This window comes from Parazoarcus communis (genome assembly GCF_003111645.1).
Classification (GTDB): Bacteria; Pseudomonadota; Gammaproteobacteria; order Burkholderiales; family Rhodocyclaceae; genus Parazoarcus; species Parazoarcus communis_A.
Genome location: NZ_CP022187.1, coordinates 2,347,859 through 3,270,604 on the forward strand (window position 1 = coordinate 2,347,859; position 922,746 = coordinate 3,270,604).

The window sequence follows — 922,746 nt, forward strand, 5'->3', positions numbered from 1 at the left end:
GCAGCCAATCACTGCATTGGCTTCGCCAGCCGCCACACGCGCAGCAAACAGCATGTCCTGACGGTCGGCGATGCGAACATGCGACCACACCGCGCCGCCCTTCTGCGCCAGCCCGGCCATGTCGAGCACCGAGATGCCTTTGCCTTCGAGGTGGGCGGCCATGCCGAGCAAGGCTGCAATCGTCACCACGCCGGTGCCGCCGACACCCGTCACCAGAATGCCCCACGGCGCGGCAGTGGAAGGCAGTTGCGGGCGCGGCAAGTCATCCGTCCCTTGCGACGCACTGGCCTTGCCCTTGCGCAGCTTGCCCCCCTCGATGGTGACGAAGCTCGGGCAGAAGCCCTTGATGCAGGAGAAATCCTTGTTGCAGGAGGACTGGTCGATCGTGCGCTTGCGACCGAACTCGGTCTCGACCGAGCCGACCGACATGCAGTTCGACTTGTCGCTGCAGTCGCCGCAGCCTTCACAAACGAGGTCGTTGATCACCACCCGCTTCGCCGGATCGGGGAAGGTCCCCCGCTTCCTGCGCCGGCGCTTCTCGGCAGCGCAGGTCTGATCGTAGATCAACGCGCTCACGCCCGGCACCGTACGCAGCTCGCGCTGCACGGCATCGAGTTCGTCGCGGTGGCGGATGGGAACGCCATGCGGCAGGTCGGACGGGCCATAGGCGCGCCCGGTACCGTCATTGACCACGACGATATTGTTCACGCCCTCCGCCTGGAGCTGGCGGGCGATGATGGGTACCGACAGCGTGCCGTCATGAGGCTGACCGCCCGTCATCGCCACCGCATCGTTATAGAGAATCTTGTAGGTGATGTTCACCCTTGCGGCCACGGCTGCGCGGATCGCCAGAATGCCCGAGTGCATGTAGGTGCCGTCGCCAAGGTTGGCGAACACATGCGGCGTGCTGGTGAAGGGCGACTGCCCCACCCATGGCACCCCCTCGCCCCCCATCTGGCAGAAGGTCTGGGTGGATTCCGGTGACAGCCAGGTCGCCATGTAGTGGCAGCCGATACCAGCCAGCGCGCGCGAGCCCTGTGGCACCTTGGTCGAGGTGTTGTGCGGACAGCCCGAGCAGTAGTGCGGTACGCGCGCAATCGACAGGCGCGGGCGCGCGAGCGCCGCTTCCTTGGCGTCGAAGAAGGCCAGACGCGCCTTGATCCGGTCCGAGGTATGGAAACGTGCGATGCGCGCCGCAATCACCCGCGCCACCATCGCCGGCGTCAACTCGCCCGCCGCCGGCAGCAGCCACTCGCTGTGCGGCAGTGCCCACTCGCCTTTCTCGTCGAACTTGCCGATCACCCGTGGGCGGACCTGCTCGCTCCAGTTGTAGAGCTCCTCCTTGAGCTGATACTCGAGGAACTGGCGCTTCTCCTCGATCACCAGGACCTCTTCCAGCCCGTCGGCGAACTTGCGCACGCCCTCGGCCTCGAGCGGCCACACCATGCCGACCTTGTACACCCGCAGACCGATGTCGGCCGCGATCCTGTCGTCGATACCGAGATCATCCAGCGCCTGGCGGACATCCAGGTAGCTCTTGCCGCTGGTGATGATGCCGAGCCGGGCATTGGGGCTGTCGATCACCGTACGGTTGAGCCCGTTGGCACGGCAGTAGGCCAGTGCGGCATACAGTTTGTGATGGAGCAGACGCTTCTCCTGCACCAGCGGCGGATCGGGCCAGCGCAGGTTGAGCCCGTCTTCCGGCAGCGGAAAATCGGTCGGAATCACGGTCTGCACCTTGAACGGATCCACATCGACCGATGCCGAGGTTTCCACCGTATCCGTGAGCGCCTTGAATGCGACCCAGCACCCCGAGTAGCGCGACAGGGCGAAGCCGTGCAGGCCGTACTCGAGATATTCCTGAATCCCTGCCGGCGCCAACACCGGCATCATCAGCGCCTTGAACACGTGCTCGGTCTGATGCGGCAGTGTGGACGATTTGGCGGCGTGGTCATCCCCCGCGATCACCAGCACGCCACCATGCTTCGAGCTGCCGGCGGCATTGGCGTGACGAAACACGTCGCCGGTCCGGTCCACGCCCGGCCCCTTGCCGTACCAGATGGAGAACACGCCGTCGTAGCGCGCATTGGGGTCGAGCGTGACCTGCTGCGTGCCCCACACCGCGGTCGCCGCCAGATCTTCGTTGAGGCCGGCCTGGAAGCGGACATGCATCGGCTCAAGATACTTCTTCGCCCGCCAGAACTCCTGGTCCACATTGCCCAGCGGCGAACCGCGATAACCGGACACAAAGCCGGCGGTATTCAGGCCGGCCGCCTCGTCGCGCATGCGCTGCATCATTGGCAACCTGACCAGGGCCTGGATGCCGGTCATCCAGGCACGGCCTTCCTTCAGGGTGTATTTGTCGTCGAGCGAAACCCGGGGCAGTGTATTGAGCATCATGTCTGTGGGGTCGTTGCGCCCGGTCGCCTGCGCTTGTGGCGCGACGCCCCGCCTGCGGCCCCTGTCTCCTTGTTGGTGGCGTTCTCGTGGGGTGCGCCTCATGAACCGACGCAGGTACATGCTAAGGAGACATGCGAGAAAAATTTATCCTCATTTGGCAGCTTTCATGCAGCTATAAGAAATATCTTTTCGCCCATCAGTCATTACTATCCATCCACTTCGCATCGGGCTCACGACCATGGCGCGGAGAAATGACAGGGCTGACGGCCGGAAAGCGATGTCAAACACACGCCTGCTGCAGCCTTGCGCACTGCGCCACAAGTGCGGTGTCACCAAAAAAACAGAAGGAGACTTTCGTGAATCGAACCATCCCGGGCACCGCTTGCCTGCCCTTGCTGTTATTGTCTCGCCCCTTGAATATCTGCCAACAGGAGCGATGACATGGCAAAGACCCACACCCATGCACAGTGGTCCTCCCGGATGGGCTTCGTGCTTGCAGCCACCGGCTCCGCTGTCGGCCTCGGCAACATCTGGAAATTCCCCTACATGATCGGCCAGAGCGGCGGCGCTGCCTTCGTGCTGGTCTATCTGGCCTGTATCGCGATGATCGGGCTGCCCATTCTCGTGTCCGAATGGATGATCGGCCGGCGCGGCCAGAAGAACCCGATCAACACCATGTCCGAAGTCGCAGCTGCCAACGGACGCAGCCGCAACTGGGCGGTCGTCGGTGCAACCGGCGTTCTTGGCGCGTTCCTGATCCTGTCGTTTTACAGCGTGATCGGCGGCTGGGCCCTGTCCTACATGGGCGACATGGCCAGTGGCAGCTTCAGCGGCATGGACAAGGAAGCGGTTGGTGGCGCATTCACCGCCTTCCTGGCCGACCCCGGCAGCCTGCTGGTGTGGCATTCGGTATTCATGGCACTGACCGTGGGTGTTGTCGCCATGGGCGTTTCGGGCGGCCTGGAGCGCGCATCCAAACTGATGATGCCGGCGCTGGGCATCCTGCTCATGGTGCTCGTTGCCTACGGCACCACGACCGGCGGCTTCGGGGCGGCAGTTCAGTATCTGTTCAACCCCGACTGGAGCAAGCTCGACGGCAAGGTGGTCCTGGCCGCGCTCGGCCACGCCTTCTTCACCCTGTCACTCGGCATGGGCATCATGATGGCTTACGGCTCCTACCTCGGCCAGGACGTCAATCTGCTGCGCACCGCGCGTACCGTCGTGCTGATGGATACCGTGATTGCGATTGCGGCCGGACTGGCGATCTTTCCCATCGTATTCGCCAACGGCCTCGACCCCGCTGCGGGCCCCGGCCTGATCTTTGTCACCCTGCCGCTGGCCTTCGGCAATATCTCGGGTGGCCTGGTACTGGGCACGATCTTCTTCCTGCTCCTGACCTTTGCCGCGCTCACCTCGGCCATCTCGCTGCTCGAGCCCGTGGTGGAGCTGGTCGAAGAGCGCACGCCGCTCAGCCGTCTCGGCGCGACCGCGGTTGCCGGCATGGCCACTTGGGCACTGGGCATCGCAGCCCTGCTGTCCTTCAATGTGTGGGGAGATGTGCTGATCTTTGGTCTGAACATCTTTGACCTGCTTGATCAGCTCACCAGCAAGTTCCTGCTGCCCCTGACCGGACTCGGCGCGATCGTCTTTGCGGCCTGGTATCTCGACCGCGACAGCGTACGCAAGGAACTGGGGCTTTCGGCCGGCGCCTTCGGTGTGTGGTCCTTCGTGGCCCGCTTCGTGGCACCGGCTGGCGTGCTGATCGTATTCGTCAGCAATCTCTGAGAAAAAGAAACGGGCGGCTCCACACCGGTGCCGCCCACATTCAGCAGCCCTGCCCGCTCATAGCGGCAGGGCTGTTTCGTTCTTGATCTCGCGCAGCGCCACGCTCGAATGAGTGACGTCAATCTCGGGGATCTTGAGCAGGAAATTGTGCATGAAGGACGAAAAGGCCTCCAGGCTCGGCAGATAGAGCTTGAGCAGGCAGTCGGTCTCGCCAAGCAGTTCGTAACACTCGACAACCTCGTCGCAGCCCTTGACCACCTGCTCGAAACGGTCGAGCACATCGGCACTGTGCTGCTTGAGCTTCACTCGCACCCACACGCAGGTGCCAAGGCCGAGCTTTTGCCGATCGACCAGCGCAACATAGCCGCGGATCAGTCCGGCCTCCTCCATCTCCTTTACCCGCCGCCAGCATGGCGACGGCGACATGCCGACCTTGTCTGCCAGCGCCTGAGTGCTGAGGGTGGAGTCTTTCTGCAGCAGCGAAAGAATGCGCAACTGGTTCTGGTCGAGTTTCATGCCATCCACTCTTGCACGCCCCGCACGGGGCACGATATGCGATGAAAACGCGCGGGCACCTTCAGCTGCGAAGCCCGCACGACGCTCAGATGACCTTCAGCAACTCGACCTCGAAGACCAGCGTCGCGTTGGGCGGAATCACGCCGCCGGCACCGCGCATGCCGTAACCCAGCGCCGGCGGAATGGTCAGCTTGCGCTTGCCGCCGACCTGCATGCCCTCGACACCTTCGTCCCAGCCTCGGATCACATGCCCCTTGCCGAGCGGAAAGTTGAACGGGTCGTTGCGATCCTTGCTCGAGTCGAACTTGCTGCCATCAGTCAGCCAACCCGTGTAATGCACCGAAACCATCTGCCCTTTGCTTGCAGTGTCGCCGCTACCGACTTCGATGTCTTCGATGATCAGGCCGCTGGCCGTGGTGGTCTGGGTCATGCGCGTCTCCGGGCTGGAATGTAAAGGCTGGGATTCTAACTGTCCCGACGCCTGCGACTGGCAAACTTCTCGCGGAATTTCGAGACCTTGGGTGCAACGACATACTGGCAGTAGGGCTGATCGCTGTGATTGGCGTAGTACTCGTGGTGCTCGACCTCGGCCGGCCAGAAGGGCACTGAGCGCTCGACCCGGGTGACGATGGCGTGTGGGTAGATGCGTGCTTCCCCGAGCTCTTCGATCAGCGCAAGGGCGACGTGCAGCTGCTCGTCGTCATTGACGAAGATCACCGAACGATACTGACTGCCGATGTCATTGCCTTGGCGGTTGAGCGTGGTCGGGTCGTGGATCACGAAGAAGATCTCCAGCAGGTCGCGATAACTGACCTTTGCCGGATCGAACTCAAGCCTCACCACTTCGGCATGGCCAGTCGTGCCCTCGCACACCTGACGATATGCCGGCGCGTCGACATGACCGCCGGCATAGCCGGATGTCACTGACACCACGCCCTCAACCTCGCGAAATACCGCCTCAAGACACCAGAAGCAGCCGCCACCGAGAATGGCGGTTTCAAGTGTCGTGGGCTCCATCGTGTTCGTCATCGTTCATCCTCATGAAGTTCGGCAACAAGTCCTGCATCCGGAAGACCCATATCCGGCATCGCAAGCCGGCGATTTCCGGTCCTTCCGTTAGTGTGACCGCAGCACGGCAATTTCATTCGTGTCATCCGTCATCTGTTTGCGAGATTCAACGGAAGGAAAAAGTGTAGTAGATGTCGACCGCGTTGTCGGTACCACCCCGCGCGACCACCGACACCCGGCGCCCGAGCTGATAGGTCAGCTTTACCAGCGACTCGGCGCCACCGAGGCTTTGTTCGAAGGACAGTACCAGATCAGAGCTCAGACGTTTACCCACGCTCAACACCTGCCCCGCCACGGTGGGACCACTGCTGATGCGCGAGCCGCTGCCCAGCACCCGGCTGCTCGCCGAACGCGAAGCGCTGTTGAGCTCACCCTGGCCAATCGAGAAGCTGTCGAAGCCGAGACTGCGTGACAGCTCCTCGGTCATGCCGCCGCCACTGCCGCCGAGCAAAGCCTGCGCAGCCGGCACCAGCAGCGCAAGATCGGCGCCGCCGCCGGCGTCCGGCGCACGGCCGAGCACGATCCAGGAGAGCTTTTCCGGGTCGGGCACCGCGGGGTCGGACACCAGCTTCACCTGCGGACGTCTGGCGCTGCCGCTGATCGCCACTCCGGCCTCCACCTCCAGCCCCTTGCGCAGGGCAACGATATTCAGCCCCGGATTGTCGACAGGTCCCTGGAAGTTGATCAGCCCGCGCTCGATGCTCAGGCGTTGACCATAGCCCTGATAACTCCCTCCCACTGTGGAAATGGAACCAACGGCATTAAGCGGCACCCCGGGGGCCATGCGCAATTCGAGCGCACCGGCGAGCCGGGTATCGACGCCCATCGCCGACAGGTAGAGCGCATCTCCAAGCTTTACCCCGAGACGCACGGTGAGCGCGAATCCACCCGGCGCGGATGGCTGACGACCAAGGACGACGACATCGTCTGAAAGGCTGGGCGGGGGCGAATCGTCGATTGCGAAAAAGCCCGCATCGGCACGAAAGTCCGCGTCCAGGTCCAGCGAGGTCCAGGTCGAATACGCACGCCCCTTGCCCGACAGGATCAGCCAGCGATCCTCACGCTGCAGCAGGGGCAAGCGGTCGGCCTCAAAGTTGAAGAGCCCCTCGCCCGATTCGAGGGCGATTTCGCCTGAGGCACTGAGATGTCCGGGCGTTGCGGTCAGCGCCTCAAACGGAACCCGGCTGTCTCGCGGCTTCACCCGATTGGCCGACACGAAGCGCAGGGTGGACAGGCGCAGGCGGTCGCGGTCGAAATCTGCAACGAGTTCGCCACCGGACAGGACCAGCCCCTGATCGACGAGCGCGAACTGCAAATCACGTCCATTGATGCTTCCGCTGGCGACAGGCGCATCGGGCGTACCCGACACGGAGAACACCGCATCGAGGCTGCCCGCAGTCTCCACGTTCTCCCGCATCAGACGCCCGACCCAGGCAATGGAAGGCATTTTCAGGCGGGCAGACCCCAGCAGCGGGGACTTCTGCGCGAGCTGCCACGCGCCCGACTGGGTACGTTCAGCCAGCGCGGTTAGCGAGCCGGAGAGTTCTCCCAGTTCCGTTCCGAGCGCGCCGAGCGACAAGGCCAGACGATTGCCACGCGCAATCAGCCGCGCTTCGAAGCTCTCGAGGCCAAGCCGGGTGCCGATCTCACCGCTGACGACCAGATCGCCCGACTCGCGAAACAGGCGCGCTTCGCCCTCAACCGTCTCGGCCAGCCGCACATCCCACTCGGCGCCCAGAACCAGCGGGCCCGCCCCACGCCTCGGACGGGCGTCCGGGCGCGAAACCAGACCGAAGGCAAGGCCCGTCAGCGAGCCCCTGATGGCACTGCCTTTCGGCGACCAGCGCGTCTCGTCGAGCCGTATCTGCCCCTTCTCTCCGGCTTCAAGCACCGCCGCGCCCAGACTCACCTCATCGCTGCCAAGCGACAATGCTGCAGGCGCCTGCAGCTGCGAAACGAATCGCCCCAGGGTTTCCAGGCTCGACAGTGTTCCTTGCCACGTCGGCAGCGCGCCATCCGGCACCGTCAGCCCGCCCTCAAGCGCAAGACTCAGTTCGTCCGCCTCGGCGCCGCTCACATTGAGCTCGATGCGATGGCGGTCGCGTCTGCCGTCCGCCGATATCCGCGCCGCCGACACCCAGTCGGCCTCGGCGCCCACCGCGCCGACGCCCGACAAGCCCACCGACAACGTGAATGGCCCATCGACGCCAGCGGCCAGACGGCCCTGCCCGTTAAGCCCCCCAATCCTGACATCGCCCGGCAGACGCAGCTTCTCGCCGAAGAAATGCAGCGATCCGGCAGGCGTCTTGGCGCCGCCGGTGAGCTCGCCCTCGGCCCCCGCACGTCCGCTCAATCCGTATCCGAGCTGAGCCAGCGCAGGCGCATCGACGGAAATCCGGAGGCGATCGGCAGCACGCCCCCAGTCACCTTCCACACGCAGGCGATTACCGGCGAGGTCGAGCATGAGCGAAACATCCGAAAAGGACTCTCCGCGCACCTTGAGGCGCCCATTCCCCGACAGCGCATGCCCCTCGAACGCACTGTTGAGCAGCTTGAACTGCGCTGACACTGCAGGCTCTGCAGCCAGCACGCCCTCGGCATCAAGGTCCAGATTGAGGCGCGCGACCGGCGCAGCTGGGTGGAACTTCCGTGGGTCGACCTGGCGCAATTGCCCGGTCAGCTTGAATCGCTGTCCCGCACCGGGCGCAGCCTCTGCCTCCAGCATCCCGCTTGCGTCCACTCGCGCATCGCCTGCGCTCAGCTTGACCGACGCGATCTGTCGCGCTTCACTCCCTTCGGCCTCGACACGGCCCGCAAGCACCTGCTTCGGCAAACGACCGTCGATGCGTGAAGTATCGATACCGGCAATCTCAAGCAGCATCGTCAGGCGTCCAAACCCAGCGCCGGTCCCTGAAACTGCCGCCTGAGGGACCGGCGCGGACTCGCCCGCGGGTGGCGTCCACGCCATTGCACCGGCAATCTTTCCCGCGCCGGGCAGACGCACATCGAGTTCATCGACACGGGCGCCCTGCGCAGACCAGGCAAGCGTGCCGCCAAGGCTTTCAAGCGGCAGCCCCCCGGCATCAAGCGCGGCAGGACGCGCGTTGCGAATGGAGAACGGGCCACTCAGGCTCAAGCCCTCAGTCGCCCCCGCCAGCAAGCGCGCATCCAGTCGCAGCAGCGCTTTGGGGGCGGAAGGGACGAACATGGATGGATCGAGCTCACCAAGCGCGAGCTCAAGCGCTCGCAAGGGCACGTCGGCAAACGGCGTCGCCTCGACCCGTCCCTCACCGCTCAGCCCGGCGCCATTCGCGCGCAGCTTGAGCACGGGCTCGGCCAGCACACCGGAGGCATCCAACTCAATGCGGTAATCGCGGGCCTCGGCTGCGAGCGCAATGCCTTCAGGTACCTGCCCCGCATCGATGTGCCCCTCGAGCACCGCCCTGAATTCGAGCGCGAAAGGTGCCTCGGCGTCGATCCCACCCGTCAGGCTGAGCTTGCCGAACGGCAACGCTGCATCGACTTGCCGCAATTGGTGACGCTTGCCGTCGCTGTCGAGCGCAAGCGTGATAGCACTGGCGCCGAACACGCTGACCGAGTCCGAAGACAGCGGCTCACCGGCCGCGACCTGATGAACCGTCAGCGAATCCACGCTGATGCGCGACACCTGCAGCCCGACCGGAAGGCGCAGATGGTCAGGCAGGCTCAGCGGGGGCGACGGCTCGTCGCTTGCGCGTGTGCGCATGTCGAGTTTGCCGAGCGTGAGTTGCGAGACGACAACGCGGCGTGAAAGCAGGTCCCGTGGCGCCCAATCCAGCTTCAGCGCCTCAAGTTCGAGCTCAAGGTCCGGCATGCCCAAGGCAAGATCATCGACTTCCAGCGGGCCGATCAGGCGCCCGCGAACCTCGCCCAGCATGAGCATGTCCGGCGTTGCCGATCTGACGAGGCTGGCGACCGCCTTCAGACCGGACTCGGTTGCCAGCACCCATCCCAACACTGCAAAAAGCCCGAAGATCGCAGCACATGAAACGGCAAACACGCGTCGCCAGAGGCGGCGGGATTGCGGGAGATCAGCTGCGGGCTCGGGATCGCTCATAGGCTAGCCAAACAGGGCGCGCAGCCCCTGACCCGGGTCGGGCACCCGCATGAAGGCCTCACCGACCAGGAAGCCATTCACCCCCTTGCCACGCATCAGGCTCACGTCCTCCGGTCGCAGGATTCCCGACTCGGTGACCACGATACGATCGGCAGGGATGGCCGGCAGCAGGTCGAGCGTGGTCTGCAAGGAGACCTCGAACGTGCGCAGATTACGGTTGTTGATGCCGACCAGCGGCGTTTTCAGCTGCAGCGCCTGTTCGAGCTCCGCACCATCGTGCACCTCGACCAGCACGGACATGCCGAGCGCGCTCGCAATCGACTCCATCTCGCGCATCTGCGCAAGATCGAGGCAGGCTGCGATCAGCAGAATGGCGTCCGCGCCCATGGCACGTGCTTCAAACACCTGGTACGGATCGACCAGAAAATCCTTGCGCAACACCGGCAGCGCACACGCCGCCCGCGCCGCCTGCAGGTATTCGGGCGCGCCCTGAAAGAAGGGCCTGTCGGTCAGCACCGACAGACAGGCCGCACCCGCCTGCTCGTAGGCGCGTGCGATCTCTGCCGGACGAAAGTCCTCACGGATCACGCCTTTGGACGGGCTCGCCTTCTTGATCTCGGAAATCACCGCAGCACTGCCCGCGGCGATCTTGTCGCGAATGGCGCCGACAAAATCGCGAGCTGCCGGTTGCGCTTCAGCCTCGGTGCGAATCGCGCCCAACGGCTTGAGTGCGCTTGCCGCTGCGACCTCTTCGACCTTGACCGCGCAGATCTTGTTCAGGATGTCGCTCATCAGGCGGCCCCGAAACGACGTGTGTACTGCACGAATTCGTCCAGTTTGGCGCGCGCCGCGCCGCTGGCAATGATCTCGCGCGCACGGACGATGCCGTCGTCGATCGAGTCGGCAAGGTTGGCGGTATACAGCGCCACACCGGCGTTGAACACCACGATCTCGCACGCCGGCCCGGGTTCGTTATCCAGCGCACCCAGCAAGGTACGACGCGATTCGTCGGCATCCTCGACCCGCAGGTTGCGGCTACCCACCATGGCCAGACCGAAGTCCTCCGGATGGATCTCATACTCGGTGATCTGATCGTCCTTCAGTTCGGCCACCAGCGTGCCCGAACCAAGGCTGACCTCATCCATGCCATCGAGTCCGTGCACCACCAGCACATGGTTGGCGCCAAGGCGCTGCATCACACGCGCCTGGATGCCGACGAGATCCGGGTGAAAGACGCCCATCAGGGTATTGGGCGCACCGGCCGGATTGGTCAGCGGCCCGAGAATATTGAAGATGGTGCGCACGCCCATCTCGCGCCGCACCGGAGCGACGTTCTTCATCGCGCTGTGGTGATTGGGGGCGAACATGAAGCCGATGCCGGTCGCCTCGATACACTCGCCAACCTGCTCTGCGCTCAGTGCCAGATTCACGCCCAGGGCTTCGAGCACGTCTGCGCTGCCCGACTTCGACGATACGCCGCGATTACCATGTTTTGCCACGCGCGCACCGGCGGCTGCCGCCACAAACATGGTCGCGGTCGAGATATTGAAAGTGTGCGTGCCGTCACCACCGGTGCCGACCACGTCCAGGAAATGATCGTGCGGCGGGTTCACCACCACCTTGGTGGCCAGCTCGCGCATCACTGTCGCCGCAGCGGTAATCTCGCTGATGGTCTCCTTCTTGACACGCAGACCGGTCAGGATGGCAGCGGTCATCACCGGCGAGATCTCGCCAGCCATGATCTGGCGCATCAGCGACAGCATTTCGTCGAAGAAGATCTCGCGGTGCTCGATCGTGCGCTGCAGCGCCTGTTGGGCAGTCATCATGATGTTCGTCCTCATGTCGGTCAGGCCGCAGCCGGCAATGAATCGCCGCGGTCGAGGAAATTCCGGAGCAGGTCGTGCCCGCGCTCGGTCAGAATGGATTCGGGGTGGAACTGCACACCCTCGATATCCAGCGTCTTGTGGCGCACGCCCATGATCTCGCCATCGTCCGTCCAGGCCGTCACTTCGAGACAGTCAGGCAGGCTCTCGCGTTCAATGGCCAGTGAATGATAGCGGGTGCAGATCAGTGGATTGGGCAGCCCCCGGAACACGCCCTTGTCGAGATGATGCACGGGCGAAGTCTTGCCATGCATCAGCCGCTGGGCGTGCACGATGCGGCCACCGAAGGCGGCACCAATGCTCTGATGCCCCAGGCAGACGCCGAGAATCGGCAGTTTGCCTGCCAATTCACGGATCGCCGCCACCGAGATGCCGGCTTCGGCCGGAGAGCATGGCCCGGGTGAAATCACCAGCTGCGCGGGTTGCATGGACGCGATCTGCTCGAGCGTGATCTCGTCGTTGCGGAATACTTTCACCTTGGCACCCAGTTCGCCGAAATACTGCACCAGGTTGTAGGTGAAGCTGTCGTAGTTGTCGATCATCAGCAGCATGTCAGTCGTCCTTGTCAGCCTTGAGTATCCAGGCCGCCTTCGGCCATCTCTGCCGCCCGCAACATCGCACGGGCCTTGCTGTGGGTTTCCTGCCATTCGGCCTCGGGGTCGGAGTCGGCCACGATGCCGGCACCCGCCTGCACGTGAATCTGCCCATCCTTGATCACTGCAGTGCGGATCGCGATCGCCAGATCCATGTCGCCATGGAAGCCGACGTAGCCCACAGCGCCCGCATAGATGCCACGCTTGACCGGCTCGAGCTCGTCAATGATCTCCATCGCCCTCACCTTCGGCGCGCCCGACACCGTCCCGGCAGGGAAGGTCGCGCGCAGCACGGCGAGCGCGTTGAGCCCTTCCTTGAGTTTGCTCTCGACGTTGGACACGATGTGCATCACATGCGAATAGCGTTCGACGGTGAATTGCTCGGTGACCCGCACGGTACCGGTTTCCGACACCCGGCCGGCGTCGTTGCGGCCGAGATCGAGCAGTTGCAGATGCTCCGCACACTCCTTCTCGTCGGAGAGCAGATCCTTTTCCAGTGCCAGATCCTCGGCCACGGTGGCGCCGCGCTTCCGCGTGCCGGCGATCGGTCGAACGGTGACATTTTCGTCCTCGAGTCGAACCAGGATCTCGGGAGAAGACCCGACAACGTGGAAATCCTCGAGATTGAAATAGAACATGTAGGGCGACGGGTTCAGCGAGCGGATCGCGCGGTACAGCGCCATCGGGTGTGCAGCAAACGGCTTGCTCATGCGCTGCGACAGCACCACCTGCATGATGTCGCCGTCGACGATGTACTGCTTGGCGCGGCGCACCGCGTCCTTGAACGCATCCTCGCCGAAACTCGACTCCGCCGGGGCCGAGGCCGCACGGGCTTCGACCGGGATCTGCACCGGCGCACGCAGTCGCCCCAGCAGATCCTGCAGGCGCTTTTGCGCGCGCTTGTATGCACCGGGCACCTCGGGCTCGGCATACACCACCAGGGTGAGCTTGCCGGTGAGGTTGTCGACGATCGCAATTTCTTCCGACAGCAGCAGCAGGATGTCCGGCGTGCCGAGCGTGTCCTTCTTCTCCGTCTTGGACAGCCTGGGCTCGATGTAGCGCACGGTGTCGTAGCCGAAGCAACCCACCAGGCCGCCTGCAAAGCGCGGCAGATGCTCGCGCGGCGGCACCTTGATGCGGTTCATGAACTCGGCAACGAAATTGAGCGGATCACCGTAATCGCGACGTTCGACCAGACGATTGCCGGTCAGCAGCAGCGCCGAACGGCCATAGACCTCGATACGGGTGGGCGACGACAGCCCGATAAAGGAGTAGCGCCCAAAGCGCTCACCACCCTGCACCGACTCCAGCAGGTAGGTGTAGGACTCATTGGCGAGCTTCAGGTAGATCGACAACGGCGTGTCGAGATCGGCAAAGGTCTCGAGCGTGACCGGAATGCGGTTGTAGCCCTCGGCGGCCAGGGCGTTGAATTCTTGTTCGAGCATGGGAGCTCCACTGAGAACGGGATTGATTCGGACGGGGCACTGCAGGCGGGTGGCGGGTCTCTCCGGAGTCCGGGGCAACCGGCGACCCGCAAGGGGTTCGCGTTATTTGTGGCCCACAGGCCAACGCCAGCCGGTCCGCCACGAAGGCTGAAGGCTGAGAGCAAAGGCCGGAGCGAGGGGCGAAACCCTGTTTGCGTGCGTCACGATTCGATCTGTAGTGGAGATGACTGACGAGGCGAAAAGATTCATGGGCGGTCGATGTGATCCAGCACATGAAGTGCGTTCGATAGTAGCCCATCGCATTCGATACTGTCCACCGGCATACCCTCGCTATAACCGTAGGTCACCAGAAGCACCGGTATCCCCGCGCCACGGGCGGCAAGCGCGTCGTTCTGCGAGTCCCCGATCATCAAGGCCTCGGCGGCCTCAACCTGCAGCAGTTCGCAGGCGTGGTGCAGCACCGCAGGGTCGGGTTTCTTCACCGGCAGCGTGTCGCCGCTCACGACCGCGTCGAAGTACGCGCTGAGCCCCATGCGCTCGAGCAGCGGCAGGGTGAAGTCACCCGCCTTGTTGGTCACGACGGCAAGCTTGAACCGGCTCTCGCGCAAGGCATCCAGCACCTCGGTGACGCCGGGGTAGATCCGCGTCGTGCGCCCATTGACCAGCGCATAGTGCTGCCGGAATACGGCCATGGCCGTCTCGATCTCCGCCTCGGTCGCCTGCGCATTCTCGGTCATGCAGCGGCGCACGAGATTGGGCAGGCCCTTGCCGACAAAACTGTGGATCTCGTCCTGGCTGCGCGCCGGCCGGGACAGTTCGGCCAGCATGAGGTTGGCCGCCTCGGCCAGATCGCCAATGGTATCGAGCAAGGTGCCATCGAGATCGAACAGCACCGCCCGCGGCGAGAATCTCCGCCCGCTCATGCCTGCACCGTTGCCAGTTCGGCACGCAGACTGCCGATGATCGAGTCGTAGCGATGGGCGTCGGCGTCCTTGCCTGCACCGAATACCGCCGAACCGGCGACAAAGGTGTCTGCACCCGCACGCGCGATCTCGGCGATGTTGTCGGTTTTCACGCCACCATCGATCTCGAGCAGGATGTGGCGTCCGGTTTCGGCCTCGTAGGCGTCGAGTCGCGCACGCGCCGCACGCAGCTTGTTGAGCGTCTCGGGGATGAACTTCTGCCCGCCGAAGCCCGGGTTGACGCTCATCAGCAGGACGACGTCGATCTTGTCCATGACGTGATCGAGGTAGTGCAGCGGCGTGGCGGGGTTGAACACCAGCCCGGCCTGACAACCCGAATCGCGGATCAGGCCCAGGCTGCGATCGATATGCTCTGAGGCCTCGGGGTGAAAGGTGATGATGTTGGCGCCGGCCTTGGCAAAGTCCGGAATGATCCGGTCGACCGGTCGCACCATCAGGTGCACGTCGATCGGCGCCGTGGTCACCGGCCGGATCGCCTCGCACACCAGCGGACCGATGGTGAGGTTGGGCACGTAATGGTTGTCCATTACGTCAAAATGGATCCAGTCGGCACCGGCGGCAACCACGTTGCTCACTTCCTCGCCCAGTCTGGCGAAGTTGGCGGAAAGCAGGCTGGGGGCGATGCGGAACATTGGCGGACTCCGGAAACGGTTCGAAGCCCGGATTCTAACCGGCGCCGGCATGATCGTGCCGGCGCCGTTGCTCGGAAACGATCAGCGCACGCAGACCTTGCGCACCTGCTTGAGGTCGGTAATGCCCGCCAGGATCTTCTCGAGACCGTCCTGGCGCAAGGTACGCATCCCCTCGGACAAGGCCGCACCGAGCAACTCCGCAACGCGCGCACGCTCCTGAATCATCTGCTTGATCCGGTCCGAACCGAGCATCAGTTCGTGAAGCCCGAGCCGTCCCTTGTAGCCCTGGGTGCATTCGACACACCCTACCGGGCGGTACAGGGTGAACCTGCCTTTTTCATTCGCGTAGGCGGCTCGCCAGTGCGCCAGGACCGCCTGTCGGGCCGCTGCCGGATCGGCAATGAATGCGGGCGTCGAGTGCATGTCGGCACAGTATTCGTCCAGCAAGAGCCCGATCTCGGTCTCGTCCGGTTCGTACGCTTCCTTGCAGTGCTTGCACAGGCGTTTGGTCAGCCGCTGCGCCAGCACGCCAAGCAGGGCGTCGGAAAAGTTGAACGGGTCCATGCCCATGTCGAGCAGACGAACGACGGATTCCGGCGCGCTGTTGGTGTGCAGCGTGGAGAACACGAGGTGGCCCGTAAGCGACGCCTCGATGCCCACCGAGACGGTTTCCTCGTCCCGCATCTCACCCACCATGATCACGTCCGGATCTGCACGCAGGAAGGCCCGCATCATGGTCGCAAAGTCGAGCCCGGCCTTGCGATTGACCTGAACCTGGCGCAGACCTTTCTGGGTGATTTCGACCGGATCCTCCGCAGTCCAGATCTTGGTCTCCGGGGTGTTGATATGCCCCAGGATGGAGTGCAGCGTGGTCGTCTTGCCCGATCCGGTCGGACCGCACACGAAGAAGATTCCGTAGGGCTTGGCCACCGCGCCCTTGAGCATTTCCAGGTTTGCGGGGGTCAGACCGAGTTCGTCGAGCGGAATCGGCTCGCTGTTGGCCAGCACCCGCATCACCACATCCTCGAGGCCGCCTGCGGTCGGAATGGTGGCCACACGCAACTCGATGTCGAGCGGCGCGTACTTGCGGAACTTGATCTTCCCGTCCTGCGGCTTGCGACGCTCGGAGATGTCGAGATCGCACATGATCTTGATACGGGTAACGAGCGGATTCCGGTAGCTCGCCGGCACCTCGATATACGGAACCAGCGTTCCGTCCTTGCGGAAGCGGATCTGGGTCTTCTCCTTGCCCGGACGTGGCTCGACGTGAATATCGGAGGCGCCCTGCTTGTAGGCGTCGATGATGATCTTGTTGACCAGCTTGACCAGTTCGTTGTCGGCCGCTGCATTCACATCATCGGAAAAAATCCCGTCGTCACTTTCCTCATCGAGATCGGACAGCAGGTCATCGACAGAGCTCGCGTCCAGCGACGGCTCGAAGAACTGGTTGACCGTGCGCTCGAACTCGTCGCGGGTGGTTACCCTGAAGGCGAGCCGCTTCTTCGGGAACACGTTGTGCGCAATTCGCGAGGTCCGGATCTGCTCCGGATCGACCGCCATGATCACGACACCTTCGGTGGTCTCCTCCAGTGGCAGCCAGTGGTTCTGCTGCACGTACTCGCGTTTCAGATTGCGCAAGAGATCGATCGGCTTGACCCGATCAGCGTTGAACGGCTCGTACGGCACCCCGTAGAAGCGCGAAGCTGCAGCGCCGATGTCCGCATGGGACAGATCAAGCGTGCCGATGAGCAGGGGCTCGACCGGCGCGCCGCTGTCGCGAGCATCACGGGTGACCTCGGCCAACTCTTCGGCAGTGATCAGACCATCTGCGACCAGCGCATCGAAACGCGAGCGCAGTTGCGCCGGTGGCGCCGAGATATGGCGCGAGAACGCGACGCCCAGCGTCTGCGTCAGTCCGAGCAGACCTTCCTCGGCAATGGCAGAGAACGGCCCCTCCGAGTTATGGTTGATCAACTGGATCACGCCCCGACGCGCGCCGCTTTCCGGATCGTTGATCGCGGCGGCCAGCATCTCTCGGGCACGAAAACCGGTGGTGTCATCGACTTCATGGCGAAACTGCAATTCGGGCGAGATGGCCCTCAGCGCCGCCGAGTCATAGACGTCCGCAAGATTGACGGTTTGCCCGGTCAGCGCAACAAATCCGGCAATGCTGTTCTCGGCAATCGGCAAACGGATGTTCTGTACCGAATGCAATCCCGTTTTCACCTTCGTCGAAATGGACTCGCCCGATGCATCCACCGCATAGATCGAAAGTCGTGCCGCATCGAAAAGCTGACAGATCTCTTTCGACAGTTCCAGGATGATCTCATCGATATCATGCGTGGCATGAACGCGGTTGGTGATTGCCTGCAAGCCCTTGAAAAAGGCCAGGCGACGTGCAACTTCGCTGGAAGCCGAAAGCTTTGTACTCATCAGTGGACGTCTGCGTATTGGTGTTGATGCGTCCCCATTCTACCGGCCTGCCGGAGAATCTGTGGTTCATGTGGTTCAGAACTCGAGTATCTGACCCTGAACGAGTGGCTTAGGTTGCAGGCGCCCCCGCCCGGCCTCGATCTGCGCCATGATGCGCGCCCCCTGGCCGGGCTTCAGATGGCTGATGAAAACCTCGGGTGAAACCGACAGCTCCTCGAGCATGGCGACGAGCATGCTCGGACACAGATGTCTTGAGGCCATCGCCAGACCGCGCTGCTCGTCGGAAAACGCGGTCTCGATGATCATGTGCCGCAGCGCGGGGAGTGCGTTGATCGCCTCGATCAGCTCCGGACAATACGCCGTGTCGCCCGAATAGAGCAGCTGCGCGTCGCCGCTGTCCAGGGCATATGCGACCGCGGGCACCGTGTGATGCGCAGGCAGCGCGGTGATGGTGCGCGTCCCCAGCCGCACCGACTCGCCCACCTTGAGCGGCTGAAAGCGCAGGAACGGTCGATGGCGGTCGGGAATCGAGGTGAAGTCTGGCCAGATCAGCCAGTTGAAGATATGCGAACGCAGGATACGCAAGGTTTCCGGGGTGGCATAGACCGTGATCGGATAACCGCGCTCCTCACCCACCGAATCCACCAGCAGGGGAATCGACGCGATGTGATCGAGATGCGAATGCGTGATGAAGATATGATCGATCTTGCGCAACGCATCGAGCTCAAGATCGCCCACACCGGTCCCGCAATCGACCAGGACATCATCGTCGACGAGAAAGGCGGTCGTCCGCGCAGACTCGCCGCCAATTCCACCGCTGCAGCCTAGCACCTGAAGTTTCATCAAAAGTTCTTACCCGGACTCACGAGCATTGCACCGATTGGCCTCGCCACCCCCTGGATCATGCCAAACCTTAGCAGGCGACAACCGGGGGGCATATGGCAAAAATCACAGCATGCCCGCAGCCCTCAGGTCTTGAGGAAAAACTCCATCTTGACGCCAGCAATCTCGATGATGTCGTGATCGCCAAGTCGGTGGGCCTGGGCATCCAGCGTGCGGCCGTTGACCGTCGGAAAGCTCGCACCTTCTACATGAGTGATGAAATATCCATGCGGCCGCCGGGTAATGACCGCAACCTGACGCCCCGGCTTGCCAAGCGTGGTCAGCGACTTGCTCAGCTCAAGCTCACGGCCGGCGTTCGCACCACTCAGGACCTGAATGACCCCGAGTCGATCGAGCGGAGGCTCCGCAGGTGCGCCATGCTCCAGTGCGTCGGCTGGCAGCACCTGGGTCCGGATCGCACTGCCGTCACGCGTGCCCGGCGTAACCGGAACGGACTCCGCAGCGGACGCAGCAGATGTCATGTCGAATGGCTTAAGCGCAGCCGTGTCGACCATCTCGGAAGCAGAGAGGCCGGGCTGTGAGGTGTCGGTCAGAAACTTGAGACGGTATTTTCCGAGCTCAACCACGTCGTTGTTCTGCAGAACATGCTTCTTGATCGGCTGACCATTCACGTAGGTGCCGTTGGTACTGTTCTGGTCCTCGAGGAAGGCATCGTCGAGGATGCAGGTGATCACCGCATGGTGTCCACTGATCGCAAGGTTATCAATCTGAATGTCATTATTCTGCTTGCGCCCGATGGAGGTTCGCTCCTTGTCGAGCACGATTTCCTTGAGCACCAGCCCATCCATGCTAAGAATCAACTTCGGCATTGCCTGCACCCATCTATCGGTTGGCGCGCCCAGCGCGCAGAATCCTCACAATCATGCCGTCAGCCGGCAAAGCGCGCAATGATGACGGACACATTGTCACGCCCGCCATGGGCAAGCGCGGCGTCAACCAGCCCCTGAGCCACCGCATCAACTGAACCTGTTGCACCGAGCAGACGCGCAATTTCACGCGCATCGAGCATGTCGGTCAAGCCGTCCGAGCACAGCAGAATGCGGTCCTTGTCCGCAAGCGCATGCATGCCAACGTCGACGACCACCGTCGGCGCCACGCCAAGGCCTCGCGTCAGCAAGCCCCGATTCGGCATCTGCATGGCCTCACGCGGCGCAATCAGGCCCGCATCGACCTGCGCCTGCAGAACCGTGTGATCGCTCGTCAGCTGTTCGAGCTCGCCGTGTCGAAGGCGATACAGGCGGGAGTCCCCGACGTGCGCGCACACCAGCGCTTCCCCGGCCACGCATGCCGCCACCATCGTTGCCCCCATCCCGCTCAGATCTGCGTTGGCCGCACCCGCCTGACGAATCGCCTCATTGGCTGCGTTCAGACCCTCGCACAACACGTCGGCCAAGGCGTTCGCCTCAAGATGGGCGCCATCCGCACTGCGCTGCAGATACTCAAGGACGGTACGAATCGAGAGCGCCGAAGCCACATCGCCGCCCTGATAGCCCCCCATGCCATCCGCCAGCAGGAGCCAGCCATTGTCGGCATCGATACAGATGGAATCCTCATTCCTGCGCCGAACATGCCCGACATGCGACAAGCCCGCATACTCGAAACCGGATGTGTTCGCTGTCACGGGGGAAAGCCGCACTTCGGGCTCAGACATCGTCGCTGGACTCCTTCAGATCGTTGGGGGCACCCCATGAACGGCAATTCATACCGCCATTCTAGACTGTCCCGTCACCCGGCCGGCAGTGCAAAAAAAAGCGCCGGACTCGCCGGCGCCTTTCTCAGTCATCGTCTGCAGACGATCAGAGCATTGCCTTGAGCAGCTTGGCCATCTCGGACGGGTCGCGCGTGACCTTGAAGCCACACTCTTCCATGATCGCGAGCTTGGCATCGGCCGTGTCGGCGCCGCCGGAGATCAGCGCACCGGCGTGGCCCATGCGCTTGCCTGCCGGTGCCGTGACGCCAGCGATGAAGCCAACGATCGGCTTCTTCATGTTGGCCTTGCACCATTCGGCAGCTTCAGCTTCGTCCGGACCGCCGATCTCGCCGATCATGATGACCGCATCGGTATCAGGATCGTCGTTGAACATGCGCATCACGTCGATGTGCTTCAGACCGTTGATCGGATCACCACCGATACCGACCGCCGAAGACTGACCCAGACCGATTTCGGTCAGCTGGGCAACAGCTTCATAGGTCAGCGTACCGGAGCGGGATACCACGCCGATACGACCCTTGCGGTGGATGTGACCCGGCATGATGCCGATCTTGATTTCGTCAGGCGTAATCAGACCCGGGCAGTTGGGGCCCAGCAGCAGGGTTTCCTTGCCGCCGGCAGCAACCTTGGCCTTCATCTTGTTGCGCACTTCCAGCATGTCGCGAACGGGGATGCCTTCGGTGATGCAGATTGCCAGATCGAGGTCGGCTTCAACAGCTTCCCAGATCGCGGCAGCAGCACCTGCGGGCGGCACGTAGATCACCGACACGGTAGCGCCGGTTTCAGCCGCAGCGTCCTTCACCGAACCGAAAATGGGGATGTCGAAAATGGACTCGCCCGCTTTCTTCGGGTTTACGCCGGCAACGAAGCAGTTCTTGCCGTTGGCGTATTCCTGGCACTTCTCGGTGTGGAACTGGCCCGTCTTCCCGGTGATGCCCTGGGTGATGACCTTGGTGTCTTTGTTGATCAGGATGGACATTCAGACTCTCCTTACTTGACCGCGGCCACGATCTTGGTGGCAGCATCCGCCATCGTGTCGGCGGTGATGATCGGCAGACCCGACTCGGCGAGGATCTTCTTGCCGAGGTCTTCGTTGGTGCCCTTCATGCGCACCACGAGCGGGACGGAGAGGTTCACTTCCTTGGCTGCAGTCACCACGCCGGTGGCGATGGTGTCGCACTTCATGATGCCGCCGAAGATGTTGACCAGGATGCCCTTGACCTTGGGGTTCTTGAGCATGATCTTGAACGCTTCGGTCACCTTCTCGGCCGTGGCACCGCCACCGACGTCGAGGAAGTTGGCCGGCTCTGCGCCGAACAGCTTGATCGTGTCCATGGTGGCCATCGCCAGACCGGCGCCGTTCACCAGGCAGCCGATGTTGCCATCGAGGCTGATATAGGCCAGATCGAACTTGGACGCTTCGATTTCGTCAGCATCTTCTTCGTCGAGGTCGCGGTAGGCCACGATTTCCGGATGACGATAGAGCGCGTTGGAGTCGAAGTTGAACTTGGCGTCGAGCGCCTTCACGGTACCGTTGCTCTCGTGGATCAGCGGGTTGATCTCCGCCAGCGACGCATCGGTTTCCATGTAGCAGGTGTAGAGCTTCTTCAGCGCATCGACCGCATTGGCGATCGAGCCTTCCGGCATGCCGATACCCTTGGCAAGCTCGGTGGCTTGCGCGTCGGTCAGACCGACTGCGGGATCAACGAATACCTTGAGAATCTTCTCGGGCGTGCTGTGAGCGACTTCCTCGATGTCCATGCCGCCTTCAGACGAAGCCATCATGGCAACGCGCTGGGAAGCACGATCGGTCAGTGCAGCGACATAGTATTCGTGCTGAATGTCAGCGCCTTCCTCGATCAGGAGGTTGCGCACCTTCTGACCTTCCGGCCCGGTCTGGTGAGTGATCAACTGCATGCCGAGGATATCGGTCGCATATTGACGCACCTCATCGAGCGACTTGGCGAGCTTCACGCCACCGCCCTTGCCGCGGCCGCCGGCGTGAATCTGGGCCTTCACCACCCAGACCTTGCCACCGAGCGTCTCCGCTGCCTTGACCGCGTCGTCGACGCTGGTGCAATGAATACCGCGCGGCGTCACAACGCCGAACTTTCTTAGAACTTCTTTTGCCTGATACTCATGAATCTTCATGATTGCCCTTCGATCGAAGTCGTGGCGTATGGGTCGCCGCGAGCAGGTTGATGGGACGCTTCGGAGCTTCGCTCCGCGACGAACGCCGTCTCCCTCGACCGACGCCCACCGCTCTAAGCCAGACCGACTGCGCCTGACCTGTCTATTGGCTCGCCCGCTGCAATGCGTGGTAACCGCAAGAACGCCAAATTATAACCGTTTTTCCGCAACGCACAGGCGCGCGTATGCCTGCCCGCTATGCAGCGGGGTCTCCGCGACGGTACCACTTGGGATAATAGCGCTGCACTGCCGCAGACGACGTTTCAAGCGCGTGGCAGCGATCGAGCTGGAAGGGCTTCTCTTTCGTCTCTTCGTTGTCGCGCCGGAAGGTCGCAAAGGTCTGAATTGCAGCGGTCGGCAGGGACAGCAGCAACTCGGTGATATGCGTACAGCCACTGACGTCGGAAAACATCTCCCCCACGGTTCGTCTGAAGCCCCGCACAAGATTGAGCCCGACCAGCCTTGCATACACCGGACCAATGGTGTCGCAATAGCCGGGATACGGCACGCCATCCGAACACGCCGCGGCGGCGATGATATTGAAGCCCTCATCGAAGGTCACCCGGACCCGCATCAGATGCACGGGGACGCCCGCAGGCCGAACCCCGGAAGCAATCGGGTAATCGAGATCCTTGATGTCGGTCAGACTGGCATCGAGCTCGAGCATTCCGTCTTCGCGGAGAAAGCCTTCGACTTCGATACGTCTGGTGTGTGCGCGCTGACGCGCGACGGCAGGCGTTGGGAGCGGCATGATTACGTACGGCATCGTATGGATCCTGCAGTTTAACCCAAAGGCCAAGGCTTCCGTGACGCCCATCCCTCCGCCGTTTCAGCCAAAACAGCACGACCAGCGAATTAATTCCGCACAATCGGACAACTTCGCTGGAATACCGCTCGATTGTCTGATAAAAACAGCGACATGATTTCACGCAACCGCCGGGCAAGCGGAAAATGACAATAAGACGGACTCCGATCGCGACCCTTATCGCCAGCCTTACCCTGGCAGCATCGCCCATCGCTCAATCGGCGGTACTGGGCGACGTCGTTTCGCTGTCAGCAATTGGTGCGCCCCTGCGGGTTGAAATCGGGCTCCGCGACGGCCGCCCGGGCGATGCCGGCGCCTGCCTCAGAATCGTGTCCGCGCAGGAAGCAGGCAATGGCCTGCCCTCGATCAGGCGCGCCCGGATCAGCGCCACAGGCAGCGGTCGCACAGCCCGGATCGTGCTCTCTTCGCCGGACACCATGGACGAGCCCGTTGCACAGCTGACAATCGAGAACGTCTGCGAGACACGGCTGCGGCGCACCTACACGCTGCTCTTCCCCTTTGCCGGCACTCCGGTCGCAGCGCCGCACGCAAGCGCAGCCGCCACGCAGCCCCGTACATCGGGCAGGGCGGCAGCAACGGCTCAGCCTCCCTCCGGAGGCAGCGAATGGATCAGCGCCCCGGGTGAATCACTGACCGGAATTGCACAAACGCTCTACCCCAGAAACAGCGCCGCACAGCGCCGTTTCGTGCGCGATGCGGCTAAAGCCAACCCCGCGCTCTTTCCTGACCTGGCCTCGCGCAGCCGGCAATTGGTGCCCGGCACGCAATTTGTCGTGCCGAGCCTTGCAGCCATCTCGCGCAACAGCCCGCCGCCTCCGCAGCGTGCTGCCAGCGCATCGCCCCGCGCCGACCGCCCGGTCTCGACCGAGGCCCGCAGCGATCCTGCACCAGGGCCGGTAAGCGGCGACCGCCTCATCGTTGCGCCCGAGGAGGCAGACAACCGGTCTGCGCCGGCCCCCACCGCAGCCCTCGGAGATCGCAGCGGGGAGATGTCCGGCCTCGAACGCAGGGAGCAGGAAATCGCCACGGCTATCGACCGCAGCATCGTCACCCAGATGGAGCTGCTGGCCCGCATCAAGGAACTCGAGCAGATCCAGACCCGGCTGATGGAACAGGCCGGCCGCATTGGCGTTGCGCCACCGCCTGTCGTGGAGCCCCCTCCGGCGCCCCCGCGCATCGAACCGGCGCCTCAGGAACCCGCGCCGGCTTCCGACGACTGGATGCGAAACGCGGCACTCGCACTCGGCGGCCTCGGCATTGCGGCACTCCTGTTCCTGCGCTCACGTCGCAAGGCAGAGGAGGCGCCTGCGGCAGAACCCCGCATCGCACCGGCACCGCAGACCCCGCCACGACCGACAGCAGATGCAGAAGCACCGGCCTCCACCAGCACGACAGATGAGTTCGATGCCCCGCTGACACAGATTCCCGCACCGGCCGGCGTACTGCCACTGGAGTGGGACCATGAGCCTTCCGGATTCGGCTCCACCGAACTGGCTCCGCTTGCGGAAGAAGAGGAAGTCGAAGAGCACGACTCTGCGATCGAGCTGGCAGAGATCATGATGAGCTTTGGCCGCGTCCACGGCGCTGCCGAAACACTGGCTGACTTCATTCGCAGCAACCCGAAACAGGCCGTCACGCCATGGCTGAAGCTGCTTGAAGTCTATCGCGCGGCCGACCTGCGGGCCGAGTTCGACGGCCTTGCCCGCCAGCTGAACAAGACCTTCAACGTCAAGACTGTCACCTGGGACAATTTCGACGAAGCCCGCCGCGCCCCGGACACGCTCGAAAAGATGCCGCACCTGGTCAATTCGCTGCAGCAACTCTGGGGCACGCGCGAGTGTCAGGCGTTTCTGAGAAGACTGCTGCGCGACAACCGCGACGGCACCCGTCAGGGCTTCCCCCTGAACGTCATCGACGACATTCTGTGTCTCAGTGCCATCCTCGAGCAGCAGCTCGGCCCCTACCGGCCAACCCACGACGAGCTCGAGGACAACGGGCCGCAGACCGAGCGCCCACCCGAGAACAGCTGAACGGACTCAGACCGGATTGGGCAGATCGAGAAACGTTGCCTGCAACCCCAGGCTGTCCGACAGGTAGATGGCCATCGCCATCGGACCGTAGCGCTCCGTCGCATGATGGCCGGCGGCGATATAGGGCACACCGGACTCGCGGGCAACATGCGTGGTCTGCTCCGAGATCTCCCCCGACACATAGAGGTCGGCGCCAGCCTGAACAGCCTGTTCGAAGTAGCCCTGCGCACCGCCGGTACACCATGCAATCCGTTTCACCTTGCGCTCACCGTCACCCACCAGCAGGGGCTCGCGCCCGAGCCTGACGGCAATCGCAGCAGCCACATCGGACGCTGACATACCCTCGGTTTCCGGCCTTCCGATCCAGCCCAGGTCCTGCTCCGCAAAGCGCCCCTCGCCCACCCAGCCCATGATTGCAGCCAGTTGAGCGTTGTTACCCAGTTGCGGATGCACATCGAGCGGCAGGTGGTAGGCAAGCAGACTGATGTCGTTCTTCAGCAGCGTGGACAGGCGCCGCTTGCGCATGCCGGCGATACGCCCATCCTCGCCACGCCAGAAGTAGCCATGATGAACCAGCACGGCATCATAGTCGCCCCCGACCGCCGCATCGAGCAGCGCCTGGCTCGCCGTGACGCCGCACAGCACACGGCTCACCTCCTCGCGTCCTTCCACTTGCAGCCCGTTTGGGCAATAATCGCGCAGCCGCGCGACCTCGAGCAATTCATCCAGATGGTTTTGCAAAGCGCTGAGCTGCATGCCGTCTCCACTCATTTTCACGTTCAACAGGGCGACCCTTCCGGCCGGAAATCGCCTCGAAATCGAGCAACATTATGCGCCGCCTGTGGCTGATCTTTGCGCAGGCCGTGACTGCAAGCGTCGCGGTTCTGTTCGTCCTCAACACCCTCAAGCCGGAGTGGCTGCGAAACACAGCCCCGGATGCAGTGGTGGCCATTCTCGAAGCACCGGCGAGCGAACCCGGTGCGCGTGCTGCTGCGGGCTCATATGCCGAGGCCGCGCAGCGCTCGATGCCTGCCGTCGTTCACATCTACACGACCAAGGCTGCGCGCGCATCGCGCCACCCCTTGCTGAACGACCCGGTGTTCCGCCACTTCTTCGGCGACCGTCCCGACGAAGGAAGGCAGCAAAGCTCCGGACTGGGCTCCGGCGTCATCGTCAGCCAGGACGGTTTCATCCTGACGAACAACCACGTCATCGACGCCGCAGACGAGATCGAAGTGGCCCTCAATGACGGGCGCCAGTACTCGGCAAGCGTGATCGGCAGAGACCCCGAAACCGACCTCGCCGTTCTTCGCATCACGACCGACGCCCCCCTGCCCGCAATCACCCTCGCCCGCGGCGACATGCTTCACGTTGGCGATGTCGTGCTTGCCATCGGCAATCCTTTCGGTGTCGGCCAGACCGTCACCATGGGCATCATCTCGGCACTTGGCCGCAGCCACCTTGGCATCAACACCTTCGAAAACTACATCCAGACCGATGCTGCAATCAATCCGGGCAACTCGGGTGGTGCGCTGGTCGACAGCACGGGCAACCTGGTGGGCATCAACACTGCCATCTACTCCCGGTCGGGCGGATCGCTGGGCATCGGCTTCGCAATTCCCATCTCGATCGCGCGCAACGTCCTTGAACAGATCGTTGCCACCGGCGAGGTTACCCGCGGCTGGGTGGGCGTGGAGATCCGGGAGATCACCCCCGAGCTTGCGAGTTCGTTCGGACTGCAGGGCACGGAAGGCGCGCTGATCGCCGGCGTGCTCAGAGGCAGCCCCGCAGAACAGGGCGGTGTGCGTCCGGGAGACGTTCTCGTCGCCGTCGAAGGGAAGACCATTCAGGATCCGAAAGCCATGCTCGAACTCGTCGCGGCCCTGCCGCCGGGCAAGACCGCTTCGTTTCGGGTGCGCCGCTCGGGCAAGGATGTAGATCTGACTGTCGCCGTCGCGCGCCGCCCCATCCCGCAGGCTGCACGCTAGACGGTCACCGCGTCTTACTTGCCCTCGCGCTCTGCATCCTCGATACGGTCGAGCTCACGATCCATTTCGACCGCCGTTGGCGCAACGTAATCGGGTTCGGCCGCGGGCTTGGAGATCATGTTCGCGAGCATGATGCCCAACTCATAGAGCAGGCACATCGGGACGGCAAGCATGAACTGCGAAATCACGTCGGGCGGCGTAATTATTGCCGCAATGACGAACGCCCCGACAACCACGTAAGGGCGAATTTCCCGCAGTTTGGCAACTGTCACCACACCCGCCTTGACCAGCAGGATCACCGCGACCGGCACCTCGAAGGTCAAGCCGAAGGCAATGAACATCGACATGACGAAGGAAAGATACTGTTCGATGTCTGGCGCCGGCACGATGCTCTTTGGCGCAAACTCGGCAATGAAGCGGAACACCGTTCCAAATACGAAGAAGTAGCAGAACGCCATCCCGATCAGAAACAGCAGCGTGCTGCCGGCAACCAGCGGGATCGCGAGCTTGCGCTCATGTGCATACAGCCCTGGCGCCACGAAAGCCCAGGCCTGATAAAGCACCACGGGCAGCGCCAGCACGAAAGCCACCATCATCGTGACCTTGACCGGCACGAAGAACGGCGTCACCACCCCGGTCGCAATCATGTGCGTACCTTCGGGCAGCGTATCCATCATCGGCTTGGCCAGTACGTCGTAGATCTCGCCCGCCCAAGGCATCAGGCAAATGAACACGATGACCAGTGCAACCATTGCCCGCAACAACCGGTCGCGCAACTCGACCAGATGCGCAATGAAAGTTTCCTGCATTTCGTTCATGCCTTGTCCACCGGTAAGGGCTGACGAACCGCGGGATCGAGCCCCAGCTCGAGTTGCGAAGTCGACTCTGCCGAGCCATCTGCCACGGCGGCCTGCTCAACCGGCGCCGCCTGCTGCTGCGCACCTGTCGTTGCAGCACCACCGCTGACCGGCTCTTCTCCCGGCAACGCGGCCTTCACCTCATCCACCGTCTTGCCCAGCCCGGATTCGAGGCTGCTGACCTGCTCACGCACCGAAGCTTCCATTTCGTGCGCCTGCTCCTTGACCTGCTCCTGCAGCTTCTTCAGCTCTTCGAGCTGCATTTCACGCTGGATGTCCGACTTCACGTCGGAGACGTAGCGCTGCAGCCTGCCAAGCAGGTGGCCTGCAGTTCTTGCCACTTTGGGCAAACGCTCGGGCCCCACCACGATCAGCATCACGACGCCGATGACAACGAGTTCCGAAAAACCGAAATCGAACATTTTTCCTGGCCCAACGCGAAAAGAAGGGGCGCTCGTGCGCCCCTGCGTCGCGGGTTAAATGCGTTTCAGGAGGAGGACTTCTCGACCTTCTCGCGCGCCTCGCCCTCGATCGTCTGACCGGTGGCGATCTTCTGCTTGTCAGACGCGTCAGCCGAAGCATCCGCTTCCTTCATGCCTTCCTTGAAACCTTTTACCGCACCGCCGAGATCCTGACCGACGTTACGCAGTTTCTTGGTGCCAAAAACGAGCATGACGATGACCAGAACGATCAGCCAGTGCCAGATACTGAATGAACCCATACCGCTCTCCTTAGTGCTTCAACATGGGCGGTAGCGGCTGCGGCCCGCCCACAATATGAACGTGAAGATGATACACCTCCTGCAAGCCCACCCGCCCGGTGTTCACAATGGTTCTGAACCCATCCGTGCAGCCTTGTTCCCGAGCGATGCGCGAGGCAAGCACCATCAGGTGCCCCATCAAGCCTTCGTGACTGAGTTCAAGATCGGCCATCGATGCAATATGAAGCTTTGGAATCAAGAGGATATGAACCGGGGCGGCAGGCTGAATGTCATGAAACGCCACCACCAGATCATCTTCGTAAACTTTGCGCGCCGGGATCTCCCCACGCACAATCCTGCAAAACAGACAGTCAGTCATGAGGCGCGGCTCAGGCAGTCCGAGACTTCTTCTCGTCGATGCCAGACACCCCCTCGCGACGCCGGAACTCGGCGAGGACATCGTCCACCGACAGACCGAAGTGCGTCAGCAGCACGAGCGAGTGGAACCAGAGGTCGGTCACTTCCCACACCACGTGGAGCATGTCCTTGTCCTTGGCGGCCATGATGGTCTCCGCCGCCTCCTCGGCCACCTTCTTGCAGATGGCGTCGGTACCCTTGGCATACAGACTGGACACGTAGGACGAATCGGGGTCAGCCTTCTTGCGCTCGGCCAGTGTGGTCGCCACGCGATGCAGCACTTCGATGTCGATCATTGGTAGATATCCTTCGGGTCTTTGAGAACCGGTTCGACGGCCTCCCAGCGGCCATCGGCGAAAAACTTCTGGAAGAAGCAGCTGTGACGACCGGTGTGACAGGCGATTCCGCCCACCTGTTCGATCTTCAGCAGCACGACGTCGTTGTCACAATCGATACGGATGTCGAGCACCTTCTGCACATGCCCCGACTCCTCGCCCTTGTGCCACAGTTTGCGCCGCGAACGTGACCAATAGACAGCCTCTCCGGTTTCGGCAGTACGCTGCAGCGCGTCACGGTTCATCCACGCAAACATGAGCACATCGCCACTGGACGCCTCTTGTGCGATGACCGGCACCAGTCCGTTCTCATCCCACTTCACGTCGTTGAGCCAGCGGTTGTTATTGCTCACAGCCTTACCTCGATCCCATGTGAACGCATCAGTTCCTTCGCTTCGCGCACCGTGTGCTGGCCAAAGTGAAAGATGCTGGCAGCGAGCACCGCGTCGGCGCGGCCGGTGGACACGCCCTCTGACAGATGCTCGAGCGTACCGACACCACCGCTCGCAATCACCGGAATGCGCACCGCGTCCGACACCGCCCGGGTAAGGCCGAGGTCGAAGCCCGCCTTGGTGCCGTCGCGGTCCATGCTGGTCAGCAGAATCTCGCCGGCACCAAGCGCCTCGACGCGTTGCGCCCACTCGATTGCATCGAGCCCGGTATTGTTGCGGCCTCCATGCGTGAACACCTGCCACTTTCCCGGCGCAGTCTGCTTGGCATCGATGGCAACGACGATGCACTGACTGCCGACCTTGCTGCTGGCGTCATGTACCACCTGAGGATTGTTCACCGCAGCGGTATTGATACTGACCTTGTCGGCCCCCGCATTGAGCAGGCGCCGCACATCCTCGACCGTACGCACGCCGCCACCAACCGTCAGCGGGATGAAGACCTGATCCGCCACCTGCTCGACCACGTGCAGGATGATATCGCGGGCATCCGAGCTCGCCGTGATGTCGAGAAACGTGATCTCGTCCGCACCCTGCTCGTCGTAACGCTTGGCGATCTCGACCGGATCCCCCGCGTCACGCAGTTCGACGAAATTGACGCCCTTGACCACGCGGCCGGCACTGACGTCGAGACAGGGAATGATGCGTTTTGCGAGCATTCAGTCGGCCTGGCCGTTGAGTTCGTCCGCGCGGGCCTGCCCGGCGGCAAAGTCGAGCGTGCCTTCGTAGATGGCACGACCTGTGATTGCGCCCATCACGCCTTCCTCCTCGACGGCACACAGCGCATCGATGTCCGACAGCGCAGCCACGCCACCGCTGGCAATCACGGGAATCCGCAGCGCCTGCGCCAGGCGCACGGTCGCCTCGATATTCACGCCCGACAGCATGCCGTCACGTCCGATGTCGGTGTAGATCACCGACTCGACACCGTAATCTTCGAATTTCTTTGCCAGGTCGATCACGTCGTGTCCGGTCAGCTTGGACCAGCCATCAACCGCCACCTTGCCGTCCTTGGCGTCGAGACCGACGATGATGTGACCAGGGAAGGCACTGCAGGCGTCGTGCAGAAAGCCGGGATTCTTGACCGCAGCGGTACCGATGATGACGTAGCTGATGCCATTGTCGAGATACTGCTCGATGGTATCGAGGTCACGGATTCCGCCCCCGAGTTGCACCGGAATGTCGTCCCCCACCTCATTGGTGATGGCGCGGATGGCGCCGCCGTTCTTGGGCTTGCCGGCAAAGGCACCGTTCAGGTCGACAAGGTGCAGACGACGTGCGCCCTGTTCGATCCAGTGCCGCGCCATGGCAGCAGGGTCTTCAGAGAAGACGGTGGCATCGTCCATTTCGCCCTGTTTAAGGCGAACACAATGACCGTCCTTGAGATCGATGGCGGGAATGAGCAGCATACCGGAATAGAGACAGTGAATTGATGGGTGACGGGTCGCAGGTCAGGGCGCCCAGCGAATGAAATTCGACAGCAGGCGCAAACCGGCCTGCGCGCTTTTCTCGGGATGAAACTGAACCGCAAAGATATTAGCCCGAGCCACCGCACTGGTAAAGCGCCGTCCGTACAGGGTTTCCGCAGCGGACACGGCGGGATCCGACGGTGACACGTAGTAACTATGGACGAAATAGAAGCGCTCGCCGTCGGGAATGCCCTCCCACAGGGCATGCTCCCCGCCTTGCCAGACTTCGTTCCAGCCCATGTGCGGCACCTTCAGCCGGGCGCCATCCGCTCCGAGCATGTCCGCATCGCGAAAACGCACGACCTCGCCCTCGAACACACCGAGCCCGGGCACGTCACCCTCTTCGCTGTGTTCGAACAGCATCTGCTGCCCAATGCAGATCCCGAGAAAGGGCTTGGTCGCAGCGGCTGCGAGCACCGCCGGACGCAGGCCGCGCAGATCAAGCTCGCGCATGCAGTCCGGCATCGCCCCCTGGCCGGGGAAAACGACGCGGTCGGCAGCAGCCACGACTGCAGGATCGCAGGTCACGTGAATGCGGTGGCCCGGCGCCACATGCTCAACAGCCTTGGCAACGGAGCGCAGATTGCCCATGCCGTAATCAATGATGGCCACGGTGGTCATCGTTTCAATGCTCGCGTAAAGGGATGAAAAAGGAATGCGTCAGAAAATCAGAGCGCGCCCTTGGTTGAGGGGATGGTACCTGCAGCGCGTTCATCGCGCTCGGCAGCCATCCGCAAAGCGCGGGCGAAAGCCTTGAAAATGGTTTCGCACTGGTGATGTGCATTCTCACCACGCAGATTGTCGATATGCAGCGTCAGACCTGCATGATTGACGAACCCCTGAAAGAACTCGCGAACCAGATCGACGTCGAAATTGCCGATCCGCGCCCGGGTGTAGGTCACGAAATAGTGCAGGCCGGGGCGACCCGAGAAATCAACGACGACCCGTGACATTGCTTCGTCAAGCGGCACGTAGGCATGTCCGTAGCGACGCACGCCTTTCTTGTCGCCAAGCGCCTTGGCAAAGGCCTGGCCGATCGTGATGCCGACGTCTTCCACCGTGTGGTGGTCGTCGATGTGGGTATCGCCCTGACAACGCACGTCCAGATCGATCAGCCCGTGGCGGACAATTTGGTCGAGCATGTGATCGAGAAAGGGAACCCCGGTTTCGAGTGCGCCCTTGCCCGTACCATCGAGATCGATGCGCACGGAAATCTTGGTTTCGAGGGTATCGCGAGTGACGTCGGCTTGCCGCATGGACATTAAGCTACTGCAGGTGGAGGCATGGAGAGCCATGATACCATCGCTCGACGAATTCCACCCGACCCCTCCTGCCCCGCGGAAAACCCACGCATGAGCCGTTTCTGGAGCGCCGTGACGCACGGCCTGACCCCCTATGTACCGGGCGAGCAGCCCAAGATTGAAAACCTGGTCAAGCTCAATACGAACGAGCATCCATATGGTCCCTCACCGAGGGTGCTGGAGGCGATTCGCGAGGCGACGTCAGACACCCTCCGGCTCTACCCGGACCCCAATGCCGACCGGCTGAAAGCCGCACTCGCGGCACGCTACGGCGTTCGCCCCGAGCAGGTCTTCGTCGGCAACGGCTCGGACGAAGTGCTTGCACATGCGTTCCAGGGTCTGCTCAAGCATGAACTGCCGCTGTGGATGCCCGACATTTCCTACAGCTTCTACCCGGTCTATTGCGGGCTGTACGGTGTCGAGTCGCGGGTCGTTCCGCTGACTGAAAGCCTGCAGATCGATCCGACAGACTATCTTCCCGACGGTGAGCGCCGGGCAGGTGCGATCATTTTCCCGAACCCCAACGCGCCGACCGGCAGCGCGCTGCCGCTCGAGGCAATCGAGCGCGTCGTTGCAGGAAACCCGAACGCTGTCGTGCTGATCGACGAGGCTTATGTGGATTTCGGTGGTGAAAGTGCAATTGCGCTGGTAGACCGCTACCCCAACCTGCTGGTGTGCCAGACCTTCTCCAAGAGCCGCTCGCTGGCAGGCCTGCGGGTCGGCTTCGCGATCGGACATGCGGACCTGATTGCCGGACTGGAGCGGGTCAAGAACAGCTTCAACTCCTACCCGCTCGACCGCCTCGCGCTTGCCGGGGCCGAGGCCTCGGTTGAAGACGACGCCTACTTCCTTGAGAGCTGCCGCAAGGTAATTGCCACGCGCGAGGCGCTGGTCGTCAGGATGCAGGCGCTCGGCTTCGAGGTGCTTCCGTCAGCCGCCAACTTCATTTTCGCCCGCCATCCGCAGCGCGACGGCGCCGAACTAGCCGCGGCCTTGCGCCAGCGCGCCATCATCGTGCGCCATTTCAAGGCCCCGCGCATCGACCAGTTCCTGCGTATCACGATCGGCACCGATGCACAGTGCGAAATGCTTGTCAGCGCGCTGGGAGAGATTCTCGGCGCCTGACATAACACGATGCCCCGGCGCGCTTCTCAAGCGCGCCGGGGCATCGGGGCAGCGTCTGGCGAAAGCCGGAAATCAAACCTTCAGCCGCATCTCCGCCGAGCGCGCGTGAGCCTGCAGGCCCTCACCATGCGCGAGAATCGACGCAACCTTGCCCAGATGCTGGGCACCCGCCTCAGAGATGTGCACGATGCTGGTCCGCTTCTGGAAGTCATACACCCCCAGCGGTGACGAAAAGCGCGCGCTGCGCATGGTCGGCAACACATGGTTGGGACCGGCACAGTAATCGCCAAGCGCCTCGACTGCCCAGTGACCAACGAAGATCGCACCCGCATGGCGGATGTGATCAACCCACTGCTCGGCGTTGTCCATCGACAGTTCAAGGTGTTCCGGTGCGATGCGGTTGGCGATGGCACACGCCTGCTCGAGACTCTCGACGTGAATCAGCGCACCACGATTGGCCAGCGATTTTGCGATGGTCTCCTGTCGCGGCATCGTCGGCAGCAGGCGGTCGATCGCATCGTGCACCGCGTCGATGAAGCCTGCGTCGGTGCACAACAGGATGGACTGGGCGAGCTCGTCGTGCTCTGCCTGGGCGAAGAGATCCATCGCCACCCAGTCGGCGTGGCCACTGCCATCAGAGATGATCAGCACCTCTGATGGCCCGGCCACCATGTCGATTCCCACCGTACCGAACACCCGCCGCTTGGCCTCGGCAACAAAGGCATTGCCCGGCCCGACAATCTTGTCCACCTGGGGAATGGTCTGCGTGCCATACGCCAGCGCAGCAACCGCCTGCGCACCGCCAATCGTAAACACCCGGTCCACGCCGGTAATCGCTGCGGCTGCCAGCACCAGCGGATTCTGCTCGCCGCCCGGCGTCGGCACGACCATGATCAGTTCGCCAACACCGGCCACCTTGGCCGGAATCGCATTCATCAGCACCGAACTGGGATACGAGGCCCGTCCGCCTGGCACATACAGGCCGACGCGATCGAGGGGCGTCACCTTCTGCCCGAGGCGGGTTCCATCGGCCTCGGTGTACTCCCAGGAATCGGCCTTCTGGCGCTCGTGGTAGACACGCACGCGGTCGGCGGCCACACGCAGCGCCTCGCGCTGCTCGACCGCCAGACCATCGAGCGCCGCATGCAGCGCAGACTTCGGCAGTTCAAGCGCCGCCATCGAGGCCACATCGAGGCGATCGAATCGTTTCGTGTACTCGATGACTGCCGCATCACCGGTCGCGCGCACCGCGCGCAGAATTTCGGTGACGGCGGCATCGATGCGATCGTCCGCGGATGCCTCGAACGCGAGCAGCGCATCGAGTACCGACAGGAATTCCGGCTCGCGCGCGTCGAGACGGCGAATGGGTGTCTGGCTCATGGTAGGCCTCAGGGTTTGACCGCGCCTGCGAAGGCGTCGAGCATCGGCTGGATCAGTTCGCGCTTGAGCTTGAGCGAAGCCTGGTTGACGATCAGGCGCGAACTGATCGGCATGATGTCTTCGACTTCCTCGAGATTGTTGGCGCGCAGCGTGCCGCCGGTGGAGACCAGGTCGACGATGGCATCGGCCAGACCGACCAGCGGCGCCAGTTCCATCGAGCCGTAGAGCTTGATCAGGTCGACATGCATTCCCTTGCCGGCGAAATGCGCCTTGGCGGCATTGATGTACTTGGTGGCGACGCGGATACGACCGCCAGGACGGATTGCCGCCTCATAGTCGAAGCCTTTCTGCACCGCCACACACAGGCGGCAGCGCGCGATGTTGAGATCGAGCGGCTGATAGAGCCCTGCTCCGCCATGCTCGATCAGCACGTCCTTGCCCGCGATGCCAAGATCGGCCGCACCGTACTGGACATAGGTCGGCGTATCGGTCGCACGCACGATGACCAGACGCACATCCGGACGATTTGTGCCGATGATGAGCTTGCGCGAGCTTTCGGGATTGTCGGTCGGGACGATGCCGGCTGCTGCCAGCAGCGGCAGGGTTTCCTCGAAGATACGGCCCTTGGACAGGGCGAGGGTGATGCTGGACACGGTTCTGACCTTGCTGAATCGGGCCCGTATTGTAACCCGTCAAGGCTTCTGTTAGCCTCACACGGAATGGCTGAACCGCGACAGCGGCTCGGCCATTTTCTTTGTCTGCTCGACCATTTTCCTTTTTGTCATCAGGAAACGATCATCATGAAACCCGAGATCATCCTCTCAACGCAGGACATGGACAGGCTCGAAGGCCTGCTGTCCGCCCCCGCCGCACGCAGCAGAAGCGATCTCGATCCGCTGCGGGCAGAACTCGATCGCGCCGACGTGCGCGAGACGGAAGACATGCCGGACGACGTCATCATGATGAACAGCCGCGCACGCTTCCTGGAAGAAAACACCGGCCGTGAATATGAACTCACGCTCACCTACCCGCGCGACGCCAGTGCCGAAACCAGCCACGTGTCCATCTTTTCGCCTGCGGGCAGCGCGCTGATCGGCCTCGCGACCGGCCAGTCCATCGACTGGACAACACCCGACGGGAAGCCGATCCGGCTGAAGGTACTGGCCGTAAAACAGGCGCCCGCAACGGTTCAGCCGTAAGCGAAACATCCGGCGCGCCCTGACGGGCCGCGCCGGTGCAGGCGTCTTCAGTTCAGACGAAGCACGCGCGCGCCGAGCGCCGCCAGCTTTTCCTCAAGTCGTTCGTAGCCACGGTCCAGATGGTAGATGCGCTCGATCGTGGTCTCGCCATCCGCTATCAGCCCGGCAATCACCAGACTGGCCGACGCACGCAGATCGGTCGCCATGACCGCAGCGCCCTGCAGACGCTCGACCCCCTTGACCACCGCCGTATTGCCGTCGATGCGGATGTCTGCACCGAGGCGCTGCAGTTCGACCGCATGCATGAAGCGGTTCTCGAAAATGGTTTCGCGGATCATTGCGACACCGTCCGCCACGCAATTGAGCGCCATGAACTGCGCCTGCATGTCGGTGGGAAATGCGGGATAGGGCGAGGTCCGCAGGTTGACCGCCTGCAGGCGCTGAGGTGCCTTGAGGCGAATCGCATCGCGCTCGGTCTCGACCTCGCAACCAGCATCCATCAGCTTGTCCACGACGGCATCGAGGTAGGCCGCAGACGTTCCCGTCAGCCGGACATCACCGCCGGTTACTGCAGCCGCGCACAGATAGGTGCCGGTCTCGATGCGGTCGGGCATGATACGGTGCGTCGCGCCGTGCAGGCGCTCGACCCCCTGGATGCGGATGACGTCAGTCCCCGCGCCGGAGATGCGGGCCCCCATCGCCACCAGGCAGTTGGCGAGATCGACGATCTCGGGTTCGCGTGCCGCGTTCTCGATCACGGTCTCGCCGTCTGCCAGACAGGCCGCCATCATCAGGTTCTCGGTGCCGGTCACCGTCACCATGTCGGTGAACAGTCGTGCGCCCTTCAGGCGCGGCACTCGGGCATGCACGTAACCATGCTCAACCGTCACCTCGGCGCCCATCGCCTGCAGCCCCTTGATATGCTGATCCACCGGGCGTGCGCCGATGGCACAGCCGCCGGGCAGGCTGACGCGCGCCTCGCCGCAGCGCGCCACCAGCGGCCCCAGCACAAGGATGGAGGCGCGCATGGTCTTCACCATCTCATAGGGCGCGACCGGGTTGTTCAGGCCGGCAGCCTCCAGCGTCGCGGTGCCGCCATCGATGCTGACCTTCACCCCCATCTGCCCGAGCAGGTCGAGCAAGGTGCCGATGTCCTTGAGTTGCGGAACGTTGGTAAAGGTGACGGGCTCCGCCGTCAGCAATGCCGCACACAGGATCGGCAGCGCCGCATTCTTGGCACCGGAGATGGCTACTTCACCAGTGAGGCGGAAACCGCCTTCAATCAACAGCTTGTCCATGATCTTCGCTTACAGTCCCAACTCGACGCGCGCTTCGGCCCATTTGGCCGGGGTATAGGTTTGCAGCTGCAGGGCATGGATCTCGTTGCCCATCAGCTTGCCCAGCGTGGCATAAACGGCCTGGTGCTGACGTACCTTGAGCTGGCCCTCGAAACTCGCGCTGACCACGATCCCGCTGAAATGCACACCATCATCACCGTCGATGAGGACGAATTCGCAGGGAAGACCCTGCTCGATCAACCGCTTGACTTCACTTGCCTCGAACATTTCCAGACTCCTCTCAGGCGCGCAACTTGTAGCCCCGTGCGAGCATCGCCAGGGTCAGTACCGCGACAAAAACAAAACACCCGCTCACCACACCGAGGCTGAGCCAGGGCGACACGTCGGACTGGCCGAAGAAGCCGTAGCGGAAGCCGTCGATCATGAAGAAGAACGGGTTGGCATGGGACACGTCCTGCCACAGCTGCGGCAGGGAATGAATCGAATAGAACACGCCCGACAGCATCGTGAGCGGCATGATCAGGAAGTTCTGAAACGCGGCAAGCTGATCGAACTTGTCCGCCCAGATGCCGGCAATGACGCCGAGCGAACTGAGAATACCCCCGCCCAGCACCGCAAACACGATCACCCACAGGGGCGCGGCCATATGCAGTTCGACAAAGGGGATCGAGATCAGCAACACGCCGACGCCGACGAACAGACCACGAAAGGTCGAGGCGATCACGTAGGCCGCATAGAACTCGCGATACGACAAGGGCGGCAGCAGCACGAAGATGATGTTGCCGGTGATCTTGCTCTGTATCAGCGAGGACGAACTGTTCGCGAAGGCGTTCTGCAACAGCGACATCATCACCAGACCGGGCACGAGAAAGGCGGTATAGGCGATATCGCCGTATACCGTGACGTGACGATCCAGCACATGGGAGAAGATGAGCAGGAAGAGCACCGCGTTTAGCACTGGCGCCATGACGGTCTGGAAGGCCACCTTGCGGAAGCGCAACACTTCCTTGTACAGCAGGGTGCGAAACCCCATCCACGGGGCGTCCTCACCAGACACGATCTGCTGTGGACGCTCAGACACGATGCATGACCTCAATGAAAACCCGTTCCAGATCCGGCTCGCCGAGATGCATCTCGGTCACGCCTGCATTGCCTTCACGCAGACGGGCCAGCAGTTGTTCGATATCGGCGAAGGCATCGAAGGGGAACTCGATCCAGCCGCCCTCCACCGCATGTCCGCCAAGCACGAGCGCGACTTCCGGATGTGCGACCTTCACCCGCATGGTGTGCGTTGCAAAGCGATTGAGCAGGTTCTGCGTCGTATCGAGCGCGACCACCTTGCCCGCCTTGAGCATGGCGATGCGGCCACACAGGGTCTCGGCCTCTTCGAGATAGTGCGTGGTCAGCACGATGGTATGACCGTCCCGGTTGAGCTTGCGCACGAACTGCCACAAGCCCTGCCGCAGCTCGACATCGACGCCCGCGGTCGGCTCGTCGAGCACGATCACCGGCGGGCGATGAACCAGCGCCTGCGCCACCAGCACCCGGCGCTTCATGCCGCCGGACAGGGTCCGCATGTTGGAAGCAGCCTTGGCCGTCAGATCCAGGCTGGCGAGGATCTCGTCGATCCAGTCGTCGTTGTTGCGAATGCCGAAATAGCCGGACTGGATGCGCAACAACTCTCGCACGGTGAAGAAGGGATCGAAGACCAGTTCCTGCGGCACCACACCGAGATTGCGCCTCGCCTTGCGATAGTCGCTCACGACATCGTGGCCCATCACTTCAAGCTTGCCAGTATCCGCACGCACCAGGCCGGCCAGCGCGGAAATCAGTGTTGTCTTGCCGGCGCCGTTCGGCCCCAGCAGGCCAAAGAACTCGCCCTGCCGGATCTCAAGGTCGACGCCGCCCAGCGCCTGCAGGCGCCCGTAATGCTTGGTCACGGACGAAATCCGGATTGCGGGAACAGTCGTCGTCATGCTCAGCCGGCAAGCGGCAGGACTTCGTCCAGACCATAGAGTTCGATCAGACTTTTGAGCCCGTCAGGCATGCCAGTGACACTCAGTGTGTTGCCGCGCGCCTTCAAGCGGCGCAGCCACTCCAGCAGCAAGGCCAGGGCAGCGGAGTCCGCTTCGGTGACGCCCGCGAGGTCGACGACACAGTCGCCCTCGGGAAGAGCGCGACCGATCAGTCCGGCAACCGTCCGCATGGTCAGCGCACCGTCCATGCGGACAACGGATGCTTCAGCCATCAACTGCCCGCCTGAGCGCTCACGAGCGAACTGTTCTTCGCCTCAAGTGAACGAATCAGACCATCGATGCCGTTACTGCGAACCTCGGAGCCAAAGCTGCCCCGATAGTTGGTTACCAGGCTCACGCCGGCCACCACCACGTCGAACACCTTCCAGCCCGTGCCGGTCTTTTCCAGCATGTAGTCGATGCCGATGGGCTGCGCCCCCGGCTGACGTACCTCGGTGCGCACCTGGACCGTCGTGTCGGTCGCACCCATGCGGGTGGGCTTGAAATCGATGACCTGCTCGCGATACTGGGTCAGCGCATTGGAGTAGGTCCGCACCAGCAGGGTCTTGAATGCTTCGGTCAGACGGTCCTGCTGCGCCGGCGTGGCGCTGCGCCAGTCACGACCGACCGCCAGCATGGTCATGCGGCGGAAGTTGAAGTGGGGCAGCACCCGCTCTTCCACCAGACCAAGCACACGCGCGGTATCGCCCGACTGGATGGCCTTGTCTTCGCGCACGATGGTCAGTACGTCGTTGGTCACCGAGCGCACCAGCACATCGGGCGGGGTCTTCTCGTCGAGCGCAAACGCGGCAGGCGCAGCGGTCGCGAACATCAACAGGAAGCAGCACAAAAATCTCTTCATCATTCTCACCAGTTCAGTTGAAATGCCCGCCAGTTTGGGCATTCAGCGCAAAATCACCGACACCGAGCAGTTCCAGGTCTTCCACTGCAACCGCTGCGAGTTCGTCTGCAGCCCTGCCCAGCGGCAGGCTGTCACCGTCTACACGGCTGAAATCTTCGTACACCCGTGGCGGGTTGCCATCGAAAACTTTGTAACGGCGCTGTTCAAGATAGAAGTCGCGCACATAGCTGTACTTGTCGAGCGTGCCTTCTTCCAGGGTCTTGTCCACACCGAGGAGATTTGCGCGCGTGTTCAGGAGACGCACACCGGTCATCGTATTGCGCGTCGGGATGTGGCCAACGGACGATACGGGATCGACCGACATATCGACCGGAAGCATTGCTGCGTCACGCAAGGTGCGCGGACCGAAGAAAGGCAGCACGATGTATGCGCCATCGCCGACGCCCCAGCGGCCGAGCGTCTGACCAAAGTCCTCGTCATGCTTGGCAAAGCCCATCTCTGTCGCAATATCGAGCACACCGGCAATACCGAATGTCGAATTGAACAGGAAGCGCATCATGTCACTCAGCGCATCTGCGAACTTGCCCTGAAGCAGGTTGTTGACGCCGATCCAGGGGTCGCCGAGGTTGCCGAACACGTTGCTCACGCCCGTGCGGACCGGCGACGGCAATACCGCATCGTAGGCCTGGGCGGCCGGCTTGATCACGGCCTTGTCCAGCCCTTCATTGAAGGAGAACATGGCCCGGTTGTAGCCTTCGAGCGGATCCTCAGGATTCGATGCCGTCGTCGCACAACCGCTGCCCAGCAACACGGTTGCCGCCACGACCAGCACACGCGCGCCGCTTCGGAGGGGACGCATTGTTGCGTTCATTTCGGTTTTCTCCATCGGGACGGGGCCGTCATTGCGCCGGCGCTTCGGCCGCCTTGTTGAACATGAACTGACCGATCAGCTTCTCGAGCACGACTGCAGACTGCGTAATCTGGATGACGTCGCCACCCTTGAGCACGTCGATCTCCGCCCCCGGTTCAAGTCCGATGTACTGCTCGCCGAGCAGACCGGAAGTCAGGATGGTGGCAATGGTATCGCGGGGAAATTCGTAACGACTATCCAGTTCAAGCTTGACCACCGCGCGATAGCGCTGCGAATCGAAGCGGATATCCGCAACACGCCCCACCAGCACCCCTGCGCTCTTGACCGGCGCCCGCACCTTGAGCCCGCCGATGTTGTCGAAGGGCGCCTCGACCGCATAGAGCGTCGCGCCACTCAGGCCGGTGAAGTTGCCGACCTTCATCGCCAGAAAGATCAGTGCTGCACAACCCAGCACTACGAATACACCCACCCACAGGTCGAGCGTCGTTCTGCTCATCATTGACCCCGGAACATGAAAGAAGTCAGTACAAAATCCAGCGCCAGAATTGCCAGCGCCGAGCTCACCACCGTGCGGGTAATTGCCCGCGAAACACCTTCGGCCGTCGGATTGCAGTCATAGCCTTCGAACACCGCAATCAACGATACCGCCACCCCGAAAACAAAGGATTTCAGCACCCCGTTCAGGATGTCGTAGCGAAAATCCACAGCCGCCTGCATCTGTGACCAGAACGCGCCATCGTCGACGCCGATGAACACCACCCCGATCAGCCAGCCACCAAAGACGCCCATGGCAGAAAACATCGCTGCCAGCAAAGGCATCGAAATCACCCCACCCCAGAAGCGCGGCGCAACGACACGCGCAATCGGGTTCACGGCCATCATGTCCATGGCCTTCAACTGTTCGGTCGCCTTCATCAGACCGATCTCGGCCGTAATTGCGGAGCCGGCACGACTGGCAAACAGCAGGCCGGCAACCACCGGACCCAGCTCGCGCGTCAGCGAGAGCGCCACCAGCACCCCGAGCGCATCGCTCGATCCATAGCGCTGCAGCGTTTCATAGCCCTGCAGCCCGAGCACCAGTCCGACAAAAAGCCCGGACACCAGAATGATCAGCAGCGACAGCACGCCACTGAAGTAGATTTCACGGATGGTGAGGTGCACTCGACGGATCGACTGTCCCGAATACAGCAGCATCATGACGAAAAAGCGCGCCACAAAACCGAAGCGCCATACTGCGTCCACCGTCATCGCACCGACGCGCCGCACAAAATCAATGACCGGATTCATCGCACACCCCGATCGAGCAGACTGGACATCGGCGCCGCCGGATAATGGAAAGGCACCGGTCCGTCCGCTTCTGCGTTGACAAACTGATGCACGAAAGGATGCTCGGACGCACGGATCTCCTCCGGCGTGCCCTGGGCCACGATCCGCCCCTCGGAAACGAAGTACACGTAATCGACGATTTCCAGCGACTCATTCACATCATGGGTCACCATCACCGTACTTGCACCCAGCGCATCGTTGAGCCGACGAATCAACTGCCCGACGATGCCGAGCGAAATCGGATCGAGACCGGCAAAAGGTTCGTCGTAGAGCACCAGCATCGGATCAAGCGCCACTGCACGAGCCAGCGCCACCCGCCGCGCCATCCCGCCCGAGAGCTCGGACGGCATCAGTGCAGCAGCCCCGCGCAAACCCACTGCCTGCAGTTTCATCAGCACGAGATCACTGATCAGGCCCGAGGGCAGCTCGGTGTGCTCGCGCAACGGAAAGGCCACGTTGTCGAACACACTCATGTCGGTAAACAGGGCGCCAAACTGGAACAGCATGCCCATGCGCCGGCGCAAGGCGTAGAGCGCAGCGTTTCCGAGCTCGCCCACGTTCTGGCCTTCCACCTCAACGCGACCGCCCGTCGCGCGAATCTGGCCACCGATCAGGCGCAGCAGCGTGGTCTTGCCACAGCCACTGCCGCCCATGATTGCCACGACCTGACCACGATGCACATCCAGGTCGATACCGCGCAAGACTTCCCGCTCGCCATAGGCAAAACGAACGTCGCGCAGGCTGACGAGAGGCGCTTGCGTAGAAGAGGGGGTCACCGGGGAAGTCTTAGGGTAGCAAAGGGCAGCAGTTTAGCAGAGGAGCGCAACGTCTCACGCCAAATCTGTTGCAACGCGACAACGTGCGACACGCCCCCATCGATGGCAGGGACATCCCGGACACACGGCAAAGCAGCCAGTCCGTCAATGCGACCGACCCCGCCAGCAGCCCCCCGCAACTTGACGCAGCGACACGAGAATGTATTATGCGAAACGAATTATTAAATTCATTATGCATACACACAAATTCATCCCCGCCATCATCTGCGCCTCGGTACTCGGCTGCGCCCAGCCACTTCCGCGTGCGCCAGCGAATGCGCACCTGAATGCAAACGAGGTCGGGATGAGCGCCGAGGCAGCACCCACACAATCGAAACCGGCGCCAACCGCGACGGCGCACGCCCCGGAAGCCCCTGCCCCAACCTACTCGGTTTCGGTAAACCGGGTGTCAGTCGTCGAACTCCTCAATGCGATCGCACGCGACGCGCGGCTCGACATCGACGTCCATCCGGGCATAACCGGCGTTGTGACGCTCAATGCCTTCAATCAGCCCCTGAGACAACTGCTGACGCGAATCTCGCGCCAGGCCGACATCCGGTTCGAACTCGCAGGCAGTTATCTCGCGGTGATGCCAGACACACCCTACCTTCGCACCTACCAGGTGGATTACGTCAATCTGAGCCGAAGCATGAACGGCTCGGTCGCCACCAGCACCCAGATTGCAACCAGTTCGAGCGCGCTTGACGGCAAGCGCAGTGCCAGCGGCAACACCTCTCTCACGCAAATCGAAACACTGTCGGCAAACCGCTTCTGGGAGTCACTCGAAACCAACATCCGGACCATCCTCAGGGAGCACACCCGGTTCATCCTGCGTCGCCGCTGCGAGGACCGCCGGCAGGATTCGTCTGATCGCGACGGCGGCCAGTCCGCCCCCTGCTCGGAGCCCGAACAGGCCGAGTTCGTGATGGTCAATCGTGAAACCGGCGTCCTGATGGTCCGTGCCAACAGCACTCAGCACGAACGCGTTATCGAGTTCCTCGAGCGGGTTCAGACCGCCGCGCGGCGTCAGGTCATCATCGAGGCCACCATCGTCGAGGTCGCGCTCAGCGACGGATACAAGCAGGGCATCGACTGGACGCGCCTCGGCACCCGCAGTGGCAACATCCAGCCGCGCGGCTCAGGCGCCGACAGCAGCACACTGTCGCCAACACTCTCCTACCTGTCGGACAAGCTCGACATCAGGCTCGAACTGCTCGAATCCTTCGGCACGGTGAAAGTGCTTTCAAGCCCCCGGCTTTCGGTGCTGAACAATCAGACCGCGATGCTCAAGGTCGTCGAAGAAGTGGTCTACTTCCTGGTCGATGCCTCGACCACCGCCTACGGCGACAGCGACCGCGAGAAGGTCACCGCGACCACGACACCGCAATCGGTTTCGGTCGGCATGGTGATGGCCCTGACGCCACAGATCAGTGCGAACGGCGAGATCATCCTCAACGTACGGCCGACGATTTCCAGCATTTCCGGCTTCCGCGACGACCCCAACCCTTCGCTCGGAAGCATTCCAAACCGTGTGCCGCAGATTCGCACACGTGAGATCGAATCCGTCCTGCGCCTGGCCAGCGGCGAGATCGCCGTACTCGGCGGGCTGATGGAGGACAAGCTCGATTACGATACCGGGCGCATCCCGCTTCTCGGGGCAATCCCCTTCCTCGGTGAGTTCTTCACCCGGCGCGAGAACTCGGCACAGCGCACCGAACTGGTCATCTTCCTGCGCCCGGTCCTGATCGAGCACCCCGCAATCGACGCCGGCTACGCCGGATATCGCGAATCGCTGCCGGCCCCGGATTTCTTTCGCACGCCGCCCGAGCAAGCGCACGTCTTCGGCTCGCTGGCACCGGACAATGCATACGACCCGGGCACGCGACAACGATGAACATGATCGCCCCGCCCCCGGCCGCCGCCCCTGATCCGCAAACGATCGGGCAGCAACTGCTCGATGCCGGGCTGATCACCGAAGACCAGCTTCGCATCGGCCTCCTTGAACAGGCCCGCAGCAAACAGCCACTCGGACGCGCCCTCATCGAACTCGGCTTTCTCACCGAAGGCACGCTGCGTGACATCCTGAGCGCGCGCCTCGGACAACAAAGCGTCGAGCTCTCCAGCGTCGTCATCGATCCGGCCATCCTTGCCCTCGTCCCCGAGCACATCGCCCGCCAGCATCGCCTGCTGCCCTTGCACTTCGACGCAGCTATCAAGCAGCTCACCCTTGCCAGCCCCGGTGGGCACGACATCATTGCACTCGATGCGCTGCGCAGCGTATGCGAACCGGGCATCGACATCATCCTGCGCCTTGCGGCCGAATCCGAACTGCGCCAGGCACTTGATCGCCATTACGGCTACCAGCTTTCAATCGACGGCATCCTGCACGAGATCGAATCCGGCACCGCACCCCAGCCACAGGATCAGGGCCCGGGCCACCCGCGGCAACCCGTCATCCGACTCATTGATGCACTGCTGGTCGACGCGGTCAAACGCGACGCTTCCGATATTCACTTCGAGCCCGAATCCGGTTTCCTGCGCATTCGTTACCGCATCGATGGCCTGCTGCAGCAGATCCGGGTGCTGCATCACAGTTACTGGCCGGCCATGGTGGTCAGGCTGAAAGTGATGGCGGGCCTCAATATTGCCGAGACGCGCAGTCCCCAGGATGGCCGCATCTCGCTTACCCTCAACGGCCGTCCAATCGACTTCCGGGTCTCCGCCCAGCCGACGCTTCACGGCGAAAACATCGTCCTGCGCATCCTCGACCGGCAGAAAGGGATCGTCCCCCTCCCGCAGCTCGGGCTCTCCGCCGAGCAGCAGGATCGCATCTCACGGATGATCGCTCACCCCGAAGGCCTGATCCTGGTCACGGGCCCGACCGGAAGCGGCAAGACCACCACGCTCTACTCCATTCTCAACCAGCTCAACGACGAAACCCGCAACATCATGACGCTGGAGGACCCGGTGGAGTATCCGATGCCGATGGTCCGTCAGACCACGATCTCGGACGGCGCGAGGATCGACTTCGCCAGCGGCATCCGCGCCATGCTCAGGCAGGACCCGGACGTGATCCTGGTCGGCGAGATCCGCGACACGGATACCGCGGAGATGGCGCTGCGGGCAGCCATGACCGGTCACCAGGTGTATTCAACCCTGCACACCAACTCCGCGCTCGGCGCCATTCCCCGACTGCTGGACATCGGGCTTCGTCCCGACCTGCTCGCTGGCAACCTCGTCGGCGTGATCGCCCAGCGCCTGCTCAGACGCCTGTGCCCGGCATGCCGTCAGTCCGACCGCCCCTCCGTCGCCGAACAGCAAGTGCTCGGCATCCTGCCGGAGCGCGCCGCGACGACGAGGATTCATCGTCCCCGGGGGTGCCCCGAGTGTGCTCACCGCGGCTATCGCGGGCGGCTTGCCATCGTCGAATGTCTGCTGATGGATGAAGAGCTCGACGACCTCGTCAGTCGCCGGGCAGGGCGGCGCGAGCTCGCCGCCGCCGCAGCGCGCAAGGGCTTCGTCGACCTGGCGCGGGACGGCGCGCGTCGCGTGCTCGACGGCAGCACCAGCATTGAAGAGCTGTCCCGCGTCATTCGTCTCCACCACCACGACCAGCCCCCGTCATGACGCTCCATACCTATCGGGCAATCGACAACGGTGGCCGCAGCGTGCGCGGTACCACAGACGCCGCGGACATCGAGGATCTCGAATCGCGCCTGCAGCGCCGCGGACTGACGCTCGTCCACGGCGAACCGGCCCACCCGCACACCGGACGCCGCGTCTGGCGCCGACGCATCCCGCGCCGCGAACTCATCCATTTCTGCTTCCACCTGGAACAGCTGCTCGCTGCCGGCGTCCCCATCATCGAAAGCCTCACCGACCTTCGCGAAGCCACCGCGCACATGCAGATGCAGCAGGTCGTGAGCACACTGGTGGAGGACATCGAGGGCGGACTCCCGCTATCGGAAGCCGCGGCCCGCCATCCGGGTGCATTCGACGCGGTGTTCTGCAGCCTGCTCCGGGTCGGCGAGCAGACCGGCACGCTCGCCCCTGTGCTCCGCCAACTCGCAGATGCCTTGCACCGTGAAGACGAACTCGCCGCCCACGCGCGCAAACTCGCCATCTATCCGATCATCGTCGGCTCGGTCCTGTGCGCTGCAATCACGGTCGCACTCCTGTTTGTCGTTCCCGAGCTCGGCCGCCTGTTCCGCAGCACGGGGCAGGCCCTGCCACTGCAGACCCGCATCCTGATCGAGCTGTCGAGCGGCCTCGCACACCATGGATGGCTGATCCCGGTGGTGCTCGCCCCCGCCCTGGGCGCGACGCGCTTTGCCATCCGCAACAGCCCGGCGCTCCAGCTTGTTTTCGACCGTTTGCGCCTGCGCCTGCCGCTGTTCGGTGCGCTGCAGTACAAGATTGCACTGGCACGCGTCGCCAGCCTCCTTTCCATGCTTTACGCGTCCGGGATCACGCTGCTCGACGCCCTGAGCACCGCAGCGCATGCCAGCGGCAATCTTGCCATCCGCGACAGTCTGCGCACAGCAAGCCTGCGCATCACCGAAGGTCACGACATCGCGTCTGCCTTCGAGCTCACCGGTCTCTTTCCCCAGCTGGTAACCCGCATGCTGAGGATCGGAGAGCAGACCGGCAGCCTCGACACCGCGCTCGGCAACGTCGTTCATTTCTACGAGCGCGACACCAAAGAATCCATCGAGCGTCTTCAGGCGAGCGCCGAGCCCATGCTCACCCTGATCCTGGGCGCCTTGATGCTGTGGATCGTGTTTGCCGTGCTCGGCCCGGTGTACGACATCCTCACCCGGCTACCCGTCTGACTGGAGCGCAATCAATGAAGCCCGACATACTGCTCGTGATCGACGCCGACGGACTCGAAGCCTGGCGCCATGAACGTGGTCGCCTCGAACCCTGCGCACAATTCCGGACCGGTGGCGACGAAGCTGTCGTCGCCTTCCGCAGTTGGCTGGAGACACAGGTGCATCGGGGCCGCTTCGCGATCCTGATCGATCTTGCCGAAGAGCGGTGCGTGCTGGAGCACCTTCCCCGCGCCAACCGCAGTGACCGCAAGGCAATGATCCTGCGCAAGACGCGCCAGCACTTTCCGGGCACGGACTTCACCACCAGCGAGCACCACGGGCGACATGACAACAACCCGGCGCTCGATACCTTCCTGCTGTGTGCGCTGACGCGCCCGGCACTGTTCGAGCCATGGTTCAAGGCGCTCGAGCAAACCCTGGCAATCGTGACCCGCATCGACACCCCGCCCCGCCTGCTCGAGCACTGGAACCGGGGAAGCCCGTTCGGCAAGGACACCTGCCTGCTACTGAGCCTCACGGCCGCCGGCATGCGTCAGACCCTTCTTCGACAGGGCAGGATGAGTTTCACCCGCATAGCGCCCGCACGGGCAGGTTCGCTTGCGGAATGCGTGCCCATTTATGCCAGTGAGCTGTCCCAGACCCGGGCCTATCTTTCGGGTCAGCGCCTGATTGCCGACAACGTGGCGCTGAAAACCCTGTTTCTTGCCCACCCGGCAGACCGCGACATCCTGAGCGGCATCGGCGCGCAGGACAAGCGCATTGACCTTCAGTTCATTGACATCCCCGCTCAGGCGCAGCCACGGCAACCCCGCGGAGCGACGTCCGGCTCCGACACGCGTCCTTTCCTGTTGCAAGGACTCGTCGACAAACCGCCACCCATCCACTACCCGGCTGCAACCCTGACGAGCGAATTCGCCACGGCGCGCCTCCGGCGCAGGTTGCTCGGGATCGCCGGCAGTGCGGCCCTCGCCATGCTTCTCGCAGCCGGTGCGATGCTGCTCGACGCCCGCGACCTCGCACGACAGACCGCCCCTCTCGAAGCCGAACGGCTCGCACTGCAGCAGCAGGCTGACGACGTGAACAGGCAACGCCCTGCGCTACCCGCGCCAATGGCGGTCACGCTCGACTGGCTCGACGAGCTTGAACACATCCGGAGCCGTGCGATACCAGACGATCATGTGATGCGTCAGGTCAGCGCGATGCTCGAGGCCACACCGGCACTTCAGCTCGAGCGCCTGAGCTGGCATGCGGCCGACGCCGCACCGGACAGACGCGGCGCGGTGGCCGGCCCGGCGGAGATCGCAGTCGAGATCGACGCGAGCCTTGAGCCCGACACCACCTTCGCCGATGACAGCCCGATGGAGCAAACCCAGCGCCTGATCGATGACTGGCAGCGCAGCTTCCATCTCCAGATTGAGGCCAGACACCTCCCGAGCCTCGCTTCCTCGGCGGATGAACTTGCGCGCGACCTCCCCCGACCGTCCCGCCTGAGCCTGCGCTTCATGCTGCCGCCGGCACAATCCGCGCTAGGCGAGCCGTGATGGGCAGGCGCATTCCGTCGTCACTGCACAGGGCACTGGTCATCGCCACGCTTCTGCTCGCAGCCGCAGGAGGTGTGCTTGCGCTGTCCATCCATTTCAGACACGGCCAGACTCAGGCCCTCGCACTTGCACAGCGGGCACTGGAACAGGCGCGGCTGCAGTTGCAACAGTCAAGGGACGACACTGCGCGCTGCCAGCTTGCCCAGTCCCGCCTTGCCGCACTCGAACTCGTAGACGCCGATACCCTCCCTGCCCTGCAGCACGATGCGCTGCGCAGGCTTCAGTCTGATCCGCACCTGTTCTCGGTCGAGCTCAGGACAAGACCGCGTGTGTCAGACAAACCCGCCGCTCGTGGCCTCCCGACGCGCTCGATGCTGCATCTGAGCATGCGTGCCGGCGTGCTGCATGAAGAGGCGCTGAACGTCGCACTGCACTCCCTCGCGGCCACGCCCGGGGTCAATGTCATCCCGCGCGGATGCAACATCGTCCGCGCGCGCGCAACGCACGACGACGCCCCCACCGTCACGCCACTGCAGGCACGCTGCGAGCTCGAGTGGCTCACCCTGCACCCGGCCACGGGTGCATCGTCATGAGAGCCCGGCGCACCCTCGTCCTGCTGCTATGCACCGCCCTCGCGATCAGCGGGCTGGCGCGCGCAGAACGCCCTGGACGCCTGTTCTTCACGCCCGATGAACGGCGGGCACTCGAGGCGGCCCAGCTTCGCCCCGCCCCCAGAGCAGCTCCCGAACACGCCGGCATTCGCTTCGACGGCATGATCTGGCGCGAGCGGCGGGTGGTGAAGGTATGGGTCGATCAGGACATGCAACTGCCGCAGCAGCCCTACCACCCGGAGCTTGAGACCGCGCAGCTCCGTATCGACGCACGCACAGGGCAGGAGGTTCGGCTGAGCGCTGGACAGCACTGGTCTCCAGCCAACACCACGCGGCAGCAGGAAACAATCCCGCTTCAACGCGGAGACAATGGCCGCGTGAAATGAAAGGGATGCAGCAGGGATCCATTCTGATCGCAGTACTGCTGATCCTCGTGATCGGCGGCACCGGCGTGGTGCTGAGCGCCGGCAGACTCTCGGCACGGATCCAGTTGCAGGCACAGGCCAGGAGTACGGTTGCGCTCGCGCAGGCAAGAGATGCGCTGCTCGGCTACGCCATCAGCTATGCCGAACAGCATCCGGGTCAAGGCTACGGTTATCTGCCCTGCCCCGACGCAGCGAACACCGGCTCGGCCCGGATAGGGGCATGCAATGTCCGCGACCATGGCGCCATCGGCCGCTTTCCCTATCGCACCCTGGGGCTGTCCGATGTGCGCGACGGCTGGGGCGATTGTCTGTGGTACGCGGTGGCGGGCAGCGTCAAAAACAACCCCAAGCCGCTCGCACTCAACTGGGACAGCCCCGGTCAGTTCGACCTCACCGACAGTGCAGGGCGCCCGCTCGCCGCTCAGGGCGGGCGGACCCTGCGTGCAGTGGCGGTGCTGCTTGCACCCGGCCTCGCCAACGCATCGCAAGCAAGACCCCATGCATCAGGGCGGCTCTGCCCGGGCAGCAACGATGCGGTTGCCGACCTTCCCGCCTACCTCGACCAGCCCTACCCCGCAGACTTTTCATCCGCGCTTGCCATCGTGCAAGGGAATCCCGCAGACACGGTCAACAACGACCTCATCGCCTGGGTCACCACCGATGACATCTTCGACGGCCTGCGCCGACGGCACGACTTCCCCCTCCTCATCGACGCCATGATCAGCCGCGCGACCACTGCACTCGACACCGCGCTGAACCAGACCGGCTTCCTTGCCGCTCACGCAACCCAGGTCAGCACTGAACGTTTTCAGGGGCCGATTCCGGATGCCAGCACCCTCGGCATCGCTCCGCAGTTCGCGGACCTGCACGACAACTGGCGCGACCAGCTGCATTTCGTGGCCTGTGCCAACGGCAGTCCCTGCCTGCAGGCATTCCTGACCGACCCCGCCCATTCGCCTCCGCTTGCCGCAGCCGAATCATGTCGCGCACTCGTCCTGTTCGGTGGCGAACGCATTCGCAGCGGCGCTGCCGCTCAGTCGCGGCAGAGCCCCGCCGAGCGCGCCGATCCCGCGCAGTTTTTCGAGGGTCTCACTGCCGCAAGCCTGGTGGCGGGCAGCGGGAATTTCAGCGGCTCGACCGCCTTCACGGTTGCGACACCCTCGGACCCGGCGAGCGCGGACGTGATCAAATGCATTCATTAGCCCGCCCGCACGCCTGCGCACGCCCGCTTTCAGGCGCCGGCTTCACCCTCGTCGAGATGGCGGTGGTGCTGGTGATCCTCGCCCTGCTGAGCAGCACCCTGATGGCACCGATCAGCGGCCAGATCGAGGCACGTGCCCGACAGGAAACGGCATCCAGGCTTCACGACATCGAACAGGCCCTGATCGGCTTCGCCATCATTCACGGCCGCCTGCCCTGCCCAAGCACCGAACCCAACCCTGCGAGCCCCGCCTACGGGCTTGAGCAAAGCCCGCCCTGCAACCACGGCAGTCCGGGTTACCTGCCCTGGCGCACCCTGGGAACCGAGCCGACCGACGCCTGGGGCAACCCGCGCACGTCCGCGGCTTCGAGCTGGCACGGTCACTGGCGATACCGCGCTGACGCCGGCCTTACCGACACAGCCATCAGCGCAACGTCGACGACTCAAAGCAACCTGCAGATTCGTGACCACGCCGGCACACCGATCACCACGACCAGCGCATCACGCGCAGCTGCAATCGTCTTCTCCACCGGCCCGAACGGCATCGCCGACGGTCTCAACGCCAGTCATTCTGCAGCCACCCCCGTTTTTGAAGCCGGTGAAGCCACCAGCGGCTTCGACGATCAGCTGCGCTGGATTGGCCACCCCCTGCTGATCGCCAGGCTGGCTCAGGCGGGACGACTGTGATCGCAGCCGGCGCCCTGCTCCACATGATTCATTTTCACCACAAGCCAAAAGGAGTCGTAACGTGAAAGCAAGGCAAACCGGTTTTACCCTGGTCGAAATCGCCATCGTGCTGGTCATCATCGGCCTGCTGATGGGTGGGGTCCTGAAAGGACAGGAGCTGATCAACAGTGCCAAGGTCAAGAACCTCGCCCAGGATTTCCGCACCGTCCCGCTGTACATCTATGGATACCAGGACAAGTTCCGTGCGCTCCCGGGTGACGACTCGCGGGCCGACACGCACGTGTGTGCGGCAGGCAGCACGTCATGCACCACGCTCGGCGACGGCAACGGCCGGATCGATGGTGACTGGGACGCTGCAGTCGGGAGCCCACAACCGGAATCCGTGCTGTTCTGGCAGCATCTGCGCCTGGCCAACCTTGCCAGCGGGCCGACGCTGACAACCGATCCCAGTTTTCTCCCGCAGAACGCCGACGGCGGTCGCATCGGGGTGCAGGCGGGCGGAGCCGGTGCGCCACTTGGCGTCCGCGGCAGCCACGCCATGTGCTCGGGCGGAATTCTTGGGAAGTACGTCGTACAGCTCGATACCGCACTCGACGACGGCGACCCGACGACGGGTTCGATGCGCGCCGGGACAGGGAGCGGCACCACCCTCACCCCGGTCAGCACCACCAACCCGCTCGACGAGGCAGTCGCCTACGCAGTCTGCCTCGGGTTCTGAGCGCCGCTCACGCGCCCTTGAGCAATCGCTGCTCGGCCAGCTCCAGCCCGGCAGGAAGGCCGAGCAGCACAACCACGTCACCTTCGAGAATGCGGGTATCCGGACTCGGCGACAAGCCGCGAATGCCGCGCCGGCGAACGGCCGATACCGAAACCGAGATCTCATCCAGATGCAGGTCGACGAGCGTCATCCCCACCGACGCCGCTCCCGGCGGCACTGAGACCGAATGCAGGCGGACCAGGCTGGAATCCGGCTCGCCGACATCGGTTGCGCCATGAAAGAAGCCCCGCATCAGACCATAACGCTGATTCCGGATATCGCGAATCCGCCTCACCACGCGGTTCAGGGGCACCCCAACCAGCGCGAGCGCATGTGACGCCAGCATGATGCTGCCCTCGAAAGCCTCCGGCACCACCTCGGCTGCACCGCCCAGGGAAAGCTTGTCCATGTTCGATTCGTCCGTGGCCCGCACCACAACCGGCAGATCGGGGCGCAGCGCATGGGCGTGATGCATCACCCGCAGTGCGGCCTCGACCTCGCTGAAGGAAATCACCAGTGCGCTGGCACGCATGATGCCGGCTGCCATCAGGGTCTCGCGCCGCGCAGCGTCGCCATACACCACGGTATCCCCGGCAGCGCCGGCCTCGCGCACGCGGTCGGGATCGAGGTCGAGCGCCACGTAGCTGACGTTCTCCTGCTCCATGAAGCGGGCCATATACTGACCGCTGCGCCCATAGCCACAAACGATGATGTGCTTGTCGTTATTGAGTGACTGCGCCGCAACCCGGGTCAGCTCCATCGAGCGCATCAGCCACTCGGACGCCACGAAGCGCAGCACCAGCTTGTCGCTGATCTGCACGATCAGCGGTGCAGCCAGCATGGACAGCACCAGTGCAGCCACCGTCGTCTGCAGCAGGCCGGCCGGCATCAGGTTTTCTCCGGCGATTTCGGACAACAGCACGAAGCCGAACTCGCCGCCCGCACACAGCCACAGGCCCGAGCGCATCGCTGTGCCCGGCGGCGAGCCGAGAGCCTTCGACGCCATGAAGACGATGCCAAACTTGAATACCAGCAGCGCAATCACCAGACCAATCACCGCAGGCAGGTTGTGCACGATCGCGATGACATCCAGAAACATCCCCACCGTGACGAAGAACAGTCCGAGCAGTACATCGCGAAACGGCTTGATGTCTTCTTCCACCTGGTAGCGGTACTCGGTCTCGGAGATCAGCATCCCGGCGAGGAACGCCCCCAGCGCGAGCGACAGGCCGACCAGCTCCGAAAGCCATGCCAGCCCGAGCGTGATCAGCAGCACATTGAGCATGAACAGCTCGCCCGACCTGCGCTTGGCCACCACGGTGAACCACCAGTGCATCAGACGCTGGCCGAACACAAGCACCAGCGCGAGCAGGACGACGGCCTTGACCGCCGCCAGCCCGAGCGTGAACGCGAGCTCCTCGGGCGGTCGCGACAAAGCGGGCAGGAGGATCAGCAGCGGCACCACCGCGATATCCTGAAACAGCAGCACACCGATCGTCTCGCGCCCGTGCCGGCTGTCGAGCTCGAGCCGGTCGGTGAGGAGCTTGGACAGAATGGCCGTGGATGACATCGCCAGCGTACCGCCGAGGGCAAAGCTGGCCGTCCATCCGAAACCGAAGAGCCGTCCGATCAGCATGGTCAGCAGCATGCAGGCCGCCACCTGCAGCGCGCCCAGGCCAAACACGATGCGCTTCATTGCAAACAGGCGCGGCAACGAGAACTCAAGGCCGATCGAGAACATCAGGAACACGACCCCGAACTCTGCAAGATGGCTTGCGCCCTCCGACGATGGCACCAAACCCAGCGCATGCGGTCCCACTACCGCGCCGACGAGCAGATAGCCGAGCACCGGCGGCAGATTGAGGCTGCGGAATAGCGCCACCATCACCACCGAAGCGGCAAGCAGCAGCAAGACGAGTTCCAGGGTGTTCAGCATTGGAGCCTGTGGAGTTAAACGCCCGCACCCGACGAGGGGTCCGGCTGTTATACAATCGCGGCCAGTCATGCCTGCCGGTTAAGCTCGCCGTCAGGCTCCGCTTTTCTTTCAGTTTAACCGCTTCATCCTATTGTGAAACCAATCGTCCCCGACTCTTCCTTGCTAGAAAGCGCTACCCGTGTCGGCCGCCGGGTGCTTGAGATCGAGGCTGCCGCGGTTGCTGCGCTGGCCGGACGCCTGGGCACCGAGTTTGAACAGGCCGTTGCGCTCATCCTGCACAGCCCGGGCCGTGTCATCGTCACCGGCATCGGCAAGTCCGGGCACATTGCACGCAAGCTTGCCGCAACGCTCGCGAGCACCGGCACCCCGGCCTACTTTGTGCACGCTGCCGAAGCTGCACACGGCGACCTCGGCATGATCACCGAGGATGACGTCGTGATCGCGCTATCGAATTCCGGCGCAAGCGACGAACTGATGATGATCGTGCCCCAGGTCAAGCGCCGCGGCACCAGACTGATTGCCATGACCGGCAAGCCAAACTCGCCGCTCGCCCGTGAAGCCGACATCCATCTCGATGCAGCCGTCAGTGAGGAGGCCTGCTCGCTCAACCTCGCACCGACCGCCAGCACGACTGCGGCACTCGCGCTGTGCGACGCGCTTGCGGTCGCCCTCCTCGATGCGCGCGGCTTCGGCGAAGAAGACTTTGCCCGCTCCCACCCCGGCGGCAGCCTCGGCCGCCGCCTGCTGACCCACGTTCGCGACGTGATGCGTGCAGCCGACCGGGTCCCTGTCGTTGCCGAAGCGGCACCGCTGAACGAAGCACTGCTGGCAATGACCCGGGGCGGCATGGGCATGACTGCGATTGCATCGGCGGACGGGAAGGTCTCGGGCATTTTCACCGACGGCGATCTGCGTCGTGCGCTTGAGCGTGGCATCGACTTTCGCACCAGCGTGCTGGCCGACGTGATCACCCGCGACCCGCATTCGATCGGCCCTGACGCACTGGCGGCAGAAGCCGCCGAGATGATGGAACGCCTGCGTATCAGCCAGTTGCTGGTCATCGATGACAGCGGCGCGCTTGCAGGCGCGCTCACCACGCACGACCTGATGCAGGCCAAGGTCATCTGATGCCGGGACAGTCTGTGGGAATGCAGTACATTTCCGGCCGCCCCGCTCGCGGCCGCCGCGGGTAAGCGCAATGCAGTCAGCCTATCGCATCTACCCTGTACTTGCGCTCGCACTGCTTGCCGGCGCATCGATCTGGCTTGAGCGCCTGACCCGCGCCCCCGTCGCGGACGTCACTCCGGCACAGAGCGGCGCACCCGACTTCATCGCCAATCAGACCCGCATTACCGGTTACGGCAAGGACGGCACGGAACGTTACGTGCTGCTGTCCGACCAGCTCACCCATCTGCCGCAATCGGGCGTCACCCAGCTTGATCGCCCACGGCTCGAGATCCTTTCAGGCAGCCGCCGGATGGAGATCACCGCGAATACAGGGGAAGTCTCTGCCGAGGGTGAGCGGGTCGATTTCCAGGGCCAGGTCAGGGCCGAGCGCGAGGGCAACCCCGGACAGGACATGATGCGCTTCGCCTCGGAAAAACTCACAGTCTGGCCCGAAGATCACCGCGCCGAATCCACCGCCCCGGTCAAACTGACCCAAGGGCTCACCACCGCCGAGGCGCTTGGCCTGCGTGCGGACAACCTTTTTGGCACTCTGGACCTGATCGGTCAGGCCCGGGTGAACATCCCCCGACGCCAAGGGAAAAACCCATGAAAACTGCTTTGACCATCTCCCTGCTCGCATTGGCAACGATCTGCATGCCCGCATTTGCCGAACGTGCCGACCGCGAAAAACCTGTCGACATCGAAGCTGACCGCGTCACGGTCGACGACCGCAACAAAGTTCATATCTTCGAGGGCAACGTCGTTCTCACCCAGGGCACGCTGCAGATCAAGGGGGACAAGCTGGTCGTCACTCAGGGCGCCGATGGCTTTCAGAATGGGGTTGCCACGGCGTCCGGTGGGAAGCTGGCCTCTTTCCGGCAGAAACGTGAAGGCAGTGGCGACTATGTCGACGGCGAAGCCGAACGCATCGAGTACGACAGTCGTGGCGAGAAAGCCAAACTGTTCAAGCGCGCCTACGTTCGCAGCGGTGGAGACGAAGTGCGCGGAGCCTACATCGAGTACGACTCGGTCAGCGAGAACTACCTGGTGACCAATGCGCCGGGCAGCACCGCAAGCCCCGGCCGCGTGCGGGCAACGATTCAACCCAAGGGCGACAACAAGGCAGCACCCGCAGCCCAATAAAAGAACAATCGCAAACCAAGAAAGGAGAACGCATGAGTTACGAACTGATCATCACCGAGACTCGCGGCCGCGTCGGCCTGATCACGCTCAACCGGCCCAAGGCCCTGAACGCACTCAACGACAGTCTGGTCGATGAGATCGGCCATGCACTCGACGCGTACGAAGCGGACGAAAACATCGGTGCGATCCTGATTACCGGTTCCGAAAAAGCATTCGCCGCCGGCGCAGACATTGGCGCCATGGCGGAGTTCTCATACATGGACGCCTACAAGGGCGACTACATCACGCGCAACTGGGAGCGGGTCAAGACCTGCCGCAAGCCGGTCATCGCGGCGGTTGCTGGTTTCGCGCTTGGCGGCGGATGCGAACTTGCCATGATGTGCGACTTCATCATTGCAGCCGACTCGGCGAAGTTCGGCCAGCCTGAAGTCAAGCTCGGCATCCTTCCGGGCGCCGGTGGAACCCAGCGTCTGCCGCGCGCCGTCAGCAAGGCGAAGGCAATGGACATGTGCCTGACCGCGCGTTTCATGGATGCAGCCGAAGCCGAGCGTGCCGGACTGGTATCGCGCGTGGTGCCTGCCGACAAACTGCTCGAAGAAGCCTTTGCGGCAGCCGAAACCATCGCCGGATACTCCCTGCCCGTGGTCATGATGATCAAGGAGTCGATCAACCGCGCCTTCGAAAGCAGCCTCAACGAAGGCCTGCTGTTCGAGCGCCGCGTCTTCCACTCGTCTTTCGCACTGAACGACCAGAAGGAAGGCATGGCCGCATTTGTTGCCAAGCGCAAGCCGGTGTTCAAGCACAACTGAGCTTCGCCGCGGATGCCGCCGGTGCAATGCCGGCGGCAGTCTCTCCCTGATGCGGTTTTTCATCGGTTTGAAACACCGTCCGCGCACGATGACGTCAACATGTCTGCAACGACGCTCTGACGCCGTTTCAGCGGCATTCAAGACCTCCCGGCCTGCAAGAAGCATCAGCTAAGCATTTGAAAATGCAGCAGGTTAGGAAATGGTGCGGCGCACAAAAAATAGCTTGACATGTGATCTCGTCTGCCTATAATTCAAACCATGCTGCAACGCAACATCGCGGCAAACCAAAACCCGATGTCTTTGCATAACCGCTTTTTAGCATTCACCCAGGAGATGACCATGACCGCATTTACCCCCGAGCAGTTCGCCGCCACCAACAAGGCCAACATCGAAACCCTGCTGAGCCTGACCAACAGCGCTTTCGCCAACGCCGAGCGCCTGGCTGCCCTGAATCTGAACACCGCTCGTTCGATCCTCGAAGACAGCGTTGCCAGCACCAAGGCCCTGATGGGTGCCAAGGACCTGCAGGAAGTTCTGTCCCTGCAAAGCTCGCTGGCTCAGCCGCTGGTCGAGAAGGCTGTTGCCTACGCTCGCAGCGTGTATGAAATCGCTTCGCAGAGCCAGGAAGAGCTGTCCAAGGTCGTCGAAGGCCAGGTCGCTGAAATGAACAAGGGCGTTGCCGTTGCTCTGGACAAGGCTGCCAAGTCCGCACCGGCTGGTTCCGACGTTGCCGTGGCTGCTGTCAAGTCCGCCATCGCCGCTGCCAACAGCGCCTACGACAGCTTCAGCAAGGCCGCCAAGCAGGCGACCGAACTGGCCGAAGCCAACGTTGCTGCTGCTACCAGCGCAACCGTGAAGGCCGTGAGCACCACGACCAAGACGGCTGCCAAGAAGGCTGCCTGATCGAATTCAGCCCCGGCTGAATGAAAATGGCCCCGCACTGCGGGGCCATTTTTTCGTCTACGGTATATCGCGCTCATCGGTGGGCACAGAGAGTGCGCAGCCAAATGGGCATCCTGCCACTACAACAACTGCTTGAGTGACTCCAGACTTTCGGGGCCACCTTCCAGGCGAACGCAATCGTCTGATTCCTGCTCCCACGCCGCCGCTGAAGCCAGATGAAGGTGCGCAGAGATTCTGGATGCAACCAAGTCTGTGAGCAGGCCGGCTGGAACCCAGAACATCTCCGTACCTCTCAGCGCATTTGGAACGGGGCTACCACATACCGAACAGAAGTCTGTCCGGTAGCCGCCTGGCTTTTGAAAGGAGCGGATTCTTTCCTGACCGGACACCCAGCGGAAGTGCGCTCGCTGGACAAAAGTAGCGGCATTGGCCGCTGATCCGGTTGCTCGACGACACAGGGAGCAGTGGCATTGATAGAGGTTTGGTAGCGCGCCATCAATTTCAAACCTTACCTCTCCGCACAGGCATTCGCCTTTCATCAAGCCCCCTGATCACTTGACACCGGACCGGATCGTCTGCGCAGGCGCCTGAACCTGGCCAGCGCACTGCGCTCCCGACCCTATCAACCGAGGTCTTCAGACTCGGCAGCCTTGATCTCCGGGCCAACCGCTGCCAGAGCCTCAGCCGTGTAGTGATGCGGAAAGAGCCGCCGCATCTCGCCCTCAATCCAGGCTTCGGCCCGGGTGTTCAACTCTTCCGTTTTCACACCTTTGACGTCGATCGGGGGCCCGATGCTGACCACGATCTCGCCCGGCTGCTTCAGAAACGCATTGCGCCGCCAGAACTCGCCCGCATTGTGAGCCACCGGCACGATGGGGACACCGGCGCGCTTTGCCAGCCAGGTTCCGCCGATCTTGTAGCGACGGGCCGTTCCCGGCGCCACGCGCGTGCCTTCGGGGAACACCACGACCCAGAAGCCTTCCTTCAGCCTGGCCCTGCCCTGCTCAACGACTTGAGCGAGCGCATCCTTGCCGGCAGCGCGGTCGATGGCGATACCGGGAATCTGGGCCAGCCCCCAACCGAAAAACGGTACGCGAAGCAACTCACGCTTCAGCACGAAGCACAGGGGCGGAAAGATCACCTGCAAGGCCATGGTTTCCCACGCCGACTGATGCTTGGACAGGATGACGGACGGCCCCGCAGGAATGTTCTCCTTGCCGATCACCCGGTAGCGGATACCGAGCAGGTGCCATACGAACCACATGACGAGCGGCGCCCACGAGGTGATGATCCGGTGCCTGACCCGCGGCGGGAAGGGAAAGGTCAGCACCCCGAAGATCGCATAGGGCGGCGTGACGATCGCGAGGACGATCGCAAACAGAAAGGAACGCAGAAAGATCACGATAAAGACCCGCAGGCTCAGGCAGTGAGATCGGCAACAACCGCTGCCAGATCAGGATAGACGAGCGTCCCTTCGGGCAGGGCCGGGTCCTGTTGGGTTTTCGTGCCCTTGCCGGTGAGCACGAGATAGGGTTTGCAGCCGACGGCGATGCCAGCCTGCAGATCGCGCAGACTGTCGCCGACGACCGGCACGCCCTTGAGGTCGACGTTGAAGCGCTCCGAGACCTGAATCAGCAAGCCAGGCTTCGGTTTGCGACACTCGCAGGTGGAGTCGGCCGAATGCGGACAGAAGAAGATCGCATCGAGCCGGCCACCGACCTGCGCCAGACTCTTCACCATCTTGTCGTTGATTGCATTGAGCGTGTCCATGCCAAACAGCCCGCGCCCGACGCCAGACTGGTTGGAGGCCACGACCACCCGCCAGCCCCACTGATTGAGCCGTGCAATGGCTTCCAGCGAGCCGGGAATCGGTTTCCACTCGTCGGGAGACTTGATGAACTGGTCGGAGTCCACATTGATGACTCCGTCACGGTCCAGGATGATCAGCTTCATTCACACGCTCCGCACGGGTTGGAGGCGATCCGCACGCAGCGGGCCGCCTCCGGATCGATCAGGCCGACAGACGCGAAAGGTCAGCCACCTGGTTCATCAGGCCAGCAAGCCGCGCCAGCAGGGCGAGCCGGTTCTGCCGCGTCAGGGGCTCTTCGGCCATCACCATCACGCCGTCGAAAAAGGCATCCACCGCATCGCGCAGGCTTGCGAGCTTGAGCAGGGCTTCGGTGTAGTTCTCGTTGGCGACATGAGAGCTGACCAGCGGCGCAATCTCGTTGAGCTGGTGGAAAAGCGCCTTCTCCGCCTCTTCCTGCAGCAAGGCCACGTCAGGCTCGCCGGGCTGCGCTTCGGTCTTCTTCAGGATATTGACGATGCGCTTGTTGGCGGCAGCCAGTGCGGCAGATTCGGGCAGCGCGAGGAAGGCCTCGACCGCGTCGAGCTTGGCCGGCACGAGGTCGATGCGGGCCGGGCGCAGCGCGAGCACTGCGTCGGCGACGGCAGCATCGCGCCCGCCCGCGCCTTCGCGCAGCAGGTTGCGCAGACGCTCAAGCATGAAGTCCTGCAGCTGCGCCTGGAAGCCTTCGGCGGTCAGCAGTCCCGGGGCAAACCCGGCGGCGGCAAGTTCGATCAGCTGCGGCAGCTGGAGCGGCAGCGGTGCTTCCATCAGGATCCGCAGCACGCCCAGCGCCGCCCTGCGCAGCGCGAACGGATCGCGGTCGCCCGTCGGCACCATGCCAATGCCGAAGAATCCCACCAGCGCATCGAGCTTGTCGGCAAGCGCCACCGCACACGCAACGTTGCCGTCCGGCAGCACGTCGCCGGCGAAACGCGGCTGATAGTGCGCCTGGATGGCATCCGCCACCACCGCGCTCTCTCCGTCATGGCGGGCATAGTAGCGCCCCATCACACCCTGGAGTTCCGGAAACTCGCCGACCATGTCGGTCACCAGATCGACCTTGGCCAGCAATGCCGCACGTGTCGCTGCCTGGACGTCGGCAGACAGCAGGCCGGCGATATGACCTGCCAGCACGCCGAGCCGTTCGACGCGCTCGAACTGGTTACCCAGCTTGTTGTGATAAACCACGCTCGCCAGCCGCGGCAGGCGCGACTCGAGGGTCTGCTTCTTGTCCTGTTCGAAGAAGAAGCGCGCATCGGACAGACGCGGGCGCACCACGCGCTGATTGCCGATGACGATGTTCGACGGGTCTTCCAGCTGCATGTTGGACACGATCAGGAAGCGGTTCAGCAGCGTCCCGTCGACGTCAAACAGCGGAAAGTACTTCTGGTTCGCGCGCATGGTGAGAATCAGGCACTCCTGCGGTACGGCCAGGAATTCAGCCTCGAACTCACCGACGTAGACCGTGGGGTGCTCGACCAGCGCCGCCACTTCGTCGAGCAGATCGGCATACTCGCCGATCGACGCCTGCTGGCGTGCAGCCTCGGCGATCAGCTGGCGTTCGATCTCGGCACGGCGCTCGGCAAAATCCGGCATCACCTTGCCTTCGGCCAGCAGCGTGGGCTCGTAGGCGTTGGCAGTGGCGATATCGATCTCGCCTCGGCTCATGAAACGGTGACCGCGGGTAGTGCGGCCGCTGTCGAGATCGAGCACACGCCCCGGCACGACGTCCGCGCCGTGCAGCATGGAGAGCTTATGCACCGGACGCACGAAGGTGGCATCACCATCCCCCCAGCGCATCACCTTGGGGATGGGCAGCGCCTTGACCGCGTCCTGGACGATGGTCGACAGCACGTCCTCCAGCTTCGCACCCGGCACGGTTGCGGTGTGGAACAGGGCTTCGGCCTTGCCGTCGACACGGCGCTCGAAGCCGGCAACCGCATCCAGCGCAATGCCCTTTGCTTCCATCTTCTTGAGCAAGGCCTGCGTGGGCTTGCCTTCGGCATCGAGGGCCACGGACACAGGCATCAGCTTCTCAGTCACGTCCTTTGCCGCAGCGGCAGCGACAACGTCCGCCACGGTCACGGCCAGCCTGCGGGGGCTGGCGAAACTGCGGAAGGTCGCGGCGGCGGGTGCCAGCCCGCGTGCTTTAAGGCCCTCGGCAATCTTGGCGGCAAAGGTCTCGCCCAGACGCGGCAGCGCCTTGGGTGGCAATTCTTCGGTCAGAAGTTCGACGAGCAGGGTCGCGCTGGTCATCACGCGGGCTCCTTGTTGTTCAGCATCGGGAAGCCAAGCGCTTCACGGGATTCGTAGTAGGCCTGCGCCACCGCGCGCGACAGGTTGCGGATGCGGCCGATGTAAGCCGCGCGCTCGGTCACCGAGATCGCGCCACGGGCGTCGAGCATGTTGAAGTTGTGCGCCGCCTTGAGCACCATTTCGTAGGCCGGCAGCGCCAGACCGACTTCCATCAGGCGCTTGGCTTCGGATTCATAGTTGGCAAACAGCGAGAACAGGAACTCGACGTTCGAGTGCTCGAAGTTGTAGGTCGACTGCTCGACCTCGTTCTGGTGGTAGACGTCGCCGTACGTGACCTTGGAGCCGTCCGGATACACTGCCCAAACGAGGTCGTAGACGTTCTCGACGCCCTGCAGATACATCGCCAGACGCTCGAGACCGTAGGTGATCTCGCCCAGCACCGGCTTGCAGTCGATGCCGCCAACCTGCTGGAAATAGGTGAACTGGGTGACTTCCATGCCATCGAGCCACACTTCCCAGCCCAGGCCCCAGGCGCCGAGCGTGGGGTTCTCCCAGTCGTCCTCGACAAAGCGGATGTCGTGCGCGTTGGGATCGATACCGAGCGCACGCAGGGAGTCAAGGTAGAGCTCCTGGATGTTCAGCGGCGACGGCTTGAGCACCACCTGATACTGGTAGTAGTGCTGCAGACGGTTCGGGTTCTCACCGTAGCGGCCGTCCTTGGGACGGCGCGAGGGCTGGACATACGCCGCATTCCACGGCTCGGGGCCGAGTGAGCGCAGAAAGGTGGCGGTGTGCGAGGTGCCGGCACCCACTTCGAGATCGTAGGGTTGCAGCAGCACGCAGCCACGCTCGCCCCAGAACTGCTGGAGCGTCAGGATGACTTGCTGGAAGGTCGGATTCTTGAGTGACATGGTCTCGGGCGGCAGGGCCGCGCAACGAACGCAAAGCACAGGATTTTACTGGCATTCGGCCCCGCGCGGGCAGGCGATCGGCTGCATCGGCTCAATCGCGGTGCGCCAGCGCGCATTTTCAGGGTGTCTGCAATGCCGGCGTCAAGCGCATTGCCAGCGCCGTCAGGCTAGGCGGCGGGCGCCCGCCGTCGCCGCAGCACGGCGATCAGCAGCAGTCCGGCAGCAATCAGCAACACCGGCCAGTTGCCCCAGTGTGCATAGGGCGTCATCCCTTTGAAGCCACGCACCTCGGCTTCGAGCACGCCCGCCTCGAAGGCTGGCAACACCGCATCGACGTGACCATCGGGCTGAATCACGGCAGTCATGCCGGTATTGGTCGAGCGCAGCATCGGGCGTCCGGTCTCGAGCGCGCGGACGCGGGCGATCTGCAGATGCTGGGGCTGCGCCAGCGAATCGCCATACCAGGCAAGATTGGAAATGTTCAGCATCAGCGTAGCTTGCGGCAGGCTGGAGAGCAGCTCCGCCCCGAAGAGATCTTCGTAGCAGATGTTCAAGGCCACGCGCTGCCCAAGCACACTCATCGGCGGCTGCTCGCGGGCGCCGCGCGTCTGATCCGACATCGGAATGTCCGCCAGGCGGTAGAACCAGCCAAAGAAAGGCGGCGAATACTCGCCGAAGGGAACGAGATGGCGCTTGGCGTAGTGCTGCTGCGGCCCGCTGCCAACGCTGATCGCGGCATTGAAGATCTGCCCGGCATCGTCACGGGAGAACACCCCGAGCACCAGCATGCCGCCACGCTCACTCACCATGCCACCGAGCAGGTCGAGGTAGCCTTCAGGCAGTCGCTCCACCAGTGTCGGCAGGGTGGTCTCCGGCAACACCACGAAATCCGCGCGACTATCGCTCACCAGCCTCAGATTGGTCTGCAACACCTCGGCAAAGTGCCCGGGCGCCCACTTGAGGTCCTGCTCGACATTCGTCTGGATCAGGGCAACCGACAGCGGCTCGCCCTCGGGCTCGGTCCACTCGACGCGGCCAAGTCCGATCGCGAGCACGAACACGCCGGCGATGATCGCAAGCGGTCGCGGCAAGCCCCGCAGCCGGCGCCAGGGTGCAAGCGCAGCCAGGGCCGCAACGAAGGCGACCGCGCCGCCGACGCCGTACACGCCGATCACCGGCAGATAGGCGGCCAGCGGGCTGGGCGGGGTCTGCGAATAACCGGTGGCAAGCCAGGGGAAGCCGGTGAAGACAACGCCCCGCAGCCACTCGGCGAGAATCCACAAGGCCGCGAACAGCGCCCCCCTCCAGACCAGGCCGCCTGACTTGAGGCGCACATAGAGCGCACCGGCCAGCGCCGGATAGAGCGCGAGGTAAAGGCAGAACAGCAGAATGGCGAACGCCGCGAGCGGCATGGGCATGCCACCGAAACGGTTGAGCGCAACGTAGAGCCAGGACACGCCGGCCAGGAAAGCACCCAGCCCCCATCCGAGCCCGCACATGAATCCCGTCCGGGCATCGGGGGCGCGCTCAAGAAGGAAGGCCAGCGCGCCCACACCGAGAAATACGAGCACGAACCAGCCGAAGGGCGCGAAGCCGAGCACCGACACGCCACCGGCCAGCAACGCCGGCAGGAAAGCCAGCGTCAGCCGGCCCCGCAACAGCGCGATCATCAGTCGCCGCTGACTTCGGATACGACCGGCACCCGCTCCACCACGAGGGTGTGCACTCGGCGACTGTCTGCGCGGAGCACCTGGATTTTCAGCCCCTCGAGCACCACGGCCTCGCCACGCTTGGGCAGGCGACCGAACTGACGAATGACCAGGCCACCGACGGTGTCGACTTCCTCATCGCTGAAATGGGTCGCAAACGCCGCGTTGAAGTCCTCGATCTCGGTGGTTGCCTTGACGCGGTAGCGCCCGCTCTGGTCGAGGCGGATGTTGTCGCCGATCTCGTCGAAATCGTACTCGTCCTCGATGTCGCCGACGATCTGCTCAAGCACGTCCTCGATGGTCACGAGGCCGGCAACGCCGCCGTACTCGTCGACAACGATGGCCATGTGATTGCGACTGACACGGAAGTCGCGCAGCAGCACGTTGAGACGCTTGGATTCGGGCACGAACACCGCTGGACGCAGCATGTCGCGCAGATCGAACTCGCGACCGGCAAAGTAACGCAGCAAGTCCTTTGCCAGCAGGATGCCCGATACATCGTCCTTGCTCTCCCCGATTGCAGGGAAGCGCGAGTGGGCGGTGTCGACGACAAAGGCGGCGATCTTGTCCATCGGATCGTCGACATGCACGACGTCCATCTGGGCACGGGGAATCATCACGTCACGCACCTGCATGTCCGACATCTGCAGGGCGCCCTCGATGATCGAAAGGGCATCGGCATCGAGCAGATTGCGATCGAATGCCGAGTGAAGTAGCGCGAGAAGCTCATCGCGATCTTCCGGCTCGCGCGAAAGAAGGGCCGAAAGTCGCTCGATTAGCGAGGGTTTACTAGGGCTACTGTCCATTTTAGTGATGGGTAAGGAATAAGGAGTGAGCAATTACAAGCACGAACCATGCATGCAATCACCCACGCCTTACGCCTCACCCCGAGGCGCTGCCCTCATGCATATGGGTCAGCATAGCCGAGGGTACGCAGAATGTCGCGCTCGCGCGCTTCCATGACGCTCGCCTCAGCCTCCACTTCATGGTCATAGCCCTGCATGTGCAGCATGCCATGCACCACCAGATGGGCAAAGTGCGCATCGAGCGACTTGCCCTGCTCACCCGCTTCGCGCACCACAACCGGCACGCACAGGACGAGATCGCCCATCAAGGGTGCGCCCTCGACCTGCGGCATGTCCGACTCCTCGCCGTAGGCAAAGGTCAGCACATTGGTTGCATAGTCCTTGCCACGGTAGTTGCGGTTGAGCTCCCGGCCTTCCGCTTCGCCCACGAGCCGCACGGTAACCTCAACATCGCGCTGCAAAGCAGCCTGAGCCCAGCGCCGGATCTGGTGCTTCTTGGGCGCACTGATCCGGTCGCTGCCTTCCAGCGCCTTCTGCACCGTCAGGTTCAGCATCGGCGGCGCTATGGTTTCCGGCAGATCGATCGAATCGACCTCGATCATGTCGTGATGCACGTCCACGCGCAGGGTCAGCACGTTACAGGCGGCCGGTTGCACGCTGATGACGGGGACATCGGCCTCATTTACCGTGTCCGCCTCGACCTCGATGTCTCCCCACGCCTTGCTGGGAAAAGACAGCAGCAGGCGGCGGCCATCGCTGAACTCAACCTCAAGGCGCTCGGCCTTGACCCGGCTCGAGCGCCCCTCGCTGTCGATGGCAATGATCTTGGGGCTATTCGCCTGCCTGGGCATGACTCACTTCCTTTGCTTTTGCTGCAGCAGCACGCGCGACGCGCGCCGTCTGATTGTCGTAGGCTTCAACGATGCGGGCCACCAGGGGGTGACGCACCACATCTTCTTTCTGAAATTCGGTAAAGGCCAGTCCGCGCACCTTGCCAAGCACTTCGCGTGCCTCAAGCAGGCCGCTGCGGTTGCCTCGCGGCAAATCGATCTGGGTGAGGTCGCCGGTGACGACGGCCTTGGCACCGAATCCGATCCGGGTCAGGAACATCTTCATCTGCTCGGGCGTCGTGTTCTGCGCTTCATCGAGAATGATGAACGCGTTGTTCAGCGTGCGCCCGCGCATGAAGGCAAGCGGTGCGATCTCGAGCGTACCGCGCTCGAAGAGCTTGGTGACCCGCTCCACCCCCATCAGTTCATACAGGGCGTCATACAGCGGTCGCAGATAGGGGTCGACCTTCTGCGCCAGATCGCCCGGCAGAAAGCCAAGACGCTCGCCCGCCTCGACCGCAGGCCGGGTCAGAAGGATGCGCTCGACCAGGTCGCGCTCCAGCGCATCGACCGCACTCGCGACCGCGAGATAGGTCTTGCCGGTACCGGCGGGGCCGATGCCGAAGGTGATGTCATGCTCCTGGATGTTACGCAGGTACTCTACCTGACGCGGCGTGCGCCCGTGCAGGTCGTGCTTGCGTGTCATCAGCACCGGCGCCGATTTCACGGCATCCGCATGAGTGCCGATCTCGATCAGCGCCAACTGCAGATCGGCGGGCGACAGGTGTTCGTCGGCCCCGGCATAGAACTGCTTCAGCGCCTGCTCGGCGAGCCGCGTCTTGGTCAGCGCCCCCTGCAGCGAGAAGCGCTCGCCACGGCGGGAAATGGTGATGTCGAATGCAGCTTCGATCTGGCGCAGATTCTCGTCGAGTGTGCCGCACAGATTGGCGAGCCGGGCATTGTCGACCGGCTCGAAGGAGAGTTCGATACTGCGCGCCATCAGGACTCCCGCGTCACGATTTCGCCACGCAGGCTGTGCGGCAGCGCAGACGTGATCCGGACATCGATGAACTGGTTGATCAGCCGGGTCCGGTTGGGCGAGGCCGCCACAAAGTTGACCACGCGGTTGTTATCGGTGCGCCCTGCAAGCTCGTCCGGGTCCTTGCGCGAAGGCCCTTCGACGAGGATGCGCTGCACCGTTCCCACCATGGCCTGACTGATGACCTGCGCCTGCTCGTCGATCCGCTTCTGCAGCCGCGCCAGCCAGCGCAACTTGGTCTCCTGCGGTACCGGATCTTCAAGATCCGCCGCAGGCGTACCCGGACGCGAGCTATACACGAAGCTGAAGGACGAATCGAAACCCACCTCGTCAATCAGCTTCATGGTCTTTTCGAAGTCCTCTTCGGTCTCACCGGGGAAGCCCACGATGAAGTCCGACGACAGCGACAGGTCGGGCCGCGCAGCGCGCAGCTTCTTCACCACCGACTTGAATTCGAGCACGGTGTAACCACGCTTCATGGCCGCCAGCACGCGATCGGAACCGGACTGCACGGGCAGATGGAGATGGGACACCAGCTTGGGGATGTTCATGTAGGCATCGAACACCCGCTGCGACATCTCGCGCGGATGCGAGGTCGTGTAACGGATACGCTCGATGCCGGGGATGTCGGCCACACACTCCAGCAGGAAGGCAAAGTCGCCCTCCTCGCCGCCTTCGCGCACGATCTCGCCGCGCCAGGCATTCACGTTCTGCCCCAGCAGGGTCACTTCCTTCACCCCTTGCGCCGCCAGTCCTGCGACCTCGGCCAGCACATCGTCGAGCGGGCGGGACACCTCCTCGCCACGTGTGTAAGGCACCACGCAGAAAGTACAGTACTTGGAGCATCCCTCCATGATCGACACGAAGGCACTCGCGCCCTCAACCCGCGCCGGCGGCATGGCGTCGAACTTCTCGATCTCGGGGAAAGAGATATCCACCTGCGAGCGACCGCTCTTGCGCCGGGCCTCGATCAGCGCCGGCAGACGATGCAGGGTCTGGGGGCCGAACACCACGTCCACGTAGGGCGCGCGCTTAACGATCGCCTCGCCTTCCTGGCTCGCCACGCAACCACCCACACCGATGATCAGATCCGGATTCTGCTGCTTGAGCAGACGCACGCGACCCAGGTCGTGAAACACCCGCTCCTGCGCCTTCTCGCGCACCGAACAGGTGTTGAACAGGATGATGTCCGCTTCTTCGGGGTTCTCGGTCTTGGTCAGACCGTCTTCCGCACCAAGTACGTCCGCCATCTTGTCGGAGTCGTACTCGTTCATCTGGCACCCGAAGGTGCGGATGTAGAGTTTCTTCATTGAGGGGTGTTCACTGCTTGGGGTCGGGCGCAGCAATTTCCTCGGGCGTGAGAATCCACACCCGATGAACCTGGCCAATATTATCGATCAGCACTCGAACCATATGCTCTCCGTTCACGTAGGAGGGCAATACGATACGGTTGTGGGTGTCACGAATCTGTGCACCGGGACTGAGCAGGAAGACATCGCCATCCACACTCACCTTCCCGACGGCGACAAAGGTCATCTCCACCTTCTTGGCACCAGCGGGAAACGGCCGCAGCCCAGCGGCGAGCGCAAGCTGAGAACTTAGGCAGGCCAAAACGAGGCACAAAACGAGACGGAGGTCGCGCACGATTTCCCGGCAATGCCGATGGAGGATATCAAGGCTCTGGATGATCTCCGATCGCCCCCTTCCTGTCAATGCAAACCCCTTATAAATCAAGCCCTCCAGCCCGGACGCCCGCAAAACCCCAGCCTCGCCGCTCACAGCGCACCTGAAAATTCCCATCAACAGGATATTGACGCACACAGGTTGAACGGCTATATTGCTGCGCTCTGTTGGTGATGTAGCTCAGACGGTTAGAGCGATGGATTCATAACCCATAGGTCGGCAGTTCGATTCTGCCCATCACCACCACAAAATACAGTGAAAAGCCCAGCCCTCACCGGCTGGGCTTTTTGCTTTCTGGTCTGGACCTGGGTCGCTGATCGAAACGCCTGACTCCGCCAAGGTGGACAACGAGTCCGTACCGGCGCAACTCAGCCACTTCGCAGAACAACGCGAACATCCGAGCATCGGCCGCGCCCCGTGAAGCGCGACAAATCTACGACCTCAGTCGGCCAAGGTTGGGGCGCACCAGGCAATGTGCCCCTTGCCAGCCTCATCCAGGCGGTCAACCAGGGCAGTAGCCGAGCTCTCCTCAAGCGAGAAAACGAACGTGACCTGTGCGCCATGCTGAACGCTCTGCAATTGCCCCCGGGCCGCCTCAAGCTCTCGACGCAGCAGCCCCTCAAGCGCGTAGGGAACCGCGCATTGAAAGGTTCTCACTTTCAGAACAGGCACCTTGGTCGCCGACTTGAGAGCCTGGGCAACGCAGTTCGTGTAGGCCCGCACCAACCCGCCTGCCCCTAGCTGCACGCCTCCGTAGTAGCGCACAACCGTCGCCACCACTCCGTCCAGGTCCTGATGCCGTAGCACATCGAGCATCGGGCGCCCGGCCGTACCTGACGGTTCGCCATCATCCACCGCAGCGGAGTGGCCGCCCGCAAGAAGCGCCCAGCAGACATGTGCAGCCCCGGGATGCGTCTCGCGCAATCCGGCGACGATGAGCTTTGCGGCCTCACGGTCGGGGACAGGTTGCACGCGACACAGGAACCGGCTCTTCTTGATGAGCAGTTCACTCTCAACGGCAGAGGCAATGGTCAGAGACATGAGCGGGAGGGTAAAGCAGGGGCAGGTCGCGCGCCAACGGCGCGCCGAAGAAAAACAATGGCCCCAGCCGTCACCGGCTGGACTCCTTCGCATTCCCTTCGGGCCATGATTCAGCGCAAACGTGCCATGCTCAAAACGCCACCGGCATGGGGCGGTCACGGTTTTCAGCGGGCACGCACTCCACCGGTCGCGATCAGGTCAGGCGCGCAATGAGCGTCTCGATCGCGCGCACGAGCACCTCTGATTTCCTTGCATCAAGCCCATCGAGATGGGGCGAGGCAAACCGGCGTGAATCGTTGTCGTAGTACTTGCCGCTGGCCGTCGCAAACTCATCAGACAGTGCCGCGCGAGTGAGGATATCCGCGCCAATACCGAGATCGCCGCCGTCGACACCGAAGCCCTCCTTCACCATCTTGCTCCCCAGCAAGGACCCGGGATTAACCGCAACGATGACCGGCCCGTCCGCCTTCAGTTCGAGCGCCAGATGTCGGGACCACATTGTCAATGCCAGCTTGTCAAGACCAGCATTTTTGCTGTCTCGAGGCCAATGCCGTCGGTCGAACCGGTGACAAGAATCGATTTCTGCATTGTCGCTCCTCGCTTACACACTGAAGTCCGGCAGCACTTCGGCGGCCAGACGGTGGATTGTGGTCTCGATATCAGCATGGTTGAAGCGCAGGTTCAGCACCACGTGATTCACGCCGATCGAACCCAGCTCTTTCAGGTAGGCCCGAAGGTGAAGCACGCCTGAGCGGAAGCCCAGATGAATCGGTTGCGGCGGCATATCCGGGTCGTCGGTCAGATCGACAGACAGCGATTGCATCGCCGGCTTTGCCGCGCCGCCCACGGCCTCGACCCGCGCCCGCCAGTCGGCAACGATCTTCGCCTGCACCGACGCCGGGCGCGGATCGTTGATCCAGCCCGCGCCGTGGCGTGCGATCCAGTCAGGGGCCTCCTGGCTGGCGCCAGTAATCAGCAGCAGTTTTCCGCCCGCAGGTTTGGGCAACATGTCCATGTCGCCATCGGGGCAGCCATGGATGTTCTCAAACGCTGGCGATGCGTCCCACATGCGCTCGATATAGTCGAAGCTGGCACGAAAACGGACCCCGCGCTCGGCAAAAGGCAGGGCGACCGGCCGGATACTCTTCCGGCCGGTCGCCCGACGCAACCCCGAAACTGATCAGCTCCTCCGACAGCACGTCTGCGCTGGCCGCCGCCTTTGCCATATGGGCCAGATGACGCAGGGGCAGCACAATACTCGCCACGCCCGGTGCGATCCGCTCGGTGCGGGCGACGACACACGCCGCGGCGATCGCTTTCCGTGCCGACCCGCGCCTTGCAGGCGGCCGACTGGTGCTGGATGACGGCTTGAGTCAGACGATCGCCACACTCGCAGGGGCGAGCATCTCGGTGAATTCACTGTGGAGCGTTCATCGCGAACTCGCAGAGGGCAAGCTCGTACGCGTACTGCCGGACTACTGGGTCGACGATCAGTCCGCGTTGTGGCTGGTCTATCCGAAATCCAATGTCCTGACGGCAAAGGCCAGGATATTCATCGACTTTCTGATGGACAGAATCGGCAACGCGCCAGCATGGCGCACGCCGTGAAAACCGCACCCGGCAGCCACGAGGAGGGCCGCCGGACGCTGATGGCATCAGTCCTCGATGACCGGCGCCGGTTCGTCCACTCCGCCGAACCAGGTGGATTTGATCACGTCGTGAATCTCGCCGATCCCCACCTGCAGATCGTCCACGAACCGGTGCAGGTCGTCCGGTGAGCCCGCCAGCCAGTCGGTATCCACCGAGTCGAAGCGGTCCTGCAAGGCCGTTACCACTGCACGAGCCGCATCGTTCCGCGGCAGGGTGTACATGTTTCGATGCAGATCCATGAGACAGCGCTTCACCGAACGCGGGAAAAGCGGGTCGTTGAGGATGAAGCGAACCACTTCCGGACCGCGCACCCGGTGACGAACATGCTGGCGGTACATCTGGTAGGCCGACAGCGACTTGAGCACGCCCATCCACTGCAGATTCTCGAAGGGTGTGAGATCACCCGGTGCGCGGGGCAGCAAGTTCGCCGAGCGCACGTCCAGGGTACGGGTAGTCATGTCGGCACGCTCGAGATAGCAGCCCATACCGCAGAAGGTGCGGGCCGGCGTGTGACTCAAGGTACCGATGATCATCCCGGTAATGGTCTGGCAACCGCGAATCACGGTCTTGAGAAACCCGTCCATGCGGCGCACTGAAATGCCCTGGCTGGCCTGCTCGCTGACGGCGTGATAAAGCTGATTGACTTCCTCCCACACCTCGCGCGGCATCACCTCGCGGGTGGTACGCAGGTTCTCGCGCGCGGCAGCAAGTGCCGAGACGATCGAGCCACTGTAACGCCGGTCGGCACACAGGAAGGCCAGCACGCTGGCCTCGTCGCGCTTGCCATAGTGCTCGTTGAAGAGTTCGTCACTGCCCGTGATGTTGATCAGCGAGGACCAGCCCAGGTTGGCCGTACCCGGAAAATCGAGCATCACGTGGCGGCTGACCTGGATCAGACGGGCAGTGTCTTCGGCGCGCTCCATGTAGCGCCCCATCCAGTAAAGGTTTTCTGCGACTCGGGACAACATGTTCAGGCCCCCTCGGTATCGACAATCCAGGTGTCTTTGCTGCCACCACCCTGAGATGAGTTCACCACCAGCGACCCCTTGACCAGCGCAACCCGTGTCAGGCCACCCGTCGTCACATAGGTATCGATACCGGCAGAGAGAATGAACGGACGCAAATCGACGTGCCGCGGATCGATACCGTCTCCGCACAGTGTTGGCGCGGCAGACAGCATGAGCGTCGGCTGCGCCATGTAGTTGCGCGGATCGGCCTTGATACGCTCCGCGAATTCGGCCTGCTGTTCAGCGGTCGAGTGCGGCCCGACCAGCATGCCGTAACCGCCTGATTCGTTGGCAGGCTTGACCACCAGCTTGTCGAGATTGTCGAGCACATAGCGCCGGTCGTCTTCGTACATGCACAGATAACTCGGCACATTGGGCACGATCGCCTCTTCGCCAAGGTAATACTTGATGATCTTGGGGACGAACGCGTACACGACCTTGTCGTCCGCAACACCCGCACCCGGCGCATTGCACAGCGCCACCTTGCCCGCGCGCCAGGACCGCATCAGGCCGCGCACGCCCAGCATCGAGTCGGGATTGAAGGCCTCCGGATCGATGAACAAGTCATCAACCCGCCGGTAGATCACATCCACCCGCTTGAGGCCATCGATCGTGCGCATGTAGACACAATCGTCGGTACCGACAATGAGGTCGGAGCCTTCGACGAGATCCACGCCCATCTGCTGCGCAAGATAGGCGTGCTCGAAATAGGCCGAGTTATAGATGCCCGGGGTCAGGATCGCGATCGAAGGCATCTCGCCCGGACGCGGCGACATCGCCGAGAGCATGTCGTAGAGCTGTGACGGGTAGTCGTCGACCGGCATGATCCTGCCGGTTTCGAACATCTCGGGCATCACCCGCTTCATCACGTTGCGGTTCTCGAGCATGTAGGACACGCCCGAGGGGATGCGCAGATTGTCTTCGAGGACGTAGATGGTGCCATCCTTGTCGCGCACCAGATCCGAACCGCAGATGTGTGCCCAGATGCCGTGCGGCGGACTCACACCCACGCATTGAGGGCGGAAGTTCACCGACTGCTCGAGCAGTTCGGCCGGAAAGACGCCATCCTTGATGATGCGCTGGTCGTGGTAGAGGTCGTCGATGAACAGGTTCAGCGCGTGCACGCGCTGCTTGAGCCCCGCCTCGACGCGCTCCCACTCCTTCAGCGGAATGATTCGCGGCACGATGTCGAAGGGCCAGGCCCGATCGATCATGTTGCCGTCCGAATACACGGTGAAGGTGATTCCCATCACCTGAATCGCCACCTCGGCGGCGGTCTTGAGCTCTGCCACCTCTTCGGCGGACAGGCTCGCCAGGTAACGGCACAACTCATCGGCTGCTTCCCGGGGCACCCCGTCCTCGGTGACAAGCTCGTCGTACAAACCCGAACAGGCGTAATCGCTCCAATCGATGCGTGCCATAGCTCCCTCTGCGGTACCGGCCCGCGAATTGCGGGTAGATTCGTCATACAGTACCCTTGCCGCGCCGTATTTTCCAGCACAGCCTTCATCAAGCGCGTTCATGCGCCCACGGCTTGACGACGGATACGCCGCATGGGGAATTGAGCCACAAAATTGGCGGGGGCATCCGCCCCTTACTGCACAGCGAAGCCCGCCATGCGCGACGTGAAGAGCGCCCACCCGACCCGGCTTCGCCGACGCATGCACGCGCACGCGGGCGGTTTCCTTAAATTAGGACTTTCGGTTGATGGCCTGCTGGCTGGCCGCATTCAGGCACTGGCGTAGCAGATTTCCATGCTGGTTGTCTCGCGGGCAGTGCCGGCGCACACTTCCCGAACAGAGGATTGAAATCCATCTGCGTGCAGCTGAGACGTCCGCCGCATTCATTCCTACTTACGAAGTGGTAATCTTCGCCACCGCAAAGCGCCCCGGGACCGCGCTGCCGATGTCTCGTCATCGGTCGTTACCGAAAATGCTCCAAGGCCGTTTTCAGGAAGGAAGATTCTGATGCACCGCATTGCTCTGACACTGACCCTCGCCACATGTCTCGGCTTTCCCTTGCACGCGGCCAGCCAGCAGGAGCGCACCGGACGCCTTGAACGCGTCATGGCAGACAGGCAGGTCCGCGTCTGCATCTGGCCGGACTATTACGGCATCAGCTATCGCAACCCGAAAACGCAGGTGCTCTCGGGGATCGACATCGACATGGCCGAGGCGCTCGGCAAGGATCTTGGCGCCAGCGTTGTTTTCGTAGACAGCTCATTCGCGCGCCTGATCGACGACATCAGCGCCGACCGGTGCGACGTCGCCATGTTCGCGGTTGGCATCACCCCGCAACGACAGAAAAAACTGCGCTTCACCTCGCCGCATCTCGCCAGCGACATCTACGCCATTGCGTCGAAAACCAACCGTCGCATCAAGCAGTGGGACGATATCGACAAGCCGGGGTCGGTCGTCGCCGTGGCGAAGGGGACGCTGCATGAGCCTGTGATGCGCAACAAGCTCAAGGCCGCCGAACTGCTGGTGCTCGACACCCCGTTTGCGCGCGAACAGGAGGTGCAGGCGGGGCGGGCCGACGTATTCATGACCGATTACCCTTACATTCAGCGCTTTCTCGCGAATGCACAGTGGGCCCGACTCGTGTCCCCTCCAAGCACGTATCACGTCACGTCCTATGCCTATGCGATGCAACCCGGGGATGACGATTGGCATGCCCGCCTCGAGCGCTTTGTCAGCGACATCAAGCGTGACGGTCGCCTGATGTCTGCCGCCAGGCGCCACAAGCTTGACCCGATCGTCGCTCCGTGACGCAGAGCGTGCGCCAGCTGCGCCTCACCTTCCTGCTCACGCTGTCACTGTTCTCGGCCGGGCTCCTTGCAATCACCGGCTACACCCTGTGGCGTCTGAACGCTGACGCGGTGCGTGCGGGCTATGAGATCTCGGCGCTGCACACCCGCAGCTTCGAGGACTATCTGACACAGAGCCTGCATATTGCCGAACTGGCGGCCGCCACCTCGGTGACAGAAAACGATGGCCGCCCCGACCTCGCGGCGACTGAGGTCGCTTTTCTCGCCACCTTGCGCAATTCTCCCTTCCTGCGCTCGATGTCGCTGGTCGACGATCAGAACCGCATCATCGCCAGTTCCAATCCGGCCAATATCGGCGAGACGATCACGCTGGAAGACTTTCTTCCGCCGGTCAGCGGCGCCCGCGAGATTCTGCGCATTGGCGTCCCGTGGGCCGGACGCGATTTTGCCGGCGGACGCCGCACCACGGCAGACGCCCCGCTGGCCGCCGATGCGCTGAGTTTCATCCCGGTCGCGCGCAGCCTGAGCTTCGGCGACCACGCGGTCACGATCCTGATCGCGCTGAATCCGGACTTCTTCGTCAACCTGATGTCGCAGAGCGTCCATTCCGAAACGGCCCTGATCAAGGTGCTGCGCTACGACGGCACACTGCTGATCGCCAACGACCCCGACGCCCGAGCAGGCACGGTCAATGCCGGCGACCTCGCTGCCCTGGTGCAAACCGACGCCGAGCACGGTCGCTTCGAGCGCGACACGGATGACCGCAGTGGCGCCCTGAGCACCTTCCGCACCTCCTCCCTGTACCCCTTCATCATGATCACCCACCTGTATCGCGACACCGCGCTGCAAGGCTGGAGAAGCGAAGCGAAAGCCCTGGTGTTCGTGGTCGGCCCGGCCCTGCTCGCCGTCATCCTGATCGCCGGCGCCTTCTACCGTCGCCGCATCCAGCTGATGACCCAGCGCGCCGAAGCGGAGCGACTGCAGCGCATCAATGCGACGGTTTTCGAGTCCAGTGCCGAGGCGATCGTCATCACCGACGTCAACGCCGACATCATCTCCGTCAATGCCGCCTTCACCCGCATCACCGGTTACGGCACAGACGAGGTCATCGGCCGCAACCCTCGTCTGCTCGCATCCGGCACACATGACAGAGCCTTCTACACCCGGATGTGGACCACCCTGCTCGACGAGGGCTTCTGGCGCGGGCAACTGGTCAACCGGCGCAAGGACGGCACGCTCTACCACGTGCAGATGTCGATCACCGCCTCGCGCGACACACAGGGAAAACTGCAGCACTACATCGGCGACATTGTCGACATCACCGAACGCAAGCAGGCGGAGGAGCGCCTGCACCTCGCCGCCAGCGTATTCACCCATGCGCACGAAGCCATCATGATCACCGCACCCGACGGCCGCATCATCGATGTCAACGCAGCCTTCAGCCGCATGACCGGCTTCAGCCGCGAAGAGGCGCTGGGGCAGAACCCTCGTATCCTGAAGTCCGGCCGTCAGTCCGACGAGTTCTACGCAACGATGTGGAAAACCCTGGTCGAGAACGGGCAGTGGTCGGGGGAGGTCTGGAACCGGCGCAAGAATGGCGAGGTGTTCGCCGAAATGCAGACCATCAGCGCGGTGCACGACGAGCACGGCAACATTCAGCGTTACGTGGCACTGTTTTCCGACATTTCCCGGCTCAAGGAGCACGAGAGCCAACTGGAGCACATTGCCCACTACGATGCGCTGACCAGCCTGCCCAACCGCGTACTGCTTGCCGACCGGCTGCACCAGGCCATGGCCCAGGCCCAGCGGCGGAAACAGCGCCTGGCCGTCGCCTATCTCGACCTCGACGGCTTCAAATCGGTCAACGACCACAACGGCCATGACGCGGGTGACCAGCTGCTGATGACCGTGTCGACACGCATGCGCCAGACGCTGCGCGAGGGCGACACGCTCGCCCGCCTGGGCGGCGACGAGTTCGTCGCGGTCCTGGTCGATCTCGATGCGGTCGCCGACAGCGTGACACTGCTCACCCGCCTGCTCGCGGCTGCCGCCCAGCCGGTTCATGTCGACGATCTGGTGCTGCAGGTTTCGGCCAGTGTCGGCGTCACCTTCTATCCGCAGACGGAGGAAGTGGATGCCGACCAGTTGCTGCGTCAGGCCGACCAGTCGATGTACCAGGCCAAGCTCTCGGGCAAGAACTGCTATCACGTGTTCGACGCCGACCATGACCGCAGCGTGCGCGGCCACTACGAGAGTCTCGAACGCATCCGCCAGGCAATGACCGAGAACGAACTGGTCATGTATTACCAGCCCAAGGTCAATATGCGCACCGGCAAGGTGGTCGGCGCCGAAGCGCTGATCCGCTGGCAGCACCCCGAAAAGGGACTGCTGCTCCCGGGCTCCTTCCTGCCGGTCATCGAGAACCATCCGCTGTCGATCGAGCTCGGCGACTGGGTCATCGACACCACGCTGAGCCAGATGGAAGCCTGGCATGCACTCGGCCTCGACCTGCACGCCAGCATCAACGTCGGCGCCCGCCAGTTGCGCGACCCCGGCTTTGTGGACCGCCTGCGCGACATCCTGAGCGCACACCCGCAGATCCCGCCCTCCTGCGTTGAGCTGGAAGTCCTGGAGACAAGTGCGCTCGAGGATCTCGCCGGGGTCGCGGAGATCATCCAGGCCTGCAGCGAGCTCGGCGTAAAGTTCGCACTCGATGACTTCGGCACCGGCTATTCGTCGCTGACCTACCTCAAGCGCCTGCCGGTCGCCCAGCTCAAGATCGACCAGAGCTTCGTACGCGACATCCTCGACGACCCTGACGATCTCGCCATTGTCGAAAGCGTGCTCGGCCTGGCCGCAGCGTTCCGCCGCCAGGTCATTGCGGAAGGCGTGGAGACCGTGGAGCACGGAGAGCTGCTGCTGCAGCTCGGCTGCGAACTGGCGCAAGGCTACGGGATCGCGCGTCCGATGCCCGCCGCGGCGATACCTGGCTGGTGCGCATCGTGGCGCCCCGACCCGACATGGCAGGCTTGCCGGACCGTCAGACGCAGCGCGCTGCCCCTGCTCTTTGCCAGTGTCGAACATCGGGCGTGGATCAGCGCCTTGATTCATTACCTCAAGGGCGAACGGGGGGCACCGCCACCGCTCGATCGTCATGAATGCGCATTCGGCAAGTGGCTGGACGCTGGCGGCCTGAACCATCGCCGAGGCGACAGGACCTGGGAGCAGATTCAGTCCCTGCACCGGTCGGTTCATGAACTGGGCACGCAATTATGCACCATGCATGCCCGGGATGAGGATCAGCACGCCGAGCTTGAACGCGGCATCCGCGACCTGCTCGAACTGCGCGATGCGCTGATCCTCCAGCTGCGGGCATTGCTCCAGCTTGCCGAGCGCCCGGCCGGGCAGCGCCAGGCGGAGTACCGCCCGGCGGAAGCGGTCACGCAGCGTTCATATGCCGCCGGCACGGAAAGATAAACCCGCCTGCATGGACAAGGCTGGAATGAAACATAGACCATGCTAAGGTTTGTACCTGCGCAGGCGTTTTCGCCTGACGCGCGGCAATGCTCAACCCCAGCGCTGAAGAGGATCCATGGCGATTGACAAGAAGCTACTCGACGACCTTGAGCGACGCCAGGCCGAGGCCCTTGCCTCCGGCGGGCCGGAACGCATCGCCAGGCGCCATGCCAAAGGCCAGCTGACCGCACGCGAGCGGCTGCAGGGCCTCTATGCCAGGGACACCTTCCAGGAGTTCGGTCTTCATGCCCAGCATGAGACGCGCGGCTTCGGCATGGAGAAAAAATCGCTCCCCACCGATGGCGTCATCACCGGCATCGGCTTTGTCGACGGACGCCCGGTCGCAGGTTTCAGCCAGGACTTCATGATTGCCGGCGGATCACTCGGCGCCGTCCACGCGCGCAAGATCTGCGAGCTGATGGACCATGCCGCACGTGGCGGCATGCCGCTGGTCGGCTTCAACGATTCGGGTGGCGCGCGGATTCAGGAAGGTGTGGAAAGCCTGTCGGGCTATGGCCAGGTATTCAACCGCAACGTGCTGATGTCAGGCGTCGTACCCCAGATCGCGGTCATCTGCGGGCCGTGCGCAGGCGGCGCGGTGTACTCCCCGGCGATGATGGACTTTCTGATCATGACGCGCCACTCGGCGAGCATGTTCATCTGTGGTCCGGAAGTCATCCGCGCCGTCACCGGCCAGCACACGACCATGGAAGAAATTGGCTCGGCCGAAGCCCATGCGCGCGACTCGGGCAACATCCACTTCATTGCCGAAGATGACCGCCACGCCCTGGAGCTGGTGCGCAAGCTGCTGAGTTATCTGCCATCGAACAACATGATGGACCCGCCCCACCGCCTGAGCGAAGAGATCACGCTGCAGGACGACAGCGGTATCGAAGACATCCTGCCGGAAGACGCCAAGCGTGCCTACGACGTCAAGGATGTCATCGCCCGCCTGGCCGACGAAGGCAGCTTTCTGGAGGTGCAGCAGGAGTTTGCAGCCAACCTCGTCATCGGGCTCGGACGCATCAATGGCGTCGTGGTCGGCTTTGTCGCCAACCAGCCCCTGGTCAAGGCCGGCACGCTGGACATCGACGCCTCGGACAAGGGTGCGCGCTTCATCCGCTTCTGCAACATCTTCAACATTCCCCTGGTCACGCTGGTCGATGTGCCCGGCTTTCTGCCCGGCGTGGCGCAGGAGAAGCAGGGCATCATCCGGCACGGCGCCAAGATGCTGTTCGCCTATGGTGCAAGCACCGTCCCCAAGATCACCGTCATCATGCGCAAGGCCTACGGCGGCGCCTTTCTGGCAATGTGCTCGCGCGACATGGGTGCCGACCTCGTGCTGGCGTGGCCGACGGCCGAGATTGCCGTCATGGGGGCGGAGGGTGCAGTCAACATCCTGTACCGCAAGGAGATCGACGAGGCTGAAGACCAGGCCGCACGTCGTCGCGAGCTGATCGACGAGTATCGCGCCGAATTCGCCTCGCCCTACCAGTCTGCCGCGCGCATGTTCGTGCATGACGTGATCCAGCCACGGCGAACCCGCGCTGCGGTGTCGCTGGCACTGCGCTCCTTGCTCTCCAAACGCGAGACGCGTCCACCCAAGAAGCACGGCAACATTCCGCTGTGAGGACCGGGGAGCACCAGCGATGAGCGTAACCGACACCCTGGCATTCATTCTGACCGGCTTCAGCGTCGTGCTCATCGCACTTTCGCTGCTGTGGCTGGTCAGCGCGCTCATCGGCCGCCTGTTCGCCGCCGCCGCGCCCCGTCCGGCCGCCGTCGCTGCGGTCGCCCCGCCTGCAGCAGGGCCGACACCCGCTGCGCCCGGCATCCCGGCGGCGCATGTCGCAGCAATCACGGCCGCCGTCGCGGTCATGACCGGTGGGCGCGGACGGGTGGTCTCGGTGAGGGCGCCAGCCCATCTGGCAGTCACCTGGGCCCGCGAGGGACGCACCGAGCAGTTTTCATCGCATCGCGTGCGCTGGGACTGGGCCATCCCCGGCCCACCCCATGTCGACCAGGACGCACCCCCGCAGGATCCGGCGCCCGTGCAGCCCCCCGTCAACAGACATCAATGAGAGAAACAATGAGAAATTTCAGGATCACCGTTGACGGCACCCCCTACGAAGTCAGCGTCGAGGAACTGGATGCTGTCGCGCCGGCCAGCGCGAGCCCGTCACCGGCACCGTCCCCCGCTCCGCGCCCCGCTCGCCCCGCAGCGGCGGCCGCGCCAGCCGCGCCGCCACCCGCTGCAGCAGCTGACGGTGGTGCAGGCGACGTGCACAGCCCGCTTGCCGGGACAGTGGTTTCGGTCGATGTCGCGGTCGGTCAGCACGTCACGAAGAGCCAGCAACTCGTGGTCCTCGAGGCGATGAAGATGAACACCTACATCACCGCGCCGCGTGACGGCAGAATCACGGCGATCAACGTCGCTGCCGGCACCGCAGTGGCCGAGGGGCAGTCCCTCCTGAGCATCGGCTGAAGCGTGCACCACAGCCCCCCGACAGCCCGAGCACCTCATCCGAAGGCCTCCCGATGGACATGCTGAACGACCTCATTGCGCTCACCGCCTTCGGCCACGTGACACTGCAGATGATGATCATGTGGGTGGTCATCTGCGGCCTGCTCTACCTCGCGGTGTACAAGAACTTCGAGCCCTTGCTGCTGGTGCCGATTGCCTTCGGCGCGCTGCTGGCGAACCTGCCCACCGAAGGCATGGTCAACCCGCCGGTGGGCGACACCCCGGGCGGTCTGTTCCACTACATCTCGCTCGGGGTCCATCTGGAGCTGTTCCCGCCGATCATCTTTCTCGGCGTCGGCGCACTGACGGATTTCGGCCCGGTCATCGCCAACCCGCGCACCTTCCTGCTCGGTGCCGCAGCCCAGTTCGGCGTCTTCGCCACCTTCATCGGCGCCGCGCTGCTCGGTTTTTCGACCGATCAGGCAGCGGCCATCGGCATCATCGGCGGCGCCGACGGCCCGACCTCGATCTTTCTCGCCAACAAGCTCGCCCCCGAACTGCTGGCACCGATCGCGGTGGCGGCCTACTCCTACATGGCGCTCGTGCCCCTGATCCAGCCCCCGATCATGCGCGCGCTGACCACCACCAAGGAGCGCGCCATCCGCATGCGCTCGCTGCGTCAGGTATCGAAGACGGAGAAGCTGATTTTCGCGCTGGTGGTCACCGTGCTGGTCATCCTGCTGGTGCCCGCCGCCTCAGCCCTGATCGGGATGCTGATGCTGGGCAATTTCCTGCGCGAGTGCGGCGTGACAGAGCGTCTGAGCAAGGCCGCACAGAACGAAATCATCAACATCGTCACCATCCTGCTCGGCACCTCGGTCGGCATCACCATGACGGGTGAGCGCTTCCTGCAACTGGAAACGCTGAAGATTCTGAGCCTGGGCATCGTCGCCTTTTCCATCTCGACGGCATCGGGCGTGCTGATGGCCAAGCTGATGAACCTGGTGTCGAAAGAGAAGATCAATCCGTTGATCGGTTCGGCAGGCGTGTCTGCCGTCCCGATGGCGGCCAGGGTCAGTCAGGTGGAAGGTCAGCGCGCCGACCCCGGCAACTTCCTGTTGATGCATGCGATGGGGCCGAACGTGGCCGGCGTCATCGGCACTGCCGTCGTCGCCGGTTACTTCATCGCCAGGCTCGGAAACTGAACCCGGTCGCGTCGGCCTCAGCCCCGCTTTCCCTCATTGCCATGCGTTTCGGCAAAACGCCTTTCCAGCTCGAGGCGCAGCGCCTTGCGTGCCGCAGCGGCCTCGAAACGGCGCTTCTCCTCGGGGCTGAACGGCCGTAGCGGCGGCACGGGCACCGGCTTGCCCTCGTCGTCCACCGCAACCATGGTGAAGAAGCAGCTGTTGGCATGGCGCACTTCCTGGGTGCGGATGTTTTCCGCCACCACCTTGATGCCGACCTCGAGAGAAGACTTGCCGGTGTAGTTCACGCTGGCGAGAAAGGTCACCAACTCGCCCACCATGATCGGCTGGCGGAACATCACCTGATCGACGGAGAGCGTCACGCAGTAGCGTGCGGCGTAGCGACTGGCGCAGGCATAAGCCACCTGGTCGAGCTGTCGCAGGATGGCACCACCGTGCACCTTGCCGGAAAAGTTGGCCATCTCCGGGGTCATGAGGACGGTCATCGTGAGCTGGTGTGCAGGCAAATCCATTGTTCTTGCTTCCGACTGAGTGTTGGGGGGTGCCCTATATTCGCATGATGCGGCGCCCGGGCGCACGGCTGTAAGCCGGATTCAGCCTCATCCTGCCACCAGTGTACTTTCGGTTCGCTTTCGGCTCACGGACGACCAAAAAAATGCCCCGCTCGCTGGCGGGGCATTCGTGATGCGATGCTGCGCTTCGGTCAGGCTTCGACCGAACTCCGGATCAGGTGATCGAAGGCGCTCAGCGCGGCCTTGGAACCCTCGCCCATGGCGATGATGATCTGCTTGTAAGGCACCGTGGTGCAGTCCCCGGCGGCAAAGATGCCCGGCACCGAGGTCTGGCCCTTGGCGTCGACGATCACTTCGCCGAAGCGCGACAGTTCGATCGCGCCCTTCATGAAGTCGGTATTGGGCAGCAGGCCGATCTGGACGAAGATGCCTTCGAGCTCGATGCGCTTCACCTCGTCGGTGCTGCGGTCCTTGTACATCAGGCCATTGACCTTGTCGGTACCGGTCACTTCGGTGGTCTGGGCACTCTTGATCACGGTGACGTTGGGCAGGCTGTAGAGCTTCTTCTGCAGCACTGCATCGGCACGCAGGGTGTCGGCAAACTCAAGCAGGGTGACATGGGCCACGATGCCGGCGAGGTCGATCGCCGCTTCGACGCCCGAGTTGCCGCCGCCGATCACCGCCACACGCTTGCCCTTGAACAGCGGGCCGTCGCAGTGCGGGCAGTAGGCCACGCCCTTGCCACGGAACGCCTGCTCGCCGGGCACGTTCATTTCGCGCCAGCGTGCGCCGGTCGCAAGAATCACGGTCTTCGCCTTGAGCGAGGCACCGTTCTCGAGCTGCACCTCCGTCATGTCGCCCGGCACCAGCTTGGCCGCGCGCTGCAGGTTCATGATGTCGACGTCGTACTGCTTGACGTGCTCTTCGAGCGCCGCAACCAGCTTCGGCCCCTGGGTTTCCTTCACCGAGATGAAGTTCTCGATCCCCATGGTATCCATCACCTGGCCACCGAAACGCTCGGCCACGATGCCGGTGCGAATGCCCTTGCGTGCGGAATAGATCGCCGCCGCAGCACCCGCCGGGCCACCACCGACGATGAGCACGTCGAACGCGTCCTTGGCGGCAATCTTGGCGGCCTCACGCTTCTCGGCGCCGGTATCGATCTTGCCGATGATCTCGGCCAGCTCCATGCGACCCTGGCCAAATTCCTGACCGTTCAGGTAGACCGTGGGCACGGCCATGATCTTCCGCTCTTCCACTTCGCCCTGGAACAGGGCGCCATCGATCATGGTGTGGCGGATGTTCGGATTGAGGATGGAGAGCAGGTTGAGCGCCTGCACTACGTCCGGGCAGTTGTGGCAGGACAGCGAGATGTAGGTCTCGAAGTTGTATTCGCCCTCGATGTTCTTGATCTGCTCGATCACATCCGCCTCGACCTTGGGCGGGTAGCCCGCGCTCTGCAGCAGGGCAAGGATGAGGGAGGTGAATTCATGCCCCATCGGCAGGCCGGCAAAGCGCACGCGCGCCTCTCCGCCCTTGGGACCGACCGAGAAGGAGGGCTTGCGTTCGGTGTCGTCGCGCCGCTCGATGACGCTGATGAGATCCGACTGTTCGGCGACATCCTTGATCAGCGCCTGCATTTCGCGCGACTTTTCGCCATCGTCCAGCGACGCCACGATCTCGATCGGCTGCGTCACCCTTTCCAGATAGGCTTTCAGTTGAGTCTTGATATTGGCGTCCAGCATGATGACTTCTTCCTTGATAGTGAGGACCATCGGCATGTTCGGTGGTCCGGATACAACGCAGCCGGCGCGTGGCCGGCTGCAGAGCAGGCTGCCTGGGCCGGGTAGGCCCGGGCAACTACAGCGACAACTTAGATCTTGCCGACGAGGTCGATGGACGGCGCCAGGGTCTGCTCGCCTTCCTTCCACTTGGCCGGGCACACTTCGTTCGGGTGCGAGGCAACGTACTGAGCAGCCTTCAGCTTGCGCACGGTTTCGGTCACGTCACGGGCGATCGCGTTGTCATGGACTTCCATGGTCTTGATGACGCCGTCCGGATTGACGATGAAGGTGCCGCGCAGTGCCAGGCCTTCTTCGGCGATATGCACGTCAAAGGCGTTGGTCAGCTTGTGGGTCGGATCGCCCACCAGCGCGAACTTGGCCTTGCCCACGGCGGGGGAGGTCTCGTGCCACACCTTGTGCGAGAAGTGGGTGTCGGTGGTAACGATATACACTTCGGCGCCAGCCTTTTCGAACTCTGCATAGTGCTCGGCCGCGTCTTCGATCTCGGTCGGGCAGTTGAAGGTGAAGGCTGCAGGCATGAAAATCAGGACGGACCATTTGCCCTTCAGATCTGCATCGGTCACTTCGATGAACTTGCCGTTCTTGTAGGCTTGAGCTTTGAAAGGCTGAACTGCGGTGTTGATCAGGGACATTGCTGAGTCTCCGTGTGGGTTGATGTAACTGCGACGAACAAATGATAGTCGCTTGAACGAATTTGCTCTAATTGAGATTGAAGATGGCCTCGATTGGAATTTACTATCGAAAGCCACCTGGTGATTGCAAACTTGAATTTTACAGAATCTGAACCCGCCCCGCGCAAGCAACTCAAAGACGCGTTCCCCACCCCCTTTAAAACTGCATCACGACCATGACAGCACTTCGCACCCTTATTGAATCCACTGGTTTTCAACGTTTCATCATCACGGTGATTGTCATCAATGCCATCACCCTCGGGCTGGAAACCTCGGAAGCGGTGATGGGCGCTGCAGGTGGGGTGCTCATTGCCCTCGACCGGCTCGCGCTGGCGATCTTTGTCGTAGAGATCGCACTCAAGCTCGTGGCCTACCGGCATCGCTTCTTCACAAGCGGCTGGAACCTGTTCGACTTCACCATCGTCGCCATCACGCTGGCGCCCACAGGCGAAGGCATGGCCGTGTTGCGCGCGCTGCGAATCCTGCGTGCGCTGCGTCTGGTGTCGGTCATTCCGTCGATGCGCAAGGTGGTCAACGCCCTGCTCCGAGCCCTGCCCGGCATGGGCTCCGTTCTTGCGCTGCTGCTGCTGGTGTTCTATGTCTCATCGGTGATGAGCACCAAGCTCTTCGGAGCGGACTTCCCGGAGTGGTTCGGCTCCATCGGCGCGTCCTTCTACACCCTGTTCCAGGTGATGACGCTCGAATCGTGGTCGATGGGTATCGTGCGCCCGGTGATGGAGGTCCATCCGCTGGCGTGGGTCTTCTTCGTGCTCTTCATCCTGCTCACCACCTTCGCGGTGCTCAACCTCTTCATCGCCATCGTGGTCGACGCGATGACCGAGGTCGAACATCAGGAGCAGGACGAAACACGCACCCTGGTCATGGTGGATCACGAAGTCCTGATGGCGGAGATTCGTGCGCTGAGGACTGAAATCAGGGCGCTCAAGAACGACGCCTGATACAAGGCAAAGCGGGCGCCCAGTGGCGCCCGCTTTGCGATTGAAACGGCTTGCGACGCCTCAGGCCGAGGCCAGGTGACGGCGCACCGAGATCTCCGCACCAAGCCAGCCCAGAAAGGCTGCAAACGACACGATCGCGAGCGACTCCGGCCACTGCGGCCCGGCCAGCGAAAACACCGCGCCATAGGTCTCCGCCAGGCCTGCGACCGGTGCGGCCAGCGCGGCCACGCCCAGCCACACGGCCCCCAGCGCCACCAGGCCACCAAGCACGCCCTGCAGGCCGCCGAACCAGTAGAAGGGGCGGCGGATGAAAGGATCGGTCGCGCCCAGGAGCCGGCTCACCTCGATCTCTGCCCGCTGGGTAAGAATCTGCAGCCGGATGGTATTGAAGGTGACGATGACCAGCGCGAAACCGAGCAGCCCCGCCAGCATCAGCACCGCCGAACGGCCGAGCACAAGCAGCGCATGCAGCCGCTTCACCCATCCCGAGTCGAGCTGCACATGTGCCACCCTGGGCCAGGTCTTCATCTCGCCGGTGAGCGCTTCGAAGGCAGCCGGATCGCCAGTGCGCAGCGTCACCACGAAGGCGTCGGGCAGCGGATTGGCATCGAGCCCGCCAAGCACGTCACCCAGCCCGCCCCGCTCCAGTTGCTGCAGGGCTTCGTCCCGCGGCACAAAGCGGAAGCTGGCCAGTTGCGGATCGGCGCGCAGGCGCTTCTCGATGGCTGCGGCGTCGGCTTCGCCGGCACCGGTTTCGAGAAAGACGCTGATCTCCGGCGTGCCCGAGACTCCGCGCGCAAGCGAAGCGATATTGTCCAGCAGCAGATAGCCGCCTGCCGGCAGCGACAGGGCAATGCCCATCACCAGGGCCGACAGCAAGGTGCCCAGGGGCTGGCTGGCAAGGCGCCCGAGCGCCTGGACGATCGCCCTGAAATGCAGATAGAACCAGTTGCTCATGCGCCCTCCGTCAGCAGCCCCTTGGCCAGCGTCAGCCGACGCGGCGAGGACTCGGCGAACAGGGTCGCATCATGGGTGGATACGAGCACGGTGACACCTGCACTGTTGAATGATTTGAACAAGGCGGCAATCCCCGCCGCAGTGGCCGAATCCAGATGCGCCGTCGGTTCGTCGGCAAGCAGGATCGAGGGGCGGTTGACGATGGCACGGGCAATGGCGACCCGTTGCTGCTCACCGCCCGACAGGCCCGCCGGCATCTCTCTTCCCCGCCCGTCCAGCCCCACGCGCTCGAGTGCCGCCGCGACACGCTTGGCGGCGTCGCCGGGCGGGTGCCCGGTGATGACCAGCGGCAGCATCACGTTGTCGAACACCGAACGGTCGAACAGCAGGCGGCTCTCCTGCAGCACCAGCCCGAGGTTGCGCCGCAGATAGGGAATGGCGCGCGACGGCAGCCGGGACACATCCTGCCCGTTGATCCGCACCACACCCGCTGTCGGCCGTTCAATGGCCGGGATCAGCTTGAGCAAGGTGCTCTTGCCTGCGCCTGAATGGCCCGACAGCACCACCAGTTCGCCATGGCGAATCTCGAAGCTGACGCCGGCAAGCGCCGTGTAGCCGCCCGCATAGCGTTTGGCAACGTCCTCGAAAACGATCATGCCTTGTCGCCCCTGGCCGCAGCGTTCGCCCCGGCAAGCGGCTCGAACAGGGCGTCGACGAACTCACGCGACTTGAAGGGCTGCAGATCGTCGATGCCCTCGCCCACGCCGATGAAGCGCAAAGGCTTGGGGCACTGGCGCGCGATTGCGGCAATGACGCCGCCCTTGGCCGTGCCGTCGAGCTTGGTCACCACCAGTCCGGTGACGCCGATGGCGGCATCGAAGGCCTTGACCTGGGCGAGTGCGTTCTGGCCGATGTTGGCGTCAAGCACCAGCACGACCTCGTGCGGACCGGTGGGATCGGCCTTGGTCACGACGCGGCGCACCTTGGCGATTTCCTCCATCAGGTGCAACTGGGTCGGCAGACGCCCAGCCGTATCGGCGAGCACGATATCGATGCCGCGCGCACGCGCCGCGTTGATGGCGTCGAAGATCACTGCAGCCGCATCGCCGCCGTCCTGCGCGATCACGGTCACGTTGTTGCGCTGCCCCCAGGTCATCAGCTGCTCACGCGCAGCGGCGCGGAAGGTATCGCCCGCGGCCAGCAGCACGCTCTTGCCCTGAAGCTGGAAGTACTTGGCGAGTTTGCCGATCGAGGTCGTCTTGCCCGAGCCATTCACCCCCGCAATCATGATGATGTAGGGCTTGTGGCCGGACACGTCGAGCGGCTGCTCGAGCGGCGCGATGATCTTGTGCAGGCCATCGGCCAGCGCCTGCTGCAGCTGGTCGGCGGTTTCGAGCTTGTCGCGCTTCCAGCGCAGGCGCAGGTCGTCGATCAGGTGCTGGGTGGCGTCGACGCCGCAGTCGGCCATCAGCAGCGTTGATTCGAGCTCTTCGAGGAGGTCCTCGTCGATCTTTCTGCGCCCGAACAGGCTCGCCAGACCGCCACCGAACTGCTGCCGGGTTCGCGACAGGCCGGCCTTGAGGCGCTCTGCCCACGAACGCCTGGGCGCAGCCGCCTGTTCGACTGCGGGCGCAGCCACGGCCGGAGTGACGGCGGCGGGCGCGACGGGCGCTTCAGGCTCGACCGCTTCCGGCGTCGCCTTCGCAGGCACCGCAGGCTTTTCCTCGGGCAGCGGCGCGGGGACGGGTGCTGCGGTTTCAGTGGTTGAGGGCGCGGACGGATCGTCGGCAGACGGCGTTACGGCAGGCTTTTCGGACTTGCCGGACTTCTTGAAGAAACCAAACATGGGCGCTCGGGTCAGAGGGATCGTTCGGGTGGGCGCCATCGCACTGAGCGGGCGCTGCAATCCGGATAGGACTAAGATGCGGCTCCGCGTCGTTCCGGCTTCGGCCGAAGCGAGCATGGCGCCCCGAATTCTATCAGATGCAGGACATCTCCATGTTTCACCAGACCTTTCCACGCTTGCTGCTTGCCGGTGCCACGCTGCTGCTCAGCCTGGGCGCCCACGCCAACCCGTTCGAGACCACGCTCGCCAATGGCATGAAGGTGATCGTCAAGGAAGACCGCAGGGCACCGTCGGTCGTGCACATGGTGTGGTACCGCACCGGCTCGATGGACGAGCCCGAAGGCGTATCCGGCGTCGCCCATGTGCTCGAACACCTGATGTTCAAGGGCACGAAGACGCTGAAGGCAGGCGAATTCAACAAGCGCGTTGCGGCAGTGGGCGGGCGTGACAACGCCTTCACCAGCAAGGATTACACCGCGTACTTTCAGCAAGTACCGCCTTCGCATCTCGGCCAGATGATGACGCTCGAAGCGGATCGCATGCGCAACCTCGTCATCACCGACGGCGAGTTTGCACGCGAGCGCGCCGTGGTCCAGGAGGAGCGCCGCCTGCGCACCGACGACCAGCCCCGCGCCCTCGTCTACGAACAGCTGATGTCCACCGCCTTTCAGGCGCACCCCTACCGGCGCCCGGTCATCGGCTGGATGAGCGACCTCGAGGCGATGAAGGCGGAAGACGCGAGGACCTGGTACCGACGCTGGTACGCCCCCAACAATGCCTATCTGGTCGTCGTCGGCGACGTCGACCACAAGTCGGTCTTCGAGATGGCGCGCGAGCACTACGGCAAGATCAAGGCGAACCCCCTGCCCGAGCGCAGGATCAGCGCCGAACCCGAACAGCAGGGGCCGCGCAGCGCGGTGGTGAAGGCGCCGGCCGAGCTGCCCTACCTGGCCATGGCCTGGAAGGTGCCGGCACTGCGCAACCCCGACGCTGACCGTGACGCCTATGCCCTGCAGGTTCTGGCCGCGATCCTCGACGGCTACGACGGCGCCCGTCTCAACAGTCGTCTGGTGCGCGACAGCCGGATCGCGATGTCGGCCGGGGCCGGCTACGACGGCACCGGCCGCGGCCCCTCCCTGTTCTACCTCGACGGCGTGCCGGCGGCCGGCCAGAGCATGGAGAGCCTTGAAACCGCCCTGCGCGCCGAGTTGCAGCGAATTCGTGACGAAGGGGTCAGCGAGGCCGAGCTCAACCGGGTCAAGACCCAGGCGCTCGCAAGCAAGGTCTACAAGCGCGACTCGCTGATGGGGCAGGCGATGGAGATCGGCTATATCGAGGCCGCCGGCCTGTCCTGGCGCGACGACGAGCGTCTGCTCGAAGGTCTGCGCGAAGTCACGGCCGACGAGGTACGCAGCGTCGCACAGCGTTATTTCAGCGACGACACCCTGAGCATCGCCCGCCTGGACCCGCTTCCCGTAGGCAAAAAGACCCCGCGCTCACCGCTTTCCGCCATCCGTCACTGACCTTCCGGAAGACTGCTTTCAATGACCGCACGCATCGCTTTCCCGGCAGCCGCAACGCTGCTGCGCAACAGTCTGGCCCTGGCGGCCGGCCTCCTATTTTTCGGCAATACGGCGCTGGCCGGACCGGACATCCAGCAATGGACGGCCAGCACCGGCGCCCGCGTCCAGTTCGTCGAGAGCCGGGCCCTGCCGCTGGTGGACATTCAGATCGACTTTGCCGCCGGCAGCGCCGTCGAACCGGCAGACAAGGCCGGCCTCGCAGGGCTCACCCGTGGCCTGCTCGATGCTGGCGCCGGCACGCTGGACGAACAGGCGGTGTCCGACCTCAGCGCGGACATCGGCGCCCAGATCGGCGGCGGCACCGACAACGATCGCACCAACCTGTCGATCCGCAGCCTGTCTTCAGCCAGGGAGCTCAACGCCGCTGTCGACCTCGCGGCCACCCTGGTCTCGGACCCGATCTTCCCCGCGGCGGTCCTCGATCGCGAACGCGAACGTGCAATCGCCGGCCTGCGTGAATCCCTCACCAAGCCCGGGACGCTGGCTGCGCGCAGCTTCAACGAGGTCGCCTACTCGGGTCACCCCTATGGCAGAAACGTCACGGCCGAATCGCTCGCCACCATCAGCCGCGACGACCTGGTCGCCTTTCACCGCGACCACTACGCCGCCCGGTACGCCTCGGTCAGCATCGTGGGCGACGTGGACCGTGCCACCGCCGAAGAGATTGCCGTCCGCCTGACGAACCGGCTTCCCGCAGGCGTCGACACAGCCCCCCTGCCTGCGCCGGTGCAGCCAGCGGCACAGACCCTGCGCATCGCCCACCCCTCGGCACAGGCGCACATCGTGATCGGACAGCCGGGCATGGCGCGTGAAGACGCCGACTATTTCCCCCTGCTTGTCGGCAACTACGTACTTGGCGGCGGCGGCTTCGTTTCCCGCCTGACGCGTGAGGTGCGCGAGAAGCGGGGCTTCGCCTACAGCGTCTACAGCTACTTCGCACCGCAGCAGGTCGCGGGACCGTTCGAGATCGGGCTGCAGACCCGCGGCACGCAGACCACCGAAGCACTCAAGGTGGTGAATGACACCCTCAACACCTTCATCGCCGAAGGTCCGACCGCCGCCGAACTGCAGGCGGCCAAGGACAACCTGGTCAATGGATTCGGGCTGCGTCTGGACTCGAATCGCAAGATCCTCGACTATGTCGCCATGATCGGCTTTTACCAGCTTCCGCTCGACTGGCTCGACCGCTACCCGCGTGCGGTGGCGGCGGTATCCCGCGAACAGGTGCGTGACGCGTTCTCGCGCCGCATTCGCCCCGAGCACCTCGTGACCATCATTGCCGGCGGTGACGGCGATGTTGAGGCCAGCAGCAGCGCAGGTGACAAGGGCCGATGAGTCGTGTTCGCATTGTCGGCGGCGAATGGCGCTCCCGCCTGCTCGACGTGGCCCGCGTACCCGGACTGCGCCCCACGCCCGATCGCGTGCGTGAGACGCTGTTCAACTGGCTGGGACAGGATCTCGACGGACTGAACTGCCTCGACCTCTTTGCCGGCACCGGCATTCTCGGGTTCGAAGCGGCCTCGCGCGGCGCCGAAAAGGTCACGATGGTCGAGTACGACCCCCGTGCTTTTGGTGCGTTGAAGCAGGCTGCAGAAACCCTACGAGCGTCGCAGGTAGAGATCATTCGCGGCGATGCGGTAAAATTCCTGCAATCCACCCCTCGGAAGTTCGATGTGGTGTTTCTTGATCCGCCATACAGGCAGGGCTGGATCGAGCGCGTGGCGCCTCTGATCGACAGAATCATGCAGCCGGATGGATGGCTGTATGTTGAATCGGAGTCGACGGTGACGCACCTGGGCGGATGGCAGACAGTCAAACAGGGTCACGCCGGACAGGTTCATTTCCATCTCATGCAGGGAACGCAGAAATGAAGGATGTGGTGGCGCTTTACCCAGGAACCTTCGACCCGTTCACGCGGGGACACGAAGATATCGTACGACGTGCAGCGCTGTTGTTCGAGGAAGTCGTGGTAGCGGTGGCTGCGAGCCCGGGCAAAGGCCCGATCTTCAGTCTGGATGAACGCGTAGCCATTGCACAGGAGGTGCTGAGCCCTTTTCCGAATGTTCGGGTCACGGGTTTCAGCGGACTGCTGATGGACTTCGTTCGCGCTCAGCGCGCCCGGGTCGTATTGCGTGGCCTGCGTGCGGTTTCCGACTTCGAGTACGAGTTTCAGATGGCCGGGATGAACCGCAAGCTCTATCCGGACGTCGAAACGGTATTCCTGACGCCCGCCGAGGAATACATGTTCATCTCTGCCACCATGGTGCGCGAGATTGCCCGCCTGGGCGGGGACGTTAGCAAGTTCGTGCAGGCAAGCGTGCTTGCGCAGTTGCAGCACAAAGTGAATTTAAAGCGATAGCAAGGAAGCAATCCACATGTCTCTCATCATTACCGACGAATGCATCAACTGCGACGTCTGCGAACCCGAATGCCCCAACGGCGCGATCTACCAGGGTGACGAAATCTACGAGATCGACCCCAACAAGTGCACCGAGTGCGTAGGCCACTTCGACGAACCGCAGTGCCAGCAAGTCTGTCCGGTCGACTGTATCCCGCTCGATCCGAACAACGTCGAGACCAAGGAACAGCTGATGGAGAAATTCGTCAAGCTGACCGCGAAGAGCTGATCAGCCCCAACCCGGCTGAAAACACAAAGGGGCGAACATTGCGTTCGCCCCTTTTTTGTCTGCTCGGCTCGTCGCTCAGGCGACCCGGGCTTGCTGCTCCGCCGCTGCTGCCGGCTGCGCGCCCAGGGCGCGCATGATGTCAGCCTCGATTGCGGCCAGTTCTCCCAGCAGCATCAGCAATCCGGCCTCGGCCTGCTTGAGTTCGTCCACCCGGTCTTCCAGCGTATCCGTGGCCTGATGGATTCGCTTCACGCTTTCCAGGCGACGCTTGAGTTGCAGTTGATACTCGCGCACCTGGGTCTCGAGCGGTGACATCACCGCACGCAGCCATTGCTCGACATCCCGGTTTGCAACTTCGAAGGTGCGACGCGCCTGAACCGCAACCGTCTCGAAAAACTTCTGCGTCAGGGTGTGCTTTTCGGTGGTCACCAGCGTCAGCGTGGTGTTGATCTGACGGTTGAACGCCTTTTCCAGACGGTCGAGTTCCGCCTCGTAGCGCTGCGTCGAAAACGCCTCGGGCGAGGTCAGCTGCAGACCATGCTCGACACTGAAACGCTTGTACATGCTGTCGAGCATGCGGGTGATCTCGGCAATCTCCGAGGTGGACTGGCTCAGATTGCCGCGCAAATGGGCGAAGAAACCTTCCATCGCATCACGCAGCCCGCGGGTGAAGCTCGACTCGAGCATGGCCTCGCGCGTGCGGCGGGTCTCGTTGCGCAATGCATCGAGTCCCAGGTGCGTGAGCAGGTTATTGGTCAGATTCGAGAACACCGAGCGCACTGCATAGTATTTCTGCAAGCCCTGCTCGAACTCCTCTTTTTCGACCCGGATCTTGCGCATCATGTATTCGATGACGTTCTGATTCTTGCCGCGCAGATCGGTGAGCTCCTGCAACTGCTCGCGCACGCCATAGAGCCGCGCATCCAGCAGCGCCGTGGTCTGGCGCACCAGGTCGGAGGTTTCGCCGAGCGTGTTTTCGCGCACGATTTCCTGCTTGGTCGGCAGCAGGTCTTCCGTCAGCGCGCGCTCGAGTTCCGGCAGGCGACTGCGTGCCAGCAGCGACGCATCCCCATTGACCCGCGCAACCAGTCCCTTTTGCGCAGAGACGGGGAAAACCGCCTGCGGCTCCACGTCCAGCGTGTCGGCAACGGTCTGAACCTGGCGCGTGATCTCAGCCTCGATCCGCGCGTCATCGCGCAGTCCGTCCCACAGGCCGTCGATCTTGTTGAGCACGACCATGCGCCCGCGCTGCCGCCCCTGACCGACGCTGACGTACTCACGCCATACCGCGAGATCGCTCTGGGTCACACCGGTATCGGCGGCCAGGATGAACAGCACCGCATGCGCATTGGGCAGCAGCGACAGGGTCAGTTCGGGCTCGGCACCAATGGCATTCAGACCCGGCGTATCAAGCACCACCAGCCCCTGCTCGAGCAAGGGGTGGGGAAACTGGATCACCGCATGGCGCCAGCTCGGCACTTCCACCAGGCCATCGTTGCCGGGCTTCAGACCGTCATCGCCCCGTGGGTCCACCTTGAATCCGAGGCGCTCGGCCTCGTCCTGGCTGACCCGGTGCACCTCGCCGACGCGCGCCAGCGCGCCCTGCAGTTCCTTGGCCGAACCCGCCGTGAGCGGCACCACGGTCCATTCATCGGCCTTGAGCTTGAGTTCGCTGACCTGCGCCTGCAACACCCGGGTCGCAATCGGCAGCAGCCGCAACTCAGGCGTCGCCCCGGCAGTCCATTGCAGCTCGGTCGGGCACATGGTGGTGCGGCCGGCGCTGGACGGAAGAATGCGGTCTCCGAAATCGGAGAAGAAGATGGCGTTGATCAGCTCGGACTTGCCCCGCGAAAACTCGGCGACAAATGCGATCGTCAGCTTGTCCTCGCGCAGGCGCTCGATCACGTACTGCAGGCGGAGGTCGGCCTGTGCATCGCCAACATCGTTGCGCGTCAACCAGCTGCGCAAGCGCGCCACCGATTCCATGGCCGCGCCGCGCCAGCGGCTGTAGGCGGAAAACTGTTCTGCCAGAGTCATGATCAATTCACCTGTTCTGCCAATACTTTGAGCGCGCATGACGCTCACTCCGTGAGCATAGCGCCGATCGCACCGGCGTGCCATTCCTTCGTCCCCTCGTCTGCCATGCCGCCACGGGCTCAGCGCCCCCGCCGCTGGCACTGCGGGCAGAAAAAACTCGCCCGCTGCCCGCTCACAAGCCGCTCGACCGGCGTACTGCAGACCCGGCAGGCCTCGCCATCGCGTCCGTAGACGAAGTACTGCTGCTGAAAATAGCCGGGCTGGCCGTCGCCACCGACGAAGTCACGCAGGGTACTGCCTCCGGCCTCGATTGCGGCGCTCAGGGTCGCCCGCACCGCCTCCGCGAGGCGCTGGTAACGTGCCAGCCCGATGCGTCCCGCCTGCTCCAGCGGATGAATGCGGGCGCGGAACAGGCTTTCGGACGCGTAGATATTACCCACCCCGACGACGCGATGGCTGTCCATCAGCACGTGCTTTACCGGCGCACGCAAACCGCGACTCAGCCGATACAGGCACTCGCCGTCGAAGGCGTCGCCCAGCGGCTCCGGCCCGAGCGAGGCGAGCAGCGGATGCATCTCGGCTGCGCCCTGCTGCCACACCACCAGACCGAAACGGCGCGGATCGCGCAGACGCAAGGCGCGATCGCCGAACACGAAATCCACATGGTCATGGACACCGGCGGGCTCGTCGGGATCGATCACCCTCAGGCTGCCCGACATGCCAAGGTGCACGATCACGCTGCCATTGCCGAAATCGAACACCAGATACTTTGCCCTGCGCCATACGCGCACCAGACTGCGTCCGCACACCTCCTCGGCAAGGGCTGGCGGAACAGGCTGGCGCAAGCGCGGATTCCGCACCGCAAGCCCCGTCAGCACGCGCCCTTCGACATGCGGGCGAACGCCGCGACAGGTGGTTTCGACTTCGGGCAACTCGGGCATCGGCAATCCGGAAAAGTGGGCTGAAGCGCAGGCAACTTGCCGGCGCAGGTGCAAAGTGCCTACCATGAGGCGAACCGAATTCTAGAACAGCCCTCCAAGCCATAGTACCTGCATCGCAGCCCTGCACCCCGTGCAGCGCCCCGAACCTGCAAAGCCCGCCAGCCGAGCCCACGGAACCAGCCGGACCGCCTTATGAATCGCACCATTGCCCGCCGCCTAGCACACCTCGGCACCGCCCTCTTGCTGGGTCTGTCGCCGGGCGCCTTTGCCCTTGCACAGGAAGCGCCAGCTGCAAGCACACTGCCCGCACAGGAACTCACCCCGCAGACGCTCTACCGTTTCCTGCTGGCGGAAATCGCCGGCGCCCGCGGGCAGATCGGTCTCGCTGCGCAGCTCTACCTCGAAATCGCACGCGACACACGCGACCCGCGCATCGCGCGCCGGGCGGCCGAGGTGGCGCTGTTTGCGCGCAACGCCGACATGGCTGCCGAGGCCGCGCGAATCTGGAGCGAAGCCGACCCCGACTCGGAAGAGGCCAAGCGCCTGCTCGCAGGCGTCGTCAGTACGCACGGCGGCCGCATGGAAGACGTGCAGATCCAGCTCGCCCGCGCGCTCGCCCAGGCGCCGGCAAATCTCGACGCCAACCTCATGGGACTGAACCGGGCCTTGTCGCGACTGGAGGACAAACAGGCCGCCCAGTCGATGGTCATTCGCCTCACCGAGCCCTACCTCGACCACCCGGAGGCGCATTTCGCCCGCGCGCAGGCCGCTGCGATTGCCGGCAGCCCGATGGAGTCGCTGACGGCGATCAACGCCTCGCTGCTGCTGCGCCCGGACTGGGAGACCGGCCTGCTGTTCAAGGCCCAGCTCCTGATGCAGACCGGCGCGCATACCGAGGCAAGCCACCTGCTGCAGGAGGCGATCACGCGCCAGCCCGACAACCGCAACCTCCGTCTGGGCTACGCGCGCAGCCTCATTGCCGCCAAGCAGTTCGAAACCGCGCGCACCGAATTCCGGACGCTGCTGGAGAGCGCACCGGGCGATCGCGACCTGCTTTACGCGGTTGCACTGCTGTCGCTGCAGCTTGACGACCCCAGCGCGGCCGAGCCGCTGCTGAAACAGGCACTGGAGGCCGGCCATCCCGAAGCGGACGCCATCCGGATCCATCTCGGACAGGTCGCCGAACAACGCGAAGACGGCGCGGCCGCGCGCAAGTGGTTCGAATCCGTCGGCCCCGGCGCGCATTACGCCGAAGCCCGTATCCGCAGCGCACACAGCCTGGCGCGCGAAGGCCAGATCGATGAAGCGCGCAGCCTGCTGCAGACACCGACGGAGGACGCAAACCTGAGCAGGCGCTTCCGGCTTGCCGAGGCGCAGATGCTGCGCGAAGCCGGGCGCACGGAGGATGCTTTCGACGTCATCGACGACGCCTTGCTGCAAGCGCCCGACGACGCCGATCTGCTCTACGAGTCTGCCATGCTCGCCGAGCGCCTGGACCGCCTTGAGGTCATGGAAGGACGTCTGCGCAAGGTCATTGCGCTGACGCCTGATCACGCACACGCGAAGAACGCGCTCGGCTACTCGCTTGCCGACCGCGGCATTCGCCTGGAAGAGGCGGAGCGGCTGATCGCCAGCGCACACGAGCTTGCACCGGACGATGCCTTCATCCTCGACAGCCTGGGCTGGGTCAGCTTCCGCCTTGGCGACAACGAGGCCGCGCTCGAGCACCTCCAGCGCGCCTACTCGATGCGCCCCGACCCTGAGATTGCAGCACACCTGAGCGAGGTCCTGTGGACGCTCGACCGCCGCGCCGAGGCCGAAACGCTGCTCGACGAAGCCCTTGCCGAACACCCTGACAACGAAGCCCTGCGCAGCACCGCCCTGCGCCTGCGCAAACCGTGAGGGCCGCCAGGCACGTGCGCCGCAGGCTTCTCGCGACCACCTTCGTCACCGCCCTGCTCGCAGCCTGCGCCCCGCTGCAAACCGTGCCCGGAAGCGTCGCGGTGGTTCGCACCGCCAGCCCGTACTTCGAGCTCGATGGTCGCCTGTCCGCTACCGATGGCGAGCGCGCAGCCAACGGTCAGATCGAGTGGCGCCACGCCCAGTCCACCGACCAATGGACCGCGTACAGCCCGCTGGGGCAGATCGTCGCGCGCCTCGACAGCAACGCGGCAGGGGCCGAACTGATGCTGGCTGACGGCAGGCGTCAGCGCGCCGCCAGCGCGTCCGAACTGCTTCCTGCGCTCATCGGCGTCGACCTTCCCCTGCAGCGCCTTCCCGGCTGGATTCAGGCCAGCCCGCAAGCGGACGCCGAGGTCCGCAGCCTCGACGAGGTCGGGCGGCCAAGTCTCGTCATCGATCAGGGCTGGCGCATCGACTACACCGAATACCTCAACCCCGCGGCAGACGCCCTGCCGCGCCGCCTTGAAATATCGCGTGGCGACGCCCGCGTCCGACTTGTGATCGACCGATGGACTCTGCAACCCTGACCCACCCTGCAAACCCGCCCGTCCAGCAGCTCAGGGGCTGCCTTGCCCCGGCCAAGCTCAACCTCTTCCTGCATGTCACCGGTCGCAGGGCCGACGGCTACCACCTGCTGCAAACCGCATTCCGCTTGCTCGACTGGGGCGACACCCTCGATTTCAGCGTGCGCGAGGACGGCCAGATCCGCCGCCTGTCCGACCTGCCGGGCGTTCCCGAGGAGGAGGACATCGTGATCCGCGCCGCACGCCTGCTGCAGCAGTCGACACACTGCAGCGCCGGCGCTGACATCACCGTGCACAAGGTCTTGCCGATGGGTGGCGGACTAGGCGGTGGAAGTTCGGATGCGGCTACGACACTGATGGCGCTCAACCACCTGTGGCGCACCGGCCTCAGCGCGGAACAGCTGCAGGCGCTCGGACTGACGCTCGGGGCCGACGTACCCTTCTTCATCTATGGCCGGGACGCGTTTGCCGAGGGCGTCGGCGAGAAATTCCAGCCGTTGCATCTCGACCCCGCCTGCTACGTTGTGGTGTCGCCAGGTGTCGGAATATCGACAGCAGAAATTTTTTCATCGAAGGACTTGACGAGAGATAGCGTCCCCATCAAAATAGCGGACTTCACAGCAAGCCACGCACGGAACGACCTGCAAGCAGTAGCGTGCAGAAAGTACCCGGAAGTGGCTGAGGCAATCGACTGGCTGGCGCAGTTTGCACCAGCAAGGATGACTGGCTCAGGTGCCTGTGTGTATGCGGCAGTCGATTCGGAAGCTCAGGCTCAACGTATCGTCGATCAATGTCCGACACGCTGGCAGGCCTGGAAGGCAATTAGCCTGGCACAGCATCCCATGAGTCGCCTCGGCGGGTGATCAGGTTTCAATTGGGGAGTCGCCAAGTTGGTCAAGGCACCGGATTTTGATTCCGGCATTCGAAGGTTCGAATCCTTCTTCCCCAGCCATATTACGACGGGCAGGCCTCTGGCCTGCCCGAGTCGTTTTTGAAGACAGTTTCATTCTATCGGCATCGGAGATTCGGTCATGCCCTACGGCAGCCTGATGGTCTTCACTGGCAACGCCAACCCCAAACTCGCAGCAGATGTGGTTCGGCGGCTGGGCATTTCCCTCGGTTCGGCCACGGTAGGCCGCTTCTCCGACGGCGAAGTCAATGTGGAGTTGCTCGAAAACGTGCGTGGCAAGGATGTGTTCATCCTCCAGCCTACCTGCGCACCCACCAACGAGAACCTGATGGAAATGCTGGTCCTCGTCGACGCGCTCAAGCGCGCATCGGCCGGCCGCATCACCGCAGCAATCCCCTATTTCGGCTATGCCCGTCAGGACCGTCGTCCGCGCTCGGCCCGGGTGGCGATCACCGCCAAGGTCGTGGCCAACATGCTGCAGGCCGTCGGTGTCCAGCGTCTGCTGACCATGGACCTGCACGCTGACCAGATCCAGGGCTTCTTCGACATCGCGGTCGACAACGTCTACGCCGCACCCGTACTGCTTGCCGATCTCGACAAGCAGAAATACGAAGATCTGATGGTGGTCTCGCCCGACGTCGGCGGCGTGGTGCGCGCACGTGCGTTCGCCAAGCGTCTCGAGTGCGATCTCGCGATCATCGACAAGCGTCGCCCCAAGGCCAACGTTTCCGAGGTCATGAACATCATCGGTGAAGTCGAAGGCCGCACCTGCGTGATCATGGACGACATCGTCGACACCGCCGGTACGCTGTGCAAGGCGGCCAGTGCGCTCAAGGCCAACGGTGCCAAGCGCGTGCTTTCCTACTGCACGCACGCCGTGCTGTCGGGTGCGGCGGTCGCACGTATCAACGAATCCGAACTCGACGAACTGGTTGTCACCGACACCATTCCGCTGCGCGAGGATGCCAAGGCCAGCAACCGCATCCGCCAGGTCTCGGTGGCCTCGCTGCTGGCCGACACCATGCTGCGCATCAGCAACGAGGAATCGGTTTCCTCGCTGTTCATGGAATAACCTTTTCGGCCCGCGGCTTGCTGCGGGCCTTTTCATCTCTGCCTGGTCGCGGGCAGAGACTTCATCAACTGGAGTAGTACACATGCAAATCGAATTCAAGGCTGTAAAGCGCGAACTGCAGGGATCGAGTGCGAGCCGCCGCCTGCGTCGCGAAGGCCAACTGCCGGGCATCGTCTATGGTGGCGAAGCTGCAGCTCAGCCGATCCTGCTGGATCACAACGAGCTGTTCCACCTGCTCAAGAAAGAAGCCTTCCACGCTTCCGTGCTGTCCATCGACATCGATGGCGCCAAGGAAACCGTCCTGCTGCGTGACACGCAGTGGCACGCCTACAAGCCGCAAGTCATGCACATCGACTTCCAGCGCGTCAAGGCCGGCGAAACCATCCACCTGAAGGTGCCGCTGCACTTCATCAACGGCGACGAGTGCCCGGCGGTCAAGACCGGCGGCTGCATCGTGGCTCACGTGCTGACCGAACTCGACGTCGAGTGCCTGCCCTCCAACCTGCCGGAATTCATCACGGTTGATCTGGCCGCTCTTGAGCCGGGCGAGTCGATCCACGTTTCCCAGGTCGTGCTGCCGGAAGGCGTGAGCACCGTGCATCACGGCGAAGGCGACCCGGTTGTGGCCAGCGCCCAGACGCCGCGTGGCAGCGTTTCCGCCCAGGCTGAAGGTGAAGAAGGCGAAGAAGCCGCAGAGTGATTGCGGCTTCTGCCAAACGGGCTTTCCGGGACTGAACGACGATGACGACTGCGGCAGCACGCCCTCCCCGTCTGGTTGTCGGTCTCGGCAATCCCGGCACCGAATATTCCGAAACCCGGCACAACGCCGGGTTTTGGTTTTGTGAGCGGCTCGCCGATCAGCTTGGCGCACGCTTCTCGCATGAATCACGTTTTCACGGGCTGGTCGCCAATGCGCGCGACGCCGGCATCATGTTGCTGATGCCCCAGACCTTCATGAACCGCTCAGGTCAGGCCATCGGCGCACTGGCACGGTTCTACCGTATCGAACCGGCAGAGATCCTGCTGGTGCATGACGAGCTCGATGTTCCGCCCGGCCAGTTGCGACTGAAGTTCGGCGGCGGACTCGGCGGTCACAACGGGCTGAAGGACACCTCTGCCCACCTCAATACCAACGACTACTGGCGACTGCGAATCGGTATCGGCCATCCGGGCGATCGCAACGAAGTGGTCAACTACGTGCTCAAGCCCGCCCGGCGCGAAGAGCAGACGCTGATCGACGAAGCCATCGATCGCGCCCTCCTCGCCTGGCCCATTCTGGCCCGTGGCGACTGGACGGCAGCAACCCAGCGCCTCAATGCGCGCCCCGCTCCGCCCAAACCATCCAAGCCACCGAAGGCCCCCAGGCCCGTCGCAGACACGCGCGGTGCGCCAGACAACTCCAAGGACGAAACCCAGTCATGAGCCTGAAATGCGGAATCGTCGGCCTGCCCAACGTCGGCAAGTCGACCCTGTTCAACGCCCTCACCAAGGCGGGTATCGAAGCGGCCAACTATCCCTTCTGCACCATCGAGCCCAACGTCGGCATCGTTGAAGTGCCGGACCCGCGCCTCGACGCCCTGTCGGAGATCGTCAAGCCGCAGAAGATCCAGCCCGCCATCGTCGAATTCGTCGACATCGCCGGTCTGGTTGCAGGCGCATCCAAGGGTGAAGGCCTGGGCAACCAGTTTCTCGCCAACATCCGCGAGACCGATGCCATCGTCCACGTCGTGCGCTGCTTCGCCGACGATAACGTGATCCACGTTTCCGGCAGCGTCGACCCGATCCGTGACATCGAAGTCATCGACACCGAACTCGCGCTCGCCGACATGGCGACGGTGGACAAGGCCCTCAACCGCTACAAGCGCCCCGCCGCTGCCGGCGACAAGGAAGCAAAGGCGCTGGTTGCGGTGCTCGAGAAGTGCATCGCCCAGCTCGATCAGGCCAAGCCGGTGCGTGCCCTCGACCTCGCCAAGGAAGAGCTCGCACTGATCCGGCAGTTCTGCCTGATCACCCAGAAGCCGGTGCTGTACGCCGCCAACGTCGCCGAAGACGGGTTCGAGAACAACCCGCAGCTCGACGCCGTCCGCGCCCATGCCGCGGCAGAAGGTGCCCAGGTGGTCGCGCTGTGCGCCTCCATCGAAGCCGAGATCGCCGACCTCGACGACGCCGACAAGAAGGACTTCCTCGAGTCCATGGGCCTCGAAGAGCCCGGCCTCGACCGCCTCATCCGCGCCGGCTACAAGCTCCTCGGCCTGCAGACCTACTTCACCGCCGGGGTGAAGGAAGTGCGCGCCTGGACCATCCATGTCGGCGACACCGCACCGCAGGCAGCCGGCGTGATCCACACCGACTTCGAGCGTGGTTTCATCCGCGCCCAGACCATCTCCTTCGACGACTTCATCACCTACAAGGGCGAGTCGGGGGCCAAGGAAGCGGGCAAGATGCGCGCCGAAGGCAAGGACTACGTGGTCAAGGATGGCGACGTCCTGAACTTCCTGTTCAACGTCTGACGCAGACGCCGGGCGACCGGCATCGTCCTGAAAACCGGACGACTCCGCAAGGATCCGAAAAGCCGCGTACCCACGCGGCTTTTTCTTTGCGCGTCGTTCCCTGCACCTGCAATATGGCATCCGGCGTCGATCAAGCCTCGTCCAGTCCCAGCGCCAGCCAGCCTCCACCGGCGTAACGCAGCAGCTGTGCGTCATCGAAGCGCCACAGGTGCAGCCAGCCGTTGTCGAGGAGCTGGCGGACCACGTCGTGCTGCGCGATCACATGCTCGATCGCCCGCTGCGGCGCGTCGATGACCACGGTCAGACGAAGCGGCTCGTGCACCCAGCCCGCACCGTCGTGCAAGGACTGCTTTGACAGGCCGATACGCAGGTCGCCGCCGTTGCCCTCAAACACCCCGATGTGCCCACCCACCACGTTGTGCAGCAACTTGTTGCCGCTGCCCAAGCGATCTGGATCGCAGGTCGAGGCATGGTATTGCCAGTTGATCCAGTGCGTCACCAGCATCGGCGCGGTCATCAGCAACTCAAGCACGCTGCCATCCGGGTCGTGCCCGGCATCGTAGTCATGCAGAAAGCTGCGTCCATCCAGCGCCAATCCGTGGCTGCGATGACGCGGCGCGATGATGAACGCCGCATTGCCCGCCAGTCCCCACTCGGGCCGGGTCTGAGCGCCATCGTTGGCACGGCGACGCAGCTGTGTCAGGAGGTGCTCGCCCCCGGCACGCGGATCCAGCCCGAGTCGCACGGCACGCTCGCGCCTGACCTGATCGCAAGCCTGGGCGAAGACGGTCCTCTGCAGTTCGTCCCAGCGCGCAAGCTTCGATGCCGGCAGCAGATCGAGATCAAAGCCTTCGATTTCATCGGTCGTCGTGTTGTGCAGGGCGGCGACAAACACGGTGTGCTCGGGAATGACGACTCCGCCTGCCTTCAAGCCTGCACGTACGGCCGGCTCATTGAGCAGTTGCGCCAGCACGCGGGCATTCACTTCACCTGTCTGACCGCAGCAGGCGCCGCAATCCAGCGCGGCGGCGTGGGCATTGTTTGCACTCTGGCTGCCATGCCCGACCAGCAGCACCAGCGGCGCGAGATCGCGATCCAGCCCCATGGCATGCAGCACACGCGACGACAGGGCCACCTTGGCGTCTATGTCCAGACCGGTGAGGGCCGGACGACACAGGGGCCGGTAACGCGCGGACAAACCGGCCAGATCGTCACGCTTGCGCGCGGCCGTGGAAGGCCTCAGCCAGTTCGACAGCTTGCCGAGATAGGCCACACCGGCCGCTTCCACGAATGAGAACGCCGCACTGGGCCAGCGTCCGCCTGCGCGCCATTGCGCCGACCAGGCAAAGCTGCGCTGCCGGGCCTGGCGCGCCCCGTGGTTCAGCTCATCCTCATCCGCGCCACGATCGGTCGCAGCCACCGTGATGTGATCCGTCACCTCGATGGCCGGTGCAAGCAAGCCCGGCAACTGCGGTCGCCGTGCCGACGTGGCAAGTGGAGTATAGGCAAGCGGGAGGCCGAAGAAGCCCGCAAAGCCAATGGTCTGGATGGCGGGACTGAGCGCTTCAAGTGCCCTGCGCAAGGGCTCGCTGCGCACATCGATACAGAAGGCGGCCTGGATTTCGACGTGCTGCCCGGCACCGGCACGCCCAGTGCTGCGGGCAACTGTGCAGAGCTTGTGCGCCAGCTGACGCTGATAGCCCGCTTCGAGTGCTGCCTGCCAGACCTCATCCACGACGAGCATGTCTTCCGCCTGATCAAGCAGCGCAGCAGCACGAATCCATGCCCCCTGCACGGCTGCGAAGGCCTGCCGGGTGACGACATCGTCCTTGCACTCAAGCAGGATCGCCCCCCAGGCAAGCCGGATCGCGAGCAAGTCGCGCAGATGCGAATCCGTCTGCCCTGCAAGCCTGGCCTGCCAGCCACGATAGGCACACCACGACGCCCAGCCATTGACCGTGAGCAGGATGGCTTCGAGGTAGTCGGGCCATACCGGCTCCGGCAGTCCCAGTCGCTGCAGAACCCAGCGCTCGGCATCCTCCCGCGTGGCGGGCAGCGCGCTGAACGAACGTTCGAGATCGGGCAGCCCCATCAGCACGCCGATGCCATGATCGTGGATCAGGGTCTCCCGCCAGAAGGCATACAGCCCCTGATCGCGCTCGGGCTGCCAGTCCGCCTGATGCTCGTCGAAATAGGCGGCACAGGTCTGACTGACCTGATGCGTGATCGCCTGCCGCCACGACAGCCGGGCATGGCGTTCCGGATCGTCGTCCAGCACATCGATCAACAGGGGCAAGGCAGGCACGCCGGGCGCAGTGTGCAAGGCATCGACACATTGCCGCTCGGTGAGCGCGGCGGCCTGAGCAGCAGACATTGAGGACAGCGCATGGGCAAGGTCCGGCCGGGTGATGCGCCCCTCCTCCCAGGCTTGCTGCAGATAGCTGCGCGACGGGAACACCTGGATGCCGCCCAGCACCGCCATGCGCGCCGCGACCTGCCGAACGGGCCTGCCGATCCGCGACCAGTGCGGATTGACGGCAATTGCGCGATCGAGCGGCCAGGCCGGGGCGATGGTCTGGCAGGCCTGCTCGCACGCAGCTTCGATCCGCGCGTGCAGCGCTCCGTCATCCTCACGCCGGGATGAGGCGCGTTCAAGGGTCACTGGGTCCATGAAATTCTCCTGAAATCTGGTTACCTGGGGGCTGCGACGGCCACTGCGCCAGCCATCGCGCGGCCTTCAGGCGCGGCGGTGCCGGCGGTCCAGCGCGTTGGCCACAGGCGCAAGGCCAGGCGGGTGTAGAGCTCATCCACATAGAAGCCGGCGTAGCTCCAGCGCCGCCACACGGCCAGCCCTTGCGGATGAAGCTGCAGGGTGACGAGGCAGAGATACATCAGCGCCATGCCTGCCAGGGCGACAAGTCCGGCAGCATGGAGAGGCGCGTCCGTCAGGCCGAACGGCAGGGCATGTGCCACAAGCGCTGCCATCGTGAGCCCCGACACCATGCTCAAGCCTGCGACAAGCGACCACCACGCCCGACCGGCCTCGCCGTCATGCCGGGCGGGCGACCACAGCAGCGGCGACCAGGCCAGCGCCAGCACGCCGCTCCACCACCATGGCCAGCCCGCAGCGGGGAGCAGCGCCTGAATCAGGCCGACAAGCGCAGCCGCCAGCACCGGTGCCGCCACCAGACTCCGCACCGAAGGCGCAGCACTGCCGCGCATCATCTGCAACTTGTTGGTGTGCACCACCGTGGATGCCGACAGAAAGGCATGCGCCTTGTACAGCGAGTGACCGACAAGATGCAGCGCGGCAAGCGTGTAGAGGCCGAGACCACATTCGAGCAGCATGAAGCCCATCTGCGCCACGGTGGACCACGCCAGCCGGACCTTGATGCTGATGCGGGTCAGCATCACCAGGCCTGCAAGGAGTGCAGTGCCAAGCCCGAAGGCGACCAGTAGCCAGCGTGCTGCGGGTACAGCCTCGAGCAAGGGTGCGAAGCGGATGAGCACGAAGCCGCCGAGGTTGACCACGCCGGCATGCAGCAGCGCGGAAACCGGCGTCGGCGCTTCCATGACCTGGATCAGCCAGCCATGAACAGGCAGCAGCGCAGTCCGCAGGATCACCGCCAGCACCAGACACACTGCGCTCAACTGCAGCGGGACCGACACGCCGTCCTGCGCCAGGTGTTGCCGGAGGTCGGACAGCGATCCGCTGCCCGCTGCCCACCATGCAAGCGCCGCAGCACAGATCAGCAGCGCGTCGGCCAGGCGGTCGGCAATCCGCTTCTTGTGCACAGCCAGCAAGGCAAACGGGCGATCCGGGTAGAAGCAGAGCAGGTGCTGCAACGCCACGCCCACCAGCGCCCAGGCTGCGATCAACAGCAGCCAGTGGTCCGCAAGCAGCAGCAGATGGACGGCGGCCAGCACCCCTGAAAGCGCGGTCACATAGCGCGCCTGCCCTGCCTCGCCCTGGAGGTAGCGCGACGAGAATACTGCGATGACCGTACCCAGAAACTGCACCAGAACCGCCAGAACGGCACCCAGCGAACCGACCGCCAGCCACGGCAGCCATTGCATTGAACTCGCGCCCGGGGAAGGTGGCACCAGTATGTGGTGCAGGCCCAGGCTCGCCAGCGCGCACAGCAGCGCAGCACCAGAGAGGAGGCTGAAACGCGTCCACAGCGAGGCCTCGCGTGCGCTGCCGGCGTGGGGCAGCATCGCGGCGATCAACATCAGGGCCGCAGGCGCCAAAGCGCTGGCCGGGAGCAGGAAGCTCGATAAATCCATGGTGGGCAACCTCAATATGAACCGGCGCCATGGTGCTATCATCAATCAATTCCGTAAAACACATTAATCAGAACCAATTGATATAAAAAAATGAATGGTTAGTCTCGAGCAGCTGAACTTTCACCACCTGTTCTACTTCTGGCGCGTCGCCCGCATGGGCCACCTGACACGTGCCGCGCAGGAGTTGCACACCTCGCAGTCGGCACTTTCGGCGCAGATCAAGCAGCTGGAAGACCGTCTGGGTGAGGCCCTGTTCGAACGCGAGGGGCGACGCCTGGTGCTGACAGATACGGGGCAACTGGTGCTCTACTATGCAGAGTCCATATTCGGGCTGAGCCAGGAAATGCTCGGGCGTCTGCAAGGTCGCAGCGAGGGCGTGATCCGGCTGCGCGTGGGCAGCGTCGCCACCATGTCGCGCAACTATCAGGAGAACTGGATTCGGCCGCTGCTGGCTGATCCCTCGGTGGTGCTGACCCTCGAGTCGGGTTTGCTGGAGGGCCTGCTCGAGCGCCTGGTGCAGCATCAGCTCGACGTGGTGCTGGCCAACGAAACCGTGCCCACCGATGCGGACCGCCCCTTGCACTGCCGTTTCCTGGGCAGTCAGGCGATCTCGCTGGTCGGGCCCGCAAGCATCTGGAAGGGCCGCAGCCTGCGCGTTCCGGATGACCTCGATGGTGTGGACCTTGCGTTGCCCGGACCACGACACGCCCTGCGCGCGCAGTTCGACGCCATGTGCATGTCTGCCGGGGTGCAGCCACGGCTCCGGGCCGAAGTCGACGACATGGCCATGCTCCGCCTGATCGCACGGGACAGCAACTGGCTGACCGTGCTGCCCGAGGTGGTGGTGCAGGACGAAATACACGGCGGCAGCCTGGTGAGCGTGGGCCAGTCCACGCAGCTGCAGGAGCGCTTTTATGCCATCACGACACCGCACCGCCATCGTATCGAGCGCCTCGAACGCCTGCTGCAAGGCTCCACCGAAGTGCCGGACCCTTCTGGCGCTGCATGAAACGTGCGCAGCGGGCCTGCCGGCTGCGCGACAGCCGGACCGACCATCACCCGACCTTCGGCGCCGCGCCCGACGCGCGCGAAACAGCCGTATCCAGCGCCCACAGGTGTGCTGCCACCAGCGCGCGCCAGGGCGAGAATCCGGCCAGAAAGCGTTCCGTTTCGGCGGGCGAGACAGGGGCCGGGCTTCCCAGCAGGTGCTGCAGACCACGACGCACGGCAACATCGCCATGCAGCGAACCATCAAGCCAGCCGAAACCGCGCAACAGCGCGTAGTTGATGGTCCACGGCCCGATGCCGCGGATGCGCAGCAGGCAGGCCTGAATGTCGTCGATTGGCGGCTTCGCCATCCACGCATCCAGTGACAGATCGCCGCTGACAAGCTGCCCGCTCAGCGTAAGCAGGGTCTGCGCCTTGGTCCGCGAAAAACCCGCCGCGCGCAATTCGGGCTCACCCAACGCCTGCACACCTGCCGCATCGGGATAACAAAACAGACCACTCGTGTGTCGAAGCCCGACCGCCTCAATCAGCCGCCTGCGAATCGTCAGCGCGGCAGCAACGCTGATCTGCTGCCCGGTGACGGCCCAGCTCAGGGCCTCGAAAGGTGTCGCCGCCAGCGGTACGCGCAAGCCCGGATGGGCTGCGATAAGCCTGCCAACCTGCGGATGTGCGCACCACCTTTGCTCGAAGTCCTCGACCGCCTGCGTCAGCCCGAGCATGCGCCTCACCATGCCCGTCAGCAGCAAACCGTCTGACGGTGAGAGCGGTCCATCGACATCCAGCCGCGCCGCGGCCCTTCCGCCCGTGAAGACAATCTCCAGGCAAGCCGCCCGCCCCGACCATGCCAGCCCCTTGCGCAAACAGTTCCCCTGCACCTGCTCCGCCACCTGCAGCGAATCGCGCAAGTGAAACGCAAGCACATCACCAGCACGAAACCCCACCGGCAGATCAAGCTCACAGTTCAGCACACCGCCCTCCAGACCGCACCCTTCAAGCTCTCCGCGCCCTCCGCGCCGCCGCGCGAACCCGCCTTTCCTCCGTTCGTCATGCCCCCATCCGCCTCACTCGCCCGCCGCCTCGCGCGCAAGCAGTGTCCGCTTTCGCTCCACCCCCCAGCGGTAGCCCGACAGGCTGCCATCGGTACGCACGATGCGGTGGCACGGAATCGCCACCGCGAGCACGTTGGCGGCACACGCCCCCGCCACCGCGCGCGCACCACGGGGCGAACCGACACGCTCGGCGAGTTCGGCATAGCTCAGCGTCGTGCCTGCGGGAATCTCCCGCAGTGTCTGCCACACCCGCTGCTGAAATGCCGTGCCGCGAACATCCAGCGGCAGGTCAAGACCAAGACGCGGCGCCTCCACGAAAGCGATCACCCTGGCGACCAGGCGATCGAAGCCCGGGTCGTCGCCGATCAGTTCAGCCTGCGGAAACAGGTCCTGCAGGTCGCGCGCCAGCACTGCCGCGTCATCGCCCATCAGGATGGCGCACACGCCGCGTCGGCTGGCGGCAACGAGAATGGCGCCAAGCGCACACTCGCCGATTGCGAAACGGATCTCGGTATCGACTCCGCCTGCACGAAACGCCGTGGGAGTCATGCCGATCAATGCACCGGCATTCTCGTAGAAGCGGCTGCTGGCATTGAAACCGGCGTCGAACAAGGCTTCGGTCACGCTCGAACATGCGCGCAACCTTGCCTGCACCCGCTGCGCGCGACGGCCTGCCGCATAGCCGGCCGGCGTCAGCCCTGTCACCGATCTGAACACCCGCAGCAAATGGGACGCGCTCAGACCTGCGTGATCTGCGAGCTCAGCCAGCTTTGGCGGGCTGTCGGCGGCGTCGATCATGCGACACAGGTCGGCAACCATTTCTGCATGCAGGCGGGACTGTGGCGCCTGATCCGGACGGCAACGCTTGCATGGCCTGAACCCGGCAGCGATGGCGGTGGCCGCATTCTCATGAAAATCGACGTTCTCCGGCCGCGCCGTGCGTGCGCCACACGACGGTCTGCAGAAGATGCCGGTCGTGCTCACCGAATACACGAAGCGGCCATCGGCACCGGGATCGCGCGCCAGCACTGCAGCCCAGCGCGGATCGGCAAGCGTGCGACCGGCGCGCAGTTCGCGGGCCTGGGACATCATGTTGTGCGCTCCTGAATGAATCCTTTCGACAGACTCATCCTAGCAAGGCCAACCCGAGCCGGCACTCCGCTACGTGCTTTCGAATTCGCCCCCTGCCCGCATCCCTCGATCAGAAACCGATGCTGAGCAAGGCCCACAGCGTGATCAGCGTCCCCAGCAGCGCGCCGCCGTAACAGATCAGCCTCGCACCCGTGCCGCCGTGAATGCCGACATCGTGCAGGCTGTGAAATATCCGGTGCCCGGCGTGCCACAGAAAGAGCGGAACGATGGCGAGCACGAAGGCCTTGCCGATCCAGCTCTGCGCAAAGGCCATCATGTTGGCGTAGCTCATCGCATCCGGCGCCAGCAGGATGCCAAGCGGCACCGCGATGCCGGTGATGAACACCAGCGCCGGCCCCAGGATGGCGGCCAGCATGCCACCGGCGCCGAACAGCCCCCAGAAGATCGGGGCATTGGAGCGCTTCAACGGCCGGCTCATCGTGTCAGCCCCCATGCCAGTCCGAGCAGGACCAGGCTCGCCACTGCCGTAACAGCGAGGCCGCCACCGGTGATCATCGCCGGCGCCAGGCGCTTGCCGCCGATCACGACCGGCGGCATGGTCTTGGGCATGATCTTGAACCAGGTCCAGCTGTGGTAGGACATCATCGCCAGCACGGCGAGATGGAAGATCACCGCCAGCGGGTGCTTCATCGCTGCGAGCCAGCCATTCCACGCCGCCTCGCCCTGCGCCAGACACACCAGCCCGATCAGCAGCACCACGCCATAGGCCGCGACGAACAGGGCCGTGCCCTCGTGAATCATGTACTCGACGAAGAACGGGTTCTTGCGCCACCAGCCGGCCATCGGCCGTGTATAGGGCCGTCGCTTGCTCATTTCTTTCCCCCCTTCGGCATCAGGAAACTCAGGAAGTAGTCGCGCGCCGCCGTCGTCTTGTTCTGATTCACCGCATTCGCGGGGTCGACATGCTTGGGACAGACCTCCGAGCAGTAACCGACGGCGGTGCAGTTGAACACGCCCTCTTCCGCTGCAACCAGCTCCATCCGCTGCGCCGCGCCGCCATCGCGCGAATCGGCGTTGTAGCGGTGCAGCAGCGCAAGCGCGCCAGGACCGACGAAATCCGGATTCAGTCCGTACTGCGGACAGGCCGCGTAGCACAGCAGGCAGTTGATGCATGAACTGAACTGCTCGTACTTCTCCAGCTCCGCCGGTGTCTGCAGATACTCCCCTTGAGCGAGCGTGCGGGGCGCTTTCGGGATGATGTAGGGCTGGATGCGCTCCAGCTTGTCGATGAAATCCTCCATCACCACGACCAGATCGCGCTCGATGGGGAAGTGGTTGAGCGCCTCCACCCGCACCGGCCCCGGATACAGGTCGCGCAGAAAGGTCTTGCACGACAGGGCCGGCTTGCCGTTGATCATCATGCCGCAGCTGCCGCAGATCGCCATCCGGCACGACCAGCGGAAACTCAGGGTTTCGTCCAGTTCGTCCTTGATGTGCAGGAGTGCCTGCAGCACCGACATGTCGTCGGTAAAGGGCAGCTCGTAGGTCTGGAGAACCGGCTCCGCATCCTGCTCCGGACGGTAGCGCAGCACTTCCATGGTGATCGTCCTAGCCATGCCGTGCCTCCTTTTCAGCCTTCTCGCCCGCGGCGCCATAGGCGCGGACCGCAGGTTGCGAGCGGGTGATCTTCACCGGACCATAATCAATGCGCGGCTGCGCCTCGCCGTTATAGTGCGCCAGCGAATGCTTGAGGAAGTGCGCGTCGTCACGCTGCTCAAAGCCATCCAGGCGCTGATGCGCACCGCGCGACTCCTTGCGGTTGAGCGCCGAATACGCCATGGCTTGCGCCACATCGAGCTGATAGCCGAGTTCGATCGCCAGCAACCAGTTGGTATTCCACACACTGGACTTGTCCTCGATGCGCACATTGCGAAAGCGCGCGCGCAATTCGTCGAGCTTGTCGCACGCGGCCTGCATGGTGTCGGCCAGACGGTAGATGCCGCAGCCGCTTTCCATGGTCGCGGCCATCTCGCGACGCAGGGTCGCGATGCGTTCCGTGCCATCGGAGCGGGTCACCAGCGCGCGGGTTTTTTGCTCCACAGCCTGCGCCTGTCTGAGCAGGGTCGCAGAAGCACTGCGCGGTGCCGCCTTGGCAAAGGCAGCCGCCTCGAGTCCGGCCACCTTGCCAAACACGCACAGCTCGGCCAGCGAGTTCGATCCCAGGCGGTTGGCGCCGTGGATGCCGACGCTGGAACATTCGCCTGCGGCATACAGGCCCGGCAGGGGCGAGGCACAGCGACCATCGACCAGAATGCCGCCCATCGTGTAATGCACCGCCGGCCGCACCGGGATGGGCGTCAGCGCAGGGTCGACGCCGAGAAACTCATCGGCAAGCTCGTAGATCTGCGGCAGGCGCTCACGCAATTTCCTTTCGCCCAGATGGCGCAGATCGAGATGCACCACCGAACCCAGGGGCCCTTCGATCGTGCGCCCCTTCTGCTGTTCATGCCAGAAGGCCTGGCTCAGGCGGTCGCGCGGGCCCAGCTCCATGGCCTTGTTGCGCGGCTCGGGTTCGGCCGGCCCGAGACCATAGTCCTGCAGGTAACGATAGCCGTCCTTGTTGAGCAGGAAGCCACCTTCGCCGCGACAGGCTTCGGTGAACAGCAGGCCGGTGCCCGGCATGCAGGTGGGGTGGTATTGAACGAACTCCATGTCGCGCAGCGGCACACCGTGACGGTAGGCCATGGCCATGCCGTCGCCGGTGACGATGCCGCCATTGGTGTTCTCGCGGAACACACGCCCCGCGCCACCGGTGGCCAGCACCACCGCGCCGGCTTCGATCAGGGTGAATTCGCCCGAGGCGATCTCGATCACCGCCACCCCCTGCGCACGCCCGTCCTCGACGATCAGGTCCGCACAGAAGTGCTCGTCGAAGCGCTTGATCGAGGGATACTTGATCGAGGTCTGGAACAGGGTGTGCAGCATGTGAAAGCCGGTCTTGTCGGCGGCAAACCAGGTGCGCTCGATCTTCATGCCACCGAAGGCGCGCACGTTCACATGGCCATCGGGCTTGCGGCTCCACGGACAGCCCCAGTGCTCGAGCTGCACCATTTCTTCCGGGCACTGGGCGACGAAGTAATCCACCACGTCCTGCTCGCACAGCCAGTCGCCGCCGGATACCGTGTCGTTGAAGTGATGCTCGAAGCTGTCGTGCGACTGCACCACACCGGCGGACCCGCCTTCGGCCGCAACCGTGTGACTGCGCATCGGATAGACCTTGGAAACCAGCGCGATCTTCAGCGCAGGATCGGACTCGGCCACCGCAATCGCTGCGCGCAAGCCTGCGCCGCCCGCCCCCACGATCACGACATCTGCCTTGAAAACCTCCATCGACGGTCCTCCTGTTGCGTTTTGAACGGAGTGATCCTTACCCTTCAGGCATGTCCGCAGCCGCCCGCAATCAGCTTAGCATCGCACGACCGGCTTGCCGTTGCGGTCCCGCCACTGCATGAGCATATCGTCATCGGGCCGCGAAAGGCACCGTTTTCTGCTGCGGCACCGCCCTCAGAGCACCGATTTCAACAGCCCCCTGATCCAGCGCAAGCGGCTGATGACCAGGGCCAGCGCAATCAGTCCGCAGCCCAGCAACTGCATGGCACTCATCGACTCGCCAAACCACCAGGCTGCGACCAGCGCAGTCCACACCGGTTCGAGCATCAGGATCACCGCCGCATGGCTTGGCGTGGTCAGACTCTGACCGTGCAACTGCACCAGAAAGCGCAGGGTCGTCGCGATCAGCGCGCTTGCCAGTAGCCAGAACAGCACGGGCGTTGGCACCGATGCGGGCCAGGTTTCCACGAGCGCAGATGCCGGAAGCACCAGGACACCGACGATCACGACCTGAATAGTGCTCAGCGCCAGCACCGGCACGCCACGCACCACGCGTGAGTTGAGATTGAACAGGAATGCAAAGACCAGTGCAGCCGCGAGAAAGAACCACTGGCTGGGCTCGACCCGGAAACCGTGCGCCAGCGACAGACAGGCGAAACCGCTCAGAGCGACCGGCAAGGCCACCCAGGTGCTGACCGGTGGCCGTTCCCCGAAGAAGATTCGCGCAAACACCGGCACCAGCACGATACCCAGGCTGGCAATGAAAGCCCCTTCGCCGAGATGCTTGCCATGCTGAAGTCCGAGAATCCACAGTGACATCGCCACGGCAAACAGCACACCCACCATCGCAGCACGCCCGAGCGCAGCGCGATCGAGCACCCGCAGCTGAGGCCAGCTGAAGACGGCGAGCACAAGGCCGGCGATCAGAAAACGCCATCCCACGAACTGGAACGGCGCCAGGCCGGCAAGTGACTCCTTGGAGAAGATCCAGCCGCAGGCGGCGAGCAGGGTCGCCGCGAGCAATAGCAGGTCAGCTTTCAGGGCATGGTTTCCGGACGCGTTCATCAGGGCCTGTAGCGGCCGTAGCCGAAGGGAAGCCGGCGATGTTACCCCGGCTTGCGTCGCCGCGCCCAGCGCACGCTTGATGCCCGACGCCGGATTTCAGTCGAGGCCGGCTGCAGGCAGACGGGCGAGTTTCCGCTGCAGCGTGCGCCGGTGCATCTTCAGTGCTCGGGCGGTGGCGGAAATGTTGCCTTCATGTTCGGCCAGCACGCGCTGCAGGTGTTCCCACTCGAGCCGGTCCACCGACATCGGCACGTCCGGCGCGCGCTCGTCGATCACCACGTCCTCGGCACGCAAGCCCTTGATGATGGAATCCACGTCGGCCGGTTTGGCGAGATACTGCGTAGCCCCGAGCTTTACCGCATCGACCGCGGTGGCGATGCTGGCATAGCCGGTCAGCACCAGGATGCGCGCATTCGGGCTGGCTTCGAGCAGCGGGCGGATCAGGCGCAGACCCGAGGCGCCGTCGAGGTTGAGGTCGAGCACGATGAACTCGGGCGCGTGATCGCGTGCAAGCTCGAGCGCACCGTCGCCGTCGGTCGCGCCATGAACGTCGAAACCGCGCTGGCCCAGGGCACGCGTGAGCACGCGATTGAAGGCGGGATCGTCGTCAATGACCAGCAGCGTCGCAGCACAGTCCGTATTCATTCCGGTTTTTCCTGCAGGGGAATGCTGAGACGGGCGATGGTGCCACCATTGCTGCCGATGGTGAAGCCGAGCGTGCCACCATGATGTTCAACCGCCGAATACGCCAGAAACAGCCCGAGCCCCATACCCGACGCGCTCCCGGCCAGCGGCCCCTTGCGCGCGGCATCGCACACCGCAGCCGGAATACCGCCCCCCTGATCGGACACCTCCACCACGAAGTCACCGCCGGACACCTGCGCCTTGACGCCTACCGGCGCACGCGCCTGCCCGGCCTTGGCATTGGCATTGGCCGCGTTGTCGATGAGATTGTGCAGCGCCTCGCCCAGACTCGCATCGGCCACGATGCGGGCCGCATGCAGCGGCACAGGGACGCTCAGCACTGCGGTGGCATGCGGCCGCAGCCCGCGCCAGCGCGTCAGCACCCCATCGATCCAGTCGCCAGCACTCACCGCACCGCCACCTTCGGCACGCTGCTGCCCCGCCTCACGCGCAAGGCCATTGAGGATGTCCCGGCAATGATCGACCTGGGTCCGCATCAGTTCGATGTCCTCGCGTGCGTCGTCGCCGAGGTCGGCGCGACGGGCCAGTTCATCGCTGAGGATGCGCAGGGTACCCAGAGGCGTGCCCAGACGGTGAGCGGCGCCGGCGGCAAGCTTGCCCACGCCGACGACATAGGCATCACGCGCACGTGCGGCATCGCTCGCGGCCAGCGCCTGCTCCCGGCGCAGCAAGGCAGCGTTGAGACGGACCACGAACCACACCACGGTGAGCGCGGAGAAGGAAAAGCCCAGCCACATGCCGGCCAGGTGCCAGGTCATGGCCATGTTCGCATCCGCAAGTTGCACCGCATGATGGAAGCGCCACAGCAGCGAGTATTCAAGCACGGCCAGCGCCGCCAGCGACCAGGCCTGCGGGGCCGACAGGATGGTCGCCCCGACGGCGACCAGGGGCAGCAGGAAGGCAATCGCCGGATTGGTCGCCCCACCGCCGAAGTACAGGAATGTCCCCCACGCGAACATGTCCGCCATCAGCTGCAACATCGCCCCGCGACGTCCGGTCAGGCCGGACAGCACACCGGCATGCATCAGCAGATTGATCGCCACCAGCGCGAGTATCACGGCAAACAGGGGGCTGCGCGGATGTGCAGGCGCCACCTGCGGAAAGACCAGCAGCGCCACCACGGACATTGCAAGCACCGACAGCCAGCGCAAATGCAGCAGGCGTTCGCGATCCGTGCGCACCTCGCCCAGCGCCTCGGAAGGCCTTGCCACCCGCGGCTCGGAAGACGTCACGGCGACGGGGTTTGGCGCGGATTCGGACGTACTCATGCCGGTACTCGAGTAAGAACAGTGTGCATCTAATCGATCGACTGATTTTCCGTCCTTGTCTTGAATCAAGGATTTCAATATCCAGCGCTCCTAAAGTGTCCCTGCGACAAAACGTCACAGGACACTGTGTCGCAGGCAGACAGCCCGCGTTTCCGCCCGCAGCACGCGATGCGCCCGGTGCCTCGACATGCAATTACCACAGCTGAAACGGAGTCATACGATCATGAACGAAGCCAAGATGAAGCCGGTCGGGGAGATGCCCGATCCGGGCCGCCGCAAGTTTCTGAACACCGCCGCATTCGCAGGCCTCGCCGGTGCCGGCCTGTCGGTCGGGCTTTCGGCCTGCAACAAGGAAACAGCACCCGCGCCTGCTGCCTCAACGGCACCGATGGCAGCCGCAGAGCATCTCGAAGTCGGCAAGTACGAAGTCGCGCCCGGTCAGCTCGATGAATACTATTCCTTCTCCAGTGGCGGTCACTCGGGCGAATGCCGTATCTACGGCCTGCCGTCGGGTCGTGAGCTGAAGCGCATCCCCGTGTTCAACATGGACTGCCTGGTCGGCTGGGGCACGACCAACGAATCCAAGGCCATCCTGGGCACCAAGCCCAACGGCACGCCGAAGTACACCACCGGCGACACCCACCACGTTCACCCCTCGTACACCGACGGCACCTACGACGGCAAGTACATGTTCGTGAACGACAAGATCCACGGTCGCCTCGCCCGTATCCGCATGGACACGATGGAGACCGACAAGATCACCGAGATTCCCAACATCCAGGGTTTCCACGGCACCTTCCCCGACAAGCGCGACCCGGTCGATGCGGCCATCAACCACACCACCCGCGTGTTCTGCGGTGCCGAGTTCTCGATTCCGCTGCCCAATGACGGCCGCGACATGGAAGACGGCAGCAAGTACAAGTCGCTGTTTACCTGCGTCGATGCCGAGACCATGGAAGTGCGCTGGCAGGCACTGATCGACGGTAACTGCGATCTTGTCGCCAGTTCCTACGACGGCAAGCTGGCTGCGACCAACCAGTACAACACCGAGATGGGCATCCACTACGAAGGCATGATGGGCGCCGAGATGGACGCCTGCCTGTTCTTCAACGTTGCCCGTATCGAAGAAGCGGTGAAGGCCGGCAAGTTCACCACCATCGGCAGCTCCAAGGTGCCCGTGGTGGATGGCACACGCGCCTCGAACGCCGACCCCAAGACCGCACTGACCTGCTATGTACCGATTCCGAAGAACCCGCACGGCGTGAACATCAGCCCCGATGGCAAGTACTACGCCTGCTCCGGCAAGCTGTCGCCGACGGCCTCCGTCATCGAACATGCGCTGGTGCTGAAGTGGTTCGACGGCGAACTGCCGGAAGCCCGCGAAGCCGTGGTTGCCGAGCCGGAAATCGGCCTCGGCCCGCTGCACACCGGTTTCGACAACAAGGGCAATGCCTACACCACGCTCTTCCTCGACAGCCAGATCGTGAAGTGGAACGTGGAAGCCGCGATCAAGTCGTTCAAGGGCGACACCGCCGCCAAGGTGGTGCTCGACCGTATCGACGTGCACTATCAGCCGGGCCATGGCTTCACCTCGATGGGTGAAACCAAGGAATCCGACGGCCGTTACTTCGTGTCCGACAACAAGTTCTCCAAGGACCGCTTCCTGCCCGTCGGCCCGCTGCATGCCGAAACCGCCCAGCTGATCGACATCAGCGGCGACAAGATGAAACTGGTGGCCGACCACTCGGTGTATTCCGAGCCGCACGACTCCATCATCATCCGCCGCGACATCATCAAGACACGCCAGATCTACAACCTCGACGACTTCCCGCATGCGGTCAAGGATCCGAAGGAATCGGGCGTGTTCCGCGACGGCAAGAAGGTCACGGTCAAGCTCACCAGCCAGGCACCTGCGTTCAGCCTGCGCGAGTTCAAGGTCAAGAAGGGCGACGAAGTCACCATCATCCTGACCAACCTCGACAAGGTGGAGGATCTGACCCACGCCATGGCGATTCCGAAGTACGACATCAACTTCATCGTCAATCCGCAACAGACCCAGTCGGTGACCTTCGTTGCCGATCAGCCGGGCGTGTACTGGTGCTACTGCACCAACTTCTGCCACGCCCTGCACCTCGAGATGCGCTCGCGCATGATCGTCGAGGCCTGACCGAAAGCCATGACGTTGCAGGGTAAAACCTGCAGCGCCGGGTGATGACAAGCAGTTTTCGGGGGGCGTCAGCCCCCCGCTTTTTTTCCTCCGCCCCGGCCAACTTGATACGAAACAAGGCACCCGCTGCCTTGGCAAATTAGTCTTTCCGCATCTACTGTTTTCCATCGAGGAGTTCCCGAATGTCTGCCCTCGCAGCTCTACGCAACCTGGCCCTCGCGCTCACGCTCGGGGTCTGCGCGGGATCGGCCTTCGCCAATTCGTATGAAGCACAGCTTCCGCCCGAGCTAAACAGCTCGCCGCGCATGTGCGACTACGTCGCCTGTGCCGACGTGATGCCGGGCGCAGACAGTTTCTCCGAACGCAAGGGTCAGCCCCCCTATGTCGAGGCCTATCGCAGCGCGGACGGCGGCAAGCAGTTGCTCGGCTACGTCATGCTGTCGACCGACATCACCGATATCCCGGCCTACTCGGGCAAGCCGGTGGTCACCCTGATCGGCATGGACACCACCGGTCGCTTCACCGGGGTGAAGGTGCTCAAGCACTCCGAGCCCATCCTGCTGCTGGGTATCCCGGAAGAAGCGCTGATCGAATTCAACAACCAGTATCTGGGCAAGTTCGTCGGGGACAACATCGAGATCGGGCGCTCGCGCCCCGAGCAGGACATCATCGGTCTCGACGCCATCACCGGCGCCACCGTGACCGTGATCGCCCAGAACCAGGTGATGATGCTGTCCGGCGGCGAAGTGGCCAAGCAGGTCGGCATCCTCAAGCCCACCATCCGCCCGCAGGCGAAGTTCATCGACACCGGCGCCAGGCCGGGCTGGCAGCAACTGGTGGAAGACGGCAGCGTACAGCGCCTCACCGTGACCGCCGAAGAAGTTGGCCTGCCGCACCGTGGCCAGCCCTATATCGACCTCTGGTTCGGCTACCTCAACCAGCCCACCGTCGGCCGCGCCGTGCTTGGCGACGGCCCCTACAACAGCCTGATGAGCCGGCTGGGCGAAGGCGACCACGCCATCTTCATCGTGCGCAGCGCCGGCATCGAGTCGTTCAAGGGCTCGGGCTTCGTGCGCGGCGGCATCTACGACCGTGTGCAGGTGCGCCAGGAGCGCGACGCCTTCACCTTCCGCGACACCGACTACTTCAACCTCTACGGCATTGCCGCAGCCGGCGCGCCCGCCTTCAGCGAATCGGCCATCTTCATCGTGCGCTCGGGCGCCTTCTCCGCAGCCTACCCGTGGAAGCTGGTCTTCCTCGCCAACAAGATGGACAAGGCCACCGGCGCCAAGACCTTCGCCAACTTCGACACCGAATACTGGCTGCCCGCGACCTACATTGAAGGCGGTCACCCCGAGATCGTGAAGCCCGACCCGGTGTGGCTGAAGATCTGGAAGGAGCGCATGCTCACCATCATCGCCTTCACCGCCTTCCTCGTCGCCATCGCAGTCGTCTATTCGCAGCGCGACACCCTGGTGCGGCGCTCGACGCGCAAGAACAAGTGGCCGGTGAATGCCTTCAAGTACGTCGGCTGGGTGATCAGCATCGGCTTCGTCGGCTTCGGCCTGCTGGCCCAGCCCTCGATCACCCAGGTGCTGACCTGGTTCCATGCGCTGCTGTTCCAGTGGCAGTGGGAGCTGTTCCTGTCCGACCCGTTCATCTTCATCTTCTGGTGGTTCATCATCATCACCGTGTTCCTGTGGGGCCGCGGCCTGTTCTGTGGCTGGGCCTGCCCCTTCGGATCGCTGTCCGAACTGCTGTACAAGATCGGCGGCTGGGTCGGACTCAAGCGCTACCAGTTCAAGCTGCCCAAGCCCCTGCATGACAAGCTGAAGTGGGTAAAGTACGGCGTCTTCTTCGGCCTGCTGGCGGTGAGCATGTTCTCGATGGGACTGGCCGAGAAGCTGGCCGAGGTCGAGCCGTTCAAGACCACTTTCCTGGTCGGGCTGTTCAACCGCAGCTGGCCCTACACCCTGTTTGCCAGCGCCCTGCTCGGGCTGTCGATCTTCACTGAGCGGCCGTTCTGCAAGTACCTGTGCCCGCTCGGCGCCGGCCTCGCGATGCCTTCGACCTTCCGCTGGTTCGGTCTCAAGCGCAAGCAGGAGTGCGACTCGTGCAAGGCCTGTGCAGTGGGTTGCGGCTCGCAGGCCATCGACAAGGACGGTCGTATCGATCAGCGCGAATGCCTGCTGTGCATGGACTGCATGGTCTATTACTACGAAGACCATGCCTGCCCCCCGCTGTCGCAGGAGCGCAAGCGCCGCACCAAGGCCGGCCTCACGCTGACGCCGATCGGCGCCGACGGCTACTACATTCCGATCAAGCCGGTCGCGGCCTCCAAGTGATTGCCCGCTTGACCACGATCATGGGGAAACAAAATGGTTAATCCGAAAATGCCGACCGAGCCGATGGACCCGCCCTATGCCGGCAAGACCGGCGTTGCCGGTCGCATCGGCGCCGAGCTCTGGGATCACCTGTGGCCATGGAGCCGTACCGGCTTCCAGCGCCAGCGCGCCATTCAGGCCGCCGGTCTGGCCCTTGGGCTGGCCGCCTCGGTGGTGTGGGTGCTCGCCGCCATGGGACGACTGGAGGCCGGCGCGATCATCGGCTGGTGGTTCGGCTGGAGCGTGTTCGAAGTCGTTGTCCGCCTCGGCGCCAAGCCCTACGTCAAGGAAGGCCCGTGGTGGGGCGCGGCTTACCGCAGCGCGACGCTGATGGACATGATCTGCTACGTCTCGTTCAAGAACCTGCTGATCGGCGCCGTGCTCTTCCTGTCGCTCAAGAGCCTCGGGCTGGTGAGTGTCTGAGAACCCCGTCCAAACCACACAAGGATTGACCCCGATCATGCTGCGCTTCGCCCTCCCCGTCCTGCTGCTGTGGCTGTGCACCTCGGTGCACGCCGCCATGTGGACGGTGCGCCCGGGCGAGTCCATACAGGCCGCCATCGACGCCGCTGCCGCCAATGACACGGTGAGCATCGAGCGTGCGCACTACCGCGAGAACCTCGTCCTCGACAAGCCGCTCACCCTAAAGGGCATCGATCGCCCGACGCTCGACGGCGGCCATCGCGGCGACACCATCCGCATCCGCAGCGCGCAGGTGACGATTGACGGCCTCATCGTGATCAACTCCGGCGCCGACCTCGAAAAGCAGAACGCGGGCATCTACCTGCAGCCGGGCTCGGACTCGACGCGGGTGCTCAACTGCGACCTCGTCTACAACCTGTTCGGGCTGTGGATCGAGACCTCGAAGAACGTCGAGATCCGCGACAACCTGATCGCCGGCAAGCGTGATCTGATGTCGCAGCACCGCGGCAACGGCATCCAGCTCTACAACACCGAAGGCGCGCAGATCATCGGCAACAACATCAGCTTCGTGCGCGACGGCATCTACGTGGATGTGTCGCACCACGCGGTGTTTGCGCGCAACCGCATCCATCACGTGCGCTACGGCACCCATTACATGAACTCCCACAACAACGTGTGGGAAGACAACGACTCGTACTACAACCGTGGCGGACTCGCGCTGATGATGACCCGCAACCAGGTCATCCGGAACAACCGTGCCTGGGGCAATTCGGACCACGGCATCATGCTGCGCACCATTCAGGACTCGGTGATCGAGAACAACGTGGTGGCGGGCAACGCACGCGGCTTCTTCATCTACGACGCCGAGTTCAACACCCTGCGCAACAACCTCGTGGTCGACAACGATGTCGGCGTGCATCTGTGGGCGGGGTCCTACCGCAACCAGGCCGAAGGCAACGACTTCATCTCCAACCGCACCCAGATCAAGTACGTCGCTGCGCGCGACGAGATCTGGGGCAAGGAAGGCGGCAACTACTGGAGCAACTACGTCGGCTGGGATCGCAACGGCGACGGCATCGGCGACGTGCAGTACGAAGCCAACGACATGGTGGACCGCCTGTCATGGCGCCACCCGATGATGAAGCTGCTGCTCGCCAGCCCGGCGGTGCAGACCCTGCGCCTGGTAGCGCAGCAGTTTCCGCTGCTGCGCGCACCAAGCATCGTCGATCCCAAGCCGCATATGCAGCCGACCCACCCTGACTGGAGCCAATGGCGTGGCAGACACTTCCCCCACCCCGACTGATTCGGGCGACGCCGTGATCGTCGCCCGCGGGGTCCGCAAGCACTACGGCGCAATCCACGCGGTTGACGGCGTCGATCTCGACGTCCGCAGCGGCGAGCTGTTTGGCCTCATCGGCCATAACGGCGCCGGCAAGAGCACGATGTTCAAGATGATGCTCGGCCTCATCCCCGCAACGGCCGGCGAGATCCGCATCGACGGCGCCGTCGTTGGCGGCGGCAACTTTCGCGCAGTGCGCCGCAGCGTCGGCTACCTGCCGGAAAACGTGGTGCTCTACGACAACCTGACCGGCCTTGAGACGCTGCAGTTCTTCGCCCGCCTGAAGGCCGCACCGCTTGCAGACTGCACGCCTGCGCTGGAGCGCGTCGGCCTGGCCCATGCGGCGAAGCGGCGCGTCCGCGAGTACTCCAAGGGCATGCGTCAGCGCCTCGGCTTTGCCCAGGCCTTGCTTGGCAAGCCGCGCATCCTGTTTCTGGACGAACCCACGACCGGCCTCGACCCCGAAGCCATCCGCGGTTTCTACGCCATCCTGCGCCAGCTCAAGAGCGAAGGCGTGACCATGGTGATCACCTCCCACATCCTCGCCGAGATCCAGGAGCGGGTCGACCGGCTCGCCATCATGACCGCGGGCAAGGTCCAGGCCAGCGGCACGGTGCAGGCACTGCGCGAAGAGATGGATCTGCCGCTGTGGTTCAGCGTTCACGTTGCGTCCGAAGACTTCGACGCGGTACGCAGCGCGCTCGGCCACCTGCCGGTGATCGCCATCGAGGCCCGCGACGATCATGTCGCCGTGCAGTGCCGGCGCGAATCGAAGATGGCGGTGATCGAGGCCCTGGCCGGACTCGATGGCCGGGTGCGCGACCTCACCGTGCGCGAACCCTCGCTCGAAGACGTGTTCTTCGGCTTCTCGGACTAAGGAGGCGAACATGGAAATCGCACAGATCGCCACCATCGCCGGCAAGGAATTCTGGGACCGCATCCGCAACCGCTGGGTGCTCGCGGTCGCGCTGGTATTCACGGCCTTCGCCCTCGTGATCGCCTATTTCGGTGCCGCACAGCAGGGCGCAGTCGGCTTTCGCTCAATCGACGTCACCATCGCCAGCCTGGTCAGCCTGGTGATCTATCTCATTCCACTGATCGCGCTGGTGCTCGGTTTCGATGCCATCGTCGGCGAGCGCGAACGCGGCTCGCTCGACCTCCTGCTGTCGATGCCGATCACCCGGGTGGAGCTGCTGCTGGGGAAATATCTCGGTCTGGCCGCCGCACTCACCTTTTCCACCGTTGCCGGTTTCGGGCTGGTGGCGGTGGTGCTTTCGTCGCAGCTCGAGCTCGATGCGCTGTTCCACTACTTCGGCTTCATGCTCAGCTCGGTGCTGCTCGGCTGCGCCTTTCTCAGTCTGGCGGTGATGCTGTCGGTGTTCGCCGGCGACCGCACCCGCGCCTCCGGCCTGGCAATCGCGATGTGGTTCTTCTTCGTGCTGGTGTTCGACCTGCTGCTGCTCGGCGCACTCGTCGTCAGCGGCGGACAGTGGGGCGGCGAACTCTTTCCCTACCTGCTGCTGCTCAACCCCGCTGACGTGTTCCGCATCCTCAACATCTTTTCGCTCGAGGATGTGCGCGCGCTCTACGGCCTCGCAACCGTCTTCCCACCCAGCCTGGCCAACCCCGCGCTGCTGGGCGTCGTCATGTTTGCCTGGATCGCGTTGCCGCTCGGCATTGCGGCATGGCGCTTCAGAAAGTGAGTACAAAAATGAACCCCTCCCGCTCCCCCCTCATCCGCCTGCGCAGCGCGCTCACGGTAATGCTTGCCGCTGGACTGCTGGCAGCCTGCGGCGCCGACAAGGGCTCGGACAGCAGCATCCTTGCCGTCGAGATCGACCGCAGCACCAGCTGCGCCCTCGACGGCATGCTGCTGGCCGACTACCCCGGCCCCAAGGCCCAGATTCATTACGACGGTCTCAACGAGCCCGAATTCTTCTGCGACACTGTGGAGATGTTCTCGATCTACCTCAACCCGGAGCAGGCCCGCCGCGTCAGTGCGATGTATGTGCAGGACATGGCCAAGGCCGACTGGGACAACCCGAAAGGCCACTGGATCGATGCCAGAACGGCCACCTATGTACATGGTTCGAAGCGCACCGGCTCAATGGGGCCGACCATCGCCTCGTTCGCCAGCGCGGACGATGCACGCAAGTTTGCCGATACCGAAGGCGGCAAGGTGCTGCGCTTCGACGAGGTGACGCCCGACATGGCGATCCTCGACGGCGGCGCCCTGCACGACAAGAGGATGTAAGCCATGGAATCCATCTACGAACATGTTTCACCCGAGATCGCAGCAGAGCTGCAGCAGACCGCAAAGGTGATCTACGAGACGCGCGAGAACCGCAGACGGGTGCTGCAGCACGCCGGCGCCACGGACGAAACCGCGCTCCTCGACAGCATCGCCAGCGGCACGGTCGCCGAGCATCCAGCCTACGAGCTCTACCTCGCGGCACGCATCCTGGCCGACACCTGTGAGGCTGCCCGCGCCGCCCTTGCGGCCAGACTGAAGGAGGTCAACCGCTGATGAACCTGCACACCGAACTGCTCGACCACATCACCGCCCGTTTCGGCGAGCGTCTGCAGGGCGCACCGCAGCTGACGCAGGACGCACTCACGCTCAGCCTGGACAACGGCGTGCAGCTCACCATCCGCTACGCGGCGACCGACGCCTACTCACTGCGCTGGACCTGCCAGGCCGTCGGGAAGCAGGTTGAGATGGGCATCGACACCGCGCCGACACACCCGACCCTCGCCACCCATCCCAACCATCTGCACCTGGCCGATGGCCGTGCGGTAGCCGATCCGCTGACCCGGACGGATGCCTCCCCCGCGGACAACCTGTCTGCCCTGATCGAAGCCCTGCTGCGCGACCCGCAACTGGACTTCCCGCAGCCATGAACAGTGGCGGCGCACTGCGCGGTGTGCTGCTGGGCAGTGCCGCCCTGTGTGTCGCGACCGCAGCGGCGCTGTCATGGCAGTATGCGGCGCGCCCCAGCGTTGAGTTCTCGCCTTCGCCCGAAGACATCTGCATCGTGCCGCCGTCTCGAGCCTCCACTGCCCATCCGTGGAACCCTGCCTCCGGACTGGGCAAGCATGACGCCCGCCCCGCGCCTGCGGATGCGCGCTGCCCGGTGTGCGGCATGTATCCCGCACGCTTTCCAACATGGGTGGCGCAGATCATCTTCGAAGACGGTTCGGCGCACTTTTTCGACTCACCGGTGGATCTGCTGATCTTTCTGCAGGACCCCGGGCGTTTTGACGCCGAGCACAGCGCATCCGACATCGCGAAGCGTTATGTCGTCGATCACCGCAGCGGAGACTGGCTCGACGCCGGGAAAGCGAGCTTCGTGCTCGGCTCCACTGCCCGCGGGCCGATGCGCGGCCCGGATCTTCCCGCATTCGCCAGCACCGCCGAGGCCACCGCCTTTGTTGCGCAACGCGGTGGGCGCATCGTCACGCTGAAAGACATCGACGCCGACACCCTCGCCCGCCTGCGTGACGCCAGCCACACCGCGCACTCAGGCTGAGGCACAGCGCGCCGGACAAAAAAATGGAGGCCTCGCGGGCCTCCATTCCGTTTGTGTCGCAGCCCTGCGCGGCTGCAGACGATTACTGCGATTTTGCGACCATGTAATCGACCGCCGCCATCACTTCCTCATCCTTCAGGGTTGCCGCACCGCCGCGCGCCGGCATCATGCCTTTCTCTCCGGTGTAGCCTTCGAGCGCATGCTTGTGCAGGACGTCCAGGCCCTGGGCGATACGGGGCGCCCACTCATCCTTGTTGCCCGGCATCGGCGCACCGGCCACACCCGCTGCATGGCACAGCGCACAGGTCTTCTTGTACACGCTCTCGCCTGCAGCATTCGCCGGCGCTTCAGGTGCCGGCGCCGGAGCCGGGGCTGCGGCAACCGGGGCGGGAGCAGGCGCGGCGGGCTCCGCCGTGCCCTGAGCCGAACCGGAATCCTGGCCGCCACACGCGGCAAGCAGGGCCGAAAGGGCTGCGGCCACGATCAAGGTGTTCTTGTTCATCTGATTTCTCCGTCAATTCCAGGGGGTTCAAAGGGCCGGGCCATGTCGTCTCACCGGCAATGCCTGCATGCTAGCGAACACGTCCCCGGATTGGATTGACTGCAATCAATTCACGATTTTCGACCGCCGCTTCAGGCCTCAAGCGTGGCTGATGACAAGGCGGTGCGAACTAGTCTCACCGCGGGTCCGTGCGCGCTGGCCTCAACCCCGAAACCAAGGCCTTGAGCGAATTCGAGCATGCGCGTGTTGGTCGCCAGAATCTGTCCGTACATCGTCTTCAATCCCCGGCTTCTGGCATGCCGGATCAGCGCCTTCATCAGGCGGCGGCCCACCCCGCTTCCCTGCCAGGCATCGGTCACCACCAGGGCAAATTCGCAGCTCATGCCGTCAGGCTCGATACAGTAACGGGCCGCAGCAATCTCCACCGCCTCACCGCCCGCCTGAGCAAGCACGATGAATTCCGTGCATTCATGCGGATCGGGGTCGCACAGCCCCTGCAACTCTGCCTCGGCAAACTGAAAGTCACCGCGCCCGAAGCGGAAGTAGCGTGCGCCATACGACAATCCGCGCAGAAAGGATCGCGATCTGGCGATATCGGCCGGACATACCGGGCGCAACAACAGGTGGCTGCCATCGCGGCCTACCCAGGTTTCCTCGATGTCGCCACGGACGGCAGCGCGCGTACCGCAGCACGTGCCGGCATCGGGCGCGACGAACAAGGGCAAGGCCGGCAGACGGGCGGACTTAAACGGCGACTCGGTCGACATATGCGGAAATCATCAGAGAGGTCTGAGCGGACAGCTGTCCAGGCCCCATCCCGACGCCGAACGACGCTTCGACTTGAACCGGAGAATCCTGTGCTGACGCTTGAATGCTCGCGCTTGAGCATCGCTCGCCAAGGTTGCGAGCGCATTACAGAAGCATGACAAGGGCCAGGCCAACGCGCCACCCATGCCCCTGCTGCTATGCTTGCAGCCCGTTCCACGCGCCGCCGGACACCGGCGCTCCCCATTCACCGACGCCGGAAGCAGGCATGACTCCCGACCGCGAAGCCCCCGCAGCCCTTGCCGGGCGCCCCCTCTACGAACCGATTGCGGAATTGCTCGCGCGCTTTGCCGATACGACGCTGCCGGACACCGGCCAGCTCAACCTGCTGTTGCAGCACACCGCCGCCCACACGCTTGAGACCCGCGGCAGGCCGATCCGCTTCGTCGCGCCGCCAACCGTGCTGCCCGCCTACGAGTCACATATCTTTGAGACGGGTGAGGTACCGACCCGGCCCGATGACTGGCACGACTTCTTCAACGCACTGGCATGGTGTGTATGGCCGCGGACGAAATCCCGCTGCAACGCGCTTCACATGCAGGAGATGCAGGCACGCAAGGACGCCGGCCTGAGCGGACGCGGACCGATGCGCGACACCCTCACGCAGTTCGACGAATGCGGCATCGTGGTGGTGTCGTCCAGCGCCGAGGTCACCGCGCTGCTCGCGACCCATGCATGGGAGGAAGCGTTCTGGGAACGACGCGCGCAGCTGACCGTGAGCACGCGCTTTCTGATCATCGGCCATGGCATCTGGGACCAGTTGCGCCAGCCCTTCTTCGGTCTGTGCGCCAAGGCCATTTACCGCGTCGTCGATCCAGCGTGGCTCAGACTCCCGCCCTCCGAGGCGCAGGCCGAGTGCGATGCCTGGCTCGCCGCCCATCTGTCAGATCCGACCACGGTGCTGACGCCGCGCGCGCTGGCGCCCCTGCCGCTGCTGGGCATTCCGGGCCTCACGCCGGACAGCGAATGCCGCGACTACTATCGCGACACCCGCCAGTTCCGGCCGCGGCGCGCGCGCTGAGGCAGATCAGCCGCCCGAGCACCCGCAGCCATTGCCGCCGCCGCAGCTGCCGGCCGCCGTGCCTGCCGCGGCAGTACCCGCAGCGGCCTCACTCACCTGCACACTGAAGTCGATGACGATGTTGCCCGGCTCGCGCGCCACGTAGGCAATGCCGACCTGGCGGCCATAGCGCTGCTGGATCTGGTCGAGCAGCGGCAGGGGGTCGTGGTCGTTTACGAAGCGCATGGTTTCACCGTCGGACAAAGCCTCGAGTGCGCCGAAAATGGCTGCATGGCGAAATCGTTTGGCAACGCCACGTGCGTCAAAAGAATGAACTGCAGTATCGAACATCGCGGTCTCTTCCATCAGGGTTTGGTCCGGACTTTCATTGCGGCCGGTATCGCATCGACCCGCATCCTGATCCAGCCTGCGACAACAATCCTTGAGGAAAAACAAGAAACGCCCCGCGTTTTGCGCGCGCATCGCCTGCCCGTTCTGTGCCCTGCGTCCGACATCGCCGGGCGACTGCTTTATACTTCGGCCCAACGCAGAAGGACGGATTGCTTCCGACAGGCCCGCTTCGTCGGCATGTGGTCGCCACGGCAGACTTCCACGGGCGGGCTTCGCCGTCATGGCCTCGCCAGAATGCCGCCCTCAGCACCACTGCACCACATCGATTTACCGGCCTCGCGGCACCGTGCTGCCAACAGGCCATCCACCGGAGCTTCACCAGCATGATCACCCTCAAGAGCGTCACCCTGCGCCGCAGCGCCAAGGTGCTGCTCGACAATGCATCCGTCACCCTGAACCCGGGCGAAAAGGTCGGCCTGGTCGGGCGCAACGGCGCCGGCAAGTCCACCCTGTTCGCACTGCTCAACGGCACCCTGCACGAAGACTCGGGCGACTTCAGCATTCCCGCACACTGGCGCATGGCGCAGGTGGCGCAGGACATGCCGGAAACCGACCAGTCCGCCACCGACTTCGTCATCGAGGGCGACGTCGCCCTGCTCGCTGCGCAGAAGGAAGTGACTGCGGCAGAAGCGGGGGACGATGGCGAACGCATGGCCTACGCCTACATGGCCCTGCACGACGCCGGCGCGCATGACGCCCAGGCGCGCGCGCAGGCGCTGATCCTCGGTCTCGGCTTCAAGACCACCGAGCTGTGCAATCCGGTCAACAGCTTCTCCGGCGGCTGGCGCATGCGCCTGCAGCTGGCACGCGCACTGATGTGCCCGTCCGACCTGCTGCTGCTCGACGAACCGACCAACCACCTCGACCTCGACGCGCTGGTGTGGCTCGAAGCCTGGCTCAAGCGCTATGACGGCACCCTGGTGGTGATCAGCCACGACCGCGAGTTTCTGGACGCGATCACCAACGTCACGCTGCACATCGACAACAGCAAGCTCACGCGCTACGGCGGCAACTACAGCACCTTCGAAGACACCCGCGCGCAGCAGATGGAGCTGCAGCAGAACGCCTACGCCAAGCAGCAGGACAAGATCGCCCACCTGCAGAAGTTCATCCAGCGCTTCAAGGCCAAGGCGAGCAAGGCCAAGCAGGCACAGAGCCGGGTCAAGGCCCTCGACCGCATGGAGCGCCTGGCACCGGTGCTGGCCAGCGCCGACTTCACCTTCGAGTTCAAGGAGCCGGTCAGCCTGCCCAACCCGATGCTGACCATGGAGCACGCCTGCTTCGGCTACCCGCCTCCCGAGGACGCGCCGGCCGGCACACCGCCCACCACCATCGTGCGCAATGTCAGCAAGTCGGTGATGGCGGGCCAGCGCATCGGCATCCTCGGTGCCAACGGTCAGGGCAAGTCAACCGTGGTCAAGACCGTTGCCCGTGCCCTCAAGGCCACGGCGGGCGAGATCACCGAAGGCAAGGGCCTCAACATCGGCTACTTTGCGCAGCAGGAACTCGACGTGCTGCGTCCGCAGGACAATCCGCTCGAACACATGGTGCGCATGGCCCGCGAAGGCCTGCCTGCCGGCCAGAGCGGACGCGAGCAGGATCTGCGCAACTTCCTCGGCACCTTCAACTTCAGCGGCGACATGGTCAAGCAGGCGGTCGGCACCATGAGCGGTGGCGAGAAGGCGCGCCTGGTGCTGTGCATGCTGGTGTGGCAGCGCCCCAACCTGCTGCTGCTCGACGAGCCAACCAACCACCTCGACCTCGCCACCCGCGAGGCGCTGGCGATGGCGCTCAACGAGTTCGAAGGCACGGTGATGCTGGTCAGCCACGACCGTTCGCTGCTGCGCTCGGTGTGCGACGAGTTCTGGCTGGTGTCGCACGGCGGCATCGAGCCCTTCGACGGCGACCTCGACGATTACCAGCGCTACCTGCTCGACGAAGCCAAGCGTGCCCGCGAAGAACTGAAAGAGTCACTGAAGAGCCCGGCAAAGGAAGTCGCGCCGGTCGCTGCGCCGGTCAAGGCGGCCGCAAAGCCGAGCCCGGAGGCGATCAAGGTGCTCAAGCGCGACCTGGGCAAGGTCGAGCAGCGCATTCTCGAACTGCAGACGCAGAAGCATGCGCTTGAGGCCCGCCTCGCTGCACCGCTGCCGCCGCAGGAGATCGGCGAGATCGGGATCCAGGTGCAGAAGCTGACCGAAGAGCTCGACACCCAGGAGGAAATCTGGCTCGATCTCTCGAGCCGGATCGAAGAAGCAACACAATAGGCTGACAGCAGATAACAGGATGCACCCCCCAACCCTGGCATGAGAGGAGTTCCCACATGGACGCAGTGATTGATTTTCTGAACACGATCTTCTGGGGCTATGTGCTCATCTACGGACTGCTCGCGGTTGGGGTGTTCTTCACGCTGCGGCTGGGCTTCCTGCAGATCGTCCATTTCCCCGAGATGATCCGGGCCATTCGCGGTTCGCGCAGCGCCGACCGCGAGGGCATCTCGCCCTTTCAGGCCCTGTGTACCAGCCTCGCCTCGCGTGTCGGCACGGGCAACCTGGCCGGGGTGGCGGTTGCGCTCTACCTGGGCGGCGCCGGCGCGATCTTCTGGATGTGGATGGTGGCTTTCGTCGGCATGGCGACAGCCTACGCGGAAAGCACCCTCGCCCAGCTCTACAAGGTGCGCAACGAGGACGGACAGTTTCGCGGCGGCCCGGCCTTCTATATTGCGAGAGGCCTGGGCGCGCCGTGGGCGGCTTCAATCTTTTCCGTCTGCCTGATCCTGTCCTTCGGCCTCATCTTCAACGCGGTGCAGGCGAACTCGATCTCCAGCGCAGTCGAGGCCGCATTCGGCATCCCGAAGATCGCTGTCGGACTGGGTATCGCGGTACTGGCCGGCATCGTCATCTTTGGCGGCATCCGCGGCATCGCCCGCTTCGCCGAACTGGTCGTACCGTTCATGGCCGGTGCCTATGTGCTGGTCGCGCTTGCGGTCATGGCCCTCAACATCGGCGAGGTTCCGGACGTCCTGATGCATATCGTGCGCTCTGCTTTCGGCCTTGAAGAGGCGGTCGGCGGTGTCGCCGGCTCGGTTGCCGCGGCCATGCTCAACGGCGTGAAGCGCGGGCTTTTCTCGAACGAAGCAGGCATGGGCAGCGCGCCCAACGCAGCGGCCACGGCATCGCCTGATCCGCACCACCCGTCGTCGCAGGGCTTCGTGCAGGCGTTCGGCGTGTTCATTGACACCATCGTGATCTGCACCGCAACCGCGGTGATGATCCTGCTTTCAGGCGCGCTGGAGCCCGGCTCCGGGCTCACCGGCACCGAGCTCACCCAGGCCGCACTGACGGTGCACCTGGGCGCGTTCGGCACCTATTTCGTCGCCATCGCGATCTTTTTCTTCGCCTTCACGTCCATTGTCGCCAACTACGCCTACGCCGAAAACGCCCTCACCTATCTCGGAGTCGGTCACCGCGCCGGGCTGACCGTCCTGCGTATCGCCGCCCTCGCCATGGTGGTATGGGGTGCGCTGCAGAGCGTGGCAACGGTGTTCAACGCCGCAGACGCATCGATGGGGCTGATGGCGTCCATCAACCTCGTGGCCATCCTGCTGCTGTCGGGCACGGTCGCGAAACTGACCAAGGACTATCTGGAGCAGCGTCGTGCGGGCCTGACGCCGCATTTCCACGCGGCCAAGTACCCCGAGCTCAAGGGCGAGTTCGACCCCACCATCTGGACCGAGCGCTGACGATGACCGCGCATGCGCCTGCGGCATACCCGCAAGCGCATGCCGGCGCCCGGAAACGGGGAGGCACGATCGCCGCCCCGATGTCTGTCACACGGTCGCGATCACCGCATCGGACAGCGTCTTGAGCGCAGACATCGGCGCTGCCGAGCGCAGACGGATCATGCCGGTCGGCACGTGTGCAAACTCCTCGGGCAGGGTCTCGACCACCAGACCGGAGAAATGCGGTGACTGCTCGACGACCCGGCGCGGCATCAGCGTCCACCCGAGGCCGACGGCAACACAGCCGAGGATGCCTTCCAGCGTCCCGAATTCCATCGCATCCGCCATCGCGTTGCCGGATGCGCGCTGCCACGACAGTGCGCGCGTCCGGTAGGCACAGCCCTCGCGAAAGATGATCAGCGGCTGACTGACCGGGCTGGTGCCGGCCGCACTGACCTGAACCAGTTCTTCCACCACCAGCTCGTCGAAATGCAGGTCGGCATGCATGACCGGCCCCGCAACAAAGGCGCAATCGAGCTTGTGGTCGATCACCATCTCGGCCAGTGCGGCGCTGGTCTGCGTCTGCACCCTCAGCTCCAGGCCCGGATGGGCGGCTCGCACCGCTTTCAGCGCAGCGGGCAGATGCAGGGCGGCGAAGGTCTCCATCGAGCCCACACGCAGCTCGCCCGTGCTCTCCCCCACCAGGCGCACCGCCGCGCTGGTCTGACGTTCGAGCTGGAGCATCTGGCGCGCGTAATCGAGCAACACCCGCCCCGACGGCGCCAGCTCCATGCCGCGCCCCTTGCGGAAGAACAGCTCCGCGCCGAGCTCCTGCTCCAGGCGCTGGATGCGGTTGGTGACATTGGACTGCACGGTGTTGAGCTTGCGCGAGGCGGCAAGAATGCCGCCCTCCTCAACCACCGCCTGAAAGGTGCGTAGCGCGACCAGCTCCATGTCCATATCTCCAATACAGAACACTCAATTCTAAACAAATCATTTGCACAGATAGCTTACGCTGTTTAAGGTAGCTCCACAAAGAACCATGGATGCATACCGTGAGCGACCAGAGACAACGCATCAAAGTACTCAGCGCCGGCATTTTCAGCCTCATCCTGGTGATGGGTGTGGCGCGCTTCTCGTATACGCCGCTCTTGCCGCTGATGCAGCAGCAGGCCGGTCTCGGCGTGGCCGAGGCGGGCTGGCTTGCGGCCATCAACTACGCCGGCTACCTGTGCGGCGCGATCGTCGCCTCGCTCATCAGCGACCTGGTGCTCAAGGACAAGCTGTACCGCATCGGTCTGGTGGTGGCCATCCTCAGCACCGCGATGATGGGGCTGAGTACCGACACCACGGTGTGGGCGGTGTCACGCTTCATTGCCGGCCTGAGCAGCGCGGCCGGCATGCTGCTCGGCACCGGACTGATCCTGAACTGGCTGATCCGCCACAACCACCGCAGCGAACTCGGCATTCACTTCGCCGGCATCGGCCTGGGCATCGCCGGCTGCGCGATTGCGGTGGCCCTGATGAATCAATGGCTCGACTGGCGCGAGCAGTGGTTCGCCTTCACCGTCATCGGCTGCCTGCTGCTGTACCCGGCGCTGCGCTGGCTGCCGCCGCCCGACCGCAGCGGCCTCACCACGACCGGGCAGAAACTGGTGGACAAGCCGCCCAGCCCGCTTTTCATGCGGCTGTTCATGGCGGCGTATTTCTGCGCCGGTGTGGGCTACGTGGTCAGCGCCACCTTCATCGTCGCCATCGTCGACCAACTGCCCGGCCTCAGCGGACAGGGCACGCTGGTGTTCATGGCCATCGGCATCGCCGGCACACCGTCGTGCTTCAACTGGGATCTGATTGCGCGCCGCACCGGCGACCTCAATGCGCTGATCCTGGCCGCAGTGCTGCAGATCGTCGGCATCCTGCTGCCGGTCGTGGTCGGCGGGCTCGTCGCCACAGTGTTTGGCGCACTGCTGTTCGGCGGCACCTTCATCGGCATGGTGAGCCTGGTGCTGACCATGGCGGGCCGTTACTATCCGACCCGCCCCGCCAAGATGATGGGCAAGATGACGCTTTCCTATGGCGTGGCGCAGATCATCGGCCCCGCCGTGACCGGCTGGCTCGCAACCCATCTCGGCAGCTACAACGGCGGCCTCTACATGGCTGCGGCGGTGATGGTCGTCGGCACGGTGCTGCTGCTGATGCTCAAGGTCGTAGAGAAGCGCGACGCTGCCGCCGCACTCGATCTGGCGCGCTGCGCGCAGACCTGACCGTATTCCGCCCGGGAGGCCCCATGCATCAGGTCAAGGCACTCATCTTCGACGTCTTCGGCACGCTGGTCGACTGGCGCACTTCCATTGCACGCGAGACCCGCAAGGCGCTCTCGCCGCTTGGCATCGACACCGACTGGCTGGCATTCGCAGATGCGTGGCGCAACGAATACCAGCCCGCCATGGAAGAGGTCCGGTCCGGCCATATCCCGTTCTGCAAGCTCGACCGCCTGCACCGCCGCAACCTCGACATCGTGCTCGAGCGTGCCGGCCTCGACCGCGTCGATGAGGCCGTGCGGCGCGAACTCAACCTGGCGTGGCACCGGCTCGACGCCTGGCCCGACGTGTCACCGGGGCTGCACCGCCTGAAAGCGCGGTTCCGCCTCGCCCCCTGCTCCAACGGCAACATCTCGCTGATGGTCGATCTCGCGCGGCGCAACGACTTCCCCTGGGATGCCATCCTCGGCGCGGAACTGGCGCGCGATTACAAGCCCAAGCCGGTCGTCTACCTTGCCGCGGCCGGGGCCTTCGACCTCGAACCGGGCGAAACGATGATGGTGGCCGCCCACACATCAGACCTCGCAGCCGCGGCCGCAGCGGGCTTGCGAACCGCCTTCATCGCGCGCCCGGACGAATGCGGGCCGGGCATGGGTGAGACCGCCGCAGGCACCACAGTGGATGTCTCCTGCGCCAGCCTGCTTGAGCTGGCCGCAGCGCTCGAAACCTAGTCGCCCTGATGGCCGCGAGCATGAAGCAGCTTGCCGCGAAGATCCAGCGCCGGCTGCTTCATGCTCGCGGCAAGCTGCTCGAGCTGTGTCGCGGCCGCCACGCCCAGCATCTGACCGAAGCTGCCAAGCAGGACCGAAGGCGCCACACTCGCCGCACGCATGAGCCTGAGCTGAACCGGAACGGCGGGCAACAGCCGGACCAGGCGCACGCGCGCAGCATCCAGCGTGGCCGCCGTGAATCCATCGACAAAGGCGTAGGCCAGGCCCTTTTCCACCAGCGCGCCGGCAAGCACGTAGGTCTGGACGCGAAACGCCTCCCGCACCTGCCAGCCGGCAGCATCGAGCAGCGCTGACAGGGCTTCGCCCAGCGGCGTCGCATCCGAGAGCGTGACGCAGGGTTGCGACTGCAGCCACAGAAAGCCATCGGCCGCGCGCTGACGCGCCAGCCAGGACTGCGGCACCGCCAGCATGATTTCACTCTCGCACAGCACCGATGCGCTGATCGCGACATGCGCCGGTGGCTCGAGCGCGATGCCGGCGTCGATCTCGAGCGCCAGCAGGTGCTCCTCGATTTCGCGGGTGTGGATCGCCCACAGGTCGCACTGCACGTCGGGGTGATGCGCGCTCAGGGCGCACAAGGTGTCGGGCAGCAGTTGTGAAGCGAGCGACGGCGTCGCCGCCACGCGCAACAGCCCCGATGCACCGCGCCGGAGGTTGGCTGCCAGCGTGTCGATGCGTTCGATCTCGGCATAGGCACGCTTGACCTGAACCAGCAGCGCCTCGGCTTCGGGCGCAGGCGAGAGGCGACCGCCTGCACGCTCGAACAGCGCGAAGCCGAGTGTTGCTTCGGCATGCCGGAGCACACGCGACACGACGGGTTGCGACACATGCAGCATGCGCGCCGCGCCGCTCACCGAGCCGCTGAGCATCACCGCCCGGAACACTTCGATATGTCGCAAGCGCACGATCCATGCTCCAAAGACATGAGATAGACAATCATCCGCAATCGCCCCGCCGCGCGCAAGACGTACATTCATAAGCGGGTATGGGATGAAAATTCCGGCAGAGTGGGCGCGCGGCAATGTCGCACATACATGAGCATGAGGACATGGATATCACAATCGTAGGCGGCGGCATCGTCGGCCTCGCAAGCGCCTGGTTTCTGCGCGCAGACGGACATCAGGTCACCGTGGTCGATGCGTGCGAGCGCGTCGGACAGGGGGCAAGCCATGCCAATGGCGGCCAGCTCTCCTACCGCTATGTCGCCCCGCTCGCCGAACCGGGCGTGCTGGCCAAGATCCCGGGCTGGATGCTGCGCAGCGATGCCCCCATACGCTTCAAGCCCGCTTTCGACAGACGGCAATGGGCATGGATCGCGCAGTTCCTGCGTGCATGCAACGGCCGCGATCAGGCCGCCTCGATTGCCAGCCTGCTGCCCCTGTCGCTGTACAGCAGACGCCTGATGGATGAGCTGCGCAAGACCAAGGACTTCGACTTCGCCTGGCGTCGCAACGGCAAGCTGGTACTCCACCGGGATCCGGCGAGCTTCGCCGCCGCACGCCGCCTGCTCGCATCGAGCCCCGGTGCCGATGGCGAGCAGTGCGCACTCGATGTACGCGGCTGCCTCGACGTCGAACCGGCGCTCGAGCGCATGGCCCCACACCTCGCCGGCGGCATTCACACCCCGAGCGAGGAGGTGGGCGACTGCCTCGCACTGTGTGAAGCGCTGCAACGGGGCCTGCGCCAAGGCCCCGGCGCGGTGACCTTCCGCATGTCAGAGCGGGTCGAACGCATCGAACTGGCTGCGGGCCGCTATCACGCGCTGCAGACCGACCGGGGCCGCATCCGGGGCGACGCCTGCGTGATCGCAAACGGGGTGGATGGGGGGAGCCTGCTGCGCAGCGTCGGGGTTGGCGTGCCGATCTATCCGCTGAAGGGCTACAGCATCAGCGCGCCCCTTGTCGCGCCGGGCAAAGCGCCGGAAATCAGCATCACCGACTTTCAGCGCAAAGTCGTCTACGCACGGATCGGAGATCTGCTCCGGGTCGCGGGCATGGCCGACATCGTTGGCCACGACCGCAGCATCAGGCCCGCCCGCATCGAGCTCCTGAAGCGTGAGACCGCAGAGAATTTCGGCACGACAGCAGACCTCTCCCGCGCGCGGGAATGGTGCGGCCTGCGTCCCGCGACACCCAGCGGACGGCCCATCATCGGCGCATCGAGAATCCCCGGCGTATGGCTCAATCTCGGTCAGGGCGCCCTCGGTTTCACGCTGGCTGCAGGGTCGGCCCGGGTGCTGGCCGACCGCATGAGCGGAGGCACTCCGGCCATCCCGGACGCGCCATTTGCACCCGCTGCCTGAGTGCGGCAAACCCGCTTATCGACGACGCGCCGCGGGGCGTACAATCGCCCCGTCCGCGCCATCAAGCGCCCCACCCAGGATTCCTTGTGCACAACGACAAGCCGCTGCACCAGCTTCACGCCGAAATCGATGGCCGCGTCGATGCCATCCGCGCCGAACGTGCAGACTGGCTGTGCGGCAAGGGCTGTGACAGCTGCTGCCGGCGACTGGCCGACATCCCCAGACTGACGGCTGCGGAGTGGGACCTGCTGCAGGACGGGCTGAAGCAGATGACGGCAGCGCGGCTCGAAGACATCGACCGCAAGATCGCTGCGCTGGCCGGCACACACACACGCCCCGTCGTCTGCCCCCTGCTCGATGAAGCCTCCGGCGCCTGCCCGGTCTATGCGCAGCGCCCGGTGGCCTGTCGTACCTACGGCTTCTATGTGCAGCGCGAACTCGGGCTCTACTGCAGCGATATCGAATCGCAGGTGGCCGAGGGCATGCTGAGCGACGTCGTGTGGGGCAATCACGACGCAATCGATCAGCAACTCGCCGGACTGGGCGATGGCCGGCCGCTGACAGAATGGTGGCGTGGCGAAACGGGTGGGATCCGCCGTTCGCCGGCGGCCTGAATGCAGTGCCCTGCACCGACTGCTGCCGGCCATGAAACATCGCCCGCACGGCGGCCTCCTGCGCATGTTTTGCATGTGCGACAATGCCGCATGAACACTCAGGACGATCGATCGAAGCCCCAACGCCGGCACCCGGCCCCAGCCCAGCTCTTTGCCCCGACCGCGGCGGCAGCCCGCGCCAGCGGACCGACTGCACAGCCCTGTCGCATTCTGCAATGATGATGCCGGCAGACGTCGAAAACAGGCTGATGCAAGAGGCGGCGCCCCTGCTCATGGGCCTTCTCAGCAATGAGCTGAGCGGTGTCTACGTCATCCAGGGCGATCGCTTCATCTTCGTCAACCAGCGCCTGGCAGACCTGTTCGGCTACACACCCGAGGTCTTGTGCGCCGGCATGGGGCCGACGCAACTGATCGCCCCGGCCTATCAACCCCTGGCCAAGCGCGAGATCGACCGCCGCCTGTCGGGCGAAGTCAAATCGAGCTTCTTCAATTTCGAAGGCGTACGCAGCGACGGCAGCAGGCTCGACGTCGAGGTCTTCGGCGTTGCCACCACGTTCTCCGGAAAGCCTGCGATCATCGGCATCCTGCTCGACGTCTCCGAGCGGTGCAAGGCAGAGCGCGCGGTGGCCGACCAACTGCGCTTCATCGAGCAACTGGTCGACACCATCCCCAGCCCGGTCTTCTTCAAGGATGAGTCCGGCCGCTACTTGGGCTGCAATGCAGCCTTCGAAGACTACCTGGGACAGACACGCGATCAGATCATCGGGCGCTCGGTCTACGACATTTCGCCAAAGGATCTGGCCGACCGGTATTTTGCTGCCGACGAAGCCCTTTTCAGGCAGGGCGGCAAGCAGACCTATGAGGCGAGCATTGCCTATGCAGACGGCACACGTCATGACGTCGTGTTCAACAAGGCGACCTTCAACAATGCACGTGGAGAACTGGGCGGACTGGTGGGCGTCATGCTGGACATCTCCGAACGCAAGCGCATGGAACAGGCGGTCTGGCACGAGGCGAACTACGACGCCCTGACCGGCCTTCCCAACCGGCGCCTGTTCCACGACCGGCTGCGCGAGGAAGTCAAACGCAGCCAGCGCGGCGGCGGACGGTTCGCCCAGCTGTTCATTGATCTCGACCGCTTCAAGGAGGTCAACGACACCCTTGGCCACGATCTCGGCGACAAGCTGCTGGTCGAGGCTGCGGCACGTATCAGCAAGTCCGTGCGTACCAGCGATACCGTATCGCGGCTTGGCGGAGACGAATTCGTGGTGATCGCGCCCGGCATCGCAGACAAGAACGCTGCTGGCGCCATTGCCCAGCACATCATCGAGCAGATGCAGATGCCGTTCGATCTCGACGGCAAGCTGGCCTATGTATCGGCCAGCATCGGCATTGCCTTCTACCCCGACGACAGCACCGAAATGGACACCCTGCTCGGTTACGCGGATCAGGCCATGTACGCTGCCAAGGCCCAGGGCAGAAACGGCTTCTGCTACTTCGCGCAGCCGATGCAGGTCAGTGCGATGCAGCGCCTCCAGACCGGAAACGATTTGCGCAGCGCGGTAAAGGCCGAGCAACTCGTCGTGCACTATCAGCCCATCGTCGACCTTTCCGACAACCGTATCGTCAAGGCGGAAGCCCTGGTGCGCTGGCTGCATCCGGTACGGGGCCTGCTCGGGCCCGACGAGTTCATTCCGGTCGCCGAAGACATCGGGGTCATCTCCGAGATCGGACAGTGGGTGTTCGAACGCGCGATGCAAATGGCAAGCCGGTGGCATGCATTACGCGGACTGAAGGCAGACGCAGACACCGCCGAAGCCGGCATCCAGATCAGCGTCAACATGTCCCCGCGCCAGTTCATGAGCGGCAGCAGCGCAGGCTGGATCGAGCACCTGCGACAACACGGGCTGCCTGCAAGCGCCCTGGCCGTCGAGATCACCGAAGGCCTCCTGCTCGATACCCGTCCGGTCGTGATCGAAGCCCTGATGGCCTTCCGCGACGCCGGCGTCCAGGTGAGCATCGACGACTTCGGCACCGGTTACTCGGCAATGTCCTACCTCAAGAAATTCGATATCGACTACCTCAAGATCGATCGCTCCTTCGTCCGCGACCTCACCACCGACGCCTCCGACCTGGCCATCGCCGAGGCAATGATCGTGATGGCGCACAAACTCGGCATGAAGGTGGTCGCCGAAGGGGTCGAAACCGCTGCACAGCGCGACCTCCTGCGCAGCGCGGGATGCGACTACGCGCAGGGCTACCTGTTCTCGAGGCCGCTTGACGAGGAAGCTTTTGCACGCCTGCTTGAAACGTCCAGCCTCATTGCGACCGAGGCTGCATGAAGGCCGAACCGCGTTTTAGTCCAGTCGGCTTTGAGCCGACGGCCGAGCAGCGTGCAATCCAGACCCACAGCGCGCGCTACATCATTGCCATGGCCAATGCCGGCGCGGCCAAGACCACCACGCTCGCGCTGCGCATCGCCGAATCGGTCAAGCGTGGCGTATCGCCCGATCACATCGTGGCCCTGTGCTTTTCTGCTGAAGCGGCAAGGGTGCTCAAGATGCGCCTGATCGAGATCGGTCTCGACGACAGACTGGCGCGACGCGTGCGCTGCACGACCTTCGACGAGTTCGCGCTTCAGGTGCTGCGCGATCACGAGGGGCGGGAAACGCCCTTTCTGCCCAGTTTCGAAGACGTCGCACCACATGTGCGCAGCGCCGTGACCGAAGTCCAGCGCATCAACGCTGCACGGCGCAACCCGCGCGAGCTCTGGCTGCCCGAACACAACGCCCCGATCGCCGACTTTCTGAAGATCGTCCGCCAGATGAAGGCGCAACAGATCTCGCCCGAGATCGAGGATGACGACAGCGTCGCCTCTCGGGCGGAAGCCCTCAACGTGCCGGAAGGCCTGTTCGCGCTCTTCCGGCAGCTGGAGAAGGCCCGCGCCGGCGATGGCGACGGCTGTGCCTGGCGCACCGAATTCGACGCCACCTACGATCTGGCCATGCTGCTCACGCAAGGCAACGTGCCGGTCAGCCTGCCGGGCTATCGCGTCGTCATCGCCGACGAACTGCAGGACATGAACCCCGCCACCCTCACCTGTCTCGAGCACCTGATTGAGCATGGTCGTGCCTGGTTCACCGGTGCGGGCGACTTCGATCAGGTCATCCACCGCTGGGCAGGCGCCGACGCCAGCTTCCTGAGCGCGCGGCTGGGCGCAAACTGGAGCGGGGTGAAGCGTCTGCCGCTCACCATCACTTTCCGCCACGGCCCGGCAATGGCCGTCGCCACGCATTTCCTGAAGAGCAAGCCCGTCGAATCCGGCCGCGACCACGACGCACGGCTGCGGCTGGTGCGCTGCGCCGACAGCGAGGACGAGGCCGGCAAACTCATTTCAGCCCTGCTCGACTGGCAGCAGCGCAGCAAGCGACTGGACGCCTGCGCCGTCATTCTGCGCGCCCCGCATCAGTCGATCGCGATCGAGAACGCCTTGTTGCGCGCGGGCATCGGCTGGCGGCTGGAAGGACTGCAGAGCTACCTGCTGCGCTCCGAGATCCTCATACTGCGCGGCGTGATCGCCTTCGCGCTGGAAGACTACGAATCCATTCCGGGCGTGGACAAGCGCTTCCAGGTCCTCCAGGCACTCGAACTGTGGCAGGAGCTCTCCTGGGGCGACCGCCGCCTCGAAGACCTCAAGACCGCCGCCGCACAGCCCGAACTCTTCGACGCCTTCCTCAAGGGCAGGCTGCTGCGTCCGCAAACCCTTGCGGACACCTCCGCAGCCGAGCTCTCCGACGAAGCCGAAACCCGCGCCGCCCACCGCCTTCTCGACCAGATCCGGCGCCTGCGCCGCGAGGGACAGCACGACGAGGCAAACGCCCTGCTCCGCCAGCAACATGAAGCAGCCGCAACCATCGACGAGGCCCCGGCGCAGCGCAACGCCCGTCTGCGCCTGACGCAGGCCCTCGCCACCCTGCGCGACGGCCCCGTCGACGAACCCGCGCACCTGGCCCTGGGCCGGGCGGTCGCCATCCTCGACCTGCACGGCGTAGCCAGACGCCTTTTCATCGACCCAGCCACCGCAGACATGGTGGCGAGATCGGTGGATGGCTTCCTCGACGCTGCGCGTATCAGCAAGCAGCCGCTGCGCGAGTTTGCACAATGGCTGCGCAGCGCAGAAGAGAAATCGGCGGAACTGCGCAAGCGCAAGACCGTGCTGCTGTGCACGGTCGAAGCGGCAAAAGGACAGGAGTTCGACGCCGTCATGCTGCCCGGCCTGGCCGACGGAAACTTCCCGCTTGCGGGCTGGGACCGCACCGAAGAGCACAACCGCTTCTACGTCGCCGTGACCCGCATGCGCGACGAGCTGACGCTGTTCGCCCCGGAGACCGACGCCAGGCTCAGCCCCTTCGTGAGTGCGATGAAGCTCGATACAGCAGTCGCCCGCGGCCGCACCCTGCTCGACGCCCGCCTGACCGGGCACGACGTGCAGGACTTCTAGGGCAACATGCTGCGGGTCAGGCGGGAACGCCCTCACTTGCAACATCCACACGCACCTTCCGGGCGAGGCGGACGCAGCTGTTTGCAAGAATCCCGGTCGGGTCCAGCAGCGGCTGCTCGGTACATCCAAGGATGACGGCCTGCGCGCCCTGGTCGCGCAGATGCGCGATGACTGCAGCGAGGTGGCTGCTGCAGGCGCCTGAGTTGAAGCCGGCCTTGACGCCGTCGGCGCCGCAGATGGATTCCATCACGCGCGCCTGTACCGATGCGTCCGGCACCAGCAGCGTCATCCCGGCAGCCTCTGCCGTCGAGTGGTAGACCCTGCTGGTGATCGTCCCCGATGTTGCCAGCGGACCAAGGCGGCTGACCTCGGGCATCTTCTCGCGCGCGAACGCGATCACTTCCGACAGCATGTTGACGATGGGGATGTCGAGCTGACGCTGGATGCTGCTGACAAAGGCGTGCGCCGTATTGCAGTGGATGACAAATGCATTCTGACCATTGGCTTCGAGACGCATGCAGGTGGCAAGCATGCCGATGGTCGGGTCTGCGCCGACGGCATGCTCGGCATAGGCGAGATTCGAGTCGATCAGGGGCACGGACACCCGCGAACGCAACACGTCGACCAGCACTAACACCTCGGTCATTCCGGGCAGGATGATGTCGGCGCCCTTGTCGGCAAGGTGCGCGCGCACATCCATGAGCTGATCGGCGCGGATGCCGCGCCAGTTGAGTCTCAACGACGTCGCCCATCGCCCGAAGGGGCTACGCCCCACTGAACGCTCAGCTCAGCATCGCCATGATGCCGACCACCGTTCTGAAAGCAGGATTCTCAGTTGGAGTCATTCGACCTACACTGCAGTGAAATAACCCATCCGCAGATCCATGCAATTACTGGTAGTACCTAGCCCATGAAATGCGTGAGTGAGGCGTGGGCGATGCACGGCCGCGAACTGCTTCGATTCGTCAGCGGGCGTATCGCCAGTGCCGACGAAGCGAACGACCTCGTGCAGGAAGTTTTCCTGCGCGCGATGTTGCTCGACCGTGGCCTGTGCGGCATCGACAAGCCCAGAGCATGGCTCTTTCACGTCGCGCGCAACCTGCTCATCGACCGCTACCGGCTGACCAAGGAACAGATTCCGCTCAACGAGGCGGATTACCCCGCACCCGAAGATTCGGACGAGCCGGTCGAGGCGCTCACCGCCTGCCTGCCGCGCGCACTCGCCGAACTGGCGCCTGAGGATCGCGAAGTGCTGACCCTGTGCGACATCGAGGGCCTGTCCCATCAGGCCTGCGCCGAGCGCCTCGGGCTCACGCTCCCCGCAGCCAAGTCGCGCATTCTGCGCGCCCGGAAACGACTCAAGACCCGGCTCGTCACCGCCTGCCAGGTCCGCTTCGACGAGGCAGGCCAGGTCTGCTGTTTCGTACCCCGAGCACCGCTCGAATAATGCGATCCCGTTTTCGTCCATTGAGGCGCTGACTGCGGAGCATCCCGGTGCGCTTTCGGGCTGGACCGGCACGGGTACCTGCCGTCTGGTGGCGCGCCCCGATGTCAGCCCCAATGGCAAGCCGGTTCCTGCGCCGTCCATGCCGTTGCTGACGGGGCTCGCCCTCACTGCGCGTGCGGCAAGAAAGCGGCAGCGCCGGATGACGTGCGCGCGCCATCGGAAATTGCCGCACTGGCATTCGATGCGCCCAAGGTCATCGCCATGCCGATGAGCGAACTTGGGCAGCGATTCAGGGCGTTACCGCGCGATCAGGCGTTGAATGTGGCGTCCTCCGCTGGCGAACGCAGCTTGAAAGCGACCTGCTTTCAGATGCTCCCGGATACGAAAAGATCGCCAACATGGAAGACGGTGTCACAGAATGGGGGCGCAAGGGGTTTCCCGTGCGGGGCGATGTGTCATCGCTGGCCAGCAATTCGGCCTGCTGCGCTCCGTCGTCACCTTCCGGAAAATGTTGCTGAACTGAATTACGCCACGCTGGAGAAAAAAATGGAAAACGCCCCTCAGAAGATGCAATTCGCCGTGCGAACCAGGCGAAATGACTCACACGGCAGCGAGGCTCAGTGCAAGTCCGCGTCAATCACGCTGGATACCGATCTCGCCGGACGCCCCGATGCCTTCAACCCTGCGGAGCTGCTGCTGGCCGCGCTATCGGCGTGCATGATAAAAGGCATTGAGCGGGTGGTGCCGATGCTCAAGTTTGAGCTGAAAGGCGTGGAAGTGCTCGTGGATGGCGTGCGCCAGGATGTGCCGCCAAAGATGGAGAGCATCCGCTACGAAATCATTGTGGATACCGATGAATCAGAGCGACGCATCGAACTGCTCCATGACAATGTCAGGAAGTACGGCACCGTGTTCAATACGGTGGCGCCGGGCACGGATCTGTCCGGTGTCATGCATCGACGATGAGCCAGGCGATGGCGTCCGCCATCCATCTCGCTTTTCGTTTGTCTGTACCACAGGGTTTGCCCAGGCAACGCCAGGATCATGGTCCGTTCCCCGCTGCACACGCACCCTTCCACCCGATGTCAGACTGTCCGAAGTTTTCTTGACACCGCCTCAGGCTGCCTTTGTCCGGAGAGCCCCTGGAACAAGGGCCCGGATTCGGCGCAGCGTACCGGCATGGCGTGGCGCGCTGACAGGTGCAGGGGTGGCTGTCGCTGGTGTGCTGAACGTCTGGATGGACTGGGGCTGGGCCCGCCCTGATTACCCCTGACTGGCCAAAGCCGCCACACTGGCCCGCGCCGTGTGCAGCTTCCTGTAGCTGTCGATCAGGCGCTGGTGCCTGTCGAGCCCTTCCAGCATCATGCTCGTTGGCGTCAAGCCGTAGAAGCGCACGCTGCCGTCGACTGTCCCCATCGCTGCGTCCATCCGTGAGTTGCCAAACATGCGACGGAAATTGAGCTCGTAATCGTCCAGATCCAGATCGTCGTCCAGCAGCACCTCCAGCACCACATTCAGGGCCTGATAGAACAGGACGCGCTCGACCGTGTTCTCGTTATATTGCAGAAAGGCTTCGAGCCGCTCCTTCGCTGCCTCGAATTGCTGCAGGGCCAGATGAATCAGCAGTTTCAGCTCCAGAATCGTGAGCTGACCCCAATTCGTATTCTCGTCGAACTCGACGCCGATCAAGGTAATGATGTCGGTGTAATCGTCGAGCTCGCTGTCATCCAGACGTTCAAGCAGTGCTTCCAGGCTGGCATCGTCGAGGCGGTGCAGGTTCAGGATATCGGCGCGGAACGACAGTGCCTTGTTGGTGTTATCCCAGATCAGGTCTTCGACCGGATAGACTTCCGAATACCCCGGCACCAGGATGCGGCAGGCGATTGCGCCGAGCTGGTCGTACACGGCCATGTACACTTCCTTGCCCATGTCTTCGAGAATGCCGAGCAAGGCTGCGGCTTCCTCGGCATTGGATTCTTCACCCTGGCCGGAGAAGTCCCACTCGACAAAATCGAAATCGGCTTTGGCACTGAAAAAGCGCCACGACACCACGCCACTGGAATCGATAAAGTGCTCGACGAAGTTGTTCGGCTCGGTGACGGCGTTACTTTCGAAGGTGGGCTGGGGCAGATCATTCAGGCCTTCAAAACTGCGGCCCTGCAGCAACTCGGTAAGACTGCGTTCCAACGCCACCTCGAGGCTTGGATGTGCGCCAAACGAGGCAAACACACCGCCCGTGCGCGGGTTCATCAAGGTGACACACATCACCGGAAACGCCCCGCCCATCGATGCATCCTTTACCAGCACCGGAAAGCCCTGCTTTTCCAGCTCGTCGATGCCCGCCAGAATGCCGGGGTATTTCGCCAGCACTTCGTGCGGCACATCGGGCAGTGCCATTTCGCCTTCCAGAATCTCCCGCTTTACCGCTCGCTCGAAAATCTCCGACAGGCATTGCACCTGTGCTTCGGCCAGCGTATTGCCGGCACTCATGCCATTGCTGAGATACAGGTTGTCGATCAGGTTGGTCGGGAAATACACCACTGCGCCGTCCGACTGACGCACATAGGGCAGCGAACAGATGCCGCGCTGCACGTTGCCGGAGTTGGTGTCGTACAGATGCGAGCTGCGCAACTCGCCATCGGGGTCGAAGATCTGCAGGCAGTAGTCGTCGAGAACGCCAGCTGGCAGTGCATTCTTGGGACCCGGTTTGAACCAGCGCTCATCGGGATAATGCACAAACGGCGCACCGGCAATATCCTCGCCCCAGAACTGGTCGTTGTAGAAATGGTTGCAGTTCAGGCGCTCGATGAATTCGCCCAACGCCGATGCCAGCGCGCTTTCCTTGCTTGCACCCTTGCCATTGGTAAAACACATCGGCGAGTGTGCATCGCGGATATGCAGCGACCACACATTGGGAACGAGATTGCGCCACGAAGCGATTTCAACCTTGATGCCCAGGCCCGCCAGAACCCCCGACATGTTCGCGATGGTTTGCTCCAGCGGCAGGTCCTTTCCGACAATATAGGTACTTGCGTCCGAATCCGGATTCAGCGTCAGCAAGGCCTGCGCATCGGCATCCAGATTCTCGACCTCCTCGATCACGAAATCGGGCCCGGTTTGAATTGCCTTTTTCACCGTGCAACGGTCGACGGAGCGCAAAATGCCCTGCCTGTCCTTGGCAGAGATATCCGCCGGCAGCTCGATCTGAATCTTGATCAGCTGCTTGTAGCGGTTCTCCGGATCAACAATATTGTTCTGCGACAGGCGGATGTTATCGGTCGGAATATTTCGCGTTTCGCAGTACAGCTTCACGAAATAAGCCGCACACAAAGCCGATGAAGCCAGAAAGTAATCGAACGGACCAGGGGCCGAGCCATCGCCCTTATAGCGGATAGGCTGATCGGCCACGACCGTGAAGTCATCGAACTTGGCTTCGAGACGCAGCTTGTCGAGAAAATTGACCTTAATTTCCATGGGGGAATCCTGATATGGCGCTCAAAGCGAATTGGTCGCCATTATCGCCGCTTTCCCGGTGGAAGGACCGCGCTTCTCCGGCAGCCCGAGGATGCAGTTGCTGGCACCGACAGCAGCGCGCACCGCAAACTTCAGCTTGAGCCATGCCTGCCCCTGGGCCAGAATGGGGTCACCCAATCTGTTGGCCGGCATCAACTTGGCGTTTCTATTGAGAGTCATCCACGATGGACAGGACTCAGCGGAACCAGGCAAGCCCTACTGGCGTGGCAGCGCTGGAGGACCCACCGGAGGCGCCCGGGTTTCGGGCTATCTCTTCGGCGCCTCGCCCATGCCGGCTGGCGGGAGCGGTGCTGGTGGTGGAACCGTTCGAGATCAGCCGCTTCGGCCTGAGCTACCGCTCCGCAAGCGAGATCCGGATTGATCTGAGCACTGTCGCGCCGGGTGCCTACCGGGTGATGGCGGTCCATAATTTCCACACGGAAGATTGCAACCCCTGCCTCACCGAGTGCGTGGCCGGGGTCTTTCTGGCCGCCCGGCGCAGTGACGGCAGCTGGGAGGCGCCGGAACGTTTTCCCGTCGAGTGCCGTGCCGTCGGCGTGCTGGGCACGCTGCAGGTGCCGGACGATGCCGGCCTGGCGGAGCTTTTCCCGTGATCACCAACACCACCGGGCGAAACTTCGACGTCATCGAGATCACCAACGAGATGCCGCACAACCGGATGGGCGGCGTCGGCAGCGTGATCGAGTCGCTGGCCAGCGGCTTTGCCGCGATTGGCGTGCGCGCACTGTGGTACGTCACCGATCACGAGTACCAGCCTTACGAGGTGGAGGCAATCCTCGCCAGCCATCCTTGCGTGGCCGTAGGCAGCGAAGCGGAGCTCGCCCACTTTCATGCGCCGGTGGTGCACATCCACTCCTACAACCACAGGCCGGGGCTGCTCGACGCCACCGGGGGCGCCCGGTCCGTGTTCACCATCCATTCCCTGCTGGCCTACGAGGAGATCTCGAATGCGGTGAATCTGCACGGCGCGGTGATGGATCAGGAGCGTCTCATCTCCGCCTGCGACGAAGTCGTGCTGGTCTCCGAGGCCGAGCGGCGCTACTACCACACGCTGGGATATGAGCGCCTCAACCCGCGCGTCAGCGTCGTTGCCAACGGCATCGTGCCGCCGGCTCCCGTGCTCGCACGGCCGCGCCGCAATGTACTGGGCTATTGTGGCCGGCTGGTGCCGCGCAAGCATCCGGAATACGTCCAGATGCTGCTTGCCGAGCCCGGCTTCGACGGCTTCGAGGCCATGATCGCCGGCAAGGCCTTCAGCGCCTATGCGCGCGATCTGGTGCACGACCTCGGCATTGAGGCGCGGGTCCACTATCTCGGCTGGTGCGGCGGCGCCCGCCTGGAAGCCTTCTTCAATGCGATCGACGTGCTGGTGCAGCCGTCCACCTACGAACCCTTCGGCCTTGCCGCGCTTGAAGGCGCGGCCCGGGGCATCCCGGTAGTCTGCACCCGGGTCGACGGACTGGTGGAAGTGCTGGGTGAGCACGCCATCTACTGCGACGACACCAGCTATGCCGCTTTCTGTCGCGCCATGGAACGCTGGCGCGAGATGGATGCTGACGCACTCCAGGCCATGGGATCGGCAGCGCGCGCCCGGGCCCTGCAGCAGTTCACCAACGTGGCCATGGCACGCCGCTATCTGGAACGCTTCATGGCCCTGCCCGGCCAGAGCCTTGATACCGAGGAGCACACCACGTGACCGACGACTTTCATCTGCCACCCGGCTATGCGCACCTGAAGCCCGATTGCGAGCGCTTCTTCCAGGATCACCCGGACTACAGCCGCAACGTGTTCATCATGACCCGCTTCGATGCGGGCAACCGCCTGCTTGCGCAACTGGACGAGGAGCTGCGCCGGGCGCTGTGCCGTCAGGGCCTCACGGGCTTGCGCGCCGACGACCGGATGTATCCGCGCGACCGCCAGGTGTGGACCAATGTGTCCGTGTACATGCTGTGCTGCAAGTACGGTCTGGCGGTGCTGGAGGACCGGGTCAAGGACGAGTTCAATCCCAACGTGGCGCTCGAGTATGGCTTCATGCGGGCGCTGGACAAGCCGACCCTGCTGCTGGCGGACGTCGGATTTCGCAACCTGCGGGCCGACATCGTGGGCACCTTGCGCGAACCCTTCGACATCGTCGACATGGCCACCAGCCTGCCAACTGCGATTGGCAACTGGAGCCGCGATCTCGGGGTGCAGGTGCGCGCCCTGCCCGGCGAGCTGCCGGCACAGGCCCTGAAGATCCACCGCCGCCTGCTGAACATTCGCTGCGCCCAACTGCTGCGCGACGAAGACAAGAAGCGCAAGGAGACCAACGACGAGTTCTGGTATCTGGGCGAAGAGATCGCCACATACCGGGCGCTGCTCCAGCACCGGCCAAACCCTGAGCACGCCGCGGCAGTGGAACGAGCCCAGCAGCGACTGGTGGATGCTCACGATTTTTCCGTGCTGGCGGAGATGATCCAGCGCTTCGCCGACCTGGCTCAGACACCCGCATAGGGACGGCACTGCATCCAGTCGCGCGCCAGAAAGGGACGGCGTACATCGGCAGGAAGCCGGCACAGGCAGCACGCGCGGGTCGGTGCGGTGGCGCACACTTCGCACGGACGCTCAACTATACTGCGCTCATCCGGCCGACACCCCGGCACCGTGAGGTGAGGTCCTTCGACGATGCAGCCCGACGGAGCAAGTGACACGGGGCCTTCTCCACCCGCCCCTTCCCAGAACCATCTCCTCGCCGCCCTGCCTGAGGCCGACTTCACGCGCCTCTTCCCCAGCCTCGAACTGGTCACGATGCCGCTCGGTCACGTTCTGTACGAGTCAGGAATCCCGTTGCGCCACGTCTATTTTCCGACCACGTCCATCGTCTCCCTGCTCTACGTCATGGAGGATGGCGCATCGGCCGAAATTGCCGTGGTCGGCAACGAAGGCATCGTCGGTGTGTCGCTCTTCATGGGCGGAGAGACCACCAACAACCGGGCCGTCGTCCAAAGCGCAGGCCACGCCTATCGGTTGAAGGGGCAATTGCTGAAAGACGAGTTCTTCCGCGCCGGACCAATGCAGCGCCTGTTGCTGCGCTACACTCAGGCGCTGCTGACGCAGATGGCACAAACGGCAGTATGCAACCGCCATCACACGCTGGATCAGCAGTTCTGCCGCTGGCTGCTGTTGAGCCTTGACCGCGTTCCCTCCGACGAACTGCTCATGACCCAGGAACTGATCGCCAACATGCTCGGCGTACGCCGCGAGGGCGTCACGGAGGCGGCTGGCAACGTGCAGCGCGCCGGCCTGATCGAATACCGGCGCGGTCACATCAGGGTGATCGACCGGCCCGGCCTGGAAGCCAGAGCCTGCGAGTGTTACGCAGTGGTGAAGAAGGAGTTCGACCGCCTGCTGCCCTATTCGATCGACACGTGAGTCGTTTCGTGAGCACCCTGGCTTCGAGCCTGCAGCAGCAATCCGAGGGCACGTCATTCAGGATTGTGCCAGTCATGCTGCGCCTTGCCGGCCAGTAATCGGCCCGCGCCCGACCAGCCCGCTGGACATGTTGCCCACCGCACAGACGACCACCGCTCACCGCGTAACATTCATCCTGTCACCTTGGCCAAGCGCCCCGACTTCGTGCGGCGGCCTTCGGCCATCACGGACCACACTGGAGACCCTGAAATGCTGATTATATTCAAGTCCGCCGCCAGCGGTAACGTGATTACCCTTGAGCAGAATGGCAAGGAACTGCTGGAGGTGCTGGGCAAGGACCAGGATGCACAGCAAGGGATCATCACCGTGGAGCAACTTCCCGACGCGATTTCACGCGTGCGGCAGGCCATCGACGCCGACGTCGCCGCGCATGCCGGCCAACCCCCCGTTGACGACACCGAACAGACCCCGGACGGCGACATCTCCTTCCATCAACGGGGTCTGCCTTTGCTCGAACTGCTGGAACAGTCGCTCGCCGAAAGAGCCCCTGTCACCTGGGGCGTATAGACCTGCAACGAAGGCCACTCGGCGGTATTTCAGGTCACCCGGGCGGATGCCACGCAGGCACAACCGAAGCGGAGTGATTGCGGGCACCCAGGCCTCGCGAACACCGGCGCCGATACATCACGACACTCGACCGCCGGGGGCTTGAAACCGGCGTTGGCGGGTGCCGTGCAGCCACCAGAGGCACCATGCCAAAACCATGGTTAATGCATGCGTGCATATGCTCGCATTATCTGCGGCCGCGCCGGCTGCGGCCCTGAAGTCGCACCCGGTCAAGCTCAGCGACAAGCTCAGCGACAAGCTCACCATCGTGCAACCGTAATTGCCACCGCAAGATCAGTTCGTGCGCCAGCAGACAGACGAACACGCGCCAGAGGCTCACATTCAGTCCATCCAAACCAGCAGACCTGACTGAACTCCGGCCGTGGCAAGGAACAGTGCATGTCCGGCAAGGGTGGCCGACACGTCGCTCGCAAGCCAGCCCATCAAGGATGCACCATGAACAAGGATCAAGTCGCCGAAAGGATCGTCGGCACGGAGGCGCTGCAGCAACAAGGCAAGGTTGAGCAGCTCGGCGGCAAGCTTCGAGCCGGCTATGGCGACCTGAAGCAGGAAGTCACCAAAGCCATCAAGGCATAGGCCCTTATCGAGCCCGGCTCCGAGGCGTTCGACGGGAGCCGAGCGCGCATCTGCAAGGCGTTGATGCCGTCGAATTGAAGAGGAGGTTGAAATGTCATTGGGAACGATTCTGCTGATCGTGCTGATCTTGATGCTGATTGGCGTATTTCCGAGTTGGCCGCACAGCCGCAGCTGGGGTTACGGCCCAACTGGCGGGCTGGGACTGGTGGTCGTTGTCCTGCTCATCCTGGTGCTCCTGGGCAAGATCTAGGCCCAGCGCAGACCAATCCGCGGCCTGTTTCCGAACGGCGCCGCGGATTTGGTCTGTCGAACGTTATCGGGGATCGAATCAAATTGAGTACTGAATCCCGCATTGCCAGATATCTGCAGTACATCAAGACACGCTCTGGCAGCGGGCGCAGCCAGAGTCAGGCACGTGACGATGAACTCCCGCTGCGATCGGAGCTGTTCAGTGCCGATCAGTTGGCGTTGTACGGCAAGGCCCTGGCCAGTGGGCATGTGCTGACGCCGGACCGCCCATCGGACCAGTTGCTGAGCCGCCTGGCCGATAACGAACGCACGCTGGTCGAGGTCTGCACTCAGCTCACGGCTGCAGTGGCCGAGGGCAACCGTGTTACGCCCGGCGCGGAATGGCTGCTCGACAACTTCTATCTCATCGAAGAACAGATCGGCACGGCCAAGCGTCTCTTGCCGAAGGACTACAGCCTCGAGCTCCCCCGACTCGGCAAGGGACCATCGACAGGACGGCCGCGGGTCTACGATATCGCACTGAAAACCATTGCTCATGGCGATGGCCGTGTCGATGCCGAAGGCCTCAGCCGCTTCGTGGCGTCCTACCAGACGATCACTGTCCTCAAGCTCGGCGAGCTGTGGGCCATTCCGATCATGCTGCGCCTCGCCGTCATCGAGAACCTGCGCCGTGTCGGCGTGCAGATTGCCGCCGCCTGCGCCGAGCGGGAGCAGGCAGATGTATGGGCAGACAAGCTGACGAAGACGGTCGAGACCGACCCCAACAGCCTCATCCTCGCCATCGCCGACATGGTGCGCTCCGAGCCTCCCATGGTCAGCGCCTTTGTGGCGGAATTCGTGCGTCGGCTTCAGGGACACGGCCAGGCGCTGGCGCTCCCCCTGACCTGGATCGAGCAGCGACTCGCCCAATCGGGCCTGACCATCGCCCAGCTCGTGCAGGCGGAGAACCAGCGACAGGCAGCAGACCAGGTCTCGATCAGCAACAGCATCGGCAGTCTGCGGGTGCTTGGCGCCATGGACTGGCGCGACTTCGTAGAGAGCATGAGTCTGGTCGAACAAACACTGCTCGGCGATCCGGGTGGCGCATACGAACAGATGGATTTCGCCACCCGCGATCGCTATCGACATGCCACAGAGGAAATTGCCAGAAAGAGCGACATGACCGAGGTAGAGGTCGCTCGTACAGCGGTCGGGCTGGCACGCGCCGGCGCGAGCGACGATGCAGGCACGGAATTCGCGAGCCGCAGCGCCCATGTGGGCTACTACCTCGTCGGCAGAGGCCGTCTGGCGCTGGAGCGGGCAACAGGCGTTCGCCTTCGCGGAACCGCGGCAATACGCAGGTACGCCAGCGCAAAACCGCTGTTGCTATATCTGGGCGCGGCGGGACTTCTCACCGTGCTCATCAGCGCAATCCTGCTTGCTCAGCTTGTCCCGGCGCTGGCGGTCTGGGCCCAACTGCCCGCTGCCATCATCGCACTGCTGGCAGCAAGCCAGGTTGCGATTGCCCTGGTCAACTGGTTGACAACCCTGCTGGTCACACCACGCCCACTACCCCGCCTGGACTATAGCCTTGGCATTCCAGCCACTTCGCGCACGCTCGTGGTGGTGCCGACGCTGCTGACCAGCGCGGCCAATGTTGATGCCCTGCTGGAGGCACTTGAAGTACGTTTTCTCGCCAATCCGGATGAAAGCCTGCACTTCGCCCTGCTGACGGACTTTCTCGATGCGGATCAGGCGTCACTGCCCGGGGATGCGGGCCTGGTGGCATTGGCCCGGGAAGGTATCGACACACTGAACCAGAAATATCCAAGGGAAGGAAGCGGCATCTTTCTTCTGCTTCACCGCCCGAGGCGGTGGAATCCCCAGGAAAGAATCTGGATGGGCTGGGAGCGCAAGCGCGGCAAGCTGGCAGACCTGAACGCCTTGCTGCGGGGACGGAGCGAAGCGCGCTTCTCCGAGACCGTCGGCGACGTTCCGGTGCTCTCCCGGATCAAGTACGTCATCACACTGGACACGGACACCCAGCTCCCGCGGGATGCTGCGCGACTGCTCGTGGCCGCCATGGATCACCCCCTCAACCGCCCCCGCTACGATATCGAGACGCGCCGGGTCGTCGAAGGCTACGGCATTCTTCAGCCTGGCCTGGGTATCAGCCTGCCGGGCGCAAGCCGCTCGCGCTATGCGCACCTGTATGCCGGCGAGCCGGGAATCGACCCGTACACTCGGGCGATCTCGGACGTTTACCAGGACGTGTTCGGAGAGGGGTCGTACAACGGCAAGGGAATCTATGACGTAGATGCCTTTGAGCGGGCAATGGACGGGCTCCTCCCGGAGAACCGCATTCTCAGCCACGATCTTCTGGAAGGCTGCCATGCGCGCTCGGGCCTGATCAGCGACGTGCTCTTGTACGAGGACTTCCCTGCACGCTACAGCGTGGATGCAAGTCGCCGCCATCGCTGGATTCGTGGCGACTGGCAGCTGGCTGCGTGGCTGAAGAGCTCGGTGCCCTGCGCATGCCCGTCGGGGACAGGCGGAAACCTTCCCCACAGACGGCGAAATCCGCTGTCATTGCTGTCTCAGTGGAAGCTGACCGACAACCTGCGCCGCAGCCTCGTCCCCACCGCCGTATTGCTGCTCTTCGTGACCGGCTGTGCAGTCCTGCCTGCCATCGGCCTGTGGACGCTTTCAATCATTGCCATCCTGCTTCTCCCTGGCATGGTCACGGCCTTGCATGACCTGCTTCGCAAGCCCGAGGGCTCGAGGCTGATTCAGCACCTTGTCACCGTTGGCCAGAATACGGCGCGCCACCTCAAGCAGGTGAGCTTCGAACTGACCTGCCTCCCTTACGAGGCCTGGTTCAGCCTCGATGCGATCCTGCGTACCCTCTGGCGGATGAGCGTCAGCCATCGCCGACTGCTGCAGTGGCAGCCCTCCAGCGAAGTCGACCGCGAAGCCTCCACGAACCAGCGCAGCGGCCTTGGCGCTGCATTCCGGAGCATGGCCGCCGGCCCTGTGACCGCGAGCATGGTCGCAATCTGGCTGGTCATCGACAAACCGGATGCCCTGCTGTTCGTCGCCCCCCTGTTGCTGCTCTGGTTCGCATCTCCCGCCATCGCCTGGTGGATCAGTCGCCCAGTGTCACGCCGGGAGGCCGTCCTGACGACCGAACAGACCCTGTTCCTGCGGACACTGGCGCGCCGGACCTGGGCCTTCTTTGACACATTTGTCGGCCCAGCCGACCACTGGCTTCCCCCCGACAACTTTCAGCAGTACCGCAAACCCGTCGTCGCCCACCGCACGTCTCCGACCAACATCGGCCTGGCCTTGCTGGCGAACCTGACAGCCTATGACTTCGGCTACCACCCCGCCGGAAAGCTAGCCGAACGCACCTCCCGTACGCTTGAGACCATGGCGAGCCTTGAGCGCTACCGCGGCCACTTCTACAACTGGTACGACACCGAAACCTTGCAGCCGCTGCCACCGCGCTACATCTCTACGGTCGATAGCGGCAATCTCGCGGGCCACCTCCTGACCTTGCAGGGCGGCCTCCTTGCCCTCGCGGATGACCCCATCCTGCCACCCCAGCTGTTCGACGGCTTGAATGACACCCTGGAACTCCTGTTCGAGACCAGCCAGTCAGCAGACCACGGCCCCCTTATCGCATTCCGACAGACGCTGAACGGGATTGCAGACGCCCCCGGGCAGACGCTCGGAGCAATCCGGACGGCGCTCGAAGTGCTGGCGGACAGCAACGCAGTCATCATCGCCCAGCGCATCGAAGCGCCTGCCGAGACCGGAAACACGCCGCACGCAATCGAGGCCAAGCGCTGGGCCCAGGCCCTGGCGCAGCAGGTGGACGACGCGCTCGCCGAGCTGACCCATCTGGCGCCGTGGCTGCAGCTGCCTCTTGCGCCGCCGGGGCTGATGGACATCGAGGCCAGGATGCCCGGCATTCCGACGCTGCAGGTGCTGGCGAAAATGGACACGCTGCTGTGTCCGCAGATCGGCGAGGAGGCCGACGCCAGCGCGACCAACGCCGAACGCAGCTGGCTTGTCGATCTGCAGGACGCAGTCATCAAGGCGAGCAGCCGTGCGCGCGACCGCATCGCGCGCCTGAAGGCACTTGCCCGGCAATCCGGCGATTTTGCGCTCATGGAGTACGACTTCCTGTTCGACAAGTCACGCCATCTGCTGACGATCGGCTACAACGTGCAGGAACGGCGCGTGGACGGGAGCTGCTACGACCTGCTGGCCTCCGAGGTGCGGCTTGCCAGTTTCGTGGCGATTGCCCAGGGCCAGTTGCCCCAGGCGAGCTGGTTCGCACTCGGGCGGCTGCTCACGAGTGCTGGCGGCAAGCCGGTGCTGCTGTCGTGGAGCGGCTCGATGTTCGAGTACCTGATGCCGCTGCTGGTCATGCCCACCTATGACGACACCCTGCTCGACCAGACCTGCAAGGCAGCCGTCGCGCGACAGATCGATTACGGGCAGCAGCGGGGGGTGCCCTGGGGCATTTCGGAGTCGGCGTACAACACGGTGGATACCCAGCTGACCTATCAGTACCGCGCTTTTGGCGTACCCGGCCTGGGACTCAAACGCGGATTGGCCGACGATCTGGTCGTGGCTCCCTACGCATCGGTCCTGGCGCTGATGGTCGCCCCCGAGGCAGCCTGCCGAAACCTCCAGCGCCTGGCGGCAGAAGGCTTCCTTGGCCAATTTGGCATGTTCGAGGCCATCGACTACACGCCTTCGCGCCAACGCCGGGATCAGGAGTGGGCAACAGTTCATGCCTTCATGGCGCACCATCAGGGCATGAGCCTGCTCGCCCTGGCCTATGAAATACTCGACCGCCCGATGCAACGGCGTTTCGAATCCAATCTTCAGTTTCAGGCGGTCATGCTCTTGCTCCAGGAGCGGATTCCGAAAACCGCCATCCTGTTCTCCAACGCAACCGAGTTCTCCGACCTGCGAACGGGTTCAGTCCCCGCAGCGGTCCCGATCAGGCACTTCACGACTGCGGACACGCCCGCACCCGAAGTGCAACTGCTGTCCAATGGTTCCTACCACGTGATGCTGACCAACAGCGGCGGGGGCTACAGCCGCTGGAAAGATCTCGCCGTGACACGCTGGCGCGAGGACGGCATCCAGGACAAGCACGGCGCCTTCTGTTACGTCCGCGACCTGACGCCGGGAGGCGGCAATGCGTTCTGGTCAACGACCCACCAGCCTGCGCTCAAACGCACAGACCGCTATGAAGCGATCTTCTCCGAGGGGCGAGCCGAGTTTCGGCGCTGGGACAGGCTCGCAGGCGCGGATGAAGGCGAACTCGAGACCTACACCGAAATCGTCGTGTCGCCGGAGGATGACATCGAGCTGCGCCGGGTCCGCATCACCAACTGCTCACGGCAACGCCGGGACATCGAACTCACCAGCTATGCCGAAGTCGTGATTGCAGCGCCCGCTGCTGACGCACTGCATCCGGCCTTTTCCAAGCTCTTTGTCCAGACCGAGATTCTTGCGCAGCAGCAGGCGATCCTGTGCATGCGCCGGCCCCGTTCGGCGAACGAGCCGACGCCGTGGATGATGCACCTGATGATCGTCCGTGGGCCCCAAGCCGAAGCGGCATCGTTCGAAACCGACCGCCTTCGCTTCATCGGACGCACCCGCACGACCGCCGACCCTGCGGCGATGCATGAAACCGGCGCGCTTTCCGGCACCTGTGGATCGGTGCTCGACCCAATCGCAGCGATTCGCCAGATTGTCTCCATCGAACCCGAGCAGACAGTGACCCTCGACATCGTCTCCGGCATGGCGCCGACGCGGGAAGTGGCCGTCTGCCTGGTAGACAAGTTCCAGGACCGGCACATGGCAGACCGCGTCTTCGATCTGGCGTGGACGCACAGCCAGGTGGTACTGCAGCAGATCAACGCCAGTGAATCTGACGCCATGCTCTACGCGCGCCTGGCCGGTCCGGTGATTCACGCAAACGCCAGATTGCGGTCAGACCCCGCGCTGCTGATCAGGAACCGCCGCGGACAGTCCGGGCTATGGGGCTACGCCATATCGGGCGACCTGCCCATCGTGTTGCTGCAGATCGGCAACGCAGCCCATATCGACCTCGTCCGTCACCTCGTGCAGGCGCACGCCTACTGGCGCCTGCGCGGGCTCGCCGTGGACCTGGTGATCTGGAACGAGGACCATGCCGGCTACCGGCAACGCCTGCAGGAGGAGATCATCGGGCTGATCGCCTCGGACATGGGCACCAGCGTGATCGACCAGCCGGGCGGAATCTTCGTGCGTCCGGCCGAGCTGATTTCGGCCGAGGACCGGCTCCTGTTCCATGCCGTAGCCCGGGCCGTGATCACCGATGGCAATGGGAGTCTGGAGGAACAGCTGGACCATCGCCCCCCCGCCAAAGCGGCACCCATGCCCGCCCTCAAAGCCGATAGCCGGGCCTACGCTGACAGCCCGGACGCTGCCATCGATTGCGGTGAGCGGATCCTGTTCAACGGGTCGGGCGGCTTCACCCCCGACGGCCGCGAATATGTCATCACCCTGGCGCCCGGACAGGTCACCCCCGCCCCCTGGGTCAACGTCCTCGCAAATGCCCGGTTCGGGACCATCGTGTCAGAGAGCGGCTCGGCCTACACCTGGAGCGAGAACGCGCACGAATTCCGCCTCACGCCCTGGCACAACGATCCGGTGAGCGATCCCAGCGGCGAAGCCCTCTACCTGCGGGACGAGGAAAGTGGCCTGATCTGGTCTCCCACGCCACTGCCGGTGCGTGCAGCCAGCCCGTATGTGATCCGCCACGGCTTTGGCTACAGCATTTTCGAGACCCGGTCGATGGGCATTCATTCACGCCTTACTGTATTCGTGGCGAAGGATGCCGCGGTGAAGTTCATGGCCTTGAAGCTCAGGAACGACTCGCCCCGGCCGCGGCGCCTTTCTGCTACCGCCTATATCGAGTGGGTACTCGGCGATCTGCGCGAGAAGTCGGCCATGCATGTGAGCACCGAGGTCGCCTCGCCCAGCGGTGCGCTGTACGCGCGCAACCCCTATGGCACCGAATTCGGCGGGCGCGTCGCCTTCCTCCACACCGACGCACCGCACCGCACCGTCACAGGCGACCGGGCAGAGTTTCTGGGGCGCAACGGAAGCCTGCAGGCCCCGACGGCGCTGAAGCGTGCCGGGCTGTCCGGTCGGGTGGGCGCAGGGCTGGACCCCTGCGGCGCCATCCAGGTGACTGTCGAACTTGCGCCGGGCGAGGAGCGCGAGATCGTGTTCCGACTCGGGGCAGGGACTGATCTTGCCGAGGCCGCCGCGCTCGTGCAGCGCTTCAGCGGCACCGCCGCGTCGAACACGGCGCTGGACGATATCAAAGCGTACTGGCGCGATGTGCTCGGTGTCGTGCAGATCGCTACGCCAGACCCAGGCCTCGACGTACTCGTCAATGGCTGGCTGATCTACCAGGTGCTGGGCGGCCGCCTGTGGGCGCGCAGCGGTTACTACCAGTCGGGAGGCGCCTTCGGTTTCCGCGACCAGTTGCAGGATGTGATGGCCCTTGTGCATGCGGCCCCCGACCAGGTGCGCGCGCACCTGCTCCTGTGCGCGAGCCGCCAGTTTGTGGAAGGAGACGTGCAACACTGGTGGCACCCACCCTCAGGCCGCGGCGTACGCACCCGATGTTCCGACGATTTCCTGTGGCTGCCCCTGGCGGTGAGCCGCTATGTGACGGTTACGGGTGATAACGCGGTACTGGACGAATCGGTACGATACCTTGAAGGCCGTCCGATCAATTCGGAGGACGAGTCCTACTACGATCTGCCCGGGCACTCCAGCGTCAGCGCCACCCTCTACGACCACTGCGTGCAGGCCATCCGTCACGGACTCCGACTGGGCGTCCACGGTCTGCCCCTGATGGGCTCCGGGGACTGGAACGATGGCATGAACCGGGTGGGGCTCGCCGGCAAGGGCGAGAGCATCTGGCTGGGCTTCTTCCTCTGTGAAGTGCTCCGGCAGTTCGCCGCCTTGGCGACCAACCGGGGCGATACGGCCTTTGCCTCCCTGTGCACCGCGCAACGGGAAGACCTGCAGCGCAGTCTCGAGGCGCATGGCTGGGACGGCGAATGGTATCTGCGGGCCTACTTCGACGACGGTTCGCAGCTGGGATCGGCCGCCAACACGGAATGCAGGATCGACTCCATCTCCCAGAGCTGGGCCGTCCTCTCCGGCGCAGCGGATCCGGTGCGCGCCCGCACGGCCATGAACGCAGTGGACCGACACCTGGTACGTCGTGAAGATGCGCTCGTCCAGCTTCTGGACCCGCCCTTCGACAAGGTGAACGTGGACCCGGGCTACATCCGCGGCTACGTGCCCGGCGTTCGCGAAAACGGCGGGCAGTACACCCATGCCGCCGTATGGACCACGATGGCCTTTGCCGAACAGGGCGACGAACGACGCGCATGGGAGCTGCTTACACTGATCAACCCTGTGAAGCACGCCCTGACTGCCGAAGCTGCAGGCATCTACAAGGTGGAACCCTACGTGGTTGCAGCCGACGTCTACGCCTGTGCGCCCCACACCGGTCGGGGCGGCTGGAGCTGGCACACCGGCGCCGCTGGCTGGATGTACCGACTGACCGTGGAATCGCTGCTGGGTCTGAAGCGCGAGGGCGATGTCCTGCACATCAACCCTTCGCTGCCTGCCGACTGGCCCGGCCTCACGATGCGGTTCCGCCATGGAAGCACGTCCTACAACATCGTCGTCTCCCAATCCGGCGGCGGCGAAGCCGGGGTAACCCGCATGGAACTGGATGGCGCCGAGGTGCCGGGGCGGAGCATCCCGCTGCTGGACGACCATCTGAAGCACGATCTCCATGTCCGGGTCGGCATCAGCGATCCCGGCGGGTAGGCCCAGCCACCGCCGGGCTGGTTTCTGCAACAAAAACTTCATCCTCGTTCGCCAACATTTCGATAATATTCGAACTATGGAAACGTTAAATGCAGCCGAACTCCTCGCAGCCCTGGGTCATGAATCCCGCCTGAGCATCTTCAGACTGCTGGTGGAAGCCGGACCTGAAGGCGTTCATGCGAGTTCAATAGGGGAACAGCTCGGCATGGCGCCGGCCACGCTGTCCTTCCACCTCGCGCATCTGAGCCGGGTCGGGCTGATTCGCGGGCAGAAGGAGAGCCGCTTCATCCGCTACACGGCCGAGTTTCCAACCATGGACGAACTGATCGTCTTTCTGACCAGCAACTGCTGCCAGGGCGAGGCCTGCCTGCCCAAGGCAAGCGCATGCAGCACGACGGCACAGGGTCGAAACCTGAAAACCGACACAAATACCTGCAAGGAGCCCTGATCGTGGAACGCCCGCTCAACGTCCTGTTTCTGTGCACCGGCAACTCGGCCCGCAGCATTCTGGCCGAAGCCATTCTGAACCACTCCGGGAAGGGACGCTTCAACGCCTTCAGTGCCGGCAGCCACCCCAGCGGCACGGTCAATCCCTTCGTCCTCGAACTGCTCAAGCAGCAGGGATTTGCCACCGAGGGCCTGCGCAGCAAGGCCTGGTCCGAGTTCGCCACACCCGACTCACCCAAACTGGATTTCGTGTTCACCGTGTGCGACAACGCCGCGGGTGAAGTGTGCCCGGTCTGGCCCGGCCAGCCGATGACGGCGCACTGGGGCATCGAAGACCCGGCAGCGGTGACGGGTGACGATACTGCTAGGCGTCATGCCGTATCCAGGGCGCTGCACATGCTGAATCGTCGTATCGCGCTCTTCACCAACCTGCCCTTTGCCAAGCTCGACCGCCTGTCGCTACAGAACAGGCTCGACACCATCGGCGACTTGCGCAAGCAGGGCGAATGAACACCAACGACTGAAAACAATACCGAAATGAGTACTCTCAAGACCGTGCTGGTGTTATGCACCGGAAACTCCTGCCGCTCGCAGATGGCCGAAGCGATCCTCAACCATGAGCTTGGCGACCGGGTTCGCGCCCTGTCCGCGGGCACGCTGCCGCAGCCGAAGGTTGCCGATGGCGCGATCGAGGCCTTGAAGGCCGCCGGCCTGCCGACCGCGGGCCTTCACCCCAAGACCATCGACGCCGTGATCGACGAGCCGATCGACCTGGTGGTGACCGTGTGCGACAACGCCAAGGAAAGCTGCCCGATCTTCCCGCGTGCGGTGCCGCGCATGCACATGCCTTTTCACGATCCACACGGCGAGCCGCTGGAGAGTTTCATCAAGGTACGCGACGAAATCCGGACGCAGCTGATTCCCGCTGTCCGGACTGCGCTGGAGCTGTGAACGATGTCTGCACAATGTGAAGCAACCGCCAAGCTTGCCGCCGGCGCGCCGATGAGTGTTTTCGAACGCTACCTGACGGTGTGGGTGTTCCTGTGCATCGTGACCGGGATTACGCTCGGCGAGTTCGCGCCGGGCGTGTTCCAGACCATTGGGCGCATGGAATACGCACAGGTGAACCTGCCCGTCGGCCTGCTGATCTGGGTGATGGTGATCCCGATGCTGGTCAAGGTCGATTTCGGCGCGCTGAATGAAGTCAGGCAGCACGTGCGCGGCATCGGCGTGACCCTGTTCGTGAACTGGCTGGTGAAGCCGTTCTCCATGGCCTTTCTCGGCTGGCTCTTCATTCGCCACCTGTTTGCGCCGATGCTGCCGGCCGATCAGATTGACAGCTATATTGCCGGCCTCATCCTGCTCGCCGCGGCGCCGTGCACCGCGATGGTGTTCGTGTGGAGCAAGCTGACCAATGGCGACCCTTTGTTCACCCTGTCGCAGGTAGCGCTGAACGACGCCATCATGGTGTTCGCCTTCGCGCCGCTGGTCGGCCTGCTGCTTGGCATCTCGGCAATCACCGTGCCGTGGGCCACGCTGGTGACCTCGGTGGTGCTGTACATCGTGATCCCGGTCATCATCGCCCAGGTGTGGCGCAAGATGCTGCTGGCCAAGGGCCAGGCCGCTTTTGACGCCGCGATGGAGAAGATCGGCCCGTGGTCGATTGCCGCACTGCTGCTGACGCTGATTCTGCTGTTCGCCTTCCAGGGCGAGGCGATCCTCCGGCAGCCCCTGATCATCGCGCTGCTGGCCGTGCCCATCCTGATCCAGGTGTTCTTCAATTCGGCGCTGGCCTACTGGCTGAACCGTGCCGTCGGTGAGAAGCACAACGTGGCCTGCCCGTCCGCGCTGATCGGTGCGTCGAACTTCTTCGAGCTTGCGGTGGCTGCTGCCATCGCCATCTTCGGCTTCAACTCGGGCGCGGCGCTGGCCACCGTGGTGGGCGTGCTGATCGAAGTGCCGGTGATGCTGCTGGTGGTGAAGGTCGTGAATTCGTCGAAGGGCTGGTACGAAGCCCGCTAGTCTCCAGGAAGATCGTCATGAAGAAACTCGAAGTCTTTGATCCCGCGATGTGCTGCTCCACCGGCGTGTGCGGTGTCGATGTCGACCCGGTGCTGGCCCAGTTCGCGGCCGACCTGAAGTGGGTCGAGGAACACGGCATCAGCGTCGCGCGCCACAACCTCGGTCAGGAGCCCCAGGCTTTCGTGGCCAACCCGGCGGTGGTGAAGGAGATGGAAGCCGGCATGGAGCGCCTGCCAATTCTCGCGGTGGACGGCCACATCGTGTCGACCGGCATGTACCCGTCACGGCTGCAGCTGGCGCAGAAGCTCGACATCACGCTGACGCGGGACGAGAAGCCCCGCATCAAGGCCGGCAGCCCGTGCTGCTCGCCCGACTCCGGCTGCTGCTGAGGCAAGGGAGCAGACCATGGCATTGCCCGACACCCGCACGCGCTACCTGTTCTTTACCGGCAAGGGCGGTGTCGGCAAAACCTCGCTGTCCTGCGCCACCGGCCTCGCCCTGGCCGATGCCGGCAAGCGGGTACTGATCGTCAGCACCGACCCTGCGTCCAACCTCGACGAAGTGCTCGGCCTTGCGCTGAGCCAGACGCCCACCGCCGTGCCGGACGCGCCCGGCCTGTTCGCACTCAACATCGACCCGGAAGCGGCCGCGCACGATTACCGCGAACGCATGGTCGCCCCCTATCGCGGCATTCTTCCAGACGCGGCCATCCGCAGCATGGAAGAACAGTTTTCCGGCGCATGCACCGTCGAAATCGCGGCCTTCGATGAGTTCTCCAAGCTGCTTGGCGACCCGGCATCGACGGCCGGCTTCGACCACATCATCTTCGATACTGCCCCCACCGGGCATACGCTGCGCCTGCTCACCCTGCCATCGGCGTGGAACGAGTTCATCAACTCCACCACCGGCGGCGCATCCTGCCTCGGCCCGCTGGCCGGGCTGGAAAAGCAGAAGGCCTTGTATGCCGCGACCGTCGCAAGACTGGCCAATGCGGCAGAAACCACCGTCATCCTGGTAAGCCGCCCGGATGAGGCCTCGCTGCGTGAGGCGGACCGCACCTGTGGCGAACTCGCGGAGCTCGGCATCAGCAATCAGACGTGTGCGATCAACGGCGTGTTCGCGGCCGGCACATCGGACGATGCGATTGCACAGGCGATGTCGCGCCGCGCCGCCGACGCCCTTGCCCGGATGCCGGCGCGACTCGCCGCACTGCCCGGCGTAACCATCCCCTTCCTGCCCCGGGGCACGGTCGGACTGGCCTCGCTGCGGCTGATGCCCCATCCGGAAACGGCTGCGATTGCCGACGCTGCGCACACGCCCTCCACCACGCTGCCTCCGGGCATGGCAGGGCTGGTCGATGAAATCGCGCGAGCCGGGCACGGTGTCGTGATGACCATGGGCAAGGGCGGCGTGGGCAAGACCACGGTTGCCGCCGCCATCGCGCTGGCACTGGCGCAACGCGGAAACAAGGTCGTGCTGTCGACCACCGACCCGGCAGCCCATGTGGCGGCCGCGCTCGATGCCAGCGAGCCCGGGCTGAGCGTCGCCCGCATCGATCCGAATCTGGAAGTGGCGCAGTACACCCGCGAAGTGCTGGACAAGGCCGGGAGCAGTCTGGATGCCGCCGGCCGCGCAATGCTGGAAGAGGATCTGCGCTCGCCCTGCACCGAAGAGATCGCGGTGTTCCGCGCCTTTGCGCGCACCATCGACGAAGGCAAGGACGGCTTTGTGGTGCTCGATACCGCGCCAACAGGCCACACCATCCTGCTGCTCGATGCTGCCGAGGCCTACCATCGCGAAGTGATGCGCACCCAGGGCGACATGCCCGAATCGGTGCGCGAACTGCTGCCGCGGTTGCGCGACAAGGCCTTCACCCATGTTCTGATCGTCACCCTGCCCGAGGCAACACCGGTGCATGAAGCCGAGCGCCTGCAGGCCGACCTGGCCCGTGCCGGCATCGAGCCCTTTGCATGGGTGATCAATCAGTCATTGCTCGCCAGCGGCACGCACGATCCGCTGTTGAGCCAGCGCGGAGAGGTCGAGATTCCCTTCATTCGCCGGGTGGCCGACGAACTGGCAACGCGCAGCGCGCTGATTCCGTGGCTTGCGACCGCCCCCGTGGGCACAGCGGGCCTGGCGCAGATCACGCGCTGATCGCACCCACGCGGAGCAGGCCGGCGGGCCCGGTGAGCGCTGTTTACAGGCCGATGCCGGGCCGGTCGCCGAGCAAGGCCCTGCGCGTCACCGGGCGCTTCAGTTGCTCGAGCCACCATTGCAGCGCCCGGCCCGGTTCGCTGCGGTCGCGCGTGAGCCAGACATAGCTGACCTGCACCTTGCGCTCGGTGCGCGCCACCGCCTTCGCCACCAGGCGCCCGGAATCGATGTAGGGCTGCGCGAGACAGCTCATCAGAAAACCCGCACCGATCCCCCGCACATGCGCATCCACCTTGGCCTCCACACTGCCCACGGTAAACACGTCCTGCCCTGGCAGCAGTCCGGTGGTGATGCCTGTGCCGCGCGGATTCGAGTCCGCAATGGCAACAGCACGATGCTGGCGGATCACTTCGTCGCTCAAGGGCTCGGGCTCACGCGCGAGCGGATGATGGGGTGCCACGGCGAACACGAATCCGATCTCGCCGATGTTTTCCCGCTGCAGGCCCGCGGTGCTCGCCCCCTCGACCCCCATGCCGGCAAGGGCGAGATCCGCCTGCCCCGAGGTGAGCGCCTCAAGCGTGCCTGACAGCACCTCGTCGCGCAGCTTCAGGCGCGTCGGGGGGTTCATGGCGAAGAAGGCTTCGCACAATTCCATCACCGTCAAGCGGTTGATGAGGCCGTCGACCGCAATCGTCAACTGCGCCTCCCAGCCCGTGGCGACGCGCTTGACGCGGTTGGCCACGGCGTCGATATCGGCCAGCAGGCGCCCGCCTTCCCGCAGCAGCTCCGCCCCCGCCTCGGTGAGCCGGGCCTGACGCGAGCTGCGGTCGAACAGCAGCACGTCGAGCGCATCCTCGATCTGGCGCACGCGGTAAGTCAGGGCGCTTGGCACCACGTTCATTGCGCGTGCCGCGGCGGCAAAGCTGCCGGTACGGGCAATGACCTGCAGCATGGCCAGGGCGTCGGGGCTCAGCGCCTCACGGGGCGTCAGCATGCGGCACTCCTTCATTCAAATAATTTGAATGATGCCATCAAATCCGCAGACTGATCAGCCCGCCCCCCGCCACCACAATGGATCCCATCAACAAGGAGATCCAGACATGATGAGCTTACGCAGATCACAGGACCGCGGCCACGCAGATCACGGCTGGCTCAAGAGCCAGCACTCGTTCTCGTTCGCCGGCTACTACGACCCGGCACACATGGGCTGGGGCAACCTGCGCGTGATCAATGAAGACCGCGTGGCAGCGGGCACCGGCTTCGGCAAGCACGGCCACCGCGACATGGAGATCATCAGCTATGTGCTGGCCGGCGAACTGGCCCACCAGGACAGCATGGGCCACATCAAGGGCATTCCGCCCGGCGATGTGCAGCGCATGAGCGCCGGCAGCGGCGTCACCCACAGCGAGTTCAACCACGCCCAGGACCAGACCACGCACTTCCTGCAGATCTGGATCGAGCCGAACGTCACCGGCATTGCGCCGAGCTACGAACAGAAGACGATCCCGGAAGCGCAGAAACGCGGCGTGCTGCGGCTGATCGCCTCACCCGATGGCGCACAGGACTCGGTGACGATCCACGCCGACGCCGCGCTCTACGCCGGACTGTTCGACGGTGACGAAAGCGCAGCACTGACGCTCGCCGCGGGACGCAAGGCCTATGTGCATCTGGTGCGCGGCACGCTCGACGTCAATGGCCAGACGCTCTCGACCGGCGACGCGGCCCTGCTCGCAAACGAGACGCACATCGCACTGAGCCACGGCAAGGATGCGGAAGTCCTGGTTTTTGACCTTGCTGCATGAACACAACACACCCCTGACCCCAGGCACCTGCCCCCAACCCAAGACAGAACCCACTAAAGGAACCGCCATGTTCAACACCCTTCAGAACCCCCTCAGCCTCGTTGGCCGCCTGCTGCTCGCCGCACTCTTTCTTCCGGCGGGGATCGGCAAGCTGACCGGCTTCTCCGGCACCGTCGGCTACATCTCGTCGGTCGGACTCCCGCTGCCCGAAGTTGCTGCGGCACTTGCGCTCGTCGTAGAGATCGTCGGCGGCCTGGCCCTCATCGCCGGCTTTGGCACCCGTCTGGCAGCGCTCGCACTGGGCGTGTTCACGCTGGTCGCATCGTTCTTCTTCCACAACTACTGGGGCGTTGCGGCCGAGCAGCAGTTCGTTCAGCAGCTGCTGTTCTTCAAGAACGTCGCCGTCGCAGGCGGTCTCTTCACCCTGGCCGCCTTCGGCGCCGGCGCCTGGAGTATTGACGCCCGTCGCGCCGCGGCCTGATCCCTTTCCGATGTACGCCGGCCACCGCCTGCGCCCTGCATGCGGTGGCCAAGGAATGCAGTACCCCCCTCAAACTGAAGCAAGGAGCAAGAAATGAGTAAAGTCGTCGTGGTTTATCACTCCGGTTACGGTCACACCCAACGCATGGCGGAAGCCGTTGCCGCAGGCGCTGACGCCCAGCTCATCCCGATCGATGGCGAAGGCAACCTGCCCGAGGGCGGCTGGGAGCTGCTTGCCGCTGCAGACACCATCATCATGGGCAGCCCGACCTACATGGGCACCGTGAGCTGGCAGTTCAAGAGGTTTGCAGATGCCTCCTCCAAGGCCTGGTTCGGCCAGCAGTGGAAGGACAAGGTCTTTGCCGGCTTCACCAACAGCGCCACGATGAACGGCGACAAGCTGTCTACGCTGCACTACCTGTTTACGCTGGCGATGCAGCACAGCGGGATCTGGGTGGGCACGGGCATGATGCCGAGCAACACCAAGGCCGCTCAGCGCAATGACCTGAACTACGTCGGCTCGTTCAGCGGCGCGATGGCGCAGTCGCCGTCCGACAGCAGCCCGGACGAAATGCTGCCGGGCGACCTGGAAACCGCGCGCCAGTTCGGCAAGCGCGTCACCGACGTCACGGCCCGCTTCAAGGCCTGAGCCTGAGCAGTCGGGCGCGCCAGGGCTCACCGCCCCCGCGCCCGACACCGCGCATGATCAGGCGCAGCGCCAGCTCAATGCCGGCCACTTGCGCGCCTTGGCGACGGCAGCGAGGCGCTCGTCCGCATTGACCACGACCGGGTGGCTGACCGCTTCAAGCAGGGGCAGATCGTTTGCCGAGTCGCTGTAGAACCGGCACGCCTTGAGTGCGCCCTCATCCATGCCCCGAGCCCGCAGCCATGCAATCAGGCACGGCTGCTTCTGCTCGCGAAAGCAGATCGGCCCCTCGATGCGTCCGGTCAGCCCGCCCTTGCGCACCTCGGCCCGCGACGCGATGACAGGCACATCGAGCAGCTCACCGATCGCATCGGACAGAAAGCTGTGGGTCGCGGTGATGATCGCCAGCGTGTCGCCCTGAGCGCGATGCTCGGCCAGCACAACCAGCGCCTCCACACTGATGCGCGGCGCAATGCAGGATGCAACGAAGGCCTTGCGCACGGGCAGCCAGTCGCTCAGCGGCCGCGCCCCCAGCAGGCCCAGGTGAAAGCCGTAGTAGTCGGTGATGTCGAGCTGTTCGGCCGCGTAGCGCGCCATGTAGTCGGCCTGGGCCGCCAGTACGGTGGCGGGCACATGGCCGTTGTCGACCAGGTATTCGAGCCACAGGGTATTGCTGTCACCGTCGAGCAGGGTGTGATCGAGATCGAAGAGCGCAAGAGACATTGGGTTTGATCGTGTGTGAAAGGTTTGGGTCGGACCGGCTCAGTCGATGAGCAGCCCGTCCGCATCGAAAAATGGATAAGGTCCGTCATAGTCGCCGACCACTGCGCCGTGGCTGACGATGCGGCCGTCGGCCCACCAGTGCAGCATGAAACCCGGTGGCTCCATGCGGAAACAGCTCGGCGCGTCGGGGCGGATATCGAGTGCCACCTGATGTGCCGGACTCGGGCTGGTCAACACCCGACGCCCGCCCACGGTGGTCTGGATGTTGCGGTGCAAATGGCCGCACAGAATAAGCTCGATCTGCGGATGACGCGAGACGATTTCGGCAAAGGCCTCGCGCCCGGTGAGCCCGATGTCGTCCATGTGGCCGATACCGGTCAGGAACGGCGGATGGTGCATGACCACCATCGTCGGTTTGTCGGCAGCCTGACTCAGCGTCGCATCCAGCCATTCGAGGCGCTCGCGGCACAGCTCGCCCCGCCCCGAGTTCGGCACCAGGGTATCGAGCCCGATGATGCGCAAGGGGAAGCGATCCTCGATCACGAACTGCAGAAAGCCGCTTGCCGGCAGGTAGCCATCCGCGGAAAAGGCCGCGCGCAGGGCGTCGCGGTCGTCATGATTGCCCGGCACGACCACGAGCGGCTGTTTCAGCGGAGCAAGCAGGGTCTTGAGCCAGACATACTCTTCCGCCCGCCCGAGGTCGACGAGGTCGCCACTCATCACGATCAGGTCCGGCTGCGGATCGAGTTTCAGCACATTGGCCACGCAGCGCTGCAGCATGGCCGCGGTATCGACGCGACGGTAGGCGAGTTTGCCGGGAAGCTTGATGTGGGTATCGGTGATCTGCGCGATCAGCATGGTCGCATTCCTTCAGTGACTGCCGCGGTGGGATGAGAGGTCGAGCACGCCCTGCGGGTCCACCCGCAGGCGAACCTGCTCCCCGACCCCTCGGGTGCAGCGCGCCGCGCTTTCCATTACCAGAGGCTGGCGGTCGCCAACGTCGACGAACAGCCGGGTACGGTCGCCCAGAAAGAAGGCGGCGGCGACCGTGCCGACCAGATCGGCAGGCTCGCCCTCCTCCGCAATGCGTACATCCTCGGGGCGGAACAGAATCTCATCGGCCGCACTGTGCCCGCCATGCCAGGGCACGATGCCAGCGGCACACACGAAGCCCTTGGGCCCCATTTCGCCACTGAGCCGGTTCATCGTGCCGATGAAGCCGGCGACAAAGGGCGACGCCGGCTGGTGATAGATCTCGCGCGGAGTGCCGGTCTGGGCCACGCGGCCATGCGACATGACGATGATGCGGTCGCCCAGCGCCATCGCCTCGGCCTGGTCGTGGGTGACGTAGATCGCGGTGATACCGAGTTCGCGCAGCAGCTGGTTGATCTCGACCCGCAGTGCGTCCCGCAACTGGGCGTCGAGCGCGGTCAGCGGCTCGTCGAGCAACAGCGCGCGGGGCTGTACCGCGAGTGCGCGCGCCAGCGCCACCCGCTGCCGCTGCCCGCCGGAGAGCTGGTCGATGCTGCGGTCGGCCAGCGCCTCGATGCGCATCATTGCCAGCATTTCGGCGACCCGCGTGCGCTGCTCGGCCACAGGCCGTTTGCGGATGCGCAATCCGTAGCCGATGTTCTCGGCCACCGTCATGTTGGGGAAGAGCGCGTACGACTGGAACACCATGCCGACGTTGCGCGACTCGATGCTTTGCGCCGTGACATCCACGCCGTCGAACAGCACCCTGCCACCGGCGTCCGGCTGTTCGAGCCCGGCGATGAGGCGCAGCGTGGTGGTCTTGCCGCAGCCGGAGGGCCCGAGCAGCACGAGGGTTTCGCCCGCACGGATGTCGAGATCGAGCGGCTCCAGCACACGGGTGCCGTCGGCAAAGGTCTTGGCGCAGGACTGCAGGCTGATCGACAGCGGCTTGGGAGATGTGGCGAGTGTCATTTCGACTCCGGAACAGGATCGTCGCTGATGAAGCGTCTGGGCCGCGGGCGGGCAAAGGCCTGCATGGCCAGCAGCAGCGGCACGATCATCAGCAGGAAGATCAGGGTGTAGGCGCTGCCGATCTCGAGCCGCAGCGACGCATAGGCGTCCGCCAGACCAACCGGCAGGGTCTTGGTCAAGGGGGTGTGCAGCAGCCAGGTGAGGTTGAACTCGCCGATGGAAAGCGTCACCACCATCAGCGAGCCGGCAAGAATGCCGTTGCGGCAGTTCGGCAGCACGATGTCGAAGAAGCGCTGGCGAAAGCTCGCGCCGAGCGAAGCCGCGCCCTCCTCCAGGGTCTTGAGGTCGATCGACGCCAGCACGGCCAGCACCGAGCGCACCATGAACGGCAGGGTGAACAGCACATGTCCGACCAGGATGAAGGTCCATGAGGTGCGAAAGCCGCCCATCCCGCCGTAAGCCGAAATCAGTGCAAGTGCGGTGGCGAGGCCCGGCACCGCGATCGGCAGCATCAGCAGTTCCTCGACCACCCGGCTCAGACGCGAGCCCGAGCGCGTCAGCACATAGGCGGTGGGTACGCCGAGCACCAGGGTGACGAGCAGGCAGGCGAGCGCGATGCCGATCGAGCGGAAGATCGTGTCGCGGTAGCCGTCCCACACCTCGAACACCCAGCGCAGGGTCAGCCCGCTTTCGAGACCGACAAAGTAGTTGGACGTGAGCCCGGCCAGAATCGACAGCACGACCGGTACGATCAGGAAGGCGCACACCGCCAGCGTAAATGCCAGTTGCAGGCCGAAGAGCATCTTGTGACTTTTCATTGCCGCCCCCTCATCCTGCTGCCGCGACGGTGGAGCCCGCAGCCGTCCGCGCAAGTGCCAATACGAGCCAGGTCACCGCCCCGAGCACGAAGCTCAGTGCCGCCGCCATGGCGATGTTGGCCGACAGGGTGAACTCGGTATAGATGACCATCGGCAGCACGTTGATGCGCGCTGCCAGCGTGAATGCAGTGCCGAAGGCACCGACCGCGGTCGCGAAACAGATCGCGCCGGCGGAGATGAACGCCGGCTTCAGCCCGGGCAGGATCACGTCGAGCACCACCCGCCAGGTTGAGGCCCCAAGCGAGCGCGCCGCCTCCTCAAGCCGGGGATCGAGCTTCTCGGTCGCACTCATCACCGTGAGGATGGTGCGGGGCACGGAGAAATACACATAGCCCATGAACAGGCCGCCAAGCGAATAGGCGAACACCCATTTATCGCCTCCCAGCGCCTGGGTGATGGTGCCGACCAGGCCCTGGCGACCGGCCAGCATGATCACCATGAAGCCGATCACGACACCGGGAAAGGCCAGCGGCAGGGTGAGCATCGATACCAGCAGCGCATTGCCGGGAAAGCGGTGGCGCTGCAGAAACACGCCGGCGATGGCACTGATGATCAGAGTGGCCACGGTGGTGGCGGCGGCCACACCGAGCGTGGCCAGCAGCGAATTGAAATAGATCGGATCGGTGAGGATGGCGGTGTAGGCCGACCAGCCGCGCGCACCGCTGCCGCCGACAAGAAACAGCCGGCACATTGGCAGAATGAAGAAGGCCCCGAAAAAGGCGGCCGCAGGCAGGAGAAGGTAGATCATGTTCGGGAGTCGCGCCTGGAAATGCACGGGCAGGTCTGGCCGGCCCGTGCATCCCGAGAACCGCGCGAGTTACTTCACTTCGTTGCGGTAGCGTTCGACGATCATCGGCTGCGCGGCGGCGAGCTTCTTCAGGTCGACCGGTTTGGCACGCGCATAGTCGGCGTCGGGCAGGAAGCGGGCCTTGGCCTCGGCCGACAGATGCTCGGCAAACACCGGGCGCAGATAGGCATTGCCCCACATGGTCTGGCTTTCATCCGACAGCACGAAGTCGAGGATCTTGCGGCCGTTGTCGGCTTGCGGCCCGCCCTTCACCAGACCCATCACGTAGGGCAGCACCACGGTGCCTTCCTGCGGAATGACGAAGCGGGTGGGCGCCTTGTCGCTGTACTGACCGCGATAGGCGTTGAAGTCATAGTCGATCAGGATCGGGATCTCGCCGGAAATGACGCGGGCGTAGGAGGTCTGCTTGGGAACAATGGGCTGGTTCTTCGACAGCTGATTGAGGAAGGCAATCGCCGGGTCGATGTTGTCGTAGCTGCCACCGAGCGCGAGGTTGATCGCCATCACACCAAGCTGACCGACAGCGGCCGACGTCGGGTCGAGATAACCGACCATGCCCTTGTATTCGGGCTTGAGCAGATCGGACCAGCGCTGCGGCACCGGCTTGCCGCCGAGTGCGGCGGTATTGACGAACAGGCCCAGGGTACCGGAGTGGATGGCGAACCAGTGGCCATTCGGGTCTTTCAGCCCGTCAGGAATCTTCTCCCAGCCCTTGGGCTGGTAGGGCGTCAGCACGCCGGCGTCGCGCGCCGGGTCGGCAGCGATGCCGCCGAGATAGACGACGTCGGCCACCGGATTGGCCTTTTCTGCGATCAGCGCTGCAATCGACTGCCCCGAGTTCTTGTTGTCCGGCGGCACCTGGATGCCAAGACGGGTGTTGATGGCCTTGAGCTGAGAGCCCCAGTCGGCCCATTCGGGCGGGCAGTTGTAGCAGATGGCGTGGCCTTCGGCATGGGCAGAGGCGATGGTGCCAACGGCGGTCACCGCCAGCGCGATGCCGGCGACAAAACGTCGCATTTTCGGAAAGTTCATGGTCGGATCTTCCTTCAGGGGGTGGGTGATACGGATGGAGGCGCAACGATCAGCATGACGCCGGCGTCGTCGAGCATGGCGGCGACAGGTGGCGGCACCGGCTGATCGGTGAACACACAGCTGGCTTCGGTGATATGTCCGCCGCGCACGATGGCGCCGCGGCCGAACTTGGAGTGATCGAGAACGAGGAAACGTCGCCGGCAGTGCGCGGACAATTCCGTGCGCATGCGCACTTCGTCGTGGTTGAAATCGAGCAGGCTGCCGTCATCGGCCACGCCGCCGACGCCATAGATGCCGATATCAACCGAGAAGCGTGAGAAGAAGCCGTGGGCCTCTCCCGCGATGACGTCGCAATCGAGCTTGCGCAGCCGGCCGCCGGCGATGGTCAGCTCGCACGACGGATTGCCGCGCAGGGCCAGCGCCACATGCAGGTTGTTGGTCATGACGCGCAAACCGGCGCGATCGACGAGGGCATGCGCGCACTCTTCGGGCGTGGTGCCGATCCCGAAGAACAGGGTCGCCCCCTCCGGAATCGCTTCGGCAACGCAGCGGGCAATCCGGCGCTTGGCCTCGCGGTCGAGAATCTGTCGCGCCGGATAGGCCACGTTCTCCTCTTCCGGCAGGACATCGATGCCGCCATGACGACGCCGGCACAGACCGCGGTCACACAGGGTGTTCACGTCGCGCCGGATCGTCTGTGTGGTCACGCCGTACAGCGCGGCGAGTGCGTCGATCGACTGATAGCCATGCTCGCCGACCCGCGCGAGGATGGCCCTCATGCGGTCTTCCGCCGATAGCGTCTCGGAGGTCTGGCCGGCCGCTGCGCGAATGATCTGCCCGTTGTTCATATGAACATGATCGCGCCCCCCTGTTGCGCTTCATTGACGTTCATATGAACAAAAGATGACTCCCGGGCTTTACCCTCTGTGCGTAAACGCCAGCGCAGCAGCCTCAGGATGTCGCTGGGCGCAATCGCCCGAGAAAGTCGACAAGGGCGGCAGCGAACTGCCCGGGTGCCTCGACATGCGGATAGTGGCCTGCCCCCTCGATGATCAGGCTGGCGCAGCCGAGCTGCCCCGCAAGCCAGGCGGCCTCGTCGCGGGCATCGCGAAAATCCGGATCGCGACTCCCCATGATCACGAGCGCCGGCACCCTGACGCTGCCGACAATCGACGCCGTCTCCGCCTTGGACAGCCCGACCATGATGCGCAGCGCCTCCATGCGCCCGGGTCCGCGCAAGGCCTTGTCCAGTGCCCGACGATAGCGCTCATGGTCTGGCGGCTTTGCAAGCGTAAACAGGCTGTTCCAGTAGGTGAGCCAGAACCAGACCCGCCACGGCCCCCCAAACCCGAGCGCCAATGCCAGACGGGTCACCACTGAAGGTGGGCCATCACGCACGATCGGACCCAGCAAGACCACGGCGCGAACGCATTCCGGCGCTTCGCGGGCGGCCCACAGCGCGGAGCCGGCGGCAAAGGAGTTGCCGAACAGGAACACCTCCGTGCGTCCGAGGTGCCGAGCCACCGCCAGGGCATCGCTGCCAACCGCCCGCGCCGAGTAGTCATCCCAGCGCACCGAGCTGTCCCCGTGACCGCGGATGTCCATGGTCACGACGCGATAGCCTGCCGCAACCAGTAACGGGCTCAGGTAGCGATACTCGGCACGTACATCGCCCATGCCCGGAATCGCGACGATCAGCGGGCCGTCCCCGCCAGTGTCATCGCAGGCGATGCGCCCGCCATCGACCTCAACGAAGAAGGTGGTCACCGCAGCCGGCGAAGGCGGGGAAGCAGCGTCCGCCCCCGCTTTTGCGGTCGGAGAATCAAGATCGTTCGCGACAGTCAGCATGGGGAGCTACCCGGAAAACAAGTCCTGAGCCGTCCGCTATTGGGCGGCGCCGATAACAATCTAGACCACGGCCCCCCGATTTGCAGAGAAAGCCTTGCAGCACGGATCACACGGCCCCTTCATGCAGGCTGCGAGCATGCCGGAACCGGCGCTTCCTGCCGTCGCGGACGCTGCATGAAATTGTTCAGCAGCAGCGCAAGAATCACCATCCCGCCGCCGCCGACCTCCCACGCACTGACCGGCTGGCCCTGGACGGCCTGTATGACAAAAGCAGTGATGGGTACGAAATTGATGAAGAGCACGCCATTGACCGGTCCCAGGCGACGCACACCTTCGTTCCAGCCAATCACCGCAACGATCGAAGCCAGCACGATGATGTAGACAAAGCTCGGAAGGCTGGCCGTCAGTTCAGATGCCGCCGGCAGCCGAGCGGCGCCGGCAAACACCGCGACCACCGTACTCAGCGCGATTCCAACCACGCCAAAGCTTACCGTCAGCACGCTGTAGCGCAGCGGTGACCAGCCGGCGAAGCGCCGCGCACCGAGCGTGTAGATCACCCACGACAGCACGCCGGCGAGGATCAGTCCATCCGCCCCCACCGAATTCGACTCGAGCAGTGCATGCGGACGGCCATCGGTCACGACCATGGCAACGCCCAGGAACGCAATCATGATGCTGAGCCCTGTATGCCACGTGGGCATGGTGCGCGACATGACGGCGGTGACCACGGCCGTCAGCAAGGGCATCAACGCAACCAGAATGGCACCGTGTGCGGGTGTCGATGCGCGCAAGCCGGTAAACACGAAGAGGCTGAAGCCGCAGAAACCGGCGCAGCCGAACAGGAAAAGGGCCGTCCCCCGCCCCTCGGCGCTCAGTGCGGCACGTCCCTCGACAGCCCACAGGATCGCCACCATGATCAGGGCCGTGACGCCGTACCGGATCAGAGTCAGGAAATAGGGATCGACAACCTGCAGGGTGGCCTTGGCCACCGGAAACATGCCGCCCCAGCTCAGCGCCGCTGTCAGCATCAGAAGGCAGCCCATCAGCGGGGACTGCGAAGAGGTGTTCGGATTCATGGTCGCACTCCGTAGAAGAGAACTTGTGCGCACGATCGTAAAGCGCTAAAAAACACTCGACAATTAGCTAAATACGGGAACCTTCTGTGCGTAAATCCACCGCCGCCAAGCTGCAATGGGAAGATGTTCGCTACTTTCTCGCCCTCACCCGCGAGGGCAGCCTGTCCGGCGCTGCGCGCAAGCTTGTGGTCGAGCATTCCACAGTTGCACGCCGGGTCGAGAGCCTGGAACAAGCCGTCGGATTGCGCCTCTTCGACCGCCTGCCGCGCGGCTGGCAACTGACCGCAGAAGGTGAGGGCCTGGTCGGTCTGGCCGAACGCATGGAGGACGAGGCGTTTGCGTTCGAACGTGCGGCCATCGGTACCGGAAGCCTGAACGGGACGGTTCGTGTTTCGCTTCCGCCCAGTCTGTCCAATGTGTTTCTGGTGCCACGCATCGCTGCCCGGCACGCGGACTGGAGCGGCATCACGCTGGAGTTGGTGGGCGATCTGCGAGAAGCGAACCTGTCCCGGCGCGAAGCCGACCTGGCCGTCCGGCTTGGACGGCCGCAGGATGCGGGGCTGGTGGTGCGCTCGTTGGGAAAGATTGGCTTCGGGCTTTACGCGCATGTGGACTACGTCCGCACGCACGACGAAGGTGACTGGACCTTCATTGGCCTCGACGACAGTCTGCGCCACCAGCCGCAGCAGGTCTGGCTGGAACAGTACGCCGGCCAGCGCAGCTTCGTGCTGCGCAGCAACGACCAGATTGCACTGCTCGGCGCGGCGAGAGCAGGACTGGGTATCGCCTGCCTGGCGCATTACATGGCGGGAAGTGACACAAGCCTGGCGCGAGTGCCGACAGCCGTGCCAGTGCAAACTCGCGAAATATGGCTGGTGCTGCACGCCGACGTCCGCCGCTCGCCGCGGGTCAGGGCGGTCGCCGACCTGATCACCCGAATTTGCGAGGAGAACGCCGGCCTGCTGACGGGACCGGGTTGAACAGCGCGCGGGCCGCCGGCGCACCAGACCGGTGCACCTGCTCTCTGGTATGCACGCCCGACGCACCGCCCGTTCCCCGCGCAGGTGCAGTTCCGGCGCGGCAATCCCTCGTGCGAGGCGGCGCTCGGGGCGCCTGCCATGGCAGCATGCTTTTTGCTAAGCATGATGACCCAGATCACATGTGCCTTAGAATTACGGCAATCATCAGTCACTACACTGACCAGTGCGGAAATTAAGTATCCGCTTTCCGGTCTTCCTCTCTCAACCAACAGGAAAAATACATGCGCTCACTCAACTTCATCGGCGGCGAGAAAGGCGGCGTCGGCAAATCGGTCGCAGCCCGCGCCCTCGCCCAGTATTTCATCGACCGAGAGCGCCCCTTCACCGGTTTCGACACCGATCGCTCGCACACCACCTTCACCCGCTTCTATGCCGACTACGCGTCGCCAGTGATCGTGGACAGCTACGAAGGGCTCGACACGATCGCAGCCAGCTTCGAGGACGCTTTGGACGAAGAACCCGGCAACAGCGTGATCGTGGACCTGGCCGCGCAGACGGCCGCGCCGCTCGCACGCTGGATCAAGGACTCGGACCTGCTGCCGCTCCTCGGCGAAATGGGCATCGCGGTCAACTTCTGGCACCTGGCCGACGCGGGCAAGGATTCGGTCGAACTGCTGGGCAAGCTGATCGAGACCTACGGCGCCGGCCCCAACTACTTCGTGGTCAGAAACCTCGGTCGCGGCACCGACTTCTCGCAACTTGACGCATCGCAGGAACTCCAGGACGCACTGGCACTGGGAGCCCAGGTGGTAAGCCTGCCTGAACTGCACGAAGGCAGCATGCGCAAGATCGACCGCAAGGACGCCAGCTTCTGGGCGGCCATCAACGTGCGCAATGGCAGCGACGCCCTCGGCATGCTCGAGCGTCAGCGGGTGAAGACCTGGCTGCGCAACACCTATGCAATGCTGGACAACCTGCCGGTCTAAGCAGAATCGGCATTCCCGCGCCCGGGCAACATAGCCCGGGTGCGGGCCCCGCGCACTCGCAGCGCCTTCAGGCAGGGACGATGCGCCCCTTGCCGGCGCGCTTGGCCTCATACATGCGGGCGTCCGCCCCGTTCAGCACCGCGTCTCCCGACATCCCCGTACCCGGTTGATAGAGGGCGATTCCGGCGCTCGCTCCGACGCTCACCGACACCCGGTGCAGCGCAATCGGTTCCGCAATGCTCTCCAGCAGTTTGGTCGCCACCCGCTGACCGTCTTCGAGGCCATTTACGGCCTCAACCACCACCACGAACTCGTCTCCTGACAGCCGCACCGCGCTGTCGACCTTGCGCAGGCATGCACGCAGCCTGTCCGCGACTGCGCACAGCACCATGTCGCCACTCTCGTTTCCGAAGTCGTCATTCACCGCCTTGAAACCATCGAGGTCTACAAACAGCAGGGCAAACGTCTGTTTGCTGCAGTCTGCCCGGGCAATGGCCTGCGGCAGCAGTTCCGTCAGCGTGCGGCGGTTCAGCAAGCCCGTCAGCATGTCCTGTCGCACTTCGCGTTCGAGCAGCGCCTCGATTTCCTTGCGTGCGGAGATATCACTCAGGAACGCGCTGAAGATCTTTTCTCCACCGATGTCCAGCGCCTTGATCCGGACCTCGACCGTGATGCTGGTTCCATCACGCCGCAGTGCAGTCAGTTCGCGTACCTGATCGAGAGCGTGAGCCGCGCCCGTCCGCAGGTCGTTTCCCACGCTCTCGACATGTGCTCGGGCCGCCTCTGGCGAGATGATCAGCCTTTCCAGACGCTGCCCGATCGCATCCGCGGCAGACCACTGAAACAGCGCCTCTGCCTTTCGGTTCCATGCGGTGACCAGCCCCGACGTCCATCGAAACACAGGCATCGTCCGCATGCTCGATCACCGCACTCAGCTCGGCAGTGCGGCGTCGCAAGGCGTGGTCGGATTCGCGCTGGCGCTTGATGGCACCGAGCAACTGGGCGTTGGCCTCGCGCAGCTCCCGCGTGCGCAGGATCACCCTGTCTTCGAGTTCGTCCTGAATGACATGAAGCGCCTCCTCCGCCACCTTGCGGGCGTGGATGTCCTTGATGATGGCGACAAAGTACTCCTGCTTTCCGCTCTCTGCGGTCTTGCTGCTCACATTGAGGCTGATCCAGCCGGGCGTCCATTCCTGCGGACATAGCGCGTTTCGGTCTGATGGTGCTCGATCGCGCCATTCACGAGGCGCTGCAACTGCAACAGATCCGTTGCCAGGTCGTCCGGACGCGTGATGTCCTGAGAGCTCAGGCGGTTCAGTTCGTCCTCGCGGTAGCCGACGATGTCGCACAGCGACTGATTGACACTGATCCAGCCGCCCTCGGGGGACAGAAAGCCGATGCCGACCGATGCGAGTTCGAACATGCTCCGGTAGCGCACTTCGCTGGCATCGAGAATCTCGCGCGAACGCTCCAGCCGGGAACTGGAGAGCAGCAGCGTTTCGCCCAGCTTGACCTCCTTGCTGGCCAGATCGCCGAGCTCGCACAAGGTATCGAGTTCTTCCTGGCTGAGCGTGCGCGGCCTGTCATCGATGACGCACAGGGTGCCAAGCGCAAGCCCTGCGGACGACCGGATCGGCACGCTGGCATAGAAGCGGATGTTCGGCTCGCCGGTGAGCAGGGGGGGTGTCGCGGAAGCGCGGGTCCTGGCTGGCTGGTCGAAGGCATGCACAAGTCGAAGACGTTCGCCTTCGTCGGCGGAAAGCACGCAAGGCGTCAGACACAGACCGGAAGCGGGCTCGGATCACATCGGGGGCACCTCAAGCCCCGGCACGATCCGCGCTAGACCCCGCCAGCCTTGTCGCGGCGGAAAGTCCACACCGCGTTGCCAACGTAGTGCCACACCAGCAGCAAACCCGTAGTGAGGATCTGCGCCAGCAGATAGTGCAGCCCCATCAGTTCTGCCAGCAGGTACATCAGCAATGCGTTCCAGCACAGCCCGACCCCGGCGACAGTCATGAAGCGCGGCAGGGCTTCCGCGTGGGCGCGCCCGGAACGGAACACGAAGCGGTGGTTGATGGCGTAATTGACCATCGCCCCGAGCAGGAAGCCCGCGACCGAACCTGCGAGGGGCGGTACGCTGCCAATCTCGACCAGCGCCAGCAGCAAGGCATAGTGCGCGATGGTTCCCACCAGCCCCACGGCAGCGAAACGTGCGAATCGGATCAGTTCGGCGCGCGCGATCACAGGGGAATGCGCTCGTCACCAATCAGGTGGCGGCGGTCGCGGATGATCGCGAGCGGCACGCCCTCGCGCACCACCGACCCGATGACACGCCCCTTGAGCGCGCCATCGCAGCCCATCTGTGTTGGCGACAGAAAGAAATCGGCTTCAGTCCAGTCGCTCGTCACCGTGAACCTGGGGTCGAGCCACGCCTGCGCCTGCAGCGCTTCCGCACACACGGCCACGGTGTACTGTCGGCCATGCCCGCCCTCGTGCGCTACGTAGGCGTTGAGATCCTCCGCCGCCTCGCGCAGGCTCGCGCCCCAGTAGTCCTGTTCCCACTCGCCAACGGTGCCGGCCAGCCCCCCCGCGAAACCGTTGTAGGCGACATATTCGTAAGGGTGCAGATGCGCGAGCGCCGCGCCGTGGCCGAGCGCGAGTACGGCACAGCATGCCGTCGCGAGGCGCCTGGCATGAGCGAGGCGCGCGGCATGAAACCATGCCTGCGTCAGCCCGATACCTGCAATCACCGCCAGCGGCGGCAACAGGAAGGTGAAGTGGCGGATGCCGTTGTACAGCGGCGGCGCTGCCAGCAAGGTGTATCCGAGCGGGACACAAGCGGCGAGAATCAGCGGCAGCCAGGGCAGCGCCAGCCGGCGGAAAACCGCCTTTCGCAGCAGCGGCAGCGTACGCAAGGCTGCAAGCAGCCCCAGCACCAGACCGAACAGAAAGAGCTCGGGCAGGCGCACGAGCAGATACCAGGACAGGTAATACCCGGGAACGTCGCCGTTCTTCATCACCGTGCCACCAAGAATGGTGTCGAGTTCGAAGGAAAAGTGCGAGAACGCGGTCATCGCCTTCACGAGGTTGGCCGGAGACATCATCGCCCACGGCCAGAACACCCCCATGAGCACAAAGGCGATGCCGGCGGCCGGCAGCAGGGCGCGCAGCGAACGCCCGAAGAAGCGCAGGCGCGCGCCCAGTTCGTCAGCCCTGATCCAGGCCGCGACCATCATGCCGACGCCGAGATAGAACACCGCGAATACCGCCCCGACCCGAAGGCCGAAGGCACAGCCGATGGCAATGCCGAGCCCGATCACGTCAGCCCGCGCCGGGCGCGGCAAGCTGGGCAGGATGCGCACGATGAACAGCAGGGACCACACCATCGTGGTCGCGAACGGGACATCCTTCGTATGGGTGAACATCGCCCCGGTCCACGCGCCGGTCAGCACCAGCACCACCAGCGCGGCAAGCGCGGCCGGCCCTCCAGCAAGCCGGCGCGCCAGCAGCCAGGTCCCGGCGAGCCCGCCCAGACCGAACACGGCCGACAGCAGATGGCGCAGGTCCCAGACATTGATGGACGGCAGCAGGCGCTCGAGCCCGGCCGCAATCAGGTCGAACAGGCCGCCATAGAGATAGAGGTTCTTGTACTCGAACGCGGCGTGATCGGTGAATCCCGAGCCGTAGAATGCGAGCAGCAGACGTCCGTAGACGTGCTGCACTTCTTCGTCGTTGCTGATGCCGTACTGGTTGAAGCTCAGCACAATGAAGACGCCGACAAACGCCAGCAACGCCCAACCCAGGTTGAGCGTCGACAACGCGCGCTCCGGGCCGGCAGCGGCCCGCGCGCCCGGACGGGCGACTGTTGTTACGCCTGCGCCGTTCAACGCGTCTGCCCCTCGAAGCCGATGCGCTCCGACACCAGGTACAGCGGACGGGCCTTGACCTCGGTAAAGATGCGCCCGACGTATTCACCGAGCACGCCCAGGCTGATGAGCTGGATGCCGCCCATGAACAGCACTGCAACCATGATAGAGGCATAGCCTGGGACGTCGATGCCCCAGATCGCGGTGCGCAACACCAGCCACAGGCCGTAGCTGCCCGAAAGCGCTGCCATGCCAAGCCCGATCAGCGACCACACCCGCAGCGGCAAGGTGCTGAAGGCGGAAAACCCGTCGATTGCGTAGCGCAGCAGGCGCATCAAGGGCCACGCCGACGCCCCCGCAACCCGCTCGGCAGGCTCGAAATCCACGGTTTCCTGGCGAAAGCCCACCCAGCTGGTGATGCCCTTCATGAAGCGGGTCCGCTCCGGCAGGCTGTTGATGGCATCGACCACGGCACGGTCGAAGAGGCGGAAATCACCGCCGCCTTCGGCCAGCGCCACTTCGGACACACGCCTGAACAGATTGTAGAAACCCCGCGACAACTGCCGGCGCAGCCACGGATCCGTATCGCGCGAGCCGCGCACCGCCGTCACCATCTGCGCACCGTCGCGCCAGCGCTCGAACATCTGCGGGATCAGCTCGGGCGGATGCTGGAGGTCGCCATCCATCAGCACCACCACGTCACCGCCCGCAGCACGCAAGCCGGCGGCCATCGCGGCCTCCTTGCCGAAGTTGCGCGCAAAGCGAATGGCCCGCACCGCCGGATCCCGAACGCCGAGTGCTGCCACCTCGGCAAAGGTGGTGTCGCGGCTGCCGTCGTCGACAAACACCAGCTCGTAGCTGGCGAGCGGCATGGCATCCAGCACCTCGCACAGCCGTGCATGCAGCGCCGCCAGCGATCCGCTCTCGTTGTAGAGCGGAACCACCACCGAGAGCGACGCTCGACTCACCCCGGGCTCGACAGCGGGGGTGGCAAGAAGCGCATTGAGATCAGGACGGGACACGATGGAAAACTCGCACGAAAAACCTCCACGCGGAGGAACATCACGTAAACGGGCCATCGGGCTCGCGCGTTGACCGAACACCTGTTACAAGTGATTGCCATGCCTGACTTTTTTTTGCGGCGCCCGATTGTGCTGTGCGCCGACGACTTCGGGCTCGCGCCCGGCGTCAGTGACGCGATTGCCGAACTGATTGTGGCCGGCCGACTGTCCGCCACCAGTTGCATGAGCAACTGTGGCGACTGGCGACGCGGTGCAGCGATCCTGCGCGAGACGGTTGCAAGCCATCCGGCGGATGTCGGACTGCATCTGACCTTGACCGACCACGCACCGCTCAGCCCCGCACGCGGCCTGGTTCACGGCGGGCACCTGCCGGCGCTGTCGCGCCTGCTGCCACGGGCCCTCGCCCGAGGCCTGCCCGCCGCGGCGGTCCGTGACGAGCTGCGCGCCCAGCTCGATGCATTTGAAGACCTGTGGAGCGCGCCGCCCGATTACATCGACGGCCATCAGCATGTACACCTGCTGCCCACGGTCCGCGAAGCGGTGGTGGATGAGCTAAGGCGACGTTATCCAGGCGGAAAGGTGTGGGTGCGCGATTGCGTCGAGCCTGCCGCACGCTGTGTTCGGCGTGGCGTCTCGGTGCCCAAGGCGCTGTTCATCAGCCAACTCGGGCGCGGGCTGCGTCGGCTCGGGCGCGAAGCCGGGCTGCCGATGAACGAGGGCTTTTCCGGGCTCCACGAGTTTGCTGCCGGACGTCCGTTTCGCGAGCGCATGCAAGCCTTCCTCAGCGGCCTTGGAACGCGGCCGATGGTGCATGTACACCCTGGACGCGTCGACGCCGCACTGCTCGCCTGCGACAGCCTCACGTCTCCGCGCGAGGCTGAGCTGACTTACCTTGCGGGAGACGAGTTTGCCGCCGACCTGGCAGCGGCTGACCTGCGCCTCGCACGCTTCAGCGAACTGAGCGCGCACATCGGCAAGGCGAGCAGTGCGCCCAGCGCAAGCGGCGGATCGATCAGGTAGTCCCACAGATTGGGCGATGCCAGCAGCTGCAGGCGCCAGCCGACGAGCGCCAGCACCAGCGCAACGGCCACCACCCGGAACCGCGCCATCCACGCAAGCGCGGCCAGCGCGCCGGCCAGCAGCGGCAGCACGGGCGCGCCATAGCCCCAGAAATAGGGATCGATCACGGTCAGGCCAAGCGCAGCCGGGTAGAACAGTACGCCGGTGAGGGCTGCCAGCGTGGCAAGCGCGCGACGCTCTCCATCGCGAAACGGCGCACACAGCCCGGTGCGCGCGATGAAAAGCGCGGCCAGGACCACGACGGTCACCAGCGACAGCCCCGCAAACAGCCCGCGCAAGGCGGCAATCAGACTCACGCCCGCCACCGGCACACTGAGCGCACCCACCAGGATTGCGAGCACGCCCAGCGCGCGGGGCGTGCTGCGGCCGAGAGCGGGCACACACAGCGCGAGGGCGAGCGCCCAGCCCAGCGTGTCAATCAGGGGCGCGATCACAGCTTGCTCTCCAGCCAGGCACGGTTGAAACTCAGGTGGCGCACGAAACTGCGGTTCCAGGTGTAGACGAGATGAAACTCGCCGGCATCGGTGCGGATCAGGTAGGGATAGTCGTACTGCCAGTTGCACGTGTCGCCGTGACGGCACAGTGCCTGCTCGGCGTTTGCCTCGACTTCAGCCGGCGTGGGGCCGGGCCCGAGCGCAGCCAGATCGCCGGCAAGCAAGGGGCGGAACTGATCGAGCGCGAGATCCTGCCCCAGAAAGTCCTGACGGTCTTCGAAGCGATGGATGGCGCGCCAGTGCGCACCGCGGTCCTCACTCACCAGCAGTGACAGACGCAGGCGTTCGTCCTCGGTATCGTTCGCGACCGCGATCAGGCGACCGTCGTCCAGACGCAGCGCAGCCAGCGCCGAGTTGGGGTTGGGCAGATCGGTCAGTTGCGGCGCACTCCAGCTGCGCCCGCCGTCCGTCGTCTCGCTGCGCCACGCCCGCGGCGGGTGTTCGGCGCCATCGCGCATCAGCGCAATCGCGCGCTGCGCATCCTCGACCAGCACCACCGGCTGCAAGGTCCGGTGACCGTGATCCATGCGGATCTTGCGCTGCATCTCGCCCGTATCGGAGAGCACCAGCAGTTCGGCGAACTTGCCCGCAAGCTCGTGATACACCGGCACGCCGATCTCGCCGTTGTCGAAGAACACCGGCCCACCTTTGACCAGGGTGCTCAGGTTGATGAAGGGCGAAGTCACCAGGCGCGTGGCCGGCAACCAGCTGCGGCCAAGGTCGGGCGAGCGCATCAGGTTGATGTGGCTGGTCGCCCACCCGCCCATGGTCACGCTGACATAGATCACCCACAGTTCGCCGCGCGGGGTGACGAAAGCCACCGGATTGCCCATCTTGCGCACCAGCATTCCGGTATCGGCCGTCGTCTGTTCCGGCGAGGCAATGGCGTGCTGCTCGCCCCAGGCCAGCGCGCCCGTCTCGCGGTAGGCTGCGAAAATCTTGACGTCGGTGCTGCCCTCGCGCTCCCCACCGAACCACACCGAGAACAGGCGGCCGTCGGGCAGTGCCGCAATCGACGCTGCATGCACCCGGGGCGGCGTTGCAGCATTCACGAGCGCGCTGCGCAGATAGGGCTCGGCCTCAGCACCGGCATGCACGGACGGCGGCACGAAGCCAGGGGCGGCCGTACCGGAAAAACCCGGCCAGGCCACCCAGGCCGTGAGCAGGCAGATCAGCCCGCAGCCCAGCCAGCGCCCTGCGCTCATTGCGCCACCACCCGGAGCAGGAAGACCTGCGACAGCGTGTCCGGACGCTTTGCCGGATTGAGAAAACGCGCATTCAGACGGGTCACGCGGAAATCCGGGTTACTGGCCAGCACTTCGGCACGCAGGCCTGCCGCCTCCACCACCTCACGTCCGGAGGCCGAGGTGTAGAGCACGACCGGCGCGCTCATCGCCTGCAACTGTGCAAGCGTCAGGGTCGGTGTCAGCCGGGCGGTGGTGAAATCGAAACTGCCCGCCCGCCCCTGCTCCTCGAGGTAGTACACCGACGCGGGGTCGAGCGCGAGTCGTTCGACCGCTTCACCCAGCACGGTACCCGCCTGATAGCGCAACAGTTGCGGGTAGAAATTCCACGCCAGCAGGAAATTGAACACCACACCAGCGGCCACCGACGCCAGCACCACGCGCGCGCCGCCGGAGCGACTCAGACTCAGCACCACACCCGCCACCAGCAAGGCCACGGCGCCAGCCATCACGCCCCAGCCAAGCGGCGAAAACGCCCAGCCGTTGATCGCCACGGCGAGCAATGCAAGCACCAGAATGGCAAGGAACTGGACCGCCCACACTCCGCGCGTCGCAGGCCGTTCGATCCGCGGCGCAAGCCAGTTGGCGAGCACGATGGAGAACAGCGGCAGCAGGATGTTGAGGTAATGCGGCAGCTTGAACTGCGAAGCGGAAATGATCGCGAACAGCACGACGATCGTTCCCAATGTGAGCATTTCCTCGCCGGGCTGAGGACGCAGCCTGCCGCGCAACACGCGCAGCCCCTGCGACCACAGGGCCACAAGGGTCAGAAACGACCACGGCAGGAAGGCCCACAGGAAGGTATGAACGAAGAACAGCGGGTCCTCGGCGCCGGCATTGCCGAAGCGCTCGCCCGCGAGCCGCTCGAAGTTCTGCGACCACAGGATGAAGCGCACCCCGTCGGCACCGAACTGCTGGTAGTAGGCAAACAGCACCGGCGCCGCAAACACCAGCACGATCAGCGGCAGGGCCAGCCAGCGCGGGTCGAACAGACGCGCCCAGTCACGCCGGTAGAGCAGGTGCAGGAAGACGGCGATGCCCGGCATTGCCACCCCAATCATGCCCTTGGTCGCAAAGCCGAGCGCGAGTCCCAGCCCTGCCAGCACGAGATTGCGCCAGCGCCCGCCGGCAACGAACTCGGCCAGCTGCCAGATGGCGAACATGATCGACCCGGTCAGCAGCGCGTCCATGCGGACGTCGTTGTTGGCAAGAATGAAGGCGATTGCGCTGGCGAGAATCAGGCCCGCCAGCCGACCGACCTCGGCCGAGTGCAGCAGACGTCCGAGACGTGCCGTGGAATACACCGCGAGCACCGAAAACAGCAGCGACGGCAGCTTGTAGGCAAAGGTGCTGACGCCGAAGACCTTGAACGACAGGGCCGCGAGCCAGAACAGCAGGTGCGGCTTGTCGAGGTAGTCGTGGCCCTGGGTGATCAGGCGCAGCCAGTCTCCCGATACATGCATGTGCAGCGCAATGCCGGCGTGATGCGCCGAGTCATTGTTCATCAGCGGGACCATGGCACCGCCGATGTACACCACAAGCAACAGCAGATAGCAGGCCAGCGTGCTGCGTGCGTCCAGCCGCACGCTCAGGCTCCGTAGTAGCCGCGATACCACTCGATGAAGCGGCCGACACCGTCGCTCACACTGGTGGCCGGCACGAAGCCCGTCCATGCATTCAGCTCGGAGGTGTCAGCGTAGGTCGCGGGCACATCGCCATCCTGCAAGGGCATGAAGTTCTTCTCGGCCTTGCGCCCGAGGGCGTTCTCGATGGCCTCGACGAAGGCCATCAGCTCGACCGGATTGTTGTTGCCGATATTGAATACGCGGAAAGGCACGTTGCTGCGACTGGGATCGGGCTGGTCGGCATTGAAGCCGGCATCGGGCTCGGCCACATGATCGAGCGTACGCAGCACGCCCTCGACGATATCGTCCACGAAGGTGAAGTCGCGCTTCATCTTGCCGTGGTTGAAGACATCGATCGGACGCCCCTCCAGAATCGCCTTGGTGAACAGGAACAGCGCCATGTCAGGCCGGCCCCACGGCCCATAAACCGTGAAGAAGCGCAGGCCGGTGGTGGGCAGACCGTAGAGATGGCTGTAGGTGTGCGCCATCAGTTCGTTGGCCTTCTTGGTCGCTGCGTACATGCTGACCGGGTGATCGACGCTGTCGTGCTCGGAGAAGGGCATGCGGGTGTTGCCCCCATACACGCTGGAACTCGACGCATACACGAGGTGTTTCACCTTGCTGTAGCGACAGCCTTCAAGAATGTTCATGAAGCCGACGATGTTGCTGTCGATGTAGGCATGCGGATTCTGCAGCGAATAGCGCACCCCGGCCTGGGCCGCGAGGTGAATGACGCGATCGAACTTCTCCTCGGTGAACAGACGCTCCATGCCCGCACGGTCGGCGACGTCCATCTTCACGAAGCGAAACGCGGGGTGCGGCGTCAGCCGCGCCAGCCGGCTCTCCTTCAGCCTCGGATCGTAGTAGTCGTTGAGGTTGTCCAGCCCGACCACTTCATCGCCACGGGCGAGCAGGCGTTCGGAGGTGTGCATGCCGATGAAGCCGGCAGCGCCGGTGACGAGAATTTTCATGATGTCTATGCAATGGATGACAGGAATGCGGCGATTATCTCATGAGCGTCATGACGATTGCCCTTCGATCATGTCACGCCCTTATACTTTCGCCGTCCCATCATTCCCGGCCCCGATGCTGCAACGCCTGCCCTACTCCCTGCTGTGGTTGCTCGCCCTTCCCCTCGTCCTGCTCCGCCTGCTGTGGCGCGCGCGCAAGCAGCCCGCCTACCTCCGCCACGTGAGGGAACGCTTCGGCAGCTACGGCGTTCGCGCACCGGGCCCGACGATCTGGGTTCACGCGGTATCGGTCGGCGAAACACGGGCCGCCGAGCCCTTGCTCCGCGCCCTGCTGGCACGCTGGCCCGAGCACACCATCGTGCTCACGCACATGACCCCGACCGGGCGCGCAACCTCGAAGTCCCTGTTTGCCGACGAGGCCCGGATCCTGCGCGTCTATCTGCCCTACGACCTCGGCTTTTTCGTCGAACGTTTTCTGCGCCACTTTCACCCGGCCTTCGGCGTGATCATGGAAACCGAGTTGTGGCCCAACCTGCTCGCCGTGTGCCATCGGCGCAGTATTCCGGTGCTGCTCGCCAACGCCCGCCTGTCCCCGCGCTCCGCAAGTCGCTATGCCCGCTTCCCGTCACTGACCGGTCTCACCCTCGGCGCCCTCAGTGCCATCGGTGCCCAGACCGCCGCCGATGCGGCACGCCTGTCAGCGCTCGGCGCGCGCCGTGTCAGCATTACCGGCAACATCAAGTTCGACATGACCCCGCCCGACGAGGTCCCCGCGCTGGCGCACATCTTTCGCACCCGTTGCGGCACACGGCCGATCCTGCTTGCCGCGAGCACGCGCGACGGTGAGGAGGCCCTGTTGCTGGATGCCTTTGCCCGTCTCGCGCCGCCCGAGGTCCTGCTGGTGATCGTACCCCGCCACCCGCAGCGCTTCGATGAGGTCGGCGCGCTCGTGCAGTCGCGCGGGCTGACGCTGCAGCGGCGCAGCGACAACGCCCCAGTGGACAGCGATACCCGGATCTGGCTGGGTGACTCGATGGGCGAGATGTTTGCCTACTACGCAGCTGCAGATGTGGCGCTGATCGGCGGCAGCTGGCTGCCGCTCGGCGGACAGAATCTGATTGAAGCCTGCGCGGTGGGCACCCCAGTGCTGGTCGGCCCGCACACGTTCAACTTCGAGCAGGTTGCGCAACAGGCCATCGAACTTGGTGGCGCAGCACGCCTGGAAACACTCGAGCAGGGCGTGCACAGCGCGCTCGACCTGATCGCCGACGCCGACCGGCGCAATGCAATGTCACGGGCGGGGCTCGACTTTGCCGCCATCAACCGCGGCGCAACCGCACGCACGGTAGAGCTGCTCGCGGAGATGACCGCCTGAGCTGCCGTGGCGCCGGCCATCAGGCCAGCGCAGGGCTCAGTCCATGCCCCATTTCTGCAGGCGGTAGCGCAGCTGACGCAAGGTCATGCCGAGCTGGCGCGCCGCAGCAGAGCGGTTCCAGCGGTTTTCGTCGAGCGCACGCAAGACCTTGATGCGCTCGTCGTCCGAGTCGGCCACATCGTCGTCCTCGCCCGTATCCAGGTCGAGCCCCGTCTGCGTCAGCCCCTCGCACTGCTGCAGGTCGAGATCGGCAGCCGTGATCTGGTCGGATTCGCACAGCGCGCAGGCACGCTCGAGCAGGTTTTCCAGCTCGCGCACATTGCCCGGAAAGCTGTGCCCGGAGAGGGCTGCGAGCGCATCGGGCGACAGCTGCCTGACCGCCCCGCCCTCACGCTCGGCCAGCCGTCCCAGCACATGTGCGGCGAGATCAGGGATGTCTTCCGGGCGCTCTCGCAATGGCGGCACGCGCAGCGTGATCACGTTGATGCGGAAGTAGAGATCCTGACGGAAGCGGTTCTCGTTCACCAGCTGCGCGAGGTCGCGGTGGGAGGCCGAGAGGATGCGGACATCGACCGATTCCTCGGCATGCGCACCGACGGGGCGCACTGCGCGCTCCTGAATGGCGCGCAAGAGCTTGACCTGCATCGACAGGGGCAGCTCGCCGACCTCGTCGAGGAACAGGGTGCCGCCGTTGGCCGCCTGGAACAGCCCCTCCTTGTCGGTCGCCGCACCGGTGAAGCTGCCCTTGCGATGACCGAAGAACTCGCTCTCCATCAGCTCGGGCGAGATCGCACCGCAGTTTACCGGCACGAAGGGCGCAGCCGCCCGCGCACCGAGGCTGTGGATCAGGCGCGCGATCACTTCCTTGCCCGTACCCGACTCCCCATGGATGAATACCGGCGCCTGATTGCGCGCCAGCTTCTCGACCTGCCCCCGCAACTGCGCCAGCGCAGCCGAAGTCCCGATCAGCTTGCGCCCGCCTTCACCCTGCGCCGCGTCCGACGGCGCCTGCAGCTTCAGTGCGTGCGTGACCAGTTCGCGCAAGGCCTTGAGCTCGACCGGCTTGGTCACGAAATCGAAGGCACCGACCTTGAGTGCACGGATCGCGGTCTCGATACTGCCGAAGGCGGTGATCACGGCCACCGGCAGGCCCGGGCACTGGCGCTGGATGTGCTCGACCAGCTCCAGTCCGTCGCCATCGGGCAGTCGCATGTCGGTCAGGCAGAGCCGGTAGCGGCGACCTTCGAGCAGGGTCCTGGCTTCGGCCACCGTGCCAGCTGCATCGCAACCCAGCCCCATGCGCATCAGCGAGAGTTCGAGCAGTTCGCGGATGTCTTCCTCGTCATCGATCACCAGCACATCCACGCTGGCACTGCGGTTACGGCGATCTGAAACGCTCATGGACAACTCCGTCCGGTCAGCACGAAATGCGCGCCCGTGGAGTCCGACACGGGCTCCAGCGTGGCGTCGTTGGCGTCGGCAAGCTCCCGGGCAATATACAGCCCGAGGCCGGTACCTTTGGCGTGCGTGGTGAAGAAGGGCTCGAACAGGTGGGCGCGGGTGTTCTTGTCCAGCCCCGGTCCGTCATCCTGCACATGCAAGCGTACGCAGCCGTCCGCGCCCACGTCTGCGCGGATGCGCACCGAGCCCGGCTGGGCAGAGCAGTAGCGGCGAGCGTTGCCCAGCAGGTTGTCGAGAATCTGGTGCAGGTGCGCGCGATCGATTGCGAGCGTGAGCTCAGGGTCGATCTCGACGCTGAAAATCGCGCGTTCGGCCCCGTCGCGCAGCCCCTGCGCATCGACCACCTCGGTCACGAACCGGGCAAGTGGCAGCGCCTCGGGCTGCGCCTGCTGACGACGCCCGAGGGCGAGCACGTCGCGGATCATGCGCTCGATGCGCTGCGCGTTGTCGTTGATGATGCGCGCCAGCCGGCCCTGCATGTCGGCCCGTTTCTCCTCCTGAAGCAGCTCTGCCGCCTGGGTGACGGCCGACAGCGGATTGCGGATCTCATGCGCCATGCTGGCCGTCAGCCGCCCCAGCGCCGCAAGCTTGAGTTGCTGCATCTGACGCTGGATATCCTCGAAATCGGTCAGGTAGATCAGGACATCGCCCCCGGTTGCCGCTTCGGAATCCGCTTCCATCACGCGACAGCGCAGCAGCCTGCGTGCAGGCCCGAGCCGCATCAGACGCCCGTCCGCACCGCCACACTGCGCGCGGCAGTCGCCGAACGCGGAGTCGATGTCGGCCAGGGCCAGTCCATCCATGCTCTGCAAGCCCAGCAGGCCAGCCGCCTGAGGATTGGCCTGGCGGACGAAACCGTCGGGTCCGAGCACGATCACGCCATCGCGCATGTCGCGGATGATGCGTTCATTGACCGCCTGCTGCTTGACCAGCTCCTTGCCACGTCTTTCGGCAAGCGAAGCGTTGTTCTTGGCCCGCAGCGCAAGCAGGCGCGCCACAAGCGCGATACCGAAGAACGCGATGCAGGTGATGCCGACCTGCAGAAAGTCACCTGGCGTGCCGTCGGCAATGAAACGCCAGCCATTTTCGGTGAGCACGGCCAGCGTCGTCAGCGCCGCAAGAAAGAGCACCATGCGCCCTTCGGCCACCAGCCCCGCACCTGCGAGCACAATCATCATCAGCACAGGCATGCCGCTGCGGAATCCGCCACTGGACCACATGAACGCCGTCAGCATGAACACGTCGATGACGACCTGCAGCGTCACCAGACGGTCGAAACCCATGCGTCGTGCAGCATCGGGAAAGCCGAGGGCCAGAACGGCCCCGAGATAGCAGATCGCGGTAACGAGAAAGATGGTCGGGTGTTCGCTGCCCAGATTGAGCTCGCGCCCTGCCACCAGAAAGATGCCGGCGATGATGAGCCGGAACAGGTTGAAAAAGCGCAGCGACTGCAGTCGCGCCGGGTCGACGCCGGACAGCACGGAGTCACCCAAGCCTATTCTCCCCGGCCGTCATTACCCAGACGGCGGTGCCCTTCGCAGCAGTAGAAACCGCTTTCGTCGCGAACGCCTTCGCTCTCCGGGACATGCACACCGCAATGCGCACAGGCCAGCACCCGTTCGGGCTCGTTCAGGCGCGGATCGCGCCCCGGGCCACGCCGCGGTCGCTTGAGGGCACGACGCACCCACCAGATACCACCCAGTATCAGCAGAAAGATCAGCAGATTGCGCACGATGGAGAGCGGGCCGCGAGAGAGAATGAGACCGGCAGTTTACCACGCAGGACGGCGGCAACGCCGCCGCCCGCGGGGACATGCCACCACCGGCCGGGGCGCGCCGGAAGGCAGGCAAAGCAGTGTGACGAACCCGGCTTCAGCGCAGCTTCTGCAGGCGTTCGCAGGCCGCCGCGAGCGTGCTCTCGTTCTTGGCGAAGCAGAAGCGGATCACGCCTTCGTCGCGACCATCGGCAAAGAACGCCGATACCGGAATCGCGGCCACCCCCGCCTCACGCGTCAGCCAGTCGCAGAACACGCCATCCGGCTGATCCGAGATCGCACCGTAGCGGGCAAGCTGGAAATAGGTGCCGCCCGAAGGCAGGAGCTCGAAGCGGGCGCCGGAGAGTCCGGCACGGAAGTAATCGCGCTTGGCCTGATAGAAGGCCGACAGCTGCAGATGCCGGCCGGCATCCGCCATGTAGTCCGCGAGCGCAAGCTGCACCGGGGTATTGACGGTAAACACGTTGAACTGGTGAACCTTGCGGAACTCCGCCATCAGTTCGCGCGGCGCCACCACGTAACCCACCTTCCAGCCGGTGATGTGATAGGTCTTGCCGAAGCTCGACACGACAATGCTGCGCGCCGCCAGCTCCGGATGCGCGGCACAGCTCTGATGCACGGCGCCATCGAACACGATGTGCTCGTACACCTCGTCCGACACCACCACGATGCCGGTGTTGCGGGTGAGCGCCGCAAGCTGGGCGAGGTCGTCCGCGGACCACACGGTCGCGGTCGGGTTGTGTGGGGAGTTGATCATGATCATCCGCGTCCGCGGCCCGATTGCCGCAGCGACCGAAACCCAGTCCGGACGGTAGTCCGGTGCCCGCAGCTGCATGCGGATGACCGTGCCGCCGGCCAGTTCGATCGCCGGCCCGTAGGAGTCGTACACCGGCTCGAACACGATCACTTCATCACCGGCATGAACCAGCGCACTGACCGCAGTGAACAAGGCCTGGGTGGCACCGGCGGTCACCGTGACCTCATGCTCAACATCGTAGCGCGTTCCGTACAGGCCCTCGACCTTGCGCACGATGGCTTCGCGCAGGGGCAGACAGCCCGCCAGCGGGGCATACTGATTGAAGCCCGCCCTCATCCAGTGGGCGACACGCTCGAACAGCACATCCTCCGCATTGAAGTCGGGAAAGCCCTGCGACAGGTTGATTGCACCGCACTCCTGCGCAAGCCGGGACATGACGGTGAAGATGGTAGTGCCGACAGTCGGCAGGCGCGATTCGATCGGTGCGGGAAAATGCGGCATGGGAATCCTGGCGGATCGGCAATGACTGGGAATTGCATTCTCGCAGAGTCGCGAGCGAGCGCAAGCGCCGCGCCACCGGGCATTCGGACTTGCGGACAGGACCGAGGACTGGCACATTCCACGGCTTAACTTGCCCCAGAGAGCAGGAGACAGGACCGAAGCAGGCCTGCGGCGACGCACTTTGTCGCCCGCACCCGAGTCCGGTCCGGATCCACACCATGTTCGTACAACCCGTTCCAACGCTGTGCCGCGATGGCGACAGCCTGCTGATACTCGACCAGACTGCGCTGCCATGGCGGCGTGAGCAATGTCGCCTGAATACCCTCGACGAGGTCGCGCGCGCCATCCGGACCATGCAGGTTCGCGGCGCGCCGCTGATTGGCAACACGGCTGCAATGGGTGTTGCGCTCGCCCTCACCCGCGCTGGCGCCGAAGACGAACAGCTCGAACACGCCCTGACACTGCTCGCCGCCACGCGCCCGACCGCGGTCAATCTGCACTGGGCGCTGAACCGCATGGCCGGCATTCTGCGTCCGCTGCCGGCACCGCGGCGCATGGCAGCAGCCTGGGACGCCGCCGAGGCAATCTGTGCCGACGACGCAGCGACATGCGACGCCATCGGCCGTCACGGCCTCGCCCTGCTGCGCGGGCTTCCCGCCCGTAGCGGTCGCCCCCTGCGTGTGATGACCCATTGCAATGCCGGCTGGCTGGCCACGCTCGGTGCGGGCACCGCGCTCGCCCCGGTCTACGCGGCCCAGGCGGCCGGAATCGACATCGAAGTCATCGCCAGCGAAACCCGTCCTCGCAACCAGGGGCTGCTCACCGCCTGGGAGCTGCGCGAAGCCGGTGTACCGCACATGCTGATCGCCGACAACGCCGCCGGCCACCTGCTGATGCATGGCGAGGCAGACGTGGTGATCACCGGGGCAGACCGCATTGCTGCCAACGGCGACAGTGCGAACAAGATCGGCACCCTGCTCAAGGCACTTGCCGCGCGGGCCGCTGGCATTCCCTTTTACATTGCCGCGCCCTATTCGACGCTCGATTTCGGCAGCCCCGACGGGGCCGCGATTCCGATCGAGGATCGCGGGGCCGACGAGGTCTGCTCGTCCATTGGTGTCGACGCACGCGACGAAGCGATCTCGCTGCGCATCGCACCCGCCGGCACGCGCGCGGCCAACCCCGCTTTCGACGTCACACCGGCCAGCCTGATCACCGGCATCATCACCGAACGCGGGGTGATCGCGCCCGCGGCGCTGAGCGCGACCTATGCGGAGCGCCAGGAATGAGCATCACTGAAGAAGGCCTGCGCGAGGAGCTGTTCGCCACCACGCTGGAGATGGGGCGCAGCGGCCTCAACGTCGGCACCTCGGGCAATGCCAGCGTGCGCTGGGGTACGGGTCTGCTGATCACGCCCAGCGGCATTGCCGCAAGTGCCTGCACCCCGGCCGACATGGTGGAGCTCGACAGCGGCGGCAGCGCTACGGGCACACTGGCACCGTCCTCCGAGTGGCAGCTGCATCGCGACATCTACGCGGCCTGTCCCGGCGCGGGTGCGATCCTTCATGCCCACTCTCCCTTTGCCACCGCGCTTGCGTGCCAGCGCAGGCACATCCCGGCCTTCCACTACATGATTGCCCGCTTCGGCGGCACCGACGTGCGGTGTGCCCCTTATGCCACGTTCGGCACTCAGGCCCTGTCGGACGCTGCCGTCGCTGCACTCGTCGACCGCAGCGCCTGCCTGCTTGCGAACCACGGCATGGTGGTCTTCGGGCGCGATCTCGCGCACGCACTCGCTCAGGCCATCGAGTTCGAAACCCTGTGCGAGCAGTACTGGCGCACCCTGCAACTCGGTGACCCGGTCCTGCTCTCGGCCGCCGAAATGACGGAGGTCATCGAGCGCTTCCGCTGGTACGGCCGTCCCCGCGATGGCAGCGCATCGTGAGCACCTCCGGCAACACGAGAGCTCCACTCATGACGGCGCGCCCCCCGGCATGAACCGACCGCCACTGCTGCCACTCGCAGGCACGCTGCTCCGCCTCTCTCTTCCGCTGATCGTCTTTGCCGCCATCTGGGGCGGACTGGGCAAGCTCGAGCAGCAGGCCCGCGAAGGCGAGGAGCGGCAGAACATCTCCGTCTTTCAGCGCACTGCCGCGCAACAGGTCGAGCGCCTGCGCAGCGAGCTCGGCGCCACACGCATCGAGCGTGTTGCAGACCTGCGCAAGCTGGTGGCCCGGGTACTGGACAGCCGGCGCGATGCACGCGACGTCAGCCTCGAGATCATCGACCTTGGTGGCGATCACCCCAGACTGATCTACCAGGACCCCGACCTGCGCCCGAGCACGATGATGTATGTTGAACAGCTCGTCATCGGACAGCAACGCTGGCTGGTCGAGGTCTCTCCCCTGCCCGGCCATTACCTGCTGAACCCCAGCCAGTCTGTCGAAACCCTGCGCTGGGGCGGGCCGCTGATCGGGCTGCTCGTTGCGCTGCTGGTGGCGCTGCTGCAGTCGCGCGGGCGTAGCGTCAGGCGTCAGGTGCTGCGCCAGACCAGCGCGCTCGAACACATGAACCACCAGCTCGAACGCAGCAACAGTGCATTGCAGGCGGAGATCGCACGCAGCACCGAAGCCGAGCGCAGCCTGCGCAACACGACCACGCTGCAGCGCGCCATCCTCGACGGTTCGGAATACGCGATCGTATCGACCGACACCAATGGCCTGATCGAACTCTTCAATCCGGCAGCCGAACGCATCTTTGGCTGGCGCGCCGACGAGCTCGTCGGCCGGGCCACCCCGCTGCTGTTCTGCCCGGAAGACGAGCTCGCCCGTCTCGAATCACGTGATGGCCCCGGATTCTTCGCGATGATTGACGAGGCCCGCGCCGGCCACGCCGCCGAACCCCGCGAAATGACCTTGCGCCGCAAGGACGGTCACGAGTTCCCGGCCAGCCTCTCGGTGTCGCCGCTCCACGGCCCGGATGGTGCAATCCGTGGCTATCTGGGCATCGCCTCCGACATTGGCCGGCAGAAGGCGGCCGAGTCCCGCATCCGCTTCCTCGCGCATTACGACGCCCTGACCGAACTGCCCAACCGCAACTATCTCGGCCAGCGCCTGGCCGAGGCGCAGGAGCAATGCCGGCGCCGCGGCGAGCCGCTGGCGCTGCTGTTTCTCGATCTGGACCGCTTCAAGTACGTCAATGACTCGCTCGGCCACCACGCGGGCGACCTGCTGCTGCAGGCGGTATCAAGACGCTTCATGACCTGTGTCCGGGCAGAGGACACGGTGGCGCGCACCGGGGGCGACGAATTCGTGATCCTGCTGCCTTCACTGCCTGACCGCAACCGCGCCATCGAGGTCGCAGAGCGCATCCTGGCCGCATTGCGCGACCCCTTCGACATCCGCAGCCAGCGCCTGACGATCTCGCCCAGCATCGGCATCGCCCTTTATCCGGAAGACGGCGACGACGCCGAAACACTGATCAAGCACGCCGACGCCGCCATGTATCAGGCCAAGGCGGCCGGACGCAACGCCTACCGCTTCTACGACAGCCAGTACGCCCGCGAGCTGTCCGATCGACTGATACTCGAGAACGAACTGCGCCTCGCGCTCGAGCGCAAGCAGTTCGTCCTCCATTACCAGCCGCAACTCGATGTCTACAGTGGCGAAATCACCGGAATCGAGGCCCTGTTGCGCTGGCAGCACCCGCAGCACGGCCTGGTGCCGCCCGATCGTTTCATTCCGATTGCGGAAGACTCCGGTCTGATCGTTCCGATCGGCGACTGGGTGCTGCGCGCCGCCTGCGCGCAGGCGCATGCCTGGCGCGTCGCCGGCCTGCTCGATGCCCCGATGGCGGTCAACCTGTCGGCGCGCCAGTTCGATCAGCCCGATCTGCCCGAGCAGATCGCCAGCGTGCTGGAGGCGACCGGACTGCCGGCCACCCGCCTGGAGCTGGAACTGACCGAGAGCCTCGTGATGCGCGAACCCGAGCGCAGTTCGGACACGCTGAGCCGTTGCAAGGCGCTTGGTCTGACGATTGCGATTGACGACTTCGGCACCGGCTACTCCAGCCTCGCCTATCTGCGGCGCTTCCCCATCGACCGTCTGAAGATCGACCGCTCCTTCATCAAGGACATCGTCGACGAACCGGACGACGCCGCGATTGCACAGGCCATCATCGCGATGGCGCACAGTCTGAGGCTGAACGTCGTTGCCGAAGGCGTGGAAAGCGACGCGCAACTGAGCCTGCTGCGTCAGTGGCACTGCGGCATCTACCAGGGCTTCCTGTCCAGCCGCCCCTTGCCGGGCGAAGCCCTCACGGCGCTGCTGCGCGGCATGAAAGCCGCCGGGGTCGCCGAACTCGCGCCGCCTCCGCTGCAGCACTGACGGCGACCACCGGGGCGGGATCAGGCGGCAGCCGTTCCGCCCATGGTTTCCAGCACGCGCAACAGGCTTGAGGTGTCGTCGTGCCCCAGACCGGATGCCATCAGAGCGTTGAGCTGCTGCCAGACCTGAGCGGCGATCGGCAAGGGAATACCGAGGGCACAGGCCTCCTGCATCAGGATGCCGAAGTCCTTGTGATGCAGACGCGCCTCGACACCGGCGGAAAAGTCGCGACTCACCATGCGCGCGCCCATCACTTCGAGCACCCGCGACGCAGCCGACCCGCCCATCAGTGCCTGACGCACCGCAGCCAGATCCACACCATGTGCCTGAGCCAGATGCATGGCTTCGGCACCGGCCTGAATCGCCGCCACCATGATCATCTGGTTGCAGGCCTTGGCCACCTGCCCTGCACCCGCCGGCCCCACATGCACGATGCGCTTGCCGAGAACCTCGAGCAGCGGGCGCACCCGCGCCAGCGTCTCCGCCTCACCACCGGCCATGATGGCGAGCGTGGCATCGATCGCACCCTGCGCGCCGCCGGACACGGGCGCATCGAGCCAGCCCACGCCGCGGCCGGCATGGTGTGCAGCAAGCCTGCGCGCGCAACCCGGCGCAATCGTGCTCATGTCCACATGGACCGCACCCGCTGCAAAACCGGCTGCAAGCCCCTGTTCGCCAAGCACCAGCGCCTCGACATCCGCGCTGCCGGTGACGATGCTGAAGACGACCTCGCTGCGCGCCGCCAGCTCGGCAGGCGTGGCACAGCCAAGCGCACCTGCGGCGACCACCTCCGCGGCCGCCTCCGGGCGCCGTGCCCACACCACCAGCTCATGCCCGGCACCCAGCAGATGACGGGCCATCGGCGCGCCCATCGCGCCGAGGCCGATGAAGCCCAACCTCATTCGCCGGCTCCGCCGCTCATGAGTTCGAGCAACTTGAGCATCGCGATCGAGTCGTCCTCGCCCAGCCCGCTGCCAACCATCGCATTGAACATCTGCGCGGTGGCCGCCGAGGACGGCAGTGCAAGCCCGAGCCGATGCGCCTCTTCCATGACGATGCGCATGTCCTTCTGGTGCATCCAGGCCTTGAAGCCGGGGCGAAAATTGCGGTCGAGCATGCGCTGGCCGTGGTTCTCAAGAATGCGCGAATAGGCAAAACCACCGAGCAGGGCCTCACGCACCTTGCCGGCATCCACACCGCTGCGGGTGGCAAAGTTGAGGGCCTCGGCCACGGCCGCCACCCCGACGCCGGTCAGGATCTGGTTGCAGGCCTTCGCGACCTGGCCTGCACCCGCGTCACCAATGCGCGTCACCGACTTGCCCATGGCCTCGAACACCGGCTTGATCTTGTCGAACGCGGCCTCATCGCCGCCGGCCATGATGGTCAGCGAGCCGGCAATCGCACCCACCTCGCCACCGGACACCGGCGCGTCGATCATGCTCACGCCACGCGCCTTGAGGCCGGCGGAAATCGACTGCGCCGCCGCCGGGGCGATGGTGCTCATGTCGGCGTGAATGTGGCCCGGCCCCGCACCTTCGGCCACGCCGCCGGCACCGAGCGTCACCTGCTCCACGTCCGGCGCGTCAGCCACCATGCTGATGGTGATCGCTGCCCGCTGTGCGACTTCGGCGGCGCTGGCACAGTCTCCGGCACCGGCCTCGAGCAACGGCGTCATCGACTCGCGGCGGCGGCTCCAGACAAGCACCGTATGCCCGGCCTTGATCAGGTTCAGCGCCATGGGGCGGCCCATCAGGCCCAGTCCGATAAATCCGACTTCCATTTCGACTCTCGCTCCGTGAGAAATTCATAGAAAAGCAGCGCAGCCGGCCCACCCACCCTACCGCGAACGGCACGGGCAGCGGATAATCCCGACTCATGAACTGTGCCCCCATGATCAAGGAAATCGGGCGCGGCGCCAAGGGCGCCCGCTCTCTCGAACGCGACGCGGCCGCCACCCTCTTCGGTGGCATGCTCGACGGCAGCGTGGCCGACCTCGAGCTCGGCGCCATCCTGATCGCCCTGCGCATCAAGAGCGAGTCGCTTGACGAACTGCTCGGCTTCAAGCAGGCCATGGACGCACAGGGTGCACAGCTTGTCGTGCCCGATGGCCCGCGCTGTGTCGTGCTGCCGAGCTACAACGGTGCCCGCCGCCAGCCCAACCTGATGCCGCTGGTGGCAATGTTGCTGGCCCGCGACGGCGTGCCGGTGCTGATTCAGGGCCGGCACGATTTTGAATCCAGGGTCAGCCCCTTCGAACTGCTCGCAGCGCTCGGCATCACGCCCGCCAGCGATACTGCCGAAGCCGGCGCGCAACTGGCCAGCCGGCATCTGACCTGCCTGCAGGTCAGCACCCTGCTGCCAGGGCTCGATCGTCTGCTGTCCCTGCGCCCGCGCATGGGCGTACGCAGCAGCGCCCACACCATGGCCAAGCTGCTCGACCCATGCAGGGGCCGCAGTGTGCGGGTGGTGGCCGTCACCCATCCCGAATACCTCGAGCGCATGGACGAATTCCTGCGTGCGGACGGTGGCCGCGCGATGCTGCTGCGCGGCACCGAAGGCGAGATCTACGCCAACCCGAGACGCTGCCCGGAGATGAAGACCTATGCCGACGGCACGGGCCAGACCGGTGTTGCAGGCGAGGAAGGCGGTGCGCCTCCACTTGCGGGACTGCCCGACAGTCCGTCGATTGCCGACAACGTGACGACGATCCGCGCCATGCTGAGCGGCGAGCAGCCCGTCCCCGCCCCCATCGTGGCACAGGTCCGGGCCTTGAAGGTACTCGCGCTGGATTGAACCCTTCGCGGTCGCGCCCCAAGGCCTGACGGCCCTCAGCCCGCCAGCCTGCCGTCCCGAAAGTCGCTGAGCGCCTGATAGATCTCATGCTCGGTATTCATCACGAAGGGGCCGTATTGCGCAATCGGCTCGTTCAGCGGCTGACCGGCGATGAGCAGCACCCGCGCCGGCGCGGCACTCTCGAGCACCACGCCGTCACTGCCTTCGGCCTTGCCGAGGATCGCCATGCGCTGCGTAGCGACCGCTTTTTCGCCGATCATGACCTCGCCGCGATAGACATAGACGAAGGCGTTGTGAGCTTCAGGCAGCGACTGAACGAAGCGCCCACCCGCTGGCAGATGCAGGTCGAGATACAGCGGCGCGCTGGCCGCCCGCGTGACCGCACCTTCCACACCGTGGCTGCGGCCTGCGATCACGGTGACGGCCACGCCTTCGGCGGTCTCGAACGCCGGCAGCTCGGCCGCGGAAAAATCCCGGTACCACGGCTCACACAGCTTGTCCCGCGCAGGCAGATTGAGCCACAGCTGGAAGCCCTCCATCATGCCTTCTTCCTGCTGCGGGACCTCGGAGTGGATCACGCCACGACCGGCCGTCATCCACTGCACGCCGCCGTTCTCCAGCAGGCCTTCGTGTCCCGCGCTGTCGCGATGAAGCATGCGCCCAGCAATCATGTAGGTGATGGTCTCGAAGCCACGATGCGGATGATCGGGAAAGCCGGCGATGTAGTCGTCCGGATTGTCGCTGCCGAAGGCATCGAGCATCAGGAAGGGGTCGAGCCGGCGCTGCAGCGCCTGTGTCAGCACACGGGTCAGCTTCACGCCCGCGCCGTCCGAGGTCGGGCGCCCGACAACCAGTTGTTCCACAGTTCGCGGCCGCAGCACACGCTCGGCCTGCAACGCGGACTGAAGATCTTTCGTTGTCATTTCAAGCTCCTGTGCGAGCGGGGACGATCCGCCCCCGCTGTGACTTTCAGCTCAATGCGGCGTGGATTTCCGCATCGGCATCGGCAAGCGCCTGGCGCGCGGCGTCCGGCCCCATCGAGAAACCTTCAGCATAGATGAAGCTGACATCGGTCATGCCGAGAAAGCCGAGGAAGGTCCTGAGGTGCGGCACCTGGGAGTCCAGTTCGGTACCACGGTACTTGCCACCGCGAGCAAGGGCGACATAGACCTTCTTGCCCTTGAGCAGACCTTCGGGCCCGTTCTCGGTATAGCGGAAGGTGACGCCTGCGCGCGCAACCGCATCGATCCAGGTCTTGAGCTGAACCGGAATGCCGAAGTTGTACATCGGCACGCCCAGCACCAGCACATCGGCCGCCTGCAGTTCTGCGATCAGGGCGTCATCGAGTGCCGCACGTGCCGCCTGCTCGGGGCTGCGCTTGTCTGCAGGGGTAAAAATGGCGCCCAGCGCGGCTTCGTCCAGCACCGGATGCGGCGTTGTAGCCAGATCACGGACGTTCAGCACGGCGTCCGGCGAAGCCGTCTGCAAGCGCGCCACGATGGCGTTGGCAACACGCGTGGAGTTCGCACCTTCGCTGCGGGCGCTGGCATTGATCTGAAGGATGTTCATGAGGTGCTCCGGTAAGTGGGGTTTCGATGGCCACACTCTATTCCTGCACAATCAAGATGATAATCCGTCATATCGGATAACATTATTCCAATCATGGAACAATACGACGCAAACGATCTGCTGATCTTCGCCCGCGTGGTTGAAATGGGCAGTTTCAGCCGTGCCGCCGAGCACCTTGGACTGCCCAGATCGACCGTGTCGCGGCGCATCAGCCTGCTAGAAGAGCAACTCGGCGAGCGCCTGATGCAGCGCACGACACGGCGCCTGCAGGTGACCGAGTTCGGCCAGGAGCTGCTCGAACACGCCCGTCAGGTGGCGGCCGAGGTCGAAGCCGTGGCGAACCTGGCTGAACACCGTCAGGCCGCGCCAAGCGGTCGCCTGCGCGTGTCGATGCCAAGCGACTTCGCCAATCTGTTGCTGACCGACATGCTTGGGGCCTTCGTTGCCATGCACCCGGCCATCTCGCTCGAACTGGACCTGTCACCGCGGCGTGTGGACCTGCTGGGGGAGAATTTCGACCTGGCGATCCGGATGGGCGAACTGCCGGAGAACAGCCTGCTCGCCGCGCGCCGCCTCACGGTTTTCAACAACGGACTGTACGCATCGCCCGACTACCTTGCAGAACACGGCGACCCGGCATCACCCGATGCGCTCACACACCACAGGGCCCTGCGCCTGCTGACCGGCTCGGGCGACCCCTTGCAATGGACACTGCTGCGTGGCGACGAACAGCGCCGGTTTGTCCCTGCAGGACGGATCACCGCGAACTCGCCCGAACTGCTGATTCGAATGGCCTGTTCGGGGGCGGGCATTGCCGCCGCACCCGAGCAGTTTGCATCGCCCTATCTTCGTCGCGGCGAGTTGCGACGCGTGTTACCGGACTGGTGCCTGCCCTCCCACACTGCATGGGCAGTATTCCCCGGGCGACGGCTGATGCCCGCCAAGACGCGCGCCTTCATCGACATGCTGGTCACCGCCCTGTCCGCCACACCGGGCACATGAGCCAGGCGTGTCTCGCAGTCCCGGCATGAGCTGTCTGGCCGCAGGGAACTTTAGGCGCGGTCCGATTACGAAGTGACGCGCAACATGAATCGCCTACAATCCCTATTCTCTTCGCTCCAACGCAATCCCAGTCAATGACACTCTCCCGCCTGTCCGCCCGTCAGATGTTTTTGGCGCTTTTCGCCCTGTGTGCAGGAATGCTCGGCTTCGGCCTCTATCTGCAGCATGTGGTCGGTCTGCACCCCTGCCCGATGTGCATCATGCAGCGCTACGCACTGCTCACGGTCGGCCTGATCGGGCTGATCGGCGGACTGCACGGCCCTGGCGCAACAGGCAGCCGGATCTACGCCGGCCTGATCGGGCTGACCGCAATTGCAGGCGGCGGCGTTGCTGCGAACCAGAGCTGGCTTCAGCTCAACCCGCCGGGGATCGCAGAGTGCGGTCCGGGAATGGAGTATCTGATGGAGAGTTTTCCGCTGACGGAAGTGCTGCCGATGCTGTTTCGTGGCGCCGGCGACTGCAGCGCAATCGACTGGACCTTCCTGGGGCTGTCCCTCGCCAACTGGTCGCTATTGAGCTTCAGCGCCTTCACCATTTTCGCGCTCTGGCTGCTGTTCCGGCGTCAGCCGCGCTGAACCCCGAGGGCGACGCGTGACCGTCGCCCGTTCAGGCTGCAGCGATCAGCCCACCACCTGAGTGATCGCACCGCCGATTTCGTAACGACCGCCGCCAATCGCATGACAGCGCGTGACCTTGAGCCGGGTCACCAGCGGCGGCCGCCCCAGACCGGCCCCCGGCGACATCACTGCGACGTCGATCACCTCCAGCTCTCCAGGCACATAGGCGGCGTGAAGCGTCATGCCGCTGACGCTCAGTTCGATGCATTCGGCGGCCACCGAGCGCCCCTCCCCAAGCAGAATGGATGCAGCGCAACCCAGCGGAATGCGTCGATCGAGCCGTCGATCAGGAGGCGTGACATGGTCGTTCATGGGCAGGCTTGCATTCGCGGGATGAAAACAGCTCGATTGTAGCGCCCCGCCCACTCGGCCGCGCGGGCTCCCGTACGCCGGCAGTGCTCAGTAGTGGTCCTTGACGCCGACCTTGCGCAGGATGTTCTCCAGCGGACACAAACCGGTGAAGCCGCTCTGAAACAGGTTGGCACCGACAAACACGGTGAACCACAGGAAGTTCGCATTCACGAACAGCGGCGAGGCCTCAACCCCCAGTGCAAGGGAGATGAGCACGAAAGCACCTGCAAAGATGCGGACGAACTGATTTGTCGTGAGCTTCATTCGGATTCTCCAGTCAGTTGGGCGAGCCGCTTGCGCATCGCCGCGAAATACAGCACCGGGATCACCACCAGGGTGAGCACGGTGGACACGAACACCCCGAAGATCAGGCTCAGGGCAAGGCCGTTGAAAATCGGATCGTCGAGGATGAATATCGCGCCGATCATCGCCGCCAGCCCGGTCAGGCCGATCGGCTTGGCGCGCACGGCCGCCGCGCGGATCACCGCCTCGGAGAAATCGACGCCTTCCCTGACCTGCTGATTGACGAAATCCACCAGCAGTATCGAGTTGCGCACGATGATGCCGGCGAGCGCGATCATGCCGATCATCGAGGTGGCGGTAAATTGCGCGCCGAACAGCGCATGGCCCGGCATGACGCCGATCAGGGTGAGCGGAATCGGCGCCATGATGATCAGCGGCACGAGGTAGCTGTGAAACTGCGCCACCACCAGCAGATAGATCAGGATCAGGCCCACCGCATAGGCAAGGCCCATGTCGCGAAAGGTCTCATAGGTGATCTGCCACTCGCCGTCCCATTTCAGCTGGTAGCCGGCATAGGGATCGGCGGGGGCACGGATGAACCATTCGCCAAGCGTGCCTGCCAGTCCCGGCGCGCCGTCGAGCGCCATGTCCCTGAGCTTGCTGCGGATGTCGAACATGCCATAAAGGGGCGAGTCGAGCTTGCCGCCCATGTCACCGGTCACGTACACCACGGGCAACAGGTCCTTGCGGTAGAGGATCTGCTCACGCCGGGTATCGAAGACATCGACCACTTCAGAGACCGCCACCAGCTGTCCGGAGCGGGATCGAACCTTCATCGACAACAGCGATGCCACATCCGACTGCCGGGTCGCCGGCAACTGGATGCGCACCGGGATCTCGTACTTGTTGTCGCCGCCATGTACCGGCGTCACGTTTTCGCCCGACAGCCCCAGACGCACGACCTCTACGATGTCCACCTGCGACACGCCCATGCGCGCCGCCTTGGCCTGATCCACCCGCAACAGCAGTTTGGGCGCGGCCTCATCGACTGAGTCGTCGACGCCCACGATGTCCTTCGTACCCTCGAACGCTGCCCGCACGCGCTTCGCGACCTCGATCTGACCGGCGTAATCCGGCCCGTAAATCTCCGCCACGATCGGTGACATCACTGGCGGCCCGGGCGGCACTTCGACGATCTTGGCATTGCCCCCGTTGCGCAGCGCAATTGCGGTCACGGCGTCACGCACCGACACTGCGATCTCGTGACTCTGGCGGCTGCGATGCGCCTTGTCGACCAGGTTGACCTGGATGTCGCCCTGTTCGGGCGCGCTGCGCAGATAGTACTGACGCACCAGCCCGTTGAAGTTGATCGGGCTCGCGCTGCCGGCATAAGCCTGCCAGTCGGTGACTTCCTCTACTGTCGCCAGTTCAGCGCCAATCTCGCGCAGCACGCGCGCGGTTTCCTCGACCGGCGTGCCGACCGGCATGTCGAGCACGACCTGGAACTCGCTCTTGTTGTCGAAGGGCAGCATCTTCATCACCACCAGCTGCACCACCGGCAGCGCCACCGAACCCGCGATCAGCACCACCACCAGCAGCCACAGGCGCATACGGGCGCGCCCACCGTGATTGACGTCGAGCATCGGCGTCATGATGCGGCGGAACAGACCGTCGAGCTTGCGCGTGAGCTTGTCCTCGCCCTCGTGATGATGCGCATCGACCGACTTCATCAGCTTCTGTGCAAGCCACGGGGTCACGATGAACGCAACCGCCAGCGAGATGAACATGCCCATCGAGGCATTGATCGGGATCGGGCTCATGTACGGCCCCATCAGACCGGTGACAAACGCCATCGGCAGCAAGGCCGCGATCACGGTGAAGGTTGCCAGGATGGTCGGCCCACCAACCTCGTCGACCGCCTTCGGAATCAGCTTCCACAGCGGGGTGTCGGGTTCGAGCGTATGCCAGCGGTGAATGTTCTCCACCACCACGATGGCGTCGTCCACCAGGATGCCGATGGAGAAGATCAGCGCAAAGAGACTGACGCGGTTCAGCGTGAAGCCCCAGGCCCAGGATGCAAACAGGGTCGCCGCCAGCGTAAGCGACACCGCGATGCCCACGATGATCGCCTCGCGGCGACCGAGCGCAAAGAACACCAGCGCGACGACCGCAGCCGTGGCGAACGCGAGCTTGCCGATGAGCTTCTGCGCCTTGTCATTCGCGGTCTGTCCGTAGTTGCGGGTCACCGTGACTTCGACCCCGTCCGGAACCAGCGACCCACGCAGGCTCTCGATGCGCTTGATCGCAGCGTCGGCAACGTCGGCGGCGTTTGCCCCCGGCTTCTTCGAGATCGACAGCGTCACGGCGGGAAACACGCCACTACCGGCCGCGGAGCCGGAGGCACCGGTACCGAACCAGACGTAGCTGGAGGGCTGGTCCGGGCCGTCCTCCACCTGCGCCACGTCGCGCAGGAAGACCGGCTTGTCGTCGAACACCCCCACCACCAGGCGACGCACGTCTTCGGCAGACTCGAGATAGGTGCCGGTCTGCACCAGCACCTCACGATTGTCGCGTACCAGGCTTCCCGCCGGCTGCGATGCGTTGGCCAACTGCAGCGCGGCGCGCAGATCCTGCGCCGTCACGCCATGCGCGTTCATGCGCTCGGTGTCGAGCTGAACACGGATCACCCTGCCCGGCCCTCCGATGGTGGTGACATCCCGGGTGCCGGGCAGACGCTTGAGTTCGAGTTCGCTTGCGCGCGCCACCTGCTGCAGCTCGAAAGCCGCACGCTCGGGGTCGGCGGTCCACAGGGTGAGACTGACGATGGGGACATCGTCGATGCCCTTGGGCTTGATCAGCGGTTCGCCGACACCGAGCTGCGGCGACAGCCAGTCGCTGTTCGAATGCACCGTGTCGTACAGCCGTACCAGCGCAGTCTGGTTGGGAATCCCGACCTCGAACTGCACGGTAATGATCGACATGCCCGGGCGTGAAACCGAATACACATGCTCGACGCCTGCCATCCGCGACAGCACCTGCTCTGCGGGCCGCGCCACCAGCGCCTCGACATCCTGCGCCGACGCCCCCGGGAAAGGCACGATGACGTTGGCCATGGTGACGTCGATCTGCGGCTCCTCCTCCTTGGGCGTGACCAGCGTGGCGAACACACCGGCCAGCAGCAGGACGAGGGCGATCAGGGGGGTCAGCGCGTTGCGCTGAAAGGCGGCCGCGATGCGACCGGACAAGCCAAGAGGGGTGCTCATCTCCGACTCCCTGCTCAGGGCCGGCTTGCGGTGCTGACCGCAATACCTGCCTGAACCGGATCGAGGGCGATGGTTTCACCGCTGTGCAGCCCGGCAAGCACTTCGACCCCGCCCTCGGCGCCAACACGCTCGCCAAGGCGCAACTGGCGCAGGCTGAAGCCACCCTTGTCGTCGGCCACATACACCGCAGTCAGCTCTCCGCGACGCAGGACCGCCGTCGACGGCACCACGAGGCGGGCGCTTTCGCCCGACAGGAAATGAACCCGGGCATAGCTGCCGGGCACCACGCCAAGGGTCGCAGGGGGCAGATCCACCCTGACCTGCACGGTATGGGTGCGCGCATCGGCCGCAGGCAGCACGGTGACTGCGGCAGCCTCCACCCAGCGCCCTGAACCGGGCAGTTCGACACTGGCACGCAGCGGTACCTTGCCAAGGGCGGTCATGCGCTGTTGCGACACATCGGCCACCGCCCGCATGGCCGCGGGGTCGTATACGGTGAGCAGCGGGGTACCCGGTTGCGCCATCTCGCCGGCATCGACGTGGCGCGCAGCCACCAGGCCAGAGAGCGGCGACACGATGCGGGTATAGCCCACCACGGTCGACGCCTGGCCACGACCGGCTTGCGCGCTGCGCACCTGCGCTTCGGCAGCATCGAGTGCGGAGCGCGCCTGGTCGAGTGCGGACTGACTGACGAACTTGCGCTCGAACAGGCTGCGGGCACGCTCGTAATCGCTGCGCGCCTTGATTCGGCCCGCCTCGGCCTGCGCAACGCCAGCCTCGGCACCCGCCACGGCCTGACTTGCCTCGGCAGCGTCGATACGCAGCAGCACGTCACCACGCGTGACGCGGTCGCCCGCATCGACGTTCAACTCCATGACCCGGCCCGCAACCTGGGCAGCAAGGGTCGCCTGCCTGACCGCCTCGACAGTCGCTTCGGCAGGCTGCGAGACGCTGACCGGCCGGGCTTCGATCAACAGGGTCGGCACCTCGGCACGCGCCAGCGCAGCGCTGCACAGAAGTGCCGACAACAAGAGGGGGACGGTATGCTTGGTCATGAATATAAGTATATGCTTATAATTGTGACCGTCAAGCATTCCATGCTGCTACTCAAGCGCAGCGCATCCTCGCCGCGTGGGGCTCAGTCGAACGCGCTCAACCCGTACTCGGCGATCGCGGCAACCACGCCTGGCGCCTCGCCCACGGCCAGGCTCAGATGGAATTCACAGCCCGGATGTCGCTGCCGGGCGGCATCGAGCAACACCGGCACATCACGCTTGAGGTGCCCGCCCTGAGCGAGGAAAACGGGCACGACCGCGATCCGGGTCACGCCGCGTGCGACCAGTTCATCCACCGCAAGGTCGAGGGTCGGACTCATGAACTCGAGAAAGGCCAGTTCCACGTGCTGCCCGGGGGCACGCACGCGCATGGTGTCGCGGATACGCTGCATCGGGCCCGCCCACTCGGGGTCGCGCGCACCATGGCCGAACAGGATCACGGCCTGTGCTGCCGGAGAAGTGGTTTGAGTCATAGGGAGTCCAGTCAGGTTGGAGTGGCGTCAGACCGCGGATTTCAGCAAATGATCCATCGCCCGCGCGGCAACGAACAGACCGACGCTGGCCGTCATTGCCATGCTCGACCCGTAACCCGCGCACGCCAGGCCCTGCGGCCCCCGCCCCGCGTCGCACGCGACGGCATCGGGGTAGCGCAGCGGCTCGCAGGAATAGACCGCCTCGATGGCGAACTTGCGCTTCGGGTCGCGCGGAAAACCATGCGCCTTTCGCAACTGCGCGCGCACCTTTGCCAGCAGCGGATCCTGCTCGGTACGCGACAGGTCGTCCACCCGGATGCGCGTCGGATCAACCTTGCCTCCCGCGCCGCCCGCCATGACCAAGGTGAGCTGGTGGAGGCGACAATGGGCCGCCATCGCGACCTTTGCGCGCACGTTGTCGATGGCATCAACGACCACATCGAAACCGCCGAGCAGTTCGCTCACGTTCTCGGGCGTAAGGAAATCATCGACCTGTGTCACCCGGCACAGCGGATTGATCCCGCGAACCCGCTCGCTCATGGCCGCCACCTTGGCCTGGCCAAGAGTGGCATCGAGCGCATGGGCCTGACGGTTGATGTTCGACTCGGCAACATGATCGAGATCGATCAGCGTCAGATGCCCAACGCCGCTGCGCGCGAGCGCCTCGACCACCCAGGACCCCACGCCGCCAATGCCAACAACACAGACCGAAGACGCACTCAGGCGCGCAAGCGCCCGATCGCCGTAGAGGCGTCCGATACCGCCGAAGCGGCGCTCGACATCGACGTCGGGCAATGAATCGGCGGAGGAAACAGCAGCAGACAACATGGACGAATCGTCGTGAAGAGGGAAGGCCCGATCTTACCCCAGCGCCTTGCCCGGCACGCGGACTCAGAGGGTTGCGGCGGCCTCGACGCGCAGGGAGTCGAGCCAGACTCCAAGCCCCTGGGCGTTGAGCTCGAGGTCCATGCGCAACAGTTGCAGCGCTTCGTCCTCGTTGAGGGCCCAGTGCTGACGCGCAGTTTCCTCGCGCACGATCTGCTCCAGACCAGCAAGAATCTCGACATGGCGCGCCACACCGTCGCCACGCGCGGCGCGTCCAACCGCAACCTGGGTATCGATCAGCCGGTGCAGATCGCCGGCCAGACGTTCGACATCTTCCACCCTGCTGTAATGCGTCAGATACATCGCCCGCGGACCAAAGGCGAGCATGCGGTCGATGGATTCGTGCATTGCGTCGGGATCGAACTGCGACGGCGTGGTCGTCGGATAGACGAACGCACGCCCATCCACGTCCAGTTCGCGATAGGAAACGCCGAAAATGTCCCCGGTGAAGAACGCTCGTGCGCGCTCGTCCCAGATCGCCACGTGATGCCGCGCATGCCCCGGCGTGTCGACAATTCGCAGCCTGCGCGCGCCGAGCGAAATTTCAAGCCCGTCCTCGGCCGACACGATCCGCTCAGCCGGCACAGGCGCCAGGCGTCCGTACAGCCGGAAAGTCTGCTCCGCCCCATATACCGCAGCAGCACCCTCCCACAGACGCGACGGGTCGATCATGTGGCGCACGCCGCGCGGGTGCACCACCAGCTTCGCATTCGGCAGTGCGCACATCATGCTGCCGGCCCCGCCCGCATGGTCGAGATGGATATGCGTGAGCAGCACCCAGTCGACCGCGTCCGGGGTAATGCCGAGACTGGCCAGTGCGCCCAGAATGCGGGGAATCGAAGCGTTGCAGCCGGTATCGACCACGGCAGCGCGACCGGTATCGACGATCAGATGAATCGCAGCCACCTGCGGCCGCTCACCATAGCCCGAGTCAATGGCATAAATGCCATCCGGATAAGTTGTAATGTCATTCATGATCAGTGTCCCACCCTGTTCTGCTGTTTTGCTCTTTTGTGCAATTGTATCCACACGGCGTGATACGTGATGCATGGCAAACCACACGTTACACTCGCACCTCCTGAACGCACGGTTCCAAGCATGAGCTTCGACTTCAACAGACATCCGGATCGCCGCGATGTTCCCGGCGAGAAATGGGGCCGTTTCAGCGGTCGTGACATCCTGCCTCTGTGGGTTGCCGATATGGACTTCACGGCACCACCTGCGGTGCTAGAGGCACTGCACGCCCGTATCGACCATGGCGTCTTCGGTTACACCGAAGCGTGGCCCTCGCTGATCGAAGCCGTGACAGACGGTATTGAGCGGGATCACGGCTGGCGTGTCGAACCCGACTGGCTGGTGTGGCTGCCCGGTGTGGTGACCGGCTTCAACCTTGCCTGCCGGGCGGTGGGCGAGGCCGGCGACGGGGTGTTTACTGCGACGCCGGTCTACCCTCCCTTCCTGTTCGCGCCGGGCAACAGCGACCGCAGACTGATCACCAGCCCCCTCGAACTGGAAGGCGGTCGCTGGCAGTGGAGCCGCGAAGCCACGGCGGCAGCGATGGATCCACGTACCCGCCTGTTCATGCTGTGCAATCCGCACAACCCGGTCGGCCGTGTGTTCGACCGCGACGAACTGACCTGGATCGCAGCCCTCGCTGAAGAGCGCGACCTGGTGATATGCAGTGATGAGATCCACTGTGGGCTGGTGCTCGATGAGGATCGTCCGCACATCCCGATCGCGGCGCTCGACGAACGGGTCGCCCGCCGCACGATCACCCTGATGGCCCCATCCAAGACGTGGAATATTGCCGCGCTCTATTCATCGTTCGCGATCATCCCCGATGCAGAGTTGCGTCGGCGCTACCGTCACGTGATGCGTGGCATCGTGCCCCAGGTGAATGTGCTCGGCCTGGTCGCCACCGAGGCGGCCTACCGCGACGGCGGTCCATGGCGCGCAGCGCTGCTCGACCATCTGCGTGCCAACCGCGCACGCGTGCTTGAAGCCGTCGCGGCCATGCCCGGCCTGAGCACGACTGCGCCGGAGGCCACCTATCTGGCCTGGATTGACTGCCGCGAAGCAGGCCTGGACGACCCGGCAGGCTTTTTCGAGGCGGGTGGAGTGGGCTTGTCCGACGGTCGCGGATTTGGCCTGCCCGGCTTCGTGCGGCTCAATTTCGGCTGCGCACGCGACACGCTCGACGAAGCCTTGAGCCGCATGGCACACGCCCTGAGCACGCGCCCGGCCTCATGACCGGGCAGCGCTAGGCGCAGAAGCCCGCAAGCAGAAAGCGCTGTTCGAAATCGACCGGGGGTACGGGCGGGCTGCAGGAGTAGCCCTGCCAACTGCCGCAGCCGATCATCTTCAGCAGGGCGAGCTGCGCATCGTTCTCGACCCCTTCGGCCTGCACCGCGATATCCAGCGCATTGGCCATGGCAACGATGGCCGATGCAATCGCGAGGTCGTTGCGGTCATCGGCCAGATCCTTGATGAAGCTGCGATCGATCTTGAGCTTGTCGATCGAAAAGCGCTTGAGATACGCGAGCGAGGAATAACCCGTTCCGAAATCGTCGATTGCCAGCCTCACGCCGTGCTGCTTGAGCTGGTCGAGCAGCATGGCGGCCTTCTCGCCCTGCTGCATCAGGCTGCTCTCGGTCAGCTCGATTTCGAGGCGCTCAGCGGCCAGCCCCGACTCGGCAAGCACTTGCAGCAACATCGTGCCGACGTCCTGTCGCCGCACCTGCTCGGCCGACAGATTGACGGCAACCGAAGGCAGCACGAAACCCTGCGCATCCCAGGCCCGCATCTGCCGGCACGCTTCGCGCAGCACCCACTCGCCCAGCTGCACGATGAGGCCGGTTTCCTCTGCCATCGGGATGAAGTCTGCGGGCGAGATCATCTGCTCGCCCGGCGGCTGCCACCGCACCAGCGCCTCTGCACCCAGCAGGGTCCCGTCCGACACCGAAAGCACCGGCTGATAGAACACCACGAACTCTTCGTTGCTCAGCCCGCGCCGGAGGCGGGTTTCCAGGTCGAGACGCTGCGACGCGAAGCGGGTCAGGTCTTCGGTATAGAAACCGTAGGTGTTTCGTCCCTGCGACTTGGCCCGGTACATCGCGGCATCCGCGTTGCGCACCAGCGCCATGTGATCCTCGCCGTCATCCGGGTACAGGCTCACCCCCACACTGGCGTGCATGAACACTTCCTGCCCGCTGTCGAGCCTGAACGGTTCGGCCAGCGCGTCGACCAGCCCTTTCGCGACCACCGCGGCCGCTGCAGGGGTTTCGATGCGTTCAATCAGCACCATGAACTCGTCACCACCAAGGCGTCCGAGGGTGTCCTCGCTCCTGAGGTGCCCCCGCAGGCGCTTGCCGACCGCACACAGCAACTGATCCCCGATCTGGTGCCCGAGGCTGTCATTGATGGTCTTGAATCGGTCGAGGTCGAGACAGATCGCCGCCAGCCCCTGCTTTTGCCGCCGCGCGACCTCGATCGCATGCTCCAGCCTGGACATGATCAGCAGACGGTTGGGGAGGTCGGTGAGCGGGTCGTAGTGCGAGAGGTGGCTGAGCCTGGCTTCGGTCTGCCGCAACGCACTGATGTCGGTGAACACGCCCACGTAATTCGTGACCTCGCCGGCATCGTCGCACACCGCGTTGAGCGTCAGCCACTCGGGATAAAGCTCACCATTCTTGCGCCGGTTCCACAGCTCCCCCTGCCAGCAACCGGTTCGGGTCAGGGTGGCCCACATGGTCTGGTAGAAGTCGCGACCATGGCGGCCTGAGCGCAGAAATCGCGGATTCTGACCGATGGAGTCCTCGCGGGTATAACCGGTGAGTTCGGTAAAGGCCCGGTTAACCGACACGATCCTGCCGTCGAGATCGGTGATCAAAACGCCGTCATGCGTGCTGTCGATCACCGCGGAGTGAAGTCGGAGGCGCTCGGTAAGCGCCCTGAGCGCGGTGCGTTCACGCACCAGTTCGGCCTGTCGAAACGCATTGTCGAGCACGACAGGCAGCTCGTGCAGATAGCCGTCGTGCTTGATGAGGTAGTCGGACACCCCCAGACGCAGTGCCTGCGCTGCGGTCTCCTCACTGCCCTGACCGGTGACGACGACGATCGGGATATCGAACCGGTGGTCCCGGCGCAGCGATTTGGTGAGATCGAGCGCATTCATGCCGGGCAGGACATAGTCGAGCAGCAGGACATCGTAGGGCGTCGTCCTTGCTGCCGCCTGCAGCCGCGACAGCACGGCGTCGGGACCGCGCACGACGTCGATTCGCAGATGCGGAGCCGACTGTGCCAGGCGCCGCAAGGTGAGATCGATATCGAAAAGATGATGCTCTGCGTACAGCACGCGCACCGGGCGGCTGCGACGCGCAGCCTCGGCACGGGCCCGCTCCATGGCGAAAGTCAGCGTGCCCGGCAGGTGCTCGAGGTAGTCTCCGTCCTTGACCAGATAATCGTCCGCACCGGACTTGAGGGCCGCGATCGCCGCGCCTTCGTCACCCGAGCCGGTCAGCACCACACAGGCGAGCGCCAGACCCCGCTCGTGTATCGCCCCGAGCAGATCCAGTCCGCTGCCATCCGGCAGGGAAAGGTCGGTGAGCACGATATCGTAGGTCCTCCCCAGGTCGATGGCAGCCAGCCCCTCGGCAAGCGAGCTGGCGACATCGATTGCGAGCTCGGGCATGCTGCGCGCGAGGGTGCGCTGCAGCAGGTCGACGTCAACCGGGTTGTCTTCGACGTACAGGGCTCTGATCACGTTCTCGGGCAGTCCTTATGACAATGAATGGACCGGCTTGTTGAGCACACACCAGTACAGCTCGATCTGGGCAGCCACGCTCGCGAAACTGTCGAAATCGACCGGCTTCATGATGTACGAGTTGGCACCCAGTTCATACGCCGTCTTGATGTCGCGGTCCTCGTCCGAGGTCGTCAGCACCACGACGGGCATTCCGCACGCAGCCTTGCACGCCTTGAACTGGCGCAACACCTCGAGACCGCTGACCTTGGGCAAGTTCAGGTCGAGCAGAACGACGAGCGGAAGCGGCTCGCCCGCCTCCCAACCCGGCAGGAGATCGAGCGCTTCCTGTCCGTCGCGTGCAACCTGAATGGGGTTGAGGAGGTGACGGCGCTTGAAGGCGCGCAGCGTGAGATCAAGATCGGCCGGGTTGTCCTCGATCAGAAGAATCGGCCTCGTGGTCGGCAGCGGATCGTTCATCGCGGCAACTCGAGATGGAAGCTTGCGCCCTCTCCAGGCGCACTCTCGGCCCACACCCGTCCGCCCATGCGCTGCATCGCCTTGCGCACGATCGCCAGGCCGACGCCGGTGCCGGAATAATCTTCTGCGCGCTGAAGCCGCTGAAAAATATCGAAAATGCGATCGTGGAATTTCATGTCGAATCCTATGCCGTTGTCGCGTACGAACAGGTGGCACCAATCGCCCTCCGCGCGCGCAACGATACGAATTTTCGCTGGTCGTGCCTGACGCGAATACTTGAGTGCATTGCCCACCAGATTGCGCAGAACCTGCGCCAGACCGTCAGGATCCACTTCAACGGAAATGTCAGAAACATCAACATCGATATGCACCTGGTTTTCGTCGATCTCCGCTGCATGTTCCGCGAGTATGCCACGCAGAACAGTGGCAAGGTTGACGCTGGTGCGCTGCAGACTGCGTCGCTCCATCCGCGAATAGGCGAGCAGATCGTCGATCAGCCGGGCCATCTGCTTGACGCCGGCGCGGATATTTCCGATGAAGAGCCGCCCTTCCTCGTCCAGACGATCCACATGGTCCTCGAGCAACAGGTGGCTGTAGCCGTCGATCCCCCGCAACGGCGCCTTGAGATCATGCGCAACCGAATAGGCGAAGGTTTCAAGCTCGTCGTTGAGTGCGGCAAGTTCGTTCGTACGCTGTTCGACGCGCAACTCCAGATCGGCATTCAGTTGCCGGATCCGCGCTTCCGCAGTCTTGCGCTCGGTCACGTCCAGCAGGGTTCCGATGACGACCGTTCCTTCCTCATGAGGGATGCCGATCCCGTAGACCTCTGCCAGAAACTCCGAGCCGTCGTGCCGCTTCGCGCGCAGCACATAGTGCGCCCGGTCGGTATTGCCCGCCTCCCTGAGTCGCAACTGCCCCTCAACCAGAGGCAGATCAGCCGTCTGCACCAGCGCGCTGACCGGCACGCCCACAATGCTCTCCGTGGTGTAACCGAACCATTCGACAAGCTGCGGATTGCCGTACAGCATCCGCCCATCGTGGATCAGAAAAACTCCCACCAGTGCATGTTCGACCAGACTGCGAAAGCGCTCTTCACTCGCCGCCACTGCAGCAGACGCGTTCTTCTCCTGCTGGAGATCGTAGCAACTGCCGATAAAACCCAGAAAGACCCCGTCAGTGCCGAACAAGGGCTCACCGTGGTCCGAGAGCCAGTGATAGCCCCCATCATGAAAGCGCAGCCGATACTCGGTCACAAAGGCCTCCCGCCTGGCAATGGCGTCGGAATACACCTGCCGACAGCCTGCGACATCGTCGGGATGCACCCCTTGAAACCAGCCTTCGCCAAGCTCCTGGGCGACTTCCCGACCGGTAAACGCCTGCCACGCGCGATTGACGTAATTTCGGCGGCCGTCAGCCCCTGCCCGCCAGGTGGGGTTGGGCATGCATTCAAGCAGGCGGACGTGGAAGTCGCGGGAATCGAGCACCTCGCGCATGAGCTCGGCCAGCGCCGTATCCAGTTGTCCCAGTTCATCCGCTCCCGAGACCGGCTCAGGCAAGGTTCCGCCACGCGCCTGCGACCGGACATACACCAGCAGGCGCTCAATGCGGTTGGTCAGCAGCACGCTGACCATGACCCAGATGGCCCCCGACAACAGCAGGATGGGGAGCAACACGATCACGCTCTGCCCTGCTGCGTGATACAAGGCCGCGCGCAGGTGGGGGGCGGTATCGATCAACAGGCTCACGTATGCGGTCTGGCGTGCCCTGATCCCGCCGGCGGGAGACGGCAGCCGGACCGGAAACACGCCCCACATCTGCTGCGCATCGCGGTCATCCAGGATCTGCGCGCCGAGCGTGCTGCGTGCAGTCTCGACAAGTCCGTCCGGCGCTGCCTTGAAGCCGAACCGGGCAAGATCCTGATCGCGCATGCCCGGATGGCTTCCGGACAGCACGCGCCCCGTGCCGCCGACCAGCGCCGCATAGGTGAGGTTTGGAAGCGTGATCTGCTGCGCCAGAAGGTGATCGACAAAGCCATCGTCCCCCTCGCGCATCGCCGCTTCAAGGTTCGCTGCCAGCGTCACCCCGGTATGGCGTACGAGCGCCTCAAGCTGCGAGCGCGCCTCATCCGAATGCGTCTGGACGATGAAGGAGAACTGGGCGAGCGCCACCAACAGACCGAAGAAGAGCAGGATGAACAGCAGCAGGTGACGCAACGGCCGTTGCGATGCCATGTCAGACGGCCTCGACCAGGTCTGCGACCAGCATGCCCTTGAGCACGAGCTCCCCCTCGAGCAGGCCGAGGGACTTCATTCTGCTGCTCATTGTCACGAGCACCTGCGCCAGCCCCGCGTCGGCACCGCCAAGCAAGCGGCGATTCTCCTCGGGACCAGGGAGCTGGATCAGCCCGAGCGCCGCCCGCAGCGCCACCTCGTCCAGAGACAGCCTTGCGCCGAGTCGCTCGGCAGCCGCAGCCGGGTCGGCAAGGAGCGCCAGTCGTGCCTCGAAATGCGCAGACACGGCTGCCTGCAGATCGGCGCGGCGCGTTCGCAGCACGTCTTCGCGCACAACCAGAACATCGACGATTTCGCCGGGAATTTCACGCGATGAGAACAGCTCGCTAGCGCCAGCTTCCAACAGGCGGGAACGGACCGGTTCGAAGGTCACCAGGGCATCGACCTGCCCTGACGCAAAAGCCGACTCGTGCCGGTCAAGCGGCATCGAAACGATCTCGACACTGTGCAGCGGCAAACTGACGCGCTCCAGCGCCCGACCAATCAGATAGGCGCCCAGCGCCTCGGTTTCGACCCCGACCCGACACCCCTCGAGTTGATCAAGCGCCGAAATTCCGGGACGCGCCACGATGACGTCAGCGCCATCGGAAACGTCGAAAACCAGCACGATGCGCAAGGGCTGCCGGCTTGCAGCCAGCGCAAGCGCCTCGTCCAGCGTGAGTCCTGCTGCATCGATCGTTCCGTTGCGGAAAGCCGAGAGCACCATCGAAGAGTTCGGAAAATCAAGTACGCGCAGGCGCTCCGGGCTGATCAGACCGCTTGCTTCGGCCAGTCTCAGGGGCGCATAACCAGGCCACGCATTGGCACCGAAGCGCAGCGGCTCAGTCGGGGGGGAGCAGGCCGTCAAGACCTTGCCCGCGCCCGCACACACCAGCAGCGACTGAAGGAACCGACGTCGGATCATCCCCACCCCAAACTGCATTGCGCCGGGGGCGCGCCCTGGCGCCCCGTCCCTGAACGCTCAGACCCGTTTCAGAAGGGAATGTCGTCGTCAAAGTCCCCGAACCCGCCTTTTGCCGGCTTGGCAGCGGGTGCCGGTGCGGGCTGACGGCTGGGTGCGGCTGCAGGCGCATCGTATCCGCCGCTGTCGCCGCCACGCACCGGCGCCTCGCCACCGCCTTCACGGCGACCGAGCATCTTCATCTCGTCACCACGGATTTCGGTGGTGTAACGATCCTGACCTTCCTTGTCCTGCCACTTGCGCGTCTGCAGCCGACCTTCCACATAGATCTGACTGCCCTTGCGCAGGTACTGCGCAGCCACTTCGGCCACGCGCCCAAAGAACACGACGCGATGCCACTCGGTGGCTTCACGACGCTCACCCGACGCCTTGTCCTTCCAGGTCTCGGTGGTCGCCACGGTCAGGTTGGTGATCGCGTCGCCGCTGGGTGCATAACGGGTCTCCGGGTCCTTGCCCAGGTTTCCGATCAGAATGACTTTATTCAGGGATGCCATCCCGTTCTCCTATGAGTAGTGTGTCAACCCCGGGCCGGCGAGGGAACCGCGCGGACCGGAGGGGGGGTCATGCTTAGCGAAACCGCCAGCCAGATCAGGGCGAGCACGCCACACGCGAGGCTGACGCCGCCCGCACCCAGGCGCTGCCCCAGCCATCCGCCGAACAGACCGCCGGCAAACAGCCCGATGGACTGCAAGGTGTTGTAGACGCCAAGCGCAGTGCCTTTCGCGGCAGGCGGCGCGATACGTGAAATCCACGACGGCTGGGTCGCCTCGAGGACGTTGAAAGCCACAAAGAACAGCGTCAGCCAGAACGCAATCGAGAGCAGGCCATCGCTCCAGAAATACAGTCCGAACTGAACGATTGCAAGTAAAAGCACAGCGCCGTTGAAGACCGGCTTGAGCCTGTTGTGACGCTCGGCAATGATGATCGCCGGCACCATCACGACGAAGGAGAGCAGCACGGCCGGCAGATAGACCTTCCAGTGCTCTGCAAGCGCCAGGCCACCGTGTGCCACCAACGCCGCCGGCACCATGACCCACATCGTGGTCTGAATAAGGTGCAGCGCGAATACGCCGAAATTCAGTCGCATCAACTGCCCGTTGCGCAGGATGTCCATGAAGCTGCCTGCATTGGCACGCGGCACCGGTGGCGCGGCCGGCACCACCCACACCACGACGCCCATGGCGACGAACGCAAGCACGGCCGTCAGCCAGAAGATGCCACTCATGCCGATCACCGAATACAGCAACGGTGCGGCAACCATCGATGCCGCAAAGACCAGCCCAATGCTTGAGCCGATCATTGCCATCACCTTGGTGCGGTGCTGATCCCGCGTAAGGTCAGCCGCGAGGGCCGTGACTGCCGCCGAAATCGCGCCGGCCCCCTGCAGCACGCGCCCGACGATGACCATGTAGATATCGCCCGCCATGGCTGCGATCGCGCTGCCGAGCACAAACAGCACCAAGCCGAACAGAATCACCGGCTTGCGACCGAACCGGTCCGAGGCCGCACCAAAGGCGATCTGCAGCAGCGCCTGCGTCGCGCCGTAGGCACCAATCGCCAGCCCCACCAGGGTGAGGTCGTCGCCACCCGGGATCGTGCGCGCATGCACTGCGAACACGGGCAGGATCAGGAACAGCCCCAGCATGCGCAGCGCAAAGATGGACGCAAGGCTGATCCCGGCTCGACGCTCGGCGGGCGTCATCGGATCACGTAGGGGTGGGGACATGCTGGACGCGGCGAAAAAGAAGGTGATTCTAACATTGGCCCGGAGCGGCTTCTCTCTTATAGTTTTGTGTTCCCCCTCGCGCAGTCACGCTCATGGACGAAATCCGCATCCGCGGTGCCCGCACCCACAATCTCAAGAACATCAGCCTCGATCTGCCGCGAAACCGGCTGACGGTGATTACCGGTCTGTCGGGGTCGGGCAAGTCCTCTCTCGCCTTTGACACGCTGTACGCTGAAGGCCAGCGGCGCTATGTGGAGTCGCTGTCGGCCTACGCCCGTCAGTTTCTGCAGCTGATGGAGAAGCCCGATGTAGACCTGATCGAAGGCCTGTCACCGGCCATCTCGATCGAGCAGAAGGCCACCAGCCACAATCCGCGCTCGACAGTCGGCACCGTCACCGAGATTCATGACTATCTGCGTCTCCTGTATGCGCGCGCAGGGACGCCTCACTGCCCCGACCACCCCGAGCACGCCCTCGAGGCCCAGAGCGTGGCGCAAATGGTCGACCATGTGCTCGCCCTGCCGGCGGAAACCCGGCTGATGATTCTTGCCCCTGTCGTTGCCGGACGGAAGGGCGAACAGCATGACCTGTTTTCCGAGCTCCGCGCCCAGGGCTTCGTCCGCGTGCGGGTCGACGGCGAGGTACATGAACTCGACAGCATGCCGCCGCTGGAAAAGGGCAAGCGTCACACGGTGGAGGTCGTCATCGATCGCTTCAAGGTACGTCCCGATCTTCGTGGGCGCATTGCCGAGTCCTTCGAAACCGCCCTCACCCACGCCGACGGCCGAGCGATAGCGGTCGAGATGGACTCACAGGGGGAACACCTGTTCTCGGCCCGCTTCGCCTGCCCCGTCTGCAGCTACGCACTTGGCGAGCTGGAACCGCGACTGTTCTCCTTCAACAATCCCGCGGGCGCCTGCCCGAAGTGCGATGGCCTGGGCCAGGTGGACTTCTTCGACCCCCAGCGCGTCGTCGCCCACCCTGAACTCTCGCTCGCGTCCGGGGCCATCCGGGGCTGGGACCGCCGTAACCAGTTTTACTTCCAGATGCTCTCCAGCCTGTCGAACCACTACGCGTTCGACATTGAGGCGCCCTTTGAGACCCTGCCGGCCGAAATTCGCGAGATCATTCTGAGCGGATCGGGCCGCGAGAAAATCGCCTTTGTGTATCTCGCGGACAATGGTCGCATGGTGGTGAAGGAACACCCCTTTGAGGGCATCGTCCCCAACCTTGAGCGCCGCCTCCGTGAAACCGACTCGGCCGCCGTACGCGAGGAACTGCTCAAGTTTCGCAGCACTCGCCCCTGCCCAAGCTGCGAAGGCACCCGGCTGCGTTCCGACGCACGCCACGTGCTGATCGGTGGCAGTGCTCTGCCTGCAGTGAGCCGCTTGCCGCTCGCCGAGTGCAAGACCTTCTTCGAGCACCTGAAGCTCGAGGGCCATCGCGCCCGAATCGCCGAAAAGATCGTCAAGGAAATTGCCGATCGCCTCAGTTTTCTGACCAATGTCGGACTCGACTATCTGTCCCTGGATCGCTCGGCCGACACGCTGTCTGGCGGAGAGGCGCAGCGCATCCGCCTGGCGAGCCAGATCGGCTCAGGCCTGACCGGCGTGATGTATGTGCTCGACGAACCCTCGATCGGGCTTCACCAGCGTGACAACGACCGCTTGCTGGAGACCCTCCGCCGGCTGCGCGACCTCGGCAATACCGTCATCGTGGTCGAACATGACGAGGACGCCATTCGCAGCGCCGACCACCTCGTCGACATGGGCCCGGGCGCAGGGGAACACGGGGGCTACATCATCGCCAGCGGCAAGCCCAAAGAGGTCATTGCCTGCGAAGCGTCGGTGACCGGCGCCTATCTGTCGGGCCGGAGACGCATCGCCATCCCGACCAGGCGAACGCCAGCGGACGCATCCCGCATGGCTCGCCTGCGCGGCGCCAGCGGAAACAACCTCAGGGATGTCGATCTTGCCCTGCCGGTGGGCCTGTTCACTTGCGTCACCGGCGTGTCGGGGTCTGGAAAGTCGACCCTGATCAACGACACCCTCGCCGCTGCCGCAGCCCAGCAGCTTTACCGCTCGAACACCGAACCCGCTCCGTATGTCGCCCTTGAGGGGCTGGACGCATTCGACAAGGTCATCACCGTCGACCAGTCACCCATCGGACGCACGCCGCGCTCGAATCCGGCCACCTACACCGGATTGATGACGCCGATCCGCGAGCTTTTCGCCGGCGTCCCGGAGGCACGCGCCCGCGGCTACGGCCCGGGAAGATTCTCCTTCAACGTAAAGGGCGGGCGCTGCGAGGCATGCCAGGGAGACGGCATGATCAAGGTTGAGATGCACTTCCTGCCCGACATGTACGTCCCGTGCGACACCTGCCACGGCAAGCGCTACAACCGCGAAACGCTCGAGATCCGCTACAAGGGCAAGACGATTTACGAAGTGCTCGAGATGACAGTCGAACAGGGCTTCGACTTCTTCCGCCCGGTGCCGGCGGTCGCACGCAAACTGGAGACCCTTAGCGAAGTCGGCCTGGGCTATATCCGTCTGGGCCAGAGCGCGACCACGCTCTCCGGCGGCGAGGCCCAGCGCGTCAAACTCGCGCTCGAACTCTCGAAGCGCGACACCGGCCGCACCCTCTACATCCTCGACGAACCCACGACCGGGCTCCACTTCCAGGACATCGAACTCCTGCTCAAGGTGCTGCATCGTCTGCGCGACCATGGCAACACCATCGTCGTCATCGAACACAACCTCGACGTCATCAAGACCGCGGACTGGGTGATCGACATGGGTCCCGAGGGTGGCAATGGCGGCGGGACCATCGTATGCGCCGGCCCACCCGAAGAGATCGCCAGCTGCGTCACGAGTTACACCGGTCGCTACCTGGCAAAGGTACTGACGCCATAGGCGCCGCCGACACCTGCGCTTACATTCGACCGGCCACTGATGCTTGCACTGCTACCTTAGTCGTATAAGGATAGTGCGATTGACAACCTGATCGAGGTACGCCATGACCGAGCCGGACAGCACAGCCAGAATGCAGTACGCGCAGCGTGTCGAACGACGCATACGTTTTCTGAAGACCTTGAAGGACGCCGGACTCGGCCTCTATCTTCCGGCCGACGAACAGGCGCGAAAGCACAGCTTTGATCAGCTCGCACGCATGACGGCACGGCAGCGGGAGTTGTCCGAGCTCAGCGCCGACGACCTGGCGCGGGCTGCGGAGGCCTTTCGCACCCACATCGACGCCATGCAGGGGGTACTGCCTCACGATGTGCAATACAAGAACCGCATCCGCCGCAACTGGTAGCGCGGAAACAGGCGTTCAAGCCTGACGATAGCCGTCCGGATTCCCCTGCTGCCAGCGCCACGCATCCTCGCACATCGTATCGAGGCCACGCTCGGCACGCCAACCGAGCACCTGCTCTGCCAGCGCAGGATCGGCCCAGCACTCCGCCACATCGCCGTCCCTGCGCGGCACGATGCGGAACGGCACCGGACAGCCCGAGGCCTTCTCAAACGCAAGCACGACCTCAAGCACGCTGTAGCCACGACCCGTGCCGAGGTTGATCGCCGACAGCGACGGCAAGGAGTCGAAGCGTTCCACCGCACTCACATGACCGCGCGCCAGATCCACCACATGGATATAGTCCCGAACACCCGTACCATCGCGCGTAGGATAGTCGTTCCCGAACACCTGCAACTCACCAAGTTTGCCCACCGCGACCTGGCTCACATACGGCATCAGGTTATTGGGGATACCGCTCGGATCTTCGCCAATCTGCCCACTCTCGTCAGCACCGACCGGATTGAAGTAGCGCAGCAGCACCACTTTCCAGCCGGGGTCGGCCGCAGCGAGGTCGGTCAGAATTTCTTCGCTCATCAGCTTGGTGCGGCCATACGGATTGGTCGCCTGCGTCGGGAAGGACTCAGTGATCGGCACCGTGACCGGATCACCATATACCGTTGCCGATGAACTGAAGACGATGCGTTTGACACCGAATTCGCCCATCACTTCCAGCAGCGAAAACAGGCCACCCAGATTGTTATCGTAGTACGCGAGCGGCATCCGCACCGACTCGCCAACCGCCTTCTTTGCCGCGAAATGAATGACTGCGGTGACCGCGTATTCCGAGAACACTTTCCTGAGCGCATCACGATTGCGCACGTCCGCTTCGATAACCGCCCGGAACCTCCTGCCAGCAAGCGCTTCCACACGCGTCAAGGCCAGCGGCGACGCGTTCGAGTAATCGTCGACCACCACCACTTCATGCCCCCCCCGGAGCAAGGCCAGGCAGGTGTGCGAGCCGATATAGCCGGCTCCGCCCGTCACAAGAATCACGCTCATCCGCAACCTCCGCGCAGCACGTAAGAGACGAAAAAAAGGCCGGGTATCCCCGACCTTTTTTATACCAAGCGAATCTTACAAAGATCCAGCTCAGGCAGCAACTGCTTCTTCTTCAACGACGACGTCCGTTTCCGGACGGTCGAGCAGCTCGACGAAAGCCATCGGTGCATTGTCGCCATCACGGAAACCGCACTTCAGGATGCGAAGGTAACCGCCGTTACGCGATGCGTAACGAGGACCCAGCGCGTCAAACAACTTGACGACCATTTCGCGGTCGCGCAGGCGATCGAATGCCAGACGACGATTTGCCAGGCTCGGCTTCTTGCCCAGCGTGATCATCGGCTCGACGACCCGACGCAGTTCCTTCGCCTTCGGGAGCGTCGTCTTGATTACTTCATGGCGCAGCAGAGCGTTAGCCATGTTACGGAACATCGCCTGACGATGGCTGCTGGTCCGGTTCAGCTTGCGAAGACCATTACGGTGACGCATATTAATTCCTCACTTCACTGATACCGATTAACCGAGCTTCTCGAGCCCAGCCGGCGGCCAGTTTTCCAGTTTCATCCCCAGGGTCAGCCCACGAGTGGCCAACACTTCCTTGATCTCATTCAGCGACTTGCGGCCGAGGTTCGGCGTCTTGAGCAACTCGGTTTCGGTACGCTGGATCAGATCACCGATGTAATAGATGTTCTCGGCCTTGAGACAATTGGCCGAACGCACCGTCAACTCGAGATCATCAACCGGGCGCAACAACACCGGGTCAATCGTCACTTCAGGCTTCACGACATCGGTAACCGGCGTGCCTTCGAGGTCGGCAAACACCGACAGCTGATCCATCAGCACGCGAGCCGCATAACGGATCGCCTCTTCCGGATCAACAGCACCGTTGGTCTCGATATCGATAACCAGTCTGTCCAGATCGGTACGCTGTTCCACACGAGCGCTTTCGACCAGGTAGCTCACGCGCCGAACAGGACTGAAGGAGGCATCGAGAACGATGCGTCCGATAGTCTTGCTCTCGCCATTCGCCGGCCGGCTCGTGCCCGGAACATAACCGCGGCCTTCCTCGATCTTGATCTGCATATCGAGGTTGCCACCGGGTGCCAGATGCGCAATCACATGCCCCGGGTTGATGATATCGACGTCATGTCCGGTTTCGATATCGGCGGCAGTCACCAAGCCTTCACCCGACTTGACGAGACGAAGAGTCGTCTCGCTGCGGTTGTGGAGTTTGAACACCACACCCTTCAGGTTGAGCAGGAGATCGACGATATCTTCACGCATGCCATCCAGCGTCGAGTACTCGTGCAGGACGCCTTCGATCGTCACTTCCGTCGCTGCATGCCCCGGCAGCGAGGAAAGGAGGATGCGCCGCAGCGCATTCCCCAGGGTATGGCCAAACCCGCGCTCGAACGGTTCCATCGTCACTCTCGCCTGGACGGGCGAGATGCTCTGGACGTCGATGATGCGCGGTTTCAGCAGTGCATTGCTTTGCATCAACATTTCCTCGGAACTAGAAGCTCGACTCCCAATTAGCGGGAGTACAGTTCCACAACCAGACCTTCGTTGATTGTGGGCGGCAGTTCGCTACGCTGCGGGTAGGCCTTGAAGACACCCTTACCAGCCTTGGCATCCATCTCGATCCACTCGGGAAAGCCGCGGGACTCAGCTGCTTCAAGCGCAGCCTTGACACGCAGATGACCACGAACGCGCTCAACGAGTTCGACCACGTCGCCCGGCTTGACCAGGTACGACGGGATGTTCACACGCTTGCCATTCACGAGGACGCCGTTGTGACGAACAACCTGGCGCGATTCAGCACGCGAACCACCGAAGCCCATGCGATAGGCAACGGAGTCGAGACGACCTTCGAGCAGCTGCAGCAGGTTTTCACCCGTCTGACCGCGACGACGATCGGCTTCGGAATAAACACGGCGGAACTGCGCTTCGAGCACGCCGTAAAGACGACGGATCTTCTGCTTTTCGCGAAGTTGTACGCCATAGCCGGAAAGACGCTGACCGGAACGCTGACCATGCTGGCCGGGCGCATAGGCACGACGCTCGATGGCGCATTTATCGGTGAAGCACTTCTCAGCCTTCAGGAACAGTTTTTCACCCTCGCGACGGCACTGACGGCACTTCGGGTCGAGATTACGAGCCACGTTTCAACTCCTTAGATACGGCGCTTTTTGGGCGGACGGCAGCCGTTGTGCGGGATCGGCGTGATATCGGTGATGCTGGAGATCTTGATCCCCAGTGCATTCAACGCACGAACCGCAGACTCACGCCCTGGGCCGGGGCCCTTGATGCGCACTTCAAGATTCTTGATGCCGCATTCCAGCGCCACTTTGCCAGCCGCTTCGCCTGCGACCTGAGCAGCAAACGGCGTGCTCTTGCGCGAACCCTTGAAGCCAGCGCCGCCTGAGGTTGCCCATGAAAGAGCATTGCCTTGACGGTCGGTGATCGTAATGATCGTGTTGTTGAAGCTCGCGTGAACGTGCACGATTCCTTCAGCGACGTTCTTCTTGATCTTCTTACGGACCTTTGTTGCAGTCTTAGCCATAATTAAATCCTATCACTTCTTGCCAGCGATCGACTTGCGCGGGCCCTTGCGGGTACGAGCATTGGTCTTGGTGCGCTGACCGCGACACGGCAAACCACGACGGTGACGGACACCACGGTAGCAACCCAGGTCCATCAGACGCTTGATGTTCATGGTGACTTCGCGACGCAGGTCGCCTTCTACCACAAACCGAGCCACTTCATCGCGCAGCTTCTCCATGTCCGACTCCGTAAGGTCCTTGACCTTGACGTTGCGGGCAATAGCAGCAGCATCGCAAATCTTTTGAGCACGCGAACGGCCGATCCCATAGACAGCGGTCAGCGCGATCTCGGCATGCTTGTGGTTGGGAATGTTTACCCCAGCAATACGGGCCATTCGTTTACCCCAAAACGCTAAACATTAAATTTTAATACCTAGGACTGACAAGATCAACCCTGGCGCTGCTTGTGTCGCGGATCGGTGCAGATAACGCGCACCACACCCTTGCGACGGATGATCTTGCAATTGCGGCAGATCCTCTTTACTGAAGCCTGAACTCTCATGCTTTGCTCCTGTTTCTAATATCTTCTACATGGTCCGGAACACGATCCGACCCTTTGGCCGGGTCACTCGGCGTCAGCTGGACCGCTACCTGTTCTTGCGAAAGACAGCAGGCAATCGAGCCTGCCGCTTCCGAAGATGCGCTCGCGCAACCTGGGGTCGCATTCGAGCCTGACTCTGGCCGCCATCCCGGAGGACCCTGGGGCCCTACCGGAATCCTGATCACACCACTCGCCGTTGCCGGCGATCACCTCATCGGGAGACCTGCTCCCTTGAAGTTCGCCTTCTTCAACAGGCTTTCGTACTGGTGCGACATGACGTACGCCTGAACCTGTGCCATGAAGTCCATCGTTACGACCACGATGATCAGCAGCGAGGTCCCGCCGAAATAGAACGGTACGTTCCACTTCAGGATCAGAAACTCGGGCAACAGGCAGACCAGCGTGATATACACCGCACCGGCCAACGTAAGACGCATCAGAATCTTGTCGATATAGCGCGCCGTCTGATCGCCCGGACGGATTCCAGGGACAAAAGCACCGCTCTTCTTCAGGTTATCTGCAGTTTCGCGGGCGTTGAACACCAGAGCCGTATAGAAAAAGCAGAAAAACACGATCGCGACTGCGTACAACATGACATAGATCGGCTGCCCGGGAGCGAGCGTAGATGAAATGTCACGCAACCACGTCATGCCCTCTGACGCACCGAACCACTGCCCCAGCGTTGCCGGGAACAGGATGATACTCGAGGCGAAAATCGGTGGAATCACACCCGACATGTTCAGCTTCAGCGGAAGATGGGAGCTCTGCCCACCGTACACCTTGTTGCCGACCTGACGCTTTGCGTAATTCACCAGGATCTTTCGTTGTCCTCGTTCGACAAAGACCACAAACCCTGTCACCACCACTACCAGCACACAGATCAGCAACGCAGTGAAAGGATGCATCGCACCGGTACGAACCAGTTCGAACAACCCGCCAATCGCGCTAGGCAAACCTGCAGCAATACCGGCAAAGATGATGATGGAAATGCCGTTGCCAATGCCACGCTCGGTGATCTGCTCCCCCAGCCACATCAGGAACATCGTTCCCGTGACCAGAGTCGCTACGCTCACCAGCCGGAACGTCAGCCCCGGATCGAGCACCAGCCCGGCCTGCCCTTCGAGCGCCATTGCAATCCCGAGGGACTGCGCTAATGCCAGCACCAGGGTACCGTAACGCGTGTACTGGGTGATCTTGCGCCGGCCAGCCTCACCTTCCTTTTTCAGGGCCTCGAAGTGAGGCACTGCCACCGTCATCAACTGCATGATGATGGACGCGGAAATGTAAGGCATGATCCCCAGCGCGAAGATCGTGAAGCGCGACAGCGCCCCGCCAGAAAAAAGGTTGAAGACCCCAAGGATTCCGCCGGCTTGCGACTGGAACAACTCCGCAAGCCGTTCGGGATCAATTCCGGGAACGGGAATGTGAGCGCCGAGGCGATAAACAATCAAGGCACCGAGCAAAAACAGCAGTCGGTTCTTGAGATCGCCAAAACGCCCGGGATTCCCTACCGCGGCAGCTGGTTTGGCCACAATCGTACCTTTGCTTACTCAGCCGAGACGGAACCGCCGGCGGCCTCGATGGCAGCGCGTGCGCCACGAGTAGCACCAACGCCCCGAAGGATCACTTTCTTGCTGATTTCGCCCGACAGAACAACCTTTGCCGAAAGCGAGTCAGCCGGAACGATTCCAGCCTGCATCAATACCAGCAGATCCACTTCCTCGACCGGCAGAGCAGCCAGTTCGGACAGGCGGACTTCAGCATTGCGAGCACGCGTCAGCGAGACAAAGCCACGCTTCGGCAGGCGGCGCTGCAGGGGCATCTGACCGCCCTCGAAGCCAACCTTGTGGAAACCGCCGGCACGGGACTTCTGTCCCTTGTGACCACGGCCGCAGGTCTTGCCCAGGCCGCTACCGATACCACGACCTACGCGCTTGGCTGCAGACTTCGAGCCAGCGCCCGGTTTAATCGTATTCAGGCGCATATCAAGCCTCGTACTTAACCAGATAGGACACCTTGTTGATCATGCCGCGAACTTCCGGCGTATCGATCAACTCGACGCAGTGGTTCAGGCGACGAAGGCCCAGACCACGAACCGTCGCGCGGTGCGATTGCTTGGTTCCGATCACGCTTTTCACAAGCGTGACCTTGATTTTCTTGTCGGTCATCGCTTACCCCAGAATCTCTTCGACGGTCTTGCCGCGCTTGGCTGCAATCTCCGACGGGGTGTTGATCGCCATCAGCCCGTTGATCGTGGCACGCACCACGTTGTACGGGTTGGTCGAACCGATGCACTTGCAGATGATGTCGGTAACGCCCATCACCTCGAACACAGCGCGCATCGGACCACCGGCAATGATGCCGGTACCGCCGGGAGCCGGCTGCATGAGCACCGAGGCGGCGCCGTGCTTGCCGATCACGGTATGCTGAAGCGTACCGTTCTTGAGCGACACCTTAGCCAGCTTGCGACGGGCTTCGTCCATCGCCTTCTGAACTGCCACCGGAACTTCACGGGACTTGCCCTTGCCCATACCGATGCCGCCATCGCCATCGCCCACCACGGTCAGTGCAGCGAAGCCGAGAATACGACCACCCTTCACAACCTTGGTAACGCGATTGATCGCGACCATCTTTTCGCGCATGCCGTCGTCGCGCTCCTCGGAGGCTTGCGGGCGCTTGGTTTGCTGCTTAGCCATTCGAATCCTCGCTTAGAACTTAAGGCCGCCTTCGCGGGCAGCCTCAGCCAACGTCTTGACGCGGCCGTGATAGAGGAAGCCCGAGCGGTCAAACGCAACCGTCTCGATCCCGGCAGCCTTGGCGCGCTCGGCAATCAACTTGCCGACCACTGCAGCTGCTTGTTTGTTGCCGCCATTGGCAAGCTCGGCACGAACCGCAGGTTCGACGGTGGAGGCAGCCGCGAGTACGCGGGAGCCGCAGCCGGAAATCACCTGGGCATACATGTGCGCATTGGAACGGAACACGGTGAGGCGCACCGCCTTGAGCTCCGCGAGCTTGGCGCGAGTTTTACGCGCACGGCGAAGACGAGTTTCTTTTCTGTTCATGACGAACCGCCTTACTTCTTCTTGGTTTCCTTGAGCACAACCACTTCGTCCGAATAACGGACGCCCTTGCCCTTGTAGGGTTCGGGAGCGCGGTATGCCCGCACCTCGGCCGCGACCTGACCGACTTGCTGCTTGTCGATACCCTTGATCACGATCTCGGTTTGAGTGGGAGTTTCAGCCTTCACGCCGGCGGGCAACTGGTGCACGACGGGGTGGGAGAAACCCAGCGAGAGATTCAACTTGTCGCCCTGAGCCTGCGCGCGATAACCAACGCCGACCAGGTTGAGCTTGCGCTCGAAGCCCTTCGTCACGCCGGTAACCATGTTGTTCACCAACGAACGCACGGTTCCGGACATGGCGCCAGCATTGACGACACCTTCGCGCGCCTTGCACACGAGGTTGTCGCCATCGCGCTCGACCGTCACTGCCGAGCTGAGCGCCTGGCGGATGACACCGAGCGGCCCCTTGACCGCGATTTCGGCTGCCGAGATCGTAACCTCGACACCACTCGGAATTGCGACCGGATTCTTAGCTACACGAGACATGAAATCCCCCTTTAGGCCACGAGGCAGATGACTTCACCGCCAACCCGGCTGGAGCGGGCTGCACGATCGGTCATCACACCACGGGGCGTCGACACGATGGCGACACCCAGACCATTCATCACGCGCGGCAGATCTTCGCTGCCCTTGTACACGCGGAGGCCGGGACGGCTGACGCGGTCAATGCGCTCGATAACCGGACGACCGGCGTAATACTTCAGCGCAACTTCAAGCTGCGCCTTGCCGTCTGCGTCATGCACGACGTAACCGTCGATATAGCCTTCGTCCTGAAGAACCTTGGCGATTGCGACCTTAAGCTTCGACGAGGGCATGCTCACGTTCGCTTTCTGGGCTTGCTGCCCATTGCGAATACGCGTCAGCATGTCGGCGATCGGATCGGACATACTCATCTTCTATTCTCCTTACCAGCTCGCCTTGGTCATGCCGGGCACTTCACCGCGGAAAGCAATTTCACGCAGCTTGTTACGACACAGACCAAACTTGCGGAAAACGCCACGCGGACGACCCGTCAGAGCGCAGCGGTTACGACCACGCGAAGGACTCGAATTGCGCGGCAGCTGCTGCAGCGCGAGACGAGCGGACATGCGCTCTTCTTCCGGCAGCTTCATATCGTTGATCTGTGCGTTGAGCGCAGCACGCTTGGCGGCGTACTTCTCCACCGTCTTGCGGCGCTTTTCTTCACGATTGATCAGAGCCAGTTTCGCCATATCACCCTCAATTCTTGAACGGGAACTTGAATGCACCCAGCAGCGCACGCGCTTCCTGGTCATTCTTAGCCGTCGTCGTGATGCTGATGTTCATCCCGCGCAGCGCGTCGATCTTGTCGTACTCGATTTCCGGGAAGATGATCTGCTCTTTGACACCGAGGTTGTAGTTGCCACGGCCATCAAAGCCCTTGGCAGCGATACCACGGAAGTCACGAACGCGCGGCAACGCGATGGTCACCAGTCGATCGAGGAATTCGTACATCTTCGGACCGCGCAGGGTGACCATGCAGCCAATCGGATAGCCGTCACGAATCTTGAAGCCGGCAATCGATTTGCGAGCTTTCGTCGCTACCGGCTTCTGACCAGCAATCTTGGTCATGTCGCCGATTGCGTGCTCGAGCACTTTCTTGTCACCAACAGCTTCACCCACACCCATATTCAGGGTGATCTTGGTGATGCGCGGCACTTCCATGACGGACTTGTAGCCAAACTGCTTGAGCAGCTCGGGCACTACAGCGTCCTTATAAACTTGTTGCAAGCGAGCCATTGTCACTCCTTACGCATCCACCAGCTCGCCATTCGACTTGAAGAAGCGTGCCTTGCGGCCGTCCTCAAGCACCTTGATCCCGACGCGATCAGCTTTCTGCGACGCGGGATTGAACAGCGCGATGTTCGAAACATGGATCGGCATTTCTTTCTCGACAATGCCACCGACCTCACCCTTGAGGGGATTCGGGCGAACATGCTTCTTCACCCGGTTCACACCCTCAACCACCAGACGCTCGTCATCTACACGACGGAGCACCGAGCCACGGCGCCCACGGTCTTTACCCGTCAGCACCACAACTTCATCACCCTTGCGGATCTTGTTCATCTCATCGACTCCTCAGAGCACTTCGGGCGCCAGCGAGACGATCTTCATGAACCGCTCGGAGCGCAGCTCACGCGTCACGGGCCCAAAGATACGGGTGCCGATGGGCTCGAGCTTGTTATTCAAAAGCACAGCAGCATTGTTGTCGAACTTGACCAGGGAGCCATCCGGACGACGGACACCCTTGGCGGTACGCACAACAACCGCGTTGTATACATCACCCTTCTTGACACGACCACGGGGTGCAGCATCCTTGACGGTGACCTTGATAATGTCACCGATGCCGGCATAACGACGTCTTGAACCGCCGAGTACCTTGATGCACATCACCGAGCGCGCGCCAGTGTTGTCGGCTACATCGAGCCTGGACTGCATTTGAATCATGAATTTATCTCCAACTTATCCCGCAGCGCGGTCAGTATTGGAACCCGTCAGGGTAGGATGCCCCGACGAATCCCGGAGCAAGATTTGAAAGTATAACAGCTTGGCACCGGAGCGCCAAGCTGTTCTTGCAAAAATTGCAAACCAACCTGATCAGATCACACGTGCCTTTTCGAGCACTTGCGTTACACGCCAGGTTTTGGTCCGCGACATCGGACGACACTCTTCGATTTCGACGAGGTCACCCTGCGTTGCAGCGCCATTTTCAACATGCGCGTGGTACTTGGCAGAACGGGTAATGATCTTGCCGTACAGCGGGTGCTTGACCCGGCGCTCGACCAGAACGGTTACCGTCTTGTCCATCTTGTCGCTCACGACACGCCCAACGAGGGCGCGGCGAACCTTTTCTGCTTGCTCGCTCATTATGCACCCGCCTTTTCGCGAAGGAGCGTACGGACACGCGCGATGTCGCGACGCACCTTACCCATTTGGCTCGTGTTGCCAAGCTGCTGTGTTGCAAGTTGCATGCGCAGGGAAAACTGCGCTTTCAACAGCTCGAGCAACTCCTGGTTCAATTCATCTGCGCTCTTGGCGCGGAGTTCACTCGCTTTCATGCTTGCCCCAACTGACGGGTCACAAATACGGTCTCAAGCGGAAGCTTGGCGGCGGCAAGCCGGAAAGCTTCACGCGCGAGCGCTTCGTCAACACCATCCATTTCGTAGAGCACCTTGCCCGGCTGAATCTCAGCGACCCAGTACTCGGGATTGCCCTTACCGTTACCCATTCGAACTTCAGCCGGCTTACGCGAAATCGGCTTGTCCGGGAAAATGCGGATCCAGATCCGGCCACCACGCTTGATGTGACGCGTCATTGCACGACGCGCCGCTTCAATCTGACGAGCGGTCAGGCGACCACGCCCGACTGCCTTCAGACCGAAGTCACCGAAGCTGACCTTGGCACCACGGGTGGCAACACCCGTGTTGCGGCCTTTCTGCTCCTTACGATACTTTCTTCTCGACGGCTGCAGCATCATTCACTCCTGCTATCTTCGCGGCGAGCGGGACGACGACCCGGACGGCCTTCACCATCACGGGGCGCGCCACGGCGGCCACGGCGGTTATCGGCTTCGGGTTCTGCGACCACCGGCTGCTCGTTGCGACCAAGCATCTCGCCCTTGTAAACCCAGACCTTGATACCGATGATGCCGTACGTGGTCTTGGCTTCGGAAACACCGTAATCGATGTTTGCACGCAGGGTGTGAAGCGGCACACGACCTTCGCGGTACCACTCGGTACGCGCGATCTCGGCGCCGTTCAGACGACCGGCACTCATGATCTTGATGCCCTGGGCACCAAGGCGCATTGCATTCTGCATCGCACGCTTCATGGCGCGACGGAACATGATGCGCTTCTCGAGCTGCTGAGCGATCGAATCGGCGATCAGCTTGGCGTCGATCTCGGGCTTGCGAACTTCTTCAATGTTCACATGCACCGGCACACCTACGATCTGCTGCAGATCGCGCTTGAGTGCTTCGATGTCTTCGCCCTTCTTGCCGATGACCACACCCGGACGCGCGCTGTACAGCGTGATGCGCGCGTTCTTGGCGGGACGCTCGATGACCACACGCGCAACGGACGCGTGCGAAAGGCGCTTTTTCAGGTAATCCCGAACCTTCAGATCTTCCTGAAGCATTTTCGAGAAGTCCTGGCTCGATGCGTACCAGCGGGAAGTCCAGTCACGCGTAACGGCGAGGCGGAATCCGGTGGGATGTATTTTCTGACCCATATATCCTCCTTACTCGCCGACGGTCACGTAAATGTGGCAGGTAGGCTTGGAAATACGATTTCCGCGCCCTTTCGCACGCGCCGTGAAGCGCTTGAGGGTGGTGCCCTCTTCCACATGAATCGTCTTGACCTTCAGCGCATCGATATCGGCGCCGTCATTGTGCTCGGCGTTCGCGATTGCCGATTCGACAACCTTGCGAATGATCTTTGCGCCCTTTTTCGGCGAAAAAGCCAGGACATTCAGAGCCTGATCAACGGAACGACCGCGAACCAGATCGGCCACGAGGCGGCCTTTCTGCGCTGAGAGGCGCACACCACGGAGAATTGCTTTGGTTTCCATGATTACCTCTTAGCCTTCTTGCTCGCAGCGTGGCCCTTGAAGGTACGCGTCAGAGCAAACTCGCCCAGCTTGTGGCCGACCATGTTCTCGGACACGTAGACCGGGATGTGCTGACGACCGTTATGGACTGCAATCGTCAGGCCGACAAAGTCGGGCAGGACGGTGGAACGACGCGACCAGGTCTTGACCGGACGCTTGTCGTTGCTCGCCCGTGCGGCGTCGACCTTCTTCAGAAGGTGCGCGTCGATGAACGGGCCTTTCTTAATAGAACGTGCCATCTGTTACCCCTTAACGCTTGTGACGACGCTGCACGATCATCGTGTCGGTACGCTTGTTGCTACGGGTACGGTAACCCTTAGCAGGCGTGCCCCACGGGCTGACCGAAACGCGACCTTCGCCGGTACGACCTTCACCACCACCATGCGGGTGATCCACCGGGTTCATGGCAACACCACGAACCGTCGGGCGGATACCACGCCAGCGGTTTGCACCAGCCTTGCCGATCTTGCGCAGGCTGTGCTCTTCGTTACCGACTTCGCCGATCGTGGCACGACATTCGACGTGAACACGACGAATCTCGCCCGAGCGCAGACGCAGCTGAGCGTAAACGCCCTCACGCGCCAGCAGCTGAACCGACGTACCGGCAGCGCGCGCCATCTGCGCACCCTTGCCAGGCATCATTTCCACACAGTGAATGGTGGAACCGACCGGAATGTTCCGGATCGGCAGCGCGTTACCGGCCTTGATCGGAGCTTCTACGCCACTCACGACCTGCTGGCCGACGACCACACCGCGCGGAGCGATGATGTAACGACGCTCGCCATCGGCGTAGCACAGCAGTGCGATGTTTGCCGAACGGTTCGGGTCGTACTCGATGCGCTCAACCTTGGCAACGACGCCGTCCTTGTTGCGACGGAAATCGATGACGCGGTAGTGCTGCTTGTGACCACCACCCTGGTGACGCACCGTGATGCGACCCGTGTTGTTACGACCGGCCTTGCTGCTCTTCTTCTCGAGCAGACCGTCGAAAGGACGGCCCTTGTAGAGGTCGGCGTTGACCACCTTGACCATCGCACGACGGCCGGCGGAGGTAGGCTTGAGTTTTACCAGTGCCATAATTGATTACTCCCCAGCCGCAAAGTTGATTTCCTGGCCGGGCTTGAGGCAAACGAAGGCCTTCTTCCAGTCTTTGCGACGGCCGACGGTGCGACCCGAACGCTTGACCTTGCCCTTGACGTTCAGGACCTGAACCGACTCAACCTGCACCTTGAACAGCAGCTCAACAGCCGCCTTCACTTCGGGCTTGGTTGCGTCGGACGCGACCTTGAACACCACCTGCTCGTTCTTGTCGGCGACATAGGTCGCCTTTTCGGAGATCTGAGGGGCGAGCAACACCTGCAGCAGACGTTCCTGAGTAATAGCGCTCATTGCCACGATTCCTCCATCTTTGCCAGCGCACCCTTGGTGACCAGCACCTTCGGGAAACGCACCAGCGAAACCGGATCGGCCTCGTGAACGTCGAGCACCAGCACCTGATTCAGGTTGCGCGAGGACAAGAACAGGTTCTCGTCCAGGCCATCGGTGATCACCAGCACGGAGTCCAGACCCATACCCTTGAGCTTCTGAACCAGCATGCGGGTCTTCGGCGCCTCAACGCTGAAATCCTCGACCACAGCAAGACGGTCTTCGCGAGCCAGCTGCGAGAGAATCGCGGCAACACCGGCGCGATACATCTTGCGGTTGACCTTCTGCGAGAAGTTCTCGTCGGGCGAGTTCGGGAAGATCTTGCCGCCGCCACGCCAGAGCGGGCTGGACGCCATACCGGCACGAGCATTACCCGTACCTTTCTGACGGAAAGGCTTGCGCGTCGATTTGTTAACCTCGGCACGACCCTTCTGGGCACGATTACCCGAACGTGCATTCGCCTGATAGGCGGTCACGAGCTGGTGAATCAGCGCTTCGTTGTATTCACGGCCAAACAGCACGTCAGACGCCTGCAGCGTCGACGCAGCCTGACCCTGATCATTCAATAATTTCAGTTCCATTGCGTAATCGCCCCTCAAGCCTTGACCGCGGGACGAACGACTACGTCGCCACCCTTGGAGCCCGGCACCGCGCCCTTGATCAGGAGCAGTTGACGTTCGACATCAACACGCACGATCTCGAGACCTTGCGTGGTGCGCTGAACGTTGCCGTATTGACCAGCCATGCGCTTACCAGGAAACACACGACCCGGGTCCTGCGCCATACCAATCGAACCCGGCGAATTGTGCGACACTGAGTTACCGTGCGACGCGCGGTTCGATGCGAAGTTGTGACGCTTCTGAACACCGGAGAAACCCTTACCGATGGTGACACCCGTCACGTCGACCTTCTGGCCAACAGCGAACAGATCAGCACCGACGGCGTCACCAGCCTTGAAGCCGGAGACTTGCTCGGCATCAACGCGGAACTCGCGCAGAATGCGGCAGGGCTCGACACCCGCCTTGGCGAGATGCCCGGCGAGCGATTTCACGACGCGACTGGCGCGACGCTTACCTACAGCGACCTGGACCGCGGCATAGCCGTCGGTTTCAGGCGTCTTGATCTGGGACACACGGTTGTCGGACACGTCAAGCACCGTCACCGGGATGGTCCTGCCATCCTCAGCAAAGATGCGAGTCATGCCGACCTTGCGCCCTACAAGGCCTAGACTCATTTTTTTCTCCTGATTCCCGGTTTCGATTGACCGGGGGTCGAACAAATAAATTGCACCAAAAGGCACAAGGGCCGGATTATACCGGCCCCATCGAAATAAATGCAAGCGCGTTTATTACTGCAGCTTGATCTCTACATCCACACCAGCCGGCAGATCCAGCTTCATCAGTGCATCAACCGTCTTGTCGGTCGGATCCACGATGTCCATCAGGCGCTGGTGAGTACGGATTTCCATCTGGTCGCGCGACGCCTTGTTGACGTGCGGCGAGCGCAGCAAGTCAAAACGCTCGATACGCGTCGGCAACGGCACGGGGCCACGGACGACAGCGCCGGTGCGCTTGGCGGTATCAACGATTTCGAGTGCCGACTGATCGATCAGGCGGTAGTCGAAAGCTTTCAGGCGGATGCGGATTTTCTGGCTTTGCATGATTTTGTTCCCAAAGAGCGAATGCGCGGAGCCCTGTGGCCCCGCGCAGTTTTGATGTTACTCGATGATCTTGGCGACGACACCGGCGCCAACAGTACGGCCACCTTCGCGAATTGCGAAGCGCAGACCTTCTTCCATGGCGATCGGGGCGATCAGCTTGACGGTGATCGACACGTTGTCGCCCGGCATGACCATCTCGGTGCCTTCCGGCAGCGTGATCGAACCGGTCACGTCCGTGGTACGGAAGTAGAACTGCGGACGGTAGTTCGCGAAGAACGGGGTGTGACGACCGCCCTCTTCCTTCGACAGTACATACACCTCACCCGTGAAGTGGGTGTGCGGCTTGATCGAACCCGGCTTGCACAGCACCTGGCCACGCTCGACGTCTTCACGCTTGGTGCCGCGCAGCAGCACGCCAACGTTGTCGCCAGCCTGACCCTGGTCAAGCAGCTTGCGGAACATTTCAACGCCGGTGCAGGTGGTCTTGACCGTGGCCTTGATACCCACGATTTCGATTTCTTCACCGACCTTGACGACACCGCGCTCAACACGACCGGTCACCACGGTACCGCGACCGGAGATCGAGAACACGTCTTCGATCGGCAGCAGGAAGGGCTTGTCGATTGCACGCTCAGGCGTCGGGATGTAGCTGTCAAGCGCAGCAGCCAGTTCGAAAATGGCCGGCTCGCCGATCGGCGACTGGTCACCCTCGAGCGCCTTCAGCGCCGAACCCTTGACGATGGGCACATCGTCGCCCGGGAAGTCGTACTTGGACAACAGCTCGCGAACTTCCATCTCGACGAGCTCAAGCAGCTCTTCGTCGTCGACCATGTCGCACTTGTTCAGGAACACGATGATGTACGGAACACCAACCTGACGCGCCAGCAGAATGTGCTCGCGAGTCTGGGGCATCGGGCCGTCAGCGGCCGAACACACCAGGATCGCGCCGTCCATCTGCGCAGCACCGGTAATCATGTTCTTCACGTAGTCAGCGTGACCCGGGCAGTCAACGTGAGCGTAGTGACGATTCTCGGTTTCGTACTCGACGTGTGCGGTGTTGATCGTGATACCGCGTGCCTTTTCTTCAGGCGCGCTGTCGATCGACGCATAGTCCTTGGCCTCGCCACCGAACTTCTTCGACAGAATCGTCGTGATTGCCGCCGTCAGCGTGGTCTTGCCATGGTCAACGTGGCCAATCGTGCCAACGTTTACGTGCGGCTTCGTACGCTCAAACTTACCCTTAGCCATTACTAAATCCTCGCTTTAGATCGTTGATTACTTGCGATTGTTGATCACTGCCTCGGCGACGCTCTTGGGCGCTTCCGAGTAGTGCTTGAATTCCATCGAATAGGTCGCACGACCCTGTGACAGCGAGCGCAGCTGGGTCGCGTAACCGAACATCTCGGCAAGCGGCACTTCAGCCTTGATCTCTTTCACACCACCGATGAGGTCTTCCATGCCCTGAACGATGCCGCGACGACCCGACAGGTCGCCCATCACGTTACCCATGTAGTCCTCAGGCGTCTCGACCACAACAGCCATCATCGGCTCGAGCAGCACGGGGTTGGCCTTGCGCATTGCATCCTTGAAGGCCATCGAAGCAGCCATCTTGAACGCGTTTTCGTTCGAGTCGACATCGTGGTAGGAACCGTCAAACAGCGTGACCTTCACATCCACGACCGGGAAGCCGGCGAGCACGCCGTTCGGCAGCGTGTCCTGCAGACCCTTGTCGACAGCAGGGATGTATTCGCGCGGAACCACACCACCCTTGATCGCATCGACGAATTCGTAACCCTTGCCGGTTTCGTTCGGCTCGAGCTTGATCCACACGTGACCGTACTGACCGCGACCACCAGACTGCTTGACGAACTTGCCTTCCTGCTCGACAGCCTTGCGGATTGCCTCGCGGTATGCGACCTGAGGCGCACCGACGTTTGCTTCGACGTTGAACTCACGCTTCATGCGGTCGACGATGATCTCGAGGTGCAATTCGCCCATACCCGAGATGATGGTCTGACCAGATTCTTCGTCAGTACGCACGCGGAACGACGGATCTTCTGCAGCCAGACGACCCAGCGCGATACCCATGCGCTCCTGGTCGCTCTTGGTCTTCGGCTCAACGGCAACGTGAATCACCGGATCCGGGAAGATCATGCGCTCAAGAATGATGGGTGCGCTTGGATCACACAGGGTTTCACCCGTGGTCACTTCCTTCAGACCCACGCAGGCTGCGATGTCGCCGGCCAGCACTTCCTTGATTTCTTCACGCTCGTTGGCGTGCATCTGCAGGATCCGGCCGATACGCTCTTTCTTGCCCTTCACCGAGTTCAGCACGGTCTCACCGGAGTTCAGCACACCGGAGTAAACACGTACAAAGGTCAGCTGACCGACGAACGGGTCGGTCATGAGCTTGAATGCAAGCGCCGAGAACTTTTCCTTGTCGTCAGCCTTGCGCGAAGTTTCCTTCTCGTCGTCATCGATACCAACGACCGGGGGAATATCCACCGGCGACGGCAGCAGCTCGATGACGGCGTCGAGCATGCGCTGGACACCCTTGTTCTTGAATGCGGTACCGCAGAGCATCGGCTGAATTTCGCAAGCCAGCGTACGCTGACGCAGACCGGCATTGATCTTCTCAGGCGACAGATCACCGTTCTCGAGGTACTCGTTCATCAGGTCTTCGTTGGCTTCTGCAGCCGCCTCAACCATCTGTTCGCGCCACTCGTTTGCAAGCTCGACGAGCTCTGCAGGAATCTCTTTGTACTCGAACTTCATGCCCTGGGACGCTTCGTCCCAGATGATCGCCTTCATGCGAACCAGATCGACAACACCGGTAAAGGTATCTTCGGCACCGATAGGAATCACGATCGGCACGGGATTTGCCTTCAGGCGCTGCTTCATCTGCTCGACGACCTTGAAGAAGTTGGCGCCGGAGCGGTCCATCTTGTTCACGAAGGCCAGACGAGGAACCTTGTACTTGGTAGCCTGACGCCACACGGTTTCCGACTGCGGCTGAACACCACCCACAGCGCAATAGACCATGCACGCGCCATCGAGCACACGCATGGAACGCTCGACTTCGATCGTGAAGTCAACGTGTCCCGGGGTGTCGATGATGTTGAAGCGGTGCTCGGGATAGGACATTTCCATGCCCTTCCAGAAGCAGGTCGTCGCAGCGGAGGTAATCGTGATCCCGCGCTCCTGCTCTTGCGCCATCCAGTCCATGGTGGCGGCGCCATCATGCACTTCACCAATCTTGTGATTGACACCGGTGTAGAAAAGGATGCGCTCGGTCGTTGTCGTCTTGCCGGCGTCGATGTGCGCTGAGATACCGATGTTGCGGTAGCGCTCAATAGGAGTCTTGCGAGCCACGTTTTACCTGCCTTACGTTATTCGCGCAGCATGCGCGATGAACCGTTCGTTTCGTTAAAAACAATCGAGCCCTATACAGGGCTCGAAACACCGCCACCAATAAGAATCAGAAGCGGTAGTGTGAGAATGCCTTGTTAGCCTCGGCCATCCTGTGGACTTCCTCGCGCTTCTTCATGGCAGCGCCACGGCCATCAGCGGCCTCGAGCAGCTCGCCAGCAAGACGCTGGGCCATCGACTTCTCGGCACGCTTGCGGGCCGACTCACGCAGCCAGCGCATCGAGAGCGCCATACGGCGGGAAGGACGAACCTCGACCGGCACCTGGTAGTTTGCACCACCGACGCGACGGCTCTTGACTTCGACCACCGGCTTGACGTTGGCAACCGCAGAGGCGAAAACCTCGAGCGGATCCTTGCCCGACTTGGTCGAGATGTGATCAAAGGCACCATAGACGATGCGCTCAGCAACGGCCTTCTTGCCGGACTGCATGATCACGTTGATGAACTTGGAAACATCCTGCGATGCGAATTTCGGATCCGGCAGAATTTCACGTTTTGGTACTTCGCGACGACGCGGCATATCTAACCCTCAAAAATGTTTTGGTAAAGCCGATCAGGCTTTCTTCGGACGCTTCGCGCCGTACTTGGAGCGCGACTGCTTCCGATCCTTGACACCCTGAAGATCGAGGGAGCCGCGAACGATGTGGTAACGCACACCCGGCAAATCCTTTACCCGGCCACCACGGATCAGGACCACGGAGTGCTCCTGGAGGTTGTGACCTTCACCACCGATGTACGAAATGACTTCAAAACCGTTGGTCAGACGAACCTTGGCCACTTTACGCAGCGCCGAGTTCGGCTTCTTCGGAGTTGTCGTGTAAACGCGCGTACACACGCCACGCTTCTGCGGGCAGGCTTCGAGCGCAGGAACCTTGCTCTTGATTACTTCCAGCTGACGCGGCTTGCGGACAAGCTGATTGATTGTTGGCATAGCTTGAGAATTCCCAAAAAACCGAGGCAGCCCGCCAAGGGCCGCCTCGGGCGGTTTATTCCGGCTGCGACCGACTACGATTGGTCGGTCCACAAAAAGAGGCCGGAGTTTAGTCCGAGACTTAAATAAAAGTCAACTCGTGTGACTATCCTGGTGCACTTCCGCAACAACTTCTTCCGGTGCCCAGGCATGCCCCGAGCCAAGATCCTCTCCCGCCACCTGCGCCTTGCGGCTGCGATGGTAGGCGAGACCGGTACCAGCAGGAATCAGTCGACCGACAATGACGTTTTCCTTCAGGCCGCGCAACTCGTCACGCTTGCCCATGATCGCCGCTTCGGTCAGCACACGCGTGGTTTCCTGGAAGGAAGCAGCGGAGATGAACGAATCGGTCGACAACGAAGCCTTGGTAATACCGAGCAGCACGTTCTCGTATTGAGCCGGAAGCTTTCCTTCTGCTTCCAGGCGGTCGTTTTCGTCCAGGACTTCGGAACGCTCGACCTGTTCCTCGCGGATGAAACGGCTGTCGCCTGAATCACTGATCACGACGCGACGAAGCATCTGACGCACGATGACTTCGATGTGTTTGTCGTTGATCTTCACGCCCTGGAGACGATAAACGTCCTGAACTTCGTCGATGATGTAGCGAGCCAGCGCATTGATACCCTGCAGTCGCAGAATGTCATGCGGGTCCGCTGGACCGTCGACGATGTGCTCACCCTTGTTCACCACCTGACCGTCGTGGACCATCAGATGCTTGTCCTTCGGGATCAGGAATTCATGCACCGTGCCATCGGGCTCGGTGATGACCAGACGCTGCTTGCCCTTGGTGTCCTTACCGAAGGAAACCGTACCGGTGTACTCGGCGAGCAGGCCTGCGTCCTTCGGCGAACGGGCTTCAAACAGTTCGGCAACGCGCGGCAGACCACCGGTAATGTCACGCGTCTTAGCCGATTCCTGCGGGATACGTGCAAGCACGTCGCCCACGAAGACCTGCTGACCATCCTTGACCGTAATCAGCGAACCGACCTGGAAGGTGATGGTCACTGCGTGATCGGTACCGGCGATGCGGACCTCTTCGCCGTTCTCGTCAAGCAGCTTGACCTGCGGCCGGACACCCTTCGCCGTACCCGTCGGGGAGCGACGCTTGGAGTCGATGACTACCAGGGTCGACAGACCGGTCACTTCGTCAATCTGCTTGGCGACCGTTGCACCTTCCTCGACGTTCTCGAACTTCACCGTACCGGAGTATTCGGTGACGATCGGACGGGTGTGCGGATCCCAGGTCGCAAGCTGCGCGCCGGCCTTGACGGTTCCACCGTCGTCGACCAGCAGCATTGCACCGTACGGGAGCTTGTGACGCTCGCGCTCGCGGCCCATCTCGTCGGCAACCACAACCTCTGCCGAGCGCGCGATCACAACCTTCTCGCCCTTGGCGCTCGAAACGTAGCGCATGTTGCCGGCAAAGCGGATGGTACCGGTTGATTTCGCCTCGACACCGCTCGCGGATGCAGCCCGCGAAGCGGCACCACCGACGTGGAAGGTACGCATGGTCAGCTGGGTACCCGGCTCACCGATCGACTGTGCGGCGATCACACCGACAGCCTCACCGGCGTTGACGCGCATGCCGCGACCAAGGTCACGACCATAGCACTGGGCACACAGGCCGTAGCGCGTTTCGCAGGTCAGCGGCGTACGCACCTTGACTTCATCGACACCGAGGCTCTCTACGAGGTCGACAGCATCTTCGTCGAGCAGCGAGCCTGCCTCGATAACGGTTTCCTGCGTATCGGGACTGACGATGTCATCGACGCAGACGCGGCCGAGAATCCGGTCGCGCAAGGGCTCGATCACCTCACCACCCTCAATCAGGGCCTTCATCGAGAAACCTTCACGCGTGCCGCAATCGTCCTCGATGACCACCAGATCCTGAGTCACGTCGACCAGACGGCGCGTCAGGTAACCCGAGTTTGCCGTCTTCAGCGCCGTGTCGGCCAGACCCTTACGGGCACCGTGCGTGGAGATGAAGTACTGCAGAACGTTCAGACCTTCACGGAAGTTGGTCGTGATAGGCGTCTCGATAATCGAGCCATCCGGCTTGGCCATCAGGCCACGCATGCCGGCAAGCTGACGGATCTGGGCCGCGGAACCCCGCGCGCCCGAGTCGGCCATCATGTAAATCGAGTTGAACGCTTCCTGCTTGACCGTCTTGCCTTCGCGGTCGACCACTTCTTCCGAGCCAAGCTGCTCCATCATGGCCTTGGCTACCTGGTCGCCACAGCGACCCCAGATGTCCACGACCTTGTTGTAGCGCTCGCCGTCCGTTACCAGACCCGAGGTGTACTGCTGGGCGATTTCCTTGACTTCACTTTCGGCTGCGCGAATCAGGTCTTCCTTCAGCTTCGGAACCAGCATGTCCTTGACCGCAATCGAGATACCGGCACGGGTTGCGAGACGGTAACCGAACTGCATCAGCTGGTCGGCGAAGATCACCGTCGCACGCAGACCGCAACGGCGGAACGATGCGTTGATGAGCTTCGAGATTTCCTTCTTCTTGAGCGGCTTGTCAATGACGCTGAACGGCAGGCCTGCCGGCAGGATCTCGGACAGAATCGCACGCCCGGCCGTGGTTTCATAACGGCCGATACGTTCGATGCGCTCGCCGTCAGGCCCCAGGTCGGCTTCCTTCAGACGCACCGTGATACGTGCATGCAGCGAGATCTGACCCGACTCGTACGCACGCTTCACTTCGCTCACGTCGGCCATGAACATGCCTTCGCCAGGCACGTTCACACCTTCGCGGGTGGCGTAGTACAGACCGAGAACGATATCCTGCGACGGTACGATGATCGGCTCGCCGTTGGCGGGCGAAAGCACGTTGTTCGAGGCCAGCATCAGCGTGCGGGCTTCCATCTGCGCTTCCAGCGACAGCGGCACGTGGACGGCCATCTGGTCACCGTCGAAGTCGGCGTTGAACGCGACGCAGACGAGCGGATGCAGCTGGATGGCCTTGCCTTCGATCAGCACCGGCTCGAATGCCTGGATGCCAAGGCGGTGCAGGGTGGGCGCACGGTTCAGCATCACCGGATGTTCGCGGATGACATCCTCGAGGATGTCCCACACCACCGGCTCCTGCAGCTCGACCATTTTCTTGGCCTGCTTGATCGTGGTCGCCAGCCCGAGCAGTTCGAGCTTGTTGAAGATGAAGGGCTTGAACAGCTCAAGCGCCATCAGCTTCGGCAGACCGCACTGGTGCAGCTTGAGCTGCGGACCAACGGTAATGACCGAACGACCCGAGTAGTCAACGCGCTTGCCCAGCAGGTTCTGACGGAAACGACCGCCCTTGCCCTTGATCATGTCGGCGAGCGACTTCAGCGGACGCTTGTTGGCGCCCGTCATGGCCTTGCCGCGACGACCGTTGTCGAGCAGGGAGTCGACCGACTCCTGCAGCATGCGCTTTTCGTTACGAACGATGATGTCCGGCGCCTTCAGCTCGAGCAGACGCTTCAGGCGGTTGTTACGGTTGATGACGCGACGATACAGATCGTTCAGGTCGGAGGTGGCGAAACGGCCACCGTCCAGCGGCACCAGCGGGCGCAGGTCAGGCGGCAGCACCGGCAGCACTTCGAGAATCATCCACTCGGGCTTGATGCCCGAGTGCTGGAACGCCTCGAGCACCTTGAGGCGCTTGGAATACTTCTTCACCTTGGCTTCGGAGCCGGTGGTCTCGAGGTCGGAACGCAGCTTCTCGATTTCGAGGCTGACGTCGAGGGTGCGCAGCAGTTCGCGAATACCTTCGGCGCCCATCACGGCATCGAAGTCGTCGCCGTACTCTTCGACCTTCGCCAGGTAGTCGTCCTCGGTCAGCAGCTGACCGCGGTTGAGCGGGGTCATACCCGGCTCAACCACCACGAAGGCTTCGAAGTAAAGCACGCGCTCGATGTCGCGCAGGGTCATGTCGAGCACCATGCCGAGACGGCTCGGCAAGCTCTTCAGGAACCAGATGTGTGCAACGACGCTGGCCAGTTCGATATGGCCCATGCGCTCGCGGCGCACTTTCGACAACGTGACTTCAACGCCACACTTTTCGCAGATCACGCCACGGTGCTTGAGGCGCTTGTATTTGCCGCACAGACACTCGTAGTCCTTGACCGGCCCGAAAATCTTGGCGCAGAACAGACCGTCGCGTTCGGGTTTGAACGTACGGTAGTTGATGGTCTCGGGCTTCTTGACTTCACCGTAGGACCACGACCGGATCTTGTCGGGCGAGGCGAGGCCAATGGTAATGGCTTCGAACTCTTCCTCATGCGGCAAGGTTTGCTTGAACAGGTCAGCGAGCAGGCTCTTCATATATCACTCCATCCAGGACATGCGGGGTACGCAATGTCTCCGGTTCAACCGCGGTCCAGATCGATGTCGATCGCCAGGGAACGAATTTCCTTCACCAGCACGTTGAAGGACTCCGGCATGCCGGAATCGATCTTGTGCTCGCCCTTGACGATGCTCTCGTACACCTTGGTCCGGCCGGTAACGTCATCCGACTTGACCGTCAGCATTTCCTGCAGGGTGTAAGCGGCACCGTAGGCTTCCAGCGCCCACACTTCCATTTCACCGAAACGCTGACCGCCGAACTGCGCCTTACCACCCAGCGGCTGCTGGGTAACGAGCGAGTACGGACCGGTCGAACGTGCGTGCATCTTGTCGTCAACCAGGTGGTGCAGTTTCAGGACATGCTTGTAGCCGACCGTCACCTTGCGCTCGAAAGCCTCGCCGGTACGACCGTCATACAGCGTGACCTGACCGCTGATCGGCAGGTCAGCCAGCACCAGCATCTTCTCGATCTCGTCCTCGTGCGCACCGTCGAACACCGGGGTCGCAAACGGCACACCCTTCACCAGGTTCGAAGCAAGATCGGTGATCTCCTTGTCGTCGAACTGGTCGAGTTGTTCCGGCTTGCCACTACCGTTATAGATCTCTTCGAGGAAACCGCGCACTTCCTTGACCGCAGCATTGGCGCGCAGCATCTTGTCGATCTTCTGACCAAGACCCTTCGCAGCCCAGCCGAGGTGGGTTTCGAGAATCTGACCGATGTTCATCCGCGAAGGCACGCCCAGCGGGTTCAGCACGATGTCGGCGGAGGTGCCGTCAGCCATGTAGGGCATGTCTTCGACCGGAACGATCTTCGACACCACACCCTTGTTACCGTGACGACCGGCCATCTTGTCACCCGGCTGCAGGCGACGCTTCACGGCCAGATAGACCTTGACCATCTTCTGCACGCCCGGCGGCAGTTCATCGCCCTGGGTCAGCTTGCGCTTCTTGATCTCGAACGCCGAATCGAAGTCCTTGCGGGTAGTCTCGAGACCTTCGCGAATGGCTTCGAGCTGGGTCGCCAGGCCCTCATCCGCCAGGCGGATGTCGAACCAGTGATAGAACTCGAGTGACTCAAGGTACTCGACGGTGATCTCGCTGCCCTTGGCCAGCTTCTTCGGTCCGCCGTTGGCCTTCTGCCCAACGATCATGCGCTGGATACGGGCGAACGCATCGCGCTCCACAATCCGCATCTGGTCGGCAAGGTCGGTCTTGAAGCTGCGCAGCTGATCATCAATGATCGACTGCGCGCGCTTGTCGCGCTCGATCCCTTCACGGGTGAACACCTGAACGTCGATGACGGTGCCGACCATGCCCGAGGGCACGCGCAGCGACGTGTCCTTAACGTCCGAAGCCTTCTCGCCGAAGATCGCACGCAGCAGCTTCTCTTCAGGCGTGAGCTGGGTCTCGCCCTTCGGCGTGACCTTGCCCACCAGTACGTCGCCAGCTTCGACTTCCGCACCGATATACACGATGCCGGATTCGTCGAGTCGGCCCAGCTGAGCCTCACCCAGCGACGCGATGTCACGGGTGATTTCCTCAGGTCCGAGCTTGGTGTCACGGGCAACGACTGTCAGTTCCTCAACGTGGATCGAGGTAAAGCGGTCGTCGGCAACCACACGCTCCGAGATCAGGATCGAGTCTTCGAAGTTGTAGCCGTTCCACGGCATGAACGCCACCAGCATGTTCTGGCCGAGCGCAAGCTCGCCCAGATCGGTCGATGCGCCGTCGGCAATCACGTCGCCGCGCGAGATGCGATCGCCAACCTTCACCACCGGACGCTGGTTGATGTTGGTGTTCTGGTTGGAGCGGGTGTACTTGATCATGTTGTAGATGTCGACACCGACATCACCCGCCTGCGCCTCGTCGTCGTTTACACGGACGACGATACGCTGGGCATCGACATAATCGACCAGACCGCCACGCTTGGCCTGAACTGCGGTACCCGAGTCGACCGCAACGGTGCGCTCGATGCCGGTACCCACCAGCGGCTTTTCAGGGCGCAGGCAGGGCACAGCCTGACGCTGCATGTTCGCGCCCATCAGTGCGCGGTTCGCGTCGTCGTGCTCAAGGAACGGAATCAGCGAAGCGGCCACCGATACGATCTGACCCGGGGCCACGTCCATGTACTGGACCTGATCCGCAGTGGCCAGAGCGAATTCGCCCTTGTGCCGGCAGGACACGAGATCGCCGACCAGCAGGCCGGCTTCGTTGATCTCGGCGTTCGCCTGGGCGATGACGTACTGACCTTCCTCGATCGCCGACAGGTAGTCGATCTGATCGGTGACGGTGCTGTTCTCGACCTTGCGGTACGGGGTCTCGAGGAAGCCGTGGCGGTTGGTCCGTGCATACACGGCCAGCGAGTTGATCAGACCGATGTTCGGGCCTTCCGGCGTCTCGATCGGGCACACACGACCATAGTGGGTAGGGTGCACGTCGCGGACTTCAAAACCCGCACGCTCGCGCGTCAGACCGCCAGGTCCGAGCGCCGAGACACGACGCTTGTGCGTGATCTCGGACAGCGGGTTGGTCTGGTCCATGAACTGGGACAGCTGGCTGGAACCGAAGAACTCCTTGATCGCGGCCGAAATCGGCTTGGCATTGATCAGGTCGTGCGGCATCAGGTTGTCGGACTCAGCCTGCGACAGACGCTCCTTGACCGCACGCTCGACGCGGACCAGGCCTGCGCGGAACTGGTTCTCCGCGAGTTCGCCAACCGAACGCACCCGGCGGTTGCCGAGGTGATCGATGTCGTCGATCTCGCCGCGGCCGTTGCGAAGCTCGACCAGGATGCCGATGACGGCGAGAATGTCCTCGTTCACCAGCACGCCGCTGCCGTCTTCACCACGCGGGCCGACTGCGTCATAGAAACGCTTGAGCCACGCCGGGGTACGCTCGTCGATCTTTTCCGGGTAGGCGCGACGGTTGAACTTCATGCGACCGACGGTCGACAGGTCGTAGCGCTCAGGCGCGTAGAACAGCCCGTTGAACAGGGCCAGCACCGCGTCTTCGGTGGGCGGCTCGCCCGGACGCATCATGCGGTAAATCGCAACCTTCGCAGCCCACTGATCGGCGGTTTCGTCGATGCGCAGGGTCGAGGAGATGTAGGCGCCACGATCGAGGTCGTTCACGTACAGCGTCAGCAGATCACGGACGCCAGCGTCGCGCAGCTTCTCGAGCAGCTCTTCGGTGATCTCGTCGTTGGCACGCGCCACCAGTTCGCCGGTCTCGGCGTCGGCAACGTTCTTGGCAATGATGCGGCCAAGAATGAAGTCTTCCGGCACCGTGATGGTCTTGACGCCAGCCTGGTCGAGTTCACGAATGTGCTTGGCGGTGATGCGCTTGTCGCGCGCAACGATCAGCTTGCCATCGGGCGATACGATGTCGAAGCGCGCCACTTCGCCACGCAGGCGATCGGGCACGAGATCGAAATGGATCGCGTCGGCCGACAGATGGAATGCGTCGAAATCGTGGAAGGTCTCGAGGATCTCTTCGGGCGTCAGTCCAATGGCGCGCAGCAGGATCGTTACCGGCATCTTCCGGCGACGGTCAACGCGGAAGTACAGATAGTCCTTGGGGTCGTACTCGAAGTCGAGCCACGAACCGCGGTAAGGAATGATACGTGCCGAGAACAGCAGCTTGCCGGAGGAATGCGTCTTGCCGCGGTCGTGCTCGAAGAACACGCCGGGCGAACGGTGCAGCTGCGACACGATGACACGCTCGGTGCCGTTGATCACGAAAGAACCGGTGTCGGTCATGAGCGGAATCTCGCCCATGTAGACTTCCTGTTCCTTCACTTCCTTGATGGTCTCCTTGGGCGCTTCGCGATCCATGATCACGAGACGCACACGGGCCCGCAAGGGCGAGGCGAAGGTCAGGCCACGCTGCTGACATTCCTTCACGTCGAATGCGGGCTCGCCCAGCATGTACTGGACGAACTCGAGGCGGGCGTTGCCGCTGTGGCTTGAAATCGGGAAAATCGAGGTAAAGGCCGCCTGCAGGCCATCGTTGAGCCGCGTCTCGGGCGGGGTATCCGCCTGCAGGAATGCAGCAAACGACTCGATCTGGGTGGCGAGCAGGAAAGGCGCATCGAGCACGGCCGCGCGCTTGGCGAAGCTCTTGCGGATACGCTTTTTCTCAGTGTAGGAATACGCCATGGATGCTCCGGCTAGAGGTCGAACGTCGGGAAGACAGAACACAACGCCCACGTTCTGGACTTGATTGACACTTTTACGCGCAGAAAATTCGGGGACGCTTTGTTCTGTCTTCGTGCTTAGTACAAAGCACGAAAGGGCTGGTGCTCATCACGAGCGCCAGCCCTGCAGCGAAAGCGAGACTTACTTGATCTCGACCTTCGCGCCTGCATCTTCCAGTTGCTTCTTCAGCGCGTCGGCGTCAGCCTTCGACACGCCTTCCTTCACAGCCTTGGGAGCGCCGTCAACGACGTCCTTGGCTTCCTTCAGGCCGAGGCCGGTAGCAGCACGCACGACCTTGATGACCTCAACCTTCTTGTCGCCGGTGGCAACGAGGATCACGTCAAATTCGGTCTGCTCTTCAACAGCAGCGGCGGCAGCGCCGGCGCCCGGTGCAGCCACGGCCATGGAGGCAGCGGAAACGCCGAACTTCTCTTCGAACGCCTTAACCAGGTCGTTCAGGTCCATCACGGTCATCGAGCCAACGGCTTCGAGGATGTCTTCTTTGCTGATTGCCATTTAAATCACTCCAAAATCGAAACTTTTCAGAAAACGGTCAGGCGGCCGCTTCTTCCTCGCGCTTCTTGGCGAGGGCGGCGAGCGTGCAAGCAAAGCCGGTAACCGGCGCCTGCATGATGCCCAACAGCTTGGCGAGCAACTCTTCGCGGCTCGGAATCGAAGCCAGGGACTGAAGAGCGGCCTTGTCGAGCGTGTTGCCCGCATAGGAACCGGCTTTCAGAACCAGCTTGTCATTCGTCTTGGCGAAGTCGTTGAGCACCTTGGCTGCGGCGACGGGATCTTCCGAGATGCCATAGATCAACGGACCGACCAGCTGGTCCGACAACCCGGCAAACGGGGTTTCGGCGATCGCACGACGCACCAGGGTATTCTTCAGCACACGCAGATAAACGCCAGCTTCACGGGCCTTGGAACGCAGCACAGTGAGGTCACCCACTTCCATGCCGCGATACTCGGCCACCGCGATAGTCTGGGCGTTGGCTACTTGTGCCGACACCTCTGCCACTACGGCTTTCTTATCATCGAGATTGAGACTCACAGGCCTTTCCTCCTTTCAAGTCAACACGTGAATCGCACTGCGATTCACACCCACGGCGACCTGGATCAGGAGTACGACTGAAGCATCAGCCAAAATCCTGTTCTGGGTTCACCGTCTGCGCAGGCCGCCCGAGGGCTGATTAGACGCTTGCCGAGGCAAGCGCACCTGCGGTCTTTGACGATCCGTCCGGTACCGAAGCACCGGAACGGCCCAAAGTTTGTGACTCCGCAGCTTAGCTTGCGGAGGTATTCGTTTCGATGCGCACACCGGCGCCCATCGTGCTCGACAGGGCCATACGGCGCAGGTACACGCCCTTGGCAGCTGCGGGACGAGCCTTGACCAGCGCATCGACAAAAGCGTTGAGGTTCTGCTGCAGCGCTTCGACACCGAAGGATGCACGACCGATGGTGGCGTGCACCAGACCACCCTTGTCGGTACGGTACTGAACCTGACCGGCCTTGGCGTTCTTGACTGCAGTGGTGACGTCCATGGTCACGGTGCCAACCTTCGGGTTCGGCATCAGACCACGAGGGCCGAGAATCTGACCCAGCTGACCGACGACGCGCATTGCATCGGGGGTCGCGATACACAGATCGAAGTCGATGTTGCCAGCCTTGACCTGCTCGGCGAGGTCGTCGAAACCGACGACGTCAGCACCAGCAGCGCGGGCGGCTTCGGCCTTGTCGCCCTGGGCGAACACAGCCACGCGAACCGACTTGCCGGTACCGGCGGGCAGCACCACGGAACCACGAACGACCTGGTCCGACTTGCGTGCATCGACGCCGAGGTTAACGGCCACGTCGATCGACTCGTCGAACTTCGCGGTTGCGCATTCCTTGATCAGCGTCAGCGCTTCGGCAACGGGGTAGACCTTGTTGCGGTCGACTTTGGCGCGCAGCGCCTGAACTCGCTTGGAAATCTTAGCCATGATTAGAGGCCCTCCACGGTGATGCCCATGCTGCGCGCGGAACCGGCGATCGTACGCACGGCGGCTTCCATGTTTGCAGCGGTGAGGTCGGCCATCTTGGTGGTGGCGATTTCCTCGATCTGCGCACGGGTGACCGAACCGACCTTGTCGGTATGCGGCTTCGGCGAACCCTTCTGGATACCGGCGGCCTTCTTGATCAGAACCGTGGCCGGCGGCGTCTTCATGATGAAGGTGAAGCTCTTGTCAGCGAAGGCGGTGATCACCACCGGAATCGGCAGACCGGGTTCCATGCCTTGAGTCTTGGCATTGAAGGCCTTGCAGAATTCCATGATGTTCAGACCGCGCTGACCCAGCGCCGGACCGATCGGGGGGCTGGGGTTGGCCTTACCGGCCGGAACCTGCAGCTTGATGTAACCAATAATCTTCTTTGCCATTGCGGCTTGCTCCTGTGATGAGTGCTAGCGCGCCGACGATGCCGACGCTCCTCGCATTGCCCGCGTGAACGGGCAATGGCGGGCGCATGGCGCCCGCCTTTGAACGCTCAGGTCTTCTCGACCTGGGCGAAATCCAGCTCTACCGGCGTCGAACGACCAAAAATGGTCACCGCCACCCGCAGCTTGCTCTTTTCGTAGTTCACATCTTCGACGGCGCCATGGAAATCCGTGAATGGACCTTCCTTGACCCGAACGACTTCACCGGTCTCGAACAACACCTTCGGACGCGGCTTCTCGACGCCTTCCTGCATCTGCTGCATGATCTTGTCGACTTCCTTCTCGGTGATCGGAGAAGGCTTGTTCGCCGTGCCACCGACAAAGCCGGTGACTTTCGGCGTCGACTTGACCAAGTGCCAGGACTCGTCGTTCATTTCCATTTCCACGAGCACATAGCCCGGGAAAAACTTGCGCTCAGTGATGCTCTTCTGACCGCCTTTCATTTCCACCACTTCTTCGACCGGCACCAGAATCTGCCCGAAAGCATCCTGCATTCCGGCGCGGGCGATGCGGTCAACCAGTGCACGCTGAACGGACTTCTCGAAGCCCGAATAAGCGTGCACAACATACCAGCGCTTTGTCATGATTATTTCCAGCCCAGAATCAGGTCGTACAGAACCCACTCCAGACTCTTGTCGGTCAGCCAGAGGAAGAGTGCCATCACCACAACGAAGGCGAAAACCAAGCCAGTCGTCTGAACCGTTTCCTTGCGGCTCGGCCAGACCACTTTTTTCGTTTCGGTAACCGCCTCACGTGCGAACTCAACAAAGCGGCGACCCGCTTCGGAGTACCAGGCAACGACCAGACCAGCGCCCAGACCTGCAAGAACACTCAGGACACGGAGGACCAGAGCCTGTTCTGACAGGAGGTAAAAGCCGACCACGCCGGCCGCAACCAATGCCAGAGCCAGCGCGAACTTCAACTTATCGGCCATCGAGGTAATGACTTCCGGAAAAATTATGGCAGGGGCAGAGGGAATCGAACCCCCAACCTTCGGTTTTGGAGACCGACGCTCTGCCAGTTGAGCTATACCCCTGCAGCAGAGACTACAAAGCGCATCCTTTCGGATGCGCTCCTGATCGATCAATCGCCGAGGCGATTACTCGATGATCTTGGCGACGACACCGGCGCCAACAGTACGGCCACCTTCGCGGATTGCGAAGCGCAGACCTTCTTCCATGGCGATCGGGGCGATCAGCTTGACGGTGATCGACACGTTGTCGCCCGGCATGACCATCTCGGTGCCTTCCGGCAGCGTGATCGAACCGGTCACGTCCGTGGTACGGAAGTAGAACTGCGGACGGTAGTTCGCGAAGAACGGGGTGTGACGACCACCCTCTTCCTTCGACAGTACATACACCTCACCCGTGAAGTGGGTGTGCGGCTTGATCGAACCCGGCTTGCACAGCACCTGGCCACGCTCGACGTCTTCACGCTTGGTGCCGCGCAGCAGCACGCCAACGTTGTCGCCAGCCTGACCCTGGTCAAGCAGCTTGCGGAACATTTCAACGCCGGTACAGGTGGTCTTGACCGTGGCCTTGATACCCACGATTTCGATTTCTTCACCGACCTTGACGACACCGCGCTCAACACGACCGGTCACCACGGTACCGCGACCGGAGATCGAGAACACGTCTTCGATCGGCAGCAGGAAGGGCTTGTCGATTGCACGCTCAGGCGTCGGGATGTAGCTGTCAAGCGCAGCAGCCAGTTCGAAAATGGCCGGCTCGCCGATCGGCGACTGGTCACCCTCGAGCGCCTTCAGCGCCGAACCCTTGACGATGGGCACATCGTCGCCCGGGAAGTCGTACTTGGACAGCAGCTCGCGAACTTCCATCTCGACGAGCTCAAGCAGCTCTTCGTCGTCGACCATGTCGCACTTGTTCAGGAACACGATGATGTACGGAACACCAACCTGACGCGCCAGCAGAATGTGCTCGCGAGTCTGGGGCATCGGGCCGTCAGCGGCCGAACACACCAGGATCGCGCCGTCCATCTGCGCAGCACCGGTAATCATGTTCTTCACGTAGTCAGCGTGACCCGGGCAGTCAACGTGAGCGTAGTGACGATTCTCGGTTTCGTACTCGACGTGTGCGGTGTTGATCGTGATACCGCGTGCCTTTTCTTCAGGCGCGCTGTCGATCGACGCATAGTCCTTGGCCTCGCCACCGAACTTCTTCGACAGAATCGTCGTGATTGCCGCCGTCAGCGTGGTCTTGCCATGGTCAACGTGACCAATGGTGCCAACGTTTACGTGCGGCTTCGTACGCTCAAACTTACCCTTAGCCATATCGATACCTTTTAATCAGAATCAGAAATTTCGAAGCGATGACTCCGACACCGTCACGCTTGACGAGGCAGATAGATGTGGTGCCCTTGACGTGGATTGAACACGTGGCCTCTCCCTTACCAAGGGAGTGCTCTACCACTGAGCTACAAGGGCGCCGAAACCTGTACTACAACAAACTGCTGGAGCGGGTGAAGGGAATCGAACCCTCGTCATAAGCTTGGAAGGCTTCTGCTCTACCATTGAGCTACACCCGCACATGCCAAACGCCAGCTGACTCACTACAACCGCTTCGCGTGCCGCAATCTACAACAGCACAACGAAATGTGCTTGGTGGAGGGGGAAGGATTCGAACCTTCGAAGGCAGAGCCGTCAGATTTACAGTCTGATCCCTTTGACCGCTCGGGAACCCCTCCAAGCGCGAAGCCACGCACTATAGTGGCGGTTTCCCGGCTTGTCAAACCATTCTGCAAAAAAAGTTTGAAATAGACGCTCTGCGGGCATCTGCCGTTCGCCGGCGCGTTCTTCGCACCGGATTGACGCAGGACTCCGGCGGCCAACAGAATGACCCGATCGTACAGGAACAGCCCATGCCCGCCTTTGACACTCTTGCTGCCTTTCTCGCCGTCTCTGTACTCATTACGCTCGCTCCCGGGCCGGACAACCTCATGGTCCTGGGGCAGAGCCTTGCGCGCGGCCGCGCCGCCGGGTTCGGCATCGCGGTGGGATGCGCGCTGGGGTGCTTCACACATACGCTGTGGGCAGCGCTTGGCGTGAGCGCGGCACTGGCATCGTCTCCGACCGTGTTTGCGGCCCTCAAACTGGCGGGTGCCGGCTATCTGTGCTGGATCGGCATCCAGACCCTGATCAACGCACGTGTTGCGCAGGTTGTGCGCAATGGCGGCAGTACGCCCGCCCCATGGGCGAGCCAGGTGCGCAGGGGCTTCATTGCAAACGCCATCAATCCGAAAGTCGCGCTCTTCTTCCTCGCTTTCCTGCCACAATTCGTGCGCGCGGAGGACGGCGGCGCAACCGCACAGATGATCGCGCTCGGCGCGGTCTTCGCGTTACAGACCATCTTCGTGTTCGGTGCGATTGCATCCGCAGCGGGGATGCTCGGCAGGGCGCTGGCGCGCCATGGACGGGCCAGCATCTGGCTCGAGCGCATGGCGGGCGTGCTCTTCATCGGGCTGGCCGCAAGGCTCGCGCTGGACGATCACACGCTGTAGCCGCGCCCTCCCGATCACACAACAGGACCATCCCATTCAATGAGACGCGCCTCCGCGACCGCCCTCCCCGCCCCCGAAACCGGCGAACGCAGGGACTGGCAGACGATCAAGAATCTCATGCCCTTCATCTGGGCGTACAAGTACCGGGTGATCTTTGCCCTTTCTTGCCTGCTGGCCGCCAAGGGCGCCAACGTCACCGTTCCGATCACTTTCAAGCACCTGATCGACGCGCTCACACTGACCGAAGGGCAGGCCCTCATCGTGGTTCCGGCTGCCGTGCTGCTGGCTTATGGCGTGCTGCGCTTTTCCACGTCGCTGTTCACCGAGTTGCGGCAGATCGTGTTTGCACGGGTCACGCAGCAGGCTGTACGCGAGATCACCCTGCAACTGTTCCGTCATCTGCACGCCCTCAGCCTGCGCTTTCATCTGGAGCGCCAGACCGGCGGCCTCACCCGCGACATCGAACGCGGCACCCGCTCCATCAACTCCCTGATCAGCTACACCCTGTACTCGATCCTCCCCACGCTGGTTGAAATCGGCCTCGTCATGGGCATCCTGCTGGTGGAGTACGACGCCGTGTTTGCGCTCATCACGCTCGCAACCCTGACCGCCTATATCGTATTCACGGTCAAGGTCACCAACTGGCGGACAGCGCTGCGGCGACAGGCCAATGAACTCGACTCGGCCGCCAATGCGCGCGCCATCGACAGCCTGATCAACTACGAAACGGTGAAGTACTTCAACAACGAAGCATACGAGGCCGCCCGCTATGATCAGGAACTCGCAAAATGGACCTCGGCGCAGATCACCAACCAGTACTCGCTGTCGGGACTGAATGTCGGGCAGGCTGCGATCATCGCGGTCGGGGTGACGGCGATGATGTGGCAGGCCGCCAGCCGGGTTGCAAGCGGCGAGATGACCATCGGCGACATCGTGCTGGTCAATGCCTTCATGATCCAGCTCTATATCCCGCTCAATTTCCTCGGGATGATGTATCGCGAACTGCGCCAGGCACTCACCGACATCGAGCGCATGTTCGGACTCATGCACGAGCACCAGGAGATCGCCGACGCACCTGACGCACTCACCTTGCCCCCCGGTCCGGCGAGCGTTCGCTTCGAACACGTCGGCTTTGCCTACGATGCCAAGCGCCCCATCCTGCACGACCTCGACTTCGAAGTCCCCGCAGGGCGCACGGTCGCCATCGTCGGACACTCGGGGTCAGGCAAATCGACACTTGCGCGCCTGCTGTACCGCTTCTACGACGTGCAGTCGGGCGCGATCCGCGTCAATGGCCACGACCTGCGCCAGCTCACCCAGGACAGCCTGCACGCGGCGATCGGCATCGTTCCTCAGGACACGGTGCTGTTCAACGACACGCTGTTCTACAACATCCAGTACGGCCGGCCGAGCGCCAGCCGCGAAGAGGTCGACGCCGCCGCGCGCGCCGCCCAGCTGACCGAATTCATCCAGCGCCTGCCCGACGGTTACGAAACACGCGTGGGGGAGCGCGGACTGAAGCTCTCGGGCGGCGAGAAGCAGCGCGTCGCCATCGCCCGCGCCCTGCTCAAGAACCCTGCGATCCTGATTTTCGACGAAGCCACCTCGGCCCTCGATTCGAAAACGGAAAAAGCCATACAGGCGCAGATCGAGTTGGCCGCAAGCGGACGCACCGCACTGGTCATCGCCCACCGGCTATCGACGGTCATGAACGCCGACGAGATCATCGTGCTTGATCAGGGCCGCATCGTGGAGCGCGGCAGGCATGGCGCACTGCTGGCGCGCGCGGGCGCCTATGCGCAGATGTGGATGCTGCAGCAACAGGAGGACGGCGAGCAGACCGCAGACTGAGTCAACGAAAAACGGCGCCGGGATGGCGCCGTTCCGGATGAAGCATTGCTCAACTCAGCGTTCGGACTTGCGGCGACGCATGCCGATCAAGCCCAGCACACCGAGCCCTGCCAGCGCGAGCGAACCGGGCTCGGGTACCGAACCGCCCGGCGTGTTCGGCTTCACAGTCCCGCCTACGCTGGCGACCTTCATATAGTCGTAGTAGTTGTTGCTGCCATACCCGACCGAGGTGCCGCTCACCGCGCCTGCACCGATCAGCCAGAAACTGGAATAGGTCGCACCGGGACTCAGCGTATAGCCTCCCTGACCGCTACCGCCATAGTTTCCGACCAGCGTCCATCCGCTGCCGAGCGACAGCAGATCGGAGTAACTCTTGCCCGTCAGGTCGCCGCTGAACGCGGTTGATCCAGTGTATGCAAGAACGAAGAAATCGGAGCGCCTGCTATCGTTGTTGTATACCCAACCCAAGCCAACGGAATCAAGCTGGACGTCAGCACTGAAGTCCAGCAGTACCGACTCGAACCTGTCTTTGTTGTCCATCGCGTGGTTCGGGCTTTGAGACGACTCACCGCTGTACTGGACGCCGACCCCGTTCCAGCTCTCGATATAGCCCTTGGAAAGCACACTCCCCGAACTGGCACCGCTCCAACCGGTGACCGTTACGGAAGGGCCTCCCGCCGGATTACTCGTTTGCGAATCGGAGGGCATCTGGCTGCAGGCAAAATCTCCGCAGCTCAGATCCCAGTTCCAGGCGGCCGACGCCGCGCCACTGAAGGCCGACAGCCCCGACACAAGAAGCGCAACTGCGGTGCATTTTTTCATTTTGAACCCCTCTGCATTTTGGCTGTTTTGAGCAAAAATCGCGCCAAAAGCTAGATTCCTCTATTTTTCAACAACTTAAATTCACAACAAAACGCCAAAAAAACGCGAATGTAAAAATACTCGACACTTTCACTCACCGCTATCGGCTCACGTTACGGAGCAATTCGCGCGCCTCGGTTTCACCGTCAAAGAAGCGCCCATTCGCGAGGGCCGATTCGAGCTCCCGCCGTGCCTCTGACTGCCTTCCCATTTGTGCCAGCACGTAGCCGAGGTGCCACTTGATATCCGCGCTGTCGGGCAGGCGCAGACGGGCCTCACGCAAATGGGGCAATGCCTCTTCGAAGCGGTTCTGGCTCGCGAGCGCCCAGCCCAGCGTATCGCGCGCGGTTCCGCTTTCCGGCCCACGGGCAACCGACTGCTCAGCCATCGAGACTGCGGCTGGGTCGCGCAACTCGATCAGGACATTGGCAAGGTTGTTATAAACACCGGCATCGGCAACGCCCTTGTTCACGAGTTTCATGTACTCGGCTTTCGCTGCGGACCAGTCTCGCGCCTGCGCATGAAGGTCGGCCAGCGCCCGTCTGGCCAGGTCGTCGTCCGGGTGCGTCTTGAGCCACTGCATGAGGGGAGGAATTCCGCCTTTCGGATCACGCTGTGCGATGAAGACATTGACCTGCCGCAGCACGGACTCGGTCGACGGCGCCAACGCGAATGCCTGCCGATACGCACTGGCCGCGGCCTTGAAGTCCTTGCGCGCGTGAGCGATGTCTCCCGTCAGCAGAAACCCCTTTGCGTTCGAAGGATGTGCGGCGCGCAGCGCTGCGGCCCGTTTTTCGGCTCCGTCGAAATCCTTCGCAGCCAGGGCAGCCTCGGTCGCGAGGATCATTGCTCCCGCATCCTTCGCCCGCCCCTGAAGGGCTTTTTGTGCGCTGTAGGCTGCACCGCTGAGGTCAGACGCTGCCAGCTGCAGATAGCCAACCCTGACCAGCGCAGCCGGATCGTATTCGGCCAGGCGCGTCATGTCCTTGAGCACCTGCTGCGCATCCTTGAGCGCACCGACATCGATCTCGGTGCGCGCAAGCGCTTCGAGTACCCCCAGGTCGTCGCGCTGCCGGACCGAGAGCGCCCGTGCGGCATCGCGAGCGCCCAGCTTGTCGCCCTTGGCCGAGCGCATCTCGATCAGGCCCAGGCCGATTCTCGCGTCACCGGGCTGCTCTGCTGCGGCCTTTTCGCTCCAGCGCAGCGCCTCGTCGAGGCGTCCCGCTCGCCGCTCGAGCAAGGCTGATTCGTACATTGCGGTCGCATCGCGCCGGTTGACACGAAGCATGTCGGCGTAGGCTTTCCTGGCTTCGGCGAAACGCCCCTCCTCAACATCGAGGCGCGCAAGATTCAGGCGTGCGGACATGAAGCCCGCATCGTGCTGCAGGGCCTCGGCATAGGCGCGACGCGCGCCCGCAAGGTCTGCGCTCGCCCCTCTCACGACCCCCAGCAGGTTGAGCGCCGCCGGGTTGCGCGGAAGGGCGTCATTCAGACGCTGCGCAACGGCGAGCGCCATCTTGATGTCGCCTTGGCGCATGTACAGGTTGGCAAGCGGCATTGCGAGCGTAAGGTCACCGGGCGCCTTGTCGAACGCCGCCTGCAGATTGCCGGCCGCAGCATCCGACTTGCCCTCACCCAGCTGGCTGAAACCCAGGGATGCACGCAAACCCGCATCGCCGCCGCCAAGTGCAAGTGCGCGTTCGAGCAGGCCGGAAGCCTTGGAATAGCGCTGCTGCCCGAGATAGGCCCGGCCGAGCAGGTGCAATGCCTGGGGATCGTCGGATTGCGCCCGCAGCACGTGCTCCAGCAGGCTTATCGCGCGTGGGTAATCAGCAGTATCGACATAAACGGCAGCAAGCAGCTTGCGTGCCCCCATGTTGCGCGGGTAGCGCGACGTCAGCACATCAAGGTACTTGCGTGCCTTTTCATACTGGCGCCCGGCGTGATGCGCCAGCGCGCCAGTCATCAGCAGCTGCTCCTGGCCGGCAACCCATTCCACTGGCAGCGCATCGACCAGCCTTGCGACATTCTCGAGATGCGAGGCGGCAGCCAGGGAGTCACCCCGCCGTCCGGCAAGCAGCGCGCGCAGATACGCGACACGCGGCTCCGACGGCGCAAACGCCGCAAGTGCGGTGAGGTCCTTGTCTGCCTCCGGGTCGCGACCAAGGTCAATCAGGATGCCCGCTCGCGCGACGCGCGCATCCAGGTGGTCGGGCTGGACCGCAATCGCCCGTTCGTAGTCCCTGAGCGCATCCGCCAGTTCTCCCGCGGCATGTGCAACCGAGGCACGTGCATTCAGCGCCTCCGCGCTGTCGGGCGCCAGTTCAACGGCACGGTTTGCCATGCCCCGGGCTTCGCCCCCCTTGCCCGCAGCGATCAGAACCGGAACTTCAGCCACCAGTGGCATGACAGAAGCAGGGTCTATCGCACGAGCATCGGCGAAGGCGCGCGTGGCCTCGGCAGACTTGCCCAGCGCAGCGTAGGCCTTGCCTCGCAGCACCAGGACTTCCAGCCGCGTCGCAGCAGGCAGACCGTCGGCAGGAATCGTGTCGATCAGCACCTGCGGCTTGCCCTGCATCAGATAGATGCGCCCCAGCGGCACCGCCACTTCGGCACGATTCACCCCCAGCTTGAGCGCTTCCCGGAATGCCACCTCGGCCGGCCCCACGTCGCCGTCTGCAAGATAGGCCTTGGCCAGCAGCAGATGCGCGGCGAGCATGTTTCGATCCTGCTGCAACGCGTTCTTGAGCTGGATGATCGCCCCTGGCAGATCCTGCTTGCCGTAGCGGGACAGACCGTCCTCGTAGTATCGGCTGGCCTTGACCGTGTCCGCCTGAACCGGAAGTGCAAGCGCCAGAAACAGCGGCAAAGCGGCAATTCGAATGGAGCGGGAATATCGGCTCTTCATGACTCGCTGGGTATCCGGAGCAAGATGTATCAGGCCTTCAATATATGCAAAAAGCACCAGAAAGGCCGTTAAATCCTCCCTCTGACGCCGCAACTCTGCATTTGAACGACGCTTACGGTGCGCAAACAGCATCAACGTAATAAGCAACAACGACGGCAATTCCCCGACACGCGAATGCCCCGCCTGCGTTTCCGCACACCCGCGCCCCGGCACATGGCGGGCTTGCATTACACTGCGGGGCATACCAACGACAAAGTCGCAGCACATTCATGGAAGCACACGCCGCCTTCCCGTTCCTGAAGGAGACCATCCTCTTCCTCGCCTTGTCGGGAATCCTGATTCCGCTCCTGGCACGACTGCGCATCAATCCGGTACTCGGTTTCCTGGCCGTGGGAACACTGCTCGGCCCCTACGGGCTGGCAAGTTTCAGCGAAACAACGCCGTGGCTGAGTTACGTCACCTTTTCGCGCCAGGACGACGTCGAGACGCTTGCCGAACTGGGGGTGATCTTCCTCATGTTCATGATCGGGCTCGAGATGTCGATCGACCGCCTGTGGTCGATGCGCAAGCTGGTGTTCGGTCTTGGCAGCATGCAGGTCGGGATCACGGCACTCGTGATCGTCGTGGTGGCGGTCGGGTTCGAGCACGGTACCGAAGCCTCTGTTGTACTCGGTCTCGCACTGGCCTTCTCGTCCACCGCCATCGTGATGCAGTTGCTGATCCAGCGCCGCGAACTGGGCACGCCGCTCGGCCAGGCGGCCTTTGCCATCCTGCTGCTGCAGGATCTGGCCGTGGTGCCGCTGCTTGTCCTGATCAGCATCCTTGGCGCCAACGACGGCGGCGGCAGTTTCGGCATGCTGCTCGGCACCGCTGCGGTAAAGGGACTGGTGACGGTCGGGGTGATCTACCTTGTCGGACGCCGGGTGGTGCGCCCGGTATTCCACCAGATTGCGGCAAACCGCCAGCCCGACACCTTCATGGCGCTCACCCTGCTGTCCACCCTGGGCGTTGCAGCGCTCACCTGGGCCGCAGGACTATCGATGGCGCTGGGCGCGCTGCTGGCGGGCCTGATCATTGCTGAAACCGAATTCAGACACGAGGTCGAGGTCACCATCGAGCCCTTCAAGGGCCTGCTGATGGGCCTCTTCTTCCTCTCGGTCGGCATGGGCATCGACCTCCGCGCGCTGGTCGCGGAGCCGCTGTGGACGCCACTGTCGGTGGTCGGACTGATCCTGATCAAGGGCGCCATCATCTTCTTTCTGCTGCGCGCGTTCGGTCTCACCTGGGGACGTGCGGCCGAAGGCGGACTGCTGCTGGGCCAGGGCAGCGAGTTCGCCTTCATCGTGATCGGACTGGCGCTGTCCTTCAACGTCCTGCCGCGCGACACAGGGCAGTTCATGCTTCTGGTGGTCGGCCTGAGCATGCTTGCAGCCCCGCTCGTGGCTCGCCTGGGGAGCCTGATCGGTGCCCATTTCGAGCGCCGTCAGGTTCAGCGCGAAACGCTCGATACCGACGAATTCGGTGAGATGCGCGGTCACGTCATCATCGCCGGTTATGGCCGCGTCGGGCAGATGGTGGGGCAGTTGCTGGCCGAACAGGGCGTGCCGCATCTGGCCATCGAGAGCGACGCCAAACTCGTCGCACGGCAACGCAAGGATGGCGTGCCGGTCATCTACGGCGATGCAAGCCGGCCCGAACTGCTGCGCCGCCTGCGCCTGGACCGGGCGCAGGCGGTGGTGCTGACGATGGACCATGTCGCCGCCGCCATCCATGCGGTCAAGGGCGTACGCCAGACCATGCCGCACATCCGCATCATCGCCCGTGCGCGCGACGAAAAACATGCACTGGCCCTGCGCGAGGCAGGCGCCAGCTCGGTGGTGCCGGAAACGCTGGAGTCGAGCCTCAAGCTCGCAGGGTCGGTACTCGAAACGCTTGGCGTGCCCTCCGATGCCGCCGCCCGCCTGCTAGAGCAGGAACGCGAACGTCGCATCACCGCGTTCCGGGACTGAGCGGGGCGCATTTCGAGCTTCGCCCGCGAGCGGCTACACTGCAGACCTACCCGAACCGATCCGATCGCATGAACCGTTTCTTCCGGCTTGCCCTTTTCCTGGGCGCGCTTCTCGCTGCTACGGCATCCCTTGCTGCGCCCGGCACGCTCGATCGCATTCGCGCCGAGGGCGTCATCCACCTTGGCTACCGCGCATCGTCTGCGCCGTTTTCCTATCTCGACGCAAACGGCAAGGTCCAGGGCTACTCGCACGAGTTTGCGCTTCGAATCGTGGAAGCGGTGCAGCGTCACCTCGGTCTGAAGAAGCTCGAGATCAGGCTGGTGCCGATCACTTCGCAGAATCGCTTCCTGCTGGTCGACAGCGGGCGCATCGACCTCGAGTGCGGCTCGACGACGCACAATCAAGACCGCGAGCGCCTCGCGACCTTTTCCAACACCCTGTTCATCGCCGGCACCCGACTCCTGACCCGCAGCAACAGCAAGATTCACGATTTCGATGATCTTGGCGGCCAGCGCGTGGTGACCACCGCCGGCACAACGTCGGACCAGTTGCTGTATCGGCTCAACGCCGAACGCGAGATCGCGATGACGATACTGTCGGCACGCGACCACGACGACGCTTTCGCCACCCTCGAGGCCGGGCGCGCGAGCGCCTACATGATGGACGATGCGCTTCTGTACGGTGCCCGCGCCAAGGCGGCAAGGCCCGCAGACTGGCACGTCACCGGCAAACCGAAATCCTTCGAGGCCTACGCCTGCATGCTGAAAAAGGGCGATCTCGCCTTCAAGCGCGTCGTGGATGAGGCAATCGTCGCGAGCATGCGCAGTGGCGAAGCGGAAAGGCTCTATGCTCAATGGTTCACACAGCCCATTCCCGCGCACGGTCTGAATCTTGAATTTCCGCTGTCCGATGCCATGCGGGCACTGTTCAGAAACCCCAACGACGAACCACTCGAATGAACCACAAGCCCAGCATTGCACTGATCGCCACCGGTGGCACGATCGCAGGCGCGGCAACGTCGGCAAGCGACACCACGGGTTATGCGGCCGGCGCGATCAAGGTCGCGGCGCTGCTCGAAGCCGTTCCCGGCCTTGAAGCGATCGCCGACATCCGGCCCGAAACGCTGTTCGCGCTCGACAGCAAGGACATGACCCCCGCGCACTGGCTTACCCTGGCGCAGCGCGTGCAAAGCCTCGCCGAGCAGCGCGACATCGACGGCATCGTCATCACCCACGGCACCGACACCCTTGAGGAGACGGCCTTCTTCCTCCATCTGACCCTTGGCACAGACAAGCCGGTGGTTCTGACCGCCGCCATGCGGCCGGCCACCGCACTCTCTGCGGACGGGCCGATGAATCTCTTCGCTGCGGTCAGCGTGGCCGGATCCGCCGAATTTCGCGGCCTCGGCACCCTGGTCGCCGTCAACGACCGCGTCTTCGCAGCGCGCGAGGTGAGCAAGTGGCACACGCGGGCCGTGGAAGGCGTCGGCAGCCCCGAAACCGGCGCGCTGGGCTGGGCCAATCCGCCGCGTCTGCGCCGCCCGTCCCATGAGTTTGACCGTGGCGTGCTGCCCCTGGCAGCCGTCGACGCTGCGCGCTGGCCGCTCGCGGTGGAAGTCTTCTACCTCACGGCCGGCGCCTCGCCCATGCTCCTCGACGCCGCGGTCGACGCCGGGCTGCGCGGTGCCGTGCTGGCCTGTGCGGGCCACGGCAGCCTGCCCGACAGCTGGCTGCCGGCGGTCGAACGCGCAATCGCGAACGGCTGCGCAGTGGTTCGCGCCAGTCGGGTTGCACAGGGGAGCGTCGGTGCGGGCCATGGCCCCGCGGGCCTGCTCAACGCGGGCACGCTGTCGCCCTCGAAAGCACGTGTCGCGCTGATGCTCTGTCTGGCGAGCTCGGCAGCGGAGCGCTTCGGGGAGATCGCCTCCTAGAGCTGGTAGTTGTCCGCCGTGCCACTCAAGGCCGTTTCGACCATGCGTCGCGTGAGGTGGGGCGCGAAGCCCTCGATGAAGGCGTACACATAACCGCGCAGCCAGGCGCGACGGCGCAGCCCGATGCGGGTGGTGCTGGATTCAAACAGGTGGGCGGCGTCGATCATGCCGAGATCGCGGTCGACTGCGGGGTCGTAGGCCATGCGCGCGAGAATGCCGATCCCGAGGTCCATCGCCACATACGTCTTGATCACATCGGAGTCGATTGCGGTCAGCACCAGATTGGGCTTGAGACCACGCCCGAGAAATGCCTTGTTGATCTGCCCACGTCCGGTGAAGGCGTCGTCGTAGGTAATCAGCGGGTAACGGGCAATCGCCTCAAGCGTCAGCGGCTGCTCTTTCAGGATCGGATGGCGGGGCGCGGCGACCACACAGCGGTTCCACTGGTGGCAGGGCAGCATCACGAGTTCGTCGTATTCCGAGATGGCCTCGGTCGCGAGCGCGATGTCGGCCGTGCCGTCGAGCACCATCTCGCACACCTGGCGGGGGTTGCCCTGGTGCAGCGAGAGCTTGACCTGCGGGTAGCGGCGCATGAAGTCGCGGATCACCCGTGGCAAGGCATAGCGCGCCTGAGTGTGCGTGGTCGCGATCGAGAGACTGCCCGCATGCTCGTTGGCGAACTCCTGGCCGACCTGCTGCAGGTTGTCCATGTCGGCCAGCATGCGCTCGGCAATGCCGAGCACGGCCCGACCAGGCTCGGTCACCGCCACCAGACGTTTGCCATGACGCGCAAAGATCTCGATGCCGAGTTCGGCCTCGAGCAGGCGGATCTGCTTGGAGACGCCGGGTTGCGAGGTAAACAGGGCATCAGCGGCATCGGAAACGTTGAGACCACGCCGGGCCACTTCATGGATGTAACGCAGTTGCTGCAGGTTCATGGCATTCTCTAAATAACCAATTCTTCTTAAAGTCTAACGCAAACCCCCTTTATGAACCTAAACATCCCGACTACGATGCAACGCAACATGAGCCACCTGCAGGCGCATCCGCCGGGCGCTCGTAAATCAGATGCAAGGCCGGCCCCGCAGAGGTGGCGCCGACCGCAACCAGAGAGACGTGATGTACCAATACGACGAATACGATCAGCGCATTGTGGATGAACGGGTTGCCCAGTTCCGTGATCAGACGCAACGCTATCTGGCAGGCGAACTCGGCGAGGACGAATACCGCCCGCTGCGCCTGCAGAACGGCCTCTACATCCAGCGCTACGCCCCGATGCTGCGTATCGCCGTGCCCTACGGCAATCTGCGCGCCGATCAGGTCCGCATGCTCGGCCATATCGCGCGCACCTACGACCGCGGCTACGGCCACTTCACCACGCGCCAGAACATGCAGTTCAACTGGCCGAAGCTGGAAGATGTGCCGGAGATCCTCGCCCAGCTGGCCACCGTGCAGATGCACGCCATCCAGACCTCGGGCAACTGTATCCGCAACGTCACCTCCGACCCCTTCGCGGGAGTCGCAGCCGACGAGGAGATCGATCCGCGTCCGTGGTGCGAGATCGTGCGCCAGTGGAGCACCTTCCACCCAGAGTTCGCCTTTCTTCCGCGCAAGTTCAAGATCGCCGTCAACGGTGCGAAGGAAGACCGCGCAGTCATCCAGGTGCACGACATCGGCCTCGACCTCAAGCGCAGTGCCGAAGGCACGATCGGCTTTCGCGTGCTGGTTGGGGGCGGCCTTGGCCGTACGCCGATCATCGGCGAAGAGATCTCGTCCTTCGTGCCGTGGCAGGACATCCTCAGCTACTGCGAGGCCATCCTGCGCGTCTATAACCTCAACGGTCGCCGCGACAATGCCTACAAGGCCCGCATCAAGATCCTGGTGAAGGCGCTCGGCATCGACGCCTTCCGCAGCCAGGTCGAGGCGGAGTTTGCTCACCTCAAGGGCGGCCCGTCGACGCTGACCGTGGAAGAAGTGCACCGCGTCGCCGACCACTTCGTCGATCCGTCCTACGAGACGCTGCCGGCATCCGACGCGGGCTACACCGCCCAGCTCGCGGCAAACAAGGCCTTCGCAGCCTGGGCGAGACGCAACGTGCGCGCTCACAAGCAGCCTGGTTACGCCAGCGTGGTGCTGTCGCTGAAGAAGCCCGGCATTGCACCGGGCGACATCACCGCCGATCAGCTCGACAGCGTGGCCGCGCTTGCCGATGCCTTCAGCTTCGGCGAAGTCCGTGTCACCCACGAGCAGAACATGGTACTGGCCGACGTCCGGCAGTCGGACCTGTTCGCCGTCTGGGAAGGCGCGCGCGAGGCCGGTCTCGCCACCCCGAACATCGGCCTGCTGACCGACATCATCGCCTGTCCCGGCGGCGATTTCTGTGCGCTGGCCAATGCCAAGTCGATCCCGATCGCCAACGCCATCCAGGCCCGCTTCGACGACCTCGACTACCTGCACGACATCGGTGAGATCGAGATCAACATCTCCGGCTGCATGAATGCCTGCGGTCACCACCACGTCGGTCACATCGGCGTGCTCGGCGTGGATAAGAACGGCCAGGAGTGGTACCAGGTAAGCATCGGTGGCGACCAAGGCAACGACACCTCGCTCGGCAAGGTCATCGGCCCGTCCTTCGCCGCAGACGAAATGCCGGACGTCGTCAGCTCGCTGGTTCAGACCTATACCGCCAACCGCCACGACGACGAGCGCTTCATCGATACCGTGCGCCGTGTCGGCGCAGAACCGTTCAAGACGCAGGTCTATGCAGACCGCGAAGAAAGGAAGCAAGCCCATGTCTGAGATCATCAAGAATGGCGTCGTCCATGAGGACGACTGGACCGTGCTCCGCCTCGCCGAAGGCGAGGAGGCAGCCACCGTCGAACTGCCCGCCGGCCGTGTGATCGTGCCGCTCGCAGTCTGGCTCGCACGCCGCGATGCGCTTGGCGCACAGGCTGAGGCCGGCGTGCTGGGCGTGTGGCTCGCCGGCACCGAAGACCCCGCAGCCCTTGCCGACGACCTGCTGCGGCTGCAGCTGATCGCGGTCGACTTCCCCAAGTTTGCAGACGGTCGCGGCTACTCCATCGCCACCCTGCTGCGCGCCCGCCACGGCTATGGCGGTGAGTTGCGTGCCATCGGAGAAGTGCTGCGCGACCAGTTCTTCTTCCTGACCCGCTGCGGTTTTGACGCGCTGCAGCCGGCAGCCGGTCGATACACGCCCGAGCAGCTCAAGATCGCACTGGAGAGCTTCAGGGATTTCACCGAGCCCTACCAGGGTGCAGTGGATCGTGCGGAGCCCCTGTTCCGCCGACTGGCGCGCAAGGTGGCCGCATGAACGCAAGCGTCTCCATGCTGCGCCCCGGCACCGGTGGCGCACCGCGCAACCCGGCCACCCACCCCGAACTCACCCCGGAACTGCGCGAAAGCGTCGTAGCCAAGACCGCTGCGGTCGTTGACCTGCTGCAGGCGGTGGTGGCCGAACTCGGCAGCGAAGGCGAAGTGACCTTCGCCAACAGTTTTGGCGCCGAAGACATGGTGCTCACCGACATCATCCTCAGCCGCAAGCTGCAGGTCGAAATCTTCTCGCTCGACACCGGACGCCTGCCCGCCGAGACCTACAAGCTGATGGGCGAGGTCGAGCAGCGCTATCGCACCCGCCTCAAGGTGTTCTTTCCCGATGCTACCGCGGTTGAACACTACGTTCGCACCGAGGGCATCAACGCCTTCTACGACTCCGTCGAGCTGCGCAAGGCCTGCTGCCAGGTGCGCAAGGTCGAGCCCCTGCGCAGGGCACTGGCGGGCAAGAAGGCATGGGTGACCGGTCAGCGCGCCGCCCAGTCGACGACCCGCAGCGGTCTGCCGCTGCGCGAGTTCGACGCCGGCAATGGCCTGGAGAAGCTCAATCCGCTCTCCGACTGGACCGAGGCCGAGGTCTGGGCCTATCTGCGCCTGAACGAAGTGCCTTATAACGCGCTGCACGACCAGTTCTTCCCGAGCATCGGCTGCGCCCCCTGCACCCGCGGCGTTGCCGTGGGCGAGGACGTCCGGGCCGGACGCTGGTGGTGGGAAGACCCCACCTCCAAGGAATGCGGCCTTCACGTGAAAAAGGACTGAACATGTTCACCGTCACCCTGAAGCAACGCTTCCTCGCAATCCGTGCAGGTCTGCGCGCCGCCCTGCGGGCCCTGCGCATGACGGATGGCGCTCAACTCTCGAAACGGTAAGGCAACAATGTCGACTCTCACCAAACAGACGCTCTCCCACCTCGACTGGCTTGAAGCCGAGGCAATCCACATCCTGCGCGAGGTGGCTGGCCAGTGCGCAAACCCGGTGCTGCTGTTTTCCGGCGGCAAGGATTCGATCTGCCTGCTGCGCCTCGCCGAGAAGGCTTTTCGCCCGGGTCGCTTCCCCTTTCCGCTGATGCACATCGACACCGGCCACAACTACAAGGAAGTGACCGACTTCCGCGACAAGCGCGCCGCCGAACTGGGCGAGCGCCTGATCGTGCGCTCGGTCGAGGATTCGATGGCGCGCGGCACCGTGGTGCTGAAGTCGGCCGATGAGTCACGCAACAAGCATCAGTCGGTCACGCTGCTCGAAGCCATCGAGGAATTCGGTTTCGATGCGTGTATCGGCGGCGCCCGCCGGGACGAGGAGAAGGCCCGGGCGAAGGAGCGGATCATGAGCTTCCGCGACGAGTTCGGTCAGTGGGACCCGAAGAACCAGCGCCCTGAGCTGTGGAACCTGTACAACGCGCGATCGCACAAGGGCGAGAACATCCGCGCCTTCCCGATCAGCAACTGGACCGAGCTCGACGTGTGGCAATACATCGCCCGCGAGCAGCTTGAGCTGCCGTCGATCTATTTCGCCCACACCCGCCCGGTGGTGCGCAAGAACGGGCTGATGCAGCCGGTGACCGACGTGACCCCGGCAAAGCCTGGCGACAAGATCGAGCAAGTGCTGGTGCGTTTCCGCACCGTGGGTGACATCACCTGCACGGCACCGGTTGAGTCCGACGCGGACACGGTGGAGAAGATTCTTGCCGAGACCGCAACGACGACGATCACCGAACGTGGCGCGACGCGAATGGACGATCAGACCTCCGAGGCGTCGATGGAGCAGCGCAAGAAGGAAGGGTATTTCTGATCTATTGCTTGTTGCTTGTTGCTTGTTGCTTGTTGCTTGTTGCTTGTTGCTTGTTGCTTGTTGCTTGTTGCTTGTTCTTTGTGAGTTGCGTGTTGTGCCGGGGTAGCGCACTGGGTGTTTGTGCCGAGGGCTGCGGAACTCGCTGCGCTCAGACAGTCCTCGCCCTCGGCACAAACACCCAGCACACCACCTGAACGTGTGTGCCTGAACCGGGTTAAAGACAGCGGGGAGCGAGGCGAGAGCAAAGCTTGGTTCGACGTACCGCAGCCTCCCTGCAAAGGACGCTTCTGACTGCGGAGCCATCCGGACAAGAGCCGGGGATGTGTGAGGCATTCGTGGCGAAGGTGAGGACTGTCCGAGCCCGCAGGGCGAGTTCCGCAGCCTTCAGAACGAATGCCTCATGCAGCCCCGGCGACTTAGCAGCACACACAATCCAGCACAAAACAAAGCACCAACCGAATTCTGGAAAGCTTGAAGGAAAAATGACCATGTCCGCACTTGAACAACTGCCCGAGATCGACAACGGCCTGCTGCGCTTTCTGACCTGCGGCAGCGTCGACGACGGCAAGAGCACCCTGATCGGCCGCCTGCTGTTCGACACCAAGACCATCCTCGCCGACACCATGAACGCGATCGAGAAGACCTCGGCCAAGCGCGGCATGACCGCGGTCGACCTCTCGCTGCTCACCGACGGCCTGCAGGCAGAGCGCGAACAAGGCATCACCATCGATGTCGCCTATCGCTACTTCACCACCGGCACACGGAAGTACATCATCGCCGACGCGCCCGGGCACGAGCAGTACACCCGCAACATGGTCACCGCCGCGTCGACCGCCAACCTTGCGATCATCCTCATCGATGCACGCAAGGGCGTACTCACGCAGACCCGTCGCCATTCATACCTCGCCAGCCTGGTCGGCATCCCCCACCTGCTGGTCGCGGTGAACAAGATGGACCTCGTCGACTACGACGAAGCCACCTTCGAGCGCATCAAGGCCGACTACCTCGCCTTCGCCGCCCAGCTCGGCATCAAGGACGTGCGCTTCATCCCGATCTCGGCACTCGCCGGCGACATGATCGTCGATCGCGGCGCGCGTCTCGGCTGGTACAAGGGCCCCACCCTGCTCGAGATTCTCGAAGCCGCCCCCGCCGCCCACACCGAGAAAGCCGAGGACTTCCGCCTCCCGGTGCAGTTCGTCTGCCGTCCGCACGACTCGGCCAACCCCGAACTGCACGACTATCGCGGCTTCATGGGCCGTGTCGAATCCGGCGAGATCCGCGTCGGCGACGCGGTGACGGTGCTGCCCTCGGGCGCCTCAAGCAAGGTCAAGGCCATCAGCATTGGCACCGAACAGCTTGAGCGCGCCATCCACGAACAGTCCATCACCCTGCTGCTCGAGGACGAAATCGACATCTCGCGCGGCGACATGATCGTGAAATCGGCCGAAGCGCCGGCAGCCGTCAAGCAGATCGACGCCACCGTGTGCTGGCTTTCGGAGACGCCGATGTCGCCGGCCCGCACCTATCTCGTTCGTCATACCACGCGCGAAGCCAAGGCCAAGATCGCCAAGATCGACTACCGCCTCGATGTGAACACGCTCGAACAGCAGCCTGTCACCAGCCTGGCCATGAACGACATCGCGCGCCTCACGCTCAAGCTCGCACAACCCATCGTTGCCGACCGTTACGCAGCCAACCGTGCAACCGGCGCCTTCATCATCATCGATGAAAGCACCAACAACACCGTCGGCGCCGGCATGATCGGCTGAACGCCGCTGCTTTCCGGACGGGCAGATGCGTGCCCGTCCGGAAGGTTTTTCACACTCACCTTTCCCGCCCGCCCCACGGGCGCTGAGGACACAGGGCCGGCACGGCCTGCGCGGTCAGACCACCTCAAGCCCCGCCTCGAAACCCTCCGCAGCCCCCCGAAGTCGCTGCGCTGACGACAAGCCTTTGCCATACTGCCACCGCTTGTCGTACCCTCCAGCCCCGCTTCCGCATACGCTGCGCCCGCAATCCGGCGCGCTCCCGCCATGTCCGTATTCACGCTGATCGTATTCAAACTCGCCGCCGGCCTGCTTCTGGACCGGCTGTTTGGAGAAGTGCCCCGCTACCATCCGCTGGTCGGCTTCGGGCGCTGGTCGAATGCTGTCGAAGCCAGGGTCAGAGCCTGGTCTGCGTCCCGCCTGGCGGGCATGCTGGCGTGGCTGCTTGCTGTCGGCCCTTGGGTCGGACTGGCACTGCTCGTGCGTGACGTGCATCCGCTGGCGCACTGGCCGATCGACATCGGCTTGCTGTACTTCGCGCTCGGCGGGCGCAGCCTCACCGAACACGCCGAGGCCATCGCCCTGCCACTTGAGGCAGGCAATCTGGATGAAGCACGCCAGCGTACAAGCTGGATCGTGAGTCGCGACACCAGCGTACTCGATGCCGAGGGCGTGGCCCGTGCGGGCACCGAATCCGTGCTGGAAAACGGCAACGACGCCGTCTTCGGCGCCCTGTTCTGGTTTCTGCTCGCCGGCGGACCCGGCGTGCTGCTGTTTCGCCTCGCCAACACGCTGGACGCGATGTGGGGCTACCGCACGCAGCAATACCTTCGTTTCGGCTGGGCTGCCGCCCGCATCGACGACCTCCTCAACGCACTTCCCGCCCGCCTCACCGCGCTCACCTACGCCGCGCTTGGCCGTACCCGCCAGGCGCTTGAGTGCTGGCGCAGACAGGCACCTTCCTGGGATAGCCCCAACGCAGGACCGGTGATGGCCGCCGGCGCGGGAGCGCTCGATCTCAAGCTCGGTGGTGCAGCGATTTACCACGGACAGGAGGAGCTTCGCCCTCAACTCGGCGAAGGCAGTGCGCCCGATGCGCGCGCCATCCGCGCGGCCGTCAGCCTGGTCCGTCGCGGCATTCTGCTGTGGCTCGCCGTCGCCGGCCTGATCGCACTCGCGCTGGAACGCCTCCATGCTTGAGCACGGCGGACGGCTGCGCCGCGCAGCCAGCGACTACGGGATCCCGCTGCAGGACTGGCTCGACCTCTCGACCGGCATCAACCCCACGCCCTGGCCTGTGCCCGAGATTCCGCTGTCCGCCTGGCACAGGCTGCCGGAAGACAATGACGGCCTGGAAGCGGCTGCGGCAAACTATTACGGCACGGACCAACTCCTTGCCGTCGCCGGCTCGCAAGCCGCAATCCAGTCGCTCCCGACGCTGATCCCAGGGGCTCGCATCACGATCCCCGGTCCGACCTATGCGGAACACCCGCACGCGTGGCGGGGCACCACACTGCAACGGATCGACGCGAGCGTCGGTCGCATCGACGCCGCCATCGATGCGACCGACGTGCTCGTGCTGGTGAATCCGAACAACCCCTCGGGCGAACACTACGACCGTGCGCAACTGCTGGAGTGGCACCGCCGCCTTGCGTCTCGTGGCGGCTGGCTGGTAATCGACGAAGCCTTCATCGATACGGCGCCGTCCAACAGTCTCGCCGCCGAGGCAGGGCGCCCGGGCCTCGTGGTGCTGCGCTCGATCGGAAAGTTCTTTGGACTGGCCGGCGCCAGAACCGGTTTTGTACTCGGCCCGCGGGCACTGCGCGCAGCACTCGCAGAGCACCTGGGACCATGGGCCGTGAGCGGCCCTGCCCGAATCGTCACGCAGGCTGCGCTACGCGACCACGCATGGCAGGAAAGCGCCCGCACCCGATTGCTCGCGCAGGGACAACGGCTTGGCGCGCTGCTGCATGCTGCCGGTTTCGGCAATGCCCGCGGCCCAGCCCTGTTTCAGTGGTTCGAACACCCCGATGCAGACACACTCCGCCACCGACTCGCCACGCATGGCATTCTTGTGCGGCACTTCGATTCGCCGGCGAGCCTGCGCTTCGGACTCCCTGCGCTCGAAGCCGACTGGCAGCGACTCGCCGACGCCCTGGATACGCCGGGCATCAAGGATCTCTCAAGATGAAAACCGCCCTACGCCTCATCGCAGTTGCCTGTGCCACATCGAGTCTTGCTGCCGTCGCTGCCGATCTCCGCATCACCGATGACACGGGTGCAGCGCTGCACCTGAAGCAGCCGGCCCAGCGCATCGTCAGTCTCGCACCACATCTCACCGAACTGCTTTTTGCCGCAGGCGCCGGAAGCAAGGTCGTCGGCGTGGTGTCGTACAGCGATTTCCCGGAGGCCGCCAAGGCACTCCCCCAAGTCGGCAGCTACACCAACGTCGACATGGAAGCACTTGCAGCGCTCAAACCCGACCTGGTGGTGGCATGGAAGAGCGGCAACCGCAATGCCCACCTCGATCGCCTGTCCGCGCTTGGCATCCCGGTCTTCATCAACGAACCGCGCAACCTTGACGATGTGGCGCGCGCACTGGAGACCTTCGGCGAACTCGCAGGGACATCCGCCGAAGCGCGCACTGCTGCAGCGCGCTTCCGTGCGCGTCTGACATCACTGCGCAGCCGCTACTCGACGCTGCCGCCGGTGCGCACCTTCTATCAGGTCTGGGACCGCCCGTTGATGACGATCAATGGCGAGCATCTGATTGGCGACGTCATCCGCCTGTGTGGTGGAGAGAACGTCTTTGCCGATCTTCCCCAGCTGGCACCGACGGTGAACGCGGAGTCGGTGCTGGCGGCCAATCCGGAAGCGATCGTCGCCAGCGGAATGGGAGACGCCCGTCCCGAATGGCTTGATCAGTGGCGCCGCTGGCCGAGCATTTCCGCAGTCGCGGGCGACAATCTGTTCTTCATCCCACCGACGATCATCCAGCGCCATACGCCACGCATCCTGGACGGCGCCAGTCGTCTGTGCGAGCAGCTCAACGAGGCGCGCCAGCGCCGCCCCCAGAACACGCTCAAATAAAGCGCGTCGCCTCTTCGAGTTCGTCATGCGTTCGCGCGCGGCTCAATGCGCTGACAAACTTGCGCCAGGCCAGGTCTGCATGGTCGATGCGGATCAACGCAATGCATTCGTCATGCGAGCCGAGACGAAGAACGGTGACTTTCATCCTGCTGCGGTCCGACGCACCCAGCTCGATCGAGACTTCGCCACTGACGCCGACGGGCAGCTTGCGCTCCGATCGCACCCGAAAACCGGATCCCGAGCACTCGAACACCTTCAACGGATAACGGCGACGCAGACCGGGCAGGCCTGCACTGAACTCACCCGGACACATGACCGGAAACCGCCTGTGCGTGCGCCTGCGCATCTCCGAGCGCGGGGTGTCGTCGGGCACCAGCGGCAGACAGCGCTTGTACTCGGGCAAGTCGTAGATCGAGTGCAGCAGGAGCAATTCGCCCATGCGCAATCCGGCAAACACGCGCGTACGGACGTTGAAGAAATATTCGATCAACTCCGGCGTCATCACCGGGTCAGTCGTCGTATAGAAACGCTTCTCGGGAAAGTGAATATTGGGGACGGTCGTTTCGGTGAAATACCGGAACAGATTCTTGGACGCCGGCATGCGCCCATAGCGACGTTGATACTCCGCTGGGGCCGCAGCGAGATCCAGGTACGCACCCACCGCCGGCGCGCCATTGACGAAATCGTAATGCGCCACGGTGTGCTGAGCCAGACGGCGAAAGCACAGCACCGACTCGTAGAAGCCGACATGCCGCGGGTTCACTGCAATGACGAGGTGGCGGGTATCGAACTGGCGCGTCGCATACTCGTACATGAATTTCATCAGCGGCAGCAGGATCTTGCCGCTTGCTGATCGAAAACGGCGGTCGATGGCGAGCGCCGACACCTCGGCAACATTCCCGCCCGCCTGCCTGACCCCACCCAGATCGAAGATGCGCTGCATCGGAAAACCCAATGCGCTCTCCCGAATCAGCGACAGCGTGCCCACTACGCGGTCGCCATAGCGACACAGGAGCGTAGAGGTCGTGGGCAATGCGTGATACACCGTGACCCGCATGGCCGAGGGGTCCGGCGTCATGAAGCCGGCGTCGACATAGGCGTCGTGCAGCAGATGGAAACAGGCTTCGAGCTCCTCGCGCGTCTCGGCAAGCTTGAACACCATCTTGTCGGAGAGTTCGGCGTCGCAGCGAATGAGCTTGCTGTATGCCGAAAAACGCCACTTCGCCGGCAGCAGGGGGGCGCACCGCCGTAACAGTCGTTTCCCCAGTTCAATCATGTGTTTTTTCATCGACGCTGCACGCCTGTGGCGAAGGACTTGGCTTCGGCCTACTGTTATCTCCGGCTGAAAGCATAACGCGCCGGCGCGCGCCCAAAGACGACCCCGGTCAAAAAAACCGTTGTTGGCAGAGCAGCGTGGATTTTGAGAGCGACGAGGGCGCGCAGCTGCGGCGCAGGTCGTCCCGGCTTAGCTGGCGGGTGGCAGCCTCAGCAGCCTGGACAAGCGCGCGAACGCCTAGTCACGGCTGCTGCGCCGGGCGCGCGCGTACTGGCTGCGCCAGCCCGAACGGACGTCCTGCCACCATGCGTGATCGAACACCCACGCCAGCGATGGCAGAAGGGGCGCAAAGTAGTGCCTCGCGGCCGACGGACGGTCGACCTGGGCCGCGCGCAGCGGAACCCTCAACGCGCTCAGACGCTGATGCAGCGACGGATGAAATGGCAGGGAGACGTCTTCCTCGTCCTCAAGCAGCACCGCGGTGACTGCGCGCACCGATGCCGGCCGCAGGAACCCGGTCTCCACGCCCAGCCCCATCTCGCGGTAGGGGCGGATGCTCGGTCGGGCACGGCTCTCGCTTTGTGCCATGACCTTGGGCCAGTAATCCTGACGCAGGAAGCGCTCCTTGAGCGTTACTTCGACCAGGGTCTCTCCGAGAAGCCCCGCCCCGACCAGCTTTGCCGCAATGGCGTCAGCCTCGAACTCTTCGATGCGCGAGAGCCGCAGCATGTCACGGTAGAAGCGGCGCAAGACGCGATCGGCCAGGGTTTCTACGATGGGCATGCTCTCGCACATTGCGTCGAGCACACGAAACCACCATGCCCGCACGTGTGCGCCGAGCTTTCCGAGCCCATTGCGCTGCAGGGCAAGATGGGCGAACTCATGCGCCATGACCGCCGCAAGCTGCGAGCGCGAAACGCTATGCACCAGCGGCAGCCCCAGCAGGAGGTGAGACTCGATGCGGCCCACGCAGCCCCAGCGCGCACGCTGCAGCACTGTCGCGTTCGGGTCGCGGGTGATCCACACGCGATCAATTGGGTCGGCACCAAGATGGCTGCCGATATCGTCCATCAGGCAGTAAAACTCGGGGGCCGCATCGGGCGGCAGGAGAATGCCCTCGGGCTCGGGAGCAGGCACGTAGAAGATTGTCGTCAGGCGGGCGCACAGATACGCGGCACACACCGCCGCCAGACTCGACGCCACCGTGGCCAGTGGCTCACCCTCGTTAAGGGTCTGCCAGCTGTGCATCAACGCAAGCACCACGGCGCAGAAGGCAAGCACCATCAGGGCCCCCACTGCCGACAGCCCCGCAAACGCGATCAGCCCGAGCCGACGCGCAAGGCGTGGTCGCAAATCGAACAGGCGGGAACGAGGCACGTACATGGGAGCACACTCCGGCGACAGCCGTTAGGCGGGCCTGAATATACACGTTGTCGGCAGGGGGAGATATTCAACGAAAGGCTTAGGAAGCCTCATGCAAAGGGAGGAAACCCTCTGATTTCAGTGAATTCTCGCTTTCCGCGCCTGAACAATCTATAGTAAGAGGCTGTTGCGTGCCCGACCAATCGGCCGCAGCACTTTCCAACGACCTTTTCCGGTCACGAATCCCGCCCGCCTCGATTGGTGTCGTACGCCCTGCGCACGACAGGCCGTCGCTGGAGCATTTTCTCGCATGAACACAGAATCAAATTTCGCCAGTCTCGGACTGGCAGAACCCTTGCTGCGCGCCATTTCGGAAGCCGGCTACACCACGCCGACGCCGATCCAGGCCCAGGCCATTCCGCAGGTGCTCGCCGGTGGCGACCTGCTCGCCGCAGCGCAGACCGGCACTGGCAAGACTGCCGGCTTCACCCTTCCGGTGCTGCACCTGCTGTCGCAGACGCATGTGCATCCGCACCCCAACGGCCGACCGCGCTGCCTCATTCTCACCCCCACCCGCGAACTGGCAGCCCAGGTCGAGGAATCGGTCAAGACTTACGGCAAGCACCTGCCGCTGACCTCGATGGTGATGTTCGGCGGCGTCAACATCAATCCGCAGATCTCGGCGCTGAAGAAGCGGGTCGACATCCTGGTGGCCACGCCCGGCCGCCTGCTCGATCACGTCAATCAGCGCACGCTGGATCTGTCCGGCGTCGAGATCCTGATCCTGGATGAAGCCGACCGCATGCTTGACATGGGCTTCATCCGCGACATCCGCAAGGTGCTCGCACTGCTGCCGAAGAAGCGCCAGAACCTGCTGTTCTCGGCCACCTTCTCCGACGAGATTCGTGAGCTGGCCAACGGCCTGCTGCACAACCCCGGCTGCGTCGAAGTTGCTGCGCGCAACACCACCGCCGAGCGCGTCGAGCAGGCTGCCTACATGATCGGGCAGAAGCAGAAGCGCGAACTGCTGGCGTGGCTGATCAAGGAACGCCAGTGGTTCCAGGCGCTCGTGTTCACCCGCACCAAGCACGGCGCCAACAAGCTGGCCGAATACCTGACCAAGCACGGCATCGAGTCATCGGCGATTCACGGCAACAAGAGCCAGGCTGCACGTACCCGTGCGCTGGCACAATTCAAGGACGGATCGCTGCCGGTCCTGGTTGCCACCGATATCGCCGCTCGCGGTCTCGACATCGATCAATTGCCGCAGGTGGTGAACTTCGAACTGCCGAACGTGCCTGAAGACTACGTGCACCGCATCGGCCGCACCGGCCGTGCCGGCGCTGCCGGCCACGCGATTTCGCTGGTCGACCGGGAAGAGCTCAAGCTGCTGACCGCAATCGAACGCCTGATGCACCGCAAGGTCGACCGCGCCACGGCCGAAGGCTTCGTGCCCAGCGCCACGGCAGAGCAGTCGCATGACGAAGATCAGCGCCGCGAGCCGATACAGCGCCGCGGTGGCGGTGGCGGTCGTAACAACAACGAACAGCGCCGAAGCAGCGCGCCCGCCGGACGCAGCGATCGTCCCGGCGGCCGTGGTCCCGCAAACGGTGGCCAGCCCGGCAACCGTGGTCCGCAGCGCGCCCGCCCCGAGGCGGACGGCAATCGTGCCCGTCCCGCGCCGCGCCAGGCCGGTGAAGTGGACGGCAATCGCGCCGCCCCCAGTCGCGCCGAACCCAACGGCAACCATGCGGGCAACCGTGGCCGCAGCGAAGTGAATGGCAATCGCGCGCCGCAGGCGTCCGACCGCCGCAATACCGCACCGCGCGCAGCGCTGTTCTCCGCCAGAACGGGGAACGGCAATCGCTGATCACTGATCCGCGCTGCACGACACGTGAAGAAGGCCACCGCAAGGTGGCCTTCTTTTTTTGGAACGAAAGTACTCAATCAGCCGAAGATGGCCACACGTTCTCGGACAATACGTCCTCGATCGGCATGCGCTCGGCCCATTTCTCGATCTCCAGCATCGGCTTCGGGTAGAAGGCCTCGACGTGGCCGATACACAGCACCGCAACCGGGCAGGCGCCTTCGGGCATGGACAGCAGCGTCGCAAGCTTGTCCGGATCGAAGATCGACACCCAGCCCATGCCAAGTCCTTCGGCGCGCGCCGCCAGCCACATGTTCTGAATCGCACAGGCCACCGAGGCCAGATCCATTTCGGGCAAGGTCCGGCGCCCGAACACATGCTTCTCGCGCCCTTCGGCAAGTGCGACCACCAGCACCTCGCCGGCGTCGAGCACGCCTTCGACCTTGAGCTTCATGAAGTCTTCCGCACGCTCGCCAAGCGCCTCGGCAGTGGCAATCCGCTCTTCCTCCACCAGCGCGTGCATGCGCTCGCGCAAGGCGGGGTCGGTGATGCGGATGAAGCGCCAGGGCTGCATGTAACCGACACTCGGTGCATGGTGGGCAGCCCACAGCAGTCGCCGCAGGACTTCGGGATCGACGGCATCCGGCAGGAAGTGGCGCATGTCACGACGTTCGGCGATCACGCGATAAACGGCAGCGATCTCCGCGCTGGAGAAGGCGAGCGAAGCAGTGTTTGAAGGCATGAAATCAGGACTCCGGCAAGCAGGGCTGCAGTGTAGCGCACCGGTGGCCACACACCTTCGTTCCACCCGCTTGCCGTAAGGACAGCTTGCAAACACCCATGAACCTCGACTAAGCTCCGCCCCACATTCGATCCGGGTGCCTTGTCATAAAGTCTTATGACGGGTGAAACGGGAAGTCCGGTGACGCTGATCGCACATGCGCTCAGCCACTCCGGCGCAGCCCCCGCTGCTGTAAGCCTGACGAATCCGCTGCAACACAGATGACCACTGGGTTTCTCCCCGGGAAGGTCGGCGGATGAGGAAGATGGTGAGCCAGAAGACCGGCCCGATCGAGATGAAAGAGATGTGAATCCCGGGGTGAGGGTTCGATCCGACTGCTTGGTCGCGGCCGTATTTTCTTCGTACGCCTCCATGCCAGCCGCATTCGATATTCGTTTTGCGTAGACGTTCGCACGTTCATGGACTGCCCATGCGCGCTTTCGCCTGCCTCCCCGGCTTCAGGTCGCCAGCCAAGCACACGAGGGGAGTTCTTCATGCATATCGAACCGGGTTACGTTTCCACCGCCAAAATCGCTGCCGCCAACATCGCAGCCACCGGACTGCTTGCCAGTCATGCCCTGCCGCTGCTGCGGCAACCGCAACTGATCCTGCGCTCGCTGCTCGCCGCGCTGTTCTTTTCGGTGTTCATGCAGAGCTTCCACCTTGCCGTCGGTCCGTCCGAACTGCATTTCATCGGCGCGATGCCGATGTACCTGATCCTCGGATTCGTGCCCACGCTGCTTGGTTTCGGCATCGGTCTGGCCTTGCAGGGGCTGTTCTTCGAACCCGCCGATCTTGTCCATCTCGGCATCAACACCCTGTCGCTTGCGGTGCCACTGATGCTGGTGCACCACACCGTCGGCAAGCGCTTCGACAGCCTCAGGCTGCGCAACATCATGAAACTCGACGCGGTGTTCTACACCGGCGTAACCGCCATGGTCGGCTTCTGGCTCGCCATTGGCGAAGTGGCCACGCCGCTTGCCGACTGGGCTGCCTTCGCGATTGCCTATGCTCCGCTGGTCGTTCTCGAACCGCTGATCACCTTCAGCCTGATCCGCCTGCTGCAGCCCTATGCCGCCAGCACGGCGATGAAGCTGTGCACCACCCTGCGGGCAGGCTGAGCACATGGGCATCATCTGGTTCGTCGGCGCCGGCCCCGGCGACCCCGACCTGATCACGGTCAAGGGTCGCGGGCTGCTCGAACAGGCGGGCGCGATCCTCTTTGCCGGGTCGCTGGTCGACCAGGCTGCCACGCGCTTTGCCCCACCGGGTTGCGAGATTCGCGACTCCAAGGACATGACGCTGGAGGAGATGAGCGCATGGCTGCTCGACGCCTGCGCCCGACATGCAACGGTGGTGCGCCTGCAGACCGGCGACCCCGGGCTGTATGGGGCGCTGGTGGAGATGACCCGCCCGCTCGACGCCGCCGGCGTGCAGTGGAAGGTCGTGCCGGGCGTGTCTTCGGCGATGGCCGCCGCAGCTGCGGCAGGCGAAACCCTGACCCTGCCTGAAGTCACCCAGACCGTGATTCTCACCCGCGTTGCCGGGCGCACGCCGATGCCTGCAGGCGAAGAGCTCGAGGCGCTGGCAGCGCATCGCAGCACCTTGTGCATCTTTCTGTCGATCACGCTGCTGCATGAAGTCCAGCGTGCGTTGCGCAGCGCCGGATGGTCCGAGGACGCACCCATCGTCGTGGTGCAGAAGGCCAGCTGGCCCGGGGCGGAAAAGATCGTGCGCGGCACGCTCGCCGACATCAAGCGTCGCTGCCAGGACGAGAAGATCGCCTCGCAGGCCATGATCATCGCCAGCCCCGCGCTGGGCGCGCGCGACTGGGCCGATATCGCCCGCTCCAAACTCTACGACCCCGGTTTTTCACACCGTTTCCGCAAAGCCACCCTGATGCAGGACGACGGCACGGAAAGCGCAACCACCGAGATTCCGTCATGAACGATCACACCATCCTCCTCGTCGGCCATGGTTCGCGCAATCGCGAAGGCAACCGCGAGATCCTGCAGTTCGCCACCCAGTGGCAGGCGCGTCACCCGGGCTGGCGCATCGAAGCCTGCTTCATCGAACATGCGGAAGTCCTGCTCGACGAGGGCCTGGACCGCGCCGCCCGGAACGCACGCCGGGTCACCGTCGTACCCTTCATTCTCAACGCAGCGGGCCATGTGAAGATGGAACTGCCGGCGGCAGTGTCGCGTGCGCGCGCCCGCCATCCTGAGGTGGACTTCGTGTGCACCCGCCACCTGGGCATGGGCCGCGAGATGCTTGCCGTGCTCAAGGGCCAGCTCGACCGCCTGCTGCACCAGCTCGCCACCCCGGACCCGCGCACCACCGGCGTCATCCTGCTCGGCCGCGGCTCGTCCGATGCCGGTGCCAATGGCGAGCTCGCCCGCATGACGCGCTGGGTGTTCGAAGACTACGACCACGATCTGGTCGACCTTGCCTTCACCAGCATCACCTGGCCGCGGCTCGAAACCGTGGTTCAGCGCCAGATCCGCCTTGGCATGATGCAGATCTGCATCGTGCCGGTGTATCTCTTCAGCGGCGTGCTGATGGACCGCATCAAGACCCAGACCGAACGCCTGCAAGCCCAGTTTCCGCACCTTGCCTTTGCCCTCGGCACCCATTTCGGTTTCGACAAGGGCATCTTCGATCTGCTCGACAGCCGCATCGGCGAGTCGGGCGCCGCAGAAGGCGGCCTGCTCGAATGCGACGGCTGCAAGTATCGCGTCGCCGCCGAAGCCGAACATCTGCACGACCACAGCCACACCCACGTGCATGCCGCGCATTCGCTGGGTCACGGGCATGAACACCACCACGACCATGCACCCGCCTGAGCTCAGCGCCCGGAACCCGACCATGACCGCAAACACCGTTACCGAGCAGCTCACCGCCGCGGGTCGTGCCATCGAGCATGACTCCTTTGCCGTCATCGACGCCGAGGTCGTCCGGCACGACTATCGCCCCGAGCAATGGCCCATCGTGCGCCGCATGATTCACGCCAATGCCGACTTCGACTTCAACGGCCTCACCGACTTTCATCCCGCGGCGGTCGAAGCAGGGCTTGCAGCCATCCTGCGGGGCGGAGCGGCGATCGTGGCCGATGTCGAGATGATCTGTGTCGGCCTGTCGGCGTCACGACTGGCGCACTTCGGCATGCACGCCCACCAGTTCATCTCCGACGCCGACGTCATCGAGCTCGCCAATGCGGAGAACACCACGCGTGCCGTGCAGGCGATGCGCAAGGCGCACCGGCAAGGCCTGCTCGACGGTGCGCTGGTCGGCATCGGCAATGCACCCACCGCGCTGATCGAGATCGTGCGCCTGATCCGCGAGGAAGGCGCACGCCCCGCGCTGGTCGTCGGCATGCCGGTGGGCTTCGTCTCCGCCGCCGAATCGAAGGACCTGATGGCCGGGCTCACCGAGGTGCCGTGGATCGTGATCCGTGGGCGCAAGGGGGGCTCGACGCTGGTGGTCGCGGCACTGCATGCACTGCTCGGACTGGCCGAAGCACGCCAGCTGCAGCCCGCGCAAGCCTGAACACGCCATGGCAGCCGGTCACACGCTCCCCGAGAAGGTTCGCAAGGGTGATCCCAAGCGCGACCGCGGCAACCGCACCGGTTTCTCGACCGGCGCCAATGCCGCGGCAGCGGCCACTGCGGCCACGCTCGGACTGGTGCAGGGCGTGGTGCCCGAGGCGGTCGAATGCGTGCTGCCGAACACCCTGCGCGTGCGCTTCAACATCTGCGACGGCCGCGTGACGCATCACCCGGAAGGCGACTGCGCACATGCAGTCTCGATCAAGGACGCAGGCGACGACCCCGACGCCACGCATGGCGCCCACCTCACCGCCGACGTGCGACGCATCATTGGCGGAGGCGGTGCCATCGTCCTCAAGGGCGGGCGCGGTGTCGGCGTCGTCACCAAGCCCGGCCTCGGGCTCGATGTCGGCGGCCCCGCGATCAACCCTGCGCCACGACGCAGCATCACCGAAAACGTCGCCACCGCGGGCGCAGCCATTCTTTCCGCGGGCGACAGTCTGGAAGTCACCATCTCGGTACCGGGTGGCGAAGAGATGGCCAAGAAAACGCTGAATGCCCGGCTCGGCATTCTTGGCGGCATCAGCATTCTCGGCACCACCGGCATCGTCCGCCCCTATTCGACCGCGGCCTTTCGTGCGAGCGTGATCCAGGCCGTGGATGTAGCGGCGAACCAGGGCCAGACCTCGGTGGTGTTCACGACGGGCGGCCGGACCGAAAAATGCGCGATGCGCGAGTTTCCGCAACTCGACGAAGCCTGTTTCGTGCAGATGGGCGACTTCGTCAAGGCCGCGTTCGCCACCGCGCTCAAGCACGACATGCAGCACATCATCATCGGCGCGATGGTGGGCAAGCTGACCAAGATCGCCCAGGGCCTGTCGGTGACGCACGCCTGGCGCGAGGAGGTCGACCGCGACCTGATCGCCGGCGCCGCCGCCGAAGTCGGCGCACCAGCCGATCTGATCGAGGAGATCCGCGCCGCCGAAACCGCCCGCTTCGCTGCCGAACGACTGGCCGAACTTGGCCTTGCCGTGACCTTTCACCGCGCGCTCGCTGCCCGCGCCATCCGCAGCCTGCGCGAGCGCTACCCCGGCCCCCACCGCCTCACCGTGCTGGCCTGCAATTTCGAAGGCGTGCCGATCGTGACCCTGAACGAAGAAGAACTGATGGAACCCGCTCATGCCTGAAAACCAACGCCCGCTGTGCTGCGTGATCGGCGTCATCGATGACGGCTGGGCCAGCCTGTCCGCAGCCGCCCAGGCACGACTGCGCACCGCCAGCGTTCTGATCGGCGCTCGGCGCACGCTTGATCTCGTCGCGCCCTTCCTGCCCGAAGACACCGAGTGTCTCGACATGGACGGTGCGCTGTCGCAAACGCCAGGATGGATCGCCAGCGCGCTCGATGCGGGCAGACCGGTTGCGATACTCGCCACGGGCGATCCGCTGTGTCACGGCATTGCCCGCTTTCTGATCGGCAAGCTCGGCGCCGGCGCTGTCGAGGTCATGCCCGCGCCATCGACCATTCAGCTCGCCTTCGCCCGCCTCAAGAAGCCGTGGCAGGACGCGCGCATCAGCTCCTGCCACGGCCCCGATGCAGGCGAGTGGCCCGGTGACGACGCGACTCCCGGCCCGACACCGGCACACGGCCTGTACAAACTGGTGCGCGCAGTCGCCAGCCATCCGCTGGTCGCCACCTTCACCAGCCCGCACAACGGCCCGGACCGCATCGCCCGCGCACTGCTCGCCGCCGGCTATGGCGATGATGCGCACGAAAGCGTCAGACTGTCCGTCGTCGCCTGCCTGTGTCACGCGGACGAAGCCGTCTTTGCCAACCTGCGCCTGACCGACGCAGCGCGCCGCCGCTTTCCCGACCCCAACGTCGTCATCATCGAACGCATCGCACGGGCAGGCGACGGGTACGCACCGACGCGCTACCCGCCCGACCTCGTCTCGAGCATTCCACATAGCGCACCGGTATTCGGCTTCGACGATCTCGATTACGTACAACGCACGCCCGAGAAGGGGCTGATCACAAAGCTCGAAGCACGTGCGGTGTCGCTCGCCCGCCTCGGCCTGCGCGCCGACAGCATCGTATGGGATATCGGCGCTGGCTCGGGCTCGGTCGGCCTTGAAGCCAGCCGCATCGCTCACCTGGGCCACGTGTGGGCGATCGAGAAGAACAGCGGCGACGCGACCAACGCGCGCATCAATGCACGGCGCATGCGCGCAAGCAATTACAGCCTGTTCGAGGGCAAGGCGCCTGCCGGACTCGATACATGGCCCGCACCCGACGCGGTTTTCATCGGCGGCTCCGGCGGCGAACTGGGGGAACTCATCGCACTGGTCCTTGGCAGGCTCAAGCCCCGCGGGCACCTGGTGATGAACTTCGTCACCCTGGAAAACCTCGCCCTCGCCACCCGGACACTTCAGCAGCTTGGCGCCACCTGGGACGTCACCATGCTCTCGGCCGCACGCAGTCAGCCGATTCTCGACATGCACCGCCTCGCCGCCCAGAACCCGGTCTGGATCGTCAGCGCGCAGGCTGCAGGCCGTCCATCAGACCCCGCAGGAGGCAACACCCATGAATGACATGACTCCCCCCCACCTTCAGGCATCGCAACCTGCCTTACGCTTCGGCCGCCTGATCGGTGTCTCGCTCGGCCCCGGCGATCCCGATCTCATCACCCGCCGTGGCTGGGCGGCGCTGCAATCCGGCGCGCGCTGGGCCTACCCGGTCAAACGCGCGGAGGAAAGCTCTTACGCGCTCGGCATCGCCCGCCGGGGTGGTCTCGAGATCCCGGCCGATGTCGCCGAACTGGTCTTTCCAATGACGCGCGACGCGACCGCACTGGCCAAGGCGTGGACGCGCGCCGCCAGCCGCACGGTCGAGTGGCTGGCGAGCGGGCGTGATGTCGCTTTTCTGGTCGAGGGCGATGCCTCCACTTACTCCACCTTCCGCCACCTAGCGCGCGCAGTGCGCGAACTGGCGCCCGCTGTCACCGTGGAGACCATCCCCGGCGTCAGTTCATTTGCCGCGGCCGCCGCCCGTGCGGATGTGGCGCTGGCCGAGGAGGACGAGACCTTGGCCATCATCCCCGCCGCCTACGGCGTGCCAGTGATCGATCATCTGCTCGACGAGTTCGACACCCTGGTGCTGATGAAGGTGAAGCCGCTGCTGGACGAAGTGCTGGACCTGCTCGAACGACGCGGGCTGATCGCCACCAGCTGCTTCATCGAGAAGGTTGGCTCACCCGAGGAGCGGGTGGTGCGCGACGTCGCCAGTCTGCGCGGCGAGAAGGTGAATTACCTGTCGCTGTTGCTCGTGCAGAACCCGAAGCGCGTGCGCGGAGAACTGCGCCGCGGCTGTCGCAAGAGATCAGAGGCCTCGTATATCCCTGCAGCAGCAGAGGCCGCCACGTGAAGCGCGCCGCTGTGGTTGGCGGTCGGGCTGTCGAGAGCGCCGGATCGTCGGGCGTCTGCGGGGAAACAAGACGGTGCATGTCTGAGTGAGCGTAGCGAGCGAGTTTGCACCGTCGCCCCGCAGACGTTCGACGAGCCGGGAAGCCGAAGGCCGCGAACGTCTGCCCGACCGACAACCGCAGCGGTACGAGCGCTTCGCGTGGCGGCCTCTGCGGGCCACCCCCACCTGGACGTAACGACTTAACAGGATCCATATAGAAGAAAGAATCCGCCATGACCCAACACCTCCCCTTCCCCAATAACAAAGTCGCCGTCGTCTCGATCACCCGGCACGGCATTGCGCTCGCCGGCAAGGTGGTGGCCGCCCTGCCCGGCGCCACCCTGTTCGCGCCGGAGAAATTTCACCGCGAAGCCGAGGCGGCCGCACCGGGTGCCTTTGCCTGCTTCACCGGCAAGACCGGCGATCAGATTCCCGCACTGTTCGCGGCTTTCGACGGCATCATCTGTATCGTTTCGCTCGGTGCGGTCGTTCGACTCATCGCACCGCATCTGAAGAACAAGGAGAGCGATCCCGGCATCGTGGTACTCGACGAAGCCGGGCGTTACGCCATCCCCGTACTCTCCGGGCACCTGGGCGGCGCCAACGCACTGGCCGGCGTGCTTGCGCAGACCCTTGGCGCACAGCAGGTGCTCACCACGGCCTCAGATGCCCGCGAAACCCTCGCGGTCGATCTGCTCGGTCGCGAACTGGGCTGGACTTTCGAAGCCAGCCATGACGAAATCGTGCGAGCCAGCGCCGCCGTCGTGAACGACGAACCGGTTGCGCTGGTACAGGAAACCGGCAGCACCGACTGGTGGACGCGCCACGCCAACGGTCGCAGCGGCAGCCTGCCCGCCAATCTGCACCGCTTCGACCGCCTTGAAGACATCGACCCGGATGCCTTCGGCGCCGTGCTGTGGGTCAGCAACCGCAGCCTGCCTGACACGCTTGCCGAGCGTTTAAGTGGCAAGAAGGTCATCTACCGCCCCACTGCTGCGAGCGTGCAATGAAAGTCGCACTTGGGCTCGGCTGCGACCGCGGCACTCCGTTCGAAACCCTCGCCCGTGCGGTCAATGAAGCGCTGGCGGCCGCCGGCGTCGGTCTGGAAGCGGTCAGCGCAGTGGCCAGCATCGACCTCAAGGCAGACGAACCCGGCCTGGCGCTGCTCGCAGCCGTTCACGGCTGGCGCATCGCGTTTCACCCTGCCGCCCGCCTCGCCGCGATCGCGGTACCCAACCCGTCCGACACCGTGCGTCGCTACACCGGCACGCCCTCGGTCTCGGAAGCCGCCGCGCTGCTCGCGGCCAATGCGGGCCAGGACGCGCTGCTGGTCGAAAAACACAAGGTGCGCGGCACTGACGGCAAGAACGCCACCATCTCCATCGCAAGGATCACCGAATGAACACGACAACTGGCAAGGGCAAGATCATGCTCGTGGGCCTCGGCCCCGGCAGTCACGACCACCTCACCGCGCGTGCGCGCGCCGCCATCGCGGAGGCCGACACCATCATCGGCTACGTCACCTATATCAAGCTCGTCGCCGACCTGCTCGAAGGCAAGGAAGTGATCAGAAAGTCGATGACGGAGGAACTTGACCGCGCCATCGAATCGCTCGCCCGCGCCCGGCAGGGCAAGAAGGTGGCGCTGATCTCCTCGGGCGATGCCGGTGTATATGGCATGGCGGGGCCGACCTTCGAAGTGCTGTTTCAGGCCGGGTGGACACCCGACTCGGACATCGAGGTCGAGATCATCCCCGGCGCATCCGCACTCAACACCTGCGCAGCGCTGGTCGGCGCCCCGCTCACGCACGATTTCTGCGCCATTTCGCTGTCCGATCTGCTTACCCCCTGGGCCACCATTGCGCGCCGCCTCGACGCCGTCGCCTACGCCGATTTCGTGGTCGCCCTCTACAACCCCAAGAGCGGTCGCCGCACACGCCAGATCGTCGAAGCCCAGCGCCTGTTCCTGCGCCACCGCCGGCCGGATACCCCGGTGGCGATCGTCAAGTCGGCCTATCGCCCAAAACAACGCATCGAGTTCACCACACTGGAGAGGATGAGCGAGTGCGACATCGGCATGCTCACCACCGTCCTCATCGGCAACTCAAACACCTTCGTGCGCGACGGCCTGATGGTGACGCCACGCGGCTACAGCAACAAGTACGACGTCGCCGATGGCGAGCGCGCCACCCGCAGCGGCGAACAGGCCGGGCGCTCGCTCAGCACCGGCCTCAATGGCTGGCTGGAATCCCTTCGCATAAGCGATGAAACGCCCGCACAACTGGCAGCGCATTACAGACTTCCGCTCGATTACATCATCGCCACGCTTGCCGATCTGCCCCACACTGAGGCCGAGCCCGTCACCGAGGAGGGCCACGCATGAACCATCACGATTCAACTGAAAAACCCGGTACAGGCGCCTTGGTCGAGAAGCCGAAGCTCGGCAGCTACCGCCGCCATCTTCTGGTGTGCACCGGTCCGCGCTGCAGCGCCAACAGCGAGGCGCAGGCCGTGTTCGACAGCCTGGGCGAGCGCTTCAAGCTCGCCGGGCTGGACCAGGGCGAGCTGCGCGTGAAACGCACCCGGGTGTCCTGCTTTGCAGCGTGCAAGGGCGGTCCCATCCTGTGCGTGCAGCCGGACGGCGTGTGGTACTACAACGTCACCCCGGAAAACATGCAGCGAATCGTCGACCAGCACCTGGTGGGCGGCAAGGTGGTTACCGATCTCGTCTTTCACCAGGGCCCCACCCTTACCGCCTGACGCCACTCAGTCCATACGCACGGGTATGGAATATACGTATAATCCCCTATACAGACGCATATAAAAGCATTTGATAGGAGAGAGAGGGTGAGCATGCAGACGCTTTACGATCAGAAGAGGATGAGCCCGGCCGACGCCGTGGGCATGATCAGCAACGGCAACACCGTCGTGGTCCCGACCGGTGTTGGCGAACCGCCTGCGCTGCTGCAGGCGCTGTCCGACCGCCGCCACACGCTGCGCGATGTCGCCGTCAGCCAGATCTTGCCGCTGCGCAAGTTCGCCTACCTCGACCCTGAGACCCATGCCAACATCCGGCATGACGCCTATTTCTTCGGCGGCGCCACCCGCGCGGGTGGGCAGTCGGGCTGGGTCGATTTCGTCCCCGCCTACTTTTCCGAACTGCCGATGCTGATCGACCGCGGGCTGACCCCGGCCGACGTGGTCATGACCATGGCTTCGCCGATGGACGAGTACGGCTACTTCTCGCTCTCGCTTGCACCTGACTACACCATGGCTGCCGTGCGCAAGGCGCGCGTCATCCTGCTCGAGGTGAACCCGAACGTTCCCTACGCCAACGGCGACTGCCACGTGCACATCTCGCAGGTGTCCGGCCTGGTCGAAAGCGACGATGAACTGTTTGAAGTCGGCCTGCCGACCATCGGCCCGATCCAGGAAGCCATTGGCAAGCACGTGGCCGAACTCATCGACGATGGCGCCACGCTGCAGATCGGCTACGGTGGCATTCCCGATGCGGTCGTGATGCAGTTGCAGCACAAGCGCGACCTCGGCATTCACACCGAAATGATCGGCGACGGCATCCTGTCGCTGATCGAAAGTGGCGCCGTCACCAACCGCCGCAAGACCTTCATGCCCGGCAAGATGGTCGCCACCTTCGCGCTCGGTTCGCGCAAGCTGTATCGCTTCCTGCATCGCAACCCGATGCTGGAGATGCATCCGGTCGACTTCACCAACGACCCCTACATCGCCGCCCGCAACGACAATCTGTGCTGCATCAACGCCACGCTGCAGATCGATCTGCTCGGACAGTGCGGTTCGGAAAGCCTCGGCCACACGCCCTACTCAGGCACCGGCGGGCAGGTGGACTTCGTGCGCGCTGCCAACCGCTCGAAAAACGGCAAGGCCTTCATCGTGCTGCCTTCGACCGCAAAGAACGACACCATCTCGCGCATCGCGCCGGTGCTGTGCCCGGGCACCCACGTGACCACCAGCAAGAACGACATCAACTACGTGGTGACCGAGTACGGCGTTGCACAACTGCGAGGCAAGACCGCCAGGCAACGCGCAGAAGCGCTCATCGGCATCGCGCACCCGAACTTCCGCGAAGAACTGCGTGAAGCCGCGCGCAAGATGAATCTGGCTTGACGCTTGAACCGTGGGCAGTGACAGATGCCCACTCGCAACATCTGATCGGAGACGCGAACGGGTCACCCCGTTCCCGTCTCCGATCTGCTTTCCGCCTCACCCAGGGGCGTCAACACCTGAACAGACATCTGTATGGAGCGGAAAGACGCCTCTAAGACTTCAGCGATGTGACGTAACGCACATCGAGCACTTTTATTCGATTTCGGCGTTTTAACCAGTAATGGATAATTTATCCATTGCCGGGGATATCCCCCAACCCGATCGAACAGGAGCCCTCAACATGCGCATTCGCCCCCTCATTACCGCACTCGCACTTGGCGCCGGTGCGCTCGGGGCCAATCTCGCGCATGCAGACCTGATCCTGAATTTCCAGAACGTCGTCGCCGGCTCATCGAACGGCTCCATCAGCGTCCTCTCCAACGGCACCGTCAAGACCTCGACGGTCAGCGCCGGCATGATCAGTTTCAAGCAGAAGGCGCCGGGCGCAAGCGCTTACGACGACGACCTGCTCAACAGCTTCTGCATCGAACCCAAGACCAGCCTGCTGCGTGGCGACACCCTGTTCTCCACCGGCACCCTCGCAGACCGCTTCGGTCAGCCGCAGCAGAATCTCATCTCGCGCCTCTACGATCTGCACTACGAGACCGTAGGCAGCGTCGCCGGCGCAGCACCGGCGTTCCAGCTCGCGCTATGGGAGATTGTGACTGACGGTGCCAGCCTGAGCCTGAGCGGCGGCAACTTCCTCACGACATCGAGCTTCGGCGGGGCTTTGACCATGGCCACGACCTGGCTGACCGAGCTCGCAACATGGAGCACCCAACTCGGGAGCCAGCCCTACAGCTCCGCGATGTACGACTTCGTCGCGCTGAGCGCAGGAAACTCGCAGGATCAGCTCACGGTAACGCGCCGTGCTCAGGACGTGCCGGAACCGGGCGTGCTGGCACTGCTGGGGATTGGCGCCGTTGCAGCGCTGGCGCGCCGACGCAGCGCCACCGTCTAGGACCCGAAACGCCATCACGCCGACGCCCCGCAAGGGGCGTTTCTCACTGATGAGCGGGACCGGACGAGGCGCAGCAGAATCTGACTGGCCAGTCTCCTGTCAGCCAGCGTCAACATTTGACATTCATGACCAGAAAACGTCAGTGCTTGACAGTCGCGCGTGACAATTCAAGCCCGGACACTGAAATCGATTGGCGACACGATCGCCCCTGACATTCACAGACAATACTCAAGCCACTGTTATTGAATGACAATCTTAAATATATCCTGAACTTCCCACTCCAGACCGAAGAACTGGCACAGCGCTTGCGATAGCTAAGTCAAGCGGGTCTTCCGCGTTGATCCATCAAGGAGAGAAGTCATGAAAAAAGTCCAACAAGGTTTCACCCTTATCGAACTGATGATCGTCGTGGCGATCATCGGCATTCTGGCTGCTGTGGCCATCCCCCAGTACCAGGACTACGTCACCCGCGCCAAGCTTTCGAAGGTCAACGTCGCCGTCGATCCGGTCAAGACCGCTGTCGCGATGTTCGCTCAGGAAAACGCCGGTGTCGGCACGATCCCGGCCAACGGCTGGACCTCGCTCGGCCTTGCAGGCGCTCCGACGGCAACGACCGAGGTCTCCGGCATCACTGTGACGGCAGCGACCGGCGCGATCGTGGCCACGCTTCGTAGCATCGGTACCGGCTATGATGGCTCAACCGTGACCTACACGCCGACGGTTGGCAACTCTGCCGTGACCTGGGCGGTTACCTGCAGCTACTCGCATGCAAACATGACGAAGACCTTCGGTTGCTAAGCTTCACCAGCTAAGCGCCCTACCTCAAGGGGCAGGCTTCAGACTCTGAAGCCTGCCCTTTTTCCGTTCGTTTTTCCGCAAGTTCGTCCAGTTTCATTTTCGCAAACAGGACCCCCAGCGTCCGGCCGCGCTCGTAATCGCGCTCCGCTGCAAGCAGGCAGCCCATGCGCTCGAACGCCAGACCTCTGCCGTAGAACGAAGCCCCCACCTCGTGCAAGTCAATTGCGTGGCTGAAGTCGGCAACGGCTTCCGGATAGCGCCCCAGCCTCAGGTACGCCTCGGCCCGCTGCTCATAGGCCTGACGCACGCCCGGGCTCAGCGCGATGACCCGGTCCAGATCGGCAACCCCCTCCGCTATCCTCCTCGCCTTGATGCTCTGCAAGCCCCGGTTGAAAAAGATCCGGTCCGCACCCCGGACATCGGCAGCCGGCAGCTTTCTGGCTGCGTCGTCCCATGCAGACCATTCGCTTTCCATGCTGTGCAGGCGATCCTCCGACAGGTAAAACAGTACGCCGCAGGCCAGCACTGTCAGCACCACAAGCCCCTTCACCGGCAACAGTCTCAGGAGTGAGGCAAGCACCATGACAAAGCCAGGCGCCCAGAGATAGCTGCGATAGAGGACAAAAGGCTCCTGAAATCGAACTGACGAGAACTCCACGAGAAACGAAATCCAGAAATACAGAATGCCGACGCCTGCGAGCTTCCAGCGTCTTGACACGAAGACGAGTGCAGCGCCGAGGAGCCCACAGGCCATGAACGCCACCAGCTTGAATACATCGGTCAGGCCCGGGGAGCCGCCAGCGATATATGCCCTCAGATCAATGGACATGGCACCCGTATCGGGAACGATCCACAGATACCAGTAGCGGAAGAAGAGCCCCGCCTGTGCCAGCGCACTGATCGACCAGCTTGATGCCGCCTTCCCGGCGCTGGCGTCAGCAAGCAGGTCGATTGCCACCGCTTGGGCACCGGGCTCAGCGACCGCCCCAACCAGCCCTTTCAGGGACAGAAAAACACGAAGCGCAGGCAATGCGCACAAGGCCAGATAGAGCAGGGTGCGGGGAAGCACCCCCGGTCTGCGGGCAGCGATGCCCAGCGCGCATGCAACAGCAGGCAGCAGGATCGCATGCTCTTTTGAGAACACCGCCATCGCATAGAACAAGGCCGAAACGACAACATCCCGATAGCGCCCGTCTTCAATGGCGCGCCAGTAAAAGAGCAAGGACAGCAAGGAGAACAACGAGGCAAACAAGACCGTTCGTTGGACAAGGTAGGCAACGCCGTAGACCGCGACCGGATGAACGGCGAACACGGCACAGGCTGCAATCGCCCCCCACACGGCAGTGCTGGGCGGCGCTGAAAGATCAACGCTGGAGACCCGTGAGCACAGTGCAATCAGCACGAACACGTTCGCGAGATGCAGCATGAGGTTGAAAGCGCGCTGAACCTCTATGCTGCCGAAGATCAGCTGTATGAACCCGATGGTGAAGTACGGAAACGTCCTGGCATAGAAATCGAAAACGTTCTGGGCGTGATCAAACACCCGCCCCCCTGCGAACAGGTTATGGTCATCAAATATGAGTGGATTGGAAAAGAACGGGGCATAAAGCACGACGGTGAAGACTGCGACGAGTCCAAGCACCAGTGAGCGAGTCTTGTTCATTGTTTCATCATCCGATTACCTGACATCCCTGCGGCAATAGTCTTCAAGACCTCGAACACAGCACCAGGCAGGCACTGCGGACGCAAGACGCACTCACGTGGGCACGCTGCCCAGACAGGGGAGAATACGACTTCGAGTTCCCGGCTTCCCTACCGGAGAAAGGCGCTGACAGTCTAAAGATATTCGGCGCGCTGCCGAAACTGTCTACAGCGCAAAGGAATTTCGATGACCACCCCTTTTCCACCCCACTCCTCTCTACGGTATCTCTTGCTCGCGGCGGCACTGCTCGTCAGCGCGCCGGTTGATGCCGCCGACTGGCAGAAGGTCCTCAGCGACAAGGGGCGGACCATCGAGATCGACCGCGCGAGCATCTTCGACTCCGACCGTGGCACCAAGGTGTCATGGGGGCGCGTGGTGCTCGGAAACGAGGAAGCCGCGCAGGCGGGTTATCGCACGGTGAAGGCGCTCAATCGCTACGACTGTCGCAACAGCAGCTTCTTCACCATCAAGCGCGTGTATCTGGATGCGGCAGAGCGGGTGCTGCGGGAAGAGTCCGTCGCCGATCAGACGCCGGTTGTGGTGACAAGGAACTCGGTGGATGAGCGAATGTGGCGGGAGGTGTGCAAACCGCCCGGACTCGCAGACCTGGAAAAGATCGCTGACGCCGCGAGCCAGTCGGCTGCCGCTGCCAGCGCAGAAACCCGGCCCGTCGCTGCCGTGCCACCGCTGGTCCAGCCACCGGCCAAACCGCCCGTCGCCGCAACTGCGAAGGTTGAGCACCGGCCGCAGCCGCCGGTGGCAACGCCGCGCGAGAAGATGCCAGCAAAGGCGGCAGCGCCTGCCGTTGCAGCCCCGCCGGTCAAGGACACCCCCGCAGAGGCCTTGATCAAGGAGAAGGCGGCAGCGGAGGTCGCCCCTGAGCCGACGCCTGCGGCAATGCCGATCCCGTCCATTCGTCCGAATCTCGCCCCCCTGGTTGCAAAGGACGCGGTCAAGGATGCGCCGACAAAGCCTGAGGCCGTCGAGCCGAAGCCGGCGATGCGGATCTCTGCGCCCGCGCCAGCCAAGGTAGAACCGCCTCCGCCGCGCGACAAGGTCGCAGAAACCGTGAAGAAGGAAGCTGCACCACCCACCCGCCCGCCGAGGCCGGCCGCAAAGCCGAAGGCACCTGTGGTGAAGAAAGAACCGAAGGCAGCGCCGGAAGTCAAGACACAAGTGAAGCCAAGCCCATCGCTTACCGTCGAGCAGGTGAAGGGCGAAGGCTGGAGCTACGGTGGCGACACCGGCCCGGAGCGCTGGGGCAGCCTGCGGCCGGACTGGAAGATCTGCAGCGAAGGCAAGCGCCAGTCACCTATCAACCTGCAGAACGGGGTTGCGGTGGATCTCGACCCGGTGAAGTTCGACTACCGTGCGACACGCTTTCGTACCACGGACACCGGCAACCTGCTGCGAGTGTCAGTCGGCGAAGGCATGAGCATCGAGGTGCGTGGCAGGCGTTACGAACTTGAACACCTGACCCTGCACCGTCCGTCCGAAGAGCGGGTGGGCGGTGGCGCCTCCGACATGGCGGTGCACTTCCATCACCGCAGCGCGGAAGGCCGGCAGGCCATCGTGGCCGTGTTGCTTGAGCGCGGCGAGCAGCCGAACGCGATGCTGCAGGCCGTACTCAACAATCTGCCGCTGGAGAAGGGCAACACCTACATGCCTGATGTCACCATCGACCTTGCGGCCTTTCTGCCAACGCAGCCAGCGCATTTCCTCTACATGGGATCGCAGACCACGCCGCCCTGCACCGAAGATGTCCTGTGGGTGGTAATGAAGCAGACGGTTTCACTGTCGGACGATCAGCTCGCAATTTTCAACCGGCTCTACCCGCGCAACTCGAGACCGATTCAGCCCACCAACGGCAGGCTGGTGCTGGAGTCGCGCTAAGCGCTCACGCTGTATCGAGCGCGTCGCTCAGGAAACGCTCAACCCGGGGCTGGGTTGCAAACGCCACATTGAAACGCATCCACGGGCTGGGCTGCATCTGGGGGCGAAAGACCTTGCCGGGCGCGAGCATGATGTCCTGCTCCGCAGCCCTCGAGGCAATTTCCGCCACGTCCTCGAACCCGGGCGGCCTGGCCCAGATGAACAAGCCGCCTTTGGGCTCGAGATACACTTCCAGCCCGACGCGTTCGAGCATGCGCAGACACGCATCGCTCGCCTGTGCGAGCCGCCCCTGCAGCCGGTCCAGATACTTCCGGTAGTGTCCATCGGTCAGCATCTGGTACACCAGCTGCTCATTGAACTCGCTCGAACACAAGGCGGTAAGCGTCTTCACATCGTTCAGTTCGGCCGCGAGATCGGGGCGCGCGGCCAGATAGCCCACCCTCAGACTCCCCGACAGGGTCTTGGAGAAGCTGCCGACGAAGATCACCCGATTGAGCTGATCGAGGTTTGCCAGCCGGGTGGTCGAGTGGGGATGAAAGTCGGCGTAGGTATCGTCCTCGATCACCAGAAAGTCGTGTTTCTCGGCCAGTTGCAGGATGCGGAACGCGACCCCAGGCGACAGGTTCGCCCCGGTCGGGTTGTGCAGCACCGAGTGGGTGAAGAACACCTTGGGCTTGTGGTGGGCGAGAAGCGCTTCCAGTTGCGCCACATCCGGGCCGTCGGTGTTTCGTGGCACACCCACCAGGGTCGCGCCCTGCAGACGCAGATTGCCGAAGAAGTTGAAGTAGCCGGGATCGTCCACCAGTACGGTGTCTCCTGGTTTGACCAGGTGCCGGGCAAGGATGTCGAGCGCACGGGTGGCGCCCTCGGTCAGTACGATCTGATGTGGCGCAGCTCCGATTCCGAATTCGGCGAGCTTGACCTGCAACTGCTGGCGCAGCGGCAGATAGCCCTGAGCCGTTCCGTAACTCGTCAGGCGAACGTCGGGGCGCCGCGAGAGCGTCCTCAGATGTCGGCGCAAGCCTTCTCCGTCCAGCCAGTCCGAGGGCAACCAGCCCGCGCTGGCCTTGATCAGACCAGGGCGGTCATCCAGCCCCTGACGCATCATCCACGCCACATCGACGGCGCGATCGGTGCTTGGCTGCTGTCGCCCCTCTCCACGTTCGCGACGGGGTGCGACATAGAATCCTGAACCGCGGCGCGAGCGCAGGTAGCCGAGCGCAACCAGCCGGTCGTAGGCCTCCACCACGGTAAACCGGCTGACCAGCTGACTCTCCGCGAGCTTGCGGATTGGCGGCAGTTTCATGCCAGGTCGCAGGATGCGGTCGTCGATCTGTGTGCGAACGGCATCGACGATCTGCTCCACCAGCGGCGTGGCTTGCGAACTATCGAGACTGACCATCAGCATTGCGTTACTCCAGGGTGCGAAGGGTGTCGAACAAGCCTGTACCGCTCGTTCGACCAGTACGATTCCAGCATTGATCGGGCAAGGTGTCCGTTTCAGACAACAAAGTGTCAGGTAGTGTCTGGTCCACGAAGCACGACTGTCAAGGAGCCAGACATGAACCAGAGATCATTCACTTCCCTCGCACTGTTTGCAGCCTGCACCATGCTCGCCGGTTGCGGTCAGCCGCAGACGGACGCGGCAGTGGATATTGCCTGGCCGGAACGGCAGTCGATCTATCGCCTGAACCCCGAGCGGACCCAGGTCGATGTTTACTCGTTCCGCAACGGCGTCGCGCCCTTGGGCAGCATCCGCTTGCCTTCAGGCCTGTGCCCGGTCGCGATGACCCTCGATGAGCAAGGCAACCGCCTGTGGCTGTGGAGCGATCGGGGGGGTGCAGCCTTCGACGCGCGCTCGCTCAGACAAATCGAAAGCTGGAATACCAGCGTTGACACCCCCTCCCCGGTTCCACCCGGGGTCGCCTTGCGCAGCATGATCTTTCGCACGGGCACTGCATGCAGAACGCTGCCTGCGAGCCTTCAGGCCATGGCAGGAAAAGACCTCGAGAATTGACTTGCCGCCTGCCTTAAAACCGCGTTTAATGACTAACCAGTCAGTTATTAAACGCGGAGTAGCGCATGCCGTCGCAACCCACTCGGCCCCGGGAACGAAGCACCGCTTCAACCCAAGGACACTTCCTTACCGGCAACACTGCCCCCCGTCTCGAGGTGCCAGCGAATGCCCGCTAAGGAGGTGGCGCCGCGCCGCCGGCGCAAGGAAGCCCGCCCGCAGGAGCTGACCGCCGCCGCACTGGCCCTGTTCGTCGAAAAGGGCTTCTCGGCCACCCGGCTCGATGAGATCGCTGCGCGAGCGGGCGTATCGAAGGGCACGCTTTACCTGTATTTCGACAGCAAGGAAGCCTTGTTCAAGGCTGTCATCAGCGAGGGCGTCGTCCCGACGATCGAGGCCGGCGAAGCGATGCTAACGGAGTCTCCGGACGACCCTGTCGCCCTGTTGCGCACCTTCCTGCTGTCATGGTGGGAGCTGATCGGCAGCACACCACTGGGCGGCATTCCCAAGCTCATGATGTCCGAAGCCGGCAACTTTCCCGAGCTCGCCCGCTATTATGACGAGGTCGTGATCCAGCGTGGTCTTGCACTGCTGCGTACCGCAGTTCAACGCGGCATCGACCAGGGTCTTTTCCGCCCTGTCGATCCCGTGCTGACCAGCACGCTGCTGGTTGCACCCCTGGTCCATCTCGCGAACTGGAAACACTCCTTTGCCAACTGCTGCGGCGGCCAGGTCGACGCCCTCGCCTATGTGGACGCCCATATCGACCTCGTCCTCCACGGACTCACCGTCCGCAACGACGAACAGGAAGAACAGTCATGAAACCGCTTCGCCTGATATCGGCTCTCCCACTGCTTGTTGCGCTCGCTGCCTGCTCACCACCTGCAACGCAAGCCCCCGTCACCCCGGCCGTGCTGGTACGCAGCTTCGACGGCGCCGCCAATGCGGCATCGGTCCAGACCTATACGGGCGAAATCCGGGCGCGCTTTGAAAGCGAACGCGCGTTCCGGGTCGGCGGCAAGATGACCGAACGCAGTGTCGATGTCGGCGCCCTCGTCACCCGCGGGCAACTGCTTGCGAGACTTGACCCACAGGACGCCCAACTCGCCGCCACGGCGGCCAGAAGCCAGATCACCGCGGCCGAAGCGGACGCCGCACTTGCGCGCGCCGAGCTCAAGCGCACCGAGGTCTTGCTCGCAAAGGGCTTTGTCAGCGCGTCCGCGCTCGACTCACAGCGCGCAACACTCGACGCCGCAGAGGCCAGACTGCAGCAGGCGCGCATGCAGGCGGCGACGGCCAGCAACCAGACCGCCTACACCGAACTCCACGCCGACAGTGCCGGCGTCATCACTCAGGTGTTCGCCGAAGCGGGCCAGGTGGTCTCGGCCGGTCAGGCGGTCTTTCGCATTGCCCGCCCCGGAGAGCGCGAACTCCTGATCTACGTTCCCGAGAGCAGGATTGGCTCGATTGAAACGGGCGAAGCAGTCGAAGTACGCCCGTGGATTGCGCAGGATCAGCCATCTCCCGGAATCGTGCGTGAAGTGTCGCCCGTGGCGGACAGTGCTACACGGACCTATGGCGTACGCATCAGCCTACCCGATGGCGACGCCCTGCCGCTCGGGGCGACGGCAACCGCGTTGTTTTCCCGCGCTCAGGCAAGCCGGCTTGTCCTGCCGCTGAGCGCGGTAACCCGCAACGGTGACCAGGCTTCGATCTGGCTGGTCGATGGCGAAAACCGGCTCAACCCGGTTGCAGTCGACGTTCTCGCCTTTCGCGAAGACGGTGCGGTTCTGCGCGACCGACTGCCTGAGGGCAGCCGGGTAGTCGTTGCCGGCGTACATAAACTCGTCGCCGGCGCAGCGGTTCGCCCCGTCGAAGAGGGCAGCACCCCCGCACTGGACGTAAGGCGATGAAGGCCGCGCGCTCGCGTTTCAACGTCTCCGAATGGGGACTGGCGCACCCCTCGCTGGTGCTCTACTTCCTCGTGGCGCTGACCCTGATCGGGATGCTGTCCTATACCCGGCTGGGACAATCGGAAGATCCGCCCTTCACCTTCAAGGTCATGGTGGTCAAGGCCGAATGGCCCGGCGCCAGTGCGCGCGAGATGGAAGCGCAGGTGACCGACAAGATCGAGAAGAAGCTCCAGGAAGTCGATCAGATCGACGTCGTGCGCAGCTATTCCAAGCCGGGTGAAACCCTGGTGTTCTTCCTCGCCAAGGACTCCACCCATTCGCGCGACATTCCGGACGTGTGGTACCAGGTTCGCAAGAAGATCGGCGACATGCAGAACACCTTGCCGACCGGTGTCAAAGGCCCCTATTTCAATGACGAATTCGGCGACACCTACGGCAACGTCTTCGCCGTCGTCGGCGAAGGTGTGCCCCATGCAGAACTCAAGCGCCATGCGGAGGCGATCCGCAACGAGATCCTGCGCGTCAAGGACGTGGCCAAGGTCAGCTTCTTCGGCGAGCAGTCGCAGCGCATCTACATCGAACTGTCCAACACCAAGCTTGCGACATTTGGCCTGAACATCGCCGACATCGCCGGCGCCCTGTCCACCCAGAACGCGGTGACGGGTGCCGGCTACTTTGAAACCGCCGACGAACGCATCTGGCTGCGCCCCAGCGGCAGCTTCGACGATCTCGACGCGATCCGCGACACCCTGATCCGGGCCAAGGGTCGCGCCTTCCGTCTTGGTGACGTGGCGGACGTGAAGCGCGGACTGATCGACCCGCCGGGCGAACGCATGCGCTTCATGGGCGAAGACGCCTTCGGCATCGGCGTCTCCATGCGCGACGGCGGCGACATTGTCGCGCTCGGTCACCACCTTGACGATGCAGTGACCCGCATCGAGTCGCAATTGCCGCTCGGCATCCGGCTCGAGCGCGTCGCCGACCAGCCGCGCGCGGTACGCAATTCGGTCGGCGAGTTCGTCAAGGTCCTGGCCGAGGCGGTCGTGATCGTGATGGCGGTCAGCCTGCTGTCGCTCGGTTTCCGCACTGGCGTAGTGGTGCTGATCATCATTCCGGTGGTGCTGGCGATCACCTTTCTGTTCATGTCCATGTTCGATATCGGACTGCACAAGATTTCGCTCGGTGCGCTGATCATTGCGCTTGGCCTGCTGGTAGACGACGCCATCATTGCGGTCGAGATGATGGCAACCAAGATGGAACAGGGCTGGGAGCGTGCCAAGGCTGCCAGTTTTGCCTACACATCGACCGCGATGCCGATGCTCTCGGGCACGCTGATCACGGCAGCAGGCTTCCTGCCGATTGCCACGGCCGCCTCGGCTACCGGCGAATATACGCGCTCAATCTTTCAGGTCACCGTAATCGCGCTGCTGGTGTCCTGGGTTGCGGCGGTCCTGTTCGTGCCCTACCTCGGCTTTCACCTGCTGCCGGATTTCCGCAAGAAGAATGGCAAGCCCTCGCTGCTTGCACGACTGATCGCGCGGGTTTCGCCAACACTTGGGGCACGCATCGCCGCGCGCGCAACTCACGTCCATGAGCAGCACGACGAATTTGCGATCTACCACACGCCGTTCTACAACCGCTTTCGCGCCCTGGTCAGCGGCTGCGTGCGGCACCGCTGGCTGGTGATCGCAGCCACCCTCCTCATCTTCGCGCTGTCGCTGGTGGTGTTCGTGCGGGCGGTTCCGCAGCAGTTCTTCCCCGATTCGACCCGCCCTGAACTGCTGATCGACCTGCGCCTGACCGAGGGCGCCTCACATCAGGCAACCGAGAGCGCAGTAAAACGGCTCGAGCACTTCCTTGAGCAACAGGACGGAATCGACAACTACGTCGCCTGGCTCGGCGGCGGCAGCCCGCGCTTCTACCTTCCGCTCGATCAGCAACTGGCACAGACCAACTTTGCGCAGTTCGTGGTGCTCACCAAGGGCAGCGCCGAGCGCGAAGCCCTGCGCACCCGGCTGATCGAACTGTTCGAGTCCGAGCCATGGCCGCTACGGGCCACCGTCAACCGCCTGGAGAACGGCCCGCCGGTGGGATTTCCGGTGCAGTACCGGGTCAGCGGGCAGGATGCCGACGAGATGCGACGCTTCGCCCATCAGGTCGCGGCCGCGATGCGATCCAACCCCCACCTGTCCAACGTGCATCTCGACTGGGAGGAGCCGTCCAAGGCCATCCGGCTGAAGATCGACCAGGACAAGGCACGCCTGCTGGGCGTATCGAGCGCGGACATCTCCACCCTGCTCGCCACCTCATTGCAGGGCACGACCGTCACCCAGTTCCGCGAAGGCACGGAAACCATCTCGGTCGTGCTCCGCGGCTCGGCCTCGGAGCGGCTGCATCTTGGCCTGCTGCCAGACCTCGCACTGCCTGTCAGTGGCGGGCGCAGTGTGCCGCTGGCGCAGGTCGCCACAGCAGAGTACGGCTTCGAGGAGGGCGTGATCTGGCGCCGCAACCGGGTCCCGACGGTGACCGTCCGTGCCAGTCTGTACGGCACGGTCCAGCCCGCCGTCGTGGTCGGGCAGCTTGCGGGGCAAATTGCCAGCATCGAAAGGACACTGCCGCTGGGCTATCGTCTGGAAGTCGGCGGCTCGGTCGAAGAGAGCGGCAAGGGCGGCAGCTCGGTTGCGGCCGGCGTACCGCTCTTCATTCTGGTCGTACTCACCGTGCTGATGCTGCAGCTTCAGAGCTTTTCGCGCACCCTGATCGTGGTACTGACAGCGCCGCTGGGCATGATCGGCGTCACTGCCTTCCTGCTCGCCTTCAACAAGCCCTTCGGCTTCGTCGCCATGCTGGGCACGATCGCGCTGTCGGGCATGATCATGCGCAACTCGGTAATCCTCGTCGACCAGATCGAACAGGACACGCACTCAGGTCATCCGCCATGGGAGGCCATCGTGGAGTCCACCGTGCGCCGCTTCCGCCCCATCATGCTCACGGCGGCCGCGGCCATCCTGGCCATGATCCCCTTGTCGCGCTCGGCCTTCTTCGGGCCGATGGCAGTGGCCATCATGGGCGGACTGACCGTCGCAACCCTGCTCACCATGCTGTTTCTGCCCGCACTCTACGCCGCCTGGTACCGGGTAAAGCCCGCGGCGAACGCCGAGGCCACGTGATATGCCCGCGCGACTTGCACCGCCCGCCCCCACATTGGCCAGCACGATGACTCAGCCGGTCGGGGGCACAGCGTGCGGTGCACCAACTGCGTTAGAATATGAAGGTTTCTCATTCGGTCACGCTATACATTAGCGTGTGCTAATATTTAGCCAGGAGTACCTGATGAACTTCGAACAAGCGCGCTTCAACATGGTCGAGCAGCAGATCCGTCCCTGGGAGGTCCTGGATCAGGGTGTGCTCGACCTCCTGATGACCGTGAAGCGCGAGGAATTCGTGCCTGCGGCCTCCCGCTCGCTGGCCTTTGCCGACGTGGAAATTCCGATCGGCGCGGGTCAGGTCATGCTCAAGCCGGTGATCGAAGGCAAGATTCTGCAATCGCTCCAGCTGCATCGCTCCGACTCCGTGCTCGAGATCGGTGCCGGCTCCGGCTACTTCGCCGCCCTGCTTGCAGCCAAGACCGAATGGGTGCGCACCGTCGACATCGAACCCGAACTGGTCAAGCTCGCCCACGCCAACCTCGCCCGGAATGGCGTCGAAAACGTCATCGTCGAAGAAGGTGACGCAGCCCAGGGCTGGGCCGAGCGTGCCCCCTACGACGTGATCGTGGTTTCGGGCGGACTGCCCTTCCTGCCGCAATCGCTGCTCGCGCAGCTCAAGGTCGGTGGCCGGCTGTTTGCCTTTGTTGGCGAAGCCCCGGTCATGAAGGCCCGCCTCGTCACCTGCGAAGCCGAAGGCCGCTTCCGTACCGAAGACGTTTTTGAAACCATGGTGCCGATGCTGCGTAACGCGCAGCGTCATGACACCTTCCGCTTCTGATCGACTGCCATGCGTCACATTTCCCCCCTTGAACTGGCGGAATGGCTCAATGATCCGCAGCAGCCATCACCACTGCTCCTCGATGTGCGCGAGCCATGGGAGTTCGAGCTCTGTCATATCGAAGGCTCGCAGGCGATGCCGATGAACTCGGTGCCAGCCCGCAGCCAGGAGCTCGACCGCGAGCGCGAAATCGTCGTGATCTGCCATCACGGCGGACGCAGCGCGCAGGTTGCGATGTTCCTTGAGCGCCAAGGCTTCGGCAAGGTCATCAACCTTGCCGGCGGAGTGTCCGAGTGGGCTGGCCGGGTCGATCCGAAGATGCCGCAGTACTGAGAACCACGGAGAATCAAATGAAGCGCGCCCTGGCGATTTGCCTTTCGAGTCTGTTTGCGAGCGCAGCCTTTGCCGCCGACCTGACACAGGTCTACCGCGATGCGCTGGCAAACGACGCCAAGTTTTCCGCAGCCAGAGCACAGTTCGAGGCTGGACAGGAAAAGGTGGTCCAGGGGCGTGCGGGTCTGCTTCCCGTCATCGCAGCGTCTGCAACATCAACCTGGAACGATGTCAGCTACCGGGCTTCAAGGGCGAGCAGCGATTACACGTATAACAGCAATGGCTACGCCGTTCAGCTGACCCAGCCGCTGTTCCGCTGGCAGAACTGGGTGCAATACAAGCAGGGCGAACTGCAGACAGCGCTCGCGGGCAGTCAGTACGGACAGGCGCGTCAGGACCTGATCCTGCGCACTGCCGAGGCCTATTTCAACGTGCTCAATGCCGAAGACACACTGGCGGCCGTGAGCCAGTTGCGCACTGCCGCCGCCGAACAGCTGGAAATTGCCAAGACCAGCTTCGAGGTCGGCACCGTCACCATCACCGACGTGCACGAAGCGCAGTCACGCTTCGACCTCGCCTCGGCACAGGAAATCGCTGCGCGCAACGACCTCGACGTCCGTCGCGAATCGCTTGCGCAAATCATTGGCAAGGAGCCGGAGCCGCTCGCGGGCCTGCGTTCGGGCGTTGAGCTCCAGCGCCCCCAGCCCGACAACATCGGTGAGTGGGTCTCTGCCGCCGAGCAAGGCAGCTTCGGCGTTCAGGCACAGCAACTGGCGCGCGAGATTGCCACCCGCGAGGTGTCGCGGGTCAGTGGCGGACACATGCCCACGCTCGACCTCGTCGCCACGCACAGCCTGAACAATCGCCCGTCGATCTCCTACGACCGCAGCGACACCACAACCGTCGGCCTGCAGCTCAACGTCCCCCTGTATCAGGGCGGCGGCGTGTCCTCACGCGAGCGTGAAGCTGCCGCACTCAAGCTCAAGGCGGACGCCGACCTCGAAGATGCACGCCGCAGCGCAGCGCTCGCCGCACGGCAGTCCTACCTCGGCGTGACCAGTGGCATGGCCCAGGTCCGTGCGCTCGAAGCGGCCAGACTGTCCTCAACCTCTGCGCTGGAAGCCAACAAGCTGGGATACGAAGTTGGCGTGCGGATCAACATCGACGTCCTCAACGCCCAGAGCCAGCTCGCGGATACGCTGCAGAAGCTGTCCCGTGCCCGCTACGACACCCTCCTGGCCCAACTGCGCCTGAAAGCCGCAGCCGGCACACTTGGCGAAGAAGACGTCCTCGCCATCAACGCGCTGCTCGCCGAGCGCTGACCTCCGATCACATCGCGCCGATATCCCGTCGGCGTGATGTGTCTGCTTCGCTACAAATCCGCTAAGCACACCCTGCCCGACTCCGGGAAAATGCTGCCTTGCCGCCGTCACTGACGCGGTCCTTTGGTCGCCGGGAGTCACAAGCAATGCAAGCCCGAATACTGATCGTCGACGACGATCCCCAGATCCGCAAACTCCTGTCCGAGTTCCTGGATGGCTACGGCTTCAGCTGCAAGCTGGCCACAGACGGTCAAGAGATGCGCCGTGTCATGGCGCACAGCGAAATCGACGTCATCATTCTCGACCTGATGCTGCCTGGCGAGAACGGACTCAGCCTGTGCCGGCAGTTGCGGGCCGACAGCCAGATCCCGATCATCATGGTGACCGCGCGCGGCGAACTGTCCGACCGCATCGTCGGCCTCGAACTCGGCGCCGACGACTATGTCGTGAAGCCTTTTGAGCCACGCGAACTGGTGGCCCGCATCAACACCATCCTGCGTCGCACGCGCACTGCAGCGCCAGCCAGCAATGTCTCGCCGCGGAAAAAGGCCGAGGTGCGCTTTGACGGCTGGCACCTCAACCCGCTCACGCGCCTGCTCACCTCTCCTGCCCAGCTCGCGATTCCGCTGTCAAATGCGGAGTTCAGACTGCTATGGGCATTCATCGAGCGGCCGCGCTGCGTACTCAATCGGGACCAGTTGCTCGACGCCGCCCGGGGCCGTGCGGCTGAAGCCTTTGATCGCAGCATCGACCTGCTCGTGTCGCGCCTGCGGCAGAAACTGCAGGAAGATCCGCGGCTGCCACGTCTGCTGAAGACCGTTCGCGGCGAGGGCTACCTGTTCGACGCCGAGGTTTCCCAGTGAAACGCTTCATGCCGGATACGGTGTTCGGGCGACTGTTCGGGCTGGTGGTGCTGGCGGTCCTTGCAAGCCACATCCTGGTCTTCGCAGTATTCATCAACCTCGCACCTGGCGGCCCGTCTGCGGAGCGCCCCGCGCCCCAGTCCAGCGCACTGCGTCCGGACCGAGCGCAGCCTCCTGACGGGCTTCGTCGTCCGCCGCCACCCCTGAACGGAATGCTGATCGGCCTGCTCATCCAGTTCATCGCGGTCACCGTGGCGGCGTGGTACGGAGCACGCATGCTCGCCCGACCGATCCAGCAGCTTGCATCTGCAGCGGAGAAACTGGGCGACAACCTGAGCAGCCCGCCAATCGAAGAACAGGGCCCACGGGAAGCTCGCAGCGCAAGTCGCGTGTTCAACCGCATGCAGGACAATGTCCGGGCGCAGATTGAAGCGCGCGAACGCTTTCTTGCTGCCGTGTCACATGATCTGCGCACGCCGCTCACACGCATGAAACTGAGCATCGAGTCCCTTGCCGACACTGACGTCGGCGAAAGGCTGCGCAACGATATCGGCGAGATGACCTCGATGCTCGACGCCACCCTCAGCTACCTGCGCGGCGAAGCGCAGGACGAGGCCTGGCAACGCATCGATATCCAGTCACTGGTCGACTCCGTCGCCGAGGACGCGCAGGAGAATGGCAATCAGGTCAGCGTCATCGGACAGACAGAACCGATTGAAGGCCTGCCGCATGCGCTGCGCCGTTGCCTCGACAACCTCGTCGACAATGCGGTCCGCTACGGTGAAGCGGCGACACTGAGTCTCACCGACGGGCCGTCAAGCCTGGTCATCGAAGTCAGGGACAAGGGGCCGGGCATTCCGGAGAACCGCATCGCCCAGGTCATGGAACCCTTCGTCCGCATCGAGGACTCGCGCAACCGGAACTCGGGCGGCGTCGGGCTGGGGCTGTCGATTGCACGCGATACGGCGCATCGCAACCGCGGCGAGCTGAGCCTGCGCAATGCTCCCGGAGGCGGACTCATTGCCCGCGTCACCCTGCCACGGGACTGACCCCCGCCCCCCCTGCGCTGCGCCTCGTATCAGAACGGATACGAGGCAGACAAACTACAGCTACATCCGGCGCATAGATTATGAAAGCGTGCGGCTCCATCTGCAGCCGCAACCTCGACCAGACAAGGAGTCACACCATGACCAGCTCAATCAGTAGCAGCGGAGTGTCTTATACCAACTGGGCCAGCACCCAGAGCAGTCAGTCGATGCCCCGTCGCCCCGACGCGTCCCGGATGTCGGAAGACTTGTTCTCGAAGCTCGACACGAAAAGCCAGGGCTATCTCGAGCAAAGTGATTTTGAACCCGCGCTGAGCGGCCTGTCGGACACCAGCGCCAGCGCCGAAGAGCTGTTCACTGCGCTCGACAGCAACGAAGACGGAAAGCTCACGCAGGACGAACTGTCTTCGCGCCTTCAGCAACTCGGTGACCAGCTCGACAGCCAGTTCCAGCAGATGCGCATGGCGCAAAGCGGCATGGGCGCAATGGGGGGCATGCCGCCGCCGCAAGGGAGCGACGACAGTGGCCTCAGTCAGGACGAGCTCACAACCATGGCCAGCGAAGCAAGCAACAGCAAAGTCGCTTCGATGTTCTCCGCGCTCGCAACAAACTTTGATACGGCAGATGCAGACGGTGACGGGCTGGTGAGCGCAAGTGAAGCGCGCGCCTACGGACAGTCCCAGCAGGCCGGCGCCACGTCGGACTCAGACGCAAGTGGCGGGCAATCGGTGCCGAACGAAGCGCGCCTTCTCAAGCAGATCACGGAGATGGCCGCATCCTACGGGAGCAACGCTTCGGCATCGATCAGCGGCTCACTGCTCAGCGCCAGCGCCTGACAGCAACACACTGAAGCCAACCCTGCGCGCTTTCAGATCTCGTCGATGACCTGAAAGCTCAGGGTTGGTGCAGTAAAGTCGTCGGGCGCAGCCCCAAGCCCGATCTCTCCCCGCCCATGCAGCATGCAGCTTTCGCGCTTGAGCATCACCGGCGAAACCGCGCCGGCAAAACTCACCCATGTGCCATTACTGCTGAAGTCGGTCAGCAAGCACTGACCGTTGACCCATTCGATCCGGGCGTGGCGACGTGACACCCTCGGGTCGTTGATGTTCATGCCCACTTCGTCACCACGTCCGATCACCAGCGGACCGTCCGAGGGCAACAGCTTCAAGTGCTGATCGAGCAGATTCAGATCGAGCCGCTGCAGCACTTGCGCACGCGAGCCTCCGGCAATGGTGTCGATTGATACCGTGATGGTGGACTCGGCCGTGCGGGCCCAGTCGATACGCCACACCCTGATCGGCTCCGACTTTCCCTTGACCGTGATCCGGTCGAGGCTGCTGCATGACTGGCGCAGATGCTCGGGCAAACGACGGAACACCGGTTCGCCGATCAGGATTTCATTGGCTTCGGCCCGGTCGCTCAACCGCGACGCGACATTGACCGCGTCGCCATAGCAATCGCCATCCTGCTCGATGATCGGACCGTGTTCGATCCCGATCTTGAAACCAAGCGGCGCATGACGAAACTGGTCGGCGTTGATGTCGTGCAGGATGTCCTTGGTGCGGATACAGGCTTCGACCGCTGCCACCGTGTCATCGAAGGTCACCAGCACGCCGTCGCCGAGGTACTTCACCATGTGTCCGCCCGCGCGCGCAAAGTGCGCGCCGAGCGTTTGCGTGCAGCGCGTCACGACATGCGTCGCGACGACGTTGCCAGCCGACTCAAACAGTCCGGTGCTACCGGTCAGGTCGGCAAACACGACAGTTTTTCCCGCTTGCTCCACACGCCCCCTCACTTGCCAAGAAATGATTGTGCAAGCCCGTCGTGTGACAAATTCACTTGACGGGCCAGAGATCCTAGCATTACCGGCCGTACTCGTCATCGATAATGGAAGCATCCGGCAGATCTGAAGCGTCAGGCGCCACTCAGGATCAGCGTCCGGGGCCAGGATGGCGGAAGCAATCGGTCGTGTGATCGTTCACCATGCCCACCGCCTGCATGAACGCGTAACAGATCGTCGGCCCAACAAACTTGAAACCCCTCTTGCGCAAGGCCTTGCTCATCGCTTCGCTGACCGGGGTGCTTGCCGGCACCTCCGCCAGCGACGCAAAGGCATTGACCTGCGGTTTCCCGCCGACAAACTGCCACAGCCACACGGCGGGATCGAGCCCCTCTTCCTGCATTGCCAGCCAGGCCCGAGCATTGATCGCAGCTGCCTCGATCTTGGCACGATTGCGGATGATGCCGGCGTCGGCCATCAGCGCAGCCTTCTTGCCATCATCCCAGCACGCAATCCGTACCGGATCGAAACCATCAAACACGTCCCGATAATGCGCCCGCTTCTTCAGGACCGTAATCCAGGACAACCCGGCCTGCGCGCCCTCCAGCAACAGGAACTCGAACAGCCCCGCTGCATCGTGACGCGCCACACCCCACTCGTTATCGTGATAATCGATGTACAGCGGATCGTCCGACACCCAGGCGCAGCGGCAGTTCATTTCAGACTCCGCAATGCCTGCGCCAGCATGGGTGCCACACCGACCGCATTGCTGGGATGCGCGATACAGTCGGTGCTCCACACCGCCCCCACCCCGGCGGCCTGCACTGTCTGCAGTGCATTGTCGGCAAACAGGGCATGGGTCACGGCGACGTCGACCGATGCCGCGCCGGCCGCCAGCAGCTGCTTGGCCGCAACGGCCAGGGTATGTCCGCTGCTGGCCACATCGTCGATCAGGACCACCTGCCGCCCGGCAAATGCCATTTCCGGCAGGGTGACATGCACCTCGCGATCACCATGGCGCTGCTTGCTGCACACGCCATGGTCGAAAGCATGCGCCTGCGCCGCGGCAGCCACCCACTGAGCGGCCTCTGCATCGGGTCCAAGCAACAGCGCTGCGGGGCGCCTGGCCGCGATCAACTCCGCCAGCAAGGGGGCGGCAGACAAGGCCAGGGCCTGCGCGACGGGAACCGCCTCGGACAAGCGACTGATACGGTGCAGATGCGGGTCGACGGTGAGCACGGCATCGAACAGCGAAGCCAGAAACTCTCCGACAACGCGCTGGCTGACCACTTCACCGGGCGCAAACGCGATGTCCTGCCGCATGTAGCCGAGATAGGGCGCGATGAGCACCAGTTGGCCGGCACCCAGGGTGCGCGCCGTGCGCGCGCACAGCAGCAGTTCGACCAGTTTCTCGTTCGGATGGTCGAGACCGCGCAGTATCGCCACGCGCGCCGGCACCGCCGACGGCAGGCGCAGCTTCAGCTCGCCATCGGGGAAGCGGTGGCGCACCACCCGTTCGCAGGGCACGCCCGCGGCCTCCGCGATCCGTGCGGCCAGAGGCGCCTCGTCTTCGAAGCACAGCAACAGATCAATCATGCTCAGAACTCCACGAAGCGATGCGGAACATCGTCCGCCGAACCCAGCGTATAGCCAGAACTGCGCGCGCAAGCCTGGCGCGCAAACTCGAGATCGGACGGAAAGTCCGCATACACCCGGAACAATGCCTGCCCCTTGGCGACGCGCTCGCCGAGCTTGTGAAACAGATCCACGCCCGCGCCCTGCACCTTCGGCGCACCTGCCACCCGCGCAATGCGCGCGATCTGCAGATTGTCGATACCGGTAATCACGCCATCCGTCTCGGCCAGCACGTCGAAGCTCAGGCTGCCACAGTCGGGATGCTCCTGACGGAAGGGCTTGGCGCCCTGGGCATCGATGATGGCCTGCATCTTCGCCAGCGCGCGGCCCGAATCCAGGATGTCGCGCGCGATCGCGAAGCCTTCACCGCCCCGCACATCGGGATCGAACTCCAGCATCCGGCCGGCGAGGCGCAAGGCTTTCTGTCGCAGATCGTTGGGGGCGGCGGGATCATTCTCCAGCACCTGCATCACGTCACGCGCCTCCAGCGCAGGCCCGATGCCATTGCCGATCGGCTGGCGGCCATCGGTTATCACCACGTCGAGCGTGAGATTGATGCGCCCGGCGACGAACTCGAACAGCTTGCGCAGGCGCTGAGCCTCGGGCATGGACCTGACTTTTGCAGTCGGGCCGACCGGGATGTCGAGTATCAGGTGGGAAGAGCCGGCGGCGATCTTCTTCGACAGGATGGAGGCCACCATCTGGCCGGGCGAGTCGATCGACAGCGGACGCTCAACCGAAATCAGGACATCGTCGGCCGGCGACAGGTGTGCGGTGCCCCCCCAGGCCACGCAACCACGGTGTTCGCGCACGATATCGGCCAGCGCCTCCATTGGCAACTCGACATTGGCAAGCACCTCCATGGTGTCGGCGGTGCCGGCGGGCGAGGTGATCGCCCGCGACGAGGTCTTCGGACAGAGCATGCCGTGCGCGGCGACGATCGGCACCACCAGCATCGAGGTGCGGTTGCCCGGAATGCCCCCGATGCAGTGCTTGTCCACCACCGGACGCTCGCGCCAATCGAGCCGCCGCCCCGAGGCCACCATGGCGTCGGTGAGGTAATAGACCTCCTCGCGGTCGAGCTCGCCCTGATTGCAGGCCACCACGAATGCAGTGAGCTCGATCTTCGAATACCGGTGCTCGGCGATGTCGCGCACGATGGCGCGAAAATCATTCTGATCGAGGCGCTCGCCCGCGATCTTGCGATGCAGCGCCGGGATCGACGAGGCCGGCTCGGCCTGCGAGATCGACGCCGGATGCCCGTCCGCCACGCCGAGCAGATCGAAGGCATCCTCGGACACGCCCAGCTCGGCGCAACCGACGATGTGCTCGTCGTCGACCACGTTCAGGGTTGCCAGAATACGCCTGCCGTTGGCTCTCACCTCGACCTTGGACAAGGCCTGAAAGCCTTCGGCCCGATACACCGCACAGTCGCGGTGGAGATAGGCCACGTTCTCCCGATAGGTGTCGATCGCCACCCGGCGCAGAACGAGCTTCAAGGCGGCGGCGCCGGCCGCAGCATCGGCACATGGCGTTGCGGCAGGCACGGATTTCGGGCTGGCTGCCCACCTGGACTTTTTGAGTTCGGTCATGATCATCAAGCCTACACCTGCGCGCATCCGGGGTACACGCTCCGCCCGCCTCTGTTGCCGCCACACCGCCGCTGACCATCGCGCGGGGAAATAATCTCGCCCTTACCCGCCTCATCGAGTAGCATCGCAGCCCTCTTTCGTTGGTCTGTATCTACATCATGAGCCTTGCGCCTGCCCGTGCCTGCGGCGTCGACTTCGGCACCTCAAACTCCACCATCGGCTGGCTGCGCCCGGGTGCACCGACCTTGCTCACCCTCGAAGACGACAAGCCAACCCTGCCATCTGCGGTGTTCTTCAACGCCGATGAGGACACCACCTGCTTCGGGCGCGCCGCACTTGGCGAGTACCTGGAAGGTTACGAGGGGCGCCTGATGCGGGCGCTCAAGAGTCTGCTCGGCAGCAGCCTGATCGACGGCCACACCGAAGTGCTGGGCCGCGCGCTGCCCTTTCGCCAGCTGCTCGCAAGCTTCATCGGCGAGCTCAAGCAGCGTGCAGAGGCACAGGCGGGCCGCCCCTTCGAGCAGGCAGTGTTCGGCCGTCCGGTACATTTCGTGGATGACAATGCCGAGGCAGACCGCAAGGCGCAGGACACCCTCGAAGAGGTTGCCCGCCAGGTCGGCTTCCGGGACGTCAGCTTCGAGTTCGAACCGATCGGCGCGGCGCTGCACTACGAGGCCTCACTCGATCGTGAGGAACTGGTGCTCGTCGCCGACATCGGCGGCGGCACTGCGGACTTTTCCCTGATTCGCCTGTCGCCCGAGCGCGCGCGCGCGGAGGACCGCCGTGAAGACCTGCTCGGCAATGCCGGCGTGCATATCGGCGGCACCGATTTCGACCGCGCGCTCAGTCTCGAATGCGTCATGCCCCTGCTCGGCTACCGCGGAAAGATGAAGAACGGTGCGGAGATTCCGTCGAGCATCTTCTTTCAGCTCGCGACCTGGCACACGATCAACTTTGCCTACGCCCGCCAGGTCACCTCCGATCTTCAGCATATCTACCGTGACGCCACCGCCCGTACCGAACTGGACCGGCTCTCGCGGCTGATCGCACGCCGGGAAGGGCACTGGCTGGCGCTGCAGGTGGAACAGGCCAAGATCGACCTGTCGGCGGCGCCCGAGGCGATGCTGGAACTCGACCGGCTGGAGCCCGGCCTCACCCACAGCATCACCCGCGACGCCTTCACGCTCGCCACGCGAACGCTGGTGGGGCGCGTGGCGGAGACGGTCAGCACCCTGCTCAATCAGGCGGGCGTGGCGCGGGATCAGGTGGATACGGTGTATTTCACCGGCGGCGCCAGCGGGGTTCCGCAACTGCGCAAGCAGATCGCGGCAGAGTTGCCGCAGGCACGCAGCGTCGAGGGCGATCTGTACGGCAGCATCGGCGCCGGCCTCGCCGTGCAGGCCATGCGTCGTTACGGCTGAACGGGGCATCCTGCAGCAACGACGGCTGCGATCCGCAGCACTGGCGTCCACAGGGTGGCCGAATCAGCCAAAACGAAAACGGTCGCGCAAACAAAAACGCCGGCGTTCCCAGTGAAGGGACGCCGGCGCGATCAGAACGGCTTCAGGCGGCGACTTCCGGCGGCAGGGCGATCGTGTTGCCGGTGCTGTAGCGGTAGTCGTTGAACACATGCTCGGCCGAGAGGATCTGGTAGTTGCCATCCTCATTCTTGCGCGTGGTGTCCTTGAGCCGGTAGGTGTAGTGGCCACAGGTCCAGCAGTCGAAGTTGCGCATGTGGGTGCACAGGCAGGTCTTGTCCATCACCTTGACCTTGGCGGCCTCGGGATGTGCGGCGACTTCGCGGTTGTAGGCGTCGATGTACTGGCAGTTGCCCTTGGCGTCGAGCAGATAGCCGAAGGCTTCGCAGTTGGGGCGAATGCCGCTGCCGATCGCAGGGCTGTTCTTGAGCATGCGCATCGGATAGCCGGTCGGCGAAATGCCGTTGACCTCGATGTCGTCCTCGCTGGCCTTGAAGTACTCCTGCTGCACGTCTTCGGGCAGCCCGCACTCGTCGGTGACGGTGAAGCGCGTGGCAACCTGAACCGCCGCGGCGCCCATTTCGAGGAAATTCACCGCATCGCTGCCGGTAAAGATGCCGCCGGCCGGAATCAGCGGAATATCGAGCTGCTCAGCCTGCAGCCAGTCGCGGATCTCGACCATGATCGAGGCCAGGTCGAATGCGGCCCAGTCCATGCCGAACCCGAGGTGACCGCCCGCGAGCGGGCCTTCAACCACGACGTAGTCGGGCATGCGGCCGGTGCGTGCGTTCTTCTTGAGGAAGAGTTGCAGTGCGCGCAGCGAGGACACGATGATGCCCAGCTTGACGTCGTTGAAACGCGGATGATCCTGGATCAGCGCAAACGAGCCCAGGTGCAGACCCGCCGCCAGCGTGATGCCGTCGATGCCATGGTCCATGGCGGCCTGCAGACGCACCCGCAAGGTTTCCTTGGGGCCGTTCATGGTCAGCTTCTCCATGCAGTTGATGAAGACCAGACCCGGGCCGCGCTTGGCCTCCATGGTCTTGCCCACATGCATGGCCGTCGCTTCGGCGAGCAGTCCGAGGTCGAACTGCACCACCGACTTGTCGGAATTTGCGACGTTGAACTTGTACTGCTTGAGCTTGTTCTTGACGAACTTGGTGTTGAAGCGCCGGTCGGAAACGGTCGGCACCATCGCGTCGGAAATGTGCCCGATACCACCGAGGCGCGCAGCCTCCAGTGAGAGTTCGGCCGTCGAGATATCGACACCCATGCCTCCCACCATGATCGGTACCAGTTCATGCGAGCCGAGCCGCAGGCGAAAATCATCAACACGCTTCATTGCTTCAGTGTCCGTTTTTTGACGCAGTCCGTCATTATCCCTCAGCTGAGACATTGATGGCAGCGCTGCGTGCGCTCATACGGCAAAAGATGCACAGAAATGAGGCGCGAATACCACGAAGGGTGCGTCCCGGGCGCTTCAGACGCTGGTGCACGCGCGCCCAGCTCACGCCCGGTGCTTGAACAGCGCCTCGACCGGTCCCGGCCGCCCGAAATAATAACCCTGGTAGCTCAGGCACCCCTGCCTCGCCAGGGCGTCGCGCTGCTCGACTGTTTCCACCCCTTCGGCAATCACGCTCAGGCCGAGACTTTCTGCGAGGGTGATGATGGCGCGCGCAATCGCCGCGTCGTTGGGATCTGCGAGCAGGTCGCGGACAAAGGAACGATCGATCTTGAGCTGATCGAGCGGGAGGCGCTTGAGATAGGACAGGGAGGAATACCCCGTGCCGAAGTCATCCAGCGAGAAGCCGACGCCGTGCGCCTTGAGCGCAGCCATGCGGGCGATGGTTTCCTCGGCGTCGACCAGCAGCAGGCTTTCGGTCAGCTCGAGTTTCAGGCATCGCGGATTGGCGCCACTGCGATCGAGCGCCGACAGCACCAGATCGACGAAATCGGCCTGGCGGAACTGACGCGCACTGACATTCACCGACAGGGTCAGGGCTGCGGTGTCCAGCGTGTCGCTCCACGCCCGCAACTGGGCGCAGGCAGTGTCGAGCACCCAGGCGCCGAGCGGCACGATCAGACCGGTGTCTTCAGCAACCGGAATGAATGCGTCCGGCTGCACCAGCCCACGGGTCGGATGATTCCAGCGGAGCAGCGCCTCGGCGCCGATCAGCGCCCCGGTGTAATCCACCTGCGGTTGATAATGCAGTTCGAACTGCCCTTGCTTCAGGCCGCGCCTCAGATCCGCCTCGAGTGCGGCGCGTGCATTGAGCGCAGCCTGCATCTCCGGATCGAAGAAGCTCATGGTGTTGCGCCCATCGGCCTTGGCCTGATACATGGCGAGATCGGCCTGCCTGAGCAGATCATCAACCTTGTGATTCTTGCCCGCAAACAGCGCGACCCCGATGCTTGGCGTACTGAAATGCAACTGCCCGTCGATGTCGTGAGGTTCGCCAAGACTCTTGAGGATCTTCTCGCCGACGCCTCTCGCGTGCGCGGCAGCTTCCGCCCGGTCGCTGCCGAGGTTGCCCAGCATCACCACGAACTCGTCCCCGCCAAGACGGGCAACCGTGTCCCCTTCCCGCACGCAGTGCACCAGACGGGCAGCTACATGCTTGAGCAGCAGGTCACCCTTGTCGTGCCCGAGGGTGTCATTGAGCGTCTTGAAATTGTCGAGGTCGATGAACAGCAAGGCACCGCTGCGTTTGCTGCGCCCGCTGGCTGCAAGCTGCTGCTGCAGACGATCAACCAGCAGGCGCCGGTTGGGCAGGCCGGTGAGGGCATCGTAGAAGGCCAGCAACCGGATCTCGTCTTCCATCACCTTGCGCTGGGTGATGTCGGTCGAGATGCCGCACAGCGCATAGATGCTGCCATCTTCCCGTCGCAAGGGGATCTTCACCGACAGGAAGGTCCGCGGTTCGTCCTCACCATGGCGGGTATTCACCTCCTCCGTTGCAACCCGCTCGCCCGCCTCGATCACGCGCGCATCGTTTTCGCGCAAGCGTTTTGCCGTCTCGGCATCGAAGAAAGCGCCATCGTCCCTGCCCACGACATTCTTCAGGTCGCAGACGAACAGCTCGCAGACCTGCCGGTTGGCATACTGGTAACGGTAATCCGCGCCCTTGATATAGATGAAGGCCTCCACGCTGTCGAGAATCACCTCCAGCCTGTCCTCGCTCTCACGCAACTCGATGGCCTGGCGTCGCAGGGCTTCGCGCTGTGCCAGGTTCTCGGCGTGATAGGCGCGAAACAGCTTGCGCGACCAGCGCGAAAACAGCAGCGAAGCCGCCAGCGCAAGCAGCAGCGCAAGCGCGACGTTGAGCAGCATGCGCGAAGTCGACTGCGCGCCCCCGCTTTCGTGCGCCCGGCGCTCGGCATCGAGCGCGACCTGCAACTCATCCTCGAACACCGTTGCAGCCAGCGTCCAGCCCCACGGCTCATAGTTCCGCACCAGCGCCACCTTGTTGGCCGCCCGGCCGAGTCGGGCGTCGAACCACTGGTAGCGCAGCAACCCGCCACCTTCGAGCGCCTTGCGGCGAATGCGCTCCAGTGCATCACGCTCGGCGGCGGGAATGGCGTGCAAGGGGCGCCCCTCCAGCTCGGGGTCGGAGGGCGACAGCAACAGGCGCCCTTCGTTGTCGAGTACACCGATGTAACCGCTCTGCCCGAACCGCAGCGCACGAAAACGGGCCATTGCCTTGCGTCGCTGCAGGGACTCCCATTCGTAGGTGTAGTCGCCGGCGCCGATCAGCCAGTCGTAGGGCGCAAAGTAGCGAACATAAGCGAGCTTGTCGGCCATCTTTCCTGGTTCGTCGGGCCGGTACCAGCGATAGTCCAGAAATCCCTCGCCCTGCGGTCTGCGTGCCGCATCGATCAGGCCACGCATGATGTAACGCCCGCGATCGTCCTGATTATCGGGCAGCAGCCGCCCTTCAAGCTGCGGCGACGTCGGCAGCAGTATGAAGCGCCCGCTCATGTCGTCGATGAAGTAGTAGCCCCGCCCTTCGAAGAAACGCACTGGCCTCAGGGCTTCGACGATCAGCTTCCTGACCTCTTCCGCCGGCCGGCGCGCCGCCTCCTGCGCATGGATGGCCTGTGCAATCTGCACGGCCGCATCGACCTGTTCGACAACCGTCCGCCGCAATTCTTCCTCGGAACGCGAGCGGGTGAACTCGAGATAGCTGAGCGCCGAGCTCATCTCCGCGGAGAGCCGTTCCTCGAGCTGCCGGGTGACGACCTCCTCGAGGCGGCTCAGCGACGCGCGGTAATCGCTTGCATGCCGCCACGAATAGAAGCTCGCCAGCGCGAGCGTCAGCAAAAACACAATGACCAGCGTGCCGAAAAGGTACAGACGCGGAACCGTGTTCTCGTTGCCGGAGAGTGTTGAAGGGAAAAATCGCAAGTCAGATCCGCGTGGAAATATCACCAATGACGTAGTGACATTGTATCCGGACGCGCCGCTTCAACTTTGCGGAATACCTCGACATGCGGAATTTATCACTGCAGCAGACCGGTCCCGGCCAGGCCATCCACGACGGTCAGTTCCGGCTGCTGCGCCTGCAGCGCGCCGCCCGTCGGGCTCTGGCGGCAAGTGGAGGCTCGAGGAGGCGTCTCAGGCGCGCGGCTGCCTGCTCCTGTGTCGCGAGCGCTGCAGCGCGACGAACTCAAGCACACCCCACAACAGGGCGCTGGCGACGGGAAGCACCGGATAGCGCGCGCACCTGCGTATCAGTCCGCTCATGACATCCCCCGCGATGAGGCGTTTGAAGGCCGTCCACCCTAGCAAGGAAACATGACAATTTCGCTTCAATGCGTACGCATGGCTGCCCCCGGTGCGTTTCCGCAACTTCCGGCGCCAAGGCTGGAGCAGCTCAGGTATGCTCGGTGACCCGGTCCTTCCAATGGCTGAACGTGACGTACGCCGAGCTTCCCGAACTGAGCGCACTGGAACACGTCATCAAGACCGGCGCGGGCCAGCTCGAGACCCGGGTCGTGCATCAGGTCGACAGCGGCTCGGGCGCACCGCTCCCGGTGTATGCCATCGCGCTTGGCAATCCCGCGCCCGACGTGCCCGCCATCGGCATATTCGGCGGCGTTCATGGGCTGGAGCGCATTGGCACCACCGTCGCAATCGCCTATCTGCAGTATCTGGTGACGCGCCTGCAGTGGGACGTGACCCTGCATCAGCAACTCGAAACCGTGCGCTTCGTGTTCATGCCGCTGATCAACCCTGGCGGCATGCGCCTGGGTACGCGCGCAAACCCCAATGGCGTGGACCTGATGCGCAACGCCCCGCTCGATTCGAGCGAGCGCGTGCCGATGCTGGTGGGCGGGCAGCGGATCAGCGCGCGCCTGCCGTGGTATCGCGGCGCGAGCAACGCCGGCATGGAAGCCGAGAGCCGGGCCCTATGCGACCTGGTTGCAACCGACCTGCTCACACGCAAATTCTCCCTCGCGGTGGACTGCCACTCCGGCTTCGGCATCAGCGACCGCATCTGGTTTCCGTATGCGCACACGCGCACGCCGTTCAGCCATCTGGCAGAGATTCATGCGCTCAAGGATGTCTTCTACCGCACGCATCTTCACCATCCCTACATCTTCGAGCCCCAGAGCAGCCAGTATCTGACGCATGGTGACCTGTGGGATTTCCTGCATCTGCGCGCACTCGAAACGCCCGAGCGCATCTTCCTGCCGCTGACACTGGAAATGGGCTCGTGGCGATGGATCAAGAAGAACCCGCGCCAGCTGCTCAGCCGGCACGGCATGTTCAACCCCTTGATCGCGCACCGGCAGCAGCGTGTCCTGCGGCGCCATCTGTCGCTGCTCGATTTCCTGTCGCGGGCGAGCTGCAGCCACCTCAGATGGCTGCCGCAGGGCGAGGCACGCGCCGACCACCATGCGCGGGCGATGGCGCACTGGTATCCCTCGGCCCCCGGGGCCTGAGTCCGAACCCACCACCCGGCCCCCTGAACACCGAAGCCATGACGACCTGGATTTTTCTGCGCGGACTGACACGGGAAAGCCGTCACTGGGGCAGCTTCACCGACACCTTTGCGCACGCGGTACCGGACGCCCGGGTGATCACGCTCGATCTCCCCGGCAACGGCGATCTGAATCAGCTCGCCAGCCCGGTGCGGGTCGAGGAGATGGCGGAACACTGTCATGCGGCGCTGCAGGCACTGGCCGTCACAAAGCCGTGCAAGGTGCTGGCGATGTCGCTCGGCGCAATGGTGACCGTCGCATGGGCCGACGCCCATCCGCAAGACATCGACAGCTGCGTGCTCATCAATACCAGCATGCGCCCGTTCAGCCCCTTTCATCATCGCCTGCGCCCGCGCAACTATCTGCCCCTGCTGCGGCTGGCGGTCGCGGGCGGCAAGGCGCGCGAGCATGAACGTGCCATTCTCGGGCTCACCAGCCAGCTCCGCGCCGACAGCGACACGGTGACGGCGGCGTGGACCCGCATTCACGAAGCGCATCCGGTTACCGGCGCCAACGCCCTGCGCCAGCTGTTCGCTGCCGCCCGCTTTCGCGCGCCAGCGCGGAAGCCTGCCGCTGCCATGCTGCTGCTCGCCAGCACCCGCGACGCCCTGGTCAACGCTGCGTGCTCTCGCGCACTCGCAGCCGCCTGGCATTGTGAACTGAGGCTCCACCCCAGCGCCGGACATGATCTGCCGCTGGACGACGGCGAGTGGGTGGCGGAGCAGGTGCGGCAATGGCTCGAACGCAATCCGCACCACCACACGCGCACTCCGGCAGGTGACGCCCGGCGCTGAGCCACCACGGCCTGACAGCCGCCCTGCACCGGCAGGGGGTCCGGCGCAAGGCATGTTCAGACCTTCTTTTCCAGCAAACACCGGGAAGCACACTCGGGCCGGGACGAACGCCCGGGCAGCGGGCCTGATCGGGTATCCTGCGGCCATCCTCATGCAAACACAGGCTCCGGCCTGCGCCCTCGCTCATCATGCTGCCCGACGCCGACCCCGCCCTCAGCCTCGAATGGTCCACCCTGCAGGACAACCATGAACGCTATGAGCGCGGCCTGATGTGGCTCAAGCTGCTGTCAGTGACGCTGTCGGCCATCGCCCTGATCAGCGGCAGCGCAGCACACTGGATGGCCTTCCTGGTCGCCGTGCTATGGGCTCAGGAAGCGATCCTGCGGACGTTTCAGGCGCGCCTGTCGGTGCGTATCCTGCGCATCGAAGCGCTCGTGCGCGAGGGAGCCGACACAACGGCCGCCTGCCAGCTGCACAGCGAATGGGAGGCGGCGCGTGGCAGCACGGCCGGGCTCATCGCCGAATATGCGCGCAATGCGCTGCGCCCCACCGTGGCCTTTCCGCACGCGGTGCTGGTGCTTGCACTCGGGGGGATGTCACTGCTGGACTGAACACGGCCTTGACCAGGCAATGGCTGCGACAAGATACTGAAACCCGAGCCGGCACCGGGCTGCCTGACGCAGACGGGGCCACTGTCACCCGGCCATCGCCACACCGAACCTGGGGGAGTGCGCATGAGCGATGCCAGCAAGACGGATTCCGGTCCCGATGTCGCGCGCAAGCGCAGCCTGAACACCGCCAACATGGCGATGGGGCTGCGCCATCCGCAAGGGCCGGTCGCTACGCTGCTGGTCGCAGCCGGGCTGACATGGTCAGCGTTTCAGCTCTGGGTCGCCTCTCCGCTGCCGGAACTGCTCGGCGTACTGGTGTTCAACGAGACCCGTATCCGCTCGCTGCACCTTGCCTTTGCGGTGCTGCTCGCCTTTCTCGCCTACCCGGCACGGCGCAGTGCGGATGCCGGCACGGTGCCGGTGCACGACGTCGTCCTTGCCGTGCTCGCAGCGCTGGGCGCGGGCTACCTCGCGCTGTTCTATGCCTCGGTCAGCGCGCACACGGGCGATCCCACGGATTTCGAAGTGGCGGCCGCTGCCGTCGGCCTGGGCCTGTTGCTCGAGGCCGCGCGGCGGGTGCTCGGCCTGCCGATGGTGATGATGGCCCTGGCCCTGCTCGGCTACATCTTCCTCGGCCAGTGGATGCCCGACCTGATTGCGCACAAGGGCGCATCCTTCGGCAGAACCATGAGCCACATGTGGCTGACCACCGAAGGGGTGTTCGGCGTCGCGCTCGGGGTGTCGGCCGGGCTCATCTTTCTGTTCGTGCTCTTCGGCGCCCTGCTCGAAACCGCAGGGGCAGGCAGCTACTTCATCCGCAGCGCGGTGGCGCTGCTCGGACACATGCGCGGCGGCCCGGCCAAGGCAGCGGTCGTCGCTTCGGCAGCGACCGGCCTGATTTCAGGCTCGTCGATCACCAACGTGGTCACGACCGGCCCGCTCACCATCCCGCTGATCAAGCGCGTCGGCTATCCAGCGGAAAAGGCCGCCGCGATCGAGGTGGCAGCCTCGGTCAATGGTCAGGTCATGCCACCGGTCATGGGCGCAGCGGCCTTCCTGATGGTCGAATATGTCGGCGTGCCCTATGTGCAGGTGCTCAAGCATGCACTGATCTCGGCCATGGTGTCCTACCTCGGCCTGCTCTACATCGTGCATCTCGAAGCGGTGAAGGCGGATCTGCGCGGCCTGCCGCGCCGCCACTCGCCGCACTGGCAACGCTCGCTGAAGAACTTCGCGCTCGGCTTCCTCGGCATCGCGCTGGTGCTGGCCGTCGTATCCGTCATCGGCACCGTCGTCCACGCCGTGCTGCCGAATCTGTCGTTCATGGTCATGGCTGGCCTGCTGCTGGTGGCCTACGTGGTGCTGCTGCGCATGAGCCTGCCACACGCAGGCGAAACGCTGCCAGCCGACGCGCCGATCACCAGTCTGCCCGAGTTCGCCCCGACCCTGCGTTCAGGCATGCACTTCCTGCTGCCCGTCGGCGCACTGGTCTGGAATCTGGTCATCGAGCAGCTTTCACCCACCCGCGCCGCCTTCTGGGCGACGCTTTTCCTGGCGTTCATCGTGCTGACGCAACGTCCGCTGATGGCCTGGTTCCGCGGTGACCGCAAGGTCACCGATGCCGCCTGGGAAGGCATGCAGGATCTCGTCGATGGTCTGGCCGCCGGTGCCCGCAACATGATTACGGTGGCGATCGCAACGGCGACGGCCGGCATCATCGTCGGCACCGTGACCCTCACCGGCATCGGACTGGTCATGACCGAACTCGTCACTGCGCTGTCGGGGGGCAACATCATCGTCATGCTCGCCCTCGTGGCAATGATCTGTCTGGTGCTCGGCATGGGGCTGCCGACGACGGCGAACTACATCGTGGTGTCCTCGCTGATGGCACCGGTCATCGTCAACATCGGCGCCCAGAACGGGCTCTTCGTTCCCCTCATCGCCGCCCACCTGTTCGTCTTCTACTTCGGGCTGATGGCCGACATCACGCCACCGGTGGGGCTGGCCTCCTATGCCGCTGCCAGCATTGCGCTGGCAAACCCCATGCGTACCGGCATCATCGCCTTCCGCTACTCGATGCGCATGGCGCTGCTGCCCTTCATGTTCGTGCTCAACCCCAAGCTGCTGCTGATCGGGGTCGACGGGATCGGCCACACCCTGATCACCCTCGCCAGCGCAACCCTGGCCGGCTTTGCCTTCATCTCGGTCAATCAGGGCTGGCTGCTGATCCGCAGCACGACCACCGAGCGCCTGCTGATGCTGGCTTCAGTCTTCATGCTTTTTCACCCCGGGCTGTTCATGGACCCGCTGAACACGCCCTATCATCAGCTCAACGGAACGGCGGCCGAAGCGGCCATCCTCGACGCGCCGGACCGCACCCAGATGCGCGTGCTGCTGAGCGGCACGACGCTCGAAGGCGAACAGGTCGAACGCGGCATTCTGCTGCCGCTGGGCGCCCCTGCCGCCACGGCCATCAGCCGCCTCGCCAACAGTGGCATCGACGCCACACTCGTCGATGAGGGCTTCACCGTCCGTGGCGTCGACTTCGGCAGTCAGGCGGACAAGCTTGGCATCGAAGCCGGCTTTCGCATCATTGCGGTGGAGGTGCCGGGAGACCGCTTCGCACGGGAGTGGATGTTCGTGCCAGCGCTGCTGCTGCTCGCATGGGTCGCGCGTCGCCAGCGCCAGCGCCGCGACACCGTCCGCAGCATGCCGCACACGAATTGACCGCCAGGCGCGGGTCTGCAACCGCCGCAGAGCACCGGCCAGCAGACGAAGTGCGCGGCTTCGCGCGGCATTCGCCACATTCTCAGAAATATGCTTTCAGACATAGCTCGCCGGCGTGGTCCAGCGCACAATCAGCCCGTTCAGCATGCTTCGGACTTGACCCTGCCATGTGTCATGCATGTGCATAAAGGATTGCCCGCGAGGAGAAGCGCAGAACCGAGCTGGAGGTCGTGCGCGACGTGCGCAAGTATTACAACGGCGTTCACTTCACCCCGCACATGAAAGCGCTCGCCAGCGACACGCTCGCACGATTTGAGGCACTTGAGGATCTCACCGCCCGGCTGTACCCGAATGCCTCCCTGCGCGTGAAGCGCACCGACTATCTGCGCACCAAGACGACCACCGCGGTGACCCGCTCCATGCTGCACGAGGCCCGCTACGCCAGCCGCCTGAGCAAGGAGGCCCCGGCAAATGCGATGGGACTCCCGCTGAACGCCCCGCTCACCCTCGCTGCGGAGGCACCGCTACCGCCCTTCGATGCCCGGCTGGAGGACCTGATCGCCGATGCCATGCAGTTCAACCCGGACAAACAGCGCCTTGAACTGGCCGTGCAGGCCGCATCCTTCAAGATCGACGAAGCCAGAAGCGGCCACCTGCCCACAATCGGGCTGGAGGCCAGCACCTACACGGTGTGGAACGACTGCCAGGGCGGCCTTTTCAACGACGACAACCGCGACGGCTGGACGATCGGCATCGGCATCGAGGTGGAACTGCGCATCACCGCCGCTGGCATGGACAAGGAAACGCTCAAGGACATCGTTGACCGTGCCCACATCGTCTGCCCCTACTCCAACGCCACCCGGGGCAACATCAAGGTCACCCTGACACTGGTCTGAGCCGCGCCCGGCAGCGGGACACGAGGCCCGGGAACCCCCTCCCGGGCCTTTCGTCATTCGTCGCCGGGCACCATCCGCCCATTTCGTTTGCCGAATGTGGCCGCACCCGACTCAGATTGGCGCGGGCGGCACGGATGGCGCGACATGCTGCGTCGCCATCGGCTCTCCCACGTAGCGCTGAACGCGAGGCTCGTCCGGCCCCAAGTGAAAGGACAGACGCTGCTCGCGGAGACCCGCATCGGCAGCAGTAAATCGCTCAAGCCTGCGCTGATGCTCGATCCAGTTCTCGTCGAGGAAGTATTCGATATAGCGCCCGGGCAAGGTCGTATCCCTGAACAGGCCCCATGACAGCGCGCCCTGGCGCAAGCGTGCGCGACGCGTCTTCTGCATCACCGCATTGAAGGCGGCAGCGGCGGACGGGTCGATCAGGTATTCGATCGTGACCATGACCGGCCCCTCGTTGGGCGCGATCTCGATGATCGGCTCCGGCGCCCGTCCTGCAGGCGGTACCGGCGTATGGTCGGCATCCGGCCCGCCACCTACGCTCAAGTGCCGCGTCAGCGCCAGGAGCAGCGGCCCGAGCGCGGCTGCGATCGCGATACTCACGCTCACGGTGGTCAGGCTCGCCACATAACCCCACAGCGCAGCACCCACCGCACTGCCGCCCATCAGCGCCATCTGGTAGATCGACATGCCGCGCGCGCGCACCCAGTTGGGCAAGGCGAGCTGGGCGGCCAGGGTGAGCGAGTTCGCCGTCGCAATCCAGGCCATGCCGGCCAGGGCACTTGCCGGCATCGCAAGCCAGATATTGGGCGCGAGCACCACCAGCAGCGCCGCGACCGCATGTACGCCGGTGCCCCATGCCACGAATTCGTCCCGACTGATGCCGCGACGCAGGCGGGGCAGGAACAGCGCGGTGAGAATCGCGCCCGCCCCCATCGCAGCCAGCAATGCGGTGAAGGTCGTCGCGCCGCCCTCGAGCTTGCGCGCAATCAGTGGCAGCAGTGCAAGCAGTGCGCTCGATTGCAGGAAGAAGCCGAAGATTCTCAGCAGTACCACGCGCATTCGCGGCGACTGTACGACATGCTGCAGCCCCACCCGCATCGCGCCAAAGAAGCGCTCGCCGGGCAAGGCGCTCACTTTCGGCTCCGAACGCCAGCGCAGGATGATCACGAAGGCGATGATCGACAGCAAGGCATTGAGCAGGAACACGTACTGACTGCCGACGCTGGCGAGCAGCATGCCAGCTACCACCGGCCCGACGATGCGCGACATGTTCATGGCAATGCCGTTCAGCGCCAGCGCGGCCGACAGGTCATGCCGCGGCACGACCTCGGGCACGATCGCCGCGAACACCGGCCAGCGCATGGCCATCCCGATACCGTTGGCGAAGGTGAGCGCCAGCAGCAGGGGCGCGCTGAGGCCGTCGGCAAATGCCAGCGCGCTGAGCACCAGCGCCGTCGCCGCGACCCATAGCTGGGTGACCGCAAAGTAACGCCGCCGGTCGACGATGTCGGCCAAGGCGCCGCTCGGCAGCCCAAGCACGAACACCGGCAGGGTCGAGGCCGCCTGCACCATCGCCACCATGAACACGCTGTCGGTCAGCGTCGTCATCACCCATGCCGACGCGACGTCATTCATCCACATGGTGACGTTGGCCGCCAGCCAGGCCATCCACAGCATCCGGAACACCGGGTCGCGCAGCGGAGCCATCGTGGAAGGCGCTTGTTTCGGATCGGCCGGCGTGGTCATTGGTTCGGGCCTCGTTAGGGTGAGCGCGTCAGCGGCGCCCACCGAAGTATCACTGGCTGCGGCGCGCGCAGTCAATTGAGACGCCGCGTCTCAAAACCTCATCTGCATCCTAAAACCGCAGATGTAAGAGTGATGGCGGCGAACCTGCCGTGCCACTGATGGAACGTGGCTGATCTGATGCCGCGCTCGCGACACAGCCTCGGTACCGGGGAGACCCTGCCTGCTTGGGAATAGCAGTGATCTGACTGTCCTAAAAACGGGGGGCCTTCACATTGAGCGCCCTCCGGCTGCAAGTGGAAAGTTCGACTTCCCAGGGCAGTGATTCTCAGGGGGGGACAAGCACATCAGCTGCAGGTCCAATCAGGATCATTGCTCATATCGAGGCACGGCATCCCTCGATTAGTCGACGTTCATGAACAGTGTCTTTCCATAGCCCCGGATTATCCGTCGCGCCGTAATCGGTACGCTTGCCTCCAGTACGACGGAGCACCCGTTCCGCCGTGCCTTCGCAAGGTACTGACAAGGACAGGAGGACATCATGAACGCACCACTCCCCAACAACGCAGCACAGCTGCATCGGACACCCACCCACCCGGTCGATCCGGTCTTCGTCGAGCGCTGGTCGCCGCGTGCCTTCACGGCGTCAGCCATGCCCCGCGCTGAGCTGATGACAATGCTCGAGGCGGCGCGCTGGGCGCCGTCGGCATACAACATCCAGCCCTGGCGCTTCGTGCATGCGATGCGCCAGGACGCACACTGGGACGACTTTGTCGGCCTGCTCGACCCCTTCAACGCGCGCTGGGCACGCAATGCATCCGCGCTGATCTTCCTGCTGTCGGACCGCTTCATGCCCGCGCGCGAGTCCGGGCCCGCCACGCCCTCAAGCACGCACGCGTTCGACGCCGGCGCAGCGTGGGCACAACTGGCCCTGCAGGCCACGATGCTGGGCTACCAGGCCCATGCGATGGCAGGAATTGTGCACGACGAAGTGCGCACGAAGCTCGCGGTCCCGGACAACTTTCAGATCGAGATCGCCATCGCAGTCGGCCGCCAGGCGTCGCCTGCGAGCTTGCCCGACGGTTTGCGCGAGCGCGAAGTGCCCAGCACGCGACTGGCGCTCGACCAGATCGCGTTTGCCGGACGATTTCCCGACCCTGCGCTCGACTGAGGGACGCCCCCACCCTGCCCCGCTTCGCTGGAGTCTTCCATCATGAACACATCCATCAGACAGGGGACGCCTGCCACCGTCGCCGCCCTGCTTCATGAACCGTCGGTGCTGCTGCTCCTGACCGGCACCCTGATCGGCCTGAACTTCCCGCTTGGCAAGATCGGCGCTGCGGCGGGCGTCTCGCCCATGCTCTGGGCGCTGCTGATCTCCACTGGCGCCAGCCTGACCCTGTTGCCGGTGCTGATCGCGCGCGGCGAACTGGCATGGCCCTCGCTGCGGGTGATGCGCTATACGGCATGCTCGGCGCTGATCTCGTTCATCGTGCCCAACCTGTTGCTGTTCTCCGCGATTCCGCACGCGGGTGCGGGCTACACCGGGCTCATGTTCGCGCTCTCGCCGGTGTGCACGGTGTTGCTCGCAGGCCTGTGCCGGCTCGAAACGCCGGGCCGCACCGGGCTGCTCGGGATTGCACTGGGGCTGGCAGGCGCCGCCATCGTCAGCCTGACCCGCGGTGCGGCGGCAGACGCGCCCGCACTCGGCTGGTTGCTTGCGCCCCTGCTGATCCCGGTGGCACTGGCAGCGGGCAACGTCTATCGAACACTGCACTGGCCGCACGGAGAGTCGCCCAATACCCTCGCCTTCTGGGGCCAGACGTTTTCCAGCGGCGTTCTCCTGTTGCTGCTGTGGCTCACACACGGGACCCTGCCCATTGCCGAACTCCTTCCCGCAGGCGGCGCTGCACTGATGCAGGTCCTGGTCGCAGGCATCACCTTTCCGGTGTCTTACCGGCTGCAGCAACTCGGCGGGCCGGTCCTGCTGAGTCAGATCGGCTACGTTGCCGCGGCGGTGGGGCTTGTCGTGGCCACGGTCTTCCTCGGCGAACGCTACGCGCCGGCGACCTGGGCCGGTGCGGGCGTCATCGCCCTGGGCATCGGCGTCACCATCGTTGCGCAACTTGGCGCGCGCAGCGCGGGCAACGCCCGACGCAACTGATCAGTCTGCATCCCAGCAGGGCGGGTCCTTGATGTGCTCGGCCAGGAAATCGACAAAGGCGCGGATCTTTGGCGACAGGTGCTTGCGCTGCGGATAGACGGCATAGATCGACACTTCCATCGCCCGGTAGCCCTGCAGCACCGCCCTGAGCCGCCCTGCCCGGATATCGGCGCCGACCACGAAGGTGGGCGTCAGGGTCACGCCGGCACCATTGAGCAAGGCCTCACGCAAGGCGAGGCTGCTGTTCATCTTGATGCGGCTGGTGACGGTCACCTGACGGTGGCCGCCATCCGCGGCAAGAAAGTGCCACTCGTCCGGCGCATTCGCGTAACGGTAGGTGATGACCGCATGCTGTGACAGATCCTCAGGCGACTGCGGAATGCCATTGCGCGCGAAATACGCCGGCGACCCGCACACCACATGCCGGCACGGGCCCAGCCTGCGCGCCACCAGCGATGAATCGGGCAACTCGCCGATCCGGATCGCCAGATCGAAACCCTCATCCACGAGGTCGACCTTGCGGTCGTCCAGCACCATGTCCACGGTCAGCTCAGGGTAGCGCGCCAGGAGCGCCGGCAGCAGGGGCGCAAGGTGCAGGATGCCGAAGGACATCGGGCTGCTCAGGCGCAACTCACCACGCGGCTCACCCTGCAAGCGCGACACTTCTGCCTCGGCCTCCTCGATCTCCAGCAAACCCCGCTGGCTGCGCTCGAAGAACGCCCGCCCCACCTCGGTCAGACTCAGCCGCCGCGTCGTGCGGTTCAGCAGGCGCGCGCCGAGCCTGTCCTCGAGCCGCGTCACATACTTGCTTACCACCGATTTCGACAGCCCCAGCGTCTCGGCGGCAGCAGTGAAACTGCCGCGACTGACGACCTGAACAAACACGGCCACATCACTGAGTGCGTCCATTGCGCCCCCATTACTAAAGCGTTGAGAACAATCTTATTCCATCAGCCCTGATTATCAATTCCGTGAGGATCTCTATCGTTGAAATACCTTCAACACAACGGAGATCTTCAATGAACACGCAAATGAAAACCACCCTGAGTGTGATGCTGCTCGGACTCGCGCTTGCAACGGGCTCACCCGCAACGCACGCGGCACAGGAGGTGGGCATCAGCCCGTGGGGCCCGCAGGACGAAATCGGCCGCCTCAACCTGATGACCGCAGACTCGCAGGCCGCAGTGCTGGCGCGACTGGCAGGCGGCAAGAGCTACGACCTGTCGGTCGAGTACCACATCGGCATGCCCAGCTGGCAGGCCGCCGGTGACCCGCACTACCGCATCTGGATGACTCACACGCCCCACGGCAACGTTGTCGCCGACCCGCTCGGTCTGGGCCAGGCCATGAACGAACACGTGAGCTACACCGGCGCGGCCATCTCGATGTACACGCACATGGGCACCCACATCGACGCCCTTGGTCATTTCGGCCTCGACGGCCGGATCTGGAATGGTTTCGACGCGAGAACGCACCTCGGCGACCGCGGATGGACGGTGGCGGGCGCAGAGAAGATCCCGCCCATCATCGCTCGTGGCGTCCTGATCGACGTGGCGGCGTCCAGGAACGTGGACATGCTGCCGGACGGCTATCGCGTCACGCGTGAAGACCTGCGCGCTGCGCTTGCCCATCAGCAAACCAGACTCGAACCCGGCGACGTCGTACTGATCCGCACCGGCCGGATGCGTCATTACGACGATGCCGAGGCCTACATGGCGAATCCTCCGGGAATGGGAATGGAGGCTGCACGCTTCCTGGTGGAAGAAAGCGGTGCCATGGTGGTCGGTGCCGACAACCTGAGCTTCGAGAGCTTCCCCTCGGAAATCGAGGGCAATTACGTGCCACTCCACACCTATCTGCTGGCCCAGACCGGCACGCCGATCATAGAATTGGCCTACCTGGAGGATCTGGCGCGCGATCGCGTTTACGAGTTCGCCTTCATCGGCGGCTCACTCAAGCTTCGGGGCTCGGACGCCGCACCACTGCGGCCGATTGCCATTCCGCTGCGCTGAGGCGCTGCACACGCGCCCGCAAGGGCGCGACATGACCCCGCCGGACAGCCCGCCCGGCCGATCTGCCCGAGGGCCGTGGCGAACAGGGAGGGAACATCATGAAGGTCTGCGTTGTAGGCGCATCCGGAAAACTCGGCCAGTACATGGTCCAGCATGCACTCGACCGCGGCCATGAGGTCGTCGGCGTCTGCCGTGAGCGCAGCGTCGGCAAGCTCGACCGCTTCAAGGGTCGTATCACCATCATCCCGGGTGCCACAAACGACCGCGAAGTCATCAGGAAAGCGGTCGCGGGCTGTGATGGCGTGCTCACCGTACTGGTGCCCTGGGGCGTCCAGCAGTATTCATCGGGCACCGCCCAGGCGGTGATGGACTGTTCCCCCCCGGATGCACGGCTCGTGTTCTCCTGCGGCTGGCATATCAGCCGCGACGGCAAGGACCGCTACTCGTGGAAACTGAAAGCGCTGGTGGCCATTGCCGGCCCCATCGCCCGTCTCTTCCGGCTGGCGGAGCTGGACGACCAGGTTGAAGCGTGCCGACGGATCTTCGCCAGCACGACGAAGTGGACCGTCGTCCGCGCAAGCGACCTTGAGGAAGGGGACAGCCAGGGCCTGCCGGTCTGGAGCCGGCACGTTGGCGACGCCATCCTCGAAAGCAATCTCACTCGCCGCGTGGACTTCGCCCTGTTCATGGTGGCGGCGCTCAAGAACGACGAACTCATTCATGAAGCACCCGCAATCGTGGGCTGCCAGACGCCGTCGGCACGCGCTGGCGAGGCCTGATGCGGCCCATCGGATCAACCGTGTGCCCGTGCCCGACAGCCCGGCACACCAGGATGCCCGCAGCCGGACGCCATAGTTGAATCAGACCCGGTTGCGGTCTGCGCACCTGATTGATGCCCAGCAGCGTCGGTTTTCCTCCGCTGGAGTGCTGTCGCGGGACGAGGCCCAGCCATGCGGCCAGTTGACGGCCATCTTTGAAACTCTGCGCGTCGGCGATCGATGCTGCCAACGCTGTGGCGGTTAGCGGGCCGACGCCCGGAATCTTCTCCAGGCGCTGGCTCAGTTAGCAACCTCGGTGCCATTGCTTGATCTGCGCTTCAAGTTCGCCCACTTGCCGGTCCAGTGCCATCAGGTGTTCATAGAGGCGCCGAATCAGGCGCAGGAACATCTCCGGCAGCTCATCGTCTGCATTCTCGACGCGCCCCCACAACCGAGTCCTCAAGGTGCAGATTCCCTTTGGCAGCACCAGACCGAATTCGCCAGGCAGTCCTCGGATTTGGTTCGCCTGCGGCGTGCGCGCCACGACGAAGCCCCGGCGAACCCGGTGCAGCGACAGCACCGCCTGCTGTTCAATACTCTTGATCAGCACTTCCACGCTGGCACATCAATTCCTACTCGGGTGGGGGCGTCCATCCCATTGATTCAGTTCAACGATCAGGAGGCCGTTCTGGTTCCCGATTACGATGGCACCGGGCTGCAGAACTACGCTGGAGTATGAGGCGGTTTCGTTGAGCCGCTGTGCAACTGAATGAGGTGGCGGCAGGTTCTTTTATGCAGCCCCGCGCTGCAAGCCATGTAGTGCGTTACTAGGCAATCTGGATAGCATCCAGGCCGAAGGGCCAATGCAATACCCAGTCATGCACGCCCGTCAGACTGTCTCAGCCTCGATTCAGTCATGACGACTATACGAACCTGCTGCAAGTGCAGCTCAGTTGGGTCGCCTTGCTTTGCGGCGCGCAAGCCTCCGCTACCTGTGTGCGACAGCAGACAGATGCTGGCTGGCCGCCAGCGTAATCTCGAATCATCCGAGCCAGCAGGCCCAAGCGAGGTCTGCACCGCGGCAATGCGCAAGGTATGCAAGGAGCGCGGTCCCGGCGAAGAGAAGAGCGTACACGGCATCGCATGCCGATGCATCACGCCACGCTCACCACCCCAAGGAACAACAATGAACAAACTCAGCATCAACGTAATTGCAATTGCGCTTGGCCTGGCTTTCAGCGCCGGTTCAATGGCCGAAGGCATTTCGAAAACCGCTTACCAAACCGGCAAGGACAAGATCACAACCGACTACAAGGCCGACAAGGCTGGCTGCGAGTCCCTGTCCGGCAATAAGAACGATATCTGCGTGGAGGAGGCCAAGGGTAAAGAGAGGGTCGCCAACGCGGAACTCGAAGCCCGCTACAAGCCGAGTCGGGAAACCCGCTACGAGGTGAGTGTCGCCAAGGCAGAGGCCACCTACGCGGTGGCGAAGGAACGCTGCGACGACATGGCAGGCAACACGAAGGATGTCTGCGTGAAGGAAGCAGAGGCTGCGCAAGTCACAGCCAAGGCCGACGCCAAGGCGCAGATGAAGACCGGCGAAGCGAACGCAACGGCCAACGAGAAAACGTCGGAAGCGCGCACCAAGGCCAGCGGCGAGTCTGCTGAAGCTCGCAAGGACGCAGCTGCTGACAAGCGTGACGCCGAATACACGGTGGCGAAGGAAAGGTGCGACGCATTCGCAGGCGGCGCCAAGGACGAGTGCATGGAGACGGCCAAGGCTCAGTTCGGCAAGTTGTAAGTTAAATGTGGCGATGAGCCATGCGCGAAGCATCGGAAACTCAATGTCTGAGAACGAGGTGACTCGATGAGAACGAATCAGAAAGCAATTCGGAAATACGCACTCGGTGTGTTCGCCGCGGCCATGTTGCTTGGATTGGGCGGATGTGCCGGCATGTCCGGGCAGGACAAGAGCACGGCGATCGGAGCCGGGGTCGGCGCCATCGGCGGCTCCGTTCTTACCGGCGGCAGCGCGATCGGTACGGTCGGTGGTGCGGCGGTAGGCGGCGTCATCGGTCACGAAGTGGGCAAGTGACATTTGGCTCGCGCTGCGCCCGTCCGACGGCGGGCGTCGCGGCCATTGCTCAACCACCCCCTGCTGGAAGCGAGGCCAATCCCGCTCCGCACATCGGGGCACCGAGCCCTTTGGAGGTATGCATGATGAAAAAGGCGAGATCCCTCAGCGCAGCGCTGGCCATGAGTGCGTTGCTTGTTGCACTGTCCGGTTGTCAGAAACAGGAGGGGCCGATGGAAAAGGCCGGCAAGGAAGTCGATCAGGCTGCCGCGATTGCCGGGGAGAAGATGGAAAAAGCGGGCGAGGAAGTCGACAAGGCCGCAGCGACCGTCGGCGAGAAGATCGAAAAGGCCGGCGAGAGCATTCAGGACGCGGCAACGGCCGACAAGAAGTATTGACATGACCTACTGCGTTGGCGTGATGCTGGACAGCGGACTGATCTTCGCGTCGGACTCGCGGACCCATGCCGGCGTCGATAACTTTGCCAGTTTCTGCAAGATGACGCTCTTCGAGCGCGCCGGCGACAGGGTTATCGTTCTGCTGAGTTCGGGGAATCTGGCCGGCACGCAGGCCGTCATCAGCCTGTTGCGGCAGCGCGGCGCCAGGGAAGATTCGCCCAGCATGTGGACTGCCGAATCGATGTTCGATGCGGCCATTCAGGTGTCGGATGCCATGCGGGACGTCGATCGACGCGACGGTCAGCACCTGGCTGACAGCGATATCGGCTTCAACGCGTCGTTCATCCTCGGCGGTCAGATCGCCGGGGAGCCGCCGCGTTTGTTCCGAATCTATGCAGAGGGTAACTTCATCGAGGCAAGCGCCGAGACGCCATACCTTCAGACGGGTGAAACGAAGTATGGCAAACCGATCATCGACCGGGTCATTACCCGCTCGACCAAGTTGAACGACGCGACAAAATGCGTCCTCGTTTCGTTTGATTCGACCATGCGCAGCAACCTGTCGGTCGGTATGCCGATCGACCTGCTTTGCTACAAACGTGACAGTTTCGAAGCCGGCATGCGTCGCCGCTTTGGCGTCGGGGATGTCTATTTTGCCGAGCTGGGCGCGCAATGGAGTGAAGGTACGCGCGACGTATTCCGCCAGCTGCCCGACCTCGACTGGGCGTCCCCTTGAGCATCAGACCGGAAGCTGTTGAGCGGAAAAAAACGACGAACGGGCTAGCTGGTTCCGCAATCGCCGGCCGCCTCCCGCCTGCCGCCCGGCGACCAGCTGGGAGCCGCACTAGAACTTAACCAGAAGCACACTGCCCAGGCGGTCCGGCGATGGACGGCCTTGCGCAAGGTGATTGTGAAATCCCTGTGTGCGGCGCTCGCAATCCAGCGTGCAGGCATGCGTTGCCAGCCGCCGTGGAGAGATCGTTCTGCGCCGTCGATCCTCACTGATTACAGGAGAACCAAATGAAGATCCGCATAGGGTACGAACTGATCTACGACTGCGCGCAGCCGACACCCATGATCCTGAGCCTGAGCGTGCATTACTCGCGCATGTCCGACATGATCATCCCCGACCATCTGATCGCCGACCCGCCGGTCCCGATCTCCGCCTACCGCGACAGTTTCGGAAACTGGTGTTCGCGCATCGTTGCCCCCAAGGGCCCGCTCAGACTATCGACCGATGCGGTCATTCGGGATTCGGGGCTGCCCGATATCGTCGTCCTCGAGGCCAGACAGACGCCGGTTCATGAACTGCCCGACGAGACCCTGCTGTTCCTGCTGGGGAGCCGGTACTGCGAAACTGATCGCCTGTCGGAGACCGCCTGGCAGCTGTTCCACACGACGCCACACGGATGGGCGCGCGTGCAGGCGATCTGCGACTTCGTGAATCGACACATCACATTCGGGTACCAGCACGCGCGCGCGAGCAAGTCGGCGTGGGATGTATTCCACGAGCGCTCCGGTGTGTGCCGTGACTACGCCCACCTGGCCATCGCATTCTGCCGTTGCATGAATATCCCTGCGCGCTATTGTACCGGCTACCTCGGTGACATCGGCATGCCTCCGCCCTACGAACTGATGGATTTCGCCGGGTGGTTCGAGGCCTACCTCGACGGCCACTGGTACACCTTCGACGCCCGCAACAATACGCCGCGCATCGGACGGGTGTTGATCGCTCGCGGACGCGACGCCGCCGATGTCGCCATCAGCAACACCTTCGGCCCGAACATCCTGAAAAGCTTCAAGGTCCGGACCGACGAGATGTTCGACGGCTGATCCGATCAGCGCGACATCGATGACCAGCATCGTGCCAATGCCAAGTGCACTTTGAGGGGTGTAAAGCGTGCGCTCGATCCAGTTGTCAGGTGTGACGTGAGCATGTCGCTCGAGGGTGGCGGCATTTCGGCTTTCGAGTCGATACTGTACAGCGCCCTCGAGCAGCAATCTCCGGATTCCATGCGCTTGTGAACGGTGCGGGTCTTCGGTTGTCTCGGTCGCGACGTGCTGCTTGCGATTGATCGCAATCCACTCGCGCGTAACCATTGCGGTGGTTAGCCACAGCCAGAAGCGGAATAAGTGGGCGGCAACGGGATCCAGGGTCAGCACACGTTGCGCGCAACTCCTTGCTACCGGCATATAGGCTGGCCGGGCTGCCGGACGCTGTCGCAGGGCTGATCGCATGCCAACTGCACCGCAACGATCATCGAACGCCGACTTCGGTGCGCCACCGTACCGACTGCGCCAGCTCGTGCGCGTAGCCTCCTTTCTGCATTGCGAGCAATGATGCACACCGTCCCTGCCATCGAGCACACCGCACTTCTGCAGCCTTTCGCTGCGTCCGGTGTGCAAAGGACGCAAGGCGGGCGCAGCCCTGCGGCAAGCCCGACCCGGCACCTCCGCCCGTCGGTTCCCAAGCACAAGGAGTGGATATGAACTGGGATATCGTTGAAGGCAACTGGAAACAGTTCAAGGGCAAGATCAAGACGCAGTGAGGCAAGCTCACTGACGATCACCTGGATGAAATCGCCGGCAAGCGCGACCAACTGGCGGGCAAGATTCAGGAAACCTACGGCGTCACGCGGGACGAAGCGGAGGCGCAAATCAAGCGTTTCGAGGAAACCGGCAAGGATTAGGGTCCGGCAACGATTGGCAGCCACGGCGGCCTTGCGTGGCGGCACACAACTTTGAAAGGGATCCCTTCATGACGAGCTACAAACATTTCATCCTGCCGGCAGTGCTTGTCGGGACCACTGCAGCCATGTCCGTTTTTGCCGCGTTCATGACCAACCGCCTTCGCAACACACGTCAAGATCGACAGAAGACAGCACTGGCCGACTGGGAGGACGAAGGCGGCAGCGTGCCTCCGGTCCCCGCGCGCGAGTCTGAACCATGAGTTTGACGCCCGACGGTGGATGCGCCAAAGGCGCGATCGCGGCGCGACGACGGCGAACCCGTCCCCCACCCACGACATCGACCTTCCGGACGAAATTGGCCACGCGCCGCCTAGGCAACACGTTTGCCCGCGCTGTGGTGACACTGTCTACCGCGTCCCGCACCGCTTCACAGACCGGCTTCTGAGCGTCTTCATGCCGGTCCACCGCTACCACTGCGGACGGTTCGGTTGCAGCTGGGAAGGAAATTTGCGCGCCAGGGAGCCGTCGCTGTCGACCCGCAGTTAAAGGATTACCGAAAGGAAAAAGTGTCCATATGAACATCAATCTCGCTCTTGCTCCCCTGGTATCGCTGATCGCCGGGGTTCTCATTCTTGTCGTCCCGCGGCTGCTGAACTACATCGTCGCGGTTTATCTGATCGTGATCGGACTGATCGGACTCCTTGGCGGTGGCAACTTCAGCTTGCGGTAGATGCCGCCATGAACTCGCCGCCACCGCTCAGTGGCCGACGTCCGCGCCCCGCGCGAATTGCCTGGCCATGAAGGCCCAGATCATGCGAGACGCGTCCGGGCCTTTCGGATCGCTGTAGGCCTGTCCCGCTGCGCCGCCGCTCCACGCATGGCCCAGCCCGCTGACTTCGCACAGGGTCGCGACCAGCCGGCCACGCGCCCGGTAGTCGGTGATCGTTGCGGCGTAGCGCATCCCGCGCTGCACAGTGCGCGGGGTGCCGGGTTTCGCACCCGCCCGGGCGGCCCACTGGTGCGCCGCTTCGGCGCCATTTCCGGGGGCCACAATAGGGTCGGCGCTACCATGGATCACCAGCAGCGCGGGAGGGCTTGATCCGGCAGCGATCGGCGCAAGTGCCGCGCCCGCGACCCGGTGCCCGCGCATCGCCCGCAAAGCGGTCGCCGAGGAGTGCGCGACGCCCGCGCCAATACCCGAATGCATGGCGATCGCCCGAAAACGCTGCGGGCGGCGCACCGCCAGCAGCGCGGCCATTCCTGCGCCCGCCGAGAGCCCGGCCAGCGCGATGCGCTCAGGATCGACCGCCTGCAACAGGCACACCTGATCGATCACGGCATCGATGGCGCCCGCCTCGGCCTGCGCCCGACCGGAGCGCGTGTCATACCAGTGCCAGCAACCGTGAACGTTAGAGATTCGGTCCTGCTCGGGATAGAGCACGAAGAAGCGTTCGCGCGCGGCGGTCCGGTTCATCTTGCTGCTGGCGGCCAGATCTTCCGCGCCCTGCCAGCAACCGTGCAGCATCACCACGAGCGGCAAACGCTCGCCGCGCTGCAGGCCGGGCGGCTTGAAGAGCCAATAACGCATTGCGCCGACGATGCCGATGGCAAGACCCGCGCTCCAGTCGCCCGCAGCGGCCGCTGAAGGCTTCGGCGAGGCGGGCTTTGCTGAGACGCGTTTCGCAGTGGAACGTTTGGCCGCAGCCGTTTTGCGCGCAGGCTTTGCCTTCAGCGCCTGCGTGATCGCCTTCGAACCGGCACGAATCGCCGTCCGCGTCATCGCGGTTAGCGCCCTCTGGAGGGATCGGCTCAAGAAGGCACTTCGTCTGCGTCTGGCCATGCCTATCGCGCTCGATCGGTCAGCGGTGCGAAAGCGCCCGCAACCGGATGCAGCCACGGCGCTTCGTCGGATGAACCCCCTGGCCATCCGATTCCGCGAAGCAGCCTCTCCAATCGATGCATGTATCCAATGCGCTTCACGCCGTTGTCCAATTCAGAGATCTTTTCAGATTATGAAATCACGGTGTGGCCCATCGCATCGCGCGAAGAGCCGCCTAGTCGCCAAGCAGTTCCGCCACGGGCTCAAGTTGCGTGACGTGCTCTGCCACGACTTTTGCGATGACCGTGATCGGAATGCTCAGCAGCAAACCCCACACTCCCCAAAGCCATGCCCAGAACAACAGGGAGACGAAGACCGCTGCCGTGTTCATCTTTGCAATCCGGCCCGTCATCCAGGTGGTGACGAATGTCCCGACAAACGTGGCGATCGCAATAGAAGCCCCGGCCACCAAACCTGCCGTCGACAGTGAATCGAATTGCATGAAGGTCGCCATGCCAATTCCAACGGCAGTGACAGCCGGGCCGAAGTACGGTATGACATGCAGCAGGCCGGCAGCGACAGCCCACGCGCCTGCGTTCTCGAGACCGAACAAGCGCAGTGTGATCCAGGTCAACATTCCGAGCAGCACGTTGGTTGCCAATAGCATCGACATGTAACGCTGAATCGAGGCGTTGATGTCGTCGAGGATATGCACGGTGATCTTTCGGCGCGACAACGAAGGGCCGGTGAGTCGCACCAGCTTCCGCTTGTAGGTGTCGCCGGAAAGCAGCAGAAAAAAGGTCAGGAAGAGCACCATGGCGGCCTGTCCGATCAGCCCCGCGGCGCCCAGCGAACCGACCAGCAGGAAGTCGCCGACCTTGAAGCTCGGCGGATCGACCACGACGCGCGTAGCCGTCCGCTTTGACGTCGAAGCCATGCCTGTTGCCTCGCTCGTCGCCTTCTCGATCTCGCTCGCAGCCGTCTGCACTTTTTGCATGGTGCTCGGCTCGCCTTTACGCACACTTGCGATGCCGGCCGATAGCTTGCTGGCCGCTTCGGGCACCTGATCGAGGATCCGCTGCATCTGCCCGCGCAATGAGTATGTTCCCAGGACGAGCGCGCACGAAACGCCCACCATCACAATGGCAGACCCCGCCACGCGCGGGATCCTTATGCGCTCGCACCACTCGACAAGCGGGTTCAGCGTATAGGCAAAGAGTATCCCGAGCAGCAGGGATATGATGAAGCTCTGCGCCCACTCCAATGCATATACCACCGCGACGGTCGCGAGGATTGCCAACGCCACGCCCCGTGCATTCACGCCCATGTCGACGACGGCGAGCGGCGTCGCGCTGCTGCGCTCTGAATGCTTTCCCGGGTCCGCTTTCACCGGATTCGTGGCCGGAATTTCGCCGGGGATCATCGTCCTTTCGCCTCGCCCGCGACGCGCCCATATGGGCGGCGCAACGCGGCTGTCCCACGGGGGCTGAAGCGCCGGTCGTTTCTTTTCGATTTTCCGAACGAATGCAGCAGGACGTCGCGGTCACGCCGGAGAACTGCAGCCGGCGTGACCGCGCCTATCATTTGACCCTCATGTCATTCTTGACAGATCTCACACCGCTCACACCGCGCGCGACCTGGACCGCCTTGTCGATATCGGCCCGCGAGTTCACGAAACCGCTTAGCTGTACGACGCCCTTGAAGGTCTCGACGTTGATCTCTGCGACTGTCAGCGTAGGCTCATTGAAAATCGCAGCCTTGACCTTCGTGGTGATCACGCTGTCGTCAATGTACTCACCGGTTCCCTCCTGCTTTTGCGTGGATGAGCAGCCCATCGCGGTGACCAGCGTGATGGCCAGGAAGCATGCTGAAAGATACTTGCCGAGTTGTTTCATGATCGACTCTCCTGAGATTCAAAAAGGGGATTCCTCCCTTTATGCGTCCGGCACACTGCCGGAAGAAGGCTGGCCGGAACGGCAGTCTCGCCCCGGCGCTTGAATGCATCCTGTTCCTCGCTGCACATCGAGTCTGTGCGCCGTCGTACAGACCGCTGCAATACAGTGAGTAGCATTGCAGTCAAGGGCGTGGCGATGCCTATCGACATCCAATATGGTCGCCACATACCCTGATCAAGGACTGCCGTACCGAAAGGGCAAAGCGGTTGCAGCGGCGGTACCGGCACGCCGAAAAAAGTGGCATTGGCGCGCTCCGGGCGCCTGCTCAGACGCGGCGCTGCAACGACTTACTGCCTGGAGAAATGAAATGTCAATCGGAACAATCCTGCTGATCGTTCTGGTCCTATTGCTGATCGGCGCTATCCCAAGCTGGCCTCACAGCCGCAGCTGGGGATACGGTCCCAGTGGTGGACTTGGCCTCGTCGTGGTGGTCCTGCTCATCCTGTTGCTGCTGGGCAAGATTTAGCGCCTGGCGCCGTCCGGACCTGAACCCGATCGGGCAGCCCGTGTAGTTCGCAGTTCGGCTCCGACCTCGGGATCCGTGATGTCTGCCGACAGCGCTTAAAATAACGGAAAGGAACGCAAATGCTGCACTACGCCGTAGTATTCCTGGTGATCGCACTGGTCGCAGCCCTGCTTGGTTTTACCGGCATCGCGGCTGGCGCCGTCGAGATCGCCAAGATATTGTTCTTCGTTTTCCTCGTCCTTTTTGTCGTCTCGCTTGTCATGGGCCTGAGAGGTCGAAAGTGACCGTGGGCTTCCACGACGCCGAACGACCACCACGCCGATGCGCGCGGGCGATTCATTCGTGCACGCGCAAGGCGCACCACCTTGTCCGAACCGGATGAATTTCCGAACCGGATGAATTCGGCCGGACAAGCCGGCGCCCGCCCCGGCGCATTGCGCGAGGATGTCCTCGCGGCGGGGAGCAGGCGGGTTGGCGGCGTTAATTGCGCAAGTTATCCGAATACGGCGTCGTGCCGTAGTAGGAGTGAATTCCCTGCGCCCATTTCTGGTCGGCCATATTGGGCCAATGGTCCTTGTCGAACCCCGGCGCATCCTTGAGGCGATCCTTCTCGACGTTCAGCACGAAGCGTTTGTTCTCAGCATCGAGCGTCAACGCACTCCACGGCACGGCGAACAGCTTTTCCCCAATGCCGAGGAAGCCGCCGAAGGACAGCACCGCATAGGCGACTCTGCCGCTGCGCATATCCAGCATGATTTCCTTGATGTCGCCAAGTTCTTCGTCCTTGCCGCTGTAGACGTCGTCTCCGATCAGGGTGCCCGCACTCAGCATGGCAGGTGTGCGCATCGCGCTCGTTGCGGCCTGGTTGATTCCAGCGGGATCGCGAGTTTCGTTGTTCATGCATGTCTCCTTGTCATGAATGATGCTTCAGTCTTTCTTGATGTCATTCTTGACATCGCCGTATCCTGTCTGGATCTCGCCGATGGCTTTTTCGACCTTGCCCTTTTCTTCCAGGCTCTTGTTGCCGACGACCTTGCCGGTCACTTCCTTCACCGTACCTTCGACTTCCTTCAGCCGACCTTTCACTTGATCCTTGTTCATGGCTTTCTCCTGATGACTCATGATGATCTTTGCCGCGTGCGTCGTGCCGTTGCTTCTATGCTTGGCTCAGTAATGATGCTCACCGCAAGATTCGGAGTCTGTACGTCAGCACACGTGGATATTCTGGCGAGCACCCGCACGCCACTTATGTGCGACAACACCCCCCGTTAACCTGTTTGACCAGCATCGTGCGTGCAGTGGCGCGCATGGCGCTCCGCGAGCATGCAAACACCCCTGAGGGTGGGAATGTTCAGCCGATGGGGGAGTTTTAACGGGTGACTGCAATCCTGCGCGAATGGCTAGCGGACCTTCTCAACCGGCCAGCAGGCACGCAGTGCCAGCTCGGGGGCGAGGGCGGCTCACTGAGAAGGCCATGCCACACCCCGCGAGTGCCCCCGGAAGCTGATGGCCGTTCAAGCGTTCTTCTTGCCGGGACCTTGAACCGCGTCAGTGGCGCTTATTCTCGCGTCTGCAAGATATTTACGGGCTGCCTTTCGGCGGTAACGTCACTCACTACCATGCGGCATTCGCAGCCAGATTCATCCGCCACTGCCTCGATCCGCACGGTTGTCTCAGGGCGGTGACTGCTAGCCAATAGGACGACGTCGCATTTTTTCTTGCTTTTCGCATCCAGCACCTCTTCGAGAAATCGATTGAATGCGGGCAGGAATTCGGGTTTGACGAAGGTGCCAAAACGGTGGCGTGCATGCTGTGTGCGCTTGATGCCGAGCATGATTGCGCCAGCAAGATTGAGGTTGAGAATGACGCCATGCGCATCGAGCGTGAAATAGCCGAGGGGCGCGAAATCGTAAATATCGGCACATTCCCGCTGGAGCGCGTCCGCTTCATCGTAAGCCTCGCGCAGCTCCTCGTTATGCAGTTCGAGTTCGATCTGGTGCACCCTAAGTTCGTGCACCAGACGCTCGGTATCCCACGACGTGCTCGGCACGCTCGACGTTGCCTGCCGCAGCCGTGCCTCGGCACGCTTGCGCAGCGTGACCGGGTTCGGCCGCACCCGCTGCCTGACCAGCGGTGCCGGCATCAAAGCAGACAGACGGTCGTGCTCGCCTTTGACCACACCGTAGCATTCGCATGACCGTGCCTCCAGTCCAGGGCGATCCGTTACCGTGATGTGTCCGCGGTGATATTCAATCAATCCGGCCGCCTGTACTCTTCCGGCGGCCTCGGTAACCGCCTCGCGGCGCACCCCCAGCATGCGGGCAATCGACTCGTGGGTCACATCGAGCTTATTGCCTGGCAGCAAGTCAAGACTGCACAGGAGCCAGCGGCACAACTGCTGCTCTACCGTGTGATGACGATTGCAGAGGACACTTTGCGCCATCTGGCTCATCAGTGCCTGGGTGTAGCCGAGGCAAAGGCGCCGCAGGCTTCCCGCCTGATCGAGTTCCCACCGCATCACCTCGGCGGGCAGGCGATACGCCCCGCCCGCGCACTGCACGGCCAAGGCACAGGTCGTGGTTTCGCCCCCCAGCACCAGCGCGATGCCGGTCACGCCGTCGTTGCCACTCATACCCAACTCGGCCGACGCGCCGTTCGCGGTGGAAAGCACCAGCGAGATGATGCATGTCGTCGGAAAATGAACGAATTCCAGAATGTCACCGGCGTCGTAAAGCCGCTCACCCGGCTTGAAAGTGACGAATTCCAGATCGTCCGCCAGCCGGGCGTATTCCGCCACGGGCAGGCTCGCCAGAATGCGATTCTGCCGAGGGTTGCGGATCGGAGTTTCCGGCATTGCATCGTCCTCATTTCATCGCACTGAAGCAGCGCGGTTGTTCGCGCGTGATCGTTCCGGAAGCGCTGCTGTGGCTGCAACACCTTGCGCCTGCTGATGACCCTGAGAAGCAGTATTACAACAGTATAGAAAATACCCCCCACGTTTCCGTGGGTTGATGTGTCGTTAGCGCTCGGTCGGGCCATTGCAGGGCGCCCGGAAATGGCGACCCGGAGCGATCCCGACGTACTTGCTCTTAATAAATTATCAAGTAGGCCTGCCGAGCGCGTCTGTTTGCCAGCGCACACAACCGCAATGTGAATCCTGCGCGCCCGCGAGGGGTCTTCGCGGCCTAGCCTTGAACAAATAATCGGGCCAGGGCAGTTACTTCGTTGCAAGTCGCCGTCTCAAGCCCCTATGGTGCGGAGTTCGGCTTCGAGCTTCTTGATCTCGGTGGCATCGGCAAAGGTCATGACGACACCATCGATCACATTATCCTGCGTGCGGTAAGGCATGATGCGCGCACGGAACCAGCGGCCGTCGTGGGTGCTGACCTGCTTCTCGGAAAGGACCAGGGTGTGCAAGCCCTCCTGCGCATCGGCCAGCAGCTTCGGATAGTCGAGATCGCTGACCAGGTCGGACAACGGTCGGCCGATGTCGCCGAGGATCAGCTTGAAGAGCTTGGTGGTCAGCGCCGTGAAGCGGCGCAGTTTCCTGCTGCCATCGAGGAGCACCGTGGCGATCTGCGTGCTGGAGAGCAGGTTCGTCATGTCATTGCGCTCGCAGGTGAGGTCGCTGACCTTGGCCTGCAGTTCTTCATTGGCAGACCGCAGTTCCTCGATCGCAGTTTGGCTTTCTTCGCGTGTCACGTGCAGAGCCTCGCGGGCCATTGCGTAGATATTCACATTGACCTTGCCCGCCGCGGGTTCGAGATATTTTCCTGTGCGTCCGCTGATATGGACGATGTCGCCCTCGGCGACGAAGTGCCGATCGAGGCATGCGGGCGTGATATCGGCCGCAATGTTCTTCGGGTCCACACCCTTGCGCGCCTTGTCGATAGCGTCGGCATCGAGATCGGCAGCATAGATCTGCAGCGGAAAACGGCTTTTCGGTCCGACCGCTTCAAGCGCATCGCGGAACACCATGGCCAGTGTGTAGGCCTCCTCGCCACTGGAACAAGCCGGCACCCAGGCGCGGAATGTCCTGCCGGCGGGGGAGGCTGCCAGGAGCTCGGGAATGACTTTGCTCTTGAGCGTTTCCCACACTGCCGGATCGCGAAAGAAGTTGGTCACGCCGATGCGCAATTCCTTGAACAGGACGTCGAGCTCCTGGGGATTTTCGCGCAGATAGGGCACATAACTGGAGATCCCGCTCAAGTGGTGCATCGCCACCCGCCGTTCGATACGCCGGTAGAGCGTGCTCGGCTTGTAGAGTGATAAATCGTTGCCGCAACGATCCCGCAGCAGGATGACAATTTTCTCGAGAGCGCTTTCACCGCCGGTAATCGTCGCCGTGACGTCCGACATGATTCCCGGCGCGCGCTTCGCGTAGCCCGCAATGCGTGCGGGCAATTCGGTCGAAAGGCCGACGATATCGACAACGCGGGCATCAATGGCGCTTTTCGGCATGCTCGCCGCCAGTGCGGTGTCAGGATCCTGAGCCCGCGTCAGGCCCGACACTTCCTTGATCGCCCGCAGGCCAAGCAGCCCATCGGACCCCATCCCCGAGAGCACCACCCCGATCGCACGCTCACGCTGGTCGGCTGCCGCCAGACTGCAGAAGAAGAAGTCCACCGCCATGCGAAGCCCGCGCGGCGCCACTGGGGCCAGCAGATACAGGCGCCCCCGCAGTAACGACAGATCCTTGTCTGGCGGAATGACGCAGATGACGTCAGCCTCTAGCGGCATCCGGTCGCGGACTTCCACCACCCGCAGCGGTGTGCAGCGTTGCAGCAGTTCAGGCAGGCCGCTGGCGTGGGTTGGATCCCGATGCTGCACGACGGCAAGAGCCATCCCGCAGTCTTTCAGGACCCCGAGGACCCCGCTGAGATAACCTTCCGGGGCCTCAAGCCCCCCGCGGAACATCCGACCCCGACCACCCGAACGCTCTGGGTACTTGCAGCCTCGGACACCTTTGCATTGGCACCTTTCCGGATCATGGCTGTCCTCCGCCATGAGCGGATATCGGCAGGGTCAGGGCGAACACGCTGCCACGCCCTTAGAACAAGTACAAGTCCTTAAAGCAACGATGCTTCCATTCGAACGTGTGGAAGGCGACGGAACAGGGTTGCGATACGGTTCACAGTACGCGCTTGGGCTAGCGAAATCGTTCTTTATCCTGAATGTCACCGATGCCGTGACCAAGATCGAATCTCGATCTTACAAGCAGGGGAGGCCCCAATTCACCATGGCAACTGATCGGTCAACCCCCGGTAAGCCCGATGCCGGCGACTTGCGCCGCCGCGCAGAAGAGGGTCTGCAGCAGCAGATGCACGTGCCGGTGTCCGAGCGCTCGGAAGTCGAGGTGCGGAAGCTGGTTCACGAGTTGCAGGTGCATCAGGTTGAGCTGGAACTGCAGAACGAAGCATTGAGCACGGCGCAGGCGAAACTCGAAGCCGCGTTGGCACGTAGCACCGAGCTCTACGACGCGGCACCGGTCGGTTACTTCACGCTGAACCGAACGGGCGACATCGTGCTTGCCAATCTCGCCGGCGCTCGGTTGCTCGACACCGAGCGTGACTGCTTGACGGGCGTTCGCTTTGCCGCACTCTTGCAGGACGACTCACGTGAGGCGCTCACCACGCTATTGCAGCGAGTCTTTGAATCGGGTGCGCCGCAAAGCTGCGAAGTGATCCTGGCATTCACCCCCCGCCGTATCATCCAGATGGAAGCGACCCTTTCGGCCGACGGCAACGAGTGTCGCGCCGCAGTGCTCGATATCACCGCCCGCCGTGACGCCGAAGCCGCATTGCGTGAGAACGAGGCCCGGTTGCAGCTCGCCGCCCGCGTTTTCTCGCATGTGCGCGAGGGCATCTTCATAGCCGACGCACGCGGCACGATCATCGAGGTCAACGACACGTTCACCCACATCACCGGTTTCACGCGAGACGAATCCATCGGCCAGAGCGCCTTTTTTCGCGACACCGAGCGACAGGCGCAGGAGTTGCAGGGCGCAATCTGGCGCGCGCTGCATGAATCCGGCACCTGGTGCGGTGAGCGCTGGAGTCGGCGCAAGGACGGCGACGTGTGCCCCGAGACGCTGACGATCAGTGCTGTACGGGACGCGTCGGGGCAGGTCACGAACTATGTCGCACTGTTCTCCGACATCTCCTCGCAAAAAGCGCACCAACAACAACTTGAGCACGTTGCCCACTACGATCCGCTGACGAACCTGCCCAACCGGGTGCTCCTGGCAGACCGCCTGCACCACGCCATGGCGCAAACCCAGCGGCGTGACAAGGCGCTGGCCGTCGCATATCTCGATCTGGACGGTTTCAAGCTGGTAAACGACACCTATGGCCACAACGTAGGCGACGACCTGCTGGTGGCGGTCACCGAGCACATGAAGGAGGCGCTGCGCGAAGGCGATACGCTGGCACGCATGGGGGGGGACGAGTTCGTTGCCGTCCTGGTCGACCTCGAGAGTGCCGAAGACTGCAAGCCGGTACTCGAACGCCTGCTGCAAGCCGCAGCCAGCCCCGTGATCGCTGCGGGCGTCGCGCTGCAAGTTTCTGCGAGCATCGGCGCGACGATTTTCCCGAGCGATCGCTGCGACGCTGACCACCTGATTCGTCATGCCGACCAGTCCATGTACTTTGCGAAACAGACCGGCAAGAACAGATATCACATCTACGATGTGGAATTTGAGGCGGCCGTCAGGTCGCTGCACGAGAACATCGAGGATATCCGGCTCGGCTTCGAGCGGGAGCAGTTCGTGCTCCACTACCAACCAAAAGTGGACATGTGCAGCGGTAAGGTGGTGGGCGCCGAAGCCCTGATCCGCTGGCAGCATCCGACGCGCGGCCTCCTGTTGCCCGCGGCCTTTCTGCACGTCATCGAAAACCACCCATTCAGCATCGAGCTGGGTGAATGGGTGATCCAGACCGCACTGGTGCAGCTGCGCAACTGGCGCGCAGCGGGGCTCGACCTTCCGGTCAGCGTCAATATCGCCGCCCTTCACTTGCAGCAGAGCAATTTCGCTGCGCGACTCGCGCATGTGCTGAGCGGGCACAAGGATCTCTGCCCAGGGCGGCTGGAGATCGAAATCCTCGAAAACTGCGCGCTCGACGACATGGTCCAGGTGTCGGAAAGCATGCACGCCTGCCGTGCGCTCGGTGTGACCTTCTCGCTGGACGACTTCGGCATGGGTTACTCGTCGCTGACTTACCTCAAGCGGCTGCCGGCGGACCTGTTGAAAATCGACAAGAGCTTCGTGCGTGAGATGGTCAATGATCCCGACGATCTGTCGATCGTGAGCGGCGTCATCGGCCTCGCCAAGGCGTTTCGCCGCCAGGTGCTTGCCGAAGGGGTCGAGACGATCGCCCAAGGCACGATGCTGTTGTCGCTGGGGTGCAGTCTTGCGCAGGGATATTGCATCGCGCGGCCGATGCCTGCCAGCGAGTTCACGTATTGGGTGGCCCGGTGGCAACCTGATGAAGCGTGGGCAGCCCGCGTGCCGGCTGACGCGGGCAGCAGATGACCCTCAGGGGGCATGCACATTCCCGATCGGTGGCTACAGGAAATGCGCTTGGCACCTTCGAAGATCGAAGTTGATTCAATGAGACCAAGTACGCGTCGGTACCGGCGAAGAATCGTTTGCCTCTCGCTGGCGATGGTGGCGGCACGCATCCGCGCTTCGCCGCGAACGCATGGGAGCGAATGGAAAATCGGCTGAGCACTGCCGGTCGCGGACACGCCTGAGGTGCCCCGCAAGGCGATGATTCTGGCACCGGAGGCTTACGTTCATTGCTTCTGCATCACGAAGAATCCGTAGCCGTAACTTGCGCAATGGCGGCGGTGCATATCGGCCTCTTCCTCGCAGGCGGCATACACGGCATCGGCCTCGCTGATGCCAGCATTCTTTTCCTTCAGCGCTTGAATTCGCGCGAGCATGGGCGTGTAGTAATCGTTCCACCACGCACTGGTCGGCAGCTTAAAACTGTCGACGAGCGCGTAGCCATGCTCTTCAGCGAGCTCGCAAATCCTGGCCATTGACCGAATGTCCGGATACACGCGGTTGAGATATGTACGAATCTTAGCCGGCGGATCAGCCTCGAACCAGCACATCTCGGTGAAGGCCAGGTAGCCGCCTGGCTTGAGGTACTTGCGAAAATCCTGCAGTCCGCGGGTCAGACCGATGATAAAGATCGAGCCTTCGGCCCACAGCAGATCAAAGTGCTCCGGGTTGAAAGGCATGTCGATCATCGACATCTCCTGCGTCTCCACACTGAGCCCGGCGTCTCTTGCGGCTTGATCCAGGCGGCGCAACAAGGGCGGGTGGTTATCGATGGCGAGAATCTTCGTTTTCAGCTCGCGCGCCAACGTGAGGGTCTGCAGTCCGCTGCCGCAACCGATGTCCAGCACCACGGGGTTGGCGGGCAGGTGTTTGAGCAGGCGCAGCGCCTGCAGGGTAGCGTCTTCACAGCCTGGTCCCTGGCGAGGAAGGCCTTCGAAGAGCTCAAAGAAGTAGTGCATTGACATGGTGTTGTTCTCAATGTTTCGGGTCAGCATTCTGACCTCGGTGGCTTCTTTCTCGCTGAGGCCAAGCCTCAGGAGAAATGCGTGATGTGCGGCCGGTGCTCGGCATTCAAATTCGGTGTGCCAGCGCCTGAGTGCCGTCGCATCGAGTCCGCAAGCGCGCTGCAACTCCAGCCAGAGCGTGCGGTCCAGACCGGCCGCATCCGGTCCTGAAGCGGCCGTTTTAAGCATTCCCGCAATCACCCGCTGCTGTGACTTCAGCGCCGTGACGGCTTGCCCGACTTCGCGCAGACGGCGCTCCAAAATCGGCCCCTGTGGTGTGTCGTTGTCCAGCAGCTTGGCAATATCATCGAGGCTGATTCCGGCTTCACGGAAAGCGCAAATGCGTGCCAGTCGGTCGCAGTCCGCGTTTGAGTACAGGCGATAATCTGCCTCGCTGCGTCCGGATGGACGCAACAAGCCGATGCGGTGGTAATACAACAGGGTCGAGCGTGAGAGACCGAAGCGCCGGCCCAGTGCAGTGATGCGGAAGTTGTCCATATGCACAGCCTAAACCGTGAAGCTATAGACGGGTCAAGCGAGAACTTGCCCGTCTCGCCGCTATTGATGTCGGCAGAATGCTGGTACGAATGTACTCGCGGTTCGTGAAGTCGCGCGATACGGAGAAAGAGACCAATGGCCCGTCAGGCCCGCTTCCGGTCCTCGGCCTGACCTGTCCTCGGCCTCAGCTGCCGGTGGCTTGATGGCGCAGTCAGGCAGCAATGTGCTGGTCACCCGCCGTTTGAGCGTGAGGCGACGGTGGACGGCGGCTTCTCCACCCTTCCAACTGGAACTGCCGACCCTGAACTGACCTTCGTTGTTCTGAATTTACTTCGCTGAAGCTGCCATCCAATCGGCGCGTCTACGCACCCATTGACCAACCCGCGGCGTTGGACAAAAGCCAGCCTCGCAACCTCCGTCGGGGGGCCAAGCTGAGTATGGCCTGGATAGAGTAGCGCCCGACAACCAGCCGCCGGCTTCACGATATAGCCGGGCTTGGGGGTGCCTCGTCAGCCAGTTCATCGAGTACTGCAAAAACGCCATCGAGATCGTCGTGATAGAAGGCTGTGTAGCTAGGCAAAAAAACGCATCGCCCTCTGTCTTGGAGACCAAGCCCCCGAATGTGATCGCGATGCGTCAGCCAATAACTCCCCATAGCCCTCGGATCCAACCCACCTGGTAGCCCCGACTTGGTTGCGACATAGCCCTCTTCGTCGAGCCCCGTTTGGAACGGGCTGCTCAAGTGGGCGAGACAATGGTCGAGAAACAGCAGCACGTTGTCGGCGTGGACGTCGGGGCTAAAGCAGAATCCAAAGACGTACTCGTTCATCAACCTGGAGATGCCACCGCCATCTTCAGCACCTTTTTCATCGTAGTAACCGCATCCAACGCCAGCGCCATTCGGAGGCCTCGAATTGCTGAGCTGATAGATGACGAACGACGCGGCAAGGGACCGTGCAGCCGCAACTCGACGAGCAATCGTTGTATCGCCTTGCTCGGATGCGGGGTCTAGCGAAGCCTGCTCATGAAGATGCGCAAAGGCTTGGCCGAGGAGCGCATCCACAGGCACTTCACGTGCCTCAGCAAAAAAGTTTCGTCCAGGCTCAATGTAGGTGCGCTTGAAGTGCGCGAAGACTTGCTGAGACAGCGACCTCATCTCGAGCAGCGCCAGCTTACTGACTAACCCAGTCGTTGGAGCAGACATGTCCTGGTGGACAATGAGCGCAGTGTGGAGGTTGTACAGCTGACCACCGCGATCCGCTGAGCACTGCAGCCTGAAGAGCATGAGGTCCTTCCAACCCAGAACGCCGCGCTCTGGGCAAGCAAGCCGTCCCAGCAGGCCTCTTCCAACGAAGGCGTGCTCGCCAAAGATGCGCCACGCGATCTCGACGACGTTCTCCGGAGTGTTTGCCCGTCGCCGGCCTGCACTACGCCCCCAGCCTGCGCGATCCAACAAGCGCAATAGCGAATAGACCGACCTTGGGCGCAGTCCTCGGTCATCGTGGTCGAACGTCGAGTAGCGTGGCAGGTACTCAACGAGCGTTTCGATGGCGTCTTCTGTGGTCGGGCTGGTGAAGTCGTGGGCCTGATTGACCAGTACCCGCCAGAACTGGTCGTGAGCGGTCTCTTGTTTCTCAAGAGCGAACTCCGGTTCCGCAAAAACTAAGGCAATCGATCGACCCTTGCGAACCCGATCCACCGCTGTTTGGTATAGAACAAAGGTCTCCTGCGGCTCCGGCGCGGCAAAGCGCACGATGAGCTTCAGAAAACTCTCCAAGTTTCTGGTGTTGCCCTTGTTGAAGCACGCCCGGGACCGAAGAACAGACTCTTCAATGTTGCGCCCGTCGCCCAGCTCCAACACCCCTACATCAAACAACTGTTCCAGCAGGAACTTGGCAGGACCTGGATGCCCTTCCTTGATCTGCTCAAAACCATCGGCGTTCTTGAAGTCTGGTTCGTCGTACATACGCCGAACGGAGAAAGTACCACTGCGCCCCTCTGTCTCCTCGGCGTATATGCGCCTGAACAACCCGGGATAGTTCAGATGCAGCAGCATTAGATGGATGAGGTCGCGCTTGTTGAAATCAGTCCGCCCAAGATCGGTCTTCTCGATTTGCATGAGAAGGATGGCATTGATAAAGCGCTTGACCTTACGTAGATCGCCGATCAACGTAAGGTACTTGGCGGAAGACTCTCCAGCCAAGATCCCCGCAAGCTCATTGAGAACGGCTCCAAGCTTCACCATCGTGTCCGATGGCACGGACCCGAGCTGGCTCTCGCTCTTTTCCCAGTCGCGTTGCAAGAAGTTGCGGATGCTGGAGCTGTCCACGAACAAGCTCAGCTTGACCGTCACAAATTTTTCAAGGAACTCACGCGCCCGGGATCCTTCCTCATTGCCACCGGCCAGAACTTCGGTGTCATAGCAAAGGACGTAGGTCGCTTGCGACAGCTTGAAGGTGCGTCGCGTTGCGAACAGAACGTTGTTGACTGTCTTTGCGTCCAAACGATCCAAGTCGTCGATGACAACGATCACCCGTCGGCCGATGCGGCGAAGGACCTCGTCAATGTCGTCAAGCAGCTCATCGACAGTTTCCTGGGAAGGCTCCAGTGAAAGCTTGAAGCCCAGGAACGAAACGTCAGCCTTTCCCTTTATGAGCCGAGCGTATCTAGAGGCCGTAGGGCGGAACTCCGGTGCGAAGACTTTGTTTTGAATCGCGGCAGACAGGTCGCGAATCAAGCGATCCGCAAGATCTGGCTCAGACGCGTATCGAAGGGGCTCGAACCGACAAACAATCACCTCGTCCGCGGCCCGCTGCCAGTGGCGTTCGGCAAGATTGATGAAGCTTGTTTTGCCTACGCCCCACGGCCCGTCCACACCGAACACCAATCCTGAGTGAGCGCGGCTGTCGAGGACGGTTTCCGCGAAAGATTTCGCTTGCGACTCGTTGGAGAGCAAGTCGTCCGCATCGCGCTCGATCTCCTCATCCGCAAGGAACCGGAGCTGAGGCTCCATCTGCCGTCTCCTTGGCCAATGACGTTGAACGAGTGGCGACAACAGCACAGTGGAGAGCAGCAGAAGAGCAATTGGCGCCCAATGCGGGCTTGCGGCCTTCAAGGCGGCGTGAAACTTGGAAAGCCACGGCATGGTCAACTCGTTCGACCAAGCCCCAAGACAAACTGCCATCAGTAGGTCAAAACGAAAGCTTCGACCCATTTGGACGGCGGCAGTGAATGCGCCGCGATTCGCGGCGTAGACCACACAGATCGCCAGTCCGGCCAGAACCACGATGCCGCTTGCCCAGACCTCGAGATCAGCCACTGCAGGCGCGAACGCGGTCCCCAGGTAATAGGCTGCCCTGCATACCTCAGCACCAACCAAGCCAACGACGAACATCTTGGCGAAGACCAAGAGTTCCGGCATCTTCATGGTTTGCTTGGTGCCTGCCATTCACTGTTCCTCCCTATGCAGTCGTGCGTACTCGAACGTACTCAGTGGCACGCTTCGTTCAACGAGAAAGCTTGCTGGGACGGGTAATGTTTCCTAGGACTACGATGGTCACGACCGTAACTTCCGCAGGCGGGGCAGATCTCAGGATGGCGAGTCCGTCGGCCGCCGGCCAGGGAGCGGTCTCCTTCTTGCTGCAGTCCAGGACGCACAGCAGCGCAATTCGCTTGCCCTTTGCAGCCGCATAGCTCGCCGTTTGCTCGACGTAGCACTGGCAGTCTTCGACTCTCCGGATACGATGGTCCACGGACTTCAGTTCGATGGTGATCCCACGAAAACTCAGGTCCGTGATGCCGCCTGCCGCCGCAGGGTGCTCCTCGAGGTCGGATCCGATTCGAGGCGCACGCCGCAGTTCCTTCCGCACGTAGTCCTGAAACCGATTTTCGGGCCAGATCCCATCGAACTCCGCGTCCTGAACCGCTCGGCCAGCCATGTTGCACAGTACCGCGAGAAGCTCAAGCACATCCGAGAGCTCATGCACATTGGCCAGTCCTTGTTGTCGAAGCAGGTCACGGACCGATACGATCTTCTCGTCCATCGCGGCGTAACCGGTAATCGGGTGTGACTTGATGTCGATCCCCTCGACAAGGAGGGTGCGATGGCCGACGATGGCTACGGGTTGCTCCACACAGGCAGGTTGAAACGCGGCGGCGTACTTGAACTCGAACGGGCGGGCCTTGAGCCCTTGCGCTACCTGGAGGATCGCCCGCCCTCGTTGAACCAGCGTGTAGGGCGCCTTCCCAGGTGGTTTGGGGAATGTGAACTCGGATAGTTCGTAGGAGCTTCGCGGCTCCGCCGAAACCGGAGTTAAGGTGAGATGCGTCGCGTTGTCTGGCCATCGCGAGACCCGCACCTCAATCTCCATGTCGTGCATCTCGCGCGGCACCAGGTGGTGAACATCGGCGGCCAGCTGGCCTCCGAGCTGAAACTTCAGGAACGCAACGGAGAGCTCTGCTGGCCGAGGCGCCACCTCGTCGGCCGGATCCTTTTTGCGCGGAACCCTGAGCCCCTCGTCCCCGAACACCCCAATGGGCAACGGAACGCCTGACAGGCTGCAGCAGAGGGCTTCGAAGTCGCCGAGTGTTGCGATCGAAGGGACGGCAGTCGATGCGTCCAGCAGAGACTTCGCTTCCGACCTTTCCCCGTACTCGTTCACCCAGAGGCGGTGGCGCTCGATCGCGCTTCGCAGGAGCCGATCGCCTGCCTCCGAAGCGTCAAGTACCGACTGTCTCCACTCTGCCAATGTCGACACGATGCGCAGTAGTCCCGCGAAAGCGCCGTACGCCGTTGCAGTTGCTGCCCGTCCATACTGAAGGGACGCGCCGTCCAGCGCTGCGCTGATTTGTCTGAGCGTCTCGGCTTCAACGGTCCCGCCGTTGCCTAGCCTGCTAAGCGCATCAACCGCCTCGATACGTGCGAAGAAAACTTGGGAGAGGATCGCGTCTTGCCGCATATTGCTTCTCGTCTTCGTCGAGGGCCTTCACGAGGCCCTCCCACTCTGCCTTCAACGCCGCCCGCTGCTCGGCATCACCAGCGGCGACGGCCGCCTCGAATCGCACCGCCACGACCTGCATCCGGCGCGCCCACTTCATTCGTCTCTTGGGGACCGTGTCAGGCACGTCTTCCCACGAAGCATCAACCGCCATGATCGCTTGTTCCCAAGCCCCGGCCCGCGTCAGGATTTCCACCATCGCGCCGACGTACGGGTCGCGATTCCTTCTGCGAACGGCGACTGCGGCCAGGTCATCAGCACGCTTGAGCACCTCCGCGTCTGGGATCAAGTACGCAAGCCTGATTGCGTCCTCCTCGCCGTACTCGCGGACGGACTGGTCCTCGAGGATGCTGATCACCAGATCCACGTACGAGGGTTGGTCCTTGAGGTACCGGGACATTGAATTGAGCTCCCGGAGATTCGAGCTCGGCGGGACGGCCGTGAGGATCCGGATGAACCAGGCTGCCAAGCCCTCCTTCAGCTGCTCTTCTTTGGCAAATCTATGGAGGTAGAGCCGCATGCATCGAGGCAGAAAGCCTCTGGTGTCCTTCTCCGACTTGTAGGCCCCAATGAGCTGGAGAAGCGCTAGGCCGGCGGTTTGCTCGAGATGTGGTGGCAGAGGAATGTTCTCAAGCGCACCGGCGGCCGCTTGATGCACGATGACGTAACGATCTGACAGGAGAAGAACGAACGCATCGAGCACCAGTTGGGGAAGGTCTGCAATCCGGCTCTTGCCCGCCCTTCCAAGCGTTTCGACTGCCGTCGCACGCGCCAGAGTTGACGTGCCCATCAATCCCGAATAGAGCTCAGGCAGCACCAGGTTCAACCCTTCGGGCGTGGAGATGAGATGGCTGGTTTCCTTGAGCAGCGCCGATACCAGCCAGGTGCGACTATCATCAACTTTCGTCAGAAAGTCCACGTACGACTCCGTGGCGAGCCGATCTCCTTCAGCCGCCCTAGCCGCGATGGTGGCGAAGCATTCCCTGAGATTGTCGAGCGTCGATCTGAAGTTGCCGGCCTCCAGAGCGTCCAGGGTGGTGACGTTGGTCTTGCGATTCTGCTCGGCGTCAAACGCTTCGAACCGGGCGTCGAGGACGGCCGCTGCTCCAAGGACGACGTCGAGGTTCTTCCGGGCAGCCCGAAGCATGCTGCCGGAGCCATCCCTGAGGATCTGAGCGATCTCGCTGAGCACCTCGGAGTTGTTTGAGGTGCTCGCAAGCTTGATCACCCTTGTGAGGACAACGCCGGCGACGTCGTCTTCCAGCGTTGCTTTCCCGCGTACGGCAACCGGGAACACCTCCTCGTAGACCCGGATGAGGCGCGCTTCACCCTCGGACGAGGCGCCCTCGAAAAAGCCTGCGATCAGCTGGTCGGTGGCGGCGGGCTCGTGGAGAAAGGTGGCTGCGATGGAGCGCTGAAGATCGCCGCATACCATGTCCAAGTCCCTATCTGCCTCGTCGTCGTCGATGAGGAGGTGCGCACGCGCGAGCTTCGCGACCAGTGTCTTGGCGAACCGTCCCAGGATGAGCGGATCTTTCCGAGCAAGGACCTTGAGACCAGCCGTCCCCGTGCGTATTGCGTAGGATTGCCGCGAATCGAGCAGACGTTGGATGGCGCGCTGGATGGCCTTCGGCCGCTCGCCGAAGACGGCCTCCAGCGGTGCCGGCTGCAGCCGCCGCTGGTGATGGCTGAACTGCTGGCGAGGTGGGTTGGCCAACGATATGAGAGCAGGCACCGCTGCTTCCACCGCCGCCTCCTCCCCTAAGCTGGGCGTCGCCATAACGATATCCGCGGCCACTTCGACGGATTCATGGCGCCTCAGGCAACCCAGCGCCGCCGCAGCGAGACGCACGGGGTCCGCACCGACGTGTTGCAGCACTAGGAGTGCTTCCGTCTGACACCCGGCTGCGCGCGTTGCGGCCAGATCAAAAAAGTACTCAGTGATCGGAGCCGTGAGCACCTCGGGGGCCAGCTTCACTGTCTCGACGATCCGCGTTCTCGCCTCATCGGAAGGGTGGTCATCCAGAGCTTGAAGGTCATCAAGCAACGCGCACGTTGCGGGACTCTGGCCAGTTCGTAAGGCATCCCGACGCTGCTTGCGACCTGCGCGGGCCGCGTCGGCCTCCGCTTTCGCTCGCTCTGCGGCTTCTTCGCGACTCGCTAACTCCCGGTCACGCTCTCCGACCAGTTGGCTGAGGTTCGGCAGCCGAACCGCTTGACGCTTGTCGCAGTGCACACAATTGCGGTCGTAGAAGTCGAGCGCACCTTCCTCCAGGCACCAGCCCGCGATGCCTCCTGCTGGTGCGAAGTCGCACTGCATGCCGAACATGCCAATCGGGAGGCCCGTCTGCATGGCGATCAGACCCGTCCCACCGTGGTTGCGCACCTGAGCGTGGGAGCACCAGTTGTGCATGAGCTCCATGACCTCCTTGTTGCGCTCGCCGGTCCGGACATGTCGATCGAATTCGGCCTCGTTCATGCCGCGATTATAAAGCGTCGTGGGAGCTTCGTCGTAGTGAGCGCTGCACTTACTCTCATATAGCGGCGCTAATCGGCGTACGGGGGGGCGCGTTGGGTGGCCTCAGCGCCCGGCCAGATTGAACGGCCGTTTAGGAGCCGACATTCGACGTTGGCGTCGCCGGTGCAAACGACTGATCCCGCGGCGAAGCAGTCATAGGCCTTTCCCGTCGTACTTCCGCTTTGGGTCGGTAGTTCCAGTTGGCAGGATGGAGAAGCCGCCGTTCACCGTCGCCTGACGCTCGAACGGCAGGTGACCAGCACATTGCTGCCTGACTGCGCCATCAAGCCACCGGCAGCTGAGGCCGAGTAGCCGACGCCCGTTTGGCGACAGCAATCCTTTGCCCCCCAAGAAAATAACGCCCGGCAAGCCGGGCGCTTTCACTGACCAACTGAGTTTTCGACTTTAATAACGAGTTTTCGACTTTATTTGTCGGGAACAAACCTCGCGCCGGTCGCGGCCGGATCACTCCACCGTAACGCTCTTCGCCAGGTTCCGTGGCTTATCGACGTCCGTGCCCTTCACCAGCGCCGCGTGATAGGACAGCAACTGCAGTGCAATCACGTGCAGCACCGGCGACAGCATGCCGTAGTGCTCCGGCATGTGCAGGATGTGCACGCCTTCGGACTCGGGGATCTCGCTGCCGGCGTCGGCAAACACATAGAGTTCTCCGCCACGGGCGCGGACTTCCTGCAGGTTCGACTTGAGCTTTTCGAGCAGTTCGTCGGCCGGGGCAACTGCGATCACCGGCATGTCCTTGTCCACCAGCGCGAGCGGGCCGTGCTTGAGTTCGCCGGCGGCATAGGCTTCGGCGTGGATATAGGAAATTTCCTTGAGCTTGAGCGCACCTTCCATCGCAATCGGCCAATGCCGGCCGCGACCAAGGAAGAGTGCATGCTCCTTGCTGGCGAAGCGCTGCGCCCAGGCTTCGATCTGCGGTTCAAGCTCAAGCACTTTCTGGATGGCGACCGGCAGGTGACGCAAGGCGCTGAGGTAGTCGGCCTCGTCGGTCTCGGAGAGACGACCATTGATCTTGGCCAGCGACAGGGTGAGCAGGGCCAGCGCGGCAAGCTGGGTGGTGAAGGCCTTGGTCGACGCAACCCCGATTTCGGGGCCTGCGCGGGTGATGAAGCGCAGCGCGGCTTCGCGCACGATGGCCGATTCGGGCACGTTGCACACCGCCAGCGTGCGGGTCATGCCCAGCGCACTGGCATGCTTGAGCGCAGCCAGGGTATCGGCGGTTTCACCCGACTGGGAAATCACCACCACCAGGGTATCGGCTTCGGGCACTGACTTGCGGTAGCGGTATTCGCTGGCGATCTCGACCGTGCACGGGATGCCTGCGACCGACTCCAGCCAGTAACGCGCGACCAGACCGGCGTGGTAGCTGGTTCCGCAGGCGAGTACAAGGACGCGACGCACACCGTCGAAAACCTCGGGGGCGCGCGCGCCGAAATGCAGCGGCGAGATCGAGCCGCCACCGGCAATCATCTCCAGCGTATTGCCCAGCGCCTGCGGCTGCTCGAAGATTTCCTTCTGCATGTAATGGCGGTACTGCCCCAACTCGACCGCATCGGCCGACAGGCTGGAGATATGCACTTCGCGCTCGACCGGAGAGCCGTCGGGCAGCATGACGCGGTAGCTGTCGCGACGCAGTTCGGCCAAGTCGCCGTCTTCGAGATACACCACCTTGCGTGTGACCTGCAGCAGCGCAGCGGTATCCGATGCGGCATACATGCCGTCTTCGCCGATACCGAGCAGCAGTGGCGAGCCCCGGCGCGCGACGATGGCACGGAAGGGGTCGGCCTCGGACAACACGCCAATCGCGTACGCGCCCATCAGCTCGTTGGTGGCGAGGCGCACCGCGTCGAACAGATCGGGCGTGGTGGCGAGCTTGCTGTGGATGAGGTGGGCGATGGCTTCGGTGTCGGTCTCGGACTCGAACACATAGCCACGCGCCTGCAGACTGAGCTTGATCGACTCGAAGTTCTCGATGATGCCGTTGTGCACCACCGCCAGCCCCGCCGAAATGTGCGGATGGGCGTTGCGCTCGGAGGGCACGCCGTGTGTTGCCCAGCGTGTATGCGCGATGCCGATGTTGGCCGACAGGCCGGCCTGATCCGCGAGCACCGCAAGCTCTGCAACGCGGCCGGCCGAGCGCAGGCGGGTCAGCTCGCCGGACAATACCGCCAGCCCGGCGGAATCATAGCCACGATATTCGAGCTTGCGCAGGCCCTCGAGGAGCACGGGCACGACGTTGTTGGTGGCGATTGCTGTGACGATACCGCACATGACGCTAATCCTTTGATCCGGGGGGGGCAGACCGGCTGCAGACAGGGGTTACTTGGTTTTGACCGGCTTTTTCCAGCTGCTGATGCTGAGCTGTTTGGTGCGCGAAACGGTGAGCTGCTCGGGCGGCGCATCCTTGGTGAGGGTGGTGCCCGCACCAAGCGTGGCACCGCGCCCGACTCTGACCGGCGCCACAAGCTGGGTATCCGAGCCGATGAAAACGTCATCCTCGATGACGGTGCGGTGCTTGAATGCGCCATCGTAATTGCAGGTGATGGTGCCGGCGCCGATATTCACGCGCTGACCGACATCCGCATCACCCACGTAGGCCAGATGATTGGCCTTCGAGTGATCGGCGACCACGCTGTTCTTGATCTCGACGAAGTTGCCGACGTGCACGTCCTGACCAAGCACCGTGCCCGGACGGGTGCGCGCATAGGGACCGATGACGCAGGCTTCGCCCATGGTGGTGCTGTCGAGATGCGAAAACGGTGCGACGCGGGTGCCTGCCCCGATAAGGGTATTGCGGATCACGCAGTTGGCGCCGATCACCACGCCATCGCCGAGTTCGACACGCCCCTCGAACACGCAGTTGATATCGATCTCGACGTCGCGCCCGCAGATCAGTTCGCCACGCACATCGATGCGGGCGGGATCGATCAGGGTCACGCCCTCGTCGAGCAGACGCCCTGCAATCGCAGCCTGATGCAGGCGCTCGAGCTGCGCGAGCTGGGACTTGCTGTTGACGCCAAGGGTCTCGGACACGGCGTCGGGTTGCACCGTGACCACTTCGACATCCTCGGCCACGGCCATGCCGATGATGTCGGTCAGGTAATACTCGCCCTGGGCATTGTCGTTGCCGATGCGCCCCAGCCAGTCACGCAGGCGGGCAACCGGGGCGACGAGGATGCCGGTGTTGACCTCCCGCACCTGTCGTTCGGCATCGGAAGCGTCTTTCTCTTCGACAATGCGCTGCACCCGACCCGCGCCATCGCGCAGGATGCGGCCATATCCGGTGGGCTGGTCGAGCTCGACGGTAAGCAGCGCGAGCCGGCCCTTGCCCGCAGCCTGCGCCAGGCGACGCAGCGTCGGCACGCCGATCAGCGGCACATCGCCATACAGCACGAGCGCAAGCGAGCCGTCAGTGAGATGCGGCAAGGCCTGTTGCACTGCATGCCCGGTGCCCAGTTGCGGAGACTGCAGCGCCCAGGACAGATCGGGGGCGTCGAGGCGCTCGCGCACGACTTCGCCACCATGGCCGTACACCACGCAAATGCGTTTCGCATCGAGTTCACGGGCAGCGCCCAGCACATGGGCCAGCATCGGCTTGCCTGCAATCGGCTGCAGCACCTTGGGCAGAACCGAACGCATGCGCTTGCCCTGACCCGCAGCGAGAATCACGACTTCCATGGAGCATCCCGTGAGATTTATCGACGCGGATTTTAGCATGTGGCATGCCCCCGCCCTGTGACGCGTGCCCTGTTGTCGAAGTGATACGAAATTCGTGCTGCAGTGCACGAAAAAACAACCGGATTCTAACCGCCGCAATAATACTGAAAGTAGAATGGGCTTGTTGCAATGCACGCAAAAAGGTCAGATATGGAACACGCCGCTCAATCGCTCATCCAGAACCGCATCTTCGACGAGATACAGGTCGGTGACTTTGCACAGCTGGTACGTACGCTCCGCCCGGAGGACATCCACCTGTTCGCCGCCATGTCGGGCGACGTCAATCCAACGCATGTCGACACCGAGTTCGCGCGCTCAAGCCAGTTCCGCGAGGTCGTGGGCCACAGCATGTGGGGTAGCACCCTGATCTCCACCGTGCTCGGCACCGAATTCCCCGGCCCCGGCACCGTGTATGTGTCGCAGGGGCTCAACTTCTGGCGCCCCATCACCATTGGGGACACGCTCACCATTTCGGTGACCTGCCGCGAGAAGTTCGAACACAATCACCACATCATCTTCGATTGCCTCGCGGTCAACCAGGACGGACTCAAGGTCATCGACGGTACGGCTGAGGTCGCCGCGCCAACCGAGAAGATCTCGCGTGCGCGGGTCGTGCTGCCGCAAGTCACGATTTCCGATCGCGAACTGCGTTACCGTCACCTGCTGTCGGTCACGGCGGGGATGTCGCCGATTCCGATCGCAGTTGCGCATCCGTGCGACGCAGAATCGCTGCGCGGCCCCATTCAGGCTGCACAAGCCGGCCTGGTCGACCCCATTCTGATTGGCCCCGAGGCGAAGATCCGCGCCGTTGCCGAGGAAGAAGGCCTGGACCTGAAGGGTTTCCGAATCGTTGACGTACCGCACAGCCATGCATCGGCCGAGACGGCTGTCGCCCTGTGTCGCGATGGCGGCATCGAGGCCCTGATGAAGGGCTCGCTGCACACCGACGAGCTGATGGCTGCAGTCGTATCGAGGACCAACGGCCTGCGTACCGCACGCCGCATCAGCCATGTGTTCCTCGCGGACGTGCCGACCTATCCGCATCCGCTGATGATCACCGACGCGGCAATCAACATCGAGCCGACGCTCGAGGACAAGGTTCACATCATTCAGAATGCGATCGAGCTCGGCCACATGCTTGGCCTGCCCGAACCCAAGGTCGCGATTCTGGCCGCAGTTGAAACTGTCAATCCGAAGATGCGCTCCACCATCGAAGCCGCGGCGTTGTGCAAAATGGCGGATCGCCGGCAGATCACCGGCGGCCTGCTCGACGGCCCGCTCGCATTCGACAACGCGGTGTCGCTGGTCGCAGCCAAGACCAAGGGCATCCGCTCGGCAGTGGCCGGCAACGCGGACATCCTCGTGGTGCCCGATCTCGAATCCGGCAACATGGTGGCGAAGCAGCTCGAGTACCTGGCCGATGCGCTGATGGCCGGCGTTGTGCTCGGCGCACGCGTGCCCATCGTGCTCACCAGTCGTGCCGACACGGCAGAAACACGGGCTGCATCGTGCGCAATTGCGCAGCTGATGGCCCACCGCAAGCGCGAGGCCATGCTATGAAAGCCGTACTTGTTCTCAATGCAGGCTCGAGCAGCCTGAAGTTTGCACTGTTTGCCATCGAACCCGAGCTGGCCGAACACCCCGCCCTGTCGGGCCAGATCGACGGCATCGGCGCCACGCCGCAGTTCAATGCGAAGAGCGCTGCAGGCGAGCGCTTCGAGGAGGCGGTCCCGACCACCTCTTCGAGCCAGCGCGAACAGCACCGCGACGCGCTCACCCATTTGCTCGACTGGCTGGCAGCACACAACCCCGCGCTTGAGATTGCCGCCGCAGGCCACCGCATCGTGCATGGCGGCGACCTGTTCAGCGAACCTGTGCGCCTGTACGGCCACATCATGCTCAAGCTCAAGAAGTTCGTGCCGCTCGCGCCGCTGCACCAGCCCCACAACCTGAATGCAGTGCAGGCGATTTCAGCCATGGCACCCGACATTCCGCAGGTGGGGTGCTTCGACACGGCTTTTCATCGCACCCAGCCGGCGGTCGCACAGGCCTATGCGCTGCCGCGCAAGATCAGTGCAGAGGGCGTCAAGCGCTACGGCTTTCACGGTCTTTCCTACGACTACGTTGCGCGCCAGCTGCCATCGGTGATCGGCGACAAGGCCTCGGGCGCCGTCGTCATTGCCCACCTGGGCAACGGCTCGTCGATGTGCGCGCTGCGCGACGGGCGCAGCGTCGCGTCGACAATGGGATTCACCGCGGTCGAGGGGCTGATGATGGGCACGCGCACCGGCAGCCTGGACCCCGGCGTACTGCTCTACCTCATGGATCAGAAAGGGATGAGCTCCAAGGACCTGACCAATCTGCTGTACAAGGAATCGGGGCTGCTAGGGGTTTCCGGCATCAGTCAGGACATGCGTACCCTGCTCGCGTCCGCTGCGCCGGAGGCCATGGAGGCGGTCGATCTGTACTGCTACCGGATCGCACGTGAGCTCGGTTCGCTCGCGGCCGCAGCGGGTGGTCTGGATGCGCTGGTCTTCACTGGCGGCATTGGTGAGCACGCAGCCCAGGTGCGCGAAAAGGTGGCGAAGCTGTCGGGCTGGATCGGCGTAGACATCGACCCCGAGGCCAATGCTGCTCATGCGAGCCGGATCGACAGCCCGTCGAGCAAGGTGGCCGTCGCCGTGGTGCCGACCAACGAAGAAGGCATGATTGCCCGCTACACGGTCGACGTACTGGGCCTGTGACCCGGCGCCGGGGCGGGCTGCTCAGCCGAGCAGTCCGTCCCACAACAGCTTCACCCCCGACAGCCCCAGGGCCGCAACCGCAAAGAAGTAGAACGGCCGCTCGGGAATCCTTGCCAGCAGTCGCACACCAAGCCATACGCCCAGGGGCACGAGCGGCAGCAGCGTGGCCGACATCACCAAGGTATCGCGCGAAAACAGGTCCAGTCCGATATAGAAGGGTAGCTTGGCGAGATTGATCGCCGCGAAGAAGAACACCGAGGTTGCCACGTAAGTCTGCTTCGGCAGCCTGCGGCTCAACAGGTAGGCCATCAACGGCGGCCCACCGGCATGCGCGAGCGTGCTGGTAAATCCTGCCCCGATACCACAGACCCAGCCAAACCAGCGTCCTGCGTGCGATGTCGCCGACACCGCATGCCCTGCCCTGCGCAGCAGCCGATCAAGCGCAAACGCGATCGAGATCACGCCCAGCACCACTTTCACCACCGCATCCGACATCGCCCCGAACGCCAGCGTACCGAGCGCAATACCGACCAGCGCAGAAGGGATTAGCAGCTTGAGGTCGCCAATATCCGCCTTGCCACGCCAGGCACGAATCCCGACCAGATCCATCGCAATCAGGATCGGCAGCACGACCGCCACCGCGTCACGCGGCGAGATCCACATCGACATGAAAGGCACGGCGAGTCCGCCCAGCGCACCACCCAGCCCCGACTTCGAAATGCCGGTCAGGAGAATCGCCACTGCCGTGACAATCCAGCCGCTTGCATCCATCTCCATTCCTGCCGCTCCCTCAGCCCCTGCATTGTCCGGGAAAAAACGAAGGCGACCCCGCAGGGTCGCCTTCGTGATCAGTTGCTACGCCAGACAGCGCTCGTCAGAGCCTGCCCGACGTATCGCCGCTTAGCGGGGCAGAACGCTCGTACCCATCAGGAACTCGTCAACCGCGCGGGCGCACTGACGGCCTTCACGGATCGCCCACACCACCAGCGACTGGCCGCGTCGGACATCGCCCGCAGCAAAAACCTTGGCGACATTGGTTGCGTAGCAGCCTTCACCGTCGGTCGATGCCTTGGCGTTACCCCGGCCATCCTTCTCCACACCGAACGCTTCGAGCACACCGCCCACCGGATTGGTGAAGCCCATGGCAAGAAACACGCGCTCGGCCGGATAGACCTTCTCGGTGCCTGCGACTTCCGCCATGCGGCCGTCCTTCCACTCGAGATGAACAGTACGCACACCGGTCAGCTTGCCGTTATCACCGACGAATTCCTTGGTGCCGATCGCGTATTCACGCTTGGTATCACCTTCGACGTGCGAGGAAGAAGTGCGCAGCTTGATCGGCCAGTACGGCCAGGTCAGCGCCTTGTTCTCCTGCTCGGGCGGTTGCGGCATCACTTCGAACTGGGTCACCGATTTGGCACCATGACGATAGCTGGTGCCGACGCAGTCGGAACCGGTATCGCCACCACCAATCACCACCACATTGCAGCCTTCGGCGGAGATCGGATTCGGCCTGTCGCCTGCAACCTGCTTGTTCTGCGGGATCAGGAACTCAAGCGCGAAATGCACGCCGTCGAGCTCACGCCCCGGAACCGGCAGGTCGCGCGGCACTTCCGAACCACCCGCGAGCACCACGGCGTCGAACTCGGCCATCAGCGACTCGGCGGTGACGACTTCCTTCGCATCACAGATGATGCGGGACGGCATGTCCTTGGTACCGACCACCACGCCGGTGCGGAAGGTGACCCCTTCGGCCTCCATCTGCTCGATACGACGATCGATCAGGCCCTTCTCCATCTTGAAGTCGGGAATGCCGTAGCGCAGCAGACCGCCCGCGCGGTCGTTCTTTTCGAACACCGTCACGTCGTGACCTGCGCGCGCCAGTTGCTGGGCGTTGGCCAGGCCGGCGGGGCCGGAGCCAACAACTGCAACCTTCTTGCCGGTCTTGACGGCGGCCGGTTGCGGCAGCACCCAGCCCTCATCCCAGGCCTTGTCGATGATCGCGTGCTCGATCGACTTGATACCTACTGCTTCGTTGTTGATGTTCAGCGTACAGGCCGCCTCACATGGTGCCGGGCAGATACGGCCGGTGAACTCGGGGAAGTTGTTGGTGGAATGCAGCACGTCGATCGCCTGCTTCCAGTCGCCGCGATAAACCAGATCATTCCAGTCCGGAATGATGTTGTTTACCGGGCAACCGTTGTTGCAGAACGGGATGCCGCAGTCCATGCAGCGCGCACCCTGAATCGCCGCATCCTCGTCGGAAAGACGAAGCACGAACTCCTTGTACCCCTTCAGTCGCTCCGGAACGGGCTCGTAGCCCTCCGACAGACGCTGATACTCCAGAAATCCGGTTGGCTTGCCCATTTTTACGCCGCCTCCAGTTGCTTCTGACGCTGCTCGGCCATTTCGGCGAGCGCACGACGATATTCATTCGGCATTACCTTGACGAACTTGGTCCGCCACGCCGTCCAGTTGTCGAGAATCTCTCGCGCACGCGGGCTGCTGGTAAAGCGCGCATGACGCTCGATCAGCCCCTTGAGAATGAGCTCGTCGCCCATGCTCAGGTGGTCGATCGCGACACGTCCATGCGACTCGAGGTCGTCACCCGCTTCCGTACCCTTGCGCGCCTCGACTTCCTCGGGCAGCGGCTCAAGTGCCACCTGCGCCATGTTGCAGCGCTGCTCGAAGCTGCCGTCTTGGTCAAGCACGTAAGCCACGCCACCCGACATGCCGGCAGCGAAGTTGCGGCCAGTCTCGCCGAGCACGACGACGGTGCCGCCTGTCATGTACTCGCAACCATGGTCGCCCACCCCTTCCACCACCGCAGTTGCGCCGGAGTTACGGACCGCGAAGCGCTCGCCACCGACACCCGCCAGATAGACCTCACCTTCGGTCGCACCGTAGAGCACGGTGTTGCCGATGATGATGTTGTCCGCCGTGGTGCCACGGAACTCGGCTTGCGGACGCACGATGATGCGACCACCCGACAGGCCCTTGCCCACGTAGTCGTTACCCTCGCCGATCAGCTCGAGCGTGACGCCACGCGCAAGGAAGGCACCGAAGGCCTGGCCGGCGGTCCCCGTCAGACGGACGTGAATGGTGTCGTCCGGCAAACCGGCATGACCGTACTTCTGCGCAACACGGCCGGAGAGCATGGTGCCCACCGTACGGTTGACGTTGCGCACCGGCAGATCGATGGACACGCGCTCGCCCTTGTCGAGCGCAGGTGCGGCGAGAGCGATGAGCTCGTTGTCGAGCGCCTTCTCCAGACCGTGATCCTGGATCTCGGTATGCAGACGCGGCACGCTGGCCGGCACGTTCGGGCGATAGAAGATGCGCGAGTAATCGAGACCGCGCGCCTTCCAGTGCTGGATGCCCTTCTTCATGTCGAGCAGGTCGGCACGGCCGATGAGGTCGTCGAACTTGCGGATGCCCAGCTGGGCCATCAGTTCGCGCACTTCCTCGGCGATGAAGAAGAAGAAGTTGACCACATGCTCGGGCTGACCGGAGAAGCGCTTGCGCAGCTCCGGGTCCTGCGTCGCCACCCCCACCGGACAGGTGTTGAGGTGGCACTTGCGCATCATGATGCAGCCCTCGACGACCAGCGGCGCAGTGGCAAAGCCAAACTCGTCTGCACCCAGCAGGGCGCCGACGACGACGTCGCGACCGGTCTTGATCTGACCGTCAACCTGCAGGCGGATACGGCTGCGCAGACGGTTCAGCACGAGGGTCTGCTGGGTTTCGGCAAGACCGAGTTCCCACGGCGAACCCGCGTACTTGATCGACGACCACGGCGACGCACCGGTACCACCGTCATGACCGGCGATCACGATGTGGTCGGCCTTGGCCTTGGCCACGCCAGCCGCAACGGTACCCACGCCGATCTCGGACACCAGCTTCACCGAGATATCGGCGCGCGAGTTGGCGTTCTTGAGGTCATGGATCAGCTGCGCCAGATCTTCGATCGAGTAGATGTCATGGTGCGGCGGGGGCGAAATCAGGCCGACGCCCGGCACCGAGTGACGCAGGAAACCGATGTACTCGGACACCTTGTGACCGGGCAGCTGGCCGCCTTCGCCGGGCTTGGCGCCCTGGGCCATCTTGATCTGGATCTGGTCGGCGTTGACCAGGTACTCGGTGGTGACACCGAAGCGTCCCGAGGCGACCTGCTTGATGGACGAACGCAGCGAATCGCCGGCGCCCAGTTCGAGGTCGCGCTCGATCCGGCCTTCGCCGATGATCTGCGACAGCTTCGTCGTCTGCGTGATCGGCTTGAAGCGCATCGGGTCTTCGCCACCCTCGCCGGTGTTCGACTTGCCGCCAATGCGGTTCATCGCCACGGCCAGCGTGGTGTGCGCTTCGGTCGAGATCGAACCGAGCGACATCGCACCCGTTGCAAAGCGCTTGACGATCTCCTTGGCCGACTCGACTTCGTCGAGCGCAACCGGGGCACCTGCAGGCTTGATCTCGAACAGACCGCGCAGCGTCATGTGACGACGGCTCTGGTCGTTGATGATCTTGGCGTATTCCTTGTAGGTGTCGTACTTGTTCGAGCGCGTCGAGTGCTGCAGCTTGGCAATCGCGTCCGGCGTCCACATGTGTTCTTCGCCACGGATGCGGTACGCGTACTCGCCACCGGCATCGAGCATGTTCGCCAGCACGGGGTCGGGACTGAACGCCTTCTGGTGCAGGCGGATTGCCTCTTCCATGACTTCGAACACGCTGATCCCTTCGATCTGCGTGGTGGTGCCGGTGAAGTACTTGTCCACCATCGCGCTCTGCAGGCCGACGGCTTCGAAGATCTGAGCACCGGTGTAGGACATGTAGGTCGAGATGCCCATCTTGGACATGACCTTCATCAGGCCCTTGCCCACACCCTTGACGAAGTGCTTGATGTACTTCGCGCCGGTTTCCTCGTCACCCGCCAGTTGCTGGAGCGTTTCGAGGGCGATGTAGGGGTGAACCGCTTCCGCACCGTAACCTGCCAGTACTGCGAAGTGATGCGTCTCGCGCGCCGAACCGGTTTCGACCACCAGACCGGCACGGGTCCGCAGGCCCTTGGTGACCAGGTGCTGATGAATGGCCGACAGCGCCAGCAGCGCAGGAATCGCGACCTGATCGACCGTGACCTTGCGGTCGGAGACGATCAGGATGTTGCTGCCCTGCAGCACCGCGTTCTCTGCCTCGGCGCACAGCGAAGCCAGACGTGCCTCCACGCCGTCCTTGCCCCAGCTGACGGGATAGCAGATATCCAGTTCTGCGGAACGGAACTTGTTGTTGGTGAAGCGCGCGATGTTGCGGATCTTGGCCATGTCGCCGAAATCCAGCACCGGCTGCGTCACTTCGAGGCGGAACGGCGGGTTGATCTCGTTGATCTCGAGCAGGTTCGGCTTGGGTCCGATGAAGGACACCAGCGACATCACCAGTTGCTCGCGGATCGGGTCGATCGGCGGATTGGTGACCTGTGCGAAGAGCTGACGGAAGTAGCTGTAGAGCACCTTCTCACGGGACGACAGCACCGCCAGCGGCGAGTCGTTACCCATCGAGCCCGTACCTTCCTCGCCCGTCTTGCCCATGGGCTCAAGAATGAACTTGATGTCTTCCTGGCTGTAGCCAAAAGCCTGCTGACGATCGAGCAGACTGGCAACGCAATCGGGTGCGGCGGCACCGGCAGGTACGTCGAGACCGTCGAGCTTGATGTTGATGCGCGACAGCCAGTCGGTGTAGGGACGAACCGAGGCCAGGCTGTCCTTGAGTTCCTTGTCGTCGATGATGCGCCCCTGCTCCATGTCGATCAGGAACATCTTGCCCGGCTGCAGACGCCACTTCTTGACGATCTTGCTGTCGGGGATCGGCAGCACGCCCGACTCCGACGCCATCACCACGAGGTCGTCATCGGTGACGAGATAACGCGCGGGACGCAGACCGTTACGGTCGAGGGTCGCACCGATCTGGCGGCCGTCGGTGAACGCGACCGCAGCGGGGCCGTCCCACGGCTCCATCATCGCAGCGTGGTATTCGTAGAAGGCGCGACGCTTCTCGTCCATCTGGGTGTGCGACTCCCAGGCTTCCGGAATCATCATCATCACCGCGTGCGCCATCGAATAACCGCTCATCACGAGCAGTTCGAGTGCGTTGTCGAAGGCAGCAGAGTCGGACTGGCCGGGGTAGATCAGCGGCCAGATCTTTTCCAGATCAGCGCCGAGCAACGGAGAAGATACGCCCTTCTCGCGGGCACGCATCCAGTTGTAGTTGCCGCGAACGGTGTTGATCTCGCCGTTGTGGGCGATATAACGGAACGGGTGCGCCAGGTTCCACTTGGGGAAGGTGTTGGTCGAGAAGCGCTGATGCACCAGCGACAGCGCCGAGGTGGCACGCGGATCGACGAGATCGAGGAAGTACTCGCCAACCTGGGTCGCAAGCAGCAGACCCTTGTAGTTCACGGTGCGGGCCGACATGGAAACCATGTAGAACTCCTGACCGTGCTTGAGGTTGAGCGCGTTGATCGCGTTGGCGGCACGACGACGGGTGACGTAGAGCTTGCGCTCAAGTGCTTCGGTCACCATGACGTCGGGGCCACGGCCGACGAAGACCTGGCGAATCACCGGCTCCTTGGCCTTGACCGTTGGCGACATCGGCATGTCGGCGTTGGTCGGCACATCACGCCAGCCAAGCAGAACCTGACCTTCGGCGCGCACGGCGCGCTCGATTTCTTCCTCACAGGCAAGACGCGAAGCCGCTTCCTTGGGCATGAACACCATGGCAACGCCGTACTCACCGGGCGCCGGCAGGGTGACACCCTTGGCCGCCATGTCTTCGCGGTAAAGCTGATCGGGAATCTGGATCAGGATGCCGGCACCATCGCCCTGCAGGGGGTCTGCACCAACGGCGCCCCGGTGATCCAGATTTTTCAGGATCTCAAGGCCCTGCAGAATGATGTCGTGAGACTTCTTACCCTTGATGTGGGCAATGAAACCCACGCCGCAGGCATCATGTTCGTTCGCGGGATCGTACAGACCCTGCTTCTGGGGGAGATCCATCTCGTTTGTCCTCGAAACAACACGCTCGCCGGGTAATTGCCGACGAAGTTCGGGCGGCTCTCGCCGCTGCTCAAACCCGCACACGTAAACCATGCGGACACAAAAAAGCCGGGCGCGCGGGCACCCCGGCTTGCACGATCGACTATCCGATAGTCAATCGCTACGAACACATCAAACGGATGCTCGAATATACCCTCGCAAAACGCTCGACTCAAGCGTTTTTTGCAGTGCGGTAAAGCTATGACAAATCAGTGTATTTCACCAACGGCGAAGAGCCGACGATGCTCTTTCATCGCGTAGCGATCTGTCATCCCGGCGATGTAGTCGGCAATCGCCCTTGGCTTGTCGGTGTGCGCCTTGGTTTGATACTGGGGTGGGAGCAGGCGCGGATCGGCCATGAAGGCCGAGAACAGGTCGCCAATGATGCGACGCGCCTTGTCGGTCATGCGCAGCACCTGATAATGCCAGTACAGATTTTCGCGCAAGAACACCTTCAGCGCCTGCAGTCGTGGCCACTGCTCGTCAGAGTACGCCACCAGGCGCGGTGCAAGCCTTACTTCGTCGAGCGTAACCACCCCGGCATCCACAATGTTGCGGCGCGTCTGTGCAATCAGGTCGAGCGCCATGCTGTCCACCATGCGCCGGATCGTCTCATGAATGAGCTTGCGTCCGCTCAGGCCGGGCCAGCGCGCTTCGACAGCCCGCCGGTGATCGGCAAACACAGGCACTTCATCGAGTTGCTCCAGGGTAATCAGGCCCGATCGCAAGCCGTCATCGACATCGTGGTTGTTGTAGGCAATTTCGTCGGCCAGGTTTGACAACTGCGCCTCAAGTGAAGGCTGGGTGCCATCGAGAAAGCGCTTTCCGATCTCGCCCAACTGCTCGGCATTCGGACGCGAGCAGTGCTTCAGTACGCCTTCGCGCGTTTCGTACATCAGATTCAGCCCGTCAAAGGCCGCGTAGTGCTCTTCGAGCAGGTCAACCGTCCGTAGCGACTGCAAGTTGTGCTCGAAGCCGCCATAAGCCTTCATGCAGGCGTTCAGGGCATCCTGGCCGGCGTGACCGAAGGGTGTGTGCCCCAGGTCGTGCGCAAGCGCAATCGCTTCGGCCAGATCTTCGTTCAAGCCAAGTGCGCGCGAGATGCTGCGCGTGAGCTGGGCAACCTCGATGCTGTGGGTGAGCCGCGTCCGGAACAGGTCGCCCTCATGATTAACGAAGACCTGGGTCTTGTACTCAAGACGCCGAAAAGCCGTGGAGTGAATCACGCGATCACGGTCGCGCTGAAAGTCGGAGCGCCCGCTGGGCGGCGGCTCATCGTGCTGGCGTCCGCGACTGTTGGCAACCGACACGGCGTAGCTCGCCAGCCCGTTCTCGTGACTCACGCGCAGCGGGCCTCGATGGCAGCGGCGAGATCCGCCGCAGGTGAATCCGCATGGATGACCGCCTTGCCAAGGCCTCGCAGCAGGACCAGACGCAAGCGCCCGGCCTCGACCTTCTTGTCATGCGACATCAAGTCGAGATAGCGCTCCACACCAAGCTTCGGCCCGGTCACCGGCAATCCCGCGCGGCGAAACAGACTTTCGATGCGTGCGAGCTCAGTGGCACTCAGCCATCCGAGGCGCAGCGAGAGCTCGGCTGCCATCATCGTACCAATCGCCACGGCCTCGCCATGCAGGCACACTCCATAACCCAAGCCAGCTTCGATCGCATGGCCGAAGGTATGCCCCAGATTGAGCAGAGCCCGCTCACCCTGCTCGGTCTCGTCTGCAGCGACCACTTCGGCCTTGTTGCTGCAGGAGCGCTCGATCGCAAAGGCGAGGGCCTCAGGTTCACGCTCAAGCAAGCGGTCGAGATTGATCTCCAGCCACTCCAGAAACTCGGGATCTCGAATCAATCCGTACTTGATAACTTCGGCGAGGCCAGCGGCCAGTTCTCGCGGGGGGAGGGTGTTGAGCACGGAGGTGTCGGCGAGCACCAGTCGTGGCTGATAGAAGGCACCAATCATGTTCTTGCCGAGCGGATGATTGATCGCCGTCTTGCCACCTACCGACGAATCCACCTGCGCAAGCAGCGTAGTGGGAACCTGAATGAATGGCATGCCGCGCTGATAACAGGCAGCGGCAAACCCACCCATGTCGCCCACGACGCCTCCGCCAAGCGCAATCAGCGTCGTGGAACGCTCGCAGCGATCACCAAGAAGCGCATCGAATATGAGGTTGAGCGTCTGCCAGTCCTTGTGGCACTCACCATCGGGCAGGACGACCGTGCCCACCCCAACGTCAAGCGCTTTGAGCCCGGACTGCAGTCGCTCGAGGTAGAGCGGCCCAACCACGTCATTGGTGACGATCACCACGCGGCGAGTCTTGAGGTGAGGAAGAATCAGTTCGGGACGATCGAGAAGACTGCCGCCGATGTGGATTGGATACGCCCGAGCACCGAGCGCCACGTTCAGTGTTCGCATGAAGTTTTGTCCAAAGTAGCCAGCGCTTTCTCGATCTGGCGCACCATGGCACCAGGATTTCCGCGACCGCCGTCGACCACCAGGTCTGCAACTTCCCGGTAGAGCGGATCGCGCACGCGGTGCAGCTCCTCGATCCGCTGCCGCGGATTCTCGACCCGCAGCAACGGCCGGTTGCGATCATGGCGCGTACGCTCCCAGAGAATCTGCGGGGGGACGTTCAGATAGATCACTATGCCCCGCTGCGAAAGAAGCGCGCGGTTTCCCGCGTCGAGCACTACGCCGCCGCCTGTCGCCAGAACGAGGTCCGACTCAAGGGTGAGCTCATCAAGCGCCTGCGCCTCGCGCCGGCGGAAGCCGTCCTCGCCCTCAATCTCAAAAATGGTGGGTATGGTGACCCCGGTACGCGCAACGATCTCATGGTCGCAATCGGCAAAGCGCATCCGTCTGCGCTTTGCGAGTTCGCGCCCAACAGTCGTTTTTCCGGCACCCATCATGCCGATCAGTATCAGACAAGTCACACGAATATCGCCGGCTTCAAATGTACGAAAGGGCGGCGACCCCGATGGAGTCACCGCCCCCGAATTGTAGCAGCAGCCGAACCGGCTTATCTGAGCGTCAGCGAATCCGACACGATTCGCGGCGTCACGAAGATCAGCAGCTCGCTTCGCTCAGACACCGTGTTGGTACTTCTGAACAATCCGCCCACGACAGGGAGCTCGCCGAGGAAGGGCACGCGATCAACACCCTTGGTTTCCTCTTCCAGATAGATTCCGCCGATCACGACCGTTCCGCCATTCTCGACCAGGACCTCACTCTTGATGTTCTTGGTCTCGATCGGCGGCACATTGAGGAGCGCATCCTCGTAAGCCGGACGGTCCTTGTTGACCTGAATTGCCAGCTGCAGACGCCCGTCGGGCGTGATCTGCGGCTTGACCTTGAGTGAAAGCACAGCCTTCTTGAACGACACACTCGTTGAACCAGAGCTGCTCGCCTCAAGGTAGGGAATCTCGGTACCCTGCTCGATCGACGCCTCAACCTGATTCGCGGTCAGGATCCGCGGACTGGAGATCACACGCCCACGACCGTCGGACTCCAGCGCCTGCAGTTCGAGGTTCAGGAATCGGGTAAGCGAACTGTTGAAAAGACTGAGATTGACTGAGCCGTAACCTGACGGCAGATACCCGGTTCCACTCTGGGTCAATCCTGGCGTAAAGGTGTTCGTTGTCGTACCCACAGACGAGGACCCGAACCCAAGCTTTGCTCCGCCCCCCAGATTCACCGCCGTGTTGCTGCCAAGACCCAGCCGCACGCCAATATCTCTCGAAAACGTCTTGGACGCCTCTACAATCCGCGCCTCGATCAAGACCTGCTTGGGCGCTACATCGATCTCTCCCACCAGCTTGCGCAATGTGGCGAGCTTCGAGCCTACATCCGTCACAAAGACCTTGTTGCTACGCTCATCAACGACGACGCTGCCACGCTTGGAGAGCATCGTCTGATCCTTGCTCTTCAGGAAATCGAAGATTTCCTTTGCCTTGTGGTAGTTGATCTGGAAGCTCTCCGTCTGCAGCGGCTCAAGATCACTGATCTGTGCCTTGGCTTCGAGCTGGAGCTTTTCGCGCGCGGCGAGCTCGTCACCCGGTGCAATCCAGATCACGTTGCCACTCTTACGCATGTCCAGACCCTTGGCCTGAAGAATGATGTCCAGCGCCTGATCCCACGGAACATCCTTGAGCCGCAGCGTCAGGTTGCCCTGAACGGAGTCCGAGGTGATGATGTTGAAGTTCGTGAAGTCGGCAATGACCTGCAGCACCGAGCGCACATCAATGTTCTGGAAGTTGAGCGACAGCTTCTCGCCCTGATACTGACCACGCGTCCCCTGAACCAGCTTGTTCGGATCTTCGATAACGCGCTTCACCTCAAGCACGAACTGATCGTCACTTTGATACGCGTTGTGCTCCCACAACCCGTTCGGAGTCACCACGAGACGGACGTTGTCGCCCTGCTGTTGCGCAACCATCCCCGTAATCGGTGTCGCAAAATCGGTCACATCTGACTTGCGACGCAGATGCTCAGGCAGCGTCGTCTTGAGAAACTCGACGACGAGGTTGCCACCTTGCTGGCGGATGTCGATCCCAGTGTCAGCACTGGAGAGCTGAACAAGAACACGCCCCTCCCCATCCCTGCCGCGCCGGAAGTTGATGTCGCGGACGCTCTTTCCGCCACTGATCGCCGGATTTGCCGTCGCGAAGTTCGCATACGCCTGTTCGCCAACAGTTTGGTTGGATTGAACATTGACCGGCGTAAGCGCGATGATGACGTCGCGTCCCTCGATCCGGGTCTCATAGGGCGACATCTTCACCAGATTGAGCACCAGGCGGGTGCGCTCACCGGCCTGGACAATATTGGCACTGCGAAGATCCCCGCGCTCGATCGCCTGAACGTTGCGCCCGAGCGCATTCGCCGTTGCCGGAAAATCAAAGGCAATCCGCGCCGGATTTGCGACACTGAAACTTGCAGGTGGCGCAGCAAGCGGCTCCTTCATCACGAGCTTGACATAGATCGCCCCGCCCTGCTCGGCAACCTCCAGCGCTTCGATGCGGTTGGACGCCACTTGGGACGCGCCCGATTCCTGTGCAAAGGCCGCACCCATGGGCGTAAGTACTGCGACCATCGCTGCGAGCAGCACCGTTCCGATTCTAATCTTCATTTTCCGGCCTCCTGCCGCTCCTGCAACTGCAGCGAACTGGCGCGCTCAACCCAGTCACCATTCACATCCTCTACCAGCTCACGCAATTCGACCGACGAATCGGTCACTGCAGTAATCACGCCATAATCCTGCCCGAGATAATTTCCTGCCTTGACACGATAGAGCGACTTGTCCGCCTGTATCAGGGCCTGCGACACGTTGTCCTGGGTCAGAATACCCACCATGCGCAGACTTTCCAGCGGATACGCTTCGAGTGGCTCACGCCGGCGATCGGGATCCGGACGCAACCCACCACCGCCATTCTTGCGCTCAGGCTCAATCCGCGACGCCTTGAAAGGCTCAATGAGCGCAGCGCCTGCGTAATCGACAACGGAAAACACCTTGATTTCAGGCAGCGGCTTGACCACCCCCCGCATCCCTGCAGACTGCTCTGCCATCCACGACTGAATGTCTTCCTGGTCGTCCGCACAGCCGGTGAGTGCAATGCAGCTGATGAGAAGCAAAAATTTCCTCATCATTTCTTCCCCTGCGCAGCCTTGGCTGCCTGTCGCTTCTGAGCCACCTCTTCTTCGTCCAGATATCGATAGGTGGTGGCCTTGGCATCCAGCTTCAGGCGCCCTTCCGCAGCAGCATCGAGCGAGATGTTGTTCAGCGTGACGATCCGCGGCATGCGGGCAACATCACTCGCAAACTCGCCGAGATCGTGATACCCGCCAGTCACCCTGATTTCAATGGGCATCTCGGCGTAGAACTCCTTCACCTGATCGCTGCCCGGCTTGAAAAGCTCGAACAGCAGACCACGTCCAAGCCCAGCCTGGTTGATGTCCGACAACAGCGAATCCATTTCCGCGCGATTGGGCAACTGCTTCAGCAGTGCGCCAAACTGCCGGTCAATCTCGGCAAGTTGACGCTTGTGCTCGTCGAGGTTGACCGCAAGCCGCTTCTTGCCCAGCCAATCCTGGCGCAATTGCTGCTCTTCGGCCTCGCGCTGCTCCAGCAGAATGCCCTGATCACTCCAGTCGAACCACCAGGCGGCGGCAATGGTTGCCACGAACAGGAAGACAAAGACCGCGACGCGTGGCGCAAGCGGCCATACCCCCGGATCGTTCGGATCCAGATTCTGAAAATCTTGCTGCAGGCGCTGAAAATCAATGCTGCGCAGCCCGGAAAGCACATCTTTTGACGTCATTGAGCGCCTCCCTGCGCGGCCTGCGCATTCTCTGCCGACGGGGGTGCAATACCGATATTCAAGATGAACTCGCTGACCCTGCGATTATTCACGGTGGCCGATTTGACCTCAACCAATCCCGGGTTCTGCAGGAAAGGAGATTCGTCAAGGCTGCGCATCAGCGTCGAAACCCGCGCGTTCGACTGCGCGTAACCAACAAGCGTGACTTGCTGCGCTGCCTGCTTCACCGACTTGAGATACACCCCGTTTGGCATCTTGCGCGCCAACTCGTTGAACAGATGCACCGTTTCGGCCCGACTGCTCTGCAGAGACTCAATAACCTGCTTGCGCGCCAAGAGCGAGTCAATCTGCTCGCGAAGACGTCGAATCTCAACGATCTCTTCGTCGAGCTTCACGATTTCCGCCTTGATGAACGCGTTCTTGGTTTCCTGGCGCTCGATGTACCCTGCGTAAATTGTGTGCACCAGCAGAGCAATCGCTGCACCGAGCAACACCATGGCACCCGAGAGCGTGTAAAACTGCTGACGCCGCTCCTTTCGCTTTTCTTCGCGATGGGGCAGCAGATTGATCCGGATCATGCGTCGAATCTCCGCAAAGCCAGCCCACATGCGACCATCAACGACGGCGCATCAGCCAGCAGATTCTTGGGACGGACCTTCGAGGACAGCGCCATCCCCGCAAAGGGGTTGGCCACAATGGTCTCGACCTGAGTCCGGCCACCCACGACTTCGGCGAGACCCGGCATGACCGCGCAACCGCCAGCAAGGACTAGATGGTCGACCTGGTTGTACTGCGTCGAAGTGAAGAAGAACTGCAATGCGCGCGAAACCTCAAGCGCAAGACTGTCCATGAACGGGCGCAGAAGATCTCGCGCATAATCATCCGGGAGACTGCCAGAGCGCTTGGCGGCCTCGGCCTCTTCAATACTCATCCCATACTGGCGCGCAATATCCTGGGTTAGCTGGATGCCGCCAAACGCCTGTTCTCTTGAGTAGACCTGATGGCCATCACGAAGTACAGACACGTTCATGGCCGACGCGCCGATATCGATCAGGGCGACCACCTTCCCCGCGCCACCGCCAGGCAATTGACGACTAACCAACTCAAAAGAGGACTCAGTCGCGAGCGACTCGACGTCGAGCACTACCGCCTTCAGGCCACAAGCCTGCGCGACAGCAACACGGTCTTCGACCTTTTCCTTGCGCGACGCGGCAATCAGCACCTCTACTTCGCCGGGGCTACCTCCGGCCGGTCCAACCACCTGAAAGTCGAGATTGACCTCGTCGAGCGCAAACGGAATGTACTGATTGGCCTCGGATTCGACCTGGAGCTCCATTTCCTGCTCGCGCAGACCGTCCGGGAGAATGATTTTCTTGGTGATGACTGACGAAGCAGGCAAGGCCATGGCCACGTTCTTCACACCCGGGCCGAAACGCCTAACGAGGCGCTTGACACCTTCAGTGACAGCATCGAGGTTGGCGATATTGCCATCAACCACAGCTTCGCGGGGCAGGGGCTCGATCGCGTAACGTTCAACGCGAAAACCGCCTTTCTCACTCTCGACGAGCTCCACCATCTTCACGGATGAAGAAGAGATATCCAGCCCTGCGAGCTGTCGCGCCTTCGAACCGAATATTGAGAAGTCAATCACAAAGAAAACCCTTAAATTTCTTTATGTTAGGCGCCAATGCTGAATAAGGCTCTCAAATCCTAGCAACAAGCGCACGAGGTGTAAAGCAATTTGCATCAATTTGCATCAACGGCCCCGCAAGGAGGCGTCCGCAGTTTTCGCCTTATATAATGCGCGCCTATTCCACTTTCCCGGACAAATAAATGCGCTGGGTTCTCTACCCCGTCGCCGCACTCACGGCCCTGGTGACACTCGGGCTCGCGACGCTGGCAGCAATTTCCATCCTGGCCTGGCCCAACCTGCCTTCACTGGAAGTGCTGACTGACTACCGCCCCCGGGTCCCGCTCCGCATCTACACTGCCGACGGCCATCTTATCAGCGAATTCGGCGAGGAACGCCGCTCAGTCGTGAAGATCGAAGACGTTCCGCCCATTCTTAAGCACGCGATTCTTGCCGCTGAGGATGAACGCTTCTATGAGCACCCCGGCATCGACCCGATTGGCATCGCCCGTGCGGCGCTGGCAAACCTTACCTCAGGCGGACGCGGCCAAGGTGCGTCAACCATCACGATGCAGGTCGCGCGTAACTTTTTCCTGTCGCGCGAAAAAACCTACAACCGCAAGCTCTACGAGATCCTGCTGGCGCTGAAGATTGAACGCAATCTGAGCAAGGACCAGATTCTGGAGTTGTACATCAACCAGATCTACCTCGGGCAGCGCGCCTACGGCTTCTCCGCTGCCGCCCGCGCCTATTTCGGCAAGCCGCTGAGCGAGATCAGCCTCGCCGAGGCCGCAATGCTTGCGGGTCTTCCAAAGGCCCCGTCCGCATACAATCCAATCGCCAACCCTTCTCGTGCAACCCTGCGTCAGCACTATGTACTGCGCCGGATGGTCGAAGCCGGGTTCAGCGACAACGCGAGCTATCAGAAGGCGCTCAAGGAGCCACTGCGCACTCAGACAGGCAGCGTGGCGCGCAACGGCGGCAACAGCACCCCGATGCATGGCGACTACGTTGCCGAGATGGCACGTCAGATTGCGGTCGAACAGTTTGGCGAGGAGGCCTACCAGCTCGGCATCAAGATCGTCACGACCATCACCCGCGACGATCAGGAAGCGGCTTATGCCGCGCTGCGCAAGGGGGTGATGGATTACGATCGCCGCCACGGCTATCGTGGCCCCGAGCGCTTCGTTGAGCTTCCCCAGGGCGCAGATGGTGAAGCGCTGGACGACATCCTCGCCGACTCCAGCGATCACGATGACCTGCTTGCCGCAGTCGTTCTCGAAGCGTCGCCTTCGGGCGTCAAAGTGTTCCGCCGCGGCGAAACCTATGACATTACGGGCGACGGGCTGCGCTTTGCTGCGCCGATGCTCAGTGAGAAGTCGCCACAAGGCCGGCGCGTCCGTCGCGGCGCAGTGATCCGCATCCGCAGCACGGAAAAGCAGGGCTGGGAAATCGTGCAATTGCCTGAGGTAGAGGCCGCACTGGTCTCTGTAGACCCGCATACCGGGGCAGTACGTGCGCTTGTTGGCGGCTTCGATTTCAACAGCAACAAGTACAACCACGTCACCCAGGCACAGCGCCAGCCGGGCTCAAGCTTCAAGCCCTTCATCTATTCGGCAGGCCTGGAGCGCGGATACTCCCCGGGAACGCTGATCGAGGACGAACCGCTCTATTTCCCCGCGGGCGTCACCGGCAGCCAGGCGTGGGAACCGAAGAACTATGACGGCAAGTTCGCCGGACTGATGACGCTGCGCGAAGCGCTCGCACGTTCAAAGAACATGGCGTCGATCCGGCTGCTGCAGAACATCACACCTGACTATGCGCAGGACTACATTGGCCGGTTCGGCTTCGATCCCGCACGCAACCCGCCCTATCTGACCATGGCGCTGGGCGCCGGATCGGCCACCCCGTGGGAGATGGCAACCGCGTACTCCGTGTTTGCCAACGGCGGCTACAGGATCGATCCTTACATCGTGAAGGAAATCCACGATGGCAATGGCAAGCTGATCGCAAAGATCGACCCACCGGTGGCGGGTGAGAGTGCGCCGCGTGTCATCGACCCCCGCAATGCGTGGCTGATGGATTCGATGCTGCAGGACGTCGTCCGGCGCGGAACGGGCGCACGCGCACGCAGCCTCAATCGTGGCGACATTGCCGGCAAGACGGGCACGACCAACGACTACCTCGACGCCTGGTTCTGCGGCTACAGCCCGAATCTTGTCGCCATCTCCTGGATGGGTTTCTCGCAGCCAAAGAACATGGGGCGTGGAGAAACCGGCGGCGCAGCCGCACTGCCGATCTGGATCAACTACATGCGCGCAGCACTCAAGGGCGTACCGGAAAAGTCGCTCGCGCGCCCCGAGGGCCTGCTGAGCGCACCCGTGGCCGACGGCAGCTTGGAGGACTTCCACTATGCCGAGAACGAGCCCCCGGCGCTGAAGCCCGAACCCGACTGGCTGGAGCAACTCTTCTCGAGCCACACCCCGGCTCTCGAAGCCCCCGAAGAGGCAATTCCGCCTGTGGCGCCAGCGCCCAAGCCCGCCCCCCGGCCGGTGCCACAAATGCAGCCGCCGGCCCCGGTCGTCGATCGCATGCCGACGCCGATACGACGCTGATCAGGCGCTGGCGCTCAATACCACCTGCTCTCCCGACTGTTCGCTGACAACTCGGGAGAGCAGCGCATACAGCTCTGCCCCATCGCGCCCGGCGACCCAGCCTCCGTTCTCCGGACGAAAGTGAAAGCCGCCGGATTTCGCTGCCACCCAAATCTCCCGTGCAGCGGTGTGACGGTTGATGATGACCTTGCTGCCGTTGTCGAACTCCAGCTCAAGAATGCCTCCCGGCTTGAGCTCGATATCCATGTCCACCCCGCACGCTTCAAGTGCAGACTCGATTTTTGCCAGCTCGGCTTCTGCCAGAGCATTGAATGCGGATTCTTCCATGCCGACTCCTTCTGTTAGCATTCCGTTTTTTATCGAAGAACGGCCATGCGAGCGATGATTCCCGCGGTAGCGCTGATCAGCGCACTGCTCCTGTCCGCCTGCGGCATCAAAGGGCCGCTCTTTTTGCCCGAAAAGCCTCAGGCAGAACAGTCCGGCAACACCGAAAAGGCGGCTGGCAATAATAGCAAACCCGATTTCAATCCCGCCTCGATTCCGACCACAAGCAGATGAGCGAGACCTTCCCCATCCCGACCCTGCACCGCGAGCAAGGCGAGCTGATCCTCGAGGACGTGGCCCTGACGACCGTCGCCGAGCGCTTCGGCACACCGGTCTACGTCTATTCACGCGCTGCACTGGTTAGCGCCTTCGAAGCCTATCGCAATGCCCTGCAGGGACGTCCTGCGCTGGTGTGCTACGCAGTCAAGGCCAACTCCAACCTCGGCGTGCTGTCGGTGTTTGCCGCACTGGGCGCCGGTTTCGACATCGTCTCCGGTGGAGAGCTTGCCCGCGTCATCGCCGCCGGTGGCGATCCGGCCAAGGTGGTGTTCTCCGGCGTCGGCAAGACACGCGCAGAGATGCGCCAGGCACTCGAAGCCGGCATCCGTTGCTTCAACGTCGAGTCGGCAACCGAACTTGACCGGCTCAACGACGTTGCAGCGCAGCTCGGCATGTTCGCACCGATCGCCCTGCGGGTGAATCCGGACGTCGACCCCAAGACTCACCCCTACATTTCCACCGGGCTGAAGAGCAACAAGTTTGGCGTCGCCTTCGACGAAGCACTCGACCTCTATCGTCGTGCCGCCTCCCTGCCAAATCTTGAGGTCAGCGGCATTGCCTGCCATATCGGCTCGCAACTGCTTGACCCCGCACCGATGGCCGAAGCGGCGGCAAAGGTACTCGGACTTGTCGATCAGCTCGCTGCCGAAGGCATCCGCCTCGATCATATCGATCTTGGCGGCGGCCTCGGCATCCGCTATGACGACGAGACACCGCCAGCGGTCGCGGACTACCTCGCCCCGCTGCTGAAGGTTTTCGAAGGCCGCGCCGAGGAGCTGTGCTTCGAACCGGGCCGCTCCTTGGTGGGTAACGCGGGACTGCTTCTCACCCGGGTTGAGTACCTGAAGCCGGGAGAGGAAAAGAACTTCGCCATCGTCGATGCAGCAATGAACGACCTCGCGCGCCCGGCGCTATACGATGCCTATCACGAGACAGTTGCAGTGATCGAACGCGACCGGTCCGCCCAAAGTTACGACGTTGTCGGCCCGATCTGCGAAAGCGGCGACTTCCTTGCCCGCCAGCGCGAACTTGCAATCGAAGAGGGTGACCTGATCGCGCTGTTGTCAGCTGGCGCCTATGGCATGACCATGAGCTCGAACTACAACACGCGCGGCAGGGCAGCGGAAGTCATCGTCGATGGCGACAAGCTGCACCTTGTGCGCCAGCGCGAAACCATCGAATCGCTCTTCGCCCTGGAGCAGGTCCTGAGCTGAAGCATGCTGACTGGGCGCTCGCCACGCGAACGCTCATTTCGAAGAGCCGGCTTCCAGGCGTGCCGACTCTTCGTACAAGGCACGCCCGAACGCCTTCCAGGCCGGGCCGCCTTGGGTGTGCACACCGACCTGAGCGCTCTGACGCATCGTGTCGAGCATCATTTCCGAGAGCGCAAACAGCTCCCCCCTGCCCCGCGCCTTCGCATCATGGTTGCGCAGCAAGCCCAGACGGCAGTCTGTGGTGCACGTCAGTGCCTCATGCGCCAGCGCGCGCATTGTCGCCGGGTCCTGCCAGTCAAGGCCAATCAACAACCCGCGCTTGAATATCTCGCGTTCAAGCTCCAGTGCTGTCCGGGCGAAATGCCCAAATCCGCTCATTGATCCACACCCAGTCCAAAGCGGGCTACTAGAATGATGTCCTGTAGCCGCGAATTAATCGAACGATCATTCTAACTCCGAATTACCCTGCACCGCAGCACGCCTCTATCCAATGTCAGCAAGCACCGCTTCGAAACCACGCCCTTTTGTCATCCTGAGCCTTGTTCTTGCCTGCCTGCTGAGCGCAGTCGATGCGCGAGCGGCAGGTGAAGAGACGCTCCCGTCCAGTGTCCGGCAGGCGCTCGATCAGGCCCGAGTACCGGCGGACGCGGTTGGCATCTGGGTACAGGCCGTGGATTCAGGCACACCAGCACTTGCGATCAATGGCGATCAGCCGATGAACCCGGCCTCGGTCATGAAGCTGGTGACGGCTTTCACCAGTCTGGAGTACTTCGGCCCCTCCCATACCTGGCAAACCCGGATCTCAAGCACCGGCGCGGTGCGCAATGGCGTGTTGCAGGGCGATCTCTACATCGTTGGCGGCGGCGATCCGGTGCTGAGCTATGAACGGGCGTGGAAGCTGCTCAGGCGGCTGCGTGCGCTCGGCGTCGACACGATCACCGGCGATATCGTGCTCGACGGCTCCGTGCTCAGGCTCCCGGCGCACGATCCGGATGCATTCGACGGGCGCGGGCTTCGCCCGTACAACAGCGGCCCCTACGGCCTGTTGCTGCACTTCAACACCCTTCAGCTCGCGCTTTTTCCAGGCATTGGCCCCAACGATGCAGTCACGGTGGCCAGCGAGCCGCCACTCAACGGCGTCGTCATCGACAACCGCCTGCAGACGTCGGGGGCCAGCTGCGGCGTGTGGTACCGCGACCTCGAGGCCCGCATCGAGCCCGGCCCGCGTCTGATCCTGAGCGGCAGCCTTCCGGCCAGCTGCGGACCACGCAACTGGAGCGCCGCCCCCCTCCCGCCCGAGGACTTCAGCACTGCAACGATTGCCGGCCTGTGGCAGGAAGTCGGCGGACAGCTGCAGGGACAGGTGCGCACCGGCTCGGCACCGCGCGAGGCCCGTACGCAGCTCGTCGACGACTCGGCCGCGCTCGCCGAAATCGTGCGTGACATGAACAAGTGGTCGAGCAACGTCATCGCCCGCCAGCTCCTTGCAAACCTCGGCAGCACCAACGCGGACGGCGCGCCGGACATGGTTGCAGCGGGTGCGCAGCTCGCCACTGCGCAACTGGCGGCTGCGGGCGTGCAGACTGCCGGCCTGGTGATCGAGAACGGAGCCGGCCTGTCGCGAATCGAACGCGTTCGCGCGGATACGCTGGGTCAGTTGCTGATCGCCGCCTGGCAGCGCCCCTGGATGGCCGAGTTCATAGCCGCACTGCCGATTGCCGGCGAGGACGGTACGGCACGCAAGAGACTTGTCGGCAGCCCTGCCCGCGGCCAGGCGCACATCAAGACCGGCACCATCAACGGTGTGCGTGCCATTGCGGGCTATGTGCTCGACCACGACGGACGGCGCCATGTCGTCGTGATGCTGGTCAATCATGCGGAAGCCGCCAGCACGCGGGCAGCACAGGACGCCCTGCTCGAATGGGTCTGGGCCGGTGGTCGTTGAATTGATGGAGCAGACCGTTGCGCCGCAACCCGGCGCACGGCTTCAGTCCATCGGCAGGGATTCCCGCTGTGAAAGCGCCCACCAGCCCCGCACCACGCGGTACAGCACCCACAGACTGGTGACCCCAAGCGCCAGCAGGCCGAAGGGCAGGCCAATGATGGTCATGATCATCACGACCGCCACCATCACCCACAGCACGGCAAACCAGAAAGTGCGGATCTGCCAGCGGAAATGGCTTTCGAGCCAGGTATCGCGTACGGCGCTCTGCTTCACGTAGTTGATGATTACGGCCGCGATCGACGGCACGCTGGCAATGAAGCTGCCAAGAATCGTGGCCGAGCCGACCACCCCGGTGAAGACCGCAAAGGCGTGCAGGGCGTAGATCAGGTGCGTGAGCGTGACCAGATTTTCAGTCGGCTGCCCGGGCTGTAGCGGTGCTGCGGTGTAATCGGATTGCGCCATCAGGTCATCCTTGCGTCATGCGTTAGTTTTCAGGGCATCACAGGCCAAGTTCGGGCCACATCGCGTCGACGCGCTGCTTGACCGCGTCGTCCATGACAATCGGACGCCCCCATTCGCGGTTCGTTTCACCTTCCCACTTGTTCGTTGCATCCAGCCCCATCTTGCTGCCCAGCCCGGCGACCGGTGAAGCGAAGTCAAGGTAGTCGATCGGGGTGTTGTCCACCAGCGTGGTGTCACGGGTGGCATCCATCCGTGTGGTCAGCGCCCAGATGACTTCCTTCCACTCGCGGATATTGACGTCATCGTCCACCACGATGATGAACTTGGTGTACATGAACTGGCGCAGGAAGCTCCAGATCCCGAACATCACGCGCTTGGCGTGCCCCGGGTACTGCTTGCGGATCGACACCACTGCGAGGCGATAGGAGCAGCCCTCGGGCGGCAGATAGAAATCGGTGATCTCCGGATACTGCTTCTGCAGCAGCGGGACGAAGACCTCGTTCAGCGCAAGTCCGAGCATGGCCGGCTCGTCGGGCGGCTTGCCGGTGTAGGTCGAGTGATAGATCGGCTTGCGCCGCATGCTGATGCGCTCGACAGTGAACACCGGGAAGTCGGAGACCTCGTTGTAGTAGCCGGTGTGGTCGCCGTACGGCCCTTCCGGCGCCATGTCGTCCGGGTGGATCACGCCCTCGAGCACGATCTCGGCCGAGGCCGGCACCTGCAGGTCGGAGCCGACGCAGCGCACCAGTTCGGTTTTCGAGCCGCGCAGCAGACCGGCAAACTGGTACTCGGAAATCGCATCCGGCACCGGCGTCACCGCGCCGAGGATGGTGGCCGGATCGCAGCCGAGCACCACTGCAACGGGAAAGGGCTCGCCCGGGTGCGCCAGTTTGTGCTCGCGAAAATCGAGCGCCCCGCCACGATGCGCCAGCCAGCGCATGATGACGCGGTTCGGCCCCAGCACCTGCTGCCGGTAAATGCCGAGATTCTGACGCTTCTTGTGCGGACCGCGGGTCACCACCAGTCCCCAGGTGATCAGCGGTGCGGCGTCGCCCGGCCAGCAGTGCTGAATCGGCAGCCGACCGAGGTCGACGTCCTTGCCCTCCCACACCACTTCCTGGCACGGCGCGGAGCGCACTTCCTTGGGCGACATGTTCATGACCTGCTTGAGCACCGGCCACTTCTCCCACGCGTCCTTCAGGCCCTTCGGTGGCTCCGGTTCCTTGAGGAAGGCCAGCAGCTTGCCAACTTCACGCAAGGGCGTCTGCCAGTCCCCGGCGTCGAGGTCTTCGCCCATGCCGTAAGCCACCCGCTCGGGCGTGCCGAACAGGTTGGCGAGTACCGGCATGTCCTGGGGTACGCCGCGGGTCACCGGTTTCTCGAACAGCAGCGCCGGCCCGCCGGCGCGCAGCACACGGTCGGCGATCTCGGTCATTTCGAGATGGGTGTCGACCGGGATGCTGATGCGCTTAAGCTCTCCGCGCGCCTCGAGCTGGGTGATGAAGTCGCGCAAGTCGTGGTATTTCATGCCATGTCCGTATCAGCGCTGCGCGTTGATGGCGTCGCGCGTTTCGAGCGCCACCCTGCGTGCTTCGGCAGCGAAGTCCTCGCCCTTGCCCGCATACAGGATCGCGCGCGAGGAGTTGATCATCAGTCCGCAACCATCTGCAGTGCGCCCGGCCTGCATGGTGGCAGCAATGTCGCCGCCCTGGGCACCGATGCCTGGCACCAGCAGGGGCATGTCGCCCGTCAGTTCGCGCACGCGCGCGATCTCGGCCGGGAAGGTCGCGCCGACCACCAGACCGCAGTTGCCGCTCGCGTTCCAGTCTTCTGCAACCAGACGCGCCACGCGTTCGTAAAGCTTTTCGCCACCGACATCGAGAAACTGCAGGTCGGAGCCACCCGGATTCGAGGTGCGGCACAGCAGGATCACGCCCTTGTCAGGGTAGGCAAGGTAGGGATCGACCGAGTCGCGCCCCATGTAGGGATTGACCGTGATCGCATCCGCACGGAAGCGCTCGAAGGCCTCGACTGCATATTGCTCGGCGGTACTGCCGATGTCGCCGCGCTTGGCATCGAGCACCACGGGGGTGTCCGGGTGACGCGCGTGAATGTGGTCGATCAGCGCTTCGAGCTGATCCTCGGCACGGCGCGCGGCGAAGTAGGCGATCTGCGGCTTGAAGCAGCACGCGAGGTCGGCGGTGGCATCGACGATCTGCTTGCAGAACTCGAAGATCGCATCCGGCTTGTCCTGCAGGTGCGCGGGAAACCGGGCGGGATCGGGGTCGAGGCCGACGCACAGCAGGCTGTTGCGCTGCTGCCAGGCGCCCTTGAGGGCGGTCATGAAGTGCATGGTGAGTTCCGGGTCAGGGCTGCCGGGTCAGAGCCGGCGCAGCAGGTCGTCGACAAGGACTCCGCAAAAAATCGCGGCGCCCAGCCAGTTGTTGTGGCGAAAGGCCTTGAAGCAGTCGGCACGTTCGCGATGACGGATGAGGGTGAAGTGGTAGAGCGCAATGCCAGCCGCAGCCAGCAGGCCAAGGTAGAACGCCGGCCCGCGCGCCATCGCCACGCCTACCCAGGCCAGCAGGCACAGGGCGATGGCGTAGCACAGCATCACCGCGGCCACATCGAAGCGACCGAAGGTGATGGCGGAGGTCTTGATACCGATCTTGAGGTCGTCCGGGCGGTCGACCATTGCATATTCGGTGTCGTAGGCCACGGCCCAGAAAATGTTGGCCAGCAGCATCACCCAGGCCACCACCGGCACTTCGCCAAGAATCGCAGCAAACCCCATCGGGATGCCGAAGCCGAAGGCAATCCCGAGATAGGCCTGCGGGATGGCGAGAAAGCGCTTGGTATAGGGATAGCTGCCGGCGAGAAACAGCGCCGGCACCGACAACCAGATCACCAGTGGCTGCAGGGGCAGGACCAGCATGAAGGCGAGGAGCGCCAGTCCGCCGGCAAGCAGCAGCGCCTCGCGGGTGCTGACCGCACCGGTGGCGAGCGGTCGCATGCGGGTGCGCTCGACATGGCCATCGAAATCGCGGTCGGCGTAATCGTTGATCACGCAACCGGCCGAGCGCATCAGCAAGGTGCCGAGCGCGAAGATCAGCAGGATGTGCAGCGGCGGCACGCCGTCGGCTGCGAGCCACAGGGCCCACAGTGTGGGCCACAGCAGCAGCAGGGTGCCGATGGGCTTGTCGAGCCGCATCAGGCGAACGTAGTGGGGGAGTCGGTCGGCTAGCGTCATCGGTTGAAAGCGGGTTCGCGCAGCGCGCATTTTACCCGGATCAGGCCCGCAGCAGGCCTTCGCGTCCGCCCACCCAGCGCGTGAGCAGGCGCTCGGCGAGCTTCGGTTCGCGTGCCAGCATGCGTTCGGCCAGCGCACGTGCCGGCTCGATCAGGTCGTCGTCCTCTTCGAGACTGGCGAAGCGCAACAGCGGCACGCCGCTCTGGCGCGCGCCGACGAACTCGCCCGGGCCGCGAATGTGCAAGTCCTCACTGGCGATCGCGAAGCCGTCCGTCTGCTCGTAGATCACCTTCAGCCGTGCCCGCGCGGTTTCAGACAGCGGCTGGGCGTAGATCAGGATACATACCGACTCCGCCGTCCCGCGCCCGACGCGGCCGCGCAACTGGTGCAACTGCGCAAGGCCGAAACGCTCCGCATGCTCGATCACCATCAGGCTGGCATTGGGCACGTCGACACCAACCTCGATCACCGTGGTCGCCACCAGCACCTGCAGATCGCCGGCGGCAAAGGCGGCCATCGTGGCCGCCTTCTCGTCGGCTTTCAGACGCCCGTGAATTAGACCGACATTCAGTTCGGGCAGGTCGGCGGACAGCATCTCGAAGGTATCCACCGCGGTCTGCAACTGCAGCGCCTCGGACTCCTCGATCAGCGGGCACACCCAGTAGGCCTGACGCCCCCCGAGGCAAGCATCGCGGACACGGCCCACCACTTCGTCACGCCTGCCGTCGGAGACCAGACGCGTGCGTATCGGCGTGCGCCCCGGCGGCAGTTCATCGAGCACCGAGACATCGAGATCGGCATAGTGGGTCATCGCCAACGTGCGCGGGATCGGCGTGGCGGACATCATCAGCATGTGCGGACGCTGCCCGGCCTGCCCCTTCTCGCGCAAGGCCAGACGCTGGCGCACACCAAAGCGATGCTGTTCGTCTACAACGGCCAGCGCCAGCTTGGGCATTGCCACCGGGTCTTCGATCAAAGCATGGGTGCCGACTGCGAGCAGCAGCTCGCCGCCGTGCAGACGCGCAAGCTCCGCCTCGCGCTCGCGCTTCTTGCGACTGCCCGACAACCAGGCCACTTCGATGCCCAGCGGCGCCAGCCAGTCGTGCAGTTTGCGGTAGTGCTGCTCGGCAAGGATCTCGGTGGGCGCCATCAGCGCGGCCTGCCAGCCGTTTTCGGCTGCCTGCAGCATCGCCAGCGCGGCAACGACCGTCTTCCCGCTGCCGACGTCGCCCTGCAGCAGCCGCTGCATCGGGTGCGCTGCGGCAAGATCGGCGGAGATCTCGGCAACCGCACGCTGCTGCGCACCGGTCAGGCTGAATGCGAGCTGGCTGAGCAAGGCCTGCGTCAGCTGCCGGCGTGGCGGCAGACTTGCGGCGCCCAGCGCCCGGCGTGCGTTATAGGCCCGCCGCAGCGACAACTGCTGAACCAGCAACTCCTCGAACTTGATCCGCCGCCAGGCCGGGTGCTCCCGGTTTTCCAGTGCGGCGGGGTCGGCATCGGGCGCGGGGTGATGCAGGGCACGCACCGCCTCTGCAAAGCCCGGCAAACCGAGGCGGCTGCAAACCGCCGGTGGAATCGGATCGTCCAGCGCAACGGTGCGGAGCGCCAGGTCGATCAGCTTGCGCAGTGTCGCCTGCCCGACGCCGGCAGTGGTCGGATAGACCGGCGTCAGCGCATCCGGCAGCGCCTCGCCCGGCTCCACCGGACGCAGACGCGGATGCACCATCTCGTCGCCAAAGAAGCCGCCGCGCACTTCTCCGAACAGGCGCACGCTGCGCCCGACGGACAGCTGCTTCTGCTGCGAAGGGTAAAAGTTGAGCCAGCGCGCCACCAGCGTCCCGGACGCGTCGCGCACGCGGGCAACCAGTTGCCGGCGCGGACGGAGCGTGACTTCGCAGGAGACGACCTCGCCCTCGATCTGGGCCGGGAAGCCGTGACGTGCGTCGGCAATGGGTGTCAGCCGGGTCTCGTCTTCATAACGCAAGGGCAGATGCAGGATGAGATCTTCCTGCCGATAGAGATCGAGCCTTGCCAACCGCCCCGCCAACTGCCCGCCAACGCCCGGCCAACCCTGCGCGGGAGAGCGCCCGCCCGGTTCTCGCGAACCCACGTGCGCTGCTGTCGCTCAGCCCAGCACGAGGATGGCGTCGGCCTCGACCACCGCACCGCGCGGCAATTCCTTGACGCCGACGGCTGCGCGCGCCGGATAGGGCTCGGCAAAGTAGCGCGACATGACTTCGTTTACGGTGGCGAAGTTGGACAGGTCGGTCAGATAGATCGTGAGCTTGACCGCGTCGGCGAGCGAACCGCCCGCAGCCTCGGCAACCGCCTTGAGGTTCTCGAACACACGCACGGTTTGAGCCTCGAAGCCCTCGACCATCTGCATCGTCGTCGGGTCCAGCCCGATCTGACCGGAGCAGTAAACGGTGCTGCCGGTCTTGACCGCTTGCGAGTAGGTACCGATGGCAGCGGGTGCGCTGGGCGTGGAAACGATGGAACGGCTCATGACTGAATCCCTGAAAAGATGAGTGTAGGCGGATTCTAACCTGTGCAGAGCAGGTGAAGCCCCGGTTCGGCGTGGGCGCTGGCGGCAGCGGGCATCGCAACGCGAAGCCCGCGCTCACGCGACGGCCAGTGCCTGGGTCTTAACGGTGACAGCGCCCCCGAGGGTGGGCGCTGCCTGCCGTTCGACACTTACGCCTGTGCGCGCAGCAGAATATCGCAACCCAGCTTGTTGATGACCTTCTGCATGCCGCGGCGCGCGCCGACGTTGATCACCAGCGGCGCCATGAAGTTTGCACGCAAGCCGGCCGTCGCGGGGTCGTCCCCATCCTTGCGCACGATGATGGCAACAAGGGCGTCCTCCGGCCGGTCGAGCTTCAGGATGGCCAGTTCTTCGTCAGACAGGGGGAATTCGTAATTGATACCGAACTGCTCCGGCCCGGTCAGGGAAAACGCCACTTCGGGGTCGTCCGCACTTTGCAGCATGAACACGGTTGCCTCGGCGCCCTCCTCATGCACGAGCACGAAACGGTGACACCCCTCGAAGCCGGGCAAACCCTGCGGAAACTCGATCAGTTTGTCGTCGGATACTTCAAACACGCCCAACACCGGGCTCTCGATCTTCATGTGTCTCTCCTCCCTTGTTTCGATATATTTGCCGGCCGCAATCAGCGCTGTTGCCGGCTTCACTTGCTCTTGCGCGGGGGCACCACGATGCCGCTTGCCAGCCCCTCACGTTTCAGCCGCGCGCGCGCCGCTTCCGCAGCCGCCTTGTCGGGAAACGGTCCGACCACGACCCGGCCCTCGACGTGCGCTGGCAGCCCTCTTGCCGCCACATCGGCGCGGAGTCCGTCAGCATTGTCCATGGAGCCGAAGACGCCCAGTTGCACCAGGTAGCCATTTGCCAGCGGAACGGATGCCTTCTTCTCGGCAGGTGGCGGCGCTGACGCTGCCTCGACCTGCGTCAGCGGCAATGGCTCGCCTTCCGGCTTGACGTCGGCGGCTGCGGGATCTGCCGCTCCGGCGTCCGGCACGACGGCTGTGTTTTCGACCGGCGCGTCAGGCTCGATGGCCTGCGCGACCGGCGGAGGCTGCACCGCCATCGTGGGCGGGGCGGACTCAGGCGTGCGACCATCCTCGAACATCAGCACGACAAGCAGCAGCGCCACAGCGACCCCGCTCGCCAGCCCGGCGCGCTTCAATGCACGGTTACGCTGCACGCGGATCTGATCTGCAGTCATTGTGCTCATGCGCCCCCCTCAGGCTCACCGCGCGCAGCCAGCGACACGACCAGTTCCGCCTCCGCCCGGGTGATGCCGCAGCGCGCAGCCACCTCCTCCACCGACAAGCCCCGGCGCGCCAGCACCAGCGCCTCGCTGTACTCCGGCGAGGCATTCTGGCCGGAGCTGTCTTCCAGGGAGCTTGAATCCGCCGGCGGCGCATCAACGAGGCGCTGCACGGTTTCGTGCAGCGCGCCGATCTCGCCCTGCTGCACGTCAAGCGCCGCACGCAAGGCGCCAACTTCGCGCCGCAGGCGCTGCAACTCAAGTTCCAGCGCAAAGGTATCGGGCCGCTCTGCGGCGGGCGCCTCGGGGGCCGGCGGCGCTGCAGGCGCAGCAGGCGCCACGACGTCTGACGGCAAGGGTGCGTAGTTGAAATCCGCATCGTCGTCGTCCGCATCTTCTGCAGCCATCGAATCGGCCTTCAAGGCAGCGGCCGCCGGCGGCGACGCAGCTTCGGCGCGGCCGCGTCCGGCAACCAGGGCGCGCAGCAGTTGCCAGGCGCCGTAGATCAGCAGTGCGGCAATCAGCGCCCAGACGAGTTGGCGAAATCCCATGATGATTCAGGGAAACAGGAGAACGGAGACAGGAAGGACGGAGACCGCCAGCCGGCACTGCATGGGCATGAGCTTGAAACCGCGGGAATGGAATTGCCCTGATAATACTGGGCACGACACCAGAGGACAAACCCGAATGGATTTCGACACCGCGATTGCCCTGTTCTGGCTCAAGAAGCTGATCTCGGTACTGATTCTGCCCCCGCTGATGCCCTTTGCACTGATCCTGATCGGGCTGCTGATGGGCCGCCGGCGACCGCGCAGCGGACGAATGCTGGTATGGACAGGACTGGTCAGCGGTCTGTTGCTGATCACGCCGGCGCCGGTCGGCCTGCTGCTTGAACCACTCGAGCCGCGGCAGCCCCTGTCGCTGTCAGCAGCCACCGACGCCCAGGCGATCGTCATTCTGGGTGGCGGGCGCATGAGCAATGCACCGGAATACGGTGGTGACACCGTCAATCGCATTACCCTCGAACGTCTGCGTTACGGCGCCAGGCTTTCACGTCAGACCGGTTTGCCGATTCTGGTGAGCGGGGGCGCACCGAGCGGTGAGATTCCCGAAGCGATCCTGATGAAAAGCAGCCTCGAGGAGGACTTCGACGTTCGGGTCCGGTGGACCGAACCCTCCTCGCTCGACACCCGGCAGAATGCCCGTTACTCGGCCGGGCAGCTCAAGGCTTCCGGCGTAACTCGCATCGTGCTGGTCACTCACGCCGCGCACATGCGCCGTGCGCGCGCCGAATTCGAAGCGGCCGGGATGCAGGTCAGCATTGCTCCGACGGCATGGCTGGGACCACGCCCCATCGGCAAGCCTGTCGACGACGAAGTCCTGCCGAACCTGCCCAGTGCCGGCTCGGCTTACGCGGCCTGGTTTGCAGTGCACGAGTGGGTGGGACTGCTGGCCTATCGCCTGTCACGCTGAAACACCGCCGGCGGGGGCGGCGGGTCCGCTGGCTGCAGCCGTCCCTGCCAGGGGCGCTCAGGCGCCCTTGAACACCGGCTTGCGCTTTTCGAGGAAAGCCGTCACACCCTCGGCAAAGTCATCACTGCCACCACACCGACCGAAGGCCAGCGCCTCACTGTGCAACTGGGACTCGAGCTGGCTGTCGTGGGACATCGCAAGCAGGCGCTTGATCTCGCCATAGGTCTGCAGCGGGCCTGACCTGAGACGCGCGCACAGCTTGGCGGTTTCCGCATCGAGGAGGTCGGCAGGCACGCTGCGCGTCACCAGGCCAAGGCGGAGCGCCTCGGCGGCGTCGAAGCGCTCCCCCAGCAACAGCAGTTCGGCCGCCTTCCTCCTGCCGACGATACGCGGCAGGAAGTACGACGCGCCGCCGTCGCCGGACAAGCCGATCGCAGCATAGGCGGTGGTAAACACCGCGCTGTCCGCACTCACGACGAGGTCGCATCCCATCATCAGGGTCAGGCCAAAGCCAGCGCAGGCGCCACGTACCTTGGCAACCACCGGCTGGTCGAGTCCTTGCAGCACCTCTACCGTGGGGTTGATGTACTGCTCGATCATGGCCCGGAACGTGGCGCGCCGCGCTTCCGGAGAGAGGTGCAGGTGGCTGGCGAAATCCTTCAGGTCGCCGCCTGCCATGAAGTGGTCGCCCGCACCCGTAATCACGACAACGGCAACATCCTTGCGTCCTGCCAGATCATGGGCTGCGGCCGCCAGATCCTGCATCATTTCCACCGACAACGCATTCAGTGCTGCAGGACGGTTAAGGGTCAGGGTAGCGACGCCATCGGCGACGTCGAGCAATACGGTTCCGGCCATGCTGTCTTCCTCTTGTATTTCGGGCAACCATTCTGCACCGTATGTTGGAACCGACAGGTTAGCGCGGAATGCCGGAATAGAAAAACCCCCGCGTCCGGACCTGGCCGAAGACGGGGGCTCTGCAGATGCGCCGGGCCACTGCGGGCCCGGATACGCGCAGCGATCAGCCGCCGAAATCATCGAGCATGATGTTCTCGCGCTCGACACCGAGATCGAGCAGGGTCTTGATCACCGCTGCGTTCATCATCGGAGGTCCGCACATGTAGAACTCGCAATCCTCAGGCGCCGGATGATCCTTGAGGTAGTTCTCGAACAACACGTTGTGAATGAAGCCGGTGTATCCGGTCCAGTTGTCTTCCGGCAAGGGATCGGACAGCGCCAGATGCCACGTGAAGTTGGGGTTGTCTTCCGCGAGCTTGTCGAATTCTTCAACGTAGAACGCCTCGCGCATCGAACGCGCGCCGTACCAGAAACTGATCTTGCGCTGGCTCGACAGCCGCTTGAGCTGGTCGAAGATGTGCGAGCGCATCGGCGCCATGCCTGCGCCACCACCCACGAACACCATCTCGTTGTCCGTTTCACGCGCAAAGAACTCGCCAAACGGGCCGTAAACGGTGACCTTGTCGCCCTCCTTGAGGTTGAACACCCAGGACGACATCTTGCCCGGCGGAATATCGTCGCGCCCCGGCGGAGGCGACGCAACACGGATGTTGAACTTCACCACGCCCTTCTCTTCCGGGTAGTTCGCCATCGAGTAGGCACGGATCACGGTCTCGTCGACCTTTGACACGAAGCGCCACATGTTGAACTTGTCCCAGTCACCGCGGTACTCGGGCTGGATGTCGAAGTCGGCGTACTTCACCACGTGGGGCGGGCACTCGAGCTGAACATAACCGCCGGCACGAAACTCGACGTTCTCGCCTTCGGGCAGACGCAGGGTGAGCTCCTTGATGAACGTGGCGACGTTGGGGTTGGACTCCACCGTGCATTCCCACTTCTTCACCCCGAACACTTCCTCGGGCACCTCAACCTTCATGTCCTGCTTGACCGGGGTCTGGCAAGACAGGCGCCAGCCTTCCTTGGCGTCGCGCTTGGTGAAGTGTGACTCCTCGGTCGGCAGCATCGAACCGCCGCCTTCCTTGACCACGCACTTGCACTGCGCACAGGTACCGCCTCCACCGCAGGCAGAAGGCAGAAACAGACCGCTTTCGGCCAAGGTCTGCAGCAATTTGCCACCGGCCGGCACGGTGATTTTCTTCTCGCCATTGACGTCGATGGTGACATCGCCGCTGGCAACCAGTTTGGAGCGGGCAAAGATGATGAACATGGCCAGCGCAAGCACGATGCCAGTGAACATGCCGATGCCGAGGATGATTTCGGTATTCATGCGTTCATTCCGTCCTTAGAGCTGCACACCGGAGAAAGACATGAAGCCCAGCGACATCAATCCAATGGTGATGAAGGTGATACCCAGGCCCTGAAGACCCTCGGGCACATCGCTGTACTTCAGCTTTTCGCGGATGCCGGCGAGCAATGCGATGGCCAGCGCCCACGAGAAACCCGAACCGAGGCCATAGACCACGCTTTCGGGCAGGTTGTAGTCACGTTCGACCATGAACAGTGCGCCACCCATGATCGCGCAGTTGACGGTGATCAGCGGCAGGAACACGCCCAGGGCGTTGTAGAGGCTGGGCACGTACTTGTCGAGCAGCATTTCGATCACCTGCACGATCGCCGCGATGATGCCGATGAAGGACAGCAGGATCAGGAAGGACAGATCGACGTCTGGCAAGCCCGCCCAGGCAAGTGCTCCGTCACGCAGCAGATAGGTCAGAACCAGGTTGTTCGCCGGCACGGTGATCACCTGCACCACGATCACCGCAATACCAAGACCGATGGCGGTTTCGACCTTCTTCGAGATGGCAATGAAGGTACACATGCCAAGGAAGAAGGACAGCGCCATGTTCTCGATGAACACCGCCCGCACGAAGAGGCTGATGTAATGCTCCATATCAGTAAGCCTCCTTGTTGATCACTTGCGGCGCCATCTTGAACGCCGTCTCCTCGACCTGATCCTTCTTCCACGAACGCAGGGCCCAGATGAACAGTCCGATCAGGAAGAAGGCCGACGGCGGCAACAGCAGCAAGCCATTAGGCAGATACCAGCCACCATCCTTGATCAGGGGAAGAATCTCGATACCGAACAGCTTTCCGGCACCGAAGAGCTCCCGCACAATGCCGAGCGCGATCAGCATGGCGCTGTAACCGAGGCCATTGCCGATACCATCGAGAAAGGACATGAAGGGCGGGTTCTGCATGGCGAACGCTTCCGCACGGCCCATCACGATACAGTTGGTGATAATCAGACCGACGAACACCGACAGCTGCTTGGACAGACTGAAGGCGTAAGCCTTCAGGATCTGGTCCACCAGAATCACCAGCGAAGCGATGATCACCATCTGCACGATCATGCGAATCGAGCTCGGGATCTGGTTGCGGATCATCGAGATGAACAGGTTGGAGAAAGCGGTCACCAGCGTAAGCGCGATTGACATCACCAACGCCGTCTGCAAATTCGAAGTCACCGCGAGGGCCGAGCAGATCCCGAGGATCTGCAGCCCGATCGGGTTGTTGTTGAAGATCGGGTTAAGCAGGACTTCCTTGGCCGTATGCTTGGACATGTTCAGACCCCCTGGTTACGCAGCTTGGCAAGATAAGGACCGAAGCCCTGCTCGCCCAGCCAGAATTGAAGCAGACGATCAACGCCGTTGCTGGTCAGCGTGGCGCCAGCCAAGGCATCGACCTGATGGTCGGCAGACGGACTGGCCGGATCAACACCGCCCTTGACGATCTGGATGATCGGCTTGCCAGCATCGTCAAACAGCGTTTTCCCCGGCCACAGTGCCTTCCAGTTCGGGTTATCGACCTCGCCTCCCAGGCCAGGCGTTTCGGCATGCTGATAGAAGCCGAAACCGACCACGGTGTTCAGATCGGCCTTCACCGCCATGAAACCGTGCAGCGTCGACCACAGGCCGTATCCGCGCACTGGCAGAATCAGCGACTCGAGCTTGCCGTCCTGCTCCACCATATAAACGGTGGTGTAACGCTCGCGGCGCTTGATCAGTGCAATGTCTTCGTTACCAGGCAGTGCATCCGAGAGCTTTGGGTCTCGCGCAGCCTTCAGCGGGTCGAATATCGCAGGATTGAACTCGGTGGAATACTCACCACTTTCGAGATCCACGACCTTCGCACTGACCCGGCTGGCAAAGAGTTCCTTGACCTCGCGCCCGGACAGATTCGGATCACCCAAACCGGCAATCGCCAGAATGCTCCGCTGCTTGTCGAGCAAGCGGTTTTCGATTTGCACCGGCTTCAGCGACACGGCCGCGCCCGCCACGAACACCGAACTCACCAGACTTACCGCCAACGCCACGAACAGCGTGCGGCCTGTCGATTCTTTCTTACTGGACATTGCGCGCCAACCTCCGCTTGATATTGGCCGAGACCACGAAGTGATCGATCAGCGGGGCACACAGGTTGGCGAAAAGGATCGCCAGCATGATGCCCTCGGGGAAGGCCGGGTTAACCACCCGGATGAGCACGGTCATGATCCCGATGAATGCACCGAAAATCCACTTCCCGGTGTTGGTCATCGACGCCGACACCGGATCGGTTGCCATGAAGATCATGCCGAAGGCGAAGCCGCCAACCACCAGATGCCAGTACCACGGCAGGCCGAACATCGGGTTGCTTGTGGAGCCGATGCCGTTGAACAGCAGGCTCATGCCGATCATGCCGATCATCACGCCGGCGACGATGCGCCACGACGCGATCTTCATGATCAGCAGCACCGCACCGCCAATAAGGATGGCGAGCGTGCTGGTTTCGCCCACCGAACCGTGGATCAGCCCGAGGAAGGCGTCCATCCAGGTAATGCCGCCGGCCACGATCTGGTCCAGCCCGCCTGCAGCGCCGAGCGACAGCGGGGTCGCGCCGGTGTAGCCATCGACGGCCGTCCATACCGCATCGCCGGACAGCTGTGCCGGGTAGGCAAAGTACAGGAAGGCACGGCCGGTCAGTGCGGGGTTGAGGAAGTTCTTGCCCGTTCCGCCGAACACTTCCTTGCCGATCACGACGCCGAAGCTGATGCCGAGTGCAACCTGCCACAGCGGCACGGTCGGCGGGCAGATCAGCGCGAACAGCACCGAGGTGACGAAGAAGCCTTCATTCACCTCATGGCGGCGGATCGAAGCGAACAGCACTTCCCAGAAACCGCCGACAACGAAGGTCACCAGGTAGATGGGCAGGAAATACGCTGCGCCATGCACCATGTTGTCCCATACGCTGCCCGGGTCAAAACTGGCAAAAGCGGCGATCAGCGCCATCCGCCAGCCGTCCTGAGCTGCGAGCAGATCGGGATTGGCGGCATAGATGGTATTGGCCTGGAAGCCGATATTCCACATGCCGAAGAACAGCGCCGGAAAGGTGCACATCCAAACCGTGATCATCATGCGCTTGAGGTCGAGACCGTCGCGCACGTGAGCGGTGGTGCGGGTGACGCTGGACGGGCGGTAGAGCGCGGTATCCACTGCCTCGTAAAGGGCATACCACTTCTCGTGCTTGCCACCCTTTTCGAAGTGGTGCTCGATACTGTCGAGATATGAACGCAGACCCATGCTCAGCCTTCCTTTTCGATGCGTGTCAGATTATCCCGCAGGATTGGGCCGTACTCGTACTTGCCGGCACACACGTAGGTACACAGCGCGAGGTCTTCCTCGTCGAGCTCGAGCGCACCGAGTTTCTGCGCCATGTCGGTGTCGCCGACAATGAGGTAACGCAGCAGCTGCGTCGGCAGAATGTCGAGCGGCATCACGGCTTCGTAGTTGCCGACCGGCACCATGGCGCGCGGGCTGCCATTGGTGGTAGTTGTGAAGTCGAGCTTGCGATCGCCGAACAGCTTCGAGGCAAAGATGTTGAGCACCGAATGCTTGTTGGTGCCCGCACGCAGGTAGTGCATGAACTCGCGTTCGGTCCCTTCCTTGAGGCAAGACACCTGCAGGTGATAGCGGCCGAGGTAGGCACAGGCGCCGCGCGCCGTGCGCCCACCGAAAACCGAGCCCGAAATCACGCGATTGCGCCCGACGGACATCTCGCCAGCGGTCAGCTCGTCAAGGTTGGCGCCCAGACGGGTACGCACCAGACGCGGCTTTTCCACCACCGGACCAGCCAGCGCCACGACGCGCTCTTCCCACAGACGACCGGTGGCAAACAGCTTGCCCATCGCGATCACGTCCTGGTAGTTCAGATACCACACTGACTTGTGCGCATCGACCGGGTCGAGGAAGTGAATGTGCGTACCGGGCAGGCCGGCCGGATGCGGACCGGAGAATGATTCTGCGGTCACGTTGTTCAAATCGGAACCGGGCAGCTTCGCATTTTCGGCGTGGCACAGAAATACCCGCGCCAGCCGGCCAAGCACCTTGAGCCCGCGATTGAAGTCTTCAGCGTACTCGCCGATGACCACGGTGGGGTCGGCTGCCAGCGGATGCGTGTCGATCGCGGTGACGAAGATCGAGCTCGGCGTGGCGTCGATCGCAGGCACCTTGCTCAGGGGCCGGGTGCGCAGCGCAGTCCAGAGCCCGGACTGCTGCAGGTTCTCGCGCACGGCTTCGGGTGCGAGTGCGTCGATCTCGGCGTCGCTGTAGCGCGCGAAGTCGATGGCCTCATCACCTTCGACATCGATGGCCACGGATTGCAGCACACGCTGCTCGCCGCGATGGATGGCGCTGACCACCCCTGCGGCAGGCGCAGTGAAATGCACCCCTTCCGTCTTCTTGTCGGAGAACAACACCTGCCCCAGCTTCACCCGGTCGCCCACCTGCACCGCCATCGTCGGCTTCATGCCGTGATAGTCGAAGCCGATGACGGCCACACTGCGCACCGGCCGTCCGGCTTCAATGCGCTGCGCCGGCGCGCCGGTGACAGGAAGGTCAAGTCCGCGTTTGATTTGTATCATGCGTCTATCGCCCAATCACTCATGAGAATGGTGGAGTCCTGCACGCCGTAGAGCCGCGTTTTACGGCTCACGGGCAACGACCCCGCGTAAACAAACCCGAGAATTATAAGAGATTGTTACCCACCAATCACTTAGGATGATCCGATATAAGACACATTTCTTCAATATAAGCTTTCGTTGAAATGCGAATCGGGCAGCCCGAAGCGGGAACTGCCCGATCCATCAAGGGTTTGCCGCACCGGATGCGATGCGTGCCCTGGCGGCTACATTCGCTCGAAAATGCCCGCCGCCCCCATGCCGGTTCCGATACACATGCTGATCAGGCCGAAGCGCAACTTCGGGTCGCGCTGCATCGCCGCCATCAGGGTGGCCGTACGAATTGCACCGGTGGCACCAAGCGGATGGCCAAGCGCAATCGCGCCGCCAAGCGGATTGACCTTTTCCGGATCGAGTCCGAGCTGGCGCGTCACCGCCAGCGCCTGCGCCGCAAAAGCCTCGTTGAGCTCGATCCAGCCCACGCTGTCCTGTGCCACGTCGGCCATCTTCAGCGCGCGCGGGATGGCTTCGACCGGGCCGATACCCATTACCTGCGGCGGCACCCCGGCCACAGCGTAGCTGCGAAACCGTGCAATCGGGGTCGCGTTGAAGCGTTTCAGTGCCGCTTCGCTCATCAGGAGTACCGCGCCCGCCCCGTCCGACATCTGCGAACTGTTGCCCGCCGTGACCGAGCCGCGCGCGGCAAACACGGGCTTCAGCTTGGCAAGGCGTTCCATCGCAGCATCGGGTCGCGGGCCTTCGTCGTTCTCGAGCACGCGTTCGGCGATACGCACGCTGCCACCTTCGCCTGGCAGATAGGACTGCACCGCATAGGGGGATATCTCGCCGGCGAACTGCCCGGCCGAAATCGCAGCGCAGGCACGGCGGTGCGATTCGACGGCAAAGGCGTCCTGATCCTCACGGCTGACTTTCCACTGCTCGGCCACTTTCTCCGCGGTCAGCCCCATGCCGTAGGCGATCCCGATATTCTCGGCCTTGCTGAAGATTTCCGGGTTGAGACTGACCTTGTTGCCCATGATCTGCGGCATCGCGCTCATGCTCTCGGTACCGGCGGCGATCATCACATCGGCTTCGCCGAGGCGGATGCGGTTGGCGGCATCGGCCACCGCCTGCAGGCCTGAAGCGCAGAAGCGGTTGATGGTGATGCCCGGCACCGTGTCCGGAAGCCCTGCGAGCAGCAGACCGATACGCGACACGTTCATGCCCTGCTCGGCTTCCGGCATGGCACATCCGGTGATCACATCACCGATCTCGGCCGGATCAAGCCCGGGCACCCTGGCGACGACCTCGCGCAGCACCTTGGCCAGCATGTCGTCCGGGCGTACATGGCGGAAAGCGCCGTTACGTCGCGCCACAGGGGTACGCACTGCGGCGACGATGTAGGCGTCCTGAATCTGTTTGTTCATTTGTTCTGTCTCCGAAAGAACTGCTTGTCGGCGTTTCTTCAACACATTTCGCGGTGGTCGGGCTCGTGGTCAGTTGTCGGTTGTCGTGGCGGTTCTGCGCGTTTGTGTTCGTGGCAGATCTCCGCACCGGAAGTGAGTGTTTGTTCTGCGGGCTGCGGAACTCGCCCTTCGGGCTCAGACAGTCCTCGCCCGCGCCACAAACACTCACCCCCGTCACGGCACATCACGGTTGCTCTAGGGCAGGTAAAAGCAAAGACGAAGGCAAAGACTGAGCCGAAAAATAAAAACTACGCTCTGCGTGCGCGAACCTCAAATTTGCAGCCCACGGCCCTGACGCCTGCAAAAACTGCCCTCAAAGCATCGAAACCCGACTCACCCCCCGCCTTTCCCTTAAATAACAACCCCGATCAACCGCAGTGGGGTGTCGGTCATTTGAGCAAGGGGCGAGGACTGTCCGAGCCCGCAGGGCGAGTTCCGCAGCCCCTTGAGCAAATGACCGATGCCCCGCGCAGCGCCCCCGAACCCCAACGCCCGGAAATCCAACCCAACAACCTCAATTCCGCAACGGCTTCCCCGTCTCCAGCATGTACTGAATCCGCTTCTGCGTTTTCTCGGTCTTCAGCAACTCGACAAACTGCGCGCGCTCGACATCCAGAATCCACTGCTCGCTCACCCGTGCATTGGTATCCACCTCCCCACCGCACAGTGCCGTCGCAGCCGCCTTCGCCACCTTGTAGTCATGCTCGGAGATGAAGCCCCCCTCGGCCATGTTCACCAGCATCAGCTCGCAGGTCGCAATACCGTTGCGGCCTGCGACCTTCACCGCAGAACCGGGCAAGGACGACCGCCAGCCCGCCTCTGCCATCGCCCGCGCACGCCGAATCGCCACGTAAAGCAGTTCGTGGGCGTTGAACACGATGTCGTCAGCTGCGCGACCGAAGCCCAGCTGCACCGCCTCGATGCCACTCTTGGCGACCGTCGCCATGGCAATGGTCTGGAACGCATTCTGGATGTAGGGAAACACGTCGCCGCCCGCCGCCCGCTGCGCCATCACATGCGCCTGCAGCGCAAACTCCTTGCTGCCGCCGCCGGCCGGAATCAGCCCCACGCCCGCCTCGACCAGGCCGACATAGCTCTCCAGCGCCAACACCCGATGGGCAGCATGCATCACGAACTCGCAACCGCCGCCCAGCGCCATGCCCTGCACCGCAGCCACGACCGGCACCTGAGCGTGCTTGATCGCCATCGAAGTGCGCTGAAACTTCGCCACCACCTGCTCCAGCATGTCGAACTGTCCCGCGCGGCAGGCCTCGCCGACCTGCTGCAGGTTGGCCCCCACCGCGAACGGCGCATCGTTCCACAGCACCAGACCATCGAGATCGGCTTCGGCACGCTCAATCGCCTCCAGCATGCCGTCCAGCACCTCGTCGCCGATCGCATGCTTCTTCGATGTCAGCGACACAATGCCGATGCGCCCGTCCTGATCCGGACGCCGCCACAGCCGCAAGCCCGCGTTCTCCCACAGGGTCTCTCCCCTGTCATCGGGCGCCTCGCCCAGCACACGGTCGGGGTAGAGTTGACGCTGGTACACCCCGAGCGTCGAACGCGGCTTGAGCACCGACGCTTCGGCGCTGAACGAGCCCTCCGCCGCATGCACACCCTCGCGCTCGAACACCCAGGCAGGCAGGGGCACATCCGACATCGCCCGGCCGTGCTCGATGTCCTCCTTCACCATCGTGGCGATATCGGCCCATCCAGCGGCCTGCCAGGTTTCGAACGGCCCCTGTGCCCAGCCGAATCCCCAGCGCATGGCCAGATCGACATCGCGTGCGTTGTCGGCGATGGCGCCCAGATGCACCGCGCAGTAATGGAAGACATCACGGAAGATCGACCACAGGAACTGCGCCTGCGGGTGGGGGTGTGCGGCCAGACGGGCAAACTTCTCGGCCGGATTCCGGAGGCTGAGGATGTCGTCCACATCGGGGAACATCTCCGCCCCGCTCTCGCGATAGTCCTGATGGGCCAGATCGAGCACCATGATCTTCCGCCCTTCCTTGCGGTAGATCCCGGCGCGCGTCTTCTGCCCCAGCGCGCCCTTTGCAATCAATGCCTGCAACCAGTCCGGCGTCCTGAAGTGCGCATGCCAGGGATCGTCCGCCAGCGTCGCCTGCATGGTGCCGACGACGTGCGCCAGCGTATCCAGCCCGACCACGTCAGCGGTGCGGAAGGTCGCACTCCTGGGGCGGCCGATGCGCGGACCGGTGAGCAGATCGACCTCGTCGAATGTCAGCCCGAGCCGCGCGGTGTGATGCATCACCGCCAGAATCGAGAACACGCCGACGCGGTTGGCGACGAAGTTCGGGGTGTCCTTGGCTCGGACAATGCTCTTGCCCAGTCGGGACGTCAGCCACGTTTCGAGATTGTCAAGCGTCACCGGGTCGGTATCCGCGGTGGCGATCAGCTCCACCAGCGGCATGTAGCGTGGTGGATTGAAAAAATGGATGCCGCAGAAACGGCTGCGCCGCGCATCCGGCATGCCCGCGGCCAGCGCGTTGATGGGCAGGCCGGACGTGTTCGATGCAAACACCGCGCCGGCCTTAAGGTGCGGTGCAACCTTGGCATACAGGTCGAGCTTCCACTCCATCTTCTCGGCAATCGCCTCGATCACCAGATCGCACTCGCCGAGACGGGCGAGATCGCTGTCGTAGTTGGCTGCTTCAATATGCTGCGCCCGATCCCTTGCCGCCAGCGGGGCAGGATCGAGCTTCTTCAGGCCTGCCAGCGCCTTGTTGATGACCGCATTGGCATCGCCGTCCTTTGCCGCCAGATCAAACAGAATCACGGGCACATCGGCATTGGCGCAGTGGGCCGCAATCTGCGCCCCCATCACGCCGGCACCCAGCACAGCGACCTTGCGGATGATGAATTTGCTCACGTGGATCTCCCCAGATTTCCTTGCAGTACCGGGCTAGCCGGTGTGCATGACTTGAACCCGACTTCCGGGCAAACGCAGGCTTCGCCCGCGCGCCCGGAAAATCCGCTTTGCGTCAGAACGCCAGCGAATACTGAGCGCCCAGGATCCATACACTGGAGTCGTACTCGCCCGTGACCCGGCCACGACCGTCTGCGGCCTGATCGTTGTCGATCTTGGTCTTGGGTACGTAGAGATACGCAGCAGCAAGATCCAGCCTCGATGCCTTGGACATATTCCACTGAGCACCGACGGTAAACCACGTCCGGTCGTTGTCAGGCAGCGAAACCAGGCGACGCTCCTTGTCCTTCACCGGCGTCTGGTCGTAGGCAAAACCGAATTTCAGTTTCCAGGCATCGTTCATCTGGTAGTTGGCACCCACTGCAACCCGCCAGGTGTCCTTAAACTCTGTCTCTAGCGTTTGCACAGTCGTCCCTGAAAGCGAGCCCGAGGTGCGAACGATGTCCACCTCCTTGATCGAGCTCCAGCCCGTAAAGGAAACGTCACCAAGCAGCTCCCAGCGGCTGTCCAGTTTGTGAGTCGCGCTCAGGATGAAGGTGTCCGGCAATTCGACATCAGCCTCTGCCTTGCCGGTTGTCAATGCTGCACTGGCGCCGGCAGCAAGACCCTTGACCTTCAGATCCCCTTCGAGCTTGTGCTTGATGGACGAACGGTAGGAAAGCCCGACTTTCGTGGCATCCGACACGTTGAACAGCGCACCGACGTTCCAGCCCCATGCATCGGAACTCGCATCCAGCGTCGCGTAGGTCTGCGTGAGCGCAGGCGACACGACCGCTGCTGCGCGCAGATACTCAGCCTCCATCCGCTGCCAGCTCACGCCGGCACCAATGGAGACCTTGTCATTCACCCGGTACGCAATCGACGGATTGATGTTGTAGGTCTTGATGTCGAACTTGATCGAGTGCGCAGCGCCTACCCAATCATCGTCGTACTCGGTCACCAGTCCGAACGGCGCACCCATGCCCACGCCGACGTACAGATCCTTGTTCAGAGCCCACGACAGGTAGCCGTTCGGCAGCGCTGCCCAGTCGCCCGCATCGGATGTATCACCGGTCAGAAAGCCGCTCGACGACCCTTTGTCCTTGAACTTGAAACTGGGCCTGACTGCCGCCAGACCGACTGAGAGCTCCCGCTCCTGCAGCTGCGTCATACCAGCGGGATTGAAATAGATCGTACTTGCATCTTCGGCCACTGCGGCTGATCCAGCATATGCATTGCCAAGGCCGCTCGCGTTCTGTTCAAGTAACTGGAACCCTGCGGCCGATGCCGCACCCGACGCCAGCGAAAACGTCCCAAGGGACAACAGCAACGCAATTCTGTTCTTTCTCATACGTGTCTCCTCCAGTCATGTATGACTATATATGCCATTGCACTTCCTCCCTGGCGTCGGCTGCGCGAGGGGCACTTCAGACTCATTCGGTCGGCATCGGCCGCTTCCGGCCCTTGTCGTCGAGCGCAACGTACGTCAACCGCGCTTCGGTCACTTTCACGACCACCGGATTCTCGGGGTCGCGCTCGGCGAACACTTCTACGTCGACGGTGACCGAGGTCCGGCCGGTAGACACCACCTCGGCGTAAAAGCTGACCAGATCGCCCACTGAAACCGGCTGCTTGAAGATGAAGGAGTTCACCGCCACGGTCGCGACTCGCGATTTGGCACGACGGCGGGCGGGAATGGCGCCCGCGATGTCGACCATGGCCATGATCCAGCCACCGAAGACATCGCCAGCCGGATTGAGGTCGGCGGGCATGGGCATCACCCGCAGAGCGGGCTGACGACCATCGGGCAAGGCGGTGTAGATATCGTTGGAACTCATGTCGCGTCCTGTTGAATAGCCGGTGCACTACGATCGACGACGGTGGAATCGGTGCCGACCGGGAGATTCCCGCGGGTCTGCTGGTAATTCATCGGGCCGCCGCTCCAGGGTGCAAAGCCGGTGCCGAAGATCACGCCAGCGTCTGCCAGGTCGGCATCATCGACCACCCCCTCTTCCACGCAGCGCCGGGTAGCGGCAAGCAGCGGCGCAAGAATGCGATCGGCGAGGCCTGCTGGCGCAGTACCGGCCTTGCCGCGCTTCGGCTTGCCATCGCTCCAGCGGTAGTAGCCTTCCCCGGTCTTCTTCCCGAGCTTGCCGGCGGACACCAGCGCGAGGAGCTTTTGCGGCGGCGCTGCACCATCGCCGGCAAGTGCCTTGCCTGCCGCGACAGCAATGTCGAGGCCGACCGTATCCACCAACTCGACCGGCCCCATCGGCATGCCGAACTCGACCAGCGCGGCGTCTACGGCCTCGGGCGCAATGCCCTCTTCGACACAACGCAAGGCCTCGAGCATGTAGGGCCCGAGCACCGCATTGACGAGGAAGCCGGGCGCGCTTTTCACCGGCAGCGGCAGCTTGTCGATCCTGCGCGCAAAGGCCGCCGCGCGCTGCAAGGCAAGCGCATCCGAGTGCTCACCCGCCACCACCTCGACCAGCGGCATCATCGCCACCGGGTTGAAGAAATGAATGCCAATGAGACGACCGGGATCGGTCAGGCAGCCGGCGATGTCTTCCAGCCTCAGACTGGAGGTATTGCTGGCCAGAATCGCATCCGGCCGCGCCTTGCGCTCAAGATCTGAGAACAGTGCACGCTTCGCCTCAAGGTTCTCGAAGATGGCCTCGATGATGACATCGGCCCGCACCGCGCCGTGGCCCTGAGGGTCGGGAATCATGCGGTCGAGCGCAAAACGCACCTGGCGGCGGTCGCCCTTGAAGCGGCGCTCGAACAGCTTTGCCGCCCGCGCAATTGCAGGCGCGATGCGCTCAACGGTCTGGTCCTGCAGGGTCACCGTCAGGCCGCGCTGTGCGCACACGGCGGCGATGTCGCCGCCCATCACGCCGGCACCGATCACATGCACATGCCGCGGCGCAAAATCGACACCCTTGCCAAAACCCTTGAGGCGCTCCTGCAGGTGATACACCCGCAGGAGGTTGCGCGTGGTCGGCGAGGCGAAAATCGTCTCCAGCGAAGCCGGATCACCTGCCGGCACCGCCAGCGCATTGCCCTCGAAGCGCGACCACATGTCGATGATTGCGTAGGGCGCGGGATAGTGTTCGCGGCGCGCGCGACCCGCCACCTGCTTGCGCGCCTTGTCGGCCACCTTTGACCTCAGCGGCCCGTTCATCAGACGCGCCATCCAGGGCAGAGGCGAATTGGCACTGCCGGAACGCACCCGCATGCGCGCTGCGTTTTCCATCACCCGCGGCGGTACGCAATCGTCGGCGAGGCCGATACGCTTCGCCTTCTTCGCATCGACAGACTTCCCGGTGAGCATCAGATCGAGCGCCAGTGCCGGGCCGATACGGTCCGGCAGACGCTTCATCCCGCCCCAGCCTGGCACGATGCCGAGCATCACTTCGGGGAGCGCGAGCTTTGTACCCGGCTCGTCGACCACGATCCGGTAACGACAGGCCAGTGCAAGCTCAAGCCCGCCACCCAGACAGTGGCCGCGAATCAACGCCAGCGTCGGGTAGTCGACGTCCGCGAGGCGCTCGAACAGGGTCCACCCGCGTGCGACCAGTACACGTGCATCTGCGGCCGAGGCGAGTTGCGAGAATTCTTCAATGTCGGCGCCGGCGATGAAACCCGCCGGTTTGGCCGACGCGATCACCAGTGCGGCAGGCGGCTCGGCGTCGAGCACATCCAGCACGCTGCCAAGCTCTTCCATCACCGCGGCCGAGAGCGCGTTGGTCGTGCTGTCGGCCTTGTCGAGTTCGAGCCAGGCAAGGCCGTCCGCCTCGCGGCGCAGTGTCCAGTGCTGCCAGTTGTTTCCGGGCTGATTCATTGCATCGCCTCCACCAGCATGGCGCCACCCTGTCCGCCACCGATGCAGATGCTGGCCATGCCGCGGCGCCCCCCGGTGCGACGCAGTACCTGCAGCAGATGCAGCACAATGCGCGCGCCGCTCGCCCCCACCGGATGGCCCTGCGCGACCGCGCCGCCATCGATGTTGAGCCGTGCCAGATCGGGCGCGCCCGGCGCTGCCTCGATGCCGAAGTGCTCGTTGAAATAGGCGTCATCGCCGAACGCACGCAGACAGGCAATGACCTGCGCGGCGAAAGCCTCGTTGAGCTCCCACGCATCGAGATGGGTCGGGCGCAAACCATGACGATCGAGGATGGGCTGAGCTGCATGCACCGGCCCCAGGCCCATCTGCTCGGGCGCCAGCGCCGCCCATTCGCTGTCGATGATGCGCCCCATCGGCTGCAGCCCGAAGCGCTCGACCGCCTCGGCCGAGGCCAGCACCAGCCAGGCCGCGCCATCGGTGATCTGCGAACTGTTGCCGGCAGTCACCTGACCATAGCGCTTGTCGAAGAACGGCTTGAGCTTTGCCAGCGCGGCCATCGACGCATCCCGGCGCAGGCCGTCATCGGCCTTGTACACCGTGCCGTCACGATCGATCAGCGGCACGATCTCGGCATCGAAATGGCCGGCATCCTGCGCCAGCGCGACGCGCTGGTGGCTCTCCACCGCAAACGCGTCCATCTCGTCACGCGTGATGCCGAACTTCCACGCCAGATTCTCGGCGGTCTGCCCCATCAGCTGGCCCACCACCGGATCGGTCAGGCCTTTCATGATGCCGATCACCGGGGCGAGATTGCCAAGGCGGAACTTCCGTGCGACGGCAAAGCGCTCGCCGAGTGACCTCGCCGCGTACCAGGACGACAGCCAGCGCACCATCGCATCCGACAGCAGCAGCGGCGCACGCGACAGCGCATCCACGCCACCGGCGAGCACCAGATGCGAACGCCCGGCCTGGATATTGACCATCGCAGAATCGATTGCCTGCATGCCACTGGCGCAGTTGCGCATCACCGTCCATCCCGGCACCTTCAGCCCGCACCCCATGCGCAGCGCCACCACGCGGCCAATATTCACCTCGTCCGGCGCCGGACTGGCACAGCCCAGGATGACCTCGTTCAGCTGGTCAGGTGCAAAGGGCTGACGCGCCAGCAGGGCGCTGCCGGCGGCAGTTGCCAGGTCGGACGCGGCGAACGGCCCCGGTGTGTTGCGCGACTTGAGAAAGGGCGTGCGCGCACCGTCAATGATGAATACCTCTCGACTCACGCGGCCTCCTTGAGCACTGGCGTGTCACACAAGGCGGCACGCAGTCCGAAATCAAAGGGAAAGTCATCGACCCGGATCACCTTGTCGCGCAGCTCGCCACGGCGCTGCAGCAGGGCATATTCCTCCGCACTGATCACACCGGCTTCACGCGCGCGCTGCCACAAGGCATCCACCCCGCCACCCACCAGCAGTCCGGGCTTGAAGCTGCCCGAGCGCAACGCCTGCTTCACCTTGGCATCGACCGGCTCGGCCTGAACCGTCGCCAGCAGCGCGGCTTCGAGCGCGCCCACCGGTTCCTCGAGATCGGTCGGCAGATAGACGTCAGCGGTCAGGCGGTCGCGGGTGGCACACGGCTCGATCATCGACTGCGCCACTTCATGGCCCAGGCGGTCGGACGGCACCACGTAGGGACGGCCGAGCGGGAACACCACCAGTCTGCGCAGCAGCGTGGCAGCAATACGGTTGGGGAAGTTCGCGATCACGCCTTCGAAGGCATTCTGCGCGCGGAACATGCAGTCCCAGATCGCCCAGTGCATCAGCGGTGCATCGGCCTGCTGCCGACCTTCGGCCTCGAAGCGCTTGAGCGTGGCCGACGCCAGGTACATCAGCGACAGGATGTCGCCCAGGCGCGCGGACAGTTTTTCCTTGCGCTTGAGCGCGCCGCCCATGGTGCCCATGGACAGATCGGAGATGAAGGCGAAAGCGGCCGAGAAGCGCGTGAGCTGCTGATAGTAGCGACGCGTCTCGGGTGCGACGTCAGCATCGATCCTGACGAAATGCGACCCGGTAAGCCCCATTACCAGCGCCCGTGCGCCATTGGTGACCGTGTAGGCAACGTGCGACCACAAGGCCTTGTCGAAGGCATCGAGATCACCCTTCTGCGCCGCCTTCATCTCGTCCATCACATGCGGATGGCAGCGCACCGCGCCCTGGCCGAACAGGATCAGGCTGCGGGTCAGGATGTTCGCCCCTTCCACCGTGATGCCGACCGGAATCTGCTGATAGGCGCGCCCGAGGAAGTTCTGCGGCCCGAGACAGATGCCCTTGCCGCCGATCACATCCATGCCGTCATTGACCGTCTGCCGTGCACGCTCGGTAACGTGATACTTGACGATGGCCGACACCACCGAGGGCTTCTCGCCGAGATCGATCGCCCCTGCGGTCATGATGCGGGTCGCGTCGCTCAGATAGGTGTTGGCACCAATCCGGGTGAGCGCTTCCTCCACCCCCTCGAAGCGGCCGATCGCGGTCTTGAACTGATAGCGCACCCGGGCATAGGCGCCGACGGCACGCGCGGTGAGCTTCTGCATCCCGGTATTGGAGCCCGGCAGCGAGATGCTGCGGCCGGCAGCCAGGCACTCCATCAGCATGCGCCAGCCCTGCCCCGCCATCGCCGGGCCGCCGATGATGAACTCCAGTGGCATGAAGACATCCTTGCCGCGAATCGGCCCGTTCATCCACACCGCGTTGAGCGGGAAGTGACGGCGGCCGATATCCACCCCCGGATGATCATGCGGCACCAGCGCGCAGGTGATGCCGAGATCGGCCTCCTCGCCCAGCAGGTGTTCGGGGTCGTACAGGCGGAAGGCCAGGCCGAACACGGTGCACACTGGCGCCAGCGTGATGTAGCGCTTGTCGAAGGACACCCGCATGCCGAGCACTTCCTCGCCTTGCCACATGCCCTTGCACACCACGCCGGCATCGGGGATGGACGCAGCGTCCGACCCCGCCCACGGGCTGGTCAGTGCAAACGCCGGGATCTCCTTGCCCTGCGCCAGACGCGGCAGATAATGGGCCTTCTGTTCTTCGGTGCCGTAGTGGAGCAGCAGTTCGGCGGGGCCGAGCGAGTTGGGCACCATCACCGTCACCGCCGGCGTCGACGAGCGCGTCGACAGCTTGGTGACCACCTGAGAGTGCGCAAAGGCCGAGAAGCCCTTGCCGCCGAATTCCTTGGGAATGATCATGCCGAGGAAGCCCGCGGACCGGATGTACGCCCAGGCCTCGGCGGGCATGTCCTGCTGCTGCGTCACATCCCAGTCCTTGATCAGCCGGCACAGCTCCTCGGTTTCGTTGTCGAGGAAGGCCTGCTCCTCGTCGCTGAGCCTGGGCCACGGATAGGCTGCAAGCTTCTTCCAGTCCGGGTCGCCGGCGAACAGATCGCCCTCCCACCATACCGTGCCCGCCTCAAGCGCATCGCGCTCGGTCTGCGACATCGACGGCAGTGCGCGGCGGAAGGCCTTGAAGATCGGCGCCGTCACGAAGTCGCGCCGCAACGCGCGGCTGAGGAAAACGCCCATGACTGCGGCAAATGCCAGCATCACGAGCAGGGCCGTCCAGAACGACCATCCCGCCACCGCGGCAAAGCCTGCGATCCACGCCAGACCAACCCCCAGCCAGGCAAAAAGTGGCGCTCGCCCGTAGGCGAGCGCACCAGCCAAGGGAGGGAGGGAAAACAGAATCAGCCAGATCATCAAGGTCTCCTTTCACCGGCGATAGCAGTCTTGCTGCTGCGTTTCGCCATGGGGTTCAGTCATTCGTCAGGCAACGTCCGGGCCGGGTCGTTCATCGGGCTGAGCAAACTCCGGCAGCGGTGCACGCAGGCCACCCAGCAGGAAAGACATCAGCCGCGGCATCAGCCGCTGTGGGTCGGCATCGTCGAAGGTGCCAGCAAAAAGCTGCAGCGCATCGGTGCCGGCAATCGCGTACGACATCGCCCCCATCATGAAATGGAAGCGCCACAGGATTTCCTCCCGTGGCACACCGGGCAGCGAGCGATACAGCGCACCGAGGAAGCGCTCGAGCACTTCCGCGTACTCCTCGGCGAGGAACTGGCGCACAAATGCATTCGGCTCGGCATAGGTTCGCCCGAGCAGGCGCATGAAGGTGTTTCCGCCATGCACGGTATCGGCCGCAAGCTCGAGCGAGGTGCCGAAGAAGGCCTCGACGATCTGACTTGGCTTGGGCTGCCCCTGTGCAGCCGCCTCGACCCGATCGAGTGCAGCAAGGCGCTGGCGATTGAGTTCCGTGAGGCGGCGACGGAACACCTCCTGGATCAGCGCATCCTTGGTACCGAAGTGATAATTGACCGCAGCAAGGTTGGCGCCCGCCTGGCTGGTGATCATGCGCATCGATGTCGCCTCGAGGCCATGCTCGACAAACAGGGCCTCCGCCGCATCAAGAATGCGGTCGCGGGTTTCCGGAGCGGGCGAACGGCTGTCTGCTGTGGTCACTTGAAACATCCGATTAAAACAGTTGTTTTAATCATACGTTTCACTGATGGCATGTCAAGCGATATTTATGGGAGGCTCAATTCCGGGATTGCGCTTCGACTGAAGCTGCGGGACCGCCCGCAAGCGCGGCGCACGTGCGCCGCGGCTCTCCATCGGTGACGTCTTGTCGGGTATCAAGGCAGTTGTTCCGCCACCGATTAACATGAGTCACCCGACCGCCCTGCATGCTGGACACGAGATGGCCAAGCGATTCCCATTGCAACCTAAGCACCCCGAGCGCATCTGCTGGGGCTGCGACAAGTATTGCGCTGCGAATGAGTTGCGCTGTGGAAACGGCGCGGGGAGGACGCTTCACCCGTCCGAAATGCTCGGAGACGACTGGTTCGATTACGGCGACTGGGGCATCGAGGATGCGGAGGACCCGACGGCTGGCGACAGCGACAACGGAAAAGGCGCCCCGTAAAAAGAAAAAAGCCCGGACGCTTTCGGGCCCGGGCTGAAATCCACATCTTGGAGGAGAGTGGAGGAGACAGCTGCAGAATAGCCAAAATCATGCTGCACTGCAACAAGCGTTGAGATGATTGTGTTCATCCACCAATAACGCCTCCTGATCTCACCCTCCCCGCCTGCCAATTGCGGTCGTTTCAGTCAGGGCGCTCAACATCGTTAGCGGTATCCGGCGTCCGTGCCGATCACTGCGCGGGCGCGGCATTGAAGTGATACCGCGCTGCGAGTTCATTGCCCGCAACGCGGGTGAGCGGCATGCCGCGCCAGAACACCCCTCCTTTTCCGGCCATCACGCCCAGCAAGGCTTCGTCGTCTGCCACGCCGCCATTCGCCAGACGACAGCCCGCGAGAAAAGCGGGAAGATCGCGGTCGCTCAGCAAGCCAAGACCGACTGCCGTTGCCAGCAGGACATTGCCCTCATCGTCGAGATGGACCGCCTCGACTTCACCGACAAGGCGGCCGGTATGCGTGTGCAGCGTGCCATCCGCATCCAGCCGCATGACCCAGGGCGTGTAGTCGAGCGTGACGAAGACCTTCTGCGGACCGTTGTTGACCAGCCAGTTGCCGTGCTCATCCGCTTCGTAGTTGGCACTGATGAAGCCGCTCAGCCCGGGATGGACGACCGGCTCACCGCGCAGTCGCCACACCCCGCGACGATCGAGTGACAGCCAGCCGTAGCAGGCGGGAACAACAGGCCATTCGGGCGGAAGGTCGGTCTGTGCTGGCATCAGTGCTCCGTTCGCGTTTGCATGTGGGGGCGATCTCGTCATTGATCGCGCTGAGATGTCCGGCAGTCGCCGAGCGTCCTGCCGGGCACATTGTCCCACGTTGAACGGCGTGCCTGCGCCCACTCAGCGCGGCAGAAAGCGCAGATCCCCGAAGCGCGTCACCACCGCCTCGCCGGTGTTGTCGGTATCGGCGCTGACGGCGATACCGACAACGCGCGGCGCCTCGTCCCCGAAGACCGCTCGGAAGTCGGCGGCCAGATCGCGCTCGACCTCGCGCCACTGCCCGGCCTGCCCGCCACCGCTGTCGACCACGATCATCTGTACCCGGTCGGTGTAGGGGTTCGGACCTGTTTCACCGGGTTTCTGGGCCGTACCCCAGACATAGGCGATCGCGGCCGTCGGCAGTTCGGCGCCATACAGGGTACGCCCGAGCGACATCTTGACGCGGTCGCCCAGCGACAGCCTCTCCACCGGGTAGTCGAACAGCACATAGACTCGCGCAGCATAGTCATCACCCGATTTGCGTGAGAAATCAGACCCGGTGAGCGCCCGCGACACCTTCCAGCGCCACTGCAGCCGCGGCGACTGCGCGGGATCGATCGCCAGCGCATGCGTCAGCGTGGATGCGGCGGCATCCGAGCGCACCTCGAGTACGGTGCGTCCGGCATCTGCCACGAGTTCGAAGGTGTTCTGGCGTTCCACACCAGGCAGGGACTGCCGCAGCCAGGGCGCGGGCACCGGCGCGGCCGGCGTTGCGCCCGAAAAAGGCGAAACCTGCTGCGGCGGACGAAGCTCTGCCCCCGATGCGCCGGCAGCGAGACCAAGGCCGAGCACTAGCAGCACGGCACGAAAGCGGGATTGCGGCATCAGACACGCGTACATCGGGAACGTCCTCCAGGTGCCCGGAATGCGCTGCAGCAGCGCAGCGTTCGCAGGCGGTTCTTCGAGCCCTTTGGTCGGCACAAAGCCCCGTTTGCTTACAGCGTCAGCGCCGGAAGGCCGCGAAAGCGCTGCGCTGAGGCCTTCGCCAACGCTGCCGGGCGCTCGCCGGCGACTCAAGCCGCAGTGCGAGGCTCCGGCTCGGCCGCAATACCGCCGATGCTGAACAGCATGTCGGCCACGTCGTCCCGCCCGAGGTCGCGCACGATGAACACCAGCCGGCTCTTGCGGTCGTTGCAGGGCGGCGTATCCGGCCAGGCCGCCAGGCTGGTGGGCGGATAAACCGAATGTTGCACGCACTGCAGGATGCGGGGTTGCGGATCGCCGACGACGTTGAGCATGCCCTTGATACGCAGAATGCGCTCGCCATACACCTGCAGCAGCAAGCCGAGCGCATCGGAAAAGCTGAACCAGCTGAGTGGCTCGGCAAAGCACAGCACGAAACTGCTTACACCCGCATCGTGGCGCGGTATCGCAGGCGCAGTGGCGACGCGCCCCGGTTTGCGCCATGCAGCGGGCCCTGAAGTAGCGGGCGCAAGGGCGCGCTGGCGCTGCACGCGCTCTTCGCCCAGCCATGCGGCGACATCCGGCGCCTTGCCGCTGGCGTCATACAGGCCACAGCCGAACACCACATCGGGCGCGACAACACCGCCCGACACGGAAACCTGCTGCGCCCCCGGGTTGAGCACCGACAATCGGGCTGCCACCTCTGCCCGCACAGCCTCGTCTGCCAGATCCGTCTTGGTCAGCAGCAGGCGGTCGGCCATCGCCACCTGACGCACGGCCTCGCGGTGCGCGCCGAGCTGCGCCAGCGCATGCGTGACGTCGACCGCGGTGATCACCCCGTCACAGCGGTAACGCTCGGCGATGAAGGGCTCTTCCATGAGGGTATGCACAACCGGCACCGGATCGGCCAGGCCGGTGGTCTCGATCAGCACCCGCCGCACTGGCGGGATCTCCTTGCGCAGGGCACGCATGAAGATGCCCTTGAGCGCCTTCACCAGATCGCCCTGCACGCTGCAGCAGATGCAGCCCGAGTCGAGCAGGACGATGGATTCGTCGACCTTCTCCACCAGATGATGATCGACGCCAATCTCGCCAAACTCGTTGATCAGCACCGCGGCACCGTCCATCTCGGGCTGGCGCAGCAGGTGGTTGAGCAAGGTGGTCTTGCCTGCACCGAGAAAGCCGGTGAGCACGGTCACCGGTATCCGGCGGTCGCCAGTGTCACTCGGGTCAGCAGCCGGTACGCTCGCACTTTGGGAGTTCATCATCAGAGTCGCCTGAATGGGGCCGTTATTTAAGCATCGATTCGGTCGCAGCACAGCACGCAAAGCCAGATCCGGCAGCTTCAGATCGGCCGTGAGGATTTGATTGAGGCGCACAAAAGCCGATAATCAGGGGCTGACTGTCAGCGAGACGAACATGAACGCGCCCCACACCTTTCGCAAGCCACTTCCGCAAGCCTTCATCGACACCCTGACCGAGCGCTTCGGCACCCGCTTCAGCACCTCCGAAGGCGTGCGCGCCCACCACGGCCACGACGAATCGCATTTCCCCGACGCCCTGCCCGACGCAGTGGTGTTTGCGCACAGCACCGAAGACGTCGTCGCCATCGTCGAGGCCTGTCGCGAGCACGCCGTGCCGATCATTCCCTTTGGCGTCGGCAGTTCGCTCGAAGGCCACATCCTCGCCATCCACGGCGGCATCTGCATCGACTTCTCGGAGATGAACCGCGTTCTCGCCATCAACACCGAAGACATGGACGTCCTCGTCCAGCCCGGCGTCACCCGCAAGCAGCTCAATGCCGAGCTTCACGGCACGGGCCTGTTCTTCCCCATCGATCCGGGCGCCGACGCCAGCATCGGCGGCATGGCCGCCACCCGCGCCTCGGGCACCAATGCCGTGCGCTACGGCACCATGCGCGAAAACGTGCTCGGCATGACCGCCGTCATGGCCGACGGTCGCGTGATCCGCACCGGGAGCCGCGCACGCAAGTCGTCCGCCGGCTACGACCTTACCCATCTGCTGGTTGGCTCCGAAGGCACGCTGGCGATCACCACCGAACTCACCGTGCGCCTGCATCCGCTGCCGGAAGCGGTGTCGGCGGCCACCTGCGCCTTCCCCGACATCGTCAGCGCCGTCAACACCGTGATCCAGACCATTCAGCTCGGGGTGCCGGTGGCGCGTATCGAACTGGTGGATGCCCTCACCGTGCAGGCGATCAACCGCTACAGCAAGACCACGCTGCACGAATCGCCGATGCTGTTCTTCGAATTCCACGGCTCACCGGCAAGCGTGGAGGAGCAGGCACAGACGGTGCAGGAAATCGCCAATGACAACGGCGGTCTCGCCTTCGACTGGGCCAGCCGTCCGGAAGACCGCACCCGCCTGTGGGCCGCCCGCCACGACGTGTATTTCGCCAGCCTGAACCTGCGCCCCGGCAGTCGCGGCGTAACCACCGACGTGTGCGTGCCGATCTCGAAGCTGGCCGAATGCATCGCCGGCACCCGCGACGACATCGAAGCCTCGGGCTTCATCGCCCCCATCGTCGGTCACGTCGGCGACGGCAATTTCCACACCATCATCCTTGTCGACCCGGCTGACGAGGTCGAAATCGCGCGTGCAGAGGCGCTCAACAACAAGATCGTGCAGCGCGCCCTCGCGCTCGGCGGCACCTGCACCGGCGAGCACGGCATCGGCATCGGCAAGCAGGCCTTCCTGCTCGAAGAGCACGGCAGCGCCGCCATCGACGCCATGCGCATGGTCAAGCAGGCGCTCGACCCCGACAACCTGCTCAACCCGGGCAAGATCCTGCCACCGGCCTGAACTGCCTGGCCGGTTAGGGTATCCAAGGATTGAGTCGCCCATTGCGGGCGACTAACCTGAAGTCTCCTCCCCCCCATCCGCCCACAAGGCGGACGGGCGAAGTGAGGTGCAGTACTCCAGGAATACGATTTTTGGCGGGAGTCCCTCATGGCCGAAGCAGATCCGCTGGGCAGTACGCACAAACCCAGCCTGGAAGACAAATACACCCTCGTTTCCGGCCGCGTCTATCTGACCGGCTACCAGGCGCTGGTGCGCCTGCTGATGATCCAGAAGGAACGCGACCGCGCCGCCGGACTCAACACCGCCGGCTTCGTGTCCGGCTACCGCGGATCGCCGCTGGGCGGCCTCGACCAGACCCTGTGGAAAGCGAAGAAGCACCTCGCCAGCCACGACATCGTGTTCCAGCCCGGCGTCAACGAAGACCTTGCAGCCACCGCAGTGTGGGGATCGCAGCAGGTCAACCTGTCGCCACAGGCGAAGTACGAAGGCGTGTTCGCGATGTGGTACGGCAAGGGGCCAGGCGTGGATCGCAGCGGCGACGTGTTTCGCCATGGCAATGCGGCAGGTTCGTCCAGGCACGGTGGGGTGCTGGCCATTGCCGGCGACGACCATGCGGCCAAGTCGTCCACGCTGCCGCATCAGACCGACCACTTCTTCAAGTCGATGATGATGCCGGTGCTCGCGCCGGCCGGCGTGCAGGAATACATCGACTTCGGCGTGCATGGCTATGCGCTGTCGCGCTACTCGGGTTGCTGGGTGGCGTTCAAGGCCCTGGCCGACACGGTTGAAACCTCGGCCTCGGTCGACGTTGATCCGGGCCGGGTGCAGGTGGTGATTCCGGAAGATTTCGCCCTTCCGGCCGACGGGCTCAACATCCGCTGGCCCGACCCCCCGCTGGTGCAGGAAAAACGCCTGCTCAACCAGAAGCTCTACGCTGCACTGGCCTACGCCAGAGCCAACCGGCTGAACCGGGTCATCATCGACAGCCCCGACGCACGGCTCGGCATCATCACCAGCGGCAAGAGCTATCTTGATGTGCGCCAAGCCTTCGACGACCTCGGCATCGACGAAGCGCTGGCAGCCGAAATTGGCATCCGCCTGTACAAGGTGGGCATGGTGTGGCCGCTCGAGGCCGATGGCGTGCGTCAGTTCGCGGCCGGCCTGGAAGAGATCCTGGTGATCGAGGAGAAGCGCCAGCTGCTCGAGTACCAGCTCAAGGAAGAGCTCTACAACTGGCGCGAAGACGTCCGCCCGCGCGTGATCGGCAAGTTCGACGAGAAAGGCGAATGGGCGCACATCGGCCGCAGCGACGGCACGGTCGATCACGGCGACTGGCTGCTGCCGGCCGCTGGCGAGCTGACCCCGGCGATGATCGCGCGCGTCATTGCAGGGCGCATCGAGCGCTTCTTCACCTCGGACCGGATTCAGGCCCGGCTCGCCTTTCTCCAGGCCAAGGAAAAGTCGCTGTCCGAGCGGCTGTTCTCGATCGACCGCGTACCGACCTTCTGCTCCGGCTGCCCGCACAACACCTCGACCCATGTGCCGGAAGGCAGCCGCGCGCTGGCCGGCATCGGCTGTCACTACATGGTGACCTGGATGCCCGAGCGCCGCACCGGGACCTTCACCCAGATGGGTGGCGAAGGCGTGCCCTGGGTGGGCCAGGCGCCCTTCACCAGCGAGCAGCACATCTTTGCCAATCTGGGCGACGGCACCTATTTCCACTCCGGCCTGCTCGCCATCCGCCAGGCGGTCGCGGCGAAGGTGAACATCACCTACAAGATTCTTTACAACGACGCGGTCGCCATGACCGGCGGACAGCCGCACGACGGCGAACTGTCGGTGCCGAGAATCGTCAGCCAGCTGCAGGCCGAAGGGGTGCACAACATCGTCGTCGTCACCGACGGCACGGCGCGCGCATACGGCCCGTCCGACATCCCGCATGTGCCGATTCGCCACCGCGACGAGCTCGACGCCATTCAGCGCGAGCTGCGCGCATCCGGCGGGGTCACCGCGCTGATCTACGATCAGACCTGTGCCGCCGAGAAGCGCCGGCGCAGGAAGCGCGGCACCTTCCCCGACCCCGCGCGCAGGGTGTTCATCAACGAGGCGGTGTGCGAGGGCTGCGGCGACTGCGGCGAGCAATCGAACTGCATGTCCATCGTCCCGGTCGAGACCGAGTTCGGGCGCAAGCGCGCGATCGATCAGTCCTCGTGCAACAAGGACTACTCCTGTCTCAACGGCTTCTGTCCGAGCTTCATCACCATAGAAGGCGGCAAGGTGCGCAAGGGCAGCGCCCTGCAGGCCGATGAATCGCACTTCGCCGCGCTGCCCGCGCCCGTTCTGCCGGACACCGCCCGCCCCTTCGGCATCATGGTGACCGGCGTGGGCGGCACCGGCGTGGTCACCATCGGCGCCCTGATCGGCATGGCCGCCCATCTCGACGGCAAGGGTGTGACCGTGCTCGACATGACCGGGCTGGCGCAGAAAGGCGGCTCGGTCTTCAGCCACATCCGCCTTGCCGATCATCCTGACGACCTGCATGCGGTGCGGATCGCGGCTGGCGAGGCGAGCGCGGTGATTGGCGGCGACATGGTGGTCAGCGCCAGCGTCGAGGCGCTGGCAAAGATGTCGAACCAGCGCACCCGTGCGGTGGTCAATGTGTCCGAGACCCCGACATCGGATTTCACCCACAACCCGGACTGGCAGTTCCCGCTCGAGAAAATGCAGGCGGCGATACGCGAAGCGGTCGGCGACGCGAACGTCGACTTCCTGGACGCACAAGGCCTGGCCACCGCCCTGATGGGTGACGCCATCGCCACCAACCTATTCCTGCTCGGCTTTGCCTGGCAGAAGGGCATGGTCCCGGTATCGCATGCGGCCCTGATGAGCGCGATCGAACTCAACGGCGTGGCGCTCGACATGAACCGCAAGGCCTTCCTGTGGGGCCGCCGCGCTGCCCACGACCTTGCCGCAGTTCAGCGCTTCGCCCACCCCGAGCCCGCGATCCCGATCCGTCCCCCCGGTCTGGATGCGCTGATCGAACGCCGCACCGAATTCCTGACCGCCTATCAGGACGCAGCCTACGCAGCGCGCTATCGCCTGCTGGTCGAGCGCGTGCGCGAAACCGAGGAGAGACGCGCAGGCCGTGGCAGCACCCGGCTGGCAGAAACCGTCGCCCACAACTACTTCAAGCTGCTGGCCTACAAGGATGAATACGAGGTTGCCCGCCTGTTCACCGAGCCGGCGTTCTGGGACAAGGTCAACGCCAGCTTCGAAGGTGATTTCGAGGTCCGCTTCCACCTCGCCCCGCCACTCGTGTCGCGCCTCGACCCGCTCACCGGACGCATTCCGAAGAAGGCTTTCGGCGCGGGCATGATGCGCGTGTTCGGCATGGTGACAAAGCTCAAGGGGCTGCGCGGCACGCGCTGGGACGTGTTCGGCCACACCGCAGAACGTCGCGCCGAGCGCGCGCTCATCACCCAGTACGAGCAGGACATCGGAGAGCTGCTCGACACCCTGAGCTACAGCCGGCTTGCGCTGGCGCAGGAGATCGCCGCCTTGCCGCAGAGCATCCGCGGCTATGGCCACGTCAAGATGCGCAACATGGAAGCTGCGGCACTGAAGCGCGAGCAGTTGCTCGCACGCTGGCGCAGCACGACCGGCACAGCCCGCGTGGCCTGAACGCAGGCCGTGCCGGCGTGGCTCATCCCGAGGGGCGAGCCACGCCGGCGAGGGCGGCACACCGGACACCGGCAGGCAGGATTTCGCGCATCCCCGGCCTCTTCGCTATGATGCCAGCCACCCTTCATCGCGCAGCGCCCAATGCCTCCTGCCCTCAAAGCCCTTGTCGCCCAGATCGCGGGCTGGTTGATCGCCTACCTGCTGGGTCGCGCAGGTGTCCTGCCACCGGGCCTGTGGCCACTGCTCATCGCGCAGGCACTTGGCGCCACGCTGGGCGCGGCCTTGCTGCGCAGTGCGCGCTGGTGGCTGCCCATCCATCTCGCGTTCACTCCACTGGCCGTCATCGCGCTGCGCATCGACCTCGCTCCGGCCTGGTACCTGGCCGCATTCACCTTGCTGGCGCTGATCTACTGGAGCAGCTTCCGCACCCAGGTGCCGCTATACCTGAGCAACAGAAAGACCGCGGCTGCGTTTGCAGCCTTGCTGTCTGCGGAGCGCCCGCTGCAGGTGCTGGACATTGGCAGCGGTACCGGGTCGCTGCTGCGGGTACTCGCGCGACTGCGCCCGGACTGCCATTTCACCGGGATCGAGAGCGCGCCCGCGCCCTGGGCGCTCGGCTGGCTGCTGGGCCGGGGCATTGCCAATCTCGACTGGTGCCGCGGCGACTTCTTCGCTCGCTCGTGGCGGGGGCAGGACGTGGTGTATGCTTTCCTCTCCCCGGTGCCGATGTCCGCGGTGTGGCAGAAGGCGAGCCGGGAGATGCCTGCGGGCAGCATGCTGGTCAGCAACAGCTTTGCGATTCCGGGCCAGGAACCCGAACGCATCATCGAAGTAGACGATCGCCGCGGAACCCGTCTGCTCGTCTATCGCATCAAGCCGGCGAAAGCGCGGAATTAGCCTGACGAATCGCCGCTTATTCACGCCTGCCTCTGCTTGCAAAAGCGAAATAATGCAAGCGTACGGCAACCCCTTGCCTTGAGCTGAGGAATGGATTCATGGCTGAGATCATCTGCGTGATCGGCAACAAGGGCGGCACCGGCAAGACGACGCTCTCACACATGCTGTGTCAGGGACTCGGACTGCTGGGGCATCGCTCCGCCTGCGTGCTGACCGACACATCCCGCGAACCGCTCTCCCCCGAAGGGAGGCGCTACATCACGGCCGACGCCCGCACCCGCGACGCACTGACCAAGGTGGTCGACAAACTGCGCATGCTCGACGACTGGATCGGCATCATCGACGGCGGCGGCAACCGCACCGAGATGGACCGCAAGCTATATGCGCTTTCCGACATCGTGCTGCTGCCCTTTCGCGAATCGCATGAGGACATCCGTACCGTGATCCGGGATCTGGAAATGTTTCCGCGCGCCTACGCCGTGCCGTCACAGTGGCCGAGCAACGCCTGGCAACGCGACGCCGCCGACCGCAATGTGGCACACCTGATGAATACCTATCGCCACCGCATCCTGAATCCGGTGGGCGCGCTGTCCGCATCCAAGCTGCTGCTGCAGAAGCAGGTGCCCGACCAGCTTCCGACGCCGCTGGCAAACGCCTGTCGCGCGGTTGCACGTCAGGTACTTGAAGTCCTTGAGATCGACGTTGGCGACGCCTGCGAAATGCGGGGTGAAACCGGGACGGCGGACCGGCTGCCCCCCGCCGAGATGCCGATGCGGCTCAATGTGACATCACGTCGCCCCCACTGACGCACGGAATTCGCGCCTGATCTGCTGAAATCCGCGATGCTCCGCTCCCTTCCCGCGCGGGGGAGCGTCGGGCGGGAAAGTCGCATCTGCGCTGCGGCAGAACGGGGAGGCTTAGAGCCGGGTGCCGTGGCGCGAAATCACGACCAGCGCCTGGGCACGGTTGGAGACACCCAATGCACGAAAAATCGCTGACATATGCACCTTGACCGTGCCTTCGGAAAGACCGAGGAGATCAGCGATCTCGCGGTTGGTCTTGCCCTGGGCAAGCAGTTCGAGCACGCGGGTCTGCGCGGCGGTCAGTCCGAAACGCTCGCTGACCGGCGCTCCTGAACGGCGCCCGGGGGCGCGATCGGTCGTGTCCGGCGTATGCACGCCACCGGCGAGCACCACCCTGACAGCCTGCAGCATTTCTTCGCCGGAACTGGACTTGGACACGAAGCCGGAAGCGCCGCCCTTGATGGCACGCCGCACCGAGGCCTCGTCATCCATCGCCGAAACCACGATGGCCGGCACATCGGGGAAGCGCTTGGCGAGAACGGCCAGCAGGGAAAAGCCGTTCATGTCGGGCAGCATCAGATCGATGACCGCCAGATCCCAGTCGGACGAAGCTTCCAGCTTCGCCAGTGCATCGTCCGCACCCTTGGCTTCAACGCACTCGACACCCTCCTGAAGACGCGACAACGTCTGCGCTACGGCCTCACGCACAAGCGCGTGATCCTCAACGATGAGTATCTTGATCACAAGGGGCTCCATAAATCACTTTCATCGAGGCGTAGAATGCGCAGAGCATATCACAGCGGCGTTGCCATTGGTTTTTCCTCTGTCTCTGCAGCAAAAAAACCGGCGAGACGCGATGCCGGATACGCTGCGCAGTATTCCGATCTTCATGATGCCCGGGCAATGAAAGTGCAAAACGTTCTGAAATCGGTGCGGGCGTACTGACCGGTCCCGTCAATGATGCCTGCTCACACGACTGAAGGCGAGATCTCCGGCGCGAACTTCCTCGACGCGCCTCCGATCGACCTGTCCGCCGCCCGCCTGCCCTGGACGGCGCGGAACGTACCGTGCGCGGCGGTCTTCATCGATCGCGACATGGTCCACGCCTCGCGCAGGCGCGCCATCCGTAAACAGGTCCGTCGCGTGCCCGGCCTCCGGTGCGGCACCATCAGCGGCCGCCAGGCAGTCACTCGCGATCATTGCCACGGCGGCAAACAACATTGGCAAACGTGCAGCTGCCAGTCTATTCCCGGCTTCTGCCCATGCTGATAACATCTATGACACAGATATCGCACGGGATGGCAAGGCACTTGAGCACCCTGCAAACCTGACGCACGGCAGACCTCCCCTGTAGGACGGCTTTCCGTGAAGAAAAGGCTCTCATCGCCGCCGTTCTTTGCCCGCAACAAGGCACTGGCGTACCGCTCGACCCGACTTTCTGGATACATCCAATGGCGCCTCACCCCGGAACTTCTCGCAAGCATTGGTGCAATTGCAAAACGCAGCCGCGCGGATGATGCACTGGAACGACCACGCGTTGGCCTCACCACCCCTCTCGGAGACGGCCGGACCTTGTGCGCTGCCAAAGACAAGCCCCGCCGCAATCTGCTACCGTTCGAGCGCCATATCGACATGCGTCGCAACGAAGCGGTGACGAACACATTGCCACGCTACACTTTTCAGCCTGGGCCCGATCCCGAGGCCGAACGCATGCGGGCTCGCGAACCCGGCCATGCAGGAGCGTTCAACGCGATGACACCCGCCGGACTCCGATCCGCCAGCCGCTTCCAGCCCGATCAAGCGTGCAATGCGCTTGCGTTCACCGGCCCGGCAGCCGGATCTCACGACACAGGCGATCTGCGACACCAGAAACCCGGGCCCGTCTCACACGCAAGCCTGCGCATGGCGCACTGAGTCCCGATGCGACCGTCTGGCGCACTGCTCTGGCCGCTTGCCGCCGCGCTGATACTGGCAGGAGGCCATGCACGTGCAGGAGGGCAGATCGTCGTCGTCATGCGCACGACCGATGACACGCATCACGAGACCCTTGCAGCGATCAGGAGCGGCCTGCAGACCCCCCTGCCCGGCCTGCAGGTCAACGCGATCGATATTTCAGCCACCTCAACGACCCGCTTCGCCGACGCCAGCGTCGTCGTCAGTCTTGGCTCGAGCGCAGCGCATGTCGTGGCCGACAGCCAGCTAACCCAGCCGGTCGTTCACAGCCTTTTGTCGGAGAGTGCGTGGCAAGGGCTCCCGACTCAGCCGGACCGCGCTGGTCGTCCGCCGGCGGTCGTGCTGGATCAACCCGCAGCGCGTCAGGTGGCACTGCTAGAATTGGCCCTGCCGGACTGGCGGCGTGTCGCGCTGCTTGCCGGGCCAGAGTCCGGGCCGGCGCAACGGCAGCTGACGACTGCGGCAAAAGCCGCGCACTTCGAGGTGAGAGAAGCCACCGTCAGTACCGAACGCGAGCTCTTCCCTGCGCTGCAAAGTGTGCTGCGAGAACCGGCAGTGCTGATCGTCACACCAGACTCACGAATTTTCAACGGCTATACCGTGCAGAACGTGCTCCTGACCGCCTACCGCCATCGTTCTCCCGTCCTTGGCTTTTCCGCAGCCTACGTGCGCGCCGGCGCATTGCTGGGCCTGTATTCGACGCCGGCCCAGATTGGTCAGCAGACCGCCGACATGATCCTGCGTCTGCTGGACGGGCAATCGCTGCCCCCGAAGCAGGCGCCGAAGGCGTTCGAGGTCGCGGTCAATACCAACGTCGCCCGCTCCCTTGGCATCGCGCTCGACAGTGCCCCGTCGCTGACCGCTGCGCTCGCCCGTCAGGAGGCCGGAGGCAGATGACCAGGCACTGGGGCATCCGCGCACGGGTAATGCTGGCAGCCGTGCTGCCGGTACTCGTACTGGCGGTGGTACTGACCGTGTACTCGACGCGCTCCCGTCTGTCCGACCTCGACGACGCCCTGAGCGCGCGGGGCCGGGCCGTCGCCCGTCAGCTGGCGGCGGCGAGCGAGTACGCGGTTTTCTCCGGCAACCGCGATGCGCTGCAGCAGATTACCGGTGCCGTGCTGTCCGAAGACGACATCGCCGGCATCAGTATCGTTAATAACGCGGGCGAAATTCTCGCCCGCAGCGGCATACTCGATGGTCAGCTTCCGCCCTTGCCGGCGGGCCCGGTAAGCGCCCCCATGCGCCTGGTCAAGGGGCCGACCCTGCGTCTGATCGAGCCAATCCGTCCCAGCCGCCTTGAGCTCGACGACGGCTTTGCGGCCATCACCCCTGGCGTGGCCGCACAGTTGGGCGAAGAGCCAATGGGCAGCGTCGTGGTGGAGATCTCGCTGCGCCGCCTGCAGCGTCAGCGCGACGATCTGCTCTGGACCACAGCAGGCTCGGCGCTGCTGGTGATGATCGGCAGCATCCTGCTGGCGACACGACTCAGCCGGGGCGTCAGCGTGCCCATCCGCGAGGTGGCAGAGACCGTGGCGCGGATCGGACAGGGGCAACTGCATGAACGCGTCCCCGTCCTCGGCGGCGGCAGCCTCGCCACGCTGGCCGAAGGCGTAAACGAGATGGCTGAACGCCTGGCCGGCGCGCATGACGAACTGGTGCGCAAGGTCGAAGAGGCCACTTCCGAGATGCGCGCACGCAAGGACGAAGCGGAACGCGCCAATCTGGCCAAGTCACGCTTTCTGGCAGCAGCCAGTCACGACCTGCGTCAGCCGATGCACGCACTGGGCCTGTTCGTGTCGGAGCTTGCGCAGCACACGCATGCGCCCGAGAGTCGCCGTCTCGTGCAGCGCATTGCCGCTTCCGCGGAAGCCATGGACAACCTGCTCGACAGTCTGCTCGACATCTCCAAGCTCGACGCCGGGGTGCTCCAACCCAATCCGCGACCGTTTGCGCTTCAGCCAGTCATCGAACGCATTGCCGCCGAGCAACGACCGGCAGCCGAAGAGCGCGAACTGCGCCTGAAGGCACGCCCGACGAGTTACTGGACCTACACCGACCCGGTGCTGTTCGAGCGCATCATCACCAACCTCGTGAGCAATGCCATCCGTTACACGGCCAGCGGCAGCATTCTGATCGCCTGCCGCAAACGCGGCGACAAGGTGCGCGTCGAGGTACGCGACAGTGGGGTTGGTATCCCGAAAGAGTCTCAGGACATCATCTTTCAGGAGTTCATCCAGCTCGACAATGCGGAGCGTGCGCGGGTCAAGGGACTCGGGCTGGGACTCGCAATCGTACGCCGCCTTGCAGCACTGCTGGGTCACGCCCTCAAACTGAACTCGGCCCCTGGCCGCGGATCGGTGTTTGCAATCGAAATGCAGTCCGCAGCCCCGGAGCATGAACCTGAACTTTCCGCTCACGCCCGCGCGCCGGGGGATCTGAAGGGACTGCACGTCGCGCTCGTCGACGACGACCCCCTCGCGCGCGCCGGCATGGAAAGCCTGCTGCGCTCCTGGGGATGCCGGATGATGTCCGCCGAATCACCCGACGTCCTGCTCAAGATGATGACGCTCAGCACCTCTCCCCTCGACCTGATGATCAGCGATTTCCGCCTGCACGGCGAGCACCACGGCATCGACGTCATCCATGCTGCACGCGGCAAACTCGGACCGGGACTGCCCGCCATTCTCATCAGCGGCGACACCGGCACCGAAACCCTGCGGCTCGCGCAGCAGGCCGGTATCCCCCTGCTGCACAAGCCCGTGCGACCGGCTCGCCTGCGCGCGCTCATTCACCGGCTCATCGGCAACAACTAAGCTGCGTTAATACCGATGCTGCTGTGCGCCATGCGCTAATGCATAAGCATCGGTTACCATGAAAAAGTGGCTCAACCGGGAGAACAAGAAATGTCAAACGATCAGGCAGCACGAGACCCGCTCGAATTCGTGCGCGGCATGTGGAGCAACATGGGTTTCAACCTGCCCGGCATGGTGACGCCGACGCTGGACGTTGACGAACTCGACAAACGCATCGCCGACATGCGGGCGGTCGAGGGTTGGCTGAAGATGAACCTGAACATGCTGCAGATCTCGATCCAGGGTCTGGACATGCAGCGCGCAACACTCGCCGCAGTGAAGGCCATGAGCCAGCAGGCGCGCGAAAGCAGCGATCAGGCATCCAGCGGGGAGAACCCCTTTGCCTCCGCCGCCGCAATGTGGCCGTGGAGCATGATGTCCCAGGCCGCTACGCCGGCAAGCACCGAGACCGAGGACGACAAGCCGACCGAAAGCAAGCCTCGCCCACGGCGCAAGGCGGCTGAAAAGTAAGCTGCTCGCTGCAGGCCGTTTCAGGCTTCAGATCACGCCTGCGTCTCGCAGGCGGCGGATTTCCTCGATATCCAGCCCCAGACCCGACAGCAGCGCGTCGGTATCTGCACCGGCGCCCGGTGCGGGCGACGGAGTGGGCGGCACATGGCCGGACAACTTCACCGGCGGGCCGAACTGGCGCACGCCACCAACCTCCACCACCATGCCGCGCGCCTGCACCTGCGGGTTCGCCATACTCTCCTCGAGGCGCAGCACCGGGGTCACGCAGCAATCGATCCTGTCGAACAGAGCCGCCCAGTCGCACTGTCTGCGACTGCGAAAGATCGCCGACAGCGCCTTGCGTGCAGCAGCGCCGGCAGCCCCGGTATCGAGATGGGCCGGCTTGAGATCTGGCCTGTCGAGTGCATCGCACAGCAAGTGCCAGAACTTTTCCTCCAGCGCACCGACCGCCATATGGCGGCCATCTGCGGTTTCATACACGCCGTAGCACGGCACACCCCCGGTGAGCAGATCCTCTCCGCGCGGACGGACTGCGCCCCGCGCCAACACCTCGACCAGCGGAAAGATTGCGTGCGCGAGCGCGGCATCGGTCATTGCCACATCGACGTGACGGCCACGCCCGCTGTTGCGCGCTTCGAGCAGCGCGACCAGCATGCCGACCACGGCCGCCATCGTCCCGCCCAGCAGATCGCCGATCTGCAGATTTGAGATCGCCGGCGCGCCCCCGGCCGCACCAGTCTGGTCGAGCACGCCGGCGTAGCCGATATAGTTGATGTCGTGCCCCGCCCTGAGCGCATAGGGCCCGGTCTGCCCGTAACCGGTGATGCTGCAGAACACCAGGCGCGGATTGATTGCGGCCAGTTGCGCATAGCCGAGTCCGAGCTTGTCCATGACCCCGGGCCGAAAGCCTTCGACCACCGCATCGGCCGTCTCCACCAGACGCAGGAACAGCGCCCGGCCAGCCTCCTGTTTGAGGTCGAGGCGCAAGCTCTGCTTGTTGCGATTGACCACTTGGTAGAAATAGCTGCTGTCGCCGGCCATCGCCCCCATCGTGCGGGCGTAATCGCCCGCACCAGTATCCTCGATCTTGATGACCTCGGCGCCGTAGTCAGCCAGATGCTGGGTTGCCAGCGGGCCGGGCAGAAGCCGGGTGAGGTCGAGGATGCGCAGACCGGACAGCGGTTGAGTTTGCATGGCGGAACTCGGCTAAAGCGAAAACGGGAAGGGCCGGGCCAAGCGCCCGGGCGCCAAAAAAATCGGCCCGGCATCGCCGGGCCGAAGCTGCCCACACACAACATCGGGTGCAGTACTAGTCGTACTTGCGAATATCGTCGATGAGCTTGCCATCATTGGCCAGACTGCCGGGCGCACAGAAGCTCACCTCGCCGCGCAGCTTGGTCAGTTCGCGAATGCTCGCAGCAATGCTCGCAGCAAGCGTATCACCGCCGACCGAGCTCTCACAGTGCAGGGTCATGCGGTCGTTGAGCCCCGGGTTGTCGACCACCAGCCGCCCCCGGCCGATCTCAGGATGGCGCCGGACGACGTCGGCAATCTGCCCTGGATGGACGAACATGCCCTTCACCTTGGTGGTCTGATCCGCCCGCCCCATCCAGCCCCTGATGCGGACGTTGGTGCGGCCACAGGCGGACATGCCGGGCATGATTGCCGACAGGTCGCCGGTGCCGAAACGGATCAGCGGATAGTCCGGATTCAGGGTCGTCACCACCACCTCGCCGACTTCGCCGTCAGGCACCGGATCGCCGGTGCCGGGTCGAACGACCTCGAGCACGATGTCCTCACCGACCACCATGCCCTCACCACCCGGCGTCTCGTACGCGATCAGGCCGATGTCGGCGGTGGCATAGGCCTGGCTGGCGCGAACGCCGCGCGCGGCAAAGGCATCGCGAATGCTCGGCGGAAAAGCTTCTCCCGAGACGAAGGCCTTGGTGAATGTGGGCTTGACCCCGACCTCATCGGCCTTGTCGAGCAGGATGCGCAGGAACGACGGTGTCCCGACGTAGGCATTCGGCTGCAGGTCGGCCATTGCAGCAAGCTGCAGTTCCGTCTGCCCGACGCCGGCGGGAAACACGGTGCAGCCAAGCGCATGGGCCGCCGTTTCCATCATCGACCCCGCCGGGGTGAAGTGGTAGGCGAACGTGTTGTGCACCAGGTCGCCTTCGCGAAAGCCCGCCGCATACAGTGCGCGTGCCAGCCTGTAATAGTCGGGGCGTGCGCCCTCCGGTTCGTACAGCGGCCCGGGTGACGAAAACACGCGCTTGCAGGCCGAACCCCAGCGCACCGCGGAAAAACCGCCGAAGGGCCTGGCGCACTTCTGCTGCTCGAGCAGTTCGGACTTGCGGATCACCGGCAGCCGGGCGAGCGCCTCGCGACTCGTCACCGTTGCCGGGTCGATCCCCTTGAGGCTCGCCGCGAAAGCGGGAGCACCGGATTGTGCGTGAGCGATCTGCGCAGGCAGCCGCGCGAACAGGTCGCGCTCGCGCTCTGCCGGATCGCGAATCTCTCTGTCATCGTAATGGCTCATGCGTGGATCCTGAATATGAGTAAACCCGGCGGCCTGACAAGGCTCGGCCGCAAGCGGGCGAAGGCGTATGGTCGGGTCTGGATGGGTTCAGCTGAGCCAGCGCTTGCGGCGGCGATAGTGTTTGACGTCACGGAAACTCTTGCGCCCCTCGCCTGCGAGGCCGAGATAGAACTCTTTCACGTCCTCGTTGGTGGCGAGCTCGCTGGCAGCGCCTTCCATCACGATGCGGCCGTTCTCCATGATGTAACCGAAGTCGGCATACCTCAGTGCGACCATGGTGTTCTGCTCGGCGAGCAGAAAGCTGACCTGCTCCTTGCTGTTGAGGTCCTTCACGATCTCGAAGATCTCTTCGACGATCTGCGGCGCCAGGCCCATCGACGGCTCGTCGAGCAGGATCATTTCCGGCTTGGCCATCAGTGCGCGACCGATGGCACACATCTGCTGCTCTCCGCCCGAGGTGTAGCCGGCCTGCGACGAACGCCGGGTCTTGAGGCGGGGGAAGTAGTGATAGACCTTCTCCAGGCTGTCCTTGAGTTCGGCGCGCGAGATGCTCCGGGTGTAGGCACCGGTCAGCAGGTTCTCCTCGATGGTCAGATGGCCGAAGCAGTGACGGCCCTCCATCACCTGGATCACGCCACGCTTGACCAGATCGTTCGGTGTCATCTGGTCGACGCGCTGGCCCTTGAACTCGATGCTGCCCTTGGTGACATCTCCGCGCTCTGCACCGAGCAGGTTCGAGATCGACTTCAGCGTGGTCGACTTGCCCGCGCCGTTGGCACCGAGCAGGGCCACGATGCTGCCCTTCTCGACCTGCAGGGACACGCCCTTGAGCACGAGAATGACGTGATCGTAGATCACCTCGACGTTGTTGATGCTGAGGTAGGGCGCCGCGCTGGCGGCGTTTGCGGTGGCTGCATTAGTCATGGTTTTTGCCTTGTGTCTCCGTCCCACCTCCCCGGTCTTGCCGGCAGAGGGTCTGCAGGATGCTCGTACGGACCATACAAGCGCCCTGCAGACCCCCGCTTGCGCGGGGAGCCTGCACCGCCAGGCGGCTGCCGGGCGGCTTGTCTGCCTTCCAGGCCGCCAGGCGGCCTGGAAGCGTGCGCGACTTACATCTCCTTGGAGCAGTCGCGCGGGGTGATGCCCTTTTCCTTGGCGTAGGCCGCAGCCGACTCTTCGATCATGCCGCGCACCAGAGGCTTGTCGGCTTCGACCCAGTCGGTCACGACGTTCCACTTGGCGCCGTCCCACTGCTGGAACTTGACCTTGCCTGCGCCCTCGTGATCCTTGCAGCTGATCTTGAGGTCAGGCATGAAGCCGGCGGCACCCAGAGCGGCGAGGCGCTTGGTATCGAGGTTGAGGTTCTCGAAGCCCCAGCGCATCTGCTCACCGGTCATCGGCTTGCCCTTGCCGAATTTCTCCTGGGCAGTGCGGATGGCCTCGACGGTGATGATGCCGTGCACCACACCACGGTTGTAGAGCACACTGCCGACGCGCTCCTTGTCTTCCATGTTGCCGGCGTTCTTGGCGTAGACGTTGGTCTGGATGTCCTTGATCACGGGATAGTTGGCGCCTGCCACGTTGAAACCGGCAGCCACGAAGCCCTTGGCGGCATCGCCCGCCGGGATCGCGTCTTCTTCCGAGCCCGCCCACCACACACCGATGACCTTGTCGCGCGAATAGCCGGTCTTGGCAGCGGTGCGCAGTGCGGTCGCGTTCATCACGCCCCAGCCCCACAGGATCACGTAGTCGGGCTTCTGCTGGCGAATCTGCAGCCACTGGGCCTGCTGCTCGTTACCCGGGTGGGCAACGGCCACCTTCTGCACTTCGAAGCCATGCTTTTCGGCGAGCTTGTCCATGATGGCGTGCGACTCCTTGCCATAGGCCGAGTCGTGATACAGCAGGCCGATCTTCTTGCCCTTGAGCTTGTCCATGCCACCGGCCTTGGTGCCGATGTAGTTCACGATGGCCGAAGCCTGCGACCAGTAGGTCGTGACCATCGGGAACACCCACGGGAACACGCTGCCGTCGGCAGCGTCGGTGCGGCCGTAGCCGATGGTGACCATCGGAATCTTGTCCTGCTCGACCTTCTCCAGCACCGAGTACGTGATGCCGGTCGACAGCGGCTGGAACACCGAGTTACCGGTCGGCCCCTTGTTCTTCAGGCGCTCGTAGCACTCGACGCCACGGGCGTTGTTGTATTCGGTTTCGCATTCTTCCCAGGTCAGCTTGACGCCGTTTACACCGCCGTCACGGGCGTTGACCATGGCCATGTAATCGATCCAGCCGCCATACAGCGAGGCGCCGTTGGAACCATAGGGGCCGACGCGATAGCTCGGCAGACCGATGAACTGTTCCTGCGCGGCGGCATAGCCGCTCACGAGCAGACCTGCGATGGCGGCGCCGATGAGTGCGGATTGCTTCAGTTTCATGAGTGTCTCCTCTCTTATGTGTGTGGTGCTGCTTGGTACTGCCTTGAAACCGGCCGACGCGGCAGCGTCGGCCTGATGCTCGAATATGCTCAGTGCGGGAACGGCCACAGGCGCAACTTGTCCTTGGCCAGGGTCCACAAACGCGCCAGGCCGTGCGGTTCGACGATCAGGAAGAAGATGATCAGTCCGCCGAAGACGATCAGCTCAAGGTTCGAGCCGAGGCCGGCAGGCAGGTTTCCCGCAAAGATCGTGTGCATGAAGACGTTCAGGAAAATCGGCAGCAGCACGATGAACGCGGCGCCCAGGAAAGAACCCAGAATCGAGCCCACGCCTCCGATGATGATCATGAACAGGATCTTGAACGACAGGTCGAGGTTAAAGCCTTCGGGCTCCACCGTCCCCAGATAGGTGTAGGCGTAGAGAGCGCCGGCCACACCGCAGTAGAACGACGACACGGCAAAGGCACTGAGCTTGGCGCGCATCGGACGGATGCCGATCACTTCGGCAGCCACGTCCATGTCGCGCACCGCCATCCAGCGCCGGCCCGTCGCAGACCTCACCAGATTCTTGGCCAGCAGCGCCAGCACGACGACGATGGAAAGCGTCAGCAGATACTTGAGGATCGGTGTATTGAAGGCGACGCCGAGGATATTCACTTCCTGTGCGGAGATCACGCCCGAGGACGAGTAGTTGGAGAACCACGAGAACTTCACCAGCGCCCAGACGATGAAGAACTGCGCAGCAAGCGTCGCCACTGCCAGGTAGAAGCCCTTGATGCGCAGACTGGGCAGGCCGAACGCGACGCCGACCAGTGCCGCACACAGACCACCGAGGATAAGTGCCACGATGAAGGGCATGCCGTCGATACGCAGCATGAAGTTGTACGCACCGAACGCCCCTACCGCCATGAACGCAGCCGAGCCCAGCGACAGCTGCCCGGCATAGCCGGTGAGGATGTTGAGACCGATCGCGGCAAGCGAGAAGATCAGCACCGGGATCAGGATGGCCTGCAACCAGTACTCGCTGGCGAACATCGGCACTGCGAGAAAGAAGATGGCGAGGATCACCGCCATGCCGATCCTGTCCTGACGGATCGGCAGGATCTGCTGATCTTCCTTGTAACTGGCCTTGAACTGGCCGGCTTCACGATAAAGCATGTGTTGTCTCCGAAAACCTTGTCGTTATGACAGCCTGCCTGGGCGCTCGCGGGCGCCGGCAGGCTTTCGCGGTCAGACCCTGTCGATGTGCTTCTCGCCGAACAGACCTTCCGGGCGCACCAGCAGGAAGAACAGCGCAAGCATGTAAGGGAACCAGCCCTCGATACCGCCGCCGACGAAGGGGCCGATATAGACTTCGGCCAGTTTCTCCGACGCGCCGATGATCAGACCGCCGACGATCGCACCCGGCACCGACGTGAAGCCGCCCAGGATCAGCACCGGCAAGGCCTTGAGCGCGGTGAAGGTCAGTGCGAACTGAACCCCGCTGCGAGCGCCCCAGATCAGGCCGGCGACCAGGGCGACGAAGCCCGCCACACCCCAGACGATCGCCCAGATGTGCTGCAGCGGAATGCCGATCGACAATGCCGCCTGGTGATCATCGGCCACGGCACGCAGGGCGCGTCCGACCTTGGTGTATTGGAAGAACAGGGCCAGCGCCGCCACCAGGATGCCCGCCAGCGCTGCCGCGAACACGTCGAACTTGGACACGATCATGTCCGCGCTGTCGAGAATCCATTCAATCGGCTCATCGGTGATGCCGAGGTCCAGGGCACGGACGTTGGCACCCCAGATCGCCTGGGCGATGCCCTCGACGAGAAAGGTGAGGCCGATGGTGGCCATGAACAGCGTGATGTGCGGCTGGTTGACCAACGGCCGCAGCACCACTTTCTCGGTCAGGATGCCGAGCACGATCATCGAGGCCAGGGCAAGGATGAAGGCGAGCCAGAACACCACCGCGCTGCCCTCTTCCAGCCCAGTCCAGCCGGGCAGCAGCTCCTGAAAGCCGACAAACGTGAGTGCGGCAAAGAACACCATCGCCCCCTGGGCGAAGTTGAACACGCCCGAGGCCTTGTAGATCAGCACGAAGCCGAGGGCGACGAGGGCGTAGAGCACCCCCGAGAGCAGTCCGCCGATCAGCACTTCGAAAAAGAAACCCATTGTTGTCTCCTTGTCCTTCTTGTTCTGGCGGGCTCAGTGCGAGGTGCCGAGGTAGGCCGCGATCACATCCGCGTTGTTCTTGACTTCGTCCGGAGGCCCATCGCCGATCTTCTTGCCGTAATCGAGCACCACGACGCGGTCGGAGATGTCCATCACCACGCCCATGTCGTGCTCGATCAGCACGATGGTGGTACCGAACTGGTCGTTTACATCGAGAATGAAGCGGCACATGTCCTGCTTTTCCTCGACGTTCATGCCGGCCATCGGCTCATCGAGCAGCAGCAGCGTGGGCTCGGCTGCCAGTGCGCGGCCCAGCTCGACCCGCTTCTGCAGGCCATAGGGGAGGCGCCCAACCGGCGTCTTGCGGATGCTCTGGATTTCGAGGAAGTCGATGACTTCCTCGACCTTCCTGCGGTGCTCGATCTCTTCGCGCTGGGCCCGGCCCCAGAACAGCGCATGTTCGAGCAGGCTGCACTTCATCTTCAGATTGCGCCCGGTCATGATGTTGTCGAGCACACTCATGCCCTTGAACAGCGCGATGTTCTGGAAGGTGCGGGCAATGCCCTGTGCCGCAGCGGTGTGCGGGTCCATCTTCTGCCGCGGCTCGCCGCGGAACAGGATGTTGCCCTTCTGCGGATGGTAGACGCCGTTCATCACGTTCAGCATCGAGCTCTTGCCAGCCCCGTTGGGGCCGATGATCGAGCGGATTTCGTGCTCGCGCACATCGAAACTGATATCGGTCAGCGCGTTCACCCCGCCGAAGCTCAGCGAGATGTGCTGCAGATCGAGAATCACCTCTCCGATCCGGCGACCGTCCCCGGTCGCAGCGTCCTGCGCCATGTCATTCATCATCATCCCTGTCTCCTCAAGCGGCCTGCTTCGCGGCCTGCGGCGTGAAAGTCTTCACGTCCTCGATGCGCAGGTCGGCACTGACCTTGCCGGTGCGGCCGTCTTCGTACTTCACCTGGGTCTCGATGTACTGCGACTTCTTGCCGGCATAGAGCCCATCGATCAGCACCTCATAGCGCTCCGCCACGAAATTGCGGCGTACCTTGCGCGTGCGCGTCAGCTCGCCATCGTCGGCATCGAGTTCCTTGTGCAGGATGAGGAAGCGCTTGATCTGCGAGCCGCTCATCTTGGGGTCGGCCGCGAGGTCGGCATTCACCGCTTCAATGCCCTCCCTGATCAGCTCGTACACAGCGTCCTGTGCGGCCAGGTCGGTATAGCCCGAATAGCCCATGCCTTTTCTTTCGGCCCAGTTGCCCACCGCTTCGAGGTCGATGTTGATGAAGGCAGTGACGAAATCGCGACCGTTGCCGAAGGTGACGGCTTCCTTGATGTGCTGGAAGAACTTGAGCTTGTTCTCGACATAGTTCGGCGCAAACATCGAACCATCGTTGAGCTTGCCCACATCCTTGGCGCGATCGATGATCTTCAGGTGGCCGTCTTCATCGAAGAAGCCCGCATCGCCGGTCATGAAGTAGCCGTCGGCGTTGATCGACTCGGCCGTGGCATCCGGACGCTTGTAATAGGTCTTGAGCAGCATCGGCCCCTTGACCAGAATCTCGCCGTTGTCGGCGAGCTTGACCTCGACGAAGGGTGCCGGCTTGCCGACGGAGTCGAGCTTGATCTCGCCATCGGGCTGCAGGCAGACATAGGCGCAGGTTTCGGTCTGGCCGTAGAGCTGCTTCAGGTTCACTCCGATCGAGCGATAGAAGCGGAAAAGGTCGGGCCCGATGGCCGCGCCTGCGGTATAGGCCACGCGGATGCGGCTGAAGCCGAGTACGTTCTTCAACGGACCGTACACCAGCAGATTGCCGAGCCAGTACTGAAAGCGGTCGCCTGCGGAGACCTGCTTGCCGTCGAGGATGTCGGCGCCGCAGCGGCGGGAAACGTCCATGAAGTGATGGAAGATCCTGCGCTTGAAAGCGCCCGCATCCTCCATCCGGATCATGACCTGGGTGAGCAGGTTCTCGAACACGCGCGGCGGCGCAAAGTAGTAAGTCGGCCCGATCTCGCGCAAGTCGGTCATCACCGTTTCGCCCGACTCCGGGCAGTTGATGGTGAAGCCAGCCAGCATGGCCTGGGCAAACGAGAACAGGTGGTCGCCCACCCACGCCATCGGCAGGTAGGACAGGATGTCTTCCTGATCCGTCAGCTTGTCGAACTGCACCCCGCCACGGGCGGCCGCGATGAAGGCGCCGTGTGTCTGGCACACGCCCTTGGGCTTGCCGGTGGTCCCTGAGGTGTAGAGCATGATGGAGATGTCGTCCGACGCCCCCTTGGCGACTTCACCGTCGAGGAAGTCGCCCTGGTTGCGGTCATGGATGCGACCCATTTCCTGCAACTCGTCCAGGCCCATCAGCAGGGTCTGGGTGTAGTGACGCATGCCGCGCGCATCGTCGTAGATCACACGCTCGAGCAGCGGCACCTCGGACTGGATCTCGAGCATCTTGTCGACCTGCTCCTGATCCTCGACCACCGCAAAGCGGATCTCGGCATCCTGCAGCACATAGGCCATTTCCTGTGCCACCGCATCCTGGTAAAGCATCACGGGAATGCCGCCGAGGCACTGGCAGGCTGCGACCGACCAGTACAGGCGGGGGCGGTTGTCGCCGATGATGGCAAGACGGTCGCCACGCTTGAAGCCGAGTTCGGCGAGACCGCAGGCAATGGCCCTCACACTCTCGGCCACCTGCGCCCAGGTATAGGTTTGCCAGATGCCGTACGCCTTTTCCCGCATCGCCGGCCGGTTCGGCCTCAGCTTTGCGTGCTGCATCAGCAGCCGTGGAAACGTGTCGAGCCCCGTCTGCCCGTGAGTATCGGACATGCCCATCCTCCTTCGGTTGATCCTGCCTGTCTCCGCACCCGGAATTCGCAGCGTTTCCGCTTGTCCGGATGTGGCGCACTGTTGGCGCCTTGGTCTTTTGTCAGGTCTTAGTGTCGCAGGGCATGTTTGCGCAACTGTTTGCGCAATGTACTGAATTGTTGCAACAGGCGGAATTCCGCATTGGCAGCCAGTCATGGCAAAGAAAAACGGCGCCGAAGCGCCGTTTCACTGTTACCCCTTCGTGCGAAGGCGCACCGTGGCTTACATGCTGCGCCGGTACTGGCCGCCCACCTTGTACAGGGCTTCGGTGATCTGCCCCAGCGAGCAGTAGCGCACGGCATCGACCAGCACCGCGAACACGTTGCCGTTTTCGATCACGGTCTGCTGCAGCTTGGCCTGCCACTTCGGCGCCTCGGCCTTGTTGCGGGCATGGAAGTCCTGCAGGCGCTTGAGCTGGCCCTGCTTCTCGTCCTCGGTCGAGCGCGCAAGTTCGATTTCCTGCTGCGCCTGACCCTTGGGGTTGAGAAAGGTATTCACGCCGATGATCGGGTAGGAGCCGTCGTGCTTCTTGTGCTCGTAGTACAGCGACTCTTCCTGGATCTTGCCGCGCTGGTAGCCGGTTTCCATGGCACCAAGCACGCCGCCACGCGAGGCGATGGCCTCGAACTCCTTGAGCACGGCTTCTTCGACGAGATCGGTGAGTTCGTCGATGATGAAGGCGCCCTGGTTGGGGTTTTCGTTCTTGGCCAGGCCCCACTCGCGGTTGATGATGAGCTGGATCGCCATCGCACGACGTACCGAATCGTCGGTCGGCGTGGTGATCGCCTCGTCGTAGGCGTTGGTGTGCAGGCTGTTGCAGTTGTCGTAGATCGCGATCAGTGCCTGCAGCGTGGTGCGGATGTCGTTGAAGTCCATCTCCTGCGCATGCAGCGAACGGCCCGAGGTCTGCACGTGGTACTTCAGCTTCTGGCTGCGCTCGTTGGCACCGTACTTGTTCTTCATCGCCACCGCCCAGATGCGGCGGGCGACGCGGCCGATCACCGAGTATTCCGGATCCATGCCGTTGCTGAAGAAGAAGGACAGGTTGGGCGCAAAGTCGTCGATCTGCATGCCGCGCGCCAGATAGCTCTCGACGTAGGTGAAGCCGTTCGACAGCGTGAAGGCGAGCTGGCTGATCGGGTTCGCACCAGCCTCGGCAATGTGATAGCCGGAGATCGACACCGAGTAGAAGTTCTGCACCTGGTGATGAACGAAGTACTCCTGGATGTCGCCCATCATCTTGAGTGCGAACTCGGTGGAGAAGATGCAGGTGTTCTGACCCTGATCTTCCTTCAGGATGTCGGCCTGCACCGTGCCGCGCACCGACGACAGCGTCCATGCACGGATCTTGGCGTACTCGTCTTCGGTCGGCTCGCGGCCGTTATCGACCTTGAACTTGGCAATCTGCTGATCGAGCGCGGTATTGAAGAAGAAGGCCAGAATGATCGGCGCCGGACCGTTGATCGTCATCGACACCGAGGTGGTCGGCGCGCACAGGTCGAAGCCGTCGTACAACACCTTCATGTCGTCGAGCGTGGCAATGGACACGCCGGAGTTGCCGATCTTGCCGTAGATGTCGGGGCGCAGGTCGGGGTCGCAGCCGTACAGGGTGACCGAGTCAAAAGCGGTCGACAGCCGGTGCGCCGGCATGCCTTCGGACACGCGCTTGAAGCGGCGGTTGGTGCGGAAGGCATCGCCTTCGCCGGCAAACATCCGGGTCGGATCCTCGCCCTCGCGCTTGAACGCAAACACGCCAGCGGTGAAGGGGAAGGAGCCGGGAACATTCTCCTTCATCAGGAATTTCAGCGTCTCGCCTTCGTCGTCGAAGCTCGGCAGGGCGACCTTGCGGATCTTGCTGCCCGACAACGATTGCGACGTGAGCTGGGTGCGGATCTCCTTGTCGCGGATCTTCACCACGTATTCGTCGGCCGCATACAGCGCCTTGGTGGTCGGCCACTGTTCGAGCAGCTTCTGCGCAGCCGGCGTGAGTTCGCCGTTCTTCCAGTTGATCAGCTCGTCAAAGTGCTCACCCGGTTTGCCGCATTCCGCGAACAGTGACTTGGCAATCTTCAGCGACTGGCGCTCGCGGGCGACACGTGCCTGCTGCTCGACATGCTTGTGGTAGCCGCGCACGGTATCGGCGATCTCGGCCAGATAACGGATGCGCTCAGCCGGCACGATTGCACGCCCCTGGCTGGAGGCGCGGATGGTGACCACCGGCAGCTTGCCTGGCTTGGCCTTGAGGCCGGCCTTGATCAGCTCGGGCAGCATCGCCTGATACAGCGCGGTCACGCCGTCATCGTTGAAGCGCGCGGCCATGGTGCCGAATACCGGCATCTCTTCGGTCGGGCTGGTGAACAGTTCGCGGTTGCGCTGGTACTGCTTGCGCACATCGCGCAGCGCGTCTTCGGAACCCTTGCGGTCGAACTTGTTGATGGCGACAAAATCGGCGAAGTCGAGCATGTCGATCTTCTCGAGCTGGCTGGCGGCACCGAACTCCGGCGTCATCACGTACAGCGACTTGTCGACAAAGGGCACGATCGCAGCATTGCCCTGGCCGATACCCGAGGTTTCGACGACAACGAGATCGAAGCCGGCGAGCTTGCACGCGGCGATCACTTCGGGCAGCGCCGCGGACACTTCAGAGCCGGTGTCGCGGGTGGCGAGCGAGCGCATGAAGATGTTCTCGTGCTCGATCGCGTTCATGCGGATGCGGTCTCCCAGCAGCGCGCCGCCGGTGCGCTTGCGCGAGGGGTCGATGGAGACGATGGCGAGCTTGAGCCTGTCGTCCTGGTCGAGACGGAAGCGGCGCACGAGTTCGTCGGTGAGCGAGGACTTGCCCGCACCGCCGGTACCGGTGATGCCAAGCGTGGGCACCTTGGTCTTCGCCGCCGCGTCGACGATCGCCTTGCGAACGTCGTCGCCGTAGCCGCCGTTCTCGAGCGCGGTGATGATCTGGGCCAGCGCACGGCGGTCACCCTTGGCCAGCGCCTTGAGCACCTCGTCCGCCTTCTTCGGCGCAGCGTTCGTCAGATCGACATCCGAGCGCTCGACCACGCTGTTGATCATGCCCTGCAGACCGAACTTGGCGCCGTCCTCGGGCGAGAACACATGGGTCACGCCGTAGTCGTGCAGTTCCTTGATCTCGGACGGAACGATCACCCCGCCGCCGCCGCCGAAGACCTTGATGTTCTCGCCACCGTTGGCCTTGAGCAGGTCGATCATGTACTTGAAGAATTCGACGTGACCGCCCTGGTAGCTGGTGATCGCGATGCCCTGCACATCCTCCTGCAGCGCCGCATTGACGATCTCGCCGACCGAGCGGTTATGACCCATGTGGATCACTTCGGCACCGGTCGATTGCAGAATGCGCCGCATGATGTTGATCGAGGCGTCATGGCCGTCGAACAAGGCCGCCGCCGTCACGAAACGCACCTTGTTTTTCGGCTTGTAGGGCTGCAGCTTCTGGGCCACGCTCAGATCGGTCATGTTGGTCTCCCCCGCTTATAGAGTCTGATGATGGCATCTTAGAAGCCAGCTGGCCGGAATGCCATTGCCGCAGCCGACGTCCATCGTGCAAAATCCGCCAATCATCCGAATGCACTCCGAACCCACGGTGAGGCCATGAACGAAGCCCCCCCAAACCCTGCCCACGCATCCCCGCGCCGCAGTCGGGCCAGAGCATCCGTCGCAATGGGCTTTGTGACCGGCATGCTTTCCGGGCTGCGTCAGCGCGGCCGCGACGAGACCCCCTTGTTGAGTGCGGCAGGAATCGATCTTGCAGATGCCGCCAGTCGCATCCCGGTCGAGCGCTACGCGCGGCTGTACAACCTGATCGTGACCGAACTCGACGACGAAGGCTTCGGCCTGTTCTCGCGCGCAATGGCGCCAGGGAGCTTCGAGTTCCTGTGCCGCGGCATGATGGGGGCGACCGACCTCGCCGAAGCGCTGGCGCGCGCGCGACGCTTTCTTCATATCGTCCTGCCCGACCTGGACATCCGCATCGAGCGCGACGGACAGCGCGCCGAACTGCGCATCATCGAAGTCACGCCGGTCTCGACCGAACGCGATGCCCCGGCGCGGGTGTTCGCGCTTGAATGGCTGCTGCGCCTGCTGCACGGCGTGGCGTGCTGGTTCGTCGGCCGCGGCATCGCGCTCGACGAAGTGAGTTTCCCCTACGCCCGTCCGGCACACGCAGACGACTACGCCCTGGTCTATACCGAGCACTCCAGCTTTGATGCGACGGCGCTCTGCGCCCGATTTCAGGCCAACCTGCTCGACCTGCCGATCCGCCGTGACGAGGCCGCGCTGGAAAGCTTCCTCGAAGGTGCGCCGGGCAAGATCAGCATGCTCTACCGCCGTGACCGCGAGATGGTGTTCCGGGTTCGCGACCTGGTGCGCGATGCCTTGCCGGACAACCTCTCGCTCGAAGCGGTCTCCGCGCGCCTGCACGTGTCGCCCCGCACCCTCGCCCGCCGACTCGAGGAGGAAGGCTCGAGCTTTCGCGCGATCAAGGACGCGACCCGGCGCGACATCGCATTCGCCCGCCTGACCAAGACGCGACAGCCGATTGCCCGGCTAGCCGCAGACCTTGGCTATGCCGACCCGTCGGCCTTTTACCGCGCTTTCGTCGCCTGGTCCGGCATCTCACCCGAACAGTTTCGCAACCGCCTCGCTGCGGGCGCAGCGCGAAAAGCGGCCCGCGACCACACGGTGCGCGGCAGCGCAAACTGAGCACAAATTCTCGTTTTCGGACCGGATTGGTTAACGTCGACGTCAACTTCGGGCACACTATTATGCTCAAAAGGAAGCAGCCCCTGATTCCGTTCACGTGTCGGGAGTGCTCGCCCTCCGCACAATAAGTACCGACTCGCAAGAGGAGACAGGCCGCACATGGTGCAAGCCGGCAACACCTCACTGACGCCGGAACAACGCCGGCGCTACGACCTGCTGCTGGCCGGGCTGGATCTGCTCGACCAGGCAATCGCCGTGTTCGACGCCACCCCCAAGCTGGTGACCTGGAACAAGGCCATGCTGCGCCTGCTCGACTTCCCCGAGTCCATGGTGCGGGTCGGCACGCCCTTCGAGGACTTCGTCCGCTTCAACGCAGAGCGCGGCGAGTACGGTACCGGCGACATCGAGACCCTGGTGCTTGAGCGCGTTGCCTCCGCCCGCGCCTTCCAGCCCCACTACATTGAGCGCGCACGCCCCAACGGCAAAGTGCTGGCGGTACGCGGCGTGCCCATCCCCAACCTCGGCTTTGTCACGCTGTGGACCGACATCACCGAGCAGCGCCGCTACGAGTCGGTCATCCAGCAGCAGAACGCGCAGCTCGAAGCGCGGGTGCAGGCACGTACCGCCGAACTGGAACGCGCAAACCACGAGGTGGATCAGATCGCGGGCGCACTGCGTCAGAGCGAAGAGCGCCTGCGCCTCATCCTCGACGCCATCCCCGCGCTCATCGCCCATGTCGATGCAGGGCAGCGCTACCGCTTCGCCAACCGCAGCTACGCCGAATGGTTCGGCCTGAGCAAGGAGAGCATCGTCGGGCGCAGCGTCGAGGAGGTGTTCGGCCCCGACGCCTACGCGGCGGTCAGCCCCTACCTCGACGAAGCCGCTGGCGGCGAGCGCGTCAGCTACGAATATTCGCGCACCACCGCGGACGGACGCACAGTGCATGCCCGCAGTGTCGTGGTGCCCGACGTCTCGGTGGAGGGCGGCTTCCAGGGCTACTTCGTGCTGTCCATCGACATCACCGAACAGAAGGCCAACCAGGCGGCGCTGATCCAGGCCCAGAAGATGGAAGCGGTCGGCCAGCTCACCGGTGGCCTGGCCCACGACTTCAACAACCTGCTCACCATCATCATCGGCAACCTGTCGGCGCTGCAGACCCAGCTCGGCCCGGCGCAATCGGCCGATCATGTCGACCCGGCGATGCAGGCTGCGCGTCGTGGCGCCGAACTGATCCGGCGCCTGCTCACCTACTCCCGCCGGCAACCGCTCGAACCCACCAGTGTCGAGGTTGGCGCACTGGTGCACAACATGACGCACCTGCTGGTGCGCTCGCTCACGGAAGCCATCAAGGTCCGCCTGCGTCTGCCCGGCGAGCCCCTGTTCGCGCTCGTCGATCCGCATCAGCTCGAAAACGCGCTGCTCAACCTCGCCCTCAACGCACGCGACGCGATGCCCGAAGGCGGCGAACTGACCATCACCGTCTCCGAACGCGACCTCGATAGCTACGTCTCGCGCCTGGTGGAGGTGCCGCCCGGCAAGTACGTGCAGATCGACGTCACCGACACCGGGAGCGGCATCGAGCCGGAACTGCTGCAGCGTGTGTTCGAGCCTTTCTTCACCACCAAGCCCTTCGGCAGCGGCAGCGGTCTCGGCCTGTCGATGGTCTACGGTTTTGTCCGCCAGTCCGGCGGCAACATCCGGGTGGTGAGCACTCAGGGCAAGGGCACCAATGTGCGCTTCGTGCTGCCGCGCTCGGCACCGCCCGACACGAGCGCGGTACAGGTGGAACGCACCGTGGTGTCACCGCGGCTGAGTCAGGGGCCGGTGCTGCTGGTCGAAGACGAGCCCGACGTGCGCAAGATCATCCGTCTTCAGCTGACCGCGCTCGGGCATGTCGTAATCGAAGCCGAGAACGGCATGGAAGCCCTGCCGCTGCTGGAAAACGTCGAGGACATCGCACTGCTGATCAGCGACACGGTGATGCCAGGCGGCCTGGGCGGGCGCGCACTCGCCGCGCGGGCGCTGGCCTTGCGCCCCAACCTGCCCGTTCTGCTGATCACCGGCTACGCCAGCGCTGAAGACGAAGACGAATCGCTCGGTGCCGGCATTCCGGTGCTGCGCAAACCTTTCGACCAGACGGCGCTTGCCGCCGCACTGAACGAACTTGATCCGCCCGAGGAGACCCGCTGAGATGAGCAGCCCCCACCCCGAGTCTGGCCCCCCCCGCATCTTCGTCCTTGAAGACGAGGCCGAGATTGCCCGCCTGATCTGTGCCAGCCTCGCCGAATATGGCTTCCGCTGCGAACACCTGTCCACCGGTCGCCAGCTTCTGGCGCGCGCGCGCCAGGCGACGCCCGATCTGTGCATCGTCGATCTCGGCCTGCCCGACATGGATGGCATGCAGGTGGTGCGCGAACTTCAGGAAGGCAGCCCGTGTGCAGTGCTGATCCTGACCGGACGCAACGATGTAACCGACCGTGTGCTCGGCCTCGAGCTGGGCGCCGACGACTATATCGTCAAGCCATTCGAACCCCGCGAACTGGTGGCCCGCGTGCGCTCCATCCTGCGCCGTTACCAGCGTGCCGCGCCGGTCGAACCGGTAGAGCGCAGCCTGGCGCGTTTCGGCACCTGGGTGTTCGACAGCGGGCAGCACACCCTGACCGCTGCCGATGGCCGTGAAGTCGGTCTCTCGGCCGCCGAAGCAGGCCTGCTGACCACCCTGCTGCAGCGTCCGAACAAGATCCTCTCGCGCGAACAGTTGCTCGGCGAGCGCGACGTCGATCCCTTCGATCGCAGCATCGATGTGCGCATCTCGCGCCTGCGTCGCAAACTCGACGACGACCCGCACAACCCGAAGCTGATCAAGACCGTGTATGGCGCGGGCTATCTGTTCTCGACCCAGGTCAGCTGGGAGTAGGAAAGCGTGCCCGCACGCCGGGTACGGCCATGCCGCGTCATGAGCGATTCCGCTCTATAATTATGAATTCTTAATCCATACCATGACAGGAGGCTCAGCCATGTCCCAGCGCCCGTTCAAGACCCTCGGCATCCAGCAGATCGCCATTGGCGGCCCGAGCAAGGAAAAGCTCAAGACGCTGTGGGTCGACATGCTCGGCCTCGAGGTCACCGGCAACTTCGTGTCCGAGCGCGAGAACGTCGACGAGGACATCTGCGCGATGGGCGCCGGCGCGTTCAAGGTCGAAGTCGATCTGATGCAGCCGCTCGACCCGGAAAAGAAGCCTGCGGTACACACCACGCCGCTGAATCATGTCGGCGTGTGGATCGACGATCTGCCCAAGGCCGTGGAGTGGCTCAGCGCACAGGGCGTGCGCTTTGCACCCGGCGGCATCCGTCGCGGTGCAGCGGGTTTCGACATCACCTTCCTGCATCCGAAGGGCAATGAGGAATTCCCCATCGGCGGCGAAGGCGTGCTGATCGAACTGGTGCAGGCACCGCCCGAAGTCGTTGACGCCTTCGCCCGCCTGGCAGCGGCCTGATCCTGTTTCCCCCCTGATGTCTCAGCGCGTGGCGACACTGAAGGTGTCGCACGCGCGCAAGGTGCCTGCGTTCAGGCCGGTGCGAAACCACTGCGCACGTTGCGCAGCGGTGCCATGTGTGAAGCTGTCGGGCACGGCGTAGCCGCGCGCCTGTTTCTGCAGGTGATCGTCACCGGTTGCGGCCGCCGCGGCCAGCGCCTCTTCCACGTCCCCGGCTTCGAGCACCTGACGGCTGCGGTCGGCGTGATGCGCCCACACCCCGGCCAGGCAGTCGGCCTGCAGTTCGAGCTTCACCGATAGCCGGTTGGCTTCGCGCTCCGAGAGACGCTGCCGCGCCTCCTGCACCTTTGCCGACACCCCGAGCTGGTTCTGCACATGGTGACCGACCTCGTGCGCGATGACATAAGCCTGGGCAAAGTCTCCGGGCGCGCGGAAGCGATCACGCAGTTCGTTGAAGAAATTCAGGTCGAGGTAGATCTTGCCGTCAGCCGGGCAGTAAAAGGGCCCCATCGCGGCCTGCCCAAGCCCGCACGCGCTCTGGGTCGCACCACTGAACAGCACCAGCCGGGGCTCCTGATAGCGTCGCCCACCGGCACTGAACACTGCGCGCCAGGTGTCCTCGGTATCGGCCAGCACCATCGACACGAAGCGCGCCGTATCGTCCGCCCCAGGTCCGCTAGAGATGCGCGGGCGACTCGTTTCCTGCGCCGGCGGATTCATCACGCCAGCCCCGTTGAGCACCACACTGGGATCGACGCCAAAGTACATGGCGACCAGCGCGAGCACGATGGTACCGAGCCCGATCCGGCCGCGACCGCCGAGGCCACGCCGCGGCGCCTGCTGTCCGCGCCGGTCCTCGATATTGCTGCTTTCCCTGCCATTGTCGAAACGCATCGTGGCTCTCCGCCTGCCTGCCTGTGTGCGTATCATCCCGCGATCGGGCGTGGCGTCAACAGAAAACGGGCCCGACAATGCGGACCCGTTCTGTTGATGCCTCCCTGTACTGATGCGATCAGGCTTCGGCACCCACCTTGTCGTCGCGGATGGCGTTGTATTCGTCTTCCCAGAACCACTTCTCCTCGCCAAATGCGGGCTTGAGGTGATGCAGCCAGGTCGCCTGGTCGTCGTACTTTGCGAAGAAGGGCCGCTGCACCCAGTCCGGATTGCGACCCTGGATGAAGCGCAGCACGAACACCTTCTCGCCGTTGATTTCGGACACACCCTGCACCTCGACCTTGCCCGGGCTGGCGCTCATGCTCGGACCACGCGCGGTACGGGCCAGGCCGGACACCTGCTGGATGGCTTCGCGATAGATCTCCCACGCCCGTGCCAGCGGCACCTCGAAGTAGTTGCGCGCACCGGTATCGCGCTCGACGAAGAAATAGTAGGGAATGATGCCGAGGCTGACCTGCGTCTTCCACATCCGCGCCCACACTGCGGGATCGTCGTTGATGTGCTTGATCAGGGGGCCCTGCGCACGGATGACCGCACCGGTCGAGCGGATACGCCGGATTGCCGCACGTGCGGCCGGCGTTTCCATTTCGCGCCAGTGGTTGTAATGCGCCATCAGGGCCACATGCTTGCCGGCCTTGACCATGCGTTCGAGCAGATCGATGAGTTCGTCTGCATCCGAAGCACCAAGGAAACGGTGGGGCCAGAAGCTGAGCGCCTTGGTGCCGATACGGACGGTCTGGATGTGGTCGAACTCCGGCGCCAGCAGGGGCTCCAGATAGCCTTGCAGATGCTTGGTCTTCATCACCATCGGATCGCCGCCGGTAAACAGCAGGTCGGTCACCTCGTGATGCTCGCGCAGGTAGCCGTGCAGCATCCGCGCTTCGGACGCCGCAATGCGCAGCGTCTTGTCACCGACAAACTGCGCCCAGCGGAAACAGAAGGTGCAGTAACTGTGGCAGGTCTGGCCCTGGCTGGGGAAGAACAGCACGGTCTCGCGATACTTGTGCTGGATGCCTTCGATGCGGTTGCCCTCGGCATCGCGTGGCATGTTCATCTCCATCTGGTCCGCAGGATGGGGATTGAGCTCCAGCCGCACCTCGTGCGCAGCAGCCTCGATCACGGCCTTGTCTGCACCGTTGCGATAGAGCTGGGCGATACGCTCGAAGTGCGCGTCGGTCAGCATGCCGCGCTGCGGGAAGGTCAGCTGGTAGATCGGATCGTCTGGCACACGGTCCCAGTCGATCAGTTCGTCGACAACGTACTGGTTCACCCGGAAAGGCAACACGGTAGACACCACCTTCATCTCGAAGCGGGCTTCTTCCGACATGCGAGTGAGCGGCTCGATGCGATCAAGGTCGCGCTGGGTGAACACACGGAAGGGTCGATCTTCAACCTCATCAACACGAGCGATGGGCCAGGAACGAGCCAAGGTCGGCGTTTGTTGTCTCATTATCGATCTCCTCTTTGCGTCGGACACCACCCCCTGAGGCGACAGGATCGTCAGGTTTTCTGTAACCGGAAACGGGTGGGGACCGGGGGCTGCGTGGCCAGTGGGCGAATGCCTCAATGCCGGTCCGGGTGAAGCCGACGAGTGAAGAAGCCGTCGGCGCTGAGTCGAACCATTATATGCAGCCGGTTAGTTTTGCGCAAATATATACAGCGAGAACACACTGATAAGATGCGTCAGCCGAAGTCGAGTTCCCCGGCCTCGAGCGGGTGCCCGAACAGATAGCCCTGACATGCGGAGCACCCGAGCCGGGTCAGGAAAGCCAGTTGCTCGGCAGTCTCAACGCCCTCGGCGATCACGCTGAGCTGCAGTTGTCGCGCCATCGCCACCACCGTCGACACGATCATACGATCGTTCTCGTCGTCGACGATATCGGCCACGAAACTGCGGTCGATCTTGAGCGCATCGACCGGGAAACGCTTGAGATAGGCCAGCGACGAATAGCCTGTGCCGAAGTCGTCGATGGAGAACTTCACCCCGATCGCCTTCAGCTCTTCCAGTACCCGGACGGCCTGGTCGGGCTTGTGCATGATCGCGCTCTCGGTCAGCTCCAGGGTCAGCATGCTCGCCGGAAAGCCACTTCGATCCAGCACACGACGCACGGTATCGACCAGCGCGCCGTCCGCAAACTGGCGTGACGAGATATTGACCGCAATCGGCATGACCCGCCCCCCGTCGAGCCAGGCCCGTCCCTGTCTGCACGCCTCCTCCAGCACCCAGATGCCGAGCGGCACGATCAGCCCGGTCTCTTCTGCCATCGGGATGAAGCGCAGGGGCGAAACCAGTCCGTCGGCCGGATGGCGCCAGCGCACCAGCGCCTCGACCCCTGTCGTGTAGCCGGACGCCACTGCAACCACAGGCTGGTAGTGCAGCACGAGCTCATTGCGCTCCAGCGCCCTGCGCAAGGCGGTTTCCAGCGCCAGGCGCTCCTGCGCAGCAATCGTGAGCGCCTCGGTGTAGAAGCGATAGACGTTCCGTCCGGCCGCCTTGGCCTCGTACAGGGCCGCATCTGCATTGCGGATCAGCTGCTGATAGTCATCATTGTCGTCCGGATAGATGCTGATGCCGATACTCGCACCGACGAACACCTCCTCCCCGCTGCGCAGCTGGAACGGCTGGTTCATCAGTTCGATCATCTCGAGCGCAAAGCTGGCAACGTCGTCGACCCGGTCGATGCGATCGAGCAGGATCACGAACTCGTCTCCACCGAGCCGGGCGAGCGTATCTTCCGCCCGCATCCGCCCGTTCAGCCGGCGTGCGATCTCGACCAGCAACTCGTCACCCACAGGATGGCCAAGACTGTCGTTGACGTTCTTGAAGCGGTCGATGTCCATGAACAGCGCCGCCATGATCTTGCCGCCGCGCCGGACCCGTTCCGCGCTGTGCTCGAGGCGAAGGTTGAGCAGCACCCGGTTCGGAAGGTCGGTCAGCGCATCGTAGTGCGCCAGATGCTGGAGCTGGGCCTCCGCGTGCTTCATGCGGCTGATATCGGAGAACACGCCGACGAAATGGGTGATGAAACCTTCCTCGTCACGCACCACCGACAGGGTCAGCAGCTCGGGGAAGATCTCGCCATTCTTCCGCCGGTTCCAGATCTCGCCTTGCCAGTGGCCGGTGACGCTCACTTCGCGCCACATCTCGCGGTAGAAGCGCGCACTCTGCCGTCCCGAGCTCAACATGGTCGGCCGCTGACCGATGGCCTCCTCCTCGGTAAAGCCGGTGATCACGGTAAACGCCCGGTTGACCGCCACGATGCGCTGGTCGACATCGGTGATGAGCACCGCTTCCGCGGTATTCTCGAACACGGCTGCAGCCTGCTTCAGTTTTCCTTCGGCATGCTTCTGTTCGGTAATGTCCTGAGCTGTGCCGAGACCCGCGACCAGGCGCCCCTCATCGTCGTATTGCAGCTCGGCACGCTCATGCACCCATCTCACGCAGCCATCGACAATGACCCGGTGCTGCACGTCGAGCCCGGCCCCCGCCCGCGCCGCCCGCCACGCGGCGTCGACCCGGAGGCGGTCCTCGGGATGCACCGCGTTGAGGAAGCTCTCGTAGCTCACCGGCGTGCCCACCGGCAGCCCGAAAATGCGATAGGTCTCCGCCGACCAGATCAGTTGCCGTTCGACGAGACTGATCTGCCAGCTTCCTGTTCGCGCCACCGCCTGGGCCCGCTCCAGCGAAGCCTGGCTTGCACGCAGGGCTGCTTCGGCCTGCTTGAGCGAAGTGATGTCACGGATGACCCCCATCAGGCCGGAGAAGCCCTGGGCACCAAAGAACGGCGTTTTCAGGGTGTCGAGCAAGACCTCGCGACCATCGGGATAGACAATCCGTTCTTCCTGGCGAAGGGCCACGCCCGACTCTCTTACGCGCCGGTCCAGCTCCTGGTAGGAAGCTGCAAGCTCTGCGGCGAAGAGGTCGCCATCGGTACGTCCGATGATCTCCGCTTCCGCCTTGTTGACGTAGGCTTCGAACGCACGATTGCAGCCGAGATAGCGCCCCTCTTCATCCTTGAAAAAAACCAGATCGGGAAGCGCATCGATGAACACGCGCAGCAAGCCCTCGTCCCGGTCGAGGAGCGAGCACGCTGCCGAAATTTCGTTCAGGGATGCGGGCTTCATCGAACATCCACGCCTTCTGACTATATCAACGTCATTTTGACCCATCGCCGACGTTTTGCGAAATTCATTTTCAGAGCCCGCAATGAATCGACCAAGTTAACGAAAAAGGGCCCGCTTGCGCGGGCCCACCCTCCGACGGGCACCCCGCCGGACAAGCCGGCGACGTCTCCCTCCCCATCGAACGAAACAAGGATCGGCCTGACAGCCGCCGATCAGACGAACTCGATGATCACCTCATCCACCGACAGGCTTGCACCCGGTGCGACCACGATCTTCTTGACCGTCACGTCGCTGTCGGCCTTGAGCACGTTCTCCATCTTCATGGCTTCGATGACCGCAAGCTTCTCGCCAGCCTTCACTTCCTGACCTTCGACCACCGAAACCTCACGCAGCAGGCCGGGCATCGGCGACAGCAGGAACTTCGACAGATCGGGCGGCAGCTTCTCGGGCATCAGCGACAGCAGATGGGCCGCGTGCACCGTCATCACCATCGGCTCGACCTGCAGACCGAAGTGCGAGATGTAGTAGCGCAGGCCGCGGCGCTCGATCTGCAGGCAGATCGGCTTGCCATTGGCCGAGCCCTTGAACAGCAGGTCGCCAAAGCGCCAGTCGGAGACGATGTCGTAGGTCGTGTCGCCATGGGTCAGCGACAAACCGCCCTCGATCTCCCGGATGGACATCGGGTACTGCTTGCCCCCCATCACCACCACCCAGTTGGTGGCAACCTTGCGGCCGTGACCGGCAAGCTGACCGTCGATCTGCACCGCACGGTCGATGTAGCGCTTGCGGGCAAAGGTGGCCACCGCGGCGAGCAGCGCGGGATCGTCGTGCGGCACCATCGACGCATCGAAGCCCTGCGGGTACTCCTCGGCGATGAAGCCGGTGTTGAAGTTGCCCGAGCAGAAACGCGGATGCTGCAGCAGTGCGGCCTGGAACGGGATGTTCGAGCTGATGCCACGGATCACGAAGGCGTTGAGCGCGTCACGCATGCGCTCGATGGCTTCGTTGCGGTCCTTGCCGTGCACGATGAGCTTGGCGATCATCGAGTCGTAGAACATCGAGATCTCACCACCTTCGTACACGCCGGTATCGACGCGCACCTGACCATCGACCTCGGCCGGGGGCTGGAACTTCACCAGACGGCCCGTCGAAGGCAGGAAGCCGCGGAAGGGATCCTCAGCGTTGATGCGGCACTCCATGGACCAGCCGTTGATGCCGACATCGGCCTGGCTCAGCGGCAGCTTCTCGCCGTAGGCGACGCGGATCATCTGCTCGACGAGGTCGAGCCCGGTGATGAGTTCGGTGACCGGGTGCTCGACCTGCAGACGGGTGTTCATCTCGAGGAAGTAGAACTCCTTTGTCGCGCCGCTCACCACGAACTCGACCGTACCGGCCGACTCGTAGTTCACCGCACGCGCCAGCGCCACCGCCTGCTCGCCCATGGCCTTGCGCATCTCGGGGTCGACGAAGGGGCTGGGCGCTTCCTCGATGACCTTCTGATGGCGGCGCTGAATCGAGCAATCGCGCTCGTTCAGATAGACGTAGTTGCCGTGCCCATCGCCCAGCACCTGGATCTCGATGTGGCGCGGCTCGAGCACGTATTTCTCGATGAAGACGCGGTCGTCGCCGAACGCGTTACGCGCTTCGTTGACGCAGGAGGCGAAACCTTCATGCGCCTCCTTGTCGTTGAAGGCCACGCGCAGGCCCTTGCCGCCACCGCCGGCCGAGGCCTTGATCATGACCGGATAGCCGATGTTCTTCGCGATCTCGACCGCCTCGTCGGGACCGGCAATCGCATCGTTGTAGCCCGGGATGGTGTTCACACCGGCTTCGATCGCGAGCTTCTTGGACTCGATCTTGTCGCCCATCTTGGCAACCGAGTAGTGCTTCGGGCCGATGAACTTGATGCCCTCTTCTTCCAGACGGCGCGAGAACTCGGCGTTCTCGGACAGGAAGCCATAGCCCGGATGCACCGCTTCGGCACCGGTCTGCTTGCAGGCAGCGATGATCTTGTCCATCGCCAGATAGGACTCTTTCGACGCGGCGGGGCCGATACACACACCTTCATCCGCCAGCTCGACAAACAGGGCGTCCTTGTCGGCCTCGGAATAGACCGCAACGGTGGCGATGCCCATCTTGCGGGCCGTCTTGATGACGCGGCAGGCGATTTCACCGCGGTTTGCAATCAGAATCTTCTTAAACATGTCTTTTGTCCTCGTGCGGCAATCAGAGCGGAATGTTGCCGTGCTTGCGCCACGGGTTCTCGAGTTCCTTGTCCTTGAGCATGGCCAGCGAACGGCACACGCGCTTGCGCGTTTCGTGCGGCATGATCACGTCGTCGATGAAGCCACGCGCACCGGCCACGAACGGGTTGGCGAAACGGGACTTGTACTCGGCCTCGCGCTCGGCGATCTTGGCGGGATCGTTCTTCTCTTCACGGAAGATGATCTCCACCGCGCCCTTCGGGCCCATCACCGCGATCTCGGCAGACGGCCAGGCGAAGTTGACGTCGCCACGCAGGTGCTTGGAGCTCATCACGTCATACGCACCGCCGTAGGCCTTGCGCGTGATCAGGGTGACCTTGGGCACGGTGCACTCAGCGTAGGCGTAGAGCAGCTTGGCGCCATGCTTGATGATGCCGCCGTACTCCTGGCTGGTGCCAGGCATGAAGCCGGGCACGTCGACCAGGGTCACGACCGGGATGTTGAACGCATCGCAGAAGCGTACGAAACGCGCCGCCTTGATCGAGCTCTTGATGTCGAGGCAGCCGGCCAGCACCAGCGGCTGGTTGGCGACGATCCCGACCGGAGAGCCTTCCATGCGGGCGAAGCCGATGATGATGTTCTTGGCGTAGTCGGGCTGCAGCTCGAAGAAGTCGCCGTCGTCGACCATCTTGACGATCAGTTCCTTCATGTCATACGGCTGGTTCGGGTTCGCCGGCACCAGCGTGTCGAGCGAGAAATCAAGGCGATCGGCCGCATCCACCGCCGGAATCGCAGGCGGCTTCTCGCGGTTGCTCGAGGGCAGGAAGCCGACCAGACGGCGGGTCATCATCAGCGCTTCGACGTCGTTCTCGAAGGCGAGGTCGGCGACACCGGACTTGGTGTTGTGGGTGATCGCGCCGCCCAGTTCTTCGGCGGTGACTTCCTCGTGGGTCACGGTCTTGACCACTTCGGGACCGGTGACGAACATGTAGGAGGAGTCCTTCACCATGAAGATGAAGTCGGTCATGGCCGGGCTGTACACCGCGCCACCGGCACACGGCCCCATGATCAGCGAAATCTGCGGCACCACGCCGGAGGCCATCACGTTGCGCTGGAACACGTCGGCGTAGCCGCCGAGCGAATCCACGCCTTCCTGAATGCGTGCGCCACCCGAGTCGTTGAGGCCGATCACCGGCGCACCGACCTTCATTGCATGGTCCATGACCTTGCAGATCTTCTCGGCGTGGGTTTCCGACAGCGAACCGCCGAACACGGTGAAGTCCTGCGAGAACACGAACACCAGACGACCATTCACGGTGCCATACCCGGTGACGACACCGTCGCCCGGGATATGGTCGGCATTCATGCCGAAATCGTTGCAGCGGTGCTCCTTGAACATGTCCCACTCTTCGAAGCTGCCGTCGTCGAGGAACAGTTCGATACGCTCGCGTGCAGTGAGCTTGCCCTTGGCATGCTGGGCGTCGATGCGCTTCTGGCCACCGCCCAGACGGGCTTTGGCGCGCTTCTCGTCCAGCTGACGAATGATGTCTTGCATTGATAACCTCCTTGGCGGGTTTCCTGTGTGCGCGTTCGCTACTTCAGTGCGGACGCGCAATCCTTTGCTGCGTGTTTCAGTTGATTCGGGTGATTCAATTCAGGTAGCTCAGAAGCGTCAGCGCCGCAGCCGACGGCGTCGTCGTCCCCTGCTCGACCGCGCTCGCCAGATCCGGCAGATCCCGCCTCACCTGCGGGTGACTGCGGAAGCGGCTGCGCAGGCCGTTGTCGATCATGTCCCACATCCAGGCCAGGGCCTGGTGACGACGCTTGGCATCGAACTCACCGGTTCTGGTCAGGGTGTCGCGGTATCGCGTCACCTGCTCCCAGAATTCGGCGACCCCTTCATTCCTGAGCGCTGACAGGGTGATGACCGGCACGATCCAGTTCTGACTCATCGGGCGCAGCATGTGCAGCGCGGTCTTGATCTGCGACTTCGCCCGCATCGCGGCGGAAGGGTCGATGTCGGCCTTGTTGATGACGATCAGATCGGCGATTTCCATGATGCCTTTCTTGATCGCCTGCAGGTCGTCACCGGCATTGGGCAGCTGCAGCAGACAGAAGATGTCGGTCATGCCGGCGACCGCGGTTTCCGACTGCCCCACGCCAACGGTCTCGACAATGATCACATCGAAACCGGACGCCTCACAGACCAGCATGGTCTCCCGCGTTTTCTCCGCCACGCCACCGAGGCTGCAGGCCGAGGGACTGGGGCGGATATAGGCGCCAGGATTCTGGCTCAGGTGCTCCATGCGGGTCTTGTCACCGAGAATCGAGCCGCCGCTGACCGACGAGGACGGGTCGACCGCCAGCACCGCCACCCGAAAACCCTGCTCGATCAGGTACAGCCCAAGGCCTTCAATGAAGGTCGACTTCCCCACGCCCGGCACACCTGAGATACCCACCCGGATCGACTTGCCGGTATGCGGCAGCAGGGCCTCGAGTACGGCGCGCGCGCGGGCCTTGTGATCCTCGCGCTGAGATTCGATCAGGGTAATGGTCTTGGCAAGCGGGCGCAGTTTGCGCGCAAGCACGCCGTCGACCAGTGCCTGGTCGGCGGCGTCGATTGCCGGCAGCGGAGGGGACACGGAATCGGAAGCGGTCATCGGTCTCGGGGCAAAGACGAAGGTAACGAACTCAGGCGCGGCGAAACGGAGATACGGCCACCCGCCGCACCTTCCGCAATCAGGCCTTGGCCCGTGCGGCGCGAATCTGCTTGAGCACTTCGCGCGCAGACTTCTGGATCGGCGTGCCCGGCCCGAAGATGCCCTTGGCACCGGCAGCGTACAGCGTGTCATAGTCCTGCGCCGGAATCACGCCGCCGACGAAAACCACGATGTCGTCCGCACCCTGCGCCTTGAGGCCGTTGATGACCGCAGGCACCAGCGTCTTGTGTCCTGCCGCGAGGCTGGAGCAGCCGACCGCATGAACGTCGTTCTCCACCGCGTGACGCGCGACCTCTTCCGGGGTCTGGAACAGCGGACCGACGTCGATATCGAAGCCGAGGTCGGCAAAGGCCGATGCCACCACCTTGGCGCCGCGGTCGTGACCGTCCTGGCCGAGCTTGGCGATCATGATGCGCGGACGGCGACCCTCTTCGGCCACGAAGGCTTCGATGTCGGCCTTGAGTTCTTTCCAGTCGCTGTCGTTTTCCACCACGGCTCCATACACGCCGGACACGGCTTGCGGGTTGGCACGATAACGGCCAAAGACCTTCTCCAGCGCGTCAGAGATCTCGCCCACGGTTGCGCGCAGACGCACGGCCTTGACCGCGAGATCGAGCAGATTGCCTTCGCTCGTCTCGGCACAGCGGGTCAGCGCATCGAGTGCGGCCTGCACCGCAGCGCTGTCGCGACTTGCGCGGATCTTCGCCAGACGCGCCACCTGCGACTCACGCACCGCGTGGTTGTCGATGTCGAGAATGTCGATCGGGTCTTCCTTGTCGAGCTTGTACTTGTTGACGCCGACAATCACGTCCTTGCCCGAATCGATGCGGGCCTGCTTGTCGGCTGCGCACTCCTCGACCTTCATCTTCGCCCAGCCTGACTCGACCGCCTTGGTCATGCCGCCCATGGACTCGATCTCCTCGATCAGTTCCCAGGCCTTGTCGGCCATGTCCTGAGTGAGCTTTTCCATCATGTAGGAACCGGCCCAGGGGTCGACCACGTTACAGATGTGGGTCTCTTCCTGGATGATGATCTGGGTGTTCCGTGCGATACGGGCCGAGAACTCGGTGGGCAGCGCAATCGCTTCGTCGAGTGCGTTGGTGTGCAGCGACTGGGTGCCGCCGAACACGGCCGCCATGGCCTCGATCGTGGTGCGCACCACGTTGTTGTACGGATCCTGTTCGGTCAGCGACCAGCCGGAGGTCTGGCTGTGCGTGCGCAGCATCATCGACTTCGGGCTCTTGGGATCGAACTGCTTCATGATCCGCCACCACAGCAGACGCGCCGCGCGCATCTTGGCGATCTCGAGGTAGAAGTTCATGCCCACCGCCCAGAAGAAGGACAGGCGGCCGGCGAACTTGTCTACGTCCATGCCGCTGGCGATACCGGTACGCACATACTCCAGGCCATCGGCCAGCGTGAAGGCGAGCTCGATGGCCTGGTTCGCGCCGGCTTCCTGGATGTGGTAACCCGAAATCGAGATCGAGTTGAACTTCGGCATGTGCTGCGCGGTGTAGCCAAAGATGTCGGCGATGATCTTCATCGACGGCGTCGGCGGGTAGATATAGGTGTTGCGGACCATGAACTCCTTGAGGATGTCGTTCTGGATGGTCCCCGACAGCTTTTCCTGCGACACGCCCTGCTCTTCGGCAGCGACGATGTAGCCGGCAAGAATCGGCAGCACCGCACCGTTCATGGTCATCGACACCGAGACCTTGTCCAGCGGAATGCTGTCGAACAGGATCTTCATGTCTTCGACCGAGTCGATTGCCACGCCGGCCTTGCCGACGTCACCGAGCACACGCGGATTGTCCGAATCGTAGCCGCGGTGCGTGGCCAGATCGAAGGCCACCGACACGCCCTGGGCGCCGGCAGCGAGCGCCTTGCGGTAGAAGGCGTTGGACGCTTCGGCCGTGGAGAAGCCTGCGTACTGCCGGATCGTCCACGGCTTGACTGCATACATGGTGGGCTGCGGACCGCGCAGGTAGGGCTCGAAACCCGGCAGGGTGTCGGCATGCGGCAGATCGGCAACGTCAGCGGCAGTGTAGAGCGGCTTTACCGTGAGCCCTTCCGGCGTCGTCCAGTTCAGCTTGGTCACATCGCCTTCGGGGGCATGCTTGGAAGCGGCTTTGTTCCAGGCATCCAGACCAGGCTGGGAATAAGTGGGCTCTTTTGCATTCGACATGAAAAACCTCTCTGACACATTGGCCGCAATGGCGGCGTTGCGTTGCTTGGCGGATTTGCCGCGACTTCCACACGACGACGAGACCGCCCGCAATCATTCGCGGGCGGTCGCCGACGCTTCGCTACGCGGCGTAGTCCCTCTCATGTTCTTCGGGTTTTCACCCGAAGCCTCCCATGCTACGCCGCGCCAAGGAAGTTGACTTGTTCAACAGCACGAATAATACTTTATCCATAATTATGAATGCAATGGGTCGAGGACATCTCCTTGAATAAGCTATGATCTGCGACCCTTCGGAGATCCACTCTCGCCATGACCGAAACCCGCATCGCCCCGCTTGCGCTGTACCAGGAAGTCGCAGAACGCCTGCGTCAGCGCATCTTTGCGCACGAACTCAAGCCGGGCACCTGGGTGGACGAGCAGGCACTGGCCGAGGATTACGGCATTTCCCGCACGCCGCTGCGCGAAGCGCTCAAGGTGCTGGCATCCGAGGGGCTGGTAACGCTCAAGCCGCGCCGGGGCTGTTATGTGACCGAGATCTCCGAGCGCGACCTGGATGAAGTGTTCAAGGTCATGGCCATGCTCGAGGGAGAGTGCGCACGAAGCTCGGCGGGTCGCGCCACCGAGGCCGAACTCGGCACCCTGAAAGCCATTCACGCCGACCTCGAGAAAGCGGCCAGCGCGCAGGACATCGACGCCTTTTTCGAGGCCAACCAGGCCTTCCACCACGAACTGCAACGTATTGCGGACAACCGCTGGCTGCTGCACGTGATCGAAGACCTGCGCAAGGTCATCAAGCTGTCGCGCCACCACTCGCTGTTCTCCGAAGGCCGGCTCGAGCAGTCACTGGCCGAGCACCGCGCTCTGCTCGACGCCCTGCTGGCGCGCGACGCCGACGCCGCCGACCAGCTCATGCGCGAGCACATCCGCGGCGGCCGCGAGGCCCTCGCCCGCATCGCCGAGGCGCGCAACCGCGTCGCCTGACCCAGTCGGCAGCGCCGCAACGCCGACCTTCAGCCAGCGTCCTTGGTCACCAGCACCTGATCGATGCGGTAATTGTCGATGTCGACCACTTCGAACTTGTACCCGGCGTAGATCACATGATCGGTGCGCTTGGGCACCTTGCGCAGCCGGTACATCAGAAAGCCCGCGATCGTCTCGTAGTTCTCGAAGCCCTCGAACACACGGATCTGCAGCGCCTGCATCACGTCCTCGATCGGCGTCACGCCGTCGATGAGCCAGGACTGATCGTCACGACGCACGATGAGCTCTTCCTGAAACGGACTGCCGAGATCGCCCATCACCGTGTTCATCACGTCCTGCAAGGAAAGCAGGCCGACGACCAGCGCGTACTCATTGACGATCAGCGCGAAATCCTCCTTGGCCGCGCGAAACTGCTCCAGCGCCTCGAACAGTGTCAGCGTATCGGGCAGCACCAGCACCTTGCGCACGATCGGCTGCGTACGCAGTGACAGTTCCAGCCCCTGCAGAATGCGGGGCAGAATGTCCTTGGAGTCGACATAGCCGATCACGCTGTCGATCGAGTTCTCGCACACCGGAAACTTGCCGTGCGGATGCTCGGCGATCTTGCGCCGGATACTGTCTTCGGTCTCGCCCAGGCTCAGAAAGACAATGCTCTCGCGCGCGGTCATCGCCGACGGCACAAAGCGGGAATCCAGTTCGAACACGTTCCTGATCAGGTGCTGCTCCTGACGCAGCACGCCGCCGGCCTGCGCACCGGCATCGGCCATGGCCACGATATCGGCGGCGGTAATGCTCTCGATGCGTTCGCCCGACACGCCGAAGAAGCGAAACAGGCGGTTGGCAAGTCCGTTGAATATCCACACCAGCGGGGCGAACACCCTCATGCACAGCAGCATCGGCCGCACGATGATCAACGCGATGCGTTCAGGCTCGACCATGGCCAGCCGCTTGGGCATCAGATCGGCAAACAGCACGAAACACGAAGTCACGAAGGCAAAGGACAGGGCAAAACTGATGGAGCCGAGCATCGGCCCGTCGTACGCAGGACGCAGCATCGCCTCCAGATGCGGCGACAGGGCCTTCTCGCCGACGATGCCGCCGAGAATGGCGACCGCATTGAGGCCGATCTGAACCACGGTAAAGAAGTTGCCGGGGCTGCTTTGCAGCAGCAGCACGCGCTGCGCATTGGGGTCGCCGCCGTCAGCCATCAGGCGCAGCTTGATCTTGCGCGCGGCAGCCAGTGAAATTTCGGAAATGGAGAAAAATGCGCTGATCGCAATCAGCAGGGAAATGACGAATATATTGTTCAGCAGGCTCACGATGACTCCAGGCCCGACAGCTGGCGCCATCTGCACCAGCCGGAGCACCTGCTGTCGAGTCTATCACCGCGGCGTGACCTCGTCCTCCGCGGAAGCAAGCGTCATGTCCGCCGGCACCACCCAGCGGTCGTAATCCTCTGCGCTCACTTTCCCGCTCGCAATCGCCGCCTCACGCAGGCTCAGGCCCTCGCGATGGGCGTGCTTGGCGATCGCCGCGGCGTTGTCGTAGCCAATATGGCGATTGAGCGCAGTCACCAGCATCAGGTTGGCGTCGAGATGCTTGCTGATGCGCTCGAGATCGGGTTCGATACCACGTGCGCAGTGGCGCTCGAAGGCATCGCAGGCATCGGCCAGCAAGGCAATGCTCTCGAGTACGTTGTGTGCCATCACCGGCTTGTAGACGTTGAGCTGGAAGTTGCCCTGGGTGCCTGCAAAGGCCACCGTGGCATCGTTGCCGAAGACCTGCGCACACACCATGGTGAGCGCTTCGCACTGCGTCGGGTTCACCTTGCCGGGCATGATCGAGGAACCCGGCTCATTCTCCGGGATGCGCAGTTCGCCAATGCCGCAGCGCGGGCCGCTGGCGAGCCAGCGCACATCGTTTGCCATCTTCATCAGCCCGCCCGCCAGCGTGCGCAGGGCTGCCGAGGTCTGCACGAGGGCGTCGTGCGCCGCCAGCGCAAAGAACAGGTCAGCCCCACTCACGAACGGATGTGCCGTCAGCTCGGCGAGCCGGGCGGCCGTGCTCGCACCGAAGCGCGGATGCGCATTGAGCCCGGTTCCCACCGCCGTGCCGCCGATGGCGAGCGAATACAGGCCGGGAAGTGCAGCACGAACACCCGCGATCCCGAAATCGATCTGGCTGACCCAGGCCCCGATCTCCTGCCCCAGGGTCACTGGAGTGGCGTCCTGCAAATGCGTGCGGCCGGTCTTGACCACATCGCTGAAAGCCGCTGCCCGCGCCGCCAGCGTATCGCGCAGACGGGTGACCGCCGGGAACAGCCGCTGATCCAGCTCGGCCACCACGGCGAGATGCATCGCCGTGGGAAAGGTGTCGTTCGATGACTGCCCGCGATTCACATGATCGTTCGGGTGCACCGGATGCTTGCTGCCCAGCGTACCGCCAGCCATCTCGATGGCCCGGTTGGCGATCACCTCGTTGGCGTTCATGTTGGACTGCGTACCGGAACCGGTCTGAAACACCACCAGCGGGAAGTGGGCGTCGAGCTTGCCCTCGATCACCTCGTCGGCCGCGCGCACGATCAGCGCACCGATGTCAGGCGGCAGCTCGCCGAGCGCCACATTCGCCTCTGCCGCAGCCCGCTTCAGCAGGCCCAGCGCCCGGATCATCGGTCTTTGCCAGCGAAAGCGCTCGACGCCGATGGCAAAGTGGTGCAGCGAGCGCTCAGTCTGAGCCCCCCAGTAGCGGTCGCGCTGAACGTCGACCTCGCCCATTGAATCGGTCTCGATACGCACGGTGTCCATGATGCTCTCCGGATTGGCTTCGTGAATCTTTGATCATCGCTGAGCGGATTTGATCCGGAAAAAGCAAAAAACCCCGCAGGGCGACGAGCACCATGCGGGGTTGAGTCCGGTTTCGGGGCATGCCCCGAAAGATCACCCGTGAATCAGTGTGCAGCTGCAGTCGCCGCACCCACGCCGGTTTGCGCGCGCACGTACTGGTCGCCGAAGGCTTCACGTTCGTTCTGCGCTTCGCCACTGTTGTCGAGCAGCGAAACGATGATCGTGGCAAGGAAGGCCAGCGGCATCGAGAACAGTGCGGGCTGAGTGTAGGGGAAGATCGGCGAGGCATAGCCCAGCACATCCACCCACACCGACTTCGACAGCACGACGAAGGCCACCGCGCTGAACAGGCCGAGGTAGCCGCCCGCGAGGGCGCCGCGCGTGGTCAGGCCCTTCCAGTACATGGACATGATCAGCACCGGGAAGTTGGCCGACGCCGCCACGCCGAAGGCAAGCGCGACCATGAAGGCCACGTTCATCTTCTCGAACACCATGCCGAGCAGCACCGCAACCACGCCCAGACCGATGGTGGCGAACTTCGACACGCGCAGTTCGGTGGACTCCGACGCCTTGCCCTTCATGATCACGCGCGAGTAGATGTCGTGCGAGATCGCCGAGGCACCTGCCAGCGCAAGCCCTGAAACCACGGCCAGGATGGTGGCGAAGGCCACTGCCGACAGGAAGCCGAGCAGCAGGTTGCCACCCACGGCCTGCGCAAGGTGCATCGCGACCATGTTGTTGCCACCGACGATCTTGCCGCCAATCTCGCCGCCCTCGAAGTACTCCGGGCTCTGACCGACGATCAGGATTGCAGCGAGGCCCATCAGTGCGATGACGTTGAAGAAGTAGGCCACGATCCCGGATGCGTACAGCACCGACTTGCGCGCTTCCTTGGCGTCAGTCACGGTGAAGAAGCGCATCAGGATGTGCGGCAGGCCGGCAGTGCCGAACATCAGGCCGATGCCGAGCGAGATCGCAGTGACCGGATCGGCCAGCAGGCTGCCCGGGGCCAGCAGCTTGGCGCCCAGACGATGCACTTCCATTGCACGCGTGGTGAGCTCGTCAAAGCTGAAGCCGAACTGGCTGAAAGCGAGCAGCATCACCGTGGTACCGCCGATCAGCAGCAGGCAGGCCTTGATGATCTGCACCCAGGTGGTGGCAACCATGCCGCCGAAGGTGACGTACACCATCATCAGCGCACCGACCACGAACAGCGCAACGTTGTACTCCAGCCCGAACAGCAGCTTGATCAGCTGACCGGCACCCACCATCTGCGCCACCAGATAGAAGCACACCACGGTGAGCGAACTGACCGCAGCCATGGTCCGCACCTTGCCCTGGTTGAGGCGATAGGAGGTGATGTCGGCGAAGGTGAACTTGCCCAGATTGCGCAGGCGTTCCGCCATCAGGAACAGGATGATCGGCCAGCCCACGAAGAAGGCGATCATGTAGATGTAGGCGTCGACGCCCTGCATGTACATCATCGCGGTCAGGCCTAGCAGCGTGGCCGCGGACATGTAGTCGCCCGCGATCGCCAGACCGTTCTGGAAGCCGGTGATGCCACCGCCGGCGGTGTAGAAGTCTGCGGTCGTCTTGGTGCGACTTGCGGCCCAGTAGGTAATGGCCAGCGTCATCACGACGAACACAAAGAACATGCCGATCGCGTGCAGGTTGAGCGGCTGCTGAACAGTGGCTTCAACCGCAGGCCCTGCCAGCGCGACAGCCGAGCCGGCGAGTGCGCCGGAAGCGACACCCAGACGGGAAACGATGGAGGCGCGCATTATTTTTCTTCCTTCCACGCCGCACGGACGATTTCGTTGTTGATGTCGTCGAATTCGCCGTTGGCCCGACGCACATACACGAGCGTCAGCACCCAGAACAGCGCGAACTGGAACAGGCCGAGCGCGATACCGAGCGTGAGGTTGCTGCCCTCGAAGAGGCGCATTGCGATCACGTCGGGTGCGAAGGCCACCGTCAGCACGAAACCATAGAAAATCACCAGCACCACTGCGGAAAGCCTTGTAGCAAACCGCGTACGCTTGGCCACGAGTTCCGCGAATCGCGGATTGCGCCTGATGTGCGCATACATTGATATCGACACGTCTACTCCCCCTCCAAGAAAACAACGAAAAAATCGTCGCTTCCTCCACCCTCCTCCATGTGGCTGTGCCGTCTTCCGCGGCGCATGCCAAACGGGCGAATGATATATCATTCACAAGAGTCCATACTATTCCGTATGGAAAAATAAATAATTTTTTTGCTCGTGGGACAATCGTGGTTTTCCACACTCAGGCGCGGCACGCTTTGCCGTGCATTTTCAGCCCCTTTCGCGCCCACCTTCGACCGGAGTCAACACAAGATGGATAGTCAGATCATTGTCGATCGCGCCGACGGCATCGCCACCGTTTCACTCTCCAATCCGGACCGGCTGAACGCGGTCAACGCTGCGATGTGGCGGGATCTGCGCACGGCAATGGAACACTGCGGACGCGATGCAGAGGTACGCTGCGTCATCCTGCGCGGGGCAGGCGACAAGGCTTTCGCCGCGGGTGGCGACATCGAGGAATTCCTGACCGTCCGCGCCACCGTGGATGACGCCCTGCACTACCACGAGGAACTCGTGGCCGCGGCGCTGGACGCGATCCGCAACTGCCCGGTACCCACGGTCGCCGCGATTCAGGGCGCCTGTGTCGGGGGCGGACTGGAGATCGCAGGCTGCTGCGACATCCGGATTGCGGGTGCGTCCGCCCGCTTCGGCGCGCCGATCAACAAGCTCGGCTTCTCGATGTATCCGGGCGAAATGGCCGGCCTGCTGGCGCTGGTCGGCCCCGCCGTCGTGCTTGAGATCCTGCTCGAAGGCCGCATTCTGGATGCTCAGGAAGCCCTCGCAAAAGGACTGCTGACGCGGGTTGTCGACGACGAGCGCGTCATCGACGAAGCGCTCGGCGCCGCCGGACGGATTGCCGCCGGCGCACCACTGGTTGCGCGCTGGCACAAGCAATGGGTGCGCCGCCTGATGACGGGCGCGCCGTTGAGCGAGGACGAACGCCGCAGCGCATTCGACTTCCTCGCCACCGACGATTACCGCGAGGGCATCGACGCCTTCCTCAGCAAACGCAAGCCGGTGTTCAAGGGGCACTGAGCGCCCGCGGGGGCCTCAGCTGGCAGCAGCACGCATCAGGGCATCGATGTCGATGGCCGACTCGATCGAGTCGGCGAGTCGGTCGAGATCTGCTTCGCGGCGCGCGGCGAGGTCGACGCGGTCCAGCGCCCCTTCCGCGCCCGCCCAGCGCAGCAGCGCATCAAGGGCGGCGGGCGAGTCAAACAGCCCGTGCACATAGCTTCCCATCACCTGCCCGTCGGCCGACAGGGCGCCGTCAGGGCGGTCGCCGGCCAACATCAGCGCCGGACGCTGCAGGGCGGGGCCGCTGGATACCCCCATGTGAATCTCGTAGCCGCTGACGACAGGATCGCCCCCGAAACAGAGCGTCCCGTGGACGTTCTCTAGCTGCTTCTCGCGCTCGAGCACGGTCGCCATGTCGAGCACACCGAGGCCGGACACGGTGTCTGCCCGCCCCTCCACGCCATGGGGATCGCCGAGCGAGCGCCCGAGCATCTGGAAGCCGCCGCAGATCCCCACCACCTTGCCGCCGTAGCGCAGGTGCTTCAGGATCGCCTGGTCCCAGCCCTGTTCGCGCAGCCATGCGAGGTCCGACTGCACGCTCTTGGAACCGGGCATCACGATCAGGTCGGCGGGCGGCATCTCCTGCCCCGGCCCGACCCAGCGAAAATCGACCTGGGGATGGAGACGCAGCGCATCGAGATCGGTGTGATTCGAGATGCGCGGATACACCGGCGCCACCACGCGCAACACCGGCACCTCGCCGCCGCCATCCACGGTCGCATCCGCAAGCGCATCCTCGGCGTCCAGAAACAGTCCGTGCAGATAGGGCAGCACGCCAAACACCGGACGGCCGGTGCGGGCTTCGAGCCAGTCGAGCCCCGACTGCAGCAGGCCGATATCGCCGCGGAAGCGGTTGATCACGAAACCCTTCACCCGCGCCTGCTCCGAGGGCGACAGCAGGTCGAGCGTTCCCACCAGATGTGCGAACACCCCGCCACGATCGATGTCGGCTACCAGGATGACCGGCACATCGGCCGCCTCCGCAAAACCCATGTTGGCGATATCACGGTCGCGCAGATTGATTTCCGCCGGGCTTCCGGCACCTTCGACGAGAACGCATTCGTAGGCATCGGTCAGACGCTTCCACGACTGCATCACCGCAGCCATCGCAGTGGGCTTGTAGTTGTGATAGTCCCGCGCCGAAAGGTTCGCCGCCGGCCGTCCATGGATGATCACCTGCGCACCGATGTCGGAAGAGGGCTTGAGCAGGACCGGATTGAAGTCGGTATGCGGCGCCACCCGCGCCGCCACCGCCTGCAGCGCCTGCGCCCGGCCGATCTCGCCACCGTCGGCCGTGACCGCCGAATTGAGCGCCATGTTCTGTGGCTTGAACGGTGCCACCCGCAGTCCGCGGCGTACCAGCGCACGCGCCAGACCGGCAACCAGCGTGCTCTTGCCCGCATCGGAGGTGGTGCCCTGCACCATCAGCGTGAAGACCTTGGTCAGGCTCATGCGTGCCCCCCATCCGGAGCCCGCGCCATCACCGCGCCAGAGTCAGTCAACGGGACAACGCGTGCCCCCAGTTCCAGCAATCCTATTTCCACGCAAAGACGCCCCACAAAGTTTGATGAATGAGCGTTACCAGACGCCACGATTCGATATTGTTTCGAGCAGATGAGGCCACTCCCGAGCCCAGCAGCACCGATGATCCGCAGCATCCACGATCCGCACCTGGATATCTGCCTCCTCACGAAAGCGGGACCGATACGCACGATAGACCGTGATCGGTACGGTCTGATCCAGTGCCCCAACGAAATGAGTCTGCGGGATGCCCTCCAGCCCTGGCCAAAAATCAGGCGGATTCAGCGACCCCTCAAGCGGGGAAAGACCGTGCAAACGGCTCCAGACAGCGTGATCGAGATTTCCCGCCACCGTGATCAGATGCACGACATCCGATCGCTGCGCAGCAAGCAGCGCTGCAACGGCCCCGCCCCCCGAATAGCCCACGAGCACCAGTGCGTTCGCGCCCGACTGCAGCTTTACCTGATTCAGGGCCACATTCAAGGCATCAATCACCGCTGGAGCGAAACGCTCCGAGGTCCAGTAGCGGGCATCACACTCCGGGGAAACGACGCGGCTGTACTGGCACGGCCGTGCGATGTAGGCCACATTCCCGCCGTCGGCGACAGCCAGACGCAGCGCGACCGGATCAACCGGCGTAGGGTCTCTTGAAGGACGGTGCCGGGTAACCCAGGCAAAACCATCTCCCTCGATGTAGACACTCAGGACATCTCCCTTCCCCGGTTTCACGAAGCCTGTCAGCCGAAACGTGCCGGTCTCGAAGGTCCCGCGGGTCAAATGGCTGCCTGCGGCAATCTCCTCCGCACGCCGAAGTCGTTCTTCCGGATCAAGCGCACCCGCCGCACACGCTGCCAGCATTAGCGCGCTGACGACGATCCAGCAGGCTCGAAGGCCATCCATCCCCACTCAGGCATTCCCCGGTGCGAGATGCGCAAAAAGGCCTTTGCGGACACTCGGGTCACGAACCCGCCAGATGCAGCTGTCCACAAAGTAATGGTGAATGCTGACTGCACTCGCCACCGCAAGCGCAAACGTATATGCGCCCGACAGGTCGGAAAAATACTCCGGCAGATGGAAGACGAACAGCCCGATCAGGACGAGCACTATGTAATAACGCCCACTCCAGAACAGGAGACGCGTGCGGTTTGACGCCCCTGCGAACAAGCCCGCCCGGTTCAACTCCATCCTCAACGGAAACACCAGGTACTGCAGGGAGTGTGAGAATTGCACTATCAGATACGCCGCCGGTTCGAAGAACAGCAGCAGGTACCACATGTAGATTGCCAGCCAGGAAGCCAGAATCCTGCGGTCAGGTGCCCGCCCAGTGCGTGCTCCAATCCTGAACCAGATCACCACACCGACCAGGAAGGCACAGCAACAGACAAGATTCATGAACCGAAGTGCGGCTGGAATCATTGAATGCAGCGCGCCCAGCCAATGAGCAGGAAGATCCTGAGCCCCCCACACAACATGCCACACCAGCAAGGTACGCAAGCCCACCCGAAGTAGCCGACGCTCTCCTGGGGACAGCTCCAGGCCGGTCAGCTTCGAGAAACACGCCACCATGCCCCACGCCTGGCCGGTGTAATGCCACGCCAGGTAGAAGGCCGCACCGAGCCAGAGTACATAGACCAAGTCTTGATGCACGGCGATTCCGCCGTTCGGACCGGGCGTTCCCAGGAAGACCGCTGCTGCAACGATCAGGATCAGCGCAAGCGGTACATATATCGTTGCGAGCGGGTACTTCTTGAGGTTCGTGCGCGGCCGGTACAGCAGACTGTACGCACCAATGAAATGAGGCCAGTTGATCAGGACCTGAAAAATGATTGCGCTGCCCATCAGTCCGCCAACGCTCGCCGCGGGCAAGGACGACGATATGCTCCCTGCCCACCACAGGTAAACCAGCATGACGCTGACGACCACAATGGAAACACCGCCAGTCACCCAGAAATCAAAAGCCGGCGAAATGATGTAACCATTCCGGAACGAGGCTGCAGTGCGTTTTTCGGCCTTGCGCCTGGGGATGTTCTTCATACGTTCTTCCAACGCCCGGACACCCCAGGCTCAAGATTCGATTTTCCAGTTCCGAGGGATCCGACAACCCCATTCTGCCCCGTCGTTCAGGTGGCCGGAGCCATGGCGCCCATCGCACGCAGCGCCAGCGCCTGGATCGTCAATCCGGGAGACTCTCCGCCTCCCGTGCTCGGAAACACGCTGGCGTCGACGATGTAGAGATTGTTCCAGCGATGGCTGCGGCACCATGCATCGACAACCGAGTTGCGCGGATCAGTTCCCATGCGGCAAGTACCGAATACATGCGTCGAACTGAAAATATCGTAGGAGCTGAACTCCTCGAATATCGGCCCGGCTCCGGACGCCTTGAGAATCTCCCTGCAGGTCTTGGCCATGAAGGCGATACGCTTCATCGCCATGTCGTCGACATGACTGTGAATGCGTGCCACGGCCACGCCGGTTGAATCCTTCACCGACGGGTCGAGTGCGACATATGACTCTGGGTGAGGGAGACTCTCGCAGATACCGGACAAGGAAAGCACTCTCCCAAATGACGTCCTCATGGCCTGCTTGTGCGCACGCCCCCAACCCTTCACGACTCTTTTCGCATAGTTTATCGGCCCCAGGAGATCCGACTCGGCAACCGAGGGCGAGAAGCGACATCCGCCAACGACACCCGGAATCGAATCCGGAGCATTGTAAGTCCAGCAGATGCTATCTACTGGCAAACCGCGATGGCTGCCAAGGTTCTCCGGACACAGCGCATTGCTGGTCCAGAGCAGTGTCTCCATGAAATTCCGCCCGACCTGTCCGGACTCGTTGGCGAGCCCCTTGGGCGAGCGCATGTCTTTTGAGGCAAGCAACAGCCGCGGGGTTTCGATGGCACCGGCGGCGAGCACGAGTTTCGGCGTTTCAACGAACCCGGCGCCATTGCGATCACGGTAATGAACTCCCACGACCTTCCCTTCCGCACCGGTCTCGATCCGCACGACCGTGGTATCCGTGCGGATATCGCACAAGCCGCTGGCTTCGGCCGCCCTCAGGTAAGTCACGTCGATCGTACCTTTGTCCGTTCTCGGGCAACCCTTGAGGCAGCAACCACAATAATTGCAGGCAGGGCGATTTTCGCGTGCCTCCGGGAGCACGGCGAGCGGGTTCGCCACCAACTGCATACCCTTGGCCGCAAAACCTTTCTGCAGGAAGCGGGTGCTGTAGGCAAATGGGTGTGCTTCGTAGGGGAGCGGGGCCGAGCGAGGCCGATAGGGATCTGCCGCTGGGCCAGCGACCCCGACAAACCGCTCGGCCTCCAGGTAGTGCGGTTCAAGGTCCTGATAGGACAGAGGCCAGTCGGCGCCGACCCCGAAGCGACTGTGCAAGCGCATGGACTGCTGATTCAGGCGGTGCGCCTCACCGGTAAAGTGCAGTGAGCTCCCCCCCACGGCCCTCACGTGGTGATAGCCGAAGGAAGCGCGCCTGTCACCCGGATTGAGCAGACCGGATACATGGTTCCATGACCGGAGCTGAGACCACTGCCCGGACAAGGCCTGCATTTCACCGTAGGTATACCGCCCCTGGCTGCCCGCCTTGACCGGGAAGCCCTCCTCCCAGTCCCGTGTGCTCGCCTTGTAATCCTTGAAAGGGTCATAACGCGGCCCAGCCTCAAGGATCAGCACCCTCAAGCCCTTGCGGGTCAGTGCCCATGCCGCTGCACCGCCGCCCGCCCCCGAGCCGACGATCACAGTGTCATACACCCGCTTGGCCATTCGCCCTCCTTGCCGGTGCGAGCGTGTAATCGGGATATCCCCTGGGCTGAGGCGGCGATTCAAAACCCATTCCAACCCAACTTGCCGGCTCTGCGTAATAGAAGCTCATCAGATCTGCCAGCACTCGGTCGAAAAACATCTTCGGAATGCCGTTCCTGGGGCTTGCCTCAGCCTGCGCCACGATACGATCGCGCTGCTCCGGCCGCAAGGCTTCGAACGCCAGTCCGTATTGCGCGGACGCCTGGGCATCGAGCCACTGTGCTCCGAGCTCCAGCAACTGCGGATAGTTCACAATCCTGGCCGCATGCGCAACGAGGCGCCGATCAAGCTTCAACTGTGAGGCTGAAGGCGTCAAGTCCATTGGAATCAAGGTATCCACAAAGGCAGCAAGCAGTTTTCCCCGCCTTTGAGCCGCCCCCCCGGCAGCACGCAAAGGCACCATGCGCGTCAGCGTCCCGAAAAATACCGCAGCCCGCACCCCATGCCTGAGGAACCGGCGCCTGCTGTTGTGCACATTCATCACATTCAACTCGTACCAAGGACCGTGATGGGCTCCCGGATTCAGGGCCAACGCCCACCCGCCCGACGCCCCGTCGGACTATAACGTAAGCCTGAGCAGCCGACAGTGCGATCCAAGGTTGCAAAAAAAGGGGGCGCCCTGAGGCGCCCCCTTTTACGCAAACCAAGCTCAGAAACGCCAGCGACCAAACACCTGGCCATTAAGACTTTGATATTTCTCGCCTGCTTCCGCGCCGAGCTCAAGTGCCAACTCGAAACGATCGCTCATTTCCCAGTTCAAGCGCCCGGACAATGCATAGACGTCGCGGATGGCCTTCTGGCCTGTCGTCTCGAACTGGCCACCACCGCCAACAAATGCGCTGTTCGCCGTCGCGCCGTCGTTCTCGAACTCGTGGCGCCACAGCAGCTTGACTGCCGGACTCAGCACACTGCTGTCCGCGAGCTTCATGCTGGAGCTCAGCTCGACCCCCAGCAGCGAACGCAAACGACTCACATCATCGCTTTTCACTGCCAGCGAAAGGACGCCTGCGCCAGATTCGGTATAGCCACCCTGCTCTACGCGAAAGGTTTCGAAACCGAGCAGCGGCGTGAGTCGAAGCTTGTCGCTCAGTGCAAAGGGCATGCCCGCGATCACACGCATACCGTACAGCTGGCCGTCGAAATCGCCCTTGGCAACGCCGGTCAGGTGGGTATTCCGCTTGGTCGAGTAATCCTGATAGGCATACGCGACCATACCGTCGATATACCAGCGTTCAAACGAACGTCCAAAATAACCCGTCAACTGATAGGACGAAATGTCCGCGGCATCACCACTGCGGAAATCGTTCATGTCGACATCGGTCTTGGCATACGAGAACGCGCCACCCAGCAGCCAGCCGTTGCTCATCTGCGTATCGAATCCGGCCATCATGCCGTAAACATCGCTCTCCGAACCGGCAAAGCCACTCTTGGCACCCACCTTGGACTTGCTGCCAAACGCCTTCAGCCAGAAGCTGCGATTGAGTGCTTCGTCACCGGAGGACATGCCTTCCTGATGATCGCCCGCATGGGCGTTGTGCGCCGTCCTGAAACCGGACTGGACGCCGACACCGGTGCGTAGCGCATCAAGCCGCACCTGAACCGTGTCGAGCGCGGACGACGAAGTGCTCAATGCGGCCCCGCCCAGCACCACACTGCTTTCTGGAGAGATCAACTTCATCGCCAGACGCTGGCTATCGGGCGTCATCGACGAGATCGCCGCAATGACGGCCCCCATCTGCCCTGTCGACGTTCCATTGAGGGCATCGAGCACCCGTGCGACATCCTTCTCGCCCTGCTCGGCCACCGGCACGAAACCGCCGCTCCCGCCCAGTTGCGATGCACTCACTACCTGCGTCTGGTTGATGGGACCTGCGCCCGTGCCGTTGTAGGTGTCCCCTGCTGTGCCACCTACCGTATAGATGCGATAGCCTTCGAACGTAAACTGACCGGCGGTGGCGATAACTGTCCACGTCGCCTGTCCGGTCGGCGAAATGCCCGCAGCAGCCAGGCTGGTACTGTTGATACTGAAATAGGAACCGTCCTGCGATCCCCCAGCGGCAACCATGCCGTCGTACGTGAAGGTCTGAGTCCATGACCCGATGGTAAGCTGGATTGCATCACCGGCAGACCACGCGGTCGCGGTCGCGCCGCCACTGAAATTGACACTGACATCGCCATTACACGAGCCACCGCAGTTATTCTCAAACGTGAGCTGCGTAATCTGGATACCCTGCCCGCTGTTCAACGCAACGGGGGTGTTCGAACTTGCCTGTGTAAACAGGTGACCCGCACTCGCGGTCAAGGGCAGCAGCATGGCCGCAACGAAGAGCAGCGCTCCGCCCCACCACGCTCTAAGAATCTGAAAATATCGGATCACATTGAACCTCGGTTATTGTTTGTTACAAAACCCCTGAGTTTTCATTGTCTTTAGGCATAAAGCACGCGTCAAGACAATTCAGGCACTTATCAGGTATCTGCTACCCGCTTAATCTCTAAAATGCTACAAACCGCCAAATATATAGAACCTCTTATATTCGCGAACTCTTATTCGCGAGCGCAATTTGTACCAAATCAGCCCGAGAATCACAGATCAACCCAGATCCATCAAACGCCGCATCACGGTTTATTTCGCGCCGTATGCGAGTACTGCAAAGTCGGTCGATATCAGGCATTCTTTCGCACCTGACTGAATCAGCCCGAATATTCAGCGCCCCCAGGCGATTGCCAGGACCTGAAACGCCAGCGGGTTATCGCGCCAGCCTGATCCACTCAAACCTGAATCAGCAGTATTTCCACCATTGAATTCGAGTGTCACCATGAAAAAGTTCAGCCATTTCCTGCTTTGCCTTCTGCTTGCGAGCGGAATGAGCACCTCGGCGGTCGCCGACTTCAAGGCTGGGTCGGACGCTGCAAGCAAGGGCGACTTCGCAACAGCACAAAAGGAGTGGCAAACCGCAGCGACCGCCGGAAATGCCGACGCTCAGTTCAATCTGGGCGCATTGCTTCTTTCAGGACGGGCAGGCAAGGCCGATATCAGGAATGGCGTGAAATGGCTAGAAAAAGCGAGCGCCAATGGGCACACGGAGGCCTCATACGCGTTGGGCATGATTTATTTCAACGGCTCGGGCAATGAGTTGAAGATGGATCACCAGCGCGCGTTCAAGGCTTTTGAGCTTGCAGCGGCAAAGGGGCACCCCCCCTCACAGTTCAGCGCCGGCATGCTGCTTCTCAATGGCCAGGGAATGAAACACGATCCGTCGGCTGCGGTCGCATGGCTGACCAAGGCAGCGGATCAGGGTTACGTCATGGCCCAATACAATCTGGGCTTGTTTCATGCAGGCCAGCAGGGCGCCAAGGGCAAAGCCTTCAAGTGGTTCCTCAAGGCCGCCGAACAGGGGCTCCCGCAGGCTCAGCACACTGTTGCACGCATGTATATGGAAGGTCAGGGTACCCCGCGCGATCTCGCGCAGGCCAAGTCGTGGTTTCTTCGCGCAGCAGACAAGGGAAGCGTCGAGTCTCAGTACGGCGCAGGATTTCTGCTGTATGCCGGGATGGGCGAACAGAGGAACCCTGCCGAGGCGCTCAAGTGGTTTGAACGCGCTGCGAAGAACTGGGACAGAAACGCGCAGTTCCGGCTGGGGCAGATGTACCTGGAAGGCGATGGCGTTGCGAAGAACCTGACTGAAGCATACAAATGGCTGGACCTGGCCGCCTCTGGCGGACATGAAGACGCCCACTACCTCCGGGCCGCGGCCGGCCTCCAGATGCCGGACGCTGACACTGAACGCGCTCACCGACTGGCTCAGGAATGGTTCGATGCCAATCACAAGACCCCGCACAAGCATCAGGACCTGAAGCCCCACGGCCACTGACGCCCCCAGCACTCCATGAAGGGACTCCTGGGGGGGAACTCTTCCGCCCGTTAGCACTCAGACGCATCGAGTGCTAACATGCAGCTTGAGGAGGACCTGAATCAATGTCACAAGCTTTGTCGTTTCCCGTACCGTCAGCCACAGGCAGCATCGACCAGTACATCCAGTCGGTGAATCGCCTTCCGATGCTCACCGAGCAGGAAGAGGTGAGCCTGGCGACCCGGTTGCGCGACGAGGGTGATGTCGAAGCAGCCCGTGAGCTCGTCATGTCACACCTGCGCGTGGTTGTTTCCATCGCTCGCGGCTATCTGGGCTATGGCCTGCCGCATGCCGACCTCATCCAGGAAGGCAACATCGGTCTGATGAAGGCCGTCAAGCGCTTCGACCCTGCACGCGGCGTGCGTCTGGTGTCGTTCGCGATCCACTGGATCAAGGCCGAGATTCACGAGTACATCGTGAAGAACTGGCGTCTGGTCAAGATCGCCACCACCAAGGCGCAGCGCAAGCTGTTCTTCAACCTGCGCAGCCTGAAGAAGGACACCAGCACGCTGAACCCGGGTGAGGTGCAGACGATCGCCACGCACCTTGGCGTCAAGCCCGAAGAAGTGGTGGAAATGGAAACCCGTCTTGGCGGACGTGAAGTGCCGCTCGATGGCAGCAATGACGACGATGACGAGCGTTTCGCGCCGATTGCCTATCTGCCCGACCCGCACGCCGAGCCGTCCGAAGCCCTTGAACAGGCCGAAAACGCGCGTCTTCAGGACGAAGGACTGCGCGATGCGCTGGGTTCGCTCGATGATCGCAGCCGCGCCATCGTCCAGCGTCGCTGGCTGACCGAAGGCGACAGCGCGACCCTGCACGAACTCGCTGCAGAGTACGGCGTGTCTGCCGAACGAATCCGCCAGATCGAAGCCAAGGCCATGCAGAAGATGCGCGGACTGCTCGCCGAAACGGTCTGAGCAAGGTCTCCCGGCAACACACCCGACAAACGGCAGCGGCAACGCTGCCGTTTGCGTTTCAGCGTCCGGCGAGCAGCCTGCCGATGTCTTCGCTGATGTTGTCTGCGGTTTCGCCGTGCTTCACATACAGCCGCAACTTGCCTGACGGGTCGAAGACATAGGTCCCGGCCGAATGGTCGACCGTGTAGTTGCCACCCTCGGTATCGCCACTCTTGCGATAGAACACGCGGAAATCCTTCGCCACCGCCGCGGTGGCATCGAGATCGCCCACCAGCCCCAGGAAGCGCTTGTCGAACACCGGCACATACTGCGCGAGCAGCTCTGCCGTGTCGCGTTCGGGGTCGACGGTGACGAACAGCACCTGCACCTTGTCCGCCTCCGGGCCAAGCTTGCGCATCACCTCGCTCATGGTCGACAGATTGGTCGGACACACATCCGGACACTGCGTGTAGCCAAAGAAGATCGTCACCACCTTGCCGCTGAAATCGGCCAGCGTTCGAGGCGTGCCGTTGTGGTCGTCTAGCGCAAGCGTCTTGCCGTAATCGGCACCAGTAATGTCGGTAGCATGAAACGAAGGCGGGGGCTCGGCGCATGCGCCGACCAGCAGCACGGTGGCTGCCACAATCAGGGAACGAAGCATCAGGAAGGGGTCAGAAGCGAAGATAGTGGTCCGCAAGCAACGCGGCGAAGAGCAATGATAGATACAGGATGGAGAAGCGGAAAGTCCTGCGTGCCAGTGCGTCGCTGTAATCGCGATACAGGCGCCATGCGTAATGGATGAAACGGGCGCCGAGCGCAACGGCCGAGGCCAGATAGATCAGCCCGCTCATCTGCGTGGCAAAAGGCAGCAAGGTGACGCCGAACAGGATCAGCGTGTACAGCAGCACCGACAGCCGGGTGTACTCCGACCCGTGGGTGACCGGCAACATCGGCAGGCCGGCGCGCGCATAGTCGGCCGTGCGATAGAGCGCCAGCGCCCAGAAATGCGGCGGCGTCCACGCGAAGATGATCAGAAAGAGCAGGAGCGCGTCCCCACTCACGTCGCCGGTGACGGCGGCCCAGCCAAGTACCGGCGGCATCGCACCCGAGGCCCCGCCGATCACGATGTTCTGCGGGGTTCTGGGCTTCAGAAACACCGTGTAGACCACGGCGTAGCCGACAAACGTGGCGAGGGTGAGCCACATGGTGAGCGGATTCACCGCCTGATGCAGCACGAACAGCCCGCTGCCTCCGAGCACCGCCGCAAAGCCGGCGACCTCGCGCGGCGCCAGCTCGCCACGCGGCAGTGGGCGCGCCCGCGTGCGTGCCATTCGCGCATCGATCCCCTGCTCGATCAGACAGTTCATCGCGGCCGCAGCGCCCGCAACACATGCGATCCCGATGGTTGCGGCAAACACCGTCGCGGCGGATGGCAAACCGTCCGGAACGGCGAGGAACATGCCGATCACGGCACAGAAGACGATCAGCGCATTGACGCGTGGCTTGGTCAGCACGTAGAAGGCACGAAGCCGGCCACTGCCGAGTGCATGCCCCAGGGTGAGGGTTTTCATGAACGCACTCCTTTGTTTGGTTTAACCGTCTCAGGCCCGGCGCTGCGAACGCGGCGAAAGCGGCAGCAGACGCCCGAGCCCGGCCGGCGCCGGCCGCGCGATCCCGCGGGCCTGCAGACGGAAGTTGATCCACACCATCAAACCCACCAGCACTGCGGCGCCGGCGTTGTGCATCGCCGCCAGCGGCAGGGGCAGTGAAAGCGCGACGTTGGCGACACCGAGACAGATCTGCATCAGCACCGCAGCAATCAGCGCTACGCCTGCGCCCGCAGTAGGCACCCGCCGCGCCAGCGCCCAGCCCAGCATCAGCAACACCCCGCCGGCAACCAGCGCCCCCAGGCGGTGCGACCAGTGAATGGCGGTCAGTGCGGACAGTGAGAGCAGCTCGCCATCTGCCGTCATCCCCAGTTCACGCACGACGTGAAAGGCGTTCGCATAGTCGGCCACGGGCCACAGGCTGCCGTGGCAGGTCGGAAAATCGGTGCACGCCAGCGCGGCGTAATTGGTGCTGGTCCAGCCGCCCAGCGCAACCTGTACGGCCAGCACCAGCAAACCGGCCCGGGCAGCCCACAGAAGCCGGGGCGGCACGACCTCGCGCCGCGCGCCGGCAACCCGTGCGGCAAGCCACGTCAACAGAGCCAGCGTCGTCAGCCCACCCAGCAGATGGCCGGTGACGATGGCGGGCTTGAGCAGCAGGGTCACCGTCCACTTCCCGAGCAGGCCCTGAAAGATCACCACCCCCACCAGCAGCGTCGCCACCCACGGTGCGGCGCCCTTGTGACTGCGGTGTCGCCACGCCAGCACCGCAATGCCGATGATCATCAGGCCGAGACTTGCCGCCAGATAGCGATGCACCATTTCCTTCCATGCCTTGGGCAGACTCACCGGCCCATGGGGATCGGCGGCGTGTGCCCCCAGGATGTCTTCCGCCGCATGGTGAGGCGTGATCTTGCCGTAGCAGCCGGGCCAGTCCGGACACCCGAGGCCGGCATCGGCCAGACGCACGTAGGCGCCGAACACCACAACCACCGCAGTCAGCATCAGCGCCGCGAAGATGAGGCGGCGATATGCGTTCATTCGCGCCCTCCCCGGCCCAGCGCGGAGTACTTCAGCAGACGCTGCAGGTCCTTGTTCATTGCACGCGCGGCAGTTGTCGTATCCGCCTCATCGGCAAAATGCATCATCACGTTGCCCAGCGGATCGACCATCCACACCGAGCCCGGCGCAGCCGCAGGCAGTGCAGCCAGCCAGGCACTGTCGGCCCGCGCCAGTCGCAGGTCCTCGTGTGTCGCGAGCAGGGCCGAATCGGGCTCAGCTGCATCGGCGAGCAGCCAGACCCGCCCTACCCGGTCCATTTCCTTCGCCTGCGCCACCCGCGCCTGACGCGACACGTAGAGCGCGCGCGCGCAGGCCTCGTCGCATGCTGCGGGGGCAACAAGGAGCAAGGTCCATTTGCCCTCGAGTTCGCTGCGCTGCAGGGGCGCCTGTCCGCCCGCGCCCTGCAGCACCGTTGCCGGCAGCGCGGCGGGTGTCAGCAGGTCGCCGTGATTGACCCGTCCCTGAGGCGGCCACACATAGAACATGAGGTAGGACGCGATCACCGGCAGGACGCACACGAAGGCCAGCAGCAGCAGGGTGCGACGCCCCTTGCGCCGGTCGGCGGCCGTCACCGGCGGGCGGGCTTCAGCCACGGGCGAGTCGAGTTGAGCGGTCGTCATCGGATCTCCGTGTAATCAGGCGCCAGGCGGACCAGGCGCTCAGGCAGCCGGCGAGGCCGGCCAGGGCGTACCACTGAAATGCATAGGCATGGTGGCGATCGATGCCAGCGGCCGGCTGCGGCCAGTCGCGCACCAGTCCGTCGGCAGCCGGCGAGCGCTGCTGCAGCACCCACGCGGCCAGCAGGGCAGGTGCGACCAGCGCTGCATGGCGGCCCGGGTCGACCTGCTGCCATACCGGCGCCGCCGCCCCGCCACTGTCGGCCGCAAGCATGAACGGCGCGCGCTCGGGCAACCTGAGCACGCCTTCGAGCTGCTGTTCGCCTGCCGGCGTCGGCACCTGGGGCAACTGCCGGCGGTCGCCCACGGCCACCCAGCCGCGGTTCACCAGGACCGCCCCCGAGCCGTCGCTCAGCAGCAAGGGCGTCAGCACGTGATAGCCAGCCTGGCCCTGATGCGTGCGGTTGTCGATCAGCCGCGTGGCATCCTTGAGCCACACGCCCGAAAGCTTCACCGGCTGCCATTCCTCCAGCGTCGCGGCATCCGCGCGCAGCGGCCGCGCCGGTGCCTGCAGGAGGACATCGATGCGCGCCTGCAGCACTTCCTTCTCTGCGGCACGGCGCTGCTGCCAATTGCCCAGTTGCACGGTGAGCACCATCAGCGCCACGCCGGCAAGCAGGGGCAGGATTCGCAGCAGCTGGCGCTTCATTGCACGCCCCCTGCACAGAAAACAGGGGACAGCCGCGACGTTTCGGGCAAAAATGCGCCATCAGCCTTCTGCATCCGGAGTGCCGACATGCGTATCGTCGTAATCGTCTTCCTCGTCCTGATCCTCGTCAGCCTTGGCAGCGCGCTGGCTTCCATGTTGCGTGAAAAGGGCAGCAGCACTCGCACCGCGCGCGCACTGGCCATCCGGGTCGGGCTGTCGATTACCCTTTTCCTGATGCTGATGGCCGGATTCGCCACCGGCCTCATAGACGGCAAGCTCTGATCACGCATCCTCTGCCATCCTTGCCCCTGCCTCCGTCACAGCCAGTACACGACGACGAAGAGGAAGAGCCACACCACGTCAACGAAGTGCCAGTACCAGGCCGCGGCCTCGAACGCGAAATGATGCTCGGCACTGAAATGCCCCGCGATCGCGCGAAACAGCATCACCGTCAGCATGATCGCGCCCACCGTCACATGCAGGCCGTGAAAGCCGGTGAGCAGGTAGAAGGTCGAACCGTAGATGCCGCTGTCGAGACGCAGATTGAGCTCGGAGTAGGCGTGGGTATATTCGTAGATCTGCAGCGACAGGAAGATCGCCCCCAGCACCACGGTCGCCAGCAGGCCGAGCTTGAGCTGTCCGCGCGCGCCCTTGAGCAGGCCATAGTGCGCCCACGTCAGGGTTGCCCCTGAAGTCAGCAGGATCAGGGTGTTGATTGCGGGGATGCCCCACGCGCCCATCGGCGTGAAGGCATCTCCTGCACGCGGCCCGCTGCTCGGCCAGGCGCCGGTAAAGCCCTCCCACAGCAGCGCCTCATTGTCTCCGGTGGCCAGAGACGGCAGGGCAAGCACCCGCACGTAGAACAGTGCGCCGAAGAAGGCGGCGAAGAACATCACCTCGGAAAAGATGAACCAGCCCATCGACCAGCGGAAGGACTTGTCCACATTCTTGCCGTAGAGCCCGCTCTCGGATTCGCGCACCACCTGGCCGAACCAGCCGAAGAGCATGTAGATCAGGATGGCGATGCCACCGAAGAAGATCCAGGGACCGGCGCCGACCTTGTTCAGCCACATCGCTGCACCACTGCCGAACAGGAGCAGCGCGATCGCGCCAATGATCGGAAACTTCGACGGCTCGGGTACGAAATAGCGTTCCAGTGCTTCGGTCATTGCCGCTTCTCCATGACTAGCTCACCACCCAATTCACCACCGCCACGATGGTGAGCACGAAAATCAGGCCGCCCAGCACGCCGGCGACGATCACCGCCTTCGGGTCCAGCGACGACGCGTCGTCGTGGTAGTCCTTGCGCTTGCGAATGCCCACGAAGGACCACAGGACCGCCTTCACGGTGCCGATGAAGCCGGCACGCGGCTGCTGACCGCTCATGACTTGTCCGCAACCGAAGCTTTTGCTGCGTTGCGCCCCTGAATCTCGAAGAAGGTGTAGGACAGCGTGATCGTGGTCACGTCCGCAGGCAGCTTTGGATCGAGCACGAACACCAGCGGCATCGTGCGTTGCTCGCCCGGCGCCAGGGTCTGCTGCGTGAAGCAGAAGCAGTCGAGCTTGCGGAAATACTGCCCCGCCACCTGCGGCCCGTAGCTCGGCACCGCCTGCCCGGTAATCGGGCGGTCGCGCTTGTTGCCGACCTCGTATGCGACATGCACCATCTCGCCCGGATGCACCGTCACCGAGCGCTGCTGCGGCTGGAAGCGCCACGGCAGGTCATGCAGATTGGCATCGAACTGGACGAGCACCGTGCGGGAACGGTCGACCTGGGTGTTCTCCACACTCACCTTGTCCGGCTGCAGCAGATTGTTGATCCCGGTTGCCTCGCAGATCTGCTCGTAGAAGGGCACGAGCAGAAAGCCGAAGCCGAACATCACCACCGCAGAGACCCCGAGACGCACGAGCAGGCGACGGTTCTCACCTGCAATCCGGTTGGCACGACGCTCGCTGCTCATTGCCCGAACACCTTGTACTTGATGATGACAATGGCGAAAAAGACGAACGCCACCCCGGCCAGGATGAGCCCGGTCCGCAGGTTTGCATTACGTCGATCGTCTCGTGTCATCAGCTCATCCATACACATTGCGCAGCCACATGAATGAGAGTTTGGGGCGGAGCCTGCCCTCTCCCGACTCTCCGCTCCGCCCCCCTCTCACGACAACGCTGTTCATGCCTTGGCCAGCACCGGTGCGTCCTCGAAGGTGTGATGCGGTGCGGGCGACGGCACCGTCCACTCCAGGCCTTCCGCACCTTCCCACGACTGCGCTTCCGCCTTCTTGCCGCCACGGACGCACTTCACGACGGCGACCAGGAAGATCAGCTGCGACAGGCCGAAACCAAAGGCACCAATCGAAGCCATCGCGTTGAAATCGGCAAACTGCAGGGCGTAATCCGGAATCCGCCGCGGCATGCCTGCCAGGCCGAGGAAGTGCATCGGGAAGAAGGTGATGTTGAAGAACACGATCGAGCACCAGAAATGCAGCTTGCCGAGAAACTCGCTGGGCATGTGCCCGGTCCATTTCGGCAGCCAGTAATAGGCACCGGCGAAAAGGGCGAACAGCGAGCCTGCGACCAGCACGTAGTGAAAGTGCGCAACGACGTAATAGGTGTCCTGCAGCTGGATGTCGATCGGGGCAATGGCGCAGATCAGGCCGGTGAAGCCGCCCATTGTGAACACGAAGATGAAGCCTGTGGCCCACAGCATCGGCGTCTCGAAACTGAGCGAACCGCGCCACATGGTCGCCACCCAGTTGAACACCTTCACCCCGGTGGGCACCGCGATCAGCATCGTCGCGTACATGAAGAACAGCTGCCCGATTGCCGGCATGCCGGTGGTGAACATGTGGTGTGCCCACACGGTGAAGGACAGGATCGCAATCGACGAGGTCGCGTACACCATCGAGGCATAGCCAAACAGCGGCTTGCGCGAGAAGGTCGGAATGATCTGGCTGACGATCCCGAAGGCCGGCAGGATCATGATGTAGACCTCGGGGTGACCGAAGAACCAGAAGATGTGCTGGTACATCACCGGGTCACCGCCACCGGCGGCATTGAAGAAGCTGGTGCCGAAGTGGCGATCGGTCAGGATCATCGTGACCGCACCGGCCAGCACCGGCATCACCGCGATCAGCAGATAGGCGGTGATCAGCCAGGTCCAGCAGAACAGCGGCATGCGCATCATGTTCATGCCGGGCGCGCGCATGTTGAGCACGGTGACGACGATGTTGATCGCGCCCATGATCGAGCTCACGCCCATGATGTGGATGGCGAAGATCGCCAGATCCATGCCCATGCCCATCTGCACCGAAAGCGGTGCGTACAGCGTCCACCCCGCAGCGGTTGCGCCGCCGGGCACGAAGAACGAACCCAGCAGCAGGATGGCCGCGGGCGGCAGGAGCCAGAAGCTCCAGTTGTTCATGCGCGCGAAGGCCATGTCGCTGGCCCCGATCATCAGCGGGATCATCCAGTTGGCGAAGCCGACGAAGGCCGGCATGATCGCGCCGAACACCATCACCAGACCGTGCATGGTCGTGAGCTGGTTGAAGAACTCGGGCTCCACCACCTGCAGACCGGGCTGGAACAGTTCGGCCCGGATCGTCAGCGCCATCACCCCCCCGGAGAGGAACATGATGAAACTGAAGATCATGTACATCGTGCCGATGTCTTTGTGATTGGTGGTGGTCACCCAGCGCATCAGGCCGGTGGGACCATGCGCATGACCGTGCGGGGGGTGAACGCCGGGCCGATCGTGAGTCAGTGTATTCATGCACACGCCTCCATTGTCGCGCCCACGCGCGACAGAACCTTGCCATCGGGACCGGGACGGCCCCTACAATCACACCGCAGCAAAACCCGCTTCGACCTCAGCCTCAGCGCGCGGCGACAACGTCTGCCGGCTGCACCGCCTCGCCCGACTGGTTACCCCAGGCGTTACGGGTATAGGTGATCACCGCAGCGAGCTCGGCGTCCGACAACTGCCCGCCGAATGCGGCCATCGCGGTCCCCGCCTTGCCCTTCAACACCAGTTCGATCTGGCCGCTTGCATCGCCCGTCACCACGGGCGAGCCATCAAGCGCAGGAAATACCGGCGGCAGCCCCTTGCCATCGGCCTGGTGGCAGGCCGCACAATTGGCCGCGAAAACCTTCTCGCCGCGCTCGACCAGCTCGGCCAGTGCCCACTCCCGGGCGTCGTCCGCAGAGGCTGTCGTGGCCTGGGCCTGCTGCGATGCGACCCATTCGGTGTATTTCTCTGCCGAGACCACATGCACCTCGATCGGCATGAAGCCGTGATCCTTGCCGCAGAGTTCGGCACAGTTGCCGCGATAGATGCCTTCCTTGTCTGCGGTGAACCACGTGTCGCGGATGAAGCCGGGAATCGCATCCTGCTTCACGCCGAAAGCCGGCATCCACCACGAATGGATCACGTCGGCGGCGGTCACGAGCACGCGGACCTTCTTGCCCACCGGCACCACAACCGGATTGTCCACCTCAAGCAGATAGGTATCGCCTTTCTGTTCGCCACCGCTGATCTGGGCGCGCGGTGTGGATGAACCGGACAGGAAGCGGATGCCCTCCCCTTCGCCCTGCAGATAGTCGTAACCCCACTTCCACTGATAGCCCGTGGCCTTGATGGTGATGTCGGGGTTGGAGGTGTCCTTCATCGCAATCACGGTCTTGGTGGCGGGCCACGCCATGCCAAGCAGAATCAGCACCGGGATCACCGTCCACGCGATCTCGACCGCCGTGTTTTCATGGAAATTGGCCGCAACCGCGCCGCGGGACTTGCGATGGTGAATGACAGACCAGAACATGACGCCGAACACCGCGATGAAGATCACCAGGCAGATGATCAGCATCAGGGTATGCATGCTGTAGATCTCTGAGGCGATCCGCGTCACCGGCTGCTGGAGGTTGTAACGGCTCGGCGCATCCTGTGCGAGTACGCCGGAGACGTACCCGAGAAGAAGCGAAGATCCTGCGATACGACCGGCAAAACCCATGTCGACCCCCAGCAAAGAACACGATGAGCAGGTGGATCGATGTTGCCACAGTGAAAATCAGGGTCGCAACATACTTATTTGATAAAAATCAATATGCTGCGGCGCGGTATCTGATAACCATCAAGCCGCATAAAGCCCTGTGACGAGTACTCGGGGTTTTCCCGCAGGCATGTTTGCTGCATGACAACAAACTGCGTTTCAGCCCTCTGTTGCCGACAGCTTGCGCCTCAGCAGGCGCATCAGCGCACCAATCAGGGGCAATCGGGCATACAGCTCCTCAGCCGCATCCCAGTAATCGCGATGGACTTCGACGCGCCCTGCTTCGTCGAAGGACAGGTGACTGACGCCGCGAATGACGATCGCCCGGTTACGCAGATTGAGGTGAAAGTCCCAGGCAAGCATCGCCTGCTGTCCCTCGGCAATGATGCTCGTGATCACGAAGCGGGGAGACTCCACGGTCTCGAACATGTGCTCGAAGATGCGGGTGATCGCCTTCAGGCCCGCAACATCGTTGAACGGGTCCTTGAAACGGGCATTCTCGGCATAGAAGGCGTCGATTTTCCCAAGCAGCAGGGGCGTGAGGTTCTCGTAGAACCGCGCCACGTTCTCGGCAGCCGCGCGACAGTCGAAGGAGGTCATTACAGGCCCGTTGCCCGCCGGATGAGCGGAAAGTAGAGGCGCCGCGGCAGGCACTGCAGCAGCTTGAGAAAGCGGGTGAAACGCTTCGGGAAGTGGGTCTCGAACTCACCGCGGGCAAAGCCGGCCATGATCTCGTCGGCCGCCTGCTCGGCGGTGATCAGGGCGGGCATGTGGAAATCGTTCTGCGCCGTCAGTGGCGTCGCCACGAAACCGGGACAGATCAGGTGCACGCCCAGTCCGCGCGGCGCCAGATCCATGTAGAGCGTCTCGGAAAAGTTGATCAGCGCCGCCTTCGATGGCCCGTAGGTGGCGGCATTGGGCAAGCCGCCGTAGCCTGCGACCGAGGCCACGATGGCAATCGCCCCCCGCCCGCGTTCGAGCATCCCGGGCACCACCGCGGCCACCCCATCCATGACCCCGAGCAGGTTGATGTTCAGCGTCTTCCGAATGCGCTCCGGTGTCAGCTCCCACGCCCGCAGCGGCTGATAGGTACCCGCATTCAGTATCACGAGATCGAGCCCGCCCCACTGGGCAAGCAGACGGTCGCGCACACGCTCGAGTTCGCCTGGTCGGGTCACGTCCATGGCCGCGACGACCGCGCCCTCGCACTGTGCTGCCAGCGCATCCAGGCGATCGAGACCGCGTGCGGACAGCGCCACCCGCGCGCCACCTGCCGCCAGCTTGCGCGCCAGCGCCGCGCCGATGCCGGTCGAGGCGCCGACCAGCCAGACCCGCTGCCCGCGCCAGTCGGTGATCGGCGGATTGAGGGGTGCGAACAAGGCCATCAGGGCGCCCGTTTGTAAAAGGACAGCGTGACCTCGCCGAGGTGCACGCCCCACTTGCTCATCGCCGAGCGGTTCAGCATCACCTTGTCGTCCATCAGGAACATCCAGTCGTCAAAGTCTACGTTGTAGACCTTCCCATCCACGGGTAGTGCCATTACATAGCGCCAGCGCAGTGCGTTTCCGCGCGCCTCGCCGTGTGCCTGGCCGACAACGTCATCTGCCGTGCCGATGTACGACTCGGGGCCGCTGCGGGTGATGGTCCATACGCGGCGCTGGGTGCTTCCATCCGAGTAGGTGAAGCGCTCGTCCAGAGTCCCCACGTCGCCCTCCCAGTTGGCCTCGATCACCACCTGGAAGCGCTTGACCACTTCGCCGGAGCGATCCTGGAAGACGCCGTGGGCGTCGATCGTACCGTTGAAGTAGTCGCGCAGATCCAGCACGGGCGTGGTGCCCCGGTACTTTTCGATATCCACGGACGAGCACCCCGCCAGACTCATCAGGCCGGCGAGCAACAGAACCAGTTTTCGCATCATGCTGTTTCTCCATTTTTGGGGGCAGGCTCAATGGCGCTGCGCCAGTGCCACAGCAGCCCGATGGCGACGAACTTGAGCGCCACCGGCAGCAGGGCATACACCGTCGCCAGACCCGACAGCGCGTCGGCGCTGCGCACGCCCGGTGCATAGCCGAGCCAGCCAAGCAGCGGCAGCGAAAGGCCGGCCGCCAGCGCCAGATTGGCCTTGGTCACGAAATTCCACCAACCGAACCACGACCCGGCACGTGCATCGCCGGAATCGCCCTCGCCGGCCAGCAGATCGGCGAGCATGGACGGCGGCATCGCCAGATCGGCGCCAAGTGCCATGCCGGAAAGAATGCAGATTGCCGCGTAGGCCGTGGTCTCGCCGGCGCCGAGCAGGCTTGCCCACGCAAACACCAGCACTGCAAGCACCATGCCGGCGAGCCAGGTCTGCAGTTTGCCGATACGCCGCGACAGGCTCGCCCACGCCGGCAGGCTGAGCGCGGCGCTGAGGAAATAGAGCACCAGGAAGAGCCCGGCCAGCTGAGGGGCCTGCAGCACGTCGGCAACGAAGAACAGGACCGTTGCCGACGGGATGGCCGCCGCGATTCCGTTGGCAGCGAACACCAGCAGCAGCTTCCTGAAGGGCCGGCATGACACCGCTGCCAGCAGGCCGGCCAGTACAGGCTGGCGCATGTGCCGCCGCGGTGGCGCAAGCGGGGCGGCGAGCAGGGTCCATCCGCCACAGAGCATGAGCAGCGGAATGAACAGCCACGCCATGCGTGACAGGCCCTGCGCCTCTCCTCCTTCGGCCGCGAGCAGCCCGGGCAGTGCCGCCGCCATCACCACGCCGAACAGGGCAAAAGCCTCGCGGCTGGCCACGACCCGGGTGCGCAGCGCACGCGTGGGCGCGACTTCCGCCCCCCACGCGTTGTAGGCGATGGTGGCCACCGAATAGGCGAGCGACACCAGCGTGACCAGCACCGCCAGCCACAGCGCCCCTGCGCCTTGCGGCGGTACCAGCAGGCCGACCATGCCCGCTGCGAGCAAGGGCAGCGCCGACAGCACCAGCAGGCGACGCCCCGCGAGCCGGTCGCTGAGCCAGCCGATCAGCGGGTCGGAGACCGCATCGAAGACTCTCACCCCGAGCAGCACGAAGCCGACAGTCGCCAGCGACAGGCCGAGGCTGTCCGCATAGAGTCGCGGCACATACACGTAAATGGGCAGTGCGGCGAAGGCCAGCGGCAAGCCCAGCGCACCATAGGCGAGAATGGCGGAACGACCGAATCCCGCGTCGGCGGCGCTCATTTTGCAGCGCCCGTGCTTCCCAGCAGACGCTCACGCAAGCCGGGCTCGCGCGTGCGGTGATCCAGCCAGATGGCGAAGAAGGCGCGCGCGAGGTCGGGGTCGGCAAACGCGGCGGTGGCCTGCCCCTCATGCCAGAAGCGCGCCCCCGCGCCCGGCAGCCGCAGGCCGACCAGTGTTTCGCCCGCCGCGACCGAGGGCAGTGCGCGCGCAAGCATCTCGCGCCAGGTCGCCAGCCGCGCCTCGTCTGCAAACCCCATCCTGCGCATCTCGTCGATACTGGTGTCGACCAGTCGCTCGCCCTCGATGTCGCGCGCATAGCGGATGGCGAGCGCAAACATGCCGTCTTCCGACCAGCCTGCACCCGTCGGCACCCACAGCGCAGCGTCGTACACCTTGAAGCCGAACCAGCGCATCTCTCCGCCCCCGAGCGGACGCATGCCCCCCGCCAGCGGCTGCACATGGGACACCACCGCTTCCGGCAGTGCGACCTGCCCTGGCAGCGCGGCATGCACGGGGGCGGCTTGCAGGCACAGCGCGAGCACGAGGACGGCGACAGGAGACATGACTGCACGCATGGCTCAGCGCGCCGCCGCGTGGGTGAAGGTGTAGTGGCGCACACCGATGTCGCCGGTGTTGAAGCCGGCCTCGCAGTACGCCAGATAGAAGCGCCACATGCGGATGAAGCGATCGGGAAAACCCAATGCCCTGACCTCGGCGACACGCGCCTCGAAGGTCTCGCGCCAGCGCGCCAGCGTGCGCCCGTAGTCCGGCCCGAAGGCAAAATCGTCCACCACTTCGAGCCCAACGCGTCCGGCCTGCTGCTGCACCACCGCGGGGCTGGGCAGCATGCCGCCCGGGAAGATGTGGCGCTGGATGAAATCGGTGCCGCGACGGTAGCGCGCAAACAGTTCGTCGGCGATGGTGATCGACTGCACAACACAGCGTCCGCCAGGCTTGAGCAGCGCCGAGAGCTGCCTGAAATAGGTGGGCCAGAAGCGCTCGCCGACGGCCTCGATCATCTCGATCGACACGATATGGTCGTACTGTCCCTTCACGTCGCGGTAATCGCACAGCTCGAGCTGCACCCGGTCGGAGAAACCGCCGCGTTCTGCGCGCTCGCGTGCATGTGCGAGCTGCGACGGCGACAGCGTCAGCCCCAGCACCCGACAGCCGAACTCGGTTGCCGCCACCTCGGCGAAACCACCCCAGCCACAACCGATCTCGAGGATGATCTGCCCCGGGCGGACATCGAGTTGCTGCAGGATGCGGCGGTACTTGCGCTGCTGCGCCGCCTCGAGCGCCTCATCGGCGTGCTCGAAGAGCGCGGCCGAATAGGTCATACCCGGGTCGAGCCACAGTTTGTAAAAGTCGTTGCCAAGATCGTAATGGGCCTCGATGTTGCGCTTCGAGCCCGTACGCGTGTTTGCCCGCAGCAGATGGGTGAGGCGGTGCCCGATCAGACGCAGAACCCGCCCGTAGATCGCCTTCTTGAGCTGTTCGCGGTTCGACGACAGCAGCGTAAGCAGCCCCGTCAGATCCTCGGTGTCCCAGTCCCCATCCATGTAGCTTTCGGCAAAACCGATGTCACCGCGCGCCAGCGCCTCGCTGAACACTGCGTGGTCGCGAACCCGCAGATGGGCGACGAGCTGGCCGTGCCCTGCCCGCAGATGCTGGTTGTCCGGCAGCTCAAGCGCCAGCGCGCCGCCTTCGAGGCGGTCGAACATTTCAAGCGCCAGCCGCGTCGCGCGAGGCAAGTGGCCGAGGGATTCGAGCGCCAGGGGGCGCACGGCATTGTCGACGGCGTTCATCAGGTGGTCTCCTCGATCGGCGGCAGCGGCTTGCGGTGAAAGCTCACCCGTTTCAGCGCAAGTCGCAATGCCTGCCAGTGGATACGGGCAACAATGCCCAGGGTCATGAAGGGGTAGCGCAGCAGCCATTTGCGCATCGCGCCACCGGTCAGCGCCTGTGCACGACCGCCGACGCGGGTGGTGAGCTGTTGCTCACCACCGTCCCAGTAATCGATCGCGACCGCATGCACCGCGCCGCGGCTCTCGAAGCGGAAGCGGTATTCGCCCCGCACCGGAAAGAAGGGGGAAACATGGAACACCTTGCTGGCGCGCAACTCGTCGCCATGCTCGATCGGGCGGCAATCCGGGTGATGGACAAGGTAGTTGTGGTGCTCGCCAAAGGTATTGCTGACCTCGGCCAGCACCACGCGCAGCTTTCCGGCTGCGTCATGGCAACACCAGAAGCTGACCGGATTGAACACGTAGCCGAGGACGCGCGGCATGGTCTGCAGCACCACCTCGCCGTCGCACACCTCGGCCACGCCGTGATGCCGAAGGATCTCGCGCATCCAGGGCAGGAGGGGTGAGCCATCGCGGCGACCATGGTCCCGCGACAGGAAGGCGAACGCGTTGAAGCGGTCGATACCGAGCAGCGGCACGCTGAGCCGGTCGACACTGCCGAGCGGCAGTCGCAGGAAGGCCGTCGGATAGACAAAGCGGTTGCGGGCGCCAACGTGACGCTCGTGCATCACCGCACCGAAGCACACGGTGGCGTCGAGCGGACCGGCCACGCCCGGTGCGGCGGCCGCTTTCATGCCCCCGCTCCGCTGTGAGCCAGCGCAGTGTCCGCATGCCACGGAATCTCGGCGCCCAGCCCTTCGGCAACGGCGACCGCCGACTTCAGCCCGTCTTCGTGAAAGCCGTAGCCCGTCCACGCGCCGGCGAACCAGCTGCGGTTCCGCCCCTGAATGCTGGGCAGCGCTGCCTGTGCGTCGATCGCAGCCTGGTCGAATACCGGGTGCGCGTAGTGGATGGTGCGCAGAATCCTGTCCGCGCGCGGCGGCCGGAACGGGTTGAGTGACACCACCACCGGCGTATCGAAAGGCAGCGGCTGCAAGCGGTTGATCAGATAGCTCACCGACACTGGCCGCGCGTCGACCGCGCCTGCACCGGCAAGATAGTTCCACGCCGACCACACCTTGCGCCGGCGCGGCAGCAGGGCCTCGTCGGTATGAACCACGGCGGTGTTGGCCTGATAGCTGACGCCACCGAGAATGCGGCGCTCTTCGACGCTGGCGCGGTCGCCGAGCAGGGCGAGCGTCTGGTCGCTGTGGCAGGCAAATACCACCTCATCGAAACGTTCGGCGCCGGCACGGGAATGCACCCACACACCATCCTCGTCGCGATCGACACGCAACACCGGCGAGGCGACACGCACGTCCTTGAGCGAGGCGACGATCTTTTCGACGTAGCTGCGTCCGCCGCAACGCACCGTCATCCACTGCGGACGATCGAGCACCTGCAGCAGCCCGTGGTTGTGGCAGAAGCGCACAAAGGTGGCGAGCGGGTAGGCAAGCATGGTGCGGGTCGGGCATGACCAGATCGCGGCCGCCATCGGCAACAGATACCAGTCGCGGAAAGCGGTGCCGTAACGTTCGCGCTGCAGGAACTCACCCAGGCTGAGTGCCGGCATCGAACCCTCTGCAGCCATCCGGGTCGTGTCGCGGTTGAATCGCATGATGTCGCGCAACATGCCGAGGAAGGAGGGACGCAGCAGGTTGCGGCGCTGGGCAAACACGGTGCCGAGGTCGGAGCCGGCCCACTCGATGGCGGGCGACTCGAGGCTGACCCCAAAGCTCATCTCGCTCTCGACCGACTCGACCCCCAGATGCTCGAACAAGGCGCACAGGTTCGGATACGTGCGACGGTTGAACACCAGAAAGCCGGTATCCACGGGATGCGTCACCCCCTCCACCGTCACATCAATCGTGTTGGTATGGCCGCCGACATAGCTCGCGGCCTCGAACAGGGTGATCTGATTGCGTGGCGACAGCAGCCAGGCGGCACCCAGTCCGGCCACACCACCGCCCACCACCGCGATGCGACGGCTGCCACCGGTGATCACCCGTTCGATTTCACCCATGCGCATGGGCAGGGCCCTCCGGGTTCTCGCCTTCGATCAGGGCATAGGCAGAGTGGTTGTGAATGGACTCGAAATTCTCGGACTCGACCGTCCACGCCGCGATGCGCTTGTCTGCGCGCAGTCGCAGGGCGATGTCGCGAACCAGGTCCTCGACGAACTTCGGGTTGTCGTAGGCGCGCTCGGTCACCCACTTTTCGTCCGGCCGCTTGAGCAGGCCGAACACTTCGCAGGACGCCTCCTCTTCAGCCATGCGTACCAGCTCGATCACATCCACATCGGCACGCAGGCGCGCCGAAATGCTGATGTGCGAACGCTGGTTGTGGGCACCGTATTCGGAGATCTTCTTCGAGCACGGGCACAGGCTCGTGACCGGCACCACCACGGTGAGCGTGGTCTGCAACTCGCCACCGGGCGACTGCGCCACAACAACCCGGACATCGAGGTCGAGCAGACTGCCGACACCCGAAACCGGCGCGGTCTTGTGCATGAACCAGGGGAAGGCCGCCTCGATCCGCCCCGAATCTGCTTCAAGACGCACCAGCATCTCGGCGAACAGATCGCGCAGACCTGCCAGATCGAGCGCCTCGCGCTCGGCCTCCAGCAGTTCGACGAAACGCGACATGTGCGTTCCCTTGACCTCGGGAGGCAGGCCGACCGTCATCTCTATCGTGGCTACGGTGTGCTGCACACGGCCGTCGTCGCCCGCAAGGACGAGCGGATAGCGCAGGCCGCGAACACCGACATGCTGGATGGCAAGCGCACGCTCATCGCGGCTGGCCTGGACGTCAGGCAGAAAGAACTTGTCGGGTGCGTTCATGCTCGCTCCTGAAGATATGAAAACAATGAAGAATCAGGGCCGCGCGTCGAGCAAACGCTCGATCGCGCCGACCAGAATCGGGCTCTCGGGGCTGACCTGGGTGGGAAAGCTCGTCACCCTCGCTCCGCTGCGGTCGACGAGATACTTGTGAAAATTCCACCGCGGACGCTCGCCGGAAAGATCGGCCAGTTTCAGATAGAAGGGGTTGGCCTGCGGTCCGGACACCGTGCTGCGGGCAAACATCGGAAACTGAACGCCGTAAGTCGTGCGGCAGAAATCTGCAATCTCGGCGTTCTCGCCCGGCTCCTGATTGAAGTCGTTGGACGGGAAGCCGATCACAACCAGCCCGCGCGCCCCGTACTTGCGGTACAGACGTTCGAGCCCGTCGTACTGGTTGGTATAGCCGCAATAGCTCGCGGTATTGACGACCAGCAATACCTTGCCTGCGTACTGGCACAGCGACTGGCTGGCCTCGTCCTGCAGGCGCGGGAAGGCATGGTCGAGCAGTGCCGGGCAGGCCGGCGGTGCAGCCACCGCCGGCATCATGGCCGTCAGCAGAACACCCGCGACGATCAGCTTCAGGCCGCCAGTCACTGTCCGACGCTCCGGATCGGGGCCTGCATGCCTGCATCGCCACGATGAATGAAAATCATCAGATCGAGGTCATAACCAGCCTGTTTGTCCATGACAGCGTGACTGGACAAGACTTCCGGTTCCACCGCGGGCGAGTGCCCCGAATTGCCCGCAAATGCCGCAAATGAAACGCAGACCGCAGCCGTAATCAGCGCAGGAGCCACGCGTTTCCCTGTCGTGAGGTGCGTTTTGTTGTTCATGGTCATTGTCCTAGACAAATGAGTTCGATGACCCTAAGATAGATTCAACAAAACCACTTGTCAACGGTTTGTCCACGACAAAATGAAAACCACACCGAACACCGAAACCGAGCTGAGCATCGCAGCGGTCGAACGCGATACAGGACTTTCCAAGGACACCCTCAGGGTGTGGGAGCGCAGATACGGCTTCCCCACGCCAAAGCGGGACAGCAATGGCGAGCGCCTTTACCCCCAGCATCAGGTAGACAAGCTGCGCCTGATCCGGCGCCTGCTCGACACCGGGCACAGACCGTCCCGAATCATCTCCGCCACGCCGGAGGAACTCGGCGCGCTGCTCGATGCGCAACGTAACAAGGCGAGTTCGCCCGAACAGCAGGTGCGCGAGCAGGCACTGCTGCAGTACGTGCGCCTGCACCGCAGCAGCGAACTGGTATCGGGCCTGCATCAGGCGCTGATGAAACAGGGCCTGCAGCGTTTCGTCCTCGAAACCATCGCGCCGCTCAACGAAGCCGTGGGAGAAGGCTGGATGCGGGGCGAGATCGACGTGCCGGAGGAGCATCTGTATACCGAGCAGGTGCAGAATGTGCTTCGCAGCGCCATTGGCGCCAATGCCGTGTCCGGGGGGCACCCGCGCGTGCTGCTGACCACCTTCCCGGACGAGCATCACATCCTCGGCCTGCTGATGGCGGAGGCCACGCTGGTTCCGGAAGGCGCATCCTGCGTCTCGCTCGGCACCCGCACGCCGCTGGCGGACATTCGGGGTGCTGCGGTCGGCGGCAATTTCGATATCGTCGGCCTGTCCTTCAGCATTGCCTACCCGGCCCGTCAGGCCATCGAAGGCCTGATCGAACTGCGCGCCGCGCTCCCCGAGCACATCACGATCTGGGCAGGTGGCGCAGCGGTCAAGGGCAAGCAGCGCCGCCTGCCAGGCATCCGGGTGATCAACGGCCTGACCGACACCGTGGCCGCCCTGCATGAGTGGCGCGCCGCCCACCCGGGCTGAAGCCACATCCGTTGCCCGCCCCGGGCGCGGCTTTCGCCCTCACCGCGAGCGCATTTGCGCACACCGGGCACGACACGGCTCCCTCCCGCCGAAAGTGCGCCTCGTGCGACGCAACGCAGAACGCTTCGGACTGAAACGCGGCCCGTTATAGACTGTGCATCGGAGAAGCATTCGTTGCACATAACAAGGGGAGACGACCCACATGCTTTACCCAGAACTCTTCCGCACCCTCGAGTCGGCACGCTGGAACATGGCGGAGGACATCCCCTGGTCCGACTTCGACCCCGCACTGCTGACAGACGAACAGGCGGTGACGATCAAGATGAATGCGATCACCGAATGGTCGGCGCTTCCCGCCACCGAGATGTTTCTGCGCGACAACAGCACCGACTCCGACTTCGCCGCCTTCATGTCAATCTGGTTCTATGAAGAGCAGAAGCATTCGCTGGTGCTGATGGAATACCTGCGCCGCTTCCGCCCCGAGCTGCAGCCGACCGAAGCCGAGCTCGACGCCGTGCGCTTCGAGTTCGATCCTGCCCCGCCGCTCGAAACCCTGATGCTGCACTTCTGCGGCGAGGTCCGCCTCACCCAGTGGTACCGCCGGGCGGCCGAATGGCATACGGAGCCCGTGATCAAGAACATCTACGATCACATCTCGCGCGATGAGGCACGCCACGGCGGGGCCTACCTGAAGTACATGAAACGCGCCATCGAGCGCAGCGGCGACGAGGCCCGACGCGCCTTTGCCAAGCTCGGTGTGCTGATGGCCAACTCCTCGCGCAGCGCCCGCCCGCTGCACCCCACCAATCTGCACGTGGCGCAGCAGTTCTTCCCGCGCGACACCGTGCAGTCCCGCGTACCCGACCCCGACTGGCTGGAGCACTGGCTCGACACCCAGATCGACTTCGACCGTGACTGCGAGGCGCGGGTGGTCGGCGGCATCCTGCGCAACCTGTCGAGTCTGTTCGGGCAGAAGTTCGACACCGTCAGCGAGCTCAACCGCTACCGCAAGTCGCTCGCCTGAGCGCCTGTCGCTTGAGCGCCCGGCCCCCTCCGGACGCCTGCCAGCGTGAGCCCACCGGCGCGCGGACTGCCACCCCCGGGGGAAGCCCGACTTGCCCGGGCACCCCGTGCTCGCACACAATCATGCACTCCTGCGCATTCTGCTGAAGGAGTCCCGTCCTGCCCACTGTCACTCCCACGTCATTCGAAGTCATCGGCGGCCTGATCGGCGGCCTCGGGCTGTTCCTGCTCGGCATGCACCTGCTCACTGACGGCCTCAAGCTCGCGGCCGGGCGTGCGCTCGAAGACATGCTCGAGCGCTGGACCTCGACGCCGCTGCGCGGTCTCGGCGCCGGCATGCTGATCACCACGCTGGTGCAGTCCTCAAGCGCGGTGACCGTGGCCGGCATCGGCTTCGTCAACGCCGGTCTCCTGTCGCTCAGGAATGCCTTGTGGGTGATTTTCGGCTCCAATGTGGGCACCACCATGAACGCATGGCTGGTCGCCGCACTCGGATTCAGCTTCAAGATCGACGCCTTTGCCCTGCCCTTTGTCGGCATCGGTGCAGTCCTGATGCTGGCCACGAGCCGCATGCGCCCGCGGGCGCTGGGTCAGGCCCTGTCCGGATTCGGCGTCCTCTTCCTCGGCATCGACGTGCTCAAGGACACCTTTTCGGCATTCGGCAGCGGAATCGATCTGCAGCAGTTCATCATGCCCGGGCTCACCGGATGGGTCATGCTGGTCGCCATCGGCACCCTCATCACCATCCTGATGCAGGCCTCCGGCGCCGCCATCGCCATCATCATCACTGCCGCCCAGACCGGGCTGATGAGCACCGAGGCCGCCTGTGCCATGGTCATCGGCACCAATATCGGCACCACCTCGACCGCCATCCTGTCGGCCATCGGCGCCACCGCCAACGCCCGCCGCCTGGCTGCGGCCCATGTGTTCTTCAACCTCGTCACCGGTGCGGTCGCACTCATGCTGCTGCCGCTGCTGATCGGCCTCCTCGGGCTGCTCAGCGAGTGGCTGGAGAAGCCGGCCACCCCGGCGGTGATGATCGCGATGTTCCACACCACCTTCAACCTTCTCGGCGTGGCCTTGATGGTGCCGGCGGCGAAGTTCCTGCTCAGCTTCCTGTCGGCGCGCTTCCGGCGCAGCGACGAGGAAAGCGCGCGTCCCCAGCACCTGGACGCCAACTCGGTAAGCGTTCCAGACCTCGCGCTGCGGGCGCTGCGCATGGAACTCGGACGAACCCACGTGCTGGCCGGAAACTGCCTGCGTGCCGTCATTCACAGCCCACCCGACACGCCACTCGTGTCGCGTAACGGTGACGCCTTCGTCGCACTCACGACCGCCATCGGCAGCTACACACGCGGCGTCACGACCACGAGCCTTCCGCTGGCCCTCGCCGAAGCGCTCGCCCGCAATCTGCGTGCGCTCCAGTACCAGGAGAGCACGGTAGACGCCGCGCGCTCGGCGGCAGAGCTCGGCGAAGCACTCGGCCTTCCACCCGCACATGGCATCGACGAGGCCTTTGCACACTTTCGCAACGCTGCCGGCGAACTCGCCGACGCCAGCATGCCGGGAAAGCCCGGTTTCCGCAGCGAAGACATCGAAAGACTGCTCGCCAGCGCCGAGACCCGTTACGCCGCCCTCAAGGAAGCCCTGCTCGTCGCCGGCGCACACGCCCACCTCGATATCCGCAGCATGCAGGAATGGCTGCGCCTCGCGAGTCTGCTCAGACGTGCGACCGAACAGATCGCAAAGTCCGCACAGACCCTGGCGGCCCTGGAAGAAGGCCTGCCTCAGCCCGTCCTCGAACACCGTGGCGACGACGAGAGCGGTAACGACCAATGAGCGGCGTCATCCCGGCCTATGTCGGGCGCTTCGCGCCCTCGCCCAGCGGTCCGCTTCACTTCGGCTCGCTGGTCGCCGCGCTCGGCAGCTGTCTCGATGCCCGCCACCACGGCGGCAAGTGGCTGCTGCGCATCGAGGACGTCGACACCCCGCGCACCGTCCCCGGTGCAGCCGACGCGATTCTGGCCACACTGGAACGGTTCGGCTTCGCGTGGGATGGCGAGGTGGTCTGGCAAAGCCGGCGCACCGATGCCTATCACGCCGCGCTCGAACAGCTCAAATGCAGCGGCGCCGTCTTCCCCTGCGCCTGCACCCGTCGCGAAATGGCCGATTCCGCACTCGCCCGCGACGGCTCCCGGCGCTACCCTGGGACCTGTCGCGACGGACTGCCGCCCGGTCGCAGCGCCCGTGCCTGGCGCGTGCGTGCCGAGGGTTTGATCCGCTTCGATGATGGGGTTCAAGGCCCGCAGCAGGAGGACCTCGAGCGCGACGTCGGCGATTATGTCGTGCTGCGCGCGGACGGCCTGTTTGCCTACCAGCTTGCCGTCGTCGTCGATGACGCCGCAGCCGGCATCACCCATGTCGTGCGCGGTGCCGACCTGCTCGACTCCAGCGCACGCCAGATTCACCTGCAGCACCTGCTCGGCGTGGCGCAACCCGCCTACGCCCATCTGCCGGTCGCAACCAATGACGCAGGCGAGAAGCTGTCGAAGCAGACGCTTGCCCGCGCCATCGAGGACCAGCCACCCTCAATTGCACTGGTCGCAGCCCTCGCCTTTCTCGGACAGAATCCGCCACCTGAACTCGGGCAGGCTGCGCTCGACGAGGTCTGGTCGTGGTCACGCGCGCACTGGCGGCTGGACAAGGTGCCGCGCCTGAGACAAGCCATCGCCCCACTCTTCTGACAAGGATCGACCCATGCTCGGCACCGACATCGAACTGAAACAGCTGCTCGAATCGACGCGGACCATCGCCGTGGTCGGCATCTCGCCGAAACCCGAGCGCGCCAGCCACGAGGTAGCCCTCTACCTGCAGCATCACGGCTACACGATCATCCCGGTCAACCCCGTCTGCGACGAGGTGCTGGGCCTGAAGTGCTACCCCAGTCTGCGTGAGGTGCCGGTGAAGATCGACGTGGTCGATGTGTTCCGGCGTTCGGAGGAAGTCATGCCCGTGGTGGAAGATGCCATCGCAATCGGCGCGCGTGCAGTCTGGCTGCAACTGGACGTCATCGCCCCCGAAGCCATCGCCCGCGCCGAAGCGGCAGGCCTGAGCACGGTCATGGATCGCTGCACCAAGATCGAACACCGCCGCCTGCTGACAGGCGGATGAGCTGAAGCAGCCGCACGCCCAAACAGCCCGAGCCACCACCAGCACGAGTAGCGCCTGTGCGGAGTGTTCGCAAAGGGGCGAGGACTGTCCGAGCCCGCAGGGCGAGTTCCGCAGCCCCGGCGCGAACACTCCGCACAGGCGCTACGGCAGCGGAGGCACATCAACTTCGGACTTCAGCACCAAGAAATAGCCTCAGTGCTTCCCCCCAAACCCCGCAATACCAATCGCCAGCCGCACCCCCTGATACGCCAGCCAGCTGAGCAGCCGGCGAAAGCGCGGCAGTCTTCGCCAGTCGGCACGTCGCAACTCGCGTGCGCCATCCATCATCGCCGCGTCCAGGCTGGCACGCAGGGTCGCGGCAAAGCCGCTGTCCTCCACCACGACATTGGCCTCGCGCGCCAGCAGCAGACTGAAGGCATCGATGTTGCTGGAGCCCACCGTCACCCAGCGACCATCCACCACCGCCACCTTTGCATGCAGCACGCTGCGGTGATACTCGAACAGGCGGATGCCGCGCTCCAGGAAGAACGGGTACAAGGCCCGCGTCGCATACTGCTGCACCGGATGATCGGCCAGGCCTTGCAGCAGCAGGATGACCTTCACGCCGCGCGCCGCCGCCTCCACCAGCGCCTGGCGAAAACGCCGCCCCGGGAAGAAATAGGCATTGGCAATCACCACTTCGTCGCGCGCGCGCCCGATCGCATCGAGGTAGGCGTTCTCGATGTCGTGACGGTGGCGAAGATTGTCGCGGATCAGAAATGCCGCGCGAAGATCGCCCGCCACCTCCACCCGAGCCGGTGCCAGCACCGGCACGCTCACCCGCCGCCGGAAGCTCGCCCACGCCAGCATGCGCCACAGACGGTGCACCGAGTCGACGATCGGCCCCAGCAGCGGCCCCTCCACCCGCACCGCATAGTCATAGCGCGGCGGCCGGACAGCATCGCCGCTGACATCGTCGACCACGTTGATCCCACCGACAAAGGCCACCCTGCCATCGACCACCACCACCTTGCGGTGCATGCGCCTCAGCCGGTGGCGACGCAGTGAGAGCAGGCGCAGCTCCATTCGGTAGATGAGCACCTGCACGCCGCAGGACACCAGATCGGACATCAGCTCGCGGACGAAAGCCCGGCCGCCGAATCCATCGACCAGCAGATGCACCGCGACCCCGCGCGACGCCGCTCGCACCAGCGCAGCCGCGATGCGACGCCCGGTATCGTCCGGATCGAAGATGTAGGTCTGAAAGAAGATCTCCCGCCGCGCGCCATCGATTTCATCCTCGAGCGCGGGAAAGTACTGCAGGCCGTTTTCCAGCAGGGCAATTGCATTGCCACCCGCCAGCACGCTCAACGCGCAAACTCCAGATCTGCGGTGAGCGCGGCGTGATCGGAAATCCTCGACCACGGCTCGCCGAAATGAACCTGCGCCCGGCTCACGCTGAATCCGCGCACGTAGATGCGGTCGAGGCGGAAAAAGGGCAGCGCACTGGGAAAGCTGCGCGGTGGCCGCCCGCCCTCGCGGCCAAAGGCTTCAACCAGGCCCAGCCGTCGTCCCAGCAGATCGTCGGCACGATTGCGCCAGTCATTGAAGTCGCCTGCGATGATCAGCGGCGCACCATCGGGCGCGAGCCGCTCCATGCGTTCGGCCAACGCCTCCATCTGCCGACGCCGGCTCCCCGCCATCAGACCCAGGTGCACACAGACGCAATGCAGCGGCACGTCCAGCCCGGGCAGGGAAACCTCGCAATGCAGCAGCCCGCGGCGCTCGAAGCGGTGATCGGAGACGTCCTGATTGTCGCTGCTGAGGATGGCGTGACGGCTCAGGATCGCGTTGCCGTGGTGACCGTGGTCATACACCGCGTTGCCGCCATAAGCGGTCTGGCACCACACATCCTCGGCAAGGAACTCGTGCTGTGGCCTTTGCGGCCAGTCGGCATGGCGCACCGCGTGATTGATGTGCAACCCCTGCACCTCCTGCAGGAAGACCAGATCGACGTCGAGGCTGCGCAGGCGTTCCCGCAGGTCGTGCACCACCATGCGGCGGTTGAACTGCGAGAAGCCCTTGTGGATGTTGTAGGTGCAGATGCGCAGCGTCATGGTCGCAACGCTCCGGCCCGGTCCAGCGTGGTCAGGACACTGCCAGCATGCGGTCGAGCGCGATCCGTGCCAGCTCCGCCTCGTGCGCGGGCACCTGGATGCGGTTCACCACATTGCCGTCGGCAAGGTTCTCCAGCGTCCATGCCAGGTGCTGCGGGTCGATGCGCTGCATCGTCGAGCACATGCACACGGTGGGCGCCATGAACTGCACGCTCTTGCCCTGCGGCTTCATTTCCTCGGCCAGTCGGTTGACCAGATTGAGCTCGGTCCCCACCAGCCAGCGCGTATTGGCAGGCGCAGCAGTGATGGTGTTGATGATGTATTCGGTCGATCCGACGTAATCGGACTGCTGGCACACCTCGAGACTGCTTTCCGGGTGCGAGATCACCAGCCCGTCCGGATTGGCTGAACGCCAGCGCTCGATATGGGCCGGCTGGAACATCTGGTGCACCGAGCAGTGCCCCTTCCACAGCAGCACCTTGGCCTTGCGGATCTGCTCGTGCGTCAGGCCGCCGTATTCGAGATCGGGGTCCCACACCACCATCTGGTCGAGCGGGATGCCCTTCTTGAATCCGGTCCAGCGCCCCAGATGCTGGTCGGGGAAGAACAGCACCTTCTCGCGACGCGAAAACGCCCAGTCGAGGATCGTCGGCGCATTGGTCGACGTGCATACGATGCCACCGTGTTCGCCGCAGAAGGCCTTCAGGTCGGCAGCCGAGTTGATGTAGGTCACCGGCGTGATGTGTTCGTCGGGCTTGTCCAGCACCTCGGTCAGTTCGCGCCAGCAGCGCTCGACCTTGGCCAGACTGGCCATGTCGGCCATCGAACAGCCGGCGGCAAGGTCGGGCAGGATGGCCATCTGGCTGGGCTTGGAGAGAATGTCGGCGACTTCGGCCATGAAGTGCACGCCGCAGAACACGATGTAGTCAGCCTCGGTCTGCGAGGCGAGTCGCGCCAGCTTGAGCGAATCGCCGGTGAGGTCGGCGTACTGATAGACGTCTGCGCGCTGATAGTGGTGACACAGCAACACCGCCTTGTCGCCGAGACGGGCGCGTGCTGCACGAATGCGCTCCTGCGCCTCGGCGTCCGCGAGCGCGTTGAAGCGGTCAAAACTGATGGTGGCTACTTGCATGAGACAGAACTCGCTTTAGAAATGCCGGGGTTCACCGGTCACACAAAAACGGATACCCGGCACGCGCACACGCCCGGGGATGAATACGTCAGCCCTGTTGCCAGGGCAGGCCGGCATGGCGCCAGCCCCCGATACGGTTGCGATGTCCGGCGGCATCCCTGTCACCCTCGAACCCTTCGAGCACGTTATAGCAATTGCTGAAGCCGGCCGAAATCGCGGCCTTGGCCGCAGCGTCCGATCTGGCGCCGGAACGGCACATGAACAGCACCATGGCCTCGGGGTCGACCTGATGGCGCAACTGCGCGAGGAAGTCCGGATTGGGCTTCATCGCGGGGTAGGCAAGCCATTCGATCTCGACGGCGCCCGGCACCCGGCCGACCCAGTCCCATTCGGCACGCGTGCGCACATCGACCAGTTTCGTGCCCGGGGCCAGTTGCCAGACCTGATGTGCCTCCGCGGGCGTCAACGCTCCCTGATAGGGCAAATTCATGTCAGCAGCCCGCTGATGAGCAAGCTCGAGCAAGGCAGAGAGGGTTCCCATGGCAGCATCCGGCTAGAATTCGTCAGACACGCAGTATACATCCCCTCCGGCCATCCACATGCCCACCTCAGAACACACCGTTTCCGCACCGCCGACGGCTGGTGACAGTGCCACCCTTCGCAGCCGCGGCATACAGCGCACCGCCCTGGTCGCCATCGTCACCAATGCCGTGCTTGCGGTCAGCCAGATCATCATCGGCCTGTTTGCAAACGCGTTCAGCCTGGTCGCCGACGCCGCCCATACCTTTTCCGATCTCGTGACCGACCTGCTGGTTCTGCTTGCAGGCCGGCACGGCGCAGACCCGGCCGATCACGACCACCCCTACGGCCACGGCCGCATCGAAACCATCACGTCGCTGCTGCTCGGCGCCGTGCTGACCGCGGTGGGCATCGGTTTTCTCCTCAGCTCCGGCGTACGGCTGCAGAACATGGATGGTCTCCCCGCCCTGCATCCGGCCGCACTGGTCGTGGCGGTCATCACCCTCTTCGCCAAGGAAGGCCTGTTCCGCTACACCCTGGCTGCAAGCCGCCGGTTCAAGGCCCCGATACTGGAAGCGAATGCGTGGCACGCGCGCTCGGACGCCGCATCCTCGCTGGTAGTTGCCGTGGGGATCGGGGGCAGCCTGTCGGGCTACGCATTCCTCGAGCCGCTGGCCGCCGCCGTCGTCGGCTTCCTGATCATGCACATGGGACTCAAGCTGGCCTGGAAGGCCGTGCGTGAGCTCATCGACACCGGCTTGCCGGAGGAGGACGTCGCGCGACTGCGCCAGACCATCGTCGCGACGCCCGGCGTGATCGGCCTGCACGAGCTGCGCACACGGCGCATGGCCGACCGCGTGCTGTGCGATGCCCACGTTCAGGTCGATCCCCGCATCACCGTATCGGAAGGGCACCACATCTCGGACAGCGTCTACATGGCGGTGCGCACCGCACATCCGGAAGTCAAGGATGTGCTGGTGCACATCGACCCCGAAGACGACGATGCCGTGCCGTCCGTGCCGCTGGGCCCCCTCCCCGAGCGCAGAATCATCGCATCCGACCTGCAGGCCCTGATCGGGATCGACGGGCCGGCACCGCGTCGCACTCAGGTGCATTACCTGGGGCAACGCATCGAAGTTGACGCTTTTTTTGCCGAGGATGATGCACCGGCCGTCATGGATGCACTCAAACGGCGCACGGAGACCTGGATGCGCGCGCATCCACACTATCGACGGATCTCTTTCTTTGTCGAGATTGCACCACACTGATGCACACATCTCCATTTACGCACCTTGTTGGTGCAATCAGGATGCCTGTATCGGCAAGATGCCCTTGTGGCACAATGATCGGAGGACAGAACTTGGGTGGCACGGATACTGCTAGCATCCGCGACAACGGAAGTCTGGCCGTTATCTGACTGATCTTTTCGAATAACTTGCCTCATCTCACCAGGAGTGAATATGAACGCTCAAGACGTCATGAAAATGATTCAGGAAAATGAAGTCCGCTTCATTGACCTGCGCTTTACCGATACCCGCGGCAAGGAACAGCACGTTGGCCTGCCGGTTTCGGCCTTCGAAGAAGATCACTTCGAGCATGGTCACCCGTTCGACGGTTCCTCGATCGCCGGCTGGAAGGGCATCCAGGCCTCCGACATGATCCTGCTGCCGGAAGCAAGCTCCGCCTACATCGACCCGTTCTTCGACGAGACCACCCTGGTCCTGACCTGCGACGTCATCGAGCCGTCCGACGGCAAGGGCTACGACCGCGACCCGCGCTCGATCGCCAAGCGCGCCGAGGCATACCTCAAGAGCACCGGCATCGGTGACACCGCCTTCTTTGGCCCGGAACCCGAATTCTTCATCTTCGACGCAGTCGAGTGGTCGGTCGACATGTCCGGCGTCTTCAGCAAGATCATCTCTGAAGAAGCTGCCTGGTCCACCGCCGACAAGTTCGAAGGCGGCAACACCGGTCACCGTCCGCGCGTCAAGGGCGGCTACTTCCCGGTTCCCCCGGTCGACAGCCTCAACGACATCCGCGCTGCAATGTGCCTGGCACTCGAAGCTGCTGGCGTGCCGGTCGAAGTTCACCACCACGAAGTGGCCAACGCCGGCCAGTGCGAAATCGGCACCAAGTTCAGCACCCTGACCAAGCGTGCCGACTGGACCCAGGTTCTGAAGTACATCGTGCACAACGTGTCGCACCAGTACGGCAAGACCGCCACCTTCATGCCCAAGCCCATCGTTGGCGACAACGGCTCCGGCATGCACGTTCACCAGTCGATCTGGAAGGACGGCCAGAACCTGTTCGCAGGCAACGGCTACGCCGGCCTGTCGGAAACCGCGCTGTACTACATCGGCGGCATCATCAAGCACGCTCGCGCGCTGAACGCCATCACCAACCCGGGCACCAACTCGTACAAGCGTCTGGTTCCCCACTACGAAGCGCCGACCAAGCTGGCTTACTCCGCCCGCAACCGTTCCGCCTCGATCCGTATCCCCTACGTCGCCAACCCGAAGGGTCGTCGTATCGAAGCACGCTTCCCGGATCCCCTGGCCAACCCCTACCTGTGCTTCTCCGCACTGATGATGGCGGGTCTGGACGGCATCCAGAACAAGATCCACCCGGGCGATCCGGCTGACAAGAACCTGTACGATCTGCCGCCGGAAGAAGACGCGCTGATCCCGACCGTGTGCACCAGCCTCGAACAGGCGCTGGAGTACCTGGACAAGGACCGCGAGTTCCTGACCCGTGGCGGTGTGTTCTCCAACGACTTCATCGATGCCTACATCGCACTGAAGATGGAAGAAGTCGACCGCATGCGCGTGACCACCCACCCGGTGGAATTCGACATGTACTACAGCCTGTAATCTTCCGATTACGACGGCATCGAAAGGGACGGGCATTGCCCGTCCCTTTTTTATCGGGTCTAATCTCCCACAAGGTTGCTTTTCGACCCGGCATGCCTCGCAAACGCTTGTGCAGCCATGATCTCGACAACTTCAAGAGACCCATGCGAACACTGCCGCTGATCCTTGCTCTTTGTATCGCCCCGCTGGCACACGCCCAGGTTTACAAGTGCGTCGACGCGGAGGGCAGAACCACTTACACCAACGATCGCAGCCTTGCCCGCGGCTGCAGTCAGCTGGAGGGCGACCAGTCGGTCTCCTCGATCCCCGCACCACGGCCATCCACAGTGCAGCCTACGCCATCGAGCTTCCCCAAGGTCAGCCCCGATGCGCAGCGCGAGCGCGATGATTCCCGTCGCAAGGTACTTGAATCCGAGCTCGCAACCGAAGAGGCTGCCCTTACCGAGGCGCGCAAGGCGCTGTCCGAACAGGAAGCCATCCGCCTCGGCAACGAACGCAACTACCAGAAAGTGCTGGACCGTCTGCAACCGTTCAAGGACAAGGTGGAACTGCACCAGCGCAATGTGGACGCGCTGCGCCGGGAGCTCTCCGGCCTCCGTTAGCAAGAGCCTGGCGTGGTTCTTGCGTAGTAAATCGCAAACAACCGAAACCACCCATGGCACACCATCCGCATCCTCCGGTAACAGGCCCCTTCGCCGGGCTCGAACTCCTCTCCTCAGCCGTCGTTCTGATCGATGAGAAGCTGATCGTCCGTTACATCAATCCCGGCGCCGAGAACCTTTTTGCCATCAGCCGCCGCAAGCTGATCGGCCTGCCCTTGTCGCGCCTGCTTGGCGAGCCTCCAGGACTCGGCACCGCGCTGCAGAACGCATTGCGTACCAGCTGGAGCTACACCGGTCAGGACCTGAAGATTCAGCGCTCCGAAACCGAGACCATCCATCTCGACTGCACGGTCAGCCCGATCGATGCGACGGGGGTGCGCCTGCTGCTGGAGTTTCGCCCTATTGACGCGCAGCTGCGGGTGGCGCGCGAGGAGCAGTTGCTGCAGCAGCAGCAGGCCAACCGCGAGCTGATCCGCAACCTTGCGCATGAGATCAAGAACCCCCTGGGGGGCATTCGCGGCTCCGCGCAATTGCTGGAACGCGAACTCGCCGATCCACTGCTGCGCGAATATACCGAAGTCATCATCGCCGAGGCGGATCGCCTGCAGGATCTGATGAACCGCCTGCTGACCTCGCACAGCATGATGCGCCCTGCGCAGCTCAACATTCATGACGTGCTCGAACGCGTGCGCCGACTCATCCTGGCCGAGTTCCCGGAACTGATCATCCGCCGCGACTACGACACCAGCCTGCCCGAACTGACCGCAGACCGGGAGCAGCTGATCCAGGCCATTCTCAACATCACGCGCAACGCCGCGCAAGCCCTTGAAGGCTGCGGCGAGATCATCCTGCGCACGCGAGTCGCCCGTCAGGTGACGCTTGCCAAGCGTCGCTTCAAACTGGCACTGGAATTGCAAGTGGTCGACAACGGCCCCGGCATCCCGGAAGAGATCAGCGACAAGATTTTCTATCCGCTGGTATCGGGGCGAGACGGCGGGAGCGGCCTTGGCCTGTCACTGGCACAGAGTTTTGTGGAGCAGCATCAGGGCATGATCGATGTGGACAGCCACCCGGGACGCACCTGCTTCACCATTCTGATTCCGATTACCGAGCGGACCTGAGCATGTGCACAGCCGTCCGCACCAAAAAAGTGCATAGATCATGAATACTGTCTGGATCATCGATGACGATCGCTCCATCCGCTGGGTCCTGGAAAAGGCGCTCAGCCGCGAGGAGATCAACCACCGCAGCTTCGCCTCCGCGAATGAAGCGCTGGAGGAGCTCGAATCATCCAGCCAGCCGCCCAATGTCATGCTGTCGGACATCCGCATGCCCGGCGAATCGGGCCTGACCCTGCTGCAGCGGGTGAAGACCCGCTTCCCGCAGGTGCCCGTCATCATCATGACGGCGTACTCCGACCTCGAAAGCGCGGTGTCGGCGTTTCAGGGCGGAGCTTTCGAGTACCTGCCCAAACCCTTCGACGTCGATCAGGCCGTCGCGCTCGTCCGGCGTGCGCTGGAGCAAAGTCCGCACCAGGAAGGTGCAATAGAGGAAACCACTGTTGCACCGGAAATCCTCGGCCAGGCGCCTTCGATGCAGGAAGTCTTCCGGGCCATCGGCCGCCTGTCCCAGTCCCATGCGACCGTGATGATCAATGGCGAGTCCGGCACCGGCAAGGAGCTCGTTGCCCGCGCGCTGCACCGTCACAGCCCGCGGCGCGATGCACCCTTCATCGCCATCAACACCGCAGCCATTCCGCGCGACCTGCTCGAGTCCGAACTGTTCGGCCATGAGCGCGGCGCCTTCACCGGGGCCGCCACGCAGCGTCGCGGCCGCTTCGAACAGGCTGCCGACGGCACGCTCTTCCTCGACGAGATCGGCGACATGCCGTCCGAGCTCCAGACCCGCCTGCTGCGGGTGCTGTCGGACGGAAACTTCTACCGCGTCGGCGGTCATCAGCCTATCCGCGCCAATGTGCGCGTGATTGCGGCCACCCACCAGGATCTGGAAGAGCGCGTGCGCCAGGGGCTGTTCCGGGAAGACCTGTTCCATCGCCTCAACGTGATCCGCCTGCGCCTGCCGCCCTTGCGAGAGCGGCGCGAGGACGTTCCCATCCTGGTACGTCACTTCCTGCTGCGCAGCGCGCAGGAGCTCAGCGTCGAGAGCAAGCGCATTTCGGATGCAGCGCAGAAATACCTTCAGGCCATGCCTTTCCCCGGCAACGTGCGCCAGCTCGAGAATCTGTGCCACTGGCTCACGGTGATGGCCCCCGGCCAGGTCATCGAAGTGGCAGACCTGCCGCCGGAGATGCGCGACCAGCCGATGCGGGAGTCGCCGGTCAACTGGGTCGACGGCCTCGGCCTGGAAGCCGACCGCCTGATCTCGACCGCACCCGGCGAAGTGTTCGATCGTCTGACCAAGGAGTTCGAGCGCACCCTCATCCGGCGCGCCCTGACCGCCACCGGCGGACGCCGCATCGAGGCCGCACAGTTGCTCGGCATCGGTCGCAACACCATCACCCGCAAGATTCAGGAACTGGGCATGGATGACGATCGCTCACCGCCCGGCGACAGCGATCAGGAGAGCTGATCCGCCCCGGATGAGGCGAAGGCCTCGTAGATGACCGCCAGATGAAGGATAATCCCGGGCCAAATGCCACCCGGGACGGTCCGCTTGAGCTCTCTCCCTGACAATACCGCGCCAGACCTGTCAGCCCTTGCTGCTGCGCTGGGTTCGCTTGCGCACGATTTCAGCGTGCGCTGGCTGGAGACCTGCGTCTCGACCAACACCGAGCTGATGACGCACACTCCGGCGGACGACGGCCGGATTCACGTACTGGTCACCAGCGCGCAGACCGGCGGTCGCGGCAGGCGTGGCCGGCAGTGGCTCTCGTGGCCCGGACACAGCCTGACCTTTTCCGCCCTGTGGCGCTTCATGCCCGGCGCCCCGGTGCCGGCCGGGCTGTCGCTCGTGGTCGGGCTGGCGCTCGCACTCACCTTTGAGAAGCTCGGGGTCGAAGGCGTGCAGCTGAAGTGGCCCAATGATGTCCTTGTTCACGGACACAAGCTGGCAGGCGTGCTCGTCGAGCTGATTCCCGGTCGTGGCCGCACGATGGCGGCCGTGGTCGGCATTGGCATCAATATCGGACTGCCAGCCGGCGTACACATCCCGGAGCAGGCGGGCGTCAGCGATCTCACCCGCGAGCTGGGGCGCGCGCCCAGCCGTGAGGCCCTGCTCGGCCTGGTCCTGACCGAACTCCACGGCCTGTTCCAGACCTACGCCGTCGCAGGCTTCGATGCCTTGCGCGGCGCCTGGGAACAACACAATGCCTTTGCCAGCCTGCCGGTCAGGATCACCGGTGAAGGCAAGGACGTCGTCGGCACCTGTGTCGGCGTCGACGAAGACGGCGCACTGCTGATCCAGGGCGACAGCGGCCTGGTCCGCATCCTGTCGGGCGAAGTCTCACTGAGGCCAAACACATGATCCTGCTGATCGATGCCGGCAACACCCGGATCAAATGGCGCCTGCACGGCACGCCGACGCCCGTCGAGGGCGCCTGCGAGCACGACCAGCTCGAGGCGCTCGATGCCGTCCTGGCAGAGACCCCCGGCATTCGCCGCATGATTGGCGCCAACGTGGCCGGCCCGGGCGTAGGCGGCCAGATCGGCACGCTCGCAGCACAGCGCGGGATGACCCCGGAATGGATCACCCCGGACGCCGAACGCTGCGGCGTGCGCAATCTCTACCGCCAGCCCGCGCAGCTCGGTGCCGACCGCTGGGCCGCATTGATCGGTGCGCGTTCGCAACACCCCCATGCCTGCCTCGTGGTGATGGCGGGCACGGCGACCACCATCGATCTGCTTGATGCTGCGGGCGACTTCCTTGGCGGCCTGATCCTGCCCGGCGTCGCGCTGATGCAGCGCGCACTGGCCTCGAACACGGCGCAGCTGCCGCTGGCGAGCGGCCAGTTCAGCCCCACGCCGCGCAGCACGGCCGACGCCATCCTCTCCGGCTGCCTGCAGGCACAGGCCGGCGCGGTGGAGCGGATGTTCCGCCAGATCGAATCGTCTGCAGGCGCGTGCTGCCTGCTTGGCGGTGGCGCGGCAGACGCATTTGCCAGCCTGCTGTCCCTGCCCGTGCAGCGGGTCGACAATCTCGTACTCGACGGCCTCGCCCGCATCGCTCAGGATTCGTGAAACGCCGCGGAGACGGGGCCGTTACCCTGTGCCGTTCGCAGCCTTTTCCGACTTATTCACATCGTCCCTGATCGGGTAAGCTTCAGGCATGACAACCTTGCGCTTTCTGTTCATCCTGCTGGTCATCCTCAACGCGCTGGCTTTCGGTGCACTGAAGGGCTGGTTCGGCTTTGCGGCGCCGGCAGGCGAACCCGAACGCATCAGCAATCAGCTCCATCCCGACCGCATCAGACTGCTGGCGCCGACATCGACACGCGAGAACAGCGCCGCAATCGAGCCGCCCCCTGCGCCCGAACCGGCCGCCCCGCCCGACGAGATCGCGCCGCAGCAGGAGCCCGCCGCCATCGCCGCAGCAGCGGTGCTCATCTGCCAGGCATGGTCTGGCCTCAATGCCTCCGATGCCGACCGGCTGAGCGCACGCCTGGCGGCATCGGGGATGACACCCAGACAGCGCAGCACGGAAGTTCCGACATCATGGTGGGTGCGCATTCCGCCCCAGCCCAATCGTGATGCGGCGGAGCGGCAGGTCAGGGCATTGCGCGCCAAAGGCATCGACGACCTCTTCATCGTCCAGGAAGCCGGCCCCAATCAGTACGCGATTTCGCTGGGTCTGTTCAAGACCGAGGCCTCGTCCAACGTGCATCTGTCCCAACTGCGGGCAAAAGGCGTTCGCGGTGCGGGCATTGCGACGCGCTCGACGGTCGAGTACCGGATCGAGGTCGATGGCGACGAAGCGCAACTGGCATCGATTGCCGAGGATGAGGCGCTGGCGCGGCACCGCACGGACTGTCTGCCGTGAGCACGGCAGGCCCGGTCGTCATCGGCCTGACAGGCGGCATCGGCAGCGGCAAGAGTGCAGCGGCCTCGCGTTTTGCCTCGCACGGCATTGTCGTGGTGGACACCGACCAGATCGCGCACACCCTGACCGGCCCCGATGGCGCGGCCATTCCCCGCATTGCCGAGGTCTTCGGGGCGGAGATGATCACGCCCGACCGTCGCCTCGATCGCGCCCGCATGCGCAACCTGGTGTTCGCCGAGCCGCCCGCCCGCAAGCGGCTCGAGCACATCCTGCATCCGATGATCCGCGCCGAAAGCGAGCGCCAGTGCGAACAGGCATCCAGCCCCTACGTGATACTCGCCGTACCACTGCTGATCGAGTCCGGCACTTACCGCGAACGATGTAGCCGGGTGTGCGTCGTGGATTGCCCGGAAAGTGTGCAGATCGAGCGCGTCCGCGCGCGCAGCGGACTGGACGAAAACGAAGTGCGCGCCATCATGGCCACCCAGGCCACCCGCGCCGCAAGGCTTGCCGCAGCCGACGACGTGATAGACAACAGTGGTACGCTGAAAGCGCTGGAAACGCAGGTCGACGCCCTGCATGCGTCCTATCTGGCGCTTGCCGGCTGAAGCCGCAAGTCACGGCTGCCAGCCTTTGGCCGAAGCGTCTGTAACCCCTGTGCTATCATCGTCCGCTAACCCGGTACTTCCACCAGCCTTCGGAACGTGTGCGTGATCAGCTACGAATATCCTCTCAATGAGCGTATCCGCACTCTGCTGCGCCTCGAGGACCTGTTTCGCAAGCATGCCCATTTTTGCAGCAGCGATGCGCCGCTCGACAACCACGCCGGCCTGCTGAGCCTGTTCGAGATTCTCGAAGTGGCCGGCCGGGCCGACCTCAAGGTCGACCTCGTCCAGGAACTCGAACGCCAGCGCCAGATTCTGATCTCCTTCCGCAACAACCCGGAGATCTCGGAAGAAGCCCTGTCGGGTGCGCTCTACGAAATCGAGCAGGCCTCATCCGGGTTGCTCGCGATGGCGGGCAAGATCGGCCAGTACCTGCGCGAAAATGAATGGCTGATGGGAATCCGCAGCCGTGCGGCGATTCCCGGTGGCGTATGCCAGTTCGACCTGCCCTCCTATCACTTCTGGCTCAGCCGCGAGGCCGACGCGCGTCGGCGCGACCTCGACACCTGGGCGCGGCCGATGGCACCGATACGCAGCGGTCTGGAGATCGTCCTGCGCCTGCTGCGCAGCAGCGGTCGTCCAGAAGAGCTGCGGGCCAAGGCAGGCACGTTTCAGATGACGATGGCGGGGCGTACGGCCCAGATGCTGCGCATTCGCATTCCGCGCTCGGAGCCGGTCATCCCCGAGATCAGCGCCAACAAGTACGCGCTCAACATCCGCTTCATGCTGCCCGAAACCGTCGTCCGGCCACGGGTTGCCGAGCGCGACATCCCCTTTGAACTGACCTTCTGCAGCCTGTGAACAAACCCGACCCAGCACCCCGCATGGTCCGCTGTCCGCAGTGCGGAAAGATGACCGAATGGCGCACCGAAAACCGGTTCCGCCCCTTCTGCTCGGAACGCTGCAAACAGCTCGACCTCGGCGCATGGGCGTCGGAAAGCTATCGCGTCCCGACCTCCCCACCGGACGCCGGCGAAGACACGCCGTCCTAGTCGCGGCGCGGCGTGCGCCAGCAGGACCGGATCGCCGCCACACCATGCGCCCCGGCAAGACGGGCATCCGTCATGTCGGCGTCGTCCAGCCCGCCCAGAGCGAACACCGGCATCGGCAGGTCTGCACGCAGCGCCGCAAATGCATCCCACCCCAAGGCAGGCTGCCCGGGATGGCTGAGCGTTTCCTTCACCGGCCCCAGCAGCACGTAGTCGAGCTCCAGCGCTGCGGCCCGCTCGAGCTCCTCGCGGCTGTGACATGATGCCCCGACCCACTCGAACGCCGGTCGCTGCGTCAGTTCCGCGAGCCGGCGGGCGGGCAGATGCAGACCGTCCGCTCCCGCCTCATCAGCCAGAGCCTCGTCATCATTGATCACCACCAGTGCGCCGACCGCATGGGCGCGACGCACGACCTCTGTCGCAAACGCCCGCCGCTCGCGCGCGTCCAGCCCCGCTTCGCGCACCTGCACCATCCCAAGCCCCTGTGCGAGCGCCTGATCCAGCGCATCGAGCTGGGCGGCAACGCCCATCGCTGCAGCACAGGTGATTCCCATCCTGCGCGGCAGGCGCAGCGCCTTCAGGATCGGACCGTTCGCGGGCAGCATCGGCGAACGGTCGACATGCCCCGGTTGCACCCAGGCCAGGGCGCTGTGCACATGATCGTTTACTGCGCCCTGCCACTGCGGCACTTCAAAGAAGTGCAGCCGCACATGCGCGTGCTCGTAGGCGTGCTCCCTGACCAGCCACGGATATAGGCGCTCGACACGGATACCGAGTTCCTCATCGAGCTCACGCTTCAGCGCATCCGCCGGCGATTCGCCCGCCTCGACCTTGCCACCGGGAAACTCCCAGTAACCCGGATAGAAGGTTCCGGGCGCACGCTGTCCGATGAGGAAACTGCCATCTTCACGCGTGATGACGCCGGCCGCCACATTGACCACCTTCCTCGACATCACTCAGTCCTCCAGCTGGCCCGCGTAATCCCGGGCAAACTGCCAGGCCACCCGACCCGATCGCGACCCCCGCATCAAGGCCCACTGCAGGGCTTCCTGGCGGGCAGCGGCCAGCTTGCGCTTGGGAACACCAAAGACGCGGAGCCAGTGCGCAACGATGTCGAGATACTCGTCCTGAGCGAAGGGATAAAAGGAGATCCAGAGGCCGAAGCGCTCGGACAGCGACACTTTCTCCTCCACCGCCTCGCCGGGGTGAACCTCGCCGTCCACATGCCGCGCCTGAAGGTTCTCGTCGTGATACTCGGGCATCAGGTGGCGACGGTTGGATGTCGCGTACAGCAGCACATTGTCTGCCACGGCAGAGACGGAGCCGTCGAGCACGCTCTTGAGCGCCTTGTACGCCCCTTCCCCCTCTTCAAAAGAGAGATCGTCACAAAACACGATGAAACGCTCGGGACGTCCGGCCAGCATCTCCATGATCTCGGGCAGGTCCGTCAGATCGGCCTTGTCCACTTCGACCACACGCAGGCCCTGGTCGCCGTACTCGTTGAGCAGTGCCTTGATCAGCGATGACTTGCCGGTGCCACGCGCGCCGGTCAGAAGCACGTTGTTGGCGCGCTTGCCGGCGAGGAACTGGCGCGTATTGCGATCGATGCGCGCTTTCTGGTCATCGATGTCCTGCAGATCCTTCAGACGAATCCCGTGCGGCACGCCCACGGCCTGCAAGCTCCCGCGCCCATGACGCCGCCGCCACAGGAAGGCGTGCGCCGCGCTCCAGTCGGGTGGCGCTGCCGGTCCCGGCAGAATGCCCTCCAGCCGCTCAAGCACCCGCTCCGCCCTGCAGATGAGGGCACTCAGTTCATTCATTTCCATCGTCTTCGTCCATTCTGTTCTTGCGGCGCGGCCAGGTCGTCCACACGATGATCAGCAACAACAACAGGGCAAGCCCCGCTTCAAGGAAAATGACCCACATTCCATGCCTCTGTGCGTTACAGCCCGGTTACCGGATTCGGAAGCTGACCCCGGTATACTGCGGGGCCGGATGCCCCGAGTTTAACCGATCCCCATCATGAGCCAGGCCCATCACCGCCTTCCGCGACACCTCGCAACCGCCACGCTTGCAGCCCTTCTTGCCGCCTGCGCGACACCGCCACAACCGGCATCGACACCGGTAACGGAAGCGAAACCGCAGGCCTGTGTGCGGACACAAGCCTGTCCGGCCTGCCCTGCATGTCCGCCTCCCGGCGCAACGGCCCCGACGCCTGCCCCGAGTCCGGCGCCCGCGTCCGCTCCCGTGCCCACTCAAGCGCCGCCGGCAGGCCAGGCCGGCACGATGAGCATGTCGACCTGGACGCAGCTCCCCGGCTGGGCCGAAGACGATCTCGCCGCCGCATGGCCGGCCTTCCGCGAGTCCTGCGGGACACTCTCGCGCCGCAATGACTGGAAAGCCGTCTGCGCCCTTGGCGCACGACTGCCCGCCCGCCCTTCAACGAATCAGGTCAAGGCTTTCTTCGAGCAGCACTTCACCCCATGGCGTTCGCTCAACGCCGACGGCTCCGACACCGGACTGGTGACCGGCTACTACGAACCCCTGATCAAGGGTAGCCGGGTCCGCTCCGCCCAGAGCAGGTGGCCGATCCATGCCCCGCCCGAGGACATGCTGACCATCGACCTCGCCAGCGTCTACCCTGAGCTCAAATCGCTGCGCCTGCGCGGGCGGCTCGTCGGCAACAAGGTCGTGCCGTACTGGACGCGCGCCGAACTGGATCAGCGCCAGGAGCTCCTTGCCCCCAGGATTCTGCTGTGGGCAGACGATCCGATCGACCTGTTCTTTCTGCAGGTGCAGGGCTCTGGCCGCGTCGAGCTTCCCGACGGCAGCCGGCTCCGCATCGGTTACGCGGACCAGAACGGACATCCGTATCAATCCATCGGTCGCTGGCTCGTCAGTGAGGGCGAACTGACGCTCGACAAGGCTTCAATGGAAGGCATCCGGCAGTGGGCGCGGGATAATCCCGCCCGCCTCGGCGAGCTGCTCAACAGCAACCCAAGCTATGTCTTCTTCCGCGAACTTCCCGCCAGCACCAGCGGCCCAATCGGCGCCCTCGGGGTCCCGATCACGGAAGAGCGGAGCATCGCCATCGACCCTGCCTACATTCCCCTGGGGGCACCTGTCTTCCTCGCTACCACATGGCCGTACAGCAACCGTGCGCTGAACCGGCTCGTGCTGGCACAGGACACTGGCAGTGCGATCAAGGGGCCGGTACGGGCCGACTACTTCTGGGGTTTTGGTGCGCAGGCCGGAACACAGGCCGGAAAGATGCGGCAGAACGGCCGGATCTGGGTATTGCTCCCGAACGGGGTGAAACCAGCGAATGCGCTGGGTAAAGGCTGATTACGGCAGGGGGCGGCCTTGCACCGCCCCCTGCTCCGATCACTTGGCTGCGATCGCGCCAATCGCCTTTTCCAGTTCTGCTGCCGGCACATAACCACCGATGCGGCTGCCGTTGGACAGGAAGATCGTCGGCGTGCCGTTGATCTTCAGCTTCTGCCCCAGTGCGACGTTGCGATCGATCACACCCGTGTCGCAATCCGCCGTCGCCGGCACCTTCGCGTCGACGATCCAGTCGCTCCAGGCTTTTGCCTTGTCCTTAGCACACCAGATATCACGCGACTTGGTCGTCGAATCGGGACTCAGGATCGGATACAGGAAGGTATAGACGGTCACGTCCTTCATCTGCGCGAGCTCCTTGCCGAGCCGTTTGCAGTAGCCGCAGTTCGGATCCTCGAAGGTGGCGATCACCCGCTTGCCGTTACCTTTGACGTGCTTGATCGCCTGATCGAGCGGAAGCGTCGAAAAGTCGATGGCCGAAAGCTGGTTGAGCCGAAGTTGGGTCATGTCGCGACGGGTCTGTGCGTCGATCACACGACCATCGACAATGAAGCTGACCTTTTCATCGGTGTACACGAGCTCGCCGCTCTTGAGCACAACTTCGTAAAGCCCGGCGTATGGGGTACGCGCAACAGACTCGACTGCAGGCGCACCGACGAATGCCTCCATACCTTTGCGCACGGAAGCTTCATCGGCATGCGCACCAGCACCAAACAGGGACAGGCTCAGTGCAAGCGGAAGCGCACGGGCAAGGCCGGGAAAAGAAAACATCAGGATCTCCAGGAGTTAGAACTTTCCACTTACCGCGTATCGGGTAAGTGCGTTGGTTATGACCGGCAAACGATCGGTGAGGTTCATCCCGACATTGCGCAGCAAGGCCGACACGGGATTACGACTCGCAAAGAGGCGGTTCAGGCCGTGGGTCGCATACTGCAGGAGGAAGGGTTCTTCTGCGCGCGCTCTGGCATAGCGCCGCAATACGCCATGGTCTCCGGCGCCCTGCCACGGCTTCAGCTCACCGAGCAGACTGGCAAGCATCCGGGCATCCTGGAAACCAAGATTGATGCCATGGCCGGAAAGGGGGTGGATGGCATGTGCGGCATCGCCGATCAGCGCGACGCGACGGCCGATCATGCTTTCAACCCGCATCAGCCGAAGCGGGAACGCGGCACGCGGCGACTCCATTTCAAACCGCCCGAGCCGCCGCCCACCGGCATCCGCGACGCGCTCGCAGAAGGACTCGTCGCTCATCGACATCAGATCTGCGGCGACGGCATCTGGCGCAGACCAGACGATTGAAATGCGATTGCCGGGCAAGGGCAACCACGCAAGCACGCCGTCGTCCCTGAACCATTGAAACGCAGTGCGCCGATGCTCTTGCTCGCAGCTCAGGTTGGCGACAACACCCATCTCGTCATACGGCTTCACGCTTGCCTTGATTCCCGACTGCTGGCGCACCCAGGAATCGCGTCCGTCGGCCCCGACTAGCAGCGCAGCGCTCAAGCTTCGCCCGTCATCGAGCACCAGCCTGGCTTCGGACTCGCTCACATCGAGCGCGCCCGGATGCGCGGGCGCAAAGACCGTGACGTTGTGCTGGCGCTTGAGACTCTCCCACAGTTCGCAGTGAATCAGGCTTGACTCACCAATCCAGGCAAGTTCGGAAAGCCCGCTCTGGTAAGCAGAGAACTTTACGCTGCCATTGCCGTCGCCCTTGATATCCATGGACTCGACCGGACACATGCGGGTCTGATCGAGGCGGTCCCATACGCCAAGCTCGCGCAGAAAATCCGCATTCGCCGGACTGTAGGCGTAGATCCGGGTATCCCATCCCGCTGGTCTGGCGGGAAGGCTGCTTTCCACCAGGGCGATCTTCAGCCGGCTGGCGCGAAGAGCCACCGCAAGTGCCGCTCCCGCGAGCCCGCCGCCAACAATGATCAGATCGAATTTCATGGCCCTTGCCGTCGCAATACGAGTCCGTGATTCTGCCCGATGACGCCGGTCAGGTCACGGAGATGGTGCCGTTGTGAGCCGTGGACAGCAAAAACCCCGCTGAGGATTATCTCAGCGGGGTTAAGCGTAGGGTTAGTCTGACGATGACCTACTTTCACGAGAACGAATCTCACTATCATCGGCGCGATCTTGTTTCACGGTCCTGTTCGGGATGGGAAGGGGTGGGACCAAGACGCTATGGTCGTCAGACTATGACTTGTCACCTGCGCGTTGCAGGCCAAAGCGGGAAGAAGTATATGGGTGTTGTGATTGCGTCGATGGTTGGGCGAAGTTTTTTCGTCCAACAACGAGTATCGACTGTTTTGTAAGGTTATAGGATCAAGCCTCACGGGCAATTAGTATCGGTTAGCTTAACGCATTACTGCGCTTCCACACCCGACCTATCAACGTGGTGGTCTTCCACGACCCTTCAGGGGGCTCTAGGCCCCAGGGAAGTCTCATCTTGAGGCGAGTTTCCCGCTTAGATGCTTTCAGCGGTTATCTCTTCCGCACTTAGCTACCCGGCGATGCGACTGGCGTCACAACCGGTACACCAGAGGTGCGTCCACTCCGGTCCTCTCGTACTAGGAGCAGGTCCACTCAAACTTCCAGCGCCCACGGCAGATAGGGACCAAACTGTCTCACGACGTTTTAAACCCAGCTCACGTACCACTTTAAATGGCGAACAGCCATACCCTTGGGACCGGCTACAGCCCCAGGATGTGATGAGCCGACATCGAGGTGCCAAACTCCGCCGTCGATGTGAACTCTTGGGCGGAATCAGCCTGTTATCCCCAGAGTACCTTTTATCCGTTGAGCGATGGCCCTTCCATACAGAACCACCGGATCACTATGTCCTGCTTTCGCACCTGCTCGACTTGTCGGTCTCGCAGTCAAGCCTCCTTTTGCCATTGCACTATCAGTACGATGTCCGACCGTACCTAGGAGACCTTCGAACTCCTCCGTTACCTTTTGGGAGGAGACCGCCCCAGTCAAACTGCCCACCATGCACTGTTCCCGACCCGGATTCACGGGCCTGGGTTAGAACCTCAACGACACCAGGGTGGTATTTCAAGGTTGGCTCCACGAGAACTAGCGTCCCCGCTTCAAAGCCTCCCACCTATCCTACACAAGTCCCGTCAAAGTCCAATGCAAAGCTACAGTAAAGGTTCATGGGGTCTTTCCGTCTAGCCGCGGGTAGATTGCATCTTCACAAACATTTCAACTTCGCTGAGTCTCAGGAGGAGACAGTGTGGCCATCGTTACGCCATTCGTGCAGGTCGGAACTTACCCGACAAGGAATTTCGCTACCTTAGGACCGTTATAGTTACGGCCGCCGTTTACCGGGGCTTCGATCAAGAGCTTGCACCCCATCACTTAACCTTCCGGCACCGGGCAGGCGTCACACCCTATACGTCCACTTTCGTGTTTGCAGAGTGCTGTGTTTTTAATAAACAGTCGCAGCCACCGATTCTCTGCGGCCCCTTCGCCCTTCGGATGTACTCCTACAAGCTACCGGGGCATACCTTCTCCCGAAGTTACGGTATCAATTTGCCGAGTTCCTTCTCCTGAGTTCTCTCAAGCGCCTTGGTATTTTCAACCTGCCCACCTGTGTCGGTTTGCGGTACGGTCGATTCTAGACTGAAGCTTAGAGGCTTTTCCTGGAAGCAGGGTATCAACCACTTCGTCTCACAAGGAGACTCGTCATCACGCCTCAGATAATCCCCGCGGATTTGCCTACGGGGTACTCCTACACGCTTAAACCAGGACTTCCAACACCCGGCTGGCCTAACCTTCTCCGTCCCCCCATCGCATCTAGAACCGGTACAGGAATATTGACCTGTTTCCCATCGACTACGCATTTCTGCCTCGCCTTAGGGGCCGACTCACCCTGCGCCGATGAACGTTGCGCAGGAAACCTTGGGCTTTCGGCGAGGGTGCTTTTCACACCCTTTATCGCTACTCATGTCAGCATTCGCACTTCCGATACCTCCAGCATCCCTCTCGAGACACCTTCGCAGGCTTACGGAACGCTCCCCTACCACGTGTCATAAGACACATCCGCAGCTTCGGTTCATGGCTTGAGCCCCGTTACATCTTCCGCGCAGGACGACTCGACTAGTGAGCTATTACGCTTTCTTTAAAGGGTGGCTGCTTCTAAGCCAACCTCCTAGCTGTCTATGCCTTCCCACTTCGTTTGCCACTTAGCCATGCATTTGGGACCTTAGCTGGCGGTCTGGGTTGTTTCCCTCTTGACAACGGACGTTAGCACCCGCTGTCTGTCTGCCGTATATCACTTTGCGGTATTCGGAGTTTGCTATCGCGGGGTAGATCGCATTGACCCCCCCAACGATTACAGTGCTCTACCCCCGCAAGTGTCCGTACGACGCACTACCTAAATAGTTTTCGGGGAGAACCAGCTATTTCCGGATTTGTTTAGCCTTTCACCCCTATCCACAGCTCATCCCCTAATTTTTCAACATTAGTGGGTTCGGACCTCCAGTGCGTGTTACCGCACCTTCATCCTGGCCATGGATAGATCATCCGGTTTCGGGTCTACGCCCAGAGACTATGTCGCCCTTATCAGACTCGCTTTCGCTACGCCTCCCCTATTCGGTTAAGCTCGCCACTGAACGTAAGTCGCTGACCCATTATACAAAAGGTACGCAGTCACCCCACAAGGAGGCTCCCACTGTTTGTATGCATGCGGTTTCAGGATCTATTTCACTCCCCTCCCGGGGTTCTTTTCGCCTTTCCCTCACGGTACTAGTTCACTATCGGTCGATCACGAGTATTTAGCCTTGGAGGATGGTCCCCCCATCTTCAGACAGGATTTCTCGTGTCCCGCCCTACTTGTCGCACGCTCAGACCCGCCACCTAATTTTCACATACGGGGCTATCACCCTGTGTTGCCGGACTTTCCAGACCGTTCTGCTAATTAGATGGTTTAGTCGTGCAGGCTCATCCGTGTTCGCTCGCCACTACTTACGGAATCTCGGTTGATTTCTGTTCCTGCAGCTACTTAGATGTTTCAGTTCGCTGCGTTCGCCTCCACGTACCTATGTATTCAGTACGGGATACTCCTTGCGGAGTGGGTTTCCCCATTCGGATATCGGGGGATCAAAGCTCCATTGCCAGCTCCCCCCCGCTTTTCGCAGGCTTGCACGTCCTTCATCGCCTGTGATCGCCAAGGCATCCACCACATGCACTTAGTCGCTTGATCCTATAACCTTAGATCCTCGGTTACCCAAAGATCCGGTCACAGGTCGAACTCGTTTGTGCGAACCTCGTCGCGCCGCTGACACAGCACGCGAGATTCAATGCAATCACGCTACCCGTGCAACGCATCTACTGATACGCTGCACATATATATACTTCTTCCACTTTGTTAAAGAGCGAGCCAATCGAGAAGTTTGACCTTCCCGAGAAGTCAGGCATAAACACCAGAAGCTTTCCTGGCCATGCATGACTGACTTCTCGAACCTCGTTGTGTGTCTGACCACTGTCTGACCAGCGTCTGGTTTGCATCAGATACTGGTGGAGCTTGTCGGGATCGAACCGACGACCTACGGCTTGCAAAGCCGCCGCTCTCCCAGCTGAGCTAAAGCCCCATTCTGACCAACGCACCTTCGATAGTTTGGTGGGTCTGGTTGGGTTCGAACCAACGACCCCCGCCTTATCAAGACGGTGCTCTAACCAGCTGAGCTACAGACCCTCACACTCGAGGCTCTTCGCTTGAACAACCGATAAGTTGTGGATACTTGACCACTGCGACCTTTCTCTTGAAAGGAGGTGATCCAGCCGCACCTTCCGATACGGCTACCTTGTTACGACTTCACCCCAGTCATGAATCTCACCGTGGTAAGCGCCCCCCCGAAGGTTAAGCTACCTACTTCTGGTGAAACCCACTCCCATGGTGTGACGGGCGGTGTGTACAAGACCCGGGAACGTATTCACCGCAGCATGCTGATCTGCGATTACTAGCGATTCCGACTTCACGTAGTCGAGTTGCAGACTACGATCCGGACTACGATCGGCTTTAAGAGATTAGCTCCACCTCGCGGCTTGGCAACCCTCTGTACCGACCATTGTATGACGTGTGAAGCCCTACCCATAAGGGCCATGAGGACTTGACGTCATCCCCACCTTCCTCCGGTTTGTCACCGGCAGTCTCATTAGAGTGCCCAACTAAATGATGGCAACTAATGACAAGGGTTGCGCTCGTTGCGGGACTTAACCCAACATCTCACGACACGAGCTGACGACAGCCATGCAGCACCTGTGTTCTGGCTCCCGAAGGCACCAAGTGATCTCTCACAAGTTCCAGACATGTCAAGGGTAGGTAAGGTTTTTCGCGTTGCATCGAATTAATCCACATCATCCACCGCTTGTGCGGGTCCCCGTCAATTCCTTTGAGTTTTAACCTTGCGGCCGTACTCCCCAGGCGGTCAACTTCACGCGTTAGCTGCGTTACTCAGAAAGTTACCTCTCCGAACAACTAGTTGACATCGTTTAGGGCGTGGACTACCAGGGTATCTAATCCTGTTTGCTCCCCACGCTTTCGTGCATGAGCGTCAGTACAGGCCCAGGGGGCTGCCTTCGCCATCGGTGTTCCTCCACATATCTACGCATTTCACTGCTACACGTGGAATTCCACCCCCCTCTGCCGTACTCTAGCCTTGCAGTCACAAACGCAGTTCCCAGGTTAAGCCCGGGGATTTCACATCTGTCTTACAAAACCGCCTGCGCACGCTTTACGCCCAGTAATTCCGATTAACGCTCGCACCCTACGTATTACCGCGGCTGCTGGCACGTAGTTAGCCGGTGCTTCTTGTCAAGGTACCGTCATCCGACAAAGATATTAGCCTTGCCGTTTTCTTCCCTTGCGAAAGAGCTTTACAACCCGAAGGCCTTCTTCACTCACGCGGCATGGCTGGATCAGGCTTGCGCCCATTGTCCAAAATTCCCCACTGCTGCCTCCCGTAGGAGTCTGGGCCGTGTCTCAGTCCCAGTGTGGCGGATCATCCTCTCAGACCCGCTACAGATCGTCGCCTTGGTGAGCCTTTACCTCACCAACTAGCTAATCTGACATCGGCCACTCCAATCACGTGAGGTCCTAAGATCCCCCACTTTCCCCCTCAGGGCGTATGCGGTATTAGCTACGCTTTCGCGTAGTTATCCCCCATGACTGGGCATGTTCCGATGCATTACTCACCCGTTCGCCACTCGCCGGCAGGTGCAAGCACCCCCGCTGCCGTTCGACTTGCATGTGTAAAGCATGCCGCCAGCGTTCAATCTGAGCCAGGATCAAACTCTTAAGTTTAATCCTACAAAGTACTCAAAATCATTTTACTGACATATGAGCACCTAATCTTTGTGAAACTCAAAACTGCCTAAGCAGTTTCATGGCCACAGCGATCAAGCACCCACACTTATCGATTGTTCAATTTTTTAAAGAACCGCTGCAGTTCCTGCAGCAGAGAAGCGAGATTATGATCAACTTAACTTATCTCGTCAACCCCTGTCTTCGTTTTATTTCAAAACCACCGAAACAACAAAAACAGAAATCCGCTTCAAAAATACCTGCAAAAACAACTGCTTTCCTGCCATCACCCCGTTTCGCTAACTGCGTTTCGCGGTGAAGAGGTGCGCATTATAGACACCCCACGAACTAATGCAAGAAGAAAATGAAAATATATCGCTGAAAGATCAAAATCATTCGTCTGGGGGCACAAACCCGCCGCCTCCGGCGAAGTTTTCGAAGCGGGTATATTCGCCAAAGAAGGTCATTCGCACGGTACCGGTCGGGCCGTTCCGGTGTTTGCCGATAATCAGCTCTGCCGTACCTTTGTCTGGAGAATCAGGGTTATAGACCTCATCTCGATAAATAAACATGATGATGTCCGCATCCTGCTCGATCGCACCCGACTCGCGCAGGTCAGACATCACGGGGCGCTTGTTGGGGCGCTGCTCCAGGCTTCGGTTGAGCTGCGACAACGCGATGATCGGCACATGCAGCTCTTTTGCCAGCGACTTGACCGAGCGTGAAATCTCGGAGAGCTCGGAGGCGCGGTTGTCGCTGTCGCGCGTACCGCTCATCAGCTGCAGGTAGTCGATCACGATCAGCCCCAAGCGGCCGCACTGCCGCGCCAGGCGCCGGGCTCTTGCCCGCAGGTCGATCGGGTTGAGGCCAGGTGTCTCGTCTATATAGAGGGGCGCGTCGTAGAGCTTGCCCATCGCCACCGTCAGGCGCTGCCAGTCGTCGTCTGTCAGGCGACCGCTACGAATCTTCTGCATGTCGATGCGGCCGACAGAGGCAATAAAACGGGTTGCCAGCTGCGTGCCCGGCATTTCCATCGAAAAGATGGCGACGGGCAGGCGCTGCTCGACGGCCACGTGCTCGGCGACGTTCAGCGCAAAGGTGGTCTTGCCCATTGCAGGGCGCCCCGCCACGATCAGCATGTCCGAAGGCTGCAGACCCGAAGTCTTGGCATCAAGGTCGGCAAAGCCTGAGGGCACACCGGTCACCTCGGAAGCACTGTCGCGGTCATAGAGCTCCTGCACCCGATCCACAACCTGCTTCAGAATCGGCTGGATGACCTGAAAACCGGTGGTATTGCGGGCGCCGGCTTCTGCGATCTCGAACACCCGCGCCTCAGCCTCGTCCAGCAGCATCTTGGCGTCCTTGCCCGAGGGGCTGAGCGCACTCGCGGCAATGTTGTCGCCCACGGCCACCAGCTTGCGCAGGATGGCCCGTTCGCGAACGATCTCCGCGTAGCGCCGGATGTTTGCCGCCGAAGGGGTGTTGTTGGCGATTTCGGCCAGGTAGGACAGGCCACCGGATTGCTCGGCCTCGCCGTTCTTTTCCAGCGACTCGAATACGGTCACCACGTCCGCGGGTTTTCCGAAATCGATCAGCTTGGAGATGTGCCGATAGATACGGCGATGGTCGTCGCGATAGAAGTCGGCCTCGTTAACGAGGTCGGCTACCCGCTCCCAGGAAGAGTTGTCGAGCAAAATGCCGCCGATGAGCGATTGCTCTGCCTCAAGAGAATGAGGCGGCAGCTTGATCGCCGCCATCTGCGGGTCCAGTGCGTCGTCGGGGAACCTGCGGGAAGTCGCCATGGGGAGCCTGACCGAAGTCGATTAGCGTAAATAGGGCATTCTAAAAACAAAGGGGCTGCCTAGGCAGCCCCTTCTGGATCGCAAACTGCTGCGATTAATGCTCGCCCAGCACCGAAACGGTAATGGAGACCGTCACGTCGGCGTGCAGTGCAACGTCGAGCTGGGTGTCACCGATCTGCTTCAGGTGACCCTGCGGCATGCGGATCGCGGAACGATCGATTTCGAAGCCCTGAGCAGCAACTGCCTCAGCCACGTCGATGTTGCTGACGGAACCGAACAGGCGACCGTCCATACCGGCCTTGCGGGTGATCTGAACCATCAGACCGTCGAGCTTGGCGCCGAGAGCCTGAGCAGCTTCCAGCTTTTCGGCTTGCAGACGCTCGAGCTCAGCGCGACGCGCTTCGAACTCGGCCATGTTGTTCGTCGTAGCGCGCTTGGCCAGACCCTGGGGGATCAGGTAGTTGCGTGCGTAGCCGTCCTTGACCTTGACCACATCGCCCAGACCGCCGAGCTTGCCCACTTTTTCGAGAAGAATGATTTGCATGATCTCTGTCCTCTCTTACTGGTGCAGGTCGGTGTAAGGCATCAGTGCCAGGAAGCGCGCGCGCTTCACGGCAACCGACAGCTGACGCTGGTAACCGGCCTTGGTGCCGGTGATGCGTGCCGGCATGATCTTGGCGTTTTCGGTGATGAAGTCCTTAAGGATGTCCACATCCTTGTAGTCGACTTCTTCGATCTTCTCCGCGGTGAAGCGGCAGAACTTGCGACGCTTGAACAGACCACGATTACCGCGATCGTCCTTCTTCTTGAACTTGGACTTGGGCTTGAAAGCCATTTCAGTTTCCTTCTACAAATTCGATCTTGTTCAGATGCAGTACCGGAGCACGGCTGCGAAGACTCTTCGCTGCCAGAAAGCCCGTCACTGTCACGTTCACTCCGGGGCCGGCATTCGCCAGAACACTGGCGAGATCACCAACGGCCACTGCCTGCAATTCCACCGAAACGTCGCGATCCAGTCCGGATTCACGCTGCCTCGATTCGTGGGTCAGCACACATCCCGCTACCGGCACACCTGCTGGCGTTCGCCGCAGGGGGAGGAGTTCGGCGATGCGCGCCGTCAGGCGCAGCTCGTTCAGCCCCGCCTCAGCCACCTCAGGCCGAAGCGGACTCGGAGGCTTCTGCAGGCTTGGCTTCTTCGGCAGCAGCCGGAGCGGTCAGCGAGCGGGACTTCTCTTCCTTCATCATCGGCGACGGCGTGGTAACAGCCTTCTTCGTCTTGATGGTCAGGTGACGCAGCACTGCATCGTTGAACTTGAAGGCGTGCTCGAGTTCGGCCAGCGCTTCACCGTCGCACTCGATGTTCATGAGTACGTAGTGAGCCTTGTGCACCTTCTGGATCGGGTAGGCCAGCTGACGGCGGCCCCAGTCTTCGAGGCGGTGGATCTGACCCGTGCGGGCGGTAACGATCGTCTTGTAACGATCGATCATCGCCGGGACCTGTTCGGACTGGTCCGGGTGGACGATGAATACGATTTCGTAGTGTCGCATGCAAACTCCTTGCGGTTGTTGAAAGTCAGCCCCCCGGCATGCGAAACCGGTGGAGCAAGGTGAAGCGCGGAATAGTAACAAGAACTGCTGAAAAAACAAAGGTCGTCGACGCGAAATGTCAAGCGCCCGACGCAGGGTCCGTCAAGCCTGCTTACACTCTCAACGCACGTCCCGAAGCGGCCTCACCTAGTATCGGCGCATCAGGCTCAAGCCCTGAAACGACGACAACAAACCTGAGGCAAGACCATGAAATCGACACCCAAACGCCTGCTTGCCACGCTGCTCTGTGCCGGACTGATGGCGGCAGGCGGTGCTGCCGATGCCCACGACGACGATGACCGTGGCTGGTCCAAGAGCGAGCGCAAGGCGTACAAGCACTATCAGCGCTACCACCGGCACGATCACTCCGACAGGCGGACAGTCATCCGCGAACGCGTGGTTGTTCGGGAAGTCCCGCGCTATTACCGCGAACGCGAAGTGCGTGAGTATTACTACGCACCTCCCGTGCGCAGCTACAGCCGGGAACCGGCGGTCGTGATCGGGGTGAATATTCCGCCTATCGTGATTCCCTTCCGGTAAGGGCCTGCAGCCGGCTGCAGCGCTTCAGCGCGGCCGGCTGTCCCATATCTTCTGCAGTCGCTTTACTGACACCGGCATCGGTGTCTTAAGCTCCTGCGCAAAAAGGCCGACACGCAATTCCTCCAGCAACCAGCGGAAGGACTCCAGCTGCGGGTCGGTCACGCCGGCACGACGCTTTGCGTTCAGCTCACGCTCCCAGGTCTGGGCGAGCGCCTTCCAGTCGTTCATCAACTGCGCATCCCGCGCCGGATTGTTACGGAGTTTATCGAGGCGGATCGATGCCGCTTTCAGATAGCGCGGGAACTGCGCAAGGTGCTCCCACGGGCAGGCCACGAGAAAGTCTTTCGGCAGCAGGCTGGCAATCTGCGCCTGCAGGTCTGCCACCACGTCCGGAAAAGCCTTCATGCCAAGCAGACGTTTCTGCAGGGCAGCGTTTTCCGTCAGCAACTGTCCGGCAAGTCGCATGAACTCCTGCGCCACCAGCGTCACCCGCGATTTGGCTTCCGTGCAGCGCCGCTCGAACCCTGCCTGATCCGCAGGCAAAGGCTCAAGCAGGCAGCAACGCGTCAGGGTCGCCTCCACTAGACGCGCCTTCAGCTCGGCCTCGGTACCGAAGTTCATGTACTGCAGTGCCAGCTCACGCAAGCCCGGCAGACGCTCGATGGCGCGTACCTGATCCTTGAGCGTCAGCGCGAACAACCGGGTCAGGCCCGCCCGATGCACCCGCGCGGCCTCTTCCGGGGTGTCGTAGGGGCGCAAGGACACACTGTCGCCATCGTCATGCAGGGCCGGAAAGCCGATTACATCCCGTCCCGCGACCCTGAGTTCGAGCAGTTCGGGCAGTGCGCCGAAGCTCCACGACGTCACGCCGGAGAGTGCGGAGCCGGCGGTCGGCGCATTCGCCGCCTCGTCCCCTTTATTTGCGGATGAGCCGCGCTCTGCCGGATGCTGCGCCGACGCCGCGCCCTTCTCGCGGCGAGACTTCCCGCCCCCGCTGTCTGCGGCGGGCGCAGTCACGGCGCCCGCCGCTTCAAGCGCACCGGCAAGCGCGCCGTCGATCTTTGCGGCCTTGAAGCGCGCCGCCACCTGGTCGCGGAAACGCGCGCGAAGCTCGGACAGATTGCGTGACTGCCCCATCACCCGCCCATGTTCGTCGATCACCCGCAGGTTCATGAAACAGTGGGGCTTGAGGTTCTCGAGGCGAAAACTCTCGAGCGGCAGTTTGAGCTGGACCCGGTCCTCGACAAAGCGCTGCAGCATGCGCAACAGCGGCTCATCGGTATCGAAAGCGCCGGCGTCGAAATCGGCCATGAAAGCGGCCGCGCTCTCGTTCATCGGCTGCAGGCGATGGCGGTGCTTTTGCGGCACGGTCTTGAGCAGCGCGGTGATCTTCTCTTCGAGGAGGCCGGGCACCAGCCATTCGCAGCGGTTGGCCGGGATCTGGTTGAGCATGGCCAGCGGCACGGTCAGCGTTACGCCGTCGTCCGCATCGCCGGGCTGGTGGAGGTAGCTCAGGGTCAGCTTCTGCCCCAGAACCTCGAATCGGGTCGGAAAGCGCTCGGTGGTGATGCCTTCCGCCTCGTGCCGCATGAGCTGGTCGCGCGACAGGTAAAGCAGTTTGGGCTCGGTCTTCTCCGCCGTCTTGCGCCAAGCCTCGAAGCTGGCGAGGTCATCGACCCCGGGCGGAATCAGGCTGTCGTAGAAAGCCTCGATCAGGGTTTCGTCGACCAGCACGTCCGGCCGCCGCGATTTGTGCTCCAGGCGTTCGATCTCGGCCACCAGACGCTGGTTGTGCGACAGGAAGCCCATGTTGCGGGAAGCGCCATCGGCGATTTCGCCCGCCACCAGCCCCTCGCGGATGAACAACTCGCGGCACAGCGCGGGATCGGTATCGCGGTAGCTCACGCCGCGCCGCGGGTAGAGCACCAGCCCGTACAGCGTGCCACGCTCCCACGCACGCACCGCGCCCGAAGTCTTCGACCAGTGCGGCTCGAACATCTGCGTGCGCAGCAGGTGTGCACCCACCTCTTCCACCCATTCGGGCTCGATGCGGGCAATGCAGCGTCCGAACAGGCGCGAGGTCTCGACCTGCTCGGCGCACATGATCCACTTGCCCGCCTTCTTCGCCAGCGCCGAACCAGGATGCGGCCAGAACTTGATGCCGCGTGCGCCGAGATAACTGCCGGCCTGGGGGCCTGATGCATCCTCGACCTTGCAGCCGATGTTGCCGAGCAGCCCTGCCAGCAGCGCCTTGTGAATGGTCTCGTAGTTGGCGGGGAGCTGGTTCTCCTTCCAGCCGTGCTCGGCACACAGTGCGTGCAGCTGGGTGAACACGTCGCGCCACTCGCGCATCCGCATCCACGACAGGAAGTGCTGCTTGCACCACGCCTTCTGCTTGCCCGCCGATTCATGGCGCTGGACCTCGTCCCACGCCTTCCACAGGTGCAGATACCAGAGAAACTCCGAGCGCTGGTCCTGCTCGCCGCCGCGGAACTTCGCATGCGCCTGATCGGCACCGCCCAGCCCTTCCTGCGGACGCTCGCGCGGGTCCTGCACCGACAGCGCAGCGGCGATCACCAGCAGCTCGGCCAGGCAGCCACGGTCGCGCGCCGCCAGAATCATGCGTCCGATGCGGGGGTCGAGCGGCAGCTTGGCCAGTTCGACACCGCTCGGAGTAAGCCTGCGCTCGTCGTCATCGGTCACTGCACCGAGTTCGGCGAGCAGCGCATAGCCGTCGCCGATGAGGCGCGACCCGGGCGCATCGATGAAGGGAAAGTCTTCCACCGCGCCCAGGCGCAGCGACTTCATGCGCAGGATCACCCCCGCCAGCGAGGAGCGCAGGATCTCCGGATCGGTGTGCGCCTGACGCTTGGCAAAGTCGTCCTCGTCGTAGAGCCGGAAGCAGACGCCGTCCATCACCCGGCCGCAACGCCCTGCACGCTGCTGCGCCGCCGACTGGGCGATCTTCTCGATCTGCAACTGCTCGACCTTGTTGCGCGGCGAGTAGCGCTTGACCCGCGCCAGGCCGGTATCGACCACATAGCGGATGCCGGGGACGGTCAGCGAGGTCTCGGCGACGTTGGTCGACAGCACCACGCGGCGCCCCTTCGACGGCGAGAACACCCTGGACTGGTCCTGTGCCGACTGGCGCGCGAACAGGGACAGGATTTCGGTGCCGGGCAGATGCTGCGCCTTGCGCAAGGCCTCGGCGGCCTCGCGGATCTCGCGCTCACCGGGCAGAAACACCAGTACGTCGCCCGGCCCGCTGCGCTGCGCCTCATCGACCGCATCGACGATCGCCTCGAGCAGGTCGCGCCCCTTGTTCCTGCGTGGCGGCGGGCGCTCGCCCGCGCGCGGCGCCGGCTTCGCCCCTTCCTTCGCATCTTCCTCTTCCACCGGGCGGTAATGCATGGTGATCGGATACAGGCGGCCCGACACCTCGATCACCGGCGCAGACTTGCCTGTGGCGTCGGCAAAGTGGCGCGCGAAACGCTCGGCATCGAGCGTCGCCGAGGTCACGATCACCTTGAGATCGGGCCGTTTGGGCAACAGCGTGCGCAGGTAGCCGAGCAGGAAGTCGATGTTCAGGCTGCGCTCGTGCGCCTCATCGATGATCAGGGTGTCATAGGCGGCGAGCAGCGGATCGGTCTGGGTTTCGGCCAGCAGAATGCCGTCGGTCATCAGCTTGATGTGGCTGGATGCGGTGAGCTTGTCGGTGAAGCGGATCTTGTAGCCCACCGCCTGCCCGAGCGGACTGTTGAGCTCCTGCGCGATGCGCGAAGCCGTGGCCCGCGCCGCCAGCCGCCGCGGCTGGGTGTGGCCGATCAGACCCGCCGCACCGCGCCCCAGCGTCATGCAGATCTTGGGCAGCTGAGTGGTCTTGCCCGAACCCGTTTCGCCACAGACGATGATGACCTGATGCGCAGTCAAGGCCTCGGCAATCTCGTCGCGCCGCGCCGAAACCGGCAGCTCCGGCGGAAACTCCGGCCTGGGCAGCGCCGCCTGGCGTGCAGCCAGCGCGGTGCGCGAGCGTGACAGCAGGGCGTCAAACGCATCCTGCAGCTTCTTCTTGCGCTCATCGTCTCCGCGCCGCAGATCGCGTGCCATGCGGCGCAGCCGGGGGCGGTCGATGCTGAGGCAATCGTCGAAAGCGGACATGCCCGCAGCGGCAGGCAAACTGGAGTGTCTGTTCATTTATGCTCTTGATGCTGCACGACATGGCTTGATGCAAGCGCACGTACCCGCGGTGCAGTCCGGTCTGATGCGCAGGCGCCGCGGAACGAGCCGACGGCGACGGAATGGCCTGCATTATCCCAGCACCACGGCCGAGTGACAGCACCGACGTTACCGCGCCTCGCTATACTCGTCCGATGCCAGCCGCCTCCACCATGCAGGACACCTCCGCCAACGCATACCCGAAGCTCCGAAGCCACCTGTTCGATGACTCGGGCGGCCTCGGCTACCACCTGCGCGCACTGCGCCACCGGCGCACGCTGTGGGCGCCTTTCATCGCCCAGGTCGCGGACTGGCTGAACGCCTGGCAGGCACCGACTGCGCATCTCGTCATCATCGGCCCCTCGGGCGGATACACCCTCGACCAGACCTTTCTCCAGCGCTTCGCCCGCATCACCGTGCTTGAACCCGACCCGCTTGCCCGCCTGATCCTGCGCCGGCGTTTTTCCGGCCTGCGCATCGAGCACGGCGAGCTCGACTGCCTGTCGGGGCGTGAAGGCCCGAGCTGGCTTTCCCGCCTGTATCCCGGGGCCAGCCTGCTGTTCGCCAATGTCCTCGGCCAGTCGCCTGCGCTCACGGAGGACGCGCGCTGGACCGAAAATCTGCGCACTGCGCTGCAGGCGCATCACTGGGCCAGCTGGCACGATGTGCTGTCGGCCGCCACCCCGCCGCTGGCCGATACCGACCGCCCCCTCGAGCCCGCTGCAGACATCACCACCCTGGCGACCCGCTGCTGGCGCTGGCCCACGCAAGTCTGCGACCACGACAGCTTCGGCCTGGCCGGCCACCAGGACGGCCTCGCCTTGTGGCAACTGGGTTCGGCGCAGTGGCAGATCGTGGAATGGGGTATTCACGCCCCCTGAAACTGCGTACGAATGCAAACCGTACTGTGCGACCCCGCCGCCGAGTGCGACAATCCCGGTTCCGCCTCCGCCGACGCCAAGATCATGCCTGCCCTGCCGATTGCCGCCATCCTGTATACGCCCGAGGACAACATCGAAGCCCTGCTCGTACGCGTCGCCAGAACCCTGGCCGAGCGCGGCGTCCGCCTCGGGGGCGTCATCCAGCATGACATCGCCACCGCCATCAACGATCCCTGCGCAATGGAGCTCGAGGATTTGCGCAATGGCGAACGCTTTTCGCTGTCGCAGGAGCTCGGCAGTGGATCTGAAGCCTGCCGTCTCGATCCGGCCGCGCTTGCCCACGCCTCGGTCGCGGTGCGCGCCGCCGTCGACCAGGGCGCACAGCTGGTCATGATCAACAAGTTCGGTGCGCAGGAGGCCAATGGCGACGGCCTGCGCGATGAGATGGGTTTCGCAGTGGTCTCGGGCACTCCCTTGCTGACGGCAGTGGGCAAACGTTTCCTGCCCGAATGGGAGGCATTCACCGGCGGCGACGGCAGCCTGCTCGAACCGAGCTTCGACAGCGTCATCGCGTGGTGGGACGAACTGGTCCAGTCGAACTGACATGGACTGCCGCCCCGGCTGCGCCGCCTGCTGCATCGCACCGTCAATCTCCAGCCCGATTCCGGGCATGCCGCAGGGCAAGCCCGCCGGCGTACGCTGCATCCAGCTCGACGCAGCCGATCGCTGCAAACTCTTCGGCTCGCCCGACAGGCCGCGCGTTTGCGGCAGCCTTCCGCCCGAACCCGAGATGTGCGGCGCCAACCGCGACGGCGCGATCCGCTGGCTGACCGAGCTTGAACGGCAGACTTCGGCCACCGCACGCTGAAGTTTTGCCGCACCGCAACACTCCGCCCTTATAATCAGGCTCCCATCCCGTTCGACTGAAGCCACTTCATATGGATATCCAGCTCCTCTTTACCGCGGCCATCCTCGGCATCATTGAGGGCCTGACCGAGTTCCTGCCGGTATCCTCGACGGGGCACCTGATCATCGTCGGCGACCTGCTCGGCTACACCGACGACACCAGCAAGGTGTTCAAGATCGTCATCCAGTTCGCTGCCATCCTGGCCGTATGCTGGGATTACCGCGAACGCCTGATCAAGGTGGCATCGGGCCTCACGACCGAACCCGCCTCCCAGCGCTTCGTCGGCATGCTGTTTGTCGCGTTTCTGCCGGCAGCGGTCCTCGGGCTGATGTTTCACTCCACGATCAAGAGCCTGCTGTTCAACCCGCTGACGGTCGCCACGGCGCTGGTGGTTGGCGGCTTCATCATTCTTTATGTCGAGAAGCGGGCCTACCATCCGCGCGTCGAAACCGTGGATGCGATGAGCTGGGGCGATGCGCTCAAGGTCGGCTTCGCTCAGGCGCTGGCCATGATTCCGGGCACGTCGCGTTCGGGCTCGACCATCATGGGCGGCCTGATCTTCGGCCTGTCGCGCAAGGCGGCAGCCGAGTTCTCGTTCTTCCTCGCCATCCCTACCATGTTCGCGGCCACAGTCTATGACCTGTACAAGAACTGGTCCCTGCTGCGACTCGAGGATGTCCCCGTGTTCGCCGTCGGCTCCATCGCCTCCTTCGTGGCCGCGATGTGGGCGGTTAAGAGCTTCATCCGCTTCATCTCCAATCACACCTTCATTGTCTTTGCCTGGTATCGCATCGTTTTCGGCCTGATCGTGCTGGCCACCTGGCAACTCGATCTCGTGTCCTGGAGCGAGCCCTGATCGAAACGCCTCTTAACGGCGCCCCCGACGGCAGGCTAAACTGGCCTGCCGTAAACGTCATAGCGCCACGATGATCATCTACCTGCACGGTTTTCGCTCTGCCCCGGCATCGATCAAGGCACAGGCGCTCCGGCACCACATGTCTGGACGCGGCCTGGGCGATGCCTTCTGGTGCGAACAATTGCCGGTATCGGCGCGGGAAGCGATTGCGCTGATCGAAGCGCAGATTTCAAGGGCTCAGCGCGATTCGCGCGGCATCCCGCCGACCGTCGTCGGCAGCTCGCTTGGCGGCTATTACGCGACCTGGCTGGCAGAGCGGCACGGACTGCGTGCAGTCGTGGTCAACCCGGCAGTGATCGCCCCACTCTCGCTTGAGGCCTATATCGGCCGCCAGAGCAATCTGTACACCGACGAGCACTTCGACTTCACTCAGGCGCACATCGACGAGCTGCGCGAGATCGACGTGCCCGTCATCACCCGCCCCGAACGCTACTGGCTGCTGGCTGAAACCGGCGACGAGGTGCTCGACTACCGCCACGCCGTCAGCAAATACGTCGGCGCACGCCAGACCGTGCTGCCCGGCGGTGACCACGGCTTCTCGCGCTGGACCGATTACCTGGACGACGTCCTGCACTTTGCGGGGCTGGCATGAGCGGCGGCTTCGACACCCGGCGTTTCAAGGCCATGGAGCGCGCCGGCTTCAATCGCATCGCCGCCCGTTATGCAGACGGCGCCCATCTGCGCGCGGAGCTTGCGCACGCCCTGCTCGGGGCGGCGGCGCTGGCCCCCGGGCAGCGCGTGCTCGATCTCGCCAGCGGCCCCGGTCTGCTGGCGTCGGACGCAGCCCATCGTGTCCACCCGGGCGGCATGGTGCTCGCCACCGATATCGCCGAAGGCATGCTGGCCGAGGGTGCAAGGCGCATTTCGGGCAGTGGCATCGAACTGCTTTTCTCCGCAGCCGACGCCGAGCACCTGTGCCTGGCAGATGCCAGCGTCGACCGCGTCCTCGCCGGCCTGGCGCTGTTCATGTTTCCGCACCCCGAGCGCGCGCTGTCCGAGATGCATCGTGTGCTCGCACCCGGCGGCCGGGTGGCCCTGTCGGTCTGGGGCGAGCGCGACAGCGTGCCACTGATCGGCCGTGCCCAGGACTGCATCGCGCGCCTGCTCCCGCAACCCAAGGTCGCACGCCCTTCGGTATTCCGCTTTGGTGACCCGGGCGTACTCCAGGCCATCCTTGAGGATGCGGGCTTCACCGAGGTCAGCATCACCGCCTGCGACTTTACTTGCAGCTTCGACGATGCCGAGAGCTACTGGCAGGCCTTCCTCGATCTGGCTGGCGGTGCAGCCGAGGCGCTCTCGCGTCTGCCGGAAGCCACCCAGCAGGCGCTGCGCAACGAGGTCGCGGCCGACCTTGCGCAACATCCGCGTGCAGACGGTCGTCCCGGCTGCACCGTTCCCGCACGCGCACTGATCGCGACCGCAGTACGCAAGCCCTGACCCCACCCTGCGATGACCACCCCAACTGCCGAAGTCGCAGCCGAGTTGCGGCGCGGCACCCTTGCCGCCCTCCTCGCCTTCACCATCTGGGGGCTGATGCCCCTGTATTTTCGAGCGGTGGGCGAGGTACAGCCCTTTGAGATCGTTGCGCACAGAGTCCTGTGGTCGCTGGTATTTCTCGCAGTCCTGATCGCCTTCGTGCCCGGCGCCAGTCGTTTCAGCACGGTCGCCATGGTGCTGCGTCAGCCGCGGCTGACGGCCATGCTCGCCCTCACCGCCTCACTCACGGGCAGCAACTGGCTGGTGTTCGTGTGGTCGGTCGACGCCGGACGACTGATCGAGGCCAGCCTCGGCTACTTCATCAACCCGCTGGTCAGCGTGCTGCTTGGCCGCCTGTTCCTGGGCGAGCAGCTGCGTCCCTTGCAGAAACTGGCGGTCGCGATTGCTGCCGGCGGCGTGTGCTGGCGCATCTGGCAAGTGGGCGATCTGCCCTGGATCGCGCTTTTCCTCGCCGGTACCTTCGGGCTGTACGGTCTGCTGCGAAAACGCATGCCGGTCGATGCCGTCGGCGGGCTGTTCATCGAGACCCTGGTGACCGCGCCGATCGCCGTGGCCTGGCTGCTGTGGCTCAGCAACCAGGGCGAACTCAGTTTTGGCACCTCGCTGCACCTCGACCTGCTACTGCCGCTGGCTGGGGTGTTCACCGCGATCCCGCTGATGCTGTTCGCGGTCGGCGCCAGACGCCTGCCTTTGGCCACCCTCGGCTTCCTCCAGTACCTGGCCCCCAGCCTCAACTTCCTGATTGCGGTGCTGCTGTTTCGAGAGCCCTTCGACCACGGACAGCTCATCGGTTTCCTGATGATCTGGGCTGCGCTCGCGATCTACACCGTCGACATGCTGCGCCACACCGGCGACCGCCGCCGGAAGCAATGAAGGTTTAGGGCCTGAGGGCCGAATCCAGTAAACTGTATGGCTTGCTCAATTGCTGGCGGTCGCTGATGTTTGTGCTGTTTGAAGAGGACGGGGCTTTCAAGGCTGGAACAATCCTCGCTGATAACGATGCCTCGCTGCAGGTGGAAAATACCCATGGCAAGCGGCTCAAGATCAAGCGGGCGAATGTCCTGCTCAACTTTCGCGAGCCTGCGCCGGCGGACCTGCTGAGCCGCGCCGAAAGCGCGGCCGAAGAACTCGACACCGAATTCCTTTGGGAGGTATGCGGTGACGATGAGTTCGGCTTTGCCGAGTTCGCCGCCGAATACTATGGTCACACACCCAGCCCGGTAGAGTCCGCTGCGGTGCTGCTGCGCCTGCATTCGGCGCCGATCTGGTTTCATCGCAAGGGCAAGGGGCGGTTTCGCAAGGCCCCGGCCGAGATCCTGCAGGCCGCACTCGCCGGCATGGAGAAAAAGCGCCTGCAGGCGCTTGCCATCGACAAGATGCGCGACGAACTGGTCGAAGGCCGCCTGCCGGCCGAGTTCGAGGGCATGCTGCCGCAGATCCTCTACCGCCCCGACCGCAACCGCAGCGAGGTCAAGGCGCTCGAGGCCGCCTGCGTCGACACCGGCCTCAGTGCCGCCCGCCTGCTGCTCAAGTGCGGCGCGCTGTCCTCGAGCTACGAGTATCACTACAACCGCTTCCTGTTCGAGCAGTTCCCGGACGGTGTGCATTTCCCCGAGATCGACCCGCTGACGGTTCCCACCGGGCTGCCGCGTGCGGACGTCGCAGCGTTCTCGATCGACGACGCCACCACCACCGAGATCGACGACGCCTTCTCGGTCACGCCAAGGCTCGAGGGCGGCTGGCGCGTGGGCATCCATATCGCCGCGCCGGCGCTGGGCTTCAGCCGCGGCTCGAAGCTCGACGCCATCGCCCGTCAGCGCCTCTCCACCGTCTATATGCCGGGCAACAAGATCACCATGCTGCCCGATGAAGTGGTCGAGACCTTCACGCTGGCCGCTGGCCGCGAGTGCCCGGCCATTTCGCTCTATCTGGATGTCAGGTCCGATCTCACCATCACCGCCCACGAAAGCCGGGTGGAGATCGTACCCATCGTCGCCAACCTGCGTCACCACGACATCGAACCGGTGTTCAACGAGGACACGATTCACGATGGCGGCCCCGACTTCCAGTGGAAGCGCGAGCTGACCCTGCTGTGGGACCTTGCGACGATTCTCGAGGCCGGACGCGGCAAGCCTTCCGCACATAACAACCAGGTCGACAACAACTTCTACGTCGACTGGCAGCAGCAAACGGAAGACGGCCCCGGCTACATCACCATTGGCCAGCGCCTGCGTGGCTCGCCGATGGACAAGCTGGTCGCCGAAATGATGATTCTGGCCAACAGCACGTGGGGCAAACTGCTCGACGAAGCCGGCGTGCCCGGTCTGTACCGCGCCCAGGGTGGCGGCAAGGTGCGCATGACCACCGTCGCCGCACCGCATGAAGGCCTTGGGGTCGATTGCTATGCCTGGTCGAGCTCGCCGCTGCGTCGCTACGTCGACATGGTGAACCAGTGGCAGATCATTGCCGTGCTGACCGGCACCGAGGCGCCCTTCGCCCCCAAGTCCACCGATCTGATGGCGACCCTGCGCGACTTCGAGGGTACCTACGCGGAGTACAACGAGTTCCAGCGCCGCATGGAGCGCTACTGGTGCCTGCGCTGGTTGCGTCAGGCAAAACCGGAGGCGGTCGAAGCCAAGGTCATGCGCGACAATCTCGTGCGCCTCGAAGCGATCCCGCTGATCCTCAAGGTGCCCTCGCTGCCGCCGCAGCTGCCGGGCTCACGCGTACGCCTGATCATCGAAGGCAGCGATCTGGTCGACGTCGAAGTCAGTGCACGCTACCTCACCACCTTGTCCGAGCCGGATCCGGACCAAGAGGAAGAAGCCGAGTACTGAGTCGGCGCCCGCGCACCCATGGCCCAGCCCCCCTCCCTGTACATCGCCTCCATGGCGGCCGCTGCGAGGCATCGCAGCAATGCCATCCTCGCCCTCGGCTTTGCCCTGTCGCTCGTGCTGCACGGGCTGGTGCTGAGCATCGGCATCCGCATGCCGGACCCGAAGCCGGTGCGGGACGCCGGGCTGGAGGTGGTGCTGGTCAACGCCCGTCATGCCAGGCCGCCCGCCGAAGCACAGGTGCTCGCACAGGCCAACCTGGACGGCGGTGGCACCAGCGAAGAGAAGGTGAGACCAAAGTCGCCCTTGCCGCCGCAGGACGCGAGCAAGGACGGCAGCGCGCTGGTCGAGGCCAGACGACGCCAGCCACAGGAGCAGGTACGCCCCGAGCAGAAGGTCCTGACCCGCAAGGAAGCGCCCGCAGTCGTCGCCAGCGAGCGCCCGGTGGTCGAGAGCCCGACGACACCTGAGCTCGCCAGCGGACTGGACCTGCTCGACAGCGCGGCGGCGATTGCCCGCGTCGAGGCCCAGATCGACCGCACGCTGGAGGAATACTCGCAGCGCCCGCGCAAGCGCATCATTGGCGCACGGGCGCGCGAATACCGTTTCGCGCAGTACGTCGAGGACTGGCGGCTGAAGATCGAACGCATCGGCACCCTGAACTACCCGGAGGCTGCGCGCGGCAAACTCTACGGCAGCCTGCTGCTGTCGGTAACGATCCGCGCCGACGGCAGCCTCGAGCGGGTGCAGGTGCACCGGAGCTCAGGCCACAAGGTGCTGGACGACGCAGCCGTGCGCATCGTCAACATGGCCGCGCCTTATGCCCCGTTTCCGCCGGATATCCGCAAGGACACCGACATCCTTGAAATCTCCCGTACCTGGACCTTCACCAACAGGGACCAGGTGCGCGCCAACTGACGCAAACTGCCGCCAAACGAGCCCGACCATGGACCGCTACGCCGTAATCGGCCACCCGATCGCCCACAGCAAATCCCCCCGGATTCACGCTGCCTTCGCCCGCCAGACCGGCCAGCAACTCGAATACGAAGCGCTGCTCGCGCCGCTGGACGGCTTCGTCGACACGGTTACGCAGTTTCGCGAGGCGGGCGGGCGCGGGCTCAACGTCACCGTGCCCTTCAAGCTCGAGGCCTTCGCCTTGGCCAGTCGCCGTACCGATCGCGCCGCAACGGCCGGCGCCGTGAATACGCTGATGTTCGACGCCGACGGCATTCTCGGTGACAACACCGACGGCGCCGGACTGGTGCGCGATCTCGTCGCCAATCTGCAGTGCCCGCTGGCGCGACGGCGCGTGCTGCTGCTGGGCGCAGGGGGCGCAGCGCGCGGCGCATTGCTGCCCCTGCTGCAGGCCGGGCCAGCGAGCCTGACCCTGGCCAATCGCACCGAAGCGAAGGCACACGCGCTGACAGACGCCTTCCGGCAGTACGCAGCCGGCACCACCCTTCACGCGAGCACCTTCGCCGGGCTGGCCGGGCAGCAGTTCGACGTGGTCATCAACGCCACCTCGGCAAGCCTTTCAGCCGAGGCCCCGCCGCTTCCTGCCGGGATCTACGCGCCAGACGCACTGGCTTACGACATGATGTATGGCAGCAGCGAAACCGCCTATTTGCGCGCAGCGCGCGACGCCGGCGTGAAGCATCTCTCCGACGGACTTGGCATGCTGATCGAACAGGCCGCGGAAAGCTTTGCCCTGTGGCGCGGCGTCCGCCCGCACACCGCGCCGGTGCTGGCCGAACTGCGCCGCGAACTGGCTGCTGCATGAAGCAGCCCCTGCGCTGGGCCGGTCGCGGCCTGCTTGCCATCATTGCACTGCTGCTGCTCTGGCAGCTGTGGTTCTTCACCCATGTGGCGTGGTGGAGTCAGTTCGACCCGGGCAGCACGAGCTTCATGCGTTTGCGCCTGTCCGAGATGCACGAGACGAACCCCAAGGCCAGCTTGCGCCACACCTGGGTGCCTTACGAAAAGATCTCCTCCCATCTGAAACGTGCGGTGGTAGCAGCAGAGGATGACCGCTTCATCGACCATGAAGGCTTCGACTGGGTGGGCATCCAGCGTGCGCTGGAAAAGAACGAACGCAAGGGGCGCGCGGTCTCCGGCGGCTCGACCATCAGCCAGCAGCTGGCGAAGAACCTTTTCCTGTCACCATCGCGCAGCTACCTGCGCAAGGCGCAGGAGGCCGTGATCACGGTCATGATCGAGGCGTTGTGGAGCAAGCGTCGGATTCTCGAGGTCTATCTGAACGTCGTGGAGTGGGGCGACGGTGTGTTTGGCGCAGAAGCCGCCGCACAGCGCTATTTCGGCCTCTCGGCCGGTCGCCTTGGGCCGGCCGAAAGTGCCCGCCTCGCGGTCATGCTGCCCAACCCGCGCAAGTATGAGCGCAGCTTCGGACCCCGTCTCGCGGCGCATGCCGAGCGGATCCGGGCACGCATGGGGTATTCTCAGATCCCCTGAGAAGCGGCATCGAAGCGTGCTCAGGGGTTTTCGCACCCGGTAACGGATTCGGGGTCGCACGGCTGGCGCCAAGTCCGTAGAATCCGCGTTTCACCCATCCGTCCCCACCTGCCGCGCGATGAATACGGAACAGGAACTGCACCCCGACGATGTCCAGCAGCACCTGCGCGAAGTGCAGGCGCTACTCGCGCGCCAGAAGGTCGCGGAAGACCTCGTCCACCGTCAGGACATGCCGCGCCACGAACTGGTCGAGAACCTGGTGCACAAGCAGCACGAAGCCGCGCTGCGCAACAAGCTCGACACCCTGCACTCGGCCGACGTCGCCTACATTCTCGAAGCGCTGCCGCTCGAAGAGCGTCTCTACGTCTGGGATCTGGTCAAGGCCGAGCGCGACGGTGACATCCTGCTCGAAGTCTCGGACGCGGTCCGCGAGTCGCTGATCGAAACAATGGAACCGCACGAGCTCAAGGCCGCTGCGGAAACCCTGGATGCCGACGAGCTTGCCGACCTGGCGCCCGACCTTCCGCCCGAGATCATCCAGGACGTATACCAGTCGCTCGACACCGAAGGCCGCGAGCAGTTGCGGGCGGCGATGTCCTACCCGGAGGATTCAGTCGGCGCGCTGATGGACTTCGACATGGTGACGGTACGCGAGAACGTCACCCTCGAGGTGGTGCTGCGTTACCTGCGCCGCTTCGAGGAACTGCCCGACCACACCGACAAGCTGTTCGTGATCGACCGTGACGAGCATCTGATGGGCATCCTGTCGCTTGAGTCCCTTCTGATCAACGACCCCGAAAAGGAAGTCTCGGAGGTCATGCGCGACGAGACCGTGATCAGCTTCTCACCGGACGATCCAGCTGACGACGCGGCCCAGGCTTTCGAACGCTACGATCTCGTGTCCGCACCGGTCGTGGATCGTCAAAAGCGCGTGATCGGCCGTGTCACCGTCGCCGACGTGGTGGACTTCATTCGCGAGGAATCCGAGGCTGAAATTCTGAGCCATGCCGGTCTGCGCGAGGAAGAGGACATCTTTGCGTCAGTCTGGGACTCGGTGAAGAACCGCTGGGCCTGGCTGGCAGTGAATCTGGTCACTGCCTTCATCGCCTCACGCGTGATCGGCGCCTTTGAAGGCTCGATCGAGCGCCTGGTCGCACTGGCCGCACTGATGCCCATCGTCGCAGGCATCGGCGGCAACTCGGGCAACCAGACCATCACCATGATTGTGCGTGCCATCGCCATGGGTCAGGTCAAGCAAAGCGCGATGCAACGCCTGCTCAAGAAGGAACTCGGCGTTGCCCTGTTCAATGGCGTGGTGTGGGGCGGCCTGCTCGGCGTACTCACCTGGTGGCTGTATGGCAGCGCCTCGCTCGGCATGGTGATGACCGCCGCAATGACGCTCAACCTGCTGCTGGCCGCCTTCGCCGGCGTCACCATTCCGATGCTGCGTCAGCGCCTCGGTGGCGATCCGGCGATCGGCGGCTCGGTGATGATCACCGCGCTCACCGACTCGGGCGGCTTCTTCATCTTCCTCGGCCTGGCCACGCTGTTCCTGCTCTGAGAACCGGCGGCTACAGGCCGAAGGCGGACGCTGCGCCCAGCAAGGTGGCAATGCCGAGGATGGCGAAGATGGCGGCAGCAATGCCATGCACCAGACGCACCGGCATGCGGTCTGCGATCTTGCCGCCAAGAATCACCGCGGGAACGTTCGCAATCATCATGCCGACCGTCGTACCAGCAACCACAAGCGCAAGGCTCTGATACTGGGCTGCAAGCGCCACCGTTGCGATCTGCGTCTTGTCGCCCATCTCCGCGAGAAAGAAGGCAATCAGGGTCGTCCCGAAAGCGCCGAAGCGGGCGAGCTTGGCGTCCTCCTCATCGAACTTGTCGGGAATCAGGGTCCACACCGCCATCGCGAGGAAGGAAATGCCGAGTACCCAGCGCAGCGTATCCGGCCCCATCAGGGTGGTGACCCAGGCGCCAACGGCGCCGGCAAAGCCGTGGTTGGCCAGCGTTGCAATGAAGATTCCGGCGATGATGGGCCAAGGCTTGCGAAATTTTGCAGCGAGGATGAAGGCGAGCAGCTGGGTCTTGTCACCCACTTCTGCGAGGGCAACGATGCCGGTTGATACGAGGAATGCGTCCACAATCGGTCTCCTGGCCGGAAAAGACGAATGACCACTCACCTTTCCGGCCAAGTCCGAAGGTGGTGGTCAAAGGTCTTGCCAAGCTGGGAAACCGCCTGCGCCATGGCCGGACGGCCAAGTATGTTGACGCAGGCCCTTTCGTATGAAAGGAGGCTACTCCCCAATGACGGGACGGATTTTACGCAGAGACGGGCAAGCCGTCCATCCGTCCGGAGTCAATCTCAGCGCCACGATGCGAAAATTCGGCGCGCCGCCGCCACGGTCGCCGCAATTTCGGCCTCACCGTGCGCGGCGGAAACGAACCCGGCCTCGAACGCCGACGGCGCGAAGTAGTGGCCCTCGTCCAGCATCGCATGGAAGAAGCGGTTGAAGGCTTCGGTGTCGGACTTCATCACGTCCTTGAAGGAGGTGGGAACGGCGTCGCTGAAATACACCCCGAACATGCCGCCCACCGAGTCGGCGCTGAACACGACGCCTGCATCGCGCGCAGCTGCGCTCAGACCCGACACGAGTGCGGTGGTGCTGGCACCAAGGCGGTCGTAGAAGCCCGCCTCGCGCGTGAGGCGCAGCGACACCATACCCGCAGCCACTGCAACCGGACTGCCGGAGAGGGTGCCGGCCTGATAGACCGAGCCCAGCGGTGCGATCTTCTCCATGATGTCGCGGCGCCCGCCGAATGCGCCCACCGGCATGCCGCCGCCGATCACCTTGCCCAGCGTCGTGAGGTCGGGCGTGATGCCGAACAGACCCTGCACACCCTGCGGCCCGACACGGAAACCGGTCATCACCTCGTCGAAGATCAGCACGGTGCCGTACTCGGTACAGATGCGGCGCAGGCCTTCGAGGAAGCCGGGATTGGGTTTGATCAGGTTCATGTTGCCGGCCATCGGCTCGACGATGATCGCAGCGATCTCATCTCCCCGGGCCTTGAACACGGCCTCGATCTGCTCGAGGTCGTTGAAGTCGAGGACGATGGTGTGCTTGGCGAAGTCTTCCGGCACGCCGCCCGACGACGGGTTGCCGAAGGTCAGCAGACCGGAACCGGCCTTCACCAGCAGGCTGTCGGCATGACCGTGGTAGCAGCCCTCGAACTTGATGATCGCGTCACGACCGGTGAAGCCGCGTGCCAGCCGGATCGCGCTCATCGTCGCTTCAGTGCCGGAGCTGACCAGGCGCACCATTTCAACTGATGGCAGCATCTCGCAGATCAGCTCGGCCATCTCGACCTCGCTCTCGGTCGGTGCACCGAAGGACAGGCCCTTGAGCGCCGCCTCACGCACGGCTTCGATGATGGCCGGATGCGCATGACCGGTGATGGCCGGGCCCCACGAACCCACGTAGTCGATGTAGCACTTGCCATCGGCATCCCACACCCGCGCACCCTCGGCGCGATCGATGAAGCGCGGCGTACCGCCGACCGAACGGAAAGCACGGACGGGCGAGTTGACGCCACCGGGGATGGTGCGCTGGGCACGCTCGAAGAGCGCTTGGTTTCGGCTAGTCATGGCAGGATCTTCTTACTTGGGCACGGAATCCGTGATTGTCGCCCGCCAGCGCCTGCCGGGTCCACCCGTGACATCAAAACCGGACACTGCGCGCGAAAAATTCAGGTGCGGTCAGTGCTCAGGCAAAGCAGGCGGCGAAATCGCGCGCGCGGGCAGCCGGATCCGGGGCCCCGAAAACATCGCTGATCACCGCCGGATAGCCGGCGCCCGCCGCGATGACTTCGGCCACGTTGTCGAGCGTGATGCCGCCGATTGCAGCCACCGGTACGCGCAGTTCGCGCCGCGCGCGCGCCAGCAACTCGAACGGGGCATGCACCGCATGCGGCTTGGTCGGCGACACGAATACGGCCCCGAAGGCCACGTAGTCCGCACCGGCCGCAACGCCAGCCTGCGCCCTCGCCCATTCGTTGTAGCAGGTGACGCCGATGATGCGGTTCGCGCCCAGCGCCAGCCGCGCCTGCGCGGGATCGCCGTCGTCTCGGCCCAGATGCACACCATCTGCATCGATCGCCTGCGCCAGCTCGAGATCGTCATTGACCACCAGCGGCACACCCGCCTGCCGGCACAAGGCCAGCACCGCCTCGGCCTGCGTCCTGCGCAAGGCGGCGGACGCCAGCTTGCTGCGGTACTGCATCAACGCCGGGCGTCCGCGCAGCACCTGTTCAACCAGCGCCAGCAGACGCGCGCTGTCGGCTTCGTCCGGCGTCACCGCATAGAGCCCCGGCGCGGGCATGATGCCTGCAGTCTCAGTCATCCGCTTCGCCCTTGCCACGTGCCCAGAAAAACCGGTCCGGGATCGCCCGCCCCATGCCCGGAAGGTAGGCATGGCGCAAGGCCTGCTGGGTGAACTCCTGCGCTTCACGCACCGCCTCGGGCATCGCCATGCCGTGTGCCAGCCCGGCCGATGCCGCGGCGGCCATGGTGGCACCGGCCCCGAGATAACGCCCGGGGAGGCGCTCCCAGGCGTCGGTACGAATCACGCCCTGTTCGCCAACCAGCATGTTCACAACTTGCGGGCCATGGTCGCCCCCGCCGGTCAGCAGTACGTACTCGACCCCCAGTTCGAGCAGGCGGGCCACGGCCTCTTCGGGCGAAAGCGGCTCCTCGCCGTCCTCGTCGATATCGAAGCCGGCGAGGCGAAGCACCTCGTGCCGGCTCGCCACCAGCAGGGTGGTCTGCGGCAGGATCAGTTCGGCCAGTACCGCCACGAGGTCGTCGTCCGCAGCCTGATCGACACTGGTGTACAGGGCAGGCTCGACGACGAGCGGGATATCGGGATAGTCGGACAGGATTTCGGCGGCGGTCGCCGTGTTCTCGACACTTCCGCAGAAACCGAACTTGAACGCATGGACCGGAATGTCCTCAAGCACGGTGCGCACCTGGGCCGCAAGCACGTCCGGCTCGATGGCGATGCAGTCGTCCACGCCACGGGTGTCGCGCACGACCATTGCGGTCTGCACTGCCAGCGGATGGCAGCCCATGCTGGCAAGAGTCAGGATGTCCGACGGCAGGCCGCCCCCGCCGGTGGCATCGGCGGCAGACAGACAGAGCACGACGGGAGGTACATCGGGAATCGCAACAGGCATTGGGGTCGTGCGCCTGACATGGCGCATCCATTGAAATACGGTAAGATTAACCGCATTTTACTGCCATTCCTCTCCGCCTCTGCCATGTCCGATCAGCCCTTCAAGACCTATATGTGCCTCATTTGCGGCTTCATCTACGACGAGGCCGCCGGCTTGCCGGACGAAGGCATTGCGCCGGGCACCCGCTGGGAAGACGTTCCGCCGAACTGGACCTGTCCGGAATGCGAAGCCCGCAAGGAAGACTTCGAGCTCATCGAAATATGACAAGTGATGTGCTGCGACATGTCTTTTGGAGTATGCTTCCGGCCAACCGAATTTTGATCGCAGTCACGCAAGCCTCTTCGCTGCGTCACCGAGGACATTCTGCATGGACCTGAGCGGACTCAAGGTGATGGTCATCGACGACAGCAATACCATTCGTCGTAGTGCCGAAATTTTTCTGAGCCAGGCGGGCTGCCAAGTGCTGCTGGCCGAGGACGGGTTCGACGCACTGTCCAAGATCACCGACCACCACCCCGATGTCATATTCGTCGACATCATGATGCCTCGCCTTGACGGCTATCAGACCTGCGCGCTGATCAAGAAGAACCCGCGCCTCTCATCCACGCCCGTCATCATGCTGTCGTCCAAGGACGGACTGTTCGACCGTGCGCGTGGCCGCATGGTTGGGTCGGACGAATACCTGACCAAACCATTCACCAAGGACAGCCTGATCAAGGCGGTGGCCGTGCACGCCAGCAATCGCCCCCGCTGATTCTCTCGATGGAAACGCTCCATGCCGATCAAGAAGATACTCGTCGTTGATGATTCACCCACCGAGCGCCTCGCGCTCTCGCAAGTGCTGAGCAAGAACGGCTATGACGTCGTGACTGCCGAAAGCGGCGAGGAGGCGATCACCAAGAGCCGCAGCGAGAAGCCCGACCTCATCCTCATGGACGTGGTCATGCCCGGCATGAACGGTTACCAGGCGACCCGCACCATCTCGCGCACCGATGAGACCCGCAGCATCCCGATCATCATGTGCACGAGCAAGGGACTGGAAACCGACAAGATCTGGGGCATGCGCCAGGGCGCCTACGACTACATGGTGAAGCCGGTAGAGCACGACGCACTGCTCGCGCGCATCAAGAGCATCGGCTGATCCATCATGTCCAGACGGATCAGCCTGCGCGAATTCCAGGAAAACCTCGCGCATCGCCTGGCCGAAGCGCAGACCGGCGAACGCCGTGGCCTGCTCGGCGTGCAGGCAGGCAACGAGAACTGGCTCCTCAACCTCGCCGAAACCGGCGAGATCCTGGCACCGCCGCCGCTTGCCCATGTTCCGCTGACCCGCGAGTGGTATCGCGGACTGGCCAATGTGCGTGGCACCCTGTTCGGCGTCATCGACTTTTCGAGCTTTCACGGCGGCGTGCCAATCGTTGCAGGCGGTCACGCGCGCCTGCTGCTGGTCGGCGCCAAGCATGGCGTGCATAGTTCGCTGCTCGTCACCCGGGTACTGGGACTGCGCAGCGAAGAGGATTTCGAGGCCGATCACGGGCCTCCAGACGCGCGCCCCTGGGTCAGCAAGCGCATGCGTGACATGCAGGACCACCCCTGGCTCAAACTGGATATTCCGCAACTGCTCGCGCAGGGTGCGTTTCTCGACGCCGGGGCAGACTGACCCGGGCGCCTCATCATCACTCAAAGCTTAATTCAGACAGCGGCGGAGCACGGCACATGGCATTCAAGCTCTCCTTAGGCAAGGACAAGGCTTCCGGGCACGATACGGCGTCCGACACCACGATCATGGAAAACTACAATCAACCTGCACCGGCCTCCGCCGGCGCCAAGGCCGATGGCAACGAGCGCCCGGTCAGCAGCAGGATACGCAGCCTCGGCTTCGTCTTCGGCGCACTCGTCGTCGCCACGGTCGGCCTGGTGATCTACCAGAACCAGCAAACCGGAAACGCAACCCGGCAGGTTGCGGCCGCCGGTGAAATGCAGACCCTGTCCCAGCAGATCGCGAAGTCCGCCCAGCTCGCCCTTCAGGGCAATGCGGCCGCCTTTGCCGAACTCAAGCGCGGCAGCAGCCGCTTCGCCACCCTCGCGCTCGCGCTCGATCAGGGCGGCGAGCTCGAAGGCGCCGCGTTCCCGGCCGCAAGCGGCGATGCGCGCACCCAGCTCGACGCGGTCAAGGAGAGCTGGGCCAAAATGGAAAGGGATGCGCAGCAGCTGATCGGCCAGGAGCAGACCCTGCTGACGCTCAATGCTGCGGTGGAAACGATCAACAAGGGCAACGACGCGCTGCTTGACCTCACCGAGCAGATTGCTGCGCTCAAGCTGCAGTCCGGCGCCAGCCCCACCGACATCGCCACCGCCAACCGGGCGGTGATGCTGACCCAGCGCATCGCCAAGAACGTCAACGCGTTGCGCGTGGCCGATGCCATCGACCCCGAGATTGCGTTCCTGCTGGGCAAGGACACCAACACCTTCCGCGAACAGCTCGCTGCCATGGAGCAGATGGGCGGCGACAGCGAAGTCCGCACGCGCATACGGCAACTGCTCGCCAGCTCGAAGGAAACCCAGGAAGCCGTCGGCAACGTACTCGGCAACATCCAGCTTCTGGTGCAGGCCAAGCAGGCAGGCAGCCGGCTGTTCGACGACTCGTCGGCGCTGCTCGCACGCAGCACCGAGCTGAGCGAAGCGTTCAACAGCGCCGTGCGCGGTTTCAACCCGCTGTCCGCCCTGATCGCCCTGACCGCACTTGCAGCGCTCGCAGCCATCGGCATGATGGCCAAGATCTACAACGACGACGTCTCTCAGCGCCGCGCCGACGCCGAGCGCATGCGGGTGAGCGCCGAGGACGAGCGCAACCTCACGCAGCAGGCCATTCTGCGCCTCATGAACGAGATGGGCGACCTCGCCGACGGTGACCTCACCATCCGCGCCACGGTATCGGAGGACATCACCGGCGCCATTGCCGACTCGGTCAACTACACCATTGAAGAACTCTCGGTGCTGGTGCGACGCATCAACGACGCAGCCAGCCGGGTGACGACCGCCACCCAGGCCGCACAGCAGACGTCGAACGAACTGCTCGACGCAACCGAGCGCCAGACGCGCGAGATCGAAGAGGCCGGTGCCACCGTACAACGCATGGCACAGTCGATGACCGAATCGTCCGAGCGCGCGCTGGAATCCGCACAGGTCGCCCGCCGCTCGCTGGACTCTGCGCGCAAGGGCGCCGACGCGGTGGAGAACACCATCCGCGGCATGAACGCCATCCGTGACAAGATTCAGGAAACCTCCAAGCGGATCAAGCGCCTGGGTGAGTCGTCGCAGGAGATTGGCGAGATCGTCGAGCTGATTTCCGACATTACCGAACAGACCAACGTGCTCGCGCTCAACGCCGCCATTCAGGCCGCTTCGGCCGGCGAGGCGGGACGCGGATTCACCGTCGTCGCAGAAGAAGTGCAGCGACTGGCTGAGCGCTCGGCCGAAGCAACCAAGCAGATCTCGGCTATTGTGAAAACGATTCAGACCGACACGCAGGATGCAGTGGGCGCAATGGAAAACGCGACCCGCGACGTGGTCGAAGGGGCTCAGCTGTCCGATGCAGCCGGTCAGGCGCTGGCCGAGATCGGTCAGGTGTCGATGGACGCCGCACAGCGAATCGAACAGATTTCCACCGACACCCAGGATCAAGCCGCAACCGCTGGCCGGGTGGCAGGAACGATGAAGGAAATTCTCGCCATTACCGAGCAGACGACCCGCGGCACGAAGCAGACTGCAGTCTCGATCGGGCAGCTGGCCGACCTCGCAGTCGAGCTCAAGGGCTCTGTCTCCGGCTTCAAGGTCTAAGCACGAGAACCCATTCATGACGCAAGCCAAGGAACTGGATCTGGGTCCGCTGACCTGGGTCAAGAGCGAAATCGATCTGGCCCTCGCCCGCGCTGCAGAAAGCCTGGGCGAAGCAAGTCGCGCAAGCGATGCGGCTGCCCGCATCCAGTTCGCGCAGACCCACCTGCACCAGGTCCGCGGCGCGCTGTCCATCGTCGGCCTTGACGGGCTGACCCAGTTTGCAACCGGCGTCGACCAGCTGTTCGGCGACATGAGCCGCGGCGACGCGGTGATTGACGACAACAGCATCGAGCTGGTCAGTCGCGCACTCTCGAGCATCGGCAACTATCTCGAGGAGCTCGCACACGGCACGCCGGACCAGCCCCTCCGTCTGCTGCCGCTCTACCGCGAGATCGTCGCTGCACGCGGCCTGGAGGCACCCTCTGCTGCAGACCTGTTCTTCCCCGATACCAGCCTCCGCGCGCCGCGGCGTCAGTCGTCCGCACCGCTCGCGCCGGAGGCCCTGCAGCCCGCCATCCGCGGCCTGCGAGCCCGCTTTCAGCGCGGCCTGCTCGAATGGCTCAAGAACCCAACGACCGATAACGGCCCAGAATCGATGCGTGCCGCACTCGACGAGCTCGAGACAATCGAACCGAGTGCGCCGGCACGCGCGCTGTGGTGGGTTGGTCAGGCCATGGTCGGCACCCTGGGTACCACGCCGGAATCGGACAGGATCGAGGTCAAACGCCTGCTGTCCCGGCTGGAAGCGCAGTTGCGCCGCGCAGGTGACGGTCCGCAACCCGTACCCGAGCGCCTGTTGCGCGAAATGCTATATCAGGTGGCGACGCAGCCGGCCCTCACCAGTGTTCAGCAGGCCGTCCGTGACAACTGGCAGCTCGACGCCATGCTGCCCGAACCGGGCGCGCGCGTCAGCGAACTGCCGCTGGCCCCCTTGCTGCAGGATCTTCGCGGCCGCCTCTCCGAGCTCAAGGAAGAATGGGACGCCTTCAGCGCCGGCACCGCGATTGCGCTGCAACGTTTCGAGACCGCACTCGACGAGTTCTCCGCCCCGGTCAGCCGGCTCGGCCGCCCTGCGGTAGACCGTCTGATTGGCGGCATCCGTCAGTTCACCGCCTGGCTGCGCAAGGACCCGCTGCATTTCTCCGAGGCGATCGCCATCGAGATGGCGACGGCCCTGCTGCTGACGGAAGCCGCACTCGACCGCAGCGTGCCCGACGCCGGCTTCTCCGAGCAGGTCAAGGAAGCCATCGAACGGCTCGACGCGCTCAGCAGAGGCGAGCAGGTTGAGGCGGTCGACAGCTCCCCCGGCCTCGAAGCGGCGCGACGCGCGCAGGAAAAAGAAGCACTCGGGCATGTCTCGCGCGAGATCCTGTCCAGCCTGGCCAACATCGAACAGACACTGGACGACTTCTTCCGCGATCAGCACAAGCGCGCTCCGCTGGCCCAGCTTTCGGGCCCGCTGCACCAGATTGAGGGCGCCCTGTCCCTGCTCGGCGAAAGCGATGCCATCGAACTGGTGCACGCGGCAGGCGAGACCATTGCCGGCTTTGCCGAAGACGACAGCCCGGCCGACAGCGCAGCATTCGAAGCCCTCGCCCATCAGTTGTCGGCACTGGGCTTTTTCGTGCAGTCGCTGCAGCACGGCAAGTCCACGCTGCAGCAGTTCCTGAACGGCGACGCGACCCCCTCCCCGGCACAGGCTGACGAGGCAGTCGTCCCCGCGCAGCCCGCCGACGCCGGCACTGCCGCAGCCGACGCACACGTTGCCGAGGCGGCCGACGAGGCGGCACCCGACACCGGGACGCTGGTCCCCGAGGGTGCAGGCGTCGCAGGAATCGCTCCCGAGGACGCCGAGCTAGAAGAGATCGACCTCAAAGACACCGGCCCTGACGACGCAGACGCCATGGCGGCTGCGAGCGCGGAAGAGACGCACGAGGATCAGCCCCCTGCCGCGCCGGCCATCCCGCAGGTTGCGGACAATACCCGCCGCCTGATGGAGTCGAGCGACGAGGAAATCGACGCCGAGCTGCTGTGCATCTTCATCGAAGAGGCATACGAAGTGCTGGCAACCGTTGCCGAACAGCTGGAGCTGTCGCGCACCGAGCCCGCAAACGGCGAATGCCTGACCGCAATCCGTCGCGGTTTCCACACCCTCAAGGGCAGCGGCCGGATGGTCGGGCTGCATGATTTCGGTGAAGCTGCCTGGGCGCTTGAACAAACCCTCAATCGCTGGCTCCAGCTCGAGTGGCCACCCACATCCGCGCTGCACCACCTGATCAACGAGGCCCACCAGCACTTTTCGGCCTGGGTGGTGCAGCTTGAAAGCGGCGGCTCGCAGCATCGCGATGTGTCGGCCCTGCTCGCCGAGGCCAGACGCCTCAACGAGAGCGACGAACCGGCACAGGAATCGGCCGTCGGACAGGCGGAGCCCCGTGCACCGACCGCGGATGCCGCGGACGCAGCAGACATCATCGAAACCACGCTCGACTTCGACCTCACGCTGTCCGAGGACGGCGAGGTCCTGCCCTTCGCTGGCGATGTCGAGGTGTCCGGTTTCCTGCCGGAAGAAACCTCGCTTGAGGACTTCCCCCTCATCGACGAAGACAGCGGAATCGAGCTCGCGCATGATGCGTCGGACACGATCGGCGCCTCATCCGAAGAGCAGGCGCCGCCGACAGGCGAGGACGCCGACCAGGGCGACGCACTGGATCTCGAGCTTTCGGAAGTCGAAGAACTCGACTTCGAGGCAACCCCCGCACCGGAACCGGGGGAAGAACCGGCCGACGCCGACACCCCGCTCGACCTGCTGCAGATCACCGCGCTCGACGAAACCTGGATGCCGCCCGAAGAGGTGCTCGAACCGGCGACCGAAGTGTCGCCTGTCGAACCATCCGACACCACCGAAAGCCCCTCCGATCTGCTGCAGATCACTGCCCTTGATGAATCGTGGCTGCCAGCCGAAGAGGTGGACGCGCCCGCCGGCGCTGGCGACACCCCGGACTGGGCAAGCACAGACGCGACCGAACCTGTGCCCGACGATCACGGCGCCAGCCCACAGGACGAATCCGCGAACTACCCCGACGAGGCTGGCATCGAGCCCGCCGAGGGCCAGGCGGACGCCCTGGCCGAAGCCGGCATGGACACCGACGCCATCGGGCTCGACGCGGAGGAAGCGACAGACCTACCGGCTGAGGCACCCGCAGCCGTTGAGCCTGAGCCTGAGCCTGAGCCTGAGCCTGAGCCTGAGCCTGAGCCTGCAGAGTTTGCTCCGGCCACACCGATTGCCGAAGAGGAAGCGGTGGGCGAGACCGTGTCGGAGCGCGAAGCGCAGCAGGACGCCGACTTCGTCCGCATCGACGATGTCGAGATCTCCCGCCCGCTTTACGATCTGTATGTGGCGGAAGCCCGCCATCACATCGCCACCCTGCACCAGGAGTTCGCGCGTCTCAAGGCCAACCCGACGCTTCAGCTGCCCGAGGTCGCGCTGCGCGCCGCACACACCTTTGCCGGCATTTCGGGGACGGCCCGCATCGATCCGCTCCACGCCCTGGCGCGCGCACTCGAACATGCCGAACAACGTCTGCGAGACCAGTCCGCGGCCCCTTCAGCCGATGATCTGGCGCTGTTCAGAACCAGCGTCGACACGCTGGAGGCCATGCTCGCAGAGGTCGTCAACAAACGCATGCCGCTTGAGGTGCGCGACCTGGTCGAGCAGCTTGAGCACGCGTGCCGTCACCCCAACGCCCCCGGCCGGAGCATCGCACCCGAGGCGGCTCCGGCTGCCGCGAGCCCCGCACCGGCACAGATACCGGAGGATGTCCCGGCAACGCGCGTCAGCGATGAGATCGACGAGCAGTTGCTGCCGATTTTCCTCGATGAAGCCGGCGAACTGCTCAGCGAGCTGCACGCCGTGCTGCGTACCTGGCAGACCGATGCCAGCAATGCCGATTACCCGAAGAGCGTTGCGCGCCTGCTCCACACCCTGAAGGGCAGCGCCCGCATGGCGGGTGCAATGCTGCTCGGCGAGCAGATTCACCAGCTCGAATCGCGTCTAGAAACATCGCTCAAGAGCGGCCGCGAGATGCCGGCCCTGATCGAGGAGCTGGTCACCAGCCTCGACCATACCGAACAGATGATCGACGGTCTGGCGAGCGGCGAAACAGCCCAGGCGCCCGAAACACCCGAGACGCAGAAAACCGCCGCCGACACAGGCCCGGCAGTCAGCATCGACACCACTCCGGGCGAGGCCGACAGCGCCGCGGCGTCCGGCACCCTGAGGGTGCGTGCCGAACTGGTTGACCGCTTCGTGAACGAGGCCGGCGAGATCGGGGTTGCCCGCACCCGTATCGAGGGCGAGCTGCGTAACCTGCGCCGTTCGATGCTGGACCTGACCGAAAACGTCATTCGCCTGCGCAACCAGTTGCGCGAGGTCGAGATTCAGGCCGACGTCCAGATGCAGTCGCGCATGGCGCAGGCGGAATCCCGACACACCGAGTTCGACCCCCTCGAGATGGACCGCTACACCCGGCTGCAGGAACTCACCCGGATGATGGCCGAGAGCGTCAACGACGTCACGACGGTACAGCAGAGTCTGCTGAAGAACCTCGACGGCGCCGACATCGCCCTGCACAGCCAGGCCCGCATGTCGCGGGAGTTGCAGCAGGCCCTGATGCAGGTCCGCATGGTGCCCTTCGACAGCCTCGCCGACCGCCTCTACCGCATCGTGCGCAAGGGCACCAAGGAGCTGGGCAAGCGCGCCAACCTCGACCTTCGCGGCGGCCGCATTGAAGTCGACCGCAGCGTGCTCGAACACATGGTGGCACCGCTCGAGCACCTGTTGCGCAACTCGCTCGCCCACGGCATCGAGGCCCCCGAGCAGAGACGCGCCGCCGGCAAGCCCGAGATCGGTCAGATCACCCTCAGCGTCAGCCAGGAAGGCAACGAAATCGTGCTAGAGCTTGCCGACGACGGCGCCGGTCTCGACTTCGAACGCATCGCGGCGAGGGCGCGCGCCAACGGCTTGCTGGCAGCGGACGAAACCACCGACGAGCGTCGCCTGACGAACCTGATCTTCGTGCCCGGCTTCTCCACCGCAGGCACCGTGTCGGCAGTCTCGGGGCGCGGCGTCGGCATGGACGTGGTGAAGGCCGAGACCGCAGCGGTCGGCGGCCGCATCGACGTCAGCAGCGCGCCGGATGCCGGCACCGTGTTCCGCATCTACCTGCCATTGACGCTGGCCGTCACCCAGGCCCTGCTGGTACGCGCAGCGGGACGCCATTTCGCGATTCCGTCGAGCATGGTGGCCCAGGTCATGGAGCTCAAGGCCGATGCACTCGAACGCCTGTGCAAGGACGGCGGCACCGACTGGATGGGGCAGCACTATGCGTACCGCTATCTGCCGCGTCTGCTCGGCGACCCGGTCAGCCAGCCCGAAGTCCAGCGCTACAACTGGGTGCTGTTGCTGCGCGCCGGCGCACAGACGCTTGCGCTGCATGTCGACGCCCTGCGTGGCAACCAGGAAATCATCGTCAAGAACGCCGGCCCGCAGCTCACCCGCATCGTGGGCATGTCGGGCGCGACGGTGCTTGGCGACGGCGAGATCGTGCTGATCCTGAACCCGGTCGCGCTGGCCAGTCGCGGCCTGAGCGGCAATGATGTCGTTGCGGTGACGGACGCACATGAACTGCCGCCCCAGCCCGCCGCCGAGCCACTGCATGTCCCGACGGTGATGGTGGTCGACGATTCACTCACCGTGCGCAAGATTACCGGCCGCCTGCTCGAACGTGAGGGTTACCGCGTCATCACTGCCAAGGATGGCGTGGACGCCCTGGAGGCCCTGATCGAGACGGTGCCGGACGTCATGCTGTGCGACATCGAGATGCCGCGCATGGACGGCTTCGACCTGGTGCGTAACGTCCGCGCGGACGCACGCACGAAAGACGTGCCGGTCATCATGATCACCTCGCGGCTGGCCGACAAACATCGCAGCTACGCGATGGAAGTCGGCGCCAACCACTACCTTGGCAAGCCCTATCAGGAAGAGGAGTTGCTCGCGCTCATCGCGGGCTACGCGCGACGCAACTGAGCGGCCCCGGGGCCGGCCGCGACAGGGCCTTGCCCCGTTTTCAGCCGCCCTTGACGACGCCGAACCGCGCCAGGGTGCGCGCTCGCGCGCTGGCGTGATCGACGACAGCGGCCGGGTAGTCGGTGCCGATCCTGACGCCCGCGGCGGACTGGTCGATGCCGCCCATCGTCCACGGCGCATGGACAAACTTGTTCGGCACCCGTTCAAGCTCAGGCACGTAGCGACGAATGAAGCGCCCCTCGGGATCGAATTTCTCCGATTGCGTCACCGGGTTGAAGATGCGGAAGTAGGGCTGCGCATCGCAACCGGTCGACGCCGCCCACTGCCAGCCGCCGTTGTTTGCGGCCAGATCGAAGTCGATCAGGTGGTCGGCGAAATAACGCTCGCCCAGACGCCAGTCGACACCGAGATCCTTGGTCAGGAAGGAGGCCACGATCATCCGCAGGCGGTTGTGCATGTAGCCGGTCTGGTTGATCTGGCGCATCGCCGCATCCACCAGCGGGTAGCCCGTACGGGCTTCACACCAGGCGGCGAACAGCTCGGGCGCGTCGTCCCACTGCACACGCGCGTACTCGGGCTTGAAGGTGGTCTCCACCACGCGCGGGTGGTGCCACAGGATCATGTGGTAGAAGTCGCGCCACACCAGTTCGCTGAGCCAGGTTTCCGCCCCCTCCCCGCCATGCTGCCAGGCATAGGCCACCAGCTCGCGTATCGACACCGTGCCGAAACGCAGGTGGGTGGACAGATACGAAACGCCCTTCACTGCAGGAAAGTCACGCGTCCGCTTGTAGCGGTCGATGCGGCCCTTGAAGGCCTCGAACAGCACACGCCCGCCCGTCACCCCCAGCGGCATGCGCAGCTCGGCGAGATTTCCCGCGCCGAAGCCGAGCTCGTCGAGCGCCGGAATACGCTCACCCTCCGGCTTCGGCGCAAGTGCGCCAGCGTGCTTTTCCACCGGATATGCCTGGACGAAAAAGCTGTCGAGCTTCTTCAGCCAGGCATTGCGGTAGGGTGTGAATACGCTGAAGGGCGCGTTGCCCTGGGTCAGCACCTCGTCACGCTCGAAGATCACCTGATCCTTGAAATCGACGAAGCCGATGCCGTCCGCCGCCAGCGCCTCGGCCACCCTGCTGTCACGCGTGATCGCCGCCGGTTCGTAGTCCCGGTTGGTGCACACCTGATCGACACCGAGCGCCCGCGCGAGGCGCGGGATCTCCTCGACAGCCCTGCCATGGCGTACGATCAGACCCGCGCCCCGGCCACCCGTCGCACGCGCCAGGGCGTCGAGTGCGGCATCGAGCTCGGTCACCGCATGATGGATGAAGCCGACCCGGCGATCCTCCCTCGAGGGCAGTGCATCGAGAATGTCGCGGTCGAACACGAACACGCAATGGACCTTCTGTGCATGACGCAGGGCGTGATGCAGGGCCGCATGATCGAAGTGGCGCAGATCACGGCGAAACCAGACAAGTGCAGCATGCATGAGATCGAACATCCGGGATGAACAAGGGCCTGGTAAGAGCGCAGGTCGACCGATGAGGTTCCCCGCGCAAGCCGCCCAGTGTCGGCGTAAAATACGCGAATGGATACCGTCTCGAGCAATCTCACGCACCACTTCCTGATCGCCATGCCCAGCATGGCCGATCCGCATTTCGCCCGTGCGCTGACCTATATCGCGGAACACAACGACCAGGGCGCGCTGGGCGTGATCGTGAACCGGCCGATCGACATGACGCTCGCGACCCTGTTCGAGCGCATCGAACTGCCGCTCGACGCAGAAGGCTTCGCCGACCAGCCGGTGTATTTCGGCGGGCCGGTGCAGACCGACCGCGGTTTCGTGCTGCACCGGCCGAGCGGCGAATGGCACTCGACGCTGCGCGTCAACGACGAGGTCGGCCTCACCAGCAGCCGCGACATCCTGCAGGTTATCGGCGCCACCGGCGAACCCAGCGAAGTGCTGGTCAGCCTCGGCTACGCCGGTTGGGATGCGGGACAGCTTGAGCAGGAGCTGGCGGACAATGCCTGGCTGACGGTGCCCGCCGACATGGCCATCGTCTTCGACCTGCCCCCCGAAGAGCGCCTGGCCGCCGCGATGCAGAAGCTGGGGGTGGACTTCGCGAAACTGAGCGAGGTTGCCGGGCATGCCTGAAAGCGCGGCGGCGGCAACGCCGCCTGCATTGCCCGAGCGTGGCAGCCTGCTTGGCTTCGATTTCGGTCTGGCGCGCATTGGCGTGGCCAGCGGCGAGCTCGAAACCGGCCATGCGACGGCGCTCACCACCGTGCACGAAGAAAGCAACAACGGCCGCTTTGGCGCCATCGCCGGACTGATTGAGGAGTGGAAACCGGTGGCCCTGGTCGTCGGCCTGCCCCGTCATCTCGATGGCGACGAACACCAGCTCAGCGCACGCTGCCGCCGCTTTGCCAATCAGCTGCACGGCCGCTTCGGCCTGCCGGTCATGCTGACTGACGAGCGCCTGTCCTCGGTCGAGGCCGAACAGCAACTGCGCGAAGCCGGCGTCAAGCAATGGCGCGAACGCAAGCAGCAACTCGACGCGGTCGCTGCTCAACTGATCCTGCAACACTTTCTGGACTCCATCCGACATGCCAAGTCTTGATGCAGAAAACCTGTGCCGGCAGCTCGCCGAACAGCTGCGCCCCCACGTCACCCCCACCACTGCCCTGGTTGGCATTCGTACCGGCGGCCTGTGGCTGGCCGAACGCCTGCACGCGATGCTCGGCATCAGCCAGCCGCTGGGGGCGATCGACGTCTCCTTCTACCGCGACGACTATGGCGCGCGCGGCCTGCACACCAAGCCGCAGCGCACCGAGATTCCCTTCAGCGTCGAAGCTGCGCACGTGATCATCGTCGATGACGTGCTGTTCACCGGCCGCACCACCCGCGCTGCGCTGAACGAGCTGTTCGATTTCGGCCGTCCTGCCTGTGTAGAGCTGGCCGTGCTGGTGGATCGCGGCGGGCGCGAACTCCCGGTCGCCGCACGCTATTGCGCCCTGACCCTGCCCGAACCCCTGCCCCCGTCGCGGAACCTGCAACTTGAGCGCGACGAAGACGGCAGCCTGAACCTGAGGACAGTCGATGCTTAATCCCCAGCTCAACAAGAACGGCGAGCTGCAGCACCTGCTTACGCTGGACGGCCTGCCGCGCGACATCATCAACGCCATTCTCGATACGGCTGCGCCCTTCACCGAAGTGGCCGAGCGCGAGGTCAAGAAGCTGCCGCTGCTGCGCGGCAAGAGCATCTTCAACCTGTTCTTCGAGAACTCCACGCGCACCCGCACCACCTTCGAGATCGCCGCCAAGCGCCTGTCGGCCGACGTGGTGAATCTCAACGTGTCGACCAGCTCCACCGCCAAGGGCGAGAGCCTGCTCGATACGGTCGATAACCTGTGTGCGATGCAGGCCGACATGTTCGTCGTTCGCCATGCCGCCAGCGGCGCGCCCTTCCTGATCGCACAGCACCTGCGCGCCAACGGCCGCAACGACATCCACGTCGTCAACGCCGGCGACGGACGTCATGCCCACCCCACCCAGGGTCTGCTGGACATGTACACGATCCGCCACTACAAGCACGATTTCACCAAGCTGACGGTGGCCATCGTCGGCGACGTGCTGCACTCGCGGGTGGCGCGCTCGCAGATCTGCGCGCTGACCACGCTGGGCGTGCCCGAAGTCCGCGTCATCGGCCCCAAGACACTGCTGCCGACCGATATCGAAAAAATGGGCGTGCGCGTCTTTCACGACATGAACGAAGGTCTGCGCGGTGTCGATGTCGTGATGATGCTGCGCCTGCAGAACGAACGCATGAACGGTGCGCTGCTGCCCACGCCGCAGGAGTTCTACAAGGTCTGGGGCCTGACCGCGGAAAAGCTCGCACAGGCCAAGCCCGACGCCATCGTGATGCACCCCGGACCGATGAACCGCGGCGTCGAGATCGACTCCGCCGTCGCCGATGGCGCGCAGGCCGTGATCCTGCCCCAGGTGACCTTCGGCATTGCCGTCCGCATGGCGGTCATGAGCATGCTAGCCGGCCAGTAAGGAAGATTCGATGAAGATCCGTATTGCCAACGGCCGGGTGATCGACCCCGCCAACAAGACAGACTGCGTCCAGGACGTGTTCATTGCCGACGGCAAGATCGTCGCCCTCGGCTCCGCGCCCGATGGTTTCGTGGCCGAAAAGACGATCGACGCCAGCGGACTGGTGGTCGCCCCCGGCCTGATCGACCTCTCTGCCCGCCTGCGCGAGCCCGGCTTCGAATACCGTGCCACGCTCGAATCCGAAATGGACGCTGCGATGGCCGGTGGCATTACCAGCCTGGCCATTCCGCCCGACACCGACCCGGTGCTGGACGAGCCCGGCCTGGTCGAAATGCTGTGCTACAGGGCCAAGAAACTCAACCGCGCCCATGTGTATCCGGTCGCAGCGCTGACGCTCGGGCTCAAGGGCGAGCGCCTGTCGGAAATGGCCGAGCTGGTCGAGGCCGGCTGCGTCGCCTTCTCGCAGGCCAATGTGCCGATCGTCGACAACACCGTGCTGATGCGGGCGATGCAGTACGCAGCCACTTTCGACTTCCGCGTCTGGCTGCAGCCGATCGCCCCCTTCCTGTCGCGCGGCGGCTACGCCCACGACGGTGAAGTTGCCACCCGGCTCGGCCTGCCCGGCATCCCGGTCGCAGCCGAAACCGTCGCCCTGTTTACCTACCTGCAACTGGCACGCATCACCCAGACCCGACTGCACATCACCCGCCTGTCGAGTGCCGAAGGCCTGCATCTGATCGACCAGGCACGCGCAGACGGCATGGATGTCACCTGCGACGTCTCGATCAACCATGTACACCTGTCGGACATGGATATCGGCTACTTCGACGCCAACTGCCACCTGATCCCGCCGCTGCGCAGCCAGCGCGACCGCGACGCACTGTGCCGTGGCCTGGCCGAGGGCCGCATCAACGCCCTGTGTTCCGACCACACCCCGGTCGACGACGACGGCAAGCTCACCCCCTTCAGCGAATCCGAAGCGGGTGCAACCGGCCTCGAACTGCTGCTGCCGCTGACGCTGAAATGGGCCGAGCGCGCCGGACTGCCGCTCATCGACGCGCTGGCACGCGTCACTTCCGACGCCGCCGCCATCATCGGCATCACCAAGGCGGGCCATCTGTCGCCCGGCGCGCGCGCCGACGTGTGCATCTTCGACCCGGAAGCGCAGGTGTGCATCAACCGCGACAGCCTGCGCAGCCAGGGCAAGAACACCCCCTTCCTTGGGCTGGAACTCCCGGGCAAGGTGCGCTACACGCTGGTCGAAGGGCAGCTGATGTTTATCGGCTGAACAGCCACACCGGGAAAGGCGGCTCAGGCCTGCTCACGCAGCCTGGCTGCCACCCCCGCTGCGGCACCGTCCACGCGCACCCGCTTGGCACGCGAGGTCTCGCCGCTGATCAGGCTCACCGCGGATTTCGGTACCTTGCAGAAGTCCGCCAGAAAGGCGCACAAGGCCGCATTGGCCTTGCCATCGACCGGCGGTGCGGCGAGCCGGATCTTCATCGCCTCGCCGTGCAGACCGGCAAAGCCGGTCTTTTTGGCCCCGGGCTGAATGTGCAGGGTCAGCGTCAGGCTGCCATCGGCAGCTTCACGCAGCCAGTCGCTCACAGCCCGAACAGCAGGGGCGCGAAACTGTTGCGCATGCCGCCGAGCACCATCAGCAGGATCTGCAGCACCAGCAGCAAGACCAGCGGCGACAGGTCGACATTGGAGATGGTCGGCACCACGCGACGGAACGGGCGCAGAAAGGGCGCCGCCAGCGCGTCGAACAGCGCCGCAGCCGGCGCATGCGGACTGACCCAGGACAGCACCGCAGAGATCAGCACCACGCCGAACACCAGATACACCATCATGCGCAGCATCTCGACCAGCCCGAGGCCGAGCACGCCCAGCGCGATGCCGGCACCGTCGCCACCGAGGGCGACGCCGCGAATCAGGATCTCGAACACCACCATCAAGGTCTGGAACGCCCACGCCGGCAGCAGGCTTGCCATGTCCAGACCGAACAGTCCCGGCACCACGCGCCGCAGCGGTCGCACCACCCAGTCGGTGGCGGTGACGACGAACTGTCCGATCTGATTGCGGAACGACACCCGTTGCCACTGCATGAAGAAACGCGCGAGCAAAACCAGGGTAATCAGGCTGATCGCCGTATCGACGATGAGTAACAGGACGTTGTTGAGCATGCGCGATCAGTCCTTTCCAAGCTCGTCGCCGAGCGCACGGCCACGGTCTGCAGCGGCCGCCACGGCGGCCACCAGGGTATCGTGCCAACCAGCCTGGGCGAGATGGGCCAGTGCCGCGGCCGTCGTGCCGCCCTTGGAGGTCACTTTTTCGCGCAGCACCGAAGGCGCATCCTCGGAGCCTGCAGCCAGGCGCGCAGCCCCCAGCACCGTGTCGATCGCGAGCTTGCGCGCCGTCGCCTCGTCGAAACCCTGCGCACGTCCCGCAGCCTCCAGCGCTTCAATGAAATGGAATACATAGGCCGGACCACTGCCGGACACACCGGTCACGCCATCCATCTGCGCCTCGTCCTCGATCCACACTGTGGAGCCGACAGCGGCGAGAATCCGGCCGGCGGCTTCCTTGCCCGCCGCATCGACCGAGGGATCGGCATACAGCCCGGTGATACCGGCACCAATCAGTGCCGGGGTATTCGGCATGCAGCGCACGATGCGGGTATAGGGTGCCGCCGCGCTGCCAAGCCAGCGACCGATGTCGCCAAGCCTCAGCCCCGCTGCAATACTGATCACCAGCACGTCCTTCAGCACACCCGCCAGCGGCGCGAGCGCAGCCTTCATCTGCTGCGGCTTGACCGCCAGCATCAGCACATCGCAGCCCAGCGCCTGCGCATCCGCCAAGCCGGTCGTGCGGACACCGAAGCGCTTGTGCAGGCGCTCGCGGTTGTCGGCATCAAGCTCGATCACCTGGATGTCCTGTGCAGCGAAGCCACGTTCGATCATGCCGCCGATCAGTGCGATGGCCATGTTGCCGCCACCAAGGAAGGTAATTTTCATCTGTTGTCCGAACCATGGAGTAAGTGTTGAGGAGCCGGCTTCAATGAGATGCCGTCCTGTCCTGATGCGGCGGCAACTGCCGCTCGCCGAATATTGCCGTACCCACGCGCACGATCGTCGCCCCTTCTGCAATCGCCGCTTCGAGATCGTGTGACATGCCCATCGACAGGGTGTCGAGCGTCATTCCCTCCGCCACGAGCGCATCCCGGAGCACGCGCAGCGCGGCAAAGCGGCTGCGCACCAGGCTTTGGTCGGTGCTGGGTTCGGGAATGCACATCAGGCCGCGCAAGCACAGCTGTGGCAGGACGGCGATCGCCCTCGCCAGCGCAGGCACCTCTGCAGGCGTCACGCCGCTCTTGCTGGTCTCGCCGCTGACATTGACCTGAATGCACACGTTGAGCGGCCGCAGATCGCCCCCGCGCTGGGAAGACAGCCGCTCTGCGATCTTCAGCCGGTCGATGCCGTGCACCCAGTCGAAGGATTCCGCGACCGGACGCGTCTTGTTGCTCTGAAGCGGTCCGATGAAATGCCACTCGAGCCCGGGGTCGCCCAGCGCGGCGATCTTATCCACGCCTTCCTGGACGTAATTTTCGCCGAAAGCACGCTGTCCGGCCGCTGCCGCGGCACGAACGTCCTCTGCGGGCTTGGTCTTGCTCACCGCCAGCAGGCGAACCGAAGCCGGATCCCGTCCTGCCGCGCGCGCAGCCGCTACAATCCGTGCGCTAACGGCTTGCAAGTTGGCGGAGATTGATGTCATATTGCCAAAGCCTTTTCTCTCGGAGCACTGCGCCGAAAGTATAGCACCGGCCCCGCCGGCGGCTCCGGACGCCCCTTCCTCAAGCTCGTCAGAACCGACATCATGGACATCACAGAACTCCTCGCCTTTGCGGTCAAGAACAAGGCCTCCGACCTTCACCTCTCGTCAGGCCTGGCGCCGATGATCCGGGTGCATGGAGACGTCCGGCGCATCAACCTGCCGCCGATGGAACACAAGGACGTCCATGCCATGGTGTATGACATCATGAACGACGGCCAGCGCAAGCAGTACGAGGAAACCTGGGAGTGCGACTTTTCCTTCGCCATTCCCAATCTGGCACGCTTCCGGGTCAACGCCTTCAACCAGAACCGCGGCGCGGGCGCCGTGTTCCGGACCATTCCGTCCAAGGTGCTCACGCTCGAAGAGCTGAACTGCCCGAAGATCTTCAAGGACATTGCCAACCAGCCGCGCGGCATCGTGCTCGTCACCGGCCCCACCGGCTCGGGCAAGTCGACCACGCTGGCGGCCATGGTGGACTACGTCAATGAAAACGAATACGGCCACATCCTCACCGTCGAGGACCCGATCGAGTTCGTGCACGAATCCAAGCGCTGCCTGATCAACCAGCGCGAAGTGCACCGCGACACGATGTCCTTCACCAATGCGCTGCGCGCCTCGCTGCGTGAAGACCCCGACGTCATCCTGGTGGGCGAGATGCGCGACCTCGAAACCATCCGTCTGGCGCTCACCGCGGCCGAGACGGGCCATCTGGTGTTCGGCACGCTGCACACCTCGTCTGCCGCCAAGACCATCGACCGTATCGTCGACGTGTTCCCGGCGGCCGAGAAGGACATGGTGCGTTCGATGCTCTCCGAGTCGCTGCGTGCGGTGATCTCGCAGACACTGCTCAAGACCAAGGACGGCGCCGGCCGCGTGGCTGCGCACGAAATCATGATCGGCACCCCTGCAATCCGCAACCTGATCCGCGAGAACAAGATCGCACAGATGTACTCCGCGATTCAGACCGGACAGAACGTCGGCATGCAGACGCTCGACCAGTGCCTGTCCGATCTGGTGCGGCGTAATATCGTGTCCAACGCCGAAGCCAGGCTGAAGGCACAGAACAAGGAAAGCTTCGCCGGCTGATGCAGCACGCCTGCGCCGCGCGTCGGCCGCAGGCGGCAACCGGACGAGACACTCATTCTGCCCGCATGCGCATGCATGCGGCTAAAGGGAGCGGAAAATGGAACGCGATCAGGCACTCAAGTTCATGCACGACCTGCTGCGGCTGATGCTGCAGAAGAACGGCTCCGACCTTTTCATCAACTCCGGATTCCCGCCGGCAATCAAGATCGACGGTCGCATCGTGCCGCAGTCGAATCAGGCGCTGAGCCCCGCCCACACCGCCGAACTCGCCCGCGCGATCATGAACGATCGCCAGGCTGCCGAGTTCGAGGCCACCAAGGAATGCAACTTCGCGATCTCGCCGGCCGGCATCGGCCGCTTCCGCGCCAATGCCTATATCCAGCAGGGGCGCGTCGGCCTGGTCCTGCGGACCATCGCGCTGAAGATTCCCACTTTCGACGAACTGGGCCTGCCGGCCGTGCTGCGTGACATCGCAATGGCCAAACGCGGCCTGGTGATTTTCGTCGGCGGGACGGGTACAGGCAAGACGACCTCGCTGGCGGCGATGGTCGATTACCGCAACGAGAACAGCTACGGGCACATCATCACCGTAGAAGACCCGATCGAGTATGTGCATCAGCACAAGAACTGCATCATTTCCCAGCGTGAGGTGGGCATCGACACCGAGAACTGGGAGGCCGCGCTGAAGAACACCCTGCGCCAGGCGCCGGACGTGATCCTGATGGGCGAGATCCGCGACCGCGAGACCATGGACTACGCGATTGCCTTCGCCGAAACCGGCCACCTGTGTCTGGCCACGCTGCACGCCAACAGCGCCAACCAGGCCATCGACCGCATCATCAACTTCTTCCCGGAAGAACGTCGCTCGCAGTTGCTGATGGACCTGTCGCTGAACCTGCGCTCGATGATCTCGCAACGCCTGCTGCCGCTCAAGGACCGCAAGGGCCGCATCCCGGCAGTCGAAGTCCTGCTCAATTCGCCACTGATCTCCGATCTCATCTTCAAGGGTGAAGTGCCGGGCATCAAGGACATCATGAAGCGTTCGCGCGAGCTCGGCATGCAGACCTTCGACCAGTCGCTGTTCGACCTCTACGAGGAAGGCATGATCACCTACGAGGATGCACTGCGAAACGCCGATTCGGTCAACGACCTGCGCCTGCAGATCAAGCTCAACAGCAAGCTGGGCGACAAGGACATGAGCTCGGGCATCCAGCACCTCGACATCGTCTGACGCAAGAGGCTCCGGCAGCGAACCACGTCGCCGGAGCCGCGGCCTGAGCAGGCCTCAGGAGGGATCCTTCTGTGCGTCATCCGCAGCACGCGGCTTGTCGCGCATGCTGCCCGCGATCACCTTGTACTCGAACAGGCGGCACTCGAGGGCGCCATTGAACAGCGGGGTGCGCTTGCTGGCCTTGAGACCGATCAGCTTGGCCAGCATCATGTCGCCGCTGAAGAAATAGCAGCGCCAGCCGGCCCAGTGTTTTTTCAGTGCATCACCAAGCTGCGGATAAAAGGCCGCCAGCTCCTCTGCCTCGCCGATCCGCACGCCGTAGGGCGGATTGGTCACCATCACCCCGGCAGCGAACGGCGCCACCCGGTCGAGGATGTCGGCCCGGTCCAGGGTCACGCACTTGTCGAGTCCGGCGGCGGCCAGGTTCTCGCGGCTTCGACGCACCTGATCCCCAACAAGGTCCGAACCGAAGATCGGCAGCGGCGCGAGCGGCTTGCGCCGTGCCTCTGCCGCACTGCGCACGGCCGACCAGGTGGCCTCGTCCACATTCTTGAAACGCTCGAAGCCGAACTTGCGGCCCAGTCCCGGCGCAATCCCGAGCGCCATCTGCGCGGCCTCAAGCAGGAAAGTCCCGCTGCCGCACATCGGGTCGATCAGCGGCTCACCGGGTTGCCAGCCACTGAGCTTGAGGATGCCAGCCGCGATGTTTTCCTTCAGCGGCGCCTCGACCGCAGCCGTCTTGAAACCCCGCTTGTACAGCGGCTCACCCGAGGTATCCATGTACAGGGTGACCATGTCCTTGGTGAGAAAGGCATGAATGCGGATCGCGGGATTCGCGGTATCCACGTCGGGGCGACGTCCGACCACGGTGCGGAAGTGGTCGCACACCGCATCCTTGATCCGCAGCGTAATGAATTCAAGACTCTTCAGGGGCGACTGCTGCGCCGTCACCGATACGCGGATGCTGTCGTCCGGCGTGAACCACTTGGCCCAGGTCACGCTGTAGGCGAGCTTGTAGATATCGATTTCACCCTGATAGCGGCTGCGCCCCACACGCCAGAGCACGCGCGTCGCCAAGCGGCTCTCGAGGTTGGCGCGGTAGCAGCTCGCCCAGTCGCCGCTCCACATCACCCCGCCATGAAGAACCTCTGCGCTTGCAGCTCCGAAACCCCGCAACTCGTCGGCCAGCAGGTTCTCGAGGCCGCGTGGGCAGGGGGAAAAGAATGTTTCGGCCATGAAGCGCTCCGGAATGAATGGAAATGCCACAAGCGGCCGCTGTGGATCACAGGGCTCACGCTCGGGCGGGGCGGAATGCGCGCATTGTAACGTGTGCCACACGCTTGTCCCGACTCAGCTGCATCGGGTGCCGCCCGCAGGAAAAGAAAGACCCCGTCCGACTCGCGCCAGACGGGGCCTGAAGAAGGCCCGGACACCCATACTGGAGGGGGAACGGTGTCCGGGCCCTGTTACAGCGAATCGCGCCGGCAGGCTTACTTGCCCGCCTTGAGCTTCCATGCGGAGGCAACACGATCCTGCGCCGCAGCGAGTTGCTCGCCAGCGACCTTGGCTGCCTCCGCGGCCTTTTCCTTGGCCTCGGCCGCCTTGACCTGAGCCTCTTCCGAAGGCGCGGGCAGTTTGGCCCACACCGGGCCGGCCGCCAGGCCGAGGCCGGCGACGAGCAGCACTACGCTAAGCATGGATTTCATGAACGTGCTCCTGTGACCGAATCCTGAGGATGACCGGACTTCCCGGCCTTGACGTCGTCGTACCAGAACTCGTGATGCTCCTTTGCCCAGGTCTCATCCACGTAACCGGTCTTCATCGACTGATAGGCACCCTCGACGCCGATCGTACCCATGTAGATGTGACCGAAGGACAAGGCGAGCAGCACCAACGCACTCACCCCGTGCACCATATTGGCAAGCTGCATGTCGGCCCGCGTCCAGCCATAGTTGGGGAAGTCCATTACCAGGCCGGAGATCACGACGGTCAGGCCAAGGAATGTCACGCCCAGCCAGAACCAGGTCTTCTCGCCGAAGTTGAAGCGGCTCGAAGGCACATGATCGCCGCCGAGCAGCCCACCTGCGCGCTTGATCCAGATCGCGTCGCAAGCCTGCCACACGTTGTCGCGCAGGAAGGTGAGGATCATCAGCAGCACGAACACGCCGAACACCGGCCCGACATAGTTGTGGATCAGCTTGCCGACCACGAGCAGGGAAGCGAAGAACTCCGGCCCGAAGATCGGCGCCAGCACGTGCTTGCCGAACAGGATCGCAACACCGGTCACTGCGAGAAGCAAAAAGGTGATCGCTGTTCCCCAGTGCGCAAAACGTTCGAAACCCGAGAATCGCTTCATCTTGCGACCGGTCGGCTTGTCATGCAGCTTCATCGTGCCCTTGACCAGCCAGAACAGCGCAATGGCAGACGGCACGAGGATCAGCAGCCAGCCACCGTACTGGGTGATCGGGCCGTTGCGCCACTGCCGCCAGGTATTGCCCTCGCTCTGGATCAGGACGCCGGCTTCCGGCCCCTTTGCCAAAGTGAAGTGTTCCTGGCCCGAGCGCACTTCCCGCCACACCGGCGCGTTGTTCAGCGGCTGCGACTGCTCGCGCGCCACCTGTTCGGCAGCCGCCTCGCCTGCCGCGTGTGCAGGCATGAAGGCGCCGAACAGCGCCATCATCCAGCACAGCATGACAAGCCGCAGGGCACTGCCGCGACGCATGAAGAATGTCTTCATGGTGAGCCTCCTCACTGGGTGCGGTTGTATTCGTTCTGCGCGCGGGCGCGATTCTTCATCGCCAGCTCCCAGGCCGCCTTGTCACCCTTGAACACCGGGTTGTCCCAGGGCTGGCTGTCAGCCTTGCCCTGATACTTGCCCTGCTCGTAAGTGACTACCTGCGGCTGCTCGCCACAGCCCGCCAGCCCGCCGGCCAGCGCGACCGCGGCCAGCATCGACATCAAGCCTCGTGCGCTCATTTCGCGCCCTCCTTCTGCTCTTCACCGTAGGCCGTCATCCAGCCCCAGGCTTCCAGGCCCTTGCCACGACGCAGCACACGGTCGCGGAAGATGTCGGACACGGCAGCCGAATCGCCCGCCAGCAGCGCCTTGGTCGAGCACATCTCGGCACAGGCCGGGAGCTTGCCTTCGGCCAGACGGTTGGAGCCGTACTTGGCGTACTCCTCCTTGGAACCGGTCTCTTCCGGACCACCGGCACAGAAGGTGCACTTGTCCATCTTGCCGCGCTCGCCAAAGGCGCTCGGGCCGTTGGGGAACTGCGGCGCGCCGAACGGACAGGCGAAGAAGCAATAGCCACATCCGATGCACATGTCCTTGTCGTGCAACACCACACCGCCGTCTGCCTTGTAGAAGCAGTTGGTCGGGCACACGGCCATGCACGGCGCGTCAGAACAGTGCATGCAGGCCACCGACATCGAGCGCTCGCCCGGCACCCCATCGTTGATCGTCACCACACGGCGTCGGTTGACGCCCCATGGGACCTCGTTCTCGTTCTTGCAGGCGGTGACACAGCCGTTGCACTCGATGCAGCGCTCTGCGTCACACAGGAATTTCATGCGTCCCATTGTTCTCTCCTCCCCCTCAGACCTTCATGACCCGGCACAGGGTCGTCTTGGATTCCTGCATCATCGTCACCGAGTCATAACCGTAGGTGGTCGCGGTATTGACCGCCTCGCCACGCACGATCGGCGCCGCGCCCTCCGGGTAGTACTTGAGCATGTCCTCACCCTGCCACCAGCCGGAGAAGTGGAAGGGCAGGAATACCGTGCCCGCACCCACCCGCTCGGTGACCTGGGCACGCACCTTGAGTTTGGCCTTCGTAGGCGACTCGACCCACATGTAGTCGCCGTTGCGGATGCCCTGATCGTTGGCGTCCTTCGGATTCACTTCGGCAAACATTTCCTGCTGCAGTTCGGCCAGCCACGGGTTGGAGCGGGTTTCCTCGCCACCGCCCTCGTACTCGACCAGTCGGCCAGAGGTCATGATCAGCGGATACTCGCTGGAAATATTCTTGACCTTGTCCTGCATCGACTTGTACAGCGTGGGCAACCGCCAGAAAGCCATCTTGTCTGCATGGGTCGGGTATTTCTCGACCATATCCGGACGCGGCGAGTAAATCGGCTCGCGGTGCAGCGGCACCGGGTCGGGGAAGTTCCACACCAGCGCACGCGCCTTGGCGTTGCCGAAGGGATGGCAACCGTGGTTCTTCATCACTACGCGCTGGATACCGCCGGAAAGGTCAGTTTTCCAGTTCTTGCCCTCGGCAAGCGCCTTTTCCGCATCGGTGAGTTCGTCCCACCAGCCGAGCTTCTTCAGCAGCACATGATCGAACTCCGGGTAGCCCATCTGCAGGTCCGCGCCCTTGGAGGCCGAACCGTCCTCGGCGAGCAACGACACGCCGTCGCGCTCGACACCGAAGTTGGCGCGGAAATTGCCACCACCATCCATGACATGCTTTGACGTGTCGTACAGGTTCGGCGTACCGGGGTGCTTCATCTCGGGGGTGCCGAAACAGGGCCACGGCAGACCGAAGTAGTCGCCGTCGCACGGACCGCCCACCGCCTTCAGCGTCTTCACGTCGAAGGTGTGCATGTTCTTCATGTGCAGCTTGAGACGCTCGGGCGACTGGCCGGTGTAGCCGATGGTCCAGGTGCCGCGGTTGATCTCGCGCAGGATGTCCTCGATCTCCGGCTCGTCCCAGCCCTGCTTGTCCTTGTTGAGCTTGACGTTCTTCACCAGCTCGTCGCCAAAACCGAACTTCTTGGCGAAGGCATACATGATGGTGTGGTCGGGCTTGGACTCGAACAGCGGCTCAATGACTTTTTCGCGCCACTGGATGGAGCGGTTCGACGCGGTACAGGAGCCGTAGGTCTCGAACTGGGTCGCGGCCGGCAGCAGATACACACCGTCCTTGCGCACCATCGCCGCCATCGATGCGGTGGCCGACGGATAGGGGTCGATCACCACCATGGTGTCGAGCTTCTTCATCGCCTCGACCATTTCCGCACCACGCGTCTGCGAGTTGGGCGCATGGCCCCAGTACACCACCGCGCGCAGGTTCGAATCCTGGTCGATCAGTTCGTTGTCCTCGAGCACGCCGTCGATCCAGCGCGACACGGTGATGCCAGACTTGGTCATCATCGCCTCGGAGGCATAACGCCCCTTGATCCACTCGTAGTCCACGCCCCACACCGTGGCCCAGTGCTTCCACGAGCCGGCAGCCAGACCATAGTAGCCGGGCAGCGAATCGGGGTTGGGGCCGACGTCGGTCGCGCCCTGCACGTTGTCATGACCACGGAAGATGTTGGTGCCGCCACCGGACTTGCCGACGTTGCCCAGCACCAGCTGCAGGATGCACATTGCGCGCACGTTGGCGTTGCCAACGGTGTGCTGGGTCTGGCCCATGCACCACACCACGGTCGACGGCTTGTTCTTCGCCATCGCCTCGGCGACCTTGAAGACCTGCTCCTCGGGGATACCGGTGACCTCGGTCACCTTCTCCGGCGTCCAGGTCATGATCTCTTCCTTGACTTTTTCCAGACCAAAGACGCGATCGTTGATGTACTGGGTGTCTTCCCAGCCGTTCTTGAAGATGTGATACAGCATGCCCCAGATGAAGGGGATGTCGGTACCGGAGCGGATGCGGACGTAGTAGTCGGCCTTGGCCGCGGTACGGGTGAAGCGCGGATCCACCACGACCATCTTGGCGCCGTTTTCCTTGGCGTGCAGGATGTGCAGCAGCGACACCGGATGCGCCTCGGCTGCGTTCGAGCCGATGAACAGCATCGCCTTGGCGAACTGCATGTCGTTGTAGGAGTTGGTCATCGCACCGTAACCCCAGGTGTTCGCAACGCCGGCCACCGTGGTGGAGTGGCAGATGCGGGCCTGGTGGTCACAGTTGTTGGTGCCCCAGAAGGACACGAACTTGCGCAGCAGATACGACTGCTCGTTGTTGTGCTTGGACGAGCCGATCCAATAGACCGCGTCCGGGCCACTTTCCTCGCGGATCTTCAGCAGGCGGTCGCCCACTTCGTTCAGCGCCTGTTCCCAGCTGATCTTCTGATACTTGCCGTCGACCAGCTTCATCGGATACTTCAGGCGATGCTCGCCGTGACCGTGCTCGCGCACCGATGCGCCCTTGGCACAGTGCGCGCCGAGGTTGATCGGAGAATCGAACACCGGCTCCTGGCGCACCCATACGCCATTCTTCACCACCGCATCGACCGCACAGCCCACCGAACAGTGGGTACATACGGTGCGCTTGATTTCCTCGCCACCGGCCATGCGGTTTTCAGCCGGCGCAGCGGCTTCGGCGCTACCGATCAGGTTGTAGGGCAGCTGGGTGGCAATCGCACCGGCACCCATGCCGAGGCCTGAATGCTTGAGAAAGGCACGGCGGTCCATGGTCTTGCCCATGATGCGGGCCGCCGAGCTGCGCAAACGCCGGGTGCTGCTGCCGCTCGCGACGGCACTTTTCCTGGTCAACATCGTTTGCTCTCCTTCAGATGCGCGCAGTGCGGTAGTAGTTGCGCATGTGCTCGCTGGTGCCGACGCGCTCGCTGGACGCGGCGCTCTTCACCGCCTGCTCAACTGCCGGTGCAGCCGGCCCGCTTGCCACTGTGGCCACCGCTGCCGCCCCTGCGGCACCGCCAGCCCCGAGCGACAGCAGGAAATTCCGCCGCGACAGCTTGGTCTTGTTTTCGCTCATCCTCGTTCTCCCCATCAATTGGACGGAATACAGGCCGTGGCCGGCCCGATCACACCATGTCGAACGCCTGGCGCTCGATATCGAAAAAGGCCTGCAGCAGACTGCCGACCCGTACATAGAAACTGGCCGACGGCGCCGCCGCGACCTCCGCCACAAAAGCGCCGTACCACGGCGCCAGGTGGCGACCGAAAAAAGCCTGTTGCCGCATCAGGCCTTCGTCGTCCGGACCGGTCACCACCAGATGCCGCATCACTTCGGCCAGTGCGGCGATGTGGTCCTCGGTTTCGGCCACGCCTTCGCGACGACCGAGCCCGAGTTCGATCAGGTCCTCGCGCAATTCCGCCAGCGGTTCTTCCTGCAGGAAGCCGGTCAGGTACCACGAGCCATTGAGCATGACTTCGGCACGGCCCACGCCCTGAAACAGGGCGGAATACTCGGCGGCCACCGCCTCGGCCGTGGTCGCTGCCGCGGCTTCGCCAAGGGCCGCCCATGCCTCGGGAAATGCCCCCTTGCCTGCACCCAGCACCTGCGCAGTCCGGCTCAGCCCCTCCAGCAGGGCTGCATCGGGCGCAGCAAAATACAGGCGCGCAAGCAGCGCATAGTGTTCGGCACGGGCACGGTCCTCATCCGACCACGCCGGTGCGGGCTGCAGACTGCGGGCATCGGTACTCATCGGTGCATTCATTCGGTCATGTCCCAGGCTTTGGTGCTCTTCTCGTTCTTCATCAGGTCGATCACCCTGCAGTCGCCGCACATGCGCAGGCGGCCGAGTTCGGTGGCCGAGGCAAACATCGAGTGACCGGTAAGGCGGGAAATCATCGCCTCGATCATCGGCGAGGCGCCCATCGCCTTGCCGCAGCTCACGCAGTGGAAGGTGTCGGCTTCGCGCAGCTTGCGCGCGCGGCGGGCTTCGTCACCGAACAGCAAACGCGGCTCGAGACTGAGCGCCGACTCCGGACAGGCATTCACGCACAGTCCGCACTGCAGGCAGTTGCGTTCGATGAAATCGAGGCGGTAGGAATCGTTGGACGCGCGCAGCGCACCGGCCGGACAGGCGCCGGTACAGGCCATGCACAAGGTGCACGCATCGCTCGCCATGACCTGGCCGAAGGGCGCCCCGGCCTTGAGTGCCACCATCGCCGGCACACCGGCTTCGGTACGCGCCGCCGGCGCTTCCGCGACCAGATGTCGCAGCGCCAGTTCGAGGGTTTCGCGCTTCTTCGACAGCAGGCGGAAACTCGCCGGCCGGCCCACGGCCATTGCCGGGGTCCAGTCCCACAGCGCGCGCTCGAGCTTCTGCCAGTCGTCTGCATCGGCCGCATCGGCCGCATCGACGATACGGACCGGCTCGCCGGCATAGCCGAGCGCACCGAGGATCGCCGCCGCATGTCCGGCCTGAGCCTGCAGCGGCGCGGGATCGTGGCTGCCGGCCGTCAGTACGGCCACCTGACAGGCACCCATCGCCAGGGTGCCGAGCATCAGGTCGAGGCCGATCGCGTCGGCGCTCCAGATTTCAACCGGAATCACCCGTGCCGGCAGGCCGCGACCGCGGCGCGCCAGCCGCTCGATAAGCTTGCCGCCGGCGTCAGCCGCGTGAAACAGCACGCAGGCATCGCTGCCACCGGCCCGCGCGTATTCGCTCAGCACGGTTTTGACCTGCAAACCGACGTCAGGCACCCGTGGGTACTGGAAGGACAGCGCACCCGACGGGCACACCGTGCTGCAGGTGCCGCAGCCCTTGCACAGATAGGGATCGACCGCGATCACGTCGCCGTTGCTGCGGATCGCCTCGGTGGAGCAGACCTCGATACAGTTGTTGCAGCCCGACTTGCGCGAGCGGCTGTGCGCGCACAGTCCGGACTCGAAGGCCACATAACGCGGCTTTTCGAACTCGCCGACACATTCGCCGAGGGCCTGAACCGCCAGCGCCTGATCGAAAGGATCGCGACCGGGCGCGGCATAGCCGTCGGGCAGTTCGACACGCTTGAGCAGAGGCTTGGCCTGCAGATCGAGCACCAGATCGAACTGCTCGCTGCGTGCAACATCCTTGCGGGAAAAATCGATCGCGCCAATCTCACCACAGGCGGTGACACAGGCGCGATGGCTCTTGCACTTGTTCGCATCAACCTGAAAATCGAAACCGATCGCACCTTCCGGACAGGCCTTGATACAGGCGTTGCAGCGTACGCACAGATCGAGATCGATCGGATTCTGCTGCGTCCAGCTCAGTTCGAAGGCGCCCAGATGGCCCTTGAGCGCCAGCGGGCTGCCCGACCATACCGGATAGGTGTTCTCGACCGGCAATTCGACCTCGCCCGCACGCTCGGTCATCAGCACCGAGACCTCAAAACTGCCGGACAGGCGCTCGGCCCAACCCAGCGCGGCACCCGCTTCGCCGACGATCAGCAAGGCGCGGCCGGCTTGCATCTGCACGCCGGTCACCGGCTCGACTTCGGGCAGGGTGGTCGCCGCCGCGATCAGGGCCGCCATCTTCGGCGTCACTGCTGCGCGCTCGTCCGACCAGCCGGCGTTCTCGCGCACGTTGAAGAAGCGGATCGGGCGGGCGGCATCGATGGAGTCGGCGAGTTCGGAGAACAGAGCCGACTCCTGCGTACAGGAAACCGCCACGTCGCACCCGGCGGCGAGGTCAGCCTCCAGCACCGGCAGTTCGCGGCGGCAGAGTTCGTGATGAGCCGAAACGCCGGCGCCGGACGAAAGTCCGCTCAGCCGCTCGGCGTCGAGGTCGAAGCTGCGATTGCAATCGCAAAGACGGATCTGTTTGCTGCTGTTGCGCATTGGCCCACATCCTTTGAGGTGTGGACCTAAAGCAGCCTCCGGGCCTATGCAATCCACCTCATAAGCACAAAAAGAAACCAGAACACCTGAACGGAACGGAAATCAACGCACCGCAAGGACAAAATGTCTCAGCCGAGCCAATATGTCCCATCAACCCGATTTAGTGCGACGCAATATTGGAATGCGCAGTTCATGCCCGATGATTGAGCCATTTGCCTGAGCTCATCGGCAGCAAACGCAGGACAGAATCCGGAAACCGGGGACGCCCCCTCAGTGCCCGGCAGACGCAGCGCGATCGATGGGTGCGGCTTCGACTCCGCCGGCAGGAGATGCTTCGCCCCCCGCGGCCGCAGGGCAGGGCTGGCTTGGCTCGGTCAGCGCAGGCTCGGTCGCGCCCGCTTCCGGCAGCAAGGCGTCGCCCGCTGACGGCTCGTCCGGGGTCTGCGCGACCTGCTGCGACGTCGACTCGACAGCGGCGTCGGCGCCCTCTTTCTCATCGCGGTCGGCCAGCCATTCGGCCGCCGAGCGCAGCTTGGCCAGCAGTTCCGGCGGAATCGGCGTCGACACGGAGTAGTCGTCGATGTAGATGTCCAGCCCGTCCATCACATTGAAGTGCGGGTCGTTGAACAGCTTCTTCAGCGCCTGCCGACGCAGCCCCTCGCTCACCTCATCCTTGAGGAAGGCGGTGAAATCGGAGTCGAGTGCAAGCGAGGCGATATCTGGCAACGCAGCCGGCTCCGCCACCTGATCGACGCCTGCCGGCGCCCCACCCTCGACAGCCGCAGCGGCCGCGGGCGGAACGGCTACTGCGGGGATCTGCTGTTCCACCTCGACCCCGGTCTCCGCAACCGGCGCCAGCTTCAGGCGTGACCAGCGCGACAGGAACCGTCCCGGTGTGCTCATGCCCGCCCCCTGTCCTGCGCCAGCGGATCATTGCGCCGCACCTTCTTGCGCGGCGCCGGCTTGTAATGCGTATTGACGAAGTCGCCCACCCAGTCGGCCATCTCGCGCGACATCGGAATGCCGTCGACCTGTTCGCCGGAATCCAGCCAGCGCGCTGCCTCGCCGTAACTTACGGAAGTGACCTCGGGCGCTGCAATCTCGCCCTCCTTGCGCCACATCACGAAGACCTTGGGAATCGGCGAACTCATGTTGAGAAAGTAGTTGTCGACCTCGTCGCGAAACAGCTCCAGCCGGAAGCCGTCAAACAGCCACTGATCGCGATCGTCTTCGTTCAGGATCTGGCGCGGCGCCGGCCTCGGCGCGCCCGGCTCGGACTGCGCCTCGGCATCGAACGCCGGCACCACGCCCACTGCCTCCCAGGCCTCATCGACCCAGCGATTCTGCAAGCGTCGACGCTCCATGATCACGGCTACGGGAAAGTGGTGCATGCGGGCATTCCTTGGATGGGTACGAATCTCGTTTACAGAATACGTCAGCCAGCGGCCGCGCGCATCGAAGCGCAGACTCCGCGCCGCCGCCACTGCCCTGCATTGTGGACCGCCCTCACATACAATCGATCCATGCTCATTCCAACGCTCAACCTGATTGGTCCCGGCCGCCTCGGGCGCACCCTCGCCCGTCTGTGGCAGGACAAGGGCCTGGTGCGGATTGGCGCCGTCGCCGGCCGCGATGCCGGACGCTGCAGCAGCGCGCGAGACTTCATCGGTGCAGGCAGTCCCATAACCGAGGGCCAGCTTCCGCCGGCCGACCTGTGGCTGATCGCCACGCCGGACGACGCCATCGCCGGCGTCGCCACTCGTCTCGCCGCAGACGCTGCACTGCGCCAGGGCGACATCGCATTTCACTGCAGTGGCGCGCTCGCCTCGGCCGTACTCGCCCCCCTGCAGGCAAGCGGCGCCCACACTGCGAGCATCCACCCGCTCAAATCCTTCGCCAGCCCGGACACCGCAATCACAAGCTTCGACGGCACCTTCTGCGCCTGCGAAGGCGGGCCCGAAGCCGTGCAGCGCCTCGCCCCCTTGTTCGATGCCATCGGCGCCCGCCGTTTTGCGGTGACGTCCGAACACAAGCTGCGATACCACGCCGCCGCCGTACTGGCCTGCAACCACCTCGTCGCGCTGATGGAGGCCGCACTGCGCTGCATGGAGGGCGCCGGCGTGAATCGCGACACCGCATGGTCCGCACTGCAACCGCTGATCGCTGGCACCCTGGCCAACATCGACCGCAACGGCACCCGCGCCGCACTGACCGGACCGGTTGCACGCGGCGACAAGCAGACCATCCGCGACGAGATCGACGCGACCACGGACCTTGACCCCGAGCTGGGCGAAGCCTACCGGGTGCTGTCGCTGGTGGCGCTCAACCTGGCCCCGCCCGACAACGGCCTCACCCGCGCCGACATCTCAGGCAGTTCAAAGGGGTCAGAGTCGTTTGTTCAAAGGGGTCAGAGTCGTTTGAACGCCGATCAAACGACTCTGACCCCTTTGAACGATGAGGCTACAATCCCCGCTCCACCCCATGGCAAGGCCCGCATGAATCTCCCGACCGCCCGACGCCCTGTGCTCAGCAGCGCCAGCCGACCGCTTACCGTCACCATCCCTGCCGTCAATGAACTCGGCGAGGCAGTGCCCACCGCGATTGCCGGCGAGCACCCACTCACGCTCTACGTCGACAAGCGCGAGATCGTCACCCTGATGACCCTGGGCGCCGCCCCCGAAGCGCTGGCCATTGGCTGGCTGCGCAACCAGCGCCTGGTCAAGAGCCTGGACGAGATCGCCTCGGTACAGGTCGACTGGGAGGTCGAAGCGGTCTCCATCACCACCCGCAATGGCCTGCAGGACGCCGACGAACGCCTCGGTACCCGCACCGTCACCACCGGCTGCGGCCAGGGCACCGTATTCGGTGGGCTGATGGACGAAATCGACAGCATCCGACTGCCTGCCCAGCGCAGCCTGTCGCAGGCCACGCTCTATGCACTGATGGACGCCGTGCGGCATCACGAATCCATCTACAAACAGGCCGGCGCCGTACACGGCTGTGCCCTCGCACACGCCACGCCCGAAGGCAGCGAAGTGCTGATGTTTGTCGAGGACGTCGGCCGTCACAACGCGGTGGACGCAATCGCCGGCCACATGTGGCTGGACGGGCTCGACGGCAGCGACAAGATCTTCTACACCACCGGCCGTCTCACCTCAGAGATGGTGATCAAGACCGCACAGATGGGCATCCCCTTCCTGGTTTCACGCTCTGGCCTCACCAAGATGGGCTGGGACATCGCGCAGAAACTCGGCCTGACCATGATCGGTCGCGCCCAGGGCAAACACTATCTGCTGTTCAGCGGCGAGGAGTACTTCAAGCGATGAGCGCCGAGAAAATCACCGGCGTCGTTCTTGCCGGCGGCATGGGCCGTCGCATGGGTGGCGTGGACAAGGGCCTGGTCGAACTCGACGGCAAACCGATGGCCGCCCATGTGCTGGCACGGCTCGCCCCTCAGGTCGATGAGCTGATGATCAACGCCAACCAGAACACCGAGGCTTACGCGGCCTTCGGCCACCCCGTGTTCGGCGACGACATCCCCGACTTTGCCGGCCCGCTCGCCGGTCTGCATGCGGCGCTGGTGCGCGCCAGCCATCCGCTGGTGGTCACCGCCCCCTGCGACTCGCCGTTTCTGCCCGCCGATCTCGTTGCCCGGCTCGCGACCGCGCTGCACGCCAATGCAGCCGACCTCGCTGTCGCCAAGACCTTCGACCAGGCGCATCCGGTGTTCTGCCTGTGCCGGCGCACGCTGGCCGATCACCTGCACGCCTTCCTTGCCGGGGGCGGGCGCAAGATCGACCGCTGGTACGGCAGTCTCAACATCGTCGAAGTCCCCTTCGACGACGAGGAAGCAGCGTTTCGCAACATCAATACCCGCGATGAACTCAGCGCGGCCGCAAGCGGCACCCTGCCCGGTGGCCGTGACTGATCGCGACCTGCCCCGCCCGGCCGGCGATGCTGCACCGGACAGCCCCAACCTGACCGCGCGTCAGGCCGCGGCCTACCTGCACCTGAACGAGAAGAAGCTCTACGAGCTCGCCAATGCGCGCGAGATTCCCGCGGTGCGCGTCGGCGGCAAATGGCTTTTTCCGCGCCCCTTGCTGGAAGAGTGGCTGCGCGAACAGGCGCACGGCGGTGTGCTCACCGACCGCCTGCTGATCACCGGCAGCGACGACCCGCTGCTCGCGGCCGTCGTCACCTCGCTGGTCCCGCACCTCGGCGGCGAAGCCTATGTGGCCTACAGCCCCACCGGCACCCTGCCCGGGCTGGAGCTGCTGGCCCGCCGCCGCGCCAATATCTGCGCCCTGCACTGGGGCGGCGTCGATACCAGCGCAGCCCAGCACAGCATGCTGCTGCGCCGCTTCAGTCAGCACCCGCAATGGGCCCTGGTGCGTCTTGCTCACCGCGAGCAGGGCGTGATGCTGCGCCGCGAGCTCAGCATCGACGGCATCGAGACGCTCGCCGCCTTCGACTACCGCTGGGCGATGCGCCAGCCCGGCGCCGGCTCACGTCACTTCCTTGAATCGGCACTGGCCAGCCGCGGCTTTCGACCCGAAGACTGCAGCGTAGTCGCCGAAGCCCGCACCGAACGCGAGGCCGCCGGCCTGCTGGCGCGCGAAGAGGCCGACTGCGCGCCGGGCACCCGCGCCGCCGCGGCCGAGTTCGGTCTCGGCTTCATCAGCCTCGGCTGGGAAGCCTTCGACCTCGCATTGCCACGCGAAATCGTGTTCCGCAAGCTGTTCCAGCAACTGCTGCAGTGCTATGGCAGCGCCGACATGCAGCGCCTGGCCACGCGCCTGGGCGGCTACGACCTCAGCCCGCTTGGGCAGGTGCTGGGCTGCGATTAAAAGCGAAGTCGACGACGAAGTCGGCCACCGCCTGCGGATCGTTGATGTCGAGACAGGGCAAGGTCGTGTTCACCGCCACGTCGGTTGCCACCGCAACGATGTTGGGATCGTCCGGAAACAGCAGCGGCTCGGGGACCGCATCGCGATGCACTTCGATCTTCGGGATCGCCGCGCGCTTGAAGCCCTCGACCAGCACCAGATCACAGTGCGACAGCTTTCCGAGCAGCTCGTCCAGAGACATCTCGTCCTCGCCGCGCAGCTCGTGCATCAGCGACCAGCGCAGACCGGAGCTGATCAGCACCTCGCGGCAACCGGCATGGCGGTGGCGCCAGGAATCCTTGCCCTGGTGGTCGATATCGAAGGTATGGTGGGCGTGCTTGACCAATGACACCGCAAGACCGCGCTGCGACAGGATGCCGATCACCTGCTCGACCAGCGTCGTCTTGCCACTGCCGGACCAGCCGGCGAATCCGATCACTTTCATCGTCTCTTTCCTGTCAGCCACCGCTGTTGCGGGCCGCTTCTGCGTGTTCGTTGCGATACATCGGCTCGGCGCGAATCCACAGGGTGAAGGCCGCCCCCTTGCCATAGATGCTATCCACCGTGATGTGGCCACCATAGCGTTCGATCAGTGAATAGCTGATCGACAGCCCAAGCCCGGTGCCCTGCGTCTTCTTGGTGGTGAAAAAGGGGTCGAATATACGCGCGAGATCGTCCTCGCGGATACCCTGACCGGTGTCGCTCACCGTGATGCACACCCCGCAGGGCATGTCATGTTCATCCCACGGGGTCGAACTCAGGGTCAGCGTGCCGCCGTCGGGCATCGCCTGCACCGCGTTGACGATCAGATTGATCAGGACCTGCTGCAGTTCCTGGGTGTTGATCTCCACCCGCCGCGTGGTCTGCAGATGCTGCACCACTTTCACGCCGCGGCTGGTCAGATGCTGCCGCGTGAGCACCAGACAATCGGCAATCACCGTGGCCGGGTCGACCGTTTCGACATAGCCCGCGAACTCCCCGGGGCGGGCAAACTGCAGCAGCTTGGTCACGATCAGCCGGATGCGGTTGACCTGCTCGTCGATCAGGCGGATCTCGCTCATCACCGGCGCAGCCTGCGGCCCGAGCTCTTCGCGCAAGAGATCGAGGTTGCCCTGGATGACCGCCGTTGGATTGCTGATCTCGTGCGCCACGCCTGCGGTCAGCTCGCCAATCGCGGCGAGCTTCTCGCTCATCAGCAACTGGCGCTGGGCAGCACGCAACTCGGTGTTGGCCGTTTCAAGGTCGCGGGTGCGCGCCTCCACCTTGCGGTCGAGCGAAGCGGCAAGCTGCTCGAGCTGGTCACGCTTGAGCGCGAGCACATCGAGCAGGCGATCGAACTCGCGCGCCAGCAGACCGAGCTCGTCGCGACTGTCGACCGGGCCGACCCGTGCCGAATTGTCACCCCGCCCGATACTGCGAATTGCGCCGTGCATGCGCTCGATCGGGCGGAAAATGCTGCGCGCCCAATGCAGCGACCACACCGCACCGATGATGCTGATGGCGAGGAAGAGACAGAAGATCACCAGCAGGGCAACCGTCTTTGCCGCACTGAAAGGCGCCTCGAGAAAGCCGACGTAGAGCATGCCGACTCGCGTCCCCTGGCTGTCGACGATCGGCTCATAGCCCGACACATACCAGTCGTTGACGACGAAAGCCCGCTCCAGCCAGGGCTTCCCATCGGTGAGGACGTGCTTGCTCACCTCGGCCGAGGCCCGGGTGCCAAGCGCCCGTTCGCCCTCGAAAAGACGCACATTGGTGGCAATGCGGGCATCGCCAAGGAAGAGCGTTGCCGTGCCCTTGCTGCCAAGCGGCAGGGAATCCTCGCGATAGACGATGGCATTGATGGTGTCGACGATGCCGAGGTTGCCGTTGAGCAGCACCCCACCCTCGATCACGCCGACCAGGTTGCCCCGGGCGTCGAACACCGGCGCCGCAGCGTGAATCACCATGCCGCGGTCTTCCCGGGTACGCGAATCGGGCGCCGCCCGCGGGGTATCGACCAGCGCGAGGCGCGCACGGTCACGCAGCTCCGGAGAGATCGCGGCCAGTGCGTCGGCGCTGAAGACCTCGACCACGCTGCGCTCGCCCGCGCCCTCGCGGATCGCGCGCGACACGATGGCCCACTCGCCACGCTCCGCACCTGCGGGCAGATGCCCGGTGGAATGCAGAACCCGGCCATTGACATCCAGTACGTTGATGAAGTCGAGGACAAGTTCGCCCTGCTCCGCCTTCAACAGCACACCCGCCCCTCCATCCGCGAGGGCCTGCGCAAGCTGCCGGGATGTTGCCAAGGCGCTTATCCGGGTGCCAACGCCCTCCACCACGCGGTCAAAATACTCGTTGGCGGTAACCAGATCACTGCCCACCTTGAATACCAGCAGCTTGTGATAGTAGGTGTGGCTCCAGTACCAGGTCAGCCCCATCATGATCGGGAAGCCGAGCATCAGCGGCGCCAGCACGAGGAAGAGCAGCTTGGCACGGACCGAGCCGAGGAAATACGCCAGCGGCGGCCTCAGAAAACGGGGAACTTGCATCGAGCGCGACGGCGTCAGACTTCGGCAGCCGCAGGACGCGTGTCCTCGCCCCAGTCAGCAAACTTGCGCTCCAGCGTCTTGCGCGACACGCCCAGACGGCGCGCGGCTTCGGACTTGTTGCCGCCGCAGGCTTCGACCACCCGCAGGATGTGGCGCCTCTCCACCACCTCAAGCGGGAGACAGTCGTCATCATCTACAGACATCGACGCTGTGCTGGCAGAGGACAATGATGCAGCCGGGAAAGCACCCAGAATCAGCGAACGCTCGACGAAGTTGCGCAACTCGCGAACGTTGCCTGGCCAGGCGTAAGCGGCAAGCCCGCTCACCAGGCCGTGCGACAGCGGAAGCGGCGCAACCCCAAGCTGCAGCGACAGCATCTCCATGAAGTGCCGCATCAGGTCGGGGATGTCCTCCACCCGCTCGCGCAGCGGCGGAATGCGGATATCGACCACCGCCAGGCGAAAGTAGAGGTCCTGGCGGAAGCGCCCGGCTGCAACCTCGGCGGCCAGGTCACGGTTGGATGCGGCGATGATGCGCACATCCACCGGGATCTCGCGCTCGGAGCCGACCGGACGCAGCTTGCGCTCCTCGAGCACGCGCAACAGCCGGGTCTGCATCGGCAGTGGCAGCTCGCTGATCTCGTCCAGGAACAGGGTGCCGCCATGGGCGTAATAGAACAGGCCGTTGCGACTCTCGCTCGCACCGGTGAAGGCCCCTTTCACATGCCCGAAAAGCTCACTCTCGATCAGTTCCGACGAGATCGCCGCGCAATTGAGCGGCACGAAGGGGCGCTGCGCTCGCGGACTGGTCTGATGCAGCGCTCGCGCGACGACTTCCTTGCCGGTACCGGACTCCCCCAACAACAGTACCGTGCTCGGCGTCTGCCCGACACGCCGAATCATCGCGCTCAGCTGCTGGATCGCAGTCGAGTGTCCAACCAGCCCAACCACATCGGTGGCCCGCTCAGCCAGCTCGCGCCGCAGCACGAAATTCTCGCGCGCCAGATGGGCGCGTTCGAAACAGCGCTTGATCGAATTCAGGATCTGATCGATGCGAAAGGGCTTGAGGATGAAATCGGACGCCCCGCCGCGCAGTGCATCGATCGCGGTTTCCATGTCGGCAAAGGCGGTGATCAGGATCACGTCGCCGCCAAAGCCCTGCTCGCGCAGTTCGTGTAGCCATTCGATGCCCGACTTGCCCGGCAGGGCGATGTCAAGAATGATCAGATCGAAGTGCAGGCGCGACATCAGTTCGACCGCCTGCTCGACACAGCCCGCGGCTTCCACCATGCCGCAACGGCGCTTGAGGGTGCGCTCGAGGAAGTGGCGCATGCCCTCCTCGTCGTCGACGATCAGCACCGAATGGGCCTGCCAGCTGAACTCGTGCTTGTCCGCCGGCTCCGTTGCCGGCACTGCAGTCTCAGGCTGCATCATGTCTCCTCATCACCTGCGGCTACCCCCTTCAGAACGGCTTGAGCACAACCAGAAACACGACCACCAGCAGCACCACGACGGGAATCTCGTTGAATACCCGGAACCAGACGTGGCTCTTCGTGTTCTTGCCAGCCGCAAAGTCGCGCATCAGCTTGCCGCAATAGAGGTGGTAGCCAATGAGGCCCACCACCAGCGCGGTCTTGGCATGCAGCCAGCCGCCGGCAAAGCCGTAGCCGAACCACAACCAGAAGCCGAGACCGACGGCCAGAATGCCCAGCGGGGTCATGAAGCGGTAGAGCTTGAATTCCATCAGCGCGAGGCGCTCGCGGGTCGCCGCATCCTCGACCATCGCATGGTTGACGAACAGGCGAGGCAGATAGAAAAGACCGGCGAACCAGCTCGTGACAAGAATGATGTGCAGCGCCTTCACGGTAAGCATTGAAAAAACTCCGGCGAATCAGGTGGGCAAGAGGGATTGAAGCGTAAACGACTGTCGTGCCGCCTGCAGGCCGGCACTCACCGTCGGATAACGCAGGCGGGCGCGCAGTTCCCGGTACATGCGACGATTGCCGATGCGACGCGACTCCGCCATGAACGAAAGCGTCATTGCCGGCAGCCTGAGCGCGATCTCGTCGCGACTCAGGCGCTGCGGGCGCGCCAGCCCGAAGGCGTCGGCAACGGCATCGAAGTATTCCCCCATCTGCAACTCGGTATCGTCCACCGCGTTGTACACCCGGCAACTGCGGCCACGGAACAGGGCCAGCACCGCAAGCCGTGCGAGATCGTCGGCATGGATGTGATTGGTGTAGACATCATCCTCGGCGCGCAACACCGGATCGCCGCGACAAATGCGCTCCAGCGGCAGGCGCTCGCTCGCGTAGATGCCCGGCGCCCGCAGCACGCTGACACCCACGCCGCAGCGACGCCCGAAGGCACGCAACTGGCGCTCGGCATCGACCCTGCGCGCAGCACGTGGCGAACGCGGCCTGGCGGGACGGGTCTCGTCGATATGGGCGCCGCCACAGTCGCCGTAAACCCCTGTCGTGCTTATGTATATGAGGTGCTGTGGTAGACTCGGCCGGCTTGCTAGCGCAGCGAGAAGATGGCGGGTACGGGGATCGGTTCTGCCCTGTGCCGGCGGGGGGGCAAAATGCAGCACTGCGTCGGCAATGCCGGCCAACCGGACGAGGCTGCGGCGATCATCGAGATCGGCCAGCAGTGGCATCGCACCCAGCCGGCGCATGCCTTCGACAGCCTCTGTCCGGCGGACAAGGGCGAACACGCGGAACCGCCGCACCAGCCAGGGAATCGCACGCAGGGCAACATCGCCGCATCCGACGACAAGAATTCTTTTCATTCGCACATTATCTCACGCCCCATGCCGTATCAGATTTCGCTCCAGCCCGGTGGCCAGACCTTCTCCGCCGATGCCGACCAGACCATCCTCGAAGCCGCACTCGAGGCCGGCCTGCTGCTGCCCTACAGCTGCCGTGACGGCGCCTGCGGCGCCTGCAAGGGCCGGGTGATCAGCGGCGAATTCGACGTCGGCGGCTATTCCGCCAGCGCCCTGTCCGACGCCGAGCGCGAAGCCGGCATGACCCTGTTCTGCCGGACGCGGGCGCACTCGAGCATGGTTCTCGAGGCACGCAACGTCAGCCGCGCAGGCGACATCCCGGTCAAGAAGCTGCCGTGCAGGGTGCAGAAGCTGACCCGGGTCGCCGACGACGTCATCGTGCTCGAGCTCAAGCTGCCCGCCAGCGAGCCATTCCGTTTCAACGCCGGTCAGTATGTGGACATCCTGCTGCCCGATGGCGCGCGCCGCAGCTTCTCGATCGCCAATGCCCCGCACGACAACGGCCACATCGAGCTCCATGTGCGCCTGATCGCGGGCGGCCGCTTCACCGGACAGGTGTTCAGCACCATGAAGGAGCGTGACATCCTGCGCTTCGAGGGACCGCTCGGCAGCTTCTGGCTGCGCGACAACACACGCCCGATCGTGATGGTGGCCGGGGGCACCGGCTTCGCCCCCATCAAGGGCATGATCGAACACGCCATTCACGCCGGCATCACGCGCCCGATCACGCTTTACTGGGGCGCGCGTCAGCCAGAGGGGTTGTACATGGACACGCTTGCACGCAGCTGGAGCGAAAACCTGCCCGGTTTCAGCTATGTCCCAGTGATTTCCGATGGTCTTCCCGACGACGGCTGGGACGGCCGCCGCGGACTGGTGCACGAAGCCGTATTGGCGGACTTCGCGGACCTGTCCGCCCATGAGGTCTATGCCTGCGGGGCGCCACCCATGATCGATGCCGCGCGCAGCAGTTTCGTTGAGGCACGCGGCCTTGCCGAGGATGCCTTTTTCGCCGACGCATTCACCTTCGCCATGCAGAACGCCTGAGCCAGGACCATGAGCCAGACCACCTTCATTACCCGCGAACCCGTGGTCAACAAGAGCCGGGCGATCACCGCAAACCGCCTGATCGCGCACGGCCCGAATATCGGCGAGGTGGTCGAGACCCTGAATGGCCTCGTCGATCAGTGGCCGACCCACCACCCGGTCTTTGTCAGCCTCGGTCGCCTTGTACCGACGCCGGCGCTCATGGACTGGGCCGCGCCGGCGAACGCAATGATCGAGATTCCCGCCCAGGCACTGCCCCATCCGCAGACCCAGGCCCTGCTGCCAAAACTGCAGGAAGCCGGCATCAGCGTCTGTCTGACCTGGTTCGCGAACGGCACGGTCCTGCCGCCGGGTATCGACTGGCGCTTCGTCCTGATGGATGCACGCAAGCATCCGGCACCCACCGGCTCGCCTGGCCTCAGCATGGCCTGGGGGCTCAAGGATGTAGCGGCCTTCCGCCAGGCGGTGGGGGCCGGATACGATGGCGCTTCGGGCTGGTTCTTCCTTTACGGAAACCCACCGGCAAAGGAGCTCTCGCCCGGCCATGCGCAGATCGTCAGGCTGCTCAACCTGGTGCGCAACAATGGCGAGATCCGCGATATCGAAGCCGTGCTCAAGCAGGACGTCGCACTGTCCTACAAGCTGCTGCGCTATATCAACTCAGCCGGCTTCGGCCTGATGTGCGAGATTCAATCCTTCCGCCACGCGGTCAGCATTCTCGGCTACTCGAACCTGCACAAGTGGCTTTCTTTGCTGCTGGTCACCGCCAGCCGCGACCCCGGCGCCCCCGCGATGATGCAGACCGCAATCGCCCGCGGACGGCTGATGGAGGAGATCGGAGGCGGCTTCTTCGACAAGTCGGAGCGCGACAACCTCTTCATTACCGGTGCCTTTTCGCTTCTGCACATCCTGCTGGGCACATCGATGCAGGCCCTGCTCGACGAGATGCATCTGCCAGCATCGGTAACGGACGCCCTGCTCTCCGACGAGGGCGACTTCGCCCCCTTCCTGAGACTCGCACGCCACTGTGAAAACTTCGATGGCAGCAGTCTGATCAAGGCTACGGCAGAGCTGCACCTGTCGGCCGAGCAGATCAACCGCGCCCAGCTCGTCGCTCTGGGCTTTGCAGACAGCCTGCAAGCCTGAATCGCAGCGCGCATTCGTTCACATCCAAGCATGCGCGCAGGCCCTAGAATGCGCCTCACCGCAGCCAATCCAGTTCGCTCGTATTCATGACCCAGGCTTTGCCCGGACCGTCCAGCCTGCACCCCCTGCCGGAAAGCGGCGCGACCGTGCTGCGCCTGCTCGCAGCCAACTCGCCGAACTGGCCCGAGGTGGCGCTGGTGGCTGCGCGCGACCCGGCCCTGTGTCTGCTGCTGCTGTCGTCCGCACCGCTGGCGCGGGATGAGCTCGAACAAGGGCTCAATACCGCGCTGCGGCACCGGCTTGAAACCCTTGGGCCGGACCTGCTGCGTGCCTGGCTGCTGAGCCAGGGCTACGCCGATATGAGCACGGGCAGTGTGCAGGCGCTGGTGGTGGCTGAATGTGCGCTCCATCTTGCGCTCGAAACCCACTACCCCAGGCCTGACGAAGCCTATCTGGGCGGACTGTGGCACACGCTCTTTGCCCGCCCGCGCGAAGCGTGCGCCACGCCCGGTGTGCTGCAGCCCGATAGCGGCCGCCAGCATCTTGCCCGGCTCGTCCGCAACTGCGGCCTGCCCGGCACCCTCGCCGATGCGCTCGAACTTGGCGACCTGCTCGACGAACAATTGCGCGGCGCCCACCCGCTCGTCGGCCTGCTAGCAGCCGCTCATCGCCTCGCCGGCGACGGATGGGAGGAACGCATCCCCCGGATCGAATCCCTGACCGGGTTGCCATCGACAAGCCTCATCAGCCTGCGCTCGGACGTCGGCTACATCGTCGCCGGCCACGCCGCCTATCCGGCCCCGCCGGGCAACGCCACGACGCTGGTCGCGAACAGGGGGCTGCCTGCACTGATGGAGGACGAACCGTTTCGGGCCGCCGCCCTGCATGGCCTGATCGTTGCCGGGTTTACGGAGCTCGACCTGGACGCCACCGCCGCGCGGCTGGCAATTGCATGCCCCCTGCTCGGCCGCTGTGAAATGCCCATCGTGCTGATTCCCAACGAGAAGGGCGTGCTGCTGCCGCTTCTCAAGGCCGCAGAGGGCTCGGTCGCTGCTTGGCTGCAGGAGCTGTCGCTGCGCGAAGACGATGAAGCCAGCTGCATTTCACTTGCACTGCGCAGCGGCGAGCGCACCAGCTGCTTTCCCGCCAGCAATGCCCCCGGACGCAGCATGGCCGACTGGCATCTGGTGCGCTGGCTCGGGCAGCGCGGCTTCTGCTGTCAGCCCTTGCTCCTCGGGCCGCTGCGCGGCGTGGCACTGATTGGCCTGGCGCACGAACAGGCGCTGAGCGGCGCGGCACACTGGATGATCGGCGAGCTGCTCTCTGCTGCCGCCCGCAACATCCTCTCCGCCCAACGCCAGCATGCTGCCGTAGCCGCCCGCGAATCCGAACTGCATGCGCGCTTCCGTGAGCACGTTCGTCGCATTGCCCACGAAGCCACCAACCCGCTGACCGTGATCAAGAGCCGGCTCAGCCTGCTCGTTCAGAGCCATGCAGACGACAGTTCGCTGCAGGAGGACATGAGCCTGCTCAACGCCGAGCTCGATCGCATCGGCAATCTGCTGCGTTCGGCGGGCAACCTGCCACAAGAGGGCGCCGAGGCTCCAAGCTGCCGCATCGTCGATCTGCTGCATGAAATGCGGGCGCTGTACGCCGACACGCTGTTCGCGCAGCGCGACATACAGTTCGAGCTTCGCGCCGTGGCCGGCACGCCCAGCGTCGCAATGCCGGCCTCCGCACTGAAGCAGGTGCTGCTCAACCTGCTGCGCAACGCGTCCGAAGCCTTGCAGCCGGGTAGTCGCCTGTCGCTTTCATTCGCAGGGCAGATCATCGCCGACGGTCGCGCCTGCGCCGAACTGCGCCTGATCGACAACGGCCCCGGGCTTCCGCCCGAGCGTGCCGCCAATCTGTTCGCCCCGGCGACCAGTCAGAAAGGGGGACAGCACCAGGGCGTGGGCCTCTCGATCGTGCGCGAAATCCTGACGAAATGGCACGCGTCCATACTGTGCCGGAGCCAGCCAGGCAGCGGGACCAGTTTCCAGATCTTCATCCCACTGGAACATTCCGCCTGAGTGTTGCATTATCCTGAAAGTGCTACAGCGGAACGCCGCATACCGGGAGCGCATGGTCATACCGGGAGAACAGCCCTTCTACGCGAGTATTGCCGGGTCGCAACCGGACGCAGATGTCTGCCGCATCCTCGTCGTTGATGACGATGCGTCCCTGCGCCGTACGTTGCCGCTTGTGCTCGCCCGCGAGGGACGCTCCTTCGACGAGTGCGCCAGCATCGCCGAAGCGATTGCTGCGCTTGAGCATAAGCACTTCGACCTGATCCTGCTCGACTACCGTCTGCCCGACGCCACCGGCCTCGACCTGCTCGACTGGCTGACCAGCCATGAGCGCGAAGAAGCCGTCATCGTCATCAGTGGCGAAGACGCCATCGATGCCGCCATCGGCGCCTTGCGCGGCGGCGCCGACGACTACGTGCGCAAGCCCTATCATGTCGCCCAGTTGCAGCGTGCGGTCGACAGCACCCTGCACAAGACCACGCTGGAACGGGCCAACCGGACCATGAGCCAGCGCCTGCGGGCATCGGAACGCCTGCATCGCTTTCTGGTCGAGAGCTCGCCCGACATGATTTTCACCCTCGACCCCGAGGGCCGCTTCAGCTACATCAACCCGCGCGTGCGCCAGATGCTCGGCTACGAGCGGGCCGCGCTGATGCGACGTCCCTTCTCCACCCTGGTCGTGGCGGAAGACGTCGATCGCATCAACAGCCTTATGTTTGCACGCGGCAACACCCCGGGCGAAAGCTTCAACATCGAACTGCGCCTGCGGCGAAATCGCGAAACGTTGGTGGAAGGCGGATCGGAAAGCGCCACAGTGTCGCTCACCGGCATTCCGATGCCCGGCAGTGGCGGTCGCACCTCGAACGGCCTTTACGGCGTGGCGCGCGACATCTCGGAGCGCAAGCGAGCCGAAGAGATCATTACCTTTCAGGCCTACCACGATCAGCTGACCCGGTTGCCCAACCGGGTACTGTTCAAGGACAGGCTGGAGCTTGCGATTGCTCAGGCACAGCGTCGCACCGGCGCACTGGCGGTGATGTTCATCGACGTCGACCGCTTCAAGCTGGTGAACGACACGTTCGGGCATGCTGAGGGCGATGCCCTGCTGCGCGGCATTGCCGCCCGCCTGTCGACGACGCTGCGGCGCGGCGACACCCTCGCCCGCCTCGGCGGCGACGAATTCACCGTCCTGCTTCCCGACATCAACCACCCGGAAGATGCGGAGATCATTGCGCGCAAGATCCTCGATGCGCTGGCTCCGCCCTTCCGCCTCGACCACGGCGACTTCCGGGCCACGGTCAGCATCGGCATTTCGCTTTTCCCGCGCGACGGTGACACCGCCGAAGACCTGACCCGGCACGCCGATATCGCGATGTACCAGGTGAAGCGTTCGGGCAAGAACGCATTTCGCTTCTTCGACCCCGAGCTCAACACGCACTACCGGGAACGCATTGCTCTCGAAAACGACCTCCGGCTTGCGCTCGAGCGCTCGGAGTTCGAGCTGTACTACCAGCCCCAGGTCAGCATGAAGGCCGCCCGTGTGGTCGGCATGGAGGCGCTGCTGCGCTGGAACCACCCTGCCCACGGGCGGATCGGACCGGCCACTTTCATACCGGTGGCCGAAGAGATGGGGTTGATCGGCGACATCAGCCACTGGGTGCTCGAAGAGGCCTGCGCGCAGCTGGCACGTTGGCGTGCTGACGGCTTTGAGGACCTGCGCATGTCGCTCAACCTCTCACCTCACGATTTCAGCCGCACGGACATCGTGGACATGGTCACCGAGTGCGTGAGCCGCAATCAGCTGCCGCCGGCACAGGTCGAGCTCGAAATCACCGAAAGCATGATGATGCAGGACACGGCCGGGGTCGCGACCAAGGTCAAGGCAATGCGCGAAGCCGGTCTGAGCGTGGCAATCGACGACTTCGGCACGGGCTATTCGGCGCTGGCCTACCTGCAGAAGTTTCCGGTCAGCACGCTCAAGATCGATCGCAGTTTCGTGCGTGACCTCGACGGCCCATCGACCAATCCGATCATTTCGGCCATCACGGGCATTGCGCGCGGATTCGGGCTCCATCTGATCGCCGAAGGCGTGGAACATGCCGAACAGGCGGAAACCCTGCGCATCCTCGGCTGCGACGTCATGCAGGGCTATCTGTTTGCACGCCCCGGTACTGCGGCACAGGCGACGGGCTGGCTGGAGGCCGTGCCTCAGCCCGATCTTCTGCGCCGGCCCGCATGAAAAAAGCCGGCATCAGCCGGCTTTTGATTGCAGAGGGCGGTAAGACCGCTCCGGAAACAATTACTTCTGCGACAGAACCCAGGTCACCAGCGTAGCGGCTTCTTCGGCCGACACTTGCGGGTTGGGGGGCATCGGGATCTGACCCCAGGCGCCTACACCACCCTTCTGAATCTTGGTCGCGAGCATGGCAGCGGCGTCTTTCTGACCAGCGTACTTGGCAGCCACGTCCTTGTAAGCCGGACCGACCAGTTTCTTGTCCACAGCATGACAGGCCATGCAGTTCTTGGCCTTCGCCAGATCTGCAGAAGCGAATGCCGGGGCGACAGAAAGGAGACCAGCAGCGACCACAACAGCAACAAGAGCCTTCATGTTGTCTTCCTCTTTATGATGATCTTAAACGCCGCGAGATACTAACCCAAGGGGCAGGCCTATGCTACCCAATAAGTCAGAGACACAGCACCTTAAAGATGCTACGAACTGTCACTTGGTTCCCCTTGCAGCGCAGGCCGGTTTCCTTGTCGGCAATCGAGCACTCTCCCAGCGAGCACTGCCCCTGGCAGACTGACGTGATCGCCGGAGCGCCGGGTCATCCTCGCCGATCACAGCAAGATCGGCGTGCGCAGCCGCCGCTGCTTCTGCCCGGCCAAGCACATCGACGTGCTGGTGACCAATCAGGCCGCGAAGAAGCATGCCGAGTTCGCGGGATTCGCCGACACCGGCATCGAGATCGTGCTCGCATTAGCACGCAAGCTCTGCCCATTCCCTGACGAGAGACGACCATGGCTTATCGACATACCGTTGCCGGCCACACCTGGCAGTTTGCCGACCTCAAGGCCCTGATGGCCAAGGCCAGCCCGCTGCGCTCGGGCGATGTGCTCGCCGGCCTGGCGGCCGACACCGCCGTCGAACGCATGGCCGCGCGCCTGTGCCTCGCCGAGGTGCCACTGCGCCGCTTCCTCGACGAGGCCCTGATCCCCTACGAGACGGACGAGATCACGCGGCTGATCATCGACCGCCACGACCCTGCCGCCTTCGCCCCCATCGCGCACCTCGATGTCGCCGGTCTGCGCGACTGGCTGCTGGCCGAATCCACCGACACCGAGGCACTGACCCGGGTACAGGCCGGGCTCACCCCGGAGATGGTGGCCGCCGTCAGCAAGCTCATGCGCAACCAGGACCTGATCCTGGTGGCGAAGAAATGCCGGGCGATCACGCGCTTTCGCAACACCATCGGCCTGCCCGGCCGGATGGCGGTGCGTCTGCAGCCCAATCATCCGACCGACGACCTGCGCGGCATCGCCGCGAGCATCGTCGACGGCCTGCTCTACGGCGCCGGCGACGCAGTGATCGGCATCAATCCGGCCAGCGACAGCCTGCCCCTGCTCACCCACCTCAACCACATGCTCGACGAGGTCATCGCCACCCTCGACATCCCCACTCAAAGCTGCGTGCTGACGCATGTGACCAACACGCTCGGGATGATCGAGGGCGGTGCGCCAGTGGACCTGGTGTTCCAGTCCATTGCCGGCACCGAACAGGCCAATTCCGGTTTCGGCATCGACCTGGCGCTCCTGCGCGAAGCGCGCGAAGCCGCACTGAGCCTCGGGCGTGGCACGGTGGGCGAGAACGTCATGTACTTCGAGACCGGCCAGGGCAGCGCCCTGTCTGCCAATGCCCATCACGGCGTCGACCAGCAGACGTGCGAGGCACGCGCCTACGCCGTGGCCCGCGAGTTCAAGCCTTTGCTGACCAACACCGTGGTCGGCTTCATTGGCCCGGAATACCTCTACGACGGCAAGCAGATCATCCGCGCCGGACTGGAGGATCATTTCTGCGGCAAGCTGCTGGGCGTGCCCCTGGGCTGCGACGTGTGCTACACCAACCATGCCGAGGCCGACCAGGACGACATGGACACCCTGCTGACCTTGCTGGGCGTAGCCGGAGTGAACTTCATCATGGGGGTGCCGGGCGCCGACGACATCATGCTCAACTACCAGAGCACGTCCTTTCACGATGCCCTCTACGTGCGCGAGGTGCTCGGCCTCAAGCGTGCTCCCGAGTTCGAAAGCTGGCTCGCCGCCGCGGGCCTGACCGACGCCGACGGCCGCTTGCGTCCGGCTGTGGCCGACCCAGCGCTGCTGAGCACCATGCAGCGTCTGCGCCTGCTGCCCTGATCCACCGGAGACTCTGATGGCATCGAAGGACATCGACCCGCGCCACGACACCGCACCCGAGCGCGTTGCTCAGGACCCATGGTCCGGGCTGCGCCGCTACACCGCCGCACGCCTCGCCCTCGGCCGGAGCGGCGCCAGCCTGCCCACGCGTGAAGTGCTCGGCTTCGGTCTTGCCCACGCCCAGGCCCGGGACGCTGTGCACCTCCCGCTCGACCTCGCCGCCCTGGCCAAAGGCCTTACGGAGCGCGGCCTCGCCTCGGTAACGGTCGCCAGCCAGGCGACGGACCGCGCGGCCTATCTGCTGCGCCCCGACCTCGGCCGCCGGCTCGATCCGGCCGACGCGAAACGGCTGGCCGAACGCCAGGATGCGCCCTTCGAGCTGCTGCTGGTCATCGCCGACGGACTATCCTCCATGGCCATCGAGCGCCATGCCCTGCCGCTGGTGGACGCCATCTGCGCAAGCCAGCCCGAGGGCTGGCGTCCCGGCCCAGTGGTCCTCGCCCGACAGGCGCGGGTGGCACTCGGCGACGAGATCGGTGCCGCCCTGCGCGCACCGATGGTCGCCGTACTGGTCGGCGAGCGCCCCGGGCTGAGCGCACCGGACAGCCTCGGCATCTACCTGACCCTGGGCCCACGCCCCGGATGCATGGATGCCGAACGCAACTGCATCTCGAACGTGCGCCCAGCGGGCCTCGCCTACCCGGCGGCCGCGCGCAAGCTGTGGTGGCTGTGTCAGGCCGGTCGCCAGCTCGGCCAGACTGGCGTAGCGCTGAAAGACAACAGCGACGCCGCCCCCCTCGCAGACCCCGGCACGCCCGACGCCCTGACCGAACCGGACGCCTGAGTCCCGGCCACCTGCGCCCGCATCGCGTCTTCAGCTGGAGCAGGGAGGCGTTGTTCGCAAGACTGCCGCTCGGCACAAAGCGGATGCAGGACGTACAAACAATCGAATCAATGGCTGAATAGAAAAGCCATATTAGCTTTCGATTATTTATTCTCGGAGGAGTGGCATACTATTCGCCCTGCAGTTACGGAATGGCACCCGCATATCCCGGAGCGAAGGTTCGGTCCCGGGTGGAGCGTTTTCAAATCAAGGAGGGAATATGTCTGACAGCATCAACCAAACCCGTCGCACGTTCATGAAGGCCAGCGGCGCAGTCGTGGCCATGATTCCGGTCGTTGCTTTCGCAGCCAAGAACGACGCAATGCGCACCAGCATGAAGTACGTCGACAAGTCGACCGACGCGGCCAAGGTTTGCTCGGGCTGCATGCACTTCGTACCCGGCTCTCCGCTGGGCGGCTGTAAGCTGTTCGCGGGCGACACGGAAGTGAACCCGAACGGCACCTGTGTTGCCTGGGCCAAGAAGCCCTGATCCTCGATCAGTCGAGGCTCAAACGGGGACGGGTCGCAAGACCTGCCCCCGTTTTCAATTCTGCGGCCGGGCCGTCCGCCACAGCGCGATGGCCTGGGTCAGCATGCCGGACGTGACGACGCCCCACCCGCCGGGTCAGGCCTCCATTGTGCGCAACAGCCCCTGGCGCTCGACGAAGTCGATGATCTCGGCCAGGCCCTGGCCCGTCTTCAGATTGGAGAAGATAAAGGGCCGCTCGCCACGCATCTTGCGCGCATCGCGGTCCATGACCTCGAGCGAGGCACCGACCAGCGGTGCGAGATCGATCTTGTTGATCACCAGCAGATCGCTCTTGGTAATGCCGGGCCCGCCCTTGCGCGGGATTTTGTCGCCTGCCGAAACGTCGATGACGTAGAGCGTCAGATCCGACAGTTCAGGCGAAAAGGTGGCAGCAAGGTTGTCGCCGCCAGACTCGACGAAGATGATCTCCAGCCCCGGAAAGCTGCGGTTGAGGCGATCGACCGCTTCGAGGTTGATCGAGGCATCCTCGCGGATGGCGGTGTGCGGGCAGCCGCCGGTTTCGACGCCGATGATGCGATCTGCCGCCAGCGCCTCGTTGCGCACCAGAAACTGGGCGTCTTCCGCCGTGTAGATGTCGTTGGTGACCACGGCGATGTTGTACTTGTCACGCAAGGCCTGACACAGGGCGAGCGTGAGCGCGGTCTTGCCGGAACCGACGGGGCCGCCGATGCCGACACGAAGTGCCTGGGATGCAGGAGTAGTCATGATTCTGTGGTTTCCGTCGTTCAGCTTCTGAAGAGCCGTGAATACTGCGTTTCGTGGTGGCTGCTGGCAAGCGCCAGGCCGGGGGTGTAGTTGCTCCAGTCGTCTTCCGGGAGCGTGATCGCAAGGGGCACCAGATCGGGAATGCGCCCGCCGAGCACTGCCAGCATGCGCTGCCCCGCGCTCTGGCCGAGCGGCACGGTCTTGACCGCGGCCATCACCTGATTCTCCAGCCATGCCCACAGGTAGGCGGCGAGCGCATCGGCCACCGGCACCTTCCAGGCCGCGGCAGCAGCGGTCCATGCCGTCGGAAACGCAGGGGTATCGAGCGTCTGCAGCCGCGCCCGCCAGCCGGGCAGTGAGGACCAGGCGTCGAGCTCGACCAGCATGCGGACCAGCGAGTAGCCCATCTGCACGGTTTCGGCACGCAGCTCCGAGGTCTCGCGACTGGCGACGAAATCGTCGTTGAGGCGTCGCACCGTGTCATCGTCGCCCTGCGCCCAGGCCTCGAGCAGACACGCCACCAGCGGCGCCTCGAAGCGCGCCACGCTCCATTCGAGCAGGTCGCCGATCCAGCGCTGGGTGTCGGCCTCGGTCTTGACCCGGCCGCATTCGACCGCCCACTCCAGCCCCTGCGAGTAGGTGTAGGCGCCGACCGGCAGTGCCGGGCTGGCCAGCTGAAGCAGACGCACCAGCGGCAGCAGCCCACCCCCGACCGCCGCACCGGATACGGGCAGCGTCACTTGGCACTCATCATGTGGATGCGCGCGCCACTGCCGTCACCCGGATGCTGGTGACCATGGGCATAGGCACCGGCCTCGGGCTCGAAGGGCGCCGAGATCGACGACACTTCCGCGCCCAGCCCGACCAGCATGCCTTCGAGCACGTGATCGGCCTGAATCCGCAGCCAGCCCTCGCCGAGTTCGACGGCGACATGACGGTTGCCGAGGTGGTAGGCCGCGCGTGCGAGCTCGAAGGCATCGGCGCAGCGCACCTCGAGCAGGGATTCCGGCGCAGCCACGACTTCGACGATCCGTCCGTCCTGGGCGTGGAGTTTCTGACCGCCGCGCAGGATGGTGCCGCGGGGGAGGAACAGACCGACTTCCTCGCCCGATCTCAGTTTGGCGCGCAAGCGGCTCTTGGTGCGGTAGCCAAAATCGAGTTCCAGGGTTTCCGTCGCGGCGCGTACGCCGGTGTAAAGCGATTCAATCAGCAGCATGTCAGTTCAGTTTCCAGGACGTACTTGACGCGACACGAGATTCAACGACGATCATGGCGGATTGCGTCAGAACAGAAAATAGCGCTGCGCCATCGGCAGTTCGGTCGCGGGTTCGCACGTGAGCAGTTCGCCATCGGCGCGCACGATATAGGTTTCGGGATCGACGTCAATGGTCGGCATCGCACCGTTGAGCACCATGTCGGACTTCTGCACGCCGCGGCACCCCTTCACCGCGACCAGCGGCTTCGTCAGACCAAGCGCAACGACCGCCGGGTTGGACAGCGCGGCCTGCGAGACGAAGGTCACCGAGGTCTTGAGCGCCTTGCCGAAACTGCCGAACATCGGCCGGTAATGCACCGGCTGCGGCGTGGGGATCGACGCGTTGGGATCGCCCATCGCCGCCGCCGCGATCATGCCGCCCTTCAGGATCAGGCTGGGCTTGACGCCGAAGAAGGCCGGCCGCCACAGCACCAGGTCGGCCAGCTTGCCGGGCTCGATCGAGCCCACGACGTGCGAGATGCCGTGGGTGATCGCCGGGTTGATGGTGTACTTGGCGATGTAGCGCCGGATGCGGAAGTTGTCCGCCTTGCCGTCGCCACGCTCGCCATCCTCGGGCAGTGCGCCGCGCTGCACCTTCATTTTGTGCGCGGTCTGCCAGGTGCGGATGATGACCTCGCCGACCCGCCCCATCGCCTGCGAGTCGGACGACATCATGGAGAAGGCGCCGGTGTCGTGCAGAATGTCTTCCGCCGCAATCGTCTCGCGCCGGATGCGCGATTCGGCAAAGGCCACGTCCTCGGCAATCGCCGGATCGAGGTGGTGGCACACCATCAGCATGTCGAGATGCTCGTCGATGGTGTTGACCGTGAACGGCCGCGTCGGATTGGTCGAGGACGGCAGCACGTTCGGCGAGCCCACCGCCTTGATGATGTCCGGCGCGTGACCACCGCCCGCACCTTCGGTGTGGAAGGTGTGGATGGTGCGGCCCTTGAACGCGGCCAGCGTGGTTTCGACGAAGCCGGATTCGTTCAGGGTGTCGGTGTGGATCGCGACCTGCACGTCGTGCTGCTCGGCCACATTCAGACAGTTGTCGATCGCCGCCGGTGTGGTGCCCCAGTCCTCGTGCAGCTTGAGGCCGATCACGCCGGCCTCGACCTGCTCGTTGAGCGGCCCCGGCAGGCTGGCGTTGCCCTTACCGAAGAAGCCGAGGTTCATCGGAAAGGCTTCGGCCGCTTCGAGCATGCGATGGATGTGCCACGGTCCTGGCGTGCAGGTGGTGGCGTAAGTGCCGGTCGCCGGCCCGGTGCCGCCGCCGAGCATGGTGGTGACGCCCGACATCAGCGCCTCCTCGATCTGCTGCGGGCAGATCCAGTGGATGTGGCTGTCGATGCCCCCGGCGGTGAGGATCATGCCCTCGCCGGCAATGACCTCGGTACCCGCACCGACCGGGATGGTGACGCCGGGCTGGATGTCCGGATTGCCGCCCTTGCCGATCTTCCAGATCTTGCCGTCCTTGAGGCCGACGTCTGCCTTGACGATGCCGGTGACGGCATCAACGATCAGCGCATTGGTGATGATGGTATCAGCCACTTCGGCCGAGAGCTGCTGCCCCTGACCCATGCCGTCGCGGATGACCTTGCCGCCGCCGAACTTCACCTCTTCACCGTAGATGGTGTGGTCCTGTTCGACTTCGAGAATCAGCCCGGTGTCGGCCAGTCGCACGCGGTCTCCCACCGTGGGGCCGAACATTTCCGCATAGGCGCGGCGTGTAATCTTTGCCATATCAGAGCGCTCCCATGACCTGGGCGTTGAAGCCGAACACCTTGCGCGCACCGTCCAGTGCAACCAGTTCGATCGTGCGCGACTGTCCCGGCTCGAAACGCACCGCCGTCCCGGCGGCAATGTTGAGGCGGAAACCGCGTGCAGCCGTGCGATCGAAGTCGAGCGCGGCATTGGTTTCGGCAAAATGGTAGTGCGAGCCGACCTGGATCGGGCGGTCGCCGGTATTCGTGACTGACAGCGTCAGCGTCGAGCGTCCGACATTGAGTTCGATCTCGCCGTCGAGCGGCATGAGTTCGCCTGGAATCATTTTCTTCTCCTGATGTGCCTGGCGGTTCAACCGCCACGGGCGCCGAAGCGATAATCGCGCATGGCCTGTGGGCGCGCCGGCGCAGCCTCGGGGGCCGGCGCGGGTACGACGGGTTCGACCACTGCAGCCGGTGCCAGCTTTTCGCGCAAACAGATGACGAGCAGCAAGAACGCCTCGTCGTCGGCGAGCTCTTCGATCTCGTCCAGCGTCGCCTTTGCATACGCCGGATCGCTCGTCATCGCCGTCAGATTCACGCTGCGCCCCAGCGTACGCTTCACCTGCAGCTTGAAGCGGGCCAGCAACCTCGCCAGTTCGATTTCGGCTTCGCTCATGATGGTCGCCGCCAATGCGTCAGATGATGGGGTTATGCACGGTGACCAGTTTCGTGCCGTCCGGGAAGGTGGCCTCGACCTGAATATCGGGAATCATCTCGGCCACGCCGTCCATCACGTCGTCGCGTGTGAGCAGGGTAGCGCCGTAGCTCATCAGCTCGGCCACGGTCTTGCCGTCGCGCGCACCTTCAAGGATCGCGCAGGTGATGAAGGCGACCGACTCCGGGTAGTTCAGCTTCAGGCCGCGCGCCCGACGCCGCTCGGCGAGCAGTCCGGCGGTGAAAATCAGCAGCTTGTCCTTCTCGCGTGGGCTCAGTTCCATCGATTTCTCCACGGCACCAGTGGCGCCGCCATCAGTTGATCAGGTATTCCAGATTCTCGGCGTCTGCATCGGGCGCCCGGCTACGGTCGGCCTGACCGCAGCCCAAAGCCGCGCAAACCATTCGCGCCCCGGCTCGCATGCGGGCCCGAGATAACGCGCTACCAGCAAGCCGGGCAACAAGGTGACGCCGCCCGTCCCGTGCGTCGGCGCGATCTCGCGCCAGGCCTTGAGGAGTTCGACATTCACCAGCGGCGAAGCGGCCAGCAGACTGCCGCTCACCGGCTCGCCCTGCAGCCCGATGCCGGCAGCCAGCAGGGCGCTGCCACCACCCACCCTGCCGCGCTCCAGCCACAGCGGACGCCCATCCCGCACTATCCTGGTGCGCATCGCAAGCTCACCTCGGGTAAAGCGCTCACCCGAGCCCGTGCGACCGAAACACAGCATCTCCGCCCCGATGAAACAGGCATCTCCGGACAGGCTGACCTCGGTGACGAGGTCACCGAACGCGCCGTCGAACACCAGGCTTTCCTGAGGTAGCCACTCGCACACGGCGCCTGCGGCCACCGCAATACGCTGTGTCTGCCCGCCGCGTGCGCCGGCGCTGCGATACCACTTGCCCGCACCCGGTGTCGTCAGCAGCGCATGGGCGCCTGCCCTGACATCGACATCGACGCTGAGGCTGTCGCCACTGGCGATACCCGCGGGCGGGTGTACCAGAATGGTGTGGCACACCGCATGACCCTCGGGATAAAGCGGACGCTGCACCACCAGCGGACCGACATGCGCGCGCTCCGCAAGCACGGTACGCTCGCCACGGCGTTCATACGCCAGCCGCAACGCGGCACGCCAGCTGCGCCCGGCGGCAGCATTACAGGCATGCGCGCCGAGCGAACGGGATTCAGGGGCTGTCACAGCATTCATGGAGCTTCCATTAGCAAGCAATGTTCCAGCTCAAGGGCCGACCCGATATACGACTGTTTAGACTGACTATTCTGTGCAGACAAGGCTTGCAGGCGCACGACCTGTGCCAGACGACCATGTAAACACCGGCCGGATGCACCAGTACAGTGCATGAGCGTCTCACTGCGCTTACTGCCGCACTTCGTCGCACGCGTCGAATTCGTCGGCCTTGCCCACACCGGGAGTCGCACGGAACGGGTTGATGTCCAGACCACCGCGCCGCGTGTAGCGTGCCCACACCGCAAGCGCCTGCGGGTGGCAACGCGCCACGATGTCGCAGAACACCCGCTCCACGCATTGTTCGTGAAACTCGTTGTGCTCGCGAAAGGACACGATGTAGCGCAGCAGGCCCTCACGCTCGATCGCAGGCCCGGTGTAGCGCACGACGACCATGCCCCAGTCGGGCTGACCGGTCACCAGACAGTTGGACTTGAGCAGGTGGGAATACAGGGTCTCGCTGACGATTTCACCACGGGCTGCCAGCAGGACCGGGGCCGGCTGATAGGTATCGATATCGATGTCGAGATTGTCCAGACAGACACCCTGCGGGTAGCCGAACTGGCGCAGGGGGCGCTCGCCGAGCGGCATCAGTTCAACCGCCACCGCGCCGCCTGCCGCAGCGGACAGGTCGCGAGCAATCGTTTCGCGCACAGTGCCCGCATCGGCAAAGCGACTCTGGTTAAAGGCATTCAGGTAAAGCTTGAGTGATTTCGACTCGATCAGCCGCGGCGTATCGGCTGGCACCCGGAAGCGTGCGAGCGCCACCACCGGCTTTCCCCGCATGTTCAGCCACGACAGCTCATAGGCGTTCCACAGATCCTCACCGACGAAGGGCAAGGCATCGCCGCGCACGCCGATCTCGTCGCGCTTGAGCTGACGTTCGATCGGAAACAGGAGCTCGGGCGCATAGGTATCGCGATAGGCGACAGGCTTGCCGAGCGGTGAGGCTTCGGCACCATGGCGGAGAGGGGATGTATCGTTCATCTGTATGATTGTAAGAGAAGCGCGCACGATGCGCTGTTGCTGCGCTGCAGCATGAATAGTAAAATCACCGGCCAATGCGCTTACGAACGCGCTTTCTCGCAACACCCGCAGACGCGGCATCAGACGACAGGCTGCAGGCCACGTCGTCGCCCGCAAGGCCGCACCTTGACGCCCTGCGACATTCCATCCGGCACATCAGCAGCAAGGCCGCGCCTGCCACGCAGCCCAAGACGGATCAAAACAGACAATGAAATCCCTTCAGCAGGACTGGTTCTCCAACGTCCGCAACGACTTGCTCGCCGGCCTGGTGGTCGCGCTTGCCCTCATCCCCGAGGCCATCGCCTTCTCCATCATCGCCGGGGTCGATCCCAAGGTCGGGCTCTATGCCTCCTTCTGCATCGCCACCGTGATCGCCTTCGCCGGCGGTCGCCCGGGCATGATCTCGGCCGCAACCGGTGCCATGGCCCTGGTGATGGTGACCCTGGTCAAGGATCACGGCCTGCAGTATCTGCTCGCCGCCACCCTGCTCACCGGCGTGCTGCAGATTCTTGCCGGCTGGCTGCGCCTGGGCGTGCTGATGCGCTTCGTGTCGCGCTCGGTGGTGACCGGCTTCGTCAATGCGCTGGCGATCCTGATCTTCATGGCCCAGCTCCCGGAGCTGACCGACGTCAGTTGGCATGTGTATGCCATGACTGCAGCCGGGCTCGGCATCATCTACCTCTTCCCCTACATCACCCGTGCCGTGCCGTCGCCGCTGGTCACCATCGTAGTACTGACCGCGGTATACATGGTGCTTGATCTCGACATCCGCACGGTGGGCGACATGGGCGAACTGCCGGACAGCCTGCCGGTGTTCCTGCTGCCCGATGTGCCGCTCAACCTCGAGACGCTCGGGATCATCTTCCCCTACGCACTGACGATGATGGTCGTGGGCCTGCTCGAATCGCTGATGACCGCCACCATCGTCGACGACCTCACCGACACCACCAGCAACAAGAGCCGCGAATGCGTCGGTCAGGGCGTGGCCAACATTGCATCGGGCTTCCTCGGCGGCATGGCCGGCTGCGCGATGATCGGGCAGTCGGTGATCAACGTGAAGTCCGGTGGCCGCGGACGCCTGTCGACGCTGACCGCTGGCGTGGTGCTGCTGATCCTGGTGGTCTTCCTCGGCGACTGGGTGCGCCAGATCCCGATGGCGGCCCTGGTCGCGGTGATGATCATGGTTTCGATCGGTACCTTCAGCTGGGATTCGGTACTCAAGCTGCGCGAGAATCCGCCCAGTTCCAGCGTGGTCATGATCGCCACCGTCGCGGTCACCGTTGCCACGCACGACCTCGCGCGTGGCGTGCTGGTCGGGGTGCTGCTGTCGGGCTTCTTCTTTGCGCACAAGGTCGGCAAGGTGCTGCACGTCGGTTCGCGCGCGGAAGATGAAGGCAGGATGCGCCGCTATGCCGTCACCGGCCAGGTGTTCTTTGCCTCGGCCGACCGCTTCATCGCCTCCTTCGACTTCAAGGAAGTCATCGACAAGGTCAGCATCGACGTCTCCCGCGCCCATTTCTGGGACGTCACCGCCATCAGTGCGCTCGACAAGGTGGTGGTCAAGTTCCGCCGCGAAGGCACCGAAGTCGAGGTCATCGGCCTCAACGAAGCCAGTGCGACCATGGTCGACCGCTTCGCGGTGCACGACAAGCCTGAAGCCGTCGAAAACCTGATGGGCCACTGAGGAGCAGACCATGAGCAAAGACAACAAGATTCTGGCCTGCGTGGATCAGTCCCGTTTTGCCGATACGGTTGCCGACTATGCAGCCTGGGCCGCGACGCGCATGGAGGCGCCGCTCGAGTTCCTCCATGTCATCGACCGCCATCCGGAACTCGGCTCCGGCGAGGATCATAGCGGCGCCATCGGCTTCAACGCCCAGGAGCAGTTGCTGCATACCCTGAGCGACAAGGATGCGGCGCTCAGCCGCGCGGCGCGCGAACAGGGACGCATCTTCCTCAACCGCCTGCGCGAGCGCGCGATCGCCGCCGGCGTGCCGGCACCGGACATGCGCCAGCGCCACGGTGCGCTCGACGACACCCTGGCCGAACAGGAAGACGGCGTGCGCATGTTCGTCTTCGGTCGTCGCGGCGCCTCGGCCGAGACCAGCAGCCAGAGCATCGGCAGCAACGTCGAGCGCGTGGTACGTGCCCTGCACAAGCCGGCGCTGACCGTGACCGAGGGTTTCAGCGAACCGCGCCGGATCCTGATCGCCTTTGACGGCGGCATCGTCACCCGTCGCGGCGTCGAGATGGTGGCAAACAGCCCGCTGTTCCGTGGCCTGCCCATCCATCTGCTGATGTCGGGCAAGGAAAGCCAGAGCGCGCCCAAGCAGCTGGAGTGGGCGAAGAACACGCTCGAGGCGGCAGGCTTCGAGGCCCCTGCCTCACTGATTCCCGGCGACGCGGAGCAGGTCATCGAGAAAACGGTGAAGGCACAGGGCATCGATCTGCTGATCATGGGCGCCTACGCCCACTCGCCGCTGCGCAGCCTGCTGTTTGGCAGCAAGACCACCGACCTGTTGCGCACCGCCACCATTCCGACACTGCTGCTGCGGGGCTGAGAAGCCCGCACGCCGGGTGCTGGATCACCCCAGCAGGGCCACCGTCTTGATCTGCGCCCACATTCGTCGATTGGCCACGATGCCGAGCTGGTCGCACGAGCGCCGGGTGATGCGCGCGATCAGCGGGGTGCCGCCCGCATCGAGCCGGACCAGCACATGCGCAGGGGTATCGGCTACGACCACCTCCTGCACGATGGCCTGCAGCAGGTTGGTAATGCTGCTGTTATCGTTGCGCGTCTCGGCAAGGCTGACGTCGCGCGCATGCACACGGAAACGCAGACGGTGGCCGACGGCCTCCGGGCGCCGCGCGACCAGTACGCTGCCGCCCGCAAAATCGAGCCGCGTCAGGTGGTAGCGTTCATCATGCTCGGCGATGACCGACTCGATGACGACACCTGCATCCTCGGTAAACGCCGTCGGCAGGTCCAGGCGGGCCAGCGTCTCCACCAGCCCGCCCTGAGCAACCACTTTCCCCTGATCAAGCAGGATCACATGATCCGCCAGCCGCGCCACCTCGTCGGGCGAGTGGCTGACGTAGAGCACCGGGATGTCGAGCTCGTCGTGCAGGCGCTCGAGGTAGGGCAGGATCTCCTGCTTGCGTTTGAGATCCAGCGCGGCCAGCGGCTCGTCCATCAGCAACAGTCGCGGGCTGGTCAGCAGCGCCCGCGCCATGCCCACTCTCTGCCGCTCACCGCCCGACAGGCGCTCCGGCATGCGGTCCAGCAGATGGCCGATCCCCAGCAGTTCGACGGCCTGGTCCCAGGCCACGCGCCGGGTTGCTGCGGCGACCCGCTTCATGCCGAACTCGAGATTGCGCCGCACCGAGAGATGCGGAAACAGGCTGGCCTCCTGAAAGACATAACCGATCGCACGCTCGTGCGTCGGCACGAAGATCCCGGCGTCGGCATCCTGCCAGTGCTCGCCATTGACGATGAGCCGGCCCAGCGGTGCGCGCTCAAGACCGGCGACGCAGCGCAGGCAGGTGGTCTTGCCCGACCCCGAATGACCGAACAGTGCGGTAACGCCGCGCCCCGGCAGTTGCAGATCGACGTCGAGTGAAAAGCCACTGTAGTCGAGGCGAAAGCGGGCCTGTATGCCTTCTGCCGTCATGTGCCCATCCCCGGCTTGAAGCGGCGACTGGTGTACAGCGCGAGCAGGACGAAGAAGGAGAATACGACCATGCCGCCGGCGAGCCAGTGCGCCTGTGCGTACTCCATGGCCTCGACGTGATCGAAGATCTGCACCGACACCGTGCGCGTGCTGCCTGGAATATTGCCGCCGATCATCAGCACCACGCCAAACTCGCCCACGGTATGTGCGAACCCCAGAATCGACGCGGTGACGAAGCCCGGTCGCGCCAGCGGCAGCACCACCGAGAAGAAGGTGTCCCACGGACTGGCGCGCAAGGTGGCGGCGACTTCCAGCGGGCGCTCTCCAATCGCTTCAAAGGCGTTCTGCAGGGGTTGAATGACGAAGGGCATGGAGTAGAACACCGAACCGACGACCAGGCCGGCAAAGGTGAAGGGCAGCGTGCCCAGCCCCAGTGCGGTCGTCATCTGACCAATCGGGCCGTGCGGCCCCATGGTCACCAGCAGGTAGAAGCCGATCACCGTCGGCGGCAACACCAGCGGCAATGCCACCACCGCCCCGATCGGTCCCTTGAGCCACGAACGCGTGCGTGCCAGCCACCAGGCGATTGGCGTACCGATCAGCAGCAGCAACACCGTGGTCAGGCCCGCCAGCTCCAGCGTGAGCCAGATTGCCGAGAGATCGAGCGCAGTGAGTGACATGCCCGCCGACCTCCTTACAGATCGTAGCCGTAGGCGCGGATCACCGCCGCAGCCTTCGGCCCCTTGAGGTAATCGACCAGCGCCTTCGCTGCCTCGCTGTCCTTGCCCTTGCTCAGGATCACCGCGTCCTGACGGATCGGATCGTACATGTCGGCGGGCACCACCCAGGCTGAACCCGACGTGATCTTGCCATCCTTCGACACCTGCGACATCGCGACAAATCCAAGCTCGGCATTGCCGGTGGAAACGAACTGGTAGGCCTGAGTGATGTTGGTGCCCTCGACCAGCTTGGGCCCGACCGCTGCCGTCAGGCCGAGCTTGTCCAGTACCTGAGTTGCAGCAAACCCATAGGGCGCCGTCTTGGGATTGGCAATCGACAGGTGCTTGAACGCATTCCTGCTCAGCACCTCGCCCTTGTCATCCACGTAAGCACCATCAGACGACCACAGCACGAGCTTGCCGACCGCATAGGTGAAGCGTGACCCGGGCACGATGCCGCCTTCGGCTTCCAGCTTCGCCGGCGTCTTGCTGTCGGCGGCGAAGAATACCTCGAAAGGCGCGCCGTTCCTGATCTGTGTGTAGAGCCCCCCCGTCGGGCCGAACGCCGCCAGCACCTGGTGCCCCGTATCCTTCTCGAACTGCAGTGCGATCTCCTTGATTGGCGCGGTGAAGTTGGCGGCAACGGCGACCTGAACTTCTGCTGCGTTCGCGCCAGCGGCGAACACACCAAGACTGAGCGCAATGACAAGGCGGGAAACGGGCGGCTTCATGATTCAACTCCAGTAGATGATGACGGAAAAGGCCAGCCTCAGTCGTAGATCGCAAGAATGACGCTGGATGATTTGAAAAAGGCACAGACCGGCACGCCGACCTCGATACCCAATGCCTTGCAGCTCTCGCCGGTCACCACGCAGGTCACACTGCGACCCGATGGCAGCACCAGCGTGACCTCGTTGTTCACCGGCCCTGCATGCACTTCGGCGACCTTGCCCCACAGTTGGTTGCGCGCGGTGAGCCGCATCGTCTGATCGACCGACAACATCACCGAGGACGACTTCACCAGGGCAAAGACCTCCTTGCCGATCGTCAGCCCGAGATTCTCGGCGCTGGCCTTGGTGATGACGGCGGCAATCTCGGTATCGGCGTCCAGACGCACGCGTACCTCGTAATCCACCCCGCCATCGCGCAAACCGGTGATCGCGCCAGAAAACTGATTGCGCGCGCTGGTCTTCAGGCTCATGCGGTGCATCAGCTTCTGGAAACCGCGAATGTCACAGCCACCCGCCTCATTGAGCCGTTCGGTGAGGCGGTCGAGCGCGGCCTGATACTCGATTTCCAGCGCGCGATACATCGCCACCATCTTCTGGCCGTATTCGGTGAGGCGGGTGCCTCCACCCTGTCGTCCGCCGGTGACACGAACGACCAGAGGCTCGGGCGCCAGATTGTTCATGGTGTCGATCGCGTCCCAGGCCGCCTTGTACGACAGGGGTACCGCTTTCGCCGCCTGGTTGATCGAGCCCTTGTGCCCGATCTCTTCCAGCAATCGGATACGCGTATCGGATAGCGCTGCACCGATCTCGGTTTCGAGCGACATGCGGGCGAGGAAACGGGTAGCTGTCATCGTCTGTGAAGGCATTATGTATTCCGATTTATATAAAGCCAAAACCATGCCAGGCGGCATTTACTATGGTTGCACAGGAATAACCCTTGAAACTACAGTGCACCCCGGGGACATTTGTTGATTACCTGACAATTATATGTAGCTCGAGCTACAACGTGTTTCTTTTCCTTCAATTACAGGATCGCTCTGGAGAACAACATGAAAGTCAGTGCCCGCAACATCTTCAAAGGCCCCATCAGTGCAATCAAGACCGGCATCGTGAATGCAGAGGTCGCAGTCTCGATTGGTGGAAACGACTCCCTCGTCGCCGTCGTCACCATGGAAAGCCTCAATGCCCTTGAGCTCAAGACGGGCAAGGACGTCGTCGCACTGGTGAAGGCCCCCTGGGTCATGCTGATGAGCGAAGGCAGCGACATCCGCCTGTCAGCACGCAACAGCCTGACCGGCACGGTCAAATCGGTCGAGGTCGGCACCGTCAACGCCGAGGTCAGCATCAGCCTTCCCGGCGGCAGCGAGGTGGCATCGGTCGTGACCAAGGAAGCAGCCGCAGAGCTTGGACTCAGGCCCGGCGTCCCCGTCACCGCAGTCATCAAGGCGTCGAACGTCATTCTTGGGGTCCCCGCCTGAGCGTGCACCCCGGGACATTCATGTCGCTCCAGGAACTCAGCGCGGCATGCTTTCGCTGAAGCTGTAGAAGGACTGTCCGGCGCAGTCCTGACCGGGCTGCACGGTGCGGTGGATCAGCCAGCGCTGGTCGCGCAAACGCCAGGCCGCGACCGACTCCGCGTAAGCCGCTGCCGCATAGAACTCTTCGCCGTCATCCGAGCGCGGTTCGCGCAATACATAGCGGTGTGCGTAGTAGCAGGCTTCTCCGTCAGGGTCGTAGCCGAAGACCCGCTCGGCATCGAGTTCGGCCTCGCGGAACAGATCAAAGGACAGGGGCACCACCACCACGTCGCGCCACTCCACCGGCAAGCGACCCCACCAGGGCTGCTCGCCACTGTCTGCGGCACGACGACGATCACCGGTTCTTATATGGCTTGCTGTACATAACACCGCACACATCCTCCTGGGACAGGAATGTCTTCACACAGGCGTGTTGATGCGATCCGCCTGACAAGAATGGCGCAAGCGGGTCTGCCACGCGCATTCGTTGCATCCAAAAGCAATAACGATGCCCGAGAAAGATTCCGCACAGCGGGATGAGAAAGCGGGGCAGGCAGACGGCAGTGAACGAAAAAAGGGCGGCCATGCCGCCCTTCCCAAAACTCAGACCGCGATCAGCAAGCTCAGAAGTGCCACTGCAGCTTGATCATCGGCGTGGAAGTCTCGGAGCCCGTGCTGCCTTCCTTGGAGCCGAACTTGTTGTTGATGTACTCGTAGCCAATGCCTGCGCGCAGGGTGCGCGGCTTGCCCATCAGCATCTGGCCGACGTCGGCCATGATGAACATGTCAGTCCAGGTCTCGGGATCGGTCTTCACGCCGAAGCCGTCCTTGCCCTTCTTGCCGGTGTAGTTCAGGAAGCCTTCGAAGGACAGAGGCACCGAGCCGACGTTGAAGGGAATGCCCCAGGCCATCGCGATACGGTAGGTCGGATCGAATTCAACCGATTTGCCGACGATGCCGTTGTTGTTCCACTCCTTGTAGTACAGCAGGCTCACATCGAAGAAGCCCTTGGGAATATCGAACTTCAGCGTCGGACCAACCAGAATCTTGCGCACCTTCGGCGCAAATGCCGTGTCCTTGGAGTTCCAGTCGAGACCGGTCGTCAGCGCGATTTCCTTCACAGGCCCGAAAGACAGGTTCTTGTCGAAGACCTTGCCCAGGTAGAGCTGGTGGGCATACACAACATAGATTTCCTGCGCGCCGGTATCGCCGCCCTTTGCCGGGTCCTTGCTGTCGGACATCAGGATATCCACGTTCAGGAAGTTCTGTCCGTAGTTGTGTCCACTCACATGGGTGAAACCAACGATGTCTTTCGAAACATCGTCCGAAATGGCGGGCTCCCTGAACTGCTCGCCATAACGATATGAGATCGAAGTGTCGCTCCAGTTGGCCGCAGAAGCAGTCACGGGCGCTGCTAGACAGGCGCCAAGGACAGTCGTGGCGAAAAGGCGGGAGGAAAGCTTGTGCATGGTTCGAGGGCTCCTGAGCGTAAAAATGGTGTTGTTCAACGCAGCAAGAGGCCGCGCTTTTTTTCAAGCTAACAGGAGTCCGGAGATTTTTCTTCAATAGCCCTTATTGCTGATTTCGTATAGCAACAACATCTGCATCCATTTGTTTATAAAGACTATTTCTAAGTCTTCAAAGATCAAGCACAGGCACCACAAAGGCTTCTTTCAAGCCTGGACGCACAGCGATTGTGCATCGCAAAATACGCACACATTCATCCACTTAGGCCGCTTGCAGAAAATCAACCGCACACTTTCAGTGCAAGTCAGGACTTGAAACACCCGAAATCGCCACCTTTGCATCAATTTGGCCGTGGCACGGCAATTGCCAAGCTTGCTCCATCAACTCAAAGGAGCACCGCATGTTTCAATTCAAGTCTGACGCCCTCTCCGCACCAATCACCCGCCGCACCGTTCTGGGCGCCCTGCTTGTCGCGGCATGTTCATTCGGGCTCGGACAGACCCACGCCGCCGATCCGGTGAAGGTCAAGTTCACCCTCGACTGGCGCTTCGAAGGCCCGTCCGCGCCCTTCCTGCTTGCCAAGAGCAAGGGCTACTTCGCCGCCGAAGGCCTGGATGTCGAGATCGACGCCGGCAACGGCTCGGCCGGTGCCGTGACGCGGGTTGCGACCGGCGCCTACGACATGGGCTTTGCCGATTTCAATGCGCTGGTCGAATACGACGCGAAAACCCCGGGCTCGAAGATCCAGGGCATCTACATGGTCTATAACTCGACGCCCGCCGCCGTCTTTGTGCTGAAGAAGTCGGGCGTCACCAAGCCGGCGGACCTCGTCGGCAAGACGCTGGCTGCACCGATTTTCGACGGCGGACGCAAGGCCTGGCCGGCCTTCGCCAAGGCCAATGGTCTGGCGCTCGATGCAGTGAAATGGCAGACGGTCGAGCCTGCGATTCGTGAAACCCTGCTTGCGCGCGGCGACGTCGACGGCATCACCGGCTTCTATTTCACCAGCCTCCTCAACCTGCAGGCGCGTGGCGTGCCGTCCGATCAGATCGTTGCGCTGAAATACCCCGACAACGGTGTCGAGTTCTACGGCAACACCCTGATCGCGAGCCCGAAGATGCTGAGCGAACAACCGAAGGCGGTTGAAGGTTTCGTCCGCGCCTTCAACAAGGCCCTGAAGGAAACCGTCGCCAGCCCCGACACTGCAGTACTGGCGGTGAAGGAACGCGACCCCCTGATCAACGTTGCGCTTGAAAGCCAGCGCCTGAAGCTCGCGCTCGACTCCGTGGTGGTGACGCCCGAAAGCCGCTCGCTCGGCCTCGGCGCAGTCGATCCCGAGCGCATGAAGCGTTCGGTCGCTGAAGCAGCCACGGCGTTCGGCCTGCCTGCCACGCCTGACGCCAGCACGCTGTTCACCGCCGCCTACCTGCCCTCCGCAGCCGATCGCGCCATCAAGTAAGCACTGCCCCAAGGAGTGTGCGGGCGACGCCCCTCGTTGCCCGCCAGAGCGTTCATGGATTTTGTCCGTTTTGAAGATGTGAGCCTGGCCTACCAGCCCGGAAGCCCGTTTGCGATCGAGGATGTCAGCCTGTCGATCCGCGAGAACGAGTTCATCTCGCTGGTCGGCCCCTCAGGCTGCGGCAAGTCGACGGTGATGAAGCTGGTCACTGGCCTCAAGCCCCCCTCGAAGGGTTATGTATATGTAGACGGGCGCGAAGTCGGCGGCCCGCAGAAATGCGTCGGCATGGCCTTCCAGGCCTCCAACCTCCTGCCGTGGCGCACCACCTTGCAGAACGTCATGCTGCCGATGGAGATCGTCGAACCCTATCGCTCCACGCTGCGCGCAAAACGCGCCGAGTACGAGGAGCAGGCGCGCGCCCTGATCAAGCGCGTCGGCCTCGCCGGTTTCGAGGACAAGTTCCCGTGGGAGCTCTCCGGCGGCATGCAGCAGCGCGCCTCGATCTGCCGCGCCCTGATTCACAAGCCACGCCTGCTGATGCTCGACGAGCCCTTCGGCGCGCTCGACGCCTTCACCCGCGAAGAGTTGTGGTGCATGGTGCGCGACCTGTGGCAGGAAGAGCCGTTCACCGTGGTGCTGGTCACCCACGACCTGCGCGAAGCAGTGTTTCTGGCCGACACGGTGTACGTGATGAGCAAGCGCCCGGGCCGCATCCTGGTGCGACGCGAAATCGACCTGCCGCGCCCGCGCGACCTCGACGTGACCTACACCGAGCCCTTTGCCAGCTACGTGCACGAACTGCGCGAGCACATTGGCCACATTCGCGAATCCTGAGCCCGGAGGCCTTCATGCTGTCACAGAAAACCCTGATCCGGCTCGCCCCCTGGCTCGTCGTGCTGTTCTTCGGCCTGTTATGGGAAGGCATCGTCGTTGCCTTCGATGTGCCCGAGTTCCTGTTTCCCTCGGTATCTTCCGTCTGGCATTCAACGGTGATGCACTGGGACCCGATCATGATGCACGCCACCCAGACCTTCCTCACGACCCTGGCCGGCTTCGCCATCGCGGTGGTGTTCGGGCTCGTGGTCGGTGCCGCGGTGGGATCCTCGCCGATCATCTACAAGGCGCTCTACCCCCTGCTGGTGGGCTTCAACTCGATTCCCAAGGTTGCGTTCGTTCCGGTGCTGGTGGTGTGGTTCGGCATCGGCACCATTCCGGCGATCCTCACCGCTTTCCTGATCTCCTTCTTCCCGGTCGTGGTGAACGTGGCCACCGGCCTGGCGACGCTGGAACCCGAGATGGAAGATGTGCTGCGCTCGCTGGGCGCATCCCGCCTCGACATCCTGAGAAAGGTCGGCTTGCCGCGCGCGATGCCCTACTTCTTCGCCTCGCTGAAGGTCGCGATCACCCTCGCCTTCGTCGGTTCGGTGATCTCGGAGACGGTTGCGTCCAACCTCGGCATTGGCTACCTGATGATGGCGGCGAGCTCGTCGATGGACATGGCGCTCGTGTTCGCTGGCCTGATCGTGATCGGCATCATGGGCGTGGTGATGTACGAACTGTTTGCGCTGGTCGAGCGCAAGCTCACCGGCTGGGCGCACCGCAATCCGAACGGGGCAATGTAAGCACCCGTATGCGGAGGTCAGACAAAGACGGTCCGTGCAGAGGAGGGCCGGGCCGTCAGCGTTTCAAAGTCGAATCCCCAGATCCGGAAAGGATTCAGGCAACTCGCCGCAGCGGTGCGGCAACAGGCGTTGCACGGGCCGCGCGCACGATGCGCTCGCGGAACCAGCGGCATTCAGCGGAATGCTGGGTGCGATCGTGCCACAGCAGGTAGTAAGCCATCGACGGCAGTTCGACCGGCGCGGGCACGATGCTGAGCGGCAGCATGGTGGTGTAGTGCTCCGCGAAGCGTGCCGGCGCGGTGAAGATCAGATCGGAATTGATCAGCATGAAGGGCGCCATGTGAAAGTACGGCACGTGCGCCACCACGTTGCGACGCATGCGTTCGCGCGCGAGGAAGACGTCGACCACACCACGCTGACCGACCGAATACGGTGTGGGCACGACATGCTCTGCCGCCAGCCAGTCACTCATGCTGAGCTGGCCACTGGCGAGCGGATGGCCGGTGCGCATCATCACCACCATGCGGTCTTCGAACAGCGGGGCGGTGCGGAGGTGATCGGGCGGGTTGGGCCAGTTGCCGATGACGAGGTCGAGTTCGCCGGATTCGAGCGCACGCGGGTAATCCGAGTTCTGCGTCATCGAATGGAAGGCAATCTGTGCCTTGGGCGCGAGCTTGTGCACGTCGGTGACGACTTCGCCCAGCAGCATGGCGTTGAGGTAGTCAGGCGTGGCCACGTTGAAGCTGCGGCGGGTGCTCGCGGGGTCGAATCCGGTCGGGCCTTCGGCGATGCGCTCGATCTGTTCGAGCACAATGCGGATCGGCTCGAGCAATTCGGCGCCGCGCTCGGTCGGAGTCATGCCGCCACGCGAGCGCACCAGCAGCGGGTCGCCGGTGATGTCGCGCAGGCGTTTGAGCGCTGTGCTGACCGCGGGCTGCGACAGGTTGAGACGGCGCGCGGCGCGCGACACACTGCCTTCGGTGAGCAGTACATGCAGTACGCGCAGCAGGTGTGCGTCGAGTGAATCCCAGGTGCATCCGTTGGCCATACTGATTCTCCTGTACGGGCCACCTGGGCCCGGTGTTAGACGGCGAGCGCCTCTCGCACGCCGTCGGCGTCCATGTTTTCTCCCGCGCCACGCATGACGATTTCGCCACGTTCCATGACGAGGTACTGGTCGGACAGTGCACGTGCAAAATCGTAATACTGTTCCACCAGCAGGATGGCCATTTCGCCGGTGGCGGCCAGGCTGCGGATGGCGCGTTCGATATCCTTGATGATGGAGGGCTGAATGCCCTCGGTGGGCTCGTCAAGGATGAGCAGTTTGGGGCCGAAGGCGAGCGCCCGGCCGATTGCGAGCTGTTGTTGCTGACCACCGGAGAGGTCGCCGCCGCGCCGGCCCATCATCTGTTTGAGGACCGGAAACATGTCGAAGATGCGCGCGGGAATGCTTTCGCCGCTGGGGCGGGTGGCCAGCCCCATGTGCAGGTTTTCTTCGACGGTGAGGCGCGGAAAGATCTCGCGCCCTTGGGGTACATAGCCGATGCCGGCGCGCACGCGGTTATACGATGGTGCGCGGGTGATGTCCTGCGCACCAAAGTGGATCGAACCGCTGGCTGCCGGGACGAGGCCCATCAGTGTCTTGAGCAGCGTGGTTTTGCCCACACCGTTGCGCCCAAGCAGGGTCGTCACCTTGCCCACCGGGACCTCAAACGAGAGACCGCGCAGGATGTGACTGCCACCGTAGTACTGATTCAGGTTGTCGACTTTCAGCATGATATTTTCCTTTCGGCGCTTCCTGGCTTGTGGCCTGGGGCCTTGGGTCAGGGTTTTATTAGCAAGAATCGGGCGCGGTTTTTTCAGTTCAAAACAGATAGATGATTTTGCGAAGAATCGGGTCGTGCTGCTAACGCCAGCTACGCCGGGTATTTGCTCCGTGGGCTGCGGAACTCGCTCGTGTCACTCGCTCGGACAGTCCTCGCCCACTGCACAAACACCCGACATAGCTGGCTTGGCTGGGGGTCCTGGTGAACGTGAAAAACAAAACCCGTTTAAAGAGCTTGTGCGCGGAGCACTCGTCACGCATCAGACCTTCGTCTGTCAGACCGGCACACCGCTGAATGCGTCGATTGTCATTAGCGCACTACTTCCCCGCAGCATCTCTGCCTTTCCCACGTTCACAACGAACCCAGTCAAGGCGGTTATGCGGGGTATTTCTGGAATGGGCGAGGACTGTCCGAGCGAGTGACACGAGCGAGTTCCGCAGCCCATGGAAGGAATACCCCGCGTGACCGGCGTTAGCAGCACATACAACACAGAAACAAAACACTAACGCCCCAGATAAACCTCAATCACCCGCGGATCCGCCTGCACGGTAGCCAAATCGCCCTCAGCCAGCACAGAGCCTTCACACAGCACAGTGACCTTGCCGCCCAGTGCCTCGACGAAGGCCATGTCGTGCTCGACCACCATCAGCGAGTGCTTGCCTGCGAGGCTGACGAAGAGCTCCGCAGTACGCTCGGTTTCATCGTCAGTCATGCCGGCAACCGGCTCGTCCAGCAACAGCAGGCGCGGCTCCTGCATCAACAGCATGCCGATCTCCAGCCACTGCTTCTGACCGTGCGAGAGCAGGCCGGCGCTGCGGTCGGCCTCCTTGTCCAGACGGATCTGCTTCAGCACATCGCTGATGCGGTCGCGCTCATCGTCGAACAGACTCGCGAACAGGCTGCGGCGCACGCGCTTGTCCGCCTTCATTGCCAGTTCGAGGTTCTCGAACGCGGTGTGCTTCTCGAAAATCGTTGGTTTCTGGAATTTCCGGCCAATACCGGCGTGTGCGATCTGCGGCTCGGTCATGCGCGTCAGGTCGATGGTCTGGCCAAAGAACGCCTTGCCCTCGTCCGGCCGCGTCTTGCCGGTGATCACATCCATCATCGTGGTCTTGCCCGCGCCATTGGGGCCGATGATGCAGCGCAGTTCGCCGGCATCGATGGTCAGCGAGAGCTTGTTCAGCGCCCGAAAGCCATCGAAGCTGACCGTGATGTCGTCCAGATACAGGATGACGTTGTGCGAAAGATCGAGCTCGCCGGTCACCAGGTGACTGGTCGTTGCCTCGCTCTCCCATTGCTCGCGAAGGTTGCCTGCGTTGGCCGTGGCTTCGTTTGCGGCGCGCTCGATATCGGTGATCGGCATCATGCCCTTGCTCCCTTGGCTGAGGAATTGGCCGGCGTGGTGTGATCGGTTTCAGTCTGCGGGCGGACGGCCGCTTCACTCGCCACCGCGCTGTCCGGCCCTTTTTGTGCGCGCAGCTTGCGCCACAAGCCGACAACGCCATCCGGCAGGTAGAGCGTGACTGCGATGAAGAGGAAACCGAGGAAGAACGGCCAGTACTCCGGAACGGTGACGGTGAAGTAGCTCTTGGCCAGATTGACGATGCCGGCGCCAAGCACTGCACCGATCAGCGTGCCGCGCCCGCCCACGGCCACCCAGACTGCCAGCTCGATGGAGTTGGCCGGGCTCATCTCCGACGGGTTGATGATGCCGACCTGCGGCACGTACAGCGCGCCGGCCAGGCCGCACAGCACGGCCGACAGCGTCCAGATGAAGAGCTTGTAGTGCAACGGGTTGTAGCCGATGAACATGACGCGGGATTCGGCATCGCGAATCGCGGTGAGCACACGCCCGAAGCGCGAGCTCACCAGGTAGCGACCGAGGATCAGGCAGGCGACCAGCAGCGCCGCCGACAACGCAAACAGTGTGACGCGCATTTCCGGGGAGGTGATGCTGTAGCCGAGGATGCGCTTGAAGTCGGTAAAGCCGTTGTTGCCACCAAAGCCGGTTTCGTTGCGGAAGAACAGCAGCATCGCCGCGTAGGTGAGCGCCTGGGTGATGATGGAGAAATACACCCCCTTGATGCGCGAGCGGAAGGCAAAGTAGCCAAAGATGAAGGCGACCACGCCGGGCAACGCCATGGCAAGGAAGATGGCCCACAGAAAGGAATCCGAACCGGCCCAGTACCAGGGCAGTTCCTTCCAGTCGAGAAAGACCATGAAGTCGGGCAGATCGGAGCCGTAACTGCCGTCGCGACCGATCTGCCGCATCAGGTACATGCCGAAGGCGTAACCGCCGAGGGCGAAGAACAGCCCGTGACCGAGGCTGAGGATGCCCGCATACCCCCAGATCAGGTCCATCGCCACGGCAACCACCATGTAGCACAGGATCTTGCCGAGCAGGCTGATGGTATAGGCCGAGAGATGCAGCGGACTCGATTCGGGCAGCATCAGGTGAGCGGCCGGAATACCGATCCAGGTGATGGCGGCGAAGATCGCGAGCGCAATCCAGCCAGTTCTCGGCATGCTCTGGATCAGTCTTACGGTAAATGGGGTGCGCATTTTTGGCGCCTCCTTGGTTGCCTTGATTCGTTGTTGCCCGACGGGCAGTGCCTGCGATTCGCGATGCATGGGGTATTCGTTCTGCAGGCTGCGGAACTCACCTTCGCTGCGCTCGGCTCGGACAGTCCTCGCCTGCGCCACGAACACCCCACCCATCGCTGGTCCGTTCAGGCCTTTTTAGTCAGTGATGCCCCACTGCCAGAGCCAGTCGGGTGTGTTTGTGCAAGGGCGAGGACTGTCCGAGCGAGTGACACGAGCGAGTTCCGCAGCCCTGGAGCAAACACATCCAACTGGCTCACTCGTGGCACCGCACCAGAATCAGCTATCCGCAAACCGCCCCTTCAGAGCAAAGATCCCCTGCGGCCGCTTCTGGATGAAGATGATGATGAACACCAGCACCAGAATCTTCGCGATCACCGCGCCCGCCCAGCCTTCGAGGAATTTGGCCACGATGCCCAGACCAAGCGCCGCCCACACTGCACCGGCCAGCTGGCCGACACCGCCCAGCACCACCACCATGAAGGCATCGACGATGTAGCCCGTGCCCATGGCCGGCCCCACGTTGGCAATCTGCGACAGGGCCAAGCCACCGAGACCGGCCACGCCCGAACCGATGGCAAAGGCCAGCGTATCGACACGTGCGGTCGGCACCCCGACACAACCCGCCATCGGACGGTTCTGGGTCACTGCGCGGACGAACATGCCGAGCCGGGTCTTCTGCATCATCAGCCAGATCAGCACCAGCACGAAGCCGGCAAAACCGATGATCACGATACGGTTGAACGGCAGCACCACACCGGCTGCGAGCTCAATCCCGCCCGACATCCAGCTCGGGTTGGCCAGCTCAAGGTTCTGCGGCCCGAAGATCACGCGTGCAGCCTGAATCAGCACCAGCGACAGGCCCCAGGTCGCGAGCAGACTCTCCAGCGGGCGGCCATACAGGTGGCGCAGCACCAGGCGCTCCATCGCGATGCCTACCAGTGCAGCGGCGAAGAAGGCAGCGGGGACGGCCGCGACCACGTACCAGTCGACATAGGCTGGAAAATAATTGCGAAACAGCCCCTGCACCATGAAGGTGGCGTAAGCACCGACCATCAGCAGTTCGCCATGGGCCATGTTGATGATGCCCATCACGCCGTAGGTGATGGCGAGGCCCAGCGCGGCAAGCAGCAGGATGGAGCCCAGCGACAAACCGGAGAACACGGTACCGATGGTTTGCGCCGTGGCGATACGACCATCGATTGCGCTGATCGCGGACTCGGCCGCGGCACGGACCCTGGCGTCGGGCTCCACCCAGGTGGCCTGCTTGCCCTCACCTTGCTTCTCGAGCAGCGCGGCAAGCATGTTCTTGACGGCCGGGTCGGACGATTCGCCGAGGGCCTCGACCGCCTTCAGGCGCTTGGCCGCATCGGCAGAACTCAGGTTGATACGGGCAGCGGCGCGGCTGATCACACTGCGTACGGCCTCATCCTGTTCGCTGGCGAGAGTACGCTCGAACAGCGGCAACAGTGCTTCGCTGGCGTTCTCGATCAGCACGTTGGCGCTCGCCAGACGCGTTGCTGCATCGGGCGAAACCAGCTCGAACGCAGCGTTCGCGGTGGCGATCGAGCGCCGCACGCGGTTATTCACGGTGATGGCATCGACATCGGCGAGGGCGATTTCGAGGGCTTCACCGCTGGCGGCATCGCGCACGGTCTCACCATCGAGAATCACGACCTTGTCAGCTGCCACGCCCAGATTGCCGGCCTCAAGCGCGTTCACCACACGGCGGGCATCCTCGCTGCCATCCACGCCAAGTGCTTCAATCGCACTGATGCGGCTGGAAAAGTCACCGGCAAAGCCGGCGACCAGCGCAGGATCGAGCGCGGCGCGGGCGGGACTGGAGAGGGCGGCAAGGGTGGCGAAGAGCAGCGCGAGCCGCATCAGCAATCGGTTCATTGCAGGCTCCATCGGATCATCCGCCCGAACAGGGCGAAGTCGGAACAATCAATTACGGCCGGGCCAAGGTGAGCCCCCTGGCCGGAAAACACGGCTCCGGGCACATCCCCGGAGCACAGCCCGGCGCGACACATGCGCACCGGGCACCGGCAAGCGTCAGATGACGATCGCCGGTCCTTTCATCAAAGCCCCTGCTTGCCTTCGTTGCCCGCAATGAACGGGCTCCAGGGCTGGGCCCGGATCGGCGACTTCGTCTTCCACACCACGTCGAACTGACCGTCGGCGCGCACTTCACCGATGTAGACCGGCTTGTGCAGGTGATGGTTGGTCTTGTCCATGGTCAGGGTGAAGCCCGACGGTGCCTTGAAGGTCTGGCCGCCAAGCGCAGCGATCACCTTGTCGGTATCGGTGCTCTTGGCCTTCTCGACCGCCTGCTTCCACATGTAGATACCGACGTAGGTCGCTTCCATCGGGTCGTTGGTGACCACGGTGTCGGCGTTCGGCACACCGTTCTTCTTCGCCCAGGCCTTGTACTTGGAGATGAAGGAATCGTTCTCGGGGTTCTTCACCGTCATGAAGTAGTTCCAGGCGGCAAGGTGACCGACCAGCGGCTTGGTATCGACGCCGCGCAGCTCTTCTTCACCCACCGAGAACGCCACCACCGGCACGTCCGTCGCCTTCAGGCCGGCGTTGCCCAGTTCCTTGTAGAAGGGCACGTTGGAGTCGCCGTTGATGGTCGAGATGACCGCCGTCTTCTTGCCTTCGGACGCGAACTTCTTGATGTTGGCGATGATGGTCTGGTAGTCGGAATGGCCGAAGGGCGTGTAGTCCTCCATGATGTCCGACTCGGCCACGCCCTTGCTCTTGAGGAAGGCGCGCAGGATCTTGTTGGTCGTGCGCGGATACACGTAGTCGGTGCCGAGCAGCACGAAACGCTTGGCCGAGCCGCCCTCTTCGCTCATCAGGTATTCCACGGCGGGAATGGCCTGCTGGTTGGGGGCAGCACCGGTGTAGAACACGTTCTTCTCAAGCTCTTCGCCTTCGTACTGCACCGGGTAGAAGAGCAGACCATTGAGCTCCTTGAACACCGGGTTCACCGACTTGCGGCTCACCGACGTCCAGCAGCCGAACACTGCGGCCACCTTGTCCTGCGCCACGAGCTGACGGGCCTTCTCGGCGAACAGCGGCCAGTTGGAAGCGGGGTCGACCACCACAGGCTCGAGCATCTTGCCCATCACGCCGCCCTTGGCGTTGATCTCTTCGATCGTCATCAGCGCAACGTTCTTCAGCGCCGTCTCGGAAATGGCCATCGTGCCCGAGAGCGAGTGCAGGATGCCGACCTTGATGGTGTCGGCTGCATGTGCGCCAATCGGCGCGCCGATCGCTGCGATGGAAGCGGAAAGGGCCAGTGCCTTGATGAAGCTGCGACGAGTCTGCATGTGGGTCTCCCAGTAATCGGTAGTAGGAGCGCATTGCTGCGCTGCAATGCCAGATTAGGGATTCACCGCTGGAACAGGAATACGCAAGATTGCGTAGGAGGGGCAGGACCGTGCCTTACGAATACCCCACCAGACGCCCGAGCAGCAGCACCACCAGCCAGCCCAGCAGCGAAACGAGCGCTGCGAAGCGCACCCGCCCGGGCAGCTTAGGCGGTGCGGTTTCCGAACGCAGCAAGGCATCGAGCCCGATCGTGCGCAGGGCCAGTGCATTGGCCGTCGCCACACCCACGATCATTATCTTTGCCAGAAAAAGGGGGGACGCAGCGTACTCGGTGGCTCGCGCGATGAACATCAGCCCCCCGGCGCCCGCGGCGAGCATCAGCCCGAATGCTGCGGTACGCGTCAGCACGTGCCACAGCGGCGCCAGAGGCAGCGCGCGCCAAGCGCCGAGCAAGCGCAGGTCGAGCGGGACGATGGCACCGACGAGCAATGCCACCCCGAGGACATGGGCTGCGTTGACCAGCGGATAGACCCACACCGAGGCCCGCAGCGAGCGCGCAAGCACCGCCCCCTCGAGAGCAAGCAGCCAGCTGTCGATCATGGGCGCAGCTCAAGCCTCAGGACTTGCGGTCGGGGTAGAGGTTGTAGCTCTTGCCATCAATGATGATGCGTTCAGCCTTCATCACGCGCTGCTCAGGGTTGGACGAACGGTGACCATGCACCGTGATGACGCGGCCAACACCGAGCATCTCGTCGCTAAGGCCGGCGCGCTCGTTGCGCCACGGCTGTCCGACTTCAACCACCCAGCTTTCATCCTTGACGGCGACATTCAACTCCCCGTGCGGGTTGCCCAGACGCGCCTTGGTGATCGTGCCGGTCAGCTCGAACTCCATGTCCGTCGCCCACGCCCAGCCGTGATGCGCGAGTGAGGCCTGAGCCACGAACATGCCAATGACCAGCACCAGCCCGGCCAGCCACACCTGAGATTTCGCGAACGTTTTCATCTCCACACCTCCTCGTCGATCCGTCCATGGAAGACTGCTCAGGCCACACACCGGCGCAAGCGCTGCCTTGTCTGAATCAGCATGGACAACGAGAAACGGAAAAAGCGCCCGTCGTCCGCAAGTTTTCCGCCCGGTGACGCCATGAATCCGTGCCTTGTGTGCCGGGGCCTTTCCTCAGGCCAAGGCGGCAGGGACGACTTTTCGGGGAAGACGGACAGGATGGCACACAGAGTGCGCAGCCCGTAAAAACCACTATTTAATAATGGTTATTTTGACCCCGGTCAAAATCGCAGACATTCCGCAGCAGTAGCATTCGTCGCGTTTCAGTTCTGCTGTCACTACTAGGGAGTAAAGATGAAAAAGAATATCGCCGTCGGGATCCTCGCTGCCGCTTGTGTCCTGTCCTCGGGTGTCGCTTTTGCAGACGAAAGCGGCTTCATGGTTCGCGCCCGTGCCGTGTCCCTGGACTGGGACAACAACAATGGCGACAACCTTCAGCATGTCGGCGTTGGCAAGGTTGAAGCCGACAACCGCTGGATCCCCGAAGTCGACATCAGCTACTTCTTCACCAAGAACATCGCTGCAGAACTGGTCCTGACCTACCCGCAGGAAGTCGACATCAAGACTTCCGCGCTCGGCAAGATCGGCAGCGTCGATGCCCTGCCGCCGTCACTCCTCGTTCAGTACCATTTCACCGAACTCGGCGCCTTCAAGCCCTATGTTGGTCTGGGTGTGAACTTCACCATGTTCACCGACCGCAGCTTCGACACCGCGCTGGGCAAGGTCTCGGTGGACGCCAACACGGTGGGCCTGGTCGCCCAGGTCGGCGCCGATTACATGCTGAACAAGAACTGGTCTCTGAACATCGATGCCAAGTACATCCAGATGGAAACCGACGTCAAACTCAATGGCGGCAAGATCGGTAAGCTCGGGTTGAACCCCCTGACCCTCGGCATCGGCGTCGGCTACCGCTTCTGACCTTGCTGCAAGGTCCCGCTTTCAAGGCACCTCCGGGTGCCTTTTCTGTTTGCGTCGTGCGCAGCATGCGCGCCAGTTCGGGTCTCATACCGGGGGCACCGTATAATCCGGTATGAACTCGACTCCTGACATCCCCGAAGACGGCGCATCGCCTGACACACCCGTCTCTGCTGCGCCTGCATTCGCCGAACTCGCCCTCGCGCCCGAAGTCCTGGCCAACCTTAACCAGCTCGGCTACCTCACGATGACGCCAATCCAGGCTGCGGCGCTGCCGCTGGCGCTGGGCGGGCACGATCTCATCGCACAGGCCAAGACCGGCAGCGGCAAGACGGCCACCTTCGCCCTCCCGCTGCTGGGCAAGCTCAATGCGCGCAGCACGCGGGTTCAGGCCATGGTGCTGTGCCCCACGCGCGAACTGGCCGATCAGGTCGCCAAGGAGATCCGGCGCCTGGCGCGCGCGGCCGAGAACATCAAGGTGCTGACCTTGTGCGGCGGCTCGCCGATCCGGCCACAGATCAACAGCCTGGAGCACGGCGCGCATGTCGTTGTCGGCACGCCGGGGCGCTTGCTCGACCACCTGCAGCGCGACACGCTCAGGCTCGAAGCCCTCAACACCCTGGTGCTGGACGAGGCTGACCGCATGCTGGACATGGGCTTCTTCGACGACATCGTTGCCGTCGCGGACGCCTGCCCGCCGCACCGCCAGACCCTGCTGTTCTCCGCCACCTACCCGGACGGAATTGCACGCCTTGCGGCACGCTTCCTGCGCCAGCCAAAGACGGTCAAGCTCGAGGAGCAGCACGACAGCGGCAAGATCCGCCAGCGCTTCTACGAAGTCGAGCATGAACAGCGCCTTGAAGGCGTGGTGAAGCTGTTGCAGCACTACCGCCCGGTCAGCACCCTGGCCTTCTGCAACACCCGCCAGCAGTGTCGCGACCTGCTCGAGGTGCTGCAATCGCATGGCATCCACGCCCTTGCCCTGCACGGCGAGCTGGACCAGCGCGAGCGTGACCAGGTACTGGTGCAGTTCGCCAACCGCAGCTGTTCGGTGCTGGTCGCCACCGACGTCGCCGCCCGTGGCCTGGATATCGCCGGACTGGAAGCGGTGATCAACGTCGACGTCACCCCCGACCCGGAGATCCATGTGCACCGTATCGGCCGCACCGGACGTGCAGACGAGAACGGCTGGGCGCTGAGCCTGGCCAGTCGCGCCGATCAGCGCCGCATCGCCGCCATCGCGGAGGCGCAGAAGTTCGAGCCGGAATGGCACAGGCTCGACGAGCTCGAAACGACCAGTGACGCCCCCTTGCTGCCGCCGATGGCAACCCTGCAGATCCTCGGCGGGCGCAAGGACAAGATCAGGCCCGGCGACGTGCTCGGCGCGCTCACCGGCGAAGCCGGCTTCACCCGCGAACAGGTCGGAAAGATTCAGGTCACGGATGCTTACACCTATGTGGCGGTAGCCCGGGATATCGTGTCACTGGCCGTCCGCAAACTGGCAGACGGCAAGATCAAGGGCAAGAAGGTCAAAGTCAGGTCGCTGTAAGCTCCTCGAACACCCCCGGAGCACCCAGATTCGAACCTCGCCCACAGAGGAGAAACGCATGACAAATCGACTTTTCAAGGGTCGCCTGCTGGCCACACTCGCGCTCGGACTGCTACTGAGTGCGCCCAGCTTTGCCGAAAAGCCGGAATGGAGCGGTAAGGACAAGGGTAAGGACAGGCACGAACAGCGCGACAAAGGCAGCAAGGCTCACACCGAGTCGAGATCGCAATATCGCGATGACAGGCGAGACGACCGACGGGATGATCGCAGGTATGACGTTCATGAGCGCTCGGGCAGCTATCGGTTCAGGGACCACGACCATGATCGCGTCGTGATCCAGAACTACTACCGCCAGACTTATTCAAGCGCCCGCTGCCCGCCCGGCCTGAGCAAGAAAGGGAACGGCTGCATGCCCCCCGGGCTGGCCAGGAAATGGTCGAAGGGACGCCCGCTGCCACGCGACGTCGTCTATTACGACCTGCCGCCAGCCATCGTGGTCGAAATCGGCGCGCCACCGGCGGGCCATCGCTACGTGCGCGTTGCAGCCGACATCCTGCTGATCGCGATCGGTACCGGCATGGTGGTGGATGCGATCGAGGATCTGCGCTGGTAAGTCCGCTGCCGGAACGCCGTACCCGATCTAGGGTGCAGGCGTTTCCGGGCCGGCCGACCACAGCGGCTGGCCACCCGCATCCAGATGACAGAGGTACACCCTCAGGTCGAACTCAAGCTGGTGATAGGCCGGCTCCATGTGCGCGCACAACTGGTAGAAGGCCTTGTCATGGTCCTTCTCCTTCAGGTGCGCGAGTTCGTGCACCACGATCATGCGCAGGAACTCCGGCGGCATGTCGCGAAACACGCTGGCGATGCGGATCTCGCGCTTGGCCTTGAGCTTGCCCCCTTGTACCCGCGAGATGCTGGTGTGAGTACCGAGCGCGTGGCGCACGACATGCAGCTTGTTGTCGTAGTTCACCCGCGACAGGGGTGCGGCCTTGCGCATGAAGTCCGCCTTGAGCCCGGCCACATAGTCGTAGAGCGCGTTATCGGTACGCACCGCATGCGCCTCCGGGTAGCGCTGCGCCAGCACATCCGCCAGCCGGCCCTGCTCCATGAGCTGACGAACCTGGGCAAGGAGGGCTTCGGGATAGCCGCTGAGGTATTTCATCGTTTCGCTCCCCGCACTCAGGCGGCCTGCACAACTTCGTCCGCGACCTCGTCCCCGGCCTCTTCGCCGAGGAAGCCGCCGCTCTGGTGCGACCACAGCCGCGCATACAGTCCGCCCTGCGCCATAAGGCTGCGATGGTCGCCTTCCTCGACGATGCGCCCCTTGTCGAGCACGACCAGACGGTCCATCGCGGCGATGGTCGACAGCCGGTGCGCAATCGCCACCACCGTCTTGCCCTCCATCAGGCGGTACAGACTGGCCTGGATCGCCACCTCCACTTCCGAGTCGAGTGCGCTCGTGGCCTCGTCCAGCAGCAGGATGGGCGCATCCTTGAGCATGACACGCGCAATCGCGATGCGCTGACGCTGACCGCCCGAGAGCTTCACCCCGCGCTCGCCGACATGCGCATCGTAGCCGGTGCGCCCGTGAGGATCGGTCAGGGTCTGAATGAAGTCATGGGCCTCGGCGCGCCTGGCCGCCGCGATCATGTCTTCATCCGTCGCATCCGGACGCCCGTACAGGATGTTGTCGCGCACCGAGCGATGCAGCAGCGAGGTGTCCTGCGTCACCATCCCGACCTGGGCGCGCAGGCTGTCCTGGGTCACCTGCGCAATGTCCTGCCCGTCGATGAGGATGCGCCCCTGCTCGACATCGTAAAAACGCAGCAGCAGATTGACGATGGTGGATTTGCCCGCACCCGAACGCCCGACCAGTCCGATCTTCTCGCCGTGGCGGATCACCAGGGTCATGTCGTCGATCACCCGCCGAGCCTGGGGGCCGGTCGCACCGTAGGCAAAGCTCAGCTGCTCGAAACGGATCTCGCCACGGCTGACCTTGAGCGGCTGCGCATCCGGGCGGTCCACAACCTGATGAGGCCGGGCCAGGGTGTTGATGCCGTCCTGCACCGTGCCCACATGCTCGAACAGGGACGCCATCTCCCACATGATCCAGTGCGACATGCCATTCAGCCGCAGCGCCATCGCGGTTGCGGCTGCCACCGCACCGACACCCACCGCACCCTGCGTCCACAGCCACAGCGCAACACCTGCCGTGCTCATGATCAGGCCCATGCTCAGGGTATGGTTGACCACCTCGATACTGCTCACCAGCCGCATCTGCGCATGCACGGTGTGCAGAAACTCCTGCATCGCGCCACGCGCATGCGTGGCTTCGCGCCCGGCGTGGGAGAACAGCTTCACCGTCGCGATGTTGGTGTACGCATCGGTGATACGGCCGGTCATCAGCGAGCGCGCGTCCGCCTGCGAACGCGAAACCTTCGACAGGCGCGGCACGAACCACCACAGGGACAGCAGATAGCAGCCCAGCCAGCCGATGAAGGGCAGCAGCAGCCAGCTGTCGAAGCCCCCCACCACGACGATCATGGTGACGAAGTAGATCGTGACGAACACCAGGATGTCGGTGAGGATCAGGATGGTGTCGCGCACCGCGAGTGCGGTCTGCATCACCTTGGCCGCAACCCGCCCGGCAAACTCGTCCTGATAGAAGGCCATGCTCTGGGCCAGCATCATGCGGTGGAAATTCCAGCGCAGCCGCATCGGAAAATTACCCGCCAGGGTCTGGTGCTTGAGCATGGTCTGCAAGGCCACCAGCACGATGCTTCCGCCGATGATCCCCGCAAGCAGGAGGACAGTGCTCCCCTCTTCGGCCCACAGGCTTGCCGGCTCCACTTTTGCCAGCCAGTCCACCACCCGCCCGAGCATCGCAAACAGCAGGGCTTCGAAGGCGCCGATGGTGGCCGTGAGCAGCGTCATGCCGGCAATGAAGGGGCGCAGACCGGTGGTGCCGGCCCACAGGAAGACGAAAAAGCCGCGCGGTGGCGAGGAGGGTGCGGCCTCGGGATAGGGGTTGACCAGATTTTCAAACAGACGAAACACGCAAGGACTCTCCATGAACACCGGCGCACTCTCGAGGCCGCCGGTCAGTCGACAAGCGGTATACCAGAAGATGCCCTGCGGACCTGATGCAGGATGAAAACAGCGACGACGGATCCGGCATCCGCATTCATGCCCGCGCAGAATTTGGTACTGTATGAACAAGACAGTCAGCGGCGACCAATCCGCTGCACATACAGGAGAGACGGGCATGAGCGAGTACGACTATCTGGTGATCGGCGGCGGCAGCGGCGGTGTCGCCACTGCGAGACGGGCGGCGGAATATGGCGCACGCGTGCTGCTGATCGAAGGCGGTCGCCTCGGTGGCACCTGCGTGAACGTGGGCTGCGTGCCGAAAAAGGTCATGTGGTACGCCGGCGGCATCGCGCAGACCCTGGCAGATGCACCCGGCTACGGTTTCACCGTTGGCCAGACCTCATTCGACTGGGCCACGCTGAAGCATTCGCGTGACGCCTACATCGACCGCCTCAACGGCATCTACGCCAACATGCTGGAAAAAGCCGGTGTCAGCCTGGTGCGCGGCTTCGCACGCTTTGTCGATGGCCGCACCGTTGAGGTCAATGGTCAGCACTACAGCGCCGAACACATCGTCATCGCCACGGGCGGACGGCCCTCGGTACCGGAGATTCCGGGCGCCGTCCTAGGCATCACCTCGGACGGTTTCTTCACCCTCGACCATCTGCCCGCCCGGGTTGCGGTGGTCGGCGGCGGCTATATTGCGGTCGAGCTCGCGGGGGTGCTCAATGCGCTCGGCAGCAAGGTCACCATGCTGGTGCGCGGCGAGCAGCTGTTGCGGCCCTTTGACGCGATGGTGCGTGAAGAGCTGATGACGCAGATGAAGGACGATGGCGTGAACATCCTGACCAGCACCCAGGCACGTTCCGTCAAGCGCACCCAGAGCGGCGCGTTGCGCGTTGAATGCGATCAGCTCGACCTCGAGGTCGATACCCTGATCTGGGCCATCGGCCGCGAGGCCAATACCGACCGGCTCGACCTTGCCAACGCGGGCATTACCGCCGAGGCCGGCGGCGTGATCGTCACCGACCCCTTCCAGAACACGTCCACATCGGGCATCTATGCCATTGGCGACATCACCGGCCGCGCCGAACTGACGCCGGTGGCCATCGCCGCAGGACGCAAGCTCGCTGCCCGACTGTTCAAGGGTGAAGCCGACGCCAGGCTCGACTACGACAACATTCCGACAGTGACCTTCAGCCATCCGCCGATCGGCACCATCGGCCTCACCGAGGACGAGGCGCGCAAGCAACACAAAACGGTCAGCGTCTACACCACCCGCTTCACTGGCATGTACAACGCGATGACCGAGCACAAACCCAAAACCGCGATGAAGCTGGTGTGCGCCGGCGCAGAGGAGCGCGTGGTCGGCTGCCACATCATCGGCGAAGGCGCGGATGAGATGCTGCAGGGCTTCGCCGTGGCGATCAAGATGGGCGCCACCAAGGCCGACTTCGATTCCACCGTGGCCATCCACCCGACCAGCGCGGAAGAGCTGGTGACGATGCGCTGACCCCCGTGCCGCTCAAGGGTGCGCGGCGGCCATCGTCCGCTAGGCACCCTCGCTCGCGGCGCGGATCTTTGCCGTTGCCATCGACGCCGCGGCCGTGCGGGTTTCGACGCCGAGCTTCTCGAACACATGTTCGAGGTGCTTGTGCACCGTGCGCGGACTGGTACCGAGAATGTCGCCGATGTCGCGGTTGGTCTTGCCCCGGATCACCCAGTACAGCACCTCGGCCTCGCGCCCGGTGAGGCGGAAAGCTGCAATCAGGGCCTCGATCGCGCTGGCGTCGTTCTCTTCGCGCAACACCACCAGCCACTCTTCGTCGCCGGTCTGATCGTGGAACGAGGCCAGCAGGCGACGGGCCCCCTCACTCGCCACCAGGCCGGGCACCTCGCGACGCTCGCGACGCGCGAGTTCGGCAGCCATGATCCAGTCGAGCAGGCGCGGCGGTGCAATCTCGCTCGGTTCGCTGCGCTCGGGCTCGAACCAGCTTCGGATCAGCTGGCGCGCCAGCGGCGTCTGCCATACCAGCTTGCCATCACTCGCCCTGACCGCGACCGTTGCCTGGCCGAAGGCGTCAAGGGCGCTGCGGGCCTGCTTCATCTGACGCGCGTTCTGTACATGGGCCGCAATGCGGGCGAGCACCTCGGCGGGCTTGATCGGCTTGGTCACATAGTCGGCACCACCGGCGGCAAACGCCGCAACCACATGCTCGGTTTCCGTGAGCCCGGTCATGAAGATGAGCGGGATCGCGCGGGTCGCAAAATCGGCCTTGAGTCGCCGTGCGACCTCGAAGCCGTCCATGCCGGGCATCAGCGCATCGAGCAGCACGACATCGGGCAGGCTCTGGCGCGCGCGCGCAATCGCGCTCTCGCCGTTGGTGGCGACCAGTACCAGATAGCCGGCTTCGTCGAGCGCATCGTGCAGCAGCGCGAGGTTCTCGGGCACGTCGTCGACGATCAGCACGATGCCTGCAGCAGCGGGGTCGGCAGCACTCAGGGCAGATGGGCTCATGATTCCGGCAAGTCCTTGCGACACAGTATTTCGCGCATGGCGTCGAACTGGAACTGACGCGCGAGTTCGCGCTGCACCCGCACGAACTCGGCATACTCGGGTGCCATGCGTTCGATGTCAGCCAGTCGGGCAAGGATACCGCGCAGGAAGCCCAGTTCGATCAACTCGTCGAGCGCCCGCAGCTCGGCGGATGGGGGCAATACCAGTTGTTCCACCTCGACCGTGGGCACGCGTTCCGCAGCCGCGGCCGGGGCATCTGCCCACACCCATTCGAGCTGCAGACGGCGACCGATCCAGTCGAGCAGTTCCTCCACCCGGATGGGCTTGAGGATGAAGTCCTCCGCGCCGATCCCGACATCGTGGTCCAGCCCCTTGTCGAAGGCATTGGCCGAGATGATCGCCACCGGCGCCTCGTCGAGCCCGGCTGCACGCAGACGCCGGATGGTTTCCCAGCCGTCGATGCCGGGCATCGCCAGATCCATGAAAACAAGGTGGGGGCGGAAATGCGGTACCAGTTCGAGGCAATCAAGGCCGGACTCGGCCTGACCCACCTCGAAGCCGAGTGGTTCGAGCAGATTCGCCAGCAGCTCGCGGTCGACACGCTCGTTATCTACCGTGAGAATGCGCCGCCGCACACCTTTGTAGCCAATGCGCTGAACGCGCGGCAGCACCTCCGCCACCTGCGCGTCGTGGAGTTGCGGCAGAAAGAGACGGACGCGAAACACGCTGCCGGCGCCAGGCTGGCTGTCAACGGTGAGCTCGCCCCCCATCAGGTCGGTGAGCATCTTGCTGATCGTCAGCCCCAGCCCGGTGCCCGTTGTCGTGCTGCCGCGGGCGCTGCTGCCACGGGCGAAGGGCTCGAAGACATGCGCGATCTCGTCTGCAGCAATGCCGGGGCCACTGTCTTCAACCTCGAACAAGGCCATCTCACGACGGTAGGTCAGGCGCACGCGAACCGTGCCGCGCGCGGTGAATTTCACTGCATTGCCGATGATGTTGATCAGGATCTGGCGCAGACGCTTTTCGTCGGCGCGCACGAACTCCGGCAGCGTGCCAACGATCTCGAAGTGGAAGCCGAGCCCCTTGTTGCGCGCCTGCAACTCGAACATGGCCACCAGCTGGCGCACGAACTCGGCGAAGGCCAGCGGCCGCATCTCGAGCGCAAACTTTCCGCCCTCGATGCGTGCAATGTCCAGCGTGCCCTCGATCAGCGACAGCAGGTGCTCGCCGCTCCTGCGGATCACGCTCACCGCCTGCCGCCGCTGGGGCGGGATGGCCTCGTCGCCGTCGAGAATCTGCGCATAGCCGAGGATGCTGTTGAGCGGCGTGCGCAATTCGTGGCTGATCGAGGTGACATAGCGACTCTTGGCCTGATTGGCCTGCTCCGCCACGCGACGCGCGTTCTGCAGCTGCTCGTCGGTGCGGCGGTGGGATTCGATTTCTTCCATCAGCAAGCGGGTCTGACGGTTCGATTCCTCCTGCGCCACCTGCCGGCTCTTGTGCGTCAGCACCATCCACCACGCCGCAATACCGCCCATCAGGAACAGGGCCGCAAACGCCTTCAGCAGTACGCCCTTCAGATCGCCCCGTAGCATCTCGCCCGGATAGCCGGCGGCCAGGTCGACGCTACGCGCGATCAACTCATGGTAGTAGAGCGTGCCGAGCAGCAGAGCGAGAAAGGACGTGACTCCGATCATCAGCAACAGGTAGTGACCGAGCCCGGCATCGAGATAGGGCAGCAAGGATTTCGGCAGCAGTTTCTGCAACAGCTCCGACCACTGCACTGACAGGCGTGCATGGGGTTTGCACTGATCTTCGCAGCGCGCATCGAGCGAACAGCACAGCGAGCAGATCGTGCCCTGATAGGCCGGGCAATGGCTGGTGTCCTCGGGCTCGAAGTGCTGCCCGCAGATGCAGCACTGGCGGGTCGCCACCCGGGTCTTGCCACTGGTCACCGGCTCGGGCGTCCGCGCAAGGTAGTAGCGTCCCTTGGTCAGCCACGCGATCAGCGGCGAGGAGAACAAGGCGACAACCAGCGCCACGAAGGGCGCATAGGGCTGAAGCGCCGGGCCGAACAGGCCGATGAAGGTACTTACCGACAGCGCCGAGGCGATCAGCAGCGCCCCGACGCCGACCGGATTGATGTCGTACAGGTGGCTGCGCTTGAATTCGATGCCCGGTGGCGACAGGCCGAGCGGCTTGTTGATCACCAGATCCGCCACGACAGCGACCATCCATGAAATCGCGATGTTGGAATACAGACCGAGCACCTGCCCGAGCGCCTGAAAAACGTTCATCTCCATCAGCAGCAGGGCGATCAGGATATTGAACACCACCCAGACGACGCGCCCGGGGTGGCTGTGGGTCAGCCGCGAGAAGAAGTTCGACCAAGCCAGCGAGCCGGCATAGGCGTTGGTGACATTGATCTTGAGCTGCGAGACGATGACAAACAACGCTGTCACCACCACGGCCCACAGGCTGCTGTCGAACACCGCCGAAAAACCGAGCAGGTACATCTGATTGGGATCGACCGCCTTGTCCGGCGCCATGCCGTTGCGCAGCAGCATCCACGCCAGCAGGGCACCGCCCAGCATCTTGACCACCCCGATCAGCACCCAGCCCGGCCCGCCCAGCACCACGCCAAACAGCCAGCGCCAGCGATTCTGCTGGGTACGTGCCGGCATGAAACGCAGATAGTCGGCCTGCTCGCCCATCTGGGTAATGAGCGCGATACCGACGGTCATGGCGCCGGCGAAGAGGTGCAGATCAAACTCACCACCCTTGCCATCGACGCCGGGGTATTGCCACAGCCCTGCGAGTGCAGCGGGGTCCTCGCGCAAAACGAAGAAGAAAGGCAGCGCCAAAAGGAAAAGCCAGATCGGCTGGGTCAAGGTCTGCAGCTTGCTGATCACGGTCACGCCATGGGTGACCAGCGGTATCACCACCAGCGCGCAGATCAGGTAGCCCCAGCTTGGCGGGATGCCGAGTGCCATCTCGAGCGCGTAGGCCATGATCGCGGCTTCGAGTGCGAACAGGATGAAGGTGAAGGAGGCATAGACCAGCGACGTGATGGTCGAGCCGATGTAGCCAAAACCTGAGCCACGTGTCAGCAGATCCATATCAACGCCGTAGCGCGCGGCATACAAGCTGATCGGCAAACCGGTGAGAAAGATGATGAGGCCGATCGCGAGGATGGCCCAGAAGCTGTTGATGAAACCATAGCTGACCAGCATGGTCGCGCCGACCGCTTCGAGCACCAGAAAGGACGCCGCGCCAAACGCGGTGTTGCCGACCCGGAACTCGGACCACTTGCGGAAGCTGCGCGGGGTGAAGCGCAGCGCGTAGTCCTCGAGCGTTTCGTTGGCGACCCAGGTGTTGTAGTCGCGCCGGATCTTTACCACCCGCTGTGGCGCAGCGCCGTGCCGGTCCGCCTGCGCGTCAGCGTCAGGAAGGCGGTCGGAAGGGGAGTCGGCAGCGTTCATCGGACGAAAAAATGGCGCAATGCGGGGAGCGATTGCGCCATTCTATGTGAGCCGGGCCAGCACTACGCCGATTGTTCTGCAGCTACGGACCGGAGATCGCCTTACTTTGCGGCGCCCAATTCCTTCAGGGTCTTTGCCAGCAGCGCGGCCTTGTCGATCTGCAGCGCGGCCGGCGCATCGGGCGGGCACAGAGTGGCGGGGTCGATACCGTCGCGGTCCTGTCCTGCATCGACCGCGCTTGGCAAGTCCTCGCGTGCCACGTCGAGCGCGCGCATCAGGTGCCCCATCCCCGACAGGGTGCGGGCTTCGGCGGTCAGACCGTCGTAGCGTGCGTTGGTATAGGCACGGCGGGCCTGAAAATACTCGTTTTCGGTATCGAGCAGATCAAGCAGGGTGCGCTGACCGATGTCGAACTGGCGACGGTAGGCCTCGCGCGCTTTCTCGATCGACAGTTGATGCTGATCGAGATAACGCAACTGCTCCTGGATTCGCTGTACGTCGTTGTAGGCAATCGCCACCGTTTGCCGCAGATCGCGACACGCCTTGTCGCGCAGATCCTTGGCCTGGTTCAGCGATTCGGCAGCCTGCCGAATGCGGGCGTCATCCGAACCGCCGCGAAAAAGGTTATAGGTCAGCACCAGTTCCACCACACCGTCGCGCGAACGCCCGTCAAGGTTGTCGAGGTTGCGGTCGACCGCCTGGCTGGCGCGCAGGTCCACCCGCGGGTGGTAGGCCGCACGGCGGGTTTCGATCGCAGCCTGGCCTGCACGCACATTCTCGACTGCGGCATTGAGCGAAGGGCTGGTGTTGAAGGCTTCACGCAAGGCATCACTGGCACTCGGCGGAATACCCTCAACGCCGAGTTTGTCGCCCATCGGTGGCAGAGCGTCGGCCGGCAATTCGCCCACCACGCGCTGATAGCGGCTGCTGACATCGTGCAGGTTGGACACTTCGGTCAGCAGGTTGGACTCGGCCAGCGCCAGACGCCCGGTCGCCTGCTCAAGATCCACCCGGCGGCCGACACCGGCCCCGGCGCGCTCTGCGATCTGGTCGTACACCAGCTTGTGTTCGACATAGTTCTGCTTCGCGAGCGCAACCAGGTCGCGATAGCGCTGCACGTCGGCATAAGCGCGTACCGCCTCGAGCGCAGCCGACTCGGAGGCGTCGATGATTTCGTAGTATCGGGCCAGACGGGCATAGCCGAGGCGGGATACCTCGCTGCGGGTATAGAAGCCGTCGTACACCATCTGGTTGAGCGACAGCGTGGCATTGCTATGCGTGTAGTGATCCGTCGAACTGCCCGGGCGCTTCTGGCTTTCACGGCCAATGCTGGTCGTCACATCAACCTGCGGCAGGTAGCCACCCCGCGCGGCATCCTGGTCGGCGCCGGCTGCACGGAATGCGTGCCAGCGTGCCTGCACCTCGGGGTTGCTCACAACGGCCTTGCGCGCAGCGTCACGCAGCAACTCTGGGGCCGACGCAGCGGCAACAACAGGCAGACTCGCCAAGACCGCTAGTGAGACCAAGGTACGAATTCGTTTCATGGAAACTCCAACACTTCTGAATAGTGAATGAGCAGCATTGAGTGCTGCCCAACTTGAGCAGGAAGAATCATAACCGCCTTGGCGCACCGCACAATGCGAACAATTCAACGACCGCGCGAAGAATCCACGCTGTAAGCACCAGCCAGAAAGCATTCAGCACATTAGCATGGGCATCACTCAACCCCCACAAAAGTCACCCTGCGCCAGTCACAAGAGCAGCACAAGACGCTTCGATTCCGGATAATGCAGGCACAAGCACTCCCAGAGCCCCGATGCCCCTGTCCGACCGACCGCCGTTTTCAGCCCGCCTGCCCCTGGGTAGATGCTGGCGCGCGGGACAACGGACCGTGCTCATGCTCGGACTCGCGATCGGTCTGTGCGCAGCGGCGCCAGACCTCGACCGCATGCAGACGCTTGCCGTGGCCCGCTATGGCCAACCGGCCGGCGAAGCGGTCGTCGCATGGCGCCGGATGATCAGCGAAGCCCGCGATCTCGACGAGGCGGGCAAGCTCGCCAGAGTGAACACCTTTTTCAACCGCCGTATCCGCTTCGTGGACGACATCATCGTCTGGAAGCAATCCGACTACTGGGCCACGCCGCTGGAAACACTCGGCCGCGACGCAGGCGACTGCGAGGATTTCTCGATCGCGAAGTACATGAGTCTGCGCCTGCTCGAGGTTCCTGCCGACAAGTTACGGCTTGTGTACGTGCGCGCCCGCATCGGCGCCGCCGACAGCACCATCACCCAGGCGCACATGGTGCTCAGCTATTTCGAAACACCCAATGCCGAGCCGCTGGTGCTGGACAACCTGATTGGCGAGATCCGCCCGGCCGGCCGACGCCCCGACCTGTTTCCGGTTTTCAGCTTCAACAATGAAGGCCTGTGGGTGGGCGGCGGCACCACCTCCGCCGCCGACCCCACCACCCGCCTGTCACGCTGGCGCGACGTGCTCGAACGCATGCGCAGCGAAGGACTGCAATGAACCCGTACCCGAAATTTCCCGGAGCACCCCGTCCATGTCCCTGATCAAGCAACTCTGGATCGCCATCGTCATGGTCACCCTGCTATCCCTTGGCGGCAGCCTGGTGGTGAGCACGCTGGCGGCAAAGCGCTACCTCGAACAGCAACTCAACGTGAAAAACGTCGACAACGCCACTGCGCTCGCACTGTCACTGTCGCAGATGCCGAAGGATCCGGTCACCGTCGAACTGCAGGTTGCCGCGCAGTTCGATGCCGGACACTACCGCGTGATTCGCCTGGTCGGACCCGACGGCAACATCCTGGTTGAACGCACTGCCGAGCCCCGTCTCGACGACGTCCCAGCCTGGTTCGTGCGCCTCGCCGCGATCGAGGCCCACCCCGGTGTGGCGCACGTGCAGGACGGCTGGCAGCAGTTCGCCACCCTGACGCTGGAAAGCCAGACCAGCTACGCCTACACCGAGCTGTGGCACAGCATTCGGCAGATGCTGTTGTGGTTCGCCATCATGGCGTCCGCAGCCGGCGTCGTTGGCAGTCTGCTGTTGGGCCGCATCACGGCCCCCCTCCGCAAGCTGGTTGGGCAGGCCGAGGCCATCGGTGAGCGCCGCTTCGTCACCACGCCCGAGCCCGCCACCGCCGAACTGCGCGTCGTGGTGCGCGCGATGAACGCATTGTCCGAACGCGTGCGCCTGATGCTGGTGGACGAAGCCCGACGCCTTGAAACCCTGCGCAAGCAAACACAGGAAGATGCCTTGACCGGCCTGTTCGAGCGCCGCCAGTTTCTCAACGTGCTCGGTGCGCAACTGGTCGACCACGATGCACCGACGGGCGGCGCACTGCTGATCGCACGGGTCGGCGAGCTGTCCGAACTCAACCGCACCCGGGGCAGGGAGTTCGCAGATGCCCTGCTGCGAGCGCTGGCAGATGCCATCCGCAAGCAGATCGGGGAGCAGCCGACATGGGTCGCGGGCCGTCTGAACGGAAGCGACCTTGCGATCCTCGCCCCGGGTGTTGCCTATCTTCCGCTATGGGCCGAGAGCCTGGTCAAGGCTTTGCACGACGTAGCGGACAAGCACGTCACCGGCGGTGACAGCGCGGGCATCGCCCTGCCCATCGCCGCGGCCCTGTACTCCCCCGGCGAAGCACTGCCAACGGTGCTGACCCGCACCGATACGGCGCTGGCCGAAGCCGAACTGGCCGGCGGGCGGGCGGTTCAGCTCGACGCCTGGGTGCGCCTCACGCAGCCTCAGCGCGACCAGTCGCAATGGCATCAGCTCATTTCCAGAGCGCTCGATCAGCATGAACTGCGCCTTGAAACCTATCCTGTGCGGGATGGCAATGGCGCACTGGTGCACGTCGAGGCACCGCTGCGCTTGCGGCTTGATGGCGAGTGGCGTGGCGTCGCCTACTTCATGCCATGGGCGGTGCGCCTCGATCTGATGGGGAAGATCGATGCCGCCGTCGTGAAGGCTGCGCTGGAACTCATTCGCAACACCGGTCAGGCCGTCGCGGTCAACATTTCGTCCCAGGCCATCCGCAGCGCCGGCTTTCTGGCCGATCTGCTGCATCAACTGGAGATGGCACCTAACGAAGCACCACTGCTGTGGATGGAAGTTCCGGAGCAGGAGGCTGCGCGCAATCAGGCCGAGTTCCGCACCTTCTGCCTCGCGCTCAAACCCCTGGCGTGCAAGCTCGGCCTGGAGCATGCCGGCCCGAACTTCAACGCACTTGGCGACCTGCACGACCTCGGGCTCGACTACCTCAAGGTCGACGCTTCACTGCTTCGCGACCTGAACGGCAACAGCGGCAACCAGGCCTTCGCGCGCAGTCTGTGCATGCTGGCGCACGCTCTGGGCCTGAGCGTGATCGCAGAAGGCGTGGATCACCCTGAAGCCGTCACGATGCTGAGCGATGTGGGCTTTGATGCCATGACCGGCCCCGGCATCCGCTGAGAACGGAAAAAGGGGGGCGAGCCCAAAGGCCCGTCCCCCTGCGGGTTCAGATCAAGCCACCATCGTCCCCGCTGCCCAGCAGATTCAGTCCGCTGCGCATCGAGGCACGCAGGGACTTGCGCTCCATGAGCTTCGCCTGCGCCTGTTCGGGCAAGTCGGTGAAGCGGATGACATCACGCTCGATCAACAGATCGACGATATCTTCCAGCACCCGGACCAGCCTGAGGTCGGATGCCGTCAGAGTCGCATCGCTCGCCTCCCCCTGCCCGAAAGCCAGCAGCTCCGGCTCGCCATCCTCAACCCACTCGCTGATCGCGCCCTCAGCCTCAAGGCTGGCAGCCACGATGCGCCCCGCTTCATCACGCCTTACGAACACGCATCCATCCTCCGGAAAAAGGCCGCTGCATCATTTGTCGATCAGAAGCTGATTATTGGAGATGAGCTGATTAATGATGTCATGACTGCTCAGCGCACTGTCGAAGGTCACATTCTCCAGCACGATGGTCTGATCCTCCGCACCCGCCGAGTACCCTCCCGCAAAACCGCCACTGCTGCTGACATGCAGCACGGTATTGCCAGAAACCTGCTCGACACTCAGGAAGTTGTCGATCGTTGCACTGCTTTCGTCCTTGAGCAGATCGGCCAGATCCAGACGGTCGGCGTTGCCGGTACCGTTATAGATGCCGACGGTAAAGTCACCAACGGTGTCCACCGCCGGGTTCCCTGCCGTGCCGCCATCGTTGAGCTTCCAGACGAAGGTGTCAGCGCCCAATCCGCCGAACAGGCTATCGTCGTCACCCCCACCGTGAATGCTATCCGCCGCGACCGAACCATGTACTTCATTCGGGGCGTTGTCCATGTCACTGAATACGGCACCAGTCTGAATCACCCAACTACCGTCGCTTGCCTGCACAAGCTCCCCACCTGGAGGAACAACCAAGTCAGAAGAGAACAAGGCGTAATCATTCTCACCGAGCGGCTGATAGGTACTGTCCGCGGTACCTGTGAGTTTGAATTCAATCCGGAAAGTCGCATGCCCACCCTGATCCCAATAGAGGACCTCGATCGGCAGAAGACCACCATCAATATTGACACCGCTGAATGTCGTGACCTTGGTGGATGTAATTCCGTTGTATTCCGCAATTGAAGTGCCGTTCAACAACACGTCGTAGCCATCATCCGCGGTAATCCTGATGTCGTAGGTGCCCTGCTCGATCAAGAGTTGTCCGGTCAGTCGTATGATCGAGTCTGTCGTTTTTCCGACCCCGCTTACGGCAACGATGTCTTGGGCATTCCCGGCGTTGGCGCCAGTCAGAAAGCGATAGAGGTTACTCCCGTTATTGGTAATAGCCCCACCTGCTTCAATCTTGGCATTCCTGCCCAGGTCGTTGGAAAAGAGCGGCGAATTGGTATTCTCAGTAAGACCGAACTCAATGGAATTTGCCTTGAAACTTGCATCCGGAGCTGCTCGTCCGGCAATAATCTGTTGAACTTTCGCAATCGTGGTCAGATTGCCTACCGTTCCGTCATTGGTGTGCACGCGGGTAACGCCGGAGAAGCCGTCACTTGCACTCGTCGAGTTATCGTTATAGCCGTAGTACTCGCCAGACAATCCCTGCATGGCTACCGGCACCCCCGTCGTTGTGGCCTCAAGATGGGTCACAATCAGAGAGTCAGGCGTCACGGAGATCGCAGCAATGGCCGGAGTAGGGTCTTCCAAGCCGTCGCTATCGACCGAGGCGTAGGTGAAGTTCGTCTCGCCGTTCCAGTTCGCAGCCGGCACGAAGGTGACCGTGGCACCGTTGGCGGTGGCCGGGATCTCGGTGCCCACGGCGACCGGGTTGCCGTTGAGCAGCAGCGTGCCGTTGAGCGGCAGCGTCTTGATCACGAAGTGATCCACCGTGCCGTCAACGTCGCTACCCGACAGGCTGACCGGGATCGAGGCTGCGTCTTCTGCGCCGCTCGCACTGGTCGCGGCGGTGTCCGGGGCGTCGTTGACCGGGCTCACCGTCACCGTGGCGGTGGCCGGGGTGCCGTCTTCCAGACCAAGGTCATCGACCGAGGCGTAGGTGAAGTTCGTCTCGCCATTCCAGTTCGCGCTCGGCACGAAGGTGACCGTGGCGCCGTTGCCGGTGGCCGGGATCTCGGTGCCCACGGCGACCGGGTTGCCGTTGAGCAGCAGCGTGCCGTTGAGCGGCAGGGTCTTGATCACGAAGTGATCGACTGTGCCGTCCGGATCCGAGCCCGACAGGCTGACCGGAATCGCAGCGGCATCCTCTTCACCGCTGGCGCTGGTCGCAGCGGTTTCCGGTGCATCGTTGACCGCACTTACGGTCACGGTGGCCGTGGCGGGAGTGCCGTCTTCCAGACCAAGGTCATCGACCGAGGCGTAGGTGAAGTTCGTCTCGCCGTTCCAGTTCGCAGCCGGCACGAAGGTGACCGTGGCGCCGTTGGCGGTGGCCGGGATCTCGGTGCCCACGGCAACCGGGTTGCCGTTGAGCAGCAGCGTGCCGTTGAGCGGCAAGGTCTTGATCACGAAGTGATCGACTGTGCCGTCCGGATCCGAGCCCGACAGCCTGACCGGAATCGCAGCGGCATCCTCTGCGCCGCTCGCGCTGGTCGCGGCGGTGTCCGGGGCGTCGTTGACCGGGCTCACCGTCACCGTGGCGGTGGCCGGGGTGCCGTCTTCCAGACCAAGGTCATCGACCGAGGCGTAGGTGAAGTTCGTCTCGCCATTCCAGTTCGCGCTCGGCACGAAGGTGACCGTGGCGCCGTTGCCGGTGGCCGGGATCTCGGTGCCCACGGCGACCGGGTTGCCGTTGAGCAGCAGCGTGCCGTTGAGCGGCAGGGTCTTGATCACGAAGTGATCGACTGTGCCGTCCGGATCCGAGCCCGACAGGCTGACCGGAATCGCAGCGGCATCCTCTGCGCCGCTCGCGCTGGTCGCGGCGGTGTCCGGGGCGTCGTTGACCGGGCTCACCGTCACCGTGGCGGTGGCCGGGGTGCCGTCTTCCAGACCAAGGTCATCGACCGAGGCGTAGGTGAAGTTCGTCTCGCCGTTCCAGTTCGCAGCCGGCACGAAGGTGACCGTGGCACCGTTGGCGGTGGCCGGGATCTCGGTGCCCACGGCGACCGGGTTGCCGTTGAGCAGCAGCGTGCCGTTGAGCGGCAGCGTCTTGATCACGAAGTGATCCACCGTGCCGTCAACGTCGCTACCCGACAGGCTGACCGGGATCGAGGCTGCGTCTTCTGCGCCGCTCGCACTGGTCGCGGCGGTGTCCGGGGCGTCGTTGACCGGGCTCACCGTCACCGTGGCGGTGGCCGGGGTGCCGTCTTCCAGACCAAGGTCATCGACCGAGGCGTAGGTGAAGTTCGTCTCGCCATTCCAGTTCGCGCTCGGCACGAAGGTGACCGTGGCGCCGTTGCCGGTGGCCGGGATCTCGGTGCCCACGGCGACCGGGTTGCCGTTGAGCAGCAGCGTGCCGTTGAGCGGCAGGGTCTTGATCACGAAGTGATCGACTGTGCCGTCCGGATCCGAGCCCGACAGGCTGACCGGAATCGCAGCGGCATCCTCTTCACCGCTGGCGCTGGTCGCAGCGGTTTCCGGTGCATCGTTGACCGCACTTACGGTCACGGTGGCCGTGGCGGGAGTGCCGTCTTCCAGACCAAGGTCATCGACCGAGGCGTAGGTGAAGTTCGTCTCGCCGTTCCAGTTCGCAGCCGGCACGAAGGTGACCGTGGCGCCGTTGGCGGTGGCCGGGATCTCGGTGCCCACGGCAACCGGGTTGCCGTTGAGCAGCAGCGTGCCGTTGAGCGGCAAGGTCTTGATCACGAAGTGATCGACTGTGCCGTCCGGATCCGAGCCCGACAGCCTGACCGGAATCGCAGCGGCATCCTCTGCGCCGCTCGCGCTGGTCGCGGCGGTGTCCGGGGCGTCGTTGACCGGGCTCACCGTCACCGTGGCGGTGGCCGGGGTGCCGTCTTCCAGACCAAGGTCATCGACCGAGGCGTAGGTGAAGTTCGTCTCGCCATTCCAGTTCGCGCTCGGCACGAAGGTGACCGTGGCGCCGTTGCCGGTGGCCGGGATCTCGGTGCCCACGGCGACCGGGTTGCCGTTGAGCAGCAGCGTGCCGTTGAGCGGCAGGGTCTTGATCACGAAGTGATCGACTGTGCCGTCCGGATCCGAGCCCGACAGGCTGACCGGAATCGCAGCGGCATCCTCTGCGCCGCTCGCGCTGGTCGCGGCGGTGTCCGGGGCGTCGTTGACCGGGCTCACCGTCACCGTGGCGGTGGCCGGGGTGCCGTCTTCCAGACCAAGGTCATCGACCGAGGCGTAGGTGAAGTTCGTCTCGCCGTTCCAGTTCGCAGCCGGCACGAAGGTGACCGTGGCACCGTTGGCGGTGGCTGGGATCTCGGTGCCCACGGCGACCGGGTTGCCGTTGAGCAGCAGCGTGCCGTTGAGCGGCAGCGTCTTGATCACGAAGTGATCCACCGTGCCGTCGGCGTCGCTACCCGACAGGCTGACCGGGATCGAGGCTGCGTCTTCTTCACCCGTTGCGGCCACAGCGTTGGTCTCAGGTGCGTCATTGACCGGCGTCACCGTAACCGGCGTTTCAGTTTCCCCCGTCGTGGTGACGGTTTGTGCTTCGTCGGCCCCGTCTCCTGCAGCCCGCAGTTCCGGCACAACGGCTGCGGCGGATCCCTCGAATTCGAACTCGATCGGATCGACACCCTCGGTAATCCGCAGCAGGCGCACGAAATCATTGCCGTCACCGCCACCGCCTCCGGTCAGGCCGGCGGCCGGTTCTTCGAGCACGTCGTCGAGATTGGCGCCGTCGTTGAGGGCCTGGATGACTTGCTGGATGGTGCCGTCGGCCAGTTGCGCTTCGTTGGCCTGCGGACGGGTGGCCTCGGAAAGGTCGGCTGAGATCAGGACGGCCTGGTCTTCACCGACCGGAACGATGCTGCCGTCGGCAACCACCAAGAGTTCGGCGCGAGCACCGGCTGCGGTCACGAGGGTCTCGCCTTCGAGCAGGGCGTCGCCAACCTTGAGCAGGCGGAGATTGCCCGCTTGGTCCCTGGCCTCTGCCTTGCCGGTGATACTGACGACGGTTGCGACTGCCTTTGCGCTTGCCATGTTCTGCTCTCCTGATCTGCTGCCCCGTGCGCCAGAGCAGCGCATCGGGAAACGGGTTCGATGGCAGACACCTTATCGGGCTGCGTTCCCCGCCTCTATTGGACCAGTGGACAAGCCGTGACTTAGCTCACGCTCAGGGGGCAAACGCACCTGCATCGCTGGACATCCTCAACGCAAGTTGCATGCGATCGCGCACCGCAAGCTTCTCGAAGATGGCTGACAGATGGGCCTTGACCGTGCGCTCCGTGATGGCGAGCGCTGCAGCGACTTCCTTGTTGGTGAGCCCGCGCGCAACAGCGAGCGCGACCTCGCGCTCGCGCTCGGTCAGGCCCGCCAGGGCGTGCTCCGAAGACAGATCTGTCGCGATCCCACCCGCGCTGGTGGCACGAATCGCCCGCGCCATGAGCTCGGGGCCCACCCACAGGCCGCCGTGAAGCACGACAACAGCCACCTCGCGCAGCATCGCAGGCGTGGCATAGGCATGGCAATAGCCCCGGGCGCCGGATTCCAGGGCCTGCAGGCCCTCGGCCTGGTCAGGGGCGCCCGAGATCACGACGCTCCGGATGCCCGCATCGCCCCGTTGTTGTGCCAGCTGTTGGCGCCAGTCGGGCACGCGAGTACTGACCCACAGAATGCTGGAATCGTCGTGAATAAGATCCGCGGGCACTATGGCCACTGCGACAGCCTCCGGAAACGCCTCCTGCCAGCGCGGCAGAAGCTGACGATCCGGGCTCAGAAAGAAATGCTTTGTCATCGTTCCGTCAAGGCATTGGCCTTGGCCCTGATTACGGGCTTGATCAGATAGGAAAGTACCGTCTTCTTGCCGGTAAGGATGTCGACCTCGGCCACCATGCCGGGAATGATTGGCAGGTTTTCACCGAGGCTGCTCTTGAGCGTGCGTACACGGACGATGTAGAAGGCGTTGCCCTTGTCGTCGGTCACGCTGTCGGCCGAGATCTGCTCCACAACGGCGTCGAGACCGCCGTAAATGGCAAAGTCATAAGCGGTGAACTTGACCACCGCATTCTGGCCGGGACGCAGGAATGCAATGTCCTTGGGCGTAATCTTGGCCTCGAGGATCAGCGCATCGTCGAGCGGAACGATCTCGACCACTTCCTTGCCCGGTTGCACGACGCCGCCGACGGTACTCACCAGCAGACGTTTCACGGTTCCGCGCACCGGCGAGCGAATTTCGGCGTGCTTGACCCTGTCTTCCAGCGCGCGACTGCCCTCGGACAGGCTGCCGAGCTTGTTCATGGTGTCCGAGAGTTCGTTACGCAACTGGTTGCGGAAATTGAGTTCAACTTCCTGGATCTTGCCGTTGGCTTCGTTGATCGCCGACTGAATGCGAAGGATCTGCGACGAAGCCTGATCGCGCTCGCCGCGCAGGCGGGAGACATCACGGCGCAGCCGCAGCAGATCGACCTCGGACACCGCCCCTGACGCCAGCAGCGGCTCGGTGACGGTCAGCTCCTGCTGCACCAGATCAAAGGAGCGCCCAGCCTGCTCCCGGCGCGAACGCACTTCGTTGAGCTCCTGCTCGCGCTGGTTGAGCTGCTGACGCGCAATCGACATCTGCGCCTCCATCTCGGCGCGGGTTGAGTCATACAGACGGCGTTCATGGGCAACGATATCCGGCACCTCACGTTCGGCCTCTGGCGGAACCGTCATCGCCGTGCCGGAGGTGAGCGCCTTTAACCGCGCAGCCTTGACCTGCAGGGCGAAGTACTGCGCACGGTTTTCCAGCAGCGAGGATACGAAGCGCGTCGGATCGATACGCAGCAGCAGGTCACCGGCGTTGACGATCTGCCCCTCACGCACCGGCATCTCTTCGACGACACCGCCGTCGACGGTTTGAATGACCTGCAACTGGGTCGACGGCACGACCTTGGCCTCGCCGCGGGTGACCTCGTCGATGGGCGCAAAGGCGGCCCACACAAGGAGGATGAGCACTACGGCCGCCACCCCGCGCAACAGCATGCGCGCTCGCAGGGGCTCCTGCTGCAGGCGGGCCCAGTCGGCGTCGCCCGCCCAGTCGAGCCTGTCTTCGCGTTCGGGCGGCGCAAAGCGGCCGAACAGACGTTCGGAGAACGGCCGAGCGCGCTTGTCCACCTGCGCAGACACCTTGCCGATGCCCTTGAACGCCCGTTCCTGCACGCCGCCACCCTCGGCTTTGTTGTCACTCATCACAAGGCCCTCCCGATCCGGCCCTGACGCAAGGCCTCCACCACCTGGGCCTTGGGTCCGTCAGCCACCACCTTGCCGGCATCGATGACGATGATGCGATCTGCGAGGTCGAGCAGGGAGGTGCGGTGGGTGATCACGATCATGCTGCGGCCTTCGGCATACTTGCGCAGCTGGCCCTTCACGGCCTCCTCACTGGAGTGATCCATCGATGCAGTCGGCTCGTCGAGCAACAGGATGGGCGGGTCGCTGATGACCGCGCGTGCAATCGCCACCCCCTGCCGCTGACCGCCCGAGAGCGACTCGCCGCGCTCGCCCACCAGCATGTCAAAACCACGCGGATGCGCATTGGCGTATTCGAGCACGCCGGAAATCTGTGCTGCGCGCAGGATGGCTGCGTCATCTGCGAGCGGCGCCGACAGCGCGATGTTGTCACGCAGCGAGCCGTAGAACAGGGTCACATCCTGCGGCACGTAGCCGATATTGCGGCGCAGTTCGGCCGGATCGAGCTGGCGCAGGTCGATGCCATCCACCAGCACCGCCCCCGAGGTGGGCTGGTAGAGGCCGAGAATGAGCTTTTCCAGCGTGGTCTTGCCGGAGCCGATACGTCCCAGGATGGCCACATGCTCGCCGGGCTTGATCCGCAGCGAGACGTTGCGCAGGGCCAGGGTGTCTTCGCCGGGATAGGAAAAGCTGACGTCGCGGAACTCGATATCGCCCTTGAGCCCCTGACGGCTGACGAAGCTGGTGTCCTCGGGGCGTTCGACCGGGCGCTGCATCAGCTCGTCGAGCGAATGCAGCGCAGTGGCTGCAGTGTGATACTGCACAAGCAGCCCCGCCACCTGGCTGATCGGCGACATCGCGCGCGAAGACAGCATGTAGCAGGCAATCAGGCCGCCCATGGTCAGCAGGCGTTCGTCGATGAGATACACACCGATCAGGATGATGGCCACACTCACCGACTGCTGAACCCACAGTGCGCCATTGGTCGTGGTGGCCGACAGCAGACGCAACTGGGCGCCGACGCGGGCCAGCAGCGCAGCACTGCTCTCCCATTTGCGCTGGATCGCCGATTCGCCGCCCAGCGCCTTGATCGTCTCGATCCCGACCAGCCCCTCGATCAGCGTGGCATTGCGTTGAGCGCCGGCACGGTAGGTGGTTTCAGACAACTCGTGCATCCGCCCCTGCACCGTCATTGCATACACAAGCAGCACAACGACGCCGATGGCGAAGGGGATCAACAACTGCCAGCTGATCCAGCCGATCACCGCCAGGAACAGCAGGGCAAAGGGAAGGTCGATGAACGCCACCACCGTGGCCGAGCTGATGAAATCGCGTACCGACTCGAACGCGCGCAGGTTGGCCGCAAACGAGCCCGCAGACGTGGGCCGCGCCTCCATGCGCAGGCCAAGGACCCGCTCCATGATGAAACTGGACAGGCGCACGTCGATGCGACTGCCGGCAAGATCGACGAAATGCCCGCGCATCGTGCGCAGCACCAGGTCTGCCGTCACCACGACGAAGACACCGATGGACAAGGCCCACAGCGTGTCCGTGGCGTGATTGGGCACGACCCTGTCGTACACGTTCATCACGAACAGCGGCATTGCCACTGCAAACACGTTGATCATGAACGCCGCCAGCAGCACATCGCGGTACAGCGTCCGGTTCTCGGCGATAACGCTCCAGAACCAGTGGCCCTCGCGCGTCTTGCGCACGCCCGGTGCGCGGGCATCGAAGCGGAAACCGGGACGCAAGTAGATTGCATGGCCGGCATAGCGGGCGGCAAGCTCGCCCGCCGGCAGGGTAACGGTGGTCTCACCAAGCTCGGGGAAGACGACCTCGACTTCGCTGCGGTCGTCCGACCAGGCCGCAAGCACGCAGGCACGCTCGTCGTCGAGCAGCAGAATGGCGGGCAGCAGCACGGGATTGATACGGTCCAGTGCACAACTGACAACACGGCCATGAAGACCGGCGCGACGGGCTGCGCGCGGCACCAGTGACGGGGTCAGCTTGCCATTTTCGAGCGGAAGGCCGGACAGCAGCGCATCCGGTGTCAGTGCTGCGCCATGTCCGCGCGACACCAGCAACAGGCATCCCAGCAATGCGTCATCGACCAGACGCGGGTCCTCCGCAGCCACAGCGTCCTCTGCCCCTGACTGCGCACCAGCCATCGGCGTCGCACCTGCTCCACCCGGTCTTGAATCAGTCACGCATTCCCCAGAATAGGTATTGATTGAGGGCCGATTTTAGACAGGATCGAGCACGGATGACCGGATACTTTCGGCCGCGCCGCTAAAAACCACACAAAGCGGCGGAGAATTTCCGCCAGATGACTCACCAACGTGCTTGCTGCCACTTTCCGTGCGCCGCAGAATGTCCGCTCCTGCGCGCTGCCATGCCGATTGAGGAGACACATGATGAGCGAACAACGCCGACAGTACTCCCGCATTCACTTCAGCAGCGGGGCACGACTGCTCGTTGCCGACCGCGAACTCGCCTGCGCGGTGCTCGACCTCTCCCTCAGAGGCGCACTACTGGCATTCGACGGCGATCCGCCCGATGTGGCGCTGGACGAACGCTGCCTGCTCGAGATCACACTCGGCGACACCTGCACCGTCATCCGCATGGAAGGCCATGTGGCGCACGCAGAGGGCCACCATCTTGGCCTGACATGCTGCGAAATCGACCTCGACAGCATCACCCATCTGCGCCGCCTGCTCGCCCTCAATCTCGGCGATGCGGAGATGCTGAACCGCGAATTCTCCGTGCTCGTCGCCGGCGCCACCACCTAGCCTGGCGCCTTCGTACTACCTGGGCAACGGCTCCTTGTACTCTTCGACCGTGATGGCGCGCAACTGGTAACCCGCGTTACCCAGATCCGACTCGAAGCGGGCGACGTTCAGCACCCCGTTCACCCACACCGGCAACATGTCGAGCTTGGCGCTCACCGGCTTGTCAGGCATCACATGGATCAACTGGTTGGCCGGTGGTGGGGGTACATGCACACAGGCACCAAAGTAGGGAACGAGCAGAAACTCGCGGATGGTCTTGCCGTCGGTTTCCAGCGGCACGATGAAGCCGGGGATGCGAATGCGCTCGCCGTTGAAGCGCTGCACCAGCGGCGCACGATCCCATTCCTCGCGGATCTTCTGCATCACCTCGGCTGCGCGCGGATCGTTGTCCTGCAGATCGTTGAGATTGAGATCAAGAAAGAACTTCTCCGGATTCCAGTCGGCCGGGATGAGGTCGTCCCAGCTGATCTCACGAAAACGCCCGGCCCCTGCCTTGCCCGTCTGGCCGAGCCGCTGCCCGACCTGGTAGCCATCCTGACCCGCCTTCTGCGCAAGTACCGGCAGCGGGGCAAGCACAAGCGTGCCCACCACTGCGGCAATGACCCACTTCATGGAATTCATATTCAGATCCTGATCGTCATGCCATCGGCCAGCGAATAGCGATAGGCCCGCACACCCGGCACCACGCTTGCCAGCACACTGGCGGCCAGCACGGCCCCCAGCAAACCCAATTCCGCCGTCGACGGCCAGCTGACGCCGACATGCAGCCCGTATTCTGCCGCGAGCCAGGGTGACAGCGCAGCAGTGCCGACATTGACCACGACCAGGCCAATGAAGATCCCGGCCACGGCCAGCGACATGCTTTCGAGCATCAGCAGCGCCAGAATCTGTCGCGGCCCGGCACCCAGGGCACGCAGGATGGCCAGCTCGCGCCGGCGCTCGCCCAGGCTGGCGACCATCACCGCGACGAGGCCGGCGAGTCCGACCACGACCACCAGCGCGGACACAGCCAGCAAGGCCTGCTCGGCCACACCGACCAGCGACCACAGTTCCTGCAAGGTCGCACCGGGCAGGATCGCGGTCAGCGGCTCGGCCGCAAAAGTGTTGATCTGGCGCTGCACCCTGAACACCGTCACCCGATTCTTGAGACCGATCAGCGCAGCGGTCACCGTCTTCGGCGCAATGTCGAACTTGCGCACCTGCTCGGGTGCAATGTGCACGCCGGGAATCGGTGCCCCCGCCTGCCAGTCGACGTGAATCGCTTCGATGCCCTCCAGGCTCACCAGCACCGTGCGATCCACCGGCGTGCCGGTGCGCTTCAGGACCCCCACGATGGTGAAGGGCTTGTCGGCGTGATCGGAAAAGCTCACCCCGCCCCCGCTGCCGTGGCTGAGCACGATGCGCTGGCCCTCGGCATAACCAAAGCGCGCGGCCACCTCCGCACCAACCACCGCCTCGAAGATCCCCTCGGGCGCAGCAGAAAACGAACGGCCCGCCGCGAAGGCAATGGTTTCATCCTCGGCATAGCGGTAGCGCTCGAAAAAAGCAGATGTGGTTCCGAGCACGCGAAAGCCGCGATGCGAATCGCCAAGCGAGACCGGCACCACCCAGTTGACCTGCGGCAAGGCCGCGATCTGCTGCAGGCTTTGCCACGACATGTTGTTGGTGGCGTCACCCATGTGAAACACCGAGTACAGCAGCAACTGCACCGGCCCGCCGCGCGCGCCGACGATCAGGTCGGTGCCGGAGATGGTGCGGGCAAATGCGTGTCGAGCCTCGGTGCGCAGTCGCTCGACGCCGATCAGCATTGCCACCGCCAGCGCCACCGCAACAACGGTCAGCCCGACCGACAAGCGCCGGTTCGCGATGCTGCGCCAGCACAGGTGCCACACCGGGCTCATGACGCACCTCCCGCAGCGTGGCTGATATCCGCAAGGTTGAGCACGCGGTCAAAGCGCGCCGCCAGGCGCGGATCGTGGCTGACGAAGAGCAGCGCCGCCCCGCTGGCAGCGCACTCGCCCTGCAGCAGATCGAGAAATGCGGCCTGACGGTCTGCATCGAGTGCCGAGGTGGGCTCATCAGCGACCACCAGACCCGGCCCGCCGATCAGGGCGCGCGCCGCAGCCACCCGCTGCTGCTGGCCCACCGAGAGTTCGGACGCGCGGCGCGCAAGCAGCTCGGGCGGCAGGTCAAGGTGTGCGGCGAGGCGCAGCACCTCTTCGTCCGGCGTGCGTCCGGCGCGCTGCAGGCGCTCGCGTCTGGCGGCCGAAAAGCGGCAGGGCAGCAGGATGTTGTCGCGCGCAGACAGATAGGGCAGGAGGTTGAAGAGCTGGAAGATGAAACCGATGTGGTCCGCGCGAAAGCGGTCGCGGGCCGACGATGACAGCGTGCCGAGTGCCTGCCCTGCCACCGAGATGCATCCCGCGGTCGGCGCAAGCACGCCACCGATCAGTGCCAGCAAGGTGCTCTTTCCGCTGCCGCTTGGCCCCTGCAGAAACACCCGCTCACCCGCCCCAAGCTCGAAACGGTCGATGGCAAGGCAATCCGCGCCGGCGCCCGGCCAGCGCAGACGCAGATCACGCACCGCGACCGCGGCCTCGCTCACAGTGAGAGCATGCGTTGCTTCGGCGTCAGCTTCGCCGCCACCTGACCACGGGGCGAAGCACGCTCTGCCCGAATCTCGCGAATGCGGGGAAACTGCTCGAACAGTCTGACCTCCAGCCCGGTGAGCGCGCTTGGCGTCGCACATTGCAAGGTGTGGACGACGCTCATCTCGGCATGGCCACTGTCGCTGCCGGCGGATGACTCGGCAAAGGGCTGTTCGAGTTCGGTCCTGAGCACCGCGCATGCCGCTTTCGCGGGCAGGGTCACGATGCGTTCGACGCCCTTCAGAATCACCTCTGCCTGCGCCAGTGCCATACGCTCGGCATCGGAGCGTGGCGCATGTTCAAAACCGACCAGATTGTCGAGCGGGCTCTCGAACTCGATCTGCAGGGTGTTGCCGGCAATCGCCACCCGCAGTTCTGCCACGCCATGCTCGTGAGGCAGGTGCTGCGCAAAGGCGGTGCTCGCGCTCAGCAACATTGCCAGCGCGACGGTGCGTTGTTTCATGAAATCTCCATCAGGCGTGAATGCAGGGCGGTCGAAAAATGAGGTGCAATCGACCGGGCGTGCTAATGCTACAATGTTGCAATACCGATCGCAAACAGCAACAAGCGCATGCGCCCTTCATCGAACGCACCGACCTCTCCGCAGCCAGAGCACGCCGCACGTGAGCTGATCACGCGCCACGGCGGCCGCGTCACCCGCACCCGGGTTGCCGTCGTCACAGCGCTGCAGGACAGCGCCCAGCCACTGTCGCACGAGGAGCTGGGCACCGCGCTGGCCGCAATCGACATCCCGCACGACCGCGTCACGCTGTATCGCGCCCTCGACTGGCTGGTCGAACAGGGTATTGCGCGGCGCATTGCCGGCAGTGACCGTGCCTGGCGCTTCGAGATGGTACGCCCGCACAGTCATCGCCATGCGCACTTCCATTGCGACCGCTGTGGCCAGGTGATCTGCCTTGAAGGTCTTCAGCCTTCTCCAAGCGTCAACCTGCCCGACGGCTTTCAGCTCGACCGTGCAGAGCTCGTGCTGCACGGCGCATGCGCCACCTGTGGCCTCCATGGGCTCGCCCCCGAAACGACCGACGAGGACTGAGCGCAGCTCAACTCTCCGCCTCCGCTATCAAACATTTCAAGGCGTGCGTCAGTGATGCACCCACCGACATGGCCCATTCTCACTCGCATGCTCACTCGGCGTCCCGCCACCCACCGCGCATCAGCCCGCTCGGCAGCAGCCTCGGGCTGCGTCTCGGCATTGCTGCCGCCGCCACCGCGTTGCTGTGGCTGGCCGTCCTGTGGGCAGTGAACTGACATGCACGCCACCATGCCTCCCCTGATCCGCTTCGAGAACCTGACCCTTGGTTACGAGCGCCATCCGGCCATTCACCACCTGAGCGCAGAGATCCCCGCCGGCGCACTGGTCGCCGTGGTCGGCCCCAATGGCGCGGGCAAATCCACCCTGCTCAAGGGCCTCGCAGGCGAATTGCGTCCAATCGGCGGCCACATCCACCTGCCCGATCTGCCCCGCGGCGGCATTGCCTACATGCCCCAGCGCAGCGAGATGGATCACAGCTTTCCGGTATCGGTGTTCGACATGGTGGCGATGGGGCTGTGGCGCGAGATCGGCCCCTTCGGCGGCCTCAGCCGTGCCCAGCGCCACCGGGTGGAGAATGCCATCGAAGCGGTCAGCCTGTCCGGCTTCGAAGCGCGCCAGATTGGCTCGCTGTCTGGCGGACAACTGCAGCGCGCGCGCTTTGCCCGCCTGCTCCTGCAGGACGCGCCCATCATCCTGCTCGACGAGCCTTTCGCCGCCATCGACGCCCGTACCGTTGAAGACCTGGTTCACCTGATCCTGCACTGGCATGCCGAAGGCCGCACCGTGCTCACCGTGGTGCATGACTTCGAACAGGTGCGGCGGCACTTTACGACCTGTCTGCTGCTGGCTCGCGAACTCGTCGCCTTTGGCCCGACCACGCAGGTCATGACCGACGCCCTGCTCGCCCGCGCCCGCCATCTGTCGGAAGCCTTCGACGACAACGCACCCGAGTGCCATGTGGCGGAGGCCGCATGAGCCTCAACGAACTGCTCTTTGCGCCCTTTGCCGACTTCGGCTTCATGCGCCGTGCGCTCGCCGGCTGTCTCGCACTGTCGCTCGGCGCCACGCCGGTGGGGGTGTTCCTGCTGCTGCGGCGGATGAGCCTGATGGGCGATGCGATGAGCCATGCCATCCTGCCCGGTGCGGCGCTCGGCTACCTGGCCTTCGGCCTGTCGCTCGGCGCAATGACCATCGGCGGCATCCTGGCCGGCCTGGTCGTGGTGTTCGCTGCCGGACTCGTCACCCGTGCCTCGGTGCTCAAGGAAGATGCCAGCCTCGCGGCCTTCTATCTACTGTCGCTCGCCGCAGGCGTGATGATCGTGTCGCTGCGCGGGCGCAATCTCGACCTCCTGCATGTGCTGTTCGGCTCGGTGCTGGCACTGGACGACCAGTCGCTGCTGCTGATCGCGAGCATCACCAGCCTCACCCTGTTCGGTCTCGCCCTGCTGTTCCGGCCGCTGGTGCTGGAGTGCTTCGACCCCTCCTTCCTGCGCGCGGTCAGCCGCCTGTCGCCGGTCGCGCACTACGGCTTTCTGCTGCTGGTGGTCTTCAACCTGGTCAGCGGCTTCCATGCGCTTGGCACGCTGATGGCCGTCGGCATCATGATCCTGCCCTCGGCCGCCGCCCGGCTATGGACACGCACCCTGCCGGCGATGCTGCTGTTCGCCAGCCTGTCCGCGCTTGCCAGCAGCATCGCGGGGCTGCTGTTCTCCTTTCATGCCGACGTTCCGGCCGGCCCGGCCATCGTGCTGATGTGCGGCCTGGTCTATTTCGGCTCGCTGCTTGCCGCACCCGGCGGTCTGCTGGCCGGGCGCCTGCCCATCCGAAAACACCTCGAATCCTGAACCCCTCGGAGTCCTCATGCTGTCGCTTTCACGCCTTACCACCACCCTGTTTGCCACCTTTGCACTGAGCATGGGCGCAGCCCATGCCGCACCGATCGAAGTCACCGCCAGTTTCAGCATCCTTGGTGACATGGTCCGTGAGGTCGGTGGCGACCGGGTGACAATACAGACCCTGGTCGGGCCGGACGAAGATGCGCATGGCTTCCAGCCGCGCCCATCGGATTCACGTCGTATCGGCAGCGCGCAGCTGGTCGTTGCCAACGGCCTCGGCTTCGACGACTGGATGATCCGGCTGGCACGCTCGGGGGGCTACAAGGGACCGATCGTGATCGGCAGCACCGGCATCAAGACCATCGCAATGGCCGCAGACAAGCACGATCACGGCCACAAACATGACGACGAACACGGAAATGAGGCAGGCATCGACCCGCACGCCTGGCAGGACGTCGGCAATGCACAACGCTACGTCAGCAATATCGCCGCGGCACTGATCGAGGTTGACCCGGCCGGCGCTGAACACTATCGCGCCAATGCCGAGCGCTATCAGGGCGAACTCAAGGCGCTCGATGCCGAGATCCGCAAGGCGCTGGGCAGCCTGCCGGCAGCGCGCCGCAAGGTGGTTAGTTCGCATGACGCTTTCGGCTATTTCGCCCATGCCTACGATCTGCAGTTCCTGTCACCGGTTGGCGTGTCGAACAATGCGGAGCCCACGGCGAAAGGCGTGGCACAACTGATTCGCCAGCTCAGAAAGGAGAAGGTGCCGGCGATCTTCGTCGAAAACATCAGCGATCCGCGCCTGAGCGAGCGCATCCGCGCCGAGAGCGGTGCGGTGATGGGCGGTACGCTGTATTCGGACGCGCTATCGACCACCGCCGGTCCGGCACCCACCTATGTGACGATGATGCGCCACAATCTGCACACCCTCATGGCTGCGCTGACATCCGCGCCGCCAGCCCGCTGAGGCGCACCGTTCGCAGCCCGCAGCCGGCTGCAAACACCCGCGCCGGCCCCGCCAGCGTGACCTGCCGCGCCGCGCGGGTCACGCCGGTGTAGAGCAACTCGCGAGTGAGCACACGTACCGGCTTGGCCGGCAGCACCAGCAGCACCTCTTCGAACTCCGAGCCCTGGCTCTTGTGCACCGTCAGCGCAAAGGCGGTGTCGTGCGCCGGCAGGCGCAAGGGTGCAATGCAGCGGTAACTGCCGCCCGGCTGCGGGAAAAACACCATCAGCATACCGCTGTCGTCCGGCAGACACAGACCGATATCGCCGTTGTACAGGCCCAGCAGGGCGTCGTTGCGCAGCACGATTACCGGACGTCCGAGCCATGCATGTCCCGGACCGCGCTCTGGCGGAAGATCCAGCGCAGCGCGCAGCACACGTTCCAGATGGGCGTTGAGCGCCACCAGCCCGCGCCCGCCTTCATGCACCGCCACCAGCACGCGAAAGCGGTCGAATGCCGCAAAAGCCGCTGCCGCGCGCGCCTGCGCATCGACAGCCGGTGCGCGCAAGGCCGCCAGATAGGGGGCATAGCCTGCCTCCATCGCGTTCAGGGTGGCCTCGGATGGGCGGGCGCCTTCATCATCGATCCAGCGCGCCGACGCATCTTCGCCGCCGCGCAGCCAGGCCAGCGCCTCGGTACCCTCGCCGGCGTTGATGTTGGCCGCCAGCCGACCGATGCCGGAGTCGTGGCGGAAACGGTGGCTCTCGGTGAGCCAGACCACGCTGTCGGCCAGCGCCGTTGACGTGGCAGGTGTCGGCAAGTCCGCCAAGGCCTGCGCCGGCGTGCCGGTCAGCAGCGCCAGTTGTTCGAGGGTGTGCGCACTGAAAACACGCGCCGCAGAGAGTTCGGCAAACACCGCGCCGGCCTCGACCGCCGCAAGCTGGTCCTTGTCGCCGAGCAGAATCAGACGGGCGTCGGGTGGCAGCGCGTCGAGCACCCGGGTCGCGAGTGCGAGATCGAGCATCGAAGCCTCGTCCACCACCAGCACATCGACCGCCAGCGGGTTGCCTGCGTGATGCCGGAAGCGCCCGGCGACCGGGGTCACACCCAGCAAGCGGTGCAGGGTATGGGCTTCGGCCGGCAGACGCTTGCGCAGCTTTGCCGGCAGATCGGCTGCGCGCGCACGCAGCGCTTCGAGCATGCGCGCCGCCGCCTTGCCGGTGGGTGCGGCGAGCGCGATCCGCAACGTGGGCGTGAGCTCCAGCAGACAGGCGAGCAGGGCCGCCACCGTGGTGGTCTTGCCCGTGCCCGGCCCGCCGCTGATCACCGTGAGTCGCCCCTGCAGCGCGAGCGCGACCGCCAGTTTCTGCCAGTCCGGCCCCGGTGTTGTTCGCGGTTTGAACAGCTTGTCGAGCGTGGTACGTAACGTGGGCGGCACCGCCTGGGCCGGCGCACGAGCACGCGTCACCAGCGCCGCAGCCAGACGCTGCTCCAGATCGAAGAAGCGTCGCAGATAAAGCCGGTCGTCAGCGTCGAGCACCAGCGGATGGGCGCAGTCCCGGGGAGGAAGCGGCGCGGCGAGCACTGCCACCCCGCTTTCAAGCAGGTTTGCGCGCAGCACGTCCGCCGTGCAGGCGATGGCCTCGTCCTGCGCAAGTTGCGCCAGCGGCAGGCACACATCGCCCTCGCTCGCCGCCAGCGCCAGACTGCGCCCCACCGGTGCCAGCACCGCACACGCACTTGCCGGCGCACCGAGCGAACTCGCCCAGTCCTGCAAGTGGCGGGAAAAGCCCTCGGCGAGGTCGAACTGCGGCATCGAATCCGGTGCAGCCATCAGTGCGCCACTCCCTCGACACGCGCCCGTGCCGCCAGCAGATCGTCGAGCGCCTCGATCACCTGCCGCGGCGCACGGTGGCGGAACACACCGGCAGGCCCACCGCCCGCGTGCCAGCCCGGACGCACGCCGCGTACGAAGAGGTAGAGCACGCCACCGAAGTGCGTGTCGTAATCGTAGCCCGGCAGACTGCGTGCAAGATGGCGGTGCAGCGCGACGGTGTAGAGCAGATGCTGCAGATGGTAGCCATGTGACTGCATCGCCCCTTCGAGCGCGGCCGGGCCGTAATCCGCCGGGCGTTCGCCGAGATGGTTGGACTTCCAGTCCAGCACCCAGAAGCGGCCATCGTGCTCGAACACGAGGTCGATGAAGCCCTTGAGGTAGCCGGCGAGATCGGAGAACCCGAGCCGTGGCATGCGGTAGCCCTTATCCGCCAGCCAGGCATTGAGGCGCGCCGCCGACAAGTGCGGGGCCGGCAGTTGGAAGCCGAGTTCGACCATGCGCTGCGTCTTCGCAATGCGTGACAGCAACAGCGGCGCCCGCCCGACCGCTTCCACCAGCGCGGTGGCGAGCACGTCCTCGAGCAGGTGGCGCAGCATGCGCGGATGGCGCTCGGCCTCGGCCGCATTGGCAGCCGGTTGCGGATGGGCGCGCAGGGCAGTAGCAATCGCGTCGTCCCATGTGTCCGGGTCGGTGAAATCGACGTTCTCGAACGCGGCATGCAGGCAATCGCCCGCGGCCGGACCGCGCGGAAAGCGCAGAATGTCGTCGGCCGCGGGCGGCAGCAACACGCCAGCGTCGGCCTCGGCAGCCGCCTCGTTGCCGGCCTCATCCAGCTCGGAGCGCTGCGGCAGAATGCGGGCGTCGTGGTCGAGCGCCGCGGACTCGTGTGATGCACCCGAAATCAGCGCACTGAAACTGCCCATGCGCCAGCCCGATGGAATCTGCGGCGGCCGCTGCGCCCGCGGTGCACGCCCGCCCGCCTCGGCAGGCGCGAGGGGGTCGCCACTGCCATCGGGCAGATCCTCAAGCGCCATGACCGGCCTGCCGTCGAGCACACTGCGACCGACCAGGCTGCGCCACTGCGCATCGACCTCGGCCGGGCTGAGCTTTGCCTCGCGCCACTTCTCGAGCCCATGTTCGGCACCGGCCACCATCCAGTTGAGCAGACTGCGGGCACCTTCGCTGTAGCTCGGGCGGCCGAAGCTCGTCTTTGCGTAACAGCCGACGGTCAGGTAGCAGCGATGCACGGCGCGGGTGAGCGCCACGTAGATCAGGCGCATGTCCTCGGCCTGACGCTCGCGCAGCTGACGCGCAGCGATCTCCTTGTCCGTGGCCGAGGCCATGCGGTAGTCGAGGATCAGCTGGTCGGTGTCGTCATGCCAGGCGCGCATCGGCCCGCTGTCGCCCTTTGCGGGATGGCCGTCGAACAGGAAGGGACAGAACACCACCCCGTACTCCAGCCCCTTGGCGCGGTGGATGGTGATGATCTGCACCAGGTTGCGGTCCGACTCCAGCCGCAGCTGGGCCGCCTCGCCGGCGCTGGCATCGGTACGCCGGGTTGCGAGCGTGCGCAGCAGCACTTCGGGCGACGCGCTGCCCGCCGTCTGCTGCAGCAGTTCGGCGAGATGCATCAGATTGGTCAGACGGCGCTCGCCATCGTCGCGCGCCAGCAGTCGCGCGGCCACGCCATCATCAGCCATCCAGCGCCGCAGCATCACGCCGAAGCCATGGCGCAGCCAGGTGTCGCGCCAGCCGGCGAAGCGGTCGAGTACGTCGAGCAGCGCGGCCTCATCTTCGGAAAGCGCTGCGAGTGCCTGCGCATCGCACCCCATCAACGTGGTGGCGAGCGCAGCCTTGACCCGACGCTCGCGCGCCGGCTCGCTGATTGCCAGCAGCACTCGCTCCAGTTCTTCCGCATCCTCGGTGGCGAATACGCTCGCCTGCGACAACTCGACGCTCACCACCCCCATGCGTGCCAGCGCCTGACGCATCCGCGCGCCCTGTCCGTGACTGCGCACCAGCACCGCAATATCGCCCGGTGCCAGACCGCGCTCACCGATGCGGACCGCTCCCCTGGCGCCGGCCGCCAGCAAGCGCGCAATCTCGGCCGCGGTGGCTGCCGCCGAACGCTGCATCGCCAGCGCCCGTGGCAGACGGTTGCCGCCCTCTTCGCCCTCCTGCGCCTCGTCGCGCGGGATGCGCCACAGGCGCAGGGCGGCGGGGCTGGTGCCGGAGTGTGTGTCATCCACCAGCGGCGCACGCGTGCGCTCGCCGCTGCCGACCGCGCGATAGTCGAGCCCGCGCAGCATGAACACGGCCGGATTGGCACCGAACAGCCGGTTGCAGGCCTCGATCAGCGCCGGCGTCGAGCGCTGGTTGCGGCCGAGGCTGTAGCGTGTATCGGCCCTGTCGCGGGCGCTGAGATAGGTGAACAGATCGGCGCTGCGGAAACTGTAGATCGCCTGCTTGGGATCACCGACCAGGAACAGGCTGCCGTGACGGCCTTCATGGCGATAGATACGATCGAAAATGGCGAACTGCAGCGGATCGGTATCCTGGAATTCGTCGATCAGGGCCACCGGGTAGCGCGCATGCAGCGCCGCCGCCAGCCACGACTGCGTGCCCGAATGCAGGGCTTCGTAGGCATTCCACAGGATGTCGTCGAAGGAGATCAGACGGCGCTCGCGCTTGCGCCGGCGCAGATCCTCCGCACCCTGTTCGAGAAAGCGGCGCAACAACTGCAGCCGCGCCGCCTCCAGCCCCTCGTCGGCAAGCCTGCGTGCCTCCAGCAAGGCGGCTGCGGCATCGAAAAAACCATGCTGCGGTGGCGAAATGCCGCGCTTGAGACCGTCCTTGGTGGTCTTGTCGTTCAGGGTGTCGGCCGCCAGCAGATGCAGCTTGCGCTCCTTTTCCGCCGGCAGGGCGTGCAGTGGATTGCCGGCGCCAAGCCAGTCGCTCCACTGCTGACGCGCGCGCTCGATGGCTTCCGGCTTGTAGCTGTTCTTGTTGAGGCCGTCGAGTGCAGTGTCGAGTGCCGACATCGCGGCATCAATATTCACCCACTCCACCACCGCACCGCCATAGGCGCGGACAAGCGCATCGCCGGCGTCACCCAGCGCGCCCGGCGCCGGCGACTCGTCCCACCGCGCCTGCGCCAGCGGTCTCCCCATCGCCGCCTTGAGCTGTGCCGCCCAGGTGTCGGGGCAGTCGCCACGCTGCACCAGCGACTCGACCAGCACTTGCGGCAGTGCGCCGCTCGCCACTTCACGCCGCCAGAAGTCCTGCGCCACTTCGAGGCGCAGGGCGCTGTCGTCCTCGACCAGCTCTACCGCATAGGGCAACACCGCGGCAAAAGGGGTGTCAGCGAGGGCGCGCTGGCAGAAACCGTGGATGGTGAAGATCGCCGCTTCATCGAAGGTCTGCAGCGCATGGCGCAGACGCTGGCGCATCTGCGCCGGATCGACGCCGGCCGCACTGACCGTGGCGATCAGCTGCGGCACGAAAGGGTCGGGCCCGGCATCGCCGCCGTCCAGCACGCGCAAGGTATCGACGATGCGGTCGCGGATGCGGGTGGAAAGCTCGGCGGTCGCCGCCTTGGTGAAGGTCACCACCAGCAGCGCACCCACCTGCAGATCGCGCTCGAGCAGCTGGCGCAGGTAGAGTCCGCAGATGTTCCAGGTCTTGCCGGTACCGGCCGAGGCCTCGATCAGGCTGACGCCATCGAGCGAACAGCTGAACACGTCGAGATCGATGTCGATCGAGGCCATGAGCGCGAGCGGGCGGCGGCGAAGTGAGGCTCAGGCCGTTGCCAGCGCAGCCATGGTTTCACCCATGCGGATTGCCGCGCCGGGCGCCCATGCCGGATTGAACTTCACCCGCGGCCTGGGGAAGAGCATCACCACGGTAGAGCCGAGCAGGAAACGCCCCATCTCCTCGCCCTTCCTGAGCTGGATGTCCTGATCTTCGTAGCGCCACTCGCGCACGCTCGCCGAACGCGGCGGGTTCACTACACCGTGCCACACCGTGGCCATGCTGCCGACAATGGTGGCTCCGACCAGCACCAGCACGAAGGGGCCGAAAGCCGACTCGAACACGCACACCACCCGTTCGTTGCGTGCAAACAGACCGGGCACACCGCGCGCGGTGGTCGGATTGACCGAGAACAGCTCGCCCGGCACGTAGATCATCCGCGTCAGGCGGCCGTCGCAGGGCATGTGGATGCGATGGTAGTCGCGCGGGCTGAGGTAGAGGGTGGCAAAACTGCCGTCCTCGAAGCCTGACGCCAGTTCGGCGTCGCCACCGACCAGCGCGGTCGTCGAGTAGGCATGGCCCTTGGCCTGGAAGATCTGGTCGCGCACGATCGGACCGAACTGGCTGATCGCACCGTCCACCGGGCTGATCAGGTCGGCCTCGGCCAGCGGCCGCGCGCCGTCGCACAGGGGCCGGGTGAAGAACTCGTTGAAGCTCGGATAGCTGCCGATATCCGGGTTGGCCGCCTCCTCCATGTTGACCCCGTAGCGGCCGACGAACCACCTGATCACACTGGTGGTGAGCCCGCCCGCGCGCATGCCGGCCAGCTTGCCCGCCAGAACGGTAAGCGCCTGCTTGGGCAGAAGGTACTGGGGCAGAACGGAGAGACGGTCGGACACGATGGATACCTGAGACAAGGACAGTTGCGGATTATACCGGTGGCAGTGCCTGCGCTTCGTGCCCCGCAGGCATCAAGCCTGTTTGCCGGGGAACAAGCCGAGCCGCCCGTCCTCCAGCTGCGCGCGCAAAGGCCCGAACACCCGCCGCGCAATGTCGAAGAAGGCATCGTCCAGCGGGTCACCGAGACCACGCAGGGCCAGTCGGTACGCGGGGTTCTGCGCTTCACCGAATTCGGCACGCTGACCGCCACTCCACTTCACTCTCGCCTTGGCAGCACTCTCGTCATTGAAGATGTAGGCCCAGGCCGACTTCGGGAAGAAATGCAGCGGCGCAATCAGGCCTTGTCTGTAGAGCACCAGCAGGTCGGCAAGCAGCTGCCTCGCGCGATCCGGTGCGACCGCATGCAGACGGAAAGACCCGTCGCGCGACAGTCCAAGGGTTTCGCAGGCCACCCCCGGCGCCGGCGCAGCGCACAGCATCAGGTGCGCTAGCCAGGCGGCGAGGTAGTCTGCGGGTCGGGTGTCGTCATAGCGGTGACGCACCAGGCCTTGTGCATGGAGGTCGCCAAAGGCGGCGCTGAGTGTCCAGCACTCAGGCTTGCCGTCGGCCGCAAGGTCGAACTCGAGGGTACAGACATGCGCTGGCAGTGGCTTCGCCACGGCCGCCGCAACCTGCCGTGCGTAGTAGTCGAGCACGCTGACTTCGCGCTGCAGGGCTGCCGCACCGAGCACACCGGCAGGATATTCGCCGCCGGCACGCGCAAGTTCAAGCAGTGCCGCGTGTGCCTCCTCTGCAGCCTGCGCCGTCTCATCGCGCGCGAGCAGGGCCGGCAACAGGCGCGCAGCAAGTGCCTGCCGTCCCTGCCAGTCGGGCAGGAAGGGCTCGACGTCCTCCAGTTCCTCGTCGGCTTCGGGCAGGTCGAGGCCGAGGCGGTCGCGCAACAGGCTTCGGCAGGGATTGCGGAAGAAGCGGATCAACTGCTCCAGCCCGACCTCGCGCCAGGCCGCTTCCAGCGCAGGCAGCGGAGTCTCGAAAAAGGGGCGCTGCGGCACGGAAGGGGCGGTGTCACCTTCGCGCTCGTCGCCCTCTCCGTCTTCGTCGGCATCGTCCCACTCACTGTCCGGCACCGCCTGTACACTGCCGGCCGCCCTGCGCAGGCGGGCAGCGAGCGCGGCCGCGTAGTCCTCGTGAAAGCTGCTCAGGCGCGCATCGGGCGAGGCGTCGGCAACGAAATATTCGATCGAGAAGGGCTGCAGCGGATGGGAGACGGTCAGCCGGCGCCGGGCAGCTGCCAGCTGTTCGGGCTGCGACGCATCTTCGGCACACGCCGTGGCAAGTGCGTCGAGCAGTTCGTCGACCAGTACCGAGGGCGGCAGCGGACTGCCGTCGCGCACGCTGCGCCCGACATGGGACAAATGCAGGACATCGCGCGCCGAGAGCACCACGTCGAGGAACAGGTTGCGGTCGTCGAGCCGGCGCTGACGGTCGCCGCGCTGCGGGCGGGCGGCCATCAGATCGAATTCGGCTGCACGGTCGCTGCCCGGAAAAGCGCTCTGGTCCATCCCGATCACGCACACCACCCGGTAGGGCAGGCTGCGCAGCGACGATAGCGCGGAGAAGGTGACGGTGCCGCCGGGCACGCCGCCGCGCGCCGGGTCGTCCAGGCGCGCAGCAAGCGCCGGATGCACGACGTCGAGCGCCACCGTGCCGTCGGGATGACCGCTGCCCATGTCATCGGCCAGCGCATTGATCGCGGCACGCACTTCGCGCGCGGCTTCGGCCTGGTCGGCCGCCTCACCGACGATGGCCTCGAGCGCACCGATCAGGGCCTGACGCCAGCCCTCGGCGTCGTGCGTACGCAGCAGGCTGTCGCGCAGCCGCTGCAAGGTCTCGGCGTAGCGCCAGAATCGGCCAAGCGCCAGCCCCGCACTCCCCTCGGGCGCGCCCGCGCCGATGCGCCCGGCAAAGGGCGCGGCATGTGCGGCTTCGCCTCCGGCCCAGGCCAGAAACAGCCGGTGCAGACCTTCTTCCAGCGTGTGCAGCGGCAACGCCGCGGCGGCCTCGGCCTGCGCCGCATCCAGCCCCCAGCGGATACCTGCATCCCGCATCCAGTCGTGCACCGTTTCGAGTTCGGACTCGCCCAGCCCGAAATGCGCAGCAACCAGCGGTTGCTGCAGCAGATCGAATACCCGGCTCGCCGGGAAGCGGCTCGCCACCAGCGCCAGCAAACGGTCGAGTGCCTGCGCCACCGGGTTTTCCTGCGTACCGCCAAGACCGGTGATCCGCCACGGGATGCGCCGGGCAGGCGGCGCAGTACCGAACACCGCCTCAATCAGCGGCGCGCTCGCGTCCAGATCGGGCGTCAGCACCACGATCTCGTCGGGTCGCGGCGGGTTGGGGCCCTTGAACAGGCCGAGCAGGCGGTCGTGCAGCACTTCGAGTTCACGGGTGCGCGAATGGCACACATGCAGCTCGATACTGCGATCCCCCGCAGCCAGGCTGACGCTGCCCGGCTCGAGGTCTTCGAGATCGAGTATCGCGTTATGCAGGCGGGCAAGCAGATGGCGCCCCGGGTGCGGATCGAAGGCTGCGTCCTCGACCACCGCATGCTCGCCCTCGAACAGCAAGCCGATATGCGCCTGGGTCTGCTGCCCCCAGGCCGCGAGCAGACGGTTGCCGGTTTCGTGGAACATGTCTTCCTGACGCGCGGCCAGCCACGACAGCCTGCGCGCATCGACGATCTCGAACCAGAACTCGCGGCAGGGGTTGAGCACGTACAGACGCACATCCACCACCCGCGAGAGTTCGCGCAGCATGTCCAGATACAGCGGCGGCAGCGTCGGCAGACCGAACACATGCACGGTTTTCGGCAGGCCGATGGCGGCGAGCTCAGCGTCGTCCATCTTCGTCACCCGGCTCAGGAAGAGCGCGGCCGGATGGGTCTGGCGCAGCGCCAGACCGTCACGAATGCGGCGCCACAGATCGGCCTGCCAGGCCTCGTCGGCGGCCTCGGCCTCGCTTGCCTGGCCCAGACCGGCGGCCTGCCCCGCCGCCCAGCGCTCCAGCCACTGCGGACGATAGGTGAGGTAGTGATCGAACACGCGCGCGATACGCTCTGCAAGTTCGAAGCGCATGCGCGCATCCGCCCCCTGCAGGTAGTGCGCAAGCCGCGGATGCGCCGCCACCCAGGCACCCGCCTCGGTACCGGCATCGATCAGCGCGAACACCCGCCACGCCAGCAGCGCCGGTGCAAACGGCGAGCGCGCAGGCACCTCGACCACATGCCCGATCTGCGTCCACAGCCACTGCGCCAGGTAGCCGAAATCGACATTGGCACAGATCCCCTCACGATCCGCGATTGCCAGCTCCACCTGACGCCGCAGCGCACTGCTCGGCACCACCACCTCGCGCAGCCCGAACGGCCCCGGCTGCTCTTCGGCAAGCCGGTCGAGCAGGGTATCGAGGAGGATTTCGAAGCGATTGGAAAAAGCGATGGAAAACATGTCGAGTGGGCAGGCCTGAGCCGGTGAATGATGGCGGAGCGGCGCGCGTCTGTCATCCAGTCGCAGGCGCCGGGCGCTACTTCGGTGGTTCGCGCAGGGGCTTCAGCAAGTCCGACAGCCCGTTGTGGTCGATCTCCTGCATCAGCGCGAGCAGGCGACCGATTTCGCTGTTGGGAAATCCCTCGCGGGCGAACCAGTTGAGGTAGTTGCCCGGCAGGTCGGCAATCAGCCGTCCCTTGTACTTGCCAAAGGGCATCGTGCGGGTGACGAGAAGATGCAGGTCTTCGGGGTTCATGTCGGTCCCGGGCGTCAGGCGTCAGGCCGAAGCCAGCGTACGCACGCCGACGGCGATGAACTCCACCGCGAGCGCAGCCAGCACCAGACCCATCAGACGGGTCATGATGTTGAGCCCTGTCTGGCCGGCAAGCCGGCTGATGGGGCCGGCGAGGCGCAGCGTGCCCCACACCACGCCACCGATGACCAGACCGATGACTACCAGAATCAGCATCTCCCACCAGTGCTGCACGCGCTCGGAATAGATGATGACCGTACTCACGGTGCCCGGACCGGTCAGCAACGGAATGGTCAGTGGCACGACCGCGATGCTCGAACGCTCGGCTGCCTCATGCGCCTCCTCGGGCGTGGTGCGGGCGCGGGTGGGTTCGGCATTGAACATTCTGAAGGCGAGCACGAACAGCAGGATGCCACCACCCACCTGCAGCGAAGCGATCGAGATGCCAAACACGCTCAGCAGCGTCTGCCCGAACAGGGCCGACACCCCCAGCACCACGGCGGTCGCGATGGATGCGGTGTTCACCGTGCCGCGCACCTGCGGCGGAGTCTGCGTGGCGGTGAGGCTGAGGAACATCGGGATCGCCCCGAAGGGGTTGATCAGGGCGAGCAGGGTGATGAAGACTTTCAGTGTTTCCATGGCGGTTCCGTAGCGAAACTGGGGGCAGGAGATGGCGCATCCGCCCCGCGGCCGTCGAGCATAGCGCATCGACCGTGGGCACGGCAGCGGGACTTGTGCCAAAGTTGCGCCATCGGCGCACCCGGCCCGCACGCATACTGAACCCGCACATGACCGTCACCCTCGTTTTGTCCTCCGCTCCGGGCCTCGTGCCATGCTGAAGATGGCCCGCGTCCACCCCGAAGGCTGGCGGCATCTGCCCGCGAACGGTGCGCAGGGCCGCGAACTGGCCACCCTGGCGCTGCTGGCCGAAGGCTTGCCGCACGAATTCAACATCTACCACGGGCTGCACTGGACCCGCGCCGAAGGTCAGCACGCAGTATTCGGCGAGATCGGCTTCGTCATTCTCGGCCCGGACGGACGCATCCTGCTGATCGAACAGCAGTCGGGCTTTCTCGACGAGAGCGCCAACGGCCTGTTGCGCCCGGGCAAGCGCCGCAACCGCGACATCAGCCTGGACCTTGCGCGCACGGCCGATGCCCTGCGCGCGCGCCTGCGACCGCTGCTCGGCGGCACCGAGCCGGTACTCGATACCCTGCTCTACTGCCCCGACTACACCGTCCGCCAGCCCGGCACCGCAGGTCTGGACCCGGCCCGCATCGTCGATGCAAGCCGGCGTGCCCACCTGCTCGACATCGTGCGCGAGCTGTGCGGGCCGCAACACGATGCGGCCGGAGCCGGCACTGCCGCCCATCGTCACGCCCTCCATCGTTTCTTCGCCGAACTCCTGGAACTGGTGCCCGACGTGCAGGCGCTCGCCGGTCAGGCGGTGGCGCTGACCACGCGGCTGTCGGGCGGACTGGCCGAATGGGCGCGCCGCATCAGCCTGCATCCGCACCGGCTGCGCGTCACCGCCACCGCCGGCAGCGGCAAGACCCAGCTCGCGCTGGCCGCCTATACTGACGCTCTGCACGCCGGGCGCCGCCCACTGTACGTGTGCTACAACCGACCGCTGGCAGATCACTTCGCGCGCGTCGTGCCGCCCGGCGGCGAAGTCGCCACCTATCACCAGCTGTGCGACCGCCGCCTGCGCGCGGCCGGCCGCACGCCGGACTTTTCCGCTCCCGACCGCTTCCGGCGCATGGAAACGGACTTCGCCGCGCTGCTCGCCCACGGCAACAAGGACCCGGCCTGGCGTTTTGACGAGCTGATCGTGGACGAAGGCCAGGACTTTACCGATGCCTGGCGCGACAGCCTGCTCGCCCTGCTCACGCCCGAGGGCCGTGCATGGTGGCTGGAGGACCCGCTGCAGAACCTGTACGGCCGCGAACCGGTAAAACTGCCCGGATGGGCCGGGCTCACCGCCGACACCAACTACCGCACACCAGCCGATGTGCTCGAGCTGCTCAACGACCGCCTGCCCCTGCCCACGCCGATCGTCGCCGGCAGTCCGGTGGCCGACAGCGAACCGGAAGTGATGAGCTGGCACGACGAGACCGGTCTGATGGAGGCCACCAAGCGCGCCATCACCCGTGCCATCGGCCTCGGCTTCCGGCGCGACATGATCGCCATCATCAGCTTTCGCGGCCGCGAGTATTCACGCTTCACCCCGCTCACCCACCTCGGCCCGCACCGCCTGCGCGCCTTTCATGGTCGTTACGACCTGTTCGGCGAAGCCGAATACAGCGAGGGCGAACTGCTGATCGATTCGGTCTACCGTTTCAAGGGCCAGTCCGCTCCGTGCGTGATCTTTACCGAGATCGACTTCGAGGCGCTCGATGAACTGACGATGCGCAAGCTCTTCGTCGGCGCCACCCGTGCCACGATGAAGGTCATCTTCGTCGCGTCGGAACGCGCTGCTGCCGTGCTGGCACCGGATCAGGCCTGATCCCCCGCACCTCCGGGCACTGCGCTCAAAACCTCAGGCCAGATACTCGGCGAGGCTGCGCTCGGCATCGTCCCTGTCGTCGTCGCCTTCATGTGCCCACTCCGGATGCGCCCGTGCCTGCAGCAAGGGGTCGGGCAGGCGCCCTTCGCGCCAGTCGGCACTGTCCGGATCGGACTCGGGCGAGACCGCCTGCGGCAGCTCGATGGGCGTCATCGCCGCATGGCCACGGCCTTCCAGCGCAATCAGCAGCTGGCGCTGACGCAGCGCGACCAGACGGAGGATGGCGTCGTCCACGGTGAGTTCGTGATGACCGCGCAGGCGGGCGGCAATGCGCTCGCCGTAGTGGCCGAAGGTCTGCCACAGGCCACCGGCCACCGCGCCGAGCGCTGCTGCAGCCCCCAGCGTCAGACCGCCGGTCATCAGGTCGATGCCGACCCCGGCTGCAGCCCCTGCGGCCACCCCGGTGCTGAGACGAATGCCCATCTGGCGCAGGGTCTCGGGATTGAACAGGTCGTCGTCCCAGCGCCCGTCGGCCAGCGGCAACTCGGCAGCACGCGCGTCATCGGGGCGGAAGCGGTAGAGCTGCAGCAAGGCTTCGACGCAGGCCTGCTCGCGTGCGCGCACCGTCTCGCGCAAGCTGTGGACAGCGGCCTGCAGCGCCGCATCGTCATCGGCATCGACCACGTCGCGGCGGGCGGCAAGTTCGATCAGGAGTTCCGCCACCAGCCGGCGCGCGCTCAGGCGGCGCGATTCCGCCTCTTCCTCGCGGTCGACGATCAGCGCTTCAAGCGCCGGGCGGTGGCTGTGCATCAGGGTGGCAAGGGTCTCGAACAGGCGTCGCTCGCCATCGACCGCCGGCGCCACGGTGTCGAAGCGCACGACGGCGTGCAGGCCAAGGCGCGCCAGCGCCGCATGCCAGTCGTCGGCACGCGCAGCCGGCGAGGCGATGAAATTGAGCACCGGCAGCAAGGGCCGGGCTGCGCTGGCGAGCAGGGCGAGTTCGTCCTTGTGCTTGGGCAGTACCGGATCGCGGGCATCGACCACATACAGCGCCGCATCGCTCGCCAGCAACTGGCGCAGCACCTTGGCCTCCTGCTCGAAACGCGCGCCCGCCTCGGCAGTGGCAAGAAAGCGGCTGATGCGATCGGGACCGTCGACCCGCTCACCCGGCGCGACCAGTTCGTCGATGAATTCGAGCAGGGCGATGGCGTCTTCCATGCCCGGCGTGTCGTAGAGCTCGACCACCGGCTGATCGTCAGCCATCAGCCGCAGGCCCTCGACATGCCGGGTGGTGCCGGCCGAATCCGACACCTCCCCGAAACCGGCATCGCGTGCCAAAGTCCTCAGCAGCGAAGTCTTGCCAGTGTTGGTATGACCGACCACGGCAACGCGCAGCAGTGCGCTCATAGCGTCGCTCCCAGCCATGCTCGCACCTGATCCTGATCCGCCATCAACGCGCCCTCATCGAGTTCAAGGCCAGACAGCCCATCCTGCCACAAGCTCAGGCGACCGCTACCGCCATCGGGCACAGGCAGTGCCCATACCCGGGTTTCACCGGCGTGGTCGGCAAGCTCGGCGACAAGGCCGAGACTGCCGCGATCCGGCGTCAGTCGCGGGTCGATTGCAATCAGCAGACGTGCCGGCGGCGTCGCACCGAAGCGAGCGATGGCCGCACGACGCTGGTCGCGGCTATCGAGACGGCCGCCATCGGCAGCCAATCCTTCGCAGCCGACCGGCGGCCAGGGCAGATCCGCGCCAAGTTCGAGCGCCACCATGACCACAGCACCGGTTTGCGCAGCGGCGTGTCCATGGCGTCCCGGTCGTGGCATCCGTGCCGGCGCGGGATCGCTGATGCCGATGCGTTCGCTGTCGGGCAACAGCCGTGGCTTGAGACGGATGTAATCGGGCAGCGCCAGATCCAGCTGCAGGCGACTCAAGCCATACCGCCAGCCCTGCACACAAACCAGCACGAGCAGCAGTCTTGGCAGCACGCCATACACCAGCACGCAGCCCAGCAGCCAGCCCGACCAAGCGCGGCGTCCGGCTTCATCCACCATGACCGCATCGCCACTGGCAATGACGTGCGCAGCATCCGGCACCGGAAAGCCGAGGTAGCCGGGGACCACGCCCAGCAGGGTGGTCAGCGCGACGAAGGCGTCGCCCGGCAGAATGGTGGTCTCCCACACGAAGCCGTAGCGGCGCACCGCCAGCAAGCCGAGCAAACCCGCTGCAGCACCGACAAGGGCCAGGAACCATAGCAAATGACTGACTGCGCCCAGCCCCCAGCTTGCGAGGCGGCCGCGGGCGAGCAGCCCCCCCAGCGCGAGCGGCAGCTCGGCCGCGGCAGGACTGCGGTCGAACACGCTGACCAGACGCAGCCACACCGTGCCCAGCGCACTGCCGCCGCGCGTCCGGCCGCGACCGGCCACAAGCGTGCCAAGCAGCCACAGCAGGAGGCTGAACAGGTGCACGCCGAGCAGACCGCCCAGCGCCCACACCACGTTGACCGGCCGGCTGCCATCGCCGAGCACGGCCGCTGCCGTGCCCGCACCGAGCACCAGCGCCAGCACGCACGCGAGTGCGAGAATCAGCCGCGCACGGCCATGCCAGCGCAGGATGGCATCGCGCCAGCCTTCGCGTGTACCGAGGCGCTCGGCGCGACGACAGATACGGGTTTCGAGATCGGGAGGGGCACGGCGGGCCTCCGCCAGCTCGACCGCATCTTCGAGACGGCCGTGGCGGGATTCGTGGCGGCGAACAAGTTCGGCCAGCCAGCGGTGTTCAAGTGCGGAAAGCGGCGCGGCAGGATTCACGCTGCGGCTCCTAGTGCCGGTGCGTATGCGTTTCGTGCGGAGGATGATCCTTGCAGCAGACAGGCGGCACGAGATCGACCCCACCGGCGCTCCAGGGATGGCAGCGCAACAGCCGGCGCAAGGCCAGCCAGCTGCCCTTCAGTGCGCCGTGGGTCTCGATGGCCTCGAGCGCGTAGTGCGAGCACGTCGGGTAGAAACGGCAGCGCGGCCCGAGCAGGGGGCTGATGAAGAGCTGATAGCCGCGGATCAGGCCGCGCAGTAGCCAGCGCATCAGGTGGAATCGGATCGGGCAGTCTGACCAGGGCGCAGACACGGCGTCTGCGTCCCGGACAGCAGGCCGCAATCAACCGCCATGCATCTTCTTGAGTTTCTCGCGACGCTCCTGGGCTTCGAGCGACAGGGTGGCGGTCGAGCGTGCCAGCAGACGGCCGATGCCGATCGGCTCGCCGGTTTCCTCGCACCAGCCATACTCACCGGCGTCGATGCGGGCAATGGCTTCGCCGATTTTCTTCAGCAGCTTGCGCTCGCGGTCCCGCACGCGCAGTTCGAGGGTGTGCTCTTCCTCGACGCTCGCACGGTCGGAGGGATCGGGCGTGGCCTCGTTGTCCTGCAGGTGGGTGGTGGTTTCGTGCGCGTTCTCAAGCAGCTGTTCCATCTCGGTCTGGAGACGGTGCCGGAAGAATGCCAGCTGACGAGCTGACATGTAATCCGACTCGGGCGCAGCAAGGATTTCGGCCTCGGTCATAAGGGCTGGAGTAGTGGTTGCGTTCATGTTGAGATTCCTTGTTCGGCATACGTCCGGACTGGCAGGGCGAGACCATACCGTAAAGCGGGAATTGTTGCGACATACTCCGCAAAACAGCGCTGCCAGCCGGCGTTATTACCGGAATTACACCACGTTATTGCCAGCCGCCACCCATCACTTTGTATAGTGCAACGCGGTTACCCGCCTCGGACAGACGCGCAGCGATCAGCTCCTGTTCTGCAGCATACCGCGAACGTTGCGCATCGAGCAGCACAAGATAGCTGTCGATGCCGTTACGGTAGCGCGCGTCGGACAGGCGATAGCTCTCGGCACTGGCCTCGACCAGGTTGCGCCGGGCGTCGAGCTGTTCGCCAAGGTTGGCACGCTCGGCCAGCGCATCCGCCACTTCACGGAAGGCGCTCTGGATGGCCTTCTCGTATTCCGCCACCTGGATCTCGCGCTGCACCTTGGCCACGTCCAGGCTGGCACTGAGCGCACCTGCGTTGAAAATGGGCAGCGTGAGCTGGGGCACGAAAGTCCAGGTCCCCGATCCGGCCTGAAACAGTCCGTCGAGGGTGGCACTCGCCGTGCCCGCGGTTGCCGTCAGCGAAATGCTCGGGAAGAAGGCTGCGCGCGCTGCGCCGATGTTGGCGTTGGCCGCACGCAAGGTACGCTCGGCCTGCAGCACGTCCGGACGGCGCACCAGCACCTCGGACGGAATGCCGGACGGCAGCTCGGCAAGCGCGGTCACCGCGTCGATCAGTTTCTCGGGCAACAGGCGCGCCGGCACCTGCCCTCCGGTGAGAACTGCGAGCGCATTCTCGTCCTTTGCCACCTGCGACGCATACTGCGCCGCGTCTGCGCGGGCGCGCTCCATTGCGCTCTGCGCCTGACGCACATCGAGCGCAGAAACTGCACCGGCCTCGAAACTGCGACGGGTGAGATCCACCGATTTCTGCTGCGTCTGCCAGGTCTCACGTGCGAGGTCACGCAGTTCGCGGTCGGCCGCAAGCGTCAGCCAGGCATTTGCAACTTCGGCAACGAGACTGATCTGTGCGCTCCGCCTCGCCTCCTCGGTGGCGAGGTAGGTTTCCAGCGCCTGGTCGCGCAGGCTGCGCACCCGCCCGAAGAAGTCGAGCTCCCACGCAGAGATTCCGACGGTCGTGGAGTACTGGCGCGAGATCGTGGATTCGCCGCTGCTGGTGAGGTCACCCGGCAGGCGCTGGGCACTCTGACCGCCACTGAGTGCAACCGACGGAAACTGGTCTGCCCGCTGAATGCGGTATTGCGCCTGCGCCTTCTCGATGTTGAGCGCCGCTACACGCAGGTCGCGATTGTTCTCCAGAGCGATCCCGATCAGCTCGCGCAAGCGCGCATCGGCGAAATAGTCGCGCCAGCTGATATCGGCCACCGCGACAGGGGCTGCAACCGCCTCGGTCTGCCCCGGCCAGGCCGAGGCCACCGGTGCGTCCGGGCGCAGGTAATCCGGCGCGAGCGTCGTGCACGCACCAAGCAGAGTCGCTGAAACAGCGAGGGTCAGGCTACGAAGGGTGTTCATGTCCGTTCCTCCGGCGCTGCCGCAACGTGATTCTCAGGCTGCGCCGGCTTGTCCTTGAAAATGCGCTTGATCACAACGTAGAACAGCGGCACGAAGAAGATGCCCAGCACGGTGGCGGCGATCGTGCCACCGAGCACGCCGGTACCGATCGCGTTCTGGCTGCCGGAACCCGCGCCGGTGCTGATGGCCAGAGGCAACACGCCCAGACCGAAAGCCAGCGAGGTCATCAGGATCGGACGCAGACGCATCCGCACCGCGGTCAGCGTCGCGGTAATCAGATCCTTGCCCGCCTCCATCTCCGCCTTGGCGAACTCGACGATCAGAATGGCGTTCTTCGACGACAGACCGATGGTCGCCAGCAGACCCACCTGGAAGTAGATGTCGTTCGACAGCCCGCGACCGGTCGCTGCTAGCAAGGCACCCAGCACGCCGAGCGGCACCACCAGCATCACCGCAAACGGTACCGACCAGCTCTCGTACAGCGCCGCCAGGCAGAGGAAGACCACCAGCAGTGACAAGGCATACAGCGCAGGAGCCTGCGAGCCCGAGCGACGTTCCTCGAACGAGGTACCGCTCCACTCGTAGCCGATGCCTGCGGGCAGCTTGGTCATGATCTCTTCGACTGCAGCCATCGCTTCACCCGATGACAGGCCAGGCGCAGCCTGCCCCAGCACCTCGATCGACGACTGTCCGTTGTAGCGCTCCAGACGCGGCGAACCGTAAGTCCATCTCGCCGTGGCAAAAGCCGAGAATGGCACCATCTCGCCCATGCTGTTGCGCACGAACCACTTGTTCATGTCTTCGGGCGTCATCCGCGCCGAGGCGTCGGACTGCACGTAGACCTTCTTGATCCGGCCACGGTCGATGAAGTCATTCACGTAGCTGCCGCCCCACGCGGTTGCCAGCATATCGTTGATGTCAGCAACCGAGATGCCCAGCGCGCCTGCCTTGGCGTGGTCAACCTCGAGGCGGAATTCAGGCGTGTCGTCCTGACCGTTCGGACGTACGCCGACCAGCCGCTTGTCCTGCGCCGCCATGCCCAGAAACTGGTTACGTGCTGCCACCAAGGCGTTGTGGCCAAGACCCGAACGATCCTGCAACTGAACATTGAAGCCATTCGAGGTACCGAGCTCAATCACCGCCGGCGGTACGAAGGCAAACACCATCGCCTCGCGGATCTGCGAGAACGCACCCATCGCACGCCCTGCAACCGATTTGACGTCCATGCCGGGACCTTGGCGCTCGTCCCAGCTTTTCAGGTTCACGAAGCCGATACCCATGTTCTGACCGCTGCCACCGAAGCTGAAACCGGCAACGGTGAACAGGGCCTTCACCGTGTCCTTCTCATTCTCCAGAAAATGCTTCTCGACTTTCTCCAGGACCTCGATCGTGCGCTCCTGGGTCGCCCCTGCGGGCAGCATGACCTGGTTGAACATCACCCCCTGGTCCTCCTCTGGCAGGAAGGAGGTCGGCATGCGAACGAAGAGCAAGCCGAGCACCACCACGATCGCCAGATAGATGGCGATGAAGCGCAGGCTGCGATTGAGGATGCCGCCCACCGCCGACTCGTAGCGTCGGGTATTGCGGTCGAACATGCGGTTGAACCAGCCAAAGAAGCCCGAGAACATGCCGCCCTCGCCGATGTCGTGCCCCTTTTCCACCGGCTTGAGCATGGTCGCGCACAGCGCAGGTGTGAACACGATGGCGACAAGCACCGACAACGCCATGGCTGACACGATGGTTACCGAGAACTGACGATAGATCACCCCGGTCGAGCCGCCGAAGAAAGCCATCGGCACGAACACCGCGGACAGCACCAGGCCGATACCCACCAGCGCACCGGTGATCTGACGCATCGACTTGCGGGTCGCCTCCTTGGGAGACAGACCTTCCTCGCTCATCACCCGCTCGACGTTTTCGACCACCACGATCGCATCGTCAACCAGCAGACCAATGGCGAGCACGACGCCGAACATGGTCAGGGTGTTGATCGAGAAGCCGAAGGCCGCCATCACGCCGAAAGTGCCAAGCAGCACCACCGGCACGGCAATGGTCGGGATCAGTGTCGCACGCAGGTTCTGCAGGAACAGGTACATCACCAGGAATACCAGCACCACGGCTTCGATCAGGGTCTTGACCACTTCCTCGATCGAAATCCGCACGAAGGGCGTGGTGTCGTAGGGCACAACGACATCGATGCCTTCAGGGAAGTAGGGCTTCATCTGGTCGAGCTTCGCGCGCACCGCATTCGCGGTCTCGAGCGCGTTCGAACCTGCGGCCAGCTTGATGCCGACTCCGGCAGCCGGCTTGCCGTTGTAACGGGCAACGGTACCGTAACTCTCGGCGCCGATCTCCACCCGTGCCACGTCGGCCAGACGTACCTCACCACCCTGGGCCGAGGTCCGCAACAGAATGGCTTCGAACTGTTCAACAGTCTGCAAGCGGCTCTGCGCCGTGATCGAGGCAGTAAAGCCTTGGCCAGGCAATGCTGGCGTGCCACCGAGCTGACCAGCAGAAACCTCGGTGTTCTGGGCCTGGATTGCCGCCTTCACGTCAGCAGGCGTGAGCTTGTAGTTGTTCAGCTTTTCGGGCGACAGCCACACGCGCATGGCGTACTGCGAACCGAAAACCGTCACTTCGCCGACGCCGGTGACGCGCGATAGTGAGTCCTGCACCGACGACACCACGAAGTCCGCCAGATCGACGCCATCCTGCTTGCCTTCAGGCGAAACGAAACCGATCACCATCAGGAAGTTGCGCGCGGATTTTGCCACCTGCACACCCTGCGCCTGCACCGCCGTCGGCAACAAGGGCATGGCAAGCTGCAACTTGTTCTGCACCTGGACCTGGGCAATGTCGGGATCGGTGTCCGCGTCGAAGGTCAGCGTGATGGCCGAAGAACCGTAGGCATCGCTGGACGAGTTCATGTAGAGCAGACCGTCGAGCCCAGTCATCTTCTGCTCGATGATCTGGGTCACCGACTCTTCCACCGCCTGGGCGGACGCACCGGGATACTTGGCGTTGATGACGACGGCCGGAGGCGCGATCGCCGGATACTGCGACACGGGAAGCTCAAGGATGGACAATGCCCCTGCGAGCATGATGACCAGCGCAATCACCCACGCGAAGATGGGCCTGTCGATAAAGAAGCGAGCCATTATTCAGCCCCTCACTTCGCCGCCGACGCGGCAGCCGGTGCAGCGGCACCGGCCTCCTGCGGCTGCACCGTGGCGCCAGGGCGGATGCGCTGCAGGCCATCGACGATGATGCGATCGCCTGCAGCGAGACCATCGGTCACGACCCACTTGTCGCCCAGCGAACGCGTGGTCGTGATCATGCGCGCCTCGACCTTGTTTTCGGCGCCGGCCACCATCACCATCGGATTGCCACGCGGGTCGCGACTGACGGCGGCATGCGGCACCAGAATGGCGTTGTCCGCCTCGCCCTGTGCAAGCTTTGCACGAACGTACATGCCGGGCAGCAACTCACCCTTCGGATTGGGGAAGACGGCACGCAAGGTCACACTGCCGGTGCCCTGATCAACCGTCACTTCGGAGAAGGCCAGCTTGCCCTCGGCCGCGTACTGGGTGCCGTCTTCGAGCACGAGCTGGACCGGGACGGCCTTCGCGCTGGAACTCTTGAGCTTTCCCGCCTCCATTGCGCGCCGCAGACCGAGCAGTTCGGCGCTCGACTGTGTCAGGTCCACGTAGATCGGATCGAGCTGCTGCACCGTCGCCAGCGCGGTCGCCTGGTTGGCGGTGACCAGCGCACCCGGGGTCACGGCAGAGCGGCCGATGCGCCCCGAGATCGGGGATGTGACGCTGGTGAAATCAAGATTGATGCGGGCGGTCTCGACCGCCGCGCGGGCGGAGGCCACATCGGCCTCGGCCTGCTTGAGCGCAGCGACCGCATCGTCGTTGGCCTGCTTGCTCACGGCATCGATCTTCACCAGATCCGCGTAGCGCGTGGCCTTCAGGCGCGCGCTGTAAAGATTGGCCTCGGCACGTGCATGGCTGGCCTTGGCGCTGTCGTGAGCCGCGCGATAGGTGGAGGCATCGATCTGATACAGGGTCTGACCGGCCTTGACCTCGCTACCCTCTGTAAACAGGCGCTTCTGCACGAGCCCGGTGACCTGCGGCCGCAGCTCGGCGACCATGTAAGGCGACGTGCGACCCGGCAATTCGCTCACCAGCGGAACCGATTCGGCCACGGCAACAACAACGCCTACCGTGGGAGCCGGGGGCGGACCGCCCGCAGGGCCTGCCTGACCAGTCTGCTCACCGCCGCTGCAGGACGCGAGAATGGTGGCACCAGCCAGCGCCACGGCAAGTGTTTTGAAAAGCAGTTGGGGGCGGTTCTGCATGGACGAGCCTCGTGAAAATTTAAGTGGTGCCAATGCCCGCCCGGGTAAGACGGAGATTCACCAAAGGTAGAATGGTTATTCTAGATTGAACGCTCATTCTATGTTAAGCTTTTTACCCTTGCAAGCAGTTAAGACACACTCTCATTACACGTCGGAGACAGGTCATGAACGCAGAAGCGCATACGCCCGCGGACTGCTCACGCGCAGAAGCGCGTCGAGCCCAGATCCTTGCAGCGGCTTCCGACTGCTTTCGTGCTCACGGCTTCCATGGTGCCAGCATCTCGCAGATTTCCAAGTCCGCTGGCATGAGCGCAGGGCACATTTATCATTATTTCGAGAACAAGGAAGCGATCATTGCCGCCATCGTCGCGCATGATCTTGATGAATTGCTGACGCTCAGCGCCACGTGGCGTGCCGCCGACGACATCCTTGAAGCCATGATCGATGGCGTGGTGGAAGGCGTGAAGGAGAACCTTGAGCGCGGGAAAGCCGTGCTCAAACTCGAGATCCTCGCAGAAGCGTCGCGCAATCCCGAGATCGCCGTCATCGTGCGCAATGCCAGCAAGTGCTGCAATGAAAACATCACCGACATCCTGCGCCTGGCGCGCGGCGCCAAAGGACTGAGCACCGACGATGAGACGATCACCAACATGGTCGAAATTCTCGCCACGCTGTTCGAAGGCGTACTGGCACGGAGCGTGCGCAACCCTGATCTTGATGCCGACCAGTTCGCCGACGCCTTTCAGTCCGTCGTGCGGAGTCTGATCGCGGGTCCGGGATTCGCGACCAGTCCGCCCGTCTGAGCCCGCCCGAGGCCATACTGCCTTATCCGCTTCGCTTTATGATCGGTATTGTCAGTTGGCTTCGCGCATCCCCTGGCACTCGCACTATGATCGTCCTGACGAGTTCTGCGGCAGTGCAGCATCACCGCGAAGCCGGCTCAATCCCGAACTGGAGATCGCGATGGACCTCGAAACCTATATCCGCGCCCTGCCCAAGGCCGAGCTTCACCTGCACATCGAGGGCTCGCTCGAACCCGAGATGATGTTCGCGCTGGCGCAGCGCAATGGCGTGACCCTGCCATGGTCGAGCGTCGAGGCCACCCGCGCCGCCTACGCATTTTCCGACCTGCAGAGCTTTCTCGACCTCTACTACGCGGGTGCCGCTGCACTGATCCATGAGCAGGACTTCTACGAGCTCGCCATGGCCTACTTCGCCCGCGCGCATGCGGATGGAGTGGTGCATGCGGAGCTGTTCTTCGACCCCCAGACCCACACCGAACGCGGCGTCGCCTTCCAAACGGTGCTCGACGGCCTTGAACGCGCGTGCGACGAAGCCCGCGTGCAGTACGGCATCAGTTCGCGCCTGATCCTGTGTTTCCTGCGCCACCTGAGCGAGGACGAAGGCTTTGCCACGCTGGAACAGGCCGTGCCGCATGTTTCACGCATTCACGGTGTCGGCCTCGACTCCTCCGAAAAAGGCCATCCGCCGTCCAAGTTTGCCCGTCTCTTTGCGCGCTGCCGCGAGCTGGGCCTGCATATCGTCGCCCATGCCGGCGAGGAAGGCCCACCCGCCTACATCGTCGAGGCGCTGGATCTGCTCAAGGTCGAACGCATCGATCATGGCGTGCGCGCGGCCGAAGATCCGGCGCTGGTCGAACGCCTGGTGCGCGAACAGACTCCGCTGACGGTCTGCCCGCTGTCGAACATCAAGCTGTGCGTCTTCCCCACGCTTCAGGACCACAACCTGAAGCAACTGCTCGATGCCGGGCTGAAAGTCACGATCAACTCGGACGATCCCGCCTACTTCGGCGGCTACATCGGCCAGAACTTTCTCGCCACCGCCGAAGCCCTGCACTTGAGCCGTGCCGAACTCAAGCGCATCGCGCGCAACAGCCTCGAAGCGAGCTTTGTCGGCGACGCCGAGCGTACCCCCTGGCTGGCGCGCCTCGACGCATTGCCCGAAGACTGATCCCCGTACTTCTTCCACCTGCCGGAGTTCACGCATGACTGACCGTCGTACCGTCCTCAAGTGGAGCGCAGCGCTGGCTGCCACCACACTGCTCCCCGTCTCGGCCGTAAATGCCCAGAGCACCGGGCCATTGAAGGTGGGCTTCGTCTATGTCGGTCCGGTCGGCGAGGCAGGCTGGACCTTCGCCCACGACCTTGGCCGGCGTGCCGTCGAAGCCGCGTTCCCGGGCAAGGTGAAGACGACCTTCATCGAGAGCGTGGCCGAGGGCGCGGACGCCGAGCGCGTCGTGCGCAGTCTTGCACAGGACGGGCACGGTCTGGTCTTCACCACCTCCTTCGGATACATGGATGCCACGCTCAAGGTCGCCCGCCAGTTCCCGAAGGTGATGTTCCAGCACGCCACCGGCTACAAGACCGCCGCAAACCTGGGCACCTACGACGTCCGCACCTACGAGGGCGCGTATCTTGCCGGCGTCGTCGCCGGCAAGATGAGCAAGTCCGGCAAGCTCGGCGTGGTCGGCTCACACCCGATTCCGGAAGTCATCCGCAACATCAACGCCTACACGCTGGGCGCACGCAGCGTGAACCCGGCCGCCACCACCCGCGTCATCTGGGTCAATTCCTGGTTCGATCCCGGCAAGGAGCGCCAGGCTGCACTGACCCTGCTCGCGCAAGGTGCCGACGTGCTGATGCAGAACACCGACTCGCCCGCCGTGCTGCAGGCCGCGCAGGAGAAGGGCGCCTATGCCTTCGGCTGGGATTCCGACATGCACGCCTACGGCCCGAAAGCGCAGCTGGCCGCCAGCGAGATCAACTGGGGCGTGTGGTACACCAAGGTGGTCGGTGAAATGCTGGAAGGCAGCTTCAAGCCGCAGCAACAGGTCTGGTACGGACTCAAGGAGGGTGCAATCGACCTCGGCCGTCTTGGCGACATGCTGCCGGCCGACGTGAAGCAACTTGTGGCCGAACGCCGTCAGGGCATCATCGACGGCAGCCGCCCGGTGTTCATGGGACCGCTGCGTGACCAGGCCGGCAAGGAAGTCGTCGCAGCCGGAAAGGACATGAACGACAAGGACAAGCTGGCGATGAGTTACTACCTGGAAGGCGTCGAGGGCACGGTCCCCGGCGGCAAGTAAGCGTTCGATCCGGCACCGCGCAAGCTTGCGCGGTGCATCACATCAGGGCCGTGGCACCCGGCTCACTCCCCGATCCACCGGCGTCCGCCGGTGACGCGTTCGAAGATCCGCCAGCCCTCGGACGCGCCACCGCACAGACCGTAGCGGAAGGGCACGCCATCGCGCCCCGGCGTCTCGAAACGCAGATCGACAAAGTTCACGCAAACACCGCCGCCAGCGGCTGGCTCGACCTGATCGAGCATCGGAAACATCGCAAACCAGCGATAGAAGGCGAACTTGTCCTCGTCCCATACCTGGCGCGCAATGGCGCTGGCGTCCCCGTTGCCAAACACCGGACGCACCGTCCACTGTGCCATCGACAGCGGCGCATAGGCCGCCGACAGACGGCGAATGAAGTTGTCGCTCTCGGTCACCTCAAGCGGCTCGCTGCGCCGGGTATTGATGTGGGCGTAATGGTAGCGCTCGCCATCGAACACAACAGCCGTCCAGTTGAACGGCGACGCCGGTCGGGGCACCGCATCCACGCTCACGATGTCGATATCGTTCGCCGTGGCGTGGGCGCGCGCAAACTCGATGGCGTCGTGACGCGCCGATGCACTCAGCCCCACCCAGCCCGCAAGCACCACGAGTGCCAGCCCGGCGGGGACACGGCTGCGACGCCAGAGCGCGCTTGCCAGCAAGCCGGCAAGGATGATGCCTGAAAAGCCGAGGTCGATGATGAAGGTCGTTCCCCAGCCAAAGCGCCGGTCCGAGAAGGGCGCCAGAATCATGGTGCCGAACTGGGTGATCAGGTCGCCGAGGATGTGGATGAAGATGCCGGAGCAGGCGATCAGGTAGAAGGCGCGCCAGCTCGCTGCGGCCTCGCGCCCGCGTCGAAGGCGGAACAGGCCGGCCATCAGCGCTGCGACCAGCAGGGCCCACACCGGCATCAGCAGCAGGGAGTGGGTGACGCCGCGATGCCCGCGCAGGTAAGTCAGCTCGGAGACGAATCCGAGCACGAAATCGAGATCGGGAAATGTCGCGGCAGCCGTGCCGACCGCAACGGCCTGCCATACCGGTGGCGGCAGCGCACCTGCCACACCTTTGCGCGGCGCAAGCAGACGACCGGCGAGGGCACCGGAAAGGGCATGTGTCAGGGTATCCATGGCCGATTGGAATGGGCTCGACGAGAATCGTTCCCGTTACCGACGTGTACCTGCAATGGAACGACACACAAGGTCGTTAATCAAAGCCCACTCAAACTCGCATGGAGCGCATGACATGAACGAGACCGGCACTTCGGCGTGGAAGGTCGCCTTCTTCGAGTCGCTGCAGGCATGGTACGGAGGAGGTCAGGCGGTTCAATCGCTCGACTTTGCGTCGGAGGGTGAGGCGGTGATCTGGGCACGCACTCAGGAGATGGGGCGCTTTAGGCTGGCGGCGATCACGCAGGGCAATCTGCTGCGTGCGCTCTATCTTGAGCCTCCACCCGACCCGCTCTTGATGCGTCAGGAGCGGGTCGAGATTCCGGCGGTCGCGCCCGCACACTAGCGGTTCGAGCGGCTCCGGACGGCGGGCGCCGGGTCAGGCAGCAGTTTGCACGTCACGCGGCGGAACGCCGAGGTAGCGGGCGGAAGTTCGAATGAAATGTGTCAGGGTGTCTGTGCTCATGGCATCACCTCTCGTTATGGTTGTCTAAGAACCGGTTCAGAGGGCTTTCACAGTGAGCGGGTTCCGCAAGCGATTGCAACAACGTATTGCACCGGCATCTTGCGGGAGCCAGCTCACGCCCGGATGCGCACCCTGCTTCCCCTCACCCCCTGCACCACGTCGATGGCGACATCGATCTGCTGCTTCATCTCGTCGACGTGCGAGATCACCCCCACCATGCGGCCGCGCTGCTGCAGGTCGATCAGGGCCTTCATCGCCATGTCGAGCGACTCCGGATCGAGGCTGCCGAAGCCCTCATCGATGAACAGGGTATCGAGCTGCACGCCGCCAGCGTAGGCCTGCACCACGTCGGACAGGCCGAGCGCCAGCGCCAGCGAGGCCATGAAGCCTTCGCCGCCCGACAGCGTGCTCACCGGCCGCGCACGGCCGGTGTAATCGTCCATCACCTCGAGGTCGAGGCCGGCCGCACGCCGCGCATCCGCCACTTCGTCGCGCCGCTGCAGCAGGTAGCGCCCACGGCTCATCGCCCGCAAGCGCAGAGAGGCCGCACGCAGCACGTCGTCGAGCAGCGCCGCCAGCACGTAACGCTGGAAGGTGAGATTGCGACCGTTCTCGCCATTGGCAATCGCGGCAAGATGACCGGCGACACGGTATTCCGCTTCGATGCTGCCAGTTTCGCGGGCGATTTCCGCCAGCTTATTCAGGCTGAGCATGATCCTGTCGCGCTCGACCTTGCGCTGGCCGAGCTCGCCCAGCACGACCTCAAGCCGCTCACGCTGCGCACTTGCCATCGCCTCAAGCGCTACGAGGTCCGGCCGTTGCTGCCCCTCAATCGCAGCCTCCGCGAGCTTGCGCCGCTCGCGTGCCGCGGCATGGTTGTCGTCGAAGCGGCTCAGCTCGGCCGCAAGCATGTCGATCGCGGCCGGTTCGAGCAACGCATCGCGATAGGTGGGCTCGTCGGCAAATCCCGTGGCCGCAAGCGCCGCGACGAACGCCTCCGCTGCGTCTGCCTCGCGTCGGGTGGCTGAAGCAAGCGCCTTCTGCAGTTCGTCCTGACGGGCACGCAGGGCCGCGTCCTCGCTGACGGCCTTGCTGTGCGCGGACTGCGCCTGGCTCAGCGCACGCTCGAGCGTCTGGCGCCGGGCGCGGGCCTGCTCCAGCGCGGCGCCGAGCGCGGCCGGCGCCCGCAAGGGCTCGGGAACCGCTGCGCGACGTTCATCGACGACCTGCTTTGCCCCCTGTTCCTCGCTTGTAGCCTTGCTGACCGCCGCACGCGCCTCGTCCAGCATTGCTGCAGCTTTCAGCTGCGCGGTCTCGAGCGTGGCGAGTTGCGAGCGTGCGGCGGCGAGCTCGGTCTGTGCGGCAGTCGCCGCCTGCAGCTGCTCGCGCAGCATGGCGACCGAATCCGGCACCGCCCCGTCCTCTCCTGCGCTCGCGCTCAACGCCGATTGCAACGCATCGACCTCGGCCTGCGCGATTGCAGTTTGCCGCGATGCCGTGTCGAAGGCGGTGCGCGCGCCGTCGTGGGCCTTTTCGGCACGACTGACGGCTTCACGTGCAGCTTTCAGCGCGGCTTCGGTCGGCAGCTCGCCGTCGTAACGGGCTGGCGCGGGATGCTCGGCGCTGCCGCAGACGGGACAAGGGGCACCGTCATGCAGGTGGTGTGCGAGGATCGCGCCCTGGGCTTGGCGCCAGGTGGCATCCAGCGCCTCGAACGCCTGCCGTGCGATGTCGCGGGCAGCCGTTGCCTGATCAAGCACACGCTGCTGTGTGGCTTCAGCGCTGTGAAAGCCGTCGCGCTTGCGCTGCTGCTGCGCCAGGTTTTGCCTCGCACGCTCGTGCTGCTCCGCCTGCTTGAGTCGCAGGCCCAGTGCCTCGATGCCCGCCGCCTGTGGCTGCAGCGCCTCTATCCGCTGGACCAGTTCAAGCCGGCGGGTGCCGAGTGCTTCCGCGTCCTTCATCGCCGCAGCCAGCGCCGCATCCGCCCCAGCCCTGAGCTTTTGCAGGGACTGCAGCCCGACCTCGGCCCGCGCCAGTTGCTCCACCTTCTCCGCCAGGCCCTCCAGCCGCAACACTTCGCGCTGGGCGGCCTCACGTGCCAGAACCTGATCCTCCGCATTCTCATGCGCGAGCGCCTGCATCGCCGCGCTCAGCACATCGGCAAGCCTGCCCGCCTGCTGCGACAGCATCGTCACTGCTTCACGAGCGCTTTTCGCCTGCTGACGCGCGTCGCTCAGAGAACGGTCGGCCGGCAGCACCTGCACCGCCTTGCGTGCAATGCCAAGACGGCTGCGCTGACGCTCCGCTTCTGGCTGACGCGCTTCGAGCGACTGCATGGCTGCGACCGCCGCTTCACGCTCGACAAAACGGGCGTCAAGCGCGCGTGCGGCCTGCAAGGCACTGCGAGCCTGAAGATCGGCCTCACGTGCGTGCTTCTCGTCTTCGGCCAGTGCACGCAAGGCCTCGTCCAGCACCAGGCGCTGAGCGGCAAGGGCTTCTGCTGAATCCACCCCGGCCTGCTCGAGCAGAATCTGGCGCTGCATGCGGGCGTGCTCGGCACGTTTGCTCAACGCGGCGGCCTCGGCCTTGAGCGCATCCTGAACCCGCTTGTAGGCGATGGTGCCAAACAGGGTTACGAGGATCTTTTCGCGCTCGCCGGAGCCGGCCGCCAGCAGTTTGCGGAACTGGCCCTGAGGCAAAAGAACGACTTGACGGAACTGTTCGGCTTCGAAGCCGAGCAGCCTGGTCACCTCTTGCGTGACCTCGGTGCTCTTGCTCGACAGCGGCACCCAGCCGTCGCCGTCCGCTGCCGCATCGAAGCGGAACAGCGCGGCCTTGGCCGGCACCTTCACCATGCTGTCGCCGCTGCGGGTCGCGCGCTGCGCAGGGCGTTCCTGCTCGGGCGTGCGCTGCACCCGGTAGCGCTCACTGCCGAGCGCGAACTCGAATTCGACTTCGGTCAGCATCGCCGGGTCGGCATGATGGCTGCGCATCTCGCGCGCACTGCGCTCGCCACCCGAGGTGTCGCCATAGAGCGCACAGGTGATGCCGTCGAGTATCGAGGTCTTGCCCGCGCCGGTGGGGCCGGAGATCAGGAACAGGGAACCCGCCGGCAACAGCGTGAAATCGATCTCCTCGCGGCCGGCGAACGGTCCGAAGGCCTGCAGGATGAGTCTGAGCGGCTTCATGCGTGGCGCCCTTCGTGTTCGAGTTCATCGACGATGCGGGCGAGCACTGCGGAACCGGCTTCATCGAGCGTCTGGCCCGTCATCTCGGTGTAGAAACCGGCGAACAGCGTGTCGATCCTGACGCGCCGGTGATCCTCCGCCGCCCGTCCTTCGCCTTCGCCGTGCAGCGCCGGGCGCTCGATGGCGAGCGCATTGGGATAGGCCGAGCGCAGCTTGCCCATCGCATCGAGCAGGGCGCCGCTGTCGCTGAGGCGGGCGAGCACGTAGTCGGCGCGGCCGGGATCGTCGGCGGCCGCGGCAACGATGTCTTCGAGCGTGCCTTCGACAATGCGCAGATCGCGCCTCGGCTTGAGTGCGATCTGCTCCACACGGCACTGCCCGGCGCCGTCGAGCTCGACCAGATTGACCGACTTTAGATGACCGGCTTCGGCGAAGGAGTACTTGAGCAGCGAACCGGAATACTGCACGAGATCGCTGCCGGCACGCTGCGGCCGGTGCAGATGCCCGAGCGCGACATAGTCGAAGCCGTCAAACACGCTGGCATCGACGGCGCCGGTGCCACCCACCGTCAGCGGCCGCTCCGACTCCGATTCGCTGCCGCCTAGCACAAAGGCATGTGCCACCACGACCGCGCGCACGCCTTCAGGATGACTTGCCCGAATCGCGCCCAACTGCGCCGCGAGCGCGGCGTGATGATCATGGATCGTGTCGTCGCCCAGCGCGGTACGCACCAGCGCAGGTTCGGCATAGGGCAGGGGATAGACCGCGACCTCGCCATCCGCATCGCGCAGCATCAGCGGCTGCACCTGTGCGCTCACCGGCCCGCATACCGTCAGTCCGGCCCGGGTCAGCAGGCTGGAGCCGAAGGCCAGTCGGTCGGGGCCATCGTGGTTGCCCGCGATCACGACCACCGCAATGCCGAGGCCGGACACCAGTTCGGTGAGCACCTCGTCGAGCAGGCGTACCGCATCGGCAGGCGGCACCGAGCGATCGTAGATGTCGCCCGCGATCAGGATGGCATCGGGACGCAGCTCGGCGGCGATGCGCACAAATTCGCGCAACACATGGGCCTGGTCTTCCAGCAGCGAGACGCCGTGATAGACGCGACCGAGATGCCAGTCGGCGGTATGAAGAAAGCGCATGGCGATGACAGACAGGATGGCCGGGGCCGCAGTTTCGCACACCTGGCAATGCAGGTGAGATGCGCAAACGCACGCCCGACGCCATTCAGCGCGCCAAACCGCGCCGCCTTACAGTTGCTGCAGGCGGAAGTTGCGCGGTGCCATCTTCTCGGCAGCGATCGCCAGCGCATCCATCGAGCCGCCGTTTGCCAGCCAGGCCTTGACCCAGTGCGGCTGCCGTCCCCGGCCCGACCAGGCGAGTTCGCGATTGCTGGGGTGACGGTACTTCGCCGCCACCTGCACACGCGCGGAAGCCCGTTGCGCGATGCTCGACGGTGCTTCGACGATTTTCTCGGCGGCCTTGTCGCTGCACACCTCTTCCAGCGTCAACCCGTGATCGCGGGCCAGCGATGACAGCCGGCGGCGCAGCACCGCCTTGCTGTTGAGCTGTTGGCGGCGAATTTCATTTTCAATGCGGTTGCCGAGCACACGAAGCTGCGGCAGCGAGTAATCCTTCAGGTCGATGACCATGGCGAGAACGCTGTTTCCTCAAGGCGTTGGCGGGGTGCCAATGATGCCACGAAGCCTGTGCCGAAACATCTGATATCTATCACTAAAGTCGAAGCATTGGAGCGCACCCGCGAAATCGATGATCGGCGGGTATTGCAGCCATGTCGCTGGCAATCGGCGGTAGTGCGGACCGCAGAAAGGCAATGATGGTCTTCATTTCCCCCGCCATATCCTCGAAGGACTCGTGATCCCCCGGCAGTGTGAGCAGCTCCACACGGTCGTGGGCGCGCGCGGCGTGCAGGCGGGTGGCATCGGCCACCGGCACCACGTCATCATGCTCGCCATGCACGAGCAGCACCGGGCAATGCAGGCGTGCGATGCTGGCCACTGGCGCGATATCGTCGAAGCGAAAACCAATGGTCGCCTGCACGTAGCCGAGGATGTAGGCCGCCAGCCAGCGCGGAATGCGTTTGTTCGCGAGCCAGCTGCGCATCATGTCCGCAGGATGGGCAAAGGCCGACACGCTGACGACCGCCGCCACCTCGCCGCGCCGGGTCGCGGCCAGCAGCACCGCACCGGCGCCGACCGAATGGCCCAGCAGGGCGATGCGGCCGCCACTCAGATCGGCCCGTGCAGCCAGCCAGTCACAGGCGGCTTCGGCGTCTTCGGCAAAGCGCGGCAGCGAGGCAAAGCTGTCGCCGTCCGAGCGCCCATGGCAGCGCGCATCGATGAACAATGCCGCAAACCCGGCTTCATGCAGCGGCTGCGCCAGCGGCAGCATCATCTGCGCATTGCCGCCCCAGCCATGCAGCACGATGACCGTCGCTGCAAGCTCGACACCCGCTTTGGGCGGAATCAGCCAGGCGTGCAGATGCTTGCCGTTTGCGGTCGGGATACGTTCGGTTGAGAACGTCAGGCCAAGCGAGTCCGGACCTGCAGTCTCCGCAATCCGAGGTGCAGCCAGCCCGGCACGGATCGCGTAGCGGAGGCCTGCACGCAAGGCCAGCACGGCCGCGCCGCCAGCGAGCAGATACAGTGCATGAAGGGGTTGAAAGGCGCTCATGGGCAGACAAACGTCAAAGCGGAATTGTGCGCGTCGTGGTTTCGATCCGGCAAGCAGGCGCAAGGCCGTGAATCGCTGCCTGCCACCTCGCCACTGCGGTCTGGTGGCGCATTCCACGACGCGGCGAGCACCGTCGCCTTTCATTCATCGTCGACTTGATCCCGAGCGCCATTGCTCCCCACAATCAGGTTTTGACGACAGGAACGAGCATGCGCGCCATTGTTACCGGACACAGCCGCGGACTTGGAGCCGCTATTGCGGAGAGCCTGCTCAAACGCGGCATCCGGGTGCTCGGTCTTGCACGTCACGGCAACGCCGATCTTTCCGTGCGCTTTCCGGCCCTGCTGCAGGAAGAAGCGCTCGACCTGTCCGAGCTCCCGGCACTCGACGCCTGGCTTTCGGGCGGCCGCTTCAAACGCTTTCTGGCCGACGAAGGCTCGGCACTGCTCATCAACAACGCGGGGCTGCTGCAACCCGTCGGCCTGCTCGGAAACCAGTCCACTGCCCGCATATTGCAGACGGTGAGCCTGAACATTGCCGCACCGCTTGCGCTGGCGAATGCCTTTGCCGCGGGCGGGAGCCCCGAGCGCGCACGCCGCATCGTGCATATTTCGAGCGGTGCCGCGCGCAAGCCCTATGCCGGCTGGAGTGTGTATTGCGCAAGCAAGGCCGCACTCGACCACCATGCGCGTGCAGTCGCACTCGAAGCCCCACCCTGGCTGAAGATCAGCAGCATTGCACCCGGCGTGATCGACACCGACATGCAGGGCGAGATCCGCGCTTCGTCGGAGGCGGCCTTCCCCCAGCGTGCCCGCTTCGAGGCGCTCAAGCGCGAAGGCCAGCTCAACAGCGCGGAACGGTGCGCCTTGCAGCTGGTCAATCATGTGCTATCCGATGCCTTCGGGCACGAGGCGGTGTCGGACCTGAGAGAGCTGGACTAGGGTATGTGCAAGGTGCAGTGGCAACGCATCGCCCCCCTGCCGACACACCCCGACCTCGCCTGCGCTTGATCGCGCAAATCCAATCGATCAAAGTCCGATCCATGCTGACTATGCCGAATGCTCGAATGAACCCGCTATTCCCGCGCACACCGCTGCTTTCGGGCGCCGATGTCGAAGCCAAGCGGGCAGAGATCCTTGCCTGTTTCCATGCCACCTTCGACCGCTACGAATCCCTGTTCCAGGTGCTCGCGAACGAGGAGGCCTACACCACCAAGGCCATCAGCCTGCGCCACCCGCTGATTTTCTATTTCGGTCACACCGCCACCTTCTTCATCAACAAGTTCATCCTTGCCGGCCTGATCGAGGAGCGCCTCGATCCGCGACTCGAGTCGATGTTTGCCGTCGGCGTGGACGAAATGAGCTGGGATGATCTCGACGACGCCCGCTACGACTGGCCGAGCGCGGACGAAGTGGCCAACTATCGCCTCCAGGTACGGGCGGTGGTCGACCAGGTGATCCGGGAAACGCCCCTCACCTTGCCGATCGGCTGGAACGATCCGTTCTGGGCGGTGCTGATGGGCATCGAACATGAACGCATCCATCTCGAAACCTCCTCCGTGCTGATCCGTCAGCACGCCCTTAAGTACGTCAACACCCACAGCGCGTGGCGGCCCGCCACCCAGCACGGTACGGCGCCGGACAACACGCTGGTCGCCATCCCGGCGGGGACGGTCAGACTCGGGCGCGATGCGGACGAGCCGATCTACGGCTGGGACAACGAGTACGGCCGCCACGAAGCCGAGATTCCCGCGTTCAAGGCCGCGCGCTACCTGGTGTCGAATGGCGAATTCCGCGCCTTCGTCGACGCCGGCGCTTACGCGGACGACAGCCTGTGGGACGAGGAAGGCCTGGGGTGGAAGCGGTTCGCCCGTGCCGAGCACCCCACCTTCTGGGTTCCGGACGGCAGCAACTGGAAACTGCGCCTGATGACCGAGGAGGTGCCGATGCCGTGGGACTGGCCGGTCGAGACCAACTGCCTCGAAGCCCGGGCCTTCTGCCGCTGGAAGGCGCGCGAAAGTGGCCAGCCGGTGCGCCTGCCCACCGAGGACGAGTGGAACCGCATCTACGACCACGCCGGACTGGCGGACGTGCCATGCGACGCCCCGGCGCACGCCAACCTGCATCTCGACTACGCAGCGTCGAGCTGTCCGGTCACGACCCACGCCCACGGCGACCTGTTCGACGTCGTCGGCAACGTCTGGCAATGGTGCGAAACCGCGATCTACCCATTCGACGGCTTCAAGGTTCACCCGATCTACGACGATTTCACCACGCCGACCTTCGACGATCGCCACAACATCATCAAGGGCGGCAGCTGGATCTCCACCGGCAACGAGTCGCGCCACGCCTCGCGTTACGCCTTCCGCCGCCATTTCTTCCAGCATGCCGGCTTCCGTTACGTGGTCACCGACGCGCCCGTCCTCAATCCGGCCTCCTCATACGAGACCGATGCCTTGCTGTCCCAGTACGCCGAGTTCCACTACGGTGACGAAGTCTTCGGCGTGCCCAACTTCCCCAAGGCGCTGGCCGATATTGCCATCGACGCTCACAAGCGACTGGGCAATGGCAGCAGCGCACGGGCACTCGATCTCGGCTGCGCCGCCGGCCGCGCCAGCTTCGAGCTCGCTCGGGCTTTCTCGAGGGTGGTCGGCATCGACTTCTCGGCGCGCTTCATCCAGGCCGGGGCCAGGCTGGCGGAAACCGGCAGCCTGCGCTACACCCTGCCCGACGAAGGCGAACTGGTGAGCTACCATGAGCGGCGCCTCGACGCCCTCGGACTTGCCGAGACCGCAGGCCGGGTGGAGTTCTGGCAGGGCGATGCCTGCAATCTGAAGGACATCCACGCCGGCTTCGACCTCATCCTCGCCGCGAACCTGATCGACCGCCTCTACAGTCCGCGCCGCTTCCTTGAGGACGTCGCCCATCGCCTCAATTCAGGTGGCCTGCTGATCCTGGCCTCCCCCTACACCTGGCTGGAAGAGCACACCAAACGCGAAGAGTGGATCGGCGGCTTCAAGAAGGATGGCGAGTCGTGGACCACGCTCGACGGCCTGAAGGACATCCTCGGCGCGCAGTTCGAGCTGGTACAGGGCCCGCAGGCCGTGCCTTTCGTGATCCGCGAAACCCTGCGCAAGCATCAGCACACGCTTTCCGAGCTGACGGTGTGGAAGCGCCGGACGTGAGCCGCCAGGCCCGCCTCACGGTCAGCACCCGTGGCCGCGGGATGACCGACATTACTGCTGCTGTGGCCGCAGCAGTGTCCGCCAGCGGCGTCGATACCGGTGTCGCTCACGTTTTCGTGCGCCACACCAGTTGTGCGCTGCTGATCACCGAGAACGCCGATCCCGACGTGCGGCGCGATCTCGAAACCCTGGCGCGGCGCTGGGCGCCCGACGGCGACCCGGCCTATCGCCACGACCTCGAGGGCGATGACGACATGGCCGCCCATGCCCGCAGCGTACTGACCGAAGTCGCACTTACGGTGCCGGTCGCTGGCGGCAGGCTGCTGCTCGGCACCTGGCAGGGCATCTTCCTGTGGGAGCACCGCAGCCAGGGCCATGCGCGCGAGCTCGTGGTCACCATGCTCGGCACCTGAACACACACCGGCCCGATCGGCATCTGCTCACGATCGACTGCGCCCTGATGTCAGGCGCAGACGATCACCCTGCGGCGGCATCTCAGGCGTTCAGACGCTCCGGATCAGGCGCAGGCCCCATCAGGCCCGCCACCCAGCCCTTGAAGCTCTCCAGCAGCGACAACAGTGCCGGCACGAAGAACAGCACCAGCACCGCCGACACGCCGAGCCCGAACGCAATCGAGGTGGCCATCGGGATCAGGAACTGGGCTTGCAGCGAGCCCTCGAACATCAGCGGCATCAGTCCGCCGATGGTGGTGAGCGAGGTCAGCAGTACCGCGCGCAGGCGTCCGCAGGCGGCGCCAACAAGCGCATCGTGCACATTGGCGCCCTTGTGGTGCAGATCCTTGAACAGGCTGACGAGGATGATGGAGTTGTTCACCACGATGCCCGACAGGCCGAAGAGACCGAACATCGACAGGATGGTGAGGTCCAGGCCCAACAGCCAGTGGCCGAAGATGGCCCCTGCGAGGCCGAGCGGAATCGCCGACATCACCACCAGCGGCCAGCTCCATGAGGCGAAGGACCACACCAGCACGAGGTAGATGAGACCGAGCCCAAGTATCAGGCCGTTGCGCATGTCGTTCATGGTCTCGCGCTGGTCTGCGGCGCGCCCCTCGAAGCTGTAGCTCAGGCCGTACTTCTCTGCCAGACGCGGCAAGGCCTCGCGCCGGAGCTCGGCCTGCACTGCATCGGCGTTGCTGCGATCGGTATCGATCTCCCCGGACACTTCGACTGCGAGCCTGCCGTCAGCATGACGCAGGGCCTCGAAGCCACGCCGCGATTCCCAGCTCGCCACCGTGGCCAGCGGCGCAAAACTGCGATCCGGCAGACTGACGGTCAGCCGCTCGAAGACATCGAGGCGTTCGCGTTCGTCACGCGGGAGCAGCACCCGCACTTCGAGCTCGTCACGACCCACCTGCACCAGTTGCGCAAGATGACCGTCAAACGCCGCACGCAACTGACGACCGAGGCTTTCGGTGGTCAGGCCGAGCGCTTCGCCGGCCGGCGTCAGGCGGTACACCAGTTGCTCACGCCCGAAGGGCATGTCGTCCTCGAGTTCGCTCACACCGTCGATGCTCTTGATGGTTTCCGCGAGTTCGAGCGCGGCAGCCTTCAGCGATTCGGCGTTGCCACCGGTGAGGCGGACATTGAGATCGCGTCCGGGCGGGCCGGACTGGCGTGAGTTGAAGGTCAGCAGCTCGAGCCCGGGCGGCTCGACGAGCTTGCTGCGCCAGGTGGCGAGAAAGCGTTCGTTGCGCACCGTCCGCTCATCGGGCGGGCTCAGCTCGACCATCATGGAGGCGAGCTGATCACCCCTGGGCTCGCCCCCACCCGCACTGACAATCGTGCTGCCGAGTCGCGACACCGCGGTCTGTACCAGACCGCCGCCCAGTTCGCGTTCGGTTTCGACCAGGGCGCGCTCCATGTCGGCAAGGAAGGCCGCCGTTTGCGCGCGCGGCGTACCGGCTACGAAGGTCGCATTCGCATACACCATCTGCCCTTCCGGAGTCGGGAAGAACACGAAGTTGATGCGCCCGCCCGCCAGCAGGCCGATGGCAAGCACCATCGTCGCCAGCGTGATCGCGACCGTCGTGCCGCGCCAGTCGAGGGCCAGCGTGGCGGCACGACGGAAGGGGCCGTCGCGAAAGGACGTGAAGGCCTTGTCCAGCCGCTCGCGCATGCGCGAGGTCTTGCGCGACGCAGCGCCTTGCAGTGCATGCTTCAGATGGGACGGCAGAATCAGGAAGCTTTCGAGCAGCGAGGCCAGGATCACCATGATCATGACGAAGGGAATGTCGCCAAGGATATTGCCGATGATGCCACCGACCATCATCAGCGGAATGAAGGCTGCAACCGTAGTGAGCGACGCTGCCAGCACCGGCAGCAGCATGCGTCGCGCGCCGCCCAGCGCAGACTGTTCCGGCCCCTCACCCATGCTGCGGTGCGTGTCGGCATCTTCACTGACCACGATCGCATCGTCGACGATGATGCCCAGCGCCATGATCAGCGCAAACAGGCTCATCATGTTGATCGTGCCGCCGAACACCATCATCAGGCCCAGGGTGCCGAGAAAGGCGGTGGGAATACCGACCATCACCCAGAACGCCACCCGCGCGGGCAGAAAGACATAGAGGACCAGCACGACCAGCAGCAGGCCGGACAGACCGTTGCTGATCAGCAGCTGGATACGGTCGCGAATCAGCTCCCATTGCGCGTCGAAGACTTCCAGGCTGATCGAGGCCGGCAGGCTGGGACGCGTCTTCTGCAGCCAGGCATCGAAGGCTTCCGCTGCCTTCAGGGAATGCCCGCTCTCGGCCCGCTGCAGCAGCATCTCGACCACCACATCGCCGCCCTCGCTCAGCGCCAGCGAGCCCGGGCGCGGCTCACGCGTGATGGTGGCAAGTTCGCCAAGCGTGATGCGTCCCCCGCCATCGCTGACGACCGCCAGATTGTCGAAAGCCAGCGCATCGCGACGTTGCTCAAGGCCACGGATCTCGCGCGCGCCATCCTGCTCACCCGCCACACCGGCCGGCACATCGCGGGAAATCTGTGCAACCCGATCGCCGACATCGACCAGGGACAGTCCCAGCGTTTGCAGGGCTGCGGACGGCAGTTCGATGGCGATGCGCTCTTCGGGCAGACCGGTGATCGTCACCCGGTCGATGCCACCCGCGAGCAGCTCGCTCTCGAAGCGTCGCACCCAGGGTCGCAGCTCCTCGACGCTGCTGCCGCGAATCAGCAAGCGGGCAATCTGGTCGTAACGCGAGACCCGGCTGACCTGCGGCGTCTCGGCGTCGCGCGGCAGGTTGCGGAACTCGTCCACCCGCTGCCGGACCTGATCGAGCGCCTGCAGGGGCTCGGTTCCCTCATGCAATTCGAGCGTAATGCTGGAGACGCCCTGCGCCGAGGTCGACGTCATCTTCTTGAGACCGTCGATGGTCTTCAGGCGCTCCTCCAGCGGCGTGGTGATGCCGATCTCGACGTCTTCGGACGAGGCGCCGCTCCACACCACGCGCACCGAGATGATGTCGAGTTCGAACGTGGGAAAGAACTGCACGTTCATCCGGGTGACGCCGATCACACCGATGATGAAGGCGAGCAGCATCAGGACGTTGGCGGCCACCTTGTGACGCACCAGCGTTGCGAGCACCCCCTTCTGCTTCATGGTGCAGCCACCTCGACCGCAAGGCCATCGATGGCATTGGGCAAGTGCGTGCGCATCACCGGTTCGCCCGCGCGCGCATCGGGCACGCGCACCAGCAGTTGCACGTCATCGCCTTCGCGGCGCTCGCCGACGCGCGTCACCTTCAGGCTTGCAAGGCGCCCGTCGCGCACCGCATAGATGCGGTCACCGCCATGCAGCGCGGCAAAGGGCAGGACCAGTACGTCCGCGACCGGCGGACGCTCGAGTACCGCGTTGACGAAGGCTCCGACCGGCAGGTTGGCGCCATCCTCGATGCGCAACAACACATCCACACCACGCGCGTCGGCTTCGCCGCTGATGCGCTGGAGGCGGGCACGGATGGTGGTGGCACCAAAGTCGGCCGTGGCCTGCAACTGCTCGCCACGCGCCAGCGCCATGCGCAACTCCTCGGCGTAGATCGCAGGCACGCGTGCGCGAAGGAAGAGCGCGTCCGACGCATACAGGCTGAGCAGTGCCTGCCCCGGCTGCACCTGATCGCCGGCAGCGACTTCGACCTTGCCGATGCGCGCGGCAAAGGGCGCTACGATCTCGCCCCGGCGCGCGTCGCGCTCGGCCTCGGCCAGTTTTGCCTGCAGCTGCGACAGCCGCGCCGGGTGTTCGGCGATCGCCTGCTGGCGCTGGGTCAGCGACAGGCGCACGCGCGCCACCTCCTCGCGGGTCTGGTCATACGCGCTTTCGGCGCCAAGGCGGGCGTTCTTGAGCTTCTCGAAGCGCGCCTGCTTGGCCTCGGCAAGTGCAAGCAAGGCCCTTTCCTGCTCGATGGCGGCGAGATCGCCGCGGTGACGGATGCGTTCGCGATCGACATCGCCGCGCGCCTGTGCCACCCGCGGCTGCAGGTCACGCGGGTCGAGTCGCGCCAGCACGGTGCCGGCCGCCACGCGGTCGCCATCGCGCACCAGCACCTCAAGCAGGCGTCCTGACACCGGCGCCGCAGCCCTGATACGGTCAGGTGCCTCGATCCGGCCGTAGAGCACCAGCGTGGGCCTGGCCTCGACCGGCTCGCTGGCGCTGGCCTCGATCCGCCACACGCGCTCGCGGACCTCGACGGCAGGGGGTGCAGGACGCGTTGATTTGAGAAGAACAAAGACGCCGACGGCGGCGAGAATGATGACGAGCGGAAGCAAGCGACGGCGCATGGATGGGGGTCCGGTCGTGGAACAGACCTCACCGCCACGTCCGGCCGAAAGCGCTGGGGCCGGGCTCATCGGGCGCCGAGGTCTGATTCCAGATTTATATCAGCAACTGCTTATCTTACAGGCAACGAAAGTACCACGCCGAATCACTCGGTCAATCCGGACACGGCACCTTCGAAATTCATCAGAAACGGGTCAGGGCGCTTCGCACAGGCAATGGGCATAAACGTGTTGCGGATCGTTCCAGCGCAGCAGGTCTCGGGTCTCGACCTGCAGACGATTCAGCATCTGCGCCACCGGCCCGCTGCTCGCCGGACTGCCAGACCCCGCGAGACCGCTGAAACTCAGGAAACGCTGCATCACCATCTGCGCAGGCGTCAGCCCAACCGACGGCCACACCAGCGAGTGGCCCTCGAGGCCAGCACGCTGCGCAGCCGCTGCGATCGCCGCCTCGATACCGCCGAGCTGATCCACCAGACCAAGCTCGAACGCGGCCTGACCGGTCCACACCCTGCCACGCGCAACCTGATTGACCTCGTCTTCCTTCATGTTGCGCGCAGCGCCAACGACTTGCAGAAAGCGCCGGTAGCCATGCTCGATACCGAGTTGCATGGCTTCGGCAGCCACCGGATCGAGCGGCCGGCGCGGGTCGAGTGCGCCGGCAAGGGGCGCGGTGGCCACGCCGTCGACCGTGATCCCGAGCCGGCGCAGCGGTTCGGCAAATTCAGGGAACATCGCAAACACACCGATCGAGCCGGTGACGGTGCCCGGGGCCGCCCAGATCTCGTCGGCGCCGGCCGCGATCCAGTAACCACCGGATGCGGCCACGGAGCTCATGGAGGCGATGACCGGCTTGCCCGCCTTGCGCGTCAGTTCGAGTTCGCGCCGGATCTGCTCGGAGGCCCAGGCGCTGCCGCCGGGACTGTCGATACGCACCACGAGCGCCTTGATCGCATCGTCTTCGCGTGCTTCGCGGATCATGCGGGCGAAGGTATCGCCGCCGACCACGCCGGGCGGTTGCTCGCCGTCCGCGATTGCGCCCTGCGCAACCAGCACGGCGACCTTGTCGGCAGACGACTTCTCCGCGCCGCGCACGACGGCGAGATAGGCGCCGGCATCGATCTGATGGAAGTCCTTGCCCGAAGCATCGGTGCCAAAGCGCTCGGCAAGCTGGGCCCGCCACTCGTCGGGGGTCGAAAAGCGGTCGATCAGGCCTGCGCGACGTGCGGCTTCGGCAGTGTCGCCGGCGGTTGCAGCGAGCGCATCGCGGTAGCCGACGATGTAGCCATCAAGCGCCTCGGGCGTGAGCTTGCGCGCAGCGGCCACATCGGTGCGGAAGTGCGCCCACAGGCCGTCGAGCAGATCGCGGGTTGCGCTGCGGTCCTCGTCGGACATGTCACTGCGGGTGAAGGGCTCGGAGAAGGACTTGTACTCGCCCACGCGGAACACATGGACCTTGACCCCGAGTGCATCGAGCGCACCGCGAAAATAGGTCGAATAGCGCGACAGGCCACGCAGCAGCACGAAGCCGTCGGGCGCGAGCTGCACCTCGTCGGCAATCGAGGCCAGATAGTACTGGCCCTGAGTGAAGCGGTCGCCGCGCGCGAGCACCGGGCGCCCGGTGGCCTTGAAGTCGGCAATGGCTGCACGCAGTTCGGCCAGCTTGGACAGGCTGGCCGCTTCGAGATCGTCGGTCTCGAGCACCAGGGCTGAAATCCGGCTGTCATCACGGGCGGCGCGAACGACTTCGAGCAGATCATGCAGCACGGTCTGCCCGCCATCCTCACCCCGCATGCTGAGCAAGGCCAGTGGCTCCTCAAAGGTGGTCTGCTCCACCAGCGCGCCGGACGGCCGTAGCACGAGCGCCGCGCCGTCCGGCACCTGCGGTTCGGGGTGGAAGAAGGTCATCAGCAGCGCCCCGAGCAGCACCAGCAGCAAGAGGTTGAAGACCGTGCGACGCAGCAGGTCCAGCGAACGCCACAGCGTTCTCAACACCCGCCCCAGAAACCTGAACATGCCACCGATCACGACCTTGCCTCTCTATTTGTTGTCGGCCATCAGCCGCGTCGACGAAACACCAGATCCCACACCCCGTGCCCCAGCCTCAGACCACGGTTCTCGAATTTCGTCAGCGGACGGTAGTCCGGTCGCGGCGCGAAGCCGTCTGCCGTGTTTTCGAGCGCAGGCTCGGCGGCAATCACTTCCAGCATCCAGTGCGCGTAGTTCTCCCAGTCGGTGGCGCAGTGCAGATAGCCACCGGGTGCGAGCTTGGAGGCCACCAGCGCGACGAAATCGGGCTGGATGATGCGACGCTTGTGATGCCGCGCCTTGCGCCACGGATCGGGGAAGAACACATGGACGCCCGCCAGCGTGCCGTCCGGGATCATGTCGCGCAGAACCTCGACCGCATCGTGCTGCATGATACGGACATTGCCGAGCGCCTGCTCGGACACCAGTTTGCACAGCGCGCCGACGCCCGGCGTATGCACCTCGATGCCAAGGAAGTCCGTCCCGGGCGCCGCTGCGGCGATCTTCGCCGTGGTCTCGCCCATGCCGAAGCCGATCTCGAGGATCTTGGGTGACTTGCGCCCGAAAACCACATCGAGATCGATCGGCGCAGTCTGATAAGGCACGCCGATCCTGGGCAGCATGTCGTCCATGAAGCGCTGCTGAGCACCCGACATCCGACCCTGGCGCAGCACGAAGCTGCGGATGCTGCGGCTGGAAAAGCGGTGTTCGGGGCTGTCCTGGCCGATGATCTCGACCCGTTCCGGTGTATCGCTCATGAACCGATCAGCCCCGTGGTCGGCGAGCTCGGATCGGCCGAATAGAACTTGCGCGGCATGCGTCCTGCACGGAAGGCCTCGCGACCGGCCTCGACGGCCTTCTTCATGGCGCTGGCCATCAGCACCGGCTGGCTGGCCGCGGCGATGGCGGTGTTCATCAGCACGCCGTCGCAGCCGAGCTCCATCGCGATTGCGGCGTCAGACGCAGTGCCAACACCGGCATCGACGATCACCGGCACGCGGGCGTTGTCGATGATCAGGCGCAGGTTCCACGGATTGAGGATGCCCATGCCGGAACCGATCAGGGAGGCGAGCGGCATGATGGCGACGCAGCCGATTTCTTCCAGCATCTTGGCCTGAATCGGATCGTCGGCGCAGTACACCATGACGTCGAAGCCATCCTTGACCAGGGTTTCGGCGGCCTTGAGCGTTTCCGGCATGTTCGGGAACAGCGACTTCGGATCGCCGAGCACTTCGAGCTTGACCAGGGCGTGGCCGTCGAGCAGTTCGCGACCGAGACGCAGGGTGCGCACCGCATCTTCGGCGGTATAGCAGCCGGCGGTGTTGGGCAGAATGGTGAACTGGTCGGGCGGCAGGGCGTCGAGCAGGTTGGGCTCGTCCGCATTCTGGCCAATATTGGTGCGCCGGATCGCCACGGTGACGATGTTCGTACCACTGGCATCAATGGCTTCGCGCGTTTCGGCGAAATCCTTGTACTTGCCTGTACCGACCAGCAGACGGGAGCCATAGCTCTTGCCGGCAATCACCAGGGGATCGTGGATCATGTTGGGACCTGTAGAGGAAGATCAAAAAGGCCGCGTTGCGCGCTGACTGCAGACAACACGAACGGGACCACGAAGGTTCAGCCGCCCCCGACCGCGACCACAATCTCGAGGCGGTCGCCTTCGGCGAGCGCGGTTTCGCCATGGCGGGCGCGCGGCACAATGTCGCCGTTGCGTTCGACCGCGAGACGTTTGCCAACGAGCCCCCGCCGCTCGAGCAGGGCAAGTACCGTGAGACCGTCGTCCAGGGTTTCGGGCTGACCGTTGAGAATGATGCTGATCATGCGGGATGAGGTGGCGGGTTCAAGGCCTGCGATTTTACCACGCAGGCCACAAGGGACTCGTTGCGATTGCGGTGCCTCCACCGTGCTTGCGGACTGGGGCAACATGCCGGGCAGACGTTCGCGGCCTTCGGCTTCCCGGGTGAATGGGGCTCATCGGGGCGGCGATGCAAACTCGCCCGATAAACCCGGGCTCAAACATGCATCACCTTGTTTCCCCGCTGAGCCCCATTCACCCGGCGCTCTCGACAGCCCGTCACGCTGCCCCAGCCTGCAATCACTGCACCATCGCTTCATCTGGAAAGCACCCGGTTTGACATTTGCAGGCACGCGCGCTAATTTCGCAACACTTAGCGCCGATTTGATCCATAGCTTGCGGGCGCTTAATAAATACGGCTAAAGCGAGGGCAACCCAGTCCGCGTTTTTCAGCCGGCTGGGTTTTTTTGTTTTTCGCAGACACCGACCATGATCCAACCGCAATCCGTCGGCATCGTGGCGCCGCAGACGGCCCACTTTGCAACGCCCCTGCCGCTTCGCAGCGGCGGCTCGCTGCCGAGCTACGACCTGGTATACGAAACCTACGGCACGCTCAACGCCGACGCGTCGAATGCCGTGCTCGTCTGTCACGCGCTGTCAGGCTCGCACCACGTCGCCGGGCGCTACGCGGACGACCCCGACAGCCTGGGCTGGTGGGACAACCTGGTCGGGCCGGGCAAGCCGCTCGACACGCGCAAGTTCTTCGTCATCGGCGTCAATAACCTCGGCAGCTGCTTCGGTTCGAGCGGACCGAGCTCGATCAACCCGGCCACTGGCAAGCCCTGGGGCGCGGCCTTTCCGTTCGTCACCGTGGAAGACTGGGTCGACACCCAGGCCCGCCTCGCAGACCGGCTCGGCATCAAGCGCTTTGCCGCGGTCGTGGGCGGCAGCCTGGGCGGCATGCAGGCGCTGTCGTGGACGCTGCAGTATCCCGACCGTGTCGCCCACGCCGCCGTGATTGCATCGGCCCCCAAGCTCACGGCGCAGAACATCGCTTTCAATGAGGTGGCGCGCCAGGCCATTCTCACCGATCCCGACTTTCACGGCGGCAACTTCTACGATCACGGCGTGGTGCCGGTACGCGGGCTCAAGCTCGCGCGCATGATCGGCCACATCACCTATCTCTCCGATGACGCAATGGGAGAGAAATTCGGTCGCAGCCTGCGTCACGGCAAGGCGGTCTACAGTTACGACGTCGAGTTCGAGATCGAGTCCTACCTGCGCTATCAGGGCGACAAGTTTGCCGGCTTCTTCGACGCCAACACCTATCTGCTGACCACGAAGGCACTGGATTACTACGACCCCGCCTTCGCCCACGCGGGCAATCTGCCTGCCGCCCTGGCCAGCGCCGAAGCCGACTTCCTGGTCGTGTCCTTCACCACCGACTGGCGCTTCTCGCCCTCGCGATCGAGGGAGATCGTCTACGCCCTGCTGCACAACCGGCGCAACGTCAGCTACGCCGAGATCGACTGCGCAGCGGGTCACGACTCCTTCCTGCTCGATGAACCCCAATACCACGCGGTGCTTTCCGCCTGGTTCGACCGCATCAAGGTGTAAGCATGGCTGCCTACCGTTATGACTATGAAGTCATCGCCCAGTGGATCGAGCCGGGCGAAAAAGTACTCGACCTCGGCTGCGGCGACGGCAGCCTGCTCAAGCACCTGATCGACGTCCGTCAGGTGCAGGGCTACGGCGTGGAGAACGACCCCGACAAGCTGCTGGCCTGCGTGAAGAACGGCGTCAACGTGATCCAGGCCAACATGGACAAGGGCCTGAGCGATTTCGAGGACGGCTTCTTCGACCACGTGATCATGAGCCTGTCGCTGCAGGCGATGCACAACACCCAGGGCATCCTCGCCGAGATGCTGCGCGTCGGTCACGAGGCCGTGGTGAGCTTTCCCAACTTCGGCTACTGGCGTCACCGCCAGAGCATCATCAACGGCCGCATGCCGGTGTCCGAGAGCCTGCCGCACCAGTGGTTCAACACGCCCAACGTACGCTTCTTCACCATCGCCGATTTCGACGCCCTGTGCGAAATGAACGGCATCGCCGTGCGCGAACGCCTGGCCTTCGACGATGGCAAGGTGGTGGTGGACGAACCGAACTTCCTCGGCAGCATGGCGGTGTACCGCCTCGGGCGCGACTGATCGACCGATCCGGCTGCTGAAATGCAAAACGCCCCGCCGGTGCAATGGCGGGGCGTTTCTTCGTCCACGGAGATCAGTGGTTCAGGATCTGGCCCAGGAAGAGCTTGGTACGCTCGGACTTCGGATTGGAGAAGAAGATCTCGGGCTCGGCTTCCTCCACGATCTCGCCCTTGTCCATGAAGATCACGCGGTCGGCCACGGTGCGGGCAAAGCCCATTTCGTGGGTGACGCACAGCATCGTCATGCCGTCTTCAGCCAGTCCGATCATGGTGTCGAGCACTTCCTTGACCATCTCCGGGTCGAGCGCCGAAGTCGGTTCGTCGAACAGCATGATCTTGGGTTTCATGCACAGCGCACGCGCAATCGCCACCCGTTGCTGCTGACCGCCCGAAAGCTGGCCCGGGTACTTGTTCGCCTGCTCGGGAATCTTCACCCGGTTGAGGTACTCCATCGCGATCTCCTCCGCCTCACGCTTTGGAATCTTGCGCACCCACAACGGCGCCAGCGTGCAGTTCTCCAGCACGGTGAGATGCGGGAAAAGGTTGAAGTGCTGGAACACCATGCCGACTTCGCGGCGGATGGCCTCGACGTGCTTGAGGTCGGAAGTGAGTTCGACGTCATCAACGATGATCTTGCCCTGCTGATGCTCTTCAAGGCGATTGATGCAGCGGATGGTCGTCGACTTGCCCGAACCGGACGGGCCGCACAGCACGATACGTTCGCCCTGCCGTACGCTCAGGTTGATGTCCTTGAGCACGTGGAACTCGCCGTACCACTTGTGCATGCCTTCGATGCGGATCATTTCCTTGTCACCGAGCGCATGCTTGATCTTGGCTTCACTCATTACCTAAACTCCTAACGCTTGTGGCCCGTGTCGAGCTTGCGCTCGAGGTGCATCGAATAGCGGGACATACCGAAACAGAAAATCCAGAACATGAGGGCCGCAAATACGTAGCCTTCTGTCGCGAAGCCGAGCCACGCGGGGTCGACCGTGGCCTGGTGGATGCTGTTGAAGAGATCGAACAAGCCGATGATGATCACCAGGCTGGTGTCCTTGAACAGCGCGATGAAGGTGTTCACGATGCCAGGGATCACCAGCTTCAAAGCCTGCGGCAGAATGACCAAGCCCATTATGCGCCAGTAGCCAAGGCCCATCGCTCCGGCGGCCTCGTACTGTCCCTTCGGGATCGCCTGCATGCCACCACGCACCACCTCGGCCACATAAGCGGCCTCGAACAGCGTGACCGCGATCAGCGCCCGCAGCAGCTTGTCGATGTTCACCTCTTCAGGCAGGAACAGCGGCAGCATCACCGAGGACATGAACAGCACGGTGATCAGCGGCACGCCGCGCCAGAACTCGATGAAGGTGACGCAGATCACCCTGACCACCGGCATGTCCGAGCGCCGTCCGAGTGCCAGCAGGATGCCCAGTGGCATGGCGCCCGCGATACCGACGACCGCAATCACCAGGGTCAGCATCAGGCCGCCCCACTTGCTGGTTTCCACCAGCGTCATCCCCATGAAACCGCCATGGAGCAGCCAGTAGGCGAGCACCGGGTAGGCCAGCAGGAAAACCGCACCGTAACGCAGCTTCCGCGGCATGGCCTTGATGAACAGCGGCGCAGCGCCAAAGATGGCCAGCAGCACCGTCAGGTCCACCCGCCAGCGCAGTTCCTCCGGGTAGAAGCCATAGAAGAACTGCGCCATGCGCACCTTGATGAACACCCAGCACGCACCGCCGCTGGTGCAGCTTTCTCGGTTGTCACCAATCCAGTCGGCACTGAAAAACGCCCAGTTGAGGATGGGTGGGATGGTGATCCACACGATGTAGAGCGCGAACAGGGTGAGCAGGGAGTTGAACCAGTTCGGAAACAGGTTCGCCCGGATCCAGCCCATGGCGCCGACCGACATGTTCGGCGGCGGAAGACTCGGTTTGAAAGTATGTGTAGTCATGAGCTCGACTCTCTAGCGTTCGACCAGGGCGATGCGCTTGTTGTACCAGTTCATCAGCATCGAGATGCTGAGACTGATGGCGAGATACACCGACATCGTGATGGCAATCGTCTCGATCGCCTGTCCGGTCTGGTTCAGCACCGTGCCCGCGAACAGCGACACCAGATCGGGGTAACCGATAGCGGCAGCAAGCGAGGAGTTCTTCACCAGGTTCAGGTACTGGCTGGTCAGCGGCGGAATGATCACCCGCATGGCCTGCGGGATGACGACCAGGCGCAGGATGAGCCCTGAACGCAGACCGAGCGAACGCGCCGCTTCAGTCTGGCCATGGCTGACGGCGAGGATGCCGGAACGCACGTTCTCGGCAATGAAGGCGGCGGTATAGATACTGAGCGCAAAGGTGATCGCGACCAGTTCCGGAATCACCGCCCAACCGCCGACAAAGTTGAAGCCCGTCAGCTCGGGAAACGACCAGTGGAAGGGCTTGCCGAACAGCATTGCAGCCATGCCCGGGACGATCACCAGCAAGGCAAGGGAAACCCACAGCACGGGGAAACGTTGCCCGGTGTCTTCCTGACGACGGCGCGACCAGCGCGCAAGCCCGATCCAGGCTGCGATCACGATGACCAGACTGATCAGGAAGGGGACGAGTCCGCCTGCAGCCTCAGGCGCCGGCAGATAAACACCCCGGATATTCACGAACACCGCTTCGCCAAAACTGTAACTCTGCCGTGGCGAAGGCATGGCCCGCAGCACGGCGAAATACCAGAAGAAGATTTGCAGCAGGGGCGGAATGTTGCGGAAGATCTCGATGTAGACGGTGGCAAGCTTGTTGATCAGCCAGTTGGGCGACAGGCGCGCCACACCAAGCAGAAAGCCGAGCACCGTAGCGAAGAAAATGCCCAGCACCGACACCAGCAGGGTGTTGAGCAGGCCGATGACGAACACCCGGCCGTAGCTGTCGCGCTCGGTATAGTCGATCAGCGACTGCAGAATGCCGAAGCCGGCCGAATTGTCGAGGAAGGCAAAGCCGGAGGTGATGCCGCGATTGGCAAGGTTCTGCTGAGTATTGTGAAACAGGTACCAGCCTACGCCGACGACGACGAGGATGGAGAGGATCTGAAAGGTCCAGGCACGGGCCTTGGGATCGGTCAGTAGCGATCCCCGCGGAGCGGCAGCCTTGGGCGCATCACTTTGCATGGAAACGTCCTTGTAAACAAGAGTATGGCCACCGTCTTGCGACGGTGGCCATCCGGCTTAGCGTACCGGCGGTGCGTACTGCAGCCCGCCCTTGTTCCACAGTGCGTTGATGCCGCGTGCGATCTTCAGTTCGCTGCCTGCGCCAACGTTGCGGTCAAAGACTTCACCATAGTTGCCGACCTGCTTGACAACCTGAACGACCCAGTCCTTGGGCAGCTTGAGGTCCTTGCCCAGTTCACCCTCTGCACCCAGCAGACGGCGCACGTCCGGGTTCTTGGAGGCTTTTGCTTCCTGCTCCACGTTTTTCGCGGTCAGACCGGCTTCTTCGGCGTTGATCATCGCGAACAGGGTCCAGCGCACGATGTCGAACCATTCCTCGTCACCCTGACGCACGACCGGGCCGAGCGGCTCTTTCGAGATCACTTCCGGCAGCACGACGTAGCCTTCCGGGTTGGCGAGCTTGATGCGCTGCGCGTAAAGCTGGGACTGGTCGGAGGTCAGCACGTCGCAACGGCCGGCCTCAAGCGCCTTCACCGTCTCATCAGACTTGTCGTAGCTGATCGGGGTGTACTTCATGCCGGTCGTGCGGAAGTAGTCCGACAGGTTGAGTTCGGTGGTGGTACCAGCCTGAATACACACGGCCGCACCGTCGAGCTCCTTGGCACTCTTCACGCCAAGCTTCTTGCTGACCAGAAAGCCCTGGCCGTCGTAATAGGTCACGCCGGCAAAGTTCAGGCCCATCGCCGAGTCGCGCGAGCTGGTCCAGGTGGTATTGCGCGACAGCACATCGACTTCACCCGACTGCAGGGCGGTGAAGCGCTCCTTTGCGGTCAGCGGAGTGAACTTGACCTTCTTTGCATCGCCGAAAACGGCAGCGGCGACCGCACGGCAGACATCTACGTCGATCCCTTTGAACTGACCCTTTTCATCGGTGTAGGAGAAGCCGGGCAGGCCATCGCTGACACCACACTGTACGAAACCCTTCTTCATCACGGCGTCCAGCGTCGAGCCGGCACTTGCCTGAGTGCTCACACTTAGTGCAGCAGTTGCGGCGACAAGTGCGAGGGTAGTCTTGACTACTTTCATACGACATCTCCAGAGATTACACAGGGTTTGCCGACACGCAATATTTCTTGGCGAAGCATTGCGCACCAAGCAGATGGACGAGGCACCATAACGGGGCATCCAGATGCACCAAAAATGACTTATGCATTGCAGCAATATTTCCCGTCTGCACCCTTAGTATTAGAGTGAATCTCAATGATTGCAATGGCTCTAGGGAAACTACCTAGTGTCACAACTCACGGATTCGGACGAAAAAAAACCGCTCCGGCAAATGTTTGCCAGAGCGGTTTCTAGCGCTTTCCGGCCTGTTTGCCAGCCGTTCAAGCGCAGTTGTCTCCTGCCCGTAAACCCGTGTTCTTTTGCGGCGCACCATGCGGTGCCAAGCCGCTTTCAGCCGACAGTGAAGTTGCTCACATCCACTTTCATGACCGGTCGTGCGAGCACGACCGCAGTGACGGCAGCGAACTTCTTCGCCCAGTCCCCACCTTGTTCGAAACGATGCTCGCCGCCGTACTTTGCAACGTTGAGGATCATGTCCAGCACCAGGATCTTGCCCATGGGGTTGGACGGGGTGCATTCGAGATCCTCGAACTCCTTCGCCAACCAGCTACGGGCCTGCTCCCTTTCCATCCCGGCCACGTCCGCGTCGTGCACGAGAAACTCGTACTCGCGGTCTTCGCCGAATGACACGATCACGGTTTGCGACATGCCGGCCTCCTCCTTTGGTCTGGACTCATGTTGTGGCCGCATTGTTGTCGGACTTGGAGGGAAGTGCAAGGAACGTATCGAATTGTGTAAACGTGGAATTATTCGGGACTTTCCCCGCTGCACTGCAAGGTTGTTTGCATAGAGGGCGGCTGTCAGAATCTCGGCTCGTTCCGCCCCGGAACGACTGCATCATGGTGCACAACCAGAATCGGAACCTGCGTCATTTTCAATCGCCAGAGCTCATCCCCGCCGCCACGCCACGAGTTGCCGCGTCCGCTGTTCGTAGCCGTCAGCGCACTCATCGCAGTGTTCGCGATCGTGTTCTGGGCCTTCTACGCCCATCAGGCGGACGGGCTGGAGCGCGAAGCCAACGCCGAGCTGCAGATGACAGCGCGGCTGCTGAGCGACGACATCGTGCGCTGGCGCGCCGAACGCATCGGCGACGGCGACGTGCTGCGCAGGAACGGCCTCGCGCTGTCACGGCTGGATGACGAGATTCGAAGGACCGGGAACCTGTCGAATCCCGACATCCGCTACTGGCTCCGAGGCTATGTCGAGGTATTCGACTACGCTGGCGCCCTGGTGCTCGACGCCGGGGCACATCCGCTGTTTGCGACGGGCCAGCCATTTGCGGTTTCAGCGGAATCACGCAGGCTGATTGCGCAGACCCTCGGAAACAGCGTGCCGGCGCTCAGTCAGCTGCAGTACGACGGCAACGGCGAAAGCTACATCGACCTCGTCGTCCCGGTGGCAAAGCCCGACGAAGAGTGGACGGTGCACTCGATCGTGCTGCGCATCCGGCCCGAGCGCCATGTGTTTCCAATGCTCGAACGACGGCTCGGAGCCCGCCCGGGGAAACGCAACCTGTTGCTGATGGATGCAGGAACCCAGTTCATCCCGCTTGAGCCGAACCTGCGTACCCACACACTGCAGGCGCCAATTCCCGCAGACCAGCCCCTGCTGCGGGCCACCCTGGCATCGGCCACGGCACACAGCGGCACGCTCGAAGCCGGTGGCGCCCCGGTTCAGGCCGCAGCGAGCCGGATCACAGGCACCGACTGGGTCGTTCTGAGCCAGATCGATCGCTCGACAATGCTCAGTGGCCTGCGCGCGCGCGCGCTCGTCGCCGCGATCGTGATGGCTGCCCTGCTGCTGGCAGCTGCGCTTGCCGTCAGGCGCTTCTGGCAGCAGGCATACCGCAGATGCGACACGGCACTCGTGGCCGAATCCAGGCGCCGCGAGGCGGCGGAAGCGCTGCACGACGAACTCGAAGGCGCCATGTCGATGGCACAGCTGGGACGCTGGGAGCGCCACCTGAAGCAGGATCATCTGTGGTGGTCGCGGCAGACACGCGAGCTGATCGGCATCCCGGACGACGAGCCGGCAAGCTACGCGGGTTTCATGCGTCGCGTTCATCCTGCCGATCGCGAACGGCTGGCCTCAACGCTCAAGGCCGCCTACGCTTCGGGCGAGGGCGGTGCCTTCTCCTACCGGGTGATTCACCCCGATGGCACCGTGCACTACTTCCACAACGAGTTGCGCATCGAACTCGACGCGAACGGCAGACCGCTGCGCGCGATCGGCACGGTTCAGGACATCACCGCACAGCAGAACACTGCACTGGAGCTGCACCGCCAGACCGCCTATCTCACCGCCATCGTCAACCATCTTCCGCAAGGTATCAGCGTGTTCGACGAGCACCTGCGGCTGCAGTACTGGAACGCACTTTTCGTCGAGATACTCGAGCTTCCTCCCGAAGTCGTGGTCAGGAACGTCAGCTTCGACGAGCTGATCATGGTGGCCGCACAGCGCGGCGACTACGGTCCGGGCGACCCGTTCGAGAAGGTGCGCGAACGCCGCGCGCTGGCCGAGGAATTCAAGCCGCATTGCATCGAGCGCACCAAACCCAGCGGACGCTCGCATCTCGTGATCGGCGAGCCGCTGTGGCTTGATGGCAAGGTGGCGGGCTTCATCACCACCTATACCGACATCACCGACCGCAAGCGCATCGAAGAGGAGCTGGCGCGCAACAACGAGACTCTTCGCACCATCATCGACAACATTCCGAGCGCCGTCTCGCTGATCGACGAAGACCTGCAGGTCGTTGCCTGCAACGATCAGCTCCGGCGTCTGCTCGACTTCCCCGACAGTCTCTTTGCGGCGGGGCTCCCCAGCCTCGAATCGCTGCTGCGGTTCAACGCCGAGCGCGGCGAGTACGGACCGGGCGACCCGGAGCTGATTACCCGCGAACTGCTCGAGCGTGCGCGACGTGGCGAGCCCCATCACTTCGAGCGCCTCCGTCCGGGCGGGATGGTGCTCGACATTCAGGGCCGGCCTGTCGGCAACGGCGGCTTCGTCACCATCTACACCGACATTACCGAGCGCCGCCGAACCGAGGAGCGCCTGCAGCTCGCAGACAAGGTGTTCGAGCACAGCCCGGAAGCCATCGTGATCACCGACGGCGAGCACCGCGTGCTGTCGGTCAATCCGGCGCACGAGGTGATCTCCGGCTTTTCCGGCAGCCGCGTCGTCGGCGAGGTCTTCGTGCCCGATCAGGCGGAAACGGAATCCGCGCACGACACGCCGTGGGAAGCGACGGCAGGCAGCGGCTTCTGGGCGGGCGAAACCACCGGTATCCGTGCCAATGGCGAGGCCTATTCACGCTGGCTGAGCATCAGCGTGGTGCGCGAGACGGCCGGCGCGCCACCCACTCATTACATCGCGATCTTCTCCGACATCACCGAGCGCAAGCGCGCCGAAGCGGCAATCAAGCACCTCGCCCATCACGACACCCTGACCGGGCTGGACAACCGCTTCTCGCTCGGTGTGCGCCTGCAGCAGGCGATCGCGACCGCAGTCCGCAACGCGCAGCCGCTCGCAGTGCTGTTTCTCGATCTGGACCGCTTCAAGACCATCAACGATTCGCTCGGCCATCACGTCGGCGATGCGCTCCTGGTGCAGGTTGCCGAACGTCTGCGCGAGACCGTGCGTGAAAGCGACATCGTCGCCCGCCTCGGCGGCGACGAGTTCGTGGTGATCCTGCAGGGCATCCACGACCAGAACGACGCCGCACATGCCGCCGCCAAGATCCTCGACCGCCTTTCCCTGCCTTACACCGTCGGGGAGAGCCTGCTGCACACCACACCTTCGATCGGGATCAGCCTCTTCCCCGGCGACGGCGACACCACCTCGACGCTGATGCGCAACGCCGATACCGCGATGTATCACGCCAAGTCGCTCGGCCGTGCAAATTTCCAGTTCTACGCCGAGGAACTCAACCGCAGCGCAATGGAGCGCATCGAACTCGAGCGCAAGCTGCGCCAGGCCCTCCAGCATCAACAGTTCGAACTCTGGTACCAGCCCCAGTACTGCGCGGCCAAGGGCACACTGAAGGGCGTCGAAGCCCTGCTGCGCTGGCGCCACCCGGTCGACGGGCTGATCCCGCCGGTCCGTTTCATTCCGATCGCGGAAGAAACCGGCCTCATCGTGGAACTGGGCGACTGGGTGCTGGATACCGCCTGCGCTCAGGCCCGGCAGTGGCAGGCGGCCGGCTTGCCGCCCTTGCGCATGTCGGTCAACCTGTCCGCAAGACAGCTGCGTGCAGGCGAACTCACCGCCCGCGTGGCCGATGCGCTTGCGCGCAGCGAACTGCGCCCGGACTTGCTCGAACTTGAGATCACCGAGAGTTCGATCATGGAGAAACCGGACGAGGCTGCCGCCTTGCTCACGCGACTCAAGCAGCTCGGCGTACTGATCGCGATCGACGACTTCGGCACCGGTTACTCATCGCTGTCCTACCTCAAGCTGTTCCCGCTCGATCACCTCAAGATCGACCGCTCCTTTGTTTCCGACATCGAGACCGACGCCAACGATGCCGCAATCGTCGCCGCCGCGGTCTCGCTGGCCCACAATCTGGGCCTGTCGGTCATCGCCGAAGGCGTGGAAACCGCAATCCAGGTCGCGCGCCTGCACGAGCTGGGCTGTGACGAGCTGCAGGGCTACTACTTCAGCAAACCGCTGCCGGCAGCCGAGATCGAGGTGCTGATCCGCAAGGGCGCGGTAACACGCTGATTCCATGCGCGGCCGCCCCTGAGGCCGCCGATCTGGGATAATCGCCGCTTCGACCAAGCCAAAGCCGCCCGTGCCCCTTTCCCGCCCCGCCTGGCTGAACACCCTGCTCAACCGCCGGATGCTGATCTGCATCTTCACCGGCTTTGCCTCGGGGTTGCCCCTCTACCTGCTGCTGAATCTGGTTCCGGCCTGGCTCAAGACCGAAGGTCTGTCACTCAAGACGATCGGTGCCTTTGCCCTGATTCAGTTTCCCTACACCTGGAAATTCCTGTGGGCGCCCCTGCTCGACCGCTTCGGCCTGCTGCCCTGGCTCGGGCGCCGGCGCAGCTGGATGTTCGTGTCGCAGCTGGGCCTCGTCGCCTCGATTGCCTGGCTCGGTCAGCTGTCACCGGTCGATCACCTGCCGCTGGTGATCACCCTCACCGCCACGCTGGCCTTTCTCTCCGCCACCCAGGACATTGCGCTCGACGCCTTCCGCCGCGAGATCCTGCCTGACGAAGAGCTCGGCCTGGGCAACGCGATTCACGTCAATGCCTACCGTATTGCGGGGCTGGTGCCGGGGTCGCTGTCGCTGATCCTCGCCGATCACCTGCCGTGGAGCATGGTGTTCATGATCACCGCTGCCTTCATGCTGCCCGGCCTGTTCATGACCCTGTCGGTGAAAGAGCCCTTCGCTGCGGCCGGCAGCCCGCGCACCCTGCGCGACGCCGTGATCGAGCCATTCCGCGAGTTTTTCGGCCGCCACGGCGTGCAGTCCGCGCTGCTCGTGCTCGCCTTCCTGTTCTTCTACAAGCTCGGCGACTCGCTGTGCACCGCCCTGGCCACGCCCTTCTATCTGGACATGGGCTACTCCAAGACCGAGATCGGCATCATCGCCAAGAACGCCGGCCTGTGGCCGATGGTGATCGGGGGCATCCTCGGCGGCATCTGGATGGTGAAGATCGGCATCAACCGCGCATTGTGGCTGTTCGGCGTGGTGCAGTTCGTCACCATCCTCGGCTTCGTGTGGATGGCATGGTTCGGACCCGGCGAATCCAACGCCGCCCGCCTGGCCGTGCTCGCCACCGTGATTGCGGGCGAGGCGGTCGGCGCCGGACTGGGCACGACGGCGTTCGTCGCCTTCATGGCCCGAACCACCAACCCGGCCTACACCGCGACCCAGTTCGCCCTGTTCACCAGCCTGATGGCGGTGCCACGCACCTTCATCAATGCCACCGCAGGCTGGCTGGTGGAAGCGATGGGCTGGTACAGCTTTTTCTGGCTGTGTTTCTTCCTCGCCATACCGGGCATGCTGCTGCTGATCAAGGTCGCACCGTGGAACGGGGATCAGCTGCCTGCCAACGTGGCGCTCGACGCGCCGGGAGCCGGCGGGCGATGAGCCGTCCGGCACTGCGCGAGTTCCTTGCGGGCTGTCGCGATGAAGCCCCTCTGCTGCTCGGTGCCGTGCCCTTCGGCATGCTCTACGGCATCTCTGCCTTGGCGGCAGGCATCCCCGCGTGGCTTGCGCAACTCGCATCTGCAGTGGTGTTTGCGGGTGCGGCTCAGCTGGTCATCGTGCAGATGCTGGCTGCCGGCGCTGGCATGCTGCCCACGGCGCTGACCTCGGGTCTGCTCAATCTGCGCCACCTGCTGTACAGCGCATCGATGGCCACCTACGTCGGTCACCTGCCCAGGCGCTGGCGCATGCTGCTGGCCTATCTGCTGACCGATGAGGCCTATGCTGTCGCGGTGCTGCGCTACCAGGCGCGCCCGCCTGCCGAAGGGCCAGACCTGCGCCACTGGTACTTCTTCGGTGCGGGCTTCACGCTCTGGTTCGCGTGGCAGGTGTCCACCGCCTTCGGCCTCGTGTTCGGCGCAGCGATTCCGCCCGCATGGGAGCTCGATTTTGCGGTGCCGCTGACCTTCATCGCCCTGCTCACCCTCTTGCTGCGCGAGCGCCCCGGTCAGGCCGCGGCGCTTGCAGCCGGTGGCGCCGTACTGCTGTTCGCCGCACTGCCGTTCAAGCTCGGGCTGGTACTTGCGATCCTTGCGGGGCTCGGCGCAGGGGTATGGACGGCACGCCGCCTGGAGCGGGCACGATGAGCACGCTTGCGCTGATCGCGCTGGTGGTCTGTGTTGGTGCCGTCACGTTTTTCTATCGTTACGCCATGATCGGGCTGTTCGCGGGCGATCGGCTGCCGGGCTGGCTCCATGCCCTGTGCCGGCACATCGCGCCGGCCAGCTTCGCCGCCCTCACCGTGAGTGCGCTGTTCATCGACGCCGGCGCTGTCAGCATCGCACTCGATGCGCCCAAACCCTGGGCAGCACTGATTGCCGCGCTGGTCGCCTGGCGCAGCGGCAGCGTACTGGCCACGATCGGCGCCGGCATGGCTGCGCTCTACATCCTCAAACTCATTCTCTGAACTGCAATGACCGCCTCCGCCCTGATTGCCGCCGCACACGAACTTTCCGCCACCGTCGACGGGATGCGCTTCGCAGCACCGGTCACACATGTCTACAACCCGCTCGATTACGCCGGCGAGATTCACGACAACTATCTGAGACGCTATGGCGAGGGGCGCAAACGCGTGGTGTTCATCGGCATGAACCCCGGCCCCTTCGGCATGGCGCAGATCGGCGTACCGTTTGGCGAAATCGGCACCGCACGCGACTGGCTCGGGCTCGAAGGCCCGGTGGGCCAGCCTGCGCAGAGCAACCCGAAACGACCGGTTGAAGGCTTTGCCTGCAAGCGCTCGGAGGTCAGCGGGCAACGGCTGTGGGGTCTGTTTCGCGACCGTTTTGGTACGCCGGATGCCTTCTTCGCCGATCATTTCGTCGCCAATTACTGCCCGCTCGCCTTCTTCGAGGACGGCCGCAACCTCACGCCGGACAAGCTGCCGGCCCATGAACAACGTCCGCTGCTGTCAGCCTGCGATGCACACCTGCGCCGCCTGGTCGACACCCTGGAGCCGGAGTGGGTGATCGGTATCGGCGTGTGGGCGGAACAGCGCGCGCTTGGCGCGCTGGGTGACGTTGCCGGCCTGCGCTTCGGTCGCATCCTGCATCCCAGTCCGGCAAGCCCCGCGGCCAACCGCGGCTGGTCGGAAGCGGCGAGCAAGCAACTCATCGACCTCGGCATATGGTGATGACCCGAACACGCGCCAGGTACGTCAGATGGCATTCGGGAACATCATCCGCGGAGGAATGGATAAAGGCGGAAAGCCTGTCCGGTGGCGGGGAGACAGCAAGTAATTCATAATTATGAGCATATTTCATTGCTCACTTTCCGTCAGGACCAACGAATGAGCCATCAACTCGACCCCCTCTTCAAGAACAACAAGGACTGGTCGGACCGCATGCACAGCGAGGACCCCGAGTTCTTCGCCCGGCTTGTAAACCAGCAGTCGCCCGAATACCTCTGGATCGGCTGTTCGGACAGCCGCGTTCCGGCCAACCAGATCATCGGCCTTGCTCCGGGTGAGGTCTTCGTTCACCGCAACATCGCCAACGTGGTGGTGCATACCGACCTCAATGCACTGTCCGTCATCCATTACGCAGTGGCAGTGCTGCGGGTGAAGCACATCCTCGTCGTGGGGCACTATGGCTGCGGCGGGGTCAAGGCCGCGCTCAACGACAACCGCATCGGTCTCACCGACAACTGGCTGCGTCATGTCCAGGATGTCCGCGACCGCCACGAGAATCTGCTCAACACGGTCGAAGACCACGCAGACCGGGTCGACCGCCTGTGCGAACTCAATGCGATGCAGCAGGTCGTCAGCATCAGCCAGACATCGGTGCTGCGCGAGGCCTGGGAGCGCGGTCAGGATGTCAGCATTCATGGCTGGTGCTACCGACTGGACGACGGGCTGGTGCACGACCTCGGCATCAGTGCCACCTGCCGCGACGAGGCACTGGAACTGTACCGCGACGGCATCGAACGCATGAGCCGCGACTAAGCCATGATCCGGCTCGGCATCGACCTTGGGGGCACGAAGATCGAGATCGTTGCCCTTGCCAGCGACGGGCGCGAACTGCTGCGCCGGCGCGTACCGACGCCTCAGGGTGACTACCGCGCCACGCTCGAAACTCTGGTCGAACTGGTCGGCTTTGCCGAGGCCAGACTGGGCGAGCGCACCAGTGTCGGGGTCGGCACGCCGGGCTCGCTGTCGCGGATGACGGGCTGCATCCGTAACGCCAACTCGACCTGTCTCAATGGACGCCCGCTGCGGCGCGATCTCGAGGCCATGCTCGAGCGCGAGGTCAGGCTCGCCAATGACGCCAACTGCTTTGCCGTTTCCGAGGCCACCGACGGCGCAGGCGCCGGCGCGGAAACGGTGTTCGGCGTCATTATCGGTACCGGCGTCGGTGGCGGGGTGGTCGTGGGCGGCCGTCTTCTTGCGGGAGCCAACGGCATTGCCGGCGAGTGGGGGCACTCCCCTCTGCCGCTGCCCACCACCAATGACCTGCCGCTCCCCCCGTGCTATTGCGGCCGGCGCGGCTGCATCGAAACCTATCTCTCCGGCCCCGGACTTGCCGCCGATCATGCACGCCGTCATGGCGGCGGACTGAGCGCCCGTGAAATCGCGGACGCGGCAGCGGCGGGGGATGCGGCCAGCGAGGCCACACTGCAGCGCTATGAAGCACGGCTGGCACGCGCGCTGGGCACGGTGATCAACCTCATCGACCCCGACGTGATCGTCCTCGGCGGCGGCCTGTCGAGGCTCGAGCGACTGTATGCCAATGTGCCGGCACGATGGGCCGAACACGTCTTCTCCGATCAGATTCTCACCCGGCTGCGGCCGGCCCGTCATGGCGACTCGTCCGGCGTGCGCGGCGCAGCCTGGTTGTGGCCGGCAGGCACTGAAGTGCGTTAGCCCTGCGCGACTGCGGGCCGCGGATCATCCGGTGCGAACGGACTGCGCCCCGGTGCCGCTCGCGGCGAATCTGACGTCTGTCGCCAACGGGTGCGCACGCTCAGACATCGAGCGGATCCACATCAAGCTGCCAACGCAGCTCGCGCGGCGTGCGCTGGGCGTAGAGCATGGTCATCCACTGGCCCAGAAAGCCCTGCAGACCTGCACGGCTGTCCGCCTCGACCAGCAACTGCGCACGCTCGCGGCGTGCCAGCCTGGACATGCGCATCGGCACCGGATCGAACAGGCGCAGGGTCTCGGGCGCACACGACTGCGCCAGACGACGGGCGTGCTGCAGAAACTCGACTGCATCCGACAGTGCCGGTGCGTCGGCCCGCAGCATGGCCTGGTGCGTGAATGGCGGAAAGCAGGCGACCCTGCGCTCATCCAGCGCCATCTTGGCGAAGGCATCGAAATCATGGCGCCCGAGGTGCTGATAGAGCAGGTGGCCGGGGTACTCGGTCTGAATCAGCACCTCGCCTGGCAGGCTTCCACGCCCCGCGCGCCCCCCGACCTGCATCAGCTGCTGGAAGAGCCGCTCTGGCGCACGGAAGTCAGCCGCATGGAGCGAGGAGTCTGCCCCAACGACGCCCACCAGGGTGAGCTTGGGAAAATCGTGCCCCTTCGCCATCATCTGCGTGCCGACAAGAATGTCTGCTTCGCCGGCAGCGATCTTGTCGAGGAGCGCCTCCCATTGCGCACGGGTGCGCGCGGCATCGCGATCCACACGCAGCACGCGGGCCTCGGGAAAGAGCTCGTTCAGTCTGGCCTCGATACGCTGGGTGCCGCGACCGAAGGGCTGGATATCCTGATTGCCGCAGCTCGGGCAGGCATGCGGAATCCCGCCATCGCAGCCACAGTGGTGGCAACGCAGGCGCCGGTCGGCCAGATGCACGACAAGGTTGGCCGAGCAGTGCGGGCAGCGGCTTACCCAGCCACAGGCCGGACATGACAGCACCGGCGCGTAGCCGCGGCGGTTGATGAACACCAGGCTCTGCTCGCGACGCTTCAGACGCTCGGAAATCGCCGCGTGCAGCGCCGGACTGAGACCCTCGTCGAGCTTCATGCGCCGGATGTCGACCGCACGCACCTTGGGCAGGGTCGTCGCCACCGCACGATGTGTCAGGCGCAGCAGGCCGTAACGCCCGTTGCCGGCATGCTGCCAGCTCTCCAGTGACGGCGTGGCCGAGCCGAGCAGCACTGGCACAGCACGCTGGCGCGCCCGCCACACGGCGACATCGCGTGCCGAATAGCGGACGCCCTCCTGCTGCTTGTACGAGGCATCGTGCTCCTCGTCGACCAGGATGATGCCAAGGCGGGGAAGGGGCGCAAACACCGACAGCCGGGTGCCGAGAACGATGTCCGCATGGCCGCTCAGGGCCTGGACGAAGCCACGCGAGCGCGCCCCTTCGGCAAGCCCCGAATGCAGGCTGACCACGTTGGCTGCCGGAAAGCGCTGCGCCACCCGATTCTCGAGCTGGGGCGTCAGGGCGATTTCGGGTACGAGCATCAGCACCTGCTCGCCAGCGGCCAGCGCCCGCTCGGCGAGACGCAGATAGACTTCGGTCTTGCCGCTGCCGGTCACGCCATGGAGCAACCAGGCGTGGAAGCCGGTGCCGGCAGCGACCACGGTATCGATCACCGCGGCCTGTTCCACGGTCAGTTCAGGGCGGCCGGCAGCGAGATGCCGACCGCCACCATCGTCACGTGGCACCAGCCAGCCGCGCCGGATCAAGTCGCCCACCGCGCTGCCTGCCTCAAGTGCCCGCACCGCGCTGCGCCGCGCGGGCCCGCCGAGCGCGTCGGTCGCCTTCAGCAGCGTCAGCGCACGGCTCTCGCGCCGCGCCTCTGCGAGTGCGGCACGGCCTGCGGCGGAGAGTTCGAGCAAGGGGTCGACATCCTCTCCACTCACCCCGTCCGCACGACGCAGGCCCGGCGGCAGGGCCAGGGCGACGACTTCGCCCAGCGGGGCGTGATAGTAGCGCGCAACGAAGCCGACGAGTTCGAGCCAGTCGGCCGGAAGAGCCGGCACCTCACGCTGAACATGACTCACCACCTTGAGGCGGCCACGGTCAACATCCGCCTCGGCGGGCAGGGAAACGATCAATCCGCTCTTTTCCCCACGTCCGAAGGGCACGCGCACACACCGTCCAATATCTGAATGAACTGCATCTTCTGCAATGTAATCAAACAGTTGTGGAATCGGCAGAGGCAGTGCAACGCGTATGATCGGCATGGGGAATCGCGATGTATCCAGAATAGCTCTTTTATTTCAGTAATTTAGCGTTGAAAGTTGAAGCCGATACGCGAAAAACAGCGCTAAACACTTGCCGTTAAACCCCCCTTCGTCTTGTCCACAAAAGCTGTGGATAACTTTGTGGGAAACCAGGGTAAATCGGGCTGAAACCGGCGTGAAACAAGCACTTCTGTCACTTTGCCTTAACATAGTGCAAAGTTTTTATTCTTAAAAATCAACAGCTTGAGAATTTAACTGCATATGCGCACTATTTCGGTGAATATTTTTACCCAAATGGCTTCCGTGTGCATAAGTCAAGCGAAAAACCCACTTTTTTTTGTTGACATGCACCGGAAGTAGTAAGCGAAGTTACCCCCTCCCGGTGCCGTCAGAAAACGCGGTTCAGCCTTGAGCGCGCACGATGCGGCTATGTTCATGCGCCGTATCGACCATCACCGCCACATTCTCCGGTGGGGTGAACTGCGAAATGCCATGACCAAGGTTGAAGACGTGGCCAGGATGCGCGCCAAAGGCGTCGATCACCTTGCGGGTTTCGGCTGCAACAACCTCTGGCGGTGCGAAGAGTACGTTGGGGTCGAGGTTGCCCTGCAAGGCCACCTTGTCTCCCACCAGCCGTCGGGCGCGGCCAATGTCTATGGTCCAGTCCAGCCCGACTGCGTCGCTGCCGATACCGGCAATCGACTCCAGCCACAGTCCGCCGCCCTTGGTGAAGACGATGCTCGGCACGCGCTCGCCATCGCGCTCGCGAATCAGGCCTGACACGACCCTTTCGAGATAGGGCAGGGAGAACTCCTTGTACGCGGCCTCCGACAGCACCCCGCCCCAGGAATCGAACACCATGACGGCCTGGGCGCCCGCTTCGATCTGGGCGTTGAGGTATTTGACCACCGCGTCGGCAGTCACGCTCAGGATGTGATGCATCAGGTCCGGCCGGCTGTAGGCCATGCTCTTGACCTTGCGATAGTCGTCCGACGAACCGCCTTCGACCATGTAGCACGCCAGCGTCCACGGGCTGCCGGAGAAACCGATGAGGGGGACGCTGCCATCGAGTGCGCGACGGATCTCGGCCACGGCATCCATGACGTACTGCAGCTCGACGTGTGGATCAGGTGCAAACAGGTTGCGGATCTCCCACTCTTCGCGCAGCGGGCGCTCGAAGCGCGGCCCCTCGCCTTCGGCAAAGTACAGCCCCAGCCCCATCGCGTCCGGCACCGTCAGGATGTCGGAGAACAGGATTGCGGCATCGAGGTCATAGCGTGCCAGCGGTTGCAGCGTGACTTCACAGGCCATGGCCGGGCTCTTGCACAGCTGCAGGAAGCTGCCCGCACGCTTGCGCGTCTCGCAGTATTCCGGCAGGTAGCGTCCGGCCTGGCGCATCAGCCACACGGGCGTGTATTCGGTGGGCTGGCGCAGCAGGGCGCGCAGGAAAGTGTCGTTCTTAGGGCGGCTCACGTCGAGTCCTCTTTTCCAGCCGATTGGCAACAAGGCGTGATTATCGCCTGTCACGGGCCCGGATGGGTTGAGCACCGTCAGTTTGGACATCCGGAAAGGTGCCCGACGCAGGCAGGCCAGCAGCAAACGCCGGTCCGCAAGCGCACCCTCAAGACGCGCCAGCCCCGTGCGCGGCGGGTCGTCACGGCGCCCCGATGCGCGTGCGCAGGAGCCCTTACCGACGCCAGAATGCCGGCGTCATGACCACCAGCAAGGTGAAGATCTCGAGCCGCCCCAGGATCATCGTGAACGACAGCACCGCTGTCTGAAAATCATTGAGCGACTGATAGTTGGAGGCCGGGCCCACGGCATCGAGCCCCGGGCCGGTGTTGTTGAGACAGGCCACCACCCCTGAAAACGCGGTGATCAGTTCGAGGCCACTGGCCGACAGCAGCAGGGTCAGCGACACGATGCTGACCATGTACATGAAGCTGAAGCCGAGCACCGCGTGGAGAATGCCCTCGGAGACGGGCTGCTTGCCCATCAGGACCGGGCGCACCGCATTGGGATGAAGCGAACGGATGATCTCGCGAAACACCTGCTTGTACAGGATGATTGCGCGCATCATCTTGATCCCGCCGCCGGCCGACCCGGAACACGCAATGAAGCTCCCCAGGAACAGCACCCAGATCTGCGCGAACATCGGCCACAGCGTGTAATCGTAGGTCGCCAGACCCAGCGAGGTGGAGATCGACACCACATGAAAGGACACATAGCGCAAGGTGGTGGCCAGGTCGGCGTGCACATTGAACTGCATCAGGTAGAACGTCAGCAGCAGGATGCTGACGATCAGGACTGCGAAGAAGAAGGGAATCTCGGGGTCGCGGAAGTAGGGCAGCAGCGAGCGCCGCGACAAGGCCAGATAGTGGGTGGCGAAGTTGAGCGCAGAAGCCAGCGCAAACACCATGGCCACCATCTCCACATCGAGATTGTGGAAGTGTCCGAGCGAGGCGTCCTTGCTCGAAAAGCCGCCCAGCCCCGCGACCGAGAAGGCATGGATGACCGCATCCCAGCCTTCCAGGCCGGCGAACCAGAGGCTGAAGCCACAGCCGACAGTCAGCAGGATGTAGGTGAGCCACAAGCCCTTGGCCGTCTCCGCGATGCGGGGCGTGAGACTGCTCTCCTTCATCGGCGTGGGCACCTCGGCCTTGAACAGCTGCCGACCACCGATGCCGAGCAGGGGGAGGATGGCGACCACCAGTACGATCACCCCCATGCCTCCGATCCAGTGCATGAAGGTGCGCCACAGGTTGATCGAGGTCGGCAGGTCGTCCAGCCCGGTGAGGATCGTCCCGCCGCTCGCCGTCAGGCCTGATACCGCTTCAAAGTACGCGTCGACCAGAGACAGGTGCGGAAGGTAGCCCAGCAAGGGCAGCGCGCCGAAGACCGGCAGTACCACCCAGGTGGACGCAACCAGAAGAAAACCGTCGTGCACCCGCAGGTCGCGACGACGCCCGCGCGTCCCCAGCCACAGCAGCGCGCCGCACAGCAGGGTCACCACGATCGCCTGATCGTAGGCCATGGTTGCGCCGTCATCGAGCCAGAACGAAACCGACAACGGGAACAGCATCAGCAAGGCGAAGATCACGATGATCAGGCCAAGCGCGTTGAGGGCAGGGTAGTAGGCGCGCACCGGGGACGAGTACATGAACTTAAAGGAAGGTGAAACTGACCTGGAACAGCTTCTCGACCTTGCTCACCAGATTCTTGTGGGTACAGAACACGATCACGTGATCCTCGTTTTCAATCAGCGTGTCGTGGTGGGGAATGATCACCATCCGCCGGATCACCTTGCCGTCGCCACCGCGCCGTTCGTCACGCACAATCGCGCCAATCGTCGCCCCCTTGGGAAGGGTGATCTCGTCGATGCGACGCCCCACCACCTTGGAGTCCTTGGGCTTGCCGTGCGCAATGATCTCGAGCGCCTCGGCGGCCCCGCGGCGAAGGCTGTGGACCGCCACCACATCGCCACGACGCACATGCGCAAGCAGCGATCCGATGGAGGTGTGCGCGGGCGAGATCGCGATGTCGATCGGCCCGCCCTGCACCAGGTCGACGTAGCTCTTGCGGTTGATCAGTGCCAGCGTGCGGCGCGCGCCCATGCGCTTGGCCAGTGAAGCGGACATGATGTTGTCTTCTTCATCGTTGGTCAGCGCCACGAACAGATCGGTCTCGTCGATCCCCTCGTTCTCGAGCAGCTTCTCGTCGGTGGTGTCACCCCGCAGCACCAGGGTATGGCTGAGCTGGGTTGCCAGCATCTCGGCCCGGCGCTTGTCGACCTCGAGAATCTTGACGTGATAGTCGTTCTCGATCGAGCGTGCGAGGCGGAAGCCGATGTTACCGCCGCCGGCAATCATGATCCTGCGCATCGGCTTGTCGGTGCGGCGCAGCTCCCGCATGACCTGCCGGATATGCACGGTCGCCGCCAGACAGAACACTTCGTCGCCGGGGACGATCACCGTGTCGCCCTCGGGAATGATCGGTTCGCCATTGCGGTAGATGGCGGCAATGCGCACCTCGACGTTGGGCAGGTGAAAGCGCAGCGCCTTGAGTGGATGCCCCACCAGGGGTCCGCCCTCGAACGCACGGACACCGATCAGGCTGACCACGCCATCGGCAAAATCCAGCACCTGCAGCGCCTCGGGAAAGGCAATCAGACGCTTGATGTGATCGGTGACGATCTGCTCCGGACAGATCGAGAAATCGACCGCGAAGTTGTTTTCGTCGAGGAGCTCGGGGTGGTCGACATAGTCGGTCGAGCGCAGGCGCGCGATCCGCGTGGGCAGATTGAACAAGGCCTTGGCCACGCGGCAGGCGCACAGGTTGGTCTGGTCCGACTGTGTCACCGCGATCAGCAGATCGGCGTCTTCCGCACCCGCTTCACGCAGGACCGATGGCGACGCAGCGTTACCACACACCGTGCGTACTTCCAGCCGTTCGCGCAATTCCGCGAGGTAGTCTGCACTGGTGTCGACAAGGGTGATGTCGTTGGCTTCAGATACCAGATTTTCAGCAACCGACGCACCGACCTGGCCGGCACCAAGAATGATGACTTTCAACGGGATAGCCCCAGATGAACGCAAGAGCGGCCGATTCTACGCGGTGTTTCATCGACATGAAACAGAATGTTGCAATGCAGCAACCTGCGTATCGATGCGGCCCCCGTCGCGCCCACGCGGCCTATCCCTTGAGCATCAGTTTTCCTCGTGCCGCCTGCCTGCCTGCAGGCCCAGTTGTTTGAGCTTGCGATAGAGATGCGTGCGCTCCAGCCCGGTCTTCTCGGCAAGGCGCGTCATGTTGCCGCTCTCGAGTCTGAGATGGTGTTCGAAGTACATGCGCTCGAACGCTTCACGGGCTTCACGCAGCGGCTGGTCGAGCGGAATCGCACTCGCCGCCGCATCGGGGTTGGGCGCCAGCAGACGTCGCACTTCGGGCAGGCCAATCTCCTCTTCGAGCGTTGCCAGCGCCAGCGATCTCACCGCGGCGCGCAACTCGCCATAGCCTCCGGTCCAGTTGTGCGTGCGCAGATGATTGAGCGCAGCCGTGGAAAACCGGCGCAGCGGCACATCGTTCGCTTCGACCAGATGCAGCAGCACCTGTGCTGCAAGCTCGGGCAGATCGTCACGAATGTCACTCATTGCCGGTGGCGCCAGGCTGATCTCGAACAGGCGGTCGAGCACGGCCTCGTCCCAGCCCTCGCTGAGCAGTGCATCGTGACTGCGCTCGGTGGCCACCACCAGACGCAGGTCGTAGCGGTCCAGGCGCTCGAGCGCGAAGGCGAGGTTCTTCTGCTGCGCACGCGACAATCGTGCGAGCTCGGCGACATACAGCAGCCCGCCCTGGCTCGCCTGCAGCTGGTTGATGTCCAGCGGCACATTGACCGCCGTGAGGTCGAGCCAGGGTGCGCCGCCGGCCTGCAGGCTGCGCGCGACCAGTTCGGCCAGGCTGCCTCCACCGACGCGCAGCAGGAGCACTCTCGAACTGTCCGCGATCTGCTCGATCCGTCGCTTGAGCTCGCGCAGCGGCGCAGAGCGCGTAAAGGCCGCGAGCGTCAGCGGTGCCGGCGCGCCACTTGCCACCGGGCGCTGCAGGCCCCGCTTTACCGAGGCCAGCAGCTTCTGCAATGCGATCGGCTTTTCCAGATAGTCGATGGCGCCGATGCGGGTCGCCTCGACCGCCGTGTCGATGGTGCCGTGGCCGGACATCATCACCACCGGCATGTTCAGCTGGCCGTTGGCCGACCACTCCTTGAGCAGTGTGATGCCGTCGGTGTCGGGCATCCAGATGTCGAGCAGGACCATGTCGGGGCGCTCTGCATTGCGCGCAGCGCGCGCCGCAGCCGCGTTCTCCGCGAGCTGGATGTCGTGCCCTTCATCACGCAGGATCTCCGAGAGCAATTCCCGGATTCCCATTTCATCATCAACGATGAGTAGCTTGGCCATGGTTCAGTGTTCACCGTTTGTCAGGATCGTCCGCAGACGAATGCGTACTTCGGCTCCGCCGATGTCGCGATTGGCAATTCGTATTTCGCCCCCGTGTTCAGCCACGATCTTTTTCACCATTGCCAGACCGAGTCCGGTTCCCTTTGACTTGGTGGTGAAATAGGGCTCGAAGGCACGGGCGAGAATCTCGGCCGGGAAGCCCGGACCGTTGTCACGGCAGACCAGCAAGACCCGGTCGCCGTCAGCGCGTGCAAGCAGCGTGATCTCGGCGTCGTCCTTGCCGAGCACCGCATCCTGCGCATTTTGCAGCATATTGTGAATGATCTGGCGAATCTGCGAAGCGTCGCCCAATACCTTGGGCAGGTCGTCTCCGACCTGCAGGCGGATGCGCACCGCAGCGCTTTCGTACAGGTGCAGGACTTCCCGCATCAGCGCTGCAAGATCGAGCGCAACCAGCTCCGGCGCAGGCAGTCTCGCATAGTCCCTGAAGGCATTGACCAGATTCTTCATCGCCTCGACCTGATTCACGATCGTCCGCGTTGCGCGCTCGAGCATCGCCTTGCCGTCTTCGTCGAGCTGGTCTGCAAGCTTCAGCGCCAGGCGTTCGGCCGAGAGCTGGATCGGTGTCAGCGGGTTCTTGATCTCGTGCGCGAGGCGGCGGGCGACCTCGGCCCAGGCTGCGGTGCGTTGTGCATCGACCAGCCGGGTGATGTCGTCGAACACGACCACCAGGCCACCGCCCGTACTCTCCGGCAGGCGCGAGCCGTGCACCAGCAGCGTCAGCGGGGTGCTGTCCGGCGAAGGGATCTCGATCTGCTCGTGCCAGTCGCTCTCATGCGTCGCAAAGCCTTCGAGCAGCGCATCGCGGAACACCCCGTGACGCACCCAGTCGGCAAGCGCGATGTCTTCGAAACCGGCGAGATCATCGGCAAGGATGTCCATCGCGCCACGGTTTGCCGCGCGCAGGGTGCCGTTGCCCGCGAAGGCAAGCACACCGGTCGAAAGGTTGGCGAGCACGCTTTCCAGGTAGGCACGTGCGGCTTCGACTGCCGCACGGTTGCGGTCCGCGGCGGCGCGGGCGTCTTCGAGCTGGCGCACCATCTGGTTGAAGGATTGGGTCAGGACGCCGAGTTCGTCCCGTGCCGGCAATGCCTGGCGCGGGCGATAGTCGCCCTGCGCCACGGCCTGGGTGCCTTCAGCCAGGATCAGCAGCGGCGCAGCCAGCCTGCGCGCCAGCACGAAGGCAACCGCCATTGCGGTGAGCAGGGCGAGCAGCAGGGTCAGGGTCAATGTAAGGCTGTAGATGCGCTTCAGACCGTCGCGCCCAAGGGTGAGCTGCTGGTAGTCCCGATAAGCCTCCTGTACGGCCTCTGCGTGGCGGGAAAAGGTATCCGGCACGGGCTGGGTCAGCTGCAGCAGCTGTGGTTCGCTCAGAATCGAGCGCGTCGGGATCGGCACCACGACCCGAATCACCAGGCGTCCATCCGGATGGCTGTCCACCGTGCTGACGCTGCGACTCTGTCGTGCCTGGCGCAACTGCGCCGAGGAGGGCAGATCGGGCAGCAAGGCGACGCCGCCGTCACTGGCGGTGGCGACAACCTGACCGTTGGGCGCCAGCACCGTGGCGTTGCTCACGCCCGCAGTCTCGCGCAGGCGGCTGAGTGTCGCGGGCGACACGGTCTCGAAACCCTCGAGATCGAGCGCCATGTCGCCGGCCTTGGCGTTGACCTGGCTCACCAGATAATCGAGGGCGTTCTGCCCCAGCGCGATGCCCCCTTCAAGCGCAGAATCGACGCGGACGTCGAACCAGGACTCAATGCTGCGCACGACAAACTGCAGCGACACGGCGTATACGACGAGACCGGGCAGCAGCGCCATCAGCGCGAACATCATCATCATGCGGTACTTGAGACGGGAACCGAACTTGCGCGCGCGGTACTCCCGCCACAGCGAGCGCAGCTGCACCCCGACCAGCCCGGCAAGCCCCACGGCGACCACGCCGTTGAGCGCCAGCAGATACGGATAGCGATCGGCGAACAGGTCGGAATTCGCACTGGCCGAGGTCAGCAGATAGAGCGATATGCCGGCAATGGCGGCAATGATCGCAAGCGCAACGCGTTTCATCGCGAGGTCGCCGCCCCGGGCAGGAAGGTCCAGCGCAACCACTCGGTGCCGACATTCCAGTCGCGGCTGCCGATCGCCGTGACCTGGAAGGGCTTGGGCAACTGCGCGGTGTCGTGACGGAAGCGGAGCGATACCTCGTGCGAGACGCCCGGCGCGAGTTCATCGGCGCCGGCAATCTGCCAGTTGCGGATGCGTTGCATGGTCAGCAAGGCGGAATCCAGATTGTCGAAGCTCTGGTGGAAGGCACCGATCGACAGACGGTAGCTGCGGGTGATGGCGTGGTACGAGATGCGGTAGTTGAGTTCGCGCTCAACCACGACCTCGTTCAGCCAGTACCAGCGCGGTCGCTCGACCAACAGTTCAGCCACGAAATGGAGAGCGACGCCGCGGGTAATGGCGTCGGTCAATCGTGGGTTGATATCGAGTTCGATGTCCGCGTTCAGTACGTAGCCACCCTCCCCCGGCACGATCTCGGCAAAGGTGATCTGGCTGTCGTCCGCCCCGAAGGCCGACAGCGACAGCAGCGCCAGCGTCAGAAAAAGCTGGCGAAAGTGACTAGCGAAGTTTGCGCAGGCGCGCATAGTAGAAGCCGTCATGGTCGGCAGTCGGTGGAAGGGAACGCGAGTCGCTGGCATCAATGGCATGCGTTTCGGCATCCGGATGGCGGGCAAGAAATGCATCGATCTGGCGACGGTTCTCTTCGTCGAACACCGAGCACGTCACGTAGAGCATTGTGCCACCGGGCGCCAGCGTCTGCCAAAGCGCATCCAGAATTTCTGCCTGCTGTGCGGCAAAACGCGGGATATCCTCGTTTCGACGCAACCACTTGATGTCGGGGTGACGGCGAACCACACCCGACGCCGAACACGGAACGTCGGCAAGAATGCGGTCGAAGGGCTCTCCGTCCCACCAAGTGTTCAAGCGCCGGCAGTCTGCAACCTTGATGCGGGCAGCGAGTCCGAGGCGGTCGAGATTGGTCCGTACGCGTGCAGCCCGCGTCGGGTCGAGTTCGAGGGCGGTGAGATCGATGTCGGCACGTTCGAGCAGGTGCGCGCTCTTTCCGCCCGGTGCTGCGCAGGCATCGAGCACGCGCTCGCCATCGACTGCACCGAGCCATTGTGCCGCCCATTGCGCCCCGGCATCCTGCACCGACACCAGACCTTCGGCGAAGCCCGGCAGACGCTGCACCGGGACGGGATGCGCCAGCAGGATTGCGCCATTTTCGAGTTTTCGGGCCGGGATCCCGGCCTTCTCAAGCGCTGCAGAGACGTCTTCGCCCGATGCACGGCGTGCGTTCACGCGCAATGACATCGGCGGATGCAGATTGCCGGCCTGGAGGATCGCTTCCCAGTCTGCAGGATGATCGTATCGCACGCGCTCGATCCACCATCGCGGGCAGGCATAGCGTGCTTCGATATCCGCGTCGCGCCAGCCTTCGAGCTTCATGGTCTCGCGCAGCACGTTCCGCAGCACGCCGTTGATGACGCCCTTGAGCGCAGGCACCTCCGCGGCTGCGGCCTCGACTGCCTGATCAACCAGCGTGTGCGACTGGGCCGGGCGCTGCTCCAGGCGGTAGAGTGCGACCAGGAGTAGCGCATGGAGATAGGTCGGCAGCGGCTTGTGCAGATAATGCCGCAGCACCGCGTCTCCACGACCGAACTCACGCAAGGTAGACCAGGTGAGGTCACGGACCGCACCGCGAGTCGCGTCCGGCCAGCTCGGGTTGGCGCTGAGCATGGCCTCGTAGCCGTCGGTCAGGTTGCCACCCTCCAGCACGCCAGCCACCAGCGTGGATGCCTGCTTCAGCGCATAGGCAAGGCTGTCCTGCGGCAGGCTGGGCCGTGACGTCGCGCGCGGGGGCAAGCCGCGTCGATCATGCGGGGCGCTGGAGGGGCTGCGGGTTTGGGTACGACGATTCACAATGGTCTTCTTGTTTCGATGGATGATCTGAGCCTAGCCCGGGAAGACTTCGGCTCTCTCAAGGAATGGTAGCGGCAATGCCGGGCTGTTGCATGCGGTGGTGTCTGCACACCTTCATTCGAAGGGGTCGCTGAAAGTCGCTCGTACGATCCGAGTCATTCTCTCGCGTTTGGTGCCGTGTTTCACGTGAAACACGTCGCACTACAGGGCGGCCAGTGTGTCGTATGCAAGTTTTGCGATCAGGACTGACACGACCGCCAGGAACATCTTACGCACAAATCCCGTTCCATGACGAAGCGCGGTGCGTGAGCCCACCACGGCGCCGCACAGATTGCATGCAGCCATGAGCAGCCCGAGCTTCCACAGAATCTCGACGTTGTTTGCAAAGTACGCGATGGCCGCGAAGTTCGTTGCGACGTTGACGATTTTCGCCGTGACCGACGCGCGAAGGAAGTCCATGCCGAGAAAACGGATGAACAGAAAGATCAGGAAGCTGCCGGTTCCGGGACCGAAGAATCCATCGTAGAACCCGAGCACGAGTCCGATCACCGCAGCGGTCAAGGTCGCTCGGAAGTCATGCGGCCCCTCGCGCGAGATGGATCCAAGATCCTTGCGCATGAAGGTATAGCCGGCCACAAGAATCAGCAACACCAGGATGAGCGGGCGCAACACCGTCGGCGGCATGTAGGCCACGGCCTTTGCGCCATACCATGAGCCGACCAGCGCACCGACCGCACCAGGTATGGCAATGCGCCACGGTATGGTTACACGACGCCCGTACTGGATGGCTGCACTCGTGGTCCCAATGATGCTAGCGACCTTGTTGGTGCCGAAGAGCACCGCGGGCTGGACCGAAGGAAAGGCCGCAAACAAAGCCGGGATCTGTACCAGCCCTCCACCGCCGACGACAGCATCGATGAAGCCGGCGCAGAACGCACCGATGGCGAGAACCAGATACAGACCGTTCGAATCAATTAACATGTTTCACGTGGAACACGATGTACAGGCCCACGCGCAAGCATGAACAGCCTCTTGAAAGGAAAAAGCACCGAACCATCAGGTCGAGCCGGATAGGCCGAGGCCAGCATCGGCTTCAGCTGCGAAACAAACGCCCTCGTTTGCGCCTCACTCAGGCAGGCAAAATACGGAACCAGGGTACTGCCCGCCAGCCATTCGAAAACAGCATGCTCTCCGGAAAGCCGCTGATAGTAGGTTGCCTCCCACAGATCAAGCTCTTCGAAGTGTGCCGAAAGCAGCGACTGATATGCGTCGGGCTCAAGCACCTCACCCATTCGCACTTGCGTTAACGCGCCCTTCCATTCGGCGCTGGCCGCCAGCTCCCGGATCAGTCGATGGGACGGCGCGGAAAAATTCGCCGGCATCTGCACAGCCAGAACACCATCCGGCCCAAGCATTGCCGCCAGTCGCGCGAACAGCGCCGGATGATCTCCGACCCAATGCAAGGCGGCGTTTGAAAACACCAGATCGACCGGCGCATCCGGATGCCAAGATGAAATATCTGCCTCGACCCATTGCGCACGCGGGAGCACGGCGCGCGCGCGTGCCAGCATTGCGGCCGACTGATCGACGCCCGTCAGGTTCGCATCGGGCCAGCGCTGCAAGAGAAGCGGGGACACATTCCCGGGACCGCAGCCAAGATCGACGATGGTGCGAGGCGGCGTCATGGAGATTCGCCCCATGAGGTCGAGTGCCGGACGCAAACGCAAATCGTGAAAACCGAGATATCGGTCCGGACTCCAGCTCATCATTCAGTCTCCGGTCGTACATGCGCGACAGCAGGCCGAACAGCGGCGCTCGCCAGCAGTTCCGCCGCCTGCTCTCGCCAGTAGCGCAAAGCGAAAAAGAAGCCTTCCCACACGCAACCGTTACAACCCCGTCCGCAACACGTTGTCGGCACCGGTGGTGCCTGCCGAAAACTCAGGCCCGCTTGTGCAAGCAGCGCCTCAACCTCAGCGACGACCAGATTCGCATCGTCGACATGACGCAGTGGCCGCAGGAACGGATCGGGTCGGGTCATGGATCACCAGTCAGAAAAATGGGAACGAAGGGCGCGAACACCGCGCATGCCGCGGCCGAAGCGCGAAAACCGGAGATACGCGGCATGCCGCGGCACATGATGCCATGCGCATCATGAATGCACGGTGGTCACTTTCCGATGCAGAACCTCGAAAAGATCACCCCGAGGAGATCGTCAGCCGAGAACTCTCCCGTAATCTCGCCAAGTCGTTCCCCGGCAAGTCGCAGCTCCTCGGCAAAGAGTTCGAGCGCTGAAAGCTGATCTCCTGCCAGGCGCACATGCGCGAGCGCCGCCCGCAATGCCAGCAGATGACGTTCGCGCGCAAGAATCACGTCTTCGCCATGCGCATGCCACCCCGCCACTCGCAGCAGCTCCTTGCGCAACAGATCGATCCCCAGGCCTTCCCGCGCTGAAACGCGCAGTTCGACTCGACCATCGTGCTCAACCCGTGCCGGGTCAAGATCGCACAAGTCGATCTTGTTGATGACGGTGATGCATTCAACGCCGGGAAGAAGATCGAGATCGATATCCGTACCGCCCTCGGTTTCGCCCGGGCGACCGGCGTCGACGAGGCGCAGCACCACATCGGCACGCTCGAGTTCGCGCCGGGTGCGTTCGATACCGATGCGCTCCACCACATCGCTGGTATCGCGCAAGCCCGCCGTATCAATGACGTGCAGCGGAATGCCTTCGATCTGTATGGTTTCGCGCAAGGCATCGCGCGTCGTGCCGGCCACCTCGGTGACGATTGCACGATCCTCGCCCGCAAGCTGATTGAGCAGACTCGACTTGCCGACGTTCGGCGCGCCCGCCAAAACCACGTTGAGGCCACTGCGCAGCAGCGCCCCCTGACGCGCACGGTCAAGCACTCCTTCGAGCTGTTCGCGAATCGAGGCCAGACGCGGCAGGGCCCTGGCCTTTTCGAGGAAGTCGATTTCCTCTTCGGGAAAGTCCAGCGTCGCCTCGACGAGCATGCGCAAGTCGATCAACGCGTCCTTGATAAGATGGATTTCCTGCGAGAAGCGGCCGGACAGCGACCGGACAGCCGACTGCGCGGCGGCGGCGGTAGAAGCCTCGATCAGGTCTGCCACGCTTTCGGCCTGGGCCAGATCGAGCTTGCCGTTGAGAAAGGCACGCCGGGTGAACTCACCGGGCTCGGCCAGTCGCGCGCCCAGTGCGAGGCAGCGATCGAGCAACATCTGCATCACGACCGGTCCACCATGGCCCTGCAGTTCGATCACGTCCTCGCCGGTAAACGACGCGGGCGCACGGAAATAAATCAGGAGCCCTTCGTCGATGGGCTCGCCCTTCGCCCCAAGAAAGCGGGTGAAACCCGCAAGCCGGGGCTGGGGATCGCGACCGGTCAGTTCGCGGGCAAACGCCGCCAGACCCGCCCCGGAAACGCGAACGACGCCGACACCTCCTCGGCCCGGCGCCGTTGCAATCGCGGCGATGGTGTCAGGCGGGCTTGCTGCCGGCCTTGGCACTCTCGATCATCCGCGTAATCTGCCATTGCTGTGCAATCGACAGAATGTTGTTCACCACCCAGTACAGCACCAGACCGGACGGGAACCACAGGAACATGAAGGTGAACACGATCGGCATTGCCATCATGACCTTGGCCTGCAGCGGATCCGGTGGCGTCGGGTTGAGCTTCATCTGGATCAGCATGGAGGCACCCATGATGACCGGCAGGATGAAGTACGGGTCCTTGGCGGACAGATCCTGAATCCAGCCCAGCCAGGGCGCCTGACGCATTTCCACGCTACCGAGCAGTACCCAGTACAGCGCGATGAACACCGGAATCTGCACCAGGATCGGCAGGCAACCGCCGAGCGGGTTGATCTTCTCGGTGCGGTAGAGATTCATCATCTCCTGCTGCATCTTGGCCTTGTCGTCGCCGTACAGCTCCTTCATGCGCTGCATGCGGGGGCCGAGTACGCGCATCTTCGCCATCGACTTGTAGCTGGCTGCGGACAGCGGGAAGAACAGCAGCTTCAGCAGGACCGTCACCAGAATGATGGCCCAGCCCCAGTTGCCGAGCATGTCATGCAGCCACGACAGCACCCAGAACAGCGGCGCAGCAATCACGGTCAGCCAGCCGTAGTCGACCACCAGATCGAGTCCGGGAGCGATGTCCTGCAGCTTGTCCTGCTCCTGCGGGCCGACATACAGGCGGGACTCCGCCGTACCGCTCGCACCCGGTGCAATCGCATCGACCGGCAGGATCACGCCGGCCGAGTACAGGCCATTGGCAACCTTGCGGGCGAAGAACTCGCGCTCGACACCGACCTCAGGCAACCAGGCGCTGACGAAGTAGTGCTGGACCATCGCCACCCAGCCATCGGGTGCGGTCTTGGCAAACTTGGCCTTGCCCTCGGCGATCTCCTCGAAATGAACCTTCTGGAACTTGGCCGCATCGGTGTAGAACGCCGGACCGGTGAAGGTTGTCACGCCGAAAGCCTGCACCTGCTCTGCCGGCTCGCCGTCACGCGTGAGCTGGAAGTAGGCATGACCGGAGACGGGTTCGCCGCTGCCGTTGGCGATCTCGTAATCGACATTCACCAGGTAGCTGCCACGATGGAAGGTCATCACCTTGGTGACCTTGACCCCGTTCTGCTCAGGCGCCTCGAGGCGCAGCACCAGGGTGTCCTCGCCGTCCTTCATCACCTGTTCGCCTTCAGGCAGCGCGAACACCGTACGGTGAGTGGGGAGATCGGTACCGATCAGGCCGGACTCGGCCGAATAGCGGTGAACCTCGCCGTTGTCGAACAACAGGAAGCCACGCTCATGATCGGCGGTGGATTTGTGTTTCACCAACTCGAGCCGGACGATGCTGCCGCCTTCGGCGGACACGTCGGCACGCATCAGGTCAGTGACCACACGCACCGTCGGCGCAGCCGAAGCGGCCGCAGTTGCGGGCAGTGCCGATGCACCAGGCGCGGCGAGCGCACTTGGCGTGGGAACCGAAGCCCCCCCGGAGTTGGCGGCGGCGGCAACAGGTGCCGGCGCGGCGGGTTGGTTATGTTTGATCCACCCGTCCCACAGCATGACCAGGGAAAGGGAGAAAACCAGGAGTAGGATGAGGCGACGTTGATCCATCGGGTTCGTGGTCGTACGGTCGTTAGTCAGGGAACGGAATGATACCCGCCCTGAGAGAAAAACAAGCGCGGCCCGGCATCAATCTGACCCCGGGGCGAAAAGAACCATGCATGATCGACGGCCCGATGCTCACAAACGCGGCAAGCGCGACAGCAACTGCAGCAGATCCTGATTGAGCTCGGCTCGCGTTGCAGTTGCCACAGGCGCATGCAGACGCACGATCAGATCGCACGCAGGCGTGTCGGTACGCTGGCGCCGAAAAATCTCGCGCGCAATGCGTTTCACCAGATTGCGTACATTGGCCCGCTTCGCCAGCTTCTTGGCCACGACGACACCCAGACGGGCCGTGTCGAGCCCGTTGGGCCGGTAATGCAGCATGTAGAATCGGCCGCGAAGGGCACGCCGAAAAGCAAAAACGGATGAAAATTCATCCGTTTTGTGCAGTCTGTGAGCGCTGCGAAAACCTTGATCAGCGCTCGAGGGGTCAATCACCTCAGACGGCGAGGCGATGACGGCCCTTGGCGCGACGGGCACGGATGACCGCACGACCGCCACGGGTCTTCATGCGGACCAGAAAGCCGTGGGTGCGCTTGCGACGAACGACGGAGGGTTGGTAAGTGCGTTTCATGATCGGCTGCCAGTGGTAAGGTCAAACGATATATTTAATGTGATAGCCCCCTGTTTGTCAAGAGGAATTCACATCCATCAGGTCACCAGCCTCCAGCGACGATTCCACGACTTCAATGCGCGTGCCTGTGGATAAGTCTCGCGTCGACGGGTAGAATTGCGCTCTTGACCAACCCGCCGGCACACGACTCAGCGCTTTTCCGTGCTGACGCCGACGGGCTTATTCCCAGAACAGGCCTTAAGGCCGTCGCTCCCGCTACGCCTCGTGTTGCAGGCGCGGCATGCATGTATTCGAGACCCGTGCCGCAAACACAAACCGTCCCTTCCGTGAATCAGGATTTCTGGCCCTTCTGCCTTGCCCATCTTGAACAGGAACTGCCTCAACAGCAGTTCAATACCTGGATCAAGACGCTTCAGGTCGTCTGCGGCGAAGCTGCGGACGGCGGCCCCACGCTCACCCTGACCGCCCCGAACCGCTTCGTGATGCAGTGGGTGCGCGAGCGTTACCTGCGTCGAATCGGGGAGCTCGGCGAAGAATTTCATGGCGTGCCCCTGCAACTCGACCTGCAGCTGCCTGCGCCCGGCGCGGCACGCACGCCGGTCAAGCCGGTGGCAAATGCGGCGCCGGCTGCCGGCGCAGCGCTCGCCGAGACGCCGGGGAGCGCAAGCAGCCCGGCGGTGGCAGACAGCGCACCGGCACAGCCGCGACAGGCGGCCCCCTCGGCGATCATTCGCAGTTCGTCGCCCGAACCCTTGTCAGGCGCTGAACTTGCCTACGAGAAGACCCGCCTCAACGCCGACTTCACCTTCGATACCCTGGTGACCGGGCGCGCCAACGATCTGGCCCGCGCCGCTGCCATGCAGGTGGCGCAGAACCCCGGCACCTCGTACAACCCGCTGTTTGTATACGGTGGAGTCGGCCTCGGCAAAACCCACCTGGTGCACGCCATCGGCAATGCGGTGTTCCGTCAGAACCCCCGTGCGGTGGTACGTTACGTTCACGTCGAGGACTACTACGCCGACGTCGTGCGCGCCTATCAGCAGAAGAGCTTCGACGCGTTCAAGCGCTACTACCGCTCGCTCGACATGCTGATCATCGATGACATCCAGTTCTTCAACAACAAGAACCGGACCCAGGAAGAATTCTTCCACGCCTTCAACGCGCTCACCGAAGCCAAGAAGCAGATCGTCATCACCTGCGACACCTACCCCAAGGACATCCAGGGTCTGGAAGATCGCCTGATCTCGCGCTTCGACTGGGGCCTGACGGTGCAGATCGAGCCGCCCGAGCTCGAGATGCGGGTTGCGATCCTGCAGAAGAAGGCCGAAGCCCTGCGCGTGGCAGTGGATGACGACGTCGCCTTCCTCATCGCCAAGAACCTGCGCTCGAACGTGCGCGAGCTCGAAGGCGCGCTCAACAAGGTCGTGGCCTACGCCCGCTTCCACGGTCGCGGCATCTCGCTCGAGGTGGCCAAGGACGCGCTCAAGGATCTGCTCAACGCGCACAACCGCCAGCTGTCGATCGAACACATCCAGAAGACCGTCGCCGACTATTACAAGATCAAGATCGCCGACATGCACTCCAAGAAGCGCACCCGGGTCATCGCCCGTCCGCGTCAGGTCGCGATGTGGCTGGCCAAGGAGCTCACCCCGATGTCGCTGCCCGCGATCGGCGAAGCCTTCGGCGGCCGCGACCATACCACCGTGCTACATGCTTGTCGTACCATCACCGAGCTGCGCCTCGGCGACCACCAGCTCAACCACGATGTTCATGTGCTCACCCAGGTCCTGCGGGGCTGAGCCAGCAATGACTTTCCGATCAATTTTCTGACCAGACTGACGCCATGCTCCTGCTCAACACCACCCGTGATGCGCTTCTCGCCCCGCTGCAGTCCGTGGCCGGCATCGTCGAAAAGCGCCACACCCTGCCCATCCTGTCGAACGTGCTGATCGAGAAACAGGGCGACCGCCTGACGCTGCTCGCCACCGACATCGAAATCCAGATCCGCACCACCACCGCCGGCAATGCCGGGGGTGAAGACGTCTCCATCACCGTGGCCGCGCGCAAGCTGCAGGACATCCTGCGCGCACTGCCCGACACCGACGTCAATCTCACCCTCGACGACAAGCGCCTCACGGTGAAGGCCGGCAAGAGCCGCTTCCAGCTGCAGACCCTTCCCGCGGCCGACTACCCGCGCATGAACCTGCCCGATGGCGACGCTACCCGCTTCAGCGTGCCGCAGCGCACCTTCAAGCGTCAGCTCGCCCAGGTCGCCTACGCCATGGCGCAGCAGGACATCCGCTACTACCTCAACGGCCTGCTGCTGATCGCCGACGGCAACGAGCTGCGCATGGTCGCCACCGACGGTCACCGCCTCGCCTACGCGGCCAGCGAACTCGAAGCCCCGGTCAACCAGCGCTGCGAAACCATCCTGCCGCGCAAGACCGTGCTCGAACTGTCGCGCCAGCTCGCCGACAACGACGATCCGCTCGAAGTCATCCTCGCCGGCAATCAGGCGGTGTTCCGCTTTGGCGCCATCGAACTCGTCACCAAGCTCATCGACGGCAAGTTCCCCGACTACCAGCGCGTCATTCCGCAGAACCACCCCGGCCTCGTCACCCTGCCGCGCCAGACTCTGCTGTCTTCGCTGCAGCGCGCCGCCATTCTCACCAACGAGAAGTTCCGCGGCGTGCGCCTGGTGCTCGAAGCCGGCACCCTGCGCATCGTCAGCTCCAACGCCGAGCAGGAAGAAGCGCAGGAAGAACTCGAAATCGACTATCAGGGCGACAAGCTCGACATCGGTTTCAACGTCACCTACCTGCTCGACGTGCTCAACAACCTGTCGTCCGAAACCATCGAATGGCGTTTCAACGACGGCAACTCGAGCGCGCTGATCACCCTGCCTGGCAACGAGCAGTTCAAGTATGTCGTGATGCCGATGCGCATTTGAAGCACGCGCATCGCTTCCCCATGAACCCGGCCTGGCCGGGTTCGCTGCCCCCTTCACCGGGGGCACGTTCTTTATGAATCACCCGAGATGACCATGTCCGAACCGCAAAACCTGCCCACCGCGTCCGCAATCGCGCACGAAGACTACGACGAAACCAGCATCCAGCAGCTCGAAGGCCTAGAGGCGGTTCGCAAGCGCCCCGGCATGTACATCGGCGATACCTCCGATGGCACCGGCCTGCACCACATGGTGTTCGAAGTTGTGGACAACGCCATCGACGAGGCCCTGGCAGGCCATTGCGACGACATCGTCATCACCATCCACGCCGACAACTCCATCTCCGTCACCGACAACGGCCGCGGCATCCCGGTCGGGGTCAAGATGGACGACAAGCACGAACCCAAGCGCTCGGCCGCCGAAATCGTCATGTGCGTGCTGCACGCCGGTGGCAAGTTCAACCAGAACAGCTACAAGGTGTCGGGCGGCCTGCACGGCGTGGGCGTGTCGTGTGTGAACGCGCTGTCCAAGTGGCTGCGCCTCACCGTGCGCCGCGACGGCAAGAAGCACTTCATGGAGTTCAACCGCGGCGTGCCGCAGGACCGGCTCATCGATGTCGTCAACGGCATCGAGACCAGCCCGCTCAAGGTCATCGGCGACACCAGCAAGCGCGGCACCGAAGTGCACTACCTGGCTGACGAAGAGATCTTCGGCACCATCGAGTACCACTACGACATCCTCGCCAAGCGCCTGCGCGAACTGTCCTTCCTCAACAACGGCGTGAAGATCCGCCTCCTCGACCAGCGCACCGGCAAGGAAGAAGACTTCGCCTTCGCCGGTGGCGTGAAGGGCTTCGTCGAGTACATCAACCGCACCAAGACCGTGCTGCAGCCCACGGTGTTCTACGCCGCCGGCACCACCCGCATCCCCACCGGCGCCGGCCACGATGCCGAACTGTCGGTCGAAGTCGCGATGCAGTGGAACGACAGCTACGCCGAACAGGTGCTGTGCTACACCAACAACATCCCGCAGGCCGATGGCGGCACCCACCTCACCGGCCTGCGTGCAGCGATGACCCGCGTCATCAACAAGTACATCGAAGAAAACGAGATCGCCAAGAAGGCCAAGGTCGACATCACCGGTGACGACATGCGCGAAGGCCTGGCCTGCGTGCTGTCGGTCAAGATGCCCGACCCCAAGTTCGCCAGCCAGACCAAGATGAAGCTGGTCTCGAGCGAGGCCCGTCCGGCGGTGGAAGAAGTGGTCGCCAACAAGCTCACCGACTTCCTGCTCGAGAATCCGCTCGACGCCCGCACCATCTGCAACAAGATCGTCGAAGCCGCCCGCGCCCGCGACGCCGCCCGCAAGGCGCGCGACATGACCCGCCGCAAGGGCATCCTCGACGGCGTCGGTCTGCCCGGCAAACTCGCCGACTGCCAGGAAAAAGACCCCGCGCTGTGCGAACTCTACCTGGTCGAGGGTGACTCCGCAGGCGGCTCGGCCAAACAGGGCCGCGACCGTAAGTTCCAGGCCATCCTGCCGCTCAAGGGCAAGATCCTCAACGTCGAGAAGGCCCGCTTCGACAAGCTGCTGCAGAGCCAGGAAATCGCCACCCTGATCACCGCGCTCGGCACCAGCATCGGCAAGGACGACTACAAGCCCGAAAAGCTGCGCTACCACCGCATCATCCTGATGACCGATGCCGACGTCGACGGCGCCCACATCCGCACCCTGCTGCTCACCTTCTTCTATCGCCAGATGCCCGAGCTGGTCGAACGCGGCCACATCTACATCGCCCAGCCGCCGCTGTACAAGATCAAGCACGGCAAGAGCGAGATGTACATCAAGGACGACCACGAGCTCAACAACCACCTGCTCAAGCTCGCGCTTGAAGGCGCCGTGCTGCTGCCGCGCGCCGATGCCGACCTGATCACCGACGAGACCCTCGGCGGCCTCGCCCGCAGCTACCTGCTGGCCGAAGCCGTCATCCGCCGCCTCGCCAGCTACATCGATCCCGAAGTGCTGCAGGCCATGCTCGCGCACGACCTCCCGGTCAGCCTCGACGACGAAGCCGCCGCGCGCGACTCCGCCGCCCGCATCCAGCCCCATCTGCCGGAAGACCTGCAGATCTACGCCGAATACCACGAAGAGTCTGAAGGCTGGCGCCTCACCATCGAACGCCTGCACCACGGCAACCGCAAGTTCGGCTGGGTCGAGCACGACTTCCTCGTCTCCGGCGACTACCGCACCATCCGCACCGCCAGCGAATCCATCGCCGGCCTCATCGGTGCCGGCGCCGAGATCCGCCGTGGCGAAAAACGTCAGCCCATCGTCCGCTTCGCTGACGCCATCACCTGGCTGCTGTCCGAAGTCGAACGCGGCCTGAGCAAGCAGCGCTACAAGGGTCTGGGCGAAATGAACCCCGATCAGCTGTGGGAAACCACCATGGACCCCGCCGTCCGCCGCCTGCTGCGCGTGCAGATCGACGACGCCATCGCCGCCGACGAGATCTTCACCACGCTGATGGGCGACAACGTCGAGCCGAGAAGGGCGTTCATCGAGAGCAATGCGCTGTATGCGCAGAACATTGATATCTGACGTTTTGTAGCGGCGACCATAAACTGGCAATTTGCCGGGCATAAACTGGCAGACGGTCGCGAGAGGCGGGTGAATCCACTAGGATTCCCCGCCTTTTTCCATGCTAAAAATTGCGTAGAAACAGCAGACAATAAGGCTTCTGAGTTCCGGAGACGTCATCGTATTAAGACATCCGACTTAGCGCCGCCCGCGCCTCTGAGGGCCAACGGACGACCCACGAAGTACTGATCTAGGTTAAGCGAGCTATCTACGCCCCTAAATGACCCGTGCCAAAGTTGCCGAAAGACATAAGGAGGCGAGGGGTGCCTTGAAGAAGGTGGCGCAGGTTTGCGCAATTCGGCATGAGTGACATGCTGGCCTCCTAAGTCATTCACATCGTCCTCAATTACCCGCAACTTACGGATAACAATCATACGGAGCAGCTTCACACAACAGAGACTATTTTCGTATCGACGAGTGAGCGCAGGTGTTCATCAAGCAGCTTTGCAATGCGCCCGCCAGAGATCAGCACACCAGCCTCCATGTTCTTTTCCATTGCGTGCCCGGTGAGGTTCGCGCTGGTGATGAAACACATCCTGCCGTCTGCGACAGCAACTTTGGCGTGGACGCGGCCGTCGGAAAACGGGTCGGCCTTGTCGCGCCAGGCATAGAGATTGGCGGCCGGAACCAAAGTCCTCATTTTGCCTATCGCGTCGAAAGTGATGCTGCCACCATGATCTTGAGACAACTCGAGCAGCATTGAGATGGTCACACCGCGATCATTCGCCGCGTTCAGGGCCTTGACGATGGTGGACACGTCGTAGGCCACGAAGCTGGTAATGAACAACGACTGTTCTGCTGAGTTGATGACCTGCAGCAGCGCCTGCTCTGTTCTACGCGCCGATACGAACGGCGTCGTTGGGCCGGTCCACACGAGTTCGGTGGATTGCTCAGACGCGGCTTTGGCGTAAACGTGACCGGCAGCGATAAGCATTGATGCCAGTTCGTCTGAACCAACCTTGGTGTTTTGCCAGGCTGCCGCAAGCTGCTCGACCACTGTGCTGGCCAGCGGAGTTCCGACCACACTCGGCAAAGCCGTCGCAGCCTTGCTGGCACTAGTTCGACGAACGCGGGCGGCAATGGCCTGCACCTTCTCAGGTGAGACCAGAGAGACCAAGGCTGCAATGGCATCCAAGAGTTCATCCATGTCAGAACCCCTTGAAGAAAGCAGCGTCGGCGCGTTCGAGTGTTGGTATGAGCAGCGATCGATCCAGATAGCGATTGCCCCGCTCGCAAGAGGTCTCCGCCACTAGAGAGCACGCATGGCAAGCAGCCCCATGCAATGAGCGGTCTTTTTCGGGGTCATGTTCCGAGCAAAGCGGATCTGATGAGCAGATTTTCGAACGATTCAGTGCTTGCGCCAGCAGGCGACCAAGGTTTTCTGGCTTCCCGAGGTCGACAAGGCCACCCAGCGTGCCGTCAGAATCTGCTGCTGCGGTATAGATGAGGATACCCGCCTGCGGGCTGTCGCCCGATGTATCGGCATAGATGCGCTCACGAATGCTCGCAGCGTTGTATCCGCACTCCAGCGCCAGTTCACGAATCAGCAAATGAGACAGGGTGTGCAGCATTGCATAGCGAATGCCGGGGTAGCCTTCCTTCGGGTCGAGATGACGCGAATTGCGCCATCCCTTATGACCACCACGGAGTATCTGGTCGACCTTTTTCACGCCATCCAATGCCTCCCATTTGACGAGCGCGGCTTCGTCAAACTGCACGAAGATCCCTTCGCCGTGAACCTGATTGGCTGGCACCCAGTCTGGCTTGCTGCGCGACAGGCTGGCCATTTGGGGGCGTTCATTCGGATCGCCAGACTCTTCGGGTGCTTCGACCCGAGTGAAGCCCAACAAGGCATTCACTTCGCGCAAGCGCTCAAGGAGCAAGACTCGACTGATATGGCCGCTGAATCCCGGTGGTGTGCCGACCTTCTTGCTCATGAAGTGCGGGTAGTCCGTGGGCGGATTGGCCTCTGTCAGCACATCCCACTCGGGCCCTTTGATGTCGGCCTCACCCACGACCTCCTGTCCGCCGCCATTGCGGTGTGCTTCGACGGCCAACCAGATCGACGCAGCCGGATACTTGTCGATTCCTGGCAGCGCCCCGGTCTTCTTCAAGGTCTTCACCGTCACCGACACCTCGGCTTCGGATTCAAGTTCGTCGAAAAACTCCCAGCCATCCTGGATCAGTTGACTGAGCGGGTCCTTGGTCTGGGGTATTGCAAGTGCGGAGAGCGTGATCGGAAACCAGCTGTTCGTGGCTCCCAATAGCACCGCGCGTGCTTCCTCATCGCATTCGTGGTCGAAGTGGTCTAGGTGCGGATGCCGTCCTCGGCACCCCGGCAGATTCTCTTTTCCTGCCTTGCCGAAAGCGTGCGCCATGCTTCTGGATGCCCCACAGGCATCACATTTCACCCACAGGTTTTCCGTTTGCAGCGACGCGCCACTCTCGAAGAAGCGCAGCGTGCCCTTGCACGAGCTATTACCTCCATGCACGAAGTAGTGCCACGGAAAATCGTCAAGGTGGCCGTCGCGACAGGCCAGAAGGAAACGTGCGGGAACCGCATCCGCGTCTTTAGCTTTTTGGTCACCCTTTGAGCCTGTGCAGCCTTTGTGAACGAAGCGAGTTCGCTCCGGCCTGAAGCGGTTCTCCTTGATCTCGAACAGACCGGCATCAAAGGGCGACAGCAGGCCGCACTTCACGCAGCGCATCCAGCGCGGGAATGGCCGGACGGGAACGCCGATATTGGCCTCGGCCGACCAGACGTCGACGAGTTCACTCTTCTGAAACGGCGGCATCCGCAGGCTCTCGACCTGCGCCCCCAATACCTTTCGAACGGCAGCGAGCAGTCGTGCCTCTTGAATCGGCTGGCAGCGGTCTTTTTCCCATCGGTCGATGCCGAGCGTCACGACGGACAGGCTGGGCAGGTCGATCAGCGCACCGGGCCCATAGGTCCACAGCAACTGGCTGGGGCGAACTTCTCCGACTGGAGTCTTGTTGTTGATGATCATGTTCAATCGTCATCCTTCGTTGCGGGACGAGGCTTCCAATCGTGATCGTCCGTGATATGGCTCGTGTTCATGATCAGACGCACGCCGGGCTCGACCTCTCGCATCGACATCGGTACGGTCCAGTTGTCCCAGGCCTGAAGGCCGGGCGACTTGATCAATGCAACGGTCTTGTCTTTTTCGGGGCCGCGCTTCTCATAGGCCAAGATGCGCCCTCCCTTGCTGACTTCTTTCGCCCATTCGTCTGCACGTTCTTTCAGCTCAGTCTCAGCCAACTGCTTGCGCGAGTTGTCTTCAGCGACATTGCCTGCGCGAGTAGCCAAAATCTTGATGGCATCCGTCATCTCGGCCTGGTTGGACATGCTCAGTTGGCCCGCGCCTTCGTTCGGGCTGAACACATCGTTCTCAAGGCGCATCAAACTCAGCATCGCGCCAGTCAAACCACGGTCCATCGCGCGCGGCGAGAACGGCGTTACCGATTGCGCCTCGACATGCTTGTAGAACGTGGCGTGGTAGTGCTCGAAGGTTTCGTAGTGCGACAGATCGCGCGGTCTAGCCCACGTCAGCACCGTACAGACCAAGCCTGGGAAGGAACGCCCGACACGACTGGTGGCCTGAATGTATTCAGCTGTTCCTTTAGGTTGCCCGTTAACCGCCATCAGCCCGAGCCGGTTCACGTCAACACCCACGGACAGCATGTTGGTCGCCAGCACCACATCGATGGCGCGCGTGTCGCCCTCCTGCCAGCGGGTCACGTACTTGCCGGTTGCAGTGTCAAACTCGGATTTGAACTTGACCTCCAGGTTGTCGAGGTACTTGGGGATGTCCTGACTTGATACCCGAGATGTCAGCTCGCGAATGTTGCTGATGCTCCGTTGTGCCAATGCGGGTCGCTCCACCATGCTCATCTGCACCCGGTAGGAACGCGTTTGCACGTCGTCCTCGGCCAAGCGCTTCATGCCGCCCAACTCGCGCAGGGAATTGAAGTACCCGACCATGGTCATGTACGGGTCGGCGGGTTCGCCAAAGTGATCGAACAGTTCCTGTGCTGCCGTCAAGAACGCGGTGTAGACGCGGATCAACATCGCGGGGCGCGAACTGCCGGGCGAGCACACCCCGAGGTAACGCCGTCCCGGCTTTTCCTCAATCGGTCGATGGACTGAGAAGAAGTTGTCTTCCACGTCCAGTCCATGCGGTGGGAACACCGAAACACGGCGCATGAAGACGTTATTCACCTGCTCTCTGGCTTTGCGTACCGTCGCCGTGGAGGCGATGATTTTCGGCTTGACCGTTTTGTCGCCAAGTGTCCAGCCGCACAGCTCATCGACGGCAGTCTCGTACAAGCCCACCATGGTGCCCAATGGCCCACTGATAAGGTGGAATTCGTCCTGAATGATCAGGTCTGGCGGGCGAATGGGGCTGATGGTCTTCGCCTTCGTCGAAGGGAGTCTTTTGCCCGCCTGGTGATTGCCATTGCAGTCGGCACCTTGCCACAGCAGGCCATGGCGTTCGCATTCTTGGCCCACGCGACCAAATAGCGTGCGCACCTGACCACGCCACGCCATCATGGCGAACTTGTCCACGGTGGCAATCATCATCGCCGGCGGGCGATGGTAGATCTCTTCATCTACCACCAGTACCGGAATCCCCGGATGTGGCTGTTTGCTAGATTTCCCCTTTGAAAAGTCGCAGCGGCCCTTTTTATCGCCACAGTAAACAAAGGTGCGACCGCCCGAAGTATCCTTCTGAACTTCAACATCTTGGCCTGGAACGATTTCAGTTCCGCACCAGGGGCAACTGGTGAGTTGCGCGGGAGACGCCGCGCCAGCGTTGTATTTGCCGGGGTTACGGACATCCTCAATGGCGCGATGGCTGTCTTCCGTCGTGCCAGGCGTCACCTTGTTGCCAACCCAGAGTCCGATGGTGAAAGGTTCGATACCAAGGGATTTGTCACCCTTATCCAGCGCCTCGCGGCGCAATACTTCCATGGCGCAAATCAACGCTGTGGCACGCTGGAACTGCTGGAGCGTCAGCAAGCGCAGCGTGTAACGCATGATCACGGCCAAGCCGCGTGAGCTGTCGTAGCCGCCGAGATTGCCCTGCATGCGCCGGATGGCCATGGTGAAGGCGGCCACGCCCAAATAGGCTTCGGTCTTACCGCCACCGGTGGGGAACCACAGCAGATCGGCGTAAGCCTCGACGGGTTCAACGCGATCCGGGTGGCTCGGGTCTGCCAGTGACGGAATGGAGAGCAGCAGAAACGCCAACTGGAACGGACGCCAGCTGCGGTTCTTCAGCACATCGAACTTGTCGATGGTGACATCCTCGCCCCGGCGCATGGCCAGCGCGTATTGGCTGCGCACGCGTTGCGTGGCCATCGCCCGGTTGGCAAACCGGAACGCGGCCAGCGCCTTCTCATTGCCTTTCAGCGTGTCGATACCCTGCTGCAGGCGCGTATAGATCTCTTGGCATCGGTCCATCGCCTGTTGCGACTGAGTGTCGTAGCCGGTCACTTCTGCCCCGACGCGAGCGCGCTGCTCATCGATCCACGCGGCATAGTCCTTGGTCAGCATGCCCAAGGCATCGACCAGCGGGTCGATGTCCAAGGTCGCCAGTCGCTGCATATCCAGCAGTCCGCTGCTGACCATTTGGCGCATCGCCGGGCGATCGGATGGATCGAGGCCGGGCGTCTCCGTCACCTGCACCTCGTACTGCGGCATCACCGTGGTGCGCACCTCGGTGGCCAGCGTCACGTCGTCTGCGGTTTCGGCATGGACGGCAACGCCATGGCCCACGGCGAATTCGACGCGGTTGCGGTAGATCATCTCCAGAGCTTCACGCTCCGGGTCCATACCGTCTGCGTCCAGCACCGGCCTGCGCCGGAAGATGGCGCGTTTGGCGGCATCGTTCTCCGAACGAACGATCAGCTCGGGCTGGAACACCCACGCCGTGTCGCGGTTGGTGTCCGGTTCCTCCTGTGCATTCACCAGAAACAAGGTGACCAGCCGATCGCCATTGGCATTCTTGGCCCGGATTGAGCCCTGCACGCGCACTTCGGGAAACTCGCTGTCGGGTGCCTGATGTGGAATCACGCCTTCGGTAAGCGGCAGCACGATCTTCCCGCCACAAGGAATGCGCTGCCACACCTTGGCCTTCTGCCCGTTGGACTTGAGCAGTTCATGCTCATCATTCGGTACACGCTCGTACCGGCCCCAGCGCGCTTCGATCTCTATCCGGTCGGCATCACCATCGACGCAGAAGGTCATGCCGAGGCTGCTGGGCACCAGCGACTGGTTGCTGGCGGCGTCGATCTCGTCAGCCGAATCCGATTCCGGCTCTACACGCCCGGTGGCCGTTCCAAACTCCGCCCCCGGTTCGTGACGTCCGGGAGCCTTGGCCTCCGTAGGCGCCTCAAAGTCGTCATTGGCCAGTGGCCCGTCCAGCCCCTCAATGCCGCCCTGTGCGGCCTCACGCGGGGCCAGTTTGCCAACCAAGTAGCGATCCCGCACACCCATGTCGACGATGCGTTCGCGGGGGCCGCCAGCGGGGCCCAGCAGGTCGTCCATCACGGCCAGCTGCAGCAGTTCGCGGATATAGGCCTGATCCTCAATGATCGGCACTTCGGCAATCGTCTTGTGCAATGCCTTCGGAAGCGACTCAAGGAAGTCCGTCCATTGAATGCGGCCAACGCTGCCGGACGAAGGCGGGGTGAGCGAAGTAAGACCAATCGAAATCGCCGGATCGACCAACAGCATGCGGTCGAAGTAGATCGTGGTGGTCTCCAGATCGGAGCGAACCCGCAGCAGCCGCCCGACCCGCGTGATGTGACAAGCGGTGTTCAGAATCAACACCCAATCGTCATCGGCGATGGCTTGATACAGTGAACGCTCGCCTTTCAGCCGCAATGTGTAGGGTGCCAGCGTGAGATCGCCGGAAAGACCATGATCAATGGCGATCCAGGCGTTCGGTGATTTCTGTTGGTTGCCTTCAGCCATTCTTATCCCCTTTATCGTTTTCGCTCTTGGTCAGGCGTTCGAGCAACGTAGCAATCGCCATCGCAGCACTTGCACAGTTCGCAATCAGCGTTTGTCCCTGATGTAGTGGAGAGCTTGAGCCGTCAATGCCAGCCAGCTTCATCGCTTCCGCCAACTCGCTCCCCGGCAAATGTGCGTCGGCAAGGCGAAGCTGGTATGTCCCTACCAGTGGCGTAAGCGCATGGCGTGCTTCCTCTGGTGCGCACACCGTCGCCAGAACCTTCTCAAGCGATTTGAGTGAGCCCCACTTCTCACCCTTTGGCGGTGCAGCGATCTCTTGCAGCACGGCAATGTCAATGCTGTCAGCCGTCAGCCGTGCTATGTCCTTCGCTAACGCGAATAGCCCCTTTTCGTTGGTCGACCGAAAGCGATGGATGCGACTCAGCACTTCATTGCGGTATGGGTGCTCACGAAACAGTGATTTGCCTCGTATTGCCAAAAAGACCTCATCCATACGAGCCAGAGCTTGAACAAGAGCAGTTTCTGGCGAAGTGGTATCTGCTGGTTTTGCCCGCATCTGTGAAGCAAGCAGTTCCTCTGAAACGCCGCCCTCTGGCGTGACGTTGAAGCCCGCCCACACTCTCTGCTGCCAATCCCGCAAGAGGCCGATGTCCTTGGCGTACACATTGACGAGGCCAATCGAGTTGACGCCAAAGTGCACGCCGTAGTCGGGTGAGCAGGTGACTGATCCCGTGTCCCGGGTGTACCACCCCAAGTGCCCGCCCCGATGCTCAAGTAGCGCGTTTATTACTTCGGGCCGGAACCACAGCCAACGGCTTTCTTTCGTGAGGGTATCCTTCGACTCGCGAGTGCCAGCCGCATCAGTAATGAAAAACACCGAGCCTGGAACATCATCTCCACGAATTCGGGCGCTGTACTTGCCTGGACTGATCCACTCATCTCGCCAATATTCGCCTTCCACGACGAACAGCTTTCGTTCTTTACGCTTGAACGCCCAGGACCGTCCTTCGGTTACATCGTCAGTAGGGAAACCGAACACAGGCACATCTTCGCTGGGATCAACGTCGGTTCGAGACATGTGAAACACCGCTGTTTCCGCCCCAAATGGCATGCCGCCTTCGTGGATCTCATAGGTTCGCCCCTCCCAGCGCGCACCCTCAGTACCTTCATGCTTCGGGTTCTCTACCCAAGCGATATGAGCGATGTCTTCGACAATTTCCTCGCGGTTCCAGTAGGCAGTCACGAGTAATCCCATGCCTCGCGCACAAAGGTAGTCGAGTAGGAATTCCGCCTTTGCCTCCATCAGGAATGGTCGACCGTCTGGGTGCCGATGGAGGCGGGCCACTTCCGTGTATCCCTCATTCGGGCATATCCAACGATCACCATCTCTCATGAGTTCGAGGGCAATCACGAAGTCCTGATGCAGGTGCCAAACGTTTTGCTCAGCACCGTTCAAGCGTTGTTCAAGCACCAGTGAAAAGCCAATCTGCTCGCCTTGGCTGTACTCATATATTTCGGCTGGTATGTAGCGCCCATCGTCGACACAGGCCCGGTGTTCGTGACTGATGCCAACATCCGACCAACCAAGCTTGGTTGCCTTGTCTTTGAGCGCAACTGGAACGGCAAGTGAGCCAGCGCCAAAGAATTCCTCCTTGAACCCAAGATGGCCACGATTTCCCTGTTCGCAGATTGGCTGAACCGCTCTCAGCGGTATCCAAGCTGATGAAGTAAACTTTCGACGGCGGATTTCAGCCATCTCAAACCAGGCCTGGGGCATCATTGCGCAGTCCCCCCGGCATCTGTCGCTCGATACCGTGCCCCGCGCCTCTCGCCTTGGCGTTCAACTTTGCCGCCTGCGATCAGCTCAGCGATCGCGGTGTTCCACTGGCCATCCGTGATACCGGTGGCGGCGAGGACCTCTGTCTTGGCGTGCCAGCCGTCATTCGCATTTAGGAAGCCAAGGATTGCCGTGGCGGGCGTCACACCGGTGACGGGCGTTGCGGTCCCGTTCTCGAAGTCGAGCGAGGGTTGGATCCTCGCGGAGGAAGCAGTGCGGCCGGCTCGCGTGGCACGGGTCGAGGCGCGTGGCGTAGCGTTGCCATGAAGCCCTTGAGCGACCTCTTCCTCATAACGCTGGCGGTTCAGATCCGACAGTCGCCGAAGCACTTCAAGGCGCGCACGACCGCTGATGGTGAAACGGACGCGATCGTTCTCTGGGAGGTACGGCACTTCGTGGTATCCGTGCTCCAAGTCAATATCGTCCCACCCGTAGACGCGAGCGACCGCGAGATCTATTTCACGATGCAGGCCGCGCATCAGCTCGACTTGGGAATTGTCGTCCGACTGATCATGGAATCGGTTGTAAAACTTGGTGAGGCCGATCGATTTATCTGCCAACAACGACTCTCGATACGAGTGATAACGCTCGCCGAGTTCGTCGAGTTCGGCGTTGCCATTGAGCACTGGCATCGGCCAGGTCTCCAAAGCTGATGACGTTGAGTATCGAAGCGTCGATGCCCCTAGAGTTCCGCAAGCCCAAAAAGCCCATTCCTGATGAATACTGGACTGCAATACTGAAAAATCTGACCATTGATAAAGGAAGTAGACCTTGCTTGCATGGTTATAAACGTATCGTGACGGGACCCTCCTGAAGGTCACATATTTGGTAACGATAGGAGAAACCAAGAAGGAATCGTGAGTTGCAGCCTCACGAAGGAGGCTCGGCCTCAAGTCCCAGAACTTCCAGAAGCAATCCTGATGTATCTGTCCAGTCAAGGAATTGCGATAAGGCTTGACCAACTCCTCAACACGTCGAAAAGCTGGGCCGAATTTTTTCGCCCGCTCTTCTGGCCAGTCGCGAAAGTAGATCACCCAGCGATAAGCATTCAACGCGGGCATCGTGTTGATGTCCTGTGCGTTAAAGATAGGAAATATCACCTCAGAACAATTAGGATCCTCTTCAAGTATTGCTGCACGCTCTTCTTCAGTAAGCTCAAAGCCGCGACCAAGAACATCCTGACCTTGAGAAAATGTACCTTTTAACGCCTTGAGTTTCAGTGGTCGTTTGATTTGGACATCTTCTTCCAGAGCACCATTGATGGCTTGCACCGTGCGATCATCCAGGATTTTCGGACCCTGCCAATCATCGCGGGAAACCCAAGCGATTGAAACGACCACGGCTGCATTGCCCGGCCAAACCATGCGCGAGCATCCCCGGTAGGCGACTCCACCCATTCCGATGATCTGATCCAAGCAGACCACACGAGAGCCAGTTTCTGTGATTGACTTGGTTGCCAACAGGCCAAAGCAGCCGTTCGATCCGAGCAAGGCAAAGGCTCGCAAATAGAAATATACGCAGAGGTCGGGTGAGCCCACGACACCATTGCGTATTAGCTTCAAATACTCTTGGTATGTCAGGCCAAAACGACGCCCGATCCAACGTCCTCCACTGAACGGGGGATTTCCAACGATGCCATCGAACCCCCTAGGGTCGCGTGCGAAAACTTCTGGAAATTCGAGGGGCCAATGGAATGGCCGACGAGGTGGCTTGCTCTCGGGCAGATCAGTTGAAAGCGCTGCGACGGCTTGTCGACGCATTGCAGCCGCAGTATCTTGGTCGCCGTCAATGGCTCGTCCGGCTTGGATGGAGAGCGAGGCAAGTGCGTTCTCTAACGCCACGCCAGTGCCCCTCGTAACGAACACCTCTCCGACGAACGCATCGGCGATGAGCTCCGGCACTTCGAGTTTCTGGCGTGCATTGGCATCCAGTCGCGCCATGGCCTCTATGTCATGGATGTCGCGGATCGGCATCTGGCGCAGCCGCTGCCGCAACTCAATTGCCTCGTGAACCGCTCGCTTGATGTTCTGCCCAAACAGGCGTTGCTGACCTTTACCAGTCGGCGTCATGGAAAGTTCAGTGAGCTGATCCAGTCGATGGATGCCGAGCAGGCTGTCGCCGCAACGCAGGTTGTGGTCGAGAAAGCCAAACGGTCGCCCCTTGGCCAGTGTCACCAGCCAGATCGAAAGCTTGGCAAGTTCGACTGCCAGAGGATTCAAATCGACGCCGTACAGGCAACGCTCGGCGATGAGACGGCGTGCGATCACCGTGCGAGCTTCGCTGTCGCGGGGTAGAGGTTCCTTGGTAGTTCCCGCTTCCAGAACCTCACCATCCACACTCACAGTTTTGCCCGTTGCCTCGGCCTGTGACCACGCCCCGACGAGGCGATCGGACAACCAGCGGCAGGCTTGCACCAGGAAGGCCCCCGAGCCCATGGCGGGGTCGCAGATCTTGAGGTCGAGCAGTTCAGCGGGGGATTTCAGTGTCCATCGATCGCGCGGCGTGCCTTCGGCAGGGCCGACATAGGCCACCGGCGTAAGGGTTTGGGCGACGATGGCCTCTGTCAACGATTTCGGGGTGTAGTGGGTGCCGGTTTCGCGCCGGTCGGAGCCGGTGGTGACGATGAAAGCACCAGCGGGATAGACCAGTGGATAGCCCCATGGGTCGGTGCGCAGCAGATGGGCATAGGGTTTGACGCGATCGCGGAGCTTGGTGTCGCCTTGGCAAGCGGTCAGCAGGCGGTCGGCCAGGATGTCATCGACGGCTTTAGCCAGATCATTGCGCACCCGGCTGGCGGAACTGCCGGAGCGCTCTTGCAGCAATTCGGCCAATCGCGCGGTTCCATCCAAGCGTGCCGAATCCAGCTCGGCCAGCTTGACCCATGGGGTTTTGGCGCTCTTGGTGGCATCCAGTTCCAGCGTGACTTCATCGGTGCGTTTGACGGTGCGCTCAAGCAGACCCTCGTACACGTAGCCGACCTGTTCAACGTCCAATGCGCGGTAAGACAGTGTGCGGCCCTGGAATTGCTGGATGGCTTCCAGCAACAGCAGGACGGTGCGGTTATCGATGGGCAGGGGCTTGGCTACATCGCTGCGCCAGTTCGAGCCTTTGGCCCGACCTTCGAGGAAGGGGAAGCGGTCCGGATCAAACAGCGAGCCGCCCAAGGCTGGCAGGCGCAGGTTTTCGTGTTCAATGCCGCCGAACACCGCCCGGAAAATCGCCAGCAGGCGCGACCAAGCGTCCCAGCGGCGCTCGAGGATTTCCTCGGACTCTTTGCGCAACTGCATGCGCAAGGTGGAGAGCGCGTAGTTGGCTTCGTATCGCTCGTCGCCCATCAGGAGCAGGCCACGCTCCTCGGCCGAGAGCAGGAACACTAAGCGCATCATCACCGTCAGCGCGGCCTCATACAGCTCGGGGTCTTTGACGTCGTGCAGGAGCTCTCGATTGCGGTCCTGGTCGGCTTTGTCGAGGGTCTGAATTAACACCTCGACGGCGCGGCGTACTTGCTCGCCAAGGGCGTCGGTGACTTCGTCCTGGAACTTCAGGGAGCGATCGAACAGCGCGGGCAGTTGTTCGGTTTCGTCGACAAAAAAACGACGAATACCGAGCAGGTGCACGAAAGCCTGCAAGGTGATGGGCTCCTGGCTCCAGATGCGGGCATACCAACTGGCAAAGGTGGTAACGGCACCCACCGGGGCATCCACCAGCATCCAGCGCTCGCCGTTGGTCACCAGCCCGAGTCGACAACCCAGAAAGCGGCACAAAGCAACCATGCGATCGGCGGGTGTGGCAGCCCAACCGTCTTGCTTCAGGGTTGCATTGAGATCGACATCCTGCGAATAGGTCTGGATCAGCAGCAGTGGCTTGTTGGCGCGTTGCTCGTCGATTACCGCGAGATCAGGCGAAAGCGTCATGCCATGTTCGGGCAAGGTGGCTTGGAGGTTGGCTGCACACCAGTCGGCGCGCTTGAGGACGTCGCCTTTACCGTCTTCGTCGAGCTCGAGGCCACGCGACAGTACCTCGTCGATCCACGCCACGTGTAACTCAGCGAATTGCGCGTCTTCCAGTTCCAGCGCTTCGCGCCATTCCTCGTAGGCTTGGCGCAGACGTTTGCGCTTGGTGGCATCCAGTTCTTCCAGCCCTTGTGGAAAGGCTTCTTTCAGAACGGGAACGGCAAGGAAAGGGCCGGAGATCTCGATCAGTGACAGCCAATCATCATTCACGCTGGGAGCACTCATGCGGCACCTCCCTGAACGGCAGATGCAGGGACCAGAAAGATGACGGCGACCGGGAAGGTGCGGTCGTTGAGTTTGGCGTAGCGGGTTTCGATGGCTTCAGCCTCCTGCTGGCGCTCGGCCGGAATGCGGGCAAGACGCGCTTCCAGTGCGGCGGTGTCGCGCCCGAGCTGTGTTCGTTCGTCTTCGGTGAACAGGGAAAGCTGCGCCGGTTGCTGGTCTTTTTTCAGCTCAAGCTGGATGGCTTTTTCAAGCTCATCAAGCACGGAGCCAATGTCAGCCACTTCTTGCTGCTTGCGGGATTGCAGGGTGTTGGTCAGGAACTTGAGCCGGTCTTTTGAACGGGCGTCGACCGCCTGCAGGATAGAGCTTTGCGCACGGTCGAAGCGCACGCGGATGGCATCGAACAGAGAGTCTGCGGCGGTCAGTGGCTTGGCCTGATCCAGCCATTGCTGGACTTTGGTGACGCCTTCCTCACGACGGAATGATTTATCGCCCAGATAGCCCCCGGCGACCGTCAGCTCTTCGTGGAGGCGATGATGGCTGCCACCCGTGACGACCAGTCGCGAGATGACGACCACGGCAGGCCCGTCGATCAGGGAGTCTGGCACCGAACGCACGGTGACACGATGCAGCTTCTTCACATCGTCTTGGGCCCAGACCTCGGCACGCAGCAAGCGCAGGCACATCTGTACCAGCCGGTGGTTCAGGTGAACCAGAACCACGTCGTCACGCCCTTTAGCGACGGCGTGATCGAAGGTGATGGGCCGAATTTGCAGTGTGTGGGGGTGACGCAGCCCCTCAAGGCAGCGCGCCCACGAGCCCGACAGCGCGGGCATCTTGAATACGGTTCCTGTCGGGGCATCAGCCAAGGCAAAGGGCTCAAGCGGCGGACGGCCTGCCATCACAAGACCCGTCTTGACCGCCATCAGGATGTGCTCCGGCGTGAGGTGGAAATCCTGCTGCGTCGTCAGGAGCCGTTCGTGCAGCTTGGAAACGCGGTCTTTCAGTTCGCGCTCGGCGCGCACGAAGCGTCTGGCTTTCGCGATTTTGGCTTCAGCGAGACGGGTGTCGAGGTCTTTGAGCGAGCCTTCGATCAGCCCCGACATCTGCGGCGCGATGACCGGGTTGACGCTGCCCATGTCCGCCCGCATGGATTCGAGTTTGCGCAGTGCCCGGATGATGTCTTCGCCGTGACCGCCAATGGTTGCCTTGCCTTGTTCACCGCCATCGACGGGGTGCCAGATCAAGACCTCTTTCTGGCGCTGACCGTGCCGGTCGATACGGCCGTTGCGCTGCTCCATCACGTTGGGGTTGTAGGGGATTTCCAGATGGATGAGGCAGTTACAGTGATTCTGCAAGTCGATACCTTCGGACGCGGCATCGGTGGCCAGCAGGATGCGCACCGCTGAATCCTTGGGCGAAGTTTGGAACGCCGCTTTGACCTTTTCGCGTTCATCCTGCGGCATTCCGCCATGGAGGATGGCCAGTCGATCACCACCGAAACCGTGGCTGGCGAGAATCTCGTGCATCCACTGATGGGTGGTGCGGTACTCGGTGAACAAGATGACCCGACGATCATTCCACTGGCCGTCGGTCTTGAGATTGGTGGCGAGCCAGTCGAGGATTGCTTTGGCTTTGGCATCGACCTGGTTCTTGGCGGTCTGTGCCCATGACCGCAGTTCGTTCAGCATTTGTTGCTGGTCTGTCGTCAGCGGTTGCGCGCGACGTGAGGCCTCTTCGACGGCCTCGGACTGGGCGTTTTCGACCTCTTGGTCGTTGGCGTAGTCTTCATCGACCCGCAGGATGGCCTTGCGCAAGATGCGGTCGGCCATCGCATCCTTTTCCTTGCGTTGGCCGCCATTGGCCAGACTGGCAATGTGCTTCTCGAGCGTGGATGCGAACGCGGCGGGAGAGGAGAAGAGCCGCTTCTTGAGCAATTGGTTGACGAATGACGTGCCGAAGGCATTACCGACCTTTTCGGCGTCCTGCTCGCGACTCGCGCAGTAGTCGTTCAGCTTCTGGTGAATGGCGCGCTCTAGCGTGGAGTACGAGGCCAGCAGCGCTTGCAGCTTGCGCTGCGCATAGAGTGGCTTGCCTTCCGCATCGACTAGATCGCTCTTTAGGCGACGAATCATCACCTGACTCAGCTGCTTTTCATCTGGCAGGATGTTTCGAGCAAAACGCTGGTCGTCCAGCAACTCCAGCAGCGAGGTGAAGGACTCGGTGTAGCCATTGTGCGGAGTGGCTGTCAGAAACAGACGATGCTGGAAGTGTGGACTGATGGAGCGGATGAAGCGTGTGCGCTGGCTCTCCAGCGCGTAGTTAGTGCCTGCGGCAGGCGCGATGTTGTGTGCTTCGTCGACGACGAGCATGTCGAATTTGCGTGGAAAGCTGGCGTGCACGGGCAGGACGTCGCGCATGGCGCGCAGTCCTTCGCCGCTCTTGACCCAGTCCATGGACGCGATCAGGCGTGGGTGGGAAGTCCAGGGGTTGGCATGGATGCCGCGATCTCGGCGCAACTGCTTGATGTAGGCCGTGTCGACAATCCGAAAATCAAGGCCAAACTTTTCCAGCATCTCCACGCGCCACTTCTCTTGCAGCGATGCGGGGCAGATGATCAGAACAGTGCGGGCACGGTGCCGCAGCAACATCTCCTGGATGACGAGACCGGCTTCAATGGTCTTGCCCAAGCCGACGTCGTCGGCGATGAGCAGATTGACGCGGGCCATGTCGATGGCACGCACCAGTGGGTCGAGCTGGAAGTCCTCAATGCTGACGCCACTGCGGAAAGGAGCCTGCAGAAAACCTCGGTCGGCATTGGTGGCAGCACCCCAGCGAACCGCATCAAGAAAAGCGTCGAGGGTGTTGGAGTCATCCTGGCCAGTAATTGACGGCAGACCTGCACGCTCAATAATTTGCGCGCCGGGCTCGATCTCCCAGATGACCTCAAGCTCCTCACCTAGACCATCCTCGTCGATGGATGAGAGGGTCACGGCATTCTGTTGCGCAGAGGCTGATGTCAGCTTGGAAGAGATGACTTCTGCAACGACCCACTGACGTCGCCTGACTTCTACCAGTTGGCCGGGTTCAGGGCGGGCACGGTAGGCCTGGCTAATCTGTGCGTTCGAAATTTCCATGCGGTCTTCCACCTATCCAGTTGAACTGTTCGTACGCGCACAAACAGAAAGTGAGCAGCGAAGCGTTCGGCCTGCGGTCACCGTCAGTGCGATGACTTCCGCTGCAGCAATTGGTAGCCAGTGTTACCAGAATCGCAGAATCATCCAATTGACATCAAGCAGTCTCGAATTGGTGTCTGCGTACCGGATCGACTCGCCTTGCTCAAACTGTGCCAGAAGGCGGCATTCGGGTTCGATCAAGTAACGTAAGGAAACGCTCTTCACTTCACCGTAGCGCGGGTCCCGATGCGAGATGGGTCTTGATGCTTCGTGCGATAGCACGACCCAGATCGACAGGAACCGCGTTGCCGATAAGCCGACCTAGAATCGTAAAACTTACCTCTCCGTCATGAGGAACGAAAGTATAGCCTCGTGGGAAGCTCTGTATGAGCGCGGCCTCTCTCAGCGAGATCGCTCGATCCTGCTCAGGGTGCCCGAAACGACCATTACCGAAGCCGTAGCATTGTGTAGTCATAGTGGGGGCAGGTTTGTCCCACTCCATACGACCATAAACACCTGGGTATGTACGTCCGCTTTCGGCTCGATGACAGTCGGCGACCAGATCATCCGGCCAGTCACGCCATGTGCCGCCAGGCTTCGATGCCTTAATTCGTTTGAGATTCTTTTCAGACAACGCCGAGGTGACGTGCAGCCTATCCCTTGGAGCGGCTTCACCCGCACTCAGAGGGCGCAAACGACCAATCGCCTGGCGCACCGTCTTCGGTTTCTCGTGAGTTGGTTCGATCATCTTGATGTCACCACGTCTTGATGCAAGCAGCACCATACGTCGTCGCATCTGCGGTACACCGTAGCGAGAACTGTCAACGACATCGAACCAGACGCTGTAGCCAATGCGTTTTAGCGTTTCGACAAAGTCACGAAACACCTCGTGCTTAGCAACGGTGGGTACGTTCTCCATGGTAATGACATCAGGCTTTGCTCCTTCCGCTAGACGCGCGAACTCATACAACAGGCCCCACTTACCGTCCTTGCCATCTAACTCATATCGTTGCGCGTAGGTTGAGAAGGGTTGGCACGGGGCACAGCCCGCAAGTACCGTAAGGTCGACATCGCCAAACAGCCCTTTCAGCTCTTCTATGGAGACCTTACTAACGTCACGCTCAACGAATCTGGCCTTGTTGTTGGCTTCATAGGGAAAACGGCATGCAGGGTCCAGATCGATCCCAGCGGCCACCGGCACCCCTTCGAGGACGAAACCGTGCGTCAGTCCTCCCGCACCACAGAAAAGGTCTACGCAAGAAATCGTTTTCACTTCAAAGCTCCAAATTGCGTCTCGACCGGCAGATAAAGCGGTCAAAACTAGTCGTAGGCAAGACGTCAATGTTCTGCCTCGACCCTCATACTCTGCGGCCCACCAACGCGACAGCTCAAATTCGTCAACCTACACCTACACTGACAGCGTAATCGAGGGACGCGAAGAGTCCCTGTTCCGATCTGCGAACAAGGCAGGACCTCACTCACACCAAGCAACTCCGCGATGTACGTGCCCAAGGAAAACCAATCCGATTGAGCGTTGACTTCCGTTGAGACGCCGTGAGAAAACAAAGGGGCGAATCATCGCACGTATCCGGCTATCGATGAATCCTGCCCTTGTGCTTTGTACCCGTTTGGCATTATCAATGGAAGCGCGATGCAATTAGTTCTCCCCTTCCAACCGCACCCCAGAATTCTCGCATCAGATGTTTGGTTCTCGGCAGGCCTAATCTGCCCGCCACAAGCAAGCAGTTAGCTCGAATACTGACGCGTACCTCTATCTCGTAGCCTCCGCCACACTCAACCCGTCCGCCGGATAGCGCTGCAGCAACTTGCGCGCCTCCTGCTCTGATTTTGCCCCCAACCAGTTCCTCCACGAGTCTTCCGGCAGAATCACCACCGAGCGCATCTCATCCTCTGTTTTGTGAAACCGCTGCATTACCGGGTCTCCATCGGCATTGATCGTTAGCATCGACATCGACCGCTCAGATAGCTCTCCTGCCTCCTCGCGACGAGTCCAGATGCCTGCAACACCCATGGGCCTGCCATCCCTTCTGGCGATGCGCCACCGAACAGCTTTGCCTGACTCGTAGCACGGCTCGTAGATCTCCTTCGCCGGGATGATGCAGAGTTGTCCACGTCGCTAGGCATCCCTGAACGAAGGTTTCTCGCCAACCGTTTCGGCGCGGGCATTGTAAGTGGACCTGGCGATCTTCGCGTCCTTCGCCCACTTGGGCACCACGCCAAAGCAGGCCGCTACCCACATTCGCGGTGCGAAGTTGCTGACAATGGGAACGATGGAGCCGGGGTCGGCCTCGCCATACTCAAAATCTGGCGGTTGCAGTAGAAAACAGTTCAGTTCTTCGTTGCTGGAGGGTCGGTAGTTCGCGCACATGGGGTGAGGTTACGCTTACCGCCCTTTATCGGGCCAGCGCCACAGGAAGTTCGTTCCAGTTGGTTGTCCACGCGGGTGAAAATTGATCCCGCCGCATTCGCCATGCGGGGTCCAATCCTGTCACCAGAGGCTTCAAGGTGCCCTGCCCCGACCGACTGTTGATCTGATCCATCACACGCCTGAGTGACTCCGAGCGTTCATCTGCACCTGACGCAGCAAAGAGCCTTCTCTGAATGCTGTTCCTGCGTCGCAGTTCCGACAGCATCACCCCTGCCTTCTGATAGGCGAAGCCCGACTTGTAGATAATTTCAAGAATCACAGTCGCCCAACGGGTGAGCACGCGCGTGTCTGCGCTCGGCTCGGGCAGCGGGATGGTGACCGTACGCTGGTATTGAGGCGCGTTCTGTTTGAACGTATTTGTGCGGATAAACACCTGTATCGCCCCCGCCATCGAATGCTGGGCCGGCAGTCTTGCCAGTGTAGCTCGCCACCGCTTCTCTCAGCTCGGACAGTTCATAGATGTACTGACCGAAAGACCGACTGCTAATGATCTGATGTTTCGCGGGCGCCATCTTCTAGAGTTCAATGCCCGGAACTCCTTCAGGTATAGCCCTTGTCGGCACTCAGCATCTCGGGATGAATGTGCCGTCGGCGTGCACGAGTGAGCAGCTGCCGCGCAGCACTGCGCACGGCATGAGTCGAATCAGTGATGAGGATATCGACGCACAGGCCGTTGCGGATCTCCACTATCACATGCTCGCCGTAGATGAGCTTGGCCAGCTGGCCGTTGCCCTATCGCATGTGCCGGGACTCGGGATCTGTCGTGCTTTGATGCGTAGAGTTCGAGCGCTTCTCGCCTTTGAAGTCGACCATCCAAGTGCCGTCATCGCCGTCCTTGTGCGGGGTGCCGTCTTTGGGTTTGACGCACTCGACCGAGGCCCAGGCATTGATCAGCGTGCCGTCCACAGCGAAGTGGTCGGAAGGCAGCAAGTTCTGGTTGCGGGCCAGATTGACCATTTCATCAAAGAAGCGCCGGGCCACGTCGGTTACCACCAAGCTCTCGCGCAGCCGACTCAAATTCGACTGGTCCAGCATCGCACTCTCAGGATCCATATCGAACAACCAGCGGAACAGGATGTTGTAATCGAGCTACCTGCAGAACTACCTGTCGGAGCGAACCGAATACAGCGCGATCAGCAATTGCGCATTGAGGAGACGCTCCGGCGGAATCGATGGCCGACCGACCGACGAGTAAAGCGCATCCAACTCCGCACAAATTACGCCAAAAGCGCGGTCTGCCAAACGCTGCACCCGTCGCAGCGGATGATCGGCCGGCACACTCGATTACGGCGTGAAAAAGTGAAACATAGAGGATTGGGGATTGAGTTGGCCGCGCGTCGTTGCCATAAGAGGGATGTGGAGACGCTTCTATGCCAAAGCCATTTCCGATCGTTCACGGACTTTTGCATCACCCTACTAATGGGGCCAAAGCCGTGCCCTGCGCGAAATGAGCGTTACGCAATTCCCGAGCGTCCAGCGCCCCGCGCGCCGAACGAGATCACGAGCTTTCGAGAACGCCTCCCAATAATTTTACGAGTTTTTCGCCTGGAAAACGCAGTGCTATCCGAATTATTCTTCGCCCATCTTTGCGCCCAACACAATTCCTTCTAGGAATTTCTGACGCAACTATAAATGCGACACAAAAACCTTCTCAAGCCATTGTTTTAATGAGTGTTTAATAAATTTTTCGTACCGCAACATCATTTCGGGAAGATCAATTTTTATCCTTAGAAGTGACACATCTACGAGACAATTTCGATCTAAGAAGGCACGCAATTCCGATCTATCGCTCATTTCACGTCTTGCAATTCCTTTTCTCTTGAATTAGATTGCGATCTCAATTAGAGAACAGGACCATGCCAAACCAAAAAAGGAAATCATCTGCACCACGTAATGTCATTCAAGGAAATCGGACGCTCGGGCGAATCGGTGGTCGCCAGGCTGTTTTCTATAATTGCAGGAAAGCCGGCGGAATTATTGCTGCAGAGTCTCCGAACGAAAGAACGGTTGCGCAACTCGCAGACCTCGATCCAAGGGTCGTAGCACTTCAACCACAACCCTTCACGGTTGATGTGCATAGCGGCGCGCTTTATACCTCCCGCGAAGAGCTCGAAATCGCTCGATGCACGCGAGTACGCGTCGACGCCACACAGCGTGATTACACACCAGATTTTTTGCTGCAACTGGCCGATGGCCAACGCATCGTCGTTGAGGTAAAGGATGTGCGATATCCGGGCGACGTGTGTTACATCAGCAAAGTCGAGAAAGCGAAAGCAATCCTGAAAAGGCGTGGGCACGGATTTCTGACTATTGCATTTCGCTACGAGCAAACCTCACCACTTGTGTTTAACGCTTCAGTTCTATCTTCCGAGAAAAACCGCGATCCACAAACGCTGACTCCAGAAGATCTATCGGGGCAGCTCGACACCCTGCTTTGTGACACCTCCGCACCGCTGGGACACACAATGAAAGCGCTCGGTCTCAACATGCGCACCGCAGCGTACTTCGTTCTGAATGGTCTTTTGAGCGCCAACTTGCACGAAGAGTGTCTCAACGTCCATACCTTGGTCACGGTCGCCGGGGGAAGCCTCACTCACCTTGAACTGCTCCCCCTGGAGTTCAAATCATGAGTAGCTATCTTCGACGAGATGAGAAGCTGCTGACCCCCGACGGGATCTATTCAGTGTGTTCGATTCAGAGCGATTCTGAACGTGTAGAGCTTATGAACCAGAGCACCGGTGGTCGTCATTACGCGACCATCGCAGCGCTACGATGCGAGTTGTCGAACGGAAACTGGAAACGAATTTCAGTGAATCCGATTACCGGCGAAACGGTTGATCTTACAAACAATCCGAAGGCGCGTCGTCGGCAGCAATTCAATATAGCCGTTCTAGATCGCCTGAAAGCCTTGATGCGAAACGGGTCGAGTGCAGCCGAAGCAATCCGTGCACTGCAAGGAACCACCATCGAAACGGGGGACGGATCGACAAAGATGATGTGCTCTGAGCGCACGGCATACCGGATCCTGCGAGATGGTGCAGAGAATCCGCTCAAACTAATCCCAGCGTATGCAGCGCGGGGTAATCATGTGCCTCGCTACAGCGAGAGCGTAAAAGAGCTGATCCTCAGCGCTACAGAAGCGGTATATGCGGTTAAGAAATCGAAAATCCAGATCAATGGGCTCGCAAAGCACTTGACGTCAGTTGCCATTCAGCGGGGACTTATTCCGCAAGACAAGACTCTGAGCCGCGAACTCATAAAGAATGTTGTTGTTGCGCACTGGAACCCCGATCTTGACTACAAGCGACTCGATCCACGTATCGCTCGTTCAGCGAAAGCCGTTGCTAAGAATCGGATAGTTCCGGGTGCGCCAATGCACCGCGTCGAACAAGATACGGTTCATCTTCCTGTGCTTGTTAAAACGGCCGAAGGCATTCTGCAAAATCCATATCTCATGGTCTCTGTCGACTGCTACTCCTCCGTGCCGCTGGGTTGGCGCTTGGTGCCAACTCCGGTCACTGCGGAGGATACCCTTGAGTGCATCGAAGTAGGACTGTTCTCGAAGAAGAAGCGCTTCGATCAACTCGGCATTAACTGCGAACTCGACCCGTGCGGACAGTTTCTTGATCTTCACCTTGATAATGGCTCCGAAAACCGCACTGAACGAATCAACGAACTCAATACCCTTGGAATCAACATCACGCGCGCGCCCGCTCATTCCGGCCACATGAAGCCATTCGTTGAACGACTTCATAAAAGTCTAAAGATTGCGCTAGAAGGCCTTCCTGGCTTTACTCGATTTGAGGGCGAGGACGGAGCACGTACGGAGGAAGCGAAGAAAGACGAGTTAATGACGCTAGAGCAACTGGAGCGCTGGATCGTCCGCTTCTTCTTTGAGCGCTGGATTCATCAGAGCATCGAACGATTCATCACTGCTGACTATTTACTTGATCAAAATATGGGGGTCACGCCGGCCCAACGCTGGAAAATGGCCGAAGAACACTTTCCAACGCCACTCCCGCCGAACCGCGAATCGTGGGTGCAGATCCGCTTTCTGACGCGCACCGCGTCGCTGAGTAACAAGACGGGCGTATCGATCGATGGATTTCGTTTCCGGGGCGATAACCTCGCAATCCTGATCGGGCAATACGGTCCAAACGCGGACGTCACTGTGCGGTACAACCCTTCAGACTACCGATTTGTGTACGTACCGGACAAGAATACGGCAGAGCTAATAATGCTCGTCAATGCAGAAGTGACGGAACAGACGCCTGCATTTTCGTTCTCTGAAGCGAAAGCGCGGCGAAACCATGTTCGTGCGCTCGCAGGCCCACTACCTGCAGTTGCCAAGCAGTTTGAACTCGATCTCGCTCAAGCGAGCCTTGCCGCACCTGTACGACATTCCGGTGGGAGAAAGAAAGGACATCGCGAAGAGCAGAAAGCTATCCGGGACACACTAAAACTTGCGGCCGCAGTTGATCGTGCACACACCACACCCATCCCGAGAGCCGCTCGCGAATCGGGTGCTCAAACGGACTCGAACGACTCGTTCATTACGGATGACTCAATTCCGACTTTCTCAGTTGAAAAACGTCCTACGCAAAAAAGCGGGGGGACGAGTACGTGAACTTTCAGAACACACTTCGGGCAGCAGTCGAGAAAACGGTAATCCATCATCCGAGGTTTCAAGACGCGTACGAGCGGATCGGCGATCTGTTGCGCAGCCGCAAAGACGGACTTGACCCGCAAATCGACTTCATTGTCGGCCCCTCGCGCTGCGGAAAAACAGAAGTTCTTCGCGAGTTCGCGCGCGAGCGCGACTACTGCGCACGCCGTGAAGCAGGGCGTTTAATTGTACCTGTGCTCTATGTACCGATTCCGACAGGTATCGCCCCGAAGGATTTACCGCTAAGTGTCATGCAAGCATTGAACGTACCGCTCCCGACCGGGCGAACGCGTGCCACCGAACTCGTCAAAATGATGAATGTTCAGCTCAAACTTGTCGGTACGCACACCATCTTATTTGATGAAGCGTCGCACTTAGTCGACGTTGGGAGCAAGATCCCTCCACGGCAAGCTTCCGATTGGATCAAAGATATTAGTCAGCAAACTAACGTGTCGATCCTGCTGTCCGGGCTATACAGACTCATTAAGCTATTAGAAACGAATGAACAGTTGCGCAATCGCACGCCTGCGCCCTTCGATTTCTCGCCGTACCGGTGGGACATCCCAAGTGATCGCAAGAACTTCGCCGGATGCGTCCGCGCTTTTCTCTCCGTTTTTTCGGACCACCAGTGCACACTCGATGTGAAACTAACAACGGATTCGCTCGTGCGGCACCTCTACGCTGCCAGCGCCGGGCATGTGGGTCTGCTGGCGAACTTCTTTAAAGCGCTTACTCGCCAGCTTGATGAACATGGGAAAATCACGATTGATGCGCTGAAAGCAACAACAAACCGGCTTCACCTCCCGGGAAACGGATCGATAAAGCCGTTCCAGCAAGACGTTCTCTACGACGAACACTTGTTACAAGTATTGTGTGCCGAACTCAATCGATATGATTTTTGTCTCCCGTCATACAGCCCGGAGGTTCAACTCGCGCAGATTCGACATCACGCTGGGGCGGTTCATCGATGACCGCTTTGCTTGATCTCTTTACCCATGAACACGACGAAAGCGCGATCGGGTACATGCGTCGGCTCGCGCTCAAGAACGGCTACTCAAGTTGGAAAGCTTTGCTGCGAGCGTGCGGTGTAAAACCGTCCGTGCGCGCTGTGCTGGCCGAGCGAGAAATCCTGGCAACCGCGCTCGGACTAGACCCTGCCTGGTTAGAGGCGTTTGTCCCAGCCGACGATAAACCGGTTTGCGTCTCAGACCCGCAGTTCGCACGCACGACAAGCGATCCGGTTTGCCCCTCGTGCCTTCAGTCCGGAGCATATGTTCGCCGCGTGTGGGGACATGCACTCATCACAGCTTGTCCGGAACATGGGACAACGCTGTTAGATCACTGCCCAAATTGCGGCGTTGAGCTGCAACAATCGCGACACGATATCGCTTTTTGCGGATGCGGTTTCGATCTGCGAGAGGCCCACACTCAGCCAGCCTCTCTTGGGCATCTGTGGATCAGTGCGCGGTTGGCTGGCGACATGCGCGACATTATCGGTACCACCGAGCTGGGATCCGAGGCCGACTATCTACGCCTTGCAGATTTGCTCTACATGCTCGCAGTGCGTTTCGACTCGGCACAACAAACCCGACGCGGCAAAGTTGCGGTTCCGAAAACCATCAATGAGGCCATTGCGCTACTCACACCGGTCGCGACAATGCTTGAGAGCTGGCCGGGCAGGTTCGAACAACATGTGCGTGACCGACTTCAGGCAGGGAATCCAAACGTATTCAATTTGACTGGAAGACTTGGCGCTTGGTACATCAATCTGTCCCGTCAATGTCTTAATCCGAGCGCATTCGCACCCGTCTGGCAGGCTTTCTCAAACGCAGTGATTGATCAATTCGAGGGTAACCTACGCGGAAAGAACGGACTCACACCTTCGCTTGACCGCAAACAGCGCTACTTCGCACTGACAGAGGCCGCAAGGCTGATCGGCACAACACGCGAACACCTTCGAGTCGCGATTCAGCGAGGTAACGTTTCATCACACACAACACGTAAGGGCCCTTCATACACACTCGCGCTCATCGAACGCGCTGAAGTTGAACGCATCGTCCGTGAGCGTGCGGAATGGACGTCCGTCTCAGAAGCAGCGGAAACGTTCGCGGTTCCGCCCGCGACCATCAACTATCTCGTAAAAGCCAAGCTCGTTGAAGCAGACCAAGACTGGAAAGGCTGCTATCTAAAAGGGGGCCCCATTCGTACTCAAAGCATCGTTGAGTTCGCAGCACAGCTCAACACGCGCGTCCGGCCGAGCAACGACGACTCGGTACTGACGCTATCGCAGCTAAATGGACGGCGCACAACAGATGCGGGTGCAATTTTGCGGCTCTACCAGGCCATCGGTGACGGAACATTGTGCCCTGTCCGAGAAGACACTACCGGCCAACTCTCCGGTTTCGGATTCTCCGAGTCGGAGGTTATGCCAATTCTCGGTTCGGTCGCGCTATCCGATGGACTTACGCTCACGAAACTGGAAAGTATCACCGGCTGGAAGTATGAAGCCCTGTCTTTTTGGACAAATAACGGATACCTGAGCGCAACTGAGACGCTGATACACGGCCGAGCCACACGTGTAGTGTCGAACGCGGCACTAGCGGATTTTCGGCGGACGTGGATCCCGATCTCCGATCTAGCGCGATCGCTCGGAACGAAGGCCTCAGCAATGTCACAGAAAGCTGTTTCGATGGGCATCACGATTCACGGACAGTGTCTCTTGGCGTCAGGAACAAAACGGGGCGGCTTGATTGCGATGGCTGATCTCGCACGGCTAATCAGCTGAGAGGTCGCACAATGAGACCAATAGTTAGTAGGGCACTACCGAAAACCTGGCGTGGCCCCGGAGCTCAGGAGTAGTTCGCTACATCGTGTCGATCCACCCTTGAACTTGCGATGATCGAACCGATAAATCACGTAGCAGCAGCTTCCAAGGTAATTTGCCCCCCCTATTTAACAGCCTGAAGCATTCCAAGACTACTACGGTGGGAACTGGACAGTCGCCAACGCCTCGGACTCACTCACGGCAGGCAACCGATCACGGGGAACAGGTTCATGAGCTACCCAATCCTTCTCGCCGATAGCCATGAACCGATCAATCGCAGCTTCGATGGCTGCTTGATCAATCACGTCGACGTCGAGCACGATCTCAACGCCAACACCGTACGCATAGCTGCGATCTAGCAAAAACGATTCATGAACTACTGGCGGTTCGTTGCAGACGATCTCCGCTTCCAGTTTTTGCAGCTGTTCATCGAACGTCAATCCTCCAAGATGTTCGAAACGCATTTCGTCGCGCTCTGCGAGTTTGTACGACAGGATTTTCCCCGTCTTTGAGCGCTCCGCTGCCTCGAAATGCAGCTTAAAGTTCATTTCGAGCTCCTCGGTGGTCAGCATGCCTGCAACTCGGTTGTACGCAATGTCGTGAGTTTTTTGCCAAAAGGCTTTCCGAGCAGTAATGACAGTTACGTTCCAAATCGTGAACCGCTCGGAGCCGGGGAAGTAGAAGTTAAAGCTCTGCTTGTACAGATCCGGACGACCTGGCTCGTTAAGCACGAGACTACTATCGAAGCGCCCCCCGAATCTGCCGGCATTGCGGCGCATCCTGCCCTTGAGGCGAATGACCGCTTCCCTGCGCTTATGCCGTGGCAATGTTAGAAACGGCGGACCGCGCTTTACATGGCGGAAGGTCATTGCTCACCCCCTTCCTCATCGCTCGCTTCAGCGCATCCCGCGTGACGTTGAGAGGCAAGGGTTTCGGCGACTCGCGACTGATCATTGATCATGATGGGATTTCTTCGACATCTTTTAGGGATTCTCAGCGAACTTTTTTACGCCCCTAAATCCCGAAACGCAACCCGGTTTTGTGCAAAGCTCAACGCCCATCCATGACTGCGTCATTGGTCGTCTCAGGCTGTTCTTGTACACGTCCACACGGTGATCTCGAAGCAGCGCACGTAGGGGCAGCTCAACACGAGGCTAAGGCACTCTCGCAGATCACGAACTCGTCTGCTCAGGGGCCCGCAATCAAATTGGCAGTCTGCTGGTACGTTACACGTCCGAGTACCACCAATCATTGTTGAGACGGCACGTTATCTCGTTTGTCATTTTATGTGCCAACTAATATAGGCACATTTAGATTCGACTTTGCCTTAGGATGTGTCCAACACGTTAGCACTGAGGAGGCAATGACAAATGACCAACTTTCTCCCCTATCGGTATCCCCCCAAAGGCAGCGCCACAATTGGCGCACTCTCACGTGAAGACATCCTGCAGGTCGTAGCTGATGCGATCCATGGGCTTAGCGCAAAGCTCGATCTGTTCTACGGTCGGTCGAGTCTTGGCGCTGGACTCGCCGACTCTCCAGAGTACAGAGCCAAGATGAATCAAATGGCTGAAGACAGCGATATCTACGCGCAGCTTCTGATGGTTAGGGATTACGCAGTGGACGGGATTTTCCCGGAGTTTCTCTTCAACTTTGGGGAGGTCATATACGATGTGATGGCTTTCACATATGCACAGCTACGGCCATTCAACTACATGGATGAATTTTATGGCGTCCCAACGAGCGGCAATATCGAGATATTGAAGCCCCTGCTCATCAAATTTTTTGCTCGTTGGAAGCTGGATGTTCCTCATGAGCTTGAATTCAAGTACGACTTCGTAATGATGTTTGCTGAGCAGATGGATCTAGATGAATCACGACTTTCACTAACCGAACTAGCCCTGCTTGCGAACATGACCGAACGTAGCGTCCGAAACGCAACTCAGCGAGATGTTCCACCAAGTCGCCGTCTTCGAACAAAAAAGGAGCGCTATTTCGTCTATGTCGACCGCGAAGAAGCAATTCGGTGGCTCTCGGGACGCAGGGGGTTCATCAAATCGACGTTGCCGGACGGCTTTCCCACATCAGTGTTTCGTCCCGTCACTGAAAAGCTAGGGATATCGATTGACTCGCTTACACAACAACACGATCTAGGTTGAACGCTTCAGGAGGAAGACAACAATGTCCATCAAGACGATCTCACTAGCTGATGAGGCCCAACTGAGCTCAATTGCAACGACTGCAAAGCTTACGCCTTATGGCAAGCACACAAGCACTGAGATGAGAGTTCGAATCATTGAGTTGAAGTCAGATCGACTGCTATTGCCAATCGTGCTCCACAAAGATGTCGGACTCGCAAACGACGGAACGCTCGTCACATTGAGTGTCGCAGTTGATCCATCGATGTATCGCCACGAACTCGTATGCGAATCCTCTGGAATCAGAGCGGGTCGTAATGCTAGAACTCAAGAGAACCTCTTTCGGCACAGCGGTTACCGCGTGTTCGCGGAACCCAGTGATGGCCGAGAGCCTCCAGGGATGCGATATCAAATTGACTGGAAACGAGGAGGGCCGAACGCCTTACTTAAACTCCTGAAGAACCTACAGGTGCCGATGACTAACTGACCATCGAGCCGCAATCGATTTACTCCTGTAGTAGCTTTCGCCCGAGTCGTGAGGCTCGGGCGCCTTTTTTGGTCAATCGTGGATAGGCGACTTTGCATCAATGCCGATTAATGCGCTTTGTCAGGTGACCGACAGTGATCACCTTATCGTCAGGACCAACGACGGCAAAGACACCAAGATGCTCGTCGATAGCAGCAGCGAGTGGTCCAGCGTATGTTTCTACTTTACGCCTGGCTCGTTTGTCGAAAAATAGCTTGGATGCACCTTTACCTGCCGGCTCGGCCCTACCGAACTCCCTCAGCAAGTCGATCACGATTTGTGGTATCGCCCGTTGCTGGGCACGAACGGCTGCATGTTTCGTCATCATCGCGTCCCTCACAGTAGATCAAGCAACTCATTGAGCTTCTTGGATGCCGATGATCCCGGAATCGCCGAGTCTGGCAAATAACATGAAAGTCCCAAAAGACCGTACCCACCGATTTTCATTCCGAAAACCGTTGTATAGAGGCTTGCTGCGGGAGCTACTTCATCAAACACCGTCCGCTGAACCTGGATCGTTTTTCCACTAGTTGGCTCAACGTAGTCGAAGAGATCCTGCTCCTCGCGATAGCACTCAAACCCTGCCCGGATTGCCCAAAATGGGTTTGATTGCGGTTCAAGCGGGTAGAAGCCGGACTGGATAGCATCTCGATAGTGATCAGCCTCAGCCCAGAGATCAGCACGCCACTCCGACTCGACAGCAGGGAAAAGCAGTTGGTCGATCACACGCGGAGATGCTGCAAGCAAAAGGAACAGCCGATTAAAGAAAGCGTCCCGCACGATCATCTTGCGCTTAAAGATGTCATTCATCTTCTCTACAAGATCGTCGGACAAACTCAAGCTGACGAGCTTTGTATCCAACGCATCCAGTTCCTTCGACACATAGTCGAAGCTCTCCTTCGAGTTTGGGATGGAAACCTCCTCATCCAAGCGGCTTAGCTCGAAATCTAGGATCTTCTTCAGATACGCATCTCGCCGCAAACATGCGTTCTCCAGCTTCACGTTCAGCTTCTGAATTATCGGCTTCCAGATCTGAACGGAGATCTTGGTCGGGGGCGCTGTTTCGTTCATAACCCACTCCTTTTGAAGTGCATCGGATGTAACGAAGACTACGCGCGCCATTTGCCCCCGTCAACTTCTTTATTAATCTGCGCCATATGGCGCAGCCAAGACCTGATCTTCCCCCGACAGGTCGCTGCCCGTCCAAACTGCCTGAGCGATTTGCTTCCCTGACACGCCACGATGAAGACCCGCGTGTCAGAGTGCGCGTGGAATATCACTTCCTGAAAGCAACTGCGGATGAGCCGGACCAGGGCACGGACGTGATGCAGCGAACGAGTCGCGCGACATGTCAGTCCGGCAGCTCAGAAGAACAGGAAGTGAAGAGTCCGCCCGATGAAACATGAGCGGTACTCCGATCTCTTTTCTGCCCAAGGAACGTCCCTGGCATCGCAGTACCCTGTCAATTCAGAACCTTGCTCCCGCAACGAAGCGATCCTTGGACACTGAACTCCATCGGCACTCGCTAACCAAGAACGATAAGGGGATGCTAAACAAGGCAACTTGCTTGGACGAATCAGCCTGGCAAAGGCGCATGGAGGAAACTATGCGCACAAGGCCCGCACCAAATCACTTACGAACGCTCCTAGCGGCGCGGCGCTCGTAGCCAATAGCCCGACAGGAGCTGGTGGTCGAAACTGAACACATGCTCCCCAGGCTCATCAGTACACCGGCCAACAAGGCGATCAAAAAATTCGAGCTTGCCATCATTCACCCAAACCTTAGCGCCGCACAGGGGGCATTCTGCCGCGTATCTGACAAGCCTCAGGTTATATCCATACGTACGATTGTTCTCGGCCGCGTCGTCGTCCCATGTAAGTTCAACCTGACAGTCACGTTCCTTGAATGGGTAGAAGAGCGGCGACGCCATAATGATTTTTCGGTCATAGAGGCGGGCCAACGGATGAAGCAGAACCCAGTAGAACACAGCGGACATCAGCATCAGCGTCCAGTTCAGCCCTGAAGACGTAGTCGTCGCAAGCGCAAGTAGCAGCAAAAGCCCAGTCATGAGCGCAAGCATCCCGAGGGCCAGTACAGGAACGTACCGTCTGCGTCCGTCCACCCGCACAGCCCGTTCGCTTTGCCGCCTGAAAAAAAGCGGAAGAAAGAATAACCGCCCCAGCCACGAGAATCTAAGACTGGACTTGTCTTCGTGATAACGCAGCACGAAGGGAAGCTCGCTGTAAGTCGCTGGTAGCGTTGGCTGTTCGACAGTCGCACCGACCGGACGCCATTCCAGCCGATACGTCGCACTGCGACCACCTGGCGAGCGATCTTTGACAGGCCACAGGAGCCCGTCAAAACCTTCTTTTACTGCGCCCGCCGAAAACCGCCCGACGAGCTCGCGAAACATCGTTTCGAGTTCCGACCAGTGATCATTCAGTCTCTTGCGCGCCTTGCTTCCGTCCACGGCCGCTGCGCTTTCGCCCCTCCCCTCAACGACGCTCGACCAGAGCTCCTTCGTTGCTACTGGGTTAGCAGGGGTTCCGTCTTTCCAGTCAGCCGAATGCTGAATCAAGAGGCCCCTGAAGACATCCCACGGAACGCCCCTGTAGTCCGCGTTCCGGTCCGGATCGATGAAGCGTTGAAACCAGCCAGCGTAGCGAACAAGTTCGGCAGGACTGGGCTCAGCCGTCTCAACAGCTCCATCCGAGAGATCACTCATTCTCACACCCCGTAATAATGCCAATAGTCTAGCAGCGAACCGTCCGGAGACCGTTCCAATACCGGCCGCGTCCAGCATTTACGCGGGTTTGAGCACCTAACCTGACCTCTCCCATCACGCAAGGAGAAAGGTCATGTCGAACGTCGTCATTCTGCATATTCATGGTGTTCCGATCCATCTACGCCCGCTCCCATCGGGTGACATGGCTGTCTGGCATCCGTGCAACGACCCTATCCGAGCCATCGTCGAGCCCATCTGTCGGAACAGAGGACGATGGGAAGGCCAGTACCAGAACTGGATTGTGTTTCATCAGTTTCGCGCCATCGTTTCAGACGAACTTCGCGCAGAGGTCGATCATGGCTAGATCGATCGACCGCACACTAGATTTCGGCATGGACTCGGAGGGGCGGATGCGCTCCATCAGGGAAGTCGATCGCGGGCTCCCCTGTGGCTGCTTCTGCCCAGCGTGTAAAGCCCCATTAATCGCCAAAAAAGGCCCTCACCGCGTTCACCATTTTGCTCATCGCGGCCGAAGCTGTGGAACGGGGCAAGAGACTGCGCTTCACCGGATGGCCAAACAAATCCTCGCCGACGAGCGTCAACTACTTCTCCCGCTTGAGTTCGAGCCTACGCTGTACGAGGAGGCGCTCTTACCCGACGAACTACGATGGCACGGACAACGCCCAGACGTCGTACTGCGCTCGGAATCTACCGTCCTACATGTTGAAATCACAGTGACGCACCGATGCGGCGATGACAAATGCGCAGAAATCACTCGGACAGGGATACCCACCGTTGAGATCGACCTGTCTAGCGCCTACCGTCGCCAACGTGCAGGTTGGACCACTGCAACACTCAGGGGACTAGTTGTCCTCGACCCCGGCATCCGACGATGGTTACACCTGGATATCGCGGTCAAAGATGAGCCCTATGAACCAACACACATCCACGAAGCCACGGATACCGCACCCCAAAGCCCAGCGCCTCCGCGAGTGAAGCCGCGCGTCCCGCCAGTGTTGCAAGCGTCGTCGGAGTCACCCATGCAAAGCGGTAACTCACTACTCGTTTTCGATCCATGGTGGGGGTTGGTTCCGCGAGACCCGATTGCGCGAGAAAAGCTCATCAGGGAACTCAACGAGCGAGGCAGCAACTAGGCATCGGGATGCCGCAACAGTCTAAGGTTAAACTTGAAATTTCCTCCACAAAAAGTATACTTCTAAGTATCTATTTTTTATACATTTTTTTGCAGTCAGGCGTCCTTTTCGCGTCTGTCAATTTATGCCTGCATCTCTGCCAAATTTTGCTTAGCAACCTCCTGAAAAGCCGCGCAAAGCGAGGAGGGCTCTGCCAATTTATGCCCACCGCTACACGTTTGTCGGATGACACAGAAAGTGAAAACTGTGCCAGGTTAGTGAAGAATTACTGACATCGATAATGAAAAAAGCTCCCAAGGGAGCTTTTTTCATTAGGACTTCGTGGTGCAAACGTCAGAACTTCGGCCGGAGTTGTCGTTCACGTCCATCTCACTAAGCGGCTGGTTCGGCTCTCGCACCTGCCACTGGTTATCGTGACCATGGATTTGATGAGGGGGGCAGTCAGGCTTGTCATTTTCCGGCCCTGACCTGAAGAAAGTACTGGCGTTGTAGAGATTCGCGCGCTTTAGCGCTTGCACCCAACCGCGTTCGAAATCATTGAAAGCGTCGGTGCCGGACTCGTATGGGTTCTTGTAATGCTTGCGATCCCTGAAATGTCGTGCGCCTTCCGCAACGATGTCCTTGTTGCTCATCTCGTTCTCCAACTTTGGCGTAATGTCAGCTTGATGGACGGGGGCGGCTAGTTGCGGCGTTAGAATTGTTTCGACATCCCGATGTTCTTAACCGAGATCATGAATACACCAACTCTAACTGCCCCCTCTTGTGCCGCTGATCTGTGTTTCAGCGACGAGCTCAGTGTGGCCGCGGAGCCTGATGGAAACTACGGAAAAGCCTGTGATACCCCGTTTGCGGGAGAAAGGGAGCTCAAAGTGCTGGCCAGGTGGCTGGAGCAAGAGCAGTCCGATGCCGATGGTTGGCACATCCTTAACGAACTCACCCGGCGAAGCCTGGACCGTATCAACATGTCAGAAAGTGCCCGATGTTTCACCACCGAGGAGTTGTGCGATTGGGCAGGCATTGCCGCCACCAGCAACCTCTGGAAGAGTGTCAAGACGTGGTGGGAGTCCCGGCGTAGACGAGTACGTCTTGCGATGTGCCGCGCTGGTGTCGATTTCGAGCCCATCCTCGATCGCCGAGGAGGAGGGGGACGCGGTAACAGGGCTGTGAACTCATTGCGGATGGTCCCCCTAATCGAAGGAGGCGCTGAAGAATCGCTGCAGGAAACCAATAACCCAGACGTCGATACTGCAACAGGCGCTCTGGTAGTGCCAATAGTCGAAGAAGTGCTCTATTGGCAGCCCAATGACTTGCCTGTCAAGCTCTCCAACTTACTACTGCGAAGGTTGTTCAGCGCAGGCGAGATGGGCATCGGTTCACTGCGACACAACCTCCTGCGTTTCAACCTCTTGGGCTCGTCCCTGTTCATGCTCATCTTCTCCATATCGGCGGTGGGCATGATGGTTATTGAGAACCGCCCAATTGGGACTCGTGACCTCGGCCTTCTTTTCCTTGTAGGCATCGGCGGTCTGATGTGGTGGCAGCAGTGGCGGCCAGTTCTTCTCGCGCGTGAAGACCGCATTACCCCGTTGCCGGACGAATGGTTGCCGATCAAGGCGGCCCCGGCGCAGCTTGAGCGTAAGCGCACCGATTCCGGCGAAGTTTTGCGACTGGTGCGCTACGTGGCTACCTGCCCCGTGTGTGGAGGCGATATGCATCTGGCCAGAGGGGCTCCAGAATGGCCGCGGCGCACCGTTGGGCGATGTGCCGATGCGCCGCGGGAGCATGTGTTCAGCTTTGATCCAGTGAAGCTAGTCGGCCATCGTCTCTAAGGCAGCGGGCGGCTTGGAAAGCGGGCGAACCGGCGGGGGGAGACGGGTATTCGGCCTCAGCTGCCATTGACCGGTCCGGTGCCTAGCGGCCGGTCTGGTGCTGTCAGCAGCCACCCAACTTATATAATCCGATTCTCCTATTCAGACATTAACTAGAATGGCATTTGCGCGGCCGAAATTACCCTCAGTTACCGAGATTGCAGAGCACCAACGATGATTGAACAACAAATCGAACAAAGCTTCATCGACAGACTGACGGGGCTTAAATACGAATATCGCTCGGACATCACTGACCGCGCCGCGCTGGAGAAAAACTTCCGCGACAAATTCGAGGCGCTGAACCGTGTCCGTCTCACGGATACCGAGTTCGCCAGGCTGTTGGATGAAATCGTCACTCCGGATGTCTTCACAGCTGCCAAGACCCTGCGCAGCATCAATGCCTTTACCCGCGACGATGACACGCCGCTGAACTACACCCTGGTCAATATCAAGGACTGGTGCAAAAACCACTTCGAGGTCATCAACCAGCTCCGCATCAATACCGACAACAGCCACCACCGCTACGATGTGATTCTTCTCATCAACGGCGTGCCGGTTGTGCAGATCGAGTTGAAGACCCTCGGCGTCAATCCTCGCCGGGCCATGGAGCAGATCGTCGAATACAAGCACGACCCCGGCAACGGCTACACCAAGACGCTGCTCTGCTTCATGCAGCTGTTCATCGTCAGCAACCGCGACCGCAGCTACTACTTCGCCAACAACAACGCCCGCCACTTCGCTTTCAATGCCGACGAGCGCTTCCTGCCCATCTACGAGTTCGCTGACGAGGACAATCGCAAGATCACCCAGCTCGACGAATTCGCCGAGCGCTTCCTGAAAAAGTGCGACCTCGGGCGGACCATCAGCCGCTACATGGTGCTGCTCGCTGGCGAGCAAAAGCTCATGATCATGCGGCCCTACCAAGTCTATGCCGTGCAGCACATGGTGAAGTGCATCGACGAAGACAACGGCAATGGCTACATCTGGCACACCACCGGCAGCGGCAAGACGCTCACCTCCTTCAAGGCCTCCACCCTGCTGAAAGAAAACGACCACATCCACAAATGCGTGTTCGTTGTGGACCGCAAAGACCTCGACCGCCAGACGCGGGAAGAATTCAACAAGTTCCAGGAAGGCTGCGTCGAAGAAAACACCAACACCGCCGCCCTCGTGCGTCGCCTGCTTTCCGAGGACTACGCCGACAAGGTCATCGTCACCACCATCCAGAAGCTTGGCCTGGCGCTGGATGAAAACAGTAAACGCAACAAGCAGCGCAGAAAAAACGGCCAGGCCACCTACAAGGAACAGCTCGAAGCGCTCAAGGACAAACGCATCGTCTTCATCTTCGACGAATGCCACCGCTCGCAGTTTGGCGAGAACCACAAAACCATAAAAGCCTTCTTTCCCAAGGCGCAGCTCTTTGGTTTCACTGGAACGCCCATATTTGGTGGCCCCAAGGGCAACGCCAGTCGCGTAAAAATCGACGGCGAGGTAGCTTCTTACCAAACCACCGAAGAACTCTTCCAGAAGCAGCTCCACGCCTACACCATCACCCACGCCATCGAGGACGGCAACGTCCTGCGCTTCCACATCGACTACTTCAAGCCTGAGGGCAAAAATCCGCCGAAGCCCGGCGAAGCCATCGCCAAGAAGGCGGTCATCGAAGCCATTCTTGCCAAACACGATGCCGCCACCGGCGGACGCCGCTTCAACGCCATCCTCGCCACCGCATCCATCAACGACGCCATCGATTACCACGCGCTGTTCAAAACCATGCAGGCGGAGAAGGCGGCCACCGATCCCGACTTCAAACCGCTGAACATCGCCTGCGTCTTCTCCCCGCCCGCACAGCTCGCGGAGAATCCCGAAAGCAAAAAGGACATCGAACAGCTCTCCGAAGATTTACCGCAAGAGCAGGAAGACAACAAGGTCGAGCCGGACGCGAAGAAGAAAGCGCTTGAAGCCATCCTCTCGGACTACAACGCACGCTACGGCACCAATCACCGCCTCAGCGAATTCGACCTCTACTACCAGGATGTGCAAAAGCGCATCAAAGACCAGCAGTGGCCGAATGCCGACTACCCCGCCGCGCAGAAGATCGACATCACGATCGTCGTGGACATGCTGCTCACCGGCTTCGATTCGAAGTTCCTAAACACCCTCTACGTGGACAAGAAGCTCCAGCACCACGGCCTCATCCAGGCCTTCTCCCGCACCAACCGCGTGCTCAACGGCACCAAACCCTACGGCAACATCCTCGACTTCCGCCAGCAGCGGGACGCCGTGGATGCCGCCATCACCCTCTTTTCCGGCGAGAAGACCGGCGAACAGGCGCGGGAAATCTGGCTCGTGGACAAAGCGCCCGTGGTGATCAAGAAGCTGGAGTCCGCCGTACAAAAGCTCGATGACTTCATGAACTCCCAGGGCCTAAGCTGCACGCCCTCCGCGGTCGCCAATTTGAAGGGTGACGAGGCCCGCGCCGCCTTCATCTGCCACTTCAAGGAAGTCCAGCGCCTCAAGACCCAGCTCGACCAATACACCGACCTCACCGGAGAAAACAAAGCCAGCATCGAGCAAGTGCTGCCCGAGGACAATCTGCGCGGCTTCAAGGGCCAGTATCTGGAAACCGCCAAAAAACTCAGAGATCAGCGGGGTAAGAGCTGCAAGGCGGGTGATGGCCCCGACGCCGACGACCCCGTGGATCAGCTCGACTTCGAGTTCGTGCTCTTCGCCTCCGCCGTCATCGACTACGACTACATCATGGGCCTCATCGCCAAGTTCTCGCAAAAAGGGCCGGGCAAATCCAAGATGAGCCGCGAGGAACTCATCGGCCTCATCAGCGCCGATGCCAAGTTCATGAACGAGCGCGACGCCATCGCCGAATACATCGGCACGCTCAAGGCCGGCGAGGGCCTCAGCGAAACCGCCATCCGCGAGGGTTACACCCGCTTTAAGGCCGAGAAGAACGCCAAGGAACTCGCCGCCATCGCCGCCAAGCACGGCCTCGCGACCGCTGCCTTGCAAAGCTTCGTGGACGGCATCCTTGACCGCATGATCTTCGATGGCGAAAAACTCAGCGACCTCTACGCCCCGTATGACCTCGGCTGGAAAGAGCGCACCCACAAGGAAAGCGCCCTGATGGAAGATTGCGCCCCCTACCTCGTCAAACGCGCCGATGGCCGCGACATCTCAGGACTCAGCGCCTATGAGCAGTAAGACAAAAACCACTGCAGCGACGGAAGATGCAAGGCCCGCGCTGGTGCCGAAGCTGCGGTTTCCGGAGTTTTTTGGGACGGGGAGCTGGGAACAAAAACATATTGAAGACTTCTTCAATGTTGGCTCCAGTAAGAGAGTATTGCAGCAAGACTGGATCGCACAGGGCATACCTTTCTACCGGACTAGAGAGTTGGTCTCACTGAGCAAGAATGAACCCTTTTCAAGCGAAATATTCATCTCCAAGCCACTCTTCGAAGAAATCACTCAAAAATACGGGGCACCACGAGAGGGTGATTTCTTAATAAGCGGGGTAGGAACGCTGGGTATTTCCTATTTGGTAAAAAAAGGTGACGAATTCTATTTTAAGGATGGCAACGTCATTTGGTTTTCAAGGAAGGGCGGGATCTCATCCCTCTTCTTCAAGTATTGTTTTGAATCCGATGTGATTCAAGACCAAATTCTGAAGCAAGCGTCCGTTTCCACAGTTGGCACGTACACAATTCAGAATGCAAAAATAACTAAATTTTATTGCCCGCCGACAGAAGTAGAACAACAAAAAATCGCCGAGTGCCTGAGTTCGGTGGACGAGCTGATGGCCGGTCAAGCGCGAAAAGTGGGGGCGCTCAAGACCCATAAGAAAGGGCTGATGCAGCAGCTTTTCCCCCGCGAAGGTGAAACCCAACCCCGCCTCCGCTTCCCGGAATTCCAAAACGTCGGCGAGTGGAAAAGGATGGCCTTGGGCCAAGCCGCGATTTTCTACAACGGCCGAGCCTACAAACAGGAAGAGCTGCTCGAATCTGGGAAATACCCAGTTCTACGTGTTGGGAACTTCTTCACCAGCAACGCTTGGTATTACTCAGATCTTGAGTTGGATGAGACGAAGTATTGTGAGAAGGGCGACCTGCTTTATGCGTGGTCCGCGTCCTTTGGACCCCGCATCTGGCGCGGCGAAAAATCCATTTATCACTACCACATTTGGAAAGTGATTGAGCAGCGTGGAATCGACAAGCAGTTCCTCTTCATCACCCTCGAAAATGAAACTGAAAACATGAAGGCCAAGACTACGAATGGGCTTGGCATCATGCATATCACTAAAGGGGCAATCGAGAGCTGGCAAAGCGCTTTCCCGACATTGGTCGAACAGAGGAAGATCGCAGACTGCCTCACGAGCCTCGACAACACGATCGCCGCTGAAATCGAGAAGCTCGATACCCTCAAGTCTTACAAGGAGGGTCTGATGCAGCAGCTATTTCCATCCCCTGATGCCATCCAATCATGAGCAAGATAACAACCATCAACAAATTCAGATCGCTGGAGTCACTGGCAAAAAAACTCCGCAGGGATTTAAAGGGAGTTAACAAACGCAAGAAGACGGCCAATCGGAAAGGCACTACACCGGTTTCAGGAAATGATTTCGTTCTGGTATTTGCACACAATGGCGTGGGGAAAACTCGCCTGTCGATGGAATTTAAAGACTTGGGCAAGAAGGAGGAGAAACGGGACACTCTTTACTTCAATGCCTTTACTGAAGACCTCTTTGATTGGGACAACGACCTCAATGAGGACCGGGAACGCAAAATTAAGTTTAAGGCTCAGTCTCGCTTCTTTGATGGCCTTGACGGAATGGGCATTGAAGACCTCATTCGCCCACTTCTTCATCAGCACGCTGACTTTGATTTCAGAATTGACTACGCTGCGGCCGAGATACGCTTTCATCGCGACGTGACGGTGGCCGGAAATCGCAGGCGGCTTGAGGACATCAAAATCTCCCGAGGCGAGGAAAACATTTTTATCTGGTGCTTCTTCTTGGCCATTCTCCAACTCGCCATCGAAGCTGAAAAGGGAGCGCCATACGATTGGGTAAAGTATGTTTATATCGATGATCCCATCTCGTCGCTGGATGAGCACAACACAATTGCCGTTGCGGCTGGTCTAGGTGGATTGCTGAAAAATGAAAACAATAAGTTGAAGGTCGTGATCTCTACGCACCATGGCTTGTTCTTCAATGTGATGTTCAATGAACTTACGGGGAAGAGACCCCCTGAGGGCAAAGACAATATTAGGAAGAAGGCATACATTCTGCACCGGCTGAATGAGGCCCAGACATACACTCTCGAAGATACAGGCGAGTCCCCCTTTCTGCATCATGTCGCGGCCTTGGACGAGCTGCGTGCGGTGGCCAAATCTGGAAAGATTTCACAATATCATTTCAACTCGCTCCGTAGCATTCTCGAGAAAACCGCCATATTCTTTGGCCGACAACACATCTCTACATGTTTTGAAGGGCATGCTAATAAGGCCCTCTACGCGCGCTTTTTGAATGTCAGAAGTCATGCCAAGTACTCGGTCTTCGAATCTGAATCGATCACCTCCACGGACAAGAAGATGTTCCGCGAGATTCTCAACGTTTTCTTGGACCGCTATTCATTCCGCCCTGCAGTGGCAGGATCAGCAACCGCACCTGCATCCCACCGGGCACCAGCATAGACACCATGAACGACCTGATTCTCTACACCACAGAAGACGGCCGCAGCCAGATCAAGCTGCGGGCGCAGGAGCAGACCGTCTGGCTGACGCAGTTGGAGATGGCCGAACTCTTCGATGCCACGAAGCAAAACATCTCCCTGCACCTGAAAAACATCTTCGAGGACGGGGAGTTGGGCGATGACTCAGTTGTCAAGGAATCCTTGACAACTGCCGCCGATGGCAAGCGCTACCAGACACTGCTCTACAACCTCGACGCCATTCTGGCCGTGGGCTACCGCGTGCGCTCGCCTCGCGGGGTGCAGTTCCGCCGCTGGGCCTCAACCATACTGAAGGAGTACCTGAGCAAGGGCTTCGTGATGGACGACGAGCGGATGAAGAACCCAGACGGACGCCCGGATTACTTCGACGAGATGCTGGCGCGCATCCGGGACATCCGGGCTTCCGAGAAGCGCTTTTACCAGAAAGTACGCGACCTCTTTTCCCTCTCCAGCGACTACGACAAGACGGACAAGGCCACGCAAATCTTCTTCGCCACGGTGCAGAACCTGTTGATCTTTGCCGTGACGCGGCAGACCGCCGCCGAACTCATCACCGCGCGGGCGAATCCTGCTGATCCACATTTTGGCCTGCTCGCCTGGAAGGGCGACAAGGTGCGTAAGGCGGACATCGTCGTGGCCAAGAACTACCTGACCGAGGACGAGATCGACACCCTGAACAGGCTGGTGGTCATCTTTCTGGAAACGGCCGAACTACGGGCTAAGAGCAAGCAGGAGACGCGCATGGCCTTCTGGAAGCAGAATGTGGATCAGATCATCACGTCCAATGGTTTCCCGCTGCTCACCCACGCCGGCACCATCAGCCACGAGCAGATGGAAGCGCGCACGGGTGAGCTTTACCTCCAGTTCGACCAAGGCCGCAAACGGCAGGAAGCCATCGCAGCTGACCAGCAGGACGAGGCCGACCTCACCGCGCTGGAAACCAAAATCAAACGACGCCCGAAGAAATGACCGAAACCAACCAAAAGCAACTGGGTAACACCCTCTGGAGCATCGCCGACCAACTGCGCGGGGCGATGGACGCGGACGACTTCCGCGACTACATGCTGTCCTTCCTTTTCCTGCGCTATCTCTCCGACAACTACGAGACGGCAGCGAAGAAGGAGCTGGGGCGGGACTACCCGGATGTCGGCGGCGATACCCGCAAGGTGCCGCTGGCGCTCTGGTATGCGAACAACGTGGACGACATCCCGGCGTTCGAGAAGCAGATGCGGCGCAAGGTGCATTACGTCATCCAGCCCGCTCACCTGTGGAACAGCATCGCCAACCTGGCCCGCACGCAGAACGGCGAGCTGCTCAACACGCTGCAAGCAGGCTTCAAGTACATCGAGACGGAGTCTTTCGAGAGCACCTTCCAGGGCCTGTTCTCCGAGATCGACCTGGGTTCACCCAAGCTGGGCAAGAAGTATGAGGACCGGAACGCCAAGCTGTGCGCCATCATCCAGAAGATCGCCGAAGGGCTGGCGGAGTTCTCCACGAGCATCGACGCGCTGGGCGATGCCTACGAATACCTGATCGGCCAGTTTGCAGCCGGGTCCGGCAAGAAGGCGGGCGAGTTCTACACGCCGCAGCAGATTTCCGACATCCTTTCCGCCATCGTCACGCTGGACAGCCAGGAACCGAAAACCGGGACCAAGCAGCGGCTGGAGAGCGTGCTAGATTTTGCCTGTGGCTCCGGTTCGCTGTTGCTCAACGTGCGCAAGAAGGTGGCCAAGGCCGGCGGCACCATCGGCAAAATCTTCGGCCAGGAAAAGAACATCACCACCTACAACCTGGCGCGCATGAACATGCTGCTGCACGGGGTGAAGGACACGGAGTTCGAGATCTTCCACGGCGACACCCTGCTCAACGAGTGGGACATGATGCGCGAGCAGAACCCGGCGAAGAAGCCAAGTTTTGACGCCGTCGTCGCCAATCCGCCGTTCAGCTACCGCTGGGAGCCGACCGACGCGTTGGCCGACGACGTGCGCTTCAAAAGCCACGGCCTCGCCCCCAAATCCGCCGCCGATTTCGCCTTCCTGCTACACGGCTTCCACTTCCTCAAAGACGAGGGCGTGATGGCGATCATCCTGCCCCACGGCGTGCTCTTCCGTGGCGGTGCCGAGGAACGCATCCGCACCAAGCTACTCAAGGACGGCCACATCGACACCGTCATCGGCCTGCCTGCCAATCTTTTCTACTCCACCGGAATCCCGGTTTGCATCCTCGTGCTGAAGAAGTGCAAGAAGCCCGACGATGTGCTCTTCATTAACGCCAGCGGCCCCGAGAACTTCGACAAAGGAAAACGCCAGAACCAACTTAGCAAGCTGCACATCCAAAAGATCATCGACACTTACCAATTCCGAAAGGAAGAGACGCGCTATTCACGGCGGGTGTCGATGGCGGAGATCGAGAAAAACGACTTCAACCTGAATATCTCGCGCTATATCAGTACGGCGGTGGGCGAGGCTGAAGTCGATTTGCAGAAAATCAATTCCGAGCTGGTCACCCTGGAGCAGAATATCAAGGATGCACGGGACAAACACAATGTCTTCCTCAAGGAGCTGGGCCTGCCAGCGTTGCCCTGAATCTCAAAGAGCTTCAATAGGTTCGCATCAACAGGCGCGGCATCGGACGGCAACGCCGCTACGCTCTATTGCCGCCGGGGAGCTTGGACGTTACTGAACGTCCGCTGCTTCTGGTAAGCAATTTTTGCTTTGAGTTGGGTCCGAATGTCGGGCGCACTTCGGAGCGGACGTAGAAGCCAACTTTTGGAGCTACGACCGCTGGCCGCCTCATTTCTGCCTTTAGCTGCGACATACCCCAGCGGCCGCTTCGGCCGAATTGTTGTCGTTCAGGGACCACTGTTTCTCGCTTCTCATGCAGATGCAGTTCCTCCGTCAGACCAGAGACTTACCATGTCTTTTTTGCTTTCAAATTGACAGCAACTTGTTAATAATCAACGCACTATGTGTTGCTTAGGTCTAGCCTTCTGAGTACTCTGCGAGTTGGACGATAGCGACCGGAAGGGAAAGCACATGAGTGATCAGCCAAGCGGCGAGTTTCTGCTCTACGAAACCGAGGACGGCAAGACCCGTGTGGAATGCCGTTTTGCCGCGGACACCCTGTGGCTTACGCAAGCACTGATGGCGGACCTGTTCCAGGTGACGGTGCCGACAATCAACGAGCATCTGAAGACGATCTTTGCTGAGGGCGAACTGCTGGCCGAGGCAACTATTCGGAAATTCCTAATAGTTCGCCAGGAAGGCAACCGGCAAGTCAGCCGGAACCTCGATCACTACAACCTCGATGCGATCCTCGCCGTGGGCTACCGCGTGCGGTCCGCGCGTGGCACGCAGTTCCGGCGCTGGGCGACGGAGCGGTTGCGCGATTACCTCGTCAAAGGCTTCACGATGGATGACGAGCGCCTGAAGAATCCGCCGGTGGGCGCGTCCGTTGCGCCGGATTACTTCGACGAGCTGCTCGGCCGCATCCGCGATATCCGCGCCAGCGAGCGGCGCATGTATCTGCGGGTACGCGAGATCTTCGCGATGGCGGCTGACTACTCGCCAACGCTGGCCGAGACCACGCAGTTTTTCCAGAGCATCCAGAACAAGCTGCATTACGCGGTGACGGGCAAGACGGCTGCCGAACTGATCTATGAGCGGTCCGATGGGTCGAAGCCAAACATGGGTCTTACGAGCTGGAAATCAGGCCGTGTGAACAAGACCGACGTGCGCGTGGCGAAGAACTACCTGCACGAGGAGGAGATCGACGAGCTTAATCGCGTTGTTGTGATGTGGCTGGACTTCGCCGAAGATCAGGCCAGGCGGCGCAAGGCCGTCTTCCTGAAGGATTGGGAAATGAAGCTGGGCGAATTCTTGCAGTTCAACGAGCGTGAGGTTCTGCTGGATGCGGGGAGCCGTTCGCACAAGCAAGCCGTCGCTCACGCTGAAGTGGAGTACGAGCATTTCGCCGCACAGCGCCGCGCAATGCTGGAAGCTGAGGGCGAAATGCGTAACGTGCAGATGCTGGAGGAAGCCGCCAAGGCCTTGCCGACACCAGCAAGAAAAAACAGCAAACAAGGCTACGAGTGAGCGACATCAAACTCTTTCGCTACACCAACAACGGCGCCAGCGAGTTGGCCGGCAATTCAGCGGCCATCGAGCGCACGCTGCAGCGCCTGATCGAATCGCAGATGGAGATCTTTCTCGGCGTGCGTTTTCTGGCTACCGAGTACAGTACCGGCGCCAAGCACCGCGGGCGTATCGATTCGCTTGGGCTGGACGAAAACGGCTGCCCGGTGATAATCGAGTACAAGCGCCATAGCAACGAGAACGTGATGAACCAGGGCTTGTTCTACTTGGACTGGCTGCTTGATCACAAGGCGGACTTCCGCTTTCTGGTGATGGACAAGCTCGGTAAGGACGAGGCAGACAAGATCGAGTGGAGCGGCACGCGTCTGTTGTGTATCGCAGCGGACTTCACACGCTATGACGAGCATGCTGTCGCGCAAATCAACCGCAATATCGAGCTGATCCGCTACAAGCTGTTTGGCGATGATTTGTTGTTGTTCGAACTGGTCAATGGCGGCAGCGCAGCGAGTACGCAATCGCTTGCCGAAGCTGATGTGCCGATTCGCGAGAAGCCTGCCAAGGTGCCCGCAGCAGCCACATTGGCAATGAAGACGCACGCTGACCAGATCGCCACGGCTTCGCCCGAGCTGCTTGCGCTCTTCGAGCAGACGCGCAGCTTCATCCTCGCGCAGGGCGACGACATCATCGAGAAGCCGCTGAAGCTCTACGTGGCTTTTCGTAGACTGAAGAATTTTGTATGCATGTCGCTGATCTCAAAACAGAATCCGCATGTTTTCCTGACGCTGAAACTGGATCCAGCAAGCGTTGTGCTGGACAAGGACTTTTCCCGTGACGTGACCAATATTGGTCACTGGGGAACCGGCGATCTGGAGTTAACCCTGCGCACGCCCGCCGATTTCGAGAAGGCAAGATCTCTGATTGAACGGGCGTACCAAGAAAACTGAGCACATCTGCGGTGATCCTGTGCTCGGAATGGCCTGCAGCGTGTCGCCGATACGTCTGATCCTGCTTGAAGAGCATCGAAACTTCATCCTCCTATCGGGTGGATCAAAAAAATACAGCTAGTAAACGTTTCGTTTATTTCGTTTGTTTCGTATATTACGGATACAGGGAAGCTACTTCTGGTAGCACCCGCAGAGAAACAAACAGGAGGAAAGCATCATGGCAAACGCGCAAGCAGCCATCGACACCGTGCTGGATGAGCACGATGCGGCACTGGCGCAAGCCGCTCAACGTTGCTTGATGGCAGCGTTGGATCATTCGCGGGCGGACACCATACGGCTGATCGCAAAGGGTGAAGACCAGGCTGAGGCGGTCGTAGAGCTACCCCCAAAGGTGTTGCGCTTCATGGCCGATCTGCTCGGGGTCATGGCACAGCGTCAGCCTGTAGCCGTGCTGCCGCAGAAACTTGAACTCTCCACTCAGGAAGTGGCAAACATGCTGAATGTGTCGCGTCCGTACGTGGTCAAGGAGATCGAGGCAGGACACCTGCCTTGCCGTAAGGTTGGTCGCCATCGGCGTGTCCTGTTCGAGGACATGATTGCTTATCAGCAGAAATCTCGCTCTGAATCGGATGCGGCGTTGCAGGCCTTGGCCGATCAGGCTCAAGAGCTGGGCCTGGGGTACTGATATGGCAGGGTCGGCACGCTACACGGTGATTCTGGACGCTTGCGTGCTGTACCCAGCGCCTTTGCGCGACGTGCTCTTGAGCCTTGCCAGTGCGGGGCTGTTCCATGCGCGCTGGTCTGAGCGGATTCAGGATGAGTGGGTTCGCAACCTCTTGCTGCAACGGCCGGATCTGAAGCTGGAGGATCTGCAGCGCACCCGTACATTGATGAGCAGTGCCATTCCAGATTGCCTCGTGACGGGGTGGGAGCCCATCGAGCAGATCATTACGGGACTTCCAGACCCGAATGATCGTCATGTCCTTGCAGCCGCACTTCGCGGCCATGCCGACGCAATCGTGACATTCAATCTGAAAGACTTTCCGGCTGAAGTCATGGATGCGGTGCAGGTTGAGATTCAACACCCAGACGATTTCCTGCTTAATCAACTCGATCTGGCGCCATTTCCGGCACTCAAAGCCATCAAGGCCATGCGTGCCAGACTGCGCAAACCGCCCATTGAAGCAGCAGAACTGGTGACGATGCTTGAAAAACTTCAGCTTCCGCTAAGCGCGGCCAGACTGCGTGAGGTCAGTGAGCTGATCTGACGCCATGTCTGCAGATCAAGCCTCGCTGACAGCGCTGCACGCTGAAAACGCACGCCCAAATGCATAGTTTGAAGCGCATGAAATCGAGTGGCGAGTTCCCTGAATCACCAAGGTGCACCCTTGACGCGGACTGAGCACCGCCAGCCCCCATTCAGGACTGACTTCCGACCCAGCAGGCGATCCTTCAGGTTTTCGCATCTACACTTGCGGTATGAACCCTCCAGGCCGAAGTGATCCCGACACTCAGCAGGCAGCGTCCGCACCGCCCGAGCTCGAAGTGATAATCGAAATTCCGCGGGGCAGTTTCATCAAGCGCGGATCGGCCGGGCAGCTCGACTTCATCTCTCCGCTGCCATGTCCCTTCAACTACGGCTCGGTGCCAGACCTGCTGGGCCTTGAGGGCGATCTGCTCGATGCGCTGGTGCTGGGGCCGAGGCTTGCGCAAGGCACACGCGTGCGGGTCAAGGCCTGGGGCGCAGTGACCCTGACCGACAGGGGGATGCAGGATGACAAGCTCGTCTGCAGCGTACAGCCTCCAAGCGCATCGACACGCGACTTCATCCTGCGTTTCTTTCACCGCTACGCGAAGTGCAAGGGACTGCTGAACTTCTTCCGTCGGCAGCCCGGGCGCAACGCCTGCGAGGGCTGGTGCGAGGCTGGCGTTGCCCTTCGTCGCGCGCGGCCGAAACCCGGTACATGGAAAGGGGCGCCGGTCGACTTCTGATTTTCGTCGGCGTGGCGGATCACAGCCAGCATTACCCGGCGCGCAGCGGAACCATTTGCCTGCATCGCCCCCTTACCTTGTGCATTGCGGCAAACTGTCGCCACAGGACATGAGGCGCTTATGAACGAACTCAACATTCCCGACCCACAATCACTCGAAGCCTGGCTCGACGGCCGCATCGGTCCCTGGATGGGTAGCCTGGTCGCGGCGGCCCTGGCGCTGACCCTCGCGCTGGCGACCCACAGCCTGATCTACGTTGCGCTGGCCCGATTCGTCCGTGGCAGCACGGTGGGCGAAGCCTTCGTGCGGGGGACACGCATGCCGATGCGCTGGGCCATGCTCGCGCTCGGCGCCCTGCTCGGGCTTGAAGGCCTGCCGGCCGAACTCCCCGGCGTGGGCCCGGCGCACCAACTTCTGGTGCTCCTTACCATCGGCGCACTCACCTGGACCGCGCTACGTGCGGTGCACGGCGTGGGAACGGGCGTGCTCGACGGCTATCGCGACAGCGACATCGCGGACGAGTACCAGGCCCGCCGCGTGCGCACCCAGACGCGGGTACTGACCCGTATCGCCGGCTTCCTCGCGGTCACGGTCGGTACCGCGGCCATGCTGATGACTTTTCCCGCGGTCCGCCAGATCGGCGCCAGCATGCTGGCCTCGGCCGGCGTCGCCGGACTGGTGGTCGGTTTCGCCGCGCGCCCGGTGCTCGCCAACCTGCTCGCCGGCCTGCAGATCGCGCTGACCCAGCCGATCCGCATCGGCGACGTGGTAATCGTGGAAAAGGAGTGGGGCTGGATCGAGCAGATCTTCAGTACCTACGTGGTGGTGCGGGTGTGGGACGAGCGCCGCCTGGTGGTGCCGCTCAACTATTTCATCGAAAACCCGTTTCAGAACTGGACCCGTGACAGCTCGCAACTGATCGGCTCAGTCCATTGGTGGGTGGACTACCGCATGCCGCTCGCGCCCCTGCGCACCGAACTCGAACGCCTGTGCAAGCTCGCCCCGGAGTGGGACAGCCGGATACAGGTCCTGCAGGTGGTGGACGCGAGCGACCGCGCGGTACAGTTGCGTGCCCTGGTGAGCGCACCGGATGCGGCCAAGGCATGGGATCTGCGCTGCCGCATCCGCGAAGGGATGCTCGACTTCATTCAGCGCGAGTATCCCCAGTTCCTGCCGCAGATCCGCGCCGAGCCGGCGGCCGACAGAACGGCGGCCGCCTTCGATGCCGTTTGATGCCCGTCCGCAGTCACTCGCGCATTCAGCGCAGCGCCGCACAGACATCCCTGACACGGGCACGTAACCACCGATGTGCCGGCTCGGCATCCAGCCGTGGGTGCCACAGCATTGAAACCGAAATTTCCGGCAGCGGAACGGGCAAGGGAAAACTGAACATACCGCTGCGCAGGCCACCGGTATGGCGTTCGGGGACACTGGCAACCAGATCCGAAGCCCGTGCCAGGGCCAGCGCAGTGGAAAAGCCGCTGACAATCGTGACAATCTCTCGTTCGAGGCCAAGTTCCGTCAGCGCCTCATCGATCGGCCCCTTGTCGAGCCCCTGTCTCGAAACAAGAATATGCGCGGCGCTCGCATAGCGCAGCGGTGTGAGCTCACCCTGGCTCAGCGTGTGCCCCGCACGCACCACGCCGATGAAACGGTCCCTGAACAAGGCCTGCACACGCAGCTCCGGTGCCGCCGATTTTCCGACCACGCCAGTTTCAAGATCGACGAATCCGTCGCGAAGGGCCCTGCCATCCTTGTCGGGCTTGTGCACGAAGCGCAGGCACACTCCGGGCGCCTCGTCCCGGACGCGCGCGATTAGCGCCGGGCCAAACGTCTCTGCAAAACCTTCACTTGTCCGCAGCGTGAAGGTTCTGACCAGGCGCCCGAGATCGAGTTTTTCGACCGGGCGCAGCACAGCCTCGGCATCGTGCACGAGTTGTCGGGCGCGCTCGCGCAGTTCGACCGCCCGCGGCGTTGGGACGAGACCCCGCCCCGCTCGGACCAGCAGTGGATCGCCCGTCACCGTGCGCAACCGCGCCAGCGCCCTGCTCATCGCGGACGGGCTCAGCCTCAGTCGCCTTGCAGCCCTCGCCACGCTGCCCTCGGCCAGCAGGACGTCGAGGGTGACAAGCAGATTCAGATCGGGTTTCGACATCAGTCAAGCATAGCAGCGCCCGGTCGATATATGGCGTCAAACGCAACATTAAAGTGCAAACGCTGCGTCTTCCGCCATGCAACTGAGCGTTCTACGATTTCGACATGCCAATAGCGGCCATTGCCGACAACAGGGGCTCATCATGAAAACAATCGAAACTGAACGCGTTTCTTCCATTGCGGACCCGACGAAAGGCGCAATCCCGCTCCGTGGCGCGCTCGTCAGTCTGTCGCTATCGGTATTGCTGTCCTCACTTGGCACCAGCATCGCCAACGTTGCCTTGCCGAACCTCGCGGAAGCGTTCAATGCGTCATTTCCGGCGGTGCAATGGATCGTCCTCTCCTACCTCCTCGCCATCACGACCCTGATCGTGAGCGTCGGCAGGCTCGGCGACCTCATTGGCCGCAAACGGCTGCTACTGGTCGGAATCGCGCTGTTTACCGTCGCCTCAGGCCTGTGCGGCATGGCGTCCTCGCTGCCGACGCTGATCGCTGCCCGCGGGCTTCAGGGCCTTGGCGCCGCCATCATGATGGCCCTTGCCATGGCCATCGTCGGAGAGATCGCGCCGAAGGCCAGAACCGGCAGCGTGATTGGCCTGCTCGGAACGATGTCAGCAATCGGCACCGCACTCGGGCCATCGCTCGGTGGCCTGTTGATCAACGGCTACGGCTGGCCGGCAATCTTTCTCATCAACCTGCCGCTGGGCATTGTGGCGCTCGTACTCACCGATCGCTACCTGCCACGGGAACTCGCACGCACCGGTGCCGGGCGCCCCACTTTCGACGTGATCGGCACGCTGCTGCTCGCGCTGGCACTCGCGGCCTACGCGCTGGCAATGACAACAGGCCGCGGCGGTTTCGGCCTGCAGACACTGGGTCTGTTGCTGATCGCAGCGACCGGGATCTGCTTGTTCGTGCGTGTCGAATCAAAGACCGCATTCCCGCTGCTTCAGCTTGAGCTCTTCCGCAGCCGGAGCCTCAGCAGCAGCCTCGCCACGAGTGCAATCGTATCGACGGTCATGATGTCGACACTGGTTGTCGGGCCGTTCTATCTGGCACGCGCACTCGGACTCGGGGCGGCATCCGTTGGACTGGTCATGTCGGTTGGCCCGCTCGTTGCCGCACTGACCGCCGCGCCTGCCGGGCGCATCGCCGACCGCTTTGGCGCGCAAGGCGTTTCCAGCCTCGGACTGATCGGCATGGCAAGCGGATCGCTTGCGCTATCCATCGTCCCCTTCACACTCGGCATCCCCGGCTACATCACGCCTCTTGTGGTGATCACCGCAAGTTATGCCTTGTTCCAGACGGCCAACAACACCTCGGTGATGAAGGATGCCGGCCCGAACCAGCGCGGCGTGGTGTCCGCCGTGCTCAATCTGGCGCGGAATCTCGGCCTCATCACTGGCGCGTCGGTAATGGGTGCGGTGTTCGCGCTGGCCTCCGGAAGCGCCGACATCACGACCGCATCTCCCGCATCCGTTGCGCTCGGCATGCGGCTCACCTTCGCAGTCGCAGCGCTCCTTCTCGCAGCCGCACTTGCGATTGCATACCGCAGCGTGCCACGCCAACCGGAAGTCGCCTCTCAGCCAGCCAGTTCCCGGGGACGCTGAACACTGGCAACAAAAGCGTCGCGCCGCGCTTGAAACCTGCCGGCGCAGGCGCGCGGTTCCGCTTGCGAGAGGGGCAGACCTGTCGGTCCGGCTGCCCCTCGATGGATTACGCCACCGGCACCGGTGTGCCGGAATTGACGCACAGCGAGTGGTTCAGCGCGATGATCGACTTCTTGTAGTCCTCGCGCTCGACGATGAACTGCATGTTCACCTGACGCAGGGTCTGCGACACGCAGTTCACGTTCACCTCGGCTTCAGCCAGCGCCTGTGCCGCGCGGGCGAGAACGCCGGGGATGCTGATGTTCGAGCCGATGGTGCACACGATGGCGCTCGGCTTGATGGTGACCACCTGGTACGTGGTCTCCAGCTCGTCGATCAGCGCCGGCGTGACCGAGTTCTCCCACAGCAGATGGGCGATCGAATTGGCGTTGGTGGCCTTGAGGATGTAGGACACGTCGTGACGACGGAAGATCTCCAGGATGCCGAGATCGAAACCTACCGTGCCGACCATGCTCGGGTCATGGATCTCGACCAGCGTCACCTTGTCGCTCCCGGTCACGATCTCCACGCGGGCGCGCTCACCGACGTAGTCCTTGGTGATCAGGGTGCCGGGATGCTCGGGCTCGAAGGTGTTCTTCAGGCGGATCGGAATGCCGGCCCGTTCCATCGGCTTGGACGCCTTGGGATGAATGGCCTCCATGCCGACATCGGCCAGCTGGTCGGCCACGTCGTAGTTGGTGGCGCCCACGATCACTGCGTTCTCCAGGCCGACGATGTTGGGGTCGGCGGAGGACAGGTGAAACTCCTTGTGGATCACGGCCTCGGCCGGTCTCACTTCCACTGCGATCTTGCTGAACGTGACTTCGGAGTATCCGCGGTCGAACTCGCGCATGATGCCCTCGATCCCCTTGGTGTAGCCGGTGGCCACCACCACGTTGTTCGCCAGATCAAGGTCCTTGAAGCTGTTGCTGATGCGCTGATCGATGGTCAGGGCTTCGTCATCATGAAAACCTGCGAGGTCGAGCAGGATCGCATTCACCCCGGCAGCCTTGAGCATCTCGACCGCATTGAATGCGCTGTGCGATTCGCCGATCGATGCCAGCACCTCGCGTGCCGCCAGCAGCACGTTCTCGCGGCTCAGGTAACCACTGGCCAGCACGTGATGCATGGCGTCGAGGTATTTCCTGGCTTCGCCAATGCGCGTATCAACGAAGGCATCGGCCACATCCAGGGGCAGGCCAAGGTCGGCAAAGCCTGCGTTGAGCTTCTTCAGGCTCTGGGCCAGGTTGCTCAGCGCACCGTGGTAGTCCTTGCGCTCTGCAAACAGCGCATAAATGCCGGGCTCGCCCGTCTTCTTGTGCTCGAGCAACTGGTTGGTCACACCCGAATAGGCCGACACCACATAGATACGGCCATAAATGCGCGCCTTGTCGTACAACATGATGTGCCGCAGCACATCTCCGAATGCCGACATTGACGTGCCACCGATTTTTTCAACCGAGATCATGGGTGCCCCCGAGCTTTGAATGACGTAATCCCCGTACCGAGCGAAGGATCGAGCGAAACCCGGTAGTTTAAAGGATTGTGCGATGTTTTTTCGCGTGGGGATGCTGCGGGGCGCAGGGCGCCGGGAAAAACCGCCTTGCGCGCCGGCCCGTGAAGCGAATCCGGCCGCCTGCCGGGCCGCATCTGCTTTATGCGTAGAATATTGATCACTGATATTGAGGCCCAGGCGAACAGGACATGAGCACATCGACCAGCAAGACCCTTCTCCCTTTCTCCGAGATCGAAGCCCTCCTTGCACGGATCTTCGTGCGTCACGGCACCTCGGACGACGTGGCAAAGGTGCTGGCGGCAAACTGCGCCAGTGCGCAACGCGACGGATCTGACAGCCACGGCGTCTTCCGGATTCCGGGCTACCTCTCAACGCTGGCCAGTGGCTGGGTCGATGGCAAGGCGGTTCCGCGGGTGGAAGATGTCGCACCCGGCTATGTGGCCGTGGATGCCGGCAATGGCTTCGCCCAGCCCGCGCTGGAGGCCGCCCGCCCGCTACTGCTGGAGAAAGTCCGGCACAACGGCATCGCGCTGCTCGCGATCCGCAACTCCCACCATTTCGCGGCCCTGTGGCCGGACGTCGAACCCTTCGCACAGGACGGGCTGGTCGCCCTGGCCTTCGTCAACAGCATGGCCTGCGTCGTGCCGCATGGCGGCCACAAGCCGCTGTTCGGCACCAACCCGATCGCCTTCGCCGCGCCTCGCGCGGGTGCCGATCCGCTGGTGTTCGACCTCGCCACCAGCGCCATTGCCCACGGCGACGTGCAGATTGCCGCACGCGAAGGTCACACCCTGCCCGAAGGCTATGGCGTGGACCGCAACGGCGAGCCGACCCGGGACCCCGCCGCGATTCTCGACGGTGGCGCACTGCTGCCATTCGGCGGCTACAAGGGCTCGGCGCTGTCGATGATGGTCGAACTGCTCGCGGCAGCACTGACGGGCGGCAATTTCTCCTTCGATTTCGACTGGTCGCAGCATCCGGGTGCGAAAACACCGTGGACCGGCGAACTGCTGATCGTGATCGATCCGTCAAAGGGTGCCGGCAGCAATTTCGCCCAGCGCACGGAGATCCTCGTCAGGGAAATGCAGGACGCAGGCCAGACCCGCCAGCCGGGCGATCGCCGCTATCGCCAGCGCGCCGAATCCGCGCGCGTCGGCATTGCGATCGATACCTGCGAACTGGAGAAGCTGCGCGCGCTGGCCGGCGAAGGCTGAAGCGAAACAATGCAGAAAGGGGGCCAAGGCCCCCTGCATTTCAAACCCCTTGAAGCCTACTTCGAGAACGGCTGTGGCCGCGGTGTCGTATCCGACGAAGGTGGCAGGATCGGCAGTGCAAAACTTGGCTGATCGCCGGTCAAGGTCTTCAGGAAGGCCACGATCTTGGCATTCTCCGCATCGGTGAACTTCTTGCCCAGCTGCAGGCGCCCCATGATGTCGACGGCCTCGGCGAGCGTGTTGGCCGCACCATCGTGGAAGTACGGATAGGTCAGTTCCACGTTACGCAGGGTCGGCACCTTGAAGTTGAAGCGGTCCGCGTCCTTGCCGGTCACATCCGCACGGCCGCCGGCAGTGGCCTTGGTTTTGTAGGGCTCGACGATACCCATCTTCTGGAAGGAGTTGCCGCCCACGGCCTCACCGTTGTGGCAGGCAACGCAGCCGCTCTCCTTGAACAAGGTGTAGCCCGCCAGTTCGTTTTCGGACAGCGCATCGGTCTTGCCCAGCAGCCACTGGTCGAAGCGCGAGTTCGGCGTCACCAGGGTTTTCTCGAACTCGGCGATGGCGAGCGTGACCTGATCGATATCGATCTTGTCCTTGCCGAAGACCTGCCTGAACTCGCGGACGTAGCCTGGAATGGTCTCCAGCACCTGCACGGCCAGGGTATGCGAGAAGCCCATTTCGCCAGGGTTGGCGATCGGGCCACCGGCCTGTTCCTTGAGGTCGGCCGCACGGCCATCCCAGAACTGTGCGAGGTTCAGGCTCGAGTTCAACACCGTCGGCGAATTGATCGGACCTTGCTGCCACTTGTCGCCGATCGAGGTGGGAATGTTGTCCGTGCCACCCATCGAGAGGTTATGACAGGAGTTGCATGAAATGAAACCTGACTTGGAAAGGCGGGGATCGAAGTAGAGCTTCTTACCCAGGTCAACCAGACCGAGATTGATGTTGGCTGCCGGCTTGATGACCTGAATGGGTTCGTCCGCCGGTGCCGCTGCAGCGCTGGCAGAGATGCCAACGGCAACAATGGAAGCGACGAGGATTTGGAGTCTCATGCTGAACACCTCTAACTGATGAAAAGCTGTTGCAAACGCGATTGCGTGCAAGATACGCTCCACAACTTTCCAGGTATTGACATAACTCAATGTTTTTATTGTAGTTTTTTGCTATACATTGCATAGACAAGTCCTATAGCCAGAGCCATGAAACTTACTGCCTTGAGATATCTCGTGGCCTTCGCCGACGAAGGCTCCTTCAGTCGGGCCGCAGAGCGTTGCCAGGTCAGCCAGCCAACACTCAGTGTTGCGCTTCAGCAACTGGAGAGTGAACTCGGTGTGTCCCTCATCGAGCGCAGCAAGGGACGTGTCGCCCTCACCGACCTCGGCAGGCAGGTCGTCAATCAAGCGCGCAAGGCGCTCGACGATGTCAAACGCATCGAACTTGTGGCCCGTACCGGCAAGAATCCGCTGGCTGGCGACTTTCGCCTTGGCGTGATCCATACCATCGGCCCCTACCTCTTGCCCGAACTCATCTCGGCCATGAAGAAGGTCGCCCCCGACACACGCCTCTACATCGAGGAAAGCATGACCGCACTGCTCGCGGACAGCCTCAAGTACGGCACCATCGATGCGGCAATCATTGCGCTGCCGTTCGACATGCCGGGCATCAGGGTGCACCCGCTGTATGACGAAGAGTTTCAGGTCGTGGTACCCAAGGGGCACCGTTGGTCAAGGCGCAAGAAGATCGCGCGTCACGAAGTGGGCGACGAAGACGTGCTGGTGCTCAAGGCAGGCAACTGCTTTCGCGAACAGGTGCTCGACGCCTGCCCCGAGATGAGCCACGCAGACGGCTCGGCGCTTGAAGGGCATTCGATCGAGACCGTACGCTGCATGGTGGCATCGAACTATGGCATTTCCGTCCTGCCTGCCTCATCGCTGGGTGGCGTGTATCGCAACGACATGGTGACGGCCATCCCCTTCGAGGCCCCCGCGCCCTCACGCCGGGTTGCAATCGCCTGGCGTGACGGTTTCACCCGCACCGAGGTCGTCGACGCCATCATCGGCGCCGCCGGCATGATGAAGAACCCGTGCTATCAGGCCATCGAGCCTCCGGATCAGAAGCAGGATGCCGCCTGCGCGAGCCCGTCGCTAGCGTGTTGATCCGTGCCGCACAGAACACACATCTGCTGCAGGACACGTAATTCGAGCAACTGGGGCTGACGGCGTTCGCCGCGGTGTTCCCGGGTTGATGATTGCCGTGCGCCATGTTGTTCTCGGGCGGATACCAGACACAGTTGCATCGTCTGGTATGTTCACGGTCATGACGACAATGATTTCCATCTCCAGCTTATCCAAGACCTACGAAGGCGGTTTTCAGGCACTCAAGACCGTCGACCTCGACATCCGGCAGGGCGAGATCTTCGCGCTGCTGGGGCCCAACGGCGCGGGCAAGACAACGCTGATCAGCATCGTGTGCGGGCTGGTCAACGCCTCGACCGGCACGGTGAAGGTCGGCGGCCATGACATCGTGGCGGACTACCGCGCGGCGCGGGAGCTGATCGGGCTGGTGCCGCAGGAGCTCACCACCGAAGCCTTCGAGACCGTGTTCTCGGCCGTGAGCTTCAGCCGTGGCCTGTTCGGCAAGCCGGCCAATCCGGCCTACATCGAAAAGGTGCTGCGCTCGCTGTCGCTGTGGGACAAGCGCAACAACAAGATCATGACGCTGTCGGGCGGCATGAAGCGGCGCGTGCTGATTGCCAAGGCCTTGTCACACGAACCCCGGGTGCTGTTCCTGGACGAACCGACCGCGGGCGTGGACGTCGAATTGCGCCGCGACATGTGGGCGCTGGTCAGCGAACTGCGCAAGCAGGGTGTCACGGTGATCCTGACCACGCACTACATCGAGGAAGCCGAGGAGATGGCCGACCGCATCGGCGTGATCACCCGCGGCGAGATCATCCTGGTGGAAGACAAGGCCACGCTGATGCACAAGCTGGGCCGCAAGCAGCTCACCGTGCAACTGCAGGAGGCCATCGACACCATCCCCGAATCGCTTGCGGCCTATGGGCTCGAACGCAGCGCCGAGGGGCATGCGCTGGTGTTCACCTACGACGCCGAGCGTGCGCAGCACGGGGTCGCCGCGTTGCTGCGCGATCTCGCTGCGGCGGGCATCCCCTTCAAGGACGTGAACACGACCCAGAGTTCGCTGGAGGATATTTTTGTGGATCTGGTGAAGGAAGAGCGATGAACCTGCACGCAATCAATGCCATCTACCGCTTCGAGATGGCCCGCGCCCGGCGCACGCTGACCCAGAGCATCATCTCGCCGGTGATCTCCACCTCGCTGTACTTCGTGGTGTTCGGCGCCGCCATCGGCTCGCGCATTCCGCAGGTCGACGGGGTGAGCTACGGCAGCTTCATCGTACCCGGCCTGATCATGCTGGCGCTGCTCACGCAGAGCATCGCCAACGCCTCGTTCGGCATCTACTTTCCACGCTTCACCGGCACCATCTACGAAGTTCTGTCGGCACCGGTGTCCTATCTGGAGATCGTCATTGCCTATGTGGGGGCAGCCGCCACGAAGTCGATCATCCTCGGGCTGATCATCCTCGCCACGGCCGCGCTTTTCGTGCCGCTGACCATCCAGCACCCGCTGTGGATGCTGATGTTCCTGGTACTGACCGCGGTCACCTTCAGCCTGCTCGGCTTCATCATCGGCATCTGGGCTGACGGCTTCGAGAAGCTGCAGCTAGTGCCGATGCTGATCGTCACCCCGCTCACCTTCCTCGGCGGCAGTTTCTACTCGATCAACATGCTGCCGCCGTTCTGGCAGACGGTGACGCTGTTCAATCCGGTGGTGTATCTGGTCAGCGGCTTTCGCTGGAGCTTCTACGGCATTGCAGACGTCAGTCCGATGCTGAGCCTGGCGATGACCCTGTTCTTTCTCGTCGCCTGCATCGTGACCGTCGGCTGGATCTTCCGCACCGGCTACCGCCTCAAGCCCTGACAGGGTCAGGGCGGAGCGGGCCGCCCCTGCACTAGCGCTTGCTGCTGTCGACCTCGCATTCTGGCACGGTATTCCAGCGCTCCGGCGCGCAGTATTTCCAGCGCGCCTTCTCGCGACAGGCGATGCGCGGAAAGAACGACTCGGCGTCGCACGCGGCCAGATCGGCCTTGAGCGACGCCAGCCATGAGTGCGCCGGTGATGCCGGTCTGGGCGCAGGCGCCGGCTGCGCGGGCGCGGCCTTGCGCTGCACGGTTTCGGTGGATTTCGCCCTGGGCGCGGGTTTTTCGGGCTCAACAACGGGATCCGGCGGCGAGGCTGGTGTCAGCTCAGGCTGCGCCACAGCCTCGTCCGTCGATGCAGGCGGCGCCAACGCAACGGTCTCCTCCGCCTTTGCAGTCGCTTCAGCCTCGGCTTCCGCGTGAAGCTCGGGGGACACTGGAACACCCTCTGGCTGCACAGCAGCTGCAGTCTCCGGCGCCGGCACAGGGGCTTCGTCAGCAGCGCTAAAGAGATAGAAACTCCCAGCCGCAAGCAGCAGCACGAGGAGTGCGGCCGCCAGAACCCGCTTGCGCCCGGTGGAGGCCGCTGCATTTCCCGTCACTGCGCCGGCGGCCGGGGCCACGGTCTGCGCGACGCCCGCAAACACATCGTCCACCGTGTCGGCGGGTGCAGGGGTCGGCGGCATGAAGTCGGGAATGATCGTGTCTTCGGCATGAAAATCGGGCGTGTCGACGCCGGCTTGCCCCGCATCCCAGGGCAGCTCGTAAGGCGAAACGCCCGTGTTCGCGGCCACCTTCGTACGCGCGCCACAATGGCTGCAGAAACGGGCATCGGACCGGACCTCATTTCCACAGGCAGAACACTTCATCACAGCACTCATTTCGTTGACGCCAACATAGTGCAAACAATATTCATCGACCGCAACCGCATCGTCCGCTCCGCCAGCGCACCCGGGTGACGGCTCACCCCGGATACCTGCATTCGCGCCCGCGCAGCAGCGTCTTACCAAGGACATACAAGACAGCTGCATTGCTGCCGGAAAGTCCGTGTACCATCCGGGGAACGCCCCACAGACGACACCTAACCAATGCCTGCTTCCGAAGCATTCTCGCGTCGTCACCTCGCACTGGCATTCGCCATTCTCATGCCATTTATGGCGCTCGCGCTGCAGCTACGCCTGTGGACCTCGATTGAGCCGCTTGCCTTCATGCTCTTCTATCCCGCGCTGGTCGTCAGCAGCTGGATCGGGGGACGTTCGGGCGGCACCATCGCCCTGATCCTGTCCATCGTGCTTGCCGACTGGTTCTTCATGGAGCCCCTGCAATCGCTGCGCGTCGACAACCCGACCCATATCGCGAGAATCGTCGCATTCTCCCTGATCGGCATTCTGATCATCTATGCGCACCACCGCTTTCAACTCCGCACCGAGCGCTATCAGAACACCACCGAAAACATCGACGACGTGGTCTGGGTGCTCGACGCGGAGACTCAGCGCCTGCGTTACGTCAGCCCATCGATCGTCAGGCAGCTCGGGTTCGCGCCCGCCGAGATCATGGCATTACCCATCGAGAGCGCCCTGACCCCGACCATCGCAGCGCAGGTGCGCAGTCTGGCGGTGGGCGACACCGCGCTCGGCAACTCGGTTACCGAGGAAGTCAGAAAGACGCGCAAGGATGGCTCGACAGTCTGGACCGAGGTTGTCATGACCCAGGCGCGCAATCAGAGAACGGGCAGGCAGGAGGTCCACGGCGTCAGTCGCAATATCACCGCACGCAAGTACGCCGAAGAGCAGCTGAAGCTCAGCGAGCAGCGGATGCGCAAGATGCTCGACAACATCCCCACCGCGATTGCGTGCTGCACGCTCGGAAGCAAGGCCGAGATCGTGTTCCTGAACCGGCAGTTCGTGCGCATTTTCGGCTACAGCCTCGACGAGATCCCCGACCTCGGCACCTGGGAGCAGCTGTCCTGTCCCGACGAGCAATCCCGGCGCAACCTGGCGCTGCCGTGGAAAATGGCCGTGGGCACGATCCCCGGCGAAAGCGCCGAGGGCATGGAATCGCGCATCCTGTGCAAGAACGGGTCGATGCGCGATGTCCTGATCAATGCCGACCGGCTCGAGGACATGATGCTGGTGTCCTTCACCGACATCACCGAACGCAAGCAGGCCGAGCAGCGCCTGCGCCACATGGCGCAGCACGATCCGCTCACGGATCTGCCCAATCGCGTCCTGTTCGACGAACATGTCGGCGTTGCACTCGCCACCGCGCGCCGCGACGGAAGCCGGTTCGGCCTCATGTTCATCGACCTCGACCACTTCAAGAATGTGAACGATACGATGGGCCATCGCATCGGCGACCTGCTGCTGCTCGAGGTCAGCCAGCGCCTGCGCCAAACCGTGCGCGAATCCGACATTCCCGCGCGTCTCGGCGGGGATGAGTTCGTGGTGCTGCTGCAACACGTGCACCACGCCGGCGATGCCCTGCGGGTTGCAGAGAAAATCCGGACCCGACTCGGCGAGCCGTTTTCGATCGAAAACAATACCTTCTCGATTTCAGCCAGCCTCGGAATCGCGATCTATCCCGATCACGGCAAGGATTCAATCAGCCTTGCACGCAATGCAGATACCGCGATGTACCACGCCAAGCAAAGCGGACGCAACGCGATCGCCCTCTCCGAATCCGGCGCGGCTGCGTGACGGATCCAGAGCCCGGCCGCACGCCCTCAGCACCACCTCGCTCCGCGGCAAGCGCCAGCGCACGAGAATGATTGAGTCCCGACGCGGGAAGCCCGGATACCGGGTTGCGCATCATAGGTCTGCAGTCGCTCAGTTGTAACCCAGTTGGACCACATCGATCAGCTCGGGGCGCTCGGCGCAGTCCGGCGTCATCGATGTGCACGGCGCGGTCTGTGCAGTCGCCAGCGCAAACGAGCGAATGGCATTGATCTGGGACATGTCGGCGTTAAGGGCGCTGGTGGCAACTTGCATAGTTTTGCTCCTGAATGTGAAATCAAATGTAATCACGAGCGCTGCCGGCAAACACTTCCGCAATAAAAGTATTTACACAAATGTTTCTGTTAAACAATGACTTGCAGCACTCAAGGGGTGCCATTCTTGTCCCAGTGCCAAGCCTTTTCAAACGAAATAGAATACGAAGATCATGAGTTAAAGGAATGAATCATGCGTCGTCGCATCCCGAGCATCGAATCGCTGACGGCCTTCGAAGCCTCCGCCCGCCATCTCAGTTTTACGCGGGCGGCGGACGCGCTGTCACTGACGCAGAGTGCAGTGTCCAAGCAGGTGGCAGTCCTCGAGGATGATCTCGGCGTGCGCCTGTTCAACCGCATCAAGAAGCGCATCTCGCTGACCGAGGCGGGGCAGCTCTACTTCAGGCAGGTCGTCGACGGGCTCGACCGCCTCGAGCGCGACACGGTGTCGATCATGACCCACCGCGGCGCCGGCGACGTGCTCGAACTGGCGGTGATTCCGACCTTTGCTGCGCGCTGGCTGATCCCGCGCCTGCCCGACTTCCAGCGCAGCAACCCGGGCATCACCCTCAACCTCACGACACGGTCCGATCAGTTCCTGTTCAACGACACCGTGTTCGATGCAGCGATTCACTTCGGCGAGTCGGTGTGGCCCGGGGCAACGAGCACCTGGCTGTTCGGCGAAGAAATGATTCCGGTGATGTCGCCCGCACTGTTGCGGCAGCAGCCGTGCGAAGAGCCCGCCGCGCTCGCATGTTTCCCCCTGCTCCATCAGTCCGCACGCCACAATGCGTGGCGGCGCTGGTTCGAAACGGCCGGGGTCACGGCGGTCGAAGCCATTGGCGGGCCGCGCTTCGAACTGTTCTCGCTGCTGGCCGAAGCGGCCCGCGCGGGCCTTGGCGTTGCGCTGGTACCGCGCTTTCTGGTGCTGGACGAACTGGCCTCGGGCGATCTGGTCGCCCCCTTCGACATCATCCTGACCGAGAAACTCGCCTACTACCTGGCGTGCCCGGAGAGTCGTCAGGACCGCGCCGCCGTGCAGCGCTTTTCAGACTGGCTGCTTGCGCAGGCGGAGATGTACCGGGCGACACACCCCGCCGATCATTCCACCGAGTCGCCGCCCCCGTGAGCGGGCCGGCCGCAGGCGCGCCAGACCCGAGGGCCGGTTTCAGGCGAACGGCGCCACACCAATCAGCGACAGGTGCAGATAGCGCACGAACACGAACCAGCCCACCAGGCCCACGATCAGCGCCACGGCGTCGCGAGCGATCCTGCCTTCACGAACCACGCCCTGTGCGCGGTCGCGTTTGCGCGAACTGACGAAATCCATGATCGCCCATGCCAGGAAGCTGCCGAACAGCAGCACATCGCCCAGGGTGCCGTTGGCGATCAGGTGCGACAGCGCCCACAGCTTGACCCCGGCGACCATGGGATGACCGATCCTGGCCTTGATCAGCGTTCCGGGCACGTAGGCGGCCGCAAGGAGCACGAAAGCGGGCAGGGTGAGCAGGGCGGCAAGGTGGTGCGTCCACATCGGTGGCACCCACAGCACGACGGGGTCCATGCGCATCTGCCCGTAGCCCCACACGATGAGCGCGAAGCCGATGAGCGACACGATGGAATAGGCAAGCTTCCATTTCATCATGCCATAGTGTTCGATGTAGCGATTGCGGTTGTCTTCGGCGAAGATCCGGCTCGAATGGGTGGAGAAGAACAGCAGAAGCCCGATGATGAATGCAGTCATACGTAACGCCCCGTTCGAATAGTCAAGTATCGGACCGATCTTAGCAGTCTGCGGCTGCTCTAGAATGACGGCTTTTCCGCGGGGTACAGGAATGAAGCTCAACCAGATCCCGATGGGTGCCCGCTTCGAATACAAGGGCATGGTCCTCACCAAGACCGGCCCGATGACCGCAGCCACGGAGAAGGGCGGCCAGCACTTCATCCCCAAGTTTGCCGTGCTCAAGCCGGTGGCAGGCGAGGCCTCGCCACTGCCTGCGGCCGAATCGCGCACGCTCGATGCGGACAAGGTGCTCGCCGCATTCGAAACCTATCATTCAATGGCATTGCGCCTCGCCGACGAGACCGCGCGCGCAGAACTGGCTGCTGCCCGTGCGCGCTTTCTCGCGGCCCTGAACTGACTTCAAGCCGGAGCCGACCATGAAGCCCACAAGCCCTGTTGCCCTGCCTGCAGCGGACGTGCCGCTGCGTGCGATCCTGTCGAACTACCCGAAGGTGTTTGCAGCACGCATGGCAGGGCGGGAGAAGCGTGCACTCGGCGATGCCTTCGGACTGTCGAACTTCGGCGTCAACCTCACCCGTCTTCCACCCGGTGCGGTGTCGGCGCTGCGTCATTCGCACTCGAAGCAGGATGAGTTCATCTACATCCTCGAAGGCCATCCCGTGCTGCACACCAACGCCGGCGAAACCCGCCTCACACCTGGCATGTGCGCCGGCTTCAGGGCAGGAAGCGGCGACGCACACCAGCTCGCCAATCCGGGCGACGCCGATGTGGTCTATCTGGAAATCGGCGACCGTACAGCGGGCGACAGCGTCGTCTACCCGGACGATGACATCCAGGCCACGCGGCGTGACGGCCGCTGGGAGTTTGCGCACAAGGACGGCACAGCCTACGACTGAGCGCGGCGCCTCAGGCAAACACTCGCCACATTTTTTGCGGAGAACGGCATGACAGTGCAGACACACCTTGGTACGGCGTTGCCAATCATTCAGGCGCCGATGGCGGGGGTGCAGGGCAGCGCGCTCACGATTGCCGTGTCGAACGCGGGCGGCCTGGGATCACTGGCCTGCGCAATGCTCACCCCGGATGCGCTTCTCAAGGAACTGCAGGCGATAAAGGCGGGCACGGACCGGCCCTACAACCTCAATTTCTTCTGTCACACGCAACCCGAACAGAGCAGCGAGCGCGAACAGGCATGGCGGGCCACGCTCGCCCCCTATTACGCCGAATTCGGCATCGACCCGGAGACGATTCCGAGCGCCGCCGGCCGGGAGCCCTTCACCACTGCGACAGCCGATCTGATCGAACCCTTCAAGCCGCCCGTCATCAGTTTCCACTTCGGCCTGCCGGACCCGACGCTGCTCGCACGGATCAAGGCCTGGGGAACGCAGGTCCTGTCCTCGGCAACCACGGTCGAGGAGGCGCAGTGGCTTGAGGCTGCGGGGGTCGATGCGGTGATCGCGCAGGGGCTGGAGGCCGGCGGCCACCGCGGCATGTTCCTGAGCGACGACATCACGACCCAAACCGGCACCTTCGCCCTGGTGCGACGCATTGTGCGGGCAGTCGATATCCCGGTGATTGCAGCGGGCGGTGTCGCCGACGCCGAAGGTGTGGCTGCGGCGATGACGCTCGGGGCGGCAGGGGTGCAGATCGGCACCGCCTACCTGCTGTGCCCGGAAGCCAGCACCAGCGCTGTTCATCGCGCCGCACTGCAAAGCCCTGATGCCGCGCACACTGCGCTCACCAACCTGTTCAGCGGCCGGCCAGCACGCAGCATCGTCAATCGCTTCATCGCCGAACTGGGGCCCCTGTGCCGCGCTGCACCAGCGTTTCCGCTGGCATCGACTGCCATCGCGCCACTGCGTGCCGCGGCCGAGGCGCTCGGCAGTGGCGCGTTTTCGCCGCTGTGGTGCGGCCAGCACCCACCGCGCTACGCGGATCTGGATGCTGCCAGCCTTACCCGGGCTCTGGCGTCCATGACGCAATCCTGAGCAGGCCGGAAGCGGGCGCTTGAATCCCGCACCCTGTGGACTAGCTTTAACGCATCAGCCCGGACAGCCCCGTCGGCGCCCCCGAAGCACGCCGGCAGGCGTTACGCGCGGTGCAGCATCCGATTCATGCCCGGCGCCGTCCCGCACCGCGCGCTTTGCGCCTGGAGAAGCAGTCATGCCGCAACTCGACGATCTGCCGCCACTTGCCGTCCAGTCCGACATCGCCGCCCTGCACGCGCATCTTGACGACGTGATTCCATCAAAGCGTCTGGATGAAAACCTGCTGATCGCGACCTGGAACATCCGCGGCTTCGCCTCGCTCACCCGGGAATGGACCGCGGGCGAACACGACTCCCCCAAGCGTGATCTGCGCGGATTGCTGGCGATTGGCGAGATCGTCCGGCGCTTTGACGTGATCGCGCTGCAGGAACTCAAAGGCGATCTCAGGGCGCTGCGCGATCTGATGAAATGGCTGGGCCCGAACTGGGCCTTCCTGATGACCGATGTGACTGCGGGTCCGCAGGGCAATGGCGAGCGCATGGCCTATCTGTTCGACCGGCGCAGGGTGGAGCTGTCGGGCCTCGCCTGTGAGCTGGTGGTGCCTCAGGAGTGGCTGGATGAGATCCGGCCCGACGCACTGCAACGCCAGTTTGCCCGCACACCCTATGCAGTCAGCTTTCGCTCCGGGCCCGCCACCTTCATCCTCGCCACCCTGCACGTCACCTACGGCGCGAGCGCCGCCGGCCGTATTCCGGAACTGCGCGGCATTGCGCGCTGGATGCGCAAGTGGGCAGACAGCACCAACGCCTGGTCGCAAAGCCTGATCGCACTCGGCGACTTCAACATCGACCGCCGTGGCGACCCGCTGTGGCAGGCCTTCACCTCGACCGGACTGACGACGCCGCCAGATCTCGACGCAGTGCCGCGCTCGATCTTCACTCGCGCGGAAAATCCCTCAACGAACAAGCATTACGATCAGGTCGCCTGGTTCACCGGCGACGACGGCAAGGCCCAGCTCAACATGACTTACCGCCGCGGTGGCTACGTTGATTTTCTGCCGTTCGTGTACCGGGAGCTCGATCTGAGCAAGAGTGCGGTGTCGTATCGCGTCTCCGACCACTACCCGCTGTGGGTTGAATTCGGTCTGTGACGCGAACCCGACACTGAATGCGTTCAGTGTGCCGATGCGCGCGCCGGCGCCGACACATCGAGCGGCTTGTGCTCGACCCAGATCAGTCTGCTCGTATCGAAGCCAAGCGCACTCGCCTTGCTCACCAGACGCTCGCGCACCTCGGCGGGGAGTTCGGGGGTGCGCGCCAGAATCCACAGGTAGTCGCGGTCGGGCCCGGTGACGAGCGCCCAGCGATAGCTCGGCTGATCGAGATCGGCAATGTGATAGCCACCATAGAAGGGCCCGAAAAAGGACACCTTCAGCGAGCCGACGTCGCGCTCACCGAGAAAGACGGCCCGGCCCACCGCCTCACGCCACTCGGCCTTTTTGCCATCGTAACCACGGTTGATCACCTCGACGCTGCCGTCCGCCTGCAGGCGGTAATCGGCAGTCACGTCGCTGAGCTCGCGCTCGAAGGAATGGTCGAGACGCGCGATTTCATACCAGCGTCCGAGATAGCGATCGAGCTCGAAGGGCGACACCGGCGTCACCCCATCCGGTACCGACGTGCATGCACTCAGCGCCGCAACGCTGAGCAGGAGCAGGGCGGCACGCTTCAGGCCTGCGCCCGAAAGGTGCTGGCGCAGGGAGCGCCCTGCCACCCGCAACCCGGCGCTCAAGGCCGGTCGCCCTCACGCGGGTCCACTTCGCGAATCACCTCGCCCTCGATAACCAGCCCCTCTGCGGCCGCATCGCGGCCCTGCTGCTCGCGCATCTGCTTGCGCAGATCGCGCGACTTCCACCACAGATAGCCCCAGGCGGCCACGCCGACGGTCAGTACGACGGCGAACAGAAACACCGAAAACATCAGGGCAACGGCAAACAGGCCGACGGTGGCAACGAGCGCCACCGCCTTCTGCAACAAGGTGCGGGGTTGGGCAGGCGAACGCGAGAACTGCTGGAAGAAATTTGCCCGGCTCTTGTCGGTATACATGGAGTTCCTCGGGCAGCAAGGGCTGCCAGTCAATGATAGGTTCAACAGTCAGATTGAAAGCGACGGTAAAGATTCCCCACCCCCTGCTCAAGCTGGAAAACAGGGGGAGGATCGCTGCGTCAGCGCCCGGCGCCGAACCATTGCCGGCAGATCCGCAACAGCCGGCAGCGGCAATGGGCGACGCGCATACGAGACCATCTGTGCCCGGGCGCAGCCCTCGCCCGCGCTCACATCCGCCTTCGCCCCTGCATCCGGGGCGGACACAGGTGCTTCGTACCGGGTCTGGTCAGCCATCGATGTTCTCCGGGACAGGAATAGCAGCCATCGCAATCCGCACAGCCGAGCAGGGCTCAAGCCCGCAACCATGCCGCACATCGCGCACAGGGGCAAGACTGCCGCCGCAACCGCCCGCTCTCGACGCACACACACGGCCGCAGAGACTCAGGTACTCCAGGTCGCGCGCCCCATCTCCTTGGCACGATACATGGCAACGTCCGCCTTGTGCAGCAACACCGCTGCGGTGTCGCCATCGTCAGGGAAACGTGCGATCCCGACACTGCAGGAAATTTCGAGCGACTGTTCGCCGATCTGGAACGGCCGCGACAGGCTCTCGACGATCTTGGTCGCCGTTGCCTCAACCGCCGCCTTGTCGGCATTGCGCGGCATCAGCACCACGAACTCGTCGCCCCCCATGCGCGCCACCGTATCCTCGTCCCGGAACAGGGCTTCGAGCCTGCGCGCCACCTCGCACAACAGCAGATCCCCGGTGTCGTGCCCGAAGTTGTCGTTAACCGGCTTGAAACGATCGAGATCGACGAACAACACCACCACCATCGACGGATGACGCCGGGCATGGCTGATCATGCGTTCGAGGCGGTCCATCATCAAGGCCCGGTTGGGCAGGCCGGTGAGAACGTCGAAGTTGGCCTGACGCCAGATTTCCTCGTCCTTGCGCCGCCGCTCGGTGACATCGGCAAGCAGCACGATTCGATTCGCCATCCTGCCGTCCGCGCCGCGCACCACGGAAAGCGTTGCGTGGCCGGTATAGGTTTCGCCGTTCCAGCGCAGCCCGTCGAAATCGTCTTCCCAACTGCCGGCCGGGTGACGACCGATGATCGCACCCAGGTTGCGCGCCCCCGGAACACTCGGCGACAGCAGGGCCGGACTGCGCCCCACGACTTCATCCAGCCCATAACCGGTGATCGCAGTAAACGCAGGATTGATGCCGGAAATCCGCTCATGATCGTCAACGATCATGATGCCTTCGGCCATGTTATCGAACACGCTGCGATAGTGTGCCTCCCGCTCCTGTGAGGCCTCCACCACCTTTTCGTAACGCCCGAGCGCAATCACCAGGGCCGCACTGGCCAGCACCAGCAGACTGCTCAACAGAAGGGCGCGCAACAGGGACCGCTGGTTGAGCGCCTTGACCGGCGCCAATGCTTCCTCCAGCCCGATACCCATGACAACAATCAGCCCGGAAGGCAGGCGAACCCAGGAAAACTGCCGCTGTATGCCGTCGAGCGCTCCCGATGTGACGTAATCACCTTCCCTCTGCTCAGGGTGCTGAAGGAAGGGCCTGTCAGGCGGCACGTATTTGCCGTAATGCCCACCACCATAGAGCGTTCGCATCAGATAGGCACCATCGGCACCGAGCACCGCGAACAGGTCGCTGCTGCCGACCTCGAATGACTTCAGCTTTGCCACCCAGGCGTCGGGAGACACGGCGAGCGCCACCACGCCCTTGAACGCGCCATCCGCGCTCCGCACACCGCGAGCAAACTGGATGCTCCACTTGTTGGACAGGCGCCCAAGCACCACATCGCTGATCACGAGCTTGTCTTCAGTGGCCCCGGCAAGCAACCTGAAATAGGCCCGGTCGCCAAGAAAATTCATCGGTGCCCGCCCCAACGATGAATAGGAAAGAAAGCCATCTTCACTCACATGAAACAGCTGAATGACGATGTCCTGCGCCATCGATGCAGTAACGATCCGCCCCAGCACATCGAGCGACTTTGGTCCGGTAAGAATCGCCTCACGTGCAGAGCGCAAAACAAAATTGAAACTATCGATCGTGGCCTGAATCGAGCCCGCAGCAGCACGCACATGCACCATTGCCTCAACACGGATGCGCTCACGCTCCGCGGCCTCCGTCGACGCCTGTGTCGCGATCAGGTCACGCCAGAGCAGCGCAAGCACGACCACGCAGGCAAGACCGATCACGACCCGCATCGATTGCAGCGGTCGTCGCGTGCAGGCAGCTAGAACACTCGGCAGAAATCGCGCCACAAAACGACATCTCCAAGGAGGACGTGCCAAGTATGGCATCACCGCGCTGACCCACCGGATTCGGCAGAATCAGCGCGCCATGAGCAGTCATCTTACACTGCCCCCAGCACCTGAACTCAGGGTCGCAACTCAGACTTCATGCCCGCTGCGTCAGCCTCGGTACCTCGCCCGCCTTACATCAGTTGCAGGCCTTTCAGCACCACGATCCCGATGCTGGTACAAAGGATGGAGCCCAGCGTGGTCAGGGCGATGATGTTGGCGGCAAGCACCGAATTGCCGCCCATTGCACGCACCATGACATAGCTCGCCGCGGCCGTTGGTGCCGACGACATCAGCAACAGCACGCCCAGATCAACGCCGCGGAAGCCCACGACAATGCCGCCCAGCGCAAAGAGCAGCGGCACCAGCACCAGCTTGCTCGACGCCGCCAGCAAGGTGTTGCTCATCTCAAGACGCAGACTGCGGAAATTGAGCGTCGCGCCGGTGCACAACAGGGCCAGCGGCAGGGTGAGGTCGGCAAAATACTGGGCCGACTGCACCGCGACCTTGGGCAGGGGAATCTGCAGCCAGGATACGGGCAGGGCGAGCACGATGCCGATGATCAGCGGGTTGGTGACGATTCCCTTCACCATCCGTCCTGTGCCCTGGCGCCGGTGCAGCGACCGACTCAGGGTAACGACGGCCAGAACGTTGAAGAGGATGGTGACCAGCCCGAGATAGAGTGCCGCCGCGACCAGCCCGGCATCGCCATAGGCATTGACACAGTAGGCGAGGCCAATGATCCCCATGTTCGAGCGGAACCCGCCCTGAACCACCACGCCCCGGTCTTCGGCTGGCTCCACCCACCGTGCAGCAACCCACTCCAGCAGCAGAAAGACCAGAAAAGTACCGATCAGTCCGAAGGCGATCAGTCCCAGATTGGTCGCCTCGCCGAACTCGGTCTTGGCGATGCTGAGAAACAGCACCGCCGGCAGGCCGATGGAGAAGACAATTCGCGAACCGCCCTCGATGAAGCCGTCGTTGAGCATGCCCGTGCGGCGCAGCCAGATGCCGAGCGCGAGAATGATGAAGATCGGCCCGGTGACCGAGAAGGAAAAACTCAGCACCGCCAGAAACTCGGTCATGAATCCCGCCTCACCGCGCCAGCCAGGCAAGAATCTTCACTGTCGCGCGCTGCGCAATCGGAATCGCCATGAAGGCGGCAATCGCAGCCAGCGGCCAGGCCACGATGAAGGCCTTGACCCAGCGCAGAAAAAAGTCCGGCGGAAAACCGAGATTGAGCCAGGTGATGATCGCGGTCATCAGGAAGGCCATGATGCCCGCCATGATCACGGGCTGAACGTGTTGAGGTTTGAGTCGCAATGTCCTGATCCCGGTGCGTTTGGCGGGTTGAGCCGCGTGGCTGCATGAATCTCCTGATTGTCAGCCATCTTCGCCGTTTCGTGTGCACCTGCACAATACGTTCAATCCGCAAGGACGCGGTGAACGCACGCCGCTGCGGTCAGCCACAACCGCGACGCTTACGCTCGGCTTCGATCAGGCGCACCAGCTTGAGTGCAGGTGCTTCGATCTGCTCGACCGGAATGGCCGCAAAGCCGAGATTCATCCCCTGCAGCCGGTTTTCGGCCGCGACCGAGTACAGCGACAGCGCACGCAGCACCACACCATCGCGCAGGGCATCCGAGGCCAGTTGAACATCGTCGATCGGAAAGTTGAAACGCACCGGGAGGTGCAGCCCGGCCAGGCCACCCAGCGAGGTGATCGAATCGCCAAGTTTCGCTTCGAGCAGGTCGCGCAGGCAGTCGCGCCGCTCCTCGTAGATGCCTCGCATGCGACGGATGTGTGCGGTGAAGTGGCCACCCTCGATGAACTCGGCCAACGCCGCCTGCTCAAGCATTCGCCCCTCGCGGTAGAGCTCGGCATTGCCCACCGTAAATGGCTCGATCAGGTCTTCGGGAACGACCAGATAGGCAAGTCGCAGCCCCGGATACATGACCTTGCTGAAGGTGCCGACATAGATCACCCGCTGCGCGGTGGACAGGCCGAACAGTGACGCCACCGGGTGCGAGTGGTAGCGCACCTCGTTGTCGTAATCGTCCTCGATCACCCAGGTGCGGTTGCGCTCGGCGAACTCAAGCAGGCGCAGGCGTCGCTCAAGCGAAAGCACCGCACCGGTGGGATACTGGCTTGAGGGTGAGACGAAGATCATGCGCGGCGGCTTGAGCCAGTCTTCCTCGCGCGGATTGATGCCATTGTCGTCGACCGGTACCGGGTGAATGCGCAGATCGGCCGCGGACAGCACGTTGCGCGCGCCCCAGTAGCCGGGGTCCTCCATCCACACGGAATCGCCCACATCGGCCAGCATGCGCGCGCACAGATCAAGCGCCTGATGCGAACCGTTAAGGATGAGAATCTGCCGCGGCGAGCACGACATCATCCGTGTCACCTTGAGGTAATCGGCGAGCACCATCTTCAGCGGGCCGTAGCCGCCGTAGCCATATTGCGCCAGATGACGCTGCTCGCGCCGCATCTGCTTTGCCAGCAACCTGCGCCAGGTGGGGAAGGGAAAATGCCCCACATCCGGCAGGCCGGGCATGAAGGCGCCCGACTGCACGCGACTGCTCAACGCCTTGCCGGCGATCGCATTACCGCGCCGCGACATGCCCTCCTGACGCGTACCCACCAGGCGTCGCGGCGGCTGTGGCGAGGCAATCTGACTGACTGCATCCGACACGAAAGTCCCCGATCCGACTCGGCTCTCGAGGTAGCCCTCGACCAGCAACTGATCATAGGCACGCACTACCGTATTGCGGCCCAACTCTAGCTCTGCCGCGAGCACACGTGTTGGCGGAACAGCAGTGCCGGCATCGAGACTGCGCGCCAGAATCGCCTCTCGAATGCTCAGGTAGAGGCGCGCCCTGCTGCTTGCAGATGCCGCCTGCTTGCGATACGCCTGAATAATGACTTCACAGCTCAAATGGTTATCCATTGCACCGCACCAAGAATTGGACCCAGTAATATCGAATGAATTGGTTCGTACATAATCCGATTCTATCCCCTAGGATAGAGACAACACGAATTCGACCCATCCAGCAGCAGGGACAATAGCTGCTTGCCAACAAATGAGGACAGGATGACGAACCAAAATGCTTCCGCACCCCACGTCAGCTTCCGCAACGTGCAGAAGTCGTATGACGGTGAGACGCTGATTGTCCGCGATCTGAACCTCGACATCCGGCGCGGCGAATTTCTCACTTTGCTCGGCCCTTCCGGATCGGGCAAGACCACCTGCCTGATGATGCTGGCCGGCTTCGAGACCCCGACCAGCGGCGAGATCCGCCTCGAAGAGCAGATCATCAACAAGCTGCCCCCGCACAAGCGCAACATCGGCATGGTGTTCCAGAACTACGCCCTGTTTCCGCACATGAGCGTACTGGACAATCTGCGCTTCCCGCTCAAGGTGCGCAAGCTGCCGGCAGCAGAGGTGGATGCCAAGGCCAAACGCGCACTCGACATGGTGCAACTGGGCAGCTTCGGCAGCCGCTACCCGCAGCAGCTCTCCGGCGGCCAGCAGCAGCGCATCGCCCTGGCCCGCGCACTGGTGTTCGAGCCGCAACTCGTGCTGATGGACGAGCCGCTGGGCGCGCTCGACAAGAACCTGCGCGAACAGATGCAGCTCGAGATCAAGCACATCCAGCAGAACCTCGGCGTCACCGTGGTCTTCGTCACCCACGACCAGAGCGAAGCACTGACCATGTCGGACCGCATCGCGGTATTCGACAAGGGCATCATCCAGCAGATCGACTCCGCGGAGCGCCTGTACGAAGAGCCGACCAACGCCTTCGTCGCCAACTTCATCGGCGAGAACAATGCGCTGGTGGGCAAGGTCGAGCGCATCGAGGGTCATCACTGCGATGTGCGCCTGGATTGCGGCACCCTGATCCGTGCCCGCACCGGCAATGTCTCGACCGGCGACCGCACCCTGGTATCGGTGCGCCCCGAGCGCGTCGTGCTCGACGAGTCTGCCAACAGCTGCGCCAATTTCCTCGACGCCGTGGTGAAGGAGTTCATCTACCTCGGCGATCAGGTCCGCATTCGCGTCGACCTGTGTGGCAATCACGATTTCACCATCAAGACCCCGATCTCCAATCTCGATCATTCGCTCAGGAGCGGAGACCGGATTCGCATCGGCATGGACGCGGCACACATGCGTGCGCTCGAGCCCCTGCCGGCAGCCTGAGAAACACCACACCCACTGCTTTACAAGGAGTCAGCATGAAAATGAAGCTCAGCAGGACCCTGATTCAAGGCGCTATCGCCACCGCAGCACTGGTCATGGCCGGCAGCGCGGCCGCCGATGTCACCGTGATCTCGTTCGGTGGTGCCAATCAGAAGGCCCAGGAGAAGGCGTTCTACGGCCCCTTCGCCGCATCCAAGGGTGGCAACGTGACCCCGGGCGAGTACAACGGCGAACAGGCCAAGATCAAGGCCATGGTCGAAGCCGGCAACGTGACCTGGGACGTGGTGGAAGTCGAATCGCCCGAACTGCTGCGCGGCTGTGAAGAAGGCCTGTACGAGAAGATCGACTACAGCAAGGTTGGCGCAAAGTCGGAATTTCTCCCGAAGACGGTTTCGGAATGTGGCGTCGGCATCTTCGTGTGGTCGACCGCGCTGGCCTACAACGCCGACAGGCTCAAGACGGCACCGACCTCCTGGGCCGATTTCTGGGACGTGAAGAAATTCCCCGGCAAGCGCGGTCTGCGCAAGGGCGCCAAGTACACCCTCGAATTCGCACTGCTGGCCGACGGCGTCAAGGCCGACGACGTATACAAGGTATTGGGCACCAAGGCGGGCGTCGAGCGTGCGTTCAAGAAGCTCGACCAGATCAAGGGCGACATCCAGTGGTGGGAAGCCGGTGCACAGCCGCCGCAGCTGCTCGCATCGGGCGACGTGGTGATGAGCTCGGTCTACAACGGCCGTATCGCCGCCGCGCAGAAGGAAGGCAAGAACCTGAAAATCGTGTGGAACGGCAGCATCTACGACGTCGATTCGTGGGCCATCCCGAAGGGTTCGCCGAAGCGTGACGAGGCCTACCGCTTCATCAAGTTCGCCAGCCAGGCTGAGAACCAGCGCGTCTTCTCCGCCGAAATTCCTTACGGCCCGACCAACGCCAAGGCTGTGAGCGGCATGGATCCGAAGGTCGCAGCCGACCTGCCGACCGCACCTGAGAACCTGAAGGGCGCCTTCGCCACCGACACCGAATTCTGGGTCGAGCATGGTGAAGACCTCGAACAGCGTTTCAACGCCTGGGCTGCACGCTAAGCGCTCAGTGACAGAACCGCACCGGCTCCCCTCCCTCCCTGGCCGGTGCGGAACTGCCACCCCTGCAAGCCCCTGAATCGAACGGAAATTGCCATGACTGCTGCCTCCAACACTGCTGATGCGCTGGTAAGCCCTGCTGTCGCATCCGTGCCGTCGCTGAAGAAGCGCCTGCGGCGTGCCGAGATGCGCAAGAAGCTCCTGTATGGCGCGCTGATTCTGCCTCTCGCCATCTTTCTGCTGGTGGCCTTCGTATGGCCAATCGCATCGCTGCTGACACGCAGCGTGGACAACCCGGAAGTTCATGACAATCTGCCGCTCACCCTGCGCGAACTGAAGACCTGGGACGGGAAGGACATTCCCGCCGCCGCGGCATTCGCGGCACTTGCCAACGAGCTTGAGTCGGCAAAGGGCAGCCCGGCGATTGCCGAAATTGCCAAGCGTCTTAACCGTGAGGAAACCGGTTATCGCAGTCTGATCATGAAAACCGCGCGCAAGCTTCCGCTTGAGGCTGACACCAACATACAGTCCGCCCTGATCGACATCGATGCGCGCTGGGGCGAATCCGACATCTGGCAAGCGATCCGCCGCTCGGGTGGCGCCACCACGCCGTTCTACCTGCTCGCCGCCATCGACCGCAGCATCGATTCCAACGGTGACATCGTTACCGCGCCGCCCGAAGAAGCCGTCTATGTGAATGTGCTGTTACGTACCTTCTGGATGAGCATGATCGTGACCGGCCTGTGCCTTGTGCTCGGCTTCCCGGTCGCCTATCTGATGGCCAAGCTGGCGACCAGGCAAAGCAACATGCTGATGTTCTTCGTGGTGCTGCCATTCTGGACTTCGGTGCTGGTTCGGGTCGCCGCCTGGATCATCCTGTTGCAGAACGAAGGCCTCATCAACAAGATCATGATGGCCGTCGGCCTCACCGACAGCCCGCTGCAGTTGCTGTTCAACAGTGTTGGCGTCTATGTGGCAATGGTCCATATCCTGCTGCCCTTCATGGTGCTGCCGCTGTACTCGGTGATGAAGGGCATCTCGCCGGTCTATGTCCGTGCCGCGATCTCGCTCGGCTGCCCACCGTTCAAGAGCTTCTGGAAAGTCTATTTTCCGCAGACCCTGCCCGGCATCGGTGCCGGCGCGCTGCTCGTCTTCATCATGTGCATGGGCTACTACATCACCCCCGCACTGCTGGGCAGCCCGCAGGAACAGATGGTGAGCTACTTCATCGCCTTCTACACCAACCAGACCATCAACTGGGGCATGGCTGCCGCACTGTCCGCCGTGCTGCTGGGCGCCACTCTGGTGCTGTACATGGTCTATGCCCGCTACCTTGGCCCCACCCGGGTCAAGATGGTCAAGCCGCGCTAAGGAGATCAAGATGCTGCAACCCTACGCATCCCCGCTGGAACGCGCATGGCACTACGGCCTGCGAGGCATGGTCGGCATCGTGCTGTTGTTCCTGATCCTGCCGATCCTGGTCATCGTGCCGCTGTCTTTCAGCTCCGATACCTTCCTGATGTACCCGATGGCGGGTTTCTCGATGCGCTGGTACGAGGAGATCTTCACCTCGGGCGCATGGCAGAACGCAATGATGAACAGCCTGATCGTATCGCCGCTGTCGACCCTGCTCGCCATGGTGCTCGGCACGCTTGCGGCAATCGGCCTTGTCCGCACCGACTTCCCGGGCAAGGCGCTGCTGACCGCAATCCTGATCTCGCCGATGGTGGTGCCAGTGGTGATCGTCGGTGTCGCGATGTACATCTTCTTCGCCCCGCTCGGCCTCACCGGCAGCTATACCGGCCTGGTCATCGCGCATGCGGTGCTTGGCGTGCCCTTTGTCGTCACCACTGTCACTGCCACGCTGCAGGGCTTCGACTTCAATCTGGTGCGCGCCGCCTCCAGCCTCGGCGCCAACCCGGTCATCGCCTTCTTCAAGGTCACGCTGCCGCTGGTCGCGCCCGGCATCATCTCCGGCGGCCTGTTTGCGTTTGCCACCTCCTTCGACGAAGTCGTGGTCACGCTCTTCCTTGCCAGCCCCGAGCAGACCACGCTGCCACGGCAGATGTTCTCCGGCATCCGCGAGAACATCAGCCCCGCGATTGCTGCCGTCGCCACCATCCTGATCCTGCTGTCCACCCTGATGCTGGTCACCCTCGAATGGCTGCGCCGCCGCAATGAACGCATCCGCGGCAAGCGCGCCTGATCCCGACTTCCCCAACCGGAAACACACCATGCCCCTTACCCTCAAAGACCCGAGCCTGCTCCGTTCCAGCTGCTACATCGACGGCGAATGGATCGCCGCCGACGCCGGCGCCACCATCACCGTCACCAACCCCGCCACCGGCGAGACCGTCGGCACCGTGCCCAAGATGGGCCAGGCCGAAACCCGCCGCGCCATCGAAGCGGCCAACGCCGCATGGCCCGCATGGCGCAGCCTCACCGCCGGCGCGCGCTCGAAGATCCTGCGCCGCTGGTTCGAGTTGCTGCTCGAGCACCAGGACGACCTGGCCGTGCTGATGACCTCAGAGCAGGGCAAGTCGCTCACCGAAGCCAAGGGCGAGATCGGCTATGCCGCCTCCTTCATCGAGTGGTTTGCCGAAGAGGGCAAGCGCATCTACGGTGACGTGATCCCCGGCCATCAGCCCGACAAGCGCATCGTCGTCACCAAGGAGCCGATCGGCGTGTGCGCCGCGATCACGCCCTGGAACTTCCCCTCGGCGATGATCACCCGCAAGGCCGGACCGGCGCTCGCCGCCGGCTGCACCATGGTGCTCAAGCCCGCCAGCCAGACCCCGCTGTCCGCACTGGCGCTGGCCGTGCTCGCCGAGCGCGCCGGCATTCCGAAGGGTGTGTTCAGCGTGGTCACCGGCTCGGCCGGCGAGATCGGCGGCGAACTCACCGCCAACCCCATCGTGCGCAAGCTCACCTTTACCGGCTCGACCGAGATCGGCATCAAGCTCGCCGCCCAGTGCGCACCCACGATCAAGAAGCTCTCGCTCGAGCTCGGCGGCAACGCGCCCTTCATCGTCTTCGACGACGCGGACCTCGACGCCGCCGTCGAAGGGGCGCTCGCTTCCAAGTACCGCAACAGTGGCCAGACCTGCGTGTGCGCCAACCGCCTGCTGGTGCAGGACGGTGTGTATGACGCCTTCGCCGAGAAGCTCGCCGCCGCCGTGGCCAAGCTCAAGGTCGGCAACGGGCTGGAAGCCGGCACCACCCAGGGCCCGCTGATCGACATGAACGCGGTGGAGAAAGTCGAAGAGCACATCGCCGACGCACTGTCCAAGGGCGCACGCCTGATGACCGGCGGCAAGCGCCATGCGCTCGGCCACACCTTCTTCGAGCCCACCATCCTCGCCGACGTGACGCCGGCCATGAAAGTGGCGAAAGAAGAAACCTTCGGCCCTGTTGCCCCGCTGTTCCGCTTCAAGGACGAGGCCGAGGCCATTCAGATGGCCAACGACACCGAGTTCGGCCTCGCCGCCTACTTCTACGCCGCTGGCATGAACCGCGTGTGGCGCGTCTCCGCTGCCCTTGAGTACGGCATCGTCGGCATCAACACCGGGATCATCTCCACCGAGGTCGCCCCCTTCGGCGGCGTGAAGTCGTCCGGTCTCGGACGTGAAGGTTCCAAGTACGGCATCGAGGACTACCTCGAGATCAAATACCTGTGCATGGGCGGCGTGCAGTAAGCACCGTCGCCAGAACAATACCCTAGGAGAATCAGCATGAACGCAACCACCCTGCCTGCAGGACAAACCAACAGTGCGCTGATGGCGCGTCGCGCCGCGGCCCTGCCGCGCGGCGTCGGCCAGGCTCACCCCCTGTTCGCATCCAAGGCCCTGAACGCCGAGATCTGGGACGTTGAAGGCCGTCGCTACATTGACTTCGTTGCCGGCATCGCCGTGGTCAACACCGGCCACTGCCACCCCAAGGTGATCGCCGCTGCCCAGGAGCAGATCCCGCACTTCAGCCACACCTGCTTCCAGGTCGTGGCCTATGACGGCTACCTGACCCTGGCCGAGCGCCTCAGCGCACTGGCCCCCGGCGATGCCCCGAAGAAAACCTTCTTCGTCAGCACCGGTGCCGAAGCCGTCGAGAACGCGGTCAAGATCGCGCGTGCCTTCACCGGTCGTCCAGGCGTGATCGCCTTCAACGGCGCCTTCCACGGCCGCACGCTGCTGACGCTCGGCCTCACCGGCAAGATCGACCCCTACAAGCTCGGCGTGGGTCCCTTCCCGGCCGAGATCTACCACGCGCCCTATCCCTGCGAACTGCACGGCACGAGCGTGGATGACGCCATCCACGGCATCGAGCTGCTGTTCAAGAACGACATCGAGCCCAAGCGCGTCGCCGCCTTCATCGTCGAGCCGGTTCAGGGCGAGGGCGGCTACTACCCCGCACCGGCCGAGTTCATGCAGCGGCTGCGCGCACTGGCGGACAAGCACGGCATCCTGCTGATCGCCGACGAGATCCAGAGCGGCGTCGGCCGCACCGGCAAGATGTTCGCCATGGAGCACAGCAATGTCGTGCCCGACCTCATCACCATGGCCAAGGGCCTCGGTGGCGGTTTCCCGATTGCTGCCGTGGTTGGCCGCGCCGACATCATGGATGCGCTCAACCCGGGCGGCCTCGGCAGCACCTACGCCGGTGCGCCGATGGCCTGCGCAGCAGCGCTTGCCGTGCTCGACGTGGTCGAGTCCGAGAACCTGTGCCAGCGCGCCGCCGACATCGGCGAGCACATGCAGGCCCGTCTGCGTGAGGTCGCGGCCAAGCAGAAGAGCATCGGTGATGTGCGCGGCCTCGGCGCAATGGTGGCGGTCGAGTTCTTCCACGACGGCGACCACGCCCGCCCGGCGCCTGAACTGGTGAAGGCCATCATCGCCGAAGCGCTCAAGCGCGGCCTGCTGCTGCTGTCCTGCGGCAGCTACGGCAACGTGCTGCGTCTGATGGTGCCGCTGACCATTGAGCAGAACGTGCTCGACGAAGGTCTGGACATCCTCGCCGCCTCCATCGACGCAGTCATCGCTTCGGCCTGAAACCTGCGCTGATCGAGGGCAGACAAACGCCGCTTGCTGATAACGCAAGCGGCGTTTTTCGTTTACCGCAATGATTACCGATCAACCTGAACGACCGGTCGCGCGTTGGCGACAGCGACCTAGAGCACGTCGGGCAAACCCACCACTTCCCGACCACCCGCCTCGAGGGCGGCGCGCAACCTGCGCGCGTTGTCCACCGCACCCGGCGTATCCCCATGCACGCAGATGCTGTGCATGACGGCCGGCAGCACTTTGCCGCCTTGCGACACCACGCCGCCAGCGTCGAGCATGCGCAGCACGTGTGCGACGAGCTCGTCGTGGTCATGAATGACCGCGCCGGGCTGGCCACGCGGCACCAGCATGCCGGCGTCGGTGTAGGCGCGATCGGCAAAGATCTCGGCCGCAACCCTCAGCCCTGCGCGTTCACCCGCCTTGTACAGCTCCGACAGCACCGGCGCGAGCAGAATCAGCCCGGGGTCGATTGCACGCACCGCACGCGCCACCGCGTCGGCCAGCGCCGCGTCCTCGCAGGCCTGGTTGTTGAGTGCGCCATGCGGCTTGACGTGGGTCACACGCCCGCCTTCTGCAGCGGCCATGCCGGCCAGCGCCCCGACCTGGTAGATCACCATCGCTTCGAGCTCGTTCGGGGCCATCTTCATCGGCCGCCGGCCGAAGCCCTGCAGGTCGGGATAGGACGGATGGGCGCCGAGACTCACGCCGGCGGCAAGGGCCGTGCGCACCGTATTGCGCATCACCAGCGGATCGCCGGCATGAAAGCCGCAGGCGATGTTGGCCGAGCGCACTACCTGCAGCAGGGCATCGTCCTCGCCCATCTTCCAGGCGCCGAAGGATTCGCCGAGGTCGGCATTCAGGTTGATCTTCATGTCGGGTTCCAGGTCAGTCATCGCCCGCGGTCAGCGGCCGGTATTCGGGCGAGCGCGCATTCACCACGCCGCCCACCAGGTTGGCGGAATACAGGGCAGTCAGGTCCACACCTTCCGCCACAAACGGGCGGATCGCCGCGAGCAGGGCAAGGGTTTCGGCTTCGGTCTCACGTGCGATGCGCTCGCCCTCAGCCGCGCTGACGGCGGCAAAGCGCAGTGTCTGCCCGGGACGACAGGCGGCAAGCCGGGGAATGTCGCTGCCGATCACGGTCGCGATCTTGGGATAGCCACCGGCCGTCTGCGCATCGGCCAGCAGCACAATGGGCTGGCCCTTGCCCGGCACCTGGATGGAGCCCGGCACGGTCGCATCGGAGATGATCTCTGCCGGGCCGAGATGCCCGAGCACCGGGCCCTCCAGCCGCACCCCCATGCGGTCGGCCTCGGCCGTGACGCGGTAATCGCTGCCCAGAAAGGTGTCGAATGTCTCCGCCGAAAAATGGTCTGCCTGCGGGCCGAAAACGACGCGAATCGGACGCTCGTCGACCTCAGGCGGCTCGGGCAGGATGCGTTCGGCACCGCTGGCTGGCTGCGCCGGCACGCATACCCCGGCTGCAAGTGCGCGTCCATCCACACCGCCGAGGGCTGCGCGCGCATAGGTCGACGCACTGCCCAGCACCTGCGGCAGCGCCAGCCCCTCGAGCGCAAGCGCTGCGATGCGGCCGCTGCCCATGCGGCGGATGCGCAGGATGTCGCCATCGGCCAGCGTGACCGAGCGCCATGCCGGCAGCGGCTTGCGCTCGCCATCGTGTTCGATCTCGAGCACGGCATCGCCCGCCACGGCAACACGCACGGCGGCCCCACGCGCAAGCACCTGCAGGCCGCCGTCAAAGCACTCGATGACCGGCGCGGTGCCGGGGTTGCCGACCAGCGCATTGGCGATGCGCATCAGCCGGGGGTCGAGCACGCCGGCCCACGGCACGCCGATACGACGGAAGCCCCTGCGCCCGATGTCCTGCACCGATGCATAGGCACCGGGTGAAACGATCTCGAGACTGGCCGGGCTGTTCATCGCGATACCTCCGCTTGCTCCGCACCGCGACGCGTGAGCCAGTGTTGCGGCTCGATGTCACCCGATTTGAGCGAGCGCTCAATGCGCTCGTATTCGGCCATCGAGACCGGGACGAAGCGCACATGGTCACCCGCGGCCAGCAGCGAGGGCGATTCACGCCCGGCGTCGAACAGGGTGACCGGACAGCGCCCGAGCAGGTGCCAGCCGCCAGGACTCTTCCACGGGTAGATCGCGGTCAGCCCGGTCGCGATCGCCACGCTGCCGGGGGGCACGCGCAACCGCGGCTCCGGGCGACGCGGCAGGCGCAGCGCCTTGGGCAGATCGCCCATGAAGGGGAAACCGGGCAGGAAACCCAGCATGTACACCAGGTATTCACTGCCGCTGTGCAGTGCCACGACTTCGTCCTCGCTGACCCCGAGACTGCGCGCGGTCTCGGCCAGATCCGGCGCAAAGATGCCCTCGTAACATACCGGCAGCTGCCACAGCCGGCCATTGTCGCCACCGCTGTGCCCGCTCGCTGCAAACAGCGGGCGCAAGGCCTCGAGCAGAATCTCGCGCCCGGTCTGCAGCGGGTCGAAGAACACGGTAAGCGAGCGAAAGGTCGGCATGGTCTCGATCACACCGGGCAGACCACCCTCGGCCTGCAGGCGCGCAATACCGACATCGAGGGCATTCACTGCGGCAAGCAGATCCGGGTCGATCGCATCGCCGAACTCGACGGTAAAGGCAGCATCACCAGCATCCAGCACACACATGCTCACGGGCTTGTTCCTTGCTTGATCAGGGTGCGGATGTCGAAGCGGCGCGTGCAGCCTGGTCGTAACGCCCCGAAAGGGTGCGAAGCAGGCGTGCCAGATCACCGATCTGTGCGTTGTCTTCGGCACTGCCGGTGAAACCGGGCATCAGGCAGGCTTCGCGCACATCGCGGTAAGCCACGCAAGCCTCGCGTCCAGCATCGGTCGTTGCGAAGAAGGCCTCCTTGCCCAGCTTCCTGCTGTGCACGAGTCCGAGTGCGGCGAGCTTGCGCAAGGAGTAGGACACCACGTGAGTGTCCTCGACGTTGAGCACGAAACAGATGTCAGCAAGGCGCTTTTCGCTGTCGCGGTGAGCAACATGATGCAGCACCAGCACGTCGATGGGCGTCATGTCCTTGATCCCGGCAGCGGTCATGCAGCGCGTCATCCAGCGCGAAAACGCGTGCCACGCAATGATCATCCCGAACTCGAACTCGGACAGTTCGGGCGATTTCGGCGACACCAGATGCTGGGAGGAAACGATCCGTCCTCCGTCATGCCCGACCAGCGGCACAAGTTGCTTGGGCATTTTTTACTCACATTTCGTTTACGATTTCTTGACAATTTATAGATGAAATCCCAATCTTTCAATAACGCTGACTTCGACCATCATGGTTCACGCGTTTGCTGCGCCCCCAGGAATCCGACCCTTCCGCACTTTTTCACGGAGAACTTCACGATGAACATGAAGCACCGAATCCTCAGCACGCTGGCTGGCTCGCTCGTCGCATTCGGCGTGACGACCGCCGCACACGCTCAAACGGCGTGGGACATGCCGACGCCTTACCCGGTCGCCAACTTCCACACCGAAAACATCCAGCAGTTCGCCGATGAAGTGAACAAGGCCAGCGCGGGCAAGCTCAAGATCACCGTGCACTCCAACGGCTCGCTGTACAAGTCCAACGAGATCAAGCGCGCAGTGCAGGGCGGTCAGGCGCAGATCGGCGAAGTGCTGCTGTCCAGCCTCGCCAACGAGGACCCGCTCTATGCGCTGGACACCGTGCCCTTCCTCGCCACCAGCTATGGCGAGTCGCAGAAACTGTGGAAGGTGTCGCGCGATGCGGTCGAAGCGCGTCTGGCCAAGAACGGCCTGAAGCTGCTGTACTCGGTGGCATGGCCGCCGCAGGGCATCTACTCCAAGACCGCGCTGACCTCGATGGCCGATCTCAAGGGCATCAAGATCCGCTCCTACAGCCCGACCGTTGCGCGCATGATCGAGCTGATGTCGGCACAACCGGTCACCGTGCAGGCCGCCGATCTGACCCAGGCCCTGTCCACCGGCGTGGTCTCCGCCAACATCACTTCATCGTCCACCGGCTACGACACCAAGAGCTGGGAGCAGCTCGATTACTATTTCGACGTTCAGGCCTGGCTGCCGAAGAACATCGTGTTCGTTTCCCAGAAAGCGTTTGACGCGCTCGATCCGGCCACCAGGGACGTCGTGCTCAAGGCGTCGGCTGCGGCAGAGACGCGCGGCTGGAAGCTCTCGGAAGAGAAGACTGCCTGGTACATCGGCCAGCTCAAGGCCAATGGCATGAAGGTGCTGCCCGCTTCCGACGTGCTGCGTGCAGACCTGGTCAAGGTGGGTGAGAAGATGACCGCCGAGTGGCTGGAGAAGACTGGCGCCGACGGCCAGAAGATTCTCGACGCCTACCGCAAGGCCAAGTAAGCACCAATCCCATCTGGCCCGGCATGCCGGGCCATTTTTTCGTCCGGAGTCCGCCATGCGAGCACTGCTCGATTCCCTTTACCGCCTGTCGGGTGCGCTTGCCGCAATCGGCATGGTGGCCACCCTGGTCATGGTCTCGGCCGGCATCTTCAGTCGCCCGCTCGGCATCTACCTGAGCGGCACCGACGACTATGCCGGCTACTGCATGGCCGCCTGCGGTTTTCTCGCCCTCGCCTACACCTTCAAGCACGGCGAACACATCCGCGTAAGCCTGGTGCTCGAACGCGTCGGCCCGCGCCTGCGCAAGGCGCTGGAGTGGTTCTCGCTCGCGGCGGCCACCACGATTGCCATGACACTTGCCTGGTATGCGGTGCGTCTGGCGTGGCAGTCACACGAATTCGAGGAAGTGTCCCAGGGTATCGATGCAACGCCGCTGTGGATTCCGCAACTGACGATGGCCATCGGCACCGTCGTGCTGGTGATCGCGCTGCTCGACGACCTCATCCTCACCACCCTCGGCCGTACTCCGCGGCGCCTCGCCGGCGCGGGCAACGAAGCCGTCCGCATGGAATGAGAGAAACATCATGGAACTGACCATAGCGGCCCTGCTCATCGGCCTGATGCTCGTCCTGCTCGCCGGCGGCGTCTGGATCGGCCTTGCCCTGATGGCCATCGGCATTCTCGGCATGCTCGGCTTTACCCCACGACCACCGGGCGACGGCATGGCGGTCGCGATCTGGGGTGCCGGCTCGAGCTGGACCCTGACCGCACTGCCACTCTTCCTGTGGATGGGCGAGATCCTGTTTCGCACCAAGCTCTCGGAGGACATGTTCAAGGGCCTCGCGCCCTGGCTGGAGCGCCTGCCGGGACGCCTGCTCCACACCAACATCATCGGCTGTACGCTGTTCGCGGCGGTGTCCGGCTCGTCGGCAGCCACCTGCGCCACCATCGGCAAGATCTCGATGCCCGAGCTCACCCGCCGCGGCTATCCGGAGTCGATGATCCTCGGCACGCTCGCCGGTGCCGGCACCCTCGGCCTGCTGATTCCGCCCTCGATCATCATGATCGTGTATGGCGTGTCGGCCGACGTGTCGATCTCCAAGCTCTTCGTCGGCGGCGTGCTGCCCGGCATCCTGCTCGCGTCGCTGTTCATGGGCTGGGTCATCCTGTGGTCGCTGCTCAACAGCAAGCGCATCCCGCCGGCCGACCTGAAGACGAGCCTGCTGGAGAAGTTCTCCGCCTCGCGCAATCTGATCCCGGTCGTGCTGCTGATCGGCGGCGTGCTGGGTTCGATCTACAGCGGCATTGCCACTGCGACAGAAGCCGCGGCAATTGGCGTGATTGGCAGCCTGATCATCGCAGCGAGCCAGAAGTCGCTCAGCAAGGCGAGCTTCATCGCCGCGCTGATGGGCGCCACCCGCCTGTACTGCATGATCGCACTGATCCTGGGCGGCTCGGCCTTCCTCACCCTGGCCATGGGCTACATGGGCCTGCCGCGGCATCTGGCCGAATGGATCGGCTCGCTCGGCCTGAGCCCGGCCATGCTGCTGCTGGCACTGGCCGTGTTCTACATCCTGCTGGGCTGCTTCCTCGACGGCATCTCCATCGTGGTGCTGACCATGGCGGTCCTGCTGCCGACCATTCAGTCTGCCGGCATCGACCCCCTGTGGTTCGGCATCTTCGTCGTCGTCGTGGTGGAAATGGCGCAGATCACGCCGCCGGTCGGCTTCAACCTGTTCGTGCTGCAGGGGCTGACAGGGCGCCAGATCACCACCATTGCGCGCTATGCCATTCCCTACTTCCTGCTGATGGCACTGGCCGTCGTGCTGCTCTACGTGTTTCCGGGCCTGGTGACCTGGTTGCCGGGCAAGATGATCGGCTGACGCACAAATGAAACGGGCCCACGCGGGCCCGTTTCATTTACTGCAGCACTGCTCAGTGCTGTCACTTTTCCAGCAGACTGCGCAGCATCCAGGCGTTCTTCTCGTGAATCTGCATGCGCTGGGTCAGCAGATCGAGTGTCGCCTCGTCGCTCACCTTGTCGGCCAGCGGTGCCACGCTGCGTGCAGTTTTGACGACTGCCTCCTGGCCTTTCACCAGCGCACGGATCATGTCTTCCGCACTGGGCACGCCCTCCGGTTCCTTCATGCTGGTGAGCTTCTGGAACTCGCGATAGGTGCCGGGCGCCGGAAAACCGAGCGCGCGGATGCGTTCTGCGATCAGATCCACGGCCAGCGCCAGTTCGGTGTACTGCGCCTCGAACATCAGGTGCAGCGTGTTGAACATCGGGCCGGTCACGTTCCAGTGGAAATTGTGCGTGGTCAGGTACAGCGTATAGCTGTCGGCCAGCAGACAGGACAGACCGTCTGCGATCTTTGCGCGCTCTTTCTTGCTGATGCCGATATCCATTTCCATGTCATCACTCCTTGTCTCGCGACTGTTCATCGACGGGCCGTAGTGCACCCTTCACAACTCCATACTAGGCGTTTCCCTGGCATCGATCTAATTGAAACTCGGTATCGGTGGCATCGGCCAGGGCTATGCAATGCGCTTGAGGCGCACAAGCACTCACGCAGCGTCGAGCGAGGGAAGACGACCGACCGGCTTCACACCGGGCAGGCTGCTCTCAAAAATTGCCGTGCGCAGAATGTCGATCGCGCCACTGCGGGGATAGGTCACGCGCCAGGCCAGCGCAACCCGTCGCGACGGCTCCGGCTGGGTAAAGGGTCTGACCGCGACCAGGGGGTTGTGCGCGTCGAGTTCGTCCGCAGCCGAACTCGGCACCACGGTCACGCCAAGACCGGTCGCAACCATGTAGCGGATGGTTTCCAGCGAACTGCCTTCGAGCGTGCGCTGCAGCCCCCCCACATTGCGGCACTGCGGACACACCTCAAGTACCTGATCGCGAAAGCAGTTGCCGGAACCGAGCAGCAGGAGCTGATCATCCGCGAGATGCTCAGCATCGATCGTCCGGTGTGCGGCCCAGGGATGGCTCGACGGCAGCAGCACCCGAAACGGCTCGTCATAGACCGGCTGGGTCACGATACCCGGCTCCTCGAACGGCAGGCTGATGATGATGACATCAAGTTCGCCACGCTTGAGCGCTTCGGCCAGCCGCGTGGTGAAGTTCTCCTGGATGATCAGCGGCATGCGCGGTGCCAGCTGATGTACGCGCGGAATCAGCCGCGGCAGCAGATAGGGCCCGATGGTGTAGATCACGCCGACGCGCAACGGTCCCGCAAGCGGGTCCTTGCCCGCGGCCGCAATCTCGTGAATCTGGCTGGCCTCGACCATGACCTTTTCTGCCTGGGCGACGATGCGCCGGCCGGTTTCGGTAATCTTCACCTCGGACGCACTGCGCTCGAAAAGCTGGATACCGAGCTCTTCCTCCACCTTCTTGATCGCAACCGACAGGGTCGGCTGCGATACATGGCATTTTTCCGCCGCACGTCCGAAATGACGTTCATGGGCAAGTGCTACGAGATATCGAAGGTCAGTCAGCGTCATGGTGTTTTTCTACCGAAAGCGTGCGCAGGGCGGACGAGGCGACGACGGCCGGAAACGCAGTAATCGCCTTATAATATGCATCATTCATCCATCGGATGACTAGTTACTTTGGCGCATAACAAGACACAAGAAATGAAGTGGATGCAGATCCGACTCATCGCCCGATACATGGCAGGATGCCTGCTCACTGCGCCGGCTGCAACCGCGTCGGCGTTCCACGACACCAGTGAAGACCCGTTCTTCGAACCGCTTCCCGTCGTCCTCACGGTGTCGCGCCTTCCTCAGCCCATGCAGGATACGCCGGGCGCAATCAGCGTAATCGACGCCGGGCTCATCGCCGCAACCGGATACCGCGACATCGCCCGCCTGCTGCGACTGGTGCCGGGCATGCAGGTTGCGCAGGAGCGTGGCAATGATCAGTGGGTGAGCTACCACGGCCTGGGTAGCGACTTTCCGAACCAGATGCAGGTGCTGATCGACGGCCGTTCGGTGTACTCGCCGTATTTCTACGGTGGGGCCGACTGGGGTGCATTGGGCATCGGTATCGACGACATCGACCGCATCGAGATCGTGCGCGGATCCGATTCCGCCGCCTATGGCTCCAACGCCTTTCTCGGCGTGGTCAACATCATTACCAAGCATACCGCTACGGAGGCGGGCAGCACGGTCGGCGTCACACTCGGCAATCAGGGCGTCGCGGATGTCAGCGCACGCATGGTGACCCACGACGGCCCCCTGGGCCTCCGCATCACCGCCAGCCACCTGCAGGACGACGGCTCTGCCGAGCTCAAGGACGGTCGCCGGATCGGCACACTGAACCTGCGCAGCGACATTCGACTCGGCAACATCGACGAACTCACCCTCAACGCGGGGTTCAGCAACGGGCATCGCGGTAACGGTTACGAAGGCACGCTGTTCGATGGCAGTGAGCCCCGCAGCAGCGAGCACCAGAACAGCCACCTTCACGCACGCTGGCTGCACAGCCCCTCGCCTGACGAGGAATGGTCGCTATCGTGGTACCACAATAGCGAGAGCGCCCGCGAGTCCTGGAGCGCCGACTCCCACAGAAATCTGGACGGCACGCTGGGTGCCTACCCGGGCCTGCGTGCGGCCCTGCTTGCGGCACCCCGACTCGTGATCGACGTCGATCAGGATCGCGACAGCCAGCGTGACAACGTCGAGTGGCAGCACCGCCTGCGCACATCGGAGCAGCTGCAACTGGTGTGGGGTCTGGAATGGCGGCGCGATGAGCTCAAGGCACAAGCCCTGTTCAACGACAACCACACCCGCAGCCAGCAGGAATGGCGCCTGTTCGGCAACGCTGAATGGCGCATGGCGCCACAATGGCTTTGGAACGCCGGCACCATGGTGGAGCAGATCGAAGGCGACAGGCTTCGACTGGCGCCACGTCTCTTCCTGAACTGGCAACCCGATTCCGCCACCACCTTCAAGGCCGGATACTCACGTGCCTGGCGTCAGCCCACCCTGTTCGAGCGCGAAGCCGATACCCGCGTCATCCACCCGGTCTACGGTCTGCTGCAGCAACGTCATCAGAGCAATCCCGACCTGAAACCGCAGCGTATCGACGCCTTCGAACTCGGATTCATCCGCTTGCTGCCCCGGGCGCGGGGCAGCCTGGATGTCCGTCTGTTCCAGGAGCACATCCGCGACTACATCATGCGCGAAGGGCTCCCTCCCATGCTGAGCGCTGCGGACAACACGCTCGCCGACCCCAATTTCTTCCAGCGCATCCTCGGTGGCACGCGCTGGAGCAACAGCACGGATACGGTGCGGCTCACCGGTATCGAATATCAGCTGCGCGTTCGCCCGTGGGCGGACGGCGACATCATCTTCAACCATACGATGATCCGGGCCCGGGCTGCCGACCCGGCCCTGGAAGCCACCGTCGCCCCCTACAGCGCGAGCCTGACCTGGATGCAGCACCTCGGCGCCTGGCACACCACAATCAGCATCCTGCGCATGGGCCCTTCCGAGGCCGGTACGGGCTATGCCGGCAGTCAGCGCTTCAAGGTCGACGCCTACACCACGCTGGACCTGAGCCTCGCCCGCAGCCTGCGACTGCGAAATCAGACGGTGGAGTTTCGCCTCAGCGGCATCAATCTGCTCGGCCGGCATCAGGAACTCGTGCACCGCCCGGTCGAACGCTTGCCCCAATACAGCGGCAGTAAAATCGCCAACCCGATCGAACCGCAGATCTACCTGAGCATGCGCACGCGCTTCTAGGACTCGCGCACACGGATCTTGATCGACAGCCGAACCGCCCCCATGTCGCGAACACGATCTCAAGCGGGAACGCATCGCGGTCTTGCGCGTCAACCGAGAGTCGATTTGCCTTCCACAACACAGGAACGCCCATGAGAAACAGCCTCGCTGCCACCACGCTGGCGCTTGCCCTCGTCGCCTTCTTACCCGAAGGAACACTCGTCTCGACCACCCAGGCCGCGCCTGCTGTCGCTGCGGTCGGTAGCAACCGTTTCGGACTCCCCGACTTTGGCGATCTCGTCGAACAGGTCGGCCCCGCCGTTGTGAACATCAGCGTGGTCCAGGAGCAACGCTTCGGCAACGATGACAATCCCTTTGCCAACGACCCCTTCTACGATTTTCTGCGCCGCTTCGGCGTACCCATGCCCAACATGCCCGGACAACAGGGCGGTGCGCCACGGATCAGCCGCGGCATCGGGTCCGGCTTCATTGTCAGTGCCGATGGCTATGTCCTGACCAATGCCCATGTCGTTGATGAGGATGGCGCAGAGGTCACCGTACGGCTGATCGACAAGCGCGAATTCAAGGCCAAGGTGATCGGCATCGACAAGCGCACCGACGTCGCCGTGCTCAAGATCGATGCGAAGAATCTGCCGGCGGTTACGATCGGTGACCCCGATCGTGCCCGCGTGGGCGAATGGGTCGTGGCCATGGGCTCGCCCTTCGGCTTCGACAACACCGTGACCGCAGGCATCATCTCGGCCAAGGCGCGCCGCCTGCCGGATGAAAACTACGTCCCCTTCATTCAGACCGACGTCGCAATCAACCCGGGCAACTCCGGTGGCCCGCTGTTCAACCTTGCCGGCGAGGTGGTCGGCATCAATTCCCAGATCTATTCCCGGTCGGGCGGCTTCATGGGAATTTCCTTTGCCATCCCGATCGACGTCGCGATGAAGGTCAAGGACCAGCTCGTCACCCATGGACGGGTACAGCGCGGCCGTCTCGGCATTGCCATCCAGGGCGTGGACAAGGAGCTCGCGCAGTCCTTCGGCCTGTCCGACGCGCGCGGTGCGCTGATCGCCAGCGTCGAACCGGGCAGCGCTGCGGACAAGGCAGGACTGCAGGCGGGCGACGTCGTGCTTGGTGTGGACGGCATTCGCGTCGCTGACTCTGCGGACCTGCCGCGAATCATTGGCGAGAAGCGGCCGGGCACCAAGGTGAGGCTCGATGTCTGGCGTGACGGCCGGAATCGCGAAGTGACCGCAGTGCTGGACGAACTCAACCCCGAACTCGGCAGCACCGTCAAACCGGGTGGCAGCGAGAGCACCACCGGCAAGCTCGGCCTCAAGGCGCGACCGCTGACCGGGCAGGAAGCGGCCCAGATCGGTCTGAGCGGCGGTCTCGTCGTCGAAGGCGCTACCGGCCCCGCAGCACGCGCCGGTCTTCAGCGCGGGGACGTGATTCTGGCACTCAACAATCAGCCGGTGAATTCGGTCGAGCAGTTCCGCCAGTACCTCGATCGCGCAGGCAAACGTTTTGCACTGCTGATCCAGCGTGGCGATGCACGCATCTTCGTGCCGGTCCGCATGGATTGAGCACGCACGGCGGTGGTGGCATGCGGTTATCCGCTTGTCGCCACGCCTTTTCCTGCGCTTCCCGGGGACGCTTCGTGCCAATCGGGACGTAATCGATATACCCACGTCCGCCATGCGTTTATTATGCCCCGCTACTGGACAGGACCCCCGCTCGCACGGGGAACGCGATGCCGCTTTCCAACGCCGATAACTCACACGCCGTTCTTCAAGCGGTGTTCGATGCGCTGCCCGACAGCGTCTTCCTGATCGATCCCGCCAGCTCAGGCATCGTCTATTGCAATCGTGCGGCCTGGTCCGGTCTCGGCTACAGCCGCGCGGAAAACCTGCTCGAACATTCGGTGCTCAGCCTGCAGAGAGATGTGATCGGCCCGGAGCAGTGGCTCAGCATCGCGGCCGAGATCCGGGCGCGCGCCCCGTACGTGTTCATCGGCTGCCATCGACACCGGCTTGGTCGAGAAATACCCGTAGAGGTGCATACCAGCTGCTTTCAGTTCCAGGATCGGGAGTATTTCCTGTCGGTCGCACGCGACATCACCCTGCGCACGCAGCTCGAACGCGACCTGAGCGCGCGCGATGCCCAGCTTCGCTTTGCGCTCAACGAGGCCAGTGACGGGCTGTGGGACTGGGAAATCGGCAGCGACAGGGTCTTTTTCAGCCCCCAACTCAAGCGCATGCTGGGATACGGGCCGGACGAACTCGAGCCCACGCTGTCGAGCTGGACCGACAATATCCATCACGACGACGCCGCCCAGGTCCACCGTATTCTTGAGGACCACCTCAGCGGCGAGCGCGAGCGCTACGAGGCCGAATACCGCCTGCGCAACCGCAACGGACACTATCTGTGGGTGCATGACCGCGGGAAGATCTGCGAACGTGATGAAAACAGCCGACCCTCAAGAGTCGTTGGCATGGTGCAGAACATCACCGATCGCAAGAACCTCGAACTCCGCCTGCAGCAACTCGCATCGCACGACAGCCTCACCGGCCTGCTGAACCGCCGCGAAGCCGAGATCGTGCTCGACACCCAGCTGGGGCTTTGCGAACGTCTCGGCGTGCCGCTCGGCATCTGCCTGTTCGACCTCGACAACTTCAAGCAGATCAACGACACGCACGGGCACCAGTGCGGTGACAAGGTGCTGACCGGCGTCGCCCAGCTGTTCGGAAGACACATCCGGCGCTCGGACTTTCTTTGCCGATGGGGAGGAGAAGAGTTCATGCTGATTTGCATGGACAGCAACCTCGAACAATTGCGTCACCGCATCGAAACCCTGCGCCATCTGCTGGCCGCGCATCCATGGGAGGGTATCGATGCGCTCGAGCAGGTCACCGCCAGCTTCGGCATCGCCTCCTGTCCCGAGCACGGCAGAGATGCCCGGGAACTCTTCATCGCAGTGGATGAGGCGCTCTACCGCGCCAAGGCGGCAGGGCGCAACCGGGTGGAACCGGCCCTCATCAAGCCCCTCACACCCTGAAGCGGGATACCGATTCCTGCAGGCGCGACGCCAGTTGCTCCATCTCGCGCGCCGCACCGACCGTGTGCTCGATCGCGGCATTGTTGTCGCGTGCCATGCCGGCAATCTCGTCGATGCTGCTGGTCACCGACTCGCTGGCACGGCGCTGATCCTCGGTCGCAGTCGCGATCCGGTCCAGACCTTCGCCCACATCGCTGACTGACGCATTGGCTGCAACCAGCACGCCCGACACCACGTCGGCGGCATGGCGGCTGGACTCGAGATGACTCAGACCGCGGGCAATGGAATCCTGCACCGAAACCGACTGCCGGCTGATCTCATGGGTGATGGTGTCGATTTCGCCCGCTGAGCGTGCAGATTTCTCCGCCAGCTTGCGCACCTCGTCTGCGACCACCGCAAAACCCCGACCCTGCTCACCGGCACGCGCAGCCTCGATCGCTGCATTGAGTGCAAGCAGATTGGTCTGCTCGGCAATCTCGCGCACTTCCTGCGTCATGCTGGTGATGGCCCGCGTCGAATCGACAAAGGCACTCACCGATTCTGCCATGTGCTGCACGGCGGTTTCGACATGTGCCACTTCGCTGATCAACTCTCCCAGACTGCGCTGGCCTTCCTGCGAGCGGGCAAGACTGTCGCGGGATCGCACGCGCACCGACTCGGTACTTTCAGCGATGTGCAGGATCTTGACGTTGAGTTCATCAACCGATTTGGCCGCTTCCATCGAACTGTCGTTCTGCCGGTGCGAACCTTCGGCCAGCTGCGAGGCGCCTGTCACCAGGTTGCGTGCCGAGCCCGTGACTGCCTCCGCCGAGGCGCCCACCTGGCGCACCAGGTCGGCAATCGTGGCCATCATGCGATTGAAGGTCTCGGCGGTGCGACCAATTTCATCCCGACCCGGTGCATCAAGCCTGCGCGTGAGGTCACCGCCGCCCTGGGCAATCTCCGCCAGACTCGCGGTCATGTGCGACAGCGGCCGGGTAACGAAGCGACGGATGAACAGGTAGATGAACGCAGCCAGCGGCAGGGACGCCAGGAACGCGAACAGGATGCTTTCGTTACGGAAATCGGTCACCGCGGCATTGACCTTGTCGAGCGAGACCCGCATGCTCACCGCACCAAGCGTGGCGCCCACATCCACCTGGTGACAAAGCGTGCAGTCCTTGCCGAGATAGTTCTTCGATGCCGGCGACGGGATCACCACCCTCAGGTGCTCACCGTAGCGGTCGTCGGTCTCGACCTGCAGAATTGCCGGACCGCCTGCCATCACTGCCTTCTCGGCCTCATCCAGCGATGTCTCGGCGGCCGTGCCCGGACCATAGACCTTGCTCACGGCTTCGCCACGAATCACCTTCAGATCCCGCACCGAAGACAGCTCCTTGATCTGGTCGAGAAACACGTCGCGCTGCGCCACGGTGCCGGTAATCATCATTCCGGTCAGCCCTGCCATGGTCATTTCGTTGACCGAACTGGCAAAGTCACGCGCCTGATCGATCGCGGTATCGCGATTCACGCGGGTCTCCCACACGATCATGCTGCCCCACGCAATCACAAGCATCAGCCAGATTGCGCCGGTGAGGCGCACCCATATCGGCGTGTCGGCTAGACGACGCATGATTCTCTCCTTGCCTGTGTGCCCGACATCCGGGCCCATTCTGTAGTCACTTGAAACATCGGCTGATCTGATGCAAAGCTTTAGCCATTTCTTCGGACGAAAAGCCCGGCACGTGGCACCAGCCTTGATTTGTCACCTGATACGAATATCATGCAACCCTGATAGACACAGGGAACCAAGATATTCAGGCCCTGTCCGAGCACGGGGTCCCTATCCGAATTTCATCATCATCATCAACCTGAGAGGTCACACATGAAGAAATCCATCGCCCGCGCAACACTCGGTATTGTCGCACTGTCGCTCGCCACCATCGCGTCGGCCCAGGTCAAACCGGAAGATCAGATCAAGTTCCGCAAGGCCGGATACAGCTTCATGAGCTGGAACATGGGCAAGATCAAGAGCAACCTCGAAGGCACCTACGACGCAGCCCAGGTCACTGCGGCCGCCAATGCCATCGCCGGCATCGCCAACTCGGGCATGGGCGCGCTGTTTGGTGCGGGTACCGACAAGGACGTCGGCAGTCAGAAAACCCGTGTAAAGCCGGAGCTGTTCCAGAACATGCCGGAAGTCGGCAAGCTGGCGGGTGACTTCAGTGGCGCCGCGAACAACCTGGCGAAAGTCGCTGCAACCGGCGATGCTGCTGCAGTCAAGACCGCGTTCGGTGACCTTGGCAAGACCTGCAAGGCCTGTCACGACAAGTTCCGCGAGGAGTGAGTCTGCACCGCATCTGACCTGACCGCAGACACGGAAAAGCCGCATCACTGCGGCTTTTCCGTTTTTACCAGGCGGGCGCGGACTGAGGCGGCGGCGGGGAGGTGGCGAAACCAGCCCACCCGTCGCCACCCACACTGTTGCAGCCGCAACGGCCAGCGCCACCACGAAGGACACCAGTCCACCGCCTTGCGCAGGCCTGGGTGCCGGTTCGGGAAACTCCTTCACCCCGGTGATCATCGGCTTCACCAGGTTATCCTTCTTGACGTGTGCGTAGTACAGGATCGCCAGCACATGCAGCGCAATCAGCCCGCCGATGATCCAGATGTTCTGCCGGTGCAGACTGCTCATCCAGTCACTGGTGCTCTTGCTCACGATGGCATACAGCGGTCCCTCGAAGGCGATATCGTCATTCGCCACCAGCCCGCTCACCACCTGAAATATCATGACGCCGAGCAAGCCGAGCACGGACAGCGCCCCAAGCGGATTGTGGCCCGGCTCCCTCCACTGACCGCGCAGATACGCCCTGATGCGACCCGGTCCCGGCACGAAGTGGGTAAAACGCGCATAGGTCGAGCCCAGCACGCCCCAGACCAGACGGAACGCCAGCAAACCGGCAATGGCCACGCCCAGCCGGCCATGCCACACGATCAGGTTGCCACCGATCAGCCCGCTGGCAAACACACCCGCGGTCAGCACCACCAGCGCCCAATGGAAGACGCGGGTAGGCAGATCCCACACCCGCACAACTTGCTTGCTCATAAAACCATCCCTGCAATACGACTATCCATTATGCCTTCAGGGACCGGATCAGGCTGGTTTCGGTTCCGCAGTGCCGCACCGCGCAGCGAGAAACTCCACCAGGTGGCGGCCGGTATGCGATGCGGGATTGTCCATCGCGACCTCGGGCGGCCCTTCGGCCACGATCTGTCCGCCGCCATCCCCCCCCTCGGGGCCAAGATCGATCAGCCAGTCGGCCTCAGCCATCACGTCGAGGTCGTGCTCGATCACCAGCACCGTATGACCCGCGTCGGTCAGCCGGTGCAGCACATGAATCAGCTTGTCCACATCGGCCATGTGCAGGCCCACGGTGGGCTCGTCGAGCACGTACAGGGTGTGGCGGTCGGCGGGCAGGGGAAGGCCCGTTGCTGCAGCCGCATCGCCCGGACGGTTGCGTACCTTGGACAGCTCGGTCACCAGCTTGATGCGCTGCGCTTCGCCACCCGACAGCGTCGGGCTGGGCTGGCCCAGGGTCAGATAGCCCAGACCCACATCCTGCAGCAACTGCAGTGGATGGGCGATGGACGGATGGGCGGCGAAAAAGCCCACCGCTTCGTCCACCGGCATCGCCAGCACCTCGGCCACCGTCTTCTCGCGCCAGCGTACCGACAGGGTTTCGGGATTGAAGCGCGCACCACCACAGGCCTCGCACGGCGTCTTCACGTCGGGCAGGAAGTTCATCTCAACCGTGGTCTGCCCGGCCCCGTCACATGAGGGGCAGCGGCCAGCACCGGTGTTGAAGGAGAAGCGCGATGCGCTCCAGCCCCGGGTGCGGGCATCGAACGTATCGGCAAACAGCTTGCGGATCGCATCCCAGAAACCGACATAGGTCGCCGGGCAGGAGCGCGGCGTCTTGCCGATCGGGGTCTGATCCACCTCGAGCACCCGGCCGACCTGCTGCCAGCCTTCCAGGCTGCGACAGCCCACCAGGGTCTGATCCACCTCTTCCGGCTGTGCCTTGCCACGACGGCGTGCGCGCACCGCCTCCGGGTCGCCCAACCGGGCCCTCAGATTGGCGTGAATCACATCGCGTGCGAGCGAAGACTTGCCCGATCCCGACACCCCGGTCACCACCGTGAGCCGGGCCAGCGGGATGCGTGCATCGATATTGCGCAGGTTGTGCAGGCTGGCACCTTCGACGCGGATCGCCGGGTGGTCTTCCGCCACCGGCCGCCGCGGACGCATCGGATGCTGCAGCGGATTGCGGAAGCAGGCGCCGGTAGCCGATTCCGGCGCCGCCAGCAGCGCCGCCACATCACCTTCGGCAACCACCCGGCCACCGCGCACGCCGGCCCCCGGACCGAGGTCGATGACATGGTCGGCACGGCGGATGGTGTCCTCGTCATGCTCAACCACCAGCAGCGTGTTGCCGCGGTCGCGCAGTGCCTCAAGCGTGTCGAGCAGCAGGCGGTTGTCACGCGGATGCAGGCCAATGGTGGGCTCGTCGAGGATGTAGCACACGCCGCGCAGGTTGGAGCCCAGTTGAGCCGCCAGCCGGATGCGCTGCGCCTCGCCACCGGACAGGGTCGGTGCGGCACGGTCGAGCGCGAGGTAACCCAGTCCCACATGCTGGAGGAAATCGAGACGGCCGCGAATTTCACTCACCAGATCGCGCGCGATGTCGTTTTCACGCTCGTTCAACACCAGTTCGCCGAAGAAGTCCGCAACCTTGTTCACTGCCAGCTTCGCCAGCTGATGCAGGCCACGGTCGCGGAAACGCACCGCACGCGCGACCGGATTGAGCCGCGCGCCCTCACACGCAGGACAGGGCTCGTCTCTGCTGACACTGTCTTCGGCGTCACCAAGGTCGAGCGCATCCGGGTCTTCCACCCGCGCCGCCGTCTTCAGGCCCGTCCCGAAGCATTTTGGACACCAGCCATGCTTGGCGTTGTACGAAAACAGACGCGGATCAGGCTCCGGAAAGCCGGTCCCACAACTCGGGCACGCCCGAAGCGTCGAAAACGTAATTTCAAAGGGGTCAGAGTCGTTTGATAGTTTCAAAGGGGTCAGAGTCGTTTGATCAAGGGGATCAAACGACTCTGACCCCTTTGAAACTGACCCCTTTGAAACAAGTCGCAGCACCTTGAGTACGCCTTTGCCATGCTCGAGCGCGGCACGAACGAACTCGCGCAGGGTCGCCTCATGTTCCGGCTGCACCATCACCATGCCGAGCGGCAGTTCGATGGTGTGCTCCTTGTAGCGGTCAAGGCGCGGCCATTTGGCGGTCGGCAGATACTCGCCATCAACGCGCAACTGCGCATGGCCCTTGCCCCGCGCCCATTTTGCGAGATCGGTGTACAAACCCTTGCGGTTGGTGACCAGCGGCGCCAGCACTTCAACCGATGCGCCCCGCAGTTCGCGCTGGATCTGCGCAACGATGGCCTCGAAGCTCTGCGGTGTCACTGGTACCTGGCAGTCCGGGCAGTACTGGGTGCCGAGCTTGACGTACATCAGGCGCAGAAAGGGGTGGATCTCGGTCAGGGTCGCTACCGTGCTCTTGCGCCCGCCACGACTGGTACGCTGCTCGATCGCGACAGTGGGCGGAATGCCGAAAACGCCGTCAACATCCGGCCGGCTCGATGGCTGCACGAACTGTCGCGCATAGGCGTTGAGCGACTCCAGATAGCGGCGCTGGCCCTCGCCAAACACGATATCGAACGCCAGGGTCGACTTGCCCGAGCCCGACAGGCCGGTGACCACGGTGAAGCGATCGCGCGGAATCGACACGCTGATGTTCTTCAGGTTGTGCTCACGCGCATGATGAATCTCGATCGCCGGTGCCGTCAGCGCACGGTAAGCCGCCGGCGCCTCGGCCACCATCGCCGGTGCCGCGCGGGTGCGTGCCAACGCTTCCGCATACTCGCGCAGCGCAAGTCCGGTGTGAGATGAGGGATGTGCCCGCACCTGCTCCGGACTGCCCTCGACCACGATTTCGCCACCGCCGTCGCCGCCTTCCGGGCCAAGATCGATGATCCAGTCGGCCGCTGCGATCACATCAAGGTTGTGCTCGATCACGATCAGCGAATTGCCCGCTTCGAGCAGCTTGTTGAACGCACCCAGCAGGGTGGCGACGTCTTCGAAATGCAGACCGGTCGTCGGCTCGTCGAACAGAAAGAGCAGACCAGGCGCGGCATCCCCCGCCTTATCCACGGACTTGCCAACAGTTTTATCCACAACTTTCGACGCGCGGCCGCCCTTCTTCTGCGCAGCTGCGGCCAGATGGCCGGCCAGCTTCAGTCGCTGCGCCTCACCACCCGACAGCGTCGGCACTGGCTGCCCCAGACGCAGATAATCGAGGCCGACGTCGGACAGGGGTGCGAGCGCGGCCAGCACCTTGGGCTGATCGGCGAAGAAGCCCAGCGCCTCGCGCACCGTCATCTCCAGCACATCAGCCACGGAATGGCCACGCCATTGCAGCTCAAGCACTTCAGGGCGATAGCGCTTGCCGTCGCAATCCGGGCAGCGCAGCCAGACATCCGACAGGAACTGCATCTCGACGTGCTCGAAGCCCGAGCCGGTGCAGGTCGGGCAGCGCCCGTGGCCGGCGTTGAAGCTGAAGGTGCCGGGCGAATAACCGCGCTGCTTGGCCTCCGGCAGGGCGGCAAACAGATTGCGGATCGGATCCCAGGCGCCAACATAACTGACCGGGTTGGAGCGCGAGCTCTTGCCAATGGCCGACTGATCGACCATGACCACGCCGCGCAGTCCGTCCACGCCCTCCAGCCCGTCGAAGGCGCCCGGCGTGTCCACCGCCTCGCCAAAATGCTTTGCCAGCGCAGGATAGAGCACATCCTGGATCAGGCTCGACTTGCCCGAACCCGACACCCCGGTCAGGCAGGTCATGCGCTGCAACGGGAAAGACACGCTGATTCCGCGCAGATTGTGCTCGCGCGCGCCGATCAGCCTCAGCCGTGGGGTCGCGGTATCGACCGGACGCGATGGACGCTCCACATCGATACGTTTCCTGCCCGCCAGCCAGGGACCTGTCACCGAATCCGGATTTGCGGTGATCTCCGCCGGCGTGCCGCGGGCGACGATATTGCCGCCGCGCTCGCCAGGGCCGGGCCCGATCTCCAGCAACTCGTCCGCCGCCACCATGACCTGTGGATCGTGTTCGACCACCACCAGCGTGTTGCCCGCGTCGCGCAGCCGCGTCATCACCCCCAGGATGCGGCCGATATCGCGCGGATGCAGGCCGATCGAGGGTTCGTCGAGCACGAACAACGTATTCACCAGCGAGGTTCCGAGTGCAGTGGTCAGGTTGATGCGCTGCACCTCGCCGCCGGACAGCGTCCGCGACTGCCGGTCAAGCGTCAGGTAGCCCAGCCCAACATCGGCAAGATAGGTCAGCCGGCTGCGGATCTCGCCCAGCACCAGTTCGGTCGCCTCGTCTGCCACCCCGGGCAGCTCAAGTGCGGTGATGGCTTCGCGGATGCGATCGACCGGCATCGCCATCAGCTGGTGGATCGCCAACCCTCTTTTTTCAAAGGGGTCAGAGTCGTTTGATCGAGCAGTCAGATCAAACGACTCTGACCCCTTTGAAACAGGCAAGCGCCACAGCAAGGCATCGGGCTTGAGCCGCGCGCCGTGGCAGGAGGGACATTCGGTGTAGCTGCGGTAGCGCGACAGCAGCACCCGGATGTGCATCTTGTAGGCCTTGGTCTCGAGCCAGACAAAGAAATGGCGCACGCCGTACCAGTAGCGCGGCCATGAGCTGTCCCAGTTCTTCCACTTGGCGTCGCCTTCGAGCACCCACTGCCGGTGTTCCGGCGGCAGGTCGCGGAAGGGGACGTCCATCGCCACCCCGGCCTTCTTCGCCATCTTTGCCAGATCCTGCTGGCACTCGCGGTAGCTCTCTGTCTGCCACGGCTTGATCGCGCCTTCGGCCAGCGTCTTCGATTCGTCCGGGATCACCAGGCCGAAATCCACCCCGATGACACGGCCGAATCCGCGACAGGTCTCGCACGCCCCGATCGGCGAATTGAAGGAGAACAGGCCCGGGGTCGGATCGCTGTAGTGGATGTCGCAGTCGGCACAATGCAGACCCTGCGAATAGCGCCACTCAGCCTCTTCGCCATCGCCGGCGGCAAACACACGCAAGCGGCCATGGCCCAGACGGAGTGCCGCTTCCAGCGCTTCAGCCAGACGCGAGGGCTCGGCCGCCGAGAAGCGGAAGCGGTCCTGCACGACCTGCAGCACATCGGCGTCCACACCCTCTTCGCGCCGATGGATGCGGGTATAGCCCTGTGCGTTGAGCAGCGCGGTGATCTCGGCCTCGCTGTAGGTTTTCGGCACGGTGAGCGGAAAGCAGACCATCAGTCGCGGATCGCCCGCGGCCGCAGCGCGACGGCCGAGGTCCTCACCGATGCTGTCCACCGAGTCACGCTTGACCGGCTTGCCGCAGCAGCGGCAGTGCAGGTGCGAGGCGCGGGCGTAGAGCAGCTTGAAGTGGTCCGCAAGCTCAGTCATGGTCCCGACCGTGGAGCGCGAGGTGCGCACCTGGCTGGTCTGATCGATCGCGATGGCCGGCGGCACGCCCTCGATGCGGTCGACCTGAGGCTTGTCCATGCGGTCGAGAAACTGACGCGCGTAGGGCGAGAAGGTCTCGACGTAGCGGCGCTGCCCCTCAGCGTACAAGGTGTCGAATACCAGCGAGGACTTGCCCGAACCGGATACCCCGGTCACCACCGTGAGGCGGTTCAGCGACAGGTCGAGCGAGAGATTGCGGAGATTGTTCTGACGTGCGCCGCGAATGCGGATGCTGTCTTTGAGGTCGGGCATGGCTGGGCTGCTGGAGGGGCGCAAGATGGTCATTGTAGGCTGCAGACCCGATCGCGGCACGATAGGTTCAAGCAGCCATCACAATCATATCGAACGCGCCCGGCAAAACCGGATCAGCCGGATCCGGTCCCCGGGTGTCAATGGCGCATGAGCGCCAGTAGCGCTTATTCCGCGGGCTTTTCCTGCGGTACCTGCGGTACTTCCTCGGGCTTGTTACGCACTGCATCAACGACGCCCTTGCTCGCATCCTTGATCCGCTTTGCCGCTTCCAGGGTGGCATCGGCAATGCGTCTTGCGGCCTGCTCGGTGGCTTCCTTGGCGTCGAGCGCGGTTTCACCCGCCGATTCGACGACCTCAGACGCCTTCTCGCTGCCAGTCTCGGCTTGCTCTGCAGCCTGCTCGGTCACGGCCTCGACGACGGCCTTGCCGGCTTCTCCTGCCTTTACGGCTGCTTCACCGGCTTTCTCGATCGCCTCTTTGGCGGCGTCCACCGCCTCGCTGGCAGATTGTTCGACCTTGTCGGCCGGCTTGTCCTCGCTACAACCGGCGAGAATAAGGGTGCTTGCAGCGGCCATTGCGGCCAGCAGGGTTTTCATCGGTCTCATCTCATGCATTTGGGCGAATTGAAGCTTGCACCGTCTGACCGGAAAATTCTGTCAGATACTTCCCGTATTGACCAAAACAAAGGGCCCGTGAGGGCCCCTTGCATTGGATCGGTGCAAATTACTTCACGCGAGCGCGGTATTCGTCAGTGCGGGTATCGATTTCAATCTTGTCGCCGATTTCGACGAAGGCCGGAACCGGCAGCTCGAAACCGGTCTTGATGCGGGCCGGCTTCATGACTTTGCCCGAGGTGTCGCCCTTCACGGCCGGCTCGGTGTATTCCACTTCGCGCACGACGGCGTTGGGCAGCTCGACCGAGATCGCCTTGCCGTTGTAGAACACCACTTCGCAGGCCAGGCCGTCTTCGAGGTACTTGAGCGCGTCGGTCATGTTTTCGGCTTCGACTTCGTACTGCTCGTAGTCGGCGTCCATGAACACGTACATCGGATCAGCGAAGTAGGAGTAGGTCACTTCCTTGCGGTCGAGCTGGACCACTTCGAACTTGTCGTCAGCCTTGTAAACCGATTCCGACGGCGCGCCGGTCAGCAGGTTCTTGAGCTTCATCTTCACGACCGCAGCGTTGCGGCCGGACTTGTTGTACTCGGATTTCTGTACCACCAGCGGGTCGGCGCCGACCATGATGACGTTGCCCGAGCGGAGTTCCTGTGCGGTTTTCATGCTGTGTCCTGAACTTGATGCGGCGCGACCGTAGACGCTAACCCGATACGAAAGCGCGCGATTCTACCCTCTCGCGTCGACTATGTGGTTGCAGAATTGCGTCAGACGCATCGCCAGATCCGGCATCGCCGCCTGGCTCAGACCCCAGTTTTCCGCGTGTGGACCGATCACCGGAAGGCCTTCGGCAAACGCAGACCACGCGGCAGCAGGCACTCCGCGACCGTTCCAAGCATGCCAGAACGCTACGAGCGCCTTGGCCGCCGCCGGGTCCAGACCCGCACGATAGCGTTGCAAAAAAGCATCAAGCTTGTCGAAGTGCGCCTCGTCGTCCTGCGCATAGATGTGCCAGACGAAAGGCTTGCCCGCCCATTGCGCGCGCACAAATGAATCCTCGCCGCGGACGAAATTCAGGTCGCTCACCCACAGCAGGCGATCGTAAGCGTCCTGGTCGGTGAAGGGCAGCACGGCGAGCGAGAGACTGCCTTTGCGCAGTCGCGCACCCGCGCTCAGCCCGTGCACACCAAAGGCCCGCGCAAGGTCGCCCAGCACCCGGCCTTCAGGCACCAGCAGCAGCACCGGGCGGCTGCTCCGCGCCCAGATCTCTACAAGATCCGTCAGCCCCGGCTGCTCGTAGGCAAACAAGGAGACGATCAGCGTATCCGCGCCAGGAAGCGCAACCTCGTTCGTCGCCAGCCATGCGGCCCGCCCGTCTTGCTGCAGAAAGCCGTCACGGGCCGCAATCAGCCCGGTCTCGCGCAACAGCCCGCCACCGGCGGCATCGAAACCGGGGAAAAAGAAGTGTTTGGTCAAGGGTTGTGAAGGATGGGGCGAAGCCAGACCATGGCAACCGCTCACCCAGTCCTCGGCCGACAGATACTCGAGGTTGATCCAGACCGGCGCCACAGGCCGTGCAGCCATCGCCTCGACGTGGGCCTCGGGCAAGGTACAGGCGAAGGCCTCGATGACCACAGCGGCCGGCTCAAGCCGCTCGAGCGGCATCGTCCACTGCCGGATGTCGACGCCCTCGACCACCGCCTGCTGCACTGCAGTACGAAGCACCGGACACAGGCGCGAAAACGCGACGAAGTCGTCCACCCAGAGTCGCACCCGAAAGCCGTGATCGCGCACGAGTGAGCGCGCAAGTCGCCAGCAGACGCCGATATCCCCATAGTTATCCACAACCTGACAGAAAATCTCGTAGTCAGGCGGGGGAAGAGGCGCGTTTTCGGTCATCGTCGTGAACAAGTCGGGGGATTAAATCGGGAAAGGATGTGGACAAAGGCTTAGGAAGGAAATGGTCGGAAAAGCATGGACATTTCATGCACAGCTGATTAGGGGGTTTATCAACCTGCTTATCAGACCGCGAATCTTGCACTGCAGCAGGCGCTATCCGAGTTATCCACAGATTTTGGCCCACTGTTTACTTCTTTATCTTTATATTTAATAAAGTAAACAACAAACAAAAGCTCAAACAAAAAGGCGGTCCGAGTCCGGCAAACACCTGCCGGAACCCAGGACCGCCTGCGGGTCAATCAGGAATAGTTGTTGAGCTGCTCAAGGTCGGCAGCTTCCAGCCAGCGCCATTCACCCGGGGCCAGCTGCGCATCGAGTTCGAGTCCACCGACACGGCTGCGGTGCAGGGCTTCCACCCGGTTGCTGGCTGCACCGATCATGCGCTTGACCTGGTGATACTTGCCTTCGCACAGGGTGAGCTGCAGCGTATGCGAACCGGTCTGAACACAGGCCGTTGCCGCAACCGGTGCGGGTTCGTCATGCATCTGCACCCCGGCAAGGAGCGCCGCGATCAGTTCGGGCGTCACTTCGTGCTTGAGCGTGACCTCGTAGACCTTGGGCGTGCGCTTCTTGCCCGAACTCCAGTAGTGAATGAACTTGCCATTGTCGGAAAACAGCAGCAGCCCGGTCGTATCCTGGTCGAGTCGGCCGATGCTCTGCACACCGCGCAGCAGCATCTGTGGTGGCAGCAGCTTGAAAACGGAAGGGTGAAAAGTCGGTTTCAGCGAACATTCGTAGCCGACCGGCTTGTGCAGCATCAGGTAAGCCTCGGCGCGGAACTGCCACGGCTGATCGCCGATCGTGAACTCAAGCCCGGGAACACCATCGCTGCCGCCGGGTTCAAAGTCTGCGAAAGGGTCGTCACACGGAACACCGGCAACACTGACGTGCCCGGCACGGACGAGGGCGCGGCATTCCTTGCGGCTGCCGAAACCCTGGGAGTGGAGAAGTCGTTCGATTTGCATGGCTGGCATGGTATCGCGGATGCCCCCTGCGCTTCATCCCATCTCCACCAGGGCCGGCGCCAGCGCTGCGACCATCCTCAAGCTCGGGGTAAACTGCGGGCCTGACCGGCAAGGAGACCGTCTTTGAAATTCGAACATCTCATCGAGGTCAATGACCTCGCCAATCCGCTGCTTACCGTGCTTAGCCGCGAAGAAGTCTGGTTCGGGCTGTTGTGCCGCGCCGAGGATTCGCGTGCGTTTCTCCCCGGACTCGAGCGCTGCACCATCCTCGAACGCAAGGAAGGCGAACTCCTGCGCGAACTCAATTTCGGACAGGTCAGCATTCGCGACCGGGTGCTCTTCAGCGAACTCGAGTGGATCAGCTTCGAATCCGAAGCCACCGCAGAGCACGCGGGCGGCAAACTGGTGATCAGCATCGAAGAGCCCGAGGCCGGCGTGCTGTTCCTGCGCTTCGTCTATTCGACCAGCCTGCCCGACGCCAACGGAAGCGAAGAGGCAAAGTATGCCGATATCGTTCGCTCTGCCTATCATCAGTCCGACATCGACACCATGAAGGTGATCCGCATGATCGCCGAGTCGGGACGGCTGCAATAATCCTTTCCATCCGGCGTCCGTTGCCGATGCAGCGGGCGCTTTTTCGTTCACATCAGGAAATAAATCATGTGGTTCAAGAACCTGCAGTTGTATCGCCTGCCCACAGGGTGGGACATGAGCATCGAGAAACTGGAAGAGCAACTGGCCAAGAAGCCCTTCAACCCGTGTGGCAGCCAGGACATGGAGAGTCGCGGCTGGCTCTCGCCCCTGGGTAACGAAGTTCTGGTCCATGCAGTGGGTGGCCAGTGGCTGATCGCACTTGGTTTCGAACATCGTCTGCTGCCGTCCTCCGTAGTCAAGCAGGAAGCCGACGAACGCGCAGCGGAAATGGCCGACCAGCAAGGCTTCAAACTCGGTCGCAAGCAGATGAAGGATCTGCGCGAACAGGTCGCTCAGGAACTGATGCCGCGCGCCTTTACCCGTCGTCGTCGCCTTCACGCCTGGATCGACCCGGTTGGCGGTTGGCTGGCGGTGGACGCGCCAAGTCAGGCTCGCGCCGAAGATGTCATCGAAGAACTGCGTCACTGCCTCGACAGTTTCCCGCTGACGCTGGTGCGCACCGAACGCTCGCCGGTTTCGGCAATGGCCGACTGGCTTGCAGGCAACGAAGCGCCGGCAGGTTTCAGCATCGACCAGGACTGCGAACTGCGTTCGGTCACCGAGGACAAGGCAGCAGTGCGTTACGTTCGTCATCCGCTCGAAGGCGACGAGATCAAGGGTCACCTCGAAGCCGGCAAGTTGCCGACACGTCTGGCCCTGACCTTTGACGACCGCGTGAGTTTCGTTCTCACCGACAAGCTCGAGATCAAGCGCATCGATTTCCTCGACGTGGTGCGCGACCAGATCGACGGTCAGGCGGAAGACGAAGAGGCGCTTTTCAACGCCGAGTTTGCCCTGATGACCGGCGAGCTGGGTCAGTTGCTGCCTGCTGTCGTTGAAGCACTGGGTGGCGAGTTGAAGCAGGAGGCCACAACGGAGGTTCATTCGGCAGTGACGAAGTCAGCTGCAGGTGATCCACCGTTCTGAGTGGACACGAGGGCGTAAGCCCGAGAGCAGGTCAAAGCGCTGTCGCATTTGCGGCGGCGCTTTTTTTTGGGGTGTTCAAAGGGTGTACACAGTATTTAAAGATTTAAAAGACTATAAAGATTATAGTGACCCGAAATCTGTGGATAAGCACTTTTAACCCATATAAAACAGTTTCTTGGCTATCTGGTAAACGTGTGCACAGCACCCTTGTAAACGACAGGATCATTTGTTGATGAAATTTCTGCCGCTAGTGTTTACTCAACTTATCCACAATCTGCACGGTGTCTGAATAACAGCTTATACATGCTGCTTTTCGTGCACTTTCGATGCGGCTGATCATCGCGGTGGACGTAAAAAAGGGGAGGAATCCATCGGATCCTCCCCTTCCTTGAACACGAAAAACGATCTACAGAATCGATCGATAGATTGCCGTGACCTCTTCCAGGTTCATGTCGCAAGGGTTGGTGGCGATCAGGCGTTGAATCTGCGTCACCACTTCTTCGGCCATGCCGGGAATGTCGGCTTCACCGACCCCCAGCTGGCTCAGACGGGTTTCGAGCCCACCATATCCGGCCATCTCTTCCATGCGACTGACGAAGGCCTCTGCGGCTTCTGCTTCGGACGCGAAGCTGCGGCCAGGGAGTACGCACCGCGCCAGCTCGGCGTAGGCGGCTGTGGCAGCCCTGAGATTGAAGCGCAGTACCGGCCCCATAACCAGGGCGTTGGAATGCCCGTGCGGGACGTGGAAGCGTGCGCCAAGCGGGTAGGCAAGACCATGGATGGCCGCAACGGAAGCATTGACGAAGGCCATACCACCCAGCATTGCGCCTTCCAGCACGGCCGAACGCGCCTGCAGATCCTGACCGTTCTCGAGAACGAGGGGCAGGTTGCGTGAGAGCAGCTCAAGTGCCTTGCGTGCAAGGGCGTCGGCAACCGGGTTCTTGCGCGTGCGGCTGGTGTAGGCCTCGATGGCATGCACCATCGCATCCAGCGCGGTTGCTGCGCTGACCTTGGGTGGCATGCCCACGGTCAGTCCGGCATCGAGCAGGGCGATGTCGGGCAGCAGCTGGGGCGTATAGACGGCCTTCTTCTCACCATTCTCGTTGGTGATGACGGACACCCAGGTGACCTCCGAGCCGGTACCGGCCGTGGTCGGTACCTGAATCAGTGGCAGGCGGCCGCCAGTGGCCATGTCGACGCCGTAGATCTCTTCGATCGTCTGTGTCGAATGCGCCAGCAAGGCCACGACCTTGGCGGTATCCAGTGAGGAACCGCCGCCGAGGCCGATGATGCCGTCGGCCTCGGCGGCTCTCGCCGCTTCCACCGCCTTGCGCACCATCTCCACCGGAGGATCGGCAAGGACGGCATCGAAGGTCGCGGCTTTCAGCCCCGCTGCAGCGAGGACCCTGCTTGCCCGACCGGCGATGCCGCAGGCGACGATCCCCTGGTCGCACACGAGCAGCGGCCGTTTGATCGCCAGCTCCTGCGCGAGCTGACCGAGGCATTCGAGACCGTCGATCTCGGAGATGATCCGTGGCGGGGCACGGAATACGAAGTCAGTCATTTGGGTCTCCTTACTGCACGCCGCCCATGCACAGGTATTTGATCTCGAGGTAGTCCTCGATGCCGTACTTGGAACCTTCACGTCCGAGACCGGACGACTTCACGCCGCCGAAGGGGGCGACCTCGGTGGAGATGATCCCGGTGTTGATGCCGACGATGCCGTACTCAAGGGCAGCGGAGACGCGCCACACGCGGTTCATGCCAGCGGCGTAGAAGTAGGCGGCGAGGCCGAACTCGGTGTCGTTGGCCATCTGAATGGCCTCGGCCTCGTCCTTGAAGCGGAACAGCGGGGCAACAGGGCCGAAGGTTTCTTCTTTCGCCACTTTCATGGCCGGCGTCACGTCGGCGAGGATGGTGGGCTCGAAGAAGGTGTGGCCGAGCGCATGGCGCTTGCCGCCGGTCATCAGGCGTGCGCCCTTGGACAGTGCGTCGGCGATGTGCTCTTCGACTTTCTCCACCGCGTTCATGTCGATCAGCGGGCCCTGGGTGGTGCCGGCTTCCAGCCCGTTGCCGACCTTGAGCTTGGCCACGGCGGCGGCGAGCTTCTCGGCGAAGGCGTCATACACACCGTCCTGCACCAGCAGGCGGTTGGCGCACACGCAGGTCTGGCCACTGTTGCGGTACTTGGAAGCGAGCGCCCCTTCGACGGCGGCGTCGAGGTCCGCGTCGTCGAAGACGATGAAGGGCGCGTTGCCGCCGAGCTCGAGCGAGAGCTTCTTGATCGTGGGTGCGCACTGGGCGGCGAGCTTGATGCCGATCTCGGTCGAGCCGGTAAAGGTGAGCTTGCGCACGATGGGGTTGGCGGTGAGTTCGCCGCCGATCTCGCCGGCCGAGCCGGTGACCACGCTGAACACACCCTTCGGAATGCCGGCGCGCTCGGCGAGCACGGCCAGCGCCAGTGCGGACAGCGGGGTCTGGCTGGCGGGCTTGAGCACCATGGTGCAGCCGGCGGCGAGCGCCGGTCCGGCCTTGCGGGTGATCATCGCCGAGGGGAAGTTCCAGGGCGTGATCGCGGCGCACACGCCGATCGGCTCCTTGGTGACGACGATGCGCTTGTCGGGCTGATGGCCGGGGATCACGTCACCGTAGATGCGCTTGCCCTCTTCGGCAAACCACTCGATGAAGGAGGCGGCATAGCCGATCTCGCCCTTGGCTTCGGTGAGCGACTTGCCCTGCTCTGAGGTCATCAGCACGGCCAGGTCGTCCTGGTGCTCGAGCAGCAACTCGAACCAGCGGCGCAGGATCTTCGAGCGCGCGCCGGCGGTGAGGCTGCGCCATGCGGGCCATGCGGCGTTGGCCGCTTCGATGGCGCGGCGGGTTTCGGCCTGGCCCATCTTGGGCACGGTGCCGACGGTCTCGCCGGTGGCGGGGTTGGTGACGGTAATGGTGGCGCCGGCGTCGGCGGCGACCCATTCGCCATCGATGTAGCAGCTGGAACGGAGCAGGCTCGGGTCCTTGAGTGCGAGTGTCATTGTGTTCTTTCCTCTTGGATGTCAGTTATTGGTCTGGATTGACTGGATTTCGGCCAGTGCTTCACGCATTGCATCGGGTACGCGCACCGGTCGGTTGGTTTTGCGATCGACATATACATGGATGAAGTGACCGGCGGCTGAAACCGTGTCTTCGTCATTGCGGAACAGGCCGACTTCGTAACGAATGCTGCTGTTGCCGATGCGGGCAACGCGCAGGCCGGCCTGAACCACGTCGGGAAAGGCAATCGGGCTGAAGTAGGCGCAAGACGTTTCGATCACAAGACCGATCACCTCGCTGTTCTGGAAATCGAGCAGTCCGCGCTCGATCAGCCACTGATTTACGACGGTGTCGAAGTAACTGTAGTACTGGACATTATTTACATGGCCATAGACGTCGTTGTCCATCCAGCGCGTGGTGATCGCCTGAGTATGCGGGTAGGCGGCGCGGGTTTCTTCCTTTGATGACATATTGGCGAATCCTTACAGTACCGAGGCGTAGATCGCGCGTGCATCCGCTTCGGTCACGTCGCGTGGATTGTTGATCAGCAGGCGCTGAATGTTCATGACGTCGCGAGCGAGCATGTCGAGGTCATCAGCACCGACCCCGACTTCGCTCAGGCGCTGCTCGAACGGCATTTCGGCGACCAGGGTGCGCATGGCCTCGATGAAGGCGTCTGCCGCTTCTGCGGCGTTGGCAAAGCTGCGCTGGGGCAGGATGACCTGCGCCAGTTCGGCGTAGGGCGTTTCTGCCGCGCTGCGGTTGAAGGCCAGCACGGGTGACAGTACCAGCGCATTGCTCAGCCCGTGTGGCACGTGATAGTGCCCGCCCAGCGGGTAGGCCAGGGCGTGCACCGCTGCAACCGGTGCGTTGGCGAAGGCCATGCCTGCCAGCAGCGAGCCTTGCAGCATCGCGGAGCGTGCGGGCAGGTCGCTGCCGTCGGCGATCACCTTGCGGATATTGGTATAGAGGAGTTCCAGCGCCTTCACTGCAAGACTGTCCGACAGCGGGTTCTTCTTGTGGCGCGAGGTGTAGGCCTCGATCGCATGCACCATGGCGTCGATGCCCGTCATGGCGGTGACGCGTGCAGGCAGACCGACGGTCAGCGTGCCGTCGAGCACGGCGATGTCGGGGTAGAGAATGGGCGATACGACGCCTTTCTTCTCCTGCGTCGGCGTGGTCACAATGGCGATTGGCGTGACTTCCGAGCCGGTACCGGCCGTGGTCGGTACCTGGATCAACGGCAGGCGCGGACCGCGTGCAAGCCCGATGCCATAGACTTCGGTCAGTGCTTGAGGTGCGCCTGCGAGCAGGGCAACGAGCTTTGCGGTGTCCATCGAGCTGCCACCGCCAAAGCCGATGATGCCGTCTGCCCCGGCGGCGCGGGCGGCCTCGGTTGCGCTCAGCACCGACTCTTCCGGCGGATCGGCCAGCACGTCGGTGAACACGGTGGTGGAAACGCCGGCCGACTTGAAGCCTTCGAGCGCGGAATTCAGCACGCCGGCCTCGATCAGACCGCGATCGGTCACGATCATCGCGTGACGCATGCCGAGTTCCTTTGCCAGATCGCCAAGACGCGCTGCAGCGCCTGTTTCGCATACGATCCGGGGCGTGGTTTCAAACACGAAATTCGTCATTCTTTTCTCCTTGAGGCGGAATCAGGCGGCTTCGACCACACCGCGTTCGATGCGATAACTGCGGTCGACGAGGTCGGCAGAATGGACGTCGTCGGATTCGGAAAGCACCACGGACAAGCCTTCGTTGCCCAGGCTTGCGATGACCTCGGTCAGGCGGCGCGAGAGCACCGGCGCGACGCCTTCGAAGGGTTCGTCCAGCAACAGCAGGCGTCTTCCGGGCATCAGTGCGCGCGCCAGGGCTACCAGCTTCTGCTGGCCACCACTGAGCTGCAGCGCGCGGCGATCCCGGAACTCCGCCACTTCGGGCATCAGCTCGTAGATCCATGCCAGGCGCTGAGGCGCGTCCTTGATCCCGTTTGCCCAGGCCGGCATCAGGATGTTTTCTTCCACGGTGAGCTGCGGGATCAGGCGGCGGTCTTCCGGGAGATAGCTCACGCCAAGCCCGGCGCGCTTGTAACCGGCCACCTTGCTCATGTCCTGGTCGTGGATACGGATGGCGCCGGACTCGATGGGCAGCAGGCCCATGATGCTGCGCATCAGCGTGGTCTTGCCCGCGCCGTTGCGTCCGATCAGACCAATCATGGCGCCTTTGGGCACTTCCATCGCAACGTCGCGCAGGATGGGAATGCTGTCGATGGACACGTTGAGTCCCCTGATATTCAGCGTCATGCCGCGCTCCTCTCTTTTTCTTCGGTCTTGCGACCGTGGCCGTGACCGATGACGAGTTCCTGCACCTTGGCATCGCCAAACACCTTGGCGGGCGCGCCATCACTGATGATTTCGCCGCTGTAGAACGCGAGTACGCGCGAGACGTAGCGCTCGACGATCTCCATGTCGTGTTCGACGAAAAGCACCGTCACCTTGTGGCGTCGAACCGCAAGCATCACCGTGTCCATCAGCGGAAACTTCTCTTCCACGCTGACGCCGCTGGTGGGTTCGTCGAGCAGCAGCATGCGGGGCTTGCCGATCAGGGCCATGGCGATGTCGATCAGCTTGCGTGCGCCCTGAGGTACAGCACTGACGATGGCGTCGCGGTACTGCTGAACGGCGAATTCCTCGAGGATCTCGTCGGCCCTTGCGACCCGGGACTTGCTGCGAAGGCCGCTGAAGAAGGACGGTCGTGGTCCCTCTGCCGCGACGAGCGCAATCAGCAGGTTGTCGAGCACGGTCATTTCGGGAAAGAGCTGCGCCACCTGAAAGGAGCGCGTCATACCCTTGCGGATGATCTCGCGTGTGCTCTTGCCGACGATGGACTTGCCTTCGAACAGGATCTCGCCCGACGAAGGTGGCAGATAGCCGGTCACCATGTTGATGAAGGTGGTCTTGCCGGCGCCGTTGGAGCCGATGACGCCGACCACCTCGCCGGATTCGATCTGCACATTGAGGTCACGTGCAGCCGTCACCGCGCCAAAGCTGCGATTCAGGCCACGGGTTTCGAGAATGATGCTCATGCCGCAGCCCTCCGTTTCTCGGCGACCAGACTCCACAGGCCCTTGGGCAGGAAGACGATGATGGCCAGCAGCACGAAGCCGAGGATCATCTGCCACGAATGCGGAGCCAGTTCGAGCGCATAGGTGCGTACCAGCGCGAACAGCACGGCGGCGATGAAGGGTGCGGCCACATGTGAAGTGCCGCCGAGCAGGGCAATGAAGACGAACTCGCCCGAGGTGGTCCAGAACGCCATTTCAGGGTCGACATGGCCGGTGGCGAGCGCAGTGAATGCGCCACCTACGGCGGAGATGCCGGCGGCAAAGAGGTAATTGGCGTACAGGATCCAGCGCGGGGAGAGGCCGAGGAACTCCACCCGGATCTCGTTTTCCTTGATGGCCTCGTTGACTCCGCCCAGTCCCGATTTCATGTAGCGGTTGAGCGCGATCGCGATACCGCCGGCCACGAGGACCGTGAGCACGAAAATGACAAGCTTCTGATCCTCGCCTGCAGGCAACCAGCCGAGGAAGGTGACGTCATGGACGTTGAAACCGTCGGTCGATCCCAGAGCCTGGTTCTTGACGATGAGACCGTACAGGATCATCGACAGCGCCAGCGAGAGCATCGCGAAGAAGATGTCGCGATAGCGGGTCATCAGCAAGCCGAGGATCGCGGCCACGCCCACTGAGGCTGCAACCCCAAGGCCGATCAGCACGAATGCATCGTGGATGTCGAGAAAGGCTCCGCCCATGCCGACGCTGTAGCCACCGATGCAGAAGAAGAGCCCTTGTCCGAAGGAGACCAGACCGGCACGCATCTGGATCACGACGCCCTGCACCACCAGTGCCTTGGCCAGGGCCAGCGTCAGAATGAAGGTCAGCCAGCTCGGCAGCAGGAAGGCGGACGCGACCAGCACGAGTGCCGACACGAGCAGCCAGATTTCTGTCTTATCGAGTTTGAACATCAGATTTTCCTCGCCAGATCGCGTCCGAAAAGACCTTGTGGCCGCACCGCAAGTACCAGGGCCATAACGCCGTAGATCACGAACAGTTCAATTTGTGGTGCGAGGTGCACTGCTGCTGCCCGGGTGATCCCGACCAGCAGGGCGCCGACGATCGCACCTTCGATACTGCCCAGACCGCCGACCACGACGACGGCAAACGCCAGCACGATCACTTCGACGCCGATGCCGGGCGACACCGAGATTGCAGGTGCGGTCAGTGCGCCGGCGATCGCACCCAGCGTGGTTCCGACCACGAAGGTCGCGGCGAACATCAACTTCACGTTCACGCCCATGGCGATTGCGATCTCGCGATCCTGAATCACCGCACGCAGGACTTTTCCGGTGTGGGTCCGGTTCAGCGTGAGCCAGCAGGCGGCACCGATCACGGCCGAAACGGCGATCAGTGCAAGGTCGTAGTTGGCGAAGGTCAGTTCCCCGATCTCGCTGCGACCGAGCAGGCTGTAGGGCTGGAAGGTGAAATAGGGGTCGACGCCGAAGATGAGCTTGGTAGCATCTTCCAGAATCAGCAGCAGGGCATAGGTGACGATCACCATCAGGATCTCGTCGCGCTTGTACATGAACTGCAGCAGGCCTTGCTCGATCAGCAGACCCACCACCACGCCAGACACCAGCGCGGCACCCAGCAACAAGGCATAGCTCCAGTAGGGCGCGCCTTCTGCGCCGGAGAAATACCAGCCAACGAGAGATGCACCCGTATAGGCACCGATGGAGTAGAAGCTGCCATGGGCCATGTTCAGGATGCGCATCACCCCGTAGATCACGGTCAGACCCGCCGCCACCATGAACAACCATGAGGCGTAGATCATCCCGTCGATCAGAATTGCATAGAGCGTCGTCATGCTCATTGCTCCGATGAGAGAGGGGAAAACACGGAAAGGAGGCCCCGGCGGAATCGCTCCGCCGGGGCAGGTCACGCAGGCTTAGTTACACTGCGCACCGGGGAAGCCGGCCTTGATCCAGTCGGCCGCAGTGGTGCCGTCCGGCGGGGTCACGCATTCGCCGCTGTAGGATTTCACGTTGGCAATCGTGGCCTTGTCCGACTTTGCATCGAACTTGTATTCGCCGTAGGCAATGCCCTGCAGCGCCTGATGACCGTTGGCACGCGCCATGCGCACGGTGCCCGATACGGACTCGAAGGTCAGACCCTTGAAGCTGCGGGCCACTTCTTCCTTGGCCGGAATGACGCCGGGCTTGCCCGCTGCCTTTTCCACAGCTGCTTTCAGACCCAGGATGGCCTGTGCCATCTTGAATGCAGGATAGGTCGGGTCCATTTCCGCGCTGCTGCGATAGGCGGTGCGGAACCAGGTGCTCAGCGTGTTTTCCGGCGCGAAGGCACCGAAAGGACCACGCGCACCGATCACCAGGCCATTGGGCGCCTGGCCCTTGAAACGGTCGAGTGCGGATTCGCCACAGGTCAGGACGGCCGTACGCTTGTCGAACAGGCCGCGGGCGTTGCCCTGGAGCACGAAGGCTTCCATGTCGCCGCCCCAGAAGCTGCTGTGGATCACGTCGGGCTTGCTGACGCTGAGCGCGGAAATCTCGGCACCGTACTGGCCCTGGAAGAGCTTGGGCAACTGCTCGGTGGTGACCTTGACGCCGGGCTTGAGCTGCTTGATGGCAGCCGAGAAGTCGCCCCAGGAGTCGTGGCCCCAGGCGTAGTTCTGCTGGATGCTGGCCACGGACTCGAGCTTGCGCCCGGTATCGATGAGATAGCGCGCGGCGCCGATGTTGTCGATGGCGGCATCGAGGCCGGTACGGAAAACATAGGTGGGTGCCTTGTTCTCCTCGAACAGGCGCGAGGTGCCACAGTCGAACAGTACCGTCGTGAGCTTCAGCTCTTCCGCCACAGGCGCGATGGCCAGGCAGTCGCCGGACGAGATATAGCCGATGACGGCATCAACCTTGTGACGCTCGGCCAGGTTGCGGAACTCTTCCACCTGTTTGCTTGCACCACCATTCTCGTCGACGATGACGGTTTCGATCTCGAGACCATTGATGCCCTTGAGTCCGTAGGGCGCCGGCACCTTGCCTTCATTGAGGGCATCGATCACGAGCTTGGCGCCGTTGAGCGACGGTACGCCAAACGGGCCAGCCGCTGCGCCGGACAGGAAGGTCACGATACCCACGCGGAATTTTCCGTTTTCCGCTGCGGTGACCGGGGCCGAAAAACCGATGGCCGCGGCAAGTGCGAGGGCGGTGGGTGCGAGATACGATCTTGTTCTTTTCATCTGGTGTTGCCTCCTTTGGTAAAGCTTTGTTCTACGGAAAGTAATCCGCCGTTCCTGCCGCTCGTGAGCGACGTTCGCGGACAAGGGCGGGCGGCGGTGAAAGGTCTTCCGCCCGATATACGGTCCAGTTGCCGACCATGACCCGTGCGGGCGGGAAGCGGTCGTCCGGCACGACTTCGCCGACGGCCTGCATCTGCACGATCTGGTGGGTGTCCGGGTCGATATATGAAGTGAAACCGTCGGGATCTTCGGGTAGCTGCAGGTGCAGCCCCTCCAGCGCGGCCACGATGGCGTCCGTGTCCGTCGCGCTGCCGGCTTTTCTGATCGCTGCAGCGATCATCATGATTCCGCTGTATGCGCCTTCGGCTGCATAGGTCGGGAAGCGGCCTTCGGCCTTGTGGAAATCGTTTACAAAACGGCGGTTGCGTTCGGTCTCGGGCCAGTTGTTGTGATGGCGGGCGGAGACGATCAGGCCTTTTGGCGGTTTGTCGCCGAGGGCGACCATGACCTCGTAATTGGCGCCGGTATCGAAGTTCGCCAGTCGCGTGCGGTCAAAGAAGTCGGTGCTTGCCGCCTGCTTCATGAAGGCGATGAAATCTCCGCCCCACAGCGCGGTGACGACGATCTCGGGTTCGGCCTTTTGCAGCGCGTCGATATAGGGGGAGTAGTCCGGCTCGTAGAGCTTGGGCCAGAACATGCCGACCAGGTCGAACTTGACCCCGAGCCGCTCGAAGTTGCTGCGCAGGTCGATCCAGGAGACGTGACCGTAGTCGTAGTCGGGGGCAATGAACGCGAGGCGCTTCCAGCCGGTCTTGCGCTGCAGTTCTGCAAGGTAGCGGGCACCGGCCGCCATCGAGGTGTAGGAGTCGTTCGACACCCGGAAGTAGTACTTGTGAAAGGCTTCGATGGTGAGGCGCGATGACGCGTGGTCGGTGCCGACCATGATCACCCGGTTGCGCTGGGCGGTCTGGCTCACCGCATGCGCTACACCTGAGCTGACCATGCCACACAGAAAGCGGGCGCCATCGCGGTGGATGAAATCCTCCGCAATTCGCACCGCATAGGAGGCTTTCGAGCGGGTGTCGTCGATCAGCACCCGCAACGTCGGTGCAGGGGTGCCATCGCGGGCAAGGTCGGCAAGTGCCAGCTTCATCCCGGCAATGCTGTCGCGACCGTAGATCGCAGCGCGACCGGTCATCGGGAACATGCAGCCTATCGTGGCGTCTGCCTTGCCGGCAGGCGCACCAAGCTCCACTCGAGCCCATGAGGTCAACGGCTCGACCGCGGCACAAAGTACCAGCAGTGAACATGCTGCCCGGGCTGCAAAACGGCGCCCTGTATGGAACTGGGTCACGACGGTGTCTCCTCTCGATGTCGTTTCGGATGCATGCATCCTTACGACTTTGGTTCAATAACAGCAAAGCCCATGCCAGCCCGGCGATTTGATCGCCAGGGGGCATGGATGCTGGGTTTCAGGGGGTTTTGATCGAGTTGATGCGAACTCGAAGCGCGCATGTGAGCGCTTTATGAGCGGATTCCGCTCGCCGTGCGCGCGTGTCTGAGCGGATTGCGCTCGCTTACAGGCCGAGCCGCTGCAGTCGTCGTTTCAGCGCATGGCGCGAGATGCCGAGAATGTCTGCAGCGCGGCCTTTCTGACCGCCGGCTTCACTGAGCGCCGCTTCCACAAACTGACGCTCGGCTTGTGCCAGCTGGCCGGTGATGGGTCCCACAGACGCCGGTTTTTCCCTTTCCGCAGGTGTGTCCGCGTCCGGACTCGCCGTGCCGACAGTCATCTCCTTTGGCAGGTCGGCAGGCACTATGCTGCGTCCGGGCGTCAGGATGGTGAGCCGCTCGATGGTGTTCTTCAGTTCGCGAACATTGCCCGGCCATGGATAGCGCAGGAAGATCTCCCGCACCTCGTCTGACAGCCGGATCGGTGTGCTGCCTTCCTCGCGCGCATAGCGCTGGCAAAAGTGGGTTGCCAGTTCGATGATGTCGTCGCCCCGATCACGCAGGGGCGGTATCCGGAGCTGGATGACGTTGAGCCGGTAATACAGATCTTCGCGGAACCGGCCCCGGCTCACTTCTTCGGCCAGGTCGCGGTTGGTCGCAGCCACCACCCGCACATCCGTATTCAGTGCCCTTCCGGAGCCAATGGGGCGGTAGCTTCCGTCCTCGAGAAAATGGAGGAACTTCGCCTGCAATGCGAGCGGGAGTTCACCGATCTCGTCGAGGAACAGCGTTCCGTTGCCGGCCAGGGTGACGAGTCCGGTGCGTTTCTGATGTGCTCCCGTGTAGGCACCCTTCTCCGCACCGAACAGCTCGGCCTCGATCAGTTGCTCCGGCAGCGAAGCGCAGTTCACCTCGATGAAGGGACCGTCGGCGCGCTGGCTGCATGCGTGAATGGCGCGTGCAACCAGTGCCTTGCCGGTGCCGGACTCGCCCAGCAACAGCACGCGGGCAGAACTGCTGGTGGCGACGCGGCGCACGATCTGACCGAGCTCGCGCATCGCGGGACTGTCGCCGATGAGTGATCCCGACCCGAGTGCGGCCTCGCGGTGGAAGCTGAGTTCGCTGCGCATGCGCTTCTTGTCGAGCACCGTTTCGATTACGTGGAACAGGTCATCAAGCTCGAAGGGCTTGCTCAGGTAGTCGGCAGCGCCAAGCTTCACCGCCTGAACCGCGGCGCGGGTATCGCCGTGCGCAGAAATCATGATTACCGGCAAATCCGGTTGGCGCTCGCGCAAACGCTCAAGCACCTCCATGCCTGAAAGATCCGGCAGGCGCAGGTCGAGCAGCACGACATCAGGTGCGATCCGGGCTGTGGCCTCCAGTCCTTCGACACCGTTGTGTGCGCTGTGCGGAGTGTATCCCGCTTCCTTCAGCGCAAAACTCAGCGAACGTACCAAGGCGGCTTCGTCGTCGATGATCAGTACTGCACTCAAAGCGTGTCCCCTTGTGTTGGCAGGGTGAGCCTTACCATTGTTCCTTCTCCCAAGGTGCTGAAGAACTCGAGCCGGCCCCCCTGCAATTCGGCAAGCTGCCGCGCAATGCTCAGGCCGAGGCCCGAGCCTTTGGGTTTGGTGGTGAAGAACGGGTCGGCCATTCGGGCGAGAACGGCCTCGTCCACGCCGGTGCCGGTGTCGCGTACTTCGATCGCGGCTTCGGACGGACCGGTGCGTGCGACCTGAAGCCTGACCGAACCGCCCGCCGGTGTTGCCTGAACCGCATTCAGGATCAGGTTGACGAGAATCTGGATCACCTGGTCTTCGTCGGCATGAAAAGTGACATGATCCTGATCTTCGGCCACCTCCAGATCAATGCTGGCCTGAAGGCTCGAAGGGTTCATCAGGGCATACAGACGGGTGAGCAGGGCGCGGGCGGAAACGGCCTGCAAATCGGGCGGGCGCGGACGCCCAAATTCAAGCAGATCGCTCATGACACGGTTCAGGCGGTCGATCTCGCGACCGACGTCCTCCAGGAGCTCGAGGCGCTCGTTGTTCTTTTCGCTTCGGGCCAGCGCCTGTACGGTTGTCTTGATCGTCGCCAGCGGGTTGCGGATCTCGTGTGCGACGCCGGTGGCGAATTCGCCGAGAACCGCGAGGCGTTCGACCCGGACCGTGCGTTCGAACATCTCCTGCAACTTGCTTGCCATGCTGTTGAAGCTGGTCGCAACCAGGCTGATCTCGTCATCGCCCAGCACCCTGATGCGGTAATTCAGGTCCCCCGTCGATACGGCTTCCGCACCTGCAGTGAGGGGTTCGACCCTTCGCCGCAGGCCCTTGGCCAGACGCGCGAACAGCACGATGATGACAAGGAGGGCGGTGATGCTGGCGAAGTAGAGTCCGTGGCGTGCGGTCTTGAAGGGTTTGATCAGCTGGTCGGGATCGACGACCAGCATCGGTTGCCAGCCTGGCAACACCTCGGGGCCCGCAACCATCTGGCGACTGGGGGTGACGGGTTGGCCCACGACGTTGAAGATGCCCGCCGGGGTCTTCAGCACCGGTTGCAGGATGCCGGCAAGTGAGGCGCCGCCGAGCAACTCCGTTACCGATGCGAGGCGCACATGCAAGGCGATGCTGCCCGCATGGTCACCATTGTTGAGGTTACGCAGCGACTGTCGCATCAGGAACCAGCCGGAGGCACCATCTGCCGGTACGACGGGCCCGATTACATCCACACCCGATGCAGGTGTGACCGGCAGGGTGGCCACATCGAAGGCAAGATCGCTCCAGTAGGGGGCGCCTGAAGCGGCCTGGCCAGCGATGATTCTGCTGAGCTGTCCGGATGCACCGAACATCAGGATGCCATAGAGGTCCGGGACATCGGCTTCGATGCGCAGCAAGGCGTCGATTTCGGCATCGAGCCCGGTCAGAGGGGCCTGCGCGAGCAGGGGAAGCGCGGGGTGATTGGACAGGGTTTCGATCTGATAGACGCGAACGTCGAAAAACGAGTTCAGCCGGCTTGCGGTCGATGCCAGCTGAGCCGACAGCCGTTCGCCGGTGATCTGTTCGAGCAGTGCGCTGGCGTAGCGGTCGTAGAGCGCCGATACGAGCACCATCGGCAACACGGCGCCGAGCAGGGACACCAGAAAATACTTCCGGACCAGACTGTTCCGGATCCTCATGCGCTCATTCCGGCGCCCGCAGGATCAGCGTATCCCCGCGCTGCACGAACTCGAGGTGCTTGAGCACGCTCATGCCGAGCAGGATCTGGTCGTCGCGCATTCCCGGGTTGAGATCGCCACGGATCTGGCGGGCCACGAAGGGGCCGAGCGCGAGTTCGTCGATGAGGGTCATGCGCACGGTGACGTTGCCGTTGGCCGTGATCACCTGTGCCGGTGCGCCGGCCTGCAGCCCGAGAACGGGGCCGAGATGGGCGGGGATGGAAACCTGGGTTGCGCCGGTGTCGAGCAGGAAGCTGACCGGCTGGCCGTTGATGGTGCCGGGGGCGACGTAATGCCCCATGCGGTTGCGCTGGAGCACCAGTTCGCGGCTACCCGGCGCAACTTCCAGGTAGCGGTTGGGGTTGAGCCTGCGATCGACCTGATCGGCAAAGAACAGCCACAGTACGCCGAGCAGCGCCAGCGCCGACAGCCACGACATGATGCGACCGAGTCTGCGGGTGCTGTGCTGCCCGGGCGTGTTCATCGCTCAGCGTGCAGACCGGTTCAGGCGAGGACCTGGCCGTGCTCGCGGGTGGCATGGAAGCCGACCTTCGGCCACTTTTCCATGGTCACTGCGAGGTTGTAGCGGCTGGTGGCGAGATAGACCATGTTGCCATCCACATCCTTGCCCAGGCGCAGCGCCTGCTCATACTCGAAATTGCGTCGGGTAAGGTCGTCGGGGAAGGTCAGCCAGCGCGCGGTGTGAATGTCGGCCGACTCGAAAATCGCATCGACCTTGTATTCATCCTTCAGGCGCTGGGCCACCACCTCGAACTGCAGCTGTCCGACGGCGCCGAGCAGCATCTGCCCGCCTTCCTGTTCGAACACCTGGATGGCGCCTTCTTCGCCAAGCTCCTGCAGGCCCTTCTGCAACTGCTTGGACTTGAGCGGATCGCGCAGGCGTGCGGCACGGAACATTTCCGGCGAGAAATACGGAATGCCCTTGAAGCCGAGGATTTCGCCTTCGGTCAGGGTGTCGCCGATCTGCAGCTGGCCGTGGTTGTGAATGCCGATGATGTCGCCGGCCACGCCATCGTCCTTGAGCACGCGCTCGTTGGCCATGAAGGTCAGCGCGTTGGCCAGCTTCATGTCACGCCCTGCCCGTACGTGCTTCACCTTCATGCCCGAGCTGTAGCGCCCGGAGCAGATGCGGAAGAAGGCGATGCGGTCACGGTGCTTCGGGTCCATGTTGGCCTGAATCTTGAACACGAAGCCGGAGAACGGGGCCTCGGCAGGTTCCACCAGGCGCTTGCCGGCGTCGCGCGGCTGCGGTGGCGGAGCCCAGTCGATCAGTGCCTGCAGGATCTCCTGCACGCCGAAGTTGTTGATACCCGAGCCGAAGAACACCGGGCTCTGACGCCCGGCAAGGAACTCGTCGAGCTCGAACGGGGGCGAGGCATCGTTGAGCAGTTCGACGTCATCGCGGACCTGCTTGATTTCCATCGGAAACAGCTCGTCGAGCAGCGGATTGTTGATGTCCTTGATGACTTCGGCATCGCTGCGTTTTTCCTCGCCGGAGGTAAAGCGCAGCACGGCATCGTTGAGCAGGTGATAGACGCCGCGGAAGGCCTTGCCCATGCCGATCGGCCAGCTCACCGGTGCGCACTGGATCTTGAGCACTTCTTCGATCTCGGACAGCAGTTCGAAGGGCTCACGCACCTCGCGGTCCATCTTGTTCACGAAGGTGATGATCGGCGTGTTGCGCAGGCGGCAGACGTCGAGCAGCTTGATGGTCTGTGCTTCCACACCCTTGGCTGCGTCGATCACCATCACTGCGGCATCGACGGCGGTCAGCACGCGATAGGTGTCTTCGGAGAAGTCTTCGTGACCCGGCGTGTCGAGCAGGTTGATCGTGTTGCCCTGGTACTCGAACTGCATCACCGAGCTGGTGACCGAGATGCCACGCTGCTTCTCGACTTCCATCCAGTCTGAGGTGGCATGGCGGGCCGATTTGCGTGCCTTCACCGTGCCGGCGAGCTGAATTGCACCGCCGAACAGCAGCAGCTTTTCGGTCAGCGTGGTCTTGCCGGCGTCGGGGTGGGAAATGATGGCGAAGGTGCGGCGCTTCTGGACATCGCGCAGCAGTTCGGGCGGGAAAGGGGTATCGGCCATGGGAGATCCGCAAAAAACAAAGCCGCCGGCCCGATGGGGCGAGGCGGGAACAGGCACGATTCTAACAAGGAACCGGGCCCGATCGTGGCGATCGGCACCGCCCGGATGAAGCGACAGGGCCTGCAGCGTGGCGGCGTGCTTGCACGCCTGCGGTCACAGGCCCTGTCGTGGTCAGGCGGATTTCTTCGTCACGCGCTTGCGTGGCGCCGGCTTCGCCGCAGCAGCTTCGCCTTCCTCGTCCGTCTTCTTGGCGCTGGTTCTGGTGGCGGCGGTCTTGCCCGCTGCAGTCTTGGCTGCGCCGGCTTTGGGCGTCTTGGCTTCAAACTCGAAACCGACCTTGCCGTCCTTGCCGCGTACCAGGTAAGCCGAGAACTTGCGCCGTGTGCGTGCGGAGACGAAGCCCTTGAGCAATTCGGTCTTGCCCTCGGTCAGCAGCTTGCTCATCTGCTCGCGTTCGATCGGCTGCTGCAGGATGACCTTGCCCGAGCGGAAATCGCAGCTCTTGCCCCGCCCCACGGCTTTCTCGCAGACATAGGCCATGCCATGCTCGAACACGCGCGCCTGACATTTCGGGCAGCTGCCGAGGCTTTCCTGAGCGGAAAAGTCGACCGGTTCGGCTTCCTCGCCTTCCTTGGGCTGACCAAAGTCGAAAGTCGGCTGCTTGTCTTCGTTGAGCACGATGTCGGCGTTGAACAGCCGGCCCATCTTGTTGCGGAACCCGAGCAGCGGGCCGACCTTGCCTTCGCGCAACAAGGTCTCGATCTCGTTGTACTCAAACTGGCGGCCGGCAACGATTTTCCACGTGCTCCAGTCGCAGGACTGGCAGGCGAACTTCTTGTAGTTCTCCTTCACCACCCCACCACATTTCGGGCACGGCGTGCTCAGGGTGACGAAATCGCCCGGTACGGTATCGGACTCGAAGCTCTTTGCGCGATCGACGACTTCGCGCGTCATCTCGGCGATCTCGTTCATGAAGGCTTCGCGCGACAGCTCGCCGCGCTCCATGAGCGAGAGCTTGTGCTCCCAACCGCCGGTCAGTTCCGGCGAGGTCAGCGCGGACACGCCGAGGCCCTTGAGCAGCGTGATCAGCGAGAACGCCTTGGCGCTCGGGATCAGTTCGCGCCCGTCACGATGGATGTACTGCTCGGCGATCAGACCTTCGATGATCTGTGCCCGTGTGGCTGGCGTACCGAGGCCGCGGTCGGCCATGGCGGCGCGCAGCTCTTCGTCGTCGACCATCTTGCCCGCGCCTTCCATCGCCGAGAGCAGCGTCGCTTCGTTGAAGCGTGCCGGCGGCTTGGTCTGCAGCGCCTTGACCAGGAGGTCCTCGGTGGACACCGTCTCGTTCGGCTGCACCGCAACCAGCTGGGCGCCGCCGCCTTCCTTGCTGTCCTTGCCGCCTTCGTCCGACGTGCCTTCCTTGCCATACACGGCAAGCCAGCCTGCGTTCACCAGCACCTTGCCCTCGGTCTTGAAGGCTTCGCCCTCGACCCGGGTGATGCGGGTGGTGATCTGGTATTCGGCGGCGGGGTAGAACACCGCCAGGAAGCGCCGGGTGACCAGGTCGTAAATCTTCTGCTCGGCTTCCGACAGCGACTTCGGCGCCGCGCCAGTGGGAATGATCGCGAAGTGGTCGGAAATCTTGGCGTTGTTGAAGATGCGCTTGTTCGGCTTGACCCAGCCCTTTTTCGCAATCTCGTTGGCGAAGGGAGCGTACTCGATCGGCAGCCCCTTCATCACCTCGGGTACGGTGCCGACATAGTCTTCCGGCAGCGCACGTGCATCGGTACGCGGGTAGGTCAGCACCTTGTGCTTCTCGTACAGTGCCTGGGCGATCTGCAGCGTGACCCGGGCCGAGAAACCGAAGCGCCCGTTGGCCTCGCGCTGCAGACTGGTGAGGTCGAACAGCATCGGTGACATCTGGCTGGAAGGCTTGGCCTCCTCGCTGACCTGTCCCGGCTTGCCTTCGCACTTGGCGCGGATGGCTTCGGCACTTGCCGCATCCCACAGGCGGTGCGCGTTGGCGTGTTCGTCGCCTTCGACTTTCTTGAACTTCTCGTCGAGCCAGCGCCCGGTGTACTCGCCCGCCTTGCAGCCGAACGTGGCTTCAAGTTCCCAGTAGTCGCGCGGCTTGAACTTGCGGATGCGGTCTTCGCGCTCGACGACGATGGCCAGCGTCGGGGTTTGCACCCGGCCGACCGTGGTGAGGTGGAATCCACCGGTCTTGGAGTTGAACGCGGTCATCGCACGCGTGCCGTTGATGCCGATCAGCCAGTCGCTCTCGGCGCGGCAGATCGCGGCATTGCGCAGGCCTTCGACGTCGCGGGCGGCGCGCAGGTTGGCAAAACCGTCGCGGATCGAGGTGGCGGTCATCGATTGCAGCCACAGGCGCTGCATTGGCTTGCCGGTGCCGGCATGCTGGGCGATGAAGTTGAAGATGAGCTCGCCTTCGCGTCCCGCGTCACATGCGTTGATCAGGCCGGTGACGTCCTTGCGCTTGATCAGCCGCGTCAGCAGCTTGAGCCGATCCTCGGTCTTCTCGATCGGCTTGATGGCGAAGTGCGGCGGAATGACAGGAAGATGGGCAAACGTCCACTTGCCGCGCTTGACTTCGTATTCCTCCGGCACGGCGAGTTCAAGAAGATGGCCCACGGCCGACGACAATACGTAGTCATCGGACTCGAAGTAGTCCTTCTCCTTGGTAAAGCCGCCCAGCGCACGGGCGATATCCTGCGCAACGGAGGGTTTTTCCGCGATGATTAGTTGCTTGCTCATGCCGGCTTGGCCGCTGCGGAGCACCCCGATGGGCGTCCGTCCCATAGGTTGTAGAGCGGCGGATGATAAAGAGCCCGCCGGATGACTTGCAAGGGCGCCGAGTCCGCTCCGGACTCAGTGGAAGACTGGCTGATACTCTTCATCGTCGCCCGATAGCAGTTCGTCGATGATGAGACCATCCACAGGTTGTTCCTGTTGCCACAGAACCATCAGCACGATGACCTTGAGCCGGTTCAACGTGATGTTGAAGTCGCCCAGTGCCATCGCACGCTCGACAATCAGCTCGCGCTTGCCGGCATCGAGTACGCCAGCGGCTTCGAGAAAGGCGATGAAGCCACGACATTCGGGGCTGAGCTGGGCGTGTTCTTCTTCGGCATAAATCCGGATCGAACCCGCGCTCGGCGGCGTGCATGGCTGGCTGGTATCGGCGACGCGGCGCAGACCGGCGAGCCAGTCGAGCGCCTCATTGATTTCTTCGTCTTCGAACCCGGCGGCCGAGAGCTTGCGGGCAAGCTGATCGGACGCGGGGCAGGCGTCGGCGTGAATATAGCTTTCGAAGAGGTATACAAGAACGTCGAACATGATGACCTCCCGGAATGAGCTTGACGGTTCAACAGGCCGCACAGCGCGGCACTCGCGAACGTTGGGCACTAGTCCCGAACGGGCGCTCCCTCTTTATGGAGGCGCTGGAACCGGTTGCCTGGCAGGCGAACGAGCACGGCCTCCAGTTCCATGGGCAGCAGGATGGCGTACAGCGCATCGACCGTCAAGCCGCAACGGAGCGCAAGGGTATCGATATCCATGGCCTCGTCACCCAGGGCCGCGAGCAGTTTCGAGGCCTCGGGCGTGAGTGGCAATTGCGGCTGAGAGGGGGTGATCGGGGCCGCCGACGCGGCTTTTCGACGTGGTCGTGCGTGCGCGGGCGGCAGCGTATTCACTCGTCCCCGCAGCTCCTCTAGCACGTCCTCGGCGGTCTCGACCAGTTTTGCCCCTTCCCTTATCAGGCGATGGCAGCCGCGCGCCAGCGGCGAGTGGATCGAGCCGGGAATGGCAAACACTTCACGTCCGATCTCGGTGGCAAGTCTTGCGGTAATCAGAGAGCCGCTGCCGATTGCGGCTTCGACGACCAGCACGCCATGACTCAGTCCGGCAATCAGGCGGTTTCGACGCGGAAAGTTGTGCCGCAAGGGCGGGGTGCCGAGGGCAAACTCGCTGACGATGGCACCGCTGGCAGCGATTTCGCGCGCAAGCGCGGCGTTGCCGGCGGGATAGATGCGATCGGCGCCGGTACCGATCACCGCCACCGTGCTGCCCTCGCCGCTCGAGAGTGCGCCCCGGTGGGCCGCGGCGTCGATACCGAGGGCCAGGCCGCTGATGATGGTGAGCTGTGCCTCGCTCAGGCTGCGGGCAAAGGCTTCCGCGTTTGCCACGCCCTGGGCAGTGGACGAGCGCGCGCCGACAATGGCCAGCCCGGGACGGTTGAGCAGTGCCGGATCGCCCTTCACGTAGAGCAGGATGGGGGGATCGGCGGTGTCGAGGAGTGACTGCGGATAGGCGCTGTCGGCCAGCGTGAGAATGTGATTGCCGGCTTCGGCGGACCACGCCAGTGCGGCATCGACTGCGGTGCGCTCGCACGGGGCCAGGAGCAGATCGGCGCCCTCGCCACCGATCACCGCTGCAATCGAACTGCGGCTGTGCGCGAAGATCCCCGATGGGAGACCGAATGCGGCCAGCAGCTTGCGCTGGCGCTCAGGGCCCAGGCCGGGCACCAGCGCCAGTCTCAGCCAGGCGGCCAGCTCTGCGCTGTCCGCCGTTAGAGCGTTTTCGGTCAGGGTTTGCGAGCGCCGTCAGCGATTGAAACCTGCCCGTCGGAATCCATCACCAGGGCGTAGGAAACACGTTCGAAGGTGCGGAACACGAACACCAGGCCATAGCGTTTCTCGGGAAGCTGATAGGTCTCCTTGACGCCGTCTTCCTTGTACTCGGCAATACCCCGGTTGCGATACAGGGCCAGCACATGACCGCGTTCAATACCGTCACGCTCACCGACGTTGAGGGAGACCACGTTTAGCCTGCCGGTTTCGGCCACGCCGCGGTAAATCGACATGACGCGACCGTCGACAGGATTCTCCGGCGCATGCGGAACAAAGGAGAACACGTTCGGGCGTTCGCTCGGCAGCATCAGGTCGCCGACGCCGATCTCCTCGACGGAATCGACGATCTCGAGAGTGACCGGATCGCTGCGCTCGGAGACGCGCGCGGCACCCAGATAGGCTGCCTCGTAGGCGACGATCTCACCGGTGATGGGATCATTCAGCGGCGTGGCCGGGCGAAAGATCTGCCATACATCCGCATCGTCGCTGACGTTCTTGGCAAAGACGGTGTCACCGGTGCCCGTGAATACGCGATTGGTTTCGGTCGCGATGATCGTGGCCGCGCCCTGCAGACGGGCCTCGTCCACGACGAGGGGCTTGTTCAGGAAGGGCTCGATCACATTCAGCGGAATGCTGGGGAGCTCGTTGCCGAGCGTTTCCTCGTAGATCTGCGGCAGGCGCTTGTCGATGCCCAGGCGCTTGCCGATGCTGAGCCACGGGCCGCTGCGATCGAGGTGCACGATCTGGCCGGGATAGATCAGGTGCGGATTGCGGATCTGGTCGCGGTTCATGCGCCAGACTTCAGGCCAGCGCCACGGCTGCTTGAGGAAGCGTCCGGAGATGCCCCACAGGGTGTCGCCCTTGACCACGGTGTAGGAGTCCGGCGCATCGTCTGCAATCTCTGCGCCCTGGGCGGCCGCAGTGTTGCTGACAAGGGTCGCAATGCAGACGATGAGAGGGAATATAATTCGTATCATTGCTCGCTTCCGGTTGATGCGGGTCGGCACGAGCCGGCCCGGAACGCAAATGGCCGGCGAGCGTCGAAGAAGACATACCCCTATACGACGTCAGGCGCAGCACATGGTCATTCATGTCAAAGCGCTTGAAATTCTGCACTTAAAGGCTTATCGCGGCAAGCATTTATGGCTCTACTACCAATACTCCGTTTCCCCGATCCCCGTCTGCATACGCGCGCGACCGAAGTCGCCGTTGTGGACGATTCCATTCGCCAGTTGGTCAAGGACATGGCTGAAACCATGTACGAGGCACCCGGCATCGGACTGGCGGCAACCCAGGTCGATGTTCACAAGCGCGTCGTGGTGATCGACATCAGCGAGGACCAGACCGGGCTGATGGCATTGATCAATGCGGAAATCATCGAGCGCAGCGGCGAGCAGGTATGTGAAGAGGGCTGCCTTTCTGTACCGGGCGTCTACGAAAAGGTGACCCGCGCGGAGCGCGTCAGGGTGAAGGCGCTCAACGAAAAGGGCGAGCCCTTCGAGCTCGAGGCAGAGGGACTGCTGGCGGTGTGCATCCAGCACGAACTGGATCACCTCGAAGGCAAGGTATTCGTCGAATACCTGTCGCAGCTCAAGCTGGGCCGGATCAAGAGCCGCCTGGCCAAGAAAGCCCGAATCACCGCCTGAGCGCGGACTGCCAGAGAAACCGATGACGACGACCCTCCCCCTGCGCGTGGCCTTCGCAGGCACGCCGGATTTCGCGGCGCGCGCGCTTGAAGCGATTATCGACGCCGGCTTCGACGTGCCGCTCGTCCTCACCCAGCCCGACCGCCCCGCCGGACGCGGCATGAAACTCACGCCCAGCGCGGTCAAGCAGGTTGCGCTGAAGCACGGCATCGACGTCGACCAGCCCGAGCGCCTGCGCACGGCAGAGCAGCGTGCCCGCCTTGCCGAGTGCACGCCGGACGTGCTGGTGGTTGCCGCCTACGGCCTGATCCTGCCGCCCGAGGTGCTGCAGTTGCCGCGTCTGGGTTGTCTCAACATCCACGCCTCTCTGTTGCCGCGCTGGCGCGGCGCGGCGCCGATCCACCGTGCGATCGAGGCGGGTGATGTCGAGACCGGCATCACCATCATGCAGATGGACGAAGGGCTCGATACCGGGCCGATGCTGATGCGGCACGTGTTGCCGATCGCCGCAGACGACACCACCGGCAGTCTGCACGACAAGCTCGCACTGCTCGGCGCCGGCGATATCGTCGAGACGCTGCGTCTCCTGCCCGAGGGCGAGCTCAGGGCACAGCCGCAGCCGCTCGAAGGCGTGACCTACGCCAGCAAGATCGGCCGCACCGACGCGGAGATCGACTGGCAGCGCCCTGCACGCGAGCTCGAACGTGCGGTGCGGGCCTTCAATCCGTTCCCGGGGGCGGTGGGACATCTGCACGAGACCCCGATCAAGGTCTGGTCTGCGCACCTCGTCGACGCGGGTGGCGAGCCGGGGCAGGTGGTGCGGGCGGATGAAGCCGGTGTGGTCATTGCCTGTGGCGAGGCTGCGCTGTGTTTCACCGTCATGCAGCGGCCGGGCAGCAGACGCATGGGTGCAGGGGAATTTCTGCGCGGTTTCGCAGTCAATGCGGGTGACAGGTTTACCGTCGGGAATCCGGCAGCTGCTTGATTTTCCGGTAATTGCCTCCATCTATCGCGCAAACCCAACGTTCTTGAGGAACATGATCAATGTTTGGAAACTGGATGAAAACCTCCATCCTGATGGCCGGTATCGTCGCCCTGTTCGGCGTCGTCGGTGGTGCCATCGGGGGCCAGCAGGGCATGCTGATCGCGCTGCTGCTGGGCGGCGGCATGAATCTGTGGGCCTACTGGTTCTCGGACAAGGCGGTGCTCAAGATGTACAACGCCCGTCAGGTCGATGAGAGCAGCTCGCCCTATCTTTACAACATGGTGCGCGATCTGTCGCAGCGTGCCGGCCTGCCCATGCCCAAGGTCTACATCATCGACGAAGACCAGCCCAACGCCTTTGCCACCGGCCGCAATCCGGAGCACGCCGCGGTGGCGGCCACGTCGGGCATCATGCGCATGCTCTCCGAGCGCGAACTGCGCGGCGTGATGGCGCACGAACTGGCGCACGTGAAGAACCGCGACATCCTGATCTCGACCATCTCTGCCACGGTGGCCGGCGCGATCTCCTCGCTCGCCCAGTTCGGCATGTTCTTCGGCGGATCGCGTGATGGTGAAAACCGTCCGAACCCGATCGTCTCCATCATCGTCATGCTGATGGCGCCGATTGCGGGCATGCTCATCCAGATGGCGATCAGCCGCACCCGCGAGTTCGGTGCCGACCGCGGTGGTGCCGAGATTTCGGGCGATCCCGATGCCCTGGCCAGCGCGCTGACCAAGATCGACGCCTTCGCCCGCGGCATTCCGATGCACGCTGCCGAAGCGCATCCGGAGACTGCACAGATGATGATCATGAATCCGCTGTCCGGCGGCGGTCTGCGTGGGCTGTTCTCCACCCATCCGGCGACCGAGGAACGCGTCGCCAAGTTGCGCGCGATGCGCTGAGCATCTTCCTGGCTGCCCGTGAGGCGGCGTGATACCGGTCGGGGCAGGTGATCCATCTTCGGATCCCTGCCCCGACTGCTTTGCAATCTCCTAGAATCACGGCTTCGGGCAGGTTTTTGGCCTTTCCGAAGCGGCGGTCTGAGTACTGCCATCCAAGCGCCTGCCCGCGAGGGCCGGCATAAAAGCGTGCCGGCGGCTTCCCGCACCGGTGCTGTAACCGACAAATCGGGAGCAACAACATGTCATCCATTGAATACGCCTCCAGCAGGCGTGTTTGCGCTCGCGCTGCGCCTGGCGCGAGCCCTCCGAAACCTGCACACATCGGCGGCAGCGTGCCGGCCCACTCCGAACCGGATCGCGGCCGGTGAAGACTGGCCGCACAGTCGGCCGCACCCTGCTCGCCAGCCTTGCCTTTGCCCTGTCGCTGCCGTTTGGCGCACAGGCGAACGGGCTTGAGACCATTGATCAGCTGCCACCCTTTCCGCCCGCCCTGCTCAAGGCGCTCGATGGTGTGCGCGGCAAGGCGGTGATGGTCAATTTCTGGGCGAGCTGGTGCGGGCCGTGTCGTGACGAGATGCCGGCCTTGGTCGAGCTCGACGAGGCCGAGCCAGGCATGGTGCTGATCACCGTCGCCGTGGCCGACCGTGCAGCCGATACCCGTCGCTTTCTCGATGATCACCTGCTCGACACGCTCGTCGTGATCGCCGATCACGATCAGGCGATCTCCCGCCAGTGGGGTGTGCGCACCATCCCCACCACCTATGTGCTCGACACGTCGCACCAGCCCCGGCTGCGCGTGCGCGGCGAAGCCGACTGGCGCGATGCAGCCGTGCGCAGCCGCGTCCTCAAGGCTGCCGGCTTCGACAAACGAATGAACCCCAATTGAAAGGAAGCACACTGATGAACCGTCGCAATTTTCTCAAGACCACCACGCTTGCCGCCACCCTGGCCATGCCCGCCCTGACCGCGAAGGCCGCTGTTGGCGCGACCCCGGCTGCACCGTTTGCGCCCAGTCCCGAGGCCGGCTGGCGCACCTTCGAGCTGACCAGCCACATCGAACCGCAGCTGACGGATGGCGTGCTGCGCGCATGGGTGCCGCTGCCTTCGGTTGATGCTGCGGAGTGGTTCCGGCCGATGGGCAACCTGTGGCAGGGCAACGCCAGTGTGATGCGGGTCGAGACCGACCCCGTCTACGGCGCTTCCATGCTCTACGCCGAGTGGGCGCCGGATACGGCCAAGCCCCAGCTGGAAGTCGTCAGCCGTTTCGCCACCCGCGATCGCGCCATCGATTTCAGCCGCCCGGCGGCCAGTCCGGTTGAACTCTCGGCTGCCGAGTTCGACCTCTACACCCGTGCCACCGAGCTGCTGCCCACCGACGCCATCGTGCGCGACACCGCGCTCGAGATCACCCGCGGCGCGAGCACCGACGAGGACAAGGCGCGCGCGATCTACGAGTGGGTGGTGGACAACACCTTCCGCAATCCCAAGACCCGTGGCTGCGGTGTCGGCGACATTCGCACCATGCTCGAAACCCGTGACCTGTCTGGGAAGTGCGCCGATCTCAACACCCTGTATGTCGGCCTCGCCCGTGCCGTCGGACTGCCGTCGCGAGATGTCTACGGCGTGCGCGTGGCCGACTCGCGTTTCGGCTACAAGAGCCTGGGCAAGAGTGGCGATGTGTCGAAGGCGCAGCACTGCCGCGCCGAAGTGTTTCTGTCGCGCTTTGGCTGGGTGCCGGTCGATCCCGCCGACGTGCGCAAGGTCGTGCTCGAAGAGCCGCCGGGCAAGCTCGCGCTCGACGACGCCAAGGTGGTTGCGGCGCGCAAGCAGTTGTTTGGTGCGTGGGAGACCAACTGGCTGGCCTATAACTACGGCCATGACCTGAAGCTCCCCGGCAGCACTGGACCGGTCGTGCCTTTCCTGATGTATCCACAGGGCGAGAACGCGGCGGGTCGCTTCGACAGCCTCGATCCTGCCGCTTTCCGCTACACCCTGACTTCGCGCGAACTGATTGCGGCCTGACCGGATCATCCCGCAAAGCAGAACGCCGCCGATGTTGCTCGACATCGGCGGCGTTTTTTTCTATGTTCTCTTACGATTGTTCAAGTAGTCAGGAGTCGCGTCATGCTTTCAAACACCCGTAATGCGCTTGGTCTTGCACTGTTGCTGGCGCTGGGTGGCGCTGCGCCGATGCCCGCCTTCGCCCAGGCCCCGACTGCCGACACCCAGCGCCTGTCCGAGCAATGGGACGAAAAGCGTGCAACGACGCTGCTCGATCGTGCGGTCGCCCACATCGAGGCCAAGGGCAAGGACGGTGTGACGGATTTCAGCCGTCAGGGCAGCTTTGTCGATGGCGATCTGTATGTTTACGCGCTCGCCGACGACGGACGCTTTCTCGCCAGCGGCGGATCGTCCGCTGCCCTGATCGGCAGCAAGGTCACGGAGCAGACCGATGCGGGCGGCAAGGCCTTCTTTCGCGAAATTCTCGATCTCGCGGCGGCCAAGGGCAGCGGCCGGGTGGAGTACCGCTGGCTGAATCCGGTACAGAACCGCGAAGAGCCCAAGGTGACGCTGTTCCGCAAGGTCGGCGATGTCATCGTGGCCGTCGGCTTCTATTCGCCAAGGGCCAGCGCTGCACAGGCCCGCGATTTGCTCGACCGTGCGGCGGAAGCCCTGGCGGCGGATGCTTCGGTTGCGCTGGCCGATTTTCAGCGCATCGGGGGCAAGTTCACGCAGGACGATCTGTATGTGCTGGTGGTGAATATGGAAGACGGACGCTTCCTCGCCCATGGCGCCAGTCCGGCGCTGATCGGGCGCAACGGTCACGACCTGCGCGATCCCAAGGGCAAGGCGGTCATTACCGACATGATCAATATTGCGCGCAGGAAAGGCGCAGGCGAACTCGATTATGTCTGGCGCAACCCCACCACCGCCAAGGTCGAGAGCAAGCACACGTATTTTCGCGCTGTCGACGGCAAGCTCGTTGGTGTAGGCTATTACACCCGCTGACCGGCGCCACCCACAGAGCCCGGCAGCCCCACCCCTGAAGAGGACATCAACATGAGCACAGTAACCCTGGGCGGTAACGCCATCGAAATCGCCGGCAGCTTCCCGCAGGTCGGCGCTACCGCGCCCGCATTCAGTCTGACCGCTGCCGATCTGCAGGATGTCGGCCTCGATGCCTTTGCCGGCAAGCGCAAGGTGCTGAACATCGTCCCCAGCCTGGATACCCCGACCTGCGCCACCTCCACGCGCAAGTTCAACGCCGAAGCCGGCAGTCTGGACAACACCGTGGTATTGGTTGTTTCGGCCGACCTGCCCTTTGCCGCCAAGCGCTTCTGCGTTGCCGAAGGCCTGGACAACGTGCAGACGCTGTCGACCTTCCGCAGCGCAGGTTTCGCGACCGACTACGGCGTCGCCATCACCTCCGGCCCGCTCACCGGCGTGACCGCGCGCGCAGTCGTGGTGCTTGACGCCGACAACAAGGTGATCCATTCCGAACTCGTGTCCGAGATCAAGAACGAGCCCGATTACGCTGCTGCACTGGCGGTGCTGAAGTAAGTCTGGGTCGTTCGTGTCGTCCGCCCGCGCGGCGGCGAAGCCGAAAAGGGGTGCCATCCGCTGGGAGGCACCCCTTTTCGCATTCCGACGCCCCCTTTTCCATGCATTCAGCCCGTCCTTCTCGGATTTCGACGCTTTTTGGGCGCTGCCATGGAACCAGTTGCGCGAATTCATGGGGCCAGATTCTTTCACCCGGGCCACAAAGGGGGTGGATCAGTGGCGACAGGCACCGGATTTCATGCTGTTGCAGTGCAATATATTCGTGCGTCAGCTGGCTGCCACGCACCGCCTCAGTGCCTGCAAGTCCTTGATTGACTTGGATGTGGCAGCATCTTTGGGATTCGCCGGGGTGGTACGGGATCTGCTTAGGACTTGTCTGGCTCCATCGATGGGGCCAGACAACCACGGTCCTTGGACCACTACCGGAGCGGGTGCCATGAAACCAAGCCAGGAAAAGGATTGCTGCCTGATGTGGCGTCAGCTGCTGCCCGACTTCGAGCGTGATGGCGCAACGCTGCAAAGCCAGCTTCGGAGCGCCATCGTGGCCGCGATTCTCGACGCCCGCATCGCCAGCGGCTCGCGCCTGCCCTCCAGCCGCAATCTTGCAGTGATGCTGAAGGTTGCCCGCAACACCGTGGTCCTCACGCTCGAGCAACTGGTATGTGACGGCTATCTTGAGGCGCGCCCGCGCAGCGGCTACTACGTCAGGCAGGGTTCGCCTGCGCAACCCGAGCCGGTCCAGTCCGAGCACGCAGCCCGTTCCACCCGGGTGGCCTGGGGCAAACGCCTGGCGGCCACGCCGCAGCGGGACAAATGGCTGGAGAAGCCGGCCGACTGGCAGCGTTACCCCTATCCCTTCGTCTATGGGCAGTTCGACCCCAAGATGTTTCCGGTGGCCGAATGGCGCGAGTGCAGCCGGCTGGCGCTGAGCGTGGGCGAGATTCACAACTGGGCGTCCGATGCCATCGAGCACGACGACGACGCGCTGGTGGATCAGCTCATCCGGCGGGTGCTGCCGCGCCGCGGCATTGCTGCGCACCCGTCCGAGATCCTGATCACCCTTGGTACCCAGCACGCCCTGTACATGCTGGCCGAACTGCTGATCAAGCCCGGTACCGGGGTCGCCATCGAGGAGCCGGGCTACATGGATGCCCGCAACATCTGCGCGCGGCGTCAGGCACGCATCGTTCCGGTGCCGATGGACGCCGACGGTGCGCTGGCGTCCGGTCATCTGAAGGATGTGAGCTACCTGTACTGCACGCCCAGCCATCACTGTCCGTCGGGCGCCACGCTGTCCACCGAGCGCCGCATCGCATTGCTGCAGGAAGCGGCCAGAAACGACGTGGTGATCATCGAGGACGACTACGATGCCGAGATCCAGTACAACGGACAGCCCTCGCCCGCTCTCAAGGCCATCGATCGCCACGATCAGGTGGTGTATATCGGCAGCGTGTCCAAGGTGATCTCACCCGGGCTGCGCGTCGGCTACATGGTGGGCAATCCGGAGCTCATCTCCGCCGCCCGCAAACTGCGCCGCCTGATGATCCGTCATCCGCCATCCAACAATCAGCGCGCACTCGCGCTCTTCATTGCACAGGGACACTACGACTCGCTGCTGCGCCGGACCACGTCGATCCTGTCGGAGCGGGCAGAGCTGCTGTCCGATGCACTCACCCGTCACCTGTCCGATTTCGAGTTCCGCCGTCCGAGCGGCGGTGCCTCGATCTGGGCAAAGGTCCCGGACGGCATCGATCCCCTTCGGCTGCGTCGCGAGGCGATGGACGCCGGCGTGCTGATCGAGTCCGGCGAGCCCTTCTTCTCCGGTTCGGCCCACGAGCACTTCATCCGGCTGGGCTATGCGTCGATCGCACCGGAGAAGATCGAGGCGGGTATCATCGCGCTCGCACAGGTGGTGAAGAAATGCCGGCCGGCGCGATCGAATCATTCGATTCGTCTACTTCGGCCCTCGGAATACGGGGCGGTGGCAATGGCCAGTTGAGTCAGGCCGCAGAACCTTTGTACCGGGGGCGCGGTCCGACTGCCACATTCCATCGTTCATGGCCAACATGTCGACGACCCGCGTACTTCCCCTGTTTTGCTGGTGCAGTCCGGCCTGGCGTCACCTTGCCGCTGCACTCGTGCTGTCCCTGTCTGCCGGCGCAGTGCCTGCCCAGGTCGCGGGCCCGCAATGGCAGGGTGCGGCCTTCGAAGGCGACCGTGCGGCGCTGACCCGGCTCGCCGAGGCCGGGGCCAAGGTGATTCGTGTCTATCGTGAGTCCGACGCCTGGGTGCTCGATGAGGCGCAGGCACGGGGTCTCAAGGTGGTAATGGGCCTGTGGGTCGGGCATCCGCGCCACGGGTTCCGTCTCGACGATGGCGCTGCGCTGCGGGCGCAGGAGGAGGACATCCGGCGCTTTGTCATGCGCTATCGCGGCCACCCGGCGATCATTGCCTGGGGCGTGGGGAACGAAGTCGAAACCGGTGAGGCCGACCCCATGCCCGCCTGGCGCGAGGTTGATCGTCTCGCCGGGGTGGTGAAGAAGCTCGATCCCGCCCGGCCGACGATGATGGTGGTGGCCGACACCAGCCTCGACCGCCTCAAGCTGCTGGCCGATTGTTGTGCCAATGTCGATCTGCTCGGCATCAATCTCTATGCCGGCGCGGTGTTCGATCTGCCACAGCGCTTGCGCAGCGCGGGTATCACCAAGCCGGTTGTCGTCGCCGAACTCGGTGCGCTGGGTCAGTGGCAGGCCGGGCGCAAACCCTGGGGCGCGCCGGTGGAGCTCACCAGCCGCCAAAAGGCGGACTTCTATCGCAAGGCGCTGGCCGCACTGCATGCCGAACCACAGGTGCGCGGGGTGTTTCCTTTCCTGTGGGGCGCCAAGCAGGAGCAGACCGCCACCTGGCACGGCCTGCTGCTGGCTGACGGCAGCCTCACCGAAATGACCGATGCGCTGGCCGAGGCGTGGGGCCGCCCGCTCCTGCACCGCGCGCCGACGATTCTCGGCGTGGGCATCTCGGCCGACGTGTTCGCGCCGGGCGCGAGGGTGTCGGCCGGGGTCGACGCCCGCAGTGCCGACGATGTGCGTCTGAGCACGGAGTGGGTCGTGCGGGCCGAAGCCACCGACCTGCGCCTGGGGGGCGACAAGGAAGCCGCCCCCGCCCGCATCGATGTTCCGCTGCTGGGCTCGGACAACGGTCAGGTGAGCTTTCTTGCGCCGAAACAGCCCGGCGCCTATCGCCTGTTCATCACGGTCAGGGGCGCAGGCGGCAAGGCCGCGACCGCCAACTTGCCGTTCCTGGTGCGCGTGGCCCCCTGACGCATTGCCTTTTCGTTTCTGACGGGCGGCAGCGTGGGCCGCGATACGCTTGCGCCCTACTGGAACGCCACCTCGGTAAAGCTTCTCAGCTTGCGACTGTGCAACTTGTCCACGCCCTGTTCGCGCAGGCGCTCGATGGCGCGGATGCCGATTCTCAGGTGCTGATCGACGCGCTCGCGGTAGAACTGGTTGGCCATGCCGGGGAGCTTGATCTCGCCATGCAGGGGTTTGTCGCTGACGCATAGCAGGGTGCCGTAGGGCACGCGGAAGCGGAAGCCGTTGGCGGCGATGGTGGCGGACTCCATGTCGAGCGCGACTGCACGGCTCTGGCTGAAGCGGCGCTCCGGGCTGCTGTTGCCGCCGTGCGAGGGCAGCAGCTCCCAGTTGCGGTTGTCGGTGCTGGCCACGGTGCCGGTGCGCATCAGGCGCTTGAGCTCATAGCCGCTGAGCCGGGTCACGTCGGCCACTGCGGCCTGCAGCGCGAGCTGCACCTCGGCCAGCGGCGGGATCGGCACCCACAGCGGCAGTTCCTCGTCCAGCACGTGATCTTCGCGTACATAGCCGTGAGCCAGCACGTAGTCGCCCAGTTCCTGTGTGTTGCGCAGCCCCGCGCAGTGGCCGAGCATGATCCAGGCGTGGGGGCGCAACACCGCGATGTGATCGGTAATGGTCTTGGCGTTGGCCGGGCCGACCCCGATATTCACCATGGTGATGCCGCCGCGCCCGGTGCGCTTGAGATGGTAGGCCGGCATCTGCGGCAGCCGCGGCGGTGCCTTGCCCGCTTCATCGCCGGGATGCGCGGTCTCGTCAGCGCGGCGGGTGATGACGTTGCCGGGCTCGACGAAGGCCTTGTAGCCGTGATCCGCAGTGTTTTCCTGCATCAGGGTATGGCCCAGCTTGATGAACTCGTCGATGTAGAACTGATAGTTGGTAAACAGCACGAAGTTCTGGAAATGCTCGGGCGCGGTGCCGGTGTAGTGGCTCAGGCGTTGCAGCGAGTAGTCCACCCGCGGGGCCGTGAACAGCGCGAGCGGATGGGGTTCGCCCGCCGGTGGCTCGTAGGTGCCGTTGGCGATGCCGTCGTCCATCGCGTTGAGATCGGGCAGATCGAAGATGTCACGCAGGCGCTGGCGCTGTGCGGGATCGAGCTGACCTTCGATGTGATCCTGGCCGGTCATCGCAAAGTGCAGCGGGATCGGCTGCGTACTGCTGCCGATCTCCAGCGAAACACCGTGATTTTCCAGCAAGAGTCGGAACTGCTCGGGGTAGTAGTCGGCAAACAGTCCGGGCCGCGTGAGTGTCGTTTCATAGATGCCGGGCCCGGCCACGAAACCGTAGGACAGGCGCGAATCGGCACGCGCGACGGTATCGGTGCGCACGCGCACGAAGGGATAGCAGGCGCGCACGTGGCGACCGACGCCGTCGCCGGCGACGAAGCGTTGCAGCGCATTGCGCAGGTGGGAAACACCGCTGTCGTAGATCTCGCTTACACGGGCCATCGCGGCGACCGGGTCGTCGAAGCGCGAAGGGGCAAAGTAGGGCGCGTCACCATGGACTTCGGGAGCCATGACAGCCTCCTGTGGGTTTATCAGTTCGATTCAGGCCGAGCGTAGCGCAGTTCCGTGTGGATAGGATGAAGCCCGGCCAAACCGGCACGGGATCCGGGGTTTCGCCCTGGCGGCGTGTTAAGCGACAAGGTCTTGATCCTGCACATATCCCTCGTGCCGCATGGGGGCTATGCTTCTTCGTGTACATCGTGTCGATCGCAAAGAGTTCGTCATGCCGCGTCGCTTTTTCCTGATCCTGGTCGTGCTTGCCGGGTATGCCCTGCCCGCGTATCCGGGGCCGTGGCGAGCCCTTGAGAACAATGTGCAGGGCTGGGCGTTGATGACACCCGACGAGCGCATCGAGCATCAGCGCCGTCTGCGCGGCTTCGATACCTACGAGGCCTGCGCAGCCTATGTCGCCGCGCACCATGCCGAAATGCAGGCCAGGGCAGATCGCGCCGGCCTCGTGCTGAGCCCGCGTCGGCAGTCCGTGTGTGATCAGTTGCGTGCCGAGGGCAGGCTGAAATGAACACGCGGTCCCGCTTCCCGCTCAATGAAATGATCGCGCCCGCCTTGCTGCTGATGCTTGCACTGAGTGGCGCCGGATGGGCGCTGCCACAGGGTTTGCCGCCCTGGCGCAGCGTCGCCATCGTATCGGCCTGGCTCGGCACCGGCCTGCTGGTGGGCAGTCTGCTGCTGATGGTCAGGGGGCCGCGGCTGGCTGCACTCCTAGGCGGGCTCGACGTTCAGTATCGCTGGCATCATCGCAGCGGGACGCTTGCCTATGTGCTGTTGCTGCTGCATCCGCTGGCCATCGCACTCGATGCCTGGACACAGTCGCCGCAGCGCGCATGGCAGGCACTGGCGCCCTGGTTCCAGAGCTGGCCGCTGTGGCTGGGCTGGGCCGGGCTGCTGTTTCTGATGCTCGGTCTCGCCACGACCTTCAGCCTCAACCTGCCCTACCGGCGCTGGCGTGCGCTGCATTATCTGCCCGGTATCGGCGTGCTGTGCGGGCTGCTTCATGTGTGGGCCCTGCTGGGCGAGCCGGGTGCGCTGTGGGTGTTCATGGCACTGGCAGTGCTCGCCCTGTGCTGGCGCCTGTTCGGGGTGGATCTCGGCATCGGCGCCCATGCCTACCGGGTGCGCAGCGTGGTGAAACCTGCGGCGCGGATGATCGAAGCGGTGCTCGATCCCTGCGGCGCCCGCCTGCGGGTGGTGCCGGGCCAGTTCGTGTTTGCCGCCTTCGGCGATGGTCCGCACTTTCATGGTTGCGGCGAGTTTCACCCGTTTACGGTGAGCGGCATCGGCGCCGATGGCAGCCTCGCGGTGGGGATCAAGGCGCTGGGGCCGTGCTCGACCCATGTGCAGGCGCTCGAATCCGGCGTGCTGGTGCGGCTGGAAGGCCCCTTCGGCAACTTTCTGGCCGGGCGCCATTCCAGTGCCCAGTTGTGGATTGCCGGCGGCATCGGCATCACCCCGTTTCTGGCTGTGCTGCGGCGCGAACGCCTCGCGCATCCGACCACCCTGATCTACCTTTACCGCAGCGACGCCGATGCGGCCTACCTCGAGGAGCTGAAGGTCCTTGCGGCGGCCGACTCCGCGCTTACACTGATCACCATGCGTGCCGATGGCGCGCCCGATTTCGACGCCTTGCTCGGCAACATCGAGGACGTGTCCGGGCGTGTCGTCTACCTGTGCGGTCCGGCGCCGCTGATCGATGCCGCGCGTGCGTCGCTCGACCGCCACGGTGTGCCGGGCGCATCCATTCACTTTGAAAGGTTTGACTTCCGATAATGCGCAAGCTCTTTGTTTCTTCCACGCTGGTGTTCTGGCTTGCGGTGGGCGGGTTCTGGATCGCAAGCCTGATGACGACTGCGCCCGACGCCGGGGCTGAAGTGAAGCCGGCGGCAGCCGTGCGCGTGGTAACGGCGGCCGAGGTGGCGCGGCACAACAGTGCGGCGGACTGCTGGATGATTCTCGGCACCGATGTCTTCGATTTCAGTACCTATCTGCCGCAGCACCCGTCCGATCCGGATGTGATCACGCCGTGGTGCGGCAAGGATGCGTCCGAGGCCTACCTCACCAAGACCAAGGGGCGCCCGCACTCGCCCTACGCCGACGCCCTGCTGCCGAAATACCATATCGGTGTGCTGAAGTAAGGCTTGGATGGGCCGGCCGACCCTGCCGGTGGACACAAGCGTGCTTGTCTCTAGAATGGGGCCTCGCAGCGATTGCGCATGGACATTCGCCAAGGGATCTCGGGAAATCGGATATGGAACTCAAATGGCTCGAGGACTTCCTGAGTCTCGTCGCCAGCGGCAGCTTTTCGCGCTCGGCCGAGCAGCGCCACGTCACCCAGCCGGCGTTCTCACGCCGCATCCGCGCGCTTGAAGCCTGGCTCGGCGTCGCCCTGATCGACCGCAGCACCTATCCCACCCGGCTCACACCTGCGGGCGAGGCCTTCAAGGGGCCGGCCGCCGATCTGGTCAAGCGTCTGCATGCGGCGCGCGCCCAGGTGCGCGGTTACCAGGCGGTTGCGAGCGATGCGCTGGTGTTTGCCGTTCCGCATACGCTGGCGTTTGCCTTCTTTCCCGGCTGGCTCGGCCAGCTCAAGGCCGGTTTCGGCGAACTGCCGACACGCCTGATGGCGGGCAATGTCCATGACGTGGTGATGACGCTGGTCGAGGGCGGCTGCGACCTGCTGCTGTGCTATCACCACGCATCGCACCCGGTGTGGCTCGATCCGGCGCGCTTCGAAGGCCTGACCCTGGGAGTCGAGCGCGTACGTCCCTTCATTCCCCGCACGGCGGCGCAGGACCGCCACTGGCAGCTGCCCGGCACCCCGGATGCGCCGGTTCCGTTCCTGCGCTACGGGCCCAACACCTATCTGCGGCGCATGGTCGACACCATCCTCGACCGTGCCACGACCCCGGTCCATCTGGCGCTGCACTACGAATCCGACATGGCCGAGAGTCTCAAGGCCATGCTGCTGGCCGGCCACGGGCTGGCCTTCTTGCCCGAGAGTGCGGTCAGTGGCGAGCTCAAGCGCGGCGATCTGGTGGGTGCGGGCGGGCCGGAGTGGAGTCTCGACATGGAGGTGCGCCTGTACCGCGATCGCGCCAACGTCCGTCCCGAACTCGAGCAGTTGTGGGAGCACCTGTTGAGCACCGCTGCGGCGTCTCCTGCTGCCTGAGCCTGGTCGCGGAGTGCGGTGCATGCCCGCATGGCATGGTTATGCGCAGAACGCATGAGGACATGAAGCAACAGCATCCTCTCGCCATTTGAGCTTGCGCAGAATGCGTGCTTCACTCCCCACACGGAAGAAGCACATGTCTGCATTGCCCGGTTCCGATTACGCCAAGGCCCGCATCGCCGGCCTGTCCTACCTCAATCCGGCTGCGCCCGAACCGTGGGCGAGCTTCGTCGAGCAGATCGAACGCGTCCGCCCCTACCTGGGCGATCTCGAACGCTGGATCGAGACTCTCAAGCACCCCAAGCGCACCCTGATCGTCGATGTGCCGATCGAGCGCGACGACGGCACGATTGCGCACTACGAGGGTTACCGGGTGCAGCACAACCTGTCGCGTGGTCCGGGCAAGGGCGGCATCCGCTTCCACCCCGATGTGACGCTCAACGAAGTGATGGCGCTGTCGGGCTGGATGACGGTCAAGAACGCGGCGGTCGGCCTGCCCTTCGGTGGCGCAAAAGGCGGCATCCGCCTCGATCCGAAGAGCGTGAGCAAGGGTGAGCTGCAGCGCATCACGCGCCGCTTCACCTCGGAGATCGGCATCATCATCGGCCCCGACCGCGACATTCCGGCGCCGGATGTCGGCACCAACGAGATGACCATGGCGATCATGATGGACACCTTCTCGATGAACCGCGGAGGCACTGCGACCGGCGTCGTCACCGGCAAGCCGATCGCGCTCGGCGGCAGCCTCGGGCGCCGTGAGGCCACCGGTCGCGGCGTGTTCATCACCGCCCGCGAAGCGGCACGTCACCTCAACGTGCCGCTCGAAGGCGCGCGTGTCGTGGTGCAGGGTTTCGGCAACGTCGGCGGCATTGGCGCCCGTCTGTTCCATGAGTCCGGTGCGCGCGTGATCGCAATTGCCGACCACGCCGCCACGCTGGTGAATGAGGCGGGCATCGACATTCCGGCCGCGCTCGCCCACGTCGCCGCCAAGGGCAGTCTTGCAGGCTTTGCCGGCGCGTCGGCGATCGATATCGAGGACTTCTGGCGCCTCGAATGCGAGTTCCTCGTGCCTGCAGCGCTTGAAGGCCAGATCACGCCGCAGCGCGCCGAAGGCATCCGCACCCGCATCGTGGTCGAAGGCGCAAACGGCCCGACCACGCCGGCAGCGGACGACATCCTGCGCAATCGCGGCATTCTGGTGGTGCCGGACGTGCTGGCCAATGCCGGCGGTGTGACCGTGTCCTACTTCGAGTGGGTGCAGGATTTCTCCAGCTTCTTCTGGACCGAGGACGAGATCAACGATCGCCTTGAGCGCATCATGGTCGGCGCCTTCAACGCGATCTGGCAGATCGCCGACGAGAAGCAGGTGTCGCTGCGCACCGCCGCCTTCATCATTGCCTGCCATCGAGTGCTCGAAGCCCGCGCCGAGCGGGGTCTCTACCCCTGATCGGGGGTTCAGGGCCGGTTTCTCAGGACGTGCCGCCGGAACGGGGAAAGAGAGTCCGGCGGCACGCCATTTTTAACCGACCCGCGTCAGCCATTCGGCGTGACGCCTGTCTTCTCCGCGCACGGCAGCAAAGAAGCGCTGCTGCAGTTCGCGGGTCATCACGCCCGGCTGACCGCTGCCCACGCGGCGGCGGTCGACCTCGACCACGGGTGTGATCTCGGCAGCGGTGCCGGTGAAGAACACTTCGTCCGCCACATAGAGTTCGTCGCGGGTGATGCGGCGGGCGCGGATCTCGTAGCCGGCTTCCTGTGCCAGCGCATGGATCGTGCGCCGGGTGATGCCGTCCAGCGCCGAGGTGATTTCGGGTTCCCAGATCACGCCGCGCTTCACCACGAACACGTTTTCCCCCGGCCCTTCGGCGACGAAGCCGTCGGTGTCGAGCAGCAGGGCCTCGTCGTAGCCTTCGGCCCGCGCTTCGCGGCAGGCGAGGATGGAATTGGTGTAGGTCGACACCGATTTCGCGCGGCACATCTGTACGTTCACATGATGGCGCGCAAAGCTCGCCACCTTCACCCGGATACCCTGTTCCATGCCCTTGTCGCCAAGATAGGCGTTCATCACCCAGGCGGCGACCATGACGTGAACCGCAGCGCCGGCGGGGTCGATCCCCGCCTTCTCGGCGCCGAGAAAAACCAGCGGGCGGATATAGCCGCTTGCCAGGCCGTTGCGGCTGATTGCCTCGCAGCAGGCGCTGCGCAAGGCGCCGCGGTCGAAAGGCATCTCCAGCCCGAGAATGTGGGCGGAGTCGAAGAGGCGTTCGACATGGTCGTCGAGCCGAAACACGGCCGGGCCGTCGGCAGTGGCATAGGCGCGGATGCCTTCGAAACAGCCCAGCCCGTAGTGCAGGGTGTGGGTCATCGCGTGCACTTTCGCATCGCGCCAGGGCAGCCATTGCCCGTCCATCCAGATCCAGCCGTCGCGGTCTTCCATGCTCATGATGTGCTCCTTGTGCGATCGAAAAGGGAAACGCACGCCGCATCTGCGGGGGCGTTGTCGCGCACCGGTGATGACGGTGCGTTCGATCCACGTGGAGAAACGACGATGGGTTTCAGCGGCCTGGCACGGGTGTGTGCGCGGTCGTGCGGTGATCGAGTGAGGCGGGTGTGAGCAGAGTGCCGCTCGCGGTGACCTGCCTCAAACGAAAACGCGGCCAGTTCGGGTGAACAGGATTCATGCGAGCCGCAGGGGGCTCAGCCCGGTACCTCGCTTCGTGCGCGGGCCTGCAGCCAGCGCACGAAATGCCGCACCCAGCGCTGCTCGTAGGCTTCCGGGCGCAGCACCGCATAGAAGCCCTTGCCTTCGGCATGGTGCGCGAAAGGCCTGACCAGGCTGCCCTCGGCCAGATAGCTGCGCGCAAGCAGGCCGACGGTGAGCGCCACACCGACGCCTGCTGCAGCGGCTTCGAGCATCATCATTGCATCCTCGAACACCATGCCCTCGACCGGTTCTTCGCGGTCGATGCCGGCTGCGGCGAACCATGGTTTCCACTCGAGCAGCGGGTGGCGCAGCAAGGGCAGCGTGGCGAGCTGTGCGGGATCGGCCGCTGTGCCGAGTCGTGCTGCGAGCGCCGGACTGCACACCGGAAACACCGTTTCGCGGCGCAGTTCGTAGGCCTCCAGCCCCGGCCAGGGAGGTTCGCCGTAACACACGCCGAGGTCGCTCTTGCCGGCCGCCACCGGTGCCAGGGTCGACGCGGTGGATAGCACGAAGCTGACTTCCGGATGTTCGCTGCGGTAGTCGGCGAGCTGGCCGACGAACCATTTCGCACCCAGCGCGGGCGCAACCGACAGCCGCAGCTCATGCTTTCTGGCGCCACGCATGCGGGCGCTGGCGGATTCGATGCGGCCGAGCGCGCTCTGCACTTCTGCCAGATAGTCCAGCCCTTCGGCGGTCAGGGCGATCTGCCGATGCCCGCGCTCGAACAGTCTGATGCCCAGCCAGGCTTCCAGCGCCTTGATGCGGTGGCTCACAGCGGAAGGTGTCAGGTTCAGCTGGTCCGCCGCTGCCAGAAAACTGCCGCAACGTGCGGCGGCCTCGAAAGCGACAATCGACTGGAGCGGAGGCAGATGCATGGCGGGACTTTAGTGGATATTCCGCACGGATGGTAACGCGCCACGTGACCGGGTGGGCGGGCGCGGTGCGCACGCCGAAGCGGTTGTCGCGCTAGCGGCTGCCGCAGGGGTGGCGGTCGGCGCCGCAGGTATCGAAGTTACCCAGCGGACGGTTGAAGGTGTATTCGAGCGGCGCCCCGATCCATTCGCTTGCGGTCTCCTCCACACTGCCACTGGGCACCGTGAAGGGCAGGGCGATGATGAAGCCAGCCGTGCCGATCACCGTGGCAACGATGCCGAGCGGGCGCACCAGAATCAGATCCACTGCCATGTCGCTGCCCCTGTCGCCGGTTATCGGCTCCCGCTGCTGGGCTGACACCGGCTGGCACAGTGCCAGTGTCAGCGTGATCACGATGAGCGCGGTCTTGCTTCGGGTCAGGTGGCGTCGCATTTCAGGCTCCGCAAAGTCCTCCTGTTCAGTATGGACGGCGTTCAGCCCTTCGGCCACAGGATCATCTGCGAACAGCGGAACAGGGCCAGCTTGCGCCCGCTGGCCTCGTCGGTGACCACTGCGTCCCAGACCTGGGTGCTGCGCCCGAGATGCTGGGCGGTTGCCACACAGGCGATGCTGCCCTCGCGCACGGTGCCAAGGTGGTTGCTCTTGAGTTCGATGGTGGTAAAGGATTCGGCTCCTGCCGGCAGATGGGCGACGGTGCCGTAACCGCAGCTGGTATCGGCCAGGGCAACAATGCTTGCAGCATGGAGAAACCTGTTCGGCGCAAAGTGCAGCTGTTTGACCGGCATCCGGCTGGTCAGCACGCCCTCGGCAATGCTCAGGATCTCGATACCGAGGTAACCGGGCAGATATTCGCTGCCGCGCTGCCTGAGGAGTTCGAGGGTGATGTCGGGGCGAAGCTGGCTCATTCGGGGTCTCCTGATGTGTTGTTCATGCAGCATACCAATCGCTCGGGCGTGCGCAAGACGGCGTCGCCAGCCCCGCATTCGCGCGCTGAGCCCGCTGCTTTGAAGGTCCCGGTTCGCGGGACGCCATGTCGCAAATCCGAGGCAATTCTGCAATAAACGGGATGTAAGGTGGGCCGTGTGGGAGCCCCGCGGTCGCGGTGTCTGGTTTGATGTCAGGCGGATGACATACAAATAAATGGCGAGTGCCTCCGCGTGTGCATCAAACATTGACTATGACCGGATAACGGCCATAATGACCTAGGCATGTTGCGGCGCACCACAACTCGCAAGAAGACGGGATCGCACTCACGCGCGCCTGACCTGCACCGAAGCATCGAAACACGTACTCTCACAAGGAAGATCATTATGATTAAGATCACGTCTGAGCAATCAAAGGCCCTGAAGACGAGCACCGAAGCGTTCGCGACCTTGTCCGAGGTCACGCTTTCGAGTCTCGAACGCCTTTCCGCGCTGAATCTCGCGACGGCAAAGACGGCATTTCAGGACGGTATTGCAGCCTCCAAGTCATTCACCGAAATCAAGGACATGAACGAGATGCAGAATCTGGCAGGCCCCTTTGGGGCAAAGGCAACGGAACAGGTCATGGAATACTTTCGCGGTGTGACCCAGATTACGGCCGACATGCAGCAGGAGATCTCCAAGGTCGTGACCCAGCAAATGGCCCTGCTCGGCGAAACCACCCCGAGCACGAATCCGATGCTCGAAATGTTCACCAAGCTCGCTGAGCAGGCGACCGAGTTGACCTCGGCCAACCTGAAGACCATCACCGACAGCATTCAGGAGTCGACAGAGGTCGGCGCAGCGCCTGCCCCGAAGGCAAAGAAAACCGCCTGAGGATGTATCTGGCGGGGTGTTCGCACGCCGCCGCTCAGGGACTGGACGGTGCTGGGGCGCCTTTGGCGCGTCCGGCCCCAGGCCAGCATCACGCGAGCCCATGCACGAAATCCCCCCGTCTGATCACCGTCCTGCCAGCATGATGGCCCGGCCCGGGTTTCTTGCCTTTCTGCATTCCGAGGCCGGCGCGGGTTTTCTGGCAGGCTTTGAACACATCAGGTACGCCAAGGGCGAACTGATCGCTACACCGGGCAGCGCCCAGGACCGGGTCTTCATCGTCATCAGCGGGCGCGTGCGTGCCTACCTCGCCAGCGACGAGCGCGAGATCACGCTGTCCTTCCTCGAGTCTGGCGATATCTTCAGTACCCACACACCGGCCTATCTTGCCAGTGCCGGTGCAAGCACCATTGTGGCCATGGATACTCGCCGTTTCGCCGAGCGCATGGCGCATCACCCGGGGCTGACGCCATTTCTGATGCGTGCGCTGGGCAAGCTGCTCAACGACGTCATCCGCCGCATCGAGCGTCTTTCCCTGAAGGATGCGGGCGCACGCCTTGCGGCCTACCTTGCCGAGACGACGCGTCAGCGCGGCACACCCGACGGTGAGGGCTGGCTGACACCGCTCGGCATGTCGCTGGGTGAAGTTGCGCTGTTGCTCGGCAGCACCCGCCAGACGGTCTCCGCCCAGCTGAGTGCGATGGTCAGGCTCGGTATTCTCGAGCGTCGCAGCAGACATCTGCTGCGGGTGAATCAGCTGGAGCGACTGGAGCACTGGCACGAAAGCGGAAGAATGCCGTCCTGATTGGATTTTTCGTCGTCCACGCGACAGACAGCGCAGGCTTGCGGGCGCGATGATGCGGCCTCCGATAACGCATCCGCCAGGTCGCCATGAGTACCCCTCCCTCCCCCTGCTGTGCCGCACAACCCGATCGTTATGTCAGCTTCAAGGGCATTGATTGCGACGGCAACGCGCGTCGCCTGATGGACATCCTGCTCCGTCTGCGGAGTGAAGATCCCGACGAGCAGACCTTGCTCAAGCTGTTCAAGGAACGTCGGGCCGCGACGACCGGTGTGCGCTGCGACGATCTGTTGCTGCTCGCGAGTTTCGTCAACCCGGTGCGCGAGCTCTTCGAACGTCATCACGATCAGGAAGCGCTCGACCTGCTGGAACAGCTCGAGGAGCAGTGCTTCTGAGCCCTTCCCGCCCGCTGCCGGTGACCGCGGGCGTCATGCCTGATTGAACATTGCTATAGTGCAGAAGCGCGCGGCACCGTTCCTTGCGCTGCGTTCCTGCATCAGTGCATGACAATAAACAGGACTCAAGTCCGGGGGAGACCGAGCATGTTCATCGTCACCAATCGTGAAGTCGACGAGACCAAGACCACCGTCAAGGACGCATTCAAGTCTTATCCGAATGCCTGCGGGCCGAACGAACTGCGCCTTGCCGAGGCGGTGCGGGATGGCAAGGAGTGGCGGATCAGGATCCTGCCCGATCAGATCTCCGACGAGATGGCGGCCGAGGTCGGGCTGACGCACGAGGTCGATCCGGATACCGGCGAGAAGAAGCCCCTGTATGCAAGTGCCTATGTGGCCCGTCGCATCGTCGAAAGGGTCAATCCTAAGATGCTCGGCGGAAAGCCGATGGGCAAAGGCAAGGGAAAGCAGAAGGGCCGCAACCTGGTGTTCTTTGTGCACGGCTTCAACAACAACGTGCAGGCCGTACTCGATCGCGCCGAAGAAATCGAAGAGACCTACGGCGTCGAAGTCCTGCCCTTCACCTGGCCGGCCAATGGCGGCGGTGTGAAAGGCGTGGTCAGCTACCTCAGCGACAAGCGCGACGCACTGGCGTCCACCGGCGCACTCGACCGTTGCCTCGGCAAGCTTGAGGACATCCTCAACCGGATTCACGAAGACCACGTGAAGCGGGTCGAAGGGCTGGCCAACGCGCGCTACGCCAACAAGGACAAGCCCGGGCAGATCGATGCGGAACAGTGGGATCTCTTCTTTACCAAAGAGTCGCAGAAATGGTGCCCGTTCAACGTCAGCATCATGCTGCACAGCATGGGCAACTACCTGTTCAAACACCTGCTCAAGTCTTCGGTGTATCGGGGCAACCGCCTGCTGTTCGACAACGTGCTGATGGTGGCGGCCGACGCCAACAACGAGAATCATGCCGAGTGGGTGGGCCGCATCCAGTGTCGCGGGCACATCTATGTCACCATCAACGAGCGCGACAGCGCCCTGCTCGCATCACGGATGAAGGTTGGCGAGCAGCAGCTGGCGCGCCTGGGGCACTATCCGTACAAACTCGACTGCCCTCAGGCGGTGTATGTCGATTTCACCAATCAGCCTCATGTCGGCAGCGAACACGCCTACTTTGAAGGCGGCGCGCTGAAGAATGCGAAGGTGAAAGCGTTCTTCGATGATGCGTTCAACGGCAACTACGCCGAAACCGGTCTCGTCTTCGATATCGGCCGCAACATGTACAGGCTGAACTGACGCAGCAGGCGCGACGGGGTCAGGCGCCGCAACTGGGCGCCCGGCCATGTTGGTTTCGCTGTTCAGTTTCCCGTTTCAGATTGCCTTGAACAAGGCATTGAACTCGTCCGCGGCCTTGGCGTTGCCGCGCAGGATCTCGCGTGACAGGGCGTACACCTTCTGCGTGGTGTCTTGAACCTGCTGCTTCAGGTCTGCCTGCTGCTCGGCAGACAGGCGGTCGTCGCCAGCGTAGCGGGCCAGCAGTTGATCGACGAGTGCATTCATCTCCACGCTCAGTTCCGCCTTGTCGCGGCCGATGAGTGCGGTCTGGTCGGCAATGAAGCCGTGACGTGCGAGCAGGGCCTGCAGACGGTCGCGGTAGGCTTGCACGAAGTCCGGCGCGTTGCGGATCATGACGCCATTGTTGCTGTCCATCATCAGGCTGCGCACATCGGCGTTGGCCGAGCCGATGAAGACGTCCCGGTCGAACAGCATCACCTTGGAATGCAGCGAGCGGCGGCTGGTGTCCACCGGCTGGTATTCCAGGTAACGCAGGGTGGCCGCGCTGGCGGCAGTGCCCGTCTCCTGCAGGTGATCGGCCAGTGCCTTGAGCTGCCACACCGCGAGCAGGTTCACCACGTTGAGATCAGTGGTCGCGAGCGAATTGGTGATCAGCGACAGGCTCACGCCCGGGCACGGACGCGTGCCGTCGAGCATGGTGCCGACGTCCTGCAGCAGGTTGGCGGGCATGAACAGGTAGGCATTGTGGAACACCACCTCGCGCGGGGTCGTTCCTGCAGCGCACACGCTTTGCAGCGCGGCGCGCCACAGCGCCTGAATGTGCTTGTTCGTGGCCGCTTCGCGGTTGTGGCGCACGCCGTAGCTGCGCTGGCCCTGGGTGACCGGCAGGTTCTCAAGGTAGTGGATGCTGGCGCCGTCGTCGATGCGCAGCGGTGGCGGGGCGTCGGCCACGCGGTATTCGTTGGCATAGCGCAGGATGTGCTGGCGGTGGCGGGCGTCGACGGCCTGCATGCGGCTGGCAAGCGGGACGAAGCGTCTGTCGAGTTCGCGATCCACGCAGGCGCTGTCCTTGCCGCCGTTGCACACATCCTGCGCGGCCTGGACGGCGTCGAAGTTGGCGAGCAGGTCGTTGGGCGCGTGCTGGCGCACCTCGGCGATCGAGGCCACCATGCTGCGCAACTGCCACAGACGGTCGAAGGTGGTGGCCAGCGTTGCATCCTGCCCCTTCAGCGTCAGCCTGACGTCGGTGTCCATGAAGGTGTACTTGTCCGCCAGCGGGCCCGGCTCCATGTGGTAGGAGTCTTCCACGTTGCGACCACCGAGCAGCAGGCTGCTGCGGTCGGCCAGCAGAAACTTGTGGTGCAGGAATTCGGTGAGGTAATCCCAGTCCTTCTGGGCCTGAGCGTTGTTCTGGCGCGCGAGTGGCAGGTAGCTGTTGACGGTGTCGAACACCGGATTCACCTGATCGGCAAACACGGTGCGCACGTAGGCGAGCTTGAGCTTGGCGACGGTACTCTCGACGCCGCCCAAGTAGCGTGCCTTGAAATAGAGTTTGCCGAGCGCCTTGAGTTGCTCGGTGCGCTTGTCGTCGGCCGCCGGTGCGCCAGCGGCCAGTGTCTCGGTGTCGATGCTCTGGCCGCGCGTGACCGCATAGGCGAGCAAGGGCGCGTGCTTGCCGTACAGGCCCGACAGGAAGAGGCCGGAGCCCGCAAAGCTGCGATTGGAGAAGCCCTGTCCGTTAAGGGCATCGGGTTCGAAGTGGCTGTTGACCACCCGCACTTTCTCGTCATCGCAGGCGCTTCCGCTGGCGCCCACATCGGCGCAGCTCAGGGTGAGGAAGGCCGCATCCTTGATGATTTCCAGTGTCGGGCGGTTATAGAAGCGCACTTCGATGTTGCCGCCGCCCTGCTGTTCGAGCCAGCTGAAACGGTCGAGATCCTTGTAGCCGCTGAAGTAATCCACCAGCAGGCGCACGCGCACGCCACGCTCGGCCGCATCGATCAGCGCCTGGCTGAGCAGTGAGGAGGTGTAGTCGTCGGAGAAGATGTAATACGCCAGGTCGAGACTTTCGCGCGCTGCCGAGATCAGCCGCAGCTTCGCCGAGAATGCGGCGTCGTTGTTCATCATCACGCTGCCCTCGGCGAGCGCCAGCGGACCGGCGCTGGCGTTCTGCGTCAGCGCCGCGTCGAGCGCGGGCTGCTGCATCAGCGTGTTCGAGGCGCAGCCGGCCATGAGTACGGCCGGGACGGTGAGAAGTACGAGTAGGTGCCGCTTCATTGATGTCTCCCTGCGCATTTGTTCGAAGCACGTCTGCTGAGCGCATGCCGTGTGTGTTGGCAGCGGCCCAGCTTAACGTCATTGGATATCACAGCACAAACCGCGCCGCAGGCGCGGGCGCAGTGCGCCGTCCTGGGGGTCAGATCGACTTCTGATTCACCCGCCGCGACAGCTCCTCGGCGCTTTCCTTGCGTTCGCTGTAGCGGTCCACCAGATACCCCGCCGCATCCCGCGTCAGCAGGGTGAACTTGACCAGTTCTTCCATCACGTCAACGACCCGATCGTAATATGCGGATGGCTTCATGCGGTCGTTATCGTCGAACTCCAGGAAGGCCTTCGCCACCGACGACTGGTTGGGGATGGTCAGCATCCGCATCCAGCGCCCGAGCACACGCATCTGATTGACCGCATTGAACGACTGCGAACCGCCACTCACCTGCATGACCGCCAGCGTCTTGCCCTGGGTGGGGCGCACGGCGCCTACCGCGAGCGGAATCCAGTCGATCTGTGCCTTCATGATGCCGGTCATCGCCCCGTGGCGTTCCGGCGAGCACCACACCATGCCCTCTGCCCACTGTGCCAGCTCGCGCAGCTCCACCACCTTGGGGTGTGTGTCGGGCGCGTCGTCCGGCAGCGGCAGGCCGCTCGGATTGTAGATGCGAACTTCGGCGCCCATGGCCTGCAACATGCGGGCGGCCTCTTCGACCACCAGACGGCTGAATGAGCGCTTACGCAGCGAGCCGTAGAGCAGCAGGATGCGCGGTGCATGGGTTGAGCGCTGTGCGGGGCACAGTTGTTCCAGATCGGGTGCCCGGAACAGATCCGCACGCAAACTGGGCATGTCGTTCAGTGCATCAGACACGATTGCCCTCCGCATCCACCACCGCCTGTCCGTCTTCCTTGGTGAATGCGCCCTGCTGTGCCTGCGGCAGAATCTCCAGCACCACCTCGGACGGCCGGCACAGCCGCGTCCCCAGCGGTGTCACCACGATGGGCCGGTTGATCAGGATCGGGTGCGCCATCATGGCGTCGATCAGCGCATCTTCGCTCAAACCTGCATCGCCCAGGCCCAGATCGCTGAACACCGCTTCCTTGCTGCGCATCACCTCGCGCACCGAAAGGCCGCTGGCCGCAATCATTTCCAGCAGTTGCGAGCGTGTCGGGGGGGTCTTCAGGTACTCGATCACGACGGGTTCGGTGCCGGTGTTGCGGATCATCGCCAAGGTGTTGCGTGAGGTGCCGCATCTCGGGTTGTGAAAGATGGTGATGTCGCTCATGGCTATGTGCCCTCCGGGGGCGGGTCATTGAAGTGAGCCGCCAAGTATCGCCGATACGGCGTCAGACGCAACTCGGGCTGCACCGGAACTGGAGAATGCGCTCGTGCGCACTTGCCACGCCGGTGAGCTTGCATTGGCCGTAGCGGCGAACTAGGCTTGGCTCATCTGCCGTCAGGTAATGCGTGGATCAGACCGTGGGCATCGAAGACCATCAACGCGCCGAGCGCGAAGGCTACTCGGGCATGCACGCGGCACCGCCGTCGAATGTGGACGAAGCGATGGGGCGTGCTGCGGGCGAGGCGCGCCGGTATGCCGACCAGCAGCTCGGGCAGGAGGCCTCTTCCGGCTATGACACGGTCCGGCTCCCGATCCGCTTCGTGCCACTCGCCATTGGTGCGGGTATCGCGCTGTTTCTGGGCGTGAGGCCGATGTTATTGCTGCTCCTGGCCGCTGCCCTGGAGGGACTGGCGCTCAGCACCTTTGTACGCAGGTTCCTGCGCGGTGCCACACCCGTGTATGTGGGGGCCCTGATTGGCCTGTGCATGAGCGCAGTGTCATTGATGGGGAGCGACGCCCCGCTGATTGCCGAGAACCTCCTGATCTATCCGGCCCTTTGCGCGCTGGGTGGCGGCGCGTATGCCCTCTTTCGCCGCATCTCACGGCGCTGATCCGGTATTGCTGCGTTGAAACGGGAGATCGGACAAGCCTGACAGTCGGGGGCATGTCCTGTGATCCGCCAAATGTGGAACAGGGGATCCGACCTCACCTTCCAGCGTCAGATGAGTGCGACATGAATAAACGCCTGCGGTTTGCGATTGCGATTGCGCTTGCCATGCTTGGCTTCGGTGGCATCCAGTCCCTGACCGGCCCACTTGGGGCCGCCGTCACCGCCGAGCGTGTCCAGTCTGAAGACCAGATCCTCGCCAGCGCATTCAGCAACCGGCAGAGCGACCTTCAGGTTCAGGGCAGCGGCACGGTGCTGAAGCTGCTGGCCGACGACAACAAGGGAAGCCGGCATCAGCGTTTCATCCTGCGCCTGGACTCCGGGCAAACCGTGCTGGTGGCGCACAATATCGATCTGGCGCCGCGGATCGACGGGATCAGCGTCGGTGACAGGGTGGCGTTTTATGGCGAATATGAATGGAATCCGCAGGGCGGCGTGATTCACTGGACCCATGACGACCCTGCGGGCCGGCATGTAGCGGGCTGGTTGCGGCATGGGGGCCAGATGTATCGTTGAAGATTACACTGCCGCGAGGATCTTGCCGGTCGCGAGTCAACTGGATCCCAGGGCCACGATCCGGGATGCCGACCGGGCCAAGATTGTGCGTCAGGGGCGAGGCGGAGCGGGAATACCCCTTTATCATGATTGTTGGCCACAAGGGCTGATCGGGTGCTCATCGTGGGCACACCACGTGTGCCCGGTTCGTGAAGCTGCAGGTGACCAGGATTGGAGGCTGTTCATGTTTCTTCGCTTCGCAATGCGTTTGCTGGTGCTGTTCGTCCTTGCCGGGTCGGTCTCGGCCGCCGATCTCCTGAAGTCGCAGGCGCTCGGCAGCGGGGTATTTGCGCTGATCGGTGAAATTGGCGGACGTACCTACGAAAATCATGCGCTGAACGCGAATTTTGGCGTCATCGATACGCCCGATGGCGCAGTCCTCATCGACAGTGGCGCCTCGTTCGAAGGCGCAAAGCTGCTCGATGCGGAGGTGCGCAGGCTGACCGGCAAAGCGGTGAAGTGGGTCATCAACACCGGCAGTCAGGACCACCGCTGGCTGGGTAACGGCTATTTTGCGTCGCGCGGCGCCGAGGTGATTGCGCTGTCGCGAACGGTCGCGACCCAGAAGGCCAATGCCATTGCCGAGTCAGACGCGCTTGCCGCCCTGCTCAAGGAACGCTTCAAGGGCACGCAGCCGGCATACGCCAGTCGCGAACCGGCGGACGACCGCGCCGTGCTCGAACTCGGCGGGCGCAGACTGGAGATCCGCTATCTTGCCAACGCGCACTTTCCGGGCGATGTGGTGGTCTGGCTGCCGGCCGAGGGTGTCGTCTTTGCCGGTGATCATGTGTACGTCGATCGCCTGCTTGGCGTCCTGCCACAAAGCAATGTGAGCACCTGGCTCGACGCGTTCAAGGCCATCAAGGCACTGTCGCCAGTGCATGTCGTGCCGGGTCACGGCAGCGTCACCGATCTCGCGGGTGCCCAGCGCGATACCGGCGACTACCTTGCTTTCGTGGCATCGGGCGTGCGGCGATTTGCGGACGACATGGCCGGCGTGGACCAGGCGGTTGCCGCCCTGGGCGATGCGCCTCAGTTCGCGCATCTCGCGAACTTTGCAGAGTTGCACCGGGGCAATGTCAGCCGTGCCTACCTGCGGCTTGAGGCGGGAGAGTGAGGCGCCGCTTGCGCTGACGCACCTGTTCGGACGCGTGCGCGCTCTGCTGCCCCCGGTGGATCGGTGCGTAACGGGGACCTGTCCGTATGCCGGCTTTCCCGAGACATTCGCTCAGAATCTGCATTAATGCACACTTCATGGACTCAATGACTCTTGGTGTGCATATTTTTGATCGAATTTGTTGAGTTAAATCAATTAACTATAAATTTGTGATGGAGTGCTCCGCTGCGTCTTGCTATTCTTCGCTCGCCTTGTGGCTGAATTCAAGCAGCATTGCCGAATGATCCGATGATCTGATTTGCATCGTCTGCCCGTCTTCGGGCGGCAGATGTGCAGGCCGGCCGGAGTGACCACAGCACCATTTTCCTCATAGCGGATGCCATGAAACTGCCTTGATGCGCCGCTTGCATCCAGCGTGGTCGTCAGCCTGGAAGTACATCATGCGGCGTCTATTGCGGGGTGCGAAGTACATCCCACGAGAGTCGAACTCGGCTCATATTTCCGTTGCGCACCTTGCCGAAGCGATCCGTTCGCTCAAAGCGGCCGACGACACCGCATACAGGGCGCTGCTCGATGCCTTGAACGTATCGGATACGCATGAAAAGACCGAGCGCTTCACGCCTGAGCTTCTGCAGCAGGTGGCAAGCCGTCCGTGCCTTCGACATGGCCCATGTTTCCGTCCGACAAGGAAGGCTTTGCCCCCGAGTTCGATGCGCGCGTGCTGAAGTCACGCCTGAGCGACTATGTGTTCGACCCCGTCACCGACTACCTGCTCCTGCATCAGGACGTCGATGTTGAAACGGTCGAACTCACGCTTGGTGAGGTCGCCACAAGCTTTCTTGCCGGGTTCGATTACGAGCATGTACCGAATCAGCTCGCCACCAAGCACCAGAGAGTCTACTTTGATCACGACATCGAGATCGACGGCAGCAGGCTGATCCTGAGCTACTCGCGGGCAAGGCGCGCCTGCATTCAGGACATGCTGGCCCAGAACAGAAACAGGATCACCGATGTGCTGACCGACATCCTCGCGGACATCAAGTCACATATCCGCCAGCTCGTCTCGTCCATTGATCAGGCCTTCAAGTACTCGGTGGTGAACGAGACATGGAACGTCCCGTTGCATGAGCCGGGCGGCGCAGCCTGCTGCTGGAGTCGTGCCGCAAGGGCTTCTTTCAGGAGCACTTTGGCGATGGAGATGATCTCAACTGGCTCGGCGACGCGAAGATGGAGATCACCGAGCGACTCGACCTGCAGGAGATCGGACTTTCCATCACGGAGTCGAGTGACAGGATTCATCCGCTGTTGCCGTTCTGCCTCTATGTTTCAGAGCTGGACGATTTTCGCAACGAGACGCAGAAGCCGGTCAAGGGGCTGAGTTTCGAGGTGTTGCTGGCCGGCCATTTCCTGATGACCAATGCAACCCGCAGCAAGTCGGGTGAGCGTTCGTGCTTCAACAGCGGGGTGCTGTTCCTGGTCGACCTCATCGACAACCTGCCGAGGCCGGAGCACGTCAAGCTCGCGTTTTCGCATCGGCTGCAGAAGACCGAAAGCGCGCTGTCGGGCGACCACGCAGAGCAGAACGAGTCCGACCTTTACAGCAAGGCGCTCGAGGCCTGGGCCAGGCTGAGCACCGACAACAAGACCCTGTTTTCAATCCTCGCCGAGAACATCCAGCTGTCGAACTACTCGCCGCGGATCAGCAAGACGCGCAAGGTGCTCGAGAAAGTGCTGGATACCTGTCAGGCCGACGACACGGACATACCGCTGCTGCGAATCAACTTTGAACTCATGTCCAAAGCGGCGGACGACAGCGACGAGATTGATTACAAGCAGGAAAAGTTCGCTTAGCCGGCTTTCTTCGGTTCGGCGCTGGCAGGCTGCAGTCCGGCAGCTTCACGCTCCTTGGCCTTCAGCGCCTGCCACTGTGCTTCGGTCAGGCCGTGGCTGCCGTCGCAGTATTCGCGACGGCCACAGCCGCAGCGGCCAACGTCGGACGAATTCGTTTGTACTCGCATCTGCTGCTCCGGATGGTTGCAATGAAAAAAGCCAGATTCCCGTGTGCGGGTGATCTGGCTTCAGTCGTACTGCATTTTGCTGCCGTTGGTGCCCTGGGCGAGACTCGAACTCGCACGACTTGCGTCACTACCCCCTCAAGATAGCGTGTCTACCAATTTCACCACCAGGGCTTCTGCTCCGCTGCCGACTTTCATCAGGCAGTGCGCGCCAATGACGCGCCAAGGGTGCTGAAGGGCGCGGATTATAGACGAGAATTGCCGGTGTGTGGCAAGTGAAATGTTCAATACAGGGCAGAAAACAGCAAGGCATGTTGCGGTCGTGGTCTGCCGCTACAAATTCGCTACATTCCAACACAATGCGCGGGGGATACGGGCTGTAAGATTTTCGCGTCAAACCTCGCGTTTCTGCCGCATATCGTCGTTCTGGCGATGCGGGCTGCGCAGGGTGAACATTGCGAGAACGTCCATGATTGCCTCTGCCGGGCTACGGCCCATCCCTGAAACTGTTTCCTCTTCATCGCGCACCACTCGCTTTGCGCTGACGCTGGCGGCCGTGCTCACCTTGTCCGGGTGCATGACCGTGGGGCCGGACTATCAGCAGCCGCAGACTGCCGTTCCGGCGAAATGGTCTGCCACCGGTGAGGTGGAGGCGCCGGACGCGACCGTGCTGGCCGAATGGTGGCGGCAGTATCAGGATCCGGTCCTCGACGGGCTGGTCGCCGATGCGCTGGCGGCCAATCTCGATCTGGCGACTGCACGTGCGCAACTGCGCGAGGCGCGCGCGCGACGTACGCTGGCTGGCGCTGCGCTGGGGCCGTCGCTGACTGCGTCGGGTTCGGCGAGCCGGTCGCGGACGAGCTCGGAGAGCAGCAGCGGCACCACGAGCGATCTCTTCAGCACGGATTTCGACGCCAGCTGGGAGCCGGACATCTTCGGTGGCCTGAAGCGCGGGGCGGAGGCGGCAGAGGGCGACCTCGGTGCCAGTGCCGAGAGCCTGCGTGACACGCGGGTGTCGCTGGTGGCCGAAGTGGTGCTCAACTACGTCGAACTGCGCACCGGCGAGCGCCGCCTCGCGGTTGCCGCGGCCAGTGTGGCGGCGCGCGGCGAGACTTTCGATCTGACCCGCTGGCGGCGACAGGCCGGGCTGGTGTCCGATCTTGACGCGGCGCAGGCGCGCACCGAACTGGAAAGCGCGCGTGCCAATCTGCCGGCGCTGCGCACTGCAGTGACGGAGGCGCAGAACCGGCTGGCAGTGCTGCTCGGGCGCTCGCCGGGTGAGCTGGTCTCGTGGCTGTCCGAGGCCGACATTCCGCAGACCGTGGTATCGATGGCGGTGGGCATTCCGGCCGACACCCTGCGTCAGCGTCCGGATGTACGTGCGGCCGAACGCAGGCTGGCTGCACAGACCGCGCGCTTGGGCGAAGCCGAAGCGGCACGCTACCCGAGCTTCAGCCTGTCGGGCTCGCTCGGCCTGAGTGCGCTCAGTCTGGATGCACTCGGCAGTACGGGTTCGGTGACGCGCTCGCTGCTGGCGGGTATTTCGGCACCGATCTTCGATTTCGGGAGCATCGAAGCCAATATTGAGATTCAGGATGCGCTGCTTGAGCAGGCCCGGCTGGCCTACCAGGCGGCAGTCCTGACGGCGCTCGAAGATGTCGAGAACGCACTCGTTTCAGTGGCGAACGCCGGCGAACGCCATACCCAGCTGATACAGGCCACGGCCTCGGCACGCGAGGCGCTGCAGATCGCCGAACACCGCTATGCCTCGGGCCTGACCGACTTCCTCAACGTGCTCGACAGCCAGCGCACCCTGCTCAGCCTCGAAGACCAGCTCGCCAGCAGCACCGGGGAGCTCGCCAGCGCCCAGATCCAGCTCTACAAGGCCGTCGGTGGCGGCTGGTCGCCGACGGACTCCGCACAAGACACCAGGACCGCATCATGAACGACGTATCCGGCAAGGCCGGCAATGGGCAGACGCCCGATCTCAACGCAATTCTGGCCGGCAGCGCCGGTGGCGGTGGCCTGGGGCGCGGGAAGCGCTGGCTGATTGCGCTCCTTGTGTTGGTGGCGCTGGTGTTTGCGTGGTTCATGTTCGGCGCCAGCAACGACGCCGGCCTGCCGCAGTTCCGCACCCAGGCGGCGGCAAACGGCGGGCTGGTGGTCACGGTCTCGGCCACGGGCAATCTTGAGCCGACCAATCAAGTCAGCGTGGGCAGCGAACTGTCGGGCACGATTGCAGAGGTGCTGGTGGACGACGACGACCGGGTGAAGAAGGGCCAGGTGCTGGCCCGGCTCGATCTGTCCAAGCTTGAAGACAGCGTCGCCAAGTCGCGTGCGGCGCTGGCCGTGACCGAGGCCAGCCTGGCGCAGGCACATGCGACGCGGACGGAGGCGGCGGCCAAACTCGACCGCTACCGCGAAGTGTCGCGGCTCTCGGGCGGAAAGGTGCCCTCCAGGATCGAAATGGAGGTCGCCGAGGCCGATCTGAAGCGGGCCGAATCGAATGTCGCCAGTGCGCATGCGAGCATTGCCGAAGCCAAGGCCAGTCTGCAGACCGACCTCACCAACCTCGGCAAGGGCACGATCCGCTCCCCGATCAATGGCGTGGTGCTGGCGCGCGACGTCGATCCCGGTCAGACGGTGGCGGCATCGCTGCAGGCGGTCACGCTGTTTACCCTGGCCGAGGATCTGGCGCGGATGGAGTTGAGCGTGGACGTCGATGAAGCGGATGTCGGCCAGGTGAAGGCCGGGCTGAAGGCCACGTTCTCGGTGGATGCCTGGCCGGGCCGGCGTTTTTCCGCCGCGATCACCCGGGTCGGCTTCAATGCCACCGATTCCGATGGCGTGATCTCCTACCCCGCGGTGCTGCAGGTGAGCAACGACGATCTCAGCCTGCGACCGGGCATGACCGCGACCGCCGAGATCACCACCATCACCCGCGATGACGTGCTGCTGGTGCCGAACGCCGCGCTGCGTTTCACGCCGCCGGTGGCGCAGGCTGGCGGGAAGTCGCAGGGCGGCATCCTGTCTTCGCTGATGCCGCGCCCGCCGGGCGGTCAGCCGAAGCAGCAGGTGGTGCTGAAGGAGGGCAGTCAGCAGGTGTGGGTGTTGCGCGACGGCCATCCGGCGCCGGTCGAGGTGAGCACGGGTGTGACCAACGGGCGCTTCACCGAAATCACCGGTGGCGAGCTCCAGGCCGGTATGCAGGTGATCACCGAAACCGTGAGCGCGGCGAAATGAGCGCCGAGACCATGCGCACAGACACCCGCAGCACGAGCCCGCTGATCCGTCTTGCCGGCATCACCCGAACCTACGGGCGTGGCACTGCAGCCTTCCAGGCGCTGAAAGGGATCGATCTCGACATCGATGAGGGGGACTTTGTCGCGGTGATGGGGCCGAGCGGTTCGGGCAAGTCGACCGCGATGAACATTCTTGGTTGTCTCGATTCGCCGACGCAAGGCAGTTACGAGTTTCAGGGTGTGCACGTGGAGCGCATGACGCGCGACCAGCGTGCGCTGCTGCGACGGCATTTTCTGGGTTTCGTGTTCCAGGGCTTCAACCTGCTGTCGCGCACCACCGCACTGGAGAACGTCGAGTTGCCGCTGATCTATCGCGGCGAGCCGGCTGCCAAACGCCATGCCGCTGCGCGTGCGGCATTGAAGCAGGTGGGGCTCGATGGCTGGGAGGACCATGCGCCAAACGAGCTGTCCGGTGGTCAGCAGCAGCGTGTTGCCATCGCCCGCGCCATCGTCACCGCGCCCAAGGTCCTGCTCGCCGATGAGCCAACCGGCAACCTCGACACTCACAACAGCCAGGAGATCATGGAACTGATCGCAGGCCTCAATCGCGAGCACGGCATCACCGTGCTGATGGTCACCCACGAGCCCGACATGGCCGCCTATGCGAAACGCGTCGTGCGCTTCGTTGATGGCCGGGTCGACAGCGATCATCTGCAGGAGGCCTTCGCCTGATGCTGTGGAATACCTTGCTGCTGGCGATGCGGGCGATCCGCCGCAACCTGATGCGCTCCTTCCTGACCATTCTCGGGGTGGTGATCGGGGTGGCGGCGGTCATCACCATGGTGACGCTGGGCAATGGCGCGACGCGCTCGGTAGCCGATCAGATCGCCAGCATGGGCAGCAACCTGCTCATGGTGCGCCCGGGGCAGCGCTTCGGACCGGGCAGCGATGAGGCGGCCAAGTTCAAGACCGCCGACGTCGAGGCGATACGCAACCAGATCACCGACGCCGCAGCCGTGGCGCCGGTGGCAAACAGCTCGGCGACCGCGGTCTACCAGGCGCGGAACTGGTCGACCATGGTGACCGGCAGCAGCAACGATTACTTCAGTGCGTCGGGCTGGGAGCTCGTCGCCGGGCGGGGCTTTACCGAAGCGGAAGAGCGCGCCGGCAAGGCCGTGTGCGTGATCGGCAGCACGGTGCGCGAGAATCTCTTTGGCGCACAGAATCCGGTGGGCGCGGAGATCCGCATCGCTCAGTTCGCCTGCGAGGTGATCGGCCTGCTCAAGTCCAAGGGTCAGTCGGCGATGGGCTCGGACCAGGACGACACCGTGGTGATGCCGCTGCGCACGGTGCAGCGCCGGCTGAGCGGCAGTCAGGACATCAACATGCTGATGGTCTCCGCCAGCACCACGAATGCGGTCGACGCGATCAAGACCCAGCTCGAACAGCTGCTGCGCGAACGCCGCAACATCAGCGAAAACGAGGATGACGACTTTCGCGTGATGGACACCCGGCAGCTCGCCGAAACCCTCACCGGTACCACCCGCATCCTCACCATGCTGCTGGGAGCGGTGGCGGCGGTGAGTCTGCTGGTGGGCGGCATCGGCATCATGAACATCATGCTGGTGTCGGTCACCGAGCGTACCCGCGAGATCGGCATCCGCCTCGCCATCGGCGCGCTCGAACGCGAGGTGCTGCTGCAGTTCCTGATCGAGGCGGTGGTGCTCTCCAGCCTCGGCGGCGTGATCGGCATCCTCCTCGCGGCGGCGGCCTCCATTGCCTTGTCCGGCGTCATGAACATCGACTACCTGTTCGACCCCTCCATCAACCTGCTGTCCTTCCTGTTCTCGGCGGCGATCGGTGTGGTGTTCGGCTACTTTCCGGCACGTCGGGCGGCACAGCTCGATCCGATCGAAGCATTGCGACACGAGTGAGCCTCGCGTGTCGGTTTGTCGGGTTCGCGCCATGGCGCGGGCCTGATCAGGCCGGTTTCATGCGTTTTTTGAGCGTTTGCGGCGTGGTATCGGAATTGCTTTCTCCTTCTGTGGAGGAAGCAAATGAAACATCAGCTCGACTGGTCGTCCTACGAGACCGCAGGCCAGGGTGACGCCTATGCAGGCATCCCGGCCACCGGTGGCGACTTTGCCAAGGCGGTGGCGGTGTGCATCAGCGACCGCCTGTGTCAGCGCAAGCCCAAGGGGGTGATGTGTCCCAGTTTCAGGGTCACGGACGCCGCCGGGCACTCACCCGGTGGGCGGGTGCTGGCGCTGAAGGCGGCGCTCAATGGTGAATACGGCCCGGCACCCTTCTCCGACCCGCGTCTGGTCGAGGCCATGGACCTGTGTGTCGGCTGCAAGGGGTGCAAGCGCGAGTGCGCCAATCAGGTCGACATGGCGGCGATCAAGATCGAATGGCAGGCGCAGCGCAACGCCATCAACGGCATCTCGCCGCGTGACCGCCTGTTTGCCGACCTGCCGCGCTGGCTGAGCCACCCTCGCCTGCTGCGCACGCTTGTGCGCCTGCGCAACCGGGTGCCGCTGCTGGCACGTCAGCTCGAGCGCAGCTTCGGTATCTCCGCGCAGCGCACCCTGCCCGAACCGGTTTCCCGCCCCTACGTTGCACCAGCTGCGCCTGAGCCGGCAGCGGTGAGCGATCGCAGCGTCTACCTGTTCGTTGATACCTTTGCCCGCCATTTCGAGCCCGATATTGCCGAGGCCGCCCACGCCGTCCTCACGCGTGCCGCTTACGACGTGAAAGTGCTCGGGCCCGCGGCCGACGACCCCGAGCCGGGCCGCGCGCTGTGCTGCGGTCGCACCTGGCTGTCGCTGGGTCAGATCGATGCCGCCCGCCGCGAAGCCCTGCGCATGCAGGCCGCGCTGCGCCCGGCGCTCGCCGATGGCACGCCGGTCGTCGGGCTTGAGCCGTCGTGCATCCTGTCGCTGCGCGACGACCACCTCAAGCTCGGTCTCGGGCCGGAGGCCGAAGCGCTGGCGAAGCAGGTGTACCTGTTCGAGGAGTTCATCGCCCGCGAGCATGACCGCAAGCGTCTCACGCTCGCACTCAAGCCCATCGGCGGCGGGAAGACCCTCGTCCACGGCCACTGTCACCAGAAGGCGGTTGGTGCGATGAAGTCGCTGCGCAAGGTGCTGCGTCTGATTCCCGACTTCGAGTTCGAGTTTGTCGAGGCCAACTGCTGCGGCATGGCCGGCAGCTTTGGTCTCGATGCCGAGCACGCGACATCTCGATGCAGATGGCCGAGGCCGATCTGCTCCCCGCCTTGCGTGCGGCACCCGATGCGCCGCTGCTGGCAAACGGCTTCTCCTGCCGCCACCAGATCGTGGAGGGTGTGGCGCGGCGCCCCGCCCACGTGGCGCAGCTGATGCGTGACGCGCTGGCCTGAGGCGAGCACACCGCTGGCAACATTTCCTTTGACATTGACGGCAGAAACACCATGAACAGGATCGGCATATTCTTCGGCACCGAAACCGGCACCACGCGCTTGATCGCCAAGAAGATTCACAAGAAGCTGGGCGATGACATCGCGGCCAAGCCGCTCAATGTGAATCGCATCGCACTCGCCGACATGCTGCAGTACGACGCGCTGATCCTCGGCACGCCGAGCTATGGCATCGGCGAGATCCCGGGACGCAGTGCAGGCTGTCTGGAGCCGAACTGGGAAGAGTTTCTGGCGCAGTTCGAGTCGGCGGACTTCTCCGGCAAGCGTGTCGCGCTGTTCGGTCTCGGTGCGCAGGAGCGTTACTCGGACCGCTTTGCGAGTTCCCTGCTGCGCCTGTACGAGGTGTTCAAGGGCTTCGGCGCCGAGATCGTCGGTAGCTGGCCCACCGACGGCTATACCTTCGACCACTCCGCCGCCATCGTCGACGGGCGCTTCGTCGGCCTCGTCATCGACGCCCGCACGCAAGGCATGCATACCGACGAGCGCATCGATATCTGGCTGGAAACGGTCAAGCCGCTGCTGCTGGAGAAGGTGGGCATGTCTGCGTAGGGGTGCCCAAAAGCCGGTTTACTTGTGACATGCGCATGTCTGTCGGCACAATGCTGCGGACATGATGCACCGGTTTGGGGCCGGGCATTTCTGCAATCACCGGTAGCCGACTTATGCGTATTGAAGGCACGCTTGAAAAATGGAACGACGCGCGCGGGTTCGGGTTCATTAAGCCCAAGCACGGCGGACAGGACATTTTTATCCACATTTCCGTTTTTCCGCGCGACGGAAAACCGCCACAGATGGGTGAGTCCTTGCTGTTCGAGATCGAGCTCGACAAGGACGGCAGGAAGCGTGCGGTACGGGTGGCGCGCCCCGGCCTGTCGATTGCGCCGATGGCCCCTGCACACAGCACGGAGCGTTCGCGCCAGGCTCCGCACGCACAACGTCACACAAGGCCTGCCCGACCCGAGCGCCGCAGCAGCCTTGGCCGCGCATTGCCACTGCTGATTCTCGTGGTGGTGGCTGCATTTGGGTACCAGAAATACGCTCACCGATTCTCAGGCGGCGACAACTGGCAAGTGGTTGACGAACCGACTACCGTTCAAAGGGTGGTGCCGCGGTCTGCGCCGGCGCCCGAATCGAACTTTCGTTGCGACGGGCGTCAGCATTGCTCGCAGATGCGCTCCTGTGCCGAGGCAGAATACTTTCTGCAACATTGCCCGAATGTGAAGATGGATGGGGACGGCGACGGGATGCCCTGCGAACGGGGACCGTGCTGAGCGACATTCGACACCAGTGCGAGTGAAGGCTGAGCGCGTGCTGATCAGGTTCGCGCCTTCAGATCAGCTGCTCAGCACCGGGCGCTTGCGCGATTCTTCCGGGCTGCGGAACACCAGTGGCGCTTCGTGCATGCGCCCCTCCCCGCTCTGTGCGCGTTCGACGGCTTTGGTGACGACGTGGTGATGGGGTGACTTGTCGCATACCGGGTCGGCGGCCGCCGGGTCGCCGGTGAGCATGAAGGCCTGGCAACGGCAGCCGCCGAGGTCTTTTTCCTTGTCCGGGCAGCTGCGGCAGCTGTCTTTCATCCAGCCGTCGCCGCGATAGCGGTTGAAGCCTTCCGAGTCGTACCAGATCTGCTTCACGTCCATGTCGCGCACATTCGGAAAGCTCAGGCCGGGCAGCATGGCGGCGGTGTGGCAGGGCACGGCGGTGCCGTCGGGCGTGACGGTGAGGAAGACGTTGCCCCAGCCGTTCATGCACTTCTTGGGACGGTTCTCGTAGTAGTCGGGCACCACGTAGAAGATGCGGATGCGGTCGCCGTACTGTTCGCGGCGGGCGTTGGTGACTCGCTCGGCGCGTTCGATCTGTTCGCGTGAGGGCAGCAGCTGGTCGCGGTTGAGCAGCGCCCAGGAGTAGTACTGGCTGTTGGCGAGCTCGAGGTATTCGGCGTCCAGCTCCACCGCCATGTCGATGATGCGGTCGATGTAGTCAATGTTGAGGCGGTGGATCACGCAGTTCATCACCATCGGCCAGCCATTGGCCTTGATGATGGCGGCCACTTTCTGCTTCAGCTCGAAGGTACGGGTATGCGACAGGAAATCGTTGAGCTCGCGGGTGGAGTCCTGAAACGAGAGCTGGATGTGATCCAGACCGGCTTCCTTGAGCGCGGCGGCGCGGCTTTCGGTGAGGCCGACGCCCGAGGTGAGCAGGTTGGTGTAGAAGCCCAGCCTGTGCGCTTCGGCCACCAGAATTTCGAGGTCGTCGCGCAACAGCGGCTCACCACCCGAGAAGCCGCATTGCACGCTGCCTGCCGCACGCGCCTCGCGCAGCACGCGCAGCCAGTCGTCGGTGGAGAGCTCGTCGGGGTGGTGGGCGAAATCGACCGGGTTGTAGCAGAACACGCAGTGCAGCGGGCAGCGGTAGGTGAGTTCGGCCAGCAACCACAGCGGGGGGCCGATCTGCGGGCTGGCTTGTTCCGGGGCTGCGGGCGTGTTCATGTCAGTACTCGATCCAGTGCTGCTGCTGCGCCATGGCGAGAAAGGCGAGCACGTCAGTCTGCAGGTTGGTGGTGTCGAAGGCCTGTTCGAGTTCGGCGACCAGCGCGGCCACGGTCTGCTCGCCGCTGCAGCGCTTCAGGATTTCGCCTGCGCTCTGATTGAGCTTCACCATGCCTTCGGGGTAGAGCAGCACCCAGGCCTGCTGCGCCTCTTCCCATTGCAGGCGGAATTTCTTCGATACGCGCGGCATGGCCGCCAGCATGTCGTGTTCCGGTGTCGCGGTGCTCATGCCTTCGGCCCCTTGATCTCGATTTCGCACTGGCTGAGCATGATGGCGTCGGCCAGCGCCCACAGCACGTCGAGCTTGAACTGCAGGATGTCGAGCGCACGCTGCTGCATCGCCCGGCTCTGGCTGAAATACTCCAGGGTGAAGCGCAGGCCGTGCTCCACGTCGCGGCGTGCCTGGGTGAGCCGGTTCCTGAAGTACTGCAGGCCTTCGGTGTCGACCCAGGGATACTGGGTAGGCCAGGTGTCGATGCGCTGCTGGTGGATGTGCGGGGCGAAGAGTTCGGTCAGGCTGGAGGCGATGGCTTCCTGCCAGGGGCGCTGGCGGGCGAAGTTGATGTAGGCATCGACCGCGAAGCGCGCGGCCGGGGCGACGAAGCGCAACGAGGTGACATCGTCGCGGCTGAGGCCGACGGCTTCGCCGAGCCGGATCCAGGCTTCGATGCCGCCGGCGTCCTCCAGCCCGCCGATCTGGTAGCCGTCGTGGTCGAGGATGCGCTGTATCCACTCGCGACGGATCTCGCGGTCGGGGCAGTTGGACAGGATCGCCGCATCTTTTACCGGAATCGCGATCTGGTAGTAGAAGCGGTTGGCGACCCAGCCGCGCAACTGCGCCGGCGTGAGCTCGCCTGCGGCCATCATCAGGTGGAAGGGATGATGGATGTGGTAGCTGGTGCCTTTCTCTCGCAGCAGGGCTTCGAACTCGGCCGGCGACCACGGCGCCTCCTGCGTTGCAGCGAGGCTGATGTCGGCGATATGTTCGATGGTGTTGTCGGTGTCGAATGCGATCACAGTTCGATCTCCATGCCGTCGAAAGCGACCTCGATGCCGTGCGCGTTGAGGCTTGCGCGCTGAGGGCTGTCTTCGTCGAGGATCGGGTTGGTGTTGTTGATGTGGATCAGCACCTTGCGCGTCGTGGCGGGCAGGCGATCCAGCCATTCGAGCATGCCGCCCGCGCCCGATTGCGGCAGGTGGCCCATGGCACGCGAGGTCTTCTGCGAGGCGCCGAGGCGGATCATCTCGTCGTCGGTCCACAGCGTGCCGTCGACGAGCACGCAGTCGGCCCGTTCCATCGCCGCCCACACATGTGGCTCCATCTCGCCGAGGCCGGGTGCGTAGAACACGCGCTTGCCGTTTTTCGTGTTGATCAGGCTGACGCCGATGTTGTCGCCCGGCTGCGGACGGTCACGGTGCGGGGAGTAGGGCGGCGCGTTGCTGGTCAGCGACAGGGCTTCGAAACCGAGGCCGGTGGCGCGCTCGATGCTGAAGGCACCGGCCAGCGGCACCTCATGCCAGTCGATGCCGGCATAGTGGCCGAGCACGCCAAACAGCGGGTTGCCCACCGACAGGTCTTCGCGTACGCCGGGCGTGCACCAGACGGGCCACGGCTGGCGATGTTCGCGCAGCATGTAGAGGCCGGTGGTGTGGTCGATCTGCGCGTCGATGAGCACGATGGCGGCGATGGCGGTGTCGCGCAGGGCGCGGCCGGGTTGAAGTTCTGGGAAGCTGCGCAGCTGCTGCAGTACATCCGGGGAGGCGTTGAACAGCACCCAATGCTCGTTGTCACCGCTGACTGCAATCGACGACTGGGTTCTGGCCTGGGCGCGGATGCTGCCTTTGCGCAGGCCGTCGCAGTTGGGGCAGTTGCAGTTCCACTGCGGAAATCCACCGCCAGCTGCGGCACCGAGTACTCGTATTCTCACGCGGCCTCCCGATTCATTCGTGGGTGGGGCGGCCGACCTGCCCGCCCCTCCGGGGCACATCAGCGGTTGGCGATGTACATCGTGATTTCAAAACCAAAGCGAAAATCGCAAGCTGCAGGGGTTTCCCATTTCATGGCGTGTCTCCAGTGTGGTTTTTGAACCGTGACTGCCGGCATGGCAGGGCACGACTGCATGGTGCGCCGCCGGGCGCTGGCGCGCATCGCGCATCTCTTGAAAGCCATCTAGCGATTTTCTGTAGATTGTCCGCAGCGCACCGGAACGCAGCCTTGCAGCCCGAGCAATCCGTGACCGGGCACGATATGATCTGACAATGACCCTGCCCACCATTCCGCCTGCCGCCGACGAATCCAACGCCGGCGCCCTGTTCGATGCGATCGAGCCCTTCAACCACGGCCATGTGGACGTGGGCGACGGTCATCAAGTCTATTTCGAGGAGTGCGGCGCGCCCGAGGGCATGCCGGTGCTGTTCCTGCATGGTGGGCCGGGCAGCGGTTGCAGCGAGCGCCATCGGCAGTTGCTCGATCCTGCGCTGTTTCGCGTGGTGCTGTTCGATCAGCGCGGCTGCGGCCGCAGCACGCCGCGCGGCGAGATTGCAGCCAACACCACGGACCACCTGGTCGCCGACATCGAGCGCCTGCGCAGCCATCTCGGCATCGAGCGCTGGCTGGTGTTTGGCGGTTCATGGGGGTCGAGCCTGGCGCTGGTCTATTGCGCCCGCCATCCCGATGCCTGCAGCGGCGCCATCCTGCGCGGCATCTTTCTCACCGGGCAGGACGATCTCGACTGGTTCTTCCGCGGCGCTTCCGCCTTGCTGCCCGTGGCGTGGGAGCGCCTCGGCGACTACCTCGACGAAAGCGGGCAGGAGGACATCGCGCAGCACTATCTCGATGCGCTGCGCTCGCCGGACCGTCTGACTGCCGCACGGGCCCTGCAACGCTGGATGCAATGGGAGGCCGCGCTGTCGAGCCCCGGTCGTCTGCCGCCGGCGGAGGAGCCGCTATCGGCCGATGCGCTCGACGTGGCGCTCGACAAGTACCGCATCCAGGCCCATTACCTGGCCCATGCCTGCTTCATCGGCGAAGCCGAGGCGCTGCGCTGTGCGGGGGCAATGGCAGGGATGCCGGTCGCCATCCTGCACGGCCGGCTCGACTTCGTTTGCCGCCCTGCCAACGCACGCAAGCTTCAGCATGCGCTGCCGGGTAGCCGGTTGCGCTTCATCGACGACGCAGGCCACAGCCCCTTCGATGCACCGATGACGGCGGCGCTGGCGGAGGTGGCCAGCCGTTTCCATGCGCGCGGCAGTTTCGACGGCTGGGGGGATAGCTGGAACTGAGCTTACTGGTACGCGCCTGCGGCGTAGGTCAGTTCGTAGCTGTGGCTGTAGATTTCGAGGATGTTGCCGAAGGGGTCTTCCATGTACACCATGCGGTAGGGCTTCTCGCCCGGGAAGTATTCGCGTACCGGCATGCGCTGCTTGCCGCCTGCGGCGACGACCTTCGCGGCCAGTCCTTCCACATCCGGATCCTGCACGCAGAAATGGAAGATGCCGGTTTTCCAGTATTCGAAGTTGTTCTCCGGCTTCACTGCATTGCGAAACTCGAAGATCTCCACGCCGATGCGGTCGCCGGTGGACAGGTGGGCGATGCGGAACGATTTCCAGTCGGCGCCGAACACATCGGTGCACATCACGCCGATGGGGGATTCATCCTCGGTAATGGTGGTGGGCGGCATGATCAGATACCAGCCCATGACTTCGGTGTAGAACTTCACGGCGGCGTCGAGATCGGTGACCGAAAGGCCGATATGGGAAAAGCTGCGCGGATAGACCTGAGACATGCTGAGCTCCTTGTTGAGTACGTGGCTCGTAGTCTAGGCAGACGCAGGCATAATAAGAACAAGGTAGATGTTATCTGTTTGATAAGAGTTCATTATGCTTAGCCCTCAATGGCTGCGCAGTTTTGCCACGCTGGCAGAGCTGGGAAACTTCACCCGCACGGCAGAGCGCCTGGACCTGACCCAGGCCGCGGTAAGCCAGCATGTGAAGCGACTGGAGGACGCGCTCGGGCAGTTGCTGGTCCGCCACCCGCGCCACGTCGAGCTGACCCCCGCCGGTCACGCCTTGCTCGACTACTGTCGCGAGCTTGCCACCGCGGATCAGCGCCTGCAGCTGCGCCTGTCCGGCACCGACGCCGAGCACGGCGAGATCAGCCTGATCAGTCCGGGCAGCATCGGTCTCGCGCTGTATCCGCTGCTGCTCGATCTGCAGGCCGCGCATCCGGGGCTGAGCATCCGCCAGCGCTTTGCGCCAACCAGCGAAGTCATCGAGGCGGTGCTGGCCAACCGTTACGAGCTCGGCCTGGTCACCCTGAAGCCGGACGATCCGCGCCTGAGCGTTCAGCCCTTCGTGCAGGAGCCGCTTGAACTGGTCGTGCCCGCCGGTGCGGCGGTCGAAAGCTGGGAAGATCTGGTGCGCCTTGGCTTCATCGATCACCCCGATGGCGAGGCCATGGCCGGACGCCTGCTGAGCCGCTGTTTTCCGGGCAGTCCGGGTGTGCGCAGCCTGCCGTGCAAGGGTTTCACCAATCAGATCGGTCTCATTCTGGAGCCGGTTGCACGCGGCCTGGGCTTTACCGTGATTCCGCGCTTTGCGCGCAAGGCGTTTGCGCGCGCCGATACGATCCGCGTGGTGGAGCGCGAGCCTCAGGTGGTCGATACCCTATGGCTGCTGCATCGCGCCGAGTGGCCGCTGTCCGGGCGCGCGCAGCGCGTGCTCAAATGCATCGAAGTGCTTCAAAATGACAAGAATTACTAACGCTTTTCAGCAGTGAAAGGGCGGAGTTAAATCCTGGCGCGCAAGTCGGTGGCCGCTCAGACCGCCTGGCGCTGCTGCACCGGTTCCAGCCCCCAGATCGTCGCAAGCTCCGAAAGGACGGCGCGGATGATCGGGTCGTTCGCCCGCTTCCGGAGGTAGGCGAAGCGCAGGCTGATCGTGGGCAGCTTCATCGGCAGGGCGTGCATCCTGCCTTCCCGCTCGGCGGCCTCGACATCGGAGCGGCGCATGATGCCGAGCCCGACGCCCGCTGCCACCATGGCGCGCATGGCATCTTCCTGGTCGGCCATCATGGTCTTGACCGGCATGCAGCAGTGCGATTCGAACAGCGGTTGCATCAGCTGGTAATAGGCG

823 protein-coding genes, 9 tRNA genes, 3 rRNA genes, 8 pseudogenes and 2 riboswitches (2 of these 845 only partly in view) are annotated in these 922,746 nt (G+C 63.4%); of the genes and pseudogenes, 348 read left to right on the forward strand and 495 right to left on the reverse strand.

Annotated features, from left to right (window positions below):
* Positions 1–2,397, reverse strand: the 5' portion of a protein-coding gene (locus CEW83_RS10670) for an indolepyruvate ferredoxin oxidoreductase family protein (protein ID WP_108951342.1). 1,179 nt of this gene lie to the left of the window's left edge; 2,397 of the gene's 3,576 nt are visible here — the first part of the coding sequence; its start codon is at positions 2,395–2,397; the stop codon falls past the left edge of the window.
* Positions 2,398–2,841: 444 nt separating this feature from the next.
* On the opposite strand from CEW83_RS10670, the gene CEW83_RS10675 reads away from it, so the two are divergent.
* Positions 2,842–4,185, forward strand: a complete 1,344-nt coding sequence (locus CEW83_RS10675) for a sodium-dependent transporter (RefSeq protein ID WP_108949325.1) — start codon at positions 2,842–2,844, stop codon at positions 4,183–4,185.
* A 57-nt stretch (positions 4,186–4,242) separates the two neighbouring features.
* Here CEW83_RS10675 and CEW83_RS10680 read toward each other — a convergent pair whose 3' ends face one another.
* From CEW83_RS10680 to CEW83_RS10760, 17 genes are all read right to left on the reverse strand, one after another.
* Positions 4,243–4,701, reverse strand: coding sequence for an Lrp/AsnC family transcriptional regulator (locus tag CEW83_RS10680; protein WP_108949326.1), 459 nt, complete (start codon positions 4,699–4,701; stop codon positions 4,243–4,245).
* Positions 4,702–4,786: 85 nt separating this feature from the next.
* Positions 4,787–5,131: an FKBP-type peptidyl-prolyl cis-trans isomerase gene (locus CEW83_RS10685; protein WP_108949327.1), complete on the reverse strand. Its 345-nt coding sequence runs from the start codon at positions 5,129–5,131 to the stop codon at positions 4,787–4,789.
* 35 nt (positions 5,132–5,166) lie between these two features.
* Positions 5,167–5,730, reverse strand: a complete 564-nt coding sequence (gene msrA / locus CEW83_RS10690; RefSeq protein ID WP_108949328.1) for a peptide-methionine (S)-S-oxide reductase MsrA — start codon at positions 5,728–5,730, stop codon at positions 5,167–5,169.
* A gap of 145 nt (positions 5,731–5,875) precedes the next feature.
* The gene (locus CEW83_RS10695; protein ID WP_108949329.1) at positions 5,876–9,865 is read right to left on the reverse strand and encodes a translocation/assembly module TamB domain-containing protein; all 3,990 of its coding nucleotides are present in this window, start codon (positions 9,863–9,865) and stop codon (positions 5,876–5,878) included.
* Between the two features lie 3 nt (positions 9,866–9,868).
* The gene (trpC, locus tag CEW83_RS10700) at positions 9,869–10,657 is read right to left on the reverse strand and encodes an indole-3-glycerol phosphate synthase TrpC (RefSeq protein ID WP_108949330.1); all 789 of its coding nucleotides are present in this window, start codon (positions 10,655–10,657) and stop codon (positions 9,869–9,871) included.
* Entirely contained in the window at positions 10,657–11,688 is a 1,032-nt protein-coding gene (gene trpD, locus CEW83_RS10705; RefSeq protein ID WP_199915305.1) for an anthranilate phosphoribosyltransferase, read from the reverse strand. The genes trpC and trpD overlap by 1 nt, the downstream gene beginning before the upstream one ends.
* A gap of 23 nt (positions 11,689–11,711) precedes the next feature.
* Positions 11,712–12,299 (reverse strand): aminodeoxychorismate/anthranilate synthase component II, encoded by a 588-nt coding sequence (locus CEW83_RS10710; protein ID WP_108949331.1) that lies wholly within the window; start codon positions 12,297–12,299, stop codon positions 11,712–11,714.
* Positions 12,300–12,313: 14 nt separating this feature from the next.
* A complete protein-coding gene (trpE, locus tag CEW83_RS10715; RefSeq protein ID WP_108949332.1) occupies positions 12,314–13,786 on the reverse strand; it encodes an anthranilate synthase component I in 1,473 nt (490 codons plus the stop codon).
* A 245-nt stretch (positions 13,787–14,031) separates the two neighbouring features.
* Positions 14,032–14,709, reverse strand: a complete 678-nt coding sequence (locus CEW83_RS10720) for a phosphoglycolate phosphatase (RefSeq protein ID WP_108949333.1) — start codon at positions 14,707–14,709, stop codon at positions 14,032–14,034.
* A complete protein-coding gene (gene rpe / locus CEW83_RS10725) occupies positions 14,706–15,401 on the reverse strand; it encodes a ribulose-phosphate 3-epimerase (RefSeq protein WP_108949334.1) in 696 nt (231 codons plus the stop codon). The genes CEW83_RS10720 and rpe overlap by 4 nt, the downstream gene beginning before the upstream one ends.
* An 81-nt stretch (positions 15,402–15,482) precedes the next feature.
* Positions 15,483–17,834: a GspE/PulE family protein gene (locus CEW83_RS10730; protein WP_108949335.1), complete on the reverse strand. Its 2,352-nt coding sequence runs from the start codon at positions 17,832–17,834 to the stop codon at positions 15,483–15,485.
* Between the two features lie 75 nt (positions 17,835–17,909).
* A complete protein-coding gene (locus CEW83_RS10735) occupies positions 17,910–18,677 on the reverse strand; it encodes an MBL fold metallo-hydrolase (RefSeq protein ID WP_108949336.1) in 768 nt (255 codons plus the stop codon).
* A gap of 125 nt (positions 18,678–18,802) precedes the next feature.
* On the reverse strand, positions 18,803–19,546 hold the full coding sequence (locus CEW83_RS10740) for an FHA domain-containing protein (protein ID WP_108951344.1): 744 nt from the start codon (positions 19,544–19,546) through the stop codon (positions 18,803–18,805).
* A 59-nt stretch (positions 19,547–19,605) separates the two neighbouring features.
* On the reverse strand, positions 19,606–20,388 hold the full coding sequence (locus CEW83_RS10745) for a PP2C family protein-serine/threonine phosphatase (RefSeq protein WP_108949337.1): 783 nt from the start codon (positions 20,386–20,388) through the stop codon (positions 19,606–19,608).
* Between the two features lie 145 nt (positions 20,389–20,533).
* Entirely contained in the window at positions 20,534–21,427 is an 894-nt protein-coding gene (sucD, locus tag CEW83_RS10750) for a succinate--CoA ligase subunit alpha (protein WP_108949338.1), read from the reverse strand.
* Positions 21,428–21,438: 11 nt separating this feature from the next.
* The gene (gene sucC, locus CEW83_RS10755; RefSeq protein WP_108949339.1) at positions 21,439–22,599 is read right to left on the reverse strand and encodes an ADP-forming succinate--CoA ligase subunit beta; all 1,161 of its coding nucleotides are present in this window, start codon (positions 22,597–22,599) and stop codon (positions 21,439–21,441) included.
* Between the two features lie 235 nt (positions 22,600–22,834).
* On the reverse strand, positions 22,835–23,389 hold the full coding sequence (locus CEW83_RS10760) for a DUF2889 domain-containing protein (protein ID WP_108949340.1): 555 nt from the start codon (positions 23,387–23,389) through the stop codon (positions 22,835–22,837).
* A 200-nt stretch (positions 23,390–23,589) separates the two neighbouring features.
* On the opposite strand from CEW83_RS10760, the gene CEW83_RS10765 reads away from it, so the two are divergent.
* A complete protein-coding gene (locus CEW83_RS10765; protein WP_108949341.1) occupies positions 23,590–25,494 on the forward strand; it encodes a FimV family protein in 1,905 nt (634 codons plus the stop codon).
* Between the two features lie 6 nt (positions 25,495–25,500).
* Here CEW83_RS10765 and CEW83_RS10770 read toward each other — a convergent pair whose 3' ends face one another.
* Positions 25,501–26,250 carry a Nif3-like dinuclear metal center hexameric protein gene (locus tag CEW83_RS10770; RefSeq protein ID WP_108951345.1) on the reverse strand — a complete coding sequence of 250 codons (750 nt, stop codon included), beginning with the start codon at positions 26,248–26,250 and terminating at the stop codon, positions 25,501–25,503.
* A gap of 74 nt (positions 26,251–26,324) precedes the next feature.
* On the opposite strand from CEW83_RS10770, the gene CEW83_RS10775 reads away from it, so the two are divergent.
* Positions 26,325–27,482, forward strand: a complete 1,158-nt coding sequence (locus CEW83_RS10775) for a Do family serine endopeptidase (protein WP_108949342.1) — start codon at positions 26,325–26,327, stop codon at positions 27,480–27,482.
* Between the two features lie 14 nt (positions 27,483–27,496).
* On the opposite strand, the gene tatC is transcribed toward CEW83_RS10775, so the two are convergent.
* The 10 genes from tatC to hisB all read right to left on the reverse strand — a co-directional run bounded on the left by tatC (position 27,497) and on the right by hisB (position 32,965).
* Positions 27,497–28,300 carry a twin-arginine translocase subunit TatC gene (gene tatC / locus CEW83_RS10780; protein WP_108949343.1) on the reverse strand — a complete coding sequence of 268 codons (804 nt, stop codon included), beginning with the start codon at positions 28,298–28,300 and terminating at the stop codon, positions 27,497–27,499.
* Positions 28,297–28,761, reverse strand: coding sequence for a Sec-independent protein translocase protein TatB (tatB, locus tag CEW83_RS10785; protein ID WP_108949344.1), 465 nt, complete (start codon positions 28,759–28,761; stop codon positions 28,297–28,299). The genes tatC and tatB overlap by 4 nt, the downstream gene beginning before the upstream one ends.
* 65 nt (positions 28,762–28,826) lie before the next feature.
* The gene (gene tatA, locus CEW83_RS10790; RefSeq protein ID WP_108949345.1) at positions 28,827–29,060 is read right to left on the reverse strand and encodes a Sec-independent protein translocase subunit TatA; all 234 of its coding nucleotides are present in this window, start codon (positions 29,058–29,060) and stop codon (positions 28,827–28,829) included.
* Between the two features lie 10 nt (positions 29,061–29,070).
* Positions 29,071–29,418 carry a histidine triad nucleotide-binding protein gene (locus CEW83_RS10795; RefSeq protein WP_108949346.1) on the reverse strand — a complete coding sequence of 116 codons (348 nt, stop codon included), beginning with the start codon at positions 29,416–29,418 and terminating at the stop codon, positions 29,071–29,073.
* A 10-nt stretch (positions 29,419–29,428) separates the two neighbouring features.
* A complete protein-coding gene (locus CEW83_RS10800; RefSeq protein WP_108949347.1) occupies positions 29,429–29,752 on the reverse strand; it encodes a phosphoribosyl-ATP diphosphatase in 324 nt (107 codons plus the stop codon).
* Positions 29,749–30,144: a phosphoribosyl-AMP cyclohydrolase gene (gene hisI, locus CEW83_RS10805; RefSeq protein WP_108949348.1), complete on the reverse strand. Its 396-nt coding sequence runs from the start codon at positions 30,142–30,144 to the stop codon at positions 29,749–29,751. The genes CEW83_RS10800 and hisI overlap by 4 nt, the downstream gene beginning before the upstream one ends.
* The gene (hisF, locus tag CEW83_RS10810; RefSeq protein WP_108949349.1) at positions 30,141–30,899 is read right to left on the reverse strand and encodes an imidazole glycerol phosphate synthase subunit HisF; all 759 of its coding nucleotides are present in this window, start codon (positions 30,897–30,899) and stop codon (positions 30,141–30,143) included. Before hisF ends, hisI begins: the two co-directional genes overlap by 4 nt.
* Entirely contained in the window at positions 30,900–31,649 is a 750-nt protein-coding gene (hisA, locus tag CEW83_RS10815) for a 1-(5-phosphoribosyl)-5-[(5-phosphoribosylamino)methylideneamino]imidazole-4-carboxamide isomerase (protein WP_108949350.1), read from the reverse strand.
* Between the two features lie 42 nt (positions 31,650–31,691).
* Positions 31,692–32,330: an imidazole glycerol phosphate synthase subunit HisH gene (hisH, locus tag CEW83_RS10820; RefSeq protein WP_108949351.1), complete on the reverse strand. Its 639-nt coding sequence runs from the start codon at positions 32,328–32,330 to the stop codon at positions 31,692–31,694.
* A 47-nt stretch (positions 32,331–32,377) separates the two neighbouring features.
* Entirely contained in the window at positions 32,378–32,965 is a 588-nt protein-coding gene (gene hisB, locus CEW83_RS10825) for an imidazoleglycerol-phosphate dehydratase HisB (protein WP_108951346.1), read from the reverse strand.
* Positions 32,966–33,061: 96 nt separating this feature from the next.
* Between hisB and hisC the strand changes: the two genes are divergently transcribed.
* Positions 33,062–34,135: a histidinol-phosphate transaminase gene (gene hisC, locus CEW83_RS10830; protein WP_108949352.1), complete on the forward strand. Its 1,074-nt coding sequence runs from the start codon at positions 33,062–33,064 to the stop codon at positions 34,133–34,135.
* A 72-nt stretch (positions 34,136–34,207) separates the two neighbouring features.
* On the opposite strand, the gene hisD is transcribed toward hisC, so the two are convergent.
* On the reverse strand, positions 34,208–35,515 hold the full coding sequence (gene hisD / locus CEW83_RS10835; protein WP_108949353.1) for a histidinol dehydrogenase: 1,308 nt from the start codon (positions 35,513–35,515) through the stop codon (positions 34,208–34,210).
* A gap of 8 nt (positions 35,516–35,523) precedes the next feature.
* Entirely contained in the window at positions 35,524–36,168 is a 645-nt protein-coding gene (gene hisG / locus CEW83_RS10840) for an ATP phosphoribosyltransferase (RefSeq protein ID WP_108949354.1), read from the reverse strand.
* A 147-nt stretch (positions 36,169–36,315) separates the two neighbouring features.
* Here hisG and rnk point away from each other — a divergent pair, with 147 nt between their 5' ends.
* Positions 36,316–36,714 carry a nucleoside diphosphate kinase regulator gene (gene rnk / locus CEW83_RS10845; protein ID WP_108951347.1) on the forward strand — a complete coding sequence of 133 codons (399 nt, stop codon included), beginning with the start codon at positions 36,316–36,318 and terminating at the stop codon, positions 36,712–36,714.
* 47 nt (positions 36,715–36,761) lie between these two features.
* Here the strand turns inward: rnk and murA are convergent, their stop codons facing one another.
* From murA to CEW83_RS10895, 10 genes are read right to left on the reverse strand one after another with little or no spacing between them, the layout of a single operon-like run.
* Positions 36,762–38,012 (reverse strand): UDP-N-acetylglucosamine 1-carboxyvinyltransferase, encoded by a 1,251-nt coding sequence (murA, locus tag CEW83_RS10850; protein WP_108949355.1) that lies wholly within the window; start codon positions 38,010–38,012, stop codon positions 36,762–36,764.
* Between the two features lie 9 nt (positions 38,013–38,021).
* The gene (locus CEW83_RS10855; protein WP_108949356.1) at positions 38,022–38,279 is read right to left on the reverse strand and encodes a BolA family protein; all 258 of its coding nucleotides are present in this window, start codon (positions 38,277–38,279) and stop codon (positions 38,022–38,024) included.
* A gap of 13 nt (positions 38,280–38,292) precedes the next feature.
* Positions 38,293–39,045 carry an ABC transporter permease gene (locus tag CEW83_RS10860; RefSeq protein WP_108949357.1) on the reverse strand — a complete coding sequence of 251 codons (753 nt, stop codon included), beginning with the start codon at positions 39,043–39,045 and terminating at the stop codon, positions 38,293–38,295.
* A 40-nt stretch (positions 39,046–39,085) separates the two neighbouring features.
* Positions 39,086–39,988, reverse strand: a complete 903-nt coding sequence (locus CEW83_RS10865; protein ID WP_108949358.1) for an ABC transporter ATP-binding protein — start codon at positions 39,986–39,988, stop codon at positions 39,086–39,088.
* Positions 39,989–39,990: 2 nt separating this feature from the next.
* Positions 39,991–40,260, reverse strand: a complete 270-nt coding sequence (locus CEW83_RS10870; RefSeq protein WP_108949359.1) for an STAS domain-containing protein — start codon at positions 40,258–40,260, stop codon at positions 39,991–39,993.
* Positions 40,260–40,889, reverse strand: a complete 630-nt coding sequence (locus tag CEW83_RS10875) for an MlaC/ttg2D family ABC transporter substrate-binding protein (RefSeq protein ID WP_420094100.1) — start codon at positions 40,887–40,889, stop codon at positions 40,260–40,262. The genes CEW83_RS10870 and CEW83_RS10875 overlap by 1 nt, the downstream gene beginning before the upstream one ends.
* A 13-nt stretch (positions 40,890–40,902) precedes the next feature.
* Positions 40,903–41,760, reverse strand: a complete 858-nt coding sequence (locus CEW83_RS10880) for a VacJ family lipoprotein (RefSeq protein ID WP_108951348.1) — start codon at positions 41,758–41,760, stop codon at positions 40,903–40,905.
* Positions 41,761–41,788: 28 nt separating this feature from the next.
* Positions 41,789–42,256, reverse strand: a complete 468-nt coding sequence (mlaD, locus tag CEW83_RS10885) for an outer membrane lipid asymmetry maintenance protein MlaD (RefSeq protein ID WP_108949361.1) — start codon at positions 42,254–42,256, stop codon at positions 41,789–41,791.
* On the reverse strand, positions 42,256–43,047 hold the full coding sequence (gene mlaE / locus CEW83_RS10890) for a lipid asymmetry maintenance ABC transporter permease subunit MlaE (protein ID WP_108949362.1): 792 nt from the start codon (positions 43,045–43,047) through the stop codon (positions 42,256–42,258). Before mlaE ends, mlaD begins: the two co-directional genes overlap by 1 nt.
* Entirely contained in the window at positions 43,044–43,862 is an 819-nt protein-coding gene (locus CEW83_RS10895) for an ABC transporter ATP-binding protein (protein ID WP_108949363.1), read from the reverse strand. The genes mlaE and CEW83_RS10895 overlap by 4 nt, the downstream gene beginning before the upstream one ends.
* 343 nt (positions 43,863–44,205) lie before the next feature.
* Here CEW83_RS10895 and CEW83_RS10900 point away from each other — a divergent pair, with 343 nt between their 5' ends.
* The 9 genes from CEW83_RS10900 (at position 44,206) to CEW83_RS10940 (ending at position 53,916) form a co-directional block, all read left to right on the forward strand.
* Positions 44,206–45,795 (forward strand): pilus (MSHA type) biogenesis protein MshL, encoded by a 1,590-nt coding sequence (locus tag CEW83_RS10900; protein WP_234418774.1) that lies wholly within the window; start codon positions 44,206–44,208, stop codon positions 45,793–45,795.
* A complete protein-coding gene (locus CEW83_RS10905) occupies positions 45,792–47,528 on the forward strand; it encodes a GspE/PulE family protein (RefSeq protein WP_108949365.1) in 1,737 nt (578 codons plus the stop codon). Before CEW83_RS10900 ends, CEW83_RS10905 begins: the two co-directional genes overlap by 4 nt.
* The gene (locus tag CEW83_RS10910; protein ID WP_108949366.1) at positions 47,525–48,733 is read left to right on the forward strand and encodes a type II secretion system F family protein; all 1,209 of its coding nucleotides are present in this window, start codon (positions 47,525–47,527) and stop codon (positions 48,731–48,733) included. Before CEW83_RS10905 ends, CEW83_RS10910 begins: the two co-directional genes overlap by 4 nt.
* Positions 48,734–48,747: 14 nt before the next feature.
* Positions 48,748–50,274: a hypothetical protein gene (locus tag CEW83_RS10915; RefSeq protein WP_108949367.1), complete on the forward strand. Its 1,527-nt coding sequence runs from the start codon at positions 48,748–48,750 to the stop codon at positions 50,272–50,274.
* Positions 50,274–50,867: a hypothetical protein gene (locus CEW83_RS10920; protein WP_108949368.1), complete on the forward strand. Its 594-nt coding sequence runs from the start codon at positions 50,274–50,276 to the stop codon at positions 50,865–50,867. Before CEW83_RS10915 ends, CEW83_RS10920 begins: the two co-directional genes overlap by 1 nt.
* On the forward strand, positions 50,864–51,271 hold the full coding sequence (locus tag CEW83_RS10925; protein WP_108949369.1) for a hypothetical protein: 408 nt from the start codon (positions 50,864–50,866) through the stop codon (positions 51,269–51,271). The genes CEW83_RS10920 and CEW83_RS10925 overlap by 4 nt, the downstream gene beginning before the upstream one ends.
* Before the next feature lie 5 nt (positions 51,272–51,276).
* On the forward strand, positions 51,277–52,512 hold the full coding sequence (locus CEW83_RS10930) for a hypothetical protein (RefSeq protein ID WP_159099442.1): 1,236 nt from the start codon (positions 51,277–51,279) through the stop codon (positions 52,510–52,512).
* Positions 52,500–53,198, forward strand: coding sequence for a prepilin-type N-terminal cleavage/methylation domain-containing protein (locus CEW83_RS10935; protein ID WP_108949371.1), 699 nt, complete (start codon positions 52,500–52,502; stop codon positions 53,196–53,198). The genes CEW83_RS10930 and CEW83_RS10935 overlap by 13 nt, the downstream gene beginning before the upstream one ends.
* A 61-nt stretch (positions 53,199–53,259) precedes the next feature.
* Positions 53,260–53,916 carry a type II secretion system protein gene (locus CEW83_RS10940; protein ID WP_108949372.1) on the forward strand — a complete coding sequence of 219 codons (657 nt, stop codon included), beginning with the start codon at positions 53,260–53,262 and terminating at the stop codon, positions 53,914–53,916.
* A gap of 7 nt (positions 53,917–53,923) precedes the next feature.
* Here CEW83_RS10940 and CEW83_RS10945 read toward each other — a convergent pair whose 3' ends face one another.
* Positions 53,924–55,891, reverse strand: coding sequence for a monovalent cation:proton antiporter family protein (locus CEW83_RS10945; RefSeq protein WP_108949373.1), 1,968 nt, complete (start codon positions 55,889–55,891; stop codon positions 53,924–53,926).
* 159 nt (positions 55,892–56,050) lie between these two features.
* Between CEW83_RS10945 and CEW83_RS10950 the strand changes: the two genes are divergently transcribed.
* From CEW83_RS10950 to CEW83_RS10970, 5 genes are all read left to right on the forward strand, one after another.
* Positions 56,051–57,019, forward strand: coding sequence for a KpsF/GutQ family sugar-phosphate isomerase (locus CEW83_RS10950; protein WP_234418776.1), 969 nt, complete (start codon positions 56,051–56,053; stop codon positions 57,017–57,019).
* Positions 57,020–57,089: 70 nt separating this feature from the next.
* Positions 57,090–57,668: an LPS export ABC transporter periplasmic protein LptC gene (gene lptC, locus CEW83_RS10955; protein ID WP_108949374.1), complete on the forward strand. Its 579-nt coding sequence runs from the start codon at positions 57,090–57,092 to the stop codon at positions 57,666–57,668.
* Positions 57,665–58,201, forward strand: a complete 537-nt coding sequence (gene lptA / locus CEW83_RS10960; RefSeq protein ID WP_108949375.1) for a lipopolysaccharide transport periplasmic protein LptA — start codon at positions 57,665–57,667, stop codon at positions 58,199–58,201. Before lptC ends, lptA begins: the two co-directional genes overlap by 4 nt.
* A 32-nt stretch (positions 58,202–58,233) precedes the next feature.
* The gene (locus tag CEW83_RS10965; protein WP_108949376.1) at positions 58,234–59,010 is read left to right on the forward strand and encodes an enoyl-CoA hydratase; all 777 of its coding nucleotides are present in this window, start codon (positions 58,234–58,236) and stop codon (positions 59,008–59,010) included.
* A gap of 339 nt (positions 59,011–59,349) precedes the next feature.
* Positions 59,350–59,913, forward strand: coding sequence for a phasin family protein (locus CEW83_RS10970; RefSeq protein WP_108951350.1), 564 nt, complete (start codon positions 59,350–59,352; stop codon positions 59,911–59,913).
* A 119-nt stretch (positions 59,914–60,032) separates the two neighbouring features.
* On the opposite strand, the gene CEW83_RS21750 is transcribed toward CEW83_RS10970, so the two are convergent.
* From CEW83_RS21750 to CEW83_RS21375, 11 genes are all read right to left on the reverse strand, one after another.
* The gene (locus tag CEW83_RS21750) at positions 60,033–60,452 is read right to left on the reverse strand and encodes a GFA family protein (RefSeq protein ID WP_108949377.1); all 420 of its coding nucleotides are present in this window, start codon (positions 60,450–60,452) and stop codon (positions 60,033–60,035) included.
* Positions 60,453–60,535: 83 nt separating this feature from the next.
* Positions 60,536–61,315 carry a lysophospholipid acyltransferase family protein gene (locus tag CEW83_RS10980; protein ID WP_108949378.1) on the reverse strand — a complete coding sequence of 260 codons (780 nt, stop codon included), beginning with the start codon at positions 61,313–61,315 and terminating at the stop codon, positions 60,536–60,538.
* 17 nt (positions 61,316–61,332) lie between these two features.
* Entirely contained in the window at positions 61,333–61,866 is a 534-nt protein-coding gene (gmhB, locus tag CEW83_RS10985) for a D-glycero-beta-D-manno-heptose 1,7-bisphosphate 7-phosphatase (protein WP_108949379.1), read from the reverse strand.
* 58 nt (positions 61,867–61,924) lie between these two features.
* Complete coding sequence (glyS, locus tag CEW83_RS10990) at positions 61,925–64,018, reverse strand: glycine--tRNA ligase subunit beta (RefSeq protein ID WP_108949380.1); 2,094 nt, start codon at positions 64,016–64,018, stop codon at positions 61,925–61,927.
* Entirely contained in the window at positions 64,018–64,929 is a 912-nt protein-coding gene (gene glyQ, locus CEW83_RS10995; protein WP_108949381.1) for a glycine--tRNA ligase subunit alpha, read from the reverse strand. The genes glyS and glyQ overlap by 1 nt, the downstream gene beginning before the upstream one ends.
* A 167-nt stretch (positions 64,930–65,096) precedes the next feature.
* Positions 65,097–66,599, reverse strand: a complete 1,503-nt coding sequence (lnt, locus tag CEW83_RS11000; protein WP_199915096.1) for an apolipoprotein N-acyltransferase — start codon at positions 66,597–66,599, stop codon at positions 65,097–65,099.
* Positions 66,599–67,444: an HlyC/CorC family transporter gene (locus tag CEW83_RS11005; protein ID WP_108949382.1), complete on the reverse strand. Its 846-nt coding sequence runs from the start codon at positions 67,442–67,444 to the stop codon at positions 66,599–66,601. The genes lnt and CEW83_RS11005 overlap by 1 nt, the downstream gene beginning before the upstream one ends.
* Before the next feature lie 95 nt (positions 67,445–67,539).
* The gene (ybeY, locus tag CEW83_RS11010; RefSeq protein WP_108949383.1) at positions 67,540–68,295 is read right to left on the reverse strand and encodes an rRNA maturation RNase YbeY; all 756 of its coding nucleotides are present in this window, start codon (positions 68,293–68,295) and stop codon (positions 67,540–67,542) included.
* Positions 68,276–69,274 (reverse strand): PhoH family protein, encoded by a 999-nt coding sequence (locus CEW83_RS11015; protein ID WP_108949384.1) that lies wholly within the window; start codon positions 69,272–69,274, stop codon positions 68,276–68,278. The genes ybeY and CEW83_RS11015 overlap by 20 nt, the downstream gene beginning before the upstream one ends.
* Entirely contained in the window at positions 69,274–70,623 is a 1,350-nt protein-coding gene (gene miaB, locus CEW83_RS11020) for a tRNA (N6-isopentenyl adenosine(37)-C2)-methylthiotransferase MiaB (protein ID WP_108949385.1), read from the reverse strand. The genes CEW83_RS11015 and miaB overlap by 1 nt, the downstream gene beginning before the upstream one ends.
* Before the next feature lie 10 nt (positions 70,624–70,633).
* Complete coding sequence (locus CEW83_RS21375) at positions 70,634–71,092, reverse strand: hypothetical protein (RefSeq protein WP_234418777.1); 459 nt, start codon at positions 71,090–71,092, stop codon at positions 70,634–70,636.
* Between the two features lie 73 nt (positions 71,093–71,165).
* On the opposite strand from CEW83_RS21375, the gene CEW83_RS11030 reads away from it, so the two are divergent.
* A tRNA-Met gene (locus CEW83_RS11030) sits at positions 71,166–71,242 on the forward strand.
* A gap of 195 nt (positions 71,243–71,437) precedes the next feature.
* Here the strand turns inward: CEW83_RS11030 and CEW83_RS11035 are convergent.
* The 4 genes and pseudogenes from CEW83_RS11035 to CEW83_RS21755 all read right to left on the reverse strand — a co-directional run.
* Positions 71,438–72,037 carry an IMPACT family protein gene (locus CEW83_RS11035; RefSeq protein WP_108949386.1) on the reverse strand — a complete coding sequence of 200 codons (600 nt, stop codon included), beginning with the start codon at positions 72,035–72,037 and terminating at the stop codon, positions 71,438–71,440.
* Between the two features lie 193 nt (positions 72,038–72,230).
* Positions 72,231–72,536, reverse strand: coding sequence for a hypothetical protein (locus CEW83_RS11040; protein WP_199915097.1), 306 nt, complete (start codon positions 72,534–72,536; stop codon positions 72,231–72,233).
* A 102-nt stretch (positions 72,537–72,638) separates the two neighbouring features.
* Entirely contained in the window at positions 72,639–73,205 is a 567-nt protein-coding gene (locus tag CEW83_RS11045) for an LLM class flavin-dependent oxidoreductase (protein ID WP_199915098.1), read from the reverse strand.
* Positions 73,206–73,233: 28 nt separating this feature from the next.
* Positions 73,234–73,302: pseudogene (locus CEW83_RS21755) on the reverse strand (hypothetical protein); the annotation flags it as partial.
* A 103-nt stretch (positions 73,303–73,405) separates the two neighbouring features.
* On the opposite strand from CEW83_RS21755, the gene CEW83_RS11050 reads away from it, so the two are divergent.
* On the forward strand, positions 73,406–73,645 hold the full coding sequence (locus CEW83_RS11050) for a LysR substrate-binding domain-containing protein (protein WP_234418778.1): 240 nt from the start codon (positions 73,406–73,408) through the stop codon (positions 73,643–73,645).
* A gap of 47 nt (positions 73,646–73,692) precedes the next feature.
* Here CEW83_RS11050 and CEW83_RS11055 read toward each other — a convergent pair whose 3' ends face one another.
* Both CEW83_RS11055 and CEW83_RS11060 read right to left on the reverse strand, forming a co-directional pair.
* On the reverse strand, positions 73,693–74,655 hold the full coding sequence (locus tag CEW83_RS11055) for an alpha-E domain-containing protein (protein ID WP_108949388.1): 963 nt from the start codon (positions 74,653–74,655) through the stop codon (positions 73,693–73,695).
* 2 nt (positions 74,656–74,657) lie between these two features.
* Positions 74,658–76,115, reverse strand: coding sequence for a circularly permuted type 2 ATP-grasp protein (locus tag CEW83_RS11060; RefSeq protein ID WP_108949389.1), 1,458 nt, complete (start codon positions 76,113–76,115; stop codon positions 74,658–74,660).
* 546 nt (positions 76,116–76,661) lie between these two features.
* On the opposite strand from CEW83_RS11060, the gene CEW83_RS11065 reads away from it, so the two are divergent.
* The 6 genes from CEW83_RS11065 to CEW83_RS11090 all read left to right on the forward strand — a co-directional run bounded on the left by CEW83_RS11065 (position 76,662) and on the right by CEW83_RS11090 (position 84,646).
* A complete protein-coding gene (locus CEW83_RS11065; protein WP_108949390.1) occupies positions 76,662–77,462 on the forward strand; it encodes an ABC transporter substrate-binding protein in 801 nt (266 codons plus the stop codon).
* Positions 77,459–80,938: an EAL domain-containing protein gene (locus CEW83_RS11070; protein WP_108949391.1), complete on the forward strand. Its 3,480-nt coding sequence runs from the start codon at positions 77,459–77,461 to the stop codon at positions 80,936–80,938. The genes CEW83_RS11065 and CEW83_RS11070 overlap by 4 nt, the downstream gene beginning before the upstream one ends.
* 115 nt (positions 80,939–81,053) lie before the next feature.
* The gene (locus CEW83_RS11075) at positions 81,054–82,607 is read left to right on the forward strand and encodes an acyl-CoA carboxylase subunit beta (RefSeq protein WP_108949392.1); all 1,554 of its coding nucleotides are present in this window, start codon (positions 81,054–81,056) and stop codon (positions 82,605–82,607) included.
* 19 nt (positions 82,608–82,626) lie between these two features.
* Positions 82,627–83,058 carry an OadG family transporter subunit gene (locus CEW83_RS11080; protein ID WP_108949393.1) on the forward strand — a complete coding sequence of 144 codons (432 nt, stop codon included), beginning with the start codon at positions 82,627–82,629 and terminating at the stop codon, positions 83,056–83,058.
* Between the two features lie 8 nt (positions 83,059–83,066).
* Positions 83,067–83,462: an acetyl-CoA carboxylase biotin carboxyl carrier protein subunit gene (locus tag CEW83_RS11085; protein ID WP_108949394.1), complete on the forward strand. Its 396-nt coding sequence runs from the start codon at positions 83,067–83,069 to the stop codon at positions 83,460–83,462.
* Between the two features lie 53 nt (positions 83,463–83,515).
* Positions 83,516–84,646, forward strand: a complete 1,131-nt coding sequence (locus CEW83_RS11090; RefSeq protein WP_108949395.1) for a sodium ion-translocating decarboxylase subunit beta — start codon at positions 83,516–83,518, stop codon at positions 84,644–84,646.
* A 17-nt stretch (positions 84,647–84,663) separates the two neighbouring features.
* On the opposite strand, the gene CEW83_RS11095 is transcribed toward CEW83_RS11090, so the two are convergent.
* The 3 genes from CEW83_RS11095 to ahpC form a co-directional block, all read right to left on the reverse strand.
* Positions 84,664–85,158, reverse strand: coding sequence for an acyl-CoA thioesterase (locus tag CEW83_RS11095; RefSeq protein ID WP_108949396.1), 495 nt, complete (start codon positions 85,156–85,158; stop codon positions 84,664–84,666).
* Between the two features lie 191 nt (positions 85,159–85,349).
* Complete coding sequence (ahpF, locus tag CEW83_RS11100; protein WP_108951353.1) at positions 85,350–86,903, reverse strand: alkyl hydroperoxide reductase subunit F; 1,554 nt, start codon at positions 86,901–86,903, stop codon at positions 85,350–85,352.
* 128 nt (positions 86,904–87,031) lie between these two features.
* The gene (ahpC, locus tag CEW83_RS11105; protein WP_108949397.1) at positions 87,032–87,595 is read right to left on the reverse strand and encodes an alkyl hydroperoxide reductase subunit C; all 564 of its coding nucleotides are present in this window, start codon (positions 87,593–87,595) and stop codon (positions 87,032–87,034) included.
* Between the two features lie 215 nt (positions 87,596–87,810).
* On the opposite strand from ahpC, the gene CEW83_RS11110 reads away from it, so the two are divergent.
* Complete coding sequence (locus CEW83_RS11110) at positions 87,811–88,593, forward strand: ion transporter (protein WP_108949398.1); 783 nt, start codon at positions 87,811–87,813, stop codon at positions 88,591–88,593.
* A 60-nt stretch (positions 88,594–88,653) separates the two neighbouring features.
* Here the strand turns inward: CEW83_RS11110 and ftsX are convergent, their stop codons facing one another.
* The 3 genes from ftsX to ftsY are packed head-to-tail and all read right to left on the reverse strand — an operon-like array spanning position 88,654 to position 91,396.
* On the reverse strand, positions 88,654–89,550 hold the full coding sequence (gene ftsX, locus CEW83_RS11115; protein WP_108949399.1) for a permease-like cell division protein FtsX: 897 nt from the start codon (positions 89,548–89,550) through the stop codon (positions 88,654–88,656).
* The gene (locus CEW83_RS11120) at positions 89,547–90,206 is read right to left on the reverse strand and encodes a cell division ATP-binding protein FtsE (protein WP_108949400.1); all 660 of its coding nucleotides are present in this window, start codon (positions 90,204–90,206) and stop codon (positions 89,547–89,549) included. The genes ftsX and CEW83_RS11120 overlap by 4 nt, the downstream gene beginning before the upstream one ends.
* A complete protein-coding gene (gene ftsY, locus CEW83_RS11125; RefSeq protein ID WP_108949401.1) occupies positions 90,203–91,396 on the reverse strand; it encodes a signal recognition particle-docking protein FtsY in 1,194 nt (397 codons plus the stop codon). Before ftsY ends, CEW83_RS11120 begins: the two co-directional genes overlap by 4 nt.
* A 152-nt stretch (positions 91,397–91,548) precedes the next feature.
* Here ftsY and CEW83_RS11130 point away from each other — a divergent pair, with 152 nt between their 5' ends.
* Genes CEW83_RS11130 through CEW83_RS11150 form a run of 5 tightly spaced genes read left to right on the forward strand, consistent with a single transcriptional unit; the run spans position 91,549 to position 95,606 of the window.
* On the forward strand, positions 91,549–92,919 hold the full coding sequence (locus CEW83_RS11130; RefSeq protein ID WP_108951354.1) for a M16 family metallopeptidase: 1,371 nt from the start codon (positions 91,549–91,551) through the stop codon (positions 92,917–92,919).
* A 21-nt stretch (positions 92,920–92,940) separates the two neighbouring features.
* Positions 92,941–94,314, forward strand: coding sequence for a M16 family metallopeptidase (locus tag CEW83_RS11135; protein ID WP_108949402.1), 1,374 nt, complete (start codon positions 92,941–92,943; stop codon positions 94,312–94,314).
* On the forward strand, positions 94,311–94,850 hold the full coding sequence (rsmD, locus tag CEW83_RS11140; protein ID WP_108949403.1) for a 16S rRNA (guanine(966)-N(2))-methyltransferase RsmD: 540 nt from the start codon (positions 94,311–94,313) through the stop codon (positions 94,848–94,850). Before CEW83_RS11135 ends, rsmD begins: the two co-directional genes overlap by 4 nt.
* Positions 94,847–95,338: a pantetheine-phosphate adenylyltransferase gene (gene coaD / locus CEW83_RS11145; RefSeq protein ID WP_108949404.1), complete on the forward strand. Its 492-nt coding sequence runs from the start codon at positions 94,847–94,849 to the stop codon at positions 95,336–95,338. The genes rsmD and coaD overlap by 4 nt, the downstream gene beginning before the upstream one ends.
* Positions 95,339–95,354: 16 nt before the next feature.
* Entirely contained in the window at positions 95,355–95,606 is a 252-nt protein-coding gene (locus tag CEW83_RS11150; RefSeq protein WP_108949405.1) for a YfhL family 4Fe-4S dicluster ferredoxin, read from the forward strand.
* A 75-nt stretch (positions 95,607–95,681) separates the two neighbouring features.
* On the opposite strand, the gene CEW83_RS11155 is transcribed toward CEW83_RS11150, so the two are convergent.
* Positions 95,682–97,643 (reverse strand): dynamin family protein, encoded by a 1,962-nt coding sequence (locus tag CEW83_RS11155; protein ID WP_234418779.1) that lies wholly within the window; start codon positions 97,641–97,643, stop codon positions 95,682–95,684.
* 119 nt (positions 97,644–97,762) lie between these two features.
* Positions 97,763–98,584: a bifunctional DNA-formamidopyrimidine glycosylase/DNA-(apurinic or apyrimidinic site) lyase gene (gene mutM / locus CEW83_RS11160; RefSeq protein WP_108949406.1), complete on the reverse strand. Its 822-nt coding sequence runs from the start codon at positions 98,582–98,584 to the stop codon at positions 97,763–97,765.
* A 192-nt stretch (positions 98,585–98,776) separates the two neighbouring features.
* Here mutM and CEW83_RS11165 point away from each other — a divergent pair, with 192 nt between their 5' ends.
* From CEW83_RS11165 to ychF, 8 genes are all read left to right on the forward strand, one after another.
* Positions 98,777–100,486: a tetratricopeptide repeat protein gene (locus tag CEW83_RS11165; RefSeq protein WP_108949407.1), complete on the forward strand. Its 1,710-nt coding sequence runs from the start codon at positions 98,777–98,779 to the stop codon at positions 100,484–100,486.
* Positions 100,487–100,500: 14 nt separating this feature from the next.
* Positions 100,501–101,073, forward strand: coding sequence for a lipoprotein insertase outer membrane protein LolB (gene lolB, locus CEW83_RS11170; protein WP_199915100.1), 573 nt, complete (start codon positions 100,501–100,503; stop codon positions 101,071–101,073).
* Positions 101,055–101,933: a 4-(cytidine 5'-diphospho)-2-C-methyl-D-erythritol kinase gene (gene ispE / locus CEW83_RS11175; RefSeq protein WP_108949409.1), complete on the forward strand. Its 879-nt coding sequence runs from the start codon at positions 101,055–101,057 to the stop codon at positions 101,931–101,933. The genes lolB and ispE overlap by 19 nt, the downstream gene beginning before the upstream one ends.
* 12 nt (positions 101,934–101,945) lie before the next feature.
* Positions 101,946–102,022 (forward strand) — tRNA-Gln (locus CEW83_RS11180).
* A gap of 79 nt (positions 102,023–102,101) precedes the next feature.
* On the forward strand, positions 102,102–103,052 hold the full coding sequence (locus CEW83_RS11185; protein WP_108949410.1) for a ribose-phosphate pyrophosphokinase: 951 nt from the start codon (positions 102,102–102,104) through the stop codon (positions 103,050–103,052).
* An 82-nt stretch (positions 103,053–103,134) separates the two neighbouring features.
* A complete protein-coding gene (locus CEW83_RS11190; RefSeq protein ID WP_108949411.1) occupies positions 103,135–103,752 on the forward strand; it encodes a 50S ribosomal protein L25/general stress protein Ctc in 618 nt (205 codons plus the stop codon).
* Positions 103,753–103,793: 41 nt separating this feature from the next.
* Entirely contained in the window at positions 103,794–104,474 is a 681-nt protein-coding gene (gene pth / locus CEW83_RS11195; protein ID WP_108949412.1) for an aminoacyl-tRNA hydrolase, read from the forward strand.
* Complete coding sequence (gene ychF / locus CEW83_RS11200; RefSeq protein ID WP_108949413.1) at positions 104,471–105,562, forward strand: redox-regulated ATPase YchF; 1,092 nt, start codon at positions 104,471–104,473, stop codon at positions 105,560–105,562. The genes pth and ychF overlap by 4 nt, the downstream gene beginning before the upstream one ends.
* Before the next feature lie 130 nt (positions 105,563–105,692).
* On the opposite strand, the gene CEW83_RS11205 is transcribed toward ychF, so the two are convergent.
* Together CEW83_RS11205 and CEW83_RS11210 are read right to left on the reverse strand one after the other, a co-directional pair.
* Positions 105,693–108,233 carry a YbcC family protein gene (locus CEW83_RS11205; RefSeq protein ID WP_108949414.1) on the reverse strand — a complete coding sequence of 847 codons (2,541 nt, stop codon included), beginning with the start codon at positions 108,231–108,233 and terminating at the stop codon, positions 105,693–105,695.
* Positions 108,234–108,253: 20 nt separating this feature from the next.
* Complete coding sequence (locus CEW83_RS11210) at positions 108,254–109,849, reverse strand: NADH-quinone oxidoreductase subunit L (RefSeq protein ID WP_108949415.1); 1,596 nt, start codon at positions 109,847–109,849, stop codon at positions 108,254–108,256.
* A 94-nt stretch (positions 109,850–109,943) separates the two neighbouring features.
* Between CEW83_RS11210 and CEW83_RS11215 the strand changes: the two genes are divergently transcribed.
* Positions 109,944–110,858, forward strand: a complete 915-nt coding sequence (locus CEW83_RS11215) for a LysR family transcriptional regulator (RefSeq protein WP_108949416.1) — start codon at positions 109,944–109,946, stop codon at positions 110,856–110,858.
* A 46-nt stretch (positions 110,859–110,904) separates the two neighbouring features.
* On the opposite strand, the gene CEW83_RS11220 is transcribed toward CEW83_RS11215, so the two are convergent.
* From CEW83_RS11220 to CEW83_RS11260, 9 genes are all read right to left on the reverse strand, one after another.
* Positions 110,905–111,825: a DNA-3-methyladenine glycosylase family protein gene (locus CEW83_RS11220; RefSeq protein WP_199915101.1), complete on the reverse strand. Its 921-nt coding sequence runs from the start codon at positions 111,823–111,825 to the stop codon at positions 110,905–110,907.
* A 93-nt stretch (positions 111,826–111,918) separates the two neighbouring features.
* Complete coding sequence (gene ada, locus CEW83_RS11225; protein ID WP_234418780.1) at positions 111,919–112,998, reverse strand: bifunctional DNA-binding transcriptional regulator/O6-methylguanine-DNA methyltransferase Ada; 1,080 nt, start codon at positions 112,996–112,998, stop codon at positions 111,919–111,921.
* 109 nt (positions 112,999–113,107) lie between these two features.
* Complete coding sequence (gene frdD, locus CEW83_RS11230; RefSeq protein WP_108951357.1) at positions 113,108–113,464, reverse strand: fumarate reductase subunit FrdD; 357 nt, start codon at positions 113,462–113,464, stop codon at positions 113,108–113,110.
* An 8-nt stretch (positions 113,465–113,472) separates the two neighbouring features.
* Positions 113,473–113,871 carry a fumarate reductase subunit C gene (locus CEW83_RS11235; protein ID WP_108949418.1) on the reverse strand — a complete coding sequence of 133 codons (399 nt, stop codon included), beginning with the start codon at positions 113,869–113,871 and terminating at the stop codon, positions 113,473–113,475.
* Entirely contained in the window at positions 113,868–114,614 is a 747-nt protein-coding gene (locus CEW83_RS11240; protein ID WP_108949419.1) for a succinate dehydrogenase/fumarate reductase iron-sulfur subunit, read from the reverse strand. The genes CEW83_RS11235 and CEW83_RS11240 overlap by 4 nt, the downstream gene beginning before the upstream one ends.
* Positions 114,607–116,388, reverse strand: a complete 1,782-nt coding sequence (gene frdA, locus CEW83_RS11245; RefSeq protein ID WP_108949420.1) for a fumarate reductase (quinol) flavoprotein subunit — start codon at positions 116,386–116,388, stop codon at positions 114,607–114,609. Before frdA ends, CEW83_RS11240 begins: the two co-directional genes overlap by 8 nt.
* A gap of 174 nt (positions 116,389–116,562) precedes the next feature.
* Complete coding sequence (locus CEW83_RS11250) at positions 116,563–117,453, reverse strand: DMT family transporter (RefSeq protein WP_108949421.1); 891 nt, start codon at positions 117,451–117,453, stop codon at positions 116,563–116,565.
* Between the two features lie 96 nt (positions 117,454–117,549).
* On the reverse strand, positions 117,550–118,098 hold the full coding sequence (locus CEW83_RS11255) for a response regulator transcription factor (RefSeq protein WP_108949422.1): 549 nt from the start codon (positions 118,096–118,098) through the stop codon (positions 117,550–117,552).
* Positions 118,095–119,426 carry an ATP-binding protein gene (locus CEW83_RS11260; RefSeq protein WP_108949423.1) on the reverse strand — a complete coding sequence of 444 codons (1,332 nt, stop codon included), beginning with the start codon at positions 119,424–119,426 and terminating at the stop codon, positions 118,095–118,097. The genes CEW83_RS11255 and CEW83_RS11260 overlap by 4 nt, the downstream gene beginning before the upstream one ends.
* Positions 119,427–119,649: 223 nt before the next feature.
* Between CEW83_RS11260 and nosZ the strand changes: the two genes are divergently transcribed.
* From nosZ to CEW83_RS11310, 10 genes are all read left to right on the forward strand, one after another.
* The gene (gene nosZ / locus CEW83_RS11265) at positions 119,650–121,593 is read left to right on the forward strand and encodes a TAT-dependent nitrous-oxide reductase (RefSeq protein ID WP_108949424.1); all 1,944 of its coding nucleotides are present in this window, start codon (positions 119,650–119,652) and stop codon (positions 121,591–121,593) included.
* A gap of 182 nt (positions 121,594–121,775) precedes the next feature.
* The gene (locus CEW83_RS11270; RefSeq protein ID WP_108949425.1) at positions 121,776–123,938 is read left to right on the forward strand and encodes a NosR/NirI family protein; all 2,163 of its coding nucleotides are present in this window, start codon (positions 121,776–121,778) and stop codon (positions 123,936–123,938) included.
* Positions 123,939–123,971: 33 nt separating this feature from the next.
* On the forward strand, positions 123,972–124,400 hold the full coding sequence (locus CEW83_RS11275; RefSeq protein WP_108949426.1) for a transcription regulator: 429 nt from the start codon (positions 123,972–123,974) through the stop codon (positions 124,398–124,400).
* A gap of 37 nt (positions 124,401–124,437) precedes the next feature.
* A complete protein-coding gene (locus CEW83_RS11280; protein WP_108949427.1) occupies positions 124,438–125,703 on the forward strand; it encodes a nitrous oxide reductase family maturation protein NosD in 1,266 nt (421 codons plus the stop codon).
* Complete coding sequence (locus CEW83_RS11285) at positions 125,675–126,616, forward strand: ABC transporter ATP-binding protein (protein WP_108949428.1); 942 nt, start codon at positions 125,675–125,677, stop codon at positions 126,614–126,616. Before CEW83_RS11280 ends, CEW83_RS11285 begins: the two co-directional genes overlap by 29 nt.
* A 10-nt stretch (positions 126,617–126,626) precedes the next feature.
* Positions 126,627–127,442, forward strand: coding sequence for an ABC transporter permease (locus CEW83_RS11290; protein WP_108949429.1), 816 nt, complete (start codon positions 126,627–126,629; stop codon positions 127,440–127,442).
* Positions 127,443–127,450: 8 nt separating this feature from the next.
* Positions 127,451–127,993 carry a nitrous oxide reductase accessory protein NosL gene (locus tag CEW83_RS11295; RefSeq protein WP_108949430.1) on the forward strand — a complete coding sequence of 181 codons (543 nt, stop codon included), beginning with the start codon at positions 127,451–127,453 and terminating at the stop codon, positions 127,991–127,993.
* Positions 127,994–127,996: 3 nt separating this feature from the next.
* On the forward strand, positions 127,997–128,266 hold the full coding sequence (locus CEW83_RS11300) for a hypothetical protein (protein WP_108949431.1): 270 nt from the start codon (positions 127,997–127,999) through the stop codon (positions 128,264–128,266).
* Positions 128,266–128,640, forward strand: a complete 375-nt coding sequence (locus CEW83_RS11305) for a hypothetical protein (protein ID WP_108949432.1) — start codon at positions 128,266–128,268, stop codon at positions 128,638–128,640. Before CEW83_RS11300 ends, CEW83_RS11305 begins: the two co-directional genes overlap by 1 nt.
* Positions 128,637–129,269: a nitrous oxide reductase accessory protein NosL gene (locus tag CEW83_RS11310; protein ID WP_108949433.1), complete on the forward strand. Its 633-nt coding sequence runs from the start codon at positions 128,637–128,639 to the stop codon at positions 129,267–129,269. The genes CEW83_RS11305 and CEW83_RS11310 overlap by 4 nt, the downstream gene beginning before the upstream one ends.
* Positions 129,270–129,351: 82 nt before the next feature.
* Here CEW83_RS11310 and CEW83_RS11315 read toward each other — a convergent pair whose 3' ends face one another.
* Both CEW83_RS11315 and CEW83_RS11320 read right to left on the reverse strand, forming a co-directional pair.
* Positions 129,352–129,771 carry a c-type cytochrome gene (locus tag CEW83_RS11315; RefSeq protein ID WP_108949434.1) on the reverse strand — a complete coding sequence of 140 codons (420 nt, stop codon included), beginning with the start codon at positions 129,769–129,771 and terminating at the stop codon, positions 129,352–129,354.
* Between the two features lie 131 nt (positions 129,772–129,902).
* A complete protein-coding gene (locus CEW83_RS11320) occupies positions 129,903–130,538 on the reverse strand; it encodes a GNAT family N-acetyltransferase (protein WP_108949435.1) in 636 nt (211 codons plus the stop codon).
* 266 nt (positions 130,539–130,804) lie between these two features.
* Between CEW83_RS11320 and CEW83_RS11325 the strand changes: the two genes are divergently transcribed.
* Entirely contained in the window at positions 130,805–131,617 is an 813-nt protein-coding gene (locus tag CEW83_RS11325) for a DUF3025 domain-containing protein (protein WP_108949436.1), read from the forward strand.
* A gap of 6 nt (positions 131,618–131,623) precedes the next feature.
* Here the strand turns inward: CEW83_RS11325 and CEW83_RS21380 are convergent, their stop codons facing one another.
* Positions 131,624–132,229 (reverse strand): DUF2249 domain-containing protein, encoded by a 606-nt coding sequence (locus CEW83_RS21380; RefSeq protein ID WP_234418782.1) that lies wholly within the window; start codon positions 132,227–132,229, stop codon positions 131,624–131,626.
* Between the two features lie 101 nt (positions 132,230–132,330).
* On the opposite strand from CEW83_RS21380, the gene CEW83_RS11335 reads away from it, so the two are divergent.
* Both CEW83_RS11335 and CEW83_RS11340 read left to right on the forward strand, forming a co-directional pair.
* Complete coding sequence (locus tag CEW83_RS11335; RefSeq protein ID WP_108949437.1) at positions 132,331–134,271, forward strand: ABC-F family ATP-binding cassette domain-containing protein; 1,941 nt, start codon at positions 132,331–132,333, stop codon at positions 134,269–134,271.
* 56 nt (positions 134,272–134,327) lie between these two features.
* A complete protein-coding gene (locus CEW83_RS11340; RefSeq protein ID WP_108949438.1) occupies positions 134,328–135,746 on the forward strand; it encodes an alanine/glycine:cation symporter family protein in 1,419 nt (472 codons plus the stop codon).
* An 87-nt stretch (positions 135,747–135,833) separates the two neighbouring features.
* Here CEW83_RS11340 and CEW83_RS11345 read toward each other — a convergent pair whose 3' ends face one another.
* Complete coding sequence (locus CEW83_RS11345; RefSeq protein WP_108951359.1) at positions 135,834–136,679, reverse strand: LysR substrate-binding domain-containing protein; 846 nt, start codon at positions 136,677–136,679, stop codon at positions 135,834–135,836.
* A gap of 101 nt (positions 136,680–136,780) precedes the next feature.
* Here CEW83_RS11345 and CEW83_RS11350 point away from each other — a divergent pair, with 101 nt between their 5' ends.
* Both CEW83_RS11350 and CEW83_RS11355 read left to right on the forward strand, forming a co-directional pair.
* Positions 136,781–137,989: a YbfB/YjiJ family MFS transporter gene (locus tag CEW83_RS11350; RefSeq protein ID WP_108951360.1), complete on the forward strand. Its 1,209-nt coding sequence runs from the start codon at positions 136,781–136,783 to the stop codon at positions 137,987–137,989.
* 23 nt (positions 137,990–138,012) lie between these two features.
* A complete protein-coding gene (locus CEW83_RS11355; protein WP_108949439.1) occupies positions 138,013–138,717 on the forward strand; it encodes a haloacid dehalogenase type II in 705 nt (234 codons plus the stop codon).
* Here CEW83_RS11355 and CEW83_RS11360 read toward each other — a convergent pair.
* Positions 138,714–139,682 carry a LysR family transcriptional regulator gene (locus CEW83_RS11360; protein ID WP_234418783.1) on the reverse strand — a complete coding sequence of 323 codons (969 nt, stop codon included), beginning with the start codon at positions 139,680–139,682 and terminating at the stop codon, positions 138,714–138,716. The two genes, CEW83_RS11355 and CEW83_RS11360, sit on opposite strands and share 4 nt — an antisense overlap.
* Positions 139,683–139,825: 143 nt before the next feature.
* On the opposite strand from CEW83_RS11360, the gene CEW83_RS21385 reads away from it, so the two are divergent.
* From CEW83_RS21385 to CEW83_RS11380, 4 genes are all read left to right on the forward strand, one after another.
* Positions 139,826–141,079 carry a D-amino acid dehydrogenase gene (locus CEW83_RS21385; protein WP_108951361.1) on the forward strand — a complete coding sequence of 418 codons (1,254 nt, stop codon included), beginning with the start codon at positions 139,826–139,828 and terminating at the stop codon, positions 141,077–141,079.
* Between the two features lie 86 nt (positions 141,080–141,165).
* Positions 141,166–141,693: a YkgJ family cysteine cluster protein gene (locus tag CEW83_RS11370; RefSeq protein WP_108949441.1), complete on the forward strand. Its 528-nt coding sequence runs from the start codon at positions 141,166–141,168 to the stop codon at positions 141,691–141,693.
* 215 nt (positions 141,694–141,908) lie between these two features.
* The gene (locus CEW83_RS11375) at positions 141,909–144,035 is read left to right on the forward strand and encodes a putative bifunctional diguanylate cyclase/phosphodiesterase (protein WP_108949442.1); all 2,127 of its coding nucleotides are present in this window, start codon (positions 141,909–141,911) and stop codon (positions 144,033–144,035) included.
* Complete coding sequence (locus tag CEW83_RS11380) at positions 144,032–146,194, forward strand: UvrD-helicase domain-containing protein (RefSeq protein WP_108949443.1); 2,163 nt, start codon at positions 144,032–144,034, stop codon at positions 146,192–146,194. Before CEW83_RS11375 ends, CEW83_RS11380 begins: the two co-directional genes overlap by 4 nt.
* Positions 146,195–146,210: 16 nt before the next feature.
* Here CEW83_RS11380 and CEW83_RS11385 read toward each other — a convergent pair whose 3' ends face one another.
* A complete protein-coding gene (locus CEW83_RS11385; protein ID WP_108949444.1) occupies positions 146,211–146,933 on the reverse strand; it encodes an aspartate/glutamate racemase family protein in 723 nt (240 codons plus the stop codon).
* A gap of 171 nt (positions 146,934–147,104) precedes the next feature.
* Between CEW83_RS11385 and sigZ the strand changes: the two genes are divergently transcribed.
* Together sigZ and CEW83_RS21390 are read left to right on the forward strand one after the other, a co-directional pair.
* Complete coding sequence (gene sigZ / locus CEW83_RS11390) at positions 147,105–147,641, forward strand: RNA polymerase sigma factor SigZ (RefSeq protein ID WP_108949445.1); 537 nt, start codon at positions 147,105–147,107, stop codon at positions 147,639–147,641.
* Between the two features lie 204 nt (positions 147,642–147,845).
* Entirely contained in the window at positions 147,846–148,607 is a 762-nt protein-coding gene (locus CEW83_RS21390; protein WP_234418784.1) for an OsmC family protein, read from the forward strand.
* Between the two features lie 297 nt (positions 148,608–148,904).
* Here CEW83_RS21390 and CEW83_RS11400 read toward each other — a convergent pair whose 3' ends face one another.
* Together CEW83_RS11400 and CEW83_RS21050 are read right to left on the reverse strand one after the other, a co-directional pair.
* On the reverse strand, positions 148,905–151,115 hold the full coding sequence (locus tag CEW83_RS11400; protein WP_108949446.1) for an OsmC domain/YcaO domain-containing protein: 2,211 nt from the start codon (positions 151,113–151,115) through the stop codon (positions 148,905–148,907).
* 21 nt (positions 151,116–151,136) lie between these two features.
* Positions 151,137–151,292 carry a hypothetical protein gene (locus CEW83_RS21050; protein ID WP_234418785.1) on the reverse strand — a complete coding sequence of 52 codons (156 nt, stop codon included), beginning with the start codon at positions 151,290–151,292 and terminating at the stop codon, positions 151,137–151,139.
* A 176-nt stretch (positions 151,293–151,468) separates the two neighbouring features.
* Here CEW83_RS21050 and CEW83_RS11405 point away from each other — a divergent pair, with 176 nt between their 5' ends.
* From CEW83_RS11405 to arsA, 14 genes are all read left to right on the forward strand, one after another.
* Positions 151,469–151,768 carry a hypothetical protein gene (locus CEW83_RS11405; RefSeq protein ID WP_159099446.1) on the forward strand — a complete coding sequence of 100 codons (300 nt, stop codon included), beginning with the start codon at positions 151,469–151,471 and terminating at the stop codon, positions 151,766–151,768.
* Positions 151,765–152,871 carry a glycosyltransferase family 4 protein gene (locus CEW83_RS11410; RefSeq protein WP_108949448.1) on the forward strand — a complete coding sequence of 369 codons (1,107 nt, stop codon included), beginning with the start codon at positions 151,765–151,767 and terminating at the stop codon, positions 152,869–152,871. Before CEW83_RS11405 ends, CEW83_RS11410 begins: the two co-directional genes overlap by 4 nt.
* Positions 152,868–153,668: a hypothetical protein gene (locus CEW83_RS11415; protein ID WP_108949449.1), complete on the forward strand. Its 801-nt coding sequence runs from the start codon at positions 152,868–152,870 to the stop codon at positions 153,666–153,668. Before CEW83_RS11410 ends, CEW83_RS11415 begins: the two co-directional genes overlap by 4 nt.
* A 171-nt stretch (positions 153,669–153,839) precedes the next feature.
* On the forward strand, positions 153,840–154,586 hold the full coding sequence (locus CEW83_RS11420; RefSeq protein ID WP_108949450.1) for a Crp/Fnr family transcriptional regulator: 747 nt from the start codon (positions 153,840–153,842) through the stop codon (positions 154,584–154,586).
* A gap of 249 nt (positions 154,587–154,835) precedes the next feature.
* Positions 154,836–155,153: a DUF1840 domain-containing protein gene (locus CEW83_RS11425; protein WP_108949451.1), complete on the forward strand. Its 318-nt coding sequence runs from the start codon at positions 154,836–154,838 to the stop codon at positions 155,151–155,153.
* Positions 155,154–155,648: 495 nt separating this feature from the next.
* Complete coding sequence (locus tag CEW83_RS11430; protein ID WP_108949452.1) at positions 155,649–155,789, forward strand: CsbD family protein; 141 nt, start codon at positions 155,649–155,651, stop codon at positions 155,787–155,789.
* 97 nt (positions 155,790–155,886) lie between these two features.
* Positions 155,887–156,039 carry a DUF3309 family protein gene (locus CEW83_RS11435; protein WP_420094101.1) on the forward strand — a complete coding sequence of 51 codons (153 nt, stop codon included), beginning with the start codon at positions 155,887–155,889 and terminating at the stop codon, positions 156,037–156,039.
* A gap of 83 nt (positions 156,040–156,122) precedes the next feature.
* On the forward strand, positions 156,123–164,948 hold the full coding sequence (locus CEW83_RS11440; protein ID WP_108949454.1) for a GH36-type glycosyl hydrolase domain-containing protein: 8,826 nt from the start codon (positions 156,123–156,125) through the stop codon (positions 164,946–164,948).
* Between the two features lie 76 nt (positions 164,949–165,024).
* Positions 165,025–165,396 carry an ArsR/SmtB family transcription factor gene (locus tag CEW83_RS11445; RefSeq protein WP_108949455.1) on the forward strand — a complete coding sequence of 124 codons (372 nt, stop codon included), beginning with the start codon at positions 165,025–165,027 and terminating at the stop codon, positions 165,394–165,396.
* On the forward strand, positions 165,393–165,905 hold the full coding sequence (locus CEW83_RS11450; RefSeq protein WP_420094102.1) for an arsenate reductase ArsC: 513 nt from the start codon (positions 165,393–165,395) through the stop codon (positions 165,903–165,905). Before CEW83_RS11445 ends, CEW83_RS11450 begins: the two co-directional genes overlap by 4 nt.
* A 27-nt stretch (positions 165,906–165,932) precedes the next feature.
* Positions 165,933–166,346, forward strand: a complete 414-nt coding sequence (locus CEW83_RS11455; RefSeq protein ID WP_108949457.1) for an arsenate reductase ArsC — start codon at positions 165,933–165,935, stop codon at positions 166,344–166,346.
* 3 nt (positions 166,347–166,349) lie between these two features.
* Positions 166,350–167,417 (forward strand): ACR3 family arsenite efflux transporter, encoded by a 1,068-nt coding sequence (gene arsB / locus CEW83_RS11460; protein ID WP_108949458.1) that lies wholly within the window; start codon positions 166,350–166,352, stop codon positions 167,415–167,417.
* 17 nt (positions 167,418–167,434) lie between these two features.
* Positions 167,435–167,806, forward strand: a complete 372-nt coding sequence (arsD, locus tag CEW83_RS11465; protein WP_108949459.1) for an arsenite efflux transporter metallochaperone ArsD — start codon at positions 167,435–167,437, stop codon at positions 167,804–167,806.
* Positions 167,807–167,822: 16 nt separating this feature from the next.
* Positions 167,823–169,571 (forward strand): arsenical pump-driving ATPase, encoded by a 1,749-nt coding sequence (gene arsA, locus CEW83_RS11470; protein WP_108949460.1) that lies wholly within the window; start codon positions 167,823–167,825, stop codon positions 169,569–169,571.
* A gap of 43 nt (positions 169,572–169,614) precedes the next feature.
* Here arsA and CEW83_RS11475 read toward each other — a convergent pair whose 3' ends face one another.
* A complete protein-coding gene (locus tag CEW83_RS11475; RefSeq protein WP_108951363.1) occupies positions 169,615–170,565 on the reverse strand; it encodes a LysR family transcriptional regulator in 951 nt (316 codons plus the stop codon).
* A 106-nt stretch (positions 170,566–170,671) separates the two neighbouring features.
* On the opposite strand from CEW83_RS11475, the gene CEW83_RS11480 reads away from it, so the two are divergent.
* The 3 genes from CEW83_RS11480 to CEW83_RS11490 all read left to right on the forward strand — a co-directional run bounded on the left by CEW83_RS11480 (position 170,672) and on the right by CEW83_RS11490 (position 172,502).
* Complete coding sequence (locus CEW83_RS11480) at positions 170,672–171,373, forward strand: pirin family protein (protein ID WP_108949461.1); 702 nt, start codon at positions 170,672–170,674, stop codon at positions 171,371–171,373.
* 67 nt (positions 171,374–171,440) lie between these two features.
* Positions 171,441–171,854, forward strand: coding sequence for a DoxX family protein (locus CEW83_RS11485; RefSeq protein WP_108949462.1), 414 nt, complete (start codon positions 171,441–171,443; stop codon positions 171,852–171,854).
* A gap of 93 nt (positions 171,855–171,947) precedes the next feature.
* The gene (locus CEW83_RS11490; protein WP_108949463.1) at positions 171,948–172,502 is read left to right on the forward strand and encodes a flavodoxin family protein; all 555 of its coding nucleotides are present in this window, start codon (positions 171,948–171,950) and stop codon (positions 172,500–172,502) included.
* A gap of 57 nt (positions 172,503–172,559) precedes the next feature.
* Here CEW83_RS11490 and CEW83_RS11495 read toward each other — a convergent pair whose 3' ends face one another.
* The 9 genes from CEW83_RS11495 to CEW83_RS11535 all read right to left on the reverse strand — a co-directional run bounded on the left by CEW83_RS11495 (position 172,560) and on the right by CEW83_RS11535 (position 180,808).
* Positions 172,560–173,222, reverse strand: a complete 663-nt coding sequence (locus CEW83_RS11495) for an HAD family hydrolase (protein WP_108949464.1) — start codon at positions 173,220–173,222, stop codon at positions 172,560–172,562.
* Between the two features lie 39 nt (positions 173,223–173,261).
* Entirely contained in the window at positions 173,262–174,080 is an 819-nt protein-coding gene (locus CEW83_RS11500) for a phosphodiesterase (protein WP_108949465.1), read from the reverse strand.
* A gap of 12 nt (positions 174,081–174,092) precedes the next feature.
* Positions 174,093–175,166, reverse strand: a complete 1,074-nt coding sequence (locus CEW83_RS11505; RefSeq protein ID WP_108949466.1) for an ABC transporter ATP-binding protein — start codon at positions 175,164–175,166, stop codon at positions 174,093–174,095.
* The gene (locus CEW83_RS11510; RefSeq protein ID WP_108949467.1) at positions 175,163–175,984 is read right to left on the reverse strand and encodes an ABC transporter permease; all 822 of its coding nucleotides are present in this window, start codon (positions 175,982–175,984) and stop codon (positions 175,163–175,165) included. Before CEW83_RS11510 ends, CEW83_RS11505 begins: the two co-directional genes overlap by 4 nt.
* A gap of 10 nt (positions 175,985–175,994) precedes the next feature.
* A complete protein-coding gene (locus CEW83_RS11515; RefSeq protein WP_108949468.1) occupies positions 175,995–176,792 on the reverse strand; it encodes an ABC transporter permease in 798 nt (265 codons plus the stop codon).
* A gap of 69 nt (positions 176,793–176,861) precedes the next feature.
* On the reverse strand, positions 176,862–177,884 hold the full coding sequence (locus tag CEW83_RS11520) for an extracellular solute-binding protein (protein WP_108949469.1): 1,023 nt from the start codon (positions 177,882–177,884) through the stop codon (positions 176,862–176,864).
* A 14-nt stretch (positions 177,885–177,898) separates the two neighbouring features.
* Complete coding sequence (locus CEW83_RS11525; RefSeq protein WP_108949470.1) at positions 177,899–178,732, reverse strand: DeoR/GlpR family DNA-binding transcription regulator; 834 nt, start codon at positions 178,730–178,732, stop codon at positions 177,899–177,901.
* Between the two features lie 103 nt (positions 178,733–178,835).
* Positions 178,836–179,732, reverse strand: a complete 897-nt coding sequence (locus CEW83_RS11530; protein ID WP_108949471.1) for an alpha/beta fold hydrolase — start codon at positions 179,730–179,732, stop codon at positions 178,836–178,838.
* A gap of 119 nt (positions 179,733–179,851) precedes the next feature.
* Positions 179,852–180,808, reverse strand: a complete 957-nt coding sequence (locus tag CEW83_RS11535) for a DMT family transporter (protein WP_108949472.1) — start codon at positions 180,806–180,808, stop codon at positions 179,852–179,854.
* 86 nt (positions 180,809–180,894) lie between these two features.
* On the opposite strand from CEW83_RS11535, the gene CEW83_RS11540 reads away from it, so the two are divergent.
* Positions 180,895–181,788 (forward strand): LysR family transcriptional regulator, encoded by an 894-nt coding sequence (locus CEW83_RS11540; RefSeq protein ID WP_199915103.1) that lies wholly within the window; start codon positions 180,895–180,897, stop codon positions 181,786–181,788.
* 281 nt (positions 181,789–182,069) lie between these two features.
* Positions 182,070–182,774, forward strand: a complete 705-nt coding sequence (locus CEW83_RS11545) for a mobilization protein (protein ID WP_108949473.1) — start codon at positions 182,070–182,072, stop codon at positions 182,772–182,774.
* A 67-nt stretch (positions 182,775–182,841) separates the two neighbouring features.
* On the opposite strand, the gene CEW83_RS11550 is transcribed toward CEW83_RS11545, so the two are convergent.
* The gene (locus CEW83_RS11550) at positions 182,842–183,681 is read right to left on the reverse strand and encodes a sensor domain-containing diguanylate cyclase (RefSeq protein ID WP_159099447.1); all 840 of its coding nucleotides are present in this window, start codon (positions 183,679–183,681) and stop codon (positions 182,842–182,844) included.
* Between the two features lie 7 nt (positions 183,682–183,688).
* On the opposite strand from CEW83_RS11550, the gene CEW83_RS11555 reads away from it, so the two are divergent.
* Positions 183,689–183,979, forward strand: a complete 291-nt coding sequence (locus tag CEW83_RS11555) for a hypothetical protein (protein WP_108949475.1) — start codon at positions 183,689–183,691, stop codon at positions 183,977–183,979.
* Here CEW83_RS11555 and CEW83_RS21630 read toward each other — a convergent pair.
* The 4 genes from CEW83_RS21630 to CEW83_RS11575 all read right to left on the reverse strand — a co-directional run bounded on the left by CEW83_RS21630 (position 183,934) and on the right by CEW83_RS11575 (position 187,662).
* The gene (locus CEW83_RS21630) at positions 183,934–184,539 is read right to left on the reverse strand and encodes a PAS domain S-box protein (protein WP_108949476.1); all 606 of its coding nucleotides are present in this window, start codon (positions 184,537–184,539) and stop codon (positions 183,934–183,936) included. The genes CEW83_RS11555 and CEW83_RS21630 overlap by 46 nt on opposite strands.
* Before the next feature lie 74 nt (positions 184,540–184,613).
* Positions 184,614–185,018 (reverse strand): GtrA family protein, encoded by a 405-nt coding sequence (locus CEW83_RS11565; RefSeq protein WP_108949477.1) that lies wholly within the window; start codon positions 185,016–185,018, stop codon positions 184,614–184,616.
* Positions 185,015–186,592, reverse strand: coding sequence for a hypothetical protein (locus CEW83_RS11570; RefSeq protein ID WP_108951365.1), 1,578 nt, complete (start codon positions 186,590–186,592; stop codon positions 185,015–185,017). Before CEW83_RS11570 ends, CEW83_RS11565 begins: the two co-directional genes overlap by 4 nt.
* A gap of 65 nt (positions 186,593–186,657) precedes the next feature.
* Positions 186,658–187,662 carry a glycosyltransferase family 2 protein gene (locus CEW83_RS11575; RefSeq protein WP_234418786.1) on the reverse strand — a complete coding sequence of 335 codons (1,005 nt, stop codon included), beginning with the start codon at positions 187,660–187,662 and terminating at the stop codon, positions 186,658–186,660.
* Between the two features lie 99 nt (positions 187,663–187,761).
* Here CEW83_RS11575 and CEW83_RS11580 point away from each other — a divergent pair, with 99 nt between their 5' ends.
* Positions 187,762–188,682: a ChbG/HpnK family deacetylase gene (locus CEW83_RS11580; RefSeq protein ID WP_108951367.1), complete on the forward strand. Its 921-nt coding sequence runs from the start codon at positions 187,762–187,764 to the stop codon at positions 188,680–188,682.
* A gap of 490 nt (positions 188,683–189,172) precedes the next feature.
* Here CEW83_RS11580 and CEW83_RS11585 read toward each other — a convergent pair whose 3' ends face one another.
* The 3 genes from CEW83_RS11585 to CEW83_RS11595 are packed head-to-tail and all read right to left on the reverse strand — an operon-like array spanning position 189,173 to position 193,076.
* Positions 189,173–190,441 carry a sialidase family protein gene (locus CEW83_RS11585; RefSeq protein WP_108949478.1) on the reverse strand — a complete coding sequence of 423 codons (1,269 nt, stop codon included), beginning with the start codon at positions 190,439–190,441 and terminating at the stop codon, positions 189,173–189,175.
* Positions 190,438–192,066: an ArnT family glycosyltransferase gene (locus CEW83_RS11590; protein ID WP_159099448.1), complete on the reverse strand. Its 1,629-nt coding sequence runs from the start codon at positions 192,064–192,066 to the stop codon at positions 190,438–190,440. Before CEW83_RS11590 ends, CEW83_RS11585 begins: the two co-directional genes overlap by 4 nt.
* 2 nt (positions 192,067–192,068) lie before the next feature.
* Complete coding sequence (locus CEW83_RS11595) at positions 192,069–193,076, reverse strand: NAD-dependent epimerase (protein ID WP_108949480.1); 1,008 nt, start codon at positions 193,074–193,076, stop codon at positions 192,069–192,071.
* A gap of 115 nt (positions 193,077–193,191) precedes the next feature.
* Between CEW83_RS11595 and waaA the strand changes: the two genes are divergently transcribed.
* Positions 193,192–194,451 carry a lipid IV(A) 3-deoxy-D-manno-octulosonic acid transferase gene (gene waaA, locus CEW83_RS11600; protein WP_108949481.1) on the forward strand — a complete coding sequence of 420 codons (1,260 nt, stop codon included), beginning with the start codon at positions 193,192–193,194 and terminating at the stop codon, positions 194,449–194,451.
* Between the two features lie 36 nt (positions 194,452–194,487).
* On the opposite strand, the gene CEW83_RS11605 is transcribed toward waaA, so the two are convergent.
* From CEW83_RS11605 to CEW83_RS11620, 4 genes are all read right to left on the reverse strand, one after another.
* On the reverse strand, positions 194,488–195,852 hold the full coding sequence (locus CEW83_RS11605) for a sigma-54-dependent transcriptional regulator (RefSeq protein ID WP_108949482.1): 1,365 nt from the start codon (positions 195,850–195,852) through the stop codon (positions 194,488–194,490).
* On the reverse strand, positions 195,849–197,405 hold the full coding sequence (locus tag CEW83_RS11610) for a sensor histidine kinase (protein WP_108949483.1): 1,557 nt from the start codon (positions 197,403–197,405) through the stop codon (positions 195,849–195,851). The genes CEW83_RS11605 and CEW83_RS11610 overlap by 4 nt, the downstream gene beginning before the upstream one ends.
* Before the next feature lie 2 nt (positions 197,406–197,407).
* Positions 197,408–197,644: a PP0621 family protein gene (locus CEW83_RS11615; RefSeq protein WP_108949484.1), complete on the reverse strand. Its 237-nt coding sequence runs from the start codon at positions 197,642–197,644 to the stop codon at positions 197,408–197,410.
* Between the two features lie 139 nt (positions 197,645–197,783).
* Positions 197,784–198,944 carry a pyridoxal phosphate-dependent aminotransferase gene (locus CEW83_RS11620; RefSeq protein WP_108949485.1) on the reverse strand — a complete coding sequence of 387 codons (1,161 nt, stop codon included), beginning with the start codon at positions 198,942–198,944 and terminating at the stop codon, positions 197,784–197,786.
* 218 nt (positions 198,945–199,162) lie between these two features.
* Between CEW83_RS11620 and mtnA the strand changes: the two genes are divergently transcribed.
* From mtnA to CEW83_RS21635, 3 genes are read left to right on the forward strand one after another with little or no spacing between them, the layout of a single operon-like run.
* Positions 199,163–200,233, forward strand: a complete 1,071-nt coding sequence (gene mtnA / locus CEW83_RS11625) for an S-methyl-5-thioribose-1-phosphate isomerase (RefSeq protein WP_108949486.1) — start codon at positions 199,163–199,165, stop codon at positions 200,231–200,233.
* Positions 200,230–200,889, forward strand: coding sequence for a class II aldolase/adducin family protein (locus tag CEW83_RS11630; RefSeq protein ID WP_108949487.1), 660 nt, complete (start codon positions 200,230–200,232; stop codon positions 200,887–200,889). The genes mtnA and CEW83_RS11630 overlap by 4 nt, the downstream gene beginning before the upstream one ends.
* Positions 200,890–200,938: 49 nt before the next feature.
* A complete protein-coding gene (locus CEW83_RS21635) occupies positions 200,939–203,329 on the forward strand; it encodes a putative bifunctional diguanylate cyclase/phosphodiesterase (protein ID WP_159099449.1) in 2,391 nt (796 codons plus the stop codon).
* 20 nt (positions 203,330–203,349) lie between these two features.
* On the opposite strand, the pseudogene CEW83_RS11640 reads toward CEW83_RS21635, so the two are convergent.
* Positions 203,350–204,273 (reverse strand): annotated as a pseudogene (locus CEW83_RS11640) (NAD(P)-dependent oxidoreductase); the annotation flags it as partial.
* On the reverse strand, positions 204,228–205,109 hold the full coding sequence (locus tag CEW83_RS11645; protein ID WP_108949490.1) for an NAD(P)-dependent oxidoreductase: 882 nt from the start codon (positions 205,107–205,109) through the stop codon (positions 204,228–204,230). The gene CEW83_RS11645 and the pseudogene CEW83_RS11640, both read right to left, overlap by 46 nt.
* A gap of 95 nt (positions 205,110–205,204) precedes the next feature.
* Between CEW83_RS11645 and ybiB the strand changes: the two genes are divergently transcribed.
* Positions 205,205–206,122, forward strand: a complete 918-nt coding sequence (gene ybiB, locus CEW83_RS11650; RefSeq protein ID WP_108949491.1) for a DNA-binding protein YbiB — start codon at positions 205,205–205,207, stop codon at positions 206,120–206,122.
* Between the two features lie 35 nt (positions 206,123–206,157).
* Here the strand turns inward: ybiB and CEW83_RS11655 are convergent, their stop codons facing one another.
* Together CEW83_RS11655 and CEW83_RS11660 are read right to left on the reverse strand one after the other, a co-directional pair.
* Entirely contained in the window at positions 206,158–207,045 is an 888-nt protein-coding gene (locus tag CEW83_RS11655; protein WP_108949492.1) for a pirin family protein, read from the reverse strand.
* Between the two features lie 46 nt (positions 207,046–207,091).
* Positions 207,092–207,691, reverse strand: coding sequence for an FMN-dependent NADH-azoreductase (locus CEW83_RS11660; protein WP_108949493.1), 600 nt, complete (start codon positions 207,689–207,691; stop codon positions 207,092–207,094).
* 93 nt (positions 207,692–207,784) lie between these two features.
* Here CEW83_RS11660 and CEW83_RS11665 point away from each other — a divergent pair, with 93 nt between their 5' ends.
* Positions 207,785–208,693, forward strand: coding sequence for a LysR family transcriptional regulator (locus CEW83_RS11665; protein WP_108949494.1), 909 nt, complete (start codon positions 207,785–207,787; stop codon positions 208,691–208,693).
* A gap of 134 nt (positions 208,694–208,827) precedes the next feature.
* Positions 208,828–209,328, forward strand: a complete 501-nt coding sequence (locus CEW83_RS11670) for a disulfide bond formation protein B (protein WP_108949495.1) — start codon at positions 208,828–208,830, stop codon at positions 209,326–209,328.
* Positions 209,329–209,373: 45 nt separating this feature from the next.
* On the opposite strand, the gene CEW83_RS11675 is transcribed toward CEW83_RS11670, so the two are convergent.
* From CEW83_RS11675 to CEW83_RS11705, 7 genes are all read right to left on the reverse strand, one after another.
* Entirely contained in the window at positions 209,374–209,682 is a 309-nt protein-coding gene (locus CEW83_RS11675) for a PilZ domain-containing protein (protein WP_108949496.1), read from the reverse strand.
* Positions 209,683–209,769: 87 nt separating this feature from the next.
* A complete protein-coding gene (locus tag CEW83_RS11680) occupies positions 209,770–209,985 on the reverse strand; it encodes a YgaP family membrane protein (RefSeq protein WP_108949497.1) in 216 nt (71 codons plus the stop codon).
* On the reverse strand, positions 209,982–213,227 hold the full coding sequence (locus CEW83_RS11685; protein ID WP_108949498.1) for an efflux RND transporter permease subunit: 3,246 nt from the start codon (positions 213,225–213,227) through the stop codon (positions 209,982–209,984). The genes CEW83_RS11680 and CEW83_RS11685 overlap by 4 nt, the downstream gene beginning before the upstream one ends.
* A gap of 14 nt (positions 213,228–213,241) precedes the next feature.
* A complete protein-coding gene (locus CEW83_RS11690; RefSeq protein ID WP_108949499.1) occupies positions 213,242–214,282 on the reverse strand; it encodes an efflux RND transporter periplasmic adaptor subunit in 1,041 nt (346 codons plus the stop codon).
* 83 nt (positions 214,283–214,365) lie between these two features.
* Positions 214,366–214,755 (reverse strand): sirohydrochlorin chelatase, encoded by a 390-nt coding sequence (locus tag CEW83_RS11695; protein WP_108949500.1) that lies wholly within the window; start codon positions 214,753–214,755, stop codon positions 214,366–214,368.
* A gap of 27 nt (positions 214,756–214,782) precedes the next feature.
* Positions 214,783–215,583, reverse strand: coding sequence for a tRNA threonylcarbamoyladenosine dehydratase (locus CEW83_RS11700; RefSeq protein ID WP_108949501.1), 801 nt, complete (start codon positions 215,581–215,583; stop codon positions 214,783–214,785).
* A gap of 63 nt (positions 215,584–215,646) precedes the next feature.
* On the reverse strand, positions 215,647–216,615 hold the full coding sequence (locus CEW83_RS11705; RefSeq protein ID WP_108951368.1) for an MBL fold metallo-hydrolase: 969 nt from the start codon (positions 216,613–216,615) through the stop codon (positions 215,647–215,649).
* 123 nt (positions 216,616–216,738) lie between these two features.
* Between CEW83_RS11705 and CEW83_RS11710 the strand changes: the two genes are divergently transcribed.
* Positions 216,739–217,890, forward strand: a complete 1,152-nt coding sequence (locus CEW83_RS11710) for a MalY/PatB family protein (RefSeq protein WP_108949502.1) — start codon at positions 216,739–216,741, stop codon at positions 217,888–217,890.
* Between the two features lie 10 nt (positions 217,891–217,900).
* Here CEW83_RS11710 and CEW83_RS11715 read toward each other — a convergent pair whose 3' ends face one another.
* The 6 genes from CEW83_RS11715 to CEW83_RS11740 form a co-directional block, all read right to left on the reverse strand.
* Positions 217,901–220,402 carry an EAL domain-containing protein gene (locus CEW83_RS11715; protein ID WP_234418787.1) on the reverse strand — a complete coding sequence of 834 codons (2,502 nt, stop codon included), beginning with the start codon at positions 220,400–220,402 and terminating at the stop codon, positions 217,901–217,903.
* 15 nt (positions 220,403–220,417) lie between these two features.
* On the reverse strand, positions 220,418–220,861 hold the full coding sequence (locus CEW83_RS11720) for a response regulator (RefSeq protein ID WP_108949503.1): 444 nt from the start codon (positions 220,859–220,861) through the stop codon (positions 220,418–220,420).
* On the reverse strand, positions 220,858–223,092 hold the full coding sequence (locus tag CEW83_RS11725) for a sensor histidine kinase (RefSeq protein ID WP_108949504.1): 2,235 nt from the start codon (positions 223,090–223,092) through the stop codon (positions 220,858–220,860). The genes CEW83_RS11720 and CEW83_RS11725 overlap by 4 nt, the downstream gene beginning before the upstream one ends.
* 1 nt (position 223,093) lies before the next feature.
* Positions 223,094–224,056: an ABC transporter substrate-binding protein gene (locus CEW83_RS11730; RefSeq protein ID WP_159099450.1), complete on the reverse strand. Its 963-nt coding sequence runs from the start codon at positions 224,054–224,056 to the stop codon at positions 223,094–223,096.
* 68 nt (positions 224,057–224,124) lie between these two features.
* Positions 224,125–224,607, reverse strand: a complete 483-nt coding sequence (ssb, locus tag CEW83_RS11735; RefSeq protein ID WP_108949506.1) for a single-stranded DNA-binding protein — start codon at positions 224,605–224,607, stop codon at positions 224,125–224,127.
* Positions 224,608–224,630: 23 nt separating this feature from the next.
* Positions 224,631–225,839, reverse strand: a complete 1,209-nt coding sequence (locus tag CEW83_RS11740; RefSeq protein WP_234418788.1) for an MFS transporter — start codon at positions 225,837–225,839, stop codon at positions 224,631–224,633.
* 92 nt (positions 225,840–225,931) lie between these two features.
* Here CEW83_RS11740 and uvrA (CEW83_RS11745) point away from each other — a divergent pair, with 92 nt between their 5' ends.
* Positions 225,932–228,754 carry an excinuclease ABC subunit UvrA gene (gene uvrA, locus CEW83_RS11745; RefSeq protein ID WP_108949508.1) on the forward strand — a complete coding sequence of 941 codons (2,823 nt, stop codon included), beginning with the start codon at positions 225,932–225,934 and terminating at the stop codon, positions 228,752–228,754.
* A 103-nt stretch (positions 228,755–228,857) separates the two neighbouring features.
* Positions 228,858–229,157 carry a hypothetical protein gene (locus CEW83_RS11750; RefSeq protein ID WP_108949509.1) on the forward strand — a complete coding sequence of 100 codons (300 nt, stop codon included), beginning with the start codon at positions 228,858–228,860 and terminating at the stop codon, positions 229,155–229,157.
* A 15-nt stretch (positions 229,158–229,172) separates the two neighbouring features.
* Here CEW83_RS11750 and galE read toward each other — a convergent pair whose 3' ends face one another.
* From galE to CEW83_RS11980, 46 genes are all read right to left on the reverse strand, one after another.
* Positions 229,173–230,195, reverse strand: a complete 1,023-nt coding sequence (gene galE, locus CEW83_RS11755; RefSeq protein ID WP_108949510.1) for a UDP-glucose 4-epimerase GalE — start codon at positions 230,193–230,195, stop codon at positions 229,173–229,175.
* A 90-nt stretch (positions 230,196–230,285) separates the two neighbouring features.
* Complete coding sequence (gene rplQ / locus CEW83_RS11760; RefSeq protein WP_108949511.1) at positions 230,286–230,684, reverse strand: 50S ribosomal protein L17; 399 nt, start codon at positions 230,682–230,684, stop codon at positions 230,286–230,288.
* Positions 230,685–230,711: 27 nt separating this feature from the next.
* Positions 230,712–231,698, reverse strand: coding sequence for a DNA-directed RNA polymerase subunit alpha (locus tag CEW83_RS11765; protein WP_234418789.1), 987 nt, complete (start codon positions 231,696–231,698; stop codon positions 230,712–230,714).
* A 29-nt stretch (positions 231,699–231,727) separates the two neighbouring features.
* The gene (gene rpsD, locus CEW83_RS11770; RefSeq protein WP_108949512.1) at positions 231,728–232,357 is read right to left on the reverse strand and encodes a 30S ribosomal protein S4; all 630 of its coding nucleotides are present in this window, start codon (positions 232,355–232,357) and stop codon (positions 231,728–231,730) included.
* Between the two features lie 11 nt (positions 232,358–232,368).
* A complete protein-coding gene (gene rpsK / locus CEW83_RS11775) occupies positions 232,369–232,758 on the reverse strand; it encodes a 30S ribosomal protein S11 (protein WP_108949513.1) in 390 nt (129 codons plus the stop codon).
* Positions 232,759–232,770: 12 nt separating this feature from the next.
* Positions 232,771–233,133 carry a 30S ribosomal protein S13 gene (gene rpsM / locus CEW83_RS11780; protein WP_108949514.1) on the reverse strand — a complete coding sequence of 121 codons (363 nt, stop codon included), beginning with the start codon at positions 233,131–233,133 and terminating at the stop codon, positions 232,771–232,773.
* 53 nt (positions 233,134–233,186) lie between these two features.
* Entirely contained in the window at positions 233,187–233,300 is a 114-nt protein-coding gene (gene rpmJ / locus CEW83_RS11785; RefSeq protein WP_011767118.1) for a 50S ribosomal protein L36, read from the reverse strand.
* A gap of 245 nt (positions 233,301–233,545) precedes the next feature.
* Complete coding sequence (gene secY, locus CEW83_RS11790) at positions 233,546–234,871, reverse strand: preprotein translocase subunit SecY (protein WP_108949515.1); 1,326 nt, start codon at positions 234,869–234,871, stop codon at positions 233,546–233,548.
* Between the two features lie 14 nt (positions 234,872–234,885).
* Positions 234,886–235,323 (reverse strand): 50S ribosomal protein L15, encoded by a 438-nt coding sequence (rplO, locus tag CEW83_RS11795; RefSeq protein WP_108949516.1) that lies wholly within the window; start codon positions 235,321–235,323, stop codon positions 234,886–234,888.
* Position 235,324: 1 nt separating this feature from the next.
* The gene (gene rpmD, locus CEW83_RS11800; protein ID WP_108949517.1) at positions 235,325–235,507 is read right to left on the reverse strand and encodes a 50S ribosomal protein L30; all 183 of its coding nucleotides are present in this window, start codon (positions 235,505–235,507) and stop codon (positions 235,325–235,327) included.
* A gap of 3 nt (positions 235,508–235,510) precedes the next feature.
* On the reverse strand, positions 235,511–236,035 hold the full coding sequence (rpsE, locus tag CEW83_RS11805) for a 30S ribosomal protein S5 (RefSeq protein ID WP_108949518.1): 525 nt from the start codon (positions 236,033–236,035) through the stop codon (positions 235,511–235,513).
* Positions 236,036–236,047: 12 nt separating this feature from the next.
* Positions 236,048–236,401: a 50S ribosomal protein L18 gene (rplR, locus tag CEW83_RS11810; protein WP_108949519.1), complete on the reverse strand. Its 354-nt coding sequence runs from the start codon at positions 236,399–236,401 to the stop codon at positions 236,048–236,050.
* An 11-nt stretch (positions 236,402–236,412) separates the two neighbouring features.
* Positions 236,413–236,946: a 50S ribosomal protein L6 gene (rplF, locus tag CEW83_RS11815; protein ID WP_108949520.1), complete on the reverse strand. Its 534-nt coding sequence runs from the start codon at positions 236,944–236,946 to the stop codon at positions 236,413–236,415.
* Between the two features lie 11 nt (positions 236,947–236,957).
* Complete coding sequence (rpsH, locus tag CEW83_RS11820; RefSeq protein WP_108949521.1) at positions 236,958–237,353, reverse strand: 30S ribosomal protein S8; 396 nt, start codon at positions 237,351–237,353, stop codon at positions 236,958–236,960.
* A gap of 12 nt (positions 237,354–237,365) precedes the next feature.
* Positions 237,366–237,671 (reverse strand): 30S ribosomal protein S14, encoded by a 306-nt coding sequence (gene rpsN, locus CEW83_RS11825; RefSeq protein WP_108949522.1) that lies wholly within the window; start codon positions 237,669–237,671, stop codon positions 237,366–237,368.
* 7 nt (positions 237,672–237,678) lie between these two features.
* Complete coding sequence (gene rplE, locus CEW83_RS11830) at positions 237,679–238,218, reverse strand: 50S ribosomal protein L5 (protein ID WP_108949523.1); 540 nt, start codon at positions 238,216–238,218, stop codon at positions 237,679–237,681.
* A gap of 9 nt (positions 238,219–238,227) precedes the next feature.
* Positions 238,228–238,545 carry a 50S ribosomal protein L24 gene (gene rplX / locus CEW83_RS11835; RefSeq protein WP_108949524.1) on the reverse strand — a complete coding sequence of 106 codons (318 nt, stop codon included), beginning with the start codon at positions 238,543–238,545 and terminating at the stop codon, positions 238,228–238,230.
* Positions 238,546–238,557: 12 nt separating this feature from the next.
* Positions 238,558–238,926, reverse strand: a complete 369-nt coding sequence (rplN, locus tag CEW83_RS11840) for a 50S ribosomal protein L14 (RefSeq protein WP_108949525.1) — start codon at positions 238,924–238,926, stop codon at positions 238,558–238,560.
* Positions 238,927–239,076: 150 nt separating this feature from the next.
* Positions 239,077–239,346, reverse strand: a complete 270-nt coding sequence (gene rpsQ / locus CEW83_RS11845; protein ID WP_108949526.1) for a 30S ribosomal protein S17 — start codon at positions 239,344–239,346, stop codon at positions 239,077–239,079.
* Complete coding sequence (rpmC, locus tag CEW83_RS11850) at positions 239,346–239,537, reverse strand: 50S ribosomal protein L29 (RefSeq protein WP_108949527.1); 192 nt, start codon at positions 239,535–239,537, stop codon at positions 239,346–239,348. Before rpmC ends, rpsQ begins: the two co-directional genes overlap by 1 nt.
* Positions 239,534–239,953, reverse strand: coding sequence for a 50S ribosomal protein L16 (gene rplP, locus CEW83_RS11855; RefSeq protein WP_108951371.1), 420 nt, complete (start codon positions 239,951–239,953; stop codon positions 239,534–239,536). Before rplP ends, rpmC begins: the two co-directional genes overlap by 4 nt.
* On the reverse strand, positions 239,953–240,708 hold the full coding sequence (gene rpsC / locus CEW83_RS11860) for a 30S ribosomal protein S3 (RefSeq protein WP_108949528.1): 756 nt from the start codon (positions 240,706–240,708) through the stop codon (positions 239,953–239,955). Before rpsC ends, rplP begins: the two co-directional genes overlap by 1 nt.
* Positions 240,709–240,717: 9 nt before the next feature.
* Positions 240,718–241,047: a 50S ribosomal protein L22 gene (gene rplV / locus CEW83_RS11865; protein ID WP_108949529.1), complete on the reverse strand. Its 330-nt coding sequence runs from the start codon at positions 241,045–241,047 to the stop codon at positions 240,718–240,720.
* 2 nt (positions 241,048–241,049) lie between these two features.
* On the reverse strand, positions 241,050–241,325 hold the full coding sequence (gene rpsS, locus CEW83_RS11870) for a 30S ribosomal protein S19 (protein ID WP_108949530.1): 276 nt from the start codon (positions 241,323–241,325) through the stop codon (positions 241,050–241,052).
* Between the two features lie 10 nt (positions 241,326–241,335).
* On the reverse strand, positions 241,336–242,163 hold the full coding sequence (gene rplB, locus CEW83_RS11875; RefSeq protein ID WP_108949531.1) for a 50S ribosomal protein L2: 828 nt from the start codon (positions 242,161–242,163) through the stop codon (positions 241,336–241,338).
* A 6-nt stretch (positions 242,164–242,169) separates the two neighbouring features.
* Positions 242,170–242,466, reverse strand: a complete 297-nt coding sequence (gene rplW / locus CEW83_RS11880; protein WP_269807787.1) for a 50S ribosomal protein L23 — start codon at positions 242,464–242,466, stop codon at positions 242,170–242,172.
* 5 nt (positions 242,467–242,471) lie between these two features.
* Positions 242,472–243,092 carry a 50S ribosomal protein L4 gene (rplD, locus tag CEW83_RS11885; RefSeq protein WP_108949533.1) on the reverse strand — a complete coding sequence of 207 codons (621 nt, stop codon included), beginning with the start codon at positions 243,090–243,092 and terminating at the stop codon, positions 242,472–242,474.
* 14 nt (positions 243,093–243,106) lie between these two features.
* On the reverse strand, positions 243,107–243,745 hold the full coding sequence (rplC, locus tag CEW83_RS11890) for a 50S ribosomal protein L3 (RefSeq protein WP_108949534.1): 639 nt from the start codon (positions 243,743–243,745) through the stop codon (positions 243,107–243,109).
* A 114-nt stretch (positions 243,746–243,859) separates the two neighbouring features.
* A complete protein-coding gene (gene rpsJ, locus CEW83_RS11895) occupies positions 243,860–244,171 on the reverse strand; it encodes a 30S ribosomal protein S10 (RefSeq protein WP_108949535.1) in 312 nt (103 codons plus the stop codon).
* A gap of 57 nt (positions 244,172–244,228) precedes the next feature.
* Positions 244,229–245,419, reverse strand: a complete 1,191-nt coding sequence (gene tuf / locus CEW83_RS11900; protein ID WP_108949536.1) for an elongation factor Tu — start codon at positions 245,417–245,419, stop codon at positions 244,229–244,231.
* Between the two features lie 27 nt (positions 245,420–245,446).
* Positions 245,447–247,543: an elongation factor G gene (gene fusA / locus CEW83_RS11905; RefSeq protein ID WP_108949537.1), complete on the reverse strand. Its 2,097-nt coding sequence runs from the start codon at positions 247,541–247,543 to the stop codon at positions 245,447–245,449.
* A 106-nt stretch (positions 247,544–247,649) separates the two neighbouring features.
* Positions 247,650–248,120, reverse strand: coding sequence for a 30S ribosomal protein S7 (rpsG, locus tag CEW83_RS11910; protein ID WP_108949538.1), 471 nt, complete (start codon positions 248,118–248,120; stop codon positions 247,650–247,652).
* Between the two features lie 33 nt (positions 248,121–248,153).
* On the reverse strand, positions 248,154–248,531 hold the full coding sequence (gene rpsL, locus CEW83_RS11915) for a 30S ribosomal protein S12 (RefSeq protein WP_108949539.1): 378 nt from the start codon (positions 248,529–248,531) through the stop codon (positions 248,154–248,156).
* A gap of 132 nt (positions 248,532–248,663) precedes the next feature.
* Positions 248,664–252,878 carry a DNA-directed RNA polymerase subunit beta' gene (gene rpoC / locus CEW83_RS11920; protein ID WP_108949540.1) on the reverse strand — a complete coding sequence of 1,405 codons (4,215 nt, stop codon included), beginning with the start codon at positions 252,876–252,878 and terminating at the stop codon, positions 248,664–248,666.
* Between the two features lie 44 nt (positions 252,879–252,922).
* Positions 252,923–257,056, reverse strand: coding sequence for a DNA-directed RNA polymerase subunit beta (gene rpoB / locus CEW83_RS11925; protein WP_108949541.1), 4,134 nt, complete (start codon positions 257,054–257,056; stop codon positions 252,923–252,925).
* Positions 257,057–257,236: 180 nt separating this feature from the next.
* The gene (rplL, locus tag CEW83_RS11930) at positions 257,237–257,611 is read right to left on the reverse strand and encodes a 50S ribosomal protein L7/L12 (protein WP_108949542.1); all 375 of its coding nucleotides are present in this window, start codon (positions 257,609–257,611) and stop codon (positions 257,237–257,239) included.
* 37 nt (positions 257,612–257,648) lie between these two features.
* Entirely contained in the window at positions 257,649–258,149 is a 501-nt protein-coding gene (gene rplJ / locus CEW83_RS11935; RefSeq protein WP_108949543.1) for a 50S ribosomal protein L10, read from the reverse strand.
* Between the two features lie 232 nt (positions 258,150–258,381).
* Positions 258,382–259,077 (reverse strand): 50S ribosomal protein L1, encoded by a 696-nt coding sequence (gene rplA / locus CEW83_RS11940; protein ID WP_108949544.1) that lies wholly within the window; start codon positions 259,075–259,077, stop codon positions 258,382–258,384.
* Positions 259,078–259,079: 2 nt separating this feature from the next.
* Positions 259,080–259,511 (reverse strand): 50S ribosomal protein L11, encoded by a 432-nt coding sequence (gene rplK, locus CEW83_RS11945; protein WP_108949545.1) that lies wholly within the window; start codon positions 259,509–259,511, stop codon positions 259,080–259,082.
* 107 nt (positions 259,512–259,618) lie between these two features.
* The gene (nusG, locus tag CEW83_RS11950; RefSeq protein WP_108949546.1) at positions 259,619–260,152 is read right to left on the reverse strand and encodes a transcription termination/antitermination protein NusG; all 534 of its coding nucleotides are present in this window, start codon (positions 260,150–260,152) and stop codon (positions 259,619–259,621) included.
* A gap of 2 nt (positions 260,153–260,154) precedes the next feature.
* Positions 260,155–260,502 carry a preprotein translocase subunit SecE gene (gene secE, locus CEW83_RS11955; RefSeq protein ID WP_108949547.1) on the reverse strand — a complete coding sequence of 116 codons (348 nt, stop codon included), beginning with the start codon at positions 260,500–260,502 and terminating at the stop codon, positions 260,155–260,157.
* Between the two features lie 26 nt (positions 260,503–260,528).
* Positions 260,529–260,604, reverse strand: a tRNA-Trp gene (locus CEW83_RS11960).
* 63 nt (positions 260,605–260,667) lie between these two features.
* Positions 260,668–261,858 carry an elongation factor Tu gene (gene tuf, locus CEW83_RS11965; protein ID WP_108949536.1) on the reverse strand — a complete coding sequence of 397 codons (1,191 nt, stop codon included), beginning with the start codon at positions 261,856–261,858 and terminating at the stop codon, positions 260,668–260,670.
* A 78-nt stretch (positions 261,859–261,936) separates the two neighbouring features.
* A tRNA-Thr gene (locus tag CEW83_RS11970) sits at positions 261,937–262,011 on the reverse strand.
* 27 nt (positions 262,012–262,038) lie between these two features.
* Positions 262,039–262,112: transfer RNA gene (locus CEW83_RS11975), tRNA-Gly, on the reverse strand.
* Between the two features lie 74 nt (positions 262,113–262,186).
* Positions 262,187–262,271 (reverse strand) — tRNA-Tyr (locus tag CEW83_RS11980).
* A gap of 174 nt (positions 262,272–262,445) precedes the next feature.
* On the opposite strand from CEW83_RS11980, the gene CEW83_RS11985 reads away from it, so the two are divergent.
* Both CEW83_RS11985 and CEW83_RS11990 read left to right on the forward strand, forming a co-directional pair.
* Positions 262,446–263,084: a LysE family translocator gene (locus CEW83_RS11985; RefSeq protein ID WP_108951372.1), complete on the forward strand. Its 639-nt coding sequence runs from the start codon at positions 262,446–262,448 to the stop codon at positions 263,082–263,084.
* Between the two features lie 39 nt (positions 263,085–263,123).
* Positions 263,124–264,935 carry an ABCB family ABC transporter ATP-binding protein/permease gene (locus CEW83_RS11990; protein WP_108949548.1) on the forward strand — a complete coding sequence of 604 codons (1,812 nt, stop codon included), beginning with the start codon at positions 263,124–263,126 and terminating at the stop codon, positions 264,933–264,935.
* Positions 264,936–264,989: 54 nt separating this feature from the next.
* Here the strand turns inward: CEW83_RS11990 and xdp1 are convergent, their stop codons facing one another.
* A complete protein-coding gene (gene xdp1, locus CEW83_RS11995) occupies positions 264,990–265,757 on the reverse strand; it encodes an exosortase-dependent surface protein XDP1 (protein WP_108949549.1) in 768 nt (255 codons plus the stop codon).
* Between the two features lie 139 nt (positions 265,758–265,896).
* Positions 265,897–268,704, reverse strand: coding sequence for an XrtA/PEP-CTERM system TPR-repeat protein PrsT (prsT, locus tag CEW83_RS12000; RefSeq protein ID WP_159099451.1), 2,808 nt, complete (start codon positions 268,702–268,704; stop codon positions 265,897–265,899).
* 269 nt (positions 268,705–268,973) lie between these two features.
* On the opposite strand from prsT, the gene CEW83_RS12005 reads away from it, so the two are divergent.
* From CEW83_RS12005 to CEW83_RS12015, 3 genes are all read left to right on the forward strand, one after another.
* Positions 268,974–270,713, forward strand: coding sequence for a cation:proton antiporter (locus tag CEW83_RS12005; RefSeq protein WP_108949551.1), 1,740 nt, complete (start codon positions 268,974–268,976; stop codon positions 270,711–270,713).
* A 68-nt stretch (positions 270,714–270,781) separates the two neighbouring features.
* On the forward strand, positions 270,782–271,672 hold the full coding sequence (locus CEW83_RS12010; RefSeq protein WP_108949552.1) for a transporter substrate-binding domain-containing protein: 891 nt from the start codon (positions 270,782–270,784) through the stop codon (positions 271,670–271,672).
* Complete coding sequence (locus tag CEW83_RS12015; RefSeq protein WP_108949553.1) at positions 271,669–272,643, forward strand: asparaginase; 975 nt, start codon at positions 271,669–271,671, stop codon at positions 272,641–272,643. Before CEW83_RS12010 ends, CEW83_RS12015 begins: the two co-directional genes overlap by 4 nt.
* Here the strand turns inward: CEW83_RS12015 and cysB are convergent.
* The gene (cysB, locus tag CEW83_RS12020) at positions 272,640–273,581 is read right to left on the reverse strand and encodes an HTH-type transcriptional regulator CysB (protein ID WP_108949554.1); all 942 of its coding nucleotides are present in this window, start codon (positions 273,579–273,581) and stop codon (positions 272,640–272,642) included. The genes CEW83_RS12015 and cysB overlap by 4 nt on opposite strands.
* 181 nt (positions 273,582–273,762) lie before the next feature.
* On the opposite strand from cysB, the gene CEW83_RS12025 reads away from it, so the two are divergent.
* From CEW83_RS12025 to CEW83_RS12060, 8 genes are all read left to right on the forward strand, one after another.
* Complete coding sequence (locus tag CEW83_RS12025) at positions 273,763–275,442, forward strand: nitrite/sulfite reductase (RefSeq protein WP_108951373.1); 1,680 nt, start codon at positions 273,763–273,765, stop codon at positions 275,440–275,442.
* Entirely contained in the window at positions 275,435–275,974 is a 540-nt protein-coding gene (locus CEW83_RS12030; RefSeq protein WP_108949555.1) for a DUF934 domain-containing protein, read from the forward strand. The genes CEW83_RS12025 and CEW83_RS12030 overlap by 8 nt, the downstream gene beginning before the upstream one ends.
* The gene (locus tag CEW83_RS12035) at positions 275,971–276,753 is read left to right on the forward strand and encodes a phosphoadenylyl-sulfate reductase (RefSeq protein ID WP_108949556.1); all 783 of its coding nucleotides are present in this window, start codon (positions 275,971–275,973) and stop codon (positions 276,751–276,753) included. The genes CEW83_RS12030 and CEW83_RS12035 overlap by 4 nt, the downstream gene beginning before the upstream one ends.
* 117 nt (positions 276,754–276,870) lie before the next feature.
* Entirely contained in the window at positions 276,871–277,785 is a 915-nt protein-coding gene (gene cysD / locus CEW83_RS12040; RefSeq protein ID WP_108949557.1) for a sulfate adenylyltransferase subunit CysD, read from the forward strand.
* Positions 277,786–278,273: 488 nt separating this feature from the next.
* On the forward strand, positions 278,274–279,554 hold the full coding sequence (gene cysN / locus CEW83_RS12045; RefSeq protein WP_108951374.1) for a sulfate adenylyltransferase subunit CysN: 1,281 nt from the start codon (positions 278,274–278,276) through the stop codon (positions 279,552–279,554).
* 264 nt (positions 279,555–279,818) lie between these two features.
* Positions 279,819–280,751, forward strand: a complete 933-nt coding sequence (gene cbiB, locus CEW83_RS12050) for an adenosylcobinamide-phosphate synthase CbiB (protein WP_108949558.1) — start codon at positions 279,819–279,821, stop codon at positions 280,749–280,751.
* A complete protein-coding gene (gene cobD, locus CEW83_RS12055) occupies positions 280,744–281,742 on the forward strand; it encodes a threonine-phosphate decarboxylase CobD (protein WP_108949559.1) in 999 nt (332 codons plus the stop codon). The genes cbiB and cobD overlap by 8 nt, the downstream gene beginning before the upstream one ends.
* The gene (locus CEW83_RS12060) at positions 281,739–282,641 is read left to right on the forward strand and encodes a cobalamin-binding protein (protein ID WP_108949560.1); all 903 of its coding nucleotides are present in this window, start codon (positions 281,739–281,741) and stop codon (positions 282,639–282,641) included. Before cobD ends, CEW83_RS12060 begins: the two co-directional genes overlap by 4 nt.
* On the opposite strand, the gene CEW83_RS12065 is transcribed toward CEW83_RS12060, so the two are convergent.
* Together CEW83_RS12065 and CEW83_RS12070 are read right to left on the reverse strand one after the other, a co-directional pair.
* Positions 282,634–283,917, reverse strand: a complete 1,284-nt coding sequence (locus CEW83_RS12065) for an N-acyl amino acid synthase FeeM domain-containing protein (protein WP_234418791.1) — start codon at positions 283,915–283,917, stop codon at positions 282,634–282,636. The two genes, CEW83_RS12060 and CEW83_RS12065, sit on opposite strands and share 8 nt — an antisense overlap.
* A 237-nt stretch (positions 283,918–284,154) precedes the next feature.
* Positions 284,155–285,300, reverse strand: coding sequence for a M48 family metallopeptidase (locus CEW83_RS12070; protein ID WP_108949562.1), 1,146 nt, complete (start codon positions 285,298–285,300; stop codon positions 284,155–284,157).
* Positions 285,301–285,589: 289 nt separating this feature from the next.
* On the opposite strand from CEW83_RS12070, the gene CEW83_RS12075 reads away from it, so the two are divergent.
* A complete protein-coding gene (locus tag CEW83_RS12075) occupies positions 285,590–287,149 on the forward strand; it encodes a DEAD/DEAH box helicase (RefSeq protein ID WP_108949563.1) in 1,560 nt (519 codons plus the stop codon).
* Positions 287,150–287,222: 73 nt separating this feature from the next.
* On the opposite strand, the gene bluB is transcribed toward CEW83_RS12075, so the two are convergent.
* Complete coding sequence (bluB, locus tag CEW83_RS12080) at positions 287,223–287,888, reverse strand: 5,6-dimethylbenzimidazole synthase (protein WP_108949564.1); 666 nt, start codon at positions 287,886–287,888, stop codon at positions 287,223–287,225.
* A gap of 117 nt (positions 287,889–288,005) precedes the next feature.
* A riboswitch (cobalamin riboswitch) is annotated at positions 288,006–288,232 on the forward strand.
* 189 nt (positions 288,233–288,421) lie between these two features.
* On the opposite strand from bluB, the gene CEW83_RS12085 reads away from it, so the two are divergent.
* From CEW83_RS12085 to CEW83_RS21585, 14 genes are all read left to right on the forward strand, one after another.
* On the forward strand, positions 288,422–289,048 hold the full coding sequence (locus CEW83_RS12085) for an energy-coupling factor ABC transporter permease (protein ID WP_108949565.1): 627 nt from the start codon (positions 288,422–288,424) through the stop codon (positions 289,046–289,048).
* A gap of 4 nt (positions 289,049–289,052) precedes the next feature.
* Positions 289,053–289,874 carry a precorrin-4 C(11)-methyltransferase gene (cobM, locus tag CEW83_RS12090; RefSeq protein ID WP_108949566.1) on the forward strand — a complete coding sequence of 274 codons (822 nt, stop codon included), beginning with the start codon at positions 289,053–289,055 and terminating at the stop codon, positions 289,872–289,874.
* On the forward strand, positions 289,871–290,770 hold the full coding sequence (locus tag CEW83_RS12095) for a sirohydrochlorin chelatase (RefSeq protein WP_108949567.1): 900 nt from the start codon (positions 289,871–289,873) through the stop codon (positions 290,768–290,770). The genes cobM and CEW83_RS12095 overlap by 4 nt, the downstream gene beginning before the upstream one ends.
* 22 nt (positions 290,771–290,792) lie before the next feature.
* Positions 290,793–291,473 carry a precorrin-8X methylmutase gene (locus CEW83_RS12100; RefSeq protein WP_108951375.1) on the forward strand — a complete coding sequence of 227 codons (681 nt, stop codon included), beginning with the start codon at positions 290,793–290,795 and terminating at the stop codon, positions 291,471–291,473.
* A gap of 7 nt (positions 291,474–291,480) precedes the next feature.
* Positions 291,481–292,659: a cobalt-precorrin-5B (C(1))-methyltransferase gene (locus CEW83_RS12105; RefSeq protein ID WP_108949568.1), complete on the forward strand. Its 1,179-nt coding sequence runs from the start codon at positions 291,481–291,483 to the stop codon at positions 292,657–292,659.
* The gene (gene cbiE, locus CEW83_RS12110) at positions 292,652–294,061 is read left to right on the forward strand and encodes a precorrin-6y C5,15-methyltransferase (decarboxylating) subunit CbiE (protein ID WP_108949569.1); all 1,410 of its coding nucleotides are present in this window, start codon (positions 292,652–292,654) and stop codon (positions 294,059–294,061) included. Before CEW83_RS12105 ends, cbiE begins: the two co-directional genes overlap by 8 nt.
* Positions 294,054–294,893: a precorrin-2 C(20)-methyltransferase gene (cobI, locus tag CEW83_RS12115; RefSeq protein ID WP_420094077.1), complete on the forward strand. Its 840-nt coding sequence runs from the start codon at positions 294,054–294,056 to the stop codon at positions 294,891–294,893. Before cbiE ends, cobI begins: the two co-directional genes overlap by 8 nt.
* Before the next feature lie 272 nt (positions 294,894–295,165).
* Complete coding sequence (locus tag CEW83_RS12120) at positions 295,166–295,942, forward strand: cobalamin biosynthesis central domain-containing protein (protein ID WP_108949571.1); 777 nt, start codon at positions 295,166–295,168, stop codon at positions 295,940–295,942.
* Positions 295,939–296,334, forward strand: coding sequence for a cobalamin biosynthesis protein (locus CEW83_RS12125; RefSeq protein WP_108949572.1), 396 nt, complete (start codon positions 295,939–295,941; stop codon positions 296,332–296,334). The genes CEW83_RS12120 and CEW83_RS12125 overlap by 4 nt, the downstream gene beginning before the upstream one ends.
* Entirely contained in the window at positions 296,331–297,314 is a 984-nt protein-coding gene (gene cobJ / locus CEW83_RS12130; RefSeq protein ID WP_108949573.1) for a precorrin-3B C(17)-methyltransferase, read from the forward strand. The genes CEW83_RS12125 and cobJ overlap by 4 nt, the downstream gene beginning before the upstream one ends.
* Entirely contained in the window at positions 297,311–297,691 is a 381-nt protein-coding gene (locus CEW83_RS12135) for a (2Fe-2S) ferredoxin domain-containing protein (protein ID WP_108949574.1), read from the forward strand. Before cobJ ends, CEW83_RS12135 begins: the two co-directional genes overlap by 4 nt.
* A gap of 93 nt (positions 297,692–297,784) precedes the next feature.
* The gene (locus CEW83_RS12140) at positions 297,785–299,074 is read left to right on the forward strand and encodes an acetyl-CoA hydrolase/transferase family protein (RefSeq protein WP_108949575.1); all 1,290 of its coding nucleotides are present in this window, start codon (positions 297,785–297,787) and stop codon (positions 299,072–299,074) included.
* A gap of 280 nt (positions 299,075–299,354) precedes the next feature.
* Complete coding sequence (locus CEW83_RS12145; protein WP_159099452.1) at positions 299,355–300,074, forward strand: PEP-CTERM sorting domain-containing protein; 720 nt, start codon at positions 299,355–299,357, stop codon at positions 300,072–300,074.
* Between the two features lie 360 nt (positions 300,075–300,434).
* Entirely contained in the window at positions 300,435–300,872 is a 438-nt protein-coding gene (locus tag CEW83_RS21585; protein WP_108949577.1) for a pilin, read from the forward strand.
* 19 nt (positions 300,873–300,891) lie between these two features.
* Here CEW83_RS21585 and CEW83_RS12155 read toward each other — a convergent pair whose 3' ends face one another.
* The gene (locus tag CEW83_RS12155) at positions 300,892–302,535 is read right to left on the reverse strand and encodes a tetratricopeptide repeat protein (RefSeq protein ID WP_108949578.1); all 1,644 of its coding nucleotides are present in this window, start codon (positions 302,533–302,535) and stop codon (positions 300,892–300,894) included.
* Between the two features lie 225 nt (positions 302,536–302,760).
* Here CEW83_RS12155 and CEW83_RS12160 point away from each other — a divergent pair, with 225 nt between their 5' ends.
* Positions 302,761–304,467 carry a carbonic anhydrase family protein gene (locus tag CEW83_RS12160; RefSeq protein ID WP_108949579.1) on the forward strand — a complete coding sequence of 569 codons (1,707 nt, stop codon included), beginning with the start codon at positions 302,761–302,763 and terminating at the stop codon, positions 304,465–304,467.
* Positions 304,468–304,471: 4 nt separating this feature from the next.
* Here the strand turns inward: CEW83_RS12160 and CEW83_RS12165 are convergent, their stop codons facing one another.
* A complete protein-coding gene (locus tag CEW83_RS12165) occupies positions 304,472–305,875 on the reverse strand; it encodes a PLP-dependent aminotransferase family protein (RefSeq protein WP_108949580.1) in 1,404 nt (467 codons plus the stop codon).
* Between the two features lie 153 nt (positions 305,876–306,028).
* On the opposite strand from CEW83_RS12165, the gene CEW83_RS12170 reads away from it, so the two are divergent.
* From CEW83_RS12170 to CEW83_RS12215, 10 genes are all read left to right on the forward strand, one after another.
* Positions 306,029–306,484: a hypothetical protein gene (locus tag CEW83_RS12170; protein WP_108949581.1), complete on the forward strand. Its 456-nt coding sequence runs from the start codon at positions 306,029–306,031 to the stop codon at positions 306,482–306,484.
* A gap of 165 nt (positions 306,485–306,649) precedes the next feature.
* The gene (locus CEW83_RS12175; RefSeq protein ID WP_108949582.1) at positions 306,650–307,303 is read left to right on the forward strand and encodes a TetR/AcrR family transcriptional regulator; all 654 of its coding nucleotides are present in this window, start codon (positions 306,650–306,652) and stop codon (positions 307,301–307,303) included.
* The gene (locus CEW83_RS12180) at positions 307,300–308,394 is read left to right on the forward strand and encodes an efflux RND transporter periplasmic adaptor subunit (protein WP_108949583.1); all 1,095 of its coding nucleotides are present in this window, start codon (positions 307,300–307,302) and stop codon (positions 308,392–308,394) included. The genes CEW83_RS12175 and CEW83_RS12180 overlap by 4 nt, the downstream gene beginning before the upstream one ends.
* Complete coding sequence (locus CEW83_RS12185; protein ID WP_108949584.1) at positions 308,391–311,564, forward strand: efflux RND transporter permease subunit; 3,174 nt, start codon at positions 308,391–308,393, stop codon at positions 311,562–311,564. The genes CEW83_RS12180 and CEW83_RS12185 overlap by 4 nt, the downstream gene beginning before the upstream one ends.
* Before the next feature lie 163 nt (positions 311,565–311,727).
* The gene (locus tag CEW83_RS12190; RefSeq protein ID WP_108949585.1) at positions 311,728–312,381 is read left to right on the forward strand and encodes a protein-L-isoaspartate O-methyltransferase family protein; all 654 of its coding nucleotides are present in this window, start codon (positions 311,728–311,730) and stop codon (positions 312,379–312,381) included.
* 9 nt (positions 312,382–312,390) lie between these two features.
* Complete coding sequence (locus CEW83_RS12195) at positions 312,391–312,714, forward strand: rhodanese-like domain-containing protein (protein WP_108949586.1); 324 nt, start codon at positions 312,391–312,393, stop codon at positions 312,712–312,714.
* Positions 312,715–312,731: 17 nt separating this feature from the next.
* Positions 312,732–314,036, forward strand: a complete 1,305-nt coding sequence (locus CEW83_RS12200; RefSeq protein ID WP_108949587.1) for a TolC family outer membrane protein — start codon at positions 312,732–312,734, stop codon at positions 314,034–314,036.
* A 146-nt stretch (positions 314,037–314,182) separates the two neighbouring features.
* A complete protein-coding gene (locus tag CEW83_RS12205) occupies positions 314,183–314,899 on the forward strand; it encodes a response regulator (RefSeq protein WP_108949588.1) in 717 nt (238 codons plus the stop codon).
* Positions 314,896–315,948 carry an ATP-binding protein gene (locus tag CEW83_RS12210; RefSeq protein WP_234418792.1) on the forward strand — a complete coding sequence of 351 codons (1,053 nt, stop codon included), beginning with the start codon at positions 314,896–314,898 and terminating at the stop codon, positions 315,946–315,948. The genes CEW83_RS12205 and CEW83_RS12210 overlap by 4 nt, the downstream gene beginning before the upstream one ends.
* Before the next feature lie 137 nt (positions 315,949–316,085).
* A complete protein-coding gene (locus CEW83_RS12215; RefSeq protein WP_159099453.1) occupies positions 316,086–316,781 on the forward strand; it encodes an EF-hand domain-containing protein in 696 nt (231 codons plus the stop codon).
* Between the two features lie 32 nt (positions 316,782–316,813).
* Here the strand turns inward: CEW83_RS12215 and CEW83_RS12220 are convergent, their stop codons facing one another.
* From CEW83_RS12220 to CEW83_RS12235, 4 genes are all read right to left on the reverse strand, one after another.
* Positions 316,814–317,704 carry an adenylate/guanylate cyclase domain-containing protein gene (locus CEW83_RS12220; RefSeq protein WP_234418794.1) on the reverse strand — a complete coding sequence of 297 codons (891 nt, stop codon included), beginning with the start codon at positions 317,702–317,704 and terminating at the stop codon, positions 316,814–316,816.
* A 172-nt stretch (positions 317,705–317,876) separates the two neighbouring features.
* Complete coding sequence (locus tag CEW83_RS12225) at positions 317,877–318,443, reverse strand: DNA-3-methyladenine glycosylase I (RefSeq protein ID WP_108949591.1); 567 nt, start codon at positions 318,441–318,443, stop codon at positions 317,877–317,879.
* Complete coding sequence (locus CEW83_RS12230) at positions 318,440–319,321, reverse strand: ribose-phosphate diphosphokinase (protein WP_108949592.1); 882 nt, start codon at positions 319,319–319,321, stop codon at positions 318,440–318,442. The genes CEW83_RS12225 and CEW83_RS12230 overlap by 4 nt, the downstream gene beginning before the upstream one ends.
* 2 nt (positions 319,322–319,323) lie before the next feature.
* Positions 319,324–320,952, reverse strand: a complete 1,629-nt coding sequence (locus tag CEW83_RS12235) for a thymidine phosphorylase family protein (protein WP_108951377.1) — start codon at positions 320,950–320,952, stop codon at positions 319,324–319,326.
* Between the two features lie 158 nt (positions 320,953–321,110).
* Between CEW83_RS12235 and CEW83_RS12240 the strand changes: the two genes are divergently transcribed.
* On the forward strand, positions 321,111–322,373 hold the full coding sequence (locus CEW83_RS12240; protein WP_108949593.1) for an Hsp70 family protein: 1,263 nt from the start codon (positions 321,111–321,113) through the stop codon (positions 322,371–322,373).
* Positions 322,374–322,515: 142 nt separating this feature from the next.
* Here CEW83_RS12240 and CEW83_RS12245 read toward each other — a convergent pair whose 3' ends face one another.
* The 3 genes from CEW83_RS12245 to CEW83_RS21590 all read right to left on the reverse strand — a co-directional run bounded on the left by CEW83_RS12245 (position 322,516) and on the right by CEW83_RS21590 (position 327,174).
* The gene (locus CEW83_RS12245; protein ID WP_108949594.1) at positions 322,516–323,772 is read right to left on the reverse strand and encodes a nitronate monooxygenase; all 1,257 of its coding nucleotides are present in this window, start codon (positions 323,770–323,772) and stop codon (positions 322,516–322,518) included.
* A 165-nt stretch (positions 323,773–323,937) separates the two neighbouring features.
* Positions 323,938–326,835, reverse strand: coding sequence for an EAL domain-containing protein (locus CEW83_RS12250; protein ID WP_108949595.1), 2,898 nt, complete (start codon positions 326,833–326,835; stop codon positions 323,938–323,940).
* 210 nt (positions 326,836–327,045) lie between these two features.
* The gene (locus CEW83_RS21590; protein ID WP_267896478.1) at positions 327,046–327,174 is read right to left on the reverse strand and encodes a hypothetical protein; all 129 of its coding nucleotides are present in this window, start codon (positions 327,172–327,174) and stop codon (positions 327,046–327,048) included.
* 143 nt (positions 327,175–327,317) lie between these two features.
* On the opposite strand from CEW83_RS21590, the gene CEW83_RS12255 reads away from it, so the two are divergent.
* The 5 genes from CEW83_RS12255 (at position 327,318) to CEW83_RS21430 (ending at position 333,443) form a co-directional block, all read left to right on the forward strand.
* Positions 327,318–328,376, forward strand: coding sequence for a M14 family zinc carboxypeptidase (locus tag CEW83_RS12255; protein WP_234418797.1), 1,059 nt, complete (start codon positions 327,318–327,320; stop codon positions 328,374–328,376).
* A 38-nt stretch (positions 328,377–328,414) separates the two neighbouring features.
* Positions 328,415–329,209: an alpha/beta fold hydrolase gene (locus CEW83_RS12260; RefSeq protein ID WP_108949597.1), complete on the forward strand. Its 795-nt coding sequence runs from the start codon at positions 328,415–328,417 to the stop codon at positions 329,207–329,209.
* Between the two features lie 188 nt (positions 329,210–329,397).
* Entirely contained in the window at positions 329,398–329,820 is a 423-nt protein-coding gene (locus CEW83_RS12265; RefSeq protein WP_108949598.1) for a hypothetical protein, read from the forward strand.
* A 123-nt stretch (positions 329,821–329,943) separates the two neighbouring features.
* Positions 329,944–332,547: a TRAP transporter permease gene (locus tag CEW83_RS12270; RefSeq protein WP_108949599.1), complete on the forward strand. Its 2,604-nt coding sequence runs from the start codon at positions 329,944–329,946 to the stop codon at positions 332,545–332,547.
* A gap of 230 nt (positions 332,548–332,777) precedes the next feature.
* The gene (locus tag CEW83_RS21430; protein WP_234418799.1) at positions 332,778–333,443 is read left to right on the forward strand and encodes a TolC family protein; all 666 of its coding nucleotides are present in this window, start codon (positions 332,778–332,780) and stop codon (positions 333,441–333,443) included.
* Positions 333,444–333,554: 111 nt separating this feature from the next.
* Here the strand turns inward: CEW83_RS21430 and CEW83_RS12280 are convergent, their stop codons facing one another.
* A complete protein-coding gene (locus tag CEW83_RS12280) occupies positions 333,555–335,195 on the reverse strand; it encodes an MFS transporter (RefSeq protein WP_108949600.1) in 1,641 nt (546 codons plus the stop codon).
* A 538-nt stretch (positions 335,196–335,733) separates the two neighbouring features.
* On the opposite strand from CEW83_RS12280, the gene CEW83_RS12285 reads away from it, so the two are divergent.
* Positions 335,734–336,363 (forward strand): nitroreductase family protein, encoded by a 630-nt coding sequence (locus CEW83_RS12285; RefSeq protein WP_108949601.1) that lies wholly within the window; start codon positions 335,734–335,736, stop codon positions 336,361–336,363.
* A gap of 42 nt (positions 336,364–336,405) precedes the next feature.
* Positions 336,406–337,356 (forward strand): DMT family transporter, encoded by a 951-nt coding sequence (locus tag CEW83_RS12290; protein ID WP_108949602.1) that lies wholly within the window; start codon positions 336,406–336,408, stop codon positions 337,354–337,356.
* On the opposite strand, the gene CEW83_RS12295 is transcribed toward CEW83_RS12290, so the two are convergent.
* Entirely contained in the window at positions 337,357–338,265 is a 909-nt protein-coding gene (locus CEW83_RS12295) for a LysR family transcriptional regulator (protein WP_108949603.1), read from the reverse strand.
* A 110-nt stretch (positions 338,266–338,375) separates the two neighbouring features.
* Here CEW83_RS12295 and CEW83_RS12300 point away from each other — a divergent pair, with 110 nt between their 5' ends.
* Entirely contained in the window at positions 338,376–339,368 is a 993-nt protein-coding gene (locus CEW83_RS12300; RefSeq protein WP_199915105.1) for a cyclase family protein, read from the forward strand.
* Positions 339,369–339,466: 98 nt separating this feature from the next.
* Positions 339,467–340,147 carry an NAD(P)-dependent oxidoreductase gene (locus CEW83_RS12305; protein ID WP_108949605.1) on the forward strand — a complete coding sequence of 227 codons (681 nt, stop codon included), beginning with the start codon at positions 339,467–339,469 and terminating at the stop codon, positions 340,145–340,147.
* Positions 340,148–340,268: 121 nt separating this feature from the next.
* On the opposite strand, the pseudogene CEW83_RS21760 reads toward CEW83_RS12305, so the two are convergent.
* A pseudogene (locus tag CEW83_RS21760) lies at positions 340,269–340,409 on the reverse strand (transposase); the annotation flags it as partial.
* A 21-nt stretch (positions 340,410–340,430) separates the two neighbouring features.
* Positions 340,431–340,742, reverse strand: a complete 312-nt coding sequence (locus CEW83_RS12315) for a hypothetical protein (protein WP_108949607.1) — start codon at positions 340,740–340,742, stop codon at positions 340,431–340,433.
* 570 nt (positions 340,743–341,312) lie between these two features.
* Between CEW83_RS12315 and CEW83_RS12320 the strand changes: the two genes are divergently transcribed.
* From CEW83_RS12320 to CEW83_RS12360, 8 genes are all read left to right on the forward strand, one after another.
* Complete coding sequence (locus tag CEW83_RS12320; RefSeq protein ID WP_108949608.1) at positions 341,313–341,927, forward strand: hypothetical protein; 615 nt, start codon at positions 341,313–341,315, stop codon at positions 341,925–341,927.
* Positions 341,928–341,993: 66 nt separating this feature from the next.
* Positions 341,994–342,221: a glycine zipper 2TM domain-containing protein gene (locus CEW83_RS12325; RefSeq protein WP_108949609.1), complete on the forward strand. Its 228-nt coding sequence runs from the start codon at positions 341,994–341,996 to the stop codon at positions 342,219–342,221.
* A 161-nt stretch (positions 342,222–342,382) separates the two neighbouring features.
* Positions 342,383–342,598, forward strand: a complete 216-nt coding sequence (locus tag CEW83_RS12330) for a hypothetical protein (protein ID WP_234418801.1) — start codon at positions 342,383–342,385, stop codon at positions 342,596–342,598.
* A 100-nt stretch (positions 342,599–342,698) separates the two neighbouring features.
* Positions 342,699–343,334: a peptidase gene (locus CEW83_RS12335; protein WP_234418802.1), complete on the forward strand. Its 636-nt coding sequence runs from the start codon at positions 342,699–342,701 to the stop codon at positions 343,332–343,334.
* Positions 343,335–343,618: 284 nt separating this feature from the next.
* A complete protein-coding gene (locus CEW83_RS12340; protein WP_108949611.1) occupies positions 343,619–344,431 on the forward strand; it encodes a transglutaminase-like domain-containing protein in 813 nt (270 codons plus the stop codon).
* Positions 344,432–345,177: 746 nt separating this feature from the next.
* Positions 345,178–345,288, forward strand: a complete 111-nt coding sequence (locus CEW83_RS21765; protein WP_420094103.1) for a hypothetical protein — start codon at positions 345,178–345,180, stop codon at positions 345,286–345,288.
* A gap of 68 nt (positions 345,289–345,356) precedes the next feature.
* On the forward strand, positions 345,357–345,548 hold the full coding sequence (locus CEW83_RS12355; protein ID WP_108949612.1) for a hypothetical protein: 192 nt from the start codon (positions 345,357–345,359) through the stop codon (positions 345,546–345,548).
* A gap of 314 nt (positions 345,549–345,862) precedes the next feature.
* Positions 345,863–346,018 (forward strand): DUF3096 domain-containing protein, encoded by a 156-nt coding sequence (locus tag CEW83_RS12360; RefSeq protein ID WP_108949613.1) that lies wholly within the window; start codon positions 345,863–345,865, stop codon positions 346,016–346,018.
* A gap of 27 nt (positions 346,019–346,045) precedes the next feature.
* Here CEW83_RS12360 and CEW83_RS12365 read toward each other — a convergent pair whose 3' ends face one another.
* From CEW83_RS12365 to CEW83_RS12375, 3 genes are all read right to left on the reverse strand, one after another.
* Positions 346,046–347,101: an alpha/beta hydrolase family esterase gene (locus CEW83_RS12365; protein ID WP_234418803.1), complete on the reverse strand. Its 1,056-nt coding sequence runs from the start codon at positions 347,099–347,101 to the stop codon at positions 346,046–346,048.
* Between the two features lie 241 nt (positions 347,102–347,342).
* The gene (locus CEW83_RS12370) at positions 347,343–348,530 is read right to left on the reverse strand and encodes an AI-2E family transporter (RefSeq protein WP_108949615.1); all 1,188 of its coding nucleotides are present in this window, start codon (positions 348,528–348,530) and stop codon (positions 347,343–347,345) included.
* A gap of 157 nt (positions 348,531–348,687) precedes the next feature.
* Positions 348,688–349,002 carry a BON domain-containing protein gene (locus CEW83_RS12375; RefSeq protein ID WP_108949616.1) on the reverse strand — a complete coding sequence of 105 codons (315 nt, stop codon included), beginning with the start codon at positions 349,000–349,002 and terminating at the stop codon, positions 348,688–348,690.
* A gap of 373 nt (positions 349,003–349,375) precedes the next feature.
* Here CEW83_RS12375 and CEW83_RS12380 point away from each other — a divergent pair, with 373 nt between their 5' ends.
* Both CEW83_RS12380 and CEW83_RS12385 read left to right on the forward strand, forming a co-directional pair.
* Entirely contained in the window at positions 349,376–349,528 is a 153-nt protein-coding gene (locus CEW83_RS12380) for a DUF3309 family protein (RefSeq protein WP_420094104.1), read from the forward strand.
* Positions 349,529–349,647: 119 nt separating this feature from the next.
* Positions 349,648–349,812 (forward strand): DUF1328 domain-containing protein, encoded by a 165-nt coding sequence (locus tag CEW83_RS12385; RefSeq protein ID WP_108949618.1) that lies wholly within the window; start codon positions 349,648–349,650, stop codon positions 349,810–349,812.
* 196 nt (positions 349,813–350,008) lie between these two features.
* Here CEW83_RS12385 and CEW83_RS12390 read toward each other — a convergent pair whose 3' ends face one another.
* From CEW83_RS12390 to CEW83_RS12405, 4 genes are all read right to left on the reverse strand, one after another.
* Positions 350,009–350,428 carry a PRC-barrel domain-containing protein gene (locus tag CEW83_RS12390; RefSeq protein ID WP_108949619.1) on the reverse strand — a complete coding sequence of 140 codons (420 nt, stop codon included), beginning with the start codon at positions 350,426–350,428 and terminating at the stop codon, positions 350,009–350,011.
* Positions 350,429–350,455: 27 nt separating this feature from the next.
* Positions 350,456–350,629 carry a CsbD family protein gene (locus CEW83_RS12395; RefSeq protein WP_108951380.1) on the reverse strand — a complete coding sequence of 58 codons (174 nt, stop codon included), beginning with the start codon at positions 350,627–350,629 and terminating at the stop codon, positions 350,456–350,458.
* Between the two features lie 457 nt (positions 350,630–351,086).
* The gene (locus tag CEW83_RS12400) at positions 351,087–352,382 is read right to left on the reverse strand and encodes a Crp/Fnr family transcriptional regulator (RefSeq protein ID WP_108949620.1); all 1,296 of its coding nucleotides are present in this window, start codon (positions 352,380–352,382) and stop codon (positions 351,087–351,089) included.
* A 386-nt stretch (positions 352,383–352,768) separates the two neighbouring features.
* Positions 352,769–354,535 (reverse strand): chemotaxis protein CheB, encoded by a 1,767-nt coding sequence (locus tag CEW83_RS12405; RefSeq protein ID WP_199915107.1) that lies wholly within the window; start codon positions 354,533–354,535, stop codon positions 352,769–352,771.
* 181 nt (positions 354,536–354,716) lie between these two features.
* Here CEW83_RS12405 and CEW83_RS12410 point away from each other — a divergent pair, with 181 nt between their 5' ends.
* Entirely contained in the window at positions 354,717–357,059 is a 2,343-nt protein-coding gene (locus tag CEW83_RS12410) for a putative bifunctional diguanylate cyclase/phosphodiesterase (protein ID WP_234418804.1), read from the forward strand.
* Between the two features lie 263 nt (positions 357,060–357,322).
* Here the strand turns inward: CEW83_RS12410 and CEW83_RS12415 are convergent, their stop codons facing one another.
* The 6 genes from CEW83_RS12415 to glmU all read right to left on the reverse strand — a co-directional run bounded on the left by CEW83_RS12415 (position 357,323) and on the right by glmU (position 369,811).
* Complete coding sequence (locus tag CEW83_RS12415; RefSeq protein ID WP_108949622.1) at positions 357,323–358,597, reverse strand: MerR family transcriptional regulator; 1,275 nt, start codon at positions 358,595–358,597, stop codon at positions 357,323–357,325.
* A gap of 478 nt (positions 358,598–359,075) precedes the next feature.
* Positions 359,076–362,045 (reverse strand): KAP family NTPase, encoded by a 2,970-nt coding sequence (locus tag CEW83_RS12420; RefSeq protein WP_199915109.1) that lies wholly within the window; start codon positions 362,043–362,045, stop codon positions 359,076–359,078.
* A 58-nt stretch (positions 362,046–362,103) separates the two neighbouring features.
* Positions 362,104–363,555 (reverse strand): hypothetical protein, encoded by a 1,452-nt coding sequence (locus CEW83_RS12425; protein WP_108949623.1) that lies wholly within the window; start codon positions 363,553–363,555, stop codon positions 362,104–362,106.
* Positions 363,500–366,073: a hypothetical protein gene (locus CEW83_RS12430; protein WP_108949624.1), complete on the reverse strand. Its 2,574-nt coding sequence runs from the start codon at positions 366,071–366,073 to the stop codon at positions 363,500–363,502. The genes CEW83_RS12425 and CEW83_RS12430 overlap by 56 nt, the downstream gene beginning before the upstream one ends.
* Before the next feature lie 504 nt (positions 366,074–366,577).
* Positions 366,578–368,404 (reverse strand): glutamine--fructose-6-phosphate transaminase (isomerizing), encoded by a 1,827-nt coding sequence (gene glmS, locus CEW83_RS12435; RefSeq protein WP_108949625.1) that lies wholly within the window; start codon positions 368,402–368,404, stop codon positions 366,578–366,580.
* Between the two features lie 48 nt (positions 368,405–368,452).
* On the reverse strand, positions 368,453–369,811 hold the full coding sequence (gene glmU / locus CEW83_RS12440; RefSeq protein ID WP_108949626.1) for a bifunctional UDP-N-acetylglucosamine diphosphorylase/glucosamine-1-phosphate N-acetyltransferase GlmU: 1,359 nt from the start codon (positions 369,809–369,811) through the stop codon (positions 368,453–368,455).
* Between the two features lie 189 nt (positions 369,812–370,000).
* On the opposite strand from glmU, the gene CEW83_RS12445 reads away from it, so the two are divergent.
* Positions 370,001–371,410, forward strand: coding sequence for a bifunctional enoyl-CoA hydratase/phosphate acetyltransferase (locus CEW83_RS12445; RefSeq protein WP_108949627.1), 1,410 nt, complete (start codon positions 370,001–370,003; stop codon positions 371,408–371,410).
* Positions 371,407–372,594, forward strand: a complete 1,188-nt coding sequence (locus tag CEW83_RS12450) for an acetate/propionate family kinase (protein ID WP_108949628.1) — start codon at positions 371,407–371,409, stop codon at positions 372,592–372,594. The genes CEW83_RS12445 and CEW83_RS12450 overlap by 4 nt, the downstream gene beginning before the upstream one ends.
* Before the next feature lie 21 nt (positions 372,595–372,615).
* Here the strand turns inward: CEW83_RS12450 and CEW83_RS12455 are convergent, their stop codons facing one another.
* The 11 genes from CEW83_RS12455 to CEW83_RS12505 all read right to left on the reverse strand — a co-directional run bounded on the left by CEW83_RS12455 (position 372,616) and on the right by CEW83_RS12505 (position 387,648).
* Positions 372,616–373,371: a sulfite exporter TauE/SafE family protein gene (locus CEW83_RS12455; RefSeq protein ID WP_108949629.1), complete on the reverse strand. Its 756-nt coding sequence runs from the start codon at positions 373,369–373,371 to the stop codon at positions 372,616–372,618.
* A gap of 123 nt (positions 373,372–373,494) precedes the next feature.
* On the reverse strand, positions 373,495–374,961 hold the full coding sequence (locus tag CEW83_RS12460) for a glutamate synthase subunit beta (RefSeq protein ID WP_108949630.1): 1,467 nt from the start codon (positions 374,959–374,961) through the stop codon (positions 373,495–373,497).
* Between the two features lie 2 nt (positions 374,962–374,963).
* A complete protein-coding gene (locus tag CEW83_RS12465; protein WP_108949631.1) occupies positions 374,964–379,637 on the reverse strand; it encodes a glutamate synthase-related protein in 4,674 nt (1,557 codons plus the stop codon).
* 248 nt (positions 379,638–379,885) lie between these two features.
* Positions 379,886–381,019 carry a deoxyguanosinetriphosphate triphosphohydrolase gene (locus CEW83_RS12470; protein ID WP_234418805.1) on the reverse strand — a complete coding sequence of 378 codons (1,134 nt, stop codon included), beginning with the start codon at positions 381,017–381,019 and terminating at the stop codon, positions 379,886–379,888.
* Positions 381,016–382,098, reverse strand: a complete 1,083-nt coding sequence (gene aroB, locus CEW83_RS12475; RefSeq protein ID WP_108949632.1) for a 3-dehydroquinate synthase — start codon at positions 382,096–382,098, stop codon at positions 381,016–381,018. The genes CEW83_RS12470 and aroB overlap by 4 nt, the downstream gene beginning before the upstream one ends.
* On the reverse strand, positions 382,086–382,616 hold the full coding sequence (locus CEW83_RS12480; RefSeq protein WP_108949633.1) for a shikimate kinase: 531 nt from the start codon (positions 382,614–382,616) through the stop codon (positions 382,086–382,088). The genes aroB and CEW83_RS12480 overlap by 13 nt, the downstream gene beginning before the upstream one ends.
* An 86-nt stretch (positions 382,617–382,702) precedes the next feature.
* Positions 382,703–384,808: a type IV pilus secretin PilQ gene (pilQ, locus tag CEW83_RS12485; protein ID WP_108949634.1), complete on the reverse strand. Its 2,106-nt coding sequence runs from the start codon at positions 384,806–384,808 to the stop codon at positions 382,703–382,705.
* Positions 384,805–385,323, reverse strand: a complete 519-nt coding sequence (locus tag CEW83_RS12490; RefSeq protein ID WP_199915110.1) for a pilus assembly protein PilP — start codon at positions 385,321–385,323, stop codon at positions 384,805–384,807. The genes pilQ and CEW83_RS12490 overlap by 4 nt, the downstream gene beginning before the upstream one ends.
* Positions 385,323–385,997, reverse strand: a complete 675-nt coding sequence (locus CEW83_RS12495) for a type 4a pilus biogenesis protein PilO (protein WP_108949636.1) — start codon at positions 385,995–385,997, stop codon at positions 385,323–385,325. Before CEW83_RS12495 ends, CEW83_RS12490 begins: the two co-directional genes overlap by 1 nt.
* Positions 385,994–386,575 (reverse strand): PilN domain-containing protein, encoded by a 582-nt coding sequence (locus tag CEW83_RS12500; protein WP_108949637.1) that lies wholly within the window; start codon positions 386,573–386,575, stop codon positions 385,994–385,996. The genes CEW83_RS12495 and CEW83_RS12500 overlap by 4 nt, the downstream gene beginning before the upstream one ends.
* Positions 386,572–387,648: a pilus assembly protein PilM gene (locus tag CEW83_RS12505; protein ID WP_108949638.1), complete on the reverse strand. Its 1,077-nt coding sequence runs from the start codon at positions 387,646–387,648 to the stop codon at positions 386,572–386,574. The genes CEW83_RS12500 and CEW83_RS12505 overlap by 4 nt, the downstream gene beginning before the upstream one ends.
* 182 nt (positions 387,649–387,830) lie before the next feature.
* On the opposite strand from CEW83_RS12505, the gene CEW83_RS12510 reads away from it, so the two are divergent.
* A complete protein-coding gene (locus CEW83_RS12510) occupies positions 387,831–390,242 on the forward strand; it encodes a penicillin-binding protein 1A (RefSeq protein ID WP_108949639.1) in 2,412 nt (803 codons plus the stop codon).
* On the opposite strand, the gene cyaY is transcribed toward CEW83_RS12510, so the two are convergent.
* Positions 390,243–390,569, reverse strand: a complete 327-nt coding sequence (gene cyaY / locus CEW83_RS12515) for an iron donor protein CyaY (RefSeq protein WP_108949640.1) — start codon at positions 390,567–390,569, stop codon at positions 390,243–390,245.
* Positions 390,570–390,614: 45 nt separating this feature from the next.
* On the opposite strand from cyaY, the gene lptM reads away from it, so the two are divergent.
* A complete protein-coding gene (lptM, locus tag CEW83_RS12520) occupies positions 390,615–390,800 on the forward strand; it encodes an LPS translocon maturation chaperone LptM (RefSeq protein ID WP_108949641.1) in 186 nt (61 codons plus the stop codon).
* Positions 390,797–392,059: a diaminopimelate decarboxylase gene (gene lysA / locus CEW83_RS12525; protein WP_108949642.1), complete on the forward strand. Its 1,263-nt coding sequence runs from the start codon at positions 390,797–390,799 to the stop codon at positions 392,057–392,059. The genes lptM and lysA overlap by 4 nt, the downstream gene beginning before the upstream one ends.
* 33 nt (positions 392,060–392,092) lie before the next feature.
* On the opposite strand, the gene CEW83_RS12530 is transcribed toward lysA, so the two are convergent.
* Positions 392,093–392,437: a hypothetical protein gene (locus CEW83_RS12530; protein ID WP_108949643.1), complete on the reverse strand. Its 345-nt coding sequence runs from the start codon at positions 392,435–392,437 to the stop codon at positions 392,093–392,095.
* A 112-nt stretch (positions 392,438–392,549) separates the two neighbouring features.
* Here CEW83_RS12530 and dacB point away from each other — a divergent pair, with 112 nt between their 5' ends.
* Positions 392,550–394,004, forward strand: coding sequence for a D-alanyl-D-alanine carboxypeptidase/D-alanyl-D-alanine-endopeptidase (dacB, locus tag CEW83_RS12535; protein ID WP_108949644.1), 1,455 nt, complete (start codon positions 392,550–392,552; stop codon positions 394,002–394,004).
* A gap of 42 nt (positions 394,005–394,046) precedes the next feature.
* On the opposite strand, the gene CEW83_RS12540 is transcribed toward dacB, so the two are convergent.
* The 9 genes from CEW83_RS12540 to CEW83_RS12580 all read right to left on the reverse strand — a co-directional run bounded on the left by CEW83_RS12540 (position 394,047) and on the right by CEW83_RS12580 (position 402,055).
* Positions 394,047–394,466, reverse strand: coding sequence for a DUF4870 family protein (locus CEW83_RS12540; protein WP_108949645.1), 420 nt, complete (start codon positions 394,464–394,466; stop codon positions 394,047–394,049).
* Positions 394,467–394,503: 37 nt separating this feature from the next.
* Positions 394,504–395,994, reverse strand: a complete 1,491-nt coding sequence (gene ubiD, locus CEW83_RS12545) for a 4-hydroxy-3-polyprenylbenzoate decarboxylase (RefSeq protein ID WP_108949646.1) — start codon at positions 395,992–395,994, stop codon at positions 394,504–394,506.
* Between the two features lie 12 nt (positions 395,995–396,006).
* The gene (gene pyrF / locus CEW83_RS12550) at positions 396,007–396,819 is read right to left on the reverse strand and encodes an orotidine-5'-phosphate decarboxylase (protein ID WP_108949647.1); all 813 of its coding nucleotides are present in this window, start codon (positions 396,817–396,819) and stop codon (positions 396,007–396,009) included.
* A 27-nt stretch (positions 396,820–396,846) separates the two neighbouring features.
* A complete protein-coding gene (gene ubiA, locus CEW83_RS12555) occupies positions 396,847–397,716 on the reverse strand; it encodes a 4-hydroxybenzoate octaprenyltransferase (protein ID WP_108949648.1) in 870 nt (289 codons plus the stop codon).
* Positions 397,717–397,756: 40 nt separating this feature from the next.
* Positions 397,757–399,826 (reverse strand): ATP-dependent DNA helicase RecG, encoded by a 2,070-nt coding sequence (recG, locus tag CEW83_RS12560; RefSeq protein ID WP_108949649.1) that lies wholly within the window; start codon positions 399,824–399,826, stop codon positions 397,757–397,759.
* 15 nt (positions 399,827–399,841) lie between these two features.
* A complete protein-coding gene (locus CEW83_RS12565; protein WP_108949650.1) occupies positions 399,842–400,222 on the reverse strand; it encodes a RidA family protein in 381 nt (126 codons plus the stop codon).
* 188 nt (positions 400,223–400,410) lie between these two features.
* Entirely contained in the window at positions 400,411–400,845 is a 435-nt protein-coding gene (gene fliW / locus CEW83_RS12570) for a flagellar assembly protein FliW (RefSeq protein ID WP_108951383.1), read from the reverse strand.
* Positions 400,846–400,904: 59 nt separating this feature from the next.
* Positions 400,905–401,468, reverse strand: a complete 564-nt coding sequence (locus CEW83_RS12575; protein ID WP_108949651.1) for an SPOR domain-containing protein — start codon at positions 401,466–401,468, stop codon at positions 400,905–400,907.
* Positions 401,465–402,055: a DUF2802 domain-containing protein gene (locus CEW83_RS12580; RefSeq protein WP_108949652.1), complete on the reverse strand. Its 591-nt coding sequence runs from the start codon at positions 402,053–402,055 to the stop codon at positions 401,465–401,467. The genes CEW83_RS12575 and CEW83_RS12580 overlap by 4 nt, the downstream gene beginning before the upstream one ends.
* A 136-nt stretch (positions 402,056–402,191) precedes the next feature.
* Between CEW83_RS12580 and CEW83_RS12585 the strand changes: the two genes are divergently transcribed.
* Positions 402,192–402,977: a YdcF family protein gene (locus CEW83_RS12585; protein ID WP_108949653.1), complete on the forward strand. Its 786-nt coding sequence runs from the start codon at positions 402,192–402,194 to the stop codon at positions 402,975–402,977.
* 57 nt (positions 402,978–403,034) lie between these two features.
* Here the strand turns inward: CEW83_RS12585 and CEW83_RS12590 are convergent, their stop codons facing one another.
* The 15 genes from CEW83_RS12590 to CEW83_RS12660 all read right to left on the reverse strand — a co-directional run bounded on the left by CEW83_RS12590 (position 403,035) and on the right by CEW83_RS12660 (position 422,642).
* The gene (locus tag CEW83_RS12590) at positions 403,035–403,835 is read right to left on the reverse strand and encodes an enoyl-CoA hydratase (RefSeq protein ID WP_108949654.1); all 801 of its coding nucleotides are present in this window, start codon (positions 403,833–403,835) and stop codon (positions 403,035–403,037) included.
* Between the two features lie 163 nt (positions 403,836–403,998).
* Positions 403,999–405,222 carry an NADH:ubiquinone reductase (Na(+)-transporting) subunit F gene (gene nqrF / locus CEW83_RS12595; protein WP_108949655.1) on the reverse strand — a complete coding sequence of 408 codons (1,224 nt, stop codon included), beginning with the start codon at positions 405,220–405,222 and terminating at the stop codon, positions 403,999–404,001.
* 15 nt (positions 405,223–405,237) lie between these two features.
* A complete protein-coding gene (gene nqrE, locus CEW83_RS12600; RefSeq protein WP_108949656.1) occupies positions 405,238–405,846 on the reverse strand; it encodes an NADH:ubiquinone reductase (Na(+)-transporting) subunit E in 609 nt (202 codons plus the stop codon).
* Between the two features lies 1 nt (position 405,847).
* Positions 405,848–406,516: an NADH:ubiquinone reductase (Na(+)-transporting) subunit D gene (locus CEW83_RS12605; RefSeq protein ID WP_108949657.1), complete on the reverse strand. Its 669-nt coding sequence runs from the start codon at positions 406,514–406,516 to the stop codon at positions 405,848–405,850.
* Between the two features lie 2 nt (positions 406,517–406,518).
* Positions 406,519–407,307 (reverse strand): Na(+)-translocating NADH-quinone reductase subunit C, encoded by a 789-nt coding sequence (locus CEW83_RS12610; RefSeq protein WP_108949658.1) that lies wholly within the window; start codon positions 407,305–407,307, stop codon positions 406,519–406,521.
* The gene (locus CEW83_RS12615; RefSeq protein WP_108949659.1) at positions 407,297–408,511 is read right to left on the reverse strand and encodes an NADH:ubiquinone reductase (Na(+)-transporting) subunit B; all 1,215 of its coding nucleotides are present in this window, start codon (positions 408,509–408,511) and stop codon (positions 407,297–407,299) included. The genes CEW83_RS12610 and CEW83_RS12615 overlap by 11 nt, the downstream gene beginning before the upstream one ends.
* A 2-nt stretch (positions 408,512–408,513) precedes the next feature.
* On the reverse strand, positions 408,514–409,851 hold the full coding sequence (locus tag CEW83_RS12620) for a Na(+)-translocating NADH-quinone reductase subunit A (protein ID WP_108949660.1): 1,338 nt from the start codon (positions 409,849–409,851) through the stop codon (positions 408,514–408,516).
* Positions 409,852–410,114: 263 nt separating this feature from the next.
* Positions 410,115–411,314 carry an acetyl-CoA C-acyltransferase gene (locus CEW83_RS12625; RefSeq protein ID WP_108949661.1) on the reverse strand — a complete coding sequence of 400 codons (1,200 nt, stop codon included), beginning with the start codon at positions 411,312–411,314 and terminating at the stop codon, positions 410,115–410,117.
* Positions 411,315–411,867: 553 nt separating this feature from the next.
* Positions 411,868–414,249 carry a 3-hydroxyacyl-CoA dehydrogenase/enoyl-CoA hydratase family protein gene (locus tag CEW83_RS12630; RefSeq protein ID WP_108949662.1) on the reverse strand — a complete coding sequence of 794 codons (2,382 nt, stop codon included), beginning with the start codon at positions 414,247–414,249 and terminating at the stop codon, positions 411,868–411,870.
* Between the two features lie 112 nt (positions 414,250–414,361).
* Positions 414,362–415,636 carry an OmpP1/FadL family transporter gene (locus CEW83_RS12635; protein WP_108949663.1) on the reverse strand — a complete coding sequence of 425 codons (1,275 nt, stop codon included), beginning with the start codon at positions 415,634–415,636 and terminating at the stop codon, positions 414,362–414,364.
* Positions 415,637–415,718: 82 nt separating this feature from the next.
* Positions 415,719–416,123 (reverse strand): acyl-CoA thioesterase, encoded by a 405-nt coding sequence (locus tag CEW83_RS12640; protein WP_108949664.1) that lies wholly within the window; start codon positions 416,121–416,123, stop codon positions 415,719–415,721.
* Positions 416,120–418,129: a 3-hydroxyacyl-CoA dehydrogenase NAD-binding domain-containing protein gene (locus tag CEW83_RS12645; protein ID WP_108949665.1), complete on the reverse strand. Its 2,010-nt coding sequence runs from the start codon at positions 418,127–418,129 to the stop codon at positions 416,120–416,122. Before CEW83_RS12645 ends, CEW83_RS12640 begins: the two co-directional genes overlap by 4 nt.
* Positions 418,126–419,412 (reverse strand): acetyl-CoA C-acetyltransferase, encoded by a 1,287-nt coding sequence (locus tag CEW83_RS12650; protein ID WP_108949666.1) that lies wholly within the window; start codon positions 419,410–419,412, stop codon positions 418,126–418,128. Before CEW83_RS12650 ends, CEW83_RS12645 begins: the two co-directional genes overlap by 4 nt.
* Positions 419,409–421,883, reverse strand: a complete 2,475-nt coding sequence (locus CEW83_RS12655) for an acyl-CoA dehydrogenase (RefSeq protein WP_108949667.1) — start codon at positions 421,881–421,883, stop codon at positions 419,409–419,411. The genes CEW83_RS12650 and CEW83_RS12655 overlap by 4 nt, the downstream gene beginning before the upstream one ends.
* 66 nt (positions 421,884–421,949) lie before the next feature.
* Complete coding sequence (locus CEW83_RS12660; protein ID WP_234418808.1) at positions 421,950–422,642, reverse strand: TetR/AcrR family transcriptional regulator; 693 nt, start codon at positions 422,640–422,642, stop codon at positions 421,950–421,952.
* 238 nt (positions 422,643–422,880) lie between these two features.
* Here CEW83_RS12660 and CEW83_RS12665 point away from each other — a divergent pair, with 238 nt between their 5' ends.
* Positions 422,881–423,105: a DUF3079 domain-containing protein gene (locus CEW83_RS12665; RefSeq protein WP_108951384.1), complete on the forward strand. Its 225-nt coding sequence runs from the start codon at positions 422,881–422,883 to the stop codon at positions 423,103–423,105.
* Between the two features lie 229 nt (positions 423,106–423,334).
* Here the strand turns inward: CEW83_RS12665 and CEW83_RS12670 are convergent, their stop codons facing one another.
* From CEW83_RS12670 to CEW83_RS12680, 3 genes are all read right to left on the reverse strand, one after another.
* Positions 423,335–423,877 (reverse strand): DUF2946 family protein, encoded by a 543-nt coding sequence (locus CEW83_RS12670; RefSeq protein WP_108949669.1) that lies wholly within the window; start codon positions 423,875–423,877, stop codon positions 423,335–423,337.
* Between the two features lie 123 nt (positions 423,878–424,000).
* Positions 424,001–424,759 (reverse strand): DUF3047 domain-containing protein, encoded by a 759-nt coding sequence (locus tag CEW83_RS12675; protein WP_108951385.1) that lies wholly within the window; start codon positions 424,757–424,759, stop codon positions 424,001–424,003.
* 173 nt (positions 424,760–424,932) lie between these two features.
* The gene (locus CEW83_RS12680) at positions 424,933–426,090 is read right to left on the reverse strand and encodes a CobW family GTP-binding protein (protein ID WP_420094078.1); all 1,158 of its coding nucleotides are present in this window, start codon (positions 426,088–426,090) and stop codon (positions 424,933–424,935) included.
* A gap of 151 nt (positions 426,091–426,241) precedes the next feature.
* Between CEW83_RS12680 and CEW83_RS12685 the strand changes: the two genes are divergently transcribed.
* From CEW83_RS12685 to CEW83_RS12700, 4 genes are all read left to right on the forward strand, one after another.
* Positions 426,242–427,645, forward strand: a complete 1,404-nt coding sequence (locus tag CEW83_RS12685) for an FAD-binding oxidoreductase (protein ID WP_108949670.1) — start codon at positions 426,242–426,244, stop codon at positions 427,643–427,645.
* Between the two features lie 147 nt (positions 427,646–427,792).
* Positions 427,793–431,326: an indolepyruvate ferredoxin oxidoreductase family protein gene (locus CEW83_RS12690; RefSeq protein WP_108949671.1), complete on the forward strand. Its 3,534-nt coding sequence runs from the start codon at positions 427,793–427,795 to the stop codon at positions 431,324–431,326.
* Between the two features lie 141 nt (positions 431,327–431,467).
* Complete coding sequence (locus CEW83_RS12695; protein WP_108949672.1) at positions 431,468–432,223, forward strand: class I SAM-dependent methyltransferase; 756 nt, start codon at positions 431,468–431,470, stop codon at positions 432,221–432,223.
* Between the two features lie 98 nt (positions 432,224–432,321).
* A complete protein-coding gene (locus CEW83_RS12700; protein WP_108949673.1) occupies positions 432,322–433,029 on the forward strand; it encodes a ParA family protein in 708 nt (235 codons plus the stop codon).
* 111 nt (positions 433,030–433,140) lie between these two features.
* On the opposite strand, the gene CEW83_RS12705 is transcribed toward CEW83_RS12700, so the two are convergent.
* Positions 433,141–433,770 carry a response regulator transcription factor gene (locus CEW83_RS12705; protein WP_108951387.1) on the reverse strand — a complete coding sequence of 210 codons (630 nt, stop codon included), beginning with the start codon at positions 433,768–433,770 and terminating at the stop codon, positions 433,141–433,143.
* Positions 433,771–433,983: 213 nt separating this feature from the next.
* Between CEW83_RS12705 and CEW83_RS21055 the strand changes: the two genes are divergently transcribed.
* The 5 genes from CEW83_RS21055 to CEW83_RS12730 all read left to right on the forward strand — a co-directional run bounded on the left by CEW83_RS21055 (position 433,984) and on the right by CEW83_RS12730 (position 438,305).
* Positions 433,984–434,295 carry a hypothetical protein gene (locus CEW83_RS21055; protein WP_159099454.1) on the forward strand — a complete coding sequence of 104 codons (312 nt, stop codon included), beginning with the start codon at positions 433,984–433,986 and terminating at the stop codon, positions 434,293–434,295.
* 96 nt (positions 434,296–434,391) lie between these two features.
* The gene (locus tag CEW83_RS12715) at positions 434,392–434,940 is read left to right on the forward strand and encodes a hypothetical protein (RefSeq protein WP_108949675.1); all 549 of its coding nucleotides are present in this window, start codon (positions 434,392–434,394) and stop codon (positions 434,938–434,940) included.
* 6 nt (positions 434,941–434,946) lie between these two features.
* Positions 434,947–435,876, forward strand: coding sequence for an ABC transporter substrate-binding protein (locus CEW83_RS12720; RefSeq protein WP_108949676.1), 930 nt, complete (start codon positions 434,947–434,949; stop codon positions 435,874–435,876).
* Positions 435,873–437,795 (forward strand): response regulator, encoded by a 1,923-nt coding sequence (locus CEW83_RS12725; protein ID WP_108949677.1) that lies wholly within the window; start codon positions 435,873–435,875, stop codon positions 437,793–437,795. The genes CEW83_RS12720 and CEW83_RS12725 overlap by 4 nt, the downstream gene beginning before the upstream one ends.
* 90 nt (positions 437,796–437,885) lie before the next feature.
* Positions 437,886–438,305 (forward strand): PhaM family polyhydroxyalkanoate granule multifunctional regulatory protein, encoded by a 420-nt coding sequence (locus CEW83_RS12730; protein ID WP_108949678.1) that lies wholly within the window; start codon positions 437,886–437,888, stop codon positions 438,303–438,305.
* A gap of 27 nt (positions 438,306–438,332) precedes the next feature.
* On the opposite strand, the gene CEW83_RS12735 is transcribed toward CEW83_RS12730, so the two are convergent.
* The 9 genes from CEW83_RS12735 to icmF form a co-directional block, all read right to left on the reverse strand.
* A complete protein-coding gene (locus CEW83_RS12735) occupies positions 438,333–439,499 on the reverse strand; it encodes a CaiB/BaiF CoA transferase family protein (RefSeq protein ID WP_108949679.1) in 1,167 nt (388 codons plus the stop codon).
* A gap of 115 nt (positions 439,500–439,614) precedes the next feature.
* Positions 439,615–440,847 carry a phenylacetate--CoA ligase family protein gene (locus CEW83_RS12740; RefSeq protein ID WP_108949680.1) on the reverse strand — a complete coding sequence of 411 codons (1,233 nt, stop codon included), beginning with the start codon at positions 440,845–440,847 and terminating at the stop codon, positions 439,615–439,617.
* An 87-nt stretch (positions 440,848–440,934) separates the two neighbouring features.
* Positions 440,935–441,771, reverse strand: coding sequence for an ABC transporter ATP-binding protein (locus CEW83_RS12745; RefSeq protein ID WP_108951388.1), 837 nt, complete (start codon positions 441,769–441,771; stop codon positions 440,935–440,937).
* Between the two features lie 185 nt (positions 441,772–441,956).
* A complete protein-coding gene (locus CEW83_RS12750; RefSeq protein WP_108951389.1) occupies positions 441,957–443,279 on the reverse strand; it encodes an ABC transporter substrate-binding protein in 1,323 nt (440 codons plus the stop codon).
* Between the two features lie 89 nt (positions 443,280–443,368).
* Positions 443,369–444,436, reverse strand: coding sequence for a branched-chain amino acid ABC transporter permease (locus CEW83_RS12755; protein ID WP_108949681.1), 1,068 nt, complete (start codon positions 444,434–444,436; stop codon positions 443,369–443,371).
* 72 nt (positions 444,437–444,508) lie between these two features.
* On the reverse strand, positions 444,509–445,435 hold the full coding sequence (locus CEW83_RS12760; RefSeq protein WP_108949682.1) for a branched-chain amino acid ABC transporter permease: 927 nt from the start codon (positions 445,433–445,435) through the stop codon (positions 444,509–444,511).
* A 33-nt stretch (positions 445,436–445,468) separates the two neighbouring features.
* Complete coding sequence (locus CEW83_RS12765; protein ID WP_108949683.1) at positions 445,469–446,290, reverse strand: ABC transporter ATP-binding protein; 822 nt, start codon at positions 446,288–446,290, stop codon at positions 445,469–445,471.
* A 10-nt stretch (positions 446,291–446,300) separates the two neighbouring features.
* Positions 446,301–448,265, reverse strand: coding sequence for an AMP-dependent synthetase/ligase (locus CEW83_RS12770; RefSeq protein ID WP_199915111.1), 1,965 nt, complete (start codon positions 448,263–448,265; stop codon positions 446,301–446,303).
* A 261-nt stretch (positions 448,266–448,526) separates the two neighbouring features.
* Complete coding sequence (gene icmF, locus CEW83_RS12775; protein ID WP_108949685.1) at positions 448,527–451,793, reverse strand: fused isobutyryl-CoA mutase/GTPase IcmF; 3,267 nt, start codon at positions 451,791–451,793, stop codon at positions 448,527–448,529.
* Positions 451,794–451,997: 204 nt separating this feature from the next.
* Between icmF and CEW83_RS12780 the strand changes: the two genes are divergently transcribed.
* The 4 genes from CEW83_RS12780 (at position 451,998) to CEW83_RS12795 (ending at position 456,535) form a co-directional block, all read left to right on the forward strand.
* Entirely contained in the window at positions 451,998–453,038 is a 1,041-nt protein-coding gene (locus CEW83_RS12780; RefSeq protein ID WP_108949686.1) for an AraC family transcriptional regulator, read from the forward strand.
* A gap of 159 nt (positions 453,039–453,197) precedes the next feature.
* On the forward strand, positions 453,198–455,228 hold the full coding sequence (locus CEW83_RS12785; protein WP_108949687.1) for a PAS-domain containing protein: 2,031 nt from the start codon (positions 453,198–453,200) through the stop codon (positions 455,226–455,228).
* A 1-nt stretch (position 455,229) separates the two neighbouring features.
* Positions 455,230–455,955 (forward strand): response regulator transcription factor, encoded by a 726-nt coding sequence (locus tag CEW83_RS12790; RefSeq protein ID WP_108949688.1) that lies wholly within the window; start codon positions 455,230–455,232, stop codon positions 455,953–455,955.
* A gap of 100 nt (positions 455,956–456,055) precedes the next feature.
* The gene (locus CEW83_RS12795) at positions 456,056–456,535 is read left to right on the forward strand and encodes a VOC family protein (protein ID WP_108949689.1); all 480 of its coding nucleotides are present in this window, start codon (positions 456,056–456,058) and stop codon (positions 456,533–456,535) included.
* A 21-nt stretch (positions 456,536–456,556) separates the two neighbouring features.
* Here CEW83_RS12795 and CEW83_RS12800 read toward each other — a convergent pair whose 3' ends face one another.
* The 7 genes from CEW83_RS12800 to scpA all read right to left on the reverse strand — a co-directional run bounded on the left by CEW83_RS12800 (position 456,557) and on the right by scpA (position 468,723).
* Positions 456,557–457,429: a neutral zinc metallopeptidase gene (locus CEW83_RS12800; protein ID WP_108949690.1), complete on the reverse strand. Its 873-nt coding sequence runs from the start codon at positions 457,427–457,429 to the stop codon at positions 456,557–456,559.
* A gap of 118 nt (positions 457,430–457,547) precedes the next feature.
* A complete protein-coding gene (locus CEW83_RS12805) occupies positions 457,548–458,939 on the reverse strand; it encodes a KamA family radical SAM protein (protein WP_108949691.1) in 1,392 nt (463 codons plus the stop codon).
* 233 nt (positions 458,940–459,172) lie between these two features.
* Positions 459,173–461,614, reverse strand: coding sequence for an EAL and GGDEF domain-containing protein (locus CEW83_RS12810; protein WP_108949692.1), 2,442 nt, complete (start codon positions 461,612–461,614; stop codon positions 459,173–459,175).
* A gap of 212 nt (positions 461,615–461,826) precedes the next feature.
* Positions 461,827–463,818, reverse strand: coding sequence for an acetyl-CoA carboxylase biotin carboxylase subunit (gene accC / locus CEW83_RS12815; RefSeq protein WP_108949693.1), 1,992 nt, complete (start codon positions 463,816–463,818; stop codon positions 461,827–461,829).
* A 22-nt stretch (positions 463,819–463,840) separates the two neighbouring features.
* Positions 463,841–465,373 (reverse strand): acyl-CoA carboxylase subunit beta, encoded by a 1,533-nt coding sequence (locus CEW83_RS12820; RefSeq protein WP_108949694.1) that lies wholly within the window; start codon positions 465,371–465,373, stop codon positions 463,841–463,843.
* 94 nt (positions 465,374–465,467) lie between these two features.
* Positions 465,468–466,478, reverse strand: coding sequence for a methylmalonyl Co-A mutase-associated GTPase MeaB (meaB, locus tag CEW83_RS12825; protein ID WP_108949695.1), 1,011 nt, complete (start codon positions 466,476–466,478; stop codon positions 465,468–465,470).
* Between the two features lie 79 nt (positions 466,479–466,557).
* On the reverse strand, positions 466,558–468,723 hold the full coding sequence (gene scpA, locus CEW83_RS12830; RefSeq protein ID WP_108949696.1) for a methylmalonyl-CoA mutase: 2,166 nt from the start codon (positions 468,721–468,723) through the stop codon (positions 466,558–466,560).
* Between the two features lie 309 nt (positions 468,724–469,032).
* Here scpA and CEW83_RS12835 point away from each other — a divergent pair, with 309 nt between their 5' ends.
* Entirely contained in the window at positions 469,033–469,704 is a 672-nt protein-coding gene (locus CEW83_RS12835; protein ID WP_108949697.1) for a GntR family transcriptional regulator, read from the forward strand.
* Between the two features lie 29 nt (positions 469,705–469,733).
* Here CEW83_RS12835 and CEW83_RS12840 read toward each other — a convergent pair whose 3' ends face one another.
* The 4 genes from CEW83_RS12840 to CEW83_RS12855 all read right to left on the reverse strand — a co-directional run bounded on the left by CEW83_RS12840 (position 469,734) and on the right by CEW83_RS12855 (position 474,648).
* Complete coding sequence (locus tag CEW83_RS12840; RefSeq protein ID WP_234418809.1) at positions 469,734–471,023, reverse strand: hemolysin family protein; 1,290 nt, start codon at positions 471,021–471,023, stop codon at positions 469,734–469,736.
* A gap of 63 nt (positions 471,024–471,086) precedes the next feature.
* Positions 471,087–472,508, reverse strand: a complete 1,422-nt coding sequence (gene fumC / locus CEW83_RS12845; protein WP_108949698.1) for a class II fumarate hydratase — start codon at positions 472,506–472,508, stop codon at positions 471,087–471,089.
* A gap of 143 nt (positions 472,509–472,651) precedes the next feature.
* Positions 472,652–474,328 carry a cation acetate symporter gene (locus tag CEW83_RS12850; RefSeq protein WP_108949699.1) on the reverse strand — a complete coding sequence of 559 codons (1,677 nt, stop codon included), beginning with the start codon at positions 474,326–474,328 and terminating at the stop codon, positions 472,652–472,654.
* Entirely contained in the window at positions 474,328–474,648 is a 321-nt protein-coding gene (locus CEW83_RS12855) for a DUF485 domain-containing protein (RefSeq protein WP_420094079.1), read from the reverse strand. Before CEW83_RS12855 ends, CEW83_RS12850 begins: the two co-directional genes overlap by 1 nt.
* A 258-nt stretch (positions 474,649–474,906) precedes the next feature.
* Between CEW83_RS12855 and CEW83_RS12860 the strand changes: the two genes are divergently transcribed.
* The gene (locus CEW83_RS12860; protein WP_108949701.1) at positions 474,907–475,689 is read left to right on the forward strand and encodes an enoyl-CoA hydratase/isomerase family protein; all 783 of its coding nucleotides are present in this window, start codon (positions 474,907–474,909) and stop codon (positions 475,687–475,689) included.
* A 15-nt stretch (positions 475,690–475,704) separates the two neighbouring features.
* On the opposite strand, the gene CEW83_RS12865 is transcribed toward CEW83_RS12860, so the two are convergent.
* The 6 genes from CEW83_RS12865 to CEW83_RS12890 form a co-directional block, all read right to left on the reverse strand.
* Entirely contained in the window at positions 475,705–477,183 is a 1,479-nt protein-coding gene (locus tag CEW83_RS12865) for a cobyric acid synthase (protein ID WP_420094080.1), read from the reverse strand.
* Positions 477,184–477,309: 126 nt separating this feature from the next.
* Positions 477,310–478,152, reverse strand: a complete 843-nt coding sequence (locus CEW83_RS12870; RefSeq protein ID WP_159099455.1) for an alpha/beta hydrolase — start codon at positions 478,150–478,152, stop codon at positions 477,310–477,312.
* Between the two features lie 6 nt (positions 478,153–478,158).
* Positions 478,159–479,286, reverse strand: a complete 1,128-nt coding sequence (locus tag CEW83_RS12875) for a hypothetical protein (protein WP_108949703.1) — start codon at positions 479,284–479,286, stop codon at positions 478,159–478,161.
* Positions 479,287–479,372: 86 nt separating this feature from the next.
* The gene (locus CEW83_RS12880; RefSeq protein ID WP_108949704.1) at positions 479,373–481,028 is read right to left on the reverse strand and encodes a GMC family oxidoreductase; all 1,656 of its coding nucleotides are present in this window, start codon (positions 481,026–481,028) and stop codon (positions 479,373–479,375) included.
* Positions 481,009–481,548, reverse strand: coding sequence for a gluconate 2-dehydrogenase subunit 3 family protein (locus tag CEW83_RS12885; protein ID WP_108949705.1), 540 nt, complete (start codon positions 481,546–481,548; stop codon positions 481,009–481,011). Before CEW83_RS12885 ends, CEW83_RS12880 begins: the two co-directional genes overlap by 20 nt.
* 168 nt (positions 481,549–481,716) lie before the next feature.
* Positions 481,717–483,381: an autotransporter outer membrane beta-barrel domain-containing protein gene (locus CEW83_RS12890; RefSeq protein ID WP_108949706.1), complete on the reverse strand. Its 1,665-nt coding sequence runs from the start codon at positions 483,379–483,381 to the stop codon at positions 481,717–481,719.
* A gap of 502 nt (positions 483,382–483,883) precedes the next feature.
* Here CEW83_RS12890 and CEW83_RS12895 point away from each other — a divergent pair.
* On the forward strand, positions 483,884–484,939 hold the full coding sequence (locus CEW83_RS12895) for a tetratricopeptide repeat protein (RefSeq protein ID WP_108949707.1): 1,056 nt from the start codon (positions 483,884–483,886) through the stop codon (positions 484,937–484,939).
* A gap of 104 nt (positions 484,940–485,043) precedes the next feature.
* Positions 485,044–485,898, forward strand: coding sequence for an RNA polymerase sigma factor RpoH (gene rpoH, locus CEW83_RS12900; protein WP_108949708.1), 855 nt, complete (start codon positions 485,044–485,046; stop codon positions 485,896–485,898).
* A 58-nt stretch (positions 485,899–485,956) separates the two neighbouring features.
* On the opposite strand, the gene CEW83_RS12905 is transcribed toward rpoH, so the two are convergent.
* Genes CEW83_RS12905 through CEW83_RS12925 form a run of 5 tightly spaced genes read right to left on the reverse strand, consistent with a single transcriptional unit; the run spans position 485,957 to position 489,872 of the window.
* Complete coding sequence (locus CEW83_RS12905; RefSeq protein WP_108949709.1) at positions 485,957–486,538, reverse strand: SCO family protein; 582 nt, start codon at positions 486,536–486,538, stop codon at positions 485,957–485,959.
* Between the two features lie 10 nt (positions 486,539–486,548).
* On the reverse strand, positions 486,549–487,448 hold the full coding sequence (gene cyoE, locus CEW83_RS12910) for a heme o synthase (RefSeq protein ID WP_108949710.1): 900 nt from the start codon (positions 487,446–487,448) through the stop codon (positions 486,549–486,551).
* Positions 487,449–487,478: 30 nt separating this feature from the next.
* Positions 487,479–488,525: a COX15/CtaA family protein gene (locus CEW83_RS12915; protein ID WP_108949711.1), complete on the reverse strand. Its 1,047-nt coding sequence runs from the start codon at positions 488,523–488,525 to the stop codon at positions 487,479–487,481.
* Positions 488,522–489,166, reverse strand: coding sequence for a hypothetical protein (locus tag CEW83_RS12920; RefSeq protein WP_234418810.1), 645 nt, complete (start codon positions 489,164–489,166; stop codon positions 488,522–488,524). Before CEW83_RS12920 ends, CEW83_RS12915 begins: the two co-directional genes overlap by 4 nt.
* Positions 489,132–489,872, reverse strand: a complete 741-nt coding sequence (locus tag CEW83_RS12925; RefSeq protein WP_108949712.1) for an SURF1 family protein — start codon at positions 489,870–489,872, stop codon at positions 489,132–489,134. The genes CEW83_RS12920 and CEW83_RS12925 overlap by 35 nt, the downstream gene beginning before the upstream one ends.
* An 87-nt stretch (positions 489,873–489,959) precedes the next feature.
* On the opposite strand from CEW83_RS12925, the gene CEW83_RS12930 reads away from it, so the two are divergent.
* Positions 489,960–490,154: a twin transmembrane helix small protein gene (locus CEW83_RS12930; protein WP_108949713.1), complete on the forward strand. Its 195-nt coding sequence runs from the start codon at positions 489,960–489,962 to the stop codon at positions 490,152–490,154.
* Positions 490,155–490,189: 35 nt separating this feature from the next.
* On the opposite strand, the gene CEW83_RS12935 is transcribed toward CEW83_RS12930, so the two are convergent.
* From CEW83_RS12935 to CEW83_RS13010, 17 genes are all read right to left on the reverse strand, one after another.
* On the reverse strand, positions 490,190–491,041 hold the full coding sequence (locus CEW83_RS12935; RefSeq protein ID WP_108949714.1) for a cytochrome c oxidase subunit 3: 852 nt from the start codon (positions 491,039–491,041) through the stop codon (positions 490,190–490,192).
* Positions 491,042–491,057: 16 nt separating this feature from the next.
* On the reverse strand, positions 491,058–491,258 hold the full coding sequence (locus CEW83_RS12940; protein WP_108949715.1) for a DUF2970 domain-containing protein: 201 nt from the start codon (positions 491,256–491,258) through the stop codon (positions 491,058–491,060).
* A complete protein-coding gene (locus tag CEW83_RS12945) occupies positions 491,255–491,833 on the reverse strand; it encodes a cytochrome c oxidase assembly protein (RefSeq protein ID WP_108949716.1) in 579 nt (192 codons plus the stop codon). Before CEW83_RS12945 ends, CEW83_RS12940 begins: the two co-directional genes overlap by 4 nt.
* Positions 491,830–491,943, reverse strand: a complete 114-nt coding sequence (locus CEW83_RS21440; protein ID WP_234418811.1) for a cytochrome oxidase small assembly protein — start codon at positions 491,941–491,943, stop codon at positions 491,830–491,832. Before CEW83_RS21440 ends, CEW83_RS12945 begins: the two co-directional genes overlap by 4 nt.
* 102 nt (positions 491,944–492,045) lie before the next feature.
* Positions 492,046–493,644: a cytochrome c oxidase subunit I gene (gene ctaD / locus CEW83_RS12950; protein ID WP_108949717.1), complete on the reverse strand. Its 1,599-nt coding sequence runs from the start codon at positions 493,642–493,644 to the stop codon at positions 492,046–492,048.
* Between the two features lie 103 nt (positions 493,645–493,747).
* The gene (gene coxB / locus CEW83_RS12955) at positions 493,748–494,878 is read right to left on the reverse strand and encodes a cytochrome c oxidase subunit II (RefSeq protein WP_108949718.1); all 1,131 of its coding nucleotides are present in this window, start codon (positions 494,876–494,878) and stop codon (positions 493,748–493,750) included.
* A 198-nt stretch (positions 494,879–495,076) separates the two neighbouring features.
* Entirely contained in the window at positions 495,077–495,517 is a 441-nt protein-coding gene (locus CEW83_RS12960) for a nuclear transport factor 2 family protein (protein ID WP_108949719.1), read from the reverse strand.
* Positions 495,517–496,302 (reverse strand): SDR family NAD(P)-dependent oxidoreductase, encoded by a 786-nt coding sequence (locus CEW83_RS12965; protein ID WP_108949720.1) that lies wholly within the window; start codon positions 496,300–496,302, stop codon positions 495,517–495,519. Before CEW83_RS12965 ends, CEW83_RS12960 begins: the two co-directional genes overlap by 1 nt.
* Positions 496,302–496,832, reverse strand: coding sequence for a DUF3833 domain-containing protein (locus CEW83_RS12970; RefSeq protein ID WP_108951393.1), 531 nt, complete (start codon positions 496,830–496,832; stop codon positions 496,302–496,304). The genes CEW83_RS12965 and CEW83_RS12970 overlap by 1 nt, the downstream gene beginning before the upstream one ends.
* Complete coding sequence (locus CEW83_RS12975; RefSeq protein WP_108949721.1) at positions 496,832–498,124, reverse strand: MFS transporter; 1,293 nt, start codon at positions 498,122–498,124, stop codon at positions 496,832–496,834. The genes CEW83_RS12970 and CEW83_RS12975 overlap by 1 nt, the downstream gene beginning before the upstream one ends.
* On the reverse strand, positions 498,121–498,687 hold the full coding sequence (locus CEW83_RS12980) for a chalcone isomerase family protein (RefSeq protein ID WP_199915112.1): 567 nt from the start codon (positions 498,685–498,687) through the stop codon (positions 498,121–498,123). Before CEW83_RS12980 ends, CEW83_RS12975 begins: the two co-directional genes overlap by 4 nt.
* Positions 498,688–498,702: 15 nt before the next feature.
* A complete protein-coding gene (locus CEW83_RS12985; RefSeq protein ID WP_108949723.1) occupies positions 498,703–499,932 on the reverse strand; it encodes an SAM-dependent methyltransferase in 1,230 nt (409 codons plus the stop codon).
* Positions 499,932–500,726: a DUF1365 domain-containing protein gene (locus CEW83_RS12990; protein ID WP_108949724.1), complete on the reverse strand. Its 795-nt coding sequence runs from the start codon at positions 500,724–500,726 to the stop codon at positions 499,932–499,934. The genes CEW83_RS12985 and CEW83_RS12990 overlap by 1 nt, the downstream gene beginning before the upstream one ends.
* Positions 500,723–502,060, reverse strand: a complete 1,338-nt coding sequence (locus CEW83_RS12995) for an NAD(P)/FAD-dependent oxidoreductase (protein WP_108949725.1) — start codon at positions 502,058–502,060, stop codon at positions 500,723–500,725. Before CEW83_RS12995 ends, CEW83_RS12990 begins: the two co-directional genes overlap by 4 nt.
* Entirely contained in the window at positions 502,047–502,871 is an 825-nt protein-coding gene (gene folE2 / locus CEW83_RS13000) for a GTP cyclohydrolase FolE2 (RefSeq protein ID WP_108949726.1), read from the reverse strand. Before folE2 ends, CEW83_RS12995 begins: the two co-directional genes overlap by 14 nt.
* 33 nt (positions 502,872–502,904) lie before the next feature.
* Positions 502,905–503,465 (reverse strand): glutathione peroxidase, encoded by a 561-nt coding sequence (locus tag CEW83_RS13005; protein WP_234418812.1) that lies wholly within the window; start codon positions 503,463–503,465, stop codon positions 502,905–502,907.
* On the reverse strand, positions 503,462–503,710 hold the full coding sequence (locus tag CEW83_RS13010; RefSeq protein WP_108949727.1) for a hypothetical protein: 249 nt from the start codon (positions 503,708–503,710) through the stop codon (positions 503,462–503,464). The genes CEW83_RS13005 and CEW83_RS13010 overlap by 4 nt, the downstream gene beginning before the upstream one ends.
* A gap of 76 nt (positions 503,711–503,786) precedes the next feature.
* Between CEW83_RS13010 and CEW83_RS13015 the strand changes: the two genes are divergently transcribed.
* The 5 genes from CEW83_RS13015 (at position 503,787) to CEW83_RS13035 (ending at position 508,901) form a co-directional block, all read left to right on the forward strand.
* Positions 503,787–504,707, forward strand: coding sequence for a MerR family transcriptional regulator (locus CEW83_RS13015; protein ID WP_108949728.1), 921 nt, complete (start codon positions 503,787–503,789; stop codon positions 504,705–504,707).
* 202 nt (positions 504,708–504,909) lie between these two features.
* Positions 504,910–505,731 carry a ferritin gene (locus CEW83_RS13020; RefSeq protein ID WP_108949729.1) on the forward strand — a complete coding sequence of 274 codons (822 nt, stop codon included), beginning with the start codon at positions 504,910–504,912 and terminating at the stop codon, positions 505,729–505,731.
* A gap of 158 nt (positions 505,732–505,889) precedes the next feature.
* Positions 505,890–507,569, forward strand: a complete 1,680-nt coding sequence (locus CEW83_RS13025) for a Na/Pi cotransporter family protein (protein ID WP_420094105.1) — start codon at positions 505,890–505,892, stop codon at positions 507,567–507,569.
* Positions 507,566–508,474 (forward strand): tRNA glutamyl-Q(34) synthetase GluQRS, encoded by a 909-nt coding sequence (gene gluQRS / locus CEW83_RS13030; protein ID WP_108949731.1) that lies wholly within the window; start codon positions 507,566–507,568, stop codon positions 508,472–508,474. Before CEW83_RS13025 ends, gluQRS begins: the two co-directional genes overlap by 4 nt.
* A 13-nt stretch (positions 508,475–508,487) precedes the next feature.
* Positions 508,488–508,901 carry a CoA-binding protein gene (locus tag CEW83_RS13035; RefSeq protein ID WP_108949732.1) on the forward strand — a complete coding sequence of 138 codons (414 nt, stop codon included), beginning with the start codon at positions 508,488–508,490 and terminating at the stop codon, positions 508,899–508,901.
* Between the two features lie 192 nt (positions 508,902–509,093).
* Here CEW83_RS13035 and clsB read toward each other — a convergent pair whose 3' ends face one another.
* From clsB to CEW83_RS13055, 4 genes are all read right to left on the reverse strand, one after another.
* Positions 509,094–510,251, reverse strand: a complete 1,158-nt coding sequence (gene clsB, locus CEW83_RS13040; RefSeq protein ID WP_108949733.1) for a cardiolipin synthase ClsB — start codon at positions 510,249–510,251, stop codon at positions 509,094–509,096.
* Positions 510,248–510,997, reverse strand: coding sequence for an endonuclease/exonuclease/phosphatase family protein (locus tag CEW83_RS13045; RefSeq protein ID WP_108949734.1), 750 nt, complete (start codon positions 510,995–510,997; stop codon positions 510,248–510,250). Before CEW83_RS13045 ends, clsB begins: the two co-directional genes overlap by 4 nt.
* Positions 510,998–511,028: 31 nt before the next feature.
* A complete protein-coding gene (gene nadA / locus CEW83_RS13050; protein WP_108949735.1) occupies positions 511,029–512,129 on the reverse strand; it encodes a quinolinate synthase NadA in 1,101 nt (366 codons plus the stop codon).
* A gap of 88 nt (positions 512,130–512,217) precedes the next feature.
* Entirely contained in the window at positions 512,218–512,670 is a 453-nt protein-coding gene (locus CEW83_RS13055) for a rhodanese-like domain-containing protein (RefSeq protein WP_108949736.1), read from the reverse strand.
* A gap of 58 nt (positions 512,671–512,728) precedes the next feature.
* Between CEW83_RS13055 and CEW83_RS13060 the strand changes: the two genes are divergently transcribed.
* The 11 genes from CEW83_RS13060 (at position 512,729) to CEW83_RS13110 (ending at position 522,772) form a co-directional block, all read left to right on the forward strand.
* The gene (locus tag CEW83_RS13060) at positions 512,729–513,916 is read left to right on the forward strand and encodes a cation diffusion facilitator family transporter (RefSeq protein WP_108949737.1); all 1,188 of its coding nucleotides are present in this window, start codon (positions 512,729–512,731) and stop codon (positions 513,914–513,916) included.
* A 192-nt stretch (positions 513,917–514,108) separates the two neighbouring features.
* Positions 514,109–515,518 (forward strand): type I glutamate--ammonia ligase, encoded by a 1,410-nt coding sequence (glnA, locus tag CEW83_RS13065; RefSeq protein ID WP_108949738.1) that lies wholly within the window; start codon positions 514,109–514,111, stop codon positions 515,516–515,518.
* Positions 515,519–515,661: 143 nt separating this feature from the next.
* Entirely contained in the window at positions 515,662–516,120 is a 459-nt protein-coding gene (locus CEW83_RS13070) for a DUF4124 domain-containing protein (protein WP_108951395.1), read from the forward strand.
* A 53-nt stretch (positions 516,121–516,173) separates the two neighbouring features.
* Positions 516,174–517,241 (forward strand): nitrogen regulation protein NR(II), encoded by a 1,068-nt coding sequence (gene glnL, locus CEW83_RS13075; protein WP_108949739.1) that lies wholly within the window; start codon positions 516,174–516,176, stop codon positions 517,239–517,241.
* Between the two features lie 40 nt (positions 517,242–517,281).
* Entirely contained in the window at positions 517,282–518,709 is a 1,428-nt protein-coding gene (ntrC, locus tag CEW83_RS13080) for a nitrogen regulation protein NR(I) (protein ID WP_108949740.1), read from the forward strand.
* Positions 518,710–518,772: 63 nt separating this feature from the next.
* Positions 518,773–519,603, forward strand: coding sequence for a biotin--[acetyl-CoA-carboxylase] ligase (locus CEW83_RS13085; RefSeq protein ID WP_108949741.1), 831 nt, complete (start codon positions 518,773–518,775; stop codon positions 519,601–519,603).
* Positions 519,600–520,316 carry a type III pantothenate kinase gene (locus CEW83_RS13090; RefSeq protein ID WP_108949742.1) on the forward strand — a complete coding sequence of 239 codons (717 nt, stop codon included), beginning with the start codon at positions 519,600–519,602 and terminating at the stop codon, positions 520,314–520,316. Before CEW83_RS13085 ends, CEW83_RS13090 begins: the two co-directional genes overlap by 4 nt.
* Before the next feature lie 88 nt (positions 520,317–520,404).
* Positions 520,405–521,115: an SPOR domain-containing protein gene (locus tag CEW83_RS13095; RefSeq protein WP_108949743.1), complete on the forward strand. Its 711-nt coding sequence runs from the start codon at positions 520,405–520,407 to the stop codon at positions 521,113–521,115.
* A complete protein-coding gene (gene coaE / locus CEW83_RS13100) occupies positions 521,112–521,723 on the forward strand; it encodes a dephospho-CoA kinase (RefSeq protein WP_199915113.1) in 612 nt (203 codons plus the stop codon). Before CEW83_RS13095 ends, coaE begins: the two co-directional genes overlap by 4 nt.
* A gap of 102 nt (positions 521,724–521,825) precedes the next feature.
* A complete protein-coding gene (zapD, locus tag CEW83_RS13105; RefSeq protein ID WP_108949745.1) occupies positions 521,826–522,581 on the forward strand; it encodes a cell division protein ZapD in 756 nt (251 codons plus the stop codon).
* 23 nt (positions 522,582–522,604) lie between these two features.
* The gene (locus CEW83_RS13110; RefSeq protein ID WP_108951396.1) at positions 522,605–522,772 is read left to right on the forward strand and encodes a DNA gyrase inhibitor YacG; all 168 of its coding nucleotides are present in this window, start codon (positions 522,605–522,607) and stop codon (positions 522,770–522,772) included.
* Here CEW83_RS13110 and CEW83_RS13115 read toward each other — a convergent pair.
* Together CEW83_RS13115 and CEW83_RS13120 are read right to left on the reverse strand one after the other, a co-directional pair.
* On the reverse strand, positions 522,769–523,722 hold the full coding sequence (locus CEW83_RS13115) for a Nudix family hydrolase (RefSeq protein WP_108949746.1): 954 nt from the start codon (positions 523,720–523,722) through the stop codon (positions 522,769–522,771). The two genes, CEW83_RS13110 and CEW83_RS13115, sit on opposite strands and share 4 nt — an antisense overlap.
* A 3-nt stretch (positions 523,723–523,725) precedes the next feature.
* A complete protein-coding gene (locus tag CEW83_RS13120) occupies positions 523,726–524,589 on the reverse strand; it encodes an ATP-binding protein (protein ID WP_108949747.1) in 864 nt (287 codons plus the stop codon).
* A 466-nt stretch (positions 524,590–525,055) separates the two neighbouring features.
* On the opposite strand from CEW83_RS13120, the gene CEW83_RS13125 reads away from it, so the two are divergent.
* Complete coding sequence (locus tag CEW83_RS13125) at positions 525,056–526,114, forward strand: murein transglycosylase A (RefSeq protein WP_234418814.1); 1,059 nt, start codon at positions 525,056–525,058, stop codon at positions 526,112–526,114.
* A gap of 39 nt (positions 526,115–526,153) precedes the next feature.
* On the opposite strand, the gene CEW83_RS13130 is transcribed toward CEW83_RS13125, so the two are convergent.
* The 7 genes from CEW83_RS13130 to CEW83_RS13160 all read right to left on the reverse strand — a co-directional run bounded on the left by CEW83_RS13130 (position 526,154) and on the right by CEW83_RS13160 (position 533,423).
* Entirely contained in the window at positions 526,154–526,882 is a 729-nt protein-coding gene (locus CEW83_RS13130) for a DsbC family protein (protein ID WP_108949749.1), read from the reverse strand.
* Positions 526,883–526,897: 15 nt separating this feature from the next.
* A complete protein-coding gene (locus CEW83_RS13135; protein ID WP_108949750.1) occupies positions 526,898–528,061 on the reverse strand; it encodes a UbiH/UbiF family hydroxylase in 1,164 nt (387 codons plus the stop codon).
* Between the two features lie 135 nt (positions 528,062–528,196).
* A 5S ribosomal RNA gene (rrf, locus tag CEW83_RS13140) occupies positions 528,197–528,310 on the reverse strand.
* Between the two features lie 125 nt (positions 528,311–528,435).
* A 23S ribosomal RNA gene (locus CEW83_RS13145) occupies positions 528,436–531,323 on the reverse strand.
* Positions 531,324–531,635: 312 nt separating this feature from the next.
* Positions 531,636–531,711 (reverse strand) — tRNA-Ala (locus tag CEW83_RS13150).
* A 27-nt stretch (positions 531,712–531,738) separates the two neighbouring features.
* Positions 531,739–531,815, reverse strand: a tRNA-Ile gene (locus CEW83_RS13155).
* 70 nt (positions 531,816–531,885) lie between these two features.
* Positions 531,886–533,423 (reverse strand): 16S ribosomal RNA (locus tag CEW83_RS13160).
* The 16S, 23S and 5S rRNA genes sit together here with 2 tRNA genes alongside, the layout of an rRNA operon.
* Positions 533,424–533,505: 82 nt before the next feature.
* Between CEW83_RS13160 and CEW83_RS21060 the strand changes: the two genes are divergently transcribed.
* Positions 533,506–533,742 (forward strand): hypothetical protein, encoded by a 237-nt coding sequence (locus CEW83_RS21060; RefSeq protein ID WP_159099415.1) that lies wholly within the window; start codon positions 533,506–533,508, stop codon positions 533,740–533,742.
* A gap of 73 nt (positions 533,743–533,815) precedes the next feature.
* Here the strand turns inward: CEW83_RS21060 and dnaB are convergent, their stop codons facing one another.
* The 5 genes from dnaB to rpsF form a co-directional block, all read right to left on the reverse strand.
* On the reverse strand, positions 533,816–535,225 hold the full coding sequence (gene dnaB / locus CEW83_RS13165; protein ID WP_108949751.1) for a replicative DNA helicase: 1,410 nt from the start codon (positions 535,223–535,225) through the stop codon (positions 533,816–533,818).
* Positions 535,226–535,319: 94 nt separating this feature from the next.
* Positions 535,320–535,769: a 50S ribosomal protein L9 gene (gene rplI / locus CEW83_RS13170; RefSeq protein WP_108949752.1), complete on the reverse strand. Its 450-nt coding sequence runs from the start codon at positions 535,767–535,769 to the stop codon at positions 535,320–535,322.
* Positions 535,770–535,784: 15 nt separating this feature from the next.
* Positions 535,785–536,060, reverse strand: coding sequence for a 30S ribosomal protein S18 (gene rpsR / locus CEW83_RS13175; RefSeq protein WP_108949753.1), 276 nt, complete (start codon positions 536,058–536,060; stop codon positions 535,785–535,787).
* Between the two features lies 1 nt (position 536,061).
* Positions 536,062–536,376 (reverse strand): primosomal replication protein N, encoded by a 315-nt coding sequence (gene priB / locus CEW83_RS13180; RefSeq protein WP_108949754.1) that lies wholly within the window; start codon positions 536,374–536,376, stop codon positions 536,062–536,064.
* Position 536,377: 1 nt separating this feature from the next.
* Complete coding sequence (rpsF, locus tag CEW83_RS13185) at positions 536,378–536,773, reverse strand: 30S ribosomal protein S6 (RefSeq protein ID WP_108949755.1); 396 nt, start codon at positions 536,771–536,773, stop codon at positions 536,378–536,380.
* 246 nt (positions 536,774–537,019) lie between these two features.
* On the opposite strand from rpsF, the gene CEW83_RS13190 reads away from it, so the two are divergent.
* Positions 537,020–537,352 carry a hypothetical protein gene (locus CEW83_RS13190; protein ID WP_108949756.1) on the forward strand — a complete coding sequence of 111 codons (333 nt, stop codon included), beginning with the start codon at positions 537,020–537,022 and terminating at the stop codon, positions 537,350–537,352.
* A gap of 24 nt (positions 537,353–537,376) precedes the next feature.
* On the opposite strand, the gene hrpA is transcribed toward CEW83_RS13190, so the two are convergent.
* Positions 537,377–541,459: an ATP-dependent RNA helicase HrpA gene (gene hrpA, locus CEW83_RS13195; protein WP_234419085.1), complete on the reverse strand. Its 4,083-nt coding sequence runs from the start codon at positions 541,457–541,459 to the stop codon at positions 537,377–537,379.
* A gap of 281 nt (positions 541,460–541,740) precedes the next feature.
* Between hrpA and CEW83_RS13200 the strand changes: the two genes are divergently transcribed.
* The 12 genes from CEW83_RS13200 to mgtE all read left to right on the forward strand — a co-directional run bounded on the left by CEW83_RS13200 (position 541,741) and on the right by mgtE (position 552,632).
* Positions 541,741–542,448 carry a hypothetical protein gene (locus tag CEW83_RS13200; protein WP_234418815.1) on the forward strand — a complete coding sequence of 236 codons (708 nt, stop codon included), beginning with the start codon at positions 541,741–541,743 and terminating at the stop codon, positions 542,446–542,448.
* A gap of 84 nt (positions 542,449–542,532) precedes the next feature.
* Positions 542,533–543,051, forward strand: coding sequence for a DUF2478 domain-containing protein (locus tag CEW83_RS13205; RefSeq protein ID WP_108951397.1), 519 nt, complete (start codon positions 542,533–542,535; stop codon positions 543,049–543,051).
* A gap of 1 nt (position 543,052) precedes the next feature.
* Entirely contained in the window at positions 543,053–543,316 is a 264-nt protein-coding gene (locus CEW83_RS13210; RefSeq protein ID WP_108949759.1) for a YkgJ family cysteine cluster protein, read from the forward strand.
* 70 nt (positions 543,317–543,386) lie between these two features.
* Positions 543,387–544,211, forward strand: coding sequence for an undecaprenyl-diphosphate phosphatase (locus tag CEW83_RS13215; protein ID WP_108949760.1), 825 nt, complete (start codon positions 543,387–543,389; stop codon positions 544,209–544,211).
* Between the two features lie 70 nt (positions 544,212–544,281).
* Positions 544,282–544,863, forward strand: a complete 582-nt coding sequence (locus tag CEW83_RS13220; RefSeq protein ID WP_108949761.1) for a YqiA/YcfP family alpha/beta fold hydrolase — start codon at positions 544,282–544,284, stop codon at positions 544,861–544,863.
* Entirely contained in the window at positions 544,860–545,708 is an 849-nt protein-coding gene (locus tag CEW83_RS13225) for a class I SAM-dependent methyltransferase (RefSeq protein ID WP_108949762.1), read from the forward strand. The genes CEW83_RS13220 and CEW83_RS13225 overlap by 4 nt, the downstream gene beginning before the upstream one ends.
* Positions 545,709–545,720: 12 nt before the next feature.
* Positions 545,721–546,641 (forward strand): EamA family transporter RarD, encoded by a 921-nt coding sequence (gene rarD, locus CEW83_RS13230; RefSeq protein ID WP_108949763.1) that lies wholly within the window; start codon positions 545,721–545,723, stop codon positions 546,639–546,641.
* A 65-nt stretch (positions 546,642–546,706) separates the two neighbouring features.
* Positions 546,707–548,605, forward strand: coding sequence for a ribonuclease catalytic domain-containing protein (locus CEW83_RS13235; RefSeq protein WP_108949764.1), 1,899 nt, complete (start codon positions 546,707–546,709; stop codon positions 548,603–548,605).
* 18 nt (positions 548,606–548,623) lie between these two features.
* Positions 548,624–549,520, forward strand: a complete 897-nt coding sequence (locus CEW83_RS13240) for an energy transducer TonB (RefSeq protein ID WP_108949765.1) — start codon at positions 548,624–548,626, stop codon at positions 549,518–549,520.
* Between the two features lie 28 nt (positions 549,521–549,548).
* A complete protein-coding gene (gene aroE / locus CEW83_RS13245) occupies positions 549,549–550,382 on the forward strand; it encodes a shikimate dehydrogenase (RefSeq protein WP_108949766.1) in 834 nt (277 codons plus the stop codon).
* Positions 550,379–551,071: a monofunctional biosynthetic peptidoglycan transglycosylase gene (gene mtgA / locus CEW83_RS13250; protein WP_108949767.1), complete on the forward strand. Its 693-nt coding sequence runs from the start codon at positions 550,379–550,381 to the stop codon at positions 551,069–551,071. Before aroE ends, mtgA begins: the two co-directional genes overlap by 4 nt.
* 118 nt (positions 551,072–551,189) lie before the next feature.
* A complete protein-coding gene (gene mgtE / locus CEW83_RS13255; protein WP_108949768.1) occupies positions 551,190–552,632 on the forward strand; it encodes a magnesium transporter in 1,443 nt (480 codons plus the stop codon).
* A 10-nt stretch (positions 552,633–552,642) separates the two neighbouring features.
* Here the strand turns inward: mgtE and CEW83_RS13260 are convergent, their stop codons facing one another.
* The 4 genes from CEW83_RS13260 to thiD all read right to left on the reverse strand — a co-directional run bounded on the left by CEW83_RS13260 (position 552,643) and on the right by thiD (position 556,309).
* Positions 552,643–553,218, reverse strand: coding sequence for a TMEM165/GDT1 family protein (locus tag CEW83_RS13260; RefSeq protein WP_108949769.1), 576 nt, complete (start codon positions 553,216–553,218; stop codon positions 552,643–552,645).
* Positions 553,219–553,222: 4 nt separating this feature from the next.
* Positions 553,223–553,392: riboswitch (yybP-ykoY riboswitch) on the reverse strand.
* A 47-nt stretch (positions 553,393–553,439) separates the two neighbouring features.
* Entirely contained in the window at positions 553,440–554,723 is a 1,284-nt protein-coding gene (gene hemL / locus CEW83_RS13265; RefSeq protein WP_108949770.1) for a glutamate-1-semialdehyde 2,1-aminomutase, read from the reverse strand.
* A 118-nt stretch (positions 554,724–554,841) separates the two neighbouring features.
* Positions 554,842–555,477 carry a thiamine phosphate synthase gene (gene thiE, locus CEW83_RS13270; protein ID WP_234418817.1) on the reverse strand — a complete coding sequence of 212 codons (636 nt, stop codon included), beginning with the start codon at positions 555,475–555,477 and terminating at the stop codon, positions 554,842–554,844.
* A complete protein-coding gene (gene thiD / locus CEW83_RS13275; protein WP_108949771.1) occupies positions 555,470–556,309 on the reverse strand; it encodes a bifunctional hydroxymethylpyrimidine kinase/phosphomethylpyrimidine kinase in 840 nt (279 codons plus the stop codon). Before thiD ends, thiE begins: the two co-directional genes overlap by 8 nt.
* 111 nt (positions 556,310–556,420) lie before the next feature.
* Between thiD and CEW83_RS13280 the strand changes: the two genes are divergently transcribed.
* The 6 genes from CEW83_RS13280 to CEW83_RS13305 all read left to right on the forward strand — a co-directional run bounded on the left by CEW83_RS13280 (position 556,421) and on the right by CEW83_RS13305 (position 566,234).
* Positions 556,421–556,573, forward strand: a complete 153-nt coding sequence (locus tag CEW83_RS13280; RefSeq protein WP_269807785.1) for a rubredoxin — start codon at positions 556,421–556,423, stop codon at positions 556,571–556,573.
* 103 nt (positions 556,574–556,676) lie between these two features.
* Positions 556,677–557,063, forward strand: a complete 387-nt coding sequence (gene pilG / locus CEW83_RS13285) for a twitching motility response regulator PilG (protein ID WP_108949773.1) — start codon at positions 556,677–556,679, stop codon at positions 557,061–557,063.
* A gap of 21 nt (positions 557,064–557,084) precedes the next feature.
* On the forward strand, positions 557,085–557,450 hold the full coding sequence (locus CEW83_RS13290) for a response regulator (RefSeq protein WP_108949774.1): 366 nt from the start codon (positions 557,085–557,087) through the stop codon (positions 557,448–557,450).
* A 6-nt stretch (positions 557,451–557,456) separates the two neighbouring features.
* Positions 557,457–557,969, forward strand: coding sequence for a chemotaxis protein CheW (locus CEW83_RS13295; protein WP_108949775.1), 513 nt, complete (start codon positions 557,457–557,459; stop codon positions 557,967–557,969).
* A gap of 56 nt (positions 557,970–558,025) precedes the next feature.
* Complete coding sequence (locus CEW83_RS13300) at positions 558,026–560,149, forward strand: methyl-accepting chemotaxis protein (RefSeq protein ID WP_108949776.1); 2,124 nt, start codon at positions 558,026–558,028, stop codon at positions 560,147–560,149.
* Between the two features lie 16 nt (positions 560,150–560,165).
* Positions 560,166–566,234, forward strand: a complete 6,069-nt coding sequence (locus CEW83_RS13305) for an Hpt domain-containing protein (RefSeq protein WP_108949777.1) — start codon at positions 560,166–560,168, stop codon at positions 566,232–566,234.
* 40 nt (positions 566,235–566,274) lie between these two features.
* Here the strand turns inward: CEW83_RS13305 and CEW83_RS13310 are convergent, their stop codons facing one another.
* Positions 566,275–567,717: a cryptochrome/photolyase family protein gene (locus CEW83_RS13310; RefSeq protein WP_108951399.1), complete on the reverse strand. Its 1,443-nt coding sequence runs from the start codon at positions 567,715–567,717 to the stop codon at positions 566,275–566,277.
* Between the two features lie 99 nt (positions 567,718–567,816).
* On the opposite strand from CEW83_RS13310, the gene CEW83_RS13315 reads away from it, so the two are divergent.
* Genes CEW83_RS13315 through CEW83_RS13335 form a run of 5 tightly spaced genes read left to right on the forward strand, consistent with a single transcriptional unit; the run spans position 567,817 to position 571,576 of the window.
* On the forward strand, positions 567,817–568,383 hold the full coding sequence (locus tag CEW83_RS13315; protein ID WP_108949778.1) for a YqgE/AlgH family protein: 567 nt from the start codon (positions 567,817–567,819) through the stop codon (positions 568,381–568,383).
* Positions 568,376–568,849, forward strand: coding sequence for a Holliday junction resolvase RuvX (gene ruvX, locus CEW83_RS13320; protein ID WP_108949779.1), 474 nt, complete (start codon positions 568,376–568,378; stop codon positions 568,847–568,849). Before CEW83_RS13315 ends, ruvX begins: the two co-directional genes overlap by 8 nt.
* Complete coding sequence (pyrR, locus tag CEW83_RS13325) at positions 568,836–569,336, forward strand: bifunctional pyr operon transcriptional regulator/uracil phosphoribosyltransferase PyrR (protein WP_108949780.1); 501 nt, start codon at positions 568,836–568,838, stop codon at positions 569,334–569,336. The genes ruvX and pyrR overlap by 14 nt, the downstream gene beginning before the upstream one ends.
* Positions 569,329–570,288 (forward strand): aspartate carbamoyltransferase catalytic subunit, encoded by a 960-nt coding sequence (locus CEW83_RS13330; protein ID WP_108949781.1) that lies wholly within the window; start codon positions 569,329–569,331, stop codon positions 570,286–570,288. Before pyrR ends, CEW83_RS13330 begins: the two co-directional genes overlap by 8 nt.
* A 10-nt stretch (positions 570,289–570,298) precedes the next feature.
* A complete protein-coding gene (locus CEW83_RS13335) occupies positions 570,299–571,576 on the forward strand; it encodes a dihydroorotase (protein ID WP_108949782.1) in 1,278 nt (425 codons plus the stop codon).
* A gap of 23 nt (positions 571,577–571,599) precedes the next feature.
* On the opposite strand, the gene CEW83_RS13340 is transcribed toward CEW83_RS13335, so the two are convergent.
* The 4 genes from CEW83_RS13340 to CEW83_RS13355 are packed head-to-tail and all read right to left on the reverse strand — an operon-like array spanning position 571,600 to position 574,062.
* Entirely contained in the window at positions 571,600–571,896 is a 297-nt protein-coding gene (locus CEW83_RS13340) for a DUF167 domain-containing protein (RefSeq protein ID WP_108949783.1), read from the reverse strand.
* The gene (locus CEW83_RS13345) at positions 571,893–572,474 is read right to left on the reverse strand and encodes a YggT family protein (protein ID WP_108949784.1); all 582 of its coding nucleotides are present in this window, start codon (positions 572,472–572,474) and stop codon (positions 571,893–571,895) included. Before CEW83_RS13345 ends, CEW83_RS13340 begins: the two co-directional genes overlap by 4 nt.
* 6 nt (positions 572,475–572,480) lie before the next feature.
* Complete coding sequence (gene proC, locus CEW83_RS13350; protein WP_108949785.1) at positions 572,481–573,305, reverse strand: pyrroline-5-carboxylate reductase; 825 nt, start codon at positions 573,303–573,305, stop codon at positions 572,481–572,483.
* 40 nt (positions 573,306–573,345) lie between these two features.
* Complete coding sequence (locus CEW83_RS13355) at positions 573,346–574,062, reverse strand: YggS family pyridoxal phosphate-dependent enzyme (RefSeq protein WP_108949786.1); 717 nt, start codon at positions 574,060–574,062, stop codon at positions 573,346–573,348.
* A 102-nt stretch (positions 574,063–574,164) separates the two neighbouring features.
* Between CEW83_RS13355 and CEW83_RS13360 the strand changes: the two genes are divergently transcribed.
* Positions 574,165–575,208: a type IV pilus twitching motility protein PilT gene (locus tag CEW83_RS13360; RefSeq protein WP_108949787.1), complete on the forward strand. Its 1,044-nt coding sequence runs from the start codon at positions 574,165–574,167 to the stop codon at positions 575,206–575,208.
* A gap of 97 nt (positions 575,209–575,305) precedes the next feature.
* Positions 575,306–576,439 (forward strand): PilT/PilU family type 4a pilus ATPase, encoded by a 1,134-nt coding sequence (locus CEW83_RS13365; protein ID WP_108949788.1) that lies wholly within the window; start codon positions 575,306–575,308, stop codon positions 576,437–576,439.
* Positions 576,440–576,493: 54 nt separating this feature from the next.
* On the opposite strand, the gene CEW83_RS13370 is transcribed toward CEW83_RS13365, so the two are convergent.
* The 11 genes from CEW83_RS13370 to CEW83_RS13420 form a co-directional block, all read right to left on the reverse strand.
* Complete coding sequence (locus CEW83_RS13370; protein WP_108949789.1) at positions 576,494–577,675, reverse strand: THUMP domain-containing class I SAM-dependent RNA methyltransferase; 1,182 nt, start codon at positions 577,673–577,675, stop codon at positions 576,494–576,496.
* A gap of 254 nt (positions 577,676–577,929) precedes the next feature.
* A complete protein-coding gene (locus CEW83_RS13375; protein ID WP_108949790.1) occupies positions 577,930–578,145 on the reverse strand; it encodes a hypothetical protein in 216 nt (71 codons plus the stop codon).
* Positions 578,142–579,176 carry a formate dehydrogenase subunit gamma gene (locus CEW83_RS13380; protein ID WP_108951400.1) on the reverse strand — a complete coding sequence of 345 codons (1,035 nt, stop codon included), beginning with the start codon at positions 579,174–579,176 and terminating at the stop codon, positions 578,142–578,144. Before CEW83_RS13380 ends, CEW83_RS13375 begins: the two co-directional genes overlap by 4 nt.
* Before the next feature lie 11 nt (positions 579,177–579,187).
* On the reverse strand, positions 579,188–579,415 hold the full coding sequence (locus CEW83_RS13385) for a hypothetical protein (protein WP_108949791.1): 228 nt from the start codon (positions 579,413–579,415) through the stop codon (positions 579,188–579,190).
* Complete coding sequence (gene fdh3B, locus CEW83_RS13390) at positions 579,412–580,020, reverse strand: formate dehydrogenase FDH3 subunit beta (RefSeq protein WP_108949792.1); 609 nt, start codon at positions 580,018–580,020, stop codon at positions 579,412–579,414. The genes CEW83_RS13385 and fdh3B overlap by 4 nt, the downstream gene beginning before the upstream one ends.
* Positions 580,021–580,036: 16 nt before the next feature.
* Positions 580,037–582,943 carry a formate dehydrogenase subunit alpha gene (locus CEW83_RS13395; protein WP_108949793.1) on the reverse strand — a complete coding sequence of 969 codons (2,907 nt, stop codon included), beginning with the start codon at positions 582,941–582,943 and terminating at the stop codon, positions 580,037–580,039.
* Positions 582,944–582,956: 13 nt separating this feature from the next.
* The gene (locus tag CEW83_RS13400) at positions 582,957–583,163 is read right to left on the reverse strand and encodes a hypothetical protein (protein WP_108949794.1); all 207 of its coding nucleotides are present in this window, start codon (positions 583,161–583,163) and stop codon (positions 582,957–582,959) included.
* A 49-nt stretch (positions 583,164–583,212) separates the two neighbouring features.
* A complete protein-coding gene (locus CEW83_RS13405; RefSeq protein WP_234418818.1) occupies positions 583,213–583,836 on the reverse strand; it encodes a TorD/DmsD family molecular chaperone in 624 nt (207 codons plus the stop codon).
* 8 nt (positions 583,837–583,844) lie between these two features.
* On the reverse strand, positions 583,845–585,959 hold the full coding sequence (locus CEW83_RS13410) for a 4Fe-4S binding protein (RefSeq protein ID WP_108949796.1): 2,115 nt from the start codon (positions 585,957–585,959) through the stop codon (positions 583,845–583,847).
* 270 nt (positions 585,960–586,229) lie between these two features.
* Positions 586,230–586,862, reverse strand: a complete 633-nt coding sequence (locus CEW83_RS13415; protein ID WP_108949797.1) for a DUF3306 domain-containing protein — start codon at positions 586,860–586,862, stop codon at positions 586,230–586,232.
* Positions 586,859–587,350 (reverse strand): DUF3305 domain-containing protein, encoded by a 492-nt coding sequence (locus CEW83_RS13420; RefSeq protein WP_108949798.1) that lies wholly within the window; start codon positions 587,348–587,350, stop codon positions 586,859–586,861. The genes CEW83_RS13415 and CEW83_RS13420 overlap by 4 nt, the downstream gene beginning before the upstream one ends.
* Positions 587,351–587,482: 132 nt before the next feature.
* On the opposite strand from CEW83_RS13420, the pseudogene CEW83_RS21445 reads away from it, so the two are divergent.
* The 4 genes and pseudogenes from CEW83_RS21445 to CEW83_RS13435 form a co-directional block, all read left to right on the forward strand.
* Positions 587,483–588,211: pseudogene (locus CEW83_RS21445) on the forward strand (Rossmann-like and DUF2520 domain-containing protein); the annotation flags it as partial.
* Between the two features lie 243 nt (positions 588,212–588,454).
* Positions 588,455–589,285, forward strand: coding sequence for a formate dehydrogenase accessory sulfurtransferase FdhD (locus CEW83_RS21450; protein WP_234419087.1), 831 nt, complete (start codon positions 588,455–588,457; stop codon positions 589,283–589,285).
* The gene (gene mobA, locus CEW83_RS13430; protein WP_108949800.1) at positions 589,282–589,887 is read left to right on the forward strand and encodes a molybdenum cofactor guanylyltransferase MobA; all 606 of its coding nucleotides are present in this window, start codon (positions 589,282–589,284) and stop codon (positions 589,885–589,887) included. Before CEW83_RS21450 ends, mobA begins: the two co-directional genes overlap by 4 nt.
* Positions 589,880–590,806, forward strand: coding sequence for a helix-turn-helix transcriptional regulator (locus CEW83_RS13435; protein WP_234418819.1), 927 nt, complete (start codon positions 589,880–589,882; stop codon positions 590,804–590,806). The genes mobA and CEW83_RS13435 overlap by 8 nt, the downstream gene beginning before the upstream one ends.
* Here the strand turns inward: CEW83_RS13435 and mobB are convergent.
* The 5 genes from mobB to CEW83_RS13460 are packed head-to-tail and all read right to left on the reverse strand — an operon-like array spanning position 590,772 to position 596,169.
* Positions 590,772–591,290, reverse strand: coding sequence for a molybdopterin-guanine dinucleotide biosynthesis protein B (gene mobB, locus CEW83_RS13440; protein ID WP_108949802.1), 519 nt, complete (start codon positions 591,288–591,290; stop codon positions 590,772–590,774). The two genes, CEW83_RS13435 and mobB, sit on opposite strands and share 35 nt — an antisense overlap.
* Positions 591,291–591,303: 13 nt before the next feature.
* A complete protein-coding gene (locus CEW83_RS13445) occupies positions 591,304–593,379 on the reverse strand; it encodes a sensor histidine kinase (protein WP_108949803.1) in 2,076 nt (691 codons plus the stop codon).
* A 14-nt stretch (positions 593,380–593,393) separates the two neighbouring features.
* On the reverse strand, positions 593,394–594,809 hold the full coding sequence (locus CEW83_RS13450) for a sigma-54-dependent transcriptional regulator (protein WP_108951401.1): 1,416 nt from the start codon (positions 594,807–594,809) through the stop codon (positions 593,394–593,396).
* Between the two features lie 31 nt (positions 594,810–594,840).
* Positions 594,841–595,251 (reverse strand): CopD family protein, encoded by a 411-nt coding sequence (locus CEW83_RS13455; protein ID WP_108949804.1) that lies wholly within the window; start codon positions 595,249–595,251, stop codon positions 594,841–594,843.
* Between the two features lie 18 nt (positions 595,252–595,269).
* Entirely contained in the window at positions 595,270–596,169 is a 900-nt protein-coding gene (locus CEW83_RS13460) for an NAD-dependent epimerase/dehydratase family protein (protein ID WP_108949805.1), read from the reverse strand.
* 21 nt (positions 596,170–596,190) lie between these two features.
* Here CEW83_RS13460 and CEW83_RS13465 point away from each other — a divergent pair, with 21 nt between their 5' ends.
* The 4 genes from CEW83_RS13465 (at position 596,191) to CEW83_RS13480 (ending at position 602,664) form a co-directional block, all read left to right on the forward strand.
* A complete protein-coding gene (locus tag CEW83_RS13465; RefSeq protein WP_108949806.1) occupies positions 596,191–597,210 on the forward strand; it encodes a CDP-6-deoxy-delta-3,4-glucoseen reductase in 1,020 nt (339 codons plus the stop codon).
* 9 nt (positions 597,211–597,219) lie between these two features.
* The gene (locus CEW83_RS13470; RefSeq protein ID WP_108949807.1) at positions 597,220–598,356 is read left to right on the forward strand and encodes an EAL and HDOD domain-containing protein; all 1,137 of its coding nucleotides are present in this window, start codon (positions 597,220–597,222) and stop codon (positions 598,354–598,356) included.
* A gap of 86 nt (positions 598,357–598,442) precedes the next feature.
* Complete coding sequence (locus CEW83_RS13475; protein WP_108949808.1) at positions 598,443–600,428, forward strand: sensor histidine kinase; 1,986 nt, start codon at positions 598,443–598,445, stop codon at positions 600,426–600,428.
* 52 nt (positions 600,429–600,480) lie between these two features.
* Positions 600,481–602,664 carry a putative bifunctional diguanylate cyclase/phosphodiesterase gene (locus tag CEW83_RS13480; RefSeq protein ID WP_108949809.1) on the forward strand — a complete coding sequence of 728 codons (2,184 nt, stop codon included), beginning with the start codon at positions 600,481–600,483 and terminating at the stop codon, positions 602,662–602,664.
* A gap of 60 nt (positions 602,665–602,724) precedes the next feature.
* Here CEW83_RS13480 and CEW83_RS13485 read toward each other — a convergent pair whose 3' ends face one another.
* Positions 602,725–603,033 (reverse strand): c-type cytochrome, encoded by a 309-nt coding sequence (locus CEW83_RS13485; RefSeq protein ID WP_108949810.1) that lies wholly within the window; start codon positions 603,031–603,033, stop codon positions 602,725–602,727.
* Between the two features lie 410 nt (positions 603,034–603,443).
* Between CEW83_RS13485 and CEW83_RS13495 the strand changes: the two genes are divergently transcribed.
* The 3 genes from CEW83_RS13495 to CEW83_RS13505 all read left to right on the forward strand — a co-directional run bounded on the left by CEW83_RS13495 (position 603,444) and on the right by CEW83_RS13505 (position 606,211).
* Positions 603,444–604,838 carry an ethanolamine ammonia-lyase subunit EutB gene (locus CEW83_RS13495; protein WP_108949811.1) on the forward strand — a complete coding sequence of 465 codons (1,395 nt, stop codon included), beginning with the start codon at positions 603,444–603,446 and terminating at the stop codon, positions 604,836–604,838.
* Between the two features lie 16 nt (positions 604,839–604,854).
* A complete protein-coding gene (gene eutC, locus CEW83_RS13500; RefSeq protein WP_108949812.1) occupies positions 604,855–605,682 on the forward strand; it encodes an ethanolamine ammonia-lyase subunit EutC in 828 nt (275 codons plus the stop codon).
* Positions 605,683–605,941: 259 nt separating this feature from the next.
* Positions 605,942–606,211 (forward strand): high-potential iron-sulfur protein, encoded by a 270-nt coding sequence (locus CEW83_RS13505; protein WP_108949813.1) that lies wholly within the window; start codon positions 605,942–605,944, stop codon positions 606,209–606,211.
* A gap of 135 nt (positions 606,212–606,346) precedes the next feature.
* Here CEW83_RS13505 and ureG read toward each other — a convergent pair whose 3' ends face one another.
* The 9 genes from ureG to queF all read right to left on the reverse strand — a co-directional run bounded on the left by ureG (position 606,347) and on the right by queF (position 612,879).
* Positions 606,347–606,976 carry an urease accessory protein UreG gene (ureG, locus tag CEW83_RS13510; RefSeq protein ID WP_108949814.1) on the reverse strand — a complete coding sequence of 210 codons (630 nt, stop codon included), beginning with the start codon at positions 606,974–606,976 and terminating at the stop codon, positions 606,347–606,349.
* A 20-nt stretch (positions 606,977–606,996) separates the two neighbouring features.
* Complete coding sequence (locus CEW83_RS13515) at positions 606,997–607,716, reverse strand: urease accessory protein UreF (protein ID WP_234418821.1); 720 nt, start codon at positions 607,714–607,716, stop codon at positions 606,997–606,999.
* The gene (gene ureE, locus CEW83_RS13520; protein ID WP_108949815.1) at positions 607,713–608,192 is read right to left on the reverse strand and encodes an urease accessory protein UreE; all 480 of its coding nucleotides are present in this window, start codon (positions 608,190–608,192) and stop codon (positions 607,713–607,715) included. Before ureE ends, CEW83_RS13515 begins: the two co-directional genes overlap by 4 nt.
* A 66-nt stretch (positions 608,193–608,258) precedes the next feature.
* Complete coding sequence (gene ureC / locus CEW83_RS13525; RefSeq protein WP_108949816.1) at positions 608,259–609,974, reverse strand: urease subunit alpha; 1,716 nt, start codon at positions 609,972–609,974, stop codon at positions 608,259–608,261.
* 1 nt (position 609,975) lies between these two features.
* Positions 609,976–610,281: an urease subunit beta gene (locus CEW83_RS13530; RefSeq protein ID WP_108951403.1), complete on the reverse strand. Its 306-nt coding sequence runs from the start codon at positions 610,279–610,281 to the stop codon at positions 609,976–609,978.
* A gap of 26 nt (positions 610,282–610,307) precedes the next feature.
* Positions 610,308–610,613 carry a hypothetical protein gene (locus tag CEW83_RS13535; RefSeq protein WP_108949817.1) on the reverse strand — a complete coding sequence of 102 codons (306 nt, stop codon included), beginning with the start codon at positions 610,611–610,613 and terminating at the stop codon, positions 610,308–610,310.
* A 19-nt stretch (positions 610,614–610,632) separates the two neighbouring features.
* Positions 610,633–610,935, reverse strand: a complete 303-nt coding sequence (gene ureA / locus CEW83_RS13540) for an urease subunit gamma (RefSeq protein ID WP_108949818.1) — start codon at positions 610,933–610,935, stop codon at positions 610,633–610,635.
* A 39-nt stretch (positions 610,936–610,974) separates the two neighbouring features.
* Positions 610,975–611,856: an urease accessory protein UreD gene (locus CEW83_RS13545; protein WP_108949819.1), complete on the reverse strand. Its 882-nt coding sequence runs from the start codon at positions 611,854–611,856 to the stop codon at positions 610,975–610,977.
* Between the two features lie 168 nt (positions 611,857–612,024).
* A complete protein-coding gene (gene queF / locus CEW83_RS13550) occupies positions 612,025–612,879 on the reverse strand; it encodes an NADPH-dependent 7-cyano-7-deazaguanine reductase QueF (RefSeq protein WP_108949820.1) in 855 nt (284 codons plus the stop codon).
* A 247-nt stretch (positions 612,880–613,126) separates the two neighbouring features.
* Between queF and CEW83_RS13555 the strand changes: the two genes are divergently transcribed.
* Both CEW83_RS13555 and CEW83_RS13560 read left to right on the forward strand, forming a co-directional pair.
* Entirely contained in the window at positions 613,127–614,602 is a 1,476-nt protein-coding gene (locus CEW83_RS13555) for a SulP family inorganic anion transporter (protein ID WP_108949821.1), read from the forward strand.
* A 10-nt stretch (positions 614,603–614,612) separates the two neighbouring features.
* The gene (locus tag CEW83_RS13560) at positions 614,613–615,479 is read left to right on the forward strand and encodes a universal stress protein (protein WP_108949822.1); all 867 of its coding nucleotides are present in this window, start codon (positions 614,613–614,615) and stop codon (positions 615,477–615,479) included.
* 24 nt (positions 615,480–615,503) lie between these two features.
* Here CEW83_RS13560 and modC read toward each other — a convergent pair whose 3' ends face one another.
* Genes modC through CEW83_RS13580 form a run of 4 tightly spaced genes read right to left on the reverse strand, consistent with a single transcriptional unit; the run spans position 615,504 to position 618,905 of the window.
* Positions 615,504–616,589, reverse strand: a complete 1,086-nt coding sequence (gene modC, locus CEW83_RS13565; protein ID WP_108949823.1) for a molybdenum ABC transporter ATP-binding protein — start codon at positions 616,587–616,589, stop codon at positions 615,504–615,506.
* The gene (gene modB, locus CEW83_RS13570) at positions 616,586–617,269 is read right to left on the reverse strand and encodes a molybdate ABC transporter permease subunit (protein WP_108949824.1); all 684 of its coding nucleotides are present in this window, start codon (positions 617,267–617,269) and stop codon (positions 616,586–616,588) included. The genes modC and modB overlap by 4 nt, the downstream gene beginning before the upstream one ends.
* 14 nt (positions 617,270–617,283) lie before the next feature.
* Complete coding sequence (modA, locus tag CEW83_RS13575) at positions 617,284–618,039, reverse strand: molybdate ABC transporter substrate-binding protein (protein ID WP_108949825.1); 756 nt, start codon at positions 618,037–618,039, stop codon at positions 617,284–617,286.
* A gap of 38 nt (positions 618,040–618,077) precedes the next feature.
* Complete coding sequence (locus tag CEW83_RS13580) at positions 618,078–618,905, reverse strand: TOBE domain-containing protein (protein WP_199915114.1); 828 nt, start codon at positions 618,903–618,905, stop codon at positions 618,078–618,080.
* 183 nt (positions 618,906–619,088) lie between these two features.
* On the opposite strand from CEW83_RS13580, the gene CEW83_RS13585 reads away from it, so the two are divergent.
* A complete protein-coding gene (locus tag CEW83_RS13585) occupies positions 619,089–619,517 on the forward strand; it encodes a TOBE domain-containing protein (protein ID WP_108949827.1) in 429 nt (142 codons plus the stop codon).
* A 36-nt stretch (positions 619,518–619,553) separates the two neighbouring features.
* On the opposite strand, the gene CEW83_RS13590 is transcribed toward CEW83_RS13585, so the two are convergent.
* Positions 619,554–619,865, reverse strand: coding sequence for a hypothetical protein (locus tag CEW83_RS13590; RefSeq protein WP_199915115.1), 312 nt, complete (start codon positions 619,863–619,865; stop codon positions 619,554–619,556).
* 314 nt (positions 619,866–620,179) lie between these two features.
* Positions 620,180–621,025, reverse strand: coding sequence for a hypothetical protein (locus CEW83_RS13595; protein WP_108949829.1), 846 nt, complete (start codon positions 621,023–621,025; stop codon positions 620,180–620,182).
* A 398-nt stretch (positions 621,026–621,423) separates the two neighbouring features.
* Here CEW83_RS13595 and CEW83_RS13600 point away from each other — a divergent pair, with 398 nt between their 5' ends.
* Genes CEW83_RS13600 through CEW83_RS13610 form a run of 3 tightly spaced genes read left to right on the forward strand, consistent with a single transcriptional unit; the run spans position 621,424 to position 624,104 of the window.
* Positions 621,424–622,482 carry an ABC transporter substrate-binding protein gene (locus tag CEW83_RS13600; RefSeq protein WP_108949830.1) on the forward strand — a complete coding sequence of 353 codons (1,059 nt, stop codon included), beginning with the start codon at positions 621,424–621,426 and terminating at the stop codon, positions 622,480–622,482.
* 54 nt (positions 622,483–622,536) lie between these two features.
* Positions 622,537–623,316 (forward strand): ABC transporter ATP-binding protein, encoded by a 780-nt coding sequence (locus CEW83_RS13605; RefSeq protein WP_108949831.1) that lies wholly within the window; start codon positions 622,537–622,539, stop codon positions 623,314–623,316.
* A gap of 14 nt (positions 623,317–623,330) precedes the next feature.
* A complete protein-coding gene (locus tag CEW83_RS13610) occupies positions 623,331–624,104 on the forward strand; it encodes an ABC transporter permease (RefSeq protein WP_108949832.1) in 774 nt (257 codons plus the stop codon).
* Positions 624,105–624,198: 94 nt separating this feature from the next.
* On the opposite strand, the gene CEW83_RS13615 is transcribed toward CEW83_RS13610, so the two are convergent.
* From CEW83_RS13615 to CEW83_RS13650, 8 genes are all read right to left on the reverse strand, one after another.
* On the reverse strand, positions 624,199–625,152 hold the full coding sequence (locus CEW83_RS13615; protein ID WP_108949833.1) for a LysR family transcriptional regulator: 954 nt from the start codon (positions 625,150–625,152) through the stop codon (positions 624,199–624,201).
* 35 nt (positions 625,153–625,187) lie between these two features.
* Positions 625,188–625,880: an urea ABC transporter ATP-binding subunit UrtE gene (gene urtE / locus CEW83_RS13620; protein ID WP_108949834.1), complete on the reverse strand. Its 693-nt coding sequence runs from the start codon at positions 625,878–625,880 to the stop codon at positions 625,188–625,190.
* A gap of 552 nt (positions 625,881–626,432) precedes the next feature.
* Positions 626,433–627,296, reverse strand: coding sequence for an urea ABC transporter ATP-binding protein UrtD (gene urtD, locus CEW83_RS13625; protein ID WP_108949835.1), 864 nt, complete (start codon positions 627,294–627,296; stop codon positions 626,433–626,435).
* Complete coding sequence (gene urtC / locus CEW83_RS13630) at positions 627,293–628,492, reverse strand: urea ABC transporter permease subunit UrtC (protein WP_234418822.1); 1,200 nt, start codon at positions 628,490–628,492, stop codon at positions 627,293–627,295. Before urtC ends, urtD begins: the two co-directional genes overlap by 4 nt.
* Positions 628,493–628,810: 318 nt before the next feature.
* On the reverse strand, positions 628,811–630,430 hold the full coding sequence (gene urtB, locus CEW83_RS13635) for an urea ABC transporter permease subunit UrtB (RefSeq protein ID WP_234418823.1): 1,620 nt from the start codon (positions 630,428–630,430) through the stop codon (positions 628,811–628,813).
* 182 nt (positions 630,431–630,612) lie between these two features.
* Positions 630,613–631,869 (reverse strand): urea ABC transporter substrate-binding protein, encoded by a 1,257-nt coding sequence (gene urtA / locus CEW83_RS13640; RefSeq protein WP_108949837.1) that lies wholly within the window; start codon positions 631,867–631,869, stop codon positions 630,613–630,615.
* Positions 631,870–631,984: 115 nt separating this feature from the next.
* Positions 631,985–632,470 carry a hypothetical protein gene (locus tag CEW83_RS13645; RefSeq protein WP_108949838.1) on the reverse strand — a complete coding sequence of 162 codons (486 nt, stop codon included), beginning with the start codon at positions 632,468–632,470 and terminating at the stop codon, positions 631,985–631,987.
* Between the two features lie 16 nt (positions 632,471–632,486).
* A complete protein-coding gene (locus CEW83_RS13650; protein ID WP_234418824.1) occupies positions 632,487–632,873 on the reverse strand; it encodes a DUF6152 family protein in 387 nt (128 codons plus the stop codon).
* Between the two features lie 354 nt (positions 632,874–633,227).
* Here CEW83_RS13650 and CEW83_RS13655 point away from each other — a divergent pair, with 354 nt between their 5' ends.
* From CEW83_RS13655 to CEW83_RS13665, 3 genes are all read left to right on the forward strand, one after another.
* Positions 633,228–633,851 carry an OmpW/AlkL family protein gene (locus CEW83_RS13655; protein ID WP_108949839.1) on the forward strand — a complete coding sequence of 208 codons (624 nt, stop codon included), beginning with the start codon at positions 633,228–633,230 and terminating at the stop codon, positions 633,849–633,851.
* Positions 633,852–633,963: 112 nt separating this feature from the next.
* Complete coding sequence (gene dbpA, locus CEW83_RS13660; RefSeq protein WP_108949840.1) at positions 633,964–635,397, forward strand: ATP-dependent RNA helicase DbpA; 1,434 nt, start codon at positions 633,964–633,966, stop codon at positions 635,395–635,397.
* Between the two features lie 58 nt (positions 635,398–635,455).
* Complete coding sequence (locus CEW83_RS13665; protein ID WP_108949841.1) at positions 635,456–636,010, forward strand: RcnB family protein; 555 nt, start codon at positions 635,456–635,458, stop codon at positions 636,008–636,010.
* A 27-nt stretch (positions 636,011–636,037) separates the two neighbouring features.
* On the opposite strand, the gene CEW83_RS13670 is transcribed toward CEW83_RS13665, so the two are convergent.
* Together CEW83_RS13670 and CEW83_RS13675 are read right to left on the reverse strand one after the other, a co-directional pair.
* The gene (locus CEW83_RS13670; RefSeq protein ID WP_108949842.1) at positions 636,038–636,562 is read right to left on the reverse strand and encodes a M48 family metallopeptidase; all 525 of its coding nucleotides are present in this window, start codon (positions 636,560–636,562) and stop codon (positions 636,038–636,040) included.
* Positions 636,563–636,579: 17 nt separating this feature from the next.
* Positions 636,580–638,457, reverse strand: coding sequence for an ABC transporter ATP-binding protein (locus CEW83_RS13675; protein WP_199915116.1), 1,878 nt, complete (start codon positions 638,455–638,457; stop codon positions 636,580–636,582).
* A 208-nt stretch (positions 638,458–638,665) separates the two neighbouring features.
* On the opposite strand from CEW83_RS13675, the gene gorA reads away from it, so the two are divergent.
* Positions 638,666–640,003: a glutathione-disulfide reductase gene (gorA, locus tag CEW83_RS13680; protein WP_108949844.1), complete on the forward strand. Its 1,338-nt coding sequence runs from the start codon at positions 638,666–638,668 to the stop codon at positions 640,001–640,003.
* A 39-nt stretch (positions 640,004–640,042) separates the two neighbouring features.
* Here the strand turns inward: gorA and CEW83_RS13685 are convergent, their stop codons facing one another.
* The 3 genes from CEW83_RS13685 to CEW83_RS13695 form a co-directional block, all read right to left on the reverse strand.
* On the reverse strand, positions 640,043–641,008 hold the full coding sequence (locus CEW83_RS13685; protein WP_108949845.1) for a response regulator transcription factor: 966 nt from the start codon (positions 641,006–641,008) through the stop codon (positions 640,043–640,045).
* Positions 641,005–644,490 (reverse strand): ATP-binding protein, encoded by a 3,486-nt coding sequence (locus tag CEW83_RS13690; RefSeq protein WP_108949846.1) that lies wholly within the window; start codon positions 644,488–644,490, stop codon positions 641,005–641,007. The genes CEW83_RS13685 and CEW83_RS13690 overlap by 4 nt, the downstream gene beginning before the upstream one ends.
* Positions 644,491–644,591: 101 nt before the next feature.
* Entirely contained in the window at positions 644,592–646,034 is a 1,443-nt protein-coding gene (locus CEW83_RS13695; RefSeq protein WP_108949847.1) for a TolC family outer membrane protein, read from the reverse strand.
* Positions 646,035–646,387: 353 nt separating this feature from the next.
* Here CEW83_RS13695 and CEW83_RS13700 point away from each other — a divergent pair, with 353 nt between their 5' ends.
* Together CEW83_RS13700 and CEW83_RS13705 are read left to right on the forward strand one after the other, a co-directional pair.
* Positions 646,388–647,017 (forward strand): transglutaminase-like cysteine peptidase, encoded by a 630-nt coding sequence (locus CEW83_RS13700; RefSeq protein WP_234418825.1) that lies wholly within the window; start codon positions 646,388–646,390, stop codon positions 647,015–647,017.
* 34 nt (positions 647,018–647,051) lie between these two features.
* Positions 647,052–648,965: a LapD/MoxY N-terminal periplasmic domain-containing protein gene (locus CEW83_RS13705; RefSeq protein ID WP_108949848.1), complete on the forward strand. Its 1,914-nt coding sequence runs from the start codon at positions 647,052–647,054 to the stop codon at positions 648,963–648,965.
* Positions 648,966–649,011: 46 nt separating this feature from the next.
* On the opposite strand, the gene CEW83_RS13710 is transcribed toward CEW83_RS13705, so the two are convergent.
* The 5 genes from CEW83_RS13710 to CEW83_RS13730 all read right to left on the reverse strand — a co-directional run bounded on the left by CEW83_RS13710 (position 649,012) and on the right by CEW83_RS13730 (position 658,460).
* Positions 649,012–649,341, reverse strand: a complete 330-nt coding sequence (locus tag CEW83_RS13710; RefSeq protein WP_108949849.1) for a tryptophan synthase subunit beta like protein — start codon at positions 649,339–649,341, stop codon at positions 649,012–649,014.
* A gap of 30 nt (positions 649,342–649,371) precedes the next feature.
* Positions 649,372–654,102, reverse strand: coding sequence for a retention module-containing protein (locus CEW83_RS13715; protein WP_159099457.1), 4,731 nt, complete (start codon positions 654,100–654,102; stop codon positions 649,372–649,374).
* Between the two features lie 133 nt (positions 654,103–654,235).
* Positions 654,236–654,856 (reverse strand): response regulator transcription factor, encoded by a 621-nt coding sequence (locus tag CEW83_RS13720; RefSeq protein WP_108949851.1) that lies wholly within the window; start codon positions 654,854–654,856, stop codon positions 654,236–654,238.
* On the reverse strand, positions 654,853–656,289 hold the full coding sequence (locus CEW83_RS13725) for an HlyD family type I secretion periplasmic adaptor subunit (protein ID WP_108949852.1): 1,437 nt from the start codon (positions 656,287–656,289) through the stop codon (positions 654,853–654,855). The genes CEW83_RS13720 and CEW83_RS13725 overlap by 4 nt, the downstream gene beginning before the upstream one ends.
* Positions 656,289–658,460 carry a type I secretion system permease/ATPase gene (locus CEW83_RS13730; RefSeq protein ID WP_108949853.1) on the reverse strand — a complete coding sequence of 724 codons (2,172 nt, stop codon included), beginning with the start codon at positions 658,458–658,460 and terminating at the stop codon, positions 656,289–656,291. Before CEW83_RS13730 ends, CEW83_RS13725 begins: the two co-directional genes overlap by 1 nt.
* 246 nt (positions 658,461–658,706) lie before the next feature.
* On the opposite strand from CEW83_RS13730, the gene CEW83_RS13735 reads away from it, so the two are divergent.
* Positions 658,707–659,081 (forward strand): PilZ domain-containing protein, encoded by a 375-nt coding sequence (locus CEW83_RS13735; protein WP_108951406.1) that lies wholly within the window; start codon positions 658,707–658,709, stop codon positions 659,079–659,081.
* Positions 659,082–659,096: 15 nt separating this feature from the next.
* Here CEW83_RS13735 and CEW83_RS13740 read toward each other — a convergent pair whose 3' ends face one another.
* From CEW83_RS13740 to CEW83_RS13755, 4 genes are read right to left on the reverse strand one after another with little or no spacing between them, the layout of a single operon-like run.
* A complete protein-coding gene (locus CEW83_RS13740) occupies positions 659,097–659,702 on the reverse strand; it encodes a DUF3299 domain-containing protein (RefSeq protein WP_108949854.1) in 606 nt (201 codons plus the stop codon).
* Positions 659,703–659,704: 2 nt separating this feature from the next.
* Positions 659,705–660,982 (reverse strand): ABC transporter permease, encoded by a 1,278-nt coding sequence (locus CEW83_RS13745; protein ID WP_108949855.1) that lies wholly within the window; start codon positions 660,980–660,982, stop codon positions 659,705–659,707.
* Complete coding sequence (locus CEW83_RS13750) at positions 660,979–661,686, reverse strand: ABC transporter ATP-binding protein (RefSeq protein WP_108949856.1); 708 nt, start codon at positions 661,684–661,686, stop codon at positions 660,979–660,981. Before CEW83_RS13750 ends, CEW83_RS13745 begins: the two co-directional genes overlap by 4 nt.
* Positions 661,683–662,192 (reverse strand): DUF2796 domain-containing protein, encoded by a 510-nt coding sequence (locus CEW83_RS13755; protein WP_234418826.1) that lies wholly within the window; start codon positions 662,190–662,192, stop codon positions 661,683–661,685. Before CEW83_RS13755 ends, CEW83_RS13750 begins: the two co-directional genes overlap by 4 nt.
* A gap of 108 nt (positions 662,193–662,300) precedes the next feature.
* Between CEW83_RS13755 and CEW83_RS13760 the strand changes: the two genes are divergently transcribed.
* The 5 genes from CEW83_RS13760 to CEW83_RS13775 all read left to right on the forward strand — a co-directional run bounded on the left by CEW83_RS13760 (position 662,301) and on the right by CEW83_RS13775 (position 665,588).
* A complete protein-coding gene (locus tag CEW83_RS13760; RefSeq protein ID WP_108949857.1) occupies positions 662,301–662,783 on the forward strand; it encodes a Fur family transcriptional regulator in 483 nt (160 codons plus the stop codon).
* Positions 662,784–662,851: 68 nt separating this feature from the next.
* The gene (locus tag CEW83_RS21065; protein WP_159099458.1) at positions 662,852–662,998 is read left to right on the forward strand and encodes a hypothetical protein; all 147 of its coding nucleotides are present in this window, start codon (positions 662,852–662,854) and stop codon (positions 662,996–662,998) included.
* A 1-nt stretch (position 662,999) separates the two neighbouring features.
* Positions 663,000–663,758 (forward strand): zinc ABC transporter ATP-binding protein AztA, encoded by a 759-nt coding sequence (gene aztA / locus CEW83_RS13765; protein ID WP_108949858.1) that lies wholly within the window; start codon positions 663,000–663,002, stop codon positions 663,756–663,758.
* A complete protein-coding gene (locus CEW83_RS13770) occupies positions 663,755–664,627 on the forward strand; it encodes a metal ABC transporter permease (protein ID WP_108949859.1) in 873 nt (290 codons plus the stop codon). The genes aztA and CEW83_RS13770 overlap by 4 nt, the downstream gene beginning before the upstream one ends.
* A gap of 16 nt (positions 664,628–664,643) precedes the next feature.
* Entirely contained in the window at positions 664,644–665,588 is a 945-nt protein-coding gene (locus tag CEW83_RS13775) for a metal ABC transporter substrate-binding protein (RefSeq protein ID WP_108949860.1), read from the forward strand.
* Here the strand turns inward: CEW83_RS13775 and recD are convergent.
* The 6 genes from recD to CEW83_RS13805 all read right to left on the reverse strand — a co-directional run bounded on the left by recD (position 665,551) and on the right by CEW83_RS13805 (position 676,488).
* A complete protein-coding gene (gene recD, locus CEW83_RS13780; protein WP_234418827.1) occupies positions 665,551–667,401 on the reverse strand; it encodes an exodeoxyribonuclease V subunit alpha in 1,851 nt (616 codons plus the stop codon). The genes CEW83_RS13775 and recD overlap by 38 nt on opposite strands.
* Entirely contained in the window at positions 667,401–671,171 is a 3,771-nt protein-coding gene (gene recB / locus CEW83_RS13785) for an exodeoxyribonuclease V subunit beta (RefSeq protein WP_108949861.1), read from the reverse strand. The genes recD and recB overlap by 1 nt, the downstream gene beginning before the upstream one ends.
* 30 nt (positions 671,172–671,201) lie before the next feature.
* Positions 671,202–672,053 (reverse strand): archaetidylserine decarboxylase, encoded by an 852-nt coding sequence (gene asd, locus CEW83_RS13790; protein WP_108949862.1) that lies wholly within the window; start codon positions 672,051–672,053, stop codon positions 671,202–671,204.
* A gap of 72 nt (positions 672,054–672,125) precedes the next feature.
* Entirely contained in the window at positions 672,126–675,557 is a 3,432-nt protein-coding gene (recC, locus tag CEW83_RS13795; protein ID WP_108949863.1) for an exodeoxyribonuclease V subunit gamma, read from the reverse strand.
* A 76-nt stretch (positions 675,558–675,633) separates the two neighbouring features.
* Complete coding sequence (locus CEW83_RS13800; RefSeq protein ID WP_108949864.1) at positions 675,634–675,852, reverse strand: DUF3820 family protein; 219 nt, start codon at positions 675,850–675,852, stop codon at positions 675,634–675,636.
* A 21-nt stretch (positions 675,853–675,873) separates the two neighbouring features.
* On the reverse strand, positions 675,874–676,488 hold the full coding sequence (locus tag CEW83_RS13805) for a MarC family protein (RefSeq protein WP_108949865.1): 615 nt from the start codon (positions 676,486–676,488) through the stop codon (positions 675,874–675,876).
* A gap of 202 nt (positions 676,489–676,690) precedes the next feature.
* Between CEW83_RS13805 and CEW83_RS13810 the strand changes: the two genes are divergently transcribed.
* Entirely contained in the window at positions 676,691–678,355 is a 1,665-nt protein-coding gene (locus CEW83_RS13810) for an ATP-binding domain-containing protein (protein WP_108951409.1), read from the forward strand.
* 33 nt (positions 678,356–678,388) lie between these two features.
* On the opposite strand, the gene CEW83_RS13815 is transcribed toward CEW83_RS13810, so the two are convergent.
* The 7 genes from CEW83_RS13815 to CEW83_RS13845 form a co-directional block, all read right to left on the reverse strand.
* Positions 678,389–679,762 (reverse strand): GTPase/DUF3482 domain-containing protein, encoded by a 1,374-nt coding sequence (locus CEW83_RS13815; RefSeq protein WP_108949866.1) that lies wholly within the window; start codon positions 679,760–679,762, stop codon positions 678,389–678,391.
* On the reverse strand, positions 679,759–681,168 hold the full coding sequence (locus CEW83_RS13820) for a DUF2868 domain-containing protein (RefSeq protein ID WP_108949867.1): 1,410 nt from the start codon (positions 681,166–681,168) through the stop codon (positions 679,759–679,761). Before CEW83_RS13820 ends, CEW83_RS13815 begins: the two co-directional genes overlap by 4 nt.
* Before the next feature lie 10 nt (positions 681,169–681,178).
* Complete coding sequence (gene yidD / locus CEW83_RS13825; protein WP_108949868.1) at positions 681,179–681,439, reverse strand: membrane protein insertion efficiency factor YidD; 261 nt, start codon at positions 681,437–681,439, stop codon at positions 681,179–681,181.
* A 72-nt stretch (positions 681,440–681,511) separates the two neighbouring features.
* The gene (gene dksA, locus CEW83_RS13830) at positions 681,512–681,940 is read right to left on the reverse strand and encodes an RNA polymerase-binding protein DksA (protein ID WP_108949869.1); all 429 of its coding nucleotides are present in this window, start codon (positions 681,938–681,940) and stop codon (positions 681,512–681,514) included.
* 127 nt (positions 681,941–682,067) lie between these two features.
* On the reverse strand, positions 682,068–683,471 hold the full coding sequence (gene adeC, locus CEW83_RS13835; protein WP_108949870.1) for an AdeC/AdeK/OprM family multidrug efflux complex outer membrane factor: 1,404 nt from the start codon (positions 683,469–683,471) through the stop codon (positions 682,068–682,070).
* Positions 683,468–686,629: an efflux RND transporter permease subunit gene (locus CEW83_RS13840; RefSeq protein WP_108949871.1), complete on the reverse strand. Its 3,162-nt coding sequence runs from the start codon at positions 686,627–686,629 to the stop codon at positions 683,468–683,470. The genes adeC and CEW83_RS13840 overlap by 4 nt, the downstream gene beginning before the upstream one ends.
* 11 nt (positions 686,630–686,640) lie before the next feature.
* Positions 686,641–687,834: an efflux RND transporter periplasmic adaptor subunit gene (locus tag CEW83_RS13845; RefSeq protein WP_108949872.1), complete on the reverse strand. Its 1,194-nt coding sequence runs from the start codon at positions 687,832–687,834 to the stop codon at positions 686,641–686,643.
* A gap of 164 nt (positions 687,835–687,998) precedes the next feature.
* Here CEW83_RS13845 and CEW83_RS13850 point away from each other — a divergent pair, with 164 nt between their 5' ends.
* The 3 genes from CEW83_RS13850 (at position 687,999) to CEW83_RS13860 (ending at position 690,940) form a co-directional block, all read left to right on the forward strand.
* Positions 687,999–688,637: a TetR/AcrR family transcriptional regulator gene (locus tag CEW83_RS13850; protein WP_108949873.1), complete on the forward strand. Its 639-nt coding sequence runs from the start codon at positions 687,999–688,001 to the stop codon at positions 688,635–688,637.
* Between the two features lie 160 nt (positions 688,638–688,797).
* Positions 688,798–689,805, forward strand: coding sequence for an adenosine deaminase (locus CEW83_RS13855; protein WP_108951410.1), 1,008 nt, complete (start codon positions 688,798–688,800; stop codon positions 689,803–689,805).
* A gap of 34 nt (positions 689,806–689,839) precedes the next feature.
* A complete protein-coding gene (locus tag CEW83_RS13860) occupies positions 689,840–690,940 on the forward strand; it encodes a BMP family ABC transporter substrate-binding protein (protein ID WP_108949874.1) in 1,101 nt (366 codons plus the stop codon).
* 62 nt (positions 690,941–691,002) lie between these two features.
* On the opposite strand, the gene CEW83_RS13865 is transcribed toward CEW83_RS13860, so the two are convergent.
* On the reverse strand, positions 691,003–692,085 hold the full coding sequence (locus tag CEW83_RS13865; RefSeq protein WP_108949875.1) for a metal-dependent hydrolase: 1,083 nt from the start codon (positions 692,083–692,085) through the stop codon (positions 691,003–691,005).
* 115 nt (positions 692,086–692,200) lie between these two features.
* Between CEW83_RS13865 and CEW83_RS13870 the strand changes: the two genes are divergently transcribed.
* Entirely contained in the window at positions 692,201–692,470 is a 270-nt protein-coding gene (locus CEW83_RS13870) for a hypothetical protein (protein WP_108949876.1), read from the forward strand.
* Positions 692,471–692,703: 233 nt separating this feature from the next.
* Here the strand turns inward: CEW83_RS13870 and CEW83_RS13875 are convergent, their stop codons facing one another.
* The 4 genes from CEW83_RS13875 to CEW83_RS13890 all read right to left on the reverse strand — a co-directional run bounded on the left by CEW83_RS13875 (position 692,704) and on the right by CEW83_RS13890 (position 698,472).
* Positions 692,704–695,778, reverse strand: coding sequence for an AAA family ATPase (locus tag CEW83_RS13875; protein WP_108949877.1), 3,075 nt, complete (start codon positions 695,776–695,778; stop codon positions 692,704–692,706).
* The gene (locus CEW83_RS13880; protein WP_234418828.1) at positions 695,775–696,962 is read right to left on the reverse strand and encodes an exonuclease SbcCD subunit D; all 1,188 of its coding nucleotides are present in this window, start codon (positions 696,960–696,962) and stop codon (positions 695,775–695,777) included. Before CEW83_RS13880 ends, CEW83_RS13875 begins: the two co-directional genes overlap by 4 nt.
* A 66-nt stretch (positions 696,963–697,028) precedes the next feature.
* Positions 697,029–697,430: an H-NS family nucleoid-associated regulatory protein gene (locus tag CEW83_RS13885; RefSeq protein WP_234418829.1), complete on the reverse strand. Its 402-nt coding sequence runs from the start codon at positions 697,428–697,430 to the stop codon at positions 697,029–697,031.
* A gap of 82 nt (positions 697,431–697,512) precedes the next feature.
* Positions 697,513–698,472, reverse strand: coding sequence for an alpha/beta hydrolase (locus tag CEW83_RS13890; RefSeq protein ID WP_108949878.1), 960 nt, complete (start codon positions 698,470–698,472; stop codon positions 697,513–697,515).
* 209 nt (positions 698,473–698,681) lie between these two features.
* Here CEW83_RS13890 and CEW83_RS13895 point away from each other — a divergent pair, with 209 nt between their 5' ends.
* The 3 genes from CEW83_RS13895 (at position 698,682) to CEW83_RS13905 (ending at position 702,069) form a co-directional block, all read left to right on the forward strand.
* On the forward strand, positions 698,682–699,413 hold the full coding sequence (locus CEW83_RS13895) for an SDR family oxidoreductase (protein WP_108949879.1): 732 nt from the start codon (positions 698,682–698,684) through the stop codon (positions 699,411–699,413).
* A gap of 125 nt (positions 699,414–699,538) precedes the next feature.
* The gene (gene ovoA, locus CEW83_RS13900; protein ID WP_108949880.1) at positions 699,539–701,656 is read left to right on the forward strand and encodes a 5-histidylcysteine sulfoxide synthase; all 2,118 of its coding nucleotides are present in this window, start codon (positions 699,539–699,541) and stop codon (positions 701,654–701,656) included.
* Positions 701,653–702,069, forward strand: coding sequence for a secondary thiamine-phosphate synthase enzyme YjbQ (locus tag CEW83_RS13905; RefSeq protein WP_108951413.1), 417 nt, complete (start codon positions 701,653–701,655; stop codon positions 702,067–702,069). Before ovoA ends, CEW83_RS13905 begins: the two co-directional genes overlap by 4 nt.
* Positions 702,070–702,151: 82 nt before the next feature.
* On the opposite strand, the gene CEW83_RS13910 is transcribed toward CEW83_RS13905, so the two are convergent.
* From CEW83_RS13910 to thiS, 6 genes are all read right to left on the reverse strand, one after another.
* Positions 702,152–705,277 (reverse strand): efflux RND transporter permease subunit, encoded by a 3,126-nt coding sequence (locus CEW83_RS13910; RefSeq protein WP_108949881.1) that lies wholly within the window; start codon positions 705,275–705,277, stop codon positions 702,152–702,154.
* Complete coding sequence (locus tag CEW83_RS13915) at positions 705,274–706,452, reverse strand: efflux RND transporter periplasmic adaptor subunit (protein WP_108949882.1); 1,179 nt, start codon at positions 706,450–706,452, stop codon at positions 705,274–705,276. The genes CEW83_RS13910 and CEW83_RS13915 overlap by 4 nt, the downstream gene beginning before the upstream one ends.
* Positions 706,453–706,644: 192 nt before the next feature.
* Positions 706,645–708,465 carry a signal peptide peptidase SppA gene (sppA, locus tag CEW83_RS13920; protein ID WP_234418830.1) on the reverse strand — a complete coding sequence of 607 codons (1,821 nt, stop codon included), beginning with the start codon at positions 708,463–708,465 and terminating at the stop codon, positions 706,645–706,647.
* Between the two features lie 41 nt (positions 708,466–708,506).
* Positions 708,507–709,235 carry a tRNA (guanosine(46)-N7)-methyltransferase TrmB gene (trmB, locus tag CEW83_RS13925; protein WP_108949884.1) on the reverse strand — a complete coding sequence of 243 codons (729 nt, stop codon included), beginning with the start codon at positions 709,233–709,235 and terminating at the stop codon, positions 708,507–708,509.
* A complete protein-coding gene (locus CEW83_RS13930; RefSeq protein ID WP_108951414.1) occupies positions 709,232–710,017 on the reverse strand; it encodes a thiazole synthase in 786 nt (261 codons plus the stop codon). The genes trmB and CEW83_RS13930 overlap by 4 nt, the downstream gene beginning before the upstream one ends.
* An 80-nt stretch (positions 710,018–710,097) precedes the next feature.
* Positions 710,098–710,301: a sulfur carrier protein ThiS gene (gene thiS, locus CEW83_RS13935; RefSeq protein ID WP_108949885.1), complete on the reverse strand. Its 204-nt coding sequence runs from the start codon at positions 710,299–710,301 to the stop codon at positions 710,098–710,100.
* Between the two features lie 463 nt (positions 710,302–710,764).
* Here thiS and metX point away from each other — a divergent pair, with 463 nt between their 5' ends.
* Together metX and metW are read left to right on the forward strand one after the other, a co-directional pair.
* The gene (gene metX / locus CEW83_RS13940; protein WP_108949886.1) at positions 710,765–711,892 is read left to right on the forward strand and encodes a homoserine O-succinyltransferase MetX; all 1,128 of its coding nucleotides are present in this window, start codon (positions 710,765–710,767) and stop codon (positions 711,890–711,892) included.
* A gap of 2 nt (positions 711,893–711,894) precedes the next feature.
* On the forward strand, positions 711,895–712,482 hold the full coding sequence (gene metW, locus CEW83_RS13945) for a methionine biosynthesis protein MetW (RefSeq protein WP_108949887.1): 588 nt from the start codon (positions 711,895–711,897) through the stop codon (positions 712,480–712,482).
* 73 nt (positions 712,483–712,555) lie between these two features.
* Here metW and CEW83_RS13950 read toward each other — a convergent pair whose 3' ends face one another.
* The 5 genes from CEW83_RS13950 to CEW83_RS13970 all read right to left on the reverse strand — a co-directional run bounded on the left by CEW83_RS13950 (position 712,556) and on the right by CEW83_RS13970 (position 717,408).
* Entirely contained in the window at positions 712,556–713,284 is a 729-nt protein-coding gene (locus CEW83_RS13950) for an amino acid ABC transporter ATP-binding protein (RefSeq protein WP_108951415.1), read from the reverse strand.
* A gap of 53 nt (positions 713,285–713,337) precedes the next feature.
* A complete protein-coding gene (locus CEW83_RS13955; RefSeq protein WP_108949888.1) occupies positions 713,338–714,435 on the reverse strand; it encodes an amino acid ABC transporter permease in 1,098 nt (365 codons plus the stop codon).
* A gap of 12 nt (positions 714,436–714,447) precedes the next feature.
* Positions 714,448–715,635 carry an amino acid ABC transporter permease gene (locus tag CEW83_RS13960; RefSeq protein WP_108949889.1) on the reverse strand — a complete coding sequence of 396 codons (1,188 nt, stop codon included), beginning with the start codon at positions 715,633–715,635 and terminating at the stop codon, positions 714,448–714,450.
* Positions 715,636–715,692: 57 nt separating this feature from the next.
* Complete coding sequence (locus CEW83_RS13965; RefSeq protein ID WP_108949890.1) at positions 715,693–716,721, reverse strand: amino acid ABC transporter substrate-binding protein; 1,029 nt, start codon at positions 716,719–716,721, stop codon at positions 715,693–715,695.
* 369 nt (positions 716,722–717,090) lie between these two features.
* Complete coding sequence (locus CEW83_RS13970) at positions 717,091–717,408, reverse strand: hypothetical protein (protein ID WP_108949891.1); 318 nt, start codon at positions 717,406–717,408, stop codon at positions 717,091–717,093.
* Positions 717,409–717,672: 264 nt separating this feature from the next.
* Between CEW83_RS13970 and CEW83_RS13975 the strand changes: the two genes are divergently transcribed.
* The 7 genes from CEW83_RS13975 to CEW83_RS14005 all read left to right on the forward strand — a co-directional run bounded on the left by CEW83_RS13975 (position 717,673) and on the right by CEW83_RS14005 (position 726,332).
* Positions 717,673–721,479: an EAL domain-containing protein gene (locus CEW83_RS13975; protein WP_108949892.1), complete on the forward strand. Its 3,807-nt coding sequence runs from the start codon at positions 717,673–717,675 to the stop codon at positions 721,477–721,479.
* Positions 721,480–721,549: 70 nt separating this feature from the next.
* Positions 721,550–722,857, forward strand: coding sequence for an AmpG family muropeptide MFS transporter (locus CEW83_RS13980; RefSeq protein ID WP_108949893.1), 1,308 nt, complete (start codon positions 721,550–721,552; stop codon positions 722,855–722,857).
* The gene (locus CEW83_RS13985) at positions 722,854–723,561 is read left to right on the forward strand and encodes an AzlC family ABC transporter permease (protein WP_108949894.1); all 708 of its coding nucleotides are present in this window, start codon (positions 722,854–722,856) and stop codon (positions 723,559–723,561) included. Before CEW83_RS13980 ends, CEW83_RS13985 begins: the two co-directional genes overlap by 4 nt.
* Entirely contained in the window at positions 723,558–723,881 is a 324-nt protein-coding gene (locus tag CEW83_RS13990; RefSeq protein WP_108951416.1) for an AzlD domain-containing protein, read from the forward strand. The genes CEW83_RS13985 and CEW83_RS13990 overlap by 4 nt, the downstream gene beginning before the upstream one ends.
* 6 nt (positions 723,882–723,887) lie before the next feature.
* Positions 723,888–724,604, forward strand: a complete 717-nt coding sequence (locus CEW83_RS13995) for a uracil-DNA glycosylase family protein (protein ID WP_108949895.1) — start codon at positions 723,888–723,890, stop codon at positions 724,602–724,604.
* Between the two features lie 156 nt (positions 724,605–724,760).
* Positions 724,761–725,414 (forward strand): carbonate dehydratase, encoded by a 654-nt coding sequence (gene can / locus CEW83_RS14000; protein WP_108949896.1) that lies wholly within the window; start codon positions 724,761–724,763, stop codon positions 725,412–725,414.
* Between the two features lie 3 nt (positions 725,415–725,417).
* Positions 725,418–726,332: an ROK family protein gene (locus CEW83_RS14005; protein WP_108949897.1), complete on the forward strand. Its 915-nt coding sequence runs from the start codon at positions 725,418–725,420 to the stop codon at positions 726,330–726,332.
* A gap of 100 nt (positions 726,333–726,432) precedes the next feature.
* Here CEW83_RS14005 and CEW83_RS14010 read toward each other — a convergent pair whose 3' ends face one another.
* The 15 genes from CEW83_RS14010 to rpmH all read right to left on the reverse strand — a co-directional run bounded on the left by CEW83_RS14010 (position 726,433) and on the right by rpmH (position 744,373).
* Positions 726,433–728,607: a primosomal protein N' gene (locus CEW83_RS14010; protein WP_108949898.1), complete on the reverse strand. Its 2,175-nt coding sequence runs from the start codon at positions 728,605–728,607 to the stop codon at positions 726,433–726,435.
* A gap of 402 nt (positions 728,608–729,009) precedes the next feature.
* Complete coding sequence (gene hemE / locus CEW83_RS14015) at positions 729,010–730,080, reverse strand: uroporphyrinogen decarboxylase (RefSeq protein ID WP_108949899.1); 1,071 nt, start codon at positions 730,078–730,080, stop codon at positions 729,010–729,012.
* A 214-nt stretch (positions 730,081–730,294) separates the two neighbouring features.
* Entirely contained in the window at positions 730,295–731,752 is a 1,458-nt protein-coding gene (locus CEW83_RS14020) for a TrkH family potassium uptake protein (RefSeq protein WP_108951417.1), read from the reverse strand.
* Between the two features lie 19 nt (positions 731,753–731,771).
* A complete protein-coding gene (gene trkA, locus CEW83_RS14025; protein ID WP_108949900.1) occupies positions 731,772–733,178 on the reverse strand; it encodes a Trk system potassium transporter TrkA in 1,407 nt (468 codons plus the stop codon).
* A gap of 135 nt (positions 733,179–733,313) precedes the next feature.
* Positions 733,314–734,561, reverse strand: a complete 1,248-nt coding sequence (locus tag CEW83_RS14030; RefSeq protein ID WP_108949901.1) for a sigma-54-dependent transcriptional regulator — start codon at positions 734,559–734,561, stop codon at positions 733,314–733,316.
* A gap of 3 nt (positions 734,562–734,564) precedes the next feature.
* On the reverse strand, positions 734,565–736,685 hold the full coding sequence (locus tag CEW83_RS14035) for a sensor histidine kinase (protein WP_108951419.1): 2,121 nt from the start codon (positions 736,683–736,685) through the stop codon (positions 734,565–734,567).
* Positions 736,682–737,281 carry a DUF4390 domain-containing protein gene (locus CEW83_RS14040; RefSeq protein ID WP_199915118.1) on the reverse strand — a complete coding sequence of 200 codons (600 nt, stop codon included), beginning with the start codon at positions 737,279–737,281 and terminating at the stop codon, positions 736,682–736,684. The genes CEW83_RS14035 and CEW83_RS14040 overlap by 4 nt, the downstream gene beginning before the upstream one ends.
* Positions 737,241–738,518 carry a 16S rRNA (cytosine(967)-C(5))-methyltransferase RsmB gene (rsmB, locus tag CEW83_RS14045; RefSeq protein WP_108951418.1) on the reverse strand — a complete coding sequence of 426 codons (1,278 nt, stop codon included), beginning with the start codon at positions 738,516–738,518 and terminating at the stop codon, positions 737,241–737,243. The genes CEW83_RS14040 and rsmB overlap by 41 nt, the downstream gene beginning before the upstream one ends.
* A gap of 288 nt (positions 738,519–738,806) precedes the next feature.
* Positions 738,807–739,580 carry a sulfite exporter TauE/SafE family protein gene (locus CEW83_RS14050; protein ID WP_108951421.1) on the reverse strand — a complete coding sequence of 258 codons (774 nt, stop codon included), beginning with the start codon at positions 739,578–739,580 and terminating at the stop codon, positions 738,807–738,809.
* Positions 739,580–740,374 (reverse strand): methyltransferase domain-containing protein, encoded by a 795-nt coding sequence (locus CEW83_RS14055; RefSeq protein ID WP_199915119.1) that lies wholly within the window; start codon positions 740,372–740,374, stop codon positions 739,580–739,582. The genes CEW83_RS14050 and CEW83_RS14055 overlap by 1 nt, the downstream gene beginning before the upstream one ends.
* Complete coding sequence (locus CEW83_RS21770; protein WP_108949902.1) at positions 740,371–740,643, reverse strand: oxidoreductase-like domain-containing protein; 273 nt, start codon at positions 740,641–740,643, stop codon at positions 740,371–740,373. Before CEW83_RS21770 ends, CEW83_RS14055 begins: the two co-directional genes overlap by 4 nt.
* 128 nt (positions 740,644–740,771) lie before the next feature.
* A complete protein-coding gene (gene mnmE / locus CEW83_RS14065; protein WP_108949903.1) occupies positions 740,772–742,130 on the reverse strand; it encodes a tRNA uridine-5-carboxymethylaminomethyl(34) synthesis GTPase MnmE in 1,359 nt (452 codons plus the stop codon).
* Positions 742,102–743,745 (reverse strand): membrane protein insertase YidC, encoded by a 1,644-nt coding sequence (gene yidC / locus CEW83_RS14070; RefSeq protein ID WP_108949904.1) that lies wholly within the window; start codon positions 743,743–743,745, stop codon positions 742,102–742,104. Before yidC ends, mnmE begins: the two co-directional genes overlap by 29 nt.
* 129 nt (positions 743,746–743,874) lie before the next feature.
* Positions 743,875–744,189, reverse strand: coding sequence for a ribonuclease P protein component (rnpA, locus tag CEW83_RS14075; protein WP_332871114.1), 315 nt, complete (start codon positions 744,187–744,189; stop codon positions 743,875–743,877).
* Between the two features lie 49 nt (positions 744,190–744,238).
* Entirely contained in the window at positions 744,239–744,373 is a 135-nt protein-coding gene (gene rpmH / locus CEW83_RS14080) for a 50S ribosomal protein L34 (protein ID WP_002926183.1), read from the reverse strand.
* Between the two features lie 326 nt (positions 744,374–744,699).
* On the opposite strand from rpmH, the gene dnaA reads away from it, so the two are divergent.
* From dnaA to gyrB, 3 genes are all read left to right on the forward strand, one after another.
* Entirely contained in the window at positions 744,700–746,172 is a 1,473-nt protein-coding gene (dnaA, locus tag CEW83_RS14085) for a chromosomal replication initiator protein DnaA (protein WP_199915120.1), read from the forward strand.
* A gap of 44 nt (positions 746,173–746,216) precedes the next feature.
* A complete protein-coding gene (dnaN, locus tag CEW83_RS14090; protein ID WP_108949907.1) occupies positions 746,217–747,323 on the forward strand; it encodes a DNA polymerase III subunit beta in 1,107 nt (368 codons plus the stop codon).
* 93 nt (positions 747,324–747,416) lie between these two features.
* On the forward strand, positions 747,417–749,918 hold the full coding sequence (gene gyrB, locus CEW83_RS14095; RefSeq protein WP_108951423.1) for a DNA topoisomerase (ATP-hydrolyzing) subunit B: 2,502 nt from the start codon (positions 747,417–747,419) through the stop codon (positions 749,916–749,918).
* A gap of 424 nt (positions 749,919–750,342) precedes the next feature.
* Here gyrB and drmC read toward each other — a convergent pair whose 3' ends face one another.
* From drmC to CEW83_RS14150, 10 genes and pseudogenes are all read right to left on the reverse strand, one after another.
* Positions 750,343–751,104: a DISARM system phospholipase D-like protein DrmC gene (gene drmC, locus CEW83_RS14100; RefSeq protein WP_108949908.1), complete on the reverse strand. Its 762-nt coding sequence runs from the start codon at positions 751,102–751,104 to the stop codon at positions 750,343–750,345.
* A 1-nt stretch (position 751,105) separates the two neighbouring features.
* Positions 751,106–752,965, reverse strand: a complete 1,860-nt coding sequence (gene drmB, locus CEW83_RS14105) for a DUF1998 domain-containing protein (protein ID WP_108949909.1) — start codon at positions 752,963–752,965, stop codon at positions 751,106–751,108.
* A gap of 2 nt (positions 752,966–752,967) precedes the next feature.
* Entirely contained in the window at positions 752,968–756,957 is a 3,990-nt protein-coding gene (gene drmA, locus CEW83_RS14110; RefSeq protein WP_108949910.1) for a DISARM system helicase DrmA, read from the reverse strand.
* On the reverse strand, positions 756,950–758,737 hold the full coding sequence (locus CEW83_RS14115) for a hypothetical protein (protein ID WP_108949911.1): 1,788 nt from the start codon (positions 758,735–758,737) through the stop codon (positions 756,950–756,952). The genes drmA and CEW83_RS14115 overlap by 8 nt, the downstream gene beginning before the upstream one ends.
* Positions 758,734–763,032 carry an Eco57I restriction-modification methylase domain-containing protein gene (locus tag CEW83_RS14120; protein ID WP_108949912.1) on the reverse strand — a complete coding sequence of 1,433 codons (4,299 nt, stop codon included), beginning with the start codon at positions 763,030–763,032 and terminating at the stop codon, positions 758,734–758,736. Before CEW83_RS14120 ends, CEW83_RS14115 begins: the two co-directional genes overlap by 4 nt.
* Positions 763,029–766,169, reverse strand: coding sequence for a DISARM system SNF2-like helicase DrmD (gene drmD, locus CEW83_RS14125; protein ID WP_108951424.1), 3,141 nt, complete (start codon positions 766,167–766,169; stop codon positions 763,029–763,031). Before drmD ends, CEW83_RS14120 begins: the two co-directional genes overlap by 4 nt.
* Positions 766,170–766,434: 265 nt before the next feature.
* Complete coding sequence (locus CEW83_RS14135; RefSeq protein ID WP_108949913.1) at positions 766,435–767,481, reverse strand: DNA cytosine methyltransferase; 1,047 nt, start codon at positions 767,479–767,481, stop codon at positions 766,435–766,437.
* A gap of 498 nt (positions 767,482–767,979) precedes the next feature.
* Positions 767,980–768,597, reverse strand: a pseudogene (locus CEW83_RS14140) (SOS response-associated peptidase).
* A gap of 25 nt (positions 768,598–768,622) precedes the next feature.
* Positions 768,623–769,030 carry a DUF4113 domain-containing protein gene (locus tag CEW83_RS14145; protein ID WP_234418832.1) on the reverse strand — a complete coding sequence of 136 codons (408 nt, stop codon included), beginning with the start codon at positions 769,028–769,030 and terminating at the stop codon, positions 768,623–768,625.
* Positions 769,031–769,203: 173 nt separating this feature from the next.
* A pseudogene (locus CEW83_RS14150) lies at positions 769,204–769,935 on the reverse strand (transposase); the annotation flags it as partial.
* Between the two features lie 578 nt (positions 769,936–770,513).
* On the opposite strand from CEW83_RS14150, the gene CEW83_RS21070 reads away from it, so the two are divergent.
* The 4 genes from CEW83_RS21070 to CEW83_RS14170 are packed head-to-tail and all read left to right on the forward strand — an operon-like array spanning position 770,514 to position 776,108.
* Positions 770,514–771,287, forward strand: a complete 774-nt coding sequence (locus CEW83_RS21070) for a hypothetical protein (protein WP_159099459.1) — start codon at positions 770,514–770,516, stop codon at positions 771,285–771,287.
* Positions 771,284–773,284 (forward strand): Mu transposase C-terminal domain-containing protein, encoded by a 2,001-nt coding sequence (locus tag CEW83_RS14160; protein WP_108949916.1) that lies wholly within the window; start codon positions 771,284–771,286, stop codon positions 773,282–773,284. The genes CEW83_RS21070 and CEW83_RS14160 overlap by 4 nt, the downstream gene beginning before the upstream one ends.
* Positions 773,281–774,294, forward strand: a complete 1,014-nt coding sequence (locus tag CEW83_RS14165) for a TniB family NTP-binding protein (protein WP_108949917.1) — start codon at positions 773,281–773,283, stop codon at positions 774,292–774,294. The genes CEW83_RS14160 and CEW83_RS14165 overlap by 4 nt, the downstream gene beginning before the upstream one ends.
* Complete coding sequence (locus CEW83_RS14170; RefSeq protein WP_108949918.1) at positions 774,291–776,108, forward strand: TniQ family protein; 1,818 nt, start codon at positions 774,291–774,293, stop codon at positions 776,106–776,108. Before CEW83_RS14165 ends, CEW83_RS14170 begins: the two co-directional genes overlap by 4 nt.
* Before the next feature lie 194 nt (positions 776,109–776,302).
* Here CEW83_RS14170 and CEW83_RS14175 read toward each other — a convergent pair whose 3' ends face one another.
* A complete protein-coding gene (locus CEW83_RS14175) occupies positions 776,303–777,016 on the reverse strand; it encodes a hypothetical protein (RefSeq protein WP_234418833.1) in 714 nt (237 codons plus the stop codon).
* Between the two features lie 501 nt (positions 777,017–777,517).
* On the opposite strand from CEW83_RS14175, the gene CEW83_RS14180 reads away from it, so the two are divergent.
* On the forward strand, positions 777,518–778,306 hold the full coding sequence (locus tag CEW83_RS14180; protein WP_108949920.1) for a hypothetical protein: 789 nt from the start codon (positions 777,518–777,520) through the stop codon (positions 778,304–778,306).
* Between the two features lie 563 nt (positions 778,307–778,869).
* Here CEW83_RS14180 and CEW83_RS14185 read toward each other — a convergent pair.
* The 3 genes from CEW83_RS14185 to CEW83_RS14195 all read right to left on the reverse strand — a co-directional run bounded on the left by CEW83_RS14185 (position 778,870) and on the right by CEW83_RS14195 (position 781,536).
* Complete coding sequence (locus tag CEW83_RS14185; RefSeq protein WP_234418834.1) at positions 778,870–779,139, reverse strand: hypothetical protein; 270 nt, start codon at positions 779,137–779,139, stop codon at positions 778,870–778,872.
* A gap of 8 nt (positions 779,140–779,147) precedes the next feature.
* Positions 779,148–779,882: a hypothetical protein gene (locus tag CEW83_RS14190; protein ID WP_108949921.1), complete on the reverse strand. Its 735-nt coding sequence runs from the start codon at positions 779,880–779,882 to the stop codon at positions 779,148–779,150.
* A gap of 574 nt (positions 779,883–780,456) precedes the next feature.
* The gene (locus CEW83_RS14195; protein WP_108949922.1) at positions 780,457–781,536 is read right to left on the reverse strand and encodes a hypothetical protein; all 1,080 of its coding nucleotides are present in this window, start codon (positions 781,534–781,536) and stop codon (positions 780,457–780,459) included.
* Positions 781,537–781,946: 410 nt separating this feature from the next.
* Here CEW83_RS14195 and CEW83_RS14205 point away from each other — a divergent pair, with 410 nt between their 5' ends.
* Positions 781,947–782,690, forward strand: a complete 744-nt coding sequence (locus CEW83_RS14205; protein WP_234419089.1) for a competence protein CoiA family protein — start codon at positions 781,947–781,949, stop codon at positions 782,688–782,690.
* A gap of 311 nt (positions 782,691–783,001) precedes the next feature.
* Here the strand turns inward: CEW83_RS14205 and CEW83_RS21455 are convergent, their stop codons facing one another.
* Positions 783,002–783,322, reverse strand: a complete 321-nt coding sequence (locus tag CEW83_RS21455) for a hypothetical protein (RefSeq protein ID WP_234418835.1) — start codon at positions 783,320–783,322, stop codon at positions 783,002–783,004.
* A gap of 99 nt (positions 783,323–783,421) precedes the next feature.
* Between CEW83_RS21455 and CEW83_RS14215 the strand changes: the two genes are divergently transcribed.
* From CEW83_RS14215 to CEW83_RS14270, 12 genes are all read left to right on the forward strand, one after another.
* The gene (locus CEW83_RS14215) at positions 783,422–784,519 is read left to right on the forward strand and encodes a hypothetical protein (protein ID WP_234418836.1); all 1,098 of its coding nucleotides are present in this window, start codon (positions 783,422–783,424) and stop codon (positions 784,517–784,519) included.
* Between the two features lie 213 nt (positions 784,520–784,732).
* The gene (locus CEW83_RS14220; RefSeq protein WP_108949925.1) at positions 784,733–787,774 is read left to right on the forward strand and encodes a type I restriction endonuclease subunit R; all 3,042 of its coding nucleotides are present in this window, start codon (positions 784,733–784,735) and stop codon (positions 787,772–787,774) included.
* A complete protein-coding gene (locus tag CEW83_RS14225; protein WP_108949926.1) occupies positions 787,764–789,053 on the forward strand; it encodes a restriction endonuclease subunit S in 1,290 nt (429 codons plus the stop codon). Before CEW83_RS14220 ends, CEW83_RS14225 begins: the two co-directional genes overlap by 11 nt.
* A gap of 344 nt (positions 789,054–789,397) precedes the next feature.
* The gene (locus CEW83_RS14230; RefSeq protein ID WP_420094081.1) at positions 789,398–790,261 is read left to right on the forward strand and encodes an AAA family ATPase; all 864 of its coding nucleotides are present in this window, start codon (positions 789,398–789,400) and stop codon (positions 790,259–790,261) included.
* Positions 790,262–790,266: 5 nt separating this feature from the next.
* Complete coding sequence (locus tag CEW83_RS14235) at positions 790,267–791,268, forward strand: virulence RhuM family protein (protein ID WP_108949928.1); 1,002 nt, start codon at positions 790,267–790,269, stop codon at positions 791,266–791,268.
* Positions 791,265–792,884: a type I restriction-modification system subunit M gene (locus CEW83_RS14240; protein WP_108949929.1), complete on the forward strand. Its 1,620-nt coding sequence runs from the start codon at positions 791,265–791,267 to the stop codon at positions 792,882–792,884. Before CEW83_RS14235 ends, CEW83_RS14240 begins: the two co-directional genes overlap by 4 nt.
* A gap of 450 nt (positions 792,885–793,334) precedes the next feature.
* Positions 793,335–794,393, forward strand: coding sequence for a virulence RhuM family protein (locus CEW83_RS14245; RefSeq protein ID WP_108949930.1), 1,059 nt, complete (start codon positions 793,335–793,337; stop codon positions 794,391–794,393).
* Positions 794,390–795,337, forward strand: a complete 948-nt coding sequence (locus CEW83_RS14250; RefSeq protein WP_108949931.1) for a DUF5655 domain-containing protein — start codon at positions 794,390–794,392, stop codon at positions 795,335–795,337. Before CEW83_RS14245 ends, CEW83_RS14250 begins: the two co-directional genes overlap by 4 nt.
* 217 nt (positions 795,338–795,554) lie before the next feature.
* The gene (locus CEW83_RS14255; protein ID WP_108949932.1) at positions 795,555–796,022 is read left to right on the forward strand and encodes a helix-turn-helix domain-containing protein; all 468 of its coding nucleotides are present in this window, start codon (positions 795,555–795,557) and stop codon (positions 796,020–796,022) included.
* 1 nt (position 796,023) lies between these two features.
* Positions 796,024–796,605 (forward strand): PIN domain-containing protein, encoded by a 582-nt coding sequence (locus tag CEW83_RS14260; protein ID WP_108949933.1) that lies wholly within the window; start codon positions 796,024–796,026, stop codon positions 796,603–796,605.
* Between the two features lie 277 nt (positions 796,606–796,882).
* A complete protein-coding gene (locus CEW83_RS14265; RefSeq protein ID WP_234418837.1) occupies positions 796,883–797,329 on the forward strand; it encodes an inorganic diphosphatase in 447 nt (148 codons plus the stop codon).
* Positions 797,330–797,449: 120 nt separating this feature from the next.
* Complete coding sequence (locus tag CEW83_RS14270) at positions 797,450–798,562, forward strand: mechanosensitive ion channel family protein (RefSeq protein ID WP_108949935.1); 1,113 nt, start codon at positions 797,450–797,452, stop codon at positions 798,560–798,562.
* 25 nt (positions 798,563–798,587) lie between these two features.
* Here CEW83_RS14270 and CEW83_RS14275 read toward each other — a convergent pair whose 3' ends face one another.
* On the reverse strand, positions 798,588–799,484 hold the full coding sequence (locus CEW83_RS14275) for a LysR family transcriptional regulator (protein WP_108949936.1): 897 nt from the start codon (positions 799,482–799,484) through the stop codon (positions 798,588–798,590).
* A 142-nt stretch (positions 799,485–799,626) separates the two neighbouring features.
* Here CEW83_RS14275 and CEW83_RS14280 point away from each other — a divergent pair, with 142 nt between their 5' ends.
* A complete protein-coding gene (locus tag CEW83_RS14280) occupies positions 799,627–801,093 on the forward strand; it encodes an MFS transporter (RefSeq protein ID WP_108949937.1) in 1,467 nt (488 codons plus the stop codon).
* 106 nt (positions 801,094–801,199) lie between these two features.
* On the opposite strand, the gene CEW83_RS14285 is transcribed toward CEW83_RS14280, so the two are convergent.
* Complete coding sequence (locus CEW83_RS14285) at positions 801,200–802,567, reverse strand: aspartate kinase (protein ID WP_234418839.1); 1,368 nt, start codon at positions 802,565–802,567, stop codon at positions 801,200–801,202.
* A 269-nt stretch (positions 802,568–802,836) separates the two neighbouring features.
* Between CEW83_RS14285 and CEW83_RS14290 the strand changes: the two genes are divergently transcribed.
* The gene (locus CEW83_RS14290) at positions 802,837–803,862 is read left to right on the forward strand and encodes an Ldh family oxidoreductase (protein ID WP_108949939.1); all 1,026 of its coding nucleotides are present in this window, start codon (positions 802,837–802,839) and stop codon (positions 803,860–803,862) included.
* A gap of 56 nt (positions 803,863–803,918) precedes the next feature.
* Here the strand turns inward: CEW83_RS14290 and CEW83_RS14295 are convergent, their stop codons facing one another.
* Complete coding sequence (locus CEW83_RS14295) at positions 803,919–804,917, reverse strand: cytochrome-c peroxidase (protein ID WP_108949940.1); 999 nt, start codon at positions 804,915–804,917, stop codon at positions 803,919–803,921.
* 147 nt (positions 804,918–805,064) lie between these two features.
* Between CEW83_RS14295 and CEW83_RS14300 the strand changes: the two genes are divergently transcribed.
* The 3 genes from CEW83_RS14300 to CEW83_RS14310 all read left to right on the forward strand — a co-directional run bounded on the left by CEW83_RS14300 (position 805,065) and on the right by CEW83_RS14310 (position 807,866).
* A complete protein-coding gene (locus tag CEW83_RS14300; RefSeq protein WP_108949941.1) occupies positions 805,065–806,021 on the forward strand; it encodes a hydrogen peroxide-inducible genes activator in 957 nt (318 codons plus the stop codon).
* A gap of 160 nt (positions 806,022–806,181) precedes the next feature.
* Positions 806,182–807,108 carry an ABC transporter ATP-binding protein gene (locus tag CEW83_RS14305; RefSeq protein WP_108951427.1) on the forward strand — a complete coding sequence of 309 codons (927 nt, stop codon included), beginning with the start codon at positions 806,182–806,184 and terminating at the stop codon, positions 807,106–807,108.
* On the forward strand, positions 807,105–807,866 hold the full coding sequence (locus CEW83_RS14310) for an ABC transporter permease (RefSeq protein WP_108949942.1): 762 nt from the start codon (positions 807,105–807,107) through the stop codon (positions 807,864–807,866). The genes CEW83_RS14305 and CEW83_RS14310 overlap by 4 nt, the downstream gene beginning before the upstream one ends.
* Positions 807,867–807,897: 31 nt before the next feature.
* Here CEW83_RS14310 and CEW83_RS14315 read toward each other — a convergent pair whose 3' ends face one another.
* Entirely contained in the window at positions 807,898–808,659 is a 762-nt protein-coding gene (locus CEW83_RS14315) for a hypothetical protein (protein ID WP_234418840.1), read from the reverse strand.
* Positions 808,660–808,695: 36 nt separating this feature from the next.
* Positions 808,696–808,896: pseudogene (locus tag CEW83_RS21775) on the reverse strand (hypothetical protein); the annotation flags it as partial.
* Between the two features lie 57 nt (positions 808,897–808,953).
* On the opposite strand from CEW83_RS21775, the gene CEW83_RS14320 reads away from it, so the two are divergent.
* Positions 808,954–810,561 (forward strand): diguanylate cyclase domain-containing protein, encoded by a 1,608-nt coding sequence (locus CEW83_RS14320; protein ID WP_108949944.1) that lies wholly within the window; start codon positions 808,954–808,956, stop codon positions 810,559–810,561.
* Between the two features lie 129 nt (positions 810,562–810,690).
* Here CEW83_RS14320 and CEW83_RS21085 read toward each other — a convergent pair whose 3' ends face one another.
* Complete coding sequence (locus CEW83_RS21085) at positions 810,691–810,852, reverse strand: hypothetical protein (protein ID WP_159099463.1); 162 nt, start codon at positions 810,850–810,852, stop codon at positions 810,691–810,693.
* A 192-nt stretch (positions 810,853–811,044) separates the two neighbouring features.
* Here CEW83_RS21085 and gcvA point away from each other — a divergent pair, with 192 nt between their 5' ends.
* Positions 811,045–811,980, forward strand: coding sequence for a transcriptional regulator GcvA (gene gcvA, locus CEW83_RS14325; protein ID WP_108949945.1), 936 nt, complete (start codon positions 811,045–811,047; stop codon positions 811,978–811,980).
* Between the two features lie 39 nt (positions 811,981–812,019).
* Here gcvA and CEW83_RS14330 read toward each other — a convergent pair whose 3' ends face one another.
* Complete coding sequence (locus CEW83_RS14330; RefSeq protein ID WP_108949946.1) at positions 812,020–812,595, reverse strand: NnrU family protein; 576 nt, start codon at positions 812,593–812,595, stop codon at positions 812,020–812,022.
* Positions 812,596–812,686: 91 nt separating this feature from the next.
* Between CEW83_RS14330 and CEW83_RS14335 the strand changes: the two genes are divergently transcribed.
* The 4 genes from CEW83_RS14335 (at position 812,687) to CEW83_RS14350 (ending at position 815,733) form a co-directional block, all read left to right on the forward strand.
* Complete coding sequence (locus CEW83_RS14335) at positions 812,687–812,992, forward strand: hypothetical protein (RefSeq protein ID WP_108949947.1); 306 nt, start codon at positions 812,687–812,689, stop codon at positions 812,990–812,992.
* Positions 812,993–813,011: 19 nt separating this feature from the next.
* Positions 813,012–813,491 (forward strand): cupin domain-containing protein, encoded by a 480-nt coding sequence (locus tag CEW83_RS14340; RefSeq protein WP_108949948.1) that lies wholly within the window; start codon positions 813,012–813,014, stop codon positions 813,489–813,491.
* A gap of 48 nt (positions 813,492–813,539) precedes the next feature.
* Positions 813,540–814,583 (forward strand): NAD(P)H-dependent flavin oxidoreductase, encoded by a 1,044-nt coding sequence (locus tag CEW83_RS14345; RefSeq protein WP_108949949.1) that lies wholly within the window; start codon positions 813,540–813,542, stop codon positions 814,581–814,583.
* 175 nt (positions 814,584–814,758) lie between these two features.
* Complete coding sequence (locus tag CEW83_RS14350) at positions 814,759–815,733, forward strand: endonuclease/exonuclease/phosphatase family protein (protein ID WP_108949950.1); 975 nt, start codon at positions 814,759–814,761, stop codon at positions 815,731–815,733.
* Between the two features lie 23 nt (positions 815,734–815,756).
* Here the strand turns inward: CEW83_RS14350 and CEW83_RS14355 are convergent, their stop codons facing one another.
* The 6 genes from CEW83_RS14355 to CEW83_RS14380 form a co-directional block, all read right to left on the reverse strand.
* On the reverse strand, positions 815,757–816,374 hold the full coding sequence (locus CEW83_RS14355; RefSeq protein ID WP_108949951.1) for a lipocalin family protein: 618 nt from the start codon (positions 816,372–816,374) through the stop codon (positions 815,757–815,759).
* Positions 816,371–816,688, reverse strand: coding sequence for a hypothetical protein (locus CEW83_RS14360; RefSeq protein ID WP_108949952.1), 318 nt, complete (start codon positions 816,686–816,688; stop codon positions 816,371–816,373). The genes CEW83_RS14355 and CEW83_RS14360 overlap by 4 nt, the downstream gene beginning before the upstream one ends.
* Before the next feature lie 441 nt (positions 816,689–817,129).
* Positions 817,130–818,920 carry a diguanylate cyclase domain-containing protein gene (locus CEW83_RS14365; protein WP_159099464.1) on the reverse strand — a complete coding sequence of 597 codons (1,791 nt, stop codon included), beginning with the start codon at positions 818,918–818,920 and terminating at the stop codon, positions 817,130–817,132.
* Between the two features lie 230 nt (positions 818,921–819,150).
* Positions 819,151–820,101: an AEC family transporter gene (locus tag CEW83_RS14370; protein WP_108949954.1), complete on the reverse strand. Its 951-nt coding sequence runs from the start codon at positions 820,099–820,101 to the stop codon at positions 819,151–819,153.
* 10 nt (positions 820,102–820,111) lie between these two features.
* The gene (locus CEW83_RS14375) at positions 820,112–820,339 is read right to left on the reverse strand and encodes a DUF2798 domain-containing protein (protein ID WP_108949955.1); all 228 of its coding nucleotides are present in this window, start codon (positions 820,337–820,339) and stop codon (positions 820,112–820,114) included.
* A 139-nt stretch (positions 820,340–820,478) separates the two neighbouring features.
* Positions 820,479–821,966 carry a PLP-dependent aminotransferase family protein gene (locus CEW83_RS14380; protein WP_108949956.1) on the reverse strand — a complete coding sequence of 496 codons (1,488 nt, stop codon included), beginning with the start codon at positions 821,964–821,966 and terminating at the stop codon, positions 820,479–820,481.
* A gap of 144 nt (positions 821,967–822,110) precedes the next feature.
* Between CEW83_RS14380 and CEW83_RS14385 the strand changes: the two genes are divergently transcribed.
* The 6 genes from CEW83_RS14385 to gabT all read left to right on the forward strand — a co-directional run bounded on the left by CEW83_RS14385 (position 822,111) and on the right by gabT (position 829,338).
* Positions 822,111–823,217 (forward strand): ABC transporter ATP-binding protein, encoded by a 1,107-nt coding sequence (locus tag CEW83_RS14385; RefSeq protein WP_108949957.1) that lies wholly within the window; start codon positions 822,111–822,113, stop codon positions 823,215–823,217.
* Between the two features lie 35 nt (positions 823,218–823,252).
* The gene (locus tag CEW83_RS14390; RefSeq protein ID WP_234418841.1) at positions 823,253–824,299 is read left to right on the forward strand and encodes an ABC transporter substrate-binding protein; all 1,047 of its coding nucleotides are present in this window, start codon (positions 823,253–823,255) and stop codon (positions 824,297–824,299) included.
* A gap of 93 nt (positions 824,300–824,392) precedes the next feature.
* On the forward strand, positions 824,393–825,667 hold the full coding sequence (locus CEW83_RS14395; protein ID WP_108949959.1) for an ABC transporter permease: 1,275 nt from the start codon (positions 824,393–824,395) through the stop codon (positions 825,665–825,667).
* Positions 825,668–825,677: 10 nt separating this feature from the next.
* Positions 825,678–826,502, forward strand: coding sequence for an ABC transporter permease (locus CEW83_RS14400; protein ID WP_108949960.1), 825 nt, complete (start codon positions 825,678–825,680; stop codon positions 826,500–826,502).
* A 28-nt stretch (positions 826,503–826,530) separates the two neighbouring features.
* Positions 826,531–827,991 carry an NADP-dependent succinate-semialdehyde dehydrogenase gene (gene gabD, locus CEW83_RS14405; protein ID WP_108949961.1) on the forward strand — a complete coding sequence of 487 codons (1,461 nt, stop codon included), beginning with the start codon at positions 826,531–826,533 and terminating at the stop codon, positions 827,989–827,991.
* Positions 827,992–828,027: 36 nt separating this feature from the next.
* Positions 828,028–829,338, forward strand: a complete 1,311-nt coding sequence (gabT, locus tag CEW83_RS14410) for a 4-aminobutyrate--2-oxoglutarate transaminase (protein ID WP_108949962.1) — start codon at positions 828,028–828,030, stop codon at positions 829,336–829,338.
* 119 nt (positions 829,339–829,457) lie between these two features.
* On the opposite strand, the gene CEW83_RS14415 is transcribed toward gabT, so the two are convergent.
* Genes CEW83_RS14415 through CEW83_RS14430 form a run of 4 tightly spaced genes read right to left on the reverse strand, consistent with a single transcriptional unit; the run spans position 829,458 to position 832,614 of the window.
* Complete coding sequence (locus tag CEW83_RS14415) at positions 829,458–830,222, reverse strand: LamB/YcsF family protein (RefSeq protein WP_108951428.1); 765 nt, start codon at positions 830,220–830,222, stop codon at positions 829,458–829,460.
* A 13-nt stretch (positions 830,223–830,235) separates the two neighbouring features.
* Positions 830,236–831,291, reverse strand: coding sequence for a biotin-dependent carboxyltransferase family protein (locus tag CEW83_RS14420; protein ID WP_108949963.1), 1,056 nt, complete (start codon positions 831,289–831,291; stop codon positions 830,236–830,238).
* Positions 831,288–832,046 carry a 5-oxoprolinase subunit PxpB gene (pxpB, locus tag CEW83_RS14425; RefSeq protein WP_234419090.1) on the reverse strand — a complete coding sequence of 253 codons (759 nt, stop codon included), beginning with the start codon at positions 832,044–832,046 and terminating at the stop codon, positions 831,288–831,290. Before pxpB ends, CEW83_RS14420 begins: the two co-directional genes overlap by 4 nt.
* A 25-nt stretch (positions 832,047–832,071) precedes the next feature.
* On the reverse strand, positions 832,072–832,614 hold the full coding sequence (locus tag CEW83_RS14430) for a winged helix DNA-binding protein (protein ID WP_108949965.1): 543 nt from the start codon (positions 832,612–832,614) through the stop codon (positions 832,072–832,074).
* 150 nt (positions 832,615–832,764) lie between these two features.
* Here CEW83_RS14430 and CEW83_RS14435 point away from each other — a divergent pair, with 150 nt between their 5' ends.
* The 3 genes from CEW83_RS14435 to CEW83_RS14445 are packed head-to-tail and all read left to right on the forward strand — an operon-like array spanning position 832,765 to position 835,637.
* Positions 832,765–833,754, forward strand: coding sequence for a TRAP transporter substrate-binding protein (locus CEW83_RS14435; protein ID WP_199915121.1), 990 nt, complete (start codon positions 832,765–832,767; stop codon positions 833,752–833,754).
* A gap of 55 nt (positions 833,755–833,809) precedes the next feature.
* Positions 833,810–834,328 carry a TRAP transporter small permease gene (locus CEW83_RS14440; RefSeq protein WP_108949966.1) on the forward strand — a complete coding sequence of 173 codons (519 nt, stop codon included), beginning with the start codon at positions 833,810–833,812 and terminating at the stop codon, positions 834,326–834,328.
* Between the two features lie 10 nt (positions 834,329–834,338).
* Positions 834,339–835,637 (forward strand): TRAP transporter large permease, encoded by a 1,299-nt coding sequence (locus tag CEW83_RS14445; RefSeq protein ID WP_108949967.1) that lies wholly within the window; start codon positions 834,339–834,341, stop codon positions 835,635–835,637.
* 61 nt (positions 835,638–835,698) lie between these two features.
* On the opposite strand, the gene CEW83_RS14450 is transcribed toward CEW83_RS14445, so the two are convergent.
* Together CEW83_RS14450 and CEW83_RS14455 are read right to left on the reverse strand one after the other, a co-directional pair.
* Complete coding sequence (locus CEW83_RS14450) at positions 835,699–836,169, reverse strand: Dps family protein (RefSeq protein ID WP_108949968.1); 471 nt, start codon at positions 836,167–836,169, stop codon at positions 835,699–835,701.
* A gap of 153 nt (positions 836,170–836,322) precedes the next feature.
* Complete coding sequence (locus CEW83_RS14455; protein ID WP_108949969.1) at positions 836,323–837,261, reverse strand: hydrogen peroxide-inducible genes activator; 939 nt, start codon at positions 837,259–837,261, stop codon at positions 836,323–836,325.
* A 141-nt stretch (positions 837,262–837,402) separates the two neighbouring features.
* Between CEW83_RS14455 and CEW83_RS14460 the strand changes: the two genes are divergently transcribed.
* From CEW83_RS14460 to CEW83_RS14470, 3 genes are all read left to right on the forward strand, one after another.
* A complete protein-coding gene (locus CEW83_RS14460; protein ID WP_234418842.1) occupies positions 837,403–839,505 on the forward strand; it encodes a TonB-dependent receptor plug domain-containing protein in 2,103 nt (700 codons plus the stop codon).
* Between the two features lie 131 nt (positions 839,506–839,636).
* Positions 839,637–841,079 (forward strand): DegQ family serine endoprotease, encoded by a 1,443-nt coding sequence (locus CEW83_RS14465; protein ID WP_108949970.1) that lies wholly within the window; start codon positions 839,637–839,639, stop codon positions 841,077–841,079.
* 167 nt (positions 841,080–841,246) lie between these two features.
* Positions 841,247–842,551, forward strand: a complete 1,305-nt coding sequence (locus CEW83_RS14470; protein WP_108949971.1) for a sensor domain-containing diguanylate cyclase — start codon at positions 841,247–841,249, stop codon at positions 842,549–842,551.
* On the opposite strand, the gene CEW83_RS14475 is transcribed toward CEW83_RS14470, so the two are convergent.
* Positions 842,541–844,163 (reverse strand): methyl-accepting chemotaxis protein, encoded by a 1,623-nt coding sequence (locus CEW83_RS14475; RefSeq protein ID WP_108951431.1) that lies wholly within the window; start codon positions 844,161–844,163, stop codon positions 842,541–842,543. The two genes, CEW83_RS14470 and CEW83_RS14475, sit on opposite strands and share 11 nt — an antisense overlap.
* Positions 844,164–844,415: 252 nt before the next feature.
* On the opposite strand from CEW83_RS14475, the gene CEW83_RS14480 reads away from it, so the two are divergent.
* Positions 844,416–844,877, forward strand: coding sequence for a c-type cytochrome (locus tag CEW83_RS14480; RefSeq protein ID WP_108951432.1), 462 nt, complete (start codon positions 844,416–844,418; stop codon positions 844,875–844,877).
* A gap of 64 nt (positions 844,878–844,941) precedes the next feature.
* Here CEW83_RS14480 and CEW83_RS14485 read toward each other — a convergent pair.
* The 6 genes and pseudogenes from CEW83_RS14485 to CEW83_RS14510 form a co-directional block, all read right to left on the reverse strand.
* Positions 844,942–845,636, reverse strand: a pseudogene (locus tag CEW83_RS14485) (cytochrome b/b6 domain-containing protein).
* 48 nt (positions 845,637–845,684) lie between these two features.
* Positions 845,685–851,435, reverse strand: coding sequence for an excinuclease ABC subunit UvrA (gene uvrA, locus CEW83_RS14490; RefSeq protein ID WP_108949972.1), 5,751 nt, complete (start codon positions 851,433–851,435; stop codon positions 845,685–845,687).
* A gap of 164 nt (positions 851,436–851,599) precedes the next feature.
* Positions 851,600–852,031 (reverse strand): hypothetical protein, encoded by a 432-nt coding sequence (locus tag CEW83_RS14495; RefSeq protein ID WP_108949973.1) that lies wholly within the window; start codon positions 852,029–852,031, stop codon positions 851,600–851,602.
* Positions 852,032–852,158: 127 nt separating this feature from the next.
* A complete protein-coding gene (efp, locus tag CEW83_RS14500) occupies positions 852,159–852,716 on the reverse strand; it encodes an elongation factor P (RefSeq protein WP_108949974.1) in 558 nt (185 codons plus the stop codon).
* Between the two features lie 63 nt (positions 852,717–852,779).
* Positions 852,780–853,949, reverse strand: coding sequence for an elongation factor P maturation arginine rhamnosyltransferase EarP (gene earP / locus CEW83_RS14505; RefSeq protein WP_108949975.1), 1,170 nt, complete (start codon positions 853,947–853,949; stop codon positions 852,780–852,782).
* A gap of 299 nt (positions 853,950–854,248) precedes the next feature.
* Entirely contained in the window at positions 854,249–854,983 is a 735-nt protein-coding gene (locus tag CEW83_RS14510) for a 16S rRNA pseudouridine(516) synthase (protein WP_108949976.1), read from the reverse strand.
* A 114-nt stretch (positions 854,984–855,097) separates the two neighbouring features.
* Here CEW83_RS14510 and CEW83_RS14515 point away from each other — a divergent pair, with 114 nt between their 5' ends.
* Positions 855,098–855,568 carry an SRPBCC family protein gene (locus CEW83_RS14515; protein ID WP_108949977.1) on the forward strand — a complete coding sequence of 157 codons (471 nt, stop codon included), beginning with the start codon at positions 855,098–855,100 and terminating at the stop codon, positions 855,566–855,568.
* A 66-nt stretch (positions 855,569–855,634) separates the two neighbouring features.
* Positions 855,635–856,594 (forward strand): recombination-associated protein RdgC, encoded by a 960-nt coding sequence (locus CEW83_RS14520; protein WP_108949978.1) that lies wholly within the window; start codon positions 855,635–855,637, stop codon positions 856,592–856,594.
* Positions 856,595–857,000: 406 nt separating this feature from the next.
* Here CEW83_RS14520 and CEW83_RS14525 read toward each other — a convergent pair whose 3' ends face one another.
* The 18 genes from CEW83_RS14525 to CEW83_RS14610 form a co-directional block, all read right to left on the reverse strand.
* Positions 857,001–858,158 (reverse strand): iron-containing alcohol dehydrogenase, encoded by a 1,158-nt coding sequence (locus CEW83_RS14525; RefSeq protein ID WP_108949979.1) that lies wholly within the window; start codon positions 858,156–858,158, stop codon positions 857,001–857,003.
* Between the two features lie 10 nt (positions 858,159–858,168).
* Positions 858,169–859,629, reverse strand: coding sequence for an NADP-dependent succinate-semialdehyde dehydrogenase (gene gabD, locus CEW83_RS14530; protein WP_108949980.1), 1,461 nt, complete (start codon positions 859,627–859,629; stop codon positions 858,169–858,171).
* A 21-nt stretch (positions 859,630–859,650) separates the two neighbouring features.
* Complete coding sequence (locus CEW83_RS14535) at positions 859,651–860,097, reverse strand: acyl-CoA thioesterase (RefSeq protein WP_108949981.1); 447 nt, start codon at positions 860,095–860,097, stop codon at positions 859,651–859,653.
* 12 nt (positions 860,098–860,109) lie between these two features.
* Positions 860,110–861,264: an iron-containing alcohol dehydrogenase gene (locus CEW83_RS14540; RefSeq protein ID WP_108949982.1), complete on the reverse strand. Its 1,155-nt coding sequence runs from the start codon at positions 861,262–861,264 to the stop codon at positions 860,110–860,112.
* A gap of 21 nt (positions 861,265–861,285) precedes the next feature.
* Positions 861,286–861,933 (reverse strand): ABC transporter ATP-binding protein, encoded by a 648-nt coding sequence (locus tag CEW83_RS14545; RefSeq protein ID WP_108949983.1) that lies wholly within the window; start codon positions 861,931–861,933, stop codon positions 861,286–861,288.
* Entirely contained in the window at positions 861,930–862,715 is a 786-nt protein-coding gene (locus tag CEW83_RS14550; protein ID WP_108949984.1) for an ABC transporter ATP-binding protein, read from the reverse strand. The genes CEW83_RS14545 and CEW83_RS14550 overlap by 4 nt, the downstream gene beginning before the upstream one ends.
* Entirely contained in the window at positions 862,712–863,656 is a 945-nt protein-coding gene (locus CEW83_RS14555) for a branched-chain amino acid ABC transporter permease (RefSeq protein ID WP_108949985.1), read from the reverse strand. The genes CEW83_RS14550 and CEW83_RS14555 overlap by 4 nt, the downstream gene beginning before the upstream one ends.
* Positions 863,656–864,555 (reverse strand): branched-chain amino acid ABC transporter permease, encoded by a 900-nt coding sequence (locus CEW83_RS14560; RefSeq protein WP_108951433.1) that lies wholly within the window; start codon positions 864,553–864,555, stop codon positions 863,656–863,658. Before CEW83_RS14560 ends, CEW83_RS14555 begins: the two co-directional genes overlap by 1 nt.
* A gap of 81 nt (positions 864,556–864,636) precedes the next feature.
* Complete coding sequence (locus tag CEW83_RS14565; RefSeq protein WP_108949986.1) at positions 864,637–865,944, reverse strand: ABC transporter substrate-binding protein; 1,308 nt, start codon at positions 865,942–865,944, stop codon at positions 864,637–864,639.
* A gap of 31 nt (positions 865,945–865,975) precedes the next feature.
* Positions 865,976–867,151, reverse strand: coding sequence for an ABC transporter substrate-binding protein (locus tag CEW83_RS14570; RefSeq protein WP_199915122.1), 1,176 nt, complete (start codon positions 867,149–867,151; stop codon positions 865,976–865,978).
* Positions 867,152–867,521: 370 nt separating this feature from the next.
* On the reverse strand, positions 867,522–868,889 hold the full coding sequence (locus CEW83_RS14575; RefSeq protein ID WP_108949988.1) for a sigma-54-dependent transcriptional regulator: 1,368 nt from the start codon (positions 868,887–868,889) through the stop codon (positions 867,522–867,524).
* On the reverse strand, positions 868,886–870,571 hold the full coding sequence (locus tag CEW83_RS14580; RefSeq protein WP_108949989.1) for a sensor histidine kinase: 1,686 nt from the start codon (positions 870,569–870,571) through the stop codon (positions 868,886–868,888). The genes CEW83_RS14575 and CEW83_RS14580 overlap by 4 nt, the downstream gene beginning before the upstream one ends.
* 4 nt (positions 870,572–870,575) lie before the next feature.
* Entirely contained in the window at positions 870,576–871,094 is a 519-nt protein-coding gene (locus tag CEW83_RS14585; protein WP_108949990.1) for a retropepsin-like aspartic protease family protein, read from the reverse strand.
* Between the two features lie 20 nt (positions 871,095–871,114).
* Complete coding sequence (locus CEW83_RS14590; protein WP_108949991.1) at positions 871,115–872,722, reverse strand: peptide chain release factor 3; 1,608 nt, start codon at positions 872,720–872,722, stop codon at positions 871,115–871,117.
* A gap of 171 nt (positions 872,723–872,893) precedes the next feature.
* Positions 872,894–875,497, reverse strand: a complete 2,604-nt coding sequence (locus CEW83_RS14595; protein ID WP_108951434.1) for a DNA topoisomerase III — start codon at positions 875,495–875,497, stop codon at positions 872,894–872,896.
* A 114-nt stretch (positions 875,498–875,611) separates the two neighbouring features.
* Positions 875,612–876,079, reverse strand: a complete 468-nt coding sequence (locus tag CEW83_RS14600) for a DUF494 family protein (RefSeq protein WP_108949992.1) — start codon at positions 876,077–876,079, stop codon at positions 875,612–875,614.
* A 68-nt stretch (positions 876,080–876,147) separates the two neighbouring features.
* A complete protein-coding gene (gene dprA, locus CEW83_RS14605; protein WP_234418843.1) occupies positions 876,148–877,266 on the reverse strand; it encodes a DNA-processing protein DprA in 1,119 nt (372 codons plus the stop codon).
* 59 nt (positions 877,267–877,325) lie between these two features.
* The gene (locus tag CEW83_RS14610; RefSeq protein WP_108949994.1) at positions 877,326–878,348 is read right to left on the reverse strand and encodes a LysM peptidoglycan-binding domain-containing protein; all 1,023 of its coding nucleotides are present in this window, start codon (positions 878,346–878,348) and stop codon (positions 877,326–877,328) included.
* Positions 878,349–878,513: 165 nt separating this feature from the next.
* On the opposite strand from CEW83_RS14610, the gene def reads away from it, so the two are divergent.
* The 9 genes from def to CEW83_RS14655 all read left to right on the forward strand — a co-directional run bounded on the left by def (position 878,514) and on the right by CEW83_RS14655 (position 887,785).
* A complete protein-coding gene (gene def / locus CEW83_RS14615) occupies positions 878,514–879,017 on the forward strand; it encodes a peptide deformylase (protein WP_108949995.1) in 504 nt (167 codons plus the stop codon).
* A 22-nt stretch (positions 879,018–879,039) separates the two neighbouring features.
* Complete coding sequence (fmt, locus tag CEW83_RS14620; RefSeq protein WP_108949996.1) at positions 879,040–880,002, forward strand: methionyl-tRNA formyltransferase; 963 nt, start codon at positions 879,040–879,042, stop codon at positions 880,000–880,002.
* Between the two features lie 59 nt (positions 880,003–880,061).
* Positions 880,062–880,904 (forward strand): zinc metalloprotease HtpX, encoded by an 843-nt coding sequence (gene htpX / locus CEW83_RS14625; protein WP_108949997.1) that lies wholly within the window; start codon positions 880,062–880,064, stop codon positions 880,902–880,904.
* Positions 880,905–881,268: 364 nt separating this feature from the next.
* Positions 881,269–881,790: a TlpA family protein disulfide reductase gene (locus CEW83_RS14630; RefSeq protein WP_108951435.1), complete on the forward strand. Its 522-nt coding sequence runs from the start codon at positions 881,269–881,271 to the stop codon at positions 881,788–881,790.
* Between the two features lie 14 nt (positions 881,791–881,804).
* The gene (locus tag CEW83_RS14635; RefSeq protein WP_108949998.1) at positions 881,805–882,926 is read left to right on the forward strand and encodes a transglutaminase-like domain-containing protein; all 1,122 of its coding nucleotides are present in this window, start codon (positions 881,805–881,807) and stop codon (positions 882,924–882,926) included.
* A 102-nt stretch (positions 882,927–883,028) separates the two neighbouring features.
* Entirely contained in the window at positions 883,029–883,913 is an 885-nt protein-coding gene (locus CEW83_RS14640) for a cache domain-containing protein (RefSeq protein ID WP_108949999.1), read from the forward strand.
* A 51-nt stretch (positions 883,914–883,964) separates the two neighbouring features.
* Positions 883,965–884,465: a thiol peroxidase gene (tpx, locus tag CEW83_RS14645; RefSeq protein ID WP_108950000.1), complete on the forward strand. Its 501-nt coding sequence runs from the start codon at positions 883,965–883,967 to the stop codon at positions 884,463–884,465.
* Positions 884,466–884,901: 436 nt separating this feature from the next.
* Positions 884,902–886,464: a PLP-dependent aminotransferase family protein gene (locus CEW83_RS14650; RefSeq protein ID WP_199915123.1), complete on the forward strand. Its 1,563-nt coding sequence runs from the start codon at positions 884,902–884,904 to the stop codon at positions 886,462–886,464.
* Positions 886,465–886,531: 67 nt separating this feature from the next.
* Positions 886,532–887,785, forward strand: a complete 1,254-nt coding sequence (locus tag CEW83_RS14655; protein WP_108951436.1) for a glycoside hydrolase family 2 TIM barrel-domain containing protein — start codon at positions 886,532–886,534, stop codon at positions 887,783–887,785.
* 56 nt (positions 887,786–887,841) lie between these two features.
* Here the strand turns inward: CEW83_RS14655 and CEW83_RS14660 are convergent, their stop codons facing one another.
* Entirely contained in the window at positions 887,842–889,353 is a 1,512-nt protein-coding gene (locus CEW83_RS14660) for an AMP nucleosidase (protein WP_108950002.1), read from the reverse strand.
* A gap of 211 nt (positions 889,354–889,564) precedes the next feature.
* On the opposite strand from CEW83_RS14660, the gene CEW83_RS14665 reads away from it, so the two are divergent.
* The 5 genes from CEW83_RS14665 (at position 889,565) to CEW83_RS14685 (ending at position 893,972) form a co-directional block, all read left to right on the forward strand.
* The gene (locus tag CEW83_RS14665) at positions 889,565–889,861 is read left to right on the forward strand and encodes a hypothetical protein (RefSeq protein ID WP_108951437.1); all 297 of its coding nucleotides are present in this window, start codon (positions 889,565–889,567) and stop codon (positions 889,859–889,861) included.
* On the forward strand, positions 889,858–891,126 hold the full coding sequence (locus CEW83_RS14670; RefSeq protein WP_199915124.1) for a ferric reductase-like transmembrane domain-containing protein: 1,269 nt from the start codon (positions 889,858–889,860) through the stop codon (positions 891,124–891,126). The genes CEW83_RS14665 and CEW83_RS14670 overlap by 4 nt, the downstream gene beginning before the upstream one ends.
* Entirely contained in the window at positions 891,126–891,491 is a 366-nt protein-coding gene (locus CEW83_RS14675) for a cytochrome b5-like heme/steroid binding domain-containing protein (RefSeq protein ID WP_199915125.1), read from the forward strand. Before CEW83_RS14670 ends, CEW83_RS14675 begins: the two co-directional genes overlap by 1 nt.
* Before the next feature lie 113 nt (positions 891,492–891,604).
* Positions 891,605–892,525: a LysR family transcriptional regulator gene (locus CEW83_RS14680; RefSeq protein WP_108950004.1), complete on the forward strand. Its 921-nt coding sequence runs from the start codon at positions 891,605–891,607 to the stop codon at positions 892,523–892,525.
* A 136-nt stretch (positions 892,526–892,661) separates the two neighbouring features.
* Positions 892,662–893,972, forward strand: coding sequence for a Glu/Leu/Phe/Val family dehydrogenase (locus CEW83_RS14685; protein WP_108950005.1), 1,311 nt, complete (start codon positions 892,662–892,664; stop codon positions 893,970–893,972).
* Positions 893,973–894,044: 72 nt separating this feature from the next.
* Here the strand turns inward: CEW83_RS14685 and CEW83_RS14690 are convergent, their stop codons facing one another.
* The 4 genes from CEW83_RS14690 to CEW83_RS14705 all read right to left on the reverse strand — a co-directional run bounded on the left by CEW83_RS14690 (position 894,045) and on the right by CEW83_RS14705 (position 897,007).
* Positions 894,045–894,968 carry a branched-chain amino acid transaminase gene (locus tag CEW83_RS14690; RefSeq protein ID WP_108950006.1) on the reverse strand — a complete coding sequence of 308 codons (924 nt, stop codon included), beginning with the start codon at positions 894,966–894,968 and terminating at the stop codon, positions 894,045–894,047.
* Positions 894,969–895,222: 254 nt separating this feature from the next.
* The gene (locus CEW83_RS14695) at positions 895,223–896,104 is read right to left on the reverse strand and encodes a LysR substrate-binding domain-containing protein (protein ID WP_108950007.1); all 882 of its coding nucleotides are present in this window, start codon (positions 896,102–896,104) and stop codon (positions 895,223–895,225) included.
* A gap of 91 nt (positions 896,105–896,195) precedes the next feature.
* Complete coding sequence (locus tag CEW83_RS14700) at positions 896,196–896,534, reverse strand: hypothetical protein (protein ID WP_199915126.1); 339 nt, start codon at positions 896,532–896,534, stop codon at positions 896,196–896,198.
* A 41-nt stretch (positions 896,535–896,575) separates the two neighbouring features.
* Positions 896,576–897,007: a PaaI family thioesterase gene (locus CEW83_RS14705; protein ID WP_108950008.1), complete on the reverse strand. Its 432-nt coding sequence runs from the start codon at positions 897,005–897,007 to the stop codon at positions 896,576–896,578.
* Between the two features lie 303 nt (positions 897,008–897,310).
* Here CEW83_RS14705 and CEW83_RS14710 point away from each other — a divergent pair, with 303 nt between their 5' ends.
* The 4 genes from CEW83_RS14710 (at position 897,311) to CEW83_RS14725 (ending at position 900,400) form a co-directional block, all read left to right on the forward strand.
* The gene (locus CEW83_RS14710; protein ID WP_108950009.1) at positions 897,311–897,901 is read left to right on the forward strand and encodes a phasin family protein; all 591 of its coding nucleotides are present in this window, start codon (positions 897,311–897,313) and stop codon (positions 897,899–897,901) included.
* A 100-nt stretch (positions 897,902–898,001) separates the two neighbouring features.
* Positions 898,002–898,703, forward strand: coding sequence for a Crp/Fnr family transcriptional regulator (locus CEW83_RS14715; RefSeq protein ID WP_108950010.1), 702 nt, complete (start codon positions 898,002–898,004; stop codon positions 898,701–898,703).
* 86 nt (positions 898,704–898,789) lie between these two features.
* On the forward strand, positions 898,790–899,095 hold the full coding sequence (gene cowN / locus CEW83_RS14720) for a N(2)-fixation sustaining protein CowN (RefSeq protein ID WP_108950011.1): 306 nt from the start codon (positions 898,790–898,792) through the stop codon (positions 899,093–899,095).
* 147 nt (positions 899,096–899,242) lie between these two features.
* Positions 899,243–900,400, forward strand: coding sequence for an alpha/beta hydrolase (locus CEW83_RS14725; protein WP_108950012.1), 1,158 nt, complete (start codon positions 899,243–899,245; stop codon positions 900,398–900,400).
* 75 nt (positions 900,401–900,475) lie between these two features.
* Here CEW83_RS14725 and CEW83_RS14730 read toward each other — a convergent pair whose 3' ends face one another.
* The 3 genes from CEW83_RS14730 to arsC all read right to left on the reverse strand — a co-directional run bounded on the left by CEW83_RS14730 (position 900,476) and on the right by arsC (position 903,954).
* Complete coding sequence (locus CEW83_RS14730; protein WP_199915127.1) at positions 900,476–902,677, reverse strand: phospholipase D-like domain-containing protein; 2,202 nt, start codon at positions 902,675–902,677, stop codon at positions 900,476–900,478.
* A gap of 139 nt (positions 902,678–902,816) precedes the next feature.
* Positions 902,817–903,554 (reverse strand): arsenical resistance protein ArsH, encoded by a 738-nt coding sequence (arsH, locus tag CEW83_RS14735; protein WP_159099466.1) that lies wholly within the window; start codon positions 903,552–903,554, stop codon positions 902,817–902,819.
* Complete coding sequence (arsC, locus tag CEW83_RS14740) at positions 903,532–903,954, reverse strand: arsenate reductase (glutaredoxin) (RefSeq protein ID WP_108950014.1); 423 nt, start codon at positions 903,952–903,954, stop codon at positions 903,532–903,534. The genes arsH and arsC overlap by 23 nt, the downstream gene beginning before the upstream one ends.
* Before the next feature lie 194 nt (positions 903,955–904,148).
* Between arsC and CEW83_RS14745 the strand changes: the two genes are divergently transcribed.
* The 3 genes from CEW83_RS14745 (at position 904,149) to CEW83_RS14755 (ending at position 906,350) form a co-directional block, all read left to right on the forward strand.
* Positions 904,149–904,622: a hypothetical protein gene (locus CEW83_RS14745; protein WP_234418844.1), complete on the forward strand. Its 474-nt coding sequence runs from the start codon at positions 904,149–904,151 to the stop codon at positions 904,620–904,622.
* Between the two features lie 122 nt (positions 904,623–904,744).
* Positions 904,745–905,194, forward strand: a complete 450-nt coding sequence (locus tag CEW83_RS14750) for a DUF3465 domain-containing protein (RefSeq protein ID WP_108950016.1) — start codon at positions 904,745–904,747, stop codon at positions 905,192–905,194.
* Positions 905,195–905,417: 223 nt separating this feature from the next.
* Positions 905,418–906,350 carry an MBL fold metallo-hydrolase gene (locus tag CEW83_RS14755; protein WP_199915128.1) on the forward strand — a complete coding sequence of 311 codons (933 nt, stop codon included), beginning with the start codon at positions 905,418–905,420 and terminating at the stop codon, positions 906,348–906,350.
* A 727-nt stretch (positions 906,351–907,077) separates the two neighbouring features.
* Here CEW83_RS14755 and CEW83_RS14760 read toward each other — a convergent pair.
* Positions 907,078–907,260: a hypothetical protein gene (locus CEW83_RS14760; RefSeq protein WP_108950017.1), complete on the reverse strand. Its 183-nt coding sequence runs from the start codon at positions 907,258–907,260 to the stop codon at positions 907,078–907,080.
* 317 nt (positions 907,261–907,577) lie between these two features.
* On the opposite strand from CEW83_RS14760, the gene CEW83_RS14765 reads away from it, so the two are divergent.
* Complete coding sequence (locus tag CEW83_RS14765; protein WP_108950018.1) at positions 907,578–908,201, forward strand: hypothetical protein; 624 nt, start codon at positions 907,578–907,580, stop codon at positions 908,199–908,201.
* Here the strand turns inward: CEW83_RS14765 and CEW83_RS21090 are convergent.
* Complete coding sequence (locus CEW83_RS21090; protein ID WP_159099467.1) at positions 908,198–908,368, reverse strand: hypothetical protein; 171 nt, start codon at positions 908,366–908,368, stop codon at positions 908,198–908,200. The genes CEW83_RS14765 and CEW83_RS21090 overlap by 4 nt on opposite strands.
* Before the next feature lie 86 nt (positions 908,369–908,454).
* Positions 908,455–908,539: transfer RNA gene (locus tag CEW83_RS14770), tRNA-Leu, on the reverse strand.
* Positions 908,540–908,834: 295 nt separating this feature from the next.
* On the opposite strand from CEW83_RS14770, the gene CEW83_RS14775 reads away from it, so the two are divergent.
* The 7 genes from CEW83_RS14775 (at position 908,835) to CEW83_RS14805 (ending at position 916,335) form a co-directional block, all read left to right on the forward strand.
* Positions 908,835–910,310 (forward strand): efflux transporter outer membrane subunit, encoded by a 1,476-nt coding sequence (locus CEW83_RS14775; protein WP_108950019.1) that lies wholly within the window; start codon positions 908,835–908,837, stop codon positions 910,308–910,310.
* Positions 910,307–911,608, forward strand: a complete 1,302-nt coding sequence (locus CEW83_RS14780; RefSeq protein WP_108950020.1) for an efflux RND transporter periplasmic adaptor subunit — start codon at positions 910,307–910,309, stop codon at positions 911,606–911,608. The genes CEW83_RS14775 and CEW83_RS14780 overlap by 4 nt, the downstream gene beginning before the upstream one ends.
* Complete coding sequence (locus CEW83_RS14785) at positions 911,605–912,339, forward strand: ABC transporter ATP-binding protein (protein ID WP_108950021.1); 735 nt, start codon at positions 911,605–911,607, stop codon at positions 912,337–912,339. Before CEW83_RS14780 ends, CEW83_RS14785 begins: the two co-directional genes overlap by 4 nt.
* Positions 912,339–913,541, forward strand: a complete 1,203-nt coding sequence (locus tag CEW83_RS14790; protein ID WP_108950022.1) for an ABC transporter permease — start codon at positions 912,339–912,341, stop codon at positions 913,539–913,541. Before CEW83_RS14785 ends, CEW83_RS14790 begins: the two co-directional genes overlap by 1 nt.
* A gap of 123 nt (positions 913,542–913,664) precedes the next feature.
* Positions 913,665–914,987 carry a (Fe-S)-binding protein gene (locus CEW83_RS14795; RefSeq protein WP_234418845.1) on the forward strand — a complete coding sequence of 441 codons (1,323 nt, stop codon included), beginning with the start codon at positions 913,665–913,667 and terminating at the stop codon, positions 914,985–914,987.
* Between the two features lie 71 nt (positions 914,988–915,058).
* Positions 915,059–915,613, forward strand: a complete 555-nt coding sequence (locus tag CEW83_RS14800) for a flavodoxin (RefSeq protein ID WP_108950023.1) — start codon at positions 915,059–915,061, stop codon at positions 915,611–915,613.
* A gap of 113 nt (positions 915,614–915,726) precedes the next feature.
* Positions 915,727–916,335 carry a cold shock domain-containing protein gene (locus CEW83_RS14805; protein WP_108950024.1) on the forward strand — a complete coding sequence of 203 codons (609 nt, stop codon included), beginning with the start codon at positions 915,727–915,729 and terminating at the stop codon, positions 916,333–916,335.
* A 63-nt stretch (positions 916,336–916,398) separates the two neighbouring features.
* Here the strand turns inward: CEW83_RS14805 and pqqE are convergent, their stop codons facing one another.
* Genes pqqE through pqqA form a run of 5 tightly spaced genes read right to left on the reverse strand, consistent with a single transcriptional unit; the run spans position 916,399 to position 919,675 of the window.
* Positions 916,399–917,553 carry a pyrroloquinoline quinone biosynthesis protein PqqE gene (pqqE, locus tag CEW83_RS14810; protein WP_108950025.1) on the reverse strand — a complete coding sequence of 385 codons (1,155 nt, stop codon included), beginning with the start codon at positions 917,551–917,553 and terminating at the stop codon, positions 916,399–916,401.
* Between the two features lies 1 nt (position 917,554).
* Complete coding sequence (gene pqqD, locus CEW83_RS14815) at positions 917,555–917,842, reverse strand: pyrroloquinoline quinone biosynthesis peptide chaperone PqqD (protein WP_234418846.1); 288 nt, start codon at positions 917,840–917,842, stop codon at positions 917,555–917,557.
* Complete coding sequence (gene pqqC, locus CEW83_RS14820) at positions 917,839–918,585, reverse strand: pyrroloquinoline-quinone synthase PqqC (RefSeq protein ID WP_108951443.1); 747 nt, start codon at positions 918,583–918,585, stop codon at positions 917,839–917,841. Before pqqC ends, pqqD begins: the two co-directional genes overlap by 4 nt.
* Before the next feature lie 41 nt (positions 918,586–918,626).
* Positions 918,627–919,541, reverse strand: a complete 915-nt coding sequence (gene pqqB, locus CEW83_RS14825; RefSeq protein WP_108950026.1) for a pyrroloquinoline quinone biosynthesis protein PqqB — start codon at positions 919,539–919,541, stop codon at positions 918,627–918,629.
* A 59-nt stretch (positions 919,542–919,600) separates the two neighbouring features.
* Entirely contained in the window at positions 919,601–919,675 is a 75-nt protein-coding gene (gene pqqA / locus CEW83_RS21595) for a pyrroloquinoline quinone precursor peptide PqqA (protein ID WP_106408400.1), read from the reverse strand.
* Between the two features lie 197 nt (positions 919,676–919,872).
* Here pqqA and pip point away from each other — a divergent pair, with 197 nt between their 5' ends.
* Positions 919,873–920,895 carry a prolyl aminopeptidase gene (pip, locus tag CEW83_RS14835; RefSeq protein ID WP_108950027.1) on the forward strand — a complete coding sequence of 341 codons (1,023 nt, stop codon included), beginning with the start codon at positions 919,873–919,875 and terminating at the stop codon, positions 920,893–920,895.
* A 2-nt stretch (positions 920,896–920,897) separates the two neighbouring features.
* On the opposite strand, the gene CEW83_RS14840 is transcribed toward pip, so the two are convergent.
* Positions 920,898–921,398: a lactoylglutathione lyase family protein gene (locus CEW83_RS14840; RefSeq protein ID WP_108950028.1), complete on the reverse strand. Its 501-nt coding sequence runs from the start codon at positions 921,396–921,398 to the stop codon at positions 920,898–920,900.
* Positions 921,399–921,492: 94 nt separating this feature from the next.
* On the opposite strand from CEW83_RS14840, the gene CEW83_RS14845 reads away from it, so the two are divergent.
* Entirely contained in the window at positions 921,493–922,374 is an 882-nt protein-coding gene (locus CEW83_RS14845; RefSeq protein ID WP_108950029.1) for a LysR family transcriptional regulator, read from the forward strand.
* Positions 922,375–922,430: 56 nt separating this feature from the next.
* On the opposite strand, the gene CEW83_RS14850 is transcribed toward CEW83_RS14845, so the two are convergent.
* Positions 922,431–922,746 carry the end of a LysR family transcriptional regulator gene (locus tag CEW83_RS14850; RefSeq protein ID WP_159099468.1) on the reverse strand. Its footprint extends 590 nt past the window's final position, so 316 of the gene's 906 nt are visible here — the last part of the coding sequence; the start codon falls outside the window, past its right edge; it ends in the stop codon at positions 922,431–922,433.

Coding starts and splice junctions, on each gene's coding strand:
- CEW83_RS10675 (WP_108949325.1), top strand. CDS start 2,842: ATGGCAAAGACCCACACCCATGCACAGTGGTCCTCCCGGATGGGCTTC.
- CEW83_RS10680 (WP_108949326.1), bottom strand. CDS start 4,701: ATGAAACTCGACCAGAACCAGTTGCGCATTCTTTCGCTGCTGCAGAAA.
- CEW83_RS10685 (WP_108949327.1), bottom strand. CDS start 5,131: ATGACCCAGACCACCACGGCCAGCGGCCTGATCATCGAAGACATCGAA.
- msrA (WP_108949328.1), bottom strand. CDS start 5,730: ATGACGAACACGATGGAGCCCACGACACTTGAAACCGCCATTCTCGGT.
- CEW83_RS10695 (WP_108949329.1), bottom strand. CDS start 9,865: ATGAGCGATCCCGAGCCCGCAGCTGATCTCCCGCAATCCCGCCGCCTC.
- trpC (WP_108949330.1), bottom strand. CDS start 10,657: ATGAGCGACATCCTGAACAAGATCTGCGCGGTCAAGGTCGAAGAGGTC.
- trpD (WP_199915305.1), bottom strand. CDS start 11,688: ATGACTGCCCAACAGGCGCTGCAGCGCACGATCGAGCACCGCGAGATC.
- CEW83_RS10710 (WP_108949331.1), bottom strand. CDS start 12,299: ATGCTGCTGATGATCGACAACTACGACAGCTTCACCTACAACCTGGTG.
- trpE (WP_108949332.1), bottom strand. CDS start 13,786: ATGCTCGAACAAGAATTCAACGCCCTGGCCGCCGAGGGCTACAACCGC.
- CEW83_RS10720 (WP_108949333.1), bottom strand. CDS start 14,709: ATGAGCGGGCGGAGATTCTCGCCGCGGGCGGTGCTGTTCGATCTCGAT.
- rpe (WP_108949334.1), bottom strand. CDS start 15,401: ATGTTCCGCATCGCCCCCAGCCTGCTTTCCGCCAACTTCGCCAGACTG.
- CEW83_RS10730 (WP_108949335.1), bottom strand. CDS start 17,834: ATGAGTACAAAGCTTTCGGCTTCCAGCGAAGTTGCACGTCGCCTGGCC.
- CEW83_RS10735 (WP_108949336.1), bottom strand. CDS start 18,677: ATGAAACTTCAGGTGCTAGGCTGCAGCGGTGGAATTGGCGGCGAGTCT.
- CEW83_RS10740 (WP_108951344.1), bottom strand. CDS start 19,546: ATGCCGAAGTTGATTCTTAGCATGGATGGGCTGGTGCTCAAGGAAATC.
- CEW83_RS10745 (WP_108949337.1), bottom strand. CDS start 20,388: ATGTCTGAGCCCGAAGTGCGGCTTTCCCCCGTGACAGCGAACACATCC.
- sucD (WP_108949338.1), bottom strand. CDS start 21,427: ATGTCCATCCTGATCAACAAAGACACCAAGGTCATCACCCAGGGCATC.
- sucC (WP_108949339.1), bottom strand. CDS start 22,599: ATGAAGATTCATGAGTATCAGGCAAAAGAAGTTCTAAGAAAGTTCGGC.
- CEW83_RS10760 (WP_108949340.1), bottom strand. CDS start 23,389: ATGCCGCTCCCAACGCCTGCCGTCGCGCGTCAGCGCGCACACACCAGA.
- CEW83_RS10765 (WP_108949341.1), top strand. CDS start 23,590: ATGACAATAAGACGGACTCCGATCGCGACCCTTATCGCCAGCCTTACC.
- CEW83_RS10770 (WP_108951345.1), bottom strand. CDS start 26,250: ATGCAGCTCAGCGCTTTGCAAAACCATCTGGATGAATTGCTCGAGGTC.
- CEW83_RS10775 (WP_108949342.1), top strand. CDS start 26,325: ATGCGCCGCCTGTGGCTGATCTTTGCGCAGGCCGTGACTGCAAGCGTC.
- tatC (WP_108949343.1), bottom strand. CDS start 28,300: ATGAACGAAATGCAGGAAACTTTCATTGCGCATCTGGTCGAGTTGCGC.
- tatB (WP_108949344.1), bottom strand. CDS start 28,761: ATGTTCGATTTCGGTTTTTCGGAACTCGTTGTCATCGGCGTCGTGATG.
- tatA (WP_108949345.1), bottom strand. CDS start 29,060: ATGGGTTCATTCAGTATCTGGCACTGGCTGATCGTTCTGGTCATCGTC.
- CEW83_RS10795 (WP_108949346.1), bottom strand. CDS start 29,418: ATGACTGACTGTCTGTTTTGCAGGATTGTGCGTGGGGAGATCCCGGCG.
- CEW83_RS10800 (WP_108949347.1), bottom strand. CDS start 29,752: ATGATCGACATCGAAGTGCTGCATCGCGTGGCGACCACACTGGCCGAG.
- hisF (WP_108949349.1), bottom strand. CDS start 30,899: ATGCTCGCAAAACGCATCATTCCCTGTCTCGACGTCAGTGCCGGCCGC.
- hisA (WP_108949350.1), bottom strand. CDS start 31,649: ATGCTGCTCATTCCCGCCATCGATCTCAAGGACGGTCATTGTGTTCGC.
- hisH (WP_108949351.1), bottom strand. CDS start 32,330: ATGACCACCGTGGCCATCATTGATTACGGCATGGGCAATCTGCGCTCC.
- hisB (WP_108951346.1), bottom strand. CDS start 32,965: ATGCGGCAAGCCGACGTCACTCGCGATACCCTCGAAACCAAGATTTCC.
- hisC (WP_108949352.1), top strand. CDS start 33,062: ATGAGCCGTTTCTGGAGCGCCGTGACGCACGGCCTGACCCCCTATGTA.
- hisD (WP_108949353.1), bottom strand. CDS start 35,515: ATGAGCCAGACACCCATTCGCCGTCTCGACGCGCGCGAGCCGGAATTC.
- rnk (WP_108951347.1), top strand. CDS start 36,316: ATGAAACCCGAGATCATCCTCTCAACGCAGGACATGGACAGGCTCGAA.
- murA (WP_108949355.1), bottom strand. CDS start 38,012: ATGGACAAGCTGTTGATTGAAGGCGGTTTCCGCCTCACTGGTGAAGTA.
- CEW83_RS10855 (WP_108949356.1), bottom strand. CDS start 38,279: ATGTTCGAGGCAAGTGAAGTCAAGCGGTTGATCGAGCAGGGTCTTCCC.
- CEW83_RS10860 (WP_108949357.1), bottom strand. CDS start 39,045: ATGGGGTTTCGCACCCTGCTGTACAAGGAAGTGTTGCGCTTCCGCAAG.
- CEW83_RS10865 (WP_108949358.1), bottom strand. CDS start 39,988: ATGACGACGACTGTTCCCGCAATCCGGATTTCGTCCGTGACCAAGCAT.
- CEW83_RS10870 (WP_108949359.1), bottom strand. CDS start 40,260: ATGGCTGAAGCATCCGTTGTCCGCATGGACGGTGCGCTGACCATGCGG.
- CEW83_RS10875 (WP_420094100.1), bottom strand. CDS start 40,889: ATGAAGAGATTTTTGTGCTGCTTCCTGTTGATGTTCGCGACCGCTGCG.
- CEW83_RS10880 (WP_108951348.1), bottom strand. CDS start 41,760: ATGAACGCAACAATGCGTCCCCTCCGAAGCGGCGCGCGTGTGCTGGTC.
- mlaD (WP_108949361.1), bottom strand. CDS start 42,256: ATGAGCAGAACGACGCTCGACCTGTGGGTGGGTGTATTCGTAGTGCTG.
- mlaE (WP_108949362.1), bottom strand. CDS start 43,047: ATGAATCCGGTCATTGATTTTGTGCGGCGCGTCGGTGCGATGACGGTG.
- CEW83_RS10900 (WP_234418774.1), top strand. CDS start 44,206: ATGAGCGCCGAGGCAGCACCCACACAATCGAAACCGGCGCCAACCGCG.
- CEW83_RS10905 (WP_108949365.1), top strand. CDS start 45,792: ATGAACATGATCGCCCCGCCCCCGGCCGCCGCCCCTGATCCGCAAACG.
- CEW83_RS10910 (WP_108949366.1), top strand. CDS start 47,525: ATGACGCTCCATACCTATCGGGCAATCGACAACGGTGGCCGCAGCGTG.
- CEW83_RS10915 (WP_108949367.1), top strand. CDS start 48,748: ATGAAGCCCGACATACTGCTCGTGATCGACGCCGACGGACTCGAAGCC.
- CEW83_RS10920 (WP_108949368.1), top strand. CDS start 50,274: ATGGGCAGGCGCATTCCGTCGTCACTGCACAGGGCACTGGTCATCGCC.
- CEW83_RS10925 (WP_108949369.1), top strand. CDS start 50,864: ATGAGAGCCCGGCGCACCCTCGTCCTGCTGCTATGCACCGCCCTCGCG.
- CEW83_RS10930 (WP_159099442.1), top strand. CDS start 51,277: ATGCAGCAGGGATCCATTCTGATCGCAGTACTGCTGATCCTCGTGATC.
- CEW83_RS10935 (WP_108949371.1), top strand. CDS start 52,500: ATGCATTCATTAGCCCGCCCGCACGCCTGCGCACGCCCGCTTTCAGGC.
- CEW83_RS10945 (WP_108949373.1), bottom strand. CDS start 55,891: ATGCTGAACACCCTGGAACTCGTCTTGCTGCTGCTTGCCGCTTCGGTG.
- lptC (WP_108949374.1), top strand. CDS start 57,090: ATGCAGTCAGCCTATCGCATCTACCCTGTACTTGCGCTCGCACTGCTT.
- lptA (WP_108949375.1), top strand. CDS start 57,665: ATGAAAACTGCTTTGACCATCTCCCTGCTCGCATTGGCAACGATCTGC.
- CEW83_RS10965 (WP_108949376.1), top strand. CDS start 58,234: ATGAGTTACGAACTGATCATCACCGAGACTCGCGGCCGCGTCGGCCTG.
- CEW83_RS10970 (WP_108951350.1), top strand. CDS start 59,350: ATGACCGCATTTACCCCCGAGCAGTTCGCCGCCACCAACAAGGCCAAC.
- CEW83_RS21750 (WP_108949377.1), bottom strand. CDS start 60,452: ATGAAAGGCGAATGCCTGTGCGGAGAGGTAAGGTTTGAAATTGATGGC.
- gmhB (WP_108949379.1), bottom strand. CDS start 61,866: ATGAAGCTGATCATCCTGGACCGTGACGGAGTCATCAATGTGGACTCC.
- glyS (WP_108949380.1), bottom strand. CDS start 64,018: ATGACCAGCGCGACCCTGCTCGTCGAACTTCTGACCGAAGAATTGCCA.
- glyQ (WP_108949381.1), bottom strand. CDS start 64,929: ATGTCACTCAAGAATCCGACCTTCCAGCAAGTCATCCTGACGCTCCAG.
- lnt (WP_199915096.1), bottom strand. CDS start 66,599: ATGATCGCGCTGTTGCGGGGCCGGCTGACGCTGGCTTTCCTGCCGGCG.
- CEW83_RS11005 (WP_108949382.1), bottom strand. CDS start 67,444: ATGGACAGTAGCCCTAGTAAACCCTCGCTAATCGAGCGACTTTCGGCC.
- ybeY (WP_108949383.1), bottom strand. CDS start 68,295: ATGCCCAGGCAGGCGAATAGCCCCAAGATCATTGCCATCGACAGCGAG.
- CEW83_RS11015 (WP_108949384.1), bottom strand. CDS start 69,274: ATGGCGCGCAGTATCGAACTCTCCTTCGAGCCGGTCGACAATGCCCGG.
- miaB (WP_108949385.1), bottom strand. CDS start 70,623: ATGAAGAAACTCTACATCCGCACCTTCGGGTGCCAGATGAACGAGTAC.
- CEW83_RS11035 (WP_108949386.1), bottom strand. CDS start 72,037: ATGTCTCTGACCATTGCCTCTGCCGTTGAGAGTGAACTGCTCATCAAG.
- CEW83_RS11040 (WP_199915097.1), bottom strand. CDS start 72,536: ATGTGGTCCCGACATCTGGCGCTCGAACTGAAGGCGGACGGGCCGGTC.
- CEW83_RS11055 (WP_108949388.1), bottom strand. CDS start 74,655: ATGTTGTCCCGAGTCGCAGAAAACCTTTACTGGATGGGGCGCTACATG.
- CEW83_RS11060 (WP_108949389.1), bottom strand. CDS start 76,115: ATGGCACGCATCGATTGGAGCGATTACGCCTGTTCGGGTTTGTACGAC.
- CEW83_RS11065 (WP_108949390.1), top strand. CDS start 76,662: ATGCACCGCATTGCTCTGACACTGACCCTCGCCACATGTCTCGGCTTT.
- CEW83_RS11075 (WP_108949392.1), top strand. CDS start 81,054: ATGGCGATTGACAAGAAGCTACTCGACGACCTTGAGCGACGCCAGGCC.
- CEW83_RS11080 (WP_108949393.1), top strand. CDS start 82,627: ATGAGCGTAACCGACACCCTGGCATTCATTCTGACCGGCTTCAGCGTC.
- CEW83_RS11085 (WP_108949394.1), top strand. CDS start 83,067: ATGAGAAATTTCAGGATCACCGTTGACGGCACCCCCTACGAAGTCAGC.
- CEW83_RS11090 (WP_108949395.1), top strand. CDS start 83,516: ATGGACATGCTGAACGACCTCATTGCGCTCACCGCCTTCGGCCACGTG.
- CEW83_RS11095 (WP_108949396.1), bottom strand. CDS start 85,158: ATGGATTTGCCTGCACACCAGCTCACGATGACCGTCCTCATGACCCCG.
- ahpF (WP_108951353.1), bottom strand. CDS start 86,903: ATGCTGGACGCCAATATCAAGACTCAACTGAAAGCCTATCTGGAAAGG.
- ahpC (WP_108949397.1), bottom strand. CDS start 87,595: ATGTCCCTGATCAACACCGCAGTTCAGCCTTTCAAAGCTCAAGCCTAC.
- CEW83_RS11110 (WP_108949398.1), top strand. CDS start 87,811: ATGACAGCACTTCGCACCCTTATTGAATCCACTGGTTTTCAACGTTTC.
- ftsX (WP_108949399.1), bottom strand. CDS start 89,550: ATGAGCAACTGGTTCTATCTGCATTTCAGGGCGATCGTCCAGGCGCTC.
- CEW83_RS11120 (WP_108949400.1), bottom strand. CDS start 90,206: ATGATCGTTTTCGAGGACGTTGCCAAACGCTATGCGGGCGGCTACACG.
- ftsY (WP_108949401.1), bottom strand. CDS start 91,396: ATGTTTGGTTTCTTCAAGAAGTCCGGCAAGTCCGAAAAGCCTGCCGTA.
- CEW83_RS11130 (WP_108951354.1), top strand. CDS start 91,549: ATGTTTCACCAGACCTTTCCACGCTTGCTGCTTGCCGGTGCCACGCTG.
- CEW83_RS11135 (WP_108949402.1), top strand. CDS start 92,941: ATGACCGCACGCATCGCTTTCCCGGCAGCCGCAACGCTGCTGCGCAAC.
- rsmD (WP_108949403.1), top strand. CDS start 94,311: ATGAGTCGTGTTCGCATTGTCGGCGGCGAATGGCGCTCCCGCCTGCTC.
- coaD (WP_108949404.1), top strand. CDS start 94,847: ATGAAGGATGTGGTGGCGCTTTACCCAGGAACCTTCGACCCGTTCACG.
- CEW83_RS11150 (WP_108949405.1), top strand. CDS start 95,355: ATGTCTCTCATCATTACCGACGAATGCATCAACTGCGACGTCTGCGAA.
- CEW83_RS11155 (WP_234418779.1), bottom strand. CDS start 97,643: ATGACTCTGGCAGAACAGTTTTCCGCCTACAGCCGCTGGCGCGGCGCG.
- mutM (WP_108949406.1), bottom strand. CDS start 98,584: ATGCCCGAGTTGCCCGAAGTCGAAACCACCTGTCGCGGCGTTCGCCCG.
- CEW83_RS11165 (WP_108949407.1), top strand. CDS start 98,777: ATGAATCGCACCATTGCCCGCCGCCTAGCACACCTCGGCACCGCCCTC.
- ispE (WP_108949409.1), top strand. CDS start 101,055: ATGGACTCTGCAACCCTGACCCACCCTGCAAACCCGCCCGTCCAGCAG.
- CEW83_RS11185 (WP_108949410.1), top strand. CDS start 102,102: ATGCCCTACGGCAGCCTGATGGTCTTCACTGGCAACGCCAACCCCAAA.
- CEW83_RS11190 (WP_108949411.1), top strand. CDS start 103,135: ATGCAAATCGAATTCAAGGCTGTAAAGCGCGAACTGCAGGGATCGAGT.
- pth (WP_108949412.1), top strand. CDS start 103,794: ATGACGACTGCGGCAGCACGCCCTCCCCGTCTGGTTGTCGGTCTCGGC.
- ychF (WP_108949413.1), top strand. CDS start 104,471: ATGAGCCTGAAATGCGGAATCGTCGGCCTGCCCAACGTCGGCAAGTCG.
- CEW83_RS11205 (WP_108949414.1), bottom strand. CDS start 108,233: ATGGACCCAGTGACCCTTGAACGCGCCTCATCCCGGCGTGAGGATGAC.
- CEW83_RS11210 (WP_108949415.1), bottom strand. CDS start 109,849: ATGGATTTATCGAGCTTCCTGCTCCCGGCCAGCGCTTTGGCGCCTGCG.
- CEW83_RS11215 (WP_108949416.1), top strand. CDS start 109,944: ATGGTTAGTCTCGAGCAGCTGAACTTTCACCACCTGTTCTACTTCTGG.
- ada (WP_234418780.1), bottom strand. CDS start 112,998: ATGATGTCCCAGGCCCGCGAACTGCGCGCCGGTCGCACGCTTGCCGAT.
- CEW83_RS11235 (WP_108949418.1), bottom strand. CDS start 113,871: ATGAGCAAGCGACGGCCCTATACACGGCCGATGGCCGGCTGGTGGCGC.
- CEW83_RS11240 (WP_108949419.1), bottom strand. CDS start 114,614: ATGGCTAGGACGATCACCATGGAAGTGCTGCGCTACCGTCCGGAGCAG.
- frdA (WP_108949420.1), bottom strand. CDS start 116,388: ATGGAGGTTTTCAAGGCAGATGTCGTGATCGTGGGGGCGGGCGGCGCA.
- CEW83_RS11250 (WP_108949421.1), bottom strand. CDS start 117,453: ATGAACGCGTCCGGAAACCATGCCCTGAAAGCTGACCTGCTATTGCTC.
- CEW83_RS11255 (WP_108949422.1), bottom strand. CDS start 118,098: ATGAATACGGACTGTGCTGCGACGCTGCTGGTCATTGACGACGATCCC.
- CEW83_RS11260 (WP_108949423.1), bottom strand. CDS start 119,426: ATGAGTACGTCCGAATCCGCGCCAAACCCCGTCGCCGTGACGTCTTCC.
- nosZ (WP_108949424.1), top strand. CDS start 119,650: ATGAACGAAGCCAAGATGAAGCCGGTCGGGGAGATGCCCGATCCGGGC.
- CEW83_RS11270 (WP_108949425.1), top strand. CDS start 121,776: ATGTCTGCCCTCGCAGCTCTACGCAACCTGGCCCTCGCGCTCACGCTC.
- CEW83_RS11275 (WP_108949426.1), top strand. CDS start 123,972: ATGGTTAATCCGAAAATGCCGACCGAGCCGATGGACCCGCCCTATGCC.
- CEW83_RS11280 (WP_108949427.1), top strand. CDS start 124,438: ATGCTGCGCTTCGCCCTCCCCGTCCTGCTGCTGTGGCTGTGCACCTCG.
- CEW83_RS11290 (WP_108949429.1), top strand. CDS start 126,627: ATGGAAATCGCACAGATCGCCACCATCGCCGGCAAGGAATTCTGGGAC.
- CEW83_RS11295 (WP_108949430.1), top strand. CDS start 127,451: ATGAACCCCTCCCGCTCCCCCCTCATCCGCCTGCGCAGCGCGCTCACG.
- CEW83_RS11300 (WP_108949431.1), top strand. CDS start 127,997: ATGGAATCCATCTACGAACATGTTTCACCCGAGATCGCAGCAGAGCTG.
- CEW83_RS11305 (WP_108949432.1), top strand. CDS start 128,266: ATGAACCTGCACACCGAACTGCTCGACCACATCACCGCCCGTTTCGGC.
- CEW83_RS11310 (WP_108949433.1), top strand. CDS start 128,637: ATGAACAGTGGCGGCGCACTGCGCGGTGTGCTGCTGGGCAGTGCCGCC.
- CEW83_RS11315 (WP_108949434.1), bottom strand. CDS start 129,771: ATGAACAAGAACACCTTGATCGTGGCCGCAGCCCTTTCGGCCCTGCTT.
- CEW83_RS11320 (WP_108949435.1), bottom strand. CDS start 130,538: ATGTCGACCGAGTCGCCGTTTAAGTCCGCCCGTCTGCCGGCCTTGCCC.
- CEW83_RS11325 (WP_108949436.1), top strand. CDS start 130,805: ATGACTCCCGACCGCGAAGCCCCCGCAGCCCTTGCCGGGCGCCCCCTC.
- CEW83_RS21380 (WP_234418782.1), bottom strand. CDS start 132,229: ATGACGGCGAAGCCCGCCCGTGGAAGTCTGCCGTGGCGACCACATGCC.
- CEW83_RS11335 (WP_108949437.1), top strand. CDS start 132,331: ATGATCACCCTCAAGAGCGTCACCCTGCGCCGCAGCGCCAAGGTGCTG.
- CEW83_RS11340 (WP_108949438.1), top strand. CDS start 134,328: ATGGACGCAGTGATTGATTTTCTGAACACGATCTTCTGGGGCTATGTG.
- CEW83_RS11345 (WP_108951359.1), bottom strand. CDS start 136,679: ATGGAGCTGGTCGCGCTACGCACCTTTCAGGCGGTGGTTGAGGAGGGC.
- CEW83_RS11355 (WP_108949439.1), top strand. CDS start 138,013: ATGCATCAGGTCAAGGCACTCATCTTCGACGTCTTCGGCACGCTGGTC.
- CEW83_RS21385 (WP_108951361.1), top strand. CDS start 139,826: ATGGATATCACAATCGTAGGCGGCGGCATCGTCGGCCTCGCAAGCGCC.
- CEW83_RS11375 (WP_108949442.1), top strand. CDS start 141,909: ATGATGATGCCGGCAGACGTCGAAAACAGGCTGATGCAAGAGGCGGCG.
- CEW83_RS11380 (WP_108949443.1), top strand. CDS start 144,032: ATGAAGGCCGAACCGCGTTTTAGTCCAGTCGGCTTTGAGCCGACGGCC.
- sigZ (WP_108949445.1), top strand. CDS start 147,105: ATGAAATGCGTGAGTGAGGCGTGGGCGATGCACGGCCGCGAACTGCTT.
- CEW83_RS11400 (WP_108949446.1), bottom strand. CDS start 151,115: ATGGAAATTAAGGTCAATTTTCTCGACAAGCTGCGTCTCGAAGCCAAG.
- CEW83_RS11420 (WP_108949450.1), top strand. CDS start 153,840: ATGCAGCCCGACGGAGCAAGTGACACGGGGCCTTCTCCACCCGCCCCT.
- CEW83_RS11425 (WP_108949451.1), top strand. CDS start 154,836: ATGCTGATTATATTCAAGTCCGCCGCCAGCGGTAACGTGATTACCCTT.
- CEW83_RS11430 (WP_108949452.1), top strand. CDS start 155,649: ATGAACAAGGATCAAGTCGCCGAAAGGATCGTCGGCACGGAGGCGCTG.
- CEW83_RS11445 (WP_108949455.1), top strand. CDS start 165,025: ATGGAAACGTTAAATGCAGCCGAACTCCTCGCAGCCCTGGGTCATGAA.
- CEW83_RS11455 (WP_108949457.1), top strand. CDS start 165,933: ATGAGTACTCTCAAGACCGTGCTGGTGTTATGCACCGGAAACTCCTGC.
- arsB (WP_108949458.1), top strand. CDS start 166,350: ATGTCTGCACAATGTGAAGCAACCGCCAAGCTTGCCGCCGGCGCGCCG.
- arsD (WP_108949459.1), top strand. CDS start 167,435: ATGAAGAAACTCGAAGTCTTTGATCCCGCGATGTGCTGCTCCACCGGC.
- arsA (WP_108949460.1), top strand. CDS start 167,823: ATGGCATTGCCCGACACCCGCACGCGCTACCTGTTCTTTACCGGCAAG.
- CEW83_RS11475 (WP_108951363.1), bottom strand. CDS start 170,565: ATGCTGACGCCCCGTGAGGCGCTGAGCCCCGACGCCCTGGCCATGCTG.
- CEW83_RS11480 (WP_108949461.1), top strand. CDS start 170,672: ATGATGAGCTTACGCAGATCACAGGACCGCGGCCACGCAGATCACGGC.
- CEW83_RS11485 (WP_108949462.1), top strand. CDS start 171,441: ATGTTCAACACCCTTCAGAACCCCCTCAGCCTCGTTGGCCGCCTGCTG.
- CEW83_RS11490 (WP_108949463.1), top strand. CDS start 171,948: ATGAGTAAAGTCGTCGTGGTTTATCACTCCGGTTACGGTCACACCCAA.
- CEW83_RS11495 (WP_108949464.1), bottom strand. CDS start 173,222: ATGTCTCTTGCGCTCTTCGATCTCGATCACACCCTGCTCGACGGTGAC.
- CEW83_RS11500 (WP_108949465.1), bottom strand. CDS start 174,080: ATGCTGATCGCGCAGATCACCGATACCCACATCAAGCTTCCCGGCAAA.
- CEW83_RS11505 (WP_108949466.1), bottom strand. CDS start 175,166: ATGACACTCGCCACATCTCCCAAGCCGCTGTCGATCAGCCTGCAGTCC.
- CEW83_RS11510 (WP_108949467.1), bottom strand. CDS start 175,984: ATGAAAAGTCACAAGATGCTCTTCGGCCTGCAACTGGCATTTACGCTG.
- CEW83_RS11515 (WP_108949468.1), bottom strand. CDS start 176,792: ATGATCTACCTTCTCCTGCCTGCGGCCGCCTTTTTCGGGGCCTTCTTC.
- CEW83_RS11520 (WP_108949469.1), bottom strand. CDS start 177,884: ATGAACTTTCCGAAAATGCGACGTTTTGTCGCCGGCATCGCGCTGGCG.
- CEW83_RS11525 (WP_108949470.1), bottom strand. CDS start 178,732: ATGAACAACGGGCAGATCATTCGCGCAGCGGCCGGCCAGACCTCCGAG.
- CEW83_RS11530 (WP_108949471.1), bottom strand. CDS start 179,732: ATGCTGACTGTCGCGAACGATCTTGATTCTCCGACCGCAAAAGCGGGG.
- CEW83_RS11535 (WP_108949472.1), bottom strand. CDS start 180,808: ATGAATCCGAACACCTCTTCGCAGTCCCCGCTGATGGGCTGCCTTCTG.
- CEW83_RS11545 (WP_108949473.1), top strand. CDS start 182,070: ATGCGCTCACTCAACTTCATCGGCGGCGAGAAAGGCGGCGTCGGCAAA.
- CEW83_RS11550 (WP_159099447.1), bottom strand. CDS start 183,681: ATGCCTGTGTTTCGATGGACGTCGGGGCTGGTCACCGCATGGAACCGA.
- CEW83_RS11555 (WP_108949475.1), top strand. CDS start 183,689: ATGCTCGATCACCGCACTCAGCTCGGCAGTGCGGCGTCGCAAGGCGTG.
- CEW83_RS11580 (WP_108951367.1), top strand. CDS start 187,762: ATGCCTGACTTTTTTTTGCGGCGCCCGATTGTGCTGTGCGCCGACGAC.
- CEW83_RS11585 (WP_108949478.1), bottom strand. CDS start 190,441: ATGAGCGCAGGGCGCTGGCTGGGCTGCGGGCTGATCTGCCTGCTCACG.
- CEW83_RS11595 (WP_108949480.1), bottom strand. CDS start 193,076: ATGAAAATTCTCGTCACCGGCGCTGCCGGCTTCATCGGCATGCACACC.
- waaA (WP_108949481.1), top strand. CDS start 193,192: ATGCTGCAACGCCTGCCCTACTCCCTGCTGTGGTTGCTCGCCCTTCCC.
- CEW83_RS11605 (WP_108949482.1), bottom strand. CDS start 195,852: ATGAGCGTTTCAGATCGCCGTAACCGCAGTGCCAGCGTGGATGTGCTG.
- CEW83_RS11620 (WP_108949485.1), bottom strand. CDS start 198,944: ATGCCGCATTTTCCCGCACCGATCGAATCGCGCCTGCCGACTGTCGGC.
- mtnA (WP_108949486.1), top strand. CDS start 199,163: ATGTTCGTACAACCCGTTCCAACGCTGTGCCGCGATGGCGACAGCCTG.
- CEW83_RS11630 (WP_108949487.1), top strand. CDS start 200,230: ATGAGCATCACTGAAGAAGGCCTGCGCGAGGAGCTGTTCGCCACCACG.
- CEW83_RS21635 (WP_159099449.1), top strand. CDS start 200,939: ATGAACCGACCGCCACTGCTGCCACTCGCAGGCACGCTGCTCCGCCTC.
- CEW83_RS11645 (WP_108949490.1), bottom strand. CDS start 205,109: ATGGAAGTCGGATTTATCGGACTGGGCCTGATGGGCCGCCCCATGGCG.
- ybiB (WP_108949491.1), top strand. CDS start 205,205: ATGAACTGTGCCCCCATGATCAAGGAAATCGGGCGCGGCGCCAAGGGC.
- CEW83_RS11655 (WP_108949492.1), bottom strand. CDS start 207,045: ATGACAACGAAAGATCTTCAGTCCGCGTTGCAGGCCGAGCGTGTGCTG.
- CEW83_RS11660 (WP_108949493.1), bottom strand. CDS start 207,691: ATGAACATCCTTCAGATCAATGCCAGCGCCCGCAGCGAAGGTGCGAAC.
- CEW83_RS11665 (WP_108949494.1), top strand. CDS start 207,785: ATGGAACAATACGACGCAAACGATCTGCTGATCTTCGCCCGCGTGGTT.
- CEW83_RS11670 (WP_108949495.1), top strand. CDS start 208,828: ATGACACTCTCCCGCCTGTCCGCCCGTCAGATGTTTTTGGCGCTTTTC.
- CEW83_RS11675 (WP_108949496.1), bottom strand. CDS start 209,682: ATGAACGACCATGTCACGCCTCCTGATCGACGGCTCGATCGACGCATT.
- CEW83_RS11680 (WP_108949497.1), bottom strand. CDS start 209,985: ATGAAGCTCACGACAAATCAGTTCGTCCGCATCTTTGCAGGTGCTTTC.
- CEW83_RS11685 (WP_108949498.1), bottom strand. CDS start 213,227: ATGAGCACCCCTCTTGGCTTGTCCGGTCGCATCGCGGCCGCCTTTCAG.
- CEW83_RS11690 (WP_108949499.1), bottom strand. CDS start 214,282: ATGACCAAGCATACCGTCCCCCTCTTGTTGTCGGCACTTCTGTGCAGC.
- CEW83_RS11695 (WP_108949500.1), bottom strand. CDS start 214,755: ATGACTCAAACCACTTCTCCGGCAGCACAGGCCGTGATCCTGTTCGGC.
- CEW83_RS11700 (WP_108949501.1), bottom strand. CDS start 215,583: ATGTTGTCTGCTGCTGTTTCCTCCGCCGATTCATTGCCCGACGTCGAT.
- CEW83_RS11705 (WP_108951368.1), bottom strand. CDS start 216,615: ATGAATGACATTACAACTTATCCGGATGGCATTTATGCCATTGACTCG.
- CEW83_RS11710 (WP_108949502.1), top strand. CDS start 216,739: ATGAGCTTCGACTTCAACAGACATCCGGATCGCCGCGATGTTCCCGGC.
- CEW83_RS11720 (WP_108949503.1), bottom strand. CDS start 220,861: ATGAACGATCCGCTGCCGACCACGAGGCCGATTCTTCTGATCGAGGAC.
- CEW83_RS11725 (WP_108949504.1), bottom strand. CDS start 223,092: ATGGCATCGCAACGGCCGTTGCGTCACCTGCTGCTGTTCATCCTGCTC.
- CEW83_RS11730 (WP_159099450.1), bottom strand. CDS start 224,056: ATGATCCGACGTCGGTTCCTTCAGTCGCTGCTGGTGTGTGCGGGCGCG.
- ssb (WP_108949506.1), bottom strand. CDS start 224,607: ATGGCATCCCTGAATAAAGTCATTCTGATCGGAAACCTGGGCAAGGAC.
- CEW83_RS11740 (WP_234418788.1), bottom strand. CDS start 225,839: ATGTCCCCACCCCTACGTGATCCGATGACGCCCGCCGAGCGTCGAGCC.
- uvrA (WP_108949508.1), top strand. CDS start 225,932: ATGGACGAAATCCGCATCCGCGGTGCCCGCACCCACAATCTCAAGAAC.
- CEW83_RS11750 (WP_108949509.1), top strand. CDS start 228,858: ATGACCGAGCCGGACAGCACAGCCAGAATGCAGTACGCGCAGCGTGTC.
- galE (WP_108949510.1), bottom strand. CDS start 230,195: ATGAGCGTGATTCTTGTGACGGGCGGAGCCGGCTATATCGGCTCGCAC.
- rplQ (WP_108949511.1), bottom strand. CDS start 230,684: ATGCGTCACCGTAATGGTCTTCGCAAGCTGAACCGGACCAGCAGCCAT.
- CEW83_RS11765 (WP_234418789.1), bottom strand. CDS start 231,698: ATGTTGATGCAAAGCAATGCACTGCTGAAACCGCGCATCATCGACGTC.
- rpsK (WP_108949513.1), bottom strand. CDS start 232,758: ATGGCTAAGACTGCAACAAAGGTCCGTAAGAAGATCAAGAAGAACGTC.
- rpsM (WP_108949514.1), bottom strand. CDS start 233,133: ATGGCCCGTATTGCTGGGGTAAACATTCCCAACCACAAGCATGCCGAG.
- rpmJ (WP_011767118.1), bottom strand. CDS start 233,300: ATGAGAGTTCAGGCTTCAGTAAAGAGGATCTGCCGCAATTGCAAGATC.
- rplO (WP_108949516.1), bottom strand. CDS start 235,323: ATGCGCCTGAATACGATTAAACCGGGCGCTGGCTCGAAGTCTGCAGCC.
- rpmD (WP_108949517.1), bottom strand. CDS start 235,507: ATGACCGACAAGAAAATCAAGGTCACGCTTGTGAAAAGCGTGATCGGA.
- rpsE (WP_108949518.1), bottom strand. CDS start 236,035: ATGGCTAAGCAGCAAACCAAGCGCCCGCAAGCCTCCGAGGAGCGCGAC.
- rplR (WP_108949519.1), bottom strand. CDS start 236,401: ATGAACAGAAAAGAAACTCGTCTTCGCCGTGCGCGTAAAACTCGCGCC.
- rplF (WP_108949520.1), bottom strand. CDS start 236,946: ATGTCTCGTGTAGCTAAGAATCCGGTCGCAATTCCGAGTGGTGTCGAG.
- rpsH (WP_108949521.1), bottom strand. CDS start 237,353: ATGAGTATGTCCGATCCGATCGCCGACATGCTGACGCGTATTCGCAAT.
- rpsN (WP_108949522.1), bottom strand. CDS start 237,671: ATGGCGAAACTGGCTCTGATCAATCGTGAAGAAAAGCGCCGCAAGACG.
- rplE (WP_108949523.1), bottom strand. CDS start 238,218: ATGGCTCGCTTGCAACAAGTTTATAAGGACGCTGTAGTGCCCGAGCTG.
- rplX (WP_108949524.1), bottom strand. CDS start 238,545: ATGAACAAGATCCGCAAGGGTGATGAAGTTGTGGTGCTGACGGGTAAA.
- rplN (WP_108949525.1), bottom strand. CDS start 238,926: ATGATTCAAATGCAGTCCAGGCTCGATGTAGCCGACAACACTGGCGCG.
- rpsQ (WP_108949526.1), bottom strand. CDS start 239,346: ATGAGCGAGCAAGCAGAAAAGGTTCGCCGCGCCCTCGTTGGGCGTGTC.
- rpmC (WP_108949527.1), bottom strand. CDS start 239,537: ATGAAAGCGAGTGAACTCCGCGCCAAGAGCGCAGATGAATTGAACCAG.
- rplP (WP_108951371.1), bottom strand. CDS start 239,953: ATGCTGCAGCCGTCGAGAAGAAAGTATCGTAAGGAGCAGAAAGGCCGC.
- rpsC (WP_108949528.1), bottom strand. CDS start 240,708: ATGGGTCAGAAAATACATCCCACCGGATTCCGCCTCGCCGTTACGCGT.
- rplV (WP_108949529.1), bottom strand. CDS start 241,047: ATGGAAACCAAAGCAATTCTCCGTGGTGTGCGCCTCTCAGCGCAGAAA.
- rpsS (WP_108949530.1), bottom strand. CDS start 241,325: ATGGCACGTTCTATTAAGAAAGGCCCGTTCATCGACGCGCACCTTCTG.
- rplB (WP_108949531.1), bottom strand. CDS start 242,163: ATGGCACTGGTAAAACTCAAGCCTACCTCCGCCGGCCGTCGTGCGATG.
- rplD (WP_108949533.1), bottom strand. CDS start 243,092: ATGGAACTGAAATTATTGAATGATCAGGGTCAGGCTGCGTCGACGCTG.
- rplC (WP_108949534.1), bottom strand. CDS start 243,745: ATGAGTCTAGGCCTTGTAGGGCGCAAGGTCGGCATGACTCGCATCTTT.
- rpsJ (WP_108949535.1), bottom strand. CDS start 244,171: ATGCAAAGCCAGAAAATCCGCATCCGCCTGAAAGCTTTCGACTACCGC.
- tuf (WP_108949536.1), bottom strand. CDS start 245,419: ATGGCTAAGGGTAAGTTTGAGCGTACGAAGCCGCACGTAAACGTTGGC.
- rpsG (WP_108949538.1), bottom strand. CDS start 248,120: ATGCCGCGTCGTCGCGAAGTACCAAAACGTGAAATTCTGCCGGATCCG.
- rpsL (WP_108949539.1), bottom strand. CDS start 248,531: ATGCCAACAATCAATCAGCTTGTCCGCAAGCCGCGTCAGCTGGAAGTA.
- rpoC (WP_108949540.1), bottom strand. CDS start 252,878: ATGAAGAGCCTGCTCGCTGACCTGTTCAAGCAAACCTTGCCGCATGAG.
- rpoB (WP_108949541.1), bottom strand. CDS start 257,056: ATGGCGTATTCCTACACTGAGAAAAAGCGTATCCGCAAGAGCTTCGCC.
- rplL (WP_108949542.1), bottom strand. CDS start 257,611: ATGGCAATCAGCAAAGAAGACATCCTCGAAGCCGTTGGCTCGATGACC.
- rplA (WP_108949544.1), bottom strand. CDS start 259,077: ATGGCTAAGATTTCCAAGCGAGTTCAGGCGCTGCGCGCCAAAGTCGAC.
- rplK (WP_108949545.1), bottom strand. CDS start 259,511: ATGGCAAAGAAGATTATTGGTTACATCAAGCTGCAGGTTCCGGCCGGT.
- nusG (WP_108949546.1), bottom strand. CDS start 260,152: ATGACAAAGCGCTGGTATGTTGTGCACGCTTATTCGGGCTTCGAGAAG.
- secE (WP_108949547.1), bottom strand. CDS start 260,502: ATGGCCGATAAGTTGAAGTTCGCGCTGGCTCTGGCATTGGTTGCGGCC.
- tuf (WP_108949536.1), bottom strand. CDS start 261,858: ATGGCTAAGGGTAAGTTTGAGCGTACGAAGCCGCACGTAAACGTTGGC.
- CEW83_RS11985 (WP_108951372.1), top strand. CDS start 262,446: ATGCCCGCCTTTGACACTCTTGCTGCCTTTCTCGCCGTCTCTGTACTC.
- CEW83_RS11990 (WP_108949548.1), top strand. CDS start 263,124: ATGAGACGCGCCTCCGCGACCGCCCTCCCCGCCCCCGAAACCGGCGAA.
- xdp1 (WP_108949549.1), bottom strand. CDS start 265,757: ATGAAAAAATGCACCGCAGTTGCGCTTCTTGTGTCGGGGCTGTCGGCC.
- prsT (WP_159099451.1), bottom strand. CDS start 268,704: ATGAAGAGCCGATATTCCCGCTCCATTCGAATTGCCGCTTTGCCGCTG.
- CEW83_RS12005 (WP_108949551.1), top strand. CDS start 268,974: ATGGAAGCACACGCCGCCTTCCCGTTCCTGAAGGAGACCATCCTCTTC.
- CEW83_RS12010 (WP_108949552.1), top strand. CDS start 270,782: ATGAACCGTTTCTTCCGGCTTGCCCTTTTCCTGGGCGCGCTTCTCGCT.
- CEW83_RS12015 (WP_108949553.1), top strand. CDS start 271,669: ATGAACCACAAGCCCAGCATTGCACTGATCGCCACCGGTGGCACGATC.
- cysB (WP_108949554.1), bottom strand. CDS start 273,581: ATGAACCTGCAGCAACTGCGTTACATCCATGAAGTGGCCCGGCGTGGT.
- CEW83_RS12025 (WP_108951373.1), top strand. CDS start 273,763: ATGTACCAATACGACGAATACGATCAGCGCATTGTGGATGAACGGGTT.
- CEW83_RS12030 (WP_108949555.1), top strand. CDS start 275,435: ATGTCTGAGATCATCAAGAATGGCGTCGTCCATGAGGACGACTGGACC.
- CEW83_RS12035 (WP_108949556.1), top strand. CDS start 275,971: ATGAACGCAAGCGTCTCCATGCTGCGCCCCGGCACCGGTGGCGCACCG.
- cysD (WP_108949557.1), top strand. CDS start 276,871: ATGTCGACTCTCACCAAACAGACGCTCTCCCACCTCGACTGGCTTGAA.
- cysN (WP_108951374.1), top strand. CDS start 278,274: ATGTCCGCACTTGAACAACTGCCCGAGATCGACAACGGCCTGCTGCGC.
- cbiB (WP_108949558.1), top strand. CDS start 279,819: ATGTCCGTATTCACGCTGATCGTATTCAAACTCGCCGCCGGCCTGCTT.
- cobD (WP_108949559.1), top strand. CDS start 280,744: ATGCTTGAGCACGGCGGACGGCTGCGCCGCGCAGCCAGCGACTACGGG.
- CEW83_RS12060 (WP_108949560.1), top strand. CDS start 281,739: ATGAAAACCGCCCTACGCCTCATCGCAGTTGCCTGTGCCACATCGAGT.
- CEW83_RS12065 (WP_234418791.1), bottom strand. CDS start 283,917: ATGATTGAACTGGGGAAACGACTGTTACGGCGGTGCGCCCCCCTGCTG.
- CEW83_RS12070 (WP_108949562.1), bottom strand. CDS start 285,300: ATGTACGTGCCTCGTTCCCGCCTGTTCGATTTGCGACCACGCCTTGCG.
- CEW83_RS12075 (WP_108949563.1), top strand. CDS start 285,590: ATGAACACAGAATCAAATTTCGCCAGTCTCGGACTGGCAGAACCCTTG.
- bluB (WP_108949564.1), bottom strand. CDS start 287,888: ATGCCTTCAAACACTGCTTCGCTCGCCTTCTCCAGCGCGGAGATCGCT.
- CEW83_RS12085 (WP_108949565.1), top strand. CDS start 288,422: ATGCATATCGAACCGGGTTACGTTTCCACCGCCAAAATCGCTGCCGCC.
- cobM (WP_108949566.1), top strand. CDS start 289,053: ATGGGCATCATCTGGTTCGTCGGCGCCGGCCCCGGCGACCCCGACCTG.
- CEW83_RS12095 (WP_108949567.1), top strand. CDS start 289,871: ATGAACGATCACACCATCCTCCTCGTCGGCCATGGTTCGCGCAATCGC.
- CEW83_RS12100 (WP_108951375.1), top strand. CDS start 290,793: ATGACCGCAAACACCGTTACCGAGCAGCTCACCGCCGCGGGTCGTGCC.
- CEW83_RS12105 (WP_108949568.1), top strand. CDS start 291,481: ATGGCAGCCGGTCACACGCTCCCCGAGAAGGTTCGCAAGGGTGATCCC.
- cbiE (WP_108949569.1), top strand. CDS start 292,652: ATGCCTGAAAACCAACGCCCGCTGTGCTGCGTGATCGGCGTCATCGAT.
- cobI (WP_420094077.1), top strand. CDS start 294,054: ATGAATGACATGACTCCCCCCCACCTTCAGGCATCGCAACCTGCCTTA.
- CEW83_RS12120 (WP_108949571.1), top strand. CDS start 295,166: ATGACCCAACACCTCCCCTTCCCCAATAACAAAGTCGCCGTCGTCTCG.
- CEW83_RS12125 (WP_108949572.1), top strand. CDS start 295,939: ATGAAAGTCGCACTTGGGCTCGGCTGCGACCGCGGCACTCCGTTCGAA.
- cobJ (WP_108949573.1), top strand. CDS start 296,331: ATGAACACGACAACTGGCAAGGGCAAGATCATGCTCGTGGGCCTCGGC.
- CEW83_RS12135 (WP_108949574.1), top strand. CDS start 297,311: ATGAACCATCACGATTCAACTGAAAAACCCGGTACAGGCGCCTTGGTC.
- CEW83_RS12140 (WP_108949575.1), top strand. CDS start 297,785: ATGCAGACGCTTTACGATCAGAAGAGGATGAGCCCGGCCGACGCCGTG.
- CEW83_RS12145 (WP_159099452.1), top strand. CDS start 299,355: ATGCGCATTCGCCCCCTCATTACCGCACTCGCACTTGGCGCCGGTGCG.
- CEW83_RS21585 (WP_108949577.1), top strand. CDS start 300,435: ATGAAAAAAGTCCAACAAGGTTTCACCCTTATCGAACTGATGATCGTC.
- CEW83_RS12155 (WP_108949578.1), bottom strand. CDS start 302,535: ATGAACAAGACTCGCTCACTGGTGCTTGGACTCGTCGCAGTCTTCACC.
- CEW83_RS12160 (WP_108949579.1), top strand. CDS start 302,761: ATGACCACCCCTTTTCCACCCCACTCCTCTCTACGGTATCTCTTGCTC.
- CEW83_RS12165 (WP_108949580.1), bottom strand. CDS start 305,875: ATGCTGATGGTCAGTCTCGATAGTTCGCAAGCCACGCCGCTGGTGGAG.
- CEW83_RS12170 (WP_108949581.1), top strand. CDS start 306,029: ATGAACCAGAGATCATTCACTTCCCTCGCACTGTTTGCAGCCTGCACC.
- CEW83_RS12175 (WP_108949582.1), top strand. CDS start 306,650: ATGCCCGCTAAGGAGGTGGCGCCGCGCCGCCGGCGCAAGGAAGCCCGC.
- CEW83_RS12180 (WP_108949583.1), top strand. CDS start 307,300: ATGAAACCGCTTCGCCTGATATCGGCTCTCCCACTGCTTGTTGCGCTC.
- CEW83_RS12185 (WP_108949584.1), top strand. CDS start 308,391: ATGAAGGCCGCGCGCTCGCGTTTCAACGTCTCCGAATGGGGACTGGCG.
- CEW83_RS12190 (WP_108949585.1), top strand. CDS start 311,728: ATGAACTTCGAACAAGCGCGCTTCAACATGGTCGAGCAGCAGATCCGT.
- CEW83_RS12195 (WP_108949586.1), top strand. CDS start 312,391: ATGCGTCACATTTCCCCCCTTGAACTGGCGGAATGGCTCAATGATCCG.
- CEW83_RS12200 (WP_108949587.1), top strand. CDS start 312,732: ATGAAGCGCGCCCTGGCGATTTGCCTTTCGAGTCTGTTTGCGAGCGCA.
- CEW83_RS12205 (WP_108949588.1), top strand. CDS start 314,183: ATGCAAGCCCGAATACTGATCGTCGACGACGATCCCCAGATCCGCAAA.
- CEW83_RS12215 (WP_159099453.1), top strand. CDS start 316,086: ATGACCAGCTCAATCAGTAGCAGCGGAGTGTCTTATACCAACTGGGCC.
- CEW83_RS12225 (WP_108949591.1), bottom strand. CDS start 318,443: ATGAACTGCCGCTGCGCCTGGGTGTCGGACGATCCGCTGTACATCGAT.
- CEW83_RS12230 (WP_108949592.1), bottom strand. CDS start 319,321: ATGATTGATCTGTTGCTGTGCTTCGAAGACGAGGCGCCTCTGGCCGCA.
- CEW83_RS12235 (WP_108951377.1), bottom strand. CDS start 320,952: ATGACCGAACTCAAAAAGTCCAGGTGGGCAGCCAGCCCGAAATCCGTG.
- CEW83_RS12240 (WP_108949593.1), top strand. CDS start 321,111: ATGAGCCTTGCGCCTGCCCGTGCCTGCGGCGTCGACTTCGGCACCTCA.
- CEW83_RS12245 (WP_108949594.1), bottom strand. CDS start 323,772: ATGAAGCGTGTTGATGATTTTCGCCTGCGGCTCGGCTCGCATGAACTG.
- CEW83_RS21590 (WP_267896478.1), bottom strand. CDS start 327,174: ATGAGCGGACTGATACGCAGGTGCGCGCGCTATCCGGTGCTTCCCGTC.
- CEW83_RS12260 (WP_108949597.1), top strand. CDS start 328,415: ATGACGACCTGGATTTTTCTGCGCGGACTGACACGGGAAAGCCGTCAC.
- CEW83_RS12265 (WP_108949598.1), top strand. CDS start 329,398: ATGCTGCCCGACGCCGACCCCGCCCTCAGCCTCGAATGGTCCACCCTG.
- CEW83_RS12270 (WP_108949599.1), top strand. CDS start 329,944: ATGAGCGATGCCAGCAAGACGGATTCCGGTCCCGATGTCGCGCGCAAG.
- CEW83_RS12280 (WP_108949600.1), bottom strand. CDS start 335,195: ATGACCACGCCGGCCGATCCGAAACAAGCGCCTTCCACGATGGCTCCG.
- CEW83_RS12285 (WP_108949601.1), top strand. CDS start 335,734: ATGAACGCACCACTCCCCAACAACGCAGCACAGCTGCATCGGACACCC.
- CEW83_RS12290 (WP_108949602.1), top strand. CDS start 336,406: ATGAACACATCCATCAGACAGGGGACGCCTGCCACCGTCGCCGCCCTG.
- CEW83_RS12295 (WP_108949603.1), bottom strand. CDS start 338,265: ATGGACGCACTCAGTGATGTGGCCGTGTTTGTTCAGGTCGTCAGTCGC.
- CEW83_RS12300 (WP_199915105.1), top strand. CDS start 338,376: ATGAACACGCAAATGAAAACCACCCTGAGTGTGATGCTGCTCGGACTC.
- CEW83_RS12305 (WP_108949605.1), top strand. CDS start 339,467: ATGAAGGTCTGCGTTGTAGGCGCATCCGGAAAACTCGGCCAGTACATG.
- CEW83_RS12320 (WP_108949608.1), top strand. CDS start 341,313: ATGAACAAACTCAGCATCAACGTAATTGCAATTGCGCTTGGCCTGGCT.
- CEW83_RS12325 (WP_108949609.1), top strand. CDS start 341,994: ATGAGAACGAATCAGAAAGCAATTCGGAAATACGCACTCGGTGTGTTC.
- CEW83_RS12330 (WP_234418801.1), top strand. CDS start 342,383: ATGAGTGCGTTGCTTGTTGCACTGTCCGGTTGTCAGAAACAGGAGGGG.
- CEW83_RS12335 (WP_234418802.1), top strand. CDS start 342,699: ATGACGCTCTTCGAGCGCGCCGGCGACAGGGTTATCGTTCTGCTGAGT.
- CEW83_RS12340 (WP_108949611.1), top strand. CDS start 343,619: ATGAAGATCCGCATAGGGTACGAACTGATCTACGACTGCGCGCAGCCG.
- CEW83_RS12355 (WP_108949612.1), top strand. CDS start 345,357: ATGACGAGCTACAAACATTTCATCCTGCCGGCAGTGCTTGTCGGGACC.
- CEW83_RS12360 (WP_108949613.1), top strand. CDS start 345,863: ATGAACATCAATCTCGCTCTTGCTCCCCTGGTATCGCTGATCGCCGGG.
- CEW83_RS12370 (WP_108949615.1), bottom strand. CDS start 348,530: ATGATCCCCGGCGAAATTCCGGCCACGAATCCGGTGAAAGCGGACCCG.
- CEW83_RS12375 (WP_108949616.1), bottom strand. CDS start 349,002: ATGAAACAACTCGGCAAGTATCTTTCAGCATGCTTCCTGGCCATCACG.
- CEW83_RS12385 (WP_108949618.1), top strand. CDS start 349,648: ATGCTGCACTACGCCGTAGTATTCCTGGTGATCGCACTGGTCGCAGCC.
- CEW83_RS12390 (WP_108949619.1), bottom strand. CDS start 350,428: ATGAACAACGAAACTCGCGATCCCGCTGGAATCAACCAGGCCGCAACG.
- CEW83_RS12395 (WP_108951380.1), bottom strand. CDS start 350,629: ATGAACAAGGATCAAGTGAAAGGTCGGCTGAAGGAAGTCGAAGGTACG.
- CEW83_RS12400 (WP_108949620.1), bottom strand. CDS start 352,382: ATGCCGGAAACTCCGATCCGCAACCCTCGGCAGAATCGCATTCTGGCG.
- CEW83_RS12405 (WP_199915107.1), bottom strand. CDS start 354,535: ATGGCGGAGGACAGCCATGATCCGGAAAGGTGCCAATGCAAAGGTGTC.
- CEW83_RS12415 (WP_108949622.1), bottom strand. CDS start 358,597: ATGGACAACTTCCGCATCACTGCACTGGGCCGGCGCTTCGGTCTCTCA.
- CEW83_RS12420 (WP_199915109.1), bottom strand. CDS start 362,045: ATGGCAGGCACCAAGCAAACCATGAAGATGCCGGAACTCTTGGTCTTC.
- CEW83_RS12425 (WP_108949623.1), bottom strand. CDS start 363,555: ATGCGGCAAGACGCGATCCTCTCCCAAGTTTTCTTCGCACGTATCGAG.
- CEW83_RS12430 (WP_108949624.1), bottom strand. CDS start 366,073: ATGAACGAGGCCGAATTCGATCGACATGTCCGGACCGGCGAGCGCAAC.
- glmS (WP_108949625.1), bottom strand. CDS start 368,404: ATGTGCGGTATCGTCACAGCAATCGCCACCAACAACGTCGTGCCCGTG.
- glmU (WP_108949626.1), bottom strand. CDS start 369,811: ATGGAAGTCGTGATTCTCGCTGCGGGTCAGGGCAAGCGCATGCGTTCG.
- CEW83_RS12445 (WP_108949627.1), top strand. CDS start 370,001: ATGGAACACGCCGCTCAATCGCTCATCCAGAACCGCATCTTCGACGAG.
- CEW83_RS12450 (WP_108949628.1), top strand. CDS start 371,407: ATGAAAGCCGTACTTGTTCTCAATGCAGGCTCGAGCAGCCTGAAGTTT.
- CEW83_RS12455 (WP_108949629.1), bottom strand. CDS start 373,371: ATGGAGATGGATGCAAGCGGCTGGATTGTCACGGCAGTGGCGATTCTC.
- CEW83_RS12460 (WP_108949630.1), bottom strand. CDS start 374,961: ATGGGCAAGCCAACCGGATTTCTGGAGTATCAGCGTCTGTCGGAGGGC.
- CEW83_RS12465 (WP_108949631.1), bottom strand. CDS start 379,637: ATGGATCTCCCCCAGAAGCAGGGTCTGTACGATCCCGCGAACGAACAT.
- aroB (WP_108949632.1), bottom strand. CDS start 382,098: ATGCGAACACTGAACGTGGCGCTCGGTGCTCGGGCGTATCCAATCCAC.
- pilQ (WP_108949634.1), bottom strand. CDS start 384,808: ATGAAGATTAGAATCGGAACGGTGCTGCTCGCAGCGATGGTCGCAGTA.
- CEW83_RS12490 (WP_199915110.1), bottom strand. CDS start 385,323: ATGAGGAAATTTTTGCTTCTCATCAGCTGCATTGCACTCACCGGCTGT.
- CEW83_RS12495 (WP_108949636.1), bottom strand. CDS start 385,997: ATGACGTCAAAAGATGTGCTTTCCGGGCTGCGCAGCATTGATTTTCAG.
- CEW83_RS12500 (WP_108949637.1), bottom strand. CDS start 386,575: ATGATCCGGATCAATCTGCTGCCCCATCGCGAAGAAAAGCGAAAGGAG.
- CEW83_RS12510 (WP_108949639.1), top strand. CDS start 387,831: ATGCGCTGGGTTCTCTACCCCGTCGCCGCACTCACGGCCCTGGTGACA.
- cyaY (WP_108949640.1), bottom strand. CDS start 390,569: ATGGAAGAATCCGCATTCAATGCTCTGGCAGAAGCCGAGCTGGCAAAA.
- lptM (WP_108949641.1), top strand. CDS start 390,615: ATGCGAGCGATGATTCCCGCGGTAGCGCTGATCAGCGCACTGCTCCTG.
- lysA (WP_108949642.1), top strand. CDS start 390,797: ATGAGCGAGACCTTCCCCATCCCGACCCTGCACCGCGAGCAAGGCGAG.
- CEW83_RS12530 (WP_108949643.1), bottom strand. CDS start 392,437: ATGAGCGGATTTGGGCATTTCGCCCGGACAGCACTGGAGCTTGAACGC.
- dacB (WP_108949644.1), top strand. CDS start 392,550: ATGTCAGCAAGCACCGCTTCGAAACCACGCCCTTTTGTCATCCTGAGC.
- CEW83_RS12540 (WP_108949645.1), bottom strand. CDS start 394,466: ATGGCGCAATCCGATTACACCGCAGCACCGCTACAGCCCGGGCAGCCG.
- ubiD (WP_108949646.1), bottom strand. CDS start 395,994: ATGAAATACCACGACTTGCGCGACTTCATCACCCAGCTCGAGGCGCGC.
- pyrF (WP_108949647.1), bottom strand. CDS start 396,819: ATGCACTTCATGACCGCCCTCAAGGGCGCCTGGCAGCAGCGCAACAGC.
- ubiA (WP_108949648.1), bottom strand. CDS start 397,716: ATGACGCTAGCCGACCGACTCCCCCACTACGTTCGCCTGATGCGGCTC.
- CEW83_RS12565 (WP_108949650.1), bottom strand. CDS start 400,222: ATGAGCCGTTCCATCGTTTCCACGCCCAGCGCACCCGCTGCCATCGGT.
- fliW (WP_108951383.1), bottom strand. CDS start 400,845: ATGAAGATCGAGAGCCCGGTGTTGGGCGTGTTTGAAGTATCCGACGAC.
- CEW83_RS12575 (WP_108949651.1), bottom strand. CDS start 401,468: ATGAGCACAATGACTGCAGATCAGATCCGCGTGCAGCGTAACCGTGCA.
- CEW83_RS12580 (WP_108949652.1), bottom strand. CDS start 402,055: ATGGGATTTCGCCAACTCGTCTGGGCGCTGATTGCCGCACTGCTGATC.
- CEW83_RS12585 (WP_108949653.1), top strand. CDS start 402,192: ATGGATTTCGACACCGCGATTGCCCTGTTCTGGCTCAAGAAGCTGATC.
- CEW83_RS12590 (WP_108949654.1), bottom strand. CDS start 403,835: ATGGCCGGAACCGTATTGCTCGACGTCGCCGATGGCGTCGCTACCCTG.
- nqrF (WP_108949655.1), bottom strand. CDS start 405,222: ATGAATACCGAAATCATCCTCGGCATCGGCATGTTCACTGGCATCGTG.
- nqrE (WP_108949656.1), bottom strand. CDS start 405,846: ATGGAGCATTACATCAGCCTCTTCGTGCGGGCGGTGTTCATCGAGAAC.
- CEW83_RS12605 (WP_108949657.1), bottom strand. CDS start 406,516: ATGTCCAAGCATACGGCCAAGGAAGTCCTGCTTAACCCGATCTTCAAC.
- CEW83_RS12610 (WP_108949658.1), bottom strand. CDS start 407,307: ATGTCCAGTAAGAAAGAATCGACAGGCCGCACGCTGTTCGTGGCGTTG.
- CEW83_RS12615 (WP_108949659.1), bottom strand. CDS start 408,511: ATGGGTCTGCGTTCATATCTCGACAGTATCGAGCACCACTTCGAAAAG.
- CEW83_RS12620 (WP_108949660.1), bottom strand. CDS start 409,851: ATGATACAAATCAAACGCGGACTTGACCTTCCTGTCACCGGCGCGCCG.
- CEW83_RS12625 (WP_108949661.1), bottom strand. CDS start 411,314: ATGAACAAACAGATTCAGGACGCCTACATCGTCGCCGCAGTGCGTACC.
- CEW83_RS12635 (WP_108949663.1), bottom strand. CDS start 415,636: ATGAGAAAGAACAGAATTGCGTTGCTGTTGTCCCTTGGGACGTTTTCG.
- CEW83_RS12640 (WP_108949664.1), bottom strand. CDS start 416,123: ATGAGTTCCAACGATATCTACACCGCCTTGCCCGATGGTCGTCAGCCC.
- CEW83_RS12645 (WP_108949665.1), bottom strand. CDS start 418,129: ATGAATCAGCCCGGAAACAACTGGCAGCACTGGACACTGCGCCGCGAG.
- CEW83_RS12655 (WP_108949667.1), bottom strand. CDS start 421,883: ATGATCTGGCTGATTCTGTTTTCCCTCCCTCCCTTGGCTGGTGCGCTC.
- CEW83_RS12665 (WP_108951384.1), top strand. CDS start 422,881: ATGGCCAAGCGATTCCCATTGCAACCTAAGCACCCCGAGCGCATCTGC.
- CEW83_RS12670 (WP_108949669.1), bottom strand. CDS start 423,877: ATGCCAGCACAGACCGACCTTCCGCCCGAATGGCCTGTTGTTCCCGCC.
- CEW83_RS12675 (WP_108951385.1), bottom strand. CDS start 424,759: ATGTACGCGTGTCTGATGCCGCAATCCCGCTTTCGTGCCGTGCTGCTA.
- CEW83_RS12680 (WP_420094078.1), bottom strand. CDS start 426,090: ATGATGAACTCCCAAAGTGCGAGCGTACCGGCTGCTGACCCGAGTGAC.
- CEW83_RS12685 (WP_108949670.1), top strand. CDS start 426,242: ATGAACGCGCCCCACACCTTTCGCAAGCCACTTCCGCAAGCCTTCATC.
- CEW83_RS12690 (WP_108949671.1), top strand. CDS start 427,793: ATGGCCGAAGCAGATCCGCTGGGCAGTACGCACAAACCCAGCCTGGAA.
- CEW83_RS12695 (WP_108949672.1), top strand. CDS start 431,468: ATGCCTCCTGCCCTCAAAGCCCTTGTCGCCCAGATCGCGGGCTGGTTG.
- CEW83_RS12700 (WP_108949673.1), top strand. CDS start 432,322: ATGGCTGAGATCATCTGCGTGATCGGCAACAAGGGCGGCACCGGCAAG.
- CEW83_RS21055 (WP_159099454.1), top strand. CDS start 433,984: ATGATGCCTGCTCACACGACTGAAGGCGAGATCTCCGGCGCGAACTTC.
- CEW83_RS12720 (WP_108949676.1), top strand. CDS start 434,947: ATGCGACCGTCTGGCGCACTGCTCTGGCCGCTTGCCGCCGCGCTGATA.
- CEW83_RS12725 (WP_108949677.1), top strand. CDS start 435,873: ATGACCAGGCACTGGGGCATCCGCGCACGGGTAATGCTGGCAGCCGTG.
- CEW83_RS12730 (WP_108949678.1), top strand. CDS start 437,886: ATGTCAAACGATCAGGCAGCACGAGACCCGCTCGAATTCGTGCGCGGC.
- CEW83_RS12735 (WP_108949679.1), bottom strand. CDS start 439,499: ATGCAAACTCAACCGCTGTCCGGTCTGCGCATCCTCGACCTCACCCGG.
- CEW83_RS12740 (WP_108949680.1), bottom strand. CDS start 440,847: ATGAGCCATTACGATGACAGAGAGATTCGCGATCCGGCAGAGCGCGAG.
- CEW83_RS12745 (WP_108951388.1), bottom strand. CDS start 441,771: ATGACTAATGCAGCCACCGCAAACGCCGCCAGCGCGGCGCCCTACCTC.
- CEW83_RS12750 (WP_108951389.1), bottom strand. CDS start 443,279: ATGAAACTGAAGCAATCCGCACTCATCGGCGCCGCCATCGCAGGTCTG.
- CEW83_RS12755 (WP_108949681.1), bottom strand. CDS start 444,436: ATGCTTTATCGTGAAGCCGGCCAGTTCAAGGCCAGTTACAAGGAAGAT.
- CEW83_RS12760 (WP_108949682.1), bottom strand. CDS start 445,435: ATGGGTTTCTTTTTCGAAGTGCTGATCGGCGGACTGCTCTCGGGGGTG.
- CEW83_RS12765 (WP_108949683.1), bottom strand. CDS start 446,290: ATGATGATGAATGACATGGCGCAGGACGCTGCGACCGGGGACGGTCGC.
- CEW83_RS12770 (WP_199915111.1), bottom strand. CDS start 448,265: ATGTCCGATACTCACGGGCAGACGGGGCTCGACACGTTTCCACGGCTG.
- icmF (WP_108949685.1), bottom strand. CDS start 451,793: ATGACCGATCTGAGCGTGGCCCAGAAGCTGCAGCCCTACAAGCCGAAA.
- CEW83_RS12780 (WP_108949686.1), top strand. CDS start 451,998: ATGGGCTTTGTGACCGGCATGCTTTCCGGGCTGCGTCAGCGCGGCCGC.
- CEW83_RS12785 (WP_108949687.1), top strand. CDS start 453,198: ATGGTGCAAGCCGGCAACACCTCACTGACGCCGGAACAACGCCGGCGC.
- CEW83_RS12790 (WP_108949688.1), top strand. CDS start 455,230: ATGAGCAGCCCCCACCCCGAGTCTGGCCCCCCCCGCATCTTCGTCCTT.
- CEW83_RS12795 (WP_108949689.1), top strand. CDS start 456,056: ATGTCCCAGCGCCCGTTCAAGACCCTCGGCATCCAGCAGATCGCCATT.
- CEW83_RS12800 (WP_108949690.1), bottom strand. CDS start 457,429: ATGCGTTTCGACAATGGCAGGGAAAGCAGCAATATCGAGGACCGGCGC.
- CEW83_RS12805 (WP_108949691.1), bottom strand. CDS start 458,939: ATGAGACAACAAACGCCGACCTTGGCTCGTTCCTGGCCCATCGCTCGT.
- CEW83_RS12810 (WP_108949692.1), bottom strand. CDS start 461,614: ATGAAGCCCGCATCCCTGAACGAAATTTCGGCAGCGTGCTCGCTCCTC.
- accC (WP_108949693.1), bottom strand. CDS start 463,818: ATGTTTAAGAAGATTCTGATTGCAAACCGCGGTGAAATCGCCTGCCGC.
- CEW83_RS12820 (WP_108949694.1), bottom strand. CDS start 465,373: ATGCAAGACATCATTCGTCAGCTGGACGAGAAGCGCGCCAAAGCCCGT.
- meaB (WP_108949695.1), bottom strand. CDS start 466,478: ATGACCGCTTCCGATTCCGTGTCCCCTCCGCTGCCGGCAATCGACGCC.
- scpA (WP_108949696.1), bottom strand. CDS start 468,723: ATGTCGAATGCAAAAGAGCCCACTTATTCCCAGCCTGGTCTGGATGCC.
- CEW83_RS12835 (WP_108949697.1), top strand. CDS start 469,033: ATGACCGAAACCCGCATCGCCCCGCTTGCGCTGTACCAGGAAGTCGCA.
- fumC (WP_108949698.1), bottom strand. CDS start 472,508: ATGGACACCGTGCGTATCGAGACCGATTCAATGGGCGAGGTCGACGTT.
- CEW83_RS12850 (WP_108949699.1), bottom strand. CDS start 474,328: ATGCGCGCCTCCATCGTTTCCCGTCTGGGTGTCGCTTCCGGCGCACTC.
- CEW83_RS12860 (WP_108949701.1), top strand. CDS start 474,907: ATGGATAGTCAGATCATTGTCGATCGCGCCGACGGCATCGCCACCGTT.
- CEW83_RS12865 (WP_420094080.1), bottom strand. CDS start 477,183: ATGAGCCTGACCAAGGTCTTCACGCTGATGGTGCAGGGCACCACCTCC.
- CEW83_RS12870 (WP_159099455.1), bottom strand. CDS start 478,152: ATGGATGGCCTTCGAGCCTGCTGGATCGTCGTCAGCGCGCTAATGCTG.
- CEW83_RS12875 (WP_108949703.1), bottom strand. CDS start 479,286: ATGAAGAACATCCCCAGGCGCAAGGCCGAAAAACGCACTGCAGCCTCG.
- CEW83_RS12880 (WP_108949704.1), bottom strand. CDS start 481,028: ATGGCCAAGCGGGTGTATGACACTGTGATCGTCGGCTCGGGGGCGGGC.
- CEW83_RS12885 (WP_108949705.1), bottom strand. CDS start 481,548: ATGAATGTGCACAACAGCAGGCGCCGGTTCCTCAGGCATGGGGTGCGG.
- CEW83_RS12890 (WP_108949706.1), bottom strand. CDS start 483,381: ATGCTGCTGCCCTTGACCGCGAGTGCGGGTCACCTGTTTACACAGGCA.
- CEW83_RS12895 (WP_108949707.1), top strand. CDS start 483,884: ATGAAAAAGTTCAGCCATTTCCTGCTTTGCCTTCTGCTTGCGAGCGGA.
- rpoH (WP_108949708.1), top strand. CDS start 485,044: ATGTCACAAGCTTTGTCGTTTCCCGTACCGTCAGCCACAGGCAGCATC.
- CEW83_RS12905 (WP_108949709.1), bottom strand. CDS start 486,538: ATGCTTCGTTCCCTGATTGTGGCAGCCACCGTGCTGCTGGTCGGCGCA.
- cyoE (WP_108949710.1), bottom strand. CDS start 487,448: ATGAAAACCCTCACCCTGGGGCATGCACTCGGCAGTGGCCGGCTTCGT.
- CEW83_RS12915 (WP_108949711.1), bottom strand. CDS start 488,525: ATGAACGCATATCGCCGCCTCATCTTCGCGGCGCTGATGCTGACTGCG.
- CEW83_RS12920 (WP_234418810.1), bottom strand. CDS start 489,166: ATGACGACCGCTCAACTCGACTCGCCCGTGGCTGAAGCCCGCCCGCCG.
- CEW83_RS12925 (WP_108949712.1), bottom strand. CDS start 489,872: ATGAAGCGCCAGCTGCTGCGAATCCTGCCCCTGCTTGCCGGCGTGGCG.
- CEW83_RS12930 (WP_108949713.1), top strand. CDS start 489,960: ATGCGTATCGTCGTAATCGTCTTCCTCGTCCTGATCCTCGTCAGCCTT.
- CEW83_RS12935 (WP_108949714.1), bottom strand. CDS start 491,041: ATGACCGAAGCACTGGAACGCTATTTCGTACCCGAGCCGTCGAAGTTT.
- CEW83_RS12940 (WP_108949715.1), bottom strand. CDS start 491,258: ATGAGCGGTCAGCAGCCGCGTGCCGGCTTCATCGGCACCGTGAAGGCG.
- CEW83_RS12945 (WP_108949716.1), bottom strand. CDS start 491,833: ATGAGCAGCGAGCGTCGTGCCAACCGGATTGCAGGTGAGAACCGTCGC.
- CEW83_RS21440 (WP_234418811.1), bottom strand. CDS start 491,943: ATGACACGAGACGATCGACGTAATGCAAACCTGCGGACCGGGCTCATC.
- ctaD (WP_108949717.1), bottom strand. CDS start 493,644: ATGAATACACTGACTCACGATCGGCCCGGCGTTCACCCCCCGCACGGT.
- coxB (WP_108949718.1), bottom strand. CDS start 494,878: ATGGGTTTTGCCGGTCGTATCGCAGGATCTTCGCTTCTTCTCGGGTAC.
- CEW83_RS12960 (WP_108949719.1), bottom strand. CDS start 495,517: ATGACCTCCTTCGACTGTCGCGCGGCTGCCGAGAACGTGGCGCGGTTC.
- CEW83_RS12965 (WP_108949720.1), bottom strand. CDS start 496,302: ATGGCCTTGTTCGCACCCCTCAATCCGCCGATCACCGACTGGCGCGGG.
- CEW83_RS12970 (WP_108951393.1), bottom strand. CDS start 496,832: ATGCGAAAACTGGTTCTGTTGCTCGCCGGCCTGATGAGTCTGGCGGGG.
- CEW83_RS12975 (WP_108949721.1), bottom strand. CDS start 498,124: ATGAGCGCCGCCGACGCGGGATTCGGTCGTTCCGCCATTCTCGCCTAT.
- CEW83_RS12980 (WP_199915112.1), bottom strand. CDS start 498,687: ATGTCTCCTGTCGCCGTCCTCGTGCTCGCGCTGTGCCTGCAAGCCGCC.
- CEW83_RS12985 (WP_108949723.1), bottom strand. CDS start 499,932: ATGAACGCCGTCGACAATGCCGTGCGCCCCCTGGCGCTCGAATCCCTC.
- CEW83_RS12990 (WP_108949724.1), bottom strand. CDS start 500,726: ATGAAAGCGGCCGCCGCACCGGGCGTGGCCGGTCCGCTCGACGCCACC.
- CEW83_RS12995 (WP_108949725.1), bottom strand. CDS start 502,060: ATGCGCATGGGTGAAATCGAACGGGTGATCACCGGTGGCAGCCGTCGC.
- folE2 (WP_108949726.1), bottom strand. CDS start 502,871: ATGAACGCACCCGACAAGTTCTTTCTGCCTGACGTCCAGGCCAGCCGC.
- CEW83_RS13010 (WP_108949727.1), bottom strand. CDS start 503,710: ATGACCATGAACAACAAAACGCACCTCACGACAGGGAAACGCGTGGCT.
- CEW83_RS13015 (WP_108949728.1), top strand. CDS start 503,787: ATGAAAACCACACCGAACACCGAAACCGAGCTGAGCATCGCAGCGGTC.
- CEW83_RS13020 (WP_108949729.1), top strand. CDS start 504,910: ATGCTTTACCCAGAACTCTTCCGCACCCTCGAGTCGGCACGCTGGAAC.
- gluQRS (WP_108949731.1), top strand. CDS start 507,566: ATGAGCGGCGTCATCCCGGCCTATGTCGGGCGCTTCGCGCCCTCGCCC.
- CEW83_RS13035 (WP_108949732.1), top strand. CDS start 508,488: ATGCTCGGCACCGACATCGAACTGAAACAGCTGCTCGAATCGACGCGG.
- CEW83_RS13045 (WP_108949734.1), bottom strand. CDS start 510,997: ATGACGCTGCGCATCTGCACCTACAACATCCACAAGGGCTTCTCGCAG.
- nadA (WP_108949735.1), bottom strand. CDS start 512,129: ATGCAAGTAGCCACCATCAGTTTTGACCGCTTCAACGCGCTCGCGGAC.
- CEW83_RS13055 (WP_108949736.1), bottom strand. CDS start 512,670: ATGGGAACCCTCTCTGCCTTGCTCGAGCTTGCTCATCAGCGGGCTGCT.
- CEW83_RS13060 (WP_108949737.1), top strand. CDS start 512,729: ATGCCCACCTCAGAACACACCGTTTCCGCACCGCCGACGGCTGGTGAC.
- glnA (WP_108949738.1), top strand. CDS start 514,109: ATGAACGCTCAAGACGTCATGAAAATGATTCAGGAAAATGAAGTCCGC.
- CEW83_RS13070 (WP_108951395.1), top strand. CDS start 515,662: ATGCGAACACTGCCGCTGATCCTTGCTCTTTGTATCGCCCCGCTGGCA.
- glnL (WP_108949739.1), top strand. CDS start 516,174: ATGGCACACCATCCGCATCCTCCGGTAACAGGCCCCTTCGCCGGGCTC.
- ntrC (WP_108949740.1), top strand. CDS start 517,282: ATGAATACTGTCTGGATCATCGATGACGATCGCTCCATCCGCTGGGTC.
- CEW83_RS13085 (WP_108949741.1), top strand. CDS start 518,773: ATGCCACCCGGGACGGTCCGCTTGAGCTCTCTCCCTGACAATACCGCG.
- CEW83_RS13090 (WP_108949742.1), top strand. CDS start 519,600: ATGATCCTGCTGATCGATGCCGGCAACACCCGGATCAAATGGCGCCTG.
- CEW83_RS13095 (WP_108949743.1), top strand. CDS start 520,405: ATGACAACCTTGCGCTTTCTGTTCATCCTGCTGGTCATCCTCAACGCG.
- CEW83_RS13110 (WP_108951396.1), top strand. CDS start 522,605: ATGGTCCGCTGTCCGCAGTGCGGAAAGATGACCGAATGGCGCACCGAA.
- CEW83_RS13115 (WP_108949746.1), bottom strand. CDS start 523,722: ATGTCGAGGAAGGTGGTCAATGTGGCGGCCGGCGTCATCACGCGTGAA.
- CEW83_RS13120 (WP_108949747.1), bottom strand. CDS start 524,589: ATGAATGAACTGAGTGCCCTCATCTGCAGGGCGGAGCGGGTGCTTGAG.
- CEW83_RS13125 (WP_234418814.1), top strand. CDS start 525,056: ATGAGCATGTCGACCTGGACGCAGCTCCCCGGCTGGGCCGAAGACGAT.
- CEW83_RS13130 (WP_108949749.1), bottom strand. CDS start 526,882: ATGTTTTCTTTTCCCGGCCTTGCCCGTGCGCTTCCGCTTGCACTGAGC.
- CEW83_RS13135 (WP_108949750.1), bottom strand. CDS start 528,061: ATGAAATTCGATCTGATCATTGTTGGCGGCGGGCTCGCGGGAGCGGCA.
- CEW83_RS21060 (WP_159099415.1), top strand. CDS start 533,506: ATGGCCACAGCGATCAAGCACCCACACTTATCGATTGTTCAATTTTTT.
- dnaB (WP_108949751.1), bottom strand. CDS start 535,225: ATGGCGACTTCCCGCAGGTTCCCCGACGACGCACTGGACCCGCAGATG.
- rplI (WP_108949752.1), bottom strand. CDS start 535,769: ATGCAAATCATTCTTCTCGAAAAAGTGGGCAAGCTCGGCGGTCTGGGC.
- rpsR (WP_108949753.1), bottom strand. CDS start 536,060: ATGGCTTTCAAGCCCAAGTCCAAGTTCAAGAAGAAGGACGATCGCGGT.
- rpsF (WP_108949755.1), bottom strand. CDS start 536,773: ATGCGACACTACGAAATCGTATTCATCGTCCACCCGGACCAGTCCGAA.
- CEW83_RS13190 (WP_108949756.1), top strand. CDS start 537,020: ATGAAATCGACACCCAAACGCCTGCTTGCCACGCTGCTCTGTGCCGGA.
- hrpA (WP_234419085.1), bottom strand. CDS start 541,459: ATGGCACGCGATCTGCGGCGCGGAGACGATGAGCGCAAGAAGAAGCTG.
- CEW83_RS13200 (WP_234418815.1), top strand. CDS start 541,741: ATGCAGGACACCTCCGCCAACGCATACCCGAAGCTCCGAAGCCACCTG.
- CEW83_RS13205 (WP_108951397.1), top strand. CDS start 542,533: ATGCCTGCCCTGCCGATTGCCGCCATCCTGTATACGCCCGAGGACAAC.
- CEW83_RS13210 (WP_108949759.1), top strand. CDS start 543,053: ATGGACTGCCGCCCCGGCTGCGCCGCCTGCTGCATCGCACCGTCAATC.
- CEW83_RS13215 (WP_108949760.1), top strand. CDS start 543,387: ATGGATATCCAGCTCCTCTTTACCGCGGCCATCCTCGGCATCATTGAG.
- CEW83_RS13220 (WP_108949761.1), top strand. CDS start 544,282: ATGATCATCTACCTGCACGGTTTTCGCTCTGCCCCGGCATCGATCAAG.
- CEW83_RS13225 (WP_108949762.1), top strand. CDS start 544,860: ATGAGCGGCGGCTTCGACACCCGGCGTTTCAAGGCCATGGAGCGCGCC.
- rarD (WP_108949763.1), top strand. CDS start 545,721: ATGACCACCCCAACTGCCGAAGTCGCAGCCGAGTTGCGGCGCGGCACC.
- CEW83_RS13235 (WP_108949764.1), top strand. CDS start 546,707: ATGTTTGTGCTGTTTGAAGAGGACGGGGCTTTCAAGGCTGGAACAATC.
- CEW83_RS13240 (WP_108949765.1), top strand. CDS start 548,624: ATGGCCCAGCCCCCCTCCCTGTACATCGCCTCCATGGCGGCCGCTGCG.
- aroE (WP_108949766.1), top strand. CDS start 549,549: ATGGACCGCTACGCCGTAATCGGCCACCCGATCGCCCACAGCAAATCC.
- mtgA (WP_108949767.1), top strand. CDS start 550,379: ATGAAGCAGCCCCTGCGCTGGGCCGGTCGCGGCCTGCTTGCCATCATT.
- mgtE (WP_108949768.1), top strand. CDS start 551,190: ATGAATACGGAACAGGAACTGCACCCCGACGATGTCCAGCAGCACCTG.
- hemL (WP_108949770.1), bottom strand. CDS start 554,723: ATGACTAGCCGAAACCAAGCGCTCTTCGAGCGTGCCCAGCGCACCATC.
- thiE (WP_234418817.1), bottom strand. CDS start 555,477: ATGACTGAGACTGCAGGCATCATGCCCGCGCCGGGGCTCTATGCGGTG.
- thiD (WP_108949771.1), bottom strand. CDS start 556,309: ATGCCTGTTGCGATTCCCGATGTACCTCCCGTCGTGCTCTGTCTGTCT.
- CEW83_RS13280 (WP_269807785.1), top strand. CDS start 556,421: ATGTGCCTCATTTGCGGCTTCATCTACGACGAGGCCGCCGGCTTGCCG.
- pilG (WP_108949773.1), top strand. CDS start 556,677: ATGGACCTGAGCGGACTCAAGGTGATGGTCATCGACGACAGCAATACC.
- CEW83_RS13290 (WP_108949774.1), top strand. CDS start 557,085: ATGCCGATCAAGAAGATACTCGTCGTTGATGATTCACCCACCGAGCGC.
- CEW83_RS13295 (WP_108949775.1), top strand. CDS start 557,457: ATGTCCAGACGGATCAGCCTGCGCGAATTCCAGGAAAACCTCGCGCAT.
- CEW83_RS13300 (WP_108949776.1), top strand. CDS start 558,026: ATGGCATTCAAGCTCTCCTTAGGCAAGGACAAGGCTTCCGGGCACGAT.
- CEW83_RS13305 (WP_108949777.1), top strand. CDS start 560,166: ATGACGCAAGCCAAGGAACTGGATCTGGGTCCGCTGACCTGGGTCAAG.
- CEW83_RS13310 (WP_108951399.1), bottom strand. CDS start 567,717: ATGCATGCTGCACTTGTCTGGTTTCGCCGTGATCTGCGCCACTTCGAT.
- CEW83_RS13315 (WP_108949778.1), top strand. CDS start 567,817: ATGGATACCGTCTCGAGCAATCTCACGCACCACTTCCTGATCGCCATG.
- ruvX (WP_108949779.1), top strand. CDS start 568,376: ATGCCTGAAAGCGCGGCGGCGGCAACGCCGCCTGCATTGCCCGAGCGT.
- pyrR (WP_108949780.1), top strand. CDS start 568,836: ATGCCAAGTCTTGATGCAGAAAACCTGTGCCGGCAGCTCGCCGAACAG.
- CEW83_RS13330 (WP_108949781.1), top strand. CDS start 569,329: ATGCTTAATCCCCAGCTCAACAAGAACGGCGAGCTGCAGCACCTGCTT.
- CEW83_RS13335 (WP_108949782.1), top strand. CDS start 570,299: ATGAAGATCCGTATTGCCAACGGCCGGGTGATCGACCCCGCCAACAAG.
- CEW83_RS13345 (WP_108949784.1), bottom strand. CDS start 572,474: ATGCTCAACAACGTCCTGTTACTCATCGTCGATACGGCGATCAGCCTG.
- proC (WP_108949785.1), bottom strand. CDS start 573,305: ATGAAAATTACCTTCCTTGGTGGCGGCAACATGGCCATCGCACTGATC.
- CEW83_RS13355 (WP_108949786.1), bottom strand. CDS start 574,062: ATGACATCAATCTCCGCCAACTTGCAAGCCGTTAGCGCACGGATTGTA.
- CEW83_RS13360 (WP_108949787.1), top strand. CDS start 574,165: ATGGACATCACAGAACTCCTCGCCTTTGCGGTCAAGAACAAGGCCTCC.
- CEW83_RS13365 (WP_108949788.1), top strand. CDS start 575,306: ATGGAACGCGATCAGGCACTCAAGTTCATGCACGACCTGCTGCGGCTG.
- CEW83_RS13370 (WP_108949789.1), bottom strand. CDS start 577,675: ATGGCCGAAACATTCTTTTCCCCCTGCCCACGCGGCCTCGAGAACCTG.
- CEW83_RS13375 (WP_108949790.1), bottom strand. CDS start 578,145: ATGAAATCCATGCTTAGCGTAGTGCTGCTCGTCGCCGGCCTCGGCCTG.
- CEW83_RS13380 (WP_108951400.1), bottom strand. CDS start 579,176: ATGAAGACATTCTTCATGCGTCGCGGCAGTGCCCTGCGGCTTGTCATG.
- CEW83_RS13385 (WP_108949791.1), bottom strand. CDS start 579,415: ATGAGCGCACGAGGCTTGATGTCGATGCTGGCCGCGGTCGCGCTGGCC.
- fdh3B (WP_108949792.1), bottom strand. CDS start 580,020: ATGGGACGCATGAAATTCCTGTGTGACGCAGAGCGCTGCATCGAGTGC.
- CEW83_RS13395 (WP_108949793.1), bottom strand. CDS start 582,943: ATGTTGACCAGGAAAAGTGCCGTCGCGAGCGGCAGCAGCACCCGGCGT.
- CEW83_RS13400 (WP_108949794.1), bottom strand. CDS start 583,163: ATGAGCGAAAACAAGACCAAGCTGTCGCGGCGGAATTTCCTGCTGTCG.
- CEW83_RS13405 (WP_234418818.1), bottom strand. CDS start 583,836: ATGAGTACCGATGCCCGCAGTCTGCAGCCCGCACCGGCGTGGTCGGAT.
- CEW83_RS13410 (WP_108949796.1), bottom strand. CDS start 585,959: ATGCGCAACAGCAGCAAACAGATCCGTCTTTGCGATTGCAATCGCAGC.
- CEW83_RS13415 (WP_108949797.1), bottom strand. CDS start 586,862: ATGAGCACACCGGGACGGTTCCTGTCGCGCTGGTCACGCCTGAAGCTG.
- CEW83_RS13420 (WP_108949798.1), bottom strand. CDS start 587,350: ATGCACCACTTTCCCGTAGCCGTGATCATGGAGCGTCGACGCTTGCAG.
- CEW83_RS21450 (WP_234419087.1), top strand. CDS start 588,455: ATGAATCTCCCGACCGCCCGACGCCCTGTGCTCAGCAGCGCCAGCCGA.
- mobA (WP_108949800.1), top strand. CDS start 589,282: ATGAGCGCCGAGAAAATCACCGGCGTCGTTCTTGCCGGCGGCATGGGC.
- mobB (WP_108949802.1), bottom strand. CDS start 591,290: ATGAAAGTGATCGGATTCGCCGGCTGGTCCGGCAGTGGCAAGACGACG.
- CEW83_RS13445 (WP_108949803.1), bottom strand. CDS start 593,379: ATGCAAGTTCCCCGTTTTCTGAGGCCGCCGCTGGCGTATTTCCTCGGC.
- CEW83_RS13450 (WP_108951401.1), bottom strand. CDS start 594,809: ATGCAGCCTGAGACTGCAGTGCCGGCAACGGAGCCGGCGGACAAGCAC.
- CEW83_RS13455 (WP_108949804.1), bottom strand. CDS start 595,251: ATGCTTACCGTGAAGGCGCTGCACATCATTCTTGTCACGAGCTGGTTC.
- CEW83_RS13460 (WP_108949805.1), bottom strand. CDS start 596,169: ATGAAAAGAATTCTTGTCGTCGGATGCGGCGATGTTGCCCTGCGTGCG.
- CEW83_RS13465 (WP_108949806.1), top strand. CDS start 596,191: ATGCCGTATCAGATTTCGCTCCAGCCCGGTGGCCAGACCTTCTCCGCC.
- CEW83_RS13470 (WP_108949807.1), top strand. CDS start 597,220: ATGAGCCAGACCACCTTCATTACCCGCGAACCCGTGGTCAACAAGAGC.
- CEW83_RS13475 (WP_108949808.1), top strand. CDS start 598,443: ATGACCCAGGCTTTGCCCGGACCGTCCAGCCTGCACCCCCTGCCGGAA.
- CEW83_RS13480 (WP_108949809.1), top strand. CDS start 600,481: ATGGTCATACCGGGAGAACAGCCCTTCTACGCGAGTATTGCCGGGTCG.
- CEW83_RS13485 (WP_108949810.1), bottom strand. CDS start 603,033: ATGAAGGCTCTTGTTGCTGTTGTGGTCGCTGCTGGTCTCCTTTCTGTC.
- CEW83_RS13495 (WP_108949811.1), top strand. CDS start 603,444: ATGGCTTATCGACATACCGTTGCCGGCCACACCTGGCAGTTTGCCGAC.
- eutC (WP_108949812.1), top strand. CDS start 604,855: ATGGCATCGAAGGACATCGACCCGCGCCACGACACCGCACCCGAGCGC.
- CEW83_RS13505 (WP_108949813.1), top strand. CDS start 605,942: ATGTCTGACAGCATCAACCAAACCCGTCGCACGTTCATGAAGGCCAGC.
- ureG (WP_108949814.1), bottom strand. CDS start 606,976: ATGACTACTCCTGCATCCCAGGCACTTCGTGTCGGCATCGGCGGCCCC.
- ureE (WP_108949815.1), bottom strand. CDS start 608,192: ATGCTGCTGATTGAATCGCTTTACACCGGCGTACGCGCCGCGACGGAA.
- ureC (WP_108949816.1), bottom strand. CDS start 609,974: ATGGCAAAGATTACACGCCGCGCCTATGCGGAAATGTTCGGCCCCACG.
- CEW83_RS13530 (WP_108951403.1), bottom strand. CDS start 610,281: ATGATTCCAGGCGAACTCATGCCGCTCGACGGCGAGATCGAACTCAAT.
- CEW83_RS13535 (WP_108949817.1), bottom strand. CDS start 610,613: ATGAGCGAAGCCGAAATCGAACTGGCGAGGTTGCTGGCCCGCTTCAAG.
- ureA (WP_108949818.1), bottom strand. CDS start 610,935: ATGGAACTGAGCCCACGCGAGAAGGACAAGCTGCTGATTTTCACCGCC.
- CEW83_RS13545 (WP_108949819.1), bottom strand. CDS start 611,856: ATGAATGCTGTGACAGCCCCTGAATCCCGTTCGCTCGGCGCGCATGCC.
- queF (WP_108949820.1), bottom strand. CDS start 612,879: ATGAACGATACATCCCCTCTCCGCCATGGTGCCGAAGCCTCACCGCTC.
- CEW83_RS13555 (WP_108949821.1), top strand. CDS start 613,127: ATGAAATCCCTTCAGCAGGACTGGTTCTCCAACGTCCGCAACGACTTG.
- CEW83_RS13560 (WP_108949822.1), top strand. CDS start 614,613: ATGAGCAAAGACAACAAGATTCTGGCCTGCGTGGATCAGTCCCGTTTT.
- modC (WP_108949823.1), bottom strand. CDS start 616,589: ATGACGGCAGAAGGCATACAGGCCCGCTTTCGCCTCGACTACAGTGGC.
- modB (WP_108949824.1), bottom strand. CDS start 617,269: ATGTCACTCACTGCGCTCGATCTCTCGGCAATCTGGCTCACGCTGGAG.
- modA (WP_108949825.1), bottom strand. CDS start 618,039: ATGAAGCCGCCCGTTTCCCGCCTTGTCATTGCGCTCAGTCTTGGTGTG.
- CEW83_RS13580 (WP_199915114.1), bottom strand. CDS start 618,905: ATGCCTTCACAGACGATGACAGCTACCCGTTTCCTCGCCCGCATGTCG.
- CEW83_RS13585 (WP_108949827.1), top strand. CDS start 619,089: ATGAAAGTCAGTGCCCGCAACATCTTCAAAGGCCCCATCAGTGCAATC.
- CEW83_RS13595 (WP_108949829.1), bottom strand. CDS start 621,025: ATGCACAAGCTTTCCTCCCGCCTTTTCGCCACGACTGTCCTTGGCGCC.
- CEW83_RS13600 (WP_108949830.1), top strand. CDS start 621,424: ATGTTTCAATTCAAGTCTGACGCCCTCTCCGCACCAATCACCCGCCGC.
- CEW83_RS13605 (WP_108949831.1), top strand. CDS start 622,537: ATGGATTTTGTCCGTTTTGAAGATGTGAGCCTGGCCTACCAGCCCGGA.
- CEW83_RS13610 (WP_108949832.1), top strand. CDS start 623,331: ATGCTGTCACAGAAAACCCTGATCCGGCTCGCCCCCTGGCTCGTCGTG.
- CEW83_RS13615 (WP_108949833.1), bottom strand. CDS start 625,152: ATGGCCAACGGATGCACCTGGGATTCACTCGACGCACACCTGCTGCGC.
- urtE (WP_108949834.1), bottom strand. CDS start 625,880: ATGCTGAAAGTCGACAACCTGAATCAGTACTACGGTGGCAGTCACATC.
- urtD (WP_108949835.1), bottom strand. CDS start 627,296: ATGATGCCGATCACCGATATCGAGCGCGCCGCAAACGAAGCCACGGCC.
- urtC (WP_234418822.1), bottom strand. CDS start 628,492: ATGCGCACCCCATTTACCGTAAGACTGATCCAGAGCATGCCGAGAACT.
- urtB (WP_234418823.1), bottom strand. CDS start 630,430: ATGAACCGATTGCTGATGCGGCTCGCGCTGCTCTTCGCCACCCTTGCC.
- urtA (WP_108949837.1), bottom strand. CDS start 631,869: ATGCAGACTCGTCGCAGCTTCATCAAGGCACTGGCCCTTTCCGCTTCC.
- CEW83_RS13645 (WP_108949838.1), bottom strand. CDS start 632,470: ATGATCGACAGCTGGCTGCTTGCTCTCGAGGGGGCGGTGCTTGCGCGC.
- CEW83_RS13650 (WP_234418824.1), bottom strand. CDS start 632,873: ATGAAAACGTTCGCGAAATCTCAGGTGTGGCTGGCCGGGCTGGTGCTG.
- CEW83_RS13655 (WP_108949839.1), top strand. CDS start 633,228: ATGAAAAAGAATATCGCCGTCGGGATCCTCGCTGCCGCTTGTGTCCTG.
- dbpA (WP_108949840.1), top strand. CDS start 633,964: ATGAACTCGACTCCTGACATCCCCGAAGACGGCGCATCGCCTGACACA.
- CEW83_RS13665 (WP_108949841.1), top strand. CDS start 635,456: ATGACAAATCGACTTTTCAAGGGTCGCCTGCTGGCCACACTCGCGCTC.
- CEW83_RS13670 (WP_108949842.1), bottom strand. CDS start 636,562: ATGAAATACCTCAGCGGCTATCCCGAAGCCCTCCTTGCCCAGGTTCGT.
- gorA (WP_108949844.1), top strand. CDS start 638,666: ATGAGCGAGTACGACTATCTGGTGATCGGCGGCGGCAGCGGCGGTGTC.
- CEW83_RS13685 (WP_108949845.1), bottom strand. CDS start 641,008: ATGAGCCCATCTGCCCTGAGTGCTGCCGACCCCGCTGCTGCAGGCATC.
- CEW83_RS13690 (WP_108949846.1), bottom strand. CDS start 644,490: ATGAACGCTGCCGACTCCCCTTCCGACCGCCTTCCTGACGCTGACGCG.
- CEW83_RS13695 (WP_108949847.1), bottom strand. CDS start 646,034: ATGAAACGAATTCGTACCTTGGTCTCACTAGCGGTCTTGGCGAGTCTG.
- CEW83_RS13700 (WP_234418825.1), top strand. CDS start 646,388: ATGCTCGGACTCGCGATCGGTCTGTGCGCAGCGGCGCCAGACCTCGAC.
- CEW83_RS13705 (WP_108949848.1), top strand. CDS start 647,052: ATGTCCCTGATCAAGCAACTCTGGATCGCCATCGTCATGGTCACCCTG.
- CEW83_RS13715 (WP_159099457.1), bottom strand. CDS start 654,102: ATGGCAAGCGCAAAGGCAGTCGCAACCGTCGTCAGTATCACCGGCAAG.
- CEW83_RS13720 (WP_108949851.1), bottom strand. CDS start 654,856: ATGACAAAGCATTTCTTTCTGAGCCCGGATCGTCAGCTTCTGCCGCGC.
- CEW83_RS13725 (WP_108949852.1), bottom strand. CDS start 656,289: ATGAGTGACAACAAAGCCGAGGGTGGCGGCGTGCAGGAACGGGCGTTC.
- CEW83_RS13730 (WP_108949853.1), bottom strand. CDS start 658,460: ATGGCTGGTGCGCAGTCAGGGGCAGAGGACGCTGTGGCTGCGGAGGAC.
- CEW83_RS13735 (WP_108951406.1), top strand. CDS start 658,707: ATGAGCGAACAACGCCGACAGTACTCCCGCATTCACTTCAGCAGCGGG.
- CEW83_RS13740 (WP_108949854.1), bottom strand. CDS start 659,702: ATGAATTCCATGAAGTGGGTCATTGCCGCAGTGGTGGGCACGCTTGTG.
- CEW83_RS13745 (WP_108949855.1), bottom strand. CDS start 660,982: ATGAGCCCGGTGTGGCACCTGTGCTGGCGCAGCATCGCGAACCGGCGC.
- CEW83_RS13755 (WP_234418826.1), bottom strand. CDS start 662,192: ATGAAACAACGCACCGTCGCGCTGGCAATGTTGCTGAGCGCGAGCACC.
- CEW83_RS13760 (WP_108949857.1), top strand. CDS start 662,301: ATGCGCCCTTCATCGAACGCACCGACCTCTCCGCAGCCAGAGCACGCC.
- CEW83_RS21065 (WP_159099458.1), top strand. CDS start 662,852: ATGGCCCATTCTCACTCGCATGCTCACTCGGCGTCCCGCCACCCACCG.
- aztA (WP_108949858.1), top strand. CDS start 663,000: ATGCACGCCACCATGCCTCCCCTGATCCGCTTCGAGAACCTGACCCTT.
- CEW83_RS13770 (WP_108949859.1), top strand. CDS start 663,755: ATGAGCCTCAACGAACTGCTCTTTGCGCCCTTTGCCGACTTCGGCTTC.
- CEW83_RS13775 (WP_108949860.1), top strand. CDS start 664,644: ATGCTGTCGCTTTCACGCCTTACCACCACCCTGTTTGCCACCTTTGCA.
- recD (WP_234418827.1), bottom strand. CDS start 667,401: ATGGCTGCACCGGATTCGATGCCGCAGTTCGACCTCGCCGAGGGCTTT.
- recB (WP_108949861.1), bottom strand. CDS start 671,171: ATGGCCTCGATCGACATCGATCTCGACGTGTTCAGCTGTTCGCTCGAT.
- recC (WP_108949863.1), bottom strand. CDS start 675,557: ATGTTTTCCATCGCTTTTTCCAATCGCTTCGAAATCCTCCTCGATACC.
- CEW83_RS13800 (WP_108949864.1), bottom strand. CDS start 675,852: ATGAACCCCGAAGACCTGCATCTTCTCGTCACCCGCACGATGCCCTTT.
- CEW83_RS13805 (WP_108949865.1), bottom strand. CDS start 676,488: ATGGAAACACTGAAAGTCTTCATCACCCTGCTCGCCCTGATCAACCCC.
- CEW83_RS13810 (WP_108951409.1), top strand. CDS start 676,691: ATGGCCCGCGTCCACCCCGAAGGCTGGCGGCATCTGCCCGCGAACGGT.
- CEW83_RS13815 (WP_108949866.1), bottom strand. CDS start 679,762: ATGAGCGCACTGCTGCGCGTTGCCGTGGTCGGTCATACCAACACTGGC.
- yidD (WP_108949868.1), bottom strand. CDS start 681,439: ATGCGCTGGCTACTGCGCGGCCTGATCCGCGGCTATCAGCTCTTCATC.
- dksA (WP_108949869.1), bottom strand. CDS start 681,940: ATGAACGCAACCACTACTCCAGCCCTTATGACCGAGGCCGAAATCCTT.
- adeC (WP_108949870.1), bottom strand. CDS start 683,471: ATGAACACCCTTCGTAGCCTGACCCTCGCTGTTTCAGCGACTCTGCTT.
- CEW83_RS13840 (WP_108949871.1), bottom strand. CDS start 686,629: ATGGCTCGCTTCTTTATCGACAGGCCCATCTTCGCGTGGGTGATTGCG.
- CEW83_RS13845 (WP_108949872.1), bottom strand. CDS start 687,834: ATGCAGAACCGCCCCCAACTGCTTTTCAAAACACTTGCCGTGGCGCTG.
- CEW83_RS13850 (WP_108949873.1), top strand. CDS start 687,999: ATGAACGCAGAAGCGCATACGCCCGCGGACTGCTCACGCGCAGAAGCG.
- CEW83_RS13855 (WP_108951410.1), top strand. CDS start 688,798: ATGGACCTCGAAACCTATATCCGCGCCCTGCCCAAGGCCGAGCTTCAC.
- CEW83_RS13860 (WP_108949874.1), top strand. CDS start 689,840: ATGACTGACCGTCGTACCGTCCTCAAGTGGAGCGCAGCGCTGGCTGCC.
- CEW83_RS13865 (WP_108949875.1), bottom strand. CDS start 692,085: ATGGATACCCTGACACATGCCCTTTCCGGTGCCCTCGCCGGTCGTCTG.
- CEW83_RS13870 (WP_108949876.1), top strand. CDS start 692,201: ATGAACGAGACCGGCACTTCGGCGTGGAAGGTCGCCTTCTTCGAGTCG.
- CEW83_RS13875 (WP_108949877.1), bottom strand. CDS start 695,778: ATGAAGCCGCTCAGACTCATCCTGCAGGCCTTCGGACCGTTCGCCGGC.
- CEW83_RS13885 (WP_234418829.1), bottom strand. CDS start 697,430: ATGGTCATCGACCTGAAGGATTACTCGCTGCCGCAGCTTCGTGTGCTC.
- CEW83_RS13890 (WP_108949878.1), bottom strand. CDS start 698,472: ATGAGCGCCTTTCAACCCCTTCATGCACTGTATCTGCTCGCTGGCGGC.
- CEW83_RS13895 (WP_108949879.1), top strand. CDS start 698,682: ATGCGCGCCATTGTTACCGGACACAGCCGCGGACTTGGAGCCGCTATT.
- ovoA (WP_108949880.1), top strand. CDS start 699,539: ATGAACCCGCTATTCCCGCGCACACCGCTGCTTTCGGGCGCCGATGTC.
- CEW83_RS13910 (WP_108949881.1), bottom strand. CDS start 705,277: ATGAAGCAGAAGGGGGTGCTCGCAACGCTGGTGCGTCACAAGGTGGCC.
- CEW83_RS13915 (WP_108949882.1), bottom strand. CDS start 706,452: ATGCGCCGTCGCTTGCTTCCGCTCGTCATCATTCTCGCCGCCGTCGGC.
- sppA (WP_234418830.1), bottom strand. CDS start 708,465: ATGTTCAGGTTTCTGGGGCGGGTGTTGAGAACGCTGTGGCGTTCGCTG.
- trmB (WP_108949884.1), bottom strand. CDS start 709,235: ATGAGCGATACACCGGAACGGGTCGAGATCATCGGCCAGGACAGCCCC.
- thiS (WP_108949885.1), bottom strand. CDS start 710,301: ATGATCAGCATCATTCTCAACGGTCAGCCCGAAACCCTGGACGACGGT.
- metX (WP_108949886.1), top strand. CDS start 710,765: ATGATCCAACCGCAATCCGTCGGCATCGTGGCGCCGCAGACGGCCCAC.
- metW (WP_108949887.1), top strand. CDS start 711,895: ATGGCTGCCTACCGTTATGACTATGAAGTCATCGCCCAGTGGATCGAG.
- CEW83_RS13950 (WP_108951415.1), bottom strand. CDS start 713,284: ATGATCCGCATCGAAGGCATGCACAAGTGGTACGGCGAGTTCCACGTG.
- CEW83_RS13955 (WP_108949888.1), bottom strand. CDS start 714,435: ATGACTACACATACTTTCAAACCGAGTCTTCCGCCGCCGAACATGTCG.
- CEW83_RS13960 (WP_108949889.1), bottom strand. CDS start 715,635: ATGCAAAGTGATGCGCCCAAGGCTGCCGCTCCGCGGGGATCGCTACTG.
- CEW83_RS13965 (WP_108949890.1), bottom strand. CDS start 716,721: ATGAAAGTAGTCAAGACTACCCTCGCACTTGTCGCCGCAACTGCTGCA.
- CEW83_RS13970 (WP_108949891.1), bottom strand. CDS start 717,408: ATGTCGCAAACCGTGATCGTGTCATTCGGCGAAGACCGCGAGTACGAG.
- CEW83_RS13985 (WP_108949894.1), top strand. CDS start 722,854: ATGAGCCGTCCGGCACTGCGCGAGTTCCTTGCGGGCTGTCGCGATGAA.
- CEW83_RS13990 (WP_108951416.1), top strand. CDS start 723,558: ATGAGCACGCTTGCGCTGATCGCGCTGGTGGTCTGTGTTGGTGCCGTC.
- CEW83_RS13995 (WP_108949895.1), top strand. CDS start 723,888: ATGACCGCCTCCGCCCTGATTGCCGCCGCACACGAACTTTCCGCCACC.
- can (WP_108949896.1), top strand. CDS start 724,761: ATGAGCCATCAACTCGACCCCCTCTTCAAGAACAACAAGGACTGGTCG.
- CEW83_RS14005 (WP_108949897.1), top strand. CDS start 725,418: ATGATCCGGCTCGGCATCGACCTTGGGGGCACGAAGATCGAGATCGTT.
- CEW83_RS14010 (WP_108949898.1), bottom strand. CDS start 728,607: ATGCCGATCATACGCGTTGCACTGCCTCTGCCGATTCCACAACTGTTT.
- CEW83_RS14030 (WP_108949901.1), bottom strand. CDS start 734,561: ATGGCCAAGCTACTCATCGTTGATGATGAAATGGGAATCCGGGAATTG.
- CEW83_RS14035 (WP_108951419.1), bottom strand. CDS start 736,685: ATGAAACGCGTTGCGCTTGCGATCATTGCCGCCATTGCCGGCATATCG.
- CEW83_RS14040 (WP_199915118.1), bottom strand. CDS start 737,281: ATGACGGCTTCTACTATGCGCGCCTGCGCAAACTTCGCTAGTCACTTT.
- CEW83_RS14055 (WP_199915119.1), bottom strand. CDS start 740,374: ATGATGAGCTGGAGTCCGGACCGATATCTCGGTTTTCACGATTTGCGT.
- CEW83_RS21770 (WP_108949902.1), bottom strand. CDS start 740,643: ATGACCCGACCCGATCCGTTCCTGCGGCCACTGCGTCATGTCGACGAT.
- yidC (WP_108949904.1), bottom strand. CDS start 743,745: ATGGATCAACGTCGCCTCATCCTACTCCTGGTTTTCTCCCTTTCCCTG.
- rpmH (WP_002926183.1), bottom strand. CDS start 744,373: ATGAAACGCACTTACCAACCCTCCGTCGTTCGTCGCAAGCGCACCCAC.
- dnaN (WP_108949907.1), top strand. CDS start 746,217: ATGCTCCTGCTCAACACCACCCGTGATGCGCTTCTCGCCCCGCTGCAG.
- gyrB (WP_108951423.1), top strand. CDS start 747,417: ATGTCCGAACCGCAAAACCTGCCCACCGCGTCCGCAATCGCGCACGAA.
- drmC (WP_108949908.1), bottom strand. CDS start 751,104: ATGGATGAACTCTTGGATGCCATTGCAGCCTTGGTCTCTCTGGTCTCA.
- drmB (WP_108949909.1), bottom strand. CDS start 752,965: ATGATCATCAACAACAAGACTCCAGTCGGAGAAGTTCGCCCCAGCCAG.
- drmA (WP_108949910.1), bottom strand. CDS start 756,957: ATGGCTGAAGGCAACCAACAGAAATCACCGAACGCCTGGATCGCCATT.
- CEW83_RS14115 (WP_108949911.1), bottom strand. CDS start 758,737: ATGATGCCCCAGGCCTGGTTTGAGATGGCTGAAATCCGCCGTCGAAAG.
- CEW83_RS14120 (WP_108949912.1), bottom strand. CDS start 763,032: ATGAGTGCTCCCAGCGTGAATGATGATTGGCTGTCACTGATCGAGATC.
- drmD (WP_108951424.1), bottom strand. CDS start 766,169: ATGGAAATTTCGAACGCACAGATTAGCCAGGCCTACCGTGCCCGCCCT.
- CEW83_RS21070 (WP_159099459.1), top strand. CDS start 770,514: ATGCCAAACCAAAAAAGGAAATCATCTGCACCACGTAATGTCATTCAA.
- CEW83_RS14160 (WP_108949916.1), top strand. CDS start 771,284: ATGAGTAGCTATCTTCGACGAGATGAGAAGCTGCTGACCCCCGACGGG.
- CEW83_RS14170 (WP_108949918.1), top strand. CDS start 774,291: ATGACCGCTTTGCTTGATCTCTTTACCCATGAACACGACGAAAGCGCG.
- CEW83_RS14175 (WP_234418833.1), bottom strand. CDS start 777,016: ATGACCTTCCGCCATGTAAAGCGCGGTCCGCCGTTTCTAACATTGCCA.
- CEW83_RS14180 (WP_108949920.1), top strand. CDS start 777,518: ATGACCAACTTTCTCCCCTATCGGTATCCCCCCAAAGGCAGCGCCACA.
- CEW83_RS14185 (WP_234418834.1), bottom strand. CDS start 779,139: ATGATGACGAAACATGCAGCCGTTCGTGCCCAGCAACGGGCGATACCA.
- CEW83_RS14190 (WP_108949921.1), bottom strand. CDS start 779,882: ATGAACGAAACAGCGCCCCCGACCAAGATCTCCGTTCAGATCTGGAAG.
- CEW83_RS14195 (WP_108949922.1), bottom strand. CDS start 781,536: ATGAGTGATCTCTCGGATGGAGCTGTTGAGACGGCTGAGCCCAGTCCT.
- CEW83_RS14205 (WP_234419089.1), top strand. CDS start 781,947: ATGCGCTCCATCAGGGAAGTCGATCGCGGGCTCCCCTGTGGCTGCTTC.
- CEW83_RS21455 (WP_234418835.1), bottom strand. CDS start 783,322: ATGAGCAACAAGGACATCGTTGCGGAAGGCGCACGACATTTCAGGGAT.
- CEW83_RS14215 (WP_234418836.1), top strand. CDS start 783,422: ATGAATACACCAACTCTAACTGCCCCCTCTTGTGCCGCTGATCTGTGT.
- CEW83_RS14220 (WP_108949925.1), top strand. CDS start 784,733: ATGATTGAACAACAAATCGAACAAAGCTTCATCGACAGACTGACGGGG.
- CEW83_RS14225 (WP_108949926.1), top strand. CDS start 787,764: ATGAGCAGTAAGACAAAAACCACTGCAGCGACGGAAGATGCAAGGCCC.
- CEW83_RS14230 (WP_420094081.1), top strand. CDS start 789,398: ATGGGCATTGAAGACCTCATTCGCCCACTTCTTCATCAGCACGCTGAC.
- CEW83_RS14235 (WP_108949928.1), top strand. CDS start 790,267: ATGAACGACCTGATTCTCTACACCACAGAAGACGGCCGCAGCCAGATC.
- CEW83_RS14240 (WP_108949929.1), top strand. CDS start 791,265: ATGACCGAAACCAACCAAAAGCAACTGGGTAACACCCTCTGGAGCATC.
- CEW83_RS14245 (WP_108949930.1), top strand. CDS start 793,335: ATGAGTGATCAGCCAAGCGGCGAGTTTCTGCTCTACGAAACCGAGGAC.
- CEW83_RS14255 (WP_108949932.1), top strand. CDS start 795,555: ATGGCAAACGCGCAAGCAGCCATCGACACCGTGCTGGATGAGCACGAT.
- CEW83_RS14260 (WP_108949933.1), top strand. CDS start 796,024: ATGGCAGGGTCGGCACGCTACACGGTGATTCTGGACGCTTGCGTGCTG.
- CEW83_RS14270 (WP_108949935.1), top strand. CDS start 797,450: ATGAACGAACTCAACATTCCCGACCCACAATCACTCGAAGCCTGGCTC.
- CEW83_RS14275 (WP_108949936.1), bottom strand. CDS start 799,484: ATGTCGAAACCCGATCTGAATCTGCTTGTCACCCTCGACGTCCTGCTG.
- CEW83_RS14280 (WP_108949937.1), top strand. CDS start 799,627: ATGAAAACAATCGAAACTGAACGCGTTTCTTCCATTGCGGACCCGACG.
- CEW83_RS14285 (WP_234418839.1), bottom strand. CDS start 802,567: ATGTCGGCATTCGGAGATGTGCTGCGGCACATCATGTTGTACGACAAG.
- CEW83_RS14290 (WP_108949939.1), top strand. CDS start 802,837: ATGAGCACATCGACCAGCAAGACCCTTCTCCCTTTCTCCGAGATCGAA.
- CEW83_RS14295 (WP_108949940.1), bottom strand. CDS start 804,917: ATGAGACTCCAAATCCTCGTCGCTTCCATTGTTGCCGTTGGCATCTCT.
- CEW83_RS14300 (WP_108949941.1), top strand. CDS start 805,065: ATGAAACTTACTGCCTTGAGATATCTCGTGGCCTTCGCCGACGAAGGC.
- CEW83_RS14305 (WP_108951427.1), top strand. CDS start 806,182: ATGACGACAATGATTTCCATCTCCAGCTTATCCAAGACCTACGAAGGC.
- CEW83_RS14310 (WP_108949942.1), top strand. CDS start 807,105: ATGAACCTGCACGCAATCAATGCCATCTACCGCTTCGAGATGGCCCGC.
- CEW83_RS14320 (WP_108949944.1), top strand. CDS start 808,954: ATGCCTGCTTCCGAAGCATTCTCGCGTCGTCACCTCGCACTGGCATTC.
- CEW83_RS21085 (WP_159099463.1), bottom strand. CDS start 810,852: ATGCAAGTTGCCACCAGCGCCCTTAACGCCGACATGTCCCAGATCAAT.
- gcvA (WP_108949945.1), top strand. CDS start 811,045: ATGCGTCGTCGCATCCCGAGCATCGAATCGCTGACGGCCTTCGAAGCC.
- CEW83_RS14330 (WP_108949946.1), bottom strand. CDS start 812,595: ATGACTGCATTCATCATCGGGCTTCTGCTGTTCTTCTCCACCCATTCG.
- CEW83_RS14335 (WP_108949947.1), top strand. CDS start 812,687: ATGAAGCTCAACCAGATCCCGATGGGTGCCCGCTTCGAATACAAGGGC.
- CEW83_RS14340 (WP_108949948.1), top strand. CDS start 813,012: ATGAAGCCCACAAGCCCTGTTGCCCTGCCTGCAGCGGACGTGCCGCTG.
- CEW83_RS14345 (WP_108949949.1), top strand. CDS start 813,540: ATGACAGTGCAGACACACCTTGGTACGGCGTTGCCAATCATTCAGGCG.
- CEW83_RS14350 (WP_108949950.1), top strand. CDS start 814,759: ATGCCGCAACTCGACGATCTGCCGCCACTTGCCGTCCAGTCCGACATC.
- CEW83_RS14360 (WP_108949952.1), bottom strand. CDS start 816,688: ATGTATACCGACAAGAGCCGGGCAAATTTCTTCCAGCAGTTCTCGCGT.
- CEW83_RS14365 (WP_159099464.1), bottom strand. CDS start 818,920: ATGCGGGTCGTGATCGGTCTTGCCTGCGTGGTCGTGCTTGCGCTGCTC.
- CEW83_RS14370 (WP_108949954.1), bottom strand. CDS start 820,101: ATGACCGAGTTTCTGGCGGTGCTGAGTTTTTCCTTCTCGGTCACCGGG.
- CEW83_RS14380 (WP_108949956.1), bottom strand. CDS start 821,966: ATGGATAACCATTTGAGCTGTGAAGTCATTATTCAGGCGTATCGCAAG.
- CEW83_RS14385 (WP_108949957.1), top strand. CDS start 822,111: ATGACGAACCAAAATGCTTCCGCACCCCACGTCAGCTTCCGCAACGTG.
- CEW83_RS14390 (WP_234418841.1), top strand. CDS start 823,253: ATGAAAATGAAGCTCAGCAGGACCCTGATTCAAGGCGCTATCGCCACC.
- CEW83_RS14395 (WP_108949959.1), top strand. CDS start 824,393: ATGACTGCTGCCTCCAACACTGCTGATGCGCTGGTAAGCCCTGCTGTC.
- CEW83_RS14400 (WP_108949960.1), top strand. CDS start 825,678: ATGCTGCAACCCTACGCATCCCCGCTGGAACGCGCATGGCACTACGGC.
- gabD (WP_108949961.1), top strand. CDS start 826,531: ATGCCCCTTACCCTCAAAGACCCGAGCCTGCTCCGTTCCAGCTGCTAC.
- gabT (WP_108949962.1), top strand. CDS start 828,028: ATGAACGCAACCACCCTGCCTGCAGGACAAACCAACAGTGCGCTGATG.
- CEW83_RS14415 (WP_108951428.1), bottom strand. CDS start 830,222: ATGAAGATCAACCTGAATGCCGACCTCGGCGAATCCTTCGGCGCCTGG.
- CEW83_RS14420 (WP_108949963.1), bottom strand. CDS start 831,291: ATGAACAGCCCGGCCAGTCTCGAGATCGTTTCACCCGGTGCCTATGCA.
- pxpB (WP_234419090.1), bottom strand. CDS start 832,046: ATGTGTGTGCTGGATGCTGGTGATGCTGCCTTTACCGTCGAGTTCGGC.
- CEW83_RS14430 (WP_108949965.1), bottom strand. CDS start 832,614: ATGCCCAAGCAACTTGTGCCGCTGGTCGGGCATGACGGAGGACGGATC.
- CEW83_RS14435 (WP_199915121.1), top strand. CDS start 832,765: ATGAACATGAAGCACCGAATCCTCAGCACGCTGGCTGGCTCGCTCGTC.
- CEW83_RS14440 (WP_108949966.1), top strand. CDS start 833,810: ATGCGAGCACTGCTCGATTCCCTTTACCGCCTGTCGGGTGCGCTTGCC.
- CEW83_RS14445 (WP_108949967.1), top strand. CDS start 834,339: ATGGAACTGACCATAGCGGCCCTGCTCATCGGCCTGATGCTCGTCCTG.
- CEW83_RS14450 (WP_108949968.1), bottom strand. CDS start 836,169: ATGGAAATGGATATCGGCATCAGCAAGAAAGAGCGCGCAAAGATCGCA.
- CEW83_RS14455 (WP_108949969.1), bottom strand. CDS start 837,261: ATGACGCTGACTGACCTTCGATATCTCGTAGCACTTGCCCATGAACGT.
- CEW83_RS14460 (WP_234418842.1), top strand. CDS start 837,403: ATGCAGATCCGACTCATCGCCCGATACATGGCAGGATGCCTGCTCACT.
- CEW83_RS14465 (WP_108949970.1), top strand. CDS start 839,637: ATGAGAAACAGCCTCGCTGCCACCACGCTGGCGCTTGCCCTCGTCGCC.
- CEW83_RS14470 (WP_108949971.1), top strand. CDS start 841,247: ATGCCGCTTTCCAACGCCGATAACTCACACGCCGTTCTTCAAGCGGTG.
- CEW83_RS14475 (WP_108951431.1), bottom strand. CDS start 844,163: ATGCGTCGTCTAGCCGACACGCCGATATGGGTGCGCCTCACCGGCGCA.
- CEW83_RS14480 (WP_108951432.1), top strand. CDS start 844,416: ATGAAGAAATCCATCGCCCGCGCAACACTCGGTATTGTCGCACTGTCG.
- uvrA (WP_108949972.1), bottom strand. CDS start 851,435: ATGCCCGACCTCAAAGACAGCATCCGCATTCGCGGCGCACGTCAGAAC.
- CEW83_RS14495 (WP_108949973.1), bottom strand. CDS start 852,031: ATGAAAACCCTGCTGGCCGCAATGGCCGCTGCAAGCACCCTTATTCTC.
- efp (WP_108949974.1), bottom strand. CDS start 852,716: ATGAAAACCGCACAGGAACTCCGCTCGGGCAACGTCATCATGGTCGGC.
- earP (WP_108949975.1), bottom strand. CDS start 853,949: ATGACCGAAAACGCGCCTCTTCCCCCGCCTGACTACGAGATTTTCTGT.
- CEW83_RS14510 (WP_108949976.1), bottom strand. CDS start 854,983: ATGCCAGCCATGCAAATCGAACGACTTCTCCACTCCCAGGGTTTCGGC.
- CEW83_RS14520 (WP_108949978.1), top strand. CDS start 855,635: ATGTGGTTCAAGAACCTGCAGTTGTATCGCCTGCCCACAGGGTGGGAC.
- CEW83_RS14525 (WP_108949979.1), bottom strand. CDS start 858,158: ATGACTGACTTCGTATTCCGTGCCCCGCCACGGATCATCTCCGAGATC.
- gabD (WP_108949980.1), bottom strand. CDS start 859,629: ATGACACTCGCACTCAAGGACCCGAGCCTGCTCCGTTCCAGCTGCTAC.
- CEW83_RS14535 (WP_108949981.1), bottom strand. CDS start 860,097: ATGTCATCAAAGGAAGAAACCCGCGCCGCCTACCCGCATACTCAGGCG.
- CEW83_RS14540 (WP_108949982.1), bottom strand. CDS start 861,264: ATGACGAATTTCGTGTTTGAAACCACGCCCCGGATCGTATGCGAAACA.
- CEW83_RS14545 (WP_108949983.1), bottom strand. CDS start 861,933: ATGACGCTGAATATCAGGGGACTCAACGTGTCCATCGACAGCATTCCC.
- CEW83_RS14550 (WP_108949984.1), bottom strand. CDS start 862,715: ATGAGCATCATTCTCGAAACCCGTGGCCTGAATCGCAGCTTTGGCGCG.
- CEW83_RS14555 (WP_108949985.1), bottom strand. CDS start 863,656: ATGTTCAAACTCGATAAGACAGAAATCTGGCTGCTCGTGTCGGCACTC.
- CEW83_RS14560 (WP_108951433.1), bottom strand. CDS start 864,555: ATGACGACGCTCTATGCAATTCTGATCGACGGGATGATCTACGCCTCA.
- CEW83_RS14565 (WP_108949986.1), bottom strand. CDS start 865,944: ATGAAAAGAACAAGATCGTATCTCGCACCCACCGCCCTCGCACTTGCC.
- CEW83_RS14570 (WP_199915122.1), bottom strand. CDS start 867,151: ATGTTCCCGATGACCGGTCGCGCTGCGATCTACGGTCGCGACAGCATT.
- CEW83_RS14580 (WP_108949989.1), bottom strand. CDS start 870,571: ATGAGGATCCGGAACAGTCTGGTCCGGAAGTATTTTCTGGTGTCCCTG.
- CEW83_RS14585 (WP_108949990.1), bottom strand. CDS start 871,094: ATGAACACGCCCGGGCAGCACAGCACCCGCAGACTCGGTCGCATCATG.
- CEW83_RS14590 (WP_108949991.1), bottom strand. CDS start 872,722: ATGGCCGATACCCCTTTCCCGCCCGAACTGCTGCGCGATGTCCAGAAG.
- CEW83_RS14595 (WP_108951434.1), bottom strand. CDS start 875,497: ATGAGCAAGCAACTAATCATCGCGGAAAAACCCTCCGTTGCGCAGGAT.
- CEW83_RS14600 (WP_108949992.1), bottom strand. CDS start 876,079: ATGTTCGACGTTCTTGTATACCTCTTCGAAAGCTATATTCACGCCGAC.
- CEW83_RS14610 (WP_108949994.1), bottom strand. CDS start 878,348: ATGATACGAATTATATTCCCTCTCATCGTCTGCATTGCGACCCTTGTC.
- def (WP_108949995.1), top strand. CDS start 878,514: ATGGCTCTACTACCAATACTCCGTTTCCCCGATCCCCGTCTGCATACG.
- fmt (WP_108949996.1), top strand. CDS start 879,040: ATGACGACGACCCTCCCCCTGCGCGTGGCCTTCGCAGGCACGCCGGAT.
- htpX (WP_108949997.1), top strand. CDS start 880,062: ATGTTTGGAAACTGGATGAAAACCTCCATCCTGATGGCCGGTATCGTC.
- CEW83_RS14635 (WP_108949998.1), top strand. CDS start 881,805: ATGAACCGTCGCAATTTTCTCAAGACCACCACGCTTGCCGCCACCCTG.
- CEW83_RS14640 (WP_108949999.1), top strand. CDS start 883,029: ATGCTTTCAAACACCCGTAATGCGCTTGGTCTTGCACTGTTGCTGGCG.
- tpx (WP_108950000.1), top strand. CDS start 883,965: ATGAGCACAGTAACCCTGGGCGGTAACGCCATCGAAATCGCCGGCAGC.
- CEW83_RS14650 (WP_199915123.1), top strand. CDS start 884,902: ATGAAACCAAGCCAGGAAAAGGATTGCTGCCTGATGTGGCGTCAGCTG.
- CEW83_RS14655 (WP_108951436.1), top strand. CDS start 886,532: ATGTCGACGACCCGCGTACTTCCCCTGTTTTGCTGGTGCAGTCCGGCC.
- CEW83_RS14660 (WP_108950002.1), bottom strand. CDS start 889,353: ATGGCTCCCGAAGTCCATGGTGACGCGCCCTACTTTGCCCCTTCGCGC.
- CEW83_RS14665 (WP_108951437.1), top strand. CDS start 889,565: ATGCCGCGTCGCTTTTTCCTGATCCTGGTCGTGCTTGCCGGGTATGCC.
- CEW83_RS14670 (WP_199915124.1), top strand. CDS start 889,858: ATGAACACGCGGTCCCGCTTCCCGCTCAATGAAATGATCGCGCCCGCC.
- CEW83_RS14675 (WP_199915125.1), top strand. CDS start 891,126: ATGCGCAAGCTCTTTGTTTCTTCCACGCTGGTGTTCTGGCTTGCGGTG.
- CEW83_RS14680 (WP_108950004.1), top strand. CDS start 891,605: ATGGAACTCAAATGGCTCGAGGACTTCCTGAGTCTCGTCGCCAGCGGC.
- CEW83_RS14685 (WP_108950005.1), top strand. CDS start 892,662: ATGTCTGCATTGCCCGGTTCCGATTACGCCAAGGCCCGCATCGCCGGC.
- CEW83_RS14690 (WP_108950006.1), bottom strand. CDS start 894,968: ATGAGCATGGAAGACCGCGACGGCTGGATCTGGATGGACGGGCAATGG.
- CEW83_RS14695 (WP_108950007.1), bottom strand. CDS start 896,104: ATGCATCTGCCTCCGCTCCAGTCGATTGTCGCTTTCGAGGCCGCCGCA.
- CEW83_RS14700 (WP_199915126.1), bottom strand. CDS start 896,534: ATGCGACGCCACCTGACCCGAAGCAAGACCGCGCTCATCGTGATCACG.
- CEW83_RS14705 (WP_108950008.1), bottom strand. CDS start 897,007: ATGAGCCAGCTTCGCCCCGACATCACCCTCGAACTCCTCAGGCAGCGC.
- CEW83_RS14710 (WP_108950009.1), top strand. CDS start 897,311: ATGTTGCGGCGCACCACAACTCGCAAGAAGACGGGATCGCACTCACGC.
- CEW83_RS14715 (WP_108950010.1), top strand. CDS start 898,002: ATGCACGAAATCCCCCCGTCTGATCACCGTCCTGCCAGCATGATGGCC.
- cowN (WP_108950011.1), top strand. CDS start 898,790: ATGAGTACCCCTCCCTCCCCCTGCTGTGCCGCACAACCCGATCGTTAT.
- CEW83_RS14725 (WP_108950012.1), top strand. CDS start 899,243: ATGTTCATCGTCACCAATCGTGAAGTCGACGAGACCAAGACCACCGTC.
- CEW83_RS14730 (WP_199915127.1), bottom strand. CDS start 902,677: ATGAAGCGGCACCTACTCGTACTTCTCACCGTCCCGGCCGTACTCATG.
- arsH (WP_159099466.1), bottom strand. CDS start 903,554: ATGCGGAGGGCAATCGTGTCTGATGCACTGAACGACATGCCCAGTTTG.
- arsC (WP_108950014.1), bottom strand. CDS start 903,954: ATGAGCGACATCACCATCTTTCACAACCCGAGATGCGGCACCTCACGC.
- CEW83_RS14750 (WP_108950016.1), top strand. CDS start 904,745: ATGAATAAACGCCTGCGGTTTGCGATTGCGATTGCGCTTGCCATGCTT.
- CEW83_RS14755 (WP_199915128.1), top strand. CDS start 905,418: ATGTTTCTTCGCTTCGCAATGCGTTTGCTGGTGCTGTTCGTCCTTGCC.
- CEW83_RS14765 (WP_108950018.1), top strand. CDS start 907,578: ATGGAGATCACCGAGCGACTCGACCTGCAGGAGATCGGACTTTCCATC.
- CEW83_RS21090 (WP_159099467.1), bottom strand. CDS start 908,368: ATGCGAGTACAAACGAATTCGTCCGACGTTGGCCGCTGCGGCTGTGGC.
- CEW83_RS14775 (WP_108950019.1), top strand. CDS start 908,835: ATGATTGCCTCTGCCGGGCTACGGCCCATCCCTGAAACTGTTTCCTCT.
- CEW83_RS14780 (WP_108950020.1), top strand. CDS start 910,307: ATGAACGACGTATCCGGCAAGGCCGGCAATGGGCAGACGCCCGATCTC.
- CEW83_RS14785 (WP_108950021.1), top strand. CDS start 911,605: ATGAGCGCCGAGACCATGCGCACAGACACCCGCAGCACGAGCCCGCTG.
- CEW83_RS14790 (WP_108950022.1), top strand. CDS start 912,339: ATGCTGTGGAATACCTTGCTGCTGGCGATGCGGGCGATCCGCCGCAAC.
- CEW83_RS14795 (WP_234418845.1), top strand. CDS start 913,665: ATGAAACATCAGCTCGACTGGTCGTCCTACGAGACCGCAGGCCAGGGT.
- CEW83_RS14800 (WP_108950023.1), top strand. CDS start 915,059: ATGAACAGGATCGGCATATTCTTCGGCACCGAAACCGGCACCACGCGC.
- CEW83_RS14805 (WP_108950024.1), top strand. CDS start 915,727: ATGCGTATTGAAGGCACGCTTGAAAAATGGAACGACGCGCGCGGGTTC.
- pqqE (WP_108950025.1), bottom strand. CDS start 917,553: ATGAACACGCCCGCAGCCCCGGAACAAGCCAGCCCGCAGATCGGCCCC.
- pqqD (WP_234418846.1), bottom strand. CDS start 917,842: ATGAGCACCGCGACACCGGAACACGACATGCTGGCGGCCATGCCGCGC.
- pip (WP_108950027.1), top strand. CDS start 919,873: ATGACCCTGCCCACCATTCCGCCTGCCGCCGACGAATCCAACGCCGGC.
- CEW83_RS14840 (WP_108950028.1), bottom strand. CDS start 921,398: ATGTCTCAGGTCTATCCGCGCAGCTTTTCCCATATCGGCCTTTCGGTC.
- CEW83_RS14845 (WP_108950029.1), top strand. CDS start 921,493: ATGCTTAGCCCTCAATGGCTGCGCAGTTTTGCCACGCTGGCAGAGCTG.